This window comes from Filifactor alocis ATCC 35896 (assembly GCF_000163895.2).
Lineage (GTDB): Bacteria > Bacillota > Clostridia > Peptostreptococcales > Filifactoraceae > Filifactor > Filifactor alocis.
Map to the genome: position 1 here is coordinate 288,358 of NC_016630.1, position 922,746 is coordinate 1,211,103.

General features: G+C 35.0%; 748 protein-coding genes, 46 tRNA genes, 12 rRNA genes, 3 other RNA genes, 10 pseudogenes, 1 CRISPR repeat array, 2 riboswitches and 5 other annotated features (2 of these 827 cut by a window edge). Of the genes and pseudogenes, 123 read left to right on the top strand and 696 right to left on the bottom strand.

The window, feature by feature from the left end:
* From HMPREF0389_RS01235 to HMPREF0389_RS01410, 36 genes are all read right to left on the bottom strand, one after another.
* Window positions 1-3,266, bottom strand: partial view of a DNA polymerase III subunit alpha gene (locus HMPREF0389_RS01235; protein WP_014261923.1) — the 5' portion only. It extends 190 nt beyond the left edge of the window; the window shows 3,266 of its 3,456 coding nt (coding positions 1-3,266); its start codon is at window positions 3,264-3,266; the stop codon falls past the left edge of the window.
* Window positions 3,267-3,308: 42 nt separating this feature from the next.
* A complete protein-coding gene (locus tag HMPREF0389_RS01240) occupies window positions 3,309-4,748 on the bottom strand; it encodes a HAMP domain-containing sensor histidine kinase (RefSeq protein ID WP_014261924.1) in 1,440 nt (479 codons plus the stop codon).
* Window position 4,749: 1 nt separating this feature from the next.
* Window positions 4,750-5,433, bottom strand: a complete 684-nt coding sequence (locus HMPREF0389_RS01245) for a response regulator transcription factor (RefSeq protein WP_014261925.1) — start codon at window positions 5,431-5,433, stop codon at window positions 4,750-4,752.
* Between the two features lie 11 nt (window positions 5,434-5,444).
* On the bottom strand, window positions 5,445-6,809 hold the full coding sequence (locus HMPREF0389_RS01250) for a hypothetical protein (protein WP_014261926.1): 1,365 nt from the start codon (window positions 6,807-6,809) through the stop codon (window positions 5,445-5,447).
* A gap of 708 nt (window positions 6,810-7,517) precedes the next feature.
* Window positions 7,518-8,663, bottom strand: a complete 1,146-nt coding sequence (locus HMPREF0389_RS01255) for a DEAD/DEAH box helicase (protein ID WP_014261927.1) — start codon at window positions 8,661-8,663, stop codon at window positions 7,518-7,520.
* A gap of 36 nt (window positions 8,664-8,699) precedes the next feature.
* The gene (locus HMPREF0389_RS01260; protein WP_014261928.1) at window positions 8,700-10,337 is read right to left on the bottom strand and encodes an NAD(P)/FAD-dependent oxidoreductase; all 1,638 of its coding nucleotides are present in this window, start codon (window positions 10,335-10,337) and stop codon (window positions 8,700-8,702) included.
* A gap of 24 nt (window positions 10,338-10,361) precedes the next feature.
* Window positions 10,362-11,600: a BaiN/RdsA family NAD(P)/FAD-dependent oxidoreductase gene (locus HMPREF0389_RS01265; protein ID WP_014261929.1), complete on the bottom strand. Its 1,239-nt coding sequence runs from the start codon at window positions 11,598-11,600 to the stop codon at window positions 10,362-10,364.
* 291 nt (window positions 11,601-11,891) lie between these two features.
* Entirely contained in the window at window positions 11,892-13,133 is a 1,242-nt protein-coding gene (locus tag HMPREF0389_RS01270; protein ID WP_041250742.1) for an MFS transporter, read from the bottom strand.
* 102 nt (window positions 13,134-13,235) lie between these two features.
* Entirely contained in the window at window positions 13,236-13,679 is a 444-nt protein-coding gene (locus tag HMPREF0389_RS01275) for a GatB/YqeY domain-containing protein (protein WP_014261931.1), read from the bottom strand.
* Between the two features lie 24 nt (window positions 13,680-13,703).
* The gene (gene rpsU / locus HMPREF0389_RS01280) at window positions 13,704-13,880 is read right to left on the bottom strand and encodes a 30S ribosomal protein S21 (protein ID WP_014261932.1); all 177 of its coding nucleotides are present in this window, start codon (window positions 13,878-13,880) and stop codon (window positions 13,704-13,706) included.
* 144 nt (window positions 13,881-14,024) lie between these two features.
* Window positions 14,025-15,107, bottom strand: coding sequence for an IS30 family transposase (locus HMPREF0389_RS01285; protein ID WP_049770186.1), 1,083 nt, complete (start codon window positions 15,105-15,107; stop codon window positions 14,025-14,027).
* Window positions 15,108-15,239: 132 nt separating this feature from the next.
* Window positions 15,240-15,737, bottom strand: a complete 498-nt coding sequence (locus HMPREF0389_RS01290) for an SEC-C metal-binding domain-containing protein (RefSeq protein WP_014261933.1) — start codon at window positions 15,735-15,737, stop codon at window positions 15,240-15,242.
* A gap of 210 nt (window positions 15,738-15,947) precedes the next feature.
* Window positions 15,948-17,066, bottom strand: coding sequence for an RNA polymerase sigma factor RpoD (gene rpoD, locus HMPREF0389_RS01295; protein WP_014261934.1), 1,119 nt, complete (start codon window positions 17,064-17,066; stop codon window positions 15,948-15,950).
* A gap of 30 nt (window positions 17,067-17,096) precedes the next feature.
* Window positions 17,097-18,827, bottom strand: coding sequence for a DNA primase (gene dnaG, locus HMPREF0389_RS01300; protein WP_014261935.1), 1,731 nt, complete (start codon window positions 18,825-18,827; stop codon window positions 17,097-17,099).
* A 121-nt stretch (window positions 18,828-18,948) separates the two neighbouring features.
* Window positions 18,949-19,383, bottom strand: coding sequence for an ACT domain-containing protein (locus tag HMPREF0389_RS01305; RefSeq protein WP_014261936.1), 435 nt, complete (start codon window positions 19,381-19,383; stop codon window positions 18,949-18,951).
* A gap of 51 nt (window positions 19,384-19,434) precedes the next feature.
* The gene (locus HMPREF0389_RS01310; RefSeq protein WP_041250924.1) at window positions 19,435-20,298 is read right to left on the bottom strand and encodes a class I SAM-dependent methyltransferase; all 864 of its coding nucleotides are present in this window, start codon (window positions 20,296-20,298) and stop codon (window positions 19,435-19,437) included.
* A 13-nt stretch (window positions 20,299-20,311) separates the two neighbouring features.
* Window positions 20,312-21,664: a ribonuclease E/G gene (locus HMPREF0389_RS01315; RefSeq protein WP_014261938.1), complete on the bottom strand. Its 1,353-nt coding sequence runs from the start codon at window positions 21,662-21,664 to the stop codon at window positions 20,312-20,314.
* Between the two features lie 108 nt (window positions 21,665-21,772).
* On the bottom strand, window positions 21,773-23,119 hold the full coding sequence (gene glmM / locus HMPREF0389_RS01320) for a phosphoglucosamine mutase (protein ID WP_014261939.1): 1,347 nt from the start codon (window positions 23,117-23,119) through the stop codon (window positions 21,773-21,775).
* A gap of 59 nt (window positions 23,120-23,178) precedes the next feature.
* Window positions 23,179-24,375: a CdaR family protein gene (locus tag HMPREF0389_RS01325; protein WP_156775224.1), complete on the bottom strand. Its 1,197-nt coding sequence runs from the start codon at window positions 24,373-24,375 to the stop codon at window positions 23,179-23,181.
* Window positions 24,375-25,205 carry a diadenylate cyclase CdaA gene (gene cdaA, locus HMPREF0389_RS01330; RefSeq protein WP_014261941.1) on the bottom strand — a complete coding sequence of 277 codons (831 nt, stop codon included), beginning with the start codon at window positions 25,203-25,205 and terminating at the stop codon, window positions 24,375-24,377. The genes HMPREF0389_RS01325 and cdaA overlap by 1 nt, the downstream gene beginning before the upstream one ends.
* Window positions 25,206-25,303: 98 nt before the next feature.
* On the bottom strand, window positions 25,304-25,828 hold the full coding sequence (locus HMPREF0389_RS01335; protein WP_014261942.1) for a chromate transporter: 525 nt from the start codon (window positions 25,826-25,828) through the stop codon (window positions 25,304-25,306).
* A 5-nt stretch (window positions 25,829-25,833) separates the two neighbouring features.
* Window positions 25,834-26,382, bottom strand: coding sequence for a chromate transporter (locus HMPREF0389_RS01340; RefSeq protein ID WP_207635082.1), 549 nt, complete (start codon window positions 26,380-26,382; stop codon window positions 25,834-25,836).
* 21 nt (window positions 26,383-26,403) lie between these two features.
* The gene (locus HMPREF0389_RS01345; RefSeq protein ID WP_014261944.1) at window positions 26,404-27,525 is read right to left on the bottom strand and encodes a tetratricopeptide repeat protein; all 1,122 of its coding nucleotides are present in this window, start codon (window positions 27,523-27,525) and stop codon (window positions 26,404-26,406) included.
* A gap of 106 nt (window positions 27,526-27,631) precedes the next feature.
* Window positions 27,632-28,978 carry a C40 family peptidase gene (locus HMPREF0389_RS09105; protein ID WP_049770192.1) on the bottom strand — a complete coding sequence of 449 codons (1,347 nt, stop codon included), beginning with the start codon at window positions 28,976-28,978 and terminating at the stop codon, window positions 27,632-27,634.
* A gap of 143 nt (window positions 28,979-29,121) precedes the next feature.
* Window positions 29,122-29,865 (bottom strand): RsmE family RNA methyltransferase, encoded by a 744-nt coding sequence (locus tag HMPREF0389_RS01355; RefSeq protein ID WP_014261946.1) that lies wholly within the window; start codon window positions 29,863-29,865, stop codon window positions 29,122-29,124.
* 1 nt (window position 29,866) lies between these two features.
* Window positions 29,867-30,808 carry a 50S ribosomal protein L11 methyltransferase gene (prmA, locus tag HMPREF0389_RS01360; RefSeq protein WP_014261947.1) on the bottom strand — a complete coding sequence of 314 codons (942 nt, stop codon included), beginning with the start codon at window positions 30,806-30,808 and terminating at the stop codon, window positions 29,867-29,869.
* A 44-nt stretch (window positions 30,809-30,852) separates the two neighbouring features.
* Entirely contained in the window at window positions 30,853-31,371 is a 519-nt protein-coding gene (locus HMPREF0389_RS01365; protein ID WP_014261948.1) for a peptidylprolyl isomerase, read from the bottom strand.
* Between the two features lie 212 nt (window positions 31,372-31,583).
* A complete protein-coding gene (locus HMPREF0389_RS01370; RefSeq protein WP_014261949.1) occupies window positions 31,584-31,865 on the bottom strand; it encodes an HU family DNA-binding protein in 282 nt (93 codons plus the stop codon).
* A 341-nt stretch (window positions 31,866-32,206) separates the two neighbouring features.
* Complete coding sequence (locus HMPREF0389_RS01375; RefSeq protein ID WP_014261950.1) at window positions 32,207-33,181, bottom strand: SAM-dependent methyltransferase; 975 nt, start codon at window positions 33,179-33,181, stop codon at window positions 32,207-32,209.
* 17 nt (window positions 33,182-33,198) lie between these two features.
* Window positions 33,199-34,335: a recombinase RecA gene (recA, locus tag HMPREF0389_RS01380; protein WP_014261951.1), complete on the bottom strand. Its 1,137-nt coding sequence runs from the start codon at window positions 34,333-34,335 to the stop codon at window positions 33,199-33,201.
* Window positions 34,336-34,648: 313 nt separating this feature from the next.
* The gene (gene asnS / locus HMPREF0389_RS01385; RefSeq protein WP_041250929.1) at window positions 34,649-36,040 is read right to left on the bottom strand and encodes an asparagine--tRNA ligase; all 1,392 of its coding nucleotides are present in this window, start codon (window positions 36,038-36,040) and stop codon (window positions 34,649-34,651) included.
* A gap of 18 nt (window positions 36,041-36,058) precedes the next feature.
* A complete protein-coding gene (locus HMPREF0389_RS01390; RefSeq protein WP_014261953.1) occupies window positions 36,059-36,307 on the bottom strand; it encodes a hypothetical protein in 249 nt (82 codons plus the stop codon).
* A gap of 27 nt (window positions 36,308-36,334) precedes the next feature.
* The gene (locus tag HMPREF0389_RS01395; protein ID WP_041250743.1) at window positions 36,335-37,654 is read right to left on the bottom strand and encodes a GAF domain-containing SpoIIE family protein phosphatase; all 1,320 of its coding nucleotides are present in this window, start codon (window positions 37,652-37,654) and stop codon (window positions 36,335-36,337) included.
* Between the two features lie 23 nt (window positions 37,655-37,677).
* Window positions 37,678-38,442: a TatD family hydrolase gene (locus HMPREF0389_RS01400; RefSeq protein WP_014261955.1), complete on the bottom strand. Its 765-nt coding sequence runs from the start codon at window positions 38,440-38,442 to the stop codon at window positions 37,678-37,680.
* The gene (gene metG, locus HMPREF0389_RS01405) at window positions 38,442-40,370 is read right to left on the bottom strand and encodes a methionine--tRNA ligase (protein WP_014261956.1); all 1,929 of its coding nucleotides are present in this window, start codon (window positions 40,368-40,370) and stop codon (window positions 38,442-38,444) included. Before metG ends, HMPREF0389_RS01400 begins: the two co-directional genes overlap by 1 nt.
* 581 nt (window positions 40,371-40,951) lie before the next feature.
* Window positions 40,952-41,995, bottom strand: a complete 1,044-nt coding sequence (locus tag HMPREF0389_RS01410; RefSeq protein WP_014261957.1) for a PTS transporter subunit IIC — start codon at window positions 41,993-41,995, stop codon at window positions 40,952-40,954.
* 318 nt (window positions 41,996-42,313) lie between these two features.
* Here HMPREF0389_RS01410 and ctlX point away from each other — a divergent pair, with 318 nt between their 5' ends.
* Window positions 42,314-43,231 (top strand): citrulline utilization hydrolase CtlX, encoded by a 918-nt coding sequence (gene ctlX / locus HMPREF0389_RS01415; RefSeq protein ID WP_014261958.1) that lies wholly within the window; start codon window positions 42,314-42,316, stop codon window positions 43,229-43,231.
* A gap of 220 nt (window positions 43,232-43,451) precedes the next feature.
* On the opposite strand, the gene HMPREF0389_RS01420 is transcribed toward ctlX, so the two are convergent.
* The 4 genes from HMPREF0389_RS01420 to acpS all read right to left on the bottom strand — a co-directional run bounded on the left by HMPREF0389_RS01420 (window position 43,452) and on the right by acpS (window position 46,110).
* Window positions 43,452-43,536: transfer RNA gene (locus HMPREF0389_RS01420), tRNA-Leu, on the bottom strand.
* A gap of 216 nt (window positions 43,537-43,752) precedes the next feature.
* Window positions 43,753-44,127, bottom strand: a complete 375-nt coding sequence (locus HMPREF0389_RS01425; RefSeq protein WP_014261959.1) for a type II toxin-antitoxin system PemK/MazF family toxin — start codon at window positions 44,125-44,127, stop codon at window positions 43,753-43,755.
* A gap of 325 nt (window positions 44,128-44,452) precedes the next feature.
* Window positions 44,453-45,619, bottom strand: coding sequence for an alanine racemase (gene alr, locus HMPREF0389_RS01430; RefSeq protein ID WP_014261960.1), 1,167 nt, complete (start codon window positions 45,617-45,619; stop codon window positions 44,453-44,455).
* Between the two features lie 122 nt (window positions 45,620-45,741).
* A complete protein-coding gene (gene acpS, locus HMPREF0389_RS01435) occupies window positions 45,742-46,110 on the bottom strand; it encodes a holo-ACP synthase (protein WP_014261961.1) in 369 nt (122 codons plus the stop codon).
* Window positions 46,111-46,302: 192 nt separating this feature from the next.
* On the opposite strand from acpS, the gene HMPREF0389_RS01440 reads away from it, so the two are divergent.
* From HMPREF0389_RS01440 to rsfS, 7 genes are all read left to right on the top strand, one after another.
* Window positions 46,303-46,560 (top strand): GIY-YIG nuclease family protein, encoded by a 258-nt coding sequence (locus HMPREF0389_RS01440; RefSeq protein ID WP_014261962.1) that lies wholly within the window; start codon window positions 46,303-46,305, stop codon window positions 46,558-46,560.
* A 100-nt stretch (window positions 46,561-46,660) separates the two neighbouring features.
* The gene (locus tag HMPREF0389_RS01445; protein WP_014261963.1) at window positions 46,661-47,671 is read left to right on the top strand and encodes a methionine ABC transporter ATP-binding protein; all 1,011 of its coding nucleotides are present in this window, start codon (window positions 46,661-46,663) and stop codon (window positions 47,669-47,671) included.
* Window positions 47,672-47,738: 67 nt separating this feature from the next.
* Window positions 47,739-48,335 carry a methionine ABC transporter permease gene (locus HMPREF0389_RS01450; RefSeq protein WP_314024550.1) on the top strand — a complete coding sequence of 199 codons (597 nt, stop codon included), beginning with the start codon at window positions 47,739-47,741 and terminating at the stop codon, window positions 48,333-48,335.
* A 147-nt stretch (window positions 48,336-48,482) separates the two neighbouring features.
* The gene (gene nadD, locus HMPREF0389_RS01455; RefSeq protein WP_014261965.1) at window positions 48,483-49,103 is read left to right on the top strand and encodes a nicotinate-nucleotide adenylyltransferase; all 621 of its coding nucleotides are present in this window, start codon (window positions 48,483-48,485) and stop codon (window positions 49,101-49,103) included.
* Window positions 49,104-49,108: 5 nt separating this feature from the next.
* Window positions 49,109-49,708: a bis(5'-nucleosyl)-tetraphosphatase (symmetrical) YqeK gene (yqeK, locus tag HMPREF0389_RS01460; RefSeq protein WP_014261966.1), complete on the top strand. Its 600-nt coding sequence runs from the start codon at window positions 49,109-49,111 to the stop codon at window positions 49,706-49,708.
* Window positions 49,692-50,936, top strand: coding sequence for an LCP family protein (locus tag HMPREF0389_RS01465; protein WP_041250745.1), 1,245 nt, complete (start codon window positions 49,692-49,694; stop codon window positions 50,934-50,936). Before yqeK ends, HMPREF0389_RS01465 begins: the two co-directional genes overlap by 17 nt.
* 14 nt (window positions 50,937-50,950) lie before the next feature.
* Complete coding sequence (rsfS, locus tag HMPREF0389_RS01470) at window positions 50,951-51,295, top strand: ribosome silencing factor (RefSeq protein ID WP_014261968.1); 345 nt, start codon at window positions 50,951-50,953, stop codon at window positions 51,293-51,295.
* A gap of 142 nt (window positions 51,296-51,437) precedes the next feature.
* On the opposite strand, the gene HMPREF0389_RS01475 is transcribed toward rsfS, so the two are convergent.
* The 42 genes from HMPREF0389_RS01475 to HMPREF0389_RS08835 all read right to left on the bottom strand — a co-directional run bounded on the left by HMPREF0389_RS01475 (window position 51,438) and on the right by HMPREF0389_RS08835 (window position 90,920).
* The gene (locus HMPREF0389_RS01475; protein ID WP_014261969.1) at window positions 51,438-52,016 is read right to left on the bottom strand and encodes a hypothetical protein; all 579 of its coding nucleotides are present in this window, start codon (window positions 52,014-52,016) and stop codon (window positions 51,438-51,440) included.
* Between the two features lie 165 nt (window positions 52,017-52,181).
* On the bottom strand, window positions 52,182-52,343 hold the full coding sequence (gene rd, locus HMPREF0389_RS01480) for a rubredoxin (protein ID WP_014261970.1): 162 nt from the start codon (window positions 52,341-52,343) through the stop codon (window positions 52,182-52,184).
* Window positions 52,344-52,469: 126 nt separating this feature from the next.
* Complete coding sequence (gene tsf, locus HMPREF0389_RS01485; RefSeq protein ID WP_014261971.1) at window positions 52,470-53,414, bottom strand: translation elongation factor Ts; 945 nt, start codon at window positions 53,412-53,414, stop codon at window positions 52,470-52,472.
* A gap of 104 nt (window positions 53,415-53,518) precedes the next feature.
* Window positions 53,519-54,277, bottom strand: coding sequence for a 30S ribosomal protein S2 (gene rpsB, locus HMPREF0389_RS01490; RefSeq protein ID WP_014261972.1), 759 nt, complete (start codon window positions 54,275-54,277; stop codon window positions 53,519-53,521).
* 267 nt (window positions 54,278-54,544) lie between these two features.
* Entirely contained in the window at window positions 54,545-56,725 is a 2,181-nt protein-coding gene (locus HMPREF0389_RS01495) for a polyribonucleotide nucleotidyltransferase (protein WP_014261973.1), read from the bottom strand.
* Window positions 56,726-56,874: 149 nt separating this feature from the next.
* Window positions 56,875-57,138, bottom strand: coding sequence for a 30S ribosomal protein S15 (gene rpsO, locus HMPREF0389_RS01500; RefSeq protein ID WP_014261974.1), 264 nt, complete (start codon window positions 57,136-57,138; stop codon window positions 56,875-56,877).
* Window positions 57,139-57,399: 261 nt separating this feature from the next.
* The gene (locus HMPREF0389_RS01505) at window positions 57,400-58,332 is read right to left on the bottom strand and encodes a bifunctional riboflavin kinase/FAD synthetase (protein ID WP_083799659.1); all 933 of its coding nucleotides are present in this window, start codon (window positions 58,330-58,332) and stop codon (window positions 57,400-57,402) included.
* 52 nt (window positions 58,333-58,384) lie between these two features.
* The gene (truB, locus tag HMPREF0389_RS01510) at window positions 58,385-59,281 is read right to left on the bottom strand and encodes a tRNA pseudouridine(55) synthase TruB (RefSeq protein WP_014261976.1); all 897 of its coding nucleotides are present in this window, start codon (window positions 59,279-59,281) and stop codon (window positions 58,385-58,387) included.
* Complete coding sequence (locus tag HMPREF0389_RS01515; protein WP_014261977.1) at window positions 59,278-60,237, bottom strand: DHH family phosphoesterase; 960 nt, start codon at window positions 60,235-60,237, stop codon at window positions 59,278-59,280. The genes truB and HMPREF0389_RS01515 overlap by 4 nt, the downstream gene beginning before the upstream one ends.
* A gap of 12 nt (window positions 60,238-60,249) precedes the next feature.
* Window positions 60,250-60,615 (bottom strand): 30S ribosome-binding factor RbfA, encoded by a 366-nt coding sequence (gene rbfA, locus HMPREF0389_RS01520; RefSeq protein WP_014261978.1) that lies wholly within the window; start codon window positions 60,613-60,615, stop codon window positions 60,250-60,252.
* 12 nt (window positions 60,616-60,627) lie between these two features.
* Window positions 60,628-62,907: a translation initiation factor IF-2 gene (infB, locus tag HMPREF0389_RS01525; RefSeq protein WP_014261979.1), complete on the bottom strand. Its 2,280-nt coding sequence runs from the start codon at window positions 62,905-62,907 to the stop codon at window positions 60,628-60,630.
* Window positions 62,885-63,214: a L7Ae/L30e/S12e/Gadd45 family ribosomal protein gene (locus HMPREF0389_RS01530; RefSeq protein ID WP_014261980.1), complete on the bottom strand. Its 330-nt coding sequence runs from the start codon at window positions 63,212-63,214 to the stop codon at window positions 62,885-62,887. The genes infB and HMPREF0389_RS01530 overlap by 23 nt, the downstream gene beginning before the upstream one ends.
* Window positions 63,204-63,491 carry an RNase P modulator RnpM gene (gene rnpM, locus HMPREF0389_RS01535; RefSeq protein ID WP_014261981.1) on the bottom strand — a complete coding sequence of 96 codons (288 nt, stop codon included), beginning with the start codon at window positions 63,489-63,491 and terminating at the stop codon, window positions 63,204-63,206. The genes HMPREF0389_RS01530 and rnpM overlap by 11 nt, the downstream gene beginning before the upstream one ends.
* 44 nt (window positions 63,492-63,535) lie before the next feature.
* A complete protein-coding gene (nusA, locus tag HMPREF0389_RS01540) occupies window positions 63,536-64,774 on the bottom strand; it encodes a transcription termination factor NusA (protein ID WP_014261982.1) in 1,239 nt (412 codons plus the stop codon).
* Window positions 64,775-64,798: 24 nt separating this feature from the next.
* The gene (locus HMPREF0389_RS01545; RefSeq protein WP_014261983.1) at window positions 64,799-65,257 is read right to left on the bottom strand and encodes a ribosome maturation factor RimP; all 459 of its coding nucleotides are present in this window, start codon (window positions 65,255-65,257) and stop codon (window positions 64,799-64,801) included.
* 235 nt (window positions 65,258-65,492) lie between these two features.
* The gene (locus tag HMPREF0389_RS01550) at window positions 65,493-66,077 is read right to left on the bottom strand and encodes a prepilin-type N-terminal cleavage/methylation domain-containing protein (RefSeq protein ID WP_014261984.1); all 585 of its coding nucleotides are present in this window, start codon (window positions 66,075-66,077) and stop codon (window positions 65,493-65,495) included.
* Window positions 66,061-66,549, bottom strand: coding sequence for a prepilin-type N-terminal cleavage/methylation domain-containing protein (locus tag HMPREF0389_RS01555; protein ID WP_014261985.1), 489 nt, complete (start codon window positions 66,547-66,549; stop codon window positions 66,061-66,063). The genes HMPREF0389_RS01550 and HMPREF0389_RS01555 overlap by 17 nt, the downstream gene beginning before the upstream one ends.
* The gene (locus HMPREF0389_RS01560) at window positions 66,549-67,163 is read right to left on the bottom strand and encodes a hypothetical protein (RefSeq protein WP_014261986.1); all 615 of its coding nucleotides are present in this window, start codon (window positions 67,161-67,163) and stop codon (window positions 66,549-66,551) included. Before HMPREF0389_RS01560 ends, HMPREF0389_RS01555 begins: the two co-directional genes overlap by 1 nt.
* Window positions 67,160-67,486, bottom strand: a complete 327-nt coding sequence (locus HMPREF0389_RS01565; RefSeq protein ID WP_014261987.1) for a type II secretion system protein — start codon at window positions 67,484-67,486, stop codon at window positions 67,160-67,162. Before HMPREF0389_RS01565 ends, HMPREF0389_RS01560 begins: the two co-directional genes overlap by 4 nt.
* 29 nt (window positions 67,487-67,515) lie before the next feature.
* Entirely contained in the window at window positions 67,516-67,950 is a 435-nt protein-coding gene (locus HMPREF0389_RS01570) for a hypothetical protein (protein WP_041250746.1), read from the bottom strand.
* On the bottom strand, window positions 67,950-68,357 hold the full coding sequence (locus tag HMPREF0389_RS01575; RefSeq protein ID WP_014261989.1) for a hypothetical protein: 408 nt from the start codon (window positions 68,355-68,357) through the stop codon (window positions 67,950-67,952). The genes HMPREF0389_RS01570 and HMPREF0389_RS01575 overlap by 1 nt, the downstream gene beginning before the upstream one ends.
* A gap of 12 nt (window positions 68,358-68,369) precedes the next feature.
* Complete coding sequence (locus tag HMPREF0389_RS01580) at window positions 68,370-69,476, bottom strand: type II secretion system F family protein (RefSeq protein ID WP_014261990.1); 1,107 nt, start codon at window positions 69,474-69,476, stop codon at window positions 68,370-68,372.
* Window positions 69,473-70,921 (bottom strand): GspE/PulE family protein, encoded by a 1,449-nt coding sequence (locus HMPREF0389_RS01585; RefSeq protein ID WP_014261991.1) that lies wholly within the window; start codon window positions 70,919-70,921, stop codon window positions 69,473-69,475. The genes HMPREF0389_RS01580 and HMPREF0389_RS01585 overlap by 4 nt, the downstream gene beginning before the upstream one ends.
* Before the next feature lie 12 nt (window positions 70,922-70,933).
* Window positions 70,934-72,736: a DEAD/DEAH box helicase gene (locus tag HMPREF0389_RS01590; RefSeq protein WP_169308501.1), complete on the bottom strand. Its 1,803-nt coding sequence runs from the start codon at window positions 72,734-72,736 to the stop codon at window positions 70,934-70,936.
* A gap of 56 nt (window positions 72,737-72,792) precedes the next feature.
* Entirely contained in the window at window positions 72,793-73,257 is a 465-nt protein-coding gene (nrdR, locus tag HMPREF0389_RS01595; protein WP_014261993.1) for a transcriptional regulator NrdR, read from the bottom strand.
* A gap of 67 nt (window positions 73,258-73,324) precedes the next feature.
* On the bottom strand, window positions 73,325-74,419 hold the full coding sequence (gene ftsZ, locus HMPREF0389_RS01600; protein WP_014261994.1) for a cell division protein FtsZ: 1,095 nt from the start codon (window positions 74,417-74,419) through the stop codon (window positions 73,325-73,327).
* 126 nt (window positions 74,420-74,545) lie between these two features.
* Entirely contained in the window at window positions 74,546-74,887 is a 342-nt protein-coding gene (locus tag HMPREF0389_RS01605) for a small basic family protein (RefSeq protein ID WP_014261995.1), read from the bottom strand.
* 16 nt (window positions 74,888-74,903) lie between these two features.
* Window positions 74,904-75,590 carry a DUF881 domain-containing protein gene (locus HMPREF0389_RS01610; RefSeq protein WP_014261996.1) on the bottom strand — a complete coding sequence of 229 codons (687 nt, stop codon included), beginning with the start codon at window positions 75,588-75,590 and terminating at the stop codon, window positions 74,904-74,906.
* Between the two features lie 5 nt (window positions 75,591-75,595).
* The gene (locus tag HMPREF0389_RS01615; protein ID WP_014261997.1) at window positions 75,596-76,330 is read right to left on the bottom strand and encodes a DUF881 domain-containing protein; all 735 of its coding nucleotides are present in this window, start codon (window positions 76,328-76,330) and stop codon (window positions 75,596-75,598) included.
* A 4-nt stretch (window positions 76,331-76,334) separates the two neighbouring features.
* Window positions 76,335-77,204: a cell division protein FtsQ/DivIB gene (locus HMPREF0389_RS01620; RefSeq protein ID WP_014261998.1), complete on the bottom strand. Its 870-nt coding sequence runs from the start codon at window positions 77,202-77,204 to the stop codon at window positions 76,335-76,337.
* 27 nt (window positions 77,205-77,231) lie between these two features.
* Window positions 77,232-78,326 carry an undecaprenyldiphospho-muramoylpentapeptide beta-N-acetylglucosaminyltransferase gene (gene murG, locus HMPREF0389_RS01625; RefSeq protein ID WP_014261999.1) on the bottom strand — a complete coding sequence of 365 codons (1,095 nt, stop codon included), beginning with the start codon at window positions 78,324-78,326 and terminating at the stop codon, window positions 77,232-77,234.
* Window positions 78,327-78,330: 4 nt separating this feature from the next.
* Window positions 78,331-79,467 carry an FtsW/RodA/SpoVE family cell cycle protein gene (locus tag HMPREF0389_RS01630; RefSeq protein WP_014262000.1) on the bottom strand — a complete coding sequence of 379 codons (1,137 nt, stop codon included), beginning with the start codon at window positions 79,465-79,467 and terminating at the stop codon, window positions 78,331-78,333.
* A 20-nt stretch (window positions 79,468-79,487) separates the two neighbouring features.
* On the bottom strand, window positions 79,488-80,837 hold the full coding sequence (gene murD / locus HMPREF0389_RS01635) for a UDP-N-acetylmuramoyl-L-alanine--D-glutamate ligase (protein ID WP_014262001.1): 1,350 nt from the start codon (window positions 80,835-80,837) through the stop codon (window positions 79,488-79,490).
* A 10-nt stretch (window positions 80,838-80,847) separates the two neighbouring features.
* Entirely contained in the window at window positions 80,848-81,810 is a 963-nt protein-coding gene (gene mraY / locus HMPREF0389_RS01640; RefSeq protein ID WP_014262002.1) for a phospho-N-acetylmuramoyl-pentapeptide-transferase, read from the bottom strand.
* Between the two features lie 18 nt (window positions 81,811-81,828).
* Window positions 81,829-83,187, bottom strand: a complete 1,359-nt coding sequence (locus HMPREF0389_RS01645) for a UDP-N-acetylmuramoyl-tripeptide--D-alanyl-D-alanine ligase (RefSeq protein WP_014262003.1) — start codon at window positions 83,185-83,187, stop codon at window positions 81,829-81,831.
* A 36-nt stretch (window positions 83,188-83,223) separates the two neighbouring features.
* Window positions 83,224-85,611, bottom strand: a complete 2,388-nt coding sequence (locus HMPREF0389_RS01650; RefSeq protein ID WP_014262004.1) for a PASTA domain-containing penicillin-binding protein — start codon at window positions 85,609-85,611, stop codon at window positions 83,224-83,226.
* 37 nt (window positions 85,612-85,648) lie between these two features.
* On the bottom strand, window positions 85,649-86,308 hold the full coding sequence (locus HMPREF0389_RS01655) for an FtsB family cell division protein (protein WP_041250748.1): 660 nt from the start codon (window positions 86,306-86,308) through the stop codon (window positions 85,649-85,651).
* A gap of 35 nt (window positions 86,309-86,343) precedes the next feature.
* The gene (gene rsmH, locus HMPREF0389_RS01660) at window positions 86,344-87,276 is read right to left on the bottom strand and encodes a 16S rRNA (cytosine(1402)-N(4))-methyltransferase RsmH (protein WP_014262006.1); all 933 of its coding nucleotides are present in this window, start codon (window positions 87,274-87,276) and stop codon (window positions 86,344-86,346) included.
* A 53-nt stretch (window positions 87,277-87,329) separates the two neighbouring features.
* On the bottom strand, window positions 87,330-88,082 hold the full coding sequence (gene lgt, locus HMPREF0389_RS01665; RefSeq protein ID WP_014262007.1) for a prolipoprotein diacylglyceryl transferase: 753 nt from the start codon (window positions 88,080-88,082) through the stop codon (window positions 87,330-87,332).
* A gap of 52 nt (window positions 88,083-88,134) precedes the next feature.
* Entirely contained in the window at window positions 88,135-89,427 is a 1,293-nt protein-coding gene (yfmH, locus tag HMPREF0389_RS01670) for an EF-P 5-aminopentanol modification-associated protein YfmH (protein WP_014262008.1), read from the bottom strand.
* Window positions 89,414-90,697: an EF-P 5-aminopentanol modification-associated protein YfmF gene (gene yfmF / locus HMPREF0389_RS01675; RefSeq protein WP_014262009.1), complete on the bottom strand. Its 1,284-nt coding sequence runs from the start codon at window positions 90,695-90,697 to the stop codon at window positions 89,414-89,416. Before yfmF ends, yfmH begins: the two co-directional genes overlap by 14 nt.
* Window positions 90,698-90,746: 49 nt before the next feature.
* Window positions 90,747-90,920: a DUF896 domain-containing protein gene (locus tag HMPREF0389_RS08835; protein ID WP_014262010.1), complete on the bottom strand. Its 174-nt coding sequence runs from the start codon at window positions 90,918-90,920 to the stop codon at window positions 90,747-90,749.
* 772 nt (window positions 90,921-91,692) lie between these two features.
* Between HMPREF0389_RS08835 and HMPREF0389_RS01680 the strand changes: the two genes are divergently transcribed.
* Window positions 91,693-92,523 (top strand): tRNA 2-thiocytidine(32) synthetase TtcA, encoded by an 831-nt coding sequence (locus tag HMPREF0389_RS01680; RefSeq protein ID WP_014262011.1) that lies wholly within the window; start codon window positions 91,693-91,695, stop codon window positions 92,521-92,523.
* A 355-nt stretch (window positions 92,524-92,878) separates the two neighbouring features.
* On the opposite strand, the gene rbsB is transcribed toward HMPREF0389_RS01680, so the two are convergent.
* The 17 genes from rbsB to lon form a co-directional block, all read right to left on the bottom strand.
* Window positions 92,879-93,799, bottom strand: coding sequence for a ribose ABC transporter substrate-binding protein RbsB (rbsB, locus tag HMPREF0389_RS01685; RefSeq protein ID WP_014262012.1), 921 nt, complete (start codon window positions 93,797-93,799; stop codon window positions 92,879-92,881).
* Between the two features lie 13 nt (window positions 93,800-93,812).
* On the bottom strand, window positions 93,813-94,766 hold the full coding sequence (locus tag HMPREF0389_RS01690; protein ID WP_014262013.1) for an ABC transporter permease subunit: 954 nt from the start codon (window positions 94,764-94,766) through the stop codon (window positions 93,813-93,815).
* Window positions 94,767-94,781: 15 nt separating this feature from the next.
* A complete protein-coding gene (locus HMPREF0389_RS01695; RefSeq protein WP_330360502.1) occupies window positions 94,782-96,257 on the bottom strand; it encodes a sugar ABC transporter ATP-binding protein in 1,476 nt (491 codons plus the stop codon).
* A 15-nt stretch (window positions 96,258-96,272) separates the two neighbouring features.
* On the bottom strand, window positions 96,273-96,668 hold the full coding sequence (gene rbsD / locus HMPREF0389_RS01700) for a D-ribose pyranase (RefSeq protein ID WP_014262015.1): 396 nt from the start codon (window positions 96,666-96,668) through the stop codon (window positions 96,273-96,275).
* 55 nt (window positions 96,669-96,723) lie between these two features.
* Entirely contained in the window at window positions 96,724-97,623 is a 900-nt protein-coding gene (gene rbsK, locus HMPREF0389_RS01705) for a ribokinase (RefSeq protein WP_014262016.1), read from the bottom strand.
* Window positions 97,624-97,674: 51 nt separating this feature from the next.
* Entirely contained in the window at window positions 97,675-98,670 is a 996-nt protein-coding gene (locus HMPREF0389_RS01710; RefSeq protein ID WP_014262017.1) for a LacI family DNA-binding transcriptional regulator, read from the bottom strand.
* An 84-nt stretch (window positions 98,671-98,754) separates the two neighbouring features.
* On the bottom strand, window positions 98,755-100,071 hold the full coding sequence (locus HMPREF0389_RS01715) for a bifunctional folylpolyglutamate synthase/dihydrofolate synthase (protein ID WP_014262018.1): 1,317 nt from the start codon (window positions 100,069-100,071) through the stop codon (window positions 98,755-98,757).
* 85 nt (window positions 100,072-100,156) lie between these two features.
* Window positions 100,157-100,510 (bottom strand): phage holin family protein, encoded by a 354-nt coding sequence (locus tag HMPREF0389_RS01720; RefSeq protein WP_014262019.1) that lies wholly within the window; start codon window positions 100,508-100,510, stop codon window positions 100,157-100,159.
* 46 nt (window positions 100,511-100,556) lie between these two features.
* Complete coding sequence (gene thiI / locus HMPREF0389_RS01725; protein WP_014262020.1) at window positions 100,557-101,744, bottom strand: tRNA uracil 4-sulfurtransferase ThiI; 1,188 nt, start codon at window positions 101,742-101,744, stop codon at window positions 100,557-100,559.
* The gene (locus HMPREF0389_RS01730) at window positions 101,737-102,894 is read right to left on the bottom strand and encodes a cysteine desulfurase family protein (RefSeq protein WP_014262021.1); all 1,158 of its coding nucleotides are present in this window, start codon (window positions 102,892-102,894) and stop codon (window positions 101,737-101,739) included. Before HMPREF0389_RS01730 ends, thiI begins: the two co-directional genes overlap by 8 nt.
* Window positions 102,895-102,973: 79 nt before the next feature.
* On the bottom strand, window positions 102,974-103,489 hold the full coding sequence (locus tag HMPREF0389_RS01735) for a Gx transporter family protein (protein WP_014262022.1): 516 nt from the start codon (window positions 103,487-103,489) through the stop codon (window positions 102,974-102,976).
* 32 nt (window positions 103,490-103,521) lie between these two features.
* A complete protein-coding gene (locus HMPREF0389_RS01740) occupies window positions 103,522-103,905 on the bottom strand; it encodes a NusG domain II-containing protein (RefSeq protein WP_014262023.1) in 384 nt (127 codons plus the stop codon).
* A gap of 83 nt (window positions 103,906-103,988) precedes the next feature.
* Window positions 103,989-105,605: a Na/Pi cotransporter family protein gene (locus tag HMPREF0389_RS01745; protein WP_014262024.1), complete on the bottom strand. Its 1,617-nt coding sequence runs from the start codon at window positions 105,603-105,605 to the stop codon at window positions 103,989-103,991.
* Between the two features lie 33 nt (window positions 105,606-105,638).
* Window positions 105,639-105,944: a hypothetical protein gene (locus HMPREF0389_RS01750; RefSeq protein ID WP_014262025.1), complete on the bottom strand. Its 306-nt coding sequence runs from the start codon at window positions 105,942-105,944 to the stop codon at window positions 105,639-105,641.
* A 21-nt stretch (window positions 105,945-105,965) separates the two neighbouring features.
* Window positions 105,966-106,709, bottom strand: coding sequence for a DUF881 domain-containing protein (locus HMPREF0389_RS08685; protein WP_169308502.1), 744 nt, complete (start codon window positions 106,707-106,709; stop codon window positions 105,966-105,968).
* Between the two features lie 60 nt (window positions 106,710-106,769).
* Window positions 106,770-107,381: a ribosome biogenesis GTP-binding protein YihA/YsxC gene (gene yihA / locus HMPREF0389_RS01760; RefSeq protein ID WP_014262027.1), complete on the bottom strand. Its 612-nt coding sequence runs from the start codon at window positions 107,379-107,381 to the stop codon at window positions 106,770-106,772.
* 68 nt (window positions 107,382-107,449) lie between these two features.
* Window positions 107,450-109,771, bottom strand: coding sequence for an endopeptidase La (gene lon / locus HMPREF0389_RS01765; protein WP_014262028.1), 2,322 nt, complete (start codon window positions 109,769-109,771; stop codon window positions 107,450-107,452).
* Between the two features lie 893 nt (window positions 109,772-110,664).
* Here lon and HMPREF0389_RS01770 point away from each other — a divergent pair.
* Entirely contained in the window at window positions 110,665-110,964 is a 300-nt protein-coding gene (locus HMPREF0389_RS01770; protein WP_041250749.1) for a hypothetical protein, read from the top strand.
* Window positions 110,965-111,094: 130 nt separating this feature from the next.
* Here the strand turns inward: HMPREF0389_RS01770 and HMPREF0389_RS01775 are convergent, their stop codons facing one another.
* From HMPREF0389_RS01775 to HMPREF0389_RS01925, 27 genes are all read right to left on the bottom strand, one after another.
* Window positions 111,095-112,729, bottom strand: a complete 1,635-nt coding sequence (locus HMPREF0389_RS01775) for a putative polysaccharide biosynthesis protein (protein ID WP_014262029.1) — start codon at window positions 112,727-112,729, stop codon at window positions 111,095-111,097.
* A 208-nt stretch (window positions 112,730-112,937) separates the two neighbouring features.
* Window positions 112,938-114,035, bottom strand: coding sequence for a peptidylprolyl isomerase (locus HMPREF0389_RS01780; RefSeq protein WP_014262030.1), 1,098 nt, complete (start codon window positions 114,033-114,035; stop codon window positions 112,938-112,940).
* A gap of 80 nt (window positions 114,036-114,115) precedes the next feature.
* Window positions 114,116-117,490, bottom strand: a complete 3,375-nt coding sequence (gene mfd, locus HMPREF0389_RS01785) for a transcription-repair coupling factor (protein WP_014262031.1) — start codon at window positions 117,488-117,490, stop codon at window positions 114,116-114,118.
* 11 nt (window positions 117,491-117,501) lie between these two features.
* On the bottom strand, window positions 117,502-118,062 hold the full coding sequence (gene pth / locus HMPREF0389_RS01790) for an aminoacyl-tRNA hydrolase (protein ID WP_014262032.1): 561 nt from the start codon (window positions 118,060-118,062) through the stop codon (window positions 117,502-117,504).
* Window positions 118,063-118,120: 58 nt separating this feature from the next.
* Window positions 118,121-118,534: a Mini-ribonuclease 3 gene (locus HMPREF0389_RS01795; protein ID WP_014262033.1), complete on the bottom strand. Its 414-nt coding sequence runs from the start codon at window positions 118,532-118,534 to the stop codon at window positions 118,121-118,123.
* Window positions 118,516-119,916, bottom strand: coding sequence for a cysteine--tRNA ligase (gene cysS, locus HMPREF0389_RS01800; RefSeq protein WP_014262034.1), 1,401 nt, complete (start codon window positions 119,914-119,916; stop codon window positions 118,516-118,518). The genes HMPREF0389_RS01795 and cysS overlap by 19 nt, the downstream gene beginning before the upstream one ends.
* Before the next feature lie 100 nt (window positions 119,917-120,016).
* Window positions 120,017-121,132 (bottom strand): tRNA 2-thiouridine(34) synthase MnmA, encoded by a 1,116-nt coding sequence (mnmA, locus tag HMPREF0389_RS01805; RefSeq protein WP_014262035.1) that lies wholly within the window; start codon window positions 121,130-121,132, stop codon window positions 120,017-120,019.
* A gap of 74 nt (window positions 121,133-121,206) precedes the next feature.
* Window positions 121,207-123,852: an alanine--tRNA ligase gene (gene alaS / locus HMPREF0389_RS01810; RefSeq protein WP_014262036.1), complete on the bottom strand. Its 2,646-nt coding sequence runs from the start codon at window positions 123,850-123,852 to the stop codon at window positions 121,207-121,209.
* 200 nt (window positions 123,853-124,052) lie between these two features.
* Window positions 124,053-124,270: a binding site (T-box leader), on the bottom strand.
* 695 nt (window positions 124,271-124,965) lie between these two features.
* Entirely contained in the window at window positions 124,966-125,343 is a 378-nt protein-coding gene (locus HMPREF0389_RS01820; RefSeq protein ID WP_014262037.1) for a hypothetical protein, read from the bottom strand.
* Window positions 125,344-125,730: 387 nt separating this feature from the next.
* Window positions 125,731-126,351, bottom strand: a complete 621-nt coding sequence (locus HMPREF0389_RS01830; RefSeq protein ID WP_014262038.1) for a hypothetical protein — start codon at window positions 126,349-126,351, stop codon at window positions 125,731-125,733.
* A 518-nt stretch (window positions 126,352-126,869) separates the two neighbouring features.
* Window positions 126,870-127,490, bottom strand: a complete 621-nt coding sequence (locus HMPREF0389_RS01840; RefSeq protein WP_014262040.1) for a hypothetical protein — start codon at window positions 127,488-127,490, stop codon at window positions 126,870-126,872.
* An 889-nt stretch (window positions 127,491-128,379) separates the two neighbouring features.
* Window positions 128,380-128,589, bottom strand: coding sequence for a hypothetical protein (locus tag HMPREF0389_RS09160; RefSeq protein ID WP_041250753.1), 210 nt, complete (start codon window positions 128,587-128,589; stop codon window positions 128,380-128,382).
* The gene (locus HMPREF0389_RS01855; RefSeq protein WP_041250754.1) at window positions 128,546-128,998 is read right to left on the bottom strand and encodes a hypothetical protein; all 453 of its coding nucleotides are present in this window, start codon (window positions 128,996-128,998) and stop codon (window positions 128,546-128,548) included. Before HMPREF0389_RS01855 ends, HMPREF0389_RS09160 begins: the two co-directional genes overlap by 44 nt.
* A 511-nt stretch (window positions 128,999-129,509) precedes the next feature.
* Complete coding sequence (locus HMPREF0389_RS01865) at window positions 129,510-129,887, bottom strand: hypothetical protein (RefSeq protein WP_014262045.1); 378 nt, start codon at window positions 129,885-129,887, stop codon at window positions 129,510-129,512.
* Between the two features lie 12 nt (window positions 129,888-129,899).
* Complete coding sequence (locus HMPREF0389_RS01870; RefSeq protein WP_041250755.1) at window positions 129,900-130,277, bottom strand: hypothetical protein; 378 nt, start codon at window positions 130,275-130,277, stop codon at window positions 129,900-129,902.
* 43 nt (window positions 130,278-130,320) lie between these two features.
* Window positions 130,321-132,132: an InlB B-repeat-containing protein gene (locus tag HMPREF0389_RS09165; RefSeq protein WP_049770193.1), complete on the bottom strand. Its 1,812-nt coding sequence runs from the start codon at window positions 132,130-132,132 to the stop codon at window positions 130,321-130,323.
* Window positions 132,133-132,401: 269 nt separating this feature from the next.
* Window positions 132,402-133,700 carry a tyrosine-type recombinase/integrase gene (locus HMPREF0389_RS01880; RefSeq protein ID WP_014262047.1) on the bottom strand — a complete coding sequence of 433 codons (1,299 nt, stop codon included), beginning with the start codon at window positions 133,698-133,700 and terminating at the stop codon, window positions 132,402-132,404.
* Window positions 133,701-133,791: 91 nt separating this feature from the next.
* Window positions 133,792-134,091, bottom strand: coding sequence for a helix-turn-helix domain-containing protein (locus HMPREF0389_RS01885; protein WP_014262048.1), 300 nt, complete (start codon window positions 134,089-134,091; stop codon window positions 133,792-133,794).
* A 215-nt stretch (window positions 134,092-134,306) separates the two neighbouring features.
* Window positions 134,307-134,432: a hypothetical protein gene (locus HMPREF0389_RS09220; protein ID WP_278214615.1), complete on the bottom strand. Its 126-nt coding sequence runs from the start codon at window positions 134,430-134,432 to the stop codon at window positions 134,307-134,309.
* Between the two features lie 154 nt (window positions 134,433-134,586).
* The gene (locus HMPREF0389_RS01890; RefSeq protein WP_014262049.1) at window positions 134,587-135,009 is read right to left on the bottom strand and encodes an RNA polymerase sigma factor; all 423 of its coding nucleotides are present in this window, start codon (window positions 135,007-135,009) and stop codon (window positions 134,587-134,589) included.
* Window positions 135,010-135,472: 463 nt separating this feature from the next.
* On the bottom strand, window positions 135,473-136,072 hold the full coding sequence (locus HMPREF0389_RS01895; protein ID WP_014262050.1) for an MptD family putative ECF transporter S component: 600 nt from the start codon (window positions 136,070-136,072) through the stop codon (window positions 135,473-135,475).
* On the bottom strand, window positions 136,062-137,549 hold the full coding sequence (locus HMPREF0389_RS01900; RefSeq protein ID WP_014262051.1) for an ABC transporter ATP-binding protein: 1,488 nt from the start codon (window positions 137,547-137,549) through the stop codon (window positions 136,062-136,064). Before HMPREF0389_RS01900 ends, HMPREF0389_RS01895 begins: the two co-directional genes overlap by 11 nt.
* Window positions 137,542-138,246: an energy-coupling factor transporter transmembrane component T gene (locus tag HMPREF0389_RS01905; RefSeq protein ID WP_014262052.1), complete on the bottom strand. Its 705-nt coding sequence runs from the start codon at window positions 138,244-138,246 to the stop codon at window positions 137,542-137,544. Before HMPREF0389_RS01905 ends, HMPREF0389_RS01900 begins: the two co-directional genes overlap by 8 nt.
* On the bottom strand, window positions 138,239-139,978 hold the full coding sequence (locus HMPREF0389_RS01910; protein WP_014262053.1) for an ABC transporter ATP-binding protein: 1,740 nt from the start codon (window positions 139,976-139,978) through the stop codon (window positions 138,239-138,241). Before HMPREF0389_RS01910 ends, HMPREF0389_RS01905 begins: the two co-directional genes overlap by 8 nt.
* Window positions 139,971-141,716, bottom strand: a complete 1,746-nt coding sequence (locus HMPREF0389_RS01915; protein ID WP_156775227.1) for an ABC transporter ATP-binding protein — start codon at window positions 141,714-141,716, stop codon at window positions 139,971-139,973. Before HMPREF0389_RS01915 ends, HMPREF0389_RS01910 begins: the two co-directional genes overlap by 8 nt.
* Before the next feature lie 129 nt (window positions 141,717-141,845).
* Window positions 141,846-142,826 carry a helix-turn-helix domain-containing protein gene (locus tag HMPREF0389_RS01920; protein ID WP_014262055.1) on the bottom strand — a complete coding sequence of 327 codons (981 nt, stop codon included), beginning with the start codon at window positions 142,824-142,826 and terminating at the stop codon, window positions 141,846-141,848.
* A gap of 343 nt (window positions 142,827-143,169) precedes the next feature.
* Entirely contained in the window at window positions 143,170-144,252 is a 1,083-nt protein-coding gene (locus HMPREF0389_RS01925) for an IS30 family transposase (protein WP_049770186.1), read from the bottom strand.
* A 231-nt stretch (window positions 144,253-144,483) separates the two neighbouring features.
* Here HMPREF0389_RS01925 and HMPREF0389_RS08850 point away from each other — a divergent pair, with 231 nt between their 5' ends.
* Entirely contained in the window at window positions 144,484-145,545 is a 1,062-nt protein-coding gene (locus tag HMPREF0389_RS08850; protein WP_242821721.1) for a transposase, read from the top strand.
* A 699-nt stretch (window positions 145,546-146,244) separates the two neighbouring features.
* Here HMPREF0389_RS08850 and HMPREF0389_RS01940 read toward each other — a convergent pair.
* From HMPREF0389_RS01940 to HMPREF0389_RS09070, 6 genes are all read right to left on the bottom strand, one after another.
* Complete coding sequence (locus HMPREF0389_RS01940; RefSeq protein WP_014262057.1) at window positions 146,245-147,642, bottom strand: relaxase/mobilization nuclease domain-containing protein; 1,398 nt, start codon at window positions 147,640-147,642, stop codon at window positions 146,245-146,247.
* A 74-nt stretch (window positions 147,643-147,716) separates the two neighbouring features.
* On the bottom strand, window positions 147,717-147,998 hold the full coding sequence (locus HMPREF0389_RS01945) for a CD1845 family protein (protein WP_014262058.1): 282 nt from the start codon (window positions 147,996-147,998) through the stop codon (window positions 147,717-147,719).
* A 69-nt stretch (window positions 147,999-148,067) separates the two neighbouring features.
* On the bottom strand, window positions 148,068-148,409 hold the full coding sequence (locus tag HMPREF0389_RS01950) for a plasmid mobilization protein (protein WP_014262059.1): 342 nt from the start codon (window positions 148,407-148,409) through the stop codon (window positions 148,068-148,070).
* Window positions 148,410-148,449: 40 nt separating this feature from the next.
* Window positions 148,450-149,874 carry an antirestriction protein ArdA gene (locus tag HMPREF0389_RS01955; RefSeq protein ID WP_242821729.1) on the bottom strand — a complete coding sequence of 475 codons (1,425 nt, stop codon included), beginning with the start codon at window positions 149,872-149,874 and terminating at the stop codon, window positions 148,450-148,452.
* The gene (locus HMPREF0389_RS01960) at window positions 149,871-150,401 is read right to left on the bottom strand and encodes a JAB domain-containing protein (RefSeq protein WP_014262061.1); all 531 of its coding nucleotides are present in this window, start codon (window positions 150,399-150,401) and stop codon (window positions 149,871-149,873) included. The genes HMPREF0389_RS01955 and HMPREF0389_RS01960 overlap by 4 nt, the downstream gene beginning before the upstream one ends.
* A complete protein-coding gene (locus HMPREF0389_RS09070) occupies window positions 150,398-150,571 on the bottom strand; it encodes a hypothetical protein (protein WP_009531054.1) in 174 nt (57 codons plus the stop codon). The genes HMPREF0389_RS01960 and HMPREF0389_RS09070 overlap by 4 nt, the downstream gene beginning before the upstream one ends.
* A gap of 90 nt (window positions 150,572-150,661) precedes the next feature.
* Here HMPREF0389_RS09070 and HMPREF0389_RS01965 point away from each other — a divergent pair, with 90 nt between their 5' ends.
* Complete coding sequence (locus tag HMPREF0389_RS01965) at window positions 150,662-150,949, top strand: type II toxin-antitoxin system RelB/DinJ family antitoxin (protein WP_014262062.1); 288 nt, start codon at window positions 150,662-150,664, stop codon at window positions 150,947-150,949.
* A complete protein-coding gene (locus tag HMPREF0389_RS01970; protein WP_014262063.1) occupies window positions 150,949-151,227 on the top strand; it encodes a type II toxin-antitoxin system YafQ family toxin in 279 nt (92 codons plus the stop codon). Before HMPREF0389_RS01965 ends, HMPREF0389_RS01970 begins: the two co-directional genes overlap by 1 nt.
* 33 nt (window positions 151,228-151,260) lie before the next feature.
* Here HMPREF0389_RS01970 and HMPREF0389_RS08985 read toward each other — a convergent pair whose 3' ends face one another.
* The 27 genes from HMPREF0389_RS08985 to HMPREF0389_RS02095 form a co-directional block, all read right to left on the bottom strand.
* Window positions 151,261-151,422 carry a hypothetical protein gene (locus HMPREF0389_RS08985; RefSeq protein ID WP_156775228.1) on the bottom strand — a complete coding sequence of 54 codons (162 nt, stop codon included), beginning with the start codon at window positions 151,420-151,422 and terminating at the stop codon, window positions 151,261-151,263.
* A complete protein-coding gene (locus HMPREF0389_RS01975; RefSeq protein WP_014262064.1) occupies window positions 151,422-152,108 on the bottom strand; it encodes a DUF4366 domain-containing protein in 687 nt (228 codons plus the stop codon). The genes HMPREF0389_RS08985 and HMPREF0389_RS01975 overlap by 1 nt, the downstream gene beginning before the upstream one ends.
* Window positions 152,098-152,337: a DUF4315 family protein gene (locus tag HMPREF0389_RS01980; protein WP_014262065.1), complete on the bottom strand. Its 240-nt coding sequence runs from the start codon at window positions 152,335-152,337 to the stop codon at window positions 152,098-152,100. The genes HMPREF0389_RS01975 and HMPREF0389_RS01980 overlap by 11 nt, the downstream gene beginning before the upstream one ends.
* A 21-nt stretch (window positions 152,338-152,358) precedes the next feature.
* On the bottom strand, window positions 152,359-154,200 hold the full coding sequence (locus tag HMPREF0389_RS01985; protein WP_014262066.1) for a C40 family peptidase: 1,842 nt from the start codon (window positions 154,198-154,200) through the stop codon (window positions 152,359-152,361).
* Entirely contained in the window at window positions 154,187-156,649 is a 2,463-nt protein-coding gene (locus HMPREF0389_RS01990) for a VirB4-like conjugal transfer ATPase, CD1110 family (protein ID WP_014262067.1), read from the bottom strand. Before HMPREF0389_RS01990 ends, HMPREF0389_RS01985 begins: the two co-directional genes overlap by 14 nt.
* Window positions 156,606-157,001: a PrgI family protein gene (locus HMPREF0389_RS01995; RefSeq protein WP_014262068.1), complete on the bottom strand. Its 396-nt coding sequence runs from the start codon at window positions 156,999-157,001 to the stop codon at window positions 156,606-156,608. The genes HMPREF0389_RS01990 and HMPREF0389_RS01995 overlap by 44 nt, the downstream gene beginning before the upstream one ends.
* Window positions 156,955-157,575: an MT-A70 family methyltransferase gene (locus tag HMPREF0389_RS02000; RefSeq protein WP_014262069.1), complete on the bottom strand. Its 621-nt coding sequence runs from the start codon at window positions 157,573-157,575 to the stop codon at window positions 156,955-156,957. Before HMPREF0389_RS02000 ends, HMPREF0389_RS01995 begins: the two co-directional genes overlap by 47 nt.
* 11 nt (window positions 157,576-157,586) lie before the next feature.
* A complete protein-coding gene (locus HMPREF0389_RS02005; RefSeq protein ID WP_014262070.1) occupies window positions 157,587-158,456 on the bottom strand; it encodes a VirB6/TrbL-like conjugal transfer protein, CD1112 family in 870 nt (289 codons plus the stop codon).
* Window positions 158,457-158,468: 12 nt separating this feature from the next.
* Window positions 158,469-158,684 (bottom strand): Maff2 family mobile element protein, encoded by a 216-nt coding sequence (locus tag HMPREF0389_RS02010; RefSeq protein ID WP_034910652.1) that lies wholly within the window; start codon window positions 158,682-158,684, stop codon window positions 158,469-158,471.
* A 142-nt stretch (window positions 158,685-158,826) separates the two neighbouring features.
* Window positions 158,827-160,587: a VirD4-like conjugal transfer protein, CD1115 family gene (locus HMPREF0389_RS02015; RefSeq protein WP_014262072.1), complete on the bottom strand. Its 1,761-nt coding sequence runs from the start codon at window positions 160,585-160,587 to the stop codon at window positions 158,827-158,829.
* Window positions 160,584-161,066, bottom strand: a complete 483-nt coding sequence (locus tag HMPREF0389_RS02020; RefSeq protein ID WP_014262073.1) for a PcfB family protein — start codon at window positions 161,064-161,066, stop codon at window positions 160,584-160,586. The genes HMPREF0389_RS02015 and HMPREF0389_RS02020 overlap by 4 nt, the downstream gene beginning before the upstream one ends.
* Window positions 161,051-162,148, bottom strand: coding sequence for a DNA cytosine methyltransferase (locus tag HMPREF0389_RS02025; RefSeq protein WP_330360503.1), 1,098 nt, complete (start codon window positions 162,146-162,148; stop codon window positions 161,051-161,053). Before HMPREF0389_RS02025 ends, HMPREF0389_RS02020 begins: the two co-directional genes overlap by 16 nt.
* Entirely contained in the window at window positions 162,129-162,485 is a 357-nt protein-coding gene (locus tag HMPREF0389_RS02030) for a DUF7768 domain-containing protein (protein WP_014262075.1), read from the bottom strand. Before HMPREF0389_RS02030 ends, HMPREF0389_RS02025 begins: the two co-directional genes overlap by 20 nt.
* Window positions 162,482-163,459 (bottom strand): DUF3991 and TOPRIM domain-containing protein, encoded by a 978-nt coding sequence (locus HMPREF0389_RS02035; protein WP_014262076.1) that lies wholly within the window; start codon window positions 163,457-163,459, stop codon window positions 162,482-162,484. Before HMPREF0389_RS02035 ends, HMPREF0389_RS02030 begins: the two co-directional genes overlap by 4 nt.
* A 404-nt stretch (window positions 163,460-163,863) precedes the next feature.
* Window positions 163,864-164,052, bottom strand: a complete 189-nt coding sequence (locus HMPREF0389_RS02040) for a hypothetical protein (protein WP_041250756.1) — start codon at window positions 164,050-164,052, stop codon at window positions 163,864-163,866.
* Window positions 164,053-164,231: 179 nt separating this feature from the next.
* Window positions 164,232-165,953, bottom strand: a complete 1,722-nt coding sequence (locus HMPREF0389_RS02045) for an ABC transporter ATP-binding protein (protein WP_041250757.1) — start codon at window positions 165,951-165,953, stop codon at window positions 164,232-164,234.
* Complete coding sequence (locus HMPREF0389_RS02050) at window positions 165,937-167,691, bottom strand: ABC transporter ATP-binding protein (protein ID WP_014262078.1); 1,755 nt, start codon at window positions 167,689-167,691, stop codon at window positions 165,937-165,939. The genes HMPREF0389_RS02045 and HMPREF0389_RS02050 overlap by 17 nt, the downstream gene beginning before the upstream one ends.
* A 792-nt stretch (window positions 167,692-168,483) precedes the next feature.
* Window positions 168,484-169,893, bottom strand: a complete 1,410-nt coding sequence (locus HMPREF0389_RS02055) for an acetate--CoA ligase family protein (protein WP_014262079.1) — start codon at window positions 169,891-169,893, stop codon at window positions 168,484-168,486.
* Window positions 169,894-171,111: an AsnC family transcriptional regulator gene (locus HMPREF0389_RS02060; RefSeq protein ID WP_014262080.1), complete on the bottom strand. Its 1,218-nt coding sequence runs from the start codon at window positions 171,109-171,111 to the stop codon at window positions 169,894-169,896.
* 589 nt (window positions 171,112-171,700) lie between these two features.
* A complete protein-coding gene (locus HMPREF0389_RS09330; protein ID WP_408610221.1) occupies window positions 171,701-171,826 on the bottom strand; it encodes a hypothetical protein in 126 nt (41 codons plus the stop codon).
* A gap of 428 nt (window positions 171,827-172,254) precedes the next feature.
* Window positions 172,255-172,485, bottom strand: coding sequence for a hypothetical protein (locus HMPREF0389_RS08695; RefSeq protein WP_014262081.1), 231 nt, complete (start codon window positions 172,483-172,485; stop codon window positions 172,255-172,257).
* A 61-nt stretch (window positions 172,486-172,546) separates the two neighbouring features.
* Window positions 172,547-174,337, bottom strand: a complete 1,791-nt coding sequence (locus tag HMPREF0389_RS02070; protein ID WP_014262082.1) for an S-layer homology domain-containing protein — start codon at window positions 174,335-174,337, stop codon at window positions 172,547-172,549.
* Between the two features lie 1,280 nt (window positions 174,338-175,617).
* Window positions 175,618-176,391, bottom strand: coding sequence for a DUF695 domain-containing protein (locus tag HMPREF0389_RS02075; RefSeq protein ID WP_014262083.1), 774 nt, complete (start codon window positions 176,389-176,391; stop codon window positions 175,618-175,620).
* A gap of 175 nt (window positions 176,392-176,566) precedes the next feature.
* A complete protein-coding gene (locus HMPREF0389_RS02080; protein ID WP_014262084.1) occupies window positions 176,567-177,427 on the bottom strand; it encodes a DUF2262 domain-containing protein in 861 nt (286 codons plus the stop codon).
* Window positions 177,428-177,827: 400 nt separating this feature from the next.
* Window positions 177,828-178,856 (bottom strand): hypothetical protein, encoded by a 1,029-nt coding sequence (locus HMPREF0389_RS02085; RefSeq protein WP_014262085.1) that lies wholly within the window; start codon window positions 178,854-178,856, stop codon window positions 177,828-177,830.
* A gap of 321 nt (window positions 178,857-179,177) precedes the next feature.
* Entirely contained in the window at window positions 179,178-179,672 is a 495-nt protein-coding gene (locus HMPREF0389_RS02090) for a hypothetical protein (RefSeq protein WP_014262086.1), read from the bottom strand.
* 523 nt (window positions 179,673-180,195) lie between these two features.
* Window positions 180,196-180,915: a hypothetical protein gene (locus HMPREF0389_RS02095; RefSeq protein ID WP_041250759.1), complete on the bottom strand. Its 720-nt coding sequence runs from the start codon at window positions 180,913-180,915 to the stop codon at window positions 180,196-180,198.
* A gap of 520 nt (window positions 180,916-181,435) precedes the next feature.
* On the opposite strand from HMPREF0389_RS02095, the gene HMPREF0389_RS02100 reads away from it, so the two are divergent.
* Window positions 181,436-182,569, top strand: coding sequence for a hypothetical protein (locus HMPREF0389_RS02100; RefSeq protein ID WP_041250760.1), 1,134 nt, complete (start codon window positions 181,436-181,438; stop codon window positions 182,567-182,569).
* 86 nt (window positions 182,570-182,655) lie between these two features.
* Here HMPREF0389_RS02100 and HMPREF0389_RS02105 read toward each other — a convergent pair whose 3' ends face one another.
* The 14 genes from HMPREF0389_RS02105 to HMPREF0389_RS09075 form a co-directional block, all read right to left on the bottom strand.
* A complete protein-coding gene (locus HMPREF0389_RS02105) occupies window positions 182,656-183,516 on the bottom strand; it encodes an MBL fold metallo-hydrolase (protein WP_014262089.1) in 861 nt (286 codons plus the stop codon).
* A gap of 347 nt (window positions 183,517-183,863) precedes the next feature.
* Window positions 183,864-185,551: direct repeats of the CRISPR family, unit length 36 nt; unit sequence GTTTGACTACCATATGAAATTACACTACTCTCAAAC.
* Between the two features lie 53 nt (window positions 185,552-185,604).
* Window positions 185,605-186,273 carry a type II-A CRISPR-associated protein Csn2 gene (gene csn2 / locus HMPREF0389_RS02110; RefSeq protein WP_014262091.1) on the bottom strand — a complete coding sequence of 223 codons (669 nt, stop codon included), beginning with the start codon at window positions 186,271-186,273 and terminating at the stop codon, window positions 185,605-185,607.
* Window positions 186,270-186,575 (bottom strand): CRISPR-associated endonuclease Cas2, encoded by a 306-nt coding sequence (cas2, locus tag HMPREF0389_RS02115; RefSeq protein ID WP_014262092.1) that lies wholly within the window; start codon window positions 186,573-186,575, stop codon window positions 186,270-186,272. The genes csn2 and cas2 overlap by 4 nt, the downstream gene beginning before the upstream one ends.
* Window positions 186,576-186,579: 4 nt before the next feature.
* Window positions 186,580-187,458, bottom strand: a complete 879-nt coding sequence (gene cas1 / locus HMPREF0389_RS02120; protein ID WP_014262093.1) for a type II CRISPR-associated endonuclease Cas1 — start codon at window positions 187,456-187,458, stop codon at window positions 186,580-186,582.
* Entirely contained in the window at window positions 187,455-191,552 is a 4,098-nt protein-coding gene (cas9, locus tag HMPREF0389_RS02125; protein WP_014262094.1) for a type II CRISPR RNA-guided endonuclease Cas9, read from the bottom strand. The genes cas1 and cas9 overlap by 4 nt, the downstream gene beginning before the upstream one ends.
* A gap of 1,005 nt (window positions 191,553-192,557) precedes the next feature.
* The gene (locus HMPREF0389_RS02130) at window positions 192,558-193,793 is read right to left on the bottom strand and encodes a site-specific integrase (RefSeq protein WP_014262095.1); all 1,236 of its coding nucleotides are present in this window, start codon (window positions 193,791-193,793) and stop codon (window positions 192,558-192,560) included.
* A 46-nt stretch (window positions 193,794-193,839) separates the two neighbouring features.
* Window positions 193,840-194,016: a DUF6290 family protein gene (locus tag HMPREF0389_RS02135; protein WP_014262096.1), complete on the bottom strand. Its 177-nt coding sequence runs from the start codon at window positions 194,014-194,016 to the stop codon at window positions 193,840-193,842.
* Window positions 194,017-194,096: 80 nt separating this feature from the next.
* Window positions 194,097-194,294 (bottom strand): DUF6462 family protein, encoded by a 198-nt coding sequence (locus HMPREF0389_RS02140; protein ID WP_014262097.1) that lies wholly within the window; start codon window positions 194,292-194,294, stop codon window positions 194,097-194,099.
* A gap of 483 nt (window positions 194,295-194,777) precedes the next feature.
* Window positions 194,778-195,194: a sigma factor-like helix-turn-helix DNA-binding protein gene (locus tag HMPREF0389_RS02145; RefSeq protein ID WP_014262098.1), complete on the bottom strand. Its 417-nt coding sequence runs from the start codon at window positions 195,192-195,194 to the stop codon at window positions 194,778-194,780.
* A gap of 316 nt (window positions 195,195-195,510) precedes the next feature.
* On the bottom strand, window positions 195,511-198,024 hold the full coding sequence (locus tag HMPREF0389_RS02150) for an ABC transporter permease (RefSeq protein ID WP_014262099.1): 2,514 nt from the start codon (window positions 198,022-198,024) through the stop codon (window positions 195,511-195,513).
* A complete protein-coding gene (locus tag HMPREF0389_RS02155) occupies window positions 198,017-198,703 on the bottom strand; it encodes an ABC transporter ATP-binding protein (protein ID WP_014262100.1) in 687 nt (228 codons plus the stop codon). The genes HMPREF0389_RS02150 and HMPREF0389_RS02155 overlap by 8 nt, the downstream gene beginning before the upstream one ends.
* Window positions 198,704-198,782: 79 nt before the next feature.
* Window positions 198,783-199,634, bottom strand: a complete 852-nt coding sequence (locus HMPREF0389_RS02160) for a sensor histidine kinase (RefSeq protein WP_014262101.1) — start codon at window positions 199,632-199,634, stop codon at window positions 198,783-198,785.
* A 3-nt stretch (window positions 199,635-199,637) separates the two neighbouring features.
* Window positions 199,638-200,294: a response regulator transcription factor gene (locus HMPREF0389_RS02165; RefSeq protein ID WP_014262102.1), complete on the bottom strand. Its 657-nt coding sequence runs from the start codon at window positions 200,292-200,294 to the stop codon at window positions 199,638-199,640.
* Complete coding sequence (locus HMPREF0389_RS09075; protein WP_014262103.1) at window positions 200,291-200,554, bottom strand: helix-turn-helix domain-containing protein; 264 nt, start codon at window positions 200,552-200,554, stop codon at window positions 200,291-200,293. Before HMPREF0389_RS09075 ends, HMPREF0389_RS02165 begins: the two co-directional genes overlap by 4 nt.
* A 334-nt stretch (window positions 200,555-200,888) precedes the next feature.
* On the opposite strand from HMPREF0389_RS09075, the gene HMPREF0389_RS02175 reads away from it, so the two are divergent.
* Complete coding sequence (locus HMPREF0389_RS02175; protein ID WP_014262104.1) at window positions 200,889-201,884, top strand: hypothetical protein; 996 nt, start codon at window positions 200,889-200,891, stop codon at window positions 201,882-201,884.
* Between the two features lie 158 nt (window positions 201,885-202,042).
* Here HMPREF0389_RS02175 and HMPREF0389_RS02180 read toward each other — a convergent pair whose 3' ends face one another.
* Window positions 202,043-202,600 (bottom strand): class I SAM-dependent methyltransferase, encoded by a 558-nt coding sequence (locus tag HMPREF0389_RS02180; RefSeq protein WP_014262105.1) that lies wholly within the window; start codon window positions 202,598-202,600, stop codon window positions 202,043-202,045.
* 9 nt (window positions 202,601-202,609) lie between these two features.
* Entirely contained in the window at window positions 202,610-203,533 is a 924-nt protein-coding gene (locus HMPREF0389_RS02185; RefSeq protein ID WP_014262106.1) for a tyrosine-type recombinase/integrase, read from the bottom strand.
* Window positions 203,534-203,747: 214 nt separating this feature from the next.
* Here HMPREF0389_RS02185 and HMPREF0389_RS02190 point away from each other — a divergent pair, with 214 nt between their 5' ends.
* Together HMPREF0389_RS02190 and HMPREF0389_RS02195 are read left to right on the top strand one after the other, a co-directional pair.
* Window positions 203,748-204,116, top strand: coding sequence for a plasmid mobilization protein (locus HMPREF0389_RS02190; protein WP_014262107.1), 369 nt, complete (start codon window positions 203,748-203,750; stop codon window positions 204,114-204,116).
* On the top strand, window positions 204,116-205,489 hold the full coding sequence (locus tag HMPREF0389_RS02195; protein ID WP_014262108.1) for a relaxase/mobilization nuclease domain-containing protein: 1,374 nt from the start codon (window positions 204,116-204,118) through the stop codon (window positions 205,487-205,489). The genes HMPREF0389_RS02190 and HMPREF0389_RS02195 overlap by 1 nt, the downstream gene beginning before the upstream one ends.
* A gap of 77 nt (window positions 205,490-205,566) precedes the next feature.
* On the opposite strand, the gene HMPREF0389_RS02200 is transcribed toward HMPREF0389_RS02195, so the two are convergent.
* From HMPREF0389_RS02200 to HMPREF0389_RS02485, 60 genes and pseudogenes are all read right to left on the bottom strand, one after another.
* Window positions 205,567-206,085 (bottom strand): hypothetical protein, encoded by a 519-nt coding sequence (locus tag HMPREF0389_RS02200; protein ID WP_014262109.1) that lies wholly within the window; start codon window positions 206,083-206,085, stop codon window positions 205,567-205,569.
* A gap of 164 nt (window positions 206,086-206,249) precedes the next feature.
* On the bottom strand, window positions 206,250-207,209 hold the full coding sequence (locus HMPREF0389_RS02205) for a single-stranded DNA-binding protein (protein ID WP_014262110.1): 960 nt from the start codon (window positions 207,207-207,209) through the stop codon (window positions 206,250-206,252).
* 130 nt (window positions 207,210-207,339) lie between these two features.
* Window positions 207,340-216,639, bottom strand: a complete 9,300-nt coding sequence (locus HMPREF0389_RS09380; protein ID WP_456297490.1) for a helicase-related protein — start codon at window positions 216,637-216,639, stop codon at window positions 207,340-207,342.
* A gap of 128 nt (window positions 216,640-216,767) precedes the next feature.
* Window positions 216,768-217,226 (bottom strand): TnpV protein, encoded by a 459-nt coding sequence (locus tag HMPREF0389_RS09340; RefSeq protein WP_156775283.1) that lies wholly within the window; start codon window positions 217,224-217,226, stop codon window positions 216,768-216,770.
* Window positions 217,227-218,175: 949 nt separating this feature from the next.
* Window positions 218,176-219,096, bottom strand: a pseudogene (locus tag HMPREF0389_RS09345) (phage NrS-1 polymerase family protein); the annotation flags it as partial.
* 14 nt (window positions 219,097-219,110) lie between these two features.
* Window positions 219,111-219,857 carry a hypothetical protein gene (locus tag HMPREF0389_RS02215; protein WP_041250944.1) on the bottom strand — a complete coding sequence of 249 codons (747 nt, stop codon included), beginning with the start codon at window positions 219,855-219,857 and terminating at the stop codon, window positions 219,111-219,113.
* A 40-nt stretch (window positions 219,858-219,897) separates the two neighbouring features.
* Window positions 219,898-220,449 (bottom strand): hypothetical protein, encoded by a 552-nt coding sequence (locus HMPREF0389_RS02220; RefSeq protein WP_014262113.1) that lies wholly within the window; start codon window positions 220,447-220,449, stop codon window positions 219,898-219,900.
* Between the two features lie 3 nt (window positions 220,450-220,452).
* Window positions 220,453-222,168 (bottom strand): DNA topoisomerase 3, encoded by a 1,716-nt coding sequence (locus HMPREF0389_RS02225; RefSeq protein WP_014262114.1) that lies wholly within the window; start codon window positions 222,166-222,168, stop codon window positions 220,453-220,455.
* A gap of 117 nt (window positions 222,169-222,285) precedes the next feature.
* On the bottom strand, window positions 222,286-223,683 hold the full coding sequence (locus HMPREF0389_RS02230; RefSeq protein WP_014262115.1) for an AlbA family DNA-binding domain-containing protein: 1,398 nt from the start codon (window positions 223,681-223,683) through the stop codon (window positions 222,286-222,288).
* A 276-nt stretch (window positions 223,684-223,959) separates the two neighbouring features.
* Window positions 223,960-224,802 (bottom strand): CD1107 family mobile element protein, encoded by an 843-nt coding sequence (locus HMPREF0389_RS02235; protein ID WP_014262116.1) that lies wholly within the window; start codon window positions 224,800-224,802, stop codon window positions 223,960-223,962.
* Complete coding sequence (locus HMPREF0389_RS02240; RefSeq protein ID WP_014262117.1) at window positions 224,780-225,067, bottom strand: hypothetical protein; 288 nt, start codon at window positions 225,065-225,067, stop codon at window positions 224,780-224,782. The genes HMPREF0389_RS02235 and HMPREF0389_RS02240 overlap by 23 nt, the downstream gene beginning before the upstream one ends.
* 11 nt (window positions 225,068-225,078) lie before the next feature.
* Window positions 225,079-227,361 (bottom strand): C40 family peptidase, encoded by a 2,283-nt coding sequence (locus HMPREF0389_RS02245; RefSeq protein WP_014262118.1) that lies wholly within the window; start codon window positions 227,359-227,361, stop codon window positions 225,079-225,081.
* Window positions 227,342-228,367 carry a DNA-methyltransferase gene (locus HMPREF0389_RS02250; RefSeq protein ID WP_014262119.1) on the bottom strand — a complete coding sequence of 342 codons (1,026 nt, stop codon included), beginning with the start codon at window positions 228,365-228,367 and terminating at the stop codon, window positions 227,342-227,344. The genes HMPREF0389_RS02245 and HMPREF0389_RS02250 overlap by 20 nt, the downstream gene beginning before the upstream one ends.
* Before the next feature lie 13 nt (window positions 228,368-228,380).
* On the bottom strand, window positions 228,381-230,858 hold the full coding sequence (locus HMPREF0389_RS02255) for a VirB4-like conjugal transfer ATPase, CD1110 family (protein ID WP_014262120.1): 2,478 nt from the start codon (window positions 230,856-230,858) through the stop codon (window positions 228,381-228,383).
* A complete protein-coding gene (locus HMPREF0389_RS02260) occupies window positions 230,818-231,228 on the bottom strand; it encodes a PrgI family protein (protein ID WP_014262121.1) in 411 nt (136 codons plus the stop codon). Before HMPREF0389_RS02260 ends, HMPREF0389_RS02255 begins: the two co-directional genes overlap by 41 nt.
* Window positions 231,229-231,231: 3 nt before the next feature.
* Complete coding sequence (locus tag HMPREF0389_RS02265; protein ID WP_014262122.1) at window positions 231,232-231,681, bottom strand: hypothetical protein; 450 nt, start codon at window positions 231,679-231,681, stop codon at window positions 231,232-231,234.
* 74 nt (window positions 231,682-231,755) lie between these two features.
* Window positions 231,756-232,619 carry a VirB6/TrbL-like conjugal transfer protein, CD1112 family gene (locus HMPREF0389_RS02270; protein ID WP_014262123.1) on the bottom strand — a complete coding sequence of 288 codons (864 nt, stop codon included), beginning with the start codon at window positions 232,617-232,619 and terminating at the stop codon, window positions 231,756-231,758.
* Window positions 232,619-232,834 (bottom strand): Maff2 family mobile element protein, encoded by a 216-nt coding sequence (locus HMPREF0389_RS02275; RefSeq protein WP_005538895.1) that lies wholly within the window; start codon window positions 232,832-232,834, stop codon window positions 232,619-232,621. Before HMPREF0389_RS02275 ends, HMPREF0389_RS02270 begins: the two co-directional genes overlap by 1 nt.
* 3 nt (window positions 232,835-232,837) lie before the next feature.
* Window positions 232,838-233,182 carry a single-stranded DNA-binding protein gene (locus HMPREF0389_RS02280; RefSeq protein WP_014262124.1) on the bottom strand — a complete coding sequence of 115 codons (345 nt, stop codon included), beginning with the start codon at window positions 233,180-233,182 and terminating at the stop codon, window positions 232,838-232,840.
* A gap of 289 nt (window positions 233,183-233,471) precedes the next feature.
* A pseudogene (locus tag HMPREF0389_RS02285) lies at window positions 233,472-234,299 on the bottom strand (VirD4-like conjugal transfer protein, CD1115 family); the annotation flags it as partial.
* 11 nt (window positions 234,300-234,310) lie between these two features.
* Window positions 234,311-234,496: a transposon-encoded TnpW family protein gene (locus HMPREF0389_RS02290; RefSeq protein ID WP_009429691.1), complete on the bottom strand. Its 186-nt coding sequence runs from the start codon at window positions 234,494-234,496 to the stop codon at window positions 234,311-234,313.
* A gap of 88 nt (window positions 234,497-234,584) precedes the next feature.
* Complete coding sequence (locus HMPREF0389_RS02295) at window positions 234,585-235,700, bottom strand: PDDEXK nuclease domain-containing protein (protein WP_014262126.1); 1,116 nt, start codon at window positions 235,698-235,700, stop codon at window positions 234,585-234,587.
* A gap of 175 nt (window positions 235,701-235,875) precedes the next feature.
* Window positions 235,876-236,589 carry a hypothetical protein gene (locus HMPREF0389_RS02300; protein WP_014262127.1) on the bottom strand — a complete coding sequence of 238 codons (714 nt, stop codon included), beginning with the start codon at window positions 236,587-236,589 and terminating at the stop codon, window positions 235,876-235,878.
* An 80-nt stretch (window positions 236,590-236,669) separates the two neighbouring features.
* On the bottom strand, window positions 236,670-238,310 hold the full coding sequence (gene mobQ, locus HMPREF0389_RS02305) for a MobQ family relaxase (RefSeq protein WP_014262128.1): 1,641 nt from the start codon (window positions 238,308-238,310) through the stop codon (window positions 236,670-236,672).
* A 315-nt stretch (window positions 238,311-238,625) separates the two neighbouring features.
* Window positions 238,626-239,000: a hypothetical protein gene (locus tag HMPREF0389_RS02310; protein ID WP_014262129.1), complete on the bottom strand. Its 375-nt coding sequence runs from the start codon at window positions 238,998-239,000 to the stop codon at window positions 238,626-238,628.
* Between the two features lie 86 nt (window positions 239,001-239,086).
* Window positions 239,087-239,503: a sigma factor-like helix-turn-helix DNA-binding protein gene (locus tag HMPREF0389_RS02315; protein ID WP_014262130.1), complete on the bottom strand. Its 417-nt coding sequence runs from the start codon at window positions 239,501-239,503 to the stop codon at window positions 239,087-239,089.
* 284 nt (window positions 239,504-239,787) lie between these two features.
* Window positions 239,788-241,143: an MATE family efflux transporter gene (locus HMPREF0389_RS02320; protein WP_009222493.1), complete on the bottom strand. Its 1,356-nt coding sequence runs from the start codon at window positions 241,141-241,143 to the stop codon at window positions 239,788-239,790.
* Between the two features lie 24 nt (window positions 241,144-241,167).
* Entirely contained in the window at window positions 241,168-242,562 is a 1,395-nt protein-coding gene (locus HMPREF0389_RS02325; RefSeq protein WP_014262131.1) for an ATP-binding cassette domain-containing protein, read from the bottom strand.
* Window positions 242,555-243,256: an energy-coupling factor transporter transmembrane component T gene (locus tag HMPREF0389_RS02330; protein ID WP_009525613.1), complete on the bottom strand. Its 702-nt coding sequence runs from the start codon at window positions 243,254-243,256 to the stop codon at window positions 242,555-242,557. The genes HMPREF0389_RS02325 and HMPREF0389_RS02330 overlap by 8 nt, the downstream gene beginning before the upstream one ends.
* Window positions 243,257-243,275: 19 nt before the next feature.
* Window positions 243,276-243,863, bottom strand: a complete 588-nt coding sequence (locus HMPREF0389_RS02335; protein ID WP_009525612.1) for an MptD family putative ECF transporter S component — start codon at window positions 243,861-243,863, stop codon at window positions 243,276-243,278.
* A gap of 19 nt (window positions 243,864-243,882) precedes the next feature.
* A complete protein-coding gene (locus tag HMPREF0389_RS02340) occupies window positions 243,883-244,476 on the bottom strand; it encodes a TetR/AcrR family transcriptional regulator (RefSeq protein WP_009529548.1) in 594 nt (197 codons plus the stop codon).
* A 99-nt stretch (window positions 244,477-244,575) separates the two neighbouring features.
* Complete coding sequence (locus tag HMPREF0389_RS02345; protein WP_014262132.1) at window positions 244,576-246,423, bottom strand: DUF4368 domain-containing protein; 1,848 nt, start codon at window positions 246,421-246,423, stop codon at window positions 244,576-244,578.
* 97 nt (window positions 246,424-246,520) lie between these two features.
* Window positions 246,521-246,958: pseudogene (locus tag HMPREF0389_RS08855) on the bottom strand (type IV secretory system conjugative DNA transfer family protein); the annotation flags it as partial.
* 40 nt (window positions 246,959-246,998) lie between these two features.
* On the bottom strand, window positions 246,999-247,163 hold the full coding sequence (locus tag HMPREF0389_RS02355; protein ID WP_006627244.1) for a transposon-encoded TnpW family protein: 165 nt from the start codon (window positions 247,161-247,163) through the stop codon (window positions 246,999-247,001).
* Between the two features lie 113 nt (window positions 247,164-247,276).
* Window positions 247,277-247,753, bottom strand: a complete 477-nt coding sequence (locus HMPREF0389_RS02360; protein WP_014262134.1) for a hypothetical protein — start codon at window positions 247,751-247,753, stop codon at window positions 247,277-247,279.
* 80 nt (window positions 247,754-247,833) lie between these two features.
* Window positions 247,834-249,294, bottom strand: a complete 1,461-nt coding sequence (gene mobQ, locus HMPREF0389_RS02365; protein WP_014262135.1) for a MobQ family relaxase — start codon at window positions 249,292-249,294, stop codon at window positions 247,834-247,836.
* A gap of 239 nt (window positions 249,295-249,533) precedes the next feature.
* Window positions 249,534-249,854 (bottom strand): DUF3847 domain-containing protein, encoded by a 321-nt coding sequence (locus tag HMPREF0389_RS02370; RefSeq protein ID WP_014262136.1) that lies wholly within the window; start codon window positions 249,852-249,854, stop codon window positions 249,534-249,536.
* Between the two features lie 107 nt (window positions 249,855-249,961).
* Window positions 249,962-251,257 (bottom strand): type II restriction enzyme, encoded by a 1,296-nt coding sequence (locus tag HMPREF0389_RS02375; RefSeq protein ID WP_009525605.1) that lies wholly within the window; start codon window positions 251,255-251,257, stop codon window positions 249,962-249,964.
* Between the two features lies 1 nt (window position 251,258).
* Complete coding sequence (locus HMPREF0389_RS02380) at window positions 251,259-252,113, bottom strand: DNA adenine methylase (protein WP_009525604.1); 855 nt, start codon at window positions 252,111-252,113, stop codon at window positions 251,259-251,261.
* 13 nt (window positions 252,114-252,126) lie between these two features.
* Complete coding sequence (locus HMPREF0389_RS02385; protein ID WP_002694906.1) at window positions 252,127-252,339, bottom strand: helix-turn-helix domain-containing protein; 213 nt, start codon at window positions 252,337-252,339, stop codon at window positions 252,127-252,129.
* 97 nt (window positions 252,340-252,436) lie between these two features.
* Window positions 252,437-254,092, bottom strand: coding sequence for a recombinase family protein (locus HMPREF0389_RS02390; RefSeq protein ID WP_014262137.1), 1,656 nt, complete (start codon window positions 254,090-254,092; stop codon window positions 252,437-252,439).
* Window positions 254,093-254,146: 54 nt separating this feature from the next.
* Window positions 254,147-254,704 (bottom strand): annotated as a pseudogene (locus HMPREF0389_RS02395) (type IV secretory system conjugative DNA transfer family protein); the annotation flags it as partial.
* Window positions 254,705-254,725: 21 nt separating this feature from the next.
* Window positions 254,726-255,211, bottom strand: a complete 486-nt coding sequence (locus tag HMPREF0389_RS02400; RefSeq protein WP_014262139.1) for a PcfB family protein — start codon at window positions 255,209-255,211, stop codon at window positions 254,726-254,728.
* Window positions 255,212-255,215: 4 nt separating this feature from the next.
* Window positions 255,216-256,070 (bottom strand): ATP-binding protein, encoded by an 855-nt coding sequence (locus HMPREF0389_RS02405; protein WP_014262140.1) that lies wholly within the window; start codon window positions 256,068-256,070, stop codon window positions 255,216-255,218.
* Between the two features lie 45 nt (window positions 256,071-256,115).
* Complete coding sequence (locus tag HMPREF0389_RS02410; RefSeq protein WP_003037562.1) at window positions 256,116-257,126, bottom strand: replication initiator protein A; 1,011 nt, start codon at window positions 257,124-257,126, stop codon at window positions 256,116-256,118.
* A 98-nt stretch (window positions 257,127-257,224) separates the two neighbouring features.
* Entirely contained in the window at window positions 257,225-258,094 is an 870-nt protein-coding gene (locus tag HMPREF0389_RS02415; RefSeq protein WP_003037566.1) for a BRO-N domain-containing protein, read from the bottom strand.
* A 99-nt stretch (window positions 258,095-258,193) separates the two neighbouring features.
* A complete protein-coding gene (locus tag HMPREF0389_RS02420) occupies window positions 258,194-259,159 on the bottom strand; it encodes a ParB N-terminal domain-containing protein (RefSeq protein ID WP_014262141.1) in 966 nt (321 codons plus the stop codon).
* Window positions 259,152-259,931, bottom strand: a complete 780-nt coding sequence (locus tag HMPREF0389_RS02425; RefSeq protein WP_014262142.1) for a ParA family protein — start codon at window positions 259,929-259,931, stop codon at window positions 259,152-259,154. The genes HMPREF0389_RS02420 and HMPREF0389_RS02425 overlap by 8 nt, the downstream gene beginning before the upstream one ends.
* Window positions 259,932-260,082: 151 nt before the next feature.
* A pseudogene (locus HMPREF0389_RS02430) lies at window positions 260,083-260,505 on the bottom strand (ATP-binding protein); the annotation flags it as partial.
* Window positions 260,502-261,269 carry a replication initiator protein A gene (locus HMPREF0389_RS02435; protein WP_041250762.1) on the bottom strand — a complete coding sequence of 256 codons (768 nt, stop codon included), beginning with the start codon at window positions 261,267-261,269 and terminating at the stop codon, window positions 260,502-260,504. The gene HMPREF0389_RS02435 and the pseudogene HMPREF0389_RS02430, both read right to left, overlap by 4 nt.
* Before the next feature lie 83 nt (window positions 261,270-261,352).
* Window positions 261,353-261,634: a CD1845 family protein gene (locus HMPREF0389_RS02440; RefSeq protein WP_041250947.1), complete on the bottom strand. Its 282-nt coding sequence runs from the start codon at window positions 261,632-261,634 to the stop codon at window positions 261,353-261,355.
* A gap of 233 nt (window positions 261,635-261,867) precedes the next feature.
* A complete protein-coding gene (gene lysS / locus HMPREF0389_RS02445) occupies window positions 261,868-263,373 on the bottom strand; it encodes a lysine--tRNA ligase (RefSeq protein WP_041250948.1) in 1,506 nt (501 codons plus the stop codon).
* Window positions 263,374-263,393: 20 nt separating this feature from the next.
* Window positions 263,394-263,879 (bottom strand): transcription elongation factor GreA, encoded by a 486-nt coding sequence (gene greA, locus HMPREF0389_RS02450; protein ID WP_014262147.1) that lies wholly within the window; start codon window positions 263,877-263,879, stop codon window positions 263,394-263,396.
* 124 nt (window positions 263,880-264,003) lie between these two features.
* A complete protein-coding gene (gene dusB / locus HMPREF0389_RS02455) occupies window positions 264,004-264,963 on the bottom strand; it encodes a tRNA dihydrouridine synthase DusB (RefSeq protein WP_014262148.1) in 960 nt (319 codons plus the stop codon).
* Between the two features lie 12 nt (window positions 264,964-264,975).
* On the bottom strand, window positions 264,976-265,746 hold the full coding sequence (locus HMPREF0389_RS02460; protein WP_014262149.1) for a type III pantothenate kinase: 771 nt from the start codon (window positions 265,744-265,746) through the stop codon (window positions 264,976-264,978).
* 15 nt (window positions 265,747-265,761) lie between these two features.
* Window positions 265,762-266,715: a biotin--[acetyl-CoA-carboxylase] ligase gene (locus tag HMPREF0389_RS02465; protein ID WP_041250763.1), complete on the bottom strand. Its 954-nt coding sequence runs from the start codon at window positions 266,713-266,715 to the stop codon at window positions 265,762-265,764.
* 55 nt (window positions 266,716-266,770) lie between these two features.
* Window positions 266,771-267,130, bottom strand: coding sequence for a LapA family protein (locus HMPREF0389_RS08700; protein ID WP_014262151.1), 360 nt, complete (start codon window positions 267,128-267,130; stop codon window positions 266,771-266,773).
* Window positions 267,131-267,153: 23 nt separating this feature from the next.
* Window positions 267,154-267,543: a hypothetical protein gene (locus tag HMPREF0389_RS02475; protein WP_014262152.1), complete on the bottom strand. Its 390-nt coding sequence runs from the start codon at window positions 267,541-267,543 to the stop codon at window positions 267,154-267,156.
* 203 nt (window positions 267,544-267,746) lie between these two features.
* Window positions 267,747-267,822: transfer RNA gene (locus HMPREF0389_RS02480), tRNA-Thr, on the bottom strand.
* A 118-nt stretch (window positions 267,823-267,940) separates the two neighbouring features.
* On the bottom strand, window positions 267,941-268,636 hold the full coding sequence (locus HMPREF0389_RS02485; protein ID WP_014262153.1) for a TMEM165/GDT1 family protein: 696 nt from the start codon (window positions 268,634-268,636) through the stop codon (window positions 267,941-267,943).
* A 304-nt stretch (window positions 268,637-268,940) separates the two neighbouring features.
* Here HMPREF0389_RS02485 and HMPREF0389_RS08705 point away from each other — a divergent pair, with 304 nt between their 5' ends.
* Entirely contained in the window at window positions 268,941-269,840 is a 900-nt protein-coding gene (locus HMPREF0389_RS08705; protein ID WP_014262154.1) for a hypothetical protein, read from the top strand.
* A gap of 67 nt (window positions 269,841-269,907) precedes the next feature.
* On the opposite strand, the gene HMPREF0389_RS02495 is transcribed toward HMPREF0389_RS08705, so the two are convergent.
* The 5 genes from HMPREF0389_RS02495 to HMPREF0389_RS02515 all read right to left on the bottom strand — a co-directional run bounded on the left by HMPREF0389_RS02495 (window position 269,908) and on the right by HMPREF0389_RS02515 (window position 276,912).
* A complete protein-coding gene (locus HMPREF0389_RS02495; protein WP_014262155.1) occupies window positions 269,908-270,717 on the bottom strand; it encodes an undecaprenyl-diphosphate phosphatase in 810 nt (269 codons plus the stop codon).
* Between the two features lie 266 nt (window positions 270,718-270,983).
* Window positions 270,984-274,526 carry a pyruvate:ferredoxin (flavodoxin) oxidoreductase gene (gene nifJ, locus HMPREF0389_RS02500; protein WP_041250764.1) on the bottom strand — a complete coding sequence of 1,181 codons (3,543 nt, stop codon included), beginning with the start codon at window positions 274,524-274,526 and terminating at the stop codon, window positions 270,984-270,986.
* Window positions 274,527-274,837: 311 nt separating this feature from the next.
* On the bottom strand, window positions 274,838-275,266 hold the full coding sequence (gene nifU / locus HMPREF0389_RS02505; protein WP_014262157.1) for a Fe-S cluster assembly scaffold protein NifU: 429 nt from the start codon (window positions 275,264-275,266) through the stop codon (window positions 274,838-274,840).
* The gene (gene nifS, locus HMPREF0389_RS02510; protein ID WP_014262158.1) at window positions 275,266-276,453 is read right to left on the bottom strand and encodes a cysteine desulfurase NifS; all 1,188 of its coding nucleotides are present in this window, start codon (window positions 276,451-276,453) and stop codon (window positions 275,266-275,268) included. The genes nifU and nifS overlap by 1 nt, the downstream gene beginning before the upstream one ends.
* Before the next feature lie 15 nt (window positions 276,454-276,468).
* Window positions 276,469-276,912: an RrF2 family transcriptional regulator gene (locus HMPREF0389_RS02515; RefSeq protein WP_014262159.1), complete on the bottom strand. Its 444-nt coding sequence runs from the start codon at window positions 276,910-276,912 to the stop codon at window positions 276,469-276,471.
* A 312-nt stretch (window positions 276,913-277,224) separates the two neighbouring features.
* On the opposite strand from HMPREF0389_RS02515, the gene HMPREF0389_RS02520 reads away from it, so the two are divergent.
* The 7 genes from HMPREF0389_RS02520 (at window position 277,225) to HMPREF0389_RS02550 (ending at window position 286,648) form a co-directional block, all read left to right on the top strand.
* Complete coding sequence (locus tag HMPREF0389_RS02520; protein ID WP_014262160.1) at window positions 277,225-277,572, top strand: YraN family protein; 348 nt, start codon at window positions 277,225-277,227, stop codon at window positions 277,570-277,572.
* A gap of 85 nt (window positions 277,573-277,657) precedes the next feature.
* Window positions 277,658-279,181, top strand: coding sequence for a YifB family Mg chelatase-like AAA ATPase (locus tag HMPREF0389_RS02525; protein ID WP_014262161.1), 1,524 nt, complete (start codon window positions 277,658-277,660; stop codon window positions 279,179-279,181).
* A gap of 5 nt (window positions 279,182-279,186) precedes the next feature.
* Complete coding sequence (gene dprA, locus HMPREF0389_RS02530; RefSeq protein WP_014262162.1) at window positions 279,187-280,269, top strand: DNA-processing protein DprA; 1,083 nt, start codon at window positions 279,187-279,189, stop codon at window positions 280,267-280,269.
* Window positions 280,270-280,598: 329 nt separating this feature from the next.
* Window positions 280,599-282,668 (top strand): type I DNA topoisomerase, encoded by a 2,070-nt coding sequence (topA, locus tag HMPREF0389_RS02535; protein ID WP_014262163.1) that lies wholly within the window; start codon window positions 280,599-280,601, stop codon window positions 282,666-282,668.
* 174 nt (window positions 282,669-282,842) lie between these two features.
* Complete coding sequence (codY, locus tag HMPREF0389_RS02540; protein WP_014262164.1) at window positions 282,843-283,625, top strand: GTP-sensing pleiotropic transcriptional regulator CodY; 783 nt, start codon at window positions 282,843-282,845, stop codon at window positions 283,623-283,625.
* 267 nt (window positions 283,626-283,892) lie between these two features.
* On the top strand, window positions 283,893-285,155 hold the full coding sequence (locus HMPREF0389_RS02545; protein ID WP_014262165.1) for a replication-associated recombination protein A: 1,263 nt from the start codon (window positions 283,893-283,895) through the stop codon (window positions 285,153-285,155).
* Window positions 285,156-285,181: 26 nt separating this feature from the next.
* Window positions 285,182-286,648, top strand: a complete 1,467-nt coding sequence (locus HMPREF0389_RS02550; protein ID WP_014262166.1) for an aminoacyl-histidine dipeptidase — start codon at window positions 285,182-285,184, stop codon at window positions 286,646-286,648.
* A 408-nt stretch (window positions 286,649-287,056) separates the two neighbouring features.
* On the opposite strand, the gene truA is transcribed toward HMPREF0389_RS02550, so the two are convergent.
* The gene (truA, locus tag HMPREF0389_RS02555; RefSeq protein WP_014262167.1) at window positions 287,057-287,791 is read right to left on the bottom strand and encodes a tRNA pseudouridine(38-40) synthase TruA; all 735 of its coding nucleotides are present in this window, start codon (window positions 287,789-287,791) and stop codon (window positions 287,057-287,059) included.
* Window positions 287,792-288,089: 298 nt separating this feature from the next.
* On the opposite strand from truA, the gene HMPREF0389_RS02560 reads away from it, so the two are divergent.
* Window positions 288,090-289,124, top strand: a complete 1,035-nt coding sequence (locus tag HMPREF0389_RS02560; protein WP_014262168.1) for an FAD:protein FMN transferase — start codon at window positions 288,090-288,092, stop codon at window positions 289,122-289,124.
* 220 nt (window positions 289,125-289,344) lie between these two features.
* Here HMPREF0389_RS02560 and HMPREF0389_RS02565 read toward each other — a convergent pair whose 3' ends face one another.
* The 5 genes from HMPREF0389_RS02565 to proC all read right to left on the bottom strand — a co-directional run bounded on the left by HMPREF0389_RS02565 (window position 289,345) and on the right by proC (window position 296,132).
* The gene (locus HMPREF0389_RS02565) at window positions 289,345-291,705 is read right to left on the bottom strand and encodes an endonuclease MutS2 (protein WP_014262169.1); all 2,361 of its coding nucleotides are present in this window, start codon (window positions 291,703-291,705) and stop codon (window positions 289,345-289,347) included.
* A 5-nt stretch (window positions 291,706-291,710) separates the two neighbouring features.
* A complete protein-coding gene (locus HMPREF0389_RS02570) occupies window positions 291,711-294,011 on the bottom strand; it encodes a U32 family peptidase (RefSeq protein ID WP_014262170.1) in 2,301 nt (766 codons plus the stop codon).
* 65 nt (window positions 294,012-294,076) lie between these two features.
* Window positions 294,077-294,562, bottom strand: coding sequence for a cell division protein ZapA (gene zapA / locus HMPREF0389_RS08710; RefSeq protein ID WP_014262171.1), 486 nt, complete (start codon window positions 294,560-294,562; stop codon window positions 294,077-294,079).
* A 91-nt stretch (window positions 294,563-294,653) separates the two neighbouring features.
* Window positions 294,654-295,232, bottom strand: a complete 579-nt coding sequence (locus HMPREF0389_RS02580) for a nitroreductase family protein (protein WP_041250765.1) — start codon at window positions 295,230-295,232, stop codon at window positions 294,654-294,656.
* Between the two features lie 102 nt (window positions 295,233-295,334).
* Window positions 295,335-296,132, bottom strand: a complete 798-nt coding sequence (proC, locus tag HMPREF0389_RS02585; protein ID WP_014262173.1) for a pyrroline-5-carboxylate reductase — start codon at window positions 296,130-296,132, stop codon at window positions 295,335-295,337.
* Window positions 296,133-296,385: 253 nt separating this feature from the next.
* On the opposite strand from proC, the gene HMPREF0389_RS02590 reads away from it, so the two are divergent.
* Window positions 296,386-296,682, top strand: a complete 297-nt coding sequence (locus tag HMPREF0389_RS02590; RefSeq protein WP_014262174.1) for a glutaredoxin domain-containing protein — start codon at window positions 296,386-296,388, stop codon at window positions 296,680-296,682.
* A 23-nt stretch (window positions 296,683-296,705) separates the two neighbouring features.
* Complete coding sequence (locus tag HMPREF0389_RS02595; protein ID WP_014262175.1) at window positions 296,706-297,791, top strand: pyridoxal phosphate-dependent aminotransferase; 1,086 nt, start codon at window positions 296,706-296,708, stop codon at window positions 297,789-297,791.
* 346 nt (window positions 297,792-298,137) lie between these two features.
* Here HMPREF0389_RS02595 and HMPREF0389_RS02600 read toward each other — a convergent pair whose 3' ends face one another.
* From HMPREF0389_RS02600 to HMPREF0389_RS02670, 16 genes and pseudogenes are all read right to left on the bottom strand, one after another.
* Entirely contained in the window at window positions 298,138-299,766 is a 1,629-nt protein-coding gene (locus tag HMPREF0389_RS02600) for a nucleoside kinase (protein WP_014262176.1), read from the bottom strand.
* Window positions 299,767-299,854: 88 nt separating this feature from the next.
* Entirely contained in the window at window positions 299,855-300,406 is a 552-nt protein-coding gene (gene lepB, locus HMPREF0389_RS02605) for a signal peptidase I (protein WP_014262177.1), read from the bottom strand.
* A 50-nt stretch (window positions 300,407-300,456) separates the two neighbouring features.
* The gene (locus HMPREF0389_RS02610) at window positions 300,457-304,680 is read right to left on the bottom strand and encodes a PolC-type DNA polymerase III (protein ID WP_014262178.1); all 4,224 of its coding nucleotides are present in this window, start codon (window positions 304,678-304,680) and stop codon (window positions 300,457-300,459) included.
* Window positions 304,681-304,808: 128 nt separating this feature from the next.
* Window positions 304,809-305,858 (bottom strand): flavodoxin-dependent (E)-4-hydroxy-3-methylbut-2-enyl-diphosphate synthase, encoded by a 1,050-nt coding sequence (gene ispG, locus HMPREF0389_RS02615; RefSeq protein WP_014262179.1) that lies wholly within the window; start codon window positions 305,856-305,858, stop codon window positions 304,809-304,811.
* 18 nt (window positions 305,859-305,876) lie between these two features.
* A complete protein-coding gene (locus HMPREF0389_RS02620; protein ID WP_014262180.1) occupies window positions 305,877-306,908 on the bottom strand; it encodes a M50 family metallopeptidase in 1,032 nt (343 codons plus the stop codon).
* A gap of 128 nt (window positions 306,909-307,036) precedes the next feature.
* On the bottom strand, window positions 307,037-307,825 hold the full coding sequence (locus HMPREF0389_RS02625; RefSeq protein ID WP_014262181.1) for a phosphatidate cytidylyltransferase: 789 nt from the start codon (window positions 307,823-307,825) through the stop codon (window positions 307,037-307,039).
* Window positions 307,826-307,940: 115 nt separating this feature from the next.
* A complete protein-coding gene (locus HMPREF0389_RS02630) occupies window positions 307,941-308,663 on the bottom strand; it encodes an isoprenyl transferase (RefSeq protein WP_014262182.1) in 723 nt (240 codons plus the stop codon).
* Window positions 308,664-308,743: 80 nt separating this feature from the next.
* On the bottom strand, window positions 308,744-308,947 hold the full coding sequence (locus HMPREF0389_RS02635) for a hypothetical protein (RefSeq protein WP_014262183.1): 204 nt from the start codon (window positions 308,945-308,947) through the stop codon (window positions 308,744-308,746).
* A 1-nt stretch (window position 308,948) separates the two neighbouring features.
* Window positions 308,949-309,506, bottom strand: coding sequence for a ribosome recycling factor (frr, locus tag HMPREF0389_RS02640; protein WP_014262184.1), 558 nt, complete (start codon window positions 309,504-309,506; stop codon window positions 308,949-308,951).
* A gap of 2 nt (window positions 309,507-309,508) precedes the next feature.
* Window positions 309,509-310,222, bottom strand: coding sequence for a UMP kinase (gene pyrH / locus HMPREF0389_RS02645; RefSeq protein ID WP_014262185.1), 714 nt, complete (start codon window positions 310,220-310,222; stop codon window positions 309,509-309,511).
* A gap of 129 nt (window positions 310,223-310,351) precedes the next feature.
* Window positions 310,352-311,146, bottom strand: a complete 795-nt coding sequence (locus HMPREF0389_RS02650; RefSeq protein WP_014262186.1) for a carbon-nitrogen family hydrolase — start codon at window positions 311,144-311,146, stop codon at window positions 310,352-310,354.
* Between the two features lie 28 nt (window positions 311,147-311,174).
* On the bottom strand, window positions 311,175-311,696 hold the full coding sequence (dcd, locus tag HMPREF0389_RS02655; protein ID WP_041250767.1) for a dCTP deaminase: 522 nt from the start codon (window positions 311,694-311,696) through the stop codon (window positions 311,175-311,177).
* A gap of 408 nt (window positions 311,697-312,104) precedes the next feature.
* Window positions 312,105-313,493, bottom strand: coding sequence for a thioether cross-link-forming SCIFF peptide maturase (gene scfB, locus HMPREF0389_RS02660; protein ID WP_014262188.1), 1,389 nt, complete (start codon window positions 313,491-313,493; stop codon window positions 312,105-312,107).
* 93 nt (window positions 313,494-313,586) lie between these two features.
* Window positions 313,587-313,718: a six-cysteine ranthipeptide SCIFF gene (gene scfA / locus HMPREF0389_RS09305; protein WP_456297491.1), complete on the bottom strand. Its 132-nt coding sequence runs from the start codon at window positions 313,716-313,718 to the stop codon at window positions 313,587-313,589.
* A 15-nt stretch (window positions 313,719-313,733) separates the two neighbouring features.
* A pseudogene (gene scfA / locus HMPREF0389_RS09310) lies at window positions 313,734-313,868 on the bottom strand (six-cysteine ranthipeptide SCIFF); the annotation flags it as partial.
* A 64-nt stretch (window positions 313,869-313,932) separates the two neighbouring features.
* Window positions 313,933-315,417, bottom strand: a complete 1,485-nt coding sequence (locus HMPREF0389_RS02670) for an aminotransferase class I/II-fold pyridoxal phosphate-dependent enzyme (RefSeq protein ID WP_156775230.1) — start codon at window positions 315,415-315,417, stop codon at window positions 313,933-313,935.
* A gap of 241 nt (window positions 315,418-315,658) precedes the next feature.
* Between HMPREF0389_RS02670 and HMPREF0389_RS02675 the strand changes: the two genes are divergently transcribed.
* From HMPREF0389_RS02675 to HMPREF0389_RS02685, 3 genes are all read left to right on the top strand, one after another.
* The gene (locus HMPREF0389_RS02675; RefSeq protein ID WP_014262191.1) at window positions 315,659-317,101 is read left to right on the top strand and encodes a nicotinate phosphoribosyltransferase; all 1,443 of its coding nucleotides are present in this window, start codon (window positions 315,659-315,661) and stop codon (window positions 317,099-317,101) included.
* 501 nt (window positions 317,102-317,602) lie between these two features.
* On the top strand, window positions 317,603-318,376 hold the full coding sequence (murI, locus tag HMPREF0389_RS02680) for a glutamate racemase (RefSeq protein ID WP_014262192.1): 774 nt from the start codon (window positions 317,603-317,605) through the stop codon (window positions 318,374-318,376).
* A 31-nt stretch (window positions 318,377-318,407) separates the two neighbouring features.
* A complete protein-coding gene (locus HMPREF0389_RS02685) occupies window positions 318,408-319,712 on the top strand; it encodes a bifunctional folylpolyglutamate synthase/dihydrofolate synthase (RefSeq protein ID WP_014262193.1) in 1,305 nt (434 codons plus the stop codon).
* Between the two features lie 120 nt (window positions 319,713-319,832).
* On the opposite strand, the gene ung is transcribed toward HMPREF0389_RS02685, so the two are convergent.
* From ung to HMPREF0389_RS02700, 4 genes are all read right to left on the bottom strand, one after another.
* Window positions 319,833-320,507 (bottom strand): uracil-DNA glycosylase, encoded by a 675-nt coding sequence (ung, locus tag HMPREF0389_RS02690; protein WP_014262194.1) that lies wholly within the window; start codon window positions 320,505-320,507, stop codon window positions 319,833-319,835.
* A gap of 20 nt (window positions 320,508-320,527) precedes the next feature.
* Window positions 320,528-322,147 carry a DEAD/DEAH box helicase gene (locus tag HMPREF0389_RS02695; RefSeq protein ID WP_014262195.1) on the bottom strand — a complete coding sequence of 540 codons (1,620 nt, stop codon included), beginning with the start codon at window positions 322,145-322,147 and terminating at the stop codon, window positions 320,528-320,530.
* 417 nt (window positions 322,148-322,564) lie between these two features.
* Window positions 322,565-322,903: RNase P RNA component class A (gene rnpB, locus HMPREF0389_RS08820), an RNA gene on the bottom strand.
* Window positions 322,904-322,979: 76 nt separating this feature from the next.
* Window positions 322,980-323,336, bottom strand: a complete 357-nt coding sequence (locus HMPREF0389_RS02700; protein ID WP_014262196.1) for a LysM peptidoglycan-binding domain-containing protein — start codon at window positions 323,334-323,336, stop codon at window positions 322,980-322,982.
* 157 nt (window positions 323,337-323,493) lie between these two features.
* Here HMPREF0389_RS02700 and lexA point away from each other — a divergent pair, with 157 nt between their 5' ends.
* Window positions 323,494-324,117, top strand: a complete 624-nt coding sequence (gene lexA, locus HMPREF0389_RS02705) for a transcriptional repressor LexA (protein WP_014262197.1) — start codon at window positions 323,494-323,496, stop codon at window positions 324,115-324,117.
* A gap of 163 nt (window positions 324,118-324,280) precedes the next feature.
* On the opposite strand, the gene HMPREF0389_RS02710 is transcribed toward lexA, so the two are convergent.
* The 35 genes from HMPREF0389_RS02710 to HMPREF0389_RS02875 all read right to left on the bottom strand — a co-directional run bounded on the left by HMPREF0389_RS02710 (window position 324,281) and on the right by HMPREF0389_RS02875 (window position 360,052).
* Window positions 324,281-325,654, bottom strand: a complete 1,374-nt coding sequence (locus HMPREF0389_RS02710) for an MATE family efflux transporter (protein WP_014262198.1) — start codon at window positions 325,652-325,654, stop codon at window positions 324,281-324,283.
* Window positions 325,655-325,819: 165 nt separating this feature from the next.
* Window positions 325,820-326,950 carry a molecular chaperone DnaJ gene (gene dnaJ, locus HMPREF0389_RS02715; protein WP_014262199.1) on the bottom strand — a complete coding sequence of 377 codons (1,131 nt, stop codon included), beginning with the start codon at window positions 326,948-326,950 and terminating at the stop codon, window positions 325,820-325,822.
* A gap of 82 nt (window positions 326,951-327,032) precedes the next feature.
* The gene (dnaK, locus tag HMPREF0389_RS02720; protein ID WP_014262200.1) at window positions 327,033-328,868 is read right to left on the bottom strand and encodes a molecular chaperone DnaK; all 1,836 of its coding nucleotides are present in this window, start codon (window positions 328,866-328,868) and stop codon (window positions 327,033-327,035) included.
* Window positions 328,869-328,906: 38 nt separating this feature from the next.
* A complete protein-coding gene (gene grpE, locus HMPREF0389_RS02725) occupies window positions 328,907-329,488 on the bottom strand; it encodes a nucleotide exchange factor GrpE (protein WP_014262201.1) in 582 nt (193 codons plus the stop codon).
* A 43-nt stretch (window positions 329,489-329,531) separates the two neighbouring features.
* On the bottom strand, window positions 329,532-330,575 hold the full coding sequence (gene hrcA, locus HMPREF0389_RS02730) for a heat-inducible transcriptional repressor HrcA (RefSeq protein ID WP_014262202.1): 1,044 nt from the start codon (window positions 330,573-330,575) through the stop codon (window positions 329,532-329,534).
* Window positions 330,576-330,805: 230 nt separating this feature from the next.
* Window positions 330,806-331,174, bottom strand: a complete 369-nt coding sequence (locus HMPREF0389_RS02735; protein ID WP_242821722.1) for a metal-sensitive transcriptional regulator — start codon at window positions 331,172-331,174, stop codon at window positions 330,806-330,808.
* On the bottom strand, window positions 331,171-333,375 hold the full coding sequence (locus HMPREF0389_RS02740; RefSeq protein WP_014262204.1) for a heavy metal translocating P-type ATPase: 2,205 nt from the start codon (window positions 333,373-333,375) through the stop codon (window positions 331,171-331,173). The genes HMPREF0389_RS02735 and HMPREF0389_RS02740 overlap by 4 nt, the downstream gene beginning before the upstream one ends.
* 12 nt (window positions 333,376-333,387) lie before the next feature.
* On the bottom strand, window positions 333,388-333,597 hold the full coding sequence (locus tag HMPREF0389_RS09170) for a cation transporter (RefSeq protein WP_014262205.1): 210 nt from the start codon (window positions 333,595-333,597) through the stop codon (window positions 333,388-333,390).
* 223 nt (window positions 333,598-333,820) lie between these two features.
* Window positions 333,821-335,041, bottom strand: a complete 1,221-nt coding sequence (gltS, locus tag HMPREF0389_RS02750; RefSeq protein WP_014262206.1) for a sodium/glutamate symporter — start codon at window positions 335,039-335,041, stop codon at window positions 333,821-333,823.
* Window positions 335,042-335,523: 482 nt separating this feature from the next.
* Window positions 335,524-335,994: an IS200/IS605 family transposase gene (gene tnpA, locus HMPREF0389_RS02755; protein WP_014261821.1), complete on the bottom strand. Its 471-nt coding sequence runs from the start codon at window positions 335,992-335,994 to the stop codon at window positions 335,524-335,526.
* Between the two features lie 205 nt (window positions 335,995-336,199).
* A complete protein-coding gene (gene rpsI, locus HMPREF0389_RS02760; protein ID WP_014262207.1) occupies window positions 336,200-336,592 on the bottom strand; it encodes a 30S ribosomal protein S9 in 393 nt (130 codons plus the stop codon).
* Between the two features lie 15 nt (window positions 336,593-336,607).
* Complete coding sequence (gene rplM / locus HMPREF0389_RS02765) at window positions 336,608-337,036, bottom strand: 50S ribosomal protein L13 (protein ID WP_014262208.1); 429 nt, start codon at window positions 337,034-337,036, stop codon at window positions 336,608-336,610.
* A 168-nt stretch (window positions 337,037-337,204) separates the two neighbouring features.
* Window positions 337,205-337,540 (bottom strand): histidine triad nucleotide-binding protein, encoded by a 336-nt coding sequence (locus HMPREF0389_RS02770; RefSeq protein WP_014262209.1) that lies wholly within the window; start codon window positions 337,538-337,540, stop codon window positions 337,205-337,207.
* A 33-nt stretch (window positions 337,541-337,573) separates the two neighbouring features.
* Window positions 337,574-338,848, bottom strand: coding sequence for a tRNA (N(6)-L-threonylcarbamoyladenosine(37)-C(2))-methylthiotransferase MtaB (mtaB, locus tag HMPREF0389_RS02775; protein ID WP_014262210.1), 1,275 nt, complete (start codon window positions 338,846-338,848; stop codon window positions 337,574-337,576).
* Window positions 338,849-339,023: 175 nt separating this feature from the next.
* A non-coding RNA gene (gene ssrS, locus HMPREF0389_RS08860) (6S RNA) lies at window positions 339,024-339,206 on the bottom strand.
* 138 nt (window positions 339,207-339,344) lie between these two features.
* A complete protein-coding gene (locus HMPREF0389_RS02780) occupies window positions 339,345-340,772 on the bottom strand; it encodes an alanine/glycine:cation symporter family protein (RefSeq protein WP_014262211.1) in 1,428 nt (475 codons plus the stop codon).
* A 294-nt stretch (window positions 340,773-341,066) separates the two neighbouring features.
* Window positions 341,067-341,630 (bottom strand): biotin transporter BioY, encoded by a 564-nt coding sequence (locus tag HMPREF0389_RS02785; RefSeq protein ID WP_041250959.1) that lies wholly within the window; start codon window positions 341,628-341,630, stop codon window positions 341,067-341,069.
* A gap of 312 nt (window positions 341,631-341,942) precedes the next feature.
* Entirely contained in the window at window positions 341,943-342,449 is a 507-nt protein-coding gene (locus HMPREF0389_RS02790; RefSeq protein WP_014262213.1) for a tryptophan transporter, read from the bottom strand.
* Window positions 342,450-343,079: 630 nt separating this feature from the next.
* Window positions 343,080-344,024: an AEC family transporter gene (locus HMPREF0389_RS02795; protein WP_014262214.1), complete on the bottom strand. Its 945-nt coding sequence runs from the start codon at window positions 344,022-344,024 to the stop codon at window positions 343,080-343,082.
* A 68-nt stretch (window positions 344,025-344,092) separates the two neighbouring features.
* Entirely contained in the window at window positions 344,093-345,112 is a 1,020-nt protein-coding gene (gene mreB / locus HMPREF0389_RS02800; protein ID WP_014262215.1) for a rod shape-determining protein MreB, read from the bottom strand.
* 21 nt (window positions 345,113-345,133) lie between these two features.
* Window positions 345,134-346,405 carry a UDP-N-acetylglucosamine 1-carboxyvinyltransferase gene (murA, locus tag HMPREF0389_RS02805; protein ID WP_156775231.1) on the bottom strand — a complete coding sequence of 424 codons (1,272 nt, stop codon included), beginning with the start codon at window positions 346,403-346,405 and terminating at the stop codon, window positions 345,134-345,136.
* Window positions 346,406-346,584: 179 nt separating this feature from the next.
* Entirely contained in the window at window positions 346,585-347,682 is a 1,098-nt protein-coding gene (locus HMPREF0389_RS02810) for an AI-2E family transporter (RefSeq protein WP_014262217.1), read from the bottom strand.
* 29 nt (window positions 347,683-347,711) lie between these two features.
* Window positions 347,712-348,182: a tRNA (cytidine(34)-2'-O)-methyltransferase gene (locus HMPREF0389_RS02815; protein ID WP_014262218.1), complete on the bottom strand. Its 471-nt coding sequence runs from the start codon at window positions 348,180-348,182 to the stop codon at window positions 347,712-347,714.
* Between the two features lie 125 nt (window positions 348,183-348,307).
* The gene (locus HMPREF0389_RS02820) at window positions 348,308-349,696 is read right to left on the bottom strand and encodes a VanW family protein (protein ID WP_014262219.1); all 1,389 of its coding nucleotides are present in this window, start codon (window positions 349,694-349,696) and stop codon (window positions 348,308-348,310) included.
* Between the two features lie 18 nt (window positions 349,697-349,714).
* Entirely contained in the window at window positions 349,715-350,350 is a 636-nt protein-coding gene (gene nth / locus HMPREF0389_RS02825; protein WP_014262220.1) for an endonuclease III, read from the bottom strand.
* Window positions 350,347-350,631 (bottom strand): DUF503 domain-containing protein, encoded by a 285-nt coding sequence (locus HMPREF0389_RS02830; RefSeq protein WP_014262221.1) that lies wholly within the window; start codon window positions 350,629-350,631, stop codon window positions 350,347-350,349. The genes nth and HMPREF0389_RS02830 overlap by 4 nt, the downstream gene beginning before the upstream one ends.
* 89 nt (window positions 350,632-350,720) lie before the next feature.
* On the bottom strand, window positions 350,721-352,277 hold the full coding sequence (locus HMPREF0389_RS02835; protein WP_014262222.1) for an ABC-F family ATP-binding cassette domain-containing protein: 1,557 nt from the start codon (window positions 352,275-352,277) through the stop codon (window positions 350,721-350,723).
* 58 nt (window positions 352,278-352,335) lie between these two features.
* Window positions 352,336-353,538, bottom strand: coding sequence for an AI-2E family transporter (locus tag HMPREF0389_RS02840; RefSeq protein WP_014262223.1), 1,203 nt, complete (start codon window positions 353,536-353,538; stop codon window positions 352,336-352,338).
* Window positions 353,539-353,813: 275 nt separating this feature from the next.
* Entirely contained in the window at window positions 353,814-354,350 is a 537-nt protein-coding gene (locus tag HMPREF0389_RS02845; protein WP_014262224.1) for an isochorismatase family protein, read from the bottom strand.
* A 16-nt stretch (window positions 354,351-354,366) separates the two neighbouring features.
* Window positions 354,367-355,446: a PIN/TRAM domain-containing protein gene (locus HMPREF0389_RS02850; RefSeq protein ID WP_014262225.1), complete on the bottom strand. Its 1,080-nt coding sequence runs from the start codon at window positions 355,444-355,446 to the stop codon at window positions 354,367-354,369.
* A 262-nt stretch (window positions 355,447-355,708) separates the two neighbouring features.
* A complete protein-coding gene (gene hpt / locus HMPREF0389_RS02855) occupies window positions 355,709-356,236 on the bottom strand; it encodes a hypoxanthine phosphoribosyltransferase (RefSeq protein ID WP_014262226.1) in 528 nt (175 codons plus the stop codon).
* A gap of 18 nt (window positions 356,237-356,254) precedes the next feature.
* Complete coding sequence (locus tag HMPREF0389_RS02860) at window positions 356,255-357,277, bottom strand: nucleoid-associated protein (RefSeq protein WP_014262227.1); 1,023 nt, start codon at window positions 357,275-357,277, stop codon at window positions 356,255-356,257.
* A gap of 8 nt (window positions 357,278-357,285) precedes the next feature.
* Entirely contained in the window at window positions 357,286-358,494 is a 1,209-nt protein-coding gene (coaBC, locus tag HMPREF0389_RS02865; RefSeq protein ID WP_041250769.1) for a bifunctional phosphopantothenoylcysteine decarboxylase/phosphopantothenate--cysteine ligase CoaBC, read from the bottom strand.
* A 23-nt stretch (window positions 358,495-358,517) separates the two neighbouring features.
* Window positions 358,518-359,156: a guanylate kinase gene (gmk, locus tag HMPREF0389_RS02870; RefSeq protein ID WP_014262229.1), complete on the bottom strand. Its 639-nt coding sequence runs from the start codon at window positions 359,154-359,156 to the stop codon at window positions 358,518-358,520.
* 14 nt (window positions 359,157-359,170) lie between these two features.
* A complete protein-coding gene (locus tag HMPREF0389_RS02875; protein ID WP_014262230.1) occupies window positions 359,171-360,052 on the bottom strand; it encodes a YicC/YloC family endoribonuclease in 882 nt (293 codons plus the stop codon).
* A 784-nt stretch (window positions 360,053-360,836) separates the two neighbouring features.
* Here HMPREF0389_RS02875 and HMPREF0389_RS02880 point away from each other — a divergent pair.
* Together HMPREF0389_RS02880 and HMPREF0389_RS02885 are read left to right on the top strand one after the other, a co-directional pair.
* Window positions 360,837-361,463 carry a hypothetical protein gene (locus tag HMPREF0389_RS02880; RefSeq protein WP_014262231.1) on the top strand — a complete coding sequence of 209 codons (627 nt, stop codon included), beginning with the start codon at window positions 360,837-360,839 and terminating at the stop codon, window positions 361,461-361,463.
* Window positions 361,464-361,508: 45 nt separating this feature from the next.
* Complete coding sequence (locus tag HMPREF0389_RS02885) at window positions 361,509-361,994, top strand: GNAT family N-acetyltransferase (protein ID WP_014262232.1); 486 nt, start codon at window positions 361,509-361,511, stop codon at window positions 361,992-361,994.
* A gap of 53 nt (window positions 361,995-362,047) precedes the next feature.
* Here the strand turns inward: HMPREF0389_RS02885 and HMPREF0389_RS02890 are convergent, their stop codons facing one another.
* The 11 genes from HMPREF0389_RS02890 to HMPREF0389_RS02940 all read right to left on the bottom strand — a co-directional run bounded on the left by HMPREF0389_RS02890 (window position 362,048) and on the right by HMPREF0389_RS02940 (window position 372,894).
* On the bottom strand, window positions 362,048-362,362 hold the full coding sequence (locus HMPREF0389_RS02890) for a hypothetical protein (protein WP_014262233.1): 315 nt from the start codon (window positions 362,360-362,362) through the stop codon (window positions 362,048-362,050).
* A 195-nt stretch (window positions 362,363-362,557) separates the two neighbouring features.
* On the bottom strand, window positions 362,558-363,025 hold the full coding sequence (locus tag HMPREF0389_RS02895; RefSeq protein ID WP_014262234.1) for a GNAT family N-acetyltransferase: 468 nt from the start codon (window positions 363,023-363,025) through the stop codon (window positions 362,558-362,560).
* A gap of 321 nt (window positions 363,026-363,346) precedes the next feature.
* Complete coding sequence (locus HMPREF0389_RS02900; RefSeq protein WP_408610227.1) at window positions 363,347-364,153, bottom strand: metal ABC transporter permease; 807 nt, start codon at window positions 364,151-364,153, stop codon at window positions 363,347-363,349.
* Between the two features lie 7 nt (window positions 364,154-364,160).
* Window positions 364,161-364,841: a metal ABC transporter ATP-binding protein gene (locus tag HMPREF0389_RS02905; protein ID WP_014262236.1), complete on the bottom strand. Its 681-nt coding sequence runs from the start codon at window positions 364,839-364,841 to the stop codon at window positions 364,161-364,163.
* 15 nt (window positions 364,842-364,856) lie between these two features.
* Window positions 364,857-365,864 carry a metal ABC transporter substrate-binding protein gene (locus tag HMPREF0389_RS02910; protein WP_014262237.1) on the bottom strand — a complete coding sequence of 336 codons (1,008 nt, stop codon included), beginning with the start codon at window positions 365,862-365,864 and terminating at the stop codon, window positions 364,857-364,859.
* 114 nt (window positions 365,865-365,978) lie between these two features.
* Window positions 365,979-366,452: a hypothetical protein gene (locus tag HMPREF0389_RS02915; protein WP_041250770.1), complete on the bottom strand. Its 474-nt coding sequence runs from the start codon at window positions 366,450-366,452 to the stop codon at window positions 365,979-365,981.
* Window positions 366,453-366,640: 188 nt separating this feature from the next.
* A complete protein-coding gene (gene pgsA, locus HMPREF0389_RS02920) occupies window positions 366,641-367,162 on the bottom strand; it encodes a CDP-diacylglycerol--glycerol-3-phosphate 3-phosphatidyltransferase (RefSeq protein WP_014262239.1) in 522 nt (173 codons plus the stop codon).
* The gene (rimO, locus tag HMPREF0389_RS02925) at window positions 367,159-368,496 is read right to left on the bottom strand and encodes a 30S ribosomal protein S12 methylthiotransferase RimO (RefSeq protein ID WP_014262240.1); all 1,338 of its coding nucleotides are present in this window, start codon (window positions 368,494-368,496) and stop codon (window positions 367,159-367,161) included. Before rimO ends, pgsA begins: the two co-directional genes overlap by 4 nt.
* Window positions 368,477-371,047, bottom strand: a complete 2,571-nt coding sequence (locus HMPREF0389_RS02930; RefSeq protein ID WP_014262241.1) for an FtsK/SpoIIIE family DNA translocase — start codon at window positions 371,045-371,047, stop codon at window positions 368,477-368,479. Before HMPREF0389_RS02930 ends, rimO begins: the two co-directional genes overlap by 20 nt.
* 73 nt (window positions 371,048-371,120) lie before the next feature.
* On the bottom strand, window positions 371,121-372,404 hold the full coding sequence (locus tag HMPREF0389_RS02935; RefSeq protein ID WP_014262242.1) for a M18 family aminopeptidase: 1,284 nt from the start codon (window positions 372,402-372,404) through the stop codon (window positions 371,121-371,123).
* A gap of 115 nt (window positions 372,405-372,519) precedes the next feature.
* Window positions 372,520-372,894 (bottom strand): YkvA family protein, encoded by a 375-nt coding sequence (locus HMPREF0389_RS02940; protein WP_014262243.1) that lies wholly within the window; start codon window positions 372,892-372,894, stop codon window positions 372,520-372,522.
* A 323-nt stretch (window positions 372,895-373,217) separates the two neighbouring features.
* Here HMPREF0389_RS02940 and HMPREF0389_RS02945 point away from each other — a divergent pair, with 323 nt between their 5' ends.
* The gene (locus HMPREF0389_RS02945; RefSeq protein ID WP_014262244.1) at window positions 373,218-373,844 is read left to right on the top strand and encodes an NUDIX hydrolase; all 627 of its coding nucleotides are present in this window, start codon (window positions 373,218-373,220) and stop codon (window positions 373,842-373,844) included.
* A gap of 26 nt (window positions 373,845-373,870) precedes the next feature.
* A complete protein-coding gene (ychF, locus tag HMPREF0389_RS02950) occupies window positions 373,871-374,968 on the top strand; it encodes a redox-regulated ATPase YchF (protein WP_014262245.1) in 1,098 nt (365 codons plus the stop codon).
* A gap of 393 nt (window positions 374,969-375,361) precedes the next feature.
* Here the strand turns inward: ychF and HMPREF0389_RS02955 are convergent, their stop codons facing one another.
* The 3 genes from HMPREF0389_RS02955 to HMPREF0389_RS02965 all read right to left on the bottom strand — a co-directional run bounded on the left by HMPREF0389_RS02955 (window position 375,362) and on the right by HMPREF0389_RS02965 (window position 379,264).
* On the bottom strand, window positions 375,362-376,360 hold the full coding sequence (locus tag HMPREF0389_RS02955; protein ID WP_014262246.1) for an alpha/beta hydrolase: 999 nt from the start codon (window positions 376,358-376,360) through the stop codon (window positions 375,362-375,364).
* Window positions 376,361-376,970: 610 nt separating this feature from the next.
* A complete protein-coding gene (gltA, locus tag HMPREF0389_RS02960; protein WP_014262247.1) occupies window positions 376,971-378,368 on the bottom strand; it encodes an NADPH-dependent glutamate synthase in 1,398 nt (465 codons plus the stop codon).
* Complete coding sequence (locus tag HMPREF0389_RS02965; protein ID WP_014262248.1) at window positions 378,368-379,264, bottom strand: sulfide/dihydroorotate dehydrogenase-like FAD/NAD-binding protein; 897 nt, start codon at window positions 379,262-379,264, stop codon at window positions 378,368-378,370. Before HMPREF0389_RS02965 ends, gltA begins: the two co-directional genes overlap by 1 nt.
* Window positions 379,265-379,633: 369 nt before the next feature.
* Between HMPREF0389_RS02965 and HMPREF0389_RS02970 the strand changes: the two genes are divergently transcribed.
* Together HMPREF0389_RS02970 and HMPREF0389_RS02975 are read left to right on the top strand one after the other, a co-directional pair.
* Window positions 379,634-380,521 (top strand): fructose bisphosphate aldolase, encoded by an 888-nt coding sequence (locus tag HMPREF0389_RS02970; protein WP_014262249.1) that lies wholly within the window; start codon window positions 379,634-379,636, stop codon window positions 380,519-380,521.
* A 235-nt stretch (window positions 380,522-380,756) separates the two neighbouring features.
* On the top strand, window positions 380,757-382,034 hold the full coding sequence (locus tag HMPREF0389_RS02975) for an amidohydrolase (RefSeq protein ID WP_014262250.1): 1,278 nt from the start codon (window positions 380,757-380,759) through the stop codon (window positions 382,032-382,034).
* Between the two features lie 317 nt (window positions 382,035-382,351).
* On the opposite strand, the gene hslO is transcribed toward HMPREF0389_RS02975, so the two are convergent.
* From hslO to trmB, 5 genes are all read right to left on the bottom strand, one after another.
* Window positions 382,352-383,239 (bottom strand): Hsp33 family molecular chaperone HslO, encoded by an 888-nt coding sequence (hslO, locus tag HMPREF0389_RS02980; protein WP_014262251.1) that lies wholly within the window; start codon window positions 383,237-383,239, stop codon window positions 382,352-382,354.
* Window positions 383,240-383,269: 30 nt separating this feature from the next.
* The gene (locus tag HMPREF0389_RS02985; RefSeq protein ID WP_014262252.1) at window positions 383,270-384,013 is read right to left on the bottom strand and encodes a class I SAM-dependent DNA methyltransferase; all 744 of its coding nucleotides are present in this window, start codon (window positions 384,011-384,013) and stop codon (window positions 383,270-383,272) included.
* Between the two features lie 63 nt (window positions 384,014-384,076).
* The gene (hpt, locus tag HMPREF0389_RS02990) at window positions 384,077-384,616 is read right to left on the bottom strand and encodes a hypoxanthine phosphoribosyltransferase (RefSeq protein WP_014262253.1); all 540 of its coding nucleotides are present in this window, start codon (window positions 384,614-384,616) and stop codon (window positions 384,077-384,079) included.
* Window positions 384,617-384,632: 16 nt separating this feature from the next.
* Window positions 384,633-385,649 (bottom strand): LacI family DNA-binding transcriptional regulator, encoded by a 1,017-nt coding sequence (locus tag HMPREF0389_RS02995; protein WP_014262254.1) that lies wholly within the window; start codon window positions 385,647-385,649, stop codon window positions 384,633-384,635.
* A 106-nt stretch (window positions 385,650-385,755) separates the two neighbouring features.
* Window positions 385,756-386,415, bottom strand: a complete 660-nt coding sequence (gene trmB, locus HMPREF0389_RS03000) for a tRNA (guanosine(46)-N7)-methyltransferase TrmB (RefSeq protein ID WP_014262255.1) — start codon at window positions 386,413-386,415, stop codon at window positions 385,756-385,758.
* Window positions 386,416-386,581: 166 nt separating this feature from the next.
* On the opposite strand from trmB, the gene acpP reads away from it, so the two are divergent.
* On the top strand, window positions 386,582-386,818 hold the full coding sequence (acpP, locus tag HMPREF0389_RS03005) for an acyl carrier protein (RefSeq protein ID WP_041250771.1): 237 nt from the start codon (window positions 386,582-386,584) through the stop codon (window positions 386,816-386,818).
* 3 nt (window positions 386,819-386,821) lie between these two features.
* Here the strand turns inward: acpP and HMPREF0389_RS03010 are convergent, their stop codons facing one another.
* A complete protein-coding gene (locus tag HMPREF0389_RS03010) occupies window positions 386,822-387,718 on the bottom strand; it encodes an RluA family pseudouridine synthase (RefSeq protein WP_014262257.1) in 897 nt (298 codons plus the stop codon).
* 163 nt (window positions 387,719-387,881) lie between these two features.
* Here HMPREF0389_RS03010 and HMPREF0389_RS03015 point away from each other — a divergent pair, with 163 nt between their 5' ends.
* Window positions 387,882-388,682 (top strand): NAD(+)/NADH kinase, encoded by an 801-nt coding sequence (locus HMPREF0389_RS03015; RefSeq protein ID WP_156775232.1) that lies wholly within the window; start codon window positions 387,882-387,884, stop codon window positions 388,680-388,682.
* 121 nt (window positions 388,683-388,803) lie between these two features.
* Here the strand turns inward: HMPREF0389_RS03015 and HMPREF0389_RS03020 are convergent, their stop codons facing one another.
* The 7 genes from HMPREF0389_RS03020 to lepA all read right to left on the bottom strand — a co-directional run bounded on the left by HMPREF0389_RS03020 (window position 388,804) and on the right by lepA (window position 397,068).
* Entirely contained in the window at window positions 388,804-389,112 is a 309-nt protein-coding gene (locus tag HMPREF0389_RS03020; protein WP_014262259.1) for a hypothetical protein, read from the bottom strand.
* Between the two features lie 140 nt (window positions 389,113-389,252).
* On the bottom strand, window positions 389,253-391,898 hold the full coding sequence (locus HMPREF0389_RS03025; protein ID WP_041250772.1) for a valine--tRNA ligase: 2,646 nt from the start codon (window positions 391,896-391,898) through the stop codon (window positions 389,253-389,255).
* Between the two features lie 858 nt (window positions 391,899-392,756).
* Window positions 392,757-393,203: a hypothetical protein gene (locus HMPREF0389_RS03030; RefSeq protein ID WP_014262261.1), complete on the bottom strand. Its 447-nt coding sequence runs from the start codon at window positions 393,201-393,203 to the stop codon at window positions 392,757-392,759.
* Between the two features lie 59 nt (window positions 393,204-393,262).
* The gene (locus HMPREF0389_RS03035; protein ID WP_014262262.1) at window positions 393,263-393,559 is read right to left on the bottom strand and encodes a hypothetical protein; all 297 of its coding nucleotides are present in this window, start codon (window positions 393,557-393,559) and stop codon (window positions 393,263-393,265) included.
* Between the two features lie 122 nt (window positions 393,560-393,681).
* Window positions 393,682-394,242, bottom strand: coding sequence for a hypothetical protein (locus HMPREF0389_RS03040; RefSeq protein WP_014262263.1), 561 nt, complete (start codon window positions 394,240-394,242; stop codon window positions 393,682-393,684).
* Window positions 394,239-394,880, bottom strand: coding sequence for a helix-turn-helix domain-containing protein (locus HMPREF0389_RS03045; RefSeq protein WP_014262264.1), 642 nt, complete (start codon window positions 394,878-394,880; stop codon window positions 394,239-394,241). Before HMPREF0389_RS03045 ends, HMPREF0389_RS03040 begins: the two co-directional genes overlap by 4 nt.
* 385 nt (window positions 394,881-395,265) lie before the next feature.
* Window positions 395,266-397,068, bottom strand: a complete 1,803-nt coding sequence (gene lepA, locus HMPREF0389_RS03050; protein WP_014262265.1) for a translation elongation factor 4 — start codon at window positions 397,066-397,068, stop codon at window positions 395,266-395,268.
* 568 nt (window positions 397,069-397,636) lie between these two features.
* Between lepA and rpsT the strand changes: the two genes are divergently transcribed.
* The gene (rpsT, locus tag HMPREF0389_RS03055; protein WP_041250773.1) at window positions 397,637-397,900 is read left to right on the top strand and encodes a 30S ribosomal protein S20; all 264 of its coding nucleotides are present in this window, start codon (window positions 397,637-397,639) and stop codon (window positions 397,898-397,900) included.
* A gap of 157 nt (window positions 397,901-398,057) precedes the next feature.
* Here rpsT and holA read toward each other — a convergent pair whose 3' ends face one another.
* The 4 genes from holA to HMPREF0389_RS03075 form a co-directional block, all read right to left on the bottom strand.
* Window positions 398,058-399,101: a DNA polymerase III subunit delta gene (holA, locus tag HMPREF0389_RS03060; RefSeq protein ID WP_014262267.1), complete on the bottom strand. Its 1,044-nt coding sequence runs from the start codon at window positions 399,099-399,101 to the stop codon at window positions 398,058-398,060.
* Entirely contained in the window at window positions 399,061-400,413 is a 1,353-nt protein-coding gene (locus HMPREF0389_RS03065; RefSeq protein ID WP_014262268.1) for a ComEC/Rec2 family competence protein, read from the bottom strand. Before HMPREF0389_RS03065 ends, holA begins: the two co-directional genes overlap by 41 nt.
* Entirely contained in the window at window positions 400,400-401,578 is a 1,179-nt protein-coding gene (locus HMPREF0389_RS03070) for a GNAT family N-acetyltransferase (RefSeq protein WP_014262269.1), read from the bottom strand. The genes HMPREF0389_RS03065 and HMPREF0389_RS03070 overlap by 14 nt, the downstream gene beginning before the upstream one ends.
* Before the next feature lie 134 nt (window positions 401,579-401,712).
* A complete protein-coding gene (locus tag HMPREF0389_RS03075) occupies window positions 401,713-402,642 on the bottom strand; it encodes a DUF2156 domain-containing protein (protein ID WP_014262270.1) in 930 nt (309 codons plus the stop codon).
* A gap of 464 nt (window positions 402,643-403,106) precedes the next feature.
* Between HMPREF0389_RS03075 and HMPREF0389_RS03080 the strand changes: the two genes are divergently transcribed.
* Both HMPREF0389_RS03080 and HMPREF0389_RS03085 read left to right on the top strand, forming a co-directional pair.
* Complete coding sequence (locus tag HMPREF0389_RS03080) at window positions 403,107-404,009, top strand: ComEC/Rec2 family competence protein (RefSeq protein ID WP_014262271.1); 903 nt, start codon at window positions 403,107-403,109, stop codon at window positions 404,007-404,009.
* A gap of 207 nt (window positions 404,010-404,216) precedes the next feature.
* Window positions 404,217-405,176, top strand: coding sequence for a YARHG domain-containing protein (locus tag HMPREF0389_RS03085; RefSeq protein WP_014262272.1), 960 nt, complete (start codon window positions 404,217-404,219; stop codon window positions 405,174-405,176).
* 165 nt (window positions 405,177-405,341) lie between these two features.
* Here the strand turns inward: HMPREF0389_RS03085 and tuf are convergent, their stop codons facing one another.
* The 5 genes from tuf to HMPREF0389_RS03110 form a co-directional block, all read right to left on the bottom strand.
* Window positions 405,342-406,535 carry an elongation factor Tu gene (gene tuf, locus HMPREF0389_RS03090; protein ID WP_014262273.1) on the bottom strand — a complete coding sequence of 398 codons (1,194 nt, stop codon included), beginning with the start codon at window positions 406,533-406,535 and terminating at the stop codon, window positions 405,342-405,344.
* A gap of 73 nt (window positions 406,536-406,608) precedes the next feature.
* Window positions 406,609-408,681 carry an elongation factor G gene (gene fusA, locus HMPREF0389_RS03095; RefSeq protein WP_014262274.1) on the bottom strand — a complete coding sequence of 691 codons (2,073 nt, stop codon included), beginning with the start codon at window positions 408,679-408,681 and terminating at the stop codon, window positions 406,609-406,611.
* 35 nt (window positions 408,682-408,716) lie between these two features.
* Complete coding sequence (gene rpsG / locus HMPREF0389_RS03100; protein ID WP_014262275.1) at window positions 408,717-409,187, bottom strand: 30S ribosomal protein S7; 471 nt, start codon at window positions 409,185-409,187, stop codon at window positions 408,717-408,719.
* A gap of 114 nt (window positions 409,188-409,301) precedes the next feature.
* A complete protein-coding gene (rpsL, locus tag HMPREF0389_RS03105) occupies window positions 409,302-409,721 on the bottom strand; it encodes a 30S ribosomal protein S12 (RefSeq protein WP_014262276.1) in 420 nt (139 codons plus the stop codon).
* Between the two features lie 250 nt (window positions 409,722-409,971).
* The gene (locus tag HMPREF0389_RS03110; RefSeq protein ID WP_014262277.1) at window positions 409,972-411,336 is read right to left on the bottom strand and encodes an MATE family efflux transporter; all 1,365 of its coding nucleotides are present in this window, start codon (window positions 411,334-411,336) and stop codon (window positions 409,972-409,974) included.
* Window positions 411,337-411,945: 609 nt separating this feature from the next.
* Between HMPREF0389_RS03110 and rpmB the strand changes: the two genes are divergently transcribed.
* Window positions 411,946-412,134 carry a 50S ribosomal protein L28 gene (gene rpmB / locus HMPREF0389_RS03115; RefSeq protein ID WP_014262278.1) on the top strand — a complete coding sequence of 63 codons (189 nt, stop codon included), beginning with the start codon at window positions 411,946-411,948 and terminating at the stop codon, window positions 412,132-412,134.
* A gap of 228 nt (window positions 412,135-412,362) precedes the next feature.
* Here the strand turns inward: rpmB and HMPREF0389_RS03120 are convergent, their stop codons facing one another.
* The 23 genes from HMPREF0389_RS03120 to HMPREF0389_RS03230 form a co-directional block, all read right to left on the bottom strand.
* Complete coding sequence (locus HMPREF0389_RS03120) at window positions 412,363-413,727, bottom strand: HD domain-containing protein (protein WP_242821724.1); 1,365 nt, start codon at window positions 413,725-413,727, stop codon at window positions 412,363-412,365.
* 16 nt (window positions 413,728-413,743) lie between these two features.
* On the bottom strand, window positions 413,744-414,115 hold the full coding sequence (locus HMPREF0389_RS03125) for a helix-hairpin-helix domain-containing protein (RefSeq protein ID WP_014262280.1): 372 nt from the start codon (window positions 414,113-414,115) through the stop codon (window positions 413,744-413,746).
* Window positions 414,096-415,952, bottom strand: a complete 1,857-nt coding sequence (uvrC, locus tag HMPREF0389_RS03130; protein WP_014262281.1) for an excinuclease ABC subunit UvrC — start codon at window positions 415,950-415,952, stop codon at window positions 414,096-414,098. The genes HMPREF0389_RS03125 and uvrC overlap by 20 nt, the downstream gene beginning before the upstream one ends.
* A gap of 36 nt (window positions 415,953-415,988) precedes the next feature.
* Window positions 415,989-416,762, bottom strand: coding sequence for a hypothetical protein (locus HMPREF0389_RS03135; protein ID WP_014262282.1), 774 nt, complete (start codon window positions 416,760-416,762; stop codon window positions 415,989-415,991).
* 335 nt (window positions 416,763-417,097) lie between these two features.
* Window positions 417,098-418,171: a hypothetical protein gene (locus HMPREF0389_RS03140; RefSeq protein WP_041250969.1), complete on the bottom strand. Its 1,074-nt coding sequence runs from the start codon at window positions 418,169-418,171 to the stop codon at window positions 417,098-417,100.
* 55 nt (window positions 418,172-418,226) lie between these two features.
* Window positions 418,227-420,578 (bottom strand): PEP/pyruvate-binding domain-containing protein, encoded by a 2,352-nt coding sequence (locus HMPREF0389_RS03145; protein WP_014262284.1) that lies wholly within the window; start codon window positions 420,576-420,578, stop codon window positions 418,227-418,229.
* Window positions 420,578-421,477, bottom strand: coding sequence for a UbiA prenyltransferase family protein (locus HMPREF0389_RS03150; RefSeq protein WP_014262285.1), 900 nt, complete (start codon window positions 421,475-421,477; stop codon window positions 420,578-420,580). The genes HMPREF0389_RS03145 and HMPREF0389_RS03150 overlap by 1 nt, the downstream gene beginning before the upstream one ends.
* Window positions 421,474-422,337, bottom strand: a complete 864-nt coding sequence (locus tag HMPREF0389_RS03155) for a phosphatidylserine decarboxylase (protein ID WP_014262286.1) — start codon at window positions 422,335-422,337, stop codon at window positions 421,474-421,476. Before HMPREF0389_RS03155 ends, HMPREF0389_RS03150 begins: the two co-directional genes overlap by 4 nt.
* Window positions 422,334-422,942 carry a CDP-alcohol phosphatidyltransferase family protein gene (locus HMPREF0389_RS03160; RefSeq protein ID WP_014262287.1) on the bottom strand — a complete coding sequence of 203 codons (609 nt, stop codon included), beginning with the start codon at window positions 422,940-422,942 and terminating at the stop codon, window positions 422,334-422,336. Before HMPREF0389_RS03160 ends, HMPREF0389_RS03155 begins: the two co-directional genes overlap by 4 nt.
* 32 nt (window positions 422,943-422,974) lie before the next feature.
* A complete protein-coding gene (locus HMPREF0389_RS03165) occupies window positions 422,975-425,506 on the bottom strand; it encodes a PEP/pyruvate-binding domain-containing protein (protein ID WP_049770197.1) in 2,532 nt (843 codons plus the stop codon).
* Between the two features lie 36 nt (window positions 425,507-425,542).
* Window positions 425,543-426,133 (bottom strand): CDP-archaeol synthase, encoded by a 591-nt coding sequence (locus tag HMPREF0389_RS03170; protein ID WP_014262289.1) that lies wholly within the window; start codon window positions 426,131-426,133, stop codon window positions 425,543-425,545.
* Window positions 426,134-426,944: 811 nt separating this feature from the next.
* Window positions 426,945-427,021, bottom strand: a tRNA-Arg gene (locus HMPREF0389_RS03175).
* An 11-nt stretch (window positions 427,022-427,032) separates the two neighbouring features.
* Window positions 427,033-427,106, bottom strand: a tRNA-Gly gene (locus tag HMPREF0389_RS03180).
* 27 nt (window positions 427,107-427,133) lie between these two features.
* Window positions 427,134-427,218: transfer RNA gene (locus HMPREF0389_RS03185), tRNA-Tyr, on the bottom strand.
* A gap of 4 nt (window positions 427,219-427,222) precedes the next feature.
* A tRNA-Val gene (locus HMPREF0389_RS03190) sits at window positions 427,223-427,298 on the bottom strand.
* A 71-nt stretch (window positions 427,299-427,369) separates the two neighbouring features.
* A 5S ribosomal RNA gene (gene rrf / locus HMPREF0389_RS03195) occupies window positions 427,370-427,486 on the bottom strand.
* Window positions 427,487-427,658: 172 nt separating this feature from the next.
* Window positions 427,659-427,734 (bottom strand) — tRNA-Ala (locus HMPREF0389_RS03200).
* A 64-nt stretch (window positions 427,735-427,798) separates the two neighbouring features.
* Window positions 427,799-430,702, bottom strand: a 23S ribosomal RNA gene (locus tag HMPREF0389_RS03205).
* A 613-nt stretch (window positions 430,703-431,315) separates the two neighbouring features.
* Window positions 431,316-432,850, bottom strand: a 16S ribosomal RNA gene (locus tag HMPREF0389_RS03210).
* The 16S, 23S and 5S rRNA genes sit together here with 6 tRNA genes alongside, the layout of an rRNA operon.
* A 494-nt stretch (window positions 432,851-433,344) precedes the next feature.
* A tRNA-Ser gene (locus HMPREF0389_RS03215) sits at window positions 433,345-433,436 on the bottom strand.
* Window positions 433,437-433,636: 200 nt separating this feature from the next.
* A complete protein-coding gene (gene rpmF, locus HMPREF0389_RS03220; RefSeq protein ID WP_014262290.1) occupies window positions 433,637-433,813 on the bottom strand; it encodes a 50S ribosomal protein L32 in 177 nt (58 codons plus the stop codon).
* A 15-nt stretch (window positions 433,814-433,828) separates the two neighbouring features.
* A complete protein-coding gene (locus tag HMPREF0389_RS03225) occupies window positions 433,829-434,338 on the bottom strand; it encodes a YceD family protein (RefSeq protein ID WP_014262291.1) in 510 nt (169 codons plus the stop codon).
* 114 nt (window positions 434,339-434,452) lie between these two features.
* Window positions 434,453-435,646 (bottom strand): acetate/propionate family kinase, encoded by a 1,194-nt coding sequence (locus HMPREF0389_RS03230; RefSeq protein WP_014262292.1) that lies wholly within the window; start codon window positions 435,644-435,646, stop codon window positions 434,453-434,455.
* 363 nt (window positions 435,647-436,009) lie between these two features.
* On the opposite strand from HMPREF0389_RS03230, the gene HMPREF0389_RS03235 reads away from it, so the two are divergent.
* Together HMPREF0389_RS03235 and HMPREF0389_RS03240 are read left to right on the top strand one after the other, a co-directional pair.
* Window positions 436,010-437,035, top strand: coding sequence for a YeiH family protein (locus HMPREF0389_RS03235; RefSeq protein ID WP_014262293.1), 1,026 nt, complete (start codon window positions 436,010-436,012; stop codon window positions 437,033-437,035).
* A 144-nt stretch (window positions 437,036-437,179) separates the two neighbouring features.
* The gene (locus HMPREF0389_RS03240; protein WP_014262294.1) at window positions 437,180-437,719 is read left to right on the top strand and encodes a DUF4364 family protein; all 540 of its coding nucleotides are present in this window, start codon (window positions 437,180-437,182) and stop codon (window positions 437,717-437,719) included.
* A 392-nt stretch (window positions 437,720-438,111) separates the two neighbouring features.
* Here HMPREF0389_RS03240 and HMPREF0389_RS03245 read toward each other — a convergent pair whose 3' ends face one another.
* The 6 genes from HMPREF0389_RS03245 to HMPREF0389_RS03270 all read right to left on the bottom strand — a co-directional run bounded on the left by HMPREF0389_RS03245 (window position 438,112) and on the right by HMPREF0389_RS03270 (window position 446,480).
* Window positions 438,112-441,066: a DUF2339 domain-containing protein gene (locus HMPREF0389_RS03245; RefSeq protein WP_014262597.1), complete on the bottom strand. Its 2,955-nt coding sequence runs from the start codon at window positions 441,064-441,066 to the stop codon at window positions 438,112-438,114.
* A 373-nt stretch (window positions 441,067-441,439) separates the two neighbouring features.
* A complete protein-coding gene (locus HMPREF0389_RS03250) occupies window positions 441,440-441,877 on the bottom strand; it encodes a Dps family protein (protein ID WP_014262296.1) in 438 nt (145 codons plus the stop codon).
* A 136-nt stretch (window positions 441,878-442,013) separates the two neighbouring features.
* The gene (locus tag HMPREF0389_RS03255) at window positions 442,014-442,643 is read right to left on the bottom strand and encodes an HAD family hydrolase (protein ID WP_014262297.1); all 630 of its coding nucleotides are present in this window, start codon (window positions 442,641-442,643) and stop codon (window positions 442,014-442,016) included.
* Window positions 442,644-442,699: 56 nt separating this feature from the next.
* The gene (locus tag HMPREF0389_RS03260; RefSeq protein ID WP_014262298.1) at window positions 442,700-443,953 is read right to left on the bottom strand and encodes a competence/damage-inducible protein A; all 1,254 of its coding nucleotides are present in this window, start codon (window positions 443,951-443,953) and stop codon (window positions 442,700-442,702) included.
* A gap of 20 nt (window positions 443,954-443,973) precedes the next feature.
* A complete protein-coding gene (locus HMPREF0389_RS03265; protein WP_014262299.1) occupies window positions 443,974-445,755 on the bottom strand; it encodes an ABC transporter ATP-binding protein in 1,782 nt (593 codons plus the stop codon).
* A 554-nt stretch (window positions 445,756-446,309) separates the two neighbouring features.
* Window positions 446,310-446,480: a DUF362 domain-containing protein gene (locus HMPREF0389_RS03270; RefSeq protein ID WP_014262300.1), complete on the bottom strand. Its 171-nt coding sequence runs from the start codon at window positions 446,478-446,480 to the stop codon at window positions 446,310-446,312.
* A 1,176-nt stretch (window positions 446,481-447,656) separates the two neighbouring features.
* Here HMPREF0389_RS03270 and HMPREF0389_RS03275 point away from each other — a divergent pair.
* Window positions 447,657-448,928 carry a Glu/Leu/Phe/Val family dehydrogenase gene (locus HMPREF0389_RS03275; protein WP_014262301.1) on the top strand — a complete coding sequence of 424 codons (1,272 nt, stop codon included), beginning with the start codon at window positions 447,657-447,659 and terminating at the stop codon, window positions 448,926-448,928.
* Between the two features lie 142 nt (window positions 448,929-449,070).
* On the opposite strand, the gene clpX (HMPREF0389_RS03280) is transcribed toward HMPREF0389_RS03275, so the two are convergent.
* The 4 genes from clpX (HMPREF0389_RS03280) to HMPREF0389_RS03295 all read right to left on the bottom strand — a co-directional run bounded on the left by clpX (HMPREF0389_RS03280) (window position 449,071) and on the right by HMPREF0389_RS03295 (window position 453,704).
* Complete coding sequence (gene clpX / locus HMPREF0389_RS03280) at window positions 449,071-450,345, bottom strand: ATP-dependent Clp protease ATP-binding subunit ClpX (RefSeq protein WP_014262302.1); 1,275 nt, start codon at window positions 450,343-450,345, stop codon at window positions 449,071-449,073.
* Window positions 450,346-450,363: 18 nt separating this feature from the next.
* Window positions 450,364-450,948 (bottom strand): ATP-dependent Clp endopeptidase proteolytic subunit ClpP, encoded by a 585-nt coding sequence (gene clpP / locus HMPREF0389_RS03285; RefSeq protein ID WP_041250971.1) that lies wholly within the window; start codon window positions 450,946-450,948, stop codon window positions 450,364-450,366.
* A 175-nt stretch (window positions 450,949-451,123) separates the two neighbouring features.
* Complete coding sequence (tig, locus tag HMPREF0389_RS03290) at window positions 451,124-452,404, bottom strand: trigger factor (RefSeq protein ID WP_014262304.1); 1,281 nt, start codon at window positions 452,402-452,404, stop codon at window positions 451,124-451,126.
* A gap of 226 nt (window positions 452,405-452,630) precedes the next feature.
* Window positions 452,631-453,704: an IS30 family transposase gene (locus HMPREF0389_RS03295; RefSeq protein WP_041250972.1), complete on the bottom strand. Its 1,074-nt coding sequence runs from the start codon at window positions 453,702-453,704 to the stop codon at window positions 452,631-452,633.
* A gap of 7 nt (window positions 453,705-453,711) precedes the next feature.
* Between HMPREF0389_RS03295 and HMPREF0389_RS03300 the strand changes: the two genes are divergently transcribed.
* On the top strand, window positions 453,712-455,493 hold the full coding sequence (locus HMPREF0389_RS03300; RefSeq protein WP_041250774.1) for an MAC/perforin domain-containing protein: 1,782 nt from the start codon (window positions 453,712-453,714) through the stop codon (window positions 455,491-455,493).
* 379 nt (window positions 455,494-455,872) lie between these two features.
* Here HMPREF0389_RS03300 and HMPREF0389_RS03305 read toward each other — a convergent pair whose 3' ends face one another.
* Together HMPREF0389_RS03305 and radA are read right to left on the bottom strand one after the other, a co-directional pair.
* On the bottom strand, window positions 455,873-457,276 hold the full coding sequence (locus tag HMPREF0389_RS03305; protein ID WP_014262307.1) for a hypothetical protein: 1,404 nt from the start codon (window positions 457,274-457,276) through the stop codon (window positions 455,873-455,875).
* A 200-nt stretch (window positions 457,277-457,476) separates the two neighbouring features.
* Window positions 457,477-458,838: a DNA repair protein RadA gene (gene radA, locus HMPREF0389_RS03310; protein WP_014262308.1), complete on the bottom strand. Its 1,362-nt coding sequence runs from the start codon at window positions 458,836-458,838 to the stop codon at window positions 457,477-457,479.
* A gap of 443 nt (window positions 458,839-459,281) precedes the next feature.
* Between radA and HMPREF0389_RS03315 the strand changes: the two genes are divergently transcribed.
* Together HMPREF0389_RS03315 and HMPREF0389_RS03320 are read left to right on the top strand one after the other, a co-directional pair.
* Window positions 459,282-460,418: a sodium ion-translocating decarboxylase subunit beta gene (locus tag HMPREF0389_RS03315; protein WP_014262309.1), complete on the top strand. Its 1,137-nt coding sequence runs from the start codon at window positions 459,282-459,284 to the stop codon at window positions 460,416-460,418.
* A gap of 309 nt (window positions 460,419-460,727) precedes the next feature.
* Window positions 460,728-461,126 (top strand): hypothetical protein, encoded by a 399-nt coding sequence (locus tag HMPREF0389_RS03320; protein WP_041250775.1) that lies wholly within the window; start codon window positions 460,728-460,730, stop codon window positions 461,124-461,126.
* A 96-nt stretch (window positions 461,127-461,222) separates the two neighbouring features.
* Here HMPREF0389_RS03320 and HMPREF0389_RS03325 read toward each other — a convergent pair whose 3' ends face one another.
* The 37 genes from HMPREF0389_RS03325 to HMPREF0389_RS03510 form a co-directional block, all read right to left on the bottom strand.
* A complete protein-coding gene (locus HMPREF0389_RS03325; RefSeq protein ID WP_014262310.1) occupies window positions 461,223-461,915 on the bottom strand; it encodes an epoxyqueuosine reductase QueH in 693 nt (230 codons plus the stop codon).
* Window positions 461,916-462,052: 137 nt separating this feature from the next.
* Window positions 462,053-462,430: a hypothetical protein gene (locus tag HMPREF0389_RS03330; protein ID WP_014262311.1), complete on the bottom strand. Its 378-nt coding sequence runs from the start codon at window positions 462,428-462,430 to the stop codon at window positions 462,053-462,055.
* A gap of 282 nt (window positions 462,431-462,712) precedes the next feature.
* Window positions 462,713-463,168: a YehR family lipoprotein gene (locus HMPREF0389_RS03335; protein WP_014262312.1), complete on the bottom strand. Its 456-nt coding sequence runs from the start codon at window positions 463,166-463,168 to the stop codon at window positions 462,713-462,715.
* 262 nt (window positions 463,169-463,430) lie between these two features.
* Window positions 463,431-464,957, bottom strand: coding sequence for a murein biosynthesis integral membrane protein MurJ (gene murJ / locus HMPREF0389_RS03340; protein WP_041250776.1), 1,527 nt, complete (start codon window positions 464,955-464,957; stop codon window positions 463,431-463,433).
* 77 nt (window positions 464,958-465,034) lie between these two features.
* Window positions 465,035-465,625, bottom strand: a complete 591-nt coding sequence (locus HMPREF0389_RS03345) for a GNAT family N-acetyltransferase (RefSeq protein WP_014262314.1) — start codon at window positions 465,623-465,625, stop codon at window positions 465,035-465,037.
* A gap of 15 nt (window positions 465,626-465,640) precedes the next feature.
* The gene (dnaB, locus tag HMPREF0389_RS03350) at window positions 465,641-466,966 is read right to left on the bottom strand and encodes a replicative DNA helicase (protein WP_014262315.1); all 1,326 of its coding nucleotides are present in this window, start codon (window positions 466,964-466,966) and stop codon (window positions 465,641-465,643) included.
* Between the two features lie 55 nt (window positions 466,967-467,021).
* Window positions 467,022-467,468: a 50S ribosomal protein L9 gene (gene rplI / locus HMPREF0389_RS03355; RefSeq protein WP_014262316.1), complete on the bottom strand. Its 447-nt coding sequence runs from the start codon at window positions 467,466-467,468 to the stop codon at window positions 467,022-467,024.
* Window positions 467,465-469,453, bottom strand: a complete 1,989-nt coding sequence (locus HMPREF0389_RS03360; RefSeq protein ID WP_014262317.1) for a DHH family phosphoesterase — start codon at window positions 469,451-469,453, stop codon at window positions 467,465-467,467. Before HMPREF0389_RS03360 ends, rplI begins: the two co-directional genes overlap by 4 nt.
* A complete protein-coding gene (locus tag HMPREF0389_RS03365; protein ID WP_041250777.1) occupies window positions 469,450-470,409 on the bottom strand; it encodes a DUF2232 domain-containing protein in 960 nt (319 codons plus the stop codon). Before HMPREF0389_RS03365 ends, HMPREF0389_RS03360 begins: the two co-directional genes overlap by 4 nt.
* 442 nt (window positions 470,410-470,851) lie before the next feature.
* Window positions 470,852-470,927 (bottom strand) — tRNA-Arg (locus HMPREF0389_RS03370).
* A gap of 109 nt (window positions 470,928-471,036) precedes the next feature.
* A tRNA-Cys gene (locus HMPREF0389_RS03375) sits at window positions 471,037-471,110 on the bottom strand.
* 6 nt (window positions 471,111-471,116) lie between these two features.
* Window positions 471,117-471,193: transfer RNA gene (locus tag HMPREF0389_RS03380), tRNA-His, on the bottom strand.
* 41 nt (window positions 471,194-471,234) lie between these two features.
* Window positions 471,235-471,311 (bottom strand) — tRNA-Ile (locus HMPREF0389_RS03385).
* 9 nt (window positions 471,312-471,320) lie between these two features.
* A tRNA-Met gene (locus HMPREF0389_RS03390) sits at window positions 471,321-471,397 on the bottom strand.
* A gap of 14 nt (window positions 471,398-471,411) precedes the next feature.
* Window positions 471,412-471,487 (bottom strand) — tRNA-Phe (locus HMPREF0389_RS03395).
* Between the two features lie 4 nt (window positions 471,488-471,491).
* A tRNA-Ser gene (locus HMPREF0389_RS03400) sits at window positions 471,492-471,580 on the bottom strand.
* A gap of 15 nt (window positions 471,581-471,595) precedes the next feature.
* Window positions 471,596-471,671 (bottom strand) — tRNA-Lys (locus HMPREF0389_RS03405).
* 4 nt (window positions 471,672-471,675) lie between these two features.
* Window positions 471,676-471,751 (bottom strand) — tRNA-Gln (locus HMPREF0389_RS03410).
* A gap of 10 nt (window positions 471,752-471,761) precedes the next feature.
* Window positions 471,762-471,838 (bottom strand) — tRNA-Arg (locus HMPREF0389_RS03415).
* 11 nt (window positions 471,839-471,849) lie between these two features.
* Window positions 471,850-471,924, bottom strand: a tRNA-Gly gene (locus HMPREF0389_RS03420).
* A gap of 6 nt (window positions 471,925-471,930) precedes the next feature.
* Window positions 471,931-472,014 (bottom strand) — tRNA-Leu (locus HMPREF0389_RS03425).
* Between the two features lie 6 nt (window positions 472,015-472,020).
* Window positions 472,021-472,095 (bottom strand) — tRNA-Thr (locus HMPREF0389_RS03430).
* 28 nt (window positions 472,096-472,123) lie between these two features.
* A tRNA-Asp gene (locus HMPREF0389_RS03435) sits at window positions 472,124-472,200 on the bottom strand.
* A gap of 5 nt (window positions 472,201-472,205) precedes the next feature.
* A tRNA-Val gene (locus HMPREF0389_RS03440) sits at window positions 472,206-472,281 on the bottom strand.
* 35 nt (window positions 472,282-472,316) lie between these two features.
* Window positions 472,317-472,391, bottom strand: a tRNA-Glu gene (locus HMPREF0389_RS03445).
* Between the two features lie 2 nt (window positions 472,392-472,393).
* Window positions 472,394-472,469 (bottom strand) — tRNA-Met (locus tag HMPREF0389_RS03450).
* Between the two features lie 7 nt (window positions 472,470-472,476).
* Window positions 472,477-472,565: transfer RNA gene (locus tag HMPREF0389_RS03455), tRNA-Leu, on the bottom strand.
* Window positions 472,566-472,573: 8 nt separating this feature from the next.
* Window positions 472,574-472,648: transfer RNA gene (locus HMPREF0389_RS03460), tRNA-Asn, on the bottom strand.
* A 29-nt stretch (window positions 472,649-472,677) separates the two neighbouring features.
* A 5S ribosomal RNA gene (gene rrf, locus HMPREF0389_RS03465) occupies window positions 472,678-472,794 on the bottom strand.
* Between the two features lie 236 nt (window positions 472,795-473,030).
* A 23S ribosomal RNA gene (locus HMPREF0389_RS03470) occupies window positions 473,031-475,934 on the bottom strand.
* A 596-nt stretch (window positions 475,935-476,530) separates the two neighbouring features.
* Window positions 476,531-478,065: ribosomal RNA gene (locus HMPREF0389_RS03480) — 16S ribosomal RNA — on the bottom strand.
* Between the two features lie 840 nt (window positions 478,066-478,905).
* Window positions 478,906-478,995: transfer RNA gene (locus tag HMPREF0389_RS03485), tRNA-Ser, on the bottom strand.
* A gap of 54 nt (window positions 478,996-479,049) precedes the next feature.
* Complete coding sequence (locus HMPREF0389_RS03490; protein WP_014262318.1) at window positions 479,050-479,502, bottom strand: nucleoside deaminase; 453 nt, start codon at window positions 479,500-479,502, stop codon at window positions 479,050-479,052.
* Window positions 479,503-479,673: 171 nt separating this feature from the next.
* The gene (gene recD2 / locus HMPREF0389_RS03495; protein ID WP_014262319.1) at window positions 479,674-481,938 is read right to left on the bottom strand and encodes an SF1B family DNA helicase RecD2; all 2,265 of its coding nucleotides are present in this window, start codon (window positions 481,936-481,938) and stop codon (window positions 479,674-479,676) included.
* Window positions 481,939-482,349: 411 nt separating this feature from the next.
* Window positions 482,350-483,168: a PHP domain-containing protein gene (locus HMPREF0389_RS03500; RefSeq protein ID WP_169308503.1), complete on the bottom strand. Its 819-nt coding sequence runs from the start codon at window positions 483,166-483,168 to the stop codon at window positions 482,350-482,352.
* A gap of 779 nt (window positions 483,169-483,947) precedes the next feature.
* Window positions 483,948-485,126: a methionine adenosyltransferase gene (gene metK, locus HMPREF0389_RS03505; RefSeq protein WP_014262321.1), complete on the bottom strand. Its 1,179-nt coding sequence runs from the start codon at window positions 485,124-485,126 to the stop codon at window positions 483,948-483,950.
* A gap of 272 nt (window positions 485,127-485,398) precedes the next feature.
* A riboswitch (SAM riboswitch) is annotated at window positions 485,399-485,499 on the bottom strand.
* A 116-nt stretch (window positions 485,500-485,615) separates the two neighbouring features.
* Window positions 485,616-486,332 (bottom strand): hypothetical protein, encoded by a 717-nt coding sequence (locus HMPREF0389_RS03510; protein ID WP_014262322.1) that lies wholly within the window; start codon window positions 486,330-486,332, stop codon window positions 485,616-485,618.
* A 503-nt stretch (window positions 486,333-486,835) separates the two neighbouring features.
* Between HMPREF0389_RS03510 and HMPREF0389_RS03515 the strand changes: the two genes are divergently transcribed.
* Window positions 486,836-487,675 (top strand): DegV family protein, encoded by an 840-nt coding sequence (locus HMPREF0389_RS03515; protein ID WP_041250779.1) that lies wholly within the window; start codon window positions 486,836-486,838, stop codon window positions 487,673-487,675.
* A gap of 345 nt (window positions 487,676-488,020) precedes the next feature.
* On the opposite strand, the gene HMPREF0389_RS03520 is transcribed toward HMPREF0389_RS03515, so the two are convergent.
* From HMPREF0389_RS03520 to HMPREF0389_RS03535, 4 genes are all read right to left on the bottom strand, one after another.
* Entirely contained in the window at window positions 488,021-488,413 is a 393-nt protein-coding gene (locus tag HMPREF0389_RS03520; protein ID WP_156775235.1) for a hypothetical protein, read from the bottom strand.
* A gap of 282 nt (window positions 488,414-488,695) precedes the next feature.
* Window positions 488,696-489,739, bottom strand: coding sequence for a ribonucleotide-diphosphate reductase subunit beta (locus HMPREF0389_RS03525; protein WP_041250977.1), 1,044 nt, complete (start codon window positions 489,737-489,739; stop codon window positions 488,696-488,698).
* Window positions 489,740-489,862: 123 nt separating this feature from the next.
* Window positions 489,863-492,391, bottom strand: a complete 2,529-nt coding sequence (locus tag HMPREF0389_RS03530) for a ribonucleoside-diphosphate reductase subunit alpha (RefSeq protein ID WP_014262326.1) — start codon at window positions 492,389-492,391, stop codon at window positions 489,863-489,865.
* A gap of 165 nt (window positions 492,392-492,556) precedes the next feature.
* The gene (locus HMPREF0389_RS03535; RefSeq protein WP_014262327.1) at window positions 492,557-493,243 is read right to left on the bottom strand and encodes a Crp/Fnr family transcriptional regulator; all 687 of its coding nucleotides are present in this window, start codon (window positions 493,241-493,243) and stop codon (window positions 492,557-492,559) included.
* Window positions 493,244-493,355: 112 nt separating this feature from the next.
* Between HMPREF0389_RS03535 and HMPREF0389_RS03540 the strand changes: the two genes are divergently transcribed.
* The 6 genes from HMPREF0389_RS03540 (at window position 493,356) to hcp (ending at window position 497,806) form a co-directional block, all read left to right on the top strand.
* Window positions 493,356-494,147, top strand: coding sequence for an ATP-binding protein (locus HMPREF0389_RS03540; RefSeq protein ID WP_014262328.1), 792 nt, complete (start codon window positions 493,356-493,358; stop codon window positions 494,145-494,147).
* A gap of 125 nt (window positions 494,148-494,272) precedes the next feature.
* Entirely contained in the window at window positions 494,273-494,959 is a 687-nt protein-coding gene (locus tag HMPREF0389_RS03545; protein WP_014262329.1) for a DUF2249 domain-containing protein, read from the top strand.
* Window positions 494,960-494,982: 23 nt separating this feature from the next.
* On the top strand, window positions 494,983-495,192 hold the full coding sequence (locus HMPREF0389_RS03550; RefSeq protein ID WP_014262330.1) for a hypothetical protein: 210 nt from the start codon (window positions 494,983-494,985) through the stop codon (window positions 495,190-495,192).
* Window positions 495,193-495,209: 17 nt separating this feature from the next.
* Window positions 495,210-495,863, top strand: a complete 654-nt coding sequence (locus HMPREF0389_RS03555; RefSeq protein WP_014262331.1) for a cupin domain-containing protein — start codon at window positions 495,210-495,212, stop codon at window positions 495,861-495,863.
* Between the two features lie 44 nt (window positions 495,864-495,907).
* Complete coding sequence (locus HMPREF0389_RS03560; protein WP_014262332.1) at window positions 495,908-496,174, top strand: TIGR04076 family protein; 267 nt, start codon at window positions 495,908-495,910, stop codon at window positions 496,172-496,174.
* Window positions 496,175-497,806, top strand: a complete 1,632-nt coding sequence (gene hcp / locus HMPREF0389_RS03565) for a hydroxylamine reductase (RefSeq protein WP_014262333.1) — start codon at window positions 496,175-496,177, stop codon at window positions 497,804-497,806.
* A gap of 224 nt (window positions 497,807-498,030) precedes the next feature.
* Here hcp and bioA read toward each other — a convergent pair whose 3' ends face one another.
* The 3 genes from bioA to HMPREF0389_RS03580 form a co-directional block, all read right to left on the bottom strand.
* Window positions 498,031-499,380, bottom strand: coding sequence for an adenosylmethionine--8-amino-7-oxononanoate transaminase (bioA, locus tag HMPREF0389_RS03570; RefSeq protein WP_014262334.1), 1,350 nt, complete (start codon window positions 499,378-499,380; stop codon window positions 498,031-498,033).
* Window positions 499,377-500,054 (bottom strand): dethiobiotin synthase, encoded by a 678-nt coding sequence (gene bioD, locus HMPREF0389_RS03575; protein ID WP_014262335.1) that lies wholly within the window; start codon window positions 500,052-500,054, stop codon window positions 499,377-499,379. The genes bioA and bioD overlap by 4 nt, the downstream gene beginning before the upstream one ends.
* Before the next feature lie 76 nt (window positions 500,055-500,130).
* Window positions 500,131-500,694, bottom strand: a complete 564-nt coding sequence (locus HMPREF0389_RS03580; RefSeq protein WP_014262336.1) for a biotin transporter BioY — start codon at window positions 500,692-500,694, stop codon at window positions 500,131-500,133.
* Window positions 500,695-501,134: 440 nt separating this feature from the next.
* Here HMPREF0389_RS03580 and HMPREF0389_RS03585 point away from each other — a divergent pair, with 440 nt between their 5' ends.
* Window positions 501,135-501,845, top strand: a complete 711-nt coding sequence (locus tag HMPREF0389_RS03585) for a DUF3221 domain-containing protein (RefSeq protein ID WP_014262337.1) — start codon at window positions 501,135-501,137, stop codon at window positions 501,843-501,845.
* Window positions 501,846-502,312: 467 nt separating this feature from the next.
* Here HMPREF0389_RS03585 and sdaAA read toward each other — a convergent pair whose 3' ends face one another.
* The 11 genes from sdaAA to HMPREF0389_RS03640 all read right to left on the bottom strand — a co-directional run bounded on the left by sdaAA (window position 502,313) and on the right by HMPREF0389_RS03640 (window position 513,494).
* Complete coding sequence (gene sdaAA / locus HMPREF0389_RS03590; protein WP_014262338.1) at window positions 502,313-503,185, bottom strand: L-serine ammonia-lyase, iron-sulfur-dependent, subunit alpha; 873 nt, start codon at window positions 503,183-503,185, stop codon at window positions 502,313-502,315.
* A 3-nt stretch (window positions 503,186-503,188) separates the two neighbouring features.
* Window positions 503,189-503,857 carry an L-serine ammonia-lyase, iron-sulfur-dependent subunit beta gene (sdaAB, locus tag HMPREF0389_RS03595; RefSeq protein ID WP_014262339.1) on the bottom strand — a complete coding sequence of 223 codons (669 nt, stop codon included), beginning with the start codon at window positions 503,855-503,857 and terminating at the stop codon, window positions 503,189-503,191.
* Window positions 503,858-504,406: 549 nt separating this feature from the next.
* Window positions 504,407-505,027: a cyclodeaminase/cyclohydrolase family protein gene (locus HMPREF0389_RS03600; protein ID WP_041250979.1), complete on the bottom strand. Its 621-nt coding sequence runs from the start codon at window positions 505,025-505,027 to the stop codon at window positions 504,407-504,409.
* A gap of 29 nt (window positions 505,028-505,056) precedes the next feature.
* Window positions 505,057-505,200 carry a hypothetical protein gene (locus tag HMPREF0389_RS09000; protein WP_156775237.1) on the bottom strand — a complete coding sequence of 48 codons (144 nt, stop codon included), beginning with the start codon at window positions 505,198-505,200 and terminating at the stop codon, window positions 505,057-505,059.
* Between the two features lie 196 nt (window positions 505,201-505,396).
* Window positions 505,397-507,076: a formate--tetrahydrofolate ligase gene (locus tag HMPREF0389_RS03610; RefSeq protein ID WP_014262342.1), complete on the bottom strand. Its 1,680-nt coding sequence runs from the start codon at window positions 507,074-507,076 to the stop codon at window positions 505,397-505,399.
* 402 nt (window positions 507,077-507,478) lie between these two features.
* Complete coding sequence (gene gltX, locus HMPREF0389_RS03615; RefSeq protein ID WP_156775238.1) at window positions 507,479-508,969, bottom strand: glutamate--tRNA ligase; 1,491 nt, start codon at window positions 508,967-508,969, stop codon at window positions 507,479-507,481.
* A gap of 124 nt (window positions 508,970-509,093) precedes the next feature.
* Window positions 509,094-509,567: a 2-C-methyl-D-erythritol 2,4-cyclodiphosphate synthase gene (gene ispF / locus HMPREF0389_RS03620; protein WP_041250781.1), complete on the bottom strand. Its 474-nt coding sequence runs from the start codon at window positions 509,565-509,567 to the stop codon at window positions 509,094-509,096.
* Entirely contained in the window at window positions 509,564-510,256 is a 693-nt protein-coding gene (gene ispD / locus HMPREF0389_RS03625; RefSeq protein WP_049770198.1) for a 2-C-methyl-D-erythritol 4-phosphate cytidylyltransferase, read from the bottom strand. Before ispD ends, ispF begins: the two co-directional genes overlap by 4 nt.
* Window positions 510,257-510,612: 356 nt before the next feature.
* Complete coding sequence (gene phaC, locus HMPREF0389_RS03630) at window positions 510,613-511,689, bottom strand: class III poly(R)-hydroxyalkanoic acid synthase subunit PhaC (RefSeq protein WP_014262344.1); 1,077 nt, start codon at window positions 511,687-511,689, stop codon at window positions 510,613-510,615.
* Between the two features lie 163 nt (window positions 511,690-511,852).
* Window positions 511,853-513,046: a poly(R)-hydroxyalkanoic acid synthase subunit PhaE gene (locus tag HMPREF0389_RS03635; RefSeq protein WP_014262345.1), complete on the bottom strand. Its 1,194-nt coding sequence runs from the start codon at window positions 513,044-513,046 to the stop codon at window positions 511,853-511,855.
* Window positions 513,047-513,086: 40 nt separating this feature from the next.
* On the bottom strand, window positions 513,087-513,494 hold the full coding sequence (locus HMPREF0389_RS03640; protein ID WP_014262346.1) for a MaoC family dehydratase: 408 nt from the start codon (window positions 513,492-513,494) through the stop codon (window positions 513,087-513,089).
* Window positions 513,495-513,888: 394 nt separating this feature from the next.
* On the opposite strand from HMPREF0389_RS03640, the gene HMPREF0389_RS03645 reads away from it, so the two are divergent.
* The 4 genes from HMPREF0389_RS03645 (at window position 513,889) to HMPREF0389_RS08715 (ending at window position 518,930) form a co-directional block, all read left to right on the top strand.
* Entirely contained in the window at window positions 513,889-515,211 is a 1,323-nt protein-coding gene (locus HMPREF0389_RS03645) for a Na+/H+ antiporter NhaC family protein (protein ID WP_014262347.1), read from the top strand.
* 168 nt (window positions 515,212-515,379) lie between these two features.
* Window positions 515,380-516,168: an electron transfer flavoprotein subunit beta/FixA family protein gene (locus HMPREF0389_RS03650; RefSeq protein WP_014262348.1), complete on the top strand. Its 789-nt coding sequence runs from the start codon at window positions 515,380-515,382 to the stop codon at window positions 516,166-516,168.
* A 19-nt stretch (window positions 516,169-516,187) separates the two neighbouring features.
* A complete protein-coding gene (locus HMPREF0389_RS03655; protein ID WP_014262349.1) occupies window positions 516,188-517,186 on the top strand; it encodes an electron transfer flavoprotein subunit alpha/FixB family protein in 999 nt (332 codons plus the stop codon).
* A 904-nt stretch (window positions 517,187-518,090) separates the two neighbouring features.
* Window positions 518,091-518,930 (top strand): VanW family protein, encoded by an 840-nt coding sequence (locus HMPREF0389_RS08715; protein WP_014262350.1) that lies wholly within the window; start codon window positions 518,091-518,093, stop codon window positions 518,928-518,930.
* Between the two features lie 260 nt (window positions 518,931-519,190).
* Here the strand turns inward: HMPREF0389_RS08715 and HMPREF0389_RS03665 are convergent, their stop codons facing one another.
* From HMPREF0389_RS03665 to HMPREF0389_RS03680, 4 genes are all read right to left on the bottom strand, one after another.
* Window positions 519,191-519,883 carry a GTP pyrophosphokinase gene (locus tag HMPREF0389_RS03665; RefSeq protein ID WP_014262351.1) on the bottom strand — a complete coding sequence of 231 codons (693 nt, stop codon included), beginning with the start codon at window positions 519,881-519,883 and terminating at the stop codon, window positions 519,191-519,193.
* A gap of 131 nt (window positions 519,884-520,014) precedes the next feature.
* Window positions 520,015-521,181, bottom strand: a complete 1,167-nt coding sequence (locus tag HMPREF0389_RS03670) for an iron-containing alcohol dehydrogenase (RefSeq protein ID WP_014262352.1) — start codon at window positions 521,179-521,181, stop codon at window positions 520,015-520,017.
* Window positions 521,182-521,745: 564 nt separating this feature from the next.
* Window positions 521,746-523,440, bottom strand: coding sequence for an ABC transporter ATP-binding protein (locus HMPREF0389_RS03675; RefSeq protein WP_242821725.1), 1,695 nt, complete (start codon window positions 523,438-523,440; stop codon window positions 521,746-521,748).
* Window positions 523,441-523,473: 33 nt separating this feature from the next.
* Window positions 523,474-525,231: an ABC transporter ATP-binding protein gene (locus tag HMPREF0389_RS03680; protein WP_014262354.1), complete on the bottom strand. Its 1,758-nt coding sequence runs from the start codon at window positions 525,229-525,231 to the stop codon at window positions 523,474-523,476.
* A 223-nt stretch (window positions 525,232-525,454) separates the two neighbouring features.
* Between HMPREF0389_RS03680 and HMPREF0389_RS03685 the strand changes: the two genes are divergently transcribed.
* The 4 genes from HMPREF0389_RS03685 (at window position 525,455) to cuyB (ending at window position 529,060) form a co-directional block, all read left to right on the top strand.
* Window positions 525,455-526,441, top strand: coding sequence for a helix-turn-helix domain-containing protein (locus tag HMPREF0389_RS03685; RefSeq protein WP_014262355.1), 987 nt, complete (start codon window positions 525,455-525,457; stop codon window positions 526,439-526,441).
* 253 nt (window positions 526,442-526,694) lie between these two features.
* Window positions 526,695-527,756 carry an HAD family hydrolase gene (locus HMPREF0389_RS03690; protein WP_014262357.1) on the top strand — a complete coding sequence of 354 codons (1,062 nt, stop codon included), beginning with the start codon at window positions 526,695-526,697 and terminating at the stop codon, window positions 527,754-527,756.
* Between the two features lie 415 nt (window positions 527,757-528,171).
* Window positions 528,172-528,248: transfer RNA gene (locus HMPREF0389_RS03700), tRNA-Arg, on the top strand.
* Between the two features lie 110 nt (window positions 528,249-528,358).
* Window positions 528,359-529,060 (top strand): cysteate racemase, encoded by a 702-nt coding sequence (gene cuyB / locus HMPREF0389_RS03705; RefSeq protein ID WP_014262358.1) that lies wholly within the window; start codon window positions 528,359-528,361, stop codon window positions 529,058-529,060.
* Between the two features lie 425 nt (window positions 529,061-529,485).
* Here the strand turns inward: cuyB and HMPREF0389_RS03710 are convergent, their stop codons facing one another.
* From HMPREF0389_RS03710 to glpX, 4 genes are all read right to left on the bottom strand, one after another.
* Window positions 529,486-530,478, bottom strand: coding sequence for an ATP-binding protein (locus HMPREF0389_RS03710; RefSeq protein WP_014262359.1), 993 nt, complete (start codon window positions 530,476-530,478; stop codon window positions 529,486-529,488).
* Window positions 530,479-530,510: 32 nt separating this feature from the next.
* Complete coding sequence (locus HMPREF0389_RS03715) at window positions 530,511-531,758, bottom strand: DnaD domain protein (protein WP_014262360.1); 1,248 nt, start codon at window positions 531,756-531,758, stop codon at window positions 530,511-530,513.
* A 364-nt stretch (window positions 531,759-532,122) separates the two neighbouring features.
* A complete protein-coding gene (gene arcA, locus HMPREF0389_RS03720) occupies window positions 532,123-533,421 on the bottom strand; it encodes an arginine deiminase (RefSeq protein WP_330360507.1) in 1,299 nt (432 codons plus the stop codon).
* Window positions 533,422-533,728: 307 nt separating this feature from the next.
* Window positions 533,729-534,712, bottom strand: coding sequence for a class II fructose-bisphosphatase (glpX, locus tag HMPREF0389_RS03725; protein WP_014262362.1), 984 nt, complete (start codon window positions 534,710-534,712; stop codon window positions 533,729-533,731).
* A gap of 192 nt (window positions 534,713-534,904) precedes the next feature.
* Between glpX and gpmA the strand changes: the two genes are divergently transcribed.
* On the top strand, window positions 534,905-535,657 hold the full coding sequence (gene gpmA, locus HMPREF0389_RS03730; RefSeq protein ID WP_014262363.1) for a 2,3-diphosphoglycerate-dependent phosphoglycerate mutase: 753 nt from the start codon (window positions 534,905-534,907) through the stop codon (window positions 535,655-535,657).
* Window positions 535,658-536,186: 529 nt separating this feature from the next.
* On the opposite strand, the gene HMPREF0389_RS03735 is transcribed toward gpmA, so the two are convergent.
* The 19 genes from HMPREF0389_RS03735 to HMPREF0389_RS03820 all read right to left on the bottom strand — a co-directional run bounded on the left by HMPREF0389_RS03735 (window position 536,187) and on the right by HMPREF0389_RS03820 (window position 563,224).
* On the bottom strand, window positions 536,187-537,827 hold the full coding sequence (locus HMPREF0389_RS03735; protein WP_041250783.1) for an HlyD family type I secretion periplasmic adaptor subunit: 1,641 nt from the start codon (window positions 537,825-537,827) through the stop codon (window positions 536,187-536,189).
* 3 nt (window positions 537,828-537,830) lie between these two features.
* The gene (locus HMPREF0389_RS03740; protein ID WP_014262365.1) at window positions 537,831-539,981 is read right to left on the bottom strand and encodes a type I secretion system permease/ATPase; all 2,151 of its coding nucleotides are present in this window, start codon (window positions 539,979-539,981) and stop codon (window positions 537,831-537,833) included.
* Window positions 539,982-540,308: 327 nt separating this feature from the next.
* On the bottom strand, window positions 540,309-546,278 hold the full coding sequence (locus tag HMPREF0389_RS03745; RefSeq protein ID WP_014262366.1) for a calcium-binding protein: 5,970 nt from the start codon (window positions 546,276-546,278) through the stop codon (window positions 540,309-540,311).
* 152 nt (window positions 546,279-546,430) lie between these two features.
* The gene (locus tag HMPREF0389_RS03750; protein WP_242821726.1) at window positions 546,431-547,393 is read right to left on the bottom strand and encodes a hypothetical protein; all 963 of its coding nucleotides are present in this window, start codon (window positions 547,391-547,393) and stop codon (window positions 546,431-546,433) included.
* Window positions 547,394-547,850: 457 nt separating this feature from the next.
* The gene (locus HMPREF0389_RS03755; protein ID WP_014262368.1) at window positions 547,851-548,084 is read right to left on the bottom strand and encodes a hypothetical protein; all 234 of its coding nucleotides are present in this window, start codon (window positions 548,082-548,084) and stop codon (window positions 547,851-547,853) included.
* Window positions 548,085-548,095: 11 nt separating this feature from the next.
* Window positions 548,096-548,359, bottom strand: a complete 264-nt coding sequence (locus HMPREF0389_RS03760) for a hypothetical protein (protein ID WP_014262369.1) — start codon at window positions 548,357-548,359, stop codon at window positions 548,096-548,098.
* Window positions 548,328-548,501, bottom strand: a complete 174-nt coding sequence (locus HMPREF0389_RS09005; protein ID WP_156775240.1) for a hypothetical protein — start codon at window positions 548,499-548,501, stop codon at window positions 548,328-548,330. Before HMPREF0389_RS09005 ends, HMPREF0389_RS03760 begins: the two co-directional genes overlap by 32 nt.
* A gap of 136 nt (window positions 548,502-548,637) precedes the next feature.
* A complete protein-coding gene (locus tag HMPREF0389_RS03765) occupies window positions 548,638-549,021 on the bottom strand; it encodes a hypothetical protein (RefSeq protein ID WP_014262370.1) in 384 nt (127 codons plus the stop codon).
* A gap of 34 nt (window positions 549,022-549,055) precedes the next feature.
* Window positions 549,056-550,012, bottom strand: a complete 957-nt coding sequence (locus HMPREF0389_RS03770) for a hypothetical protein (protein WP_014262371.1) — start codon at window positions 550,010-550,012, stop codon at window positions 549,056-549,058.
* 387 nt (window positions 550,013-550,399) lie between these two features.
* Window positions 550,400-552,247: an S-layer homology domain-containing protein gene (locus HMPREF0389_RS08720; protein WP_014262372.1), complete on the bottom strand. Its 1,848-nt coding sequence runs from the start codon at window positions 552,245-552,247 to the stop codon at window positions 550,400-550,402.
* Between the two features lie 373 nt (window positions 552,248-552,620).
* Entirely contained in the window at window positions 552,621-553,835 is a 1,215-nt protein-coding gene (locus tag HMPREF0389_RS03780) for an aspartate aminotransferase family protein (RefSeq protein ID WP_014262373.1), read from the bottom strand.
* Window positions 553,836-553,952: 117 nt separating this feature from the next.
* Entirely contained in the window at window positions 553,953-554,834 is an 882-nt protein-coding gene (gene argB, locus HMPREF0389_RS03785; RefSeq protein ID WP_014262374.1) for an acetylglutamate kinase, read from the bottom strand.
* Between the two features lie 21 nt (window positions 554,835-554,855).
* The gene (gene argJ / locus HMPREF0389_RS03790) at window positions 554,856-556,082 is read right to left on the bottom strand and encodes a bifunctional glutamate N-acetyltransferase/amino-acid acetyltransferase ArgJ (protein ID WP_014262375.1); all 1,227 of its coding nucleotides are present in this window, start codon (window positions 556,080-556,082) and stop codon (window positions 554,856-554,858) included.
* Between the two features lie 61 nt (window positions 556,083-556,143).
* On the bottom strand, window positions 556,144-557,193 hold the full coding sequence (gene argC, locus HMPREF0389_RS03795; RefSeq protein ID WP_014262376.1) for an N-acetyl-gamma-glutamyl-phosphate reductase: 1,050 nt from the start codon (window positions 557,191-557,193) through the stop codon (window positions 556,144-556,146).
* 255 nt (window positions 557,194-557,448) lie between these two features.
* On the bottom strand, window positions 557,449-558,312 hold the full coding sequence (locus tag HMPREF0389_RS08725; protein ID WP_014262377.1) for a copper amine oxidase N-terminal domain-containing protein: 864 nt from the start codon (window positions 558,310-558,312) through the stop codon (window positions 557,449-557,451).
* 12 nt (window positions 558,313-558,324) lie between these two features.
* Window positions 558,325-559,455 carry a cytochrome P450 family protein gene (locus tag HMPREF0389_RS03805; RefSeq protein WP_014262378.1) on the bottom strand — a complete coding sequence of 377 codons (1,131 nt, stop codon included), beginning with the start codon at window positions 559,453-559,455 and terminating at the stop codon, window positions 558,325-558,327.
* Window positions 559,456-559,922: 467 nt separating this feature from the next.
* Window positions 559,923-561,152, bottom strand: coding sequence for an ABC transporter permease (locus HMPREF0389_RS03810; protein WP_014262379.1), 1,230 nt, complete (start codon window positions 561,150-561,152; stop codon window positions 559,923-559,925).
* A gap of 1 nt (window position 561,153) precedes the next feature.
* Complete coding sequence (locus HMPREF0389_RS03815; protein WP_014262380.1) at window positions 561,154-561,879, bottom strand: ABC transporter ATP-binding protein; 726 nt, start codon at window positions 561,877-561,879, stop codon at window positions 561,154-561,156.
* Window positions 561,860-563,224 (bottom strand): efflux RND transporter periplasmic adaptor subunit, encoded by a 1,365-nt coding sequence (locus HMPREF0389_RS03820; RefSeq protein ID WP_014262381.1) that lies wholly within the window; start codon window positions 563,222-563,224, stop codon window positions 561,860-561,862. Before HMPREF0389_RS03820 ends, HMPREF0389_RS03815 begins: the two co-directional genes overlap by 20 nt.
* A gap of 656 nt (window positions 563,225-563,880) precedes the next feature.
* Between HMPREF0389_RS03820 and HMPREF0389_RS03825 the strand changes: the two genes are divergently transcribed.
* Entirely contained in the window at window positions 563,881-565,425 is a 1,545-nt protein-coding gene (locus HMPREF0389_RS03825) for a ClC family H(+)/Cl(-) exchange transporter (RefSeq protein WP_041250785.1), read from the top strand.
* A gap of 197 nt (window positions 565,426-565,622) precedes the next feature.
* Here the strand turns inward: HMPREF0389_RS03825 and HMPREF0389_RS03830 are convergent, their stop codons facing one another.
* The 10 genes and pseudogenes from HMPREF0389_RS03830 to rplS all read right to left on the bottom strand — a co-directional run bounded on the left by HMPREF0389_RS03830 (window position 565,623) and on the right by rplS (window position 573,989).
* Entirely contained in the window at window positions 565,623-566,477 is an 855-nt protein-coding gene (locus HMPREF0389_RS03830) for a CbrC family protein (RefSeq protein ID WP_014262383.1), read from the bottom strand.
* Between the two features lie 546 nt (window positions 566,478-567,023).
* On the bottom strand, window positions 567,024-567,512 hold the full coding sequence (locus HMPREF0389_RS03835) for a low molecular weight protein-tyrosine-phosphatase (protein ID WP_014262384.1): 489 nt from the start codon (window positions 567,510-567,512) through the stop codon (window positions 567,024-567,026).
* A 404-nt stretch (window positions 567,513-567,916) separates the two neighbouring features.
* Complete coding sequence (locus HMPREF0389_RS03840; RefSeq protein ID WP_014262385.1) at window positions 567,917-568,315, bottom strand: TerB family tellurite resistance protein; 399 nt, start codon at window positions 568,313-568,315, stop codon at window positions 567,917-567,919.
* Between the two features lie 18 nt (window positions 568,316-568,333).
* Complete coding sequence (locus HMPREF0389_RS03845) at window positions 568,334-569,368, bottom strand: hypothetical protein (protein ID WP_014262386.1); 1,035 nt, start codon at window positions 569,366-569,368, stop codon at window positions 568,334-568,336.
* A gap of 4 nt (window positions 569,369-569,372) precedes the next feature.
* Window positions 569,373-569,624 (bottom strand): YkgJ family cysteine cluster protein, encoded by a 252-nt coding sequence (locus tag HMPREF0389_RS03850; protein WP_041250786.1) that lies wholly within the window; start codon window positions 569,622-569,624, stop codon window positions 569,373-569,375.
* Entirely contained in the window at window positions 569,624-571,261 is a 1,638-nt protein-coding gene (locus HMPREF0389_RS03855; protein WP_014262387.1) for a hypothetical protein, read from the bottom strand. Before HMPREF0389_RS03855 ends, HMPREF0389_RS03850 begins: the two co-directional genes overlap by 1 nt.
* Window positions 571,262-571,411: 150 nt before the next feature.
* Window positions 571,412-571,534, bottom strand: coding sequence for a hypothetical protein (locus HMPREF0389_RS09225; protein ID WP_278214645.1), 123 nt, complete (start codon window positions 571,532-571,534; stop codon window positions 571,412-571,414).
* Between the two features lie 48 nt (window positions 571,535-571,582).
* A riboswitch (cyclic di-GMP riboswitch) is annotated at window positions 571,583-571,664 on the bottom strand.
* A 132-nt stretch (window positions 571,665-571,796) separates the two neighbouring features.
* A pseudogene (locus HMPREF0389_RS09350) lies at window positions 571,797-572,855 on the bottom strand (site-specific integrase).
* Window positions 572,822-573,034 (bottom strand): hypothetical protein, encoded by a 213-nt coding sequence (locus tag HMPREF0389_RS03865; RefSeq protein ID WP_041250788.1) that lies wholly within the window; start codon window positions 573,032-573,034, stop codon window positions 572,822-572,824. Before HMPREF0389_RS03865 ends, HMPREF0389_RS09350 begins: the two are co-directional and overlap by 34 nt.
* Before the next feature lie 607 nt (window positions 573,035-573,641).
* Complete coding sequence (gene rplS, locus HMPREF0389_RS03870; RefSeq protein ID WP_014262389.1) at window positions 573,642-573,989, bottom strand: 50S ribosomal protein L19; 348 nt, start codon at window positions 573,987-573,989, stop codon at window positions 573,642-573,644.
* Between the two features lie 809 nt (window positions 573,990-574,798).
* Between rplS and HMPREF0389_RS03875 the strand changes: the two genes are divergently transcribed.
* Complete coding sequence (locus HMPREF0389_RS03875) at window positions 574,799-575,974, top strand: glycosyltransferase (protein WP_014262390.1); 1,176 nt, start codon at window positions 574,799-574,801, stop codon at window positions 575,972-575,974.
* 269 nt (window positions 575,975-576,243) lie between these two features.
* Here HMPREF0389_RS03875 and HMPREF0389_RS03880 read toward each other — a convergent pair whose 3' ends face one another.
* The 22 genes from HMPREF0389_RS03880 to HMPREF0389_RS03995 form a co-directional block, all read right to left on the bottom strand.
* A complete protein-coding gene (locus tag HMPREF0389_RS03880) occupies window positions 576,244-578,499 on the bottom strand; it encodes an O-antigen ligase family protein (RefSeq protein WP_014262391.1) in 2,256 nt (751 codons plus the stop codon).
* Between the two features lie 531 nt (window positions 578,500-579,030).
* On the bottom strand, window positions 579,031-580,131 hold the full coding sequence (locus tag HMPREF0389_RS03885; protein ID WP_014262392.1) for a TolC family protein: 1,101 nt from the start codon (window positions 580,129-580,131) through the stop codon (window positions 579,031-579,033).
* A 482-nt stretch (window positions 580,132-580,613) separates the two neighbouring features.
* On the bottom strand, window positions 580,614-582,617 hold the full coding sequence (locus tag HMPREF0389_RS03890; protein WP_014262393.1) for a copper amine oxidase N-terminal domain-containing protein: 2,004 nt from the start codon (window positions 582,615-582,617) through the stop codon (window positions 580,614-580,616).
* 31 nt (window positions 582,618-582,648) lie between these two features.
* Window positions 582,649-583,467 (bottom strand): stalk domain-containing protein, encoded by an 819-nt coding sequence (locus HMPREF0389_RS03895; protein WP_014262394.1) that lies wholly within the window; start codon window positions 583,465-583,467, stop codon window positions 582,649-582,651.
* Between the two features lie 217 nt (window positions 583,468-583,684).
* A complete protein-coding gene (ftsY, locus tag HMPREF0389_RS03900) occupies window positions 583,685-584,974 on the bottom strand; it encodes a signal recognition particle-docking protein FtsY (protein ID WP_014262395.1) in 1,290 nt (429 codons plus the stop codon).
* 55 nt (window positions 584,975-585,029) lie between these two features.
* Window positions 585,030-588,572 carry a chromosome segregation protein SMC gene (gene smc / locus HMPREF0389_RS03905; protein WP_014262396.1) on the bottom strand — a complete coding sequence of 1,181 codons (3,543 nt, stop codon included), beginning with the start codon at window positions 588,570-588,572 and terminating at the stop codon, window positions 585,030-585,032.
* A gap of 219 nt (window positions 588,573-588,791) precedes the next feature.
* Complete coding sequence (locus HMPREF0389_RS03910; protein WP_014262397.1) at window positions 588,792-589,913, bottom strand: elongator complex protein 3; 1,122 nt, start codon at window positions 589,911-589,913, stop codon at window positions 588,792-588,794.
* A gap of 11 nt (window positions 589,914-589,924) precedes the next feature.
* A complete protein-coding gene (gene rnc, locus HMPREF0389_RS03915) occupies window positions 589,925-590,614 on the bottom strand; it encodes a ribonuclease III (RefSeq protein ID WP_014262398.1) in 690 nt (229 codons plus the stop codon).
* 213 nt (window positions 590,615-590,827) lie between these two features.
* Window positions 590,828-591,229, bottom strand: a complete 402-nt coding sequence (locus tag HMPREF0389_RS03920) for a CD1247 N-terminal domain-containing protein (RefSeq protein ID WP_014262399.1) — start codon at window positions 591,227-591,229, stop codon at window positions 590,828-590,830.
* Window positions 591,230-591,302: 73 nt separating this feature from the next.
* On the bottom strand, window positions 591,303-591,860 hold the full coding sequence (gene efp / locus HMPREF0389_RS03925; protein ID WP_014262400.1) for an elongation factor P: 558 nt from the start codon (window positions 591,858-591,860) through the stop codon (window positions 591,303-591,305).
* Window positions 591,861-591,875: 15 nt separating this feature from the next.
* On the bottom strand, window positions 591,876-592,937 hold the full coding sequence (locus HMPREF0389_RS03930; protein WP_014262401.1) for a M24 family metallopeptidase: 1,062 nt from the start codon (window positions 592,935-592,937) through the stop codon (window positions 591,876-591,878).
* Between the two features lie 1,471 nt (window positions 592,938-594,408).
* Entirely contained in the window at window positions 594,409-594,705 is a 297-nt protein-coding gene (locus HMPREF0389_RS03945) for a hypothetical protein (protein WP_014262403.1), read from the bottom strand.
* A gap of 169 nt (window positions 594,706-594,874) precedes the next feature.
* Window positions 594,875-595,159: a hypothetical protein gene (locus tag HMPREF0389_RS03950; protein ID WP_014262404.1), complete on the bottom strand. Its 285-nt coding sequence runs from the start codon at window positions 595,157-595,159 to the stop codon at window positions 594,875-594,877.
* Between the two features lie 12 nt (window positions 595,160-595,171).
* Complete coding sequence (locus HMPREF0389_RS03955) at window positions 595,172-595,879, bottom strand: hypothetical protein (protein ID WP_014262405.1); 708 nt, start codon at window positions 595,877-595,879, stop codon at window positions 595,172-595,174.
* Window positions 595,880-596,031: 152 nt separating this feature from the next.
* A complete protein-coding gene (locus HMPREF0389_RS03960; RefSeq protein ID WP_014262406.1) occupies window positions 596,032-596,655 on the bottom strand; it encodes a hypothetical protein in 624 nt (207 codons plus the stop codon).
* 293 nt (window positions 596,656-596,948) lie between these two features.
* Window positions 596,949-597,596 (bottom strand): hypothetical protein, encoded by a 648-nt coding sequence (locus tag HMPREF0389_RS03965; protein WP_014262407.1) that lies wholly within the window; start codon window positions 597,594-597,596, stop codon window positions 596,949-596,951.
* Window positions 597,597-597,784: 188 nt separating this feature from the next.
* On the bottom strand, window positions 597,785-598,060 hold the full coding sequence (locus HMPREF0389_RS03970; RefSeq protein ID WP_014262408.1) for a hypothetical protein: 276 nt from the start codon (window positions 598,058-598,060) through the stop codon (window positions 597,785-597,787).
* A gap of 13 nt (window positions 598,061-598,073) precedes the next feature.
* Complete coding sequence (locus tag HMPREF0389_RS03975) at window positions 598,074-603,548, bottom strand: S-layer homology domain-containing protein (protein ID WP_014262409.1); 5,475 nt, start codon at window positions 603,546-603,548, stop codon at window positions 598,074-598,076.
* A 363-nt stretch (window positions 603,549-603,911) separates the two neighbouring features.
* Entirely contained in the window at window positions 603,912-605,327 is a 1,416-nt protein-coding gene (rho, locus tag HMPREF0389_RS03980; protein ID WP_014262410.1) for a transcription termination factor Rho, read from the bottom strand.
* Window positions 605,328-605,342: 15 nt separating this feature from the next.
* Window positions 605,343-606,824 carry a cardiolipin synthase gene (cls, locus tag HMPREF0389_RS03985; RefSeq protein WP_014262411.1) on the bottom strand — a complete coding sequence of 494 codons (1,482 nt, stop codon included), beginning with the start codon at window positions 606,822-606,824 and terminating at the stop codon, window positions 605,343-605,345.
* Window positions 606,824-607,714, bottom strand: coding sequence for a DNA-3-methyladenine glycosylase family protein (locus HMPREF0389_RS03990; protein ID WP_014262412.1), 891 nt, complete (start codon window positions 607,712-607,714; stop codon window positions 606,824-606,826). Before HMPREF0389_RS03990 ends, cls begins: the two co-directional genes overlap by 1 nt.
* Before the next feature lie 280 nt (window positions 607,715-607,994).
* The gene (locus HMPREF0389_RS03995) at window positions 607,995-608,933 is read right to left on the bottom strand and encodes an AEC family transporter (protein WP_014262413.1); all 939 of its coding nucleotides are present in this window, start codon (window positions 608,931-608,933) and stop codon (window positions 607,995-607,997) included.
* Window positions 608,934-609,421: 488 nt separating this feature from the next.
* Between HMPREF0389_RS03995 and HMPREF0389_RS04005 the strand changes: the two genes are divergently transcribed.
* Window positions 609,422-610,012, top strand: a complete 591-nt coding sequence (locus HMPREF0389_RS04005) for a thymidine kinase (RefSeq protein ID WP_014262414.1) — start codon at window positions 609,422-609,424, stop codon at window positions 610,010-610,012.
* A gap of 178 nt (window positions 610,013-610,190) precedes the next feature.
* Here the strand turns inward: HMPREF0389_RS04005 and HMPREF0389_RS04010 are convergent.
* From HMPREF0389_RS04010 to HMPREF0389_RS04035, 5 genes are all read right to left on the bottom strand, one after another.
* Window positions 610,191-610,276 (bottom strand) — tRNA-Leu (locus HMPREF0389_RS04010).
* Window positions 610,277-610,473: 197 nt separating this feature from the next.
* Window positions 610,474-611,706 carry a tyrosine--tRNA ligase gene (gene tyrS, locus HMPREF0389_RS04015; protein WP_014262415.1) on the bottom strand — a complete coding sequence of 411 codons (1,233 nt, stop codon included), beginning with the start codon at window positions 611,704-611,706 and terminating at the stop codon, window positions 610,474-610,476.
* Window positions 611,707-611,832: 126 nt separating this feature from the next.
* Window positions 611,833-612,035, bottom strand: a binding site (T-box leader).
* A gap of 223 nt (window positions 612,036-612,258) precedes the next feature.
* The gene (locus HMPREF0389_RS04025) at window positions 612,259-612,798 is read right to left on the bottom strand and encodes a ClbS/DfsB family four-helix bundle protein (RefSeq protein WP_041250793.1); all 540 of its coding nucleotides are present in this window, start codon (window positions 612,796-612,798) and stop codon (window positions 612,259-612,261) included.
* Window positions 612,799-612,810: 12 nt separating this feature from the next.
* The gene (locus HMPREF0389_RS04030; RefSeq protein ID WP_014262417.1) at window positions 612,811-613,425 is read right to left on the bottom strand and encodes a GyrI-like domain-containing protein; all 615 of its coding nucleotides are present in this window, start codon (window positions 613,423-613,425) and stop codon (window positions 612,811-612,813) included.
* 60 nt (window positions 613,426-613,485) lie between these two features.
* A complete protein-coding gene (locus HMPREF0389_RS04035; protein WP_041250794.1) occupies window positions 613,486-614,385 on the bottom strand; it encodes a helix-turn-helix transcriptional regulator in 900 nt (299 codons plus the stop codon).
* 487 nt (window positions 614,386-614,872) lie between these two features.
* On the opposite strand from HMPREF0389_RS04035, the gene HMPREF0389_RS04040 reads away from it, so the two are divergent.
* Window positions 614,873-615,784, top strand: a complete 912-nt coding sequence (locus HMPREF0389_RS04040; protein ID WP_014262419.1) for a transporter associated domain-containing protein — start codon at window positions 614,873-614,875, stop codon at window positions 615,782-615,784.
* A 247-nt stretch (window positions 615,785-616,031) separates the two neighbouring features.
* On the opposite strand, the gene HMPREF0389_RS04045 is transcribed toward HMPREF0389_RS04040, so the two are convergent.
* The 4 genes from HMPREF0389_RS04045 to HMPREF0389_RS04060 all read right to left on the bottom strand — a co-directional run bounded on the left by HMPREF0389_RS04045 (window position 616,032) and on the right by HMPREF0389_RS04060 (window position 618,644).
* Window positions 616,032-616,739: a hypothetical protein gene (locus tag HMPREF0389_RS04045; RefSeq protein ID WP_014262420.1), complete on the bottom strand. Its 708-nt coding sequence runs from the start codon at window positions 616,737-616,739 to the stop codon at window positions 616,032-616,034.
* Window positions 616,740-617,017: 278 nt separating this feature from the next.
* Window positions 617,018-617,377 carry a hypothetical protein gene (locus HMPREF0389_RS04050; RefSeq protein WP_014262421.1) on the bottom strand — a complete coding sequence of 120 codons (360 nt, stop codon included), beginning with the start codon at window positions 617,375-617,377 and terminating at the stop codon, window positions 617,018-617,020.
* Window positions 617,378-617,449: 72 nt separating this feature from the next.
* Window positions 617,450-617,956 (bottom strand): DUF2004 domain-containing protein, encoded by a 507-nt coding sequence (locus tag HMPREF0389_RS04055; protein WP_014262422.1) that lies wholly within the window; start codon window positions 617,954-617,956, stop codon window positions 617,450-617,452.
* Window positions 617,957-618,314: 358 nt separating this feature from the next.
* A complete protein-coding gene (locus HMPREF0389_RS04060; protein ID WP_014262423.1) occupies window positions 618,315-618,644 on the bottom strand; it encodes a cyclic-di-AMP receptor in 330 nt (109 codons plus the stop codon).
* 195 nt (window positions 618,645-618,839) lie between these two features.
* Between HMPREF0389_RS04060 and HMPREF0389_RS04065 the strand changes: the two genes are divergently transcribed.
* Together HMPREF0389_RS04065 and HMPREF0389_RS04070 are read left to right on the top strand one after the other, a co-directional pair.
* Window positions 618,840-619,385, top strand: a complete 546-nt coding sequence (locus HMPREF0389_RS04065) for an RNA polymerase sigma factor (RefSeq protein WP_049770199.1) — start codon at window positions 618,840-618,842, stop codon at window positions 619,383-619,385.
* A complete protein-coding gene (locus HMPREF0389_RS04070; protein WP_041250795.1) occupies window positions 619,385-620,158 on the top strand; it encodes a hypothetical protein in 774 nt (257 codons plus the stop codon). Before HMPREF0389_RS04065 ends, HMPREF0389_RS04070 begins: the two co-directional genes overlap by 1 nt.
* A gap of 124 nt (window positions 620,159-620,282) precedes the next feature.
* On the opposite strand, the gene HMPREF0389_RS04075 is transcribed toward HMPREF0389_RS04070, so the two are convergent.
* From HMPREF0389_RS04075 to HMPREF0389_RS04085, 3 genes are all read right to left on the bottom strand, one after another.
* A complete protein-coding gene (locus HMPREF0389_RS04075; RefSeq protein ID WP_156775242.1) occupies window positions 620,283-622,676 on the bottom strand; it encodes a transglycosylase domain-containing protein in 2,394 nt (797 codons plus the stop codon).
* A gap of 179 nt (window positions 622,677-622,855) precedes the next feature.
* Entirely contained in the window at window positions 622,856-623,605 is a 750-nt protein-coding gene (locus tag HMPREF0389_RS04080; RefSeq protein ID WP_049770200.1) for a lytic transglycosylase domain-containing protein, read from the bottom strand.
* 834 nt (window positions 623,606-624,439) lie between these two features.
* Entirely contained in the window at window positions 624,440-625,705 is a 1,266-nt protein-coding gene (locus HMPREF0389_RS04085) for a DUF1343 domain-containing protein (protein ID WP_014262428.1), read from the bottom strand.
* 806 nt (window positions 625,706-626,511) lie between these two features.
* Between HMPREF0389_RS04085 and HMPREF0389_RS04090 the strand changes: the two genes are divergently transcribed.
* The 4 genes from HMPREF0389_RS04090 (at window position 626,512) to rpmE (ending at window position 629,188) form a co-directional block, all read left to right on the top strand.
* A complete protein-coding gene (locus HMPREF0389_RS04090; RefSeq protein ID WP_014262429.1) occupies window positions 626,512-626,877 on the top strand; it encodes a GntR family transcriptional regulator in 366 nt (121 codons plus the stop codon).
* A 62-nt stretch (window positions 626,878-626,939) separates the two neighbouring features.
* Complete coding sequence (locus tag HMPREF0389_RS04095; RefSeq protein WP_014262430.1) at window positions 626,940-627,647, top strand: ABC transporter ATP-binding protein; 708 nt, start codon at window positions 626,940-626,942, stop codon at window positions 627,645-627,647.
* On the top strand, window positions 627,641-628,429 hold the full coding sequence (locus tag HMPREF0389_RS04100) for a hypothetical protein (RefSeq protein ID WP_014262431.1): 789 nt from the start codon (window positions 627,641-627,643) through the stop codon (window positions 628,427-628,429). Before HMPREF0389_RS04095 ends, HMPREF0389_RS04100 begins: the two co-directional genes overlap by 7 nt.
* A gap of 558 nt (window positions 628,430-628,987) precedes the next feature.
* Window positions 628,988-629,188, top strand: coding sequence for a 50S ribosomal protein L31 (gene rpmE / locus HMPREF0389_RS04105; RefSeq protein ID WP_014262432.1), 201 nt, complete (start codon window positions 628,988-628,990; stop codon window positions 629,186-629,188).
* Window positions 629,189-629,680: 492 nt separating this feature from the next.
* On the opposite strand, the gene wecB is transcribed toward rpmE, so the two are convergent.
* The 5 genes from wecB to HMPREF0389_RS04135 form a co-directional block, all read right to left on the bottom strand.
* Window positions 629,681-630,814 (bottom strand): non-hydrolyzing UDP-N-acetylglucosamine 2-epimerase, encoded by a 1,134-nt coding sequence (wecB, locus tag HMPREF0389_RS04110; protein WP_014262433.1) that lies wholly within the window; start codon window positions 630,812-630,814, stop codon window positions 629,681-629,683.
* Window positions 630,815-630,868: 54 nt separating this feature from the next.
* Entirely contained in the window at window positions 630,869-631,390 is a 522-nt protein-coding gene (locus tag HMPREF0389_RS04115; RefSeq protein ID WP_014262434.1) for a flavin reductase family protein, read from the bottom strand.
* A 622-nt stretch (window positions 631,391-632,012) separates the two neighbouring features.
* A 5S ribosomal RNA gene (rrf, locus tag HMPREF0389_RS04120) occupies window positions 632,013-632,129 on the bottom strand.
* A gap of 207 nt (window positions 632,130-632,336) precedes the next feature.
* Window positions 632,337-635,240 (bottom strand): 23S ribosomal RNA (locus HMPREF0389_RS04125).
* Window positions 635,241-635,836: 596 nt separating this feature from the next.
* Window positions 635,837-637,371 (bottom strand): 16S ribosomal RNA (locus HMPREF0389_RS04135).
* 617 nt (window positions 637,372-637,988) lie between these two features.
* Here HMPREF0389_RS04135 and HMPREF0389_RS04140 point away from each other — a divergent pair.
* The 7 genes from HMPREF0389_RS04140 to HMPREF0389_RS04170 all read left to right on the top strand — a co-directional run bounded on the left by HMPREF0389_RS04140 (window position 637,989) and on the right by HMPREF0389_RS04170 (window position 640,794).
* A complete protein-coding gene (locus HMPREF0389_RS04140; RefSeq protein WP_014262435.1) occupies window positions 637,989-638,453 on the top strand; it encodes a hypothetical protein in 465 nt (154 codons plus the stop codon).
* A gap of 196 nt (window positions 638,454-638,649) precedes the next feature.
* Window positions 638,650-638,973, top strand: coding sequence for a hypothetical protein (locus HMPREF0389_RS04145; protein WP_014262436.1), 324 nt, complete (start codon window positions 638,650-638,652; stop codon window positions 638,971-638,973).
* Between the two features lie 166 nt (window positions 638,974-639,139).
* Window positions 639,140-639,544, top strand: a complete 405-nt coding sequence (locus HMPREF0389_RS04150; RefSeq protein ID WP_014262437.1) for a hypothetical protein — start codon at window positions 639,140-639,142, stop codon at window positions 639,542-639,544.
* 114 nt (window positions 639,545-639,658) lie between these two features.
* Complete coding sequence (locus HMPREF0389_RS09275; RefSeq protein ID WP_331666321.1) at window positions 639,659-639,841, top strand: DUF3781 domain-containing protein; 183 nt, start codon at window positions 639,659-639,661, stop codon at window positions 639,839-639,841.
* A 395-nt stretch (window positions 639,842-640,236) separates the two neighbouring features.
* Window positions 640,237-640,313, top strand: a tRNA-Ile gene (locus HMPREF0389_RS04160).
* A 30-nt stretch (window positions 640,314-640,343) separates the two neighbouring features.
* Window positions 640,344-640,419: transfer RNA gene (locus HMPREF0389_RS04165), tRNA-Phe, on the top strand.
* A gap of 81 nt (window positions 640,420-640,500) precedes the next feature.
* A complete protein-coding gene (locus HMPREF0389_RS04170) occupies window positions 640,501-640,794 on the top strand; it encodes a hypothetical protein (protein ID WP_014262438.1) in 294 nt (97 codons plus the stop codon).
* 211 nt (window positions 640,795-641,005) lie between these two features.
* Here the strand turns inward: HMPREF0389_RS04170 and HMPREF0389_RS04175 are convergent, their stop codons facing one another.
* The 13 genes from HMPREF0389_RS04175 to HMPREF0389_RS04235 all read right to left on the bottom strand — a co-directional run bounded on the left by HMPREF0389_RS04175 (window position 641,006) and on the right by HMPREF0389_RS04235 (window position 650,885).
* On the bottom strand, window positions 641,006-641,587 hold the full coding sequence (locus HMPREF0389_RS04175; RefSeq protein ID WP_014262439.1) for a hypothetical protein: 582 nt from the start codon (window positions 641,585-641,587) through the stop codon (window positions 641,006-641,008).
* Between the two features lie 274 nt (window positions 641,588-641,861).
* Window positions 641,862-642,260, bottom strand: coding sequence for an ATP synthase F1 subunit epsilon (atpC, locus tag HMPREF0389_RS04180; RefSeq protein WP_014262440.1), 399 nt, complete (start codon window positions 642,258-642,260; stop codon window positions 641,862-641,864).
* 2 nt (window positions 642,261-642,262) lie between these two features.
* A complete protein-coding gene (gene atpD / locus HMPREF0389_RS04185; RefSeq protein ID WP_014262441.1) occupies window positions 642,263-643,660 on the bottom strand; it encodes a F0F1 ATP synthase subunit beta in 1,398 nt (465 codons plus the stop codon).
* 19 nt (window positions 643,661-643,679) lie between these two features.
* Window positions 643,680-644,537 (bottom strand): ATP synthase F1 subunit gamma, encoded by an 858-nt coding sequence (gene atpG / locus HMPREF0389_RS04190; RefSeq protein WP_014262442.1) that lies wholly within the window; start codon window positions 644,535-644,537, stop codon window positions 643,680-643,682.
* 33 nt (window positions 644,538-644,570) lie between these two features.
* Complete coding sequence (atpA, locus tag HMPREF0389_RS04195; RefSeq protein WP_014262443.1) at window positions 644,571-646,082, bottom strand: F0F1 ATP synthase subunit alpha; 1,512 nt, start codon at window positions 646,080-646,082, stop codon at window positions 644,571-644,573.
* 15 nt (window positions 646,083-646,097) lie between these two features.
* Window positions 646,098-646,643, bottom strand: coding sequence for an ATP synthase F1 subunit delta (gene atpH / locus HMPREF0389_RS04200; RefSeq protein ID WP_014262444.1), 546 nt, complete (start codon window positions 646,641-646,643; stop codon window positions 646,098-646,100).
* On the bottom strand, window positions 646,631-647,149 hold the full coding sequence (atpF, locus tag HMPREF0389_RS04205) for a F0F1 ATP synthase subunit B (RefSeq protein WP_014262445.1): 519 nt from the start codon (window positions 647,147-647,149) through the stop codon (window positions 646,631-646,633). Before atpF ends, atpH begins: the two co-directional genes overlap by 13 nt.
* Window positions 647,150-647,194: 45 nt before the next feature.
* Window positions 647,195-647,455, bottom strand: a complete 261-nt coding sequence (gene atpE, locus HMPREF0389_RS04210; protein WP_041250797.1) for an ATP synthase F0 subunit C — start codon at window positions 647,453-647,455, stop codon at window positions 647,195-647,197.
* Window positions 647,456-647,536: 81 nt separating this feature from the next.
* Complete coding sequence (gene atpE / locus HMPREF0389_RS04215) at window positions 647,537-648,082, bottom strand: ATP synthase F0 subunit C (protein ID WP_014262447.1); 546 nt, start codon at window positions 648,080-648,082, stop codon at window positions 647,537-647,539.
* A gap of 47 nt (window positions 648,083-648,129) precedes the next feature.
* Window positions 648,130-648,834: a F0F1 ATP synthase subunit A gene (gene atpB, locus HMPREF0389_RS04220; protein WP_014262448.1), complete on the bottom strand. Its 705-nt coding sequence runs from the start codon at window positions 648,832-648,834 to the stop codon at window positions 648,130-648,132.
* A gap of 30 nt (window positions 648,835-648,864) precedes the next feature.
* Window positions 648,865-649,236, bottom strand: a complete 372-nt coding sequence (locus HMPREF0389_RS08730) for an ATP synthase subunit I (RefSeq protein ID WP_049770201.1) — start codon at window positions 649,234-649,236, stop codon at window positions 648,865-648,867.
* A gap of 70 nt (window positions 649,237-649,306) precedes the next feature.
* On the bottom strand, window positions 649,307-649,525 hold the full coding sequence (locus HMPREF0389_RS04230; RefSeq protein WP_014262450.1) for an AtpZ/AtpI family protein: 219 nt from the start codon (window positions 649,523-649,525) through the stop codon (window positions 649,307-649,309).
* Window positions 649,526-650,021: 496 nt separating this feature from the next.
* On the bottom strand, window positions 650,022-650,885 hold the full coding sequence (locus HMPREF0389_RS04235) for a hypothetical protein (RefSeq protein WP_014262451.1): 864 nt from the start codon (window positions 650,883-650,885) through the stop codon (window positions 650,022-650,024).
* A gap of 394 nt (window positions 650,886-651,279) precedes the next feature.
* On the opposite strand from HMPREF0389_RS04235, the gene ruvC reads away from it, so the two are divergent.
* The 11 genes from ruvC (at window position 651,280) to HMPREF0389_RS04290 (ending at window position 662,738) form a co-directional block, all read left to right on the top strand.
* The gene (ruvC, locus tag HMPREF0389_RS04240; protein ID WP_014262452.1) at window positions 651,280-651,771 is read left to right on the top strand and encodes a crossover junction endodeoxyribonuclease RuvC; all 492 of its coding nucleotides are present in this window, start codon (window positions 651,280-651,282) and stop codon (window positions 651,769-651,771) included.
* Between the two features lie 80 nt (window positions 651,772-651,851).
* Window positions 651,852-652,448 carry a Holliday junction branch migration protein RuvA gene (gene ruvA, locus HMPREF0389_RS04245; RefSeq protein WP_014262453.1) on the top strand — a complete coding sequence of 199 codons (597 nt, stop codon included), beginning with the start codon at window positions 651,852-651,854 and terminating at the stop codon, window positions 652,446-652,448.
* 37 nt (window positions 652,449-652,485) lie between these two features.
* Window positions 652,486-653,499: a Holliday junction branch migration DNA helicase RuvB gene (gene ruvB, locus HMPREF0389_RS04250; RefSeq protein ID WP_014262454.1), complete on the top strand. Its 1,014-nt coding sequence runs from the start codon at window positions 652,486-652,488 to the stop codon at window positions 653,497-653,499.
* 9 nt (window positions 653,500-653,508) lie between these two features.
* A complete protein-coding gene (locus tag HMPREF0389_RS04255) occupies window positions 653,509-654,909 on the top strand; it encodes a SpoIID/LytB domain-containing protein (protein WP_014262455.1) in 1,401 nt (466 codons plus the stop codon).
* 61 nt (window positions 654,910-654,970) lie between these two features.
* Entirely contained in the window at window positions 654,971-655,993 is a 1,023-nt protein-coding gene (queA, locus tag HMPREF0389_RS04260; RefSeq protein ID WP_014262456.1) for a tRNA preQ1(34) S-adenosylmethionine ribosyltransferase-isomerase QueA, read from the top strand.
* A 36-nt stretch (window positions 655,994-656,029) separates the two neighbouring features.
* Entirely contained in the window at window positions 656,030-657,151 is a 1,122-nt protein-coding gene (gene tgt, locus HMPREF0389_RS04265; protein WP_014262457.1) for a tRNA guanosine(34) transglycosylase Tgt, read from the top strand.
* A 122-nt stretch (window positions 657,152-657,273) separates the two neighbouring features.
* Window positions 657,274-658,206, top strand: coding sequence for a DNA-methyltransferase (locus HMPREF0389_RS04270; RefSeq protein WP_014262458.1), 933 nt, complete (start codon window positions 657,274-657,276; stop codon window positions 658,204-658,206).
* Between the two features lie 316 nt (window positions 658,207-658,522).
* Window positions 658,523-659,017 carry a D-glycero-alpha-D-manno-heptose-1,7-bisphosphate 7-phosphatase gene (locus HMPREF0389_RS04275; protein ID WP_014262459.1) on the top strand — a complete coding sequence of 165 codons (495 nt, stop codon included), beginning with the start codon at window positions 658,523-658,525 and terminating at the stop codon, window positions 659,015-659,017.
* A 606-nt stretch (window positions 659,018-659,623) separates the two neighbouring features.
* Window positions 659,624-659,893 carry a preprotein translocase subunit YajC gene (gene yajC, locus HMPREF0389_RS04280; protein ID WP_041250799.1) on the top strand — a complete coding sequence of 90 codons (270 nt, stop codon included), beginning with the start codon at window positions 659,624-659,626 and terminating at the stop codon, window positions 659,891-659,893.
* Between the two features lie 178 nt (window positions 659,894-660,071).
* A complete protein-coding gene (locus HMPREF0389_RS04285) occupies window positions 660,072-660,575 on the top strand; it encodes a gamma carbonic anhydrase family protein (protein ID WP_014262461.1) in 504 nt (167 codons plus the stop codon).
* 21 nt (window positions 660,576-660,596) lie between these two features.
* Entirely contained in the window at window positions 660,597-662,738 is a 2,142-nt protein-coding gene (locus HMPREF0389_RS04290) for a protein translocase subunit SecDF (RefSeq protein ID WP_014262462.1), read from the top strand.
* Window positions 662,739-663,143: 405 nt separating this feature from the next.
* Here HMPREF0389_RS04290 and trhA read toward each other — a convergent pair whose 3' ends face one another.
* Window positions 663,144-663,941 carry a PAQR family membrane homeostasis protein TrhA gene (gene trhA / locus HMPREF0389_RS04295; protein WP_083799676.1) on the bottom strand — a complete coding sequence of 266 codons (798 nt, stop codon included), beginning with the start codon at window positions 663,939-663,941 and terminating at the stop codon, window positions 663,144-663,146.
* 460 nt (window positions 663,942-664,401) lie between these two features.
* On the opposite strand from trhA, the gene HMPREF0389_RS04300 reads away from it, so the two are divergent.
* The gene (locus tag HMPREF0389_RS04300) at window positions 664,402-664,935 is read left to right on the top strand and encodes a DUF1836 domain-containing protein (RefSeq protein WP_014262464.1); all 534 of its coding nucleotides are present in this window, start codon (window positions 664,402-664,404) and stop codon (window positions 664,933-664,935) included.
* Window positions 664,936-665,095: 160 nt separating this feature from the next.
* On the opposite strand, the gene HMPREF0389_RS04305 is transcribed toward HMPREF0389_RS04300, so the two are convergent.
* The 26 genes from HMPREF0389_RS04305 to HMPREF0389_RS04425 all read right to left on the bottom strand — a co-directional run bounded on the left by HMPREF0389_RS04305 (window position 665,096) and on the right by HMPREF0389_RS04425 (window position 700,111).
* Window positions 665,096-665,338, bottom strand: coding sequence for a hypothetical protein (locus HMPREF0389_RS04305; RefSeq protein WP_014262465.1), 243 nt, complete (start codon window positions 665,336-665,338; stop codon window positions 665,096-665,098).
* Window positions 665,339-665,785: 447 nt separating this feature from the next.
* Complete coding sequence (locus HMPREF0389_RS04310) at window positions 665,786-666,934, bottom strand: 2-hydroxyacyl-CoA dehydratase subunit D (RefSeq protein WP_014262466.1); 1,149 nt, start codon at window positions 666,932-666,934, stop codon at window positions 665,786-665,788.
* Window positions 666,935-666,946: 12 nt separating this feature from the next.
* Window positions 666,947-668,275, bottom strand: coding sequence for a 2-hydroxyacyl-CoA dehydratase subunit D (locus HMPREF0389_RS04315; RefSeq protein WP_014262467.1), 1,329 nt, complete (start codon window positions 668,273-668,275; stop codon window positions 666,947-666,949).
* A gap of 69 nt (window positions 668,276-668,344) precedes the next feature.
* A complete protein-coding gene (locus HMPREF0389_RS04320; RefSeq protein ID WP_014262468.1) occupies window positions 668,345-669,154 on the bottom strand; it encodes an acyl-CoA dehydratase activase in 810 nt (269 codons plus the stop codon).
* A gap of 328 nt (window positions 669,155-669,482) precedes the next feature.
* Window positions 669,483-671,240: an acyl-CoA carboxylase subunit beta gene (locus tag HMPREF0389_RS04325; protein ID WP_014262469.1), complete on the bottom strand. Its 1,758-nt coding sequence runs from the start codon at window positions 671,238-671,240 to the stop codon at window positions 669,483-669,485.
* A gap of 39 nt (window positions 671,241-671,279) precedes the next feature.
* Complete coding sequence (gene gctB / locus HMPREF0389_RS04330; protein WP_014262470.1) at window positions 671,280-672,077, bottom strand: glutaconate CoA-transferase subunit B; 798 nt, start codon at window positions 672,075-672,077, stop codon at window positions 671,280-671,282.
* 13 nt (window positions 672,078-672,090) lie between these two features.
* Window positions 672,091-673,044 carry a glutaconate CoA-transferase subunit A gene (gene gctA / locus HMPREF0389_RS04335; RefSeq protein ID WP_014262471.1) on the bottom strand — a complete coding sequence of 318 codons (954 nt, stop codon included), beginning with the start codon at window positions 673,042-673,044 and terminating at the stop codon, window positions 672,091-672,093.
* 196 nt (window positions 673,045-673,240) lie between these two features.
* Window positions 673,241-674,380, bottom strand: coding sequence for a sodium ion-translocating decarboxylase subunit beta (locus HMPREF0389_RS04340; protein ID WP_014262472.1), 1,140 nt, complete (start codon window positions 674,378-674,380; stop codon window positions 673,241-673,243).
* Between the two features lie 12 nt (window positions 674,381-674,392).
* The gene (locus HMPREF0389_RS04345; RefSeq protein WP_041250800.1) at window positions 674,393-674,782 is read right to left on the bottom strand and encodes a biotin/lipoyl-containing protein; all 390 of its coding nucleotides are present in this window, start codon (window positions 674,780-674,782) and stop codon (window positions 674,393-674,395) included.
* An 81-nt stretch (window positions 674,783-674,863) separates the two neighbouring features.
* Entirely contained in the window at window positions 674,864-675,169 is a 306-nt protein-coding gene (locus HMPREF0389_RS04350) for an OadG family protein (RefSeq protein ID WP_041250801.1), read from the bottom strand.
* 277 nt (window positions 675,170-675,446) lie between these two features.
* The gene (locus HMPREF0389_RS04355) at window positions 675,447-676,538 is read right to left on the bottom strand and encodes a DUF2974 domain-containing protein (protein WP_014262475.1); all 1,092 of its coding nucleotides are present in this window, start codon (window positions 676,536-676,538) and stop codon (window positions 675,447-675,449) included.
* A 46-nt stretch (window positions 676,539-676,584) separates the two neighbouring features.
* The gene (locus tag HMPREF0389_RS04360) at window positions 676,585-678,408 is read right to left on the bottom strand and encodes a DUF4153 domain-containing protein (RefSeq protein WP_014262476.1); all 1,824 of its coding nucleotides are present in this window, start codon (window positions 678,406-678,408) and stop codon (window positions 676,585-676,587) included.
* A gap of 640 nt (window positions 678,409-679,048) precedes the next feature.
* Entirely contained in the window at window positions 679,049-680,260 is a 1,212-nt protein-coding gene (locus HMPREF0389_RS04365) for an FprA family A-type flavoprotein (RefSeq protein ID WP_014262477.1), read from the bottom strand.
* Between the two features lie 54 nt (window positions 680,261-680,314).
* Window positions 680,315-682,246 (bottom strand): acyl-CoA dehydrogenase family protein, encoded by a 1,932-nt coding sequence (locus HMPREF0389_RS09385; protein WP_014262478.1) that lies wholly within the window; start codon window positions 682,244-682,246, stop codon window positions 680,315-680,317.
* A 687-nt stretch (window positions 682,247-682,933) separates the two neighbouring features.
* The gene (gene mgtE / locus HMPREF0389_RS04375; RefSeq protein ID WP_014262479.1) at window positions 682,934-684,292 is read right to left on the bottom strand and encodes a magnesium transporter; all 1,359 of its coding nucleotides are present in this window, start codon (window positions 684,290-684,292) and stop codon (window positions 682,934-682,936) included.
* Between the two features lie 658 nt (window positions 684,293-684,950).
* The gene (locus tag HMPREF0389_RS04380) at window positions 684,951-686,093 is read right to left on the bottom strand and encodes a S1C family serine protease (protein ID WP_014262480.1); all 1,143 of its coding nucleotides are present in this window, start codon (window positions 686,091-686,093) and stop codon (window positions 684,951-684,953) included.
* A gap of 42 nt (window positions 686,094-686,135) precedes the next feature.
* Window positions 686,136-686,921 (bottom strand): MBL fold metallo-hydrolase, encoded by a 786-nt coding sequence (locus tag HMPREF0389_RS04385; protein ID WP_014262481.1) that lies wholly within the window; start codon window positions 686,919-686,921, stop codon window positions 686,136-686,138.
* Between the two features lie 909 nt (window positions 686,922-687,830).
* Window positions 687,831-689,102, bottom strand: a complete 1,272-nt coding sequence (gene serS, locus HMPREF0389_RS04390) for a serine--tRNA ligase (protein WP_014262482.1) — start codon at window positions 689,100-689,102, stop codon at window positions 687,831-687,833.
* Between the two features lie 55 nt (window positions 689,103-689,157).
* Window positions 689,158-689,361 (bottom strand) — a binding site (T-box leader).
* Between the two features lie 186 nt (window positions 689,362-689,547).
* The gene (locus HMPREF0389_RS04395) at window positions 689,548-690,405 is read right to left on the bottom strand and encodes a MetQ/NlpA family ABC transporter substrate-binding protein (protein WP_014262483.1); all 858 of its coding nucleotides are present in this window, start codon (window positions 690,403-690,405) and stop codon (window positions 689,548-689,550) included.
* A 185-nt stretch (window positions 690,406-690,590) separates the two neighbouring features.
* The gene (locus HMPREF0389_RS04400; protein WP_014262484.1) at window positions 690,591-691,784 is read right to left on the bottom strand and encodes an amidohydrolase; all 1,194 of its coding nucleotides are present in this window, start codon (window positions 691,782-691,784) and stop codon (window positions 690,591-690,593) included.
* 276 nt (window positions 691,785-692,060) lie between these two features.
* Window positions 692,061-692,301: a binding site (T-box leader), on the bottom strand.
* Window positions 692,302-692,378: 77 nt separating this feature from the next.
* Entirely contained in the window at window positions 692,379-693,128 is a 750-nt protein-coding gene (locus HMPREF0389_RS04405; protein WP_041250802.1) for a hypothetical protein, read from the bottom strand.
* A gap of 746 nt (window positions 693,129-693,874) precedes the next feature.
* Window positions 693,875-694,138, bottom strand: an RNA gene (ffs, locus tag HMPREF0389_RS08875) — signal recognition particle sRNA large type.
* 54 nt (window positions 694,139-694,192) lie between these two features.
* Window positions 694,193-695,446, bottom strand: coding sequence for a cytochrome c biogenesis protein/redoxin (locus HMPREF0389_RS04410; protein WP_014262486.1), 1,254 nt, complete (start codon window positions 695,444-695,446; stop codon window positions 694,193-694,195).
* A 382-nt stretch (window positions 695,447-695,828) separates the two neighbouring features.
* The gene (locus tag HMPREF0389_RS04415; protein WP_014262487.1) at window positions 695,829-697,193 is read right to left on the bottom strand and encodes an ABC transporter permease; all 1,365 of its coding nucleotides are present in this window, start codon (window positions 697,191-697,193) and stop codon (window positions 695,829-695,831) included.
* On the bottom strand, window positions 697,186-699,285 hold the full coding sequence (locus HMPREF0389_RS04420; RefSeq protein WP_014262488.1) for a COG1361 S-layer family protein: 2,100 nt from the start codon (window positions 699,283-699,285) through the stop codon (window positions 697,186-697,188). The genes HMPREF0389_RS04415 and HMPREF0389_RS04420 overlap by 8 nt, the downstream gene beginning before the upstream one ends.
* A 37-nt stretch (window positions 699,286-699,322) precedes the next feature.
* On the bottom strand, window positions 699,323-700,111 hold the full coding sequence (locus HMPREF0389_RS04425) for an ABC transporter ATP-binding protein (protein ID WP_014262489.1): 789 nt from the start codon (window positions 700,109-700,111) through the stop codon (window positions 699,323-699,325).
* Window positions 700,112-700,552: 441 nt separating this feature from the next.
* Between HMPREF0389_RS04425 and HMPREF0389_RS04430 the strand changes: the two genes are divergently transcribed.
* Both HMPREF0389_RS04430 and HMPREF0389_RS04435 read left to right on the top strand, forming a co-directional pair.
* Complete coding sequence (locus HMPREF0389_RS04430; protein WP_014262490.1) at window positions 700,553-701,899, top strand: sodium-dependent transporter; 1,347 nt, start codon at window positions 700,553-700,555, stop codon at window positions 701,897-701,899.
* Between the two features lie 419 nt (window positions 701,900-702,318).
* Entirely contained in the window at window positions 702,319-703,674 is a 1,356-nt protein-coding gene (locus HMPREF0389_RS04435) for an MATE family efflux transporter (protein ID WP_014262491.1), read from the top strand.
* 243 nt (window positions 703,675-703,917) lie between these two features.
* On the opposite strand, the gene HMPREF0389_RS04440 is transcribed toward HMPREF0389_RS04435, so the two are convergent.
* The 16 genes from HMPREF0389_RS04440 to ybaK all read right to left on the bottom strand — a co-directional run bounded on the left by HMPREF0389_RS04440 (window position 703,918) and on the right by ybaK (window position 721,352).
* Window positions 703,918-706,608, bottom strand: coding sequence for an S-layer homology domain-containing protein (locus HMPREF0389_RS04440; protein WP_014262492.1), 2,691 nt, complete (start codon window positions 706,606-706,608; stop codon window positions 703,918-703,920).
* A 455-nt stretch (window positions 706,609-707,063) separates the two neighbouring features.
* Window positions 707,064-707,801: a ComF family protein gene (locus tag HMPREF0389_RS04445; RefSeq protein ID WP_014262493.1), complete on the bottom strand. Its 738-nt coding sequence runs from the start codon at window positions 707,799-707,801 to the stop codon at window positions 707,064-707,066.
* An 892-nt stretch (window positions 707,802-708,693) separates the two neighbouring features.
* Window positions 708,694-709,047 (bottom strand): HD domain-containing protein, encoded by a 354-nt coding sequence (locus tag HMPREF0389_RS04450; RefSeq protein ID WP_014262494.1) that lies wholly within the window; start codon window positions 709,045-709,047, stop codon window positions 708,694-708,696.
* Between the two features lie 413 nt (window positions 709,048-709,460).
* Window positions 709,461-710,477: a tRNA (adenosine(37)-N6)-threonylcarbamoyltransferase complex transferase subunit TsaD gene (tsaD, locus tag HMPREF0389_RS04455; RefSeq protein WP_014262495.1), complete on the bottom strand. Its 1,017-nt coding sequence runs from the start codon at window positions 710,475-710,477 to the stop codon at window positions 709,461-709,463.
* Window positions 710,474-710,923 carry a ribosomal protein S18-alanine N-acetyltransferase gene (gene rimI, locus HMPREF0389_RS04460; protein WP_014262496.1) on the bottom strand — a complete coding sequence of 150 codons (450 nt, stop codon included), beginning with the start codon at window positions 710,921-710,923 and terminating at the stop codon, window positions 710,474-710,476. The genes tsaD and rimI overlap by 4 nt, the downstream gene beginning before the upstream one ends.
* Complete coding sequence (gene tsaB / locus HMPREF0389_RS04465; RefSeq protein WP_014262497.1) at window positions 710,920-711,600, bottom strand: tRNA (adenosine(37)-N6)-threonylcarbamoyltransferase complex dimerization subunit type 1 TsaB; 681 nt, start codon at window positions 711,598-711,600, stop codon at window positions 710,920-710,922. Before tsaB ends, rimI begins: the two co-directional genes overlap by 4 nt.
* A gap of 101 nt (window positions 711,601-711,701) precedes the next feature.
* Window positions 711,702-712,895, bottom strand: a complete 1,194-nt coding sequence (locus tag HMPREF0389_RS04470) for a pyridoxal phosphate-dependent aminotransferase (protein ID WP_014262498.1) — start codon at window positions 712,893-712,895, stop codon at window positions 711,702-711,704.
* Between the two features lie 31 nt (window positions 712,896-712,926).
* The gene (locus HMPREF0389_RS04475; RefSeq protein WP_014262499.1) at window positions 712,927-713,310 is read right to left on the bottom strand and encodes a glucitol operon activator protein GutM; all 384 of its coding nucleotides are present in this window, start codon (window positions 713,308-713,310) and stop codon (window positions 712,927-712,929) included.
* Between the two features lie 42 nt (window positions 713,311-713,352).
* Window positions 713,353-713,910, bottom strand: coding sequence for a hypothetical protein (locus HMPREF0389_RS04480; protein ID WP_014262500.1), 558 nt, complete (start codon window positions 713,908-713,910; stop codon window positions 713,353-713,355).
* Window positions 713,903-715,204, bottom strand: a complete 1,302-nt coding sequence (locus HMPREF0389_RS04485) for an AAA family ATPase (RefSeq protein ID WP_014262501.1) — start codon at window positions 715,202-715,204, stop codon at window positions 713,903-713,905. The genes HMPREF0389_RS04480 and HMPREF0389_RS04485 overlap by 8 nt, the downstream gene beginning before the upstream one ends.
* A gap of 174 nt (window positions 715,205-715,378) precedes the next feature.
* Window positions 715,379-716,764 carry a Na+/H+ antiporter NhaC gene (gene nhaC, locus HMPREF0389_RS04490; protein WP_014262502.1) on the bottom strand — a complete coding sequence of 462 codons (1,386 nt, stop codon included), beginning with the start codon at window positions 716,762-716,764 and terminating at the stop codon, window positions 715,379-715,381.
* A 521-nt stretch (window positions 716,765-717,285) separates the two neighbouring features.
* Window positions 717,286-717,885, bottom strand: coding sequence for a recombination mediator RecR (gene recR, locus HMPREF0389_RS04495; RefSeq protein WP_014262503.1), 600 nt, complete (start codon window positions 717,883-717,885; stop codon window positions 717,286-717,288).
* On the bottom strand, window positions 717,885-718,232 hold the full coding sequence (locus HMPREF0389_RS04500) for a YbaB/EbfC family nucleoid-associated protein (RefSeq protein ID WP_014262504.1): 348 nt from the start codon (window positions 718,230-718,232) through the stop codon (window positions 717,885-717,887). Before HMPREF0389_RS04500 ends, recR begins: the two co-directional genes overlap by 1 nt.
* Before the next feature lie 59 nt (window positions 718,233-718,291).
* Window positions 718,292-719,893: a DNA polymerase III subunit gamma/tau gene (gene dnaX / locus HMPREF0389_RS04505; RefSeq protein WP_014262505.1), complete on the bottom strand. Its 1,602-nt coding sequence runs from the start codon at window positions 719,891-719,893 to the stop codon at window positions 718,292-718,294.
* A 271-nt stretch (window positions 719,894-720,164) separates the two neighbouring features.
* Entirely contained in the window at window positions 720,165-720,617 is a 453-nt protein-coding gene (locus HMPREF0389_RS04510) for a hypothetical protein (RefSeq protein WP_014262506.1), read from the bottom strand.
* A gap of 261 nt (window positions 720,618-720,878) precedes the next feature.
* The gene (gene ybaK / locus HMPREF0389_RS04515; protein WP_014262507.1) at window positions 720,879-721,352 is read right to left on the bottom strand and encodes a Cys-tRNA(Pro) deacylase; all 474 of its coding nucleotides are present in this window, start codon (window positions 721,350-721,352) and stop codon (window positions 720,879-720,881) included.
* A gap of 371 nt (window positions 721,353-721,723) precedes the next feature.
* Between ybaK and HMPREF0389_RS04520 the strand changes: the two genes are divergently transcribed.
* A complete protein-coding gene (locus tag HMPREF0389_RS04520) occupies window positions 721,724-722,044 on the top strand; it encodes a putative heavy metal-binding protein (RefSeq protein ID WP_014262508.1) in 321 nt (106 codons plus the stop codon).
* 197 nt (window positions 722,045-722,241) lie between these two features.
* On the opposite strand, the gene HMPREF0389_RS04525 is transcribed toward HMPREF0389_RS04520, so the two are convergent.
* From HMPREF0389_RS04525 to HMPREF0389_RS04535, 3 genes are all read right to left on the bottom strand, one after another.
* Entirely contained in the window at window positions 722,242-724,794 is a 2,553-nt protein-coding gene (locus tag HMPREF0389_RS04525) for a hypothetical protein (protein ID WP_014262509.1), read from the bottom strand.
* A 207-nt stretch (window positions 724,795-725,001) separates the two neighbouring features.
* On the bottom strand, window positions 725,002-727,074 hold the full coding sequence (locus tag HMPREF0389_RS04530; RefSeq protein ID WP_408610230.1) for an efflux RND transporter permease subunit: 2,073 nt from the start codon (window positions 727,072-727,074) through the stop codon (window positions 725,002-725,004).
* A 45-nt stretch (window positions 727,075-727,119) separates the two neighbouring features.
* On the bottom strand, window positions 727,120-727,707 hold the full coding sequence (locus tag HMPREF0389_RS04535; RefSeq protein ID WP_156775244.1) for a TetR/AcrR family transcriptional regulator: 588 nt from the start codon (window positions 727,705-727,707) through the stop codon (window positions 727,120-727,122).
* Window positions 727,708-727,937: 230 nt separating this feature from the next.
* Here HMPREF0389_RS04535 and HMPREF0389_RS04540 point away from each other — a divergent pair, with 230 nt between their 5' ends.
* Window positions 727,938-728,405 carry a hypothetical protein gene (locus HMPREF0389_RS04540; RefSeq protein ID WP_014262512.1) on the top strand — a complete coding sequence of 156 codons (468 nt, stop codon included), beginning with the start codon at window positions 727,938-727,940 and terminating at the stop codon, window positions 728,403-728,405.
* A gap of 22 nt (window positions 728,406-728,427) precedes the next feature.
* Here HMPREF0389_RS04540 and HMPREF0389_RS04545 read toward each other — a convergent pair whose 3' ends face one another.
* The 13 genes from HMPREF0389_RS04545 to HMPREF0389_RS04605 form a co-directional block, all read right to left on the bottom strand.
* The gene (locus HMPREF0389_RS04545) at window positions 728,428-729,312 is read right to left on the bottom strand and encodes a DUF4261 domain-containing protein (protein WP_014262513.1); all 885 of its coding nucleotides are present in this window, start codon (window positions 729,310-729,312) and stop codon (window positions 728,428-728,430) included.
* 53 nt (window positions 729,313-729,365) lie between these two features.
* The gene (locus tag HMPREF0389_RS04550; RefSeq protein WP_014262514.1) at window positions 729,366-729,920 is read right to left on the bottom strand and encodes a hypothetical protein; all 555 of its coding nucleotides are present in this window, start codon (window positions 729,918-729,920) and stop codon (window positions 729,366-729,368) included.
* Between the two features lie 225 nt (window positions 729,921-730,145).
* Window positions 730,146-731,201, bottom strand: coding sequence for a hypothetical protein (locus HMPREF0389_RS04555; protein WP_014262515.1), 1,056 nt, complete (start codon window positions 731,199-731,201; stop codon window positions 730,146-730,148).
* Window positions 731,202-731,792: 591 nt separating this feature from the next.
* Window positions 731,793-737,384, bottom strand: a complete 5,592-nt coding sequence (locus HMPREF0389_RS04560; protein WP_156775245.1) for an LPXTG cell wall anchor domain-containing protein — start codon at window positions 737,382-737,384, stop codon at window positions 731,793-731,795.
* Between the two features lie 398 nt (window positions 737,385-737,782).
* Window positions 737,783-738,601: a PepSY domain-containing protein gene (locus HMPREF0389_RS04565; RefSeq protein ID WP_014262517.1), complete on the bottom strand. Its 819-nt coding sequence runs from the start codon at window positions 738,599-738,601 to the stop codon at window positions 737,783-737,785.
* Between the two features lie 66 nt (window positions 738,602-738,667).
* Window positions 738,668-739,399 carry a TraX family protein gene (locus HMPREF0389_RS04570; protein ID WP_014262518.1) on the bottom strand — a complete coding sequence of 244 codons (732 nt, stop codon included), beginning with the start codon at window positions 739,397-739,399 and terminating at the stop codon, window positions 738,668-738,670.
* Between the two features lie 878 nt (window positions 739,400-740,277).
* Window positions 740,278-741,393: a tetratricopeptide repeat protein gene (locus tag HMPREF0389_RS04575; protein ID WP_014262519.1), complete on the bottom strand. Its 1,116-nt coding sequence runs from the start codon at window positions 741,391-741,393 to the stop codon at window positions 740,278-740,280.
* Between the two features lie 213 nt (window positions 741,394-741,606).
* A complete protein-coding gene (locus HMPREF0389_RS04580) occupies window positions 741,607-742,224 on the bottom strand; it encodes a DNA alkylation repair protein (protein ID WP_014262520.1) in 618 nt (205 codons plus the stop codon).
* Between the two features lie 113 nt (window positions 742,225-742,337).
* A complete protein-coding gene (locus HMPREF0389_RS04585) occupies window positions 742,338-746,072 on the bottom strand; it encodes an nSTAND3 domain-containing NTPase (RefSeq protein ID WP_014262521.1) in 3,735 nt (1,244 codons plus the stop codon).
* 30 nt (window positions 746,073-746,102) lie between these two features.
* Complete coding sequence (locus tag HMPREF0389_RS04590; protein WP_014262522.1) at window positions 746,103-746,405, bottom strand: hypothetical protein; 303 nt, start codon at window positions 746,403-746,405, stop codon at window positions 746,103-746,105.
* A gap of 476 nt (window positions 746,406-746,881) precedes the next feature.
* Window positions 746,882-751,567: a DEAD/DEAH box helicase gene (locus HMPREF0389_RS04595; RefSeq protein WP_014262524.1), complete on the bottom strand. Its 4,686-nt coding sequence runs from the start codon at window positions 751,565-751,567 to the stop codon at window positions 746,882-746,884.
* Window positions 751,564-754,791 carry a hypothetical protein gene (locus HMPREF0389_RS04600; protein ID WP_041250803.1) on the bottom strand — a complete coding sequence of 1,076 codons (3,228 nt, stop codon included), beginning with the start codon at window positions 754,789-754,791 and terminating at the stop codon, window positions 751,564-751,566. The genes HMPREF0389_RS04595 and HMPREF0389_RS04600 overlap by 4 nt, the downstream gene beginning before the upstream one ends.
* A 157-nt stretch (window positions 754,792-754,948) precedes the next feature.
* On the bottom strand, window positions 754,949-755,110 hold the full coding sequence (locus HMPREF0389_RS04605) for a helix-turn-helix domain-containing protein (RefSeq protein ID WP_049770202.1): 162 nt from the start codon (window positions 755,108-755,110) through the stop codon (window positions 754,949-754,951).
* Between the two features lie 311 nt (window positions 755,111-755,421).
* Here HMPREF0389_RS04605 and HMPREF0389_RS09365 point away from each other — a divergent pair, with 311 nt between their 5' ends.
* Window positions 755,422-755,895, top strand: coding sequence for an IS3 family transposase (locus tag HMPREF0389_RS09365; RefSeq protein WP_169308504.1), 474 nt, complete (start codon window positions 755,422-755,424; stop codon window positions 755,893-755,895).
* A gap of 199 nt (window positions 755,896-756,094) precedes the next feature.
* On the opposite strand, the gene rlmD is transcribed toward HMPREF0389_RS09365, so the two are convergent.
* The 14 genes from rlmD to HMPREF0389_RS04680 form a co-directional block, all read right to left on the bottom strand.
* The gene (gene rlmD, locus HMPREF0389_RS04610) at window positions 756,095-757,738 is read right to left on the bottom strand and encodes a 23S rRNA (uracil(1939)-C(5))-methyltransferase RlmD (protein ID WP_014262528.1); all 1,644 of its coding nucleotides are present in this window, start codon (window positions 757,736-757,738) and stop codon (window positions 756,095-756,097) included.
* Window positions 757,739-757,980: 242 nt separating this feature from the next.
* Complete coding sequence (locus HMPREF0389_RS04615) at window positions 757,981-758,529, bottom strand: DUF6648 family protein (protein WP_014262529.1); 549 nt, start codon at window positions 758,527-758,529, stop codon at window positions 757,981-757,983.
* Window positions 758,530-758,674: 145 nt separating this feature from the next.
* Window positions 758,675-758,944 (bottom strand): TlpA family protein disulfide reductase, encoded by a 270-nt coding sequence (locus tag HMPREF0389_RS04620; protein ID WP_014262530.1) that lies wholly within the window; start codon window positions 758,942-758,944, stop codon window positions 758,675-758,677.
* Between the two features lie 363 nt (window positions 758,945-759,307).
* Complete coding sequence (locus tag HMPREF0389_RS04630) at window positions 759,308-760,948, bottom strand: phosphoenolpyruvate carboxykinase (ATP) (RefSeq protein ID WP_014262531.1); 1,641 nt, start codon at window positions 760,946-760,948, stop codon at window positions 759,308-759,310.
* 651 nt (window positions 760,949-761,599) lie between these two features.
* On the bottom strand, window positions 761,600-762,409 hold the full coding sequence (locus HMPREF0389_RS04635; RefSeq protein WP_014262532.1) for a YARHG domain-containing protein: 810 nt from the start codon (window positions 762,407-762,409) through the stop codon (window positions 761,600-761,602).
* A gap of 669 nt (window positions 762,410-763,078) precedes the next feature.
* Window positions 763,079-763,501, bottom strand: coding sequence for a hypothetical protein (locus tag HMPREF0389_RS08890; RefSeq protein WP_014262534.1), 423 nt, complete (start codon window positions 763,499-763,501; stop codon window positions 763,079-763,081).
* Window positions 763,502-763,725: 224 nt separating this feature from the next.
* Entirely contained in the window at window positions 763,726-764,184 is a 459-nt protein-coding gene (gene smpB, locus HMPREF0389_RS04645) for an SsrA-binding protein SmpB (RefSeq protein ID WP_014262535.1), read from the bottom strand.
* Window position 764,185: 1 nt separating this feature from the next.
* Window positions 764,186-765,388 carry an FprA family A-type flavoprotein gene (locus tag HMPREF0389_RS04650; RefSeq protein ID WP_014262536.1) on the bottom strand — a complete coding sequence of 401 codons (1,203 nt, stop codon included), beginning with the start codon at window positions 765,386-765,388 and terminating at the stop codon, window positions 764,186-764,188.
* A 151-nt stretch (window positions 765,389-765,539) separates the two neighbouring features.
* Window positions 765,540-767,666: a ribonuclease R gene (gene rnr, locus HMPREF0389_RS04655; protein ID WP_014262537.1), complete on the bottom strand. Its 2,127-nt coding sequence runs from the start codon at window positions 767,664-767,666 to the stop codon at window positions 765,540-765,542.
* 415 nt (window positions 767,667-768,081) lie between these two features.
* Window positions 768,082-768,801 carry an MBL fold metallo-hydrolase gene (locus HMPREF0389_RS04660; RefSeq protein WP_014262538.1) on the bottom strand — a complete coding sequence of 240 codons (720 nt, stop codon included), beginning with the start codon at window positions 768,799-768,801 and terminating at the stop codon, window positions 768,082-768,084.
* 79 nt (window positions 768,802-768,880) lie between these two features.
* Entirely contained in the window at window positions 768,881-769,453 is a 573-nt protein-coding gene (locus HMPREF0389_RS04665) for a hypothetical protein (RefSeq protein WP_014262539.1), read from the bottom strand.
* A gap of 39 nt (window positions 769,454-769,492) precedes the next feature.
* The gene (floA, locus tag HMPREF0389_RS04670) at window positions 769,493-770,464 is read right to left on the bottom strand and encodes a flotillin-like protein FloA (RefSeq protein WP_014262540.1); all 972 of its coding nucleotides are present in this window, start codon (window positions 770,462-770,464) and stop codon (window positions 769,493-769,495) included.
* A 14-nt stretch (window positions 770,465-770,478) separates the two neighbouring features.
* Window positions 770,479-771,006 carry an NfeD family protein gene (locus HMPREF0389_RS04675; RefSeq protein WP_041250805.1) on the bottom strand — a complete coding sequence of 176 codons (528 nt, stop codon included), beginning with the start codon at window positions 771,004-771,006 and terminating at the stop codon, window positions 770,479-770,481.
* Between the two features lie 106 nt (window positions 771,007-771,112).
* Window positions 771,113-771,424, bottom strand: coding sequence for a rhodanese-like domain-containing protein (locus HMPREF0389_RS04680; protein WP_014262542.1), 312 nt, complete (start codon window positions 771,422-771,424; stop codon window positions 771,113-771,115).
* A 514-nt stretch (window positions 771,425-771,938) separates the two neighbouring features.
* Between HMPREF0389_RS04680 and hemW the strand changes: the two genes are divergently transcribed.
* Both hemW and HMPREF0389_RS04690 read left to right on the top strand, forming a co-directional pair.
* A complete protein-coding gene (hemW, locus tag HMPREF0389_RS04685; RefSeq protein ID WP_014262543.1) occupies window positions 771,939-773,078 on the top strand; it encodes a radical SAM family heme chaperone HemW in 1,140 nt (379 codons plus the stop codon).
* A gap of 159 nt (window positions 773,079-773,237) precedes the next feature.
* Window positions 773,238-773,378: a zinc ribbon-containing protein gene (locus tag HMPREF0389_RS04690; RefSeq protein WP_041250806.1), complete on the top strand. Its 141-nt coding sequence runs from the start codon at window positions 773,238-773,240 to the stop codon at window positions 773,376-773,378.
* Between the two features lie 422 nt (window positions 773,379-773,800).
* Here the strand turns inward: HMPREF0389_RS04690 and HMPREF0389_RS04700 are convergent, their stop codons facing one another.
* The 14 genes and pseudogenes from HMPREF0389_RS04700 to HMPREF0389_RS04755 all read right to left on the bottom strand — a co-directional run bounded on the left by HMPREF0389_RS04700 (window position 773,801) and on the right by HMPREF0389_RS04755 (window position 787,447).
* Entirely contained in the window at window positions 773,801-774,592 is a 792-nt protein-coding gene (locus HMPREF0389_RS04700) for a DUF6273 domain-containing protein (protein WP_014262545.1), read from the bottom strand.
* A 41-nt stretch (window positions 774,593-774,633) separates the two neighbouring features.
* Window positions 774,634-774,882, bottom strand: a complete 249-nt coding sequence (locus HMPREF0389_RS04705; protein WP_041250809.1) for an S-layer homology domain-containing protein — start codon at window positions 774,880-774,882, stop codon at window positions 774,634-774,636.
* Window positions 774,880-774,966 (bottom strand): annotated as a pseudogene (locus tag HMPREF0389_RS09230) (S-layer homology domain-containing protein); the annotation flags it as partial. The pseudogene HMPREF0389_RS09230 and the gene HMPREF0389_RS04705, both read right to left, overlap by 3 nt.
* A gap of 30 nt (window positions 774,967-774,996) precedes the next feature.
* Window positions 774,997-775,779 (bottom strand): DUF6273 domain-containing protein, encoded by a 783-nt coding sequence (locus HMPREF0389_RS04710; protein WP_014262547.1) that lies wholly within the window; start codon window positions 775,777-775,779, stop codon window positions 774,997-774,999.
* 15 nt (window positions 775,780-775,794) lie between these two features.
* Window positions 775,795-775,920: pseudogene (locus tag HMPREF0389_RS09370) on the bottom strand (hypothetical protein); the annotation flags it as partial.
* A gap of 10 nt (window positions 775,921-775,930) precedes the next feature.
* Entirely contained in the window at window positions 775,931-776,713 is a 783-nt protein-coding gene (locus HMPREF0389_RS04715; protein WP_014262548.1) for a DUF6273 domain-containing protein, read from the bottom strand.
* 15 nt (window positions 776,714-776,728) lie between these two features.
* Window positions 776,729-778,258, bottom strand: coding sequence for an S-layer homology domain-containing protein (locus HMPREF0389_RS04720; RefSeq protein WP_014262549.1), 1,530 nt, complete (start codon window positions 778,256-778,258; stop codon window positions 776,729-776,731).
* An 895-nt stretch (window positions 778,259-779,153) separates the two neighbouring features.
* A complete protein-coding gene (locus tag HMPREF0389_RS04725) occupies window positions 779,154-779,561 on the bottom strand; it encodes a (deoxy)nucleoside triphosphate pyrophosphohydrolase (RefSeq protein ID WP_014262550.1) in 408 nt (135 codons plus the stop codon).
* Window positions 779,562-779,943: 382 nt separating this feature from the next.
* Window positions 779,944-780,102 carry a FeoB-associated Cys-rich membrane protein gene (locus tag HMPREF0389_RS08895; RefSeq protein ID WP_014262551.1) on the bottom strand — a complete coding sequence of 53 codons (159 nt, stop codon included), beginning with the start codon at window positions 780,100-780,102 and terminating at the stop codon, window positions 779,944-779,946.
* A 25-nt stretch (window positions 780,103-780,127) separates the two neighbouring features.
* Window positions 780,128-782,515 (bottom strand): ferrous iron transport protein B, encoded by a 2,388-nt coding sequence (gene feoB, locus HMPREF0389_RS04730; protein WP_014262552.1) that lies wholly within the window; start codon window positions 782,513-782,515, stop codon window positions 780,128-780,130.
* A 137-nt stretch (window positions 782,516-782,652) separates the two neighbouring features.
* Window positions 782,653-782,874, bottom strand: a complete 222-nt coding sequence (locus HMPREF0389_RS04735) for a FeoA family protein (RefSeq protein WP_014262553.1) — start codon at window positions 782,872-782,874, stop codon at window positions 782,653-782,655.
* A 16-nt stretch (window positions 782,875-782,890) separates the two neighbouring features.
* On the bottom strand, window positions 782,891-783,103 hold the full coding sequence (locus tag HMPREF0389_RS04740) for a FeoA family protein (RefSeq protein ID WP_014262554.1): 213 nt from the start codon (window positions 783,101-783,103) through the stop codon (window positions 782,891-782,893).
* 699 nt (window positions 783,104-783,802) lie between these two features.
* Window positions 783,803-785,215, bottom strand: a complete 1,413-nt coding sequence (mgtE, locus tag HMPREF0389_RS04745; protein ID WP_014262555.1) for a magnesium transporter — start codon at window positions 785,213-785,215, stop codon at window positions 783,803-783,805.
* Between the two features lie 978 nt (window positions 785,216-786,193).
* The gene (locus tag HMPREF0389_RS04755; protein WP_014262556.1) at window positions 786,194-787,447 is read right to left on the bottom strand and encodes a coproporphyrinogen-III oxidase family protein; all 1,254 of its coding nucleotides are present in this window, start codon (window positions 787,445-787,447) and stop codon (window positions 786,194-786,196) included.
* 322 nt (window positions 787,448-787,769) lie between these two features.
* Here HMPREF0389_RS04755 and HMPREF0389_RS04760 point away from each other — a divergent pair, with 322 nt between their 5' ends.
* Window positions 787,770-788,273 carry an O-acetyl-ADP-ribose deacetylase gene (locus HMPREF0389_RS04760; RefSeq protein WP_041250811.1) on the top strand — a complete coding sequence of 168 codons (504 nt, stop codon included), beginning with the start codon at window positions 787,770-787,772 and terminating at the stop codon, window positions 788,271-788,273.
* A 209-nt stretch (window positions 788,274-788,482) separates the two neighbouring features.
* Window positions 788,483-790,006, top strand: coding sequence for a DKNYY domain-containing protein (locus HMPREF0389_RS04765; RefSeq protein ID WP_014262558.1), 1,524 nt, complete (start codon window positions 788,483-788,485; stop codon window positions 790,004-790,006).
* A 387-nt stretch (window positions 790,007-790,393) separates the two neighbouring features.
* Here HMPREF0389_RS04765 and HMPREF0389_RS04770 read toward each other — a convergent pair whose 3' ends face one another.
* The 5 genes from HMPREF0389_RS04770 to HMPREF0389_RS04785 all read right to left on the bottom strand — a co-directional run bounded on the left by HMPREF0389_RS04770 (window position 790,394) and on the right by HMPREF0389_RS04785 (window position 795,024).
* A complete protein-coding gene (locus HMPREF0389_RS04770) occupies window positions 790,394-791,431 on the bottom strand; it encodes a hypothetical protein (RefSeq protein WP_041250812.1) in 1,038 nt (345 codons plus the stop codon).
* A gap of 77 nt (window positions 791,432-791,508) precedes the next feature.
* Entirely contained in the window at window positions 791,509-791,991 is a 483-nt protein-coding gene (locus tag HMPREF0389_RS08900; RefSeq protein WP_014262560.1) for a hypothetical protein, read from the bottom strand.
* Between the two features lie 41 nt (window positions 791,992-792,032).
* Entirely contained in the window at window positions 792,033-792,368 is a 336-nt protein-coding gene (locus HMPREF0389_RS08905) for a hypothetical protein (protein WP_156775247.1), read from the bottom strand.
* A 321-nt stretch (window positions 792,369-792,689) separates the two neighbouring features.
* A complete protein-coding gene (locus HMPREF0389_RS04780) occupies window positions 792,690-793,184 on the bottom strand; it encodes a methyltransferase family protein (protein ID WP_014262562.1) in 495 nt (164 codons plus the stop codon).
* A 538-nt stretch (window positions 793,185-793,722) separates the two neighbouring features.
* A complete protein-coding gene (locus tag HMPREF0389_RS04785; protein ID WP_049770203.1) occupies window positions 793,723-795,024 on the bottom strand; it encodes a Na+/H+ antiporter NhaC family protein in 1,302 nt (433 codons plus the stop codon).
* Between the two features lie 315 nt (window positions 795,025-795,339).
* On the opposite strand from HMPREF0389_RS04785, the gene alr (HMPREF0389_RS04790) reads away from it, so the two are divergent.
* Window positions 795,340-796,464: an alanine racemase gene (gene alr, locus HMPREF0389_RS04790; RefSeq protein ID WP_041250813.1), complete on the top strand. Its 1,125-nt coding sequence runs from the start codon at window positions 795,340-795,342 to the stop codon at window positions 796,462-796,464.
* Between the two features lie 322 nt (window positions 796,465-796,786).
* Here alr (HMPREF0389_RS04790) and HMPREF0389_RS04795 read toward each other — a convergent pair whose 3' ends face one another.
* The 6 genes from HMPREF0389_RS04795 to htpG form a co-directional block, all read right to left on the bottom strand.
* Window positions 796,787-798,223 carry a hypothetical protein gene (locus tag HMPREF0389_RS04795; protein WP_014262565.1) on the bottom strand — a complete coding sequence of 479 codons (1,437 nt, stop codon included), beginning with the start codon at window positions 798,221-798,223 and terminating at the stop codon, window positions 796,787-796,789.
* Window positions 798,224-798,281: 58 nt separating this feature from the next.
* A complete protein-coding gene (locus HMPREF0389_RS04800) occupies window positions 798,282-799,625 on the bottom strand; it encodes an SPFH domain-containing protein (RefSeq protein ID WP_014262566.1) in 1,344 nt (447 codons plus the stop codon).
* Between the two features lie 740 nt (window positions 799,626-800,365).
* Window positions 800,366-801,118 carry a YoaK family protein gene (locus HMPREF0389_RS04805; RefSeq protein WP_014262567.1) on the bottom strand — a complete coding sequence of 251 codons (753 nt, stop codon included), beginning with the start codon at window positions 801,116-801,118 and terminating at the stop codon, window positions 800,366-800,368.
* A 555-nt stretch (window positions 801,119-801,673) separates the two neighbouring features.
* Window positions 801,674-804,781: an isoleucine--tRNA ligase gene (ileS, locus tag HMPREF0389_RS04810; protein WP_014262568.1), complete on the bottom strand. Its 3,108-nt coding sequence runs from the start codon at window positions 804,779-804,781 to the stop codon at window positions 801,674-801,676.
* Window positions 804,782-804,875: 94 nt separating this feature from the next.
* Window positions 804,876-805,124: a binding site (T-box leader), on the bottom strand.
* A 498-nt stretch (window positions 805,125-805,622) separates the two neighbouring features.
* On the bottom strand, window positions 805,623-808,874 hold the full coding sequence (locus tag HMPREF0389_RS04815; RefSeq protein WP_014262569.1) for an InlB B-repeat-containing protein: 3,252 nt from the start codon (window positions 808,872-808,874) through the stop codon (window positions 805,623-805,625).
* Between the two features lie 865 nt (window positions 808,875-809,739).
* Window positions 809,740-811,608 (bottom strand): molecular chaperone HtpG, encoded by a 1,869-nt coding sequence (htpG, locus tag HMPREF0389_RS04820; protein WP_014262570.1) that lies wholly within the window; start codon window positions 811,606-811,608, stop codon window positions 809,740-809,742.
* A gap of 497 nt (window positions 811,609-812,105) precedes the next feature.
* Here htpG and HMPREF0389_RS04825 point away from each other — a divergent pair, with 497 nt between their 5' ends.
* Complete coding sequence (locus tag HMPREF0389_RS04825; RefSeq protein WP_014262571.1) at window positions 812,106-812,966, top strand: hypothetical protein; 861 nt, start codon at window positions 812,106-812,108, stop codon at window positions 812,964-812,966.
* Window positions 812,967-813,172: 206 nt separating this feature from the next.
* Here the strand turns inward: HMPREF0389_RS04825 and HMPREF0389_RS04830 are convergent, their stop codons facing one another.
* From HMPREF0389_RS04830 to HMPREF0389_RS04865, 8 genes are all read right to left on the bottom strand, one after another.
* Entirely contained in the window at window positions 813,173-815,140 is a 1,968-nt protein-coding gene (locus HMPREF0389_RS04830) for a phosphodiester glycosidase family protein (protein WP_014262572.1), read from the bottom strand.
* A gap of 690 nt (window positions 815,141-815,830) precedes the next feature.
* Window positions 815,831-816,379 carry a hypothetical protein gene (locus tag HMPREF0389_RS04835; protein ID WP_014262573.1) on the bottom strand — a complete coding sequence of 183 codons (549 nt, stop codon included), beginning with the start codon at window positions 816,377-816,379 and terminating at the stop codon, window positions 815,831-815,833.
* A 379-nt stretch (window positions 816,380-816,758) separates the two neighbouring features.
* A complete protein-coding gene (locus HMPREF0389_RS04840; protein ID WP_041250815.1) occupies window positions 816,759-817,256 on the bottom strand; it encodes a hypothetical protein in 498 nt (165 codons plus the stop codon).
* A 483-nt stretch (window positions 817,257-817,739) separates the two neighbouring features.
* On the bottom strand, window positions 817,740-818,384 hold the full coding sequence (locus HMPREF0389_RS04845) for a class C sortase (RefSeq protein ID WP_014262575.1): 645 nt from the start codon (window positions 818,382-818,384) through the stop codon (window positions 817,740-817,742).
* Window positions 818,385-818,405: 21 nt separating this feature from the next.
* A complete protein-coding gene (locus tag HMPREF0389_RS04850; RefSeq protein ID WP_169308505.1) occupies window positions 818,406-819,266 on the bottom strand; it encodes a DegV family protein in 861 nt (286 codons plus the stop codon).
* Between the two features lie 202 nt (window positions 819,267-819,468).
* Window positions 819,469-823,143 carry a helicase-exonuclease AddAB subunit AddA gene (addA, locus tag HMPREF0389_RS04855; protein WP_014262577.1) on the bottom strand — a complete coding sequence of 1,225 codons (3,675 nt, stop codon included), beginning with the start codon at window positions 823,141-823,143 and terminating at the stop codon, window positions 819,469-819,471.
* A complete protein-coding gene (locus HMPREF0389_RS04860) occupies window positions 823,136-826,504 on the bottom strand; it encodes a PD-(D/E)XK nuclease family protein (RefSeq protein ID WP_014262578.1) in 3,369 nt (1,122 codons plus the stop codon). Before HMPREF0389_RS04860 ends, addA begins: the two co-directional genes overlap by 8 nt.
* 719 nt (window positions 826,505-827,223) lie before the next feature.
* On the bottom strand, window positions 827,224-827,676 hold the full coding sequence (locus tag HMPREF0389_RS04865) for a VanZ family protein (RefSeq protein ID WP_014262579.1): 453 nt from the start codon (window positions 827,674-827,676) through the stop codon (window positions 827,224-827,226).
* Window positions 827,677-827,947: 271 nt separating this feature from the next.
* Here HMPREF0389_RS04865 and HMPREF0389_RS04870 point away from each other — a divergent pair, with 271 nt between their 5' ends.
* The 3 genes from HMPREF0389_RS04870 to HMPREF0389_RS04880 all read left to right on the top strand — a co-directional run bounded on the left by HMPREF0389_RS04870 (window position 827,948) and on the right by HMPREF0389_RS04880 (window position 830,822).
* Window positions 827,948-828,481 (top strand): cysteine hydrolase family protein, encoded by a 534-nt coding sequence (locus tag HMPREF0389_RS04870; RefSeq protein WP_014262580.1) that lies wholly within the window; start codon window positions 827,948-827,950, stop codon window positions 828,479-828,481.
* An 84-nt stretch (window positions 828,482-828,565) separates the two neighbouring features.
* On the top strand, window positions 828,566-830,026 hold the full coding sequence (locus tag HMPREF0389_RS04875; RefSeq protein WP_014262581.1) for a leucyl aminopeptidase: 1,461 nt from the start codon (window positions 828,566-828,568) through the stop codon (window positions 830,024-830,026).
* 145 nt (window positions 830,027-830,171) lie between these two features.
* On the top strand, window positions 830,172-830,822 hold the full coding sequence (locus tag HMPREF0389_RS04880; RefSeq protein WP_049770204.1) for a GntR family transcriptional regulator: 651 nt from the start codon (window positions 830,172-830,174) through the stop codon (window positions 830,820-830,822).
* A gap of 318 nt (window positions 830,823-831,140) precedes the next feature.
* Here the strand turns inward: HMPREF0389_RS04880 and HMPREF0389_RS04885 are convergent, their stop codons facing one another.
* From HMPREF0389_RS04885 to HMPREF0389_RS04900, 4 genes are all read right to left on the bottom strand, one after another.
* A complete protein-coding gene (locus tag HMPREF0389_RS04885) occupies window positions 831,141-832,781 on the bottom strand; it encodes a M20/M25/M40 family metallo-hydrolase (RefSeq protein WP_014262583.1) in 1,641 nt (546 codons plus the stop codon).
* 176 nt (window positions 832,782-832,957) lie between these two features.
* On the bottom strand, window positions 832,958-834,430 hold the full coding sequence (locus HMPREF0389_RS04890; RefSeq protein WP_014262584.1) for an alanine/glycine:cation symporter family protein: 1,473 nt from the start codon (window positions 834,428-834,430) through the stop codon (window positions 832,958-832,960).
* A gap of 220 nt (window positions 834,431-834,650) precedes the next feature.
* On the bottom strand, window positions 834,651-835,433 hold the full coding sequence (locus tag HMPREF0389_RS04895) for a dimethylarginine dimethylaminohydrolase family protein (RefSeq protein ID WP_014262585.1): 783 nt from the start codon (window positions 835,431-835,433) through the stop codon (window positions 834,651-834,653).
* Between the two features lie 182 nt (window positions 835,434-835,615).
* The gene (locus tag HMPREF0389_RS04900) at window positions 835,616-836,491 is read right to left on the bottom strand and encodes a dimethylarginine dimethylaminohydrolase family protein (protein WP_014262586.1); all 876 of its coding nucleotides are present in this window, start codon (window positions 836,489-836,491) and stop codon (window positions 835,616-835,618) included.
* Window positions 836,492-837,003: 512 nt separating this feature from the next.
* Between HMPREF0389_RS04900 and HMPREF0389_RS04905 the strand changes: the two genes are divergently transcribed.
* On the top strand, window positions 837,004-837,288 hold the full coding sequence (locus tag HMPREF0389_RS04905) for a hypothetical protein (protein WP_014262587.1): 285 nt from the start codon (window positions 837,004-837,006) through the stop codon (window positions 837,286-837,288).
* A gap of 733 nt (window positions 837,289-838,021) precedes the next feature.
* The gene (locus tag HMPREF0389_RS04910) at window positions 838,022-838,918 is read left to right on the top strand and encodes a YihY/virulence factor BrkB family protein (RefSeq protein ID WP_014262588.1); all 897 of its coding nucleotides are present in this window, start codon (window positions 838,022-838,024) and stop codon (window positions 838,916-838,918) included.
* Window positions 838,919-839,599: 681 nt separating this feature from the next.
* Here HMPREF0389_RS04910 and HMPREF0389_RS04915 read toward each other — a convergent pair.
* The 5 genes from HMPREF0389_RS04915 to HMPREF0389_RS04935 all read right to left on the bottom strand — a co-directional run bounded on the left by HMPREF0389_RS04915 (window position 839,600) and on the right by HMPREF0389_RS04935 (window position 847,290).
* Window positions 839,600-840,994 (bottom strand): YjiH family protein, encoded by a 1,395-nt coding sequence (locus HMPREF0389_RS04915; protein ID WP_014262589.1) that lies wholly within the window; start codon window positions 840,992-840,994, stop codon window positions 839,600-839,602.
* Window positions 840,995-841,123: 129 nt separating this feature from the next.
* Window positions 841,124-842,206, bottom strand: a complete 1,083-nt coding sequence (locus HMPREF0389_RS04920; protein ID WP_049770186.1) for an IS30 family transposase — start codon at window positions 842,204-842,206, stop codon at window positions 841,124-841,126.
* Between the two features lie 130 nt (window positions 842,207-842,336).
* The gene (locus tag HMPREF0389_RS04925) at window positions 842,337-844,493 is read right to left on the bottom strand and encodes a Tex family protein (RefSeq protein WP_014262590.1); all 2,157 of its coding nucleotides are present in this window, start codon (window positions 844,491-844,493) and stop codon (window positions 842,337-842,339) included.
* Between the two features lie 145 nt (window positions 844,494-844,638).
* On the bottom strand, window positions 844,639-845,505 hold the full coding sequence (locus HMPREF0389_RS04930; protein WP_014262591.1) for a radical SAM protein: 867 nt from the start codon (window positions 845,503-845,505) through the stop codon (window positions 844,639-844,641).
* Window positions 845,506-845,865: 360 nt separating this feature from the next.
* On the bottom strand, window positions 845,866-847,290 hold the full coding sequence (locus HMPREF0389_RS04935; protein ID WP_041250816.1) for a hypothetical protein: 1,425 nt from the start codon (window positions 847,288-847,290) through the stop codon (window positions 845,866-845,868).
* A 366-nt stretch (window positions 847,291-847,656) separates the two neighbouring features.
* Between HMPREF0389_RS04935 and HMPREF0389_RS04940 the strand changes: the two genes are divergently transcribed.
* Window positions 847,657-848,883 (top strand): C40 family peptidase, encoded by a 1,227-nt coding sequence (locus tag HMPREF0389_RS04940; protein ID WP_014262593.1) that lies wholly within the window; start codon window positions 847,657-847,659, stop codon window positions 848,881-848,883.
* A gap of 280 nt (window positions 848,884-849,163) precedes the next feature.
* Entirely contained in the window at window positions 849,164-850,054 is an 891-nt protein-coding gene (locus HMPREF0389_RS08735; RefSeq protein WP_014262594.1) for a polysaccharide deacetylase family protein, read from the top strand.
* Window positions 850,055-850,421: 367 nt separating this feature from the next.
* Here the strand turns inward: HMPREF0389_RS08735 and HMPREF0389_RS04950 are convergent, their stop codons facing one another.
* The 21 genes from HMPREF0389_RS04950 to HMPREF0389_RS05050 all read right to left on the bottom strand — a co-directional run bounded on the left by HMPREF0389_RS04950 (window position 850,422) and on the right by HMPREF0389_RS05050 (window position 860,566).
* Window positions 850,422-850,955: a hypothetical protein gene (locus tag HMPREF0389_RS04950; RefSeq protein WP_014262595.1), complete on the bottom strand. Its 534-nt coding sequence runs from the start codon at window positions 850,953-850,955 to the stop codon at window positions 850,422-850,424.
* A 118-nt stretch (window positions 850,956-851,073) separates the two neighbouring features.
* Window positions 851,074-851,148 (bottom strand) — tRNA-Trp (locus HMPREF0389_RS04955).
* A 57-nt stretch (window positions 851,149-851,205) separates the two neighbouring features.
* Window positions 851,206-851,282, bottom strand: a tRNA-Ile gene (locus tag HMPREF0389_RS04960).
* Between the two features lie 6 nt (window positions 851,283-851,288).
* Window positions 851,289-851,365 (bottom strand) — tRNA-Pro (locus tag HMPREF0389_RS04965).
* A gap of 13 nt (window positions 851,366-851,378) precedes the next feature.
* Window positions 851,379-851,469: transfer RNA gene (locus tag HMPREF0389_RS04970), tRNA-Ser, on the bottom strand.
* Between the two features lie 26 nt (window positions 851,470-851,495).
* Window positions 851,496-851,571 (bottom strand) — tRNA-Lys (locus HMPREF0389_RS04975).
* Between the two features lie 16 nt (window positions 851,572-851,587).
* Window positions 851,588-851,663 (bottom strand) — tRNA-Lys (locus HMPREF0389_RS04980).
* Between the two features lie 18 nt (window positions 851,664-851,681).
* Window positions 851,682-851,755: transfer RNA gene (locus tag HMPREF0389_RS04985), tRNA-Gly, on the bottom strand.
* 63 nt (window positions 851,756-851,818) lie between these two features.
* A tRNA-Tyr gene (locus HMPREF0389_RS04990) sits at window positions 851,819-851,903 on the bottom strand.
* Window positions 851,904-851,913: 10 nt separating this feature from the next.
* A tRNA-Thr gene (locus HMPREF0389_RS04995) sits at window positions 851,914-851,988 on the bottom strand.
* 28 nt (window positions 851,989-852,016) lie between these two features.
* Window positions 852,017-852,093 (bottom strand) — tRNA-Asp (locus HMPREF0389_RS05000).
* A 5-nt stretch (window positions 852,094-852,098) separates the two neighbouring features.
* Window positions 852,099-852,174: transfer RNA gene (locus tag HMPREF0389_RS05005), tRNA-Val, on the bottom strand.
* Window positions 852,175-852,209: 35 nt separating this feature from the next.
* Window positions 852,210-852,284: transfer RNA gene (locus tag HMPREF0389_RS05010), tRNA-Glu, on the bottom strand.
* A gap of 5 nt (window positions 852,285-852,289) precedes the next feature.
* Window positions 852,290-852,406: ribosomal RNA gene (gene rrf / locus HMPREF0389_RS05015) — 5S ribosomal RNA — on the bottom strand.
* A 172-nt stretch (window positions 852,407-852,578) separates the two neighbouring features.
* Window positions 852,579-852,654: transfer RNA gene (locus HMPREF0389_RS05020), tRNA-Ala, on the bottom strand.
* Window positions 852,655-852,718: 64 nt separating this feature from the next.
* Window positions 852,719-855,622, bottom strand: a 23S ribosomal RNA gene (locus HMPREF0389_RS05025).
* A 613-nt stretch (window positions 855,623-856,235) separates the two neighbouring features.
* A 16S ribosomal RNA gene (locus tag HMPREF0389_RS05030) occupies window positions 856,236-857,770 on the bottom strand.
* A gap of 494 nt (window positions 857,771-858,264) precedes the next feature.
* Window positions 858,265-858,356 (bottom strand) — tRNA-Ser (locus HMPREF0389_RS05035).
* A gap of 200 nt (window positions 858,357-858,556) precedes the next feature.
* Complete coding sequence (gene rpmF, locus HMPREF0389_RS05040; protein ID WP_014262290.1) at window positions 858,557-858,733, bottom strand: 50S ribosomal protein L32; 177 nt, start codon at window positions 858,731-858,733, stop codon at window positions 858,557-858,559.
* A 15-nt stretch (window positions 858,734-858,748) separates the two neighbouring features.
* Complete coding sequence (locus HMPREF0389_RS05045) at window positions 858,749-859,258, bottom strand: YceD family protein (RefSeq protein WP_014262291.1); 510 nt, start codon at window positions 859,256-859,258, stop codon at window positions 858,749-858,751.
* A 114-nt stretch (window positions 859,259-859,372) separates the two neighbouring features.
* Window positions 859,373-860,566, bottom strand: a complete 1,194-nt coding sequence (locus tag HMPREF0389_RS05050) for an acetate/propionate family kinase (RefSeq protein ID WP_014262292.1) — start codon at window positions 860,564-860,566, stop codon at window positions 859,373-859,375.
* 363 nt (window positions 860,567-860,929) lie between these two features.
* Here HMPREF0389_RS05050 and HMPREF0389_RS05055 point away from each other — a divergent pair, with 363 nt between their 5' ends.
* A complete protein-coding gene (locus HMPREF0389_RS05055) occupies window positions 860,930-861,955 on the top strand; it encodes a YeiH family protein (RefSeq protein WP_014262293.1) in 1,026 nt (341 codons plus the stop codon).
* 140 nt (window positions 861,956-862,095) lie between these two features.
* Window positions 862,096-862,638, top strand: coding sequence for a DUF4364 family protein (locus HMPREF0389_RS05060; protein ID WP_014262596.1), 543 nt, complete (start codon window positions 862,096-862,098; stop codon window positions 862,636-862,638).
* 392 nt (window positions 862,639-863,030) lie between these two features.
* Here the strand turns inward: HMPREF0389_RS05060 and HMPREF0389_RS05065 are convergent, their stop codons facing one another.
* The 7 genes from HMPREF0389_RS05065 to HMPREF0389_RS05090 all read right to left on the bottom strand — a co-directional run bounded on the left by HMPREF0389_RS05065 (window position 863,031) and on the right by HMPREF0389_RS05090 (window position 871,399).
* On the bottom strand, window positions 863,031-865,985 hold the full coding sequence (locus HMPREF0389_RS05065; RefSeq protein ID WP_014262597.1) for a DUF2339 domain-containing protein: 2,955 nt from the start codon (window positions 865,983-865,985) through the stop codon (window positions 863,031-863,033).
* Between the two features lie 373 nt (window positions 865,986-866,358).
* Window positions 866,359-866,745 (bottom strand): Dps family protein, encoded by a 387-nt coding sequence (locus HMPREF0389_RS05070; protein WP_014262598.1) that lies wholly within the window; start codon window positions 866,743-866,745, stop codon window positions 866,359-866,361.
* A gap of 188 nt (window positions 866,746-866,933) precedes the next feature.
* Complete coding sequence (locus tag HMPREF0389_RS05075; protein ID WP_014262297.1) at window positions 866,934-867,563, bottom strand: HAD family hydrolase; 630 nt, start codon at window positions 867,561-867,563, stop codon at window positions 866,934-866,936.
* A 56-nt stretch (window positions 867,564-867,619) separates the two neighbouring features.
* Entirely contained in the window at window positions 867,620-868,579 is a 960-nt protein-coding gene (locus HMPREF0389_RS05080; RefSeq protein WP_242821703.1) for a nicotinamide-nucleotide amidohydrolase family protein, read from the bottom strand.
* A 26-nt stretch (window positions 868,580-868,605) separates the two neighbouring features.
* Entirely contained in the window at window positions 868,606-868,872 is a 267-nt protein-coding gene (locus HMPREF0389_RS09175) for a molybdopterin-binding protein (protein WP_242821704.1), read from the bottom strand.
* A gap of 20 nt (window positions 868,873-868,892) precedes the next feature.
* Window positions 868,893-870,674, bottom strand: a complete 1,782-nt coding sequence (locus tag HMPREF0389_RS05085) for an ABC transporter ATP-binding protein (RefSeq protein ID WP_014262299.1) — start codon at window positions 870,672-870,674, stop codon at window positions 868,893-868,895.
* Between the two features lie 554 nt (window positions 870,675-871,228).
* Complete coding sequence (locus HMPREF0389_RS05090) at window positions 871,229-871,399, bottom strand: DUF362 domain-containing protein (RefSeq protein ID WP_014262300.1); 171 nt, start codon at window positions 871,397-871,399, stop codon at window positions 871,229-871,231.
* Between the two features lie 1,176 nt (window positions 871,400-872,575).
* Between HMPREF0389_RS05090 and HMPREF0389_RS05095 the strand changes: the two genes are divergently transcribed.
* Entirely contained in the window at window positions 872,576-873,847 is a 1,272-nt protein-coding gene (locus HMPREF0389_RS05095; protein WP_014262301.1) for a Glu/Leu/Phe/Val family dehydrogenase, read from the top strand.
* 142 nt (window positions 873,848-873,989) lie between these two features.
* Here the strand turns inward: HMPREF0389_RS05095 and clpX (HMPREF0389_RS05100) are convergent.
* The 5 genes and pseudogenes from clpX (HMPREF0389_RS05100) to HMPREF0389_RS05120 all read right to left on the bottom strand — a co-directional run bounded on the left by clpX (HMPREF0389_RS05100) (window position 873,990) and on the right by HMPREF0389_RS05120 (window position 879,145).
* Window positions 873,990-875,265: pseudogene (gene clpX / locus HMPREF0389_RS05100) on the bottom strand (ATP-dependent Clp protease ATP-binding subunit ClpX).
* An 18-nt stretch (window positions 875,266-875,283) separates the two neighbouring features.
* Window positions 875,284-875,868 carry an ATP-dependent Clp endopeptidase proteolytic subunit ClpP gene (gene clpP / locus HMPREF0389_RS05105; RefSeq protein WP_041250971.1) on the bottom strand — a complete coding sequence of 195 codons (585 nt, stop codon included), beginning with the start codon at window positions 875,866-875,868 and terminating at the stop codon, window positions 875,284-875,286.
* Between the two features lie 175 nt (window positions 875,869-876,043).
* Window positions 876,044-877,324 (bottom strand): trigger factor, encoded by a 1,281-nt coding sequence (gene tig / locus HMPREF0389_RS05110; RefSeq protein ID WP_014262600.1) that lies wholly within the window; start codon window positions 877,322-877,324, stop codon window positions 876,044-876,046.
* Window positions 877,325-877,550: 226 nt separating this feature from the next.
* On the bottom strand, window positions 877,551-878,633 hold the full coding sequence (locus tag HMPREF0389_RS05115) for an IS30 family transposase (RefSeq protein WP_049770186.1): 1,083 nt from the start codon (window positions 878,631-878,633) through the stop codon (window positions 877,551-877,553).
* A gap of 71 nt (window positions 878,634-878,704) precedes the next feature.
* Window positions 878,705-879,145, bottom strand: a complete 441-nt coding sequence (locus HMPREF0389_RS05120) for a Maf family protein (RefSeq protein ID WP_014262601.1) — start codon at window positions 879,143-879,145, stop codon at window positions 878,705-878,707.
* 328 nt (window positions 879,146-879,473) lie between these two features.
* Here HMPREF0389_RS05120 and HMPREF0389_RS05125 point away from each other — a divergent pair, with 328 nt between their 5' ends.
* On the top strand, window positions 879,474-879,893 hold the full coding sequence (locus HMPREF0389_RS05125; RefSeq protein ID WP_014262602.1) for a S1 RNA-binding domain-containing protein: 420 nt from the start codon (window positions 879,474-879,476) through the stop codon (window positions 879,891-879,893).
* Window positions 879,894-880,131: 238 nt separating this feature from the next.
* Here HMPREF0389_RS05125 and HMPREF0389_RS05130 read toward each other — a convergent pair whose 3' ends face one another.
* From HMPREF0389_RS05130 to HMPREF0389_RS05185, 12 genes are all read right to left on the bottom strand, one after another.
* Complete coding sequence (locus HMPREF0389_RS05130) at window positions 880,132-882,156, bottom strand: sodium-translocating pyrophosphatase (RefSeq protein ID WP_014262603.1); 2,025 nt, start codon at window positions 882,154-882,156, stop codon at window positions 880,132-880,134.
* 16 nt (window positions 882,157-882,172) lie between these two features.
* Window positions 882,173-882,400 (bottom strand): preprotein translocase subunit SecG, encoded by a 228-nt coding sequence (secG, locus tag HMPREF0389_RS05135; RefSeq protein WP_014262604.1) that lies wholly within the window; start codon window positions 882,398-882,400, stop codon window positions 882,173-882,175.
* A gap of 212 nt (window positions 882,401-882,612) precedes the next feature.
* Window positions 882,613-883,905 (bottom strand): phosphopyruvate hydratase, encoded by a 1,293-nt coding sequence (gene eno / locus HMPREF0389_RS05140; protein WP_014262605.1) that lies wholly within the window; start codon window positions 883,903-883,905, stop codon window positions 882,613-882,615.
* 72 nt (window positions 883,906-883,977) lie between these two features.
* Window positions 883,978-884,727, bottom strand: coding sequence for a triose-phosphate isomerase (gene tpiA / locus HMPREF0389_RS05145; RefSeq protein WP_014262606.1), 750 nt, complete (start codon window positions 884,725-884,727; stop codon window positions 883,978-883,980).
* Window positions 884,728-884,739: 12 nt separating this feature from the next.
* Entirely contained in the window at window positions 884,740-885,930 is a 1,191-nt protein-coding gene (locus HMPREF0389_RS05150; RefSeq protein WP_014262607.1) for a phosphoglycerate kinase, read from the bottom strand.
* Between the two features lie 150 nt (window positions 885,931-886,080).
* Window positions 886,081-887,097 (bottom strand): type I glyceraldehyde-3-phosphate dehydrogenase, encoded by a 1,017-nt coding sequence (gap, locus tag HMPREF0389_RS05155; protein ID WP_014262608.1) that lies wholly within the window; start codon window positions 887,095-887,097, stop codon window positions 886,081-886,083.
* 488 nt (window positions 887,098-887,585) lie between these two features.
* Window positions 887,586-888,515, bottom strand: coding sequence for a glutaminase A (gene glsA / locus HMPREF0389_RS05160; RefSeq protein ID WP_014262609.1), 930 nt, complete (start codon window positions 888,513-888,515; stop codon window positions 887,586-887,588).
* A gap of 247 nt (window positions 888,516-888,762) precedes the next feature.
* Complete coding sequence (miaA, locus tag HMPREF0389_RS05165) at window positions 888,763-889,701, bottom strand: tRNA (adenosine(37)-N6)-dimethylallyltransferase MiaA (RefSeq protein WP_242821705.1); 939 nt, start codon at window positions 889,699-889,701, stop codon at window positions 888,763-888,765.
* 26 nt (window positions 889,702-889,727) lie between these two features.
* The gene (mutL, locus tag HMPREF0389_RS05170; RefSeq protein WP_014262611.1) at window positions 889,728-891,761 is read right to left on the bottom strand and encodes a DNA mismatch repair endonuclease MutL; all 2,034 of its coding nucleotides are present in this window, start codon (window positions 891,759-891,761) and stop codon (window positions 889,728-889,730) included.
* Window positions 891,762-891,802: 41 nt separating this feature from the next.
* Window positions 891,803-894,415, bottom strand: coding sequence for a DNA mismatch repair protein MutS (mutS, locus tag HMPREF0389_RS05175; RefSeq protein ID WP_014262612.1), 2,613 nt, complete (start codon window positions 894,413-894,415; stop codon window positions 891,803-891,805).
* 37 nt (window positions 894,416-894,452) lie between these two features.
* Window positions 894,453-895,904, bottom strand: coding sequence for a tRNA (N6-isopentenyl adenosine(37)-C2)-methylthiotransferase MiaB (gene miaB, locus HMPREF0389_RS05180; RefSeq protein WP_014262613.1), 1,452 nt, complete (start codon window positions 895,902-895,904; stop codon window positions 894,453-894,455).
* 289 nt (window positions 895,905-896,193) lie between these two features.
* Window positions 896,194-897,225, bottom strand: coding sequence for a S66 family peptidase (locus HMPREF0389_RS05185; RefSeq protein WP_014262614.1), 1,032 nt, complete (start codon window positions 897,223-897,225; stop codon window positions 896,194-896,196).
* 263 nt (window positions 897,226-897,488) lie between these two features.
* On the opposite strand from HMPREF0389_RS05185, the gene HMPREF0389_RS05190 reads away from it, so the two are divergent.
* Together HMPREF0389_RS05190 and HMPREF0389_RS05195 are read left to right on the top strand one after the other, a co-directional pair.
* The gene (locus tag HMPREF0389_RS05190; RefSeq protein ID WP_014262615.1) at window positions 897,489-898,265 is read left to right on the top strand and encodes a DUF134 domain-containing protein; all 777 of its coding nucleotides are present in this window, start codon (window positions 897,489-897,491) and stop codon (window positions 898,263-898,265) included.
* Window positions 898,266-898,459: 194 nt separating this feature from the next.
* On the top strand, window positions 898,460-900,232 hold the full coding sequence (locus HMPREF0389_RS05195; protein ID WP_014262616.1) for an Rqc2 family fibronectin-binding protein: 1,773 nt from the start codon (window positions 898,460-898,462) through the stop codon (window positions 900,230-900,232).
* Window positions 900,233-900,539: 307 nt separating this feature from the next.
* Here HMPREF0389_RS05195 and HMPREF0389_RS05200 read toward each other — a convergent pair whose 3' ends face one another.
* From HMPREF0389_RS05200 to purR, 16 genes are all read right to left on the bottom strand, one after another.
* Entirely contained in the window at window positions 900,540-901,499 is a 960-nt protein-coding gene (locus HMPREF0389_RS05200; RefSeq protein WP_014262617.1) for a ribose-phosphate diphosphokinase, read from the bottom strand.
* Between the two features lie 25 nt (window positions 901,500-901,524).
* Window positions 901,525-902,883, bottom strand: coding sequence for a bifunctional UDP-N-acetylglucosamine diphosphorylase/glucosamine-1-phosphate N-acetyltransferase GlmU (glmU, locus tag HMPREF0389_RS05205; protein ID WP_014262618.1), 1,359 nt, complete (start codon window positions 902,881-902,883; stop codon window positions 901,525-901,527).
* Window positions 902,884-902,966: 83 nt separating this feature from the next.
* Complete coding sequence (locus HMPREF0389_RS05210; RefSeq protein WP_014262619.1) at window positions 902,967-903,608, bottom strand: CBS domain-containing protein; 642 nt, start codon at window positions 903,606-903,608, stop codon at window positions 902,967-902,969.
* 33 nt (window positions 903,609-903,641) lie between these two features.
* Window positions 903,642-904,874: a hemolysin family protein gene (locus tag HMPREF0389_RS05215; RefSeq protein ID WP_014262620.1), complete on the bottom strand. Its 1,233-nt coding sequence runs from the start codon at window positions 904,872-904,874 to the stop codon at window positions 903,642-903,644.
* An 86-nt stretch (window positions 904,875-904,960) separates the two neighbouring features.
* Window positions 904,961-905,884 carry a Ppx/GppA phosphatase family protein gene (locus HMPREF0389_RS05220; protein WP_014262621.1) on the bottom strand — a complete coding sequence of 308 codons (924 nt, stop codon included), beginning with the start codon at window positions 905,882-905,884 and terminating at the stop codon, window positions 904,961-904,963.
* A complete protein-coding gene (locus HMPREF0389_RS05225) occupies window positions 905,885-906,265 on the bottom strand; it encodes an FtsB family cell division protein (protein WP_014262622.1) in 381 nt (126 codons plus the stop codon).
* A gap of 4 nt (window positions 906,266-906,269) precedes the next feature.
* Window positions 906,270-906,515 (bottom strand): RNA-binding S4 domain-containing protein, encoded by a 246-nt coding sequence (locus HMPREF0389_RS05230; protein ID WP_014262623.1) that lies wholly within the window; start codon window positions 906,513-906,515, stop codon window positions 906,270-906,272.
* A gap of 165 nt (window positions 906,516-906,680) precedes the next feature.
* A complete protein-coding gene (gene rsmI / locus HMPREF0389_RS05235; protein WP_014262624.1) occupies window positions 906,681-907,490 on the bottom strand; it encodes a 16S rRNA (cytidine(1402)-2'-O)-methyltransferase in 810 nt (269 codons plus the stop codon).
* 1 nt (window position 907,491) lies between these two features.
* Window positions 907,492-908,253 (bottom strand): tRNA1(Val) (adenine(37)-N6)-methyltransferase, encoded by a 762-nt coding sequence (locus HMPREF0389_RS05240; RefSeq protein WP_014262625.1) that lies wholly within the window; start codon window positions 908,251-908,253, stop codon window positions 907,492-907,494.
* Window positions 908,254-908,256: 3 nt separating this feature from the next.
* The gene (locus tag HMPREF0389_RS05245) at window positions 908,257-909,138 is read right to left on the bottom strand and encodes a PSP1 domain-containing protein (protein WP_014262626.1); all 882 of its coding nucleotides are present in this window, start codon (window positions 909,136-909,138) and stop codon (window positions 908,257-908,259) included.
* The gene (locus tag HMPREF0389_RS08740) at window positions 909,135-909,860 is read right to left on the bottom strand and encodes a DNA polymerase III (protein ID WP_014262627.1); all 726 of its coding nucleotides are present in this window, start codon (window positions 909,858-909,860) and stop codon (window positions 909,135-909,137) included. The genes HMPREF0389_RS05245 and HMPREF0389_RS08740 overlap by 4 nt, the downstream gene beginning before the upstream one ends.
* The gene (locus tag HMPREF0389_RS05255) at window positions 909,857-910,537 is read right to left on the bottom strand and encodes a dTMP kinase (protein WP_014262628.1); all 681 of its coding nucleotides are present in this window, start codon (window positions 910,535-910,537) and stop codon (window positions 909,857-909,859) included. Before HMPREF0389_RS05255 ends, HMPREF0389_RS08740 begins: the two co-directional genes overlap by 4 nt.
* 214 nt (window positions 910,538-910,751) lie before the next feature.
* Window positions 910,752-911,132, bottom strand: coding sequence for a RidA family protein (locus HMPREF0389_RS05260; RefSeq protein WP_014262629.1), 381 nt, complete (start codon window positions 911,130-911,132; stop codon window positions 910,752-910,754).
* Between the two features lie 112 nt (window positions 911,133-911,244).
* Window positions 911,245-911,562: a septation regulator SpoVG gene (gene spoVG, locus HMPREF0389_RS05265; RefSeq protein ID WP_041250818.1), complete on the bottom strand. Its 318-nt coding sequence runs from the start codon at window positions 911,560-911,562 to the stop codon at window positions 911,245-911,247.
* Window positions 911,563-912,206: 644 nt separating this feature from the next.
* Window positions 912,207-913,430, bottom strand: coding sequence for a CPBP family intramembrane glutamic endopeptidase (locus HMPREF0389_RS05270; protein ID WP_014262631.1), 1,224 nt, complete (start codon window positions 913,428-913,430; stop codon window positions 912,207-912,209).
* An 86-nt stretch (window positions 913,431-913,516) separates the two neighbouring features.
* Complete coding sequence (gene purR, locus HMPREF0389_RS05275) at window positions 913,517-914,356, bottom strand: pur operon repressor (RefSeq protein WP_014262632.1); 840 nt, start codon at window positions 914,354-914,356, stop codon at window positions 913,517-913,519.
* A 222-nt stretch (window positions 914,357-914,578) separates the two neighbouring features.
* Between purR and murC the strand changes: the two genes are divergently transcribed.
* The 3 genes from murC to HMPREF0389_RS05290 are packed head-to-tail and all read left to right on the top strand — an operon-like array spanning window position 914,579 to window position 918,231.
* Window positions 914,579-915,937: a UDP-N-acetylmuramate--L-alanine ligase gene (gene murC, locus HMPREF0389_RS05280; protein WP_014262633.1), complete on the top strand. Its 1,359-nt coding sequence runs from the start codon at window positions 914,579-914,581 to the stop codon at window positions 915,935-915,937.
* Between the two features lie 22 nt (window positions 915,938-915,959).
* Entirely contained in the window at window positions 915,960-917,474 is a 1,515-nt protein-coding gene (locus tag HMPREF0389_RS05285; RefSeq protein WP_014262634.1) for a Ppx/GppA phosphatase family protein, read from the top strand.
* Between the two features lie 31 nt (window positions 917,475-917,505).
* Window positions 917,506-918,231 carry a transglycosylase domain-containing protein gene (locus tag HMPREF0389_RS05290; RefSeq protein ID WP_014262635.1) on the top strand — a complete coding sequence of 242 codons (726 nt, stop codon included), beginning with the start codon at window positions 917,506-917,508 and terminating at the stop codon, window positions 918,229-918,231.
* Between the two features lie 148 nt (window positions 918,232-918,379).
* On the opposite strand, the gene HMPREF0389_RS08745 is transcribed toward HMPREF0389_RS05290, so the two are convergent.
* The 4 genes from HMPREF0389_RS08745 to HMPREF0389_RS05310 form a co-directional block, all read right to left on the bottom strand.
* On the bottom strand, window positions 918,380-918,829 hold the full coding sequence (locus HMPREF0389_RS08745; protein WP_014262636.1) for a hypothetical protein: 450 nt from the start codon (window positions 918,827-918,829) through the stop codon (window positions 918,380-918,382).
* A 261-nt stretch (window positions 918,830-919,090) separates the two neighbouring features.
* Window positions 919,091-920,623 carry a Mur ligase family protein gene (locus HMPREF0389_RS05300; protein WP_014262637.1) on the bottom strand — a complete coding sequence of 511 codons (1,533 nt, stop codon included), beginning with the start codon at window positions 920,621-920,623 and terminating at the stop codon, window positions 919,091-919,093.
* Window positions 920,624-920,647: 24 nt separating this feature from the next.
* Window positions 920,648-921,841, bottom strand: a complete 1,194-nt coding sequence (locus HMPREF0389_RS05305; protein WP_041251021.1) for a carboxylate--amine ligase — start codon at window positions 921,839-921,841, stop codon at window positions 920,648-920,650.
* A 438-nt stretch (window positions 921,842-922,279) separates the two neighbouring features.
* On the bottom strand, window positions 922,280-922,746 hold the end of the coding sequence (locus HMPREF0389_RS05310; protein WP_014262639.1) for a dihydrolipoyl dehydrogenase family protein. It continues 1,048 nt past the right edge of the window; 467 of the gene's 1,515 nt are visible here — the last part of the coding sequence; its start codon lies off the right edge, out of view — the gene reads right to left on this strand; it ends in the stop codon at window positions 922,280-922,282.

The window sequence follows — 922,746 nt, forward strand, 5'->3', positions numbered from 1 at the left end:
TTTTCTTGTGTTAACTGAATGTATATTTTTTTAAATTTTCTGGTCTTCAACGGTTCTATCCTATCTGCAATGAAAGTCACATCATTTTCTTCTTTCCATTGCATACTTCCATAAATCAGAATACATTCATCTTCATTTAAAAATTCTAAATTTTTTTGAAAAACATTAGGAAAAATGAGAACTTCCAAAGAACCGCTAAAGTCCTCTATTGTTAAAAAGCACATGATTTTATTTTGTTTTGTGTACTTAATCATTTTACTTAAAATTGTACCTACAATTACAATTTTTTTCTTTTCAATCTCTGATTTTTGATGTGAAGGAATATTTTTTATCGAATCAATACTCACAATATTTGTATCATCTTTGATTACATCTTGATATTCATCTAAAGGATGACCGCTCAAATATAATCCTATTGTTTCTTTTTCCATATATAACTTCTCCTTAATAGAAAAATCGGATATATGAGGAAAAAAATTAAGATTTTGATTCGGCAAAGCTTCTTGGTTAGAAAATAGTGTTACTTGTCCTTGAATGGAATGTTTCTTTTGAGAATGAACGATATCCATTACTTTTTCATAGCCTGCCACCAATGATGCTCTATTAGGATGAATACTGTCAAAACATCCTGCTTTTATCAAAGATTCAACAAATCTTTTAGAAATATTTTTTTGTGGAATCCTTTTAATAAAGTCCTCAAAACTTTGAAATTCACCATTCTTATTTCTTTCTTGCACTATATCATCAATCGCTTTAATTCCAATGTTTTTGATAGAAGCAAGTGCATATCTGATATGATCTCCTTCGACAGAAAAATAACTGTTACTTCTGTTAATATCAGGTTTTAAAATACATATATTTAAATCAGCACATTCTCGTATATACTCAATTACTTTATCACTTCTATCGGATACACTTGTCATTAATGAAGCCATAAAACAACTTGGATAAAACGCTTTCAAATATGCAGTTTCATATGCCAACATAGCATAACAAACAGCATGGCTTTTATTGAATGCATATTTTGCAAAATCAATCATTTCGTCATAAATTTGGTTTGCTATCTTTTCAGGAATTCCATTTCTAACACAGCCGGATATTTCAATATCTCCACTCCCAGAAATTTTACCATACACAAAATATTCTCTTTCTTCTTCCATAACATCCATCTTTTTTTTACTCATTGCTTTTCGAACCAAATCAGCACGAGCATAGGAATATCCTGCTAAACTACGAACAATTTGCATTACTTGTTCCTGGTACACCATAATTCCTTTCGTAACTTCCAAAATCGGTTTTAATGATTCATGTAAATAAGAAATGTGGTTTGAATTGTTTTTATTTTCGATATAGATAGGAATCGATTCCATAGGTCCCGGTCTGTATAGGGAAATTCCTGCAACAATATCTTCAAATGTATCCGGACGCAGTTCTTTCAAAAAACTCCTCATTCCCGGACTTTCTAATTGAAAAACTCCGAGTGTATTTCCATTAGATAATAGTTGAAACACTCTGGTGTTATTTGTATCCATTTTAGAGAAATCAATTTTTTTATTATAAATTTTTTCAATTGCTTCTAATGTTTTTTGAATTACAGTTAAAGTCCTTAATCCCAAAAAATCCATTTTTAAAAGACCGAGTTCCTCTAATGTTGTCATAGGAAATTGTGTTGCTATTAAATCTTTATGCATATACAAAGGAACATAGTAATCCATTGTATTTTTTGAAATAACGACCCCTGCAGCATGAGTAGATGCATGACGCGGTAATCCTTCAATACGCTTTGCAAAATCAATAATATTTCGCACATTATTGTCTGAAACATACATTTTTTTAAGTTCACTGTTCATTTCAAGTGCTTTTTCAATTGTCATTCCAAGATTATCGGGAATTTGTTTTGCAATTTTGTCTACTTCAGCATAACTAATCCCTAACACTCTTCCCACATCACGGATTGCAGCCTTTGCTCCAAAAGTTCCAAAAGTAATAATTTGAGCAACATGGTCTTCTCCATATTTTTCTTTCACATAATCTATTACTTGTTCTCTTTTTTCATAACAAAAATCGATATCTATATCCGGCATAGAAATTCTTTCAGGATTAAGAAAACGCTCAAATAAAAGATGATACTTAATAGGATCTACATCTGTAATTTGCAGGCAATATGATATAATGGATCCAGCTGCAGAACCCCTTCCCGGACCAACCATAATATTGTTTTTTTTCGAAAAACGAATGAAATCTTGAACAATTAAAAAATATTCCACGTATCCCATTTTTTTGATTACTTTTTTTTCGTATTCAAATCGTTCTCTAATAGGAGGAGTAATATCAAAATATCTTTCTTGAAGCCCTCTTTCACACAATTCATCAAATATCTGTTCTTTTGTATAATGATGAGGCACTTGAAATTCAGGTAAATGAATTACATTAAAATCAAATGACACATTACATCTTTGAGAAATTTTCCATGTATTCAAAAGAGCATCTTCGTCTTTTGAAAATAATTGATACATTTCTTCTCTTGTTTTGAAATAGAACTGGTCTGTTTTAAATTCCATTCTGTCTTTATCATCAAGAGTTTTTCCCGTTTGGATGCATAAAAGAATATCATGATTTTTAGAATCAGAGCGGTTGACGTAATGAACATCATTTGTTGCTACTAATGGAATACCTGTATCCAAAGACAATCTTCTTAATAAATGATTGACCTTAAGTTGTTCTTCAATACCATGATTCTGTAACTCTAAAAAAAAGTTATCTTCTCCAAAAATTTCTCTATATCTGCAAGCTACTTTTTTTGCTTCTTCATAATTGTTGTTTAATAAAGACTGCTGAACTTCTCCTGCTAAACAAGCAGACAGTGCAATAATCCCTTCAGAATAAGATTTCAGCAAATCGATATCAACACGAGGCTTATAATAGTATCCTTCTACAAATCCTAATGATACTAGTTTTATTAAATTTTGGTATCCGGTATTATTCTCTGCTAACAAAATCAAATGGTAGGAACGTTTATCTATATTTTCCTTGTCAAACCTTGTTCGATATGAAACATACACCTCACATCCAATGATGGGCTTAATTCCATAATTCAATGCTACTTTATAAAATTCAACAACACCAAACATTACCCCATGATCTGTAATAGCTACAGCGTCCATACCATCTTCTTTCGCTTTTTTAATAGTATCTTCTATAGTAGCGAAACCATCCAATAAACTATATGGTGTATGCAAATGCAGATGAGTAAATTTTCTTTCCAATATAATACCCCTTTATTCTTACACTTTTCATTCTATCTGTTCCTATGAATATGATGCATTTTTAATGGGAAAAATAATTTTAACAGTAGTACCTTCTCCAACTTCTGAATAAATTTCCATTGTTGCATCATGTAATTTTAATATTTCCTCAACAATCGATAAGCCCATCCCACTTCCAGGTGCATTGATATTTACTTTATAAAATCTCTCTCTTACTTTCTCTAAGTCCGTTTTTGCAATACCTATACCTGTGTCACAAATCTCAAAGACTACTCTATCATCGAACCCCTCTGCACTTACAAAAATACTTCCATGAGGAGTAAATTTCATAGAATTGGCAATTAAATTAATAAATATTTGTTTTAAACGATTTTTATCAGCATAGATTAAACTATCTTTTCCTTTCAATTCACATTTGAACTCTAAAGAGCCTTTTCTTGGTAAAAATTGATTATACACCTCTTGTAGTATCTTTTTAGGACTAACCCAGTCTTTGAATACCTTCATGGCATTAGATTCCAATCTTGAAAAATCTAACAATTCTTCTACTATGTTCCCTAATCTCTCCGCTTCTGCACAGATAATACTCAAACCCATATTCAAGTCATCGTTTTCTTCTGCATCCAACAGTAAAGTCTCGCCCCATCCTTTTATTGATGTCAATGGAGTTCTTAACTCATGCGAAATTGAAGAAATAAAATCTTTTTTAATTTTTTCCGACTTCGTAATCTCAGAGGCTAAATAATTTAAAGTATCTGCCAATTGCCCTATTTCATCATCATATATTTTTTCAGCACGAACATCAAAATCACCTTTTGCCATTTCATCTGCTGCCATATTTAGTTTACGGATAGGAATCGTGATAGATTTAGATATAACTAATGAGATTAACAGAAACAAAGTAAGAACGCACATTCCAACTATTGAACTTTGGGTATAATATCTTTTAATTGCCCTATCTATTTCCTGAAGGGATGTAGTATACCTCAAAACTCCGATAACAGTATTATATTTTCTAAGAGGCATAGAAACAGACATCACTTTTTCGTCTGTATTTTCTGTCTTTTCTATGGATACCCCTACTCTGCCATCCATAGCATCCTTAACATCTACAGAGGTTATCTTAGAAATACTAGAAAAATCATCTAAATCCATAACTACATTATAACTATGATCAATAACCTGAACAAAATATTTTTCTCTCTCTAAGTCCGTCATATTTTTAATTAATAATTTCGATTTTTCATGAATGTCTTTACTTGGTGCATATATATTAATAAAATTCGAATTAAAATTAGCCTTATCTTTCAAAAGTTGTTCTACACCGGAATAATAATATGATTTTACAAATATCGAAAAAATAATTTGAATCACAATAATTGTCAATACTATTGTAATATTAAAACTTAATAAAATTCTCATACGAATAGAAATATTATTAAAATCTAAATTAAAATTTAACTTTTGAATCCATTTTTTCATCCTATTCATCTTCCCATCTGTATCCATAGCCCCAAATTGTTTTTAAGTATGTTGGATTTGCTGCATCCTCCTCAATTTTCTTTCGAATTCTTCTAATATTCACATCTACAACTTTCAAATCTCCAAAATAATTATCTCCCCATATTTGGTTTAAAATATAGTCTCTGGATAAAGATTTATGTCTGTTTGTCAGGAATAATTGCAACATTTCAAATTCTTTCGGAGTGAGCTCAATTTCAGTTTCGTCACGAAAAAACTTCCTGTTTGCAACATCCAACTTGAATCTTCCTGATACTATAACGTTAACGTTTTCATCTTTAATGGATAATCTTCTAATCAATGAACGTACTCTGGCAATTAACTCAGCCGGACTAAACGGTTTTCCGATATAATCATCCGCACCATACTCTAATCCCATCACCTTGTCTTGCTCGTGAGTACGAGCTGTTAACATAATGATTCCTACATTTTTACTTTTACTTCGAATATACTTCAATACCTCAAATCCATCTATATCGGGTATCATCACATCTAATATTGCCAATTGAATATCTGGATTTTCATCAAATATTTTAATAGCGGATAGTCCTGTATCAGACTCCAAAACATCAAATCCTTCTCTTTTAAAATTCAAAGTCACAAAACTTCTAATGGACATTTCATCCTCTAAAATAAGCATTTTCATACAATTCTCCTTTACTCTGCTCTTTTTAAAAATACATCAGGAAATTCTGATAAATTCAATATTCCCTCATACTCTCTTAAAAACCTTTTTGGCACCTTATCGCTTTCATCAATCGGACGAGCTACAATAATAGTATTTTCATCTTCATGTACAAAGATATAGTCCTTATATCTATTTTTATATCCTACATCCAAACTCAAAATTTCCAAGAATGGATATCCTTCTGCCTCATAAGCTGTTTCTTCAGGACAATAATACAATGTCAACTTATTTGAATATGGGTCTTTACTAATTAACACTTTATTAAAAAATTCAAATGGAAAATTGATACGAATTTTCATATCAACTGTGTCTTCATATACTTGGGCAACTAATTTCAACTGAGATAAAGAAATAATCTTATAGTAGTTTCTCACAAAAAGATCCTTTCTATGAGATAAACCTTCATTAGGTAACATAATAGAAGAAGTTTGCGGAACCTCTATAATTCCATCGCCATCGATATCACTACAAGCAATGGGAGTATCTTGTGTTGTACTGATATTGTTAGAATCCGAAGAAATACTTTTTAACTTTCCTTCCTGTAACATCAATACATCACTTTGACCATATGATTCATAAACAAAAAGATCTACAAAGATACCAAAATGTTCCTGATCTATTTTACCTACTTGTACATTATATGGATTATACCCTTTCGGATAAATCAACTCATCTACCTTTCTAAAAGAATTTTCTGTAAATTGGAAGAGTTTTACCTTATTCGTTAATGGTTCTGAACCAAAGTTAGAAATAAGTAAAAACAACTTGTTTTGTTCGCCAATATTAGAAAATGTAAAAGAATAATATTCTGATTTAAATATTTCATTTAAACCTAATCTTTCTTGATGAAATACAGAGAGAATTCGTTTTTCATTTCCATCAATATACCCTATAATTATCTCATTCAGCCCATCGTCATCAATATCGACAATATCAAAATCCAATATTTCTATTGAATTAATTTTTATCTCTTGAGCTTTAATCCAAATACCACTATATTTCTTTAAAATAATAACTCCAAATGTTTGCATTTTAGAATTTTTATATAATGCGACAACTTCTTCTGTACCATCATTATCAAAATCTTGCAAAAAAAATGACTTCCCTTGTGAAAGGGTATTGGTTTTTAGTTTATTAAAATTAGAGGTACTATATAGAACGGCATCTTGAGGAAGCATCTGAGCTAAAGCATCTTTTATTTCCTTGTTTTCGATATTCAATTCAGGCGCTTTAATTAATTCCTCCGGTGTATAAATTTTTACACATGAAGTCATCATAAACAACGATACTGTCATTATTAATAAAAATCTAATTTTCATACTTATTTTTTTCATAAATATCACAACCTATTTCATAGCTACTATAATATCTCTATAATTATATCACACTAATAAGATATATCCTTGTAAAAAAATAAAATTTAAATCATTAGTTTTATCACTATCTTACGTTTATCTCCTTCTTGAAATCATTACCATATTTATAATGATAGATAATTTATACAACCTACTTATCTCAATTGCTTCCTCTTTAATTTTTTCAATAAACTTTTTATTTTTCTGAAAATACAATGCGTACTCATTTCATTTAAAATTATAAAAAATACGAAAGAAAAGATTTTCTTAAAATTAAAAATTATGTCAATTTAACCAAATTTCTATGTCACATTGATTTTATACTTATACTAATACTATTCTCCGTTTAAAATGACGGATATGCATAATGTACAATTGCTGAAAAATAATTTCGAGAATTATATGGTTCAAAGTATTCAACCTGTCTGTTCTAATAGTTAATAGTATAAACACTAATTTTAAAAGTGTATAATTATAAAGAAAGAATAAATTATAATAACATCAAAAAAAACCAAATTCTTACTATAAATTTAATCAGATATTAGCATTGGTTCCCAATACTATTCATAAAAAAAAGCACCTAATTACTTAAGTGCCTAATTTTCTGATATCAATACTTATTAAATATTTTTTCAAATGATTAAATTGGCAATTATCTTTCCAAATAAAGCACAGTGTGAATCGCCTCTAAAAAGAATATTCCATTTTTTCACGTTCTTTGTCGTTGGTATCATAAACAACTGGTATTGTCTTTTTAATTCGTTTTTGAATTTTTTTCATATTTGCAATATCCTTTTCTGTCACAAAGGATATTGCGTATCCTATCTGATTCATTCGTCCGGTTCTGCCAATTCTATGAATATAATACTCCACATCTCTTGGAATATCATAATTAATAACGTGACTGACACCTTCAATATTCATTCCTCTTGCAGATAAATCGGTAGTAATCAAATATTGTACTTTTAACTCTCTAAATTTTTTCAAAATATTCTCACGTTTATTTTGAGACATTTCTCCATGTAATAATTCCATATTCTTATACTGATGATGAATAAAATCAGAGTACAATTTCTCAGCATTTTTTTTAGAATTACAAAAAATCATGCACATAAACGGATTGATTTTTTCTATAGAATACATTAAAGAACTTAATTTTCTGGAATCTTTTGTTTGAACAATTAGTTGACTAATATTATCTAATACCACTTCTCCTCGTTCAGCTGTCAAATAGATGGGATTTAACATAAACTGTTTTGATAACTTTTTTACATCTTGAGAAACAGTAGCCGAAAACATACAAACCTGTTTTTTTCTTGGAGTTTTATTCATCAACAAAATTACATCTTCTAAAAATCCAAATGCCAATATCTGATCCATTTCATCAATTACAAAACTATCTATATTTTTAAAATTGATATTTCCATTTCTTAACAAATCTAATACTCTACCTGGAGTCCCTACAACAATATCTGTATTTGAAGATAATTTTTGAATTTGTGTAGTAATATTATGTCCTCCTGATGCATTCACTACAGACAAACTTCTATACTTTTGAAAGTATTTTAAAACATCAGTAATCTGATTAGATAGTTCTCTTGTAGGAACAATAATTAGACTCTTTATTCCAGATGAAATATCCGGAATACTCTCTAAAATAGGAATTAAAAATGCAAGAGTCTTTCCTGTTCCTGTCTGAGCATGTGCAAGAATGTCGTTTCCTTTTCTCATTTTAGGAATCACTTTACTTTGAATGTCTGTAGGATTCTCAATATACATATCTTGTAATGCAAGAATATGTTCTTTTCTTAAATTAAATTCTTTAAATTTCACTATTACTTCCTCTCTATCATATTAAATTATTTTCTTTTATATGTTACTATTTTTCAGCGGAACATACTGTCCGATAATCTTTTCGGCTGTTTTGAGTCCATCTACCGCAGAAGACATAATTCCGCCGGCATAGCCGGCGCCCTCACCCATGGGATAAATTCCTTTTATGTTAGACATATGGTCAAGATTCCTTAAAATTCTAACCGGAGAAGAACTTCTTGTTTCAATTCCGGTTAAAATAGCATTCGGATTTGCAAAACCTTTTAACTTTTTGTCAAAAGATATCAGAGCTTCTTTCATAGTATCAATTACATAATCAGGAAGACAATTTTTCAAATCTGCAAATTTTACACCCGGTTTATAAGAAGGAATGATAGTCATATCATCATGTTTCATATCGACACCTAAAAAATCCCCTACTCTTTGAATCGGAGCAGAATAATTATTGCCCCCTAATTCAAATGCTCTGCTTTCCCACCTTCTTTGAAATTCTATAGCATCTAAAGGACTTGGACCACCAAAATCATCAGGGGTCACTCCTACAAGAAGTGCAGAATTTGCATTATCGGCATCTCTGTTGTACTCACTCATCCCATTTGTCACCAACATATTTTCCTCAGAGGCTGCAGCCACTACATACCCTCCCGGGCACATACAAAACGTATAAGCAGATCTGCCACTAGTAGAATGGTAGACCAATTTGTAATCTGCAGAACCAAAAACCAGACTATTATAACTATCTCCATACTGAGCTATGTTGACTAGCTTCTGAGGATGCTCTATTCTTACTCCTATAGAGAAAGACTTTGGAATCATATTAATTCCATGATGAAACAACATTTCAAAAGTATCTCTTGCACTATGACCAATTCCGAGCAACATCACATCACACAAGATTTCCTCGTTTTCATTTAGAACAATTGAGTGCAACTCATTATGTTCATTTAACACAATATCAGTTAGCTGAGAAAGAAATCTTACTTCTCCACCATATTCTATAATTTTAGACCTAATATTTTTAACAACTTTTCTCAAAATATCAGTACCTATATGTGGTTTGCTATTATACAGGATGTCTTGAGGGGCTCCACATTCTATAAAAAGTTGCAAAATATGCCTACATCTTTTATCATTTATTAGAGTGGTCAATTTTCCGTCTGAAAAAGTTCCGGCGCCACCCTCTCCAAATTGAACGTTGCTATTTGTGTCTAAAATTCCACTTTTCCAAAAAGCATCTATTTTCTCAATCCGATTATCTACTTCGTCTCCTCTTTCTATTAAAATAGGAGAATATCCTCGCTTTGATAGCAATAAAGTAGCAAATAATCCCGAAGGACCTGAACCGACAATTACCGGTCTATTTGTTAGAATTTGATTTCCGGATGACACTTCCTCATAACTCATGTCCGGTGTGGGAGAAATCCCTTTTTTTCCGTATTTGTTCATTAAATGTGTTTCTATGTCAGGTGTCAAAAAAGATACATCCGCTGTATATACAAACTGGATATTTTGTTTTTTTCTAGCATCTATTGACTTCTTAAATATTTTTATATCCATAATTTCATTTAAATTACATTTTAATTTTTGGCAAATCTTCTTTTTTATTGTTTCAATTGGTATTGTATTATCTTTTTGTTCCTCCAATGACAGTTTTATGTTCTGTATACGAAGCATTCCTTCCCTCCAAACAAAATTTCTTTATAATGTAGCTGCATTTCTTCCTGCTAACATACCGGATGACCAAGCCCATTGCAAATTAAATCCTCCACACTGCCCATCAATATCTAACACTTCTCCTGAAAAAAATAGTCCTTCCACTTTTTTTGATTCCAGTGTGTCTGAATAAACCTCATTTGTATTTACGCCACCTGCCGTAGCCTGAGAGTTATTCCAATCCTTTGTCCCAATAATTTGAAAATCCCACTTTTTCAATAAAGAAGCTATCTGCTTCTTTTCTAATTTAGTTAATGTAGAAGCCAATCTATTTTGATTAGAAATGTTTGCTTCTAATAAAATTACCGGTATTAATCTCTTATTAACCAACCCTATCATTGATTCAAATATTGTTTTATAAGAATTATCCTCAAATCTTCTTTCTAATCTTTTTTGTATTTCATCTTCGGTCATAGTATCCAATATAGATAATCTAATGTAACACTCTTTATTGTTTTGTAAAAACTCTCCCGCTTTTCTACTAAGTTGTAAAATCGGTGGTCCTGAAATACCGTATGATGTAAATAAAATATCTCCTCTATCTGTGGAACAACTCTTTTTATTTACTATCAAATCTGCTCTACCTACAAATTTTACTCCATCTATTCTTTTTAAAAAATCACATTGCAGTATCAGTTGCACAAGAGATGGAAATACAGGGACTATCGTGTGGTTAAGTTTTTTTATTAATTCATATCCACTCCCGTCAGAACCGCTCGAAGGCATTGACTTCCCGCCAGTTGCAAAAACAACGGAATCGCATAAAAAAGTTTTGTTATCAGAAGATTTTACTAAAAAAGTTCTCTTATTTTTTTTCAACTCTGTCACATAGCAATCTGTAATTATTGTAACACCAAGATGATTCAATTCATATAGAAGTACGTCTAAAACAGAAGATGATTGATCTGACATAGGAAAAACCTTTCCATTTGCTTCCACTTTATACTCAATTCCTAATTTTTCAAAAAAAGACAAGGTCTCTTGGATACCGAATTGGCCAAATGTACTGTATATAAATTTTGGATTTTGACCATTATAGAAATTAATATCTGAATTTATGTTAGTCAGATTACATCTCCCATTCCCTGTAGCTAATATTTTTTTCCCAACACGAGAATTTCGTTCTAAAAGAGTAACATCTGCTCCATTTCTTTTAGCTGATATGGCAGCAACAATACCCGATGCTCCTCCTCCTATAACAACCACATGTTTTTGTTTCTTCATTCTACCATCCCATCATAACTGTTTATCTAATTAAAACTATCTATTCACAAAACAAATTTCCTGTTTTCAACATAAATAGTATTTTTGAAACGATTATTTATTTTGATAACCGCTTTGTCTTTACAATAATAAATATAACTTTGATTCATATATTTTACTATTCTTCCATATTTTTGTAAATCTGTTCCGTCTTCCCAGACTTTTTATCGGTATATAGAATATTAAAATAATAATTTGAAAAACATAATAAAAAACACTATAAAATAACGATAACTCTCATACTATTAACACCTACGATTCAAATATATCTACTTTCATAACAGAATCTGCCGAGTTATCAAAATTTTCATTGATAAAAAAAGTAGATATAAAACATACTAATGCTGAAATCAAATATACTGTCATTGCATTTTTTACTGATACTCCTCTTAAGACAATTAATCCTATCAAAAAATTTAAAATAGAACTGCCAAAAAATTCCATGGAATTTACTGTCGCTGTTGCAATTCCGGCATTCTTTACTTTGTTTACTTTTTTGATAACAGTGAATGGTAGAAGATGAAACATAAGTACCATTCCCATCATAACAAAAAGAAACGGCATAATGTATAGTGGTGGTTTTCCTCTGTTCAGCATAATATAAATCCACATTAGAAGATATATTCCGGAAAATATGTTTAAGTTTAGTTTGTTGTTTCTATCGAATATTTTATCCATAATGGAAACCAAAGGAGCCCCTAACATAAATCCTAAGCTTAAAAATGCCATATACTTCGAAGCATCTACTACAGACAAACGGTATGTTTCTGAAAAAAATCGAATACCCCAAAATCCAAATAAAGAAGTTGATGTAGAGATGAATGTAAACATAATAATAATCGGACTCCAAGATTTTCTATTGCATAACACTTCTGACAGTGAAGTTTTTATATTTATCTCTTCCGGTATCTCTTCTTTTTTGTCTTTTACAAAAGAAAATAACAATAACACGGAAACCATAGTAATAAAAGATATTACCCACATCGTGTTTTGTCCTCCTATCTTAGAAATTAAATAGGATAAGGGTACTGTTGCAACAAGATTACCAACATTAGAAATAAGTGCCATTCCGGCAGAAAGATGTGAAAAATAATGTTCATCAAACCAAATTGTTTGAACTTTCATAATAGAAGTAATAGATGAAGCCATACCAACACCTATAAAAAATCTCATAGATAGAGCAGTCCCATAGCAGGAAGTAACTGTCATAACGAGTGTTGAAATACATACAACAAGCCATGATATAATCAACACTCTTCTCACCCCAAAGTAATCTAATAACATTCCCATTGGAATTTGCATAACAGCATAACCATATAGTGTAGCATTTACTAGTCTTGTTGCTTTCGAAATATTTATTTGATATTTAGCCATCAAAAAATCAGACATCACAGCAATATATTGTCTTTGAATAAACATTACCATAATCACCATTACTATTGCACACCAGGTAATTATTCCGTCCTTATTTGATAATAATTTTGTCCTTATCATTCTAACACCTACAAAATAAAGAGCTCTACTAGAATCTATAAAATTCTTGTAGAGCCTCATCTTCTTTCATATTTCTTATTTATAAATTTATATATCCAAATATTATCCCAATATTTGTTTTACCATGGCGTTAATCCTCTTTCCATCTGCTCTTCCTTGTACAAGTGAAATAGTTTTAGCCATAACTTTTCCCATATCTTTCATTGAAGTCGCTCCAACTTCTTCTACAACTTTAGTAATAATCTCTTTTAACTCAACATCGTCGAGTTGTTCAGGGAGATAATTTTCTAATATAGCAATCTCTTGATTCGTCTGTTCAATCAAATCTGTACGATTTGCCTTCTCAAAATCTACCAAAGCATCCTTTCTTTGTTTCAGTTGCTTTGAAATTAAGGATATGATGTCCTCATCAGTCAACTCTTGACGAGTATCTACCTCACATTGCTTAATTCCAGCTCGAATCAAAGTGACAACGGATTTTCTTACTTGTTCCTTATTTTTCATCGCCTCTTTTAAATCATCTGTAAGTCGATCCTTTAAAGTCATCTATCTAACACCTCTATATCTTAATTATCTTTTTTTCTTTCTTGCTGCTTCTGCTTTTTTCTTTCTTTTCACGCTTGGTTTATCGTAATGTTCTCTTTTTCTAACCTCTTGCATAACTCCGGAAAGAGCACATTGACGTTTGAATCTTCTTAATGCACTATCCAAAGACTCATTTTCTTTTACTTTAATTTCTGTTGCCACAACTATCCCTCCCCTCACTGCTAACACTTATTGCTTAACTTGCAAAAAAATTGTAGTTATATGGGCTATACTTTAGTATTATAAACGTATTTTCAAATATTTTCAAGCTTTTTTTAATCACAAATCAAACTATGAAATAAAACCTTAAATTGCAATATCAAATTGAACTAATTCCTCATTATCATCTAAAAGTCCTAAGTTATTTAGTTCTTCTATAAAAACTTCTATAGGAGTGCGGTAATTTAGGATTTTTCTTGGCAAATTGTTCATCCAATTCATTATCTTTATATAGTGTTCTTCTTCATAATCATTTAATGATTTTCCTTTCGGTAGAAATCTTCTGATTAGGCTATTGTGCTTTTCATTTGTTCCTCTTTCCTGGGGATTATTGGGATGACAGTAATAGATGTTTCCTATATATGTTTTTTCAAGTTCACATAATTTCGCAAACTCTAAGCCGTTATCACTTGTTATGCTTCTAAATATTTTTTGTGGTTCCTTCAATCTGTTCAATGTGTTCTTTAATGTTTCATTTACTATGGATGCTTTTCTTCTGTTTAATTTTAAGATTAGTTCCATTCGACTTTTTCTTTCTGTTATGGTTATTAATGATGCTTCTTCTTTGTTTTTCTTTGGTATTACTGTATCTATTTCCCAATTTCCAAATGTTTTTCTTGTTTCTATTTCTTGCGGTCTTTCTTCTATACTTTTTCCAAGTTTTCTTTTGTTTTCTTTTACTCGTTTTTTAGCCGGTTTTCTTTTCACTCTTAAGGGCAAATCAATAGATTTTATTCCTATTAGACCTATATCTACATAATTGTATAATGTCTTGGTGCAGACTCTTTGACCTTCATATAGCTTATTTAACTTTGCATATCCACAAATTGCATCTAACGACCATTTTTCTTCATTAAACTTTTGCTTTACAAAGTCTAAATATTTGCTACATTTCAAGGCTTTAAATTTCTTTTTGCAATTTTTTCGATTCTTCTCATATACTAACTTACCTGTATCCGGATAATATACTTGTACATCATGTATTCCTTTTATTTGAGTTACTGTACCTCTTTTTAACTCATTTCTTATGGTGTTGGATGCTCTACGAAGTTCTTTTGCTATTTTGTATGCTGAATATCCTTTATTATGCAGAAGTTGAATTTGTCCTCTTTCGAAATCGTTTAAATGTTTATTTTTTCTTGAATTTGCTGTAGTATTATTATATTCCATAGTCATCACCTTTGGTTTTTTTGTTTTGTGGTGATTCAATTATACCAAACGTGATTTTCTATGGAATTTTTTTAGTTCATTTTCATTTTACAATTAACCTATGAAATAAAACCTTAAATTGCAATATCAAATTTACTTTCCACAACATTTTTTGTATTTCTTTCCACTCCCACAAACACATGGATCGTTTCTTCCGATTTTAACTTCTTTTACAACAGTTTTTGTTTTATCATATTCTTTTTTGATAGTTTTCTTCTGTTCTTCTGTAAGAATATCATTCCATTGTTCCAAATTATATAACCAATCTGCTTTGGCATCCAACATATTAAAATATAGTTTTTCAAAATTTAAATCTAATGAAATTTTAGAATCAGAAGTCAAGTTGTTTACATCTAGCTCTGTATTTAGAGAAGTATTAACTCCATCTATAAAACCAACAAAAGTAACATCATCTATATTAAATTTTTTTGCCAATTCAGAAACTGTTCCAGTTACAGTTTCTTCTTTATTTTCCAATAAATACTTATAAATTTCTGCTTCTTTTGGCAAATATTCATTCCAAAACAATTCATATTCTTGTTGATTTTTCGGTTCATATGCCATTTTTTGCCAATTTTTAAATAACTCCATTTTCCTATTCCTCCCAAATGATGTGACAGACTCTAAATCTATAATAATGCTTTCGCATTATTATAGCATAGTTTATGATAGATTTTAAATCAAGAAAATATAATTTTATCCAACTTTATTTTTTGCTCATTCCATAATTTAAGTAATAAATCATCTTTCTTCCTAAAAATAACGTTGAAAAGAATACATCCTGAAGTCCGCAAATATATCTTATTCTAAATAGTCCTTTAATTTTTTAGAGCGACTTGGATGTCTTAATTTCCTTAATGCTTTTGCTTCAATTTGTCTAATTCTTTCTCTGGTGACATCAAATTCTTTTCCAACTTCCTCTAAAGTTCTGGTTCTACCATCTTCAAGTCCAAATCTTAATTTCAAGACTTTTTGTTCTCTTTCATTTAATGTGGATAATACTTCTTCCAGCTGTTCTTTTAACAAAGAATATGCAGCTGCTTCAGATGGAGCCAATGCATCATCATCAGGTATAAAATCTCCCAAATGGCTATCTTCTTCTTCTCCTATAGGCGTCTCTAAAGAAACCGGTTCCTGAGAAATTTTTTGAATTTCTCTTATCTTCTCTACACTCATATCCATTACTTTAGAAATTTCTTCCGGTCTAGGTTCTCTTCCAAGTTCTTGCAATAATTGTCTCTGAACTCGAATTAACTTATTGATTGTTTCAACCATATGAACAGGTATTCTTATTGTTCTTGCTTGATCTGCAATTGCTCTGGTAATCGCTTGTCTAATCCACCATGTAGCATAGGTGGAGAATTTGAATCCTTTGGTATAGTCAAATTTTTCTACTGCTTTAATCAGTCCTAAATTTCCTTCTTGGATTAAGTCAAGAAAAAGCATTCCCCTTCCAACATATCGTTTTGCTATTGAAACTACCAATCGTAGGTTTGCTTCTACTAATTTTTTCTTAGCAAGCTCACTTCCTTGATCCATCTTCTGTGCTAACTCTATTTCTTCTTCTGCAGACAGTAAAGAGATCTTTCCAATTTCCTTCAAATACATTCTGACAGGATCATCAACAGATATTCCTTTCGGAACTGATAAATCTTCTTCTACCTTAGTCTCTTCTAAGTCTTTTTCGTCCGTAAATTCCGGTTCTTCTATATCATCTAAATTAACATGTGTTTTAGGTGTATTTTCATCAATAATTTCAATCCCTAATTGATTTAGAGTTTCATAAATGTTTTCAATGTCATCTTTATTAACTGCAATAGGATTCAATATCTCTGCCAATTCCATATAAGTCAGAGTTCCTTTATTTTTTCCTTTTTCAAGAAGCTCTTTCATTTTTTCTTTACTTTCTTCTTTAATCATATAAATATCCCTTTCTTATTTAAGATTAAACTACTTTATATTTTTTAATTCTTTCTGTAAGGATATGATATCAATTCCTATACGAATCAGTTCATCCTTGCATTGTCCACTCTGCATAAGTTCTCGTTGTCTTTTTTTCAAGATATCAATACTTCTACGAATATTATCCTGACGTATGCTATAAATCAATGTGGGCATATCTTCTATTTTACATATACCATCACGCGAAAAGCTGTCTTCGAAACAATCTTTTTTTTGTGCAAGCAATTGCCGGAATAAGCTTCTATTCTCTTCTGAAAAAAAATCCGATTCTTTTATTGAAAATTTAGTAATATATTCGTCTATTCCATAATGATAAATGGAATCTATCAACATCTTTTCCTTATCATAATCATGAAAATCAATTTCTATTTTTTCAACATGTTCTTTCTCAATACTATGATTATGAAATTGGTTAGGACTAAAATACTTCCCATACATTTCTTGCCCTAAAGACTTAATGGAAATTCCGGTGGAAAAAGATATTTTTTTTAATGCTTGCTCTATTAAAACAAAACTGTTTGGTATCTTTTCTTCATACTTTTTTAATACCGAAACAGCATTTTTGACAAATAATAACTTATCGTTTTCTTTTTCCAAATCAACATCGTTACTCAGCAAATATAATTCAAAGTCAATAATATTAAGAGCATTTGTTAAACATTGTTCAAATTTTTGAGGACCATACTTTTTTAAATAATCATCCGGATCTTTCTCTGCGTCTAAAATAACAACTTTTCCTTCCAATTCTTGTTTGTACAAAATATCCATTGCACGTTTTGCAGCTAATCTCCCTGCATTATCAGAATCATAACAGAGATAAACATTTTTCACTTTATTTTTTTTCAACAATTCTGCTTGTTGTTCTGTAAAAGCAGTTCCTAAAGATGCTACTGTATTAGAAAAACCATATCGATGTAATGTAATAGTGTCCATATATCCTTCTACCAAAATAACATCTTTTTGATAAATTGATTTCCTCGCAAAATTAAGAGAATACAAATTATTTTTTTTAAAGAAAATGATTGTTTCGGGAGAATTTAAATACTTCGGTGGATAAGAATCATTAAGAGCGCGCCCACCAAAGGCAATCACCTTACCTTTAGGGTTAAAAATAGGAAACATTACTCTATTCTTAAATCTACAAGTAATCTCTCCATTATCTCTTTTTAGGAAAATACCACTTTTCAACAAATCATCTTCCGTATAAAATTTTTCTAATTTTTCGTATAAATCATTATTAAATGGTGCATATCCTAATCCGAAGTGAAGAATGATTTCTCTATTTAAATCTCTTTTTTCTAAGTATTCCAAGGCAAACAAATTCTTCCATAAACACTCCCTAAAAAAACGAGCTGCCTCCAGATTAATTCTCATAAGGATATCTTTTTCTTCTTGAACCTTCTTTTCCTCTACAGAGTATTCTTTTTTTTCAGGCAATGGAATCATTGCTCTGTTAGCTAAAAAAATCACTGCATCTACAAATTCCAATCGTTCTTTTTCTTGAATAAAAGAAATTACATCTCCTGACTTCTGACACCCGAAACACTTATAAAATTGTCCATTCTGATTCACAGAAAAAGACGGTGTTTTTTCATTGTGAAACGGACATAGCCCCATCCAATTTCCATGTGTACCCTTCAATGACACATACTCAGAAACAACATCCACAATATCATTCTCATCTTTTATTTTTTCTATAAAACTGTTGTCAAAATTCATTTTAACCTCTGTTTCCTATAAAAACTATATTTATATATTTCTACAAAAGAGACCCATTTCCTTTTATTTAACAGATTTATCAAATGACAAGTTTTTAATAAATTCAGAAGGAATAATTTTTTTATTCCAAAGCAATTATCTCAACATTCACAACACCATCCAAAGCAGATATTTCTTCTAAAATTTCTTCAATTTGTATATCCATATTTTTCATATCAAATGTGATGGAAAGATCTGCTGTATTATGAATAGGAATATTTTGATTAATTGTCAAAATATTAGCCTTACTGTCGGCCAATATTTGTAAAATACTTGCTAAGATACCCTTCTCATGTTTTAACATAAAATGTATTGTTGCCTTCTTAGTCAATGTAGACTCAGACAAAGAAAATACATAATCTTTGTACTTGTAAAAAGTACTTCTTGATATCCCTGCTAAACGAACAGCTTCATTAATTCCTTTTACTTCTTTCATCCGCAATAACTCTTTTGCATATAATACTTTCTCATAAATATCCGGCAAAGCTGATGTGTCAATAACTAAAAATTTTCTCATAAAACATTTTCTCCTATATTTTACATAAATCAGAATAGATTATTTCTTTTTCTATTCTACTCTACAATAAATTCCACAAGGCAAATACAAATCTCCTGAAGTAATTGGTAATAACGTTTGTCCCGAATAAATATTTCTATTCATATCAGAAAATTCTATCTTCACAATATTTTCTAAAGCAATATTTGAAAAGCCTGTTGTATAACAATTAATAAGAACAAACAAAAAATCGTCTGTTAATATTTTTTTGATACGTTGTAACAACTCGTTAAATTTGTTCTCAATCTTCCAAATTTCTCCTTTTGGTCCTCTTCCATAAGAAGGAGGATCCATAATAATCGCATCATACTTATTTCCTCGTCGAATCTCTTTTTCGATAAATTTGAATACATCATCTGTTAAAAAACGAAATTTATTGTTTTCTAATCCGGAAAGAATACTGTTTTCTTTTGCCCAACGAACCATCCCTTTTGCAGCATCCACATGAACAACCTCACTTGCTCCTGCGTTTGAAGCTGCACAACTTGCTCCACCTGTATATGCAAATAAATTTAATACTTTTACATCTTTGGTCGAAGATTTAATTTTTTTTGAAATCCAATCCCAATTAACAGCTTGTTCCGGAAATAAACCGGTATGTTTAAAACCCGTAGGATGAATTGAAAATTTCAAGTTGCCATATTTAATTTCCCAACTATCAGGAATATCTTTATAAAATTTCCAATATCCTCCGCCTTTATTATTTCGTAAATATCTTGCATGTGCTGAATTCCATAAATACTCATCAATCGACTTGTTCCATATAATTTGAGGATCAGGTCTTCGTAGTACAATATCTCCCCATCTCTCTAATTTTTCACCGGAATTAGCATCTAATATCTCATAATCTTTCCAATTGTCAGCTACAATCAAGATAAAACCCCTTTCTCTACAATAATTTGACTCCATTCATATAATCTTCATATTTAATATTCATACTAACACCATATTTAGATTCCAAAAAAGATTGATTTTTATCAAAATAACTTTTCATATAACCAGGCGCTAAAACTAAAATATTTCCTTTTTTTAATTCTCTATGATACAAATACTTTCTTAATTCTACTTCCAATTCATCCAATAAAATAAGTGGAGATTTCAAATACCCACTTCCTGAGCACAAAGGACAAGAAAAAGAAATCATATCCATAATATTTTCTTTTTCTCGTTGTCTAATCACTTGAACAATTCCTAGGGAAGTAATATTCAGCACGCTAACTTTTTTGATATCTCTTCTAAACTCTTCTCTCAATCGACGCAAAAGTTTTTCTTGATATCCATGTTTTTTCATATCAATAAAATCAATTAAAATAATTCCTGAAATATTTTTTTTGATAATTAAATCTACTACATATTTACACGACTTAAGATTCACTTCCAAAGCCATATCATCCATATAACAATGTCTTTCCTGATATCCACTATTGACATCCACCGCTGTAAATGCTTCTGTAGGTTCTATGATAATACTAATATTTCCAAACTCATATTTTTTAGAAAATAATTTTGTTAGCGAAATTCCACAACTGCCAAATAGGTCTATTTCCTGAAATATATATTCAGGACGCATCTTTTTTGAACGAGCCCAATCTTTGACTTTTGAAATAATTTCTTGGCTATTTGAAATAATTTCATCTATTGTATCAAATCGAAAGTGATGAAAAAAATCTGACAAAGAATCTTGTTCATAAAGTAATCCAATCACTCCTTCTTTCTTTTTTTTCATTATTTCATTAAAAAGGTCTACTAAGCGCTCTACTTCGTCCCTTACCTGTTCATAATCCACCTCAATAGCCTCAGTTCGTACAATTAAACCTATGTTCAAAAAGTCCGTACTAAGCTTCTTCACTAGTTTGTCGGAACGAGTATCATTTTTTATTTTATTCGATAGAAATATCTCTTTTCCATACGGAAGATATATTACATACTCTCCTGATAGATTAATATCATCGGTTAGCTTTGCAAGTTTGCTGGAAATAGGCTCCTTCTTTATTTGTGCTATTACCACATCCCCATTTTTTAAATCTTTATTAACTTGCAAAAAACCCAATTCTTGATTTCCTAAATCTACCAGCTTACCGCTGGAAGATACAATATTTTTTTTTACTCTACATTGATAAATTTGATTTTTTTTAATATGATAGTCTTTCTTTATAATCTCAATTCTTTCAACAGTACCTTGATTCAAATATGCTACCTTCGTTAAGAAAGAACTATCTTCGATAATTAATTTTTTCTTCATAAAAAGTACCTATTTCTTCCCATTTATGCATAAAAAATGGATTCATTATAAAGTACATATTATAACTTCACCATTTTTTAAATCATATATTACATAAACAATTTAAGTTTAAGACAATCTATCTTCTATAAAAACAGATAATCTTTTTGCCTCTGTTTCTATTTCTTTATAATCTTTTCCTTCTATCATTACCCTGATTAAAGGTTCTGTACCGGAAGGTCGAATCAAAACTCTGCCCTCTCCATTGAATTTTTCTTCAATTAGTTTAATTTTATTTTGTATTTCATCATCATCCAAATACTTGGCCTTGTTTTCCGCTTTTACCTTGGCATTATAAAGAACTTGAGGATAAACTGTCATTATTTTTGATAAAGAAAACAAATCCTTACCTGTATGTTTCAAAATCTCACAAAGAATCAATGAGGATAATATTCCATCTCCTGTTGTATTAAATTCCTTAAATATCATATGTCCTGATTGTTCCCCACCAACAGAATAGTCGTCTTTCAACATCTTCTCTAAAACATACCTATCTCCTACATTGGTGATTGCTAAATCTATCCCCAAATTTTTAGCAGCTAGTTTCAAGCCCAGATTACTCATCACCGTAACTACTAATGTGTTATTTTTAAGTCTATTTCTTTCCTTCAAATACGCTGCTGAAATTAATAAAATTTGATCCCCATCAACAATATTTCCTTTGTTGTCAACAGCTAAAAATCGATCAGCATCTCCATCGTATGCTATTCCCATATCAGAGCCGTTTTTTAATACTTCCTGTTGTAAATGCTCTAAATGAGTTGACCCACAATTTTGATTGATATTATATCCATCAGGAGAATTATGAATAACATTAACCTCGGCACCTAAACGACTATATACTTCAGGAGCAATATGGTACGCAGCACCATTGCTACAATCCATAGTCAACTTTAATCCTTCAAGATTCCCTTGAATACAATTCGTTAGAAAAGTAATATAATCCTCTTCCGGAGTAATACCTCCCAACTTTACTCCCAAACCAATACTATCTATTTTGTACGGAAAATCAATAAAATATTCAATTTCTTCTTCAATTTCATCTGCCAATTTAAAACCGTTGGAATTGAAAATTTTAATTCCATTATATTCGGAAGGATTATGTGAAGCAGAAATCACAATTCCAATATCAGCATTATACTTCCGTATTAAATAAGCTACTCCGGGAGTTGGAATAATCCCCACGTCAATTACGTTCGCACCCACACTCATGGCTCCCGCCGAAATAGCAGAAGACAATAAATCTTTTGAAATTCTGGTATCCGTCCCAATAATCACTTTAATATTTTCATCTGTGCAATGTCCGTTTTTTTTAAACACATAAGCTCCGGCAGCACCGACTCTATATCCAATTTCTGCTGTAAGCTCCTTACCTACAACCCCTCTTATTCCATCTGTTCCAAAGTATTTTCTCATGAAATATAATCTCCACTTCTAAATTTTTAATCTTAAATCTACACCTATATTCTGATATGCTAATTACCTAAAAATATTTCATTTACATTTACTTTGTATGAGTCTATCGGAAGTCTTGTTACCAACTGAAATGATACCTTTTTAGTCACATTGTCCGTGTTATTTTTATCCAAAACAATAGTTACATTACTTTTATCGATTTCAGAATCCAACTCTTTACTGTACAACACTGTTGCTATGATAGACTCTTTCAAAATATTTTTTACTTTTTCTATTTCTTCCGATGAAAAATTTTTAAATATAATCTCGGAAACATCATATTTTATCTCTTTTTGTAATATATTTTCATCTATGCGAGTAATTTTTACGCTACTAGGTTCCATAGATAAACCATCAACATTATTTAGCTCTATTTGATTTCCTATACAAGCTAAAATATTATTACAAGGAATCTGCTTTGTATATACTTCTGTTAGCATATCAAGCGATTTGGTATCCCCTGTAAGCAATATTGTATTTGGTTCCGTCGAATAAGCGCTTAAACGAAGTTTCTCACCATTATAAGAAACTATATTAGGAACAACATCTACCTCTTTAGAGTAATTAAACGATACCTTTACAAAAACATACTTATCACTTAGATGCACTGTATTCATTCTCTTGCCATTTTTATCAACTGCATATAACTCCAATTTTTCACTAAAATTTTCTTTTCTGTTGTCTAATTTAACAGTTGCTATAATTTTTTCTACTTTTTTTAACTCTGAACTGGCACCTTCTACATAAGTAGATGTGATATTGTTCTCTATAGAATAGACTCTTTCGGCTGTTGTTGATTCATCAATAACGTCTATCTCAATAGTCCTGCTTTGCACAGCTATAGTATCCAACTTTACTACAAATTCTTTCGGAATAAACTCATAATGAATTTTTGCAGGAAGTTCTGTTTTTAACATAACAGTATTTTCCCCAATCTTAGGATTGGAAATAATTCCGGTTACACCAATTCCATTAGAGATTTGATTTGTAATATCACTGGACTTTCCTTTCATTTGTATTCTAACAGTTTGAACATCATCTATCGGAACAAATTCCATGTTGTTATTAGAATTTTCATATATAAAGGAAATATCGTTTATGGTAATATCTCTCGTAATAATAGGATCCACGACACCCATTACATAAATCCATAAGATAAAAGAAGAAAAAAGAACAATCAACTTGACTTTTGCATTTTTTTTATAAAAGTTCTTCATCATTTTTGTTCTCCTCTTTTCTTTAAAAAACTATACTTCGGTTGCTCTTCCTCCAAACCTTTCTTTAACAAAGATTTCAAAGTATCTTCTTTCAAATCCTTATATAACTTTCCATTTTGAGCAATGGAAATATGTCCTGTTTCTTCTGAAACTACTAAAGAAATACAATCTGACCGTTCGCTAATCCCAAGTGCTGCCCGATGTCTCGTACCCAATTCTTGGTTTAAAAATTTATTTTCTGTCAATGGAAGAAAGCATCCCGCAGCAGCAATTTTATTTTTTCTCACTACAACAGCACCGTCATGTAAAGGCGTGTTAGGAATAAAAATATTAATTAAAAGTTGTCTTGTCAACTCCCCATCAATCTTAGTCCCTGTTTGAATAATTTCATTAATTCCCGTCTTTCTTTCTAAAATAATCAACGCTCCTATTTTTTGTCTTGATAATGACATCATTCCCTCCACCAATTCTAAAATAAAATTGTCATTATTCGTGTAGGAATTCGTAATACTGGTAGAAAGAAATTTTGTCTGTCCTAAATACTCTAATATTCTACGTAGCTCAGGTTGAAAAACAATTAATAGCGCAAACATTCCCGCTTGAATGGTATGAGTTAGCAACCAAGATAACAATTGTAACTCTAACACTTCTGCAATTCTTGTTATCGCCAGTAGTACTAAAATACCTTTCATTAATTGCTCTGCTCTTGTTTCTTTTATTAAAAGATATAAATTATAAAAAATATACGATACAATTAAAATATCAACAATATCTTTTAATTGCATATTAATTAAAACATCTTTTATTTCCCACAAAAAAATCAACTCCATCTACGCATTATTTTGAGAATACATCTACAAATATCTTATCTTACTTTTTATAAAAAAACAATAATTTCTATTGTAAAAACAATGCTAATAAAGTATTTTTATCCTCTAAATAATATACCTATAACAGCAGAACATATAATTATAAAAATTGGATTTATTTTCTTATAGTATGACAATAAACAAGAAACCAAAAATATAATACCACTTTTCCAATCAACAAAATTATTTCTATTCATCAACATAATGGAGGAAGCAAAAATAAATCCAACAACAATAGGTCTCAAAAATGTAAATACAGACTCCATATAGATATTATCTTTAAATTTTATAATAAATTTGCATAAAATAATGGTAGTAATAAAAGAAGGTAGGACTACCCCAAAGGTAGCAGATACTGCTCCTAAAATTCCTTTATGATTCAAAATTCCAATATACGTTGCACTATTAATAGATATTGGTCCCGGAGTAATCTGCGAAATTGCTAAAATATCAGTAAACTCAGATGGTGTAATCCAATTCGAATTTTCTACAACCTCATGATAAATCATAGAAAGCATTGCATATCCTCCACCAAAACTAAACAATCCTATCTTAAAAAAAGTAAAAAACAAGATAAATAACATTGACTTTACTTCCCTTCCGATTTTCTACAAGATACCAATCCTGCTAAAATTCCAAATAAAATCAATAAAATAGGAGTTATTTTTAATACACAAATCAGAAAAATAACTATAACGATAAATGGTATTGTGGAATACTGTAATTTAGATGTTTGATAAATTTTTATTGCAGAAGAAAAAATCAATGCTACTACAGCAGGTTTAACTCCCATCATAGCAGAGTTAACATAAATATTATCTTTTATTTTTACAAAAAAAGTAGCAATGATACTAATAATACAAAAAGAAGGCAATACACAACCTAATACGGCCATGATAGCTCCTATCATACCACTTGTTTGATATCCTACAAAAACAGATGTGTTAACAGCGATAGGTCCGGGAGTTGTTTGTGCAACAGATAGAATATCTATAAATTCTTCTTCTAAAATCCATCGTTTTCTATTTACAATCTCATCTTGGATAATAGGAATCATCGCATATCCTCCACCGATAGTTGCCATTCCAATTTTAAAAAAACTAAAAAAAATTTCCAAATACAATTTCAAATCCTTCACCGACCACCATCTCACATAACACTAAATTAATTTCTTTAAAGCTCTCCAAACAGATAGAGCAATCTCATCTTTATCATCTAAATCCAATGCCTGTTTTATATATTTTTCAGATAATCCAAGCTCGTTCATATTCATATACACCATAGATAGATTACATAATAATACTGCAGAATCCGGTGATAAATCCAACGCTGCTAAATATAGTTCCTCCGCTTGTTCAAAATCATTCATCATGGCAAAACAAAGAGCCAATTCAGAAATCAATTCAACCTCTGTATTACATAAGTCAAAAGCGTGTGAATAATGCTCTATTGCCTTTTTATACTCTCCCTTAATTCTATAACCATATCCCAAAAGGAAAAATCTTTTATACTTCTCTTCATTTCGAAAAGGGTGGAATTTATACAAATCCCTAATAGCCAAATCTATATTTCCTTCCTCTATTAATTTTTCAATTATACTCAAGGAGTTAATATTTTTAATATTATTTATTTGGATATCAATATCTTCCAAAATATCCATATTATCTTCCGATATATATTTTTTTGCAATTTCAAAGCTATTTTTTGCATCTTCCAAGCAATTATCATTCAAGAAAAAAAAGCCTAACTGATATTGAGCCATAGCAAATCGAGGATTGTGTTTTACAATCAATTTAAATACCCGCTTACTTTCATAATAAAAGTTTTCTTTTTCCTCCGGATTATTCGTTCTATCAATCATTCCTTTACAAAGATTTGCATAATTAAACAGTACATCCAGTTCGGTACTATAAAAGTGTATAATACATGATAATATGATAATGGCATTCCTATACTCACCTTTGTTATATTCTGTATTGGCATAACTAGAAAAAAAAGCAGTCGGATTCGATATATACTTTTGAATAATCTTAAAATATAAATTATTGTACTTAAAATCCTTATCTATCCCCATCACATATCCCATAGATTTTAATGCTTCACCAATAGATATTCCTTCTTTCTTTTTTAAAATCATTTCTTCCAAATAATCGGTAAAAATAGGAACCTGTATCTCATTATCATAAATAAAATCATCACAATCTCTAAAATATTCCTTCGGCAACTCTAAAAATCTTAATTTTTCAATATTTTTTCTTAAATGTATATCTATACAACTCATATATTCCCTTTCTTTAATTCAATTATACATAAAAAATATTACTAAAAGAAGACCTCAAAATTTAAAAAAACAAAATATCAACACTGACATTTTGCTTTTTTAAATTCTATCGGTAACGTTTTGCACCATAGTATCTTTCAGAATAATATTTAGAATCCAACTCATTAATCACAACTTTCTTCTGTCCCGAAGAAGCATGAATAAACTTTCCATCCCCAATATATATTCCGACATGCGTAACCTTGCTTGGCTTTATTGTTACTCTTTTTTTCTTTTCTTTATCAAAATTTGTATCTTCTAAATCATGTGAAACTACTGTTTCAATACTTTCCTGAACAACTACAGCACCGTCGATAGGATCATCAACCTCTGTTTCTAACTTACTTAAACTTCTTGTATCAAAAAAAACTAAATCTCCTGACTTCAGCTTATTTTTATCTACACTCTCGCCTTTTTCAGCTTGTAAGTAAGATGTCCGCGGAATAGAAATTCCAGATTTTTTAAATACGTATGAAGTAAATCCGGAACAGTCAAAAGTGGAAGGACCATTCGCACCATAAACATAAGGTTTCCCCAATTCCTCTACTGCATAGGACAGTAAGTCAGATTGATTAACAAATTTATCAAGCCCATTATCCGACACAAGTTTAGAATACTTCAATTTATCGAAGTCAGAAGTGTTTTTCGGAACTATCTCTTCTTTTTTGTTATCCTTTTTATTCTTTATTTTTTTAGTTTGTTCAACATTTTCTATATCTATCTCATAGCCATCAAACAAATCTATATTATCTTCCGATTTAGCAATTTCTAACGGTTTAGCAGACTTTATTATATTGGAATCATAATTCAAAACATACGACTCTGTCTGATTATTGTCAAGAATAGAAATCAGCTCTTCTTCAGTATGTTCTGTTTTGACTTCATTTTGCTTTATTTTAACAATCTCTTCCTTCTCTAATCTGGCAGATTTTAACTTTGTAGACATACCGTTTTTGATGACAGTCGGTTTCGCAATATCACTCTTCTTATCAACACTTACAACCGAATCATGAATATAAAAATACTGATGTTTTTTCTTGACTAAATAATATCCATTAAAATAATCATATACCGGCACCACTTCACCTTTATAAAAATTCATAGTTGTATCTTTCATAGGAAAGTTATGTTTAAAAGTTGCTTCTCCAAAAGATGTAACTTCATAGAGATCTACATATTCTTGAAATAAGTACCCCTCTTTATTTTTAACTTTTGCCTTTAACCATTTGTCCCCTTCTATGCTCACATCCAAACGAGCATTAGCTGATACTTCACATAACACAGTAGAAGTTGAATCTTTTTTAGCTCTGACATTTAGTGTATCGATATTGACAATTGCTTGATAATCCGCAAAAGAAATCATCGGACACATAATGACGGGAATCATTATGGATAATATACGTCTATAAAGCATTGTTGTTCTCCCCATCCCCAATAACTTGTACAAATACATGTATTCATTATATACGATATAAAAATTAATGTCTACTGTTTCATCCCATAAATTTCACTGTTTTACTTAAAAATAAAGGAGAATTAACACGATAGTATGCCTTCTTATAATTCTAACTCGTAATGTAACATCGACAAAACTGCTACACTGACAGTTTCAGTTCTCAATATTCTTTTTCCCAATGACAAGGACGGAATTCCTTCTGAAACCAATATGTCTTTTTCCTGCTCTGTAATTCCACCTTCAGGTCCAACAATAATTCCTATACTTACACCGTTTTGCAACACTTTTATTCGATTCAGCTGCTCTTTTAGATAACTTTTCAATGTTAAGTTGTGCTCTTCTTCATAAAAAAATAAATTTAAATCATTTTTCAATAATTCTGAGGACAACTCACTAAAATCTATAGCATTCTTTACACAACTGATTTTATTTCGTTTACACTGTTTTGATGCTTCTAAACAAATCTTATTCCAACGCTGTATCTTTTTATCATCTTTCTCTAACTTTGCTACCGACCTTTGAAAACGGACAGGAATAATTGTATCAACACCCAGCTCTGTTGATTTTTGAATTAAAAATTCCATTCTATGGCCTTTTGCGATACCTTGATAAAGAGTGACGAAAATATTTGATTTTGATTTCGGTAATTCTTTTTGAATATCAAAATAAATCCTTTTTGAATCAATTGCTGATATTTTTGCAATATACTCCCCTTGCACGGAATCAAATATCTCTACATAATCTCCTACAGAAAATCTTAAAACTTTAGTGATATGTTTAATTTCTTCTATATCGTCTAAAAAGGCATGTTCCTTAAAAGGATGATCAACATAAAAACGATCCATATTATTCTCCCTGTTTTGCTACTATAGCATTCCATTCTCCCTTTTGAAGAAGAGTAGTAATAACAAAGTTATGCTTTTTGAGTTCAAAAACCACTTCGCTCAATTTATCTGAAATAATTCCAGAAGCAATGAACATTCCATCTTTGTTCATAAATAAACGAACTGATTGAATCAACATGATAATCGCATCAGCCATAATATTGGCAACAACAATATCATACAACCCAATACTTTCATCAAGCAAATTTCCTTCTTTCACAACAATTTGTCCGGTTAAATGATTATATTCTATGTTTTCTTTTGCAACTTTAACGGCAACGGGATCTAAATCAATAGCTTCCACGATATTGGCACCTAATTTTTTTGCTACAATTGATAGAATTCCACTTCCGCAACCTATATCTAACAAATTGTCCTGATATTTAATATTCTTTTCAATCAATTCAATACACATAGAAGTTGTTTCATGTTCTCCAGTTCCAAACGCCATACCGGGATCCATATCGATTACAATCTCGCCCTCTGTTGGTGTATAATGTCTCCACACAGGATTAATCACTATTTTATCCGTGGCATGAAATGTTTGAAAATAATCTTTCCAACTTTCTTCCCAATCTTCTTGTTTAAGAGAATTTGTCGATATTTTGCCCTTTCCTATATTCAAATCAAATTTTTTCAACTCTAATATTCTAAACTGTAAGTTTTCTAATATTTCACTTAAATTGTCAGATTCAGAAACATAAGCTTTTATAATAACATCTGCTTTTTTCCCTGATTCTACTTCTTCATCAATATAATCCCAAAAAGGAAACTCTTCTTTAAAACTTTTCAAATCATGTGGATCTTGTATAGAAACACCAGAAATCCCAATCTCCAATAAAATTTCACAAATTGCATCCACAGCTTCATTAGACGTTACTATTTCTACTTCTGTCCATTTCATAACTACAAACCTCTCTTGAACCCGGTCCCATCAACCTTTGGAATCTAATATCTTTCCGGCTCCGGAAAATCAACTCCAAAGGTATTTACCGTAACCATTTCCATAACAACATCTTCTAACGGCTTATCACCAAATGATGTTTTTACTTTTTCTAAATCCATAATCAAATTCAATCCTTCTATAACTTTTCCAAATGCAGCATATTGTCCATCCAAATGAGGGCTGACTGATGTCATCAAAAAAAATTGTGACCCTGCGGAATTTGGATCCATAGTTCTTGCCATAGATAACACGCCTTCTGTATGTTTTAAATCATTTGTGAAACCATTAGCAGAAAATTCACCTCTGATAGAATATCCGGGACCTCCCATTCCTGTCCCTCTCGGATCCCCTCCTTGTATCATAAACCCCCTGATAATTCTATGAAATATTAAACCATCATAATATCCTTTTTTAATTAAACTAATAAAATTATTAACAGTGTTTGGTGCAATTTCAGGATATAGTTCTATCTTGATATTTCCCTTATTTTTAATTTTCATCTCAACAATTGGATTTGGCATAATCATTCTCTCCTTAATTTCAAAAATAGCAACTACATAATGATAAAAAAATACTACAAAGCAAAACAATATTGCATATTATAAAATTATGTATTATAAATTTTGTTCGTACTCAATCAATCTATTCTTGTTTTTATACTACTCACAAAAACACGTTGAAAAATATGTTCAACGTGTTTCCAAATAAAAGGTAAGTATTTTTATAAAAGTACTTATTTGTGGTTTACTTTTTCTTTCAATCCTTTTCCAGCTTTAAAAACAGGAGCTTTTGATGCAGGTATCTTAATAACTTCTTCTGGTGATCTAGGATTTCTTCCTTCTCTTTCCGCTCTTTCTCTGGTTTCAAAAGATCCAAAACCTACCAATTGTACTTTTTCGCCAGCAACCAAAGCGTCTTCAACACAGCTCATGAAAGCATTCAATGCTACTTCCATATCTTTCTTTGTCAAATTACACTTTTCAGCCATTTTTGTTACTAATTCTGCTTTATTCACAGTACTACCTCCTTAAAATTGAAAAAAATAATATAAAGCTAATTGATTTTCCATAAAACTATGGTTTTTGAAAACAAGTTACTACAAAAATATCCTAACGCATATATTACTCAAAATAACTGCTTACACTTTAACCTAGATGTCATAACACAGAGTCCTAAACAATCAATAACACACGCTCAAAGTTTCTCTTCTTTATTTTTACACTTGTTTTTCTTAATTCTATCAAAAAATATGATATAGTCAAGTATTTATCAGTATTTTTCTTGTTTTTATTAATTTTTAGCTCATTTCTAAATAAAAATTAGTTCTTTTTCTCTTAAATTACCATAATTTTTCAACTATGTGATAGATTTTAGCGTGAGGTTTCTATATAATAAATCAATAACGTCAAAAATATCAAAGAATCCCGTTTCCCTGCCATTTTGAGCACACAATAATATCAACAATAAAACATCGCCTAACTCTTCTATAAGATTATCAATATCTTTATTATCACTGGACAAGTTCAATTCATTGCTTTTACACGATAAATACTTTTCCAATGTGTTATAGCATCGATTTTTATCCCAAGCATACCCATACGCACTTTTTGCTACTCTTATCAAATCAACTAAATCATAAAAACTATAGTGTAATTTTTCTAATTGAACTGGAATATACAGACTTGTAAGATGATTGAATTTCCATTTTATTTGATCTAAGCGATATAAAGGGATCTTTACTTTTTTTTCTAAATTTGGAATAAGAGCTCCTTCTACAATCCATATTTCAAACTCATCGCCATATATCTCCATCAGTTTTAATTTGACTTCAGAAGCAATCCAACTATTATACACCTGTGTCAATATCAAACTTTTCCCTGTATCTATCTTGTTTTCATCAAAATCCATCGCATTTAACAAACAAAAACCATGTACCGGATCCAACTTCAAATATTGATAAATAGCATCAACAAAGCTCATAGAACCTATCACACGACATTCAATATTCTTTCGTTCCAATTCTTTTTCAATCATAGCTACTGTTGTTTCAGCAACGTATGGGTGCCCGGGAACACAATAAATAAGATCTTGTTTTTCAGCACAAAGAACAATAAACTCACAAATGGTCTCATATACCGTTTCAAATTTATCATAATCCGAATAAAATCTATCTAAAAATTCAAATTGTATTCCCTGCTCTAATAAAGCATCCACTACAGGATGTTCTTTTGTTCTACAGTATATTTTTTTACCTGATACAAGTTCTCTATATGCCCCTAAACTCAAATTGTCAATATTTCCCGGACCCAGTCCAATGATGGTTACAGACATATCTATCTCCTCTAAATTTATATGTTCAAATCCACAGTATCATCCAAATCGGAGAAATCATCCATATTTACCTTTGTTTCAGATAGTGCATCTTCTATTAAATCATTTTCAGAAACATGAGATTTCAACAGTGTTCTTCTGACTTGCCCTTCAATTTCTTCCATCATTTCTTGGTTGTCTAATAAAAATTGTTTTACATTTTCTCTTCCTTGCCCAATTTTCATATCATTATATGAATACCAAGAACCTGCTTTCTCTATAATTCCATATTGTGAAGCAATATCAACAATTTCTCCTGCCCTGGATATTCCTTCTCCATACATAATGTCAAATTCTGCTTGCCTAAATGGAGGCGCAACTTTATTTTTTACAACTTTTACTCTTGTTCTATTTCCAACAACCACATCGTTCTTCTTGATAGTATCAAATTTTCTGATATCCAACCTTAATGTAGAATAGAATTTTAAAGCTCTTCCACCCGTTGTTGTCTCGGGATTTCCAAACATAACTCCTATCTTTTCTCTTAGTTGATTGATAAAAATAATAACTGTCTTAAAACGATTTGTTGATGCTGTTAGTTTTCGTAACGCTTGAGACATCAATCTAGCTTGAAGACCAACATGAGAATCACCCATATCTCCCTCTATTTCAGACCTTGGAACTAATGCTGCAACAGAATCTATAACTAAAATATCAATCACCCCACTCTTTACTAATGATTCTGCTATTTCCAACGCCTGTTCCCCGTTATCCGGTTGGGAAATAATCAAATTGTCAATATCTACCCCTAACGCCTTTGCATATACCGGATCCATGGCATGTTCTGCATCAATAAAAGCAGCCAACCCTCCGGCTTTTTGAGCTTCTGCTACTGCATGAAGTGCAACTGTGGTCTTACCTGAAGATTCCGGACCATAAATTTCTATAATTCTACCTTTCGGAAGCCCGCCAACACCTATTGCTAAATCCAGTCCAAGAGAACCGGTTGAAATTGTCTCGATATTCATATCTATATTGTCACCAAGCATCATTACAGCACCTTTTCCAAAATCTCTTTCTATTTTAGAAATAGTCGCATCTAACACTTTTTTTCTTTCAGCACCGATTCGATCTACATTATCAACATTTTTACTTTTTTTATCTGAGCTTTTCATACCACACTCTCCTTCTTATGTACATAGATAATATACCACATCTTCACAAAAAACATTTGTTCTTGTATGTATTATATTCAAATTTTATTTCTTCGTCAAGTCTATATGATAATTTATATTCCGTTAAAGAAACTAACCTTTATTCACATATATGTTTGTCTTATCACCACATCCTTACCTGATTGAAAATTAAAAGTTTCTTATATCTAAAATTGGTTTCATAGATTGAATAAAAGCTTCATACTCATATTGATAAAGAAGAGCAACATATAACAACTATTATACCTTGCTCTTCTTTAATTATATAATTTGACTAAAACTCTGCTGTTCCAACTGTTCTTGGGAATGGAATCACATCTCTAATGTTACTCATTCCTGTCAGATACATAATCATTCTTTCAAATCCTAATCCATAACCTGCATGTTTCACACCGCCATATTTACGCAATTCCATGTACCACCAATAGTCATCTTCATTCAACCCGATATCTTTCATGCGTTCAGAAAGAACATTTAGTCTTTCTTCCCTTTGAGAACCTCCAATAATTTCTCCAATACCCGGAACTAATAAATCTGCCGCTGCTACTGTCTTATTATCATCATTTATTCTCATATAGAATGCTTTAATATCCTTTGGATAATCCGTAACAAAAAGAGGTTTCTTAAACACTTCTTCTGTTAAATAACGTTCGTGTTCTGTTTGCAAATCACTACCCCACTCTATCGGATATTCAAATTTCTTATCTGACTTTTGTAACAACTCAACTGCTTCTGTATAGGTAATTCTCTTAAAATCAGAAGATGCAACATGATTCAACCTATCTAATAATCCTTTATCTATAAAAGAATTAAAAAATTCCATTTCCTCAGGGGCATGCTCCAATACATAATCAATGATAAATTTTATCATTTCTTCGGCTAAATCCATATATCCATTTAAATCAGAAAAGGCAATTTCCGGCTCAATCATCCAAAATTCAGCAGCATGTCGTGCTGTATTTGAATTTTCCGAACGAAAAGTAGGCCCGAAGGTATATATATTTTTATATGCAAGAGCATAACACTCTCCTTCTAATTGACCGCTTACTGTCAAGTTTGTTGACTTTTTAAAAAAATCTTTTGTATAATCTATACTGTTGTCCGAATTTTTAGGAATATTGTTAAAATCAAAGGTTGTAACATGAAACATTTCACCCGCGCCTTCTGCATCAGAACCGGTGATAATAGGTGTATTTACATATACAAAATTCCTTTCTTGAAAAAATTTGTGTATCGCATATGCCGCTATAGATCGAACTCTAAATACTGCAGCATAAGTATTCCCTCTTGGTCTCAAGTGAGAAATTGTTCTTAAATATTCAAATGTATGTCTTTTTTTCTGCAGCGGAAACTCCGGTGAAGATTCAGCTTCCACAATAATCTCAGATGCCTTTATTTCAAAAGGCTGTTTCGCTCCGGGAGTTTCAACCAGTGTTCCTTTTACACTAATTGCAGTAGCAATACATAATTTAGAAATTTTTTTAAAATCAGTTAAATTTTCTTCATACACAACTTGAAGATTTTTGAAAAAAGTTCCGTCGTTCAACTCGATAAACCCGAAACTTTTGGACGAACGATTAGTTCTTATCCAACCCTCTACTACAATTTCTTTTCCTACATAATCTTTACTGTTACGAAACAAAGCTCTAATATCAATGCTTTTCATCAGATACACCTCCATCATTTATTCCAAATCCTCTTTTGTAATTGCCATAGAAGGATATTGTGCTAATATTGTTAAATCCATGTCTTCAGGGACAGTATATACCATATAACAATTTTCAGGATGCTTTACAATCAACTCTTGCATTTTTTCTTGTGCCAAATCACGATCGTAGGTAATTAGTACAACAGATACTACCCCAACTTTTTTTTCGTCTTCTTTTCTAACTCCACCGCATAAAACAACTTTCAACAACTCTTTTTTCTTCAAAATAATTCCCCACCTTCAATTTCTATTTTAACTGTCTTTTTGAATTGTTCCTAACTCCACCCCTATCAACATAGTATCATCTTGGAGAACGGTATCTGTATGTCTAATATATTCCAAAACATCTTCATATAACCTCTCTACAAAATTTTCATATCCTTTTCCTTTATTCTTTCTACAAAAATCAATAATTCCATCCGTACCATACTCAATTCCATCTATATTTGTAGCTTCTAAAATTCCGTCTGTATATAACAATAACATATCATACTCATCGGCTGAAATTTGGTTTTGAGTATACTGCACTGAAGAATCAATTCCTAACGGAAGACCTTTATTTTCCCCAATATAACTATACCAAAACATATCTTCATTCTGACTAAATAAAATAGGTTCTGTATGGCCTGCATTGGTAATATAGAGCATATTATCTTCAAAATTGATATAAACTGCCTGTGCTGTAATAAATAGATTCGCCTTATCCAACTCTTTCATCAATAATTGGTTCATTTGATTCATCAGATTTTTCGGCTCAACAACTCCCATAGAAACACAGGTTTTCAAAATACCTTTCATCATCGGAACAAAATAATTGGAAGATGCACCATGACCCATCACATCCGCAATAAAAACTAAAGCACTTCTATTTTCAAAGGGAATAATTTCACAATAATCTCCACCTAATCGTTTAGAAAGTTTTGGAAGATACTTCATTGTTTCACCATATTTATATAAATAGTTAATTCGTCCTCCATTTAAAAACAATAAATTATTTTCACTCATTACATTTTGTTGCATATCAAATGCTATTGCCATTTCCCTTTGTCTCATCTTAGACTCTAATATCTTTTTATTCAACTCTGTTCTTTCAATAGAGATACCAAGCAATAAACCAATCTCCTCTAAAAAACAAATGTTATCCCTCGATAAGAAAAAATTTTTTTTAAACAAAAAATAAATGAAGCCATCTATTCCTTGACTTGTTATAATCGGAAACACTGCTCTCTGTTGGTAGTTTTTTTCATCACTAAAAGTATATGAGTAAATCCCTTCCGAAACTGCATTCCATATAAAGTCCGAATAACTTTCTCTTGGCAAAGAAATAATATCATCCAAGTTTGATTCTATTCCTTCTCCGAAAGATGATTTATTTGTATAAGAATATACCAGCTGAACCTCTTTAGCATTTTCTTTAGGTATCATATTAATCGAAATTTTTTCACAAGGAATTACGCTGCGGACAGATTCCATTACCTCATTTTTTACATCATAGAAATTTTCCTTTTTTGTAATGAGTCGAATGATATTAAGAATTAAATTTGCATGATTTCTAACCTCAGATAATCCCATACTCATCTCCAATACATATCACTTTAAATGCCATAAAACATCCTTGCGTTATAATTAGTTCTATCCACTACTTCCGTAAAATCAATATTTTTTAACTCGGCAATTTTTTGAGCCACAAATCTAACTTTGGAAGGATCGTTTCTTTTGCCACGGAATGGTTCAGGTGTCAAATACGGACAATCAGTCTCTAACAACAAATGTTCCATAGGAATAAATTTTGCTACATCCAGTAAATGCTTCGCATTCTTAAAAGTAATTGCTCCCCCTAATGCTATAAAAGCCCCCATATTAACATACTTTTTTGCCATCTCTAAACTTTGAGAAAAACAATGAATCAAAAGTCTTGAAGACCGATTGTGTTGTTCAAGAATATCGTAGGTATCTTGCGCTGCATCTCTAGAATGAATCACGATTGGTAAATTACACTCATTTGCCAACTCTATTTGTCGTATAAACCATTTTTTTTGTAATTCTCTTGGAGAATTATCATAATAATAATCTAACCCTATTTCTCCAATAGCAACTACTTTATCGTGTGTGGACAACTCTCTTAATAAATCAATATCATCTTCTGTCATAGATTTCACTTCATGCGGATGAACGCCTACTGTAGCATATACAAAAGAATATTTTTCAGATAATTCAATAGAGTTTTTTGATGTTTGTAAATCAGCACCGATATTAACAACGTAATCAATATCATCTTCTGACAAAGAAGAAATCAGTTCTTCTCTATCTCCATCAAACCTTGAATCATCTAAGTGTACATGACTATCGAATAGCCCCATTATCTCACCTCTACTCCATCAATAATCCCTTCTGCAGAAATTGTAACCAATGATGTATCATCCTCTGTAGCTGCTGACAAAATCATTCCTTCTGATACAACACCTCTTAGTTTGACAGGTTTTAAATTCAAAACAACAACAAGTTTTTTACCAATCAAGTCTTCAGGCTTATAAAATTTTGCAATACCACTGACTATTTGTCGTTCTTCACTACCCACCTTTAATTTAAATACTAATAATTTATCTGCTTTTGGATGTTGTTCACACTCTAAAACTTTCGCTACCCTAAGTTCAATTTTATCAAAATCCTCAATCGTAATTTCATCTTTATGAGGTGTAGAAGTGCTTTCTTCTTTTTTATCCACAAATAGAAGTTCCATCTCTTGCAATTCTTTTTCGATATCTAATCGCGGGAATAAGTTTTCTCCCCTTTTTACCTTAGTCTCAAATGGATATCCACCAAACACTTTTACACTATCCAACGTAGCCTCTTCTACCGGAATATTGATTTGTTCCAGTATTTTATCGGAAGTAATTGTTAGCATAGGTCTCAAAAACACTGCTACAACTCTCAGAGTTTCTATCAAATGATATAGTACTGAGCGTAACTCTTCTTGTTTGGTATCGTCTTTTGCTAATTTCCAAGGCATTGTTTCATCAATATATTTATTTGCTCGACGAACTAATTTCCACAACTCTTCAAAAGCTTCATTAAACTGCATATTTTCCATAGCTTCATCAAATTTTTCGAACAATTCATTAATAATTGTTTCTAAACTCTCATCAAATTCTGTTGAAGCATTATATTCCATTACTATTCCATCAGTATATTTTTCAACCATAGAAACTGTTCTGGATAATAAGTTCCCCAAGTCATTTACTAAATCTGAATTTATTCTTGTAAGAAATCCTCTATTGGTATAGTTTCCATCCTGTCCAAACACAAATTCTCTCAGTAAAAAGTATTTTAATGCATCAATTCCATAACGTTCAATGATTGGTTCAGGATATACCACATTTCCTTTTGATTTGCTCATTTTATCATCAGAAAACAAAATCCATCCATGCCCATAAACCTTTTGAGGAAGTGGCAAATCCAAAGCCATCAATAAAGCCGGCCAAATAATGGTATGAAACCTCATAATTTCCTTACCGACAATTTGCATATTTGCAGGCCAATATGCTTGCATCTCTTTTGTATTATCAGGATATCCCAAAGCTGTAATATAGTTACACAATGCATCAATCCATACATAAATTACATGTCTCTCGTCAAAAGGAACCTTTACTCCCCAATCAAACGAGGTTCTGGATACAGACAAATCTTCTAATCCTTTTTTCAAAAAATTATTTAGCATTTCATTTTTTCGACTTTCCGGAAAGCAAAAATCCGGGTGTTGTTCATAGTACTCTATCAAACGATCTTGATATTTGGACAATCTAAAAAAATAAGACTGTTCCTTTTTGGATTCCACCTCTCTGTGACAATCCGGACACTTATTGTCTTCCAGTTGAGATTCTGTCCAAAAAGCTTCACATTCCACACAATAATGCCCTTCATATTCTCCTAAATAAATGTCTCCTTGATCATATAATTTTTGGAATATTTTTTGAACGCGTTCCTCATGTCTTGATTCTGTTGTACGAATAAAATCATCATAAGAAATTTCCATAACATTCCATAGTTTTTTTATATCGGAAATCATATTATCTAAATATATAATCGGCTCTAATCCCATTTCTCTTGCCTTCTTTTGAATTTTTTCTCCATGTTCATCAGTTCCTGTCAAGAAACGAACATCAAATCCTGCAAAACGTTTATATCTGGAAATAGCATCTGCAGCTACAGTGGTGTAAGTGTGTCCAATATGAAGTCTTCCACTTGGATAATAGATTGGTGTTGTTACATAAAAAGTTTTTTTACTCAAAAAGAACTCCCCCTTATTTTAATTGAAATATAGCGCTTAAATTTATGTATCAAAAAAATTACCCGTGTTTCAAACGGTATCCCCATATAAAAATCCGACAAGCGGTTACCGCAAAACATCCTACTCCAATACACAAAATATCAATCAAATACAAAATATTTTTACTCACCTTATGATACAACAGAGGTGTTGCAATGTCAAATCTTTCATACCTTCAATTAACCATCCAAATTATTTAATCGAAAAACTAAAAGCTCTTATGCATAAATTCCATTCTATAAGTTGATTTTATATAGAAAAATATAGGAACATTCTATTTTCACAACATTATCGTTTCATAATAAATCCAATTTAACCACCACAAATTGGAACTTAATACAAATACTTTCTTTAAAAAACTCACTATCATCAAAGTACTGAGAAGCAATCATTATAATCTCTAACATCTGAATTATATAGAAAATAAGTAAAACATACAAATCGTGTGATATAAAAAATTTTTATCATAAAAATACAGATTACCCTAATTTGAATCAATACTCCATCTTAAGTAATCTGTATTTACAATAAAACAGTTATTTTTATAAATCTAACTTCAAATCTCCATCTTTAATCCAACCCACACTCTTTAGCATCTTATAAAACAATAGACTTAATACTGTTGGCAGAATAAAGTGTATTAATAAAATTCCACCATAAATTTTCATAGAGGAATTCCCTGATTCCATCATAGCAGTAACAGTTCCTATTTGTCCTACAAAACCGCTTGTTCCCATCCCGGAACCAATTGGAATGTTTTCCATTCTAAAAACCATGGTTGAAATTGGACCGGTAATCGCTGCAGCCATTGTAGGCGGTATCCATATTTTCCAATTTTTTAATATATTTGGAACTTGTAGCATAGAAGTCCCAATTCCTTGAGCCAAAAGTCCGCTCCATCCATTTTCTTTAAAACTAATTACTGCGAACCCAATCATTTGTGCACTACATCCGGCGGTCGCTGCTCCTCCGGCTAATCCTGCTAAAGAAAGCATCATACACAATGCTGCAGAGCTTATTGGTAGTGTTAGAACTATCCCTACAACAACTGATACAATCATGCCCATCCAAAATGGTCTCAGTGTAGTTGCAACCATAATCATATTTCCCAACCGAATCATAACAGCGTTAATCGCTGGTCCTAAAAAAGTTCCCAGCCATACCCCGGTAACTATAGTTACTGCCGGAGTAACTATAATGTCCACTTTTGTTTCTTTAGATACTATTTTCCCTAACTCTACACTAATCCACGTAGCAATCCAAGCGCCAACCGGCCCTCCAAACTTATTTCCTGCAAATCCTACAATAACTGAAGAAAAAATAACCAGATTTGGAGCTTTCAATGCCATAGCAATCGCTACTGCAATAGCGGGACCTGTCATATCTTTTGCTATAGGCCATATGACTTCAGATAAAAAAGGAATATGTAATTTAGTACCTATAGTATTTAGAATAGTTCCTATTAATAAAGAAGCAAATAAACCCATCGCCATAGAACCTAATACATCAATTCCGTATCTTTGAAAAGACATTTCAATTCCTTTTTTCTTTAAAAAATTTTCTTTTGCATCGTTTTTTTCTTTCATTACTATTTTCCTCCTTGTCAATTTCAGTAAAATCATGTATCTCATGGAACAAAAATATAGATTTTTACCTGAATATCTTTGTGTGAAATAAAATCTATTCAATCACAAAAACAATCATATATCAAAAAGAATGTTTTTACAACTGTCTTGTCATAAAAACATTCTTTGCAAAAAGACTGATTTATGAAAAATATAGATTCTTCGCTGTTTAAATTAATTCATAAATCACTTGAAATATACGATATTTACTGTATAATGATAAGTAGTTAAAATCTAAAGTTGATAGATTTTTACACAAAAATTAGGAGGGATTAATTTATGAAACACTCTACATCATCTATTGTTATGGTTAGACCTGTAGCATTTCAATTTAATGCAGAAACTGCAGTAAACAATGTTTATCAAAATAATGATAACAGAGATGTTAACGAAGTACAAAAAAAAGCATTGGAAGAATTTGATAATCTTGTAAAAGAACTTGAAAATCGTGGTATTACTGTTCACGTTCTTCAAGACACATTAACTCCTGCCACACCGGATTCCATTTTCCCAAACAACTGGTTCTCAACACACGAAGGTGGTTTGATGGTAGTATATCCTATGTTTGCTGAAAATAGACAAGCAGAAATTGCAAAATTCCGTGCAACTGTAGAAAAGATTGCTGAAGAAAGTCAAAAAGATGAACCTTTCTTTACTATCATTGACTATTCTAAAAACAGAGAAAGAAATCAAATTCTAGAAGGAACCGGATCTATTGTAATTGATAGAAAAAACAAGGTAGCATACTGTACTCTAAGTCCTCGTGCAGACAAAGAAATGTTTGACAAATGGTGTAAAGAAACGGGACATACAGGAGTAACATTCGTTTCTTACCAAGAAGGAAAACCAATTTACCATACTAACATCGTTATGGGAATCGGAGAAAAAACTGCGTTGGTTGGTCTTGATGCAATTGATGAAAAAGATAGAGCTCGTGTTCGTGAGTCATTAGAAGCAGGTGGAAACGAAATCATTGAACTAACAATGGATCAATTAAAAGCTTGTGCAGGAAATACCTTAGAATTAAAAGGAAAAGATGGAAACTTTATCGCTATCAGTAAAATGGCATATGATTCATTAACAAAAGAACAGGTAGAAAAAATAGAAAAAACAACACCTATTCTTGTAGCTGACATCAACACTATTGAATTCTATGGAGGCGGAAGTGTTAGATGTATGATGGCTGAAGTGTTTTAATTTATAAAAACGAAATTTTAGTAACTAAATAAATTTTTATACGGATTATATCTGACAAAGTAGATATAGTCCGTTTTTTATTCCCAAATAATTCAAACAAAAATTTTTATTTTTCAATATTGTTCTGAATGAGGAAACTACAGGACATTAAATTAATACAAAAAAATAAAATGCCGTGATTTCAATATTCACAGCATTTTACAAAAAAATACAATATGTATGGTGCAGATAGGGAGACTCGAACTCCCACGAACAATGTTCATACGCCCCTCAAGCGCACGCGTCTGCCATTTCGCCATATCTGCAAAATCTCTTGTAAATTATAACACACTCTTTTGAAAAAAGAAATCACTATTATATATTTCATAATTCATCATAAAATTCGAATCAATAGTTCAAGCAAAAGATAATTCAAAAAACTATTTTTCATATCACATCATAACTTTATTTATTACAAAGAACATATTCTGTAAAAATAATTCATTGTACTTTTCATAAATTACTTATATGTATTAAATCGCCTAACGTCGTCTCATATCTGTCAAACCTAAACTGATGTATAACGCCTTATCTACTTTTTCCATAAATCTGGGGCTACACTTCCCAATCTTATCTTTCAATCTCTGTTTATCTAGAGTACGAATCTGTTCTAATAAAACTACAGAATCCTTTGCCAATCCGAACTCTTTTGCGGAAATCTCCAAATGCGTTGGTAATTTCGCCTTATTAATTTGTGAAGTAATTGCTACAACAATAACTGTAGGAGAATATTTATTCCCTATATCATTCTGAACAACAAGAACCGGTCGAACTCCTCCCTGTTCAGAACCGATGACGGGGCTGAGATCAGCATAAAAAATATCTCCTCTCTTTACAATAGTATTTATCATAATCATTTCCAACTTTCCATAATTATCTATAGATTTTGTAAGTCCATCAACTATTATAATACTAAAACCTAATTAAATGATTGAACCAATCCAATCTCTACAAGTTATACTTTTGATTGTTTCGTGAATCAGTTTATTTACACTTTCACAGAGCATGTCCATAACTTTTTCAAATGTCTGAAACACTTGATTCTTCAAGAAATAATTAAATCATTCTATTGAGTTTTAGTATAAATATACAAATGCTACTTGAATCAAATACATTGTGCTACAATACCGTTGTTCCTATTACTATAATACATCATAGCATAACTCAATTATTTGAACAATCTCATCTCATTCTTAAATAATCTACTACTTTAACAACTTTCCCTTTTCTACGAAAAATCCTCGGTATTCTTCGTTGCATCATACATAAAACCTCATAAGAGATTGTCCCCATAGCTTTTGCTAATCGCTCCACACTCATGTCTTGTTCATCTGAATAAATAACCACTTTATCTCCTATATTAAATTCTTTGGATATATCTAAACGAATCATACTTTGATCCATGCAAACATTACCAACAATCGGATACTTATCTCCTTTTATCTTAACATAACAATTATTGCTTAACGCCCTACTAAACCCATCTGCATATCCGATTGGGATTGTTGCAATTTTTTCATAATCATCCTGCACAATATATTTATGCCCATAGCTAACTCCGGTTCCTTTTTCTACTACTTTTAAATTCGATATTGTTGAAAATAAACTCATCGCCGGCTTAATATTAACATTTTTTTCAGAAACCTCTTTTGATGGATAGTAACCAAACAAAGCTATTCCGAGTCTTACCATATCCAAATGGTATTCAGGATAACAAATTGTTGCAGCAGTATTACAACAGTGTCTTATATCAAATGTTATATTCTGTTTTTCTAAACTTTGAATTAATTTAGAAAAAACATAAAATTGTTTTTGTGTATGGAATTTATCACGTTCATCCGCTCTTGCAAAGTGAGTAAATATTCCCTTAAAATGCAATCCATCCAATCTACTCAATTGTTTGATATCTCTTATTGCCATATCATTACACAGAAAACCTATTCTAGACATGCCACTATCTATTTTAATATGAACATTTGCAACTTTTTGATGCTTCAGAGCAATATTGTTCAAAGCTATTCCTTGACTTAAAGTATATATAGGTATATCTATATTGTTCTTTAATAATTCTTCATACTGATATTCAGGAACAAAACTCAAACAAGTAATAGGTAACTTAATTCCTGCGTTTCTCAATTCTAATGCTTCATCCATATTAGATACAGCAATATAGTCAATCCCCATATTTTCATACAACTTTGCTATTTCAACACTTCCGTGCCCATATGCATTTGCTTTCAGAACACAGCATACTTTTGTTTTATGAGTAATTAACTGTTTCAAATTTTTATAATTTTGTTCTAATGTATCTAAATTAATCTCAGCCCAAGTTGCTCCGTATTGTCTCACAAAAAATTCCCCTCTGAAATGTTCATTTCATACAGTATATCACTAATTTACATATTTTTATTTGATTTTTTGTATTTTGTAATATTATTTACATTTTTCACATAATACCAACATTCATAAAACTATTCCATAACACAAAAAGCAATTGCATTGTCTCTTTCATGAGAAATAGATATATGTACATAAGATATTTCTTTTTCTTCCAATGCCATCCTGGCATTAGAATACAAAGTAACATAAGGTTTCCCATAAGAATCATGAAAAATTTCTATATCCTTCATAGAAAATCCTACAAATCCCGTTCCTAACGCCTTAGCTACAGATTCTTTCACAGCGAAAAAAGAAGCAATCGTTTCTATGGAATTGTTTTTTTGCTTGAAATAATATTTTTCTTTTTCTGTAAACAACCTATCTATAGTCCTAGGATGCTTGCTACATAGGTTCGACATCCTTTTTATAGAAACAATATCTACCCCTACTCCTTTAACCATATTTATTCCCCTTTTGACTAAATTTGCATTTTTTTAAAATCATTTGAATGTAATATTTTTTCTTGGCGAAAAAATATTATTCCAATAATTTTATCTAACAACACATCCAAACTATGTTATAGTAATGTAAGTGATGAATTCTATCTGTTTATTTTTAATTATACACCAATATTTATGAAAGGTAATGAATCTATGAACAAAAAAATAAGTTTTTTCGTATATATTCTGAGATGTAAGGATAATTCACTGTATACCGGATACACTATAAATGATATTAAAAAACGAGTTGAACAACACAACAACGGAACTGGAGCAAAATATACACGCAGTAGACGACCGGTTTCTCTTGTTTATTTTGAAGAATTTTCATCAAAATCAGAAGCTTTAAAAAGAGAAATTGAAATAAAATCGTATTCAAAATCAAAAAAAGAACTTCTTGTAAAAAGATAAGGTTAATTTTTTTTGTTTTTTTTATTTTTTTATTCTATAGCAATGCAAAAAATGATATTATAACAAGTATTATATTATAAAATGATTGAGGTGATTGTAATTGATTAATTTAATAAATATTTCCAAAAATTTTCACACAAAAAAAAATACCGTAGTAGCTTTGGACAATGTAAATCTTCATATTGAAAAAGGTGATATATTTGGTATCATCGGATACAGCGGTGCCGGAAAGAGCACCTTAGTTAGATGTATTAATTTCTTAGAAGTTCCCTCACAAGGAACAGTACAAATCAAAGGTGTTGACTTATCTTCACTTTCCCAAAAAGAATTAAGAAAACAAAGAAAAAACATAGGTATGATTTTTCAACACTTTAATCTTATGAATAATATCAATGTATTTGACAACATAGCAGCCCCTTTGAAACGCGACGGAATGAGCAAAACCCAAATTAATGAACGAGTTAATTCCTTATTGAAGTTAGTTGGTTTGGAAGAAAAATCTGCCGCTTTTCCCCGACAACTGAGTGGTGGACAAAAACAGAGAGTTGCCATTGCAAGAGCATTAAGTAACAATCCGGAAATTTTATTATGTGATGAAGCCACATCAGCATTAGATCCTAACACAACAAAATCTATTCTGTATTTACTGAAAAAAATTCACAAAACTACCGGAATTACTATCGTCGTTATTACACACCAAATGGAGGTTGTAAAACAAATATGTAACAAAGTCGCTGTGATGGAAAGTGGAAAAGTTGTAGAGGAAGGTAGTTTGATTGACATTTTTGCAAATCCACAGAATAATATCACAAAAGCTTTTGTATCTCAAACAATGCACGGAGATGAATTTTTAGAAAAAATGAAAGATGAAAAACAAACGATATACAAACTGTCGTTTCTGGGAAATACGACTCACTCTCCATTAATATCCGATGTAATCCAAAAATATTACATCTCTATTAATATTTTATTTGGAAACATCGAAAAAATATCTAACTCTATGGTAGGTAATTTATATGTAGAACTATTTGGAGATTCAGAAAAAATAAAACAAGCGATTGATTATATTAAACAAACCGGAACAAGAATCGAGGTGATTTCTCATGATTAGTGTATATTTCCCAAATATAATAGATTTATTTCCAGAACTTATTTCCTCTCTATGGGAAACTATTCTTATGATAACTATTTCCGGATTTTTTTCCACACTTTTCGGACTTCCTCTTGGAATTATCATGTTGGTGACATCAAAAGGACATATATTAGAAAACCCTAAGCTTTATTCCGTTTTATCAAAAATAGTAAATGCATTGCGTTCTATTCCTGCAATTATCTTATTTACTGCATTAACCGGAATTACTCGCTTTATCATGGGAACCAGCATCGGATTAAAAGGTTCTTTATTTCCTCTTACCATTGCCTGTATACCATTTTTGGCAAAACAGATTGAACTTGCACTATATTCCATTGATTTAGGAGTAATAGAAGCTTATACCTCTATGGGCTTTTCTCCATTTCAAATAATTTTAAAAGTTATCTTAATTGAAGGTTTAGGAGGAATTATTAATGCAATCACCGTTTCCTTAGTAAGCTTGCTCAGTTTCTCTGCGATTGCCGGATCTGTCGGTAGTGGTGGGCTCGGATATTTTGCAATTCGTTACGGATATCAAGGGTTTAAACAAGACGCAATGATTGTCACCGTTATCATCATCCTGCTCATTGTATATTTTATTCAGGCAGCAGGAGATTTTCTTGCAAGAAAAGTAACGCATTAATTTTATTAAAAACTGTATTTGTCGATAAGCACAGTTTAATGGGATGATTCAGAGTCTATAATATTCAATTAAACATAGAATTATACTATATTTTAAGATATAATGTTTATAGACTAATAGAAAATTAAAACTATAGGAGTAATTGCCATGGCACAAAAAATCGGAATACTTGGCGGAACTTTTAATCCAATCCACATAGCTCATCTATATATAGCTGAAGCTGCCAAAGATTATCTTGCACTTGATAAAGTTATGTTCATTCCTGCAATTCACCCCTATCATAAAGATAGCAAGAATTTGATCAGTTTTGAACATAGAATGAAAATGATTAAGGAAGCTATTAAAGATAACAATGACTTTATCGTATCTAACCTGGATCAAGAACTTCATCAAGAAAAATCCTACACAATACACCTTTTAAAAAAATTAAAAACCGACCATCCTAATGATGAATTTTTCTTCATTATAGGTTTAGATTCTTTAATTAATATAGAATCTTGGTATCACTTTGAGCAACTGTCTCAATATGCAACCTTTGCCTGTTTTTTAAGAAACAATGAAACGCTTCCGTCTAAATCTATTCAAGATAGGTTGTATTATTTAAAACAAAAGTACAATATGGATGTCCTATATTTTTCTACTGTATCATTAGACATATCCTCAACCAAAATTAGGCAATCCATACAAAAGGAAGAAACTGTTCGCTACTTGTTACCTGACAATGTACTTCAGTACATCAAAAAAAAACATCTGTATGAAGCAAGGTGATTCGTTTGAATTTAGAAGAATTAAAACTACATTTAAAAAACACCTTATCGCCTGAACGATTCCGACATACGCAAGGTGTTGTAGAAACATCTGCCATGTTGTGTGACATCTTTCAGGAAGACAAAGAAAAAGCTATCATTGCAGCATGGTTTCACGATTATGCAAAAGAGTACTCATCTAAAGAACTGATTTCGTTTTTAAAAAACAAAAATTGTCCTATAGACGAAATCGAAAAAAAGAGTACTCAACTATTACATGGAAAAGTCGCTGCCATCATCGCCAAAGAAAAATATCATATTTTAGATCAAGATATTCTCAATGCCATTTATTACCATACTACCGGCAGAAAAAATATGAGTCGTCTGGAGTTGATTGTTGCATTTGCTGACTGCATAGAACCAAGTCGAACTTATCCATTTGTTAATGAATTAAGACAATATTCTACTTATGATTTAGAGTTGGGATTCTATCATGCATTAAACTATACTATCGCTTTTTTAATAAAAGAAAATAAATTAATTCATCCTCTTACTATTGAAGCAAGAAATGATTTAATGGAACGTTGCATAAACAGAAAGGTGATCTTTTGTGAAAAAATTTCTTAAAAATATTAGTATTGCGTTTATTATTTTATTTTCAATAATCTCCTTAACAATATATTTCAAACAAGATGGGGTAACAAATAAACCTACCGAATTTGAAAAATACTGGTTAAATGCAACAGAAGCAAAAGAACGAGTCAATGTTCTGATTATGGGAATAGATACTATTGAAGGAAAAACAGATGCTGATAACGCCAGAACTGATACAATGATTATATGTAGCATTGATCCTGTAGGAAAAACAGGATATATACTTTCTATCCCCAGAGACAGTCGTGTAAAAGTTGATGGTAGAAAACACAAAACAAAAATCAACCATGCACATAAATATGGCGGCATTGAACTTGCTGTCTCAACAGTAAAAAATACTTTTCATATTCCAATCCATCACTATATTCGAGTAAATTATGATGCTCTTATTAAAACAGTAGATGATATGGGTGGGGTAGAAATTAATATATTACAAAATATGGATTATGATGACAACGCCTCCAATCTACACATCCACTTCAAGCCCGGAATACAAACACTAAATGGACAACAATCTATGGAATTTATAAGGTATAGACATGGGTATGCAAATAAAGATTTGGGAAGAATCGAAGCACAACAATATTTTTTGGACTCTTTTCTACGCAAACTACTGTCAGCACAGTCTATTACCAAAATACCTAAATATCTTGAAACACTATATCAATATGTTGACACAGATATGTCAAAAAAAGAAATTATTTCTTTGGCAGCTACCATCATAAAAATAAATCCAAATGATATTCCTAAAAAAACTGTTCCCGGAAATGCAAAGACTATTAATGGAATTTCCTACTATATTATTGATGAAGAAGAAACACAAAATATTTTAGAGTATCTAAATAAAGGCATTTATGAAAAACAAGAAGATATCACTACTGAAAATGCACCTATTGAAGAACTTTCTTCTGAAAGTAAAAAACCGGAATATAGCATCTTTGTTTACAATGGGTGTGGAACACCAAAAATTACAAGACGAGTATCTGATTTGTTAAAAATTGAAGAACTTCCTATTTCATATAGTGGAAATGCAAGTAATTTTGACTATGAAAAAACAAAAATTTATTACAAGGACAATGAACGTCTCGCAAAAAAAATATCCGGTATTATAGAAGTTGGAGAAATAAAACAAGGTACCGGTGCAATTGATTATAGAGAACCGGATATTGTAATCATTGTAGGAAAAGATTTTAAAAAATAGAAGGAGAATGAATCGTGAATGAGCTAAAAACCATCATTAGTGCCATAAAAGACAAACTTGGAGAAAACATCGTAATTCTGGATATCAAAAAAGTATCTACAATTTCAGAATATTTCATCATAGCAAGCGCAGATAATGAAAGAAAAGTGTCTGCAATTGCTAAGAATGTAGAGGATGAAATGAAAAACATATCTTATTTTGCCTATTCTAAAGAAGGATACGATACACAAAAATGGATTGTCTTAGATTACGGAGAATGTATTGTTCATATATTCAAGAACGAAGAAAGAGCTTTCTATGATTTAGAACGGCTATGGAAGGATGCCCCATATATTGATATTGATACCATCTTGGCCTAATGAAACAAATATATCACAAATTTATTAAAGGGTTTGTACTATTCATATTGATAATTATTGTCATAATAGTACAAACCCTTTAATTTTCATTATATATAATAACAACTCTATTGATTATCACAATTACTGAAGAACACAATCTTTATCTATAAAGAATGAAAGACTGACATAGTACTAATGGATATCTACATCCTGTATCAACTGTGACAAAAGGTTCTGATATCGTTATCTTCACTTGACTGGCATTTCCTACCCACATAAAAAACTCTTTATTCAAGTTATTTGTAACACTGCCAGAGGTAGCTGTTAATTTAGTACTACTTAAAACATGACCATTTAAATTATTATATGCTGTAATTATAGCAGTTCCTCCCGACATTAAAGAAACAGTAGAGCTGACTTTAAATGATAAATCTAAATAATTACCTGACAAATCATCTGATATTACTTCTGCAATTGCCAGACCATAATCTTGTTCACTTTCTTTCCCGATTTCTCCTGCCGCCACCGCTGCTATTTTCTCCTCACCATCATTGGTATCTACTATTATTCCGATTGCCATTGCACTTTTTGAAGGTTCATCAGTTTTTTCATCTTTACTTTCTCTTAATATTCTCACAAGATTTTCTGAATTCCAATTATTCTTTTCATTTATAAATATAACATATATGATTGAACACACGATAAACATCATTAAAAATAAAGAGATATTTTTACTCATAATTAACCCTCTTAATTTAAACTATATTATTTTCAGTATTATAAAAAAAAGTAACTATATGATAAAAAATATATACTGTCATTTTCAGTATAGTGCAATTTTTTATAAAAACTATAATAAAAAACACACACCTTCGAAAAAATGTGTGTGTTTAATAAACTGAAATTAATCTTCCAATTCAAATTCTTCTTTTCCCACACCACAATTTGGGCAAGTCCAATCCTCAGGCAAATCTGCAAATGCTGTACCCGGTTCAATTCCACCATCAGCATCGCCTTCCAACGGATCGTATACATAACCACAAACTGAACATACATAAGTTTCCATTTTATAATCCCCCTAAAATATACAATTCACACTCTATGTGCTGTTCATTTAATACCCCTATTTTCTGAATTTCACACATATATTTTAAATTTTTCTATTTTTTGATAAATATTTTTTATCAAAAAATTAGTTGCCCATTTGTTTTGCAACTTCTTCTGCAAAATTTTCTTCTTTTTTCTCCAATCCTTCTCCCACTTCAAATCTAACTGTAGATTTCACCACAATTTCAGCACCTACTTCTTTTGCTACATTTTTTACAACTTGGCCTACAGTCAAATCAGAATCTTTTACAAACGGTTGCTCTAACAAGCATACTTCTTTTAACTCTTTATTTAATCTTCCAATTACCATTTTTTCTATAATTTCCATCGGTTTTTTCTTTTTACCTTTTGCAGCTTCTTCTTCATTTTCATTCACTGCTTGAGCCATTAAAATTTCTTTTTCATGAGCAATATATTCTTGATCTACATCATCACTGGAAATATATTTTGGATTCATCGATGCAACTTGCATAGCGATATCTTTTCCTAATTCTTGTAATTTTTCAGAATCAGATGATGTAGCTAAATTAACTAAAACTGCAATTTTTCCTGCTCCATGCACATATCCAACCACTGTTCCATTTTCTTGACTTTCAACGGCAAAACGACGAATAGTCATATTTTCACCAATTTTAGATATTTTTTCATTTAATACAACTTCCAATGACTTTCCATTCTCTAACTCTGAAGCTTTAAAAGCAGCTAAATCAGCCGGTTTTGCTCTTAATGCCAATTCTGCAGCAGCAGAAACAAAATTTTTGAATTCTTCATTTTTTGCTACGAAATCAGTTTCCGAGTTAATTTCTACAATTGCACCATGCTTTTTATCATCAGAAACAACAAGAGAAACCAAGCCTTCTGCTGCAATTCTTCCTGCTTTTTTAGCAGCTTTTGATAAGCCTTTTTCTCTAAGAATATCCACAGCCTTTTCCATATTTCCTTCTGCTTCTACCAGCGCTTTTTTGCAATCCATCATACCTGCTTGAGTTTGTTCACGTAATTCTTTTACCATTCCTGCAGTAATTTGCATTATAATTCCTCCTCATATTATCAAAAAAATAAGGAACCCTCCCCTCACAATGGGTGAGTAAAATCAAGAAAGGTTCCCTTAAAAATATATCTTTACAATTTTTATTATTCTTCTGTTGAATTTGAAGTATTCTCTTCTACAACCTCAACTTCAGCTTCTTCTGTTACTTCATTCATTTCTCCTTGCTTTGCTTCAATAACAGCTTGAGAAATAACAGAAGTAATCAACTTAACAGCACGAATTGCATCATCATTTCCAGGAATCGGATAATCAATTTCATCCGGATCACAGTTTGTATCAATAATTCCTATCAAAGGAATTCCTAAATTTTGAGCCTCTTTAATTGCAATTCTTTCTTTTCTAGGGTCAACGATAAAAATCGCTCCAGGTAACTCAGGCATATCTTTGATTCCATCAAGATACTTCACTAATTTAGATTTTTCATGCAATAATTGCATAACTTCTTTCTTTGGTAACAAATCGAAAGTTCCATCTTCTTGCATTGCTTCTAATTCTCTTAAACGATCAATTCTCGTACGAATTGTCTTATAGTTAGTTAACATTCCTCCTAACCATCTTTCGTTTACATAATACATTCCGCAACGCTCAGCTTCTTCTTTGATTGCATCTTGTGCTTGTTTTTTTGTTCCTACAAAAAGAATAGGTTTACCTTCTGCTGCTACTGTTGAAACAAATTCATATGCTTCCTCAATTTTCTTTACTGTTTTTTGTAAATCAATAATATAGATTCCATTTCTTTCAGTAAAGATAAACTTTGCCATTTTAGGATTCCATCTTCTTGTTTGGTGTCCAAAATGTACTCCTGCTTCCAATAATTGTCTCATACTAACTACATTACTCATATTTTCCTCCTTGGTTATATCTTCCGACAAATTGACTCCTATCAAAAACCATATTAGGCACCAAGAAATAGGCTATTTGTCGTGTATGATAAATAATACCTTACTATGATACTTGAATTTTAATATAAAATCAAGTACTTTTTTATACAATATTGCATTTTATCGTTAAAACCAATCTTTGGTAAGTTCTAAAATGAAATTAGCCACCTAAATGGAATTAGATAACAAAAAAACATCTTTAAGCGATATAATTAAATTTCAAACAACCTATTTTCTTTTGTCTCTTTGAGAAGAATCAAATTTTCTTCTGTTTCCATTTCTTTGACTCTTTTTATCTTTTTCAGAAACATAATCAATTGGTTCTCCGACATCTCGCTGCATTACAGCTCTTCTAGACAAATTCATTCTGCCTTGATCATCTATTTCCATCAACATAACTTCGACTTCATCACCCACACTCCATAAAGAAGAAATATCATCTGTTCTTTGAATATCTGCTTGAGAAATATGAATCAGACCCTCTTTACCGGGCATAAATTCTGCAAATGCACCGAAATCCATTAAACGAGTGACTTTTGCACGATAAATTTTTCCAACTTCGGGCTCTTCTACTATCTCTTCTATCATTTGTTTTGCCAACTTACCTTTATCTCTTTCAACTGCAAGAATAAAGATATTTCCATCTTGTTCGATATCGATCTTAGCACCTGTTTCATCAATAATTTTATTAATTACCTTTCCGCCTGTACCAATAACTTCTCTAATCTTCTCCGGATCAATTTTCATTTGAAGAACCATTGGTGCATATTGAGAGATTTCAGGTCTTGGTGAAGAGATTACTTCTCTCATTTTATTTAATATAAATAAACGACCTTGTCTCGCCTGTTCCAATGCTTTAGTTAAAATTTCTTCATCAATCCCTGAAATTTTAATGTCCATTTGGATAGCCGTAATCCCCTCTTCTGTTCCTGCTACCTTAAAATCCATATCTCCAAGAAAGTCTTCCATTCCTTGGATATCTGACAAAATTGCTAAGTGTTCGTCTTCTTTAATTAGTCCCATAGCAATCCCGGCAACCATTCGCTTCATTGGAACTCCGGCGTCTAACAGAGATAATGTACTGCCACATACACTGGCTTGTGATGTACTTCCGTTTGAACTCATAACTTCTGATACAACACGAATTGCATAGGCAAATTCTTCTTTGGAAGGCAACATAGGCAAAATTGCTCTTTCAGCCAACGCTCCATGTCCTATTTCTCTACGTCCTGGTCCTCTGGATGGTCTTGCTTCCCCTACACTATAAGCCGGAAAATTATAATGATGCATATATCTTTTTTCTATATTTTCATCCAATCCGTCTAATGTTTGCATTTCTCCTAAAGCTCCCAATGTGGTAACACTCATAACTTGAGTTTGTCCTCGAGTAAAAATAGCGCTCCCATGTGTTCTAGGTAATGTCCCTACTTCACAAGAAATAGGTCTGATTTCATCCATAGAACGGTTATCCGGTCTGATACGATCAACCAAAATAAGCTCTCTGATGCCTTCTTTGGTAATTTTATAAATTGTTTCTTCAACATCTTTTATATTTTCAGGATAAATTTCAGCAAAATGTTCCATAATTTCCTGTCTTGCTTTATCCATATTTTCCATTCTCTCAGTCTTATCTTTTGTAAGAATAGCAGCCTTCATTTTCTCTTTTCCATATTCTAAAACATGAGATTCAATTTGTTCATCTGCTTTGAATACTACATATTCCATTTTTTCTTTCCCGACTTCTTCGACAATAGTTTCTATAAAAGACACTATCTTTTTGATTTCTTCGTGTGCATATAGAATTGCTTCTAACATAGTTCTTTCAGTAACCTCATTAGCACCTGCCTCAACCATCATAATTGCATCTTTTGTTCCGGAAACTGTTAAATGTAAATCTGAAGCAGCTCTTTGGTCTACATCAGGATTTAAAATTAATTGTCCATCAATTAATCCTACTGCTACAGATCCGGTTGGTCCGTTAAAAGGGATGGAAGAAATAGAAAGAGCTATAGATGAACCAATCATAGCCAATACATCCGGAGTAACATCCGGTTCTACCGAAAGGACAGTTGCTACTACCTGTACATCGTTCCTAAATCCTTTTGGAAACAACGGTCTGATTGGGCGATCAATTAATCTGGAAGTTAAAATAGCCTTTTCAGAAGGTCTGCCTTCTCTCTTAATGAAGCCTCCCGGGATTTTTCCAACAGAATATAGTCTTTCTTCAAAATCTACACTTAGCGGAAAAAAATCAATCCCTTCTCGAGGTAAAGCTGAGTTTGTAGCTGTAACCAACACAACAGTATCTCCACAACTTACCAAACATGCCCCATTCGCCAATTCGGCAACCTTTCCTATTTCTATCTTAAGTTGTCTATTTCCCAATGGCATTTCAAAGATTTTACTCATTATAGTACTCCTTTTCAAAACAATTTTATTATCATCACTGTTATCAAAATAATTTTCAACAATAAAAAAGTCAAATAATTGCAATCACTTCTATTATTTTACAATACATTTAAAAAAAGAGCAGGACTAACCCTACTCTTTTTATCTCACTATTTTCTCAATCCTAATCGTTTAATTAGAGAGTTATATCTTTCCAAATCTTTTGATTTTAGATATTTAAGAAGATTTCTTCTTGTTCCTACCATTTTGAACAAACCTCTTCTTGAATGAGAATCTTTTGGATGCACTTTTAAATGGTCATTTAATTCCAAAATTCTTCCTGTCAAAACTGCAATTTGAACTTCCGGAGACCCTGTATCTCCTTCGTGTACCGCATACTCTTTAATAATTTCAGTCTTTCTTTCTGCTGTCATTTTATTTCCTCCTAAAATTTTTATACTCCACCAAGTTACAAAGAATACGTTGGAGTGTCGAATTCCTCGTAAAGGTGCTTGCAACTGTCTGTATGATACCACAAACTTGTAGTTTCGTAAATACTTTATTTAGTATTTATTAATTTGGTTTCTATGATTGTCAAACATATGTGACAAAAACATCCGTTTTAAATCTAAGCTATACTCTTAAAATATTTATAATTAATAAAATATGAATTCCAATATATCGTATTTTAAGATTTAATACTTTTCATCATGCTGTTTTCTAATCAATATTTCGTCTTTTGAAATTTGATTTTTCAGCTCCTCTAAGGAATTGAATTTCATCTCATCTCTAATTTTACTGATAAAACGCACTGTAATTTCTTCTCCATAAATTTCTTTTTCAAAATCCAAAATATGAACTTCTAACGAAATTCTATTATTTAACAAAGAGATAGTAGGATTATATCCTACACTTGTTGCGCCAATATAATGTTTACCATGATATTCAACTATTGTATTATATACTCCTAATGCAGGTAATACAGTATGTTCATCATAACTTATATTTGCTGTAGGAAATCCTAACTTTCTGCCATTTTCTTTTCCATGAATCACTTCTCCCGTAATAGCAAACATTCTTCCAAGATATTCCTTTGCTACATCTACTTTACCTTTTTTAATCAATTGTCTGATATATGAACTTGAAATCCGAACTCCATCCTCAAAAAACAAAGGAATAATTTCAACTGTCAATCCTAATTGACTCCCCACACTCTGAATACACTCAGCAGAACCTTCTCTACCTTTACCAAAATGAGCATCTTCTCCTAGTACAAGATATTTCGTGTGCAATTTATCAATCAGTATTTCTTGAATAAAATCATTTGTAGACATTCCCATAATCTCTTCATCGAAAGGAACACTTAAGATAGTATCTATTCCCAACTCTTTCAATTTTGCATCACGTTCTCTATTAGTAAATAACTTTTCAACTTTTTTTTTCAAAACATATTCTAACGGATGATTTTCATAAGTGAATACAACGCTTTTTAAATTTTTTTGCTTTGATATTTCTAATGTTCGTTCCATAAGCTTTAGATGACCACGATGTAATCCATCAAAATTTCCAATCGTAACAACAGTCTCTTCACTTATCGCGATTGAGTTCATATATGATTTAAATGACACTCAGAATACCTCCAATTTTTTTATATGTGAAATAGTCCCAGATATTATTCCACTATACAAACTTAATATTTTTTAAATACTTTTTACTATTACTTTCAAATATAGTTCCAATTCCCAAGAGCATATCTTCTTTTGAATATATACGATAAATTCCTGTTGTTAAATCAAAATTATTTAAAAAAACTGTTCCACCATTAAGATAAATCTTACTAAGCAAGTCGTCTAATGTATATTCTGGATAATGCAATAATATATTTTCTATGGGGATTATGATATTATTTTGATCTAAACTCTCCGTCTGTCCTTCTAATTCTTCCAGTGTTATACTATCCTGGATATAAAAATTTCCACTTTCTGTACGAATTAATAATGATAAGTATCCTATATTTCCTATTTCTGCAGCAATATCTACCGCTAAACTTCTTATATATGTTCCTGAGGAACAGATGATATCAAGCGAAAAGGAATCCACATCACATTCTAACAAATTAATGGAATGAATAAAAATATTCCTTTCCTTTATTTCAATTTCAGAAAGTTCCTGTCCCAATCTTGCTAATTCATATAGTCTCTTCCCATTCACTTTTATTGCACTGTATTTAGGAGGAATCTGAGAAATTTCTCCAATAAATTTCTGGATTGCTTGTAGCAACTGTTCTTTTTGGAAGGGAACAACCTTTCTTCTATCTGTTACCATTCCATAAGAATCCAGTGTATCTGTTTGTAAGCCCAAATTAACTTTAGCATAATACCTCTTTTTATCCTTTAATACAAAATCACTAAATTTAGTTGCTCTCCCTATGCATATAGGAAGAACTCCGGCAGCATTTGGATCTAACGTACCGGTATGACCTACTTTTTTTTGGCGAAGCAATCTTCTTACAATTGACACAACATCATGCGACGTCATCCCGGTTGGTTTTAAAATATTAATGAAGCCATCCATCATAAAACATACTCCCTTGCATTATTGATTACCGACTCCATAACATCTTCTAACAAACCGGCAAAACTACAACCTGCAGCATTCTTATGCCCACCACCACCATATTTTCTCGCAAATGAAGCAACATCCAAATCTCCTTTTGAACGAAGGGATAATTTAATCTCATTTATGTCTTTCTCTTTAAATAAAATTCCCATCCTCACTCCGTGAATATTGATGACATAATCAACCAAATTTTCTACATCATTGTAACAAATATGATGTCTTTCTAACATATCTTTTTTTAAATAAGCAGTCGCTAAAATTCCATCAACCTGTATCGTGGATAAAACTTCTGATAATAATTTAAGATAATTCTCATCTTGACTGCGAAAAATACAATCTACTATTGTTGTACGGTCTGCTCCCTTTTCTAATAAATCAGATGCAGCCATTAAAGTAGTACTGTCTGCACAGTCGTACATAAAATTTCCTGTATCGGTCAATATTCCTGCATATAGACATGTAGCAATATCTTTTGTCAAACACTGCGGATAATATTTTTTTAAATGATGGTATACTAACTCGCAAGTAGAAGACATATTTTCATCCACAAAATTATAATCTCCATACATTTCATTTTGTTCATGATGATCAATATTTATCACATGAGAGCTATTTTTAAAAATCTTGTCAGATATCTTCAGTCTGTCTATAACACCACAATCTAAACCGATAAAAACATATTCTTTTCCTTCCAGATAGCCCTCTATTTTTTCTGATGTCATTTGTTTGTCATAATCTCTAAGAAATGATAAGTTTTGTGGCAGTTTATCGTCTATTACATAATAAGCTTCTTTACCTAACTCTTGTAAAGCCAATTTAAATGCCAAAGAAGAAGATACATTATCTCCATCAGGGCCAATATGAGAACTAATTATAAAAAGTTTATTTTTTTCAATAATATCTCTAAAATCCATCTCTACAAACCCCTACTCTTCTGTGGAATTTTGGTTTAATTCACTTATCATCTTGGACATCTCTACACCATTTTCAATAGAGTGATCTAGTCTAAAAATAATTTCCGGAGTATATCTTAAATCTACCTGTCTTCCCACTTCTTTTCTGACATAACCGCTCGCTCTTTTCAAGCCATCTAAAATAGTTTCAGGGTTATCTCCAAGCACACTAATATAAATGTATGCATATTTTAAATCTCTGACAACCTCTACACTTGTTACAGAAATTAAACCTTTTGAATTTCTGATTTTTGTATCTTTAATCTCTCCTTCAAGGAGCATATTACCAACTACTTTTCTTATTTCTTCAGAAATTCTTCTTGTTCTATCATAAGACATTCTTTTCTCACCTTAGCCTTTTTTTATCTCTTTAATAATGTAATTTTCAATAATATCTCCTTCTTTTATATCATTATAATTGGTTAGGCCAATTCCACAATCATATCCTGCGGCTACTTCTTTAACATCGTCTTTGAATCTACGTAAGGAATCAATTTCTCCTTCGTAGATTACAATTCCATCTCTTACTAACCTTACTTTTGCATTTCTTTGAATTTTACCTTCCAATACATAAGAACCTGCAATCATACCAACCTTTGGCACTTTAAACGGCATTCTGACTTCTGCCTTGCCTAATTCTTCTTCTACAAATTCAGGAGAGAGCATTCCTTTCATAGCCTTTTCTACATCTTCTATCGCTTCATAAATAATACGATAGGTTCTCATATCTACCTTTTCTCGTTCAGCAATAGATACTGCCCCTGTAGCAGGTCTTACATTAAATCCAATAATAATAGCATTTGATGCTGATGCAAGCATTACATCTGATTCTGTAATTGCTCCTACACTTCCATGAATTACTTTTACCACTACTTCCTCATTACTAATTTTTTCAAACGACTTTTTAATCGCATCAATAGAACCTTGTACATCCGCTTTCACAATGATGTTTAATTCTTTCATTTCACCTGATTGCATTTTTTCGAACAAATCTTCTAATGAAATTTTTGAAGTCTGCTTCATATACTCTTCTCGTTTTCTCTCCTGTCTAGCAGTTCCCAAATCTCTTGCCTCTTTATCACTAGATACAGCAAAAAATTGGTCTCCTGCATCCGGGACGGAATTCAAACCTTGAATTTCAACCGCTGTAGACGGTCCGGCCTTTTTTATTCTTTTCCCTTTTGAATTAAGCATTGCTCTCACTCTACCATAGGCAGTTCCTGCAACAACAGGGTCACCTTCTTTCAGTGTTCCATTCTGAACAATTAAAGTTGCAACAGTTCCCCTACCCTTATCTAACTTAGACTCGACTACAGTTCCAATCGCTTTTCTATTTGGGTTTGCCCTTAATTCTTCCATTTCAGCAACCAATAGAACCATTTCTAACAAATCGTCAATATGTTCTCCTGTTTTTGCTGATACGGGAACATCAATTGTAGTTCCTCCCCACGACTCTACCAAAATTCCTTTTTCTGATAATTCTTGTCTAACACGATCTATATTGGCTGTAGGCTTATCAATTTTATTGATTGCTATAATCATTGGGACGCCAGCCGCCTTAACATGATCTATAGCTTCTATTGTCTGTGGCATAATTCCATCGTCCGCTGCAACAACAATAATAACAATATCTGTTACTTGAGCCCCTCTTGCTCTCATTTCAGTAAACGCCTCATGCCCGGGTGTGTCTAAAAATACAATTTTCTTTCCATTGATTACTACTTCGGAAGCTCCGATATGTTGTGTAATTCCACCTGCTTCACTATTCGTAACCTTGGTATTTCGAATGGTATCCAACAATGTAGTCTTCCCATGATCTACGTGTCCCATAACAGTTACAATCGGAGATCTGGGTTTTAAATCTTCTTCGCGGTCTTCTTCTATGACAAAATCCACAACTTCTTCTTCTTTTTCTTTTTGAACCAACATCACATCGTAATCAAGTGCAACTTTTTCTGCTGTTTCAAATTTAATTGTTTGATTGATATTTGCCATAATTCCCAGTTTCATAATACTCATAATAACATCCGTTGCAGGAACATTTAAAATTTGTGCCAAATCACCTACAACAATCGTATCATCTATTTCAAAAATGCCTTCATCTTGCTTTACTACTTCACTCATATCTTGTTTGGATTCCTTTTCTTTTTTATTGACATAATCATGTTTCTTCCCTTTAGATTTCTTCATCATTTTATCATTGTGATATCCTGATTGTTTTTCTTGAATAGGTGCTGATTTTACTTTTATCTTTTCATTCTTCTTTACTTTCTTTTTCATTTTTTTATTTTTTAAGCTATCTTCACCTTTGTTTTTATCTACAGCTTCGGGTTGTGAAATGATAGAAGGTTTTAACTTCTCTTTATTATCCTGTTTCTTTAATATCTTATCACTATCTTTTTCAGAATAGTTTTGATTAAGCTGCTTTTTTTTGCTTTGATTTACAGTTTTGTTTGTTTCTTTTTTTGAACTAGCATTGGACAGTGTTACTCGGATTTTATTGCTATCATCTGCTGTCAATGTACTCATATGACTCGCTACATTGATAGACAGTTTGACTGCTGTCTCGATTACCTTTTTTGATGATATATTCAACTCTTGAGCTAATTTATATACTCTTATTTTCTCCATAATTCTCTCCTCCTAACAACTCCATAATCGCTTTTGCAAAGCCCTTATCATTGATACAAATTGATACCCGTTCTTGTTCTCCAATGGCTTTACCGAGCTCGTCTCTACTAAAAATATCACATATTACAATCCCTCTATAATTTGCCTTATCCCTCAATCGCTTAGCTGTATTTCCCGAAGCATCTGAGGCAATAAATACAATTTTTGCTTTTTTTGATTTTATTTTTTCCAGTGTGATTTCTTCTCCCGAAAAAGCTTTACCACATTTTTTTGCGAATCCAATCAATGTAAGTACCTTATTCTTCATTGGCTTTCAACTCTTTTCTTAAAGTATCATAAACTTCTTCAGATACATCCATTTTGAATGTTTTATCTAACAATCTATTCTTATACATTTTTTCAAAACACTCCGGTTTAGAACAAAGATAAGCTCCTCGCCCATTCGCTTTTGAAGTCAAATCTAAAAAAATATCCCCTTGCTTTGTTTTTACTATCCTAAATAACAATCTTTTATCAGAATGATCTCCACAAACAATACATTTTCTTTGCGGAACTTTTTTTATCTTTCCAACGCCACTTGCCATCGATTTCCTCCTTACAATTGTAACTTAAAATCTATGACTCACGATTAAATATCGTTTCCATCATCAGTGTCACTATCATCCGAATCTTCTTGCGGAATAATCCAATTGTCTCTATTTTCCATTTGACTTGAAAAATCTCCATCATCCATGGTTTCTTGTAACGCTTGACTTTCACTCTTGATGTCAATCTTCCATCCCGTTAATTTAGCGGCCAATCTAGCATTCTGTCCTTCCTTACCAATTGCTAAAGATAATTGATAATCCGGAACAATCACTTTTGCTGTTTTTTCTTCCTCATTTACTGATACATCTACTACTTTTGATGGACTCAATGCATTTGAAATGTATTCAATCGGATTCTCATCATAATTTACAATATCAATTTTCTCTCCGTGTAATTCCTCTACAATATTTGCTACACGAATCCCTTTCCCGCCGACACAAGCGCCTATTGCATCCACAGACGGATCAACCGAACACACTGATAATTTTGTTCTGGATCCTGCTTCTCTTGCAATAGATTTAATTTGTACAATACCATCGCTGATTTCCGGTACTTCTCTCTCGAATAATCTTTTTACTAAACCCGGACGACTACGAGACACTAAAATTTGAGGAACATTATTGTGTTTCTTCACTTCCAAAATATATACAATAATTCTTTGCCCCACACTATATTCCTCGTACGGAATCTGCTCTTGAGAAATCATGGTTGCTTCTCCATAAATTGTGTGTCCCTTTTCAGAAACCAAACTTAAATTTAAATGGCAAGTATTATGTTTTCCGATTCTAACAACCTCTCCTATCATAATTTCACTTTCTCGATTAGAAAACTCATTATATATAATATCTCTTCCTGCCTCAGTAATTTTTTGAATAACCACTTGTCTTGCTGTCTGCGTTGCTATACGACCAAAGTTTCGTGGAGTAATCTCTTCTTGAACGATATCCCCTACTTTATAATTGATATCAATCTCTTGGGCTCCTTCTAAAGAAATTTCTCCCTCCAACAAGTCAATTTCTCTCTTATTCACCACTTCTTTTTTTGAAAATACCTTAATGTCTCCAGTTTCCCTATCAATAGAAACCTGAACATTATTTTTTTCTAATGATAATTTTTTTGGATCTTTTTCTACCAATGTATCGTTATAATTATTTTTTTCAACAAAATTTTTCTTATATGCCTTTACCAAAGCCATTTCCACCGCTTCTATTAAAATGTCTTTGCTAATTCCTTTTTCATCTTCCAATTGTTGAATTGCAGATATAAACTCAGCGTTCATCTTATCTTTCCTCCTAATAAATAACTAAAAGTCTACCTTTAACTTTATTGATGCAATATCTTTTTTTGATAAACAAAGTTGTTCATCTTCCGATTGAATGACTATATTCCCTGTTTCATCCAAACCAATCAGAACTCCGGATAATTCTTTTTGTCCATTCACAGGTTGATATAATTTTAATTCTATTTCTTTACCGGATTCTCTAATAAAATCTCTTTCTTTTTTTAATGCTCTGCCAAGTCCCGGAGTGGAAACTTCTAAAAAATATTGTTGTTGTATCGGATCTTTTTCATCTAATAGTTTATTTAAAACTCTTGTGATGTCTGAAATTTCATCAATATCTAAGCCACCGTCTTTATCTACAAAAACCCTCAGATAATAAAAAGCCCCCTCTTTTACATACTCAACATCTACCAATTCATACTTTTCATCCAACACACTCAAAAATAATTCTTCTATTTGAACAGCAATTCTTTTTGACATTTTAAGTGTTCACCTCCAAATTCAATATAAAAAATTTATAACAGTTAAAAGCATTTCATTCAAAACAAGCAAACCGTCCATGCTTTACTCAAATAAAACATCTGCATAAATCCCCAAACAACAAGGAGTGGGTTTGCCCACTCCTTGCCAAAAATCTTCTCTAATGATTCTTACAGTATAGCAAAGAATAAATTATTTATCAAGTATTACTGTTAAATCAACTACAATAAGTAAATCATTCTAATAAAGACACAAAAAAATGATACTTCTCTTCATAATTCTCTAAAATAATTCCTATCTCAAAATCTTTTTCAGATATTCTTTTAATCGTCATCTCTTTGACTCCATTTCCGATTTCATAGTGAAATTTTCCTATTACCTGACCACAATGTACATCCTTCCCGGATTTTATCTTATGAACACAAATTGGGTTTGTTGGTATATCTCTTCTTAAAAATATAAATGTGTTAACCTCGTAAAACTTACTAACATTGCCGAATCCTATATTATAATTTTCACTTCCATCGTCTAACTGAGATAATTTGATACACTTTATCGAAATCTCAGAAGTTGGAATTTCCACAATTGTTTTTCCATCCGTTGTTAAAACTTCATCTATGGAAACAGATTTTGAAAACTGAGATTCAATAATTCCTGCTATCATATCTTGATCCAAAAATATCTTGTCTTTATTTATGTTAGAATTTACATATTTTTGAGTAGAGATAACAAATTGTAGTAAATATTGAACAATAAGTACAGAAATAGTTATCACAATCAACACTTCTATCAGTATGTATCCTCTATCCTTTTTCTTCAATGATTAACACCCTTCCACTTATTGGAACTATCGTCATTTTAAAAAATACTTTAGATTTCTGGTTAGAACCTATGTAAACAGACATAATTCCATTCTTCTCAAACGCATGATGGTGATTGTATCCTATACACATATCATTAATTGGAACAAGACTATTTTTATCTTTCCCGGAATAGAGTATAACATGATTAGATAAACCACCTTCATAAATAGACTGATTCGCGGCATCTCTTACACTGTAACAGTATTTTTCTTCAGAATCTTTTTTAATATATAATCTGATTATTTGTCCGGATGAACAAGAATATTTTCTGCAATACTCACACACATACTTTAACTGATAAGCATCACTACGTTCCTTGATGTAGTTTGTAGTAGAAAAAGATATACGATATGTGGCAATAGAAACTATAATTGCAATTACAATAACAATTTCAATCAAAGAAAATCCCCTTCGTTTCAATTTTATCACTATTCCTTTTTAATAAAATTAACTCCTCCGTTTTTTATAAAAGAATCCCAATCTACCTGTTTTGAAACAGACTTATCTTTTTCCAATTTAATATCAGGACACTCTACATTTACCATACCGAAAAAATAAAATGTACTTTCCAATCTTCTTCCGTTTCCTCTATACAAAAAGCACATCACATTCTTTGAATCTCCGGCAGAATCTACATACTCCACTTTTTTGACTTTATACAACTCTACATACAGTCTTGATAAATGTAATGCTTCTTTCCAATCTTTGGTATCAAACATCCCTTTTGTATAATAAGTAGAATTATAAAACCTATATTCCATGTCATTGATGACATCTTCTTCAGATGAATTTTGCATAGAACCTACTCTCTCATAACATGTATCTGCCATATGTCTCCACTGTTCATCAACAACACACTTTGTATAGCTACACAACAAAACCTGGATACTTCTTTGATCCAAATCTTTTTGCACGCGAAAAGAGTCTAAATTCACAAATCTTCTTTTCAATGTAATCGATGCAGTAATCAAACTTACGGAAACCACAATAGTTGTCATAATCATAATGGTAGAAATCAAAATGCTCCCCTTACGAATCCTCATGGCACCTCCACACTTTCAACAAAAAATAATTTCTCTGTATTATCTCGATCTGAATAATCCACTTCTATAACCTTTACAGGAATACTGAAACTGCCTGTTCTTAGTTCCATATGCTTAATGTCTTTTTTGATATCCTCTAAAAAAACATTCCCATCAGCGTATAGTTGCTTATCAAGCTTATCTTTATGATTTCTATGTTGATGCATAGACTTATCAAATTGTTGATTAATATTTAAAATTTTTATAACAGTAAAAGACATCATGATACATATAAAAATAGACACCATCAATTCAAGTAATACTACTCCTTTTCTTTTTTTCACAGTATCCTCCTAATTACCAAGATAACTTTTTATCCTTTATTTTTAATTAAAATTTCTATTGTTGTATTCAAATACTGACTATCTTCAAGAGAAGAATTGATTGATAAAATCTTATATTTGCCGTTATTCCATTCAGAGGATTCCAATAGCTTTTGCAGTTGAATTTTTGAACATTGTAATTCTAAAGATAATTGAATTGATTCATTTTGTGTCATGCTAAAGTTTCTGTTTAAAATAACAATACCTTCTTTTTTCATAATTTCATCTAATTGAAACAACCAATATTCTATATCTCTATCATCTTGTTTTCCTTTTTCTGCTGACAAATCATACTTCGAAAGCTGATGTTCCATCTCCATCCTTGATAATTGATAAGAATGAATACTTTTGATGTTTGGAATGATTACCCATAAAATATCCACAACTACAAAGACAATAAAAAATATAATATATTTTTTCTTCATCACTTCACCGTCAATACCAAACTATTCCACTTCCCTTTTCCCTCTCCTCGTGAAATATAGCTCGTGTACCCTTTCTTGTTCAAAGCTTTTCTCATTTTATCAAAGTCTTTATTTTCAGATATATTCATTTCAACATCAACAACATCTTCCTTTGAACGAAACCCTATTACGTTGAACTCATCTATATTCGAAAGAATAATAATCAATTTTTCAGAATCCACAAATATATCAGTATCTCCTTCTGATATCAAATCATTTTTAGATTTCATCTCATAAATAGACTTTACCTCATCTAATCTTTCTCTTTCTTTCGTATATCTGTACTCCAAAAAAACGCTGATGGCAGAAAGTAGAATTAATATCAAAATCATACCCTTAGATATTTCTTGCATAATAAACTTTTTCACATCATGCCCTCCTTACATATACACTTCCGTCACATTCATCAAAGGAATGATAGAAAATGCTACAATTCCAACCAATAGTCCTAAACACAATATCATCACAGGTTGTCCATAGTCCGATATTTTTGAAATCATTTTTTCCGAATCTCTTTTGTACAAAAAACACAGCGCATGAATGTTCTCGCGAAGTCCTCCCGACTCTTCTCCCTGCCGTATATATGAGATATCATTTACAGAAAACAACTCCGGATATTCTGAAATTGCATCAGCAACAGATTTTCCTCGTTCTATCAAAAAAATCATTTCTGAAAAAACTTTCTTCAAATATCTGTTCTGTTCTGTTTCCTCTATTATTTTCAAAGATTCTTTTATTGCAATTCCACCATCTAACATGCATGATATCCTCCACAAAAAATCTTTTTGAAAAAACAATCTTTTGATCTTACGAATCAAAGGAACTCGAAATTGTATCTTTCCATAATAATCATGCCAATAATCTGTTTCGCAAAATTTCATGATTCCATATATACTCCACATACACACCACCCATAGGAAAGCTCTATGATTTTTTTGAATGGTATATACAATATTAAAATATTTCAAGCTGGAAGGAAGAGGAATATTGGAATCACTATATATCTCTAATAAACTCGGAAAAACATTATTAAATGTAAATAAGAACAACAAAGCAATATTACACAATACTATCGTTGGATAAATGGATATCTTTAACAATTCTTCCTTCATCATTTCTCGATTTTGATAATATTTGTATACATTCTCCAGAGCATCAGGAATATTACCGGTTTCTTCTCCAATATGTATTGTTGCAAACACAAATTCATCACCAATTCCACGATTTTTTAAGGAATGACTCAAAGAAATTCCCTGTACAATATCGTCCTTCACTTGGGTCAATCTCTGTTCTTTCGGAAATTCATTCTTTAGAATTGTTAGTGTTCTGAGCAAAGGAATGTTTCTGTTTGTAAAACTATACAACAAATAAAAAATCTCTTTCCTCTCCCTATCTTTTAACTCTTTTTTTATAAAAACATCAAACTTCTCCTTATCCTTGAGTGTAATTTCTGTAAACAGTCGACTATATATAGATTTCAATATCAATCAACATCATCTCCTTCGCAAAAACATATCGCATCTTCAAGAGACATATCTCCATTCCAAAAAAGCTGTTTTACTTGTTTAAAAACACTTAAATCTTTTCTTGATTTAAGATGACCACTTTGTAAAATTTCATTCTTCATCTCATCATCCACAAAAATGACCTGAAATATCGGTCTTTGTCTATCGTAACCGGTATATTGACAACGCTCACATCCCCTTCTGGCGTAAATATTATCTCCTAGATGTAACGAGAGTTCTTCAATATCATTTCCAAAATACTCTTCCTGCTCTTTACATGCCGGACACAATATTCTCACGAGTCTTTGATTAACAACAAGTCCTAATGACATTGATAATACCTGTGAGTTGATTCCTATGCTGACCATTCTATCAATTGCACTTTGAGCACTTTTCGTATGCAATGTACTAATCACAAAATGTCCTGTTAAACTACTTTGTATTGCCGTATTACATGTTTCAAAGTCCCGTATTTCTCCTATTGCCAAAACATCAGGATCTTGTCTAAGCATAGCTCTTAACGCTTCCAAAAATCCATATTCACTTTCTTTACAAACTTGAACTTGAGTAATTCCTTCTATCGCATATTCCACGGGATCTTCTAAACTAATGATATGTTTTTCTCCATCATGTATGGTGTTTAGACAACATCGCATGGTTGTACTTTTCCCGCTGCTCGTCGGTCCTGTTATCAATAAAAATCCACTGTCTCTTTTTAGAAAAGAATTCAATTTAACTTGATCTTCCACTCTCATTTCCAGCTCATCTATTTCAAATGGCACACTATTTTGATTCAATAAACGCAAATGAATTTTTTCATTATCTACAACCGGAACTACAGACACACGAATATCCACTTGAATATTTTCTGCATCATAATTAAAAATAATTTTACCGTCTCGAGGATTTCTATTCTTTGAAATATCAATAGATGCTTTTACCTTAATTGCTCGAATAAAATCATCTGATATTTCTTTATCCAAAATGCAAAATGTCTTCAATGCACCTCTTACTCTAAATCTTACCAACAATCCCAACTTAGATTGAAAAAAATGAATATCCGTGGCATTCATATCCAGCGCACAACACAATATCAAGTCTAATAACTTCAAGATATCTCCATTTTCTAAAACATGATTTAGTTGCACATCCATCAAATTATTTGACTGCACCAAAGTATAATAGGTGACAATACATCTTGAAATTAAAATATCATTTGCCTCTTTCCAAATAATATCTGTAATTCCTTTTTCAGATAGATACTGCTTCATTCTTTGCTTGTTTTCCTCTGAATAATTTTCATTATGTAAAATAGAAATCATATTTTTCGATAAATCAAAGGGAAATATATGATTCCGTTCTGCAACAATTTCTTCAATATAATCTGTTGCATCCAAGTTCTTAACTTCAAACATTTTTGAATTCAATTAACATCACCTTTATTCTTCTAACTTAAAAAAACTTTCCCTTATCATCTGACTCCAACGATTCTTATTCAAATCAGATTCTCTATCTTCTATAAATAAGTATAATCTTTCTAAACTTCGATTTAAAATAGTATAAATAATGTTAAATTCTTGCAAAAAAATTTGTTCTTCTAAAATATGTTTCCGAAAAGACAATTCAACACTTTCCAGTTCTAAAAAAAACACAACACTAAATTCTAAATTTGAAACAGTATATACGTTAGATAAGGTAACACCAATCTTATTCGTCATATTGGTCATCTCATCCGTTGCAATTAAAAATGGAATATCCTGCTCCTTCAGCATATTCTTAATCAAAAATTGATAAAAAACATAATTGTTACCTTTCATCTTTTTAGAATTAAAAGGATAGACAATACAAATATCTGAGTAGCGATACCCTTGCTCCAAACACATGGTAATTTGTTTACAAATAATCCTAAGGCTATCATTAATATCTTTTGTCAAAAAATATCCTGACAAACCAACATTTTTTATCTTGGTATATCCCTTTTTAGCATATTCTTCTAATCCCATACCGTAATATTTTTCAACATAATCTCTTGCTTGATCAATAAATGTGTTAATTGAATTGTTTATATTGGTACATGCTCTATAATTTGTTTTCAAATAAATAATTTCATCAAAATCTACCTGATCAATATCTTTCCAAATAGATTTTCTTGAATTTCGAATATCTTTTGACTTGTCCTGTGAAACAATAAAAAAACTCTTTTTTGTATAAATACTCCCTAACAAAAAATCAATCTCTATATCAGAAAAATTTTCGGATTCATCCAAAAATATTCCGCGATAAATACGTTTGTTTTTATAAATCTGAGATATTTTCTTAAATATCTTCAAAAATTCTGTATCAAAAGTCTTAAATCCTTTGCTTATTGGCATATTAAGTCCGTATGGTTTCCCGAGTTGCAAAATGTACTGATGAAAATTGATGATTTTTAAATTATCAATTTTCAAGTTTTTCATTTCCAGTATCCCTTTTAATTTATTTACCAATTGCTTATTAAAAGTAATATAGATAAATTCATCATTCGGGAATAATTTCGATAACTTTATCGCTCTGTTAAATAAAATCGTTGTTTTGCCTGTTCCGGAAGAACCTTCTATTAAAGTCCTTCCATATTTTATGGAATTGATATGTTTTATCTCCACAGAATCCATAAATATCGCCTTATACTCATGATTTCTATAAAAATAGTTAATATCGCTCAAATTACCTTTTCCGCTTCTTAAATCCGTAGATTTTTTAAAAATGTAATAATCTTTCATCATAGTCAATTGAAAACAATTTATTTCTTCTTCAGAAAAAGTACAACTTAAATAGTTGTCAAATAATTCTTCACTATTAATTAATCGTTCAAAAATGTATTTATCAATAATATATCGTCTTTTATCTTCCAACCCAAATTCTGCTAAATCTACATATGGCATGATATAGTAGTATGGGATTTCAAAAGAAATGTTGTTACAATTCAAAGTATCTTTAGCTTTTTGTATCTCCTCTTCCATTATCTCTAAGAGCTCTTCCGAAAGAATAGAAAACGTATCTTCGTTTGTGTCCATAAAGCGAAATAAACCTACACGTCCCTCATGGATATAGATAAAATCACTATATACATACGGAAAGGAAACTACCTTAGTAAAACCATATCCTTTCAATTTATCTGACATATATCGGTAGAATTCTTTCTCACTGTTTCTAACCTTCAACGCATCTACATCTGATACACTACTCATTGTAAATAACTTCAATGTCACCATTCCTTTTCTTTCAAACAATTCTTTTATCTGATAAACGCCATCTATAACTACTTATTCTCTTTTTCCTGTAATATATGCTCTAACTCTTTTTGAAAAGAATTCAAATCCTTAAACTCTCTATACACAGAAGCAAAACGTACATAGGCTACGTCATCCAGATCTTTTAAATGATTCATAACCATTTCTCCAATCAACTCACTTTTAACCTCTCTCTTCATAGAATGAAATAAACTTCGTTCCACATCGTTTACAATCTCTTCCATTTGTTCAAACGATACAGGTCTCTTTTGACAAGATTGAACAATCCCTCTTAACACTTTCTCTCTGTCAAAATATTCTCTTGTCTTATCTTTTTTCTCAACGATTAGAATAATTTCCTCTATCTTTTCATAAGTTGTAAAGCGACGTTTACATACTTCACACTCTCTTCTTCTTCTAATTGCATTATTTTCATCTGTATGTCTGGAATCTACAACTTTAGAATCAACTGAATTGCAAAACGGACATTTCATATTTTCCCTCCAAATGAATTTTTTATATGACAAAAAAAGGAGAAACATTCTCCTTTTTTTAAAAACACTATTTTTTCCCCTTCATCCAATCAGGAATTTTAAACACTTGCGGTTCCGTAAATGTATCTACTAACTCCACATTCTGTTTCTTATCTGATTCTTTTCCTTTAGAAAATACTTCTTTCGAAATCATTTCCACATCATCGTCAAATCCTGTAGCTATTACAGTAATCACAATTTTATCATCTTCATCATCACTATAAGCTGTTCCGATGATAGTCTCAACATCCTCTCTCTCAACGTTCTCGGTAATAAACTGGGAAGCTTCTTGAAATTCACTAACCGTGAAAGAATCTTTAGGTGCTGTAACATTCAACAACAATGCCTTTGCGCCCTTAACCGTTGTCTCAAGTAAAGGACTAAATATCGCCTGCTTAGCAGCTTCTAATGCACGATTCTCTCCCTTTGCGCTACCAATCCCCATGTGAGCAATCCCTTTGTTTACCATGGTATTTCTAACATCGGCAAAATCAACATTGATAATTCCCGGAACTTTGATAATATCTGTAATTCCTCTAACTCCTTGCTTCAAAACTTGATTAGCCATTTCAAAAGCATCATCCAAACGAGTATCTTTAGCACTCATTTCTAAAATTTTATCATTTGGAATGACAATCAAAGTGTCTACATTTTCTTCTAATTCTTTAATGCCTTTTTCTGCTTTACGCAGTTTTTGCATTCCTTCCATGAAAAAAGGTTTGGTCACAATTCCCACTGTAAGAATTCCCATTTCTTTAGCGACATTTGCAATGACCGGCGCAGCTCCCGTCCCGGTTCCACCACCCATCCCGGCAGTAATAAATACCATATCCGTTCCTGCAAGTTCCGACTTAATTTCTTCAATTGTCTCTTCAGCTGCTTTTCTTCCGATTTCCGGATCAGCTCCGGCTCCTAATCCTCTAGTTAACTTCGTACCAATCTGTAATTTGGTAGTTGCTTCAGATTTATACAGTGCCTGTGCATCAGTGTTGACAGTGATATACTCTACACCGACGATACCTGCTTGTATCATTCGATTAACAGCATTTCCCCCGCCGCCACCGACTCCAATTACCTTTATAACCTCACTATTTACATTATCTTTCATATCTAATTGTACCATCTTATTTCACGGCCTCCTCAAGAATAGAAGTCTAATCTATAAACTTTATTACCTATCACTTTATCTTAAAATATGGACATAGTCAATACTTTTCATATTTCTTTTCCACTTTATTCTTATAATTTTTTAATGATTTTTTAATCTTTTTAGAATTAATCTTCTAATCACTGCAAAATTCTCAAATAATCTGCCCCCAAACACTAAAATAGGCGCATAATACAATGGTACTCCCATTCTATCTCCAAGATAAGATAAAAAAGATGCTAAGATTCCGTTTGACAAAAAACCTGTCACAAAAATTTCGTTATCATATTTTTCTTCCATTGATGCTCTCACAGCTCCAAATATAGAATCTATCGCTGCCAAAATCCCTACAGAAATATATAAAGAATAACTATCAGGATATGTAAATGGTAAATATTTTCCTACAATCACACCCAATAAAATTCCAATCACAGCCCAAACCATTAGTTACAACCTCCTTTTATTCCTTTTCGAATGCCCCGATTTCAACAAAATCCTTTATCTCCGTCTTTAATCTGATATGATACAATTGTTGCAAAATATCACCATATGAATCCGGAGAGAGGACTGCTGCTTCTAATTGTTTCGGATCTCCTATTGCCTTTATAATGAAAGGCTGACCATAAGTAGTTCCGTTGATGGTAATTGTAGCGCCACTACACTTTATTTCGCTTCTTGCAACAATTCTTTGTCCATTGACAGACAATGCTTCTGCTCCCGCCACTTTCAAATCATTCAATAAAATTAATATGTCTTGATCATGTATTAATAAATTATTCGGATTCTCTCCATCTCCAGCTTCCTCTTCGCTGTCCATCAACTCTATGATAACACCTTTCCCTTGTAATTTTTGATATCCGGCTTGCATTTTTCTACGTAATAGTATCTCGTTTAGCAGCTCAGAAGATTTCTCTGGCTTTTTTATGTTTAGAAAAGCATGCAGCTCTTTCTGTTTTTCTTCTTTTAACTGATGCAAGTGTGTTAATTCCTCTGTTTCTATACTAAGATCATCTTCCATAACCTTAATGCTTTTCAAACTTGTGTAGAGGTATTGATCTTCTATTATTCTAATTTGAGCCACAATCACCATTGTTAAAAAGAACGAAAAAAACAGTATTAAATTATTCTTCAAGCTTTTTATTTGCATACAAATCACTCTTTAACAGTTTCTGCATAATTATATTCTATCAACCCCGTATATCTCGGTATTTCAATAGATTCGTTTTTCCTTACCTGGGCTTCAATTCCATAATAATTTCTCATTTCCCAAAGAATGCCATATCTAAAATTCATTGCTGCTTCCAAGGTATCCATATCACCAATGGCTTTAATAACAACCGGCATTTTTATAACAGTATTATTCATTTTAAGTTGCCCTTCTACAACTTCAAGATGACTCGTTAGGACATACCTTTCTTCATTCAATGAAATCGCTTCAGCTCCAGCCGCATTTAATTTATTGATAATTGCCAAAATTAATTCATAATTGGTCAATAAAGCAGAATTATTTTGTCCTATAGATTCTGTCAGCTCTATTTCAACACCTGAACCGAATACCTTTTTATAACCAATAATTTTTTCATACTTATCAATTTCTTCTTTTAGACTTTGTTCAACATCTTCACCACTCTTATCGCTTTCTTTCAATTCAATAAGTTGTTGCTCTAATTCTGTCAGTTCCGCTTCTAAGGATTCTCTTTTTTGCTTTAAATTTTTCAGTTCTATCTGAAGCATCCTAATTCTCTGTGAAGTAGTAGTAGAACCTGTGTATTTTTCTGCAATATTTATTTGCATTGCCACTCCGATTCCAATAATGACACTAAAGAAAAAAAGAATATAACGACTCACTGTTTTGCTGTTTTTTAATCGATCAATATTATTCTTCATCGTCTCAATTCTCCCTATAGACAGGATAACTGTTAAATCTCATATCTATCGTACCATAAGTAATATTTTTTGTATGCAAATCTACCAATATAGGACTTAATTGCATCAACTTATAAGTCAAATCTTCTCCGTCTCCAAGTAATACTTTTAACCCCTGAGTAGTAATCATATAAATATTTTTAGGATCCTGCAAATTCATTTCTGAAATATTTTGAATCAATCCTGCATTTTGGATATTTGAAATCAATTCTAAAATCATTCTAAAATCATTTTCTTCAGAGGAAGGCAACACCTGTCCAACTTTAAGCCCTTTATTACTACTAACTCCTGTAATCAAAGGTTTCACTATCTTGCTTACATCCTGTTCAATTTTCAAAATATACCCGGTATGATCAATGATAACAAATCCCTCTTCAAAATTCACAGTAGCAACTTCCTCTCGCATATTTAAATCTGCAATCAATTTGTTAGGAAATTTTCTTGTAATATTTGCATTTTTCACATAAGGATTTTCAGTCAATCTGGATTCAATCGCCGATGTTGATATAAGGTAAATACTTCTATTTGTCTGTATTTTTCCTAATTTAATCAATTCTTCCTGAGTCAGTGTGTTATCTCCTAAAACTACAATCATCTTCAATTTACAAATAGGAGAAAATAGAAAAAGCAATATCCCTATTAAAAATATAAAAATTATAATCTGAACTTTTTTTACATAACTCTTCTCGTCTAAAAGATCCATTATAGATTTTTTGCTATTTGAATCCTCCGAATTGGTGATGCTTTGTTTGTTTTTATCTGAAATCAAGGTTTCCTCTGATAAAAACACCACATTACTTTCATTTGTACTATTTTTATTTGTTCTTTTATCCATATTAATGTTCCTTATAAATCATACTCACTAAGACAGCTTTTCCATAATCTTTTTCACAATGCTTTCTGCAGGGTTTGAAGGAAACATACTTGCACTGTTTCGTTCCATCTCTTTTCTACACGGACCATTAGAAATAATTTTCATGATTTTATCTACCAAAGCTTGTGAATTTAATTCTTTTTCAAGAATATACTCACCGGCTTTTTTTTCTTTGATGAACTTAGCATTATATTCTTGATGATTTTCAGCAGTATACGATTTTGGAATAACAATCGAAGCTTTACCCATAGCATTGACTTCTGCTAAGGTAGTCGCCCCGGCACTACAAACTACCAAGTCTGCTGCCGCCATATATAACAAAATATCCTTTTCATAGGGTTTAAATATCTGATTTTTAGAAAATTGATATCCTTTGACACAATTCATAAAATAACTATAGTGAACTTTCCCGGTAATGTGTAAAAAAGATATATTTTTTTCTAATAAGTAAGGCAGTGCACCTAAAAAAGCATCATTCAAACTTTCAGCTCCTCCGGAACCGCCCACTGATAAGATCATAATCTCATCCGGAGTCATATCCAGTAATTGTCTGGCACTTTCTCTCGTCAAATCAAAAACCCTATCTCGAACAGGATTTCCTACAAAACACACTTCCTTATTTGTATGAAAGTGTTCTCTTGCCTTTTCTGAACCTAAAAATACAACATCTGCCTTCTTTGATAAAATACGATTCGTCAACCCCGGAAAGGAATTTTGTTCATGAATAGCAGTAAAGGCACCATATTTTTTTGCAGCTCGTAACACAGGCCCGCAAACATAACCACCGGTACCAACAACAATATCCGGCTTAAAAGAGTTCATAATCCTCATAGAATCTTTTGTTGCTCTCCAAGCCAAGTAAATTCTCTTTATATTTTCAATTGTAATTTTTCTCAAAAAGCCTTTTACTTCAATACCTTCAAAGGGATAACCGCTATCTGGAACAATTTCCGATTCCGGTCCACTCTTTGTTCCAACATATAAAATTTCAATATCATCTACATATTTACAAAAAGCATTTGCAATAGAAATTGCCGGATAAATATGTCCTCCTGTTCCTCCACCGGATACAATTACCTTCATTTTCCTACTCCTTTACCTCTTGTAACTCTCTTGAAATCTTTATTCGTCTACCATATCTTGAAACATTCAACACAATTCCCATCGATGCCATCGATATTACCAAAGAAGTCCCTCCGAAACTGATAAACGGTAATGGTACTCCTGTAGTTGGCATTAATGACAAAGAAACTGCAACATTGACAGTGAATTGGAAAGCTATTTGAGCAACAATTCCACATACCAACAAAGAACTGAATTTATCCGGAGCAAGTTTCACCAACTGTATACAGCGAAGAATCAAGATAAAAAATAATAAAATCAAGATTACAGAGCCGATAAATCCAAATTCTTCTGCATACACTGAAAAAATAAAATCATTGTAAGATGCAGACAAGTACAAATATTTTTGAATACTGTTCCCAAGCCCTCTTCCAAAAAAACCACCACTTGAAATGGCATATAGAGAATTTAAAACCTGAACTTCTGCTCTGCTCCCTGTAATAGATGGACTGAGAATTGCAAGTATACGCGATTTTGCGTAGGAAGAAACTACTATTAAAGAAATAGATGCAACTGATACAAAACCTAATATGACTGCAATATATCTACCGGAAATTCCTGCTATTATTAATATATATGCTATAATCACCAACAGGGTGATTGTTGTAGAAATATGAGGTTGTAAAGCAATCAAAACAGCAAATAAAGCAGGAATTGCTAAAATAATAAGTAAATTGATGAAATTATTAATATTTAGCTTTCGAATAGAACATACCTTCGATAGATATAGAATACATACCATTTTCGCCAACTCAGATGGCATAAAAGTAAACCTTCCTACTTGAATCCATCTTGTAGATCCATTGATATTTTTTCCGAACACAAGTGTACCTAATAATAAAAGTAGTGTTGTCAATACTGAACCAAAAACAAATGAATCTGAACGATAGAATGTGTATGGAAGTTTGGAAATAAGAAGCATCCCTATAAACCCTATTACTGCATACACAAAATTTGACAAGAAAAAATGATACATTTTTCTATTTGAATAATATGCTTGTATATAACTGGAACTATAAACCATAATTACTCCTATCATAACAATGATAGTAACCAATAAAAATATTGTTTTATCCATTTCTCCCTGACGCCTTTTTTTCATCCCATACAACTCCTATTTGTCTAACGTAAAGCATATACTCTATTTTTAAAATCTTCTCCTCTTATTTCATAACTATCATACATATCCCAAGACGCACATGCCGGAGATAATAATACAATATCTCCACCTTCCGCTTGTTGATGTGCAACATCTACAGCTTCTTCCATATTATTAACTAAGTCCACAGAATCGAATCCATGCTTTTGAGCACAATCTTTGATTATATTTTTTGTTTCTCCGAGTAGAATTAGTTTTTTTACCTTTCCTAAATGTTTTCCGGTAAATGTTTCTACAAACTTATCAAAGGGAACTTTTTTATCCATTCCTCCTGCAATTAAAATAATGTTTTTTTCGAAAGCTTCTACCGCTTTTACAGATGCATCCGGATTTGTTCCTTTAGAATCATTAATGTATCTAACTCCATCAATCATCTCTACAAATTCCAGTCTATGTTCTACCCCTTCAAAATTTGATAAAACAGACTTCATACAATCAAAAGAAATGTTTGCACAATATGCCATACACATCGCCATCAAAACATTTTCCATATTATGATTCCCTGCAAGCAAAACATTTTTTCTATCAAACAACTTATTTGTGATTCCTGTTATATTTTCATAGATATAACCTTCTTTCAAATAAATTCCAAAAGGCACCTCCCTTTTTGTAGAAAAATACAATACTTTTGAAGGTAGTTTCTCACCTAAATGACATACGTAATCATCTTCGTAATTTAAAACGGCATAATCGTCTTTTGTTTGATTCTTAAAAATATTTGATTTCATTTCACCGTAAGTTTTTAGAGAGCCATGTCTATTCAAGTGATCCGGTGTTAAATTCAAAAACCCTGCAATGTGACACTTAAATTCTTTTATCATTTCTAATTGAAAACTGGACAATTCTGATACATACCATGTATGTTCGTCAGCATTTCTAACTGCTTCAATAACAGGATTTCCGATATTTCCAACAACCTTTGTGTCTAATCCGTATTTTTTAAAAAACTCCCCTAATAACGTTGTGGTTGTCGTCTTTCCATTTGTTCCCGTAACTCCAACAAAAGTACCTCTGGTATGACGATACGCAAATTCCACTTCTCCAATGACTTCAATTCCTCTATCAATAAATTTTTTCACAAAAGGTAAATCTGTAGGTACTCCCGGAGAAATAATCACTTGATCTACCATCTCTTCTCCACTTGGATTTTTTCCAATATAAAATTCCACATTTTTATAGTCTTGGATTCGTATCTTTAAATCTTTATTATTATCATATGCTAGTATATTTTTTCCCAAAGAATCCAAATAATCAATCATTGCCAATCCACTTTTTCCAAGCCCAATCATCAAAAATTTATTGTTCTCTTTCATTCATATCCCCCTAAAAACATACTCCTGCCAATCCATACCATCCTATTATACAAAAAATAAAAGTAATTGTAGTAAACACTATAGTGACCTTAACTTCACTCCATCCGCCAAGCTCAAAATGATGGTGCAAAGGAGACATCCTAAATACCCTCTTACCTGTTGTTTTAAATGATACAACTTGAACAATAACAGATAATGCCTCAAGCATATATATTATGCCAACAAACGGAAGAATTAGTGCAGTATGCAACATAATCGCACTGATTGCAACGGCTCCTCCCAAAGCCATAGATCCGGTATCTCCCATAAAAACTTTAGCAGGATATTTGTTGTAAAGTAAAAAACCCAGACAAGAACCCAACACAGCCACATTAAAAGACACAAGCCCCATACTATGCATACAGTTAGATAAAACTCCAAAAAATAACATGACTAAAATAGTAACGGAAGTACACAGTCCATCCAAACCGTCTGTCAAATTCACGCTGTTACTGACACCAATCAATAAAATAACAAGGAAAGGAATATAAAGGCATCCCATATCCCATAGTTTATTTGAAAAAGGAATATATACAGATGTTCCTAAAGAAGAATATTTTACTTCCAATAAAGAAACAACCATCGCAAAAGTAAATTGTAATATTATTTTTTGATATGCATGAAGTCCTAAATTTCGTTTCTTTACTACCTTAATATAATCATCAATAAAACCGATACTACCAAATAATAACAGAGCAAGAACAGGCAGTACGGTATCAATATAAAATCCACCGATTAAAAATGTTACAATAGTGATGGGAATAATAAAAATAAATCCTCCCATCGTTGGTGTTCCTGACTTAATTTGATGACTTTCAGGTCCCTCCTCTCGTTCTGTTTGACCGAATTTTAATTTTCTTAGAACCGGAATAACAACAGGACCTAAACATACCGCAATAACAAAAGAAATTATCGATGCAAAAACAATACTCACTCCATACACTCCCTATCATCAAAATATCAAATCTATCAACTTCTCCATTGCCATACCACGCGATCCTTTTAACAATACAACATCACCTACCCTCATAATGTCTTTGATGGTAGTGACCGATTCTTCCTGTGTACGAAACGAATAACAAAAACCTTCATCCATACCGTGCTCTAATGCTCCTTCTCTCATGTAATCGGAAAACATCCCGATTCCTATCAAAATATCACAAGAATGAGCTGCACATTCGCCTATCTGTCTATGATATTTATCAGAATCGCGCCCTAATTCCAACATATCTCCCAAAATAGCAATTCTTCTAACATTGTTTTTTTCTGCCAAAATACTCAACACCGATTTCACGGAATCCGGATTTGCATTATAACTGTCATTTATTATCGTAATACCATCTTTTTTTTCAATTTGCATCCTTAGTTTAGACGGTTGAAAATCTATCAGGCTTTTCGCAGCTTTTTGTAAATCCATTTGCAAAACAGACGCAACTCCCAACGCTGCTAAAGAATTCAATATGTTATGTTTTCCTAAAGATGGAATTGTATAATTTACTTCAAGTCCATCAATCATAGCGCAAATATCAGTAGAATCTTCTCTGTAATCGTAGTTTTTACAGAAATAATCACAAGAATTCGAAAAACCAAATGTTTTAATCATAGGTTGATATACATCCTTATCAAGATTTCTTAAAAATTTATCTTCCCCATTGACAAGCAAAATATCTTTTTCATGCATAAAACTCGTAATTTCCATTTTTGCTTCAAATATTTTTTCTTGAGAACCCAATTGTTCTAAATGAGCTGTCCCGATATTAGTAATGACACCTATATTAGGTTTTGCGATAGAGCATAAATATTCTATTTCACCAAGTGAAGACATCCCCATTTCTAAAATCATTACATCATGCTCTTCATCAGAATTTAATATTGTTAAAGGCATCCCTATTTCATTGTTAAAATTTCCCTCTGTTCGATATGCATTACATTGTGAATTCAAAGCATAGAAAATCATATCTTTTGTTGTTGTTTTTCCACTACTGCCTGTAATAGATATCACAGGAATATCCAGCATATCTCGATAACCAGATGCCAGTTTTCCCAAAGCTTTCACGGTATCAGGAACTGTAATTACTCTGGGGCTTTTATGAGAAATGCTTGAAAGCACAGCTACAGCACCGTTATCTAAAGCCATATCTACAAAATGGTTTCCATCAAAATGTTCTCCTTTGATAGCAATAAACAGATCTCCTTGTTTCACTTTTCTACTGTCTGTTGTAATACTGTAGATAGATTCTGAAAACATACTATCTCCCAAAACAACACCCTCTGTCCATTCAACAATCTGTGAAAATTTTAATATATTCATAACAGTTTTCCTCTCTTGATATCTCTAACACTTGGATTAATTGCTCATTCGAATGACGGATGGCATATCTTCTTCCCTATTCTCCAGACTGTTAGCATCGCTACTATTGTTAGTTTCAGATGAATCTTTTTTTGTATTCTTATTTTGTTCTATAAGATTCTCTTTTGTCTCTGAAGAACCTGATTTCTCATTCGACGATGGTTTAGAAGAAGACGAATCTTCAAATTTGACATTTACCATAGAACCTTTTTTTACTAATTTATTTGGTTCAGGAAACTGCTTGATTGCTTTTCCGTTTCCGGAAAAATTAAATCTAAGACCTAAAGAATTGACAATTTTTTGTGATTCCGAAACCGTTTTTCCTATTAAATTAGGCATTAACACTTCATCCATTTTCTTCCCTTCGAAGTATAAAACAATACTTGAGCCTATAGGGACTGTCTCCCCCGCTTTCGGGAACATATCTACAACTAAAGTATCATCCTTCGCAGAATCAACATCTATCGTATATTTTAAGTGATGAGAATTTAATAATACTCTCGCTTCTTTGAATGTCATATTTCGAACTTCAGGAATATCAACTTTTTCGATATTTGTGTTATTACTTACAATTGCATTCGGAGTAACTCCCATATATCTCAGCGTGTCTTGTAATATCATTCCGACAAAAGGTGCTGAGTTTCCACCTCCGTAGAATCCATGCTGACCATGTGGCTCATCAGTGATAACAAGAACAACTACCTTTGGATCTTCCACCGGTGCAATACCAACAAAACTGGAGATATAGTAGCCCTTTGGATATTTTCCATCGATAACCTTTTGTGCTGTACCACTTTTTCCGGCAATACGATAACCAAAAATTGCCGCTTTTTTTCCACCTTCTTTTTTAACCACATTTTCTAACAACTCTAACATAGTCTCATTTGTTTTTTTTGAAATCGGTCTACGAACTACCTCAGGTTCAAACCGCTGTATAATTTCACCATCATCAGAAACTATTTCTCTGACTAATCTGGGTTTCATCAATTCACCATTGTTTGCTACGGCACTTACTGCCATGACCATTTGAATCGGTGTCACAGAAATACTTTGCCCAAAAGACATTGTAGCCTGTTGAACCGGCCCTAATTTATCTAATGAATAAATAAGCCCTTCCGCTTCGCCCGGCAATGAAACCCCTGTCTTTTTTCCAAACCCAAACGCATAAATATACTCTAAAAATTTTTCAGAACCAAGTCTTTTTGCTACTTCTATAAAGACAGTATTAACGGACTGCCCTACAGCTTTTCTGAAATCAATTGTCCCAAAAGGTTTTTTCGACCAGTTGGATAATTTTTGACCTGCAACTTCAACATATCCTTTGTCTACAAAAGTAGAGTTCGGTGTTACCACCCCTTCTTCTATGCCGGCACTGGCAGTAATGACCTTAAATACAGATCCCGGTTCATATAAGTCACTAACCATAGGATTTCTCCACATGGAATTAAGCACTTCTAACTGTTCTTCATTTGTCTTTGCATTGCTCATCGCTTCACGAAATCTATAATAATACAATTCATTAGGTGTTTCCGGATTATAATCCGGCTTTGCGGCCATCGCCAAAATATCCCCTGTTTTAGGATCTATTACAATTGCCATAGATCTTTTTGAATTATTTTCGATGTAAGACTGCTCCATTGCTTTTTCAACATAATGCTGAATGACTTCATCTATCGTTGAAACAACATGGTATCCATTCACAGGTTCATGATAACGAATAGAATGGTCTTCCAATTCTCTTGATTTAGCATCACTAAGGACAATTTTTCTTCCCGGAATTCCATTCAGTTCCTTATTAAAATAAGCTTCAATTCCTGCTAACCCAACATTATCTTTGGAGGTATGGCCTAGAATGTAAGATGCAAATTTTCCATAAGGATAAAGTCTTCTCTTGCTTTCTTCATAGAACAGCACCTTATAGTTTAATTTATCCAACTCCAATTTTTTTGCATAATCAATTTTTTTCATCAAAATAAATCTGGACTTATCTTGATTCTGTCTCACTTTTTCCAAAATTTTGTTCGAATCTTCTCCTAATATGCCTCCCACATTACGAGAAAACTCTTCCCATTCTCCATCTTCCCATTTCTTTAATTTTTTTTCTTGCTTATCATATTCCTTTGCATAACTAAGTTCTACATATACATCATAAGTAGATACACTCACTGCTAATTCTTTCCCGTTTCTGTCATATATATTCCCTCTTTTGGGCTTCACTTCAACATCTCTGTATTGTTGATAGCTTGCTTTACTGGAATAGTTCTTAGAATCTATTACTTGAACCAACAACAATTTTCCCACTAAAATAGATACAATCACCGAAAAAAAGATGACTGTTATTTTTAACCGAAAATCTCTTTGTTTTCTCTGTTCTATCTGTTTCATAACTAAAGCAATCTCCGTTTCAAACACAAATTAATCATTAATTTACTTTGATGTAAGTAATTTTATCTTCTTTGGGATAATCCATTCCCAACTGTTCTCTGGCACGCTTCTCAATCACATCGCTTCGATTATTGCTTTCCATCTGCACTTCCAATATTTCTTTTTCATTTTGCAAGTTTAATAATTCTTTGTTTAATTCATTAATATCATACTTCAACTTAACAATTTGGGTATTTCGATAAATTAAAATAACAAATACAAATGAAACTAACAGAGCAACAAAAAAAATAAGGGATGTTACCTTTCTGCTCTTTGAAATTACTTTCCTGTTTTTGTTCCTTCTTTCCTGAATAATGCCTCTTCTCTTCAAATCAGTCTTTCCTGAATGAAGCATTTCTGTTGATTTTATATTTTCTTTTGAACTTTTTTTATTTTTTAGAGTTACAGCATTATCTAAGTTGGAACTATTATCTACCAGACTGCCTTTGTTAACATGCTTTTTTTTTCGAAAAATTTTCTTCAGACCTTTTTTTTGTTTCTTCTTCCCTGAAATATTATCTGAATTCAACGAAACTCCGCTTTTTTCACTCTGCATTTTTTCTTTCATTTTATGATAAGCTTCACTTTGTGAGTTTCGATATGGATTCTTTTCATTCTGTTTTTTCGAAACAATATTTTTTTTGCTTTCTTTTCTCAAGATAAACTCACTTCCTCTTATCTATTTATATCCAATTATAACTTAATCGCTCCTCTTACCTTTGCGCTGCGTGAGCGAGGATTTTCTCGCAATTCTTCTTCGCTTGGCACAAGCGGTTTTCTATGCGCTAACCTTAACCTTGCTTGATGGTTACATACACAAACTGGAATTTCCGGCGAGCAAATACACCCTGTCGATTCATCTCTAAAAAAGTTCTTTACTATCCTATCTTCCAAAGAATGAAATGTAATTACAGAAATAACTCCACCCGGTAAAAGCAACTCAACTGCACTTTCCAAAACATCATGAATCACATCTAATTCATGATTTGTTTCAATTCGTATAGCTTGAAAGGTGCGCTTAGCGGGATGTTGTTCTTCTTCTCTGGCTTTTTTTGGAATCGCCGCTTTTATAATTTGAACTAACTCTCCGGTTGTATCAATTGGCTTTTTCATTCTTTCTTCCACAATAAACTGAGCAATTCTACTTGCCCATTTTTCTTCTCCGTAATCTCTAATGATTCTTTTTAAATCCTCTTCAGAATATGTGTTTACAATATATTTTGCACTGATTTGTGAACTTTGATTCATTCTCATATCCAATGGTGCATCATAACGATAAGAGAAACCTCTTTCCGGAGAATCCAGCTGATAAGAGGACACTCCTAAGTCTAATAATAACCCATTTATACGAAAGATATCAATATCTTCTAATGATTTTTTTATATTACGAAAGTTATCGTGAATGAGTATCACTTTATCCTCATAAGATTTTAATTTTATCTTTGCATTCTTAATTGCTTCTATATCTTGATCAAAAGCAATCAATTTCCCGGAATCTAATCTTTTTACAATTTCAAGAGAGTGTCCTGCACCACCTAAAGTTCCATCTACATATATTCCACTTGGAACAATATTTAACATATCAATACATTCATTTAACATGACCGGTTTGTGTAAAAAATCCATCCTTCCACCTCATAAATTCAATTTCACGAAAACATCTATAAATCCCGCTATAGTTAACATCTTTTTACATAGGCTCCGTCTAACTCATTGTTCTTTCTCATTATCCAAATTCCAAACCCCACAATAATGAGAACCACACTGACAGTCTGAGCGATTTTAAATGAACCTATCATAAGAGAATCAGTTCGTAATCCCTCAATAAAAAATCGTCCTATGGAATACACTATTAAATATATTGATATCATCTGTCCGTCAAATTTCTTATTTTTTCTAATATAAATCAAAAATACAAATAACACAAAATCCAAAATAGACTCATATAAAAAAGTAGGATGTACTCTCACTCCATCTATCATAATTCCCCATGGTAAATCGGTAGGTCCCCCATGTGCCTCCTGATTCATAAAATTGCCCCATCTTCCTATGGCTTGTCCTAATGCAAGATAGGGTACATACAAATCAAGTGTTTTCCACAAATTCAGTCCATATTTTCTGACAATGAAGTATCCGCCGATAAAAGCACCTATCAAACCTCCATGAATTGCCAATCCTCCCTGTCTGATGTTTAACATAGAAAGAACATCTCCCTTATAAACAGAATATCGAAACAAAACATAATACAATCTTGCCCCTATAATAGACAGAGGAAATGCACAAAGAAAAATATCCATCAAGTCATTTTCTACAAATCCTTCTTTTTTACCTTGTTTAGAAACCAAAAATACACCTAACAACATTGCAAAAGTAATAAATATCGCATACCATCTTATTTCTAATCCAAAAATCTCAAATGCAACCGGATCCATAAATCATACAACTCCCCATCCAAAATATATCCTCATTGAAATATGTCAACACTTACTCCTTAGGATTAATAAAAGATACTACTTTCATATCTTCCACAAAATGTTGCTCTAATCTATCTTGGCAAAACTCAAGAGTAATTTCCTCCAATATTTCTCCGTACTCAAACCAATCCATCCCTTGAAAATAATAGGACACATAGTTATTTGCCAACCCTTCCATTGCATCAAAAGATTTGATATAACTTCCTATCCTGCTTTTCTTAACTCTATCAAAATCTTCTTGATTTAAACCGATTTTCTTTGATTTTCCAATACAATCCATAATTTTTTGAATAACAGTAGTTACTTTTCTGCTTTCTGCAGATATTAAAGTATATCCGTAATTTCTACTTGCATTATATTCACAATCTAAAGTAGAGAAAATCAAATTTTCATTGTATAACTCTTCATTCAATTCACTCCCTTTACGGAACAACAAGTCTAAAATGATTTCTGTCGAAATCATTTTTTTCATCAAATCTTTTCCTCTATGTTCCCCATCCATCTTTTCCTTAAATGCAATCATAAACATTGGAATAGATACAGGAAATTTTTGTACGATCGTTTTTTGACTGATTTTATTTGGCTCTTTCTTCTCAAGACGATGAACTTTCCCCTCAAATGCAAGATCATTTTTTACCGTTTTTTCCACCGTATTTACTATGTCATTCCAATCTAAATCTCCAATCACAAATAAAGCCATATTAGATGGAGAATAAAAAGTGTTATAACAAGTGTATAGCTCTTCCGGAGTAATTCTATAAATACTCTCTACTGTTCCTGCTATATCAATCCTATTATTGTGGTTAATATACATTGCTTTTAATGCATTAAAAAACAGCACCCACACCGGATTATCCTGATATATTTTGATTTCCTGTGCAATAATTCCTTTTTCTTTGTCTACATTTTCTTTTGTAAAAAATGGTGTTTGCACATAAGAAATCAAATGTTCCAATCCTTCATAAAAAAAATCAGTAGAAGAAAACAAATATGCTGTCATATCAAAATTTGTAAACGCATTCGCGTCTGCTCCTATTTCAGAAAACTTCTCAAACGCATCTGTCCCATTCGGTTGTTCAAACATTTTATGCTCTAAAAAATGGGCAATTCCTTCATTTACTGTAACTTGTTCCTTTGTATGAGGACTGACAAAACTTAAATCATTTGAGCCAAAGTTTGTTGCAAACACAGCATATTTTTTAGTAAATCCTTCTTTTTTCATAAAAAACAACTCCATGTTATTTGATAATTTTTTATGAAAAATTTCCTCTTTTAGACGACTCATCATACTATGTTGTTTCATTGCTTACCTCTCCCTTGCCTCTTAAGAAAAAAATAGTATCCAACTGAATATCATGTGCAACTTTCGCTATTTCTTCTACTGTTACACTTTGAATAGAGTCTATAATCTCTTCGATAGATTTTTCATTCCCATGCAAAGTTTGAAAATAATAAAAGTCACAAAGTCCCATAACACTATCTTTCACACTTTTAAAACCGTTTATTACTAATTTCTTCCCTTGTAATATCTCTTCTTCAGAGATATTTTTCATCTCCATCTCTTTCATTTGTTCTTGAATCAATCTCATTACCTGCGCCTTATTTTTTGAGTCGATTCCGGTTTGAATAAACATAATTCCCTTTAATTTTTCCAAAGATGTACCAATTGAATAACATAGACTATATTTTTCTCTAACCACTCGAAATAATTTAGAGAAAGAACCATTCCCCAAAATAACAGAATACATCAACAATGCATAGTAATCATCATCTCTTATACTTCGATTGGTTCGAAACCCCATTACTAATTTTCCTTGTTCAATATCCATTGTTTCTTCATATTCCTTAACAGTTTCCACAGTTTTTGCTACAACTTCATTTTTTAACACAAAACTTCGTTCTGTCGGAAAAGAAAAATATTGTTGAATTAACCCTACAGTTCTATCAAAATCCATGGTCCCTTCTACCACAATATCGACCAAAGAATAAGAGAGGAGATTCTGATATTGTTGATATAAAGTTTCAGGAGTAATTTCATCTAAATCTTCCAGATAGCCCTCCTCAACAATTCCGTAAGGCTCTTCTTCACACATTTTTTCAATGCACATTTCCTTTGCATAATGTCCTTTATCATTAATTTTTGCTAAAATGGATTCCTTAAGCACTTCTTTTTCTGTATCTACATATTTACGTAAGAAAACTCCATCCTCTAAAACCGGTGAAAAAATAATTTCGGAAAGAATAGAAATTACCGACTCCAAAATACTTTCTTCTAAAAACTCTTCTCGTACAAAACTCATCTTAAATCCAATCACCTGATTTTCTCCGGCCTTAGATACAGAGATTCCTAATTTTGTTCCATACAACTCCTGTAAGTGTTTTGAAAGTCTCATATCTGTAGGATAATTTTTTGTGCCTGATTTCAACACATAGGGAACCAAAGAGTTTTGTGTGACATCATCCCTAGATAACTCTTTCCTAAAATAAACCTCTATTATATTAGTCTTAAATTGGGTACAATCTATTTTTCTAAAAGTAACCCCATGACAAAGGTCTGTTTTTCTTATACTCAAGTGTAACCTCCTAAATTTTTACAATATATTTAAAAAATCACAAAAATAATCAGTCTCTATACTCTATCTCAATATTATCTAACTGCTTTTTAAAGTTTTTACGAAAAGCATCCAAATACTCTTTTCTTAGCTGTTGCTGTTCTATTTTTTCGTCCTCAGTCAAACCCTCTGTTTTGGATTTATGTGCAAGAACATTAATACGATTGATTAATTCAGGTTTCATATCAAAATACCTTTCCTTTCATTCTGTTACAAAAAATCTTATCCTGTTATCAAAGATAATTTATCTATATTGTCAACAATTTGTAATTGTTACATAAAAATCCACTATAAATTTTATCTCTTTATTGTATTACAAAATAAAATCTTTGTATACCAAAAACGATACTATCACTATAATATTTCAAAAAAAAATTGCAGATATCAAATATAATGATACTTTAGTTCTCTAAAATGTTCATTTATGAAATTCATTTTTTTAAATAACATAGTCTAAACATAAATCTTAAACACACAAAAAAATTTGCATGGTAAAGTCCAATCTTATCCACAAAGTTTATAATTTTTGAAGCATATATTTGTGATATACATGATGTAATACAATAATTTAATCATTATAAAAAACTATAATTTAATCTACTAAGTTATCAACAATATAATACCTTTACAAAAACTACTAAAACCCTTCACAACCAGGAATTTGAAAATGTATCTCGATCTCTTTTTTATCAAGTTTAGAGAAAAAATGTGTAATGCCTTAGCGAGAACAATAATATAGAATATGAATTGCAATTTAAAATAATAATGATTTCATGCAATTCTATCAGATAATAAGATGAACTGTTTGTTTCTAAATATATTTTAAAATTCATTCTTTTATGTTACAATGAAGACCTCTTTGAATTAATTTATTTCAAATCTAATTGAAGAAAACCAAAATAACACAAAATAGCAGAAACAAAAAGAGCACAACAAAAGAAAGGATATATTATGTGATGAATACAAATACAAGTCTTCCAATTCCTACAAAAGAAATGGAACGAGCCTTAATTAAAAAATTCAGAAAATATCTGTGGTCACCCTTTATTCGGGCAATCATTGATTTTGAAATGATTCAACAAAACGATAGAATTGCTATTGCTATTTCAGGTGGAAAAGACAGCCTTGTGATGGCTAAACTAATGCAAGAATTGTATCGCCACTCCGATATTCCGTTTGAACCTGTGTTTATTTCCATGAATCCGGGGTTCAGTAAAGAAAACGAATCCTCTCTTATTGCAAATTGTAAAGCAATGGATATTCCTGTACATTTTTTTCAATCAGATATTTTCGAAGTAACTACATCAATTGCAAAAGAAAATCCTTGTTATATGTGTGCAAGAATGAGAAGAGGTGCATTATATGGAAAAGCCGAAGAATTAGGCTGCAACAAATTAGCTTTGGGACACCATTTCAACGATGTAAATGAAACTACTATAATGAATCTTTTATACACCGGTTGTTTTAAAACAATGTTACCTAAACTAAAATCTACCAATTTTAATAATATGGAAATTATTCGTCCTCTATACTATGTCTATGAAGAACATATTCATAAGTATATGAATTATATTCAAATTTTTCCTATGGATTGTGGATGCACTGTAACAAAAAATGAGGTTTCAAGTAAACGAAAAGAAATCAAAAATTTAATTGCAACATTAAAAATACAAAATCCCAATGTTGAAAAATGCATTTTTAAATCTATCCAAAACATCAACATAGATTGTTGTATTTCTTGGCAATACAAAGATAAAAATTACTTCTATTTAGAAGATAATTACTAAAAGGTAAAAAATTCTACTCTTATCATCCGGTTCATATATTACATCAACCTGTATTTTATAAACATTAGGTGGATTATGTATGGATTATACATGTTTTATTATAGATTTTTTCCTTGCATATTATTTTAATCCATTATCACATTTAATATCTGATTGATATCAACATCTTAAAAACTATCTATAAATACTTTTTATCTGCACACCATTTTTTAATCTTGATACAAAAAAGATATCTTAATTGACAACTATATTCTGTCAATCAAGATATCTTTTCAATTTACTCTATTACTATTCATTCATGAAGCCATAGTGCAAATATAGCATTATTGTTTGTTATCAGATATACAAGTAAACACTATTTTTTTACAATTAGTTGTAATTCTACAGGTATGCTTGCTTCTGTCTTCTCTCCGGCTAAAATTTTTCCGGCTGTTTCTACTCCCAAAGAACCGATCAATTTTGGTTGTTGAGCAACAGTTGCCAACATTTCTCCGGCTTCAACAGCAGTTTTCGCATCATCGGTAGCGTCAAATCCTACAACTTTAATATCACGGTTTGATGCTTTAATTGCTTCCAAAGCACCAAGTGCCATTTCATCATTATGTGCAAATACAGCATCAATTTCAGGTTGAGCTTGAAGAATATTTTCCATTACAGAAAGTCCTTCTGTTCTATCGAAGTTAGCTGTTTGTTTTGCTACTACAGTAATCTCTTTTCCGGCAATTGCTTCATTAAACCCTTGACCTCGATCTGTAGCTGCAGATGTTCCGGGGATTCCCTCTAACTCTACAACATTTCCTTTTCCGCCAAGTTGTTCAATAATATACTCTCCTGCCATCTTTCCACCTGCTACGTTATCAGATGCAATATGTGTAACAACATCTCCGGAATTTGCTCCTCTGTCAAGAGTAACAACGGGAACTCCTGCTTCGTTTGCTGCTGCGACTGCAGAAGCTACTGCATCAGAATCTGTCGGGTTAATCAAAAGTATTTTTACTTCTTTTGTAATTAAGTCTTCTACATTTGACAACTCTTTTGCAGGGTCATTTTGAGAATCCAATACAATTAATTCCAATCCAAGTTCAGCTGCTTTTTCTTCCGCACCTGTTTTTAAGTCAACAAAAAACGGATTATCCAGTGTAGATACTACTAAACCTACTTTTCCCCCAGTTTCTGCCTGAACATCAGACTTTGTTTCTTCTTTTTCCCCACAACCTACAAATACCATTGTTACCATTAACATGGCCGTTAATAGTAATGCTAAACGCTTTCTCATAAAAATATCCTCCTTATTTTTCTTTTCTATCTAATAACACTGCTATCAGTATCACTATAGCCTTACAAATCATCTGATAATAAGATGATACATCCATTAGGTTCAGTGCATTGTTCAATACACCAATAATCAAAGCGCCCAATATTGTACCAAGTACGGAACCTTGCCCCCCGGCAAGAGAAGTTCCGCCAAGGACAACAGCTGCTATCGCATCCAACTCGTAACCGTTACCTGCAGTTGGTTGTGCAGAAACAAGCCGAGATGCCAAAATCAAACCTGCCAATGCAGCAAGAACACCATTGAACACATACGCCATCGCTTTGATTTTTTTTACATTCAAACCGGATAATTTAGCAGCTTCTTCGTTCCCTCCAATTGCATAAATGTATCTTCCAATTGCCATATTTCTTAAAATATGCCAACATAATAAAAATACTACAATCATAATGATAATCGGGATAGGAATTCCTAATACTTTTCCGGATCCGATTTTTTGAAAAATACATAAACTGCTTAAATTTATCGCATCTTTGGAAAAAGAAATTGCCAATGGTTTTCCGCCGGTAAACACAAGTGTTGCTCCACGGAGCAATGTCATTGTTGCTAAAGTAGCGATAAATGGTTGAATATTTCCTCTTGTAATTACAACGGAGTTAAATAAACCGGCAAGTGCTCCGATAACAAGACAGACAAGAACGCTGACTGCAATTCCGTTTCCCGTTTGTAACATCCATACTCCCACAGCACTGCTAAAAGCCAGTATAGAGCCTACTGACAAATCAATCCCACCGGTTAAAATAACAAAAGTCATCCCTGCAGCTATAATTGCGTTAATAGAAGTTTGTCTTAAGACATTTAACAAGTTTGCAGATGTCATAAAATTAGGACGAATTATGGTAATCACTACAGAAAATAAAATTAAACCTAACACCGGTTTCATTTTTTTAATCGATATTTTTTTTAACATTAGATCTACTCCTTATTATGAAAGTATATACTGCATGATTTTTTCCTGTGAAAATTCAGTTCTTACTAATTCTCCCTTTTTCAGTCCTTCATGCATAACAATAATTCTATCGCTAATCCCCAGCAACTCCGGCATCTCTGAAGAAATCACAATAATTCCCTTTTGTTCTTTCTTCATTTGATTAATCAATTCATAGATTTCGTACTTCGCTCCTACATCTATCCCTCTGGTAGGTTCATCTAAAATTAATACATCAGGTTCTGTCATAAGACACTTTGCAATAGATACTTTTTGTTGATTCCCACCGGATAGATTCTTTATCTTTTGTTCCAAACTCGGTGTTTTTATGTTCATCTTTTTCTTAAAATGCTCTGAGTACTCTACTTCCTTTTTCTTATTGACACCAAAAACTGTCCTAAATGTTTTCATAGACGAAAGACTCATATTCTCCTTCACACTCATTGACAATACTAAACCGTCTTTTTTTCTATCTTCCGACACATATGCAATACCATATTCCAATCCTGAAAAAACTTTGTTACAATCGATTGATTTTCCTTGTATTCGAATATTTCCTCTTTTAGCAGAATAAGTTCCGTAAATTGTTTTTGCCAGTTCTGTTCTTCCTGAACCTACTAATCCGGCAATTCCTAATACTTCACCTTTTTTTAATTGAAACGATAAATTTTCAAAAAATTCATTGCTCAACTCTTCTACTTCCAAAATAATTTCTTTCGATTCTACCTTGATATATGGAAACTGTTCTGTTAAGCTTCTTCCTACCATCATCTGAATCACTTCGTTCTCTGTTAAATTAGAAATTTCTCGTTCTCCAATCAATTGTCCATCTCTTAGTATAGTTGTTTTTTCACATATTTCAAAAATTTCACCTATTCTATGGGAAATATAGATAATCGCTTTATTTTGTTTCTTCAAAGAACGGATTACTTTGAATAAAGTTTCTACCTCTTTATCTGTTAATGCATCTGTCGGCTCATCCATCACAATAATTTCAGCATTTTCCGAAATAGCTTTTGCAATTTCAACCATCTGTTGTCCGGCAATTGATAAATCAGAAACAATACTTTCGGGAGAAATATTCACTCCTAATTCCTGTAAATATTTTCCCGCTTCTCGAATCATCTTTTCCTTATCTACAATATTAAATTTTTTAACAGGTTCTCTACCGATAAAAATATTTTCTGCTACAGTCAAATTCGGAATTAAGTTTAATTCTTGATGAATTACAGCAATCTTATATCGTTGTGAATCTTTTACTGTCCTAATATCTACTTCTTTTCCATCAATGAAAACACTTCCTGTATCTCTTGTATAAATTCCTGCCAAAATTTTAATCAGAGTTGACTTTCCGGCTCCATTCTCTCCCATCAAAGCCATTGCTTCTCCGGCATAAGCATTCAAAGAAACATTGTCCAACGCTTTTACGCCGGGAAATTCTTTTGAAATGTTCTTTAGACTTAATATACTCATACTCATCTCTCTTCCTTAAAATTGAACACCTGACTGTAATATAATATTTGCATAAGGACTCGCTTCTCCGGTTCTGACAATACATACTACATGTTCAGACATTTTCTTCAATTCTTCATGTGAAACAACTTCACTTGGTATTGAACCCATTGTCTTTTTAATATATTGCTCCATAGCAGCGTTTTGAAAATGTAATTCTTCTGCTACAATATATTTTTCTACACATAGTTCGGACAATACCGTCTCTAAAATATCTGCAAAAGACGGCACGCCTCTTTTGACAGCCAAATCAATTCTTTTTACACCGCTTGGAATCGGTAATCCGCAATCACCAATCAATATGGTTTGAGTATGCCCCATTTTAGAGATTTCATAAGATAAGTCACTATTTAATAATTCCGATTTTTTCACAATCAATCCCTCTTTTCAAAATTATTATGTTTCATTCACAACAACATCTTAAACACTATAACATTTCCTCAATCTCATATAAATATGGAATGGATGTCTGTGCACCTTTTCGAGTAACAGAGACAGAAGAGGCAATAGTAGCAAAAGAAATAGCTTGTTCCACATTTAAACCTCTTTCATATTCTGCACAAAAAGCTCCAACAAATGTATCTCCTGCAGCAGTCGTATCTACTGCCGCCACCTTCCTTGCCGGATATTTTCTGTTTTCTTTCTGTGTTGCATGAAGACATCCTTCGTCTCCAAGAGTAATAATAATATTTTTTACTCCTTTGTCTAAATAGTACTGAATATAAGGTTCATATCCCTCTAAGTCAGATGATATCCCCGAAGAAATTTTTTTAATTTCATGTTCATTCGGTATTAAAAAATCAATCTTACTCAAAACATGATCCGATACTTCCATTGCAGGTGCAGGATTCAATACAATTGTTTTTCTTTTTCCTGCATAACAATCAATAATATACTCTACTGTAGTTAGCGGAATTTCATGTTGTAATATAATAATGTTTGATTTCTCCAACACATCTTTCATACTGACAATATACTCTTTTGACACAGTGTTATTAGCTCCCATTGCAACGATGATACTATTTCCACCTTGTTCATCAACACTGATAATCGCAACTCCTGTCGGTTCAGAACAACGTTGTATCCATTTGGTGTTTACGTTGCTTTCATTCAAAGATGTTAACACTTCGTCTGCAAAACCATCATTCCCTACTTTACCAAGCATATAAGTCTCTGCACCTAATCTTCCGCAAGCAACCGCTTGATTCGCTCCTTTGCCTCCCGGAATCGTATGGAACTGTTTGCCTATTACAGTTTCACCCACACTTGGAATTCTCTGACAGTCTATAACCAAATCCATATTCAAACTTCCCACTACACAAATCATCGTATCCCTCTTTTCATCACAATAAAATAAATCTTCCTATTTACATCATCGTTATGTTGTCTCTCTTTCAATCAATTCTGTATCTAATAACAAAGTATTCTCTTCTATCTTTCCGTTTTCAATATACTCTATCAACATTTCAGAAGCTAATTTCCCAATATCATAGATAGGTTGTCTAATCGTGGTCAATGCCGGAGAAAGATACCGCGATACATAAATATCATCAAATCCAATCAATTTGATTTTATCAGGTACAGAAAACTCATATTCTTCTAAAGCCTTCATCACACCTAAAGCAATCAAATCACTTCCTGCAAAAATCCCGTCAACCTCCAATCTATTTTCCAACATTTTCTTGGTTGCTTCATATCCAAACTCACTGGTAAACTTTCCAAATAAGCATACTCCGTCTGAAGAAGGAATGTTATTTTCTTTCAAAGCTTTCTGATATCCGACATAACGCTCTTTTGTTGAACCGGAATGTTTCCCTCCGGATAAAAAAGCTATTTTTTTGCAACCCTTCTCAATTAAATGCTTAGTCGCAATATATCCCCCATATGTATTATCTATCCCTACTTTGCCTATAAAATATCGTTTCTCATCATTTCCGTCCACCAACACCACAGGCGAATGAAATGGTAACAGCTCAGATTCTCCAAAGCGAAAAGAAGATGAAACTAAAATAATTCCATCAACCATTTTTTTCTGCATAATTTGTAAACATGTCTTTTGTTTTTCGATATCATCATCTGTATCTAAAATGATTAAATGATATCCTCGACTGTTGGAAAAATCTTCTACAGCACGAATCAACTGAGAGAAGAAAGGATTCCCTATATCCGGAACAATAATTCCCAATGTATCGCTTCTCTTTGTAACCAAAGTTCTGGCAATTGGATTGGGAGTGTAATTTTGTTCCTTCATAATCTTTTTTACACGTCTCCGTGTAGCATCACTAATATTAGAATCTTTTCCGTTAATAATTTTAGAAACAGTTGCAATAGAAACATTAGATAACTTCGCAATATCTCGAATTGTTTTTCTCATTGTGTTTCACCTTTCAAGGTAACCGTTTTACTAAACCGTTTTCTTCAGATTATCATATTTAGAATAATTTTTAAAGATATATTGTTATTTTTCATGGGAATCCTTCATATACAAAGCAATCACTTCAGCAACCAAATACAAAGATCCTGCTACAACAACAGCCATGTTTTTATCCAACGCTATTTTTCTTGCAATATCAACACCTTGTTCCAAACTCTCTTCAAAATAACTGTTCTTATTTTGATCAAAATAAAATTCTTTTAACTCTTTTTGTGTCATTGCCCTCTGCATATCTAATGATACAAAAATGGTATTCTCTGATAAATCAGATAGTTCTTTTATCTGTTTTTTTACCACTTTATCTTTCATCATTCCTGTAACAAATATAACTCCGGAAATAATTTTTTTCTTTAAAAATAATTTTACTGTTTCTTTTAACTGAAATAGTCCCATCTCATTATGAGCACCATCTACTATTACAATTGGATTCTCATCAATAACTTGCATTCTACCGGGAATAAAAGATTTTTTTATTCCTGATGAGATTCTGTTTTTTGGATTTGAGATATATCCTTCTCTATATAAGAGTTCAATTACAGAAACAGATATCGCTATGTTCTCTGACTGATACAATCCTATCATAGAGCTTTCTAAATGATAATATTTTGTACAAAACGGCGTTTTTACATCTACACACATTCCGTGTAACCCAATTCCTACAATAGAAGCCTCCTCCACAAAATATACCTTTGCATCAGATTCTACTGCCTTTTTTAAAATTGTTTTTATCACAATATCATCTTTCTGTTTCCCTACAACAAGCGGTACATTTTCTTTGATAATCCCACTTTTTTCGGTAGCTATTTTTTCCAATGTATCTCCTAAAAATTGTTGATGATCCAAACTTATAGACGTGATAATACTTAAGATGGGATTACAAACATTCGTAGCATCTAACCTTCCACCCAAACCCACTTCCAAAATAACGAAATCAGGATTTTCAAAAGAATAATGCAATAATGCAATAATGGTTAACACTTCAAATTCAGATAAACATTCTCCGCAATGATCCATCATTTCTTTTTCAACCGGAATCAATTTCTCTACATATCTACACACCTGATTATCATCAATAGGTATACTGTTCAATAAAATTCTTTCGTTTAATTTCAACAGATGCGGAGATGTATATACTCCGACATTATAACCCATTTCCATCAACACACCGGCTATATATGTGCTAACAGAGCCCTTTCCATTTGTTCCGGCAACATGTATGATTTGTAATTTTAAATGGGGATTAGAAAAATGATTCAAAATATACTCTACTCTGTGCAATCCTAATTTCCTACTGAACTTCGGTCTGTTCCATATATATTGCTCAGCCTCTTCAAAGCGCATAATATCCCTTCTTCCCTTATAAAAATAAAGATTCTACCCCTTATATAAGATAGTAGAATCTCTATAAAATCTGCATTTTATTTTTTTAATAATCTCTTCTTCCCGATCTTGTGATAAATAAATTCAGAATAGAAAACAATATCGACGCCAAAATTGCTGACCATAACCCGTCAATTGTAAATTTTGGTGTCAAAAATGCAGCTATGGACAAAACCACACCATTTACTACAAGAGAAAAAATACCTAAGGTTGCTATCGTTATCGGCAGTGATAATATTTGTAATACCGGCTTAATTAGAGTGTTCAATATTGCCAAAATAATTCCACCGAAAAGTGCCGATCCTATCCCATCAATCGAAACACTATCCATTAAAGTTGAGATTACATACAATATAATTGCATAGATAATCGCTCTTGAAAAAAAACCGTTTTCTCTCATAAAAATCACCCTCTCTAGAAATTTTTTCATCAATCAAACAAAAACATTACCATTGTAACATTCCTACTTCTCGTACCTCGACTAAAGAAATTGCCTCATTTAGCATATCTTCCACATCCAAAACCTCTTCCGCTTTTTCTACTTTTGATAACTTAGGTTTTGTAACAGGATGTTTTGGCAAAAATACCGTACAACAATCTTCCTCTGGAATAATTGATATATCGAAAGTACCGATTTTTTTCGCCACTTCAATAATATCCTCTTTATCGAAGGAAATCAATGGTCGGAATACAGGAATTGTTTTCACTACAGCATTTGTAGATTGCAAGCCTTCAACCGTTTGAGAGGCCACTTGTCCTATACTCTCCCCTGTAACCAATCCGCCACAATTTCTATCCAAAGCTATTTTTTCTGCAATCCTCATCATAAAGCGTCGAGATAGTATGGTCATCAATTCTTCCGGACATTTTTCTGCAATTTTTGTTTGAATCGGCAATAGGTTCACCATATGAATACGAATACCTTCTGTGTATAACGATAACTGTTTTGCCAATTGTTCGATTTTCTCTTTTGAACGCTCACTTGTAAAAGGAAAACTGTGAAAATGCACTGCTTCTATCTGAAGTCCTCTTTTTGCAATCAAATAACTTGCTACCGGAGAGTCAATTCCTCCTGAAAGCAAAACCATAGCTTTCCCTCCAACACCAACCGGCATTCCCCCAACTCCGTCAAATTTTTCTGCATACACAACATTTCCGCTTTTCCTAAGCTCTACATGAATATGCAATTCAGGATGAGACATATCTACTTCCAAAGGTTTTTTACCGGAAGAAAGCAAAAAACCGGCAATATCTCTCGCCATATCCGGTGATTTCATAGGTAATGTTTTATCCTGCCTTTTCACTGAAACCCGAAAAGTCTTACAGTTATTGTTTTCCACAAAATAATCGTATAATTCCAATGCTGTTTTTTTAGCCGGTTCGTATCCGGGTTCTGTTTTTATTACAGGACTATAAGAAACTACTCCAAATACGTTTTTTATTCTATTTAAAATCTCTGATTGAATGTTTTCTTCAAAATCAATATACGTTCTTCCATCAGCTTTATATACATGATATCCCTCTATCCCATATAAAGCTCTTTTTAAATTCTTAATCAATTTTTTCTCAAATATCGGTCTGTTTGCACCTTTAATTGCCACTTCACCATTTCTAATAACAATTGAATTATACATGTCTACCCTTTCCGAAATTCATAACTGTTCGAATCATATTAACATTTTTCTCCAATGCTTTCACTACAATATCCACCTCTTCTATCGTATTATATTCACTCAAAGAGAATCTAATCGCTCCATCCTTTTCCTGTTTTGTAAATTCTAAAGCACCCAAAACATAAGATCCGGCTTTCTTGGAAGAGCAAGCAGAACCGGTAGAAACACAGATTCCTTCCGATTCTAAACTATGCAAGAGAACTTCACCTCTCACACCCAAAAACGATACATTCAATATATGACAAACACTATCTTGCGGAGACAGAATTTTAATATACGGTATTTTTTTTACCAAATTGTCTTTCAAATACTCTTTTACTGTTTGAATATATTTAATTTTGTCATCCATATGAGGATAAAATTCTTCTACAGCCGTTCCAAGTCCAAAAATTCCGGGAACATTCTCTGTTCCTGAACGAAAATTCATTTCTTGACCACCTCCAACAATATGTGGAGAAAGTTTCACACCATTCCTATGATACAAGATACCAATCCCCTTAGGACCATGTATCTTATGTCCGGAAGCACTTAAAAAATCAATTACATTCTCATTAACAAATAATTTTAATTTCAAATAAGCCTGCACTGCATCTATATGAACAATAATATTGGGATTTGTTTTCTTCACCTGTGTCGCTATTTTAACTACATCTGTTTTACTTCCCAACTCATTATTGACTGCCATCAAACTAACGAGGCATGTGTTTTCTGTAATGAACTTCAACACCTCATCTGCAGTCACACAACCATTTTTCAAAGGCTTAATATAAGTGACATCAAAGCCTAATTCTTCCATTTTCTTCATTGCTTGCAAAGTAGCAGGATGTTCTATCATCGAGGTTATAATATGCTTTTTTTTGCTTTTTTTTACGGAAAAAATAGCAGTATTGATGCTTTCCGTACCACCTGATGTAAACAAAATCTCTTTCGAACTACATTTTAGTGTATTTGCTATATATTCACGATATCTCTCTATTTTCTTTTGAACCAAAACCCCGTCACGATAAATGGAAGATGGGTTGTAATAATCTTCTTCCATTGCTCTTACCATACTTTCACATACCTTAGGATATGGTTTTGTAGTAGCACTATTATCTAAATAAATCTCCATTCTCTATTTCACCCTCATTCCATAACTGTTACTCTACTACCTATTGAAAACAATAGCTTTTAAGTTCCAATATACAATTTTAAGCACCCATACTCTCTCTGTAATTACTTCTATCGGTCAAAAAACAAACAACAAATCCTATAAAAGTTCCTGTTCCTAAAGAAACGTATGCCATAATCGGAAAATATACTGCGATGGACATATTTTGGATTACAAGTCCTGCCACAATTAATTGCCCAATATTAAAAGATAGCGCTCCTACCACGCTGACTCCCAAAATCCCTACTTGAAACCGCTCCAATTTTCTGGTCAAAGCCATAGCAATAAAGCTAAAAATCCCACCAAACAGACTATACAACAAAGCAGACAAGCTTCCACCAAAAAAAGAACCAAGCAAAATTCTTAACACAAGAACCAAAAATGCATCTTTTTTACTTGTTCGGTACAATAAATACAATGTTATAATATTGGCCAGTCCCAGCTTTGCTCCCGGAGCAATAAAATGTAATCCCGGCAAAATGTTCTCAATAAGATGAAGGACCAATGAATAGGATATCATCAGCCCTAAAAAAACAATCCTTTTTGTTCCTTGCACAACTACCTCTTTCTCATGTTCCCTATCTTTGTCTATTCTACAACTGCATCCAAATCAGAACTCTGTCCAGATGAAGATATAATTCTGATATACATTTTGTGAGGTAAAGCTACAATCATTTGTCCGCCTCTATTAATAAAACCCATTTTCATACAAATCTTATGAGGAGTATTCGATTCTATCACTTCAACACCGCCATCATGTATCCAATAAACTTCATGACCACCTTTTCCATCAAAAAAATCAAATTTTTTATCAAAATTACAATCAACTTTATAACTTGCCACTATCTTGCCATCATGAAATACTTCTATTATCTTCATTGATGTCTCTTTCTCAACGTTTGTAAAGTACATCCCGATACAAGCAAGTATAAAAATGATACAAATTATTATGATATCTCCTTTTTTTATCATGATAACACCGCTTTACTCAATCCTATATACCAACAATGATTCCTTCACCAAAACACAAAATAAATTCATTCATAAATCAGTCATTATTTTTCATCCAAAATAGAATTTGCTATATTCAGAGCATGGTCAGAAACCCTTTCCATATTACTACACAAATCTAAGAACATAATTCCGGATTCCGGATAACAAACATTTTTATTGAGACGAGCAATATGCGATGTTCGGCAATTTTTTTCAATAATATCCACTTGAGTTTCCACTTGAGAAGTTTCTTCCACAAGCTTCAAATCTCCTGTTTCTCTTGCCTTCAAGGCAACATCTAAGGAACGGATGACATGTTCTCTGATTACTGCAATATCATTTAATGCCTCTTCCGAAAAATCCAACTCCCTCTCTATAACCAAAACCGCTAATTCTGCAATATTTTCCGCATGGTCCCCAACACGTTCAATATCATTTACAACATTAAACAAGCTATCTACTATTACTCTGTCGTGTTCTGATATGGTTTGATTGGATAACTTAATTAAATATGCAACTAACTCCCGCTCTTTTCTATTAATCAACTTTTCCAAATCAAATGCTTTTTTTATGGATGCTTCATTTTTATTGACAAAACCATCTAACGCACTTTCAACAGACTCTTTTGCCATATATCCCATATTCAGACATTCCGATATAGTATTATCTAATGCTATACTTGGTGTTTCCAACATACGATCATCCAGTCTTGTCATATACGCTACTTGTTGTTTCTCAGCCTCTGTTTCAGGAACAATTTTTTGTGCAAACATCACAATAAAACCGGCAAAAGGAAACTGAACAATCACATTGATAATATTAAAAAATGAGTGCGCATTCGCAATTTGTCTGGAAACAGAATTCGGATTCATTGAAACTACAATCTTCATAATAGGATAGCTCAATACAAAGCAGAATAGAATTGTACCGATAATATTAAAAACCAAGTGCATAATAGCTGCTCTCTGTGCATTCTTACTTGCTCCTATACTGGAAATCAAGGCTGTCGTACATGTTCCGATATTGTCTCCATACAAAATAGGTAACGCTGATGAAAGAGGTAACAGTCCTTGTGAGGCAAGCGCTAACAATATCCCAATAGAAGCAGATGAACTTTGTAATACTAAAGTTAACACAAATCCCATTAAAATACCTAAAAATGTATTATGTCCAAAAAAAATTAATAAATTTCGAAAACTTTCGCAATCTCTTAAAGGTGCCATAGCACTCTTCATAAAATTCATTCCGACAAAAAGAATTCCAAAACCTATCAAAATTTCTGCAATATTCTTTGCTTTATTCGTTTTTTTTATGGTCATCCACAAAACACCAATTCCTATCGATATCGGCGCCAGTGCCTCTAGATTAAAAGAAACAAGCTGTGCTGTAACCGTTGTTCCGACATTTGCACCCATAATGATACCAATTGCCTGATTTAAGTTCATCAACCCCGCATTTACAAATCCTACCACCATAACAGTGGTCGCAGATGAGCTTTGTATAATCCCTGTGACAAACAATCCTACTAAAACTGAAATGAATCTATTTTTTGTAAGCAAACCAATGATATGTTTCATTTTTTCACCGGCAGTCTTTTGTAATCCCTCTCCCATAAGACTCATTCCATATAAAAACATTCCCAGTCCTGCAAAAAGCATAGGAACAATCTCTAATACCATTTTAGCCCCCTAAATCATACAAAATCATTAAATTCACGATATGCAACATAACACATCTTTAACATCGAAGTCAAATTCTAAAAAATCCATCACCTCTTGTGCAAGGATACTTTTTAGCAAAAAAAAGTCACGCTTTAAATTCAAATCATCTTTTTGAATTTCCATACGTAATCTATTACGCACTCCCTTATCAGAATATCCGATATCCGTTTTATGAATCCACACCATTATTGTTGTATGTGGATGATTCAGTTCTATTCTATCATTATTTTTAAAAATATGAAATAAAAAAGCATTTTCATAGGGAACAAAATCTTCCAACACAATATAATTTGACATTATTTTATCTCCTTTGACAACCTATCTCGAAGTAATTTGAGGTATTGGTTTCGAGATTCGTGTTTCTACTATCTCAATAGAAGGTACTTTCTTCACACTAACGTGAAACTGATACACTTTTTTCATAAACATTACTGTGACACTTTTTTTATCCAAAAAACGATATAATTTCTCACTATCTCCAATAATTTTCACTTCATACTCAGGTCCAATCTCAGTATTATTGATATCCAAATGAGTCCCTGCCAATGTGATTCCCGATAAATTTGTAATCTGTTGACCATTGATAGAAATTGTCTCTGCACCGTTTAATCTCAATTCATTAATTAACAAGAGCAAAATTTTTTTATTCTCCATTTTTAGAGCAATATTTTCATCTTTTCCGGAATCAATGATAAGTATGACTCCTTCACCTGAAATTCTACTCTCTCCTGAAATCATCTTCAAATAAGTCACTCTTTTTTTGAGTTCTAAATAAGACTGACTTTCTCCGACTCTATCACGCTCTAATTTTCTTTTCTGATGTTCCGCATGAAACACTTCTCGTTTCAAATGCTTGATTTCATACTTTTCCTGATTGATTTGATTTGTAATTTTTCGAACCGGATAAGAAAGTTCTCTACTCGTATTAGCAGCACTATTAATTTGCATTCCAACTAAAACGCCCACCAAAGTCGCCATCACAAAAATATATGTTTTACCATATTTTATATGTGTTAAAATATTATGGAATTGAAATAAATTTCTACCTAATTTGTTTTGCAACTTCATTCACATCCAACTTTCATTAACCTCATTTGGCTAAAACAACCCAATACATAAAAACTACTCTTCGTCTATTTGCACTCCATTCTCTGCAAATATGTCAATAATTTTGCTCCAAATTTCTTCCTTCCCCGTTTTTTTCAATGAAGAAATCATAAATACATCTTCACCGCTTAACAAATTTAATTTCTTTCGGATAACCGAAATGTTTTTCTGTAATTGACTACGATTGATTTTATCAGACTTAGTAGCAATCACAGTTATCGGAATGTTCCAATGATGAGCAAATTGATACATTTGAACATCACTGTCTTTTGGTTCATGACGAATATCTACAAGCAAAAACAAATGAATCAAATTAGGAGATTCAATAAAATATCTCTCCATCATTTTTCCCCAACCCTCTTGTTCCTCCTTAGAAAGTTTAGCATATCCATATCCAGGCAGATCAACAAAATAAAACTGTTCATTCACACTATAAAAATTAATCGTTCTTGTCTTTCCCGGACTTTGGCTTACCCTGGCAATACTTTTTCTATTCAACAAAGTATTAATTGCAGAAGATTTTCCTACATTTGATCTTCCTACAAAAGCAACCTGTAAAAAATCATCCTTGGGATAATGCTTTGGACTTGTTGCACTTAAATTCATCTCCACACTTTTTATTTTCATAGTCTACTCCCTTATATCGCAATGGAAACAACTGCAAAATACAGTTGTTTCCGATAACTAAAACTATTCTATTGTAGTAACGCAATATCCAGCACTTCTTTCATTTCCTTTACAAAATGAAAACAAATACCCTCTCTTACATGGACCGGAATCTCTTCAACATCTTTTTGATTATCAAACGGCAGAATAATCTCCCTCACATTAGCACGATATGCAGCAAGAACCTTCTCTTTGATTCCTCCTACAGCCAGTACTTTTCCTCTCAAAGTGATTTCTCCTGTCATAGAAATTCTAGGTTTTACAGGTATTTTAGCTACAGCAGAAAGCATAGCTGTAGTCATGGAAATCCCTGCAGAAGGTCCATCTTTCGGAATTGCACCTTCAGGAATATGAATATGCAAATCAAAATTTTTATAAAAATCCGATTCTATTCCATATTCTTCTGCAATCATTCTGAGATAGGAGTGTCCTGCTTTTGCGGATTCTTTCATTACATCTCCCAATTTTCCTGTTAATTCTAATTTTCCTGTTCCTTTTAAGCAAACCACTTCAATATTTAAAGTTTCTCCTCCGACTTGAGTCCAAGCCATCCCATTGACACTTCCGATTTGTGCTTCCTCATCAGCAACATCATGTCGAAATTTTATTTTGCCCAAATAAGATTCTATATTTTTCAAAGAAACAGTTACGCTTCTTTTCTTACTGTTTTTCACCTTTTCGACAGCACATTTTCTGCATAATTTTCCAATTTCCCGTTCCAATCCTCTCACTCCGGATTCACGAGTATACCCACCAATCACACATCGCAGTGTATCTTCATTCATTTTCAAGTATTTTGGACTCAATCCATTTTCCTTACAAACTTTTGGAATCAAAAAGTCTTGGGCAATGCAAATTTTTTCTTCCTCTGTGTATCCGCTCACTTCAATCAATTCCATTCTATCCAACAAAGGACGAGGAATCCCTGAAATAGAATTTGCCGTTGTAATAAATAATACTTTAGATAAATCGAAAGGAAGTTCCAGATAATGATCCGTAAATTCCTTGTTTTGTTCAGGATCTAGCACTTCCAACATAGCAGAAGCCGGATCACCTCTAAAATCTGATGCCATTTTATCAATTTCATCAAATAAGAATACAGGATTATTCACTTTCACATCCTTTATTGATGACATTACTCTTCCGGGAATAGCTCCAATATAAGTTCTTCGATGTCCTCTAATCTCTGCTTCATCTCTAACTCCTCCCAAAGAAACACGAACAAACTCTCTGTTCAAAGCATGAGCCACAGAGCGAGCAATAGATGTTTTCCCAACTCCAGGAGGTCCTACAAGACATATAATAGGCGCTTTCAAACTTGTTGATAACTGTCTCACCGCCAAAAATTCCAATATTCTCTCTTTTACCTTCAGCAGTCCATAATGTTCCTCATTCAAAATATGTTCGGCTTTTTCGATATTCATACTATCCTCTGTACGATTATTCCACGGTAAATCAAACACCATCTCTAAGTAACTTCGTAATACACTACTCTCAGCAGACATGGAAGGTAATTTTGCATATCTTTTAATCTCTTTTTGTATCTTTTCCCTAACAAAATCACTCACTTCTAGATTCTCTAATTTTTCAGCATATTCTTCAGCTTCATCAGAAATACTTTCTTCACCCAATTCTTTTTGAATCGCTTTCACTTGTTCTCTTAAATAATACTCTTTTTGAAAATGATTAATTTGATTCTTGACTTCTTCTTCAATTTTTAACTCAATTTCCAGTATTTCCAATTCATTTAACAAAACTACATGAAGCAACTTCAGCCTTTCAAAAGGAAGATATTCTTCTAACAATTCTTGCTTCAACAACGGTTTTAAATACAAATAGGAAATAATCAAGTCAGAAAAAATAGAAATATCATCAAGCTCTTCCAATCCCAATAAAACTTCGGGAGAAATACGATTTTCCAACTGAACATATCTTTCAAAAAGTTCAAATACGACTCTTCTCAACGCTTCTTCTTCCTGAGTAATTTCGTGTAAATCTTCAGGAAGTCGCTCCACATTAGCTATAAAACAGGGTTCATCCTCTTCAAAGTTCAAAATTCTTGCTCTTTGCTGTCCTTCCACCAACACTTTCACCGTATTGCCCGGCAAACGAAGCATTTGTTTCACCCTACTTATGGTTCCTATTCTAAATACATCATCCTCAGTAGGCAAATCAATATCTGCTCTTTTCTGAGAAACCAAAAAAACAATTTGATCTTCCTCCATTGCTTTTTCTATAGCAGCAATTGATCTTTCTCTTCCTATATCAAAATGTGAAATTGTACTTGGAAAAACACTCATTCCCCTTAGCATAATAACCGGCAATTTCATTTTCTTACTTCTTCTTCCCATTCTAAAATACTCCTATCTATTCTTATAAAAAGTGTATTAATTTAATCAATAATAAAAATATATCCGTCTATATTAAATAACATCCTTCCATTATATTGCAAAACGATACTTACTCAAAGTTATCATTTTTTTAAATATTGTTCAATACTTTTTTGTATTTTCAATTATCTCGCGTGCTACAAATCTTATTATTTATAACAAACAAAATCATTCTCTTTTTACTTTTGTAATTGTTTCTCTTAGATTAAAAAATACATTAATTATTTTTTTCTCACACTAATGATACCATATTTATCATTTAATATTCTCCGTTTACAGAGATATTTTGTTTTCATATTTAAAATCTCAAATCTTCTTTTAAAAAAATACTATAAAATTTTTTCTGACATAAGATTTTTAAAAATAATTATTTCCCTTTGTAAAAAATATCTTTTTTTGTAAAACTTATCCACAAATATATTTGAAAATCGCCATTTTCAGGCTTTATAACGTTTCAAAAACCAATACGATTATTCCATTTTTTTTATTAAAGATTGGTTTTTTCTATCAAAAACTTTGATTTTATGCGATTTTTGTGGATTTTATACAATTTTTTCGAGTTTTTCCGAACATTAAATAAAATTTCTACATAAATGTATGAAATTTTATTTAATGTTATTTCTGTTTCATTTAATGAAAATTTTTATCCACAGGCTATATCATTGCATTTTCCAATCATACAAAACTTTTTAAAAAATTACAAAAAAATTTTTTATTTTTTAAAAAAAAAAGGATTTATTCAATATTTGTAGAATGATAACAATATATAAAGAATATAAACTTATCTACCATCAAATTATAAATTACACGACCGATGTTTGTCGTACTGATATAAATCTAAAGGGGGGATGGATTTGATACAGTCTGTTGTTTTAGTTTTTTTCTCGTTTTCAATTTTATTTGCTTTTATAAATTTACTTTATATAATAGCAACTGCTATGGAAATTCCGCAAAGTACTTATGTAAAATCTAAGAAAACTGAATCTTATGAGTATGTAACACGTCAAAGAAAAAATCGTCATACCCCTCAACCAAGCAATACATATTCTGCTTTTACTACTAAAAAAGTAAAGCAAACGGTAACACACCCCCGTTCATATAAAAAATATGTTAAGCAAGGTTCAAATTCCAATAAAATCAAAAATAGATATTAATCAGTTTATAAAGAAGTATTCCTTACCTTAAATAAGGAATATTTTTTTGAACAAAAATAAAAAAAGTGTAGAGCATATAACTTTATATCAAAGTTCCACCCTCTACACCTCTATCTCTACAAAGTTTCTTTTATACAATTTTTAATTTTTTAAATAAAGAAATAATTTTTTGTCCCTTCGATAGATTTCGAAGATCGTCTTCCTCTATAATTTTACATTTTATTAAAGCAACGATATAAAATATTCCGGCAAACACAATTCCAATCATTGTAGCAAACTTGTTTGCTGCAGAAACGGATATGGCAACAGAAAATGCTATAGACGCCACTTTATAACTTATCCTTGCAATGAACCCCATAAGAAGTGTTACTACTATCGGTCTAACAAGTATTTTTTTATAATCAAATTCTAACATTAAAAATTTCTTTACAGCAATAAAATCTAAGAAAGCAGAAATTACATAGGCAACCACAGTACCAATTGCTGCACCTTTTACTCCAAACCGTTCATTTGTAGTCAATAAATAAGTAATTATTACTTTGAATACAACACCTATCATAAGGTTTAGTACAGGAAGATGTGCTTTTCCGACCCCTTGCAAAATAGCAGTCAAAACTTGAATCAAACTCAAAAAGACTACTCCCAAAGCAGCTATAAACAAAATTTGTCCTGCTAACTGACTTGGCTCTTTCGGAAACAACAAATTCATAATAGGTTCTGACAAAGACATCAAGCCAATTCCTGTCGGCAATCCAATCAACAACGCCATTCGGATGGATAATACAACATTTCTTTCTGCAGATTCAATATTATTTCTGGAGTACTCATAAGATATAATAGGAACAATACTCATAGCAATTGCTGATATCATAATAGACGGTAAATTCACCATAGTAGTCGCCATACCACTTAACTGCCCCAACATAGAATTTGCCTCTAATTCACCAACCCCCGTCTTCATCAGCAATCCAATTACCATGCTTGCATCAATAAAATCCATAATCGGCTTTACTAATGCTCCAATAATAACCGGTATCGCAATAATTAAAAGTTCTTTAACAATACGAACAGAATGTTCTTTTTCATAACAGTCCTCAACTTGAGACTCTGAATTCAAAGTTTTCTTTTCTCTTAAATAGAACCATATCATAGCCAGCAATCCAAGAAATGCCCCTCCGGTTGCACCGAACGAAGCACCTGCCGCGCCGTATTCTACGCCTTTTTTTACCATAATAAGCGCTAAAGTTAATCCCAGTATCACTCTGCCCATTTGCTCCATAAGCTGAGAAATTGCAGAGGGAAACATTGTATTTCTTCCTTGAAAAAATCCTCTGTATGCTGACATAATCGGTACAAAGAACAATGCTAAAGACAATGCTTTTAATGAATAGACAGCCTTTGGATTTTCCAGCATATTTCTTGCCAAGAAATCTGATGACAAAAATAATCCTGACGAAGTAATAATACCTATTACAACCATTAAAGGTAAAATAACATAAAAAATTTCATTTGCCCCTTTTAGATTTCCCTTCGCCCTTCTTTCAGCTACCATCTTAGAGATTGCAATCGGAAAACCTGAAGTTGCAATTGCTAACAACATGACATAGATTGGATATGCAGAACTGTAATATCCCATCCCGGTAGAAGCAATAATAGAAACCAACGGAATTTTAAAAATTGCTCCCAAAACTTTTACTATAATACCAGCTATTCCCAATATTGCTGCACCCTTAATAAAACTTCCTTGAATTGTTTGATTTTCCAAACAAACACCTCCCAATAGTATTATTTATCAAATATAAAAATTTTCAGTGCAATTTTTCAATTTTTATACAGGAGTTCATCAACTCTATTGTTAATGTATTTCTAATCAACGATTGTTATTATAATGAATTTGGAATGATTTATCAACAAAAAAAGTACTTTAGTATTTTTATATACCTTAAAGTACCTTCTTTGCTTCTTACAAAAGTTTATTTTTTTGTTTCTGTATCAGTCTGTTCTGTAGTCTCAGTTTCTGAATTTTCATCCGTTTTTTTTGCTTTTTCTTCCTGTTTCTTACCAAACTCTTCTCTTACTTTCTTGATAACATCTTCATTTTTCTTAACTTTTGCTGCTTTTTTCAACCCGTCAATCACGGACTCATACTTTTGATATTGTAAGTTTGATGCGATTGATTGTTTTACATCCTCAAATTTTTCGACATTTTCCTTTTTATCAAACAACTTGATGATATGGAAACCAAATTCTGTTTCAACAATACTATCGGAAATATCTCCCTGTTTCATAGAAAATGCTGCATCAGAGAACTCTTTCACCATAGTATTTTTATCAAAATATCCCAAATCTCCACCATTTTTTGCAGAACCCGTATCATCAGAGTATTTCATTGCCAAATCAGCAAAATTTTGCCCGTTTTTTGCCATTCCGAGTACTTTTTCTGCTAACTCTTTCTTCTTGGCAACTTCTTCCTTAGAAAGCTCTTCATTCTTATCAAAATCTTTTTTTGCAAACAGAATATGCGATGCTTTTACCTGTGAAGAAGTAAATTCATCAATATGCTCATCATAGTATTTTCTTACTTCGTCTTCCTTTACCTCATTTTCTTGCATCAGAGTATCATAGTATTTTTTTACCGTCATGTCTTTTTTAACTTGTTCCTTCAAAAATTCATCGTCTATACCATTGCTTTCTAAGATAGACTTAAATTGTTCCTGAGAATCAATTGATTTTTTCAGCTCATCAAATTGAGTATTGATTTCCTCTACAGAAACTGTAAGCTCTTTTTTTGCTGCATCCTGCAAAATAATTTCATCATTAATCATCTTCTCTAAAATTTCTTCTTGAAATTTTTGTGAAAATGTTACACCGGATTCAATCTCTGTATTCCATATATCCGGTCCAAATTGCATTTCATAAGACGGAGAATATAATCCCAATGTCTTCTCATAAACATCTTTACCGATTTTTTGTCCATTTACACTTGCTACGGCATCTCCACCGATACTACATCCGGCAAACAGTAATGTAGCAGATACTACACTTGCTATCACTTTGTTCCATTTTTTCAATTCCACTCACTCCTATTTTTCATTTTATTATGCCATGATTACTCACAATCTTTCCATTGTAAAACTTATATACTTTCTTATTATACCACGATTTCTAAAAAATCTATAATATTTTTCACTAATTTACTACTGTCTTTTTGTGGAAATGCTTTTTTTGTAATTAATTTGTTATCTTTACCCACAAAATACACCATAAAATTCTTTTGATATATTTTAGTAACCTTCCCTTTTTTTCCTAATGCTCTTAAATAAGATACATCCAAAAGTGTTACAACAGAAATTGGAATTTCTCCGAATCTATCACAAAGTTCGTCCATCAAGTCTTCGTAATCCTCTTTTTTATCAATCATAGCAATTTTTTTATAAATATCAATCTTTTCTATTTCATCTTCCACATAATAGTTAGGAATATATCCATTCAATTTTAACTGAATTTCCGTTTCCACATCTGTGACAGGAAGTTCTCCTTTGTATTTCTTAATTGCTTCATCAAGCATCCTTACATACAGATCATATCCAATATTAGCAATATGACCGGATTGACTCTCTCCAAGAAGGTTTCCCGCTCCACGAATTTCCAAATCTTTCATCGCTACTTTAAATCCTGAGCCAAACTCTGTAAATTCTCGAATTGTCTTCAATCTTTTTTCGGCAATTTCAGTCAAAACTTTTTCTTTTTCATACATAAAATAAGCATATCCCTGTTTGCTGGATCTTCCAACACGCCCTCGCAACTGATATAATTGGGATAAGCCCATCTTATCTGCATCGTATACAATCATTGTGTTGGCATTGGAAATATCCATCCCGGTCTCTATAATTGTTGTGCATACCAAAACATCGTACTCTCTATTCAAGAAATCCACCATAATCTGCTCTAATTTTCTGGATGGCATTTGTCCATGTGCAACTGCAATATCTGCATCAGGTACAAGTTCTTTCAACAAAGTATGAATTTTATCAATTGTTTCCACACGATTATAAACAAAAAATACCTGTCCCCCTCTTGCAAGTTCTCTATCAATTGCATCGGCTATAATATTGCTCTTTGCCTCCGTTACATATGTGACAATCGGATGTCTGTCTTGAGGCGGTTCATTCAAGATACTCATTTCTCTAATTCCTGATAAGGAAAGGTGGAGCGTTCTCGGGATAGGTGTTGCAGATAATGTCAAACAATCTATATTCATTCTCATTTTTTTTATTGCTTCTTTTTGTTTTACTCCAAATCTTTGTTCTTCATCCACAACAATTAAGCCTAAATTTTTATATTTTATCTTCTCTGAAAGGATTTTGTGCGTTCCAATGACAACATCTACGCTGCCTTTTGCCAAAGAATCAAAAGTCTCATTTACTTCTTTTGTTGTCTTAAACCTACTAACTAAATCTACACGTAACGGATAATTTAAGAATCTTTCCTTAATTGTAACATAGTGCTGCTGAGCAAGAATTGTCGTAGGAACCAAAAAAACTACTTGCTTCCCATCCATGCATGCCTTAAAAATAGCTCGAATCGCTACTTCGGTTTTCCCATAACCTACATCTCCACACAAAAGGCGATCCATTACTCGACTACTCTCCATATCCCTCTTAACTTCTTCTATCGCCTTCAGTTGATCGTCTGTTTCTTCATAAGGAAATGCATCTTCAAACTCCCTCTGCCATACTGTATCTTCTTGAAAAGAGTATCCTTTTTCATTCTCACGAACCGCATACAATTCTACTAAATCCTGTGCAATTGCCTCAACTGCTTTTTTTGTTCTTGCTTTAGACTTTTTCCAATCAGAAGATCCTAATTTACTTAATTTATATGCTTGCTCTGCAGAATTCCCAATAAAACTTTGCACTTTATCCATCTGTTCCAACGGAACATATAAGGAATCGCCACCAAAGTATGCAATCTTAATATAATCTTTTTTGATTCCATCAAATTCTCTTTGCTCTATTTCTATAAATTGTCCAACACCATAAGTCTCATGAACAACATAATCACCTTTTTTTAATTGTATGAAATTTTCAATTTTCTTACTATCATACTTTTTACCGATTTTTCGACTCTGTTTTTTCTTTCGATTTTGAAAAATATCATTTCCTGTATAAAAAGCTACTTTTGCATCCGTAAACAGAAATCCTTTTTCCAAATAGCAAGAATGCATCACCACTGCACCATTTTCAAAATATGTTGTTCTCTCTTGTAATAAAATGGGATGAATCCCTGAATCAAGCAACTTCTGATAAATATTTGAAAAACTATTTTCATTACAATCTAAAATAAAAATAATATAGTCTTCTTTTATTAAATATAACAGTTCTTCTACAAATTCGTTTAAACGTCCTTGAAATTGAATACTGCTACGTGTATCTGAATGTACCAGAGCCTTAGGTTTAAAATATGTCAATTTTTTAGGAAAATAAGAATGTAACAAAAGAGCTCTGTCACTTAATTGCCTTTCAACAACAGCCGTTCCCCACAACAAATTTCCACAAGACTTCAAAGTCTCTCTTTTTTCCAAACTGATTTTGAATGACTCGGAAAACTCATCCTGAATATTCTCAATACGCTCCAACACACGATTACTGTCAACCATTATTACTAAAATGTCTTCATCACAATATTCTAATAAACTAACTGATTCTTTCCCGTACAACAAGTCAACATATTTCTCCATTCCCTCAAAATAAACAGAGTCATTCAACATCCTCACTTCATCTGACAAAGGATCATTCAAATCCTCTTCATGTGGTATCTTAAATTCTACACTGTCAGGATACAGCAAAGATGCTGCCGGATAAATTACTGCTCTTTTCTCGTTTTCTAATGACTTCTGACTAAAAACATCAAATGTTCGAATGGAATCAATCTCATCATCAAAAAATTCTATCCTATAGGGATTTGTCATAGAAGGAGAATATATATCAACAATTCCTCCTCGAATCGAAAACTGCCCTACACCCTCTACTTTGTATTCTCTTGTATATCCCAAAGAGACCAGCTTATGACAAAGCTCTTCCCTATCACAAATTTGACCTAAAGAAACAGAATATATACTTTCCTTAAACCTTTTCGGCGGCATATACTTTCGATTCAATTCTTCTCCGGACACTAAAAGGATATCATATTCTCCATATAACAAAGATGCCATTGTTCGAATATTCTCCGAGTCTTTTTCATGGTCTTTTGCATCTATATGATAAAATCGAATTGACTCGGTATCTATTGTAACAACATTCAAATTCATTTTTTCAAATGCTTCTTTGCAATCATTTACTTCCTTTTTGCTTGATACCACGAACACTATTTTTTTTCTTAATTTTTCAACTAAGTATGCCGTATGCAAAATTCGTTGTTCTGTTAAAAACCCATCCACAGAAATCGGAAATTGCCCTTTAGAAATCGCTGTGTCAATTTTTAAAAAAGGTGCAAGAAATTCTAAATTTTTTACCAATTGTTTCATCCCACATCACCCTATCCATTGTACCTCGTCATCGCTAATTCAATCCCGTCTTTCATTAAACATTCTATCGCATCTGCACATCGTTCAATTGAATCTGCAACAGATGGAATTTCTTCTTTCAAAAAATTCCCCAAAACATAATCAGCAAGATTTCCTCTCCTGTTTTCTCCGGAGATTCCTACTCTAAATCTTGGAAAATCATCATATCCCAATAAATAAATAATATTTCTCATTCCATTGTGTGTTCCGGAGCTTCCTTTTTTACGAATACGAAGTTTTCCAACTTCCAAATCAATATCATCATAAATAACAATCAATTTATCATGGTCTACCTTATAAAAAGACATAAGTTCTCTTACAGATTCTCCACTAAGATTCATAAATGTTTGCGGTTTTACCAAAACAACTTTTTCTGTTCCAATTCTACCTTCTCCGACAGATGCTTTGAATTTCAGTTTATTTGGAATAATCCCGGTTCTTCTGGATAATTCATCTATTGTCAAAAAACCGATATTATGTCTTGTTCTCTCATATTTTTTCCCCGGATTACCGAGCCCTACAATAATATACATACATCCTCCAATTCACGCCAAAAGGAGTCTATGTCAATAGACTCCTTATTTCATTTCTCTATACTCCAACAATCTTTATTGCTTCTTCCACAATCAACCGGATTCTATCTTGTTGGTTCACAAAATGCAAATATCCCAACAATGTCTCAAATCCTGTCGCATAACGATATTCCATCGGTGATGCGTTCTTAGGAATCATGGAATGTTGATTCCTTCCTTTTTTTACCCAACTCCACTCTTCTTCCGTCAAAAAATCCATTTCATGTAATTTTTGGACAACATTTGCTTGGCTGCTTGCTTTTGCAAAAGAAACAGCCTTTCTATGCACAGCATGTATTTTCATGGTAGGAAATTTGCGAATAACATAATCTCTGATTGCAAATTCATAAACACAATCTCCCATGAAAGCAAGTACAATCGGATTGACAGAATGCAAAGGAAACAACTCTTTTTCTAATCTATTTTCTTCCATGTAGTACCCTGCCTTGTATCTAAAACTTCTACTCCCATATCATGCAATTGTCCTCTGATGCGATCTGCTTCAGCAAAATTCTTCTCTTTCTTAGCGAGACTTCTCTGTTCTATCAATTCATTGATCTTATCTTCATCAAAACCGTCACTTTTTTTCTTTTGAATAATATTCAACACATTTGTCAATTCACAGAAGATATTCATGCATTCCTGTAAATACTCTTTGGAACTTTTTTCACTTACTGTTGTATTGATAAATTTTGACAGTTCAAAAATAGCTGAAATACCGTCTGCAGTATTCAAATCGTCATCCATCGCTTCAATAAACAACTCTCGATAAGAAGGCAATTTAGACACAAATTCTTTTTCATCTTCCTTTATCATACCCTGTGCCTGTTCTAACAAAAACTCAACTTTGTGTTTTGTATTGTACAATCTTTCCATTCCCGATTTTGCTGCATCTAACAAATCTTGGCTGAAGTTTACCGGATTGCGATATTGTGCACTTAATAAAAAGAAACGAACTATTTCCAAATCAATCACTTCAGAAATTTCTCTTACTGTGAAAAAGTTATTCAATGACTTACTCATCTTTTGATTGTTGATATTGATGTATCCGTTATGCAACCAATAGTGTGCAAATTCTTTCCCAGAACGCCCTTCACTTTGAGCAATCTCATTTTCATGATGAGGGAATATCAAATCCTGACCTCCTGAATGAATATCAATTGTATCTCCCAAATACTTTCGACTCATAACAGAACACTCAATGTGCCATCCCGGTCTTCCTTCACCCCAAGGAGATATCCAACCTATTTCTCCCTCTTTTTTCTTCTTCCAAAGTGCAAAATCAGAAGGACTTTTTTTTCTATCGTCTACATCAATTCTGGCTCCGGCATTTAACTCTTCCATATTTTGTCGTGACAGCTTCCCATATCCATCAAAACTTTTGGTATCATAATAAACATCACCATCTATCTCATAGGCATGCCCTTTTTGAATCAGTTCTTCTATAAACTCAATAATATCCTCAATACATTCCGTTACTCTTGGATGAACGCTTGCTCTTCTAATTCCCAATCCATCTGCATCAACAAAGTACTCTTTGATATATTTGTCTGCTACCTCCAAAGGCGAAATACCTTCTTCATTCGCACGATTGATGATTTTATCATCTACATCCGTAAAATTCTGAACAAAAGTAACTTCATATCCTCTGTACTCTAAATAATTTCTCAATGTATCAAAAATAATAAACGGTCTTGCATTCCCGATATGGAAATAATTATATACTGTCGGCCCGCAAGAATACATTTTTACCTTATTCTTTTCAATCGGTACAAACTCATCTTTTCTTCGAGTTAATGTATTATAAAAACGCATAAAACAAACGCCCCCCTGTTTTTTTCTTTATTATAGACTACTTATGTTTTTTTTACAACAAAGGTCATTTTAATAACAAACCCTAACTGTTTGCATATTTTTACTTTACAACATCATGTAAATATTCATATTTCATATTCAATGGTTTCCCCTTTGTAATAATAGCGCTCCCTAAACAAATTTCTCCATCATAGAAAACAGCAAATTGTCCGGGAGTAATAGAACGAACAGGCTCATCATACACTACTCTTACTCCCTCGTCTTGATGTTCATATACTGTTACCGGAATATCTTTTTGTCGATATCGAAACTTGGCAGTTCCTCTAAATGGAAATTGCGGTTTTTCTGTAATCCACACAACATCTTCTCCCAACAACTCTGTTGTATACAATGACGGATGTTGTTCCCCTTGTGCGACATACAAAATATTCTTCTTCAAATCTTTTCCTGCTACAAACCAAGGTTCTCCACTCCCAACACCGCCAATTCCGATTCCTTTACGCTGACCAATTGTGTAATGAATCAAACCGGTATGTTCACCTATCTTTTTTCCATCCACTGTTAATATAAGACCCGGATTTGTTTTCAAAAACTGATCCAAAAACTTATCAAAATTTCTTTCTCCGATAAAACAAACTCCTGTCGAATCTTTTTTTGTTGCTGTATATAGACGGTATTTTTCTGCAAGTTCTCTTACTTCCGATTTTTCTAAATCAGCAATCGGAAAAATAGTTTTAGAAAGAGCCTCTTCCGTAATACGAGACAAAAAATAACTTTGATCTTTATTGGCGTCTTTTCCTCTTCTTAGATAATATCTTCCGTTTTTTTTCAGCACTCCGGCATAATGCCCCATTGCAATATAGTCTGCTTCTAATTTCAGCGCATAATCCAAAAACGCATTGAATTTAATTTCCTGATTGCACATTACATCCGGATTAGGAGTTCTTCCGTGTTCATATTCATTCAAAAAATAAGAAAATACTCTATCCCAATACTCCTTTTCAAAATTAACTGTATAAAAAGGAATCTCAAGTTGCCCTGCCACTCTCATCACATCTTCATAATCCTGTGTTGCTGTACAAACTCCGCCTTCATCCTTTTCATCCCAATTTTTCATAAAAAGTCCTACCACTTCATACCCTTGTTGTTTCAAGAGCAGGGCGGAAACGGAAGAGTCCACTCCTCCGCTCATACCTAAAATGACTTTTTTTGCCACAATATACTCCATTTCTATTTCTATACTTTAAATATCACTTTCATCTACTTTATCTGTCATGATAAATTTTGATATTACAATAATTGAGCGATTAACACATCCTTTGCCACATTCAGTGCATCTTTGATTTTACTTACATCTTTGCCGCCTGCTTGTGCCATATTGGCTTTTCCGCCACCGCCACCTTTTGCGATTTTTGCCACTTCCCTTAAAAGATTTCCGCAATGTGCTCCTTTTTCTACCGCATTTTTTCCTGCCATTGCAATAAAATTAATTTTTTCATCCTTCTTAGAAGCAAGCACCACCACAAGAGTATCGTCCTTATCTACCAAACTTTGAGCTATATTTCTCAAATCGTCTGAATCAACATTTTCAAACTCATTTGTTAATAATTTTAAATCACTAACATCTATGCAGTGAGACATAATATTATCCATATTTTCTTGCAAAATGGTATTTTTAAGTTGAGCAATTTCTTTTTTCGCTTCCTTTAATTCCACAATCTGATGTTCCACTCTTTCAGATAATTGATCCTGTTTTGTCTTCATTTTTTCAGATAAATCTTCCAAAAGACCTTCTTGCTTTTTCAAAACTTCATATACTTTCATTCCTGTAACAGCTTCGATTCTTCTCACTCCGGACGCAACTCCTGATTCTGAAACAATCTTAAACATTCCGATTTCAGAGGTGTTGCTCACATGTGTTCCGCCACAAAGCTCAACAGAATAATCGCCCATAGATACTACACGAACTGTTTGACCGTATTTTTCTCCAAAAAGCGCCATTGCTCCCTTTTCTTTCGCTTTCTCAATTGCCATTTCTTGACAAGTAACTTCCAAATAAGAATAGATTGCTCCGTTAACTGCCAGCTCTACTTTTTGAAGTTCTTCTTTTGTCATTGCTTCAAAGTGAGTAAAATCAAATCTCACACGCTCAGGTGTTACAAAAGAACCGGCCTGAGTGACATGATTACCCAATACTGTACGAAGGGCTTTGTGCAAAAGGTGAGTTGCTGAATGGTTTCTCATTGTTTCGTTTCTACGAGATTCATTAATTTCAGCAATCATACTGTCTCCAACAGAAATTTCTCCTTCAATCACTTCTCCGATATGCATAATAACATCATTATTACCTTTTTTTGTCTGGATAACAGAAACTTTTCCTCTTTGACTCTCTAAAATTCCGATATCCCCCACTTGACCGCCACTTTCTGCATAAAACGGTGTTCTGTTCAAAATAAAGATAGCTTTATCTCCCTTTTTCGCTGTTTGAATCAACGCATCCTCTTGAACAATACTGATAATACTTGCTTCTTCTGTAAAACTTGTATATCCCTCAAAAACAGTAGGCTCTAAATCCAATGAGATGTTCTCTTTCTTCCATCCTTCGTTATCACTGTCTTTTCTGGCACTTCTTGCTCGATTACGTTGTTTTTCCATTTCTTCATAGAAGCCTTCTTCCTCTACAGAAAAACCTTCCTCTGTCAAAATCTCTTTTGTCAAATCAAATGGAAATCCAAATGTATCATAAAGACGAAATGCCTTTTCAGGGCTCATCATCGTTTCATTAGTATCTTTCATACGATTCATCTCTTCTCTCAAAATTTCTAACCCTTGATAAATCGTCTCTTCAAACTTGTCTTCCTCTACCTTAATCACCTTGTAAATATATTCTTGTTTTTCCTTTAATTCCGGATATGCATCTGCATTAATTTCAATCACTTTTGACATTAATTCATGCAAAAACGGTCTATCCATCCCCAATAATTTTCCATGTCTTGCAGCTCTACGAAGAAGTCTGCGAAGAACGTATCCTCTTCCTTCATTAGATGGAATAACACCGTCTCCAATCAAGAAAGTTACTGCACGAATATGGTCTGTAATAATACGAATACTGATATCCTTTTTACTATCTTCACGATATTTCACATGTAATAACTCTTCAATCTTTCGAATAATATCCTGCATGGTATCAATATCAAAGATACTATCCACACCTTGCAACATACAAGCTACACGCTCCAATCCCATTCCTGTATCAATATTCGGATGAGGCAATGGAGTCAAAGTCTTATCTTCTTCCTTATTAAATTGAGTAAATACCAAGTTCCAAAATTCCAAGAAACGGTCGCAGTCGCATCCAGGTTTGCAGTGCTCATCATCACAACCGAATTCTGCTCCTCTATCGATGTAAATTTCCGAACAAGGACCACACGGACCTGTTCCTGTTCCTATTTCCCAAAAATTATCCTCTTTTCCTAATCTTACAATCCTATCTTCCGAAACACCGATTTTATCTCTCCAAATATTGTATGCTTCGTCATCTTCCTCGTATACAGTTACCCATAACAACTCCGGACTGATTTCCAAAACAGTGGTAACAAATTCCCACGCCCACGCAATCGCTTCATTTTTAAAGTAATTGCCAAAAGAAAAATTTCCTAACATTTCAAAAAAAGTCGCGTGGCGAGCTGTAATTCCTACATTTTCAATATCTCCCGTGCGAATACATTTTTGACAGGTAGACATTCTGTTCTTTGGCGGTTTTTCAATTCCCATAAAATAATTCTTCAGCGGAGCCATGCCGGCATTGATAAGTAACAAACTGTTATCGTTAATTGGAACCAAAGGAAAACTTGGACTCACATAGTGATCTTTACTTGCAAAAAAATCCAAATAACTTTTTCTAATCTCATTGACAGACTTAAATTTTAACTTCATTTTCTCTACCCCTCTTTTTTCAAAATACAATCCTTCTATAAATTGATGATAAGCAGTTATGTTAGATGTGACTCTAAACAACCACAATAGTTCACATCAATTCTTTTCATATAATAAGAGACAACCACCATTAAAACTATCATTTCAAACAATTTTACTGCTAATAAAATAAAAACACCCCTATGCCATCTCGTTTATGACATAAGGGCGACTCATCATCACGGTACCACCTTACTCTAATTTGAAATCAAACTTTTTCAAATTATCTTATTAGAACCGATAACGAGATTCCACACCGTTTTCCATTACGAAAATTCTCAAGGAGAGCTTCTCTTTATCACCGGCAAAAGCTTTCACCAACCGCTTCTTCTCTAAATGCAAGTAAAATAAAGATACTAATTCCTGTCACCGATAAATTATCCTATTCTCCACAAATCTTTCTTTTTATTATAGAAAATGAATTACAAAAAGTCAAATAAATTTTTCATAGAACATCTCAATATAAATTCGTTCTTAAATTGCAACGTTAATTATAAAATGAAATTACACTAATATTTTCAGCATCAATCTCAATCCGTCTGAAATTGATTTCTTGACATATATGTTCTTGACATATATGGATGTAACAATCTTTCATTAAAATAATTCAAAAACAGGAATACTTGCTTCAAGACAGTTCATATTCCTGTTTTCAATTATTTTAATAGTTATTTGTTCTCACTAACTATCCACGGAAAATATAGCCTAAATGAATGTAAAATTCAATTGTCTTCAATAACATAAAAAATATATTTGTCACAATAAACCATCTATAGGCTCCATGGATCAGTTCTTTTTTTCTTATATCTTTTATCTTTACTACTATTACATAGAAACTCGAAAAATACATGATACATACAATCCAACAATATAATTTCTCAAATGAAGAAGATAGTATAGTGTCCGTAATTCCACAACAACGATATAAATAAAAATAATCACTCCATTCATAATTTTGTAAATATGAAAAACGTTCCTCAATAAACACTATTGTGGACTGTATTTGTATGCTTAAAAATATTACAGTTAATATATCAACAAAGTGTATTACTTTATTCTTCATTCTCTTAACCCTCATATGCTAAACGCTGCATCTAATTCAATCAAAAAATCCACCGTCTTAAATATAACAAAACATATATTTATCACAATAAACCATCTGTAAGTTCCACTAATAAGTTCTTTTTTCCATAAATCTATCAACTTTACTGTTATTACATAAAAACTAGAAATATAAACAATAAATACCAATAAATTATAGATAAAATCATATGATGATCTTCGTATCATATCTGATATACCACTAATAGAATACATCCACATATAATCATACCATGGAGAATTTTGCACATACAAACAATTTCCTTTGATAAAAACAATTTCCGATTGTAATATTATCATTAAAATTATTACAGTTAATATATCAACAAAGTGTATTACTTTATTTTTCATTCTCTTAACCTCATATACCCATTGCAGCAGTCCAGAACACATCAAATTCTACTATTTTAGCACAAATAAAAGCTATATTAACAAAAAGAAGAGCTCTATGCATTCCATACATCGTTTCTTTTTTGTACATACATATCATCTTTATCACTATTACATAGAGATTTAGACAAAATACTATGAACAAAAATTGATAATATATAAACTCACTTCGAAAAGAATCATACACTAAAGTACTTAAACCATACGAATTATAATATATAAAAAATTTGTTCCATGAATAGTAGTGTAAATATGAATAATCTTCAAAAATAAAAACAACAGTAGATTGTATTTGTATTGCAAAAAGTATTACCGTAAGTATATCTATAGCTAAGATTATTTTTCTTTTCATTCTACTACCCCTTTCCATTCTCCCACAAATCGAATTCTGGCTCTCAGTGCATCAAGATTTTTTTCATACCTCTTCTCATTATCGCCATGTTTTTCCCCATCTCTCGGCAAATCATTTCTCGATACATTTCCATAATTGTCATAAGGACGAATATCATATAACCAATGACTTGCTCCATCTGTAGATATTTTCCCTTTTGCATAATACATTCCGCTAAAGTTATAGGTTCCCATATTCTTCGGATCTGTTTTTTCGGTACAAGCTTTTCCCTTATTTTTGTTTTTGTTATTACTTCCGTAATAGTTGATATACACTCCTTCGTTCCTGCCGTTTTTGGAGATAAATTTCAGATTGTATGAACCCGTTTCGGAAAAGGATGTCGGACACATATGATATCCGGAACTTCCTACCTTCAGCAACACCCAATTACTGCTTTGGGAATTTAACTGTTGCAGTGTTGTCGGAATTCTGTTCAAATTATTTCTAAAATAATGAACTTTTTCTGTTACACTTCCTGAATGTTTTACATAACTATTGAATTTACTACAATATTCATCCCGGTATTTATCCCAATCTTTTTTCCAGTAGTCTTCTCGAAACTTACCCTTTGTATTCACTTTTCTCTCTTTTAAGAAGGTACAATAGTCTTTTATGAAAATAATTCAAAAACAGGAACACTTGCTTCAAGATAGGTCATATTCCTGTTTTTAATTATTTTAATAGTTACTTGTTCTCATTAATTATGCATGCGTGATAGTGATTAAATAAATGTAATATTCAATTGTCTTCAATAACACAAAAAGTATATTTGTCACAATAAACCATTTGCAAGCTCCATGGATCAGTTCTTTTTTTCTTATATCTTTTATCTTTACTACTATTACATAGAAACTCAAAAAATATATGATAAATACAATCCAAATATATACTTGATCATATGATGACCTGCGTATCATATCCGATATACCAAATATACTATATAAATCAAAATAATCATCCCATGTGAAATTTTGCAAATATGAGGAACTTTCCATAATAAAAACAATAGTAGATTCTAACTGTATCATTAAAAGTATAATACTTAATATATCAACAACGAATAGGAAACCCTTTTTTTTATTGATAGTATTATTTTTCATTCATCTATTCCTTTCCATTCTCTTGTAAATTGAATTCTAGCCCGCCTTACATCAACATTATACTCATACCTTGTTTCATTATCTTTACGCTTTTCTCCATCTCTCGGCAAATCATTTTTCGATACATTTCCATAATTGTCATAAGGATGGATATCATATAACCAATGACTTGCTCCATCTGTAGATATTTTTCCTTTTGCATAATACATTCCACTAAAGTTATAGGTTCCCATATTCTTCGGATCTGTTTTTTCGGTACAAGCTTTTCCCTTATTTTTGTTTTTGTTATTACTTCCGTAATAGTTGATATAGACTCCTTCGTTCCTGCCGTTTTTGGAGATAAATTTCAGATTGTATGAACCCGTTTCGGAAAAGGATGTCGGACACATATGATATCCGGAACTTCCTACCTTCAGCAACACCCAATTACTGCTTTGGGAATTTAACTGTTGCAGTGTTGTCGGAATTCTGTTCAAATTATTTCTAAAATAATGAACTTTTTCTGTTACACTTCCTGAACGTTTTACATAACTATTGAATTTACTACAATATTCATCCCGGTATTTATCCCAATCTCTTTTCCAATAGTCTTCTCGAAACTTACCCTTTGTATCCACTTTTCTCTCTTTTAAGAAGGTATAATAGTCTTTTATGAAAATAATTCAAAAACAGGAACACTTGCTTCAAGATAGGTCATATTCCTGTTTTCAATTATTTTAATGGTTACTTGTTCTCACTAACTATCCACGGAAAATATAGCCTAAATGAATGTAAAATTCAATTGTCTTCAATAACATAAAAAATATATTTGTCACAATAAACCATAGATAACATCCATGGATCAGTTCTTTTTTTCTTATATCTTTTATCTTCTTCTATTACATATAAACTAAAAAAAACATGTGATGCACAGAATCCAAATATATGCTTGGTCATATGATGACCCGCTTATCATGTCAAATATTCCACTAAGCGTATAAAGTGACAAAAAATCGTCTCATGTATAATTTTGTAACTTTTAAAAACTCTTCAACAAACACTATTGTATACTGTATTTGGATGCTTAAAAATATCACAGTTAGGGTATCTACAAGCAGCATCACTTTCTTCTTCATTCTCTTAACCCTCATATGCTAAACGCTGCATCTAATTCAATCAAAATTTCAATAATCTTCCATAGAACAAAACAGATATTTATCACAATAAACCATCGATAAATTCCATGGATCAGTTCTTTTTTCCATATATCTTTTGTCTTCACTGTTATTACATAGATATTCCAAAAAAATGTGATAAATAAAGTCAATATATATATATAAATAAATGAAGAATGATATATAGTATATGATATTCCGTATAAACTGTAGATAGAAAGATAGTCAGTCCATGTTAAATCGTGTGAATATGAAAGACTATGCACAAAGTACACAACTAAAGATTGTAACTGTATCATTAACAGTATAACAGTCAATATATCAAAAAAAATAATTTTTGTCTTTCTATTCTTCATTCTTTTATTCCTTTCCACTGTTTTTCAAACTTGTTTCTGGAATTTTTAGCATCGTAATTATCATTGTACCTATTCGCATTAGAATTACTCATTTGTTCAAATAAATTCGGCAAATCATTTTTTGATACGTTTCCATAGCTGTAATAAGGCACCATATCTAATTCAAAATGATCTTTTTGCTTCTTTGGATGCTTTTCCTTTTGCATAATACATTCCGCTAAAGTTATAGGTTCCCATATTCTTCGGATCTGTTTTTTCGGTACAAGCTTTTCCTTTGTTTTTATTCTTATCTCCATAATAATTGATATAGACTCCTTCATTCCTGCCATTTTTGGAGATAAACTTCAGATTGTATGAACCTGTTCCGGAAAAGGTTGTCGGACACATATGATATCCGAAACTTCCTACCTGTAGCAACACCCAATTACTGCTTTGGGAATTTAACTGTTGCAGTGTTGTCGGAATTCTGTTCAAATTATTTCTAAAATAATGAACTTTTTCTGTTACACTTCCTGAATGTTTCACATAACTATTGAATTTACTACAATATTCATCCCGGTATTTATCCCAATCTCTTTTCCAATAGTCTTCTCGAAACTTACCCTTTGTATTCACTTTTCTCTCTTTTAAGAAGGTACAATAGTCTTTCATTAAAATAATTCAAAAACAGGAACACTTGCTTCAAGATAGGTCATATTCCTGTTTTTAATTATTTTAATAGTTACTTGTTCTCATTAATTATGCATGCGTGATAGTGATTAAATAAATGTAATATTCAATTGTCTTCAATAACACAAAAAGTATATTTGTCACAATAAACCATCTGCAAGCTCCATGGATCAGTTCTTTTTTTCTTATATCTTTTATCTTTACTACTATTACATAGAAACTCAAAAAATATATGATAAATACAATCCAACAATATAATTTCTCAAATGAAGAAGATAGTATAGTGTCCGTAATTCCACAACAACGATATAAATAAAAATAATCACTCCATTCATAATTTTGTAATCTATCCCATTTTTCCATAGTAAACATGAGTTTAGATTGAATGTCTATCACCAATAGTATTACAGTTAATATATCAACAAAGTGTATTACTTTATTTTTCATTCTCTTAACCTCATATACCAAATTCTCTATCTAAATGAATCAAAAACTCTAATGTTTTAAATACAACAAAACAGATATTTATCACAATAAACCATCGATAAACCCTATGGATAAGTTCTTTTTTCCATAAATCTATCAATTTCACTACTATTACATAAAAACTGGCAAAATACACAACAAATACAGTTCCATGATAAATATACTCATATGATGATCTTCGTATCATATCTAACATTCCACAAACAGAATAACACAAAATACAACTGTCCCATGAATAATTCTGCAAATATATAAAATTTTCTTTAACAAAAATAATCCATGATTGTAATCCTATCATTAAAATTATTACAGTTAATATATCAACAAAGTGTATTACTTTATTTTTCATTCTCTCTTAACCTCATATACCCATTGCAGCAGTCCAGAACATATCAAATTCTACTATTTTAGCACAAATAAAAGCTATATTAACAAAAAGAAGAGCTCTATACATTCCATACATCGTTTCTTTTTTGTACATACATATCATCTTTATCACTATTACATAGAGATTTAGACAAAATACTATGAACAAAAATTGATAATATATTAACTCACTTTGAAAAGAATACCCCAAACTGCTCAAACCATATGAGCGATAAAATATAAAAAACTCATTCCAAAAATAGTTCTGTAAATATGAATACTCTTCAAAAATAAAAACAACAGTAGATTGTATTTGTATTGCAAAAAGTATTGCCGTAAGTATATCTATAGCTAAGATTATTTTTCTTTTCATTCTACCATCCCTTTCCATTCTCTCACGAATCGAGTTCTGGCTCTCAGTGCATCATAATTTTTTTATATCTTCCTTTATTCTTGTCGTTCGTTTCCTCATCTCCAGGCAAATCATTTCTTGATACATTTCCATAGTTGTAATAAGGCAACATATCTAATTGAAAATGATCTTTTGCTTCTTTGGATGCTTTTCCTTTTGCATAATACATTCCGCTAAAGTTATAGGTTCCCATATTCTTCGGATCTGTTTTTTCGGTACAAGCTTTTCCCTTATTTTTGTTTTTGTTATTACTTCCGTAATGGTTGATATACACTCCTTCGTTTCTGCCGTTTTTGGAGATAAACTTCAGATTGTATGAACCTGTTTCGGAAAAGGATGTAGAACACATATGATATCCGAAACTTCCTACCTTCAGCAACACCCAATTACTGCTTTGGGAATTTAACTGTTGCAGTGTTGTCGGAATTCTGTTCAAATTATTTCTAAAATAATGAACTTTTTCTGTTACACTTCCTGAACGTTTTACATAGCTATTGAATTTACTACAATATTCATCCCGGTATTTATCCCAATCTTTTTTCCAATAGTCTTCTCGAAACTTACCCTTTGTATCCACTTTTCTCTCTTTTAAGAAAGTATCATAATCATTCATTAAAATTTCTGTTCCCCATCTTCCGATTGTACTAACTTTCTCTCCATTACTTAATGATGATGAGTTCTTTTTTATCTTTTGATTCAATCTCTCTTCCACGCTTTTAAGATGTTTCGAGCTGCCGAGATAATCTATGGTATAGCGTTGTGGAATAAGTGGCTTTTCATCCTGTTTATCTTCAATTCCGTCGCCATCGCTGTCTCTTTTGTTCGGATAAGAGTGCAATTTGAAGAATACTCTTCCTTTTTTATCTGTTCTTTGGATGATTTCTTGTCCGTCTTTCAATCCGTCATTATCTGTATCTTTGTTGTTCGGGTTGGTCCCATGTTCTTTTTCTTGTTTATCATTGAAGTAATCTTCGTCATAGTCCCCAAAAATCGGATTGGAACCAAAACGTACTTCTTCTAAATTGGTAAGTCCGTCGCCATCAATATCCAGCTCCGCATCTGCTGTATCATCCAAATAGGTGTGTGTTTTTAACGGATCGGTCGTTGTAAAATTGTGTTCTTCTGAATCTGTTAATCCATCTCCATCTGTATCTGTTTTGTGAGGATCTGTTTTAAGAATCATTTCATGTCCATCCAACAGTCCGTCGCTATCACTGTCATGTGTGGTATCCAACCATAATGCATATAATGTAATATCTTTGTGGATTGGTGTACCATCAAAAGAAAATCCGTTGTCAAAATCTTGTACTTCTTTTTCTTGGTACCACGCCAAAAAATAGTACCCGTCTCTGTACGGGGGTTCCAAATATTCTACATAGTTTCCTTCTTTTACCGATTGCATTTCTTTTTTGCTTGGTATTCCATCATTTAAATCAAAAGTTACAGTATATGTTTTGTCTTGTTTGGAATCATGATTGCTTTCTCTTTCTTTTTTTGCTTTGTTATCACTTTTTGCCTGTTGTGTTTGATTCTGTAAGGAATTCTTTTTCGCCTGTTCCGACATATGAGGTTTTAAAGATAGCCCTTTCCCTCCCACATGCTGTATGATGGAATTTTTCATGTATCTACCATCTTTGTCCACTTGGCTACCATCAGGTGTTGTTGTATTTTGATACAATACTCCATCATTTCCAAAGTAATATCTGTATCCATCTATCCAATGCCAACCTACCAATCTTTTTCCAAATGTCCTATCGTGTTTTGTGTTAAAAAAAGAATACTTTCTATCGCTATCCTTGTACCATCCATATATCAACTATCCTTCTTTTCCTTCTGTGTTGATGCTGAAACAGTACCAAAAATTCACTCCGCTAACATACTTATCCATCTTGCTTTTATTCTGATGTATACTTCTGATTTCTTCCACAACTATTTCATTCCTATGAATGGTTTCACTAATTCTAATTTATCTATCTATAATCCTCTAAATCCCTAAAATACTTGGTTTTTCATAGGATTTCGCTTTCTTTTTTACTTGGTTTCCCTTGATTTTTCCCTTATGAGAATTTTTAAGGGAAATTTTACTTAATCGATTCCCATTGCATTGTCCAGCAGTTTTGCAGAGGAGCGCTTTGCTTCTCTTGAAGCGTGGGCATAGATATTCATCGTGGTAGTGACATCGGCGTGTCCAAGAAGCTCCTGAACTTCTTTCGGCGCTGCTCCATAAGAGAGTAAATTGCTTGTAAAGGTATGTCTTAATGTATGGAAGTGAAAATCTTCCAATCCCGGTATTTTCTTCTGAGCACTTCTGCAAACAAGGCTGACGGTGCTTGGAGACTCATAGGCTCCGTCCGGTCTTAAACAAACTAAAGATAAAGGCTTGTAATCTTCCGGAACATTTTCGTTCATCCCTAAAGTATAAACCTCAAAGTAGCTGCGGTTCTTTTCCTTAACCTCTACATAATAATTTAGGGAATAAAGTTCTCCATATTTCATCCTGTTTTGTAATTGCTCTTTTTTCGCCTTTTTCAAAATATCAGTCAGCACATTTCCGAAATCAACCTCTCGGACTTTCTTTCGTTTTGTAGGACCTACCTCTACTTTGTGTCGCATCTGATTATAGCGCATACTTCTGCGAACCGTCAGATATTGTTCTTCTAAGTTGATGTCCTGCCAATCAAGCCCGCATGCCTCTCCAATCCTCAAGCCTGTATAATTGGCAATCTGAATGGGGAGTACCGCCGGATTGTTCTTTTTTTCCAAATAAGCGATAAGTTCCTTGAATTGCTCATGGTTGATAGTAGGTGTTACCTGCTGGATTGCATTGTTTTCCACAAACAGTTCGTAATCCTCCGCCTGATTGCGACGAATAACATATTGCATTGGATTAAACGAAATCAGTTTCTTTGGGAATACCGCAAAACGAAACGCTCCCTGCAATACTGCTGAGTATTGCCGAATTCCACCAATACTTAGAGGTTGAGCAACTGTTCCGTCCGGCTTTGTTCCTCCAAAACTGAGTAAATCCATAAAGGATTGCAGATGATCCGAAGTAACAGTTTTCAGCTTTCTTTTTCCGATCGGATGTTGCTTGATGCGACGAACTGTTGCTTGATATGCCATAACAGTACCGTTGCTTAGATAGCCGGGCTTTAATTCTTCCTCGACCCACATATCAAGCATATCACTTAATGTCACATTCTCATTTTTCGCAATGAATTTTTTGTTATCATAATCCTCCATTGCCTTTCTGAGAAGTGATTCTGTTTCCGCTTTACTTTCTGTTCCGGGGAATTCTTTTTGAATTCGGTTGCCGCTTTCATCTTCGATATAAAACCGATAGTACCACTTTTTTCCTTTTTTTCTTACAGATCCCTTTGCCATTGTTTTTCTCCTTTCCTACGACAAAGAAAACTGCAAGGATGTGATACTTTTATTATACCAAGCATCCCTGTTTATGGCTATGCCGTATTTTTTATTTCACTGCTCGAACCTCATCATTATCAAGTAGATTCAAGCCTTCATTGATTTTCAAAAAATATTCCATGGTATCTACACGAATAATGGTTTTACGACCGATTTTCAAAGTCGGTATCTTTCCTGAACGGATCAGGTGGCGTAGAGTAGTTCTCCCAATTCCGGTGTAGTCTGCCGTTTCATCAATCGTCATTCCAATGCGGGGAACCATTCTTGAAACTCTATTCTTTTCTTCGTGCCCGGAAGTACCGAATGATTGTCGTTCTTTCTTTTGAGTGACATTTAGACCATCATTCATCGCTTAGACCTCCTTTCTTTTTTATGAAATAAGCTGCACTGACTTGCTTAGAAGATTTACATCACACCAAAAATCAGTGCAGCATTTGTCATATTATCATTATTTGAACATATCCGGACGGATAGGTAACTGCCTATCCTCATGGGAATTCCACCCCCTCCCATGCTGATGGGTGGGCCGCCCCTTACAGTGACGTTAGCCAGACGGAAGTATCATTACTGCATATCGTTGCCATAAAACCGTTTCTCTTTACTTGCAATGTTGGTGTTTTTCGCTCCGTCTTTGACATTCAAAACCGTATATCCAAAGTTATTATTTCGGTTTCTTCTGTAAAAAAACATCATGGCGTACCCACTGCTTGGCTCCTTGCAGCCTGCCTTTGCAGGTCGGTATCCGGATTGTTCTATTCAGTTGTCAAGGTACAAATTAGGTAGGGGATATTATTTTATATGCCTCTCATAAGTAAGGACATTTTTTGACCTTTTTCGGAGGGTATTACAAAACTTTTTTCAAAAATTTTGCCATATTCTTTAATCCCCTTTCAATGGACTCTCTCACAGCTCTTTCATCGACCTGTTCCGATTTGGCAATTTCGCTTTTACTCATACCTAAGAAGTAATGTGCATAGATGCGATCCGCCTGTTTCTTTGGAATGCTGTTGAGTCCTCGGTATAACTGTTCTTTGGTCAATTTTCGCTCATAAATCTCATCCGGTGTCTGTGCAGTCAGCAAGATACTATTTTCAATTCCATTATCTACATCAAGAGAGTAATAGGCTTTGTATCTGCGAATATATCGCTGATAACTTGCCTCTTGAATGTCAAACACTTTTAAAATCTCCGCTATCTGATCCTCCACCTCGATAAAGAAATCTTCTTTGTAGAACGGGTAATAATCTCGTAGGTTAATCTTTTTCATTGGTATTCCTCCTTTTGATTTGAAAAACTTAAAAATCAAAAGGAGAGAGAGGGGGAGAGCGACAACGAGAGAGTATTTCTTTGCAAGAAAAAATGCCCCACCGGAATAATTCCGATAGGGCATAAAAAACTATTTGTATATTCTCATAGAGATAGAAAAAAACGATTAAGCTATATGCTACTGTTTCAACAAATACTACAGCTGATTTTTTATCTGCAAGAAGATGATTTGGCTAAATTTATATATTTTGCATATCACAACATTCTCACTCCTTCTAAAGAAAAAAATCATCCCATTTCAAATATACATAATAAATAGGGTAAAAAGCTGATAAGAACTTTTACATCAAGTAAATGGTATTGAAAGAAAAGAAAAAATATACGGCAATTCTCTGCGTTTTAAATATTTTATTAATTTCAGACAATATTCAATACACATTCACTGTGAAACTAAACGCAACTTATCAAAGGACGCCAGCTTTTTCAAAATGCTTTTTCAGCAGAATTTTTCCGATATAAGCACCGATTATACCACAGAACGCAGAAAGTAGGCACAGTCCGGCAAGGCTGAGTGGTGTCACCAATTCGATTATTTTGCTGATATAACTTTCGCCATACATGGCAAATGCTTCTGCAAATGCATCTTTCAAAAGTACAACAGAAATAAAAGCAACCAGCGTCAACCCGCAAGTATAAACGGCATGTGCCATCGCCATCCCTCGAAAACTTTTCCGACCCAGTGCTCCGTAAAGAAGCTCGCCAATCAATCCACAAAAAAGCATTGTAATCACATCCAACGGAAGTCTCCCCATAATCCAAAAGAATACAGCAACTACTGTGGAGGCAAGGAAAAAGGTTCCCTTTTTTGGAGCTTTTGACAAAAGCAACATCATAACGATCCCTGCCGGGATTCCTGAAATAGCCGGTGCAAACAAATAAGTAACCGGATTCATGCCTAAAATCAAAACCACTACAAACATACAAGCATAAAGCAGAATTGCCATTACACCAATCAAGATGAGATCCTTGACTTCTAATTTTTCTTTTTTTACATCATTGTTCATTATTCTTGCTCCTTTCAGAAAATAAAATTTGATAAATCTGCTCTCGATTTTCCTTACAAAACGGAATTATGGTAGGAGCTCTGCAACGTTCTAGATGTAATAAACAATCAGCGGTTTCAAGGAGAAATTCTGCGTCGTGGGAAATAACCAATACGGTTTTTCCTTGTTTTGTCAAGTCTTTTAGAAGTTTAGAGACACGCAACATATTTCTCCCATCCAACCCACTGGTAGGTTCATCGAACAGTATGATTTCTGAGTCTTTCATTAGTGCGACAGCAATAGTGACACGTTGCTTTTCACCACCGGATAAGCTCCCCGGATGACGATCTTTGTATAAAAGGATTCCCAGCCGATCCAATATCTGTATAGCTGCCTCGTTTGTCTCTTTGTCGTCCTCCTTTCCAGCAACCAGCTCTCCTAACACACTATCAGAGAAAAGCTGATAGTCTGCATCCTGCATAACATAGTACGATTTATGAATTCGATCCCTTTTGTTGCATTTTTTTCCATTGAAGAGAATATCGCCTCTTTGTGGTTGCTCCAGCCCGACGCATAACCTTGCCAAGGTGCTTTTACCGATACCGTTTTCCCCAACAATCCCGATTACCTCACCGGACGGTATGGAGAAGTCCAGTTCATTAAAAATAGGAGCCTCTTTATGATAGTGGAATGAAATTTGTTTCCCTTTTACCTTTTCGATAAAATCCGATTGAACAGTTTTTTTCATTTCCTTCCAGTAAGGGGAAACACACCGCAATCCAAGGTGTCTGCTTTCGTCGATTTTCATGCACTGAAACTCGTTTGCGGACAATTCTATGCGTTTTCTTCCGTTCTCCAAATATATCATCCGATCACAAAGTCCTGCTAGCCAATAAATCTTATGTTCGGAAATAAGGATTGTAGTACCTTTACTTTTCAGATTCAAAAGGATTTGCTTCAGACGTTCGGTTGCTTCCTTGTCGAGATTTGCTGACGGTTCATCTAGAACAAGAATTTTTGGATGTAGTGCACAAGCGGAGGCAATCGCAACACTTTGCTTCTGACCACTGGAAAGCTCTGTAACCTTTCTCTCTAACAAATGCGTGGCGCCTGTAAGGCTTGCGGCAGACAATACCCTTTCCTGAATTTCGGCTTGTGCAAGTCCGAGATTTTCACAAGGGAAAGCAATTTCCGAATCTACATCCAGCGTGAAAAACTGCGACCTGGGATCTTGAAAAACGGAACCTGTTAATGATGCAATTTCTTTCATACTCAGATCAGAAATTTCTTTTCCATTAAGAAAGATTTCTCCCTGCATTTCACAGGAATAGAAGTTTGGAAGAAGTCCGTTTAGACACCGTGTCACAGTTGTTTTCCCACAGCCAGAAGAACCTGTCAGCAGGATACACTCACCATCTTTTACGGACAATGAAAACTGATATAAGCTTTCTGCTTCCGCCCCAGCGTATTTCACGCTTAAATTCTTTATCTCAAGCAATATAACCACCTCCCCATATCCAAAGTAGAACATCCCAGAAGATGATGACTGCAAATAAAATATAGTCCAAAGGTCGCAAAACAACCGGAACAAGTGTTCCGCGACTACCTGCAAGGCTGTAGCCTCTGCAAAGTGCCGACTGTGACAGCTCATCACTTACTTTCAAGCTCCGCATCAAAATCGGAATCAAATAGTTTTCCATCGACTGAACCGGATGCAAAAAAGAGGGCTTCATATCCCTTAGCAGTAAACTTTCTCGTATACTGCCCACTTCCATTTTCAAAGTTGGAAAATAGCGAAATGCCACGGCAAGCGGCAGAATCAATTTTCTTGAAAGTCGCATATTGGATAATGCCGTAAGCAATTCGCTCAGTTTTATGGCTTTTGCAATGATTAGTCCGCACAACAGAGGCGGCTCATACAGAAGTATGATTATTTTAATCATGGAGAAAGTTGCCCCTACGATAGGTAGTTTAAAATGTTCTGCAATCAACTCCCAAACAATGATTGCTATATAGGGAAGAGCTGCCTTTAATGCAACTTTTTTGGATCCAAGACAGAACAGTGCCGCCAACAATACCATTCCAATTGCATAAATTGGAAAAAGAACACGTTTGGGCATCATAAACGCAAGCATACTTGAGGTAGCAGTAAACAAAATCCATACGCGGGGATCCGGCTTTCGTGCTTTAAACATGGAGCTTCCACCTTTTCATTGTATGTTCTTTTTCCCACATATCCATATAAAGTCCCTCTTTTGTCAGCAAGTCGTCATGAGTGCCTAACTCTACTATTTTCCCATTGTCCATCACGATGATCTGATCTGCAAAGCGAATGTAGGAGAGAGTATGAGCAATCATAACGACCGTTTTTCCTTTTGTCAGTATGTCCAGTCCCTTTTGAATTTCCAAAGCGTTTTCGGAATCTATACTGGAAAGCGCCTCGTCCATCAAAATAATCGGAGCATCCTTCAAGATAGCTCGTGCAATTGATATCCGCTGTCTTTCTCCTCCGGACAAAGTGTTTCCACCTGATCCGACCAAAGTATTATAGCCTTCTGGCAATGCCATAATAAAATCGTGGCAGCAAGCAGCCTTTGCCGCAGCAATCATTTCCTCCTGCGTGGCATTCGGTCTTCCCATGCGGATGTTATCCGCAACCGTACCTGAAAAAAGATAAACATCCTGAAAAACGACAGAAAGATGATTCAGCAGTTCCATATATGGGGTGTCTCTAACATCCGTTCCACCGATTCTAATTGTACCGTTTTTCACATCCCAAAACCGTGCTAGTAAAAGAAGAAGTGTCGTTTTACCACTTCCAGATGATCCAACCAGCGCTGTAAACGAGTGTTCAGGAATTATGGAAGTGATGTCTTCCACAGCATATTCCGTTTCATTGTCATATGTGAAAGAAACTTGTTCTGCCTTCAGTTCACAAGAGGATATCGTTCCGCTATCTCCGTTGGGAAGCGACTCCTTCTCCTGCAATTCTTTGATATGATCCAAGCTGATGTCCATTAGATTTAAAGTTCCAAAATCAAGGAGCATCGATTCTACCGGCTGATAATAACTTGCACTGATAATAGCAAAGAACAAAAATACAGGGAGAGATGTTATCTCTGCAAAGTAGAAAAAGAGACCACATACGAAAATTAACGCCATTCCTAATCGCACAAAGAGCTGAAACCACATCATTGGCACCTGAACTTTCAGCTCATAGTTCTCCGAAGCATCTCTATATCTTTGTAGGTCTTTGTCCATTTTATTAAAAATGAGGTTTGTCATTTGGTAGGATCGGATTGTTTCCATCCCGGAGAGATATTCCAACATGCTTCCGATACAGTTTTGACTTTCTGTCTGTCGATGTTTTCCATAACGAACAAATTTTTTTCTGCTGTCTCGATATACAAACCAAGCAGGAATGAACCCCACCATTGCGCATAGTGCCAGACGCCAATCCGCAATTAGCATCACGATGGATGTGCAAATTACAACGGTAAGGCCTGCAACAAAGCCGGACAGTGTACTGATGCAATACATCTCTACAAAGCTCATATCGTTTGTGAAAACGGAAGCCAACTTTCCTACACCTTCTCTTTGAAAATCTCCCAAAGGAAGCGTTGTAAGTCGGTTTGTTTCTTTTATACGGAGGTCACACATCATTTCATAACCCGCCGAAGATTGCAAACTGTTTACAGCATACTCAAACATATACCGCAAAATTAGCAGTGTAGCTAAAGTTCCACTGTAAATCATAAGTTTACGGCTTTCAAAGGCATTAGAGATCAAATCGTTCAAAGCAAAAAGGAGTGTAATATAGGTTCCGCCAACACAAAATGCTTTCAATATGTTGAATAACACAGCTGTAATCAATGCAGATTTTTTTTGACCTGCAATCTGTAAAATTCGTTTGATTCGCTTAAACATGTTCTTCTCTCCCAGCAAACCAGCGTTCAGACATGAGAAAAGCTTGCCACATATCAGAGTACGCCGTTGAATGATTTAACAAATCGTCATGTGTACCGTGAGCAACCAAACATCCGTCTTTGATTAAGAGAATCTGATCTGCATCGGCAACAGAAGAAAGACGGTGAGCAATGACAATTACAGTTTTTCCTTTAGCAAGAGCAGAAAGTGCTTTTTGTAATTCTGCTTCATTGTCGGGATCGCAGTAAGCGGTTGCTTCATCAAGAACTAGAATAGGTGCGTTTTTCAGTATTGCACGTGCAAGAGAAATGCGCTGTTTTTCACCGCCTGATAAGGAAATTTCCTTTCCCAGTTTTGTATCATAGCCATCCGGTAATGATACAATAAAATCATGACAACAAGCAGCTTGAGACGCCTTCACGACCTCATCAAAAGATGCATTTGGATTTCCAAGTTGTATATTTTCATGGATAGACATTTCAAAGATAGTAATATCCTGTGTTACAAAAGAAATTATTTGAGTGAGTTGTTCCTTCGGTATCTTACGAATATCAATACCTCCAATGCGCACCTCTCCACCTTTTGCATCCCAGAAGCGGTCGATAAGTTTTGCGATTGTGCTTTTACCGCTACCGGACGGACCTACAAGAGCTGTTACTTTATTTTCAGTTGCCTGAAACGATATACTATGCAGTACTTCCTTTTCACCATATGCAAAAGAAACCTTTTCAAAGGTAATGGAATAATCGTTCAATTCTTTAAAATCACTGGGGGCCTCCAGTTCCGGCAAAATCATTAAACCATTCAACCGATCTGCAATCTGTGCGTTTAAGTGCAGCATATCTGTATAAATCGCAATCTTAGATAAGGGAGTTGCAAAGCAAAGAGCGACAAACAAATATAAAAGAAGACGGGAAAGCTGAAAAGCTCCTTGCAAGTACAAATATCCTGCAACTGGAAACACAAAAACGATACTGGAGTTCATGACGATGGTGTTAATTGTCATCTGATGCCTGGAATCTTTAAACCACTTCACCATGAAATGCCGATAATTATTTGTTGCCTGTTCAAATTTGGAATATGTTTTTTCTTCCACTGAGAATATTCTTAGTTCTTTAATTCCATGAATAAACTCAATCATAGCTGTATTCATCGCTTGTGAAGTTTGAAACATACCTGGAAAGTTTTTATTTTGTAGTTTTCCAATGGAACGCAGACAAAGAGCAAAAATGATAATGGTTATAAAAAGGGCAAGTGCAATGCGAATATCCAAAACAATTATGCACATTCCCATGACGATTGGAATGAAGATGCCTCCCAATATTTCAGGAAAGTGATGACCATAAAACATTTCAAGCTGCTCTACATCATCAAACAGCATACTTTTTAACTTACCGATCGGGTTCTCGTCCATGTATCCTTGATTGATCTGTGACAGTTTTTGCAAAATCTGAAGCCGGATTTCATACAGAGCATCAAACGCAGTACGATGTGAAAGCCGAGTTGATACCATGTGAAATAAAACTTGAAGAAAAATCCCTGAAACAGAGACACAAATCCCTGGCAAGCACCCATAAAAATTTCTTCCGTCCAAAATAGCATCCAGGATTAGATACAGACCGAACATCGGAAAGACACTGAAAGTGGCAGACAAGATAGCAAAGAAGCCGGACAAGCAGAGCTGTTTCTGGCCTTTTAGACTCAAAAATCGAAATAAGGTTCTAATTCCATTTTTCAAAGAAATAAATCCTCCTCTCAAAAAAAATAATCCTGCAATTAGCTTCGGCTAACTACAAGATTATTATAACTTTGCTTTTATGCAAAAGTATCTTTCGATTGGGTGAAAGATTATCTGAAAAAGATTTTTTTAAAAGCCATTTTTTCGTACATCAGATGGAGTTACTCCAAACTCCTCTTTGAATGCAACACCAAATTGACTTTGGCTAATATACCCTGATTGATAAGCGACATCTAAAATAGTCAATTCAGTATTTAGCAAAAGATCTCGGGCATGCTGCAACTTCGCTTTTTTATGATATCCATATATGGTGGTACCATATAGCAACTTAAAACCTTTTTTCAACTTTGTAATGTTGAGACCAAGTTCCCTTGAAAGTTCTGAAATAGTAGGAGGATTTAGAAAATCTTCTGTCATGCGTGAAGGAATTTTTTTGATCTGCTCTTTTTCAAAGGCATCTATGTCTAACTGTTCTTCTCTCAATCCCGCTTCACAGATATAAGAGATAATCTCTGAGATGCGACTCTCGATGAACAGGCATTTTGCATTTTTGTCTTTTATGGCACAGCTTTGAATTTGAAAAAAGGCATTTCGTACCTGTGGCAAAAACTCCTGATTAAAAAAAAATTGTTCATCTCTGTCGTCTCCATTTAATGCAGTATTCCACAATTTAAAACCGACACTTCCAAAATAATGACAGCAGGCTTCTTTTGAAAATGCAAAGGCAAGATTAACATACTGAATGCCTTTTGGGATTTTCAGGATACCCTTTGCTGTTTCTTTTGACATAGTAGCCATAGAAAGCGTCATTGTGTTGGGAGAAATATCCTTTTTGTTCTTCCCTTCTATCAATACGGAATTGCCCTTTACGCAATAAGCGATTTCAAAATGATCGCGAGGCAACTCATATATGATTTCAACAGTTTCAGAAAAGCAGATATCGAACATTAAAAAACTAGAATATTCAGAGATATGAAAAAAAGTAACTGTTCCGTTCCCCCAAGAAGGGGCTATATGAAAAATAGTTTCCCTGCCATCAGTAATTACAGATGACGAAACCGCTTTGTAAAAATCAATGTAATCCGCTTGAGAATAAACAAAATATTTCATTCAACATGTATACCTCCTTTCGCTCAAACAAAACAAATTAGCTTAAACTAACTTTTAATATATCATTATATATCACTTTTTTTATTTTAGTCAATACATTTTCTTCTTGCTTGAGTTTCCGCAGATTTATCCACAGGTCATCATTTTTAAGGTTCCTTCATCAACAAATTTCAAAAAATAGCAAAAATATAAGGAATCTTATTCCTTTTTGATGTAAAATTAAGCTATCAACCAAAAACCTTACTAAACAAAAAGAAAGGAGATTCCTTATGTCCCATTTTACATCAAACACCTATACTTTGAAAAGAAAAATTTTAGCATTTACCAATAAAATTTCAAAAACTTAAATTGCAATATCAAATTGAACTAATTCCTCATTATCATCTAAAAGTCCTAAGTTATTTAGTTCTTCTATAAAAACTTCTATAGGAGTGCGGTAATTTAGGATTTTTCTTGGCAAATTGTTCATCCAATTCATTATCTTTATATAGTGTTCTTCTTCATAATCATTTAATGATTTTCCTTTCGGTAGAAATCTTCTGATTAGGCTATTGTGCTTTTCATTTGTTCCTCTTTCCTGGGGATTATTGGGATGACAGTAATAGATGTTTCCTATATATGTTTTTTCAAGTTCACATAATTTCGCAAACTCTAAGCCGTTATCACTTGTTATGCTTCTAAATATTTTTTGTGGTTCCTTCAATCTGTTCAATGTGTTCTTTAATGTTTCATTTACTATGGATGCTTTTCTTCTGTTTAATTTTAAGATTAGTTCCATTCGACTTTTTCTTTCTGTTATGGTTATTAATGATGCTTCTTCTTTGTTTTTCTTTGGTATTACTGTATCTATTTCCCAATTTCCAAATGTTTTTCTTGTTTCTATTTCTTGCGGTCTTTCTTCTATACTTTTTCCAAGTTTTCTTTTGTTTTCTTTTACTCGTTTTTTAGCCGGTTTTCTTTTCACTCTTAAGGGCAAATCAATAGATTTTATTCCTATTAGACCTATATCTACATAATTGTATAATGTCTTGGTGCAGACTCTTTGACCTTCATATAGCTTATTTAACTTTGCATATCCACAAATTGCATCTAACGACCATTTTTCTTCATTAAACTTTTGCTTTACAAAGTCTAAATATTTGCTACATTTCAAGGCTTTAAATTTCTTTTTGCAATTTTTTCGATTCTTCTCATATACTAACTTACCTGTATCCGGATAATATACTTGTACATCATGTATTCCTTTTATTTGAGTTACTGTACCTCTTTTTAACTCATTTCTTATGGTGTTGGATGCTCTACGAAGTTCTTTTGCTATTTTGTATGCTGAATATCCTTTATTATGCAGAAGTTGAATTTGTCCTCTTTCGAAATCGTTTAAATGTTTATTTTTTCTTGAATTTGCTGTAGTATTATTATATTCCATAGTCATCACCTTTGGTTTTTTTGTTTTGTGGTGATTCAATTATACCAAACGTGATTTTCTATGGAATTTTTTTAGTTCATTTTCATTTTACAATTAACCAAAATTTCAAAAAATCTCTCTAAGCCCGAAAGAAAGTTTACCGCTGACATTACTTATGGCATGTTAGCTTCCGGAAGTTGTCTGCTCACCGACGTTTGCGACCAGCTTCATGAGCCCTCTAAAAAGATAAATGTGGTTGACCGTTTATCCCGACATCTGGAAAAAGGAACTCCGATACCTTCTCTTTCTGCCTATCTACAGCAGATTAAAAAATGGGTGCCGACTCATCCTGTCATTCACATCGATGACACTGATGTGGTTAAGCCAGACGGCTACAAATTCGAGGCTCTCGGAATTGTTCGCGATGGCTCGGAAAGCACTTCCGCAAAAAATGTGTATAAAAAAGGCTATCATGTTACAGAAGCCTGCGTTCTCACTTCTTCGAATCATCCGGTCAGCCTTTTTTCTCAAATACATTCTTCTCACGAAAAAGATTATAAATCTGCCAATACCATTACCTTTCAAGCCATAGAACGGGGAGCTGCCCTCTTTGGAAACGCAATCTTTGCTATGGACAGAGGCTACGATGATAATAAGATGTTTTTAAAACTGGATGACCTTAACCAGCACTACGTAATCCGTTTGAAATCCAATCGCAAACTTTTCTACCATCGCAAATGGACAACCGCTACCGAACTTTGTAACCGCAGAAAAGGCAAAATCAAAACAAGTGTGTTTTACAAAGGCAAAAATCAAGAAGCTTACCTTTCCCATGTCAAAGTACAGATTACGGCATCCAAAAACGATATCTATCTAGTGCTTATTTATGGCATTACCGAACATCCGATGATGCTTGCCACTAATATAGAAATCAAGTCCAAAGATGATGTTATTCGGGTAGCCAGAACTTACTTCTCACGCTGGAAAATCGAAGAATATTTCCGCTGCAAAAAGCAGATGTTCCGGTTTGAGAACTTTCGTGTGCGTAAGCTCAAAGCAATCAACGCACTTAACTTTTATATCACCTTATGCATGGCCTTTCTGGCAATGATTTCCATGAAATCCGAAACCAGTGCCCTTAAGGTTTCTATTATACAAACGGCAAATCCTGTAAAGAAAAAGGTTTTCTTCTGCTATTACCGATTAGCAAAAGGCATCTTGGGCATACTTTCTTATGCCAAAGAGGGCGTCAGGCTCTGGTTCCGGACAAAGCGTCCGGCATACCGTCAACTCTGCCTTCCGCTGGTCGCTTAAATAGATAATTGAATCTTCTCCCAAAGCCCGGTTCCGGCGGGGCTTATTCAAGTGCCTCTATTTTCAGCACTGCCATTCTTAAGCTCTCAAAAAAACGGCAGATTGGCACTTTGGAACAGTATATTCTTTTTGAAATTACATTTTGCGGAAACTCAAGATTTTCTTACAAATGTCTAGGGTTGTTTCTTAATTGTCAAGACATATGTTACTGTCTGGCGAATTTTCATTTCTTTCATTATACTTGTTCTCATAGAAAGCCTCTCTCTGATAATTTTGGTTTGTTCTTAAACTTATTTTATCAGATGGCTTTCTATTTTTTCGCTTTTTTGTCACACATGCATTATCACCTAATATTTTTTACAAATGAGTAGCTAAAAATAGTAATTTAAGCATTGTTATCGTTATACTAAAAGAGACTAAGAAAATCAAAAAATATTGATATAAGCTAGTAAACATCAAATGAACATTTCCCATGAAATAATCGTTAAACTCATAATAGATGTAGGTTTTTTTCTATAATTTTTGACAAAAATTGATTTTCCTTTGTTGTAGGAACTAAGAGGCAAATGAAATTGGCAAGCAATGCCGAGCGGTACACACTCGGCTTTTTTGCTTGTTGGTGGTCTGCCCCCAATCCCCCGAAAGAAAAACTTTCAGTTTTTCTTTGACACCTCCTGTGGAGGAACTACGGAAAAATGGCTAACGCTCATTTTCCCTTTCAGGTTGCTCTTTCTGCGGAGGAAAGAGCAGGCGGTCCACATTGGATTTTACGGTTAAAATTTCCTGCATTTCTTTTTTCTTCTTGCGGTAGTCGGAGTAGAGATTTTTCTTTTCGGTAAGGAGTTTTTCATACTCTTTGGAAAGCTCTTTTATAGTCGGGAGTTTCTCTGTGTTGAGAGCGGAAAAGGCTGCTTTTGCTGCCTTGTGAAGCTGTATTTTTTCTTCGTTTTCCGCATAGAATTTTTTGCTGTATCCTGCCTTACGGTAAGCTACATAAACTTCCTTTGTTTTGGCATATTGATAGATGTGTTTCTTCAGGTCCGAGATGTCCTGCATTCTTTTTTCCGCTTGTTTCATCTGAGCGGAGAGAGTATTAAAATCGGAGACCAACTGCTTTGTTTTTTCCTCTAATGCTTCATAATCCGTGAGTTTGTTTTCCATTAAATAACTCAATGTTTTTGCTGCCTGTTTTAAGTTGAATATCTTTGCCCAGTGTTCATATCCGGCGCCTTTCCCGGCTTTGATTTTCTCTTGAATATCAATCAACAGGTCAATCTTATCCTTAGATTCTTGCTTCTGCTTCGGAGAATTTCTTTTCCCTAAAATTCTTTCTTTGATGGCTTCTTCCGTGTAATCTTCTCCAAGGGAATGGTCTTTGCACCTGATAAATTTCTTATCGCCGTTTAATCGAAAAGCAAGGTGTTTTCCGTGTTTGATTTCATAGTCGGCTTCTTCCATCTTTTTTAAAAAATTCTCAAAGGAAGATGGCTTTTGAGCGAGGGTGTCATCAATGGCAGTTTTTAATTTTTCCCGCTTGCTTTGCTTCTTTTTCTCTCCGAGCCATTTTCCGTAATGGCATTTTGTCTCTTTCGGATTTTCTACAATGGAAAGTCCGTTTTCAAGGCAGAGTCGATCGGATAAGTTTCGGACGGCTTTTGTACTGTTCCAAAAGTTTCTGAACTTTCTTTTACAGTCCAAAGACACCGCCGAATATACGATATGATTGTGGATATGAGCCTTATCCGTATGGGTACATACGATAAAAGGATAGTTCTGTTTTGTCCATGAAAGAGCAAGCTCATACCCGATACGGTTTGCTTCCTCCGGTGTGATTTCACCCGGTTTGAATGCCTGTCTGATCTGATAGGCAAGTACATCATTTTTTCGGTTCTGCCTGCGTCCGGTTTTATGATGATACTGATTTTTAAGGAGTAAAAATTCCGCATCAATGGTGGCAATATCGCATTCATAAGCAGAGATGAATTCGCCTTGCTGCGTCTTATCCGGATTTTTTACATAGTCGGTTCGGTCCCGGATAGACTGTGCAATACTTTTTCCTTTTCCGATGTGCATCGGGATGATTCGTGTTGTCGCCATCGTTTCCTCCTTTTCTAAAAAAATAACGGCGGCACAAAGGAAAATTCCCTCATGCCGCCGCAAGTATGTTATTCCTAAAGTTCTCGTATCATTTCTTTTAAGTCATCCAGCTTTTCTACCATCCAAAGAGCAAGAGCGGGGAGACCGAACGGACTGATGAAAAATCCTATGAGAAGAAGTCCGGCAGCAGCTTCCTTTTCACCCATAATGAGATTACCTACTGCAAAGAAAAAGAATAGCCCCGACAAAACGGAAAGCAGAATAGAGGAGAACGTACACAGGAAACGTCCGAACGCCACAATGAAAGATAGTACAAGAACAAGCGGCCATAATAAAAGTTTGAACAGTATTCTCATTTCGTCATCCTCCCTTATTTCTTTTTCTTTTATTATACCGCGCTGTGTATTTTATGTCTGCCGTATTTGCTAAATTTTAGAAAGTTCACTAAGAATTTTTCTTGCCGACCTCCAAAGTAACTCATACCTTTCCTGCATCATTTTAATCTCTCCTCCATAGATATTTCCCGTAGCATTTGCGACTTTTGCAATCTGATTTAAGTTGTTGGTGGCATTTCTTAAAAGCCGAATCATTTCCCGCACTTCCGATAAATCAAGATGAATCAGATAGCCGTCAAGTGCCATTTTCCGAAGATACGCACCTAAGTTTTCAGTAGAAAGCAGCTTCATATTTTCTTCAATCTGTTTTCGTTCTTCCGGGCTTACCATGAAATGAAGCTGGACATTTCGTACTCTGTTTTTCTCTTTCATATACGCACCCTAAGTTCGGCGAGATTGCTAATTCTCATATTCAGCTCCTTTCCGGCTCAATGAGCTTTTTTATTTTGGAAATATCCTGTTTTTTCTCTGCCGCATTCTTTTGAATCATTGCCTCATTCTCTTTCAGGCGTGCAAGAACAGAGGAAGGTTTTTCATGTGTTTTTTCCAGTGCGATGTTGTTGAGCTGTCCGTCAATCATATTGTAGTTTTGTTCTTGCGAAAGTTCCGCCGCTCTCAGATAATTCTCCTTTTTTTCTTTGATAGAAGCGGTGACAGGGATTGCAACGATTTCTCCTCCGATATTTGCGAAGATTTCCGGCGTCTTAAAACGCTCCTGATATTTATTGCAAAGTTCCGTACTTAAAGAAGTAAAACCGTCCTCACTAAGACCTGCAATAAAGAACGGACCGCCTATAATATCGTAAAGATTGCCGGTTTCATCGTAGAGGGCGCGGTTGAGCTCCATCCCGTTGATTTTTCCTTCGTCATTGCAAACAAGGACGACAGGATCATGAAAAGCATATACCGACTCAATCAATCCGCCGACCTGTGCCTGCAAGGAGGAAATATCACTCTTGATTTCCGTTACATACGCCTCCTTTCCGGGTTCTACCATCAGAACGGTAAGTGTGTCCGATTTTTCCGGTTCCGGTTCTTCTATATTTCCCGTGATGAGATATTCTTCCGGTATGTTCTCTCGGTTTCCGTGATAAAACTCTCGAAAGGTATCATAGTTATCTCGGATATAGCCATAGCTTGTAAAACTTCCTCCCTCATCCATGGCAACATCTCTGCCATAAGCGGCATAGTCAAAATAGTTTTTCAGAGGATCCGCTACTTCAAGGATACCGTATTCATCAATATACATTCTTCCCAGATCGTCATAATCTTCGATTCCCGGATAGACTTCATAACGATCGAGATTTTCGGTGAGGTTAATCAAATCTTTTACACTTCCTGCATAGTCGCTGATTTCCATTGCCGCCTCAAAATGTTCTTTTTCACTTTCGGAAAGTTCTTCTATTTTTGAGGCAAGATAGTTTAATTCGTTTAGGGACTCATATTCCCCAAGGACATTGTAGAGATTACTGATTCTGCAATCATAATCACTAATAAAGATCTCCTCATACACGGTTCCAAGTTCATTCTCACTGCCGATTCCGATGCGTTTGAAAACCTCCTGTAGACTTTCACGATCCGTCGGAAAGGCGACCCATTCTCCAACCAACTCTCCCTCGTTGTATTTTCCAAGATTGGTGATAAAGGCTTCAAAGGGTGCATCTGTTACCTCGTAATTCGTTCCCGTTTCTTTGATGGAAGAGGAAACCGATAGAGCACTTTTATTTTCCTTATCCGTTTCTTTTTGTATCTTCTTTCCGTAACGAATTGTCTCCTCCAGCACACCGCTTTCTTTGAACGAATAATAGCGGTCTTTCTCTATCCCGCTGATAATCACATGATCCAAAACCTCAATCCCATGAGTTTTCCGGCTTCTTTCAGCCTGAGGGTAATCGTTTTGTCCTCGCCGCTTGGCGTAAGATCGCCCGATGGGTGATTATGGCAGAGAATAATCGCATTTGCCTTATTGATGACAGCACCTCGAAATATTTCTCTTGGGTGAACAATGGAAGAATTTATCGTGCCTAAGGAAACTTCCTCATAATCGATCACTCTGTTTTTGGTATCGAGGAATACCGCCATCATCGCTTCCTTATCGTGGATATGCTCCATCACGGACTGCATAAAGGAAGTAACCGCTTCCGGTGAGGAGAGGACAGGATTTTCATGATGCAGTTCACTGCTCATACGATATAGATCCACAAAAGCCTTGTGCTTTTCTCTTTGTGTCTTTGTGGTAAGCAGACCTGATGCATTATTGATCAGTGCCAATGTTCCTTTCTTCTGTGCATAGGAAATGGCCGCTTCTTCCTTGACGCCGATAATTTTGGCATACGATTGAATATAACGTGCTTCATTTATCATAAACGTTCCTCCATTTCTTTCGCATTTTCCAAGAGAAGAAAGAGCTGTTCAAGTTTCCAAGCTTCTCTTTTTGTAGCAACATGCTCCTTTGGATGTTCTTTTAAGAGGCGAAGATCTTCCGTATCGACCTCCACATCAATGAGCAGTTTTATCATTTCTTTTGTGTTCATAGCGTTCTCCTTTCAAAAAGTTTCACATTGTATTGTATTTGTTTGCAAAAAGTGATATAATTTCTATAAGAAAGCAGGGAGGTGAAAACCATGGCAAAAACGGCGAATATCAATGTACGTATTGATCCGGAAACAAAAGCAAGTGCGGAACAGTTATTTTCAAGCTTTGGAATTACCGTAACCGATGCCATCAATATTTTTCTTCATAAATCACTGATGGAGGGAGGGCTTCCTTTTGAAATGAAACAGCCTCGTTTCAACTTGGAAACGGAAATGGCGATGGAGGAAGCAAAGCTCATTATGGCAGGAAAAATTCCCGCCAAGCGTTATGCCTCGGTACACGAGTTATTGGATGAGCTGGAAACGGATGGTGAATAATGTTAGAGCTTGTAACCACAGGTGCCTTTCGCAAGGATTTGAAACTTGCCAAAAAGCGAGGCTACGATCTGTCTTTGCTTGAAACGGTACTAAATACTCTTTTAGAAGAAAAAACCTTGGATCAGCGTTATCACGACCATGCTTTAACCGGAAATTATATCGGGTTTCGAGAATGTCATATCCTGCCGGATTGGCTGCTTATTTATGCAGTAAATAAATCACAACTGATCCTCACAGCTTCAAGGACGGGAACGCATTCCGATTTGTTTGGGAGATAGGGTACATCTGTTTTCGCAGATGTACCCTTTACATTAACACCCCTTTCTTTCTTTTTTCTCTTTTAGTGAATCCGAAGCCCTTTTGTCAGATGATTTCTCCTTAAGAGAAGAAACCGCCTTTTTCGGCGGCTCCTTTTGAGGTCTTGGAATTTCCATCATCATTCTTTCGTAGGGACTGTCTGTAAAATACTTCATCACAATTCCTCCTCCTCTGAAAATTCGGATGTTTCTTCCATATCTAAATCCAAGTCCTCGAATTCCTCCTCATGTTCCGTATCTTCCTCTGTTAAAAATTCAATCTCCTCAAAATCATCCGCTGCATCCAGTTCTTGTTTCGGTTTTAATATCTTGAAATAGTAGGCGACGATTCCAACTCCTACGGTGACAAGCAAAAGGATTAAAAACATACCGATATTGCTTTGCTTTTTTTCGGGTTTTTCTTCTTCCACCGGCTTTTCTTCCGGTTTTTCCTCTTTAATTTCCGGTTCCGGTTGTTTGGTTTCCGGTTCCGAAACCTCCGTAATCAGAGGGTTTTCCTTATCTTTTTTGGCGAGAGAGATGAGGTCTTTTTCCGTTACATAATCAAGAAAATACACATTGTTGTCGCTTCTTTGCTTGTCGATAATCAGAAAAAATTGATTGCCCGCCGGAGAGGTAAAGGTATAAAACTCTTTTCCGTCCTTATCGCTTGCCTGATCCACCAAGGTTGCATTTCCATCCGGCGTCAAAGGGTTTTTCTCTTTTTCTGTCATCGGGTTTTCCGTAATTTCTTCGGTTGGCTCCTCGTAATCCGGACCTCCCGCATAGGCGATTTGTGAAAAAGTAAATAGGCTGATAAGCAGCATAAAACCTAAGGTGATTTTCTGAAATTTATTTTTCATGGTCTGATTCCTCCCTTTTTATTTTTGAAAGACCGGAAATTTTATCCGGTCGCTTTAAGAATGTTGCAAGTTCCTCCGGACTCATGTTAAGAGAGCGGACAATGCCTACAATTTGAGTGTTTTCTTCTTCAATACGCTTTGCTTCAAGCTCTTTGACCTTTGTTTGCCACTCTAAAAGACGGCTTCTTGCCTTTTCCAGCTCTTTGTCGATTTTTTCCAGTTTTGTCATCGCTTCTCCTTTCCCGGCAAACTACGGTCTGCCGAATGCGTAAAAATGTTCTCTCCAGTACGGAGACTGAATGCTTGTATACTGAATGGGCGATCCGCAATGAAGCATCATCCCGTTTCCGACATAGATGCCGACATGAGATACGGGACTTCCGCTGTCATAGGTTCCGGTGAAGAAAATAATATCGCCCGGTCTCGCCTCGGAAGCGGAAACAGGGGCACATTGGTTATAAATTCCCTGTGCCGTTGTACGAGGAATGTTTGCGACACCGCTCTTTGTATAGACCCAGCAGATAAACCCGCTGCAATCAAAGGAAGTGGAAGGAGAGCTGCCGCCCCAGACATAAGGGTATCCGAGATATTTTTCCGCTTCCTTCATAAGTGATGCAAAACTCGGATCCGATAAGGCTTCTTTCGGTATCTTGTAGTTTTCTCCTTCTTTGGGATTGGCGTAGATATTATCCGCAAAGAGATGCGGCTTGTTTCCCCTTGTCCGTAGGAGCAAAGCGTACCTGCTCTTTTCGCTTTCCGTAAGGTTTTCCGCCGTAACAATGCCAAGCCCCTTGTTTTTAAGCGTTACATAAAGGATACGATATTCGTAAGGAACCTCCTCTGTTTCTGTGACTGTTTCCCCTGTAACCGGATCTGTGCTTGTTGTCGTTTCCGTTCGGTAGCGAGTTTCTGTTTCTTCCCGAAAACTAAGGGAATATTGTTGACTTAGTAAGCTTTGCAGTGTTTCCTGTACATCCTTTGCCTTAAAATCTTCGTGTTTTAGCGTTAAAAAACTGATCAGTTCGTGAGGATTGTGTCCGATCTGATCTACCTGATAGCGGTATTCATCAAAGCCGGGACGTGTGCTTTCCACTTCGGCAAGCTCTCTTTGCAGCTTTTGCTCCAATGCAAGATAGCCGTTTTCCGCCTCCAAAATCTCATGATCTTCTGCAATATAGGTTCCGCTTACTACCATGCCGGATCCGCTTTGAAGAAGCATGGAGCAAGAGGAAAGAGAGGAAGAAAGCATGACAAATAAAAAGGCAAATATGCCGATGGCAAGGAGTATCCCTTTATGTTTTGTCGCAAATCCCTTGAAAAAATCCGTGATTCTTCCCAGCAGATCTTTTGTCTTTCTTGCTCCTTTCCCGGCGTTTTGTGCTTGTTTCTTCGCTTCTCGGAGTTCTTTGACATACGCCTTTTTTATTCGGCGTTTTTGTTGAAATCGGGATAAGGGATTGCTCATTCTTTCCGGATGTTCCAACATTTCCTGTTGATACAGGGCTTTGATATGAGTATCTTGCAGCTTTTTTTCAAGTTGTTTCATCCTTAGATAAGGCATCCTTTGTTGCTTCTGATAAGCTGTTTTGACGGCTTTCCTCGCAAGATAGGCGACGCTTTGTGTTCCTACGCCTGCGATTTCTTCGCCCGTGTTTTCTTCTTCCTCTGTTTTTAGAAAACTGCCTGTTCTCATTGCTTTGTCTGCAAGAAAGGTAGTAGCAGGAAGAGCGGAAATTTTCTTCGGTGTTTTTACTTCTTCCTGAAGTTTCAGTTTTGTTTTCCGTTTCCCGGTTTCCGGATCAAACTCTCTTTGAACCCTTAGCCTTTTCTTCTTAGGAAGATGTGCGCCGGTCTCCTGTAATTTCTCTTGTAAATGCTTTTCTTTTGCTTTGGATCGTTGTAAATCTTTCTTAAGAGCCTTCTCTTTTTGAGATACATGATTATGGATTTCCTCCTCCTTAAAATAGAAATTTCGGTTTCCCGTTTTCTCGTTTTTTGAAACAAAGTCCTCTGAATGACCGGAAGCCGAAGATGTTTTGTCTCCGGCTTCCTTTCTAAATGACTGGATATAGCGATTTTTATTTTTCTTCATCGGCTGCCTCCATAAGATCTTCCGGTCGTGTCGTCATAATGGAATAAAGATGGTTATGCGGAAAATGATCAACAAACGGAATAATGGTATTTCCATAGAACAAGAGACCTTCGCCCGGATTCGAGTGTGTGACATAGGATAGCTGCGTCGGGGAAATGCCCAGCTGCTTTGCAAGGATCGCTCGGTCGCCCGCCGCCTGTGAGAGCATATAGATAAAGTCCGAGTTCTCAAAGATATTTTCTATCTCACGAGAAGCCAAAAGATCCTTGATGTTCTGGGTTAAACCGCTCGGAACGCCGCCCCACTTACGAAATCTTTTCCATACCTCCACGGAATAAGCGGCCGTTTGCTCGTCCTTTAGCATCAGGTGAAATTCATCCTGATAAAACCATGTTGTTTTATGTGCCGCTCGGTTTAAGGTAACTCTGTTCCAGACCTGATCCTGTAAAATCAGCATTGCGATTTTTTTAAGCGCCTTTCCAAGTTCCTTGATGTCATAGCAGATAAGGCGATTGTTCAGGTTGACATTGGTACGGTGATTGAATACGTTTAGGGAACCGGTAACATAGATTTCCAGTGCGGTGGCAATCCTTGCCGCCTCGGCTTCCGGCTGCTCTTTTAAGAGTGCATGCAGGTCTCCCAGTATCGGCATATTCTTCGGTTTCGGATCCGTGAGATAATTTCTGTAAACCAGACGGGTGCAGCGATCAATAATGGTTTTTTCCACCGGTTGAAGTCCGTCTTTTCCTCCAACGATAAGTTCACACAGAGAAAGAATAAAATCACTCTTTAAGGTAAGGGGATCCTCCTCATCGGAGTAGTCGGGGTTAATATCCATCGGATTGACATAGTGCTTGGAGACCGGAGAGAGCTTTACCACCTGACCGCCTAAGCGATTGACAAGGGGAGCATACTCCGCTTCCGGATCCGAAATGATGACATCATCCTCTGTAATCAAAAAAGCGTTTACGATTTCTCTTTTTGCCGCAAAGCTTTTTCCCGATCCCGGAACACCTAAAAATAATCCGTTGGGGTTTTTCAGGCGTTTTCGATCCGCCATGATCAAATTATGTGAGAGAGCATTTAAGCCATAGTATAAGGACTCCCCATCCATAAAAAGCTCCTCCGTAGTAAAAGGAATAAAGATGGCTATGCTGCTTGTCGTAAGACTTCTCTCAATCTCGATATGATTTTCTCCAATCGGAAGACTGCTCATCAGTCCCTGTTCCTGCAAAAAATCCAGACGTTTTAGACTGCAATTATGCTTTTGCACAATGCCTGCTGTCTGAAAAATACTGTTTTCCAGCTTCTTTCTGCTTTCCGAGGTATTCATAATGAGCATGGTTACAAGAAACAGTCTCTCATTGTGGGATTGCAGGCTGTTCAGAAGATTTTTCGCTTCCTGTGCATAAGTGATTAAGTCAGGAGGCAGCACATCCATATCATAGCCCGAGCGTACCGCTTTTTTCTGTTCTTCAATCTTCCCTTTTTCGATGTCGGTAAGTTTTCTCTTGACTGCCTTGATTGCCTCCGCCTGATTTAAAGAGCGGATATGAAAGGTAACCGTCGAGGCACTGTCAAGATTTAAGAGGTCTGAGAGCATACGATCATTTAATTCGGGAGCAATAATCTGAACAAAGGATACCGCTCCCAAAGTGCTTCCCATATGAAAGGTCTTGGAATCTCTGAAATCAAAAGAGGACGGACTGATAAAGTCTTTGGTGGATAGTCCCGTCTTGACGATGGAATCCCAAGCAAAGCGAAGTTTCTCCTGTCCGCCGGGGTGAAAGGCATTATGCAATACTTTTAAGCGTTCCAAACCGGAAAGTGTTCGTGCCTTTACTCCGAGTGCCTTCATGTTTCCTATGAGATCCGCTTCAATACGTTCCAAACGAAGCCTCGCGGTTTTCATATCTTCCGCATAGATACCGAAGGTCAGATATTTCTTTCGGATCAGTCCGTTATTTCCCTTTCCGAGCTGTGCAGAGAGCATTTCCGAGTATTCCTTCCTCACATCGTCGAAGCCGTCCTCTCTTTTTGGAATGTCGATGGATTTTTCGTAATCCATTCGGTTCACATATTCGTTCACAAAAGAAAGCTGAATCTTGATGGAAGGATCCATATAGTTGAAAAAATCACACCACAGCTCAAATATTTGTGTCTTATCCTCCGGGCGAGCCAGTTGGTAGTTAATATCCGAAAACTGCATTGTCTTTGTATAGAGCTTATCCTTGACTTTGCATAAGCCGTCGGGATAGATCTCCTGATAGGCGATTGTCTGCTGGGCACTTTTCGGGATCTTCCCGTCTCTCTTTGCTTTTTTCACGGCAAGGGTGAGCCTTTGTTTCTCTGTTCTGCCAAGCCTTGCATCCACTCCGCCGATAATAAGTTTTTCTTTTTGGGATTTATTTTTTTCTTTCGCTTTTTCTTTTCTGTTTATGGTAAACAATCTCCATCACCTCCTTGTCTATTTTTGCCTGTCTTTCCAGTGCGGAATACAGGTTATCGGTTTGATAAACCCGAATGCGGGGAAGCAAAAACCTCGCATGGATCATGTGATACAAAATCTTTTCCAGCGGCTGTCCGTCTTTTTCATAAACTCCAAACGCCATAAAGGGCAGCATCAGAGCAATCATGAGAAAGGCGGCAACATCACCTCCGATAACAGACCTGCTGAAAAGATAAAAGGGAATTCCGATTCCTCCCGCAAGAGAAAAGCTGATTAGCTGTCTCTTGGTCAGATTAAAAACCAATTTATTCTTTATGCGGGATAAATCCTTTGGAATTGTTACATACGGCATAATTTTCCTCCTTTTCTGAGAGTGTTACAGAGCTTTTCACCTCGTTTCCGAAAACCTCCCAACCGGGTGTCGTTTGTCTTGCAAAAAGCTCAATGCGGGGTAGATCCCCCATAAGTTCTACAATTTTTTCCCGGACAATATCCGGTTTTTTGCTGTGCTTATCAATCGGTGAAATGATGAGCTGAGAAACCTTTGCACTTTTTCTCTGCGGTTTTCCTTTCGTTGCAAGTAAGCAAATTTCAGCGTTTCCTCTTGTCCAAAAGCCGAGCCCGAAAAACCAGTCCTTATTCTTCCTGTTCTGTTTCAGCCAGACAAAGGCTGTTGTCTTATACGTAAAGCCCCACGCTTTGATAAGACGCAGGGCTTCGGGAAGAAACGGAAAGGTTGACCATAGAAATAGTGTGCAGTTTTCATCTGTGATTTTCTCCACATCAAGAGCACAAAGCTGCTCTATGCTCATGGTGGAATAGTGATTTTCTGCGGCTCCTTGTACTTTATTTCTTTCATATTTCCAAGGCGGATCCGCATACAGGATATTGAATTTTCTTGGTATCAGGTATTCCTCCTTTCCCATAAAGGGATATGTTAATGGGCGTTAAAGATGGACTTACTGAGTGAGGCGGTCTTAAACAGACTGAAACATAAAAGCACCGTGTAGCCTGCTACCGCCCATACCGCAGCATGAATATCCGCCGATGTCGTAATCGCTTTTACCATTACCGCATAAATTCCTACACAAATCAGTATGAAGAAACCTTGAAAGCCAAGTGCGAATAAGGCACGAAGATAGTTTTGCCCCATTTGTCCCCAGTCCCTGTTCGCCATGGTGGCAAGAGGAATAGGACCGAGAGAGCAATATAAAAAGATCTCTATCATACGGCCGTAGATGATGATAAAAACGCACCAACTCATAATGTTCATCGTAAATCGAATGAGAAGCGTCTCCATACAAAGTCCGAACAATTCTCCAATGTCCATTCCTTGGAGCGTTGTTTCCAAATCCGAAATGGCTGAGGCAATGTCAATACTCGTCTGTGAGCTGATTACTCCTTGGCTTCCGCTCACCACATGCTGTGCTACATCAAAGACTGCCATAACCATTTCAAAGGTGTGCGTTACAAGATAAATTGCCACGAAGGACTTGAATATCCATTTGAAGAATATCCAGCTGTCCACTTCATGGAGGTTGTTTCTGTCAATCAGCATTTGGATCAGTTCATAGGTTAATACAAAGGCGAGGATCATTCCTGCAATGGGAATAATCACGGTATCCGAAACAGAGTGAATCATGGATAAAACGCCGCCGTTCCAGCCCGACGGCGTCTTTCCGACTTCTACCGCAATCTCACCGACCTTTGTATTCACTGTATCAAACAGTCCGGAAAGGTTATTGGTGATACAGCCAATCAAAAAATCCTTGATCCACTGATTGAACTGGTCGATGATATAATCCATAGGCTACCGTCCTTAACTAAACAGTCCGGAAAGCATTGGAATGAGTTTGACACCGATGAGGATAATTCCCCCTCCGCTCATCAGTTGTTTAATTCCCTGACTTTTTGCGCCGGGATTGTCGGATCCGTATCCTTCGAGGAGATTGACCGCTCCCCATACGCCAAGTCCTGCACCGATAGCGATAACAAGAACGGATAGTGTACTGATTGCCTGATTGAAAAATGCCATAAAATTACCTCTCTTTCTGCCGCATTTGCGGTCTTTACCATAGTTTTTTATATCATTCAAAGCCTTGTGGGCTTCGTCTGGACGAAATCTTGCCTTTTGTGGCGTGAAAAAAGCCTGCTTCTATTTATGGAAACAGGCATCTTTACAACTCATTTTCCGAGAATTCATACACTTGAAACACTTCATTTTTCTTTATCTGGAGCCGGGTACTTAAAAACTTTTCAATATCAAAGGTATTTCTTTTGTCGTAATCGGCGGTCAACTTATAGCGTGGGTGTTTTTTTAGGTCATACTTGTCTGAGAAGAAAGGACGCACCCCTCTAAGCTGTAAGATACATTTTGCACCGTCCATCGCCATCAGTTCATCCGGGGTAAGAAGTTCTCTCCCAAGTTTTTGATAATTTACGCCATAGCTTCTGCTCGTCCCTCTGGTATCATTTGTGTTATATGTGTCAATGCTCTGTTTTCCAAGCATGGCGCTCCATTCCTTTAGGGTGGAACTTTCCGCTCCTCCAAGAAAGATCCGGCTGTCCATGTTTCCGATGATGGTTTCCGCATTTTCCTTATACAAGGCTTTTAACTGGCTTTGTGCCTGTAATCCGAGACACATGGAGATTTCTCTGGAGCGGATTACCGAGCAGATTTTTTCAAGTTGCGGAACTTGTCCGGTGTTTGCCGCCTCATCCCAAAGGCAGCGGACATGAACGGGAAGCCTGCCGCCATAGTGATCGTCCGCTTTCTTACAAAGCAGGTCGAACATTTGAGTAAACGCCATAGCAATCAGGAAATTCAAGCTGCTGTCCGTATCGGATATAATGAAAAACAGTGCCGTTTTTTCATCGCCGAGCGTGTCAAGCTCCAGTTCGTCATAGCTCATGATTTCTCTTACTTCCGCAATATCAAAGACGGCAAGTCTGGCACCGCAGGATATTAAGATCGATTTTAAGGTCTTGCCGGCCGCCAGTTTAAATTTTCGATACTGTCTTACGGCAAAATGTTCCGGATCGATTGCCTCTAAGGCTTCAAACATATAATCCACCGGATTTTTGAATGTTTCGTCATCCTCCCGTACTTCCATGGAAGCGATCAGTTCGACAAGGGTATTCATATTCTGTTCTTCCTTTGGTGCCTCGTAGTGAATGTATCCGATCAGTGCACAGTACAGGAGCGTTTCAGCTTTGTTCCAAAATTCGTCACTGCTTTTTCCATCTCCTTTGGTATTTGAAATCAGAACATTTACCAGCTTCAAAATATCCTGCTCACTGTGAAGATAGGCAAAAGGATTATAGTGCATACTTTTTTTAAAGTTGATCGTATTAAACACCTTTAAGCGATAGTTGTTTTTTAATAAGGCATTCCCGCAATCGGCAAGAATTCCCGCTTTCGGATCCGTAACTACATAAGAGCTGTGCATTTGTAAGAGGTTGGGTGTAAACCAGAAACGAGTCTTTCCGCTTCCGGAACCTCCTACGATGAGCGCATTTTTATTTCTTGCAAACTTGGGATTTTTAGGTCTTGGATTCATGGTTAACTTCTCCGTTGCCGTAAGAATCATATTGTTCTCGAATTTCGGATCGACAAAGGGTTTGATGTCCGCCTCCTTTCCAAAACGTGCCGATCCGTATTCTTCCTTATGGCGATAGGTCTTTGCGTTTTTTCTCTTAAAATGGACGAACATCGCTATTCCAAACGTTCCGATGAGCCCAAATAAGAAATCAAAAGGATGAAAGCTCGGGATTGGATTTGTGCTGATTGTTCCAAGAGCGAATACACCGCTAATGCTTTTATCAATGAAATCTCCTCCTTTGGAAAGGCGGTATCCTTCCCCCAATCGCATAAACAGATAGAGCAGGGAAAGATAGAGAACTCCTTGAGGAAGATATTTTTTTAGGTTTTGTTTCATCGTTCCCGTTCCCCCTTTACCAGTTCTTTGACTTTATCCAATCCTTTTTCTTTGATCAGTTTTTTAAATGCTTCCAATGTCTTTTTAACCGACTGTCTCTGTTTTTCTTTTCTGAGGGTCCTTTTTGAAAACTCTGTAAAAGCGGCCGCCATTGCATCGGCATCTCTTGATTTGAAAAACACGAGATATTTCGGCGGTGTGGAAAGCCGATCCTTTTTCACCGCATAGTCTATGCCGTATTTTCTTGCCGTTCTGTCAAAGGACTTGATATTGCTGTTTGTAAGCTCGATGTTTGAAACTCCTGCATTTTGTCCGATCAGTTGCTTTATGTTTTGTTTTCCCGTTTTCTGATGAGACGGAAAATTTTTGTTTTTTCTCAGTTCCAGCACCTTTCTCATAGCCTTTGCAAGAGCCCTTGCACTGAGCGTTACGCCTCCCTTGATGACAAGCACGACTCTCTCATTTACTTCTTCCTGCATGGTTTTTCGCCTCCTTTCAATACTTCATAAATCCCTTGCATAATATGCTCCGCACAAGGGAGGGCAATGGAGTTGCCGAGTGCTTTACACCTTGCTCCTGTGCCGACTTCTTCGCCCATAGCCCCAAATTTCGTCCAATCTTCAGGAAGTCCTTGCAGGCGTTCACATTCCGTCGGTGTAAGATAACGAATAAAGCCGTTTTCTTCGTCCCCTTCATACCAAAAGGCAAAGTAATTTATTCCTCCTGCAAGTAAGGTAGGGAAAGGATCATCTGGCCGTCCGAAGCTACCAAGAAAATTTCCTCTGTCTCTTTCCTTTGCCGCTCCTCGCATTCGTCTTTCTTGAAAGGGGTGGACGATTGGTATTTTCCCCCTTGCTTTAATAAGATTGCTTCGATGAACTCGGGCGGAGGAGCTCCTATCTTTTCTGCAAGATGCAGGATACGGGAGCATACTGCGGGGCTTAAATAATATTTCTCCGCTACGTTTTCCTCTAAAATCCGCCACGAGAAAGATACGCCTTCTTCGTTGTAGTAGTGGGGGCTTTCCCCAATATCTGGCATCCATAAGGCGCCAGCTGATGTCAGTTTCTCTCCCTCGCACCATTCCTGCACTTGCCCATCTTCCGGAAGCAGGCATTGGAATTTCGGAGCCTGCGAAGGATTCAAGGACGGACTTAAAATCCATCCTGTGATTTGATGAAAACGCTCCATAGACGTTTTCCCAAACAGCGAAAGTTGGATACATGCCATTCGTGTTACCTCTCATTTCTCTTATGATTCGGATCGCTTCAAAAAACAAAGAGGACTTACTTCCCGATAAGCCCTCACGACAGCCTGCAAGCGAGAGATTTTGACAGGGAGAACCGAATGTGATGATATGAACCGGGGTGATTTCGCCTCCCTTGATTTTAGTGATGTCTCCGAGGTGTTCCATGTTCGGAAAATGCCGTTTTGTAATCGACATCGGTACTTTTTCTATTTCGCTTGCCCATACCGGAACGATATGGCAGCGGGAAGCGGCCAAAGGAAATACCCCGATTCCGTCAAAGAGACTTCCCAGCTTAATGTTCCTCATTGGCATCTTGTCCCTGCTTTTTGATGGTCATAATTCCCTCCAAGGTTGTAGCGGTAATTTTCAGTCTTTGTGCAATAGCAATTTCGTTTTTCACCCCCTCATCTATCTCTTTTCCGCAAACGACAAGTACATGGCAGCGTTTCAAAAGATCTCTGCTCATATCTATCCCGTCCTTATGTTCGGCAGGGATTTCATCTCGAATAAAATAGGGGAGAAAAAGCGGAGGGCAGATTGGAAAATATCCCGCCTCATACACTGTTCTGCAATAGTTTGTCATTTCCGTTTGCTGCTGTATGTTTCCTTTTTCCAAAGCACAGCTGATATATGCTAGTGGTCGTTTCATCGTTCCATACTCCTTTCCATTGTTTTCTGAATTTCATTTTTTCCTTTTGATAACAGTTTTTGCAGATAGAGGTTGTAGTCTTTGCCGCATTCTTTCGGACACGGTTTATGGATAAGCGTTAACACCTGCCCGCTCAAACTTGGATCTTCCTGAATACATTTTCTGATTTTTTCCATTCCCATGATTCCGGCTTCGTCATTATCAAGGCACAAAACAACACTTCGGACTTGCGGATTTTTCTTGAGAAAATGCAAAAGTGCAAGTGGCGCCGTTCCGCTTAGGGAGAGATAATGACGATCCTTATAATTTTCTCCAAGAAACAGTTTGATGCTTGCCCTGGACATGGCATCAATCGGACTTTCAAATACTTCCAACAGGGAACAATCTTTGCTTTCTGCCGGAATATGAAATCCATATCGTTTGTCACTGCCTGAAATATCCAACTTAAAATGGCTCGCTGTTCCTCTAAGGCTTGCAAACCGCGCCTTATTGTTTTCGTCTTTTCCCACAAAGACACAGTTATGATGTTTTTTGCTCTCATACAGGGTTCCTACCCTGATACAGCTTCCAATCACCTCCTCATGAATCCCTCTGCTTTTCAGATAAGAGCGAACTCTGCTTACGGAAGATGCGGCTTCCGGCAAAAGAAACGGTTTTTTCACTTCTTCCCGATTTTCTTTTTTCTCTACCGGCTGAAACAAGGAAGGAGAAGGGGTTCCCTGACATAAGTGGTTTACCGCTGTTATAAAGTCCTCTCCGCGCACCTTGATCAGATAATCAAGAGCACTTCTTCCGCCAATATTTCTACTGAACCAATGCCATTTCCCATTGCTAATCACAAGACTGTCATGGGTTTTAGTTCGATATTCTTCCGGACCCGATTTTTTTAGTTCTTCCGGTTCATGAACCATCAGGTAAGAAAGCAGATCCCATTCTTTGGCTTTGGCAATCTGCTGTTTTGTAACTCCGGGCATGTTTTTATCCACCTCCTTTGAGATTAAAAAAAGACAACCGTTCGGCTGTCTTTAGATAAACTACACTCTATATATTTTTTCTTTCAGCAGGTAACTATGATTACCAGCTGGTAACAGAAAAGATACTCTCTTTTCTAAAATGGACGCACTTATCCCCTAAACCCTGTTATATCAAATTTTGATAGGGTAGAATATAAAAAACAGGCGCTTATATAAGACACCTGTTTGAGCTTTGTGTTTGCCTGTTCCTGCATTCACATCCAAGCAATTTTCTTTCCCTTATTCTTCCCTTATTTTCCCTTATTGACGGAAAAGGGAAGATGATATTTCCCTTGATTTTTCCCTTAATCGTTTCCAAAAAGCAATTAAAGGGGTATACTTGATTGCAGGCACAAATGATATACTCACATACATAAACCCTTGAAATATAAGGAGTTTTCAAGAATTGAATGATAGATTATAATAGATGGCACAACGATATATTTTATGCTAAAAAGAATTCTGATTGGTGTCACATAGATTACATTTGGAAGTAGTAATGTAACAGTACAAATTGTCGTTACCAACGCTTTATATGTTCTTTTTTGTTTCATTGTAATCCTCCATTCACTCTTTATACTTGATAAAAAATAAAAACATCATATTCTTTATAATTATAATATAGAGTAATCGATATTTATTGTCAACGAAAAAAGATATGATATTAAATTCAATAAAAATTTAATATCATATCTTTTCAATTTACTGATAAATGACCTATTGGCTATCCGCACTAATACACAAATTCTTCTGCCAATTTCGTTTTTTCTACCAAATTATTGTATAGTTTAGATTTCATCATCAGCTCTGCATGAGTTCCGATGTTTTCTACAACACCGTTTTCAATCACAACAATTTTGTCTACATTTTCTATTGATTTTAGCCTATGAGATATGATGATAACCGTTTTATTTTTTATCAGCTTATTCAAACTTTCTTGAATTTTCTTTTCGTTATCCACATCAAGACTTGCAGATATCTCATCTAAGATAAGTATCGGCGCATCTTTTAAGAAAGCTCTTGCGATAGAAAGTCGCTGTCTTTCCCCACCGGAAAGTTCTGCACCGTTTTCACCTATCAAAGTATCAAAACCGTTTGGTAGTTTTTGAATAAAATCCATACAATTTGCCAGTTCAGCCGCTTTCTTTACTTCTTCGTCAGTAGCACCTTTTCTCCCAATTCTAATATTATCCATAACAGACACATTGAACAAGGTAACCTCTTGAAAGACAATCGAAATTTTTTGAAAAAGTGAGTCTGTCGATACATTTTGAATCTCCTGTCCTCCAACCAAAATTTCGCCACCTGTACAATCATATAATCTTGATACTAGACGCAAAATGGAAGTCTTTCCGCATCCGGATGCACCTACTAATGCTGTCACTTCATTTTGTTTTGCAACAAAACTGACATCGTTCAATACTTCTGTATCTGCATCATAAGAAAATGAAACATTTCTAAACTCTACATTGAAGTTTTGTATCTCTACATCCTTCCCTTGTTGTACTTCCGTATTCTTAATTTCTCTAATTCGTTCTACTGCGGGATCGATATAAAACAGTTCCAAAATCCCTTCTTTAGAGATATCAAACAACTCTTTTACTTTGATTGCTCCTATAATATAACCAATCAAATATAATAAATCGATTTCATTATTTAAGATAAGTATAATTCCTACCAAAATAACTACCGCAACACTAACAAACGCAAACAAAGAAGAGATTCCTAAAAGAAGAACCGACCCAAGCTCCTCTTTTAAATGAATTTTTTCGCTTTCTTCCATTTGACGATACAAAGTATCCTTAAATGTTTCAGTCAAATTGAAACTGCTGATTTCCTGTTGTAATTCTATCGTTTCTTGAAAGCTCTCAGAATTCTCCCTCAGCACATCATAATATTTGGTAGATGCATTAGTCCTATTCTTTTTTCCAAGAGGAATAAAAACAAAACTGACCAAGGTTGGAATGATAACTGCCAATCCCATTTTTACATTTCCTATCATCATGAGAATTCCCATAATCGGAAAAAATAATCCCATTCCCAAAACTTTCGGGATAGAATGACTGATTGCGTGCTCAATTCTCTCTACATCTGACATAATTGTCTGAGAAAGATCGGATAAATTATGTTTTGAAAAATATGCAATCGGAAGGTCTGCTAAAGTTTCTGAAATTCCCACTCTAAGATTGGCACTTTCTTCATAAGTTGCATTATACAAGTTAATATATTCTTTAGATAACAGTAAGTACATCAAAATCAGCGTAACAGTTGCAAAAATGATATAAAAGATAGGGCTTTTTACATGATTTAGAACTAATTGATCTACAATCATCATTAATAAAAACACCGGCAAAAGATTGACACAATAGGTAAAGAAACAAGCTATGGTTGCCTTCACAAGATTTTCAGCCCCTTTATCTGTCAAACAGAATCGCTTTTTATAATAATTTTTCATTTTCAACCCTCCAATCATTTGCGCTATTGTAAAGAGCAAACAGCTTGTGATACAAACCGTTTTTCTCCAACAATTGCTTGCTGTTTCCTCGTTCTACAATCTTTCCGTCTTCCAAAACAAGGATTTCATCCACTGACTTGATGCTTGTCAGTCTGTGAGCAATCATAATGACTGTTTTATCTTTCATTAAATTTTTAAATGCTTTCTGAAGTTCATATTCATTATCTGAATCAATGGAAGCACTTGCTTCATCCATAATGATAATATTTGATTTTTTCAATATCGCTCTCGCAATTGCAATCCTTTGTTTTTCACCACCGGACAGATAGACACCTTTAGAACCGATAATCGTGTTCTCTTTATTCGGAAATTTATTTATAATCTCATCACATCCGGCTAATTTCATAGCATTCAAAACTTCTTCTCTTGTAGCATTTTTGTCAGCTAAAGATACATTCTCATAAATAGATTTCTTAAATAATTTGCTATCTTGAAATATGAATGAAATCACTTCGACAACAGCTTCCTTCGTGTAAGATTCCAATGGATACCCACCTATTTTGATAACGCCGCTATCCACTTTATAGAATCCCGATAAAAGTTTTGCAATTGTTGATTTTCCTGAGCCTGAGTGTCCAACCAATGCATATGATTTTTTTTCGTCTAATGAAAAAGATACATTTTCCAGCACTTTATTTTCATTATAAGCAAAAGTAACATTTTCGAATTCTATATTGAAATTCTCAAAAATATTTCTTTGACCATAACAAAGCTTATCCACTTTCATCTTATCATAGAGTTCTTCCAATGTTTTTACTGCATATCCCGCATTAAATATATTCATTCCCGCCCACATAATCTTCATAAAAGAAACCATCATTACTCCGCTTAACAAAAAGACCATAATAAATTCCACAGCAACAAATTTCGGTTCTTCCAATCCGGTAAGAAAAAATGCAGACGGTATTGATACAATCGCAATGATTCCCAAAAAAATCCACTGATACAAAACATATGGTTTCTTGCAACTGAGAGAATACTGATATGCATATTTTGAGTAATCCATAATTGCCGTATAAAGAGATTTGAAAGATTCTACCTTTGTTCCGAATATCTTTACTACCTGCATTCCTCGGATATACTCTACTGTCTCAGCGCTCAATTTATCCAGAGAAGCTTGGTACAACTTCATAAATTCTCCGTTTCCCATCATTCCCTTAAGCAACAATGCACACGATATACTGAGAACCAAAATGATAATCCCTACACGGACACTTACAGCAAATGAGAGTATCAGTGATAAAATCGGAACCAAGGCTGCTTGAGTATTATCAGGGAGCATATGCGCTACAGCTGTATGAGTTTTTGCTGCATTATCATCGATTGTTTTTCTGATAAATCCCGATGCATTTAAATCAAAAAAACGAAAACTCGCATCCATCAATCCGTCAATACCTTTTTTTCTCAAATTCGTTTCTAAGCGAAATGCCAGCATATGAGAAAAAAGTCCTGACACAAGATATAAGATTGCACTCAAAGTAAAATAAATAACAATGCGAATTGCATATACTTTCGCATTTTCAAAATCGGAATTTACAATCAATTCCCTCAAACATTCAAACATCAAATAGTATCCATATACCAAAACAAATGCAGATATAGCAGACATTATGATTGATATGTAACCATTGACTTTAGATTCCGGAACATATTTGAACATCTTTTTATATACATCCATTTTTTACTCCTTTCTATTCTTCAATATCAAAATACTTATTTATTCAAGTAAATCTTAAGTTTCTTTGAAACTGTAAAGTTACAACATTTCTCTTTTAATTACTTTATTACTCTACTGTTTCATTATTTTGTATCACTATACCTTCCTATCTTATCTACATCGACGGTTGCGTCTATAACTATGTTATATCTGTATTCTTAATTTGTCAATATTGATTATCAATATTGTTTGATGTTTTGTAAAATAATCAAATGTTTTTTACACACTTCCTTTCATTCTTTCTTTTAAAATATCTTTTTCATTATTATGTAAACCGATATATACTTGATGAAGCTAACACTTTATTCATAACTCTTAAACATTTTCTTACTATGATTTTTTCTGCATCACTACTTTTTCAGACAGTATTTTGTAATATCTTCTCAATATTCGCAGAGGTTAATCATTTGAAATAAGCGATTAACCTCTTTTATTGATTATATATACTGTAGTCTAATACAATTCTATATTTGAATTGCCTCAAGTCATCAGTATTTCAAATTGCCATTCATTTTTTAAATTATTGTTTCACTGTGAGTGATTATATACTCTGTTCCCCTAATTTTAAGAGGGGTAAAAATGAGAGATATTTTTTTAAATTTGAAGTTTTATTCAATTTTTCACTAAACCTAATTTTTTCCATGTAAAAACTCCCAAAAATCTATAAATAAACTTTTGGGAGTTCACTACATTACAAAATTTGAAGAATATCGACTTTTTTCATTCATCAATATTACAACATATTTTCAATTTTTATTTACTCTTCTTTATTTGACCATACTTATATAATGCAATCATAGCATTAACAGATTGTTCTGCTGTCGGATAAGCAGGAATACCATGATCTCTCAGTTTCATAATTGCTTCCTGACATTCCTCTCCACCTTGACATTCCATGATAAACGGTTTGTTTAAATGTTTATACATTTCATGAAGCTCTATTACGATATCAACTACAGCACCTACATCTGTTACAGCAGTAGGACAAATAGAACCAAGTATACCATGAACCTTCGGATCCCTGATTGCTTGATGGAATGCACCTTTATACTGTATTGGTGATGCAGTTCCGGAAATATCTACCGGATTAAGCGGTGAGCCAAACATAGGCATATAGGCACGAATACGTCCGGCAAGACCCGGTGAAATTTCAGATAACTCATGCAAAGGCAAACCGCAACGTTCAAAGTGATCACAGCTTAAAAGTCCCGAACCTCCACCATTTGTTATCATGACAATATTGTCACCTTGTAAAGGTGGTTGTAATCCAAGCGCAAGAGAGACATCTAAAAATTCTTGCCATGTTGTTGCACGGATTGCACCGGCTTTTTCAAACACCTCGTCATAAAATTTATCTGTTGTTCCCTCATTTTCAGAAGCTGTATGTGCAAAAGCAGCTTTCACACCTATTTTCGAGCCACCTACTTTAATAGTAACTATTGGCTTGTTTACAGATTTACATGCATCTATAAACGCTTCCGGACTATCTAACCCTTCTATATAAACAGCCAAACACTTAGTATTGTCATCTACACCGGCATAAGAAATAAATTCACAAAAATCGACGTCAGCCTTATTACCGAGTCCTACAAAGAAACTCATTCCAAAGTGATCTTTTTGCGATGTTCCAAGTGCAGCCAACAGATTCGCACCCGATTGTGAAATCATAGCCACAGGTCCTTCGATCGGCAAATAAGGGATAAAACCGCAATTAAAATGTAAATAAGGGCTACCCATACCTACCAAGTTCGGTCCTATCATCGGCAATTTATGATCTCTACAATACTGAGTAAGCTGATTTTGCAAATCACCTCTTCCAATTTCTTTAAAGGCGCTGGTAGCGATAACCACAATTTTGGCTTTTTTTGCAACACAATCTTCCAGTACTGATTTTACAATGTGTGCAGGTACTGCAATAAACACTAAATCTACATCGTGCGGAATATCTTGTACTGTTGGATAAGCATCAAAGCCGTGTACCTTTTCAGCTCTCGGGTTGACAGGATAAATCTTCCCCTTATAACCCCAATTTAACAGACCTTCTATTACTTTAAACCCTACTTTTCCGTTATAACGACTTGCACCCACCACTGCAATAGATTTTGGATTCAATGCATATTGCAAATTATCTACAACATACTTACGAGAACGATTGACTTTCATCTATTTCACCTCCTCATGTTTTGAAAAATTACATTTGATACAATTGCCGGCTGTTCTGTCTTGCAAAAAGTCATCTGTAAATACACATTCTTCCCAAAATCCATTTTCATCATCTAAACGTGCAACCCATCTACGGAATTGACGATTAGAATCAGCAAGTTTCACAAACTCTACTTCACTATAACTTTCAATTTTTTGACGTAACTCTTCCCAATCAGTAAGTTCAGTAAAAGAACTTATCATGAAATCATAGAAAGAATCAGAGAATACCCAGAAATTGTTAAATTCCGGCATATCTGACAATTCATCTGCTATCTGTGCTTTTCGATAACTTGGAACATTTTGGAAAAGTCGAACCAAATACATTTTCATAGTTAATCCTAATTTCATATGATTAATATAAATCATTGGAACAATAAAACGTCTTACATCACAAATCTCCATAAAATCTTTTTTCATTTGCTTTCCATTAAGTCCTGACAATTTTTCCAATACATCGTAATCAAACATATCGCCTACTGTCTTTGTACTGTTAATAGCATTGATGATAGCAAAATCAGAAGCATCAATCACTTTTTGATATTTTAATAATTTGTCTACCTGCTCTTTTCCCCAAACAAATTTTCTATACCCATCTCCATGTGCATCCCACATATTTACATTGGATTCTCTGACATCTCTTCTAATTGGACACAAATGAACATATTCTACTTCCGGCATATCCTTCCATGGGCCGATTACATCATATAACAGATTATCCAATACTCTCATATGATTTCCGTTAAAATAATCAAATTCCCCATGAGTTTCATAACCACTACAAATATCGTCTTTATTTTGAAACCATTCCGATAATTTTTGTTTTACTTCTTTTGGAGTACCATCTTTTAGCTTTACTACCCAATAATACAGTCCCCATCCATATACTGCCACCGCAGGATTCATTACAAGCATAATCACCTTATCCTTGTACATTCTGGATATCCTTTTCTTAATATCTTCCTTAGACAATCCTGTTTCTTTAGAAATGTATTCTAAATTAAATACCTCAGGATAATTCTGATAAAAAGACTTTGCGACATTATAGGCACTAAATTCATTACTATCAAGACCAACAATACCCGGTTCCAAGAAACCTATTCCCCTTGGCGGAAAGAAATAATCTTGCATCCACTCTTGTTGCTGTTCCGTTCCAAGCGTATAATGTTTTTCTGCCATAATTAATTCCTCCTTTTAATAACAATGAATACGTTTTCCTACTTTATTATAACCCAATAAAATATAATTGTCAACTAATTCGTAATTTTCTTTTACATTGTGGATATTGTTTATAGTATTTTCGGAAAATTTGTATATTATTTATTATAATTTATTGATATTTTCGGTGACTGAAAATTTTGAACTCAAAAAATCAACAAAATAACATATTCTAATAAATAGTGAACCAACATAATTTTGTACTACCCCCAAAAAGTTAGACCGAAAAATCTAATGATTGGAGATCTCATCGGTTCTCTAAGTAAAGTATGTTTTTTTGTCATTGAATCAAATGATTTTCAAAAAACTGCACTCTTTTTACAAATTCATTCACCTGTTATACTTCCCTCTGTAACTTATACTACCTTAACAATCTGATTCTTATGTTGTGTAATTTCTTAGATCTTCTGTACTCACCATTTTTCTTCTGTTTTTTGTTTTCCTAATTTTTGGCAACAAAAAACAGTAAATCATTTTCGATTTACTGATGAGTACCCCAAAAACCGGACACAATATTAAATAGTTTATGTCGCGGATGCTTTCCTGTATTTTAACAGGAGCCATCCATTTTTTCCTGAATCCTCTCATTATTATAAAAATCTATATATCTATCTATATATATGAGAAAATGCTTTAAACCAATCAAAAAATTTTTTATGACCATACTACATTTCATTTTTCATTCTTCCAAAAAATGCCTCTATTATACGGTTGTCATAGCAATTACATTTCCCTAACATTCACTGTATGATATCTTTTCCCACTAATCTTTTTTGTAAGCATGCCGATACTGTAAACCTTAATCCGAATGAAATACGAAACCTGATATATGAGGGAATTTCTTAAATGCTCTATTAAGCATACTCTTTATCTGTTCTATGTTTGGACTAAGTGAAAGACTATATGAAACAATTCATATTTGTAGCCATATCTATCATTTGAATTCATGACTATATTTCATAAAAATACCCTCCTTACTGAATTGTCCAGTAAAGAGGGTGCATATTCACTATTTGATTTGCTGTTTCTCAGCTCTCCAAAATAATTCGGGACCATAATTTTGGAGGGTCTTAGAACTTAAGTCTTTTAAAGCAATGAAACAGACTATCTCTTTTCTACTCTGACCGGAATCGTACTAAGCACTTTATTATCCTTAGACGCCATCACACAGCGATAATCATAAGGCACATTTTTCACATTTACTTTCAGCTTGTTTGTGTTATTTGTGCCTTCGCCCGTACCCACAAACTCAAACTTATTTTGTCCGTATTTCATTCTGTACCACTTATATTCTATGGTTTTTTTGCCGCCTTTGAGTTCAACGACAAGTTCCACCTCTTCTCCTAAATATCCGTTTTACTTTCAGGGTGTTTTTCTATATCAAAAGCACTTATAGTTACTCATTCAGTGTTATAACAACGGGATTAGTGATGAGCTCTTTATTATCCGCATCTTTGATAACACAACGATGCGGAAATTTATATATACCGGAATTGTCCACAATGACTTTAACCATTTTCTCATTATTCCCAGGACCAGTACAATTTCTAAATCCATTTCTGTCATAGTACTGCCATTGGTAAGTGTAAGGCTCGCGACCGCCTCTTACCTTGACTTCAAGATCGAAGTATTCCCCATAATTAGCATAACCTCCTACCGGCTGTCTGACAATTTCAAAAGGAGCTCCTGAGGTTTCCGTCACTTTGACAATATCACTATACAAGGCTTGACCCGTATCGTCTTTAATCTCACATTGATAATAGTAGGTTTTTCTCTCTGTAGGTACTTTGAGTATATTAGTTTTATTGCCCACCGCCTTGCTTGGGAAGAAGTTTGTTCTTCCGTTTTCAGAATAGCTCCATTGATAGCGATAAGGCTGAGTACCTCCTGTTACAGCCACACCCAGCATAACTAATTTGCCCGGTGAAGCACTCATATCTATCGGCTGTGATGTAATCCTGAACAAGTTGTCCGAATCACCACTCACTTTTACAAGAACTTTGCCGCTTTCAACTGTTTGACCGGCACCATCCCTAATCTTGCAACGATACCAGTACTCCTTATTTTCTATAGCTACTGTCAGCTCTTTCGTCTTATTACCTATAGCCTCGCTCTTATAGAAAGAACCTGATAAATTTTCAGAATACTCCCATTGATAGGTAACAGGCTCTTTAGCTCCGCTCACTCCAACTTCGAGCTTCACTATTTGCCCAACATTTCCTATTTTGCTCTCCGGTTGCTTTGTCACAGTTAGTGTTCCGGAATTGGATTTTTCCACTTTAGCCGCCTTGCTTATAACTTGTTTTCCGGTTGCATCCGTAATTACACAGCGATACTTATAACTAATTTCTTCTACCGGTGCCTTGAGTGTGTCCGTAGCATTTCCTTCTGACGTGCTATTTCTAAAATTTCCTGATTCCTCATCCAAATATTCCCACTGATAGCTTAATGGAGCCTTTCCACCACTAACCTCGACTTTCAAATCAACCCTAGTTCCAAGATCCGCTTTAGCATTTTCAGGTTCTTTTGTTATTTTGAAATCCTGCAGTCTGCGATTTACGTCCATCATCCTGGTTAGAATGGCAGCAACTTCACTTCTCTTTATATAACTCATTGGGCTACAATTCCTGTTAGAATCCACCCCTTGAACTACACCTGCCCTATAGAGCTTGTAAATGGCGTCTGCACTCGGGTGACTCATCCTGACATCAGGAATGGAACCATCCGGTACATTGTTCAGTCTTGCCTCTTCATCAGTAATAAGTCGAGCGAAGATCTGCATATAGCCTGCTCTGGTGATTTTGTTATTCCAATCAAGATCAACATCTATTAGCCCCTTATTCTTGGCGTAGTCCACATAGGGCTTATACCATGTACCGACTCCCGCAGATAAGCTGACTGTACCTTCATTTTTCAGTTGGTGAATACATGAAGCAAGCTTAACCGCTTCCGCAGCCGTCATATTATCTTGGGGTGCAAACAGAGTATCTGTCTTGCCATTGATTAATCTGTTTTGATAAGCAATTTTCACATCAGCATAATACCAATCACCCTGCTTCACATCTGTGAAGGGCAACATATTTTGTATGATATTTTGAAGGTCTGCAAATACTACACTTGTTGAAAGTAGTGTAATTAGCAGAATGGGGATTAGTTTTAGAAAAGATTTTAATTTTAATTTTAACATTAGATTCACTTCCTTTCGATACTGAACAGAAACAGCGGTTGCTCATGCTGTATAACGATTATATAATTCACTATAAACAACTGGAGACTTATTCATAATCCAAGCTTATAAATTGTAAAAGAATTGTCACACTTGAAAACTATCTCCCGCCAGTTTTGCAGAAAAGTTTTCAATCCTGAAATTGTATAATGAAGAAAAACCAAAACAAGAGAAACTTTTCTTAGATGTCAAGAGAAATATTACACTTTGAAAAACATTCTGATACAACTTTCGGCACTGTCAAACGAATGTCTCTCATTATCTCATCGTTCAATTGATTTCATCATCAAGAACCGTTTCAAGATAATCAATCATATTATCAAACGACTTGATAATATTCATTTTTTCTCCCCTCCTTTCTTTCTATTTATTTTATTATAAGGGAAAATTACTTCTCTTGCAACACAGCGTTCGTGCAAAATTTATGGGTTTCACCCCATAGAAACTTATAACTTAATAAGTTCGACAAATTCCGGAAGAAAATTCTGTCCGTAAAAGGTTCTTGGAACAAGTATCGAAGAACGTCCTGAGATTGCAGGTCTGCGTATAGACTGCGATTATTGGGAAATTGACACGGTCATTAGCAGAAAATCTTTGGATCAACCGGTCATTATCGCGCTAGTTGAGAAGTAAACAAACTACTGCATCGCCGTTAAAATTCCATGCAACACATCCAGTGCGTTCTTTTGTGACTTAAATCTATCTCTTCGTGAGGAGTATGGTGAATCATATTGCAGCACCGTATTTCAAACCATTACTACAGATAACGGTAGCAAGTTTGATAGACTGGTAGAGATTGAAAATTGGGGTACTCGAGTTTACTTTGCACATCCATATTCTTAACGGGAAAGGTCTCAGAATGAGCATCATAATCGAATCGTTCGCTGATGAAATGAATGACATGCCGAGAAAACTGTTAGATTATGCAACTCCGGAGGAACTTTTCGATGAATTTTTAGATCGGATATATTCCATGATCTAAGGGTAATAAACTTATTTTTACCAAAGTGTTCAATTTGATATTGCAATTTAAGATCGTTTAAATGTTTATTTTTTCTTGAATTTGCTGTAGTATTATTGTATTCCATAGTCATCACCTTTGGTTTTTTGTTTTGTGGTGATTCAATTATACCAAATGTGATTTTCTATGGAATTTTTTTAGTTCATTTTCATTTTACAATTAACCTATTTGATATATTTAATTATAAATTTATGAAATGAATCATTGATGAAAAATTTTTTTATTTCATAAGCCCACAACCCCAGCCATCATAAAAACCACCGAACTCTTCGGCTGTATCAAGGAGATACCAAGTAATTTCATCAATGTCATCAAGAGAATCATTACGAGACACTCCCGCCTGATACCGATACTGCCCATTATCAATCACATCATCCGAGAATAATTGAAAGTGTTCAGATTGAACTTTTTTTATGAAATTAAGACATGCTTCTTCTGTTTCAAAATATGCCCAATGCTCAATCAATCTTTCTTTGGAGAAATCATCCCCTTCCGATTGTAGTGCTTCCAAAACATTATTGTTTTTAATTTCCTGCATCGAATACTTATTAGGGTAGAGCGTTTCAAGATAACACTCCCATTCTTTGTCAGTATCAAACCAAATGTTCCATTGATAACCTTCAAACTCTTTGCTTAAGGTTTGAATTAATGACTGCTCAATCTGTTCCAACTCTTCCCTCTTCTCTTTTGCATAGAAAAAGAGATTCATTGCGCCCTCACACTTTATCAATCCCACATCTATGACATCAAAGCACTGAATTGCTTCAGTCAGAGCATCTTCTATCTCCCAAAGTTTAGGATTTTCTTCCTGACTCGGAAGACCGGATTCTGTTTGGTTCATATAATATACAGCAAATTGAATTCTCACATCATATGATTTTATTGGTGCTAAACGAAATAAAGATAAATTCGTTTTCGTCAATGCAGGTTTTTCATTGATACCTTGCAAATACATTCCCCAATCCTGTGGGATTTCTTTGATTTTTTTACTCATATTCTTCTCCCTTATTCTGACTATTTAAAATAACCTACAAAATTATAACTTGCTTGAAGTTCAAACAGACAAGTAATACCACCTTTATTCACCATATACATTCTTCACAAAACTTTCACAACATATATTCTATCTCTTTTTTTGTGAAAACTACTTGTATGAAATTTTTTCTATCCTATCCCACCAAAGTTGCATTTTTTATCTCACCCTCTGCATTCATACGAACTTCTATCGCATGACCTGCAAAAATTTCCTTTTCATCTCCATAATACAATGTCATCTCTCCTTCCTCATTGATGGAGAAATCAGATAGAAACAATGACTTATAAAAATATTCTTCTGTTAAATCATCTTCTTCCTCAGAATCCATCCAATCTTCTGCTGTTTCCCACAAATCTTTCACGATAAATTCTCGTATTTTCGAATCTCGTTCTTCTATATTTTCAGTAAACTTCTTGAGATATAAAAAGGATTTTGGAGGAACATCGCCATCCTGATTTGCATCCAACATTACTCTAACTCTGTTTCCATTAAAATCAACACTTCCTTCAAACCATGAATATGCTCTGTTTAATGTAAACTCCCCTATTGTGTCTTTGATAACAACCGGTTTTAAATACTCTTCAATCAATGCTTCTAATCTATTATCCGAGACACTATCATCAATATAATCCAGTAGAGCGTAGCAGTTATTTAACACTTCTGCCATATATGGTTCCAATGTCATAGGAGGTCTTTTTCTACATCTAATATGATGTATTTTATATGGTTCAAAGGTGTAAATCCAACCTTGTTCCTCTTTTTCCTCAGGACTAACCAACCATTCCAAACGCCCTTCAACAGTAGAAAACTCGTTTGTTTCAACATCCACACATGCTGTAAAATGAGTACATGGACGATCATAACCATCTTTTAAGGCTGCTGCTCCACTGACATCTTGTACAGTAACAATCAAAAGCTCGAAGGTTTCTCCACAAAACTCTTTCTCAAAATCTTCTACTGTTTTATTGAACGGATTTTTTAATACATTACTCATAACTTTTCATCCTCTCTCATTATAATAACTATAATAATTTAAATTTTAATTTTTTACCAACTTATACTCCTTGTATTGTACTATCCCATCATTTTATGAAGAAAAGCAGTATATGTTAATATCAAAATAACATTAGTAATTAATATTACTGCAAATATCACTTTTTTACATGTAGGCGAATTTGGAAAGTCATATTGAAAAAAATATGGCAATACAGAAAACAATGGAAATACCAAAATAATAATCATTGAATAAACATGGAAACTTGAATTTAAAAAACGTGAGTTTTTAACCCAATATCCCCATCTTGGAAATAAAAAACAACTTACTGTAAAAAATATACAAATAACATGTAGACATATCAAGTACAAAAGATATTTTATTTTTCATCTTTATGACCTCACTCATTCCAGTCACGTGCTACTTCAGTTGAAATCTCAAATTCAGTCATATGATTGCTCTCATCAAAATGAATGTAGGCATAATACTCATTCCAAAAAAGATGATCACTCCCTGATGACCATTTGATCCCATAATGCAATTGAGTAACATCTGTCGGATTGCTCGGTGGAAATAACCATAATTTCTTATCAAATGTCTTTTGCAATGTTTCCAACTTTAACGGATTGAGCAACTCCATATTATCAAGACGATAATGCATAGCTTTTGCTCTTGCCGCAGCAACACAATCTTCATCACATTTAAAATGGATAATTTTACAGTCTTCCAATGCAATATCCTCAGTTTTGTGCCCATACAGACCTATACTGCCAATCACAACACCATCTTTTACAAGAAGATAAGGAGAATAGTATATAGAATCACTATTTCGTCGAAACCCTTTTTCAACAAGAACACTCCTATCACAAGGATATTTTTGAAAAATACCGGAAGAAAGTAATGTACCATAATCTCTGTGAGGAGAATCACTCTGCTTGATATAGATATCAAATCCATCTGCTACGATATCAGAAACAGTTGTATGTGCCATCGTGATTTCCGTATCATTAATCGTAAGCACCGGCGCTTTTACCGGAACACCGATTATGATATATACCATAAACATATAAAATGAAAATATCACAGCGCCCATAATTACAAACACTGATCTTCCGGTACGCTTTCGTGCATTAAAAAATGCCATAACCGGAGGCAAAACAATAAATTTTGCCAAATTAGCAAATCCGGAGCCTCCCCTATCCATCAATCTAACAGCAAATAGCAATGCCACAAGGATAGCAGATACATATACCAACAACTCTCCAAGTGTCATCCTCGAAGTGTTTTCTTCCATGTTTACCGCTTCGTCCAACAATGATTTTCCGCCTGAAACAGTTCGTTTCATATAAAAATACATTCCTGCTATAATTGCTAAAAAACTAATTCCCAAAAAAGAAATCAATGAAATAAAAATTAATCTTCCTCCCATCCGTGTCCCTCCTTATTTTTTATATATTCTAAGTAAATCCTCCTGTACTTCTGATAATCATTGTTACCTAATTACCTCAAATAACGAAAGATTATTGTGTATATCTACATTACTATATACTTTTTCACTGTATCTTACCATAATCATTTAAGTCTATCCGTCTGTATCGTATTACACAATCTTCAAAGATCTGCTGTTACTCATAAGGATTATGAATTTTTTTGATAATCTCATCCTATTGTAGTGATTCCATTCAACTGAAAATATTGGATTAGGATAGAATTTCCTTAAATAATCAGTTATAAATGACAGATTCGATTTTTAATCAATATCTCCTATCACCGCTACACCTTTTTCCGGAGGAAAGAGGAAACAAAGTTTCTCTATAAAAACATCCAAATCATGCATATCACGACTTTTTAAAATAATTTCTTTATTCTCCCTAAGTGTAAAAGCATATCCAAAGTATTTCCCCTTTACAAAAAGTGAATTTATCAGTAAAGGTTGTATCGCATATATTTCATAAAAAAAGACTGTTTTCTCTCTTCTATTTCGTTTTAAAACAATACCATTTTCAAATAAATCAGCTTGTGTCCACAAATCAAACTCCCAAGGTAATATCAGCTTACTTCTTGACTTTGATGTAAAAATATGACTACCAAGTTCTGTTGTTTTTAGCCGTTCCTCAGCTTCTATTGTAAACATAATCATTTTAAATTTATAGCGAGGTCCGATAGGCGGATTAACCATCTTCTTAATGAAAAAAACTCCCAATATTATAAGAATACTTAAATAAATAATCTTTGTTCCATCCATCCTCTTCATCCTCCTGATTTCCTAAAAATATCACATAGTAACAATGACCATATACCATGAGTACAAATTTACCTAAATGAATTCATGCAGATTTTATCATACCACTCAATATCTTTTTTGCTATATCCTGTATAGTTTTGCTAACAAAAGCTTCAATACCAAAACTGCACCAAACCCTAAAATTTTAATGATTCAGCCAATAAGCTGAGTGTATTGATATAGCAACTGTATCATAACTTAAAAGAAACATCAAAAAAGTAAATACTTATTCATTTCCGGATATATCAAAATTTTTAATTATCTATTAAGAGTTACACCTTAATCAAAATTCCAGGTTTAAAATCCAATGTAGACACTCACAAATGACTGTTCAAATATTGTAAATTCTCTGTAATTACGAAAAATACATTAACTTCAGTATTTTTCATTTTTAACTTTCACTACTGAAAGACTCTATGGAATACAATTAGATACTGTTTCAAATAACATACAGATAGCAGCATATCAATTTTATTCACTCATTTTAAACATCAGCCGGTTCTGAACGTATTTCAATAAATTCATCCTTAGTATTATCATAGTTAAAATAATGCAACATCCACTCTCTACCTGCAAAATCCGGACTGTCAATATCCTTAAAAAAGCTTGTCGTACCAACATACAGTCCATCTTCCGATATTGCAAAATCCTCAACTTCACCTGAAATATTTGTTCTAAAATACTTTCCATCTTTTACACCAAAGACATGTGCCAACGAGCCCGGACCACCGAAATTTTCTATCCAAACAAAGAACTTTTCATCGTCTTGTCCTACTATTTCTCCGTCTCCCACAAAATCATTTTTAACCCATGTTTCTACTACAAAATCTTCCTTTTTAGGATAAGGAATCTCCTCACAGTTTCCTTTACCATTTATAAAATACAACTTTGCTACACGTTCATCAGCAGCAGTACTCTCATCTGCGGATACCCCAAAAGCTTCAAGAGTTCCATCATTATCATAATCTGCACAAAGAAAACTAAGCTCCCTGTTCCCATTCACTATATTTTTTTGAAAAATTTTATGTAAATCTGCTTCCTGAATATTTTTATCTTCTTGAGCAACTTGATGTACTGCTATATTATTTTTGCTACCGGAATCATCTTCATAAGACGCATCGCTATTCTTAGATAAATTATTACATGCACCAAAAATTACCGGTATTGTCATCAATGCCGTAATAAATATCCATTGTTTTTTCATCATAATCTCCCCCAACACTATATTCAAATCAACCCATACTTCCTTTCGGCATATACCATATAACACTAACAAAAACATTATAACACTACTCTGTAGAAAAATAACCATATCTTGCTAAAAAACTAATGTACTACATTAACCATAGTTCTCTATTCTGTATATTGTGATGTGTTATATCATTTAACAACCTCCCACGCAATACTTATAATCCGATACTTGACTAAAACAAAAGATTATTTTATACTTCACTGTGGTAGATACAATTGCAAATTAATTGGTATGGACTTTTTTTATCATAAGAACACCATGACAAGGGAAATCAATCGGTTTTATGTGTACAAAATATCCTATCTAAATAATTTGTATTAATTTTTTCGAAATGGTAACAATTGAGATTCTTAAAATTTCAGTTACATATAATAATTCTATAACTGTTTTTCACAGATTATTACACAACACACCATATTCAAAAAATTTCTACCATACAATTTCATACTTAAATTATATTGGAGGTCAATTTATGGAAAAGAAGATGTTTCAAACAGGAAGAGGTTTTGCAATTATAAAGGCAATACTTCTGGCGATTATCATTGTATTTTTTAGTGTTTTGGGAATGTTTATGGTAAAACTTAATTTTACAGGAGAGCATGTTGAAGATGCACACACATTCGGAGACTATGTGTACTTGGATGCAGTTTATGCAAGTGATCTATTCGGAACAGATCATGCAGGAAACCGATATATGTTTGTATCCATAAAGGATGAAGAAAAAGATGAGATGCATGATTATATGTTTGGTATTTCTGAAAAAGATTTTGTCGAAACAGGACTTGACAAACTTGTAGAGGCTACCTATTCAAAAGAACCGATAGAAATCCAACCTATTCACCTGACGGCTTATATAGAAAAATCAGATGCAGAATTGGATAAACTTGCATCAGAAGCTTATATCCATTATGTTGGAGATGAAACGATAACAGATCCAATGGAATATCTTGGAAATTTTTGTTTAGTGTACTCAAATGACAGCGCGCTTCAACGTATGGGATTTGGAGACTGGATAATGTATCTATTCGTTGCAATCATAATTATTATGTCTGCTTTCGAGATGGTTAAAATCATAAAAAAACAAATGAAAAAAGAGAATAAAATTGCACTTTGCAAAGAACTCTATGAACGGGATAAAGAATATGCGCAAGGATTGTCTGAAGTTGATATGTCGGACACTGTATTCTATAAACAGCTGAAATGCTACATTACTCCAAATTATATTGTGACATTTCAAGATGGATTGGAAGTATTCCGAATTGAAGATATTAAAGAACTATATGGCTATGATGAAGTAAATCACAGTGTGTTATTGGGAATTTTGTTTGGATGGTTTGCAAGTCGTAGATCAAACCACTATTTGGCAGCTGTTACATCTGATAATGAACTTCATCTTTTTGCAAAAACATCAATGGTAGGAAAACTTCATAACCAAGTAGTATCACACTTGATACAAAAGAATCCTGAAATTCTTTTAGGAAGAAAGGGTGTTGCCGTTTCTGACTTAGAACAAGATTTAACTAACTTAAAACTCTCTAAAATATCCGGATTTTATGGAGATTCCAGTGTTTGGAAAGGACGTGTAAAAGAAACATTTATTTCTTAAATACTACAATAGACTACACTATCAATTTTTGATTCTGTCATAAACTTGATAAACTGAGAAAGCCCCCGCACAAATGCGGGGACTTTTCACATTTTAAGGTAACCTTTCTTTACATTTTCTTCTGTATCATCACTTTCATCAAAACCATCATAAGGAGCTTTCGAATCGTGAACTTTTGGTTTTCTCCTTAATGCATTGCAAATTTCATCTGTATGAGCAAAAGCAAAGTCAATATCATCAGTCCACCCGGTATGTCCCGTAATAATCTTTAACTTAAGATTTCTTTTTCTAAGTATTTCTTCCAATCTTTTAAGAGATTTCACCTGCAGTTTTCTATCTTCTGCAAGCGTATTTAAAAATGCATATCCGCCATCTGCTCCAAACCAAATGGTATCTCCTGTAAATAAATAAACATCATCAATCAAATATACAAGGTGTCCCCAACTATGTCCGGGAACAAGAAAAGCTTCTATCTTAATATTCCCAAGATAAAATACTTGTCCATCGTCAATTAAAACTTTCTTGTTATCAATGTTCACTTGAGGCAATTTATGCAATCCCCAAAAAACTTTACGACATTTACGACCTTCTAAATACTCATTTTCAATTTTTCCAATATATATTGTTGCTTCACTGAATAATCTGTCACTATCTGTTTCAATAGCTCCAACATGGTCCGTATCCTGATGGGTAATTAAAATATCCTTGATATCTTTCGGATTGATATGAATCCAACGCATCTTTTCCGCAAGTCTGTCATAGTTATAACCTGCATCAATCATAATCGTATGACCATCTTTTGTATAAAAATAAACATTAGCCACATATTCCCTAATACAACCCACTTTTTCATCAATAAAGCCTGTATTCAAAGGTTTAAATATTTCTTTTCCACGAAATACAAAAGACATAAATTTTACTTGAAAATTTGAATCTTTTTTTGCCATGATAATTCGCCTATATTCCTTTCTGAACTGAACTATAATAGATGAATACACCATCATCACAAACTTACCCAGCTATCCTGTAACAATGCAACTACAGAAAAATAGATATCATCTGATGTCTAATATAACTTGCAATAGATATTGATAATTTTTTGAGAACAAATTGATAAACCACTATGACTTTGTCAAAAAGTTAAAAGTTATTAGAAAAGAAAGTCTAACATCCTACTCATCCAACTTCTCTCTATATTCTATGTAAAATAAGTTAATATGATGCATAACATTACAAAAATTTTTATATTCCACTACTCTCAAACAAAATTTATGACGCATATGATTATTTTTATGTTTGACTACCATATGAAATTACACTACTCTCAAACAACAGCACAGGCGGAAGCGTTGAAGAGTTAGTTTGACTACCATATGAAATTACACTACTCTCAAACCATCACTCAAATTCTTAGCTTTATGTTCAAGTTTGACTACCATATGAAATTACACTACTCTCAAACGGTTATGTTTTTAGGCATCTACTTTTGATTGGTTTGACTACCATATGAAATTACACTACTCTCAAACCCATTTTAGTAGGATTATCTTTTAAACTACAGTTTGACTACCATATGAAATTACACTACTCTCAAACGGTGGATGTCGTTGCCTAAATTACCGAAATGTTTGACTACCATATGAAATTACACTACTCTCAAACAACCGCTAAATATTTTACGATTATACATCAGTTTGACTACCATATGAAATTACACTACTCTCAAACAACCGCTAAATATTTTACGATTATACATCAGTTTGACTACCATATGAAATTACACTACTCTCAAACTTCGTCTGTTCATCACATTTTAGAAAGCTTGTTTGACTACCATATGAAATTACACTACTCTCAAACGAAAGATTAGAATATCTGACACAACATTTTGTTTGACTACCATATGAAATTACACTACTCTCAAACATTCCACAAGTCTGGCGGTGCAAAGGTGCAGTTTGACTACCATATGAAATTACACTACTCTCAAACTGCGTTCCTGCTGCAATCCCTAATACGAATGTTTGACTACCATATGAAATTACACTACTCTCAAACATGAAATAGGGGTATCGGTTCAAGAGCAAAGTTTGACTACCATATGAAATTACACTACTCTCAAACTTGCCACAGGAGATTAGACCAAACCACAGAGTTTGACTACCATATGAAATTACACTACTCTCAAACAACTACACCCGTATGATTAAAAGTAAAAGGGTTTGACTACCATATGAAATTACACTACTCTCAAACATTGGGAAAAGAATTAATAAACCAACCAAAGTTTGACTACCATATGAAATTACACTACTCTCAAACACATAATAAAAGACTTGCTTGAAATCGTGGGTTTGACTACCATATGAAATTACACTACTCTCAAACTTACAATTCCATCTTTGTTAGAATCATATTGTTTGACTACCATATGAAATTACACTACTCTCAAACAAAAGAAAGCTTGTCCGTCATAGCATTTGTGTTTGACTACCATATGAAATTACACTACTCTCAAACAAAAGAAAGCTTGTCCGTCATAGCATTTGTGTTTGACTACCATATGAAATTACACTACTCTCAAACTACTTGATGAGCCCACTCCAGCTGCATTGGGTTTGACTACCATATGAAATTACACTACTCTCAAACAATATCGATTGACTTCCGCTTCTTACCAATGTTTGACTACCATATGAAATTACACTACTCTCAAACGACAAGGAGTTGCGTTAAATATTACTGGAAGTTTGACTACCATATGAAATTACACTACTCTCAAACAAAAGAAAGCTTGTCCGTCATAGCATTTGTGTTTGACTACCATATGAAATTACACTACTCTCAAACAAAAGAAAGCTTGTCCGTCATAGCATTTGTGTTTGACTACCATATGAAATTACACTACTCTCAAACCATCATCCGCTCCGGCATAACCGCCGATTTGTTTGACTACCATATGAAATTACACTACTCTCAAACTCAATTTGAAAATAAACGCCACTACTACGCCCGTATTACATATGGTAGTTTCTTTATATTTCACATAAATCTATATCTATTATAGTTTGTTTCTTAGGACTTTCCAAGTCAATTTGATGACTTTCCACAAACAAAAATAATATTTTTTGTGAGAATTGATGTTGCCTCAAATATTCGAAATCTATCTTTGTTAAAAAGCCTGAACATCCTACCAAAATAAAGATATTCTTATGTAATAATTCAAACATTGTTTTGCTATAATCAATCAACCGTTCAACAAATCGTCCTTCTTCCTCTTTCAACCGGATATCCATCAGTTTCAAAATATCCTCTACTTCAACATAATCAAGATACTCTATATCATATTCCAACTCTAAATATATTTTAGAACATAAAGACACAAGGCTACCGGAAATATCAATAAAGTCTTCTGCCAAATAGGAATCTTGAACCTTTTCTAAAACATACTCCAGTAGTTTTTTCTGAATTTCCTTTGTATGATACGAAATACTCATCGGAGAAAATAAAATATCTACTTGTTTGGCAAAATTTATTTTCTCAAACTTTTCAAAAATAGAAACATCCTCTGTTATTTTTTGTTTTGCAGAATGGATTGACAAAACAAAATCTTCCAACTTAACAGGATTCTCTATCACTAAAAAGTTTAATCTTTCTTCTTCTAATTCAATATCCATATTCAAGTCATAGTACACTAAGTTCACAAAATCACCAACCTATCATCTGAATCTACAACATTACTTCGCTTCTCTCCACACAGATATTCCATCTTTGCAAATTGTTTCTCTGTCACCATAATCATTTGAACCAGTCCTGATTTAGGTTTATGCTTTCGGATAGAACTTAACACGGAACTTGCTACGGTTTGGTTTAATACTAATTTACAATAGACGCTTTCCTGCATCATCAAAAAACCTTTTTTTATTAAAAATTTTCGAAAATCTCGATAGTCTCTTTTATCTTCTAAGGTAATTGTAGGCAAATCAAAAAATACTATAATTCTCATATATCTATAACTCATTGGTATAAAATTTGATATATGAAGTATCTTCATAATGTAATGCTTCAAAAATGCTTTTGCAATATAACTTAATAGCATTGTTTACATAAGACACCTTACTATCAATTCTTACTTCTCCATTTAAGATACTTACTAATTCATATTTATTGTGACTATCGAAATTTTCTAAATTTAAAGTGAGCACTTTTCGATCTACTATAATACGAAACGGTTCCATCAAATCAGAAGCTAAATTAAACGAATTAAACCGACTGCTATGCCATAATCCAATCTGTGTCAAATAACCGTTGGACACAATTTCACGATTAAAACAGGACAATAAGATATTGTATCCATAATTCAAGGCAGCATTAATTGTATTTTCATCATTTCTTGTAAAGTCAATCCCAAACACTGTATTAAAATATACTTTTGCAGCATGGCCTTCACGATTATTTTTATCACCCGGTTCCATTTCTTCAATATAAGTTTTTAACAATTCCGCTCTGTCAAAGTTTTGGTATTCTTCCAAAAGTTCCATCTGATTTTTAATTTTTTCTTTTACGATTTCTGTCCAAACAAGTTGTTTGATTTCATCACTCCAACTCACTTGTTCTCTTACTTTCAGACTTGTGTCATGACTTCCATGATAAGGTAGCAGTTCTGACTGTGGATTATGATTGGCATCGCAGAATATGATTTTGACTTTATTTTTCACTAATTCAGAAATCAGTGTCGTTGTCAAGGAGACTCTCGTAGACTCAATCATCAAAAAGCCAATATCCGGAATATAGACTCGGTCTGTCCCATCCTGCTTACGGACTACAAGATAATCCATCTTGTAGTCCAGTTTTGCATGACCTGTAATAATTACTTCTCTCCAACTCATAGCTCTCTCCTATTTTCATATAATCCTGTAACCGATTGATTCACCAAAATAATCTTGCTCTTTCCAATCGTATTTTTTTTGACTACAAAACTACCTGCATTTTTAGGTAATTCTATTAGGGATAAATCTGCTTTAGTATCATTATCGCATCTTAATAAATTTAACATCTTATTAATTACGTTTATTTTATCAATCAGGTCTTCCAATTTTATAAATTTCGGTTTGGACTTTTCTATCCTATCAGACGGATCTGCCATTCCTTTTTTATTAAATTTTTTCATTTTGGATAACAATACTTCATAGAGTTGATTCATTTTTTCATGAGTAATATGATCCCTGTTCTCATCAATCGGATAATTGCCCTTCTTTTCAACATACTTTTCAAGGAATTTTTCAATATTTCGTACCAATTCATAATTTTTTTGATCCAATTTTAGTTGTATCGCTCTTTTAAATGAAGTATCTACCTCATTTTCTCCTCTGATTCTCAATGGATATCCGTTGATAATCAAAAGAGAATTCTTTTTAATTTTTTCAACCAATATTCTGACATTTTGATATCCCTTCTGTTCACAGTACTCCAAAAATGCAGAAGGAGAATGCTCTAACATATTTGCAATATAGATAGGCACCCCGATGATATGTCTTGCCCTATCTCCTTTCTTATCCTCAAATTCAATCAATGAAAAATAGGAAGTGTTTGCACTGAAATATCCTCCATATTTTTTTACATCCAAACCTTTCTTTAATGAAACGGTCGAATTTCCATTTTTGTTTTGTATTGTTGCATTAAATAACTCTCCTTTTTCACAGTAAGCATATTCTGTATACAAGATATTGTCACGTTCTACAATCTTTCTTATTCTGTCTAATGTTCCTCCATCATAGGTATTTGTGTCCTCATGATACGTGCATTTTTCCCAAATCACTTCTCCATTTATAACGACATCATGCTCGAACACTTTATTTAAACTGTAGTTAGTATCCCTATTCTTTTTCATCCACTGAATCGGATTAGATGTAAATTTTTTGTTGTATACATTTCCAACAACAATATTCAAGTATGCATCCTTCGCATGATGATAATCGTTTACTCTTCTGGACTTCAAATAATTTAACGGTTTTTTTCGAAAATCTGACACCAAAGAAGATTTCACATAAACTACCTCTGAAGAATAGATCTGCTTGAATATATCTGCAATTGCTTTGGTGGACTGTCTTGTTTCTACCAACTGTCTTGCAATAAAACCACTTAACTCCTCATCTGTAAAATCGCCTTTTCGAGTCAATCTATCATACTTTGACTTGGTAATTAATTTTTTATTTAATAAAGAGAGCCAAAAACTGTGCATCTTCTTTTGAATATCTTCAGACAATAATTCATTCGATTTTTTTGCGTTATATGTTTTATTAACCAACACTAAGTTATCAATACTATCGTCTTTTATCTTGGATTGAGGATAAATATGATCCCGATCCCACTTTGAATTTCCTCTAATTAATTCATTGATATCAATATCATCACCACTATACATACACTTTCCAAATTGAGTATAGTATAAAAATAATTTCATACTGTTAAAATCTCTTTCATCTCTATCTTCAATCTCTTTTATAAGTTCTCTACAATCTTCTTCACAAGCAGCATAAAGTTCTAACAATTGAGCTTTTCTGGATTTTGTTCTCTTCTTCACCTTCTCGCCACCACGAGCCATTTCAATAAAAATTTTTTTCGGTTCACAACCCATTACTTTTTTGATTTCTTCGGCAACTTGAATTGTTTGCCAAACTGCTCTCTTATTCTCCGGTGACAGAAACATTTCTTTTACCGTAGAATCATAAGTAATCTTATCTATTTTTCCTACTTTACCACTATTAAAGTCTTCAACATTGTCCATAAACGTAAATTTTTTGCTTAAAATCTGCATTAAGTTATTATCTGTTTCCCACATCGCAGTAATAATATCAAATGTTTCGCCTGTTGAAACATCACTTCCTGATATTCCTTTCAAAAACATTTTCGAGAAGTTTCCCCATCCGGAATATTGAAACCCTGTTATTTTTTTCATCTGTTCTTCGGTCAATTGATTCGAATAATTAGCCCGAATGACTCTCTTCAACATTTCTTTATCATTTCCATAGATTGTAATCCATTTAATAATATCCTCTATCATATTTTGAATGGATTCTTTTTCTATTTCTTCTCCAAAAATTTGTTTTTTAAAATCCAAATATGATTTTAAAGAAGTCTTGAAATCTTTGTCAAATCCGCTTAAATCATCAATTTGAATGTCTTTATCCTGAATTTGTAAATACTCTAACAAATTTTTTCCCGTTACTTTGGATTTGTTTTCAAATAAATCTTCAAATACTTTTTGTTTTAAAGACGTTGGTAATTTTTTTCCTCTTACTTTCACATTATTCAATTCATTCAAAACCATATATTTAGAATATAGTAGAGAGTGTTTCGGAAGAACATCTTCTCCTATTAGATAGGTACATTTGTTCGTCATTCTCGTAATAAAGTTTTCATTTGATTTTTCAAAATCTATGATTTCTTCCATATTCCAAGGATAGATTCTATCTTCTCTTCCCGGTTTTCTTACCATCCATACATTAGAACCTTTTTCTTGATGTCTTGTACTCAAAGGTCCTACATAGTATGGAATTCTAAATCTAAATATACTCTCTATCTTTTGCACAACAGAATATCCATCTTTATCTGTTTCTGTCAAAAAAGAATAGTATTTTTTGGCATTTTCCAATATTTTTTTCAATTCTACTTCATGAACTTGATGTGGAATAACTCCGTTATCCTTATTTTTTTGAATAGGAAGCAGTGTGTGATTCTTACATTCTTCTATCATCATAGTAAGGACTTCTAAATCTTCTTTTAATGGTTCTATTTTGTCTAACAATTTTCCTAAAGATTTATAAAACTCTTCCGGATTTCTTTTTTTCTCAATCCAATACTTTTTATTGTTCTTTTTTAACTTCCCGACATACGCAGTGTAGGAACCTGCTTCTTTTTCGTCATTAAACATACGATTATATTCATCTTTTGTACAATATTTTAAAATAATATCTCTTAGCAATCTCAAATTCGTTTTATGCTTCTCATACTGTTTTACCTTAGCAAAGGAAATATACTCCTCTGTTTCTAAAATATCTACCAAAATATTCCAATCATACATTGCCTTCATTTGTTCAAAAAGATATACTTTTTCAGGAACTTTTTCTTCTAAATTCTTTACAATATCGTCTTCATACTTTCCCTCTGAGAAAGAAAAGGAGTCTATCTCTAATTCTTCTTTACTTACTCTCAAAAATTTGCAAACATCTCCCTTGTTACCGACAATAAATTTACAAAAATTCTCAATTACTGCACTTTGAGCTTTTTTTTCTTCTTTTTCTAACTCATCACTTATTTCAAATAAATTCTTTAATTTTTTTACTTTTTCACTTTTTGCAATCGATCTATTTTTTAAGATTTCTTCATATTCATCTTTCTGATTTTCAGACAAACTTACAGAAAGATTTTGTTCTTCTTGTAAACTCAACAAAAAGGTATCTAAGATAGGTCTGAGTTGTTTTGCACTTTGCAAATCTCCATCAATTAAAAAATGACCTCTCGTTTTAATAATATTATGTAGTGCAAGATATATCAGCCTGATGTCCTGTTTTTCCTCTGATTCTATCAAATGCTTTCGTAAATGAAATATAGTAGGAAATTCTTTGTAATATTCTATATCAGAATAGTCTTTTTCGATGAACAACGGATATTTAAAATCATTCGACTTATCTTCCAAATGTAACCTACTCTCATTCAATCTTATAAAGAAGGTAGGATCAATTTTACAGATTTCAGGAGAAAAAATTTCTTGTAATAAATCGATTCGTTGTTTTTTTCGCTCAAGTCTTCTTCTGTTTCCTCTTTGTAGTCTTCTATCTTTTGCTGTATTTGCTGATTCAAATAATCTAATTCCCCACATATCTTTTTTCTTGAATTTGCATAGGTTGTATTGTGAATCGGTAACTGCCCAACCTACAGAATTAGTGCCTACATCCAGTCCTAAATAATATTCTTTTGTCAAAATATACTCCTCCTTCAACATCTAAGTACTTGATTTGTTTGTAATAGTGTAGTATAATAAGTCTAATCTCAAGTTGACTACCATATGAGATTACACTACACGGTTCAAATAAAGAATTTTTCTAATCGCCCAATGGGCCCATATTGATATGGATGAAACTCGCTTAGCGAGTTTTTTTATGCGAAAAAATCATATCATGTCAAACAAAATCAAATTCTCATAAAATATTTCCGTTACCAATTGATACTCTTTATATTTGTCATTATAACATAAAATTAATATTAAAAAGCACAAATTCAATTTCTATGAATACAAAAATGAAATAACCTGATCCCTAAATCTCATTAATAATAAGGAGAATATTCTATATTCTCTATAATCTATTAATACTACAAACTAATTAAACAATTGAATCCATCAAAACTCTACAAGTGATGCTTCTAATTGTTCCGATAATTAACTTATGTGAAGTTTCAAAAAGTTTGTACATAGGTAGCTAAATCTATGAAACAGTCACTTTTTATAGAATTATGAAGTATTTCTATTGAGTTTTAATACAAATTATTTCCTTTGCATGTTCCATTAAAATAGCGGTATGAGTTGAGTCATACCGCTTTAATATTAATTTTTATAACTGGAATTATTTTTCCATATCAACAATTTTTGTCATACAGCAACAAAAATTAAAAATAGCTTTTGACAAACAATAATTATTCAATCTATCAAGTAGTATTTTTTAACATTATTGTCTTCTATTTTTACCAAATTCTATAGTTCCTGTCCTTCTTCTTCCTCTTCTTTTTTAACGATAGGTTTCATCGTCGGGAATACTTTTTTACTCAACATATTATCACCCAATATCCTATATTATTAGTATTTTCAGCAATTCGATAAAAGTACTATCAAGTACTATTCATTAGTATAATTTGGAAATTTGTTGTCTTTTTTGTTGTCATCAGACTTTCTTGTTGTCTTTCAAACCACAAATTCAACTTCTATTTTCATTTAAAATATATCCAAATTCTTTGCTAAATTTTCTATTGATTCTTTCTTCTTATCGCTATTTGCCTCGGCATAAATATCCATTGTAGTCTCTATACTTGCATGCCCCATGATTTCCTGAATCACCTTTATATTGGTTTCATTTTCACAAAATCTCGAACAAAAAGTATGGCGTAAATGATGGCAAGAGAAGTGAGGGATCATTATTGGCTCTCTTTTTTCTTTCTTGGCTTTAACAATTTCCTCAGTATTATGAGCTTCTAAAATCCTCCTAATAACCCTATTGATAGCAGCGGGATTATGTATCATACCAAAACGATTTGAAAATACAAAACCACTCATGCCATCAACAACCGCTGTACAAAACCCTTCTTCTTTCTGTCTTTCATACTCCGTTTCTAAAGCTTCATACACAGGCTGCATCATCGGCAAAATTCTGACGCCTGCCTCCGTTTTAGGTAGAGAAACCTTAAATTCACACTTATATGTGTCGGTTTTTCTTGGATAATAGGTCATGCTGTGATTTATATCAATGGTTCTTTTTTCCATATCTATATCAGACCATCTAAGTCCAACTACCTCTCCAATTCTACAACCTGTGCCAAGTAGTACCGTAAATATTGGATTCCAATGGACAAATACCGGACTTGAAGCTATATAATTCATGAAAGCTCTTTGTTGTTCAATAGTCAATGCATGCCTCATGTTCTTCTTTTTGGTATTTTTCTTTTTAATCTCCGCCATTACCCCATCACTTGGATTGTTTCGGATAATATCATCCCTGACAGCCAATTGAAAAGTTGGATGAAGTACTGTATGAATAGTTTCCAATGTATTTACCTGAAGTTCTCTGTTATTCAACAAATCATAATAGAAATAAAGTACATCAGAATATTTGATTTCTCCAATTTTTTTCTTTCCAAAGCCTTCTCTTACAAAATGATTATACATATACATGTAATTGGTGTATGTTGTTTCTCTTAATTCGGATTTTGTAGAAATATACCTATCAAAAACGAAGTTAAGCGAAGCATTCCCAGCTACATATACATCTAAACCATCTAATTGATCCTTAATAAGTCGTTCTTCTCTTTCTCTTAATTTTTTTAAGTCCTTTGAGTAGATAAACTTTCTATTTCCATAAGGATCTACATAGCCATAAGCATATCTCCCATCACTTTCTCGATAGATTTCTCCTTTCCTTAAAGCTCTACCTTTGTTGTCTTTTCTTGCGGACATCTCCAATTCTCCTTTCTATACCAAAATATAGAAGTGAGAACTTTCGTCATTTTTTCAGAGAATTGCAATACAGCTTTTTTATCCCTGATTTAACCGCCTGCGACATGGTCAAATTATGAGTTTTTGCATATTCTTTAAGTTCTTGATATTCACCTTCTGTCATTCTAACCGTTACTCTATGAAATTTCGGGTCATCAACCAGAGGGCGTCCCATCTTTCCCATATTATGCTCCTTTCTCATAATTTAACTACATTATACTTTTTGTCCGACATTTTGTCAATACATTTCACAATTTAATACGTCTATGTCTGGTACGGTATCAAACGAAAGGTCTCTAAATACTCATCTAAAATATCGCAATTTACCAAAACTAATTTGTTTAGCTTATAAACTGCTCCTGCTTCTTTTGCCATTTCTTCAAACTTTGTCTGACACATCGAATACAGTTCCGCGCCCTCTTTATATCTAACAAATCTTTTATGATTGACTTTATTTTTCATTAAATTCACCCCCTAAAAATCTATATTTATGTCAACAGCTTGCTTTTTATTTTATTTAAAAGTTTTATGACATTAGTAGGTGTCTTGGCTGACAACATAGGAATCTCACCTCCGCCTCTTATTCCAGACGAGCCGGCATAAACTATTGAAGTATCATTATCACTGCTTGTATCAACGAACAGACTGCCACATCTGTTTTTTATGTTTTCTTATTTGTCGCTCACTTTCTTATTTCCTTGGTTTAACCAGTATTCATAAAACCGAAATCTTTCAGCAGAAAGGTCTTGGCGTAAGTCATAATTCTCCACAAGCAGATAAAGTCCTACCTTGGTCTATTCAGTTGTCAAAGAACAATTGCTTAACAGCTTTTTAAAAAAGGGGACTTTAAGTTCTATTCAATGTCAAACTCTCTATTGAGTAAAAATAAAAAGACAGATCTCCCTTTACTTTATAAAGGAAAATCTGTCCTCATCTACAAGGCGATTATCTCAAAAAATCTTCCAACAACAACTTCAGTTTTTTCAATATATTATTCTTACGCCATTGTATAGCTTGATAACTCACTTTCTTTCTTCTTGCAATACTCGAAAGAGTTTCGTCCTGAAAGTACAACCGCTCTATGATGTCCCTTTCTTCTGCATTTAACCTTGATATAGCGTTTCTGACCGCTTCAATCATCATCTGCGTTTCCACAATTTTTTCAACATCAACGCTTTCATCAATGATATTCTCTGCGAAATGTCCATCCTGATCCAAGGACGAAAAAAAGAGCAAGTGGTTTTTTCTGTCCACCTGCTCTAAATACTTTTCATGTTCTCTTTCCCGCCAGTAGACTTTGTATATCTCCTCACTGACTTTTACCTTTTGTCCGTTTACATATAGATAAAATTCTTTTTTCATTTTGAAGTCCTCCGTTTCTTTTGACTGACTGTTTTCAGGCAAAAAAAGGAGGACTTCTACACTCGGGCATAAGAAGTCCTCTAAAATATAAAAAATATTCTCTTTTCTTAAATTTATTTAATTGCTCTAAAAAGTTTATATGATCGCAAACAAATGTACATATTATTATAGGAAAAACAACAATTTTTCCTATCCAGATTTTTCTTCTTATTATAGGAAAAACAACAATTTTTCCTATCCAGATTTTTCTTCGCTAAGTATAAAGGGATTTGCATTCTTATTCTCCTCCATTCCATATAGCTATTTATTTAAGTGATTATGCTCTATTTTGCCAACTAAACATTTTAGGAATTACTACTGCTATCAATAAAAATATTGGAATTGATACTAACATTGGCCATACAACAAATTGATATTTAAACATTATCATTTGTCCAGCAATCATATTGACTATTGTGCGGTTTAATCCAATTCCAATTGTAAATACAGCTATAAAAGTAAAAATTATTCTTATCACACCTTCAGCAGAAAGCATATTTTTTATCTGCTTGTATGTCATCCCTACTGCATGAAGCGTCATCAGTTCTCTACTTCGTTCATTTATTGATGTATATGTTAGGTTAATAAAATTTAAGATTCCTATTAGGGCAAGTATTAAACTCATCGCACTTCCTATCAATAGAAATGTTTGCTGCATTTCCTTAAATCCTTCTTTATATTTATTTCTCGATTCAAAATCAAGAAGCGGTTTTATATTTTCGCAGTACTCAGTTAAAGACGCTTCCACCTTATCAATATTATCATCATCAACATTCATGAAAAGTTTCATCGCCCCCTTGCTCTGTGAATGTGCCAGATATTCTTCAGAGGGAAGCATGATATTGATATCTATCGTAAATGAATACCCCGACCCCATGGCATAAGGAATTTTTCCAATCCCTATCACCTCGTATGACTTTGTTGAACCATCTGGCATTTCAACATTGATATTATCACCAATTTTGTAAAATGCTACTTCAGCATCATCTTTAGAACCTTCTATTGGAGCTGATATAACAACGTACTTTCCTGTTTTAAACTTTTCCCAATCAAGTTTTCCTGCATCCATTTCAAGTTTGTCATAAACAATCTGATCTATTCCATATACGCAGCTATATATCTCATGACTGTCAAAAATACGAGTTTCAAGCTCTTTTGCTTCGTCGGAATTGATTTTATTTTTGATAGTCTCGTAAAAATTTAGTACCTTCTTTAAAACTGAACCATCTACCTTATGAAATCCCGTCGACATATACACCGCACCTATGTCCTCTATGCCATTCATTTTTTTGCAATATTCGATGTTACTTTCGCTTACCCCTTCATTTTCAACTGCCTTTAAATATCTATCAAACAGCGAAGCATCCGCAACGGTAAAATCCGAACTCGCAAAGCTGCTCACATATTTATCTTCATCAAAACTTGCAACTAAAGATACCGTTATATTCAACATAATAATACTCAGAGCCATAGAAAGAATGACAGAAATTGTCTTTTTTTTATTACGTCCTATATTTTGCCAAGCCATCGTTACTGGTGTGACTTTATGAGTTCTTTTATTTTTTCTCTTGATTGAATTCGAGTACCCTATGTACCTTACAGCTTCAACCGGGGATATTTTCTTTACAATTCTACATGGTCTTATGCAGCTTATGCGAACAGTTATCCATGAAAAAATCCCACTTACTACAAAGAACCATATATTGAACTTCATTGTAACAGGAATACTAATCATATTACTGATAATCAATGGAATCATTATCATTGAAGCAAGATAGCCAATGAGCAAACCAATTGGTATTGCAATAATACTGATCATAATTGCTTGCCTAATTACAATCTTTTTCAATTGTATGTTTGTCGTTCCAATAGTTTTAAGCAAACCATAATGGTGAATATCTGCTGTTATCGATATATTAAAAATATTACTGATAATCAGATATCCTGAAATCATAATTATAAAAAGTAAGAATATCATAAGAGCCATACTTGTTGGATCTATCGATGATGTAGAATACGCCCAATTCACGCCTTCATTAATTTCTTTTCCGAAATCAAGACGCATTTTTAACTCATCCATTTTACCACTGATATTAAATGCATTATTAAAGTTAAATCCGGGATTAATAGATCCAGCATAGGAGTCTACATCCATAAACTTCTTCATATCTACTTCATTTTGCCAAGTCGGAGAGAACTTCTCCTGAAATTCTTTAGACACATATATTTGATTAGCCAATGTTGCGGTAGGCTTTTTCCAAATTCCACTGACAAGGAATTCTCCTTCATATGTATCAATTCCATTGTCTATTTGCAAGCGAATCGTTTGACCTATTTCATGTGAAAGCCCAAAGTCATCAAGCACATTTATACAAGTTGCAATTTCATTTTCTTTTTGGGGAAGGGTTCCAATTTCAGGAAAAGAAAATGAATGCTTGGCATTTCCTTCACCCGTGTATCTGATTTCGGTATAATCCTCACGAAGTTCTTCATTGGTAGACTGCCCCACGATAATGCTATAGCTGAGTTCACTTATTTTATTGTCCCTTGAAAGCTTATCATATTGCTTTTGTGTTAAGAACTTAAACCCTGCGTGAAAGTCACTTCCTACCTGATACATCGTAGACTTTTCCATGCCGGTTATCATGCTTCCTGCAACGGTAAATACTGCAGTCACCATGAAAGCTGTGAGCGAAATAGCAAGGATCAATATTAAATTTCGTTTCCTATTAGCCTTCATGCTCTTTTTACTTATATTCGAAATCCATTTTCGATTATTTATATTACGCATCAAAACCACCGCCCTTTGAAACAACACGACCGTCTTCTATTCTGATAATGCGATCCGCTGTTTGAGCAATCTCCTCATTATGAGTGATTATAACTACTGTCTGATGGATTTTTTTACTTGTCACTTTCAAAAGTCCGATGACATCTTGACTCGTTTTTGAATCTAAATTCCCGGTCGGTTCGTCTGCAAGTACGATAGAAGGTTTCGTAGCAAGTGCTCTAGCAATCGCTACTCTTTGTTGCTGTCCTCCTGATAACTGATTAGGCATGCTGCTTACTTTTTCACCCAGACCTAATGCATTAATAATTTCATTTACATAATCTTCGTCTACCTCATTGCCGTCTAGTTCTATCGGAAGAACAATATTTTCATAAACATTAAGCACCGGAACAAGATTAAACGCCTGAAAAACAAATCCTATTTTTCTTCGCCTAAAGATAGTTAGCTCTTCGTCTTTAAATGAAAATATATCCTTTCCATCAACCAGTACGGATCCATCGGTTGGTCTGTCCAACCCTCCAAGCATGTTAAGCAAAGTAGATTTACCGCTGCCACTGGAACCGACAATCGCCACAAATTCTCCATGAGACACTGAAATATCCACTCCATCAATAGCCTTTACGATAACCTCGGATGGACTATAATATTTTTTTAGTGATTTTGTTTTTAATACTTCCATATTCATCCCTCCATATAAAAAGAAAATGCTAAGCACCTATATACTTAGCATAACTCTTTATTCTTTCCAGATTATTTCGTCAATCTTTCATTATTGAAAGATTTGGAAAACAAATATCAAAAGTACTGCCAACGCCTACTTTGGATTTAACCTTAATATATCCGCCATGACCTTCTATAATATTGCGTGAGAGAAACAACCCGACACCGATCCCTTCCTTATCCCTTGCAAGACTTCCTCTGTAAAATCTGGAAAAAATCTTTGGGATCTCATCTTCCGATATTCCTTGACCTTGATCCGTAATACTTATTCCACAAAACATTTCATAACAAAATGTATGAATCTTGATCTTCGTGTTATCTTCAGAATACTTAACGGCATTATCTAAGATATTGAATACAGCTTCTATCACCCATTTTTCATCCGCTTTTATCATTAAACCCGAATCGACATCAAGGTCTATTTTTATATTTTTACAAGAAGCTTTTGGATAAGCTTGATTCATTACATTTGTAACTATCTGCTTAATTAAAACATCTCTTTCTTTAAACTGAAACATTCCGCCCTCAAGCCTTGACATCTTTGTTAATGCATTTATTAGTTCTCCTAATTTTTTACTATGAAAACTGATTTCCATCGCATACTCTTTTATTCCGATATCTTCCGCCACTTCATTAAGCAATTCAGAATACATAATAATATTTGTTAACGGAGTCTTCGTCTGATGAGAGATATCTGTAATTAATTGTTTTAGTTTGTCCTTTTCTTCTCTAATTTTCTTTTCGGACATGGACGACCCGGTGAGGTAACGCATAAACTTAGTTTGAAATTTTGACAGCTCCGTTTCATCAAAACGTTCTTCCTTAAAATCACCGCTTATCGCAGAATCCAACATTTTATTTAAAGCATCATATTCATTTTTCCCAAACATTATCTACTCCAATCTGAAAACATATCCTAACCCATAAACAGTATGTATCAATTTAGCTTCTCCATTATCAATCTTATCACGAAGTCTTTTTATTGCTACCGAGAGTGCATTTTCATCTACAAACATCTGATTCTGCCACACATGGTCAATCAATTTTTCTCTGGATAAAATAACACCTTCATTTTCAACTAAATATTTCAGTAATCGAATCTCTGTTTTACTGAGTTCAAACTCAATGCCATTGCTCTTAAATACAAACGAGTCAAAGTCTAAATCCAAGCCATATTTCCGGTATGCATTATCACCTGTACTTCTTGATAGGAGTTTTTCTATTCGTAGCCTTAATGCCATTAGAGAAAACGGCTTCGTCACATAATCATCGGCTCCCAATTGAAGACCTTCTACTTCGCCAATTTCTGTATCATTTGCAGTCAGAATTAGCACTGGTTTTCGTGAGTATTTTCTAATTTCTTTAAGAAAATCCAATCCATTCCCATCTGGAAGGTTGATATCCAATATTATAAGATCTGCACACTGTATATCTTTAACATCTGATAAATTATAAAAATTTACAAAATCATATTCTTTACTTCCAAGCGTCAATTCTATCCCTCGATTTATTGAACTATCATCTTCAATAATATATATTTTTCTTTTCATATCTCAATTATCTCCTTAAAATTATTCGAACATTTATTTTTTCTTTCACATTCATTCCGCTTTATATATCTCAGCTCTATATCATAACCTAAGGCTTCCATTATTTTTACGAATGTGTTGTTAACAATAGTTTCTTTATTACGAATTACTCGATTTACATATGGAGCAGATGTATTAATTTGTTTCGACAACTTTGCCTGTGTAATTTCTGCTTCAATACATTTTGTTTTTACATCGAGTTCTATATTATTCTTTATCACGTTAAGCTCCTTCATGTTATTATTCTTTAATAAATAAGATAATTTATTATACCAAATATCATGGTTTTATGCTATAATATTCCCAATAGAGACAATTATATGCTTAGAGTTGCTCTAGTACTAATAGTATAGGAGCAAGCACAGTAAGTGCATATGCACTTACGAAAAAATTGACTTAACCCTTGCATCGGCATCGGGCTATTTTGTCAATTTAGCTTGTTGGGGAAATCCCCCAAACCCCTTTCATTACATTGTAAAAATTCAAATAATATTGTATAATATTCATATAAAATATGAGTAAAGGATAATTTATTATTATGAGTGGTAGGATGAAATGAATGTATGTTATAACATAAAAAACGCATCTAGAGCCAAACAATCCGATTTAATAAAGGCTTTAAGTATATATTCAAAAACAGTGGATAAGTTTGCCCAGACCGATACAAATCAAATTATGGATTATATTTCAAAAAGGTATGACGAAAATAGAATTATGTTTTTTTTCGTATTGTATCTTAATGGAGAAGTGTGCGGATTTGCAGAATACGCATATCTAAAGAAAAATAAAGTATTAATGCTAGATTATCTGTGTACGGAAAGTAGAAATCACACACTATTTTATAATTTTTACCAGATGATTTTTGAAGAAATAAATAGGACTTTGAATTCCAAACAGCTATTCATAGAATTTATTGTGACCGAATTATCTTTACTTAAACATGGAAAAAAACTCATTGAAACGGATAGCAATTATTTTAGGCAAGTTTTATCATTTGAACAATTTCATATATTAAACATACCGTATAAACAACCATGTATGGGCAAAACATTAGAGTTCTTTGAATATAGCCTAGCTATAAAAAAAGCAGACTCATGTGAAGATAACTCATATGTATATAATAAAAATTTTTATATGTCCTTAATATCAGAAATATATGAGGAACACTATTTGCAGTGGTATTTGCATTATACAGATAATAAAAAAGAAATTATAGAAACGTTCAATAATAGTCTTGCTTTGCTCAATAATGAATACCCTCCAGAGGCATATGTTGAAGAAATATATTCGGTTAATTGCCGATTGTTTGATAAGGGAATATGCAATCAGATAAAACCTGAAACAATAACTTTATCTAAACAAAAGAAAAAGAATATCAGGAAATATTTAGTATGTGTAATTTGGGTAGCATTAAGTTTAAGCTCGATTTTATTATGTTATTTTCAAGATGAATTGAGTATTACCAAATATATATCAACTTTAGTAAATGCAATAACAATGATTACCGGGATTATAGCATTGCTGACAATTGTAAAAAATAAAATCACTTAGTAATTTCGATTATAACATTATGGGCAAACGGATATGACAATAGCTGAAAAGAATCATCAAGTTTATAATATTTAGATGATTCTTTTTCGCTAACTCCTAGTTTATATATAAGAGAAGATAGTACATGAAATCTATAAGTGTTTTCTATTTTAAAACCATTATGCAATAATATTTTTTTTTATATATTTTTCGCTATACATCCATAGTAAGTGTTCTTGATTATTGTAGTTATATTTTTTCAAAAAAACAGCAGAGCCATAATCTTTTGTTAATAAAAATTCGGCACTATTTGAACGTTCAAATTCAATTAAAGCTTTTCCATTTTTCTTTAATACTCTTTTAATTTCATTAATAGAACGAATGGCATCACAATAATTTAGAACACTTCCAACACAAATAATAAATTCTACACTATTATCTTCAATAGGGATATCTTCTAAGCTTCCGACAATATAATTTGGTTCATTTTCAACATATTCACTTATAATATCCATTTGTATTAAAGTTCCTTTAACAGGATATTTGCTTAACCCAGATCCTATATTTAGACAAATTGATTTTTCATATGTATGTTGGTTTACCCAATTTGCAACAAATTTTTCTATTATAAGATGTGTAGCATAATGCCAAGTATCATTTACTGGCCAAGGATTATTATTTTTATAATTTCTATAAGCTGTTTTCTGAACTTTATTTCCTTTTAATAAATCACTCATAATAATAAATTATCCTTTATTGGTAGATATTTTTAATCTTGGATTTTTGTATTTCATTATTTCAATTTTTTTATTAGAAGTTATATTCGTATAAATTTGTGTCGTTGTTATGCTTGAATGTCCCAATATTTGCTGTATATTTCTAGAATCAACATCATTTTCTAATAAAAGCGTAGCAAATGTATGCCTAAACATATGAGGTGTTATATTAATTGGTATACTTGCTTTCTTACAATTTTTTTTAATCATATTTCTCACTGACTGATCTGACAATTTATTATTGATTCTATTTATGAAGAAATATCCTTTAATTTCTAATCCAAATAATTCCTCATATTGTTTTATTTCTTTCCATAGATTTTCATTATACACCGGTAATATTCTCTCTTTATCACCTTTCCCGTAAATTCTAATCATCCTTTCACTATATGAAATTTGTTCCTTTCTTAAGTCACATAACTCACTAATTCTTATTCCAGTACTTATTAATATTTCTAAGATTATAATATCTCTAGAAAGTGCTTTGTATTTATATGTGTTTTTATCGGCATTATCTCTTTCATCATATAAACATTTAAATAAGTTTTCTAAATATACTATAGGTATTGTTTTGGGTAAAATAACAGGTTCCTTTAGTCTTAATCTTATTTTTACAAAAGGGTTGTATTCTAATATGTCCTCATATACAAGATATGAGAAAAAAGCTTTCAGAGTTGCTATCTTTCTTTTAATTGTTTTCACTCTATAATCCTTTGTATGTAACATTTCTATGTATTTGCATAATATCTCTTTTCTATAATAATTTTCTTCCTTATCCAAAAATACCATGTATTGTTTTAAGTCCAGTTTATAAGACTTTACTGTTTTATAGTTTAAATTATTTTGATTTTCACATACTTTTAAATATTCATCTACTAGATTTTCTAAGTTCATATCTTGTCTCCTTGTATAATATATTTACTCAAAATGATACCCTAATTTTTTTAATTTGAGTTACTCTTAAAATAATGCTATAATATAAATTGTAACTAATATTTGAACAGGAGATTTCAAACAAGAAATATATTTTTAAAATTAGACCTGCAATTAAGTTTTTTAACTTAGTTACAGGTCTTTTATTTTACGAATTTTTAGGAGATGATTTTTTATGGCAAATAGATATAGAAATAATGGAATATATTTAATGCTTTCCGATGATGAGCTTGAAATTTTAAACAAAAAATATGAACTGTCCGGTTGTAAAACCCTTCGCCAGTTTATGATGAAATGTATATTGGAAAAAGATATTTTTGTACTGGATATGAAAGTGTTTAAGGAGATGTCTACAAATATCGGAAGAATTACAGGCAGCATCAATCAGATTGCAAAGAGAGTAAATTCAACAAGTATCATCTACAAAGATGATATCAATGATTTGAAAAAGCTCTTGGAAAAACAAGGGAAAGACATCTACTTTCTTCGCAAAAAGCTGTATGAATTAGGGAATTTAGGAACAACAAATACGGAGGAGATCTAATGGCAGTTACAAAAATCCATCCAATAGAAAAAACACTATATTTAGCCTTAGACTATATTATGAATGAAGATAAAACCGATGAAAAAATCCTTATATCTTCTTTTGGCTGCAATCCTAAAACAGCTCATCTTGAGTTTGAACAGACAAAAAAAGAATGTAATTCTAAAGCAAAAATTTTAGCAAGACATCTAATTCAAGCATTTGCTCCGGGAGAAACTACACCTGAACAGGCACACCAAATCGGACTGGAGTTATGTGAGAGAGTCTTGCAAGGAAAGTATGAATATGTCCTTACTACCCATATCGACAAGGGACATCTACACAATCATATTCTGTTTAACAATGTCAGCTTTGAAACAGGCAAAGCCTACCAAAGCAACAAGAGAAGTTATCATCAAATTAGAACTGTCAGCGATGATTTATGTAAAGAAAACGGCTTGTCCGTTATTGATGAAAACTACAAAAGGTTTAAGAACAGATACTCTACAAATGGCAAAAGCTATATGGAATATACCGAATTTAAGAGGGGAACTTCTTGGAAAAATAAGCTTCAGATTGCGATTGATAAAGCTGTTTTAAAATCCAAAACCTACGAGGAATTTCTAAAGACTATGGAAGATTTCGGTTATGAAATCAAGATTGGAAAGTATCTTTCCTTCAGACATAAAGATAAAAGAGATAAGGGAAGATTCACTCGTGCAAAAGCATCTACTTTAGGGAAAGATTACACAAAAGAGAGAATCAAGGAACGAATCAAAGATCCAAATAAACATCATATTTATGCTAATCAGGAATATCATTATGAAAAACTCTCGTACAAGAAACCGGATACTATTGTAGATATGAAAAACAATGAAAAGGTAAAATCCTCTAAAGGCTATGAAGTATGGGCAGGTAAACATAATATGAAAACTATGGCATCTGCCTTAAATGAAATGAGAAAATCTGGTGTTAACTCCTACGAGGAATTAGATTTAAAATTAAAGAAAGTGGCATCAGATAGACAACAATTATTAGATAAGATAAAACACATAGAAAAAGAAATGAAGTTCATTTATTCTGTAATAGAAAATAAAAATACGATCTCTGAAAATCAACTGATTTATGATATGTATATGAAAGATAAGGAAAACAAAGCCTTTTATGAAGAATATAAATCGCAAATCATTGCCTATGAAACAGCTATGAAAGGGAGCAAAAATTTCAAATATCAAACATTAAGCATTCAAAATTTATCTGATAAATATATGCTTTTAGAACAAGAAAAAACTACACTTATGGGAGAATATTCCTCTCAAAACTCTATGCTTCACAAGCTTGGGCAAGCAAAGAAAAATACAGATTTGTATCTTGATAATCATTTGGAAAAATAAAAAAGTAAGGGATAATCGTTTCTATCCGAATTTTGAATAGAACGGATTATCCCTACTTGATTTCAATTTAAATGATGTCATTCATCAGATTTTTCTACAATATAATATTCTTTGAATTCTTCCTTTTCCTCAAGGAATTCTTCTCTTCTTTTCCATACCACAAGAGCTATGATCGTGATTATAATATAATTGACCACCTGATTTGCTATGTCATGATTTAACAGAGGCAAAAAATAGTCTGTTCCCTTTGTAATAAAGCCATTTACCAAGATACAATAAACTGTCATGGAACTCAAAAACGAAATGGCGAAGTTTAAGATTTTTCCTAGCAATCCAAGTTTTCGATGGATCATTTTAAACAGAGCGGAATAGATTATTACTGCCAATATTGCTGCCAATACATCCCAAAAATACATGGCATATCCGGATGAGAATTTTACTGAAAAATAGTGGTGGGTATAGTACCAGCTTGCTATAAATACTACAAGTTTATCCAGTGCAAACAAGCTGATTTTTACAAATGTGGCTCCTGCAAACAGGATAACTCCCAAATATATTATAATTAAGGCTATAAAAATGATAACCAGACCAATCATATCATTTTCCTCCTATCTGAATAATTTTCTTTTTCTTATAATATAACGCTCCCGTTCTAATTTATCAAACCTTTATTTTCCATATATTCCTAATAAAAAACAAAAAAAATAGTGGATAAACAGCCTTATTAGCTGTTTACCCACTATTTTAAAACTTTATAATTTTATCTCTCTACATTTTTCTCTTTTTTGATACCGCTCTGTTCCCTTGGTTTTTCGCCTGCCTTTTCCTTATACTCCTTTAACTTACCAAGTGCTGAAGGTTTCTTTGTTTCCTTTGTGTTTTGATTTGTTTTGACCTGTTCTTTGGCTTTTAGCAGCTTTGCGGAATAAACTTTAAGAGACAAATATTTTTTTCCGTCCTTTCCCTGACTGATTTTTTCTTTTCCGAATATATGGACAAAATCTCCTTTTTTCAAATTTTCCACACTGCTTACCTTATCATTATAAGCTAAACAGTTGGTGTATTTTACATTTCCTTCCTTGTCATTTTCAGCAATTGCAAAACTTGCAACGGTAAAATCTTTACCATCTTTTGATGTCAAATTTTTAATGTCTATATCCGAAGCAATATTGCCATTGATATTTATAGTATTTGCTTTTTCGTTATTTTCATTTGACTTGTCATTTATAGTACTCTTATCCTCCTTCACATTTTCCTCACCGGATAAAGCACTATTCTTATTCTCTCTTCCACTTTCTAAATCAGGTGCTTCCATCTCATTTTCATCTATATAATCATAAAATTTTTCATCAACTAAGCCCATAATCTTATCATTCATATAATTATCATAGGCAACATCAAGGGTATCTTCGTTTTCTATTCCTGTTTCCAAAGATATAATTCCTTTTACAAAATCACTATGATTATACTCCGCTAAAAAAGATAAGGTCTCTTTCATCGTTTCAAAGTTGTTGTTTTGCATATCGGAAATGCTTTTTAAATCATTTGCATATCGTCCGTTATCCCATTCAAATTTCCCGCTTTCCTTGTTTTCTTTAATCCCTGTTGCAAGTACAAACTGAGTACCTGAAAACAATATTGCCTGATTGTCCTTCACATCTAAAACTGTTGTATTTTCACTTAATGCTGTTTTTACAATATCGCCTTTTTCTAATTTCATTATTTATTCCTCCATTCAATCTTCTTTGTATTTATAGTTTTCATCGTTAAAATTGAAAAAAGAGTACCTATAAAAGACACTCTATCCCAGATATACTCACATATTTTTTTCATTTATTTTATAATAAGGTTTATCTCACCTCCTCAAAGCATTCCGCCTTATTTTCTCTTTTTTCTGTTTGATTGATTTGCTCCTTATACTCGTTTAATCTTCCTACTACCGAACGCTTTTCTCTTTTATCAAAATCACCAACATTTTGAACATTGCTATCTCTAAAATCTGCATCGTACCTGTCTATTACTCCGTCTAAATCCATGTCCTTTGAGAGCGGATCATAGAAATTACCGTCGTCATCAATTTCAAGTCCAAGTTCTGCTTTTAACTTTTCTTCATCAACATATACCAATTCATTAAAATCCCAAAATTCAATACCTGTTTTTATTTGTATAAGTTCCTTTGTATCACTTGCATCAAGCGGATCATAGGTGTAACTAAAACTGTCAATTAAAGTATTATCTACATAGGTATTCATCTTGTAATTGATTAAATCAAGACTTGTTTGTATCTCATGTTTTTCATCCGGTGTAGTCGTATAAGCCAAGCCTATATCTGTCAAATCAGAAAACATTGTATCAAAATCTTCTATACTATGTGCTTCGTCATATTCTTTGTTTAGAAAATGAATCAGTTCTTCCTTTACTTCTTCTAAAAGTGGATTTTTCTCTTCTTTTATATCCTCTTTTTGTCCCATATCAAGCAAATGATTTACCTCAGCAAGTCTTAATGTTTTTTCTTTTAAAAGCTCTGCCTGTGGAAATTTCTTCCCAATTTCAAGTTTTGCCGTTTCAAGTTGATTTTCGGTATCTTTAAGTTTTCCAAGTGTCTGCTCCAATCTCTCAGGCATTCTATCAAGGACATTATCCATTCTTGTTATATTTCCGATTTCGTCCGTTCCAAACTCTCCATAGTGGCTTTCTTCTCCCTTGAGATTGAATTTATACTGATTAGAAAAACTGTCATAATATACGAATAAATCAAAGTTTCTATACTCTCCGATTTTCACTTCTTCAAAGCGAAAATCCTCTGATTTTTTTATTCCTTTTATCCTGTTGATTAAGAACTCTCCAGCTTGCTTTTTATCGGTATATTTTCGTCCGTTTAAAGTTAAAGAGGTGAATTTTGATACTGTTTCTTTATCTGCCATTCCCTCTGTTTCTTTTTCTTTATTATTTTCACCTATATTCCCAAAAGCAGTCTGAGTGTATTCTTCTGTTTTTGCCGCCTTTTCATCTCCGTATGGCTCTACTTTTTCTATATCTTTTTTCAAATTTTCTATTTTTTCTTTTAGGCGTTCTATTTCTTTTGGATATACCTTTGCGACCTTATCCTCCATTTTATATAGATTTGACTTAAAGTTGGATTCTAACATTTTAAGTTTACTTACCTCGACATCAAGATCCATTTTCTCACGAATAAGTGGATTTCCCGTAGCTAAAGCCTTTATTTCCGCGTAATTCAAAGTTGCCTCATCGACATCCTCTGCAACACGTACAGGTGTTTTACTGGTCATAATTTGAGAGATATATTTTTGTTTATTTTCAAGAGTTTGGAAAAGGTAGGCATCAAATGTATTTTCTGTTATATACCTAAAGATACGAACGTCACTATTTTCATTACCCTGTCTTACAATACGACCTGCTCTTTGAGAAAGATCCGCAGGTCTCCAGGGTATGTCTAAATCATGGATTGCTATCAGTTTGTCTTGACAGTTTGTTCCTGCTCCACACTTACCGGTAGAACCGAGTAATACTCTTACTTCACCTTTTCTAACTTTATCAAAAATAGCATCTTTTTCTTTATTATTCTTTGCAATATGGATAAATTCTACTTCATTTTTCGGTACTCCCATTTTGATTAACTTTTCCTTTATATCATCATATACATTAAACCCATCTTTATTTGGTATAGACATATCACAAAAAACTAACTGTGTAGACTTCTTATCCCTATATTTATCCCATATACTAAATACATTGCTTACACAAGCATTTACTTTTGAATTTTCATCATCAGGAAGCAGGGGATTGATTAGCCTTTGGTCAAGTGCCATTTTCTTTCCGTCATTGGTGATAAGCAGCATATTGTCAACACTTGAATCTACCTGCTTTTCTCTAACCTTATCCGCTCTTTCGGAAAAAGACTTGAGTATCTCCTTTTGTTCTTGTGTCGGCTTTGTCTTTATGGTTTCATAATGGGCATTTGGAACAGGAAGATTTAATACGTCAGATGTCTTTATATCCATAAACTGTTTTACGATATTCATCAGTTCCGGAAGGTTATAGAATTTCGCAAATCTGGTCTTACTTCTGTATCCGTTGCCTTCAGGATTAAGTTCAATCGCCGTTACCGTTTCTCCAAAGGTAGATGCCCAAGAATCAAAGTGCTGATGGTGCATTTTTTTAAGCTCATCATACTGAAGATAACGCTGCATGGTGTAAAGCTCTGCCATCGAATTGCTTACAGGGGTTCCTGTTGCAAATACAATCCCTTTATTATTTGTAATCTCATCCATATATCTACATTTCATCAACATATCGCTTGATTTTTGAGAATCTGTACTTGTAATTCCTGCGACATTACGCATTTTTGTAAAAACATACAAATTTTTAAACGCCTGTACCTCATCTACAAATAGCTTATCTATCCCTAATTCTTCAAAGGTTACAACATCATCTTTTTTATAATCATCATTCAGTTTTTTAAGTTTTGCTTCCAAACCTTTTTTAGTCTTTTCAAGCTGTTTTACCGTGAATTTTTGATCTCTGTCCCTTTTATATTCTGCTATAAAATCTACAATTTCATCAATTTGACTTTGTAGTTCATACTCTTGTCGTTCTTTAGAGATTGGAATTCTCTCGAATTGACTATGCCCTATAATTACCGCATCGTAATCGCTTGTAGCAATCCTTGAACAAAATCTCTTTCTCTTATCCGGTGTGAAGTCTTTCTCTGTTGCACAAAGAATATTGGCTGCCGGATACAGTTCATTAAACTCTCTACCAAACTGTTCTACAATATGATTGGGAACGACAAACATCGCTTTACTGCTCATTCCAAGTCTTTTAGATTCCATCGCAATCCCTATCATCTCAAAAGTCTTACCGGCACCGACTTCGTGGGCAAGCAGGGTATTTCCTCCAAAGAGTCCTCGTGCAATCGCATCTCTTTGATGAGATCTAAGTTCTATTTCAGGATTCATTCCGTCAAAAGTTAAATTACTTCCATCATATTCTCTAAGCCTTATGGAATTAAACCTTTCGTTGTATTCTTTGACAAGCCTTGTTCTTCTGTCTATATCATCGAAAATCCAGTTTTTAAACTCTTCTTTGATGATTTCCTGCTTACTCCTTGCAAGCATAGTTTCTTTTTGGTTTAATACAGAACTTTTCTTTCCGTTTTCATCAACAATTTGATCATATACATTGGTATCTCTAAGGTTCAATGTATCTTCAATCAGTTTATATGCACTTACCCTGCTTGTTCCGTATGTGAAATTAGCAAGGTCATTTCCTTTATCTATACTTTTACCTTCTACTCTGTATTCCCCTGTAAAGTTGGTATATTTGATATCAATATTCCATCTGTTTGAAGCAGATGTCTTTAACAGATGAAACATAAAACTCTTATAATCTTTCTCAGGTATCCAAGTCGCTCCCATTCTTACCGTAATATCCGAAGCTTCCAGTTCTTTTGGCATTACTTCAAGCAGTTTGTCTTTTTGGTAGTTTAGATTTAACAGTTCATTTCGTAAAACTTGATTTTCTTCTTCAAGATATTTTTCCGTATCATTTATCTCAGCTTCATTCTCACTTTTCTTCGTCATATCTTTATATTGAACAATCTCCTGTTCAATATTTTTGATATAGGCATCGATGACTTCTACCTTCTCTCTGATATTTCCACTAAGGTATTCATCTGCACTTACATAGGATCTTGAAAAATCTCCTAAATCTACAGCTGAAGAAAAAGGAGTCGTATCACTCGGCTCAAAGCGATCGAGATTGAGGAAAATCTCTCCTTTTAAACCTTCAATGATTTCTTTCCTTGATTTTCCGGTCAGCTCTTCCATATAGTCAAAATTGACTTTCCCTTTTTGAGAAATAGATAGGATAAGTGCTTCTGTCAAATTATCTGTATGAGTGATCGCAACGGCTTTTTTTATCGTTCTTTTCGTAAAGATATCGGATTTTTCTATAAAGCTTCCTTCTTTATCCAGCTTTTCCAAAGTGGAAAGGAGAGAATAGTTCGCATCTTCACGAAACAACTTTTTATTCGCCTTACTGTTTAAAATTCCGTATTTTTTAGAAAAGTCATCATAAAGACGATTTAAATCCTCTTGTTTTTCTTTAATTTCTGTATCGGAGTAATCTTCTTTTTGATAGGCAATTACCTGTCTTAAAGTTTTTTCGATTTCAAGATATGCCTTTACTTTCTCCTCATCAACTTTATTTAAATCCAATTTTTGCATAATGGAGTTTTCTCTAAAATATACCTTGTCATCAATTACTGCATAGGAATAGTTTTTCACACTGTCATCAGCCAAAATGGTTTCTGTTTCAAATTCATTATTTAATTCTACCTTCTCATAGCTTCCTTTAATGTTTTTAATAGCTGCCTCAAGCTGTTCTTTGAGTGTAATATTTTCATCTGCAATACAGGCTAAGGCTGTTCCAAATCTGCTTGATACTTCTTCCATATTTCCAAGCACCATATCCGGATTGTCTACAAAATATTTATTATAACTTAACCCTTTTTCATCAGTATCGAGTTTTATCCAATCTTCATCTAATTTTAGTAATCTGTCTCTTTTTTTAAGGAAAAGTATATCGCTTGTTACCTCTGTTCCAGCTTCGCCTTTAAACGTGTTATTCGGTAATCTAATTGCTCCTAAAAACTCTGCTCGTTCACTGATATATCTTCTGACATCTTCACTTTTTTTATCCATTGTTCCATTTGAGGTTATAAAGGCTACTACTCCACCGGAACGTACTTTATCTAAGGTTTTGGCAAAGAAATAATCGTGGATAAGAAAGTTGTTTCTTTCATACTCACGATCCGATATTTTATATTCTCCAAAAGGTACATTTCCTATCGCTATATCGAATAAATTGTTTGAAAAAGTTGTTTCTTCAAAGCCTTTTATCTGTATGTTAGCGTTAGGATACAACTTACTTGCTATCCTACCACTAATACTGTCAAGTTCCACTCCATAAAATTTGCTACTTTGCATACTCTCCGGAAGATTACCAAGAAATCTGCCTGTTCCCATACTGGGTTCTAAAATATTCCCACTTTCAAATCCCATATTGGACAGAGCCTTATAGATACTATCTATTACAACCTTTGGTGTATAAAAAGCAGTAAGAGTGCTTTCTCTTGCTGCATCATATTCAGATTGTGATAAGTTTTCTTTTAGAAAATCTCTTGCCTTACTCCATTGTCCCTGTTTTTCTTCATCAAACACATCAGAAAGTCCACCCCATCCGACATACTTGCTTAATATGTCCTGCTCTTCCTTTGTTGCATGACTATGTCTTTCTTCGATTTCTTTTAAAACTTTGATGGCTTCTATGTTATTTTTTAGTCTTTCTGAAGGTGGCAAGATCTCATCTTCTCCTGTTGTTTTGTAATTGATTGGAGGAATACTTCCCATATATTCATCATCAGGGGCATATCTTTCTTTCCTATTCTCTTTCCAAGAAACATAACTTTCTAATTTCTTATCAATGGTTTCTTGTCTATGCTTCGTTAATTTTAAATTATTTCCATCACCATCAATTTCCCCAAGTCCATTTAGATAATCGAAAGAGAGTTTAAATTCTCTATGGTTATTAGGATTTTGTTCACTATATACTGTAAATTCCCTATTTTGATTATCCACATTTACAATAAACTGATTGGCAATCACAATCCCTTTATCATTTATTACATCTAAACTATGGTGTAAAAGTTCTGACTTATCTTCTCCTAAGTTAAGGTTAGTGTCAATAACAATGAGTTTTTCATTTAGCTCTTTTCTATCAGAGAAACTTACAATCGGAATTTGATGATTATTCTTTGATATAGGATTTAACCATATATCATTTTTTTCTAAAACATCATTATATTGAAAAGCACTGACCGTATATTCTTCTCCCTGATAGATTACTTTTGCCCCTATATTGACAGGTACACGTTCTTTTTTACTTGAAATTTCTTCTTTTTCCTTTAAGTTGTCCTTTTCTTTTAAAATATCCGTTAAAGACATTTGCTTTGTTTCAATGTTTTTTTCACTATTTTTATCATTTAAATTAAAGCGTTCAAGGAGAGCTTTTTTTGCATAAAGGTTTGCAACCGGTCTTTTGGGGGTATATAAAACTTCCGTCAGCAGTTTTTCTGTATTTGAGACAAGTTGTAGCCTGCTCATTCCAACGGAATTAAAATTATTTCCAGTAATTTCATATTCTTTATTTTGAAAGAGAACGGAAAGTCCTTTTTTGTTGTAATCTTCAATATCTAACAAAATAAGATCTTCCTCATTGATACTTTGTTCTTGCAGCTTCTCTGTTGTAGATACAATCTCCAAATCAAGTTCACTTTCATTTCTAAAAGGAATAATTTCGCTACCCGTTATAAAGCCATTTAAATAGCCTTCATTATCATCTAATTTTATCGTTCTATATGTTTTATAGTCCTGAATTTCTGAAATTACATATTCTTTGCCTTGATATTTTACCTGCATACCTTCCTGATAGATTGGCTCTTTTGCCTGCTCATTCTTTCCCTCATTGGTTCTTTCAATCTGCCAATTGATATAACCGGTAAGCATAACATTTCTGTGTTCATCATCAAGAAGATAAGGAAGATTTTGAAGCATTTCATGGTAGTTTTCATATTGGATGGCTAGATTGGAACTTAACATATATCCGTTATATCTTAAATTCTGCCTTAACTGCTTATTTTTCATATCCAAAACAAGCTCTGCCTCATAACCTTCTTTTTCATCAATGTTATCTGTTATATGCTCCGGTACTTTTAAAAGATTTTCCGATATATTTTTTTCATCTAAAATAAATTCTTCGCTTTGAGGATGAAATTGATATTCTCCTACATCTTTTACCTCTTTAAAAATCAGAGCAGATAAAATTTCTTTCTTATCTCTTAACTCCAATACCTTTGCTTTTTCTTCTTCCGGTAAATTAACATTAAAATGTATTTCATTTTCTCGGTTGATATAGGCAATATTTTGATAGGCATCATCTATTTTTAAGTTTCTGTTATACACATAAATATCATTATAATAATCAGGAAACTGTTCATTAAAACTTGCCACATCAAAATCAAAACCGCCTTTTTCTTCCGTTACCTTATCCGATGAAATTTCATATAGTCCTTGATTTTCAAGATAAAATACATCATTAAGATCTGTTAGATTCACTTCTTTCATACTTGTAGCAATCTCATCAAAAAGTGCATCAATCTTGGTGCTTTCTTCAAAGGTTGTTCCTCGATATAGCGAATAAATCTTTCCTTCGACATTATCTTCTTTCGGGTAAATTCTAAGTCCTATTTCTTCTAAGGATATATCCTTTACCTTCTCTTTTTCTACAACTGCATAGTAGTTCCCAACCTTAACGGCAACCTTATCTTCCCTAGTTTTCTCTGTTATATTATCTTCTAATCCTACCTTTTCAGCCTCTATTTTCTCCAAAAAATAATCTACATTGCTTGAATACATCAAACTGTCTGCATTGTTATAGACTGCCCTATATTCTCCGTCAGTATTTTTGAAAAAAGTAAACCTAAGTAACTCTGATATATTCTCACTATCCTCAAATGGATTATATACACTAAATTTTGTACCATCGCTATATGAAAAATTTCTAAAATACGGCAACAGCTTTATATAATCATCTTTACTCGATACCACAGTCATAGACTCTTTTTCTAAAATATCTTTAACTACACTATCTATACTGTCTATCCCGTATTCTTTATTTTCCTTGCTCAGTTCAATTTGCTCATAAAGATACTGAAAATCTCTTTGGTTTACCTCATTTCCATCCCCGATATCCATTCTGAAATGTTCTTCTACTTTACCATCTACAATATGATCAAAATAGAATTTAGAATAACCTACCCACTCGTCAGTCATTTCTCCATATTCATCTTCACTTACCGTTTTGTTATGAACTCTGATTTTTTCGTCAAGCTCTTTGATTTCATCAAGCAATTCTTTCGTAACAAGTTCTCCGGCATACTCTTTTTCTATAAGACCCAAACCTTCATTAAATTCTACAACCCAATAATCTCTACGATTCCCTATTTCAGAAACAGATTCTTCTTTGAAAGACTCATTTCTATCTGCTATATTTTCTTTTATATCTTCCCTGTTTTCCGTCTGCTCTGTAAGCTCTTCCTTCTCTATATATCTTCCACTTTCAATAAGAGTTTGTATCCTTTTTGCCACCTGATTCCAGTTTAGAAAACTATCCTTGCAATGTTCTTTTTCAAGCTTTATCCCTTTCGCATCGTGCCACTCACTACTCCCTCTTGCACCGGATAAAGCGTGAGAATGCCCTCCTGTTCCATATTCTTTTTTTAGAAACTCCGCTCGCTCTTGAAGAGAGTTGTTTTCATTAAAAAAGTTATAAATTCTTTTCTTACCGTCAGAAATACCACTCCCTCTTCTAAGATTTTCATCCATTTCATCTTCTGTAATAAACCCCTTAATCTCTGGAATTTCCATCATATTTGAAATAAAATCTTTTCTTGGTATCTCTAAATCCTGTAATCTTTGTAGAATATCTTTTGTTTTATGATAATGGAATCGCAAAACACTTGGATTTTTGTCATAATCTTGTAAAAAGGTTTCGTATTCTTCCCTTAGTACATTTCTAAATTCAGGATTTTTTAAGTTTTCTGCAAGTTCTTCGGTTTTATCCGGATATCCTTTTTTTTCATCTTTGTTGAGAATTGACAAGTAGCTATTTCTTACTTCATCTGCAAAATCACCTTTTAAAAACCATATCTTCTCTGCCAGTTCTTTTCTCTCAAAGGAAAAAGCTTCTGCCACTTCCACATTGGTGGCATATTCTCCCTTATCAATCAATTCCCCAATACGCTTGGCCGCCTCTTCCCATAAAAGGATCTGTGACGGCTCTTCTCTTGAAGATACATCATTGGATAGGTAGATCCCCTCTGTATCGTACCAAGCACAAACCTTGTTCCCTTCTACTTCATATCCGTTTCCGCCCTGAAAGTTCCTTTGAAGAAAATCAGCCAATTCTTCCACACTCTTACCTTTGGAATATTCTGCAAGAATTTTTAATCGTAGATGATCCTCGTTTCCTCCATGAATCAAAACGGCATCAATCTCTTCTTGCTGCATTGGTAATTCAAATCTTCCCTGAATTCCTACGTTTTGAGCAAAAGAAAAAGAAGCCCTATCGACTTCTTTCCCTTCATTTCCTATATGATCTTGTTCTATTTTCTGTTTATTTTCTTCATGATGCTCATCTATGCCCAAACGATTTGTTCCATCGCCATCCTTGTCAGTGTCATATCCAAGTTTTTCTTCAAAGCTGCGTACTTCAAAAAGTCCTGATCCTGCATTTCTGTGGTCATCTCCCAAGCCACTTTCATTTTCGGCTCTTCTATATTTAGGAAATTCTCCACTTGTTCCTGAATGTCCAACAGATGATTCATCAGCGTTTCTTCCATCAGCATAATCTGATAATCTTCTCCTCTTTCCTCTTTGAGATATTTCAGTCTCGCTTTGCCAAATCGGTTCAGTTTGCTTAAGTTCAGTTTCTCCGGCAGTTTCATATTCGGAATTAACACTTCCGATCCGTCCTCCATCTTCTCCAGTCTGTAAGTCCCTCCCTGTCTCTCGAACGGACTCTCTTTTACGATCGGTGTATAAATCTCGCCCTCCAGAAGGTATTCTTTCTTCGCCAGTACTACGGTTTCTTTCATCTTCCAAGCCTCCTTTATTTCTTTCTTCTGTTTCTATATTTTCGGTAGTTCCGTTCATTTCATCTGTACTATTATTATAACGCTCCTTAAAGCTGTTTGTCTGCTCCCTTTTTTGAATTTCTGAAAACTTTTCTCTTTCTTCCACTTTTGAAATTTCTCTGCCAATATCTGTCAGTATTCTTTTTACATTATTTGAAGCATAAGCAAGCAATCTGTCAATGTCTTGCGTACTTGAAACTCCTGAAAGCAGCTTTAATTTTTCCCTATCCCCTAAAAAATGCAGTCCCATTCTTTCATATACCGACACCTTTGCGGATTCTTCTAAAAAATGAAGTATATTTACTTTACTGTTTTCTTTTAAGGTTTCATCATTTAAAGAATTAAGCACTTTATTTAATATCTGCCTTGTATATAGCGAAACAAGTGTATTTATCTTATCTTTTGTAGAAAATATAAGGGAACTGTTTTTTTCTTTAAAGGCATCAATCAGAGTATCTAAGGCAGCTATATGCTTTTCATTATGATACTTCCATAACTTTACCTCAGAAATATTATGATTTAAGCTCACTGTTTGACTTACATCAAAAATATATTTTATCCTTTCCCTTTCAATATCTAAAACGGGAATCCCCTTTTCTCCCCTACTTACATTTCTTCCGATACTCTTCCAATAGTCATATTCCGCACAGGCTGTTGCCTTTTCATTTACTGTATATATGCTAAGTTGATTAAAATACGGATATTTATAGTTGTTTCCCACTACCTTAAGATAGGTTTCATACCTATCTATATTTTCTCTAAATTCTTCTTTTGCAAAATCAAGAATCTGTTTGACTTCGCTAAATCCATATCTTGGCATTGTATTTCCCTCCTTTACTTCCTTATTTTCATGTCTTTTCCATTCTGACTGCTCCTTTTGCGAATATTCTTTTTCCCAATCATAAAATTTATTCATAGAGCCTATCGCCTTACCTGCAATATAGTGGATATAGTCGGTATTTCCTCGCCTTTTATACCATTTCTCCCTTTTTAATCCGCTGTTTTCCATAAGAGATATGGCTTGTTCTACATCAGCGGTATAGTAAAGCAGTCTCCCAAGCATAAAAAAATCAGCCTCTGACCTACTGTTAAAATAGCTTTCATAATTTCCGTAATAAATTCTTCTTAAATCCTCTCCGGTATAATGAAAATATCCTTTTTCAAAAAGTAATTCCAATACATCATTAGATGATTGCCTGTATCTTTGTATAAAATGATTCTCTTTTGTGCTTCTCTTTGCTTGTTCATTGCTTGCTTGTTTATGTTCTATTTGATTGCCCATAGCAGGCATATACTGTTGATAAAGGGGTAATAACTCCTGCTCGATAGGTTTGATATGGCTTCTGTCCTTATCTTTTATTACATTCCCTGTTACTGTAAAAAATCGCCCCTCATCATAAATCTCTAAATTTTTATGCCTTTTTCTTTCTCCCGGAACTTTACCCTTGCCGATAAAGTGCAATCCCGTTTTTGATGGAGACAGTTCAGCATAGGTGGAAATTCCTCTTAAAAAATCGGCTGTCATAGACCTTGCTTGATAATCCATACTATATACAAAAATATCATCACTTACCTTATCAATATCTATGCCGATATATCCGTCTCCCAACATAAATCCAAGACCATCACCAATATTTCGATTAAGTGCTGCTATGCAATCTTCATAAAAATTCCATGTCGTTTTTTCATTGGATTTGGCAGGTTTTCCGTTTGGCATTAAGGGTAATTTTGTGTTCTTCCCGTCTCTTGAAATGATTTTATACAAACACCATCGTTTCTCTTTTTTTAGTTCATCAGGAATATTTTCATAATTTTTTATGAGGTCATTCATAACGATCACCTCAACTATATTTCCATTCCCTTATCTTTTTTAGGTACTTTTACAGCCCTTACTTTTTCTTCCTTCTTGATTTTTTGCTGATTTTCTTTTAATTTTTTGAGTACAGACGGTTTTTTCTCTGTCTTTTCCTTTTGACCTTCTTTTTTTCTTTCATTTTGTTCCTTTTTTTCTATAGGTTTTTCCTCTTTATTCAGACTGTCTTTCCCTAATTTTTCTTCATCTTTTTGGATTTCCTTGGATAGATTATCTAACTTTTCAAGGCAACTATCCAGTTTCTTTTGTTGATCCTTGATAAAATCCTGCATGGAAGTTACAAGTCCTTTTACTATCCCGATTTTCATCTGCACAAATTTTTCTTGTGCTTTCGTCAGATTGTAGGAAAGCTGATGTTTCATGTTGTCATACAGATGTTTGATACTTCCAACCGCTTTTTCTTGCAGATGAACAAGGGTATTCCCTACCGCCTTGATATCTCGTACAATCAACGAACTAAGCCCGATGTTTTCCATTTCATTTAATCGTTTGATCTCGGCTTTTAATCCGGTGATTTCGTCTTTGAGTGCTTTTAACTCTTCGATATTTGGATCAAAGTCCTTGTTTTGCATCTCCTCTTTCATTTCCTTGGCGATTGTAAGCTGCTTATCGGTGTTTTCTTCTAAAAAATCGGCTGTTTTTGTATATTCCTCTTTAATCTCCTGCATAACATTTTGTGTCTTATTTTCCTGTGATTGTAATACTTCATTCTTATCCATACTGTCCTCCTTTGTTTTTTCAATCATTTTTTCCATTGTTCTATCGAATCCACCTTAATTCTGTATATCCGATATATCCCACCTCCCATAGAAACCAAGCAAAGGCGATCCCGCTACTTTTGGATTTCCAAAACTCTCCGTTCTTAGCACAATTTAATCTTTTGGAAAATACATATACTCTCTTTGGAGGATGCTTTCTAAATAACTCATATCTTGATTGCCCCTCTAAAAACGCCAAACGAAAGAGCATTGCTATTTTTACACCTTCCCTTGATATTTCAAGTGCGTGTCGTAAAAACTCACTTGCACAAAAATATGGTGGATTGGTTACGATATCCAATATATTTTCTGTTACTGTAAAAAAATCAACTTCTCTTTCTTCTCCATATCCTCTATAGCAAATATCTGTCGCTTTTACCGTATAACCGTGTTCTTCTAAAATTTTTCCGATATGTCCTTCTCCACAAGCAGGCTCGTAAACTAAAGATGTAAACTCTTCTCTTTTCAAAAGTTCATGGGTTGCCCTTTTATCTGTAGCATAAAAATCCAATTTTTCTCTATCTTTACTAAATTTTATTAGCGTATCAAACATGGGCTACTCCTTTTTGTAATGAGATAGCTCATTTCTTATCTCATGTTCTATTGTATTTAAAAATTCTTCCTTTGAAGATTTTCCTTGTGAAATATCTGATAACTCCATTTCCCACTTTGCAGTTGTTTCTGCTGATTTAAAGGTATCTGCTACAATCGTTATAAGACTGATTCCTTTATTGGTTGCAATTAGATTCTTTTTATCTCTTTCGATAAAGCCTTTGTAAATCAGGTTTTCAATAATGCCTGCACGAGTTGCGGGTGTTCCCAGTCCTTTTCTCTCGACTTCCACATTCTTATCTAAACCATCATTTCCGGCTATCTCCATCGCCTTTAAGAGCGTATTTTCTGTAAAGTGTTTCGGAGCTTGAGTGTACTTTTCTTTAATCTCTTTCTCCTTTATTTCAAGGACATCGCCCACATTTATCTCCGGCAAAACAGGTTCCTCATTTTTCTTAGACATATATTCTTTCAAATACTTTGTAAAGCCCTCATCTACAATTACCTTACCTGAGCTTGTAAACTCAAAGCCGTCAAAAGTTGCTACAATCTTAGTAGTATTCTCGATTAAAGGATAACCCACACTTGCATGGAGCTTATTAGAAATAAGCCTATATACTTTTGCTTCACTCTCCGGAATACTTGATAAATCTTCACTCATTGAACTTACTGTCGGAATAATCGCATGGTGATCCGTAACTTTTTTAGAGTTGAATACTACCCTGATACGCTCTGTATCAAAGTCGTTTTTGCCCAAAATATTATTGACGGTACTTGTAATCATATCTTCGGTTAAACATCTGCTGTCTGTTCTTGGATAGGTAATCAGCTTTTTTTCATACAGGCTTTGTGCATAGTCAAGTGTCTGCTTGGCACTATATCCGAAATGCTTGTTGCACTCTCTTTGAAGTGTTGTAAGGTCAAAAGGCAAATCAGGTTTAGTAATTTTTTCTGTCTGTATCACATCCGTAATTTCTATCCTGCATTCGAGTAAGTTTTTAAGCTGTTCCGCCACTTCCAAGCTGTCAATTCGTTCTGTCGAGAGAGTAAAGCCGTCAAGTTCAAGTTCTACCGTATAGTATTTTTCTTTCTTAAAGTTTGCTATCTCGTCATCTCTTTTTACAATCATGGAAAGGGTAGGTGTCTGAACTCTGCCAACACTATAATTTTGCTTATATAAGCAAGAATAGAGCCTACTGATATTCATTCCAACAAGCCAATCTGCAATGGCTCTTGCCTGTGCTGATTCAAAGAGATTATCATAAACATTTCCGTCTTTTAGATTATCAAAGCCGTCTTTAATTGCAGAATCTTCCATGGAGGAAATCCAAAGCCTTTTCATCTTCTTTTTACAGCTTGCCTGAAGATATACAAGTCTAAAGATTGCTTCTCCCTCACGACCTGCATCGCAGGCATTGATAACAGTATCAATCTCCTTATCATTCATCAGTTTTTTTAGGACTGCAAACTGCTTCTTTGTTGCCTTTGCCACTTCATATTTGTACTCTTTTGTAATAATCGGCAAGTCATCAATCTTCCATTTTGCATATTTTTCATCGTAAGCATCGGGATTTGCCATCTGAATTAAGTGTCCAACGCACCATGATACTTTATAGCCGTTTCCCTCGTAATATCCGTCCTTTTTATTTTTCGCTCCGATAACCTTTGCGATAGATATGGCTACGCTCGGTTTTTCTGCTATCACAAGTTTATGTTCCATGTATATTTTCCTCCTGTTTCAATATAAGAGGGCGAAAGATTTTCTCTCGCTCAAAGTCTTCTCTTAAATGCTACGTCGTATTTAAGAAAGTTTCTATTTACTTATACTTATTGTTGTTTATTTCTTTACTATCCAATAGCCGTCTTTAGCACTACCGGTATATTCAATTACTTTTTCTTCAGTTAATTTTTTCAAATCCCTCTCTATTGTTCGCTCTGAAACATAGAATATTTTTGATAGATCAAGGGCAGTAACTTGTGAATTCCCCTCAATAATCTCAATAATCTGTTTTCGCCTATCATCAGGTTTTAGTTTTTGACCGACATTTTGACCGACATTTTGACCGACATTTTGACCGACATTATAATTCAAATTCTTCAAAATCGTAAAAAATGCACTTTCTGTTGACCTGAATTTAGGTTTCAATTCTTCTTTGTAATTTTCTTCAAATTCATAGGCTTCAATAATTTTTCTAAGTCCTGAGCCACGTCTTTCCATTAAATCCATTCGTGCAAATAAATCTGCAAGCACCGGATTTCTTCTGGAAGATGATACATTATATGGGTCAATATTTTGCACGAAAGAACCGTCATACATACCTCCAGGAGAGTAAATTTCCAACCTGTCATCATAAATATCTAAATGTACTTCACTTCCTATGACTGAATAATCCCTATGAATAAGTGCATTTACTATCCCTTCCTGTACCGCTCTTTCAGGATATTCAGGATATTCTATTCTGTACATAGGTCCTTTTTTCCACATCTTTTTTGAATTTCGCTTTACAAAATCCATAGCTGCCTTTAACAAATATATAATATTTCCCTCAAATTCCTCATCATCTAAAGCGTCCATAAGTCCATTTGCCTTATTAAGCCCGTTCCATCTTGTGCAAAAAACTCTTGATTGATAAACTTGGTATCCGTCTGCGAAAAGACTTCCTGCTATCGTCAGATGCCCTTCTTCATTCACTAAACCAAACGAATTTAAATCTTTTTCTTCAAACTCTTTTAATGTTCTCTTTTTATATTCAATAGCCAGCTCCCTAAAAGTTACATCTTCAATTTTTTTGTCCGACTCCAATGAATCATAAGTTACTTTTTGCCCTTTTAAAGACATATTGAACAAATCTATTCTTGTAGCAGGGACACTTTGATTGCCCACTCTTTTATATGCTGTCCTTGAACCTGCATCCACTACAAAGTAAGGAGTGTTTTTCCCTTGATAAATATTTAATATTAGTATTATCTTTCCTTCAAGTTCTTCTATCTCCATATCAAATTCCGGTATGGAGTCCATTTTAGTTTTTATGATTTCACTAATATTTTCAGAGTCTTTTTGGTAGTCATCAATTCCCAAAACTTCATTATCTTCTTTCACTCCAAATATTAACTTTCCACCCCTGCCATTTGCAAAAGCTGATACGGATTTCAACCAAGATTTCGGTTTATTTAATTCAAGTTTTTCCTTTTTATCATAAAGGTTAGTTTCTCCTAAATAGTCTTTTAAATTCAAAGAAGTTCACCCTCCTCCTTTGGAGCTTACAACTAATCATATTGTAATATGATATATAAAAAATGCTCAGTCAAGCTATCTTATGCTTATTGATTTCAGGTATTTATTACTTGAAATTATACCACAAATTCATTATAATTACAATTCTATCGCTAAGCACAAAGCATTTTCTTATTCGTATCAAATCCCGTTATTGTTGCATTTACACTTTCATAATTGTATTTTTTAAGTGTAAATACAACAAATAAGATGGATAATCTCATTTATACCTATCTTTTATTCCTCATCTTCATCATAAGAATCTATTGCCATATCATCTATATTTTGCTGTTCCTTTTCTTCCGAATCTTCTGCACTGCCCTCTCTTTCATACTCATCTTCAAATTCGTCATATTCTTCATCTTCTTCTGCATCATCTTCCTGTTTTTTCTTGTAAATTTTAAAGTAATATCCTGCTCCAACTACTGCAAGAACGATGATTCCTAAGAAAATATAAGAGCCTCCGCCTTTGCTTTCTTCCTTTTTCGGCTCTTCTTTTTTGATTTCTTCTACCGGCAAAGGTTCTTCTATCTTCTTGACCTCCTCTTTTGGTTTTTCTTTTTTCTCCACCATATTGAGCAGATCATCTTCTGAAACTTCTGTAAGAAGCATAACATTTTGTCCTTCTTCATCGTGGTTGATGATAAGATGGAAAGTTTTGCCGGACTTAGTCTTAAAGGTAATAAATTGTCTGGCATCGGCGGAGTATTTATCTTTTATCTCTCCGTTAACATTTCCATGATGAATAGGATAATCTCCATTTGCGTTGTTTACATTTTCTATGAGCTGTGCTTTAGAGGTGCTTGGCTCTGTCGCAATTCCCGTATTATTTGAACTGTTTCCATTATCTATACTGTTCTTTGGTGGTTCTTTGGCTTCCAGTTTATTTGGAAATCGCAGCACTTTTTCTTCTTTTTTCTCCTGTACCTGCTCTGTTTCCTGCTCCGTTTGTTTTTCCGCTTCGCTTTCTTTTACCTGAGCAAAAGCCGTATTTGTATGGATGATAGCAATAAGAAGCAGCATCCATACGCAAAATACTCTTTTTAATTGTGTTCTCCTATTTTTCAATTTGGTTTTCATGATTTTCCTCCATATTATTATGATTTTCTGTATTTCTCATTTCCTGTAACTTCCTTTTTTCCTGTTTTTCCTCTTTTTTATAATTTCTCATCATTTCTAAAAACTCATCTATGGAAATATCAATACTTCTGTATTCTTTTAAGACTTCTATATTTTCCATTTCTTCCTGTTCTTCTTTTAACATCTCCTGTTTTAACTGGAGTTCTTCTATTCTTTCCTGAATATCTTTTTGTTTCTCTATATTTTTTCTGTATTTCTTATTCAAAATTCCACCTCCTATTTGGGTCTGCCAAAGCCGTAAAAATGATCTCTCCAATACGGTGTATCTATCCTTGCATACTGAATCGGATCTCCGGCATGAATCATATATCCACCACCTACATAGATACCGACATGGCTTATTGGCGAGCCTGAATTATATGTTCCTTTAAAAAAGATAATATCTCCCGCCTTTGCTTCGCTTGGTGAAACGGGATTACAGTAATTTTTATATATGCCCCAAGCTGTCGTTCTTGGCATATTCTTTATCCCCGAATGGGTATAGGTCCAGCAGACAAAAGAAGAACAGTCAAAGTTATTCGGTCCATTTGCCCCGAAAACATATCTTTTTCCAATATGTTTTTCCGCCTCATGAACAATTCTCTTTACACTTTCCTCATTAAATTCAAGTCCCGGATTGGAAAAATCGGGATTGTTTATAATCTCGGAAAAATCACCACTACCATTTCCAAAGATCAGCTCCATATTTCCTTTGCTTGCAAGTAAAATTTCATAATGGGATAAATTGTCAGGATAAGACTGAAATACCTCTCTGATAATAGAATCCATCTCTCTTTTTTCTAAGGTTACAATGAGTTTCTTATACTCATACGGCTCTTCATGACTTTCCGTATGTTCATTGCCGTCAGCATCCGTATAACTGGATGTTACGGTTTTATATCTGATTTCAATCTCTTCCTTATAGGTTAAGGTATACATATTTTGAAACAGACTTTGAAGTTCACTTTCCACCTCAGAGATATTCTTTACAATTCCATAACGGGCTGTGATATAAGACAAGAGTTCATGGACATCATGACCGATTTTCTCTTTGCCTTTTACAATATATTCATCATAACCAGGATGATTTTCCTCCACACTGTCCATTTCTTCTTGCAAAGCCTGTTCTAAAGATGAAAACTCCTGATTGGTTTCTTTGAGTACATCTTCTGATGATAAGTAGGTTGTCCCTACGGTATTTCCTACCATCCCCGTTCCCATATTCATCATCATACTTCCCGCCTGAAAGAGCATAAAAAATATTCCTACCGCTAAAAGTAATAGGAATACTGCTTTTTTGCCTCTTGATTTTACAAATTCGCCAAAGTGTTTGCTTGACTCTATCAAGGACTTTTTTATTCTGTTTTTTACACTGTCTTTATACTTCTTTTGAATCTGCTTTTTATACTGCCTTCTTTTAAAAAATTGTCTGAGCCTTGAGGTATTTTGGTAATCCGCACTTTTTTTCATCTCTTCCATATTCTTTTGAAAAAAGAGTTTCTTTTCTTGATTTTCAATGTTTTTGCCTAATTTTGTTATCTTTTTTTGCCTTCTTAAGTTTTTCTTTTTTCCATGATGATAGATTTTCCTTGAAATATTTTCGACTTGATCGCTAACCTTATATGCAGCATCAACTCCTGCATTATCCTCTTTTCCGCTTTCTAAATACCGATTTACCATCCCCGTTGCTATTACAGCACTTTTAGCACTTTGTGCTTTTCCGTCAATCCCCTTATTTTTTAGTTTCTGCTCCTGTTTTTGCTTTTTTTGGCGTAACTTGGATATTTTCTTTTCCTGATTTTCAAATTTCCCTTTTCTTTTTTGTGATGGATCTTTATCAGCAGTTTTTCTTTTATCATTTACATCCTGAAATGAATCCTTTTTCGTATCCTTATTTCTTGTGAACTCCTTATCATCAAAATTACTCCTCACATATTTCTTCTGCTTTTCCGATTTTGGACTTTCTTTTAAAAAGGTATCTTTTGCATAATGTTTGTATCGATTATTCTTGGATTTTGGATTTTTTACATATTCATCATAAATTTTTTCCTTATCATTTTGCCTATTATCATACTTTTCATCATCTGTAAGAGTTCGATAGGATACTTTACTATCCCTAAAATCCACATCGTATCTGTCTATTACGCCATCGTTATCCATATCTTTCGATAATGGATCATAGACTTCCTTTTCTTCCTTTTGAAATTTATTGATCTTCTTTTGCATCTTTTTTCTACGTTTTTCGGCTTGAAAAGAAGTGCTATTTTGATTTATATTTCCCGTATCCGATGAACGATAAGAAGATATATTTTTATCTAAGTTATTGTCCTTATATCCTCTATACGAATTATTTGATCGCTTTCTTTCGTGTAAAGGAAGTTCTTCTCCCGACATTTCCTCTTTCAATAAAGCTTCATTCAAATTTTTGGGGGATTCTGTTTCATAATTAGTTTGAATTTTATGTTGAACAGACTGTTTTTCTTGATTTAACAGTTTTTCTCTATTCTTTGCATACCTCATATTCTTTTTCTTTGTCAATCTTTTCCACCTCCTCACTGATTCTTTTCCTTGCAAGCTTACAATACTCCTCATTTAATTCTATTCCGATATATTTTCTATCTTGCATAAGTGCTACAAATCCGACAGTTCCACTTCCAATAAAAGGATCAAGGATTATCCCGTCTTTCGGGCAACCTGCAATCATACAGATTTCAGCTAACTTCGGTGGAAAGACTGCATAGTGGTTTCCACGGAAAGATACAGTATTAATGGTCCAAATATCCCTTTTATTACGAAACTGCGGAATATTATCTCCCTTGTACTGCCCATATTTTCTCGCCTTATTTATTTTTTGTACACTTATCCCTGCATCCTCCTTCAGATATTTGTTATCCTCACTTCTTCCTCTTACATATCTTTTTTTACTGACTTCTTTCATCGGCTCTGCCATTTGTTCATAGTCGTAATAATATCTTGGCGATTTGGAAAGCAAAAACACATGTTCATAAGAACGAGTTGGTCTGTCCCTGCAAGCCTCCGGCATGGCATTTTCCTTATGCCAGATAATATCGGAACGAAGATACCATCCATCTTCTCTTAAAAGTAAAGCCAATCGCCATGGAATTCCCATTAAATCCTTTGCCTTGTATCCTAACACCTTTTGTGTAATCGAGGGATTTTGTCCATTTCTTTTCTTTGGATATTTAGGATCCATATACTGTCCCTTTCCACCTCCCGAACCGGCATAGGAATCGCCAATCACAATAAAGCAAGTCCCGCCCGATTTTAATACTCTTCTCACTTCACGAAATACCGCTACCAATCTGTCAAGATACTCTTCTACCGTCTTCTCTCTTCCGATTTGCTCTTTTTTATGATAATCTCTCAGTCCATAATACGGAGGAGAAGTAATACAAGTGTTTATGATTTCATCCGGAAATTTTCTTAAAGTTTCAAGTGCATCCCCACAAAGAATCGTATTGATATAGCTATCTAAAAAACTTGTATGTTCTCCTTTATTCTTCATTCCGCTCCACCTCCTATTTTTCATTTTTTCCTGTTTCACTCAATTTGGTTGTTATTAAAGAATAGAGTTTTGTATTTTTCGGAAACTGGTCTATAAAAGGAACAATCGTATTTCCATAAAAGAGTAGTCCCTCTCCTTCCCCTGAGTTGGTTACATAGGAAAGTTGGTGCTTGGAGATATTCAGTTTCTTAGCCAATATATCTCGATCCGTTCCCGCTTGGTTAAGCATTAAAATGAAGTCGGTATTGTCAAAGATATTTTCAATTTCAGGACTTGCAAGCAGGTCCTTGATATTTTGAGTAAGTCCTGTCGGCATACCTCCCCATTTACGAAATCTCTTCCAAATTTCAATGGAATAATTGGCAGTTTGCGGTTCTTTTAAGAGCAAATGAAATTCATCGACATAATATCTTGTCGCTTTTTTACTTGCTCTGTTAATCGTTACTCTGTTCCACACCTGATCTTGCACCACGAGCATACCAATTTTTTTAAGCTGTTTTCCAAGTTCCTTAATGTCATAGCAAACAACTCGGTTGTTCGTATCGACATTGGTACGATGATTGAAGACATTCAGACTTCCTTTTACATAAATTTCCATTTCTACTGCAAGTTTCTTTCCTACCGTTTCTTCCTGTTTTTGAAGTAGGTTATATAAATCCTCAAGTATTGGCATATTTTCCGACACAGGATTTTCAAAGTAGGCTTTGTATAAAATCGGTAAACAACGGTCAATAACGGAGATTTCCTCTGCACTTAATTTCTTTTCTCCAACCACCAGTTCAAACAGGGATAGTATGAAGTCGGATTTTAAGGATAACGGATTATCTTCATCGGCATAATCGATGTTAATATCCAGTGGATTTACATAGTCTTTTGAAATGGGCGATATTTTAATCACCTGTCCTTTTAGAGCTCCTACCAGTGGTGCATACTCGGCTTCCGGATCTGCTATGATAATATCATCATCGGTAATCAAAAATGCATTGGTAATCTCCCTCTTCGCTGCAAAGGATTTACCGGAACCCGGTGTACCTAAGATTAACCCATTTGGATTTTTTAACTTTTTACGGTCTGCCATAATAATATTTCTGCTTAGTGCATTCAAACCATAATATAAGCTCTCTCCTTTGATAAAGAGTTCTTCCGTTGTAAATGGTATAAAGATAGCGGCTGCACTGGTGGTAAGTCCACGCTCTATCTCCACTTCATTGATTCCAAGCGGCAAACTTGCAACAAGTCCCTGTTCCTGTCTGTAATTTAGGTTTTTTAAACTGCAATTATGTCTGTTTGCAATAGATTTTAAGGTAAATACCGTATTGTCCAGTTTTCCCTTACTTTTACTCATATTCATAAAAAGAATGGTTACCAAAAACATCTTTTCATCATGATTTTGTAGTTCTGATAGCAGGTTCTTTGCTTCTGTCCCATAAGTTACAAGGTCGCTCGGCAAGATGTCGATATCATAGCCTGCACGTATGGCTTTCTTATTTTCCTCAAGCTTCATCTTGTCTAAATCCGTTATTTTTCTTTTTACATTCTTAATCGCTTCCATCTGATCAATGGCTTTGATATGAAAGGTAACAACCATATTTTCTTCCAACGCCAAAAACTCCGACAGCATTTCATCTTTAATATCCGATGCTAAAAGCTGTAAGAAATTCACTTCAGCAAAGACTTCTCCGGATTTAAAATAGGTCGGTTTGGAAAAATTAAAAGACGGAGGAACAATATATTCTTTCGTCGTCAGTCCACTGTATTTTAAATCTTCAAAGGAAAAAACAAGTTTATCGTTTGGATTTAAAATATCGTGAATAACTTTTAAACGCTCCTCACCATCAAGTACATAGGCTTTTACTCCCATCTGTTTAAAGTTGTTTAACACATCCATTTCCATTCTCTCAAGTCTGCTCTTTGCCTGCTTTAAGTCCTCCGCCTCTATGGTAAAGGTAAGATACATACTCTTGGATAGTCCGTTATTTCCTTTAGAGCTTTGGTTTAAGAGCATTTGTCTGTATTCATTTCTAATTTCATTAAAGTCATCCATATTTTCTTTAATATCAATCAGTTTACTTATTTCCTCATTTTCACCGATACTGTTGATATAACTGAACTCCACTTCCACAGAGGAATTAAAGAAATTTAGAAAAGAAGAAAATTCCGAGAAAATACTTTCTTGATCTGCTTCTTCCATTAAGCGATAGTTGATATCCAAAAATCGAATGGTTTTATTAAATTTGTTCTTTTCAATCTGACAAATTCCGTCCTTTAACATTCGCTTATAGGGAATGGTATCTTGTACGGTTTCCTTTTTCTCCTCTTTCATAAAAAAAGGAAACCACCCGTTTTTCCTTGATGATTTCCCATTTGTTTTAGACTTTATTTTTTTCTTTCCTGATTTTTTAAGTTCCGATAACTCTTTTTTATTTTTCCTAAGTTCCAACTCTTCTTTTTTAATTCGTTGTTCCTGTTTTTTTCTTTTGTCTTTGTTCAATTTTTTTCCTCCTTCCGTTTGCCTTATTTTTACTTCCTGCATCCTGCTTTTTTGTTTTCTCCGTATGATAAATGCTTTTTGCTTTGTATATCCTGATCTTTTTACTGTTATGAAACTTCAAGATATATGCCAAATGTTTTTCAAAGGGTAAATTGTCCTTTTCATAAAGCGTTGCAAAAAGAACAGGTAAGACTGCTATACTCATTACAATCATAGAAATATCCGTACTCAGATAATTTTTACAAAGCATATATACAGGAAAACCGATAAGCCCCGCTATGCTAAATCCAATCAGCTGCCTTTTTGTCATATTCAGGGCTACCTTGGTTTTTACTTTCGTCAAATCCTTTGGTACTTTTACATATGCCATCGCTTATCCCCTATCTTTTTCTATGATATTTTCTTCTCTCATATTGGAAAGTGCTTCCAAATGCTCCCAAAGTGAGATGATTTCCTCTTTACAGCTTTCCAGTTCTTCTAATAGTTCTTTATATTCGCTTTGTTTTTTTACTTCTTCCTCCACACTCTTTACCTTTTCACTAATGAAAAGGACTTCTTTGAAAAGGGCATCCAGTACAGTAACCGACAGTTCTCTAAATTCCTGCTGTTTTTCTTCTTCACTCTTTTCTTCCTCTTTGAGATACTCTTCTTCCCAAAACCGGATATCATCTTCTGTTTCTATAGCATTTTCTTCAAATTCGCAAAATCTATCCTGCTTTTTATATTTACTTCTCACTTTTATCATTCCTGCTACTGCCGAAGCAAGTGAAATTACGGTTGCAACTCCTAGAAATATTCTTGTTTTCCTATTGATGTTTTTCATAACTGCCTCCTTATTCTTATATTTTTTTGTTTTGATTATTTCATCAACTTCTGCTCATTTTGAACAAAAGTCTTTTAATGGCTGTTTAAAATTGCCTTTGCAATACTTCCGGATTTCATCATCATAACTCCAAGAATCAGTCCATATGCAAGCACTTGTAAAATACTTGTATGAATATCCGTGAAATTTACAGTTTTAACTAAAACCGCATAAATTCCAAAAAAGATTAGGATGAAAAGTCCCTGAAGTCCAAGGGCAAATAGACTTTTAATATAGTTTGTTCCGATACTTCCCCATTCTTTATTTCCCATGGTAGAAAAAGGAATTGCTGCAACGGAACAGTAAATATATATCTCAATCATTCTTCCATACAGGATTACAGTGATTAAGATGGATAGAATCGTTAAAGAAAATTTAACCAATCCCGTCTCAAGTGCAATCCCGATGAGTGTTCCAAGACTTTCCGTTTTGAGGGCATCGACCATAGCATCAAAATTACCCGGTGTAATGTTTGCACTTGTCCCCACAACACCTGCCGCCTTTCCTATCATGGACTGTGCAACATCAAATACTGCCATCGAAAAATCGAAAGCATGGGATACAAGCCATACAGCTATCCACATCTTAATGATATACTTAAAAAATTCAAAGGTATCCGTATCCTGCATAGAATTTTTTCTCATTACCACTTGAATCAGTTCTATACAAAGTATTGCGGTTAAAATTATCGCTGCTATGGGCAAAACAACATTGGTATTGATTGATTTGATGAAGGTAAAGACCTCCGAGTTCCAAGAACTCGGAGTTTTACCTACTTCTCCTGCAACGGTAGATACCTTATCATTGATATCCACAAGCATTGCAGAAAGATTATCTTTAATAATATCAATCATAATATCCTTGAAAAACTCATTTATTTTTTCGAATAAATTAAGCATTATTTCAAGACATTAGCAAGTAGTGGAATGAGTTTTAGCCCTATTAAAACAATTCCTCCACCGCTCATCAATTGCTTTATCCCCTGACTCTTCGCACCGGGGTTATCCGAACCGTATCCTTCAAGTAGGTTGATAACTCCCCATGCACCAAGTCCTGCACCGATTGCCATAACCAAAACTTTAAGCACATTGACTGCTTGTACAAAAAAATCCATAATTTACTCCTCCTTGTTTTCTTCCTGTTCTTTTTTGTTTTCTATTTCTTTATCAATTTTGTTGACATGCTTTACAATAAAGTTTCTGTAAGTTTTATCCTCCTTTTGAACTTCTTTGTAATATCCGTAGACATGGATGAAATCACCTTTTTTAAAATCCTTTGTAATCTCTGTCTTTTCTCCATAGACATTACAATTGATATATTCTTTCTGTTTTTCTCCCGTTTTTCCCATCTTTCTAAAAAGTGTAAAGTTTGCAACTGTTACTTCCCCGTCTTTTCCCTGAATGGTTTTGATTTCTACATCACCTATCAGGTTTCCGTTGATATTCAGCATTTCTTTTTGCATATACATCCTCCATTTTCATTTCTTTTGATTTCATCAAAAAAAGACCACAACTTTTCTATTTTGTCATGGTCTTATCTATATTTTTTCATATTAAATTTTATCTTTTGTTCATTAATAACTTCTGCTCATTTTGAACTAAAGTGGGTGGACTTCTTCCTTTTGCCTTCATTGAATCATTTCTCCTTTGTTCTTTTTCAATTCGTATTTCTATTTTTTAAACTCAGTCATTTTTAAATATTCCTTTTCAAAGTTTAATCTGATAGACACTTCTGCTCATTTTGAACTAAAGTTATCCCTCATCATCAATTTCCACTAAAGTTACTTGCATCGTTTCTTTTAGATTAACGTTGTCTTTTCTCTTTAGATATTTTTCTATATCAAAGGTATTTTTCTTATTGTAATCGGAAAGCTGTTTATAATTTTTATGCTTGGTAATATCGAATTTATCTGAAAGAAAAGGTCTTACACCTCTAAGCTGAAAGATACATTTGCTTCCGTCCATGACCGTTATCTCATCTTGGCTCATCAGTTCTTTTCCAGTCTTTTGATAGTTAAGTCCGAAAGACTTTTGATTTGACCTCGTTTCCGACGTGTTATATAGGTCGATAGTTTCTTTTCCCAGTGTTTCAGACAATTCTTTTAGCGTAGTTTTCTCCTTGCCACCAAGAAACAAGGTACTATCACAGTTACCTACAATTGTATCAGCGTTATCCTTGTAGATTGCCTTTAGCTGAGATTGTGCCTGAAGTATGATACTTGCAGAGATTTCCCTGCTTCTGATGGTTGCAATCAGCTTTTCAAACTTTGGAATTAAGCCAATATTTGCAAACTCATCAAGCAGGCATCGCACATGGACAGGAAGCCTGCCACCATATACATCATCCGCCTTATCACACAAGAGATTAAATAGCTGAGAGTACATAATGGACACTACAAAGTTAAAAGTATCATCGGTATCGGAGATAATAACAAAGAGGGCAGTCTTTCTATCACCAAGAGTATCCAATTCCAATTCATCTTCTTGCATCAAGTCCCTAAGTTCCTGAATGTCAAAGGGAGCAAGCCTTGCACCGCAAGAAATTAAAATAGACTTTGCTGTTTTTCCTGTTGCTACTTGTCAAGGACTTTTTAATCAAAATCATCTTTTTTTTCGTCCGATTTTCTCCGAAATTCCCTCAACATTATCCTTTTTAGTTTATCTTGCATAGTTTCACTGCTTTTATCATTAAAATGGACAATCACCTCATAAGTGGTTTTTCCAATCTTCTTTATCGTCTTTGTTCCTGTAGTTTGTTCATTTCTTTTTTCTTGCATATTTTCTCCTTTCTTTGCAATAAAAAATGACGATTAGTGATTTTTTCCAATCGTCATTAGCCAATATTTATTCATTTCTTTGATGTTTTTAATTATCCGTATCTATTTCTTTGATCTTTTTCTCTATTTCTTCAATACTCGGCAAACTGCTCTTATATTCTGCTTCAAGTAATTTAGTAATCTCATATTTGCTTATACCTATAGGTTGCGATATTTGTTCTAATGAGTATTCACAAACGACATCGTTTTTATCTTTGCAAATAAGAAGTCCAATCGTAGCATTATCTCTATCAGTTTTTAACTCTCTATTCACTGCTGTTACATAGAAATTAAGCTGTCCTAAATGTTCCGGCTTAAACTTCTCCGCTTTCAGTTCTATAACAATGTAAGAATGGAGTTTCAAATTGTAAAACAGTAAATCAATATAAAAATCATCCCCATTTATATTTATGTGATATTCTTTGCCTATGTAGGCAAATCCCTCACCAAGTTCAAGTAAAAAATCAGAAATCTTGTCAACCAGTTCTTTTTGAAGTTCCCTTTCATCATATCCTTCACGAATGGTAAGAAAATCAAAATGATATGGATCTTTTAATGTCTGTCTTGCAAGATCTGATTGCAGAGCGGGTAACCTTTTTTCAAAGTTTGTTATAGATTTTCCTTCCCTGCCATATAATCCACTTTCAATTTGATGTACAAGTACATTCCTACTCCATCCGTTCTCAATAGTTTTATCAACATAATATATGGCTTCATCAATGGTCTTGCACTTATTTATTATCCTTTGATTATGTCCCCAAGGTATCTGTTTAATATGGTTGATAACTCTTTCATCAAATTGGGCTACAGGCTGTAGTCCTTTTGAATTGCTGTCGTTATTTTCTATTTCGGCTACACCTTGTAGCCCTTTCATATAGAATAAATACCACCTTCTGATATACTTAATATTTGTTTCGGAAAAACCTTTCATATCAGGAAACTCTTTTTGCAAATCTTTAGCTAACGATTTTATAAAGGCATCTCCCCATGAATGTTGTTCTTGATTTTTTACAATGTATTCTCCCAAAGTCCAATACAAATCTAACAGCTCATAATTTACCTTTATTGCAGCTTTAAGTTGACTATTTCTTACTTTCTCTTTTAACTCTAACAATAACTTTTTATACTCACTATCACTTGTGATAGACAGCTCTTTCTTTTCCAAAGGTCATACCTCCTTACTCCTAATAATATTTAATTATACCAAATTTATCAATATTTTTCATCTGCTAATTTCCTTCAAGTTGAGTTTTAAAGCTTAATTTTTATCTTAGGTATACTTTGATGCCTCTTTTAGTCTTAACGCTCTAAAAATGCCTTCACACCGCCTTATAGGATAGCTATAAATGTTCTCCCTTGTCATAATCTTCAATAGTCGGAATCTTGCCGGTCTTTTTCTGTGATAGTTTATCCTTGTCTTGCTCATACCAATTAAGGATAGTTACATAATGGTCTTGATATGTCTTTCCGGTACTCTTGATATACCTTGACAGTTTTTCAATCATCGTGTCGGTATGACTTTGTAGCTTTTCTTGTAATGCCTTATATTGTTCGTCTGTAAGGATAATGTTTTGATATTCTCCATATTTTTTTGAATTAGGGGGCGGGGTGCTTTCTTCTCTCCCCTTATCTATACTAACCTTATCTAATCTACCCTTATCTATACTGGGTTGACCACTTGTCAACCTTTGGTCAACCAAATGACAACCAACCTCTTTGATATACATTCCGTTTTTAGTTTGGGATAGGCTCTGCACCTCATTTTCATAAAGGGTCGGTTTATATCTGTCTTTACGGATAAAGTTGTTGATTTTCCAATGCGTAATGACGATAATTCCTTGTTCAAAGACAATCACAAAGCCTTTGGCAATAAGTATTTTCAGGTCATCTTCATTCGCTCCGATAATCTTGATGATTTTCTTAGGATTATTTACAAAGCCGTCATCATCTGCCCTCATTGATAGATGAAAATATAGGCATTGACTACTTAGTGGCATATCTAAAAATAAATCGCTATCCACTATCTTGAGTGAAAACATTCTTTTATCTGCCATTTTTCTCTCCTCTCTTAGTTTTTTAAGGATGTCGTGATTTACGACACCCTTCGTTTTTGATGTTATCCCATTTTAGGACTTCATCTTTCCTCATTCCTGTAATAGTTCTTTGTCTTTTCCTTTCGTTTTTCGTAGGCTTCTTGTTGCTCCTGATATTTCTTAATCTGTGCAATGACACTTGGTTTTTCTCCTCTCTTAATTGCCTTGTCAATCTCAATAGATAGGTCTATGCCATAATCTTCATTGACGGTTTTCACTGCATACTTGATATGGTTAATATTTTCATATTCTTCTTTGATTGATTGAGATTGTCTATTAAGTTTAGATATTTCACTTTCAAGGCTTTGGATTTCTTTTTTCCAGTCCTTTATCTTAATCGCCGATGATCTTGTTATCTTTTCAAGAATTGCCCTTGCTCTTTTGTATTTATCTATCTGTTCTTTGTGTGAATTGTAAAAGCTATCTTTGAATAGGGATTTACTGTTCCATTCCTCAAAGACTTGTTTGTTATCTTTGATGATGTCCGCATAGGCAAAGCCTTTATTCAGGTTTTCTATTCTTGTGGTTTTCGCTTTAATGTCTTGACTAATCTTCTTATTTTTTGCTTGTAATGTACTTATCTTTTCTTGTAGGTCTGCTATGGTTTTAAGATTATTGTCCTTTAGATATATCCTTGCTTTTGAAAATCGTCTTAGGTCTGCTCCTATCTTTTTGTTGCTTGCATAGGGGTTTAGTTTTCTTGCTTTTTCTCCCTGTATATCGTAATAGATGGAAATGTACTCATAGAGATTAAAGAGTTCCGCCTTATTCTCATATTCTTCTTTTTTCTCCTGTTTGTATTCATCATATTTTACTTGCAGACTTCCAAGTAACGAGCCTATCCAAGATGTAAGTTTTGATAGTTCTGCTTTTAACTTCTTAAATTCTAAGTTCAAGGCAATGATTTTTCTGTTTTGGTTTCCTCTTTCTGTCTGTATGCCTTTTTTCTCCATCTGATAGCTGCTTGTGCCTAAATGAATTTGTGGGAGTTCTTCTCTGCCTTGTTCTTCAAAGGTGCGTGGATCTATTCTCTTTTGGATATTGTTCCTTTCCAAATATCCATTTGCTTTCTTTGAAAAGTTTTCTCTCCACTCTTTTGCTTTGTCAGGTTCGTTCCAATCGTTCAGATTTACTTTTCTTGATTTGTAGTTTCCACTTTTCAGCTTTATCTTTTCTCCGTTTTCATCAAGAATATATTCTTTTCTGCATTTCGGTTTCCATTTTCCCTCACTATCCATTTCTCTTAGGGTAAGTAAGATATGGGCGTGTGGTTGTTCTTCATGATCGCTTGCCATAGGATTATGAATATTACAGTCCGCTATCATACCTTTAGAAGTAAAGTTTTCTTCTATAAATTCGCTGATTAACTTTATTCTGTCCTGTTCATTTAATTCTCTTGGCAGTTCAAAGAGTAGATTTCTTGCAAGTTGTGAGTTTTTACTTTTTTCGATTTTCTCAACTTCATTCCATAGGTATTCTCTGTTTGAAAACTCTTTCGGGATATGTTCCGGCAGAAATATTTTTGAAAATACAAGGTCTGTTTTTTTAGAATAGTCATGTGTTTTTCCATAGTATTCATCTTGTAATTTATCTCTTGCATTATATGCAGCTTTTGCAATCATGCTATGTCCCTTTGACCTTGTAACGATATCTACATGGGTATGCAAACTTTTGATTTCCATTCTCTTTTTCTCCTTTATCTGTTTTCAATTTTGGAATTTTACTATCCTAATGTTCAGGTCGTATCTTCGCTCCCTTTTTCAAAGGGCGCAAAGATACACCGTTTGACTACGGTGCTTTGCGTTCCTGCGGAAAGCTTATAGCTCCGCTAAGGAAACAAAAACGCTAAAGCATTTTTATTTGTTCAAGGGGGCTACTCCCCCTTAGACCCCTGTGAACTTTGCTTTTTGTAGATTTTCAAATCCACAAAAAAAGCAAAGTGTTAAAATGTTTCTCACTTTGCTCCATCTCAATCCCTAATACATTTTTGTCTTTTCTTATTCTTCCTCTGTCAGTTCTTCAAAATCATCATTTCCGTTTTCTTCTCCAAGATTTGAATTTTCTTCTAATGAGATTTCTTTTTCTCTTAAATGAATTTCTGTAAGCTCTTTTAGCTTTTCTCTATTTCGATTATCGGAAAGTACATAATCTAAAAAGGCATAGATTAAATCATTATTTGTTTCTTCCTGCATACCTGTAATTTCTCTTTCAAAGGCTTCAAATACGCCTCCTTTTTCCACTTTTCTTTTCGTATCGGCACTTCTTTTCAGTTTGCTTTTTTTCTGTTTTAATAGCTTAATCTTGTTTTCCGCCTGTTCTTTTTTCTTGGTTTCTTTTTCTAACTGGCTCATTACATTTTCTAACTCTTTCATTTTTCATTCCTCCGTTTCAATATTGTTGCGTTCCAAATAAAGAAAGGCTAAGCACCTTTTTTAGATACTTAACCTTTCCCATCTCTTTAGAATTTATCTTCTAAAAGTTTTCTTAGTTTTTCTAAAATCTTATCCCTCCTTTTTCCGATTGCTTGATAGCTTACTTTTTCTTTTTTGCCAATCGATCTTAGACTTTCTTCTTTGTAGAAAATGGCTTCCATTAACTCTCTTTCTTTTTTTGTGAGTGTAGCTAATGCCTTGTTTAATTCTTCAATTTGCATTTTGACTTCTACAATTTTTTCTAAGTCTATTCTTTCATCTATGATATTGTCTACAAAGTGTCCGTCATAATCCATTGCTGAAAATGGAATCACGTCATACTTCCAATCCTTTCTCTGAAGATATTTTTCATGCTCGGTTATCTTCCAATAGGCTTTATATACTTCTTCACTTACCTTTACCGCTTTGCCTTTGACATAAAGGTAGTAATCCTTTTTATCCATTGTGTATTCCTCCTTTTCTGTTCTCTGATTTTGCTTTTTGAGAATAAAAAAAGGAGGACTTCTACACTTTGGCGTAAAATGTCCTCTGAATTGAAAAGAGTTTACCTTTTCTTTAGATGTATTTAATTGTTTGAGAGAATAGACAACTATAAGGCAAATAGAAATTTTTATTATTTATTTCTTTTGTATATAAAGATTTTTTCATCTTAATCACCCATCCCTTATAGTTAAATAATGTTCATACATCAAACCTTTCTCATTTTTTCTTTTGTCTTTTGAGCTACCTAACTTTTTGTAATTTGTTGTTTTCCCATTTTCCTAAGTTCATTAAGCATTAAAAACAGCCCAAACATAATCATACTAAAGTCTACGATAGGTTCTGTCCACCAAACTGCTGACGCTCCAAATGCCTTTGGAAATAATAATATTGCAGGAATAAATAAAACTAACTGTCTAAGCATTACAATCATACCTGCTTTTTTCCCATCTCCTATGGATTGGAAAAATGTGAGTGTCATAATCATAATTCCATATAAGATGAATGTAGAATAAAACATCTTAAAATTTACAACACCAACTTCAATAATCTCCCTTCTTACACTGAATAATGATAGTAATTTTTCTGAACAAAACATTGATGGTATCCATGAAGCTGCTGCAAGAATTGTTGCACCATACATAAAAATCTTCATCGTATCTTTTACTCTTCCGTATTGTTTCGCTCCGAAATTAGCTCCAATAACAGGTTGTAACCCTTGACTCATCCCCCACAGTGGAATAAAGGAAAACATATATAATCTCATTGTAGCAGACATCAAAATTCCCCAATCATCTCCTCCATACGCAAAGGCTTGCTTAAACAAAAATGTTTGCTGTACTGCAAATAAAATTTGCATCATCATTGCCGAACTTCCTATACTGAACATTTCGCTATAAATTGCCTTGTATTTTTGAATTTTATGGATACCCACAAAAGCACTTTTCTTTGAAAAATAACTGAAAGTCAATATAGCTTGTACAATTTGAGATATAACAGTGGCAATAGCCGCACCTTCAATCGCATATTCTCCCATTAACTTCATAAAAATAGGGTCTAAAATGATATTTAATATAGCTCCTGCTCCCATAATCTTCATAGATTGCTTTAATGCACCTTCACCACGCATTGTCATATTGCCGGCTTGAGCAAAATTCACAAATATTGAGCCGAAGAAAACTACTCTTAAATATCTCACACCAAGTTCTTTAATATTTCCTTTAGCTCCTACCAAATCTAAAAAATGAGGTGCAAAAACTAAACCCAATATTGTAATAATTACAGAGAAAAATATTACCCAGTAACAAAAATTCCCGAATATTTTATCTGTTGTTTCTTTGTCCCCTTTTCCAATCGCTCTTGATAGTATTGAGGCACTGCCGACTCCTATCAATGCCGATATTCCTCCATTTATAATCGTTAAGGACATAGATACACTAATTGCTGACATAGCATAATCACCAATCAACCATCCTGCAAATATTCCATCCATAAATGGATACAACCCTATAACAATCATTCCAATTATTCCGGGAATTGCCAACTTAAATAACAGTTCTTTAGGACTTTTGGTTAATAGTTGTGTTTTCATATCTTCTTTCATTGTATCATTCTCCTTTGCCTACATTTATTTCATAAACTCATATACTTTTCCGTTACATCTATCTATAAATTCATAATCGTGTGTGATTATGATAATTATCTTTCCTTGTTCGGTCATTTTATTAAGAAATCCAATCAAAATATCCATCTGCCTTTTACATAGTCCGCTTGTCGGTTCATCGAAAATTATGATAGGCTTCTTGCTTAGCATTGACATAGCAAGTAATAATCGTTGCTTTTCACCTCCCGATAATGAGTTTGGGTGCATTTCTTTTTTATCAAATAAGTTTACTGTTCTCAAAATTTCATTTTTTAATTCATTCTCCTTAGTAATAGTTGAAATTTCTTGCCATACAGACTCTGTAAAAAGTTGATAATTAACATCTTGCATAATCGCAAAAATATTTTCACATCGTTTTTTTACTTTTACTCCGTTATAAAAAACCTCACCTGTTCCTCTCGTCAGTCCCATCAGTAAATTGATAAAAGTGCTTTTCCCAACACCATTTTGACCAATGATGAAATTGATACCGGATTCAAAGGCAATACTGAAGTCAAAGATTGCGGTTCTTTCATGTTTTTTTTTGAAATTCAAACAAGATAATGCTTTACAATCAAGATCTGAAGAATTTTTCTTTAACACTTCTACTTGCTTATATTTCCTGCTTAAAAAATTGTTTTTAGAAATCGCATTAAAACTCCTTAGATTGTGTTTTTCAGAAACCTGTTCAAAGAAATCATCACAAAAATGCTCTTTTGTATATTCTTTATAAGTTCCATTTTCTATCACACACAATTTATCAATCGTATCTTTCAGATAAAACAATCTATGCTCCACAATGACGATAATTTTCTTTCTTTTTTTCAGTTCCTCAATGGCTTTCTGTAAATGCTCTATTGCAGCCTGATCTAAAGAAGAAGATGGTTCATCCAACAAGATAATTTCATTTTCAGAAATTCCACAAGCCGTTACTGCAATCAATTGTTTTTCGCCTCCGGATAATTCAAAAATATTTCTGTCCAATAATTCTTTTGTACCTAAAACCTCTGAATAATACCTAATTTTATCTAAAATCAAATTCTTATCTATGTTTCTATTTTCTAACTGAAAAGCCAGTTCATCGGTTGAATTGATACAATAAAATTGTGTTTTAGGATTTTGAAACACTGTGGATATAAATTTAGATCGTTCCAATATCGTCAAGCCAAACAGTGATTTTCCGTTAAATACAATATCTCCTTCTAATTCTGCATTATTGTATTCCGGAATAATTCCATTGATAACTTTTAGTAAGCTACTTTTTCCTGTTCCTGAATGTCCTGTAATGACGGTTACTTCACCGGGTTTGAAAATCATATTTATATTTTTCAATATGCTTTCACCGTCAAAACCCACTGTTAAATTTTGTAATTCAAGCATATTTTCCCCTTATATATAGATAGATTATCCATGCCATTATTAAGAAAAACATAAAGTCAACAAGTCCCATATATGTTTCACTAATACTTGTCCTCTTTTGATTTACAGCCAACCCTTTCGTCATAGCTGATACCGTCAAATCATCTGCTGCCTTTGATAAGCACATCAATAATGGCACTAATCTATATTCAAATAATAAAATTGGACTCTTTATTAACTTTTTAAGCGTCAATCCTCTCAAACGCATAGCTTTTTTTATATTACTATAATCAATCCTTGCAGCATAAAAGAAACGTACCATTACCGTCAAGGGAATGGCTATTTCATCAGGACATTTCATTTTTTTTAATGAGTAAATGCTTTCTCCAACATTTGATGTAAGTATGGTATATCTCCCCATCAAAAATGCAGGAAGAATTTTTTTAATAACCATCACTATTATCAATAAAATTGCAACCACAGGATTGTAATTAAGCCCTATCAGAAATTTATCAGCAGCATAAACAAACAAAAGAGTAGCCACTCCAATAATAGCTACTCTTATATATTTTGCGTTAATTAAAAGTATTATCGGAATTGTGGATATTAAAATGGCTTGCACGAAATACTTTGTTTGAATATTGCCTAATACCATCACATATGAAAGAACTATCGTCATAAAAAGTTTTGTACGAAAATCAAGTTTGATTATCATCCTAACTCTCCATGAAATCTTATTTTTCCATACCGGTTTTTTTGAAGTGTTTTTTTAGAAATGCCATTCCAATGCTACAACCTATATATGCACCGATAATTCCTACTATTGCCATTACAACAATAATCCAATTTGGCATAACACTAAGCATCTTATCAATGAACTCTTGATCGTATCCTTGTTCTAACATTTGCTTAATATATTCATTTCTTGATATAAAAATTGGAAGCCAATTTCCTAACGTGCAAAGAGGAGCAATTGAAAATGCCAATCTTGCTTTCTTTACATTGGTATATTCTCCTGATTTCAAAATTATTTCAGCAATAATACCGGCGATAACAGCCGTTAATAATGCCCAAGGTCCATGTCCCATAGCAACATATATCAATGCAATCAATAATGATTGAATAAAAATCATTCCTCTTTTTTTAATTTTGGTAGAATATAGCATATTTACAGGTCCTACCAAAACTCCCTGTGCAAATGGGACAACCGGCATTAAAACCGGAACCATTGCTAAAAATGATCCAATCATCATAAATATGAATCCTAATACGGAAAATAATCCTATATTGATTAAATCCTTTACCTCTAATCGTTTGCTCATTTGAAACCTCCTAATTGTTTTAATTTTTCTTTTCTACATCAACAATATAATTTATCATTGTTTCTTTTATATATCGTTTATGCTCGCTATAAGACTTTCTCGCACCTAAAATTTCTGAACTTAATATCAATCCATTGATATAATTCACTAAAAAACCGTCACCAAATATATCTGCTTTAATTCCAAGCTGCTTGGCGATTAAACTTAGCTCATTAGTCGTATTAAGTTTCAATTCTTGATACAACTTTTCCAAATCCTCATTATATTTTTTTGCCTGTAAAAGGAGCGTATATAATCTCATCAAATCTGTATCAGCCAGTGACTTATCAACCAAAATATCACCCATTTGCTGATATTTATCTTTGCCTCGATTATTTTCCAAATACTCATTTATCAAGCTGTTTCTGTAATCATTACCATCAAGCATTAAGTCTTTAAGCATTTCATTTGTACTTGCATAATGATGATAAACACCCCCTCTACTCATACCTATCTCTGTAATGACATCTTCCATCGTTGTGCTTTGAAAGCCTTTTGTTAAAAAACATTTTTTTGCAGCTTCTCTAATTTTCTTTTTTTTGATTTGTCCTACTTTTTGTTTTTCTTCTTTCAAAATGAAGACCTCTTTTCTACTCAACAAATAAAAAACCGACAATGTCGTCGGTTTTTATTATATACTATATGATAGTTAATGTCAACTAACTATTGTATATCATTTTTGTTTTTTAAATATTTTTCTATACTCACTTACCAGTATCCCTGTTCTTTTCAAAACCTTTAACTTATCCTGTTTTTTCTTTTCTCTCCTTGCCTTATATCTGTCCTCATATTCTTTTTGCTTGCCGTTTGCTTTACGTTTCAAGTAGTTTTGATGAAGCCTGTCTTTTCTTGCCCGTTCTTTTTCTTCCTCCTCCCTTAATTTCTGCATTTCTTCTTCGGATAATTCTTCTTTCGGCGGTTCATAGTTCCCGATAAAGTTGAAGTAGATTTCTACTTTCTGATTGGCGGTTTGACTGCCTTTTCGATCTCGTTCGTGTATTAAGATTTTTTCTACAAACTCGTTGATGATGGTCGGTGTCAGTTCATCAAAGTTATCATAGCGTTCAATCAACCGGATAAACTTTTTGGCTCTGTTGGTTTCTTTTTCGTATCGCTTGATGGCTTTTTCCAACCCATCGATTTCTTTGCTGAGTTCTCTTTGCTCTGTTTCATACTGATTATTTAAGATTTCATATCGGGTATTCGGTATCTTCTCCAATATCATATCTTCATATATCCGACACATTAAACGTTCCAGTTCCTGAAGCCTGTTTGTACTATCTGTGAGCCTTGTCCTTTTCTTTTCCATTTCTATTTTTTCGCTTTCTTCCATTTCATTTTGAATGGAATGGAGAAAGGCTTCGTTATCTTCATCAAGGCTTTTCTTAATGTCTTGTAGGGTGCTTTGAATGAGATTTAATACCACTTCTGCTTTTATCCTGTGAGCGGAGGGACAAAGTGTCCCACAAGGTACTTTTGTGTAGGCACTACAAGTATAATAGGGGATATTCTTGTAGTTGCTCGTTCTGTGAACATACATTTTACTGCCACAATCAGAACAGTACATAAGCCCTGTAAGAGGGTGATAGTCGCCCCAACCGTCGGGATACCGTTTGACATTTCCTCGTATTCTCTGCACATTATCAAAGGTTTCTTGGTCGATAATCGGCTCGTGGGTGTTTTCAAAGATGAGCCAGTTATCTTCAGATACATATTTGCTTTTCTTATCTTTGAAATGTTTTCTTGTCTTGAAGTTGACCGTATGCCCTAAGTATTCTTGTTTTTTTAAGATACTTGCAATCGTGGAACTGCACCAACGATATGGATATTCAAACACTTTGCTTTGATGTAGTCCATATCCCAATTTCTGCTGATGATAGGCGGGTATATCTATCTTGTCGGCTTCTAATATCCTTGCAATGGCATAGGGTCCTTTTCCGTCCATTGTCAGATGGAATATTCTTCGGACAACTTCTGCCGCTTTTTCATCGATAATCCACTGATTTTTATCGTCCTTGTCTTTTATATAGCCATAGGGTGGACTGCTTCCTGTATGCTTTCCGCTTTCTCCTTTCGCTTTGAATGTGGACTTGATTTTCCTTGAGGTATCTCTCGCATACCACTCGTTCATAATGTTTCGAAAAGGGGTAAAATCATCGTCTTTGTAAAAGCTGTCTACATTGTCGTTTATGGCAATGAGTCTTACTCCCTTTTGTCTTAATATCTCCATACATTGACCGACTTTGAGGTAATCTCTGCCAAGTCTTGACATATCCTTTACGATGATACAACCGATATTTCCTTGATTGACTCCGTTCATCATTGCCATAAATCCCAGACGATCGAACTGCGTCCCGCTGATTCCATCATCGGTAAAATGAATGATGTTGAATAGATTATTTTTGCTTGCATATTCTTCAAGGATTTTCTTCTGATTGACGATCGAATTGCTCTCGCCTTGTAGTTCATCATCTCGGCTTAACCTCTCATACAAAGCGGTTATTTTCTCATAATTTCTCACGATTACCTCCTTTCGCTCAAATTCTTCAATAAAAAAAGAATTAAGCAAAACATTTTTCACTAAAATTGTGATGAAGTGTTCTTCTTAATTCTATTACTCCGGCAGCAAGTTTATATTTTCGGTATTGCTTGACTGCAAAGTGATTCGGCTTTTCTTTTTCCAGTGCATCAAACATATAATCCACTGCATTTTTAAAGTTTTCATCTTCTTCTCTCACTTCGCTGGCATCAATAAAGGCAAGTAGACTTTCAAAATTTTGCTCTTCTTCCGGTGCTTCATAATACAGGTAGCCTATTAAAGCTGTATAATACAAGCGTTCCGCTTTACACCAAAAATCTTCCGTAGATTTTTCTCCTTCGCCCTTTGTATTTGCCATAATCGTCTGTACCAGTTTTAGTATATCTTTTTCACTCCTTAGATACGCAAAGGGATTGTAGTGCATAGATTTTTTGAAGTTTATGGTATTTAGCACTTTAATTTCATATCCATGTTTTTCTAACATCTTTCCGCACTCAACAAGGACGGTACCTTTTGGGAAGATTTGTCAAGGACATAAACAAAATTTTTTGATAAATTTATATCTTCTCTGTTTCTCTCTTGATTAGCTTTAGTATTTTATCCTTGTATGTTTCCCCTGTACCTTGCTTGAAATGTAGGTTTACAGTGTATTTTGTTTTTCCAATATCCATTATTAACTGTTTATGTTGTGGTTCTTTTATTACTCTTTTTTCTTCTTCCATGTGTCCTCCTTTCCGTTTTTAAGCAAAGAAAAAACAGCAAACCTTTGTGATTTACTGTTCCTGTGTTAGTTCTTATTAAGTCGTTCGTTAAATAAACTGGAAATTTATCATTATTAAGGACAAACTCTATCCCATCCCATGCCTGGTATATAAATCCATCTTTTCAAACTATTTTCGTATATATCAAAAAAACCAGCCACAAATACATTTCTTTTTCGTTGTTCCTCATTTTCAGAAGGCATATCATGAATAAGATTCATATAAATTCCAAAATTGTCATTATTCAGCTTTCCCAATTTATATTCTTTATGATACAACTCATAAGCTTTATCTAAAACATCAGAATATTCTTTCTTAATAAATTTCATCGCTTGCCTATAATCTACAAAAATAGGTTGATTATATTTATTGGCTCCAATTTTTAAATCATCATACTTATTAAACTCTTGAATACTAGCTCTACCATTATACTCCCCTGTAACCCTATCACTTGCCGCATAAAAACCTCTTATAAGAGCAAAGTAACCTAAAAACAGAATTAAAAGTAAAATTGAAAAAATAAAAATTATTATTTTTCTCTTTTTTGTCATTTTCATTCTCCCATAAATAATAAAATTTAACTTGCATTTATCTTTATATATTAGCTATTATACCATTTTTTCACTTAGTTTTATAGGTCTAACTCATTCCGCTTTACCTGTGATAGTTGTTTTTCTTGTATCTGTAACTGCTCTATACAGTTCTTAACTTTTTCAGCTTGTTCAACTTCTTCTCGTATCTCTAATATTTGATTGTATAGGTTATTTTTTTCTTTCCTCAAAGTGCCTATTTCCGATTTCCATTTTGATACATTTAAGGTCTTGCTTTCCCCTAAATGCTCTTTCAAATATTTCTTGGCACTTTCAAATAAAATAATCTCTGCGGTATGTTCATTGTAGAAAGTATCCTGCTTGTTTTTCTTTAGCTTAGTATAGGCTTTGTAAGTATCCTTATACTTCAAATATTTTTCGGCTTGGTCGATAAGCTGTGTTTTATCATCAATCTGTTTTTCGGTGTCTTTAATAGCTCTTGTGGTCTTGTAATTCTTATCTCGTAAAGTAACTATGTTTTCTTTCAGTTCAGATGCGGAAATGATATTTTTCTCTTTTAAGAACTGATAGCTTTCGATGTATTTTTCTAAATCTGTATTATGGTTATCTGCATTTTTACGGATAAGATTTCCAAAAACGGATAGCAAACTTTCTTTGGGTGGGAGGGTGGATTTGAGATTATCAGTTTCTGCTTTTTCTTCTTTTCCAATTCCTCTTATCCAATTTAGTAAGGTTTTTATTCTTCTTGCAATCTCTTTTAATATCTTATTCTGATGTTTGATTTCACGATTTATATTTCCTCTGTCTGTGGCTATCCCTTTCTTCTCCATTTGACTTGCTGATACACCCATGTGAATTGTCGGTATTTGTTCTATGCCTTGTCTTTGATAGGAACGATGGTCTACTTTTTCCTGTATGCTGTTTTCTTCCAAATATTTATTTGTAATATCTGCCCATGCTTTTCGCCACTCTTCTGCTTTGTCTTGTTCGTTCCAATCTGTTGTATTTATTTTTCTTGTTTTGTAATTGCCGTTTTTGAGTTTTATCTTTTCTCCGTTTTCATCAAGGATATATTCTTTTTTTGATTTTGCTCCCCATGTTTTATCTTCGTTTAGTGGTCGCATGGTAATTAGAATATGACAATGTGGGTTTCCGTCATTTTTATCATGCAAGGCAATATCGGCACACATACCGACTTTCACAAAATTTTCTTTCACATACTCTCTTACAAGTTCTATCTGTTTTTCTTGGTCTAACTCTTTAGGTAAGGCAATTTCTATTTCTCTTGCAAGCTGTGAGTTTTTGCTTTTCTCTATTTTTTCAACACTGTTCCATAAAACAGAACGGTTTGCAAATTCCTGTGGTGCATTTTGTGGTAAAAGAATTTCGGTATGAGCTATTCCGCTTTTTCTTGTAAAGTCATGGACTATGCCGTCATATTCATTTTTTATCTTTTCGCCACTTCGATAGGCGGAAGCTGCTACTGCACTTTTGCCTTTGCCTCTTGAGATAATCTTTATGCAAAGATGATATATCGCCATAAGATAAGACCTCCTCTCCTTTTTTGATATAGGAATGGTGGAAATGGATAAGACTTACTAAAAAAATCGGATTGTTTTTATCCGATTTCTTTTGGTAAGTACATAAGGGGTAGGAAATTTATTTCCGTAGGGGAGTGTAGCTCCCCTGTATCAGCTTTAGCTGATATGCTCTCTGCAAGAGCCTTCGGAGAACGCACACACCCTTTAGGGTGTATAAGTGCGCCCTTGTAAACAAGGGACTACTCCTCTGTGTCTATTTCTTCCTCTTGGTTTTCTGTATTTTGATTTTCGCTTTGTCCTCGCTTCTCTATGATTTTTAGAATTTTTTGATTGACTTCTTCTTTGATATTTGGGAATGTGATGAGCTGATAAAATTCATCTTTTGTAAAATCCTTGCTTTCAGTAAAGATACTTTCAAAGACTGCTCCTTTTTCATAAAGGCGTCTATCTCGCTTTTTTCGTTCTTCCTGTTTCTGTTGACTGATGAGCTTTTTTCTTTTGTTTTGTAACTGCTTAATTTCTTCTTCTGCCATTAAGATTTTTTCATCTATGTTTTTCATTTTCTTTGTCCTTTCTTTTTAATTATGAGCAACAAAAAAGAGATAACATTTCTGCTATCTCAACAATAAACTTCTGTCTGTACTACATAAAAATATGCTTTTAGGTTTTATATGTTTTGTAAATTAAATATCCATTTAAGCCATGAATAAACTGAACTGGAACGTCTAACTATCTGCCCCTCATTACACACATTATTTTCTCTCATAATATTTTGAATTTCTTCTTTTGTAGGTAACTCTCCACTATTATAAACTTTTATAAATAGCCTATTAAATATTTCATGTTCTAAAATCAAACTGACCAATTTTAATTGGCGTTCTTTATATCTAAGTTTTACTGTATCTTTTCCTAATTTGGATAATGAAACTTTTTTTACTATCTTTTCTTCGTCTTCAACATCTTTCTTTTCAAACAATCCAAGATACTTACCAGCATTGTAATAATAATCTGACTGTCTTAAATCAAATTCCATAGTTTCAGCAATTTCTTCTGTGGTTTTATTTTCTTCAAATAAAATCTCCATTAGTGATATAATTCTTTCAAAAGAATTAGCCTGTATAAAAGGAATATTAGTGTTATTTTGATTATCATCATAAATAACTTTTACATCCGAATACACATCATAAAGTTCATTTAAAGCAATGTCTGTATCTTGTAAAGAATAATTTTTAGATTTAACTAATCTTATTGATGAATAGTTGTCTTTATCTTCAAACACATATTCAAATAGTCTATATATCTGATTTGAATAAATAGAAAAAACGAGTCTAATAGGCTTGACAACTTTACTTGCCCACAATCTATACGGATAATAAAGCTGTCTGATGTGAAAATCCGGATGAACAACATTTTTTGCTTCTAAAATAACAACGGAATTATTATTTTCCATTCCTCCATCAATTTCACATTGTGCATTTTTTACGTCAACTTTAAAAGAACTCCCTCTATGTCTATCTACACGAAAACTGAAAATTCCTGTTCCCATTCTTCCATTAAATGTGGCAACATTATCATCTTCATCTAAAAAATCATCTAATATTTTTGAAAGCATTAAAACATTAATCGCATTCGCCTCCGATGATATATTACCAATATCAATAGTTTCATATTCTGGAATTTCAACTTTTTGCATTTCTGTTATATGTTCCCCTAATTCAGGAATTGGTTCATACAACTTAAAATCACTTAAAACATATCCGTTTCTACTAATTGGCAAAATATTAATATTGTGCTTTTTAAAAATACTGGGCAAATTTTCAGAACTGTCCCACTTCGCCATTAATCGTGGTTCCTTAAATTCTTTTATTTGATTGGCAGTAATGAAAAACGCACCCTCGCTCTGAATTTTATTGAGAATATCATATTTTTCAAAAAGTTTACTCCAAGCTTCATTCACATTCATTTTAATCATAATTCCTTACTAATACTTCATTTATTTCTCCACGTTTATTACCATTACTATTTATTGAACGCTTTGCTTTTACAGTAATAATTTCATAATCTTTATACAATTCTCTAATGAAAGGGTGATCTGAATTTGATAATAAAAATTTTACTCCTTTAGAGTTTAATTTATCGCACTCTTCTTTAAGTTCAATTTGTTGTTTCGTATCAAATCCATTTTCTGTATAACCTGTAAAAGAAGATGAGGATGAAATCGGCATGTATGGTGGATCAAAATATACAAATGCACCTTTCCTTAAATTTTTTAAGGAGTTTTTATAATCTCCATTCATTATCTTTATATTGTTTTCATTAAAATACTTCGACATAGCTAATACAACGGGCATATTAACTATATTAGGATTTTTGTATTTACCATAAGGAGAATTAAATTGACCTGCTTGGTTTACTCTAAATAAACCATTGTAACACGTTTTGTTCAAATAAATAATTCTTGCAGCTTTCTCAATGTCATTTATTTCCCCATATTTTTCATTTCTGTCTAATGCCCTAACTTCATAAAAATATTCCTCTGAATTAAGTCGCTCATGATTTTCTAAAGCTAAAATTAATTCATTAGGTTTCTCTTTAATTACTTTATAAATATTTATAAGCTCACTATTAAAATCATTTATAATTGCCTTTTTAGGCTGAATATCAAATATGACCGCTCCTCCACCTACAAAAGGCTCAACATAAGTAGAAAATGTCTTTGGAATAAGCGGAACTATATCACTTAATAATTGTCTTTTGCCACCAACCCACTTTACTACAGGAGAAAGAACAATATTCTTTTTTCTTGAATTTTTAGTCATAGTCCTATCCTCCTTATCTTTTATCACTTGCACAGAACTGAAATACATCATTGGGGGTACATTCTAAAGCTTCGCATATACGGCTAATATTCGCCATTGAAACATATTTGTTGTTACCCATATTAGCAACACAATTCTCTGAAATGTTTGCTATCTCAATCAAGTCTTTTTTCTTCATTTTTTTATCTTCTAAAATCTTCCAAAGCGGTTGATAAGATACATTCATTTTATACCTCCAAATATAATTTATTATAACAAAAAACTTGCAAAATCGCAAGTTTTAAGTATATCTCAAATGATTACTTCCATAAAAATTATATACATTATTTTTCACTTTGTGGTACTTGACAGTTGCCTATAAAGTTAAAGTAAACATCAACTTGTTGTTTTCTGTCTTTGCCTTGTCTTCCCCCTGTCGCTTCATGGACTACTACTTTTTCTATATACTCATTTATCATTGGTACTGTCAGTTCCTCAATATCGGTATATTTTTCTATCATTTTTAGGAATTTGTCGGTATCAACTTTTCTCTGATGATAGCTTTCAATTTCCTGTTCAAAATACTGTATTTGTTTTTCTAAATCTTGTTGCTCCGTATCATAGGTATTGAATAATCTATCAAAGTGTTTTACTGGAATTTTCCCAAGTGCATGGTCTTCATATAGCTTTGTAATAAGGGTTGTTAGTTCTTCATTTCTTGATGACAGTTTTTCTAACTTTTCTTTATCTCCTTGATACTTTTCTTCTCTTTTTTCGTCGGATAACTTGTTCATTACGTTTAGAAATTCTTGCTTTTCTTCTTTGGCAAAGTTGGTTATCTCTTTGATGGATTTTAGGAGAATTTCATTGACCGTTTTTACTTTGATGTAGTGCATACTGCAAGTGCCTTTTCTGTGTCTGTAATGTTGACATACAAAACAATAATCACAATCGTATTTCTTTTCTTTATGTTCTGCCGGCTCTCTGTAACTTAATTTTCCTCCACAATCTGAACAGATTAAAAGTCCTGTAAAGGGGTGTGAGGTTGTTCCGTACTTTGGACTTCTTCTTACTGTTTTTCTTAATCTTTGTGCATTGTTCCATGTTTCTTCGTCAATGATGGCTTCGTGAGTATTTTTGAAGATAATGAGTTCATCTTCTTTTGCCTTTCTGCGTTTCTTAGTTTTGTAATCAAGGCATATTGTTTTACCAAGTACGGTGTGTCCCATATATTCTCTTTTTTCTAAGATATAACCTACTGTGGTCGGTGTCCAAAAATATGGGTCTTCTATTCCTCTTTTCTTTGAGCTATGGTTATTTTCAGGATAATGGATTTCTGCATAGGCTGATGGGATAAGGACTTTATCTTTGGTTAGTATATCTGCTATCTGTGTTACTCCATATCCCTCTATTACAAGCCTATAAATGCGTTTTACGACCTTTGCACTCTCTTTATCGACAAGTAGTTCCTGTTTGTTCTTAGGGTTTCTGTAATACCCGTATGGAACGCTTGGTGATACTCTTTTACCCTCTTCCATTCTTGCTCTGAAGATAGATTGTATTTTTCTTGAGGTATCTCTTGCATACCATTCGTTCATAATATTTAGAAATGGGGTAAAGTCGCTTTCTGCTTGTTTTTCACTATCTATTCCGTTATTGATAGCGATAAACCTCACTCCCTTTTCTTTGAACAGTATTTCGGTGTAAAAGCCTACTTTGAGGTAATCTCTGCCAAACCTGCTCATATCTTTTACTATCACAGTAGATACTTTGTTTTCTTCTACTGCTTTTATCATCTTTTGAAATCCCTCTCTATCAAAGGTCGTTCCGCTTACTCCATCATCGGTATAGTGATAGATATTTACAAAACCGTTTCTTTTCGCATAGCTTTCAAGCAGCTGTTTTTGATTGGTGATGGAATTGCTTTCTCCTTGCATTTCGTCATCACGACTTAAACGCTCATAAAGTGCCGTTTGTCCTGTTCTTTTCGTATTTGACATGAGAATTACCTCCTTTCCAAGTTTTTATTATTTTCTCTGTCCCTAAGAGGTTAATCCTTTTGGATCCGTTACAACATAGGATGAGTGCATTTGCATCAAATTGGGTTTTAAGAAAAATCGGGTCTTTCCACTTCCGGATCCTCCTACTACAAGCACATTTTTATTACGGGCAAATTTAGGATTTTTCGGTCTTGAATTCATAGTCAATCGTTCCGTATTGGTCAATAAAATATTATTATCAAACCTTTCATCCAAGTACGGTTCGATGTCTTTCGGACCACCCCATCTTGCCGAACCGTATTCTACTCCTTGGCGAAATTTCTTTGCATTTTTCTTTTTTTGATAAACAATAAGCCAAATAACTGCTGAAAAACAAATACCTGCAAATAAGTCATCTATATGAAATGATGGCAGATAAGACAGTGTTCCTATATCAGATAAAGCTACTATCATCTTATCTACATAATCACCACCTACATAACTGTTTATATGCCTTGAAAATATATTCGCCAGATAAAAGAAAAAGAGATAAGGTAAGTTTTTAATTACAAACTTTTTCTTATCTCTTATGTGAAATATATTTTTTATATCCTTTAGTACTTCTTTTACAATCTTCGTCTTTACCACTCCTTCCTACAAACTCTGCTCCTTATGCTTTTCTTTGATTTTATCTCTTTGGGGCGTGTTTTTCACTTTCTCTTTAAAGTGATTTAGCTTGTCTATTACAGATTCTCTTTTCTTATTCTTTCTTGCAAATTTTGCTACTGCTTCTTTAAATGCCTGTTCCATTACCTTTTCATCTTTTGCCTGAAAAAATACTATCTTATTTCCTGTAGTTAAATCTTTTTTTATGCTGAATTTCACGCCACTTTTATTTAGTTCTCTTTTTAAGTTTTTTAAGTCCACATCATTTAATTCTAAGGTTTCCACTTTGCCTTTTTTTACTAAATCTTTTACTGTAGTAGGCTTTTGTTTGCCGATGAAATCCTTCAATCCGTTTTTCTCTTTTTCTGCCTTGTTAAGTATCATTTTCATCAGTTTTATTACTTCTCTTGCCGTTAGATGAATTGCCCTTTTTTTTACTGCAATCACTTGTCTTGTTACTTCTTCATTGATCAATATATCACCTACTTTCCATCAAAATTAAATTAGCTGTCATTGCCTTTTCCCTCATGGTTTTTATTCTATGATTTTCCCCATTGAAGATAATAGGTGTTGCCATTTCGAGAAGTCTGGAATAGATTCTCTTTTCTTTTAAATCTGTTGTGTTCATCAGATGAGAGATTGATAAATTTGTTGTAACAATAATAGGCTTATTTGCCCTATATCTGCTGTCTATGATGTTAAAGATATGTTCTAGGGCAAAAGATGTATCTCTTTGTATTCCAAAATCATCTATAATCAAAAGTCTATTACTGTTTAGATTTTTGATATACATATTTTTATCTATCTGTAGATTCATCATATCGTTTAATATCACTCCGAAGTTTGTCATTCTAACAGAGATTCCTTTTTCTATCAGGGCATTTGCAATAGAGGATGCCAAATATGTTTTTCCGGTTCCTACCGCCCCTGTCAATATAAGTCCTATATTTTCTTTTTCCATATCCTCAAAATGCTTTACATAATTTAAGCCTGCCTGTTTATGCTCCAAACTTCCATCTTCTTGTTCAAAAGTTTGTTTATACATAAGATCATCATCAAATGCCATACTTTTGAGTCTATTTATACGTATACTATGTTCAAATTCTTCCATTTCTTTTCGTTCTTTTTCCATCTCTTTGCTTCTACAATCACAATTTTTAGGTATTTTTCTTAAGACACCACCGACATTTGCCATCTGTTGCTTGGCTGTATGGCATTTTCCACAATAGACAAGTCCATCTTCACTATTTACATAATCTCCATTTTCCTCATTTAGCATATTCTTTTCCATATTTTCAAATACCTTATCAAAAAGTTCTCTTGTAGTTTCCATTCTCGATCCTCTCTTTCACTAAATTTTATTTTTTAAGCCTTTCAATCATTTTCCCTTTAAAAAATCTTGCCATATTCTTTCATCATCAGCATAATTTCCTAGATTTCCTGTGTTTGTTGACTGTTTATTGTAATAAATAATGTTTATAGGAGCATTGTAGATAATGGATAGTAGATATGCTCTAAAATGTGTAATCTTAGATGTATTTTCTTTTAGAACTGACAATACATACTCTATATGCTCTTTTTTGATTTCTAATAACCTTCCCCTAATTTTTTCATAACTTATCCAAGTCTGATTTATTTTCAAATCTCTTTTATTTTCAACTGCCTCTACCATAATTTCTACGATAAAATCTATAGTTTCTTTTGTAGGGCTATCTCTATCCATAAAATCTAAATATGAAATATTTTGCTTGATTATTTTTTCTACTTGACCTCCTTCCTCTTTTTCCAATTTTCTCTTATGTGCAGTTTTATCTATGGAGGTGGTCTTACTAATATCAGGTTCACTCTTTTTAGTTTTATTTATATTAGTCTTATTACAGTTTGTTTTTGAAACTTCTTGAGGTTTGTTTTCTAAATTTCTTGAAGTTTGTTTTTCAAACTTCTGTAAGTTTGCTTTTGAAACTTCTTGAAATTTAACATTTAAACTTCTATCTTCACTAGTTTCTTCTTCTGCCGTCCTATTTTCTTCTTTTGTTTCTACAAGAAAACTTTTAACATAGATTATGTTCGGTTTTCCAAGCCCTCTTCTTTTCTTTTCTATCAGTCCGAAATCTTGTATTTCTTTCATAATATTGATTGCCTTGTTTCTGCCTATATTCATAGTTTCTTCTATTTCATCTATGGTAAATATGATGAATACTTTATTTTCTTCATCTAACCACCCATTTTTCATAGATAAGCTCATTCTATCGAGCAAAATAGCATACAGAACTTTTGCATCGCTACTTAATGTTTTAAAAATGCTGTCTGTATATAAAATTTTAGGTATTTTAAAGAAGGAGTATTGATCTGCTTCTTTTCCGTAATAATAGCTAAATTTAATATTCATAACTTCCTCCTTCCTGTATTTTTATTTGTTTTAGCAACAAAAAAAGAGATAACTTCTTTGCTATCTCTTTGAAAATTTCTTAATTTTAGTTGTTATCTTTACTCTTTTTTATCTTCAGAATTTGTATTTTCTATTATAGGGTCTTTTACAACATCTTCTATAAGTTTTGACATATCTACTGCATTTTTGGAAGTGATAACCGGTTTTCCGGTTTCTTTCTCAATTTCCTTTCTTGCATTGCCCGCTATACTGCCTCCTCTTTTTGCAACTTTTCTATTTTCTTCTAATCCTTTAGGATTGGTCGTTTTGGTAAGTTCTGTTGTCGTGGCTTCTGCAAGCATATTGAGAACTACTTCAAGGGTAGTCATATTATCCCTTAAATTCTCCTTTTTCAGTCCTTTTAGATTTTTGTATCCTCTTGTTGTCATTCCGGACCATGCTTTAGTGATTTCATCGGTAAGGATTGCATATTCAATTCCTTTTTCAATCCCATGATCCTCCCAAGCATCCGTAAGTTCCTTTCTTACTTGAATAGCTTGTAATCTTTGATTTATCCACTCTCTTGAATAGCCCTTCTTCAAATATGTTTCTAAGGCTCTGTCAATAGTAAGTTCCGGATCAACAATTTCATCAATTCGCTCTTTTCCTACTTCCGCAAGCCATAATTTGAAAGGCTCTGCCTTTGGGGATGGAATGGACTGAATAATACGGAAAATATCTTTCATGTTTCCCGCCAATATTTTTCTTTTTTTGCCACTTGATGATTTCATTTCTACCTGGGGACAATTTGTCCCTATGTAGAAAGCTAACTGTTCATCACGTTTTCTCATCTTCTTGAGATAATCTGTTGGATTTTTACTTTCTGACAAGACTCCAACTACATCGACTACTGAAAAATACCATTCTTCTTTTTCTTCATCCCAAACGGAGCGTATTTCTTTATTTTCATATAGTTTTATTTCATCCATTACATCTACCTCTTTTATATATTATCCTGTTAAATAATCTCTTTTTTTACCCTTTTAGCACCTTATATTATACCTTAAATTTATAATCTTGTCTTTCTGCTAACGGAGATACTCTTTAAAATAAATTTCCAGTGCTTTTTCTATAATCTCTTCTGCTTCTTCTTTCGCTTTATCTTGAAAGAATTTTTGATAAATACTCTGAGATAACTTGATATTCTGATACTCTTTCATCTTCGGTTTTTTCAAATTCAGCAAGTATGTTGTAATCATCTCTTTATTCAGCTCTTCTTGTCTGTTCATCAAATGAAGTGCTTTAGTATCGCTTGATTTTAAGGTTAATTCCAATTCTTCACACTGCTGATACAGATAATCCTGTATCTCTTTGGAAAGATAGGATAAATCTACTGCCATTGTCAGTCCTATTTTTTCGTTATCAACATCTTGTTTCCAAGAATTAGACAATTCATTTAATCTTAAATATCTTGCAATAGATGCCCCCGAAAGATGATATTCTTTTCCGAGTGATTTTCTGCTGTTTGTTTTGTCTTCCGCTTTGCTTTCCTTTTCTATAATACCCCTATCTAAATTGTTTATCTCTTTTTGTAAATCGTTCCTCTTGCCCTGACTTGCTATTTTTTCATATCGCACTTTAAGGACAAGAGCTTTTTCGGTTGGCAACAAATCGGAGAAAGAACGCTGCATAAGATTGGTTTCAATTACATAAGTATAGGCTTCTTCTTCCGAAAGATTTTCTTTTATGATGCAAGGAATACTCTTTATTTTTGCAATTCTGGCTGCATTAACCCGATTATGTCCGGAGAGTATTTCATAAGCTCCATCTTCTTTTTTAAGTACGATGATTGGACTAAGTATTCCGTTTTCTCTTATACTATCTACCATATCCTCCAATCTCTTTCCGGTGTATAGGGTAAATGGATGGTCGTGGTAAGCTTCCAGCAAGTCAATTTCTATATCCTGTATATCCCCCTGTTCCAAGACACCTACACCATCAAGCAAAATATCGACCGCATCGGTTATTTCTCTTTTCACAAGTTTTTTACTCATAGCAGATCTCCTTTGCCAGATTGTCATATGCGATATCCACACTGCTGCCTTTTGCATATTTTTTTATACTTTGACCGCTGTATATGGCTTCTCCAACCTTTACCGTTTTGGGGATTTTGGTTTGAAATACCTCTATCTTTCCTTGATACATTTCTTCCACCTGCTGAGTAAGAAGTTTTGAAAGATTTGTCCTGTTATCGCACATGGTAAGCAAAATACCTTTTATCGTTAGACTTGCGTTGACTCTCTTTTTAATTTTTTGAATAGTTTTTAAAAGCTCACTGATTCCGACGATTGCAAACAACTGTGTATCTGCTGTAATAAGCACACTGTCCGATGCACAAAGGGCATTGATGGTCAAGATATTCAGCGATGGAGAAGTATCTATCAGGATGTAATCATACTGCTCACGCATAGGTTCAAGGATGCTTGATAGGATTCGTTCACTTCCGGTTTCTGATTTCATCTGCGTTTCTGTAACGGACAGATAAATGCTTGAAGGGATAAGATCTATGTCATCATAGGATAGGATATACTCCTCTACCGAGTAGTTTTCCTCTTCCTCTAATTCCGCCATTAACAGATGTCCTATGGTGTCTGCAAGTTCATTGGTATTTTCTATGCCAAAGCATCTTGTGAGATTCGCTTGCGGATCAAGGTCAATGACGAATACTTTTTTGCCGAGTTCTTTTAATGAATACGCAAGGTTTAATGTTGTGGTTGTTTTTCCAACTCCACCTTTTCGATTGGCAACGGTGATAATTTCTGCCATAGTATGCCTCCTTCTTCTCTATACAGAGATTTCATTTTATGCTATACTTTTATACAAATTTTGAGTATAAAAAATGATGACAGTCTATCCATCATCAAAGTTTAAAAGTTTTGTGGAAGCCTTTAACCCTTGATTTTTCTTGGATTTATTGTACTGTCATCATTATAGCATTATCCCCGCTTCCTACCGAACCGTAAAAGAGAAGTCCTATATTTTCTTTTTTCATCTCCTCATACTCTTTTACAAAGTTTTTTGCAATGGTAAGGCTCTGATTTTCTTCTCCCTGATAGTTTTCAAAGGTGTATGTCCACTGAATAAGGGAGGCAAAGCAACTTCTTTTTAATCGATCAATCTCCATCTGCTTTTCTCTTGCCTTTTGTTTGGCTTTTCTGTCTCTGTCGCACTTGCAGGAAACTTTGTAGATTCTCTTTTTACCAAGCATTTCCAAGGCTTTTCCATCTTTTCTTTCATGACAGTTCTTGCAATAGGCGTGTCCGTCTTTGATATATTCTTTTTCCGGATCGTAGGAATACTCGGTATCCTCAATCATTATTTTTTCCATCTCACTCATCATAAATGCTCTCCTTTGTCATATTCTTCCCATGTCGGGATATTTGATGTTTTATCCGCTTTCTTAGTTCCCTGATCCTTATAAAACCATGAAAGGATTGTTGCCTTATGGTCTTTATAGGTCTTTCCGGTACTTTTGCTGTATGAAGACAGTCTTTCGATATAGTTATCAAGCTGCCCGTTCATCGTGATTTGCAATTCTGATACATCTTCAGCGGTTAAAAACACATTTTGAAATGTGCCGAGCTTCATAAAATCTCTCTTGCTATACTCACTCTTATTATTATCTATATAGTTAGGGTAAAGAGTTTTTACTTCCTGAAGTTCATTTTCTTTACTTCTGAGGTCAATATTTTTTACTTCTGAAGTAAAAGTTTTTAACTTCAAGAGGTCAGTTTCTTTTACTTCCGATATACTCATAAAATCTTTTACATAAATGATGTTCGGCTTTCCAAGTCCAAGTCTTACTCTTTCAATCAGTCCAATGCCTTTTTTGACATCAAGTTCATCCAATATTTTTATTGCCGTAGGCTTTGAGAGATTTCTTCTTTTCATAATTTCTTCGACTGTGAAGTAGATGAATACTCTGCCTTCTTTGTCTATCCAGTTATTCTTAAAGGACATTCCTGTCCGTTTCAAAAGCATAGAATAGAGTATGATTGCTTCGGCAGACAGCCCTCTAAATTCTTCTCCATCAACCAAAATCTCCGGCACTTTTAGAAAGTTAAATCGCTCTGCCTCTCTGTTATAGAAATAGTCAAAGTCCATAATTCCTCCTTCCTTGATTTTTTCGCAAAGAAAAAGACGATAGTTTTTTCTATCGCCTCCCATAACAATTTTTATGAAATTTTTTATATTGATTTTATGGCTTCATTGATTCCTTGTATAAAAGCTATGATTGCCGCTCCAATCATCGGTATTCCGTAAGGACTTAACAAGAAACCCAATATCAACGCTTCAATGCCTATTGCAAAGTTCTTTTGAAACAATGATACAACCCCAACAACGACACACATAAGCATAAGCAAATATAGGATTGCTGTTCCTACGCTAAGCAAGAATGTCAGAAATGCAGTGAGAATACTTAGCGATAGGCTAATTGGAAACAAGATTATTTTTATTATCCATTTCATTTTAATCACCTCAAGAAATTTTTTAAGGTTTGAAAAAGCGGTATGAATGAATCCATACCGCTTTAGCATTACTTTTTTGACCATGAATTCGCTTTTACTTGGCGTAGGTGTAATCACCTCAATAACGAAAATTCAAGTGATTTTATCAGACAAACAACCCATTATTCCATACTATCAAGTATTATTCGTGTCAAAAATGTTGTCTTTTTGTTGTCTTTTTGATTCACGAAGTCCTACAAGTCTTGATTTTCCTCATCTTTTTTGCCTATGGGCTTCATTGTCGGGAACAAGATAACATCACGAATAGAAGATGCATTTGTCAATAGCATAATTACACGATCTACTCCGATTCCCAATCCTCCTGTCGGTGGCAAGCCTACTTCGATTGCATTTAAGAAATCTTCATCCATTTCATGTGCTTCATCATCACCAAGCTCTTTTTGTCTCATTTGATCTTCAAAACGTTGTCTTTGATCTACGGGATCATTCAACTCTGAAAATGCATTAGCAATTTCCCAACGGTTTGCAAAAGCTTCAAATCTGTGAGTCAATCTTGTATCCAACGGATCTCTTTTTGACAATGGGGAAATTTCTACCGGATGTCCTGTTACAAAAGTCGGCTGAACCATATGTTCTTCACAGAACTCTTCAAAGAACAAACTGATAATATGTCCTCTTGTCATTGTTGCAGGAGTTAATTCAATTCCTTTTTCTTTCGCAATAGCAATTGCTTCTTCATCTGTATCTATCTTATTGAAATCTACACCTACATATTCTTTGACTGCATCGATCATTGAGATTCTTCTCCATGGAGGCGTAAAATCAATTTCTGTTCCTTGATAGTCAACTACCATGCTTCCTGTAGATTTCTCTGCCATATATGACACAATACCTTCAGTCAATCTCATAATCTCTTCATAATCTACGTATGCTTGATAGATTTCAATCGCTGTATATTCCGGATTGTGGTTAATGTCCATTCCTTCATTTCTGAACATTCTTCCCATTTCATATACTTTTTCAAATCCACCTACAATCAATCGTTTTAAATACAATTCATTTGCAATTCTCATATACATTTCCAAATTCAATGTATTATGATGTGTTTTAAATGGTCTTGCATTGGCACCACCTGCAATCGTACTCAAGATTGGCGTATCTACTTCCAAGAACCCTCTGTTATCTAAGTACTCTTTCAATGCCTTAATTGCTTTGCTTCGCTTGATAAAACTTTCTTTCACTTCAGGATTTACAATCAAATCTACATATCTTTGGCGATATCTAAGATCCGGATCTTTCAGTCCTGCATGTTTGTCAGGCAATGGATGTAAAGATTTTGTCAACAAAGTAACTTCTTTTGCCTTTACTGTAATTTCACCCTTATGTGTTCTAAATACAGTTCCTGTCACACCTATAATATCTCCGATATCATATGTTTTGAAATCTGTATAGGATTCTTCTCCTACTACATCTTGTCGTACATATACTTGAATTCTTCCTTCAGAATCTTGAATCGTCAAGAATGATGCTTTTCCATGTCCTCTAATCAACATAATTCTTCCTGCAATGGATACATCTTTTTCTTCCAACTCTTCAAATTTATCTATGATATCTACACTGTGATGTGTATAGTCAAATTTTTCATTAACAAAAGGATCTCTTCCCTTTTCTTGCAGCTGTATTAACTTTTCCAAACGAATTTTTGTAAATTCACTCATAGGGGTTTGATTTTGTTCCATAGTATGTTCCCTTCCTCTCATTATCTTCTGACTTCTAAAATTTTAATATTTACAACTCCATTTGGGACTTGAACTTCAATACTCTCTCCTTCTCTACGACCCATCAAAGCTTTTCCGATAGGGGCTTCATTAGAAATTTTAGAAGAAGACGGATCTGATTCTGCAGAACCGACAATGGTATACTCTTCTATCTCTCCCTCATAGTCAAGTTTTACCCAAGAACCAATATTTACTACATCATGCTCTAACTTGCTCTCATCCACAATGACTGCTGTACGAAGAATATTTTCTAATTTTGAAATACGTTCCTCTAATTGTGCTTGCTCATTTTTCGCTTCATCATACTCAGCGTTTTCTGAAATATCCCCGAATGATAGTGCTACTTTGATTCTTTCTGCAACTTCTAATCTTCTCGTTGCCTTGAGATACTCTAATTCTTCTTCAATCTTTTGGTATCCCGATTGGGTAATTAGGGCTTCTTCATTACTTAAAATATCTTGGGTCATATCCTTTTCCTTCCTTTTATCTATTATTATTCAAAATCATCACACAAATAATATTGTTTGATTTTGTTTTATTTTTCTGAACAATAAAGCAAATTATCTTTTTAATTGTATCGAATTCACCGATTTATGTCAAGTGCTCAAAATACTCTGTCAATAGCTTTTGTGCTGTCTGTATATCTGTAGTTTGATTGATTTCGTTTCTTACTTTTGCCGCCATCGGCAATCCTTTAATGTACCATCCAATATGTTTTCGCATCTCACGAACAGCTTTATCTATACCTTTGTATTCCGCTTCCAATTCATAATGTTCTTTCACAATATCATATATCTCTTGAAAAGGAACATTTTCTTTCTTAGGCCCGTTTCTTACCAAAGAATTAAAAAGAAACGGGTTCCCTTGTGCTCCCCTCCCTATCATTACTGCATCTACAGAAGATAACTTCACTCGCTCTTCAAAGGTCTCCTGATCTTTGATGTCACCGTTTCCAATGACAGGAATGTACAAGGCTTTTTTTATCTCTTTTACAATATTCCAATCTGCCACACCTGAATAGAATTCTTCTCTTGTTCTCCCATGAACTGTCACCGCATCAGCTCCAGCTTCTTGCATTTGTTTTGCAAACTCCAACGCATTCACTTGCGTGCTGTCCCAACCTTTTCGAAATTTCACGGTTACAGGAAGAATTGTATTTTGTTTTGCTGTTTCCACTATTTTTTGTGCAAGTTCCGGCTTTTTCATCAGCGCAGAGCCATCTCCGTTTTTCACAACCTTTGGTGCAGGACAACCCATGTTGATATCAATCAAAACAAATCGACTCAATTGTTCTATTTTACGAACTGCTTCCGCAATGAATTCCGGCTCATTTCCAAAGATTTGGATTGCTACATCACCTTCATCAGGATGAACCTGCATCATCTTCCATGTGTTTTCATCTCCGTAACACAAAGCCTTTGCATTAATCATCTCTGTGTAAGTTAATACGGCTCCATACCTATGACACATTAAACGGAACGGAAAATCGTTAATACCTGCCATGGGAGCCAAAAAGATATTTCCTTTTGTTTCATAATTACCTATCTTCATCTCATCACTCGCTTATTCGCTCACATTTTTATGGTAGATAATTCTCAGCCCTTCTAATGTCAAATTTTTGTCTACATAATCCACTTCTTCCATATTTGCACAAATCAAAGAAGCCAAACCTCCGGTTGCAACTACAGTAGCATTATCCCCGACTTCTTTTTTCATCTGTTGTACAATATTTTTTACCAAACCGACATAACCGAAAAAAATACCTGCCTGCATGGCTGATACAGTCGTTTTTCCAATAACCGCTCTCGGCTCAACTATCTCAACTTTCGGAAGTTTGGATGCACGATCGAACAATGCTTGAGAAGAAATCTTTATTCCCGGAGAAATTGCTCCGCCTAAGTACTCTTTTTTGGAATTAACTGCACAAAATGTGGTTGCTGTTCCAAAATCAATAATAACTAATGGTGCACCATATTTTTCAATCCCTGCCACTGCGTTTACAATTCTGTCTGCACCAACTTCCTGAGGATTTTCATACTTGATATTCATCCCCGTTTTCACTCCGGGACCTACAATAATCGGTGTTGACTTACAATAACGAATTACAAAACTTTCTAATGCATGCATCACATCGGGTACTACTGACGATATAATAACATCTTTAATCTCTGATAATTCATAACCGTTCATCACAAAAATTTCTTTAATTACAACCCCATATTCATCTGATGTTTTGGACTTATTGGTGCCCATCCGAAAGGTCATCACCAATTTTCTGCCTTTATAAGCTCCGAATACAATATTTGTATTTCCAACATCTATTACTAAAAGCATAGTCTTAATTCTCCTCTATTTTTTTAAGATAGTTACTTCTCCTGAATTCAATGCAATGTCGTTCTGATTTGACAATCGAACCACCAAATTTCCACTTTCTTCCAATCCTACTACTGTACCTTTTTGCTCTACAGCATCTTTTAAGAAACAAATTTCTTTCCCCATCAAATAGGATTTTTCTCTTAGAACCCTTAATGCTTCTTCTCTGTCTCCTTGCTCAAATTTTTTGTATAAAATTCCGAATTCGGAGAATAGTTTCAGAAGAAATGTGATTTCATTAATTTGATAACCGGCTTCTGATAGCGATATTGCTATCTCCTTTAATTCTTTAGGAAAACCATTTGATATGTTGATTCCGATTCCAATGATAATTTTATTATATCCTTCCATATCAGTGACCATTTCTGTCAAAATCCCACACAACTTTTTATCATGCAAAAAGATATCGTTCGGCCATTTAATTTCAGTGTCTATCCCTAAAGATAAAAGTGCCCTGTTTACAGCTACAGCTGCTAAAGAAGTGATAAAAGATACTTCTTGCATATTCATTGTATTTCTCATCATAAAAGAGAAATATAATCCTCCCTCTTCACTCAAAAACTCTCTTGTTCTTCTTCCTCTTCCCTTAGTTTGAAGCGTAGAGACTACCAAAGTATGGTCCGGAAACTCTTCTCTGTTATATTTCAAAAAGTCATTTGTAGAATCTATACTGGAAAAAAACAAAATATTTTTTACAAAATCCTGCTTTTTAAAACAATAATATATGGTATCTTCGTTTAACTGCATCCCTACAGATTTCAAGATATATCCTTTTTTCGTAGCAGATTCAATTTCAAATCCGGAATTTCGTAATTCTTTAATATACTTCCATACATTCGCTCTGGTCATATTCAACTGTTCTGCCATTTCTTCACCGGATATAAAATAATCTTCTTTCTGACAAAGTAAATCAATAATTTCTCGTTTCATAACTGTGATGCACACCCTTTTTTCAAATTTAATACAACACTATTTTTAAGCTAAATCATTTTTCAAGAATCTCATGATGTTCAGTTTTTTCTAATTCTTTTAGTCTTTTTTCCAACTCGTTGATATTTAATTTCAGCTCAGCATTTTCTTTTTCAAGAGACATTACACTCACTTGTGCACTTTGCTTTTCATTGTTCGCTTGTTTAATATCTCTGCTATACCTCCAACTCTTCACCACCGAAAGTCCAAGACCAATCAAAACTCCCATTACAGCGGTCAACACAATCACTAAGGCTTGAGATATTTCCAATTTCCACAGCAAAAATCTAATCACAACACTCATAGAATTTTGCACTGCGAACGCTGACACAAAGATAATAGCTAACAACAAAGAAATTGTTTTCATGTTTTTCATGCATTCATCCTCCATTTATATTGTTATCGAACTCGATCATAATCATGATACGCTCGAAAAGAAATATGTTTTTTGACTCTTTCACCATCTTTTGACTCTACTGTCTGATATTCTGTAGAATATAAAGGAATCATACCTATCTCTAATGCACAGCGAATCATGTAGAATTCCATTCCCTTATCACCATCAAAATAAACATATTTAATACCCTCTTTTTTCTTCTCTATCAAAAATTCCACCAACGGTTTCAAATCTTTTACATCTAAGGTTCCCATCGGATTGACATTTGTCCAACGTTTATATAATTGCAAAGGTAAGGGTTGGATTTTGTAAATACCAAAATAATACTTTAATTCCTCTAATTGCTGAGATGTAAATTGCGTTGCGGAAAATACGACAATTGTTTCATTCAAAATCGCTCACCTCGTTAGTTTCATCATTACTTAATTTTTTATTTCATTATAGCATAGCCTTTCCGATAATTGTAATATGTAAGTACATAAAAATTGAATCATTGCAGACAATCATCTTTTCATAAAGTATGCTATCAAAAACAAAATTGTCAAAGAAACTACATTCCTTTGACAATGGTAATCTTATCTCGAAAATTTTTATATGGAGCTACCGACGGGATTTGAACCTGCGACCTGCTGATTACGAATCAGCTGCTCTACCAACTGAGCTACGGTAGCTTATATTTATCGCAAAATAAGGTTTTTCCAAAAAATTTCTTCTGTTTGTAGTATATCAAACTTTATAAATGTTGAATAGTGTATTTACAAATTTTTCTCTAATCATCAAACAGAACCATTATTTTATTACATGGTTATCTTCACAACCCATGTTTTTTCTTCTATACTCTCTGTAAAGAAAAAACAGCACCGTAAAAACAGTAATTCCAACAATCAAAAATGTAACTTCCTTACCAAGGATATCACTTACATAAAGTTTTATGATACTCCCCAATCCAAATATCAAAAAGATACCCGATGATAGAAGCGATATGCATGACGAATTAATGCGTGAAGAAAAAGTTTTTCCTGCCAAAATTCCAACTGAACTGACAAGTACCATTCCGATACTGCTTCCCAATAAAGTCAAGATAGGATGAATCGTGCGCAATCCTAATGTCATTGTAGTCAACTGTGTTTTATCACCTAATTCTCCAACGAAAAAACACATTGCTATTGTCGCTATGATTCCAAAATTTGTAGATCTGTAACATGCGCCTGCTTCGTCAGGTTTCTTATCTGTGTTCAAAGAAATCAATCCAAATACAATAAACAGTATTGACGAAACCATTTGTAGATATTGCATAGAAGAAAATTTAGAAACGATATGAGCGAACAAAATCGCAAGTCCATGATTTAAAAATGCCCCTAAAAGAACACCTATCAATACTGTACGGTAATGATATTGTGTCGATAATGCAAATGCTAATAACTGCGTTTTATCTCCCATTTCCGCAACAAAAATAAGAACCACAGCAGATAAAAAATCCTTCATATGTTTCTCTCCCCATATTTATTCATCATAACCCCAAATTTTTCTCTTATACATAAAAAATGAGACTTATCCAATATGATGATATACTGTCATATTGAAAGTCTCGCAAATAAACCATTGATACAACCAGAGCAATTTGCTCAGTATGTTGACTGCATCCCATTCGAACAACAAACCAAATGGTGCTACTCCCCTTCACTGTTCCTTGTATAAAAAAACGATATATGCTATATTTTATATTACGAAGACTATAGCACATTATCGATTAAAAATCAATTGAAAATATCATTTTAAGGTGATCTTATTGAACGCATATCAAAATCCTTTCACAATTTCCGATAATATTGGAAATAATGAATTTTCTCATTCTTTGAGAACACGAAAAAAAATTGAAATCAGCAAATTGGAAGAGACTTCTCTATTCCTATTTGAAGAAAGCAAACATATTGCATTTTGTGAATTTGATAAAGAAAAAAACAAAGATTGTTGTATGAACGGAATCTATCCTTTCGTATATGATACCAAATACAATGCCTATCTGTTTGACAATCACAATCATGCATTTTATTTTATTTATCATCACTACTTACATGGAGCAAAATGGGACACTTTAATCCATGTCGATCAACACAAGGATAGTAGAATCCCTAAATTATCTTTTCTGGAATTCCAATCCTACTGTAAATCATTTTTTCAAAACAATCGAATAGAAATGATTGTTCCAGTTGATGCACACCGTGTGCTTTTTGAAAAAATCATCTTTGAAGTTGCCGGAGCTATGTTGAAAAAACCATACCATATTTCATCATCAAGCAAAACACTCTATTTCCCGGAGTTTGAACTTGAAATTCCATCTTCTCCGATAGAACAGGATGACTTTATTGCATGGATCTATACAAACTTTGTACTGAATGTAGGAAATTTTATTCCACCATTATTAAAAACAAATATTTTTAAATCTTACTACTGCGTAGATTCCAGTTATACACTGGAACAAATTGCTTCTGTCGACTTGTCCGATATGGTACTGGATTTAGACCTTGACTTTTTTTCAAAAGATATGGACTATATCCCGTTCAAAAAGAAAAAAAACATTGTAAAGGAACTAATCCAAAAATCAAAACTTATTACCATTGCAACAAGTCCGTATTTTATTGAATTAAACGATTGCAAAAAAGTCCTTCATGAATTGTTTCAAGACTAAAAAATCCGGAATACTGTTTTTTGAATCAGAAAACAATATCTCGGATTTTTAATACAACTTATTATATTTAATGAAAAAAAGAAAAGATAAGTACTAATATTCCAAGCACAATACGATAGTATCCAAAAAATTGAAAATCATGTTTTTTGATATAAGACATTAATTTTTGAATTACTAAAATTGCCACAATGTAAGATATTACACTTCCAAATAATACCAAAAACCATTGAAACAAATCAAAATGCAACCCCACTTTTAAAACCTTCAACATAGTAGCACCAAGCATTGTCGGAATTGCCAAAAAGAACGAAAACTCTGCTGCCGTCGTTCGAGAACACCCTAATATCATTGCACCGATAATAGTCGCTGCTGAGCGAGATGTTCCCGGAATCATTGCCAAGCATTGAAACAAACCAATCATAAAGGCTGTTTTGCAAGAAATATCATGTACCGTATTAAATTGAAACACAGATTTGCTCTTCTTCTCAAGAATGATAATTCCTATCCCCCAAAATACCAACATGACTGCTACAGAAATGGGATTAAATAAATACTTATCTATCAAATCATCAAATAACAATCCCAATACAATTGCAGGCATAACACCTATAATCACTTTTTTCCATAGTGAAACAGCACTCTTCTTTTGTTCTGCGTTTTTTTCTTTTGAAAAAGGATTCAGTTCCTTGAAATAAATTGTAACGACAGATAAAATTGCACCAAACTGGATAATTACATCAAATGCATTCGAAAAATTCTCCGGTGAAAGTGAAAAAAATTGATGTACCAATATCAAGTGCCCCGTACTGCTAATCGGAAGAAATTCCGTAACTCCTTCCACAATTCCCAAAATAAATACTTTCAAAAATTCAATCATACTCTAAATTCCTCTCTGATATATACTATCATTCAGTCGCTATTCAAAAACTCTCTTATTGACAAATTACTCATTTATCAAAAATAATAGTCTTTTTTTCTAAAAAATAGATACTGTTACATTTATTTTCGTACGAATTTTTCAACAATGACTATCTTACTATAAAACATGTAGAAATTCCATCCTATTTTGATATATCACATAAAAAAACAGACCCTCTCTCCATATACAGAAAAAAGGACCTGTTGTTCATATCTCACCAACATCTATTCTATAGACATTGATGCCAATTTTTTGTACTTTTTGTATTTTTCTTTTGCAGCTTCTTCTGCTCTTGCATAAAGTTCTTCTGCAATGGCAGGAAATTCTGTTTTTAAAGAGGTATACCTGACTTGTTTGTCCAAAAATTCTCTAAAACTTGCAGTAGGTTCTTTTGAATCTAAAACAAACGGATTCTTTCCTTGCGTTTTTAATAACGGATTGTATCGATACAGATGCCAATAGCCACATTCTACTGCTTCTTTGATATTTTGTTGTGTTTTTCCCATTCCATCTTTTAATCCATGGTTGATACATGGAGCATATGCAATAATTAAAGCCGGGCCATCATACGCTTCTGCTTCTTTCAACGCTTTAACGAACTGCCCTTTGTCTGCTCCTATTCCTACTTGTGCCACATAAACATATCCATACGCCGTTGCAATCATTCCTAAATCTTTTTTGTTGATTCTTTTTCCTGAGGCAGCAAATTTAGCTACTGCTCCAATCGGAGTTGCTTTGGAAGATTGTCCTCCCGTATTGGAATAAACTTCTGTATCAAACACTAAGATATTTACATTTTCTCCCGATGCAATCACATGGTCTAAACCGCCATAACCGATATCATATGCCCATCCGTCTCCACCGAAAATCCATACAGATTTATCAACGAGGTATTCTTTTTGTTTCAAAACAACATCAACCAACACTTTTTCTTCTGCACTGTAGTTTTCTTCTGATAGTAATTTTATCATTTCTTTACTGAACAGTTTCTCTTGCTCTGCATTTCCTATCACATTCAGGTAATCTTCTATTGTGTCTCTTAATTTTTCGTGAGAAGTCAGTTCCTTTAGTAAAGATAATTTCTGTTGTAATTCTTTTCGAATTGCCTTAACTGCTATTCGAATTCCCAATCCATATTCTGCATTATCTTCAAACAAGGAGTTTGCCCACGCCGGTCCATGTCCTTCCATATTAGCGGTATATACAGAAGCCGGAGATGATGCTCCCCAGATAGAAGAACATCCTGTTGCATTTGCAATTACCATGCGTTCCCCAAATAATTGCGTTACTACTTTGGCGTAAGGAGTTTCTCCGCAACCTGCACAAGCACCTGAAAACTCTAACAACGGTTGTGCAAATTGACTTCCCTTGACGGACATGCGATCCATAACATTCTCTTTGTATCCGACATTTTCATGTAAATTCATAAAAATATCATGTTCCTGTATATGGTCATCGATGGATTCCATCACCAACGCTTTCTTCCCTTTTTTGCCCGGACAGACATCGGCACAATTACCACATCCTGTACAATCCAACGGAGAGATTTGAATTCGATAACGATATCCTTCTAATCCTTTTCCATTTGCAGGAATTCCTTTTGCACCATATCTCTTGGTTTCTTCTTCTGTCATCAAAAATGGACGAATTACGGCATGTGGGCATACAAAAGAACATTGATTGCACTGTACACAGTTCTCAGGATTCCAACAAGGAACTTTTACTGCGATTCCTCTTTTTTCATATTGAGAAGTTCCGGCAGGGATTTTCCCTTCCTCTATCCCGACAAAAGCGGATACAGGGATGTCATTACCTTGTAATGCTGTAACCGGTCTAAGGATATTTTTAATATAATCAGGTTCTTCTTTGTGTTCAATGGCTGTTTCATCTTCAGCAATATGATTCCAACTTTCAGGAATAATAACTTGATGTAAAGCTTCTTGACCTTTGTCAATTGCCATACAATTGATTTGAACAATGTCTTCTCCCTTTTTAGCATATGTTTGTTGGATAGCTTCTTTCAAATATTGATTCGCTTGTTCCACCGGGATAACCTTTGTCAATTCGAAGAAAACTGCTTGCATAATCATATTGATATGATTACCTAACCCCAACTCCTGACCAATCTTAACAGCATCTACTGTATAAAATTGAATATTTTTTTCTGCAAGATATTTTTTCATCTTATGTGGAAGTTTGGTGTCTAATTCTTCATCTGACCATTGTGTATTTAATACAAAGGTTCCACCATTCCGTAATCCTTTCAACAAGTCATATCTTGTGACATATGACTGATTATGACAAGCAATAAAATCTGCCTGATCTATTAAATAAGTGGAACGAATCGGTTGTTTCCCAAATCTTAAGTGAGATACCGTGATGCCACCGGACTTCTTGGAATCATAATCAAAATATCCCTGCGCATATAAGTCTGTATTATCACCTATAATCTTAATTGCCGCCTTATTTGCTCCGACTGTACCGTCAGAACCCAACCCCCAAAACTTACATCTCATGGTTCCTTTAGAAGAAGTATCTATAAGTTCTTCCACAGGTAAAGATAGGTGTGTAACGTCATCTATGATAGATAATGTAAAATGATTTTTAGGTTGTCCTTTTTGCATATTTGTAAACACCGACAAAAGATGGGACGGAGTTGTATCTTTAGACCCCAATCCGTATCGTCCACCCAAGATAACGGGTTTATGTTCTTTTCCATAAAACATATTTAATACGTCCAAATGCAACGGTTCAGCTGAAGCTCCTACCTCTTTCGTACGATCCAATACAGTAATTGCTTTTACTGTCTTTGGCATAACATCAAAAAAGTATTTTTCAGAAAAAGGACGATATAGATGAACTTTGATAAGTCCTGTTTTTTGTCCTCTTTCATTGAGGTAATCTACCGTCTCTTCCAGTGCCTCTGTTACAGAACCCATTGCTACCACAATATATTCCGCATCGGCTGCTCCATAATAATTAAACGGTTTATACTGTCTGCCTGTCTCTTTTGAAATCTCTTTCATATATTCATTTACAATATCCGGAATTGCATCATAAAATCGATTGATAGATTCTCTGTTTTGGAAGAAAATATCAGGATTTTGTGCCGACCCTTTTGTATAAGGTCTCTCCGGATTTAATGATTTTTTACGAAAACGGAGCAGAGATTTCTTATCTAACAATCTCTCAAACACTTCATAATCTATTTGTTCTATTTTTTGAATTTCATGAGAAGTTCTAAATCCATCAAAAAAATGTAAAAAAGGGATACTCGACTTAATAGATGCCAAGTGTGCAACTCCTGCTAAATCCATCACTTCTTGAACAGAACCTGTTGCCAATAGCGCAAAGCCGGTCTGTCGGACCGACATAACATCTGTTTGGTCTCCAAAAATAGACAATGCATGACTTGCAATTGCTCTTGCAGACACATGAAATACTCCCGGCAACAACTCTCCTGCAATCTTATACATATTTGGAATCATAAGCAACAACCCTTGTGAAGCTGTATAGGTTGTTGTTAATGCACCTGCGCTTAAAGAGCCGTGTAAAGCGCCTGCAGCACCTGCTTCTGATTGCATTTCCACCACTTTCACCGGTTCACCAAACAAATTCTTTTTTTCATTTGCAGACCACTCATCTACAAGTTCCGCCATAGTTGAAGACGGTGTAATCGGATAAATACAAGCTACCTCTGAAAATGCATAAGAACAATATGCCGCAGCTGTATTCCCATCCATTGTTTTCATTATTTTCTTTGACATAATAACCCTCCCCCATTCTATGATGCAATAAAAAAGATACTATCCTCATAAAAAGATATTCTTCTTTTCAGACCACTCAAATTTACCCTATACAATCAAATCTGAAAATATTGATATCCACAGCAATCTATCAAAAATTGATTATTACTTTTTAAATTTCTACCCAAATTTCAAAATAATATCTATAAAGACATCAATTGATAATAACATTTTTTTCTCTGAAATCCAATAAAAAATAGAAAGAATACTCATGACTCTTTCTATTTCTATTTCACATGCATCAAATTCAACGATTTCTTTTATATTTTTTGTTATTCATGATCATGTTCATGGTCTTCCAATACACGATCTGTAATTCCCGGAATTTCCAAATTGTTTTTCTTAGCATAATCTTGCAGTGCTGCGACAACTGCCTCTTCCGCTAATACACTGCAGTGCATTTTTACAGGCGGCAACCCATCCAAAGCTTCTGCTACTGCTTTATTTGTAACTTCTAACACCTCATCAATTGTTTTCCCTTTAATCATTTCTGTTGCCATACTGGAACTGGCAATAGCAGAACCACATCCGTATGTCTTAAATTTTACATCTTCAATTCGATTGTCTTTAATTTTCAGGTACATACGCATAATATCTCCACACTTTGCGTTACCTACTTCCCCAATTCCGTCAGCATCCGGAATTTCTCCAACATTTCTTGGATTATTAAAATGGTCCATTACTTTTTCTGTATATAACATTATTCGTTTTCCCCCTTCAAAACCTCATCATATAATGGTGACATATTGCGAAGCCGCTGTACAATAACTGCCAATTCCTCTACTACATAATCTACTTCTTCTTCTGTGTTAAAATCGGATAAGCTCAATCTTAGCGAACCGTGTGCAATCTCATGTTTTAACCCCAATGCCATCAACACATGAGAAGGATCTAAAGAACCGGAAGTACAAGCAGAACCGCTGGAACCTGCAATTCCTTTCATATCCAGACTCAAAAGCAGAGCCTCACCTTCAATATATTTGAAACAGAAACTTGCAAGTCCCGGAAGTCTATGTTCCAAACTTCCTGTAACAAGTGTATATGGTATTTTTTGTGTAACCTTTTCTATCAATCTGTCTCTCAACTTGGTGCAATGAGCGATATGGTTTTCCATATGTTGTTTTGCAATTTCACAAGCTTTCCCTAATCCGACAATGCCCGGAACATTCTCTGTCCCTGCTCTTCTCTTTCTCTCCTGTGCTCCACCATGAATAAGGTTAGGAAGTATTAGTCCCTTTCTGATATATAGCACACCTATTCCCTTTGGTGCATGAATCTTATGTCCTGACATAGATAGCATATCAATATTCAACTTATGAACATCAATATCCACATTCCCAATCGCTTGTACTGCATCTGTATGAAACAAAATCTTACGTTCTTTTGCAATTTTTCCGATTTCTTCAATTGGTTGTATCGTTCCAATTTCATTGTTTGCAAACATAACAGAAATCAAAATTGTTTGATCGGTAATAGATTTTTTTAATTGTTCTAAATCTACCACTCCATATTCATCTACATCTAAATAAGTTACTTCATATCCTTGTTTTTCAAGATATTCACAAGTGTGTAAAATCGCATGGTGTTCTATCTTAGTTGTAATAATATGATTTCCTTTTTTTCTGTACTTCTCAGCAACACCTTTCAGTGCCCAGTTATCAGATTCACTCCCTCCGGCTGTAAAATAAATTTCGTCCAAAGAAGCATTCAATAGGCTTGCTACCTGCATTCTTGCTTTATCCACATAGACCTTGGCAATTTGTCCTACTTGATGAATGCTGGACGGATTACCGTAGATTTCTGTGAAAATAGGCATCATTTGATCTAATACCTCTTGTTTTACAGCTGTTGTAGCTGAGTTATCCATATACACATACTTTCTATCCATTAAACTGTTTCCTCCTCAACCATTTAAAATACTGTCTGACTTGATTAGCTTATGCTCTATCACCATGTCATACAATGTAATATTATCAATGACATCATCTACACTGTCTTTAATTTTTTTCCAGACAGCTCTGGTAGGACAATCTTTTCCGGAGATACAAGGCCCCACCTCTTCCAACAGACACATAGAAGGTGCAATCGGACCGTCTAAAACTCTAATAATATCACCTACTGTGATTTCTTTAGAAGAACGACTCAGTACATAACCACCTTGCGCCCCTCGCACACTATTGACCAAACCTGACTTTTTCAATTTGGAAAATATTTGCTCTAAATATTGTTCTGAAAGATTATTGTTAGATGCTATCGCCTTTAATGAAATGGGTTCATGCAAATCTTCATAAACAGCCAGATCGTACATGGCTTTTAATCCATACCGTCCCTTTGTCGATAGTTTCATTCTATCATCCCTCAATTCCTACTATAATAGTATGTTTTTATTATAGTGATATGTTTACCCATTGTCAATGTTTTCTATCATTTTTTCTCAATTAATATTACTATTTGATAATGAATGAACTTTAAGTAAATACAAGCCTGATTAAATATCTTTCAAAAACATTCTACCCTTTTTTCCAATTTTTCTAACTGACATAAGACAATTACGATATAAGTTTTTCTATTTGTATTCTTGTTTTTTTATGTTATGATTGAAAGAAAAGGCATCTATCGTCATTTTTTTGTACTTAAGATATAATAAAGAGGTGTCTGTATGAAAAATACAAAACAATTAGGAAACTTTGGAGAAACAGAAGCATCAAACTATCTGAAAAGCAAGAGATATGTTATTCTTGACAGAAATTTTAGAATCCGGCAGGGAGAAATTGACATCATCGCATTACAACAAAACATTCTGTGTTTCATTGAAGTAAAAACCAGAAAAAATTCAGATTTCGGTCTTGCTTGTGAAGCGGTAAATTATAAAAAACAACAAAAGATTCGATTTGTTGCCTCAGTATATCTCAGCACACATAAAATAAAGTACAAAGAAATTCGTTTTGATGTAATAGAAATATACACCGATACACAAGAAATTATTCATTTAGAAAACACTTTTTAAATTTATACATAATTATAAAATATATTTTCATCAAATTATCATTATACTTGTAATTAAAAAAAATAACTTAATTAAGGAGGATATAATGTTTTTCAAAAGTTTGAGTTCCGGAATAGAAGGAATTGAGGGTTATATTGTAAATGTAGAAGCAGATGTATCAAAAGGAATTCCCAACTTTACCATGGTCGGCCTGCCCGATACTGCAGTAAAAGAGTCGAAAGAACGCATCCATTCTGCTATTCTTAACAGCGGATTAAAATTTCCGAACAAAAAAATCGTTATCAATCTATCTCCTTCCAGTGTAAAAAAAGAAGGTTCTCACTATGATTTGCCAATCGCACTCAGTATCTTAAGCAGTGAATACCGTTTTTTGGAAGAACGGTTTGCAAACACCATGTTCTTTGGAGAACTTTCGTTAGACGGTACATTGCAAAAAGTAAACGGAACCATTCCTTTTATTATTGCAGCAAGAGAATGTCCTTCTGTAAATTCTGTGATTTTTCCAAAAGAAAACAGTATGGAAGCTCAAGTTGTAAAGGATATCAAGTTGCTGACAGCATCTTCGTTAAATGAAATCGTATCCTATCTGATGGGAGTGGATGAATTGGAAGAAGTATCTCCTATTTCATTTAATCCATCTTTTCAAAATGAGTATGATTTTTCAGATGTAAAAGGAAATTTAATTGCAAAGAGAAGTGCAGAAATTTCAGCTGCAGGATATCACAACATGTTGTTCATCGGTCCTCCGGGTTCAGGAAAATCTATGATTGCAAAAAGGCTCCCTTCAATTATGAATCCTCTTAATGAAGAAGAATACATACAGGTAAGCAAAATATACAGCAGTACAGGAAAATTTAACAAAAATTTACTGAATCGTGTAAGACCGTTTCGCTCTCCTCATCACACCGCTACTATGAAATCTATCATCGGCGGAGGACAAAATTCGACTCCCGGAGAAGTTGTATTAGCTCATAAGGGGATTCTGTTTATTGACGAGTTGCTGGAATTTGAGAAAAAAACCTTAGAAGCTCTTAGACAACCTATTGAGGATAAATATGTCAACATCAGTCGCATTAAAAACAGCTATCAATATCCTTGTGATTTTATACTGGTGGCAGCAACCAATCCTTGTCCGTGTGGAAATTATCTCAATCCTTTCAAAGAATGTGTTTGCACAGAATATCAAATCAGAAATTATTTAGGTAGAGCCTCTGCACCTTTGTTAGATCGCTTTGATTTGTTTACAGAAATGACTCCTATTGAGTTTGATGAACTTCATACAACTATTGCATCTGAATCCAGTGAAGAAATTTATAAAAGGGTATATTCTGCAATTGAAATTCAAAAAGAACGATTTAAAAAAGAAGATTTTTGTTACAATGCTCTCATTCCTGCAAAATATATTTCTAAATATTGTCATCTTGGAAAAACAGAGTCTGATTTCATTCGAACCGCTTTCGAAAAATTTTCTTTTTCTTTGCGAAGTTATCACAAAGTCCTTCGTGTTGCAAGAACAATAGCTGATTTGGATCAGGAAGATTCTATTTCTATTGTTCACTTATCAGAAGCAGTATCATTTCGAAAAGCTCTGTTAAAATATTGGGGGTAATTTTTATGTTCAATATATTTTTAATTTTCAGCATTGCGACCATCTCAGCAGAACAATTCCAATATATTTTGAATGAAGTCGGAAGTATTGATGATATACAGTTATTGACTCAGGCATCTATTCGTGAGCTAAAAAGTGTTTCTCAAAAAAAGAAATCTGATATTGAATCTGCTTTTGAAAAATATGAAGATTTTGTCAAAGAACTGCAAGTACAAGAAATTGAATATATCACTATCGCTATGCAAAATTATCCCACAGCATTAAAAGAACTGTATGATTTTCCGTATATCTTGTATTTCAAAGGTAATTTATCTCTACTACAACAATTTTCAATTGGCATTATCGGTAGCAGAAAACCGGATGCTTACGGTGTTTTCTGTGCAGACTTCTTTGGCAAAATATTGGCAGAAAACGGAATCATAACAGTCAGCGGAATGGCACATGGAATTGACGGAATATCCCAAAAATCAACTGTGAACTACGGCGGAAAAACAATTGCCGTACTGGGTTCATCTCTTAACGAAAAATCCATTTATCCAAAAACAAACTTATCTCTGTACCACAGAATACTTAATAACGGAGGGTTGATTTTATCTGAATATCATCACCGTGAATCTACCCTACCTTACAAATTCGTTGCAAGAAATCGCATTATTTCTGCAATTTGCTCAGGACTTATTGTGGTGGAAGCAAACTTTAAAAGCGGAACGATGACAACGGTTGAATTTGCACTGGAACTTGGAAAAACTATATTTTCTGTTCCCGGAAACATCAATTCCTCCAATAGCAACGGTACAAATCAATTGATAAAAAACGGAGCGAAAATAGTAACTTGCTTTGAAGATATTCTGGAAGAATTTCCGAATATTACTCCACTATGCTCCGCTCTGTCTAAATCATCTAACTTGTCCGAAGCGGAACAGAACATCTTATCTTTATTAGAAAAGAAGTCTCCCATTTATATAGATGAAATCGCATACACTCTTCAACTTCAGATAAAAGAAGTTTCCTCTATTCTTTCCATTTTAGAAATAAAAGGTTTTGTTCTTGAAATGGGAAATAATTTATACAGTTTAACTTCAATCTGATTTTAATTTTGTATAAAATTTGTATAGAAAAGAAGAGGATGTAACATTTTTTATCTCATATGATTCTATTTTCTTATCTTCTGTTGAAAATTCATGTAAGTATTGATATTCCAATTAATTAAATTTATAAACAATCATTTTGAACAGATGTGTTTCTCTGCAAAAAGATAACCTCTATTTGCTGTACTAATAATTTACAAATAAATTGCACTATTGCAAAAATAACTTTTTCGTATATAATACACAATTGAAAAGACGATAAAAAGCATTTTTTATATGTAATAATAATTCAAGAATCATTACGATTATAATAGAGAAAGGGATTTTATATGGCAAAAAATCTGGTAATTGTAGAATCTCCTGCAAAAGCAAAAACAATTGAAAAATTTTTAGGAAAGAAAAATTATACAGTAAAAGCCTCTGTCGGACATATCCGTGATTTGCCAAAAAGCAAGCTTGGTGTTGATGTGGAACAAAACTTCGAACCACAATATATTACAATTCGAGGAAAAGGCGATATTGTCAAGGATTTGAAAAAAGAAGCAAAAAAAGCTGATTTTGTCTATCTAGCAACTGACCAGGATCGTGAAGGAGAGGCAATTTCATGGCACTTAGCATACTTGCTGGATTTAGATATTAATGATAATAATCGTATTACCTTTAATGAAATCACAAAAGATGCCATCAAAAAAGCAATCAAATCGCCACGAAAAATAGATTTGGACTTGGTAGATGCACAACAAGCACGTCGTATCATTGACAGATTAGTGGGATACAAAATAAGTCCTATTCTTTGGATAAAAGTTAGAAAAGGGCTAAGTGCGGGTAGAGTACAAAGTGTAAGTACAAGATTGATTGTAGAAAGAGAAGAAGAAATTCGTGCCTTTACTCCTGAAGAATACTGGACAATCGATGCCACTGTAACGGGAGAAGATAAAAGGAAAGCAGTATTCAAACTAACTGAAAAAAACAATAAGAAAATTGAGCTGCATTCAGAAGAAGAAACAAAGTTAGTATTAAAAGATTTGCACAAAAAAGATATGCTGATTGATAAGATTGATTCCAAGGAAAAAAAACGTTCCGCTCCTAAACCATTTACAACCAGTTTGTTGCAACAAGAAGCAGGAAATAAAATTTCTTTCAGTAGTAAACGAACTATGAGTGCGGCACAACAATTATATGAAGGTGTAACTGTTAAAGGAGAAGGAACTGTCGGATTAATCACCTATATCCGTACTGACTCTCAGCGTATTTCAGAAGAAGCGCTAGCCTCTTCAAAAAAATACATTGAGGAAACTTTCGGAAAAAATTACTACCAAAAATATAGTTCTCCAAAGAAAAAAAATTCTTCTATCCAAGATGCCCATGAATGTATTCGACCTACTTCTATTTATCGAACCCCGGAATCCGTCAAAGATTCTCTTACAACAGATCAATATAAATTGTACAAACTTATTTGGGAAAGGTTTGTTGCAGCTTCTATGAGTTCAGCAATCTTTCACACTGACACCGTCTTAGGCTCTATTGATGATTATCAATTCAAGGTTTCCGGAAGCACATTAGTATTTGATGGATTTTTAAAGGTATATTCTTACTCCAAGGCAGAGGAACAGGAAATCCCAAACTTTGTCGAAAAACAATATTATAAAGTGAATAAACTTACAGATAAACAACACTTTACACAACCACCTGCAAGATATACCGAAGCAACCTTGATTAAAACACTGGAAGAATTGGGTATTGGTAGACCAAGCACCTACTCACCGACAATTTCTACCATATTGCAAAGAGAATATGTGAAAAAAGAAAAGAACTTCCTTATCCCAACAGAACTTGGTGAGATTGTAACTTCCATTATGAAAGAAAACTTCAAAAATATCGTAGATGTTGATTTTACTGCTGATATGGAAAAACAACTTGACTCCGTAGAAGAAGGAACGCTTCCTTGGAAGTCAGTAGTTGAAAAAATATACACTCCACTCATAGAGGATGTTACCGTTGCCGAAGAGAATTTAGAAAAAGTTCTACTGCAAGAGAAAACAGACGAAAAATGCCCTGTATGCAATGAAGAAATGGTAGTAAAATATGGAAGGTTCGGAAAATTCCTCGCTTGCAAAAATTATCCTGAATGTACCGGAACAAAACCTTATCTTGAGAAGATTGGGATGCCTTGCCCTGATTGTGAAGATGGAGAAGTAATCATACGACGCAGCAAAAAAGGACGAATCTTCTATGGATGTAGTAACTTCCCAAATTGCAGTTTTGTGTCTTGGAATCGTCCTACCGGAAAAAAATGTCCGGAATGTCAAGAAAATTTAGTAGAAAAAGTAACTAAAAAAGGAACACAAATTGTGTGTTCTTCCAAAACATGTTCTTATAAAGAAGAGGTCAAACAATAGGTTTCTTTTGTCACAATTTAAGTTTATTTAAATAATAATTTATAATTGTCAAATAATATTGAATATTCTTTTGAAATATGTTATTATAGTTTTGAATTTTTATAGTTTACATGTATTTTGAAAAATTTTATTTTTCATTTTTTCTTAATTATATACTTATGAGGTGATTTATTTATGTCAAGTGTTCTTCTACAAAAGACAAGAACAATTAATAAGTTCTTACAAAATTCAGGGAATAAACCTGTGTCTTTCTCCGTATTAAGCGATACTTTGAATGAAGTTTTAAGTTCTAATGTTTATATTTTAAGTTCCAAGGGAAAGGTGTTAGGCTCTTCTTTCACTCATGAAGCAGACAGTTCTATCGTCCTTGATGAAAATTCCGGAGAAGAAAAACTTCCTCAGGATTATATTGATAATGTCAATAAGGCATCAGAAACTATTGCCAATCTAACCAAAGAATCTTTGCTTTCCGTATTCAAAGGCGATATCGGCAGCTATAATAAATATGCAACCATCGTTCCTATTGTAGGCGGTGGAGATCGATTGGGAACCTTGATTCTTTCTCGTTACGACAAAGAGTTTAGTGATGACGACTTAATTCTGGCTGAATACAGTGCTACCGTTGTCGGAATGGAAATTCTAAGATCTAAAAGTGAAGAGATTGAGGAAGAAATGAGAAACAAAGCAGTTGTTCAGATGGCAATCGGAACACTTTCCTATTCCGAATTGGAAGCTGTAATCCATATCTTCAATGAACTGAACGGTTCGGAAGGTTTATTGGTTGCAAGCAAGGTTGCAGATCGTGCAGGTATTACTCGTTCCGTTATTGTGAATGCACTGAGAAAATTTGAAAGTGCAGGTGTCATCGAATCTCGTTCTTTGGGTATGAAGGGAACTCACATCAAAGTATTGAATGATAAACTTCTGGATGAATTAAAAAAACACGGCATTAATTAATTCAAATGATTAAAAGAGCTTATATACACTTGTATCGAGCTCTTTTTCAGTTATATAGAAACTTTCACAAAACACTTTTACAAATACTCTTAATCTAGTACTCAAATACCAATCTCAATTCAAAAAAGTTAATCTAAAATAGATTTAATATGATATCATTAAGTTAGAAAATAAAAAACAGTGCAAGACTACTCTTGCAAAATTGATACTTTTTTTAGATTAAATTATAGTGCGGTTTTTAAATATGTGATGATAGAAAGGTTTTTTATGAATACTCCATTTGCAGAAATTGTTCGTCCCCACTCTATAGAACAGGTAGTCGGACAAAGTCACATTATTGGAAAAAATAAGTTAATCAACCGATTGATTGAACAAAAACAAATGATAAATTTAATTTTCTACGGTCCTCCCGGAACCGGAAAAACTACAGTTGCAGAAATTTTGGCAAAAAACAGCGACCTATCTTATTACAAATTAAATGCAACCTATTCAAAGACACAAGATATACGAGATATCGCAGAAAACATCAATACTTTTTCCGGAATAAACGGAATTTTAATCTATATTGATGAAATTCAAAATTTCAATAAAAAGCAACAACAGCTCTTGCTGGAATATATTGAAAAAGGACAAATTATTCTTATTGCAAGCACTACAGAAAATCCATACCACCAAATCTATAAGTCGTTATTAAGTCGATGTACTGTCATTGAGTTTTTTTCATTGGATGACAGAGCAATCAGAGAAGGAATATATCATGCTCTTGAAAATTTACAAAATAACGGCTATACCATTCAATACGAGGACTCTGTCCTTAACATGCTTGTTGTGTTTTCTTCCGGAGACCTAAGAAAAGGGTTGAATACACTTGGAACAATGGTACAACTGTATAGTGAAAACAACGAACTTTCTATCACCAAAGAACTGATAGAAACAGTTGCAACTTCAAAAGCTTTGCTCTATGATAAAAATTCTGATGAACACTATGACTTGTTGAGCGCTTTACAAAAATCTATTCGAGGGAGCGATGTAAATGCAGCATTGCATTATTTAGCCCGACTTCTGGAAAGTGGAGACATCATCTCTCCTTCAAGAAGATTGCTTGTCATGGCTTCGGAAGACATCGGCATGGCGTATCCTCAAGCAATTTCTATCGTAAAAAGTTGTATTGACAGTGCATTTTACTTGGGACTTCCGGAAGCCAGGCTTCCTTTGGCTCAAGCTACTATTTTATTGGCAACTTCGCCAAAATCTAATTCCGGCATTGTTGCAATCGATTCTGCCATTTCCGATTTGAAAACAGTTTCAACTTACGATATTCCTTTACACCTGAAAGATAGTCATTATGTCGGTGCCGAACATTTAAACAGGGGAATCGGATATTTATATCCGCATGATTTTGAAAATTCTTATGTAAAACAACAATATTTACCTGACACGTTAAAAGATACAGTATACTATCATCCCAAAAATAATAAAATGGAAAATATGATTCAAGAACATTTTAAAAAGATACTACCCAAAAAATAAAAAATGATACCAAAGGAGAGATTGTTATGGCTATTATAAACTTCGAACCAAAAAGAGTATTTCATTATTTTGAAGAAATCTCTAAAATTCCGAGAGAATCACATCATGAAGAAAAGATTAGTAACTATTTAGTCGAATTTGCAAAGAAACATGATTTTTCTTACACACAAGATGAATTTTACAATGTAATTATTCATAAACCAGCAACATCCGGATATGAAGATTGTGCTACTGTAATGTTGCAAGGACATATGGATATGGTATGTGAGAAGGAAGAAGATTCTACACATAACTTTGATACCGATCCAATTGAACTGCATGTGGACGGAGATTTTATCAAAGCAAACAGAACTACTTTAGGTGCAGATAACGGTATTGCTGTTGCAATGACTCTCGCTATTTTGGATTCACATGATATCGCACATCCAAACTTAGAAGCAGTCTTTACGGTACAAGAAGAAACCGGACTTGTAGGCGCCACCCACTTAGATACTTCTACCCTGAAAGCAAAATACCTTATCAATATCGATTCTGAAGAAGAAGGTGAATTATTGACAAGTTGTTCCGGTGGTGTTCGAACAAAAGTGTCTCTTCCGACACAATGGACATTTATCGACGGCGATTATATCGCTTGTGAAGTAAGTATAAGCGATTTAAAAGGCGGACATTCCGGAAGTGAAATTCATCGCGGAAGAGCAAACGCCATTATCTTACTTGGAAGAATGTTGCATGAAATATCTAAAACAATACCGATGGAAATATTTGAAATCTCAGGTGGAACAAAAATGAATGCAATTCCTCGTTCTTCTCGTGCAATAGTTGCAATCAATCCTTCTCATCATAAAAAATTAAAACAAGAAATTTCCAAATGGCATGATATTTTCAAAAATGAATTGGTAAATATAGAAGACGATTTCAATGTAAATGTAACAGAACCTATAGAACATAATTCTCCTTTTGTATTTAGTGAAAACACAAAGAATTCTACTTTAGAATTACTGTCGGTAATGCCAAACGGAGTACAATCAATGAGTTTCATTGTGGAAGATTTGGTGGAATCCTCTCTTAACTTGGGTGTTTTGACATCGAGTGACCAATCAATCACATTCGAATCCTCTATTCGTAGCTCTGTTACCACAAAAAAAGAAATGTTGTTGGAAAAACTTATCATACTCTCAAAAAAATATGGTGCTACCCTGGAAAGTTCAGGTGACTATCCGGCATGGCCTCCTCAATTACATTCTGATTTAAAAGATTTATTCCTTGAAACTTATAAAGAAACATTTGATACAGAAATGCATGCTTACGCACTCCATGCAGGTGTAGAATGTGGAATCTTCAAAGAAAAAATGCCATCTTTGGATATTGTTTCTTTTGGGCCAAATATGTATGATGTCCATACGCCAAGAGAAAGACTGTCCATCTCATCAACAGAACGGTCTTATCGCTTGCTTATGAATATCCTAAAAAATAGCAAAAAATTAAAGAAATAAAAAATCAAATTTCAGAAATTATTCAAAAACAAACACCTTGCATCAGTTTGAATATCATCCTATTCTTCTGATAACAAGGTGTTTGTTTATTCAATTGCTACTTATTCTGTAATGTTTCGGTATTCTTAAGCATCCTTTTTATACTATTATCTATTAGAACTGACAGGTTGAATGCTTTGAAATATATTATTCTCCAAATTATTTTTCAGCAATTGTACATTCTGCATACCAGGCATTTTAAACAGAAAATAGTATTAGCTATTCCTCCAACACATGATTTATATTTTTATTCCCTTGTATCAAATTTGCTTTCCGGAAATATTTATTGAGTTTCTTAGAATTCAAAATACCACTTTACTTTGTTGAAGATTTTTTAGCTCTTCAACAAATATTGGAAACCCTTAAACTTTAGTCATATTCTACTTTTTCCATAAACAACCCACATGCGGGCGCAGTCGGTCCGGCATTCTCTCTTTGCTTGGTATTAAGTATATCAACTATAGAATAATCTTTCCCTTTTCCTATCTCAATAAGTGTTCCTGCAATAATTCTAACCATATTGTACAAAAATCCGTTTCCGATGATATGAATTTCCGCGATATTGTTAATACAATTTATTTCTAAAGAATATATTGTCCTCACCGTTGTTTTTACAGAAGAGCCTTCACTTTGAAATGCAGCAAAGTCATGTTCCCCCATCAAAAATTTTGATTGTTCTTTCATCTTGGACAAATCCAACTCTTTTCCGACAAAATAAGAACGATTTTTTTCAAAAGGACTCTCTATCTCATTCATATTAATACGATAACAATAAGTTTTCTTTTTTGAAGAATATCTTGCATGAAAAGAATCTTCCACCGCTTTGCTTTCTATAATACGAATGTCATCCGGCAAATAATAATTGATAGCATACTTTATCTTTTCAACCGGAATAGTTGTATCTATTACAAAATTTGCAACTTGCCCCAATGCATGTACTCCACTATCCGTTCTCCCTGAACCGGTAAGATTTACCTGTTTGCCTGTCACTTCACAAATTGCCCTCTCTATTTCTTGCTGGATAGATTTTCCGTTATTCTGTTTTTGCCATCCACAATAATTAGTTCCAATGTATTGTATTTTAAGTAAAATATTTTGATTCATTATTTCTATCAAATCCTATTCTTCATTTCACAAACTCTGTTTTAAAAGTAAAAATTTCATATTTATGATTATAACATACTGCACAGTATTTTTATCTTCAAAAATCTCTATAAAACTCAACGAACCCTTTTTATGATGACAAAAAACAATATTGATATAAAACTATAATTTGTTACTCTTTATAATTATTATTTTTCCAATCATTCATGATAAAATAAACTATAGCATATTTATATTGCTTATTTGAACAATCTATGCTATAAATGAGAATAGTTTTATATATCATTTGGAGGGAATCATGAAAAAATCTTATTATATTTTAATGATGGCAACAACATTGCTAATAACACTTCTGTCAGGCTGTAGCAAGGAAGAATCAAAGCCGCTCAGCCAATCGGAATTTTATATGGATACACTTTGCACAATTACTATTTATGAGAATAAACCTGACATTCTAAAACAATCCATGACTATGATTCAAGACATTGAAAATCGGATGAGTAATGTTATCACGGCAAGTGAAGTATCCAAAATAAATGAACAAGCCGGCATCTCTCCGGTAAAGGTATCTTCTGACACTTTTTACGTCATAGAGCGGGCACTGTATTATTCCAAGCTAAGCAACGGAAAATTTGATGTTTCTGTTGCTCCGTTGGTAAATTTATGGAATATCAGTACAGACAATCCTAAAGTTCCATCCGAAAAAGAAATCAATGAGGTACTTCCTTTTATTAATTATAAAAATATTGTACTTGACAAAGAACAAAAAACTGTATTCCTAACAGAAAAAACTATGAAAATTGACCTTGGAGGTATTGCAAAAGGATATGCTGCAGACGCTATTGCGAGCTATTTTGAAAAGGAAGATATTTCCGGTGCAATTATTAATTTGGGTGGGAATATTCTTGTTTTTGGACAAAAACAAGATGGTTCTCCGTGGAAAGTCGGAATTCAAGATCCTACCACCAAACAAGAATCTCCTATTGCAGCCATACCTATAGAAAAAACAACTGCAATTGTAACTTCCGGTATCTATCAAAGATTCTTTGAAAAAGACGGCAAACTGTATCATCATATCTTGAATCCTACAACAGGATACCCTTATGATAATTCTCTGATTTCAGTTACTGTCATTACTGATAATTCTACAGATGCAGATGCTTTGGCAACAACACTCTTCTCGCTTGGATTGGAAGAAGGACTAAGCATTGTCAACCAACTTCCAAACAGAGTGGAAGCTGTATTCATTGACAGTGAGAATAATATCTATCTATCAAACGGTTTAAAAAATAGATTTGAAATTATAGATGAAAAATTCAAAGTCATTGAATGATAACTTCTCAGTTTTTTAATACTAATTACTGATTAAAATGATAATAAGAATCTGCTTTGTTGATGCCATTATATTTTGTTCTCTTTATTTACCAATCATATACTATATTAATATTTTAAAATAGTGTTTAGTATCAACAATCTCCGGAATTCGAATTTCATATCAGGAAATATTCCAAGCCTTCCAATCGCTTTTTGCTTCCTTCATTCAAATAATCGAATTAAAATTGTACAATTGTAACACCGGGTCCTCCTTCTCCGTACTTACCGGAACGATACGATTTTACCGGTGCATAATGTTTCAAAATCTCTTCCACGCCTTTTTTCAATACAAAAGTTCCCAATCCATGAATGATGGTAACCTGTGATAATCCGGATAATACTACATCATCTAAATATTTTTCCAACTCAATTCGAGCTGTTTCCAAATCTAATCCTCTCAAATCAATTTCCGTTTTAATATTTTTACTCTTATGCTTTAATATTTTTCCCGCACCGGAATATTGACTGTCTTTTTTCGATTTCTTAGGTTTTTGCAATACTTCATATGGCAAATTCATCTTCATTGCACCCAATTGAACAAAAGCTTCTCTTTTCTTATCATCAGATTCCAATACGACACCTTCTTGATGAAAAGTAGATACAAACACTCTATCGCCCTTTTCAATCTGATTTAATGATTTTTCTTTATCTTCCTTAGAGTATAAAATATTTTCTTCGTATGCTAATCCCTTCATCGTGTTTTTTATTTTTTTTCTTGCTTTCTCCAACTCTTTGTTCAAATCTTCTCTGTCAAGCTGCTGCTTTAAGTTCAAAACTTCCTTAATCTGTTCATCTATCTCTTCTTTTGCTTTTTTTACAATCTCTTGTGCCAATTTTTTTCCTTCTTGAATTTCTCTTTCTTTCCTATCATTTATCTTATCTAATTTCATTTGCATTTTTTCTTCAATTAACTGAGCTTCCGCATAGATTCTTTCACTTTCTCGTCTTTCATATTCTATTTTTTTCTTTTCTTCTTCAATTTCTTTCAGCATATCTTCCATTGCAAGTTTATCTGTATGAATCCGACTTTTTGCCATTTCAATCACATGCTGTTGCAAACCTAATCGTTGTGAAATCTCAAATGCATTCGACTTTCCTGGAAGCCCTATCATCAATCTATAAGTAGGAGATAAGGTATCTATATTAAATTCCATTGAGGCATTTTCTACTCCGTCTTCCGTCAGTGCATAATGCTTCAACTCGCTATAATGTGTCGTAGCAATACAAATACAATCACGGCTTTTGATTTCTTCCAAAATGGAAATCGCCAATGCCGCGCCTTCAATCGGATCAGTTCCTGCGCCCAATTCATCAAATAACACCAAGCAATTTTTGGTTGCTGAATTCAAAATACTTACAATGTGAGTCATATGAGAAGAAAAAGTAGATAAACTCTGTTCTATACTTTGCTCATCACCAATGTCTGCAAAGATGTTTTCAAAGATACACATACTGCTTCCGTAATCACAAGGAAGATGCAATCCGCTTTGGTACATCAAAGCAAATAATCCCATTGTTTTTAATGTAACTGTTTTTCCACCCGTATTAGGTCCGGTAATCATCAAAGTTTTATATCCTTTCCCTATCAGAATATCGGATGGTACTACTTTTTTGAAATCGATTAACGGATGTCTCGCCTGTTTTAATCGAATCTCCATCACAAAATTGTACTCTACCGCCTCTGCTTTCATACTAATGGAAAGTTTTCCTTTTGCAAAAATAAAGTCCAACTCTGTTAAATTTGTTTCATTTACTCTGATTTCATCGGCAATCAATGCTGCTCTATCACTGAATTCTTTTAAGATTCTTTGAATTTCCTGATGTTCTTCATTCTTTAAAGTCTGTAGTTTGTTGTTCATTTCAACAATCACCATCGGTTCAACAAACAAAGTTGCTCCTGAAGCAGAGGTATCGTGCACAATTCCGGGAACCTTGTGTTTATTCTCTAATTTGACCGGAACGACAAACCGATCCTGTCTCATTGTAACAATGCCATCCTGCAAATATTGTCCAGATGAAGTAACAATAGAGTCCAATTTTTTACGTATGGATTCTTTCATAGAACTCATACTTCTTCTAATTTGTCTCAATGTACCGCTGGCAGAATCCGACATTTCTTCTTCTGAAATGATTGAAGAAAAAATCTCTTCTTCCAACTCTCTATCTTCTGTCAACTGAATGGTGTATTGTTTTAAGAGAAGACTCTCCTCTTTATTGTCCAAAAATGCCTTCAATTTTCTTGCAGCACGAAGACTGCTTGCCAAATGTAACAATTGCCCCATATCCATTGAAGCGCCTAACTCTGCCCTCTTCAATGCCTCACTCATCGGATAAAAAGCTCCGATTGGCACTTTGCTGCTTTGCAATAATATTCCTTGTGCCTCTGTTGTCTCTTTTTGCCACACCTGTACCTTTTCTACATCACTGGAAATTTCAATTGCCTCTACTCTCTCTTTCCCCAATGTAGAAACGGCTTGTTCTTTCAATTGTTTTATAATTTCATAATATTCCAACACACGAAGTGTTCTTTCTTCTATCATAGCCACTATCCCTCTAAATAATTTTTATAAGACCGAATGATATTCCTAACTTGATCTTCTCCTTCATTCAAAAACTCTATTCTAAAATGTCTAAATCCACTATCATAAAACCGTTTGATATCTTGTTTCAATTCTTTCGGTTCATTTGAAAATATTCTTGTTTTTCCTAATTCATCTTTCCAAATGGGAAATCTCTCTCCTTTTTGAGATACTAATTCGTATTGATCATTGATACTGTATATATCGTTTGTTTTTGTAACATCATATTCCATAATCATCACCATCGGAGTCAAATAGATAGGAATTTCCACCTTATCTTTTTTTGAAAAAGACAAAATGTCTTCCATCTGATGAGAAAAAATCCATTCTAAAGATGGTGTAACTTGCTTTGCATTCAAACAATTTAACGAATATTTGTTGGATAAATTCAATAGATAATCTCCAATTATGTCATATTCCCGATATTTCTCAATTATTCCTAAAGAATTTGTAAGAAATCTTTTTCCGGTATGACTTATTAAATTCTCCACGTAGTTTAAGTTTTTCTCAGTCACTACATCCGGAATAGAATAATAAATTTGCTCCTCATTAAAACAAGATTTTGCATAATCGTACAATTCTACGGTTTCAACATATATTCTTGATATATTTTCTTTTTTTGCTGTCTCCAATTGTTCTTTCGTTCGACACTTACAAGAAAGATAGTAGCTTCTGTTTTCTGTTGCTTCTCCGGAATTCACATTATCAAATTGTTGTTTCGCAATACGATAACATTCCTTCCAATCAAACGGAGTACGATGGTGCCTATTTTGTCTTTCGATTGACAACAAATGAATAGCCTCTCTTCTAAAACGATTCAAATCCGATTTGCTAACAAATACATTTCCCGATATTTTTAGAGAGAAATTCTTTTTTTCTAATTTATATGGAGTATCACCAAGCTTTGAAAGTTGTGTATATGCAAATTCCTCATCTACAGCTTTATTCTTTGCCTCTGCTACAACCATATCGTCCATGTAAGATACCCTGTGATATTCTTCATCTTCTATATTTAAAACCGGTTGTTTCCCAACCTTTAATTCTAGTAACATGGTAACCGGAAAAGAAAATGCTTCTTTTTGATAAGATGATTTTGCACCTTCCATAATCTTTTTGGAATATGTCTTGTAAACTTCATCTCCTGTTTTCAAATTCCCCACATAATCCAACTCAATCTCTTGTCCGCTTTGCGCAGAATTTACTATATTGTTTCCTACTAAGATTCTTCCTACTTTTTCTCCGGTAGAAAGACCATCTCCCACTTCTATATCTTTTTCTAACAAAATCTTTAATCTTTTTCGTTCTCTGTCATTCCTCAATACTTTTCCTATCAAAATCCCTTTGTTTTTAGGAACCAAAGGATTGACAATATTTTTATTTTCATCATTCAACAAAAAGCCTGTTGTATATTCCCTTTGAAAAATATGACGAATCTCATCCTCTCTTTGATCCCTTTCGATTAAAGGAATTTGATTCGCATGTTCTTTCATATCAGAATAGTGTTTCGCTACAGTGGCAACATATTCCGGACGTTTCATTCTTCCTTCAATTTTCCAAGAATCAATTCCTGATTCAATCAACTGTTCTACCTGTGTCAAGGTACTTAAATCTTTTGCACTTAACAAATATCCTGAATCCACACAAGTACCATTTTTTTCCAAACGATATTTCATACGACAATTTTGGCTACATGAACCTCTATTGCCGGAACGATTTGTCATCATTGTACTAAACAAACAATTACCGCTATAACAAATACAGAGTGCTCCATGCACAAAAGTTTCTGATTCCATTCCTGTTTTTTGTTGAATTTCTTTTAATTCTTCCACAGAATTTTCTCTGGCATATACCACTCTTTCAATTCCTAATTTTTTTACATATAGCGTATCTAAGGAATTGATGACCGTCATTTGAGTCGAGCTGTGCAACGGCATATTCGGAAAAATATTTCTCAATAAATGAACCATTCCTATATCTTGAATAATCAATGCGTCTACATCATTTTGATACAGAAAAGACACATATTCTAAGAAATCTGTCACTTCTGAATCCATTACCAAAATATTTGTTGTTACATAAATCTTCACATTTCGCTCATGGGCATAAGCAATTGCCTGTTTCAATTCCTGTTCATCAAAATTACCGGCATAGGCTCTTGCTCCAAAAGTTTTTCCACCTAAATAAATTGCATTAGCTCCGTTTGATACAGCAGCATACAATGATTCCATAGTACCTGCCGGCGCCAAAATTTCTATATTTTTTTTCATTTTACTCCCCTATATGATAAAAAAAGGACTATGGTAGTGCCATTGACCTTTTTTATTCGTATCTATCATTTTGTTTTTTTCTTTAACTCCTCAATTTCAACCTGCAATTGAAACATTCTGGTCTGAAATTGGTTAGATAATTCAATCGCTTCAGTTAATTGTGATTCTTTCTCTCTCATTTCATTTTCAAACTCATATTTTATTTCTTTTACATGACTGTTATCTTCCTGCAATTCTCCCAACTGAACATTTAAATCCTGTATGCAATTCTCCTTTTGGTCCAACAAGCTTTCCAACTTACTTTTATATTCTTCCAACGAATTACATTTTTCTTTTAACTGCTCCAATTCTTCTTTTTGTTTGCACAGTTCATCTGTAATATTGATTGCAGTCAACACAGCACAAGCACTGTAATTAAATTTCGGATTCTTCAACAGCAAATCTTCCATCTCATCATCTACCCTCGATGCAATCTTCAAAAGATATTCCTTTGATTCCTCTCCAACAACAGTATATTCTTGATTTGCAATTTTCACTGTAACTTTATTCATCTCAAAAACCTCCAAAAGTGCCTATTTGTTTCATTTTATCACATTTTTTCATTTTGAACATCTTTTAGATAAAATCTCTGCATAAAATATTCTATTCTAAGTATCTCCCTATCAAGACTTCTTCCAATCTTCTCTTTGGTACATGGTGTGTTCCATCTTTTCCACGATAATACTGAAACTTCCCATCTTTCATATCTTCTAACTGCACTTTTTCTAATGGAACTCCCAATGAAATCACCATCAAGGGAACGATATGATCTTCCAAATGAAAGGCTTCTTGTAATTTCTTTTTATCAAATGAGGCAAACATACAACCGCCATATCCTAATTCTGTAGCCAGCAGCAAAATATTGGTTGCAGCAATTCCATGATCCCACATTGCATCGTTACGAATCTTTGTATCTAACGCTATCACAATGTATGCTGAAGGTCTTTCCCCCTCAATCGGACCATCCCAATCCGATAATGCCGCTGCCCATCTAAGATTTTTAAACATAACATCATTCTTCTCTTTTGTGTTACATACGATATATTTCAGTGCCTGCATATTATTTCCACAGGATGAAATCCTGGCAATATCAATTAATCGTAACAAATCCGAACTGGAAACTTTTTTGTTTTGATAATACTTGCGATAAGCACGATTCTTTTTGATTAACTCTTCTATCATTTTCTTCTCCTCAAACTCTATCATCAGAACAAAGTATCTTTGTATATACAAATAATATATCACAGAACTCTCTAATTGAATTTAATCAAAAAATACCCCGATTTACATCTCTTTAGATTTCTTGATACAAGATGTAACTCCTTCAATCAAAGCATTTCTAAAACCATTTTTTTCCAAGCTGGCAACTGCTTTAATAGTTGTTCCTCCTGGTGAACAAACCATATCTTTCAACTCTCCGGGGTGTGTTTTGGTATCCAATACCATCTTGGCACTTCCCAAAACAGCCTGTGACGCAAAACGATAAGAAACATCTCTCTTCATTCCTGCCATAACAGCGGCATCCGCCATGGCTTCAATCATCATAAATACATATGCCGGTGCACTTCCGCTGATTCCGACAACTACATCCATCAAAGCTTCAGGTACTATTTCAACTTTTCCAAAACTCTTAAAAAGAGGAAGGACTTTTTGAAAATCTTTATCCTGTAAATAATCGTTCTTACAAACTCCGGTCATTCCTTCTCCAACCAGAGCAGGAGTGTTTGGCATCGTTCGGATTAATTTTACATCCTTCTTAAACAATTCTTCCAACCATGCTATCGTTTTTCCGGGCGCCAAAGAAATCAAAATTTGATTTCCATTTATATAAGATTGTATTTCTGAAATCACTTCTCCGTAATACTGAGGTTTCACTGCCAAAAATATCACATCCGAGTGTTCCACAACTTCTTTATTTTGGAATGTTACAGATACTCCAAACTCATTCTTCGCAATCTCTAATGTTTCTTTGTGTAAACCAGAAACCATCACATTTTCTTTATGACAAACTCCATTCGAAATCATTCCGGAAAGCATTGCTTTTGCCATATTTCCAAATCCAATAAATCCTATTTTCATCATGTACCTCTTTTCTATTTCAACACATCTATAAAAATCAACCTTTATTTTCTTATTTTACATGAAATATCACTTGTTTTCAATTTATAAATCAGATGAACCTTTCTTAAGTTTTTTACTATATTGAATCATTTATCTGCTAAATTCTTTACATTAACTGTAATTTGAAATAAAATGTATGTGTTATGTAGCAAATAATACCGTGAGGAATATCTTAACTCACTTCACTAAAATATAAAACGAATAGGAGCTTACTATGAACACAGTCATATTGTACGGAAGTATGAAATGTCCGGATTGTCCACCGACGATTGACTTTTTAAATACAAATAATATCCCGTTTTCCTTTGTAGAAATTTTGGAATCTATGGAAAACTTAAAAATTTTTTTGACAATTCGAGATGAACAAGACGCATTAAAACCTGCAAGAGATGGACACTTCGTCGGAATCCCATGCATCTTCTGGAAAAAAACGGATCAATACTACTTAGATATAGAGCTCTTCTTAGAAGCATATTTTACTAAAGATAGCACATCGAACAAAATACTCTAACCGTCACTTAGGAGGCTATAAATATGAAAAAAAATAAACATGGAGCCAATCTCTTTGAATTAGCTGAAAAATACCATTTCAACGTAAAAGATATTCGTGATTTCAGTTCCAACATCAACCCGTTCGGAGCAAGTAAAAAAGCATTGGACTATGTCAAAGAACACCTTGAAAACGTATCTATTTATCCGGATTCGGAATATATTAAACTCAAACAGGCAATTTCTTCTTACTCGAAAGCTGACACAGCTCATATTATCCTGGGAGAGGGTGCAACAGGACTTATTTCCAAATTCATTCAATTTGTAAATCCGAAACATTCGATGGTTATGATTCCTGCTTACTCAGAATACAAATCTGAATTAAACAAAATTGAAGGAAACACCATCTTTTCATACTCCTTAAAAAAAGAGAATTGTTTTCAAGGAGATACCTCAGAACTTATAAAAAAAACTAATGAAAAACAAGCAGATATTCTTATTTTATGTAATCCAAACAATCCCACAGGAAGTATCTTTTCACAAGATGATATTTCCTATCTTATGGAACATACATCTTGTTATGTGATGATTGACGAAACTTATATTGAATTTACCGATAAAAATAAATACTCCTCTGCACCTTTAACAACAAAGTACAAAAAACTATTTGTCGTACGAGGAACCAGTAAATTCTTTTCCACTCCCGGGATTCGTCTTGGATATGGACTTTGCTCAGATGAAAAAGTATTGGATTTTTTCAAATCACATACTGACCTATGGAATATCAATATCATTGCCACTATGATGGGCGAAAAAATGTTTACGGATACGGATTATATTGCAGAAACTTACCAAAAGATATGCACAGAGCGTAACTATTTGATAACCGAACTGTCTTCATTTGAACAACTGAAAGTATATCCTTCCTACGGTAACTTCATTCTCTGCGAAATTATTTCAGACAAGTTCGATGCTGATTACCTTTACGACAAACTTATTCCTGATGCTTTAGCAATTCGAAACTGTGCAAGTTTCGAAACATTGGATAAGAAATTTTTCCGTATATGCACTTTACTACCGGAAGACAACCAAAAGTTGATTCATTCTTTGAAAAATATCCTTGCACAGTGAAACATCCTTGTTTCAAACAACAAGACTATTGTGATTGATACAAGAAATAAAGCAACTATTTCGTATATATCAAAATATGAATAACCATTAATAATCAATTGTGCTATAAAATATGAGATAGGAAATGCCTATCTCATATTTTTGTATATTCAATATTCATTACCTTCTACATGATTGTCGGAAAACCAAATGCAATCTTGTGCTTTTTTATAAAAAAGTTCTCTTAAATGCAAGCTGCATTTATTCTATCAGATTCCGCTTAACCATTAATTTAATTTCCAAAACTATCTTATACAAGACTACTTTTCCATTGTTATAAATTATTGAATAGAGACAGTGATATCTCCTATACGAGTGTAGAACCACCTATAAACTCTCTTACTAAAGATGTCGGCGGAATATCTATTTCCAATTCCATCTCATCAAAAAACTGTAAAAACTTTTCCAATCTACGAGTTTCACTATATACTTCACTGTTACAATCAATACTCTGCAGCATAGGATATACAAATTTTTTCAAAACTGACAATTCATAGATGAGTGCAGAGTTAAACATAACATCAGCGTTTTCTTGATACGGAAAAATATACTTTTGTTCAGCTTTTTTCAGTTTATCAAATGCTTCAATAACAGCCTGCGGAGTCTTTCCCCGCGTTTGAGTATCTCGTGCCATTCTACGAATCAAACGAAGATCTGATGTGGAAATTTTATTATGGCTGTCCAAATTCATCTGCGTTAATGGACTGACGTAAATTCTAAATTTATTTCCGTCCGGAATTTGGTTGGTCAATTTTGGATTCAACCCGTGAATTCCCTCCAAAATAATGGGCTGTTTTTCTTCCACTTGTATTTTGTTCGTTGGATCAAAATATTTTTTTCCTGTTACAAAATCAAAAGTAGGCAAAACCACTTCTTCACCTGCAATAATTTCTGCCATTTGACGATTGAATAATGTAATATCAACGGCATCCACTGTTTCAAAGTCCGGTTCTCCATGCTCATCTAATGGTGTTTCTTCTCGATCTACAAAATAATTATCCATAGAAATAGTAATCGGAGACAGTCCATTTACTTTTAACTGTAATTCCAAACGATGTGCAAAACTGGTTTTTCCGGAACTGGATGGACCTGCTATCAAAATAATTCTACCTTTTTCCCGGTTGTTCAAAATCATATCTGCAATTTCACAAATTTTCTTTTCGTGTGCCGCTTCTGTAACTCGAACAATCTCTCTGTATTCACCACTTTGAATGGCACAATTCCATTCATGAACATTGCTGATGCCCATTATTTTTCCCCACTCAGATGCGTTTTTATATACTTGAAACAATTTGGGTTGAGGAATAAAGCCGGTAGGTTTATTTGGATTTTTTTCGGACGGTCCTAACAAAACAATTCCATGGTTATACAAATGTAAATAGAACACCTTCAGATATCCTGTAGACGGTACCATATAACCATAATAATAGTCCTGAAGCCATCCACATCGATAAATATGCGTCATACAAGAATCTTTATACCGTAACAATTGACTGTTATTAGATGATAATTTATCCTCTTGCAAACGCTTAATAGCCTCTTCCCTTGTATAAGAAATCCTCTCAATCAAAACATTTTCTTCTACCAGCTGTCTCATTCGTTTTTCAATCAAGCGAACATGAGTACTCTTCAATGTTTCTTTATATTCTATATCAAAATAAATTCCATTTTGCAAAGAATGTTTAACAATTACAATAGCCCCGTCCAATATTTCTCTTGCTGCACGGGTAAACAAAAAAGTCAAAGATGTCATATAGATTCTTCTTCCATCATTATCTGTAATATCTAAAAAAGTAATCTCTGCCTCTTCTTCCACCTCATATGATAGAGGATATAAATTATTATTCACTTTTGCTGCCAACGGCATATTTTCTGTATTTTGATACTGTCGAATTTCCCATAATTGTTCTAATTTCTTTTTTCGTTGAATATTCATATCCTATCTCCCCTATTTTTCAACAAACTCTGTCCTATTCTGCATAAAAAGAATCCTACAGATTTTGAACGGTTGATAAAATCACCTTTTATTCCGGTAAAAAGTCTGTTGTAATTTTGCTAAAAGGAAATAATCGTAATGTCACTTTCCCTATAATATTTTCTTTTGAAATCATTCCTACTCGATCATCCCTACTATCACTACTGTTCAACCGATTGTCCCCCATTACAAAATACTGGTTTTGGGGTACAACGACCATTATATCACGATCAGTTATTCCATCATTGATATAAGGTTCATTCAGTTCCTCTCCATTTCGATAAACCATACCGTCTTTTACTTCGATGATATCTCCGGGTAATCCGATGACGCGCTTTACCAAATCTTTTTTCTTTTTAGAAGATTCTCCGTCTAATGAAAGCTTGGAATGAAATACCACAACATCCAAATATTCTACCGGTTTATTTTTATATGCTAATCGATTCATAATAAGATAATCATTTGGATATAGCGTGGGAACCATTGACTCTCCTTTCACTATCGTAGGTCTTACAAAATGTGTAATAATCAATGCTAACACTCCTGCAATGATGATTACTTTTATCCATTCAAAAATTTCTCTTTTAATTTCTTTACTCATACCAATGCCTCCATATTTTTGTTGTTTTGTATTTATCACATCGAACTCTCTTAAAAAAGAGAAAGTTGGTTCGTTTCAGGCAATCCCTGTAAACAACCATGATTCCTCAAAGTTTCAATTACCGTTTTACTCGCCTTGGTTCGTATCCTAAAATCTTCTAAAGAAATAAATTCTGACTTGCCGGCCTCTTCTTTGATTTTTTCCGCAACCGTGAGTCCCAAGCCCGGAATACTGAGCAACGGTGGTAAGATTTCATTGTCAAGCACATAAAATTTTTTGGAATCCGACTTATAGATATCTACATGATTCATCTTCACACCTCTTTGATGCATCTCATATGCTAATTCCAAAACGGTAATAAATCCCATCTCTTTTGCTGTTAAATTATTTTCTTTTTGTTTTAATTCTTGGTATGCCATCATAACCGCTTCTTTTCCTCTACAAATCAAATCCACATCAAAGTTATCCACCTTTGTGCTGAAACAAGCCGCATAAAATGCTTCTTTGTGATACACCTTAAAGTATGCAATTCTAAATGACATCATCACATAAGCCACCGCATGTGCCTTTGGAAACATATACTTAATTTTTTTACAAGAAGTAATATACCAATTCGGGACTTGATGACTTATCATACATTCTTCCTGTTCTTCTGTAAGTCCTTTTCCTTTACGAACATTCTCCATAATCTTAAAAGACATTTTAGAAGGCAAACCTTCTTGAATCAGATAATTCATAATATCGTCCCTTGTAGAAATAACATCTTTTAAGGTAACGGTGTTACTTCTTACCAAATCTTGAGCATTATTAACCCATACATCCGTTCCATGGGATAAACCGGAAATACGTATTAATTCCGCAAATGTATGAGGATTCGTGTCCATCAACATGTGTTGTACAAATCTTGTTCCAAACTCCGGAATTCCTAATGTCCCCGTCTCACATTGTATCTGAGATAAATCGCAATCAATTGCATCAGTAGAAGTAAATATCGACATAACTCTTTCATCATCCAACGGAATTTCTGTTGCTACAACGTTTGTCATATCTTCTAAGTGTCTAATGATGGAAGGAACATCGTGTCCGAGAATATCCAATTTCAAAATACGGCCACTGATAGAATGATAATCAAAATGTGTTGTAATCACTCCGCATTTTGTATCATTTGCAGGATATTGTACCGGTGTAAAATCATAGATATCTTTGTTCTTAGGACAAACCATGACACCGCCCGGATGCTGTCCGGAAGTTCTTTTAATTCCTGTGCATCCTAACTGTAACCGCTGCTTTTCAGCATTATTTGCAACCAAATTATTCTCTTCCAAATACTTGACAACATATCCATATGCTGTTTTTTCCGCAACTGTTCCAATTGTTCCGGCACGAAACACATAGCCTTCTCCGAATAAATCTTCTACAAACTTATGTGCGTTCGGTTGATATTCTCCGGCAAAGTTCAAATCAATATCAGGTTCTTTATCTCCTTCAAATCCCAAAAATACTTCAAAAGGAATATCAAAGCCGTCTTTTTTCAATTCTCTGCCACAACAAGGACACAGTTTATTCGGCATATCTACTCCTGAACCAAATGCTCCACTCTCCATAAATTCCGAGTACTTGCAATCTTCATTTTCACAAATGTAGTGTGGAGGCAACGGGTTCACCTCTGTAATATCACTCATTGTTGCAGCAAAAGAAGAACCGACTGATCCTCTTGAACCTACCAAATATCCGTCTCTCAAAGATTTCGTCACTAATTTTTGAGCAATGATATACATTACAGCATATCCGTTCCCAATGATAGAACTCAACTCTCTATCCAGTCTCTTTTCAACTATTTCAGGTAGAGGATTCCCATAAATCCGTTTTGCCTTCTCGTAACACATCTCTCTAAGATCTTCTTTTGCACCTTCTATCTCAGGCGGAAATGTCCCCTCGGGAACAGGTAACATCTCTTCAATCAAATCAGCGAAATCATTGGTATTTTTCACAACAATCTCGTAAGCAACCTCTTTCCCCAGATACTCAAACTCATCCAACATTTCTTGTGTTGTCCGATAATAAAGAGCTTGATCTATTCTATCATCTTTTTTCTTTTGTCCGTAACGCAAAATATGACGATAAATTCCATCTTCCGGATTCAAATAATGTACATTTCCAACAGCAACTGTCATAATTCCCGCTTGAGTTGCAGCATCATAAATTCTCTGATTGATTCTTCTCAAATCAGTCTCATTCATATCAAATCTTGCACTGAAAAAACTACGATAGGTGCTAACAGGCATAACTTCCGCAAAATCATAAAATTTTATTTTTTCGTCCACTACGGAAGGATCAACGCCTCGTTCAACTTCTTCTCTTACTCCTCCAAAGATTTCTCCGTTCTCTCCGCCTGTACCAATTAACAATCCTTCTCTATGCTCAACCAATTCACTCTTTAAAATGCGTGGGATACGATAAAAATGCTTGATGTGTGAAAAGGAAATCAGTTTGTATAAGTTCTTTAACCCAACTAAATTCTGAGCAAAAATGGTAATTGATTTATCTCGAATGGTATCAATATTTGTCTTTGTAATTTTTTGATTTACTTCTGCTAATGTCGTAACACCGCACTCCTCTATCATTGTCAAAAATTTCAAAAAGATTTGTGCTGTTGCTTCCGCGTCATCTACCGCTCTATGGTGATTTTCTAAGGAGATTCCCAATTTCTTAGCTACCACATTCAACTTGTGTCTTTTCAAATCTGTCAACAAAGCTCGAGACAATTCCACCGTGTCTATCGCAATTCTATCATAAAGCAAATCCAGTCTTTTGCAATTTTCTTTAATAAATGAAGTATCAAAATCACTGTTATGTGCTACAAAGACACTGTCTTTGCTAAATTCCATAAACCTCGGTAAAACTTCCTCTATTGTATCTTCATTGCACACCATTTCATTTGTAATAGAAGTCAATTCTGTAATATGATAAGGAATTTCTCTTTTCGGATTTACAAATTCACTGAACCTGTCTATAATTTCTCTATTTTTTATTTTAACAGCACCGATTTCGATAATCGCATCATTAATGCTGGAAAAACCTGTTGTTTCAATATCGAATACCACAAACTCCTGATTCAAATCTTTGTCATTAAACTCCTTTAAGATATTGGACATATCATCAACAAGATGACCCTCTACTCCATAAAGTACTTTAATTCCTGTTTTTTTTGCACTTCCCATTGCATCCGGAAATGCTTGAACCACCGCATCATCAGTAATCGCTATTGCTTTATGACCAAATTCCTTTGCCGCTCCCAACAATTCTTTTGCACTCAACAACCCTTCCATAGATGACATTGATGTGTGTGCATGTAACTCTACTCTCTTCCTCTCACAGTTATCGAACCGCTTTTCTTCTTTGCTCGGCATCATGGAAGAAACCATCACAACCAATTCCTGTGCATAGGTATCATAAGTCACATTCCCTAATATTTTTACAAAATCTCCGTCAGATAATTGTAAGTTATCTTCTTTTAAAAATAATTTGCAACTAATGGAATCTGTTTGATCGGTAATATTAAAGAGGTACAAGTATTTTTGATTTTTCATCTGTCTTTTATCAAATGCAAATACCTTTCCTTCCAAAATTATCTTCTCCACCGCCTGGCGAATCGTTTTGAGCGGAACCGCTTCTCCTGAAAAATTTTTCCCGTACATACAAACAGCTTCCATTGTTTTTTGTTCTTTCGGTGCTTCCGCAATCTTTGTTTCCATCGTTTGAATAAATTGTTCCAAATAATCTTCTTGTTGCTTTTGATAATGTTCAATTGCGTATTCCGAACAGTTGCAAATGAATGACACCTCCATTACAATTCCCAATTCTCTCTGTATTTTTTCAGCCAATACCATATCTAACTTGTTATTCTTTAAGTTATTATGTAAAAATGTCTGAGAAACACAACAATATAATTTTTTTTGCTCTGAATCTATCTCAATGGTGACATTGGTTTTCATCCCATTTAATGATGGATATTTTCTAAAGAGGTACTCTTTCACATTTGACTGATAGTTTGTCCAAAATTCTTCATTTTTTATAATATTTGAATATCGTACGGACAAAACAACAACATAACCTTGCAATAACTCTGATAGGTCTTGTTCATACTTCTCTATTTCTGATTCCGTCAAAAAATGCATCAGCTCTAAAAAAAACACTACTGTTCTGCTTTTTTTCAAATATTTTATATGAGTGACATTTAAATGATGTTCTCCAAAAAAAGATTTTACTTCCATTTTTCTCTCTTTTCTTTTTCTTACTTTACTATTTACTCTTCAATAACAACGATACGATTACCGGTCCGCTTTCACTTTGTTGAACGGAACTAATCCTTGTCAACAATATTCATCGACAAGGATATCCGCTACATTTTTTCAATTTCTTTGAGAAGCTCCACCTCGATATCCGCTTCTTTAATCTTCCGAACAACTTCTCCCTTTTTAAATAAAATTGCCTCTCCAATTCCTCCGGCTATCCCAATATCTGCTTCTCTTGCTTCTCCCGGTCCATTTACCGCACAACCCATAATTGCCAATGTGATTGGTTTATGAATATCTTTTACCGCCTTTTCAATTCGTTCCGCCAAAGGTATCAAATCAATCTTGGTTCTTCCGCAGGTAGGACAAGAAATAATCTTAATATCCTTATCATACAAGTCCAAAGATTTCAAAATATCCTTTGCTATAATGACCTCTTCCACAGGATTTGCAGTCAACGATACACGAATGGTATCCCCTATCCCGTTCATCAATAAACTTCCAATTCCAATGGCAGATTTTACAGCTCCGCTTCTCACTCCTCCGGATTCTGTAATTCCTAAATGAAGAGGATAAGAAGAAATTTCAGAAAAACGAGTATATGCCTCTATCGAACGAAAAATATCACTTGCTTTTAGCGATACTACAATATCATAAAAGTCCATCTTTTCTAAAATAGAGATATGCTCCAATGCACTTTGAATCATAGATTCTACTACTGTACGATCTTCTGACAACACCTTCTTATCCAAAGATCCTCCGTTCACTCCTATTCGAATTGGAATCTTCTTCTCTTTTGCCATCTTAATAACAGCTTTTACCTTTTCTTCTCCTCCGATATTTCCGGGATTGATTCTCAAGGCATCAATCCCATTTTTCATCACTTCTAAAGCTAAAATATGATTAAAATGAATATCGGCAACTAAAGGAATATTTACCTTTTTTTTAATTTCTTTTACTGCTATTGCAGCTTCTTGAGTCGGAATCGCCAATCTCACAATTTGACAGCCTTCTCGTTCTAACTCCAATATTTGATTTACTGTCTGAGCAACATCTTCTGTTGGTGTATTTGTCATTGATTGAATCACAATAGGATAATTGCCGCCTACTATAACGCCTCCGACATTAACCGCTCTTGTGTTTTTTCGATTCATCATCAGTATTCCCCTATCTTTTTATCCCTTAAAAAATATACGCACAATATCTTTGTATGTTACCAAAATCATAAGCCCTAACAAAAATGCAAATCCTGCTAAATTAATTCTATTCTCCCATTTCAAAGACAATTTTTTTCCTCTTCTTAAAATCTCAATGACGGAAATTAAAATTCTGCTTCCATCCAATGCCGGAATCGGTAATAAATTCAAAATACCTAAATTCAAACTAATTATCCCTGTAATATACAACAAATATTCCGAACCTACTTTCGCGGTATGCGATACCACTTGAATAATGCCGATTGGTCCGGCTAAATCATTTGTATCTGCTCTTCCGGTGAACAGTTGCTTCAGAAAGACCAACATCTCTGTTCCTATCGATAGAGTCATAGCAAACCCTCTCTTAACAGACGGAATCAGTCGATGTTCTATTTTAGGCGTAATTCCTATCATATAACGTCCTTCCTTGAAGATAGGAACCATTTCTACAGTCTTTTCCTCTTGTTCTTTTGTGAGAATATCTATCACAATGACAGAATTTTTCTCTACCTTGGAAAGCTCTTTCATGATGTCTTCCCATTCTTTTGTAGCTACACCATTTACAGAAACAATAGTATCCCCTTCAGAAATCCCCGATTGATATGCCGGATAATTCGGCAGTACTTGATCTACCATATTTTTTTCATATCCGACAATTCCGATAAATAAACAAAATGCAATCACGGCAAAAATAATATTCATCACCGGTCCTGCCAAAGCCACAGCAATTTTTTGCATCGGTCTTTTATTGTTAAAATCCTCTTCAGGTAAGCAAACTTCTTCTCCGTCATCCTCAAAAGGACTCATTCTTACAAATCCACCCATAGGAATACAGTTGATGGAATAGATTGTATCATGATATGTTTTTTTGAATAAACTCGGTCCCATTCCTATTGCGAATTCATATACTCTGACATCGTTCTTCTTAGCAACAATAAAATGTCCTAATTCATGTATGAAAACCAAAAAGCCGAAAATCAACAACGCTATTATTGTATGAAAAATTCCCATTGATTCCTCCTATCTATACTTTATTGTATTTTTATTTTCATAAAGTATTTTATTCCAAAACAAAGCCTATAAATTTAGGTTTTTTGAAAAAATTTTGTATAACTTCTACAATATCATACCCTTTTATTCTATTTTATAAAAAGTTCAATCAAAACAAAAGCATAATACACAAAAGGTGCTGTAAACAAAACACTGTCAATACGATCTAACACTCCTCCATGACCGGGAATTAATTTTCCATAGTCTTTTACATCAAATAACCGTTTAATAGAGGAAGCAAACAAATCTCCTAATTGAGATAATATACTTCCCACAATTGCCACTGCAATTATCGGAATAACATATTTTGTTTCTCCCAAATAAAATAAATATATCTCACAAGAAATTACTGCACCTATTATTCCTCCGATTGCACCTTCTATTGTCTTATTCGGACTGATTTTTGGAATCAGTTTATGTTTTCCGAACAACTTTCCGCTGAAATAAGCAAATGTGTCTGTTGCATATGCCAAGATAAAAATGAACCACACATAAGAATGGGTGAATTGTTCCACTTTAAAAACATAACTGAGTGAGATAGGAATATAAACATACGATAAAATGTTCAATCCTAACTCTTCTACACTAAATCTTTTTTGAATCATATAAACAGCACCCGTCAAGAAAAGGAAGGGTATCATATTATAATTTTTCCCTATTTCTTCTTTTGAAAACAATAAAATATATGTCAGAAAAGTGAAAAAATATAACTCTTTTTCTAATACACGATATCCTTTTTTTTGAAAGACACGAGTCATTTCATATAGTCCTATCAAAGATGCACCACATAAGAAAATAAACAAATAGATTCCACCGCAATGTACACTGAATAGTAAGAAAGGAATCAAAACTAAAGCTGACAAAAGTCTAACCAACATATCTAAATTACTCCTCTTTCTTTATAAAGAATTGAATTTTTGAAATATAGTACCTTCTACATCTTATGCCTTTTTGACTCATAAAACAAGAATTTTATTGTAAAAATAAGCTATATTATTTTGTTCCTCCATAGCGTCGATTTCGATTTTGAAAATCATGCAAAGCTCGGTGTAAATCTTCTTTTTTGAAATCGGGCCAATTGATATCTGAATACCAAAATTCTGTGTACGCTGCCTCCCACATCAAAAAATTCGATAAACGTTGTTCACCACTTGGACGTATAATCAAATCAGGATCGGGTAAAAAAGCGGTATCTAAAAAATCTCTCAAAAAGGTATCATCTACCTTATCTAAATCAATTGGACTTTCTCTATCTGACAAAATAATTTTTTTGATTGCGTGAGAAATATCTCTCCTGCTTCCATAATTTAATGCTACCGTTAATACCAATCCGGTATTATCTTTTGTGAATTCTTTTGATTCTACCAATTTGTTATATGCTGCTTTCGGTAATTTTTCAATGTCTCCGATTGTCATCAATTTTACATTTTTCTCATGCAGATTTCTTAACTCCTTAGCTAAATAGTCTACCAACAAATTCATAATTCCTGAAATTTCTAAACCCGAACGTTTCCAATTTTCTGTAGAAAATGCATACACTGTCAAATATTTTATTCCTAAGTTGCTACACTCCTCGGTAATTTTCTTTAATGTCTCTACTCCCTGTTTATGTCCAAAATTTCGTGGCATCATTCTCTTCTTTGCCCATCTTCCGTTTCCGTCCATAATAATTCCAACATGGGTCGGCATATATTCTCTATCTAATTGATCTAACATAACTACCCTCTCAAAATCCTAATAATGCAGAAATAAGTAGCCCTTGATTTTTTATTACTATCAAAGAACTACTTATATCCTTACCTGTCTATTGTTGTCAAAAAATTACTTACAATTATCTGTATCTTGTTTGTTTCTCGAACGGCGACAACATAAGGCTCTTTCAAGAGCTCCTTATCTTTTTTTCCTTGTGTCCTCAGAACATCATAAGGTATCTTCTGCTCTTCCAAAATAACAACTGCCTCTTCTAAAGATTTCCCAATCAATTGCCGATATTGTAACATATTATATTTCCATAATTTCCGCTTCTTTTTTTGCTACAACGGAATCAATTTCTTTTGTGTATTTATCAATAATATGTTGTACCTCATCTAATGCTTTTTTTGCATCGTCTTCGCCCAATTCACCGTCTTTTTCTATTTTTTTAATTTTGTCATTCGTATCTCTTCTTGCATTTCTAAGAGCTACTTTTGATTGCTCTCCTGTTTTCGAAACCAATTTCACCAATTCTTTTCTTCTTTCTTCTGTCAACTGAGGAATATTGATACGAATCACTTCCCCATCATTGGAAGGATTGAATCCCAAATCAGATGCCAGAATCGCCTTTTCAATTTCTTTCAATGCTGTTTTATCCCAAGGCTGAATCACAATGGTTCTCGGATCAGGAGAAGAAATTCCTGCCATTTGTTTCAACGGTGTCTGACTTCCATAATAATCTACAGAAATCTTGTCTAACATAGCAGGATTTGCTCTTCCCGCCCTAATCACACTCAATTCTTCTTTCAAAACAGAAATTGTTTTGGTCATCTTATCTTCTAATTCAATATGCACTTCTAATTTCATACTTATTCTCCTTCTACTATTGTTCCTATTTTTTCTCCATCTACTACTCTAATAATATTCTCAGGATCCTCCAAAGAAAATACTCGAATAGGAATATTGTTATCCATACACAATGATGTTGCTGTAGAATCCATTACTTTCAAATTTTTTTGTAAAACATCAATATAAGTCAAGTGATCAAATTTTTTTGCATTTGGATTGGTAATCGGATCGTCATCGTACACACCATCTACTTTTTTTGCCAATAGAATTACTTCTGCATCAATTTCAGCTGCTCTTAATGCTGCTGCAGTATCCGTTGAAAAATAAGGATTCCCTGTTCCCGCGCCGAAAATTACAACTCTTCCCTTTTCCAAATGTCTCATTGCTCTCAAGCGGATGTACACCTCTGCCATTGCCTGCATTTCAATCGCCGTTTGCACTCTTGTATCCACTCCGATATTCTCCAAAGCAGAACGCATTGCCAATGAATTGATAACTGTCGCTAACATCCCCATATGATCTGCTGTAGTGCGGTCCATTCCCTCTCCGCTACGACCTCTAAAAATATTTCCTCCTCCTACAACAATAGCAACTTGAATACCTCTTTCAGTCAATGTCTTTACTGATTTTGCAATATTGGAAACAACCGTGTTGTCAATTCCAACACCTTTTTCTCCGGCTAATGCCTCTCCACTCAGTTTTAACAGCACTCTCTTATATTGTGCACTCTGCATAATCTACCTCCAAGTTAAATTTACACTTTATTTCAAAAAGTACAATTTTCTCCAATTATTATATCGTAAATACAGATGACAAACAATTAAAAATTACATTTTGTTCTTTTTTTCAAACAACTTCAATTTTTACTTAAATGAAATATCATATAAACTTGTTCTTCTGTCTTGATAAACATTCAAGGTAGTACGAATTTCCTTTAACTTATCAAAATCAATTTCTCCGTATACCAATCCATCCTCTTCCAAATGATTAGCAATATTTACTCCCCAAGGATCAAAAATTGCAGATTCTCCGGCAAACTTTCCTTTCGTTGTCAAAGATGCAAAGTTACATCCTACTAAGAACAGTTGGTTTTCAATCGCTCTTGTTTGGGTCAGAGCTTTCCAATGAGGAATTCGTTTAATCGGCCATTCGGAAACACAGAACAACACTTCTACATCACTCAAGGCATATAGTCTCACCCATTCAGGGAATCGAATATCATAACAAATAATAATCCCACATTTTCTACCGTCTAACTCAAAGAATCCTACTTTGTCTCCTTTTGCAAAATAATTTTCTTCTCCGGAAAAAGAGAACAAGTGAACTTTATCATACTCTGCTATCTGACTTCCTTCTCTGTCATACACATAACAACGATTATATATTTTTTCGTCCTCTAATACCGTAACGGAACCTCCTACAATATTAATATGAAGTTCTTTTGATAAGCTTGAAAAAAACTGTTTTGTTCGCACACCATCTTTATCTGCCAATTCAAATAATTTTTCACTCATATGAAACGCTGTATTCCACAATTCCGGTAATACAACTACATCCGCACCTTCTTCATGAGCCTTTCTAATCCAACGCTCTGCGGTAGCATAGTTATTATTTGGATTGTGTTGATCGATGTTCATTTGAATATTAAATACTTTCATATCAAATCTCCTTTTCTTGTTTTATCCACTATTTTTCAAAATCTTTGTATAGCAAGCTCGGTTGGATATCTTGATTTCCTTGATATTTTCCACTTGCATAATTTTCATATTCTCCACAAATCGTATGATAATAAATTTGACAAATTTCTACATTCGGATATATCTTAATCGGATGAATAGAATGAATTTCCAATGTCCAAAATCCTTTGAATCCAACATCACCGAAACCGGCAGTAATGTGAATAGACAGACCCAATCTTCCGACAGATGAACGTCCTTCCAACATTGGTACCAAATTTTTTGTTTCGGTAAACTCAATCGTTCTTCCCAAATAAAGTTTATTTGGCTCTAACAACAATCCTTCTTCCGGTATAATAATCCTTTTGAACGCATTTTTCTTTTTCATATCCAAAATATCGTCTTCATATACCAACAACTCATTATGCAATCTCAAATTATAACTGTTCGGATTCAAACGAGACGATTCAAACGGCTCAATTACAATGTCTTCTCCCAATCTTCGAAAAATTTCTTTCCCTGATAGTATCAAAAAAATTCCTCCCATCGTCAATTTCATGCAACGATTGTTTTTATGCTTCAAAATAATTTTAGTTCTATTACACAATTTTCTGTCACAAAAGACAGCGAAATACAGTTAAATTATAACACAAATCATTCAAAAATCAATCTCTTGTAAATGTTATGGTACAAATCTATTCCCTCCGGTATAGATAAGATGATTAATGAGATGAAATAAAATAGTAAATTAGTAACCAATGTTTTTTATTAACAACAAAATATACTTTTATTAAAAATTTGTATTTTTAAATGATAACATTTTTTAAAAATCATTTTAACTTTAAAATAAAAGAGCAATTCAAAGACATACCGTCCTTAATTGCTCTTTTTATTTTTATCTAATATATTTCTTATCAATCATTGTCGTGCCTTAACTTAATTATTCTAAAACTTCATCTTGCTCTGCTACCTTCATCATGATTGCACATTCTATTCTCTTTTTAAACAGCTTACATCCGTAATCATATACTCCTGTAATGCTCCCTGTAGCATGATAAGAATTGGCCGCACATCCTCCTGAACAATATAATTTTGCCCAACAATCTTCACATTCCTCTCGACTGTAAATATTACATCTCCCAAACTCCTCTACCAATTCAGGTTTCAAAATTCCATCATCTAAATTTCCTAAACAATAATCCGGATCATTTACAAATTGATGACATGGATACAACTCACCCCATGGTGTTACAGCTAAATACTCTGTTCCGGAACCACAACCGGAAATTCTTTTATAGACACACGGTCCATTTTCCAAATCAATCATATAATGGTAAAATTCAAATCCTCTGCCTTCTCGATTCCTCTTAATCATCTCTTTTGCTAAGATTTCATACTGTTCAAACAGTTTCGGTAAATCTTCTTCTGTTAATGCAGAGGAATCCAACAAACCATCTTGTGGAGAAGACACCACCGGTTCCATGCTTAATTGTGTAAAACCCAAATCTGACATATGAAAAATATCTTCTGTAAAATCGACATTATGATGAGTATAAGTTCCACGAACATAATACCCCGCATCATTTCTACTTTTTGTGAATTTTTGAAATTTAGGAACAATCAAATCATAACTTCCTTTTCCGGCAAGATTCTTTCGAAAACGGTCATGGATTTCTTTTCGTCCATCCAATGACAACACCACGTTGTACATCTCTTTATTCGCAAACTCAATAATTTCATCATCTAACAACACACCGTTTGTTGTCAGCGTAAAACGAAACTTCTTTTTTTTCTCTTTTTCCTGACTTCGTCCATATGCAACCAACTGCTTCACAACTTCCCAATTCATCAAGGGTTCCCCCCCAAAGAAATCCACTTCTAAATTGGTTCTTGTCCCTGAATGTTCAATCAGAAAATCTAACGCTTTTTTTCCAACCTCAAATGACATCAATCCATCTTTGCCGTGATACTTTCCTTGTTTTGCAAAACAGTAATCACACGCAAGGTTGCAGGTATGTGCAACATGAAGGCACATCGCTTTTATCACACTGCCTGATTTCATTTTCAATACTGCGTTTTGGTAGATATCATCAGAAAATAATTGGCCTGCTTCTTTCAAATATTCAATATCCTCTATACAATCTTCAATCTCTTCCCTGGATAAATCTAAATGAGCATATTTTTGTAACAGTGTATCGACAATAGTTTCTCTTTCATTTTTCTCATATAATTCAATAATATCATATGCTACTTCATCTACTGCATGCACTGAACCGCTGTAGGTATCAATCACAATATTATAGCCATTCAATTTATATTGATGTATCATGTCTCCCCCTCTTAACTACAAATAAAAACCACCGGCTCTTGTCTCATGGTAAAATGCCGGTGATTACATAATACAACTCTGTATGAAACAATATTAATGTTGTTCACAAGGTTGATTTGCTACTCCACAGGATGTTTTACAAGCAGATTGGCAAGAAGTCTTACATTCTCCACATCCGCCATTCATCATGCTTTGTCTTAAATTTCTTGTGTTTAATGTCTTGATTCTACTCACTCTTGTGCTTTCACAAGGTTGATTTGCTACCCCGCAAGATGTTTTGCAAGCAGATTGGCAAGATGTCTGACATTCTCCACATCCACCATTCATCATACTTTGTCTTAAATTTCTTGTACTTAATGTTTGAATTCTTTTCATGACCGATACCCCTTTATTTATTTCCTATCACATATTTCATAACACATATTGTATTCATTCTACCTTAAATTCTATCATTTTTCAATAGTTCAACCACACAAATCTCATTTGGGAATCTTCCGGTGCTGCTTTTTAGTGAAATTCCACTCTTTTGATAGTGTATCATATTCGAAATTAACACATCGTCAAAATGTTCCCCCGGAACAATAAGCGGAATTCCCGGAGGGTATGCCCAAATATACTCTGCCGAAACATTTTCCGAACAAAGTTTTTCAAGTGTAACAAATCCACTATTACACAATGCAATATCTCTGATATTCATAAATTTCCTCGGAATTGTAAATTGAGCAAATGATTTTTGTTCAAAATTTCGCTTTTCACATGATTCATCTATTTCTAACAAAGCTTCTGCAAATTTCTCCATCGAAACATCTGTATCCCCCATTCCCGTCATAGCTACCACATAATCAATGGATGCCATCTCCAATTCAATATGGTACTTTTTTCGAAGAAGTTCCATCAATTCTATCCCGGTCAAATTCGTATTTTTACAAGAAATAACGATTTTACTGTCATCATATAGCACTTGGCGGTTTTTCTTAATTTCATTTTCTAACAAAACCAAGTTCTGCATCTTTTCAATCCTTTTCTTAAATGAATTTAACCTGTTTCTCCAATTCAAAAATAATTTTTCTTTTTCTCGTATCATCAATTCCACACATCCGTCAATGGAGGCTAATAATAAGTAGGACGGACTACTTGTTTCAAAAATAGAAATTGCGTTTTGTAACCTCTCTTTTGAAATTCGATTACTGTTTCTATGAATAGCCGCTGTCTGCGTCAAGCTGGGAAGTGTCTTGTGCAAACTGTGCACCACAATATCTGCTCCCATTTGAATAGCATTGTTTGGGAATTGATACCCAAATCCCAAGTGAGAGCCATGCGCCTCATCAATCATGACAGGAATATTTTTTTGATGTGCAACTGACACAATTTTTTCTATATCAGTAACAATTCCTTCATATGTCGGACTGGTTATAAGAACCAATTTTATTTCAGGATATCTGAATAGTAATTTTTCTACTGTCTCATAAGAAACCTCTGCACAACTTCCGGTCAATTCATCTATCTCCGGCAAAAAGTAAATTGGATTTAATCCAAATACTTCAATGGCATGGTACACCGATTTATGACAATTTCTTGCTACCAAAATAGTATCTCCAGGTTTTGTTGCTCCATAAATTCCTGACAATATTCCGACTGTACTTCCATTGACTAAATAATGAGTTTCTTCACAAGACCACAAATAAGATGCTCTTTTCATAGAATCTTTCAGAATTCCATCTGCATCATGCAAATCATCAAATCCGTCTATCTCTGTAATATCACAATCTGCAGCTAATTTTGATAAATAAGTAGCTTCTCCCGATAAAGATAGATTCCTTTTATGTCCGGGCATATGCATGGGAATCTTGTTTTTATTCTCAAATTGTAATTTCTCTAATATCATTTTAATATGCACCTCTTCGTCTGTTTCATATTTCTCCAAAAAGTTTTACTTCAGTTTTTGCTGTATATTTTCACAAAAATTACATACGTACCCTTATATCAAAACAGCCCAGCATAACGCAAAATCTCCTTTCTGTTCACAATAAAATATTATCAATTGATAATTATATTTCTCTTATCCACAGGAGAATTCCTTGTATTTTTAATCAAACATTGGTATAATGACTTAAATTGTTCATTTTCAACATTTTAGAATACTTATAAGGAAGTGTCAAACTATTATGCGCAACTTAACACTTTTAACAGATTTATATCAACTTACCATGATGAATGGGTATTTTAATGAAAATACACATGAAGAAACTATGATATTTGATGTGTTTTTCCGTCAAAATCCAAGTCGTGGAGGATATACTGTTGTATGTGGAATTAATGAAGTGATTGACTACATTGAAAATCTTCATTTTGAAGAAGAAGATATTGCATATCTTAGAAGTTTAAATACTTTTGATGATGCCTTTTTAGATTATCTGAAAAACTTTAAATTTACAGGTGAAATTTATGCTGTTGAAGAAGGCTCTGTCATGTTTCCAAACGAGCCACTCTTACGAGTAAAAGCAAAAGCGGTCGAAGCACAGTTTATTGAAACGGCAATTTTATGTATTATCAATTTTCAATCTCTTATTGCAACAAAAAGTTCAAGAATCTGCCAAGTGGCAAAAGATGATGTAGTAATGGAATTTGGATTGCGTCGTTCACAAGGTCCGGATGCCGGTATCTATGGTGCCAAAGCTGCTATCGTTGGTGGAGCACAAGGCACTTCCAATGTATTAACCGGAAAACTGTTCAATGTTCCGGTCATGGGAACTCACGCTCACAGTTGGATTCAAAAATTTGATTCTGAAATTGAAGCATTCCGCTCTTATGCAAAAACTTATCCTGATAAAACAATTTTGTTAATCGATACTTACGATACATTAGAAAGCGGTCTTCCAAATGCAATCACTGTATTTAAAGAAATGAGAAAAGCAGGACATGAACCATTAGGAGTTCGCATTGACTCCGGCGACTTAGAATACTTATCAAAAGAGGTGCGCAAACGCCTTGATGAAGCCGGATTTGAAAATGTAAAAATCACTGCATCCAATGACTTGGATGAATATACACTAATCGATTTAAAGTTGCAAGGAGCGAAAATAGATTCTTGGGGCATCGGAACCAAATTGATTACTTCCAGTGACTGGCCATCTTTGGGTGGAGTCTACAAATTAGTTGCTGTGGAAAAAGATGGTGTGATTAAACCGAAAATCAAAATTTCAGAATCACCTGAAAAAATTACAAACCCGGGCTACAAAAAAATTATCAGAATCTACAACAAAGAAAATAATAAAGCAGAAGCGGATTTGATTATGCTTAATCATGAAATTGTTGATACTTCTAAACCTCTAACAATTTTTCATCCGGTTTATACTTGGAAAAGAAAAACTTACAAAAACTATTATATAAAAGAATTACTTCAACCTTTATTTGTAGACGGAAAATGCGTTCGTAAAAAGAAAACAGTTTTGGAATATAGAGATTATGCGTTCTCTGAAAAAAATTCTCTATGGCCACAATATTTGCGTCTTAGCAATCCCGAACCATATAAGGTTGACTTGTCTGAAGAGCTTTGGAATATCAAAAATACACTGATTAACAAAAAAAGACACCGCCGTGATGTCTAAGAAATCGCTTAATTAATAAAACACCGTGCCTATCTCTTATTTTATATGAAAGATAGGCACTTTACATATAATACAATAAAATTTTTCTTCAAATCATAATACTACTATCTGTTCTTTTGTCATCTGTCATAATTTTAAAGTACACTATCCTCTATTTGAATCAATTAATATCATTGGCTATTTCCAATTGTAATTCATAGTTTCTATCAAGTACATAATCCCCTCATCCTAATTTTAAGAAGAAAGAAGTAGAGGTGCATTTTTTCAAATTTGAATTCATGGCAAATTTATTAAATTTTGGCATTTCACATCTCAACTTGTCAAATTACTTTACATAGGATATGTTTTGTCAGCATTACTATATAAAAATAGCTCTTTTTATAAACATTATTTTTCAAAATAAAAGTTCCTCACAGTTGTAATATGATATAATACTCTGTGTACATTTGAGCTGTTCCGAAGGTTCAATTTAATTATTATATCTTAAAAGAAGGATAAACTATGAATATAGGTATTTTTGATTCAGGAATTGGAGGTCTATCCGTCCTCCACCATGCGCTCAAGATAATTCCGCATGCAAATTTTATCTACTATGCTGATAGAAAAAATGTTCCCTATGGTGAAAAGTCTGTTTTTGAAATCCAAACTTTTATCGATGAAATTATGAACTTTTTTATTTCTAAAAAAGTAGATGCACTTGTCATTGCGTGCAATACCGCAAGCAGTGTAGCAACAAAGGAATACCGAGATAAGTTTCCGTTTCCCATCATCGGAATGGAGCCTGCCGTAAAAAAAGCCGTTGAAACTTATACGGAGAAACAACAACGAATTTTAGTTGCTGCAACTCCGATTACTATTCAAGGAAATAAATTGCGCCAACTCTTAAATCGAGTGGATAAGTATCATCAGGCAGACTTAATCGCTTTACCGAAACTGGTTCATTTCGCAGAACTCAAACAATTCGATTCCTTAGAAGTAGAAGAATACATCAAAACTGCTCTCAATCAATACTGTGCCGTTGACTATTCCGCTATTGTGTTGGGTTGTACACATTTTAACTATTTTAAACCGTCATTCCAAAGAATTTTTTCTAAAAAAACACAATTTATAGATGGGAACGAAGGTACAATCAAACAACTTCTCAGAAAAGCACCACTGATAGAAAGTTACTCGCAGTCTGTTCAGTTCTACTTTTCAGGAATTCCGGCAACAACGAAAGAATTAAACGAAATCAAAACATATCTGTCTCGATTGGAAGAAGTCTACTATCTATAACATCTTATATCAGAGTATTAAAGGAGTTTTTATGACCTATCAAGAAACAATTGCACATTTTGAACAACTTGGAAAATTAGGAATTCAACTGGGTCTTGTTCGAATAGAGCGCCTATTAAATCATATGGGTAACCCCCATCATAAATTGAAATTCATACATGTAGCAGGTACAAACGGGAAAGGTTCTACCTGCTATATGCTTTCAAATATCTTATCCCACAGCGGATATAAAACCGGTTTGTTTACCAGCCCCTACATTCTGGACTTTCGTGAAAGTATCCAGGTAAATATGAAAATGATTTCAGAAGAACATTTTTTGGAATGTGCAGAGTATGTGTACCACTGTGCCGAACAATCTACAATCAATAATGACCCTCCGACACAATTTGAGATATTGACCGCAATTGCTCTTGAGTTCTTCGTCAGACAAAAGTGCGATATCGTTTTGTTGGAAGTCGGGTTAGGCGGAACATTAGACTCTACCAATATTATTCCTCCTCCACTCTTACAAATCATCACCTCCATTTCCTTAGATCACACAAATATTCTCGGAAGTACAATTGAGGAAATTACAAAAGAAAAGTCCGGTATCATCAAAAGTGCTACAACCATTGTTTATCCAAAATTACCAAAAGAAGTACTTCAGATATTGAAAAAAAAATGCAAACTGGTAAACAGCAAACTGGTACAACCTGATTGTACCTCTTTACAATTTAATACCAACTCTTTCGGTGTTTGTGATTTTTCTTATGAAGGAATCTCCTATAAAAAATCATTGTTGGGAGAAGTACAACTGTATAATGCTATTGTCGTAATTACAGCTTCTAAGGAATTAAATCAGTTAGGATTTTCACTTCCGTCAGAGTCTATTTGCTACGGCGTTGAACATACCTTCATTCCCGCCCGCATGGAGATACTCTCCGAATCTCCGTTAGTTCTCTTAGACGGTTCTCATAATGAAGATGGCGCCATTGCATTAAAAAAGACCTTAGCCACTTTTCCTAAAACATCTATCAAAATGATCATGGGCGTTCTGAAAGACAAAAATATTTATAAAATACTTGAAAACACAGCAACACTTTCCGATATTTTTATAGCGGTATCTCCAAATCATCCTCGTGCTCTTTCATCAAAAAAACTGGCAGAAGTTTCAAAACAGTATTGCAACAATGTAAAACAAGCTTCTTCCTTAGAAGAAGCTGTCAATTCAGCATTCTTAAATCTAAAAGAATCAGATATCCTTGTCATATGCGGTTCCCTGTACCTATCTCATGATATTCGCCCTATTTTAATTCGTAAAATAAAAAGCTTATCTATGACAAAGCACAAAAATTAATCGTAAGCTTTCGAGTTCAGGCAGTGAATTGAAATAATTTTTTATCAAACTGAGATAACATCTTTTTTACAAAAAACTTCTTAGTAGAAACTGCTACTAAGAAGTTTTTTCATTGCTCTCTTATATATCATCTATTTGCCAGTCAATCACTTGACTATATTTTTGTTTCAAAAATTCATTCGTTGTGAGGAAATGTCCATTTCCAAAAAAACCGCGATATGCAGAAAGCGGACTCGGGTGAGGTGAAGTTAATACCAGATGTTTCTTTGTATCAATCATCTTTGCTTTTGCAATCGCATTCGAACCCCAAAGCAAAAAAACGACCGGCTTTTCTTTTGCATTCACTAACTGAATCACTCTGTCAGTAAATTGTTCCCATCCCATGTTTTTATGTGAATTTGCTTTTCCACGCTCCACAGTAAGCACCGCATTTAAGAGAAGTACTCCTTGTTTTGCCCACTTCATCAGATAACCATGATTCGGTATGGTAAGTCCCAACTGACTGGAAAGTTCCTTATAAATATTGAACAGTGACGGTGGAATGCGAACTCCCGGTTGCACAGAAAATGCCATACCATGTGCCTGATTTGGCTCATGGTATGGGTCCTGTCCCAAAATAACCACCTTCACATCATCATAATCAGTTGCTTTCATCGCCTCGAAAATATGATACATATCCGGATAAATCGTCTTCGTTCTATACTCTGTTATTAAAAATGTTCTCAACTTTTGATAATACTCTTCTTGAAACTCCTCTTTCAACAGAGAGTCCCACTTATTTCCGAAATTAACCAAAATAACATTCCTCCAAATATTTACTTCATTTGTTTCGCAGTCACTTTTTTCCCTCTGATTTTTACTTGTTTCAAATGTTTTTCTGCTATCTTTGCATATTCTTCCTTGATATCAAAATAACTTACATCAGACAAAATGTCAATCGCACCGATATTCTTTCCCGGAATTTTGCATCGGTTTGCAACAGAAGATACGATATCTGCAGGCCCTACTCTATCTACCCTACCGATGTTCAATTCAAAACGGACCATGCCTCTTTCTTTGGAATATTTTTTTGATTTCTTCTCCTTTTTCTGTCCGGTTATTGCCCTAATCCTATCTCTCTCATAAGCACGATAATCTATCTTTTCCTTGTTTTGAAGATTCAAAGTATTTTTCATCATAATTGCCAAAAAAGCTTCCAAATTCACACCGGATTGTTTCATTTCTGAAACTAAATTAAAATAAAAATCCAAATCACCACTGTTTTTTTGACTTCGAATTCCTTCAATGTATTGATGAATAATTTTTTCCTTTACTTTGTCATAACGAGGAATCGATTCTTCTTTAATCTTACATTTTGCATACTTTTCAATCCTTCTCAATCGTTCTATATCTCTACCATATGCAAAACTGTAAGATTTTCCGCTTGCACCGGCACGACCTGTACGACCGATTCTGTGCACATACTGTTCTTCTTCAATCGGCAAATCATAATTGATTACCAAATCAACATCACGAATATCCAATCCCCTCGCTGCAACATCTGTTGCAATCAACATACTGATTTGCCCTTCTCGAAATCGGTTCAATACCATATCTCTTTTTTGTTGTTTCAAATCACCATGCAACGCTTCTACTGCATAACCTCTGTTTTGCATATCCACAACCAACTCATCCACCATTTTTTTTGTATTACAAAAAATAATAGCCTTTTTAGAGCTCTCTAGTTGCAAAATACGACTCAAAACTTCCGATTTATCTGCATTCTTCACTTTCATATAAATTTGTTCAATTTGATCCACTGTCATTGTCTTATTTTTTACTCGAATCATTTCCGGATTCTTTAAATATTTTTTTGAAAGAGACAGTATCTCTGCAGGCATAGTAGCTGAAAACAACATCGTTTGTCGTTCTTCACTTGTTTCTCTCAAAATATTTTCAATATCTTCTATGAATCCCATATCCAACATCTCGTCAGCTTCATCCAGTACCACAAAGCGCACATGATCCAGCTTTATTGTTTTTCTCTCAATGTGATCCAATATTCTTCCCGGTGTTCCGATAACAATCTGAACTTTCTTTTTCAATCCTTTTATCTGCTTATCAATATATTCTCCACCATAGACAGCAATATTTCTGATTTTAGTAAAAGCCGTTAATTTATCAAATTCGTTAGAAACTTGGACTGCCAACTCTCTCGTCGGACAAATAACCAACGCTTGAATCTGATGATTATTATTTTGTAATATGTTGTCTAATATAGGGATTCCGAAAGCAAACGTTTTTCCCGTACCGGTTTGAGATTGACCAATCAAATCTTTCCCTTCTGTCGCAATGGGAATCGCCAGTTCTTGAATGATAGTTGCTTCCTCAAAACCTAACTGCTCCAATGCCATTTGAATCTCTTTTGAAATATTAAATTCTGTAAATTTCTTCATTTCATTCCTTTCTTTTTTCTATCACACTTATTTTCCCTTTATGAAATATCTTTTTATTCTATAAACTTTATTAACTTGCTTATTTTCCATTCAGAAAAAATCCGGAATTCTACTTCATCTTTTAGAAACATACATGTTATTTCATCGGTTACCACACCATAGATGTTAAAACTTGTCTTTGCTTAGTAATTTCCGCTTGATTGTGCTAAGCAATCAGATACACATGTTGATACAACTCACTATGCATTTCTTTTATACACGTTGAATAACTTACATATCTCATTAATCATCTCTATCAGATATCTTATTTTTCAATAGCGCTTCTATTAAAAAAATATATTCACTAAAAAATCTTCTAATTCTATACAATTAGAAGATTTTAAAATTCACCAAATTGTAAAAAGTTATTTCATAATAAACAAAGGCAAACCGATAAGCCGAGTTCTGTCGTGTGCAGTCATCTATCTCGTTCTGCCGTTACCGGCAAAATCCAGCAACCTACCACCGAGGAAGGACGGGCAGCCCTCTTTCATGCCTCTACTTGGTCTTGCTCCGAATGGGGTTTACATGGCCAACTTGTCACCAAATTGCCGGTGAGCTCTTACCTCGCCTTTCCACCCTTACCAGCTTTTACTGGCGGTATCTCTCTGTTGCACTATCCTTAGAGTTGCCTCTACCGGACGTTATCCGGCATTCTTGCCCTGTGGAGCTCGGACTTTCCTCATACAAACCGTATGCGACTGCATAGTTTACCTTTGTAATATAATATAACATACTACCTATCTTTCTGCAACGAAATCTATCAAAAATTTGTTCCCTATATCAAGGATCTCTACTCTTTGATTGGAATAATAATAGTTTCATTCACATATAGAGTGGTATCTTGCATGTCATTCAATTTCATAATTTCATGAATATACTTACGAATATCCATATATTCCGGACAGTATTGTTTTCCGATACTCCACAATGAATCTCCTTCAGTCACCATAAAAGTAAGAGTTTTCTCAGATTGCTTTGGCAAAAAATCATTATTCATAGAAAAAACGATACTTGCCGAAAATAAAATCCAAACACAAGTCATCAATACAAGTTTGAAATTTCGTGTTCTCCTCTTCTTTCTTATCTGTTTCTTCTTATCTTCCGTGAGATTCTTTTTTTCTTTTAATGCTGTTGGATATCTATTCATGAGTGTACCTCCTAAAAAACATTTGTTCTATTTGTTAAATAAATAGTATCAGAACAAATGTTTCTTGTCAATAATTTTTAGAACAAATGTTTTGATTTTTTTAAAATTTCCTGCTATAATCAATTTATAAATTAATTTGATTATAGGAGGAATGTTTATGTTTTCAGACTTAAATGAAAAAGAAAAATCTACATTACAATACATCGCCAACACTGTAAACGAAAAAGGATATCCCCCTTCTGTTAGAGAAATTTGCAAATCTGTAGGATTCAAATCCACATCCACTGCGTACGCTTGTTTAAACCAGCTTAAAGATAAAGGATACATCCGAAAAGATTCTGTAAAAACAAGAGCTCTTGAAGTAATTGATCCGATTGAAAGAATGGGATTCGCCAAAAAAAATACAGTAGATATTCCTATTATCGGAAAGGTAACTGCCGGCACTCCTATTTTGGCAGTTGAAAATGTCGATGACTACATTCCCATTTCAGAACACTGGATTAATTCAAAAGAACATTTTCTTCTTAGAGTAGAAGGCGATAGTATGATTAATGCGGGAATTTATAACAATGATATCGTCTTGATTGAACAGTGCCAAACTGCATCAAACGGAGATATCGTAGTTGCCTTAATTGATGGAGAATATACTACCATCAAAAGATTTTTTTATGAAAAAAATAGAATCTGCCTCAAACCGGAAAACGAAAAATATTCCCCCATTTTTTCAGATAATATCAAAATACTCGGTAAGTTGAAAATGCTAATTCGAAAATTTGACTGATACTTTCTTGCCTTTCTTTAAAAATAATTTTTTAAAAAAGTCATTAGCACTTTGTTTATTTCTTATAATACAAAAGAAGAGTAATTGCTGTTTTTATAAGTTACACCAAAACAACAGTTACTCTTTTTTTTTACTAAAACTTATTTTTTAATTTTTTCTGTCCTTAAGAATGAACTAATTTTACTGAGCTTTCCCAAGGAACTTTTAATGCTATAACGAAACAAATCAAACCCGCAACTGTGTTTGAAAAAACATTTCCCCAAAACACAGAATAAACACCCATACTGTTCTCAAATGCCAGTATAAACAAATATCTTAACAACCATATACGAAGTACTCCGGTAAACACAGGAATTTTTGTTTTCCCCAATCCGATGAAAGCGCCTTGAGCTATCATGTATAAGGAAAATCCTATGATTGCTACTGTGTAAATTTTGACAGCATCTATCGTAATTCCGAGCATAGATTCACTCGTATGAAAAAGTAACACCAGTGGTTTTGCAAACGGAAAGAATACAACTATAATGATAAACGAAATAATAATCGCAACAATAGAAGCTCTGTAGAAAGTATTTTTTGCTCGTTCACTTCTTCCTACCCCTATATTCATACTCACCATTGTTGTTACAGTAGTACTGAGGGAGGATGGAATCAAGAAACAAATTGTGCTTAGATTAATTGCAATGGTTTGAGCATTCATAATGTTTCCACCGTATTTTTGAACTTCCATATTAATCAAAACAAATCCCACATTTACAGTCATATGATTAATCATAGCAGGAACTCCCAATCGAAATGTCTCTTCTATAATTTCTTTGTCAAAATGAAAATCTTTTAATGAAAGTTTCAAATCGGAGTCTTTGATGAACAAGTCATAATACATCCAAACACTGATACAAAAATACGAAGATAAAGAACCCAATACAGAACCAATTGTTCCTAAATGCAACACATATAAATATATTGTGTTAAATACTACTTTTCCGACTAACAAAAAAATCATTCTGTACAAAGTTGCTTCCGGCTGTCCAATCCCATTTTTGATAGAGTTAAAAATCGCTGTCAAAAAAAGAAATGGCATTACAAAAGAGTATAGTCCCAAATAGATAAATACATCTCCAGCTATCTCAGAATTGATAAATCTTGTAGCAATCAATCCACTCACAAAACAAAACGGAGCCATTACAATTCCTGCCAAAAATCCAACTACCATAAGTTGTGTAGCTATTTTTCGAACGAGTTCTTTATTTCCGGATCCGTTTGCACTCCCAATCATTGCCATTCCGGAAACACCCAATCCCATAGACATCCCGTTCAAAATATTAATAATAGGAACAACAAATCCTACAGATGCTGCAACTACATATCCCGATGTTCTATTTAAAAATAAACTGTCAATAATCGGAATCAGAGACTGAATAAGGCACATAACAAGAGTCGGTACTGATAAAAACAGCAGTGTGTTCATCAATTTTCCGTTTAATATCATGTCTCTTCTTTCTTCTAAGGTTTGATTAAATAAACCGAAACTTTTCATCTTGTTATCTCCTTTCATATGTATACGGGTAATTATATCATACTTTCACATGGTGATGTAAGTTTAGAAACTACTGTTTTTTAAAAAAGATATCTCCTTTTCATTAGATGATATTTCTAATGAAAAGGAGAGTATTTAATTTAATTTAATTTAATTTAATTTAATTTAATCTAATGCATCTTTAATTTTTCCCCAAAATCCTTTTGATTCTTCCGTAACATAGTCGCCACATTCTTGAGCATACGCGCGCAACAACTCTTTTTGTTTTTCTGTTAATTTTCGTGGAACTTCTACTTTCACACGAACTTTTTGATCTCCACGTCCACCATGTCTCATATAAGGGATTCCTTTCCCTTTTAATCTAAATATAGTTCCTGTTTGTGTGCCTTCCGGAATCTTATATTTTACTTTTCCATCTAAGGTCGGAACTTCAATTTCGTCTCCCAAAGCTGCCTGTGTGAACGAAATCGGCAACTCCATCCAAACAGTATTGCCATCTCTTTCAAAAACGGAATGTGGCTGTACTCTTATTTGCACAAGCAAATCTCCTCGTGGTCCCCCTTTTTCTCCAGGTTGTCCTTGACCGCTCATTCTAAGCATCGTTCCATCTTCAATTCCGGCAGGAACTTTGACTGACACTGTCTTTTTTCCGGGAATTGTTTTTCTTCCCCCACATTTTGAACATCGTTCTTCAATAATTTCACCTTCTCCGTGACAACTTGAACAAGTTACTGTCTGCATCATAACTCCGAACGGAGTCTTGACTTGCTGACTCACTTGACCGCTTCCGTGACAAGTTGGACATGTTTTGCTATGTGTTCCTGGCTTTGCTCCGGTTCCATGACAAACATCACACTCTTCTTCACGACGAATCGTCACTTCCTTATCTGTTCCAAAAGCTGCTTCTTCAAATGTAACATTTACTGCATAGCGCAAATCTGCCCCGCGTTTGGGTCCGTTTCTTCTCTGACGCATTCCCCCGCCAAACATATCGCCAAACATACTTCCAAAGATATCTCCCAAATCTGAAAAATCCGCTCCCTCGAAACCCCCGGAAAATCCTGAACGAGGATCAAATCCCGCATGCCCAAACTGATCGTAAGTCTTTCGTTTTTCTGCATCAGACAGCACTTCATAAGCTTCATTTACTTCTTTGAATTTTTCTTCCGCCTCTTTATTATCGGGATTTCTGTCCGGATGATATTCCATTGCTTTTTTTCGATATGCTTTTTTTATTTCTTGTTCTGTGGCGCTTCTGCTGATTCCAAGAACCTCATAATAATCTCTTTTCTCCATATTTTCACCTCTCTATGATGACGGAAGAAGTAGCCTATGAAAACACAAGCTACTTACTTTGTCTATGCAATAATCAATTTTCTTATTTTTTATCTACTTCTTCGTAATCAGCATCTACTACATTGTCATCTTGAGGCTGTTCTTGCTGTGGCACATCTTGTTGCGCTTCAGCTTTTTGTGCTTCTTCATACATTTTTTGAGAAATAGTATGGAATTTATTCATTACTTCATCAATTGCTTTTCTGATTTCTTCAGAAGTTGAATTTTCATTGTCTTTTACTTTTTTCAATTCTTCTAATGCATTCTTCACTTCTGTTTTTTCCTGTTCAGAAACTTTGTCTCCCACTTCGTTCAACGTTTTTTCAGTCTGATAAATAGTAGACTCAGCTTGATTTAAAGCTTCCATTTTTTCTTTTTTCTTCTTATCTTCTTCTGCGTGCATTTCCGCTTCTTTTACTTTCTTTTCAATTTCTTCACTGGATAAATTGGAAGAAGAAGTAATTGTAATATTTTGCTCTTTTCCTGTCCCTAAATCTTTGGCTCTAACATTTACGATACCGTTCGCATCAATATCAAATGTTACTTCAATTTGCGGAACTCCTCTCGGTGCCGGTGGAATATCAGATAATTGGAATCTCCCCAATGTAATATTGTCTGCTACCATGGAACGTTCCCCTTGTAATACATGGATATCTACCGCAGGTTGGTTGTCTGCCGCTGTTGAAAAGACTTGTGATTTTTTAGCTGGAATAGTTGTGTTTCTTTCAATAATTTTTGTAAACACTCCACCTAAAGTCTCAATTCCTAATGAAAGTGGTGTAACATCCAACAATAAGATATCGTTTACTTCTCCTGTCAATACTCCACCTTGTACCGCCGCCCCAAGCGCAACGCATTCATCAGGGTTAATTCCTTTGTGTGGTTCTTTTCCTAAGAATTTTTTAATTTCTTCTTGTACTGCCGGAATTCTGGTAGAACCTCCTACCAAAATAACTTTATTGATATCACTTGGAGATAATTTTGCATCTTCCATTGCTTTCTTTGTAGGTTCAATTGTTTGATTTACCAAATGTTTTGTCAATTCTTCAAATTTTGCTCTACTCAAATCCATATTAAAGTGTTTTGGTCCTGTTGCTGTTGCTGTGATAAACGGCAAGTTAATGTTTGTACTCAATGTGGAGGACAATTCTTTTTTTGCTTTCTCTGCAGCATCTTTCAAACGTTGTAAACTCATCTTATCAGCTTTCAAATCTACTCCTTCTTGCGATAAGAATTCTTTTGCCATATAGTCAACCAAAACATTGTCAAAGTCATCTCCACCCAAATGGTTGTTTCCACTTGTCGCTAATACTTCGAATGTACCGTCTGCAATCTCAAGAACAGATACATCAAAGGTTCCCCCACCTAAGTCAAATACAAGAATTTTTTCTTCAATATTGTCTTTTTCAAATCCATAGGCAATGGATGCGGCTGTCGGCTCATTAATGATTCTTTTTACATCTAATCCTGCAATTTTTCCGGCATCTTTTGTTGCTTGTCTTTGTGCATCGGTAAAGTATGCAGGTACAGTAATAACTGCACTTGTTACAGTTTCACCCAAATAACTTTCTGCATCAGATTTTAATTTTTGAAGAATAATAGCAGAAATATCTTGTGGTGTATAGTCTTTTCCGTCTATTGTTACCTTAAATGACGTTCCCATTTCCCTCTTAATAGAACTAATAGTTCTGTCAGGATTTGTTACAGCTTGTCTTTTTGCCGGTTCTCCTACAATTCTTTCCCCTTCTTTTGAAAAGGCAACTACAGAAGGTGTTGTTCTTAATCCTTCTCTATTCGCAATAACAACCGGTTCTCCACCTTCCAAAACTGCAACACAAGAGTTTGTAGTACCTAAATCTATTCCTATTGTTTTACCCATAATAAATCTCTCCTTTTTCTTTTTCTGTATATTAATTTTTAATTCGAAACTTTAACCATTGCAGGTCTAATTACTTTTTCTTTCAGCAAGTATCCCTTTTGGAAAACTTCTAAAATCTTACCGCTTTCTTCTCCGTCTTCTTGCATTACAGCATGATGAAAATTAGGATCAAAGTCTATTGTTGTGTCAATCTCTTGTACTCCGTTTTTTTTCAGAGTAGAAAGCAACTGCTTATAAATCAATTCCATTCCCTCATAAAGAGAACCTTCTTTTTCTTCGATAGCATCCAACCCTCTTTGAAAATTATCCAAAACAGGAAGCAAATCCAAAATAATTCTTTCATTTGCCAAAGATGACAACATCTCTTTTTCTTGCTCTGTTCTCCTTTTGTAATTAATGAATTCTGCTTGAATTCTTTTGACAGAATCTGTCAACTCTTGAAGATGTAACTCTTCTTCCTTCTTCTTCTCTTCCAGTCTTTGCATAAAGGAATTATCCACACCTTCTGGTGTTTCTATTTCAGGTGATACACCTTCCTCCACTTTACCTTCTACATCTTCCGCTTTCTCTTTCAGCTCTTCTTGTTTTTCTAATATCATTTCTTTTTCATCTTTTGACAAACCTTCTCCTCCTCATTCCAATTATTAAAAAACTCTATCTATGTCAAGAATCATTTAATAACCTGTTAATTTGCTTTTGTAAATAACTCATTACAGAATAGGCTCTCTGATAATCCATTCTCTTTGGACCGATAATTCCCACTTTTCCGATAGGAACACCATCCTTAATATAATTTGCGGTAATAATAGAACAGTCTCTCATAACCGAATCCATTCTGTCATCTCCGATTACAATATTAATGTTATCTTTTTCAATTCCTCTGATATCTAATACTTTTTTCAGAAGGTCCTCTTCTTTCATCATTGTAAAAAAAGACCTTGCTCTACTGATATCATTAAATTCAGGATGATTAAAAATATTTGTCATTCCATGAAATACCAATTGGAAAGAATCATTTGGATGATGGATTTTTTCCTCTAAGAAAGAGAAGATATCATCCAAAGCAACTGTATATTCACTGATTTTTGATTTAATATAAGGAAATAAACTTTCGCTGATATCTTCATAGCATTTTCCTACCAAGCTTTCATTAATTGCATCTGATATCAACCTTAAAGATTCAGTATCTATTATCTGATGTAAAATCATGGTATCGTTTCTTACTTCGCCATCGTCCAGTACCGTTACAATCACAATTCTTCTACTATCAATCGGAACAAGCGATATATTCTTCAAAACTCTTTTTCTGTTCTGTGTTTCTAAAATTCCGATTGATGTATAATTCGTCAGTTCACTAATCAAATCTAAAGATTCTTGCAATAAAGTACTGATTTTATCAATATTTTTTCCCAACTTAGATTGAATCATCTGTTTATCATACTCTTTCAAGAAGTTAGAACCCATCATATTTTTCACATAAATCTCATATGCTTTTTCAGAAGGAATTCTTCCTGCCGAGGTATGAGGCTGAACCAATAATCCTAACTCTTCCAAATCAGACATCTCGTTTCGGATTGTTGCTGCACTGACATTCAAACCTTGATTCTTAGAGATTGTTCTCGAACCAATCGGTTCTGCAGTATGAATATATTCTTGAATAATAAACTCTAAAATCCTCAACTTTCGATCAGTTAAATTATTTTTCATCTCATCCTCCCTTCTTGCCCAATGCTGTCTGCATCTTTTATTCAAATTTTTTATTTTATTAGCACTCTTTGTTGTTGAGTGCTAACTCATGACTATATATTACCCACTTTCTGTTTATTTGTCAACAATTCCATATTATTTTTTTGAAAAATTACAAATTTCCCATAAACTCTTTTAAAAATATAAATTGGAATCTGCTTGATTCCTCAAAACAAATTCCAATTCCATCATTATTTCAAAATTCGCTTAATGACTTCTACCAAAATATCAATTGATTCTTCTTCCTCAGGATTTGTTTTCATATTCTGAAGATATCCTTTGATATGCTTCTCTAAAATAATCAAACTTACATTTTCCAAAGCCGAAAGAGATGCAGAAACCTGTGTAATGATATCTACACAATCTCGATCTTCCTGAATCATTTTTTGAATTCCACGAATTTGACCTTCTATTCTATGAAGGCGATGAATCAAATTTTTATTTTCCAATGAATCTTCTTTCGATATCGTATCACAAGTCATACATTCTTCTTCAAAATTTTCACAAGTCATACTATTATCTGTATTTTCTTTTATCTTATTACCTATCCCTTTTTTCATGACAATTTTATCCTTTGCAATCTCAATGAATTTGTTACTACAGAAACAGAACTGCATGCCATTGCCGCTCCGGCTATCCATGGCAACAGACATCCTGATGCTGCCAACGGAATCCCAATACTGTTATAACACAATGCCCAAAAAAGATTTTGTTTGATAATTCTCATAGTATGCTTACTCAAAAGCAACGCATCGTAAACAGATTCCAGATCTCCTCTCATCAGCGTGATATCCGCTGTTTCCATTGCAATATCTGTACCTGTTCCAATTGCCATGCTCACATCCGCCGTAGCCAAAGCAGGAGAATCATTAATTCCGTCTCCTACCATAGAAACTATTTTTCCTTGTTTTTGCAATTTTCCAATCTCATCTGCTTTTTCTTCCGGTAAAACATCTGCAATAACAGTATCTATTCCTACTTTAGATGCTACTTCACGCGCAGCAGTAATATGATCTCCTGTCATCATAATAACATCTATTCCCAATTTTTTTAATTGTTCTATCGAACTCTTAGAACTCTCTTTTAGGGTATCTGATATCGCCATATATCCGGATAATTCTCCATTTATCGCAACAAATACTAACGTTTTTCCTGTTTCTTCCAATTGTAATATTTCGTCCTCTTCTTCAAAGTGAATTTTTTTAGATAACATCAATTTTCTGTTTCCAACCCATATTTCATTTCCAAAAACATGTCCTCCTACACCATATCCGGACAAGTTTTCAAAATCATCTAAAGGTATCACATCTAATTTTTTCGACTTTTCAAAGCCTTCTACAACTGCCTGTGCCAAAGGATGTTCAGAACATTTTTCTAACGAATAGACATATTGATAGAAAGATTCTTCTGAAATATTTTTTATTACAACAGTTGATAACGCAGGTTTTCCCTCGGTAATTGTACCTGTTTTATCCAACACAATCGTATTTGTACGATAAGCATTTTCCAAATACTCTCCACCCTTGAACAAAACTCCATATTCTGCTGCACGGCCGGAGCCTGCCATAATGGCAGTTGGAGTTGCCAAACCTAAGGAGCACGGACAAGCAATTACCAAAACAGAAATCATATTTTCCAATGCTCTTGAAAAATTACCTTGATCTATCCATACATACCAAGCAACAAAAGTGATAGCGGCAATCGTCATCACAACAGGAACAAATATTCCCGCTATCTTATCAGCAATTCTTTGGATGGGCGCTTTTGATGACTGTGCTTTTTTTACTGTTTCGATAATTTGAGACAACATCGTATCCTTACCGATTTTCTTTGCTTTAATTTTTAAGAATCCGCTCTTATTTACAGTAGAACCGATTACAAAATCACCAACTTCTTTATCATTGGGAATGGGTTCCCCGTTAATCATAGATTCATCGACAGCTGAATTCCCATAAATAACGATTGCGTCAACCGGAATTTTTTCTCCCGGTTTCACATGGAGAATATCTCCCACAACAACATCAGAAATAGGAATTGTTTCTTCTTTTCCATCGCGTTCTACAACAGCTGTCTTAGATTGTAATCCTATCAATTTTTTGATAGCTGATGACGTTTTTCCCTTTGCATTTTGCTCCAACAACTTTCCTAACAATATCAGTGTAATCAACATTGCACTCGTTTCAAAATATAGATGAATGTGTGAGGAACTGTTCCAATTCAAAATAGTCAGATACACACTATAAAAATATGCAGCTGATGTCCCAAGTGAAACCAACACATCCATATTTGCATTTCTACTTTTTAGTGAAGCATACGCACCCTTATAGAATTGCCAACCTACAAAGAATTGCACAGGCGTTGCCAATACCCACTGAATTTTAGGATTCAAAAGAATCTTTGGAATCCACCAAGAAGAACTGAACGAAAAATGAGTCACCATTGTCCAAAACAGAGGAAGTGTTAAAATAAGAGAACACAAAAATAATCTTTTTTGTTTCGCATATTCCTCTTCTCTCAATCCATCAATTGAAACTGTATCTTCCTGTTTTACAATTAACTGAAATCCCATTTTGTCTACAATATCAACAATCCTATCAGGGGAAATTCTTTCAGAATCGTACGATACACTACCTGTCTCTAAAGCAAGGTTTACAGCAACATCAATAATTCCTTCCTCTTTAGAAAGTCTATTTTCTATCCTTGCAGAACAAGCTGCACAATGCATTCCGATAATATCATACTCTATTTTTTGTTCCTTCATACAGCATCACCCTTACTTATCTGTCACACCAAATCCTAATTCCTCAATTTCATTTTTTAATTCTTTCAAAGTCACCTTTGTTTCATCAAAATCCACTTCTGCAATATTTTTTTCCAAATCTACTTCTACAGAAGAAACACCCACCTTATTGGATAATGCATCATGTACTGCCTTTACACAATGTCCGCAACTCATCCCTACTACATTAATTACTTTCTTCATAATCAATTCTCCTCTCTCATCTATCAAACATACCGATCTAAACCGACAATAGCACTATTTATTATCAATATCAATTATATCACATCAGTTATAAAAATCTACCTCTATAATTAAGCATTCCACAAAGCACGAAAAATATACCTGATTTCAAAAGAATTATTTTTCATACCACAAAAAAGGAATCAAGATTAACCTCCTGATTCCTCTTGTATCTCTCCACACTCTAATGAATTCCTAAAAAGTTCATAAAGCCTGTAATAATAGCTGCATTGGTAAAGTTACTGAATAATCCTCCTACAACCGGAACAATAAAAAATGCGATTTTTGAAAAACGATATCTGTCACAAATTGCTTTCATGTTTGCTACCGATACCGGAACAGCTCCCATACTAAATCCAATATGGCCTGATACCATAATAGCAGCATCATAATCTGCACCCATCATTTTGAATGTAATAAATGCGAATAAAATGATAAATACACATTGTGCCAATAGAAGTATCAACAACGGTCCTGCTAAATCAATTAAAGTCCAAAGTTGCATTGTCATAATTGCCATTGAAACAAAGATACTAAGCGAAACATTACCAATCATATCAATTTCTTCCAAAGGAGTAGCATTGGTGTCCCCTGTAATTGCATCATATGCATTTCTAATAATAGCACCACCCAACATTCCCATTACATGAATTGGCAGTGTTACATTTGGAAGTAATATTTTAAATAAATCCATAATGTATGCTCCAAGTCCCAATGCAATGAAAATTAGGATATTTGCCAACATAAATGTATTGGGATTTAACTCTTTTGGACGTGACGTTGTTTCAAGTGCCAAAGCATTTAAATCATCAGAAACTTCCGCAGGTGTATCTGAATATAAATCATATTTTTTAATCAAAAAGTTCCCTACCGGTCCACCAATCAAAGAACCTGCAACCAAACCAAACGTAGCTGCCGCAATTGCAATTGCTACAGCTCCTTCCACTCCCGCTTTTTCAACAATCGGAGCATATGCTGCAGCATTTCCATGTCCTCCTGTCATAGGAATGGAACCTGTCATAAAACCTAACTGCGCATTTAATCCAACCAATGGAGATAATCCGACAGCAATCACATTTTGCAAAAATGCTGTGGCTGCTGCAAGCCCAACGAAAATGAGAACTTTCTTCCCGGATTTTTTAAGAAGAGCCGCACCCGCTTCAAAACCACTCGCAGTAAAAAATACATTCATAAAATAAGATTCCAATGTTTTATCAAATGTAAATTCCGCTATTCCGGTTTGTTTCATAATCAGTGTAAATACTGCAAACAACAATCCACCTACCACAGCTTCCGGAATAGAATATTTGACCAAAAAGCTTATTTTTTTTCTCAAAAACTTCCCTAATAATAACATCAAAATGGAAACCATTAGGGTTTTTACCATGTTCATCTCAATTACCATTATATTACTCCTCCTAATAATTTATCTCCATAATAAATAATTAATTGCCAGTTGCTTCTTAATCTTACGGAATTCTTACATTAAACATTTACTATGAACGTGTTCTGTATATACCCAAAAACAATACAATCAACCTCAAGAAACTTTATTTTTTACATTTTGATCAGAAATGATAAGAGTAATACAAAAAACGAAATATGATTCTAACAAATAATTATGTTTCAAACATCCAACAAGGTTTGCCACATATTTGTTACAGCCAAAAATTATTAACAATAGTTGAATGGTTATGTTTTTATTCTCTTGATAAAAAGCGTTTAAAATACAATTTTTTAATCTAATGAAATCTTTATTTAATAAGAATTATAGGACAAAATAAATATCCACCGGCATAGCCGGTGGTTTTTCATTTTCGGGCATAGCCCTATCTTAACTGGCAGCACACACGTGTGCTTTTTATTGGCCTGCCAGCCATGCATTTTTTATTTGCTACCCGTAAACGGGTCTCTCGGATCAAATATACTTAATTGATCACTTTCTCTATCTACTTTCAATTGATTTGATATATATTCCTGTATTGCTTTTGTATTTTTACCTACGGTATCTACGTAATATCCTTTACACCAAAACTCTCTGTTTCTATATGCAAACTTCATGTTTCCATATTTTTGAAATATCATTAGACTGCTTTTTCCTTTCAGATATCCCATGAAACTCGATACACTTATTTTTGGTGGTATACTAAGTAATAGATGTATATGATCGGGACAAACTTCTCCTTCTATTATTTCAACTCCTTTCCACTGACATAATGTTCTTATTATATCTCTTATCGCTTCCTTTTTTTCTCCATAAAAGACTTTTCTTCTATATTTTGGTGCAAATACTACATGGTACTTACAATTCCATTTGGTATGTGCTAAACTGTTATTGACATTATTTTGTTGAGACATTTTAATGTTCCTCCTAATCTATTCTGTTTTTCATCAGCTGGCAGGCTTTTATACAGTTTAGCACATTAGGAGGTTTTTTTTCACCGCTTAAGCTTTTTTGAACCACGCGACTATCGCGTGGTTTTCTTTATACAAAAAGAACTCATAAAACCGATTGTTTTGTGAGTTCTTACTATTTTTGTAATTATAAAAGATATAAGAAATACTATCTTTTTGAGAATTGAGGAGCTCTTCTCGCAGCTTTCAATCCATATTTCTTTCTTTCTTTCATTCTTGGATCTCTTGTCAAGAATCCTGCTTTTTTCAAAATAGGTCTCAATTCTGCATCAACTTCTAATAATGCTCTGGAAATTCCATGACGAATTGCTCCTGCTTGACCTGTAAATCCGCCACCTTCTACTTTAACAATAACATCATATTTTCCTTGTGTATCAGTGATAACCAACGGTCTCAATACTTCTCTCTTCAATGTTTCATATCCGAAATAAGAATCTAATGTTCTTCCGTTGATTAAAACATTACCTTCACCCGGCATCAATCTAACTCTTGCTACAGAGCTTTTTCTTCTTCCTGTTCCAAAATACTGTACTTTAGCCATGAATATCCTCCTTTCCTATATATCCAATTGTTTTAATTGTTGTGCTTCATGCTTATGTTCAGAACCTACATAAATTTTTAAGCGTTTCATCATAGGATCTCTCAATCTATTTTTTGAAAGCATTCCATACACTGCATGACGAACAATTTCTTCTGGATTTTTTTGAAGCATATCCTTGAAAGAAACTTCTTTCAATCCGCCAAAGTACCCTGAGTGGTGTCTATATACTTTTTGACTTGTTTTTTTACCTGTTAAAACAACTTTTTCAGCATTAATAACTACTACATAGTCTCCCCCGTCAATATGTGGAGTAAATGTTGGTTTGTGTTTTCCTCTTAACACAGTCGCAATTTCTGTGCAGAGTCTTCCTAATGTTTTGCCTTCTGCATCAACAAGATACCAATCTCTTGTTACGTCAGATGCTTTAGAAATATAAGACTTCATTCTTGTCCTCCTAATTTATTCTCTCAATAATTGTGTATCATAAAGTCCGGGGCTGTGGACTAATATATTTAACACATACTCAGTCAGTTTATCATCCTTACGAATCAATGTCAAGAGTTTCTCTAAAATTCAAAACACCGATTTCTTCATACCGGACTTCTTCATCTGTTAGCCCGGTGGCCACATCAAATTTCTTCCACCCAGAATATGAAAATGAAGATGATCTACAGTTTGACCGCCTTGTTCTCCACAATTTGTCACAACTCTAAATCCATTCTTATCAATTCCTTCTTGTACACAAATTTTTTGGACTGCTTCTCCCAAATAAGACAGGATTTTCATATCTTTCAATTCCATAAAATTTGCACAATGTTCTTTTGGAATCAATACAATATGCACCGGAGCCTGTGGATCAATATCCTTAAATGCATACACCCACTCATCCTCATATACTTTTGTGGATGGAATTTCTCCGGACACAATGCTACAAAATAAACAACTCATCTTTTTCCCTCCTATCATTATCATAATGCTATATTATGATACAATAACACCATCAATATAATCTTCTTTTGCTTCTTTCAAAAGCACATCACATACCATATTTTCAACAGATTCTTTTGTAACAACCTTTACCTTCATATAATTCATCGTGTGCCCTGTATAAATATCATCTTCCCTTGTTTCAAACAATACAGGAAGAACTTGTCCTATTTGTGATTCCATAAATTCTTTCTTATTTTGATTGCTGATAGAGATTAATGTGTTGCTACGAACATGTTTTTCTTCCTTAGTTACGGTCTCTCCTCTTTCATATGCCACTGTTCCTTCTCTCGGCGAATATGGAAATACATGCATTTCATACAATTTAATTTCTTCTAAAAACTTTTTCGTTTCTTCAAAATCACTTTCTTCCTCTTCAGGAAACCCAACAATCACATCTGTAGTAATTGCAGGATAAGTATATGTTTTTCTAATCTGCTCCACAGCATTTCTATATTCTTCTGCTGTATACCTTCGATTCATCTTTTTCAATATTTTGTTACAGCCGCTTTGCAACGAAAGATGAAAATGTGGACAAAACTGCTCAACTTGAGAAACTCTTTTTAAAAAATCTTCTGTAATAATAATCGGTTCAACAGAAGAGGTGCGAATTCTCTCCAATCCGTCAATCGTTGACAATCGTTCTATGACATCAATCAAGGTTTCTTTTTTTGTATCTTTTCCATAAGAAGCTACATGGATTCCTGTCAATACCACTTCTTTATAACCGTTATTTACTAATTTTTTTACTTCATAAACAATATTTTCTAATGACCTGCTTCTCACCGGTCCTCTGGTGAAAGGAATGATGCAATAGGTACAAAAGCGATCGCACCCATCTTGAATTTTTACAAATGCTCTTGTATGATCTCCTGCTGTTGTGATGTTCATTTCTTCAAAATCTTTTCTTTTCATGATATCATCCACAACAATTCTTTTATCTTCAGGAGATGTTCTCAAAACTTCCCTTATAATCATATTTCGATTGGAAGTTCCCATAACTAAATTCACTTCTGATATCCTCAAAACTTCCTCAGGTGCTTTTTGTGAATAACACCCTGTTACAACTACAATTGCATTTGGATTTATTTTTTTAGTGCGTCGAATCATCTGTCTTGATTTTTTGTCCGACATTGCAGTAACAGTGCATGTATTGACGACATATACATCCGCAATCTCATCAAAATTGACCAAATCATATTGATTTTGCAGAAACAACTCTTCCATCGCTTCAGTCTCATATTGATTGACCTTGCAGCCCAATGTCATAAATGCAACTTTAGGATATATTGTCCCTTCTGTTTGATCTTTTATATGACTCTTTGTATAGTCATTTATTGTTGTAATCAAATTCAATGTAACAAACTTTCCCTTCTAAAAAATAATTTCTATAAAAGAATCTTCCTTCATAGAATTATCCATCTCATTATTCTTCCGTAAAAAACAAAAATCCAGAATGCCGTCACATACCTGCAAATTCACGCCCGAGTTCAACTCAGGTGGGTGCCCTGCACATTATCGCTGAAGTCCTTTCAAGAAGGCAGGTCATTTGATAAAACTACAATCGAGCTCCCTAAATAATAATGTCGGTTGAATTTATAGGCACAAACGCACATCCCAGATTGCTTGTTTTCTACATTATAACACTATTTTAACAAATGATAAAGTGTAATAGGTATTTAATTTAAGATATCTTTCAACATAAAAAGTGTTTTGCCTATGTGGATATTCTATCCCTATTACATAAGTCAAAACACTTTATCTTCTATTTCATAATTAAATTTCCAACTGCTTTTTTGTCTTCTTCCGTAATTGGCAATGCACTAATATACTCGTGGTGAGATTCTCTCACATAGTCGGGATCAGCAAAGAAATCTTTTACCATAGATACTACTACACCTTGCAACATAAAGATTGCAATTAAGTTTGGAATCGCCATCAAACCGTTTAAAGTGTCAGAAATTGCCCAAACTGCTTGCAAACCTCCGATACTTCCTACCACAATAGCCGGAATGAACACAATTCTATAGAAAATAACGGATTTTTTTCCAAACAAAAACTCCATACAACGTTCACCATAGTATGCCCATCCCAAAATTGTTGAAAAAGCAAAGAACGTTAACCCGAAAGCTACAACAAAGCTTCCACCTTTGAATCCGGTCTCAAATGCAGTTGTCGTAAGCACTGCTCCTTGTAATCCGCTGTTCCATTGACCTGTCACGATAATAACCAATGCTGTCATGGTACAAATAACCAGTGTATCCATCAACACTTCAAAAATTCCCCACATTCCTTGACGAACAGGGTGATCTGTTGTAGCTGCGGCATGTGCGATAGGTGCCGTTCCAAGTCCTGCCTCATTTGTAAATACTCCGCGAGAAATTCCCATTTTCATCATCAGTTTTACAGAAGCACCGGCAAATCCTCCCGTCATTGCTTGTGTACTAAATGCACTTCCGAATATTAATGCAAAAGCTCCCGGAACCGCTCCAATATTTTTCGCAATAATTACAATGGCACCAATGATATAGAACGCTGCCATAAATGGCACTAATTTTTCTGTTACAACTCCAATTCTTTTGATTCCGCCAATAATAACAATTCCTGCTAAAATAGCCAATACGCAACCTACAAACAATTTATTAATTCCAAAAGTTTGATCCAGTACAGACGCTACCGCATTAGATTGAGTCATATTTCCTGTTCCCAATGTAGCAAGCATTCCAAACATAGCAAAGAATTTTGCCAACCAAGGCATCTTAATTCCATTTTTGATATAATACATCGGTCCACCGGAAATACTGCCGTCTTTGTTCTTTTCTCTATATACAATAGCCAATACTACTTCTGAAAACTTTGTTGCCATTCCAAAAAAAGCGGATAGCCACATCCAAAAGATAGCTCCGGGGCCTCCGATAGCGATTGCCAAAGCAACACCGGCAATATTACCGGTTCCAACTGTTGCAGCTAATGCAGTTGCTACAGCTTGAAACGCCGTTACTTCTCCATGGCCGTCACTGGACTTGGAAAACATTTTAAATAATGTGCTTTTAATAATATAGACAAACTCTCTGATTTGAATAAACTTCAATCTAAAAGTTAATACAATACCGGTTCCAACCAACAAAATCAACATTGGCCATCCCCAAACGATATCTCCAATCCTCGAGTTAATTTCCAAAATAGTACCCATAGTATCCTCCTTTGTTTCCGCATTTGAATAAATGTCTTAATCTCTAAAAAGTGTTCTAATAATCATCTTATTTGTTTTATAAGACACATTATACATTTAAATTGCATATAAATCAATCTTTTTTTTGAATAAATATAGTTTTTTTTATAATTAGTATGTCATAATTATTTTTTTGTTCTCTTTATCGTTATACTCTATCTCATCATAAAACTTATATTAAAGAATTATCTTTCACATAAAAATAGTTAGAAGCAATCAAAAATATCACTTCTAACTATTTCATCCTGACACAAATCATACACGAAATACCTTAAGCAACTTTACACCAATCACAGAAGCAAGAAAACATTTTACAATATCTCCAGGCAATGTCATCAAGAAAAATTTAACCAACAAAACTTTTGCTCCTATTTCTTGACCAAGCAAAAATGTTGCCATCATATAATAGTATCCTATTCCTAATACATAAATCAAAGCCATTCCTGACGCGTTCGCAATTAGCATATTCTTAAATGTAATTTTGCCCATACACTCTCTTAATCTTCCTGTTACCCAGGCTCCTACAATAAATCCGAGCAAATAACCAAAAGTCGGTTGCAAGACATAACCGATTCCACCACCGGAGGTAAAAACCGGAACTCCTGCTAATCCCAACAAAACATAAATTCCTACTGACACCGCTCCCAAATAACTGCCTAAGAGCAACCCTGCCAAAGTAGAAAATAAATTCTGAAGAGTAAACGGTACCATCGGCATCGGTATTCTTAAAAAAGCTCCAATTGCTGTTAATGCGGTAAATAATGCCACCAAAATTAAATTTCTGGTATTTAAATGTTTTTTTGTAATTTCCACTTTCATATCTCCCATCTTATCATTTCATAGTAATTCCAGTTACTGAGTATAACATTCTTCTCTCTTTTCGTCAATTTTAACAAAATATTTTTTTACAATTAACCAATATAAATTTCATTTTAGAACTTATATTTCATTACAAAAAATCTTTTCTCAAAAATGATTGATTTTATTAGAAATTACGCATCTATTACTTAATTTCGAAAAACAAACTCTATTGTTATTATTCAATCTAATAAGTTTCATCAAAGTTAGATGATATGGATTAAATGATAACAATCACTTCTTTCTTAAAATATCGTCACCAACATAATTCCTCTATATTGTTCTATTCTTTTTGATAGAAATAAAAGCTCTATAAATTGCCAAACAAGCGATGATATTAGAGACAACTGCCGGCAAAACGCCTACTATCAACAAACTATAAAACGGCGCCGGTAAACCTACCAAGATATAAGCAAAAGATAAAAATAATACTCCTGAAACAAAAGTCCCAACTGCTGCCAATATAATCAATCTCAATGTAGTGATATGATTCGCATATATCTTTTTTACAACTATATACACAAAAACTGCTGTAATCAATTTCTCTATCAGATTAGGAAGCTGTCCTCCGGGAAAGGAAGTTGTCATTGCACTCATAATTCCCGCAGTTAAACCTGCTGCAAGTGCATTTGAAAAATCATCCTGAATCAAAATGGCAATAAACATACAACTCAGTAAAAAGTCCGGTTTAATTCCACCGTACACAGGTGGCGTAATAAAATGTAATACCATTCCAATTGCCAATAATAATGCCGTTGTAATTATATTCTTCGTTTTCATCTCAAAAATCCTTTCTTCATTCTTAAATATTTTTTATCACATCTAACAATATCTTCATATAGAAAGAATTCCTTTTAAAATATTTTCTAACAGGAATCATCTCTACCCTTTTTCACTGTTCATAACATACAAATCACTTCCTTCATCTTATCAATAAAAAAACCATCTGTTCCCTTATCTATAAAGGAACAAATGGTTTAAAATTCGCGGTGCCATCCTTCTTGAATAACTTAAATAACTTAATCTTGAATCAAAATATAAGTTATTCATCTCATTTCAAGTACAACAATACTCTACCCCTATAACGTGAGGAACACGCTCCAACTACTCAGCCAAGCCTTTCATCTTTACTCTCATAGGTCCATTCTTTTCTTCTGAAAAACCAGTTTTCACCATACACTGACTCTCTACATTTTCTTCCAAAAATACTACTCCCATTCATCGAGAATTATTTAATTTCCATCATTCTACCAGGCTTTTATCCATCTGTCAACTATTCTATTTATAATTTTTCTAAATTTTCTAAAATTAACTTTCTTTTCAATACGTTAAGTAACAAAACTCTATTCATTTTTCTACCCACAATAATTTTATTGATAAAGAGCAATCATGCAAAACAGTCAGTTCTTACTATAACAAGTGATAATAACTTAAAAAGAATACCCATAAGAAAATAGATAAGAAAGAAAAAATGGATGCCAAAACAATAATCTCTGATGCCAATTCCCCATTACAGTTCATCTGCTCTGCCATAATTCCGGAAGATACCGATGGCGGTGTAGCAAATACGGTCAAAATAACTGTAAGTTCTGCTCCACGAAATCCAAAAAACACACTGATTGGAATTGCAATTGCGGGAATTACAATTAATTTTCCAAATACAGCCAAACTTAATTTCAGCACATTCTTTTTCATACCTTTCAAATTCAACGCGGAACCTAAAAGAATAATCGGAAATGCAGACCCTATCTTTGCGATATTTGATACTGTAGTATCCAAGAATTTTGGAATTTCAAATGGCAAAAATAAGGTTAGAATTCCAAAAAAACAACCTTTAATCAAAGGATTTTTGACAATCTTTATCAATATATTTTCCTTTTTTTCACCGTCACTTTGCGTGCCGTGAATTGCTAAAATAATTACCGCCAACACATTATACATAGGAATCACCAATGCAATCAACATAGATGCAATGGCACTTCCTTGTTCACCATAAATAGCGTAGCTAAGCGGAACACCTAAAATAACATAGTTACTTCTGAAAAGAGATTGTATCAACGCACCTCTTGAACCTGAATCCTTTTCAACCAACGGAATGAATAAACTTGTAATAATAAAGATAAACAGTACCATTCCTCCTACAAAAAAGAACAACCTGGGATTCAATAATTTTTTTACATCATTGTGAATAATGTTTGTATAGAGTAAAAAAGGCAGGAATAAATGGAAACATAAATAATTGATTGTTGCAAGAACTTCTCCTGCCAACAATCCTTTTTGATTCAAATAAAAACCTAGTGCCACCAAAAGCAATAATGGTGCAACTGCATTAAATGATACCCAAAAACTCTCCATACCTTCCTCCTATCTATGTACAAAAACATAGTGCATATTCAAAAAGGATATGCACTACAAACTGACAACTATCTTTTTTTATATGAGTTCTTCGACAATACTTTAAGAGAATTTAACGCATCTCCTGTTCCTCTTGCGACACACGAAACCGCATCTTCCGAAACATATACATCAATTCCTGTTCTCTTTGAAATCAATTTATCCAATCCCCATAGCAAAGAGCCTCCGCCTGTCATAAGAATTCCCTTATCACTGATATCAGAAGATAACTCCGGTGGTGTTTTTTCTAACACAACATGAACTGCATCTGCAATTTGTGTAACACTTTCTTTCAATGCTTCCAATGCTTCTGAAGATGAAATTGTTCTAACTTCCGGTAATCCGGATACCAAATTTCTTCCTCTGACATCCAGTGTAATTTCTTCTTGTCTCGGGAATGCAGTACCGATTGCCATTTTCATTGCTTCTGCTGTCCTCTCTCCGATTAACATAGAGTGTTGTTTTCTCATATATTTAATCAATGCATCATCAAATTGATCACCCGCAACCTTAATGGAAGAGCTTACAACAATACCTCCTAGCGAAATAACAGCAATATCTGTGGTTCCTCCACCGATATCCACCACCATACAGCCATTTGGTTTGGAAATGTCAATCCCTGAACCAATTGCAGCCGCAATCGGCTCTTCAATCAAAAATACCTCTCTTGCCCCTGCGTCCATTGTTGCATCAATAACCGCCTTTTTCTCCACTTCCGTTACTCCTGAAGGCACACATACCATAATTTTCGGTTTGAAAATCTTAAATACACTGACGCCTCCTGTCACTTTTTCAATAAAGTATTTCAACATTTTTTCTGTCACTTCATAATCGGAAATAACTCCTTCTTTTAAAGGTCTTGTTGCTACAATACTTCCAGGAGTTCTTCCAAGCATCAATCTTGCCTCTTCTCCGACAGCCAAAATTGTGTCTGTTGAAGTATCAATTGCAACAACAGAAGGTTCATTCAAAACAATTCCTTTTCCTTTTACATAAATCAACACAGATGCTGTTCCCAAATCAATTCCGATATCCGGTGTAAATTTCATAATATTCCCCTCTTCTCTTACTTAATCCTCTACTCGACTGATATTCGCTCCCAATTTTGACAATTTCCCAACGATATCTACATACCCTCTGTCAATATGATAAATATTTCTGATTTTTGTAGCTCCTTCTGCTACCAGACCACTGATAATCAAAGCAGCTCCCGCTCTTAAGTCTGTCGCAACAACTTCACTACCATACAACTTGGAAACACCGTTTACAATCGCTGTTTCTCCGTTAATCTCAATATCCGCTCCCATTCGAATCAATTCGGGAACATTCATAAAACGGTTTTCGAACACTGTCTCTGTCACAGTAGATTCTCCTTCTGCTATGCAGAGCAAAGCCATAAATAAAGACTGTAAATCTGTCGGAAATCCGGGATGAGGCATCGTTTTAATCGTTGCACTTTTTATAACCTCAGGTCCAATCACCCGAACCGCATTATCATACTCTTCTATTGTACATCCAATCTCAGTCAATTTTGCAATAACAGGCTTAATATGGTCAGTGATAACATTTTCAACCAACACATCTCCTTTTGTCATCGCTGCCGCAACCATGAATGTACCCGCTTCAATTCTGTCTGGAATTACTGTATACTCAATCGGATGAAGTTTTTCTACACCTATGATACGAATGGTATTTGTTCCTGCACCTCTGACCCTTGCTCCCATATTATTTAAATAATTTGCCAAATCAACAATTTCAGGTTCTTCAGCAGCATTTTCAATGACTGTTACTCCTGGAGTCAAAGAAGCCGCCATCAAAATATTTTCAGTTGCTCCTACAGAAGGAAAATCCAAATACACCTTTCCACCCTGTAAATATTCCTTAGCATGCGCTTCGATATATCCTGACTGAAGCCCTTCGTCTATGATATTAACCGTTGCTCCCAGCGCCTCAAATCCTTTTAAGTGCAAATCTATCGGTCTGCTTCCAATCGCACATCCACCGGGCAAAGAAATTTTTGCTCTTTGAAATCTGGATAACAGTGCTCCCATCACCAAAAAAGAAGCTCTCATCTTATTAACAAGTTCATGCGGAGCTTCCACAGAAGTAATATGAGAAGCATCTACAAAAAGCGAATCCCCTTTTAATTCCGCTTTTGCTCCCAAGCAAGCCAATAACTCCACCATAACTTGCACATCCTTCAAATTAGGAACTCCTTTAATAACAGAAATGCCCTCTGCCAATAATGTTGCCGCAATAATCGGCAATACAGCATTTTTTGCACCACTTATTTGAACAGTCCCTCTTAAACTAGGACTTTCTTTTACTGTAATATACGCCAACGAATCCATTCCCTTCATGATTTATAATTGCTTTTCTATATCACTTTTTGCCTTATCTCTGAAAGTAAAATCTATCAAAAAATTTTTTCTATACCTAAAAAGCCCATTAATCAATTACTAAGTATACCATACTATATGTTTTTATCATAGAGTCGCACTAATAAATTTACATCTTTCTTCTATTCACAATTTTCTAAATCACCTTTACTACCTACAAATTGATCTATTATGATACTAAGCAATTTAAATATTGGAACTCCTACCAACATTCCAAGTATCCCAAACAATCCGCCGCCGATAAAGATAGCTAACATAACCGATATCGGTTTAATACCCATTCGATTTCCCAATATTTTCGGTCCCAATACATTTCCGTCAAATTGTTGTAAAATCAATATAAAAATCGCAGCCCATAGAGCAGTGATCGGTTTCACAAAAAATGAAAGAAACACAACAGGTATCGCACCAATAAACGGTCCTACATAAGGAATCATATTAAAAATCCCCACAATAATCGCTAACAAAAACGGATAGGGAGCGTTCAAAAACAACAAACCTGCCCAACACAAAAGTCCTATAATAAATGAATCCAGCGATTTTCCGATAAAAAACTCTTGAAATACAGTGTTGGTAACATTACCCCAATGAATAATAAAATCTCCTTTTTGAGCCCCGAATAATCGATATACTATTTTTTTACTTGAAAGCTTAAAGTATTCTTTATCGTATAGCATATAGATTGATACAATCAACCCCACAATAAATTGTAAAAATCCAGATGTCAAACCAATAAGTCTGGAAAAAATATCACTCAATGAATCGTTAAAATAATCAAATGTACTCTTAGCCAATGTATCAACAGAATCCTTTACCATTGTATTCAGTTCCGGATTTTCAAAAAATTTGGAATCTAACAAAACAGAAATTTTATTTTCCACAATATCATAATAGTCAGGCATGTTTTTGATAATATCTGTAATACTTTTCACAAGCTGAGGTGTTACAATCACAACCAACAAAGTAAGTACCCCTATCAAAAATGTGTAAATAAAAAGCAAGGTCACTATTCGATTAAATTTTCTCTTTTTTTCGATATATACCATCAACGGATTTAATAGAAAAGCGATGCCAAATGCCCAAAAAAACGGAACCAAAATGCCTAGAACTCGATATGCAAATGAAAAAAACCATTCATAGTTTTGAATAATTTGATATATCACTAAAAGAACAGTAGCAATAAAAATAATATCTTTGTTTTTTTCCAATCTTTTAAGCATTCAAAACACCCTCCTCACAAGAACTATTATTATCTAAAATCGTGATAACCCAGTTGTCTAATTACCTCATATATGCCGATTGCAACCGAATTTGATAAATTCAAGCAACGCATTCTTTCTTCATTCAACATCGGAATCCTAACCATACAGTCTGCATATCTATCCAAAATCGAATCGGAAATACCCTTTGTTTCTTTTCCGAATACGAGAAAACACTCATCCTCATACCTTACATCAGTATGGTTCCTATTTGATTTTGTAGAATACATAAAAAACTCCGCATTCGGATACTTTTCTTCCAATTCTTCAAAACTATCATAATAACAGATTTCAACCAAATCCAAATAATCTAATCCCGCTCTTCTTAATTTCTTTTCTTCCATAGAAAATCCCAACGGTCGTATCAAATGTAATCTTGATCCCGTACACGCACAAGTTCGTATAATATTTCCTGTATTGCTTGGTATTTCAGGTTCAATTAACACAATATTTATTGCCATCTACTTTTCTCCTCGTTCCAATCACCTTTATATGAATATGAGCAACTCCTAAAACTACACTCTTCAAAGTTCAGCATTATTTGTTTATTTCAACTGATTCCAAAAACATCCCCCGTTTTTTATTCTCATCCTACAATACTGCTCTGACCATTTCCCTCATTTGTAGGTGAAGGTAACATGCCCGGTGTAGCATCCGGATTATCCGTTGAATCCACCGGTTTCGTTCCACGTCTTATTACTTCCGTTTTTCCCGGATATCGGTCCCGGTTAATAATTTTACTTTCACCATTCACATTCATATATGTGACGGAGCGAATATCAGGTCTTCCGGGCTCTTCTACCACCTCTTGTCCCATTGGCAAAGTAGGATCGTTTCGGTATATGACTTTTTTCGGAATACTGCTGACCACCTTAGAAGACAACACGACTTTCGGAGCCTGAGAAACATCTCCGTATACTTGAAAAGTTACATAGTTTCCGGAAACAAAACCTTTTAAAAGAACCGGATAATCATAAGGATTTTTGAATTTCAAGTCAAAATCTCCCGAAACAACGGCAGCGTCTCTTCCGATATCAACATAAGATGCCGGTATAGAGTGATTTTGACGGTGTGTAATCTCCAATCCGGAATATAGTGCCGCATTGTATAGAGTAGTGGATACCTGACACACTCCCCCCGCAACACCTTTTTCATATTTTCCGTTCAAAATAATTGACGCTTCCCTATATCCATCAGAAAGTCCTCTGTTTCCTGTTTTTTTATTAAAAGAAAATTCTTCTCCGGGCATTAAAATAGTTGAGTTAATAGTGCTTGTAGCCATACGAATATTTTCTGTTCTTCCCGTTAAAGAGCTATTAAATCGAGTGGAGAATTGACCTAATTTGCCATTGATATGCTCCAAATCCTCTTTTTTTACTTTAGGGATTACTTCTTTTACCGGTAAAGAAATCACAATATCTTCATTCGATTTCAAATTTTGTTTCACAAGACCTTCTATTTTATCCAACTCCACTTTTCTTCCAACAACTTCCGGTGTGATTTCAAAATTAGTTTCCACCGAAATCGTCGCATCTTGTGCTTGTTGATAAATTTTCCCATTTATTTCTGATGCTTTTTCTTCTAATTTGGAACTGTCTTCCCTATATTGTAATGTAATATTTTGCTTCTGTTGTAATACTTTCAATGAAAAAATACTTTTTATGCGATCAAAAAAAGTTCCTTCTTTTCCTATAGAATATGCTTGCTCTACTGCATCTTCATAATTGAATGAAAATCCCAACTCTTCTACAGGATATCTAAATTCCCTATCTTGGAATTGAAACACAGCTGATTGAAATCTCTCCTTTTGAGATACAGTGTTTAACGCTTCCTGCTTTGTCATATTTTCAACAGGAACTTCATTGATAAATACATTTGAATAAATGATGTCTTTTTGCATGTAGTGATTCAAGTAAACCACTCCGGCAATTCCAATTACAATGACTCCTACTGCTATACCCACCATTTTTTTCATAACAACACTTCCTTCTTATCATCTTTCTTGTTTATTTTGTTTGTAATAGGTACAGTTTACTGTCAACGGACAGCTATCACAAAGTGGCCGAATCGCTTTACAACACTTTCTTCCATGAAAAATAAATAAATGATGTGCTTGTGTGTATAGCTTTTTTGGTAACTGTGATGTTACATCAATCTCAATCTGATTTGGATTTTTGGATTTTGTCAACCCTAACCTATTTGTAACTCTTCCGACATGTGTATCTACAGCAAAAGCAGGAATTCCAAAAGCATTGCTGATAACAACATTTGCAGTTTTTCTGCCGACTCCCGGTAATTTTACCAATTCTTCTCTTGTTTTCGGAACCTCTCCACCATATTTTTCTAACAAAATATGAGAAGTCATCAAGATATTTTTCGCTTTATTATTGTAAAAGCCGATTGTACGAATAAGCTCAATCAACTCTCCTTCTGAGAGAGACACCATCTTGTCCGGTGTATTGTAGCTCGCAAATAAATCTTTTGTAATAATATTAACACGCTTGTCTGTTGACTGTGCACTCAACATCGTTGCGATAAGCAACTCATATGGTGTCCGATAATTCAACTCACACTTTGCTTCCGGATACAACTCTTGAAGAACAGAAACTATTTTTCTTGCTTTGTTCACAATATAACCTCTCTTTTTACATCAATCATTTCCATTCTACCATCTGTATCAATAAAATCAAGAATATGGTCTAATGTGGAATCTAAATGAGATTTACTGTTTGAAACAGCTGCTATCCCTATCTTTGCATTTTTCCAAACATCATTGTAAGATATCTCAGAAATAGAAATATTATATCTGTTTTTTAACTTTTGAATCAAACTCTTCAAAATAATTCTCTTTTCTTTCAAAGAATTTACTTCATACAACAATAATGTAATTTCTAAGATTCCTATTTTCATATCAAATATCCACCATATTTTTTATATACACTTACTCTATCTTCTATGTTAATACCCATTTCTTTAACGAAAAATTTCATTTAATGCGATTAAAGAATTTTTGTTGACCATTCTTCTGCATTCAAAATAGAATCCACTACTCCATCATAAAATTCAGGATCATGGGAAACCAAAAGAACTGTTCCCCTAAACTCTTTTAATGCCCTCTTAAGCTCATCCTTTGCTTCTACATCCAAGTGATTTGTCGGTTCGTCCAACACCAACAGATTAATTTCTTCCAACATGACCTTACACAATCGCACTTTTGCATTCTCTCCGCCTGACAACACCATCATCTGAGAGGTTATATGCTCATTGGTAAGTCCACAGCGTGCCAACTCCAATCTGATTTCATGATTTGTCATAGATGGAAACGCGTTCCACACTTCTTCTACTGCTGTATTTGTGTTCTTCTTATTGTCTTCTTGCTCAAAATATCCGACTTCAACATGTTGTCCTAAATGAATTTCGCCTGCCAGAGGTTTTTGTTTTCCAAGCAAAGTGCGTAACAATGTAGATTTTCCAATCCCATTAACACCCTTAATTGCAATTTTTTTATTACGTTCAATTTCAAGATCAAATGCCTTAGTCAAGGGTTCATCGTACCCAAGAACCAAACCTTTCGCTTCAATTACCACTTTTGACGGTGTTCTTGACTCTCTGAACGAAAAAGTAGGCTTTATCTTCTCTTTCGGTTTTTCTATCATATCCATACGATCTAATTGTTTCATCCTACTTTTGGCACGACCGGTAGTGGAAATCCTCGCTTTATTTCTGGCAATAAAGTCCTCTAATCTCTCAACCTCTTTCTGCTGCTTTTCGTAGGCTTTTTCATGTTGCAATTTCTTCAACTCGTACAATCTTTGAAACTCATCGTAATTTCCTACATAACGACTTAAATATCCATTTTCCACATGATAAATAATATTTGTTACTGCATTGATAAACGGGATGTCGTGAGAAATCAAAATAAAAGCATTTTCGTATTCACTCAAAAATCTCTTTAACCACTCGATATGTTCAAAATCCAAATAGTTGGTCGGCTCATCCAACAACAAAATAGTCGGATTTTGCAATAATAATTTAGTCAACAATACCTTGGAACGCTGACCTCCGCTCAAATCGTTAACCATCTTATCCAAACCGATATCTCTTAATCCCAATCCACCTGCTACCTCTTCGATTTTAGCATCCAAAACATAGAATCCGCTATCTTCTAAAATGGTCTGAATCTCCGCAGACTCATCCATCAATCGATTTAATTCTTCTTCATTAGCTGAACCCATCTTATCATAAATTACATTCAACTCTTCTTCCAACTCATACATATGTGAAAAAGCCAATCTCAAATTTTCTCGAATGGTTGTTCCATATTCCAACACGCTATGTTGATCTAAATAACCAACCTCAACGCGATTTGACCAGTCTACCGTGCCCTCATCCGGCATCAAATGTCCTGTAATAATGTTCATAAAAGTAGATTTGCCCTCTCCGTTCGCTCCAATCAAGGCAACATGTTCACCTTTCAACAATCGAAAAGATACATCCTCCAAAATAGATCTTCCACCAAATCCATGACTTACATTTTTTACTGTCAACAAACTCATACTTGACTCCTTATCATTTTATGATTTTACATTTATCTTCTCTATATGCAACATGATGCTATTCTCCCTTAATAAAATATTCCTCCGTTACGACAGGCATTTGCTTACTTCTCAATCGTTGTTCCACTTGTTCTTTTACCAAAGTATACACTACTGCCATAACAGGAACCGAAACAACCATAGCCGGCAAACCTCCGATGACTCCGCCCAAAAAGATGGCAAGAAATACCCAAAATCCCGACAATCCCGTCGAATCACCGACAATCCTCGGCAAAAGAATATTTCCATCAACCTGTTGCAACACAAGAATTAAAATTGCAAAAACAATTGCTTGAGACGGACTGATGACAAGAATCAGAAAAATACCTATGATTCCACTCAAAATAGATCCAATCATCGGTATTACATTACAAACCATCACCAAAAAACTAATCATAAACGCCATAGGCAACCGAAGTATCAACATACAAATAAAAGTGATAATTCCCAGTACAACCGCATCCGTAATCTGACCACCAATATAATTTTGAAAAGTTTCATTTGTCAAGGCAATAATTTGTAGTATGTTATTCACCACTTTGTTTGGAAAGATTCCGTACAATACTTTTTTGCTCTGCGCTTCAAAAACTTCTTTTCCGCTCAACAAGTAGATGGATACAATAATTCCCATAAGAATATTTACTATTTTCCCGGTGAAACTTCCCGAAATAGAAATAACACTTGGAATCAAAAATTGGAAAAATTTAATTGTTTTCTGATTCAGATTTTCCCAAAAATCAACCTTATACTGAGAGATGTTAGTAAAACCAAAAGACTTCAGTTGATGTAAAATTTTTTGATTTTGAACAACATTTTTCCAAAAAGTTTCAAATTGCTTAATATACTCCGGTATTTTTTCAGTCAAAACAGTCAGACTTTCCACTAACTGTGGAATAAATACATTCCCAATAAAAATCAAAAATCCGAAAGTCATCAAAAATACAAAAAAAATAGATAAATTCCGACAAAGTTGACGATACTTTTCATTCCTCTTAAACAATCGAAACAACTGTCGCTCAATAAAACATACGGGCCGAAACATCAAGTATGCAATCACCATTCCATAAATAAAAGGATTCATTGTATTCAAAAAAAGTCTAATTTTTTCAAGTGCAAAAGGTATATTTTTTATAAAAAAGTAAAATAATATGGCAAACGAAATCAAAATTCCTTTTAAAACAAGTTCTTTTTTGAAATCTTTTCCCTTCAAATTTTCTATCATAACAACTCCTGATTCTATTTACTGTAAATTCTATTTCCAGCACATTATTATATCATAAATAAAATGTCTATACCTATTATTTTACCGATTTTTAACATTAGTTTTTTCAATCTTTATTCACTCTATTATCCGACCTGCAAAAAGACAATATTTTATAAACTAAAATTTTCGGACAAAAAATTCTTCCTTCAACAAACCTCCCTTTTTCAGACAAATGAAGATAGATACAAAAAAGAGTTTTCCTGGATACTCAAAGAAAACTCTCTTACTTTCTATCACTTTATTAATTTAGAAAAGTGTTTGAAATAAGGTGACGTCGCCGTTTCTAAAAATTCAAACACCAACATTTCTGTACTTACAATAGTTGCACCTAACTTTTCCATTTGCTGTAGGGCAATCTCTTTATTCTCCAATGTTCGAGAAGACACCGCATCTGATACAATCATTACAGAATATCCATGTTTCAACAAATCTTTCACAGTTTGATAAACACAAATATGGGTTTCTGAACCTGATAAAATAATTGTTCTTCGATGAAGTTCCTCCACTCTCTCTTGAATGTCAGAATAAGCTGAAAAAACTACTTTCGAAAAAGTATTTTCTTCCGTTTGATATTGTCTCAGCACTTCTACAGTAGAACCCAAACCTTTTGGATATTGCTCTGTAAACATTATGGGAACATCATAATATTTTGCCAATTCACGCAAAATCATTTCATTCTTAATTATTTTCTCTGATTCATAAACCGCCTGCATCAATCTCTCTTGAAAATCAATCCCCAAAAATATTGCATCTTGAATCCTGTTTTTCATACTAACTCCTCTAATTCTATTTCTCCATCGGTTTTGCAAAAATCATTCTTCCGGCTGCTGTTTGAAGAACCGATGTCACAATCACTGTCTTTTGCATTCCAACCATTTTTTTTGCACCTTCTACAACAATCATCGTTCCATCTTCCAAATAAGCAACACCTTGATTCATTTCTTTTCCTTCTTTGATAACAGTAACATCCAAGACTTCGCCCGGCAAAAAAATCGGCTTTACTGCATTGGATAATTCATTGATATTTAAAACTTTTACTCCCTGAAATTTTGCTACTTTATTCAAATTAAAATCATTTGTTAATACAATTCCACCCAATTCTTCAGCAAGTTTCAATAGTTTCATATCCACTTCTTTTACTGTGTCAAAATCTTTTTCTGTAATTTCAAACTGCAATTTCAACTCTGCTTGCATAGAATTAAGAATATCCAAGCCTCTTCTTCCTTTTGTTCTTTTTAAATCATCCGAGGAATCCGCAATATGTCTCAATTCCTCCAAAACAAAGCTTGGAACAATTAATTTCCCTTCGATAAATCCCGTCTTGGCAATATCTGCTATTCTTCCATCGATAATGACACTTGTATCCAAAATTTTGGGTCTAACTGTTTCAGCAATCATACTTTGATCCTTATTTTTTGTCGTAGACCAATTAGATGGTACAAACAGAGATAAGATATCTTCTTTTCTCTTCAAAGAAATTTTTATCCCTAAATACAACATGAAGATGTAGAAAAATGCTGAAATCGGAACCCCTACCACGGGAATTTTTTGGACAATAGTGCCGATAAAATATGCAATAATCAACCCGATAATTCCGCCTAATGAACTGGTTAGAATATCTACAGTTTTGAATTGAGAAAATTCTTTTTCTATCTTTGTTGTGATGGACAAACTGAGATTAATAAAAATAGGTGCTAATAAAGAAAAAATAATTCCAAAAACAATAATCGTACTAATTGCCAACACAGTTGTTGCCACTACCCCACTCGGAAATATATCAGTAGCGTTTTTCAAAAAAAAGAACAATGTTAACCCCAACGCAATCCCAATTAAAGTGATAACTACAGACAGTATTTTTTTCAACATCTAAATTCCCTCCTTTCTTCCTTATACTCCATTATAATAAAAATATCATAAGAATATATAAAAAATATGTTGTTTTTTTGAAAAATAAATTGTCCATATTCCTATAAGTATTCTACGACACCTCATTATAATCCAAATTTTACAATTTTGCCAAACGTAATATTTTCTTTTGCATCTTTTACGGAAAAATCACCGAAACAATCTGACGCTTTCGATACGATTTTTTGTTAAGAAAATTTACTTATCTTGATTTACAAAGGCTTTACTTATCTTGATTTACAAAGGCAATGTACGGAAGATTTCTATAACTTTCTTGGCAGTCGATTCCATATCCTATAATAAATTCATCCGGCAAATGAAATCCTGTAAAATCCGCTTTTACATCGCATTTTCTACCTTCCGGTTTATCCAACAAAGTACAAATCTTCAATTTTTTGCATTTTCTGGCATAAAGATAATTTTTTAAATAATCTATCGTTAATCCGGTATCAATAATATCCTCTACAATCAAAACATTTTTGTCTTCAACATCCATATCTAAGTCTTTGATAATCTTCACAACTCCGGAGCTTTCTAAAGACATCCCATAGCTTGATAAAGACATAAAATCAATCTTCACATCCAAATCAATATGTCTTATCAAATCTGACACAAAAATACAGGCACCTTTCAATATTCCGACCACATAGAGTTCCTCTCCTGCAAACTCTTTTTCTACCTGTTTTGCCAACTCTTTTACCTTTTCTTGAATTTGCTCTTCCGTTAACAAAATCCCGCCAATCTCTAACATTTCTGTCCCTCCTGTTTCTTATTTTTCTTTCATCATATCAATATTTTTTATCACAATAGACCACTTTCCGTTTTCCTCCAAAACAAACTCCACCGTGTCTGTTTCATTTACTAAGTGTACCGGTATATTCACTTCGATTCCTTCATCCGTTATGATATGTTGTTTTTGATAGTTTTTCTTTAATGTTGTTTCCGGTATCACAATCTCTTCATTCCAAAGATTTGCTTTTTGAAATGCATTTTCATAGATATTTTTCAGTTCACTCTTTTCTTCAAAAGCCTGTTCAATAACAGTTGGGATATGGACACTTCCCTTTTCAAACACACTGTCTAAAACCGCTTTTTTCACCTGCGCTTTTTGACTGAAATCTTCTCCAACGAATTTATCTTCCAAATTTGTTGTAATTTCCTTGAATTCTTGAAATTTTTCTTTTTCAGAGAACCCTGCATCACTTTTTAGGACCATATCTCCTAAAAGTTGAACTTCATCTGAATTGATGATGTATTTTCGATCAATTAAGGCAATGTCTTTATGTTTCAAATGAATCAAAAAACCTTCATCTACCTTTGTTCGATTCGCCAAGTACAAATCTTCTGTATTAGCTAATTTCCAAATGTTTCCATCTCTTGTCTGCTCTTTTCCTCGAACAAAAAATCTTTTATGATTCCACTTAAAACATCCAAAATACAACAATTCACTCATTTCAAACAAAACAAATGCCAAATCACAAGAAGGTAATGTGGAAGAATTTTCATAAATTACCTGATGAAGCAAACTTGAAATATCTTTTGTTACTTCCATAAAGGCGTCTAAATTTTGATCTAAGTCTGTCATCATGCAATCTACTACACTGTCTTCCTGAAACCTTGCCCATTTCATTTCACGAGAATGGTACAAGGAGTTAATATGTTTCAACAAAAAATCATAGGTCATCTCTTCTTCTCTATCTATCTCAAAGGTAGAAAAAGTCGGAACTGCCTGATATTTGTTTAATGTGTGAATCACTGCCTTATATAAAATTGGTTTTTCAAATTCAAACATTGTAACCATCACTTTCTATTTTGCAAAATTGTATGCGCTTTTTCCAAAATTCTATCTGCCACTTCTTTTTTTTGCATCAAATCATATTTTTCAATTTCTCCGTCCGGAAATAAAAAATTCACAATATTTGTATCTGTTCCAAACCCTGCTCCGGATTTCGTTAAATCATTTGACACAATAAAATCCAAATTTTTCTTTTTTAATTTTTGAACAGCATGTTCTAAGACACTCTCTGTTTCTGCTGCAAATCCCACCATCACCTGATTGGATTTCTTTAATTGTCCCATCTCAAAGGCAATATCTTTTGTACGTTTCAAATCAATTACCAAATTTTCATCTTGCTTTTTGATTTTGTTTTTAGCAAAAACCTTCGGTGTAAAATCTGCTACCGCTGCTGCTTTAATCAAGATATCCGTATCAAAGAATTCTCGTTTTACCTCTTGGTACATCTCTTCCGCAGAACGAACTTCAATAAACTTCGACAGTCCTCGCGGTGGTTTTAAATTTGTTTTTCCTGAAATTAAAACAACTGTTGCACCCTTTAGAATAGCTTGCTCTGCAATCGCATATCCCATTTTACCGGTAGAACGATTTGTAAGATATCTGACCGGATCGATATCTTCTGTCGTTGCTCCCGCTGTAACGGTAACTTTACAGCCGGCCATCTCTTTCGTTTGATTTGCTATCAAACACAATTCCTCTACAATCACCGTAGGATCTTCCATTTTACCTTTTCCCGTATCTCCGCAAGCCAATAATCCTGAAACCGGTTCAATAAAATAATATCCATGTCTTTTCAATTTCAAAATGTTCTCTTGAACAATCGGATTGTGATACATCTTTGTATTCATAGCAGGTACAATTACTTTTTTCGCTTCAGTTGCCATAATCGTGGTAGTAATCATATCATCCGCTATGCCGTTAGCAATTTTTCCTATAATATTAGCAGTAGCAGGCACAATCACAAACACATCTGCTTTTTTTGCTAATTCAATATGCTCCACATTCCAATCGGAAGGTGTTTCAAACATGTCCGTCACCACCGTTTGATTACTCAATGTCTGAAACGTCAAAGGCGAGACAAATTCCTGTGCATTCTTTGTCATGATAACATCTATCTTAAAGCCTTGTTTTTTTAGCTTGGATACCACATCACAAGCTTTATATGCTGCAATGCCTCCGCTCACACCCACAACAATATTTTTTTCCATATCCATTCTCCTTCAAGTATTTCATATCTCTATTTCGAATATTCCTTCATCCCATTTTCATAATCTTGATAAAGTTCATGAATCTGTTTCGTATATCTGGAAACCCTGTTTTTTTCTGCCAAAACAATTGCTTCCAACTCTTTTACGGAGTATTCCAAATCATCATTCACAATAAAATATGAATACTGTTCAATTTCACTGATTTCACGAATGGAACGATCTAACCTCTTATCTATCTGCTCCATAGTTTCTGTTCCACGACTACAAATTCTTCTCTTCAATTCTTCAATCGTCGGTGGCAATACAAAAATAAGAACTGCATCCGGATAACTTGCTTTGATATTCATTGCTCCCTCAATCTCAATTTCTAAAATAACATCATCTCCGGATTCAATTTTATCTTCCACATACTTTTTAGGAGTGCCGTAATAGTTATCGAATACATGAACATATTCCAAAAGTTCCTGTTTCTCAATCATTTCTTCAAATTTGGGCTTATCTATAAAAAAATAATGTGTTCCGTCTACCTCTCCATCCCTTGGAGCTCTCGTTGTTGCCGAAATAGAAAGTCCTACTTTTTCATTTTTCTCCAAAAACCTTTTACAAATCGTTCCTTTTCCGCTTCCGGATGGTCCCGAAAGCACAATCAACAGTCCTTTTTTCTTCATCAATCTACTCCATGCTATTCTATATTTTGTACTTGTTCCCTAATCTTTTCCAATTCACTCTTTAACATAACAACCTTATCTAAAATATTAATTTTGTCCGATTTGGAGCCGATTGTATTTACTTCACGATTCATCTCCTGAATAATAAAATCTAACTTTCTGCCAATCGGTTCCGATTTTTCTAAACTGTCAAGCAATTGTGCAATATGGCTCTTAAAACGAATGATTTCTTCCGTAATAGAACTTCTGTCCGCCAAAATTGCCGCCTCTTGTATGATTCTTTGTTCATCAATATTTTGACTCATCTTCTGTAATAAAACAGTCATCTTCTCCATCAACTTTTCTTGATATTCCTCTTCCAAAGTATCTGCAAAACTTTCAATATGAAGAATGTTCTCTGACAGAATCTTACATCTGGCTGAAATATCTTTCGATAAAGCTTGACCTTCTTTTTTTCTCATTTCAACCATTTCCGAAACCGCTTGACGAGTAGCTGTATTCAACAATTCCAAAATCTCCTGTTCGTCAAATTCATTCTCTGCAACCGCAATCACATCCGGAAATTTCAACAAATCCATTGTTCTGATTCCCCCACTGAGAGAAAATCGATTTTCTACTTCCCGTGCAATCGTTATATACTCTTCTGCCAATCTTCTATTTAGTGTCAGTTTCTTGTCAACACCATCTTTCAATATCAAAGTAACGAACACATCCAACTTTCCACGCTGAATTTCCTGCTTTATCATATCCTTTACTTTTTCTTCTAATCTCATAATTTGTCTAGGCATTCTTACATAGATATCCAAATATCGATTGTTAATTGACTTCATCTCTATTGTGATAGAACAAAGTGTATTTTCTGCTGTTGCTCTACCGTAACCTGTCATACTAAACATCGTACTCTTCTCCTCAAACTATTATTTTATCTCAGTTATACTCATCATAATTACATTTCCATTATATATTAGAATGGAATTACATACAATATCATAAAGAAGGTTTCTTATTCCGTTATATCATGCATTTTATCATTGATTGTTAAACTATATTACAGAATGCAATCTATCCAATACACTGCAAAAAACAACTCATTTCCTCAAAACAATTATCCTTCCCTTATGCCCGTTTTGTTTTTCAGATAAATAAGTCATCGAAAGATATGATATTATTATACTGAAATCATACTTTTCCAACTGTCTTTCCGTCAAATTTTGAGGTAAATAGGAAACGGAAGTAACTTCTTTTCACAAAATAAATTTAAAATTTCTGAATACCGACAAAAAATATCCTTGCCTAAAAATATTTTTTACTAATTTCCAAAGGATAAATGAGCAAATTCATAACAATGCAACATAGAAACTCTCCGAAAAATCGTACAAACAACTTAAGTAACATACCATTCATACTAAATACTATTGTAAAATGTAGAAATAATGTATGATTATGAAAAAGATAATAAGATATACCGGAACTTGAAAAAAGTAAATTTTTTATGATAACTTTAACCAGTGGTTAAGTATAAAAATAAATGCTGTTTTTTACGATAGAAACAATATCTTAAAAATGATATACTGTAACCGGATGTATTATAAAAAGCAGTTGATATCAGATACTGATAATTGCAATAAAATATCTTTGAATACTGACCAATAATAAACTTATGTAAAAGGAGAAAACACAATGGATTTACTCAAACATATACAACAAAATAATGAACTGAATACCCTACTCATGCGTGAGTGTGATATTTATTTTTATGACAAAATTCAACAGGTAGCATTTTCAAACAATCATGAAATCTACTCCATACCGTGCAAAGCATTCGCTCAAGACGGAAGTGGAGGTGAATTTGTGTTTCTTGAAGATGACAGCATAGGATTTATCAGTAGTGAAGGTGATGTCGGAAGAGTTGCAGAAACCTTGGAGGAGTTACTGATATTCTTACTCCATGCAGGATGTATTTCTGATTTTAATTGTAAGTATCTTTATAAAAATCATGCTTTACTAAAATCTTTTTGCGCAGGATATTTATCAAAAACGAGAGAGAATTACATTGCTAAAAATGAGGATTGGGACAAAACACGCAGCAAAATTGCAGAAACCCTATCACTTCCTTTTCATCCTGACAAATTGGACGAATTTGCAATGAAGTTTTATCAATCTGCAACAAGGGAACCGATATTTTCCTGTAAATATATTGATGGTGAAAATGAATATGTCTGTGATTCTGTACTTTCTGATATAGTGGGATTATGGATAACAGAACTTACCGGTATGAAAAGGGAAGAGATTGAATCCTATCAATAAAGAAAAAATATGATAAACAAACTGAAGTTTTAGGAGAAAACACCTATGTCAAAATATATGATTCGTGATGTGCAGGAGAAGGATATAAAGGCTATAGTCGATATTTATAATTCTAACTACCAATTTTTATTCCATCATTTAGGGGTAAAATCAGTAGATGAAACATTTATGATACAAGAAATCTCGACTATGAGAAAACTCGGTTTTCGTCCTTCTGTAATCGTAAATCAGGAAAATGTAACCATACAAGGAATATTGGACTATAAATTAGAACAAGAGGTATATCTTTCACTGATTATGTTATCAAAAGATTTACAGGGAAACGGTACAGGCAGCAGTCTGTATTCCTGCTTTGAATCAAAAATGATACAAGATAAAAGGGATTCTATTCGAATTGATGTTGTGAACGATTACCAAAAAAATTTGGTTTCTTTTTGGAAAAAACATGGATTTGAGGAAGCAGAAGAGATAGTCCTGAGCTGGGGAAATAAAAAAAGCAAGGCAGTTGTTATGAAAAAATATTTGAGATAAACAAATCTTGTTTTTTAGAACCGAAATAATACAATATATCAATCTGTTTATAACTAAATGACAGGGAGCTTCTGTATAGCATTATCTAACAGATCAATATACTTCCAGTATGTTGCCGGAAGATTACTGATATTGCTAAAATCATCTTCATCAAAATGATAAACAAGATGTCTCATGATTTGATTTTGAATAAAATATAAGTCCTTTAGTTCAGCAAGACTTACGCTGTCCAATTTATTGATATAGTTGTATAGCTCGGAAAAAGACTTTTCATCAAATATATTTTCTTCATGCATAAAATAAAGAAAACTTTGATTTGTTGCATTTTTATTATCCTCTATTATATTGCCTGTACCTACTTTTGACATATTATCACCCTCACAAATGTCAATTTTTATCTCTGAAATTCAACGGTGTCATACCATTCCTTCTTCATATCAGAAAACCTTCTGAACTGACCTTTATTTTTTCGTTTTGAACAACCAAAAACAGAAATTTTTTTAATTTACAGTCCCTTGAATACTATGTTACATTTGGTATTTGCTTAGATAACTGAAAGTTTGCTAATTTTTTATATAGTGAACAATATCCATTCTATCGTTTATTCTATCAATCTCTCCTATCCTAATATATCCTAATTTTTCATATAAATAGCAGTTTCCTTTTTCTTGAAAGATTGTATCAAGCTCCCAATTGTCTTTACCATGAATTCTTTCTATTTCGCAGAAAGCTTTTTGTGCTAAACCTTTATTACGAAACTTCTCCATGATAAACAACGGCGCTACCCTCTTTCTGCTTCCATCTTTTTTATCAATTACTCGAATCGCACCAACGATATCATTTCCCTCATAAATGTAATAAAAGAAGGTCTGTTTTTGAAGTAATTTCGTCTTGATTTTTTCTTTTGTTTCATTTGCCGGATTGGTTTCTAAATCTTGATATTTGTCCAATAATTTTTGAAACGCTTGAACTTGCATTGTCCATAATTTTTCCGCGTCATTAACACCTATTCTGACCAACTTTATGCTCATAGCACATCGCCTCTTTCATTTCCATAATTTTCGATTAGAAAAATGTATTGTTTCAGCATTTTACAGAATACATTTATAGCATCTTACAAACAGATATCCTGTATTTTTACATAATCATATCATATTTGTATGCCGTTTCACAAAACTATCCTAAATTTATCCTATGTGAAAAAGAGGGACACCCCCTCTTTTATTTGAATTACAGAATCATTTTATTTTTTGAACCATTCAACAAATTTCGTTAGAATATCTTTACAATACTGTTCTATTGCATTACTTTAAATCATAAAATTGAGAACGTTGGACAATCATGATACCTATTTATCTTGTAGTCGTTTTTTTCAAAATATATTTGATTGCAAAGATTGACAACAGTGTCAAAATCCCTGTCAATACAATAGTACCACCCGGTTTCATCGCAAATTGATAAGCGAGAATCAGTCCTACAACATGAAAGAATATTGCAAAACAAATAGAATATATCACCGTTTGTTTATAACTCTTTGCAAATTCCATTGCACAAGCACCCGGAATTACCATCATGGAAGAAACAATCAATGCTCCTACAATTCTGGCTGAAATAGAAATCGTTAATCCTGTCAAAATTGTAAATAAAAAGGTAACAAAACGAACAGGAACTCCTGCCAAAATTGCACTTTCTTCATCGAATGCGATGTGCAACAATTCTTTATATAACAATAAAAAGCAACAAAATACAGCGATGCTTACAGCGATAACAAAATACAACTCAAAGTCACTGATAGAAACAATGCTACCAAATAAAAAACTGTTAAAATTAGCAGAATTTTTTACATATCCTGAGAGAATCGCTGCCAACCCTACTCCGCCTGACATAATAATTGCAATAGACATCTCGGAATACTTAGGGATTTTTTTTCTGATAAATTCAATCCCTAATGCCCCAATAACCGCTGTTGCAATTGCACCCAGCACAGGATTGAAGTTTAATATCAACCCTGTTGCTACTCCTGCCAGTGACGCATGTGAAAGTGCATCTCCTATCATGGATAACCTTCTGAGAATTACAATAATACCTACACATGGGATGATAACAGAAAGCATAATTCCTACAATAAAGGCTTTTTGCATAAATGCATATTGAAACATTTCCATGTTACCATTCCCCTTTTCTTTCTACTGCCCGTTTATCCTCTAATAAAAATATACGATTTGAAACATTCTTCAAAACAGACACATCATGGCTAATCACAACGATTGTTATCTTATGGTGACAGTTGATATGATGGAGCAAATGCATCAACTGTTCGGTAGATTTTCTATCAATTCCCGTTGTCGGTTCATCAAGCAACAAAATATTCGGATTGTTCACCAACGCCTTTGCTATCATTACTCTCTGTTGTTGTCCGCCGGACATTTTGTAAATCAAACGATTTGCATACTCTTCCATCTCTACCATTCTTAATGCATTATGAACCATTTGATAATGATGCTTTTTCGGTCTTTTTAAGAAACCTATGTCCCGAAAGAGATTTAGCATAACAATCTCTTCAGCCGTTGCCGGAAACCCAGAGTTTTTACCTGAAGCTCTTTGCGGAACATAGCCGATTCCGTTTTGCACATCATACTTGCTGACTTTTTTTCCGTTCATCATGACGCTTCCATGCCACGGTTCCAACTGCCCCAAGACCAGTTTAATCAAAGTGCTTTTACCGGCACCATTTTCTCCCATGATGCCGATTAAATCTCCTTCATATATTTTCATATCCAGGTTTTCCAACACTGTTTCCTTTTCATAACCAAATGTGACATTATCTAAAGAAATAATTTCGTTCACTCGTCTACACCTTTCTTATTGTAGTGCTTTCACAATGGAATTCAGATTTTGTTCCATAATAGAAATATAATCATTTCCTTCTTTCAGTTGCTCTTCTGTAAGACCTTCAATCGGATTTAATACATCTGTTGTCGCCCCTGTTTCTTTTGCAACAGATTCTGCCACTTTAGGGCTTACCAACTCTTCAAAAAAGATAACTTTTACATTGTGTTCTTCCACAAATTCCACTATCTCAGCCATTCTTTTTGGATTCGGTTCAGAATCAGGAGATAACCCTTCAATTCCTACTTGTGTCAATCCATATTCTTTACATAAATACCCAAACGCTTCATGAGACACTACAATATTTTTATTTGGAAGTTTTGCAATTTCCGTTTCATACTTTTTATCCAACTCATCAAATTTTTCACTATACATTTTGAAGTTAGCTTCATAATATTCAGCATTCGCTGCATCTGCCTTTACCAAAGCATTTTTGATGTTTTCCATTTCTTTCTTTGCATTTTTAATACTTGTCCAAACATGAGGATCTAAACTGTGTTCATGTTCAGTCGCATCTTCTCCCTCATGCTCATGCGCTTCTTCACTTTCATGGTCATGTGTTTCTTCACCTTCATCATCGTGGTGATGATGCCCTTCCATCAAATCAAGTCCTTCAGACGCTTCTACCAACACGATATCCTTATTACTCAATGATTTTGTCACATCTTCTACCCAATGTTCCATACCTGCACCGTTATAAATAAGCATATCAGCTTTTTCTAAATTTGCAATATCTTCTGTACTTGGTTCCCAGTCATGCGGTTCAGTACCGGAAGGAACTAAATTGATTACATCTACCTTGTCACCGGCAATTTTGCTTGTAAAATCATACATCGGGTAAAAACTGGTATATACCTGTAATTTCTTCCCCTCTGTATTGTTTGGTTCCGTTTTTTCTGCTGTTCCGCAACCCGCAAACACAGATAGTCCCATTGTTGTAATCAAAGCAACTGTAAGTGCTTTATTCCAAAATCTTTTCATTTCCCTACTCCTTTATGATAACTATATTTTCAAAAATAAAAATAGGAATAATTCCTATTTTCGTTATTTATTCTATTCCTATTCAAGCTTTTTGTCAATCAAAAATAATAATAATTAACAATAACGATAATATGTATTCACTCTGATTGAAATTTTCTCTCTATAAAAAATATCCTGTGTCCTTGATATAGATACAGTAATTTCTCTTTCTTCCGGCTTTACATAATCATTCGTCAGTTTTTGTGCGATACGATTCAAAGCCATCAATTGCCCTTCAGGAGTTAGCTTTATCATCATAAACATAGCCTGTACCATCTGTCCAGCTTGTGTTCCTACTTCAGCAGTCAAAGCAACTGCTTGCATTGCTTTTTCACTGTCTTCCACCTTGATATACTTTTGAATCAATCTCTCACCGATAATAATATCATTTTTTGTAAAGCGTTTGCCCTCATCAAGTTTAGATTCCAACAAATACAACTGTTTATCCAATCCCTCTATTTGAATTGTTTGATTCACTCTATTGAGTGAATCCTTGTCCTTAATCACTTCATATTCGAATTTTTCGTTATTGATTTCATTTTGAATCATTTGTGCAAAATCCTTATGAATCGCCGGAGCAACTTGCACCGTATTTTGGAAAGAGCGAGTGTTTATCTGTGATGGGTCAAACGAAAAACTTTTTTCATTTTTGTATTGATATTGCTTTTATTTTTTTGTAATATTATTCAAATTATACAAAAAAATCTTGTCTGTTATAAAAACAAACAAGATTTTTTTTATTTTTCTGAAATTAAATGACGACTATTATAGATGTATTCCCCACCGGAGTATATCGTAGCAATTAAGGCAATATACATTATCGGCAAACCGATTATAGTAATATTTAACAACAATAAAATTGTTCCTATCATTTGTGTTACTGTCTTGATTTTTCCACCCTTTGCTGCTGCAATCACCGTTCCCTGACTGGAAGCAATGGCTCTTAAGATGCTGATTGCATATTCTCTTGCAACAATTACTACAACGAGAAAAGCAGGCAATCTTCCTACTTGCACCAAAAAAATCATGGCTGCTGCAACCAATACTTTGTCAGCAAGCGGATCCATAAATTTTCCAAAATCTGTTACCAAATTATATTTTCTGGCAAGGTATCCATCCAAAAAATCTGTCGCAGAGGCAACACTATATACAACGGTTGCAAAAAGATACACTTCTTTGCTTCTTTCAAAATAAGCCACCACAAAAAATACCAGCACCAATAATAGTCTCAAAACAGTCAGTTTGTTTGGTGTATTCATGATACTGCCCTCCCAATTAAATCATATTCCATAAAATCGTCTATTTCTACTGATACAAATGATCCTATTTCCAGCTCTCTGTCTGTATGAACATAGACAACTCCGTCTATTTCCACCATATCTCTTTTGCTTCTTCCCACATAAACTCCTTGCTCTACTTCTTCTTCAATCAATACTTCCACTGTTTGATTTAAGAAAGATTGGTTTTTTTCAAAAGAAACTGCCTGTTGGATATTCATAATTTCAGCACGACGATTTTCTTTTTCTTGCTCTTCAATCTGATCTTTCATTTTTGCTGCAGGTGTTCCCTCTTCTTGTGAAAATGCAAATACTCCCAACCTATCGAATTTAACTTCTTGCACAAATTGTTTTAATTCTTCAAACTCTTCTCTCGTTTCTCCCGGAAATCCTGTAATTAGAGTTGTTCTTAGAACTGCATTCGGTATCTGTGTTCGAATCTGATTCACTTTATCATACAATTCTTGCTTTGATGTATGACGATTCATTCTCTTGAGCACTGTATCTGAACAATGTTGAATCGGCATATCGAAATAAGGGATGATTTTTTTGGAGTTCTTCACTGCCAAAATAAACTCATCATCAATGTCTTCCGGATAAGAATACAATACACGAATCCAATGCAAGCCTTTCACATTGTCCAGCTCTTTCAACAACTCTCCCAATGATTTTTTCCCATATAAATCTATCCCATATTTTGTGGTGTCCTGTGCAATCACAATCAATTCTTTCACTCCGGATTCTGCTAATTTTTTTGACTCTTCCACAATATCTTCTTTTTGTCTGCTACGATACTTTCCTCTTAATTTCGGAATAATACAGTAGGTACAAAGATTATCACAACCCTCTGCTATTTTAAGATAGGCATAATACTCTTCTGTCAGTTGTGTTCTTTCCATATTCTCTGATAAATTCAAATTGATATCTTCCAACAAACTGTCCCGTTTCCCCAATTCTGTCATTTTGATTGCACTCATAATTTGAGGAAAACTTGTTGTTCCCAAAATAAAATCAATTTCAGGAATTTCTTCCATCAACTCTTTGGAATATCTCTGTGCCAAACATCCGGTAACAATCAACTTTTTCAAATTCCCTATTTCCTTATACTGTGCCAATGACAAAATTTCCTGTATAGACTCTTCCTTAGCACTGTCAATAAACCCACATGTGTTGACAATTCCTATCTCCGCTTCTTCAACATCTAAAGTTTGAGTCAAACCTTCAGACTCCATAATTCCAAGCATATTCTCAGAATCAACCCAATTTTTTGCACATCCCATTGTTGTAATAAATACTTTATTCCAATTCGTCCCCATTATTATTTCCTCTCAAAGTATCGCTTCCATCAACCAATACATTTCTTGGTCTCACACCGTCACTTGCGGCTACAATCCCCTTTTCTTCCATATAATCCATAATTCGAGATGCCCTGTTATACCCTATCCTGAATTTTCTTTGAATCAGAGAAGTTGATACTTTTCCGTTTTCAATTGCAAAATCTACAATATCTTGATAAAGGTCATCCACTTCCTCTTCTTGAAGTTGTTGTTGCATCTTTTCTTGAATTTGTGAAACAACATCCTCTTTCTGTTCTTGCTCTTCTTCTTTGGATTGTGCATTTTGTTCCTTGATAAAAGACGCAATATTTATCACTTCCTGCTCTGAAATAAATGCCCCCTGTACTCTAAGCGGTTTGCTCATTCCAATTGGATAGTAGAGCATATCTCCTTTTCCCAACAATTTCTCTGCTCCTCCGATATCCAATATCGTACGAGAATCTGTTTGAGAGGATACTGCAAAGGCGATTCGAGAAGGGATGTTTGCTTTAATCAAACCGGTGATAACATCTACAGATGGTCTTTGAGTTGCAATCACTAAATGAATTCCACAAGCTCTTGCCATCTGTGCCAATCGACAGATGGAATCTTCTACTTCTTTCGGACTTACCAACATCAAATCAGCCAACTCATCTACAATGATAACGATACTTGGCATTTTTTCTTCCGGCATTTTTTTGTTATATCCATCAATATCCTTTACACGATTTTCCGCAAATGTTTTATATCTGCGATTCATCTCATCGACTGCCCAACTCAAAGCGTAGGGTGCTTTTTTCATATCGGTAACAACAGGCATCATCAGATGAGGAATTCCGTTGTAAACGGATAATTCGACCATCTTAGGGTCAATCATAATAAACTTTACTTCATCCGGTTTTGCATGATACAAAATACTACATATCAAAGTGTTGATACATACACTTTTTCCGGAACCTGTTGAACCCGCAACCAATAAATGTGGCATTTTTACTAAATTAGAAATCTTTGTTTTGCCAGCGACATCTTTTCCGAGCACAAAAGAAACTTTGGATGATTCATTTCTAAATAGTGCATCTGTTACCACACTTTTAAATCCTACGATTTCCGTTTCTTCATTAGAAACCTCAATCCCAATCAGAGATTTTCCCGGAATCGGCGCTTCAATCCGAATCGATTGTGCAGCTAAGGCAAGTGACAAATCGTCTGATAAACTTAATATCTTAGAAACTTTTGTTCCCGGTTTCGGTTGCAACTCATACCTTGTAATGGTCGGACCGGAAGAAACATTCACTACGCTTGCTTCTACGGCAAAAATTTTCAAAGTATCTTCTACTAACTTTGCTTTATGCTGAATATCAGAATTTTTTCTCTGCAATTTTGTATGGCTGTCCAATAACCAATACGGCGGAAGAATGTACTCTTTTTGGAGCTCTTCATGTTCTTCTCCTGTAATAATCGAAATTCCTGAATTTTCTTTTTTGACCGCCATCGGTTCACTATCGTCTTGAGCCTGTGAACTGTTTCTAACACGCTCTTTTCGATAAACGATTTCTTCCAAGTTGTTGTACTCAAAATTAGACGGAACGTCATCATCAGAAACTTCTCTTCTGTCCAAAACATCCGATTCTTCTTGATAAGCCGAATCTTCTTCTTTTTCAAATGAATCTTCCCCTGAAGAGTCTGTTTGATGATTTCTACCAAAAAAAACTTTAAACATATTTTCACGCTTTTCCTGTTCCGTATAACTCTCCTTTGTCAACGGTTTCAATTGATAATTTTCGTACTGACTGTAATCAAAGCTTTTTTCAAAATTTCCCTGTTCCAAAAATGCACTCTGTTCATCATCGCCTTCATCAGGCAATTCTTCAAAAATTAAATTGCTTATTTTTTCTTTCATCATTTCAAAAAATGCACGAAATCCTTTCACTACACCGCCTGTTTCTTCAATCATTTGTAACGGTCCGAATCCAAAATAGAACCATACAATAAATAAGGTCAAAGCCAGAAGAAAAATTGTAGTTCCCCATACTCCTAAAAATCTATGAAATAGATATAAAAACGAATATGGAATGACTCCTACTCCCAAATTCTCCGCTGAATCTGTAAATACCCTACTCACATTACTCCAGCGATACTCGCCCTTTGGAAGGATGAAATTATTAATTTTTGCATAAAACAAACTCACATCCAAAAACAGTAAAGGAATCAGTCCTGTTGGAATGTCTTGAAAAGTAAACCGATTATAATATAGTAATTTTACCGCACCCAAAACAATCATTCCGATTGAAAGAAGGAGTGCTATTTTTCCAAAAATCCCCAACAACAAAAAGCGAATTCCTTTCCCTACAATTCCCATGGAAGCTGTATTCAAGGATAGAGAAACGAAAATTCCCACAAATACCATGATGATTGCAAGTAAATTTTCATTTTTTCCTTGTTTTTTTGTATTCTTTTTATGTTTAGAAAAAAATGATAATTTTTGTTGCTCCTTGCCTGTCTTTTTTCTCATATTTGATTTTTTTTCTGCCGCATTTCTTTTCTTTGCCAAAATATACACTCCAAACTTCTAAAATGTGCCTTGTCTTACCAAAATAACTATGTCAACTAACTACTACTATTCTTTATTCTTGGAAAAATACTTTCAATGCCAAAACCAAGTATTCTGTATCTTTTGAACCCATCAATTCCCTGCTTGAATGCATTGATAACATTGGGTTTCCGATATCTACGGATTCGATTGCCAATTCACGAGCGGAAATCGGTCCGATGGTAGAACCTCCTGCCTGATCGGAGCGATTCACAAACTGTTGACAAGGCACTCCCGCTTTTTTGCATAACTGCATAAACACGGAGGTAGAATAACTTGTACTGCTATATTTTTTGTTGAAACTAGTCTTAATAACAGGTCCTTCATTCAACTTAGGATGATTGGTAACATCTGTCTTTTCAGGTGTATTAGGATGAATGGCATGTGCCATATCGCAAGAAATCATAAATGATTTTTGTATCATTGCATAGTAATCATCGCCTGTTATTCCCATTGATTGAGCAATTCTTTCCAACACTGTAGATAACAACACAGAACCTGCTCCCAAACGAGAACCGCTTCCTACTTCTTCGTTATCAAAACCCACTGCAACATTTACCGCGTTCTTTGCTTCAGTTTCCATCAAAGCAACAAAATTTGTATAGAACATAGATAAATTGTCCAATCTTCCGGAACTGATCATTTCTTTTAAAAACCCTACAAATGATGCTTTTTCGACAGGATAAAAATAGCACTCATAAGACAAAATATCTTCTTTCTTACAGTTAATTTTTTTGGACAATTGAGTCAAAAAATACTCTTCTTCCAATTTTTTGCCGGACAATCCGATAATTGGTAACATATCCTTCTGTTTGTTTAATTCTAATCCCTGATTTACGATTCTATTTTGGTGAATTGCAACATTTGGAATAATCGCAACCGGTTCCTCAAAATCTACCAATACAGCCTTCGTTTCAAAGACAGAATCCCCTTTCAAATCAACTCTTCCCGCAACAGAAAGAGGTCTGTCAAGCCATGTATTCAAAATAGGTCCGCCATATGTTTCCGTGTTTAATTTTTGATAATTTTTGAACTGAATATCAGCATTTGGTTTAATCAAAAATGTCGGAGAGTCTGTATGGGAGCCTAAGATACGAAAACGATCCGCATTTTCTCCTATTGCAAATCCAATCAATGTAGTCCCCAAATCCACATAATATTTGCCACCGCGATTTAAGGACCATGACTCTTTGATATCCAACCCTGTATAACCGCTCTTTTCCAATCTTTTCTTCATAGATTCTACCGCATGATAAGGAGAAACGCCTCCATCCAAAAACTCCATCAAATCCTTATTATACTTGTTCTTATATTTCAAAATAAATTCCTCCCTACCTCATAAATCCATAGTATCATTTCTAACATGATTGATTGTGTTTTTATCGATTTTTTTGTGTGTTCTTACAGTATTGAAATAAAGATTACCTCATGTCTCAATTGGTATCCTTATCCTTTGTGATAAATTCCACATCAATTATATCACAGTCTTTTTTATTTTTAAAATTACAAGCATTTCCATGATTTTCTCCAACACTTTTTTGTTCCGCATACCGTTCCAACTCATCACAGACATATGCCAAAAGAAAAAGAATCAGAAAAATATCCTCTACATAACCCAATCCAAAAAATAAAAAGTCCCACAACAAATCAATCGGGCTGAGCAAATAAGCCGCCATGAAAAAAAGCAATAGTATTACCTTACACTTTCTATACCACTTTACCTCATCATCTAACAAAAAATCAGGTAAATGTTTGACTGTTTTCAAGAAACGAAACCCTTGTAAAAAAATACTGTAATTATTCTTCATAAGAGCACCTCCTATTGCTGTTTTAACATCATTCTAACAGATTCTGTAAAGGAAAGATATAATTTTTATAGTCTATTTTTTGAATGGATACCCAAAAATTCGTTCTCTTTCTCTTCACTGAAATTACATGATATTTATATCCTATTCTTTTTTAATTTATGATATAATCTCTTATGATATATCATATTACCATATCAAAATACAAAGATTGAGCTTTCACAGGTAAGATATTCAATATTCTTACCAAAATGATACAAAAATTTGAAAAGTGGGATCTTAGAATCTATGATATAATCATTAGAACAATTACCGAGGAGGAGATTATGAACAATAAAGATGAATTATTCTCTATCTTTCAAGATTATAATTCAAAAATTGTTGGAATGCATCAAAAAGAGTATGCTGTCCTCATCCTCTTTGTCAAGCGGCAGGATGAATATCATATTGTTTTAGAAAAGCGTTCTTCTAATATTCCGCAATCAGGAGAAATTTCATTTCCCGGCGGAAAAATAGAGCAATCTGATTCAAGCAGATTAGAGTCTGCTCTTCGAGAAACCGAGGAAGAGTTAGGAATTGACAAAAAGTATATTTCCGTTCTCTCAGATTTTGTCATTTTGACTCCACCGTTTGGAAAAGTCCTGTATTCTTTTCTTGCGACGACAGAATCATCTGAATTTCAACCGAATAGAGAAGAAGTGGAGAGATTGATTTTTTTACCTGTCTCTTTTTTAACGGCCACTAAACCAAAATCATATGAAGGAAAAATCACAATTCAAAGACCTGATACCTTTCCTTATGATAAAATTCCAAACAAACAAAAATATTCTTTTGGAACAGGAACATATACTACCTATTTTTATGAATATAACGGTGATATTATATGGGGACTGACAGCATATCTCCTAAAAGAACTTGCCGATACCATAAAAAACAGTATAGATACATTTTAATTTTTTAGAGAGGATGTTTATTTATTATGAAATTAGGAATCGCAGGATTGCCGAATGTAGGAAAATCTACATTGTTTAATGCTATTACAAATGCAGGAGCAGAGTCTGCAAACTATCCGTTTTGTACAATCGAACCGAATGTAGGGGTTGTTTCAGTTCCGGATGAAAGATTAGAAGTGTTAGCGAAAATATATGAATCCAAAAAAATTGTACCCACCTATATTGAGTTTTATGATATTGCCGGTCTTGTAAAAGGTGCCAGCAAAGGGGAAGGACTTGGAAACAAATTCTTATCTCATATCAGAGAAGTAGAAGCAATTGTTCATGTCGTTCGTTGCTTTGAAGATGACAATATTGTCCATGTAGAAGGAAACATTAATCCACTAAGAGATATTGAAACCATCAATTTGGAACTTATTTTTTCTGATATTGAATTGTTGGAAAAAAGAATTCAAAAGACAGTAAAATTAGCGAAAGCAGATGCTTCTTTGAAAAAAGAAGTGGAGATTATGGAACGCATCAAATCTACATTAGAAAATTCTCTCTCTGCAAGAACTATGTCTTTCAACGATGAAGAATTATCGTTTGTAAAATCATTGAACTTACTAAGCTACAAACCAATTATCTACATTGCAAATGTTTCTGAAGATAACTTTTCTTCCGATAACTCAGAAAATCCTTATGTAAAAGCGGTAGCAGAATTTGCAAAATCTGAAAATGCAGAATGTGTATCTATCTGTGCAGGTTTGGAATATGAAATTTCGCAATTGGAAGAGGAAGAAAAAAAATTATTCTTGGAAGACCTTGGAATTGGAGAATCCGGTTTGGACAAGTTGGTGAAAGCAAGCTACTCTTTACTCGGTCTTATCTCTTTCTTAACCGCAGGTCCTATGGAAACTCGTGCTTGGACCATCCGAAAAGGTACAAAGGCACAACAAGCTGCCGGAAAGATTCACTCTGATATTGAACGTGGTTTCATTAGAGCAGAGACGATTTCTTTTGCAGAGTTAGTTGCATCAGGTGGAAATATGGTCGCTGCAAAAGAAAAGGGTTTAGTTCGTTTGGAAGGAAAAGAATATATTATGCAAGATGGAGATGTTGTGCTGTTCAGATTCAATGTCTAATCCATCAATTGACAGAAACTAATATCATCAAATAGCAAAACATCCGCTCAATCGATTTGAAAACTTCATTTCAGTATGATTAAGTGGATGTTTTTCTATTTGTTAAATTTATCGAATGATAGAACATAGACAACGAAACAATTTTTTATCAATATCTATATTTTATACTATAACTCGATTAAACTATTGAATCAATCCAATCTCTACAAGTTATACTTTTAATTATTTCACTAATCAATCTATTTACATTTTCACAGAGTTTGTACATAACTTTTCAAGTATCTGAGATACTTCATTTTTCAAGAATAAGGAAATAATTCTATTAAGTTTTTAGTATTATAAATATCTTATCCAAAAATTTCAATTCCTTTTTCCAACACACTTTACAAAAAATTATCCTTGATACTTCTTCAAAAACTGAAATACTGTATCCCAATATTTTTCCGTTTCTAACAAATATGATTGTACATGACCTGCTCCATGAACAATTAATTTTTCTTTTGTATCTCCGGTATATGCCTGATAATTCTGTTCCAACATATAGAACGGAACAAAGCTATCTTTATCTCCATGAATAAATAACATCGGTACCGTTGTATTTTGTAACATAGGTACACAAGAAGCATCCTTAAGGGCATATCCCGCTCTAATACGAGACATAACATCTGCCATATTTAATACCGGAAAAGTCGGTAGATGGTACAAATACTTCAGCTCTGATTCAAACTCTTCCCAAGCAGATGTATATCCCGAATCTTCAACAATGGCATATACATTTGGCGGAAGCGGCTCGCCCGATACCATTATAACTGTAGCACCTCCCATAGATACTCCATGCAGTGATATCTTGGCATTTGGATTTTTATCCAAAATATATTCTATCCAATTTACAATATCCTTTCGCTCCAAATATCCCATTCCGATAAATTTTCCTTCTGATTCTCCATGGGCTCTATGATCCGGAGCCAACACCTGATATCCTTGCTCTAAATAGGTGGCTGTTATGTTTTGAGGAGCTTCCTTATGTCGATGAGATTTGTAACCGTGTACCACGATTACCCACATGTCAGATTTTTCACCATGTTGTGTATATTCATCCGCTTTCAATTTTAACCCGTCATCAGACGTAATTGTGACCTCTTGTTTATGAACTGCATCATTCTTAAAAATTTTTTCTCGTCTCTCTTTATATTGCTCTTTTGATTGATTGATTTTATTCAAATCCGTTTCACTCAATCCATCAGGCGGAGCAACTTTCGGCTTTTTATCTTGTCGAATAATTGCAACTTTAAGAAAATAATTCCCCACCAAAACAGTACTTCCTACACTGATTACAATAGCGATGATAATTACTGATAATATTTTCCTCTTTTTTGACTGTTTATAAAACATTCTCTGCTACACCTTCCGTTTTTTATTTACAAATGACCTGAATTACTGAACAAACTATAGTACAGTGCTGATTTTTTATATTGACACCTATCGTACCATATTTTTGAAAAAACTAATATCATTCTATATTAAATTTCTACTATATTTTTTATAGTATGTTTCTTCTTAGCACTAATTAAGCAATAAAGTAAATAGCTATAGTAACACGATGTCCTTTCGCTGACACTCTATAGTATGGTCTTAATTTGATTTTTCAACTTTCATGATATGTCATATTCTGTTACTTCAAAGAGGATAGAATTCATAGATTACATCTATCAAACTCATTGATACACATTCAATTCTGTTTGTAGAATAAAGACATCAATTTTTCTTTCAAACTGCTTTCCTCAAAAGAATCTACTGCACATCTGTCTTTATAGATATCCATATATTTTGCAATTATAAAAATTTCCACAAAAAACTTTCTTTTCTGAAGTCTACTTGATTTCAAAAAAGAAAGTTTTTTATTTTTTCATTCTGTGATAACAGCCGTCCTATTATCCTTGTTCAAAGATATTATGTTTATAAAATACACGCCTGAAATCATTTTAACCTAATAATTATTGATTTACTCTGATAGATATTTTTCTTTCAAATATTCATCCATAGCCTTTGCAGCAACTTTTCCCGCTCCCATCGCAGAAATTACTGTAGCCGCTCCTGTTACCGTATCTCCACCGGCATAAACTCCTTCTAAAGATGTTAATCCATTTTCGTTTACAACAATACATTGTTTTCTGTTTGTTTCCAATCCGTCTGTTGTAGAAGTAATCAACGGATTCGGTTTTGTTCCAAGTGACATGATAACAGTATCCACTTCCATCTCAAATTCAGAATTCGGAATTTCAACAGGTCTTCTTCTTCCGGATTCATCAGGTTCTCCCAACTCCATTCTAACGCATCTCATTGCACGAACGCATCCTGTATCATCTGTCAAAATTTCTTTTGGATTTGTCAATGTGTCAAAAATGATACCCTCTTCTTTTGCATGATGCACTTCTTCCGCTCTTGCAGGTAACTCTTTGTCGCTTCTGCGATATACGATATGAGATTCCGCACCCAATCTCAATGCTGTTCTGGCTGCGTCCATCGCAACATTTCCACCGCCTACAACTGCTACTTTTTTTCCTCTTCGAATCGGAGTATCATAATCTTCCAAGTATGCTTTCATCAGATTTACTCTTGTCAAAAATTCATTTGCGGACAATACACCATTTGCATTTTCACCCGGAATTCCCATAAACATAGGAAGTCCTGCTCCGGATCCGATAAATACCGCTTTGAAATTCTCTTCTTCGAACAATTCCTCAATTGTAACAGTACGACCTATGATAACATTTGTTTCAATTTTTACACCCAGTTTGCGAATCGAATCAATTTCATACTGTACAACTTCTTTTTTCGGAAGACGAAACTCAGGAATTCCATAAGTCAACACTCCGCCAGGTTCGTGGAATGCTTCAAATATTGTTACGTCATATCCTTTTTTTGCCAAATCTCCTGCACATGCAAGTCCTGAAGGTCCTGAGCCGATAACTGCTACTTTAATACCGTTAGAAGGATCTTTTTTTGAAACATTCAAATCACGCTCTCTTGCCCAATCCGCAACAAATCTCTCTAACTTTCCGATAGAAACAGCCTCATTTTTGATTCCAACAACACAAGAACCTTCACATTGCGATTCTTGCGGACAAACCCTGCCGCACACTGCCGGCAAAGAGCTGTTCTGTGCAATAATCTGAGCCGCGGCTTCAATATCTCCGTCTTTTACTTTTGCAATGAAAGAAGGAATGTTCACTCCTACAGGACAAGCTTGAACACAACGAGGATTTTTACAATTCAAACATCTTGTAGCTTCCAACATCGCCTCGTTAGTGTCATATCCATAACAAACTTCCTTAAAATTGCCTGCTCTTACTTTCGGTTCCTGTTCTCTTACGGGAACTTTTACTTTTTTATCTATCATTATTCGTCAACCTCCTCGCAGTCACAGCCCACAGGTCGATGTGTATCTCCCTCTTCATACTTCAACATCTTTCTTCCTTCTTCCGTCTTGAACATGGTTTGTCTTCGCATTGCTTCATCATAGTTTACCAAATGACCATCAAATTCCGGACCATCTACACAAGCAAACTTCACTTCATCTCCGACACGAACACGACATGCTCCGCACATCCCTGTTCCGTCTACCATAATAGTGTTCAAACTCACGATAGTCGGAATATTTAATTTCTTTGTTGTCATAGAAGCAAATTTCATCATAATCATCGGTCCGATAACCACTGCTTCATCATAAGCTTTTCCCTGATTATTTACCAAGTCTTCTAATAAGGCTGTAACCATTCCGTGAAATCCAAAGGAACCGTCATCCGTTGCATAATATACATTTTTGGCAACTTGTTCCATCTTTTCTGTGAAGATTAACAAATCTTTTGTTTTTGCTCCGATAATAACATCTACATCCAAATTATGTTCTTTAAACCATTTTACTTGAGGATATACCGGTGCTGCTCCAACTCCGCCTGCAATAAAAATAAATTTTTTGTTCTTTAATTTTTCGATATCCTCGTGAATAAAGTCACTTGGATTTCCAAGAGGTCCTACAAAATCTCTCAATGAATCCCCTTCATTCAATGTAGATAATTTTTTACTTGACATTCCGACTACTTGGAACACAATAGAAACCGTTCCCTTCTCTCTGTCGTAATCAGCAATGGTAAGAGGCACTCTCTCTCCTCTTTCATCAATCTTCACAATTACAAATTGTCCCGGTTTTGCTGACTTAGCCACTCTCGGCGCTTCAATATCCATCAAATATACAAGATTATTTAATTGTTTTTTGTGTACAATGCGATATCCCATTTTTTCCCCCTTCAATAAATTACCGTTAACTGAATCATCCCATCCTGTAATAAAACATATTAAGTACATTATACTACAGATTATACCCATTCAAAACTATTTTTATAACAAATATCCAACTATTTGTGTGTTTCTGCAAAATACTTTTTTATTCTTATGTTCTACTTTTTCTTTTTATGGTATACTTTATGTGAAATTATATTTTGGAATTTTTATTCGGAACCAACAAATAAGGAGTATTGATATTATCACTAAAATGATGCTCTGTACTTAAGATGAAATCATTTCATCCACCATTATTTTGAATCTTTCTGAATAAATACGATTCCTGTCAATATCAACAACTATTATTTTTTTGGAGGAATGACAATGAATACAAAACAATTGGAAATAATGCAAGACGGAAAAGGATTTATTGCTGCACTGGATCAAAGTGGCGGTTCTACACCAAAAGCACTGAAATTATACGGAGTGACAGAAGATCAGTACAGTAATGAAGAAGAAATGTTTCGTTTAGTTCATGAAATGCGTAAACGTATCATCACAAGCCCTTCTTTTACAAGTGAACGCATCTTGGCGGCTATCTTATTCAAAGTTACTATGAACTCTAAAATTGATGATTTATATACTCCTGATTTTCTTTGGGAGAAAAAAGGAATTCTTCCTATTTTAAAAGTTGATAGCGGATTGGCTGAATTAAACAACGGAGTTCAATTGATGAAACCTTTTGAATTAGATGAATTGCTTGCAAATGCAAAAGAACGCCATATTTTCGGTACTAAGATGCGTTCTGTTATCAAAGAATACAACGAAGATGGTATCCGCGAAATTGTAAAACAACAATTTGAATATGCAAGAGCAATCATTGCACAAGGCTTTGTTCCAATCGTAGAACCTGAAGTTGATATTCATGCAAAAGAAAAATCTAAAATTGAATCTTTCCTAAAAGCAGAAGTGGTAAAAGAATTGAAAACAATGAATGAAAACCAAAAATTAATGTTTAAATTCACAATTCCAACAGAAGCCAACTTGTATTCCGATTTGGTAAACTTCCCTTGTGTTCTTCGTATTGTAGCTCTTTCAGGCGGATACTCAAGAGAAGATGCTAATGCTCTTTTAAGCAAAAACCAAAATATGATTGCAAGCTTCTCAAGAGCTTTGACAGAAGGATTAAATGTAAACCAAACACAAGAAGAATTCGATACAATGCTTAATCAGTCTATCGAATCTATTGTAAAAGCTTCTATAGAGAAATAATTTTTTATTAAAATATTGAAAAAGTGTGTTTTTGATAAAGGAATGAGCTTACCGGTCTATTCCTTTATACACACTTTTTTTGATGTCAAAATAAAATTTCTACTAAAACCTAATAGAATGATATATCAATACAATATCGTACAATAATAAAAAATATAACTATTACTATGATTAATAAAGATTGGATTACCGGTATAGATTTTAGTACTATAAAAATAAATTAAGGTGACATACTATGAAACAATACTATGATAATTTAATATACTATCGAAGAATATTTCGCCAAATGGCAGAAACCGGATTTTTGGAAATGAACACTACAATTGAGTTGATTCGTCTTATGAAATCTTTTGGATTTCACGTGCGTTATGGACGAGAAATTCATGGGCACAGGGAAGGAATGCCGCTGAAAACAGAATTGGAACTCCACGCATCCACGCTGAATCAGAAAGAAATTCCATTTGATATCTCAGACATCAAATTAGGTTATACAGGTCTTATTGCAGACTTTGATACAAAAAAACCGGGACCGAAAATAGCCTTTCGATTTGATATCGATGCTCTTCCAATCAAAGAAACAGCAGTCAGAGATCATCTTCCAAATCAACTGAACTTCCGCTCCAAAGACGAAAATACTTGTCATGCATGTGGACACGATGCACATATTGCAATGGGAATTGTTCTTGGCAAATATATTTCAGAGCATTACGATATGCTCTGCGGAAGTATTCGTATCATATTTCAGCCTGCAGAAGAAGGTGTTCACGGTGCAAAATCCATGATGGAAAAAGGATGTGTAGACGACGTAGATTATATGGTAGGCTGTCATATCGGAATGAACGAACATAAGGACACCATCGGTGTTGGAACAAAAGACTTTCTCTCTACCAAAAAATTTAATGTCACTTATTGGGGACGCTCCGCACATGCTGCAAATAATCCTGAACAAGGAAGAAACGCTCTTTTGGGTGGTGCCAGTTTATGCCTTACTCTCAACAGTCTGATTCAATACAGTTCTTCTAACACCAAATTAAACATCGGTAGATTCTTATCCGGTCAAAACAGAAATATTATTGCACAAGATTGCTCTCTTGAAGCAGAGGTACGTGCAGACCACTATACAACTTTGTCCGACTTGTGGGAACGAATTGTACAAGCTGTTCAAGGCACGGCACTCTCATTCGGGCTACAATATCGTATTGATGTTGTCGGAGAAGCACCGGATTTTAAAACGGAACATCCGCAATTTGAATCTCTTGTCAATAAAACATTATTACAACAAGGTTTCAAGACAGATTTTCAACCTTCATTCAACGGCTCGGAAGATGTCACCTATATGCTCAAAAAAGTAGAAGAAAACGGTGGGAAAAGCATCCATTTCTTAATTGGTGCAAAATTGGCAGCACCACATCACAATGAAGCATTTGACTTCAATGAGGATTCCATGTTCTTGGGATTCTCTATGTTTACTCACCTATTTCCTATTATCTATACAGATTATTCTTCTAAATAATAGTTTTTTCATCTCTAATAAAAAGCCGTATAGCAATCACATTTATTTTTGATTTCAAAAATATCTCGCAATTTTTTCAGCATTAAGGAAACGGAAATCTATCATTGCTGATAAACAACAAGAACTCACTGTAGGAATAATACTTTGAAATCATGATACTATGAGCTGAGTGAAACTGAAAAATATTAGAAATAAAAAAATTTCTCATCTAAATCTTTGTCATAAAACAGAAAAAGACATTGCCGTCTCATCAAAAATATGAGCTCGGTAATGTCTTTTTTGATAAATTTTTTGTTGAAGCAAATAGAATCTTGCTATTATTTCGGTCTTGACGCCAAAATCAACTCTTTCAAATCCTTTTCTTGAAACAGGTATCTGTTATTGCAGAAATGACAAGTGAGTTCCGCCTGTCCGTCTTCCATCAAAAGCTGTTCCAATTCATATCTTCCCAAGCTAATCAATGCCCGTTCCATTCTTTCTCTGCTGCAATCACAAAAGTATCTCGTTTGTCTCTCTTCAACAACGTTCATTCCTAATTCACCTAAAATAACTTCCATAATTTGCTCCAAGCGTTCCGCCTCATCCAACATATGGGAAATAGATAATACACCTCGTAGATTTCTCTCTAATATTTCAATATCTTCTTCACTGGCATCAGGCATCAACTGAACAATAAAACCGCCGGCAGACTTGACGGTTCCATCCACATCCACCAAAACACCTAACGCAACGGAAGATGGTACCTGCTCAGAGTTTGCATAGTAAGCTGTCAAATCTTCTGCAATCTCTCCGTTTGTAAGCGGATACTGTCCTATATAAGGTTCTTTCAGACCTAAATCTCGAATAACGGATACCGTCCCTTTCGTTCCAACTCCGGCAGAAACATCCAACTTTCTGTCATTTATACGAATCGGCAAGTTTACTTCAGGATGAGCAATATATCCTTTTGCATCCCCTTGAGAATTTGATACACAAACCAACAAGCCTAAAGGCCCGTCACCCTTAAATTGTAGAGTCAATTTTGCATTTTTCTCTTTCATCATGACTCCCATCATCGTACCGGCAGTAATTACCCGTCCCAATGCTGCTGTTGCAACAGGCGTACATTGATGAACTTTTCTTGCCTCTTCTACCATATCTTTTGAATCAATTGCAATCATATTGATTGTTTTATTGTCTGAAATTGCTCTTAATAGTCTTCCCATTCTTACTTCCCCTTCATTTTCTATCTTATTCTATTTTACAGCTACAAAAAATAATCGTTCTACAAAATCCAAATCTTTTTGTTCCTTATCCAAATCTCCATATACAAAAACTTCACGATATCCCGTCTCTTGAAGGATTGTGGTCATTTCTTTAATAGAATATGCCCTTTGGGTTTGTTTCTCTTGCATCCTTCTATATAGCATACCCTCTTGTTCCATTAAAGTAATTGTCATTTCCACCTGTTTCTTTTCTTCATCATATTCGTTTTCCCATAGATAGATCATATCCTCAAAGCTTTGACCGAACACATTGTTCCCTAATATCTCAGAAAGCTTATATTCTGAAGAAATGTCAAATATAAATGTTCCGCCTTTTTTCAACCGTCTGTTAAGGTAAGACAATAGATTTTTTAGTTTATCTTGCTCTAAAATATAATTTAAGGTGTCATTTGACGAAAAGATACAATCTATTTCATAGATTTCAAAATCCATATTTTCAATGTCTTGTTCCATGAGTATGACTTTATTCCCAAACCTTCGCAATCTTTCTTGTGCCAAAAAAAGCATCTCTTCAGAAGTATCTACCCCAACCACTTCATATCCTTTGTTAAGTAAACATTCTGTCATAATGCCGGAACCGCATCCCAATTCCAAAATATGATGAATATCAGGAGTTCTCTCTAAAAACAGTTTCTCCATAAAATCACACCACTGATTGTAGTCTACTTCTTCCATCAATTCGTCGTAAATTTTAGATATTACCTCATATGCCACGAAACTTTCCTCCTTAAAATATAAAAAATAAAACCTACTTATGCAGATTTTATTTTTTATTTCCTATCTATCTTGGTCCGTCACTACAAATACATATGGAATATTTCTATAATAATCTCCAAAGTTCAAGCCATATCCGACTACAAATTTATCTTCAATCACAAATCCGGTATAATCAGGATTCACATCAACTTTTCGTCGAGAAGGCTTATCTAAAAGAGAACAAGTTCTCACACTCTTTGCACCCTTTGATTGAATATAATCTTTCACAAAAGCCATTGTTGTTCCGGAATCTACAATATCATCTACAATAAGCACATCATATCCTATCATATCTGTAGAAACATCCGCCACCACTCGCACTTCTCCCGATGTTTCTTGGGAATGCCCATAACTTGAAGTTGTCATAAAATCAACTTTACACGGAACTGTAATTTCACGAACCAAATCAGCAGCAAAAATAAAACTTCCTCTAAGAAGAGAAATTACCAGCAAATTCTTCTCCTGATATTCTTTCGAAATTTGTTTTCCCATCTCTTCAACTCTTGATTTAATTTCCTCTTTGGAACACAAAACTTCCCAAACTTTTTTCTCAATATCCATCTGCTTAAATTCCTTTCTATTTCTCTTGATGTAATCTGTTAGAAGTTTCTCTCTCTATAATTTCATAAGGTAATTGTATATGTTTCTCTTTAATCGGTTTATTTTCTATTTTTTTCAGCAACAGGCTTGCTGAAGATGCACCGATATCATATAGCGGATGGTGCACTGCTGTCATTCTCGGTCTGACCCAACTGCATATTTCTGTATCATAATATCCTACGATAGAAATATCTTCAGGTATTGATAGTCCATTATCTACCACAGCACCCATTGCACCTACCGCTAAATCATCGGAGCAACAAAAAACTGCTGTCGGTCTGTTCTCTAACTGCAACAGTTTTTCCATTGCACAATATCCTTCTTCAAATGTATTTTTAACTTGTGATACAATCATTTTATCAACTGCAATTCCATGCTCTTTCAATGCGTTTTGATATCCCTCAAACATTCGTGTTTTTTCAATATCTTCAGATAATTTCATCTGAATCAGTCCGATTCGAGTATGTCCGTGTTCTAAAAAATATTTTGTAATATCATAAGATGCCTGTCTGTCATCTACTCCCGCTGATATTACATCATAATCCATAGCATTTTTGCTGATAAATACAGTCGGAATCTTCAGCTCTGCTGTCAAAGTAACTACTTTTTCCGTCAGACGAGGAGATATGATAATAATTCCTGCGACCTGTTTCGTATACAACAAATGAATAAATTTGATTTCTCTCTCCACTTCTCCATAGGAATTACACAAAAACAAATCATAATCATACATTCTCGCAACTTCTTCAATTCCATTCAAATATCCACCTACACGCGGTTTCGATACATCCGAAACAATGACACCGATACACTGACTCTTCTTCATCACCAAACTTCTTGCAACGGGATTTGGAACATATCCTGTCTCCTCTACGACTTTTTCCACTCTTTTACGAATCTCATCGGAAACCGGTTTGGAGTGATTCAGCACCCTTGATACAGTCGAAACAGAAACTCCTGCCATTCTTGCGACATCTTTAATGGTTATAACCATACCATACCTCCCACAAAATATATAACAAACAATTCTTTTTTTCTTACTCTTCTCTTAATTATTTTTCTTAAAAAGATTGTATTTTTACGTTTGATACTTCATTATACTACAGATTAGCGTTTTTCTTCAAAATACATTTCACTTTACAAATCTTTTTTCCTAAATTCAAAAAATTCCTCTCATATTCTGTCACAATATTATCCTCACAGCTTTCCTCTTGATGCAAATCGTAAGTTAAAAATACAATCTCATACTGAGACTCTTTCAAACATCCTAAACTGAATTCAAACAATTCTTCATTGTCTGTCTTAAATTCCAAGATTGCACCGTTACGACAAACTTTTTCGTACTTTTCCAACATAAGACCATGTGTCAATCGCCTTTTCGCTTGTTTACTCTTTTTCCATGGGTCTGAAAAATTCAAATAAATTCCATCCAACTCATTTTCTTCAAAATATTCTTCCAAACAACTTGCATTTTTACCCATAAAACAAATATTTTTCAAACTTTCCCGTTCTGCTCTTTGACAAGACTGAATTAAAAGAGCATCTAATTTTTCCATGCCGATATATGCACTTTTCGGATTTCTTTTAGAAAGTTCATACAAAAACTGTCCTTTTCCAACGCCTATCTCCAAAAAAATGTCCTTACAGTCTTGAAATTTCGTTCTCCACTTACCTTTCCACTGCTCCGGTTGTTTTACAAGATAAGTATCTTCAAATGACTCCAACTTTTCTTTAAAATATTTCGGCCTTCTGTATCTCATACTTTCTCCTCATTTAAAAATTTACAACTTCTTATCCTCTGTTAATTTGAATTCAAATGCTTTTCTATTCCTTACAAAATTTTTTATTTTTACTTGAAAAAACGGACATATTGTATTAAACTAAGTTCGAAACGGATTGATTACTAATGTACAGGAGGTTAAATACATGATTTTTAATGTAATTCAAGATATTATTGCTGAACAATTGCATATTGATAAAAAAGATATCACTATGGACTCTCATTTACGAAACGATTTGAATGCAGACTCAATCGATGCAGTCGATATCATTATGGCTTTGGAAGATCGATTTGAAATAGAGTTTGATGACAATGATTTAGAAAAACTGGAAACCATTCGTGATGTTGTTGAATATATTGAAGAACATACTTCGAAAGAATAATTACTATAACCGATTTACTAACTCCTGCATATCTTGCGGGAGTTCTGCTTTTAAATAAATTTTTTCTTCTTTTCTCGGGGAAAAAAACTCCAATGTTACAGAATGTAATGCTTGACGATTCATATATTCCATATTTCCTCCATAAAGACTGTCTCCAATCAAAGGATATCCGATATATGCCATATGACATCTTAGTTGATGTGTTCTTCCTGTAACCGGAGTCAATTCCACTAACGAAAACTTCTCTCCTTCTTTCAACACCTTATATTTTGTAATAGCTGTCTGACCATCTTCCATCACTTCGCGCTTAATCCCATCATTTTCTCGTCTACCAATCGGAGCATTGATTTCTCCCTCTTGTCTTTTCATTTTACCTTCAATCAATGCGACATATGTTTTTTGCATCATCATATCTTGATGTGCCTGTGACATGCGATGATGTGCATATCGATTTTTAGCAATCAACAAAATCCCTGATGTATCTCTATCCAAACGACTGATAAATCTCACTTTCTCTAATATTCCGTTTTGACGAAACCAAGATTCCATATAGTTAAGGAGTGTTCCTGTCAGATGGGTTCCTGTCGGATGTACCACTATAAAAGGAGACTTGTTGACAGCAACGATATCTTCATCCTCATAGATTACATCGACAACCCCTTCTTCTAAACCGTACTCACTTCTGTTTTCCCCCAAATCCACTGTAATAATTTCTCCTACATGTACCGGTTCATGGTTGAAACGGAGTGTTCCGTTTACATTAACAGCACGTCTGCTCTTCAATTCGGATATCATTCGAAGTGAAATTCCCATTTCCTCAATCAACACTTTTTTCAACACTTCTTCTTTTTCTACACTCCAAACCAAATAATTATATTTCTGTTTTCCAGGTATCCACATATCATTTTATTCCTCTCTTTTTTGACACTACCACCAAAACAACCACACTCTGTTTTTTTATGAATTATCTGATTTCTCCTGCACTTTGCGTTATTTATAAGATACTCTGTGGTATAATATGAAATAGTTCATTCAAAATATAACCTTCAAGGAGTGAGTCTTGTTGAAAAAATCAGTAGTGATTACTTATAATGATTATGCACTTTCTGCTGTCATTGCCGAACAACTGAAAGAAAAATTAATCCGTGCCGAATTTGCCGTTCATCATCATTTTGTTGGAGATGAAGCCCTCATTTTTACCATCGGAGGAGACGGCTCATTTATCAAAACGATTCATGATTTTAATTTTCCGTCTATCCCGATTGTCGGAATCAATACGGGACACTTAGGTTTCTTTCAGGAAATCCTTCCTGAGCAACTCGATTTATTCATCGAAAATTATCAAAAACAAAACTACACTTTACAAGAAATTCTTCCTTTGCAAGCCACAGTATATATTGCAGACAAAAGATTTATCATAAAATCTTTGAACGAGATTGTACTTCGTTCTTATTTAGGAAAAACAGTGCATTTGAACCTATCCATCAACGGAAATTTTATCCAATGTTTCGGAGGAGACGGCTTGATTATATCATCCTCTGCAGGTTCTACCGCTTACAATTACTCTGCCGGCGGTTCCATCGTGGATCCGTCCATCAATACATTACAAATTACACCGCTTGCTCCACTCAACACCAATGCCTATCGGTCTTTTACTTCAAGCATTATTTCTTCCTCTACTTCTGATATCATCGTATCTCCTGAGGAACAATACCGAAATTATATCTCTATTATCGTAGATGGAGTACAAAAACATTATAATGATTTTAAAGAAATTGTTGTTACAACCCATACAGACCCGATTCGTGTCATTCGTATGGACAACTATGAATTTTGGAATAAAGTTACAAACAAATTTTTGTAAGATTGCATATTCCGTACACCTGCTATATCGACACTGTAGAGAATGTAAAAATTTACATTTTCTACAGTGTCTTTTTTATCAAAAATACCGAGACATCAGGATTTTCTATGTCTGTCCTTATCTATTCCATATCCTTATAATCGAAATCAAACAATTCATCCTGCTGCAACTGTTGCAGCCTATTTTGAAACATTGCCATTCGTTGTTGAAAATCTTGTTCTTCTTCAATGTCTTCTTCTGTTGTCTTTACTTCTTCTTGTTTTGAAACTTCAACATCATCTAATGCTTCAAACAAAACAACACCAATTCCATTTGCCTCTTCTAAAATCTCATCTGAAATATCTTCATCCTTTAAATCAAAGATATCTGAAATTTGCATTTCTTTATTCTCTTGAAGTGTCTGCTTCCACTTATTGAAAGTTTCGCTCATAACAACTTCCTCCTTACTCCAACATTTGTACCTTCTCTTGATAAGAAGGGTTATTTTGTGCATAAAATAACAAGACTCCTCCTACTCCGAAACAGAAAGGAATAACACAAGTTGAGGAGCTCTTGTTAACATCTCAAAGACTATTTTTGAATTTTAGCAATACTGTCCAAAACATTTGCAAGCATTTCTTCGAATTTAACCTTTTTATCTCTCTCAGCTTGTACCAAAGAGTCAGGAGCTTTATCTGTAAACCCTTTGTTATTCAATTTTCCTTCTGCACGCTTAATTTCATTTTGTAATTTTTCTTTTTCTTTATTCAATCGTTCCAATTCTTTTTCAAAATCAACCAGTTCTTCCAATGGCAAATATAGTTTCGCCTTATCGATGACAATAGAAACAGCATCTGACGGAACATCAGATTCCTGAACAAATTCCAATCCTGAAACAGAGCTCAATGTCTTAAAATATCCTTCAGATTTTACAAAAATTGATTCTGTAGCTCCTTCTGTTACAACCAACAATCTTGCTTTTTTAGAAGGTGGTACATTCATTTCACTTCTCGTATTTCGAATTGCCTTAATCGCAGACATTACAATTTCTATTTCATTCTCTTCTACTTCATAGCTGTCCTTTTCTTCAAATACAGGCCACTCTGCTACAATCAATTTATGTTCTGTTTCTACATAAGAATAGATTTCTTCTGTAATAAACGGCATAAACGGATGCAATAATTTCAAGATTTTTTTCAATACATATTGCAATGTATAAAGTGCAGTATCTTTTTCAGATCCGGCTTCTCCATACAGACGAGGTTTTACCATCTCAATATACCAATCACAGAAATTTGACCAAGTAAAATCATAAATCTTATCCGCCGCCAAAGACAACTCATACTTATCTAAGTTGTCAGATACTTCTTTTGCCACCTTATTTGACAATGAAATAATCCATTTATCACCCAATTCAAAATAAGGCTCCACTTCTTCACGAGTTGTTAAAACCGGTTGATATTCCTCTAAGTTCATCAAAATAAATCTTGATGCATTCCACAGCTTGTTTGCAAAATTTCTTGCAGATTCTACTCGTTCCATATAGAAACGCATATCATTTCCCGGTGTATTGGAGCTTGCCAACATAAATCTCAGAGCATCTGCTCCATAATGGTCAATGATTTCTAAAGGATCAATTCCATTTCCTAAAGATTTACTCATTTTACGCCCTTGGTCATCACGAACAAGTCCATGAATAAATACATCTTTGAAAGGTACTTCTTTCTTCAAATAAAGAGAAGAAAATACCATTCGAATCACCCAAAAGAAAATAATATCATATCCTGTCACAAGCGTACTTGTCGGGAAGAAACGAAACATCTCGGGTGTTTCTTCCGGCCATCCCAATGTACTCATTGGCCAAAGTGCAGAAGAAAACCAAGTATCCAATACATCTTCATCTTGTTCCAAATTGGCAGAATGACATTTATAACAACGTTCCGGTTTTTGTTTTGCAACAATCATTTCTCCACAATCTTCGCAGTAATATGCAGGTATTCTATGTCCCCACCACAATTGTCTGGAGATACACCAATCACGAATATTTTCTAACCACATATTATAAATTTTGTCAAATCTGTCCGGTACAAGATTCAATTTCTTTGTTTCCAATGCCTCTAAAGCAGGTTGTGCCAAGTCTTTCATCTTCACAAACCATTGTTTTGATACCATAGGTTCTACCACATTATGACAACGATAACAATGGCCTACCGCATGTGCATGGTCTTTGACAGAAACCAATAGACCTGCTTCTTCCAAATTCTTTACAATTTCTTTTCGACATTCATAACGACTCATTCCGGCATATTTTCCGGATTTCTCATTCATCGTTCCGTCTTCATTCATCACAATAATTTGCTCTAAATTATGACGAAGACCTACCTCAAAATCGTTAGGATCATGTGCAGGAGTAATTTTTACAACTCCGGTTCCAAATTCCGGATCTACATATTCATCTGCAATCAACGGAATTTCTCTTCCGATAAACGGTACTACCAACATCTTACCTATCAAATGACGGTATCTCTCATCTTCCGGATGAACTGCCACAGCCGTATCCCCGACAATTGTTTCAGGTCTTGTTGTCGCAACTTCCAAGAATTCATCCGAATCCTTGAACATATATTTGAAATGCCAAAAATGTCCGTTGTTATCTTCGTGATCTACCTCTGCATCAGAAAGAGAAGTCTTGCAATCCACACACCAGTTAATGATACGATTTCCACGATAAATATAGCCTTCTTCATACAACTTCACAAAAAACTCTAATACAGCCTCATTACATCCTTCATCCATCGTGAAACGCTCTCTGCTCCAATCACAAGAATCGCCGAGCTTTTTCATTTGTTCCACAATACGATCGCCAAACTCTTCCTTCCATGCCCAAGCGTGTTTCAAAAATTCCTCTCTGCCAATTTCCTCCTTCGTTTTTCCCAATGTTTGGCGAATTCTTTCTACCACCTTCACTTCCGTTGCGATGGAAGCATGGTCCGTTCCGGGTTGCCACAAGGTATCATAACCCTGCATTCTCTTATATCGGATTAGAATATCCTGTAGCGTATGATCGAGCGCATGACCCATGTGCAACTGCCCTGTAATATTAGGTGGAGGAAGAACGATGCTGAAAGCTTCTCCTTTTTTTCCTCTCTGTGGTTTGAAGTATTCTCCTTCTTCCCACATCTCATAAATCTTCTTTTCAAACTCTTTCGGTTGATATGTTTTTGATAAATTTGCCATAAAATCCTCCATCTTCCTAAATTATTTTCATATACATTTGTTCTATCTTTACAAAATAATATTTACCTGAATTCACAAAAAATCAAATTAGTGAACAATCTATCACTTTACTGATTTCATTCATAAAAACTTTTGTCCATCACACAAACTAAATATTTATTCAATCCTTAATATCTTTTAGTTCCTCTATCATAAAACAACAACCTTTCCACAAAAAAATTATCACTCAAACAAAACTCACGAGTTTTCGTTCTTTCAAAATAAAAAACCTTCGTTCTCTTAAAAAAAGGACGAAGGTCAAATCGCGGTACCACCTTAATTCATCATAATACTATGATGCACTCAATTTCTTTAACGCAGAACTACGACTATCTTACTAAACTCGGATAGTTTGCTCCAAAGCTACACATTTTGCACTTTCATCACAGTATCTTCCAGTCTATGAATACTGCTCCCTATCACTTCCCTGCAAAAGCCTCTTCTTCTATGCAATAAATTATAAATTTTCCCTTATAATCTCCTATTATATGCAATATGCTTACTAAAGTCAAAGATTTTTTATTAAATTACATGATGTCGCACAAATTATTTTAATGAACTGCCTTTTTAACTATTCCTTCAATATAAAAATCTTTAGTTTTTTTGACAAGGTTCATAATGTAATTTTTGTGCTTCTTTCAACCGTATTGCTGTATATCCTTTGGGATATGCTTGATAGTATGGACTGTTTGAAGTATGGTATTTTGTGCCATTTTTAGCAATATATACATAAGGGTTATATACATAACTGTAAAAAAAATAACTAATCAATAGGATAATGAATAATGGTAATATGAGTTGTTTTATTGTTTTATTGTTTTATTGTTCATTACTATCACAATCACTTTCTGATAAACAATTAAATGTTGTTTTGTTGTGTGTGCGAATTGATATTACACAAAATATAAAGAAGTAAATAAAATACACAATCGGCTTACCAATTGTTATTGGGTCTATCATTATTTCTGATGTAATTAGCTCTATCATATATAAATAAATTATAGTTACAATAGGCTTTATGATGTAAAAACCGATTCCTAAATATAATAAGAATTTTTTATTTGATTTTTTGAAATCATTATTTTCATTTTTGTATTCTAAATTTCTCTTTTTATATTGTTTAAATGCTAAATAAAAAAATGGATATGGTATAACAAACAGTGCTAATGTGGAAAAATCATAATCAAAGATTACAAAAGTCCCTATTATGTAAGCAATTACACAAACCCATAAATAATATTCAACCCATCTTATTACTTGTTTCATAATAAATCTCCTTCCTGTCTATTGATTTGTCAATACGCTTTTATATAGTTCAACCTCTTTTAATATCGTGATTTAGACATTACAAATAAAGTAAATGCTCCAACTATCAATTCATCTAAACACAATCCTAACGAAATTTTTGCAAACAATCCAACATCCTGATTTTTTGCAATAAAGAAAGCTATTACTATAAAAAACAATTCTGCGGCGATGGTAGTTTGATTTCCATTCAATAATTCTTTTCCGATTTCTATAATAATACCAATTGCAATAACAGTAGTAATGATTGGATAACCACTGTAAAATGTCATTATTCCTACAATGGAAGCAATGACAGTCAAAACTGTTGATAACATTTTGTCAACTCCTTAAAATTTTCTTCTTGATTCAATAACTTTTCCCAAAACAGTAAAGTAACGGGCAATTCTTCTTTATACTGTTACCTGTTACGATAACAAATAACGGATATATAAGTTTTTTAATTGTTTTTCTGCTCATTATAATTATCTGCCTTTTTTGAAAGAATAAAAAATATTATACTCAATACTACAAAAAATGATGTGCTTATATTTCTTTGTGTTGTATATAAAGTTGTAAAGAAATCTGTTTCTCCTATAGATGATGAAAAAATCGCAATAGAAAGCAATACAAATGTACATATAGCTTGAACGATATTAAAAATAAAAAGCATATGAAATGTTACTTTTCTTGACTGATATAGCTGATTTAATAGCTTATATGTCATAGCACAGGAACAAAGACCGGCAATAACAATTTGAAAAAATAACGAAAACTCTACACTTAAAAATGGTGTAAACATCCCTGATATAGGAGAACACAAAAGCGCCATTCCTGAATTAAGAGGAATAAATAAAAATAGAGTGTAAATAAAAATCTCTTTTTTTGTAGGTTTGTTTCCTTCCTCTTCCAAACTTCGAAAAGCATCGTTTAACGCTCTCTCTAACTGTTGTAAATCTGTAGAGGATAATAGGTTTTTTTGATGTATTTCGTTTACTTTATAAACAAAATTACCATTCATTTTATCAACTCCTTAAAATTTTCTTCTTGATTCAATAACTTTTTCCAAAACAGTAAAGTAACGGGCAATTCTTCTATCTGGTCATCGGTATAGAATTGTGGTGTATAAACTATTGGATTAAATCCGTTTAGGAAGATTCCATTATCGTGTTTGATAATTTGTTTTACGGTTGCATCTTGCCTGTTTACAAGCACAACTGCTATTTCTCCATTCTCGACATTGTTTTGTTGTCTGATAATCACAATATCTCCTTCGAACAATTTAGGTTCCATACTTTCACCTTGTATCTTAAGTGCAAAAAATGTACCTGTTCTTGCAAGTTCGGGCGTTATTTCTTCATAATCCAATATCTCTTCTACTGCCTCAATAGGAATCCCTGCTACTACTTTTCCTAATATTGGAATGCTAACTCCTTTCCTTTTAGCTTCTTGACTATAGCCTAATAAATAATCTGTTGATACTCCAAGAACATCAGCGATATTTGATAAATTGGTTGCGTTCGGTTCTCTCGTTCCTTTTATATATCTTCCAATTATTACTTCTGTATCGCCTATACGATATGACAATTCTCGATTTGTCATATTTTTTTCGCACAAAATGTTTTCAATTGTTTTGCCTACATTTACCGTTTGGTTCATATCATTACCCTTGTCATCATATTATATAGTACTTTTCTCAAATATACAATTAACAAGGCATTCATACAGTAAATTTGAATCATAAAAAGCTTTTTTACCTTTTTATACTGTTACCTGTTCGAATGACCTATAAATATCATCACTGTTTCAAATTGAGATTCATCACTTAAATTCTTGTTTTTCCAAGCAACTACACGCCCGTCTCCCTAACTTTGAAAAGAGAGCAGTTGAAAAACATTTTTAAATTCCCGACATTTCAATCAGATTTTAGTATTAGTGATACTTTTATCAAAACAAGCAAGCAGAAAGCGGATTTTGACAGTGCCAAAACACTATCAATAAACCGCTTTTATTCTTCATTCAGTCTCTCTTATTCTTTCAACAACTAATCATCCAATTTCAACACTGCCATAAATGCTTTTTGCGGAACTTCTACATTTCCGATTTGTCGCATTCTTTTCTTACCTTCTTTTTGTTTTTCAAGCAATTTTTTCTTACGAGAAATATCGCCTCCGTAACATTTTGCAAGAACGTCTTTTCGATATGCGCTTACTGTTTCTCTTGCGATGACTTTTTGACCTACTGCTGCTTGAATCGGAACAGGGAATTGATGTCTCGGAATTTCTTCTTTCAACTTTTCACACATTCCTCTACCGCGATTGTAAGCTGTTGTCTCGTGAACAATGAATGAAAGAGCATCGACTTGTTCTTTGTTAATCAAGATATCTAATTTTACCAAGTTGGATTCTCTGTATTCTTTGAATTCATAATCCAAACTTCCATATCCTTTTGTTCTGGATTTCAAGGAGTCGAAGAAGTCATAAATTACTTCGTTCAAAGGCAGTTCATAGTGAATCATGACTCTTTTTTCATCCAGATATTCCATATGAATCATGATTCCTCTTCTTTCCTGTGCAAGTTCCATCACAGAACCGACAAATTCTTTAGGAACGATGATATCTGCTTTTACAATCGGCTCTTCAATCATTTTGATTTCTGTTACCGGCGGAAGGTTGGTAGGATTTTGAATCATCTCTACTTCCCCTGTCACCTTTGTCACACGATATACAACAGACGGCGCCGTTGTAACAATATCCAGATTAAACTCTCTTTCCAAACGCTCTTGCATAATTTCCATATGCAACAATCCAAGAAATCCGCAACGGAATCCAAATCCCAATGCAACGGAGGTTTCCGCCTCAAATTCCAAAGCGGCATCATTCACTTGAAGTTTCTCCAAAGCATCTCTTACATTCTCATATTTTTCTCCTTCAGCAGGATAAATTCCGCAATATACCATCGGCGTTGCTTTTTTGTATCCCGGCAAATGTTCTGCTGTCGGACGATTTGCTGATGTAATGGTATCTCCGACGCGACAACTTCTGATATCTTTGATAGATGCCGCAATATAGCCTACATCTCCTGCGGAAAGTTGGTCTACAGGCATATGGTTTGGAGAAATAATTCCTGTTTCCACAACTTCAAACTTCTTGTTGGTATTCATCATTAAGATTTCGTCACCCTTTTTTACAGTTCCGTCAAAAACTCTGATATAGGCAATTACTCCCTTGTAACTGTCATAGTAAGAATCAAAAATCAACGCTTTCAAAGGCTCATTCTCATCACCTTGTGGTGCCGGAATATGTTTTACAACCGCTTCCAATACATCTTCGATATTCAAACCGTCTTTTGCTGAAATCATCGGTGCATCAGACGCATCTAAACCAATAATATCTTCAATCTCTGTTTTTATTTCATCAGGTCTCGCACTCGGAAGATCGATTTTGTTAATCACAGGAAGAATTTCTAAATTCTGATCCAATGCAAGATACACATTTGCTAAAGTTTGTGCCTCTACTCCCTGTGCCGCATCTACTACCAAAATAGCTCCCTCACATGCAGCCAAACTTCGAGAGACTTCATAGTTGAAATCGACATGACCCGGCGTATCAATTAAATTAAGGTAATATTCTTCTCCGTCATTTGCATGATATACCAACTTAATTGTCTGTAACTTAATTGTGATTCCTCTTTCTCTTTCTAAATCCATATTGTCAAGAAGTTGGTTTTTCATATCTCTATGTTCCACCAACCCTGTCTTTTCAATCAAGCGATCTGCCAGTGTTGATTTTCCATGGTCAATATGTGCAATAATACTAAAATTTCTGGTTCTTTCCTTTCTATTCAAACATTCTCCTCCTTAAAAAAGAATTTCATCGTATAATGTCCTATTATAATATAATGTCGGCATAAATAACAGTCTATTTCTCATTTATACCAATCACTGATTAAAGTTATAATAAAAAACTGTTTTTTCATGCTGCTATAAGCTTATTCTCTTTTTCATAATCACACACTGTGTCTACATTTTAAAGTAGTGTATTTCTCATTAGATATTTTTTATGGAAATACTTCATTTCAATAGTAATTTCATCCTATTTCATGACTTTCTTAATTGTATCATCTTTTTATGTTTTTGAAAACAAACGCCGTTTGCTTGTAACTCTAATCTTTTTAAATTGCTGAAAGAGCAAATATTTGATAAATATTTGTTTTTATAATTGCATTATGCGAAATCCTATTATATAATAAAAAATAATGTAAATACAATCTTTTGAGTTCAGTCGGATAGTAGATAAGAGAAAAATAATTTTTTACTTTTTCTTTCTCTTTTCATTTACAAGTTTTCATATTTTTGATACAATACTATCTGTTGACGTTTGAAGAGATTATCAAAATACTAGGAGGTGAAATCGTTGGCTAATATAAAATCCGCTCAAAAAAGAATTTCTGTAACCGCAAAAAAAACAGCTGTTAATAAAATGAGAAAGTCTCAAGTAAAAACTGCAATCCGTAGATTTGATGAAGCGATTCTTGCAGGAGATTTGGAAAAAGCAAATGAAACTTTTCGTTATGCTCAAAAGAAAATCTATCAAATTGCTGCCAAAGGAACAATTCATAAAAAAGCCGCAGATAGAAAGGTTTCTAAACTTGCAAAGAGACTGAATGCTGCAAAATAACCTATTTTTACAGTAACAAGTTTGTACAAGTATACTTATTTTTATATAGACTTGATATGATATTAGGACCATAGGACTTACCTATGGTTTTTTGCTTTTAAACGTAATAAATAGAACATCACTGCATAAATCGATTGCGATGATGTTCTATTTTAATTTAATGCTTCTGCTTTGATTTTGACACTGTCAAAATAATCAGTTCTCCCAGCATATAAATTGGTATTTCTCCAATTTTATATCGATAATCCATGTTGTTGAGCTCATTCAAAATAGTGAGACTTTCTTGATAAGAATATCGTTTTTTTAATGACAACGCTTTTGTAAGATAAAAAGGTTTTACATTTAACTCTTTCGCAATTTTAGACTGAGAGTACCCTTGATTTAATAAATAGCTTGATTTCATATACACCGCTATTTTTTTAGACAAAATTCCCAACAAAGAAAGCTGAAACTCCGGATTCTTGTTCTGTAATTTCAAAATCTGATAAAGTCGGAGCGCCTCTTTCGTGTTTCCGTTTAGAATATGATTTTCCAAGTCAAAAATTGTTCCACTGTCTGACGGTGACATCAATTGTTCTAAAACATGTTCGTCTATCTCTTTTTTTTGCAACAAAAACGAAACTACCTTATCTAAGTCTGAATTGACATCGTATAATGTTTTGTTCGATAACTTACCCAAATATCCGCTTTGTTTGATGAATTGTTTTATCATCGTTTCCGATAATGGTGCTTTTTTTTGATTCAGTTGATATTGAATATAAGAATACAACTCTCGATCGGTTAATTTCTTCAAATCAAGGCATTGACAAAGTGTTTCCAATGCTTTATAGATTGTATTTTTTCTGTCTTCCGGCGCAATCTTCATAATAAGCCAAGTATCTTTCGACAAGTTCTTCACTCGTTGCACAAATTGCTCCATCTCTTTTTTTGACCATAGATTCTTAGCAGTATTTCTTGTCATAAATTCCGGAAAATATATGACTTTCTGAACATCCATCATCGGAACGGATTCAATTTTTGATATTGCATCTAAATAGTCTGTTGTTTCTTGAGATATGGTAATAAAATTAAATTCTGAAAAAGCAGGATTTAATTTCTTTCGTATAAAATTTACAAAATCCTCCATCAAAAACTCTTCTTCCCCATATAGAATATATTTATCAGGAGTAGTTGCTTTGTTTTTTTGTTCTTTGTATGTCATAGAAATTCTTCCTTACTGTGTTTTGTTCTTCATATAAATACCAGATAACAACAGGAGTATAGATTAATATCAACCAATATGGCGAAAATTCCGATGCTTTAAGATTTGAAAACGGCAGCGCGGTCAATTGATGAATCCAATGTAACAGATAATCCATTCCTTTGTTACATAATTCTATCACATAATGCTCTACAAAAAATCCATTTGGAAGAAAAAAAGCAACAAGGAATAGTATCATATCTATTGTAATCATCGGAATTGCTACTAAATTTGCAATAATCCCGTAAATTGGGATTTGATGAAAATAATAAATGCACAATGGCAATGTCAATAACTGTGCAGCAACCGTCACTTCTATCAACGAAATCATGTAACCTACCATTACTTTTCCGTATTCCCATACTTTATTCGTTGGATTCCAAGTAAGGAATTGTCCCATTGTACGATGAAGTTTGGGATAAAAAATACCGATAGATATCACACTTGCAAAAGAAAGTTGAAATCCTATGTCCCAAACTTTCCACGGATTATGAATCAATATTACCGTAATCAAAAAAGAAACCGCCGCTAACAAATCATACTTTCGTCTGATAAGAAACGATAAATAGTACAACAAATAAAACCCTACCGCACGAATGATGGACGCCCTTGCTCCTGTCATATAGGCGTATGCGATTAAAAATACACAAATCAACAGATTTCTGCTTTTCATCGAGATTTTAAATAAAATGAGATGAAAAAATAATGCTATAATTCCCACATGAAATCCTGAAATTGCTAAAAGATGTGAAATTCCAAGTTTTGAAAAAGACTCTGTCACTTCATCGGGAAGTTCTGATTTATCTCCATATAACAGGGCTTTCCATAAATAGGCTCTGTTTCTGAATTTTATATCAATTCTACAATCCACATAGTTCAAAACTTGTCCGCGCAAATAACACCATTGACTTCTTTTTCCCGTAAGATAGACAGTCGGTTTATCAATAGCATATGTAATTTGTTGTGACCTAAGATATTTTCCGTAAGAAGGATTTTTGAGACATAGAACATCTTCAAAATTTCCTTCCAACAAAATAATATCTCCCAATTCTATATTTTTCAGATTGGATACATTGGTTGCACACACATTTTTTGTCCAAATACGCAATTTGCCATGTTTTGTATCTACTCGTGTAACGGTATCTTCCAACCTTGCTTGTTGTTTCAATTCCACCGGTCGGTATAAGGATGTGATTATGAGCGAATAAAGAATCACAATAACCGAAAGAAATACCACCGGTCGTCTGAATAGAATGAATTTATACATAGTCATTGCTGTATGACTCTCCTAATCGAATTTTTTGATTACATTGTTTTAATAATATCTTCATTTCTTCCGTTACTTCTAACATATCGGATTTCAATAACGTTTCCAAGTCAATCTGTCTCATATATAACAGTGATAACGCATCAATCGTCATTTTCATATCCCATTTCAAGGAATCTACTTTCGTAACTACACCGTTCAAAAACTGAAAAACTCCATTGTTTTGGCTTAGAATAGTATCTTCCACCAAAATCTTTTTTCCTTCTAATTCAGAAAATATTTCATCATATTCCTGTTGCAACACTGCTTTTGCATCCAACACTCTACTCATCATAAAAGGATGTGAATTACGTGAAATTTGGTTATCATAGCCTATTGACAAATCAAACAGATTTTTGTTTACCGGATGAATGACAGCACTTTTACATTGTGTTTGATGATGATTCAAGAAGTTTATCACAGCAAACACCGCATTCTGATTGGTCGCAATTAACTCTTGCAACAAAGCTGTATCCTTTTCATAACGAGGATGCATCATAAAGTATCCTACGACATTATCTCCTTGATACATCAGATACATGTCTCCACCTTCTACTTCCCACTCTGAAATTCGAACCACAAAATCTTCTTTTGTTCTCTTAATATATGCAGTTTTTTTCTTCATTTCCTCATGATACAATTCTAACAAGAGTTCAATGTGCTCTGCGTTTCTTTTATCTACTTTTTCGAATCGAATATTTGTTTTATTCGGAAGCACTTTCCCAAGTTCCATTTTGAACGAATGGTCAAAAAAAGTATTGATAAAACCATACCTTCTGTAGATGGATGTGTCAATCGGCATAAGCAGTACCATCTCATCTTTGCATTCTTGTAACAAAGAAAGTGTTTGTTTCATTAAAAAAGAAGAATACCCTTTCCCCCGATGCTCCGGAAACACGCTGACTCCCACAATATAACGCACCTTCTTTTCTTCTCCGTTCAAGATCAGTGTATATGGATTGATCAATAAGGACGCTACAATGGTTTCATTGTCTTCCAAAATAATATTGTTGGATGCTTCATATCGGTTTGAAAAATAATAATCCATATAAGACTGTGAATCTTGAAAAGAATAACTCCACAACTCTTTTACTACTTTTTTATCTTCTTCCCTTGCAAATCGAATCTTCATACACTTTCTCCCAATCTACAGTTTTTTTATGCAATCCACTTAGATATATCCTTGAAATTAATATGTTATAATCGAGTATTGTGTCCAACTCGCCCATGCTCACTCACAAAAATATTGTTTCTTTCTGTCTAAAACTACATAGCATCTTTCTGTTCTATTGTTGTAATCCAGTATTTTTCAACCATCTTGTATGGTTTGTAAGACAATTTCGCCTGTCTCAAACCTTCCATTCCCAAATCATCCTCACGATTGATTAACTCCGCTTTTTCAAATTCACTTTGCAAGAAGAAAACGCTCATTGCAATATACAATCCGCGAATATCAGGATTTGCCTTTTCTACATGAATCAAAGCCATATTTGGGAGAATCAAATCTCCAATTGAAAATGCTTCCAACTTCCCATCAATGTACATTCCACCTACTCGAATATCCGGAAAATATCTTATATTTGAAAATATTTTTGAAATCGCCAATCTTTCACTAATGAGATTTTGATCATTTTCTTTTGTTCTTGCCCATCTTTCTTCCAGTTCGATGCATCCTTCAAATTCATCCTGTGACAAGAGACGATACTCATATCTTTCCTCGTATTGTTTCAAAAAAGAATTAAAATGATTTTTTTTCGAGTGGAGCTTTCGTCCGGCAAGAGTTCTCATTTTATCCCCTTCATAAACATAGTCCCAATTATCACGAACATTGTAATAGTAAAAATAATTACCGTATCGCTGTTCGATATATTCTTTTATTTCTTCTGTAATTGCACGGAATTCTAACGGTCTCTGTAACTCCTGAAAAATACTCTCTATTTCATCAAATGCATCATCCAAGTATTGCATTTCACACAACGGATTGATGACAAAAATATCTCCCTCATATTCCCCGAAAATAAGTAAGAACTTATCAGTCTTATAGTATCGAAATCCATAGGATTGTTGCCACATATACATTGTGGTAAAACTATATTCGCAAGCTTCATAAGACACCTTATCAAAGTATGGCTGGAGTTCCTCTTTTGAATTTGCCGTAATATGATGTAAATTTTCCTTTCCATCAAGGATGCTCATCCTATCCCCTTCTTTCCTCTACCTATTATACCCTAAAATATTTCATTTTAATACTTATCATTCCTATCTAATTTTATAACCGAATTATTTTATGAACTTTTAAACCATGCCTTCGCTATTTTATCCTGTCAGGCAGAATTACAATAACAGCAATTCATCTCCATGTTACTTCTTCATCATAAAAATATTTTATAGTAAGCTGATAACTCAAGAAAACCAATACACTCTAACATTGCAATTGAATTATAAAAATAATTCGATATCGGGCGTTTTTATACATTTTTTCCGTTTTGTTATGATATAATATGAAAATATGAATATAACAATTAGAACACATAGATTCAGCGAAGTAATTGGCTGACTAACATTCTAAATCTATGGGAAGATATGAAGAAAAGTCAAATTTTATAAATTTGGGGTTGGAATTTTTAATACTATAAAACAAGATAAGGAAAGGGCTTCTTATGAATACTCATTGTATAAAAAAGAATTTATTCTGGCTTCTGCTGTTCTTTTGTTTTTTTCTTTTTATTTCCTGTTCCCCACTGAATTCAGATCTTACCAAACACGATACCAAGAATCTTTTAACAATCCACACCATTGATGTCTCCCAAGGAGACAGCACCCTTATTGTTTCTCCCGCCGGAAAAACAATCCTTATTGACGCAGGAAACAATTCTTTTGGGGAAGATGTGGTCCATTATATCAAACAACAGGGAATTCACAAAATTGATATTTTGATTGGAACTCACCCGGATGCAGACCATATCGGCGGGATTGATTCCGTTATAGAAAATTTTGAAATAGATAAATTTTATATGCCAATTCGAAAACATTCTACAAAAACTTACCGCGATGTCATTCAGGCGGCGAAAAAAAAGAACCTTACCATTGAAGACGGGCTTGCGGGAATGGAAATTCCGTTTGAAGAAGATATTTCTGTCACATTGTTATCACCTTTCAACCATGCCTATACAAATAACAATCAGTTTTCTATTGTGACATATATCACATACAACAGGCTTTCATTTTTATTTATGGGAGATGCCGATGAATATAACGAACAAGAAATTTTATCTCATTATCCAAATTTGAAATGCAACTTCCTGAAGATAGGTCACCACGGGAGCAAACACTCTACAAGCGAGCAATTCTTGACCTCTGTTTCACCAAATGTTATTTCTATCTCTTGTGGGTATAAAAACCAATTTCATCATCCAAACAAACGAGTCATGGAATTAATCCAAAAATATAATATTCCTGTCTATCGAACGGATGAACAAAAAACAATTCGTTTTTTCTCTGATGGAATCCATCTGTCGACAGATATGCCTAATCCTGCAAGTTATGACTATCCTACAGAATGATAATCTTCTATCAAAATATTGTTTTTTGTATAAAAAAACGGTTGTATCAAAATATTCTTGTCAACTATTTTTATATATACTATAATAAATTCAACAAAAGAAACAAAACTATACAGAAAACAAGGTTTTTATATCATCTTATGTGTTCTTCTGTATTCTAATAAATTTTGTAAAAACTACTTATTCTTATTGAAAGAGGTGGACAATATGTCAAAAACAGAACAGAGCTCTGTAAACAAACTGTTTCAAAACATTGTCAATCTATATGAACAGCACAATTATTCTTCAGCACTGAAACTAATTGAAGAACATCGTGACTCTATGTCTGATTCCTTAAACATGAAACATCAATTACAATTGAATAAACTACATGCATCCTCTGCATATCATGAAATTATCCGTTTGCACGAAGAGAATCCGGACTCAACGGAGCTTAAAAATATGTTGAGCAATTATCAGCAAATGCTGGAAATTCACCTCAATGCAAAAGAGTGGAACCATCTTCTGAGCATATTTTCCGATATTGATGGAAAGAATGTATCTTTTAACAGTACAGACAATTTGAAACCAAAAAAAAGAGTACTTTCTTCCAACTTATTACTTAGCATTGTATTTATATTGTTTTTAGTCGGAATACTGGCATTGGCGTTCTTATTTTTGAAACCTAAATTATCTAACACCAACACTCCTGCGGTACCACAGTCTTCCGATACGAAAAATGGAGAAAGTGATTCTAATGATAATACTCATACAACACAACCCTCTACTACAACACCTGTAACGGACAATAATACAACACAAAATCCTACTACAGCATCTGCAACCGGTGATAATACAACACAAAATCCTACTACAGTATCTGCAACCAATGATAATGAGATGCAAAATAATGACTATCTTCTTCCAAGTGATACAAAACTTTTGACGATAGAAGATATGACTACATTCGATAAGAGCAACCTTAACCTTGCCATAAACGAAATGTTTGCTCGTTATGGATATGACTTTGGAAAATCCGGAAAATATTATGAATATTTCCAAACGAAATCTTGGTATAAAATAGATCCTACCGTAATTAGTGCAGCTCAAGCAGAAGATAAATTTTCTGAAACAGAACACAAGAACTTAAATTTCTTATTGAATTATAAAAGAGGAAAAATAAAATAAACTTTATAAGACGCTTCAACCAAAAAATAGATTCTCTTCCATCAAAAATGGTAAAGAATCTATTTTTTTCGATAATGATAAGTACAAAAAAGAGTAGAAGCTTATCCATCATCGGCTTCTACTCTCTGTTTCTTTACTTATTCAGTTTTACTCGGTCTTTGGAATTTATTCAAGAATTTTTCCTACTACTCCCGCTCCTACTGTTCTTCCACCTTCACGAATCGCAAATCTCAATCCTTCTTCGATTGCGATTTTTGTGATTAGTTCTACTGTCATTGTGATGTTGTCTCCCGGCATTACCATTTCTACTCCGTCAGGTAATGTGATGTCTCCTGTTACGTCTGTTGTTCTGAAGTAGAATTGTGGTCTGTATCCTTTGAAGAATGGAGTATGTCTTCCTCCTTCTTCTTTTTTCAATACGTATACGTTTGCTGTGAATTTTGTATGCGGGTGGATTGTTCCCGGTTTTGCAAGTACTTGTCCTCTTTCGATTTCGTCTCTTGCTACTCCTCTTAACAATACTCCGATGTTGTCTCCTGCTTGTGCTTCGTCTAACAGTTTACGGAACATTTCGATTCCTGTTACTACTACTTTTCTCGGTTCGTCTGCTAATCCTACGATTTCTACTTCTTCGGATACGTGTAGTACTCCTCTTTCTACTCTTCCTGTTGATACTGTTCCTCTTCCTGAGATACTGAAGATGTCTTCAATTGGCATTAGGAACGGTTTGTCTGTTTCTCTTTCAGGTTCCGGAATGTAGCTGTCGATTTGTTCGAATAGTTCTACGATTGCATCTCCCCATTTGCTGTTTGGATCTTCTAAGGCTTTTAATGCACTTCCTCTTACGATTGGTGTGTCGTCTCCGGGGAATTCATATTCGTTTAGTAGGTCTCTTACTTCCATTTCTACTAATTCTAATAATTCTTCGTCATCTACCATGTCGCATTTGTTTAGGAATACTACGATGTATGGTACTCCTACTTGTCTTGACAATAGGATGTGTTCTCTTGTTTGTGGCATTGGACCGTCTGCTGCACTTACTACTAAGATTGCTCCGTCCATTTGTGCTGCTCCTGTTATCATGTTTTTTACATAGTCGGCGTGGCCCGGGCAGTCTACGTGTGCGTAGTGTCTATTCGGTGTTTCATACTCTACGTGGGATGTTGAGATTGTGATTCCTCTTTCTCTTTCTTCCGGTGCTTTATCGATGTTGTCGAATGCTACTGCTTCTCCCAATTGGTATTTTTCGTGCAATGTTCTTGTGATTGCTGCTGTCAATGTTGTTTTACCGTGGTCTACGTGGCCGATTGTTCCTATGTTTACGTGTGGTTTACTTCTTTCAAATTTTGCTTTTCCCATTTTTCTTCCTCCTAAAAATTAATCTTCAATAGAAACCTATCTGTTAATTTCTTTATTTATATTTATGAAGTGATTATTCTCCTTGTTCCATAATTTTTTTCGCAATGGAATTTGGAACTTCTTCATAGTGATCAAAAATCATTGTATAAGTTGCACGTCCTTGAGTTGCAGAACGCAAGTCTGTTGAGTATCCAAACATTTCAGAAAGTGGAACCATTGCATTGATTGCTTGTGCTCCACCCTGTCTTGCTTCCATTCCTTCGATTCTTCCACGGCGAGAGTTAAGATCTCCCATTACATCTCCCATGTAGTCCTCCGGAGTAACAACTTCTACTTTGAATACCGGTTCTAACAATACAGGGTTTGCTTTTTTCATACCTTCTTTGAATGCCATAGAAGCAGCAACTTTAAATGCCATTTCCGAGGAGTCAACTTCATGGTAAGAACCATCATATAGTTCTACTTTGACGTCTACTACCGGATATCCTGCAAGGATACCTGCTTCCATTGCTCCTTGGATACCTGTATCAACAGGTCCAATGTATTCTTTAGGGATCGCTCCCCCAACAATGTTGTTAACAAACTCATAACCTGCACCGGGTTCTTGAGGAATCATACGAATCTTAACATGTCCGTATTGTCCACGACCACCTGATTGTTTTGCATATTTATTTTCAATATCAACAGATTGACGAATTGTTTCACGGTATGCTACTTGTGGTGCTCCAACTGTAGCTTCTACTTTGAATTCACGAAGTAATCTGTCTACAATGATTTCCAAGTGCAACTCTCCCATTCCTGAGATAATTGTTTGTCCGGTTTCTTCATCTGTTCTAACTCGGAAAGTAGGGTCTTCTTCTGACAATCTTTGAAGCGCTACACCCATTTTTTCTTGAGCTGCTTTTGTCTTTGGTTCAATTGCTACAGAGATAACCGGTTCAGGGAATTCCATAGATTCCAAAATAATCGGATGAGCCGGATCACAAAGTGTATCTCCGGTTGTTGTATCTTTCAAACCTACCGCAGCTGCGATATCTCCTGAGTAAACTTCTGTAATTTCTTCTCTTGAGTTCGCATGCATTTGAAGGATACGTCCGATTCTTTCTTTCTTATTTTTTGTTGAGTTTAATACATAAGAACCGGATTGCAAACTTCCGGAATATACACGGAAGAAAGCAAGTTTTCCAACAAACGGATCCACCATGATTTTAAATGCTAATGAAGAAAACGGTTCAGAGTCAGACGAATGACGAACTTCTTCCGTTCCATCTTCCAAAACACCTTTGATGTCAGGTACATCAACAGGTGCAGGCATATAATCAACAACTGCATCCAACAATAGTTGTACCCCTTTATTACGATATGCGGAACCACAAAATACCGGATTGATCGCTGTTGAAATAACTCCTTGACGAAGTGCATTTTTCAATTCATCAACTGAAATTTCTTCCCCTTCAAGGTATTTCATTGTCAAATCTTCATCTAATTCTGCAATTGCCTCTACCATGATTGCGCGATATTCTTCTGCTTGTGCTTGCATATCAGCAGGAATTTCACATTCTTCCATTTCTGTTCCAAGCTTATCATGTGTTTTGTATGCTTTCATTGTAAGCAAATCAATCATTCCTTCGAATGTATCCTCTGCTCCGATTGGAAGTTGCATTGCTACTGCATTCGCACCCAATCTATCCTTCATCATATCTACAACTCTAAGGAAGTTTGCTCCAATGATATCCATTTTGTTTACGAAAGCAATTCTTGGTACTTTGTATGTGTCTGCCTGTCTCCATACATTTTCAGATTGAGGTTCTACCCCGCCTTTTGCACAGAATACAGCTACAGCACCGTCCAATACACGAAGAGAACGCTCTACTTCTACTGTAAAGTCAACGTGGCCTGGAGTATCAATGATATTGATACGGTGATTGTTCCATTGAGCAGTTGTCGCAGCAGAAGTAATGGTAATACCTCTCTCTTTTTCTTGCTCCATCCAGTCCATTTGAGAAGCTCCTTCGTGAGTTTCTCCTAATTTATGAGTTTTTCCGGTATAAAACAAAATACGTTCTGTTGTAGTTGTTTTACCGGCATCGATATGCGCCATGATACCGATATTTCTTGTCTTTTCTAAAGGAAATTGTCTTGGCACTAATCGCCACTCCTTTCTTATTTAATAACCAAATATTACCAACGATAGTGAGCAAATGCTTTATTTGCTTCTGCCATTTTATGAGTATCTTCTTTCTTCTTAACAGATGCTCCCATTCCGTTTGCAGCATCCATAATTTCTCTTGCTAATTTCAATTTCATACCTTTTTCATTTCTTGCACGAGTATATCTTACTAACCAACGTAGTCCCAATGTTTCTCTACGTTCCGGACGTACTTCAACAGGAACTTGGTAGTTCGCACCGCCGACTCTTCTCGCTTTTACTTCCAATACCGGCATGATATTGTTCATCGCTTTTTCAAATACTTCTAATGGATCTTCTCCTGTTTTTTCTTTGATTTCTTCAAAAGCTCCATACACGATTTCTTGTGCTGTCCCTTTTTTTCCATCTAACATTACATTATTTACAAGCTTTGTTACCACTTTACTTCCGTATAGCGGATCAGCCAAAACTTCTCTCTTTGGAATATTACCTCTTCTTGGCACTATTCTTCCCTCCTTAATAATTTAAATTAAATCATCGGTACTCGACATTTCAAAATGCCGATTGTGCCTCCATATTTTTTATATTTATATGAATGCACGAATTCAATACACGTCTTATTTAGCGTCTTTTGGTCTTTTTGTACCGTATTTTGATCTTGCCTGTCTTCTCTTTTCGATACCTGCTGTATCAAGTGTTCCACGAACAATGTGATAACGAACCCCAGGAAGGTCCTTTACTCTTCCTCCACGAATCAACACAACGCTGTGTTCTTGCAAGTTGTGTCCTTCTCCCGGAATATAAGCAGAAACTTCAATTCCGTTCGTCAATCTTACTCTGGCTACTTTACGAAGAGCAGAGTTAGGTTTTTTAGGAGTTACTGTTTTCACTGCTGTACAAACCCCTCTTTTTTGTGGGGAATTCAAATTGGTTGCTCTCTTTTTAAGAGCATTAAACCCTTTTTGAAGAGCCGGTGCTGTTGATTTATATTCTACAGCCTCTCTTCCTTTTCTTACTAACTGGTTAATGGTTGGCATCTGTACACCTCCTCTATATTATTTTTACGCCGCCAACTGTATTGTCCGTGCTAAGGATTCAAACTTAGCCGTTCAATATGGATACCTTTCATCAAAAAGTATCTATTGTAATCCCATATTTTGAGAATTACATACCCAATAATTCTATCATTATTTATTTTGATTGTCCAGTTTTTTACAAAAATTATATGAGTTTATTTTTTTGCTATGCAGAACTTTTTTCAAAACTTCTACAATCCTCTTATTTCTGTTATTTCTGTAAAGAAAATGCTTCTTTCCTATACGTCTTATAGTACCAATATGCAGAAAGTGCTACCATTCCTTTGATAACACTGCTCATCGAAATTACCCACCAAATTCCTTCCACTCCCAAATATTGAGGCTGAGATAACACATATGCAAACGGAATGCGAAGTCCTGTAAATACAATCCCAATTGTAGAAGGAATCACTGTCTTTCCAATTCCGTTAAACAATCCTGCTGTAGTAATCTCCAAACACATCAACACTTGCGATAAGCTCAATATTTTCAAATATACCGCTCCAGCATCCAATGTTTCTGCATCTCCCACAAAGAAAATACTGAATACTTCTTTCCCGAAAAAGAAAAATAAAAAAAATGCGAAAAAGCCTATCATAGCAGAAAAACAAATTGTTGTATGATATCCTTTCAAAATTCGTTCTCTTTTATTTGAAGAATAATTTTGACCTACAAAAGCTGTCAATGCCGCTGAAAATCCGCTTGCAGATTCCCATGAAATTGCCTCTAATTGTGATCCTACTTTTTGCGCTGCTATTTGACTGTTTCCAAATACAGCTACCAATCTACCAATCATAATAGAAATGACAGTAAATGCCGTTTCTTGTATTCCGTAAGGCAATCCAATCAAAACAATCTCTTTCATTTTTGAAAAACTGATTCCGTTTCTAAAAGTCGGCTTCAAAAAGCTTTGATTACTTTTTTTCATTTCAACTACATATAAGACAGACATAATAATCTGTGCAAGTGATGTTGACAAAGCTGCACCGAACACGCCCAATCCCATACCGAAAATTAATGTAAAGTTGAGTAAAATATTCAAAACAAGTCCTATTAAGTTGATATGAAAAGGTAGCCTGCTGTTTCCTGCTCCCTGAAAAATTGCTGCTAACACGGGATTTAAAAAGAAAAAAGGCATTGCATAAGCAATAATTTTCAAATATTGTTCCGATAAAAAAACTACTTTTGTATCTTGATATCGAAAAAAAGAAACAATCGCTTTGTTCTTTGTAAGGATAATAAGCCCCAATAAAAAGCCTAACATCAAAGTAATAATAATTCCGCTTTCAACATAAGATTTTGCATCTTCAAATTCTTTTTTTCCCACTGAATGGGACAATTTTACTTGAGAACCGATTCGACTCACTGCTGAGGTAGACATGGCAAGCCATATATAGAATCCACCTGTTCCTGCCGCAGCTACTTCACGACTTCCCAACCTGCTCACACACCACATATCCACAAAATTGTGCAGCATCATCAAAAGCGATGTTCCCAAAATCGGCATTGTCAATTTAATTAAAGTATCTGTAATCGGTCCAATGGTCAAATCTTGATATCCCTTCTTTTGCTCCATATATAATCCTTTCTTTCCCTATATAATAGCATTAACTCTGTCATGACAATATATTTACGGCTATCTATCTAATTACCTAATTATAAACAAAATATACTTCTCTTCTAATCTATATTCCTATGCTCTCCGCAAATTTAGCACTCCAAAAAAATCACAAACTATCTATCAATAGAATTCTGATACAGTACCATGTATTACTAATCACTGATTAAAATTATAATAGAAATCTACTTTTTTTGATATTGCAATTTCGGATTATTATCTTTTATTATCTTTTATTATCTTTTTTGTAAACATATACTATATCCCTCTCTTTAATTTAAAATAATGTTTTAGTATAATAATAAGGAACAACGTATTTCATCTACCATATTTTAGAACATCATTATATCACCAAACTATACAAGATAATAGAGCATATTAACGTGATTCTCACAAAAAATAGGATTCATGTTAAAAGTTTTGTCTTAAAAAAATACTGTTGTTTCAATGCTTTGCTCACTTATAAAAATATTTTTTGTTCATATTGCATTTTTAAACCTCTTATGATAGAATAATATTTGCTATTGTGAAAGTATTGATGTATCAAGGACAAGGAGGTGTCTTAACATGGCAAGAGTATGTGATGTATGCGGAAAAGGAAAAATGTCCGGAAACGCTGTGAGCCACTCTAACCGTCACAACAAAAGAACTTGGGCTCCAAATTTGAGAACTGTTCATGCTGTTGTAAACGGAACACCAAAAACTATTAAAGTTTGTACACGTTGTTTGCGTTCAGGAAAAATCGAACGTGCTTAGTCTGCAAAAGAATAATTGTTTATGAAAAGCAAAAGCTTCGAACCGAGCATGGATTCAAAGCTTTCTTTTTTTTGCAAAAGTCTAAATTAGGGGCCTATAGGACAAAAAGTGTTGATAAAAACCGCTATATATGTTGAGAAAACACGTGTATAGCGGTTTGATGTTTTTTTATTAAGGATGAAAAAACGCGGATGAAAACTTGATAATCCCTTGAACATTCAACAATATCTATAATTTAATTTTTTCTTTTACTTTATCTTCCAACGCTTCTTTCAAATCGAATCCATATATGTCTGAAAACAACGGGAAATTGATATACTCCAATCTTTGTTGATAGAATTGTTTGACATCGATTCCTTTCAAAATAAAAGAAACTTCCGTGATATCTTTCAGCTCTCCATCTTTTTGCAATACCCAAATATTATCTTTTTCTCTATCATAAATTCCTATTTCAACAATATTTTCTAAATAAAAATACTGATTTTCAAAATCTGAAATTTTCTCTTTATCATGCTCTTCTAAAATAGTATTTATCATATCTTTTAAGAAATTCTTGTCTCCAATGGATTTTTTGATTTTATTTTTATAAAACTTGCGACGATGCAAAAAGGAATAACATAACTTTTTCAAAATAGTATCGTCCTCATGTTCCCATCGCATCATATGATACATCAGTATGGTATCATCCATCCGCAAATATTCTTTCAAAGAAATCTCTTCTCCCAGCAGAAGTTTTGCCATACTTTTATCACAAAAAGAAAGTCTGTTTTCTCGATACAACTGCGCCCCTCTTTGAAATATCTTCTTGATGATAGACTCCATCTGCCTTTTCAAAGAATGTTGATACACTTCTCGATGCATATAGAATCTTGCTAAAATATATTCTTCTATGGATGAAATATATTTTTCATTCACACAAATAATATATTTCCCCTCTCTTTCCACCACTTCAAAAGAACGAATTAACCTCTCTAAATCATAGTTTCCGTTGGTTACACTCGTAAAATAGGAATCTCTCAACAAATAATCCATTCGGTCTGCATCCATTTGTGAGCTTACCAACTGTGAAATTAAGGTGAAAATAGGATTTTTTTCTTCTCTCAAACCTTTTTTTGAAATAATCTTAATTAATCGTTCCAAAAACTGCTCTGAAAATTCCTCTACAATCACTTTATGCAATTCTGTATCTTTATCTTTCAGAATTTCAATCGTCCATTTTTCATGTGCTCCGCGATTAAAGGTTCGTTCAAAGGTATGCGAAAAACTGGCATGCCCTATATCGTGCAACAATGCACTACATAATGCTAAATCTTTTTCTTCGGGAGCAACGACAACACCTAATTCATCAAGTTTTTTTACAAAATGCGATAGGATTTTGGTCATTACATGATAGGTTCCTATGCTATGTGAAAACCTGGTATGCGTAGCTGTAGGAAACACAACATATTCACAACTCAGTTGCTTGATTCGATTCAACCTCTGAAACTCTACTGTATTGATAATCTTGAAAAACCGCTCATGAAACATAATATCGGAATGTACCACATCTCTTAGGATATAAACTTGTCTTCTCTTAGGTTCCTTTTGATTCAAATATTCTCAACTCCCTTCAAATCGGATTCTTTTTGTCAAAATATTCAACAATATTTTTAGCAGTTCTTTTGTCTATTCCCTTAATTGCTGATAATTCTTCTTCTGTTTTTTCTTTAATATTTTTTACCGACTTAAATTCTTTTAATAAAATCATCTTTTTCTTTGTGCCCACTCCCGGAATATCATCTAATTTTGAACGAGATAGACGTTTTTCTCTGAGAGAACGGTGATATTCAATGGCAAAACGATGCACTTCTTCCCGTATCGCATAAATCAATAACTCTACTGCATTGATAATCTTGCAAAACCGTTCATAAAGCATAATATCAGAATGTACTACATCTCTTAAGATATACACATGCTTTTTGTTACTTTCTCTCTGATTCAAGCATTTTCAACTCCCTTCGAATCGGATTCTTTTTATCAAAATATTCAACAATATTTTTAGCAGTTCTTCTGTCTATTCCTTTAACTGCTGATAATTCTTCTTCTGTTTTTTCTTTGATATTTTTTACTGACTTAAATTCTTTTAACAAGATCATTTTTTTCTTTGAACCAACTCCCGGAATATCATCTAATTCAGAACGAGATAGATGTTTTTCTCTAAGAGAACGGTGATATTCAATTGCAAAACGATGTACTTCTTCCTGTATCGCATAAATCAATTTGTAAACATCCGACTTTTTATCGATTTCAAACAGTTCTTCATCTGAACAAATCCCCTTAGTCCTATGCTTATCGTCTTTGTAAAGTCCAAACACCGGAATGTCCAATCCAATATCTTCCAATAAATTTCTAATGACAGAAACCTGTCCCTTTCCACCATCCATCAAAAATAAATCAGGTAAATTTGGGTGTTGTACTCTCCGTTCTATCACTTCTTTTAGCGAACTGTAATCGTCAGGTCCTTCTACTGATTTGATTCGATATTTACGATACTCTTTCGGTGCTTTTTTTCCATCTATAAACACCACTTGACCTCCGACTGAATCTACTCCTGAAATATTCGAAATGTCAAAAGCCTCTATTCTGTGAGGAAATGTATTCAACTTCATAATATCTTGTAGTTCTTCCAACACTTGATGCTTTTTTCGTTTTTGTAAATCTACAATATTATTTTCTTTGATATAGTTTTGTTCTGCGTTCTTTCGAACAAGATTTAACAGCTTTCTTTTTTCTCCACGAATCGGAATGATAAATTCTGTTTTCTTTCCTTTTTTGCCGGACAAATGCTTTGCAAGTAATTCCATATCATCAAATGATTCTTCCACAAAAATTTGCTCCGGAATAAAATTGGTATTCAAATAGAATTGTTTTATAAAGGAAGATACTACCTCTTCCCTACTTTGTTCTGTTTTCTTAAAATAAAAGTGATCAGAACCTAACATTTTACCATCACGAATATAGAAAATTTGAATCATAACATTCCCATCTTCGTTATGGTATGAAATATAGTCTTGGTGTTTATCATTGTCAGCTGAAACAAGTTTTTGTGATTCAAAAAGAGAAGAAATTCCTTGTAGTTTATCACGAAATTTTGCTGCATCCTCAAAGCGCATCTCTACAGATGCCTGTTTCATTTTATCTGTCAAAATAGAGACAATGTCATCACTTTTCCCTTGTAAAAACAACAAAATCTCCTCTATCATAGCATTGTATTCTTTTTTGTCAGCCTTACCTGTACAAGGTCCTATACAACGATGAATATAGTAATTCAAACAAGGCCGTTCTCCTCGCTCAATGGATTTTCTGATCTCTCTCCTACAAGTTCGAATCGGATACAATTCTTGTAAGGTATCCAATATCTCATTTAAGGCAAACACATTTGTATATGGACCGAAATACTTACTGCCATCTTTCGTTACTTTTCTTGTTTTGATAACTCTCGGGAACTCTTCCTGTACTGTAACCTTAACATATGGATAGGTTTTATCATCTCGCAACAAAATATTATACGGAGGATTATATTCTTTGATTAAATTGTTCTCCAAAATCAAGGCTTCCATTTCACTATCGGTTACAATATAGTCAAAATATGACACATTGCTCACCATAGCACTTACCTTCAAATCTGTATGTCCTGATTTTCGAAAATATTGTGACACCCTATTTTTCAACGAAACAGCTTTCCCAACATAAATCACTTTGTCAGCATCATTTTTCATCAAATATACGCCCGGAGAGGATGGTAACGTATTGATTAAATTTTTAATTTGTTCCTTCAATCGTCCATTTCCTCCCTTTTCCTTTGCACTATATACTTATCTGACAGAAGATGGTATCGGTTCCAAAAATACTCCTTTTTTCAAATATATTTCTTCATCCACACCGGATACATCAGAAATAGTCGCTTCTATCTTATATTGTTTTCCCAAAATAACATATGGTATTTCTTTCTTACTCGACATCGTAATCTCCAATATACAGTCTTCCGATTTCATATACACAACCTTATTCTTGATTCGCACAACAGGTCCATAAATTTGCACTCGTTTCCCCTTGGGAAAAATGTTCTTCCCTCCATTATTTACTTGCTCTGTATTTAGCCGAAGTTGTGTTATAAATTGGTCTACAACATACTTAGGTATCTCCTCATTATTCAAATTATGATAATAGACGGATTTCATAAAAAATATCCCTACAAAACAAGAAAGTAAAGCGATTACCAAAACTTTAAAATGCAATGTTTTAAAAAAGTCTTTTTTGGATATTCCAATTTTCAATAATATTTTTTCAAGTATTTCATCTGTCTTGACACTACATGTTTTAAATTTCCGTTTGAAAGGACATACAAATACTTTTTTCCGATCCACAGATGACTCATCTTCCGGCAATGACTCTTCATGTTCATCATTTTCTGATTTTTCCTCTGCCGAAATTTCTTCTGCCGGTTCCTCTGATAATTCCAAAGTTCCTTTCTGTGTAACATCATCATGTATGACATCGGTATTTATTTCTGTCATTTCCTGTATATCATTCAGATGTTCTTTATCATCGAATGTGAATTGCGTCTTATCATGTTTTTTGTCAGCCATTCTATTCTCCTAACTTTTTATCTTCTGTTTCGTATTTCTATATCCATTATGATTGTATCTATAGTTATATCATAAAGGCATTCAATTTACAATCAACACAATCATTCCAAACAATAGACCATATCCAAAACCTGAATACCGTCCGAAAGCTGATCAATTCACTTATATTAAAACATAATAAATAGCATGGAAATGCGGAATCCCTTTGTTGTGTAATGTAATTATAAAAAATACAGTATAAGAAATAGAAAATCAAAAAGAGAAGAACTGAAAAGAGAATGACAGCGAAAGTAATAAAAACGAAGATATATGATTTGAAATTGAGGATAAACTTTTTATAGGTCCTTCCCAAGCAATACGTAGTTATATCTTTTTTTTATTAAGTCTCCGGCGTACCCCTGCGTAACTTTCCCTTCCAAAATCAATGCTCCTATGCTTTCACATCGTATTTTCTTCAATTCTTCGTAAATAACATATGAAAGAGCCGAACCTAATCCCTTATGTTCTTTATCCACTCCCATATAAAGCAATATATACTTCTTAGGAAATTTTTTGTAATACAGGACTTTACACAAATTTAAAATTTTGTTCACATGATACACCGCAGTCCCGTAGTCAGGTATCGCTATACAGAATCCAACCATCTTCTCTTCATGATACGCTATCTTGACCATATTTAAATTGATGATTTTAAAATATCGTTTCATATATTCACAAAAGTCCTCAAGTGACACTTCCTTATATACTGGAAAATTTCGATACAATCTACTTACTGCATGATAAATATCTTTTAAAATCATATTGATATCGTCCGCCTCAGGACTAACAATTTTGTATCCGTTTTCGTTGAACTGCTGATATCGTTTTTTCAATTTTACATTTTGATAGTTTTCCCTCACTCGTCCATAAAAGGAAGAGCTGTAACTTTGGATGATTTGATACCCGTTTTTCAGAAACCTGTTCAGGTAATATTCTCTGTGATAAGGTTCTCCTGTATAAGGCTCTTCTTCAAAAAAATCGATTTTCAAACGATACCTTATCCAAAAAGAAGCATCTACCGGTCCGATAATTCTTTGACAACCACTCTGTTTTGCATAAAACTCTGCACGCTCAAAAAGAAAGTTCCAAACCTCTTCTTCCTCAATGCCTTCGACAAATCCCAAGTATGCTGTATCATCACCGGAATAGAATGTAAGTACAAATCTTCCGACTATTTTTTCATCACAATAAATACAGAACTTTCGCAAGGTGAAATATTTACTCAAAATATGGGTTCCCAACAGCAATTCTTTCAACTCACCACGATCGAAAGCATCTTTTTTGCGAGAATAGAGATAGGATGTCATACGCATAAAATCTGACAGATGTTTTTCCGAAACATCAAATTCCACACAAGTCTTGTTCTTCACTATAATTTCCCTCCACAATCCACTGTTCCAAAATCTATTTCTATAAGCGGCCTTTCTATTTTTCACATTTTCTTTGCAAGATGTGAATGTCTCCGGTACTTCCATCCATTTCAACAATATCTCCGTTTTTTAAAAGCTCAGTGGCATTTTCAACTGCAACGATGGAAGGAATCCTCAACTCTCTGGCTATAATTGCAGTGTGCGACAATAAAGAACCTTTTTCTGTAACAATTCCTTTCGCACTTGCTAAAAGAAATACCCATCCCGGATCCGTCATTCTTGCCACGAGAATCTTATTCTTTGTATTTTTGATTTCTTTAGCACTTTCAATAACCGATACACTTCCGGTGACTTTGCCGAAAGAACAAGGTACTCCTGAAAGAAATTCTGTTTGAAAAATTTGTTTTTGTTTTTTTTCGAAATGATTTAATTTTTGCAACCCTGTTTTAGTTGCCACAATACGGTTATAAATCGGCATTGACTTAAAATTTTCATATTCCTTTTTTCTTTCTTTTGTAATTTTTCGCAGATCTCTATGTGTATTCATTTCATCGAATATTTCTTCAATCTTTAAATAATAAATATCTTCTACACTTTCCAAACGATTTTGCAACACAAAATTTTTACCCACAGCCTGAAAAATGCTTCTTACCATACCATAAATTCTGGTGCGATTCAATCGGGAAATTTCTCGATTTCTTATTCCTGCTACAGCTCTTCTTTCAAAAAATCCTTCTTTCATATTACCGTTCAGCTCATTTTCTTTGTGCATCATTTTCTGTTTCATCTCCTGTAATTTCAAGGAATCTGATGCATACTCTTCTATTTTTTGATCCAACAATTCCGGATTGGTTCGAAAGGTTCTGCTTTCCATTTTCAGCTCTTCTACAGTACGATCTCCGTAATGATCGATGTACGCATTTTTCCGCACGATATACTCCTCTTCACTTACGTTTTGCAAACGAAATTCAGCAAGTTGTATCAATTCTCTTACGGGCTTCATACTTTCAATATCTTTTATCCCTGATATTCTTTCATAAACTCGACCGCTCTTATCCATTTTCTTTGCCATTGCAGTAAACAAAAAAGCATATAAATCATTAATCAAAGTAATGTCCCACACTGCTAAAAGCTCTTCCTCCACATTCCGATAAAGTTCTTTCAACTGTTCATTTGTAAGATCTTCACGAAAAGTCTTTTTAAAATATCTGTTTACCTCCTCGTAATGCTCATTCAATTTCTTCATGGATTTTTGTACCCAAAAAAATTCATACGCAAAATTGAAATAAGTTTTTATTCTAATCAAATGAGATAACTTCATCCTCTCAGGCAATTCTTTTCTATCTTTCACTCCAAGCATTTCTTGCCATATCGGTATTATCTTTTTCCCAAACGGAACACACTGTAACAAAGTGTACCAATTATCAATTTTGTAGTACATCGCTCCGTTGACCGACCCTACCATATTTTCAAACAGTGAGGAAAATTGTTCGATTAATTCTTCTTTCTTCCAAATTCTTCGTGCCAATCCTGAAAATACACCTGTATAAGCGGCACGGGCAAAAGATTCGGAAAGGGGAAGTGTAATTCCCGGATAACTTTCAACAATGTTGGAATTGTCATAAACTTCTGTTTCTTCCTCAGTGAATGAAGTAATTTTTCTTGCCTGCAAAATATATATTTCATTCCCGATAACTGAAAATTCAATATCTGCATAAGGATAATCAAATATCTTCTTAATGTTTTCTCCAATAGAAATCAGGTTATCCAAAATATCCATACTGAGTAAATCTTCCATTCCGTCATAATAGTATTTTTTATCCGAAACATTATAGTAATAAGTGACTGTTTGAATCTTATCCGACACCACCGCATCTCCCAATCCTTTTCCCACGGTTATAACGGCCTCATTCAAAATCCCTTGCGGATTGGAAGTAAATAAAATTCCTGAAAAATCTCCTTCTACCATTTCTTGAACAATAACATCCATCTTCATTTGTGCAATGTCGATGTGGTTGAGTATACTGTACTCCAATGCGGATTTGCAATACAGTGCTTTCAAGCAGTCCTTTATCCGAAGGGAGACATCTCCGGCTTCAACATTCAGATAAGTGTCGAACATCCCTGCAAAACTGTATTCCTCTCCGTCTTCCATATTGCACGAAGATCTTACGGCATATTCTATATTTTTCTCTAAAATTATTTCAGGTACTCTAATAAAACGATCCAACAATATATTCAAACAATCGCTTTGTTTTGACAATGTATCCTTTTTCCATTGAGAAATACATTTCGAAAGCTCCGCCGAAAATGTATTATAATCAATTAACTCTTCCCATTTCAACACAAAAAACTTCGGAACATTTATTCCGTTTTTTTTCATAATTTCAAGATTTTTACTCTTCATTATATTTTACCTATCATCAAATAAATGGCGACTGTCAACAACATCAATGTTTCCTGTATATAGGTGTAGCGTTCCACTTTCTCCACAATCTTATATTGATAAGGATCTTTGATATATTGCAAAAACTTGATTGTCATCCAACTCACAATGCCGATGAATGCAACTACGGAAATCTTATTTAAATTCCATACCAAAATGATATTAGTAATGATATCCGTCAATGTCAAAATCATGACAAATCGAGTAGCTTTTTCATACCCGAATAATTTAGAATACGTTACATACTCGGTCTCTTCTCGCGGTGCTCTTATCTTACGGCTTATTTCCCAAATCAATGAAGGAAAATACAATGTCCACAACACCAAAAAGGTGATATATGTAAACGGATATAACTTATACTTCACACAGGTAAACGAGATGATATACAAGTTGATAATTATCTGAACCGGATTGTGTGTCACAAGTGCCAACGGTAAATTCGGCTGTATTTTATGTCTCTGAAAGAACCATTGACTCATCAAAAAACCGTATCCATACAAAAATAAAAAAAACGCCGTATTATTCATATACAAAACATTCAAAATGAATGCAATCACTTGAGCAAGCGTACATGCCACAATCAAATCTCTCTTGTTTACTTTTCCGCTCGGAAGAGCCCTGTTAGGAAACAAACGCTTATCTGTCTCATAATCCTTAAAATCATCAGCCACTCTAAGATACATATAGAAAGCAAATACTGTATATGCTCCCACAAATTCTTGGATTCCTATGTTGAAATGAACGATACCGTAATTCAGTAGAACCATAAAATAAATCTCTCCAAATACGATTGCTCCAAGGAGAAACCTTGGTATAAGGGGAAACATCTCCCGAAAATAAATGTTTAATCGTCTTATCACACTATCACTCCTATTTTTTCTGCATAATTAACCTTGATTTCCGTTCCATCGAGAGCATTGCGTAAAATATCATCCTCCAGCCTTACTCTTTTCTCCGGAATCAAAATCACTACTGTAGAACCTCCAAAACTGAAATATCCTTTTTCTTCTCCCTGCACCACATCTGCTTTTTTACGATTGACAATTTCTCCTACTAATAAGGCTCCAATCTCCATTTGCACGAACATACCCATAGTTTCAGTCTGTACAACCTGATATTCCCTCTTGTTTTCAACAAAAATCTTATGATTTTTTGATACAGAACTAACCGTATGAAGACAGCCTTTTATCTTCTTTTCTTTTACTATCTTTCCGCTTGCTACATGACAATACCTATGATAATCCTGCACTCCCAAACGAAATACCAAACAAATACCGTTACGAAAAAATTGTGAAAGTTCCTCATCACGCAAAAGCTCTCCTAACGTATAGCTATGTCCTTTGATACTCAATTTGACATCAGAAGTCACAAAATATACGCTTAACTTAGAATCTGCAGGAGAAATCAAACTGCCTTCATCAGGTTTCATATCAAGGTATTCTTTCTTTTTTTTTCGAATAAAAAAATCGTTAAAGGAACGGTACGAACTCTCTTCATACTCCTCCATACAAATGTGATACTTTTGTACAAATGGAACAATCTTTCGTTGACTGAAAGAGGAATCATAGTATATGGCAAAGAATTTCGAAAACCATGGATTCACAGCCATTTTGAGTAAAATTCTCCCCAAAAAACTCTCATATAGGAAATGCAAAACTCCTTCTCCAAACTGTTGCTCTTGATAAAATTTTTGATTTTTTCTATCATAAATTCTTTTCATGATATCCACCGATATACATATAACATTCCCACAGCAAGTACAACAAAAAATGGATATGCCCATCTTTTCGGCTTTGAAACTCTAATATCTGTAATTTGAAATACTCCGATTGAAAGATAACACACCATAAAAATAATATCAAAAACGTTCAAAGAAATCGCATATTTCAAAAGATACACCAAAGGTAGAATAAGCGCCGTATATGTTACCGGAAGTCCACGATAAAAAGATATCTCTCCCATGCTTTCTTTAGCTCCCATATTAAAAAATGCTAATCGTGCCGTTCCGCAGATTGCAAAAAAAGTTCCCGCTAAGCTAACAAGAAGCCAAGAAGATACCGTCACATACAACAAAACGACCGGAAAGGCAATAAAGTTGACAACATCTGCTACAGAATCCAACTCAATGCCAAAAAGTTTTTCTTCTTCTGTACGTTTGATTCTTCTGGCAATCTGTCCGTCAAACAAATCACATATTCCTGCCAAAATCAAACAACTCATTGCAGATTCTGCATCTGCATGAATTACAAAGCCCATTCCTATTATTGAAAAAAATATCCCGACATAAGTCAAAATTACTGTCCGATTCCATTTTCCTATCATCATAAATCATTCTTCTCCTGATACAATTTTAAAATTTATATTGAATCTTTGCTTCCGTCTTCCGACAACAAAAAAATCTCTCCCGTTTCTCCATCCATTTTAATAAGAGAACCATCTTTGATTTTTTTTGTTGCATCCGTAACCGATGCAATACACGGTATTCCATACTCTCTGGCTACAATAGCACCATGACACAAAACTCCTCCGAATTCCGTAATCAATCCTGAAAGCAGAGCAAATTTTCCGCTCCACCCCGTATCTGTATATTTTGTAACTAAGATATCGTTTTTTTGCAACTTGTCGATTTCTTCTATCGAATGAATCACCCGTGCAACACCGGAAATAACACCGACATTACATCCCGTTCCGCAAAGCAAATTTTTGTCATTACTTTGCCTTTGCACCGGCTTGAAAGTAGATCCGATTTCATTTTCACTAAGAAAATTTCGAAAAGAAAGGTAATAATCCTTATTCTTGGAAAGTCTGTATATAAATTCCCGTTTATCAATTTTTCCTTCTTGAAAATCCCAAATATCTCCTACACGGCTCATCCAAATATCTTCTTTCGAATCTAAAATTCCTTCTTTTTTGTAAATTTCTCCCAATCGAATGGTATATATTCGTATAATATAATACAGCATTGTGGAAAGATCTCGGAATTCTTCTCTCCACCACAACATATTTCTTATCTTTTCTGTTTGAATTTTTAATCTTTTGAACTTACGTTTTCTCAATTTTTGTTTCAGAGATTCCATACGCATTTCATAAAGTCGATGTTGCATTTTTCCATCATCGGAGTCTTCATGCACCCCTTCCGAAAGGAGCGATGTTCGAAACATCTCTATAACTGCAGGAAGATCTTCATAATAGCAAGGATAGCTGACGTCCAGCTCCCGATCGGAGTGATATCCGTACCTTTCCAAAAATTCACTTACTCGATTCAAATAATATTTTCCTTCAGAAAGCTCTTCTATCATCTGCTCAGAAGGGGTTGTTTTCCAATACTGATAAGCTTCTTCACAACTTCGAATCAAACGAGTTGACTCTCTGATATATACGAACGGCCTCAAATGCGAAATATCGGTAATTCCATTCAACAATTCCAAATAATCGGCATATCCCATATGTTTCGTGATTTTTTCTTTATAGAGCGTCTGATGAATTTCATTTATGAATATCTGCCAAAAATATATCGTTTCAGACTTCAAATAATGTTCATGTGTCAAGTCATACCATTTCTTTTCAAATTCTGAAATACTCATAGTTTCATCAAGGGTTTCCCTATAATATCTATATTTATCCGATAAAAGATTTTTATATTTTTGTGCCTTTGTTTCTCTGTCCTTCAGTATCTTTTTTTGTGCCACAACAATTTTTAGCACTCTGAACAATGAAGTCAAAGTCAACTTTGTTTTCTGTCCGTCTCCTTCATAATTCGGTGTAACTCCATATGAGGCATCGAACTCTCTTTCCTTATAACCGGGAACTACACTCATTACTTTTTTAACAAAAGAAAGATTCCAATAAGGTCTCCCAAAAAAAATTTCTCCCAAAGTTCCCTCACATTCAGAAGAAGACAACAACTTCGAATCAATCACAAATGTACGCAAAGCATGATCCCAAACGTACTCGTACAAACTCCACATATATGGAATACACGTAGTTGCCGATACTCCTCCGTCTCTGAAATCGGCGGTAGTCCACATATCTTTGATTTGTGAATATCCGATTTTTGTAATTGCCCTTGCCTGCAAAATAAATAATTCTCCATCTTTTAGTGCAAACTCAATATCGCACGGATATCCGAACATCTTCTGAATTTCTTTAAAAACAACGGAGATTTCTTTCAAACTTTTTTCGCTCAATATTTTGTTCTCGTCTTTGTAGTTACAAGTATCTCGATACCAATCATAAGAGTAGTTTTCCGGTCGAATCTTTCCGGATACCAAATCTTCTCCCGTTCCGCAAGCAACTTCAACAAGAATTTCTCTGTCATTTCCCGTAATCGGATTTACGGTAAATGCAACCCCACTGTAATCAGCATCCACCATATCTTGAATGATAACTGCCATTTTCGGTTCATCAAACGCAATATGATTATGATACAAATACTCCAAAATCGGTTCGGAAAATAAAGATGCCCAACAATCTTCCACCGCCCATTTTATTTCTTGAGATCCTCTTTTGTACAAATGTGTTCGGTATAAACCGGCAAAAGAATAATTTTCACAGTCCTCCAAAGTTCCGCTGCTACGAACGGCATATGCTTTGTCCGGTCGAATAAAATCTTTTATTTCTTCAAACAATTTTTCTGAAAAATCCACTTTAGAAAACAAGAGTTCCATTTCTTTGCTGATTTCTCGTATATTTGTTCCGTCCAACTTTTGAAACAAACGGCTAATTTCTTTTTTTAACCCTGTAGAAAGCATTGCTCTTTCATACAAATCAGTGTCTATAACCACTCCATCAGGGACATGAAATCCATGTTTTTTCAACAAGATAAGATTCTTGGCTTTGTTCCCCAATCTATTTGATTCTACCGTCATTTCTGCGTTCAAGCTTATCAATATTCTACCTCCGGATTCATTTTTTTATCTGTCTTTCTAAAACATATTTTTTCTCAAACCAAGCAGATACAGCAACATATTTACAAAAATATGCGTAACCGCTCCCAATACAACCAGTTTGACAAATCTTAGCATCCCAATGTCATAAAACAACCAAACCACAAATGCACAGCCGATAACCGAATCCGCCTGATCCAAAAATATGAAAAAAACCTTTTTAAATCCCGAAATCGTCTTTCCCGGCTCAATATCCAACCTACGTTTCAAAAAACTGTTGGGAAGTTCAAATACCGCGTATCCGAATCCCAACAAAGCTCCAACCGATATATTATAGTTAAAATGATTCGAATGAGTATAGTAAAAATAATTATGTATCATCAAAAAATCACTTTTGGATGAAACAAATCCCCACAAGCCATACATAGTAATGCTGAGCCAAACATACCCGAAAAATCCTTTCCATGTCTTGTTATCTCCGAAAATTCGTTTTCCATCTTTGAATGATTTCCCTGAATCCATTGGAATTTGCCATTTTTTTACAACCGGTAGCTTGCACCATACCATATTCAAAATGCCGGACAATATAACCGGCGCCAAAGTCAAATACATTGTAACAACTTCATTCATATCAAAAATTACCCTCTTTCACAAAATTGTGAATCTAATTTCTATTTTATTTTATTATGCTATCATATAACAGTTTTTTAAACAACTAGTTTATTTGTTTTTTACAAAAAACAATTCTTATCTCCCCTTTTATCATAGAAAACAAACACACCATTACACCACAAAATATCTTTCCTCTATGCAAGTGTAAACAACACATCCGTATCGGAAAAAATTTCAAAATGTCATTTTCCATTCCGTCACTGAATATAAGCACATTTTCAAGCATGGAAGAAGTGATTTTAAAAGGTTTCTGTCTCAAATTTTTCCGAATATACAGTTCACTTCACTGCTTCTGCCTGGAAACAGTTCTCATGACCGAACAAATTAAATTCTTCTCAACACAATCCAATTTAGACATCTCATAAACAGCACTCTATCTTACTTGCACTTCTTCGAATCCGTAAGGTCAAACTACTCTTGAGCGATCTACTGCTCCCCAATCACAATACTAAACACTGTTTTAAAATATAGACATAGTGTATGATTTTAAAAAAAGATTTTTAATATAACTTTAATCAGTGATCGATATGAAAAGGTCTGTGCCAGTTATTTTCCGTGTAATGTCCAGTTTCTTCCAACATCGGAATCATCTTTCATATGAATTTTAAATTTTAAAGCAGCTTATTCAAAATCAACTCCTATACATTTTATGAAAAAGTTTGCAAGAAGTTTACAAAAATATACTTTTTTATACCAAATGATGTAAATCAAAAATAAAAACCTCGTATTTTCAATAAATACAAGGCTTTGTAGAAAACTAACATATGTATGGTGCACCTAAAGGGACTCGAACCCCTAACACATGGCTTCGAAGGCCACTGCTCTATCCAATTGAGCTATAGATGCCAACAAAAAAATGGAGCGGGTGAAGGGGATCGAACCCTCGCAACCGGCTTGGAAGGCCGGGGCTCTACCACTGAGCTACACCCGCAGAATAAAAACAGATTATAAATTTGTATGGTGGAGGAGAGTGGATTCGAACCACTGAAAGCGTAGCTAACAGATTTACAGTCTGCCCCCTTTGGCCACTCGGGAACTCCTCCAAAATGGTGGGACCAATAGGGTTCGAACCTATGACCCCCTGCTTGTAAGGCAGGTGCTCTCCCAGCTGAGCTATGATCCCATTTAAACTTAAAATACATTAAATTAAAATAATTTTAGAATAACTCAAAATAGAGTTATTCTAAAATCTAAAATTGGCTACGACTTACTTTCCCGGGGGTCTGCACCCCAAGTATCATCAGCGATGAAAGGCTTAACTTCTGTGTTCGGGATGGGAACAGGTGTATCTCTTTCTCTATTGTAACCATATTCTTTTCTTTTGCTTCGCTTTTCGGCAACTTCTTTGTTGGATTTCTTCGTCAATCGGTCATGTATCTCATATACACTCCCTCTTTCCTCATCATCCGCCTTGAATTTGCTCAAAAATACTTGCAAAACTGTCTTACTGCACACTTGCAGTAATTTTTGTTAAGATGTTTAATGGTGGAGACAAGGAGATTCGAACTCCTGACCCCCTGCTTGCAAGGCAGGTGCTCTCCCAACTGAGCTATGCCCCCATTTCTATCATATATTCTTACTTGATGGATTGTACCATCAAAACTGCATAACATCTTTTACCTTCGGATCAAGTCCTCGATTGATTAGTACTCGTTCGCTTCATACATTACTGCACTTCCACTTTGAGCCTATCTACCATGTAGTCTTCATGGAATCTTACTTCTCTCGAATGGGAAATCTTATCTTGAGGCTGGCTTCGTGCTTAGATGCCTTCAGCACTTATCCTTCCCACACATAGCTACCCAGCTGTGCACTTGGCAGTACAACTGGTGCACCAGTGGTGTGTCCATCCCGGTCCTCTCGTACTAAGGACAGCTCCTCTCAAATTTCCTGCGCCTGCGACGGATAGGGACCGAACTGTCTCACGACGTTCTGAACCCAGCTCGCGTACCACTTTAATGGGCGAACAGCCCAACCCTTGGGACCTGCTACAGCCCCAGGATGTGATGAGCCGACATCGAGGTGCCAAACCTCCCCGTCGATGTGGACTCTTGGGGGAGATAAGCCTGTTATCCCCAGGGTAGCTTTTATCCGTTGAGCGATGGCAATTCCACTTTCTACCACCGGATCACTAAGCCCGACTTTCGTCCTTGCTCGACCTGTTTGTCTCGCAATCAAGCTCCCTTTTGCCTTTGCACTCTTCTCACGATTTCCGTCCGTGATGAGGGAACCTTTGGACGCCTCCGTTACTCTTTGGGAGGCGACCGCCCCAGTCAAACTGCCTGCCAAGCAGTGTCCTATATCATGATTCAATGATTCTAGTTAGAATTCAAGCAACACAAGGGTGGTATCCCAACGATGACTCCTACAAGGCTGACGCCCTATACTCTAAGTCTCCCACCTATCCTGTACATCTGTTACCTAAATCCAATGCTAAGCTGCAGTAAAGCTCCATGGGGTCTTTCCGTCCTGTCGCAGGTGTCCGGCATCTTCACCGGCACTACAATTTCACCGAGTCTGTTGTTGAGACAGTGCCCAAATCGTTACGCCTTTCGTGCGGGTCGGAACTTACCCGACAAGGAATTTCGCTACCTTAGGACCGTTATAGTTACGGCCGCCGTTTACTGGGGCTTAAGTTCGAACCTTCGATTGCTCTAAGTCTTCCCCTTAACCTTCCAGCACCGGGCAGGCGTCAGCTCCTATACTTCACTTTGCAGTTTTGCAGAAACCTATGTTTTTGGTAAACAGTCGCTTGGGCCTATTCTCTGCGGCCTGCTCTCGCAGGCTCCCCTTCTCCCTAGGTTACGGGGTTATTTTGCCGAGTTCCTTAACAACAGTTCTCTCGCTGGCCTTAGGATTCTCTCCTCACCTACCTGTGTCGGTTTGCGGTACGGGCACCTTGGTCTTGCTAGAGGCTTTTCCTGGCAGTTTGAATGATTCGGCTTCGCTACTTTATTTTCACTCCCCATCACAGATTACGATTGTATTACCGGATTTGCCTGGTCTTACTCGCTTTCTGCTTGGACACGCTCTACCAACGGCGTGCTCCGGTCATCCTCCTGCGTCCCCCCTTCGCTCATTCAACTACGGTGGTACGGGATTTATTACCCGTTGTCCATCACCTACGCCTTTCGGCCTTGGCTTAGGTCCCGACTTACCCTGAGCGGACGAACCTTCCTCAGGAAACCTTAGGTTTTCGGCCGGAAGGATTCTCACCTTCCTCTCGCTACTCATGCCAACATTCTCTCTCGTATACGGTCCACTTTTTCTTTCGATTCTGCTTCTTACTGTATACGATGCTCTCCTACCACTATACTCTACAGTATAATCCAAAGCTTCGGTATTATGTTTTAGCCCCGGTAATTTTCGGCGCAGGATCACTCGACCAGTGAGCTATTACGCACTCTTTAAATGTATGGCTGCTTCTAAGCCAACATCCTGGTTGTCTATGCAATCTCACATCCTTTCCCACTTAACATATATTTTGGGACCTTAGCTGTTGGTCTGGGCTCTTTCCCTCTCGACTATGGACCTTATCACTCATAGTCTGACTGCTTTGCGCTATATATGGCATTCTTAGTTTGATAATCCTCAGTAATCTAAAAGACCCATTGGACAGTCAGTGCTTTACCTCCATATATATCTTGCAAAACGCTAGCCCTAAAGCTATTTCGGAGAGAACCAGCTATCTCCGGGCTCGATTGGAATTTCACCGCTATCCACACCTCATCCCCGCACTTTTCAACGTACGTGGGTTCGATCCTCCATTCCCTGTTACGGAAACTTCAATCTGGACATGGATAGGTCGCCCGGTTTCGGGTCTGCAATATGGTACTCTTGCCCTCTTAAGACTCGCTTTCGCTTCGGCTCCATACCTTAAGTATTTAACCTTGCATCATATCGCAACTCGTTGGCCCGTTCTACAAAAAGTACGCAGTCACTTGCAATTGCTTGCTCCTACAGTTTGTAAGCATATGGTTTCAGGTTCTTTTTCACTCCCCTCCCGGGGTTCTTTTCACCTTTCCCTCACGGTACTGTTCTCTATCGGTCGCTTGGTAGTATTTAGCCTTGGGGGGTGGTCCCCCCGTCTTCCCACCGGGTTTCTCGTGTCCTGTGGTACTCTTGATCACTCTTGCTTGTTTCTCTTTTCGTCTACGGGACTTTTACTCTTCTTTGGTTTGCCTTTCCAGGCATATTCGACTAAGTTCTTCAATGCTTTCTGAGTGTCGACCCCTATGTGGTTTCCCACTTAGGTTTGGGCTCTTTCGCTTTCGCTCGCCGCTACTGACGAAATCGATGTTTCTTTCTCTTCCTCCGGGTACTTAGATGTTTCAGTTCTCCGGGTTCCCTTCCCATAACTATGGATTCATTATGGAATATACAGATGTTAACCTGTATGAGTTTCCTCATTCGGATATCTACGGCTCTTTAGTTGCTTGCACTTCCCCGTAGCTTTTCGCAGCTTACCACGTCCTTCTTCGGCTCCTAGCGCCTAGGCATTCGCCATATGCTCTTTTTTACTTGATCGCGTCTTACTTTATATTTTTCCGTTCTTCTTTGTTGGATTTCTTCGTCTATCGGTCATGTATTTATATACACTCCCTCTCTCCTCATCATCCGCCTCGAATTTACGAAAAAATATCTCGTAAATGTTTTTACTTTCGAAAACTTGTTATTCTCTGCTTGCTTTCGCTCGCTTTGAATGGCTTTTGTCTGTTCTCTTTTGCTTTCGGTGAAATTACAGTGTTTCACACTCTTACGACGTTTCAAAAAAACCTTCTCTTGCTTTGTCTTTTTCCGTTCTTCTTTGTCAAGCTACGCTCTTTCGTCAATCACATATTTGTATATGCTCTTTCCTCTTTCGCTTGCTTTCCTCGAATTTACGAAAAAATACTTCGCAAGTACTTGTATTTTCATACTGTTACTCTTGAGTTTTTCTCTCGATTTCGTTTGTTTTTCTTTCTATCGTCTCGCGCTTTCTCTGTAATTTCTTAGATGTTATGCAGTTTTCAAGGTACAATTCTATTGCTTCGCTTTTTGGTAACTTCTTGGAGTTTCCTCAAAAATGCTTGCAATATGTCTTTTTCTTCTTTTGAAGGTTGAACCTTCAAAACTAAACAGCAGTTTCTTTTCTCCCTAGAAAGGAGGTGATCCAGCCGCACCTTCCGATACGGCTACCTTGTTACGACTTCACCCCAGTCATTTGTTTTGCCTTGGGCAGCTCTCTCCTTGCGGTTGAGTCGCTGACTTTGGGCCCCCCAAACTCCCATGGTGTGACGGGCGGTGTGTACAAGACCCGGGAACGCATTCACCGCGACATTCTGATTCGCGATTACTAGCAACTCCAACTTCATGTAGGCGAGTTTCAGCCTACAATCCGAACTTGGATCATCTTTTTGAGGTTTGCTTGACTTCGCAGTTTCGCTTCTCTCTGTAATGACCATTGTAGCACGTGTGTAGCCCTAAACATAAGGGGCATGATGATTTGACGTCATCCCCACCTTCCTCTAAGTTGTCCTTAGCTGTCTCGATAGAGTCCCCATCTTACTGCTGGTAACTATCGACAAGGGTTGCGCTCGTTGCGGGACTTAACCCAACATCTCACGACACGAGCTGACGACAACCATGCACCACCTGTATCCATTGTCTACCCGAAGGTAAAAGTCCTCGATTAAAAGGCTGTCATTGGTATGTCAAGTTTAGGTAAGGTTCTTCGCGTTGCTTCGAATTAAACCACATGCTCCGCTGCTTGTGCGGGTCCCCGTCAATTCCTTTGAGTTTTACTCTTGCGAGCGTACTCCCCAGGCGGAGTACTTAATGTGTTAACTTCGGCACCGAGTTCTTCACCCGACACCTAGTACTCATCGTTTACGGCGTGGACTACCAGGGTATCTAATCCTGTTTGCTCCCCACGCTTTCGTGCCTCAGTGTCAGTTGCAGTCCAGAAAGTCGCCTTCGCCACTGGTATTCCTCCTAATATCTACGCATTTCACCGCTACACTAGGAATTCCACTTTCCTCTCCTGCACTCAAGTTAAACAGTTTTAATGGCTTACATTGGTTGAGCCTATGCCTTTCACCACTAACTTGTTAAACCACCTGCGCACCCTTTACGCCCAGTTATTCCGGATAACGCTTGCCCCCTACGTATTACCGCGGCTGCTGGCACGTAGTTAGCCGGGGCTTTCTTTTAGGGTACTGTCATTTCTTTCTTCCCCTACTACAGAGTTTTACGACACGAATGCCTTCTTCACTCACGCGGCGTTGCTGCATCAGGGTTCCCCCCATTGTGCAATATTCCCCACTGCTGCCTCCCGTAGGAGTTTGGACCGTGTCTCAGTTCCAATGTGGCCGTTCACCCTCTCAGGTCGGCTACTGATCGTTGCCTTGGTGGGCTTTTATCTCACCAACTAGCTAATCAGACGCGGGCTCATCTTTGTCCACTATCGTTTTGATATTATTAGGATGCCCTATTAATATGTTATACGGTTTTAGCTATTCTTTCGAATAGTTATTCCTTTGACAAAGGCAGATTACCCACGCGTTACGCACCCGTCCGCCACTAACTTCTATCATCTTCGCCCCGAAAGGTTCTGTTAATAGTCGTTCGTTCGACTTGCATGTGTTAAGCACGCCGCCAGCGTTCATCCTGAGCCAGGATCAAACTCTTCGTTTTAATCTTTTCTCAGTTTTGCTCCGGTTGTTCTCTTGAACAACTTCAAAGTTATTTACCGGTTTGCTTTTTCCTTAATCTTTCGATTAAGTGGTTTTTCGCTTTGCAATTTTTCAATTGCTTGGTTGTTTTTTCTGCTGTTTAGTTTTCAAGGTTCATTCTTTTTTCTCGCTGCCCTCTGTGGTTTCCTACCTCGCCAGACTGCTTGTCTATATTACCATCTCGTTTTTACTTTGTCAACATCTTTTTTTATCTTTTTTATCGGCTCTTTCTGCTTTCTTTTCTGCTGTCTGTTTTGATGCTGCCTCTCCTACCTCGATGGTGTGTTCAATTTATCATATCTTCTTCTCTTTGTCAATTCTTTTTTTATCTTCCCTATAACAAGTTTGCAACCCGAAATAAAATTTAACAAAATCTATGTAAAAATAATTGCTACAAAAATATAAAAATGCCGTATTTCTAACACATACAGCATTTTATAAAAAATAAATATCCATTGGCGGAGATGGTGGGATTTGAACCCACGCACCGATAATATCGATCTGCCGGATTTCGAATCCGGTCCCTTCAACCACTTGGGTACATCTCCAAAAATAGATTTGCCTTACTTCATTAATCATACCAAAATTTCTTCAATATGTACATTCATGTTTCTGTATAAATTTTTCGTGTTGAATGAAAAATTTTTAAGATTAGCTTATATTTTTAAAGTAATGTATATTGAATAAATATAAATGTAAAAAGGACATGCCTAACCCACATGTCCTTTTTTGTTTCAAAAATAGATATCTATTTTGCAATAACTTCTCTACCTTTGTAATGTCCACATTCTGCACATACATGATGTGGTAAAGCGAATTCTCCACAGTTTGAACATTTTACCAATGTTTTTGCTGTCATTTTCATATTTGCAGATCTTCTTGATCTTGTTGCACTTTTTGCGGTTTTTCTCTTTGGTACTGCCATTTCTTTCTACCTCCTTTAGTTCAATAATTCTCTCAACTTTGCCATTCTTTCATCTATCGGTTTTTCAACTTCAGGACAATCACAAGGTCCATCATTTAAATTATGTCCACAGGTAGGACAAACACCCAAACAATCGTCTTTGCACAATAGTTTGAATGGTATTTCATCCCAAATTTGTACCCATACCAAATCCCATAGATTCAACTGATCTTTTTCATAACAATAGCTATCGAAATCCATAAAGTATTCTTCTTCCTCTGTTACCAAAACGACCAAAAATGGCTTGTCGACCGAAATTTCAATTTCCTTCAAACACTTGGAACAAGGTACGGACAATAAGGTCTTCACACTGCCGTCGAAAACTAGATTGTCTTCATGATAGCGAACACGACCTTCCACAACGGGCGTTTCTAAAAAAAGAACATTGTCATAATTGGCATTACATTCTTCTAAGGGGATGACATCATTTACAGAAATACTTTTCTTTTTTCTTTTTTTTACATCAGTAATATCTATAACCGCCATGACGCCCTCCTGATAATTCAACATTTCTCATTATACAAAGCGTTTCGTGTTTTGTCAATATTTTTGTATATCTGTAAAGTATATTTCCGGAATCTTTAATACAGATATCAAAAACTATTTTACTAATGCTAAAGTATCTCTTGCAATCATCAGTTCTTCGTTTGTTGGAATTACCATTACCGGAATTTTAGAGTCTTTCGTAGAAATAAACATTTCTTTTCCTCTTTGTTTATTTGCTTCTTCATCCAAAGCGATTCCCCATGCTTTAAATCCTTCACAGATTGCTGCTCTATCTTTTGCTGAGTTTTCTCCCAAGCCTGCTGTAAAGATAATTCCATCTACTCGTCCAAGTACTGCAGCATACGCTCCAATTGTTTCTCTCACTCTTAGACGGAAAGTCTCAAGTGTCACTTGTGCTCTCTCATTACCTTTTGCTGCTTCTTCTTCAATATCTCTAAAGTCAGAACTTACACCGGAAAGTCCTAATACCCCGGATTGTTTATTCATTAAGTTATTTACTTCTTCAATGCTCAAATTTTCTTTTTGCATTAAGAAAGGAACAATAGCCGGATCGATATCTCCACATCGCGTTCCCATAATTAAGCCTGCTAAAGGAGTGAAGCCCATGGATGTTTCTACAGATTTTCCTCCCTTAACCGCTGCTATAGATGCACCGTTTCCTAAGTGACAGGTAATCAAATTAAGTTCTTCCGGTTTTTTACCTAACAAAGCAGCTGCCTGAATAGACACAAATCTGTGAGATGTTCCATGGAATCCATATTTTCTAATTCCGTATTTTTCGTAATATTCATAAGGGATTCCATATAGGAACGCTTCTTTTGGCATTGTTTGATGGAATGCAGTATCAAATACAGCAACCATTGGTACTTCAGGAAGAATTTCTCTACAAGCAGAGATTCCAATCAAGTTTGGAGGATTGTGTAGTGGTGCCAATTCGATGCAATCTTCCAATGCTTTGATTACTTCTTCCATCAAAACGCAAGATTCCGCAAACTTTTCTCCACCATGTACTACACGATGTCCCACAGCTCCAATTTCTTCCATAGATGCAATTGCACCGTATTCTTCATTTACAAGTGCTTCTAATACTAATTTTAAAGCTACCTTATGGTCTTCCATCGGTACTTTGATAATTTCTTTTTCTTTATTTGCTGATTCGTGTTTCAAGATAGAGCCTTCAATTCCGATTCTTTCCACAAGACCTTTCGCTAACACATGCTCATTTTCCATATCAATCAATTGATATTTCAAAGAAGAACTTCCGCAGTTGATGACTAATATTTTCACTATATTTCCCCTTTCTAATACAAAGAAGACAGCTACCAGAAGTTAGCTTCTCCCATGTTTTTTTGCATTTTTTTATTTTTTCATCAATAGAATACAACAAAATTACATTAAAATCAATTTAAATTTCATTTTTCCTACTGATTAAAGTATTGTTTTGTCATTGTAAAGGATAAACTATCATTCTAAAATGCTACTACTTTTTATCTCAATTTGATTTCTTGCTATTTTAGTAAACAATACCACTTTTTCTCTGTATATGATTTTTTAAAAAATTATAGTACGAATCACTAATTATCATTATACATTATAAATTCATCATGATATACTGTACTGGATGAATTTATAAAAAAGGAGATAGTGTTTATGAAATCATTTTCAAAAAATTTTTATGGCATCTTACTATGTTTACTCATTGCAACGCCGGCATGGTTCTTAGGGAAGACTCTTCCTTTGGTTGGTGCTCCGGTATTTGCTATCTTCATCGGAATGATTGTAAATACATTTTACAAGGATAGAGCCAAAACCGGAGCCGGAATTAAATTTACATCAAAATATATTCTACAGTTCGCAGTTGTCTTGCTGGGATTCGGTCTCAACTTATCACAAGTCTTGATGGTGGGAACAACTTCTTTGCCAATTATTTTATCCACTATCACAACTTCTCTGTTCTGTGCGTGGTTATTACAAAAAAAATTCAACCTTGACAGCAATACGGCTACCTTAGTAGGCGTCGGGTCTTCCATCTGTGGTGGTTCAGCAATTGCTGCAACAGCTCCTGTCATCAAAGCGGATGAAGAAGAAATTGCAAAAGCTATTTCTGTAATTTTCTTATTCAACATTTTGGCAGCACTGATATTTCCCACACTCGGCGACTTGATAGGACTGTCTAACAACGGATTTTCAGTCTTTGCAGGAACCGCAGTCAACGATACTTCTTCTGTTACCGCAACCGCAACAACATGGGACAGTATACACAACTCAAACACCTTGGAAGGTGCAACAATTGTAAAATTAACAAGAACACTCGCAATTATTCCGATTACATTAGGGTTATCTTTCTATCAAATCTACAAACAAAAACAACAAGGCGCTTCCTCGCACGAAAAGGTAAGCATCAAAAAAGTGTTCCCAATATTTATTCTGTTTTTTGTATTAGCATCTATCTTAACTACTTTCTTAACCAAAAATGGAATTGATACTGATGTCTTTCATTACTTCAAAGTCCTTTCCAAGTTCTGTATTGTGATGGCAATGGCAGCGATTGGATTGAATACCGACATCATCAAACTGATTAAAACCGGCGGACAAGCCATCTTTCTTGGCGGAAGTTGTTGGATCGCCATCACCCTGGTTGATCTATTGATGCAACGATTCCTCAATCTTTGGTAACATTTTTGTTGTAAAAAATGAAATTTGCTCTGAATCTTTGATAAACTATCTACAAGAGTATGTCAAAATATGGTATGATGGATACATCATAGGTACATTAATTTGATTCTTATAAAAAGCAATTTAAAAGAGGTTTTGAAATGTTTGATAGAACAGCAAAAAAAATTAGCAGAAGAAAAATTATATATTCTATTTGTATTGAAAAACGCAAATGTTTCATTATCAAAAAATATATTGACTCATATTTTTTTGGAAAATGAACTTCTTGATTTTTTCTCCTTACAACAATATTTATATGAACTGAATGAGGATGGATTTATTCAAGAGATGCAATCGAGTTCTCCTGCTCGTTTCGTCATTACTGAAAAAGGAGAAGAAGTCCTTTGTTTTTTCGAAAACCAGTTGTCATTCTCCAAAAGAGAACAAGTCTTAATTTACTTGGATGACAAAAAAGATTCTCTTATCAAAGAAAAAGAAATCAAAGCTACCTATGAAAAAACAGATGACAAAAATTACTCCGTCTGTCTATCCATGGCAAACGAAGACACCAATATATTTTGCCTGAATATTACCGTTCCGTCTGTTGCACTCGCAAGGACAATATGCCAAAATTGGGATGAATCATCTGCAGAAATTTACACTAATGTAGTAACATCTCTTATGCCAAACAAAAAACAAAGTTAGTATGAATTCTATAAAAAATCTATTTCATATATAGCAAAACAAATAAGGATAAGGATAAATTTATGATTTTACAGGAACAATATGATGTGACATTAAAAACTAACTAACAGAGTTGTCATAAGTTCAAATTTAAAAGAAATGCCTCTTAATCCTGTCTTTCTTGAAGCGAAAGAAAATGCTACTCTAATTTAAGAGAGAATAAAATAATAGACATCAATTTTGTGTAATACTATGAGAACGATTCAAATAAATTACAGTACAAAAAATAACTATTTTTTAAAATGTCATGATTCATCTTATCGTCACGACAAACATAAAAACACAGCATAAAAATAAAGACTCAATCTGCTCAGTTATTCAGATTGAGTCTTTTAATTTCTTTATGTTTTTTTCTATTCGTTTTCACTATTCTTATCCCTAAATTTCACACTCAACTTATTGTAAATAAAGCTGATTGCAAAGCAAAGTATGGCACCGACTATCATGGATAAAACTCTTTTTATAGAATTTTCGCCCCGCATGTCCACAGCAATAAATTTTAATACCACCAATATCGTCAGGCAGAGTCCATAATCTCTAAGCCCTTTCATCGCCCACTTAAATCCTAACGCTATAGAAATAACAGCGACTACAAGACCGGCAATATTATATAAGAATGAGACTATCTCCACATTCAGCAATCCGTTTAATATAGAAAAAGTTAATACTAAATATTTTAAACCTAATAACACATGTGTAAAATAAGGAATTACGTCTCTTTTTAATATCTCTTTTGACTGAACGACAGCTATTGCTATTGTAAATGTACAGTAAACATACAATGCCACTGTACCATTCACAAAATTAATATTTCTAATCCCTACAAAATATAATATAGCGGTAGCAACATAAAAAATGGAAGAAAGGGTAGAATCATCCAAAACTCCTCCATGGTCTGTCATTTTGAAATTCTCATCTTCCCAATTCTTAAAATATCCTATTGTCACAAAACCTAACATGAAAAGTACAATGACAGCATAAGTGATAGAGTTATATAATACGCTTGACTCTGCGGTTGCTCCGGTTGTTGCATTAAAGTTAATCAACAAAATTGATGTTAAACATAGAGGAAGTCCTATGATTTTAAATACAGCAAGATTCTTGTAATGTTTTGTCTTATATATATCAAACAAAAGATACACAAAAGCAACTATATTCAGCGTACCATAAACATAATTCATAACATTCGACTGAATATACAAGTTAATCGACATGTTTAACAAAATAGGAGCTATGTTGTCAATTAGTAAAATAACAACTATTAGCAAATAATTCACTTCCTTATGAATTACCTTGCCCACAATATAGAGAATGACACAAAGTACGATAAGCCCTGAGATGTTACCGTTAAACAAAGTCTTGTTAATCCCTAACAATACCGATCCGATAACTAAGCTAAAAAAGATGTCATAAGGTTTTCTAATGTTTTTCCAAAGTAGATTGATAGCTAAATATTGCATGAAAGCTACAATAAATATTGTCAAATATATCAATACTGCTTTCCCATTGATTTCTGAGATGAGCAATTGATATAAGGTTATAAATGCAACACCTGTGTTTATCATACTGATAGGGATTTTCTCAAGACTTTTTTCAGAATTTTCTTCCTCCCTATATAAAATATTATCTATAGTGAAAAGTCCTATTACAGCTAATAAAGCCAGCCACTTGCATCCGGATACAGTTAACGAAAATAATCCTATATACGACAAAAAGGACAAATTCAATGCAGTGGTCAAAAACTCTTTGTTAACTTTATAAGCGTTAGCTACCATGCTCACACAAACTAAGGTTATAAATGCAAATAGTAGAACTCTATCAAAGTCCGTTTCAACTACAAAGATACTAAATATAAGAACAACAAGTGTAGATACACAAGTTACTACCGTAGTGATAATTAATTTCTTTTTGTCTGATAATGCCCTGTATAACAGAAAACATATTGCTGAAAATGCAACCATACATACTAACGCCAACCGGTTGAAACTTGAAAGATTATCGAGAAATGAAAATACATACGCAGCAAACGATAAATTCAAAGAAACAACCAAATGCTTCTTACCTATTTTATTAGAAACAACACCCATTCCCACACAAATGAAACTGATAAATGTCAGCAATATCAAATTAGCAATATCACTACCGCTTTCCGTTATGCTTATTAGCAGAACAATAAAACTAAGAGTATAAATTAGTATTGTCGTATAAAAAAGTTCTTTTTCATTCGATAGTACCTTATACAAAGCAAACAGTATTACTCCAAAGACTGCGACACAAAGTGATGACAACATTTGAAATTGAGGATAATATTCAAAAAATAATATAATAAATGAAACAAAAGACATATTCAGTGTAATCACCGAGTATTTTTTATTCATTTTGAAAGAATTACCTACGATACTTACGCATACCAAAACCATGAAAGCAAACAACAAAGTTCTATCCATGCCGGTGTGCGCCAGACTCAGTCCCATCAAAAGCGTGATAATACTACCCATATACGCTATTATCACAGTAAAAAACATCTGTATTTTGTTCGATAAAAAGATGAAAAGTATAGCCCATATCAAGCACAGAATCAGCGTCATGTTGTTATCGACTAAATGAAACGCTAAATTAGCTGATAAGATATCTATGTATATTACTCCTGCACCCGTGCCAAGCAATATAGCATAAATCGGATTTTTATCTTTAAGGATGAACTTCAACCCAGCTCCACTCAACAAAATACCAACTAAAAATATAAGCCCGACTTTTGTTTCTGAAGTCATTTTATTCCAAATCATAGCTACAAAAGACCCGGTAGCTACAAAGAGCAAAAGAGCTGATAATGCGCCGATAATGTATTTCCCAACCATAGCTTCCCCACGCGGCTTGCCGTCATTTGTCTTGATTCTTTTCGGAAACTTAACATCAGGCAACTCAAAGCGCGGTGTTTTTTTACCGGAAGCTGTTGTGATAGGCAATTTTTTCTTTAGTGTCTCTGCCTTTGAAATAGAAGAACCCGATTTTTCGATTTCTGTTTTTTCATCATGAATTTCCATTTCAGAACTTTGAATATCAGAAATCTCTATCTTATGTTTTTCAAGCAGTTGTTCTTTGAACAAATTAGGATCATTTTCAAGAGAGTCAATTTCTGTCGCAATCTTTACCGCTTCATCCAAAGCTGTATTTCCCTGTAACTTGGTCTGAAGTCCATTTATTATCTGATTTTGTTCATCAATCTTTCGATAACAAGCATCCATTCTATATTTTAAATCGTGAATTTGAATTTCAAGCTCTTCTACGCGAGTCTTTATGCTCTTCACAAATCTACCTCCAATAACTTATAAAATAATATTGAACCTTGTAATACGGACAATCTTTTGTCTTCCAAAGAATCTGCTTGCCGTATGTACTGTCCTGAATTTTCAAAAAATACGATAACTGTCTTTTATGATAGCATACAAACTCCTTTTTTCAAAATCTATTTTTATGAATTATTGAAATAAATTATTAACCTCACCGAATCAGTATTATCATCAAAAACTGTCACGAAAATAAAAATCGTATACCTTCACAATAATCACAAAATTTTATAGCTATAAAAAAAGAGTTGTTTTTCAACAACCCTTTCTTCGCATATTTATATAGGATTTAAAAATATACTTTCGACTTCTATTTCCTTACTTGTTTCTTCTCTTATTTCACGCTTGAGTTAATGAACCATAACTGTTTGCTATAGTAAGCAATTTGTTCTTCCATCAATGAAACAGCTTCTGTCCAACCCAATCCATCTGCTTTTGATTTGATGTCTTTTGCGTTGTCAATCAATGTTTTAACATCTTCTTGAAGGATTTGCAACACTTCCAAAGAACTGAATTCTCTTGGATCCACCTCTTTGATAGTAGCTTTTTCTAAATAGTCACTCAATTTGCAATCAGGCATTACTCCGAATATTTTTTGATGTTCTGCCACTGCATCAAAGTGAAGGAATGTAGTATCGTACATCATTTCTGTAAATTCATGGATAGATTTGAATGCAAGTCCTGTCACATTCCAATGTAAATTGTGTAATTTAAATGTCATTACCGCCAAGTTAGATAAATATAAATCAAATTCTTTTTTTAAGTTCATCATAATAAAATCCTCCTCTGTTATTTACTACTCTCTATTTCTTATAACTCATTTAACTACTGGCTATGATACCCCTTCATTGATTGTCTAAACAAAATATACTGATTATTTTTATTTTTTAATTCTGAATCTCAAATATTTACAATCCTAACAAACATTTTCTGAGTTCGGATGGATGATTAAAATAGTATGTGCTTTCAGAAAAATCATGGTTGCTCTGGATTCCCCAGCCTGCTGCTGCAAAATCCACTCCGGCTCGAAGTGCACATTTTAAATCTGAAATCGCATCACCGACATAAATCACTTTTTCTTTCTGTGTCTTATTTTCTTCAATAAATTTGTTTAACGGATCAGGATGAGGTTTTGGCATAAGAACGTCATCAGCACCAATAATTTGATTAAAGATTCCATCCATTTGAAAACGTTCCACATCCACTTGTGCTTCTGCATTTGTTCTCGATGTCACAATTCCAAGACCGTAGCCTGATTCTTTGAGTTCATATAACAACTCCTTCATCCCTTCAAAAAAAGAAATTGTATGTTGATACCTTACGACTCCATCATACCACTCTTGGATAAACGCTCTCTTATCTTTCACACCAAAGTTTTCCATAGTTTGATTGGTTGTACAACCAAAAATATGTTCCAAATCTTTTTTCTCTACAATTTTCCCCTCTAATTTTTCCAGCGCTTCTTTCACCGCACAAAGATTCGCTTCCCATGTGTTTAAAATAGTCATATCTAAATCAAAAACAATATATTGATACAAAATAATTCTCCTCTTTCTTCTCAATAAAATATTTGTTATCCGAATTTTCTTATATCCTACGCTTTTTGAAGTAAGATCCTTCTAAGCTCATCCAATGCTATTGTAACTGCTCTTTCACGAATCACATTACGACTTGCAAATCGATTCATCTTCTTCACAAAATACTCTCCTCTATCATAGATAGCAACATAGACTGTGCCGATAGGAGTTTGTTCCGTTCCGCCATTTGGACCGGCAAGTCCTGTAATCCCAACACCGATATCCGTTCCTGCAACTTCAGAAACACCTTTCGCCATTTCTTTTGCTACCTCTTCGCTGACTACTCCATTTTTTTCTAAAGTTTCTGCACTGACACTTAATCTACTCTCTTTGCTCTCTTCTGTGTAAGTCACAAATCCTTCTCGATACACATCAGATATTCCCGGATAATCAATCAACTTCGCTGCAAGCATTCCGCCCGTACAAGATTCTGCCGTTGCAATTGTAAGATTTTTCTTTAGTAACAGTTCTGCCACAACAGCTTCCAAACCTTTATCAGATGCAATGACCGTAGCATTTTCCCCAAACCGTCTCAACAACTCTTGTTTTACCGGTTCAATCAATTCCAATCCTTGTTGCTCTGTTTCTGCTTTCGCTGTGATGCGAAAAGTAACTTGTCCCTTCCCCGCATAAGTTGCAATGGTTGGATTTGTTTGATGCAATATCATATCCAAAACCATTTCTTCTGCCAATGATTCACCAAGTTCCGTTACGATAATTTTGCATGCTACAACTGTTTGTTTAGAATATTGATGTAAATGTGGTACGACTTGGTTTATCATCAACGGTTTCATCTCAAAAGGAGGCCCCGGAAGTAAAACAACTATTTTTTTTGACAAATCTTGTGTTTGTTCTACAATACAAGCATTTGCCGTTCCCATATCGTTGGTCAAAATCATGCTTCCTTCCGGAAAATATGCCTGTCTTAAATTATTCTTCGGCATTTCTTTATGAAAACTCATATATTTTTCGACCAAATGTTGATAACTTCCTTCATCATATATCATTGGTAAACCAAAATACTCTGCTACAATTTCTTTGGTAATATCATCCTGCGTCGGTCCAAGCCCTCCTGTAGAAATGATAACATCTGCTCGATTCAGCGCAATTTCATATGCCTCTTTCATTCGTTTCGGATTATCTCCAACTACTGTCTGATAATGCACATCTATCCCTATCTTTGCCAATTCTTTTGAAAGAAATGCAGCATTTGTATTGACAATATCTCCATGTAACAATTCTGTTCCCACACACAGTATTTCAGCATTCATTTTTGCTCCTCTTTTCGTTCCTATTCTTTATCTTCAAAATATCCACTGCCATACATTTCATAAAGGGAATAATATTTTCCTTTTCGCTCCATCAATTCCTTGTGACTTCCGCTCTCTTCAATACCGTTTTCAGTCAGCACCAATATGGTATCGGCATTTTGAATGGTTGTCAATCGATGAGCAATGGTAAATGTCGTTCTTCCTTTTGATAACTCCACCAAAGAATGCTGCACAATTCGTTCACTTTCATTATCCAATGCAGAAGTTGCCTCATCCAAAATCAAAATTGGAGGATTTTTCAAAAATACACGTGCAATACTAATTCTTTGTTTTTGTCCACCGGATAATTTAACGCCTCGTTCTCCTACATAGGTATTATATCCGTTCTCCAAACCCATAATAAACTCATGTGCTCCCGCTTTTTTTGCAGCACTTACAATTTCTTCGTCGGAAGCTCCTACTTTACCATACTCAATATTCTCTCTTACTGTTCCCGAAAATAAATACACATCCTGTTGTACTACACCGATTTGATTTCGAAGCGATTTTTGAGTAATTTTTCTGATATCTACACCATCCAACAAAATGTGGCCTTCACTTACCTCATAAAACCTTGGAATCAAATTGCACAGAGTTGTCTTTCCACCACCGGACGGACCAACCAATGCAATCTTTTGTTCCGGTCGGATGTGCAAATCAATGTTCGATAACACCATTTTGTCATGATCCGGATACTGAAAACTCACATGATCAAACAAAATATCTCCTGTTGCTCCGGTGATTTCAACTGCATCGTCATCATCTTGAATTTCTACTTCTTCATCCATCACTTCAATGAATCGTTCAATCCCGGTCATTCCTCTTTGAAATTGTTCCGCAAATTCGACAATTCTTTTAATCGCAGACAACAACATCGCTACATACAACATATACGCAACCATATCTCCTGCCGTAATCTCTCGTTGTATCATAAAATACGAAGAACACAACAGTACTGTCACATACATCAAGCCATCAAAAAATTGTGTAACCCCTTTGAATCCCGCCATATAATAGTATTGAAATTTTTTGATATGAAACAATCCGGAATTTCCTTCTTCAAATTTCTCTTTTTCAATCTCTTCATTTGCAAAAGAACGAACAACCTTAACACCGAGCAAGCTATCTTCCAACTGCGCGTTCAAATCTCCAATCTGCTCTCTTGAACGTTTGAATGCCAACCTCATTCTTTTTCTAAAATACATTGTTGCAACAAGCATCAACGGAATAACCGAAAATACAATTACTGTCAACAAAACATTGATCCGACATAAAATCAGGAAGGATACCAATATTTTTACTCCGGCAATAAAAAATTCTTCCGGACAATGATGCGCAAATTCTGTGATTTCAAACAAATCACTTGTAATTCTTCCCATAATCTGTCCAATCTTCGTATTATCAAAATAATTGAATGATAATTCTTGAAGATGAGAAAATAAATCTCTCCTCATATCTGTTTCAATCTTTGCTCCCATAATATGTCCAACCGAAGCCATATAATAATTCGCAGCGGTATCCACCAGCCTCAATATAAAATAAATCACACACATTTTTATGACAAAACTCATTGTCAAAGCCTGAAAATCAAACATCGCTTTGTTTGTAATATTTCTAACCATTAACGGAAATACAATTTCACATACCGTTGTAAATGAAGCACAAATCAAATCTATCGCCAAAATAGAATAATACTTTCTAAAATATGGTAAAAATCTTGTAATTAACTCTGATGTTTTGATTTTATCCTGATATTGTTCCATAATAATCTCCTCTCTAAATTCTTATTTTTATATAGTAACTTTTTATTTGCTACCTTCATTATATCTTAGTATATCATTATCTTTTTTTACTTTACCCACTCATATTTTTATTTGATTCAAAAAAATATTGGAGCATGAACTCGCCATTCCCTCTACTTTCACATCATACCCATTTATTCTATGTACCTTTAATACTTAGGTTCATTTTGTGATATTTTTCATTCAAAAAACCCTGAATTTACCAAACAACGATACATCTTTGAACTTTATTCTATCACTTCGCCTACTTTCTTTTCAAGAATATTATTTATACATCATATACAAAATATCAATATTGTAATAAACAGTGAGATAACCTGCTAATCACACTAATAATTTTTTGTCACTCTTCATCGTATTTTTAAATCATTAAACCGCTACACACATTGTTTTTACAATATATATAGCGGTTTTTATCAACACTTTTTGTCCTATAGTTCTATTTTTTACACAAAAAAAATGAGACGTCCCCACGTCTCACTTTAATAGCTAAGTTAATTTTTTAATCAAACAGACTATTCTGCTTTTGGTGCACCTACAGGACAAACTCCCGCACAAGCTCCACAATCAATGCAAGCTGATGCATCAATAATATATTGTGTATCTCCTTGAGAAATTGCTCCTACAGGACATTCTCCTTCACAAGCTCCACATCCAATGCAACTATCAGAAATTTTATAAGCCATGATACTTCCTCCTTATTCTCATTTAATAATATCTTTTCGACAAATATAGTATATCAAACCTTGTTTTAAAAGTAAAGCTTTTTTGAAAAATTTTTTTCAATTACTCAAAAAACATATTTTTTGTAAATCTTTTTCTTTGTTTCTTATTCTTTTTTAAATCAGTATTATATGTGGAATTCCAATACATTTTATCTTTTTTTATGTTTCGAACTCAAAATATTTTTCTTCCTCTCTATCAATATTTTGTTATCATTTGATATCGTAATTTTTCCTTTTCTAAAATAAGAATCTTCAAAAAAATCCCCTTTGCCATATTCTCATTCTCATTAAAATATATTTTGTTTATTTTAAAAATCTTTCGGTTCCTATTATGGTTTTAAAACAGTTTCATGTTTATAAATTATTCATCATAATATCTGTCTAATTCTTACCCATACGATATCCCTATATTAATTAAGAATATTGTTCTTATATGATATCTTTTATGTCTTTCCAAACAATTTATGAATCAGAATCATTATATTTTAAATGAAGATATCTTCTGCACAAAATGAGATGATTTTATAGTTCCAATCTATTTAGTTGTTACTACGTTAATAGATTACAAATAAAACCTCCGAAATATATCATCTAATGTGCGGCAATTTTCATAGACATTTATTATCATATCAATCAACTTCGATACTGCCGGAACTGTTTATGCAAAATAGCACAAAACGATTCTGACAAAAAATAGTCATACTTACTATCACTATGACTATCGTATTTCAAAATTGTATTGCTTAAGTACTATAAATTTTGAATTATATTCCATGATAACATTTATAGAAAAATATTTTTCTGCTACAAAATCAGAAACTTTTCTTGTGTTTTTTTGAAATTAATAATAGCCAGAGATAGTTATTTTTTAATCTTTCCTAAAATATTTGTTTTCCTTACAAATTTTCCTAAAATAATTCCTAATATATCAGTTGCATTCTTCTTTGTTATGATATATAATTGTTTTGTTGGTTTGACATGAATATGTCAAACACATTGTTCGCAATTGGATTTCTTTCATATGCTGTTAAGCTAGTATAAAACCGATATCCATGGCTTTTACATACCAAATAGCTTCATACATATGAAAAATGCTATTGCACTATACTATATTATAATTTAAGGAGCGTGTTAAAAATGGCTGAAACATTAAACCCTTTTTTGAATGCACAAAAACAAGTTAAAAATGCTTGTGACAAACTAGGTTTAGAACCTGATGTATACGAATTATTAAAAGAACCTCAAAGAATGATTGAAGTATCTATTCCTGTAAGAATGGATGACGGAAGCTTGAAAATCTTCAAAGGATATCGTTCTGCTCACAACTCTGCTGTAGGTCCTTGCAAAGGTGGAGTTCGTTTCCATCAAGATGTTAACCCTGACGAAGTAAAAGCACTTTCTATCTGGATGACATTCAAAGGCGGAGTATTAGGACTTCCATATGGTGGAGGTAAAGGTGGAGTTACATGTAACCCAAGAGAATTATCTGCTAAAGAATTAGAACAAATCTCTAGAGGATGGGTACGTGGATTACACAAATACCTAGGCGAAAAAATTGACATTCCTGCTCCTGACGTAAATACAAACGGACAAATCATGTCTTGGATGGTTGACGAATATGTTAAACTAAATGGAGAAGAAATGAGCATTGGTGTTATCACAGGTAAACCGGTTGCTTTCGGTGGATCTTTAGGAAGAAACGAAGCTACAGGATTTGGAGTTTCTATCATCGTAAGAGAATCTGCTAAAAAATTCGGAATCGATATCAAAGGCGCTAAAGTAGCTGTTCAAGGTTTCGGTAACGTTGGTAAATTTACAGTTAAAAACATCCAAAAACAAGGAGCTAAAATCGTAGCTCTTGCAGAATTTGACTTTGTAAAAACAATGCAACCATATGCTATCTACAATGAAGATGGTCTTGATTTTGCTGATATGGCTGCTTATGTTGCAGATCACAAAGTTCTTTGCGATTATCCAAAAGCTAAAAAAATCACAATGGATGAATTCTGGGCATTAAATACAGATATCTTCGTACCGGCTGCTATGGAAAATGTTCTTACAGCTGAAACAGTAGGTAAATTAAACTGCAAACTTGTTTGTGAAGCTGCTAACGGTCCAACAACTCCAGAAGGAGACGTTGCATTGAAAGAAAAAAATATTCCATTGGTTCCAGACATCTTAACTAACTCCGGTGGAGTTTTGGTTTCTTACTTTGAATGGGTCCAAAACAGATATGGATACTACTGGACAGAACAAGAAGTAGAAGAAAGACAAGAACAATCTATGGTTAAAGCTTTCAACGCTATGTGGGAAGTAAAAGAACAATATGATGTAACACCTCGTGAAGCTACTTACATGTATGCTATCAAACAAATCGCTGAAGCAATGAAATTAAGAGGATGGTACTAAAATAAAGTTCTTTGTGAACTTTTGATAAAAAGACAGATACTTAAGTATCTGTCTTTTTTTGTCCTATAACCCTATTTTGTATACAAAGAAAAAACACTGTGCCTACCAATTTCTAAAAGTAGGTACAGTGTTTTTTACGGTACTATGCTGTCTCTATTTCACTTTGATCTGTCATATCTTTTTTTAACACAACAATCGGTTTTGCTTTTTTTGTCACACAGTCTTCCTGAATAATAACTTTTCCAATATCTTCTCTTGATGGAATCTCATACATAATATCTATCATAATATTTTCCAAAATGCTACGCAATCCTCTTGCACCTATTTTTCGATCAATTGCTTGCTTTGCAATAGCAATCAGTGCGTCTTCTTCTACTTCCAATTCTACTCCGTCTAATTCAAACAATTTTTTATATTGTTTTAAGAGTGCATTTTTCGGTTCTGTCAAAATTCGAATCAAAGCTTGTTCATCCAAGTTTTGCAACGCTACTACAACCGGAACACGGCTGACAAACTCAGGAATCAAACCATATTTCAACAGGTCTTGAGACTCTACCTTTTCATAGAATGATATATTGCTATCCGGTGTTTTTTTCTGATTTTTAGCACCGAACCCCATCGTTCTTTCCCCTTGACGTTTCTTTACAATTTCTTCCAATCCGTCAAATGCACCACCTAATATGAATAGAATATTTGTAGTATCTATTTGTAGAAAATCTTGATGCGGATGCTTTCTTCCTCCTTGTGGTGGTACATTCGCTTTGGTAGATTCCAAAATTTTCAGTAAGGCTTGTTGTACTCCTTCTCCGGATACATCTCGTGTCAAGGATGGATTATCTGTTTTCCGAGCAATTTTATCAATTTCATCAATGTAAATAATTCCTTTTTCCGCCTTCTCAATATCAAAATTTGCTGCCTGAATCAATTTTAATAGAATATTCTCTACATCTTCTCCCACATACCCTGCTTCTGTCAATGCTGTAGCATCGGCAATTGCAAAAGGTACATGTAAAATTTTAGCTAATGTTTGTGCTAAAAGTGTTTTTCCGGAACCGGTCGGTCCAATCATAATGACATTTGATTTTTGTAATTCGACTTCCTTGCTGTTCTTTGGAGTTGGCACGGCATTATAAATTCGTTTGTAATGGTTATACACCGCTACAGCTAAGGTTTTTTTTGCATTTTCTTGTCCAATAACATATTCATCCAAAATTGCTTTGATTTCTTCCGGCTTCAACAATCCGGTTGTTTCTTCTGTTACTGTTTGTCCAAATTCTTCATCAATAATATCTTGACATAATTTCACACATTCATCACAAATATAGATATCCGGACCGGCAATCAATCTTTTTACTTGATTGTGATTCTTCCCGCAAAAGGAACATCTGTACTCTTTGTTTTCATCATTTCTTGACATCTATTTATCCCTCTTTTCCTATAGATTTTTTTCGATAACTTTATCAATCAAACCATATTCTTTTGCCTCTTCTGCGCTCATAAAGTTATCTCTTTCTGTATCATTTTTTATTGTTTCGAGATTTTGTCCTGTTCTTTCTGCTAAAATGATATTTAATTTATCTTTCATTTTCAAAATTCTCTCTGCTTGAATTTGAATATCTGTTGCCTGCCCCTGTGCGCCGCCAAGTGGTTGATGAATCATCACTTCTGCATTCGGCAATGCATATCTTTTCCCTTTTTCTCCTGCAGCAAGCAAAAACGCTCCCATGGAAGCTGCCATTCCAATACAAATAGTACAAACATCACATTTGATATATTGCATCGTATCAAAAATTGCCATTCCGGATGTGATAGATCCTCCCGGACTATTGATATAGAACATAATATCTTTGTCAGGATCTTCAGCTTCCAAAAATAACATCTGTGCTACCACCAACGATGATGTTACATCATTTACTTCATCTGACAAAAAAATGATTCTATCTTTTAATAATCTTGAATAAATATCATAACTTCTTTCTCCTCTTCCGCTTTGTTCTACAACAACCGGTACATATGCCATCTTCATTCCATCTCCTTCTGACAATCGCTTATCTGTATTTTTTATCAAGCCTATCTATTTTACCTCTACCCTGTTACATACAGTGTAATTCAACAAAAGGATTTTTTCTATAATTATTACAGAAAAAATCCCCTTTCGTTACAATTCTTCTACAAAACTTTTATAAGCTCTTTGCTTATTTTGCAGATGCAATCAACAAGTCAATTGTTTTTTGAATACGAATATTATCTTTCAATACTTCGACATCTGTTCTTCCTACTAATTCTTTGACTTTTTCTACTTCCATTTTGTATTGTTCTGCCATCTTTGTATATTCTTTTTCTAAGTCTTCGTCACTTACTTCAATATTTTCCGCTTTGCTGATTTCATCTAACACCAAACTGTTACGAACTTTTCTTTCTGCATCCGGTCTCATTTGACCTTTCAAATCCATCATATTTGATTTGGTATATTTGAAATAATCTTCCAATTGAAGCCCTTGATATTGTAGATTTTGACCAAACTCATGAGCCATGCTCTCTACTTCATTTTCTATCATAACATCCGGAACTTCTACTGTACTTGCCTCTACTGCTTTGTCGATGATTGCATTACGATATGCTGTTTCAGCACCTGCTTTTTTCGTTTCATACAATTTTGCACGAATATCTGCTTTTAATTCTTCCAAAGTTTCAAATTCACTAATATCCATTACAAAATCATCATCTAATTCCGGTAATTCTTTTTCTTTAATTTCATGTAATTTAACAGTAAACACTGCATCTTTTCCTTGTAGGTCTTCAGAATGATATTGTTCAGGGAATGTTACATTGATATCCTTTACTTCTTCTAAATTCATTCCCACAATTTGTGCTTCAAATCCTTCGATGAAAGAGTTAGAGCCTAATACTAGGGTATATCCTTCTCCTTTTCCTCCATCAAATGCCACGCCATCCACTTTTCCCTGAAAGTCGATTACAACGGTATCTCCGTCTTTTGCAGGGCGATCCTCAATAGCAACCATTCTTGCATTTTGTTCTCTCTTGATTTCTAAATCTTGATTCACTTCTTCATCTGTTACTTCTACTTCTTCTTTTTCAACTTGAAGTTCTTTGTATTCGCCAAGTGTTACCTCCGGTCTTACATATACTTGTACAGTAACATCGAAATCTTCTCCTGATTGAATCTCTCCCAATTCCTCAATTTCAGGTCTGGACACTACATCTAATTCATGGTCCTTAATTGCTTCGGTAAATATAACAGGGAACACTTCATTCAATGCCTCCTCATAGAATACACCCTCACCGTAGTAGGATTCAACAATTTTGCGTGGAGCTTTTCCTTTTCTGAATCCCGGGATTGCAAATCTTGTTCTATTTTTTTTGAAAACAGTATCAATTGCTTTTGCAAAATCTTCCCCTTTTACTGTCATTTTTAATGTTACTAAACTTTTTTCTTTTTTTAGAATTTCACTCATTTGTTTATTTCCTCCTAGGTTTATCTTAAAATATTTTAATTTTCTTATCAAAATTGATGCTCTTGGTAAGTGACTTGTTCCATCTCATCAAAATTAACTTCGTTTCTCTATATTTTCCATACACAACCCAGTTTACCATTCTACAAGCATACTAACCAAATAAGTATACCATAGTTTCTGATTTTTTTACATTATTTTTTTATTTCTTTTCCAACTTTTCTAAAGCTTAAATTGCAATATCAAATTGAACTAATTCCTCATTATCATCTAAAAGTCCTAAGTTATTTAGTTCTTCTATAAAAACTTCTATAGGAGTGCGGTAATTTAGGATTTTTCTTGGCAAATTGTTCATCCAATTCATTATCTTTATATAGTGTTCTTCTTCATAATCATTTAATGATTTTCCTTTCGGTAGAAATCTTCTGATTAGGCTATTGTGCTTTTCATTTGTTCCTCTTTCCTGGGGATTATTGGGATGACAGTAATAGATGTTTCCTATATATGTTTTTTCAAGTTCACATAATTTCGCAAACTCTAAGCCGTTATCACTTGTTATGCTTCTAAATATTTTTTGTGGTTCCTTCAATCTGTTCAATGTGTTCTTTAATGTTTCATTTACTATGGATGCTTTTCTTCTGTTTAATTTTAAGATTAGTTCCATTCGACTTTTTCTTTCTGTTATGGTTATTAATGATGCTTCTTCTTTGTTTTTCTTTGGTATTACTGTATCTATTTCCCAATTTCCAAATGTTTTTCTTGTTTCTATTTCTTGCGGTCTTTCTTCTATACTTTTTCCAAGTTTTCTTTTGTTTTCTTTTACTCGTTTTTTAGCCGGTTTTCTTTTCACTCTTAAGGGCAAATCAATAGATTTTATTCCTATTAGACCTATATCTACATAATTGTATAATGTCTTGGTGCAGACTCTTTGACCTTCATATAGCTTATTTAACTTTGCATATCCACAAATTGCATCTAACGACCATTTTTCTTCATTAAACTTTTGCTTTACAAAGTCTAAATATTTGCTACATTTCAAGGCTTTAAATTTCTTTTTGCAATTTTTTCGATTCTTCTCATATACTAACTTACCTGTATCCGGATAATATACTTGTACATCATGTATTCCTTTTATTTGAGTTACTGTACCTCTTTTTAACTCATTTCTTATGGTGTTGGATGCTCTACGAAGTTCTTTTGCTATTTTGTATGCTGAATATCCTTTATTATGCAGAAGTTGAATTTGTCCTCTTTCGAAATCGTTTAAATGTTTATTTTTTCTTGATAAATTGCAAAAAGAAATTGATGATTTGAAAACAGAACTTGAACAATTAGAGAAAGAACTGAATGGAGAACTGAAAATACCAGATGGTATTTTCAAATCAGATAATATCATTAAACCGAACAATGCACATAAAGGCATTTATGAAAAAATAAATGATAAAACCACTCCTGATGATACAAAAAAAACATCACCGCTTGAACAGGAAAAATTAGATAACACCATAACAAAAGAAGATTTGAAAAAGACAGGAATGCAAGCAGTCCGCTCTCTGGGCAAAGGCTACAATGTATTCGGAGAATACGGTTCCCTCACTGCTACCAAAGCTCCCGTATTTAATTTTGATAAAATTTTAGAATACAACTGGATTCAAGAAAAAAATCTTGGAAGCGACATTCATCAAAATACAATTATTTCCGAATCATTGCAGGAATATCAAACAGAAATGACCAACAAAGCCAAAATTGGCGGTAGTTACAAGTGTTTCTCCGGAAGTGTCGAAACAAATTTCGGAAAAACAACCGGACAAAGTAAATTTAAGTACCATGCGACACATATGTATGAAAAACGTCTGAATGGTTTTTATATCTATTATCCGGATTCTTCCAAATACAGAGAATGTTTGACAGAAAGTGCAAAAAAGGCAATTGATACTGCTCCGATAGACCAATTATTTGGCGATTACGGTCATTATGTTCTGATGGGAATGATTACGGGCGGTCGTGTCGATATCAATACAACAATTGACAAAAGCACTGTTTATGGAAAAGAGGATTTCGCATTAAAAGTAAAGGCAGGATTCAATGCACTGATTGCAAGCGGAAATGCTGAAAACGAATACAAAAAATCTACTGCTTATAAAAACTTTGCATCCAAATCCGACATTAACCTCCATGTTGTAGGAAATAGCACCTCTATTTATCTAAATGACTTTTTGGAAGGAAGCGATAAGTTAACAGAGTGGGAAAAAAATATAGAAAGTCATGCAACTATGATTGATTTCAATGACATGCATAGACCACTGATTCCTATTTGGGAGCTTGCAGGTACAGAAAAACGAAAAAATCAAATCAAGTCGGAATTTGAAAAAATTGCAGGAGATATCAACAAAAAAATACCGGGAGTTGCTCCGGAGACAAAAAACTATTTATATGGCATACGATTAGGACGCGATAATGACAGTATGCAAAAAGCAATCAAAAAATCATTGGATGATAACGATGATAAAAATAAAGGGTCTACAAGATATACTGTGCTCACTTGGGAATTGTTAAGCACAGTTGAATCCAGGGACGCAAAAAAGGACATAGCAGATTTGAACCATGGAGTCGAGGTCGACAAAAGAGACTATATTGTTCTGGATTTAGGATGGTCTGATAAAAAAGAAATTGATTTAACAAAGTACGTGCCGAAATATTTATACTTCCCAAACGGTTATAAACTTTTTCCTATTACCGATATTTGTATTTATCAAGGAAATGAAAATACCAAAAATGCTGATATAAACTTCAATCACTCCGGAAACGCACAATGGTTCCGACTAGGAAAAGATTTGAACACGAACGCAGGTGGAAATTATCTATACTTGATGTGGACAGAAGATAAGTCCAGACCTCCGATTACAAATTTGGCGCTGTGTGTTGAAGATAATAACGGTGGACCGAATGAAAAATTCCCGGGTTGGGAAGTTGTTCGCTTTGCCAACAGCAATATCCCGGCAAATCTCAATTTGGGTGTCGTACAAACGGAAGGTGCTAACAAAAATAAAAGTGCTCCAAATATTTATCTTGTTATGCGACGAGAACATTAAATCGAACATTGATTATAAAAATCTTTCAATCGAAAATATAGAAAAAAACAGCAACAAAACAAAAATACTGTAATCTGATATGAATAAAAATTTACAGTATCACCAGTCAATAAAACAGGTGGTGTTTCAGAATAACAATCCGATTCACCACCTATTTTATTGTGCTTGTTCTTTTTTTGAAAACAGTGTCAATTATCTTTACAAAATGCTCTCCTTTTACTGTCATCTTTAATATTTACAAACCTTTTTTGCAAGACACGCTTGATGATTTGTACCAAATAGATTTGTTTTTATCGAAAATCCCTGCTGAATTATGAAGTATCTCATAGAATATTTGGATAGTAACAGATAGTTTTTTATCATGAATGTTTTTCTTATATTATTCTGCTTCTCTTATCACATAACGATATGTGTTCCCATCATCTTCCGACATTGCATCACTTACCCAACGATAATCTATGTTCTCTATTGAAATATAGGAAATACCGTTCTTTTCTACAACATCATCTACATATTCCTTTACACCATTATCAATATAGTATACTTGGTGTACCTTTTGGTCATATCCGAATTCTACTCCGAAGCTTCTCATGATTGGAGCAAATTCGTACATTACTTCACCTTCAGCATTTTTTGTTGTTTTCAATTTTACTTGTGTTCCGTTCTTTTCACTTTTCAATACATTTGTTTTTGTATCTAACACAATTGTATCTTTGACAGCAGGCATATATAAATCCATATACTCTTGTAGAGTAATTGCTTCTGCTCTTGTCGGTACTTTTACTTCTTTTTTGGCAACTTTTTTAGATTCTGTGTCAATTTTCATATTCACTTTCAAATATAACGGCTCATTAACACAGATATTAGCTTCCATTTCGCCTTTATAATTATCCTCAGAGAATGTTTCTTTTGTATTCAAATAACTTCCCTTTAATAATTTTTTTGCATCCGGAACACTTTTCATAATTTCTTCTTTCTTTCCATTTGCATATTCCTTTTGAATTTCAGCTACACTGTCTCCTTCAGGAATTATTTCTTTCCACTCCATAATCTTAAGAATTTGATCTAAGTTCATTACAGTTTTATCAAGAGAATGTACCGCTCTATCAATGAATTCATCAGAGTTCACTTTCATTGTGTAAGTTGCTTGTCCTTCTTTTTTCAATGGAAGATTGAATTCTATCAACTCAAAAACTTTTTCAAATTTTGTAAACAACTCATCACGCTTTTCGGGATTTGTCATTGTATCCATATAGTTTTGCATAAAAACAGTATTTTCCGGAGTCATTGCTTCTCCTGTAAATAACTCTCCCATGCCATTTGCAATTAAAATATATTCCTGTTTTACATCAGTTACTCGTTTTGGAAGTTCTCCGTTTGTGGAATATTTCATAATATCTTCCATATAATTTTTACTGATATATACATCTTTTCCGTCTATAAACACTTTTACATCTTTCAGTTGAAATTTTCCTTTATCATCTTTTCCGCTCAAAAGTGCATAACCTTTTTGTTTCTTACCCTTTTCATTTAAAGTATATCCTTTTATATCAAAATCCATGTGTGTCTTTTCTTGTGCAGGCGGTGTTGCGGTTGCTCCTTCTATTAGCGGTATCATACCCGGTGCTGTAATATCCAAACTCAACTTGCCTGTAGTTTCAAATGATTCCCAATTTGAAACTTTCTTTGCTTCTTCCATATAGGACTTTTGTTCCGGTGTACAGCCTGCCATAGTCCCAAGTGCCATACAGCTTACTAAAAATAATGCAATTCTTTTTTTCATAACTGTCTCCTCTCTTTAATTGGTACATCCATTTTTATTTTATGCAAACAAATATACTTACTTATTATTATATTAAATTTTTTCAAAATTTACAATAATATTCACTATTTTATATTTGATTTGCGTTTATTTTTTATCAATTGAGTAAATTAAGTTCATTCTATTTCCTATTTTTACTTTTTTCAAAATATGGATCACATTTATTTTGTTTTTCGAAATAGTTCAAAAACATGCCTGATTCCAACTAACTCAATTCCATCTGTCATACTTTCTTTCAAGTTGTTTTTTGGAAGAATTACTTTTTGAAATCCCAGTTTTTTCGCCTCAGCAACCCGCTTACCTGCATTCTGAACGCTTCTGATTTCTCCGGTCAAACCCACTTCTCCAAACACAACGGTATCTTCTCCCATCGGAGTTCCTTTATAGGAAGATGCTACTGCCAAAACAATTCCCAAATCAATGGACGGTTCATTGTTTTGAAATCCTCCGGTCAGATTGATATAAACATCTTGATTCTGAAGTTTCAACCCAACCTTTTTCTCAAGAACAGCAAGTAACATATTTACTCTGTTAAAATCAACTCCTGTTGCTGTTCTTCTTGGAACAGAGAAGTTGCTTGCAGATACCAATGCCTGTACTTCCACCAAAATAGGTCTACTCCCCTCCATTGTTGCTACAATCACAGACCCTGATTCTCCCTGTGGTTTTTCACTCAATAACATTGCAGACGGATTTAATATCTGTACCAATCCTTTGTTTGTCATCTCAAACATCCCAAGTTCATTGGTCGAGCCGAAACGATTTTTGACTGCACGAATCATACGATAGGAATGATATCGTTCGCCTTCAAAATAAATAACCGTATCCACCAAATGCTCTAATACCTTGGGTCCTGCAATATATCCCTCTTTCGTAACATGCCCTACTAAAAAAATACTGATTTGCTTTTTCTTTGCAAGTTCCATCAAACGAGCTGTTACTTCTTTTACTTGAGAAACAGAGCCTTGAATAGAATCTAACTCACTGGAGAAAATGGTTTGAATCGAATCTACAATAACAAAGTCGGGATGATAGGATTCTATCTCTGATTCCAATTGTTCCAATTCATTACTGTTACATAAATACATATCACAGTCTTCATCAAAAAGTCGCTCTGCACGAAGTTTGATTTGTTGTGTAGACTCTTCACCCGAAAAATACAATACTTTCTTTTGTCTACTGATATGATGTGCTACCTGCAACAACAACGTTGACTTTCCGATTCCAGGCTCTCCTCCAACCAAAACCAATGAACCTTTTACAATTCCTCCTCCTAACACTCTGTCCAATTCTTCTATTGTGGTAGAAAATCTCCTTTCATCTTGAAACTCCACCTTAGATAATGGCATTGATAAAGAAGAAGGGGAATCTTTACCTGTTCTCTTGCTTTTCTTAAGTTCACTTGCCTTTACTTCTTTTTCCTCCAAGGATGCATAAGAATGACAATTGGGACAAATTCCATACCAAGATGTCGTTTGATTCCCACATTCTTTACAAATATATACTCTTTTTATTTTGCTCATAATACCTCCGTTATCTATCCTAAAATTATTTTTCAATTATTGGTACTAAAAGTATATCCCACCTTATCTAAAACCTCAATCTTCTTTTCATCATTTAATAAATAATGCAAAATATTACTGATACTAAACACCTATTAACCAAATCTAATTTTCTCCAAGTTATATTTTTGATTGATTCATTAATCAGTTTATTTACACTTTCACAGAGTCTGTACATAACTGTTTCAAGTGTATGTAATACTTCATTTTTCAGGAAATACTTAAATAATTCTATTTAATTTTCGTATGACAAACATTAAAGCCAATCATTCTTTCCAAATCTATTCAGAACGATTGACAAACAGTGATTGTATATGTCATCATTAATGATATGTTTTTATAGTAAAACAACAGTAATTTTGATTAAATCACATTTTGAATTACAAAGAAGGGATTTTTATTTTATGGATTTTTTATATCAAGGAATATTAAGTATTACTCTTCAGCAACTCGTAATGTATGGAATCGGTTTTTTGCTCATCTATCTTGCCATTAAAAAAGATTTCGAACCGGCACTTTTACTTCCAATGGGATTTGGTGCTATTTTGGTAAATCTTCCGTTTACTGGAGTAATCAATCAAAATATAAACGGAATCGGTCAGGTCACCGGAATTATAGAATGGTTATTCCATATCGGGATTGAATCTTCAGAGGCATTACCTTTGCTTTTGTTTATCGGAATCGGAGCAATGATTGATTTCGGTCCTCTTTTATCCAATCCGAAAATGCTATTATTTGGAGCTGCTGCTCAATTTGGAATCTTTTTTGCATTATCGCTATCTACACTTATGGGATTTGATTTAAAAGATGCTGCTTCTATCGGTATCATCGGTGCTGCCGATGGTCCAACCTCCATTTTGGTTTCACAAATACTGCATTCAAAATATGTAGGTGCAATTGCTGTAGCCGCCTATTCTTACATGGCACTTGTTCCGATTGTGCAACCATTTGCCATCAAACTTGTTACAACAAAAAAAGAACGCCGCATTCCCATGAAATACAATCCGAAACAAGTGAGTAGACAGACAAAAATTCTATTTCCAATCGTAGTTACAATTGTAGCAGGTATGGTTGCTCCCATGAGTGTTTCACTTGTCGGTTTTCTGATGTTTGGAAATTTAATTCGAGAATCGGGAGTATTACAAGGATTGACTGAAACAGCAAGCACTTCATTAGCAAACTTGATTACCTTATTACTTGGAATTACCATTTCTTTTTCTATGAGAGCTGATGCTTTTGTTTCGTTAGACACTCTATTGATTATGGTAATTGGTCTATTTGCCTTTATCTTCGATACCATCGGCGGGATTATGCTTGCAAAATTATTAAACCTCTTCTGCAAAGAAAAATGTAATCCCATGGTTGGTGCAGCAGGCATCTCAGCTTTTCCAATGTCTGCTCGTGTTGTACAGAAAATGGCACTTCAGGAAGATCCGACCAATCATTTACTTATGCACGCAATCGGTGCAAATGTAGCCGGTCAAATAGGCTCTGTTGTTGCAGGTGGAGTGATATTAAATCTGATTAGAATGTATTTATAGGAGGAATCGTTAATGCGTGAAAATTTTTTCATTTCATTATCCATTATGTACAAAGGCATGCTTTCTATTTTTGTTGTATTAGGTATACTTGCTTTTATCATCTTGTTGCTTTCTCATTTTACTAACAAGAAAAAATAACCAATGAAACTTTTAAGAAGTGATTCCAACATTTCTTATTCGTCTAATTGTACAAAATGGTTGACGTATACCCTTTCATATCAATTTTTTTCTTACTATAAATGATTATTATATATATAGTACCATTACTTTTATGATATATCTATTAAGTATAAAAATGGAGGAATAGAAATGACAAATAAAAGAATATCTCCTTTTACACTCGGTTCTCTTGCCGGTCTCAATTTATTGTTATACGGGTTTTTTATCTCAAAATATATTCAAAATGAAACCATCTCCGTCGTAATTGTCACATCGTTGTACCTTTTGATATTCACATTATTCATTCTTACCGATTTGTTTATCAAAAATATGACGAAACAAAAAACAAAGCTGTTGCTCTCACTGATGGTTTTTTGTATTCAGTTTGGGCTTGGTGTTTTTTTGACAACGGTATGGTTTCGACCAAGAAGTGCTTATGTCCTGAGCCACCCGATGTGGCTTACTCATTTACGTATTCTTACGCAACTACACTATTTCATAGGAATTTCCATTCTGTTCAAAAATAATTTCAAGACTTTTCAAAAATAAACTTCCAACTTTTCAAAAAAAGAATGGATAGTTTCCTAAAACTGAATATAACCTCACTGAAAATATTCTAAAAAACCGATGAACAAAGGTACTTCCTTATTCATCGGTTTTTTTGCTTTCTTCAGATTCTTTTTTCTTTAATCGTTCCATCGAAAATTCGCAACCGCAATAATCTTGACGATACATTCCGTACTGTTCCGTAATCTCACATGACCTTTTGTATCCGCCTTTCTTTTTGAAATCTGACGGAAGAGGTGTTACTCCGTATTCTTGTCCTACTTTTTGTGCAATTCGATTCAAAACTTGAGAATTTTTGTGTGGGCTGATGGTCAAAGTTGTTGTAAAATAATCAAAATGATTGGAGCTTGCAAGTTTTGCCGCCTCACTCAACCTCATCTCATAACACTTATGACAACGCTCTCCACCTTCCGGAAGATGTTCCATTCCCTCTGCCATTTTATAAAATTTCTCAACCTCATATTTTCCTTCTATCATACGAATCGGATTCTTTGCATCTGTTAACTCAATGATTTTTTTCTGTTCTTCCACTCGATACCAGTACTCTTGAGAAGGATAAATATTCGGATTGTAATAAAATACTGTAATCTCAAAATACTTTGAAAGATACTCCAACACATAACTGCTACAAGGACCGCAACAGCTATGCAACAGAAGTGTCGGAATTTTTTCTGTTTGTTCTATCTCTCGAATAATTTTGTCCAATTCAATTTGATAATTTATCTTTGGAACAGTTGTTTGCTTTATTATTTGTATCTTTTTTTCCTGCAATGTTATCCTCCATACTTTTTTTATTGAATTCTTATCCACTTTGTACTTGACCGTAAACGACGAATCTTAAGATTTTCAGTCCTATCTTTCTCCTACCGAATATCCCGAGAATTCGGATTCACTCTTTACTGTTCTTATTATAAATTTTTTCTTTTGCTTTTTGAAATCAACATCATAAATTGAATCGCCAGGAACAAAATCATCATTCCTACTGCAATATCCGATGCAGTAAAAGGCTTGAAGTAGTAATTCCACTCTTCTCCTAAAAAATGCTTCGTCAAAAAATAAGACTCTAGTAATGAGCATATACTGAGACAAAACACCAAAAACCTTTCTTTTATTGTATGGATTGCTTTTAATAGTACTGTTCCACAAAATATGGCAAATCCATAACCTATCATTGAAAAATGTTTCATCATTGCATCACAATATAGAGCAATAAATGAATATGGAATAAGAGCAATCACAATGCATAAGTACAACATCTCTTTTGTTTTATTTTGTCTTTCTCTCATAGTATCCTCCCCCAAACATGGTATCCCTATTCCGTTGTATCACAATTTCAGTCCTTGTGTTTAACTCGCTTTTACTGACAAACTCAGCTATTTAAATGACTGTAACGATATCTTTCTACTTTGACCTAATGAGTGATAATACATCTTTTTTATCACAATCCACAATCCTATTCTTGCCTCACTTGATTGTTCGAAGTTCCTGTTGTAAACTCCAATGTTTGGTTCTGATACAAAAAGAGCATATTGTTTCCAATACACTTCTTTTTTCTCTCATTTGTTTTATTACTTGATTTCTTCAAAGCCTTTTTCTAATAACCACTTTTCGACAGCTTGCATGCTTACTTTCTTCTCTGAATCTGCCCCATCCGTAAAAATACTGTCAATTCCTTTCGCAAGATCAAAATCCAACTCTCCATAATCTATCATCACAGTTTCCACTGCTTGTTCTTCTTGGTAATCAATCGATTGTTCCACTCCTTTTATTCCTTGATAAGGTTCTGACAATCTGTCTAACAAGAAATGAATATCTTCTTTGTTTTCAACCGGAAAAATTGCATATGGCATAGTATTTGTTGCTTTTTGTTGAAGAACAGTATCGCCTTTGTAAGTATATTCCATCTGTAAGGTAATCCCGTTTTTAGTCTGTGTAAAAGTTTTCGTTTGTTCTTGTTGGCAACCTGTCAATATCATTGCACAAAACAACATAGATATGATTCCAAATATTATTTTTTTATTCAATTTATTACACTCCTTTTTCATTCAATCAACTTTTTGCAAGTTACACTACAACCCTTATCAAAAAGACAAGACTCATTGCTCCAAATAACACCTTATTTAAAATCCTATAGAAATCCTACATTTCCAACAAAACTCCAAAGAATCATATCAATTACAGTTTCTGTATAAGATTCCATCTAATTTACTTATAATGTACGACATCTTATCAAAAGAGTCAATTTCTATTTTCAATACAAGAATTACCATAAAAAGTACTTTACTCCTATTTTTTCAATCGTCTTTGAATCATTCCCACTGCTACAGTCAATTCATGGACATGTAATGTTTGGAGCATAACATAATATACTACCATTCCTACTACACTTGTGACCATCAAATTTATTACTACAGATTGAATCACCAAACCTGAGAACGCAAACATCAATTTCATCACAAATGCCATAACAAGTGCAGCTATTCCTGTTTTACAGAAAGAATCAAACAACTTTCTTCCACCAAAGTTTCCGATTTTTTTCTGTAGGTTCACAAAAAATAGCAATGCTGTCAAAATGGAAGACACTGTCGTTGCAAGAGCCAAACCTCTGTGTTGCATAAAACGAATCAAAATAAGGTTCAAAACAATATTTACTACAATGGAGATTACAGAATTAACCATTGGAGTCTTGGTATCTTCCATCGCATAAAATACCTTTTCCATAATTTGTCTCCATCCCAAAGAGATAACACTGATACAATAAAATTGCATCGCTTGAGCAGTAATCGTTACTTTCTCAGGGGTAAATTCCCCTCTACCAAAGGCAACTGATACAATCGGATTTGCCAACACTACCATAGCTAAAGCAATCGGAACCAAAAAAATGGACATACTTCCCAAACTGGTATGCAATGTTCTCTTCACCGCAGTCATATCTCCCTCTTTGGTTAATTTTGCCAACCTTGGAAAAATAGTCGTACCAACGGATGTTACAATTACACTATTGACTAACAAATTGAGTTTGTAAGCATTGTTCAAACAAGTAACTGTTCCTGTCGCCAATCCGGAACCGAGATATCTGTCCACCATTAAATTGATATCAAAAACCATTCTTCCCAAAAAAACCGGAATAATCAATATCAAAATTTTTCGTACATTTTCATCTCGAAAATCCAACATCGGATAATATCGAAACCCACTCCTGTATGCAGGAAGACCAAAATACGGAACATAAAACACATATCCTATCAAAACGCCCAATGCCAGAAAATAATAATGTTGTTCTGTTGCCAAAAAAATTCCAAAAATAATAAACAAATTGAGCGGAATCCCCATCAACCCGACAATGGTAAATTTTTCATGCACTTGAACATATCCCTGCAAAATAAAGGATATCCCTAAAAATAACATGGACCAAATCATAATCTTTGTAAATTTCAAAGCATACTGCACTGTCTCAACTTTTTCTTTTCGAATAAAAAAAGTGGTAATGATTTTTTCATCGAATATCGTAAAAAATACAATAATTAATACAGATACCAAAAATACAATACTGATTAGATTACTGTTAAATCGATCTACTTGCTCTTTTCCTTGTTGTTTTACTCGATTGTACATAGGAACATAGCAGGTCAAAATAGAGGTCGCTACCCCACCAAAAATAACCAGAGGAATATTCCACGAAATGATGAATGCATCTGTGAATGAGCTTGCTCCGAATTTCCAAGCCATAAAACCTTCACGAAAAAATCCAAGTGCCTTTGATAATAATGTAAACAACGCCATAATAAATGCCCATGACGATAAATTTGTCATACTCTGCGCTCCTTTTCTACACATATTTCCCAAGATATGAAGATTCTTCTATCCTTGCCCGGATAAATGTCTTTTTGTTATGCTCCGTATCGGATGTTATCTCTGTGAATCTGCATTTCATAATATTGAACAAAAAGATGACTCCCACTATATTTAAAGTAAGGAGCAATCTTTTCCCATCCTTCTATCTCAAACGGAACAATTTGATCATTATAACAATAATCAAAGAATTTTCTTTTTAATACGAATCCTACAGACTGATAGCAGGCAATCGCTCTGTCGTTGTATCGGGCAACTGTCAGTTTCAATTTCCGAAATTTTTCAGATTCTGTTGCCCATTTCAAAAAAGTACGCAATGCATCTCTGCCATACTTCTTTCCAATTGCGGAAGGTCGAAGTAAAATGCCTATTTCTCCTGTCTTCAATAGTGGATTCACCTTTCTGAGCGAAATATATCCAATCAAAACTCCCTCTCTATCAAAAATAGAAAAACATTGTTTTGTACCGCTTGTCTTACTCAAAAACCATTTTTTTTGTTCTTTTGCAGACCACGGCGGAAAATTATAATCAGCAAATAGAATATCTTCATGTCGCTCCCAAGATATCATTTTCTCCACATCTTCTAATTGCATAGGAGATAATTTCACATATTTTCCAAAAAGTACCATAGTATCCCTCTTCTATTATAAATTCATATCGTGACGAGGTGCGTTGTGGAACAATTGAAACTGCCCTAACCATGTCAAATCAACAGTCCCAATTTCTCCATTTCTATGTTTTGCAATAATTACTTCTGCCTTATTCTTATCCATTGTGTCTTTGTCATACACTTCATCACGATACAAAAACATAACCATATCCGCATCTTGTTCAATTGCTCCCGACTCTCTCAAATCAGATAACATCGGACGATGATCAGACCTTTGTTCAGGCGCTCTTGATAACTGTGACAGTGCAATCACAGGACATTCCAACTCTTTTGCCAAAATTTTGAGAGAACGGGAAATTTTGGAAATTTCCTGTTGTCGATTCTCTGTCTTGGAATCTCCTTCCATCAATTGAAGATAGTCTATCACAATCATATCCAATCCCTTTTCTATCTTCAGTCTTCTGCATTTTGTGCGCAACTGCACCATATTCAATCCAGCAGTATCATCAATATAGATTTTTTGAGAAGATAACAGACCCATTGCATTGGTAACTTTTTCCCATTCTTCATCTTTTAAAGAACCATTCCGAATATTGGATAATTCTACTTGTGCATTAGCTGCAATCATCCTGTCTACTAATTGTTCGTTGCTCATCTCCAAAGAAAACACAGCAACAGATGCTTTTCCTTTGATAGCAGCATTCGCCACTAAATTCAAAGAAAATGCAGTTTTTCCCATAGAAGGTCGTGCAGCAATTAAAATCAAGTCTGTAGATTGAAATCCGTTAGTCTTTCGGTCTAAATCAGTGAAACCACTTGTAATTCCTGTCAAATCTCCTTTATGTTTCGCTAATCGTTCCAAAGAATCAAACTTGTTTAACATAATGTGATCGATTGGTATCAATCCTTTGATATTTTGTTCCTGCGCAACATCAAAAACTTGTTTTTCTGCATAGTTTAAAATATCCATGACCTCTATTTCTTCTCGATAGCTTTTTTCAATAATATTCTGAGAAGCTTGAATTAAAGCTCTAAGCATAGATTTTTCTTTTACAATTTTTGCGTAGCTGATAATATTATCTGTAAAATCCGGTACGGAAGTTAAGTCTGTGATGTAAGTAATCTGCTCCGCAGATAAGTCTTCCTTCTCTAATTTATCAAGAAGTGTAATTAAATCAATCGGCTCCGACTTTTTATTCAACTGCAACATCGCACTAAAAATTTCTTGGTGAAATTCCTTATAAAAATCTTCCTCTGTGATAATGTCCGTTACCATCACAATCGCATCTTTTGACAACAAGATACTACCCAATACAGACTGCTCCGCTTGCAAAGAATACGGTACCACTTTTCCTTCCATTTAACTACACCCTCCTTTCTGCATATGTAAACGGATGCATTGCATCCGTATCTCATTAATTTAATGCTTCAATCGTTACTCTCAATTCTGCTGTTACTCTGGAATGTAATTTGATTTCTACCACAGTTGTTCCCAATTCTTTAATTGGCTCTTTCAACATAATTTTTCTTTTATCAACATCAATATTTAACTCTTTTTTGATTTGATCAGAAATATCTTTTGATGTGATAGAACCGAACAATTTCCCTTCTCCGGCCTTTGCTTTCATTACAATTCCTTTTTGTTTCAATTGTTCTTTCACTTCTTTTGCTTCTGCCTCTGCAACTTTGTCACCATGTTCTTTTGCAGCTTTCTTTTGATTCAAGTCATTTACATTTCCTTTTGTTCCTTCTATTGCCAAATTCTTCTTAAACAAGAAATTTTTCGCATAACCGTCGCTCACTTCTTTCAATTCTCCGGCTTTTCCGGTTCCCTTTACATCTTTTAGCAAAATTACTTTCATTTTGTATTCTCCTCCTCATTCAAATATTCCATCACGCTATCTTCCAAACGATCCATCGCTTCTTCCAATGTAACATCTTGGAGTTGTGTTGCTGCGGTATCCATATGTCCACCGCCACCAAGTTTTTCCATAATAATTTGTACATTCATCTTACCGAAAGAACGAGCACTAATCTGAATCACATCTGAATCATTTTTGGTAATTACAAAAGAAGAAATCACACCTTTGATATTCAGCAATTCATCTGCTACTTTCGCTGCAATCAATTTAGAATCCGATAATCTTTCGTCACAATAGGAGATTGCAATTCTACCGTCGATGATTTTTGCATTTTTGACAATTTCCGCAATCCTCATATAGCTATCCACATCTCCTTGAAAGAAAGATTTTACCTCTACGGTATCAGCACCGCATTTTCTCAAAAATGCCGCCGCCTCAAACGTTCTGACTCCTGTCTTAAAAGAAAAATTCTTTGTATCTAACATAATCCCCGCCAAAAGAGCCTCTGCTTCTAATGTGCGTAATTTCGGCTTATCCGCAATATATTGAATCACTTCTGTCACCATTTCGGAAGCGGAAGATGCATAAGTTTCATGATAAACCAACACCGCATCATCAATAAATTCTACACCTCTTCTGTGATGGTCAATCAAAACTACCCGATCACAAAGATGAATCAAGTCAGGATATTCCGTCAACATCGGTTTATGTGTATCTACAACTACAACAAGCACTCTATCCTGATTTTGACAAATCCTTTTAGCTCTTTCGTGATTCACAAATACAGTTCCCATAGAATCGTCTTGTTTGATTTTTTCATATAAAATATCAATAGAAGTATTTGAATTTTCCAATACAATGTTTGCAGTCTTTCCAAGAATTCTACAAATCCCAAATGTTCCCAGTGCTGCTCCCAAAGCATCCAAATCAGGATAAGTATGTCCCATAATCAACACTCGATCAGATGCATGTATCAAATCTTTGAGTGCATAAGAAATCATTCTTGCTTTTACCCTTGTCTTCTTTTCGATAGCCTTGGACTTTCCACCGTAAAATGTAAATCTGTCATTTCTCTTAATCACACATTGATCTCCTCCGCGACCAAGCGCCATATCCAAAGCAGAACTTGCAATATCATGTGTCTGAGAAATTGTATCTGCTCTTCCTGAAATCCCCAAAGAAAGTGTTACAGGTAAGGTATTTCCTACATCAATCGAACGAATTTCATCTAAAATAGAAAATTTATTATCTTCCATCGCCTGTAAATTTTGTTCATCCACTAATACAAAATAATGATCTTTATTTATCTTTACAATTGTTGCTCCATAATTTTCAGCCCATACCTTAAGTTTTTGCTCTACTGTAGCCTCCAAAACAGGTCTGTTAGAGTCTTCTACATTATCCAACACTTCATCAAAACTATCTACCTGAATTAAAATAATTCCTGTTTTTGTATTTTGATATTCTTGTGCCAAATCTTCATATTTTGTCTCATCAATAAAATATAACATCACCATGCCGCTATCTTTTTTAGATGTTTTTACCACATAATATACAATTCTGTATTTACGAGAATCCACATCTAAGAAAGTAGTTTCTCTCTCTCCGGTAAGCGCAACATCAGATAAATCAATTTGTTCAAAAATCTTATTGATATTTGTGCCTAACAGACCCTTTTTCATCGCAATATCAGAAAATTTCTTATTGTACCATGTAATAACACCATCTACCTTACACATACAAAGCGGAATCGGTAAATTTGTAATAGCTTGTTTCGTGCTATAATCCATATTCAAAGAAAGAGTTTCGATATATTGAGTCCATTCTATATTCTGTTTCTGTAACTCCTTCTTATTCCAAAAAAAGAGGGTAATAAGCCAAAACACTGCTAATAATGAAACATAGTAGTTATACTGCAAAAATATAACCGCAAAAAAAGCCATAGAAATTAAATAAGCTCTATAAATCTTCCATTCTATTTTCATTTTACACCTCCTGTATCCGGTTTTCTAAGGTGAAACATGGTATCAAAAAAACCGATAAATATAATAACCCATGGCACAAAGACACAAGATAATATCCACATCATGTTTCCAAAAAGAATACTGAATTTTTTTCTACACCAGTACAAAACACTCGCTGTTCCTTGTAAATACAATAAAATCACCGCAAGATACACCATGGTTACAGATATATTATATGAATAATCAATTTGTATTTTTCCAAAAAGATAACCTGTCAAAAAGATCAATCCTATCCCAAAATTAGCATGCCCCGGTAAATAAAATTCCGTAAAAACAGGATATTTTTGTGATTTTACATTACGATTCAAGAAAAAAGTTCCCAAAAAATAATTTATGGAAGAAGTAAACAAAAGACCCACAAAAGTCACTATCGGCAAGAATAATCTCATTTTATTCAACAATTCAGGAATAATCATCTCTTCAGATATATCGAAAGAATCTCTAATTTGATACAAAAGTTCAGGATTCGTTTCAAATAACGTTTTATATTCCAAAACCAAACCGTCTGTCAATCGAATTCCTGTAATCCGATAATAAGCAAAACTAAAAATAGCAACAACCGATACAGTGAAAAAAGTAGTAAGAAAAATAACTTTATCTGACGAAAAACCTCTTCTAATCCCTTCTCCCATCAACAACCCCATTACAGAAAACAGTCCTACTATCTGATAAATTGAATCAGATACAACAATAGGTTGTAACAGAAATGAAAAACCAGTCAATAAGATAAAAAAAATCAATCCATATATCATACCGCCGGACACAGTTGAAAGTAATACCACCGTAGGCAACAACATAATGCTGATATGCAATCCACTGAAAAATACAGATATCAAAATTAGCAACGTCCCAATCAGAAACAACTTCATCATACGAAAAACATATAGTTGTACATTTTTATTATTTTTCTCTGACACCGATAAAACCCCTCCTAAAATAAATCTCCTATAAAACATATGGTCAGATATTCCTCTATTATACCCTATTTTAAATCATTTTTATATATTTTTACCATAAAAACCTATACCTTTCCTCCCATGGATATAATGCCATCTATCTTCACAAAAGGAAACGCTCTGCAATATCTCCGTTGAAAAATAAACATAGTAAAAAAACAGATTATGTAAAGCAAACAAACTATAATCTTGTGCTATGAATTTATTATTAAACACTATTGTAAAATGTAGAAACAGTGTACGATTATAGATAAAAAGAATACCATATCATCGTATTAAAAAACAGATTATTTATTATAACATTAATCAGTGATTTAGTATTAAAAGTTTCTCTATAATATCACAAAAAACGATAAGACAGATGAAAATGATTTGGAAACATCTACCTTATCGTTTGAATTATTGGCGCATCCAAGAGGATTCGAACCTCCGACTCACAGTTTAGGAAACTGCAGCTCTATCCTCTGAGCTATGGATGCGAAATAAAAATATACTACACTATACCATTATAATGATACCCATAGAAAAAATCAATATGTATAAAAAACAAAAAGCTCCAATGAATTACAGAATCACTGGAGCTTAAACTGGAGGCGACAACCGGATTTGAACCGATGATAAAGGAGTTGCAGTCCTCTGCCTTACCACTTGGCTATGTCGCCAAAATATGGGGTGAATAGTGGGAGTCGAACCCACGACCTCTAGAGCCACAATCTAGCGCTCTAACCAACTGAGCTATACCCACCATATTATTATCATTTTTCCTTCAGCTTCCTATTTTAAGGATGGTGGGCCTTCAGGGACTCGAACCCCGGACCTACCGGTTATGAGCCGGGCGCTCTAACCAACTGAGCTAAAGGCCCTCAAAATAGTGGTAGCGGCAATAAGATTCGAACTTATGACCTTTCGGGTATGAACCGAACGCTCTAACCAACTAAGCTATGCCGCCACATAATTTTGAAATGGTGCCCAGAGGCGGAATCGAACCACCGACACGAGGATTTTCAGTCCTCTGCTCTACCGACTGAGCTATCTGGGCAAGATGGCGGAGAGGGTGGGATTCGAACCCACGGTCCATTTCTGAATCACTAGTTTTCAAGACTAGCTCCTTAAACCGCTCGGACACCTCTCCAACGCCTTATAAAAATGGTGACCTATCCGCGACTCGAACGCGGGACACCCTGATTAAAAGTCAGGTGCTCTGCCGACTGAGCTAATAGGTCATAATGGCTGGGGATGCAGGACTCGAACCTACGCATGCATGAGTCAAAGTCATGTGCCTTACCGACTTGGCTAATCCCCAAAAATTTAAATGGTGTGCCTGAAGGGACTCGAACCCCTGGCACGTGGCTTAGAAGGCCACTGCTCTATCCAGCTGAGCTACAGGCACTCATTTTTAAATGGAGCGGAAGACGGGATTCGAACCCGCGACCCTCGCCTTGGCAAGGCGATGCTCTACCACTGAGCCACTTCCGCAAGAAATGGTGCGGATGGAGGGACTTGAACCCCCACGCACAAGGCGCTAGATCCTAAGTCTAGTGCGTCTGCCAATTTCGCCACATCCGCATAATCTGGAGCTGGCAATAGGAATCGAACCTACAACCTGCTGATTACAAATCAGCTGCTCTACCGTTGAGCCATGCCAGCATATAAAATACCTTTTCGAAAATAAAGATGGCGACTCGGAAGGGACTCGAACCCTCGACCTCCAGCGTGACAGGCTGGCATTCTAACCAACTGAACTACCGAGCCACAAATGGTGGGACCAATAGGGCTCGAACCTATGACCCCCTGCTTGTAAGGCAGGTGCTCTCCCAGCTGAGCTATGATCCCATTCAATAACTATGTTTCTCTATTTTCTTTTTCTTTGGTGACCCCTAGGGGATTCGAACCCCTGTTACCGCCGTGAAAGGGCGGTGTCTTAACCGCTTGACCAAGGGGCCATTGGTTGCGGAGAGAGGACTTGAACCTCTGACCTTCGGATTATGAGCCCGACGAGCTACCAACTGCTCCACTCCGCGACGTTCCTGGTGCCGAAGACCGGAATCGAACCGGTACGGTTATTTCTAACCGCAGGATTTTAAGTCCTGTGCGTCTGCCAGTTTCGCCACTTCGGCATAAAAAATGGCTCCGAAGGTGGGATTCGAACCCACAGCCTATCGATTAACAGTCGAGTGCTCCACCCTTGAGCTACTTCGGAACATATCACAAACTACTAAGTTTGTGTAGAATTGGCTACGACTTACTTTCCCGGGGGTCTGCACCCCAAGTATCATCAGCGATGAAAGGCTTAACTTCTGTGTTCGGGATGGGAACAGGTGTATCTCTTTCTCTATTGTAACCATATTCTGTTATTACTTCGTCTTTTGGGCACCTTCTTGTTCATCTGCGTCGCTCTCTCAGTCACATACTCTTGTATGCTCCTTCTATCGCTCCTTGACTCACTTCGAATCTGCTCCAAACTACTCGTAATAAGTTTCTTGTCACTTTGATATATTAACACTTTTCATCCGTTATGTCAATATATTAAAGGGTTTTTCAGATGGATTGTACCATCAAAACTGCATAACATCTTTTACCTTCGGATCAAGTCCTCGATTGATTAGTACTCGTTCGCTTCATACATTACTGCACTTCCACTTTGAGCCTATCTACCATGTAGTCTTCATGGAATCTTACTTCTCTCGAATGGGAAATCTTATCTTGAGGCTGGCTTCGTGCTTAGATGCCTTCAGCACTTATCCTTCCCACACATAGCTACCCAGCTGTGCACTTGGCAGTACAACTGGTGCACCAGTGGTGTGTCCATCCCGGTCCTCTCGTACTAAGGACAGCTCCTCTCAAATTTCCTGCGCCTGCGACGGATAGGGACCGAACTGTCTCACGACGTTCTGAACCCAGCTCGCGTACCACTTTAATGGGCGAACAGCCCAACCCTTGGGACCTGCTACAGCCCCAGGATGTGATGAGCCGACATCGAGGTGCCAAACCTCCCCGTCGATGTGGACTCTTGGGGGAGATAAGCCTGTTATCCCCAGGGTAGCTTTTATCCGTTGAGCGATGGCAATTCCACTTTCTACCACCGGATCACTAAGCCCGACTTTCGTCCTTGCTCGACCTGTTTGTCTCGCAATCAAGCTCCCTTTTGCCTTTGCACTCTTCTCACGATTTCCGTCCGTGATGAGGGAACCTTTGGACGCCTCCGTTACTCTTTGGGAGGCGACCGCCCCAGTCAAACTGCCTGCCAAGCAGTGTCCTATATCATGATTCAATGATTCTAGTTAGAATTCAAGCAACACAAGGGTGGTATCCCAACGATGACTCCTACAAGGCTGACGCCCTATACTCTAAGTCTCCCACCTATCCTGTACATCTGTTACCTAAATCCAATGCTAAGCTGCAGTAAAGCTCCATGGGGTCTTTCCGTCCTGTCGCAGGTGTCCGGCATCTTCACCGGCACTACAATTTCACCGAGTCTGTTGTTGAGACAGTGCCCAAATCGTTACGCCTTTCGTGCGGGTCGGAACTTACCCGACAAGGAATTTCGCTACCTTAGGACCGTTATAGTTACGGCCGCCGTTTACTGGGGCTTAAGTTCGAACCTTCGATTGCTCTAAGTCTTCCCCTTAACCTTCCAGCACCGGGCAGGCGTCAGCTCCTATACTTCACTTTGCAGTTTTGCAGAAACCTATGTTTTTGGTAAACAGTCGCTTGGGCCTATTCTCTGCGGCCTGCTCTCGCAGGCTCCCCTTCTCCCTAGGTTACGGGGTTATTTTGCCGAGTTCCTTAACAACAGTTCTCTCGCTGGCCTTAGGATTCTCTCCTCACCTACCTGTGTCGGTTTGCGGTACGGGCACCTTGGTCTTGCTAGAGGCTTTTCCTGGCAGTTTGAATGATTCGGCTTCGCTACTTTATTTTCACTCCCCATCACAGATTACGATTGTATTACCGGATTTGCCTGGTCTTACTCGCTTTCTGCTTGGACACGCTCTACCAACGGCGTGCTCCGGTCATCCTCCTGCGTCCCCCCTTCGCTCATTCAACTACGGTGGTACGGGATTTATTACCCGTTGTCCATCACCTACGCCTTTCGGCCTTGGCTTAGGTCCCGACTTACCCTGAGCGGACGAACCTTCCTCAGGAAACCTTAGGTTTTCGGCCGGAAGGATTCTCACCTTCCTCTCGCTACTCATGCCAACATTCTCTCTCGTATACGGTCCACTTTTTCTTTCGATTCTGCTTCTTACTGTATACGATGCTCTCCTACCACTATACTCTACAGTATAATCCAAAGCTTCGGTATTATGTTTTAGCCCCGGTAATTTTCGGCGCAGGATCACTCGACCAGTGAGCTATTACGCACTCTTTAAATGTATGGCTGCTTCTAAGCCAACATCCTGGTTGTCTATGCAATCTCACATCCTTTCCCACTTAACATATATTTTGGGACCTTAGCTGTTGGTCTGGGCTCTTTCCCTCTCGACTATGGACCTTATCACTCATAGTCTGACTGCTTTGCGCTATATATGGCATTCTTAGTTTGATAATCCTCAGTAATCTAAAAGACCCATTGGACAGTCAGTGCTTTACCTCCATATATATCTTGCAAAACGCTAGCCCTAAAGCTATTTCGGAGAGAACCAGCTATCTCCGGGCTCGATTGGAATTTCACCGCTATCCACACCTCATCCCCGCACTTTTCAACGTACGTGGGTTCGATCCTCCATTCCCTGTTACGGAAACTTCAATCTGGACATGGATAGGTCGCCCGGTTTCGGGTCTGCAATATGGTACTCTTGCCCTCTTAAGACTCGCTTTCGCTTCGGCTCCATACCTTAAGTATTTAACCTTGCATCATATCGCAACTCGTTGGCCCGTTCTACAAAAAGTACGCAGTCACTTGCAATTGCTTGCTCCTACAGTTTGTAAGCATATGGTTTCAGGTTCTTTTTCACTCCCCTCCCGGGGTTCTTTTCACCTTTCCCTCACGGTACTGTTCTCTATCGGTCGCTTGGTAGTATTTAGCCTTGGGGGGTGGTCCCCCCGTCTTCCCACCGGGTTTCTCGTGTCCTGTGGTACTCTTGATCACTCTTGCTTGTTTCTCTTTTCGTCTACGGGACTTTTACTCTTCTTTGGTTTGCCTTTCCAGGCATATTCGACTAAGTTCTTCAATGCTTTCTGAGTGTCGACCCCTATGTGGTTTCCCACTTAGGTTTGGGCTCTTTCGCTTTCGCTCGCCGCTACTGACGAAATCGATGTTTCTTTCTCTTCCTCCGGGTACTTAGATGTTTCAGTTCTCCGGGTTCCCTTCCCATAACTATGGATTCATTATGGAATATACAGATGTTAACCTGTATGAGTTTCCTCATTCGGATATCTACGGCTCTTTAGTTGCTTGCACTTCCCCGTAGCTTTTCGCAGCTTACCACGTCCTTCTTCGGCTCCTAGCGCCTAGGCATTCGCCATATGCTCTTTTTTACTTGATCGCGTCTTACTTTATATTTTTCCGTTCTTCTTTGTTGGATTTCTTCGTCTATCGGTCATGTATTTATATACACTCCCTCTCTCCTCATCATCCGCCTCGAATTTACGAAAAAATATCTCGTAAATGTTTTTACTTTCGAAAACTTGTTATTCTCTGCTTGCTTTCGCTCGCTTTGAATGGCTTTTGTCTGTTCTCTTTTGCTTTCGGTGAAATTACAGTGTTTCACACTTCTACGACGTTTCAAAAAAACCTTCCTTGCTTCGCTTTTCGGTATTTTCTTTGTTGGATTTCTTCGTCTATCGGTCACATATCTTTTATATGCTCCCTCTTTCCTCATCATCCGCCTCGAACTTACTCGAAAATGCTTGCAATTCTTTTTTACTCTTGAGTTTTTCTCTCGATTTCGTTTGTTTTTCTTTCTATCGTCTCGCGCTTTCTCTGTAATTTCTTAGATGTTATGCAGTTTTCAAGGTACAATTCTATTGCTTCGCTTTTTGGTAACTTCTTGGAGTTTCCTCAAAAATGCTTGCAATATGTCTTTTTCTTCTTTTGAAGGTTGAACCTTCAAAACTAAACAGCAGTTTCTTTTCTCCCTAGAAAGGAGGTGATCCAGCCGCACCTTCCGATACGGCTACCTTGTTACGACTTCACCCCAGTCATTTGTTTTGCCTTGGGCAGCTCTCTCCTTGCGGTTGAGTCGCTGACTTTGGGCCCCCCAAACTCCCATGGTGTGACGGGCGGTGTGTACAAGACCCGGGAACGCATTCACCGCGACATTCTGATTCGCGATTACTAGCAACTCCAACTTCATGTAGGCGAGTTTCAGCCTACAATCCGAACTTGGATCATCTTTTTGAGGTTTGCTTGACTTCGCAGTTTCGCTTCTCTCTGTAATGACCATTGTAGCACGTGTGTAGCCCTAAACATAAGGGGCATGATGATTTGACGTCATCCCCACCTTCCTCTAAGTTGTCCTTAGCTGTCTCGATAGAGTCCCCATCTTACTGCTGGTAACTATCGACAAGGGTTGCGCTCGTTGCGGGACTTAACCCAACATCTCACGACACGAGCTGACGACAACCATGCACCACCTGTATCCATTGTCTACCCGAAGGTAAAAGTCCTCGATTAAAAGGCTGTCATTGGTATGTCAAGTTTAGGTAAGGTTCTTCGCGTTGCTTCGAATTAAACCACATGCTCCGCTGCTTGTGCGGGTCCCCGTCAATTCCTTTGAGTTTTACTCTTGCGAGCGTACTCCCCAGGCGGAGTACTTAATGTGTTAACTTCGGCACCGAGTTCTTCACCCGACACCTAGTACTCATCGTTTACGGCGTGGACTACCAGGGTATCTAATCCTGTTTGCTCCCCACGCTTTCGTGCCTCAGTGTCAGTTGCAGTCCAGAAAGTCGCCTTCGCCACTGGTATTCCTCCTAATATCTACGCATTTCACCGCTACACTAGGAATTCCACTTTCCTCTCCTGCACTCAAGTTAAACAGTTTTAATGGCTTACATTGGTTGAGCCTATGCCTTTCACCACTAACTTGTTAAACCACCTGCGCACCCTTTACGCCCAGTTATTCCGGATAACGCTTGCCCCCTACGTATTACCGCGGCTGCTGGCACGTAGTTAGCCGGGGCTTTCTTTTAGGGTACTGTCATTTCTTTCTTCCCCTACTACAGAGTTTTACGACACGAATGCCTTCTTCACTCACGCGGCGTTGCTGCATCAGGGTTCCCCCCATTGTGCAATATTCCCCACTGCTGCCTCCCGTAGGAGTTTGGACCGTGTCTCAGTTCCAATGTGGCCGTTCACCCTCTCAGGTCGGCTACTGATCGTTGCCTTGGTGGGCTTTTATCTCACCAACTAGCTAATCAGACGCGGGCTCATCTTTGTCCACTATCGTTTTGATATTATTAGGATGCCCTATTAATATGTTATACGGTTTTAGCTATTCTTTCGAATAGTTATTCCTTTGACAAAGGCAGATTACCCACGCGTTACGCACCCGTCCGCCACTAACTTCTATCATCTTCGCCCCGAAAGGTTCTGTTAATAGTCGTTCGTTCGACTTGCATGTGTTAAGCACGCCGCCAGCGTTCATCCTGAGCCAGGATCAAACTCTTCGTTTTAATCTTTTCTCAGTTTTGCTCCGGTTGTTCTCTTGAACAACTTCAAAGTTATTTACCGGTTTGCTTTTTCCTTAATCTTTCGATTAAGTGGTTTTTCGCTTTGCAATTTTTCAATTGCTTGGTTGTTTTTTCTGCTGTTTAGTTTTCAAGGTTCATTCTTTTTTCTCGCTGCCCTCTGTGGTTTTTCTACCTCGCCGGACTGCTTGTCTATATTACCATCTCTTTTTCGGTTTGTCAACATCTTTTTTTATCTTTTTTATCGGCTCTTTCTGCTTTCTTTTCTGCTGTCTGTTTTGATGCTGCCTCTCCTACCTCGATGGTGTGTTCAATTTATCATATCTTCTTCTCTTTGTCAATTCTTTTCTTCTCTTTTTCTTTGGCACTTTTTTAAAAGGACAATTTCTAATGATTTACTCTATGGAAAAGAAATGTAATAGATGTTATCCTCTATTATACATTAGGATATCCATTCAAAAAGTTCATTCGTTCTTCTTATCCGAAATCATTTCATCAACAAACAGATAGAATAGAACAAAACGCCATATATTATTCTTAAACTATTTCTCTCACATTCTACATATTTATTTACGAATTTCAACTTTCTACATTCTTTCCATTATTCATCATAAAATACAACTGTATGTCTGTTTATTTAATCTATATGAAGAATTACAAAAAGCATATCTTCTTATATAATCTTAACATATCGAATATGTTTATCTTAGTTTTTGTTTTATTCCTTTGAGATATTTTTTCTTATTTACTGAATTGAAACAAAAAAATAAAACGCCTTTCATTAGCGTTTCATCAGAATTGCAAATTTTGATTCAAAATTAAAGATGGCGGAGAGAGGGGGATTCGAACCCCCGATACGGTTTCCCGTATACACGCTTTCCAGGCGTGCTCCTTAAACCTCTCGGACATCTCTCCATAGAACTTGTTCAGTCTATCATAATTTACAAAAAATGACAATAGTATTATGAACTATTTCCCTTTTTTCTTTCTCAACTCTCTGAAAAATCTCTTTAACAAATAGGTACAGGTCTCATCATCATACAGATACACCATCAGTTTGTTCGGAATTTTATCTTCCAAGATTAACGGAACTCTGCTGACTGCCGCTCCCCTTTCGAAATCTCTCGTTGCAATATGGAGCTCACTCAAACGACTGTTCAAAATAGCGCCCATGCACATCAAACACGGTTCCAATGTGACATACATCTTTGCTCCGTTCAGTCTCCAGTTTCTCAAATGTTTTTGTGCTTGTTGAATGGCTATCATTTCTGCATGACAAACGGAACTTTGATGAGTCTCTATCACATTGTGTCCTCGTCCAATAATCACATCATCTTTCACAATGACCGCTCCAACCGGCACTTCCTCTTTTTGATAAGAGTACAATGCCTCACGAAATGCCTCTTCCATATAACAATCCATCCTACCCTCCTATCACAAGTAGTCTTCTTTATTTTCAGCACTTGCTCAGTGTTTCCAAACTCTCTTAGTGTATTCAAACTCTTTTTTGAAATCTTCATTTCATGGAATTTCTATTTTCTGTTTTTCACTTGACTTTTTATCTGTTTCTCCAACTTCATTATATTTGTTTTGTTATGGGCATGTTTCTTTTGATACTTCATCTTCAAAGTAATGTTCTTTCATGAACTTCAATCTCTCTGCCAAAGAAGAGTATCTCTCCTGCCGATCCATATTTTGAATCATGCGATTGACATAATACATATTTCCTACCAAGACCAATCCTTTTTTTGCTCTTGTAATCGCTGTATACAAAATATTTCGATTCTGTAACATCGGCGGAAGTGACAAAATAGGAAGAATGACAACATCAAACTCACTCCCTTGACTCTTATGGACTGTAATCGCATAGGCATGTTCGATATTATCGACTTCCGCAAATTCATATCGACATCTTCGATTATCATCAAATGTGATATAAAACTGTTTTCCTCTAACATCGACCGTATCTATCACACCGATATCACCGTTAAAAACACCCTCGCCCTCTTCATAAGTTACAGTGTTTCGATACTTTTTTTCATAATTATTCTTTATCTGCATTACCTTGTCATTCTCACGAAAAACGGTATTCATATACTTAAATTCTGCCCGCTCCTCACTTGGTGGATTGAGTGTTTCCTGTACTTTCTGATTGATTTCATGCATTCCGATTCCACCCTTGCGAACCGGAGTCAAAATTTGAATTTCTGTCGACTCAACTCCAAAATAGTTCGGAAGTCTTTCTTTTATCAGCTCCAAAATCAAATCTTTTACCTTGTCTCCATCTCTCCTCATCATGAAAAAGAAGTCCTTGCTCTCCTTATCAATGATCAGTTCCTGTCCATGATTCACCCTATGTGCATTTTGGATAATTTGACTTTCTTCCTCTTGACGAAAAATCTCTGTCAATCGAACAACCGGAATCAAATTGCTCTCAATCATATCCCACAACACATTCCCCGCTCCGACAGACGGAAGTTGATCCGCATCTCCAATCATAATCAACCTCGCATGTTTAGGAATGGCTCGAAGAAGCGCCCTCATCAAAAACATATCTACCATGGACATCTCATCGACAATAATCACATCTGATTCCAAAGGATTTTGCTCATCTCGATTGTAGTAATTCATCTCCTCATCATCTTCTGAGAAACCAACCTCCAACAAGCGATGAATGGTTTTGGCATCCTGATTGGAAGCTTCAGTCAAACGCTTTGCTGCACGTCCCGTCGGTGCACACAACACAACCTTCTTTTCCTGTTTTTCAAAACATTTCAAAATAAACTTCACTACGGTTGTCTTTCCTGTTCCTGGACCACCTGTTACAATCATAATTTTCTCATTCAAAGCTGTCGTAACGGCAGCTTTCTGTTTGTCGGCAAGACAAATTCCCGTCTTATCTTGAATCTCTTGAATTAAAGTATCCGCCTCTACTCCAACATCCAATTCTTCCTTCACCAACAACTGCGATAACAAATTCGCCACATTACTTTCCGTCTCACGATACAACGGAAGATAGAGTCTCTCCGATTCATCAGCTGAACGCTCCAAAATTGTTTTGCTTGAAATACAAAGTTCATAAATTCCGGATTGTACCTCTTCTGTCGAAACCCCCAACAACTTCGCCGCCTGTTCTCGCACAACATCCGCCGGCAAATACACATGACCTTGCATACCTGCCTCTTGCAACAGATACACAACTCCCTCCATAATGCGATGAATATCATTTTTTGCAATTCCCATTCGTTCAGCAATTTCATCCGCTTTTCGAAATCCGATTCCCTTAATATCTCGACATAGACAATATGGATTTTGTTCCACAATCTCTTTTGCCTTTTCTCCATAATATCGATAAATTTTCATTGCCATCGCAGGAGTCAGTCCATAGCCCGAAAAATGAAGAATCGCCACTTTTAAATCCCGTTTGTCTTTGTAACTTTCAATAATCTTTTGACATTTCTTCTTTCCGATTCCTTCAATCTCCAAAAGTTTTTCCGGAGTATCATCCAAAACACGAATCGCATCCAAACCGAATTTGTCAAAAATACGCTCCGCCATCGTTCTCCCAATCCCGTCCAAAACACCGGAACTCAAAAATGCCAAAATAGCCTCCTTAGTAGCAGGCTCCTTCGTCACATAACTTGTCACACGAAACTGCGGTCCATAACTTGGATGGAACACCTTTTCGCCTTCCAGTTCAAACCGATCTCCCAACTCAATCGTCGGAAAAATCCCTGTAATTGTAATCTCCTCTAAATCATCCGTCACAAGAGAAGCAACAGTATATCCATTGGAATCATTATGAAAAATAATATCATCAATTTTTCCTTCTATCTTATCTGATCCTTGATCCACCATACTGCCCTCCTCTCTACATTTCTGATTCTATTTCATCTCCATATTGTAATATAAAATAATGTTTTTTTCAAAACTTCCTTTGAAAAATCTCCTTTACAAAAAACACATCCCTGCTTGTGTAATAATTGAATAACTTAATCTCAAAGTTTTCAGCATAATTATCCCCTAAAAGGATACTGGAATCATCTATATCCCTTGCCATTTTTCATCATGTTAAGATTATGATTCATAGTCTAATAACTCTACTACTCTATTTTCATTCTTTCAAGCAACGAACGATTGAATAAGTTGTTTTGGCTGTCAAAATGATTATGGATTCAAACAATCATATCAATCTTATAGAACTTTCCTACATTTCATCACTAAAAATCTGATAATTTCCTACAAAATGGTTCTTCCTCTACACATAGCCTATTCGATAGAAAATATCTTCCTCACCGCCTCTTCTGTTGAGAGATAATCTCCGACATTCACCGGTTTTTTGTTATTTGTTCCATGATAGTCGCTTCCACCCGTCAAAAACAGATTGTATTGTTTTGAGAGTTCCAAAATTTTTTGTTTCGCATTTTCATCATTGGAAGGATGTCGATACTCTATCCCATCCAATCCCAATTCACATAGCATTGGAAGTAAATGATAGTTGTTTTGCTGCGCAGGATGTGCCAATACGGCAAACCCTCCCGCCTTCTTTATTGCAACAATTGCATCTCTCAACTCTATGTCAGTTGGTCTGATATCACATAGTTTTCCTTTTGAAAAATAGTTCTGATAAAAAGTTCCGTATATTCCATCTGCAATTCCTTTATCCACAAGATACTGAATCAAGTTTTGTTTGTAGATGATTTTATACACATTTTGTTTTAATTCTTCCACATTGATATCATATCCTTCGTTCTGTAATCGTTTAATCTGCTCCAACGCATTGTTATGTCTTCTTTGCAACATGGCATCTGTCAAACGACGAATCGGCATTTCATCCTGTATCCGATACCCAAGAAGGTGCGCTTTTGTTCCTGTTTCACTGTCTACAGTGGTTATCTCAAGACTTTTTACCGTCTGAATTCCTAAGTTTTCCGTATAATACTGTATTTCTTCATATCCGTCCAAATCATCGTGATTGGTAATGGCAATATGTGTCAATCCATTCTGTTTGCACTTTTGTACGATTGTTTGGATACTATCACTTCCATCTGATATGGTAGTGTGCATGTGCAAATCTGCTCTTATCATCATCGTTCCTCTCTTTCTTTCACTTTTAGTAACTTTCGTTTGTTTAAAATTTCGTTTTTATAAGTTAATGAGTTCTATTTAGTAGTTGATTGTTGGATATGTGATTGTAATGACAACAAAATATCACCTTTGTTTCACAAATTACCGATTACTGTCAATATCTTTTGTTCTTCTTTTAAATAGAGCAATTGTCCAATGTTTCAAGTCAAATTTATTTTTACAGTAACTGAATGATAACTGAAAGCTCTGTTACCTATTCTGTTTCACACATTTATTCTTTCAAAACTTAATAAGTTTCTTCTTATCTTTAATTTCTTATTCTTTAATTTCTTATTCTTTAATTTCTTATCTTTGACTTCTTATCTTTAATTTCTTATCTTTGATTTCTTATCTTTGGTTGGAACTATCTATGTGAATGATTCCAAGACAATACTGTTTTCTATTCCGGTACATTATTACATTATTATATTTTATGATTTCAATCCTTGTTCCTCACAAGTTAGTACATACTATATCATTTCTATCCTTTCTAGAAAAAAGCTCAAGTGATACTCTTAAGTTGAATAGATGAAAATTTTATGAAATTTTATCTTGGCATTCTTTCTAAAAATTATTTTTAAATTTCTGTATTCCTATTTTCTCTATTTCTAAAAGAAGTTTCATATCATAAAAACAATACTCTCTTTCTCTATTGTAACGGGATATAAAATAGAAGTCCACATAAAAAATAACCGAATTCTTTCTGTAACAAAACAGAAGGAATCCGGTTAACTTAATTACTATGCTTGAATTGCCTGTTTCAACTCTTCTACTCTATTTGTTTTTTCCCATTGGAAACCTTGGTCTTCTCTTCCGAAATGACCATATGCCGCTGTCTTTTTGAAGATTGGTTTTCTCAAATCAAGTTGTTCTATAATTGCTCTTGGGCGAAGATCGAATACTTTGCGTACTGCTTGCTCAATTTTTTCTACTGCAACGGTTTCTGTACCGAATGTTTCTACTAAGATAGATACCGGCTCAGCTACTCCGATTGCATAAGCTAATTGAATTTCACATTTTTTCGCAAGTCCTGCCGCAACAATATTTTTTGCAACCCATCTTGCAGCATAGCATGCTGAGCGATCGACTTTTGTAGAATCTTTTCCGGAGAATGCTCCACCGCCATGACGAGAATATCCGCCATAGGTATCTACGATAATTTTACGACCTGTCAAACCGGAATCTCCGTGAGGTCCTCCAATCACAAAACGACCTGTCGGATTTACAAGATATTTCGTGTTTTCATCAATCCACTGTCCTTGCAACACTTCATCAATCACATACTGTTTCAAATCTTTTTGCATTTGTTCGATAGTCACTTCTTCACTGTGTTGAGACGAAATCAAAATGGTATCGATACGAACAGGTTTGTCATTCTCATATTCTACGGTTACCTGAGTTTTTCCGTCCGGTCTCAAATAAGGAAGAACTCTTTTTTTGCGAACTTCTGTCAATTTCAAAGCCAGTTTATGCGCCAACGAAATCGGAAGCGGCATCAATTCCGGTGTCTCATCGCAAGCAAAACCGAACATCATCCCTTGATCTCCCGCACCGATTTGAAGGTCAGCTGCCGTTCCTTCTTTGCTTTCTCTTGCTTTATCCACACCCAATGCAATATCTACACTTTGCTCGTCTATTGCATTGACAACGGCACAAGTATCACAGTCGAATCCATATTTTGCACGGTCATATCCGATTTCGCGAATTGTTTCACGAACTGTTTTTTGAAAATCCACATATGCCTCTGTAGAAATTTCTCCAATTACCATTACCAACCCTGTTGTAACTGCTGTTTCGCAAGCAACACGAGAATTTGGATCTTGTTCCAAAAGTGCATCTAAAATCGCATCCGAAATTTGATCACAGATTTTATCAGGATGTCCCTCTGTTACCGACTCTGATGTAAATAATTTTCTCATTTTATTCCTCCTACTTCACTTTCATTTTAATAAATCTTTTCTCTACCTTAATATTTATCCCAATTTAAACAATTTCTTACAAAATAATTTTGTATTCTACTATAGCTGATTCATTCTGTCTTACACCTCTGTAAATCAATATTCCGCCTCACATGAGACAACAAATGGAACAACTGCTCTTATATTGATTGATGAATAGTTGAATTTACAGCTTGCGCAATAAAAAACCTCTCTGAAATAGAGAGGTCTTAACTACAATTTTGTAACTAAAAACCTCATCTGCCAAAAATACTTTTTTGCAGGAATTAGCACCATGCATTCTGCTGGTTGCCGGGCATCAACGGGCCAGTCCCTCCGCCACTCTTGATAAGGTTATCAAGAAATTATTCACTTTGTGTAACATATTTTACTTGAACAATTATTATTTGTCAATACAATTCCAAGGAAAACTTAATCCATTTTGAGAAACAGGTTCAATCCATACAACTTTTAGTCAGATAGCTCTACTGTACTATTTTTCGCATCAATACGAATAAAGTCTCGCCCCTCACCGTATTTTTGATGATGTAAGACATTCTCTCCTTCCGATAACTGTTTCTTGTTTCCAAAGGTAGTCAGTGCTCCGCCTTCCGATTCGACCGAAACGGTCGCATTCCAATCTTTGAATTGAATACTTGTCACAACAGCTTCTGTATTGATATTGATCGGATAAGAAGCTTCTCCCATTAAATCAACGATTCCGTCTTTCAAATCCAACTTCAACTGTTTCAAACTCTCTTTTGTGACAAAAACAGTATTTCTCCCTAAAAAATCACATTCCAACTGCTCGGGATGAGTACTGTAAATCACCAAGTGAAAAGTTTGATTCTCTGTTTGTTGCTGTCTAAATCGAATTAGTTTTTTTCCATTTGATTCTACATGCTCTATATCAAAATAACCCTCTTCGTTATCATGATTCTCTTTTGAAAAAATAGCATATCCGGATTTTTCCGCTTTTTCAATCGAAACAGACAAATCATTCGCTTCTATACCGACTCCTGCAAATTCTCGTTCTTCAGATACTATCTTATAGTTCATTTTGTTGTTCTTTCTGATATCTGCTGTTGAAATCTGTGTTGAACTTCCGATTTCACTCTCACAACCCATCATCAAAAAGGATAAACTGCATAGCAATACTATAAGACAGATGTATTTATTTTTACTCATATGCTTCATTCCTTTCTTTTTGAATAGTTGTTGAAAACAAGAAGTTTCTTGCTATCGATGAATACAAAAAAACATATATATTATTATAACATATCTTTCTTTTAAATACTAACGAATCAAACATTTATCAGGTTATATTTTTTAAACATTTTTCATTATTTCATTCCGGATAACCCTTATTCTATGGAACTGTTTCCCCTTACTGTCTACTATTTTCAGACACAAACTATGATAGATATCAAACAGCCACAAATCACAAATCCTATCAAACTATATTGAAACGCGTCATGCTGTTCTCCTATATCCAAAAATCAAAATAACTATAAATTTCTTTGTTTCTAACCGTATTATAACAAATAATTTTGTATTCCACCTATTTTTATTTTATTTTTGATGTATAATATAGATATATTTTAAAAAATATGTTCAATCAAACAGTCTTCTATCGATACACTGCTTTCTTCGACAGAATATCTGTTTATTTCAAAAAAGGGGAAATGATTATGATAAAAATTGTTGTAGATTCGAGTTGCGATACCAAAAAATTAAAAAATACAGAATCTATTTTATATGAAAGAGTTCCGCTCACTATTCGAGTAGGAGAAACAGAATATGTTGATGATGATTCTATCGATGTTACCGCAATGTTGGATGATATTGCCACAAAAACAAAGCGTTCTTCTACTGCTTGTCCGTCTCCTGATGCGTGGCTCAAATCCTACCAAGGTGCTGATGAACTATATGTATTTACCATTACAAGCAACCTATCCGGAAGTTACAGCTCTGCCGTACTTGCAAAAGATATGCTGCTTGAACAAAATCCGAATGTGAAGATTCATGTTTTTGATACCTTGAGTGCCGGACCTGAAATCAGTTTACTTGTGGAAAAAACCGTTGAATTGATTTCTGCAAACAATTCGTTTGAAGAAATTGTATCTGCAATAAACCGTTATAGTTCCAATACAAAGTTATTGTTCATGCTATATAATTTAGACGCTTTGATTTCAAACGGACGCTTGCCGAAAATCGCAGGCTTTGCAACAAGTATTTTGGGAATTTCTATGCTCGGCGCTGCAAGTGAGGAAGGAACATTGAAACCTCTTCATAAAGTACGCGGTACAGCAAAAGGTCTTCGCTTAATTTTATCAGAAATGATTTCTGACCACTTTGAAGGCGGAAAAGTCATTATTTCTCATGTTTACAATGAGTCAATTGCCCTTGCTGTCAAAGAAACCATATTGAAACAATTCCCGGGTTGTCCGATTCAAATTATGGAAACAGGCGGATTGTGTGGCTATTATGCAAGTAAAGACGGTTTCTTGATTGGATATGAAACAAATTAACCAAACAGATAACAGAAGCATAAATCATACAAAAAAATGAAACCTTCTTTTTTCAGCGAAGGTTTCATTTTTTATTTCTCTTGTTTCTTTCTCTATTTCTGATACTTCTATATGTTTTTGTTTTGCAAAATTAATCAAAAACTCAATAAATTTATTTCATTATTTCGTGAAAAATAAAGTGTTCAGAACCTTGAAAAAGTTGTGAACAGACTCTGTGAAAGTATCAATAAAGGAATCAAAGAGTCAATGAAACAATCAAAAGTATCCTTTGCAGAGATTGAATCAGTTCCATCGTTTTGTCGAATTTCAGTAGGATATTTCTCTATTGTCCCCGGATTCTGTCATTTACTCAAACAAATATAAAAAGTCTCTACTGTCGTAACCTTCCACTTCGTATACAGTACCATCCACCGTAACCCTGTCATCCATAAAGGATACTAAGTTAACTACTCCTCCTTCTTGTTCTATTTTGAACAGATATTGCCATCCATTTTTCTGTTCATCATTCGTTTGTTTCAAGGAGTACTCGTTCAGTTTGTTTACGCAATCCTCCCGGTCTTTGTTCTCTAATACAATATCCTGTTTCGGATTCGTCATTTGAGTTGATACTGTAATCTTTTCCACTTGTTCCAAATAGATACCCATAGATGTTGCTTCCTCTTCAGTCTTGTCGGAAACACAACCTACCGATAAGATGACAAAAACAAGTAGGAATGTCATCAAAAAATACTTTTTCATTGCAACCTCCTCCATCTTGTTCTTCCTATACTCTTATCATATTAAAACATCATAGAGAACATTGCAAATTCTATTTTTTATTTCATAACCTGTGTCTGCCTTTTTCAAAAACTGATGTGTTCTGTTTCTATCCATTTTTTATCAAATGTTACTATTAAATATTTCATTGCGACAGTTTTTCTTCGAAAATCGGTTTCTACGTCTCTACAGAATATCGGAATTGAATTGCTGCCATTTATCATTCTTCAGTTCCAATCTATTCTGTCTTTGTTATCGAATCTTTTATAGGTCATCCTCTATCACACTTGACTTTGCATACGCTGAAACTTTTCCTTCAAAAAAATCTGTTTTGATTGCATTGGGGTCAGAATATTCACTGACCCAAGACATGGATTCAGGCTCTCTCTGATATCCTTCATAAATCGGCTCAAATCCCAATCCCCTACAGCGCAAGTTCCCTAAATATTTCAAGTAATCTTCCACCATTTGCATCGTTAATCCTTTGATATGATCTCCAATCACATAGTTCGCCCACTTGATTTCTTCTTCGACCCCTTGTCGAATCATATTACGAAACACTTCGATATTTTCCGGTGTAAAAAGTTCCGGTTCTTCTTTTTTCAGCTCCAAAATAATGGAACGGAACAACCACAGATGTGAATTCTCGTCTCGGTTGATATATCGAATCTCTTGAACAGTTCCCGGCATTTTGCCATTCCTTCCGAGAGCATAGAAGAACATAAATCCGGAATAAAAATAAATTCCTTCCAAAATATAGTTCGCAATGACTGTTTTTACCAAATTATATTTTGTACGATTGTAGTAGAAGTCATTGTACTGATCTCCGATAAATTTATTTCGAGCAAGTAAAAACGGATCATCCTTCCATTGATACAGGATTTCCGTTCTCTCTTCAGGAGAACAGATACTATCTAAAATATATCCGTAACTTTGGGAGTGAATTGCCTCTTGATATGCTTGTATCGTAAGACAAAGGTTCACTTCATTTGCAGTAATGAATTCTCCGACATTAGGAAGATTCGCAGTTTGTAAGGAATCTAAAAAGATTAGAAAGGATAGAATTTTATCATAAGCTTCTTTTTCCTCAATTTCTAAATTACGATAATCTTTGATGTCTTGTGTCAAATTGATTTCTTCCGGAATCCAAAAGTTATTCATGGCATGTCGATACCAATCGCTTACCCACGTGTATTTCATATTGTTGAAATCATTCAAGTTGGTTGTATTTCCATTTATCATTCTGCGTTTGGAAAGTTCAATATCTCCATTTTCATTGAACAGCTGTTTTCGTTTAATTTCCTCCACCATTCTCCCCCTCTTTTATCCACATTCCTTGTTATTCTCTTGTAAAAAAAGGAACTTATCTTCGTTATTTCTTCATTCTTTCTTTCCGTTTCTCTGCTGTTCCGATTCAGTTACAGAATCTTTTTATGCACTGCAACTATCACACTCTTCGACTTCGAGCGACTTGCTTCTCACATAGTAGATTGTCTTTACGCCATGTTCATACGCACTGATATAGAGTTTCAACATGCGACTCATGCTGAACTCTGTTGTGATATACAGGTTTACCGACTGTGATTGGTCAATGTGTCTCTGTCTGATTCCCGCGGATTGAATCACCCAATTTTGGTCAATTTCATGAGCATTTTCATACATCCAAAAAGTTTCTGCCGTCAAATCAGGTGCAACTCGAGGAACAATCTGTCCTTTCTTCTCTTCCAAGAAATACCGTTTCATCACAGGATCAATCGATGCCGTCGTACCTGAAATAACAGATGTGGAACCTGTCGGCGCAACTGCCATCAAATATCCGTTTCTCATTCCATATTGATTTACTTCTTTTCTCAGCTCATTCCAACGAGTTGAATGATAGTTTCTCTTATCAAAATAATTTCCGTTGCTCCAATCGGAACCTTCAAAGTAAGGATAAGCACCTTTTTCTTTACTCAGCTCACAACTTGTTTTGATTGCAAAATAATTGATATCTTCGTACACTTCATCGGCGAATTTCAGATGCTCCTCACTTTGAAATAGCATTCCGTTTTTAACCAAACTGTGATGATATCCGCTTGTCCCAAGCCCGATAGCACGATATTTTTGGTTTGTTATCTTTGCATAAGGAAGAGGATAGTAATTTAACTCAATGACATTATCCAATGCTCTTACAACAGTAGACACCACTTCTTCCAACTCTTTTTTGTTTTTTACATCTATGTTTCCAAGAACCAACGATGCTAAATTACATACTACAAAATCTCCTGCTTTGTTCTTCTCTACAACAATTTCTTCCCCGTCCACAACAACGATTTCTGTCGAAATTGATTCAATCGCTTGCATATTTTGTGCAATTTCCGTACAAAGATTGGATGAATAAATCATTCCTTTGTGTGAGTTCGGATTGTATTCATTGACGATATCACGATTGAACACAAACGGCGTTCCGGTTTCGATTGCTGAACGCAGTATCAATCGCACCATATCTTTAATTGTTATAACTCTCTTGTCAATGCGGGAATCTTCTATACAACTTTGGTATTTTTCTTCCCATTCTTCTCCATAGCAATCTTCCAAACGGAAACCTTTTACCTGTTCAATTTCATGAGGACACATCATATACCAGTTGGCATCACGATTTTCTTTTGCCAATTTCCAAAAATAATTCGGAACACAGATTGCAGGAAACACATCATGAGCTTTCATACGGTCGTCTCCGTTATTCGTACGAATCTGCAAAAACTCCGGCACATCTTTGTGCCAAATGTCCAAATATACCGCACAGGCACCTTGACGAACTCCCAGCTGATCCACTGCAACAGCGGTATCGTTCGCTAACTTAATCCAACGGATGACACCTCCTGCGACTCCCTTATGCCCTCGAATATCCGAACCCATCGCACGAACTTTCCCAAAATAAAGTCCCATTCCTCCACCATGCTTTGACACCTGTGAAAAATTGGTGATGGAGCGGTAAATTCCATCCAAGGTATCCGGTACTGTATCAATAAAGCAAGAAGATAACTGATGAAACGGCTTTCGTGCATTCGACATGGTCGGCGTTGCCATCGTTACCTTCAGTTGGCTGATGACATCGTAGATTTTTTTTGCCCATTTCACCTTATTCTCTTTTTCCGGAATCGCTAAGTGCATTGCAATTCCCATAAACATTTCTTGGACTTTCTCCAATACTTCGCCTTCTCTATCGGTAATTAAATAACGCTTGATTACCAAGTCCAGTCCGCTGTAATTGAACAAATAATCTCTTTCTTGTTTCAAATAGGATTCCAGTTCATCAATTTCATCCTCTTGATATTGTTCCAAAATATAGTCTCCATAGCGTTTTTCTTTTGTTAAGTAATGGATTTTATCACGAAAAGAATATAATTCTAATCGATTGGCTCTCTCCTCAATTCGTTTATTTAGTTGCAAAGATAAAAGTCTTGCCGCAACAAACTCCCACTTTGGAGCCTCTTTGCTTGTCAGTTCACTTGCCGCACGAATCAAGATGCCCAAATATTCTTCTTCTGTCATATTTGTTTTGATAAAAGCTTTGAATTTTTGGAACAGAAAGGTAAGATTGTAAACATCTTCCGTAAAAATTTTTTGTATCTCTCTTAACTCCTCCACAATCGATTTATCCGAAAAATAATCCTCAAAGTCTTCTATCACTTTTCGCATCGTATGATGACTTGCTCGATATAGAATATAAGATTTTACCACAGCGTAGTAGTTGTTCTCAATCAACACAATTTCTACCAAATCCTGAATTTCTTCCACTGTAACGATATGCCCTTTCGGAAACTGTGTTCTCACTCTCTCCTCGATGGTATCTACCATACTCCTAATCTTCTCGGAATCAACCGGAAGACCTACGCTCAAAAACGCTTTTTGAATCGCTGTTTCAATCTTTGAAGTGTCAAATTCTCTTTTTTCTCCACTTCTTTTCAAAATCTGCATCTCTTGCACTCACTTTCTATATTTTGTATTTTTTAAAATAGTTGTTTATAATAATACCATAGATATTGACAACTGAAACAGTATCAGTGAACAAAAATTTGCAAATTTCATGACAAAAATATTCTATGCTTTCTTCATTCCATAGAATAACAACTTAACTATTTTTTAGAACATATCAGCGTCTTGATAGATACTTTCTTTCAGTAAAAAATGATTTTTTTTGCACACAAGCAAACCTTCCTTCTGCATTTTGCCTATCTCTTTTGACAATGCGGTTCTATCGACATTCAAATAATCAGCCAGCTGTTGTCTGTCAAACGGGATTGTAAATTCATTTTTTTGTTTTTTGATCGAAACAAAACTTAAATACGAAATCAATTTTCCTCGAATTGTTTTGGAACTCGTATGAAATACTCTGTTGGAAAGAAACAAATTCTTCCGTGTGGATATGGTGAGCAGATTTGTGATTAGTTTTGTTTTCCAAGATTCAAAACCTGAGTGATAGGATGTTGTTATGTTTCCGATATTCAAAAAAAATATGTTACAAGTTTCATTGGCACAAACATCGACTGCCAAAGGTTCATTTCCCAAAAACGCATAGGTTTCCGCAAAGAAATCCCCGACTCCTATATAGGAAAGTATGGTCTTATTTCCCAATAAGTCAATACTTTCTACCGTAACGCTTCCGGATAACACGATTCCCATTTTTTTTGTGGTAGAGCCTGCATATAAGATGGTTTCTCCTTTTTCATAGCTCTTTTCTTCATAGCGAAGAACTTCAAGAGCAGACTGAATTTCTTCATCAGACATTCCTTTAAAAATCACAAATTTTTTCATTCTTTCAAGTTTCATAATGACTCCTCAATAATTTTCTAAAATGTGGTAATTACCACTTATTTTCTGTAGTTACTATACTATACTGTAATTACAAAGTCAAAGGAAATCATTATAGGGGGAAATATTGATGATAAGAAAAATAATTAAAATTAACGAAGATAAATGTGACGGATGCGGAATATGTGTAACAGCATGTCACGAAGGGGCGATAGACATCATAGATGGCAAAGCGAAGTTGACAAGAGAAAGTTTTTGCGACGGACTTGGCGACTGTTTACCGAATTGTCCTCAAGGAGCTATTACATTTGAAGAAAGAGAAGCTCCGGCATACGATGAAAAAGCCGTAAAAAAAATGCAAAAGGAAAAAGCTGAAAAATTATTATCTGAAAAATTACTAACGGAGAATAATAACTTGACTGAACACGAAAAACAAATACAACTACAGATGTCAATGCATGCAGCGGGACAAGGATGTTCGGGTGCAAGATTTATGACATTTGATAAACCGAAGGAAGAGACAGTACAAACAGATATAGGATATGTAAAGCCTGTTTCAAGACTTGGACAATGGCCATGTCAAATCAAATTGGTTCCTGTGAAAGCGCCGTTCTTTGATGGTGCGAAGCTTTTGATCGCTGCCGACTGTACTGCATTTGCTTATGCCAATTTACACGATGAATTTATGAAAGGCAAAATCACATTGATAGGATGTCCTAAACTGGATGAAGGCGATTACTCTGAAAAATTGACACAAATCATAGCAGAAAATGATATCAAAAGCGTTACTGTTGTCAGAATGGAAGTTCCTTGTTGTGGTGGAATGCAAAGAGCAGCAGAAACTGCACTTCGTAACAGCGGTAAGTTTATCCCATGGCAAATTATCACCATTACAAGAGACGGCAAAATTTTAGATTTATAAAAAAAATAAAAAAAGTGGTTAAAACCACATACGAATTATTCAAGGTAGAGTATGATTAAGACAAGATAAGATTTAAGCAAGTTAAGATTATTTTATAAAAACATGAGAGAAACAGGAGGTATACAATGGCTTATACAGATTGGAAAAATAAAGTAAACGAATTCAAAAAAATTGATGTGAGAGGTGTTGTTGGAAACTTTTTTCAAGGCTTGAAAAAGCAAATGAGTGAGTTGCCACAAGGTCAAGGAGTTACTGTGATACAAACCTTTGATCCCATCCCTCTTTATGAAGTAATGGAAGATTTAGGATTCGAACATCATACAGAAAAAGTAACAGAATCTGAATTCCATGCTCATTTTTACAGAGCAGTAGTAAAACAACAAGAAAAAGATATTCCTATGCGTCCGGCAGCATTGACTAATATGCCGATTATCGATAAAGAACTTGGAAAAATCTCAGTAGAATTTTGGGATCTTACATGGAATGACAACAAGAGACATCTTCCATACGAAATCAGATTATTGCTATCTTTAACCAATGCAGTCGGAGCAGGAAGAATGCGTCAAGCTACTAGAGAACTGGTAAAAGCATATATATTCGGGCTTGATAGCGCAGCTTTGGATGATGTGTTTGAATTGCTGGTATGGAATCAGGGAATCGGATATTTCAGTTCTGAAATAGGTCCATCCACCTTGTTTACAGCATATAAGACAATCAAACAAATGGAATCTCAAGGTAAAGAACGTTCAGAAATCGTTCAAACATTAAAAGAAAAATTCGGTGAAAAAAATCCGGATATCAAAGTAGTCTAAAAAAATAATCTAAGGAGGAAATTATGGAACTTACAAGCAAAACCAAATTGAAAGATTTGTTAAACGAATATCCTTGGTTAAAAGAGGAAATTATAAAAGTAAATGATAAATTCAAATTGCTGAATACCCCTATGTTGGGAAAAGCGGACATAGCTATGATGAGTGAAAAAGCAGACATGGATGTTGACATATTAATTGCAAAATTGAAAGAACTTATCGCATCACACAACTAAAAGGAGATGAGTGCAAGGTGAAAGAAGAGGCAGGTAAAGTATTTTCCATAGCAAGAGATAATAAGGCAGTAGACGGTTGCACCATATCGAAAGAAGTACATGGCGGCGAAAACTATATCTCCTATTTTTCAATGGCACAAGATACCGATATCAGCGCAGAGTTGTTCCCGTACTACAAGCTTATCATCTTAGCAGAGGGAGAATTAGAACTATACGGATTTTCTGACGAGATAGGAAAACTAAAAGAAAATGAAAGTATTGTTACGCCGTTTGATGTACCGGTTGGTATGAAATCGAAATCAGGCGCAATATTTACTGAAATAGCAATCAGGAGGGACAGTATTATGAATAAAGTGGTAAAAGCGGGCGAAGCATTTCAATTAAGTAATTTAGTGCAATACCAAGATGGAAAAATTGTAAATATGGATGTTGTTCACAACGACAAAATGAAATTTGTTGTAATGGCATTTGATGCTGGAACCGGATTATCGGAACACGCTGCACCGGGAGAAGCAATTATCTTTGCATTGGATGGAGAAGCGATTATCGGATATGAAGGAACAGAACATGTCCTAAAGTCAGGAGAAAATTTCCATTTTGCAAAAGCCGGAAAACACTATGTAAAAGCGGATAAAAAATTCAAAATGGCTCTTCTGTTGACCTTGGAATAAGTAGTATAAATGGGATTGAATGATATAGAAAGGGTGAATCTATCATGTCCAAAAGACCAAAAATAACCATCACCCTGGTTGATAAGGTAGGCAAGGGGATGTGCCACAGGGGACACAAAATAGGAGACAGTTGGGACTATGATCACGATAGAGGGGCATTGTGTCCCTTAGTGATGCATACACTGTTTCCAATGATTGATATTGTGAGATACGGAGGAACACTTCCTGTTTCACACACCGGAAGAGCAAGGTTTTGTTGTCCGGATGCAGATGTAATCAATATTTTTGAAATTAAAGAGGGGGAAGATTAAATGAGTATGTTTTGTTATCAATGTCAGGAAACTGTGAAAGGAATAGGTTGTACTGTAAAAGGGGTATGTGGTAAAACCGAAGATGTTGCAAAACTTCAGGATTTATTGATATACACAGTAAAAGGAGTTTCCAACATCGTAGTGGAAGAAAAAATTGATATTAAAGAATTGGATGAATTGAACTATCAATTCTTGAACAGTCTTTTCATGACCATTACAAATGCTAATTTCGATGAAGAATCAATCGAAAATCAAATAAAAAAAATGTTCGTATTGCGTGACCGTTTAAGAGAGAATACTCAACTTGAAAATTTGCATGATGCATCAACTTTTGTTGTAGAATCAAAAGAACAAATGTTGTTAAAAGCATCCACTGTAGGCGTACTGGCAACCGTAAACGAGGATATCCGTTCACTGAGAGAGCTGATTATTTACGGATTGAAGGGTATGGCAGCTTATGCAGAGCATGCATGGAACTTAGGGAAAAAGAACTTTGATGTACTATCCTTTATGTACGAAGCTTTAGCAGCTACATTGGATGATTCCCTTACTATAGATGACTTGGTTCAATTAACATTGAAAACCGGAGAAATCGGAGTACAAGCTATGGCACTCCTTGACGAGGCAAATACAAGCAAATACGGACATCCTGAAATTACAAAAGTAAACATCGGTGTAAGAAACAATCCTGCAATCCTGATTTCAGGACATGATTTGACAGATTTGGAACAGTTGTTGGAACAAACAGAAGGAACCGGAGTTGACGTATATACTCATAGCGAAATGCTTCCGGCTCACTACTATCCAAAGTTCAAAAAGTATGAACACTTTGCAGGTAACTATGGAAATGCGTGGTGGAAACAGGTAGAAGAATTTGACTCCTTCAACGGACCAATTTTATTTACAACAAACTGTATCGTTCCGCCAAGAAAAGAAGAAATCAGAAACAGAATTTTCACAACAGGTGCTACCGGTTATCCGGGATGTAAACATATTACAGCTGATGAAAACGGAAAGAAAGACTTCTCTGAAATCATCGCTCTTGCAAAAACACTACCTTCGCCAACAGAAATTGAAACAGGAATCATCGTAGGAGGATTCGCACACAATCAAGTTCTTTCCTTAGCTGACAAAATCGTAGAAGCGGTAAAAAGCGGAGCTATCAAAAAATTCTTTGTTATGGCAGGTTGTGACGGTAGAATGAAATCCAGAAGTTATTATACTGAATTTGCACAAAAACTACCGAACGATACTGTTATCCTAACAGCAGGTTGTGCAAAATACAGATACAACAAACTGAACCTACCTGATATTAACGGCATCCCAAGAGTATTGGATGCAGGACAATGTAACGATTCTTACTCGTTAGCGGTAATCGCATTGAAATTGAAAGAAGTATTCGGCTTAGATGACATCAATGAATTGCCTATCGCTTTCAATATTGCATGGTATGAGCAAAAAGCAGTAATCGTATTGTTGGCACTTCTTTACCTTGGAGTTAAAAATATTCACTTAGGACCGACTTTACCGGGATTCTTATCTCCAAATGTTGCAAAAGTCCTTGTAGAAAACTTCGGAATCGCAACCATCGGTGAAGTAGAAGACGATATTGAGTTATTTATGAATATGTAAGAAAACAAATGATAAAAACAATCTATTACAAAAACGACCGGAAATCTATTCCCGGTCGTTTTTTTGCGTAATAAATATTAAAATCATACTATCAAATATTCGTCTTACAACGAACCTATATCTCACTTGTGATGAAAATCGGTAAAATGACAATCTATCGTATATTCATTTCTAACTGATGAAGACTGCCATGATTAGATTTGTTTTTTCTACACCAATCCCATTTAGCCCAATATTTTGTTCATTGCAATTTCCGTTCGTGCAATCGCTGCATCAATTTCTTCTTTGGTAATGGTAAGAGGAGGATTAAAATAGAGTACATTTCCAAGTGGACGAAGAATCAATCCTTCTTTTAGAGCTTCTTTATAAATTTGATACCCTACTCTCTCTTTGGAATCAAACCCTTCTTTGGTTTCTTTGTCTGTCACAAGCTCCATTGCATTGATCAATCCTAATGTCCGAATCTCTCCTACATTTTTATGACTTCCAAAATGCTGATGCATTTGTTCTTTCAAGTATTCTGCCGTTTCATTTGCTCTCTCCAAAATACGCTCTTCTTCCAACACATCAAGCACCGCATGTGCTGCACTACATCCAAGAGGATTTCCGCTATAAGTATGACTGTGCATAAATGCTTTGCCCTCATTGTAGTCAGAGTAGAATGCCTGATAGATTTTTTCTGTTGTAATGGTAATTGCCATCGGCATATATCCACCTGTCAATCCTTTGGAAATACACATGATATCAGGACTGATTCCGGCATGATCACAAGCAAACATCTTTCCCGTTCGTCCAAAACCCGTTGCTATTTCATCGGCAATTAACAGAACACCATATTCATCGCATAATGCTCTGAGTTTTTTCAAATATTGAGCCGGATACATTCTCATTCCGGCACTTCCTTGCAACAACGGTTCTACAATCATCGCACAGGTTTCTTTTCCATATTTCTCAAATTCCTGTTCCGCCTTTTCAAAACACTCTACATGACAATTTTCTCTGCACTTTCCGTAAGGACAACGATAACAGTCCGGGGCATCGATTCGAATCGCATCCATCAGCATCGGTTGATAGATTTTTGCATACAAATCCAATGTTCCAACCGAAAGTGCTCCAATCGTTTCACCATGATATCCGTCAGACAAACACATAAACTTTGTTCTGTGATGCCCCTCTTGATAATGATATTGAAATGCCATTTTCAAGGAACACTCCACTGCAGCCGAACCGTTGTCTGAAAAATTGAATTTTGTCAGTCCCTCAGGAATGATTTTGGATAACCTCTGACACAATCTAATTGCAGGTTGATGAGAAAAATTTGCGAAAATAACATGCTCCAATTGGTCCAACTGTGCCTTGATTCCTTCTGTAATCTTTGTATTGCAGTGCCCCAAAAGATTGCACCACCAAGAACTAACCACATCTAAGTACTCTTTTCCATCCATATCATACAGATGAACACCATCCCCTTTTTCGATAATAATCGGCGGTAATTCTTCATAATCTTTCATTTGTGAACATGGATGCCAAATATATTTCACATCTTCTTTTTGCCAATCTACCATTGATTTCATTGCTCATTCCCCCATAATGTTGCAATTTGTTCCTTGCTGATCTCCAAATCTGTCATTCCTTGCTTCAATGTAGAAAGTACCGGAATATTTGTCATTTCTTCAATCATTGTGATATTATCTTGTTCCATTTCACTTCCTGTATAGAAGTTTAGGATAATCCCTTTTATCTCTATGTTTCTTGCTCTCATATACTCTACGGTAAGTACGGTAGCATTGATGGTTCCGAGTCCTGCGTGCGCTATAATAACAGACGGCAACTCTAACATTTTGATGATATCTTCCAAAAATATTTTTTGTGTTTTGTCGTATCGTATCGGACAGATAATTCCGCCGCTTCCCTCTACCATGACATAAGGATACCTGTTACAAACGGTTTCATATCCTTTTTTAACAACTTCCATTTCTACAGGATGATTTTCCCATTTTGCAGCCAAATGAGGTGATACCGCCTCATGATAAAGATATGACAACAGCGTGCTCTCCTCTTGATTGATTTGTGCAATACTGTTCACATATCCCGCATCACTCTCTGCAATACTGTTTGCTCCACTCAATGCCGCTTTGTAATAGCCTACATCGTAACCATACTCTCGCATTTTTTTTGCAAGCAATGCCGTTACATAAGTCTTACCAACATCTGTTCCTGTTCCTGTCACAAAAATACCTTTGCTCATAGGAACATACCCCCCTTTTTGTGATGATTCCGCATACAGACTACTTCATGATAATAGCCAACTAAATTTTATTTTTTTATCGATATTGATGAAGAACAGGCAACAAGCGTTTCATCAAAATTGCCGCAACAACACATAAGAACAAATCTCCGGGTACAATCAACAGAAAACAGTACAAAATCAGATTCCAAAGTGTCATTCCTGCACCCGAATAATAGTTCATAATGACAAAACAATGCACCATTCCAAATCCATATACTGCCATCAATCCTGCAATATTTGCCCATAGCAATCTTCCAAAAGAAGGATTTTTGACTTCATGTGCAATTTTTCCCGTCAAATAAGCTCCCACTGCAAAGCCGATGATATATCCGAAACTCGGTTTGAAAATATACATCAAACCTCCACCTTCTGTAAATACAGGCACTCCTATCAATCCAAGGATTATGTAAAGAAGTACGCTCATTGTACCTAATTTCTTCCCTAACAAAAGCCCTGCCAGCATGGTAAATAACAATTGTAACGTAAACGGTACATACGGAATCGGAATGCGAATGAACGCTCCTACAATAATCAATGCCGTGAACATTGCACAAAGAGTCATATCCCTTACTGCGGTTTGTCTGTTTAATTGTTCCATCATTCTCTCCTTTTTTCATTTTTCATTCATGATACAAAACAAAGTTACTTCCTTACGATAGGAAATAAAATCATCTTATCTCTATTACTCTAATAGTAATAGCATACTTTTTCCTTATTGTCAACTTTTAACTATGAATTTATTTACAATAGTTTCTTCCATAGTTTTTTTACAAACAGTATGTTTGTGTTAAATGTGTGCCGAAATAGTAACAATGTAATAGCAAAAACTTTACAGTCTTGTCATTTATATTGAAATCCAAAAAAGAATATGTTACTTTGTAGCTGGACATGAAACTTGCCATTCTTCTTATTGGAAAAATATTAGTACTCTCATGCTATTCATATTTTTTTCAAAACATATTTTCACAAGAAGTTCAGCAAGAATCATAAATTTACACAGAACATTAAACACTAAATAAAAAAGAAAGGATGTTTGTTATGAAAAGAAAATTAGCAGCATTGTTAGGAATCGGATTAATGTCAGTCTCTTTAGTAGCATGTAACTCCCAAGCTACCGAAAACAAAAGTACAACTGATCCGAATGTCACAGAACAAAATTCCACAGATGAAACCGGTAACACCAATGAGGACATGGCTGGAGAATCTTTGTTACAGTGGGGTAAAATTATTTCTGTTGACAAAGAGTCCGGTCAAATTGTAATTGAAGATAAAAATATGCCGGCTGAAGAAGGAAATGCCGATTTCAACAAAATCGTTTTGAATACTTCCGGCGACAAAACAGCGTTTGTCAACGCTGAAACAGGCGAAAAAGTATCCATAGATGACTTGAAAGAAGGCGATGAAATCTATGCTTGGGTATCCATTGCATTTACAGCCAGTGAACCTCCTCAAACTTTTGCTTATGTAATTGCTACCAATACCGCTGTGATGACACCACCGAAATATATTGGTGTTGCTTCTGTTGAAAAAACAGATGCGGGTCTGTTCTTAACGGATACCATGGATGAAAAATGGGATTTAACAGATGTTGAATCCAAAAATATCACTGCTTATGAAGACGGAAAAGAAATCGATCCGACTACAATCAAAGCAAACTCCACATGTTTGATATGGCCTGCTAATGTTCCTGTAACAGAAGGCTCTGACACAACTGTGTTAAAAGCAACACGATTAATTGTATTACAGTAAACCCTAAAGTTTTTTCAAATTTTTTCTCCTTATTATCATAAAGCTAAAAACCGTTCATCTTTGATGGGCGGTTTTTACTTTTAAAAAAAGCTGTCCTGATTTCCGCTTTCATACTAAACATGCAATATCCTATAATGATTGCTACAGAATTAAAAATAGTATTAAGACCAAACACTATTTTGAAATATAGATATCATGTATGATTAACAAAAAGAGAATAAACTATAATCATATCAAAACATCAAATTCTTATTATCATTTAAACCTGCGATTCGTACTATAATATTGAATAGATATTACTTATAAGACTTTTGACATATAGACCAAACAATCCATCCTTTCCAATAAAAAAGATATTTTACAGAATCTCTTCTGCAAAATATCCTTCTTTCTGTATCACAAGTCTATCAAAAAACCTATCCGATTTCCATTCTATATTATCTTGTTCTTTCTATTTTACAAAAAAACTATTTTCCCAAAAATTTTTTACGGATACGCACACCTGTCTTGGTGCCTGCAAGACCTCCCATTCCTGTTTCTCTCAAGGATTCATCTAAAGAATTTCCGACTTCTCCCATCGCTTGTACCACTTCTTCAAATGGAACGAAAGAAGTGACTCCCGCCAATGCGATATCTGCCGCAATCATTGCATTCATCACCCCGGATGCATTCCTGAACGTACAAGGATACTGTACCAACCCGGCAATCGGGTCACACACCAAACCGAGCACATTGATAATCGTAATGCTTGCCGCATTCAAAACCTGCGTCGGTGTTCCGCCAAGCATTTCTACCAATGCCGCCGCCGCCATCGCAGATGCGGAACCGCATTCCGCTTGACATCCACCTTCCGCTCCGGCAAAAGTTGCATATTTCCCAATCATTTGTCCGATTCCGATAGAAGTCAAAAATCCGTTTTGTATGGTCTCTTCATCAAACTGATAGCGTTGTTTCGCCGATACCATCAATGCAGGCAAAATTCCGGAAGAACCTGCCGTCGGTGCTGCAATAATCTTGCCCATGGTACTATTGACTTCACTTGTCGAAAATGCCATTGCCATTGCATCCATCAAAAAACTCCCCACAACAGGCTCTTTTGTCTTTGCATAAGTATGGCATTTCTGAGCAAATCCGTCTATCATTCGAAACTCTGTCTTCTCCGCTTTTTCCAAATGTTCTGTTGCAGATTGATTCATTACTTCAAACACTTCATTCAACTGCATACGAATCTCTTCTTCTGTTTTTTTGGAAGTTCTAAGCTCTTCTTCCAACACCAAGTCGTAGATATGACATTTTTTCTTCTTACAAGTTTCTATAATCTCTTTTTCTGTATTTAACAATGTCTACACCTCCACATACTTCTGTGTTAAAAATCGATTCGTATTTCCAATCTGTTCTTTTACAGTATCTGTAATTTTAGAATCGACTTCAATTGTCAGAGTAACAACATTGGTCAAGGTGTTCTTATGTGTCATAATCGTCTCAATATTGTAGTTATTGTCCAAAAGAATCGTCGATACGGATGCAATCACACCTTTTTGTTCATTATACTGTAGCAAAATGGTAGGATACCCTCCACAATACTCTACCTTGATTCCGTTGATATTGACAATAACCATTGCACCACCACCAATCGAAGAGCCAATCACATACTCATCTTCACGGTCTTCAAAATGAAATAAAATCTTTACGGTATTAGGATGATACTCTTCTCCCAAATCAATCTTGTGAATCTTATACTTCATATTCTGTTTTTCTGCATCCTCGAACGCAGTGCGAATTCGACTGTCATCAGTATCATACCCCAACATTCCGCCAATAAGTGCACAATCTGTTCCATGTCCCTTGTAAGTGTATGCAAAAGAACCATGCAAAAAAAACTCTACCGATTCGAAATCTGAACCGCATATCTTTCTTGCAATATTCGCAATACGACAAGCTCCCGCAGTATGAGAGCTTGAAGGTCCAATCATCACAGGACCCAATATATCAAACGCAGTATATTCTGCCATATCCTTTCCTCTCCGTTTTTTCAATTTGATCGTTACCCTGAAAGAAACAACTTGACACCTAAGATAAAAGGCTCTGCTTGAGCCTCGTGTGTCCCTAACTTCTATCTCCTGCTGATACGATTATCTGCTTGAATTCCCTAATATCGTCTCTGTTTCAAATTGCCATTCACAGTTTAACTTCCTATTTCCCCAAGCAACTACACACTCTCCTAAGTTCAAGAAGAAAGAAATTAAGAGTGTATTTTTTTGAAGTTACAGTAATTTGATTAAGTTTTGGTATGAAGTATTCAACCAATATAAGACTCTCCAAAAGAGAATGAATCATCTAATGTAATTGTTTCTCTCTCACGGTTTTTCGTTGGATAAAAGTTTCAAATCTCTGTCATTTTACTGTATCGGAAAACATTCGACAAATTTCCTTAAACAGTGAGTTGTTCTTCCCCTTTATCATATCAAAAATTACCTTTTCATGAAACTGATATATGATATTTTTTGCTTGAACATTCAAATTATAAACTTTCAAGTTACTATGGATATGCTCTTACGAATTTACAAAAATGACACTTTCTCTCTGATTTCTTCCTCTCTTCTGTTGGCTTGTTGCTCTAATGTAGCCATTTCTTTCCGCATAGATTCCACAAAATCAGAGTCTTTGATTTGAGACAAGTTGATTTTTACATTATAGAAAGCGGAATGCAGTGCTGTTCTTGACTGCAAAACTGCAATCAAACCGTCTGTAACAGCATTTTGATTTCCTTTTTCAATCACAATTTCTGCCAAATCAAACAATTCATATACTGTTTTCCCGACTTCAAACGGTACAACAGTCGCATGTTGATATCCTTCTTGAATTTTTTGACTTCGGTATTGTTTCTGTTCTTCTGTTTCTTTCGGAAGGCGAAACGCCTCCATCGCCTCATCAAAAGAACTTGCATCTCTATGCATCAAGTCCAAAAATTTGGTTCGATACTCTTCTGTTTTATCAATCACTTTCTTCATTTCTTCCTGCACTTCTTCATACCCGGATTTTCCAATGGTCAAATTTGCAACCATACTAATTAAGGCAGCAGCGCTTGCAGCTTCAAAAGCTGCAACGCTACCACCTCCGGGAGTAGGAGAAGAAGATGCTGTTTGTTCTACAAACTCTTTCATCGTTTTGTCGAATAACATCATAATTCTCTCTTTTCTCTATTATTATCCTATATTTTTATCCCATTATTTGTTTGTACTCCGTCATTATCAACGATACTCTTCCTATTGCAATGATTTACAACAATTCCAAACGATGTTCCAAGTCCCTCCACAGGAAAAACTTCGATAAAACCATTCCTCCCCTTTTTCATTGCATCACTTCCATTTACCGTATGCTCCTGTCCTTTATCTTGGCAACTTACATCAGTGAATTTTTTAGGGTAGTTAAGAAACGGAGTGATTGATTGTATCGTCACTTTTTATCAAGCAGTAACGTTCTACTCTTGTTCCTTCGTTCGATTTCTTGTTTCATCATTAGAAAGAACCTTAGTATCATCTGTCTACTATCTAAAATAATCCTGTGATAACTCCACGATTGTCAATATCAATTTTGTTCGCTGCAGGTTCTTTCGGTAAGCCCGGCATAACCATGATATTGCTTGTTTGACAAACAATAAACCCTGCTCCCGCACACACTCTGACATCCTTGATTGTAATATGAAAATCGCTTGGTGCTCCCATTACACTTGGATCATCAGTAAATGAGTATTGTGTTTTTGCCATACATATCGGCAAATGAGACAAGCCCAGCTCCTTAATTTTTGCAATTTGTTTTTGTGCTTTCGGTTCAATGACAGCTCCTGTTCCACCGTAAATTTCCCTTACAATCGTGTTGATTTTATCTTCAATGCTGTCTTCTACTTCATAAATTGGATGATATGCACTTTCTTCCTGTTCTAATAGTTGTACCAGCGCTTTTGCCATTTCAATTCCGCCTTCTCCACCTTTTTCCCAGCATTCATTCAAGGTGCAAACAACTCCCATGTCTTGACATAATGCCAACAGAGCTTTAATTTCTGTATCTGTATCGGAAATAAATTTGTTGATAGCTACCATTACCGGCACTCCAAATTTTTTGATGTTTTCAATTTGTCGTTTTAAGTTTACAAAACCTGATGTTACCGCTTCGATATTTTCTTCAGACAGATTGTTCTTTGCTACTCCCCCATGCATTTTGAGAGCACGAACGGTAGCTACAATCACAACTGCATCCGGATGTAATCCTCCGACACGACATTTGATATCCAAGAATTTTTCCGCTCCCAAATCTGCGCCGAATCCTGCCTCTGTCACTACGATATCTCCCAGTTTCAAAGCTAATTTTGTTGCAATCAAGGAGTTACAACCATGGGCAATGTTTGCAAAAGGTCCACCGTGAACCAATACAGGTGTATTTTCCAAAGTTTGTACCAAATTCGGTTTAATTGCATCTTTTAACAGAACCGTCATTGCACCGTTGACTTGCAAATCTCTTGCTGTGACAGCCTCTCCACGCAAATTGTATGCAACAATAATATTTCCCAAACGCTCTTTCAAATCTTCCAAGTCTTTTGCCAAGCAAAGAATTGCCATCACTTCAGATGCAACGGTAATCATAAAAGAATCTTCTCTTGGAAAACCGCAAACCTTTCCTCCCAATGCAACAACTGTATTTCGAAGTGCACGATCGTTCATATCCAATACTCTCTTCCACACGATTTCTCTTGCGTCAATTTGAAGAGAGTTCCCGTGATGAATGTGATTGTCGATTGCTGCAGAAAGCAAATTGTTTGCCGCTGTAATGGCATGCATATCTCCTGTAAAATGAAGATTGATATCTTCCATCGGTACTACTTGAGCATATCCACCGCCCGCAGCTCCTCCTTTGATTCCAAACACCGGTCCCAAGGAAGGTTCTCTCAACGCAATATAAGCGTTCTTTCCGATTTTGTTCAACGCCTGTCCCAAACCGATAGAAGTTGTGGATTTTCCCTCTCCTGCCGGAGTTGGACTGATTGCGGTAACCAAAACCAACTTACCATCCTGTTTTGTTTCACATCTCTCAATCGCATCAAAAGAGATTTTTGATTTATATCTTCCGTAATATTCCAATTCGTTTTCCAAAATTCCATATTTCTCTGCAATTTCAGAAATAGGGAGCATATTTGCCTCTTGTGCAATTTCAATATCTGTTTTTACTTTCAACATGGTAATCTCCTTCCCCTTCTCAACTAAAACAACTTCTTTTATTGGATTTTTGTAGGCAGATAAGTTTTTTGAAACAAAATAAATCGGCACACTTCTCTAAGTTCTAAATGATATACTGATAAGCCAATTATCAAATCTTTGTTGTTTATAATATAAAAAACATTCGACCCATTTAATACCTTATTTGTATTTTACTATTTTTTGTTCAGATTGTAAATGAAAATCCGATTGTGATAACACAATTTTACATTTTTGTTCAAATGACGGAATTTTTCTGTAATCAAAAAATTCTACAGTCACTGCTCTGAACTACTTTTAATATCCGGAGCAGAACTATAGAATTTTATTTTTTAGTGATTGATAAGAGGAGTCTCTCAATCTGCAGTTGATTCAAAGAATCATTTACTCTTCGTTCAAAACATACTCTTTTGCTTGATTCAAACGAACCATCAATTTATCTTTTCCAAGTAATGTCAATACTTTTGGAATTTCAGGGCCGTGGTTTTGACCTGTCAAGATGACACGTGTTCCCATAAACAACTCTTTTCCTTTGATTCCTTCTTCTTTTTTGATTTCTTTGAACATGTCGGATACAAAATCCGGTGTAATTTCTTCCTGTTCTCCGATTTTTTGTTCCAACACTTCCAATAATTTCGGCATATGCGGTAAGTTCATAAACTCCAATGCCTCGCCTTCCCAAACTTCAACTTCTTCAGAAATGAATAGCTTGATTCTTTCAGGGAATTGTGCCAAGTAGTCCATAGACTCTCTTACCGTTTCCATTGCAAGTGCCAACCATTCTTTTTTAGAGTTCGCCTCTTCTTCTGTCATTAAATCCTGTTCCACTAAGAAAGGAATGGAAAGGTCTACCAATTCATTGATATCTCTTTCACGAATGTACTGATTGTTGAACCAGTTCAGTTTCGCAACATCGAAAACTCCACCGCTTTTTGAAACTCTCTCCAAACTGAAATACTGTTCCAATTCATCCATAGAGAACACTTCTTGATTATCTTCAGGTGACCAGCCCAACAATGCAATGTAGTTGATCAATGCCTCAGGTAAATATCCTTTTTTTCTAAAGTCTTCTACTGCAACATCTCCTTGTCGTTTAGACAGCTTTTTATGGTCGTGATTCAAAATATTAGGAAGATGAACATAAGTCGGTTGTTCCCATCCGAACGCTTCATATAAATATACATGTTTCGGCGTGGACGGTAACCATTCTTCTCCACGAATAATATGTGTAATTCCCATCAAATAGTCGTCTACTACGACAGCAAAGTGATAAGTAGGGAATCCGTCTGACTTCATCAACACTTGATCATCCATATCGTTCGTATTGATTACCACATCTCCACGCACAATATCTTTGAAATGAAGGTCTTTGTTTGCCGGCAATTTCAAACGAATCACATATGGTTCACCAGCATCGATTTTTGCCTGTACCTCTTCTTTTGTCAATCCTTTGCAATGTCCGTCATATCTCGGCACTTTGTTTTCTGCTCGTTGAATTTCTCTTACTTTATCCAAACGATCTTTGGAACAGAAACAATAGTATGCGTGTCCGCTTTCCAATAGTTGGTCAATGTATTTTTTGTAGATATCAAGTCGTTCCGATTGCACATAAGGTCCGCAATCTCCTGCTTGTGTTACTTTACCTTCTTCTGAAAGAACAACTCCTTCTTCATTGACAACACCTGCCCACTTCATCGCTTTGAGCATTCCTTCTACAGCGCCTTCCACCAATCTGCTTTGATCGGTATCCTCTACTCTCAAAACATAGGTACCGCCTGTTTTCTTTGCGTACAAATAATTATACAACGCTGTTCTCAAACTTCCTATATGCACAAACCCTGTAGGAGATGGTGCAAATCGTACTCGTGTCATAATATCCTCCTTATTTTTAAGTGTTACAAACTATCTATTATACATATCTATATTATTCGATTGATTTGTTCTTGTTGCCGTCTGATTCTTTCTATCAACTTACCTGTTAAATCAGTTAAATAGTATATCACACTTCTTCTAAAAGAACAACCGACTGAGAAGTCATTCCTTCCTCTCTGCCTTCGGGTCCCAGTTTTTCCGTTGTAGTCGCCTTAATATTCACTTTCTCCTTCTGTATATGTAAAACAGAGGCAATTTTTGTTTTCATTTCATCAATATACGGTGCCATCTTCGGTCTTTGTGCAATGATAACCGCATCTATATTTCCGATTCGATATCCTTTTTGTACCATATATTCACATACCTTTGACAACAATATCATACTGTCCGCATCCTTAAACTCCTGCGAAGAATCCGGAAAATGTCGTCCGATATCCCCTTCTCCCAATGCTCCCAAAATCGCATCCATAATTGCATGCACCAATACATCAGCATCAGAATGTCCAAGCAGCCCTTTCTCATGAGGAATCTCCACTCCTCCGACAATCAACTTTCTTCCCTCAACAAGCTGATGGATATCGTATCCTATCCCTATTCTCAAAGCAATTCCTCCTGTTCCAGTATCAACTCTCCCAACAACAAATCAATCGGCGTTGTAATCTTAATATTATTCGGACTTCCTTCTGTTATTTTGATTGGATATCCCTGTCTTTCTACAAGCGAGGCATCGTCTGTAGGAATCCAATCACCGAATGTGCAGAAATCCATTGCATAAACTTCTCTCAAAATGTCTCCCCGAAAACCTTGTGGTGTCTGTACAGCATAGAGACGGTCACGTTTCGGTGTGTTCACAACAACCCCACACTCTACCTCTTTGATGGTATCTTTTACCTTCGTTGCCAAAATACAAGCCCCGTCTTGTCTTGCACAAGAAATAACAGACTTGATTTCCTCTTTGGTAACAAAAGGTCTTGCTCCGTCATGCACCAAAATCACATCGGAATCTTCGCTCACTTGATCTAATCCGTTGCGAACGGAAAAATAGCGTTCCTGCCCTCCTAATGCAATCTTAACTTTCTCTTTTCCTAAAAAATCCAATGATTGAAAAAGCGCAACATCTTCCTTAGAAAGAACTACTACCATTTCATCAATTTCTTCTACTTCCAGAAAAGTCTCTATCGTATGTTGCAAAACAGCCTTGCCTTTCAGTTTCAGAAACTGTTTATTAACAGAAGACTTCATACGGCTTCCTTTTCCTGCCGCAACAACAATGACACTGACCATGATCATCCTTCCCTCTTCTCTGAATATTCTTCAGTCGATTCTAAGATTCTTTCTCTCGTTTTATTATACGACATTTGTTCCTGTTTCTCTACTTTATTTCACTTTTCTAAAAACATTTTGTCCTAAACTCAAGCATAAAAAAATAGTGCAACTAAAGAACAGTTCCTATATTGCACTATTTATGGTATTAAAAAAAGATACTATTACTGCTATCCCTTACTATGTTCTAAAAAATCAATCCTTCTGATTTATTCTATGCCATGAAGTTGTTTTATGATAGAATACTTTCAGTTCAATATTTAATCGTTACTCTTTTTTAGAAATACATCTTACCTATTTTTGATATAATTGACAAAAAAAGTTTATTTTTTCAAACTTTTAGATTTCTTTTTGAGCCATTCTGAGATTAAAGGCGCTACCTGTCTTTTTGATTTGGAGCTCACATACATTCCGATATGTCCTGTAGGAATGCTATGAGTTTCAATATCCTTTGTTCCTACATATTGGTCAAGAGGCTTGCTGGACTCAGGAGGAACGATATGATCCTTTTCAGCATAGATGTTTAAGACAGGCATAGTAATATTCTTGAGATTCACCCGTTTTTTACCTATCATCAACTCTCCTTTAACCAACTTGTTCTTCTTGTATAAATCGTTGATAAATTGGCGTATCGTTTCTCCCGCTTGTCCCGGACTGTCAAAAATCCAATTTTCCATCGTCAAAAAATTATGCATCACATCCGGTTTGTCAAAGTCATCAATAAGATTAAGATACTTACTAATCATCAAAGAAATCGGTTTTAATGTTAAAAATCCATTGTTCATAAAGTCTCCGGGAATAACTCCGTAAGCATCAACCATTTTATCAATATCCAAATTTTTGCTCCAACGAAAGAGAAGACCGTCATCTGTCGAAAAATCTACAGGTGTGACCATAGTTACAAGAGCATTGACATTCTCCGGATGAAGAGCACTGTAAATCAAGGATAGAGTCCCTCCTTGACAAACTCCGAGGATATTTATCTTCTCGCTGCCGGAATCCTCTTTTACAGCTTCCACAGCATTGAAAATATATTCTTCAATATAGTCTTCTAAAGTCAGATACATGTCTTCTTGCGTAGGATATCCCCAGTCAATGATATATAAGTCCTGATTGTCATCAAGCATGTTTTTGACAAAGCTGTTGTCCTCCTGTAAATCCATCATCGTCTCGCGATTGACAAGAGCATAGATAATAAGAGTCGGAACGGAAACAATATCTTTTTTGAGTGGTTTGTAATGATAAAGTCTCATCTTATCCTCTGCATAAACTTCTGTTTTTTCTGAAAAACCCGGTTTTGTATCATTCAAATGCATCATCGTCTCAAAGCCTTCCAAAAACTTTCTTTGTATCCTAATGTTATCTTCAAAGTTCTTTTTCCAATCGCAAATCTTATACATATATGTTCTCCTTCCTGCTGCAATACCCAGAAAAAACTGCTTTCTCCAACTCAATCCTTAACAGGCAAGTGGAGAAAAGACAGTTTTTTCCGCTTCAAGTTTTTCTGAATAAAATATATTCTTGCTTTTCTTGTTCTGTTTACTTTAGAAATTAATGCGTTTTCTACACATTATCCTCCTTGTCATTTTTGGACTGTGAAGAACTTTGTTTTTGTGTTTTCTTAGCATTTCTCAATTCTTTTTTTAAGTCATAAATAGTTTTGTAGAGGCTGTCCATTTCACTTCTGGTTACCAAAGGAGTCTCTTCAAGATATTTTTCAGTCAATTTTTGCATCTCAATCTTGTAATCCATCGCTACAGAAGAAAGTTGTCCTAAAAGATTGGAATATTCAGGAGTTGCAAAATAAGATTCCAAAATATGTTCCAATTCTTCAGCCCAGTATTTGTAGAATTCGCTGAATGATTTTGGTTGACTTCCCTTTTCTACCATTTCAAAGTACTTTTTGATGATATCATCAATGTTTTCATTTTGCACTGCTAAGATACGTGTTATAAAATCAATGCCCAGTAACACCATGTCAACATAGGTATCAAAGGTTTTATTCTGTTGTTCAATCAATTCTTTGTTAATTCCGAAGGAAGGGGACAGAAGAATAACTCCAAAAGTTTTGTCAAACTGCTCTCTCCAAAGTTCAAAGAATTTTCCAAGTTTAGCTTTATCATCAAGCATCCCCTCTACAAAGAGGTCTCTTAAATTCGTGTAGTTATTTGTCCAAGGTGTATAAAAATCGACACTTGTATCGATATAGGTCTTGAACAAATCAAAGGTGTTTCTTATAAGAGGCTGAAACTCCTGCGGTAAAAGCGGAACTACCATATCTTTGAAGATTGGATTGTACTTCTCAACCAGCATGGCGGAAAATTTTTTCATCTCATCAGTTGCAGGTTTGATATTCGTATTTTCCAACTCTCTCCACAGTTGATACATATTCAAGTAATAGGTGTTAGCGTTCATCATCTTTTCAAAAACATCCTTCACCGCCGGAGAAAAAGTCTTACCGATTTCAAGCGGATTATAATATTGTTTGAACTTGTCAAAATACTCATTCATTGATTTTTGCGTTTCGTTCCATTGATTCATGCCCATAAAAGGAAATGGCATCTCTCCAAAGTTGGAGGTTGGTTGCATGAAGCTGGAGAAAAAATTCATATAATTCTTTTGCATCTCTAAAAAATCTCCGAATGCTTTGGTATACGGATCATCATTTGTATGCGCCATGTTTTTGTACATATCTTGCCACATTGCCATCATATTTTTTTGAGATTCTACCATATTTTTTAAAAAATCGTTATTCATAACACTATACCTCCCAATCATTTAAATTTTAAAAATAACACTACAGTTTTTTAATAACTGCCTGCCCCGAGATAACCTTTGTCTTTCCGTCTTCCTTAGTTACAGAGGTTTCGAGAACTATAATTCGTTTCTTATCATTTTTTGATATCACTTTCACTTCTGCTGTGCATTCTTCACCAAAATAAACCGGTTTCAAAAAATCCAAGGTCTGTTTCATATAGATAGAGCCCTCTCCCGGAAGTTTTGTCCCTATCACAGAAGAAATGAGTGATGAAACCAACATCCCATGGACAATGTTCCTCTTGAAGACGGTATGTTCGGCATATTGTTTGTCTAAGTGAATTGGATTGTTATCTGTGGAAATATTAGCAAAGTCCAGAACTTCTTCTTCCAAAAAACATTTCGACACCTTTGCAGAGTCTCCTACCTTAATTTCATCATACTCCATCAAATCACCTCATTTTTTCAAAAATACTCTTCACACTCAATAATGCAAAACAATATGCACTGAAAAAATGTTAACCAAAACACTGTAAAAAACGTTATCCATAGGTTTTTAGGGTATAAAAAAAGCACACCACTACAACACAACTGATGAAACGGTATACCTAAAACAGCTTAAGAGGAAAAGAGTACCTGCCCACGATGATCTCAATTCTCTTTTGCTAATTATATTATACAATATATTCCGTCTTTTTTCAATATATTTTTTAGAATAATAGAATAATACAGAAAATATTGAAGTATCGAATGATATTTGCAGGCTCACTCCAAATTCAGATAAGCATATGGTATAATATCTTCAAGTATTACTGTTATTTCCGAAAGAGAGGAGAATTTATATGGCTGAAGGAATTACTCTGTTATTGTTTTTACTTCAAATCTGTCTTTGTATCATGACGGGACGAGATATCCTATATGCTCTTGCAGGCTCTCTTCTTTGTTTTTCCACATACTGTTTTTATCGCGGACACTCTGTCAAACAATTATTCCGAATGTGGATGATTGGTATCAAAAGAATCAAAGGCATCCTGATTATTCTGATGTTAATCGGAATGCTTACTGCTACTTGGCGTTCAAGCGGTGCCATCTCTTTTATGGTATATCACGGAATTCATATTATTTCCCCAAAGTATTTTATCCTGTCCGTTTTTTTGTGCTGTAGCTTTGTATCATTTCTGTTGGGAAGTTGTTTCGGTTCATCAGGAACGGTTGGAGTGTTATGTATGACTATGGGTTATACAATGGGCATCAATCCTGTTGTTACAGCGGGTGCAATTATATCAGGCGCTTTTTTCGGTGACCGTTCTTCTCCTATGTCGTCCAGTGCACTATTGGTTGCGGAGTTAACACGAACTGATATCTATGAAACTGTTATTAAAATGTTAAAAACAGCCTTCATTCCATTTACTATCTCCTGTTTCCTCTACTACCTACACACTACAGAACAGGTATCTAATGCGGAAATTCTTCAAAAAATAGAATCCTTTCAACAGTTCTTCACACTTTCTCCGATAGTATGTATTCCTGTCGTGTTGATGATTCTGCTTTCCGCTTTCCGCACACCCATTCAAATCATTATGAGTTGCAGCGTGCTATGTGCATCTGTGATATCTGTCATGATACAAAAGATGACACTGTCTTCCCTCTTACGATGTATTATCTTCGGATTTCGTCCCGATTCACAGGATGCTACCATTCTTTTGTTATCAGGCGGAGGAATTGCATCGATGATTCGTGTTATTTTTATTATTATTATCTCTGCCTGTTATCTTGGGATTTTTCAGCAAACACCGCTTCTTTCCCGAATCAATCATATTGTGACTGTCTTTGCCAACAAAACAACCTCATTTTTTGCATTGATGATAACTTCGATTTTTATGAATATGATTGGTTGTAATCAAAGTTTGGGAACTATGCTGACCTTACATTTTTTTGAACCGATTGTTCCTGACAAAAAAGTCCTTGCACTTTACTTAGAGAACAGCTGCATTATCATTGCAGGTTGGATTCCTTGGAACATCATGCTCTCCGTTCCGCTTGCAACCATCGGTGCAGAGGTAAACTCTCTCAGATATGCATATTTTGTTTTTTTACTTCCGTTTTATTTTCTTCTTGTCGATACGATTTCTGTAAAAAAGAAACAATCATCAAATATAATGTAACATCGTGTGTCATTTGAAAATAAAAAACAGATACAAAACAAAAAGTTATTCTCTTATTTTTGAATAAAATTACCCAAAAAGGATATATAGAAGAAAGTAGAAATATAAATTTGACATCATTATGTTTTTTAACAATTATAATAAAATATTATTTTATGGGAGGCAATTATGAAAATCTTAGTCTGTGTCAAACAAGTTCCATCCGTTTCACATGTCGAAATCGATCGAAAAACAAATAACCTTATTCGTGAAGGTGTTCCTTCTATTGTAAACCCTGCCGACAAACACGCAGTAGAACAAGCACTTCAACTGAAAGAAAAATTCGGAGGTACTGTAAGTATCTTGTGTATGAGCACACCTGACGGTATAAAATCTATCAAGGAATGTATCGCTATGGGAGCTGACAACGGTTATCTTGCAAGCGATCGTGCATACGGAGGATCAGATACCTTAGCAACGGGATATATCCTGTCTTCCTGCATCAAACATATCGGGGAGTTTGATGTGATTTTCACAGGAACACAAGCTATCGACGGAGATACCGGACAAGTCGGTCCGGAAGTTGCAGAGTTGCTCGGTTATTCTCAAATCACTTATGTCAGAGAAGTAGAAGCATACGAAGACAAAGTGATTGCTTACCGTGATTCCAATAACGGTATCGAAAAGGTAGAATCTTCTTATCCTGTTGTGCTTACTATCAGCAGAGAAGCACAGGAACCACGCAAAATGACAGACGAAGGATTGCAAAGAGCCGAAGAGGCAGACATTCCTGTTTTAGATGCAGCAACTGTAGGTATTGATACAGATCGTTCCGGTCGTAACGGTTCTGCAACAATTGTTCACAATGTTTTTCCACCTGCATTGTTGGAAAAAGGCACAAAAATTCAAGAAGCAACGGAAGAGGAATCTGTAAAGAAATTAGTTTCCATTCTTTTGAAAGAAAATTTGATTGGATAGAACAGGGGGAGAAAAGAAAATGGAATACAAAAATATATGGGTCATCATCGAAAAATCAGATAATAAACCGGTTCAAGTTTGCCTTGAAATATTAGGAAAAGGACGCGAGTTAGCAGACCAAAAAGGCGAAAAACTTGTTGCGGTACTCATTGGAGAAAATAACGAAGAATCTGCAAAAATGTTAATTGAATACGGTGCTGATGAAGTTATCAATGTAGAGTCTCCACTCTACAAACACTATACAACAGACGGATTTACAACGGTATTGGATCAATTGATTGATAAATATAAACCGTTTGCGATTCTAATCGGTGCAACAAACAATGGGAAAGACCTCGGAGGAAGAATTTCAGCAAGAAGAAAACTCGGACTTGTTGCTCACTGTACAGACATTTATTGGAATGAAGAAAAAACAGATTTGATGTGGGTTAGACCGACATTTGACGGAAAATTATATTCCACGATTTTAACAGCTACGCTTCCTCAAATCGGATCTCTTGGAAGCAATGTATTCCGTGGAAACAAACCGGATGCCTCTCGACAAGGAGTCATCACAAACGAAACGATTGAATTATCTCCGGAAGATATTCGTACCAAGGTGTTGGAATTTATCAAAAATGAAACAGAATCCGGAAAAGAAGTATCCCTAAAAGATGCAAAAATTGTTGTTTCATGCGGACTTGGAATTCAAGAAGAAAAAAATATTCAAATCGTAAAAGATTTTGCAAAATTGGTCGGTGGTGCCTTGGGTTGTACAAAACCTTTGGTAGACAAGGGATGGTTGCCAAAAGAAAATCAAGTGGGTACTACAGGAACTAAAGTCGCTCCAAAAATCTACTTTGCATTCGGTATTTCCGGTGCACTTCCTCATATCGGCGGAATGAAAAAATCAGACCTTATCATTGCAGTAAACAACGATCCCAATGCACCTATTTTCAAAACGGCACATTACGGTATCGTCGGAGATTTATTTAAGGCAATTCCGGCTCTGACAGAAGAGTTAAAAGATATTTTTTAAGAAAAAGATAGTATGATAAAGATAGTATGATAAAGATAGTATGATAAAGATAGTATGATAAAGATAGTATGATAAAGATAGTATGATAAAGATAGTATGATAAAGATAGTATGATAAAGATAGTATGATAAAGATAGTATGATAAAGATAGTATGATAAAGATAGTATGATAAAGATAGTATGATAAAGATAGTATGATAAAGATAGTATGATAAAAAAGTTTTTCTTGTAGTCCTACAAGGAAAACTTTTTTTCTCTTTCTCATTACAAAACAACATTTTTATACTAAAACCCTGTTAAACTGTTGACCTCATAGAATCTCTATAAGTTATACTTTTGATTGTTTCATTCATCAGTTGATTTACACTTTCACAGAGTCTGTGCATAACTTTTTCAAGTGTCTCAAATACTTCATTTTCCAAGAAATAATAAAATAACTCCTATTGAGTTTTCGCATGAAATATAGACATAGTGTATGATAATAAAGAAAGACAATAAAAGGTAATAACACTGAAAAAGCAAATTTTTATTACAACTTTAATGAGTAGTCAATATTGATATTCCTGTCTGTCAAAGTGGATTTCTTCGGTCACATCATTCTTATTTGTCGGTGTCGGTTTTTCCAAAATCCTACATCCTCTTACTCCTATATTGATTTTAATCTATTTCAGTTACTGTATTTTACTTTTTCGAATCGAAATCACGATGAATCACAATATATTGAATCAGTCCTTTTCATATCCTATTTTTCAAAAATATTACAATTTTGTAATATCTAAAAAAAATCCCTTATTTCCACAATATTGTGATATGATAGACGTATATATGTTTACAAAATGAATCGTGCATTTCTTTTTTATAAAAATAAATTTATTGAAACTACGCAATTAAGGAGGTTTTTTGATTGCAACTAAAAAAAATCATTTCAGCAACACTGCTATTGGGACTTCTCGGAAGTTCTGCTGTCTTTGCAGATGTAGAACCAAATCCGGCTGAGACACCGAATCCCACAGCTACCGATGAACAATCTTATAATTCGGAAACAGAACCTACAGAAAATACTTCTGATGATACCGTTCCGACCGACTTAGAAGTCTTAGATTCCTTGGATGAAAATTACTATAATCAAGAGCAAGTGACCCCACCGGTTCTAAAGGTGATTTCTCTTGGAAAATCAACTTCCAATTTTGCTTCTTCCCCATCCAACAGAAAATTCAATATAAAAAAAGCTGTGAACGCTTTAAACGGAAAAGTGATACAACCGGGCGAAATATTTGATTTCAACCGCATAGTAGGTCCTACTTCTCAAGCAACAGGTTATCGAAATGCAAAAGTTATCACCGACGGAGAATTTGTAGACGGATATGGCGGAGGAGTTTGTCAAGTGTCTTCTACCTTGTTTAATGCCGCCTTAAACAGCGGAATGGACATTGTTCAAAGAAGAAATCACTCTTTGCGCATCTCCTACTATCCTGCAGGATATGATGCAGCTGTAAACTACGGTTCTTTGAACTTTAAGTTCAAAAACACCTACAAAGTTCCCGTAAAAATTAAGGCAACCGCTGATAATAAGAATATTACAATCGAGTTGGTTGCGCTTCAAGATACTACAAAAAAAGTGGTTTCTCTTTCTCGTGAGAAGAAGGGAGATAACACCTTTGTTATTTCCAGAAAAATCAAAGAAAATAATGTCATTATCAAAAAAGACACCTTCCGTTCCACTTATGGTATCAAGAAAAAATAATTTTGCTAAACACGCTTTCTCTATCCTAATATAGAGAACTGACACAAAAAATAGTCGGAGTTTTCTCCGACTATTTTTATTTGATACGAATACCGACCAAGTCTATAAGACTCACTAAAATACTCATGCCAATCACTGATTAAAGTTATCACAAAAAGCTGTTTTTTCGGTACTATTGTATTTTATTCTCTTGGTAAAATACTAAAACCCGTTCTATATTTAAAATAATGTTTACTATCATTTATAAACCGGACATTTCTCTACTTATCACTCTCTTCAATCCGATCCATAATTTGATACAATATTTCTTGCATCTTTTGATCTGTATCTGCAATCACATTCGCACATTCCAATAATTTTGCACCGATGTCTTCCGAATCAATCGTCTTTTTTTTGTAACGCAAATGATGTTCCAAGCTCGCCCAAAAGTCCATCGCAATCGTTCGAATTTGTAATTCCGCTCGAATAAATTCCTTGTGATCCGAAAAGAACACAGGAACTTCCACTATCATATGATAACTTCGATATCCGTTTGGTTTCGGATTCTTGAAATAATCTTTGATTTCTATAATTTTAACATCATCTTGCTTTTCAAGCATTCCCGAAAGCTCATAAATATCATCAATAAAAGAACAGATGACACGAAGTCCTGCAATATCATTCAAATTCTTTTCCATAGACTCTACAGAAATCGGCAAATTTCGTCTTTTTAATTTTTCGATAATACTGGCAGGCTGCTTAATTCTTGTCTGTACCATCTTAATCGGATTTCGTTTGTTTCGAATAGACATCTCACTATTGAGCACTTCCAGTTTTGTTTTGATTTCCCGAATGACACATTCGTATTTCATCATCGAAAATCGAAACGGCTTCATTTCTTCATAAAAATCTCCCAAATCTTTGGGTATGCTCGCCGATTTCAAAACTGTACTGTTCAACGGTTGATCGTACATTTGATTCCTCCTCGTATAATAACATTGTAACAAAACTACTTGTTCTCTTTTATCCCATCTTCTCTATGGAACAATAGATATATCGCACCCCTTCGGTTAATATAATCTGTGTCACAGTCAAATCATATCTTCTACAAACACATTTCAAAAATAGATTTGATATCCTGTTTTCCAAGCGGTTTGAACGCCGGTAATACCTTCCCTTTACAAGCTTTTTCTGCCATAATATCAAAATGCTCTGTTCCGATTCCAACTTCTGTAAGAGTGCTTTTCAAGTCCAAATCTTTATATAAGAATGTTTTTACCTGCTCGATACTCTTTTTTGCAACTTCCATCGGAGGAAGAGAAGGATTGATTCCAAACACATTTGTTCCAAATTGATAAAATTTGTCTACCGTACTTTCATCCAGACAATACTCCATCCATTTCGGCGTCAAAATCGCCAATCCAAGTCCATGTGTAATATCATAATACGCTGACAACACATGCTCCATCGGATGACAACTCCATGCCGTATTTTTACTTCCTGCAATGAATCCGTTGATTGCCCAACTTCCTGCCCACATCAAATTCGCACGCGCCTCATAATTTTGAGGTTCTTTCACTGCAACAGGACCGTATTTCACAATCGTCTTCATCAAACCTTCCATCACAGCATCCAACATATATAAATCTTTTTCCATGGTAAAATACACTTCCATAACATGAGATAACATGTCTGCCGCTCCGCAAGCGGTTTGATACTCATTCACGCTATAGGTAATCGTCGGATCTAAAAACGATACTTTCGGAAAAAGATAATCCGAATATCGTGCCAGTTTATCATTCGTTTCCTCGTTACTGATAACACCGCAGGAATCCATTTCTGAACCTGTTGCCGCAAGAGTTAAGATTGTTACAATCGGCAACGCGCTGTCAATCGCAGCACCTTTTGTAAAAAAGTCCCAAGGATCCGCCTCGGTACAAGCACCTGCTGCAATAAATTTTACCGCATCGATGGTAGAGCCTCCTCCTACAGCCAATACAACATCAATGTTGTTGTCTTTACAAAGGCGAACTCCTTTTCTTACTGTATCCACTCTCGGATTAGGTTCTACTCCGGAAAGTTCAAATACTTCCATTCCAACCTCTTTTGCTTGCGAAATAACAGTATCGTATACTCCGTTTCTTTTGATAGAGCCTCCTCCATATACAAGTAACACACGGTTACCGAATTGTTTTAACTCAGTTCCCAAATGTTGTAATTGATTTTCTCCAAAATAAACCTTTGTCGGTATTTCATAAATAAATGGATTCATACTGTAATCCCCCTTTTCCTACTTATTATACCATATATTCTTTCATTGTTGAATATATTGAAATTGCCATTTCTCAATGGCTATATGAACAGTCAAACTTATGATAGATTTTGTCAAGTGTAATTAAGAAATTTATTTGTCATTTTTATAAGTTACATCTTCACATTCTTTTTGAATAAGCTTGTTCCTACTAATTCACTGATGAAACATCATAATAAAAATTTTCTTTTTCCATGTCATTATATTTTATTCTCTTTTTCATAATCATATACTATGTCCACATTTTAAAATAGTGTTTGGTATATGTATACGGAAATATTCTTTTTTATCAACTCGGCAATCCTCATTTTCTGTTCTCTCTTTTGCTTTTTGAAAATAAAAAAAGAAGACTTCTGTACCGACCTTCAATCGTTAGATTTTTCAGGTCTAACTTTGAGGGTCGGTGCAACTTCCTCTTTTTTAAATATCTATTTTTTCTGCTACATTTTTATTTAATATGGAACAAAAGAAACTCATCTATTCTTACATCTTATATTATCACATCATATTCTTCTAAATCAATTTTTACTGAATGTTTGATTTTTCAAGCATCGCTTTATAAAATTCTGAGCTTTTATAAAGTTCGCTGTCTGTACCTACTGCTTCTATTTTCCCGGCATTTAACAAAACAATTTTATCTGCATTTCTTATTGTTCTAAGTCTATGAGCAATTACTATAACTGTTTTTTCTTTTATAAGTTCAGACAGCGCTTCCTGAATAAGACTTTCATTTTCGACATCAAGAGATGCTGTAGCTTCATCAAGCAGTATAATCGGTGCATCTTTCAGAATAGCCCTTGCTATTGATATTCTTTGTCTTTCTCCTCCGGAAAGTCTTTGCCCGTTTTCTCCTATTATCGTATCTATTCCTTCCGGCATTTTATTTATAAAATCATAACATCTTGCTATTTTGGCTGCCCTTACTATTTCCTCGTCTGTAGCATCTTTTTTTCCGATTTTAACGTTATCTTTTATGCTTGAATTGAAGAGGATAACATCTTGAAATACTATGGAAAATTTTTTAAGTAAAGTTTCCGGATCAATCTCACTTATATCTTCTCCGCCTATCAAAATTTTTCCTCTGTCTATATCCCAAAATCTTGCAGTGAGCTTTGCAAGGGTTGTTTTTCCGCTTCCGCTCGAACCGATTAAGGCTGTAATTTCGCCTTGTTTTGCAGTAAAACTAACACCATTTATCACAGAATGATTATCATATCCAAAATAAACATCTTTAAATTCAATATCGTAATTTGTAATTTCCATATGCTTTTTGCCTTCTTGAATAGGCATGGTTTTTATTTCCTTTATTCTTCCGACCACAACATCAAGCATAACTATCATCGATATAAAAGTAACTATTCCCTCTATAGGAAGATAAACACTTGTTGTCAACATTAAAAACGCAATATAAACCAGTATATTTATCTCCCCTGCAATAAGCATGTTTACACCAACAACAGCAACGCTTATAATACCAAGCTTTAATATCGCGGTAGCTACTCCTGTAAGTGTTCCCGCAACAATTTCACCCTTGGTTTTCTGTTTTGTAGAGATATTTAATTTTTCAAAAAAATCATTTAGCATTCGCTCTTCTAAATTATAAGATTTTATTTGATCTATCTGCTCAATTTTTTCCTGCAAATCATCAAACACCTTGCGATTGTCATCTATCCAGTTTTGCACTACTTTCTTCTGAATTTTCCTTGACAAAAATATTATTAGAATTGAAATCGGAATTACCCACAAGGCTGCAAGAGCCAACTTCCAATTGTAGATAAGTAGCATTAAAGCAATGACAGCCGTAGAAACAGCAGTTGAATACATTTGAGGAACAGCATGTGAAAATATGGTTTCATATAAGTTCATGTCATTCATCATCGTTTCCGCAAGATCTGCCAAATCTCTTTTTCCAAAATAAGAAAGGGGCAGTTTCTTTAATCTTTCCGCTATATCAATCCTTGAATTTGCACTCTCGTTATACACATTTGTGTAGAGTCTTACATAATCCCACCTTGCAACTAAAAACATTACAATCATCATTACTATTATTAAGATAAAATAATAAACTATAGTAAAATTATAACTTTCAATTCCTTTCAAAATGCCTATATACTGGAACAAAAACATAAAGGCAACCATTGGTGCAAATAATTTTGTTAAATTCACAAAGGTATGTGAAATGATTGCTTTTTTTAAGTTAATCGCTCCTTTTTCCGACATAGCATATCGTTTCATAAAATAAGAAACCATATCTTAACCTCCTATCTTCCAATTTACAGACTTTTGGTATTCATCCCAAAGTTTTTTATAATACCCGTTCATGCCTATCAAGTCCGCGTGCTTACCTTCTTCTACAATTCTACCTCTATCTATAACAAGTATCTTGTCTGCATCTACTACAGTAGACAATCTGTGGGCAATCATCAGCGTTGTCTTGTTCTTTGATAACTTCTTAAAAGATTCCTGAATTAAATGTTCGTTTTCAGGATCTGCAAAAGCTGTAGCCTCATCCAAAATGATAATATCTGCATCTTTGAGAAATGCTCTTGCTATAGAAAGCCTTTGAGCCTCCCCGCCTGAAAAATACGTGCCTCTCGTTCCATAAACAGTGTCAAGTCCATTTTCCAAGCCGCTAATTATCTCTTTACACCCTGAATTAACCAAGGCATTGTTTATTTCTTCATCCGTCGCATCTGATTTTCCGATTAGAAGATTATCTCTTAAACTCATCTTAAACAGTTTAGAGTTTTGGAAAACAAAAGCAATTTTTTTCATCAAATCCTCTTTTTCAAAATCTTTTATATTAATTCCGCCAATTAAAATTTCACCTGATTTAATGTCATAAAATCTTGCAGCAAGCCTTGCTATAGTAGTTTTGCCGCTGCCGGACATGCCGACCAAAGCAACTCTTTCTCCCTTATTTACTTGAAATGAAATATTATCTAAGACATCTTCTCCGCCATAAGAGAAACTTACATTTTTAAACTCAATTCCGACATCAGAGCTTGTCTTATCGCCATAAATAAAATCATCATATTCAAGTATATTTTCAATTTTATCTAAAGCAAGTTCTGCAAAATAACTAAATTGTGTAATTGTCGCCGTTCTCATAATAAAAATAGCAAATGTCGGTCCTATCAGAAAATAAATCACAGAATCTGCAACTACATCAGATAAGTTGCCATTAAATTTGATTAACAGTAATGCCACAGGTACTAAGAAAAACGCTGTTGATGTGGAAACGGTTTCAAACCATGACATTTTATTCATATAACTCATAGTAAGCTTAAGCACAAGATCTTTTATTTTAAGGATTAATGAATATAACTTATCAAAACTTTCGACACTTTGTGCAAATGTTTTTACCACCGGAATTCCTCTGACATATTCCACAGTCTGAGAAGACAAATCGGAAAGTCTTGCATAATACTCATCTTTCATTTTCTTAGCTTCAGTTGTCATCATAGCTGACATCAATATCATGCCGATAATCATAGGCACCATACTTGCAAGCCCCAATTTCCAATTAAACATAAAGAAAAATACAAGCAGTACTACTGGCGATATAACTGTCATCGCCATATCAGGAAGTTGATGTGCTAAAAAAGAATGAGTTTCAGAAGCACCGGATACAATTACATTTCTTATCCGTCCGCTTTCTTTGTTATCGAAGTAGCCGAGCGGTTTATTCATCAGTTTTTTTACCGAAGTCTTAATAATGTTATCCTCCACCTCAAATGCGAAAATATGGGATAAAATAAGACCTATCAGATATACAAATAAACCGAGTCCGGCAAAAACTGCCGCATAAATTGAGTTTTCTTTTACATAGTCAAAATCTACCATCCCATTTAAAATTAGGTTGTTCACAATTCTATGAATGTAAACCATCGGCATCAAAACCATGACTCCCGATACAGCAGACATAAACATAGCAATATAAAGCAAAATTCCTTTTTTACCGCTATAAGGCATTAATCTTTTTAGTATTGATTTTTTCTTATTCTCCAATGAATAGCTCCTCCTTTTTTAATTCAACAAGCTCAATAAATAGCCTATTTAGACTAATTACAGGAACTTTTATTTGATATCCTTTAGGCATAAATAATTTTTTTCTTGTTTTTACCACTTATTTATTATAAAATGTATATAAAACAAAATCAATCAGATACGACTAACTATGTCCTTTCGGGATAATGTCTATTTGGGATAAAAATATAAAACGGAGGTACATATGAGCGATTTTTATAACTTTGTTAAAAGCTTTTTCTCTACAAATGAAAGCACCGATAACACAAGATACTCCTCTGCAGGACATACATTCCATTTTAATACAGATGATGCGGAAGGCATCTATTGGTTTTATGAGGGCGATAATTTTACAATTGATATTCATGATGTTTTCATAAAAAAAGAGATTATCCACACAAGTTTTGCCGGTTTGGATAATTTCTATTCCTTTTACTCATCTTATTTAGTTACAGCAAACGGCGAAAGTTTTAATCCTTACCAAAATCTTTCTTCAAACTCGCTCTATGTTATAAACACAAAAAATGCTGAAAACCATAAATTTATACTGCACAAAAACTCTCCCTATTTAGGAATAGGTATAAATTTCAAACAGTCCATGATAGACGACTATCTATCATCTTATAAAAATAAAGTTTGTAATTATGAAGATTTATTTTTTAATACCAGTACCATCACAAACAAACCCTTAGGGAAAATTGCAAAAGATATACTAAATTGCAAAATGGTATCTCCTGCCGCTGAAATTTTTTTTGAGTCAAAAGCAAAAGAATGGCTAAGTATAACGATAGACTCATTTTTAAACAAATACAATAATCCAATATCCATCTCCGATAATGTTGCTTTAAAAAATGTTGTGGATTATATAGATGATCATTATGCAACCTCAATCTCACAAAAAACTTTAGAAAAGATATCCGCTATGAGCGGTACAAAACTCAAAAAACTGTTTAAACAAAAATATCAATGCACCATTACAGAGTATACGCAAAGACGACGAATGAATATGGCAGAGATTCTTCTGCTTAACTCCTCACTTAAAATTCAAGATATCGCTGAAGCTGTAGGGTATTCTTCTCATAGCAAATTCAGCACTTGTTTCAAAAAGTACAAAGGACTGTATCCCAAGGATATAAAAAAATACAGTTCTAAAAATACTCCTGTTTCTGATTGTGTCCGTGATAAAAAATAAAACGACAGTCAAAGACTTGGAAAAATTGAAAAAGTTGATTGATGAAAGAATACAAATGTTATCAGACAAAGAGTACATGACACACCATCTCTCTTTTGGGACTTGGATATTATCATTAGATATCGTGAAAGGAATGTTTCAATACTATCCTATCTGTCAGAGCAGGAATGTTCATCCATTCATTTACATTTTATAAGCTCTTCCGACAGATTTATCTTAAAAGAGGCATGGTACAAAAGAAAGGAATTTTGTTATGCTACTACAAAAAAATTGGTCAAAGACAACATACGAAACCTTATCCGACTTAATTGAAAGAAGAAAAAGCGATGCTGCTACACCGAAATATGAACGAAACTATGTTGTAACAGATTGGGATGACACTTCGGCACTCTTTGATATGGAAGATGCCACTTTTTTATACCAATTGTTTCATCTTGATTTCCACATGACAACTGAAGAATTTTCATATGTTATTACAAAAGACATTACTGTTGCAGCTGATTCGTTCGGTGAGTATTTGGTGAAAGATATTATTTTTCGATATCCTATCGTAATGCAACAAAAACAAACCGCTTACGATCAGGAATGGAAGACTTCCTCCGATTATCAAACATTCGTCGCACAAATGGCATACTTCTATCGATTGACAGAACCGAGTATTCAAAAAAATATGCGTGGCGGAAACGATATGTATCTGTTTTACAACATGACAGAATCCGAACTTAGAAACCTTGCGCAAAATACTCTTTCTTATTGGACCAAAGAGCCTCTTACAACAAAAACTTTTTCATTTGTATTAAACGGTATACAAAAATCTTGTTCCTATCGAACAGGACTTCGGGCCATTCCGGAACAAGTCAACTTATTTCAAACCCTGCGTGAAAATTACATTGATGTCTATGTCTGTACTGCTACCAACCAAATTCTTATTGAAGAATTCGGGTGTTCTCCTGAGTTTGGATATGAATTTAAGCAAGGCGAAATTACCGGTTTTCGCCTCAAACAAAATGACAGCGCACAGTTTTTAGCAGAGGTGGATTCCTCTCAAATAGAGACAATCAGTCAAGGAAAAGCTGATTATATTCAAACTTTAGAGCAACTGTATCACAAAGCTCCTATTCTCTATATGGGTGACAACAATGGAGACTATGAGGCTCTCACTTATCCGAATTTAGAAGTCGGAATCATCTTTGACCTTCCTCGAAAAGGAAAAATCAACGAGCTGAAACAAATTGCAATCAATCAAACTCCGTCCGATACACTCTATCTTATTCAAGAAAGAGAAAGCATCTTAAAAGAGCTGGAACAAAAATAATAAAAACCGAACAGTATTTGCCATAACAAAACTTTTGAAAAATTCTCACTGATGAACGGTGAATATGAACCGCCTGATGAAACTGCTTTATAACACAAAAATGTTTCAAATCAAAAAAGAAAGATACAAAAACACATCATCAAACAATCCTTCCGTTAAAAAATAGGAACAAATGCATAGGACTCCATTTCACAAAAAATCAATAGAAATATCTCTGTCGATACTGTTTGAAACAATAAAAATCCTTGTACGTTTCGGAATGATACAGGTTCAAATGATTGCATAAAATAATTTCTAAAAACACAACGTATGTATTGATAAACAAGGCAACTTTCTGTTCTTTTTTCATTGGAATTGTTGACAAAGCACGGCAAGGCTTGTATACTTGTATGGGTAAACATCATTACAATGTTTTGTACCCATAGCTCAGCTGGATAGAGTGTTTGGCTACGAACCAAAAGGTCGGGGGTTCGAATCCCTCTGGGTACACCAGTATGGACTGCGAAACATCGCAGTCTTTTTCTTTGGAACTACTTTTTTTATCGTTTAAAAAATGATATAGTTTTACTATAGATTGAATGTAGAAGGGATCTCATTGTTTTATGAAACACAAGAAAAAAATGGGTGTCATCGGTGGTATGGGTCCTCTTGCGACAATGGACTTTGCAACAAAAGTTGTTCGTTTTACAGAGGCTTCATGCGACCAGGAACATATTCCTATGATTATAGACAACAGAATACAAATTCCGGACAGAACAAATTACATCTTAAACGGGACAAACAGCCCCCTATCTGAATTAATTGCATCCGCAACTTTTTTGGAAGAATCCGGCGCAGAATTTCTTGTGATGCCGTGCAACACCGCACACTATTTTTATGATGAAATCAAAAAACACATCCATATTCCTTTCCTACACATCGTAGAAGAAACCACAAAAGAAATTTTGAAACACAAGGACACCGTACACAAGGTTGCACTTATTTCTACAACCGGAACGTATTCATGCGGTTTATATCAGGATGCATTCGCCAAACAAAAAGATGTTGACTTGTTGTTGCCGGATGAAGACGGAAAATCTTTGATTATGGATATGCTCTATGCCATCAAGTCGGGACAACCGAAAAATCCGGATGCTTTGATGAAATTATTGGATGATTTTATGCAACAGGGAGCACAAGACTTTTTGCTTGGATGTACCGAAGCTCCTCTCCTATTCGAAAACTATCACATCTCATATCCGGTATTCGACTCATCTTCTATTTTGGCAAAAAGTGCCATTACATTTGCTTGTACAGAATCATAATCCTAAAATACAACCTTCAGTGCCATAACAGGCAAACACCTTGATGAATCCTTGTCGAAAACCATTTATTAAGTAGCAACAGACGACGCAAATGCAATATCAGGTGACAAATCAATTAAACTGTCATAAATTTCAAATTGAAAGAAGTACTCTGTTTTATTGTACACATTAGAAGCCCTCTATAGAAATAGAATCATAAAACTGTGAACAGTAGCCTTAATTACGAATCTCTGTTAAAACTCATATTAGTAATCCAATTTCTATGAACAACACTTCTTTCCTGTATTAATCATCATTACATTCTATTGCGTTTATCCACAATCTATTGAGTTTTCATATAAACTAATAACAGAAACAGAACATAGTATCAGAACTAAAAAGTAGGTATATTGTTACAAAAACAAAGATACCTACTTTTTTCAGATTTAAGAAAAACTTACTCTTCTTCTTAAATTTTCTCCGATAAATTCATACAAATCAAAATGCATCAGCATACGGGAATAAATTCTCTCCCCATAAATATCTCTCAATTCCAACGGATTTTTATTCGTTGAAATAATCATCTGTTTTCCTCTCTCCATGCGACTGTTGATAATATGGAACAGTTCCGATTGCACAAATTGGTTTGGAATTTCACTGCCCAAATCATCGATAATCAACAAATCGGAATCAAAGATCATCTCTCTTGTAATCGGACGATATCGTCTGATATATTCCTCTCTGCGAAATACATAGCACTCCAAACAGTCTATCAATTCTCGAACACTGAAATAAATGACCGTTTTTTCCGACTGCATCGCCTCTTTTGCCACGCAGGAAGAAAGATAACTTTTCCCAAGTCCCACCTGTCCGAAAAACAAAGCACTTTTTTCGCCTTCTTTGATATTCTTGGCAAAGGATTGCATGGATTTTTTGATTGCCAAAATATTTTGTCGTTGCGTCACTACCTCACCGTTCAGCAAAGGATACAATATCTCATCATCAAATATCTTTTCATCGAATCGTTCAAAGCTTTCCTGTTCCAATCTCTTCTTCATATTAGAGTTTTCATAAATTTCTTTGATGGTGAATTCTTTGAGACAACTGCAGGGAATATATCTTCCTTCCGAATCTTCGCGATATCCTGTATCCTGACACTTCGGGCAAAAATACTTCACTTCAAAATCTTCTTTTGAAAGACCTTTTTCTCGTAAATACTGTTCTCTTTTTTTACGATAGTTGTCCAATTCCTGCTCCATTGCCGCCACATCGGTATGCAACAACTTCGCCCGTCCGATATCAATATGATATTTGGAAATCAAACGATCGATTTCTTCCAAAACAGGATAGTTCTGATAAATTTCTTTGATTTTTTCCTCGGAATATCGTTTGGCTTCTTCCCGTCTTCTCTCATAAATATATTGCGTCTTACGATCCATCTAATCCCTCCTTTGTCTCACGGTTATCTTTTCTATTTTAATTTTTTTCCTTTTTTCTGATAGAACAGTTTCATCTCTTGCTCCAGCTCTTCTTTTCTAAGCTCTTCTTTTGTCTTTCGTTTTTGCGTCAACAATTCTTGAATCTCTTCTTTTCGAATGGATTGTGTCTGTTGATTCACAATCGGTTTTGCAATATCCGCCGATTCCGGATGCTGCATCAAACGATACAAATTGACAATACTTTTTTCCAGATTCAGCTTTTTGATATAGTCAATTGTCATCAAAATTTCTTTCATACTGAAATGTTCATACAAAAATCGAAGTTGTTCCTGTTCTTCCGATGTCAGATTTTTTTTCTCCAATCCCAAACCTTCCAGTATGTTCAAACGGAACAATGTAGGGTCTTTTTGTTCTCTGTTCTTTTCTTTTTGCAAATTCAAATCCAATGTTTTTTCATGCCAGTTTCTCAAAATTCCGTCAATGTATTTCATATTCGGAGATTTGATACTGATAGATTTTGCAAACGCCTCCTCAATCACTTCCATACTGAATTTATAATCATCCAACCACTTATCCATCATCTCTTCTTCTGCTTTGGTCGGCATACGATACTCTCCGAGGAAGGAAAGAATTTTCTTATATAACCCGTACCGATCCCCTTTTTCCAACAAAAACTGCTCCAAATCTTCAACGGTACGCACTCCTTCCGCATACCAAATACGAAGAATGGACAATGCTTTTTGTACGGAATAAGAACCTTTTTTGTGGACGCTGAAACGGAATGCTTCCACAACCAAATCTTTCGGGAGATTGTATGCTGTTATCATCTCATTGATAGCTCTTCTGTGATGGCTCATCACAAGACTTCCCAAAATAGATTCAATTTTGTCATACATCTTTTGATATTCCTCATTTTGACTGATCATCAGAGTTTTTTCCAATGATGCATTTGTCTTCTCTCTGCAAGTATAGAACCGTTTCAAATTCTTGAATTCTACTGAAAAATCCCAAACTTCCGCACCTTGGGGACGATGTTTTTCAATCAAGTGACACAATTCAAAAAAATCCCATGCATCCAACACTTCATCAATGGATATTCCCAATTTTTCTGCAAGCACTTGATTGTTCCATTCATAAGCATTGTCTTTCTGACAAAGGTAATAGGCATACAAATAAATACGCAAATATTTTGCATCCATAATCGGCAACAGTTGTTCAAAAAATATATTCGGTATCAAAGTATCCAATAATTCTTCATTGATTTCTTCTTTAAAAAACATAGTCTTTCCTCTATTCTATCGATACAATTTGTCATTTTTTACAAGATGATTTTTGTCATACGATGATCTGTTTGAATTACCTAATCATTACTGTTTCAAATTGCCATTCATTGTTCACTTCCTGTTCCAATCAAACAATACTATACTCCGTTTCACGAACTTTGAGAAGACGAAGATTGTGAGAGTATTTTTTCATCTGAATTGACAGTAAATTGATTAAGTTTTCGTATCATCAAAAATGCTCTTGTTTTATTTTATCACATCTGACATCTTTCATCAAAACATACGAAAAAAATACAAAAACAGAGCCGACTCTTTTTTCTCAAGTCAGCTCTGTTCCTAAGCATAACATCTTGTTTGACTGTTAAATTTCTTCTCTCCACAACGGCATGGACATACATCTTGGACCGCCTCGACCTCTGGATAATTCGCTGGACGGCATAATGTGAAGTTTGATTCCGGCTTCTTGTAACAATTTGTTTGTCACATGGTTTCTGGCATATACCACCACTTCTCCCGGTGCAATCGCCAAAGTATTTGCGCCGTCATTCCACTGCTCTCTTGCTCCTGCAATCGGATTGCCTCCACCGCAACGCAGTAAAGTAACTTTTTCAAGTCCCAATGCTTCAGCAAGTACTTGTTCCAACTCTTTGCTTTCTTTTTCTATTTTAATCGTTCCGTTTTCTCCCTTCGTTAAGGAATATACGGTAAGAGGTCCTTCAATTTCCGGATGGATTGTGAATTTATCATAATCTACCATAGTAAACACGGTATCCAAATGCATAAATGCTCTTTTGTTCGGAATATGCAATGCAAGGATTTTTTTGAAACTTTCGTTTGTATCAAAAACTTTTTTTGCTAATTTTTCAATAGATGCGGCATCTGTTCTCTCGGAAATTCCGATTGCCAGCACATCTTTGGATAAAATAAGCTCATCTCCTCCTTCAATTGCAGTTTTTTCTGTTCTGTCATACCATCTCGGTATCTCTTGGTCTTTGAATCTTGGGTGATATAAGAAAATATATTTTGCAAAAATGGTTTCTCGGTTTCTTGTAACAGTTCTCATGTGGTTCAAAGAAATCCCGCTTCCGATAGTAGCAAACGGGTCTCTTGTAAAGTATAAGTTTGGCATAGGGTCTATCACAAACGGATACTCGGAATCTACCATATCGCTCAATGTCGTTTTTTCAAATGCAGGCAATTCCGCTTTTTCGATTCCTTCCATCATTTTGATAACCATATTCAAATTGGTGTCGATTCCCAAAAGCATTTCTCTTACCAACGCTTTGGTTTTGTCTCCCTCAACATTTGCCTCTTCAATGAATTCATCGACGAATTGATGTTTGAGTTCATCCGTTGTCAATGATTCTGCAGCTAATTCTTCTAAATACAACACTTCCACGCCATTGTCTCTTAGTATCTGTGCAAATGCATCGTGTTCCTGTTGTGCGATTTCCAAGAACGGAATATCATCAAACAACAGTCTCTCCAATAAATCCGGAGTGACATTCTCAATCTCCCTTCCCGGTCTATGTAGCAGAACCGTCCTCAACCTACCGATTTCAGAATAAACTTGCAAGTTACGCCTGTTTGTCATCACAACCACAATCCTTTCTCTTATATGAATGTTTTCAAGAGAGTACGGAAAACAATTTCCGGACACAAAGACCTCTCCTCTTTCATTATAATATAAAAGCAGTTTTTGAAAAGACTTTTTAATGAATTTATACAAAAAAAGAAAACCAACCTTCGCTGATTTTCTTCCTATCTTGATAGCACTATATCACTCTACTTTAACAATACTGCTTTGCAAGGGTAACCATATTCCTATTGCCCCAAAACAACAGACTTCATCTACAATATGGACTTGTTCGTCATCCTGATTCCAAAACTCTCATAAATTTTGTTACTTCTATCTATAAAACAACGGTTCAAAAAATATCAGTTCCTCTTTTCACTCCGAAACAATCCTATAAATTGAATCGTTTCAAAATTTCTTTTTGATCCAAATTATGCATTGCTTCCACAAAACGAATGGTACCTGTGCTGGATCTCATCACAACAGAATGTGTTTTTACCCTTCTGTTAGACAAAAATGTTATCCCGTTTAACAAGTCTCCGTCTGTAATTGCCGTTGCGGCAAACAGGATATCTTTTCCTGAAACAAGGTCATCCAAATTTAATAATCTTCCAATCTCTTCATCTGTTTTGAATCCCATTTGATGACAGCGCTCGATTTCTTCCGGACTCATCGGACGAAGTCTTCCTTGCATATCTCCTCCAAGCGTTCTAACTGCCGCCGCTGTGATAACACCTTCGGGTGCCCCGCCTGCTCCAAGCAAAATATCCACTCCCGTATCCGGAAAACAAGTTGCAATTCCGGCAGCAACATCACCTTCATTGAACATCTTGATACGCACACCTGTTTCTCTTGCTTCTTTGATGATTGCTTCATGGCGCGGACGATCCAAGATAGTCAATGTCAAATCCGAGAGCGGTTTGTCAATTGCTGCAGCAACTTTTTTCAAATTTTCAGACACCGGTGCATCCAAATTGATAACACCCTTTGCTTTTGGACCTACAATAATTTTATCCATGTATGTATCCGGAGCTTTTAACATTTTTCCATGCTCTGTCATTGCAATAACAGAAATTGCATTCGGAAGACCTTTTGCAATCAAATTCGTTCCATCAATCGGATCTACCGCAATATCAACCATCGGTCCATATCCGCTTCCTACGCGTTCTCCGATATAAAGCATAGGCGCTTCGTCCAATTCTCCTTCTCCAATCACAATTTCACCACGCACATCCACACTCTCAAAACAAACACGCATTCCTTCTACCGCCGCACCGTCCGCTGCATTTTTATCTCCGCGACCCATATAATTTGCGGACGCTAATGCCGCTGTTTCTGTAATTCTTACCAATTCTAAAGCAATATTTCTATCCATGTCGCCCTCCATTTATTCTATACTATTCTTCTAATTTTCATTATATAGTATGTCAAAATAAATGTCAAAGATTTTCATAAAATACAAAAACTTCTCTGTTTTGATTTCATTCTATCTTATTTTGTAGTATGATAGATAAAGTATATACGATACAAACAACTTACATAACACGAGAAGGAGGACTTTGAAACAATGAGTTATAAATTAGTTTTGGTAAGACACGGCGAAAGCGAATGGAATAAATTAAATCTTTTTACCGGTTGGATGGATGTGGATTTGTCCGAAAACGGTCACCAAGAAGCAATCGAGGCAGGTCAACTTCTAAAAGAAGAAGGATTCCGTTTTGATGTATGCTACACTTCCTATCTGAAGCGTGCCATTCATACGGCAAACCACATATTACAAGAATTAGATGAAGAATGGATTCCTGTTCACAAATCTTGGAAATTGAACGAGCGTCACTACGGAAAATTGCAAGGCTTAAATAAGGCAGAAACAACCGAAAAATATGGAAAAGAAAAGGTGCTTGAATGGAGAAGATCCTATGACATCAGACCGCCTTACCTCACAGAAGAAGACGAAAAAAATCCTGCAAATCAAGTTCCTTACAAAAATGTAAACAAAGACGAGCTTCCGTTGGCAGAATGCCTGAAAGACTGCGTTGCTCGTGTGATTCCATACTATAAAGAAACAGTCAAAAAAGATATGACAGACGGAAAACAGGTAATTGTTGTTGCACACGGCAACTCCCTTCGTTCTCTTGTAAAATATTTGGACAATGTATCCGATGAAGAAATCGTAGGAATCAATATTCCGACAGGAATCCCTCTTGTGTATGAATTGGACAAAGATTTCAAACCGATCAAACATTACTACCTTGGCGATCCTGCAGAAGTAGAAGCAAAAATGAACGCTGTCAAAAATCAGGCAAATGTCAAAAAATAAAAGATGATATCGAAATAAACAACCATCGGCACAGTCGATGGTTTTCTTATACAAAAAACTAACGCTGAGTTTTTTGTCCAAGTTTAGGGAAGATGAGTATTTTATACCAATACTGAAACTCAATAGAATCATTTCATTATTTCCTGAAAAATGAAGTATTTCAGATACTTGAAAAAGTTATGGACAGACTCTTTGAAAGTGTAAATAAACTGATTGATGAAACAATCATAGAGTATACCTTGTATAGATTGTATTGGCTCAATCGTTTAATGGGATTTTAGTATTAAAATGTAAACATAGTGTATGATTATAAATAAATAGAATAAAATAGAACAGAATTAAAAAAAGCAGATTTTTGTGATAACTTTATACTGATATCTAATTAAAACCAAATACTCCCATTTCTGCGAGTAATGCTTTTGATCCTACTTTTCCCTACATTATATCGCATATAATTTGTAATCCGTTATGTTTTAGTATCATTAATCCCTAAATTATTTCAAATCTCACTTTGCTTCTTTTCTTCCCCTTACTTCAGAGTAATACTTTCATCCAAACTTCTTAATACCGGTTCCATAAAAAATTCAATAATCCTTCGTTTCCCTGTTTTAATTTCGGCAACTACCGCCATTCCCGGACTCAGTTTCACTTCTTCTCCTTCTACTTTTAATGCTGTTTTTTTCATTTGTATACTAATTTTGTAAACAAGTCCCATTTTTTCATCTTCATAAGCATCCGGACTTACTTTGGTAATAATTCCGTCTATTGTTCCATATTTTTGATAAGAGAAAGCATCCAGTTTCACCCGTACTTCTTGACCTTGCCTTACAAAACCTATATCCTTGTTGTTTAAATATGCTTCTATCACAAGTGGTGTGTTTTCAGGTACAATAGTCATAACAGTTTGTGCTTTTGTGATTACTCCTCCTACTGTATTAGATGCAATTCCCTGTACAATTCCGTTGGTTGGTGATTCCAGTGTCTGAAAAGCCAAAATTTTGTTTGCTTTTTCCAGTTTTGAGGTAAGTTCCTGTATTTCTTTATCTTTCTCTACAATATAATTAAGCAGGCTTGTTCTGTAATTTTGTTTCAGATTGTCCATTTCTTTTTCTGCTAATGCAATTTCTTTTTCTGCTTGCTGTATCTTGATTTTCTGTAATTCTATGCTATCTTCTAAATTAAGTGTAGAACTTTTTGCGTTTTGCCATTCCAAAACAGAATTAGTCTGTTGCATATGAGCTTTTGCTGTCTGTGTAGCATATTCTTTTTTTGCTATTGATACAGCATTTTTTGCATTTTCCCAATCTTGTTTTGCTATTGCTCCTGCTTCATATAATTGTTTTTGCATAGTTTCTTCTTTTTCTAAGATAGAAATTTTATTTTCAAGCTTTTTCAACTCCAGAGTTTCTGTCTTCGGAATTTCCGTTACTTCCTTCAGTTCTTTTTCTCTGATTTGATTGATCGGTTTTTGCCTTACCTGACGTCGATATTCCGCTTCGGCAGAGAGCAATCTCTCCTGTGCCTGCTCTTTTTGCAGTTGTAATGCTTCTTGTTTTCCCTTATAATCTAACTCTCTTGATTCACTTAAATGAAGGAGCGTATTTTTCACCTCTTCAGAAATTTGTACTTCTTGTAATTTATCTGTCACATCTTGTCCTTCCAACGTTTTTTGTAGCAGACTTTTTTCAATATATGCTATATTCAAAGCCTTTTGAATTTCATCTTGATCCACTTCTTGTAAAGTGGTATCCATTTCCATTAGAACTTGACCTTTTTTAACATGTTCCCCTTCATCTACACAGATTTCCGTGATAACTCCATCACTCATCGGTTGAACGACTTTAATTCTTCCATCCGGCACAATTTTTCCTCTTGCGACTGCCACCTCATCCACTTTACCAATGATTGACCAAAGTAATACAAAAATAAGAAAATAGAAAATTCCATATATGATGCGTTTTCCTATTTTGCTTGATGGTCTTTCAATAATTTCCAGTGCTGACGGAAGAAATTCATATTGCAACTCTTCATCTATTTTCTGTTCTTGTGTGTTGACATAGCGATGATACTTTGTTTTGTATTTTACTCTCTGTTTTTGAAAATACTCTTTCATTCGTTGTATTCTATTATTTTGCAAAATAGTGAATATATATCTTCTAATTTTGCCCATTATTTACAACCCCTTTTCTTGTTGTGTATGAAGATAGTAGTATAGTCCTTTTTGTGCCAGAAGATTTGCACCGGTATCAAATTCTACCAATTGTCCTTTATCGATTGCCATAATTTTATCTGCATCTTTGATTGTGGAAAGTCTATGTGCAATAATAATTACAGTTCTTCCCTGACATATTTTTTTGAGGTTCTGCTGTATAATACTCTCGGATTCATAATCAAGCGCGGAAGTTGCTTCATCAAATATAAGGATTCTCGGATTGCTGAGCAATGCTCTTGCGATGGCGATTCTCTGTTTTTGTCCTCCGGATAATCCGGTTCCGTTCTCTCCTACCATGGTATTATATCCATTTGGAAATTCCAATATAAAATCATGTGCCCCCGCTATTTTTGCAATTTCTATGATTTCTTCCATGCTTGCTCCGGGTTTGTGCACACTGATATTTTCTTTAATGGTTGCATTGAACAGGAAGTTTTCTTGCAAAACAACTCCTATCTGTCTTCTAAGCCACGACGGATCTACTAAAGAAATATCTGCTCCGTCTATCAAAATTTTTCCCATTTCCGGAATATATAGCCGTTGAATAAGTTTGGAAATGGTTGATTTTCCGCTTCCTGATCGTCCGACGATTCCTACAATTTCTCCGGGATTTATGGTAAAACTCATATCCCGAATAACTTCACTGCTTTGGACATCATAACGAAATCTGACTTTTTCAAATCGAATTTCTCCTTTAATTTCAGGAAGGGATACTTTGGACGGATCGACACTCGGTTCACTTTTACTGTTAAAAATATCCCCCAACCGTTCAATAGAAATTCCTGTTTGTTGAAACTCTTGCCATACTTGTACCAACCTAAGAACAGGTCCGCTCACTCTGGAGGAAAGCATCCGAAAGGCAATGAGTTGGCCAACAGACAATTGATTATCGATAACAAGTTTTGCACCAAAATACAATACCAGAATATCGAATGTTTTTTGGATGAATTGTCCGATTGCTCCCGCATTACCTGCTAATACTGATGTCTTGAAACTACATTTGATATACTCCGCTTGAAAATCTTCCCATTTTCTTTGAATTTTTGGTTCAAGTGCAAATGCTTTAATTGTCTGAACACCTGTTACGCTTTCTACAAGGTAGGATTGTGCATGTGCTCCTGTATTGAATCTCTCTTCCAATCTTGTTCGAAATATAGGTGTTACAACTGCTGAAAGAAGTACAAATAACGGCATAGATAATATAACAATCCATGTTAGGGTAGTACTGTAGAAAAACATTACTATGATGTAGACAATGATGAACGCAGTATCTAACAATGTATTCAGTGGTGCTCCGGTCAAAAATTGTCGTATCGTCTCCAATTCTCTTACTCTTGCGATAGTATCTCCAACCCTTCTAATTTCAAAATATCGAAAAGGAAGGGAAAAAAGATGTTTGAACAGTCGTGCACTGAGCAACACATCTATTTTGGATGCCGTGTCAGTAAAAACATAGTTTTTAGCAATACTCATTATTGTCTCAAAGATTCCTATCACAACTAAAGCAATTGCAAGTACATTCAACGTATTCATCGCATTGTGTACCAACACCTTATCGATAACTACCTGTATCATCATCGGGGTGAATATCCCAAGGATTTGTATGGTAAGTGCTGCAACAAGTACTTGCAGAAATTGTTGTTTGTATTTGATAATATCGGGTAAAAACCACTTCAGTCCGAATTTTACATCTGCATTTTTCCAATATTTTTTGGTAAATAGAACTATCTTATGATTCCAAAGCTGTTCAAATTCTTCTCTTTGTAAGATGACAGGGGCTTGTTTGTCAGGAAATAGACAAAGTACTTTTTCGCGATCCGCTTTTGCTATCATAAAAAAAGTATTATCTTGTTTTTGAATGATTGCAGGTAATACCATTTTTTCTATTTCTTCATATGTAATCTGTGCAATTTTGGATTTCAGTTTGATTTCTTGTGCCGCCTTCACAATATCATAAATCTCCATCTTCTCCTCAATCGCCAGAGCATGTCTGATTTGATTGGCATTGACATCAATCTCATGATATTTTGCAATGGAAAGAAAGCACTCCATTCCTGTATCCAAAGCCCCATCCATTTCTATATCTCGTTGATACTGTTGTTCCAAACTCAAAATGTATTCCTCCTGTATATTTTTGGATTGTTTTGCCTAATCTTTCAATTAAATCCCTGTAAATACAATAAAGAGGATGCAAATTTCTCTTACTTTTCTACTCTTATCATTCTGTTTTTTTGAAGAGAAATTTGCAGTTTCCCCTATTGTATCCTTCTCTTTATTCCATCCCTTTTCTTTTTTATGTTTCTGTTCTTAATTCTCCGGTAATCGGTTTTTGTTACCGGTTATTTTGTGATAAAAGCATTGTTGCCAACACTTGCTTATCTGTAATTTCATCTTTGTTTTGCAAGTACAAGCAATATATTTTTCTTCAAACACCTTCAGTTACATTTGTTTTGCCCAGAAGTTTTGTACAACTGCTTCTACTTCTGTCGGTCTTTCTTCTATTGCTTTGCTCCAAGATATTCCTTTTTCCTGACTGAAGCTTGCCATGGCTTGAATTAAAAGATCAATCTGTCTTGATGTTATCATACTTTTTTCTTCTCCATGGAACTCTTCTATCTTATAACTGTCAGATGAATACCAATTTTTTACCGTAACACTGTCTTCTCTTCCTGCTATGGTCATTCTCATATCATTTCCATCTTTTTCAAATATGGTATGAAGCATATCACTTGCTGTGATTACTTTATCTTGTGAACCGTTTTCATCAAAGATGGTATCGTTACCGTCTCCTTTATGGAATATATAGGTATCTCCTCCATATCCGCCGTTTAGATAATCGTTTCCCTTTCCTCCTTCTAAGATATCATTTCCTCTTCCGGATCTGATTTCGTCGTTTCCTTCTCCTCCATATACGATATTGTTTCCATCACCTGCATGGATTCTGTCATTCCCAGCTCCGGCAAATATTTTATCGTCTGTGGAATAGGTGTTGATGGTATTGTCTTTCTCATCTCCATAGTATTCAAACGGCTGTTTCATCATTTCTTCATAAGTCATTACTTCTCCGTTGGCAAAATGAATTTCTTCTATTTGCCAATCATTTGAATGCGCATTCTTGATTGTGACTTTGTCTTCACTTCCTTTTACTTTGATTGTAACATCTGAGTTGTTTTCTTTTGTGAAGATTACGTCTTCTCGATTGATGTCTGTAAATACTATTTTGTCTACTACACTATGACTATTATCTGAATTGTTTTCATCTACTATGTCTTGTCCGTCTCCTCGACTGAAGATATAGGTGTCTGCTCCATAATATCCTTGCAGATAATCGTTTCCTTTTCCTCCAACTAAAGTATCATTTCCTCTTCCGGATCTGATTTCGTCGTTTCCTTCTCCTCCATATACGATATTGTTTCCATCACCTGCATGGATTCTGTCATTCCCGGCTCCGGCAAATATTTTATCGTCTGTGGAATAGGTGTTGATGGTATTGTCTTTCTCATCTCCATAGTATTCAAACGGCTGTTTCATCATTTCTTCATAAGTCATTACTTCTCCGTTGGCAAAATGAATTTCTTCTATTTGCCAATCATTTGAATGCGCATTCTTGATTGTGACTTTGTCTTCACTTCCTTTTACTTTGATTGTAACATCTGAGTTGTTTTCTTTTGTGAAGATTACGTCTTCTCGATTGATGTCTGTAAATACTATTTTGTCTACTACACTATGACTATTATCTGAATTGTTTTCATCTACTATGTCTTGTCCGTCTCCTCGACTGAAGATATAGGTGTCTGCTCCATAATATCCTTGCAGATAATCGTTTCCTTTTCCTCCAACTAAAGTATCATTTCCTCTTCCGGATCTGATTTCGTCGTTTCCTTCTCCTCCATATACGATATTGTTTCCATCTCCTGCATGGATTCTGTCATTCCCGGCTCCGGCAAATATTTTATCGTCTGTGGAATAGGTGTTGATGGTATTGTCTTGCTCGTCTCCATAGTACTCAAACGGTTGTTTCATCATTTCTTCATAAGTCATTACTTCTCCGTTGGCAAAATGAATTTCTTCGATTGCATGATATGGATTGTTGCCGTATTTGATTTTAATTTTGTCGTTACTGTTTTTAACTAAAATGGTAATGTCTTTTTCGCTTTCTCTACTGAAGATGACATCTTCTCTGTTAATGTCTTTGAATATCAGCTTGTCGACTCCTTCATATCCTCCGCTATAATCTTCTATGGTGTCTTGTCCGTCTCCCCGACTGAATACATAGGTATCTCCTCCATATCCACCGTTTAGATGGTCGTTGCCTTTTCCTCCTTCTAAGATATCGTTTCCACTTCCGGATCTGATTTCGTCGTTTCCTTCTCCTCCATATACGATATTGTTTCCATCTCCTGCATGGATTCTGTCATTCCCGGCTCCGGCAAATATTTTATCGTCTGTGGAATAGGTGTTGATGGTATTGTCTTGCTCGTCTCCATAGTACTCAAACGGTTGTTTCATCATTTCTTCATAAGTCATTACTTCTCCGTTGGCAAAATGAATTTCTTCGATTGCATGATATGGATTGTTGCCGTATTTGATTTTAATTTTGTCGTTACTGTTTTTAACTAAAATGGTAATGTCTTTTTCGCTTTCTCTACTGAAGATGACATCTTCTCTGTTAATGTCTTTGAATATCAGCTTGTCGACTCCTTCATATCCTCCGCTATAATCTTCTATGGTGTCTTGTCCGTCTCCCCGACTGAATACATAGGTATCTCCTCCATATCCACCGTTTAGATGGTCGTTGCCTTTTCCTCCTTCTAAGATATCTGCTCCGTTTGTCCCTTCAAGGTAATCATCACGATCAGTTGGAGTGTTTACGATACTCTTAATTTGGTCATAGGTAAGACTGCTTCCATCGTGGAATTGTACTTTGTCTATGGTTCTATTGTTCCATTGGTTTTTTATGGTGATCTTGTCTTCTGTTCCAACAATGCTCATCACAATATCTTCTCTGCTGACACGGGTGAATACCACTTTGTCTTTGCTAATTCCTTCTCCTAATATCAGGGTGTTGTTTCCTGAATAGTCTGTGATGATATCACTTCCGTCACCTTTATTGTAGTAGTAGGTGTCGTTTCCATATCCTCCGTCTAGGATATCGTCGCCTTTGCCTCCTGTAATTTGATCTTGTCCGTCATATCCATGGATGGTGTCGCTTTCTTGACTTCCTACTAATATATCATCGGTGTATGCTCCTTGTAACAAGTGTTCTTTTATACTATTTTGATTGGTTGTATCTAACATTTCTTGGAAGGCTATGATTTGATTGTTTCCATACACAATTTGTTCTATGGTGCTGTTTGCATTGGCGAATTGATTTTTTACGATAATTTTGTCATTTCCGGCTTTGAATGTGATTTCCAAGTCATTTCCTTTTCTGTTTAGGATGATGTCTTCTTTTTTGATATCTTTATCCAGTTGTATTTTATCTATATTTTGGGTGTTGTAATCATATTCTTCTATCGTATCTATTCCGTCACCTTTGTGGAATAGATAAGTATCTGCTCCATACCCTCCGTTTAGATAATCGTCTCCTGTTCCGCCTATCAATGTGTCTTCACCGTTTTCACCATAGAGTTTATCTGAACCTTCATCTCCATACAGGATATCGTCTCCTTCTCCGGCATAAATGGTATCTGCTCCTGCATTTCCATGAATAGTATCTTTGCCTGATTTTGTGTATACGGTATCGTCTCCGGATAACAAGTCTATTTCATCATTGTCATTCGTAGTTTCTATAAAGTCGTCTCCTGTTGTTATTTGATTTGCTGATTCTTTCAATTCTTTGTAGGTCATTCGTTCTCCGTCAAAGAAGAAAAATTCATCTATTGCTCCTTTTTCGTTATTCTGAATTTGTCCTTGAATTGTTAAAGAATCATCTGTTCCTTTTATGGTAATCTTCACATCGTGATGATTCAATCGTCTGATTTGAAGATTTTCTTTCTTGATTCCTTTTCCAAACACGACGATATTGGTATCTTTGGCGTTAATGCTCTCTTTAATTGTATCGTTTCCGTCACCTTTTTCGAAGAAGTAGGTATCTGAGCCTGTTCCTCCATAAATCATATCGTTTCCTTTTCCGGCATAAATATAATCATTTCCGGAAGGACCGTTAAAAGTTCCTTGTATGATGTTGTTTCCATCTCCTGCATGAATGGTAACCCCTTTGGTATACAAATACGTAGTTGTGTTGTCGGTATTTTCACGATACTGTTTGACGTTTAATTCTGCGAACTTATGGAAATATCTTGTTGAAAGGCTTCCAAAATGGTGTTTGAATTGCTCAAATCCTTCGATTCCAAGAGAATCTAAGTACATAAGCACTTTTGTTGTTTCTTCAAACAAAAATTCGGAATTCTCTTTGTCTTGTAATAATTGCAGCTCAAGATATTTGTTAAGAAGTGCGATGTTAATAAGTTTATTTTCTTTAGATAGAAAAAATTCCTGCATATCTTTCAAGCTTGTCTGCATAGAAAGTGTTGTATAGTACACACTTTTAATGTCATGATATGCATCTTCATAAGTTTGTCCGAGTCGCTTATCCAAAACTCCTTCTCTCAACGGATTATCAAAGACATGTTCCAAGACTTTGATGTGTTTTGCATTGGCATACTGTCCTTTAGTGCTTGCATCTACATCAGTTGCATCTGCCATAAATAACAAAATTTGTTCTAACAGATTTTCTCTTTCTGCACTGTTTTTACTGTTTTGAAATTGTTGCACTAATCCAACCAAAACTCCGCTTTTATCTAATACCATTGCATTGTGTAAGCGTTTGAATCGTCCGAAGGATCGAATATCAGGCAAGTTTTTTACGGTATGATATAGAGCCGCCTCGTCTTCTTTACTTAAATCTAACTGACTTAACATATCTTGTCCTTGCTCTGTATCATGTGTATCAATATTATCTTTCGCCAAAAGAAATTCTCCTATTGTTCCTTCTTTTTGACTTTTTATTTCTTCGCCTTTTTCGTTTGTAACGGTCTCTTCATAGATATAGGTCATGCTCTTTCTAAGAGTAGAGCCTGCTATGTTTCTTTGATGAGATTGAATATCGGTGAGTTTTAACCCTACAATATGATGTTCTTTTAGAGTTTTTAACTCTCCTTCTTCACTAATTCCATTATGGTTAAGATCCTGCCATATCATCAGTTTGTCAAATACACTATCTTTGTCGTCAATGATTCCGTCTCCGTTTTCATCAAATTCCGATAAGACATCAATTGCTCCGTCGGAATATTGTCCGTTTTTGAGCAAAACTTTTTCTCCGAACAATTCTGCTCCGGTATCTATTTTGCCGTTTCCGTTTTGATCCATTACCAAAAATCCGTCTTGTTTGTCCACCCATGAAGTCTTCTCTTTGGTTCCATTGTTATCCAAATCAAAATATACTCCGTTTTCTACGGAATGAAGGTCAAAGCCGTTATGATTCAAATCTACTACCAACGGATCATATGGTCTCGTTACATCGCCTTGGGCATCTTTTATTTTTTCAACGCCATTATCATTTATTTTGCCCTCTGTCCCTTTTACAATATCTTTTATTTTTTCTCCGACTTTTCCTGCTACTTTTTTCATATCATCCCATGCTTTTTTAAACTTTTCTTGACTCTCTTGCATCCGCTTATTTTCCTTTGATAATTTTGAACGTGATATAAAATTAAAAATATCTCTTTGTCGAAATATCTCTCTACTGCTTTCTGCATCCAAAGAAATAATAATCCCTGTCCCTTTCAAAATATCACGCAAAGAGTCTTCTAATTGCTCCCTATGTCTTATCAAAAGCTCAGTCCCTTTATCCAAGCACAAAAGTCCTCCTTCTAAGGTACAAGCAGCATATGTTCCAAATCCCGGAAATTTTTTTATAAAAGATATAGGTATGCCCAAAAGAGTACCGACAATATCATTCTCTTTTTTAATCTTTTCACTTCTTTGTCTCTGAAGTAACTCATATTTTTCTTGATTATCAGGATCTTTTTTACATTCTTTTTCCAATTCAAGAAAGTCTTTCTCCATTTTTTTCAGTTCCATACAATCTTTTGATGTCAATATCAAATCATATGCTATCTTCACATAATTCACTGCATCAATAAAATCTTGAAGCTCATTTACCGCTTCGTACTCTCCCGGTGTTAACAACTGTTCGGAATAAGTCTCCATGATATAATAAATTGAATTATCCAAACTATCTTCTAACATACCAATGATCTTTTCCACATCTTCTCCCAAATCGTTATTGGTTATAGCAAAAATCTTTTTTATCAAAAAAGTCCCATTTATCGCATTTCCTTGTCTAAATTCATTCAGTATTTCTTCAACTATCCGTTCTTTCATTTCCAGACTTAGTTCTTTCATCACAATTCTTCCCTCCTGTTTTACTTAATTACACATATATATAACTTGAACTTGACACTACCCATAAGTAGCCTTAATATCAACACTAATTTAAGCATATCGTTCTTATACTTTGTTTAATGTTCTGTTTCTTTTTGAAACTAAAAATACCATTATAGTTGTTGTTCCATTACAACAACATCTACTGAATGTATCATATTTTTCTGTACCTCTTCTTCCTTACCAGACTTCGGATTCATCAATAGATCATCATTCATAAATCGAATAATATATGCCTTGTCTTCTTTCCTGTTTTCATAATAGTAGGTTACACATACTCCAAGCGACTCTATATCAGCTACCTCGTATGGAATGCCAAATTTCTCATACATTTCATTAAAGGTATTTCCACGTCCGATTCCATCTACCCGAATATCACTTTGACATAAAGAACGAAATCCGATATTATCCAATCCTTCAATATGTTCTCGAATCAAATCAATATGCAATACTAAGGTAGTAATATTTGGAGTATAAATGTGTAAGAAAATACTTTTGTCTTCTTTATATTCGTCTATTCCTGTCATATTACCAAAATAATATCCTGTTTTCTTATCTTCTATATCTTCCATTCCACCATCTTTAATAATTTTTTTACAATTAATGGATGTCAGTTTCTTGTAGTCCGGATTTATTTTGGTAATATCTTCAAATTGCATCGGTAAGCTAACAGGGATTCCGTCAACCGTAACTTTTTTCATCATCTCCATCACTTGCGGTGTCTGTTCATATTGTTTGTTTTCTTGATCCCATCTTACCAAGCCGTCTTTGGTAACTGTGGCATATTTACCATCGGTCTTTTGTCTTTCTCCGTTCGGTCCTGTGAACATCTCATCATAGTTCACTCCGGCAAGTACAGGAACTTCTCCTGTCGTACTGCTCCCATCACTACTGCCGTCAGTACTTCCTATACACCCTGACATAGACATCATACATACCGAAAGAAACAAAGCAAGTGCTGTCTTTTTCTTTACTCCGACTTTTCGTCTTGTTCGTTGTGTACTTCTTGTATGTAGCACCGATTCTCTGATTTCTTCCGTTTGACTATTTGTTTCAATTTTGTTATTTGTTTTCATTTGATTGTTTGTTCCCCTTTCTTTCATTTGCGACTCTTTTTTCCTAAATTCTTTTACCTCAAAATTATTTCATACTAAATTGAACTAAGCATTGTAGTATATTATAACCATCACGCTTATGCTCTCCAAGCTCTGAATATTAAGCCTTTTGATATTGTTTTTTGTTGTTTCGTATTTTAATTTTTCCATACCTGTGTGGTACTACATTCCTTAACGGTTATCAGCAGTATCACATCTCTTTCCGATTTCTTACTACACCATACTTAAAAGTAATGCTTTCATCTGTTTAATTTGTATCATTTACTACTGTTTCTTCGTTTTCATTCTAATTTCGCTCATCCCTCCGTTTTATTGATAATTTTACAATTCCTACTCTATTATACTATATTTTATATATTTTTAGATATAACTTAATTTTTATTTGATAATTTCTCTTATGTATTACTAATCATTATGTCTATGCTTTACTCTTAAGAAATTCAGCTGCATCGGTATTATTAATTGCACGAACCTTTCCTTTATTCGATTGAATAAGGTCATTAATATTGGTCTTGGTATATAAATGAGTTACCGCACCTTCCCCTGCATAATTATCTCTGGCAGAAAGACTCCCTGCCAATTTGGTCAAATCATCCAATGTCGCTGTATCAGGCAAATTCTTTAATGCCTCAAATGCTTCCTGTAAATTCATTCTTCTCCCTCCTATATTTCAAATACCAATGTGACTTTTACAGTAATCTTATTGTTTGTCCCTAATACTTGATACCGGTCAAACGCCTCTTGCAGATTCACTCTATCTTCCTCTGTTATCTCTGTTCCGTTCAAAATTTCATAAATTCGATACTTAACGTGTCCTGATTCTACAACAGAATATTCTGCCAAAAAGGTAACTACTTTCTCCTTGTGAATATATACAAAATACTGCTGCGTCCAATCATCTCGAATTTCTCCTTTTCCAAATAGCATAATCTCTCTCTCTGTCAATCGTAAGATATAGGGGAATTGCTAAGGGATGACCGGGTCTACTTTCCCAATTCGGATTTTCAATTCCTCTTTTTGCAAACTCCTTTTGTTCTTCTTCCGTTAATCTAATAATTTCAAATGCCATAATGAACTCCTCCTTATTTGTTATAGTTATTATTTAACCATTCATCATTTCTTTTATTGTACTATATTTGATATATTTTTTGAATCTATTTTGATGATTCACTTTATTCTATAAAAGGTTGTTCTATATAATAAGTTTAATGCGTGTGAATATACACATGGTATAGTGTTTTTAGCAGAATATAAATACTTCCGCCAAGTATAACAAGCTTCGGTATATATTTCCTTACTTTTTGTGTTTGTTCATATTCTTCGGTATCTTCATAGTTTCCTGAGACTTTCGGAGATTCTCCGCCTTTTATAAAATATACAATTTTTAAGCAAAAACGATCGATTGCATTCAATTCTTCTTCTGTTTTGCCGGATGCTGCCAAATATCTTGCAAGATATAAATCCATTTCTTCATCATTTTCTAAAATTTCTTCATTATCCACAATTTTTTCATTTTCTGTTGTTTCACTAAATATTGTTTGATTTTGTTTCGCCATATCATCCATTGGACTTTCAACATTTGTTCCCATCTCATAATCCTCCTTATATACAAATAATATCTTCTTATTTTTCCATTACTGTAACATCTACTGATTGTATGATATTTTTTTGTACCTCTTCTTCCTTACCAGACTTTGGATTCTTCATTGATTGATTATTTATAAACATAATAATGTATGACTTATTTTCCTCCTTATTTTCGTAATAGTATATTATCCTCATACCAATTGAACCATCATCATATACACTCTCTGGAATTCCAAATTTTTCATACATTTCATTAAAGGTATTCCCCCTTCCGATTCCATCCACTCGAATATCACTTTGACAGAAAGAACGAAAGCCTTCATTGCTCAATCCCTGAATATGCTCTCGAACCAAATCAATATCTAATACTAAAGTAGTTATACTAGGAGTATAAATGGATAAGAAGATATTCTTATCTTCCTTATATTCATCTATTCTCATCACATTACCAAAATAATATCCTGTTTTCTTATCTTCTATATCTTCCATTCCTCCGTCTTTAATAATTTTTTTGCAATCAATGGATGTCAGTTTCTTATAGTCGGGATTTATCTTGGTAATATCTTCAAATTGCATCGGTAAGCTAACAGGGATTCCGTTAACCGTAACTTTTTTCATCATCTCCATTACCTGTGGTGTCTGTTCATATTGTTTGTTTTCTTGATCCCATCTTACCAAGCCGTCTTTGGTAACTGTCGCATATTTGCCGTCAGTCTTTTGTCTTTCTCCGTTCGGTCCTGTGAACATCTCATCATAATCCACTCCGGCAAGTACAGGAACTTCTCCTGTCGTACTGCTTCCATCACTACTGCTGTCAGTACTTCCTATACACCCTGACATAGACAGCATACATACCGAAAGAAACAGAGCAAGTGCTGTCTTTTTCTTCACTCCTGCTTTCTTTCTCGTGCATTGTGCTGATTTTTTCATTTCTACCATGTTGTTTGTCTCCACTCCTTTCGTTCTTAATTTTTGAATTTCCAACTCATACATTCTCATTCCCTCCATCTTTCCGTTTTCATCTTAACTTTACACTCTCAGATTAACCAAAAAATACATTCTGTAATTTTAATTATACTATTATTGATATAGATATCAACAATAATAAAAGACTTATCCTAATCTATCCTCCAAATTCATCCACCATCCAAGGCAAAAGTTGATGTAGGCAAGGAACAAAATTCGAAATTACCAATCTGCTTCTTCAGGTATTTACTTTTACTATGTTTACTCCTTATCATTTTATTTCAACTCATCACAATCTCACAAATATTCAGGATTACAGAACAGTATTCATTGCTTGTCCGAATACAAAAACCCCCTAAAGCTGAATTTTTGTTCAACTTTAGGGGGTTGATTGCTTTTTTTATTATTTTGTTGTTACTTATCGAAATAAATAATACGACTTGCTTCAAAACCGTTGGAATGAGCAGTTCCGTTTGCACGGATTTCATATCCTTCAAAGATATTATTCAAACTTCTTGGACTGTTGTTGTAAGAATTTCTAATCTCTGTTCTCGGTCCGACAATTACTTTAACTTCTCGACTTCCGGTATCTACTACCAAAACTTCTTCTCTAAAGTCTACGGAGATTACTTTTCCTTGAATACTTTGAGCTGCATATTCTTTTTCGGTAGATAGTTCTATAATATATCCGTTTTCCGCTTTCACATCAACTTCATAACCTAACTTGATATTATCTAAACTGCGAAGACGATTTTCAACATAAATTTTGGTTTTGCTGCTTTCTTGCAGGGTGTACACATGTCCGTCTCTATCTTCGACAACAATTTCGGACTCTCCCTTTGTTCGTAGACTCATACCGACTACAACCGCTCCTCGTAAGTTGATTTTAGATTCTTCGACTTCGATAGAACTTGCAGTGAATCCTTCTGATTTTACAGATACTTTTTCACCGACATAGAGTCTTTCTAAGGAATCTAAGCGATTGGAACCGCGATAGATTTTTGTAGATGAAGTCACATCGTATTTTACCGCACCGTCTCTTGACGTTGTGATAGTAATTGTATCTCTGTCGATATTTTTAACGGTGCCGGACATTTCTTTTGACGCTGTTGTGACAATTGCTTGAACAATATCATTTCCTATAGCTACTACTGTAATGGATTGCCCTAATTGCAGTTTGCTTGCTCTTTCTTCTCTTCCGTTAATCAATATTTTACTGTTGTTAGTGATATAGAATGTTCTTGTTTCAGATGCTCCTTGGACTTCCACTTTATCTTGTCCATAGGATTTGATTGTTCCGATAAATTGTACTGTTCCTATACTTGATGTTCCGCCTGTAGTCACATCAAGTGCTACTACTTTGTTTCCGTTTGCTTTCAGAGTTGCTTGAGAATCTCGTTTTACATCCGTAAGATTAGCAGGAACTCCGTCTATTGTTACTTTGATTTGATCTACTGTGTTGGTAAACACTTTAGAAGCTCCCTGTGCGTCCAACCAGTTGATGGTCGCATTGTTTCCGTTTACATAAACGGTGCCGACTTTTCCGATATAGGCTGTTTCTGAGGTCACAGGATTGTCAACAATCGGTGCTGTTCCTGCATTTTTTGCTTTCGGTGAAATCGAATAGCTTTTAGAAAGCATTACAGCAGCTTCCGCACGAGTCAGTTTTTTCTTAGGATTGAATGCTCCGGTTGGAGAAACAATCCCCTTTCTTGCTAATACTTCAATATATGGCAGTGCCTTCACATCAATACTTTTTGCATCCGTATATTTTACGGACGGTGTCTTTGCAAACTCTTGGTTCAAAGACAGTGCATTTACCAATAACATGGAGAACTCTTGGCGAAATGACAGGCTTTGCACTGATTTTCCTTTTGTTTCATTCATAAAGAACGGAATACTTTTTTCAGGGAAGAGTTTTTTCTCTACTCCGAATACAATATATTTTTCCGCCCAAGCAGGAATCTTGCTTTTTGTCATGGTTGCTTGGTACTTCGCTTTGTTTTTTGCATAAATATCATTGATTTCCGATTCTTGGAATAAATTGCTAATCATAATAATACTTTCAATTTTTGTCACAGGTTGTGACGGTCGAAAGGTATTATCGTCATATCCTTTGATAACTCCCTTTGATACAACATCATCAACATATTTTTGACTCCAATGGTTGTTCAAATCTTTAAAGTTTGCAGCATAGGATGTCACGGTACTGCACATCATCATGGAACCCAACATCAATGCTCCTATTCTTTTCTTATTCATAGGAATATCCCCCTTTTTCTGTTAAATCATTCAATAGTCTCATTATACTGTAAGATTATGTTATTTCTAAAACAACTGTATTACAATATGATTTCATCTCGTTGATCTCTTTATTGAAGTCCGGCTTACTTTCTTAATCACTCCAAAAAGTTTGTTTCAGATGACTCATTCTCCTACATTATATCATATTTTTGCTACATTTCTATTATTCTGCTATTATTTTATGCTTTTATGTACTAAAACAAGGCGTCATCTACACCATTAGATGACGCCTTGACCTTTTAAGCTTTATATTCTAAATCAAAACCATAGTAAACTATAATTTTATTAAAGGTAGGTTTTTGTTTATAGTTAATAATGAATCATGAAATTCTTAGAATCCTTGTTCTGTCATTACTTCGTCTAAGATTTTTAATGCATCGTCCAAAGTTTCTTTTGGAATGTTCAATGCAGGAACAAATCTCAATACGTTTCCTGCTGTACAGTTCAAGATTAAACCTTTGTCAAAGCATGGGTTTGTGAACACGTGTGCATCAGGAACATCCACTACTGCAGCAACGATTAAACCTTTACCGCGAACTTCTTTGATTACAGGGTGTTTTTTAGCTAATTTTCTTAATTCGTCTTGCAAATATGCTCCCATTTCTTGAGCTCTTTCAGGTAATTTGTTTTCGATGATTGCTGTTAATGCAGCAGCAGCTGTGTTTGTAGCGATTGGGTTTCCACCGTATGTTGTTCCGTGGTTTCCAGGTTGAAGAACGTCAGCAAATTTTCCTCTTGCAGCAAATGCTCCTACAGGAATACCGTTTCCTAACGCTTTCGCTAATGTCATAACATCAGGAATTACTCCGTATCCTTGGTATGCGAATAGATGTCCTGTTCTTCCGCATCCTACTTGTACTTCGTCGAAAATCAACACAATGTCTTTTTCATCGCAAAGTGCACGTAATTCTTGAAGGAATTCTTTTGTTGCAGGGATAACTCCACCTTCACCTTGAACAGGTTCTACGATAATACCTGCTGTGTTTGCATCAACAACATTTTTAACGCTTTGGATATCATTCATGATTGCGTATCCAAATCCTGCCGGCAATGGATCGAATCCTGCGTGAGATTTGTCTTGTCCTGTTGCTGTAAGTGTAGCCAATGTTCTTCCGTGGAAAGATTGTCTCATACTGATGATTGTATATTTTTCAGGATGTCCTTGCATTTTTTGGTATTTACGAGCTAATTTCATTGCTCCTTCGTTTGCTTCAGCTCCACTGTTTGAGAAGAACACTTTGTCAAAGTCACTGTTTTCAACGATGATTTTAGCAAGACGAACACCCGGTTCGATGTAGAAGTAGTTAGCACATTGTGTTAATGTTTTAGCTGCTTCGATTGTAGCTTCCATTACAGATGGGTAGCAGTGTCCCAATGCGTTAACGGCAACACCTTCTAATAAGTCGATGTATTTCTTGCCGTCAGCATCCCAAATATAACTTCCTTCTCCTCTTACCATACCAACAGGATATTGTCCGTATGTGTCCATTAAATATTTTTTCCCTGCTTCAGCAATCGCTGCATTTGATGTGAATTTTTCGTTCATTGTAAATCCTCCTTTTTCCATTTCGTTTCTGTAATCATTTATAAAAAGGTGCATCAAGCAGTTCTGCAAAGAAACAGAACTGCCGATACAATTATACCCCAAAATAAATTTGGCTTACTACCACTTAATTCCAACGCTTTCGCTTTCTGTTCCTACAACTGTTCCGTATCCGTCTTTTACGAAGGCTTCGAACAATACGCTATGTTGTTGTCTTCCGTCCATAATATGAACGCTTCTTACACCTTTTTCAATAGCGCTTACGCAAGAATCAACTTTAGGAATCATTCCGCCTGCGATAGTTCCTTTTTCTTTCAAAGGTGCCACATCTTTTACATTCAAGTAATTGATAACATCTTTGATTTTGATATCGTTGCAAAGTCCTTCGATATCTGTAAGGATGATTAGTTTTTCAGCTTTCAATGCGGCAGCAAGTTCTCCTGCTGCTGTATCTCCGTTGATGTTATAAGAGTTTCCTTGTCCGTCAGAACCGATTGGTGACACGATTGGAATAAATCCTTTGTCAATCAACGCTTCTACAGCTGCAGGATTTACAGATACAACATCTCCTACAAATCCGTAATCTACATCAGATTTTCTTTTTTCACAGTGATAAATTCCGGCACTTACACCTGAAACTCCAACTGCTTGACCGCCTGCTGCAGTTACTTTTTGTACTAATTCTCCGTTTACTTTTCCGGCTAATACCATTTCAACTACTTCGATGACATCTTTGCTTGTTACACGAAGTCCGTTGATAAATTCACTTTGAATTTGCAATTTTTCAAGCAATTGATTAATTGCAGGTCCACCACCGTGAGAAATAACCGGTTTCATTCCTAATGCTTGCATCAAAACAACATCTTCCAATACAGCACGTTTTACTTCTTCATTAATCATTGCATTTCCGCCGAATTTTACAACTACAACTTTGCCTTGATATTGTTTGATATAAGGCATAGCCTCCATTAAAACGGCGATTTTTTCTTGTACATTTGCCATAATATCCTCCTGAACAAGTGATTAGCTACGGTAATCTCCGTTGATTTTTACATAGTCATATGTTAAGTCGCAACCAAATGCTGTTGCATTGTTATTTCCATCATGGAAGTCAAGATATACTGTGATATCTTTTTCATTCAATACTTTAGCTGCTTTATCTTCGTCAAAAGAAAGTCCTGCACCTGCTTGCATTACTTGGATTTCTCCGGCAACACTTCCCAATTTAACATCGATTTTATCTGTTGCGAATTCAGCACCTGAATAACCTGCAGCAGAAATTACACGACCCCAGTTAGCATCTTTTCCGAAAATAGCACATTTGAATAGGTTTGATCCTGCTACTGCACGAGCTACTAATCTTGCATCATGTTCTGTCGGAAGATTTTGTGCTTCCACTACTACTAAGTGAGAAGCTCCTTCTCCGTCAGCAGCAATCTTTTTAGCCATTTCCATGTTTACATATTCAATTGCTTCATAGAATTTTTTCTTATCGTCTTCTGATTTTACTTCAACACCTGATTTTCCGTTAGCCATAACTACGAAACTATCGTTTGTGCTTGTGTCTCCGTCAACTGTTAACATATTGTAGCTCTTATCAACTGCTCTTGTTAACATATCTTGTAAATCTGCTTGAGCGATAACAGCGTCTGTTGTCAAATATCCTAACATTGTAGCCATGTTTGGATGAATCATTCCTGATCCTTTTGCCATAGCTCCGATTGTAACTGTTCCGCCGGATAATTCCAATTCAAAAGAGATTTCTTTTGGAACTGTATCTGTTGTCATGATTGCTTGTTCAGCAATATGTCCGTTATCTTTGCTCAATGTAGGAGCAATTGCTTTGATTCCTTCTAACATTCTTTCTAATGGAAGATGTACTCCGATAACTCCTGTAGAGCATACGAATACTTCTTCTGATTTAAGATTTAATTCTTTAGCAGTGCAATCAGCTAAAGCTCTTGCATCTTCTAATCCTTTTTTTCCTGTTGCGGCATTAGCGTTTCCGCTGTTTACAACAACTGCACGGATTTTTCCGTTTTTCAATACTTCTCTACAGTAAAGTACAGGTGGAGCTGCGAATTTATTTGTTGTAAATACACCTGCTGCCACAGCATCTACTTCAGAGAATAAAATAGCCATATCTAATTTACCGGATTTATTTCCTTTAACATCACAAGCTTTTGCACCGGCTGTAAAACCTTTTGGCGCTGTGATTCCTCCATCGACAAAACGATATGTATTATTCATACATATTCCTCCTTCAATTACAATTCTTAATCAACTGTTTCTTCGTTCCAATTCCTATTTCTTATGGGAATGTTGGAGCAAGTTTTAATCCTGTTGTTTCTTCTAATCCGAAGATAATGTTCATGTTTTGGATAGCTTGTCCAGCAGCACCTTTACCGATGTTATCGATTACAGAGCAGATGATGATTCTTTGTGTTCTTGGTTCATAAGCTGCTGCAAGGTGGCAGTGGTTAGTAGCTACAGTCCATTTTGTATTTGGCCAATCTCCTGCTTTGTGAGGGAATACAAATGGTTCATCTTTATAGTATTTCACATATAATTCGTAGATTTCTTCATCTGTCATAGGTCTCTTCAAGTTTCCGTAAATTGTAACATGGATTCCTCTTGGCATTGGAGCTAAGTGAGGTGTAAAGATAATTTTAGATGGTTCTCCGCCAATCATTTCGATACTTTGTTCGATTTCAGGAGTATGTCTGTGTCCTGCAACTCCGTAAGCTTTGAAGTTTCCATCTTGCACCATGTGAAGTTTAGAAAAATCAGGTCTTCTTCCTGCTCCTGTTGTTCCGCTCACTGCTTCAACGATAACAGAGTCTTTTTCAATCAAATGATTGTCGATGAATGGATACAATCCTAATGCAGATGCAGTTGGGTAACATCCTGGATTAGAAATCAAGCTTTTTCCTTTGATTTGATCTCTCCAAATTTCAGGAATAGAGTATACAGCATCTCTACACATTTGCGGATAATCACATTTTACTTTGTACCATTGTTCCCAAACATTAGAATCTCTGAAACGAATGTCAGCTCCGAAGTCAATTACTTTTACTCCTTTTGCCAAAGCTTTTTCAGCAATTGGGAATACATTTCCCGGATTTACTGCTAAGAAAAGTACATCTGTTCCGTTCAAAATTGTTTCTACATCTTCTTCGCTGTCTGATAATAATACTGCATCGTAAAATCCTTGTAATGCAGGGTGTACTTCTGTGATGTGTAATCCTGAAGAGAATCCGTCCGCTACATAAGCTAATTCTGTTTCAGGGTGATTTATCATCATTCTTAACATCTCACCGCCGGCATTACTTGCCGCACCAATCATTGAAAATCTAATCATTTTTTATTGCCTCCCTTTAATTTGTTAAACCATTCTTAAAATTTGTGCATGATTCATCTTTATATCCATTTTACATACCACACTAATATAATAAGCATTTTTCTGTTTAATTTCAAGGGGATTTATAGGGAATTTCATAAAAAAATCTTGTGTTTATTGAAAACACAAGATTTTGATAAAAAAGAATTTTTCTTAATTTTACAGAAAAATAAAAATTTTTATTTGTGACACTTATCCACTTCATTCTACGGTTTGTTATTTCAATGCCGAGTTGTATTGTTCTTGGGAAATGGATGTGATGGCAAGTGCAGATCCTTTTGAAGATTTCAGCATATAATAAGTACGATTTCCGTTGATTTTTTCAATCGAAAATGTTCCGTTTAGAATATCCGATGTGAAGGTAATTTGATTTCCTTTCACCTGATACGTTCCCAAAACCGGTTTTTTGGATGCTAAGTTCATAATTTCAAAAGCTCCGTTATTTTGTAACTTTGCAACAAATTTCGCTTTGCTCAAATTTTGCATCGCAAAAGCACCCTTCAATTCTTTGGAAAATTGGCCTGTTTGTTCTGTCGGCCCGTCTTGCGGCTTAGGGTTAGGAGTAGGCTTCGGTGTAGGTTGCGGCGGTTGCGGTTGATTCGTGTCGGAAGAAACATTCTTCAATTCATCCATTTCTTTACTTCCGACAGACAAATAATATTCTTCCGACATTATTTTTACTGTCTTGCTGCTTGCATGCCAACCGACATGATATCCCAATTTTTCAGAAATAAAGGAAAGCGGCACCAAGGTGCTGGAATTCAGGATAACCGGCGGAACTTCCACTGTCTGTGGTTCTCCGTTGACGAAACATACATTGTTTCCGATGGACAAAATAATCGTGGTGTCTCCTTTTACCCCTGTAATCGTTTTCGTCTCTTTGTCCCATTGTATCATGTCTGCACCGAGTTCCTCAAAGACTGCACGAAACGGAACCATAGTACGATTCTCCATTATGATTGCACCGGCACCGTTTTTCATCGGTTTGCCGTCAATCTGAATATTGACATTCGTATCTGCAAATGATGTCGTTCCCGTCAGCATAAACAAAGCCAACCCTACGCTTGCAATTCTTTTCATAACACTTTCCTCCTACTTTTTGTCATATAACTTTTCATATCCATCGATACTTTGATACATTGAAAGCACTGCATCTAAATATCCTTTTTCCTTTGTATAATACTCTTTTTCGGAATTTAAAAACTCATTTTTGCTTATTTTTCCCAACTTTTTCTTCAACTCTGAATTGGAATAAGCTTTTTTCTCCTGTTCCAACTCTTGTTGTTTTGTTGATAAATCCATAAATTGTTGGATATTCCCCAAATAGGTCTTCTTCAATTGAAGAGTCAGCTTATCTTCCGCCTCTTGATAGTTTTCTTCTTTTTCAATAAGATTGATTTTTTCGCGAATCTTTTCTTTTTCCGCTTCTGTTTCCCAACTGTTTTTCAGCTTTTCTTCCGCTTTTTTCTTCCTGTCCAACTCTTCTTTTTGGTCTTTTAACCGCTTTAGCTCAGATAATTCCTTGGATGTCAAATAAAAAGGAACCGCAATGGAGTTTTTCCCCTCTCCCACTCGTTGGACAATTTCTTCTTGATTCAGTCGGTATCTCAACGAAACCGGATATCCCAACAAACGGTTCAAATCCTCATATCGTTGTTGCAATAACAGTTCTTCTCTCTTCAGTTGCAGTTTATGCTCTTCCAATGCCGACAACTCTTTCTGTAACTCTACCTGTGTTTTTTTCCCCAATTCATAGGCACGCTTTTGTCCTTCTACTCGCACTTTTTGATACTCCACCTGATTTTTGGCAAGAAAAACTTTGTTCTGTTGTTGCAATAACTCCAAAAAAGATTCAATGGCAAGCTTTTCATTCTTATCTCTCATCTCATCCAACAGCTTAGAAAGTTCTTTTTTTGCGTTGACAGGATCGTATGACACATCATCGTTATAAAAATACTTTACAACCTCATTGCCTTCCTTGTCTATCATCACATACCGTTTGCCGTATCTGTCTTGATAATCCTCTATCATTTTTTTCAATTCTGCCTGTTTATTATCATAATGTTCCTGTCCGTAAATATATTTTCTTGACTGTTCTCTCACTGCTGTGATTGTCATTTCTGTCGGCATAACAGCATTCACTGACGCCTTTTGACCGAATATCGGCTGCACCATGCTGAAAGACAACAACAAAGAACAACCGAATGCCATTATTTTCTTCATCTGCTCTCCTCCTTACCGCGCATGATAAAAAATATCATGCTTTATCATCATTTCTTCATTAATTTCTAAAAATTGTTTCCACTTTGTTTTCAACACTGTTATCTGTTTGAATTGCCTTATGTCATCATGCCGATTCGGTATCCGTCATTTTACTCTCTTACATCGATGTAGCATGTTCATCACTTGAATAAGGGTGAGATTTTAACAGGAATTCCTTTGAATCAGAATTTATGACAATTGAAGCGAATTTTAGTATCAAAAACTTTCCATCCTAAAAATTTTTCATTTCCTAACATATCCAGTATAACAAACTATCGTTTCAACTTGATTACAAATCGGTATCATTTTTTCGAAAATTTTTTAAAATATCTTTACTTATCCATACAACATAAAAGACAAACCGAACTCTCAAAAATTTCTCTTTCGCTCAGCTTGTCTTTTATGATAACTACTCTAAACAGTAGATTCTATTCATATCTCAATGCTTCAATCGGATCCAATTTCGCCGCTCTTTTTGCAGGATACAGTCCAAAGAACATTCCGACAAGTGATGAAAAGATAACTGCTCCCACAATGACCGGAATGTTAATTTTCAAATCCACTTTCGCCAAAATTGCTCCCAACTTTCCGATTCCAAGTCCTACAACAATCCCAATCAACCCTCCAATCAATGACAAAATGCTGGATTCGATAAGAAATTGAAATAAAATATTTTTTGTCTTAGCACCCAATGCTTTTCTAATACCGATTTCTCTGGTTCTCTCTGTAACGGATACCAACATAATGTTCATAATTCCGATTCCTCCGACAATCAGAGAAATGGATGCAATGACTCCGATTCCAAGCGAAATCAAACTCAACATACCGTTGATTTGGGAAGCTTGTTTTTCTACAGATTCCTGACGATAAGAATCTTTCGGTACTCCCTTCGTTGCAATCAAAAAGTCCCCTACTTCTTTCACAAGTTGCTCCTGAGAAATTGACATATCTTTACGATGATAAAAACTGATATATCCCACACCGAATTCTGACTCTACATCAAACAGAGTGTAAGGAACATAACAAGTTATTTTGTTCTTATCGGAAATCCCAATCTGTTGAGCAAATGCCGAAACTGTTTCTTCTACTACACCTACCACAGTAAGTTCTTTTACGCTGTCACCGAAATCAATTTCCAATTTTTGACCGATAACATCCACTCCGCCCGCAACTTCCTGTGCCAATTTTTTGTCAATAACAATAACATCATTTTCTTGTTCGACATCCTCTTCCGTAATCATCCTGCCCTCTACTATGCTGATATTGGATCTCTGTTCCAACAATCCTCCTCTTGCCCCTGTCAAAGCAATCGTATATTTTTTATTACCAAATTTTCTTTCTATTTCCTTACTGGCGTTTCCGGGAACCATATACACAATCTTATCACCAAATTTCTCTTCCACTGCCCGGAAATCATCCATCGTAAAATACTCATCATCTCCGTGTTCTTCTTTTTCCCAACTCAGTGCAATAAAAATTTGATTTGTCCCAATGTTATCTATTTCCTTGCCCATAATTGACTTGATACTGTCTCCGATTGCCGTGATTCCGATCACGGAACCAATCCCAATCACAATGCCGAGCATTGTCAAAAAGGAACGCATCCGATTCACACGAACTGCGGATAATGCTAACAAAAAACTTTCTTTAATAAGCATCTTACTCCTCCTTTGTCCTTCGGTTATCTGCATCTTGTACCACCTGTCCGTCTCTGAATGTGATAATTCGATTTGTAAATGCAGCAATTTCCGGTTCATGTGTAACAACGATAACAGTATTTCCTTCTCTATTCAGTTGTGTAAAAATATCCATAATTTCAACTGACGATTTGCTGTCTAATGCTCCTGTCGGTTCGTCAGCAAAAATAATTGACGGTCTGTTTGCCAAAGCCCTTGCAATAGCAACTCTTTGTTTTTGTCCCCCGGACAATTCGTTCGGCATATGAGCATATCTGTCTGCCAAGCCTACTTTTCCAAGTAATTCCATCGCCCGTTCCTCACGCACTGATGCCTTTACTTTTGCATAAACCATAGGAAGCTCCACATTTTTCAATGCGCTGGTGCGTGATATCAAGTTAAAGGACTGAAATACAAAACCGATATTTAAATTTCGTATTTCGGACAGTTCATCATCTGTCTTATCTTTGATATCAATTCCTTCCAAGTAATAGTTTCCTGAAGAAGGTCTGTCCAAACATCCCAGAATGTTCATTAAAGTAGATTTCCCCGATCCGGAAGTTCCCATGATTGCTACAAAATCTCCTCGGCAAATCTCCAAATTGATTCCCCGAAGCGCATGCACTTCCACTTCACCGTTGCGATATACTTTCTTCAAGTCCTCTACCCTGATTACAACTTTTTTGTCATTATTCGGCAATTGTTTCACCTTCTTTAGTTTCCTGAGGAGCTGCGTTGTTCAATTCTTGTTCCTCTCTCACTTTACTTCCTTCTTGCAAGATTTTTTCTCCACTACTGTTCAAAACAATCTTGTCGCCTTCTTTGAGGTCATCTGACATTACCTCTGTATAGAACGCATCCTGCAAATTAATTTGTACAGGTACCTTCTTCACTGTGTTATCTTCCAACACTTTGTACACATAATGGTTGTTTCCTTCCAAATCTGCATGAACTGCTTCTGACGGAACTGCTTTGATTCCTTTTTTACTTGCAATCATAATCTTTGATTTTGCGGTTACTCCCGGAATCAAAACATCGCTTTTTTCTGTAATCTTGATTGTAACCGGAATTACTTTTTTTGTACCGGAAGCATCTTTATTTTCACCCGACGGTGCGATGCTGTCGACTACTCCCACCAATGTTTTCTTTCCGAGAATATTGGAAGAAACGGTAACCTGTTGTCCAAGTTTAATCTTTTCGATTTGATGTTCTCCTACACGAACTTTTACATTCAAATTTACCAAATCTTCAATGACAAACATCGCCGCTTTATTTTCAGTATCAGCTGCATACCTTCCCAATTTTGCATTCACTCTGGTAATTGTTCCGTTAATTGGACTTTTAATTAAGGTTTTTTCAATATCTTTTTGTTTCATTGCAATTGTATTTCTGTCCAAACTGATACTTTTCTTTTGTGATTCGGTAGGCACAACTTTTCCGTTTACTGTATGGAAACCGTCCACTGCAACAACTGCTTTTTCATACGCTTGTTTCGCTAAAATAAACTCATCCTCCGAAATCGCGCCTGCCTCAACCAAACTTTGGCTTTGATCCAAAACTCTCTTTGCTTCATTCATTGTAATAACAGCATTATCATAGTTTGTTTGTTGTTGACGCACAGCTTCATCTGTTGTCAATTTGGACAACTCCAACTTCTGTTGCGCTTGAGAAATTTCATTTCGGATATCTGTGCTGTCGAGCACCGCCAAAACTTGACCCTTCGTGACATAATCTCCTTCTTTGACATTGATTTGTAGAATTTTGTTGTTCAAAACGGAAGTCACTTCTGCTGTTTCTGAACCGGATACAGGTCCTTCTACCAATAATGTTTCTTCAATATCCCTTGTGGTCACATTTCCCATCTTTACAGGAATATCAACTTGTTGTTTCGGACTCAAAAAATTCTTTGCTCCATATCCCCCTGCCAAAACAAGCAACGCAAGAAAGATATATTTTTTCTTTACTCTTTTTTTCCACGATTTCTTTTGTTTGAATTTTATTTCTTCTGTTGCAGGTACATCGGTTGTAGCCATCAACTCTTTACTTTGTTCCATATGTTTCAAATCTCCTCTCAATCTTATACACTCTGTCTCTATTTACAAAGAAATGAATCTATTTGTAAAAATTAAACTGTACTTTATTTTTAATACAATTATACATTAATAAATCGTAATGTCCGTTACAAAGCTATTACAAATCAGTAGTTTTTTTTCGAAAAATTTTCTGTTTTTAAGGTTCTGTAGTTTACATTTTTTCCATAATTGTTTAAACTGGATAAGAATGCGTCCTATTTTGGGTCTATCTTGCAAAAAATATCATCTATCGCAAAAAGATGCGCTTGGTTTCATCATCGGCTTCTTAATGAAACGTTGTCTAATACTGAAACTTAACTGAACCGTCATGCCTTCAAATGGGAAAGTTTCATCCTGTTTCATTGAAAAAAGCGGAATCGGTATTCATTCTATGAATCGAAATTTCAAGTTATGATATAGGACAAGTGCACCCACGAATCGTATTCGCTCAACTTTAACTAATGTTGGACGAAAAATATGATTGAAACAGCATCTTGTTCCAATTCCGACTGATGTTAGATAATGAATTTGTCAATTATTTTTTGCAATCTATATTCACAGATATATATTCCCATTCTATAAAAATAAAAACATTTATGGGAAAATTTTCATACTACTACAACAAGGATGTGATTTTTGTGTCCACCAAAACACAAACTGCTTTGCATAATTACAAAACGCTCAAGAGAAGAATCGTTATCGATGGATTTTTGGTTGGATTGGGAGCAGGTTTTTTTTCCGTTCTGTATCGCCTGATGCTGTCCGAACTTGATGGGATCAGAAAAATGCTTTTTTCTACCTATTCTACCGAACATATTCTGTTTTTGATTGTCGCTTTTACACTGTTTGCTTGCATTGTCGGATTATTGATTCGATGGTGTCCTCTCAGTAGCGGAAGCGGTATTCCGCAAATTCAAGGAGAATTGCTTGGTATCCTAAAGATGAATCCGATTTCTGTCTTAATTTCAAAATTTATCGGAGGTGGACTCGGAAACCTTGCAGGACTCTCCCTCGGACGAGAAGGTCCTTCCATTCAAATTGGAGGAGCCGTTGGAAAATTACTTTCCAAACTTTTGAAAAGAGATATTAACGAAGAACGGTTTATGATTTCTGCCGGAGCAAGCGCAGGACTTGCAGCTGCATTCAACGCACCTATTTCGGGAACAATCTTTGCATTGGAAGAGATGCACAAAAACTTCTCTCCTCTGATTTTGATTCCGTGTCTTGTCGCTTCTGTTGTTGCAGACTATGTATCCAAAAATGTGTTCGGGTTGCAATCCTCTTTTTATTTTATCTCCATTCCGAAATCTCTTCCCCTGTTCCACTACTGGCATATTGTAGGAATCGGAGTTTTTTCGGGATTGGTCGGCGTTTTGTTCAACAAAGTGCTGTTGCTCGGACAAGATTTTCATAATATTTTACCGATTCCAAAACCGTTTCGACCTATCATTGCATTCTTAGTATCCATCACACTGGGATTTGCTTGTTACGATGTGTTGGGCGGAGGGCACGCTTTGGTTGAAAAAATTACCGATTCGACATTTACTTTGACTGCACTGATTACCTTGTTGATCCTCAAACTGCTCTTCACTTCGTTAAGTTACGGCAGCTCCACACAAGGTGGAATCTTTTTGCCGGTATTGGTACTCGGCGCACTCAGCGGTGTCATCTATGCCACATTCTGCCAACAAATCAACTTGCTTGATTCTGTCTATATCCATAACTTCATTGTATTGGGAATGGCGGGAATCTTAACAGCAGTCGTTCGTTCTCCGATTCTGTCGATTATGCTCGTTACGGAAATGGCAGGAACTTTTTCCCATATGCTGAGTTTCTGTTTGGTTGCAATTATCTCATACCTTGTAGCGGAATTCTTGAATTCCAAACCGATTTATGAATCTCTATTGGAGCGACTTCTTGCAAACCGAATGGATACTGCCTCTGAAGAAGAGGAAACCGACAAGGTCGTAACCAGTTTATCCATTACCTCCAATATGAGTGTATGTAATAAGGCGTTGAGAGAGGAATTATTCCCAAAAAATGTTCTGATTGTATCAATCAAGCGAGGTTCGAAAGAATTTATTCCAAACGGAAATACTGTTATTCTACCGGGAGATATTCTCACCATTCTGTGCTACAAATCAGAATTAGCCGAAGTCAAACAGATGACATTAACACTATGACATTCTTACAACAAATATAAAATTCTAGAAGTCGTATTTCATTTTCAAAAAAATATCCCCTACGAAATAAAGCTTGAACAGTTCCTTTTCGTAGGGGATACATTTTTTGGTGTAACTTTAATCAGTAATTCGTATAATAATACACTTCTATATCATTGTGCAAGATGACAAATCAATTCTGTCATACAACAGTTAATCTAATCTGCATCTACCCAAAGATGATATTTCCCACAATGAAGACATTGAAACAAGTATCCGCAAATTGAACCGTCTTTGACAAGATATTCTTCCACATCTTCAAAAAAATCATCGCGCATATAATACTCTTCAAACACTTCGTCTGCAATATCCATCGCCTTTAATTCACGCGTTCCGACTGTCCCCAAATATGCACAGTAATCATCACAACAGGAAAGCCAATATTCTCCCTGCCAACTTAAATACCCCGGAGTGCGTAAAAAAAGTTCATCGTCTTTTGCCTTATCTCGTGCCCCTTCCCACTCTGCATCCTGAACAAATGTCGCATCAAACTTTCTTGCAGCTTCTCCGTTTGCAATACAGGTCGAACAGATATATTCTACATTATCAACACAATACGGTATGGAAGAAAAATAAACAGTACTCTTCTTGCCACAACAAGGACAGACCTTTTCTTCTCCCTCTTCAAATGCACCTGTCTCCAACGGATCAGGATGATATCGAAAGTGAGATAACTGTTTGAGGAGCTCTTTTCTTTCAGCTTTTTCCTTTTCCGTCAAAGGTCGCGGTAAAGCAAAATGATCTCCACGACTTTTGCTCAATTCTTGTAACATTGCAAATTTTTTAATCTGTTTTCTGTCAGACTTATCAAAAATGGTCGAAAAAACTCTAAATGCACTCTCCATCATGCCAAGCTGATGGTAAACATCCACCAAGACTTCCTTCGCGTCTCTCTCTTGAATTCCGGAGAGTTTATCGGCAAATTGATATAAGGCTGATACACTTGCCTTATCTCCATCATGAAGTTTAAAATTTTGTTTTAATGCTATCAATTCTTTCAGATGCTGATTCACTTCATCACCTTATTCCTCTATCCTTTAATTTATCTCTGCCTTTTCCCTCTAAAAAAGCAAACGCCTTTCTGTTTGTACTATTATTACACAAATTACTCTTCCAATAAACCGACTGATACGACATTTATATTGTACAAGAAGATAAGTTATCTTGCGATACATAGCTTTGATTGATAAATTTTTTTGATTTTAAGATAGATATTCTTGTAACCTCTAATATTTCAAGAACGCTAAAATTAAAAATTATCGAATGATATATAAAGATTTGCGAAACAGACACATTGTTCAGATATTCATTCACATCGTCTATCCCTCTATTAAAAGCAAATACCTCCCTCTTCTTACTCATATTCTTCATCTAAGAGGAATCGCTTGCTATTTTTATTGTGTATGACGATGAGTCGTCTTACAATACAAAGTTTTGATTGAACTATTTTTTAGATAGTTAAGATAGATATTCTTGGAATCTCCACCATTTCAAGAACGCTAAGACTAAACATCATGCTCACTCTTTTCAAGACAATCTTATCACACAAATCTACAAACTTACTTGTCGTTTTTTGTAGAACTTTTATCCGATAACTGTTCCAACAATGCTTTACACCCTCGTTCAATTTCATGATATGCTGTATCAAAATCATTACTGTACCAAGGATCGGATATACTTTTTTCCTCTCCCGCATACTCTAATAACAGATGTATCTTTTTTTCGTTATCCTTGCCGAACAGACGCAACATATTCTGAATATTGCGCTCATCCATCCCAATTAACAAATCATAGTTTGAATAGTCGTCTTTGGTAATTTGACGCGCCCGCTTGCCATCACATTCCATACCGTGTTCTTGTAACTTTCTCTTCGCAGGCGGATAGACAGGATTTCCGATTCCGTTCCAAATTTCTTCAGAACTTGTCGCAGCAGAATCTACTATAAAATGACCGTCTATCCCGGCATCACCAATCATTTTTTTGAATAGAAACTCTGCCATGGGCGAACGACAAATATTGCCATGGCAGACGAAAAGTATTTTAAGCATAATAAAACTCCTTCCTAAAATGCAGTGAATTTCCCTATTTTGCAAGGATTTACCAAGTCTGTAAAAACAGGGTAAACCTACAGATATTTTTACAAATCTATAAACAAGGCAAATCGTGGCAAAATGTGTTAGTCATTCGTAGTCAAATCGTAGTCAACTTTAAGGAGGTTGACTATGCAAAATATCTCTAAAATGCTATCGTTTATTGAGTGGGTGGCTCGTGGGGGGGCGCACCTTTTAACGATAGCATACAATTTTTTCGTTAGGGGGTTCGTACCCCCTACAGACTACTCCTAAACTACCAAATATCCTATCGGATGCATAAGTCTTTTTCATAAGAAAAGGCAGATGGCAATCGACCTGCCACCTACCGGGTTTCTTCATCAAAAACGAGGTTTTCTCTACTACGCAATAACTTCTGTTACTTTTTTTAATGCATCGAGATATTCCTTAATAGCAACCGTTGTCTTCTCAACATCTGCATCTGTAAGACCGATTTTCTTTGCATAATCGTTTATAAAACTCTTTTCTCCAGAATCGAACTCTCCATCTGAATAAACAAGTCCCAGAGTTTCTAATAAAACAATTTTCTTAATTTGAAGTTCTGATGCCTTAAATACATCAACTACTTCATCCATTGAAATTGCATTATTAGCATCAAAAAATGGAATACCCATTTCCTTGCAATACTCTTGAATCATTACTTTCTCTTCTTCTGCAAAAATTCCATTAGAGTTTGATACATGAACGCTCAAACTAATAAAAGCATTTTTCTCTTTTTCTGATAATTGACTTAAAAACATTATTGTACCCTCCTTATTTTAAGCTGCGTCTTTTACTTCGTCCAAAATCTTATTTGCATCTGTGACAACTGTATTTACTTCATTCTTGTTAACAGTGTTTAGACCATCTCCGTCCTTATCTTTAAGCATAAGGCTTGTCTTACACATCTTATATAGTAATCCTACTAACAGGACAGCATTCTCTGTCATTTGCTTTTCTTTTTCAGTAAAGTCAGACCACTGAACCTTTGCAGAGAAATTTACAACATGGTCTAATGTAGCCAATCTCTTTTTATACTGCTTTTCTAATTCAGTCAATGATGTTTGAAAAGGTTTTGCAGCAGATACTAATTCATCAAAATAACCTACAATTTTATTTACCTCTTTTTCAGTTCTGTTTGCTTGGTTATAGGCTTCATCTGCCTTATCTGATAATTTAGAACCAGTAACATTGAAAATGATACCTCCAACAAGTAAACCAACACCCAATGTTGCTCCACCTAAAACAGCCGTTCCCAAAGCCATTCCACCACCTCCAGCAGCTATAGAACCACCTCCTAAAGCAGCTAATGTCGCATTTGTGGCTGCAACACCACTTAACGAAGAAATAGCCGTTCCTGTTGATGCCGTACCAAGTGCCATAACCGCAGAGGTTGTAGCTCCGGCTGCTGCGAATCCACCTGCCGTTCCAACAGTCGCACCTCCAATTCCTCCTAAAAGAACACCCGCACCAGCTGACACTTTTTTCAACTCCTCGGCCTCATAATCTGGTAAATTAATTCCGTCTCTCTTGCAAGCTTTAAAGTCAGGTCTACCTTGAATTTTCTCAATAATGTCAGAGAAATCATCAAAACTACTTAAAATCTCAAGTTCCTGTTTTCCGATAGAATCCATCAATTCGGTAGTTTCAATATTTCTCTTTTCAAATAAAGCAACAGCCCTCTCCTGTTTACTTTGTGCAGCTTTCATAGTGTCATTTGCTTCTTTCATCTTCACACCACCATGAATTCCTGATCCAACCCCGACTATACTAGCAACAGCTGTAATTCCTCCAATAATAAGTGGTAATGGCATATATTCATCCTCCTTTATTTTGTAGTTGCTTACATACTCTGTAATTCAACTCATAATATTCTTCTCTTGAATAGTGTTCCTTAAAATAAACCTCATAGCATTCATCAATTCTACATAACAACGGTCTTTCATCGTAGATAGAACACTTATTTCCATCTAGGTATTTACAAGTTCCGTCCCCCCTATCCAATTCCTTATATACATCAGATTTATCAAGGTTACGGCAACACTCTCCACAACAAGTACACTTAAACATTACTCAAACACCAAGCGATTTGACCTATTTCCCATAAAGGTATCAAAATCACCTTCCCAAGGTATCTGTATATCAAATACCTTATATGCCGAAAGTAACAAGTTGTTAAGTTCTTCCTCTGACTCAGCAGCACCAATCTTTGTAGCAATACTCCTATACTTCTCTGTTTCTGCTCGGAATTTTGCAATATCAAGATTTTCAAGTTTAGCCGCCAATCTCTCTAAAGCGTCTGCTATTTCTTTATAATTGTTTACCTCAGATGGAATTCTGTTTAAGGCACTTACAATTCTATTCATAAACTTACTTCTATCCAAGAAAATCAATAGCGTACATGAAATAAGTCCACTCACTAGAGATGAACAGAATGCTGTAACAAATGTACCAACTCCCGAAATTGCTGAGATTGGAGTTTTCTGAATCAATTCTCCAACAACAGTTCCAACTAAAACACTCGCTCCAGTTGCTAATATAACAGTAGCGGTTTTTATTCTGTCTCCAAACATAAGATTCTCTGGATTAAATAATAGAACCTTTCCTGCCTCAACAACCGATGCATATATCTGTCGGATACACCTTACAAGGCTCTTTGCAGTTGTAAAGAAGATGTTGCATATGGTTGTTGTCAAACTTGCTAACGCTCCAGAAAGAAAACCTTCGCCAAATTTAGCCAGAATTTCTTTATACTTAACTTTGGCATTTTCAACACCCTTTTTTACACCATTAGCTACAGCCTCAAGCATATCCTTTAAGTTTTTTCCGGGTGGTAAGACTTGTATTTCTTCTTTAGAAGACATCCATATTTCCACAAAGACAAATCCCACTGCCTGACGCATACCCATCTCTGCACCACGGCTACCTGCTACTACAGCAGTGTCTTTCAAAAATTTAGGACTTGTGTAATATGCTTTAGCAAGTTTAGCTTCATATGCTGCACGAGTCCTTTTATTCTCAGCTCTCATTTTATCTGGATCAATCTGCTCTAATTTTTCTAACTTTGCTAACTCTTTGCGTTCCTTATCAGATAATGAACCTTTGGACTTAAGTTCCGAAATTCTTGACTGTATCTTTGGTCTTTCAGATTCCCATTTTTGTAGATAGACTTCCATGTCCTTATCTTGCATAGAACGATTTATACTTCTATCAGTCGGCTTTAAATTTTCTTCACAGTTAGCCAAATCTGTACCATTGAGTCCTGCTAAAACTCGGCCATGGTCATCATGAATCCCTTTCGCAGCTATAGCGTGGTCTAAATCAATATCAGCATTCTGTGCAACGGTCTTTCCAGTATAGGCATCTTGCAATGTACCGTTCTTTTTACTTTCACTAACTTTTCTATTAATGGCTATATATCGTGGATCTTGATGATACGCATATGTATTATATTCTCCTCTGTTACCATAATCCGCCTGGTTCTGTGCATTCTTATATTTCATATTGGGGTCTTTTCCAATTTCCCTAACATTATGGATAGTATCAACATCTCCACCATGCTGGTCATGCACAAGGAAATCAAGTCCAAAAGATGTAATCAAACTTTTCATGATTACTCTCTCATATTCATTCCAAATACTTGAGAAAACATTTTCTTCAGGTTCTGGAGCAAAACCATTGTTCAATTCTGCAACAAATGAACTCAATAAAAGTACCTCCTCCAAAAGATTTTTTACTTAAACCAATAATATAAAATTAGATGTACAACAAATGTCACTCTAAATTTTATTTCCCCTTTTTTCGCCAATTTTTGTATCCCCTGTTGTTACTCTACCGAAGACATCTGATGGAACAGCTCATTCTCTTCCAAGTTTAGCAGCTCCACTTATTTGTCCGTTGAAACACATTGCTCTAATTCTTCTCGAAGTAACACCCCCTTTTTCAGCCAGTTCATTGATAGTCATATATCCTTCTATCATGTAAACCTCCAAATAAAAAAAGCACTGTTACTTCTAGTAATACGTACAACGTGCAACTGGCAACCATATAATTAACTTAAGCACTTTAGCTTTGCGTCACATTCTTTCAAATGCTTTGACGGAAAAATTATACCAAAAGTATATACCCTCAACAGATCTTTGTCAATTCAATATCTGTAGATACAAAAATATCCCCGGCAGCTCATTGCCACCGAGGTCATCATCATTATTTCTTATTAAATTGCCTTGAACATTTTCTGACTTATCGGCTTTTCTCCTCTTCCTTTACTGCATTAAGTTCTTCAAGCCTGAACATCCCGTCTTTTGAATTGTCAAGGCCAAGGTGAGTGTAAACATTCATTGTGACGGAAATGTCCGAATGTCCCATAAGGTGCTGAAAGGTCTTTGGATTCATTCTTGCTCTCGCCATGTTTCTACAGTAGGTGTGCCTACAAACAAGAGGAGTAATGTTCGGCATCTGCACTTTGAAAATATCATTATATCTTTTGACTGCATGGTTAAACCTGTGTTCCCAATGCATGGCTACTTCCTGCATTCCGTTCTTATCTCTGAAAAGAAAGCCACAATACCCTGCTACCATAATCTCAGGAAGGTCTGTTGGTCTGTCTTCAATGATTGCCTGAAACATTAGATAGATATCCTCCATCATCGGAAGTTTCCTTGTTCCGGCATTCGTTTTGGTGTTTTCTATTACATACTCACCCCATGAAGTTCTTTGAAGCTAGTGGTTGATATCAATAACTTTATTCTTCATATCCACATCTCTAAGTTTAAGTCCACAAAACTCTGAGATTCTCATTCCCGTATGGAACAGGACGTAGAAAACCTCATAGTACTTACAGTAAACATTATCGTCATGTATGAATTTAAGAAACTGCTTCATCTGCTCCTTAGAAACTGCCTGTCTCATCTTTTCTGTATTATAGATAATTCCAGCAAGCTGAAATCCAAACGGATTTTTTACAATCAAATCATCGTCAACCGCCATCTGGAATGCCGTGCGAAGAACCCCACGGACTGTTTTTATTGTACTAGAGCCTTTTCCATCATTCTGTAACTTGATTAAGAATAGTTTTGCATCTGAAGTCTTGACCCTACACATCTTGTTTGATCCAAACTCTTCTTTGGCAAGGATGTTTTTAACAAAACCATAATTCATCAGAATGTTTGGTCTCACTCCGGTTCTGGTCTTCAAGTACCTCTCTAGCAGTTCGTTAACTGTCATATTTTTGCACATTGGGTCAAGCAGCGACTCCAAATCCCTACCTATTTCCTCTTCATCAAATCTGTTGTCGCCCATTCATACCCGCAGTCTTTACAATGACGGTCTATCTCTCCGCCTTTATCGCTTGTTGATACCAGACAACCACCAAGGATGAGATTTCCTTTTTTAGCCTCCTCACCATGAGTTACGGTAGGCCATGTATATAAAATAGGAATCGTATTTTTCGATTTGCATTTAGGACATATCTTCTCCATTTCAAACTCCTCCATCAAATGTATCATGTTCTATTTCTTACTTCTTCCATTTGCTACATTTTCTATTTGTTACACCCTCATACCGTTTAGAGCAGTTATTCTTAATTTCTCTGTTCTAAACAGTATGAAAATTCGTTTATGATACCATATCACAAACTCTAACACCTAAAAAATTTCTATCCTTCTGAAGGTTATTTTCTATACAATTCACAAAATCTCATTGTCCCTTCTCTCAATTTTGTTCCGACTATGTTTTCCTATTAATGACAGTATACACGATTCACTGTACCAAAAAACGGACTTACTATGATTTATTTTCTAATTTTATGCAACTGTCTTATTGAAATAAATACAACTCTGTTATTTCCATCAAATCCTATGGTTCTATTTTACAGTATGATTCCAACACGATTCTATCCTTACCATCTCACAACGCATCATACATCGTTCCTCTTACTCCATAGGAATTGATATCCTTTCTTTACAATCATCTTCAAGTAACATGAAAATCCTTACAGATAGTCCTTTCATCCAGTGCCTGTGTTCGACAGGCGAAAGTGCTCATAAAAAAACAGAACGGTGTTTCCGTTCTGTTTTTCATCATATCTTATCGCATATTTTTTTCTTTTACTTTCGCAGCCTTACCAACTCTCTTACGGATATAGTTGATTTTTGCACGACGAACTTTACCACGACGAGTTACTTCAATTTTTTCGATAACCGGAGAATGTACCGGGAAAGTTTTTTCAACTCCGACTCCGAAAGAAATTTTTCTTACAGTAAATGTTTCTCTTACTCCGCTATTTTGTCTTTTGATTACCAATCCTTCAAAAATTTGGATTCTTTCTCTTTTTCCTTCTTTTACTCTCAAGTGAACTTTTACAGTGTCCCCGGGACCAAAATTAGGCAAGTCTGTTTTTAGTTGTTCTTGTTCAATTTGTTTTAAAATTTCCATGTCTTTCTTCCTCCTATAATTTGAGCTACTGTATTCTTAGCCATTCATCTGCCAGCGGAATACACAATCCATTAAAATACAACACATTATATCACAATTATCTTGCGGAAACAAGGATTTTCTTCTCTGTATTTTCATTTGTTCCCATATCACTGTGGCGCAAGACGGATAATGATAAAACATATGAGTTAGAACTATTATTCATAGATATTGAATTGCTACTATTCAAACATCATAAAATTATTATATGTTCAAAGCTGAACCATATTCCTAAGCCTCTTTCCTTCTAAAAATTAGGACAAAACTTTAAACCATGAATCACAACTTGAAACAATGACAATATTGGGTAATTCAAATAAGGAAGAGTTATAATAATGGATTTTAATAGTCATTTGTTCTTATTTGTTAACACCTATGTTATAAAACTTGCTTCCTTGTTCCGTTTGCATGATTTATAAACAATTTCGATACTAAACTCCGATTGCATATTCATACACATGAAATAAATATCTTCTTCAACATTGAACGAATTGAAACGCTTGATATAAAGTAACCGGAAGATTAAAATATGAACGGTAGTTTAAGTTTATAACAGCAAGCAAGTGACGGATATCGGTAGAAACAGACGGTTCTGTTTTGTTCTTACATTATAATCTTACAAAAAAGTTATGTCAAAAAATCTTACTGTTTTAAGGTGAGATTTTATATTAAAAAGGATTATAGAAAACACTATCAATATATGATATAATTCTAAATGATTATATTTCAAATATAAAATCATACCATTGTGATAAGAAAAGAGGATTCCTATGAAAAAAGTTTTGTTCGTTGGTTCATCCATAACAAATATAAACAAAAAACTGAGTGCACATTTAGAATTTTTCAAAAAAAATCATTATATCGTTCATCTTTTAGGAGAAGATACCGGTATCGATATCCCTTTTGTAGATCAGGTGATTGATTTTGATTTTTTTGCAGAAGGCAGTTTTTTGAAAGAACAAAAAATGATCAAACAAGTTCGCCAACTCTATCGAGAAGAAGATTATACCGTTGTCATTTCTTATGAGGATATTCCGGGATATTTAGCAAGGATGGCAGGCCGTTGTTCCTCTTTTAGAAAATTCGAACGTCCAAAAATGTTCCATCTCTCTTCAGAGTATCCTTTCTATGAAAGTTCCGGCGGAATCCTCGAAAAAAAATCTTTTGAAAGACAGAAAAAAGCAGGCAAAACAACAGACTTGTTGATTGTGTCCAGTGAAACAGACTTTAACATCGCAGAAAAATACGGTTTTTCTCAAGACATCATTGTCAAGTTGTACGGGCTCGGTGTTCCATCTATCAAAAGCAAGGTGTCCGCAATAGACAAAAATATTTTAAGAGAGCGGTATCAACTTACAAAAAACCATGTTGTTGCGCTCTATGACAATGTGTTTGAACAAGATAAAAATCATGAATTCTTAATTCAAAATATCGCTCCAATCATCGAACATTTTCCTCATTTCAAATTGATTTTTAACGGCACAGGTTCTACCTTGGAAACCATGAAACAACTTGTCGAAAAGGAAGGTATTTACAAAAATACGCTGTTTTTAGAAAAAGAAGATGCGACAGAACTTTATGCCATCAGTGATATTTATCTCTCTCCTTCTCTGATTGAAGGTGTGCCGCGCGGAATCGTTCATGCATTGGAATGTTCTATTCCGGTACTTGCCTCTGCTACCAAGGGTCATGTAGATTTGATTGAAAGTGAAGTGAACGGCTTGCTGTACACACCGGATGATTATGGAGATTTTATTGCTAAACTGTATGTTCTTTTGAACAACGAATCTCTACAACAAAGATTGATTTCTAACAATGATGATGACTCTCTACTGAGTTATTTCGAAGAAAATGCTCAAAAACACATCTTTCACTACTATCGAAAAGCAATTGCCGGCATCGATTCGGAAGAGAAAGATGATTCTAAAAACTTTAACGAAGCATAAACAAAAAGCACTCAAGCTGTATTCCTTTCAAAAGTCGAATTTTTAATCTAAACTTTTGTAGATTACATCAAAATGAGTGCTTTTCTCTTTCATTCTGTTATTCGTTGATACCATGTCTTGTTTGTTCCCATTACCATCACCGTTGCAAGTTGTGATTCATGGCTTAAAATTTTGTCCTAACTTTGAGAAGAACAAGCTGGAGGAACATGATTCAACTTCAAACTTATGACAATTTATCAGGTTTCGGTGTCAGATTTTTTCTATAGTGCTTATTTGAACATCTTTTGCTCTCGCATTCTTCTTACCCAGTAGTTTGCTCCCATACCGAATCCAAACAAACACCAGAACAACGGTGCTACCGATATTGACGTGCTGACAAAAAATGTATTCACGCTGTATCCTACCAAAGCTACAAAGATTGCAAGTCCGAAAATTTCGGTGGCGTTATATTCTTTTCTAAAAATATAAAGTGTAAAACTGTCTACAAAATAGAAGAAAAGTACCACAATCCAAATCAGCAATGCCAACAGCCCATGTTCTACTCCCGTTTGCAAATATCGGTTGTTCACTTCCTTGATTGTCATATTCGGCGTTCCGTACACATACCATTTTGCCAAGACATCTCCCTGCGGAAACTCTTTTGAAAAACTTCCCGCCCCGGAACCTATCCAAAGTCTTTCCCTTAACAACGGAATAGTTCTTGACCATACATAACCTCTGTTGTTTGCAGATTTTTCTTTTCCTTCAAACCCAAAGTAAGGTGCTTCTACGATATCCAAGTTTTTGTATTGTGTGTCCAAAAATGCCTTTTGCGGCAATCCTGCCAAATTTACAATAAAAATCTGTTTGTCCTGATAATATAGTCTCAAAACTTTTCTTTTTTCTTCTTTCTCTCTATCCATTGTTTTGATGATTTCCGTTGCAAAAGAAATATCCGCAAAACGAGAATCCGTCGTCATATAACGGACTCCTTCTCCTTTTTGAAATTCAACAAACTGTCCCTCTTTATCAAAACAGTTGACTGCACCCGTTGTGTAGTCCAGCTCCAACACTTCCTGTTGCATTGTGAAGAACAGTCTCTTTCCGTCTATAGCAACCTGTTTGATAGGAATATCCTTATGATAATCAAAATTCTCCTGATTCTGAAACAGGCTATAAAAATCCTGTCTCAACTCAATTCCTTTCGAAAAAATCTCTCCGTTTGTTGCAATGCCGGCTCCTGCACAAAACACCATAAACACAGCTATTACACCGAGTGTCTGTTTGTAATGTATCAGCCATTTTCGAACACATGTCACAAGCAATACCGAAAACGCAACAAACACTCCTGCAACTCCTGCTCTCGACATACTGAAAAAAAGCAGAATACAAGAACAAACCGCCATCACAATCGATACAACTCGCACGTTTTTTTCTTTTACGAAAATTGCCATTACGGTAAAGAACGGCAACAACAACGAACACAATGTCCCCAACTCAGTATAATGTAACGTCAAAGCATATAATTCCATAGATTGAAACACTTCCGAAGAAATCTCGTCAAAGGCGGAACTTTGTTTCCATCCTTGTAAAAATACAGAATTATAAAAATCATATTCCGTTGTATTTGCGACTAAGAACAATATCAAAATTCCTGTCAAAACAGACAGTGACCAAAAAATCACCTTATAGTCCTTCTCCTTGCGATAGAGTGAAACAGCGGTCAAACAAAGTACCACATACCCTATCAGCACAAACATTCCTTCTCGTTGTTCTTCCGCTCCCCAAAAGGAAATCTCCGTATATCGAGATAGTACGGCTGATACAATCACCAAAACGGAATATCCTGTCAAAAACAAAAATGCCAAGGTTAGAATGATGTCTTTTTTTCTCTCCATCTTCCTTTGATACAACAGTCCGAATAATACAAACAACGGCAGTATAAGCAACAACCAAAGAGATTTTTGATACAAGAGATAATCCGTCGGTGCAGCACCTGACCATTTTGGAGCAATTTTCAAAAGACTGTCGGGAGATACCATGTAAGAAATCCAAGGCAAGCACACAATCAGTATGATAAACGGAACAAAAGACAACCAATTCGTTCCGGTTTTCAAAAAAATATAGACCTTGCGCTGTCTTTCAAATAATTTCCTTTCTCTTCTTTTCTTTCTTCTCTCTGAAAAACTAAGTTTTTTATTTGTGTCTTCTTTCTCTTGTGACAATTCCTTTTCTTCGGTTATATCACTTTTCTCCGCAACCTCTTCCTCTGTTTGCAACTTCACCTTCTGCTCTATGTTATCACTGACGAAAGCTTCTGCTACAGAACTATCTATCAAATTTTCATCTTGTTTCTGCAAAATATTTTCTTCTGTATCCGTATCCTGTATCTGTCCGGAACTCTCTTTATCTTCTTCGAATCCCTGAAAACTCTCCAATTCATCCGACTTTACAGCTTCTTCTATCTTTGAAAACTCTTGATTCTTCGTTAATTCACTGTTCTTTACATTTTCTACAGACTGATTTTCCTCCGGCTGATGTTTCATATTCCCTTAGTTCCTCCTCTATAGTCTATCCGTCTTCAACAATATCTATTTTATTCCAATTCTCTGTTACTCAGAATTTCAGAACTTTTTTTCATATATTATAGGCAATATTATATCATAAGAAAGTGCTTCTTGAAACATGAATCATGCCTTGAATAACATCACGATATACAACCGTATCATAATCAATCATTGATTAAAATTATAATAAAACTCTGCTTTTTTAATGCTATTCTATTCTCTTTTTTTCATAATCATACACTATGTCTATATTTTTATACCATTCTCCGTTTAAAATACCGGGTATGCAGAATGTACAATTACTGAAAAATAATTTGGAGAATCATATAGTTCAAAGCATCCAACCTGTCAGTTCTAATATCTAATAGTATTAAATAGTGTTTCGTATGAATCATAGATAAAGACGGGCAATCAAAAAGAGAAGCCCTGAAATGTTATTTTAAGTAGAATCCAAAAACAAAATGTTCTTGAGTTCTGCTGCACTTTTCGGCACTTCTCCTCTTTTTGATTCTATAGATTGGATCCGCTTACATACAAATTTTCAAAATGAATTTTTGCCAATTCATACTCTTTTGTCAACTCTGTATACTGACGCTCCATTTCACTAAGTTGCATTTTCTTTTGTTCTACACTGAATTTTGAAATTTTTCCGTATTTCAAACGAACTTCATCGTTTTCGATTTCCTGTTTCATCGTCTCTTTTTTATGCAACAAAAGCTCTATTTTTTCTTCCGTCAATTTTAAGTTGGAATACTCTCGTTTCACTCCCTCGCGAATATCTTCCTTTAATTTGAGATTTTCCGTGTTTGCAATATACACATCTTCCTGCTGAATTTTTCGATTTCCTGAAACAAGATTTTGATCAATCAGCAACTGTTGTAAAGAGATTCCGTTCTCCTTGGCAACAATGGACATATTGGCGTGAGAGGCTCTCAATGCATGCGAATCCAATTGTCCATCTGTCAACGAAATCGGTTGATATTGATACGGAATGGAAAGCAATGTATATTCGTCCAAGTCTTTTAATCTCAAATACTTGTTCAACTCTAATTTTTGTTTTTGCAATTCCAGTCTCTTTTGTTCCTTCGTGCGTTTCATTCCCTCTAAAGAAGTCTGCAACAAATCATAGTCATATCGACTGATTTTTCCGACAGAATATCTCACTTTTGCAATTTGAAGTTCTTTTTGTTTTAATTCTATTTGCTTGTCATAATCTTTCATTTCCGTTACGGAAGATTCGATGGAATGAAATAACTTACGAATAGTATCCTCCAGCATACGCTTGGTATATCTGATACTAAATTCATTCAAACTCTTTTCCTTATCTTCTTTTTCCAACGAGTATACTAATTTGTTCCACTGCTCAGCCTTTCCCGGATAATCATTTGGAGAAGAACTCAGTCGATTAGACATTTTGTCCAGCTCTTTGTTTGTCGTCTCTACCTTTTGCAGTTTTCTATCTATTTGTCTTATTTCCAAACTATTTTGAATTGCCAGTTCTATCGCTTTTTCATAGCTCAACGTCTTAGGCTCTTGTTTCGTTTGTGCAAATCCTATCGAAGTAAGTGCCATACTGAATAACAACGTTACTGCCACACATCTTTTTTTCAAGCCAATCCCCTCCTGAAATCATTATGGTATCTTAAAAATTCTTCTATTTTTCTTACACTGATATCTTCTCTGAATACATATCACTGATAGGTACTATGATACCCCATTTTATAAAAAAAACACGGAATATTTGTAATAAATAGCCATTCTCATCTGTTTTTATACTAAAACCCTATTAAATGATTGAATCAATCCAATCTCTACAAATTATGCTTTTGATTGTTTTATGAATCAGTTTATTTACACCTTCACAGAGTCTATCCATAACTTTTTTAAGTGTCTGAAACACTTCGTTTTTCAGGAAATAATGAAGTAATTCTATTGAGTTTTCGTATTATATTCTTGTAATGATACATTTTTTGCAAAATCCTATTTCTGTTTTATTATTGCCACGGGAATCTCTTTCCATAAGCTACTTGAAACATTACTATAAAAAGTGAGAGGATGTTCTCCTCTCACTCAAACATTTCTTTATGATGAAATTAGTATCTTACCACTACTTGTTTTGTTTCAGGCATCCAATCATATCCTTGACCGCGTTCCAAACCGAATGCATCTCCTAAGGAGCTCAACGGTAAGAACAATCTGCCTTTTACATTTTCACTTACTGTATTCATTTTGATATCTACACCGTTTCGGTTCAATACCGCTTTGTCAGAAACAACTTTTACAACTACATCTCCTTTTGTAAAGGTTGCTGTTTTTGTTGTATTATCCCAAGCTACATCTACTCCGATTGTTTCAGCAACAACTCTCATTGGCAACATTGTATATCCTTCTTTTGTGTATACGGCAGTTTCTAATTCTTTTTCTGTTCCCTCTACGGTATACTTTTTAGAGCCCAATGTAAAGATAGTTTCTTTCTTCATTTGTTCTGTTCCGATGCTGAACAATTCAAATGATGCCAATTCTTCCAATCCATAACGTTTTCCGTCATTCAATACAATTTCTTCTTTTTCTTTGTCTGCTTTCACTACTTTATATAATGCAGCTTTGTAATTTCCGTTCGCGATTGTTCTTTGTGTAGAAATTTTCAAATCTGAAATTGTAATCAACCCTTTGTTAGGAGCTACAGACGCACGATCTAACATAAACTGAATCGCATCATCTCCTTTTGTTAAACCGAAATCTTTCACGATAACATTTTTCGCATCTAATTTCGCATTGTCACCGAATAGTACAGGATTTAACTTGGTGTCTTTCACTTTAAGAACGTAAAGTTCTCCTGCTTCTAATGCTCTCGGTTCAACTTCTTCTATTACTACATCCCCAACTTCTTCGTTCAATTGTCCGCCTTGAATGTTTTTTACTGTATTCTTTACAGTAACGGGTTCAACTACTTCTATTAAATCAACTTTTGCTGATGCATTTCTAAGTTCTGCTTCTAAAGTTACTAATTTGCTGCCTTTATTTGGTGTTACCACAAGATTCAATTGCATTGTATCTCCTGCATCATTGGTACGGAATGCAAATTTTTCTACTTCTTTTGTAATTTTAGCTTTCTCTCCGGTTTCTTTTGCACCAACTGCTTCCACAGTAGCAACTCCGCCGATTAATTTGAAGTCCACATAAGATGTTTTAGGAAGTTTTCCTCCTTTTGACTTCAACTCAACAGTTACCGGAATTTGTTTTTTATTTACAAACTCTTTCTTCATTCCTTTTTTTACAGTCATGGTTACTTGGTATTCTTCTACAACTGCCAATACTGCAGTTGCTTTTCTTTCTGCAGAGCTGAATTCTACTGCTACATCACCTTTCGCAGCTTCTTCCGGTACAAATACATCCGGTTTCACAAACACTTGTGTTGCTCCTTTGTTCGCTTTCACTGTCAAAACATTTTTCTTCAAAGATACAATTGTTGCATTTTTCAAAGAATCTTCTTTTTTCATTTCGGTTTCATTCCAAGCTATTCCTGCCGGAAGGGTAACTGTCAATTGCTCTCCACCTTTGACAGCCACAACAGTTTGTGCAAATTTCAAAGAGTCTCTTTGATATCCCACAGACGGAGCTTTCTCAAGCACTTTCACAAAAGTGGTATCTTGTTCTGTCATTGTTGCAAATACTTTGGTATCTACTCCAAGTCCGATATCATTTGCATCTACCGTCAATTTCTTTTCACCAAGACCTTGTGTCTCTACCATTCCGGTGACTTTGATTGTATCTCCTTTTTTGATAGCGGCAACATCTTCTTTTGTTACATTCCACAAAATGCTTTTTTCAAAAACAGAAACATCTTTTTTAATTTCTTTGTTGCCTAAAAATACTTTTCCTTCTTTTACAACAAAAGATCCTTCTTCCAGTGAAACTGTCATAACTCCTTGTTTTACCATATCTGCCGAGTCTGCACTCAACACCGCTTGAAACGGAACAGGAGTTCCTTCTTTTGCTGTTTCCTTACTTACACTCAAAGTGGATGCAAATACAGAGGTTGGTAATAAAGCCAAACTCAATGCTGTTGCTACAAGTACATTTGTTCTTTTTTTCATAATACTCTTCCTTTCTTTTTTAAAAAATGGTCTACTTTAATTTGAAACGAGTAATCAATGTTTGTTTTTTCACTCCTGATGCATCTGTGTATACAAAACGAATTAAATACTCATCATTTTCGTTTGAACGATCAATTCCTTTGAATACAACGGAGCCGTCTGTATGATCCTTCTTGTTACTCAACATATTATATAATGTCAGTCCTCCGTTCCCTACATCCCCCTTATACTCTTTTCCGTTAAGAGAAATTTTTGTTTCTGATGGAGAAAGCTGGAATGATTCATTATCTTCGTTCACATTTTCAACACGGATATTTAGGTATAAATCTCTATCGCCGTTATCGAAACCATATCCCTTGACTGTAACCTTAATGTTATCGTCCAATTCAGAAACAGGGAGCTTATCCAAATGGTGATTTGTTGTTTTTTTCAAAAACTCGTTCTCAACCGAAGTTTTGTTGTCCTTTAATGTTTGTTTCAAATCTGCATTTTCTTTTTCCAATTTTTTCACTTTTTCTTCCAATGCCCGAATTTTATCATTTGTTGTGATATATGGACAAATCTCGTCCTCTGTCATCGGTTTCTTCGGAGAAGTGATATTGATTACTTGCCCTTTTTCTACATACTGCACGTTCATTCCCAGTGCTTCCGATACAAAACGAACCGGCACATACGCTCTGTTTTGGTATTCCAAAGTTTGGTATCCGGCACCCATGGTTTTAGCTTGTCCGTTCACCACATACACATAAGGTTTTACAAAAACTCCTTTTAAAGCACCTGTCGCAGCAAACGCGGTCCCCGTCAAGGAAACTGCAAGTATTGTCGCAACAGCCACTATTCTTTTTTTCATTCAAAAACCCCTCCTTTTTTGTAAGAAACAAATTTTTATTCATTGATAAAGTCATCTTGATTATACTACAAAACGAAACGGATATGTATATTCTTACGGTTTTGTAATAAAACCGTAAGAATAATCTATCGGTTTACAATGGTTAAGAAAATGCCGCAGGCTGTTGTTCCGTCATCAATCGATGTCGTTTTGAAACATCACTTTTTTCAAACCCACGCTATTCTCCAATCATTGCCTCTGCAAAAGAGGAAGCATCAAACATTTGTAAATCGTCAATCTGTTCTCCCACTCCAATAAATTTTACCGGTATTTTCAACTCTTGAGTGATTGCCAATACCACTCCGCCTTTTGCCGTTCCATCCAGCTTTGTCAAAATAATTCCACTCAACGGTGCTACTTCTTGGAACACCTTTGCTTGATTCATCGCATTTTGTCCTGTTGTGGCATCAATTACCAAAAGCACTTCTTTGTTTGCCTCCAGATACTCACGCTCTACAATTTTGAAGATTTTTCCCAATTCCTGCATCAAATTTTTACGATTATGCAATCTTCCTGCTGTATCACAAATCAAAACATCAATATTTCTTTTTTTCGCTGCATGAATCCCGTCAAAGATAACTGCGGACGGATCTGCACCCTCTTGATGTTTCACAATGTCCACCCCAGCTCGTTCTGCCCATATCGTAAGTTGATCCGCAGCCGCCGCTCGAAAAGTATCCGCAGCTGCAAGCAACACACTCTTTCCTTGTCCTTTCATTTGATGTGCTAATTTTCCAATCGAAGTTGTCTTCCCAACCCCGTTCACTCCTACTACCACCAAAATACTCGGAGATTCCTCAATTCGTAAGCTTTCTTGATTTTCTTGTAACATGGATTCAATCACAAGTTTCAGTTCCGGCTTCACTTGTGCTGGATTATCAATCAATTTTTCTTTTAAATTTTGACGCAATCGATCCACAATCTCGACAGTCGTTTCATATCCCACATCGGAAGTAATCAAAATTTCTTCCAACTCTTCCAGCATATCTTCATCAATCTTGGTATAATTTCCAAGCATTTGATCTATCTTTCCCGTAATGTTTTGTGTTGTTTTAGACAGTCCTTCTTTCAAGCGTGCAAAAAAACCTCTCTTTTCAGGTTCTTCCTCGGCTTCCTCTTCTGTAACATCTACCAATTCTACAGGCACTTCTTCTACATGCTCTTCTACAATATCATCATGCTCTTCCGATAATTCTTGCACTTGTCCTTCTGTGATATCGTGAAGTTCTTCCGATATTTCCTCCGCTTGCTGTTCTGTAATATCTTCCGATTCTACCTGTTCCTCTACTTGCCCTTCTACAATATCTTCCGGTTCTGCAGGTATTTCTTCTACCTGTTCCTCTACAATATCTTCCAAGTCTGTAGATACTTCTGCTACTTGCTCTTCTACTATATCGTCTGTTGTTCCCTCTTCCGTATTCTTGATTTCTTCGTTATTTTTTCCAAACGAAAACCATTTCTTAAACATCCTTCTATTTCCTTTCTTTTTTTGATTTTGATAACATCTTTTTCAACCCGACTTTCTATTCTTCAATAAAGTCTCCCGCTTCTTGTAACTCCATGCTCAACAATTTGGAAATTCCTTTTTCTTCCATCGTCACTCCATAAATGTATTTGGATGACTTCATCGTTCCCCGTCGGTGTGTAATCGTCACAAACTGTGTCTCTTCTAACAGATGGCTCAAAAACTCGTTGAATCGATGTACATTGATATCATCCAAAGGCGCATCAATCTCATCTAAAAAACAGAACGGAGCCGGTCTTCTCATCAAAATTGCAAACACGATTCCAATCGCTGTCAAGGCTTTTTCTCCGCCCGACATTGCCGCAATACTCTTCAATTTTTTTCCCGGCGGTTGTGCCTTAATTTCAATTTCAGACTGTAACAAGTCTTCTTCGTTTACCAAAACCAATTCTGCCGTTCCGCTTTCTCCAAACAGAGCACGGAATGTATGTTGAAAACAGCTATTGATTTCTGCAAACTCTTGTTTGAACTCCTTCGACATCGTATACTGCAACTCTCGAATGACCTTCTCCGTTGTCTCCATCGCCTCCGTCAAGTCATGCTTTTGTTCTCGATAGAATTCATATCGTTCTTTTACTTCGGCGTACTCTTCAATAGCATTCAAATTTACATTCCCTAAGGAATCTATCTTTCTTCTCAACTCTTGAATATATGTCTTTTTCGTATTTGCGTTCTCATCGTAAAATGCTTGAATTTGACCGATTTCAAGATGATAATCCTCTTCCAGTTTTTCATTGTAATGATCGATAATCATTTTGTTCTTGTTGAGTCGTTTCTCCAACTCAAATGATGCTCTCATCTCTTTGAGCTGTTCGCTTTCCAGCTGTTTTATTCTTTCTTCCAACTGTTGCTCCGACTCAAGTTTTGTTTGTCCCTTATGTTGCTGTTCAACAAGTTGCTGTTTCAGCGCAATGCTCTCTTCTTCCAATTTCTTCTTCTCCAAAGAAAATTGCTCTTTTTCTGCTATGAGTTGCTCCACTCTCTCTTGATTTTCTTGTTCCTGTCGTTTTCTTTCTACAATCTGTCTGGAAACGGACGCCAAATTATCCGACTGAATTTGAATGGTATGTTGCAATCCTTCTATTTGACGAAGCAATGAAATTGCATCTAATCGAAGTGTTTCCAATTTTTTCCCATGCATTTGTTTCTGTTGTTCAAATCCGGTTTTTTCCTGCTCTTTTTCCAAAATTAAATTTTGATGAGCAGATTGTTCGGCCTCCAGTTTTGCAATCTCTTTCTCAAATGATGCAATCTGACTGTTTCGCTTTTCTTGTCTTTCTTCCAACTGCTGTAACAACACGATTTTTTCCTGAATTCTTCGCTCTAACTCCATTTTTTTTTGTTCCAGTTGATGTGTCTGAAATTGCAGTTCTTCCTTTTGTTTTTTCTTCTCTTCCAATCGACTCCACAATTCTTGTTGATATTTCCAATTTTCTTTTTCTTCCTCCAACAACCGTTCTCTTTGCTCTTGTAACTGTGCCAATTGTTGTTGTTTTTGCAAAAAAAGTGTCTCTTGTTCTTTTTGCAATCTCTTATTTGCAAGCAAATTTACCTTTTTAGAACGATAACCGCCCGTTACGGAACCTCCTGCGTTAAAGATATCACCCTCCAAGGTTACAATTTTGTACTGATAGTCATATTTCTTAGAGGTTTCAATCGCTTGGTCAATCGTCTCACACAGAATCGTTCTTCCGAGCAACGAGTCAATGACTGTTTGGTATTTAGGATTTACACGCACTACTTGATTTGCAAAAGTTTCATGTTTTGCAGCGCTATGCGGATATTTCGCCTTCATATTCTGAATCGGAAGCATGGTCACTCTGCCCAACTTATTTGTTTTCAAAAACTGAATTGCTTTTTTAGCAACAAAACTGTCCTCTACAACAATATGATAGATTGCTCCTCCCAATGCCGATTCAATCGCCGTCTCATATTTTTTATCCGTATCAATCAAATTCGCTACAACATCATAGATTCCATCCAACTTGAAGTCCTTTATCAACGGCTTAATCGCATGTGGCATTCCTTCATACTCTTTCTGCATATTTTCAAGCATTTTTCGTTTGGAATCTAAGGTATTGACCTCTACCTGAAATGCATTGTACTCTCCGGTCAAAGAATCTACTTGTTTTTTGTATGATTCCATTTTTTGTCGCAGTTCACGGAAGTCCCGTTCCAAAGTCAGTTGTTCTTCATTTGTTCGTTCCAATGCAAGACGGCTCTTTTCCACCTCTTGAACAACTTTGAATCTCTCTGCCTCCAACTCTGTTTTTCTACTCTCATGCTCCGTTCCTTCTGTCTTAGATTCCTTCTGTTGCATCTCAAGCTGTTCTTTTTTGGACAAAAGTACATTTTTTTGACTTGTTTTATCAAAAAATAACTTTTGTTCTTCTTTGATTCGTTCTTCCAACTCTTTGAAATAAGAGACAACCTCTCCTTCTTCCGAAGTCATTTCTTCAAGTTGTTGTTGCTTTTCTTTTTCTTTATCTTGTTTTTGTTGCAACAAAAGTTCCTGCTTGTGTCTGTCTTCTTTCAATCGAATGACATCATTCTCCAAAGAAATCAACTCATTTTTCAAATAAGTTTCCTGTGTATGAATTGACTTCACAATCTCATCATTCTTTTGAATATTGTAGGTAAGCGTCTGTTGTTGCTCCGATTTCTCTATCAACTGTTGTTGCATCCGTTCCTGCAACTGTTCCTGTTCTTTCCGAAAATTGTCATGTTCTTCCTTCTGCTCTTGCAAATTCTCCAGTTGCAACTCTTTGGACAACCGTTCCTGCTCTCTTTGATGTAATTCCTCTTCATCGGTTTGAATCTGTTCCACAATTCCTTTGGTTTCCTTCAAAATCAAATTCAGTTCAGAAACTTTCAATTCTTTTTTCAGCAAAAAATATTGCTCCGCTTTTTCCTTTTCTTTCTCCAAAGGCAACACTCGACGCTCTATTTCCGCATACACATCTTCGATTCGCTCCAAATTCTCCTTGACACGAGACAGTTTTCGCTCATTTTCTTCTTTTTTATATCGATATTTGGTGATTCCGCAAGCTTCTTCAAATATTTTTCGTCTGTCTTGAGAGTTTGCATTTACAATTTCATCTACCTTGCCCTGTCCTACAATGGAATAGCCTTCCCGTCCGATACCGGAATTCATAAACAGCTCCCGAATATCTTTCAACCGACAAGATTTATTATTGATATAAAAGCTGCTCTCTCCGCTCCGATACGCTTTTCTGCGAATGCTCACTTCATCATAATCCAAATCAAGCGTATGACTGCTGTTATCAAACACAATCTCCACTTCACACATATTCAACGGTTTTTTGAACTGTGTCCCCGAAAAAATAACATCTTCCATTTTTTCACCGCGCAGCGTTTTGGCACTCTGTTCTCCAAGCACCCAACGAAAAGCATCCAGTACATTGCTCTTACCGCTTCCGTTCGGACCCACAATACTCACCAAACCGTCTACGGGAAATACAATCTTTGTTTTGTTTTGAAAGGATTTAAAGCCCTTTAGCTCAATCGACTTTAACTTCAATACCTATGACACCTCATCCTTTGTCAAAGAAATTCATTTCTCTGATTCTACTCTTATCTCTTTCAATTGTTTTCTATCATCATTCCAAATTGCTGTCCATACTCTTGCTTTCTCTTAAATCAATGTACTGATTCAAATACACCGCAATCGAGAGACATTTTTAAATTTACGGCAATTTGATTAGATTCGACATAACGCTCCATCTTACTCCCTACCAATCTATTCTTTCTCTTCTTCATATTTTTGAAAGACAATCTCAAAAATTTCTTTCTCTGTATACTCTCTTCCGTACAATCGAACGGTCTCTCTTGGTTCTCCCGTTATATGCAATGAAACAGAATATTTTTTTCGGAAATATTTTTTGACACTTGCATGATTCCCAATCCATCGAGAAACTTGCCTCTTAGGGACCGTAACTTTTACAACCGTATCATCTTCCAACAATCGTCCGTAAAACATCAATTCTCTCTGTTCTTCTTCTTTTCTCCACAAATATTTTTCTTCCAAAAAATCTTGATAGACGGCAGAGTAGACCATCTCACCGAATGCCGGATGGAACGGCCCTGCCAAAACGGAGCTACCATCCTGTATTTCCGTCGTCGCCTGCAATCCCATTCGAATCACAGGAATATCATGACAAGCAAAAAGAACCTTGCATTTTTTCGCCTGTTCCACCGCTTGTTCTAACGAAAGAGGCTGATACTTTCCCTCTTTCATCCATGTGGCAAGCTTCGTATCCTCTACCACCAAAGTCGGATAAATTCGTACCATATCCGGTTTGATGTTCACAAATTCATTTGCAGTAAACCAAATTGTTTCTTCACTGTCAAACGGAAGTCCGATCATCATCTGCAATCCCAGCTGAAACCCATACTCCTGAATCAGTTTTGCACTACGATAGACACATGCCGCATCATGTCCTCGATTGCTCTCTTGCAACACTCTTTCATCCAAGGATTGGACTCCCAATTCTATCACTTGCACACCATATTGTTGCAACTCTTCCAATATCATCTCATCAATCGCATCCGGTCTTGTGGAAATACGAACGGACTTCACTTCTCCGCTCAAAATATATTGATGAGCCAGTTGCAACAGCTCTACTCTCCTTGCATCTGAAATTGCTGTAAAACTTCCGCCGAAAAATGCAATCTCATAAAAAGCATCCTCTCTTTTTTCTGATAAAAATTCTTCTATGGTAGCTTTTGCACGAGATACTGTCATTTCCTCTGTCATTCCCGTAATCTTTCTTTGATTACAAAACACACAGTCATTCGGACACCCTTTGTGAGGCACAAAAATCGGAATGGTAATTTTTTTCTTCCTATCATTTCCCGTCATATTTCTTCCCCTTAAGACAACATGAGTTGCAAGGCTTTTTTTGCCGCCTGTTTCTCTGCCTCTTTTTTGCTGTATCCTTCTCCTACTGCAACCTGTTTTTTGTCTACTAACAACTCTACCACAAATATTTTGCGATGATCCGGTCCCTTTTCTCCAATCACACGATATTCTATACTGCGATCCGGTTTTTGTTGCACAATTTCTTGCAGCCTTGTCTTATAGTCCTTGTCCATATCTCCCTTGGTTGCTCTCTTCATCACATCTTCCATAAATAAAAAAATAAATTTTGAGGCAGCTTTCATTCCCCCATCCAAATAAATCGCCGCTATCAAGGCTTCCACCATATCTGCCAAGATGGAATGTCTTGTTCTTCCACCTGTCATTTCTTCACCTTTTCCCATGTAGATGTAAGAGCCTGCATCCAATCTCTTCGCAACTAATTGCAAAGAATCTTCACATACAATCGATGCACGAATCTTTGACAATTCTCCCTCGGGAAGGTCTTTTCTCTTTTCGAACAGATAGGTGCTTACCACAACTCCTAAAATACTGTCTCCCAAAAACTCCAATCTCTCGTTCGGTCTCAAATTTTTGTTGCGATTTTCATTGATATAGGAAGTGTGGGTCAACGCTTCTCGAAGTAACTTTTCATCTTGAAACGTATATCCAATTTTTTTTTGAAATTCTTTTAGTTCCTTCAACGCATCATCACTCCTTCTTTTCTTTGATAATCACACAAATTCATCCTTTATATGATTATCAAAGAGGGCTGTCATCAGCCATCCTATTTTATTACATCCAACTATTAGTACCGTCATTCAACAAACGGACTCTCTTTTATTTTGAAAAAAGGGAAACTCAAACAAGTTCCCCTTTTCCAAAATCCCATTCTTCCAAATTTCTGAAAGAACCTATTACATTTCGTCCTCAGACTCTTCTACACTTTCAATCAACACTTCATCACATTCAGGGCAATGAATGGTCAATGCTTCATCTTCCAAATCTTCTCCGCTTACTTCCACTTCTGTTCCGCAATTCGGACAAGTCATTTCCAAATAATCATCGTCATCGTAGAATTCTTCGTCTTCATCAATATCATAAAAATCTACTTCCAAATCAGAAAGATCTTCATCAATTGATTCCACGTATTCTTCAAGTTCGTCTTGATTATCTTTCAGTTCTACCAAAGCATCGGAAAGATCAGCTACTAAATCGATCAGTTCCAAAATAATTTTTCCTTCTTTGGTTTCCTCTGAAATATCCAACCCATCACATAAACCTCTTAAATAAGCAGCTCTTTCGTTCAAATATTCCATGCTCATCTCTCCTTTATTGATTATATTGTAAAAATGGATCATCCATTTCATACCTACTTAATAAGATACCCAATTATACGCGAGATAAATATTCTCCTGTACGAGTATCAATTTTAATTTTATCGCCTTCGTTGATAAACATCGGCACTTGAATTGTTGCACCTGTCTCTACGACAGCATTTTTTGTTACATTGGTAGCAGTGTTTCCTTTTACCCCCGGTTCTGTCTCTGTAACAGTCAACTCTACAAAGTTTGGAGCCTCTACTTGGAATGCAGTTCCTTTGTAGAACCGAATCACTACCCTGTCATTTTCTTTCAAGAAACGAATTGCATCTTCTACTTGCTCATAGTTCAAAGGAACTTGATCATATGTTTCACTATCCATGAAATAGTACATTTCACCATCATTGTATAGATATTCCATTTCTTTTGTTTCAATCGGTGCAGGTGGATATTTATCATTTGGGTTGAATGTTTCTTCCCTTAATACACCTGTTACCAAGTTTCTGTACTTTGTACGAACGAACGCAGCACCTTTTCCAGGTTTTACGTGTTGGAAATCTACAATCAAGTATGGTTGTCCGTCCATTTCAAATGTAATCCCTTTTCTAAATTCTCCCGCTGAAATCATTTTTTCAATCCTCCATTATTTTATTTCAATAAACTCTTTCGTTGATCTGGATATCAAGTCATATCCGTCTTTTGTTACCAAAACAGTATCTTCTATTCTCACTCCTCCAAAATCAGGAAGGTAGATACCCGGTTCATCCGTCACAACCATATTTTCTTCCAAAACAAATTCAGAAGTCCCGTTCAACACCGGTAGCTCATGAATCTCAAGACCTACTCCATGACCTAAACCATGTCCATAGAACTCGCCGTATCCATATCCTCCGATAATTTTACGAGAAAGAGCATCAATCTCTTTGCAACGCGCTCCCGGCTTGATTGCTTCCAATACTTTCAACTGTGTTTCCAAGACAATGTTGTACAGTTCTTTTTGACGCTCATCTGCAGTTCCCACCACAAAAGTTCTTGTCATATCAGAGCAATATCCATTATACATACAACCAAAATCCAATGTCAACATATCATTTTTTTCGATTACCTTATCACTTGCAACCCCATGTGGCATAGAAGAACGAATTCCTGATGCTACAATTGTAGTAAAAGACAATCCGCTTGCTCCCTGCTTTCTCATAAAGAACTCCAACTCCAACGCAAGTTCTTTCTCTGTCATTCCCGGTTTCACAATATCCAATACATGAAGGAATCCCTTATCTGCGATAGCGGCAGCTTGTCTCAAATTAACAATTTCTTCCTCATCCTTTATAGCACGCAACACTGTGATTGTATTTTTTAAGGGAACCAATCTCTCTTCCAAAATCGCCGATTTCAATGCATTGTATTCAGAAACACTCATATATTGGTCTTCATACGCCAATGTTCCAACAACCAACTCTTTCAGGTGATCCATCGTATTTTTCTTCGCTGAAACCTCTTTGATGGTATAGCCTACACATTGTTGAGATACTTGCTTGGTGTATCTGAAATCTGCAAAAAAGTACAATGCATCCTCTGTAATCAAAGCAGAGCCGGTTGAACCTGTAAATCCGCTGTAATAGTAGATGTCCTCCGGTTTTGTCACCCACGTTGCGGAAATGTTGTTCTTTCCCATATATTCTCTTAATATCTCAATTCGCTTCAATTCGTCCTCCTTCTATCATGATAACTACAGTACAAAAAATTGTCCATAGCATCAATTCTCATTTTATTTCATTTTTTGCAAGACAAGCCCATTGTCATATAATATTTTTATATAAAACACGTTTCCAACGAAATAGACCTAATCTCCAAAAATTCATATCAAATTATTCCCTACTTATTATATCATATTTTTTCTCAAAAATAACCCCTGTTTTGGAAGATAGAATATAAAAATAAATAGTTTTGTCATTCTCTCAAAATCACTATCACACATCAAAATAATACAAAAGCAAAATATCAAAAGAACGATCAACTGCCATCTTTCATACTTTGTACCATACTTCTTCTGATAGAATCACTCTGCTGACAGTTTCATCAGTATCTTATTCTTTTTGTTACAATTACGGTAACTTTTTTTCGACTTGAATATTTACTTTAAACATTTACAAAAAAGAAAGCAAAAAAACCAAAGATAAAAAAACTGTAAGTCGGAGCGTTTTGCTCTTATAACTACACTCTTCTAATAATTCCATGGATGAAATCCATTCTTGGAAAAATCATAAACTACCCACAATATAAAAATTAAATAGTACAAAACAGGATTGGATAAAAACAATCTTATTCTATTTTTAGTAGAATCTATATGCTTACATATATATATCCATGCCAGTATTAAACCTATTATTGGTCCTCCAAAATAACCAAAATAACTCGTTTCACAAAAAAAACTCAAGCAAAATCCTATTATTGCAAAAGGAATTGCTATTAAAATTGAAATCATGTATATGTCATCCATCTTACTTCCCTCTTCATTCGTTTTTTTTATTTTTTCTTCGTAATCAAATGCTTGCTGTCATTAGCTATTATCCAATAGCCTGCAAGTGTATGGGTATCAACCATCCCACCTTATGTACAGCAGTATACGAATTATTTATCCGTATATTGCCGATTATTAATTGTACTCTTCTAATAATTCCACGGATGGAATCCATTTTCAGTAACTTCTGTATCAAACAATAATCACTAAGGCAAATGCATTCAACCTACCGTATGAAGTCAAAGTACAGAATTAATAATGTTGCTAATATCGTATAATAAAGAACAGGATTAAATAAAAATATGACAAAACTATCATTTTTTATATTTTTTGATATATATATCCAAGATATAATTAAACCCAAGATTGGAGCTATCAAAAATTTATACATATCGAAATCATTGTCTGTAAATAAACACCCCATTGTAAATACAAAAGATACTGTTGCAAAACTTACAGAGATAAAAGTTGATATGAAATATATTTTATGCTTTTTATTCATATCGCTACTCCCCTCTCACTTTAGTGATTAAGTGCTTACTATCATTAGCTATTATCCAATAACTTGCAGGGGTATGGGTATCATCCATTCCACCTTATGTACGGCAATATACGAATCACTATCCGTATACTGCCGATTATTAACTACACTCTGCTAATAATTCCATGGATGAAATCCATTTTTAGCAACTTCTATATACAATAATGTCAATATTACTATAAGAAAAATTAAATAGTACAAAACTGGATTTAATAAAAACAATTTTATTCTATTTTTAGTAGAATCTATATGCTTATATATATATATCCAGGCTATTATTAATCCTATAATTGGTCCTATAAGAAAACAAAATGCACCATAAACACTCCAAAAAGTTACGATACCTAACAAAAAACCTATTGCTGCACAAAGAACGGATATTAAAATTGATTTCAAATATACTACTGACATGCTATTTCCTCCATGAATTATTTTGTTTTTCTTTTCTTTGTAATCAATCCTTTACTGTCATTAACTATTATCCAATAACTTGCAGGTGTGTGGGTATCAACCATTCCATCTTATGTACAGCAATATACGAATTGTTGTCCGTATATTGCCGATTATTAACCATACTCTTCTAATAATTCCATGGATGGAATCCATTTTTAGCAGCATCTATACACCACCATAACAAGGCTACTGAAACAAAAATCCAAAAGTAAAAAATCGGATTTAACAAAAATAACTTTATTCTGTCTTTTTTAGAATGCACATACTCATATATATATATCCACGATATAATAAATCCTATGATTGGAGCAATTAAAATTACAAGAGCATTGTCAATATTAAAAAAACACCATCCCCCTAACAGGACAGGAATACTGCTTATTAGAACGGATTTTAAATATATTTTTATCATAATACTTCCCTTCTACTTAGTTTCTTTTTTTGTAATTAACCCTTTACTATCATTTGCTATTATCCAATAACTTGCAGGTGTGTGGGTATCAACCATTCCACCCAGATTGAAAAATGCCGGTATTCCTCCTTGTGAGTCTGCACCTGAATGTAAAAAATTTTCTCTTGCTATATAGTATTTCGGTGCAACATAAAATCCTAAATCAGCGACAATATTTTTAAATTTATACTCTCCGACACCACGCTTGTCATACTTACCCGGCTTCTCTTGTCCATAGATATGCTGCTCTCTGGCAGTAACATCGCTTAATATCATCATTACTGTTGCTCCGTTCTGTTTGACTCCCATTTTATATACCGTCTTTTTGGATGGTTGATTTGGTTTTGGGCGTTGTATTATTTTTTCTGCTTTTACTATTTGTAATTCGGTAAAGCGATTGATTCTGTTTCCGTATTTCTGTTTTTGTTTTTCATAAGCTTGTCTTACTTGTTCTTCTGTGTCATATTCTTGTTTGTAAACATAAGTTTGATCTTTTTGTGTCGGTTTTTTGTATATTTCTTCTCTTGAGGGGATTACTCTGCCGAATTCTGTTACGGTATCTTGTTGTTTTCCGTTGGAGTTATAGTTACCCTTTTGAAATAGATATTCCCATGTCTCTTTCTTTTCTTTTTTTGTGTAGGTTTTCTTACCGTCATATTCATAATTATCTTTTATACTCACTGCATAGGTTTTGCCATATCTTTTGAATCCCCATTTGGATAGCGGAAGACACGGTACAAGGTCATCTTTGTTTACAATATTGTAGACGGTGCTTGCCGTTGCTTTGCCTGTTGTTGTGTTCGGTGTTGCAAAGGTGTGTTGTTAAAACGGTTTTACTTTTTAGCAGGTGGATTCGCTTCACTGCTATTTTGTTCTGCTTCACTATCACTCTGTTCTGCTTTACTATCATTTTGGTCATTAATTGTAAGTAATGTTACCGAATTGTATATCAGCAGAACGATACCGGCTATAATTGTATAAAAACCGCTTAAATAATCGTAGTCAGGCTCTATCATAATCACACTGTCCGCCAAAATATAATTATAACCATCTACTTTAACTGTATTATTATGAGAGATACGAGTACCAGGCAATGCAAATACCTTTAGCTGTACTATACCGCGTATTCTTGCAACAGGGGATAATTTACAGCTTTTTTTCGGTACTGCATAATTATCATTCTCCAAAAAGGCTGTCTTGTGTATATAATAATATTCTTTATCTGATTTTTTATACGTCCAAGCACTAAAAATATTGCCTGAATATATATCATATTTATCAGGATATTTCTCTATTTTTATATTTTGGTGAAAAGACAAAAGCAACAAAATAATAAAAAATGCATAAAGAACCCCGTTAAATCTCACGATACGCTTTTTCAATTTCTCATCTGCTTTTGTATAACAATGCACTGCCAATGAAATAAGCACTACAGTAACTAATGCTACCAATGCCATATAATTCTCCTTCCTCTCTTATTTATTTATTTTCTTTTTTTGTAATTAACCCTTTACTGTCATTTGCTATTATCCAATAACTTGCAGGTGCATGTGTATCAACCATCCCACCTTATGTACGGCAATATACGGATCACTATCCGTATATTGCCGATTATTAACTACACTCTTTGCTTGAACAATAGGAAATTTCTGCCAAAAAACTGTAAGTCAGAGAGTTTTGCTCTTATAACTACACTCACTGTAAATCAGACATTTGTAAACTTATAACAATATTATCCGTTAAAACGGTTTTACTTTTTAGCAGGTGGATTCGCTTCACTGCTATTTTGTTCTACTTCACTATCATTTTGCTCTGCTTTACTGTCATTCTGCTTTGCTTGGCTATCATTTTGGTCATTAATTGTAAGCAATGTTACCGAATTATATATCAGCAGAATAATAACGGCTATTATTGCATAATAAAGAAATAAATAATAGTAGTCAGGCTCTATCATAATCACATTGTCTGCCACAGTATAATTATAACCATCTACTTTAACCGTATTATCATAAGAGATACGAGTACCGGGCAATGCAAATACCTTTAGCTCTACTATACCGCGTATTCTTGCAATAGGAGATACTTTACAACCGCTTCTCGGTACCGCATAATTATCACTACTCCCCAAAAAGCCCGATTTGTGTATATAATAATATTCTTTATCTGATTTTTTATATGTCCATGAACGAAACAAATCGCCTGAATATACTTTGTATTTGTCCGGATCTTTCTCTATTTTTATATTTTGGTGAAAAGACAAAAGCAACAAAATAACAAAAAATGCATAAAGAACCCCGTTAAATCTCGCAATACGCTTTTTCAATTTCTCATCTGCTTTTGTATAACAATGCACTGCTAATGAAATAAGCACTACAGCGATTAATGCTAACAATGCCATATCATTCTCCTTCCTCTCCTATTTATTTTTTTATTTTTTCTTTGTAATCAACCCTTTACTATCATTTGCTATTATCCAATAACTTGCAGGGGTGTGGGTATCGTTCATTCCGCCTTATGTACAGCAATATACGAATTATTATCCGTATATTGCTTAGTTCTATATTACTCCAGAAATTCCATAATTTATTAAACCTGCCAAAAACCTCCATCACTTGTGGAAAAATCATAAACTGCCCACAATATAAAAAGTAAATAATACAAAACAGGATTGGATAAAAACAATCTTATTCTATTTTTAGTAGAATCTATATGCTTACATATATATATCCATGCCATTATCAAACCTATTATTGGTCCTCCAAAAAGCCCATACATCTCCCAATCCCAACAAAAAGCTAACCAACATCCTATTGCTGCAAAAGGAATAGATATTAAAATCGATTTGAAATATACTTCTACCATGGTAATTCCTCCTTTATTTATTTTCTTTTTTTGTAATTAACCCCTTACTATCATTTGCTATTATCCAATAGCTTGCAGGTGTATGAGTATCAACCATTCCACCCAGATTGAAAAATGCCGCTATTCCTCCTTGTGAGTCTGCACCTGAATGAATAAAATTTCTCTTTGCTTTTGCATATTTCGGTGCAACATAAAATCCTATTTGTGCTCTATAGTAAGTATCCTCATCTTTCCCTCTCATTTCTCTACCACCCGGCTTCTCTTGTCCATAGATATGCTGCTCTCTGGCAGTAACATCGCTTAATATCATCATTACTGTTGCTCCGTTCTGTTTGACTCCCATTTTATATACCGTCTTTTTGGATGGTTGATTTGGTTTTGGGCGTTGTATTATTTTTTCTGCTTTTACTATTTGTAATTCGGTAAAGCGATTGATTCTGTTTCCGTATTTCTGTTTTTGGTTTTCATATGCTTTTCTTACTTGTTCTTCCGTATCGTATTCCTGTTTGTAGACATAGGTTTGGTCTTTTTGTGTCGGTTTTTTGTATATTTCTTCTCTTGAGGGAATCACTCTACCGAATTCTGTTACGGTATCTTGTTGTTTTCCGTTGGAGTTATAGTTACCCTTTTGAAATAGATATTCCCATGTCTCTTTCTTTTCTTTTTTTGTGTAGGTTTTCTTACCGTCATATTCATAATTATCTTTTATACTCACTGCATAGGTTTTGCCATATCTTTTGAATCCCCATTTGGATAGCGGAAGACACGGTACAAGGTCATCTTTGTTTACAATATTGTATACGGTGCTTGCCGTTGCTTTGCCTGTTGTTGTGTTCGGTGTTGCAAAGGTGTAGGTAAAGGATTTGATGTTGGATTTGTTTTCGTATCTTTTCCCCAGTATATTTGCAACCGCCGCCGCTCTTGAGTGTCCTGTAAAGTAGGTTACGATTTGGTGCTTTGACCCAAGTCGGTTGATATATTGTTGCAAATGTTTGTCGAGTCTGTTGGCTGCTACATCGAATCCTTTGTGATGTTTTTTATTTTTCCAATCAGGGTTATCTCTATCCCAATAGTCTGCCGTGTCTGCTCCGACATCAAAGTTGCTTGACCATTCCTGTATGGTTCCGTTTGTTCCTCTGATTACTACTACGACGATGTCTTTGGTTTCGCCTTCGTGTGTTACGAGTCTGTGTCCTACGATTGCTTTTGTGATGTCGTCGTCTCGATAGCTGTTTGCAAGACTGTAGACTCGGATATCTTTCAGTCCGAATTTTTGCATGGTTTCTTCGATGAGAAATTTTCTTTCTCCGTATAATTTTATGCTTCCGTCACCATATGCAAGCATGGAATACAGGATTCCGAGTTTGGACAAATCTTCATGATATTTTCGGTTATTTTTTTTCGGAAAGAAGGTACGATAGTCTACATCAAAGGTTACGGGGAAGATAAATTTTTTGCTGTTTACTTTTCCGCTGAAGGTATTGTGGTTGTATTTTTCTATTTTTTCATTCGGTTTCACTCGGGCGGGTGTTCTTAGCAACAGATATGCCAAGTCATCCGGTTCTTCTGCGTTTGCAGAATAATTATCTTCTCCGGTTATATTATAGCTATCATCATCCATACCATACTCTTCATCATACATATCTTCGTAATCGCTATCTTGATATGTTTGGATTTTTCTTAGACGCTGTCTATAGTCGAGTTCGTCTTTCGGATATTCGTCCGGTTGTACCCGTGCTCCGTCATAGTCTATCGGTCCGTCGGGAATACCGTCATAATCGCTATCAATCAATGTCGGGTTGGAGCTGTATTTCCATGTGTCGATTGTCTTTTTACCGGTGTAGTATTTCGGATCAATATCGTATCTTGCGAGTAACTGTTTGATATATTGATACAGGTTTCTTTGTACTTGTGTTCCAAGTTCTTCTTTATCTGTCAAACCGTCTCCGTCACTATCGTTTGTATCTGCTTCTTCAACCGGTTTTGTGAGTTTGATGATTTGATAATCATCCAAGAAAACGGTATCGGTCGTTTTTTTGTTTAATTTGGATAGTATAAATTGGTAGAGTTCGTTTACAAACCCTTGTTGATAGACTTCATCATCATCAATATATTCATTCTTATGATAATGTTCAAAATAATCGATACATGCCCCACCTGTCTTCTCTGAAAAACCCGGAAATCGTTCCGCTACAACAGAACAAACCGCTATTTCTCTTTGAACAAATAAATGCGCTATTTCGTCAATATTTACATCATCATCTGTCATGTTTTCATCAGTATTGATATCGGTATCCGTATTTTTATTGAGTGAAGCAAGATATAGGTATCCCTCTAAAAAATATGGTCTGAAGACTACAACTCTATTCGCATCTTCTCTCCAATCGAGTTGGTATGCTTTCATAATTGAGTCTATTGTCTCTTTTGTATTAGCTCTATATAAAAAATCTGTATGATATGAAGAAAAACAAGAACTCAGCTGATTAAGAAAAGAATTTTTCTCTTCAAACCAGTTGGAATCCCCATTTTTATACTGTACTGCCTCTCTATTTATTTGAATGAGAGAATATCGTACATCAATATTTTTATTGTTGGATATCTTTTGAACGGCTAACTGAAAAGCTCCTAAGTCTACAGTATTAACTCCTCCGAGCACACGATATGAGTCTATTACAAACACAATATCTACTTTGTTTGTCGCGGATGGATTTTGTTTAACGGACAGCAGTTCTTGCGGTAAAGTTGATAATGTTTCTTCTTTTGTTTCTGTACTGTTTGTTGTCTGATTTTCTGTTATGTTGTCTTGTCCTTTTATCGTTTCTTTTTGATTTTTTGATATATTGTCTGTTTTTTCTGCGTTTTCTTCTATAGAATGTCCTGCTGTGTTGTCATATTCTGTTTCTATATTATCTTTATCTGCTGTTTCTGCGATTTCGGTTGTTTTTACAGTTTTGTTTGTTCTGTCCGCTGTTATCTTATCTGCATTTTGTTCGGTATATTCTTCTGCATTGTTTGTAGAACCATCGGATATTGTATCGGCACGATATGAAGTTTCAGGACCGCTATGTTCTTTTTTCTCTTGATTTGACGGTTGATTCTGTTGTTGCTTTTCATTACTGTTTTGCTTGATATTTTTATCTATCTCTTTGCTTTTTGACACAGAATGATCCGCAGGTACACCTATACTGAGATTGTTGTCTTGATTTTTTGTGACATTGTTATTTGATTGCTGTAATTTCTCTTTGGTTTGTGTTGTCGCAATATTTTTTTGCAGTTCTCTTTTGATGTCCGATACGTCTTTGTTATCAATTTGCATTCTCTTTTCTGCAAGTTTGTTTTGGTTGATATTTTGGAAAACATCAATTCCGAGTCGTTTGAGAAATTGGTCGATATCTATCACAAAGTAGATTCCTTCCCATTGGATATTTCCTTTGATTGTTCTGTTGTCGATATCTATATCGCTTTGGATGAGTTCCATCCCTTCTTCTTTTGAGAAGGTTGCGATAGATAGGCTTCTTAAGTCGCCTTTGTAATCATCCGAACATTTGAAACTCAATTCTAACGGATATTTTAATGCCTGATTTTGCTGATATTCTGTTGTAATTTCTACGGCATCACTTACGATTGCGTGATTATTCCCCACTATTTGATGTTCGATACGGTTCAATCTGACATTTTTGTTGATGTCTCCGGCTACTTCTCCCGTAACGGACGGAACGAACGGATTTTCGCTTTGATATATACTGTCTGTCATTGCATTTTCGCTCGTGGTTTGTCTGATTCTTTTTTCGCCGTCATGCGTTGTTCCGTCTGTCATAACTTCAGTGGGATTAAGCCCCAATCGCAATTCTTCATCATCGGTGAGTCCGTCTCCGTCTGTATCTTGAATAAGTGGATTGGTTTGGTGTTTTGTCACTTCGTCGCCGTCAGACAATCCGTCTCCGTCTGTGTCATCATCACTTGGGTCTGTTTCCAACTGTTGTTCCTGTAGGTTGGTAAGCCCGTCTTTGTCGTAGTCTTCGTCTGCATCGCTTGTTCCGTTACGGTCTGTGTCTTTTTGAAGCGGATCTGTTTGTACCATGTATTCGAATCCGTCTCTCAGTCCGTCTCCGTCGTTATCTCTTTTGCTTGGATCAAGTCCGAGTTGTTTTTTGAATTCGTCGTCCAGATATTCTCGAACGGTAATAAATTCTGCCGTGATTGTAGTATCCCGGTCGGGCATGACGAAGGTGGTGTTCTGTTCTTTTTTGTTTTCAAATGTCCCGCCGTCTGTACTGAGCCATTCGTTGAAAATATGTTTATGTTCTTGATATGCTTTTGCTTTCAACGATACGGATTGTCCCTTTGAATATCGTCCTTGTGTTTGGGACAGAATGATTCCTCCTTGTGTCGATACCACTTTTAGTTGATATGTTTTTTGGTTGGTATTGCCTTGTCCGCTGTGATTGTCTTTTTCGCTGCCGCTTTTTTCATTGTCTTTTTTGCCGGCGATGTTGCGATTTCGGTTTTCTTCGATTCCGACGGATTGATTTTCTATATTGATATTTTCTTGTATCCACGGTGTTGTTCTCGGTATGGTGATGTTTTTGAGTTCTGCCGTTTTGTTCTGATATTCGGCTTGAATCCTATAGTTTCCTTGCGATATTTGATGTTCCATACTGAATCTATACTGTCCGTATTGATTTGTTTTTACGGTTTGGATGATTTTGTTGTCTTTTTCTTGAATCAAATGAACTGTGATATTCGGTTGTGCTTGATTATTGTATGTGGCTGTTCCGACAAGTCCTTTATATTTGCTGTACAGTTCTTGATGGCAGTTGTTGATAATTATATATGCCTCTGCTCTTGTGATGGTGTCTTTAGGTCTGAATGTCTTGTCAGGATATCCCGTCACTATGTTTGCTTTTGCACATGTTATGATGTTTTTGTTTGACCATCTGTCTGCTTTCACATCTGTGAACTTCGGTGTTTCTTTGTTTCGGTCGGCTATGTTCTGTAGCACACTTTGTGACTGATTCAGCATGGTGACAAATTCTTCTCTTGTTACAAAGTTGTCTGCTCGAAAGGTATTGTCTGAATAACCCGCTATGATGTTATATTGTTGTGATAAATTGATGTATGTACTTAACGGGTGAGTTGCAATGTCTGTAAAATAATCTTTTTCTGTTTGTCGGGATTGGATTTCTTTTGTAAAAATTTCTTTGGAAAGGTTTGTTTTTAAGATAAGTTCCGCACTTTGTGCTCTTGTCATTTTTTCTTCGGGCATAAATAGACTGCTGTTCTTCCATTGGTCGTTGATAATATCATATTTTTGCAGGTAGTAAATTTTTTCTTTTGCCCAATGCTCTCCTATATCATCATAGGTGCCTGTCTGTATGACATTGTTCTTTGAAATGTTGTTGTTTGTTTCGGCAAACAAGGACAGCGGTGCATTGGTTGACAGCAATGTACACGCCAAAATAACGGATAATACTTTCTTGCATTTCATAATATGACCTCCATTTTCAATACAGTATAACATATTTTATATTATACTGTATTGAGGAGAATAATCAACTGCTTTCTCTTTTTGCTTGTTTCTGAATTTTGATACTGTTACCTACATCACTTGTGCTTATTTCACTTGCTCTCTGTCATCATTTTAAGCTGCTGTTCATGGTTTCATCATCCTACTCATCTGTTCCTGTTCAAATAGGACGATGTTAAAAAGAGAGTGCTTTTTCAAATTTAAAGTTATGGCAGTTCTATTGGATTTTTGTATTACCCTATGATGGAAATGATAGAAAAATTAAGGATTCATATTCAAGCATTCTCTGAAACGAACAAGATATCTGTGCAAATAGAATATCTTTTATTTTTCATAGTAGGAAAGGACTTTGTCCAACAGTTCATCGGTATCCTTTGTGATATAGTTTGCTCGAAGAACGGTTTCAATTGCTTCTTGAGATGATTTGTTGGATAGAATTCTTCGTAATTTTAAGATTTTCTCATATTCTTTTACATCCAGTAACAGCTCTTCTTTTCTTGTGCCGGAACGGTCGATATCCATAGCCGGGAACAATCTTTTTTCTGCCAATTTGCGGTCTAAATGAAGTTCCATGTTACCGGTTCCCTTGAATTCTTCATAGATCATATCGTCCATCCTCGAGCCTGTATCAATCAATGCAGTTGCCAAAATGGTCAGAGAACCTCCTGCACGCACATTTCTTGCCGCTCCGAAAAATTTCTTGGGTCCATAGAGTGCGCCGGGATCCAATCCGCCTGATAATGTTCTCCCTGTCGGAACGATGGTCAGGTTGTATGCTCTTGCCAATCGTGTGATACTGTCCATCAAAATCACGACATCTCTTCCGTGTTCTACCAAATTTTTGGCCCTTGCCAACACCATCTCTGCTACTTTGATATGGTTGGACGGCAACTCATCAAAAGTGGATGAAATCACATCTGCCTGTACCGATTCACGAATATCCGTCACTTCTTCCGGTCGTTCATCAATCAAAAGCACAATCAACTCTACTTCGGAATGATTCTTCAAAATTGCATTGGCAATCTGCTTGAGTAAAGTTGTCTTACCTGCTTTTGGCGGCGCAACAATCAGACCGCGCTGCCCTTTTCCGATCGGTGTGAAAATATCCACCAAACGAACGGAGGGTGATACATCACAATGTGCCAATTTCAATCGTGTATCCGGATAAATCGGAACCAATTTCTCAAAATCTTTTCTCTTTGAAGCGATATCCGGTTTGATTCCGTTGACGGATTTGACATACAAAAGTGCATCAAAACGCTCATTCTTGTTTTTCGGTCGAACAATTCCAAGGAGTTTGTCTCCCGTTTTCATATTAAATCGTCGAATTTGTGCCGGACTGACATAAACATCATTTTCGGTCGAAATATAGTTCGGTCCTCGTAAAAATCCAAATCCGTCCGGAAGAATTTCCAAAATTCCTTCTGCCGTTGCCGAATCTTTGTCCTGAATGATTCTCTCATATTCTTTTTTGTCATACAAGTTATGACGGGTACTGTTCATCTCTTGCTCTTGCTGAGAGGATTCTTTCTGATTTGAAGATGGGTTTTCCTGCTCCTCTTTCGACAAAAGGCTGTTGTCTCTCTTATCAAAATACTCTCTTACTATTTCGTCATACGACTCCTCGAGCAACATAGCAACGAACTCATCTTTTTTGTGCTTTTCTTTTATGGAAATACCACAGTCTGATGCAAGTTCTTTCAGCTCTGCAACTTTCAGCTTTTTCAATCTCTCTTTCATTCTAAAATCCCTTCTCTATAACAACGGAGAAAACAACCGACAAAATCCTTCCAACATTTTCTTGAAAAAACTCTTCTTCTTGTATTGAGCATACTCTACTTTGATACAATCTTTCAAATCTTCTTGAAACATATTATACAGCTCATCTACGGTATCATCATCATACAAGAACGCATTGATTTCCGCATTGGTTGAAAAACTCCGAATATCCATATTCAAGGTTCCTACACTTGCAAAAGAATGGTCTACCACCAAAACTTTGGAATGAAGGAATCCTTTTTTGTAAAAATAAACTTCCGCACCAAGCTCCATCACTTCCTCTAAATAGGAATGTGATGCATGGTACACCACAAAATGATCGGGAAAGGACGGAAACATAATTTTGACCTTCACTCCTGAAAGCAATGCTGTCTTCAATGCGGTAAGCAATGCTTCGTCCGGAACAAAATACGGTGTCTGAATACAGATGGTCTCCTCTGCGCTTCCGATTCCTGAAAAATATGCCTGATAAATGGTCTCTTGCGGGGTACTTGCCTCCGAAGTTGCGATTTGAACAACAGAACGGTCGGATTTGTTCTCATCAGATTGGTTTTCAAATTCCGGAAATAAATCGACTGTCTGAATTTTTTCTTCCGTCAACATATACCATGCAAGCAAAAAGGTCAGTTGCAAAGAATAGACCGCTTCTCCTTCTATCCTCAAATGTGTATCTCTCCAAAAGCCGAATTTTTTGCTCTTGTGAATATACTCATCTCCTATGTTAATTCCTCCGATATAACCAACTTTTCCGTCAATAATCACCACCTTGCGGTGGTCTCTTCGATTGATATTGCGGTAGATATAGGGAAATTTCTCCAAAAAGTAGGACGATATTTCACATCCCGCCTCTCTCATTCCACGAAAGAATTCCGGGTTCTGATATAAATTTCGACAACCTACATCATCATAAATCAAACGAACCTCTACTCCCTGTTGTGCCTTTCGAATCAATGCATCGCGAATCTTTCTTCCGATTTCGGAATTTTTGATAATAAAATATTCTATGTGGATGTGCTTCTCGGCACGTTCAATATCTTCCAGCAAATGATGAAACTTTTCGACTCCTTCTTTGAACAAGGTAACATGGTTGTTCTTCGTGACCGGCAATCCTCCTGCGTTTAAAATCAGCCGTATCACTTTTTGATCTTCATACTGAAAAATCATCTCCGATTCTGCCAATTTTCTTTGTTCATCCACCAGACGCTCAAACTTCACCACATCTTTCAACTCGCCGGATTCCAAAAAATTTTCAGCCACTTTTTGTGCACGAATATACTGTTTCGACCGAACATTCTCACCAAACAAAAGATACAACAAAAATCCTATTCCGGGCAAGAATGCCAACACGATAATCCAAAGTGCCGTCTTGGACGGCTCCCTGTTCTCCAAAAAGACAATGATAATCGTAAACCAAATTGTAATCACATACAACAATCCGAAACCCGAAAAAAAGTCCATTACTTCCTCCTTTTGCTCTGTTCCCTTTCATAATAAAACAAATATTGTTGTGCAATCCCTGCAAATGAGCCGAACAATTCCACTCCCAAACTTCGTACCCGTCTGATGTTCCCCATCGATTCATCGGGATAATAACGTTGCATCACCTTTTTCATCCAGGTATCCATCGGAAATGCATCGTATTTCGCCATCGAAAACAACAGAATGCAATCGGCAACCTTCTCTCCCACTCCCGATAACTTCATCAATTCCTTTTGTGCTTCCAAGGTATCTAACGAAGGTAACTGTGCTATGTCAATCTCCTGATTCACAATCATATCCACCGTTTTTTTGATATACTTCTCCCGATATCCCAACTTGATACCATCCCACTGTTCCTGAGAAAGCTTTTGTATCTGCTCCGCTTTTGGAAAAGCATAAATTACCTCTCCATCATACTCTCCAATCGGAGTTCCTGCAAACTCACAAATTTTAGTGATGCTGTTTTTGATTCGCGGAATATGGTTGTTTGCCGAAATAATAAATGTAATAATCATCTCAAAGATATCTTGATTTAAGATGCGAAGTCCCTCTCCGAAAGAAATCGCCTTGTCCAAATAATCATCCAACCCCAAAAAAGATTGTTTCAAAGTATGATAATCCCGCTCCAAATCAAAGTATCTGTTCCATACATCCTCACACTCTTGAAGTGTTGTATTTTGCAAGGTTATTGTGTCCCCCTGCTCGGAAACAATTGCCCAATGTTGTTGATGAACAACCAAAAAAGTATCTTCTCTAACTTCTTTGAATCGAAATGCCTGTCCGCTTTCATAAATTTGGCGCAAAGAAAAGTCAGATACTCCCTTTCGCTGATAAATTCCGTCCCCTACACAGTTCCATTCTCTTCCCAAATTTCATCCTCACAATCTTCTTTCATCCTATTCTCTGTTTGGCTTTCCTTGTATTCTCATTTCAAATTTCTGTCCGCACTGTTACTCTCTCTTAAATCAATGTAGCATTCTTTCGCTTCAAGTCAAGCAAGACCAAAGGATATTTTTACATTTATCATCATTTGATGGGATTTTTGTAACTGATATGTTTTTACAACCAATATGGTTTCTAACATAGAACTCAAACGAAATCCCCTTGCTTTCGTTTCATTTTCTCCGATACTTCTTCCTTGTCCGAAAACTAAGCGCCAATCTTCAAAAATCCAACCACGAAAGGAATGGTAATCATGGAAAGAATGGTACATACCGATGCAACTTGCGAAGCTAACACATCATCACTTCCAACATTTGTTGCAAAAATTGTCACATAGCTTGCCGTCGGCATTGAAATCAAAATAATAGGAACTGTAATTTGAATATCTTTCAATCCAATCAAAGAATACAGCACAAACATTGCCATCGGAAGCAGTATCAGTTTACAAAGGCTCACCAAATAAATTTTGTAATTGAAAATAAACTCACTGATTTTTGCTCTCGATAGAGAAATTCCGATAATAATCATCGCCAAAGGTGACATCATCGCTCCTGTAGAATTGACCGCTCCCTTCAAAGGCTCCGGAATAGAAATTTGTAATAGAAACAGCGTGAAACCTGCCAACACAGACAACACCCCCGGATTAACAATGCTTTTTTTTATCACATTATGTTTCATATCAATATCGCCGTTTCTGGCAACAAGATACATTCCCACACTCCATGCCATAAACTCAAATGATAAACTTGCAAGAGTTGCAAAAAACACCTTATCTTCTCCAAGAAGTTGTCCGATCATCGCAAAGCCCATATATCCTACATTCGGCAAAATCATAGATGCCTGAAACACATCTTTTTCTTTTCCCTCGCACGGAAGGAAACGAATTAACACAAAAGAAAGACAGACTGTCAAAAAATAGGTTACTGCCATAATCAGAATAATGGATACTCCTACCGAAAAACGATCCATTGAAAAAGGAATTTGCATCCCGCGAATAATTGCACAAGGCATTGCGATATACAGCAATACCGAGCTGATTTGCTTTTGACCGTCCTTTGTAATCAATCCTTTTTTACCGATGACATATCCGAATATGACAATAATAAATAATTTCAATACTTCTACCAACACTTCTAAAAAACTCACTTGATTCTTTCCTCTTTCTTTCCTGCAAAATACTCTTGATGCCTATTGTGATAATTCCAAAACCCTTCATTCGCACAAAGAAAGAACAAGTATGTCCAAAACTCCCACAAAACGCATTGTTTCCCCATAAAATATTCATCAGCTGTTATAAACCGACTCATTTTATATTTTTGTTGCAATGTGAATACATTTTCAACTTCATATAAAATGTATTCCGATTCATTTATCATAGCATAAAATAATCTATAAATATATTATTTTCTCCTCAAAAAATTTCTTCTCTTCTATAAAAAAACACAATTCATAAAATATTCGACAAAAGTCCCCCTGCTTACAAAAAAAATGATAATATGGTAGCTGACAAACACAAGCTCTCCAAAAATAGGATTGCTGATTGAAAAAGAAAACTATGATTTATCATTAGTTCAGAACATGGATTTGATATTATTTTAACTGAGATAAACAGAATCATAAAAGGAGATTTTAAAATGGCAAAATTATATTTCAGATTCGGTGTAATGGGCTCCAGTAAAACTGCTAACGCACTAATGGTGCGGTATAATTATGCGGAAAAAGAAAAGAACGCTATCTTACTGAAGCCGAAACTTGACAGTAGAGATGGAGAAAAAATCATTAAATCCAGAATTGGAATTGAATCAAACTGTATCTTTATTGAAGACTTTCTAAAAGATGTAGAAGATGATAAGACAATATTACATCACTGTAGTTGTATTATTATTGATGAAGCACAGTTCATGAAAACAAAACAAGCAGAAACTTTTGCATATATTGTAGATTATTATAATATCCCCGTTATTTGTTACGGTCTTAAAACAGATTTTAAGGGAGAATTATTTGAGGGTAGCAGAAGACTAATTGAGCTTTGTGACGTAATTGAAGAAATCCCCACTGTTTGTTGGTGCGGATGTAAAGCAAAATTTAATGCAAGAATTTCAGAAGGCAAAGTGCTGAGAGATGGAGAGCAGGTTCAACTCGGTGGCAATGAATCTTATGTCGGCCTCTGCAGAAAACATTATATGGAAGGTGTTTTAAGCGAAGAAAACAGGAACAATAGGTAAGTTGCTCCTATTGTTCCTGTTCATAACAATCTATTGGTAAACGACAATATAATCTATCATACATATTGATACATCATTGATACAGTGAGTTTATCAACTCTTTTTGTCCTATAGACCAAAAAACAAAAAAAATAGAAAGTACCCATTTTCCAATGAATCTTTCTTCACAAAATATGTATGGTGCAGGTGGTGGGATTTGAACCCACACGGTGTTGCCACCGCTGGATTTTGAGTCCAGTGCGTCTGCCGTTTCGCCACACCTGCATTTAACTACTTGACTATAATATCATACTCCCTTATAGATTTCAAGAAAAATATTATAATATTTTCGGAAAACCTCTCATAAAGTATCCTAAACACAAAAGAGGCTTTCCGCTTTGAGTACAACCACCCGAAGTTCCTTGAAAAAATAGAATTTCAGGTGGCAATTACTCTGTTAAATCTAATCATCTCTTTCTTAACTATTTCATTTTAATTTGATGGAATTTTTTCTTTCCTTTTCGAAGCATAATCACTCCGTCTTGTAAGAACGAATCATCTATGATTGTTTTCGGTTCTTTGATAATTTCATCGTTTACCGCAACAGAACCTTGCATCACCAAACGACGACCTTCACTGTTGGATGGTGACAATCCCACTTGTTTCAATAAGTCTAAAATTCCAATTCCTTGTTCCAACTCTTCTTTGGTCAATTCTGTTGTCGGAGCATCCGCACTTGTTCCACCCTTGCCGAACAACTGTCTTGCAGCTTCTTGTGCCTTGATTGCTTCCTCTTCACTATGCACGATTTTGGTTACTTCAAATGCCAATACTTCTTTTGCCTTATTGATCTCTGCATCTTGCAACGCTCCCAAACGGCGAACCTCTTCCATCGGTAAGAAAGTAAGCAAAGCCAAACATTTTTCAACAGATGCATCTTCAATATTTCTCCAATATTGATAGAAATCGTATGGCGAAGTTTTTTCCGGATCAAGCCACACTGCTCCGGACATCGTTTTGCCCATTTTCACTCCGTCAGAGCGAGTCAACAGTTGAAATGTCATTCCATAAGCGGATTTTGCTGTTTTGCGACGAATCAAATCCGTTCCCGCAATGATGTTGGACCATTGGTCATCTCCTCCGAACTCCAACTTACAGTCATACAACTCATTCAATTTGTAGAAATCGTACGCCTGCATCAACATATAGTTAAATTCTAAGAACGATAAGCCCGCCTCACTTTGCATACGAGTTTTGAAACAATCCGCCGACAACATCCGATTGACAGAAAAATGTACTCCGATATCACGGATAAAAGGAATATACTCCAACTTCATCAACCAATCGGCATTGTTTACCATAATTGCCTTATCATCTGTAAAATCAATAAATTTAGAAAGTTGTTTCTTAAAACATTCACTGTTGTGACGGATGGTTTCTTCCGTCATCATGGAACGCATATCCGAACGTCCGGACGGATCACCAATCATCGCAGTTCCTCCACCAATCAAAATAATCGGTCTATGCCCCGCCAACTGAAGATGTCTCATTGCCATCGCTTGCAAGAAATGTCCCACATGCAAACTGTCGGCGGTTGGGTCATATCCTGTATAAAAAGTAACTTTCTCTTTGCCAAGCAACTCTCTGATTTCTTCTTCATGCGTTGTCTGTGCAATAAATCCACGCTCTAACAGTACATCATACACATTTTTCATCTTAATTCCTCCCAACTTTTTTCAAACATTCTCTTTTCAAACGATTCTAAGGTGCAAAAACTCATTTGCTCAAACGGCAAACTCCAAAATTTTTCCATAAAAAAAGCAATCCACACCTGTTTTTACAACAGGGGCGAATTGTCCGCGGTACCACCCTGATTATGCCGAATCGACATCACTTCATTTTGCTCATAACGGTAGCTGCCGTGTACCCTACTCTCGTTCAAATACAAGCTCCAAAGTGTATATTACAAATTCCCTGTCAATTCACACCAAACACTGACTCTCTGCAAAGGAACACTTGCTTTTCTCTTTTTCTTCGCTCTGTATGAAATTATCCCCAGTATAGTGGAAAAAATTTTTTTCGTCAATCTTTTTTCCAAAAACATTACAAAAACAATCCCTTTTCTGCACTGCAACAGATTTGTATTAAGCATGAAAGGAGGAAGTATTCACTCTTTTTACTCCCTCATACCATCCATTGTATCTTACTGCGATGAAATGATGTATCAGTCTCTGCTCTTATTCATTGGTGATTTGCATTTGTTTCATTTAATGGCTTACATTTTTCTGATGAGCTTTTAGCTTTTTCATCGCCCACTCATAATGACTTGAAGTTGCACTTACAAAATACGAACCGAGTGTACTGCCTCCCGTCCACTTATATACACCTTTGGAAAACAATTCTTCATTACTGAATGTTTCGGCTAACTCCAAGACTTCATTATGGGATTTATGAAACATATCCGTAGCATCTTCAAGAGAAGTATTCTGATGTTTTTTCCAAAATTCAACATTCATATCACCATAAGTTTTCCAGTTATACGGTTTAGGCAAAAACGTTTTTTCTTCTCCTTGTTGATTGGAATGTACCCAATTTAAAATAAGCTGATGCCATTCATAGAGATGAATGAAAATATCTCTTAAGTTCTTGTCCCTTTTCCAATGAGCTTCTTTTTTCTTTTCATCCTTTGAAAAATCGAACGGCGTACTTAATTCTTCCTGACTCATCTTTGAAATCAGTAAATTTAACTTTTCATAGTTTTCTTTGGCAGCAGCCATTAAATCATTTTTTGTCGTTGGTCTTGGCATCATCAATTCCTCCTATTTTACCGAGTATCTCAATATCGTTTTTTGTTTCTCTTCAGATGTTCTATTTTTATTGCTCAAATATATTTCTCTGTGGAAATCGTCTGTTCTTGTAAGCTTACATTCACTTGCAAACTGATCCATCCTCTCAAATGACTGAAGCTCATCATCATAACTTCCGACATGTAACATTTGAATGGATTTGCCATCTTCTATTTTTTGAAAATCTATCTCCTCATATAAATCATTGGGCTTTTTCTTTTTCACATTTTCAAGCGCCTCTGCAAATAGTTCTTGTGTAATAAAATCAGGTTGCTTAATCATCAATGTGTATTTCAGTTTATTTTTATCAAACTCTTGTCCTTCCGACTTTTTCCAAAGTCCCTCCAACGGATACACAGTAAAATCTGTAATCTCATTATCAGATTTACTTTTCACAGTAGATTTAAACAACATTTTAATGGCATAGGCAAGTGAATACAATGCAGATATTCTATCCGAAAAATCAGCTTCATTGGGATTACCTGTCCCTCTTATCAAAATAAATCTTCCCGGTGGTATGTCTATCACAATCGGTGTTTGTTTTACACCATAAATACTTTTTTCTTGTTTTCTCCATTCATACTTCATGATTCAATCCTCCTTACATTAGATAAGTTCATTTTACAAGAAGAAACATGACACCATCTGTCATATTATATATTTTTTTGCCATTTTATTTATCCTTTCTTTAATCTGCATTCGTATCTCTTTCGGTTCCAATACTTCTGCACCATCTCCAAATGAAAAAATATAATTGTATAGGCCGTAGTCGTTCGGTATCTCTATTTCTGTATATAAATTCCCATCATCGTCCTCTGTGATTTGTCCCTTTAACTCATCATACACACGAAAGGCAACTTTACGGTCAAACTTGACTTTGAGAATGACTGTATTTTTATATGGTATTTCTTTGTTCAGCATCAAATTCTCAAAACTGTCTTCAAACATCTCATCTTGAATCTCCAAATTTTTTATACGAGACAATTTAAAATATCTAAAATCATTTCTGAGCAAACACAACGCATATAGATACCAGTCCTGACCCTTAAAAAGTAATCTCGCCGGTTTCACTCTTCTCCTTGTTTCTTCTTCGTTACTGCTGAAGTATGAGAATGAAATCATATGTTTACTTAAAATTGCAGATTTAATATCATAAAAAGTTTTTTCGTATAACTTGTTGTTTTGCCAATTATTAAAATCAACTTCTATCCAATTCGTATTTTTTATGTTGAACAGTGCTGACAGTTTTATCAAGAGTTCATTCTCATGTTGTTTTGCTATACTGTCTAATCCATGAAGAGCGGACATAATCTGTTGTTTCTCCTGCTTGGAAAGTAGCGATTTGCTCAATACAAAATCTTCTGCAATCTCTATTCCCCCACCCTTTCCCTTCAACGCATAGATGGGAATACCGGAACTGCTGAGAGAATCGATATCGCGATAAATTGTTCTGACCGACACCTCAAATTTATCAGCAAGCTCACTTGCCGTAACTTTTCCTTTTTCTAAAATATAGTATAGTATCCTGAATAATCTATTGTCTTTCATAGTATTAACATCTCCTATCTTCATTATATCACAATAACTTGACATCTATTGTCATATTATTCTTTAGCAGATGAAAAGTTGCCAAAAAAGATACTCTCTGTTCATTGTTTATCGTATTATCTATTTCACTTGCCCTCTATCATCATATTAAGGCACTGTTCATAGTTTGACCGCTCTATTTCTCTATTCCGATTTCTCATATAGAAACACGGTCAAATAGATGATTGTTTCCCATTCAAATTTACAAAAATTTCATTCACTTTCGTATTACTTCCCATTTATTTCTTCAGTATTCATATTGTCTTTTATCAAAGCGAGTCTTTGCTATCAAAACGATTCGCAATCATCAATCTATCCTCTGATGTTTGAAACAAAGTATCTTTTTGTGAAAAAAGAAATGGAATCTCCTCGTATTGATTATTATCAAATACATGATATAATAATCAAAGATAATACATTGATAAGATGATATAGGAGGCACAACAGTATGGATGACGGAGTCGGGAGTTTATTGCAAAATTTTTTAAAACCACCTTTGGGTATTGTAGCAAACAATCAACTTGGAATTAAGGAGCGTATTGCTCGAAATGCTGATGATATCGAAAAAGACCAGCTACTTCCGCAAATTTTGGAGAATGAGCAATTCAATGTTACTCCTTTGGAAAAAGATATGATTTCCAAGGTACTTAGACTGAATGAAACAAAAGCCAAAGATGTTATGACACCAAGAGCGGCAGCCTTTGTTCTGGATGTCAATGAAGAAATCGGTATCATTTTGGACCAAATTATCGAGGAACGATATTCCAGAATTCCAATCTATGAAAAAGATATTGATAATGTCATCGGAATTTTGCACATAAAGGATCTTTTTGCACAGGTTCGTAAGGGAAACTTGGAACTGATTAATATCAGAGGCTTGCTTAGAGAATCGTATATCGTACATGAATACAAGGCACTTGATGAAATCTTGTTGGAAATGCAACGCGACAGACAACCGTTTGCGATTGTAATTGATGAGTATGGCGGATTTTCAGGTATACTCACACTGGAAGATATCTTAGAGCAGATTGTAGGAGATATCTCAGATGAAGATGATGAAGAAGCTGACGAAATTGAAGAAATCATCCCAATCAGCGATACTACCTATAAAATAGACGGTTTTACCGCAATACAGGATGTCAATGAACAACTGAATTTGGACTTGCCGACCGATGTCAATGAAACAATGGGAGGTCTTTTGCTGGAGGGTCTCGGAAAATTACCTGCTCAAGAAGGCGATCCGCTCGGGATTCAAATCGGTAATGTAGAGCTCAAAGCAATCAAAATCAACGACAAACGTATCGAAACGTTGTTGTTGCGTATCAAAAAAGGTCTGTTTACTGAATCGGACAGAAAGTAAAACCATTCTTGTATGACGATAAAAAGCAATGCAAGAACATAACATACAATAAAATAAAGACTCCCACAACTCACATATTCTTATGCAACATTAGTTCATAGAAGTGTGGTTGTGGGAGTTTTTTGTTCAAATAAACTTTACTGTATTTTATAACAGAATGCACAATCTAATGTTATAAAATACTTGAAAAAGCTTTCCTTTCCATTACGATAGTTACCAAACATTCACTATGTCTCATTTTTTGTTTTTAAAAAGCATTCCATAAGAATACAAACACGAATACACATCCCCATGCATTGCCTGTCATTTCTTTTACCATAAGCATTCCATAGATAATAATCAAGATAGTAATCATTTCAAGGATTCCCTCAAATGTAACCCCGATAGCTCCATGAATGAAAATACACATAATTGCGCAAAGAATTGCACCCCAATTAAGCCATTTACACTTTGCGGGGTAGCGTCTGTTTATCTTTTCGCTTATTACTACATAATTAAATCCCTCAAAGAAACCCCATGCAGTTGCTGTAATGAGCATACCGATTACATTGATAGGAAAATCACCGACAAGAACTTCTTTTGTCGTCAAAACGGTCTGAAAAGGTAAATAGCTATTGCTCTCCCCAAAAATATACGAAAATAGTATATTTGGTACAAAGCACAAAACTGCAAACAGAATAGACAAAAACATCCCTTCAGTCTTTAACCCATAGGACAAAAAGCTTTCTTTTCTGAAAACGGAAACAATGCTAATTCCAAGCCCTGCAACTCCATACTGAAAGAATGCCGTTAACAAAACACGAGATAAGATAGGCAATTCTTCATTTTTTACGATTCCGTAAACTTCTTCTTGAAATACCATAAATATCATCAAGCTTGCGAATGAAACAATCATAATAATCCAAAGGTCTATATCAAGTTTTTTCTGATTCTCACTTAACTCTATTTTAGCCATCCCATATTGCCTCCTGTTATATATCGCATTAAGAACATATTGTTCTTTCAATATTTTCATACATTATACTATTTGCAAGAATACTATTTACAAGGCATTTTTTCTACTTTCAGACTTCATCGTCACTTTGAATCGTTCGTGACTCTCTAAACGATTCAACTGTTCCAATATGATTTCAATATCTATTGATAGGAAAAAAAGCAAGTTGCTCTTGTGACATCCCGCTCACAGACTATGATTTTAATGCTAAACTCATTGATAGTGAGATAAGAAGGATACTAAATAATAATATCCATCTTTCGCATTCCGTCAAAATCCTCTCCTGCTCGTTGAATAAACTCATATATATCTGACGCTACAGGATTCATTTCAACTGAACCCAAAGCACCTAAGTCATTCATATAAACGGTATCATCACAATTCTTTTTCAGAAAAAAAGCCAAGTCGCCTTCCTGTCCTATCATAAAAAAATCCGGCTCCCATTCTTCTATCTCATAGGTAGTGTTTCTTTCCACCAAATCTTCCTTAGAATATAGAACAATACCGCTGTCTTCTATTACAAATTCTCCTGTCTCTCCCAGTTCTGATAAAAACTTATCATACAACTTAGGCAGTTCAAAATTCATCTGATTACTCATTTCAAACTCCTTCTTTCGTGTTCAGTCTTTTAAAAAAATACGATGGATAACTATTCTCCGGTTTTTCTCCCCTTAACTTTCATGAGTTACATAAAATGGCTGTTTTTCTAAATTAAAATAAACAACCATCAGTTCATCTGTCAATTCCGGATTGAAACTTAAATCCATAATAAAAGCTTGCTGATTTGTTTTAGTATCAATGATACTCCCAAATCGTATCATTTGTAGAGAATCTACCATTTCCATGAATGTCAACATATCAATATCACTTGAAGGAAACAGTTCCAATATCGTATCCGGGTCCATTTCATCTCTATGAAATTCCATAAAATAGGCAACAGTACCAAAGTATTCATTTTCTTCTTCCGACAGTATCTTTTTCAAAAAATCTTTCGCTGTTTCTACCAAGGCATCCACTTCATCTATCGTAGAAGCTACGATATTCATCGCTTCATCATTGACAGTTAATTCTTCTTCAACATCAAAGTAAAAAGAACCGCCAAATTCCTCCGGTGCCAAAAAAATTTCTTCCCCTTTTTCATATTCAATCCTTGGATAATGATTACTCTTTAAATACATCTCAATCTCCTTTGTTTTATCTCATATCGTCCGTATACTCAAAACTGAAGTTATACACAAAAAACTCGGATATCATCCAATGATTCCGAGCTGTTCCTACATATCTTGAAGCTGACCTGGTCTTTTCCCCCACACTCGCCTGCTGGGAGGTTCGCTTGAGTTCGTCGCACTACTACCCCTCTCGATTATAATCGGCAGGTCTTACTCCTAAGATGCACTATGCTCACCGTAACCGTTTTTGGTCGGCTTACGTGGATCCTTTTGCCTGCATCTGGCTTGGACTTTCAACCACAGACCTTCAAGACTGTTATAGTTTACCAAAAGGATGCTCTTTCAGCAACAAAAACACTATTTTTCCCTAAATTTTTTCAAATTGAGCAACATCCAGTACAAAAACAGTTGCTCCGCCGACAGTTACTTCCAACGGTACAGAGATATGACCTGCCATCGGATAAAAATCTGCCATTGTTCCCGGAATAATGCTCTTTCTTGTTTGGCAATTTCTTTCTATAATCTCTAACACTTCAGAAACTTTTTCATCATCTACCCCAATTAAAGCCGTATGGTTTTCACTTCTCAAAAAACCGCCTGTTGTATTCAATGTTGTAATAAAAAAACCATTCTTTATCAAATCTTTTGTCAAATGTCCGGTATCATCCTTGTTGATAATTGCAATAATCAATTTCATAGCTGTACCCTCTCTTTCTTGTCTCAATCTGTCTTTACAAATAAGCTGTTCAAAAATATTTCATGCTGAACAAACAATTCTGTTGACTTGTTTATGTTTCTATTTTATCATATTTTTCAAAAAATAACGAATCTTTTTAAACCAAACGGATAGAAATTTACTCTTATAGACAGCATGCAAAGAAAGGAGGTTCCTGTGGAATCCAATGATATCATAACAAAATTCCAAGAAGGCGATGAAAATGCATTTCAGCAACTGGTTGAATGCTATCAACAAAAAGCTTTTCGTATCGCCGTACTCATTGTACAAGATGATTTTCTTGCAAATGATATCGTGCAAGAAACATTCTTGAAGGTATATCTCAATCGAGATCAGTTAAAGAACCCTTCTCATTTTTCTTCTTGGTTTTATCGAATTTTGACAAGAACAGCTTGGGAATTATCCAAAAAGCAACTGCCTCTTTGTAAAGACGAAAATATTTTTCAAACCATATCTTCCCCGGAAGATATGGAACAGGATATTCTGCAAAAAGAAGTTCATCAACAAATTCAACAGGCACTTCGCGCACTCCCTTATCATCAACGAACTGCAATTGTGCTGTACTACTACGAGGGAATGAGTGTCAAGGAAATTGCTCAAGCAACCGGAAGCATGCAGGGAACAGTACAATCCAGACTCTTCTTTGCACGCAAAAAACTAAGACCAATCTTAGAATCCATTTTGAAGAAGGAGGAGAGATGATGAAAAAAGAAAATTCTTTTGATAACTTACTGGTACAATCTTTGCAAGAGATTGCAAAGGACAAAGAACCGCACCTCATCTATGAAGGTGTCCAACAAAAACTGCAACAAGAAAGGAAAAGGGCTATGAAAACAACATCAAAAAAACGAATCGGTATCGCAACTGTCTGTTGCTTCTTACTACTTGGGTTAACAGGATTTGCCATCGGAAAAGTTACAGGATATTTTGGTTCCGCTCATTTTATGTCGCATCAACTGCCGACCGAACAAGAATTGCAAAAAGAATTAGGAAGTGTTCCGACACTTGTTGAGAATTTCTCCAACGGATACACTTTCGATTCTTACTATCAAGGAGATACAAGTCAAGTTGATGACAACAACACTCCCATTGAAACAGTCCCTATGATAGACCTTGGTTATATTGACAAAAATCAAAATAGAAACGGTATTTCATTGACTATCCAACCACAGTGGAAACGAGAAGAACCATCGGAGGCGGACAAAACGGAAATGATAAGTGGAATCCAGATCAATATCTATGAAATAGAAAACAAATTTGTTCCGCCGAACTATGAACCGACGGAAGAAGAAATCGAATTGCAAGAACAAGGATTGTTAAACCTTGCGTTCGGTAGTGACACCGTTGAAGAAAATCATTCCACATTGCTCACATGGCAAAAAGATAATCTATCCTATTCTTTGCTCTATACAGGACATGGAGAAGTTAGTGCCGCTGAACTGTTAGACATGGCAAAAGAAATCATAGAAAAATAGCAATTTGATATCACAAACCACAAAAAAGATGCTTACGTACTATTAGCATCTTTTTTGTGGTTGATACGGTATTTATCAAGATATCGTTTGAAACTCAAACTATTCTTTCTTTGTATTTTTAATATCAGAACAAAGAATCATCTGTATTCTCAGGTGCTTCAGCAGGTGTTTTTCTGATTCCGCCTTGTCCCGATGTTTCTTCCGGATGCAATTCAGTCAAGTCTTCATCATCAGGAAGCAACTCCTCTTCTTGATGATCGGATGAATAAGACGTCGGTTCTGTTCCTTGTTTGAAGAATTCTTCATATCCTTGGTTAGATAGCAATCCGGATGTGTGGGATACCTGTGCGGAAACAACATCGCTCGGTTTAGCAAACTCTTTATTCTCTAACCCTTCGTGAACGTCATCCATAACTTGTTTCCACAATCTCGCTGCCATTGAGCTTCCTTCCGGCAATTCTCTCGGTTTATCTGAGCCAATCCAAAGTCCCGCAGTGTAATACGGTGTCATTCCCACAAACCACACATCTTTTTTATCAGTGGTGGTTCCTGTTTTCCCGGCAGTGGTCATATTATGCAATCTTGCCTCCACTCCGGTTCCTCTCGGTTTCGTGCTGTTGACTACTCCATATAACATATTTTGAAGGATATATGCGTTTGCCGGACTCATCACATTTCTGCTTTTCGGTTTGCTTTCTAAAATGATGTTTCCGCGTGAATCCTCTATCCTTGTAAAGAAAACAGGTTTGGTATAAACTCCTGCATTGGAAATTGCCGCATATGCAGCTGTAAGTTCTAACGGACTGATTCCGTAAGTCATTCCACCCAAAGCAAGAGAGAAGTGTTCATCGTTTCTTTTCGGATCTTTGTCACTTGTTACAACAGTTGTAATCCCAAACCCCTGCAAACTTCGAACCATTTCACGAATGGATGCTTGTTTACTTCCCGGAATAATGTTGGATGCTACTTCTACCGCACCGACATTGGAAGAGCGTATCAAGAGATTGCGCAAGGTGGTTTTTCCCATATATCCCGTAGAATTCTTAGGCCACATTTTTTTCAAAGATTCGTCATATCGTGGAGAATCATTGAAAATGCTTGCTGCAGTCATTCCGTTTTCAAGTGCAGGTGCATATACAGCGATCGGTTTAATTGCCGAACCCGGTTGTCGAGGATTGATTGCCCTGTTATAAATGGAGGCACCACCAATTCCTCTTCCACCTACCAAAGCGCGTACTTCTCCGGATCCTTGTTTCATAATAACCATAGAAACTTGAGGCTGGACGATACCTTCCGAATCTATATACGCTCTTGAATAATTGTCAGGATTATTGACTACTTTTTCTAATTTTCGTTGCACATCCAGATTCAAGGTGGAGTAAATACGAAGTCCTCCTTGCATAAATTTCTGTTCAGCCTCTTCCTGTGTAAATCCATCTGCTACAAGAGCACGAATCACTTCATCCTTTAAGATATCTGTAAAATAACTGGAAATCCCTTGTTCTTTTCGTTTTCCGACTTTAATTTGAATATCTTCCGCTTCTGCCGCTATTCTTTGCTCTTCCGTGATATATCCCAACTCCAACATTTTTTTCAATACAACGCTCTGTCTTTTTTTGGCGTTCGGATTCAAAACCGCCTTACGAAGATAATAATCACCCTGTTTTAACTGAACAAGCATAAATCTGTCGATTTTGCCCATTCCGTACGCTTTGTGATAATATGACAACTCTTGCTCTGTCGGAACATATTTATCTTTGGTATTTAAAATCGTCAATAATTGCAGTTTAGCAATATCATCTCCCGGCTGTAGCTCTTCTACCGAGTATGGCGAATAGTAAGACGGTCGTCTCGGCACTCCGGCAAGCATTGCACATTCTCCCAATGTCAGCTCTGACACATTTTTGTTGAAGAAAGTATGGGCAGCTGCCTGAATTCCTTTTGTATTTCTGCTAAAATCCGCCACATTCAGATACGCAAGCAAAATATCATCTTTCCCTAATTGTTTTTCAATTTCTACCGCGTAGTACGCATCCTGGATTTTTCTCTTGAATGATTTTTCGGAAGTGGTATACAGGTTTTTTGATAACTGCATTGTGATGGTAGATGCTCCCTGACCCAAACTTCGTGTCGTAATATTGTGAAGCAGAGCCCCTCCAACACGCTTTAAGTCCAATCCGTTGTGTTCATAGAAGCGTTCATCTTCTATCGCTACAACAGCATTTTTCATATCTTTCGGAATTTCATCTAAAGAAATAATTTCACGGTATCCTTTTTGGTTAGATACCTTTTCAAGCAATCGTCCTGAGTAATCATATACAAAGGTACTGTTGTTCAACATTTCATGTATATTCGTCGGATCAATTTCTGTAGCTGTGTTAATAACATATAATACGGTAAAAATTCCGATGGTTGCACATAATAATATCCCTGTCAACAATATTGTAAGAATAAGATTGAATACCTTAAGTTTTCTTTTTCTTCGCCTGACAGGTCTCTCTGATGAATAATTTGACATTAAGTACCTCCTTTACATGAAACTATTATATCACACTTTACATTCTCGTAAATAAAAAAAACATTATCTCATCATACTGTAATAATGAGGTAATGTTTTTCATTGATTTTCGCTTTATTCTCTTGTAATGCTTTTTTTAGATTATTTTCCTCTATTTTCAGAGTATCTCTACATTACATTTATTTTCTTGCAAAAGCGATGATATTTTGCTCTTTCGCAAGAACATTTTTTGCATATACTGTCTGATAATTTCCGCGAGCAACATTTCCAACCCCTACATTGTAGGCTGTCAATGCCATCACTTCATTTCCACCATATTTTTTCAGATTGGATGCCAATTCTCTTGTTCCCTGAAGAATGTTTTTTTCAATATCATAAATTTCACTTTTGCTCAAACCGCAATAAGACTGGTGTAATTGCATCAATCCATGACACGGACCGGTTTTTGTGTTTGGTTGAAAGGTGCTTTCTTTCCACATCACAGCCATAATCATACTGCTTCTTACATTGTATTTCTTTGCCGCTTTTTCTACGGAAGATACAATCAACTCTCTTTGTTGTGCACTTAACTTCGGATTCTTCTTTGCAATAAATTGAAGATATCCTTTGTTGTTGACTATAACTTTCTGTGTCGTTGCTTTTTTGCTTTCTGCTTTTTTAGATGCGGTTGATTTTTTTTCTTCAGCAACACTTGTCATATTTTGTTCTGTCACTTGAATTTCAACCGACGATTTGGCTTCATAAAAATCTAATGGTAATTTTTCATCTTTAATCTCTAACTTGCTACCTTCTCCCTTGTTTTCTGTTTGTGTAACAATCTCTTTGTTTCCTAAAGTCGAAGCCTCTTCCATGATGTTATCTTCTGCCCAAACTACTTGAAACATTGAAAAAACAATGAAACAAAAGATAATCAATGAATATTTCTTCATACCTGTACTCCTTTTCGTAAATAATTTTTTTTGATTATAGCCAATCCATTTTGATATTTCAAGCCAAATCACAAGAATTAGTTACAAAAAAGTTACATTTCAAATAATGAATATCTTTGAATTAGGTTGATTGATTATCAGTGTGGAAAAACTGTAAAAATTTTTTGCCATTAAAATCATAATCATACGAATTTACAGAATAATAATTTTTTTATTTGAATGTTTTTTAAGAAAATAATCTTGATTTATATTGATTTTTCAATATTTCTTAATATCTTATTTTCTTAAAATAAAGTATTTCGGAGAGATATGATAACGCTCTTTTTTTGCAAAACAAAACTACTTATTCTTTTGAAAAGGTTTTCAAAAGAATAATGTTTTTCATGATAGAACATTTGCATGAATACAGTATAGAATCCTCTCATAAAATAAAAATTAACCTTTGTGTCGGAAGAAGAAGTGTTTGTTTCCTGTACGGAAACCTATTAAAATCTTTAGCAATACTCTCCATCAATCATACTTCTAATTATATTTTTTATCATTGCACGATACCGTATCATATATAATCTATTAAATTTTCGTATCTTACTAAACCCTAACAGAACTGTCATAAATACAAATTTAATACGAAACACTATTTTAAAACATATACATCATGTGCGATTATAGAAAAAAAGAATAAAATACATCAGTATTACCAAAGCAGATTTTTATGATATCTTTCATCGGTGATATTCGTCTAAGAATACAAATCATTTCATAACGATATTGCAGACTCCTTATTTCAATCTATCAAAAAAGAGGATAAATTGATATCCTCTTCTGTTACAATCTCTATTGATACAATAAATATTGCTTTCTTTCCCTCTTAAATTGATTCAATTCCTGTTGATAACTCTGAATAATTTCTTCTCCGGTGCTCTTTTTTAACAACATCTTGCCCATTTCATCGGATCCGAACAATTTTTCGAACATCGGAATACTTTTGCCTGTTTGTCTCGGAATAGAGATATCGGCTTGTCGGTTTGCGATTGCAAGGGTATACATTCCCGTTTTCGCCGGATTGAAGGTGTGGTAGTCGGTAATCACAACATTGACTCCACCACGATTTCCTATCTGTTTCGGCTCAAATCGTACTCCGGGTAAATTGGAAGCATTCAATTCTTGCGCAAAGCGATTGGCATCTATTTTTTTGCCTCCCACCCAATGAAATTTGTTTGCTTGTCCAAGTCCTGTTCCTTCTCCCATTCCTGTCGCCATATAAAGGAATGCCGATTCAACATCCGGAATATTCGGCGAAGTCATCACAAAAGGAAGTCCTGTATCTTGCCAAATCATAGAGCGACGGTATCCTTTCATCGGAATCACTGTAATATTTGCGTGGATTTTGCGATTAAAAAAGTTTGCCAATTCTCCGCAAGTCATCCCATGTGCCAGCGGCAAATTGTCCACTCCGACAAAGGTCAAATATTTGTCTTTTGCAATATGTCCTTCCACAATTGATCCACCAAGTGGATTCGGTCTGTCAAGAACAACAAGAGGGATATTGTATTTTGCACATGCTTTCATGACATAATTCAAAGTTGACATATAGGTATAAGTTCTTGAACCGATGTCCTGCATATCAAATAACAAAACATCAATTCCCTGTAACATTTGACGGGAAGGTTCTCTTGTACTTCCATACAAACTATACACCGGTATCCCCAAGTTTCTGTCTTGATAGGAACTGACATACTTTCCTGCACTTGCTTTCCCATCCAATCCGTGCTCCGGAGAATAAGCTGCAACCAATGTTGTGTACGGCGTTTGCAACAATCTTTCTACAGTTCGAACTCCCTTAGAATCCACACCTGTTTGGTTCGTCACAATCCCCACTCGCTTCCCTTCAATCAAATGGCGATATTCCGAAAACAATCTCTCATTTCCCAAAATTACATTTTGACTCGACGGGACCGGTGCAGGTTGTGTTATCTGTGTCTTTTCAGAAAGAAGTAGTGTATCCAAATCCTGAAAAACAGGAGTTAATGTAGAGTCTGCAAATGAAATATTTGTCACCAATACCATCCAAATCATCACGATGCATCCAAATTTTTTCATAGCAATCACCTTTCCGTTTTATATTTTAAGTAAGATAGTTTTATTCTTGTTACACATCAAATGCCAAAGTTAAAGTTTCCTATCGGTATCCTTAAAAAAGCTGCCGACATTTCAGTTGTCACTCCAAATTTCCCTTGAATAAACAGCCTGATTGCATTTCAAAATCACACCTCAAACTCCATCACTCAACCTTCACAAATTCTTATGTTCAACTGAGAGTTTTCAGCATTTGAGTTTCCAACGCTTACCCTTTATGCTCTTATCAAGTAACACCATTATATCCCAAAAATACTGTTTTTCATTTACAAAAGAATTACATTGTAATATCAAAAGTGTATGATTTTAGAGAAAACTTTTTGCGTATACCGGTCAAATTTCATGTCCTTATAAAAAACAGTTTCCTTTATATAGTTCTTCTTGTGTTTCAAATTCTATTGTAATTCTTTCGGATAAACAGTTGCAAAAAGTTCTGCGTAAATTTTTTCCTACATTATATGCGCTTATCATCATATGTGCTTATCATCAAACATAATAATATTGAAATAAATTCATAATTAAAAAATATCACACAATCTCTTTCTTTTCAAAATTAGGGAAACGGAGTATGGAATCATTTAACGTGAACAGGAACGGAGGCGATTACTTAAAATTTGCAATAGTGATGATATCTGCAATTCAAACAGGACATCGTGTGACAAACATCGCTCGCTTTTATAAAAATAGTTGACACACATTTCATAACACAGTATACTTTTGTTATAGTAATTTAATACAGTTGTACAATATTGCCGGAGGAGGTGTAATGTATGGCATGGGAATTTCATTCAAATAGCCCTATTTATGCACAGGTAATTACAGAAATCAAAAAACAAATCGTAGCCGGCTCTCTCAAACCGGGAACAAAAATTCCATCTGTCAGAGACTTGGCAAAGGAGGCGGGTGTCAATCCGAATACGATTCAAAGAGCAGTATCTGAATTGGAAAGAGAGCAACTTGTATTCGCCCAACGCACTGCAGGTCGATTCGTCACAAATGATATTTCTTTGATTGAGGATAAGAAAAAAGAGATGGCGCTTGATATGATTACGGAATTTATCAATTCAATGCAGGCAATCGGGTATTCAAAAGAAGAATTACAAAAATTTATTTCTCAATATTATGAGCAAAAATAAGAACTTGAATATGATAAAGTCTACTTAGATTCTATCATGATAAAATCACAAGGAGGTATTGTATGCAAATAAATGATAATTTATTGGAATTTATCAATGTAACAAAAAAATTCTCGAATAAAACAGCTTTAGATAATGTATCTTTTGCAATACAACCGGGAAGAATCATTGGTTTACTGGGATCTAACGGAAGCGGAAAATCTACTTCTATCAAGATGATAAACGGTTTGTTGCAACCTGATTCCGGCCAAGTTTTAATTAAAGGAAATACGCCAAGTATCGAAAGCAAAAAAATTATTTCCTATTTACCGGAACGAACTTATTTGAATGATTGGATGACAGTTTCACAAATCCTATCTTTCTTCGAAGATTTTTATGAAGATTTCGATAGTAATCGTGCAAAAGAAATGCTTACCAGCTTAGGCATTGATGAAAACGCCAAACTGAAAACTTTGTCAAAAGGAACCAAAGAGAAGGTACAACTTATTTTGGTAATGTCTCGAAAAGCGGAGTTGTATGTCTTGGATGAGCCCATCGGCGGAGTCGATCCGGCTGCAAGGGATTACATCTTATCCACTATCATTCAAAACTATTCCGAATCTTCCTCTATCTTGATTTCCACTCACCTGATTCAAGATGTTGAAAAAATCTTGGATGATGTGATTTTAATCAATAACGGTCAAATCTATATGACAGGTTCTGTAGATGACATCCGTAGTGAAAACGGGATTTCTATCGACAATTTATTTAGGGAGGTATTCCGATGCTAACAAAACTAATTTCTTATGAACTCAAATCTGTAGCCAGACATTTCATTCCTATCTACGGCTTAATTTTGGCTGTATCAACTATATTAGGACTATATTTCCACACCTTACCTATTGTTGAATGGGTAGGTGGCATAGGAGGCGGTTTGTTATTTGGACTACTGATTGCTATTTTGGTTTCACTTTATGTCGCACTTTATGTCATCACCATTATTATGATTATCAAGCGATTCAATTCTAATTTACTCGGAGATGAAGGTTATTTAATGATGACTCTTCCGGTATCGGTTGAGACTATTTTGCACTCCAAATGGATTTCTTCGTTAATATGGTTTATCGCAAGTGCAATTGTATCAGGACTCAGTTTCTTTCTTATAATTTCTCTATCTTCAGACTTAGGTTTTTCAGATTTTATAGATATCGTCCATGAGATTCCGAAAGTGATGAACCAAGTGCCTGTCATGACCATTCTTCTCGCATTTGCAAATATCTTCTTTGGATTTTTATTTTTCTTGTTTTTGGTATATTCTTGTATTTCAGTTGCCCACTTAGCACCCTTTTCAAAACACAAGACAATTTGGGCAATTGTATTCTACATTTTGGTAAGCAATATTACAGGAATTGTTCAAATGAATATTACAAATAATTTGGGTATAAATGAAATCAATACCATCGCTTTATTCAATCAAGTTTTCCAAATCCAGTTGTTGTTCAATGTTGTCGGATTAGCGGTTTGTTTCCTTATCACACAGCATATTCTAACCAAAAAATTAAATCTAAATTAAGCTTTCGGTGTCATAGATTAGGATAAAAACATATCACCCAAAGTTTATCGGCAATGGTCGTCTTGTTCATATAGTGATGAGGCGACCTTGCTTTTGTAGTAAAATAATACCAATACTAATCGCTGATTAAAGGTATTCCAAAAATCTACTTTTTTCTAATGCCGATATATGTATTATCTTTTCCATAAACTACACTATTTCTATATTTGAAAGTAGTGTTTAGGTTAAAATCTAATATAATACAATATCCTTACAATTATGAAAAATAAAGATTACCGGAACAGTGCTTACAACAGTAGCTCAAAAGTGTTGTTCATAGACATTGGATTACTGATATAAGTTTTAACAGATGTCAGCACAAATTGTAGATTCTATGCAAAATTATTCTTTCCTCTATCTTAGAATAAATTTGTCAGGAATACTTTATTTGCCGATTGGATTAGCGCAAAATCAAAAAACACTAAAAATAATAATATTCCAATTGCTATTTTAAAAAAGCTGTGTTATACTCTATTAGTTAGTGATACCAAGATATCGATTTAGAGAGAGGTGAAAAAGATGAAAGAGAATTTACATCCAGAATATAAGGAAGTACAAGTACGTTGTGCATGTGGAAATACATTTACAGCAGGTTCTACAAAAGATGAAATCTCTGTGGAAATTTGTTCTAAATGTCATCCTTTCTTCACCGGTCAAGCAAAAACCATGGAAAAAGGTGGACGTATCGAACGTTTCAACAAAAAATTCAAGAGAGACTAATTCAGCAAGCAAAAGACCTAAGTTAGGTCTTTTTTTGTGTAAATATTTCACTTATTTTGGAAACTATGGAACCAAAAGAGATCTATAAGGACAAAAAGTATTGATAAAAACTTGCCAACACATTGAAATCACAAATATTTACAGGATATATCTTTCTTAGAGCAACCATCGTTACAGCAAGATATCTGTTATATACCATTCTATTGAATTACTCCTATTTCAAATTTCAATTCATCGTTTCTATTCCTATTCACATTAAATGATTTTATATTCCCTTTTCCCATTTTTAAAACATTGATACCTATTTTTCAAACTTGAATTTAGGTAGGGTTATTAGATTTCAGCATAAAAAAAGCAGCCGGATTCTCTGTGAACCAACTGCCTTTTTATTATCTCTTCTTTATTCATGACACAATTTACATAAAACAGAAGTATTTATTTGAATTTCTTTAAAATTTCTTTGTAAGAGGAAATATTCTCCCATCCATTTTGCTACTCACCAATCAATTCGCTTCGTCTTGATACAATGAAATCTGCAATTTGTTTCGAAGCTGTACCATCTCCATATGGATTAGCAGCCTGTGCCATCTCATCATATGCCTTTTGACTGTTCAACAGTTCACCTGCCAACTGCACAATCTTTTCTGTTTCAATTCCTGCAATCTTCACTGTACCAGCCTTTACAGCCTCAGGACGCTCTGTTTCCGTACGAAGTACCAAAACAGGTTTGCCAAGCGCAGGTGCTTCTTCTTGAATTCCACCTGAGTCCGTTAAAATAAGATGGGACTTCTTCATCAAATTTGCAAACGGCTCATAGTCCAACGGTTCTATCAGTCGAACGGAAGAATTAGTACCGAAATATGTTCTTGCAAGTTCACGAATAGAAGGATTTTTATGCATTGGGAATACCACAACTACATTCGGATTTTTTTTCGTCAATTCATTGATTGCCTCAAAAATCTGTTTCATCGGCTCTCCCCAATTTTCTCTTCTATGACAAGTCAACAAAAGCAATTTCTGCTTTGTTTCATCAATCTCATTCAACTCATCTATATCAAATCGATAAGGCTTGTCTGTCACCAATAACAATGCATCGATAACCGTATTTCCCGTAATGACAATGTTTTCTTTCGAAATATTTTCACGAAGCAAATTTTCTACATTCATCACAGTTGGAGAAAAATGATAAGTAGCCAAAGAGCCCGTCAACTTACGATTCATCTCTTCCGGATATGGAGAATAGATGTTGCCTGTTCGTAGCCCTGCCTCCACATGTCCTACCGCTATTTTTTGATAAAAAGATGCCAATGCCGCCGCAAAAGTTGTTGTCGTGTCTCCATGTACCAAAACAAGATCCGGTCGTTCCTGCCCAAAAATTTCTCCCACACCGTGTAATACTCTTGTTGTAATATCTGTGATAGTTTGACCGTGTTTCATAATATTTAAGTCAAAATCAGGCGTGATGTCAAACAATTCCAGTACTGAATCCAGCATTTCTCTATGCTGTGCCGTCACTAACACTTTTGCATCAAGTTCTTCTCTACTCTGCAATTCTTTTACCAAAGGTGCCATTTTAATTGCTTCAGGGCGTGTGCCAAAGACACTGCACACCTTTATTTTTTTCATGAAAACCTCCTAAAAGCCTTCTGTTTGCTTTTCTATAACAATTCTAACTACTAACTATTTGATGCCAATTTTACTCCAATCGATTTTTCCGGTTGCTCCAAGATATTCTTCCAAGCAATGTACTTTTTCTACTTTTGCAATAAACAACTCATGTGTTCCGGGCTTTAATGATTCTGTTACAGTACATTCAATGTTCAGCGGACAATCTGTCAAAATAGGAGCATTGACAACATCTCCATCCTTCCATTGAATATTCTTTGTTTCAAATTTATTTTCGTTTGCACCGGAAGTAGTACCCAAATACATATATTGTTCCTTAAACGCCTCATTTGGGAAATTAATTACAAAACATGGATTTTCTTTTACCATATGATGAGAATATCTACTTGGAATAATTCCTACCATCACCATAGCAGGATCCAAACTGACATTTGCAATAAATCCCACTACCAATGCATTATTATTTCCTTCCTTATCTCTTACAGAAACAATCGCTTCCGGCATAGGTCCTACACAGCATGCTTTATTTTCCAATTCCTTTTTCATAATTTTTTGATGAATCGCACTCTTAGACAATCAACGCAATCCATCTTCCCTCCTTTTCTTTGTATCATCCATTAAGTAAATGATCGAAACATCCTCGTTTCTATCATAGCATTCAACATAATGATATCGTATCCCAAGATTTCATAGTGTTGACAATGCTATCCGAACAAAATCACTTGTTCAAAAATCTTTATTCTGTCTAAGCTCTGTCTTTTATTCTACCATATATCACAGTAAAAAGCATTATCTTATCCCATCTTTCATAACTTACACATATTCTCTCATAAGCGTAGCTGAAATCCTATCCATTCAAGAAATTTGAAAAAAACTACTGTCCCTAACATAATAGAAACAATCTATTACACTCATCGAATCATAATACCTAAACGAAAGACAATGATTTCAATATTTTATCAAAAAATGAAGCATTTCATACAACTGAAAAGATATTGGACAAACATTGTAAAAATCTAATAAACCGATTCACAGAAACAATCAAAATACAACTTGTAGAGTGTAGATTGCTCCAATCGTTTCATTGGTTTTACGTATTACAATAATGATAATAGGAATGAAAATGGGAATATTGTAAATCTTGAAAAACTGGATGAATACACAAAAAGCACCGGATTCTTATCCGATGCTTCAATAGAATTGGCTACGACTTACTTTCCCGGGGGTCTGCACCCCAAGTATCATCAGCGATGAAAGGCTTAACTTCTGTGTTCGGGATGGGAACAGGTGTATCTCTTTCTCTATTGTAACCATATTCTTTTCTTTTGCTTCGCTTTTCGGCAACTTCTTTGTTGGATTTCTTCGTCAATCGGTCATGTATCTCATATACACTCCCTCTTTCCTCATCATCCGCCTTAAATTTGCTCGAAAATGCTTGCAAAACTGTCTTACTGCACACTTGCAATAAGTTTTAATTTTCTGATGGATTGTACCATCAAAACTGCATAACATCTTCTTCCTTCGGATCAAGTCCTCGATTGATTAGTACTCGTTCGCTTCATACATTACTGCACTTCCACTTTGAGCCTATCTACCATGTAGTCTTCATGGAATCTTACTTCTCTCGAATGGGAAATCTTATCTTGAGGCTGGCTTCGTGCTTAGATGCCTTCAGCACTTATCCTTCCCACACATAGCTACCCAGCTGTGCACTTGGCAGTACAACTGGTGCACCAGTGGTGTGTCCATCCCGGTCCTCTCGTACTAAGGACAGCTCCTCTCAAATTTCCTGCGCCTGCGACGGATAGGGACCGAACTGTCTCACGACGTTCTGAACCCAGCTCGCGTACCACTTTAATGGGCGAACAGCCCAACCCTTGGGACCTGCTACAGCCCCAGGATGTGATGAGCCGACATCGAGGTGCCAAACCTCCCCGTCGATGTGGACTCTTGGGGGAGATAAGCCTGTTATCCCCAGGGTAGCTTTTATCCGTTGAGCGATGGCAATTCCACTTTCTACCACCGGATCACTAAGCCCGACTTTCGTCCTTGCTCGACCTGTTTGTCTCGCAATCAAGCTCCCTTTTGCCTTTGCACTCTTCTCACGATTTCCGTCCGTGATGAGGGAACCTTTGGACGCCTCCGTTACTCTTTGGGAGGCGACCGCCCCAGTCAAACTGCCTGCCAAGCAGTGTCCTATATCATGATTCAATGATTCTAGTTAGAATTCAAGCAACACAAGGGTGGTATCCCAACGATGACTCCTACAAGGCTGACGCCCTATACTCTAAGTCTCCCACCTATCCTGTACATCTGTTACCTAAATCCAATGCTAAGCTGCAGTAAAGCTCCATGGGGTCTTTCCGTCCTGTCGCAGGTGTCCGGCATCTTCACCGGCACTACAATTTCACCGAGTCTGTTGTTGAGACAGTGCCCAAATCGTTACGCCTTTCGTGCGGGTCGGAACTTACCCGACAAGGAATTTCGCTACCTTAGGACCGTTATAGTTACGGCCGCCGTTTACTGGGGCTTAAGTTCGAACCTTCGATTGCTCTAAGTCTTCCCCTTAACCTTCCAGCACCGGGCAGGCGTCAGCTCCTATACTTCACTTTGCAGTTTTGCAGAAACCTATGTTTTTGGTAAACAGTCGCTTGGGCCTATTCTCTGCGGCCTGCTCTCGCAGGCTCCCCTTCTCCCTAGGTTACGGGGTTATTTTGCCGAGTTCCTTAACAACAGTTCTCTCGCTGGCCTTAGGATTCTCTCCTCACCTACCTGTGTCGGTTTGCGGTACGGGCACCTTGGTCTTGCTAGAGGCTTTTCCTGGCAGTTTGAATGATTCGGCTTCGCTACTTTATTTTCACTCCCCATCACAGATTACGATTGTATTACCGGATTTGCCTGGTCTTACTCGCTTTCTGCTTGGACACGCTCTACCAACGGCGTGCTCCGGTCATCCTCCTGCGTCCCCCCTTCGCTCATTCAACTACGGTGGTACGGGATTTATTACCCGTTGTCCATCACCTACGCCTTTCGGCCTTGGCTTAGGTCCCGACTTACCCTGAGCGGACGAACCTTCCTCAGGAAACCTTAGGTTTTCGGCCGGAAGGATTCTCACCTTCCTCTCGCTACTCATGCCAACATTCTCTCTCGTATACGGTCCACTTTTTCTTTCGATTCTGCTTCTTACTGTATACGATGCTCTCCTACCACTATACTCTACAGTATAATCCAAAGCTTCGGTATTATGTTTTAGCCCCGGTAATTTTCGGCGCAGGATCACTCGACCAGTGAGCTATTACGCACTCTTTAAATGTATGGCTGCTTCTAAGCCAACATCCTGGTTGTCTATGCAATCTCACATCCTTTCCCACTTAACATATATTTTGGGACCTTAGCTGTTGGTCTGGGCTCTTTCCCTCTCGACTATGGACCTTATCACTCATAGTCTGACTGCTTTGCGCTATATATGGCATTCTTAGTTTGATAATCCTCAGTAATCTAAAAGACCCATTGGACAGTCAGTGCTTTACCTCCATATATATCTTGCAAAACGCTAGCCCTAAAGCTATTTCGGAGAGAACCAGCTATCTCCGGGCTCGATTGGAATTTCACCGCTATCCACACCTCATCCCCGCACTTTTCAACGTACGTGGGTTCGATCCTCCATTCCCTGTTACGGAAACTTCAATCTGGACATGGATAGGTCGCCCGGTTTCGGGTCTGCAATATGGTACTCTTGCCCTCTTAAGACTCGCTTTCGCTTCGGCTCCATACCTTAAGTATTTAACCTTGCATCATATCGCAACTCGTTGGCCCGTTCTACAAAAAGTACGCAGTCACTTGCAATTGCTTGCTCCTACAGTTTGTAAGCATATGGTTTCAGGTTCTTTTTCACTCCCCTCCCGGGGTTCTTTTCACCTTTCCCTCACGGTACTGTTCTCTATCGGTCGCTTGGTAGTATTTAGCCTTGGGGGGTGGTCCCCCCGTCTTCCCACCGGGTTTCTCGTGTCCTGTGGTACTCTTGATCACTCTTGCTTGTTTCTCTTTTCGTCTACGGGACTTTTACTCTTCTTTGGTTTGCCTTTCCAGGCATATTCGACTAAGTTCTTCAATGCTTTCTGAGTGTCGACCCCTATGTGGTTTCCCACTTAGGTTTGGGCTCTTTCGCTTTCGCTCGCCGCTACTGACGAAATCGATGTTTCTTTCTCTTCCTCCGGGTACTTAGATGTTTCAGTTCTCCGGGTTCCCTTCCCATAACTATGGATTCATTATGGAATATACAGATGTTAACCTGTATGAGTTTCCTCATTCGGATATCTACGGCTCTTTAGTTGCTTGCACTTCCCCGTAGCTTTTCGCAGCTTACCACGTCCTTCTTCGGCTCCTAGCGCCTAGGCATTCGCCATATGCTCTTTTTTACTTGATCGCGTCTTACTTTATATTTTTCCGTTCTTCTTTGTTGGATTTCTTCGTCTATCGGTCATGTATTTATATACACTCCCTCTCTCCTCATCATCCGCCTCGAATTTACGAAAAAATATCTCGTAAATGTTTTTACTTTCGAAAACTTGTTATTCTCTGCTTGCTTTCGCTCGCTTTGAATGGCTTTTGTCTGTTCTCTTTTGCTTTCGGTGAAATTACAGTGTTTCACACTTCTACGACGTTTCAAAAAAACCTTCCTTGCTTCGCTTTTCGGTATTTTCTTTGTTGGATTTCTTCGTCTATCGGTCACATATCTTTTATATGCTCCCTCTTTCCTCATCATCCGCCTCGAACTTACTCGAAAATGCTTGCAATTCTTTTTTACTCTTGAGTTTTTCTCTCGATTTCGTTTGTTTTTCTTTCTATCGTCTCGCGCTTTCTCTGTAATTTCTTAGATGTTATGCAGTTTTCAAGGTACAATTCTATTGCTTCGCTTTTTGGTAACTTCTTGGAGTTTCCTCAAAAATGCTTGCAATATGTCTTTTTCTTCTTTTGAAGGTTGAACCTTCAAAACTAAACAGCAGTTTCTTTTCTCCCTAGAAAGGAGGTGATCCAGCCGCACCTTCCGATACGGCTACCTTGTTACGACTTCACCCCAGTCATTTGTTTTGCCTTGGGCAGCTCTCTCCTTGCGGTTGAGTCGCTGACTTTGGGCCCCCCAAACTCCCATGGTGTGACGGGCGGTGTGTACAAGACCCGGGAACGCATTCACCGCGACATTCTGATTCGCGATTACTAGCAACTCCAACTTCATGTAGGCGAGTTTCAGCCTACAATCCGAACTTGGATCATCTTTTTGAGGTTTGCTTGACTTCGCAGTTTCGCTTCTCTCTGTAATGACCATTGTAGCACGTGTGTAGCCCTAAACATAAGGGGCATGATGATTTGACGTCATCCCCACCTTCCTCTAAGTTGTCCTTAGCTGTCTCGATAGAGTCCCCATCTTACTGCTGGTAACTATCGACAAGGGTTGCGCTCGTTGCGGGACTTAACCCAACATCTCACGACACGAGCTGACGACAACCATGCACCACCTGTATCCATTGTCTACCCGAAGGTAAAAGTCCTCGATTAAAAGGCTGTCATTGGTATGTCAAGTTTAGGTAAGGTTCTTCGCGTTGCTTCGAATTAAACCACATGCTCCGCTGCTTGTGCGGGTCCCCGTCAATTCCTTTGAGTTTTACTCTTGCGAGCGTACTCCCCAGGCGGAGTACTTAATGTGTTAACTTCGGCACCGAGTTCTTCACCCGACACCTAGTACTCATCGTTTACGGCGTGGACTACCAGGGTATCTAATCCTGTTTGCTCCCCACGCTTTCGTGCCTCAGTGTCAGTTGCAGTCCAGAAAGTCGCCTTCGCCACTGGTATTCCTCCTAATATCTACGCATTTCACCGCTACACTAGGAATTCCACTTTCCTCTCCTGCACTCAAGTTAAACAGTTTTAATGGCTTACATTGGTTGAGCCTATGCCTTTCACCACTAACTTGTTAAACCACCTGCGCACCCTTTACGCCCAGTTATTCCGGATAACGCTTGCCCCCTACGTATTACCGCGGCTGCTGGCACGTAGTTAGCCGGGGCTTTCTTTTAGGGTACTGTCATTTCTTTCTTCCCCTACTACAGAGTTTTACGACACGAATGCCTTCTTCACTCACGCGGCGTTGCTGCATCAGGGTTCCCCCCATTGTGCAATATTCCCCACTGCTGCCTCCCGTAGGAGTTTGGACCGTGTCTCAGTTCCAATGTGGCCGTTCACCCTCTCAGGTCGGCTACTGATCGTTGCCTTGGTGGGCTTTTATCTCACCAACTAGCTAATCAGACGCGGGCTCATCTTTGTCCACTATCGTTTTGATATTATTAGGATGCCCTATTAATATGTTATACGGTTTTAGCTATTCTTTCGAATAGTTATTCCTTTGACAAAGGCAGATTACCCACGCGTTACGCACCCGTCCGCCACTAACTTCTATCATCTTCGCCCCGAAAGGTTCTGTTAATAGTCGTTCGTTCGACTTGCATGTGTTAAGCACGCCGCCAGCGTTCATCCTGAGCCAGGATCAAACTCTTCGTTTTAATCTTTTCTCAGTTTTGCTCCGGTTGTTCTCTTGAACAACTTCAAAGTTATTTACCGGTTTGCTTTTTCCTTAATCTTTCGATTAAGTGGTTTTTCGCTTTGCAATTTTTCAATTGCTTGGTTGTTTTTTCTGCTGTTTAGTTTTCAAGGTTCATTCTTTTTTCTCGCTGCCCTCTGTGGTTTTTCTACCTCGCCGGACTGCTTGTCTATATTACCATCTCTTTTTCGGTTTGTCAACATCTTTTTTTATCTTTTTTATCGGCTCTTTCTGCTTTCTTTTCTGCTGTCTGTTTTGATGCTGCCTCTCCTACCTCGATGGTGTGTTCAATTTATCATATCTTCTTCTCTTTGTCAATTCTTTTCTTCTCTTTTTCTTCTTTCTGTTCAATTCTCACTTTATATTTCAAACAAGTGGAACTACAATCAAAGAAATACGGTGATGCTTTCATTTTGCAGTAGAGTACTTCATCATAAAAATTTTGAATTTCCTATTTTAACTTGAGGATATCTCTTGACATATTTATCAAAAAAGATACTATTTATATAATAGTAGTTAATACTAAAATACATAGTAATTAGAAACTAAGATTTATAAGATTTAAAGGAGAGTACAACTATGGGACTTATGGATTTTGCTAAGAAAGCTTTTTTAGGAGCAAGTGACGAAGATAATAGAAAAAACAAAGCACGGATGAGAGAAATATTCAATGAAAGCATGCCCAATGGAGATGACTATAAAATAATTTATTGCCATATGGAAAATTACACCAATGCAGTCATTGTTGAAATTACAGAACACAGTAACTTTATTGTAGGATATAAAGAAGGAGAAGTTGTTGTAATTGCTGTTAGTCCTGATTTAAGTGAATACGATAACCCTATCGTATTTAATAAAGATAACGGAAGTAACACCGAAACTCGCTTAGGGTATTGCAGAGTATATAATGAAAAACATTCATTTCAATTTGAACCTATTACCTATGCTCCCGGGATTGCTAAGGGTGCAAAACATTCAGTAGCAATCACACAATCCGGCTCTGAAGTTGCAGAATTTCGTAATTTTTTCAAAAAAGGTTTATAGAACATCTGCATTATCTTATTCAAACGATTTGAGAATGATAAATCGTCAATAGGACATCCCCTAAATGTATTGAAGAATATTAAAAATATCGAAGCAATAAAACTGACGAATTTCCCGGAGCGAAACAATCCATAAACAATTGTGCAAATTATAATTATGTAGAGGAAATTCCAATATTATAATGGAGATGAAGGGTATGGATGAACAAATTTTAAATACAGTCTATAGTTCGTCTCTGGAATTTGGCAAAAATTTCCACAGACCAATCATCGAAATAATCGAAGAGCTCTACCCCGATATTTCTAATGATGAAAAAATTTCTATTGTAAGTTACATTGAACAAACAAGAAACGACATTGAAAACTATTTCTATAGTAATTATGATTACAAGAATGAAGATGCAAATAAGGAACTGCAACACCGTGGAAAACAATGGATTAAAAATAAGTATCATTGGATGAATACCGAAAACATCAATCGTTCCGCCAATCAAGGGATGTATTATGCTTGGCGTGGCTGATAGTCACTCTTCCATAAAATAAAATAAGATACGAATATCCAAAAAACAAGAAACAAATCTACTGCTTTTATAGATACGAACATCTTGAAACAAGGAGAATCCTCAATTCACAAAAAATGAATGAAACGAAACACATGATTACAAAATAAAAATAGGGAGTTTAAAAATGACGGTTGATTTGAAACAGCAATCTATAGAACTAATCAAAAGCTTATGTGATAAAAACATTTTATCTGAGAGCAACTTTGATAATTTGGAAAAACAAACATTCCATGATATTGTTTTGACATTAAGGAATGTGTTTCAAAAAACATATCCTAACACAAAATTGAAACGAACCATGAAAAGCATTCATTATGCAAATAATTTTTCTGATGAAAAACTCAAACAAACCGCTTTTTTGCTTGATGAAATTGAACAGTATTTATCCATAAATAAAATTCTTGACCACGACAAATCTGTTTCTTACTTTAACAAAAAAATCACAGATAAAAATTTTGTCATCAATCCTACCGCTTTAGTTTCTGTTATGATGGAGAGTTTGCTGATTAAAAAACACAAAAATAATTGAACTCTGACAAACACACCAACGATTAACAATAAATCTGAAAAATCAACACCCGGTAAGAAAATATTGTTTGAAAATATCAAGAAAATTCATACTACAGAAACGGAAGTTTAGAGAATCAAAAGAAACCTAAAGTTTGATGTACAGGATATAGTTGAGTACTGTAAAAACAAAATTTTAAATAAAGATTGTTTGATTTATAAACAAGGTAAAATTTGGTATTGTGAAGCAGTTGGCATCAAAATAACCTTCATACAGCTACACAATCATTACCGCTCACAATACCAAATAAATACTTAGAACAAACAAATATTATTATCTCTTCCGTTTGCTCACTGTCATAATTTAATGTACAATTCATAGTTTAATGATTCACAACTATATTTTTGCTTACTTCAATAATGACAACATTCAACAGAGCATTTTTTCAAATTTATGGAATATCAATTAGATTTTAATATAAATTGGGGTTATTCTAAGATTTTATTAAAGACTGTAGCACAAACACAAAGAAAACGATACAACCGATATACAAAATGATTAAAATTCGACTCATTTTATACAATAACTTATATATTAAAAATCTTTCAAACCAATTCTCCATGATAATCAAGTTGTCTACGATAATTTCAATGTTTTTGTTGACTTTTTCTGTTTTGACTGTTAGAATCATATAGCATAAAGAATATGTTCAGGGGCTTATAGCTCAGCAGGTTAGAGCGCACGCCTGATAAGCGTGAGGTCGCAAGTTCGAGTCTTGCTAAGCCCACCATTTTTGTACGAATACATCAATTTCATACAAGCCCAGATAGCTCAGTCGGTAGAGCAGAGGACTGAAAATCCTCGTGTCGGTGGTTCGATTCCGCCTCTGGGCACCAATTGGAAAGATTTTTTTATCTGTTATGATAGAGAAATCTTTCTTTGAATGTTTAAATTCTCAATGAAAGGAAGTATGTACTATGTGGAAAATTGAACTGGATGCAGATGCGAAAGCATATATCAACAAAAAGAAGATAACTGATCTCTATATTGAGCCAATCAAAAGGAGAGTGTGTTGTACTTCTTATGGAGACTTTGTAATTTCTTCTAAACCGAATCACTCTAATACCGTTTTCACTGAACTCACCGAAGAAGGCGTTACCTTTCATATATGCGATTCTTTAGTCGTAAAGAACGACATCGTTTCTATTGGACACGGCAGTTTCTTAGGTGTCGAACGTCTTTTTATCAAAAATATCTCCTACTCCTTATAACAAACAACTTTTGTAAACAACAATTGCCATACAAAATACTTGAAAGAACAAAATCACTTTGTATAGTATTCTGAATTGGAATTATCAAAATAACAAAAAATATCTGTTAAGGAAATCATCTTTCCTTAACAGATATTTTTTATTCTTCTGTGCCTAATAAAAAGCAACGGTCATCATACTTTAACTATATTGTATTCACAAACATAATCGCTTATCGACAAACATCAAAAGACTCATATATACTTAACGGATATGTTTGTCCTCCATCAACTGTAACAAAAGCCCCGGACATCTTTATCTTCACTTTATCGGAATTTCCCACCCACATAAAAAACTTTTGATTCAAGTTATCTGTCGATGTTACTTGAGTTTTGCTTAAAATTCGACCGTTCAAACTATGATATGCCGTAATTGTAGCAGTTCCGACCAATTTTGAAGAAACAGTAGAGCTGACTTCAAACGACAAGCCTAAATAGTCATCCAAAAAACGGTCTGATAGTACCTGTACGGTAGCCAATCCATCAGTTCGTTCACTTTCTTTTCCAATTTCTCCCATCGCCATTGCTGCAATTTTCTCTTTTCCGTCATCTTTTCCACCTATTACGCCAATCGCAATCGCAGACTGTCCGGAATTCTCAACTTCTCCGCCTTTCGCTTCTCTCAATAATCTCACAAGTTCTTCGTTAGTCAAAGTATTCCTGTTGTTCATATCATTAGCAAACACGACAGAGAACATTGAAGATACAACAACTGTCACTAAAAATAAAGACATGAATTTTTTTACTTTACTCATAAGTACCCCTCCTGTTTCATACTAAACTTCGTTAAAACAATTGATAAGTCATATTGTTACTTCTCTGAATCGTATCTGTGGTTTTCAGATGAATTTAATAAAACTTTTATCTGTTTGTCTATTGAAGTCTAGTATCACACTAAGTAATTTATTGTTATAAAAACATACCTACCGTTCTCGCCGTACATCATTTATTTGTTTTTTTATGTGAAAAATGTAAAAAATATCTGTTAAGGGTACACCTCCCCCTAACAGATATTACAAAAAACAAGCTCTATTTTTTCAAACTCATTCTGACCATTGCTTTTTTCAAATGTGCTGTCGCGGCATAAAACTCTTTGTCTCCGGGCTTATATTGTTGTAACTGTTGTTCAGCCTTTTGCTTCGAGCTCATTGCTCTTTCAACATCAATTTCATCCGGCCACTCTGCATTCGCCGCTACAATGGTAGTACAATCTTGTGAAACAAGAATCATCCCTCTTGAAATAGAAGCTTCTTTTTTTTCTTTTCCTGTCTGAATCTTTATTTTTCCAATATCCAGTGTCGAGATGTAATTGACATGGTTTGCTTTTATCCCAATATCACCTTCTATAGTATGCACTACTACCAGGTCTACATCTCCATCCCAAAATAATTTTTCAGGGGTTACTATTTTTAGGCGGAATGTTGACATAACTATTCCTCCTTTTTAGCCTTTTCAATCGCTTCTTCTATGGTTCCTACAAACAAAAATGCCGACTCCGGAACATCATCATGTTTTCCTTCCAAAATTTCACGAAATCCACGAATCGTTTCACTGACAGGAACATACTTTCCTGCCATTCCTGTAAATTGCTCTGCAACGCTGAACGGTTGAGACAAAAATCTTTGTACCTTTCTTGCACGAGATACAATAATTTTATCTTCTTCTGACAGTTCATCCATTCCCAAAATCGCAATAATATCTTGCAAGTCTTTCATTTTTTGTAGAATGGATTGAACTCCTCTGGCAACTTCGTAATGTTCTTCTCCTACTACTTCCGGAGACAAGATTCTTGATGTAGAATCCAAAGGATCTACTGCAGGATAAATCCCTAAAGATGCAATTTGACGCGACAATACAGTCGTTGCATCCAAATGGGCAAATGTTGTTGCAGGAGCAGGGTCTGTCAAGTCATCGGCAGGTACATATACCGCTTGTACTGATGTGATAGAGCCTTTTTGTGTAGAGGTAATTCTTTCTTGCAACGCTCCCATCTCTGTTGCCAATGTAGGCTGATATCCCACAGCCGAAGGCATACGTCCAAGAAGTGCAGAAACTTCTGAACCGGCTTGTGTAAATCTAAAAATATTATCAATAAACAACAATACATCTTGTCCTGCTCTATCTCTAAAATATTCTGCCATTGTAAGCCCGGTCAAACCTACCCTCATTCTCGCTCCCGGCGGTTCATTCATTTGTCCGAACACCAACGCCGTCTTATCCAAAACGCCGGACTCTTTCATTTCATAATATAGGTCATTTCCTTCTCTGGTTCTTTCTCCGACACCGGTAAACACGGATAACCCGCCGTGTTGTTTGGCAATGTTGTTAATTAATTCCATAATAATAACTGTTTTACCAACACCCGCTCCACCAAACAATCCGATTTTACCACCCTTTTGATAAGGACAAATCAAATCAATTACTTTGATTCCGGTTTCCAAAATCTCAGCATTTGTCTGTTGTTCTTCATACGCAGGAGGATCTCTATGAATCGGCCATTTTTCGCCTTCTTCCAAATCTCCCGCCTCATCAATCGGCTGTCCTAAAAGATTAAAAATTCTTCCTAACGTATTCTTACCAACGGGAACAGAAATCGCTCCTCCGGTATCAATTGCATCCATTCCACGCACTAATCCATCAGTAGAACTCATGGCAATACAACGCACCATATCTTCCCCTATATGCTGTGCTACTTCTACTACTACCTCTTTCTCTCCATTTTTGATGATAATCGCATTTTTCAAACTTGGTAAATGCTCAGCATCAAAGCGTATGTCCAATACCGCTCCGATAATTTGCACTACTTTTCCTACATTTTGTTGAATCATAAACTTCTCCTTCTATTCTTTACTTAAGCGCCTCTGCACCAGAAACAATTTCAGAAAGTTCTTGTGTAATGTTCCACTGACGAGCTCTGTTATATTGCAAATTCAACTGTTCTATCATTTCTCCTGCGTTATCGGTCGCAGATTCCATCGCAATTCTTCTCGCACCTTGTTCAGATGCATAAGATTCTAACACCGCCGCATAAAAAATCCCTTCTAAATAAAGCGGTACAATATTATCAAAAACTGCTGTCGGTGACGGATCATACTGAACCGTTTCATATTCTTCTTCCTCCAACTCACGAGGTTTAAGATACAAAGGAAGTAATTTTTTTATCCTTACAATCTGTGTCAATGCAGATACAAACTCTGTATAAATTACATACAACTCATCAATTTCTTTGTTTTTATACAACTCTATCACGGTATCTACAATATCCACTACCTGTACTTTTTCTACCTCTTCCGGAATGTTTTCAAATCGTTTTACGATAGGATATCCTTTTTTACGAAAGTATTCATATGCCTTTTTTCCTATTGGCAACACACAAACCTCTCTTCCGGACATTTTTTCTTCAGCTTTTCGAAAAATGTTGGTATTGTATCCTCCGGCTAACCCCTTATCTCCTCCGATAATAACAAATCCCGCTTTTTTCTCTTTTCGAGGTTTGACATAAACAGAAGATAGTTGCTTTGTTTTTGCCGAGGCAATTCTTACCATTGTATCATACAAAATATCAAAAAAAGGTTTGGATTTTTCAGCTTTGTCCTTTGCTTTTCTAAGCTTGGAAGATGCAACAAGCTCCATCGCTTTTGTAATTTGCATGGTATTTTCCACACTGGTAATCCTATTTTTTATATCTTTCATTCCTGTTGCCATAAAGACCTCCTTTCTCTTCAACCACTGAGGCTTTTATCTATTTTTAAATTCTTCTACGAACTCAGATAATGCTTTATGCAACAGTTCTTCATCTTCCTTGGTAATATCATTGTGTTCTATCATAGATTTTCCTAAATTCGGATACGCACCTTCTAAAAATTTAAATAGTTGTTTCTCAAATTCAGGAATATCTTTTATATCAATCTCTTTCAAATACCCTTTATTTGCAGCATAGATAATAATGACCTGTTCTGCTACAGAAAGCGGAGATGCCTGCCCCTGTTTCAAAATTTCAACAATACGCTCCCCACGATCCAAACGCGCCTTTGTGTCAGCGTCCAAATCTGAACCAAATTGAGAAAACGCTTGTAACTCTCTATATTGAGAATAATCCAAACGCAATGTTCCGGACACTTTCTTCATTGGCTTAAGTTGAGCATTCCCTCCAACTCGTGATACAGAAATTCCGGGATTTACAGCCGGACGAATTCCCGAGTGGAACAATTCTGTTTCTAAGAAAATTTGTCCATCTGTAATAGAGATAACATTTGTCGGAATATATGCAGAAACATCACCGGCTTGTGTTTCAATAATAGGTAAAGCGGTTAAAGAACCTCCACCCTTCTCTTTTGAAAGTTTCGCTGCCCTCTCAAGCAATCTTGAATGCAAATAAAAAACATCTCCCGGATATGCCTCTCTTCCCGGTGGTCTTCTAAGCAACAGCGATAGTGTGCGGTAAGCAACAGCATGTTTGGATAAATCATCATAAACACACAATACATGCTTTCCTCTATCCATAAAATACTCGCCCATTGTACATCCGGAGTATGGTGCAATATATTGCAACGGCGCCAACTCAGAAGCTGTTGCTGCAACTACAATGGTGTAGTCCAACGCCCCTTGTTTTTCCAAAGTTTCTACTATTTGTACCACAGTTGATAATTTTTGTCCGATTGCAACATAAACACAAATAACATCTTTTCCCTTTTGGTTTAAGATGGTATCAATTGCTATTGTAGTCTTACCGGTTTGACGATCTCCTATAATAAGCTCTCTTTGTCCTCTACCAATCGGTATCATAGAATCAATTGCTTTGATTCCGGTCTGTAAAGGCTCGCTTACCTTTTCTCTCTCTATAATTCCTGCTGCCTTTCTTTCAATCGGCATATATTCTTTCGTCAAAATAGGACCTTTCCCGTCAATCGGCTGTCCCAATGCATTCACTACTCTTCCTAACAACTGTTCTCCGACAGGAACTTGTACAACATTTCCTGTTGTTTTAACAGCATCTCCTTCCTTAATTCCTTTGTCTGAACCCAGCATAACTGCACCCACCGAACTTTCTTCTAAGTTCAAAGCCATTGCATATACCCCATTTTCAAACTCCAAAATTTCTCCGGACATACAGTCTTCCAGACCGCTGATTTTTGCGATTCCATCGCCTATTTCCAATACTTTTCCTACATCTTTGAAATGAGCATTATACCCATAATTTTTAATTCTCTCTTTAATCAGAGCACTAATCTCATCTGGTCGAATATCCATAGGTTTACCGCCCTTCTAAATCATCTTTTCTTGTAATTGCTGTTTCATTTTTTTTAGCATCGTTGTAATACTTTGATCCAATTCCACATCGTTTGATTTTAATTTCATTCCACCTATGATAGCAGGATCAACATAGTTTATTAAATAAACCTCTTTTGCTTGTATTATCTTTTTCAGTTGTGATATCAGGTTGTCTTTTTGAATCGAAGTCATCGGAATTGATGTAATCACTTCAAATTCTCTGATGTTTTCATCAGCGTAATATCGTTTTTTATACGCATCTCTAATATCTTCCAACATGCCGATTCTTCCGTTATCAATCAATATTTTTATAAAATTCAAAAGATACTCATGCACCCTTTCAGAAAAAATTTCTGATAATAAATTCTTTTTTTCTTCCTTTTTATAAAAACGACTTTTCATAATATGGTAAAAATCTTCATTTTGTAAAAAAATATCTACAACTTGATTCAATTGATATAACAACTCTTGTTCTATATGATCCTCTTTTGCAATCTCATATAAAGAGTCAACATACCGATTGATTGCTATTTCTGCCATTGTGAATCACCTACATTTTGAATTAATTCATCAATCAGTTCTCCCTGAATTTGTGGCTCTATATTCTTTTTAATTACCTGTTCTGCGATAAGAATGGCCATTTCTCCAATTTCGTCTTTCATTCCATCCATCACTTTTTCTTTTTCTCTAAGAATATCTTCTTCGCTTTTTTTCTTAACAGATTCCGCTTCCTTTCGTGCACTTTTCACAATATCATCATACTGAGCTTGTGCATTATGACGAGCTTCAAGAATTAACTTCATGCCTTCTTCTTTCGCATTTCTCATCTTTTCTTGATACTGCTCGTAAGTTTCATTTGCGAGCTCTTCAGTTCGTTTTGCAGAATCTAATTGTTCTTCTATCTCGGCAGTTCTTTCATCCATCATTTTTTTCACCGGTTCAAACAAAAAGTGTTTTAGCCCCAAATATAGGATGAATGTATTTAAAATCGTGAACAACACGTTCCATCTACCTAAACTTACTAGTCCATCTTTTATGAAATTCAAAAGCTTACCTCCTCTTCGTTTATTTTGACCTAAACTCAAAAACGATTAGCTTGTAAACGGTTTCACAAAGATTAATATTAGAGCAATGATAAGTCCGTAGATACCGGTTGTTTCCGCAACAGCTGCTCCAAGAAGCATTGTTTTGATGATATCTCCTTGCGCTTCCGGTTGTCTTCCTACAGCCTCTGCTCCCTTACCTGCCGCATAGCCTTGTCCAATCCCCGGTCCGATTCCGGCAATCATCGCTAACCCTGCTCCAATAGCTGAACACGCATAAATTAAATCTTGTCCTGTAATTCCTTGCATTTCATTTTCCTCCTTAAAAATTAACAATTTATTATATTTATATATAAAAATGAGAATAAACTTAAAAATAATTACCCATCCTTAAATCAATGGATTTGCGAGCAACAATATCAATGCAATAATCAGCGCAAAAATAGAAGATGCTTGCGCAACTGCTTGTCCGATAAACATCGCTTTCATAATAATCTGCTGGTATTTCGGTCTTTTTCCGCAAGCCTCAGTTGCCTTTCCTGCTGCATAGCCTTGTCCGACAGCCGATCCGATTCCTGCAATCATCGCAAATCCTGCACCTATCGCCGATGCCATCAGAATAATCGCTTTTCCCTCTACTTTAATCAAGGGATTTCCAAACAACAACAGCAAAGCAACTACCAAAGATAAAATCCCGGATGTTTCTGCAACAGCTGAACCTAACAACATTACCAGTGTCACCTGTTTCTGCCCCTTTGGATTTTCTCCAACAGCTTCAGCGGCTTTCCCTGCTGCATAGCCTTGTCCGATTCCCGGACCAATCCCTGCAATCATTGCCAATCCTACTCCTATCGCCGATGCCGAAAAGATAAGTGCCCGTCTATCAAATGTCATCAACCAAGTAAAAAATTGATTGATAAAGTCTGTTTGATTCAATATAAATTCCACTCCTTTCTTTAAGGTATTAAAAGAATTCGAAAATATTATTCCATTGAACTGGAGATATATACCATTGTCAACATTCCAAAAATAAAAGTTTGTAACAGTCCGGAAAATACATCAAAGTACATATGAAGAAGTACCGGAAAACCTAATTGCAGAATAGGTACATTCCAACCGAACAACATGGATGATAAAGATGATAATGCACCATAGACTAAACTCATAATAATCAAGCCCCCCACGAGGTTTCCAAATAGACGAAAGGACAATGAAATCGGATTTGCAATTTCTCCAATAAGGTTAATCGGTGTCAATAAGAAAAATGGTTCTGTAAACCCTTTCAAATAACTCTTTATTCCCTTTGATTGAATTCCCTTGATATGACACATAAAGAAAGTGATGAGCGCCAAGCCGAATGTAGTGTTCAAATCGGCTGTAGGTGGTCTCATAAAACCTGTCAATCCACATAGATTCGCAGCAGCAAGATAGAGCATCAATGTTCCGATATATGGTGCAAAATAAATATGTTCTGCTCCCATAGTGCTTTTCACTAACGAATACACACCTCCTACCAACATTTCCAGTATGTTTTGAACCCCTGTTGGAACTTTTTTCAAATTTCTTGTTAATAAGTACGATGATAAAATTAATACTCCTATAATAATCCAACTAACCACCAAAGTTTCGGTAATTTTTAATCCAAAAGATGTTTCATAAAATATAACCGGTCCAAAACTATTTTCCATTTTAACCTGTTCCTCCTCCCCCAACAAACATTATATAGAATTTCTAAAAATAAATTTTAGAAAATTGCTACCCAAAATTACTACTTTCAAAAGAAACAACCCTATCACAACTCCCGGTACATTCACATAAGGAGAACGGGCAGACAAAACCAAAACAGCTCCAACAATAAAAAATCTAATCATATATTGAATTATTGCATACCTTTTTGCTCGAGTCTCTTCCATACGGACTGCTTTTTCAAAACCAAGTGCCATTTGTCTAAAATTAAGTAAAGAAATAAATGTTCCTAAGAATATACCTAAAATCATCTTCTTACCGGAATTCGTAAAAAAAAAGACCATGATTGAAACCGCAATTGCAAGCATAATTGTTTGCATGCTTAACTTGAATTGAAATTTCAATATGTCTTTCCTCAAAAAAATCACCCCGAATACTGTAAATTTTAGCTTAAAACAAAGTCCTATACATATACTACTTCATAAATCTTCGCAATAACTTGTAGACGTTGAAAATTCCCGCGCATAATCCAATCAACAGAAATAAAATCATCCCGGAATGAGAAAAACCATAACACTCCTCCAGATACTTTGATAGATAAATCATCACAAGAATCGGAAAAAGAAAAGAAACTCCAAGTTGTGTCAAAAGAGAAAGCACATACAAAATTTCTTTCTTCATACTATTCTTCATTTTTTCCTCACAGTCTAACAAAAAAACTATCCCTAGTTTTGTTCTCACTTACTCTTCAGAATATATTTGCATACGCTAACTATTATACTACACATTCACAAACATTTCTATCTACAAATATGTAAAATAACAAAAATTTTAGAATTCGACAAATGTGAAACAAATAGATTTGTTAGTATTTTCAGTTTATTTAGTTCGCAACAAAAGTAAGTATTTCAAAAAGATATTCAATATTTGAACAGAAGTAATCTAACTATTCATAATACTAACTGTATCATACCATAAATCTGCAAAGAAAAAAAGTTTTTATGAATGATCAGAAATAAAAAGTTCTCATAATTTTTTCTGCTACGACAATATTATGTAATGTGTATTTCTCATGATAGTATACCAAACTGAAATTATCATAGAAAATAAATACACAGATACTCATGAATAAATATAAAAATACCGGAACAGCATACCACACTATCCCGGTATTTTAACATCAATACTCTTAATATTTAGAAATATAGCATTTATATCTATCGCTTGATTCTCTGTAATTTGCAGTTGCAATTTCCTTCATATCTTTATTGCTGTCAGTTTTAGAAGCTTGGAAAGATACCTCAATCTCATAGTCATAATAATTTTTCAACAAATCTTTTACTACACTGATTACATTATCTTTTGCTTCATCAGAAAACTCTTCTTCCAAGTAGCTCATTCTTCTTCCCTTTATAATATCATTCCATTCACCGGCATCCAATTTTTCTCGAGCTGTCAGTGTCAATTTTACGCGATTTCCGCTGATTCTTACATCCGGATCAAAGGTAAAACGACTTGAATACTCACGAGTAGAGATTTTTACATTTTTCAAATCACTGCTAATATCTCTTTCCAAACTTCTTCTGTCACTGGAAGACATATCTTTTAACAATTCATTTCCGGAAGACTTCTTGTTCTTCTTATTAGAAGAATCACTTGATTTCCCTGAAGATGTTTTTGCCTTCAGTTCTTCATTTTCTTTTTTCAAAAGTATATTTTCGTTTGTTAATTGTGCTATTCTTTGATTCAATTGTGCTACTTGCACAGGGTCTTCTGTCTGTTTTGCACTCACTGTCACAGTTTTGGTAGGTCCATTCCAATCGATATCAACTAACCCCAGTTCACTCAAAGATCTTACAGATAAGTAAGTGTATCCGTCATCTGTTGCAAATGGCTTTAATGCTTGATTTTGTACTATATAAGGAGACCCGTTCGCAACCATGTTGATTGCATAACTTACCTTTTTATTTTGAAACAGTCCTGCACCAAAAGAAAATGATGTCACTCCAATAACAGATGCCATTGCCACAACTGCAATTTTCTTAATTTTCATATTAAATCCCTCCTAAATAATTTATGACTGATTACCTATACCAATCATACAACAAATTTACAAAAATGTGAATTACAGTAAAGTTACAATTAAGAAAAATATATCCCGTATTTTGTAATATTTATTTTACAAATATACGCCAATTGTAAAAATAGATACTTCTCACTCAACAGAAGGCTTTTTTACTGTCTTTTTTCAATTCTCACTCCTATAAAAGTAAGACAAGCTCCTTTAGTTATGGTATAATTGACACATGGTTTTGAAAAATTTTATAATTTATTTTTATTAGGGCAATGCTAACAAAATTCTTATCTTCAATTTTGACGATAAGCGTTTAGTCGAATATGTAAAAAACAGATGAAAATTAGCACTGTGATTTAAGGAAGGGAAAATTGTGATTGTTTTAGGGATTGATCCGGGGTATGCAATTGTCGGATATGGAATTCTTGACTATAACGGAACTTCATTTCGAGTCATTGATTACGGAAGTATCGAAACGGATGCAAAAGAACCGTTCGTAGATAGAATTCAACGAATTTATAAAGGACTGTGTTTTTTAATTGAGAAATATCATATTGAAGAAATGGCAATCGAAGAATTGTTCTTTTTTAAGAATGCAAAAACAGTCATTGATGTTGCACAAGCTCGAGGCGTTATGCTACTTGCTGCCAAAGAGCACAATATCCCCGTCTACGAATACACACCCTTACAGGTAAAACAGGGAATTTGCGGATATGGAAAAGCACCCAAAGAACAAGTTCAACAGATGGTAAAAACAACCTTGCGTTTAAAAGAAGTCCCAAAACCCGATGACACGGCAGATGCTTTGGCAATTGCGACAAATCATTGTCATACGAGTCGATTTTCCAAACTATTTCAAGTTTGATATTTGACAATCCCCTTCTCTTTCATAAACTGACAAAAGAACATTTCACAATATTCATATATAAAGGAGCTTATATTATCATGATAGGACTATTATACGGAGAAATTGAAGAACTGTCCTTAGACAGTATTCTGCTTGTTTGTAGTGGAGTCGGATATGAAATTCAAGTTTCTCAAAACACAATGGAACATTGTAAACAACATTCTAATATCCGATTGTATACAAAAATGATTGTTCGGGAAGATAATATTTCTTTGATCGGATTCTTTGAAAAATCAGAGAAAGAATTGTTTGAACAGTTGACTTCCGTATCAAAAATCGGTCCGAAAGTAGGATTATCCATTCTATCGACTTATCAAGTAGATCAAATCAAATCCTATATCGTTACTGCAAATATTGAAAAGCTCTCCAAAGTATCCGGAGTAGGCAAAAAAACAGCCGAACGAATTGTATTAGAATTAAAAGATAAAATTTCACACTTTGAAATTGACAACGATGCAATAGAAATTGCTTCGCCCATCAACCAAACAGAAGATGATGCGATAGAAGCTCTCGTAAGTCTTGGCTTTTCTAAAAACGAATCTTATGATGCAGTCCAAGAGGTGAAACAACAGTATACAGCTCAATCTCTCGATGAATTAATTCCTCTTGCACTTTCTAAACTGAGTAAGGTTTAACAGTATATTTAAATAATAAAACAGAATGGAGACTATTATGTTTGAAGATAATGAAAGATTGATTAGTTCGTCTTTTCAAACAGAAGATATTGAAACAGACTATTCACTACGGCCACGTACTTTGGAAGAGTACATCGGTCAAGACAAAGTAAAATCACAATTAGATATTTTTATACAGGCTGCTCGACTTCGTGGCGAAGCATTGGATCATGTGTTGCTCTATGGTCCGCCGGGACTCGGAAAAACAACGCTGTCCTACATCATTGCGAATGAGATGAGTGCCAACATCAAGATTACCTCAGGTCCTGCGATTGAAAAATCAGGTGATCTAGCCGCAATTTTGACAAATCTATCTGATGGAGATGTTTTGTTCATAGACGAAATCCATCGATTAAATCGCACTGTAGAAGAAATTCTATATCCGGCAATGGAGGATCGATGTCTTGACATCATCATAGGAAAAGGTCCCTCGGCACGCTCTATTCGAATCGATTTACCGAAGTTTACATTGATAGGAGCAACAACACGAAGCGGGATGTTAACTTCTCCGCTAAGAGATCGTTTCGGTGTCATCTTAAACTTAGAGTTGTATTCTGCCACAAATCTTAAAAAAATTATTTCCCGTTCTGCACAAATTTTAGAGATTTATATTGAGGAACAGGCAGCGGAAGAAATTGCAAAACGTTCAAGAGGAACTCCTCGAATTGCCAACCGCCTTCTAAAAAGAGTAAGAGATTATGCGCAAGTAAAAGGAGACGGAAATATTTCTCTTGCAATCACACAAGAATCTTTGCTTGTCTTTGAGGTAGACGAAGAAGGATTAGATATTGTGGATAAAAAAATACTATGCAGCATTATACAAAAATTCTCCGGCGGTCCTGTTGGAATCGAAACATTAACCGCTTCTATCGGGGAAGACAGAGAGACCGTTGAGGAAGTCTACGAGCCTTACCTTATCCAAAAGGGATTTTTGAATCGTACTCCTCGAGGAAGAATGGCAACAGAACAGTCTTACCGTCACTTAGGTTTTGAAATGCCTGATAAAAAATAGGAGTTCAATATGAAACAAAAACAAAAAATATTACTCATTTTTATGTTGTTACTGTGGTGCAATACCATCATCAGTTTTGCAAACAACAATTATGACAATCACTACAAAGTTAGGATTGGGTTGAAGTATGCATCCGGTGCAAAAAATAACTATTCTGTGAACATCGAACAGGTACAATTAAACCAAAACTCGATTCCTGTTATTCATTCCAACCGAAATGCCAATCGCGTAGAACTTGGTTTTGTATATCTCAGCCGTTCTTACTCCACAGAATGGGAAGCAAAACAATCTTCTTCCGAAAGTTTTGTCTGCTATTACAAGGACACCTATTTTAACGCAACTCTGTCAAAGAAAGGCAACCTTTCCGTTCCTGTAGTATTGGTAAAACAAAACGACTCTATCCTGTTTGCCTTTGATCCGAAAAAGGATATTACCCTATCTTCTTCAAACAACAAATTTAAGATAGAAAAGAAAGAATATCGCGGAGAATTGGAGCTTCTATCAAACAATTCTTCATTGACCGCAATCAACTATATCGGACTTCAAGATTATCTCTATGGCGTATTGCCAAAAGAAATATCCCCTGAATGGGAACTGGATGCTCTTAAGGCACAAGCAATCTGTTCTCGAAATTTTACTGTCACAAATATGGGTAAATTCAAAAAGTACGGATTTGATTTAGACACCACAACCACTTCTCAAGTATACGGAGGAATTGCTGCTGAGCACCAAAGAACAAATCGTGCAGTAGATGAAACAGAGGGAGAAATCGGATACTATCAGGGAGAAATCGCCTCTCTCTTCTTCCATTCAGAAAGCGGTGGACAAACAGAAAGCAGTGAAAATATTTGGGGAATGAAAAAACCTTATCTCATAGGAGTAAGCGATTCCTTTTCTAACAACGGTTCCTATGCAAATTGGACCTATTCTATCAGCAAATCAAAATTAGAAGGAATCCTATCCCGTTCCGGTCAATCTGTCGGAAAAATCAAGAACATTTCCATTGATGAAAAAACAGAAAATGGTCGTGCAAAAAAAATTACCATTTATGGAACATCCGGAACCCGCAGCTTTACAAAAGAGTCTTTCAGAAGACTGATTGGGACTACTACAATCAAAAGTATGTACTTTAATTTTGCAGACACAACTCCATCATTGCGTCCTTCGTCCAATGACCTGGACAATATTTTTGCGGATTTGAGTAACTTGTTAAACAAAAAATCATCCTCTCCGATATTACTTCCAAGTGAATCGATACAGGTCAGCTCATCAGATCCTATCATCATTGTAGGTCACGGTTTTGGACATGGTGTCGGAATGAGCCAATTTGGTGCAAATGCTATGGCAAAAAAAGGAAAAAACTACAAAGAAATCATCTCTTATTATTTTAAAGGCGTTAATGTACAATAAGAAAAAGAATAATCCGTCCATTTGATAAAAATAAAGAAAGAAAGAAAGGATTTTTACCACATTGAACACAAAAGATTTTTATTATGATTTGCCGGAAGCATGCATTGCTCAAGAACCTCTTAAACAAAGAGATTCATCTAAATTGCTTCTTTTAGACAAAAAAACAGGAGAGATAGAACATAAGCATTTCAAAGACATTACTCAATATCTGAAAAAAGGAGATGTGCTGGTTATGAATAATACTCGTGTGTTACCGGCACGTCTTTTTGGAACAAAAGAAGACACCGGCGCAAATATTGAACTCCTTCTATTAAAAAGAATGGATTTGACTACATGGGAAGTTATGGCAAAACCGGCAAAACGTTTGAAAATAGGAAATATTATCTTTTTTCATCAAACACTTTCTGCTGTTGTAAAAGAAATAAAAGATGAAGGAATTAGAATCATTGAATTTATATATGACGGTATTTTTGAAGAAATATTGGATATGCTTGGAACAATGCCTCTTCCACCCTATATTCACAAAAAATTGGAAGATAAAGAGAGATATCAAACTGTATATTCTAAAGTAGACGGTTCTGCGGCAGCTCCGACAGCGGGATTGCATTTTACCAAAAAACTTCTTTCTGAATTACAAGACATCGGTGTCCAATTAGAATATGTAACTCTTCATGTAGGTCTTGGGACTTTTCGTCCTGTTATGGTTGAAGATGTCACAAAACATCATATGCATACAGAGTACTATGAGATCCAAAAAGATGTTGCACAGCGAATCAATCAAGCCAAAGCAGAGAAAAGACGTATTATCTGTGTAGGTACCACTTCCGTTCGAACTTTGGAATCTTCCGCTCGTGATGGAAGGATATCTGAACTTTCAGGATGGACTGATATCTTCATCTATCCTCCCTATAGATTCCAAATGGCAGATGCCTTGATTACAAATTTTCATCTTCCGGAGTCTACACTATTAATGCTTGTCAGCGCACTTGCAAACAAAGAATTTATTATGCATGCCTACAAGACAGCGATTGAACAAAACTATCGTTTTTTCAGTTTTGGTGATGCTATGTTCATTCACAATTGAAAAACTTACCTACTTATCAACCTATTTGGAGGACTTATGAACGCTATTAAATATGAACTAATTAAAGTATGTAAACAATCCGGCGCAAGACTTGGAAAACTGCATACCCCACACGGTACGATAGACACTCCCGTGTTTATGCCTGTCGGAACGCAAGCCACCATAAAATCTATGACACCGGAAGAATTGAAACAAATGGATGCTAAAATCATTCTATCCAACACCTATCATCTCTATTTGAGACCTGGGCACCATCTTGTTGAAAAGGCAGGGGGACTGCACAAATTTATGAATTGGGATCGTGCAATCTTAACCGATTCAGGTGGTTTTCAGGTATTCAGTTTGGGCGATTTAAGAAAAATAACAGAAGAAGGAGTTACCTTCCGTTCCCACTTAGATGGCAGTAAACACTTCTTGTCTCCTGAAAAAGTGATGGAGATTGAAAATGCACTTGGTGCTGACATCATCATGTCATTTGATGAGTGCACACCCTATCCTGCCGACTACAACTATACCAAAAATTCGATGGAACGAACGCTGAGGTGGGCAGAAAGAGGAAAAAACGCTCACAAAAAAACTGATGTACAAGCATTATTCGGTATTGTGCAAGGCGGAATGTATAAAGACTTGAGATACGAATCCGCGATGAGAACACAAGAAATCGACTTTCCGGGATATTCCATCGGTGGGCTCTCCGTTGGAGAATCAAAAGAAATGATGAGGGATATTTTGGAGCATACCGCCCCGCTTCTTCCTACGGATAAACCGCGATATTTGATGGGAGTAGGTTCACCGGATGACTTGATTGACGGTGTGATTCGTGGTATCGATATGTTCGATTGTGTTCTTCCGACAAGAATTGCACGAAACGGAACTGCCATGACAAGTCAAGGGAAAGTCGTGGTGAGAAACGCAAACTATGCAGAATCCTTTGAGCCGTTAGATTCACACTGTAACTGCTACACTTGTCAAAACTATTCCCGTGCCTACATTCGTCACCTTGTAAAAACCAATGAAATCTTAGGCGCTCGATTGATTACGACACACAATCTTCATTTTTTAATTAACCTGATGAAACAGATTAGAGAAGCAATTGCAGAAGACAGACTTCTTGATTTTAGAAAAGAGTTTTTTGAAAGTTACGGTTACCAACTTTAAACTAATTTCTCCATGTTAAAACCGTTATCTTGCTTGATAAGCTTGATACTAATCCACTTTCTCTTGTTTACCTATCAAGCAATTGTCTTCTGACGTTCTATCAATAAAGAGAGGCAACTATTATGAAAGCAACCAGAAACAAAACAATAGATTTAAGCGTTGAAGAAGGGCAGAAATACTTAAATCGATGTATTACACTCGAACAATCCGCTCCTCTGTCATCCGTTTTGGATAAAACCATTTTAGGCGATACATTCGATACAATACCATATCTCCCCAAAAACTTTGTTGATTTGCTTATCGTAGATCCTCCCTACAATCTGGATAAAAATTTTAACGGAAAACAATTCAAACAACTGAATGATACCGATTATGAGGAATATACAAAACAGTGGATTCAAAAAGTGATCCCTCTTCTAAAAGATACGGCAAGTGTTTATGTTTGCTGTGATTGGAAATCCAGTCTTATCATCGGAAACATACTCAAACAATACTTTTTTTTACAGAATCGAATTACGTGGCAAAGAGAAAAAGGCCGTGGAGCAATGTCTAACTGGAAAAACGGAATGGAGGATATTTGGTTTGCAACAAAATCAAAAAACTTTACTTTTCATGTAGAAGATGTCAAAATCAGAAGAAAAGTTCTTGCGCCTTACCGAAAAAACGGCAAGCCGAAAGATTGGGAAGAAACAGAAAACGGAAAGTTTCGAAATACTTATCCCTCTAATTTTTGGGATGATATCTCTATCCCTTATTGGTCAATGTCCGAAAACACAGCGCATCCAACACAAAAACCGGAAAAACTTCTTGCAAAATTGATTCTTGCAAGCTCCAACCGTGGCGATGTTGTCTTCGATCCGTTTTTAGGTTCCGGCTCTACTTCGGTTACCGCAAAAAAATTAAATCGTCACTTTGTAGGAATTGAACAGAATCCACAATACTGCATTTGGACGGAAAAAAGACTGGAAATGGCGGACAACAATTCTTCCATACAAGGATATACAGAAGGTGTGTTTTGGGAAAGAAATACCTTTCGAAATCAACAAAATAAATGAACCGCCCAACAAAAAATATACCTAATCACTATTTTATACTAAACTTCAATAGACAAAGTTTTGGTAATTTCCTTCAGAAAATACAGATACACTTTGCTCATTAACAGAACGATTTATAAATCGTTCTAACGAATTTTAGTATTAATCTTGAAAGTATTCGATTACTTTTCCAATTATGGTAATAGAAATGTGCCTGTAAGTAGTAATCGGTTTCCTAATAATTATTTTAAATTTGATTTTTGCTCACAAACTGATGTTTTTTTCACAAGATGTATCAATAAAAATAATGTTGATTTTAGAAAAATGCGAGGTCGTTATGAAAGTTGCTTTTTTGGACAGAGATGGAACAATCAATTTAGATTATCCTGACATGGATTGGAAAAATGTTGAAAATCCTATATTGTTAGACGGAGCAATAACAGGAATGAAGCTTCTTAACAACCAAGGGTTTGAAATAATTATTGTTAGCAATCAATATATAATAGGAGAAGGTGTTATTACCTTTGAACAATTTAATAGTTTCCATAATCAGCTATTAGAAGTATTAGCAATTAACAATATAAGGGTATTAGATAGTTTTATTTGCCCTCATTCAAGAACTGATAATTGCGAATGTTGTAAACCTAAAACAGGTTTGATTTTACAGGCTATTGAAAAATATCCACACATTGATTTATCGGAATCTATAATGTGTGGGGACTCTGTTAGCGATTTGAAATGTGCAAAGACTATGGGACTGAAATTCTATGGTATTGATTTTGGAGAAAATGCAATCAAGGATTTATCTTGTCTTCCTACTTTGGTTCGATAAATGAGTTATAATACCAGAAGCCTAATTAAAATACCGAAAATTCAAATTTGAAGGAAATGACTGTTCAATCTCATTCTCTTCGAAATGGGATGAACAAGTTGATGGAACACTATAAAAAGGGACAGAATTTTGAAACTATAAATAATAATTGTAAATAAGTATGGAAAACAACAACAGATAATACTATCAATCAAAAAAGACAGTTCCATTTTTATGAATAAAACAGTATGCGATTCTTGTCTGCGAACCATTTACTTAAAGTTTTCTACATATCCCGATAACATCAATTTTTATCTATTTTAATTTTAATTAACTCCAATACATTAACATTATGAAATAGAAATTTTTTTTCCATTAAAAACCAAACAAAACATAGCTCTTTTCAAAACATATTGTTCCCCTTTCTATAATTATGCAAAAATCAACCTGTTCGGATATTGTCTCCACATAAAAATAATATTTGAATTTCATCACAAAGTATTGTATTATTTTTTTAGAAATAATTGTGATAAAAACTTACTTGAAACAACATTTGGATTTCTATTTTTTATAAGAAATTTATTTTTCTGTTCAAAGTAATCCAACATACATTAGGAGGTGACAAAGATGACGACACAACAACTTCTTTCTTACGGACTTCCCTTCTTTCTGTTAGGAATTTTCTATATTCTTTTGATTCGTCCACAACAACAGAAAGACAAACAAGTCCGTGTCATGCGAGAAAATTTGAAAGTAGGCGATGAAATTACAACGATTGGAGGAATCAATGGTCGTATTGTAAAACTATCTGATACTTCAGCAACAATTGAAGTCGGCTCTGACCGTACCAAACTTACCATAGAGCGTTGGGGAATTGGAAGAAAAAATGAAAAGTAACAAAAAATATGATGTTCAAACTCTTTCAACATATCAAAATGACTAAGGAATTTGATTGATTTTTACATCAAAATTAGGTATAATAAAGAAGTTGTGGTTGTAAATATCTATTTGTATTGATAATGGATATTTCAATGTATTCTATTAAAAATGTATCTTAGCAAAGGAGGTTTTTATCTTGATTAAAGAATACGGAACATTCAATCCCGATTTATCTCAACATTGTTTCATCGCAGACAGTTCCGATGTTGTCGGAAATGTATCGATTGAAGATAATAGTAGTGTTTGGTTCCATGCAACCATTCGTGGCGACCTTGATTCCATTACTATCGGAAGCGGTACTTGTTTTCAAGAACAATCTGTTGTACATACAACAACAGGTTACCCTGTAGAGATTGGAAATAATGTCATCGTCGGTCATGGAGCAATTATTCACGGTGCCAAAATAAGAGACGGCGCATTGATTGGCATGGGTAGTATTTTGATGAACGGTGCCATTGTTGGGGAAGGCTCTATCATCGGTGCGGGTAGCTTGGTGACTGAAAACACGATAATTCCTCCCGGCGTAGTAGCTTATGGAAATCCTTGTAAAGTAATTCGTAATGTTACCAAAGATGAAAAAAAAGATATCGAAATAAGTGCTAAAAGATATGTTGAATTATCAAAAGAATACATTAAATAAATTTTTGGGAGGAATATTATTATGAAACAAAGTAAGACAAAGAGTATGTCCATATTCTTTCTTGTTATCTTACTGATTGCATCATTCGGCTTAGCCGCAATCAAAGGGGTTAATGTCGGTTCAAAGACATTCGGAAATGTAAAATCACAAATTCGTCAAGGTCTTGACTTAAAAGGAGGTTTCTACGTTGTATATGAAGCAGAAACCGATGCAACCGGAGATGAATTAAATCGTATTATGGACCAAACCATTGCCGTATTTAGAAAAAGAGTTGACGCAATGGGATTAACAGAACCTTCTATCGTACGTGAAGGTGAAAAAAGAGTTCGTATTGAACTTCCCGGTGTGAAAAATGCAGAAGAAGCCATGACTTCTATCGGAAAAACAGCACAACTGATGTTTGTAAAAGAGGATGGAAGTGTTGTATTAACAGGAAAAGAAGTGAAAGACTCACAAGTTGCCGTTGATCCGAAAACACAAATTCCTGTTGTTACACTTGAGTTCAACGATGAAGGAACAAAAGCTTTTGCAGAAGCTACTGCAGAACTTGCTCCGACAAAAGGTAAAATTATGATTATTTTGGATGATCAACTTATTTCTGCACCATCCGTACAAAGTCCGATTCCGAATGGAAATGCGGAAATTAACGGAGACTTCACATATGAAAGTGCAAGTACATTATCCAGCTTAATTCGTGGCGGTGCGTTACCTGTAAACTTCAAGGAAATCGAAAGCTCCGTTACTACAGCTACATTAGGAGATAAAGCACTTCAAAACAGTATCAAAGGAGCTCTTTTAGGTATTCTTTTGGTTATGTTACTGATGCTTGCCGTATATCGTCTACCCGGATTTATCGCTGATATCGCACTTGTTGCGTATATGTTAATTGTTGCATATGTATATGCCGCATTGCATGCCACATTAACATTACCCGGAATTGCTGCTGCTATCCTGTCAGTCGGTATGGCAGTAGATGCAAATGTTATCATATTTGAAAGAATTAAAGAAGAAATGAGAAAAGGAAAATCGATTCGTATCTCTATTGAAAGCGGATTCTCTAAAGCTCTTTCTACCATTTTAGACTCTCAAATCACAACTTTCATTGCCGGCGTTGTGCTGTATTACTTTGGTACAGGACCAATTAAAGGGTTCGCATTGACATTGATGATAGGTATTCTTGCCTCTATTTTCACGGCAGTATTTATTACCAAGCTATTGTTAAAATCATTCATCAATGCATTCCATATCACCAAGACAGAATATTTTGGTGTAAAAGTTGGAATGGATAAAGAATCTAAACTTTTTGATTTTATGGGTAAGAAAAAAATCTTCTTCTCAATCTCTGCTATTGTCATCATAATTGGATTAGCTACATCTACCTTCTCAGGATTAAACTACGGTATCGACTTTACAGGTGGTACCACAATGGGAATCAACCTTGGAAAATATGTTGAAACCACAGAAATCAGAGAAATTACTAATGAAATTGATCCAACCATGTCTATCAACTACTTGGGAGAAAACAAAGATTCGGTTGAATTAAAAACAATCAAAGACTTAGATAACGCAGAACGAAAAGCAGTATTTGAAAAATTTAAAACCAAATACAACTTAACAGATGATGCATTCTATAAATCATCTCAATTTGGACCGACTGTAGGAAAGGAAATTAAACATAAGGCATTTACATCTGTAGCGATTGCAACTTTCTGTATGCTGTTATATGTTTCATTCCGTTTCCAATTAGCATACGGAATCGCAGCAATCATTGCATTATTACATGATGTATTAGTGGTATTTGCCGTTTATGCGGTACTTAGAATTCCTCTAAACTCGCCGTTTGTAGCAGCAATGCTTACAGTAGTAGGTTACTCTATCAATGATACCATTGTTATCTTTGACCGTGTTCGTGAAGAATTAGGCGGTAGAAGAAGTAACTTGGAAGAGGTAGTAAACAAATCGATTTCACAAACATTAAAACGTTCTATCAATACCTCTTTAACAACACTGCTTGCAATTTTATCTCTATACATTATGGGTGTAGAATCCATTCGTGAATTTACACTACCGTTGTTAGCAGGAATCACAGTAGGAACTTATTCTTCTGTTTGTATCGCCGGAAGTTTATGGGTTATCTTAACAAAAAAACTTAGAAAAGCATAAATAAACAAGAAGTTCAACCTATCTAAAAAATAGATAAGTTGAACTTCTTTTTATATTACTTTATTCAGCTTAACTCAAATTGCATTCTTATACTATTCTCCGTTTAAAATGCCTGGTATGCAGAATGTACAATTGCTGAAAAATAATTTGGAGAATCATATAGTTCAAAGTATTCAACCTGTCAATTCTAATAGCTAATATTATTAATATCCATTTATTACAGTCAAATCAAGATACAATTCTATAGACTCACATCATATTGTAGCAATACAATCCATATTAAAGATGTATTTTATACCTCTTTTTATACATTACTATTCATAAATCATATTCAAAATACAAGTGGTAATTACCACAACTCCTGCTATTTTAGGTAAATATTCTCTTTATTGTACGCGATTCATCTTAGTGGATTGGAAGATAATACATTAAAATAAAATGGCATAAACTTCCTCCCATGACAAAAACATGAAAAATTTCATGTGCTCCGATATATTGGAAACGATTGCGAAACAGTTGAAATTTCATAGCATAGATAATTCCGCCCAAAGTATAGATAATTCCGCCGGCGAGCAACCATAAAAAGCCCTGTTTCGATAAATTCGAAACAATTTGCGGAACGGAAGAAATACAGCTCCAACCCATGGCGATATAAATAATCGAAGAAATCCACTTTGGACAATTGACCCAAAATCCAGTCAATGCAATACCGACAACCGCAATTATCCAAACAAAAGCGAGTAATCGAACTCCATGTCGGTTAGCAAGCGCAAGTAGGCAAACCGGTGTATAAGAGCCGGCAATCAGAACAAAAATCATCATATGGTCAATTTTTCGCAATATTTTATTCGCCTTTTTTGAGATATTGAATGTGTGGTATGCACTACTTGCTCCATACAACAGTATCATACTCAACATAAAGATGCTGACACTTATCAAAGCAGTATTTTTTGCGCCGTGTGCCGCAATATGCGTCAATATCATTGGCATCAAAAAAATACATGTGATAAAAGCAATAAAGTGGGTAAGTGCACTACCCGGATCTTTTACGCGAAAAGGAAAAGAAATCGCATCCGACGTTGAATCGGAAGAGTAATATTTTTTATTTTGATTTAAATCAACGGAATCTGTATTGTTCAATTTGCTGATTGTTTGCGATAAATCGTTACAAGATTTTGTTCTTTTGTTTTTTTTGAATATCATACAAAGTCATCCTTTCCAAATAATATTCATCGGTTTATTAAAAACTTATATTAGGTTATTATAAAAGCTATTATAGAATTTGTCAAGCTATTATTAAAAACATAAGGCTTGGTCTGATTGACTGAATGTTGTACATCAAGTATAATGAGAAACAGAAACTGATACAAAAACCTAATAGATTATAGATAAATGAAGTATCATACAATGATAAAAATACCGTTTAACATTCTTGTTTAGAGAGATTGGATGGCTAATTTTTGGGTCTAAACAGGTGTTAATATGTAAATTGAGCGTTTAATTTATACCATTACTGCTCCGTTTTTACTATGTGGTATAGCTTTTACCACTTTGCCGGAAAAATGAATAATTTGTCTAAAATAAATTTTGACAAATTATTTTCGATAAACCTGTCAGTTCAAGAATTTTCAATTTGTGATGAAATAAAAAGGAGTAATGTTCTATGCATGAAAAACAAAAAGAAGAGATGCTTTTATCCATTCGAGATTTTCGATTGCCGAAGTATGACGAGATACCCGATGTCGGATTATTTTTAGAGCAAACGACAAAGTATATTTCAAAATATGTCGAACCGTTACAGGATATCACACTTACAGGTTCAATGATTAGCAATTATGTTAAACAAAAAATCATTGCAAAACCGATAAAAAAACAATATTTTACCGATCAGATTGCATATTTGATTTTTATCGCGATTGCAAAATCAGTACTTTCTTTAGATGATATCCATTTGTTCATTCAATTGCAAAAAAAAACCTATGACACTAAGACTGCATATGAATATTTTTGTAACGAGCTGGAAAAAGCTATTCCGTATGTATTTGGAATTGGAGAATATCCTGAAATCAATAAAGAAGAGAACAGTCATGAAAAAATCATGCTCCGCAATACGGTTATTACCATTGCACACAAGGTCTATCTAGATAAATGTTTTGCTTTGTTGCATGAAGAGCGTAAAGAAGAAAATAAGTTTTGATATGAATATTTGGTAGAGAAAAAGGATTGGCAGGAAGTGATCAAAATAAAGGCAGTACTTTTGTTCATAATTATTACTGTGATAATATGGATTGAATTCATCATTTTCTTTATCAAATCTCTGAAACTTTAGATATATTGTCATTTTCTTTAGCTTAAAACTATACACTGATTATTGCCTGTACCAAAACATAGATTCCGGAACATAATAAAACAACATACATCATAAACTCTCCTCTACGTTCCTTATAGCCATACAGATATCTCAATTTAACACAAGAATATCCTGTTAGAAACGATCCCACATAAAATAAAAACTCACCACTTTTTTTATCCAAAAGAAAAACAACTATAATGAAAATAAAGAAGCCTGTGCGCAAATCTCTATCACTGTCACCTTGCATATATTATGACCTCCACTAAAACTCCATATCTAATCCCTATTATTTTTACAGGCAAACAAAACTCATAGAAATTACAATTTTATCTGAAACTATTATAAATATTTTCAATATCTTAAAATATTACTATGTTACCAAATCTTTCATTATACTGATATCTATTAAAACCCATATTAGTAATCCAATCTCTATGAGTAATACTTCTTCTGCTATTATCATGTTCACAGTATATTGCATCTATATGTACTCTATTATGTTTTAATATAAATCGCTGATTAAAGTTATCATAAAAATCCGTTTTTTATACTATTATGGTTTCTTCTCTTTTTCATCATCACACACTGTGTCTACATTTTAAAATAGTTTTTCATATTAGTATTATATAAAAAACCATTAAGTAAAAGGCAGTTGCATGTTGCGACTGCCTTTTCTTCCCTTGATTGCAATATCTTAGAAACGGTTCATTTGAACAATTTCATTAAATGTTTCTAATTGTGTTTTTACTTGTCCGAAGTCAACCATTTGTTGATCATATCCCATTTTAATCAACGGAATTCCTTCTTTTTCAAACTCTTGTTTCAATGATGGGTATTCCATTTCTTCTGTATCATTGAAGTTCATCATAAATAGTAAACATCCGTCAGCATCATTGTCTTTTACCAAATCTACTACATATTTTGGTCTCTTGAAGATGTCAGGATCGTAAAGAATCGGATCTTCATCCATCCTTGCAAATTGATCGGACAATGCCATCATCGGATCTTCAATTGTCATATCAATGTCAATTTTCAGAGCTCTTGATTCATGTGCTACATCATCTGCAACAACTGCGATTTTGTAATTATCAAACACTTCTAATAATCCCGGGTTGTCTACAATAATACCGCTTGTTACTACTCTTGGTCCATCCCAATCTTCTTTTGGCATAGCTTCCAATTTATCATTCAATTCTTTCAACATTGCAGTATTTTCTTCTTTCAACATAAAGTAACCGCTTTTTAGTACATAGCAACGATCAGATGCTTTTACTGTTTGTGGATGATCAGCAGCCAATTTGATAAATCTTCTTTTTTCCGCTCTGTTTTCATTGTAGATTGCAAAAGTCTTCTTTAAACTTTCGTCTGTAATTTTTACATCACAAATTTTTTCTAATTCTTTTCTTGCATTGTTAAAGATTCTGGCATTATATACTCTACCGAATTCTTCTTTTCTGTGTTGTCCATGGTTCAAAAATACCATTGGAATCTTACGTCCGGCACTTACTTTATAGTTTTGAGAAAAAGGTCTCAAAGTATCGTCTAATGTTGTAATCATTGACGCGGAAAGACCGTCTAATGTTCCGTCTAACGCCATTTCTAAGCATCTAAGTGCCAATGAATAATAGAAAGTCGGGAAATATTCTTTTGCTTTTTCAATAGGACCTTGTCCACCCCATACTCCAAAAGGAACCAATCCACCTGCGTGTGCAATTTCTTCCGGTGCATAGTAAGGAAAAATCCCTACTGCTTTTTTTCCTTCTGCCAAATATTTATCCAATTGTTTTCTTGGATTATTGGCATAGTATTTGAATTGATCTAATAATTCTCTTACTTCGCTCATCTCTTTATCCTCCTATTCAATTGTCGTTTTTGACCAGTCAGTTTCTTTTGTGTTTTCAAAGTTTGTATAAACTTCTTCACCATTTTCCATACGTAATGCTTTTCTTTCGTCCATAATCTCTACTAAACCTTGTACTCTTGTATTGTATTGTTCCGTAGAGAAGTTTCTTTCGTCTGCTTGGTCTCCGTCAAAGTGAACAACAGGAATTCCTAAGTCTTCTTTCCATCTTCTTTCAATTTCAGGCATTGCACCACTCCATGGTTTACAGCTACGGTTGTAGTTTACTAATGCACCGCTGATTCCGTTTTCTTTTGCCATGGTCTCACGCCATTCAACACCGGTTTCAATACATACAGAACATGGTGCTTTACAGTATGCCGCTGCCATTTCACGAATATTTTCGTATCTAAATCCAAATGCAGGTGCATATACAACTGCAGTTACGTTAACACCGTTATTTTTCAATGGTTCAAACAAAGGTCTAAGACCCGGCCAACATGGAATTCCTTCAAATAAGATTCTGTGTTCTTCAGGATATTCCCATGTAGAAGTACCCTCTTTAATTGATTGTTCAAATTCTTGTGCAAGTAATTCAAAACCAATCGCAGCTTCTTCTTCACAACGAGCAGCCACGATATCAGCCATGTGATTGAATAAGTCAAAACCACTTAACGGAGATGGTTTATATGACATATAGTTACAAGATTTTAGCCATGCTGCAGCTGTTCTGTTTGCTCTGGCACATGCATCCTCGAATTTCTTTTCATCAAATTTTTTACCTGTCAATTCTTCCAATTGTTTGATTGCATGGTCGAATTGGCCAATTAAGTAATCCACTTTTTCTTCCGGTGTATCCACTGTATTCGAAAAAGGAATATCTACCATAATCAACGGAATATTATGGATACGAGCGATATTTTCATACCATTTTGTCATCATATTACAAATGTTGTTACAGCAAAGCAAGAAATCCGGTTGTGGCATTTTACGAGAATCTGTAGGTTCTCCTGCAGCAAACGCCAAACTGATTCTTGCATATCCGCAAATATCATTGTCATATCCCATATCTTCTGCTGCTTGACAAAGTCTCAATCCATCTTTTTTTGCTGCTGTAGTAGCTGCATGGTTTTCAGGATATACAACATTCAAATCGAATGCTTTTGCCAATTCGATTGGGAATTTAGATGAACTCCAACCAACCAGTTCTCCTCTTTTCTTCGCTTCCCAAGCTTTTCCATACACCATATCTACTACCCCTCTTAAAACAGCAGCAGCGGGTTTATGTCCTTCAATTGGTCTTGGTTTCTTTCCCGGAATTTTTTCTAATACTTTCTTAGCCATTGTTTACCTCCCCCTATTTTTAAATATATTACCTAACATTTTTATATGTGTACACAACACACTATTTGCTTATTTTTCACCTTTACGCAATGCTGCTTGATATTTTTGATAAGCAAATAATGCTGCACCTAATGCACCGTTTAATTGGCAATATTGACTTGTTTGAATCTTATGACCAATATTCTTTTCTAATGCTCGAACCATACCTTTGTTCAGAGCAACTCCACCGGTCATAACAACATCATCTTGAATTCCCACGCGTTTTGCCAAACTTCCTACACGACTTGCAATAGAAGAGTGAATTCCTCTTACAATATCTTCAATTTTTGTTCCTTTTGCTAATTGAGAAATAACTTCTGATTCAGCAAAAACTGTACAAGTAGAACTGATTGTAACTTCTTTTGTTGCTTTTTCATCTAAATCTTGCAAGTCACCTACGCCCACTTCAAGAACTCCCGCAATAACATCCAAGAAACGTCCTGTTCCGGCAGCACATTTGTCATTCATAACAAAATTATCTAACATTCCGTTTTCTCCGATTCTCAATGCTTTTGCATCTTGTCCACCTATATCGATGATAGTATGCACTCTTGGAAATAAAAAGTATGCTCCTCTTGCGTGACAAGAAAGCTCTGACATTTGGAAATCTGCTTCTTCTAAAGAGTTTCTTCCATATCCTGTTCCTACAACATACTGAATGTCCTCTCTCTTTAATCCGCATTTTTCCAAAACACCGTTAATTGCGCGAGAAGGACCTGAAGTTCCTGCTCCTACATCAATCGTAATGGTATCCAGAATTTTTTTACCGTTTTCTAAAATAATAGCCTTGGAAGCTGTTGAACCAATGTCAACTCCCATCGTATAAACTGTATCCCCCATATTCCACTCCTTAACTTAATGATAGATAAAATATACTCCTCTCTAAAGATACCCTGTATCACAAAAAATAAACTCTTCTGCACTACTAATATCACTAAAAAACAGTACACTTCTCATCTATTTATGTTATCACAAATATGGCGTTGTTTCAACCAAATCACATATTCTATCTTCTGTTTTTTATAAACTTTTCAGTATAATATACATTTTTTCAACTATGTATTTCTTATATTACACAAGATTATGATTTGGAAAATATTTTAACAAACACAAATTTTGTCCTGTATCTTACGACACAGGACAAAATTGTAGAATATAAAGTTACTCATTATTTTGTAAAAGTTTCAAAATCACGCATTACACGAGGTGTCAACATTTGATGCATTGCACAAATAGATCTTGGATTTTGATAAGCTGCATTTGTAAATGCATGAATATAATTTCTTAACATCGGCATATCAACAATTTCATCAACCATACCTTGTTGTGCACAGAAACTTGGTCTTGATTTTGCTGTGTATGCTTCAATCAATTTATTCATTTTTTCAATTGTTCCGTCTAATGGTTCTCCTGCTTTATAGTCTTTTACTAAACGTCTGGAGAACATTGCAACAGATGCTGTTTCACCTGACATTACATAAATTTCTGTAGCCGCTGTTCCCAAAGAGAATGCATTTGTATTATTTCCTTGAGGTCCTCCAAGTACATAGTGAGCTGCAGCTGTACCTTTACGCAGTGTAATTTCCATTTGTGGAATTCCGGAGTTTTCGATGGAGTAAATCAAAGATTGTCCTAAGCCTAACAATTCTGCTCTCTCTGCATCGTCTCCTACATCAATTCCTGTTGTATCTTGAATCCAAACCATTGGAACTCTATCTCTTGCACATAATGTAACAAATTCGTTCATTTTGATTAAACCTTGACGATATAGTTTTCCACCCATACCAACAGAGTTTTGTTTGTATTCAGGGTAGTTCATCAAAAGTCCTTGTGTATTGGCAACAACCCCAACCAACAATCCGTCCATCTTAGCGAATCCGGTAATCATTTCAGGTCCATATCCTTTTTTGAATTCCATGAATTCACTGTTGTCAAAGATTCTTCCAAGTACATCATACATATTGTATGCTCTTTTTGGATTCATTGGAACAATACTGTATAATTCTTCAGGATCCAATTGTGGAGGTTTTGGGTCATCTACACGGAAGAACTCTAAATCATAAGCAGGTTGATAGCTCATATATTTGCGAATTCCTGCAATTACGCCCTCTTCTTCTTCATATACTTCTCTGAAGAATCCTGTTTCGGCATAGTGAACACCTATTGCTCCCGGAGGCGCTTGTTTCACTGCATTCAAGTTAGACTGAATGATTTGTTCAGCACCTTCTTGATCAATATATCCTTTTGGATTCATTCCTCCTAAGATTCCCGCTCCACCTACTGCCATGTTTGCATCTTTATGAGCAATTAGGATAGTAGGACTGATACTGTGATATCCACCACCTGCAGGGTTAGTTCCGTAAATACCTACGATTACAGGAATACCCATTTGTGCTAATTCAGCATTTCTATAGAACGGTGTACCACCACCACGACGGTTTGCGTACACTTTTTCTTGTTCATCCAATTTTACGCCACTACAGTTTAGAACATATACCAATGGAATCCCTAAAATTTTTGCAGTGTCGGATGCACGAAGAAGATTTTCAGCTTGTCCCGGAATCCAAGCTCCTGCTAATTTTTTGTTGTCAGAAGCAACAACAACTGCCCATTTTCCCTCAATTCTAGCTAAACCTTTGATAATAGCTGTAGAATGATGTTTATTTCCTGCAGGATCAAACAAACTGTTTAATGGACACCATGTTCCTTCATCAACTAACATTTCAATTCTTTGCATAGCAGTCAATTGACCGGATTCGTTCAAAGATTCATCGGAACGACCTGCAGATTGTGCTTCAAAAATAAGGTTTCTGATTTCTTCTTCTACTGCTCTTAATAATTCTTCATTTTCAGCATTTGGCGCTACAAGCGGTTTCCCTACTGTAGGCATTTGTTGAAAATATGATCTCATTGAATATTCTCCCATTTTATTCTCCTTTTTTACATCTATACTTAAGAGTATTTTTTATTCTTCTACAGGAACTTTAATAAATGCTTGTCCCGGGTCAATTTCTTCACGAATCATACGAATAACATTTTCATCCGGAGCATCTAATAATACAGCTCTGGATACATCAATATCAAATCCTGTATTTTCAATTACATCTTCCGGAGAAGAGGTTGGATAATATCCGGCAAGATACATACGTTTTGTTTTTTCATCAAATTTCAAAACGCCGCGATCAGTAACAACTGCCATCGGTCCTCTGTTTGAAGGAAGACCTAATTTAGCACGTCCATCCGGTCCGTCAATCCAACCAGGGCTTGTTACATAATCAATTTTGTCAATGAAGCGACGTTTTTCGTGTTGCATCATGATAACTGTATTTACAAATGTAGCAATACCGTTTGCTCCACCACTACCTGTAAATCTTGTTTTTGGATTATGATAATCTCCGATACATGTAGAGTTTACATTTCCGTATGGGTCAATTTGTGCTCCGCCGATAAAAGCAATCATTCTGTTTTCATCATGTAACCATTCATTTGTTTCGAATCCGATGAAACGAACATTTGGCCATTGTACAGCACAGTGTGCCATTAAACGGTTGTCCCCAACACTTCTTGGAACCTCGATTGGTGCACAGTCCATCAATCCACTTTCCACAATCAAATTACAGTTTGGAGCAAAGCATCTTTTTGCAAGAGAAGCTCCAATCAACGGAAGTCCTGTTCCAACAATAACAATTTGTCCGTCTTCAATTGTTTTTGCAATTGTAACTGCTTGCATTTCTTTATTTGTATAATTTTTGTAGTTCGCCATTTTTATGTCCTCCTTACTTATTCAAGTTTTCTGAATATCCAAGTCCCGGAGTATTTATCAAATTAATCAAACGGGATGCACCTAATTTATCCAAGTATTCTTCATGAGTTTTTACTCCATATACCCATTCATCAACGAATGCTTTGAAGTCTTCATCTGTCTTACTTGCTTTATCATATGCAATAAAATAATCTTTGTCATAATCATAATAGTTATAGCATTGAGAAGGGTGCGCTCCCTTTGGTGCATGAACAACTGCATCTACTACAAAGCATGGAATAGAGTTAGCTGCAGGATTTTTTCTGATTTCTTCGTTACTTACTAATTCTTCGCATGTAACAATACAATGTTTTGCAGCAATTGCAATATCAATATCATGGAATTCATCCCCTTCAATAGAACATGTACCGTCCGGAGATGCTTTTTGAACGTGAATAATTGCTGTATCGATTTCAGGAACCGGAACAGCTACTACTTTTTCTCCCTTTTTGAATGGATTTTCTACATAAACAAATTTATCATCAGGCAATTTTTCAACTGCTTCTCTCTGTTCTTTGCTGATTCCCCACATATCTGTCAAACCGGATCCCATCATTAAACGAACAGGTAAATATGGTAATCCCAGAGATGCAGCATGCAACATTAACATTACAACGTCTTGAGAGTAGTCTTCCATAAGAATTTCACCTTTTTCAACTGCTTTTCTAAATCTTCTGGATACATTTGTATATCCGGAGTTAGCTGTGTAGCAGTTAATATATGCCTTTACTCTTCCTTCTCCGATTAATAAGTCCCAATCTCCACCTGCAGGACCTGCTTCAACAATAAAATCTTTTTGTCCTTGACGTAAAATTTCGTGTACCGCAGCATACGGTTTTCTGTTAGTTGTGAAACCACCAAATGAAATATGGTCGCCACTGTGTACAAATTTTTCGATTGCATCATGTAGTGTATATACCTTACTCAATGAAAAAACCTCCTTTAGGATATTTAGTATAATAAATATTAATATGTTCCTGCCAATTCCCACAATTGGCTTTTTATGTAGCAGAAGAACTCTCCTGCTATCAGTGATGATATAATCATATCATCTGTTTATACATATGGCAAGAGAATAAGTCTTTACTCTCTCGCCACACATTAAACTCTTATTCAAATGATTTCTAACCGAACATTAACAGGAAGAAACCGGCTGCTACTGCTGATCCGATTACTCCGGCAACATTTGGTCCCATTGCATGCATCAACAGGAAGTTTGTTGGATTTGCTTTTGCTCCCTCTACTTGTGATACACGAGCTGCCATCGGTACTGCAGATACCCCCGCCGAACCAATCAATGGATTAATTTTTCCACCTGTAACTACACAAAGCAATTTGCCAAGCAAAATTCCTCCCACTGTAGAGAATGCAAATGCAAACAGTCCCATTGCAACAATTGCAAGTGTTTCCAAACGAAGGAACAACTCTCCGTTTGCAGTAGCTCCAACTGTAACACCAAGCATGATAGTTACAATGTTAATTAAAGCGTTTTGTGCAGTATCGGACAATCTTGCTACTACACCGGATTCTCTAAATAAGTTCCCTAACATAAGCATACCAAGTAGTGGTGCTACAGAAGGTAATAATAATGAACAGAATACAACTACGACAATCGGGAAAATAATTTTTTCTACTTTAGAAACTTTTCTTAATTGTCCCATTTTGATTTTTCTTTCTTTTTCTGTTGTCAACAATCTCATAATCGGCGGTTGAATCATAGGAATCAACGCCATATAAGAATATGCCGCCACTGCAATCGGAGCCATCAAATGTGGTGCCAAAGCATTTGCAAGGAAGATTGATGTAGGACCATCCGCTCCTCCGATAATTCCAATTGCCGCTCCTTCAGGCCCGGTGAATAATCCGGTTGCGATTGCAAGTGTAAATGCTGTATAGATACCTAATTGAGCTGCCGCTCCTAATAACAAACTGATTGGGTTCGCAATCAACGGACCGAAGTCTGTCATTGCACCTACACCCATGAAAATCAAACATGGGAATACATTTGTTTTAATCCCGATTTGTATTACTCTTAATACACCGTGTTCATAAATGTTGCTTCCTTCATACATTAGCCCTGCTGATGGTAAGTTCGCTAACATTACACCAAATGCGATTGGCAATAACAATAATGGTTCGAATTTCTTAGCAATTGCACAATAAAGCAATAGAAAAGAAACGATAAACATTATTACATTTTGAATTGTTAATGCAGCAAAACCGGATTGTTGTAACAGGGCTTTCATGACTTCTAAAAAGTTCATAAAAGTGCCTCCTTATTTCAATACTACTAATGTTGCATCAGTTTCTACTGTGTCGCCTTCTTTTACTGCAACAGATGCTACAACACCGTCTGCAGGTGCTACAATTTCATTTTCCATTTTCATAGCTTCCAAAATAATAACTAGTTGTCCTGCTTTCACTGCATCGCCTTCTTTTACTTTTACTCCAAGAATTGTTCCCGGCATTGGGCTTGTTACAGTGTTGTCTCCCGCAGATACAGGAGCTGCTTTTGGTGCTGCAGGTGCCGGTGCTGGTGCTGGTGCTGCAGGTGCCGGTGCTGCAGGTGCTGCTTTTGCTCCCATTGACATCGGTTTATATCCGCCACTCACTTTTTCTACTTCTACATCGTATTGCTTTCCGTTAATAGTTACTACATATTTCATAATAAGTTCCCCTCTTTTCAATTTTTTGTTATTTTTTGTTTTTTCTATCCACATTCCTAAAAGGCTATGTAAGTTAGAAAGTTAAGCAATTTCTGTGATTTCCACAATTCTAAACTTATCTACCGGCAGTTTCATTTCTTCACTGACCGCTGCTACAATTGCTGCATAAGTTTCGTCATTTTCATCTGTTGCCACCGTTGTTTTCGCAGCAGCAGCAGGCGTAGCACTCGCTTTTGGCTCTTCTTTTTTTCCAATTCCTAAAGCAAGCAATACCTTTGATACAACAATAACTGCAATCGCCAACGAAATCAGCGTCAAAAATACAGTTGAAAGCCCCATCGCAGAAATCGTAAAAGCATTCGCCAAATTGACTTCACCTATCCACATACACACACCCTCCTTTGCTCAAGTAAATTCAATTGATTTTTTTCGCAACATTTCATATTATGAAATGTATTCCAAATTACTCCTTAAACATTATAGCAAATTTACTATATTATCGCAACACCATATTCAAGGATATTTTTAGATAAAAAATTCAAAAAACATCATGCTTTTATTTTGATTTTTTATCCAAAATATCCCATCACTTTTTCAAAGAAATTCATTGAAATGATACATTTTCATAAATAGTATCTTCCGATTTATTATTATCTGTTTTTCTTTATGATTTAAATATGGTAGGAACATTCTTAATTCCGATATCCACCAAACCTCTGACAGATTGACGCAAAAACTCTTTGGTCTCGGGAGAAGTTTTTCCTGTTGCTTGTAAAATACTATACAATTTAGAGAATAGGTTTGTTTTTAAATCAGAGACATAAATCACTTCATCTATATTCAGTATTTCATAGATTTCGTCAACAAACAATGCTCTTTCTTCAGGTTTCATTCCGGATACCCATTGCTTAATTGTGCGTTCTGCGTATTTCGAGCCTACTGTCACTTCATCCAAAATTTCAAAACCGTCATCCTTTACAATCCAAGAAAAAAAATCATGTTGCAAAATTCCTGTTCGATTACTTTTTACCACCACAAAATCTTCTTTGTGTTCCAACAGCACTCCGATGATAGATGTTTGCGGAATCATTCGAACAATACGGTCTTCAATATTGGCGTACCCTTTGGTATTCAGGAATTCTTCGGTAAATCCGGGACCGTCATGTGAATAAATCCGTTCTATTTTTGATTGCAATTCTTCCGAAACTGTAGCCGCCGCATAGACAGCCAGATTCCCTCCTTTGGAATGTCCACCCAAAATCAGTTTTCTTCCTTCCGAATTTTTGAGGCTGTTAACATATCTTCTTGCCTCCTCTTGCGAAGGAATAGGAGATTGAAACGCCATGTTAAAATCCTCTTTCCAACCTAACAAAGTCGGTTCCGTTCCACGAAAAGAAACATAGCTCATATCAGATGTCAATCGAAATGTGACAGCACAAAATTCTTTCTGTATATTCACATCTTTCATTTTTACATAATTGCAAACAACGATATCTCGAAACCTCGGACTGGATGCAAGATGAAAAAATAATTTTCGGCAGCTTTTTTCATCCCAAATATGTGCAAACATTTCATCAAAGTGTTCTGCACAAAACAATTCTTGCAGTCGAATTCCTTCATCCGTATGAGCTCCGGAAATTTCCTTTGGGATATTAACATAAGATAACCACGACAAAATCAAACTATCCACTTCAGATAACGGTTTTTCTTCAAAAGTTTCAAATATACTTTCTGCATAAGAAATAATATTGTTCATTGTATTCTCTCTCCTACACTATTAGAAAATGTTATAGTTCTATCATCTACTTTTTCAAACGGTAATAAATATCACCCTGTATGTTGCATTCTTTATAAACTTTAGAATCTTTTCCTTCTTCCTTAATTCTCTCCAACATAATGCCTTCAATTACTAAACGATATTTCATATCTTCGCCTTCATATTCAAGATACCGTTCCACTTCTTCTCCCTTTTCTTGTCTCTTTTCCAAATCACTTACCTGTTCATAGAGCTCGTCAAACGGAATTTTTTCTGTATAAACCTTATCTCCTAAATCATAGAAATAAAGTACTAATCCATCTTCTTTTCTGACAATAAAAGGTTTTTGGTCTTGCATATCATTATCTTCCGGACCGGGAGAATAAAAGCTGACATTGTATTTTCGATCAAACTCAGAAATATCTTCTACCTTATCGTACTCATTTCCATAAAAACCTATATTTACTCTTTCAACAAAAGAAGACTCCGGATCTTCCCAATAGTCAGTCCATTTCTCAGCAAAACCAAACACTTTTTCGAAAGAATAATCTTTTTCGCTACATGGCATATTCGGAATATCTTCAAATTTGTGATTTGCCATAATATAGGAAACTAATTCCGATATTCTTTCTTGCTCATCTTCTCTCAAATCATATTTAGGAACAATTTTCCCATCTTGAATCATGTCATTTCTTTGCAGTACCTTCACCAATTCATGAACTTGACCTCTTTTTTCTACACGATATGCACTCATAGGTCCGACAGAAGAAATCAACACTGCTACAGATAATATAATAGGAATAAAAATCAAAGAACTATCCTGTTTTTTTACATAATGTCTTATATAATACAATACACTACTGCATACCCAAACTCCTGCCATGATGACATAGTATCTATTCTCAGTAATACCATACTCTTTCACTCTTATCCAAACAGAAATAAACATCATACACAGAAGCGGTAACATTGCTACACTGTAAAAAATAGAAAATTTTTTCAAAAAAGGCTTGTTTTCTTGCAAAGCAGATAAGAAAAATACAATCGCCACACTGAACATTCCATACCAAAGTACCAAGTGAGCAACCAAACCGTTCGGCCACCGGCTCAATACGATGATTTTCGCAAAATAGATGTATAGAATGACTGTATAAATACTAAGCAACGGAACAACAATAGATAACAGAAGAACTCTCCACGCTCGAACCATTTCATAACCTTGAAATTCATCATTGGAATCCGGAAAATCGGATAAAAAGACCGCCAACAAAAAGAGATTGAATACCGCGCTTGCCATATATCCATAAATCTCAGAATATAGAGGAAGCTCCAACAAATGAACCAAAGTAAAAATAATTGCGGCAACTCCTAAATACATCACAATGGAGTATACTAAAGCTTTTGCAAAACTTCCTATTATTTCAAAGATATAAACCACATATCCTTCGTTTCTTCTAATTTTGGAAATATAGGCTGATGATATGATTAAAAACAAATTCAACCCGAAGTAAATTCTGTCTTTTTCATGTATACCTAGAGTATCTCCTTCAACAGGGTTGAGTAAAATAAAATGTACGCAACAAATAAAAGCTCCTCCTGCAATCCACAAAATTGCACGAAAGATTCTTTTTCTGTTTCGATCTTGCATGTCGCACAACCATCTTTCCTCAAAAAGATGGAGATTGATTGATAAGAGTATTCCCGTCAAAAGAGTTTCTATCATTGGGTTGTATGATAAAAACCATCCGTTTTTAATTTCCAAAATCAAATAAATCGTCATAATAACAGAACATGTCATAGTGATTGGAAATCGAATGACACTTTTGTTTAAATTTTCAAAAGTTTGTTTTATTTTTTCTATACCTCTCATAACAATCGCTGACCTTTTTGATATCCGGTCAACTTCCTCCTCTCATTTCTTCCATTGTTGTATTGACTGTAGCTTTTATAAATATCTACCTACATTCATTCTATGTGATTTCTCATATACATGAGATTTCCCCTTTAGTATACTATAAATTCTAAAAATATTTGTGTTTTTTGTTCGGATATTTTTATATTTTGAGACAAAATAATTCTTACAAATAACATTAGTTATTTCATATTCCCCCTGTTACAATTTGAAGGTGCCGTTCACGGTTCAATGACTTGGTCATTCCATTCCGCTTATTTCAAGTGGCACAATGTTAAAGACGGTATTTCTTTCACATTAAATTTTATGACATTTCTATTTGATACCAATCATTGACTAAAGTGTTATAATAAAGCTCTGTTTTTTGCACACTATGATATGTTGTCCTATTTTTCATAAACATCCACTACACCTAATTGACGCCGCGCTTAGTATGAGATTAAGTTTTAGTATAAAAAGGGTACTATTTATATTACAAAATCGATCCTTTTATGGGATGAAAAAAACAAATACCAACAAAAAGAAAAGTAGAGCAACATTGCCCTACTTTTCAAAACAAAGTTATTATTTATTAGAAAGTGTATATTGTAACAAATCATTATTCATTTAAAGAACTTACGATGGTTTCTGCCAAACTATCCAATTCTTTTTCTCTTGAATCGTTTACAGAGGAACTTACTGTTACCCTCTCATTCAATACATCCATAAATTTCATTTCTTCATCTAAGAACTGTTCCATCAAATCACCTGATCTTGGAGTCCAAGAACCGTTTTCAACAATTGCAACTGTTCTGTTTTGAAGATTTAATGCCTTCATATCGTTTAAGAAGTTGTGCATAACAGGATAAATTCCTAAGTTATAAGTTACAGAACATAATGCGATATGACTTACTCGGAATGCTTCAGAAATCAGTTGAGATACATGTGTATTAGACACATCATATACTACAACATTTTTGATTCCTCTTTCCACTAATTTTGTTGCTAAAATTTGTGCAGCAAATTCAGTATTTCCGTACATGGATGCATAAGCAATCATAACTGCTTTTTCTTCCGGTTCGTAAGAGCTCCATTTATTGTATTTATCCAATAAATATTCAAAATCATTTCTCCAAACCGGTCCGTGTAACGGACAAATATACTTGATGTCCGGTAAAATCGGAGTTGCTTTTTTCAATAAAGATTGTACAAAAGGACCATATTTCCCAACGATATTTGTATAATATCTTCTTGCCTCATCAATCCAATCTCTGTCAAAGTTCACTTCATCATTGAAAAGTTTGCCGTCTAATGCTCCAAATGATCCAAAAGCATCTGCTGAGAATAATACACCATCTGTCTTATCAAAGGTCACCATTGCTTCAGGCCAGTGTACCATCGGCGCTTCTATAAATATGACCTCATGTTTTCCAAAACTAAAGGTATCACCTTCTTTTACTTGGATTTCTTTTCCATCCACATCAAACCCAAACTGTCTCATCAACATGAATGATTTTTCTGTACTGATAATTTTTGCTTTTGGGTAACGAATCAATACCTCCTCCAAAGAAGCTCCATGGTCAGGTTCCATGTGGTTAATTACAATATAATCCAAATCTCTTCCATCCAACACATGAGCCATATTACTCAAAAAATCTCTACAAATTGACCAGTCTACTGTATCAAACAATACTGTCTTTTTATCTAAAAGCAGATATGAGTTGTAGGATACTCCTTTTGGAATGGGATGAATGTTTTCAAACAATGCCAATCTATGATCATTTCCACCAATCCAGTACAAATCTTTTGTTACATTTCTTACGTTATACATCCGTATTTCCCCCTATACTAAATTTTACGTTTGTTATCTCGTCTCAGTCTATTATTAACGACGGTTTTCCGGAAATTCTACTTCTGTAAAGTTGTGTTTTTCTTCTCCACATTTTGGACAAATCCATTCATCCGGTAATTTATCAAAGATAGTTCCTTCCATGATATCATTTTCAGAATCACCCAATTTTGCATCATATTCGTAACCACAGCCGTTACATACATATAGTTTATAGTTCGGTGCTAATTTCTTAGGTTTAGAACGCTTCATTTTTACCATAGGTGGTGCAGGATCTTTTTCTTTTCCGTTATCCAATGCCTCTGTCAACAACGGAAGAATTTCCAATGCATCTCCCACAATACCATAGTCACAATTCTTAAAGATTGGTGCATTTGCATTGTTGTTGATTGCAACGATTGTTGTAGCTGTTTTGATTCCTTTCAAGTGTTGTCCGGCTCCGGAAATTCCTACTGCAATATATAGATTTCCGTTGAATTTTTGTCCTGACATGCCTACATATCTGTTAAGAGGTAGATACTTTAATGTTTCTGCAACAGGTCTGGAGGATCCTACTGCCGCACCGGCTTGTTTTGCAAGTGCTTCAATCAGTTTCATATTTTCTTTCTCTCCAATTCCCTTTCCGGCACTTACTACTCTTTCCGCTTCAGAAATAGGGGTATCTAAATCGATTCCTACTGTAAAATCATAGCCGTCTTTTTTCAAAGCATCTACAAGAGCTTGTACTTGTTCTTTTGCAGAACCGTCTTTGAAAATCATCTTTTTACGATCTCCTGTAACAGACTCGGCTTTTTTCTTTGTTTCTGCTCCACCTTTAGATTTTGGCGGTCTTCCCAAAAGGTAAGATGCAATAACAACACGCTGAATTTCGTTTGTTCCTTCATAAATTGTTGTGATTTTTGCATCTCTGTATGCTCTTTCCACTTCCATTCCTTTCAAATATCCGGAACCTCCGAAAATTTGAAGTGCATCATTTACAATTTCCAAACAATTGTCAGATGCATATTGTTTTGCCATAGCAGCTTCCATTCCGTAAGATTCGTGATGTTCCTTCAATTCAGCTGCACTGTAAATCATAAATCTACTTGCTCTTAATTTTGTCGCCATATCTGCAATTTTAAAGGAAATTGCTTGTTGGAATGCAATCGGTTTTCCGAACTGAACACGCTCTTTTGCATAATTTAAGGCATGTTCATACGCACCTTGTGCAATCCCAAGCGCCTGAGATGCAATTCCAATACGACCTCCATCCAGAGTCGCCATCGCAATACGGAATCCTTGTCCTTCTTTTCCTAATAAATTTTCTTTCGGTACTTTTACATTGTTAAAAATCAATTCTGCTGTAGAAGAGGAACGAATTCCTAATTTATCATAATGATCTCCGAATGTGAAACCTTCCCATCCTTTTTCTATGATAAATGCACTGATTCCTTTCACACCGATTCCGGGTGTTGTAACAGCAAATACAACATAAGTATCTGCTTTCGGTGCATTTGTAATAAAGATTTTATTCCCATTTAAAATGTAGTGATCTCCTACCAACTCTGCTACTGTCTGTGTTCCCCCTGCATCACTTCCTGCTTCCGGTTCCGTCAAACCGAATGCTCCAATCTTTTCGCCTTTTGCCAAAGGAACTAAATATTTCTGTTTTTGTTCCTCTGTACCGAATGCTGCGATTGGGTAAGAGCCTAATGAAACATGGGCAGACAAGATAACACCTGTTCCACCATCTACTCTCGACAATTCTTCTACAGCGATTGCATAGCTGATTACATCTAATCCTGCTCCGCCATACTCTTTCGGATACGGAATTCCCATAAGTCCGAGCTCTCCCATTTTCTTTACTGCTTCTGTCGGAAATTCATTGTTTTGATCCAACATAAAAGCAATCGGTTTTACTTCTGTCTCTGCGAACTCTCTTACTTTTTTTCGAAAGCTCTCATGTTCCGGTGTTGTTTTAAAATACATGATTGGTTCCCCCTCAATCCTCTTCATTTTCATAAATGTATTATTTTATACTCATATCATATTAGAAATTTTCTGTTAAATTAAAGTGCAGAGGTGCTCGCTTTTTCATTTCAATTGTAATTCTTTAACTTAAAAACAGTTTCTAATACAAAAATACTATAATCCAGAATCAAGCATTGAACAACAGTAATTGCAACATTATCAGTTTATAATCAATTCTACTCTGTTCAAAGTATAAAGCGATTCTATTCTGTATGTACCCATGTAACAAATAACTAAACTCACTTTTTATAATTCTTAGAAAGATACTTTTTTCAAAATATCTCATATCGGTTTTATGGAAAAACAAAAAATAAAAATCATATTTTTTTTATTTTGTCAAACATCATTTTACATGTATCTTTTTTCATGTGAATAACTTTTTTATCACTCTGTTTTGATCTGAAATATAAAATAGTATTTTCAAGTATTCCAAAATACAAGTCTCTCCTTTTTTGTTTGTTCACAGAAAATAAAGCGCTTTATTCACAGAAAAAAATACTTTTCCACAGAGTTATCCACATATTGTGTAATTTATTTACAAAAAACACAACTTTATGATGTATTATTTCTTTCCTAAAAATTCAATTCATAAAAAAAGAACACTGTTTCAAATCATACAGTGTTCCTTTTATTCATCCTAATTATTTACACCAATTTCTCTACAAACAAAGTCGCCAATCCTAAGAAGAAAAAGAATCCCATCACATCTGTAAATGTTGTAACAAATACCCCTGATGCCAATGCAGGATCAATATTTAATTTTTTTAAAATAACCGGTACAAAATAACCGGCAGATGCCGCTACAATCAAATTCAGTACCATAGCAAGTCCGATAATAAATCCAAACACCGCCTTGCCTACCCATAGTTTTGCGGCAATTCCCACCACAATTCCAAGACATATTCCATTTACGATTCCGACGATCAATTCCTTTATCAATACCTGTTTTGTATTTTTTTCATTTAATTCGTCCAATGCAATTCCGCGAACGATCAAAGTTAATGTCTGTGTTCCGGCATTTCCGCCCATTCCTGTTACAATCGGCATGAATGTAGCCAGTGCCACTATTTTAGAAATCGTTCCTTCAAACGCCCCGACAACCGATGCAGCCATTGCAGCAGTCACCAAATTAATCATCAACCACGGAAGACGGCTTCTAATAGCATAAAACGGAGAACTGTCGATAGTTTCACCTTCGCTTAAGCCTCCAAGCAAATAAATATCTTCCGTTGTTTCTTCATTCAATACATCAATAATATCATCAAAGGTAATAATCCCACACATCACATGATGTTCATCCACAACCGGAATCACCATATATCCATACTTTTCAAACAATCTTCCTACTTCTTCCTGATCCATATCAACCGGAACACAAAGGACATTTTCATTCATAATATCTCGAATTTTAGTATTTCTCTCTGCAACAATAATATCTCTTAACGATACTACTCCTTTTAATATCCCTTTGTTATCCAATACATAAATATAGTAAGGCGTTTCCGAATCAGGTGCTTTTTCGCGCAAATATTCAACGCTTTCCTCAATCGTCATTTCTTCTTTGATTGCAATAAATTCTTTTGCCATCAAGCCACCGGCGGTATCTTCTTCGTATCCTAACAAAGACCTTACTTCTTCCGCCTGTTCATGATCCATTTTAGAAATAATTTTTTCCTTAACATCTTCATCTACTTCACCGAGCATGTCCGCCAAATCATCTGACGCCATCTCAGAGATGATATTTTCTTCACGCTGTTGAGAGAAAGAAGACAGCATCTTATACTTATCCTCATCCTCCATTTCCCCAATCAACGATGCAACATAATAATCAGGTAATTTTTTTAGGATATCATTCGGATTCCCTTCATATTGCTCTAACTCTTCCAACAAATCGACAGGGTGGATATTTTCCATCTCTTCTTCGATTTCTTCCTTTGTCCCATTTAAAATTTTATTGATAATTTCAAATTCAAGAACATTCTCGTCATTATCTTTCTCTCTCATGATATCACTCCCCCCTACAATAGCTCCTACTATATATACTAATATAAATTGATGAAATTTCCTATATAAAACATCAAAAATTCTCTATTTTATAAAAAATCAGATGATTTATATCATTTTTTTGAAAATAAATTGTGGATAAGTTGATAAACAATTGTGGATATCCCCGTTTTTTGTGGATAAAAACATAAAAATTGTATTTTCACATTGTAATATCGACAGCACATATGTTTGTTTTCCTAACAATTATACACACTCTATGTGTATAACTCCCATTATTATCCACATGGTATTTTTTAAATTTTGCTCCGTTTCATATGGGTACAAAACTAACGAAACTTGCTATAAATCCATGTTGAACAATACACTCAATCCCTTCTTATCAATGTGAGGGAAACATATTTGTAGTCGTTTAGGGGAAATAAGAATTTATACTACAAACCACCATTTGAAACAGAGATGATATTAAAAAATTCAACCAATAATAGTATAAGTGAAAATGAAAACAGACACAGAAACAGAGTATGAACATATCGTTTTACTATGTAACAAAAAAACGATGCAGTTATGTCAGTATTTCTTTTTTCAATGATTCTCATAATGGAAAAACTGCTCACAACGCATCATTTTCAACATTTCTTTCTTATTTTTTACTTAATTAAAATTCTACCTCTATTACCTTTTTTGTTTTGTCACGAATCACAGTCACTTTTACACGATCCCCTTTTTTATAGGAGAATAGTGCTTTTGAAATATCTTGCATACCGGTAATTTTTTTATCTTCTATTTGAATAATAACATCCTCTCCTTTGAGACCCGCTTTATCTGCCGGAGAATGTTCTATTACCGAAAATACAAATGCACCGCCTTCTTCTGCTCCATAGTTATTACCGGACAACTGTTCGACAACATCCATATCTTGCCCTTTGATGCCAAGAACCACTTTTTCTACTTTTCCTGTTGTAATTACCTGTTCTATAATCGGCTTTGCAGAATTGATCGGGATGGCAAAACCTAATGCTTCTCCGGTTCCTTCTTTCAAAGTGTTGATTCCAATCACTCGTCCGGAAGCATCCAACAACGGTCCCCCGCTGTTCCCTCTGTTGATTGCCGCTGAAGTTTGAATCAAATGATCCATCGTTACTTTTTCGGTTCGTCCTGTGTAAGCTGAAGTCGAATTTACAGTCAAAGTTCGATTCAATCCGCTGATAATTCCTTCTGTCATGGTTCTTTGGTAATCAAGTCCCAACGGATTTCCAATCGCAATTGCCAAATCTCCCACTTCCAACTTGTCACTATCTCCAAGTTCCATTGCCTGTAGTCCTGTTCGTGCAATTTTTACCACTGCCAAATCCAAAGAACTTTCTCCCCAAATCACCGTTCCTGTCTCTTTTGTTCCGTCAGGTAACAATATGTTGGCTTGATTGTTCTTTGCGCCTTCGACAACATGATAGTTGGTCAAAATATATCCGTTTTTATCTACGATAATCCCTGTTCCGACTCCTGTTGCCGGATAGGTAAAACCGAAATAATCACTCACTTCCGATGTTGTTTGCACTCCGACAACAGATGGCATTGCCTTTTTTGCCACAGCTTTATAAATATTATCTGTTGAAGTCTGCACATAAGTTACCTTGTCTGCTGAAACATCCGCACTCTCTACTTCATTTTGTATCTGATTCGAAAGCTCCTTTCCCATGCTTGTCTTTTGTATCAACTGCGGCATACACAAGAAGGTAAGCATAGATCCTACAAGAACTCCTGCAACCGCTGACATAAACGCAGATTTTTTTGCACTCATCGTCGTTTCCTCCTCTTTCTTCTTTCTAAAAAAGATAAATTTTTATAAGATATATTGTTCCGAAACACAATCTCGAAGAAGAACGCTCAATTCAACATCTTTTTCTGTAATCAGTTGTTCTTTCATCATCTCAGAAACCACTTGTTGTGCTAACATCGGATGATTGTTTTCCTTGCTTAAGTGTGCCAATGCTATTCTGGTGATTCCCGATTGCACAAGAAAAACAGATAATTTCCCCGCATCTTCATTGCTCAAATGCCCTTGATTGGAACGAAGTCTTGACTTGAGTGCATAAGGATATCCGCTGTATCGCAACAGTTCATCATCATAATTGGATTCCAATACAACAAGCTCGGAACCTTGCAATGCATCGATTACCTCTTCTGTCACATAACCCAAATCCGTTGCTATAGAAATCTTCTTTCTTCCGTCTGTAATTGTAAAGCCACAAGGCTCCAATGCATCATGCAAAACAGAATAAGCGTCCAATTGTATCGTTCCTACCTCTACAGAGTCTCCGATTTCAATTATTTTTTTGTTTTTTTCAACAATATTTCCAAGACCCTCTTCCATTCCTCTCCATGTTCCTTCTGTCGCATAAACCGGAATGTCATATCGCCTGCTCAAAATCCCAACCCCTTTGATATGGTCAAGATGTTCATGTGTTACAAAAATTCCTTGAATATCTTTGAGCTCTTGAGAGTGTTCCAAAAGATTTTTTTCAATCTTTTTTCCGCTCAAGCCTGCATCTATCAAAATTTTTGTACTTCCGTCTGATATAAAGTGACAGTTCCCGGAACTCCCACTCGAAACTGAAATGTATTGCATTTCCTTCTCCTCACTATATCTTATAATGTCATTTTATTCATATTCTGTGGAATATATTTAAAAAATATTTTCAAAAAAAGTAATAAAACTCGTCCAAATTTGTAAAAATTATTTTGGTGATGTTATCAACTGTTTTACCAATATTTTGTTAAACTATCAAATTTGTTTTTGTATAAAACAGCAGCCACAAAACGAAACTTCATCTAAAACATATATTTATTGTAAATCATTAAAGATAGTTTTGCCACTCTTTTTTGAAAAATCAACCCTTTTACACATAAAGATACCCTAAAAACAAACCATCACACAAAGAAATAGAGCCTCTGTCTATAGACGGCAGATAACAATTCTCTCATCCTAATATCGTTTTCGAATTTTTTATCGTACAAATCACGATCTATCTACCGATTAGAAAAAACAAAAAACATCCGCTGCATTATTGATATAAACAGTATTTCATCAATCTATGCTTGACAGCACTTTGCTCAAATTTTCATTTATTTGTTTCCCGATACCCTCATTGGTATTATTTTTTATCACAATCATTACTCAACAGTCTTTACTGTTCAAAAATATTCTTTATACTAAAACTCAATAGAATGATTTCATTATTCCCTAAAAAATGAAGTGTTTCAGATACTTGAAAAAGTTATGGACAGACTCTGCGACAGTATAAATATACTGATGAATGGAAAAATCTAAAGTATAAACTTATAGAGATTGGTTCAATCATTTAATTGACTTTCCATATTACTTTATACGCAAAAATGCCCCTAAGAAAAACTTAACATCGTTCTTAAGGGCATTTCTTTTATTTTTTCAACATTGCACAACAATCCGAAACAGAATCTTTTATGTTTCTCTTTATCAAATTTCAGTTGCTGTAAAAAATTTCTACTGCAAAACAACTTATTTAATCACATCTACTCCCATATACGGTCTCAATACTTCAGGAACCACTACACTCCCGTCCGATTGTTGGTAATTTTCCAAAATAGCTGCTACGGTACGACCGATTGCCACTCCGGAACCGTTCAATGTATGGACAAATTCAGGTTTGTCTTCTTTACTTCGTTTGAAGCGGATATTCGCTCTTCTTGATTGGAAATCTTCAAAATTGGAACAAGAAGAAATCTCAACATAACGACCATAGCTTGGCATCCATACCTCCAAATCATATTTAAACGCCGCTGTAAAACCCAAATCTCCGGAACAAATTTGAACCACTCGATATGGAAGTCCTAATTTTTGAAGAACAGATTCCGCATCTTGTACCAAAGTTTCCAATTCTGCATAAGAATCCTCCGGCTTTGTAAATTTCACCAACTCTACTTTTTGAAATTGATGTTGACGAATCAATCCTCTTGTATCTCTCCCTGCTGAGCCTGCCTCTGCCCTGAAACAAGGTGTATAGGAACAATATTTTGTCGTCAAATCTTCCGCTTTCATAATTTCATCACGATGGATGTTTGTAACAGGTACTTCTGCTGTCGGTACCAAATAATAATCCAACCCTTCCAGACGGAACATGTCTTCTTCAAACTTCGGCAACTGTCCTGTTCCGATAAAGCTTCTTGCATTTGCAATAAAAGGCGGTAACATTTCCGTATATCCGTTTTCAGCTGTATGTGTATTCAAGAAAAAGTTGATGATGGAACGTTCCAATCTTGCACCCAAATCACGATATAAAGTGAAACGAGAACCCGTAATTTTACTTCCGCGGTCAAAATCTAAAATATTCAAATCTGTCCCGATATCCCAGTGAGCTTTCGCCTCAAAGTCAAATTTTGGAACTTCTCCCCATTTTCTGACTTCTTTGTTGTCTTCATCTGTTTCTCCGTGAATCACTTTTTCGTTCGGAACATTCGGAATACAAAGCATTTTTTGATACAAAATATCTTCTGTCTCTTTTACTCTCACATCCAAATCCGAAATCGCATCGGATAATCGTTTCAGTTCTGCCATCAATGCTGTTGTGTCTTTTCCTTCTTTTTTGTATTGCGGAATTTGTTTCGATTTTGTTTTTTGTTCATTTTTCATCGCTTCCACTTTTTGAAGATATTCAATTCTGTGATTGTCCAATTCCACTACTTCGTCCAAAGAAAAATCTTTTTCTCCGCGAATCTGCATTCTTTCCTTAATTACATCCAAATCTTTTTTAATTCTCTTAATGTCTAACATTGTTCTTCCTCCCTTTATCATAATATAAAAAACCTTCGCTCTAATACATACTATGTATTAGGACGAAGGTAAAATTTTCGCGGTACCACCTAATTTGATTATCTGCTAATCCAACTCATTAAGATTAACGCTCTTATCACGTTTTGGTTATCCCAAAAAGCTCCAAAGTGGATTCTAAGAGTTTCTTCACAGATTTTCACCAACCATCTGCTCTCTACAAAAGAACATCTCCTATACTGGTCTTCTTCTAAGCTATGAAGTCACTATATCACGATTTCTTTTTTTTGTAAAGCACTACATTTTGAAACAAGGTTTCTGTCCTTTGTTGAATAATACTATCCAAGCGAGTCATTTTCTAAAATAAACAGTATGTCAGACAACATGCTTATACTGTAAGCTTAAAGAAACGAGGATGGGTATCTTAACGTAACTTCCAATTCAAAAACTAAAATGCAGGTACTACTCCGCCATTGTAATGTTCTGCAATAAATGCTTTTACATCTTCACTTTGTAACACTTCAACTAACTTTTTAACTGCTTCACTGTCTTTGTTATCTTCTCTTGTTGTAATGATATTTGCATATGGAGATTCAGAACCTTCAAGTACTCTATCTTCTCCTGTTGCAGTTAACAACAACGCATCTGTGGTTGGAACTAAACTTGATTCAATCGCATAGTTTCCGTTGATGACAGCTCCGTCCACTTCTTCCAAAATTCTTGGTAGCTGTGCCGCTTCAACAGGTTTAAATGTGAAGTTTTTTGCGTTCTCTACAATATCTTTTTCAGTAGCTTCCAAGCCTGCTTGATCAGATAATTTAATGATACCTTTAGATTGTAACAAAATCAATGCACGTCCACAGTTTGTAGGATCGTTTGGAATTGCAATTGTTGCTCCGTCAGAAAGTTCGTCTACTGATTTTACTTTTTTAGAATATAATGCAAGTGGCTCTACATGGATGTTTCCCACAGATACCAACTTTGTTCCGTTGCTTTCGTTGTAGCTTTCTAAATATGGTAAATGTTGGAAAAAGTTTGCATCCAATTGACCGTCTGCAAGAGCTGCATTTGGTTGTACATAGTCAGTAAAAGTTACAATCTCCAATTTTACACCTTGTTCTTCCAATTTAGGTGCTACAAATTTTAATAATTCTTCGTGAGGAATCGGTGTTGCTCCTACTTTCAATACTACCGGAGTTCCTCCTGCGTCTGTTGCTGTTGCCTCTTGATCTGTTTTTTGACCACAACCTGCCAATGTTGCTGTTAATACAAGTCCTGCTAAAAATAATGTTGTTAATTTCTTCATGTTTTTCCCCTTCCTAATTTTTAAAAATTTTTTATTTATAATTCGTTTTGATACCTGTTTAAGATAAATTTTTATTCAAACACGATTTAATGACTAAATTGTCATTATCGTTGTTCAAGCATCAATCTCTGTTTTATACTCTTTAACTATCTTTAGCTATTTTTTTAACTTTATCCCTCTACACTCTATTCTTGCAAAAATCCAAGTGCATAACTGACATGAACCTGTGTTGCTATCGGCAATGCTCGTTCATCAATATCGAATTTTTCATGATGATGCGGATACCAAGTTCGTTCATCCGTTGGATTCTTAGTTCCCACATGCAAGAACGCGCCGGGCAAATACTCCAAATAATCGGCAAAATCTTCTCCACCTAAACTGGAAACTGCTTGATTAACAATATTTTCCGTTCCAATAATCGGTGCCAATACTTTTCTTGCCAAATCCATACCCGCCTTGTCATTCACCAATGCCGGTGAAGCTGCAAAATTATGAAATACAGCTGTTGCTCCATAAATTTTTGCTGTTTCTTGTGCCACATATTCTATCTCTTGCAGAGCAAATTCTCTTGTTTTTGAATCGAAACATCTCAAAGTACCCTTTAAGATACCCTTTCCGGCCAAGATATTGTATTTTGTGCCTGCATGAAGTTCTCCAATTGCAATCAAAATGGGATCTAACGGATTGATTCTTCTGGATACAATACTCTGCAACGAAACTGCAATATGTGCCGATGCAAGCAAGGCATCTTTCCCCTGATGGGGTTTTGCACAATGCGAACTTTCTCCGAACACTTCAATATCAAAAATATCACAAGATGCACTTCGAGGTCCTTCTACTGCCAACACTTTTCCAACTTCCGACGGAGAATGTAGATGGATTCCAAAAATGAAATCCCCTCCTTCCAGATATCCTCCGTTGATAAATTGTTTTGCACCTCGTCCAATCTCTTCTGCAGCTTGGAAAACAAATTTGACGGTTCCTTTAAATTCTCTATCTTTCAAAATTTTAACTGCTCCCAACAATGCCGCAGTGTGTCCGTCATGTCCGCAAGAATGATTCAATCCCTCTTCTTGTGAACAATATGACGCTCCTGTTCTATCTGGCATCTCCAAAGCATCCATATCAGCCCGCAAAAAAATTGTTTTTCCTTCTCCTTTTGTTCCTTTGAGTTCTGCCAAAATTCCTGTTTCTTCCACTTCGACAAAAGGAACATTCCACTCTTTTAACAAATTTTTGATAAAAGCGGAAGTCTTGTACTCTTTTAAACTGGGCTCCGGATGTGTATGAAAATGTCGTCTCCAAGCAATAATCTGTTCTGATAATTCCTTTACATCATCATCCAAATGAACAGACTCTAAACATAAATTTTGTTCCAAAATTCCTCCTCCTTTCGCATCTATCACAATTTATGACATCACTTTTTGAACACAATAAGAATTTTGCCAAGCATGTGCTTTAAATGAATCATCCAAAAAATATTTTTTGATTGTTACTATTTGATTGTTACTAAGAGTCTTTTTTGTTCTGACATTCAAAATTTCTTCATCTCATGAAGCATAAATTCTTCTTTGCTCGGTAACGCATTATTTTTCTTCTTCCGGCATAGATAAGCTCCTCAAAAAAAAGTCCTTTTTACCCATATCACTACAGATAAAAAGGACGAATTATCGCGTTACCACCTTTTGTTTATCAAAATATCACTATTTTGACCTCTACCGGTACTTGATTTCTCGTCATACCGTCGTGCTGTAACGGGCACTTCCCGTTGTAATCTAATCATTCGACCACAATGCTCCAAGACCATCTTCTATTTGATTTGTATTGATCACTTTCACCTGACTGACCTCTCTGCAAAATCTTCCTCAAATATACTCTTCTCTTCATCACAATCCTATGAACTTATAGCAAAGTATATCACAATTATTTAAATTGTCAACTTTAAATTTCAATATTTTTATCTAAAGGTTTTTCTAATTTTCCACCAAACTATACATAAACTTATAATCGTTTTCTGTCATTCCCATACTTTCAGAAGAAAACACAGACAGAGGAAGCTTATTCTCAAACTTCGTTAAACCTTTCCCCTCTTCATATACTCTGAGTTCATCATAAGTGTTACCCAAGAATCCATCAATTCCATCAACATGTGTTGTTACGTTATAACATGTATTTCCGGAAGCGGATTTGTACACATCCACAATCTCAGAATGCGCGGTATAAGTTTTGCCTCGGAAAATAAATTCTTCTTCCCATTTATTCCCTCTCTCCAAAGGAAACTTTAATACACTTTGCTCTTCCACTGCAGAATTCATCAAATGAAGAGAATCATATGTTCCAAACTCCTTTGATTTTTCTACTCTGCAAACAGCACCATCTTCCGACAACTCATACACCATCTTAAAGGTTCTGTCATTCGGATCGTCTCCCTCTCCGTCAATCATATATCCTTGATAAACAAGAGTCGTCTTTCCGTCTTTTTCTTCTCTTTTTTCAAACTTTAAAGAATATCCAAACTCTGAATATCCATGATAAAAATGTTCTTCTCCGTCTTGCGGGAAAATTTGTGCCAATGTTTCTGTTTTTTCCTGTCCTTGTGACGACGAACTCGGATTTGTAGGAACAGGCGGTTCAGGATTTTCATTGTTTTTGTCACAACCTGCAAACAATCCCAATACCAAACATATGCTTACCATAAGTGTCATCCACTTTATTTTTTTCATAATATTCTCCTTTCAAAAAGTATTCCTACTTCTTTTCAGCGAAAAAGTCTTACTCTCTTTTTCTAACAAATGTCTGTCAATAGATTCTTATTAAAATTTTATCATCCTAAGTATATTGTACTCTATTCTTATGGAATAAGCTTTACAATTTAGAAACAAAAAGAATCATCTTTTTCAAAATTGTTTTTTCGTAACCTGCTTGCTACTATGTTTCTTACAAAAGTTTTCGTTTCTATTCTTACCACATCTTATCACAAAAATCACTCTTGTTGTTTTTATATACCATCAAAGTGTTGCATCACTTATCACAGTTTTCCCGACAATCAGTTCCATCACCTCTTTGTTTTTTTATTGTTCTTGTTCAAATTATACTATATCATGTTTTTCAAAAAGAACAAGGGCGAAAAAATCCGCTCTGTATTTTATCGAAAGAAAAATCAGATTACAACCTTACAAGATACAAACTTGCCTCTTGTATGATATGAGCTGTTTTACTCACATTTTCAGAAGAAATTAACTTTGAGATTTTAGAACAATTTACCACTTTTATAATATATTTCTCATTTGTACTACATTTCTCCAAAAAGTGATAAAATAAGAAAGATATATCATATTTAATGCTTGAAATCCCAATGGATTAGTAAGTTTTTATCAACACTTTTTGTCCTATAGGCCACATTTCACGAAATCAAATCACAAAAAAGAGTTGGACTTTTTGCCAACTCTTTCCATATTTTCACAAGATGCTATGCACCATACTTCGAAGTGTTTCAATTGTCTGTTTCGTAAAAAACTACTCATCATCAGCACTCCCACAACACACAGAAGACATTACTTATTGCTGCTTCCTTCCAGACCTGACAAGGTTCATAAGCTCCTATTGCATGGGACCAACGAATCAACATAATTCTCTTCCGGCATAACAACCAAGATGCCCCTCTGTATGGAATTCAACCCTGCTAAAGCGGATTGCAGGTTACAAGGCACCGCTAACTCCCCGTCTAGCATAGCAAACTCATTTTATCAAATTCCTATCTATCCGTCAATCTATTTTATAAAGATACTTATCTTAGCTTCTCTATCGCATCTTTTAAGACATCCTTCGGTAAAGCACCTTGAGAATACCCAACGATATTACCTTCTTTATCCAAGATAAAAGTGGTTGGAAAAGCACCGACTTGATAATCTGCAAAAATACTTCCGGACGAATTCATCATTGTAGGAAAATCAAATGCTTTTCCCTTTATAAATTCCTTTAATTCACTCTCCGTTACATCAGCTGATTGTAAAAAATCATCCGACTTCGGGTTCGTTACTCCCAAAATAATCACATCTTTACTGTTCTGTCCATATTCCTGATAAAGTTCTTCGATATCCGGTAATTCTGCATTACAAGGGCCGCACCAACTTGCCCAAAAATTCAACAATACAACCTTTCCCCTGTATTGCTCTAAAGTATGGACCGTTCCGTTTTGGTCTTTTTCTTCAAAATTCCAACCGGGAATTGTTTCTGCCTGTTGATTGGAATCTTTTTTTTCTTCGGATTGCTCTTGCTTCTCTTCTTTTTGATTTGTATGTTCACTTTCAACTGTTTTTTGCTGTTCTTGTACCGACATACTACTCCAATATCCTGTTATGGAATTAAATTTTCCTGTAAAAATAATCAACCCCATTACAATTAACAGAACACCTCCTAATTTAGGAATCCATTGAAATAATCTTGTTTTCTTCTCAACAAAATTCATAATGAAATCTGTAAAAATTCCAAATACTACAAACGGAATTAAAAATCCGACTGCATATACCCCAACCAACACTTTGCCGAGCAACGCGGTCTTCGCTCCTGATGCCATAATCAATACAGAAGACAACATTGGTCCTACACAAGGCGTCCAAGCAAAGCTAAAAGTAAATCCCATTAAAAGTGCAACAAGCGGCCCCACTTTTCCTGTGCCCCATAACGGTTTGATTCGTCTTTCACGATTCAGAAAATCACTCTGATAAAATCCGATTTGATAAAGTCCGAGTAACAGAACAATCACTCCGCCTATCCTACTGAACATCGCCTTATTTGTATCAAAAAACTTTCCGATTCCGGTAAAAGCCATTCCCAAAATAAAGAACGACAACGCAATTCCTACTCCGAAAAACAACATATTTACAATCTTGTTTTTCTTCACATCTTTCTCTGATTGCCCTGCTAAATATCCTAAATAAATAGGTAAAATCGGTAAGATACAAGGTGAAAAAAAGGAAACTACTCCCTCTAAAAATACCAATAAAAAATTAAAATGTTCTACATTAATAACCTGATTCACATAAATTCCTCCCTAAGCTTAATTTTGATATCAATTTTTCATTGAAAGACTTATCAACAGAAGCAGAAAGTAATCTTTTACATTCAACCATGCTGATTGAACAAACTTACAACTGTCCGCTTTACTCTCCCTATGACAAAACACAACTCCTTATTAGCTAAAGAACTGCCTCGTGTCAGAGTTTGGATAAACTTTAACCCTCATGATATAATATATTTTCATCTGATTAAAAAGTCTATCCTCTCGTCTTCCGAAAAACATCGACTCATTTCGAATTTCTTATGATATACCCAAACTTTTTCAAAAAAAACAATATGTATTGATATTTTTTATCATTTCAACACATATTGTTTTTCGCTTATCATCATTTCAGTTTTCAAAATTATTCATTTTTCAAAGATTCTAAAGCAGAAATTTTCATAGCTCTGTTCGCAGGATAGTATCCTGACAATACACCGATTGCCGTTGAGAAAACAATTGCTAAAATTACAATACTGAATGGAATAATTGACAAATCACTACCTTCTGTCCCCATCATATTTTCTACAAAGAATGATGTCAACAGCTTATTGATAGCAAACGATATCAGATAGCTGAACATTACTCCGATTACTCCGCCGGAAACTCCAATCAGAGCCGCTTCCAACAAAAATAAGTTTCGAATATCCTTTAAATTTGCACCGATTACTTTCATAACACCAATCTCTCTTGTTCTTTCATAGATAGACATAATCATGGTATTCGTAATTCCGATTGCCGCAACCAAAAGAGAAATTGCTCCGATTCCTCCTAATATCCCTTGAATCAACTTCCCTTGTTCTTCTACTTGATTCAACCAATCCTGAGGAGAATAAGTTTCAAACCCCATTTCACGAATGGATTCTAAAACAGATTTTACATCCTTTACATCCTTTACATACACTGCGACCTCATCATAAGATTTCTTTTTTGAAGTTTGAGGACGATCTCCTCGCGCACTCTGAACTTCTTCCAATATCTTGCTCAAATAATCATAATCCATCATCACCTGATATCCCATAGAACCGCTGGATGTTTCCAACACTCCTACTGCCTTTACAGGGTGTTGCTTAAACTTTTTTTTATCTGCATCTGTACTGGGATTGGAATCAGAACCTCTCCTTTTTCTGTTACCGTACTCTGTATCTCCTGTCAGAAACAGCTTCCCTGAAAAAACATCTACAGTCGGCTTTGGGCGATTCCCATTTTCATCCGGTTCAACATAGGCAGGATAATCACTTTTTTTCGGATTATAGAACTCATAGAGAACGTCCTGTCCAAATACCATCGCATTTTTATCTCCCGCTCTTAAAGTTCTTCCGCCTTCTTTCACCTTGTAATTAAAAGCTTCCATCGTACTTGACCTGATTCCGATTACAGTCGCATCCGCAACATATTTTCCGGATACAATCCGCAATGATTGTTCCAAAACAGGAGTTGCCGCCGTTGCTCCCGGAATTGCCAAAATATTTCTCAAAGCTGCATCATCCAATACAATTTTCTCTCCTGTCTGTCTGTTTACTCCTCCCGGGTTCATTACTTGAATAATATGCAAATTTTCATACTTCTCTACTTGTTTCTTATTTCCTTCATTCAATCCAATTCCCAAAGAAAGCATTACAACAATAGAAGTTGTTCCAATTACAACTCCCACAATAGACAAAAGACTTCGTACTTTTCTTCTCTTCAAGTTTCGAAATGCCATCGATAATAAGTCATTGTTATTCATCGATTTCCAACTCCTTCGCCTTGCTTCTGTTCTTTTTCTTCTTCCAAATTCCGGCTCCTGCCAACAGAATCACCAAGACACTCACTCCCGCTATTTTTTTGCCCTTATGAGTATCTTGATTCTCTTCAGGCATATCAGAAGGATCTGTCGGAGGAATAAATTCACTCACTTCAAATTGGAATTCTTTCCTTACCTCCTGCATGGTTCCCGACACATCCTCAAAAGAAAAGATAATTTCTCCATTTGCAGTTCCTACTTTATCCGGAATCACCGTAAAATCAAAAGAATCACTTTTTCCCGCTTCCATATTTCCGACAAAATATCCATTCTTATCTTCGATAGTAAAATCTCCGGTCGCCTTTACATTCAAATTACTCAATACTGTTTTTCCCAAGTTATAGAATGTTACCGAAAAGTTTGCCTGCTGCCCTTCAAATACTCCCTCTGTCGGAATATTCACTTCTCCGATGTCCAATTTCGTTTTTTGTACTACCGGAATAGAAATAGTATCCTTTGTTGTCAACACATTCCCTTTTAAATCTTCATAGCTGTAGTCCACAGAGATACCCGATGTCTTCTGTTCAGCAGTCGGTTTTGCTACAAAGCGCATCGCTTTTTTGATTTGAGATTTTGCTCCCATGCTATCGATGAAGAAAGCACTGCTGGAATTTACAGGAACAAAGGTTCCATCATCTGCACTCAAAGAAACTTTGATATTTCTAAGTGCTTTTTTGCTTGTATTGGTCAATGTTAAATGTAGTACAAACTCCTGTCCCGCCTGTACCTCATTTCCGCCATAAGAATACTCTTCTATCATAATTTGAGGATTTTTTTCGCCATCTTGTTTATCAGCATTTTCTCCACCGCCATATATGAATATACCTGCATACTGACTTGTCGCGATTGTTGCCTCACCCTCCTTTGTTTCAAAAGGCTCCACTGATAATTTAATCGGATAATTCTTAGGTTCTGTTTTTGAATTGGAGAAAAAAGTAACATTGTATTTTTTTGTTTGCTTCGGTAATAATTCCTCTTCCACAAAAATACCCTTGGATTTATTCACAATGCCATCTATTCCTTCAGCACTTATTTTCAATCCTTCCAATTTTCCGCTTCCGGTATTCGCTACTTCAAACGAAACGTCAAACGATTCTCCTGCTTTTGCTTTTTCCGGCAATTTAATATTTTGAATGGAAATATCTCCTTTTTCGGTTGATTTACGAGAACCTAAAATATGAAGATGTACCGTTTCTTCTGTGGAAAAGACACCTCCGTTTGGAAGTCTTCCCTCTGCAAACAACACAATCGGATAATTCCCTGTCTTTACATCATCTTTCACTTCCAAATAGAAAGTAGCGGTTTTCTCAACATTGATTGTTGCTGTATCAACACTCTTACGAAGTGTTTGATTTGGAAGAGTAACGCCGTCCGGCAAACTTGTAAATCCAATTCTCATATCCATCAATGCCGAATTCCCAATATTTTTCGCTTTTACTGTCACCATATTCTTATTTCCACCGGATACTCCTCCTTGAGGAACTTCCAAAGACAACATTATTTTCCCATTATACTGTTTCGTATTGTCTGAATCTCTAGGTTTTGAATCATTTTCTTTTTTTTCACCGTTATAAATATATACATTATATTTTCCTTCTGTAGAAGAATTGATTTTGGAAGAAGAAAATGAATTGTTCGTGGTCTCTTGCCCATTCACATACAATTTCACTTTATACCAATACTCCCAACCCCCATCAATATTATAAGTGCTGATGGGAATGCTGAGCGTCTTGCTCTCATGACTTGGGATAGTAACAGAATCACTGGAACCTGACAACACTGTAGTATTTTCCGAATCCACAATCTTAATTTGTACCTTTTCTTTTTTTGAATTTGTATTATTTTTAATCTTGAAATTTAATTTTGTTTCATCCTGACCACTCTCTACTGTTGATGTAGTCGCAGTTACTGTAAAATCATAGTCTTGGGCATAAGCAAAAGAATGGAACATAATTGCCGGCAACACCATGCCCACCACCATAAATATAATCAAGATCCAAAGTACCACTCGCATCAGTTTTTTATTTTTCTTCATCTTTAACTCTCCTTCACAACTATTCTTTATTTCTGACTCAATCTATTATCCACTCTTCTCTAACAAAAAGAGCCTGTGATTTCTCTTTTAATTTTTCCTCCACACTCAAAATATTCCCATCTTGAATCGTAACCACCTTATCCGCATAATTTGCAATCATCCTGTCATGTGTTACCAAAATCAAGGTCTGATTATTTTCCTTGACCATACCAACAATCAAGTCCATCACTTCTTTTGTTGTGTTCGTGTCCAGGTTCCCTGTAGGTTCATCCGCAAAAATAATCTTAGGACTGGCAACCAACGCCCTTGCTATTCCTATTCTCTGCTGTTGCCCTCCTGACATTTGGCTCGGTTTTCTCATCTCATATCCTTTCAAACCCACCTTTAACAGCATCTCTCTTGCCAACATCTCACGCTTCTCTTTGTTTTCATTTCGAAAAATCAAGGGTAAACTGACATTTTCTATCGCTGTCAACATAGGAAGCAAATGATATGCCTGAAAAATAAAACCTATATTTTTTTGACGAAACAAAGTAACCTCTTCTTCATTTAATTGATGGATGGGAATTCCACCAACGATAATCTCACCTTTTGTAGGTTTTTCCAAACCTGCTACCAAATTCAAAAAAGTAGATTTTCCCGAACCCGATGTTCCCAAAAAGCAAACAATCTCACCTTTATCAATATTCAAACTGATATCATCAAGTGCAACCACTTTCTCAGTTCCCATTGTAAACACTTTTCGAATATGATTGATTTGAATGAATGGCTTTTTTTCTGTTTCATCCGATTGAATATTTTTTTGATTCCGTTCCACCGCGAACATTCTCTCACTTCCTTCTGCACACAGTATCTATATTTTACCGGTTTGTTTATGATAAATTCGTTCTTTCAAAATTATTTTTGTACAAGATTATAGTCCTTCAGTATTATAGTTCTTCAATGTCATACAGAAAATTTATTTTCTTCATCATATCATATTTCTTGTGATTAAATAATTAAAAACTGATTACAATAAAAAATAGTCTGTAAATCTTTTGACATATCTTTCAAAGTATGGTATAGTTGCTTTCTATTGCTATTATACTAAATATTCGAATTCTACAAACTATTTTAAAAATTTATAGCATTTATTGATTATTTACTATTTACAATCTTCTGAATTTTTAGTATAATTAGAATCTAATATAATATTTACTGTGTTCTTAAACTGTTAGATATTCTTCCATTGTATTTAGCTTAAACACAGTATAGAAAGGAGACTAATATGGAAAACAACAATCGTGGAACATTTAGCCGACTTGGTTTCATACTGGCGGCAGCAGGATCGGCAATCGGTCTTGGAAATCTTTGGAAATTCCCTTATCTTGCGGGAAAAAACGGCGGAGGAGCATTCGTACTCATTTATTTAATTCTCGTTGTCTTAGTCGGCTTCGTCGTAATGCTCGGTGAAATGGCGATTGGTCGTAACACCAAGCTTAACCCTATTAACGCATATAAAAAATTAAATAAAAAATGGGAAATTTTAGGTGCTGTCGGAATTATTGTTCCTTTTACAATTGTTACCTACTATAGCGTTATCGGAGGATGGATTCTAAAATACTTGGTAAACTATCTTACAGGACAAGGTTCTGTTATGGCTGCAGATTCTTCCGCTTATTTCTCAAACTTTATTTCCAGCCCTATTCAACCCTTGGTTTGGCATGGACTATTCATGTTAATGAACATCCTTATTGTTGCAAAAGGAATTGAAGGCGGAGTTGAAAAAACCAGTAAGGTTATGATGCCGGGTCTTTTCATTATTCTTTTAGTTTTGGTACTGCGTTCCGTAACGCTTCCGGGTGCTTCAGAAGGTCTTAAATTTTATTTAACACCTGATTTTTCGGCAATTACAATTGATGTCTTTGTTGCTGCATTAGGTCAAGTATTTTATTCCTTGAGTTTAGGAATGGGAATTATGATTACGTACGGAAGTTATCTTTCCAAAGACAATGACTTGGAAAGAAGTGCATTGATTATCCCAACCTTAGATACACTTGCCGCTTTGTTGGCAGGGTTTGCTATTTTGCCGGCAGTATTTGCATTCGGATTTGAACCGACCGCAGGACCGGGGTTAATCTTCATCACATTACCGGCAGTATTTGACTCAATTCCGGTAGGATTTGTTTTTGGAGCATTGTTCTTCTTACTCGTACTGTTTGCAGCAATTACTTCTTCTATTTCTTTGTTGGAAAGCCCTGCTGCATATCTGATTGATAACTTTGGAGTAGAACGTAAAAAGGCCGTTATTTTCTGTGGTGTTGCTGCATTCTTAATAGGTGTTCCTTCTTCCTTATCTATGGGAGTATTCCAAACAACCTTCTTCAGAATGAACTTCTTTGACTTCATGAGCTATTTTGCAGAAAGCCTATTGATGCCTCTTGGAGGAATGTTCATGTGTATCTTCATCGGCTATGTTTGGAAACCTGAAAGCGCAATTCAAGAAATTTCAAACGAAGGTACTTTACCATTTAAATTAAGAGGTTATTGGGCGTTTATGATTAAATACATTGTTCCTGTTGCAATCTTTGTTATTTGGTTGAACTCTTCAGGATTGATTAAATTATTCAAATAACCCTTTACAAAGTCATAAAAATATCTTTCTATAAAATCGATAGATTATAAGCAAAACTTCATTCGTTTTTGCTTGTTTCTATCGATTTTTTATGATATACTACAGAACCGTAGATAGATGAATCTACAATTTCATACTACTATCCGTTTGACTTACCCCTGTCATAATATTAAGTTCCTGTTGATAGCTTAATGAGTCCAACAAATTATTTCCGTTATTTCAATTAGAATCATCTTGAAAAGAGCATTTCTTTCAAATTATATGTTTATGACAGTTCCAAAGCAAGTTTTAGTATCAGTAGGATATTTTTCTTAAAAAAGAAAAACTATCCTCTTTTTTCTTTTTTACAAGATAAAATAATGATTTTCAATAAACAATCATGTTCTTATATTTGCTTACTATGTTGAAAGGAGATTTTTATGGCACAAACAAAAGAAAATAAAATGGGAATCGCTCCTGTTTTGCCGCTTATTTTTAGTATGTCGTTACCGGCAATGTTCTCAATGTTGATACAATCACTCTATAACGTGGTGGACAGTATCTTTGTATCTAAATTAGGAGAAAAGGCCCTTACCTCGATTACACTTGCATTCCCTATCCAAATATTAATCATTTCTATTGCGGTAGGTACTGCCATTGGATTAAACTCCTATATCTCCAGAAAACTGGGAGAACAAAAACAGGAAGACGCAAACCAAGCTGCAACACATGGAATTTATTTGGCCGTAATGAGCAGCATTCTCTTTTTGCTTATCGGATTTTTTGCGGTAAAACCTTTTGTTTCCGGTTTTACTTCCGATCCGGAAATATTTCATCAAGCTACCTCTTATCTACAAATTGTCACTACATGTTCTATCTTTGTATTTTTAGAAATCAATTTTGAAAAAACACTACAAGGAACGGGTAATATGATGTATCCTATGTTATTTCAATTGACGGGTGCCGTTACCAATATCCTCTTGGATCCGATTTTGATTTTCGGTTTGTTCGGAGCACCCAAACTCGGTGTGAGCGGAGCTGCAATTGCAACTATTATAGGCCAAGGCTTGGCTTTTCTTTTTTCTTTCTATATCATCTACACAAAAGAACATGATGTCCACATCAGCATCAAAAAATATTCTTTTAATTGGAACACTGTAAAACAAATCTATATTGTAGGCTTTCCCTCTATGATGATGCAATCCATTGCGGCAATTTTAATCGGAGGATTGAACGCCATTCTGATTTCCTTCTCTTCTGCAGCAGTATCTATCTTAGGGATTTATTTTAGACTACAATCTTTTGTATTTATGCCGGTATTCGGACTCACACAAGGTTTGATGCCAATCATAGGATATAACTACGGCGCAAGAAATAAAGAGCGTATGCTGCACGCCCTAAAATACGGAATCTATATTGCACTCTTTATCATGACCATCGGAATGATAATATTTTGGAGCATTCCTCAACTCCTATTATCCTTATTTCATGCCTCCGACGAAATGTTATCCATCGGCGTTCCGGCACTTAGGATTATCTCTATATCATTTCCGATTGCATCGATCGGAGTTCTGTTATCCTGTTTCTTCCAAGCACTTGGAATCGGAAAATACAGCTTGTACGTTTCTTTTATGAGACAGCTCCTAATCATACTTCCACTTGCTTACATTTTATCCAAAATTTCGACCCTAAATGCAGTATGGTCCGCTTTTTGGATTGCAGAACTGATTGCAACCGTAAATAGTATTTTAATCTTCAAACAACTGTATGATAAAAAAATCAAGTATTTAAGTTAATATCAGCTTGTTCCGATATCTTCTCAGCCTACAAAATTTTTTTGGGCTGTCTTGCATATAAGAAATTCAAAACAACCAAAAAGACAGCAATTCATTATTTTTTGATTTGCTGTCTTTTCTCTTTATTTGTTACTTCTTAAACGGAAAATTGTAATTCTCACCTAACAATTTTCCGTTTAAGATTGATTTCTATAAATTCCATGTCCGCTCTACATTTTCGATGTCAATATCTTCATAATTATATTACGGTAACATTGCATCCCTTTTCAACATCTTTAATTTCCCGATGGCCGGCCATTTGCTTATCATTTTTGCATCATAACTATCTCCGTGATCATCTTTCACTTCACCATCCCCAGGATTATAGTATCTGTAATAAAAATAAAATCCACAGTCGTAATTACATGAATCATAGGAATCATAGGAATATGGTCCTATCATTTTCGGAATATGTCTATAGTCAAGCTCTTCTCTTGAATATCTGTCTCTTTCCACCTGAGTTCCATCATAATCTATCTGTCCGTCAGGAATACCGTCATAATCTGTATCAATTAATGTCGGATCAGATTCGTAGTCCCATACATTGATTGTTGTTTTACCTGTATATTTCTTTGGATTTATCTTGTATCGTTCAAGTAACAGTTTGATATATGGGTACATATTTCTTTGGATTTGGGTGCCAAGTTCCTCTTTATCCGTCAATCCATCTCCGTCACTATCATTCGTATCTGCTTCCTCAATCGATTTTGTGAGTTTAATAATTTGAAAATCATCCAAATATACGACATCAAGCTCTTCAGATAGCGGAAGATTCGGATGGTTGATATTTTGGAATACATCGATACCGATTCGTCTGAGGAATTGATCGATATCCATCACAAAATAAATTCCTTCCCATCGGATTGTTCCTTTGATGATTCTATTTTTGATATCTACATCAGTTGGAATAAGTTCTATCCCCTCTTCTTTTGAAAAAGTTGCAATAGATAATTTTCTTAAATCTCCCTTGTAAATTCCTTTACATTCGAAATTTAGTTCTAACGGGTATTTTAGAGTTTGATTTTCCTCATTTCTTGTTGTCACTTTTATACCGTCACTTACGATTGCACGATTGTTTCCAACCAGTTGATGGTAGATAAGGTCTAAAGTGATATTTCGGTTGATATTTCCCTCTACTTCTCCTGTAATAGATGGAATAAAAGGATTTTCACTCTGATATAGACTATCTGTCATTGCCTGTTCTGTTGTAGTTTGTCTGATTCTTCTTTCATCATCAGGTGTTTTCCCGTCTGTCATAGTTTTTGTCGGATCAAGTCCCATTAGTAATTCTTCGTCATCAGATAACGCATCATCGTCTGTATATTGAGTAGTTGGATTCGTCTTATATTTTGTTACTTCATCATAGTCGGATAACTCATCTCCATCTGTGTCTTCATCACTCGGATCTGTTTCCAACTCTTGTTCTTGTAAGTTGGTAAGTCCGTCATTATCGTAGTCTTCATCTGCATCGCTGATTTCATTATGGTCCGTGTCTTGTTGCAACGGATCCGTTCCTACCATGTATTCAAATCCGTCCCTTAGTCCATCTCCATCGCTGTCTCTTCTGTTCGGATCCAGTCCGTTGTCCATTTTCCAATAGTCATCCATATACTCTCGAGAACTAATGAATTCCGCTGTGACTGTGGTGTCATGAGCCGGCATAATAAAAACTGTGCTTTGGTTTTTCTTGTTTCGAAATGTTCCTCCGTTCGTGCTGAGCCATTCATTGAAGAAATGCCTATATTCATCGTATGCCTTTGCTTTAATCGGTACAACTGCTCCTTTCGGATATCGACCTTTTATTTTTGATATAATTTCTCCTCCTTGTGTCGATACTACTTGTAGTTGATATGTCAACGGTACTACTACACCCTGTTTCAACGATATTATCTTTTCAGTAAGTGTTGTTTCCTCACTGCTTCGGTTCTGTTTTTCTTCAATTACAGTAGGTGTATTTTCTATATTGATAGTCTCTTGTATCCACGGCGTTGTTCTTGGTATCATAATATTTTTAAGTTCTGCTGTTTTGTCCTGATATTTTGCTTGGATAGTGTACTTTCCTTGCGGTATTTCTTGTATATCACGGAACCGATATTCTCCGTATTGATCTGTTTTTACAGTTTGGATAATCTGATTATCTTTTTCTTGAATCAGGTTGACTGTGATATCAGGTTGTACCTGATGTTTGTATCCGGCTGTTCCCACAATTCCCCGGTATTTGATGTACAGTTCTTGATGGTAATTGTTTAGGACTGTGTATGCTTCTCCTACTGTGATGGTATCTGTCGGGAAAAAGTATTCATGTCCATGTCCTGTTAATATATTCGCCTTTGTACCTGTTATGATATTTTTGCTTGACCATCTATCTGCAGACACATCTATAAATGTAGGAGTTTCTTTGTTTTGGTCTGCTATGTCTTGTATCGCAGTTTTTGTTCGAATTAACATAGAGACGAATTCTTCTCTTGTTACATATTCCTGACTTCGAAAGGTATTATCCGAATAATCGCTTATAATGTTGTACTTTTGAGCTAATTTGATGTATGTATCTGACACATTATCTCCGCTGTCTTTTCGTTGGAGTTGCATCTCTTTTACCAAAAAATCTTTCGAAAGAAGTATTTTTAGAATAAGTTCTACCGCTTCAGCTCTTGTGATATTTTTTTCAGGGTCAAACCGATGTGACCAATCCCAGTTGTCTCTGACAATGCCAAGTTTTTGCATATTGGAAATCTGCTCATATGCCCAATGATTTCTCGTCTTCTCATAAATTGTTAATTCTATGGCATCATCCTGATAATCCTCATTGTTTGTTTCGGCAAACAATGATAACGGTGCATTAGTTGATAGCAATATACATGACAAAACAACAGATAATACTTTTTTGCTTTTCATAACATGACCTCCATTTTCAGTACAATATACTTTCATTATATCGTATTGAGGTGAATAATCAACTGGTTTTCATTTTTTATTTATTTGTGAACCCTACATCACTTCATAGTACTACTATCTATTACAAACCATAACTGTAATCCGATATACTGCTAAGCCTTTATTTCTGTGAATACATGATATCGCATTTATAAAACCTAAATGCAACTGTCATAACTTAATCATTTCAAAGAAATTTTATCTTCAGGATTATTTTAGTTGGAATCGTGCAAATAACATATCCGAAGCATTAAACTATGAACAATAACTTCAAATTGTAAAAGAGGGCTAGTCATACGAATAACAGTTAAGTAATTTATTTTCACACAAAAACATTGGAAGCACTAACAATTTTTGATATCTTCTGATGTGTTATATTATGTTATTTTTACTTTGTATCATTGCTATGTCTTAACTTATACTCGTGCATTGCCAATGGCAATACAATGAACACGCAAGCTGTCGTGTTCTTTTTTTATCACTTTGCTGACAGTACTCAATGTGCTGCCGGAGGTAACAATATCATCCAAGATCAAAATATTGCTCTTAGGTTGCACTTCAATCTCTTTATGTTCAAAAGCATCCTCGACAAGTAACATTCTTTGGAAAGGTCGATAGGATGACAGAAATGGAGTGTCTTTTGTTCTCGTGACAAATTCAACCACAGGAACAGAAAAATGTTCTCCAACCATCTCTGCTATTAGCTGTGTCTGATTGAACCCCCGTTCCCTCATTCTGTTTCTGTGAATCGGAACATACGTGATATAATCATAGAAAATTTCCTTTTCATTCAATTTTTGTATCAAAATTTCTGTGAAAAATCGACTCAAATAGGTCTGATGTCCGTACTTATAACGAAAAATCAACTTTTGCAAAAAGTCATTGTATACCAAACAAGTATCAATACTGTCAAAATAATAATGTTCCGATTGACAAAAACAACTTGTTCCAAGCAATGTCCTCCTCCCACAATGCTTACAGACCTGATCTGTAAACTCCAATTTTTGATAGCAGCTATGGCACAGACTGTACGGATTTTTGTTCCAAATGCTCTCGCCACAACCGATACAATTCAAATTACTCGGAAAAATCAATTCGCCAAAAAACTCTTTTATTTCATCAAGTCTTTCTGTTTGAAACAACTCTATCTTCATCAAAATTACACCATTATCTCTTTCTATGTCCTACTGTTTTACATCTAAAAATCATCTATGTATCAATAAACAAAAATTTTTCATACCCACTGTTAGCCACACAATTTTTTATCTGATTTCCATTATCATCTTAAGCTAAAACTTGACTTAATTATAATAAATCTGAAAGAAATCATCTATGTCAGCTTGTCATAACCGTAATAAAAAGAATGGAATATTAGACTTACTTAAACTATGAACGGCAACTAAAATAGTACGATATCTGCAAATGAAACAAACATAGTATAAAACCCTATCCGAATTGCTAATTCATAATACCGTAACAACGCAACTTCTTCATTTATCGTTACAAATATTTTGCCCTAATAATATCATATCACAAAATGACTCTTTTTATCCAAAAAAGCTCTATCCATCTATCAAAGAAAATACACATTCTAACATCCTAATGAATCGCCCTAAAGTTAAATGAAAAATACTCTGTTTCAAAACTTTATCTTCATCGGAATCGAAAGCGGAGAATTGGATTCTTTAGACTACGAATAATAAGCAAACATGATAACAGCTGTAATCGAAACAGATAACAATATCAATCTTTACATTGTAGCATTATTGAGAGTACAAATATAATCGGAGTGTGAAATATTCGCCTTCTCCATTTAGAGAAGCTGTTGCAATTTTCTTTTTTAATTCATAGCTATATTTTGCCATTAAAAAACCGACCTCTAATCATTAGCTTTTCTTGTCTGACTTTTTTGGGTCGATACGAAACCGGGAGGTTATTTCCGCGAAATCAACAAAAAAATGAGATTCCTAACATCAAGAATCCCATCTTTTTAAAACATCTGCTACTTTGCAAATAGCTTTCTGTTGTTATGTTCCAAACAAATTTTTAATAGATTTTACAATACTTATCCATCAATCCGTTGATTATTTCGTCTGTAGAAACAGTCTTATCTGCATGTCTTAACAATCTCAACATATCAGAATCATATTCCAAATCCATATCTTCATGATGATAAACATCTTCCCAATACTTATATCCTTGTTGTTTCAACACCTCTGCACCAATATGAGCATGTTCTGCTTTACTGTCTGTAAATTGATAACCGATATCGTGCAACATTCCGAGAACATATGCATCATTCGGATTTACAGGATATTTGTCCGGTTGTTCTTCTGCCAATCGTTTCATTTCGCTTGCTACCGCATAGCAATGATGTAATTTTTCAAGTTCTAATTTCATGATACTTCTCCTATCTAATCTAAATTTTTCATTCTTTACTGTACTCTTATGATACCCCTGTTTTCTTTATCCAATTACAAATATCTACAAAATTCATGAAACTAGGATGATTCTACTCTATTGGTAAAAACAGTATCTTATCATTTTACAAAAATGCCATATCGACACGGTTTGTCAATCATTTCACCTGTAAATTATTTCAAAGATGCTTGTGAGCCATATACAGTAGTGTTATAAGAACACCATTTTTTCAAACAAATTGAAACAGAGGGCACATAACAAGAATTTTTTGTGCTTTTGTGCTTTTGTGCTTTTATGCTTCTATCCTTCATGTTTTCCATTCAAATTCAAGTTCCTCTTTACAAACACTTCTGTTATCATTTCTGTTTTACATTTTTACAAATCATTCGTTCTTATCGTTCCCCTATTTTTAAATTCGGTTTTGCTGATAAAGACAAGTCGCTTATGATCCCATCCATATACCGATAATATCCGGCAGATGCTATCATCGCCGCGTTGTCGGTACATAAGGAAAGAGGCGGATAATATGATTGATATCCTCTTTTATCACATTCTTCTTTCATTCGTTCCCTCAGGCGAGAATTTGCTGAAACGCCCCCACTCAATACCAGAGCATGATACCCTTTTTCTTCCACTGCTTTTAGCGCCTTATTTAACAGAACATCTACTACTGTTTCCTGAAAAGAACAAGCAATATCCTCACAATGAATGTCTAATCCTTTCATCTTACAAGAATTGATATAATTTAGAACAGCTGATTTCAAGCCTGAAAAACTGAAGTTATAACTGTCATCTTTGTAATATGATTTTGGAAAATCAATGGTGTAACTTCCTTGTTTTGCAAGAGCATCTACTTGTGGTCCTCCGGGATAACCCAATCCGATAGCGCGTGCAACTTTGTCATATGCCTCTCCTGCTGCATCATCCGTCGTTTTCCCCAAAATACAAAACTGATTATAATCCTGTACCTCTACAATATGGGTATGTCCTCCCGATACAATCAATGAAATAAAAGGCGGTTTCAACTCCGGAAACGCAATGTAGTTTGCTGCGATATGTCCCTCAATATGGTTGACTCCCACCAACGGTTTGTTGAGTGCAAAAGACAGCGATTTTGCTGTAGACAGTCCCACCAACAACGCACCCGCCAAACCGGGACCGTAAGTAACTGCAATCGCATCAATTTCTTGTAACGGTCTTCCCCATTGTTCTAAGGTCTCTTCCAATACTCTGTTGATATCTACCACATGGTTTCTGGATGCAACTTCCGGAACTACTCCGCCAAACTTTTTATGAATATCAATCTGTGTCGAAACAACATTTGCAAGAATTGTTCTTCCGTTTTGTATCACAGCGGCTGCGGTCTCATCACAACTACTTTCGATTCCTAATATTGCTATTTCTTTCAATCCTCTTCCTCCATTGATTTTCTCATAACAATGGCATCTTCATTGTTATCTTTGTAATATGCTTTTCTGATTCCAACTTCTTTGAATCCATTGTTATGATATAATGTTTTGGCAGGTTCGTTCGAGACTCTGACTTCCAAAAAAAAGTCTTTTACTCCAAGTTTATTTCCTTCTGCAATCAATTTTTCTAAAATCTCAGTTCCGATTTTTTGCTGACGATATTCCGGCAATACTGCAATATTATTGATATTGCCTTCATCCAAAACTTGCACAAATCCGCCATATCCGACTACCTTATCACAATCCAATGCAACAAAGTAGCAAGCAGCCGGTTGCAACAGTTGGTCATACAGCGAACATAGACTCCACGGTATCGCAAAACAAGACATCTCAAGGTCATATACTTGTGTAATATGATTTTGATTCATTCTTTCAAGTATAATCATTGCTTCCCTTGCCTTTCTTCAAACTGAAGTTCAGCTTGTGATTTTCTCAAGTATACCGGTTCAATATACTTTGTTTCTTGTATACCCTGTCGCTCTGCCAATAAACAAACAGAAACCGCTCTCGGATAACACATATCCGGCGGTGCTTTTTGAATCTCTTGCGGCAAATCTTTCCACATGGATACTGCATCTCCTGTTATAATAACCTTTTCATAATTTTCACATCGTTGCAAAATATCTGTTTTAGAAAGCACTTCTTCTTTTCCTAATGAAAAGATTTCATTCCCTCCGTGTGCCTGATAAAAGGCTACATAAAAGTGTTCTCTCTGCGCATCTGTTGTACTGACAATCATATTTTTGCTGAATCGATGTGCAAACGCCATTGCCTCTAAAGTAGAAATACCGATAACCGGTTTCCCTAGTGACATTGAAAATGCATTTGCTACACTGACTCCGATACGAATTCCTGTAAAGGAACCCGGTCCGACTGTACATGCAATTCTATCTATATCATCCAACGAAAACTCTACCGATTTCATCATCTGTTCCAAATAGGGAAGTAATCTCTCACTATGCGTCAATGCATGATTCTGAATCAACTCATACTTCAATACTCCATCCACAGTGAGCGCAATACTGAGCGATGCTGTAGAAGTATCTATTCCCAAAACTTTCATTCCATATCCTCTCTGACTTTTTAAATTTATTTTTGAACCATAGACTTATTCACAAAAAAATCCCGCCCTGTTTACAAAACAAATTTTTACACGAATCATTTTTATGATTGTAATTCGTTCAAAAATAACCCGATTCTTTTCATTCCTTCTTCTATTTTTTCTCTTGAAGTTGCATAAGACAATCTCACAAAATCGTCCGCTCCAAATGCAATTCCGGGAACAACCGCTACATTAGTATGTTCCAAAAGCAATTCTGCGAATCCTAAAGAATCTTTGATTTCTGTTCCACAATACTTCTTTCCTTTACACTGATTGATATTCAGCATTACATAGAAAGCACCTTTCGGTTTTTTTACGGATACCAAAGGCAACTGTTCAATTTTTTCTACAATAAGGTTTCTTCTTTGTTCAAACTCCACTTTCATTTGTTCAACCATCTCTTGTTCTCCCTCCAACGCCTCAATTGCAGCATATTGCGCCAATGTATTCGGATTGGAAGTAGTATGACTTTGCATACTGGAAATAATTTTTGCAATCTTGGAATTTGATGCTGTATATCCGATTCGCCACCCTGTCATCGCATACGCCTTAGAAACTCCGTTTACAACGATAGTCCTATCTTTTATTTCCTCATTCAAAGCAGCAATGCTGATATGTTTCCCGTCATAAATCAGTTTTTCATAGATTTCATCGGAAACCACCATAACATCATGTTTTACCGCAAGAGCTGCAATTTGTTCCAACTCTTCTTCGGTATAGACTGCCCCTGTCGGATTGCAAGGAGTATTCAAAAAGATTGCTTTTGTCTTTGGAGTAATCGCTTTTTCAAGCTCCTCAGCTGTAATTTTAAATTCATTCTCTTCCTTTGTTTCCACAATAACGGGAACTCCGGCTGACATTTTGACCAATTCCGCATAAGTCACCCAGTAAGGACTTGGAATAATCCATTCGTCTCCCGGATTGGTAATCGCTTCTACTGCATTTCGAATTGCATGTTTCGCACCGTTTGAAACCACAATATCCGTCATTTTGTATTCAAGATGGTTGTCTTTTTTCAACTTATCCGCAATGACTTGTCTCAATTTCGGTAAGCCTGCTGCTGCTGTGTATCCGATATGTCCGTCTTCCAAATATTTGATTGCTACATCACAAATATTTTTCGGAGTTGCAAAGTCCGGTTCTCCGGCGCTAAAACTGATGACATCCACTCCGTTACTTCTTAATTCTGCTGCCTTCGCTGTCACTGCCATAGTTACAGAAGGCTGTATTTGTTGATATTTGATAGAATACTCCATTTTCTTCCTCCTGGTAAAATTTCATCGTTCCTTATTTTTCATAATACATATTCAATGCATTTTCCAATGCAATTGCTTTGAATTTTTCTTTTCCTTTTTTGGTAATATTCGGATTGATGTGCTCCATTCTGATTTGTTCCAATGTCTTTCCTTCAATTTCACCAAAGTCTTTGAATCTGCCGAAAGCACCTGAACCCATGATGATTTTTGCGCGTTTGACATGTCCTTTTTTGACTGCCATCGCCACAATACTACCTCTTCCCATAATTGTCTTATGTGCTCCGGAAATCACCTTGCCATATTCCGAAAGTTCATTCATGGTAGCTCGAATACTCTTTAATTGCAAATGAACCAACACAAATTGCAAGATAATCAGCCCAACCATTATTGCAACTGTAATACCTGTACGTCCCATACTTTTTCCTCTTTTCCTCGTGATTAATATATCTTATTGCTTTTACAAAGTTACTTCTCCGTCTCCGTTTTCATCCAATATAATTCGTTTATATGGCACCGTCTCCTCAATAAACGGAAGTTTCACCTTTCCTCGTTCCCACTGACGAATTGCTTTTTGATTTTCTCTACGTTTTCGAAGCAACGGATTTTCGTTCATTTTATCAAATCGAAATGCACTGTATAAGCGAACTTCCTCAAAATCTTCAATTTGTAAAAAACCTGCAATTGCTATTGCATTGTACAATGCCCCTTCAAATTGTTCCAAGGATTTTTTGACACTTTCTACCGTCATACATTTTTTAAACTCAACAATTTTTAGTATCCAACGATTCTCCCTTTGTTCAAACAAAATCGCATCTGCACACTTCAACGTTCTGAGCCATCGAAAAGTCTGCTTATCCGCATTCAAAAAACAAATATTGAAGTGATTCAAATGACATATTAATTTTGCTTTTCCCAATTTCTGTGTTTCAGTCAAAATCACAATACGATCGGTCGCTCGAACAGTGTCATCTAAATTGAGCAATTGCAATCTTTCTTCAAATCCTACCTTAATCATCGTCTTCCTCCAATTCAATTACTTGATTGATTAGCTCATCAATCACATCATTGAATGTGATTGCAGGAAATCCCGTTTCAGAACCGGGTACATTGCTTACAACGGTCTTATCTCCTACAATATCGAATTGGTACACTTGAATATCCTTATAGTTCAAAAGCTCCTCTTCCTTCAAACGAAACTTCTTACTTAATTCTGTCTTTCTCGGATGACTGTACACTTTTACCAAATTGTTCATTTGTTGGAAGAACGTATCACTATGTGTCGTAATCCACACATTTTTGTTCTTATTCAAAATCATCGCCAAAATTTTTGCCATCATGGACTGTGCTTTCAAATGCAAATGTTCTTCCGGCTCTTCAATGATAAGTGTCTTAAAAGGTGTCTTTTTGTCCCTCAAAAACAAAAGAATCGACGAAAGTTCCGTTACAAGCGAAGAGGTCAAATACAACGGAATTTGCTCTTGCATACCCTCTGAAGCAAAATAAATGTTTTTAATTGGGGCGTGATCCGTCACAACCTTTCCGCGAATTACCTCTTCTTCTATATAGCGAATGATGTCATCATACTCATTATCCGCTTCATCTCCCATTGCTACAATCTGGTTCAAAAATTGAATGACAGGTTTAGTAAAAATACTTCCCTGCATTTTTTTGTGTCCAAAATGTTGTTTCAAACTTTCGTTAATCAGAGTTTTGTAAGTCAACATAAATCCTGTTCTGGATGCCGGCAAAAACAATGCTCCTTTCGGTTTATCTACATCTCCGATCAAATCAGAAAACAGAATTTGCAAGCAACAATTCATCACTCCCCTTAGAAACAATTTTTCTTTCCTATGTTCTACCGTTTTGTCCAACTCTTGTCTCCAAAGTTTAATTTTTTGTTGATCCAAATTAAATTGGTTTTTATCTAACAATTTAATTTCAAAAAATTCCCCCTCAATATTTCCGTTAAAGATACTGGATAGAATTTCTTCCTTATTTTCCATAAAAAACACATTGAAAAATTGAACAAAAATCCGTTTTTCCTCATTTGTCAATGCGCCGTTCTTTTCTTTTTTCAAAACTGTATTCACAAAGACAGCTCTCGCATTTTGATACACTTCCCAATTTTGGCACTCCTCTATATTCAAATAGTCATAATAATTCTCTTCCATCATCCCCCACAAAAGAGACATTAGATAACTCTTGCCACTACTGTTGTCACCTACAAATAAAATCATCGGACTGATTTGAATTTCCGCTTCTGAAATACGGCCAAAGTTTTGGATCCGTAAACTCCAATTCGTTCTCAAGGCACTCCCCTCCTTCTTACCATTATATTAACTATTAAATCAAGTAAAATCAATAGTATAAAAGAATAAAATGAGAAAAGAAAAACTCTCTTTCCTGTAAAATCAGTGTCTTATTTACAGAACAGAGAGTTATTTCTAACTTGTTTTTATCAATGCTTGTCTATTGTTTGCATATTATTCCGATTTTGTTGTAAGAGTAATACCGGTGAATCCGAATACGATTGTCAAAAGCAAACTGCTGTAACAAAAAACAGAAAACATTCCATATTGCAAAGTAGATACTCCGAGCATGCTTGTAATAAATACCCCGCACACTCCCCAAGGCACCAAAGGGTTGATAACTGTCCCGGCATCTTCCAAAGTTCTCGACAAATTCTTGGAATGTAAATTCAATTTATCGTACACCGGTTTAAATGTTTTTCCCGCCAATAAAATACTCAAGTATTGTTCTCCGACAATAAAGTTCACACCGACTGCTGTTACAACTACACAAATTGTTGCTCGTGACGGCGAAACCAATAAGTGAGCAATACTTTCTAACAGAGTCGGAATAATCCCCAATCCAAATAACAGACCACCCAAACTAAGTGCCAAAATAACAATGGTGATGGTAAAAAACATACTTTGAATTCCACCGCGTTGAATCAAAGATGCAATACTCTCAGGCACACCTTCTTTCGAAAATCCTGCAAACAAAATCTGTCCTATTTCTTGAAAAGAGTAAGCTGTCTGTATTTGTGCAAGAAGCAAACTTGCAATGCTTGTAAGAATAATGCTCACAACGGCAGGAATTTTGAAAATAGAGAACACCAACAGTAATACAAACGGAAGTAATGCATATCCATTCACCAAACCCGTTGATAGAATATCCGTTTGAAACTGAGCGACACTCTCCAAGTTTCCTACTTCTTTCCAAGGAGATAAAACGGAAAAAGTGATTGCTGAAATCACAAACGCAGGAATGGTTGTATACATCATATTTTTGATATGTTCAAACAAATCCACACCGACGATACTTGCAGCAATTCCGGTAGTATCAGAAAGAGGTGACATTTTATCTCCAAAAAACGCTCCCGATACAATCGCACCTGCTGTAATGGCAGAATTTAATCCGAATGCATGAGACAATCCCATCATCGCAACTCCAAGTGTCGCAACCGTAGTCAAACTGCTTCCGATTGAAATACCGATAATTGCCGTAATACAAAAAGTTGATAAATAGAAAGTCTTACTCGAAATAATCATCAAGCCATAGTACATCAAAGTCGGAATTGCGCCGGACATCATCAGTACGGAAATCAAAATTCCGATAAAGAAGAATAGATAAATCGCTCCCATACTTGTGGTAACCGATTGAATCATACTCTCTTGCAAATCTATAAATTTCACTTTGTGAATCAACCCGTACAATATCAAAAATACAATGCTAATCAAAACCGGAATATGAGGTGTCATATTCTCTATCGCTATCATCGGAAATCCTAATAAAACAAAAATAATTGCTGTAATTACCAAAGCTTCACCAAGTTTCGGTGTTCTGTGTTGTTTCAAATCAAACATAGTATCCTCTCCTTTTCTGTTTCTCTCAACATAATCCTAAACTACTTTCCACCAACAAAAATTCCTATCATACAAATCGTTGTTCTGTCAAAATAACCTCCTCTTCTTTTATATGACATCATCTCAAACATACTTCACATTGTAAATGATCTCTATCACCCGCTACAAAAAAGATTTACACCTTTCATTCCTTTCAGCGAATGTTCAACAACTTGCTTTTCCTACAATTAAAAAACTCCCTGCATCTTACATTGCAAGGAGCTCATCTAAAGTCATACCATAAAATTAGAGGCTCCTTTGTCCAATGCAAACAGAGCCACGAATTTAGGTGACTCTCTAATTCATATAATAGTAATATTGTTGTTGAAAGCAACAATTAAAATTAGGATTATGTTGTTTTTGGTTTTTACGGTTATTTTGAACTGTCATTTTAATTGCTCCTTTCTAAAAAATAAATTATATAAATTCTAATACGATTTTTACTTACTGTCAATACATATTTCAAAATTTTCTAAAAATATTTATAATTCTCTTCGTCCTTCCAATGCACGTCCAATCGTCACATCATCTGCAAATTCCAAATTTGCTCCGACAGGTAAACCGTGTGCGATTCTTGTTACCTTGATACCGAACGGTTTAATTAAACGAGCAAGATACATCGCTGTTGCCTCTCCATCAATCGTCGTATTCGTTGCGATGATAATTTCCTTGATTTCAGGGTCATGCAATCGACTCATCAGTTCTTTAATCCGAATCATATCCGGAGTAATTGCTTGAGAGGGAGAAATCGTTCCGTGTAACACATGATATTTTCCATGATACTCCCTCGTACGCTCCATTGCTGCAACATCTCTGGGATCTTCTACCACGCAGATTGTAGCGCTGTCTCTTGTTTTGGAATCACAGATACTGCACGGATTTGCATCCGAAATATTATAACAAACTTCACAATAGGTAATATGTTCTTTTGCATTCTGCATTGCATTCGCAAGTCCAATCACTTCGTCTTTCGGCATATTAATAATATAAAATGCCAATCTTTGTGCCGTTTTGTATCCTATTCCGGGAAGTTTTCCCAATCGCTCAATTAACTGGTCAATATGGTTGGAATAGTGTTGCATTAGAATAGTCCCGGGATATTCATTCCGCCTGTCAACTGTGCCATTTTGCCGGCAGACATTTCATCAGCAGAACGCAACGCTTCATTCACAGCAGACAATACCAAATCTTGCAACATTTCAATATCTTCCGGATCAACTACTTCCGGTTTGATTTCAATCGATATAATTTGTTTCTTTCCGTTTGCAACTACCTTCACGGCACCGCCTCCAACGGAAGCTTCTACTTCTTTTTCCTCAAGTTCAGCTTGCATTTTCTCCATGTCTTTTTGCATTTTTTGAACTTGTTTCAACATATTATTCATATTTCCCGGCATCATACCTCCGGGAAAACCGCCTTTTCTTGCCATAATCAAACCCTCCTAATTTTTTGTATATTATACCCTTTTTTCCATACAATTACAAACTTTTACTCTACTTCCAAAGGAATGTCCGGAAACTCCTGTTTCAACACATCAACAATATCTTCTTTCTGTTCTTCTGAAATATTTTTCATCTCATCTTTGAACAAAAAGTTTACTTTGACTGTCTCTTGTAAACAGTCTGAAAAAATCTGACTCAACAGTTGCACTGTTTCAGATGTATCAATCCGATTCTTATGAAATTCATATGCTCTGTCATAAGCGATATAAATTTGTTGTCCAACAAACCGAACCACTCTTCCTTCCTGAAGCAATGCTTTTTTGCTTGCTTCATGTCGTTGTTTCAGCAGTTCATATATCTCAGAAAATCTATTGTTGATATCGTCTACCTTGTCTTGCTCCTGTGCAGATAACTGTTCCGGTAATTCTTTGACATCACAACTTGAAATCAAATGTTGTTCTTCTTTTTTAACTTCTTCGTCACATTCTTCTCTTTGAGCAAAAGCAGAACGCAACGCTCCGACTTGCAATTTTTGCTCCAACATCTGTACTCGTTCTCTCAACCTCACAAGTTCTTTTTGCAACAGAATCAAATCTTGCACATCCGCTGTCATCTCACAAGGCATTTCCAAAAAACGAATCGTCTCTACTTCCAAAATTGTCGCCGGAACGGAAGAGTATTTCATTTCATTCAAAATAAATGCCATTTTTTCAATCCAACGAACAACATCTGAAACCTCAACAGATTGAAACACTTTGTCCAACTGTTCTTTTTCTTCCTCGCTCCACATCTTGAGCAAACTTTCCTTCAAATAATAGAGCAAATCTACAACAAACTGTTTCATATCCAGACCGTTTTGGTTCAGTTGTTCAATCAGTGACAGTAACTCCGGAATATTTTTGTCCTTCATAAACTGAATGAACGCAAGGTAGGTTTCTTCTTGAACTTCTCCTAATGCTTGAATCACTTCCTGTTTTGTCAATTTCGAAAGATTCATCACCTTATCCAAAAGAGATAGTGCATCTCTCATTCCGCCATCACTTTTTTGAACAATACATTGAACCGCATCTGCTTCAAACTCTTTCCCCTCTTGTAAAAGAACTTTTTCCAACTGTTGTGTCAAGATACTGTCATCTATTTTCTTAAAATCAAACCGTTGACATCGAGACAGTACCGTTGCGGGGATTTTTTGAGGTTCGGTTGTAGCCAAAATAAAAATTACATGGCTGGGCGGTTCTTCCAATGTCTTGAGCAATGCATTGAATGCACCTTGTGACAACATATGAACTTCATCTATAATATACACCTTATACCGTGATACGCTCGGCATAAACACAATGTTATCACGAATATCACGAATATTATCTACAGAATTGTTCGACGCCGCATCCATCTCAATAATATCTAAGGACGATTGTTCACACGATTTGCATTGATAACACGGTTTGATCTCTCCTGTACAGTTTACCGCTCTTGCCAAAACCTTTGCTGTCGAAGTCTTTCCTGTTCCTCTCGGTCCGCAAAACAAATATGCATGGTTCACCGTATCCTCTGCAACCTGGTTTTTTAATACAGAAGTGATGTGTTCCTGTCCTACGATATCGTCAAAAGTCTTTGGGCGATACACTCGATACAATGCTTGATGCATAATTTTCCTCCATCCGTAAATTTCCTGCTTTTATCTTATCACGAAACAAATTATTACAAAACCGATTTTCTCTATTTCAGAATTTATATGGTTTTAAAAAAATCCCTTATCATACAAAACATCCTCTTTCTGCCCAAAAAATTCATTTTTTACCAAATATTGTGTATTCCTAAAACATTCAATCTTAGACTATAATACAACAAGTTTGAAAAGATTGATGTTAAAAGAGGCAAAAATAAAGAATGTCCGATTTTTCTCAATCTAAACTCTACTATAAATACATCTCTTTCACTGAAATGTTTTTAGAACGCAATAACAACAGGATTTTGTCTTTCTCCTTCTTATCAAACTCTTGAACAAATCCGATTTTCATGGTAGAAGCTTGAATTTCGATTGTGTTGTGATGTTCTTCCACCCACACTTCTTGAATATCCTCAAATTTGATAGCGTATGCAAACAGATACAGTCCATGGAATACAACAAAACCTTTTTCAGAAATTCCTGTCACAAATCCACCTGTCAAAACATAGAGATATGCTGTAATCAATGCATATTTCAGATAACCGTGTGTAAGATATAACGAAACAACCACCGCTACCAAAAAACCAATGTATAACCATTTGAATGTGAGCGGTCGTTTATTATAAATTTTCACTTTCATCAAAAAATGTAAATGGTACAAAATACCGATGATTAACAATACGACAAATCTCATCTCTGTCATACAATCCCCTCCCAAAATTCATTCTTCATTATATCAAATCTTCCACTCTATGTAAAATAATGCTATCCCTCGGAAATTCCATTATTTTATAAAAACTTAATGGATTTGTTAGAACATTCCATCAAATTTATCCTCTCTCATTTCGTTTCTTTTCCCAAAAAGTCTATCATCGCTTTTATCTCAAAAAATAATGCCGGAGTTCTCTGATTTAATCTATTTCATTCGTAAAATACAACCACAATTATCATTCTCCGGCAAATATTATCCCTGTGTCAAATCTTGAAATTCTATTCCAAAACAATCCGACAAGTCGAACGGATTCAATTCTATCTGACAGCCCAAGCGACCTGCACTAACCACAATAGTAGAATGATTTTTTGCCGATTCGTCAAGAAATGTCTTGTATTGTTTTTTCATTCCGATTGGACAACATCCACCTTTTATATATCCTGTCACTTTCTGAATATCCGCTTGATGAATCATATGAACATTTTTTTCTCCCGTCAACTTTGCACATTTTTTCAACGCAAGCTCTTCATCAGACGGAATGATAAACACATAGAACACCTTTTCTCCTTGAGTCACCAGCGTTTTAAATACTTTTTTCGTATCAAATCCTAATTTATGTGCAACTTCCGTTCCGGACAAAAAACCTTTGCTCTCATATTCATAAGCAACATAATCTATCTTTTTTTCTTCCAACAATCTCATTGCATTTGTCTTAATTTGTTTCATTCAACCTTCACTTCTCTCCATTTACAATATCATCCTAAACTATGATAAATCAATTTACAAATAATATGTTTCATTTTGTAAACTGCAATCAAAAGCAATAAATCTCCATTTTAAATTAAACTTTTGGATACATTCCACTTCAATTGATTACACTATTTATTGCAACCTTTTGCGTGTACCATGATAAATACTTATCCTGCAACCTTGCAACAATTTCATCCATCAGCTATTATATCACAAATAAATCTCCCCTGTATGTTCTTATAAACATTATAATCATCACATTATTAGGACAAATACAAGAATGATTCAGCCGCACCCCTCAATTTTATGGTATAATTAAAACAATTTATTCTTTAGGAGGGAATACTATGATTTTAACAACAACACCATCTGTACAAGGACACGATATTATCGAATACAAAGAGATTGTTTTTGGAGAAGTGATTACAGGGGTAAACTTTATCAAAGACTTCGGCGCAGGACTCAGAGATTTTTTCGGCGGTCGTGCACAAGGATATGAAAGGGAACTGATTTCTGCAAGAGAAGAAGCAATGCGCGAAATGGAAAATCGTGCAAAAAGCATAGGTGCCAACGCTATTGTAGGCATTGATTTGGACTATGAAGTGCTCGGAGAAACCGGAAGTATGATGATGGTAACAGCAAGCGGGACCGCAGTTGTAATCGATTAAACGAAAGAGCATTTCTACAATCAATCCTATTATCAACATTAATACCATATTGGCACAAAAAAACAGTATCCGTTTTGAAATCAGAATACAGCAAATTATTCCAATCTATAAGTACCCTCCCTTACCGATTTCCGATAAAGAGGGTACTTATCATACTGTCAACTTCTGTTTTTGCGTTCCTATCTACGCAACATATTTTATTTCACAAAGAAACCCTTAATCCATTGAAAAAAGGATTTTCTTCCTGTATTTTTCGGAAAAAAAGGTACTTCTTTTTCTTTTGATTCAATCTCATCTATCTTCATCACAAACATCAATTTTGATTGCATATCATCCTTTTTCCCTGTAAAGGTAGTGTATCGGTCGGACAATTCTACAACGGCATCCTTAGAAGCAGCAACATCCAGCATAGAATCAACATAATCTTCGCCTTTGTCGAGATCTCCTTTTGCATCTCTTCTGTCTATGATTTCTATCATATCCCTTGCCGCCTTGATTACTTCATCATTCAGAGATAAGTTCAAAGTATCTGCCATATACCTTGTATCGTCCAAGTCATTTTTCATTTTCAGTAATGTTTCGACCGTTTCGGGTGATTTGTGGAAGGAGTCATTGTATTTTTTGATTTCAAGATCATCGGAAAGTTTGTCCAAAATTGGTCTGAGTTGATCCATATCATTTCGAAACAGTGGAATTTTTTCATAGAATTCTCTGATTTTCGGCTCATCATATGCAGATAACAAATCTTTTGCAAGGGCGACATTTTCTTCATTCAAATCCATATCATCCTTCATTTCTTTCGCTCTGTTCGCCCAATGTTTGGCATATCTCATATCTGCTTCGTCTCTTGCGAAATCAATAGCTTTTCGTACAGAGTCTCTGTTTTTCTTCTCTTCTTCTCGAATCACTCTGATATCCGGCATCAGTTCTTTTGCAAAGTCAAGAGAATCTCTTAAATCATTTTTATAATTATATCCTATATCGTCTTCCATATCTTTTTGCAAATCTTTGATTTCATTCATCAAAGATTTAACTTTATCAAAAGAGCTTGACAATTCTGTCTTTCTCTTTTCGACCTCCTCTTTTACCTGTTGTTTTACTTCTTCACTCAGCAAATTCATCAATTGGGTTCTGTACGGTTCCGGTAATATTCCACCTGTTGCTTGTAACAAAGCAAAAAACTGATCTACGGTATTTTGATCTATTTTTCCTTTTTCTACTGCTATTTGCAAAATATATTTCAGTTTTTGTATTTGTTCAGAGGTTAAAGGGGTATTCGGATCTGCCGGAAACAGATCGGAAAATAAATTATCTGTCATCTCTTTGGTTTTCTTTTCAATAAGTGCATTCAACATCACATTGATATCCTCATCTGTCAGCGAATTTCCAAAAGAAGAGCCTAAAGAATAGCTTTCCGCCTTATCCACCAAATCAAAGATTCTATCTGTATAGTTGGTTGCTTTATCAAGGGTATCCAAGTAGTCATCGTTGTCTATCAATTTGTCATATAATTTTACAGAGGTATCCAACATCGGCTTTAAGTTGTCATAATCTCGTATCACATCCAAACCTTTATCCAATCTGTCCATATCAATATCTTTGATTTCATCATAATCTTTGATTAGAATTCTTGTTTTATCAATTTGCTCATTGTCGAGTCTATCAGTAGCTGTTCTCAGAGTTTTGTGGTCAAGCACATAATCCATATCAACGCTGTCTGTATGAGATTTGATGCGATCATACAACGCTATGTTTTCTTTGGTAACATAGTTGGGAAGAATGTCCAAAATCGCCGTATCCAGTTCATAGTATCGGAACAAATCATCCACAAGCAATTTTGCATCATTTGTCTTTTTTTCATCAGTAACAAGTGATTTGATGCTATCGGTAGGATCAATTCTTTTCAATGTGTTCTTTGCCCCTATGGCTGTATGAATATCCTGTTTCACTGAAGATAATTCACCGGTACCGGAATCCATATCTTTTATCATATCCGGTAATTGGGGAGACGCTACCACCGCTATAGTACTCAATTCAAAGTCTTTGACATCGGCAGAAATTCTGAACGCTTCCGGAATATCAATATCCTTTATCCTGTCTATGGAAGAATCCGAAAAACTCATAGATTGTTTCAATCCGGGAAATCCGAGGAACACTATCATCTGCTTATTTCCGTCCGAAAATATTTTTGCGTTCTCTACCAATATGTCAGAAAATTTTTCACTGTCTAATCCAATCACACTCGTTACAGTAAACGGTATTGCAATTTTCTTTATTTTACCGTTTATCACTCTTGTACGAAATGTGCAATTCTCAAATTCTATATTGATTTCTATCTTTCCGGATTTTCCGGCTAGTTCTTCCGGAGAAATTTCTTCTCCGTTAAGATAATAGCTGATATGAACTTCTATCGGCAATTTTTTTGTTGTTCTTCCTTGGTAAATAATATCTTTATTTTGAGTTTCCCATTCAAGATTTGTTTGTGTTTTAATCGGTGCAGCGCTGCTACTTACATTGACAATATCATCTACCGTTGTTGCATCTCCCACCATCTTAAAAAACCTACTGTCTTTCAACCAATTTGATACAATGGTCTCTCTTTGACTTCCGTCCGCATTCAAATTAACGTATACTGTTTCATATTTTGTAATCGGAACATCTGCATAGATTGGCAAAGCATTGCTCATCGCAAGAACGAACACCAACCCGGATGCAATTTTTCTTTTCCAAAAAGCATATCCTTGTTTCATAATCAATCTCCTTTCAAAATAATCTGTATCCCATCTCAAATAATGATTCCCTTACTCTTAGATCATTATCATCATAAGAAAGCGTTTTTTGTTCGCTATTAGCATATATCTGAGGTTTTCTGTCCCTTTAATTGTCAATTTCTCTGATTGTTATCGAACTCTAAGTATTTTCTTATTCAAAGAAACAATCATTTTTATATCTCTTTTCTATGCCTTCCATCTGATTGATGTTTTGTTGATAAACTCTTCCGTCAGATAAAGAATCGGAGGAAGAATAAATATAATCACCAGTCCTGATATAATACTTCCCCTTGCAAGAGTGATACAAATATCCTTTATGATATCAATAGAAGAGAACAGAATTACACCGAGTGTCGCTGATAAAAACACCAGCACACTGGTAATAATGGACTTTGCGGAAGAATTCGTCGCTATAGTAATTGCCTCTTTTTTACTTTTTCCCAATTTCAGCTCTTCCTGAAAACTTGTAGTGAGCAAGATAGAATAATCCACCGTTGCTCCAAGCTGTATCGCTCCGATTACAATCGGTGTTACAAATGCAACTGAATTTCCGTCTAAAAACGGAACACTCATATTAATAAATATCGCCAATTCGATACAGGATACCAAAATAAGCGGTACCGACAGAGATTTGAATACTATCATCACGATAACAAATATTGCTGCAATAGAAAGGAAATTTGTTACTCTGATGTCTCGATTAACCGTTTCGGACAAATCTTTGGTCAAACCCGCCTCTCCCGTTATTTTAGCATCACTATCGTATTTCTTTGCAATTCGTATCATTTCATCAATTTGATGATTTACTTCATCAGAAGCGAGCTCGTAGCTGGAATTCAGCATAATCATCTGTGAGCCGTCTTTCTTCAAAACATCCTTGATACTTTGAGGAACAAAGCTGTCCGGAACGCCCTTTCCGACAAATTTTTGATATGCGATAACGCTCTTAATTCCATCAATCTGTTCTAATTCATCTATCAATGAATCCATTTCATACGGTTTCAAATCATCTTTCATTACAATGATATGACTGGTTGTCATTCCAAAATCCTGTTCCAATTTCTTCTTTCCTATATTGGATTCCAAAGTTTCCGGAAGTGCTCTACTGATATCATAATAAATAGGAACATGAGATTGAAAATAATAAGACGGAATAAATGCAATCAAAAATAATGTCAGTGCAATCCTTTTGTACTTCATCACAAAATCCGTCAACTTACTGATAGTCGGAATCATAGACTTGTGGGTATATTTGTGAATCGGCTCATCAAACAACAGTATCATTGCAGGAAGAATCGTAACGCAAGTGATAACACCAAGCACAACACCTTTCATCATCACGATTCCAATATCCAATCCAATAGTAAAATTCATAAAACACAATGCCCCAAACCCTGCTACCGTAGTAAGAGAACTCCCGATTAACGAAAGAAATGCACCCACGATGGCATTTGCCATCGCATCTTGTTTGGAAGTACAATTTTCTTTTTCTCTCTCGTACCGATGCACCACGAAAATCGCATAATCCATCGTAACCGCCAACTGTAATATCGCGGCAATCGCCTGTGTAATGTAGGATATCTGCCCCAAAAATATATTGGTTCCAAAATTGTATATGATTCCGATTCCTATTGTTGCCATAAAAACAAACGGGAGTACCCAAGAGTCCAAGCAAAGGGTCAAGACAATCAGGGATAATATTGCCGCAAGAATAACATACCGTGGCATTTCTTTCAAAACAAGAGCTTTAATATCTTTCAAAAGAACCGACAGCCCGCTGACAAAGCACTGTTTGTTCAATAGTTTATTCATCTCATCAATGGCCTCCATCGTGGACTCTGATGCCGATTTTTCTTCATACTTTACCATAATAAGCTCGCCATTCTTGGAATATAAGTTATCCAACAATTCTTTTGGCAAAAACTCCTTGGGAACAGAGCTTCCCACAATATCTCTAACATAAATCACATCATTTACAGCAGGAATTTTTTTAATCTTTTGTACCAAATCGTATACATCCGAATCCGGCATATTATCTATCATCAAAAAAGTCGTTGCCGCCATTTTAAACTTATCTTCTATCATATTTTCTCCTATGACGGACTCCTTATCCTTAGGCAAATAATAGAGTACATCATAGTTTATTCTTGTCTCTATTGCCCCATAGATACAAGGTATCATCAACAATACAGCAATTAACATAACCGTTTTGTTATGTCTTGCAATTTCTTTTGCAAAAAAATTAAGCAATTTCCTCATCTCTTTTCTAAAAACATCTGTCACACAACCTAAATTTTGTCTCAACTAACTTTCTACAATGCTTCGAATTGCCGAAAATAACTCTTCTTTAATTTCTTCTATCATATATGGGGTTTTATTTAAAATTGAGTTGTAACACACTCCTCCAACCATTTCGATAATAATATAGAGTTTTTTTTCAGAACGCTCCACATCTACAATTCCATGCTTTTGGATAAACTCTTTCACCGGTTTGGAAAAATAGCCTTCTTTCCCGTTTTCTTTCGAAAAAAGACCTCTATATAGATTTTTGTGCACAATCTCAATGTCCTTCGCATCGTTGATAAATGCAGAAATCAATTCATCCGCAATCATAACCACCTTATCTGCAACCGTCCCCTGTTTCTCTTCCACATGATTGATTGCAGTACATAACATCTGGTATGCCTGCTCTATAATAACCGTATTCACTATCTCATCTTTATCCTTAAAGTACAAGTAGAATGTTCCTTTCGCAACATTCGCCTTTCCGGTAATATCCGATACTGTTGTATTTTTGATTCCGTCTGTCTTAAACAGCTCTGTAGCAGATTCTATCAAAAGATTCTTTTTATCCGTCTTTGAACTTTTCATATCACTGTGTAATTTATCCATCATTCCACCTCATTCTTGCTGCATAAATCAAAATGACCAATAGTCATTATCGCTACAAAAGAATTGTATCACCAAAATGACCGTCGGTCAACTATTTTTTTCATTCATATATCATCTATTAGGTGTTAGGAGCACTCTACATGACATCTTTGTGATATAATAGCTCTATCGATAACAACGCAATCTGCACATTAACAGTATGTGATATAAATAGGAGGTTTGACATAAAAATGGATATACAAAAAACGATTCAATATAAGTACATTCTGTATCAATTTAAGAAAAGATGCAAAACGAATGATATGTTACAAAGTTTAAGGCAAGAGGATAAGGATAGCATCTGTATTGATGTTGCAAAAAAAACACGGACCTTTACCTTAATTTTGGGAATTATGTATCTCTTTGCTTTCTCTTTTTTTTGGTTCGAATGGATGATGAATCCTCAATATCAAAATAATGCTTTCGTAAAATGGTATCTTAGTATCATAGACTCTGTCTATCCTCTTATCAACGGTGATTGGGGAGGCGGTTGGTATAGAAAAAAAGCCACCTTCTTAGTGATTTATATGAAATTATTACCAATCTTTATTATTGATATTCTTCCGCTTTTGATACTGATTGTAATAGCAGCAAATCATTTCTTAACAAAGAGAATAGATGTCGAATACTTAAAACAAAATAAGCAGACCGAACTATGACAGAAAAAATTTAGTATTCATATCATACTTCTCTGTTTCCTGCTGCAAATTCCAATGTATTGATATCAATCACTTCTCTTATCGGCTGAATAAGAGATTGTTCATACTGCAACTTCCATTTGATTTCTTTATCCGGTTGTCCATCTACCAATCCTGTAATCGTATTTCCGGACTCTATCGGATTGTTGTAATCATAGATATAGTAGAGCATATCATAGGCATGATTCACAATATCATTAGGATTCAAACTGTGAAAATGATATTGCACATCCGGCAAAAACAAGGTGCTCATTCCCAATGAATCCACCAACATATCATTTGTACCTTGAATATTGAAGAATCGAATATTTACACCATAGTACAGAAATCTTTCCTCCTTCGGCAACTCACAGTGTAATATTGCTTCTCTTGTCAACATTTTTTTAGAGTTTTCAAACACGACTGCCTTACAAGTAGGATACAGTTCCGCCAATGCTTCAATATAGCCCACTAAAAGTTGCGCTCTTTCTCTATAGTCTAATACTGAAGCTAACATATCAGTAGCCAACACTTGATAATGACACCGTTCCAGTATTTCTTCTCCATTCGGACAATTCCATAGCTGAGTTTTTGCAATATCATCCATAATCGGCATTTGAATCTTACTACAAGAGGTAATCATCAATTGAGGATGAGCAGTTATCTTATCATTTTCAAAAGACACACGATAATCACTTGCCTCAAAACATGCCGTTTCTTCTGAATATCCAAAACAATTTACATGATTTAAATGCTTGTCTAAAATTGTCTGAAATAAGGCTTTATCCGGCATAGCGCATTGTTCTTCCATCAATAGATGAATGATAAATACTCCTCCGGGTCTTACATCTTCTTTTGTCAAATCTTGTGCCAGAACATCTCCAACCATAAAATTTTCTCCTTCCCTCAACTTGAAACACTTCATATTATCACTGTTTTGTATCACGCAAGCTCCAATTCACAAATCTCTCTTACCGTTTCCTTATCATCTATTGCCGAAATTCGAATATAATCAAAAGCATTCTTCTTAATATCTTCCCAAGAAATAATCCTGCCGTTTATTGTTTCTAATCTATCATTCTCATCCAACTCATAATCTTCCTTTTCGTCTTCAAAGTCTATACTGTAACCGAACTCAATCCTGATTTTTGACAAGGGAATATCAAGCTTGGTAAGAGTTCTTTTTGACACCATATCCATATCGAATTCATCGCAAAAAAGAGGATCATAACCATATTTCGCTTCATCAAACAACAGTATCTCTTTTCCTGTCTTAATACATTTTGCAATAATTTTGCAAGGCACTGTCTTGCAAGTTTTATCATCAAAAATCCCGCAAATCATCGTATCTAAAAACAATTCCCCAAAATAGTAAATTTCAAAAAATTCGTTATATCTTCCATTCTCTCCTTCATTCATGATGGTTACCGTTAAAAAATCCGCTTCTTCTTTTACGATTTTATAGTTTTCTTTTTGTAAGTAAGTCGGAACTCTCATCTTCTAAATCTCCTTCTTCATTTATTTTTAGGATACCATTCATTTGCTTCTTTCTAATCTCAGTACAAACACACTCTTATGAACGACTTTTTCTTCGGTAATATTGTCTATATGATACTTGCTGAAGTCCGGTTAAAAGCATGTCCATTTTAATCTCTTTCATTTGTACAACAGGTCAAAATATCCCAAAATTATTATCCTTCAAATCTCTTTTTATACTTCAGCCTATTCCCAAAGGGAGTGTTGTGCAAAAACTTCAAATTGATTTGCATGATATTCGTCAGAAAAAGTTGTCTCAATCGTATAACTTTTCCATAAAATATGTGGATAAGTTTGCATTCTTAATGAAAATTGTCTATACCCTTTTCCCTCACGATAACTGATTGGTGTAAGTGAAAAAATGTCTTTCATATCTGTATTTTCAAAATCATGAAGTGATAATTGAGAAATGGTTTTATCACATATTTTGATATCGACGAATGTCTCACTTTGTGATGAAATACCAAAGTAAGTAATCACACAGTCTTTCAGTTTTGCCTCATCTTCATATCTTGGTGTTACATTGACATAGCCATACGATTTGCCATCCTTCAAAAGCTCAACTGTCTCACCGTAGTAAATATGACTGTCTCGTTTGTTTACAATCATGTCATCAGCTGTCTTACCCGTGAAAGTAAATCCGTTTGAGAGCAACTCATCGACCATAGTATGTCCGATAACAATCTTAGAGTTACCTACTTCAACAGTAGGCGCTTTGACCGGCATTCCGATTAATGTTATAGACAACATACAAATAACAATGGATATAAAAAACATACCTATAACAGCGCTTGCTGCTGTTGAATAAAATTTGTTATAAATATTTTTCCTAAATTTTGAAGAGAAGGAACTTAACAACAAATTCCGCAAATATACCATAATCATAGAAAGACCAATGACAAATTCAGCAGATAACCAAACTTTCACCATATCATTTTGTAAACATCTACCATAAAACACATAATAGAGTACTATGTTTGATATTACTACTCCAAACAGATACAAATGGACATCTTTCAATGCCGACTTGTCTGTAAAATCTCTTTCTCTGGCTAATCCCATTTCTGAATTGATACCACGCATCCTCGTTATATTCATACCTTTCCCCAGTTTGTACATCCAACTTGGTACATCTTTGTTATGTTTTACTGCAATCAGAAGACGAATATATAATGACAGTGTAAAAATCATCGCCAGAAACATGGCAAGAAAGAACCCAACTCCTATGACAAAAGATTTCATTCCTATCTCCTTCCTATCCATTAAAAATCAAACTTTGAATTCGATTGGATTGTTATACCAATAAGTGTATTATATCTCAAATTTTCATTCTAAATACCTTTTTTTGAAAAAATTATATGCTCTTTTCAAATACTACTATGTCATATAAGTATCAATTTGAACATAAAAAAGAGGACCTCCTCCACCTAAGTGTAAGATGTCCTCCAAACACATCAATAGAAAAACTCTCTATTGTACAAAGGATAGTTCTTCATTGTTATTGCTTTATCCTATCATATTATCGCATAGATACTGATAGAGGATAGCTTTTCCTTTTCCTTTTCCTTTTCCTTTTCCTTTGCTTTTCCTTTGCTTTTCCTTTGCTTTTCCTTTGCTTTTCCTTTGCTTTTTCTATTTGTGTTTCAATCATTTTTTCTCGATGTGAGCAGGTCTGCACTTTCTAATATTACTGTTTGATACACTTTGGTTTGCTATTGATATTGTGTACGATTAACAGCGCTATTTTTACCCTGTTAATTTTAATTTCTTCAATCCTAACAGTATATCCAAGCCACTCCAACATCAAGAGAAAGTTGTTTCTTTTCTTTTTTCTTATCTTTGATTTTTTCTGCGTCTATAGCCTATAAAGGTAAGTGCGCTACCCAATATAAGGGATAGGCTCGCAAACAACGTTGGATTTAATCCATCTCCTGTTTTTGGAAGATGATGAGCGACTTGAGGTATATTTTTCAATACTGACTTCTTCAAAAATCCGGTATTCTTTGGTATTGTAGATTTACTCGGCACTGTTGAGCCGCCCTGTGGCGTAGAACCATCGGGCAATATTGACCCATCCTGTGGTGATGTCCCTTCCGGCGGTGTTGTTCCAGGTGTTGTGCCTCCCCCGGGTGTTGTTCCTCCTCCCGGTGGTGTTCCTCCTCCGGGTGTTGTGCCTCCTCCGGGTGTTGTGCCTCCTCCGGGTGTTGTGCCTCCGCCCGGTGTTGTATCTCCAGGTGTTGTGCCTCCGCCCGATTCTACAGACCAAATCGCATATAGCTCTGTGTCTTTGTCAATTTTTCCTGTCTTAAAACTGTTTCCTTCCAAATACATTGTACCATTACCGTCTGCCTGGGTGTTCCAACCTTTAAAGACATATCTGGATCTTTTCATTGTACCAGCATTTAAAACAGTCACTTTATCTGTATCAGCATCATTTCCATCTTCTTTAACGGATGGATAGTATTCCTTATCATCTTTCGGTACCTCTCCTGTTACATCAACATGATTTTTATGGTAATTTACTTTTCCGTAAACAATGATATCATACTCCGCTTTTACAGTATCTTCAGGGATTCCTTGACTTCCTGCTGCAAGTGTATTTTCAGTTGTAACCTCTGCAACAGTTTGCCCGGTCATTTTCGCATTCACTTTACCAGTATTGGAAACTTCCGCAACAGCATTATTCAACGGAAGATATTTTACTACCGGATTTTCAGTAGGGTGATCGCTTGTTGCAACAGCATTGGCTGCTCCTTGTCCCGACTCTTCTCCCACGTGAAGTTTTACCTGATTCGCTTTTATCTTAGGACGTTTAACCAGTCCGCAACCTATATAATCAAGTATTTTTTCTCCTGTTAATTTAGGTAATTCAGCCGTTGCATAGCTTTCTCTGTCAAAATCAGAGTTTTGGGTTTTAATCTTATCCTGCTTTTCCGCTTTCAAGGTTAGTTTTGTTTCCTCGTCAGGCATAATGACTTTTATCCACTGGTCTTCCTCGGACATATAGCTCTTTAATTCATATCTTCCATTTTCATCCGTAGTTGTACTTGAAATCAATGTATTTTTAGGAATTGTCTTACCGCTAACTGTTACTGCATGATCCGGAGAATAGAGCTCTAATGTAATACCCTTAGCCTTTTCTTCTCCTGCATCAAGTTTTCCGTTTTCATTCTTATCCCACCAAACATCAGATGAAGTAATCGTATAATTTCCATAAATATATTTTGCAGGATTAATATATCCTTCTGTCACATTGTCTGTTTCATCTATTGCCTTAAACCTACCTCCCATATATGCTGCAAGTTCTTCCGTTGTGGTTTTTTGCTCAGCTCGAAGGGGCAGTTTAATATTAACTTGGCTTCCCTTAGGACGCTGTCCCAAATCAAGTTTAACATGGGTTACTTTTGACCAATCTGCTATATCTCCTGCCGATACATAGTTGGTTCCTCCATCTGTGCTGTACATGATTTTTTTGTTTCCCGGATGACTGTCTCCTATTATTTCCGCTTTCCCTTTGAGAAACATATCAAACTCCGTCTCAGGTGTCTGAACTGTCTTGTTCTGGTCCGTATAGGACACTGTTTTGCTCTTTTTAGGGATTTCAATTATCGCCGTATAGTTCGCAAAAATACCCGCATCCGATGTTTGAACGAAGAAATCTCCTCTCAAATTGTCTTTCTCGTCAGAACGGAATTTCTGTGTAGGGAACTTGCTTCCTGCTGTACCGTATTCAATGTTTTCATATTTTCCCGGGAACAGGTTTGAGCCTACCGCTGCATTCTTGGATACAACTACTTCTATATTGCCCAAGTCTAATCCGAAAAGTTTCTTCTCCATAGTTGCACCAAGGGCATTTGCAGCGTTTTCACTTAATTGAAATAAATCCCCTTCCAATTTTGCATAGCTGTAGTACTCTTCTTTGCTGCCGTTAAGCTTGCTCTCCAGGGTGCTCATATCATAATACACCATTCCGTATGGATGATGCTCATTTGTTCCCGGTACTGTAACACTTGTGTATTTAAAGCTTTTTAATGCAATGACAATCGGGTCTTCCAAAAACTTGAGAGCAGCGTCATTATAGTCACAATAGAATGAATGATACCAATCACCATTGGTAATTTTTCGGATTTTTCTGTTTAGCTCCTCTATTCCTTTGTCTGTAATGGACATCTTAATCCATATTTTTCCGTCAGCATCTTTAACTTGCTTAATAATTACATTACCGGATGCGTTATCATAGCCTAAAAACTTACACTTATCCACATCTGCAGTAAACTGACTGTCTGTTATTTCAACATAGGCAGATTCAGGAATTCCGTAAGGTATTTTTCCCATCTCCGGTACATCCGCATTCATAGCATAGGAATAGGCTTTTGTCCGGAAAGTTACCTTTTGCATACTTGTGCCTGACTGGGAAATGGCATTAACGGTATCATCACCGTTGTTCACAATTATATTATCTGTCGTCTTATTTGTTACAATATATGTTCTTGTCAAAAGACCGTAACGTTGTGGTAATATTATAGAATTCCATCCCCTATCTCCAAAGGCTTGTCCTTTGCCGGTATCATGAATATGATTCCCGTCGCTACAGTTATCATTATAATATTTCCCTTCCAAATTTTGAACAAAAAAGTTCTTAGCATTATAAAACACGCCCTTATCAGATTCCAGAGACAAGGGATTGCCTTTAAAATCCGTATTTCTAAGCTCGTATTCAATATTGGAGAACAGTACAACTCTTCCTGTTTCTTTGTCTGCAAAAGAGTCCATGTTATATTCTCCATCATAGCTTAAGACAATGCTTGATAAATGTTCAGTATCTCTGTTAATACCGAGATTTATTTTAGTTCCGTCTTGAATATCACCGATATTATATATTTTTTCTTCACTTTCAGCATCGGTCATGTTATTGACCGTTTTATATGTGATTTTCCATCCGCTTAAGGCTTTGTTCGCTATGAATTTTCCGGTAAGCAGTCCTGTTTTGTCAGCCTTGGTTTCCAATCCCTTAAGATTTAAAGTTCCTACTGTTAAATCAATTCTTGGATTCTTCGTCACAGGAGCAAATTCCTTATTCGTTCCATAGTTAAAGAAGAGAGTCCAAGTATCATAAAAAGTTCCGGTTTCCGCTTGATTAGGGAAGAGAATCTTTTCTTTTAATCTGGCTCCTGTACTTTCCGCTTTCAAAGGTGTACATTTCTTTTTTGTTACAGTAGTCCAAAAGAAATCATCCTTTGCTGTTCCGCTCAAATTATTTACAGAATTTTTTACAGCTTTATTAGCTTCATAATCGAAATTATCATTTGAATCAGCATTCGGATCTGTGGATTTAGCAGAATATTTTACCTGTAAGAGCCCCGATGCCTCGGGTGTTACATAAATATCAAATTTACTTTGCCCCTCTGTCATTCTATGGGTTGTGGCGTTATATCGTCCTGCCCAATATACACTCGCATTAAACATATCATTATTTAACTGTTCCCAATACACCTCCACTTTGGTAACTCTTCCACCTGAAGTACCAAAATTTACTTTAGGAAAATTATCTATATCATTTGTTCTATGCACATAGGAATTTACTGCCACCTCATGTTCTGCGCCGTCTTCTGTAGTATAAACAACCTTTTCTACCTTATAATAATCTTTTGCCCATGTGCTTGTAGTTCCCGTCCATGCAGTGGGCTGAATTTCTTTTGGAAATTCATAGGTTTCAACTGTTTTCCCCGTCTTGTTCTTTGGGAAATATTCATGCCATTGGTCGTTCTCATCTTTAAGTATATAATATTCATTACTCATACGAGCATAGCCGATATCTGAATAATTGGCATCGGGGGATACTGCATTTGCAGTATAGAAATTCTCTCCATGTTTAAATAGTTGATATCCCTGTCCTGTAAAAGAATGTATGGCATATCCGTCTGCAACACTTGATTTTAAAGTTTTAATCTTTACACCTTGATCAGGCTCACTGATGACAACTTCCTTTTTGCCGTCTGTTCCGTTGGGGGTTTCAAAAACAAATTCAGGTGTTGTAGCTTCATATGTGGTGTCTGCTCCTATATCATCTATTCCGTCAAGAACCTTCCATACAAATGTGAATCCATTTGTAAATGTTTCTTTCCATTTATGGTCGCTTCCGTTGTTATAAATAGGTCTTTTTGGCGTTAAAATATAGTAGTTTCCCTTACCGTCCCCATCATTTTTTACTTCACTTACTTCAAAAGATCCGGCAAGGTCATTATCATACTTTCCATCAAATGAACGCAATTTGTTAAAAACAAAATTTCCTTCAGCGTTTTCAGTTTTAGGAGCATAGAGCTTAATGTGCTTTAATTTCATTAAAGGAGTATCTCCATCATGGATTGTTCCTTGTTTGTAATAGTAATAGTCTCTATTACCTGTAAAGGGTCCGCTCATAGGATCGGTATCATGAAAGTACCACATCGCTAAATTTGTTATCTTTGCCATTCTGCTGGCATTAAGGTGTCTATCTCCCGTTACTGTGGTCTTTGTGTCATCATAATTGATGGGAGACATTCTCCACTTGTATGCAGATGCACTTCCTGTGCTGTTAATTTGCTCGTTGTTCTCCCCCTCGCAGGCGGTAACATTGAGATTTGTTTCCAGCTTTCCTTCATTCAACCACTTTTCACATTCTTCAGCAGTCAAACTGCGTCTGTTAAATGTAATATTAAATGTCAAATTTGCATTTGCTCCCAAAGCCCCAAGGACATTCTCATTTAAATCATATATAATTTTCACAACTTTATCGTAGTTGTTTTGTGTTGCTGCATCCAATGGAATGACTTTTCCATTTTCATCCAGCATTGTGATTTTTTTAAAGTTCCCTCCTACATTGCCGGGGTTTGTAAGCTTAAATCCGTAACGCGGTATATCCACTACGAGTTTTTGGTTTCCGAACTCTCTTTCTCCGTCCGCTCCTAAGTGTGAGAATGGCGTATAATTAACGGTAAACGATGTATCTGTCATGGTCGCCAAGTTATATTCGCTCACCGATGTTCCTTCACCGTTTGATTCATCAACTATGTTGCCGTTATCATCATATACCACAAGTTTACCATTTCCCATTGGAATTCCCTTAACAAATTCCATCGGTATCATTTCAGGAAAAGGTTGCATTTCTTCATCTGTTTGTTCGGCTTCTTCCTCACCGTTTTCCTCTTCAGCTTGACTGCCGTCATTTCCCTCACTGTTTTCATCTTCAGCTTGACTGCCGTCATTTCCTTCTGTCGAAATATTACCCTCATCGGTGATTTCAAGCCCTGTCATTGGAGGATCACTCTGTTCGCTATCCGCACGAACAACATTATTTGGAATCATCACTCCCAAAAGCAACATAAAAACTAAGAAAAACGCTATCCATTCTTGTAACGCTATTCTCTTGCTAATTGACTTTTTCATTGCCTCGCAATCCCCTTCCATATCATTTTTTCAATATTTATCATTTTCGTTTTAAAACGATTGTAATTGAAATACCAATCATGTAATACCTTCAATCGCAGATACCATATAGAAGTAAAATGTAATCAGGATTTATCAATCTAACACAATACATCCATTTTAATATTATACCACAAAAGAGAAGAGCATAGCATATGTTTTATCTCGTTGAAATATTTTTGTAAACATTAGAAAACACTTTGAAATTTTTCAAAAAAAACACCACACCATTTACCGAAAATAATCTGTATATCATTTTTCTGGAACAATGTAAAAAAAAGGGGATTTCATCCCAAACAAATTGAAATGAAATCCCCGTCAAATATACTCTTCTATAAACTTATTCTATACAACAAATCTTAATCGAAGTCTACATTATCCTCTTCATATGACAAAATTTTCCCTGTTGTTGCATCTATCTCATAGTTGTATTTTTTATTCCCAAAATAGAACTGAATATCGTATACTACTCTCCCATCATCTTGATCCAATTCCGTTTTTACAAAACTTACATCAGAAGCCTTTTTTTTGGAATGATTTAATGCGATACTCTTTGCTTTCTCAGCACCAATATACTTTCCACCTTGCGTCTTACTGGGTGCAGTAACAATCACATCATTTTCAAGATCCGTATCTTTCTCAAGAATTCTTCCTGTTCCTGCATCTATCACATAGTCATATTCCTTGTTTCCGACATAGAATTCAACCTCATACACCTGTTTACCATCTTCGATATCAAATTTTGCAGTTACAAATCTTGCATTGGAAGCTTTCACCTTCGCATCATTTAATGCAATGTTCTTTGCTTTAGCAATTCCAATGTTTCCCTGTTGTTTCTTGGTCACTGCCTTAGGAGCAACATATTCAATGTCAGCATCTTTTGACAAGATTCTTCCTGTATATGCGTCTATTTCATAGTCGTATTCCCTATTGCCAACATAAAATTCGATATCATATACTATCCTACCATCTTCTCTATCTAATTTTGCAGTTACAAATCTCGCATTAGAAGATTTTACTTTCGCATCATTTAATGCAATGGTTTTCGCTTTCTGTGTTCCAATCGTACTTTTTACCGTATCTGCAAATGCAGAAAATGGAGCTGACAATAACGTCAAACCGATAGCTCCTGAAATAAGCAAAGCTGAAATTACCTTTGTTTTTTTGTTCGTTTTCATAGCTTTACACATCTCCTTTTGAAATAGATTTTGTTTTATATAAAATGTCGATTAAAATAACCGACTTTAGATATTAAAGTAAAAACGTAACATTCCAAGTATTAGAATATGAACCGGATAGAAAAGATAGTTGAACCACTTATATTGCCTTCCTCTCTCTCCGTTGTATGTCAGCACGATACCGAATCCAAAAAAAGAATAGAGTTCTTTTATAATGGATAGATATCCCAAAGCTGCTCCCAATACCGGTCTGTCATAAAAGATATAAAAAAGATAAGCCACAATAATGGCATGGTAATCATAGTCAAGGCTTAGCGCCATTGCCACAGCGCTACATATTGCTACAACGACAATTGATGCTATATGCCAAACAATTTTATTAGAAATCTTTTCTTTCAGACTGTCAATCACCCAAATCGTAATCAAACATAGCACTAATGTAAACATCATATTGTTCCAATACGGCGAAAAAAAAGTTTTTGATGTAAACATATCAAACGGAACTTCCGATATCATTCCAAATGCTAATAGTGTTATCAAATATCTTTTTCGACTGCTTGTTTTGAAAAAACCTTCTACAATAAAAAAGATAAAGATGGGAAAAGCAATTCTCCCCAAAACGGAAAATAAGTTGGATACATGTAACAACAATCCTTCTCCATTAAGCATAGGAATAATCAAAGCATTGTTTGTATGATCAATTAACATGGATAAAAATGCAATATATTTCAGTTGTGCTCCGTTAAATACTTGAAACTTCTTTAATTTTTCATGTTCCAATCGTTTTGTGACCTCCATCGCATATCCTCCTATATATCTTGCCTTTGATAATACTGTTATACCACGCTTGTGACAGTTATAAACCGATATTTATCAATCGATGTCGTTTTGTGACAATACTCTTTTTCGAAACCTACGCTATTTTCTATTTCGCTTACCCTCTATCGCGGCATTAAATTCTTATTCACAATTCTCCGATTCACTTACCCTTTGTCCCAATATGAAGTTCCTATTCGCAGTTGATACTAAACACTATTTTAAAAGTACATAATTATAAATAAAGAAAAGAAAACATAACAGCATTAAAAAACAGATTTTTATTATAACTTTAATCAGTGATTAGTATTAATCACTCCACACATCTATTCTGCTTATTTTAATTAGTGCATTCAAAATTACGACAGTTCAAACGCTTTTGTATCATATACAGCTATAAACCGCAACATCGCAGTTTGTTTTCGAAAATTCGGAGATGTAAAAAACACCGCAACAAAGATCTGATTTTATCCGTTTTAGAACTACAAAATAAAAAATACGGCAATAAATCATTTGGAAAATCACAAAAGCACCTACGGATGATTACTGTCCATTCCTCTTTCTTAGAATATTCATCTGTTTCACTTACTCTATCTTAAAAATTTTTAGTGATGATTCGCTTTTTGATAACTCCATCAAGCTTATTCCTGCTACTTCAATTGCTCCCATAGGAAATAACATTTTTTCCTGTTGTAGACACTATCATATCATCAAAATTCAATAAAAAAATAAGTTTTAGCATGAAATACAGTACACACCGATAACATGAGGAAACATAAAAATCCCCATTTAACAATAGACATCACTTCTCTTTCCAAGATAATGTCAGGTGTTACATGAGGATTTGTACAATCATGTGATTAAAATTGATGTCTGACACAGTCCACCATAAAGCATACATACTCAGGATACAAAGACAGTTGCAGTTCGGGTTTGGAAACATCTTCCTTAATGCGAGAGATCATTTCTTCAAACTTTCTTTTGTGATTTTCCCATTCTGCAATCGTTTCTTTCTTTTCTTCTTCACTATCATAATAATCATCAGATATCGCTTCTGCTATCATTTTTTCAAAGTATGTTCTGTTCTTTTCTTCCAGCTCAGCAAACTTCTTTTTCTCATTCTTTTGCCATAAAACATAATAATACTGTTCCCAATCCGCTGTATAACAATTACATTCCACCGCTTCATTGCAATAAGTTAAAAACTTATCGTATTCGTCAAGCATATAATACACATCAAAAATTTCATATTCCTCAATAACATCAGTGTCTAACGAATAATTATCATCTTGTCCATCCTTTACCTGTTGCAAGTAATAGATAGCTTTTTCTTTGTTTCCGAGATAAGCCTCACAATAGGCAATACACAACATCAGTCGCATTCGATTCGGATATTTTCTAAGCAAGTCCAAAAATATTTTTTTGGCATTTTCATATTTCTTAAGTTCATATAAAGAGACTGCATAATTGAAAGAATACTCATAGCTTTCATCCATATCTCTTGCTATTTCAAAATGTTTCTTGCTCAATAATATGTTTTTTTCATCTCTACAAAACTCGTATTCAGCAAAATAGTAAAGTCCAAGACCGGCATACGTTTCTGCAAAAGGTGATTTTAGTTCTTCGGCTCTCATCAAATACTCTAATGCAAGCTTAGAATAATCGTTACAAAAAGCAATATTGGTATAAATTCTTGCTTTCTCGCTATCATCTAAAGTATCTGAAAATCTATTTAAGAAACTCTCCAATAATTCGATATAGTTACTGTCACCACATCTAAGTTCCAATTGAACAGAAGCAAGTGTGCATATCACATCGACATCCGAAGGATATTCTTCCTGTCTTTCCAAAAGATAGCTTTCCATTTTTTCAAGATATTCTTTTGATTCCTCAAAATCTTTCAAAAATGGTCTATTGTATTTATTTTCATATTCTTTTTTCAAGCGATACCAATAAGCTTTGATTTCATCTAACATGTTCCCTACTATCCTTTCTGCAACATAAATGTATTACATTGTCTACTTTTTCAGTGATCACTTTGACACTAAAAGTAATATTAGATAAGTCAATACAAACAACTTACAATCACTACTATTCTTAAAAAATCACGGAAATTTGTCACAAAATCTTATCAATGTACCTTTCAAGCCAAGGAATGAAATGTTTAGTTCCCCTGTAAACCGCAATTGTCAACGAATAAATTTACTCGCTAACTTGTACACTTGACTGATTTCCTTCTTTTCTAAGTCCCATTCATTGAGTTCCACTCTGATTAGCTCAGGAAATTTTTTGCTAATATCCCTTAAAGCATTTCCCACCGACTTCCTGACATATTCACTCGTATCATCTTTTAATCCTGCTATTCGTTTGATTGCTTCCTGCGGATGATCTTTAAAATATGCTCTGTTCGTCCATATTCTTAATCCCTCTATCACGGCTCTCCTCGTGTTGGGATTGCTGTTACTTAACCATGTATCAATGATTGGAAGTGATTTTTCATACCCTGTTTTTTTACAAAATTCATCAAATGCTTTCGCCAAAACCTCCTGAACTCTCCAATTAGCATCTTTCGAAACTTTATCTCGCATAAATGTTAAAATATCCTCTTCTTCCGATAGGTATCCAAAAAGAAAGACTCCATACATTCTAACTTGATAAGCGTCAGATTGGAACGCTAACAATGCCAACTTCTTAATGAATTCATCATCATTTGATTTATAATCGGCTAAGGCTCTTTTTTCCTCTTCTTTGAATCCATGTTCTATCAAAGAAAATTCTTTTTCCAAACTCACAATATATTCCTTCAAATGAACTGACCTCACTAGCAAATTACAATTTATTTGTATGTTAAACCATCATGAAATGTCAATTGACTGATAGTTTTACTTATATATTTATACAGTCTTTTTGTATTTATAAATCATCCTCTTAAAATCTCGTCTATCTGCTCCGCTTCGATTTGTTTTTGTAAATCATCAATTTTTGTTTCAATATAGTTTTTATGTTTTATCCACTTTAAACCTATAAAATTTGGTAACAATGATTCGAGAAATTCAATCCAAGCTGAATACATAGGTACTGCACTACCTGACCAACTACAAGAAGTAGGTGTTAATGGTATTTTTTCAAAGTCTTCGAACAACGGATTATTCTTAAGAAAGAGCAATATATACTCTTTTTTTCTTTTGAACTCTAATTTTGACACAACTGAAAATAGGCAATACATTTTTGCTTCATCATTGAAGAATCGTTGAATACATTGTCGAATCCACATATCTTGTCTTTCTAACAGCTTTTTCTCATTTTGCTTTGGCAATAATAAAGATTCTAAAAAATACGGTACTGACAACCTAGAATATTGACGGTTTCTTATCAACTGCTCAAAAATTTTGTTATATATTTCTACAAAATCGTCCAAATCAAAAAAGCAACAATGCTTTTCTTGATGGTCGCTAAAGGAGTCACTATTTATTAAATAATCTATATACTTGTCCAGTATAGAAGGTCTAACCGAATATATTTCCTTCAAAAATTGTCCGTCATAATCATGATGTTTATCATATGACAACATAGCATAGTATATTTCTTCAAGCAATTCTAAATTGCAATTAAATTTTTGAATCACTTCCCTTGGTGTATTATGATGATAATTAAATAACAAGCCAAAATAAATATCCACGATAAAAGAGGAATACTCTTTTTTATCCAAAATAATTTTGCAACCTTCTATTAATGCTAATTCATCTATTGCATTATACTTATCCAGAAAATCTACATCACGCATTGATGATGAGGTAATATATCTGTCAGAAGTATCTTTCAAAAAATCATAAAGCCCTTGTAAATGTTTTTCTGTAATTAATCCCGGCGGTAATTCATGATAATATGCATATGTCCAAGCATTTTTCTGACTATATTCTTCACTAATAATAATTTCATACACTTCTGAATCGGATAATAATGAAAATAAATTGTCTACTAGATGGTATGGATGTAAATTGTTTGGTGTATCGTTTTTGATATAATATTTAATTGCATCAACATACCAATCTGCTTTATCGGAAATAGCATCAAAGGCAATGCCTAATCCTTCACCGACCTCCCAATATGAATGGTTATCTAGCTCAGAAATACCGTTGCAAACATCAATTAACTTCTTAAATATCTGTAAATCACAATTCAAAGTGTAATGATTAATTGATTGCTGCTTTTGTTTTCTATTTTCTTCATAACCAGTTTCTTTATAATCTGGTCCTTTAAGAAGACAATATAATTGAAAGCCCTCTCCTTCAAAATATTCAGAAAACAAGGATTCACAAGAATAATTCGTTCTGCTAAAAACTTGCACTATTTTGTCTGCTAAAAGGCAATTTGCCAATTCATCTGGTGGAAAATTTAACTTCAAAATTAATTCAATATATTTTAAATCAAATTGTAAAATAGGAATGCTTATATCGTCAATAATGCCACCATAAGAACTAAGAATTTCCCTAACTTTTTCTCTATACTTTTCAATTTTACTCAAAGAAGTTAACGATTCCCAAATGAACTCACGATATTTTTCAACACCTTTAGATATAGTTAGTGGAATCTGATATATGGTTATTGCATTCTTTCGTCCTTTCTCCGCTGGAGAAAAATTTAACTTCAGAAATTTTTCCGCTATCTGTAAGAAAACTATTATTATAAATTCTTGTTTCCAATCATTTGAATATTCTATTATTTTTTCAAAAAAAGTTATTTGAGTATAAAAACTATTACGAAAAGAAGCCCTCTGAATACCAAAATATATATTAACTGCATGGTAAAATTCCATAAATAAATCTGGTCGCTTTAGATAATATTGAAAAAACAAATCACAAGCGGTTGGCAAATCAGTCATATCTGCAAATCCACCAAGAATTTTAATGATATCATTTTCCACATGTTGATAATTTTTTCTTTTTTTAGTATCTATATCGATCCATTCACAAATCACTCTTTCTTCAGATTCAATTTCATTTTGCAAAAGCAAAAGTGTTTCCGTAGGATTAATGCGAAAAAAGACTTTTACAAATTCAAAGAAGATTGGCGATTTTTCTGTTGATAATTCATCCCATAATAACTTTATTTCTTTCTCAGCAAAATTTAAAAGTGCCTTATTTTTAAAAATATTAAGTAACGTATTAACAGAAGATACAGTTCTCTCTCTGTAACTTGAAAAGCAAGCTTTAATCATTTTCGACAAACTAAGTAATTTTTTGTCAAAGAAAATATATTTTAACAAATAATTAGACAAACATTGATCAGAAAAACGAACAGCTTTATCATTACAAATATCGACAATCTCCCGCTCGTGAAGCATACGGATATTTTCAATGAAACTATCTCGATTTAACCCTTTTTCCTGTAAAATTGGTAAAAGTGCATCAATATAATCTAAATGAATTGCTTCAAGAAAAGCAATTATACCAGAAGTTATACACAGATTTTTGTCTATAAAAAATTGATTATTTTCTAAATTAGAACCATAATAATCTTCATATAATTGTGACACATCATCAATAGACTCCAAACGATTTGAACTGCATGCTACTTTCCCAGCAAGTATAGCAATACGAGCATTTCCTTCTGCAATTCTTATAATTCGTTCTTGATAGTCTGAATTCAAAATGTCCAATGAAGTTTCAAGTAATTCCTTAATCTCATTCTCTGAAAACACATTTACATTCACAATTTCATAAGAAGTGATTGCTCGAACATCGTTTATCACTTTTTGAAGTGCATAATCCCTTACTGTAATAAGTATTTTTACATTATATCCCTCTGGTTTCATACTAACGTATCGGATAATATGCTGCAGTCCTGACAATTGATTGGCATCATCAATAAAAAGAAAATAATCTCCTGGTCTATCTAAAAAAAGTTTTAAATCCTCGTATATTGGTAATGCATTACTATGAATACAGTAAGTCTTTTCATTCTTAGCATCTGCATGATTTTTTACATAATGCAAAGCTAAACGTGTTTTTCCCGTACCTGATGAACCACTAAGTATAACAACATTCACTTTAAGATAAGCATTGATGATATCTTGAAATTCTTTTTCTCTGAATAGAAATTTAGTGTCAATTGGAGCAGCCATTCTATTTGCATTGTAACTATTAATAAATTCATCATATGATTGAATTTGATCTGTACTTATTGATATTCCCAAAAAATCACGTGAAAGATTATGATGGAAAAGATATATATCTTCTGCAAGCTTATCAATTCCAATAATTACAAGCTTAACTCCAACATCTGCACACAGTTTTTTTACTTCACTATCTTGAAAGGGTGTAAGGTTTGATGAAGTATGACAATAAATAATTTCAGAGATTTTGTCATATGGAACACCTGTCTTTGCTGTATCAAGACATTTTTCAAGGTCATCCCTAATTTTTGCAAATAAGTTTGTCCTCTGAGTTGTGTATTCAACAAAAACATACTTTCCATTTGATGCAATAAAATATGTATCAGGTGTACCTGAAGTGGTCTTTCGTGTACCTGCTTCTCCACCAAGAGATACTATACTCGGATAGCCCGTTTTATATAAATAAGAATCACAAAGATTTTGAAATGAACCTGCATCCAGTTGTAGTATTTTTTGTTTAATACTTTCAATATTAGCCACTGTCTATAATCCCCCCCTATTGTTTTAATATTACAACATCTTAAAATTCTTCAACGCATTCAAAATAGCTTCTTCCTTTTCAATTGAGCACTGTGGAACTTTCTGGTTCTCGTTCTTTGGAATATTATAGTGTTCCCTAACTTCTAAACCATGCTTTTTCTTAACTTGTGCAATGTACAGAGTAGATACTTTAAACCTAAACTTTTCCAAAACATAGTTTTGAATTTGTTTATATGTTGCCTTACTTTCAGCACTTATTAAATCCATATCATCCATCGTAAGTTCTACACTAATATATTTCTTAGAATCTAGTTTGCAGTAGCACGCAGCCAATCAAACTTCACCTTGCTCGTTTTCTTGGGCGTGCCTTGCATAGGACGTACATCTGCTTCTACTTCGCTACTTTGTAGCTCGTACAAGCAGTGTTACGCATTCCACATGGCTCGATACGACTGCATGAATGTCATATCAAGCCGGTTGTTTACGGAAACATATCCATAAACTATTCAACGTTATAATCGTTAAATAGTGAACCCACCCTTATCGAGATTCTGTGTTTCTCCCACACAAATTGGAAGTTAACGATTCCAAACCATTAAAAATTCCTTTTCTCCCGGATTGCATTGTTTCTTTTACAAAAACACCCGCAATATAGTCATTATCCAATCCGATAAAATCCATCTATCTGCTTTGTACTGTCATCTTCATGCACATATATTTCTGCATGAGGCAACATCATCAGATACAAGAAGCTGAATAATACATTTTGCTTCCAAAACACGCTCTCCCTTATACCTATAAAGACTGTTTTAAGGTCTAACACCTATTTGTCTCAATAGACTTTCAATGAAATCACGAGCATACTTGCGTTTTAATTTACTGTGATTTGCTTGGTTGTAATAGTTTCTAAGGCAGTTATAGCAAGAAGTGTTTTCATCGCAACATTGTTGTGATACTTTCGCATATGCTGCATTTAAAGATGTTATTACAGCGTTCTTCTCAACCAGTCTCTTAACATGACCTGCTCCTCCTGGAACATTGTCATAGATCAAAATATCATAGCTATGCTGCTCTAGGTTCAGTTCAAGAACACCCTCTATGTCATTTCTCTCAACCCCAAGTCCAATACTTATTCCTTCAAGAAATGCATACATAAATGACAACGCAATTGCATAATCTTCCTTCGTAAAGGATCCTAACATAGGAATAGTAAATCGAGCTACATCTGTTTGGAATCTATGTCCAAGCTTAATTTGAATAAGTTCTTCACAAGAGCAATCAAATTGCCTGTAATTCTTGTGTTTCTTTAATGATGTAGGTGTAATTACTTTTCCTTTTACTATGTCGCTATATCCACATACTGGACACATATTGAATGATGACTTGTTCATGACAAGGAGCTCATCATTGGTGGTTGTCTCAATGGTAATAGCATTTGATAAAGAAACAACATTCTCATCCTTTATACCACCACCAAGATATGATACTTCACCAGCATATGACCTTTTTGGCTTCGCACGAGTACTTTCTTTCGTGATACCAGTTTTAAATCCGTTTACTGGTTCAATATAAAATTCTTGTACCACTGTACCAGGAGGTTCTCCACAATACTTGCACTCATTTCCAGTTCTTGTACTTACAGACACATTTATCTTTTTGCAATTAGGACAAGTGCAGAAATAATTTCGTGGATATTCTCCTGTTTTAGGTAAGGAAATATACTTTGAAGTATATTTCTTGCCATCAACAATGATTTCTGAATCCGGAGCATATTCTGATATCGCTATTTTTAAATCGCGACTCAAATCATAGCTATTATCCAGAATACCTTCTTTATATATTTGCAATTCAACAACATCAACCGGGAACCCATATTTAGGAATGACACAGTACTTTGAAAGTGAATCAATTACCTTTTCCTTATGCAAATTCTCAATTTGTCTTTGGTAATAATCCGCTTCCTTATAGTTTTCTTCTGTTACAGCTTCCTTTTTCGCCTTCTCATACTCTTCTGCAATGGATTTAATTGTTGAAACAAAATGCTCCATCTTTTCATCATTACCTTCGATTTCATCAAACCATTTAAAGTTGTGATAATCTTGATATACATCCCCAGGGAGTATTTTCTCGTTGATATAGGTATTCAAATCACTCGGATGACTTGAAATATAGCTTTTAAACTCCTCTAATGCTTTTCCAAAGACTAATTCATCAATACTGCTGAAATAATCTGGGTGTAGTCTAAAGAAGAATCCTAAACATGTAGCCATCAAATGACGAACGATTATCTTATGATTTACTACATTAAAATATGGTGGCTTAATGACACCAGAAATCATTTTTTCCGGACTACAGAAGTATGTATAATCATGAGATCCAGTCCCACAGTATGTCAAAATGTATGCTGCACTATCTTTTCTTCTTCCTGCACGTCCTGCACGCTGAACATAATTCGCAGGTGATGGTGGTACATTTCGCATAAATACTGTTTCAAGGTTACCAATATCAATACCCATCTCAAAAGTTGTTGAACAACTTAAGATATTGATTTTTTTATTTTTAAAGTCTTGCTGATATTGCTTTGCCTTCTTTCGATCAAGCTGAGCAGTATGTTCCTTAACAACAATGCTTTCGATTTTCTTTGTCTTATATTGTCTTCTGTAATAATTCGTTGCAAGCGCCTCATCCAGATCTACTTCACTCAATGTGCCATCACATTTATCCTGAACACACTTATTATGGACATTATATGGAGTCAAACGACCACACTTAGAGCAAATATAGTATTTTGAGGTCTTATAATTCTTAACTACATACTTACTTGCTTCAATTTGATAGCATTCCTTAGTTTCATGCTTCTTAAACAATTCACCCGCAACGGCCAAGTTGTTAAAAACAACCTCCAACAATGCTTTTGCTGATTCTTCGTCACAGTCACAAACTTTCTGAACATAACGAACAACCATATTATCCTTTCCCTTTACAGGTAAGAAACTTCTAACACCATTTATTGTCTTAGGGCAATTGAACATTACGTAGTTATCAAATCTTCTATATTCCAAAGCTTCCATCTTTTCATCTGGAGTTAATGTTGATTTGATCGAGTTTATGGCAGGTGCAACTTTGAATATACCAAATACAACCTGCATAATTGTTTCCAGGTCCTTCTTTGTAATGTTATATTCTCCAAATTCAGCTTCAACGTCCTCTTCGTCAACTTGAGACATGATGTCAGTTAGATCAACATCAAAGAAATACAATCCTAAACCTTCACCATCATTCGAACCATCAACCTTTAATAGATCAACAAGTGTTGTAATCCAAGCATTTTTATGTGCACTTAAATCATTTTGAAATAAGTTACCTTCTTTAATCATTCCCGAAAGAGTTGCAGTAAGCTGATCTACAGAAATAGTTCTATATTGATTATCTTCAATTACTTTCCAGATCAGTCTTTTCTGTAGCATTCTAACCTGGTTAGAATCCAAGAAAGCTGCTGAAAAGCTAGCTTGTTGACGACTATCGGAAAATGCCAAAAATTGCTTTACATTTGACGTCTCTGGTTCTGATTGAATGCTTTCTTTTCTCTTCAAAGACAGTTTACCAGTTTTCTTTTTAGTCTCTGTTACATCATCAATTGCTTCATACAAAATCTGAGCAAGTAGTGCAGTTCCCTCATCTTTTCCTACATTCAAACTCTTAACAACACCTGCTCTTGCTTTGTGACCGCAGCAAGGGCACTGATTTATATTATTGAACGCCGTTTCTTCTCCATCCTTCTTTGATTGGAGAACTTTAAATATAGAATGTTGAAAGATGTCTCCGCAATTACATCGGCGTGCATTTAAATTTCCTGCAACATGAATCGCACCACACTTTGAACAAACCTTATACTCTTCAAGGATATCGCGGTCAACTTCCTCTTCATTTAATTCATTGCTCAACAAGAAGTAATCAATGCTTACAAATTCGTTATTTCCATAGTTTTCATAAATATCAACTTCCTTGTTCTGATAGAGATGGTCAAGCCCATCACCTTCATTACGCTGAATCTTTCCGATTATGTATGGTGAATTACAATATCTACAGTTTCCAGCTTCGAAAGCCTTTAAATCACCAAGCATATTGGTTTTAGTAAGGCTTAATTGTGGATTGTTTCCAAGAGTGATGTATGCACCAGCTAATGGGCGCACAAAAGAATGGTATTTCAGATCAAAAATACCTATCCCGTCTTTTTCTGCCATGTTGATGAGATCAATCAAATCTATCAACTGTTCAGATGTTATTTGATTATTAAAGCTAGCAAGAATACTTTTAAAGCTCTTACTTCCATCTTTTAATATTTCATATAGATGGAAGACGTTTCTATCACCTACAAACAATTCATACAGGTAACTCTTCAAGTCCATTGAATCTACGTTTTTGTATCTATTTCCAATGGTTCTAACCGTCTGTATATCATTCTTCGCTTTCTTTATTTCAGAATAATCCCCTGCATCAATCGTATAACTCAGCTTCGAACTAGATAGTAAAATTCTTTTAGAGAAGATGATATCTTGAATATCAAAATTTGCAGATGTAAGGCTTCTATCAAAATTTACGATCTCACTTTCAGATTTGCCTTGTTCACCCAACGTAGCACTGGTTAGAATAAAGCGTGGTTTATTTGGAGCCAATCCTGTCAACCTACGAATCAACAATGATAATTCGATTCCCAATGAGCCATAATACGAATGTGCCTCATCAAGAACAACAAACTTCCAGTTATTTAACCTCTCTGGAGCAAAGATTGAATAATCATTTGGCCTGATCAATAAATATTCCAGCATAGAATAATTCGTGAACAACAAATGTGGTGGATTCTTTCTAATTTCTTCTCTCGAAACCAATTCATTCTCAGGGATGAAAGTATCATTCTCTGCACCATATTTCTCACGATAATTCTTAGGAACGCTTTCTTTCGTTTCCCCTGTAAAGAATCCATACGTAATTTCAGGACACTGTATGAGTATTTTTCTTACTCGATCAATCTGATCGTTTACAAGAGCATTCATTGGATATAAGAATATTGCTCTAACACCAACTTCCATATTACCTTTTTCTACATCAGACATCAGTTCATTTAGAATTGGATACAAGAAACTCTCTGTCTTTCCTGAACCAGTACCTGTTGTAATAATTGCGCTTCGGCCAGAGCAAATACGCCTAATACTCTCTTCCTGATGAGAATATAAAGGCCTCTCAAAATTCATATCTCCCAATCTACGAAATGATTTACATACTGCACCATCTGCAATCATTTCATCCAAGGACATTCCTCTTTTAAATGGCAAATTCAAATCGACATAAGGCCCCTTAAATAAATCTTCAACTTCCAATTGTTGCTCAAACAATTTTTGTAACTTTGGAGTTTTAAATTCAAAAGAAGACCTAAGATATTCTTTATACTGACTATTTATGTATTGAGATCGTTCAATAGGATTTCTCTTGCTCACACTGATTCAACTCCCTTCATATCGATATTGTAAGAAAAGATATCAACAGCTTTGCCATCGTCCATCGAATTCATAATTCCATGATGATCGAAATCAAGCAACAGCCCATCTCCATCCTTAGTAATAGATAATTCTATCATTCCATCTATAACATCACTGCAAATTTCAATATCAACGGGATTTATGTTATCCAACATAAACGCACCATTGTATGTTCTTACATATACTTCACCTATATATTCATTTCCACTTATCATTTCTTTAAAATAAACATATGTTGTATTAAAGTAATGTCGCTTTCTTAGGAACTCTCCTCTGACAAACTGATCAAAGTAAACTTCCTTAATTTTGAAGGATTTCCCTACAAAATCTTCTCTCGCATAAAAGACGATTGGAAATTCCTTTAAAATGTGTTCTTTTTTGAGCGAAAGTCCTCTCTCTTTTTCAAAGAAAATCACTTTATAGTTTATAAAAGATGATAAGTCATATACATTCTCTTGAACTTCTTTTTCCAAAGCAGAACTTGTATATACGACATTATCCTCATCATCAATTATCTTAAACCTAATATTCCCTTGTCCGTAAAAGCACGGCGTGACAACAAGAGCTTTGTCTTCATGACTATAAATAACCGTTGTTTTATCCTCATCAAGAATACATTTGTTGTAACACCAGATTCCCTCATGAAAGCGTTCTTCTGCAACCAACACTATTCCCACGCAATCATAATTCGACTTATATGACAGTAAGAAGCCTGCAGAGAATCTGCTAAATACTCCTTCATTCTTAAGCCCAGGTGCTTCTTCGATTTGACCAGCACTGGTTAGTAAACATATTTTGTCATATTTGCATCCATACAGATCAATTGAACTTTCCTGAGTAATATCACCGATCCAAATTTCTTGTGAAAATGGTCTCCAATCTCCATTATCAATCCTGTATAACGGGAATCGGAATGGAACATAATAAATATATTCCTGATTATTCCAATTTAACTTAATCCAGTCTTCTCTAAAATCCTGAATACATATCTCATCAAAAATTGGTTGTGACATCAAATCAGATTCCACAGAAACAATATATGAATTCTTGTTGTTCTCAACCTGTTCAACATGAAGGTTTTTATCTATAGCAAATTGAGTACGTAACACACTGATTCTTTTGCCAGAATGTAACGCATTCACTCTTAGCTGATAAATTCCTGAATCTAAACAATCAAGTTTTAGCGAATACTTATTGATTCCTTTTCTTTCAACTGTAGAATGTTCAAAAGCATCCATTTTATACGAGCGCTGATTAATTTGGATTTCAAAACTACTGTCCGTAAACTCACTTTCAAAAACAAGGAATACCTCATTTTTAAATACTTCAAACTTGCAATCAGCCTGCGCAACGAAATATCCATCATATTTTTCACCAAACACACCAGGACGGATCATCTCAGAAAAATTGAAAACTTTATTATCGACAAGAACAGCATCTCCCAAGTGTGCACTATATGAAGATAGGCAATATGACTCTCCTGAAAAATACAAATACAGCTTATCAACCTTACTCTTCGTACAGAAAACAGCTGTTCCAGAATAGTCTTTATTATTTGCCTGTTCCTGCCCTCTCTCATCAAATACAATGAAGTTACGATGCAATCTGGTTTTGCTCTCATAAATCACTTCATTTCCTGCTACCAACTGATAAACAATTCTTCCAAGTGGATTAGAAAGTTCAATTGCAGGATTCTTAATCTGATACCCACCAATGATTTCACGGATATCTTCTACATAATCATCATAAATGACCTTTTCCTCATTCTTAACAATGATTCTGATATTTCGAAAATCATATGTAGCTTTCACGCGATGAATCGGAGGAACTAAATAAACCGTATTCCCATTCAAAACATATTCTGGTTCCCAACGCGATCTTAATTGTTCGGATTTGCTTCGATGTCCATACTCTTTTTCTCTATTAATTGTTGAAAGCCATTCTTCATATCCTCTTTTCAAATATGGATTGTAAAGAACGTTATCCTTGTCCCAAATATATTTATCAATCAGTCTAACAATAATGATACTAAGCTTAATAACTGCATCGTTATATACTGGATTAGTAATCAGCTGCTTTGTTGATTTAATCAATTTATATGTTTTCTTCGTTACATTAACTTGAAGTTCGTCACTTTCAGAACGCATTACATTCTGCAATCCATCATAAACAAACCGAAACTCACCATATAAATCATCAGGCAAATCGCTATCAAAATTCAACTTATATATGTCGTAGATAAACTCAAAGAATGCCCCCAGATAATAGCTTGGTACAATAGATCCCGCTAATACCACATTGATAATACGAGTCTTTGTTCCTGTTACATCATCCTTTATTCTGTACTTATTTAATAACGTTCGAATAAGCCCTTCTACCTTTTGTTCTGAATACCGCTGGTACAAGTTCTTGTAAGTTTTTCTTACGGATTCATAAAAAGCTCCATCATAGTAGAGCATGCCAATTAAAACAAGAGACACAAATACAATTTCAGGATCATGGACATAGGTACCAGAATACGAATTTAACGCAATGCCCAGTTCCCTCTCTGCACGGTTATGAATAATATCTATTGCTTCAGCATTATCCAATAAATCAATCAAATCAATGCCGAGATTTTTTCTTTCTTTGACACAGGTTTTTAAGTACCCTATTTTCGTTTCTATCTGCGCATCGTTTAATCTCTTTTTGAGTATTTCTAGAAGTGATTCTTGTTCCGCCTGAGTAACAATACCATCTTCAAGTATCTGATCTATTTTTTCACAGATGATTTTAGAAGGCTTATGATCACGAATGAAGGATTCATTAGTTCTCATCCATTCCTGCAAGCGACACACTTCTTTTTCATTGATTTCATTGTCACTGATAACGCCTTCAATGATTCCATTAAGTTCATAAATCTTCGCAGAGAAATCAGTTTCAAGAGCTGTATATTGACTACAATTATCTATAAGCATTTCTCGTTCTTCATCTGTGATGATTCCATCTTCAAGCACTTGTTCTACCAGTGAAATTAATCGAGCTTGCCTAGGCTCGTAAGATAAGTTCCTGTTCTTTTTTACCCACGAAGATAATCCGGCTACCTCTATCTTATTGATAATACCGTCGTAGCTAATGCCGTTTATTATTCCTATTAACTCATTTATATTACGCATCATCAGCTTGTGTGGTATTTGCTCCAAAAACTACCACAGCTCTCCTTTCATCTGATATCTGTAATACAGAAAAACTTCTGCAATCTAAACTTATAATACAAAATAAGGTGTCCATTTATCAGGACTCACTTGTAATAATTAGTTTTTCTCCATTTTCAAGAATATAGGACTGTTCAAATACAACTCATAATACATCTGCAATTTGCATAAGTTCTTCTGTACTCACTGTCTCTCGCTTTAACTTTTTGTTGAAATTCTGCGGTGTCTGACAAATTCTACGAGCCAATTCTGCAACACTAATACCTTTTTCTTTACAAAGATTTCTAATTAAATTTGAAGTGCTCATAATTCCACCTTCTCTATTCAAACTCATACTCTTAGAACATAGTAACGTTAGAATATATTATAAACCAAAAGGTTGATGTTTTCAATGTTCACTATTCAAAATTTACAGTTCCCTCATAGAAATAAAAAAAACAGCAGAGCATTAAAACCCTGCTGCAAAATTCGGTTATTCTCTTGTAATGTCTATGTCAATTCCAGCCTTAAAGAACACCTGAAGTCTATTATCAAAGACGCGTATCTCTTTGATATACTTCCTTACAATCTTCTCGTCGTATTCGCTTAGCTCCGTATCTCCTTCATTGATGAAATCCTGTGCACTATACTTATATCAAGGTCAACGGCTCTTTCCATTACCTTTGTGTTGTGATGGATTTATTTTCAAGGAAAATCATTGGCTGGAGTATTTCTAATCGTCATGATGTAGACTTGACTATGAAAGCTTTTGAAAATGCTTATTTCGATAGAGGTGAACCTGAATATGTACTCTTTCATTCAGATCGTGGTTCTAAATACACTGCACTTACATTTAGACAAATGTTAGAAAGATGTAATGTTGTTCAGTCCTTCTCCCAGAAAGGCTATCCATATGACAATGCATGCATGGAAAGCTTCTTCCACCATATGAAGCGAGAATGTATTAACCGTAAATCTTTCCGCAACCAGGATGAACTACGCTTATGCTGCTTTGAATACATAAATCGATACAACTCGAAACGCCCTCACTCTTCACTTGGAGATTACACTCCGGATGAAATAGAACAGTTTTACATGGAAAGGCAGGAGTAATTCTGTCTTTCCATAAAAATATATTTAAAAAGTGTGTCCATTTACTTGACTATGTTGCAACTAAGAATGATAATATTCCTAAAGTCATTCCACTAACGCTGATTATGAATTTTAGAAAAGAAATTAGTATTGATAGAAGTAATATTATTGGAAATAAGATTATTTTTAATATCCATCTCATAAATACCCTCCATTTCTATTAAATCACCTTAAAATGCCTTAACGCATCCATGATAGCTTCCTCTTTTTCCTGTGTGCATTGTGGAATAACCTGTTTCTCTTTTTTTGATTTATTATAATGCTCCCTCAGTACAATTCCACATTTCTTTTTAATCTGTGCAATATAGAGTGTCGAAACCTTTAAATCAAACTTTTCCAATATATATTTCTTGATTTGTGCATAAGTCGCTTTACTTTCAGCACTTGTCAAATCAAGCTCATCAAGCTTAATTTCAACATCTATATGTTTATCGACATCAAGTTTGGACAATAACGCTACCGTCTCACAATGATTTGTATTCGGGAATTGATCTACACCTACTTTATCCATCACCTGATATCCTTTTTCTTTGAACAGATGTAACTCTTCTGCAAATATCTTCGGATTGCATGAAACATAGATAATATTTTCCGCCTCAAAGTTCAAAACGTCTCCGATTGCTTTGGGATGCATCCCACTGCGCGGAGGATCTAATATAATCAAATATGGTTTTTCCTCTCGTTTTCCAACTTCTTTAGCAACATCTCCTGCGATAAATTCAACATTTTCGACACCGTTCATCTTCGCGTTTTCTTTTGCCATTTCCACTGCTTCTTCAATCAATTCGATTGCAATGACTTTTTTCGCGATGGTCGAAACCAAAATCCCGATTGTTCCTGTCCCGCTGTATAAATCAAAAATAGTTTCTTCTTGTCGATGTTCCAAAACTTTTTTGACCATTTCTCTAACTTTAGAATAAAGAATCTCCGCACCCTTGGTATTGGTTTGAAAGAAGGAAAAAGAAGATATTTTAAAATTCATTCCAAGCACTTTGTCTTCAAATAACTCCGTTCCATACAAACAGTTTATTTTTTCCGGAATAACCGCATCGGAAAAAGAGTCGTTCTCTGTGTGCAAAATCCCCGTGATACGCCCGTCCAAACTCAAGTCCAACAATAAAGAGCAGTACTCTTTCAAATCAAAGTCAAGCTGTGTCGTCGTAACCAAATTCACCAAAATATCGCCTGTGTTTTTCCCTTTTCTAAGCACTAAATGGCGAAGGTATCCCTCTCTTCTCATAATATGATAAAACGGCAAATTGTGTTTTCTAAAATAAGATACTGTTGCTTTCAGAATTTGTCGATAATCTTCATCCACAATTCGGCAATCTTCTACAAACACAATACTGTTGCTCCGGTTTGTCATATGCATTCCCAATGTCAACTGACCATCTTTTTGTTCATTCCCAAAAGTAAATTCCATTTTATTCTTATATTCTCGACTGTCCGGACTTCCGATTACTTCTATTTCCTGAAATTCTTCATGTCCTTTTTTGACAAACCAATCGGACAACGCATGTTGTTTCAGTTCCAGTTGCTTTTCGTACGAAATCGGCAACAGGGAACAACCGCCACAGACATCAAAATGTGCACAGACGGATTCTGTTTCCAAGGGAGAATGTTCCAAAATCTCTACAATTTTTCCTTCTCCTCGATTTTGTCGTAATTTTTTGATATACATCGCTACGGTTTGTCCTGGTATCCCATGTTTTACAGAAAATTTCACATCCTTTTTGATAGCCCTGCTCGTCCCGTCTAAACAAAATTCATTGACAGTAATTTCTATGATTTCTTTTTTCTTCATACCGTTCTCAATCCCAACCTTATTCCTTTTCTATGTTGATTGACTCTATCACAACATATCCTTTTTACAAAACATATCCCCTACACATCTGTTACTGTATTCCTTCTTTGTTCAGAACTTCTGATAAACATAGTTTTTTCATCAATTCAACTCTTAAAACACTCTTAACAAAAGTTTTTACTACAGTCATCAATGCTATTCTCTTAGAATTCATTTATGCTTTTTTTCTCCAAATCTGAGCCTTAATAATATGAATTGACATATTGATCAATCAATGATTCTTGACTTTTTGTTTCAAAAATTCCCATCTCACACAGCTTGTTTTTCAAAACCGGATTCACGGAATGAAAAATAGCTGTGATATCATCGTATTCCAAAAAAACTTCAAACAGTTTTTCTTTCAAATAACTTGACTTGACACGAATCGGATAGGCTCTTATTCCTATCCCGTCCACCAATTTCATCACATAAAAAATATTATCGTCTTTTTTTCGATAGGAGTAGTTAACTTTATCAAAATATTCTTTTGCTTTTTCAGGATGCTTATTTTTCTCTTCAAGTTCCTTTGCGAGCATCTTAAAATATTTCCCGGTCATATTGTAATACTGATAATTGTAGATAGCTTTCCACAAATTATCCACCTTCTTAAATGGAAGTTTTCCTAACTGTTTCAAAAACGCATAATTTTGTTCAATATATTCTTTTTTGCTGATGTCTCCCTGATAAAACTGTAAATTCAAACTGTTTTTATTCTCAAAAAACAATTCAAAAAAATTCTCAATATATGCCATACAATCCCTTCCAAGTTCATTTTTTATACTCCTATCTTATCATTATTAAAGCAAATTATAAAATGAATTTCAATTTTTTCGCACAAAAAAAACAACTCCGCCGAATGCATCACTCATTCAAACTTCGTTGTTTTTGAACGTTCTGTTATTCTGCCAACGCTTTTTCAAAGACTTGTTGCACAATTTCTTTTGTCGGAACTCCCTCATGCACTTTTTCTCCCTCTACATAGTAGGTAGGTACATAGTAATAATTGAAATTATGTTGTTTCAACAATTCTTCCTGTTTTTCCTCATCTATGATTTCCACATTTACCTTTTGGAACTCAGGATGTTCTTGTTTCAGCTCTTCCATCCAATTCTTCGCTCTTTTACAGTGTGGACACCAATCTGTAACCATCATATACACATTTTTCATCTTTGCTCCCCCTCACGGTTTTTTCTTATCTAAAACATATTACAAGCCTAATCATGTCATATGTATACCCTTATTTTCATGATTTAATAGTATTTTTACGATTTTCTTTTTTCACAAAGTGCAAATTGTGTGTGAAAGGAAATCAGAAGTACATCGTCCTATTTTTCCATTTACAAACAATATTCCTTACTCTCATCTGTTCTTTGGTACAAAAAAACACCATGCTGATTTCAAAAAAACTAACCTCATAAATATCTGTTTGCATAATAAATAGTACGATAATTTGAACAAATAATGACATCCCTCTTTTCACAAAAAACACTTCTGTCCTCTCTCAAAAACAAAAGTGTCCTTTATAAATAATTATCTCACTTGATTTTTTAATTGATTCAATTCTATCTCTACTTCTTCCGGCAATTCGTCCGCTGTTCCTTTTTGCTCTGTGACAAACTGAAGTCGGTTGTTCAATGCATTCTCCCAAGCTGCCTGATAATTCTCTTCTTCCATATTCGGCAAAAATCCGTCTATTTTCGCGTATTGAATATGGCTTAATTTCCCAAGACTCTCAAGAGATATGCTTCCATCAACAATCTGTTCTAATAGATGTAGCGTTGTCTCTTTTGGAATTTTTTTACCCATAAAATGTCCGGTGTTCAAAATATAGCAATCTGTCGTTCCGTCTTCGAAGAGTGCTTTGAACTTATGATAATCCTGTCCTAAAGAGTAGGTTCTAAACGGATTTGCATACGGAATAATGACCAATTTCTCCATTTCTTCCGCACTGTCCAATCGTTCGGCAGTCGTTCTCTTGGTTGCCAATGTCGCCCCGAAGATAGATGCAACCACAGAGTTGTCAATCTTCAACAGTGGTGGAATCGCACTGTCTCTCATCAACCAAACAATTGCATTTACCGGTTCTTTCATGTGGTTCACTCTGTTCTTTGTCCAAAATTTAGATTTGATTGCACGACCGTTTCCGTTTCGGATGTCCTCTGTTACCAACACAACACGACCTTCTTCATCCAATGTGGCACCGCAATTTTGGACTGATATCAAATATTGATTCGCCTGATCTTCCATCGGATAATCCTGTGTTTTGTCAAAATACGAAGGTTCTAATGCAATGGTAGACTTGTCTTTATCAGAAATAACAAATGCATCATCGTGCAAAATGCGAATCTCATACTTATCTTGATGTGTATTGTGGGTCAAGGTAGATTTTCCTGAACCGGATAATCCGAAGAATGCAATCGTATATTCCTTGTCCTTTAATTGATATTGTTTCAAACCTCCATGACAAGAAACATAACCGTTTCTGTTTGCAATTTCCCATGCCAAAGTCAAAGTTCCTTTTTTATGCTCACCGAAATAACGCATTCCGCACAATAACAAGGAATTATGATTCGAATCAAACAAAGACAGTCCTTTTTCATGCCCTTGAGGAATATAGTTCGGTAAGGACAGTACATAGATATCCGTTTCGTCTAATACTTGAGACGATTGATACATCGCCTGATACTCTTCTGTTTTTGTCTGAAAATTCAGCAACCAATTATACAGCGTGTTTTCATATCCTTCTTCTACAATGAGATGTGCATTCACCATAAATCCCTCATGCAATCCTATGTACGCCTGTGCATAATACAGTTTTTTCCCTTGTGCATAAAAAGCTGCTTCTCTTGCAATCCCTGTATATTTCTTTTCATCGACATCCTTGTGACCTATCACAACTCTACCTTTTGCATATCTTCCCGTCACTACACCATCATTGTACAGCAAAATTTTTGCATCAGACGGAAGTCCTATCTCTTCTGCACGGAACACCGGCAAGTCTGTCACTATCGTTCCGGAAGACTTTTTCGCAAGTTCGTATGCTTCTGCCAAAGAATTTATCCTAACAACATTATTTCCATAAAAAACAGTCTCTATGGTTGTTCTAAGAGCAGAGAACTTCGAATTCTCTTTTTTGATATTTTTTCTTTCAAATTTTTGAATGGTTGCCATGATGCTTTCTCCTTATCTCATTCATTTTATATCTTTATTATATCAAATTCATCAATATAATAAACCTTTATTTTTGAACAGTAAGTATTAATATGTCTTATTCGATTTTATTATGAACTTTATTGAAAGATATCATTCATTTTTATAATTGGAGACGTCAACTCAAATTTTTTGAAATTATCAAAAATGAATCTTATCCTCTTACAATATTCAAATTATCTAAATCTATGAGAAAATCATAGTTTGTTTCGTTGTACTTCTACACAAGAAACAAACTCTTTGCTGTTTCATTTTTCCAACGATTTAAGGTGTTTCTCGTCTTTCACTTCCATTTCAAGAACAAATAACCTTCCTTACTCTGAATATTGTTGTTTTCATAATATGAACGAAACAGCTTGCTCTTTTTCATTCTATATCGAACCTATAAACTTGTTATCACTATATTTTTCTGCGTTTTTTCGAAAAAGAATGTTCCTATTCTCTATAATTCATATTACACGATTTTATTTTTTTAAAAATTTTTTTGAAATCGTATTTGCATCAAAAAAAAAGATGCCTATTGATCAAAATAAGCATTCTTTTCCCGTTTTACCAAATAATAAATTCCTTCCGGTTTGATACCGGTTGATGTGATATTGATTTTTTATACTGTTAATTAAATCGCTTTTCCACCTTCAGCAACATTTCCAAATTAGCTTTTTCATAGTCATTGAACAAATGCTCTTTCACATAGCTGTCTGTCAATCCGGGTTGTGGGTAATACCAAGATTTTCTTTCGAAATACTCCTGATTTTTCGGCTTCTTGAACACAAATCCATGTCTTGCATACATTTCGTTAACCGCTAAGCGAATCAGGTCTTTTCCACCGTAATCTGCAAGTGCCTCTACTTCTTCCAATTCCAAATATCTCATACCGGAATCGGGTAACACATATTCTGCTGTTGACAGATCCTGACTATAAGTTTGTGTTGATTTACTCGACAACACAGCACCATATTTTTTGATTGCACACTCTTCTAAGAACTCAAAAAATTGGTCTATTGCAAGTTCATTCTGTGGAACATCATTGAAGGTCAAGCTATGGAATTCATAACTTGCTGAACCGTCAGAAGACATTCCAAGCCACACATATTTCAAAACTGCCACAACGGAAACACCGTCATAAACCATATTTCCGGTAATCTTTACATAGGTTCTTCCATCTTCTTTAGATTGATAGGATTCATAAGTCGGAGAGCCGATACCCGCGTCTATCAACTGACCTAATGTATAGTCCGAACCATAAAATCTAACCTCTTTAATATCTTCCTTTGTCTGATCTTGGATATCAGATGTATCCACACTTTTTTCTTCTGTATTTGCTATCTTGTTTTTAATCTGATTAACATCGCAAGCACACAACAATAACATCGTTGTCAAACACAGACAAAGCCCGCTAAAAAACTTCTGATTTTTTTTCAAAGTATACACTCCCTTTTACAACTTTTTTTCATAAGCAAAATTTTGATGACTCTGTTCTTTCGAAGTTTCTCTTATTCTTACACTATCTGCATTGCATAACAAAACAGCAGAAATTTTTGTACTAAAAAACTTCTGTATCCATCAAAATATGATATGTGATTCTATGTAACAAAATTTCTGTAACAAAAAAATTTTGTGCCGATTATGACATTTCTATCATACCACAACCGGCACAAATTTTCATTTAATTTTTTAATTAACAGATATCCATTTCAATAAAAAGCAGCCGTCATGTAACACCATATTTTCAATGATAGCATAGATGCAAAAAGTCTTTGAAACAGTTTACGATGCCTGATACCAAACACCATTTCAAAGGATAGAAACACCCTGTGATGATAAAAGAATGAGAATCCAATATCATCGTATCAAAAAACAGTTTTTTATTATAAAACTCATTGTTATTCCATAAAAAATAAAGTGTTTCAGACACTTAAAAAAGTTATGGGCAGACTCTGTAAAAGTGTAAATAAACTGATTAGTGAAACAATCAAAAGTGCAACTATCGGTTCAAGAGTTTAATTGGGTTTTCGTATTATAATATCTTTCATCAGCGATTCGTATCCGATAAAAAAGACTTCGTGAGCAATCCCTCAACGAAGTCTTTGTTTACTCAGCAACAAAAGAGAATACCTTATCCTCTGTCGGAACTGTAACGGTCGCAACAACGCTGCCGTCAACATATCTTCTGATGCCATATACTCCTATTGTCTTGTTTTGTGAATCATCAAAACTGATATCCAATTTGTAACATTCAGGAGGACCGGAAGCCTTTTCAGCAAGATAAGTTCCTGTCTGTACTTTTGAATTCGTCTCATCCGTCAATGTAAAAGTATTTTCTTCAAAAACAAGTGTCACCTGTTGCATCTCGTCCTTATTTGTATCTGCAATATCTGTTCCATCTAAATATGAGATATTCTCCAACTTCCACTGATAAGAGGATAATTTGGATTGAATAGGAGAAGAATGACAAGCACCAAACAACACTGTCATCAAAACACATAAAATGCATATCGCCAAATATTTTTTCATAAACTGTACTCCTAACGATAATTATTTTCTATAAAAATTATACTATGAAAAATCTAAACCATCCATTCTGTTTTGTAAGAAAAGACACTTTGAGAACATATCCCAAAGTATCTTTTTTTTAATTCTGCGATAAAACTCATGGTTCTATCTTCTGATTGTAATATGATAGATGGGGCATCATGCTATCGTCAATGTTCGTCTTATTGCCCCACAAAATCATTTTCTTAATAATTTTTCATTGCTCGCTCGATACTTCTCTGTGCATCTTTTTTTGCCATATCTTGCCGTTTGTCATGGATATTTTTTCCCCTTGCCAAACCGACTGACAGTTTCACTTTTCCGTTTTTGAGATACATAGACAGTGGCACCAGAGTAAAACCTTTCTGTGCTGTTTCTCCAATGAGTTTCTTAATTTCTCTCTTGTGGAGCAGTAATTTTCGAACACGCACCGGATCAACATTGAAGATATTTCCTTGTTCATACGGGCTGATATGAACCTGTTTCAAAAATGCCTCGCCGTTGTCGATTGAAATAAATCCTTCTGTCAAGTTGACTTTTGATGCACGAACGGACTTCACCTCTGTTCCCTTCAGCTCAATCCCCGCCTCATAAGTTTCCAATATCTCATAATTAAATCGTGCTTTTCTGTTTTTTGCTACAACTTTGACATTTGAATCTTTCATTCTATTCTCCTCTTAGTTTTTCCGCCATTGCTTTTGCAAGTTGTCTTAATTTGTCCAAATCATCTTTTTTAGGAGCACATTTTGCTTCTACTACACAATCTTCTAACAATTCATAACCGGAGTCTTCTCCAAGCGGAACCAAATTTTTAACTCCACCGCCGCTCCAACTGAATGTTCCCGCTACTCCAAGTACATGACCTGACATTTTGTTTCCTCTCATTGTATGAAGAAGGTCTGCCATTGGAGGATACAAACCGTTGTCATAAGAACAGCTTGCCAAGATAATACCTTTTTTCTTCCAAAGTTCTGTTGTAATATAGGATTTATGTGTTTTGGTCACATCGAATACTTGAATGTCTTTAACGCCTTCTTCAGCGAGATATCTCGCTACATTTTCTATCATATATTTTGAATTTCCGTACATAGAACCGTACACCAATACAACTCCGTTTTCTAATTTTTGGCTTGCCAAATCTTGATATCGTTTCAAAATTACTTCAGGATGACTTCTCCACACCAATCCATGTACAGGTAAAATCATTTTGATATCTAATGCACTTAATTTCTGCAATGCTTTTTCGGTTTGTTTTGCATATTTGGAAATAATGTTTACAAAATAACGCTCTGTATCGTCTTTGTATTTTTCGTAATCACATTCATCGTCAAAAATCGCTCCATCCAGTGCACCGAAACTTCCGAATGCATCTTGTGAAAATAGGATTTTGTCATAACTTTCATAACTTACCATAGATTCAGGCCAATGTACCATCGGTGTCATGTGGAATTGAAGACTTCTCTTTCCAAGTTCTATTTTGTCTCCTTCTTTTACTTCTATGAAATTTTCATCGGAGATTTCATAAAACAGTTGCAACATTTCTTTTGTTTTTTTGTTTCCGACTATTTTTACATCAGGATATTTCGCAATTGTCGAACGAATAGAACCTGAATGGTCCGGCTCCATATGATGAACAACTAAATAATCCAATGGTCTTCCATCCAAAGCTATCTCTAATCTATCCAAAAATTCTTCTGTTGACATCGCTTTTACCGTATCCATCAACGCAGTCTTTTCATCAATGATAACATAGGAATTATATGCCACTCCTTTCGGTAACGGCCACATATTTTCAAACAGTGCAGTTTCTCTATCATTTACACCGATATAATAAACTCCGTCCACCACTTTTGTAACTAATGTATTCATTATTGTTCCTCCCCAAATTTATAACTGATTCACCTAAATCTAATCTACAAGAGAATTCTTATTTTTACAAGACTTCTCATATAAATTCTGTTCTTTATACTTCAATATATTCTCAAAATATGACTTCGTTAAGCATTTATTTTTACAAAATTTATGGTTTTGTTATCGCATCTACAAACTGAAATCCGATTTCTCTCAAATCCAGTTTCACACTCTCTACCATAACACGCACTTTCATTCCTACTTTGAATATTTTTTTGGAATGTCTTCCGACCAACTGGAACCGTTCTTCATCATAAATATAGTAGTCATCGACCAAGGTGTTGATTCGAATCAATCCCTCTACGGTATTTTCCAAAGTAACAAAAATTCCAAAGTTGGTAACGGAAGTAATTTTTCCGTCAAATTCCTGTCCGATAAAGCGTTCCATATACTGTGCTTTTCTCAGATTTTCAAAATCTCTCTCTGCTTGCTCTGCATTTCTTTCAGAATCGGAAGAACTTCTCGAAACACTGTCTACTACAGAAAAAAGCTCTTCTATTTTTTTCCCACTCAGATAGTGATGAATATCCATCTTAATGATTCGATGAATCTGTAAATCCGGATACCGACGAATCGGTGCCGTAAAATGGGTATAATATTTTGCCGCCAATCCGAAATGTCCCTCATTGACAGGAGAATACCGCGCTTGTCTCAATGAACGGAGCATCATTTTTGAGATAATATCCTCTTCTTCTCTTCCCTTTACTTCTTTGAGAATCTTTTGTAAATCTTTCGGTTCCACATTCGCCTCTTCATCTAAGGACGCATGAACTCCAAACACTGCAATAAAGTTGTTGAACTCTTTGATTTTATCCTCTGCCGGCTGTTCATGTACACGATAGACAAACGGCAATTTCTTATGAAAGTATTCCTTTGACACTGTCTCGTTTGCAATCAACATAAACTCTTGAATCATATCATTGGCAATTTTTCTTTCTCTGACTTGAACATCAAGTACCTGTTCATCTTCTACAATCACTTTTGACTCCGGAAAATCAAATTCAATCGCACCACGATGTTCTCTTACCTCAAAGAGAATATTTGCCAACTCCTCTGCAAAAATAAGACTTTGCTCCAATTCTGTAAACTGTTTTGTACGATCAATTGTCTCCAATAGATGAGACACATCTTCGTACACAAGACGATACTTCGAACGAATCACACTCTCCACAATCTGATGTTCCATCACAACACCGTTTTTGTCAATTGTCATCAAGCAAGACAAGGTCAATCGATCAACATCGGGATTCAAGGAACAGATTCCGTTTGAGAGTTCCTTCGGCAACATCGGAATCACTTTATCTACCAAATAGACCGACGTTCCTCTCTTAAGCGCCTCTTTATCAAGAGGTGTATGCTCTTTTACATAATGAGTGACATCTGCAATATGGACTCCCAAATGATAGTTACCATGCTCATCCTTCGAAACGGAAATCGCATCGTCAAAATCTCTCGTATCACTGCCGTCAATCGTATAGGTCAACTCTTCTCTCAAATCCAAACGGTTTTTTAACTCGTCCTCTTGCACTTCAGACGGAATTTTTTCAGCCTGTTTCAATGCTTTTTTAGGAAATTCATCCATCAACTGATATTGTTTCAAAATAGAAAGAAAGTCAACATGAAACTCTCCTTTTTTTCCAATGACCTCTGTTACTTTTCCTTCCGGATTTCTCTTTCCGTCATAAAATTTGGTAATCTCACACTCTACCAAGTCTCCAGATACGGCTCCCTTGTTCTTTCCCTTCGGAATAAAAATATCCGTATGGATTCTTTTGTCTTCAGGAATTACAAATCCAAATCTACCCGAATCTTCGTACTCTCCCACAAACACATAACTTCCATGTTCCAAAATCTTAACGATTTCCCCTTCTTGTCTGTCTCGTGTATCATGACTCGGTTTGATTCTCGCAACTACCTTATCTCCGTTCAATGCGCCACGCATATTGGTATTTGCAACAAACAAGTCTGACTCTCTCTCCTCGGATTCCACAAATCCATACCCTCTTGGTGTCACAATCAATTTCCCGATAACCAACCCCATCTTAGAAGGAATTCCATATGTATTTCTCTTCGTTTTATAAATCAAACCTTCCTTCTCCAAGTCAGATACCACATTTCTCAAAATCTTCATATCTTCACGACTGGAACTGAAATGACTCGTCAATTGTTTTTCTGTCATCGGTTTATATTCGCTGTGTTTCATCAACTCAATGATTTCTGTTCTTATATTTTTCATCTTACGACCTCTCCTTCTACTCACTTAACAAAAAACAATTTCCGCACTTTCTTTCGAACCTTCTAAGCAACTTTCTCCCTTTCCACAAACGATTGATTTCAAATACCGCTAAGCCTCAAGAAAAAAATATTTCATACTAAAAACTGACAGAGCATACATAAAGCAGATACTATAATTATGAAAAAATACAGCTTAGAAGTATTATTCATGGAGACTGAATCACTCATATGAGTTTTAACAGGTACTCGTATCACAAAGCAACAGAATGTATCTTCTCTACACATCATATAATAAAGTCGAGGAGAAAAACATATTCTCCTCAACTCACACCTCATCCACTCTGTTTCATAGCATAGCTTTTCCAAAACAAACATAAGACTCTGTATCTTTTTGTTTCATAAATAATCAACTTTATTTAGTCTCCTTCAACAGAAAATGTTTGACCTCTATGTTGAATTGTCATAATCGTTGTCTTAGCGCACTCTCCCATATATTTTTTGAATTGGGAGGTAGTTGGATACGAACTTTGAAAATGCATCGGAAAAAACATCTTCGGTTCAATGGCTTGGATATATTCCTTCCCTCCGTAGCAATATGCATGTTCTAATCTCGGATCTACCGGAAACATTGCAATATCCACAGGTTTTCCTCTCAATTTCTCCAATTCATCAAAAAATCCATTTCTCGCAAATTCTTTTCCTTCCTCTGTATCTCCTTCCCAATGCCACCAATTGAAATCACCTGCATGGTAGATACGGCATCCGTCTGCTGTGAGGTAGAAACTGACCCCTTGGTCGGTAGAAGAAAACACATCGACCTCTAACCCTTCAATAACAATATGCTCATACGGTCTGCAAAAAACAATGTTGTCTTGCGGAGGAATCGTCACATCATCCGAAATCACATATTGTATTCCTTCTCCCAGTTGAAGAACAGAACCGTCAAAGTGATCACAGTGTGCATGGCTTACAAAAGCAATCACTTTCTTTCCGTTATGAATCATCTCTTGAGGTAATCTTCCACATTGCAATTCCTGTTTTTTCTGACAATGATCTGTAATATAATCAAAAATCAAATGATAGTGATCTGTTTCCACCCAGTAACCGCTGTGAAACAGATATGTTACTTTCAACATACTTCTTCCTCCTTATCTCAAAATATTCAATATTCTTTGTATAGGAAATCGTGAGAGCAAAAAATACCCTCACGATTTTTTAATGTCTCAAACTAACAGGTTTATCCAAAATTTCTTTCCAAACAATTGCTCTTTTTAAATCCGATTTTTCCAAACGAACAACAGGCTCGGAAGAATCTTTTTTAATAGATGAAACCCCTATTCCGTTTTTTTGTGTTCCTAAAGAATCTTTCCTTCTTTGGTCAACAGATTCCTGACCGACTTGTTTTTTCTTTTTTTCTTGGAATAAAGGATCTTTCTTTTTGTTTCCTTTTAGGGAAGCATTTTTTTTGCTCTTCGTTTTTGTAGGAGCATCTTTCGCACGTACAAAGTCATAAGATTTTCGATACTCTTCTCTATCATCCATCACTGACAAAGGCTGTTCTCTGTTCTCACTTTTTCCCACAATCGACAAAAATTGCTCTCTGTTATCTTTACTTAACTGATACAACCTCTCCGCTTGCTGATAAAAATCTCCGGATGAGTTAGGCAACTGTTGTGACAAATTGGATATAAAATCACTGTTAATATCAATCTTTTTATTTTCATTCCAACGCTTTTTCAACATCTTAAAGATATTGACAATAATGATAATCGCAATAATACTTTTCAATCTATGTCACCCGCCTTTTTCTCTGCTCTGCCTTCATTCCTATGGCTGTTGTTTTCCTTCTCCACCTGCAATTGTTTCTCTCATTTGGGTATCTGCCATTACATTTTTCATATTATAGTAGTCCATTACACCCAATTTTCCTTCTTCAAATGCTTTTGCAATCGCCAAAGGTACTCTGGATTCTGCTTCCACTACCTTAGATTTCATTTGAACAACTTCCGCTTTCATTTCTTGTTCTTTTGCAATCGCCATTGCTCTTCTTTCTTCCGCCTTCGCTTGAGCAATTTTCTTATCTGCTTCGGCTTGATCGGCTTGCAATTCCGCACCGATATTTCTTCCGATATCTATATCTGCGATATCAATGGACAAAATTTCAAATGCTGTTCCGGAATCCAATCCTTTTTCCAATACGGTTCTTGAAATTTTATCAGGATTTTCCAAAACTTCCTTGTGAGAAGTAGAACTACCAACTGTTGTAACAACACCTTCACCGACTCTGGCAATGATGGTTTCTTCTCCGGCACCTCCAACCAAACGTTCAATGTTTGCTCTTACAGTTACTCTCGCTTTTACTTTTACTTCGATACCGTCTTTCGCAACAGCTGAAATTACAGGTGTTTCAATTACTTTCGGATTAACGGAAACTTGTACCGCTTCCAAAACATCTCTACCCGCCAAGTCAATTGCTACCGCTTGTTCAAACTCAAGATTGATATTTGCTCTCTGTGCCGCAATCAACGCATTAACAACAGAGGTTACATCCCCACCTGCTAAATAGTGTGCTTCCAATTTGTCCGTAGAAAGTCTCAATCCCGCTTTTGTTGCTTGAATCATCGGATTCACAATACGCACAGGTCTTACACGACGAATCTTCATTCCGAACAAGGTCATCATAGATACACGAACACCTGAGAATCTCGCTGTAATCCATAATCCCACCGGAATAAAAATTAAAATAAATCCTACTAAAATCAAAAGAATAATTAAAACAATAAACTTCTCAAATCCCACGCTACTTCCTCCTTCTACAATAACTCTCTTACAATAAGTTGACTTCCTTCCACTCCTATCACAATGACAGGTTTTCCCGCTTCAATAAAAGCTTGTTCCGCTTGTGCATCCAGTATTTCACTTCCGATTTGAATTTTTCCGGATGGTCTCAATATGCTCTTTGTGACTCCCTCTTGATTAAGGTAGCCGCCTCTTTCCGGAGCAGGAGAATATCCTTCTTTTTTGGATAAATCCGTCTGTAAATACAGCGTTCTGTTGCGAATTTCCTTTGGGATAATACGCCATATCAAACAACAGATTCCAATCGCAATGAGCGTTACCATAAAAAGAACGATAAAAAAATCCGACAGACTGTTTGTTCTAAATAGAATTGTAAGGAAGACGATACAACAACCTATCGCTCCCGCAATTCCGCCGGGGATAAACAATTCAATGCAGATCAGCAATAGCCCCAACGAGATAAGTAATATATTTACCGTATCACCAAAAAAACCGATATAATTGGCGGATTCCATAAATTTTAAAAGAACAATACTATTCATGTACACAACCAACCTCCTTTACTATGAAATTTCCCTTCTCCATTATACTATAAAATCAACTGAAAGTAAGGGAAACAATAACAATTATTTTATTTTTTTCCAAATTTTATTTATTTTTTTCTAAAACCCCACTCCAACTGATGACTCCACCGATATTTTTGGCATTGACATAACCGATAGAATTCAAAAAAGATGCCACTACTTCACTTCTTCCGCCACTGTGACAATACAATCCGTAATGCTGTTCTTTATCCGGACACTCTTCTTCGAATCGGTCTTCTACCTCTTCCATCGGAATATTAAGCGCTCCGGGAAGATGACCCTCCTCATATTCCTCTTTGGTTCGAACATCAATCAAAAGACCTTTTTTCTCAGTCAACTCCTGCACCTGATTTTTCATAAATTCTCTTGCAAACATAAACTACCTCCTGCAATTTTAATATATTTACCTTCATAGATACCACTAAAGATCTCTTTTATCTCATTATTCTATAGAATTATATAAATTTTGTATGCGATTCTTTCTAATTTTATTACAATTCTATTACTGTATCGGTATTTTTTGATTTCACTTGATTTTTTTCAAAAAAAACGCTATCTTTATATAATCTGTAATTTATATAAACTAATCGTATATTTATTACAGTACATACCGAAAAACTTCATTCATTTTATTTTTTTGAATTTTTGATGAGAAATTTTATTATGTAATAATCATACCAAATTAATCGAATTTCCACAAAATTGAATTTGAAACAGCTCTCTTTAACTTGGTTCTCATGAAAACAAGCAGCATACAGGAATGTGGTTTTTTAAAACTATAAACAGCAACATAACATTATGACAGAGGCAAATACAGATAATCATATTACTAAGAATATAAAAATGATTTTGAGACCGACAGCTCAACATCGATAAAAGGAATTTTACTTATGAAAAAAGATATTTCTCTCTACATCCATATCCCTTTCTGTAAACAAAAGTGTAGCTATTGCGACTTTGTTTCTTCTGCACAGTCAGAAGATGTTCAAACGCACTACATTTCTTTGTTGTGCAAAGAAATTCTTGGATGGAAAGAGTATCTTTCAGACAGAACTGTCAAAACAATTTTCATCGGCGGAGGTACGCCGAGCATCTTGTCTGTTTCGAATATGCAAACACTCTTCAACACCCTACATTCTCTCCCAATTCCATCTGAAACAGAATTTTCGATGGAATGTAATCCTGAATCTGTTACAGCCGACAAAATTCACTGCATGAAACAAAATGCTGTCAATCGACTCAGCATCGGTTTGCAAAGCACCAATCAAAAAGAGTTGCAACTGCTCGGTCGTTGCCATAGCTATGAACAGTTTTTGCATGCTTATGAACAAATTCAACAATCCGGATTTGACAATATCAATATCGACTTAATGTTTGCACTCCCAAATCAAACTATCCAAGATCATATCAGAACTCTGCAAAAAGTCGTATCTCTCAAGCCGAACCATATTTCGGCATACAGTCTTATCTTAGAAGAAGGAACACAGCTGAAAAAACAGGTAGATCATCACTACTGTGAAATTCCGTCCGAAGAAGAATATATTGAAATGTACCGAAATACCATACATTTTTTGGAGATAAACGGATATGAACAATATGAAATCTCCAATTTCTCCAAACAAAACCACGAATGCAAACACAATATTGTATACTGGGAGCGGGGAGAATATATCGGCTTCGGAGTTTCCGCCTCTTCTTTTGTGGATAAAAAGAGATTCACCAATCCTATGTCATTGCAAGAATACTCAGAGCATACCTTTTATACTCCAAAGGCTGTTTCTTCCATAGAGCAGATTGATTTGGAAGAAGCATTTGAAGAGACAATCTTCCTCGGACTTAGAATGAACAAGGGACTCTCCATTCCATGGTTAAAACAACAATTTCCGTCATTTACGGGAGAGCAGTTCAAAAAAACACTCTCTTCACTACAAAACAGAGGTCTGATTTATCCTACCGAAAATAACATATTACAGTTGACACAAGAGGGAATCGAAATCAGCAACCAAGTCTTTTTGGAAATATTATTATAACAACTGTCAATTTTTTACACTTCATTGGGTAAAAGAATAATAACAAGTTGTGAAAAAGATACTTTCTTTACCAACACAAAAGGATGGTATCTGATTCATCTTTTTGTAGCTTTGTTGCTCACCCAAAAAATATATCTGATGAAAAAAGGGGGATTTTTTATGGTATATGCAGGAGAAAAACCGGGGATTGGAAAATACAAATGTATTCAATGCGGGGAAATTGTGGAATTGACTTCAGCCGATGAGGTGTTGCCGATTTGTCCTCAATGTGAAAAAACCGTATACATTAGAATTTGCTAAAGCATCAAAACTCAATGATATCTGTCGATTAACCTTCATCAAATATCATCAAATCAGTAAAAATTATCTCTTTCTTCCAAAAAAAGCATTCTGATAAGTATCTGAAAAAATAAGGGCTATGTAAATATGTAGTCCAAAACACTTCTGAAAAATGCGTAATACTTACTGAAAGCAAGAGATAGTATGGTGAAACAAGCATAAACAAATCGAATATGTAAATCTTGAAAGCCACCAAACAAAATAGGTGGCTTTCCATTATCTTTCTTCTTCTTACTTTGTCCAAAAGAGTAGTAGATTGTTTTAAAATCCTTGTATATTTGATCTGTTTGTCCGAAAAGGAGTGCAATCATAGACAAATTGCACTCTTATCAAACAAAATAGAAAGGATATCAAGTATTTGTAAAAATTGAGTGATTCTCTTTTTACTCTATCACATATCCTGTCTTCATATCACTTATCTTCTTCTTGTAAACAGGGGTATCTCCTTCAATACAGAAGATTGGGCGAACGGCTAATTCTCCATTAACTTCTACACTACCTACAATACCTTCAATTCCTGATACACTGGTTACCGTATAATCATCCCAAGTATGTGCACTTCGAAGCCAATAATTTGTAGTTTCTCCATTTTTCTTATGACCAATTCTAATATCTCCGTCCGGTGCATCCGCAAAGTATTTCAGCTTAATCCCTTCATGTGCTACCAACTCTAATTCAGGTGCATCCACTTCATAAGCGGACAATAAAAAGATTTTTCTTCTCAGTTTCTCCGTCTCCAATATCGGACCTGCCGCAATACTCTCTTCTGTGGTAATATCGATATCCATCTCTAAGATAAGCTCCTGCATTTTGGGACTTAATGTATGGAAAAAATCGTTGGACAAAAAGCAATCCATTAAGCTGTTCGGATAATAGGCGTTATGAAATCCGTTTCCCTCATAGATATTAAATGCTCGAGGCTGATCCAAGACATAGTATCGCATCAACAATGTCTTTCCGTAGTATTTTTTTGTCAGCACAAAGTAGGGTTCATATTCTCCACCTTCTTTGATGTATACAATATGTTCTCCCTTCTTTTTGGTATCATAGGCAAGTTTTTTTATGGGAATCTCTGTCTTTTTTCCTCTTGAGAACCGAATACACCCTATACAACTCAGTGCAATACATATTGCGATTCCAAGTAACAATATCCTCTGTATCCTCTGTCGTTTCATCTCTTCACCTGCTTTCTACTGAAATATGATATTTAAAAACATTATTGATAAAGCAATCGATACAGAGTACCCGCAATTTCGGCTCTGCTGATTGGTCGGTCTGCATAAATCCTATTGTCAAAACCCGAAATCAATCCTGATTGAACAGTGCCTGCAACTGCTTTTCTTGCCCAATACGGAATACTGTCTTTGTCTTTGAATCGTGACAATAGTTCTTCCTCTTCATCAGAGGTTAACTCGACATTGTTTTGCAGACTCTGTAATACAGTTATCCATTCCGCTCTGGTCATATTTCGGTTTGCTCGGAAAGTTTTATCGGGGTATCCTTCCACAAGATGATGATTCACCGCTGTTTGTACAGCATCCGCAAACCAATCATTCGCTTTGACAACACTTCACCTGCTTTACTCTATCACATATCCTGTCTTCATATCACTTATCTTCTTCTTGTAAACAGGGGTATCTCCTTCAATGCAGAAGATTGGGCGAACGGCTAATTCCGCATGTACCTGTGCTTCTCCTACAATACCTCTATCATCGGCTACACTGGTAACCTCATAATCATACCAAGTATATGCAGTTCTGAGCCAGTAATTCATCGTTTCTCCATTCTTGTAGCAGGCAATTCGAATCTTTCCATCCGGTGCATCCGCAAAGTATTTCAGCTTAATCCCTTCGTTTGCTGTCAAAGTGGATTCCGGACCGTCCACTTCATAGGAGGATAACAAAAAGATTTTTCGTCTCAGCTTCTCTGTCTCCAATATCGGTCCTGCATCTATACTCTCTTCTGTTGTAATATCGATATCCATCTCTAAGATAAGCTCCTGCATTTTCGGACTTAGTGTATGAAAAAAATCATTGGACAAAAAGCAATCCATTAAGCTGTTCGGATAATACGCATTACAAGCTCCATTTTGTTCATAGATATTAAATGCTCGAGGTTGGTCTAAGAGATAATACCTCATTAACAGTGTCTTTCCATAATAGTTTTTTGTCAGCACAAAGTAGGGTTCATATCCGCTGTTCTCTTTGATATATACAATATGTTCTCCCTTTTTTTTGGTATCATAGGCAAGTTTTTTTATGGGAATCTCTGTCTTTTTTCCTCCTGAGAACCGAATACATCCTATACAACTCAGTGCAATACATATTACAATTCCAAGTAACAATATCCTCTGTCGTTTCATCTCTGCACCTGCTTTCTACTCAAAAGAAGGTTGTTGATAAAGCAATCGATACAGAGTACCCGCAATTTCGGCTCTGCTGATTGGTCGGTCTGCATAAATCCTATTGTCAAAACCCGAAATCAATCCTGATTGAACAGTGCCTGCAACTGCTTTACTCTATCACATATCCTGTCTTCATATCACTTATCTTCTTCTTGTAAACAGGGGTATCTCCTTCAATGCAGAAGATTGGGCGAACGGCTAATTCTCCATGCACCTCTGCTGCTCCCACGATACCTCTATCATCATTTACACAGCTAACTTCATAATCATCCCAGGTAAATGCTGTCCTAAGCCAGTAATTCATTGTTTCTCCATTCTTGTAGCAGGCAATTCGAATCTTTCCGTCCGGTGCATCCGCAAAATATTTCAGCTTAATCCCTTCTTGTGTTTCCAAAGTAGATTCCGGACCGTCCACTTCATAGGATGACAATAAAAAGATTTTTCGTCTCAGCTTCTCCGTCTCCAATACCGGTCCTGCTGCAATACTCTCTTCTGTGGTAATATCGATATCCATCTCTAAGATAAGCTCCTGCATTTTGGGACTTAGTGTATGAAAAAAGTCGTTGGACAAAAAGCAATCCATTAAGCTGTTCGGATAATAGGCGTTATGAAATCCGTTTCCCTCATAGATATTAAATGCTCGGGGTTGGTCTAAGAGATAATACCTCATCAACAGCGTCTTTCCGTAGTAGTTTTTTGTTAATACAAAGTAAGGTTCATATTCTCCGTCTTCTTTAATATATACAATATGTTTTCCGATTCTTTTAGTATCGTAGGCAAGCCGTTCGATTGGAATCGGTGTTGTATTCTCTTCTAAAAATACAGCATAGCCTATATAGCTGAATAGAACACATATTGCAATGCCAAGTAACAATATCCTCTGTCGTTTCATCTCTGCACCTGCTTTCTACTCAAAAGAGCGTTGTTGATAAAGCAATCGATACAGAGTCACCGCAATTTCGGCTCTGCTGATTGGTCGGTCTGCATAAATCCTATTGTCAAAACCCGAAATCAATCCTGATTGAACAGTGCCTGCAACTGCTTTTTTTGCCCAGTACGGAATACTGTCTTTGTCTTTAAATCGGGATAATATTTCTTCCGTTTGTGCATCAGTTAATTCAATATTGCTTTGCAGACTCTGTAATACAGTTATCCATTCCGCTCTGGTCATATTTCGGTTTGGTCGGAAAGTTTTATCAGGGTATCCTTCCACAAGATGATGATTCACCGCTGTTTGCACAGCATCCGCAAACCACTCATTCGCTTTGACATCTGAAAAGATTCCACGGTAAGTCGCTTTATCCAAATTTTTTGCTTGAACCAACAGTTGGACAACTTCCGCTCTTGTTACAAAAGAATCCGGGCAGAATGTGTTATCGGCATATCCTCTTACAATATCCTTTTCCCACAAATACTGAATACTGTCTTTTGCCCAATGGTCTTGGATATCAGTGAACGGAGCCTGCATTTGTTCAATATTTTTCGAATCAGTCTGTAATTCCGAAGTTTGTTGTACCTTATCTTGTTTATCCTTTGATTCGCTCGAAGTATCCGGTTTCTGATAGGTATCATCCTTTTGGAATTTAGCAATCAAGGTACGGTTTTTATCGGCTTTGACACGATACTCCAAGTCTTCGGATACTTTCTTTCCATCTTCGTACCAACCATCAAACTGATATCCTTCGAACGGAAAGGCACTTACCAACGCATATCCTCCAAGCACTCGCTCTCCTCGTCCCCAAGCCAATCCTTGCCGTTCCTGTTCTGTTTGAACATCGATATAACACTTATATTGCTTCGCCGCTTCTCCCGACAAATCGTTCGTTGCGAAAATCTCTTTATTCTCGGTTGTGTTCCAAAGTGTGTACTTGGTTGCAGTCGGTTTTCCTTCTCTGTCTTCCAGGTCTTCTTCCGTATAAGCGGGAAGAGTCGCAGTCAACACAGTTCCTTTTTGAATCGGAATATCGAAGTAATTCACAATTCGTGCAATTCCGTCCTCTAAGGATTCTTCCTGTACAGTATAACTTACCGTTCCGTCTCCGGTTGCAATAATCTTCACAGTGCAATCAATCTCCGCACAGATATAAGCAAATTTTTCTCCGTCACTGTTAAAACCGTGAAAGAACATATAGTCATCCACTTCCACCGGTTCATCATTAATAATCTGCCCGACCAAGGTATCTTCTTCATAGATATGGACATCTACCGGACAATTGATTCGAATAATTCTGTTTTTGGAAGGAGAGAATCTCGGATTTGCTCCCGTTTCATAATTATCTTTGACATACACAATGTTTTCCCAAATTTTTTTGATATCATAGGCAAGTTGTTCAATCGAAATCTCTGTCTTTTTTCCTTCTGATAACCGAATACCTCCTATACAACTCAGTGCAATACATATTGCAATTCCAAGTAATATCACCCTCTGTCGTTTCATATCTGCACCTGCTTTCTACTCAAAAGAGCGTTATTGATAAAGTAATCGATACAGAGTAACCGCGATTTCAGCTCTGCCGATTGGTCGATCTGCATAAGTCCTGTTGTCAAAACCCGAAATCAGCCATTCTCTTTGACACCCGAAAAATCCAACAAAAAAATACCGATTCCCTATACAAAATACAATGATTTGATATACGCTCGATATTGATTGATGAAAAATATATGCCTAACAACTTACTTGGTTATGTAAAAAGTTTCAAAATTTCTGTTATGTTTGTTATTATGCAAATATCTCGTTCAATTTTTTCAAACATTCAAAACCGTAATACTTCGTTCACTATATTTTGCATACAACTATTAACTTATCTTCTTTGATGACATTTTTCGCAAAATGATAAAAACACCAAATGCCAATGCTGTGCATTATCCCTAAATTCACGGTATCATAATGAAATACAATTGTCAATTATTACTAAATATTTATTGCATTTTATTATATTTCTCAAAAATATATTGTCTACATATGTTCCAAATTTGTAATTTTTACATATTGTGACATTCTATTGCAATATTTTTTCGCCCTTGATTCCGTCATTATAAATTGTGAAAATCGGAATTAACACTATTACCTGTTCGAATGACCTATAATATCATCACCGTTTCAAATTGAGATTCATCACTTAAATTCTTATTTTTCCAATCAACTACACAATGTCTCCCTAACTTTGAAAAGAAAGCGGTTGAAAAACATTTTTAAATTTCTGACATTTCAATCAGATTTTAGTATAAATACAGCGTCATATTTCAATCAAAGGGTTTGATGTGAATATTCATTGATTTTGAATATTTTAATGTACTTTTGACGGTTTCCTCATCTTATGATGTATTTATTTTCATTTTTCCCGTTCTGATTTCATCAGTTCTTTTCTGATGGTCTCAATCAATCCCAAATCTCCCGGCAACCACTTTACATCATAAATCTGTTCAGCTGTCAGCCATCTTGAATCCTGCGCTTCTTTTAACACTAAGTTTCCCTCTGTCACCGTTGCCCAAAAACATTCCATATACAGATGAAACTTCGGATAATCGTACTCTACCACTTCAATTAAGTCTCCTACTTCAACGGAAGTTTCCAACTCTTCCCGTATTTCACGAAACAGTGCTTCTTTTGCACTTTCTCCATCTTCAACCTTTCCTCCGGGAAATTCCCACCAACCTTTCCATTCTCCATAGCCCTTCTGTGTTGCAAAAACTTCATTTTCTCTTCGAATCACTGCTGATACAACATGTACTGTTTTCATCACAACGCTCTCCTTCCAAACATACTATACTCTATAAAAATAATACATCATTTTTTACAATTATAATACTAATACCCGATGAAGTGATTGAACCCATCCAATCTCTATAAGTGATACTTTTCATTGTTTCATTAATCAGTTGATTGACACTTTCACAGGGTCTACTCATAACTTTTTCAAATGTCTGAAATACTTCATTTTCTATGAAATAATTCTATTGAGTTTTAAGATAGACACTATTTCAGAATATAGATATCATGTATGATGATAAAAATAGAATACCCTATTCATATCATGAAAAAATAGATTTGTATGAGTGATTGCTATAACAACAGAAAAAGAGTCGTAAGAACCACAGTTCCTACGACTCCTGTTTTTTTATTTAGTGGCAAGATCCTCCGCAACTTCCACAGCCGTCTGCACAAGAGCAACCTTTTCCTTGTTTTTTCTTGCGATACATATTTCTGATAATACTAATCACAATCACAAGCAAAACCGCTCCCACCAAAATGGTCCCTTTATTTTCCGCAAGCCATGTCATTGTTGTTACCTCCTATCATTCAATCCTATTTTTCAGTATGATGTGTTGCTTCTTTGTAAGGTCTAAACAACATATAAATCATTGTAGCCAAACAGATAACAGATGCAATTAATCCGATGATATGTGTTTCACCCATATATGCCGAACCGAATTGATGAATCATCATTGCTACCACATACGCAAATCCGCATTGGTATCCAATCGCAAACCATGTCCATTTTGTGTTGTTCATTTCTCGTTTGATTGCACCGATTGCCGCAAAACAAGGTGCACATAATAAGTTGAACACTAAGAAGGAGTATCCGGTCACACCATTAAATACACTGCCAAGCGTATCCCAAACATTTCCTCCGGTTCCATACAAAATACCCATTGTTCCTACAATATTTTCTTTCGCTACAAGTCCTGTGATAGACGCTACGGCAGCCTGCCAATTTCCCCATCCCAAAGGAATGAAAATCCAAGCAACCAAGTTTCCGATTTTTGCAAGAATGGATAAATTCAACTCTTCCTCACTCAACATTCGGAATCCGTCTTCTGTAAATCCGAAGAAACTCGTAAACCATACAAAGATGGTAGACAGTAAGATAATTGTTCCGGCTTTTCTGATGAATGACCATCCACGTTCCCATGTTGAACGAAGCACAGTGCCTAAAGTAGGTATATGGTAAGGTGGCATTTCCATTACAAAAGGTGCAGGTTCTCCCGCAAACATTGTTGTTTTCTTTAAGATAATGCCGGAAATAACAATTGCCGCCATTCCGATAAAATATGCAGAAGTTGCAACCCAAGCATTTCCACCGAAAATTGCTCCTGCAATCATTGCAATAAACGGAACTTTTGCACTGCAAGGAATGAATGTCGTCGTTATGATAGTCATACGGCGATCGCGTTCATTTTCAATCGTACGACTCGCCATAATTCCGGGAACTCCACAACCTACCCCAACCAACATTGGAATAAATGATTTTCCGGACAATCCGAATTTACGGAAAATTCTATCCAATACGAATGCAATACGAGCCATATATCCGCAACCTTCCAAGATTGCAAGCAGGAAGAACAATACCAACATTTGAGGTACGAATCCAAGAACCGCTCCAACTCCTGCAATAATACCGTCAAGAATCAATCCTTTCAACCATTCCGCGCAATTAAGAGAATCCAAAATTCCTTCCGTAAAATCAGGAATACTTGGGACAAAAATACCATACTCTGCAGGGTCGGGTGCTTCTGCTCCATATTGTTCCCATATTTTTACTGCTTTTTCATAATCTTCCAAAGTAGCGGTTTCCTTGCTTACTTCTAAGGTCTCTTCATCTTCTACTTCATATTCAAAATTTCCTTTGGGAGCTTCTCCGTTTTCTTCTATATATGCAACATATCCGTCTATAATCAATTGTGCAGTTGCGAACTCTTCAGATGCTTCTTCATACTCGCTTCCACCGGTCAAATGGAATCCGGCATCAAATAAGTTATCGTTTGTCCAATCGGTTGCAGATAGACCCACAGTAACCATCGCAATATAGTACACCATAAACATAACTGCTGCAAAAATAGGAAGTCCCAACCAACGGTTTGTCACAACACGGTCGATTTTGTCTGAGGTGCTGACACGATTTTCATTCTTTTTCTTGTAACAAGCTTTGATAATCGTCGCAATATAAAGGTATCGTTCGCTTGTAATAATGGATTCCGCATCATCATCCAACTCTTGTTCCGCAGCTTTAATATCTGTTTCAATATGAGCCTTCACAGAACTGTCTAAATTCAAATGAGCTAATACCTTTTCATCTCTTTCAAAAATTTTAATGGCATACCAGCGTTGTTGCTCTTCCGGAATATCATGGATAGCTGCTTCTTCAATATGAGCAAGTGCATGCTCTACGCAACCGGTAAAAGTATGCATCGGTACTGTTTTCTCTTTTTTTGCTGCAGAAATTACAACATCGGCAGCCTCTTGAATTCCCGTTCCTTTCAATGCAGAAATTTCTACCACTTTGCATCCAAGTTGACGAGACAATTCTTCCGTATTGATTACATCTCCGTTTTTGTGAACAATGTCTATCATATTGATTGCCACCACTACCGGAATACCCAATTCCACCAACTGAGTCGTTAAATATAAGTTTCTTTCCAAGTTTGTTCCGTCTACGATATTCAAGATGGCATCCGGTCTCTCTTGGATTAAATAATTACGCGCTACCACTTCTTCCAATGTATATGGAGAAAGAGAATAGATTCCGGGCAAGTCCATAATTTTTACATCATCGTATTTTTTTAACTTTCCTTCTTTTTTTTCTACGGTAACTCCCGGCCAGTTACCTACAAATTGATTTGAGCCTGTCAGAGCATTAAACAGCGTTGTCTTCCCACTGTTCGGATTCCCTGCAAGTGCAATAGTAATACTCATAATTTATTAATCCCCGCTTTCCTCAGTTAGCATAGCTAACCGGTATAAAAAATAAAAATCCCCTTATAAAACCAAAAACTTCGGCTGAACACCATAGCTGTTATTTTCACAACAGAGTGTTTTGTCAGCCTCCCTGATTATTCCACTTCTACCATTTCCGCATCAGCTTTCCGAATAGATAACTGATATCCCCTAACAGTCAATTCAATCGGATCACCTAATGGTGCAACTTTTTGAACTGTAACTTCCGTCCCGCGAGTTAGTCCCATATCCATGATTCTGCGTTTCACCGCACCTTCTCCGTGCAACTTTACCACTGTGACAGTTTGTCCGATTTTTGTATTTTTCAAAGTGTTCATCTTCATAACCCCCTTTTTAAATCATTATTTTTCTTGCCATCCCTTCGCTCAATGCAACTCTGGAACCCTTGATATTTACAATCACGCTCCCGTTCAGAGTGTTGACAATTGACACCGTAGCTCCGACAATAAAGCCGAGGTTTTCCAGATGTTTTTTCACTTCGGGCGTTCCGCCGATTCTCTTGATAATATTTTCAGTTCCAACCTCTGCCAAAACTAAAGGCATCATATTTTTACTCCTCTCTATAATTAGAATCAGTAGTGATTGCATGAAACTACTGTTTCCATTTGATAACCAAAAACAATGTTATTATAATGAAGTAAAATTGTCAATAAATTTATCGCATTTCCCACAATCTAAAAAGATGTTCTCACTATCAAATAAAACACCCGATTCACAACTCTGTTTTGAATATATATTGACACTGAAAAATACTTCATTTTACTGTCTTTGCCCTGTTATTTTGAGCTACCGTTTTTAGCCGAAATATATCCGATACCAAAACCTAATTGAACTACCCTAACTATTCCATTCAAAAGAAATGCTCTCTTTAACATTGTTATATTTGAACCTACTGAAATAGAATGTTAAAGTCATTAAACCACGAACAGTAACTTGACATTATGAACTATGTCAGGTGAAATAAATTATGATATCAATAAAAAGCAGACTATCTATCTGTTAAAAATTATTTTCCGTGCCTTCACTATATACTCAAGGTAGTGCTCCTATCTATCTTAAGAACACAAAAAAAAGAAAGCTTTTTTCAAATTGTATTTTCTTTACCGAATCCGAGCAGAAAAAAATATTGATGTTCGCTTTCTTTTTATTTATCTCTTTCTTCTTATTTATTTTTTTTCTATTTTTATTCCCTTACGATATTCCGTACTTCATTTGCAACAGCAAAACTGTTATGTTCTACACAGTCTATATGACACCTATAATCAATACCCAGACCAAACAATAATATGTTATTACAGCAACAAGGTCGTTTATCGTAGTAATCAACGGACCTGATGCTACCGCGGGATCTATTTTCATTTTAATAAACATAAGCGGAATCAGTGTACCCGACATACTGGACAGTACCATCGATACAACCAGCGCAATACCGGTACAAGCCGATATCGAAAATGCCATATTCATCGTCTGATTCTTTAGAAGTACCAAGTAGAACCCTACCATTACAAAAGAAAGTATCCCCAATATCATTCCGTTTACAAGACCGATACGCGTCTCTTTGCAAACAAGGAAAAATTTTTGTTTTTTCCCTATATTTTCATCTATCAACACTCTAATGGTAACCGCCAGAGATTGTGTACCGACATTTCCCGCCATATCAAGTATCAACGATTGAAATGCTATAATGAGCGGTAACTGCGCCACTACCTTTTCAAACACTCCGACAATAGAAGATACGAACATTCCAAGTACAAGAAGTACCATCAACCAAGGCAACCTCTTCATGATACTTTTTCGCAAAGGCTCATTCAAATCCTCTTCTGAAGAAAGTCCGGCAAACTTTGCATAGTCTTCACTCATCTCATCGTCTACAAGCTCCATTATCGTTTGTGAGGTAAGCACACCGATCAATTTGTTCTCATTATCCAAAACAGGAATAGAATCTTCGGAATAATCTTTTATCCTACTGAGACAATCATCTATCTGTTCCGTCGCATAAACATAAGGATACGAAGTCGTAATGATTTTTTCCAAATCAGTTCCTTCTCTTGCAATGATTAAGTCCTTCAAATCGATTGCACCTAAGAAGATTTGATTCTTATCCAAAACATATATGGTAGAGATGTTATCATTGTCGTTCGCTTGACGAATCAGAGAGCTCATAGCTTCTTTTACACTGATACCAAAATCAATCACAACATAATTACTCGTCATTTTGCTGCCGATTTCATCTTCATTGAAAGAATTTAATAATAGAAACTCTCTTTTCTTCTCACTATCCAGCAAATCAAGTATGATGTCCCTACTGTCTTTATCCATTTCACGAATATAGTCCAACATTTCAACTGTTTCGAAATGAGAAAGAACAGCCATCCTTTTTTGAATCGGAATTTCATTCAAATATATTGTACTGTCATCCGAATATTCGAGAATCTCTGCTATCCATTCAGCATCCAACAATGTATACAAATGTTTTCTATCATCCACACTCAACAGAGAAAGTGCATCAGAAATATCTTTTTCGTGATAACTCAATAAGTTCTGTTGCTTCATTTTCGGTGTAAGCGGCCCTTTAATCAACTTGACAATATCTTCTTGATGACTTGGATGTTGATTTGTTTCTGTGATTTCTTGAACTGTGTTATCTTTTTCTTTCATTTATAGTTCTCCCCTTCCTTGCAATATTTTTTCGTGTAAAAATAAGTTGCAAAAGGGCATAAAAATGCCATTGTCTTTATCAATAAGGAATCCCTATAAATGAAAACAACGGCTTTTATATTTATATAACAAGGTATTATTATAGACAATAGGATTTTGAATATCTTGTTTGAAAATAAAAAAGCCCTTATGCAACTTACCGGTGCAACTGTCCACAATACCACCTCCTGAAAATTAACTTCTATTCTTATAAAATAAACAGGAACAAATGATACCTATATTCTTGTATCAACACATGATTGATTGTTAAGAAAATTCATTTTATCCGAAATTCATTGTACTAAACAGCTATAAAAAAGTCAAGTATACAACAAGTGTGATAGAAAGGTTTTTGTTATTTCATTTTTCATTGTTCAAACATGTCAATTTTATATAAAAATAACTTCAAACAATAAATTTTATCATGTGATAACTTTATGCATAATTTTATAAGAAAACCTGATGAAGCGATTGAATCGATCCAATCTCTACAAGTTATACTTTTGATTATTTCATCAATCAGTTTATTTACACTTTCACAGAGTCTGTACATAACTTTTTCAAGTGTCTGAAATATTTTATTTTCTATGAAATAACTCTATTGAGTTTTAGTATTATTATGTTTTTATGATTTGATTTACTCATTCCAACGTAGATTTTCTATGAGATACCAATATTACCGTTTTATTTTTGCTTTATATTTCTACGGTTTTCAATATAATTGCCTCATTCAAACTATCAAGATTGCTTGTAGGTTCACATTATCCGAAAGAAGAATATCAAAAAATGTTATGTGGTAAAAGTCCTATTGTTTTGCTCATTTATCACTGATTTTCAAAACAATCTGTAATACAATCATTTATCCACAATCTGTCTCTTCCGTCAACAATTCGCAATTAGCAGTATCTTATCATCCTTTATACAAGAATAGAATTCTGTTTATTTTATATTTAATTGTTTCGGAAATGCCTCTTTACTCATCGTCCCCCACATATGGTTGATGTAATCATAGGTAAAATATTTTTCGTAATGATGATAATAGAACGCTCCTTTTTCAGTCAATTCATACACTCCGTCTCTTTCTGTCAAAAAGCCGATTCTTTTTGCGAAAAACAACTCCAAACCGTATATTTTTTTCAAATCTTGATTAAAAAAGTCTTGAAATTCCTTGCAATCCACTTTCATAGAATAGAATTTCCAAAATAAATAATAAATCATTCTCTGTCTTACGGTAAAATCTAATGTCAAAGAAGTAGGCAGCTGTTCGCTTTGCAACCGATTGATATATTCTTCAACGGAAAATGTATTGATTTTGAATATCTCGTCCAAACAGGTTGTCGCAGACGCACCGAATCCTAAAAAGTTATCTCTTGTCATGGAAGAATAGCTCGCTCTTCCGTCTTTCGAAAAGGTCCAAATAGAATCTCTTGTATATCCTCTTTCTTCGCAATAATCCGTTATCTGCTTTAACAGTGCTCGTTTTTCTTTTTTTTGAAACTCTTGAATTCCCGATTCCAAAAATCCAAAATCAATAAAAGGATAGATGGCAATATGGTTTGCACCGTTTGAAAACGCAACTTCAATATCTTTCTGCAAATCTTGAAATGTTTGGTTCGGCAATGCAAAGATAAAATCCATCGCAACCGTTTCAAAAGAAACTTTTTGCAATGCATCAAACATTGTTTCGAATCGATTTTCTTTTCTTCCCAAAATTCCCAAAAATTTATCTTGAAAGGATTGAATTCCGATACTGATTTTTGTAACTCCGATATCCGAAAGTTTTTGTAACAGTTTTTCCGTCACATTGCTCGGATGGAGTTCTATCCCGATTCCCTGTGTAATTTCAAAGTGAGATGTGAGCGAATCAATGACTTCTCCCAACCTGTCAATTGCCAATGCAGGTGTTCCACCACCGAAATACAGACTGCTGACTTCTTTTTTTACCTGTCCTTGTGTTACCAATGCAATCTCTTTGAGCAAATAATCCATATATCGATTCATCTTTTCTGTATGATACACCTCTTTGCAATACGGACAAAACTTACAAATAGATTTACAAAAAGGAATATGCACATATAATCCCAACTGTTTAGTATCTTGATATTCTAATGTATTGGAATACTCATTCTTAAATTCAAAGCCTTTCACTGATTTGGTCAGCCACATTCTTGTAGCACTTGTTATCATTCCCATAGCAACCTCTATCCTTTTATATCCAAGAACCGTTCACCATCAATGTCATTTCTACAATCAATAGTATTCTATATTATGACACAAAAAACATCCGTATTTTTCAAAAAGTCTACACTTACTATATCTTTCTGCAAATTAAAATTTTACCGTTTTTGAAATAAACAATTTTGTTTTTCAATCAAGTTATTATATAATAATAGTATCATTGTAAACTGAAAAATACAAATAGACAGCAAAAAATGAAACGATGAATCAAGATTGTATAGGAACAGTTGTTGTAATAAAAATTTTTAACAACAATAATACGAAAGGGGAATTTGTTATGCCTTTTAGAATCATACAAAACGATATTACTACAATGAAAGTGGATGCTATTGTCAACGCTGCCAACAAAACTTTGTTAGGCGGAGGAGGTGTTGACGGTGCCATTCATAGATGCGCCGGTCCGGAATTGCTCAAAGAATGTCGTACCCTGCACGGTTGTGAAACCGGCGAAGCAAAAATCACAAAGGGGTATCGTTTACCGGCATCCTATGTCATCCACACGGTAGGTCCGATTTACGTCGACGGAAAGCACAACGAACGACAACTGTTGACACGTGCATATCGAAACTCTTTACATCTTGCAAAAAAACATCATCTTCGCTCCATTGCTTTCCCGTTGATTTCGTCCGGCGTTTACGGATACCCTAAGGAAGAGGCGATTGAAGTTGCAATCTCAACTATCAGAGAGTTTTTGGAAACAGACGATATGGATGTCACTCTTGTTATCTTTGACAAAAAAGATATCCCTATCCAACAAAATTTTTCAGATTATTATTTGTAAATTCAAGATATAAAAAACATAATATGACAATTTGTATAAATTATAACAAAGAGATTGCTTTATCAAAAAATGAAAAATTTGCGTGTGTCAATCTGTTCACACAGTTTTAATCATATCAAAGACTATAATAACAGCATAGCTGATAAATCATATTCTTTTGCTCATCAAATGTTACAAAAGTACTTAAGTACAACAAGGAGGTTTTTACTATGACATTATTAACAAGAAAAATTATTATAGTTGTGTTGATTTCAGCAGCATTATTTTCGGTGGTATTTTTCTTTTCGGTTGTTTTCTTCCACAATGACAACAGTTCAAAGATAGAAGAACGTGGGGAAAAATACGGAAACAGCTATTTTTACAAATACAAGGATAAAATCTATGTTTTGCTTTATGGTGACGGAATGGTGGAAGTTGAAGGAGCGGATATCTCTACTTTTAGAGCATTTGATAAAGACAAAAAAGATGAGAGCGGAAATGTCGGCTTTGATAAAAATAGAGTTTATTTTGGAAATATTCCGGTTTCAGACTTAAACCCTAATAAATTATATTATGTGGGAAATAATTATTATAGCGACGGAACTAATCATTATTTTTGTTCAATATCTTCAAAAAGCAACGGAGAATTATCAGCAGGAAATGAAATGATACAAAATATGTCCCATCTTATTTTTAAAACAAAAAAAACGCAAAGCTATATTTATCCATATAAGAAGCTACAGACAAACAAAAAATTACAAGTAATTGAAGATCTTCCGAATTTTGCAACCGGTGGAGAGGAACTGTATTATATGGGAGAAATTTTGCCTAATGCAGATATCAATACATTTAAAAAGATAGATGAAAATTTAAATTCTGTATATTTTGCCGATAAGGACAACGTTTATTATAAATCTAAACTTTTGCCAATCAAAAATAATGGTAATCTAAAAGTATTTCAAGAAAACAATCTGACAATATTTTATCTTTATGATGATGAAAACGGAAATATTTTTGCAAATGACTGTCCTTTCGATGCGACGCATTCTCCTTATAAAGTTATTGGAAACGGTGGAGAGCATAGTTATAATTTATTTTTTATAGGCAAAGACGGAGTTTATTTTTATAATCCTAAAAAAGGGAAACAAGAAAAAATAGGAAATAATATTTTTCAAGGTGAAACGAAAGAAATAAGCTCTAATGTATTTTCTGATGATGAAAATATTTACTTTTTAGATGCTTTTGAAATAAGAGTTAAGCCTATGGCTTATTATAATAAAATCTTTTTTAAAAAAAATCTCGGAGATAATCAACTAATCTCACTGAACAGCGGAATATATTACCTGGATAAAAAAAGCGGTTGGGAAAAGGTGAAAGATATTAGAAATGCGGAAGCGGGAACTATATGGAAAAAGGGAAGCAAATATTACTATTTTGATAATTCCGGTATTCCTCAATTAATATATTATCCTGTGTATGAAATTTCTGACAAAAAAACTCTCGATTATTTATTAACTTGCTCAAAGTCAAATGCAATAAATTTTGAAGAAGAAATAAGAACACTCATAGATGATAACAAATTGATAGCTGTTAAGGGAAAAGAAAAAATGACAGCCGTTATAGAATACATCGAAAACCCCTATGAAATCAGTATAGCAAAAGTAGCTATTCTTTTCATCGGAGTTATGATTGGAGCTTATCTGGAATATATTAAAAAGAAAAGAGCGAATCAACAACATAACCGGAGCTTGTAAATGAGATGAAACATTCAAAAGATGATTTTATGCTAAAACCTCTTGTGTCCTATTATATTAAATATCAGGCAAATTCAATAGATTTTAGTATAAAAGAATCATGACTGCCCTCGAAATTTGCTGACCAAGTTTTTATATAGAACCGATAAACAAGCTCTTAAAAAATCTGATTTTGTAATCAAGACATAGTAAAAAAACTGATTGGAAGTTTAACAATCGACACAGGGGATTGACACAAGAGTGTTCTGTTATTACACAAAAAATTTGTGTTCTTTTTGTTTCAATAGACTTCCATGATATTCATAGGAAGATATTTTTACCTTCCTATGAATATTGCATTTAATTTATCTCTCCAAACTATATTAAAAACTCATATTATTACATGCTTTACATATTTAACATACTGTATTTAAAATCTATAATAGAAATATTTTCATCTCCGAAAAGTTCTTTTTTCGTAAGAGTTTTTATTATTTTTTTATCTTTTAAGGAGTATTCAAAAATTGCAAACTGTCCACTTTTTTCTCCCCAGATGTAAATATTCTCACCGGTTCTGTCAGGGTAAATAGAACCCACTGTCAAATCTTCTATCTCTACATCAAACTCTTTTTTTGATACTACATCTATGATTTTAATTTTTCTATCAGAAAACAACATACTATCTTCATATACCATTATGACCTTGTCTTTATTTAGCCTTCTTGTTTCCAATATTTCATACTTATCTGTTTCAAATAATACCTTTCTATTTGAAAAATCTAAGTCCATAGAACAGATCTTTTTGGGTCTGATGTGAGTGACTCTTGTAACTTTATCAGTCCTCATTCCGGAATCGGAACATGTTAAACATAATAAATCTTTGGTTTTCGATGAATAAGAGAAAGAGTATATCCAAGTATCATCATCATTTTCATCTAAATATTTAAATTTGAAATCATTTAAATCAATGACAGCGGGCTGAGTTACATTTTTTCCGGTTGTAGCAACATTAGCGAGCAACTTATTTTCTGCAAAAAATATATCGTTGTAAAGCATTTTTTCATTTGTCAGTTGATTGTTTGATTTATCACTTCTATCATAGACAAATAAGTTTTCATAATCATCGTCACCCGCACTTGCACTATAATATATTTTTTTTGTATTAGGATCTAAGCAACTTACAGGATAACCTTTTGCCGGCAACAATTCTTCTTTCATTATCGTTTTATCTTCTTCAATTGAATATAAGCAATATAAGTTTATAACACCTTTACTTTTATCTTTTTTGTCTATATATTTTGCTCCAACAATTTCTAAATAAGGTTTATTTTCCGAATCGGAAGAGTCAAGTTCATTATTGCCATATTTATAATTTTTTTGACAGGAACAAAATAAAATAATCATAAAAACAGCAAACATACAATATATCAATCTTTTTCTATACATTTTGATGGACTCCTATACTCATTCATAGGAAGATACAAAAAGTATCTCCCTATGAACTATTCTATTTGATTTATCTATTAATCTGCAAATTTTTCATGATAGTATCTCACTTTATATACCTCACCATGCGCTGTCCCACCGGCTAATTCATCCAATGCATCATCTCCCCATATATCAATAATTGCATCCGGGAGTTCCCCTACATCAGCTTGATAAAATGTAAAGGCCTCATTAGTATTTAAATTTCTAATATTTACCGATTTATCTCCTTTTTTGGAATAGTCATAATGCTGTTGTATTGCACAATTTTTGTATCCTAATGGATTCCCTCTATTCCCTTCAAGATCATAAAATACTGTAGCTCTCCCTTCCCCTAAGACACTACCGCTGCTTCGACGTGTCAAAGTATTATTATGTTTTCCCCACGAGTAAGTTCCTATAGGATTTGCAAAAGTGGTTATATTAAAAGGATTATCAAGCGAATATCCACTAATCTCGCTATCGTTTTTATATAAAATATTGTCAATGTATCCGGTTACAGAATTATATACTACTTTCATATTTGGATGAATTTTTATGTTATCAACATAAACTAAATTGTCTAAGTTTTTTGTCGCTTCTTCACAAATAGAATTCTCCCACTCAGCAAGTTTTTTTCATCTTCACTCATATCTGAAGTTATTGAAATTCTTTTCTGAAACGGCTTTTCATAACTTACCATACAAACATCTTCACTGCAATCATATCCACCTTTTTCTAAAATCGGATTCAATTGTTCATCATACACTATAACAGAATCCGGAAGCATTTTATCCGGAATATGATTAGGTGATTCTGCAAAACACAATGATGAGAGGGATAACGAAACTAACATAGTCAATGATAATAATTTTTTTATTTGGAAGTCTCCTTTTCTTTTTGTTTTTTTTAATTTCATTAACAGATTCGAACAAGGTATTACCACTAAGTATTTTCAGCAGTAATACCTAACATATATCACCATTTTTATATCGTTGCGGATTGTAATAATTCATAATACACCTTCATCAATTAAAATTAAACTTGTGTTATCACTAACACTACTCCCCTATTCTAGTATTGTCAAGACATATGTGACAAAAACCATCCGATTTGAGTCTAAGCTACACTGTTAAAATAATTTTCTACCATTTCTTTTGAATCCCACTGATTGTTTTACATAATCTACGAATAATTTATTGAATCTCTTGTCTAAAAATATCAAGATCAAAATGAGTTTTCATCTTCTTGGAAACCAAGGAAACACACGGTTTACTTTCTTCATGTAATCAAGGTACTGCTGACCATATTGGTTGATAAGCCATTTTTCTTCTGTATGTTTCATCAAAACCGTAAGATAAGCCCAAAAAATCGGACACAAAACGAAAGCCCATATATCATGTCCCAATAACAAAATCCCTGTACAAATAAATATCCATGCAGAATAAATCGGATTTCTTACATAAGCATATACACCATGTGTCACCAATCTGTTTTCTTTCAATCCCTTAACAATATCGGAACGAAACAGGCTCAACCCATACAACATCACACCTGCTGCAATTAACAGTAATGCCAATATATTCATAATCGTCCCGAGTTCCTCAAAAAGACCTATATAAATGATTCTTTTGTTTGATAAATATCTTGCCAACATTGTCATCAAAAGAATACTGATGACATAGATCGGTCCGACTCCAAAAAACGGCAAATGTTTTTGATTGATTTGTTTCAAAGTTCTCCCACCTCACTTTCATGAAAGATTACTTTCTATCATTCACAATACGAAACTCCAATAAAAAACGGATTCATTTCTTTCCTAATTGTTTCACAAACTCAAATCTGACATTGCAATTTCAAATATGGTTTATGAATCGAAACACACAACTTATGAATCACTTATCAAATTTTGTCATAACTTTTTTCAAATGACTCTATTCTTTCTTCATGATAGTTCTTCCTATCTATAGTATAACGATATCTTTTCTTGTTATCAATAAGAATGATATTCAATCTTTATCATTTTTTATAAAATCAGTAGGATGATTTCTTCTAAATTCATATGAACCACGATTTTAAAATATAGAATTCTGAAAAAGAGAATAAAAGATAACAGCATGCAAAAGACAGATTTTTATTACAACTTCAATCGATGGTTCGTATCAAAAAACTCAAATTAGAATGTTTTTTCAATAAAAAATCATTCGTCTTTTTGACCGATGATTCAAAATCACAAGTTTTGTATCTTATCAGTTTGACGAACGATTTACAGCTTATTTATTTTTTATCACTAAAATAGAAACAGATACGCTCACAAACAGTAAAAAAGGATAAAACAAGAACGGGATAATGTTAAGTGCAGTGATTCCGGATATGCTTGCGGCAATCAAAAGTTGTGCACCGTAAGGAATGATTCCCTGTCCCACACAAGAAAAGGTATCCAACAACGATGCAGTCTCTTTCGGATCAATATCATAGTCCTCGCTGATTTCTTTTGCAATCGGTGCCGCCATCACAATTGCTACTGTATTATTTGCTGTCGCAATATCCATAAGTAAAGTCAAAATTCCAATTCCGAAACATCCTCCGGTATGTCCTTTGAACACCTTGCGAATCAAATGTAACAACCACAAAAAGCCTCCGTTTGCTTTAATCAAAGCACCGATTGATGCAACTAAAATTGTCACAACCATCGTCTCAAACATACCGTTTGTTCCCGTTCCCATTGACGAAAATGCTGTTGCTACTGTAAGTGAACCGGTTCCCAATCCGACAATCAAAAACAACACAATTCCCATACAAAGAACTCCAAACACATTCAAACCGGCAATCGCTGCTCCCAAAACAATAAAATAAGGAAGAACCTGCCAAGTGTTGTACTCAAAATTTCCTATCGATGCTATCTGTGTGTTCAATGAAAAAGCAGTCAAGATTGCCAATGTCAAAAGTGCCGCCGGCAACGCAATCTTGAAGTTCATCCTAAATTTGTCTTTCATCTCAACACCCTGTGTCTTTGTTGCAGCAATCGTTGTATCAGAAACAAAAGACAGGTTGTCTCCAAACATCGCACCTCCGACAATGGTTCCGACACACATCGGAATTCCCAAACCGGAACCTGTTGCAACATTGACAGCAATGGGTACCAACACTGTGATTGTTCCTACACTTGTTCCCATTGCCATCGAAATCAAACAAGCAATCAAAAATAGTCCGGGAAGTGCAAATTGTGCCGGCAAAATACTGAGCAACAAGTTTGCCGTGCTCTCGGCACCGCCCGCCTCTTTTGCAATTCCGCTAAAAGCACCTGCAACAAGGAAAATAAAAAGCATAATTGTAATATTTTCATCACCGATTCCCTTTGCACAAATTTTAATTTTTTCATCAAAAGAAACCGTTCTGTTTTGTAACAACGCAACAATCAGAGCAATCACAAATGCGACCACTACCGACATAATATAAAATCCCATTTCTCCATCTACCGGACGGACATACTCAAAATATACACCATTTCCCAAGTATATCACAAGAAATACCACAATCGGCAACAGCGCAGTACCGTTCTCCTTTTTTTCCATACAATCCCCCACCTGTTCTATTTTTGAAACTAATTTACTAAATTGAATGCAAACTACGATAACACTTCCTATGTTCTTCTTATCCTGTGACAAAAAGAACCCTCTATCGAATTATCTTAATTTTCACAAAGTTATTCTTTAGTATATCATGTTCCCCAAAAATAACAAAGTATATTCTATCAGATATCATCATTTTCTGAAAGGTGTTCCTTTTACGTGAAATCGTTTTCTTCTTGCTATATTCCATAGCTATATGATAAACTTTTGGTAAGGATACTATAAACTGACATGATACAGGTTGAAAGGATGATTTTTATGAAACTACGCTCTACTTTTGCAGTGATTGATAGGGAAATATACAGAAAAAATATCCGTTTGATCCAACATCAGATTGGCAAGGATACCGGCTTAATCCTTGTTCTTAAGGACAATGCCTACGGGTTGGGAGCAACAGAATTGGCTCGCGTTGGAATGCAAGAAGGAGTTTCTTGTTATGCCGTAGCCAATTTATATGAAGCACTTGAACTGAGAAAACTTGATTCCGATATTCGAATTATCGTTCTCGGATATATCAACGAAGATGCCCGAACAATTGCATTGCAATATGACATTGATGTGGTGGTTTGGACAAAGGAGCTTGCGCTCTCTTACCAACAATTAGGCTTTTCTTCAGGTAAACAAGCTCGCATTCATATCAAGGTAGATACCGGATTGAGTCGTCTCGGCTTTCTTCCTAATGAGGAATCATTAGCTGTTTTGGAAGAGATTTCCAAGATGGAACATCTTACTATCGTGTCTACTTTTTCTCACTTTGCCTGTACGGAAACGGACGATGATGATTTTTCAAGAGGACAGCTTTCAACCTTCCTGACATTTGTAGATAGTATGAAAAAAAGAGGGATTCAGCCCGGATTCATTCATATGGCGGACAGTGCCGGAATTGTAAAATTTCCGGAATCTCACCTTGATTTTGTTCGTTGTGGAGCACTGGCAATGGGCTCCATGACAGGAACGGATGTTGTAAAATCGTCTGAACAGTATCCTACGGAAGAAATCATTTCTCTTTATAGCCAAGTTGCCAGAGTACAGGATTTTCCCAAAGGAACAAGCATCGGATATGACGGCACCTATTTTGCCGACCATGATATCAGAGTAGTAACGGTGCCAATGGGCTATGGTGACGGATTGTCCGGAGAGTTGTCAAACTCTATGCAAGTTATCATCAACGGAAAAAAAGCAAAGAGTGTCGGTGCATTTTGTATGGACATGGCAATGTTTGATGCCACAGGAATTGACTGTAAAGAAGGAGATACGGTCACTATCTTGGGACAAGACGGAAATGAGAAAGTAAGTCTTCATGATTGGACAAAATTATGTACCTCTTCTTCCACCTTTTTACAATCTATGCTACGAAACAAAATTCCGAAAGAATATAAGTAAAGGGAGCCTTAGGCTCCCTTTTTGATGACATCCTTCTATTTTCAGTGTTTTCATCAATCTGAAACGAATTTTATCAATCGGAAACAAATAGGACAATGTTTTGCCCACCGCCATCAACGCTCCCAATCTTCTCAACTTTTTATCGTTTCAGAACTTTATTTCGTTACCAATCCTAAGACTCTACACAGAGTTTCTCAAAACAAACGGAACATTCTTCTGTTTGTAGAGGTATGAAACTGTTTTTCCAATTGGTTTTTCAGAAAGTGATTCTTAAACGGATTGCTTAAACTATCTCCAACAACATAAGACTGCTAAAACTTACTCACCGGCTATCTACTGTCCTATTGTTGGCCCCTTTCATTTCAGCATTTTTTAATCCCGTTTCATGCTTCACAAAATCATCCTCGCTGACCAGATTCGACAGTGTTGATACGGTCTCAGTCTCATAACTGTGACGAGCATCTGAATTACGATAATAGAGATATGCAACCAAAAAGAATAGAAATCCTGCAATCAACAAAGGCCATCTACCCTCTGACGAATCCTCAAAATTACCGAATATCGCAATCAATATTCCTATGAACTCTATCAGTGCACTGACAGCAATCAGTTTCGGCATATGAATGGGTACACTTCCCATTGTTTCTTTTGTTCTTGCATTAACCGCAATATAATGAAGTATTCCGTCTTTTCCTTTTTTTTGCTGATAACTGTATAACCATACCGGTAGATAAGCTGCTTTCCATTGTTGTCCCTCTACCTCAAGCTTCTTTTCATCCCAGCGAACTCCTCTATCATACTTTCTGATGGTCGAATTTGCTTTGAACTTTGCAACATCCGTTGCTTGCGCCATTACAGTATGTTCCAATTGATCGACATTGACATCTCGGCGTTCCGAAGTATAACCTTTCAAATAATTTGCATTCCATTTCACACAATTCTCTGTATCAAACGGCATAATCGAGTTGATAATATTGGTTGTCTTCTTTTTATTTTTTTTATTCAACTTATCTGCACTTGATTCTATCGAAAGTTCCTTGATTTCAATATCAAATTTTCTGCTAACATGATACAAGTCAGCATCATATCTATATTCCTTCTTATCATCCTTGGAACCGACTTCGTACATGCGAACCAACTCTTCGCCTTCTCCCTCAAAGTAAGCATGTCCGTTCACATCTACCAGCATATATGGCAAATACACTCCCATGATGTTTTCCGTTGTAAATTCTTTTTTGAAAGTAGGATGTGCAAAGAACTTTCTTTTTGAAACAAATTTTTCAATTTCTTTCTTTGCTTCCTCTTTTTTGATAGAGAAAGGCAACACTACATCCGGAATACTACCGTTCGGAATTTGAGTATTGATAGAAAGTGTATTTCTGCACCAGTGACATCTCGCCTGTGCGGATTCACTTGTATCTATTACAACCTCGGCACCACAACTTTCACATTTCAGAGTCAACATATCATCTGTATCTGCTACAATGTTTTGAGCTCCCGAACTTACTACCTTCCCTTTAATGTCAGACACATCCTCATGCATTCCGGTAAGTGCTTGGGGCTCAAATTCATGTCTACAAAAATTACATCTCAATTTACCGGTATTTTGGTTGAGAGAAATATCCGTTGCTCCACAAAGCGGACATTTATCCTGTCCGTTCTTTGCATCTTCATCTGTTCTGATAATAACGGTGTCATCTGCCGGATTCCTATTTCCCGGTTGCTCATTCTCCATCAATATATCTTTTTCATCTGTCATATTCATACCACCCTTGAAAATTTTTTAATAAAAATGATACTGTTCCTAAAACACTTCTTTAAAATCCAAGCAATTGCATTTTTACTTTATCAAATTCTTCTTGTGTAATGACACCTGCATCCAACAATTTTTTCATCTCAATCAATTTTGCTGTAGAATCTACAGGTTGTTGCGGCTGTTGCGGTTGTTGCGGTTGTTCGCCATACATCGGTTGCTGCGGTTGTTCGCCGTACATCGGTTGTTGTGGTTGTCCGCCATACATCGGTTGTTGTGGTTGTCCGCCATACATCGGTTGTTGTGGTTGTCCGCCATACATCGGTTGTTGTGGCTGTTGCGGTTGTCCAAAATTAGGTTGATAAGAATTTGGTGTATTCGGCTGTTGCATACCGCCCATCACATTTCCGGCAGCGCCCATTCCCATTCCCATAAATGCCATATTGGCACCGCCGCCATTTTCACCGGCAGCCTGCATGCCTCTTGCAACAGATTGTTGCATAAAGGAATTTCCACGAGCTCCGGACAATGCATCCGCTCGTTTCACATCCTTCATCATTTCTTTTGTATCATCATCGTATTCAATTGCCATAATGGCAGTTTTCACAATTTCAAGACCTCTGTCTTGTCTCCATTGATACATATCATCCACAGCTTTAGAAAGCGCCTGTGCAAAACCGATTTGATCTCCTTGAATTCTACTCATACGATTTCCCTTTGACGGATCATTTGTATAGTTAGAGAACGCCGGAGACAACGAACCGACTACCTCATTAAACAACTGTGCTCCCGCATCATTGTCCATATCAGCAAAATCAAATACAGGCGCATCTGCGACCAAATATTGCTGTGGTACAAAGTTTTTAACAAAAAGAAGCGGATCTACAATTCTCAAGGTATAAGTTCCTCTTGTCACAGCACCTACTTGTGTTCCGAAGAATGCATCATCCCAATAAATTTCAGATTGTGTTCCGAAGCGATTGTTTGGAATTTCTTTCAGATTCACATAGAATGCCAACTGTTGCGAACCTGCTATTCCGCCAAACTTTACTTTTTCCCAAGTGGAATGCAACAAACTTTCCATCATCGCATCTCCGGCAAAAATAGATTGAGAGTTAATGTCATCCGCTCTAAACTCAAATCCACCTGCCTCTGCAATAATTCCCGTAATTGCACCGTCTTGCATTGTAATCAACGCCGTCCCTTCCGGAACAACAATTTTACTTCCGTTTGTGATAATATTTTTATTCCCTTTTGTGTTTTCCCCTCTGCCATTGTTCGTTCCTTGTGGCACAGCAGGAAAAATTCCTGCTGTTGCAGGCACTCCGGGTTGCGGAACATAAAAATCTTTCCATTGATCGGCAAAGGTTCCCCCCATTGCTCCTGTAAATGCTTTTATAAATCCCATAACAAACTCCTTTCTGAATTACCATTCCCATAAAGATAAGTATTAACACATTCAGAATCGTCTTTCCTACATCATCATATGTATCATTTACGAAGAATGATAACTTACACAAAATTTTTGGTCTTATTGAACAAAAACATCCGCTATAGCTTATTTTCAATAACACGGTGCTCCTACTTATATAATATAATATTTTTTATCGTTTGTCATATATAATTTACATAAAATATATTTCCGTTGTTTCTTCTCAATCACAGATTGTAGTTAAAGATATTGAAACAAAAAAACCACTTTAAAACCGACTTTCGAAAGTTAGACCAAAGTTCTAACCGTTCAAGGTCGGTTTCAAAATGGCAAAGTACATCTTCAAATCTAAAGATACCAAATAACAAAACTATTAAATTCCAAAACGAGAGACAAGATGCCTGATAACAAAAAATGAAACTTGTTGAAACAACGGTAATATGTAAAATGGAGTAAATCAACAAAAAAATTTAAAACAGTCTTTTGTTATCATATTTCTATTAACAGTAGACCTAATGATAAAGTGCATAAACTATAAAATCAGTCCGATAAAAAGTTTTTGAATACAGAACAACCTCAAAGATATTGAGAAAATTTGAGATGATTACATCAGATAACACATCTTCCTCAACATCCCGATTTTCAAAAAATTAAGTTGGAATTCCCTTGATAAAAGCTACGAAACGGCTTGTGGAACTACAAGAAACAGAAGAAATTTAATTCGCCTCTTTATCATCTTTGAAAATCCAAACGATACTTTCATATGGTGTTACTTCCAAAGTAAACAACCAAGACAAACATTCTTCGAACGAAAACTCTTCCATGTTCATATACCACAATCCTATCACAGAATACATCACACCCACAAAGGAAAGAGGAAAAGCGGAATATCCTACCAAGAAATTCCCAAAATATCCTCCGACTACAAAAACAATCATAGATAGAAGATAGAATCTCACTTTCCAAATTTCTTTTGTATTTCCTCTCAAATAAGAACCCAATGCAAATCCGGCATCTGTTAAAGCTCCTGTCATATGAGTTGTACGAACCACAGCCTCTTTGTAAGTTACGAACATCGCATTTTGCATTCCCAACCAAAACGGAACAACTGCAATAGCCCACTCTTGAAATCTAAGCACCTCCATCATACAAAGGGCAATTCCTCCACCGATCAAAATCTTATCATAAGGCTTTTTTCCCTCTGTTGTCTTGCCGGCCAAAACAATTCCCGAAGTGACAGAACCCAAAAAGAAACTCAATATAACTACAATAAATTGAAACGGAATTTGCTTCTCATAACTATAAATTGCAATTTGTGAAAAATTTCCCGTATGATGACTGACCGTTGAACCAAGTTGCTTGATTCCGTACACATTGACAGCTCCTGCCAATAAAATCAAACAATATGTCCAAACTACAAACGCATAAGAATATTTTGTTAAGTCCTGTTCTTTTTTATTTTCTTCCATATCAATTCTCTCCGATTTCTCAATTGTAAAACACATACCTAATTATTATATCATTTTTATTGATTTAATCCAGTATAAAAACTCAATTATTTCATAAAGTTTCAAACAGATTCTGTCACGAAACAAAAACTTCTGTCAAAAAAGTGCTTTTTAGATAGTTGAGTCTATTTTTGGAATCTATATAAAAAAAGTCTGTAAAACATACATAACTCATAATAATACTAATCCCTAATTAAAATAATAATAGACATCTGCTTTTTTATGATATGATGTTTTACTCTCTTATTCCAATCTATATGATGTCTACATTTTGGAATAGTGTTTCTTATAAATTCTTCTTATTGGGAAATCATAAAAAACTGCCCCACTTCAAAATTTTCTTGAAAAGGGCAGTTTTTCTGTTTTTATCATTTTTTGAGAATATAGATTGTACTTCTTGTGTTTCATCAGCTTTTCACAGAACAGTAATCTTTGATATCCATAACAAAATTCACAGTGCTGATGCTTTCTTTCTTCTCTCAGTATGCTGAATGATGCTAAACTCTGTTTCGCAAGTTATACTCTTTCAACAAACAAGGATGTTGCTTCTCCGTTTAATGTTTCTTCTTTCATTCCTTCTTTTGCTTCACATACCAATTCATCCGCTAATGTTTCCGATTTGATAAACTCTGCATGATTTTTGATTGCCTTGGTCAAAGTTTCTGTCGCAGTATAGAAGATACGGATATGATCCATCATTTCATAATCGTTTGCTTTTCTCATTTGTTGGATACGAGAGATAAACTCACGCACAAAACCTTCTTCAATCAACTCATCTGTCAATTGAGTATCTAAAATAATGAACAAGCCTTCGTTTGATTCTACATCGAATCCCTCTTTGGAATCAATTGTAATCAACACATGCTCTTCGGACAAAGTGAACGGTTCTCCGTCCAAGTTCATTGTTACTTCTTTTCCTAAGTGAAGTGATTCTACCACTTCTTTGGCATCAAGTTGTGCCAATTCTTTTTGGAAGAATCTCATCTTTGCACCAAGCAAACGTCCTAATACAGGAAGGTTCGGTTTCAACCGGTAGCTGATATATTGTTGAAGGTCTGATGAGAATACAACTTCCTTCACATTCAGTTCCTCTTTCATCAAAGGAACCAAATCTCCCATGATTTCTTCATAAGATGCATCTACCAACACTTTTTGGATTGGTTGACGAACTTTAATTTTTACTTTTTCACGGGATGCTCTTCCAAGTGTTACCAAATTCTTCACTAAATCCATTTTTTCTTCTAACGCTGTATCTAACACTGTTTCATCACATACAGGATAAGTGGATAAGTGAACAGATAAATTACCTGTCAAGTTGCGATACATTTCTTCTGACAAGTAAGGTGCAAACGGCGCTATCATTTGTGACAATTCTACCAAAATTTCATAAGTGGTATTGTATACGGATTTTTTATCCTCTGTCAATCCTGTCTCCCAGAATCTTCTTCTTGAACGACGGATATACCAGTTGGACAAATCTTCGTTGACAAAATCTTGAATATTTCTTACGACTTTTGTTACTTCAAACACTGCCAAGTCTTGTTCTACTTCTTGTTTCAAACGATTGAATTTAGATAAAATCCAACAATCCAATTCCGCTCTGTCTTTTGGTTCTACATAGAATTCTCTCGGATTGATTTCATCTGTGTTTGCATATAACACAAAGAAGTTGTACACATTCTTAATCGTTCCGAAGAACTTACTTTGCACTTCTTTCAATCCTTCTACATCAAATCTTGTCGGAACCCACGGCGGAGAAACATATAGCAAATACCAACGCAATACATCCGCACCGTATTGGTCGAACAATGCGAACGGATCAACGGTATTTCCTTTGGACTTACTCATTTTTTTACCGTCTTTGTCCAAAATCAAGTCATTTACCAACACATTCTTGTATGGTGTCTTTCCTGTCATAAAGGTGGAAATTGCAAGCAATGAATAGAACCATCCTCTTGTTTGGTCAATTCCCTCACAAATAAAGTCGGCAGGGAACAATCCGTCAAAATCATCTTTGTGTTCGAACGGATAGTGATGTTGAGCAAACGGCATCGCTCCCGAATCAAACCACACATCGACAACATCTTTTACCCTTGTCATCGGTTTCTTACAATGTTCACATTCAATGTGTACATCATCTACATACGGACGGTGCAATTCAATCGTTTCATCGATTGTTTCAATTGCTTTTTCTTTCAACTCTTTACGAGAACCGATTGTCGTTTCATGTCCACATTCACATCTCCATATATTTAGAGGAGTTCCCCAATATCTTGAACGGGAAATTGCCCAATCATTTAGGTTTTCAAGCCAGTTTCCGAATCTTTTTTCTCCTACATAATCCGGGAACCAGTTTACTTCATTGTTATTTTCAATCAATTTATCCTTAAATTTAGTCACTTCGATATAGTAACTCGGTTTTGCATAGTAAAGAAGCGGTGTAGCACATCTCCAGCAGTGTGGATAATTATGCTCTACTTTTTCTTTTTTGTAGATTTTGTTTTCTGAACCCAAATACTTGATGATTTCAACATCAAGCCCTTCTTCCATAACATATCTTCCGTCCCAAGGTGTTCCTACATATTTACCTTCATCATTTACAGGTTGAAGAACAGGAAGGTTGTATTTTTTGCAGACATTGTAGTCATCTTCCCCAAATGCGGGTGCGGTATGAACAATTCCTGTACCGTCTTCCGTGGTAACGAAATCTCCTACAAGCACAAAGAACGCTTTTTTGTCAGGTTTCACAAACGGCATCAACTGTTCGTATTCCATGTACTCCAAGTCCGTTCCCAACACTTCTTCCAAAACTTCGAAATCTTCTCCCAATACCTTCGGTGCAAGAGTTTTGGATAGATAGTAGATTTCTTCGCCTTGTTTTGCTTTGACATAAGTTTCTGTCGGAGATACGGTCAACGCAACGTTGGATGCCAATGTCCAAGGTGTCGTTGTCCAAGCAAGGAAATATTCATTGTCTTTTCCGGCTAATTTGAATTTTGCAATCAAGGTATTTGATTTAATTTCCTTATATCCTTGTGCAACCTCGTGAGATGCAAGACCTGTTCCGCAACGAGGACAGTACGGAAGAATCTTATGTCCTTCATAAATATATCCTTCCTTATACATCTTATCCAAAATATGCCAAACGGATTCAATATACTCATCATTCAATGTGATATACGGATCATCCAAGTCAATCAGATATGCCATCCTCTCCGTCATATCTCTCCAAAGACCTTCATACTCAAATACAGACTCTCTACATTGTTTGTTGAACGCTTCGATTCCATAAGATTCAATCTCTGTTTTATCGTTCAATCCAAGTCTTTTTTCTACTTCGATTTCTACCGGCAAACCATGTGTATCCCAACCTGCTTTTCTCTTTACCTGATAGCCTTGCATGGTTTTGTATCGACATACATAGTCCTTCAATGTTCTTGCAATAACGTGGTGAATTCCGGGTTTTCCGTTTGCTGTCGGTGGTCCTTCAAAAAACACAAACTGCTTTCCGTCTTCTCTTTGTGACACACATTGATGCAATAAATCAATTTCTTTCCAATAAGCACTGATTGCTTTTTCGTTTTCTGCAATATTTCCTGTTTTCAAATGTTCAAATTTGCTCAAAAATGACACTTCCTTTCTTAAATTTTATACTTACAACGCATCCTGTAAGGAATCTTATCTGTTTTTATCCATAAAAAAATCCCTACACAGCTTGTGCAGGGACGAATATTCCGTGGTACCACCCTTATTGCAGCTATCTCTTCGACAAAACTTGATACAAAAAGTTTCGAATAACTGCCACTTTACAACCGATAACGAGGTCAACCGAAAAAGCTTACCGATTCTGTTCAGCTTCTTAGCTCCGAGGGGATACATTTACAAGAAAGAGTTGTTTTTTTTCACCGACCAAAAACTCTCTGTTTCTCCTTTTACCTTGCAAAACAGTCCTCGTCATCGCTATATTTTCTATATCACTTTTCTTACTGTATCTCCTCTACCGGAAAGTTCTTTCAAAATCCGTCCCTGTAAAGAAGATTGCTCACTATTTTAATAGAAAACTGTTATTTTTGCAAGATGTTTTTTTGATTTTATAGGAAGAATTTATCACACAAATACAAATTTTTTGACAATCTCTCAAAAATTACCTGTTTCCGATAATATTCTTTACTGTCTCATACAATATCTGTGAATACTTTTCTCTTATACTATTAGCTATTAGATTGAATGCTTTGAACTATATGATTCTTCAAATTATTTTTCAGCAATTGTACATTCTCCATACCAAGCATTTTAAACGGAGAATAGCATTAAACAACTTTAACATGTTTTCCTATACTTTTATCTAAAAAGAGTGCCATTGATTACAATGACACCCTTTCATCTTACTTTGATTCATTTTTCTTTTTCTGTCGGAACTTTATTGTAAACTCATTTGGAACACAACTCTGTTCTGTAGACTTGCTTATCTCACTTCTACTTCTTTGATGATTGTAACTTGTTTTATTTTGTTGTCCCATTTCACATCTTGTCCGGCTCTCATTCGGAGTGCTTTGGCTATATTGCTGATGGTCAAATAAGTTCTTCCGTTTTTTAATATCGGTGTTACATCACTTGTGTATTCTTGATTTCCTACAATGATTTTGTTTGTTTTGATTGGTATCATCACTGTATTTTCTCTGTCTTTCAATACCACTGTTTGTGTTTGCTTGTTCCATTCTACTTGCATTCCCAAACTTTCTGCGGCATATCTTACAGGTATCATTACTCTTCCTTGGCTTAGGAACGGTTTCGCATCAATTGTTGTTTGTGTTGCTTTTCCGTCTGTGATTACGGTCATAATATTACTTCCAATTGTGAAGACCGTTGTTTGCTGTTTTTTAATAATATTGTTTTCTGTCGGTTTGTTATTGTTTGTCGGAGGTATTGTTGGAGGTGTTGTCGGCTTGCTTGGTTGTTCTTGTTTTATTTGTTTGAATGTTGCTTCAACCGTAACATCTCGTGCAGGCATTGTGAATTTGTATCTGTTTTCTCTGTTTGTTTCTTTGATTGTGATATCTCTTCCTCTTCTGTCTGTAACAGTTATCTCGTCCAGTTTATATCCTTTGTCGGGATCTACGATTACAGATACCTCTGTTCCTTCTCTTGCCTTGCTTCTCGCTTCTACAGTTCCGTGTTTATCTGTCTTTGTGGTAATGTTATAGTATTCAGCGTCGTGTGAACTTCCTTCACTACTTTTCTTTTTGAAATATGCTTTAATCTCCACATCTCTGTTCGGCATTGTAAATGTCGTTGTTGCAGAATCTTTATCACGAAGTCTAATTCCTCCGCTTAGCACTCTCCATTCATCAAATTTGTATCCTCTGTCCGGCGTTGCGGTAATGGTCACTTTTTTGCCTTGTTCTGCTTGTGACGAAGATGCTGTTGCTGTTCCGTTTCCATCATTTGTTAGTTGGACTTTATATTTTGTTGGCTGTGGTTGTGGTGGTTGTTGTCCTTGTTTAAAATGTGCTTTAACTTCTACATCTTTGTCAGGCATTGTAAATGTTGTTGTTGCAGAATCTTCATCAGCAACCTGAATACCTCCACTTATTACTTCCCATTTATCAAATGTGTATCCTCTGTCCGGTGTTGCGGTAATGGTTACCTCCTTGCCTTGTTCTGCTTTTGTTACTTCTGCTCCACCCACCATTGATTTTGCTGTTCCGTTTCCATCATTTGTTAGTTGGACTTTATATTTTGTTGGCTGTGGTTGTGGTGGTTGTTGTCCTTGTTTAAAATGTGCTTTAACTTCTACATCTTTGTCAGGCATTGTAAATGTTGTTGTTGCAGAATCTTCATCAGCAACCTGAATACCTCCACTTATTACTTCCCATTTATCAAATGTGTATCCTCTGTCCGGTGTTGCGGTAATGGTTACCTCCTTGCCTTGTTCTGCTTTTGTTACTTCTGCTCCACCCACCATTGATTTTGCTGTTCCGTTTCCGTCATCTGTCAGTTTGATATTGTGTTTTGTTGGCTGTGGTTGTGGTGGTTGTGGTGGTTGTGGTGGTTGTTGTCCTTGTTTAAAATGTGCTTTAACTTCTACATCTTTGTCAGGCATTGTAAATGTTGTTGTTGCAGAATCTTCATCAGCAACCTGAATACCTCCACTTATTACTTCCCATTTATCAAATGTGTATCCTCTGTCCGGTGTTGCGGTAATGGTTACCTCCTTGCCTTGTTCTGCTTTTGTTACTTCTGCTCCACCCACCATTGATTTTGCTGTTCCGTTTCCGTCGGTATCCATTGTAACAGTATACTCTTGCGGTTGTGCAGGTTTATCCTTAAATTTTGCGGTTAATGTCACAGGCTTGTCAGGCATTGTAAACGTAATCTCTATTAATGTTTTTTGTTCTTCTGTCAATTGAATACCGTTTGCTTCCCATTTATCAAAAACTTTGTTTTCCTTTTGTATTGCAGTTACTCTTACTTGCTCACCTTCTGCTGCTGTTATTTTATCTGTTGTTCCGTCTATTACTGTAATCTTATGCTTTGTCGGTATTTTAACTTCTACTTTTTTACTGCTGTAGTCTGTTTTTTTATCTCCGTTCAACTGTTCATTGATAAGATACAATTTATCAAAATTGTCAGGCAATTGGACAGTTACTTCTCCGTTTTTGTCTGTATTGCTATTTTCTACAGCTTTCAATCTTCCGTAATGAGTGATACTTCCATTCTTTTCTACTACTGCGGAGATATATTCATTTGTTCCGGTTGTGGCATTTTTATATGGAATAGTCAGAGTGTTCCCTGCTATGGTTACTTTTTTTCCATCACCAGTATCTAAATTAAATCCGTTTCTGCTATCATCTTTCAAGGTCAGTTTCCATTCTGTTGTATCGGTATCTTCCACAGCCTTGAGTTTGCCCTCTTCTGCTACCATACCTTTTTTTACATCCTTAGCGGGTGAAGTAAATAATACTTTTTCCTTATCTAAGTTAAATGCAGGACGAACCGACAATTCCTCTCTCATTTTTGCTCTATAAATACCACCATTCTCTTTAACTATCATAACCCGTATTGGTAAAGTCTTATAAGGAGAACGCAGCCACCATTTTTCAGGATTTTTTCCGTCATCTGCTATTCTTTCATCATCTTTTTGAAAATATGTTCCAGCTTCTCCTACTGATAGGAAGAATACTTTATCTCCATTTAGAGCATACTCTTTTACAGGATGAAGAGGCGCATCAGGCGCTATGTCTTTGGGATTACTTTCAGTTGTCGGTTTAATTGCAGCCAATTCTTGTGCGGTCAAGGATTTAAAATCCTCATTTCCGTTTTCTCCGCTAAAGTCTTTGCACCATTTCTGTGCATCGCTTCCCTGCCATCTTCTGCTTGGGGGGGTTGGGAACGAGGGATTGTGGAAGGGTGTTTTTCCAATCAACTTTTCACTTAACAGGAAGAGTCCATCTTCTCCTATATTCGTGTTGGTATCCAATACTCTCCATTGGATTTCACTACCCGCATCAGTTAAATCTTTTCCTCGTATTCCAAACCAAATAGAATCATTTTTTGAAATGTTTTCTGTTCCGTTCATAACGGTCTTTTTTGTACTCTCTGCAAAAATTGTTGATGAATGCAGAGGAATTACACTAAGCAACATCAAGATACTGAGTATCATACTTGATATGCTCTTTTTGCTCGCTTTGATTGCGATATGTTTCTGTTTTGACATAAGTACATCTCCTTCGTTTTTTGCATTTTGAGATTTTTCGCTCTTATTCTATGTTTTTTGCCACAATCTTTGTTGTTTTTATTTGAGCGAGTTCTCTTTGTTAATGATTTTTTGAGGGGAATCGGCAACTTTGTCTTGTTCCGCTCTCCCTCTTTGTTATATCTGAATGCAATTTGCATTGATATCGAACCTATCTTTATATATCTTTTGTATTGTATCGCTTGTTCCAAAACTTGTTATTGCGATACACTCTCGTTTAACTTTTACAGTATATCATATTTTATTTTAAAAATAATAAAAAAATAAATTTTTTAATTATTTTTTACATTTCTTCCAATTTATTCTGTTTTTTATGCAAAATGAACGTTTGATTCTATTCTGTCCTTTTCTGTCTGTTTATTAGTTTGGTATCGTATTCTAAAAGGTAGATTTTTGCTATAATTTGAATCAGTGAGTGGTATGAGCAGAATAACGGAGTGAGGTTTTAAACTGTGAATCGCAACTTGAAATCAGGATAGTCGGTAAGCGAAATAACTGATAAACATAATAAAACGGATTGCTCTCTAAAAAGTTCTGATTACAATCCGTTTTGTATAGATATGAAATTTTTGTATACGATTGAAAATATGGTTGAATCACTGCGGGATATTGTCTTTATTCTTTTCTCTTATTTTGATGACATCATCAAGGTGTTTTATACTTTCTTTTTTCTGCTGTAATTTTTGTATTTATATCTCTTTTGTATATTTTCAACACTGTTCTTACTATGGTACCAATCTTACAGTATCAATTATGTGACGCCTATCTTCCGACAAACTCAAGTTTTTATCAAATAGTCGCACTGATAAACCGATTTTCCTTATCCTTACATCAATTCACAGATTTGGTTCGCAAACTCTACCGGATCTTCGATTGGCAATCCTTCAATCAATCTTGCTTGTTGATATAATAGGTTGGTGTATTGGTTCAGTTTTTCTTCGTCATCGATATGACTCATCAGTTTTTCAAAAATCGGATGATTTTTATTGATTTCCAATATTTTTTCTGCTTTCAATCCTCCGTTTCCCGGCATTGCGCTCAATACTTTTTCCATTTCGATAGAAATTTCTCCGTCACTTACCAAACAAACGGCATGCTGTTTCAATCGGGAGGAAGTTTTTACTTCTTTTACTTTGTCACCCAAAACGGATTGCATTTTTTGGAACAGTGTTTTTTCTTCTTCCGTTGCAACGGATTCTTCTTTGTTTTCTTCTTCCAGTCCCAAATCTCCGGCAGAAACATTCTTAAATTCTTTTTCTTGATATTGTTGCAACATTTTCAGTGCAAATTCATCTACATCTTCTGTCAAATACAAAATTTCGTATCCTTTGTCCAACACCATTTCTGTCTGTGGTAATTTTTTGATTCGTTCGATACTTCCGCCCACTGCATAGAAGATATATTTTTGTTCTTCTTTCATACGACTGACATACTCTTCTAATGTGACGAACTTATCTTCCAAGGAGGAGTAGAACAATAACAATTCCTGTAAGGTGTCCTTGTTTGCTCCGAAGTCGCTGTATACACCGAATTTCAACTGTCTTCCGAATTCTTTGAAGAATGTTTCGTAGCGTTCTCTGTCATTTTTCAGTAGTTGTTCCAACTCTGATTTGATTTTGTTTTTGATATTTTTTGCAATCATTTTCAGTTGCTTGTCCTGTTGCAACATTTCTCTTGAAATATTCAAAGACAGGTCTTCTGAATCTACCATTCCTTTTACGAAACTGAAGTAATCAGGTAAGAGGTCTGCACATTTTTCCATAATCAACACGCCGTTGGAATACAGTTCCAAACCTTTTTCATAGTCCGGTGTATAGTAGTTGAACGGTATTTGTGTCGGAATGTATAGGATGGAGTCATATCGTACCATTCCGTCTACTTTCAAGTGAAGATGACTCATCGGCTTATCAAAACCGTAGTGTTTTTCGTGGTAGAAGGTTTCGTAATCTTCGTCTGTCAATTCACTTTTGTTCTTTCTCCAAATAGGAATCATGCTGTTGATGACTTCTACTTCTGTATAGTCTTCATACTCGTTTTCGGTTCCTTCTTTCAATCTGCTTTTCTTCACTTCCATTTTGATTGGATATCGAATAAAATCGGAGTGTTTTTTAATCAAACTTCTAAGATGGTATTCATCCAAAAACTCATCGTAGTTTTCGTCTTCTGTATTTTGTTTCAATTTGATAATAATTTCTGTTCCGACTTCATCTTTACTTGCCTCTTCAATGGTATATCCGTCTATCCCTGAAGAATGCCAGCGGTATGCTTTGTCTTCCCCCAAGCGTTTGGTCAAGACAGTCACTTCATCAGCTACCATAAAAGCGGAATAAAACCCTACTCCGAACTGTCCGATAATAGAATATTCCTCTTCTTTTTCGACCTGTTGTTTAAAAGCAAGAGAACCGCTTTTTGCAATAACTCCCAAATTGTTTTCCAATTCTTCCTGATTCATTCCGATTCCGGTATCTTTGATAGTAAGTTGTCTGTTCTCTTTGTCCGGTACAATCTCGATATAGTAATTTTCTTTTTGGAATGTCAACTCTTCATTGGTCAATGCTTCATAATAAATCTTGTCGATGGCATCACTTGCGTTTGAAATCAATTCACGAATAAAAATATCCTTGTGTGTATAGATAGAATGAATCATCAATTCCATCATTCGTTTGGATTCTGCCTGAAACTCTCTTTTTTCCATTTTTCTCTCCCTCTCTATTATGGTTCTTTTATGTTTTTTCACAAACTTTTTTGCAGTCGATTTGTTAGCACTCTTTGATATAGAGTGCTAATCCGGTTTTATTATAGAACATCTGATTTTTTCTGTCAACAACAATTCAAATGCAAAATAAAAAACAATACATCACAAATGGTATTGTCCATAATATTTATCCATCTAATGAAGCCTTTTCAGAAAAACAAAGCTCAAATTATGGGCGGTAAAAATGATCTTTTCTCGCTTAAAAACTCTTCTTAACTTCCAAAGTGTAAAGATTTCTTAGGTTCTGTTTTCAATTACTGTAAATTATCTCAAATTTATTTTTGTTTTTCTATATCATTCAAACTGATTGTAGTATAATACTCTTATATTTTTGTTTTGATGTTATGATTTCACCCAAACAATGAAATTTTATTTTAATTGATAGTCATAGATAAACCTAACATTACAAACTCAAGATTACATGAAAGGATACTGTTATGAATCAGTTGTTACAATATGGAAAAAAACATACTCCTTCTATCATTCGATGGAATGCCAAAAAATTACCGCAAGAAAAATATTATGTATTGATTCTTCTCTTTTTCGGTGTCGTATATTTCGGATTCTCTTTTGTTCTTCTGAAAAATTCTTTGTGGGATGCGGCTTTTTTTAGTATCTCTCGTATGACGATACTGCTCATCACCTATAAACTTCTCAGAGAATTATCTCCCGATATGCAGATTAACTATTACTTCACTATGATGATGACGGCAAGTGTTTTGTGTTTCCCCTGGGAATTATATTGGTGGGGTACTCTGTTTTTGCTTTGGACTTCAAGAATATTGACTCGCTCTTCCGGAGAGGAAAGCTCTAACTTTGAACTTGTGATTCTGTTTTTGACCTCTTTTTTACTTTTTATTTTTTCCAGTTTTATCTATCCGTTGAATTTGTGTGTCGCGCTGAGTTTGGATTTTTATTTTGATAAATCCCGCAAAAAAAATCTTGTTCCTGCTATTCTTTCCGCTATCCTATCTTGTACCTGGTTCATCCGAATCTACGGTATTACCAAGACTGAACTTTCTCTCTTTTGGATTGCGATTGTGTTGATTGCGGGAGTACTTTTTATTTTTAGAATCTCTATTCTGAAACATATCTTGTCCAAGGATGATAAGGACAAAAGAATGTTACAACCTAAGAGAATCAAAAGTGCCAATGCGAATTTGATTATTACGCTTTTGCTCTTCGCTATCGGATACGGAAAAACTTCAGAATTGGCACATCTTTGGATTATGGTTTTATGTATTTCTCTTCCTTATTGGAAAGATATTTATAAGATTCATCGAAATGAATATAGCTGATTATTATAGTAATCACTGAAATAAAGTAGCGGAACCATGAAATCATCAACAATTTCTTAATAAGTTATGATAGAGTTCAAATAAAATAGGTAATCGTAACATATAGAAAAAGCAATTCTTTGGGAGAACTGTCTCTCTTAAAGAATTGCTTTTTTAGTTTATTGCTTAATGTAATTTCTCAGTTTTATCTTTCAAACACAATCATTCTATTGGAAAAGACTCTTGAATTCATATTGCAATACTCCGTTGTTTTCTTGGAAGACGAGATATTTTATATCGGATAATTGCGAACCTGATGCATTCAAGTCTTTGACGGAAATACGACTGATATTTCCTTCTTGATAACTCGAAAATTCTCCCTTTTTTTCTACGATATAGATATTTTTTGTCTTAGACGCCTGATGCACTGTTTTTCTGAAAATGTCGAAGGAATTTCCGGAAACTTGCAGTTTGCTGTTCATACAAATTACTAAGTTGGTTGTAGGTTGATTCAATGCCTGTTGAATGATATCCCACTGTCCCGATAAACTTCCGTTTGAGCCATTCATCAATAAGAAACTTGTATTACCGACTGTTTGAACTTGACCGTTTGCAAAAGAAACGGTATTCACCTTGGAGGATAAACTGCTGTCTCGATTTCCCAACATCACAACACTTGGAATCTGTGCCAGTTCTTGTTGTAACTTTGCACTGATTGCCTGTGTTGCGATATCGCCTTGTTGCGAATAGGTATCTGTTACCATTGCAAAGGTCGGCGATTGCAGATTCGCCGTTTTGCGTGGGTCGTTCGGATTTGTTCCGATAACTTCTACTGCCATACTACTGCTTGCACCACCGGATTGTGCAACGATTTGTCCGATTCCTCCACCGGTGAATGTCATATTTCTGCCGTCATAATTTCCGCTCACACCTTGTGTGGAGACAGAGACTGATGCTGATGACAGCATATTGTCATTTTCATCAAACACCTTGATTGCAACAGGAATTTTTTCTCCCTGCACAAACAAACCGGCTAACGGAACTATTTTGATGGTCGTCGGATTTCCTTTCGGTGCAATATTTTTTAAGGACACGCCGTTGATAACGGCACGCTCTCCCGAAATTTTGTTTTCTACTTTGGAATCAACAATCAGTTCTGTTGAACCTCCACCGTCAAACACGATGGCATCTTTTACATTTTGAGAAAGAAGAAATTGTTGTAGTTGCGCCTCGGTCATTCCGATTGCTCCATCCATGCCTCTACCGTCAACTGTAACAAACAGTACTTTGTTATCTGAAGTTACGGCAAGTGCGGAGCGTTGACTCTTTCCACTGACTTTTTTGCTAATCGTTGTTGCGACACCGTCTTTAATCAACAGACTTCCTCCGCCTACTGCCATCTTGGTATCCGGATAATTCATCGTAATTTCTGTTTTTAACTCAATGCTGTCTCCTACGCTGAATCTTTGTGCCAAATCTCTGCCGGAAGCTGTATCCGAAATAATGGCATATCCGTCTGTAGGAATATAGGTTGCGGGCTGTGCTATGCGCACATCAATCACAGTACCCTGTTTGACAATTACTTCTACCAAATTCGGTCGTGTACCATTCACTCCCAACGTAGTAGGTCGATATTCTGAAGTATAAACGATGACACCTTTACCGGCTCCGTTCTGCTTATTGATAGAGTTTGCAACAGTTGTCATTCCTTTGGTTGTATTGTTCAAGTAAGTTCCCGACTTAATGTATTGAATCGCCACTTTTTGGTTGCCGTCCACCAAAACAGTCCCGAATATATTCGGTTGATAATGCGGTGTCGAAAGTTGTTTCCCGTCTTTCACCATTGCACCGATAGAGAACCCTGAGCCTGTCATTGAAAAAAAATCCGCATTCATTGCTGCCACAACATTGTTTTCCTGCTGTACCATACTGCTCAATTTTCCTCTTTTTGCAATTCCGTTTTTGTTGAATAACAAATCCAACTTTATGTTGGGATTGTTCAAATCCGCTGTTACAATGTTGATTTTTTGAACGCCGGAGTCATATACTTCATTTATTTTTTTCAAAGTCATTCCCTGTCCGAGCGGAATCTCATAGACTTCCCGGTCCATAATCGCATAGGAAGAAATTGTTTCTATTCCTGTTGCAAGAATTACCGCAGCACATAAACATCCCAATTTTTTAATCCAATTCATACCAATTTCCTTTCTATCATCAAATTCTCTGCTCTTCCTGTATTACAAACAGGTACCACTCCTGTTCTTTCACAAAAAATCTTACGCTTTTCTAAAAAACTATCCTGTCTATGATAACGTATCTAAATGATACTATAAATTATTTGAACGGTATTATATAGTCTACTTGATTTCCTAACAAAATTCAATTACAAGGTTATTACAGTTTTATAGAATTCCTTCCTTATTTGTCAAAATATACTATGCTGTTATATGAATTTTTTCAGAAATATTGTCGCAGGTCTGATTACAATAGGTTTTTCTCATATCGTATGCTGATACTAAAAACCGATTCATTTGCCTTAAATTTGGTAAAATGCTCTATTGAATCTTATCCTTATTGAAATAGCCGAAATAAAAGGTTGGAATCATGGAACATGAACAGTTCTATACTAATAAAATATAGATATCGTGTATGTGTATGAAAACATCGTATTATTAAAAAAACAGATATTTATTATCACTTCAATCAGTGATTCATATTACAATTGTGATAGAAAATATTTATCAAGTACCTTTTTATATTTATGGATGCTTTTTCTCTTGAAGTTTGAGTAAAGAAAAAACAGTAAACCTTAGATTTACTGTTTCTCAAACTACTATATATTCAATTAGACGAACTGAAAATTTTTCAGCTAATCAGTTTACTTGCTAAATTAACTCATTGATTTGTTTTCTGTGAAATTGTTCTATCTGTTGCATAAAAAAATCCGATTTCTTTCTATCTATGATGATACTTACATTCGTCAGCTTATTTAGTTTCTTCTCATGCAAACCATAAAAAATGGGATTCCTAATTTTTATGGTCAGCTTCAGACAATGAAACGGACGATTCTTCATTTTTATTTGTTCTATATCTTCAAGTTTAAATTTAAAATGTAATACACTCCGTCCTCTACTTCCATAAGTATAGTATTTAACAACATTGTTTTCATAAATTTCTAATTTCACTCCATTTATGAAGAGATAATATCCCATAAACCATATGAAAATTGGAGCAATAATCAGTACGATTCCTACAATCATTTTATCTGAAACATCAGTATGATAACTTAAAAGATTCTTCAATCCCCACAGAACAATAAAACCTAATAAAACAAAGACTGAAAAGCCTATCTTATTAAATTTAGACTTATGGGGATAGGTCAAAATAAGCTTTGGTTCCTCTTGTAAACAATCAAATTCCATATTTTCTCTCATCTCTTACAAATCCTTTCATCTTTTGCATGATTTCATTTTATTCATGATTTCAATTTCAGCATATCCTTCCCTAAAAATCAAAATTTATTTCACTTGATATAGGGATATTATTGCATATTCCATCTCTATTTACAGTCCAATTCCTAACTTTCTCATGGTATCAGTTCTCTTGTTTTTTTACATTTATGTTCTGTTCTAATGCTTTTTTGTATGTCTATCATTTCAATATGAGGTTGTTTTTTATAAACGAACTCACGTTGGTTTGAAGTTGAATCTATTTAATCTCTTCTCATAGACTGAAACAAAATCCTATTGGTAACAAAACACCATCCGGAGTCTTTATTTCGACTTTTTCTATAAATTCCGGTTTCATCTATAATCAAATACTATCCTCATACCAAAGTGTTTCATCTTCAAAACCATAGTATTTTTCATCTACCAACCATTTTTTATTTATCAGTCTTATCATGAATTTATGTTTCATATCAACAGCTCCTTGATAGTGTATGACAATAACTGCCATGTCTGCTTGTTGCATGGTGAATTCCAATAAAAAATCGTCATGGTTCACATAAAAATACTCGCTTGGATTCCCATAATGAGTCGCATAGCCTTTTGACATTAGGTTCTCACTTACTTTCCCTGTTATCATTTCTTCAAAACGATTTTCATATTCTGTCATAAGCTCTTTCCATTTCGGATGAATTTGATTGGAAGGAATATTCAAGATAGATTTTTCAACATCCAGTTCATGGTTTCTCTTAAAAATTTCTTCTTCCAGTAAAGTCAATTCCTGCAACAGTTCAAGTAATGGCGGTATGATTTCATCCACCATTTTTTTGTATGTTTCAGGGGTATTTTTTAGTATAATATTCATTTTTGTTATCTCCACAACTTCAAATTGATTTCATTCAACAATTATCATTATTATACTCTAATTCAACTTCTATTTATAGCTCTAATAGATCTCTAACTGTTACTTGTTGACCTGTGTTAGTTCTCTGTTTCCTTGCAGTCATTTCTCTATACAGCTTCTGAATGTATCCAATTGTTCAACTTCTTTTCAAATGTCTGCAATTTCAGAATATAGGATATCTTTTTCCTTCTTTAAAGTCCCTATTCCCGAGTTTTCCATGCACTATCTTCGGCTCTAACTTTCTCCTAACTGTTATTTCAAACTGTTAGTTCCCCTATCCAATAAAATTTTTTCTTCTATTTTTTCATATCAGTTCTTCTTGATTTTTGAGCAATAAAAAACTCTTATTGGAACCGATTTTGCTTATAAAGCGGACAAATAAGAGTTTTTTTGATATTGCATTTTCTTTCACACAGAATAAAACCGTCAAAGAAAATCTGTCTATTATTGTAATTCTCTTACTTCCGCTAATTTGGAATAAATTAAAATTCGGTCGGTATTTTTTGGATAAGGATGACAAGATAACAAAATCAATTTCGTTTCATCCTTTTCTTTTGTAAATTTTGTCCAATCTGTACTCTCAATCACTTCTTGTCCCGTCACATGATAAATCAGTTCTTTTTCTTTGGTGGTTACCTTGATTTCATCGCCTTTTTCTAATTGATCAATATGCAAAAATGTCTGTGCTCCATTGTATCCGCCACGATGTCCTGCGATTACACTTACTGTGTTTTTCTGTTCAGTCGGTATGCTTGTTCCTTCTACCACGCCAACACCGTCTCTTAATTCTTGAGAGCCTGTTCCCTCGAATATCGGCAAAACAATATCCAATTTTGCAATTTCAATATATCCGATTGCGTTTTCATACTCTTTCGGTTGTTGCACCTCTTGTGGCTCAGTCTCATCAACAGGATGACTTTCCACTGAAACCTTTGCCGTTTTCACAAACTGTTCTCTGCTTTCTTCAATCGCATGTTTTCGTTCGTGAACCCTTGCGAAAGTATAGCCTATATAAGCTAATGAGCCTATTACTAACAAAATACCCACCCACAGACAGATGGTATAAATCATTCCTGCGAATTTTTTCATGAACTATCTTCCTTTTATCTCTTATTTCAAAAATATTGCTGCACCGATTGTTCCGGGTCCTGTGTGTACAGTCAGCAAAGCACTCAGGGAGTGAATTTCCGTTCCTGCATTCGGATATTCCTGCTGAAACAGTTCCTGTAAATATTCTGCATCTTCCATCCGTTCGCCATGTACGACAAAAATTTTGTCTACTTCCTGTGTACCGATTTCATCTTTGAATGTTTCCAAAACTTTTTTGATAGAACGCTTTCGTCCTCTCACTTTGCCCACAGAGGACAATGTCCCGTCTTCCGGGTTAACTCCGACAATCGGTTTAATATCAAGCATTTCTGCGATTGTTCCCTCAACTTTTGAAATTCTTCCTCCCAAAATAAGGTATTTCAAACTCTCTACTGCAAAATATACACATGTTCTCTGCAAAAGTTGTTTGCCAAGTGAAACTGTTTGCACAAAATCACCTGTTTCTCTTGCTGTCTTTGCCATCTCCAATGCCGGATGCCCTATAATCATAGAAACACCTTTGGTCGGCAATATCTGTATCTTGAAATTATCTTCTTCGAATAGTTTTGCAAACTCTATCGCACTTGCATAAGTTCCGCTGATTCCTTCCGATAAAAACACTCCTACCACATGAGTATATCCGGCTTCTTTAATCTCTTTGAATGTCTTGACAAAATTTTCTCCCAAAGGGGAAGCTGTCTTTGGACGAAATTCATCCAAATCTTTTATAATTTGAGAGGATGTAATATCTACTCCATCTCGAAATTCTCTCCCGTCATTATATGTGATATGCATCGGTACGACAAATATATTCTCATTTTTTTGCAAATCTTCTTGATAGATATCCGTTGTGGAATCTGTTATAATTGCTATCTTATTCACTAATTTATATCCTCTCACTCAGATTGATATCTCCGTTTATATCAAAAATCACAATCTTTATTTTTCTGACACTACATTCACTTTTATGGAATTTGAAAAAAGTTTCCATTACTATTTTATAACTTTATCACCTCTATAATAAAGTGTTAATAATTTGATAACTCTATCCAATTTGCTATCATAACATGATTTTGTAATTTATTCAATGCAAACGACTGATTGTTCCGTATCGTAACCAAACAACATAGATTTCATCCACCGGACGACCGTAGTTTTTTTCCAATGCCTCCGCATACAATTCCAGCTGTGCACGATGTTTTTCCGCATTGCGATATTGATCTGTCTTGAAATCAAACAGAATAAGTTTGCCCTCCTCCAAGAAATAACAGTCTATGATTCCTTCTAAGATATATCCGTCTTTTTTCAACATAAACGGTTTTTCTCGATATACTTTGTCTGCGGATATTACTCTTTTTCCAAACTCACTCTCAAAAAATTTCATCAGATAGGAACTGTCTATCTGTGCACGATCTTCCGAATACAACAGCTCTTTGACTACCAGTTCATCCAACTTTTCTTCTAATTCTTCTGTGGTATAAGATTTGATTGGCAAGGATTGTAACACGAAGTGATACAAAGTTCCTTTCTGTGCCGCATTTAACGGTTTTTCTTTCTGCAAAAATTGTGGAAGTCGGTATTGTTGATGTTCTTCAAAAAATTTCGTCATCTCTCCCTCTGTATCTTGATTGACACAAACGGATACTTCCTCCCCAACATTCGATTCCATATCGAAAGCAGGCTCTAAGTCCTCTATCGTTACAGAATTTTCGTCGTATAACTCTTCTTCCTTGTCCTTTACATACCGCGTCACACCTTTTTTGTATGCTCGTTGTACCTCATCTTGATATGGATACTCATACAAAAATCTCTGCTCCAATTTCTGTTTCCACTCAATATCTTCTACACAATTCTCTTGCAATTTTTCTGCCAAAGTCTGATAGGATACCTGTTCAATCTCCTTCAAATTTTCCTCAGTGTAATAGCTGACTTGAAACTTGGCGTTTCCATCAATTCCCTGCTCTTCATTCCAAATATTTTCAATATTTTCTCTCAATGCTCTACCGTTAAAATGTCTTACCAAAATGGAGACAATCCAATGCAAATAACTTCTTCCGTTGTTAAGCTGAGAGGTCAAATTGGAACTTTGTACTTTCTCCAAAAACTTCGGAATACTTGAAACTTCTCCTACCAAAATCAGTCGATCAATTGCTCTTGTCAGTGCAACATACAAGATACGGACTTCTTCTGAAAGTTGTTCCTGTTTCTTCTTCATCTGAATCACTTTTTTGCCCAAACTGTCACAATAAGTGCCTCTGTCTAAGTTGACTTCTCTGGCTCCGATTCCTAACTCATTATGCAATAAAATAGAATCACGACTTTCCGGAAGATAGAACTGTCGTTGCAAATCTGCCAAAAACACCACCGGAAATTCCAAGCCTTTACTTTTGTGAATACTCATAATTCTGACAACATTCTCACTTTCGGAGAGTGCCGAAACTTCCAGACTGTCTCCTTTTTCACGAAGAATCCGGTCAATATAGCACAAGAATCCAAACAATCCCTCTCCTTCATGAGATTGATACTCCTCTGCTTTTTTGATGAATCCGGCGATGTTTTCTGTCCGCTCTTCTCCTTTTTCCAACAAGGCATTGTAATTCAAATATCCTGTTTCGGTCACCAAATCCCATAAAAACTCGGACAATGGTTCAAACCGTTCTCGTTTTCTCCAATATTGTACCTTATCAAAGAAATCCTTTACCTTTTGTTGCAATCGTTGTTTTGATATCACGGAATCCGTATTTTCAGCCGAAACGGAAGAGTCTTCTAAAACAGATTCCTCAGAGCTTTTTACATAGTCTTGTATGGCATCATAAAAACTGCCCTCTCTCCTGTGACTTCGAATCTCTGCCAACTCATCTTCTCGAAATCCTCCAAAAAAGGATACCATTGCACCAAGCAAAGCTTCATCCTGCATCTCGTTGTCAATCACTCTTAAATATTCCAATAAACGGTAAATTTCCATCACTTCAAATCCAACGGAAGAATAGTCTACATAGCATGGAATCCCTTTCTCTTTCAAAATCTGTTCCAATTCTTTTGCGCTATTCTTCGGGGAACGCATCAAGACAACCATATCTCGATACTGCAACTCTTTTTGCTCGCCTTTTGCATTTTGCCATAATCTTCCCTGCAATTCTTGTATTTTTTGTACAATGACTTGATAAGAAATCGCAGACACTTCTTCACTTTTTTCGCACAAACACAGTTCCACAGAGTCGCTTTGCTCAGGATATTCCAAACCGTGCACCAATGCTTGCCCTTCTTGCGTATAATCAATCTCGCCGAGTTGCTCTGTCATCAATGAAAGAAAAATATCATTGCAAAAATCTAAAATTTCCTTTCGACTTCTGAAGTTCTTGGATAAATCAATTGTCACGGAAAGACCGTCTTGGCTATTTTTATAATTGTCATATCGTTCGTGGAATAACTTGGGTTCTGCAAGACGAAATCCATAGATAGACTGTTTCATATCTCCTACGAAAAATAAATTATTGTTTCGGCAAATCGCATGAATAATTGTTTCTTGCACCAAGTTGCTGTCTTGATACTCATCAAAGAAAATATACTCGTACTTATGTTGTAATACTTGTCGAATGGAATCATCTTCCAATAACTTGAGCACCAAATGTTCCAAGTCGGAAAAGTCAAGTATCTCCTGTTCTTTTTTCTTTTCTTGATAACGAAGGGAAAACTGTTCTACAAAACGATATAATTCCATCATAAGCGGTGCCATGTTTTTCATCTGCTGATAATATCGTTCTTGGTTTCCTGTTCCTACTGTTTTTTTCAAATTTTCTACTGCTTTTTTAATATCTTGGTTTCGAATCTCTTTGACCGTATTCAAAATCTCCTCCGGAAACGAGCCGGATTCCTTCTGTGCTTTTGTAACCGTCTTCAGTCTCCCGAATGAAATAGTGCCAAGTGCTCTCACAAATGCATCAAATCCCTCTTCCAGAGCCTTCTTCAATTGCTGAATCTGCAACTTATCATCTTCCATATTCTCTAAGTAAGGAAGGTCGTGTCTTACGCTGATTCTGAAACCTTCTTCACATGATGCAAGAATCTTATCTGCTTCAAATTTCAATTGTTTCAAAAAGAATTGCATCACATCTGATTGCAAAAATTCTTCTTTAGAACAATCCAATTGCTCCGATTTTTGTTTCAACCATTCCAATGGATAAGGTTGTCCTTGAATAAATTGATAAATCCGATATACCAACTCTACAAATGCCTTGTCCGATTTGTTTCCGCCATAGGCATCTACCAGTTGAAAGAATGTTTCATCTCCTCTTTCATAGCTTTCTTCCAACACTTCCTCTAACGACTTTGCCTTCAGGACAGAGACATTCGCTTCTGTCGCCATGGCAAAAGAAGGCGAGATGTCTGCCGCATGAAAAAATTGACGTAACACATCGATACAAAAAGAATGCAAGGTACTGATGGAAGCCTCTGAAATCTTAATCATCTGATCCTGTAAAAAAGCGGTATCATGTCCTTTTTGCCCTAATCGTTTGGCAAATGCTTTTGAAATTCTTTCACGCATTTCGCCTGCTGCCGCATTGGTAAAGGTAACAATCAACATCCGATTGATGTCTACTCGTTCTTCTTCTACAATTCTAAGGATTCGTTCCACCAAAACTGCCGTCTTTCCGGAGCCTGCCGCTGCAGAAACTAAGATATTCTTATTTTTTTCATAAATAACGGCATTTTGCTCGTTGGTGTAAGATACTTCTCGTTCCTGTTTTTTCTCACTCATGGCTCTCCTCCTTTTCTTCAGATGAATGGATTTGTTCCTCTATTTCCGCCTTAATCTGTTCGTAACTGTACTCTTTGACCACACGATAGATACAATCTTTTTTTCTCTCATCAAACCCGCAAATCGACTGATATCTGCAAAAATCACACGCTTTTCGATTTCCTTTTTCCATTGTCGGACTCGCTTGTATTTTTCCTTCCAAAATTTCTGTCGCCATGTTTTTTGCAAGCTGATAACTATGTGACAAAATCTGTTCAAATTCCTCTTGTGTCAACAAGTTTTCTTTCTCAAATGTGTTTTTGCGTCCAACTCCACGAAATACAGATGATTTTTCTTCGATTTGTTGATCCATCGCCTTCAAAATTTCCTCTTCCTTCAAGGCAATTCCTTCCATCAACCAACTGTCTGTCTGTAATTTTTCAATATTTTCCTCATTCTCTTCCTCTGTCGAAAGCAGAGAATAGACTGCCGGAAAATAAAATGCTCCCGCGGGATATACCTTGTCTTTTCCGATTGCCCGACTGTACAACAACGCATAGAGATAGAACAGCAACTGCAAATCATATCCTTGCCACGCATCAGAAAGATGAAATGTTTTCTTTCCGGTCTTATAGTCAATGACTTTGATATAGTCTTTGTCGTCTTTATGACACACATCGACACGGTCAATTCTTCCCCTTAAATAAGCGGTATCTTCTATCAATTCTACTGCCGGATAGTCTTTCCCATATCCGAATCCCACTTCTTGTCCCCATATTTTGAATGTGCCTAAATTGAGATGACGAACCACATATTTAGCAGTTTCTTCTGTCGTTTTTCGAATTTTACGCAATAAATATTGATTTCTTGCATTGTCTTCAAAAGAAACACCCAACATTTTGTCTGCATACTGCGAAAAAATCGCATTGATTTCTTCTTGATTGCGCTTCTCGTCCCATTGTTCAGATAGTTCGGGATGTTTCTTCAGAAAATCAGTAAATTCATCAATACATCCATGAACCAAAATACCGATATCCGTTTCTTCCATCTCATACCTTGCTCTCTCTTTGGGAGAAAGCGCCCGATGGATAAAATGTTTGTACGGACAACGTGCATACTGTTCCAATCCGGATGCACTGAAATATACCTTGTTACCATAAAGAGAAGTCACATATTTTTGCGGAATATATCTTACACTTGGATTCTCCGAAACGGCAGATTGAAATAGTGTCTCTTCCTGTTGTTGTTTCAAATAATCCCATCCCTGCAAACAAAAGGCTCTTTCTTCCTGTTCCAAAGAATCGGATTCTTCCAAAACCGGTCTTGTCATTTGTGCCAACTGTTGCAAAAAGGCTTGTTTGGAATACAACATCGAATCATCATACCTTTTAGGTACTATCACATTCATTTTCGGAAACTGTCGACGAATCTTATCTACATAAAAGGAGGGGTACAATACCTTCTTGTCATAGGACATTTCAGCATACGACAAATAAACGGCTGTTTTGGTCTGCGTGATATGGTTGTACCAACTCAACCGCTCCTCCGCCTGTAATTTTTCACGAACGGAAGAAAGATGGAATCCGTACTGCAACAGCTTCGTTCTTTCTTCTTCTTCCAAAACGGAACCCTCTTTTTGAACTTTCGGAAACATTCCGTCATGCAATCCGAGCACAAAAAGATGCTCTGTCGGTGTTGTTCGGCTCCTATCCAACGTTCCGACAATGACCTGATCCTGTGATGGTGGCAAGATTCCGACCTTATGCCCTTGAATTCCCGCATACAAAATATCCCTGAATTCCGTCGCCTTTACCATACGACTTCCCAGCAATTCGACCATCTGTTCCAAAATAGAAACAAAGATATTCCACACTTGTCGATTTTCGTCGGCAAATTCTTCCAATCCGGACTCTTTCAATTCTTCTACATATTCCTCAATTTTTTGTGGGAAATTTTTTTCAATCAAAAAAGAAACGCTCTGTTTTGCAAACTCCTCCACCATCCCTTTCTTTTTGATAGAGCGGTAAAATGGCAGCAACATATCCTCAAACCGTTGTCGAATGTCTAATATCTGATGGCGTTCCTCCTCAGATTCCTCTCCTTTCAGAAAATATTTTTCCTGAAAATACATTTCTCCGCGGATTTTATGCGCTAACACAAAATTTTCCAATCTTTCGATTTCACTTTGAGAAAAAGAGGTAAACCCTGCCTTCAAAAACGAAAAAACATCTTCATATCGAAATCCGTTGGATACTATATCCCATAAAGAAAAAATCGCGTGCATTGCCGGACTGTGAATCAAATCTTTTTTTTCATCCACAAATACCGGAATATGATACATCGGAAAAATTTGTCGAATGAATCGTCCATACTCTCGAATATCGGTCACCAACAGTCCGATTTCACGGTATCGATATCCCTCTTCCTGTACCAATTCACAAATTTTGTTACAAATCCAATGGACTTCTTCTTCTGTCGTTTTTGCGACTGTAAGAGAAACGGAAGAAGTCTCTTTCGGATAGACCACATTTTTATAATCAAATAAGTTTTTACCTAACAATTGAAATTCCTCTAAAACAGGATTTGTGTCCTCAAATTCTACCTTAACAGGGATATTTGATTTTTGCGCAAATTCCCTTAACTTTTTCACCGTCTCTTGTGTCGTTTGAAACAAGTTGATTGTATCAGAGGATTCCTTCTCTTCCATCGGCAAGGTAATATATACATTGTGTGCATACATAATTAACTGCTCTACAATCCTATATTCGATTGCCGTAAAACTATGGAACCCGAAAAAATAAAAATCCAAATCCTGAATCCACCCACAAGACGCAATTTGATTCACAAGCATATTCATCTTATCTTCACTGTCTGCATAATGTCCCGTCAAACGCAATTCCATCTGTTCTTGCAGAAAAGAAACTTCTTTTAATTTTTGAGAAAATAATTTATCTTCTGTACGATTTGCCAGTTCTTTCAGTGCTGTGCTTTGGATATCATTTCTCTTCAACTCTGTCAGCAAGCTCTCCATTTTTGTCAAAAAACCCTGTCTTTGGGCTACCGGACGATATAGCTCAAACTCTTCCGGAAAATCCTCAAAAACAGTTCGAAGTACCATAGCTTTCCCGATATTATCAATATATGGTCGATTTGCACCGAAAGTGGACTCCAACACTTCTTTGGAAAGTTTTTGAAAACTTACCACTCTCAAATCCATCAAACTTTCCCTCTTCATCTCATCCAAAATCCAAACATCCATTTGCATGGTTGCCTGCTCCGGAACAACAATATAAGCAGAATGTTCTGCCTCCTGTTTTTGATAGTTTTCCAAAATGCGTTCCTTGTTTCTTTGTACGGAAACAGAACTCAAAATATGTAACATAATCTCCTCCTGAACACGGCGATACTTTTCGTGACACAACTAACTTGTTTCAATCTACTCTCCTGTAAGACTCTTTCTATTTCTATTCTTGATATTTTATATCAAAATCAAATTCTCACACTTCCCATTTATTATATCATAAATTCCAAAACTCTAACTTCACTTTTCGCTCGTTGTCATTCCATGCATCATTCTAAACATCTATAACAAAATGACCTCTTAAGTTTTGACATTTAATATCACAAAGTTCATCGGAACATGATTTGTTGTTTCATCTCACTGTCTATATTTTTTCTATTCTCAAAAACAATGTTTCAATCCATAGAGCAATAGATTCTGACACTGTTTTTCAGTTTTTTCACAAAAGAATAAAATACATTTCATACAACATGGTAATTGATACAGTAAGATACGCAACTTAAAAAATGAAAGGTGTTTGTGGAAATTTATATTGATAAAACGGCTGAAAAACATTCTATTGAACATGTACTCTACCTCGCCAAAATAAGCCGGAGAAATTGTAGAGAGCCATAATGAAAAAAATAGATAGAATATTTTGTGTAAGTATTTGTGATATTATTTCATGGATGATTATTAACAGACCACTTCTTTATAAAACAAAAAAAACAGCCACGAAATTTTAATATCGAGGCTGTTGAAATAACTATTTGTATTATTAATTTAGAAACAGTACTTAGTTATATATTTCATTTATTTTATTATTTCATATTGTATGCAGTACCTTCTCCACTTAATTTTCTTTTAATTAGAATTCTATAAACCATAACTGCTCCTAAATATCTTAATAATACCGCATCAATGTCAAACACTCCCACTTTGAAAATTCTGGGTAAGAAGTCCGACAGAAATACCAAGAAAAACAGTATAATGTAATTAGAAAATGCGTACTCTTTGTTTGACTGTTGTTGATAAGGAAAGAACAAGGCAACAAACGGAACAAAATATCCAAAGTTAGCAAAGAATTTCAAGAGGATGCTTGTATTGTAACTGGAAAAATTGACAATATATTCCGTTATTGTGGAAGTTGGGATTAGATTAATTCCGTCATTTACTCCGTTTTTAATCAAAGACAAATTGGTAATATCAACACTCATTCCCACAAAGAGACAATAGTACAATACCATACATATGAGTAGATTCTTTCTTTTCATCAAATCACCTCCTCTTTATGAAACATCATTCATTAATAATAAACACTCCCTATTGTTAATCATAATCTGTAATTATATTTTTTCAATCCTTATAAATATATTTTTTTTATGATATAATATTTTCCTGTGATATAATGTTTTTTATGAATCAGTTACATTTTCTGTCTTCACTGACCGGAATTTAACAACAACAAGTTTGATATTAAGAAAAAAACAATTTGCTCAAATACAATGTAAAATATACCATTTCAGTTTTGAGGAGGAATCTTTTTTGAAAAATACCGTACTTATGGTGATTGATATTCAAAATGCAGGAATCAACAATCGCCCAGCAAATAAAGAACAATTTATTGAAAATGTCGTGCAGTTAATTGACTGCGCAAGATCAAATGATTTGGAAGTGATTCATGTCAGACAAAATAATCCTCCGGGCGGAATACTGGAGACGGGAATCCCCGGATGGGAAATTTACCACGAGGTCGCTCCGGTAAACGATGAAATTATCATTGATAAATTCAAGTGTAGTGCATTTCTAAACACAAATCTATCAGAAGAACTACAAAAAAGAGGAACAGAAAATATTATTATGGCAGGTATGAGAACGGAATTGTGCGTAGACACCACTTGCAGAGTTGCATTTGAATACGGATACAATGTAATTATTCCAAAAGGTTGCACTTCTACCTTCGATACCCCTCTCTCCAAAGGAGAAGATATGGCAAAATACTTCGAGGATTCTGTTTGGAACAGCCGATTTGCAGAAGTTGCACCACTGGAAAATATCCTCAATCGAATCAGAGCATAGTCATTGGATTGCTTGAACAATAACAAATTCATTCAGATTATCTGATGTCATTCTATAAACATATAATATAAGGAGGTTACTATCATGAATGTAACAACATCATCAAATTTGGACATCACAAAATACAACGGGATTATCATTCCTTGTTTCGAAGGGCAACAACCGTCTTTGGAAACATTGCCACAACAAACAGCAACTTATTTGAAAGCAAACAAATTTGAAGGAAAGTATGAAAGCAATGCTTTATTTTCAATTCCACTTGAAGAAACCCTTGTACAATACTTATTTGTAGGACTGGGAAAAAAAGAAGAACTTACTGTTGAAAAAGCAATGTGTGCCATCGGAAGTGCAGTCAAAACCTTATCTAAAAAAGAACTTGCTTCTGTTGCAGTCTCATTCACAGAAATAGAAGAATCCATATTGACAGAACATTTCGTGCTTTCTGTTGTAAAAGCTTGCTCTCTTGCTTGCTATGCGTTTGACAAATTTATGGAAAAAGAAAAAGAGAAACAAAAAATAGAAACTCTGACTTACATTCTTTCACAAACTCATATACAAGCAGTTAAAAAAGGTGTTTCTATTGCGGAAGACATCACTCTTGCAAGACTTCTTGTAGATGAGCCCGCAAACTTAATGAAACCGAAAAATGTTGTAGAAGTTGCAACCAGAGTTTGTCAAAAAGCCGGAATCGAAATGAAAGTATTCGAAAAAGAAGAAATCGAAAAAATGAACATGAACGCTTTTTTAAGCGTAGCAAAAGGTTCTGATGAGGAACCGCGATTGATTGTAATGAAATACAATGGGAATCCGGAATCTGATGAAATTGTAGCTCTTGTCGGAAAAGGTCTGACCTATGACAGTGGTGGATACTCTATCAAACCGACCAACTCTATGATTACCATGAAGAGTGATATGGGAGGTTCCGCTGCAGTAATCGGTGCCATGTCCGCAATTGCAAAAGAAGCTCCGAAAATCAATGTTGTCGGTATCATTGCAACTTGTGAAAATATGATTTCCGGTCGAGCATATCTTCCGGGAGATGTTTTGACTTCTATGAGCGGAAAAACAATCGAAATTGTAAATACAGATGCAGAAGGAAGACTGACTCTTGCCGATGCAATCACTTATGCAATTCAAAAGGAACACGCAACAAAAATCGTTGATATTTGCACGCTAACAGGTGCAGTTGTCGTTGCACTCGGTGAAGATTATGCCGGAGTTATCACAAGAGAGGATTCTCTTTGGGAAGATATCCAAGCTTCTGCAAAAAGAGCAACAGAATCTATCTGGAGAATGCCGATAGACAAGAACTTTGAAAAGAAAAACAAATCCACCATCGCCGATATCAAAAACTCAGGCGGAAGATGGGGAGGTTGCTCCAGTGCAGGAGCCTTTGTAGGAGCCTTCACTGAAGGAAAACCTTGGATTCATATCGATATCGCAGGAAGTGCTTATCTTGAATCTGAAAAACCTTACTTTACAGCAGGAGCAACAGGCTCCGGAGTACACTTATTGACCGAGCTTGTAAAACACTGGGCAAAATAATTTTTGAACTAAAACTTTGAAATTCAAAAAACAACTTTTTACCGGAGGTAGTATCCTATCACTGTCTCTGGTTTTTATTTTTTAAGAAAACAAAGTTGCTTTTACAAAATCTATGATATAATAGCTACATTAAGGGGTGATGTCTTTGATTTATCAATCTTTAAAAGACCATGTATATGAATACATTTCCAATGAAATCAAAAATAAAAAATTAAATCCAAATGAAAAAATAAACGAACAAGCCATCTGTAATGAACTGAATGTCTCTCGAACACCGGTAAGAGAAGCATTGATTCAACTCAGTGCTGATGGACTACTTGATATAACACCCAGACGAGGTTTCCGTGTAAAAGCCTTAAGTTTGAAAGATGCACAGGATTTATATGCTGTCATTGCGACTTTAGAGATAATGGCAGCCTCTATCGCTATGGACAAATTGACCAACGAAGATTTGGATAAAATGGAGGAATTGTTGCAAGATATGGACTATGCAATTAATCATTATAGATTCCGCGATTACTACAAACTGCAAATTGATTTTCATAATATCTACATTTTCAAAACAGAAAACGATCCCTTAATCGATACTATCTTCCGTCTAAAAAAGAGATTTATCCGTCAGAGCTATACAGACGAAAAAAGTGACTCTGTACGAGATATTTTATTGAATACAAACCAAGAACACAGACTGATTTTAGAATTTTTTCAGAAAAAAAATATCTCCAAATTAAAAAAATGCCTAAAACATCACTGGAACTTAAATTATGCGGAACTTGACTCTTTAGATGAATTATAAAAACTTCACAGATATAAATCAAATACCATTTTTTATTGCAGACACTATTTCGAAATATGATATTATTCCATTAAGATCAAAAAAGGAATGCCTAAACAACAAAAACACGAAAATGACATTCTTAAAATAAGAAAAAGCTAAAGGCAATATTACAACAACAAATACCACACCAAAAATATAACCCTCACTGTATCTAAAAAATTATAACAATACAGCAAGGGCTTTATTTTTATCAATACTCTCTTTATTATTTATTTCTGTAATTCTAATCCATTGTTTTTTATCCTACTTTTAATCTGTTAAAATGTGGATAACAATTTACTCCAACATAAATTTTATAGTATGGTCTAATATTTCAGGTGTCCGCTCAAATAAATCTTCTTTGTATACCCTCTCGGTAAGTTTATGAAAATCTTTTCCCCATGGTCCAATATTCACACATGGCATGGAAATATTTTGAAGTTCTTTTAGTGGAAGATTATAAATTTTCCCCCAAAACGGCATCGCTTTCTCTAGACTATCTTCTACTTTCTCTCTATCATAAATACAAGAATAACTCAAATCTGAAATTCCGGTATAAAAAAATTCTTCTATATAAGTTTGATGATACTTTTCTCTTGTAAAATCAAGCAACTTATCATATAAATGTAGTACTTTATCGTCCAAATTCTCATAAAACAAATTAGCTACATTCGGATAATATGGTGGAACAAGCCCAATTACAACTCGTGGAGACAAATCATCAATATAATTATACACAAATTCAACTAATTTAAAATTTGCTGTTATTAAAGACTCCTTACCATCATGGATTTCTTTATAAAGTTGCTCTAAAAAATTATGATAGTCTTGGATAAACTGATTACCATAATTTTTTTCGGCCTCTTGGCAGAGTTCTCCAAAATAAACAACTTTTACTTTCCATGGCAAATACGTTTTCTGTTGATTTGTTTCTTTCAAAAAATTTTCATATTGCAAATTCATCTCTTCTATAATTTTTTCAAAGGCATTAGCGCATACTTTGTAAAGTCTTTCCAAAATAACTCCCGGCATTTGATTTAGTGTGAGCACACTCAAACAACCGTTCATAAAAAGTGGCATAGATACATCATAACTTTGTTTATTTTCTCGAAGATACAACCACGTAGGAGGTGGGGCAGCTTCCCCTTTCACACTATCGCTAAATTCCATATTAATTTCTGTCTTTCTAACAATCTCAGCCATAAGATTTGTTGGATTAAACCCTTCAAATACTTTTCCGACATGAGCAAGATGACCTCGAATAGACACATATGGCATCAGTTTTCCAATTGAACCGAAAGAAAAAACACCTTCTTCTTTCTTCTTTCTTTGATGTGGTTCTGAATTTATCATCAATCTATATTCAAAACCATACTTTTCTTTCAATTCGTTGAGTAATATTACAGCTGCTCTCATTCCTGCAGACAAGTTTTCTTCGTCCGGCAAACCAAGAACGATTACATTTCCTTTTAATGTATCTAAATTTGCATATTCCGACAGAAGTGCCATCTGAATAGAGCCTCCACCCTTCATGTCACAAACACCTCGTCCGAAAAGATAATTGCCACTCTCCAAATCTTCACGTGTCTCTTCTGACAAACTATCCTTTATTTCGAATAGTTTTTTATTTAATTCGTCCGGAGAAAAAGCATATGGTTTCAGCGTTTTAAAATCCTCTACGCCTACTACATCATTGTGATGGATTAGTACAACACAAGCTTCCCCTTCTCCTCTTACCATAGCCCAAGAAACCGCACGATGATGAGGATCTCCTTCTATCGGAAACGTTCCATAATACTCCTTATTTTTTTTGAAATATTCCTGTTTCGCAAAAAATTCCACAAAAAATGTTTCTGCTGTTTTTTCTACATCTGTATCACTAATACTCTTTTGCTGAACATAACCATACAAAATTTTTTTTATTATATCTTTTCTCATCTTGAAACCAACTCCTATACTACATCTATAGTCATTTACAAATTACTTTTTTAATTTAATAATCCGAATTTTAACTCTCCAAAACTATCAACAGATATTTTATTTATTTTCTGTTGAGTTTTAGCGTTGTATGAAAATTTCATTACATTATCACTGAATACTTTTTATTACATAATCTAATCCACTTGATTTTCTTCATTGCTTCCTTCATAAAATACTTCGAATTCCGGATTTACATTTCCTTTATTCATATATCTGGCGGTATAATCGTTTTTTAAATCTATAAATTTTGGCATTAATATCAATAACGCTAATATATTTGCAAAAATCGGAAACGCAGTCGATGCGTCTGAAAACAACCAAACCGTCGTTCCGGGCAAGCCGTTCTTCGAAGCAATAAAAACTAACGCAATGCTTGGAATAGGATAGAACCACTTGTAAAATGTGAGCAACTGTTGTTTTATATTGCTATTTCCCAAAATGTATCTGAGCACAACTTCCACTTGTGTATAAACTCCACCGGAAGTTGTGAGTCCAAAGAAAAATATTCCTACTGCCAAAATAATTCTTCCCCAAAATCCCATTCCTGTTTCAAATGCACTTAAAGTAAGTGTCGCACCGTCCAAACCGCTTTGCCACTGCCCTGTAACAATAATTACCAAAGCTGTCAAACTACATATAATAATGGTATCAAAAAACACTTCAAAAATTCCTAGCAATCCTTGTTTTAAAGGATGATTTACCTTTGCCGAAGCATGAATCATCGGTGCAGAACCCCATCCCGCTTCATTACTGAACACAGAACGACTCATCCCTGATTTTAATGCCAAGCTCACACTTGCTCCTGCAAATCCACCTGTAGCTGCAAGTGGAGTAAACGCAGATTTAACAATTAATACAATGGATGGTACAATATTTCCGATATTTAATGCAAGTACTACAAAAGTCCCTACAATGTAAAAAATACACATAAACGGAACGATTATTGTTGCAATTTTTCCAAGTTGTTTCATTCCACCACTAATCATAATATACAATGCTACAGTATATACAATCGCTACTAAGTTCATATCTATACTAAACGTTCCTGCAACTGCTTCGGATACCGTATAGGTTTGAATGTTCAAAAATATTCCTAACACAAATCCGAATGCAAAAATGAAACTCAAACATTTAGCAAGTACTTTTTTGTTTTTTTCAATTCCAATTCCTTTATGAATATAATAGTTTGGCCCACCATAAGAATCTCCCGACTGATCTTTACTTCTATAATAAACTGCCAACGTAATCTCAACAGTCTTAATAATTAAACCGAATATTCCAGCCACCCACATCCAAAAAACAGCTCCTGGTCCCCCCATAGCAATAGCAGTCGCTACACCACCTATATTACCGACACCTATGGTTGTGCCGAGTGCCATGCTCATTGCCTCAAAGGATGAAATTATTCCCGCTTTTCCATCTGAATCTGTTTCTTTTTCTCCAAAAATACTTTTTCGAGTTTGCGTAAATGCTTGCTTAAAAAATCTAAATTGAAAAAATCCGGTTTTTATTGTAAAAAATGCTCCAGCTCCCAAAACCAAAAATACCAATGGTAATCCCCACAAATAATCATAGACTACTACAGTAACTAAATCTGCAAGATTCATAAGACAACAACCTCCTCTATGTACGTTTTTCCATTCATTTCCAAAAATAAGGGATTGCTCAAAAACTTATCTTCAAATTCTATCCATTGTTTAAAAATACTGTGATACTTTTACATATTTTTTTATACAACTTGACATAATTTTCTTTTTTCAAAGCTTTTGAAGCAATCCCTCAATACAAGTTTGCAAATTTCTTTTTCAATATATCCATCTCGATTTATTATTTTAGAGAAGTAAATCTAAGCGACAAGCAACTTAATCCACCATCAATTTTTCGATATTCTGAAGTATCTACTGTAAGCACTTCGTATCCCATTTCTTCTACTAAAGCTTTTACCTTAGGATAACCTTCCGGAACAATTACCTTGTCATTTACCCAAATACAATTTGCTGCATAAGCTTCATCGGACGGAATTTCATATTTGTTATATTTATCAAATTCAGGATTTGTCAAAAATTCCCCTGACACTAACATATTGTTGTTTTCCAAATAATTGACGCCCGTCTTCAAATGCAACATTTCTTTCAATTCAACAATAGATCCCGTATGTCCATGCTTTTCCAACAACGCAATAAATTGACGACATCCTTCTTCATTTGTTCGTGCAGATTTTCCGATATAAAAATGATTGCCAACCATCATCACATCTCCACCCTCCATGGTTCCAGGTGCTTGAATATATTCAATCTTATCTTCCGGATAAAATTTTTTAATCGTATCAACCATATATTCGGACTCTCTTCTCCTTGTTTCTGCTCCAGGTCGTGAAATAATTGCAACATTCTTAGTCAATACAGCGGTATCTTCCACAAAACAACTGTCCGGAAACTCTTCCATCTCCTCCAATACAGTAACTTCGCAACCACATTTTCTCAGTGCAGAAATGTAAGCATCGTGTTGTTTCATGGCCAATTCATAATTTGGTTTTCCAAGCTCAGGAGCACTGGTAATTCCATCACAAATACTTTTTCCCGGTCTTCTCACAATAATATTTTTAAACATCAGCTTCCTCCTTAAAAAATATTCTTAAACAATCAAAAGCAACTGCCATCAAAAACAAATGATATAGTTCAACTCATCGTTAAGATACTTTGTGAAACAACCACCTTATTAACGAATTAAATATGAATAAACATATAACTACCAATAACCTTATTAACTTTGCTTTATCTACAAAACCTTTATTACTCTCTATGCAACGGACAAGTCAAACAAGTTGGTCCTCCCGTTCCTCTATATGAAAGTTCTTTTCCCGGATATACAAATACCTTACAGCCTTCTTCTTCCATTAATTTTTTGATTCTCGGCACCCCTTCAATCACAATACACACTCTTGGTGCAAGTGCCAATACATTAGAGCCTAAATAACCATATTCTTCATCATCTACTTCTAATAATTTCATGCCTCTCTCTTTCAAAAAATTTCTGAATCTAATTGGCATATACTTGGAATATACTACTGCCAAATCATTATCTATCATACTAATGATACTCATAAGATGAAGACACTCCGTTTCTCCGTCAGCATGTGGCATATCCACTATAATGTATTCTTCTACGAAATCCTTCGTAAGTTCCTTAAATTGTTCGATTCCTTCTGTATTTGTTCGATATCCTCTTCCAATTGCTACTGTTTTTTCATCTATCCAAACAACATCACCACCTTCCATTTTTCCAGGCGCCTTAATATGACCTAATGTAGGAATTCCTATAGACTTTAAGTATTCTTCGGTAGCAATCCCTTCTTTCCCTCTCAACACTTTACCCATCGGAAAATAAATTGCGCCTTTCTTTGTAACTTTCAAAGAATCGTGTGCATAAATTGAATCCAACCCTACTGAATCATTCATAGGTAAATAATGAACAGTTTCTACATGTTCCTTGATAATTTTTTCAAAAATTTCATACTCATTTAAAACAGTTTCATAATTAGGACAACCTATGTAATTAAATTCTTCATAGGTATTCTCTAAATTTTGTTGACTTATAAAAGCATCCTTAGGATGTTTTATAAGAATAGCTTGAATTTTTCCTACCATTGATTGACAACAATAATCCATTGTTTTTCCTCCTATCATTTTTTATTCATATCAATATTTATTTCAAAAAACTTTCTCATTTTTACACTATCAAGATGTTTTGTAACAAGAGCATTTTTATACACAAACTTACTAACTCCATTAAAATAGTGCAGTATACACAACTATTAAAAATAGAACTTTTTATTGTTTTTTCAAGAAAAACTACGCTCATCACATTCAACTTGCTGTCATTTTTGTATTTTGTATACAATATACTTTATTTTATATATAAAATAACACTATTTCTTCTACTTGTCAATAATTTCTATATAAATTATTCTTTGAGAAAATTCCTATCCCATGCTTAAATAAAAATAAATCCTCTTTCTGTAAATCAAATCTATACCTTTTATACAGTATTTTTTATAATTTATATAAAAAACCTAAACTAAATTGGGATACTATATAACATTATTTGACTAAAATTATCAATATATGTTATAATTATTGCCGGTTAATTATAATAAATATTTTATTTAGGAGGACTTCTTATGAATGATGATATGAACCTATATGATGAAGGAATGTATTCCGGAAATGATGATTACGCTCCGGTCGTAACGATGAAGGAATGGATTATTACTATGTTATTGCTATGTATTCCGATTGCAAATATTGTTTTACCTTTTGTTTGGGCGTTCGGATCTGATGTCAATCCAAGCAAGAAAAACTATTTTAGAGCAATGTTAATCTTTATGGCAATCGGTATCTTTCTTTGGATTTTGTTCTCAGCTACCCTATTCAGTTTTATATCTTCATCTGTTCAACACTATTAAAAAATAAAGACTGCGATGCTCCTCATCTTTGGATCCATCGTAGTTTTTTTGTTTTTAAAAAATGGATGTTTACAGAATAATGTGATTTAACCAAGATTGTAATATTACAGAGAATATGTTATCCCAAATCCTAATGAACGCGATGAATGCGCCATAAATTTGATTTTAACTTTAAAAGAAATGCTCCGGTTAACCTCTCACTGATTAAAATAGAAAATGATTGAAATACTACACCATCAACAGTAATGTAATACTAAAACCCGATGAAACGATTGAACCGATAGTTATATTTTTGACTGTTTTCATTAATCAGTTTATTTACACTTTTACAGAGTCTGCTCATAACTTTTTCAAGTGTCTGAAATACTTCATTTTCCATGAAATAAGCAAATCATTCTATTGAGTTTTAGTATAAAATTATAACAAAGTGCTCCAACGAAACAAATAACAGTATCAATCAGACAAATATCAGTGTGCTGATAAATATCGAACCATACACAAAGCTCAAATTTCGAAATTTATGGTATGATATAAGAAGAAAGGTATCTTCCTAACTACTTTTCATCAAAATTGTCTATACTATGATCTAATACGAAACACTATTTTAAAGTGTAAGAATAGTATAAGGATTATAAAAAAGAGAAGTAAGATATAATAATACAATAACAAATTTTTATGATAACTTTAATCAGTAATCAATATAAATAGAGATAGATAAAGAAAGGATAGTTTCATGAAAATGATTCAACACATAAAAGATGCTATGGAACCCAAACCAAAAGACCATGTCTTGTTGTACAGTTTCAAGTGTCTTGCAAAACGATATGTAGCGGACAACTTATCACAACTGGGCGGACAGCTTGCATACTTTTTTATTTTGTCTCTCTTCCCATTTTTAATAGCCGTAAACGGAATCTTGGGAAGATTTGATTTAAATATCAAGGAGCAATTAGGTAACCTGTCACATTTTTTCCCGGACAATGTTATCTATGTCTTGCAGCAATACCTGTCACACTTATCTCACAGTGATCATAATAAGATGTTTGTCATGAGTATGATAATAATGATTTGGATGGCAACTTCTGCGATTAGATCATTGCTCTTTTCACTAAATCACGCATTTCGAAGTGAGAGACCTCTATCACTTCAAAAACAGCTTGCCAGTTTTCCTTTGGTTGTATTGATGATTTTATTTATTTTTGTGTCTCTCATCTCTTCTTCTATCGGTAAAAATGCATGTGAAACTGTGTTGCGATTTTTCAAATTAAATCAAGATTGGACAGATGTATGGCAAATTATTCGTTGGATTATTCCGTTCTTCGGTGTTGTAACCATTGTATTCTTACTTTACAATATTATCCCTGATCGAAACTTTCCGAGAAAATACACTATCATCGGTGCATTGTTCTCCGTGAGTTTATGGATTGTTACTTCTATGATACTCTCTTTCTATACTTCCAATTTCGGCAGATATTCTATCATATACGGTTCTCTCGGTGCCATCATCATTATGTTGCTGTTCTTGTATTGGAGCGGAATCATCATTGTCTTGGGTGGAGAATTAGCACATATTTTAGCAATGCGTTCTCAAAAACGATTTGAGTACGATGTGGATGAAAGGTTTTTGTAATGAATTTCGAAACAGAATCTCTTCGAAAAAATGCATCCATATCATACTAAAACCTAATAAAATTACCCCATATTCAAATTTCAAAAATGTACCAAAAGCTCTTTCTTTCCAAAGTTACGAGAACGGAGTATGGAATTGCTTAGGATGAACAAGAATTTACACTATGAATCACAACTTGAAACGACGATGATATAAGGGAATTCAAACAGAGAATTGGAATACAGGTTTTACAAAATAAAATAAGAACAAAAACAACTAAACACCTCTATATGAGTTGATACTTCAACATACATAAAGGTTTTTATCAACACTTTTTGTCCACCTTCAATCTTCTTTTAAAAAACATTAAACCGCTACACACATTGTTTTTACAATATATACAGCGGTTTTTATCAACACTTTTTGTCCTATAGGCCTTTTTCTTCGATAAAAAAAACAGGTTGCCGGAATATCTTCCGAAACCTGTTTTTGATTTTATACTAATGATTTTATAGTAATAACTATTAAAACCTACACTCATTTCCATTCTCTATGAATCATACTTCCAACCCGTGTGTTTCGTAATGACATGATACTACAGCTATCTATCATCAACTCAGGTTTAATATTGTACGATTCAATTATTATTGAAATTTACATATTCCATCGTAAGTGTCATTCCTATCTTCGCGTGAAAATTTCTTAGAATATCAAATGTGCAACCGGACAGACAATCAGCAAGCTGATAATTGTTCTTTCCAAGAAAATCACAAATAAGTCTAAAAAGTTTACCGGAAGCTTGGAACCTAAAATCAGTCCACCAACCTCGGATAAATAAATCAGTTGTGTTACAGAAATAACCGCAATGATAAATTTCGTCATCGGTGATGTGATGTTTGCCGCTGCAATTACAGATGGTGTAAACATATCGGTAAATCCGACAATCATTGTTTTAGATGCCTCTGCAGCCTCAGGAACTTGCAGCATGTTAAGCAACGGTAAAAACGGTTTGCCTAAAATTGAAAAGACTTCTGTATGATTTGCAAGCAATAACGCAACAGGTCCAATCGCAATTACAACCGGAAGTACACCGAACCACATTCCTGCCGCATTTTTAATTCCGTTTCGTAAGAACTCTCCAACCCCTTTGTGTTCAGCAACTCTCTTTAATGCTAAGTGCATACCATATTCAAAAGAAGAGTTGAATTCGGAAGGAATATCTTCCGGAATTGCTCTTCCTTCCACTAAATAGGTGTCTTTTTTCATAGAAAGAGGTGGAATTCTCGGACAGATAATTGCACAAACCACTCCTATCGAACAAATGAGTAAATAATATACTCCGAAGTATTCCATCAAACCAACTTGAGCCAAAACCACAATACTGAATGTAATAGAAACCGCAGAGAATGTTGTAGCAATAACAGATGCCTCTCTTGCGGAATAATATCCTCCTTCATATTGGTTACAGGTCAACATAACTCCAAGTGTACCGTCACCAATCCAAGAAGTAAAGCAGTCTACCGCAGCACGTCCCGGAATTTTGAACAACGGACGCATAAGCTTTGTCAATAATGCTCCTACAAACTCCAATAATCCGAAATCCAATAATAACGGTAGCAACAATCCTGCAATTGCAAAGATAATAACGAGTACTGTCAACAGGTCTGAAAGTATGAATCCACCACCGTCAGCTTCTGTAATCATATGAATGAAACCTGTTTGCTCTTCTCCGGCTTGAACTTGTAAATATATTAACCAAATAAACACACATCCGACTACTCTAACCGCAGCCCATACCGGTGTGGTTTCAAAGATTTCTTTTAACAGCTTACTTTCTGTAATGAATTTCGGTTTTACAAGCGCCAACACCGACATAAATGCAGAAATGGTAACGATAATAACACATAGCATCGGAAGAAAGTCTCCAATGATACCGCTGATAAAATCAGCAAGAATCTTTACAATAATTGTCCAGTCGTGAGCATCTTCACCTTTTCCACCAAAGAATGCTTTCTGTACCGGTATCATAAATAAGATAATTCCAATAACGGAAGGTAAAAGAAACGATGCCTTCGACGGTTTACTGTTGTTTGACATAAAAAACCTCCTTACAATATCAATAATATAAAAAAGTACCAAAAGGGGAAACACTCCCTTATGATTTACTATACACGAAAATTATTCATAGTCAATACAAATTTTCTGTTTATTAAAAATTTAGAGGTCTTAAATTGCAATATCAAATTGAACTAATTCCTCATTATCATCTAAAAGTCCTAAGTTATTTAGTTCTTCTATAAAAACTTCTATAGGAGTGCGGTAATTTAGGATTTTTCTTGGCAAATTGTTCATCCAATTCATTATCTTTATATAGTGTTCTTCTTCATAATCATTTAATGATTTTCCTTTCGGTAGAAATCTTCTGATTAGGCTATTGTGCTTTTCATTTGTTCCTCTTTCCTGGGGATTATTGGGATGACAGTAATAGATGTTTCCTATATATGTTTTTTCAAGTTCACATAATTTCGCAAACTCTAAGCCGTTATCACTTGTTATGCTTCTAAATATTTTTTGTGGTTCCTTCAATCTGTTCAATGTGTTCTTTAATGTTTCATTTACTATGGATGCTTTTCTTCTGTTTAATTTTAAGATTAGTTCCATTCGACTTTTTCTTTCTGTTATGGTTATTAATGATGCTTCTTCTTTGTTTTTCTTTGGTATTACTGTATCTATTTCCCAATTTCCAAATGTTTTTCTTGTTTCTATTTCTTGCGGTCTTTCTTCTATACTTTTTCCAAGTTTTCTTTTGTTTTCTTTTACTCGTTTTTTAGCCGGTTTTCTTTTCACTCTTAAGGGCAAATCAATAGATTTTATTCCTATTAGACCTATATCTACATAATTGTATAATGTCTTGGTGCAGACTCTTTGACCTTCATATAGCTTATTTAACTTTGCATATCCACAAATTGCATCTAACGACCATTTTTCTTCATTAAACTTTTGCTTTACAAAGTCTAAATATTTGCTACATTTCAAGGCTTTAAATTTCTTTTTGCAATTTTTTCGATTCTTCTCATATACTAACTTACCTGTATCCGGATAATATACTTGTACATCATGTATTCCTTTTATTTGAGTTACTGTACCTCTTTTTAACTCATTTCTTATGGTGTTGGATGCTCTACGAAGTTCTTTTGCTATTTTGTATGCTGAATATCCTTTATTATGCAGAAGTTGAATTTGTCCTCTTTCGAAATCGTTTAAATGTTTATTTTTTCTTGAATTTGCTGTAGTATTATTATATTCCATAGTCATCACCTTTGGTTTTTTTGTTTTGTGGTGATTCAATTATACCAAACGTGATTTTCTATGGAATTTTTTTAGTTCATTTTCATTTTACAATTAACCAAAATTTAGAGGTTTTTATTATTCTGAATATTTAGTGTTGTGGCAATTGTTTCATAGAAAGTCCGACTTTGCCTCTCTCTCGATCAATCTTGATCACACGAACGGTTACAATATCCCCGATTCTCACGATATCCAGGGGATGTTTTACATATTTATCGCTTAGCTCAGAGATGTGAACCAAGCCGTCGCTCTTGAGTCCGATATCTACAAAAGCTCCAAAATCCAATACATTACGAACAGTTCCTGTCAATACCATATCTTCTTTCAAATCATCCAAGGTCATAATTTCTGACAAAAACTCAACCGGATTCCTTTTTGGTCGAATATCTCGTCCCGGTTTCTTGAGTTCTGACACAATATCTTTCAAGGTTGGTATTCCCACTTCCAACTGCGTAGCTAATTGTGGAAAATCAATTTTTTCAAATTCTTCGGAAGTCTCTGCACTGTCAGTATCTAATTCATCTGAAGCGATATGCAGAGAATACAACACTCCATATGCCTTATCATAACTCTCAGGATGCACCAAAGTGTTGTCCAAAACTTCCGTACCGTCCTTGATACGAAGAAATCCTGCACATTGTTCAAAGGAAGATGCCCCCAATCGTTTTACTTTCAAAAGCTCTTTACGGTTACGAAATGCACCGTTTGTTTCTCGATACTCGATAATGTTTTTGGCAATAGAAGGTGTAATTCCGGAAACATATCCCAACAATGAGGAAGAGGCTGTGTTCAAATCAATTCCAACCGTATTTACAGCATTTTCTACTACACCTTTCAAAACCTCTAACAGTCTTCCTTGGTTGACATCATGTTGATATTGTCCGACTCCGATATGTTCGGGGGAAATTTTAACCAGTTCCGCCAAAGGATCTGCCAATCTCCTCGCAATGGAAACAGCTCCTCTCAATGACACATTCATATCCGGAAACTCCTCTGTCCCTAACTTGGATGCCGAATAAACAGAAGCTCCCGCCTCATTGACAATAATATGGTGTACTTCTCGTTTGCTCTCTTTGATAATCTCTCTTACTATCTCTTCCGATTCTCTCGATGCTGTTCCGTTTCCAATCGCAATCACATCAATTTGATGGCGGTCAATCAGATTCAAAATTACCTTTTTACTCTCTTCTACTTTGTTCTGTGGAGCGGTCGGATAGATGGTTGCCGTATCCAATACTTTTCCGGTGCAATCAATGACTGCAATTTTACAACCTGTTCGAAATGCGGGGTCCCAACCCAAAATCGTGACATTCGGCAAGGTTCCTTGTAGTAGCAAATCTTTTAAATTCTGACCGAATACCTCAATTGCTCTTTCTTCCGCTGTTTCTGTCATAGTAGAACGAAGTTCTCTCTCCAATGACGGAAGAATCAATCGTTTCAGAGCATCCTCTACAATCCGGTTCAAACAATCTTCATTGTGTTCGGTATGCACAATATCTTCCATCAACACGGACTTTATGTTTTGTTCTTCATGCAAATACTTTACTTTCAAGATATCTTCTTTTTCTCCACGATTGATTGCCAAAATACGATGCGGAGGAATGTCTTTTGCTGTTTCGTTATACTCAAAGTACATGGAATAAGTTAAATATCCCTCTTTTTCTTCAGCACTTTTCTTTCGGGAAGTCTCAATCTTTGTAGTTGAAAACACAATGTTCCTGATTTTCTTTTTTCGTTCAAAATCCTCTGACAGCTGTTGTGCTACAATATCCATCGCACCTTGCAACGCATCTTCCGCTGTCAACACTTCATTTTCTTCATTTACAAAATTTTGTGCTTGCTGAAGCAGATTTTCTTCTCCCAATCGAATCACATAGGAAAGCGGCTCCAATCCTTTTTCAATCGCAACGGATGCTCTTGTCTTTCTTTTTTTCTTGTAAGGTTCATAGATATCCTCTACCTCCACCAAAGTTTTTGCCTCTTGCAAAGCGGAGATAATCTCAGGTGTCAACCTGTTCTGTTCTTCAATTGAAGCTTTGACCTGCTGTTTTCTATCTTCCAAATTTCTAAGATATTTCAATCTGTCATAAAAATCACGCAATACTTCATCCGACATTTCTCCCGTCGCTTCTTTTCGGTATCGTGCAATAAAAGGAATGGTATTGCCTTCATCAATCAGATGAATTGCTCCTTCAACCTGTTTCTTCTTTAATCCAAACTCTTTTGCCAACTGTTCATATAGATTCATACTATTCTCCTTCACAGTAATCTCAACTTATCAATCTATTTTCTTTTTTCACAAAAATAGGATCACCCTCCCACTCAACAGACACGTTCTTGTTTTTGTTTCGGTCATCCTAATCTTGCGATTTTTCAACATAAAATCAGCTTTTTTATAAAGTTCTAAAATACTCCGGTCTGAAATTACATTCATCCATTGCATTCTGTAACAATTGAATCATTTTTTCTCTGTCTTGGTTCAATGTTCCGTACAAGTTGACATAGTTGGAAACATGATTACTTCTCAAAATTGTTCCCGGAGAATCAATATTTTGTAACATCAGCATCGATTCCATCATAATTTCTTCCGGTGTCAAAATATGAAATTTTCCTTCTTCAAACTCTTTTTTTAGCGGAGTGTCCCCTCTCATAAACAAGGTTAATAATCCAATATACTCAGGATTCATTGCAGAAAACGCCTTTCCTGTTTCAACTGCGTGTTCTCTCCAATATTCGATTCCGCCCAACCCGGAAATTGCAGTCACAGAAACAGCGATGCCTGCCTCTTTTAACTTCAATCCACATTCAATGGTTTCTGCAGAGGTAACATTTTTGTTGATTTTTTTCAAAATCCTGTCGCTACCGGATTCCAAACCGATATATCCGATTCCTAATCCCTTTTGATGCAATAATTTCAATTCCTCTACAGTTTTGCTCTTGATACTGTACGGAGAAGCATAGACAGCTACTCTCTCACATTCCGGAAAGTTCTCTTGAATATGCTCCAAAATTTGAACCAACTGTTCTGTTTTCATAATCAAGGCATCTCCGTCTGCCAAAAAGATTCTTCTCACATAAGGATAATAGCTCCTCGCTTCCCTAAAATCTTGCAAAATATCTTCCACCTTACGCACTTGAAATACCTTATCTTTATACATATCACAGAAAGTACATTTGTTGTGAGAACATCCTATTGTTGCTTGCACAATCAAACTTCTTCCTTCACTTGGCGGTCTATATACTATTCCTGAATATCTCATCCATCTTCCCCCTCTTTTTCTATTACTTTAGTGTATACCCACTCGATACGGAAATTTACACGATTCTCTATATTTTTATTGCTGTTGTTTCGGTTTCTCTATTCCCACCCCATATTTTAATCAAAGTGATACTATTGCTTGTTTCAATTGCCCTATATCATAATTGTAAGTTCCTGTTCAAAATTTAATAACTCTGTCCCTCTACTTGTACTTGCTCCAATGAGAACAAGCTTACACATAAGGATTATTTCAAATTCAAAATTGTGTCAATTTAATCAGAATTTTATATAAAAATCATAGTGAAGAAATAGTCAAAAAATCGGTGAACACTTCCACCGATTTTGAATCATATATGTCATTCTACTGCCCTTTAATCTTTAATTCTCCACTTTTGTTCACGTAGAAGTCATTGTGATTGATTAACAAAGTATATTCATTTTTATTTTGTACATGGAACTTCAGTTTCGCAGGCAGAATGGTTGTTTGCACGACTTCTTTCTCTCTTGACTTTGGATTGATCCGTGTCGTTTCTTGCAATACAGGAGGTGAAAAAACTCTTGAACTGCTCTCTGCCATATACATATCTAAAGATATCAATTCCGGATTGTATATCATATCCAACTCTAACATCCCGCTTGCTTCTTCATATTTAAAACTCTCTATCACAACTTCCTGACCTAAGATACGATGCACTTGAGGATATGCTCCTTGTTTTGATAACACAAGCTTGTCTTCACGATTATCATTCAATACAATATTGTCAAATTGGAAGGTATATTCTTTTTGTTGATCCACTTCAAAGTAATTTGAAGGATTAAAATAAAAATGCATTTTCCCTTCGGGAGAACCTTCAAAAGCATAGCTTCGTTGCAGACCATAGATTTTTCCGTTTGATGCAATCAGTTTTCCGCCCTCAAAAGCCTTCAGAGAATATCCTTTTTCTAACGCATTTCTTGTTGTCAATATCATCTGACTCGGTCCTACTATCAATTCATCTACAATAATAGAGCCGTATTCTGTCGGTATCTCTTGATTGATTGGATAGTGCACGGATATCTTCCAATTTTCTTCCGATACATCAAGCATCACATCTTTGAACGGATGATGTGGATATTGGGAGATTCCTTCATAGTCCACAAGATTGTCCATATCACTGTCATAAAAAGAAGATTGTATGACTAATTTTTGATTTTTACGAATAAGAAATTTCAAATCATCCGATGTCAAAATTCCATCCAATTTATACACTACAACATTTTCTTCTTTTGTCGGAACTGCCTCATAAGAAGCGGATATTTCTTTGCGTTTGTTAAAATCTAACGAATCTACCAAAAATACTTTAAAATAAGCTCCCTTCATACGAACCGGCGATTTTGTTTCTATATTTTGTGAAACAGGCGCTGCACCTATACCATTCCCTTGTTCTTGAGATGAGGTAGATGGTTGTTGTTCTTCATTTGCTATTGCTTTAGGAGAATCCTTCTTTTCCTCCGGAAATGTTACTTTTGCTTCAAAGTGACATCTTCCTTCTTCTACAGTCATGTTGTACAAGTCCAAAGAATATGCACCTTGCTCTACTTTTACATCTTTCAAATTTGGGTATTGATGCTCTAAAGCTTCTTCAATTCCGTCTCGTTGTTCCTGTATCCCAAGAGAAAGCAAATTTTCTTTAATCGGTTGCTCTTCTTGTTGCCAAGGTTTCAAAATAATAATTCCACTCACCACCACAACACATAGTGCTGCGATAACAATATTCCAAACCATTTTTTTTATTCGGTTGTCCATTTTTTACCACTTCTCCCTTTTCTATCGAGATTCATCCTCTCCTCCGTTATTATATCATTATTTCTTTTTTTTTCAACCCTCACAACTTACCGGATATACAACTCTTCACAATTCAAACCAAGACTCTTTTGTTACCGGATATCTCTTATTTATTTATGTAAAATTTGTAAAACTTTTGTATTTCACATTTTTGAAAAATACTATGTAACTATTTATTTTATGCCGTTTTACTATTTTTGTTCAAATTCCGCTTTGTGGTTTTGTAACTTTATTGTAACATATTCCTATTATTTTATTATTTTTATGGTATAATATAATACAGTAAGAATAAGAAATATAAAATAACATCGTATGGAGGATGTTCGAATGAATTTTGATTATAAAAAAACGATAGCATTGCTCTATCGAAATCCGGCTCTGTTGTTCACTATTGCCGTATCCATAGTATTGTCCGGATTTTTAATGATTTATCAACCGGGATTTGGATATCAAATTACCGCAAACGGAAGTCCTGTTGGATTTGTAAAACATAAAAATGATATCAGACAGTTGTCAGCACAAGTAGATTCCATCTTAAAGGAAGAATGGGGTGGCAACATTGAATATGAATTGGAACTATCTCATAAAAAAGGAAGACTTGCCGGAGTAGAGCTTACTTCCGACGAACAATTACAACATAATGTAATTGATTGCATCGATGTATACAAGCCCGCTTATCTTATTAAATCAAATACTGCTTTTGTCATGGCGGTCGATTCCAAAGAGACAGCAGAGAAAGTATTGAACAAAGTAAAAGAGCCTTATCTTAATATCAAGAAAAACGCTACCGTAGAGTTCGTTCAAGATGTAAACATCATCGGAGAAGAGTTGGTTCCGGTTGATATGGTATACGATGAACATATTGCACTGAATTCATTAAATCAGCCTAATTATCTTGCATCTGCCACTCGTTCCAACTTAGTAAGAGGAAGTCTGAAACATAACAAAAAAACTTCCACAAAACCGTTGGTAGATGTTCAGGTATCTTACGAAGAAACCGGTGTCGTTGAAATTGAACCTTCCGTAGAAAAAAGAAAAAATCCGTCTATGACAGAAGGTCGCTCTAAAGTAGTATCAGAAGGTACTCCCGGAAAAAAAGAAGTCCAACGAAAAGTAAAAATGATAAATGGTGAAATTGTTTCACAAGATGTTATCTATCAAAAAGTTCTTGTATCGGCAAAACCTAAAATTATAGAATATGGAACAAAACCTAAGGTTTCCGGTATCGTTGCAACCGCATGCAACTATTTGGGAACTCCGTATGTGTGGGGTGGTACCACTCCGCGTGGATTTGACTGTAGCGGTTTTACTTCCTATGTGTTTAGAAAAAAAGGAATCTATCTACCAAGAACTTCTTATGAACAAGCTCGTGTCGGTGAAAGGGTATCTCGTTCCAATCTAAAAGCCGGTGATTTGGTTTGTTTCCCGGGTCACGTCGGAATCTACATCGGAAACGACCAATTCATTCATGCACCACACCCCGGTTCTCATGTCAAAATCGATAGTTTGAGCTCACGCAGAAATTTTACTTGTGGAAGAAGAATCAGTTACTAAGTGAAACATCAACCCCCTACTTTCAATATCAAAAGTAAGGGGTTTTCTTTTGTGTTGTTTTATCATACGGTAATTGTGACATAATTGTAATGTAGTAACAATTAAGTATATGATATAATGAGACTTGTTGATAGATGAACTATCTTTAAAAAACAACGGATAATTCATTCTTTCTTACAAAAACAACAAGACTCTGTCACACAAACAAAATTTCTGTTTTCATAAATTATACAAGAGACTTGTTTGAACTTATCTTTATATTTAGGAGGATTTACTTATCATGAAACGCAAATTTTTACTACTGTTCACCGTCTTTTTTCTTATGATTCCACAGCTATCTTTTGCTAATGTGAATCATACAGGAATTCCGATTTTAATGTATCACCATTTCACAACAGGAAATGATGTTAATTCACCGACCGTGTCACAAGCAAATTTTGAGCGTCAAATGAACTACTTATACGAACACGGATACACCACTATTCATCTAAATCAATTAGAAGATTTTTTAGACGGAAAAATTCAACTTCCTGCAAAAACAGTTGTTATCACAATGGATGACGGGTACCGCAGCAACTATGAAATTGCCTACCCTATTCTAAAAAAATACCATATGAGAGCAACACAATTTCCAATCGTAGAAAATATCGGAACCTTATCTGAATATACAAATTCCTCTCGTTTACCGCACTGTAGTGCAGACGAAATGAAAGCAATGAAAGACGTGTTCGAGTTTCAATCACATACTTATAACACCCATTATCTGACAACTGATAAAAAGTCTGCCCTTATTACAAAAGATTATAATGATGTCTATGCAGACTTATCCAAAGCGTCCACTACACTTGCGATGTTAGATTGTTCGCCTTATGCATTTTCTTATCCTTACGGTTCATATAACGACAATATAAAGCAGGTACTAAAAAATATTGGTGTAAGAATGGCAGTTACCGTTCGTCCGGGTAGAGTGACCAGACAGTCTAACAAACTGGAACTACCAAGATACAACATTTCCGGTACAATTAATTTTGAAGACTTCAAAAAAATCGTTTCAGAAGATCCGGATGACGTTATCCAAGAATTTATCACAAAAACAGGTGCCCCTGTTGATAACAGCAACATCATCAATATTACAACAGAAAAAAATCCGGAAACATTTAATGTACAATAAAAGATTATGATACATAAAAAACCATTCTCTTGGATTACCCAAAAGAATGGTTTTTTATTCGTATAAATAATATCTAAGTTTTCTAACTCAATAACATCATTCATCCATTTATATCTCAAGTACCTTTCAATTTCAGTTAAACAGAATTTCATTTCATAACTCTATATGCTATATGCTCAAAACAATCTAGAAAAACAATAATTTCATATCCTATTATTTTCTATTATCAGAAATTCAAATGAAAGCATAATATACTATGATGTCAATATTTAATGTATAGCATTCAAAGCTAAAAAAATGTATTCCTAAAACGATATCGCTTGGAAGACTAATTGTATAAAATGTTGTCAAAACATAAAACAATAATTTAACGGAATATTTTTATCTTAAATAAATAATTCTCATCCCTATCATTGAAAGACTTTTCAATTTCATTCACATTTGACCACTTAAAGGATATACTTGTATCTTTCTCCAGTGGCACAATAAAACAAAATTTTTGTAATGTTGCTGAAACACCTTCTACAATATCCTTGTCTTCTATTGGATAATCAATCTTGTGATATGAAATAAAATCAATCTCTTCATTAACCCCTATGCTCCAAAAATTGATTGGAATATTCTGCGGAAGAATAACCTCCACCATCCCCTCCGTTTCCTCACTTAATTCTAAGTCTATTTCATGTATCACATGAGAATTGTTCATGGCAGATTCTATATGTTTCAACAGGTACTGTTTTCCATTTATCATAACAATATTATTTTGTGGATATCCATTATCACCTTTTGGAAAAAACACCTCTTCCTTATTGTTCAACTTAACATGATTCCTACAAGCTACAAACAATATTATCATTGATATCATAAGCAATGCTATTGAAATCTTCTTATAAATACTCATATATTTTCCTCCTCTTAACTGCCCAAATAAAATGCTTTATTCTTTCATTGTACCACAGTTAAAAAAATAAAAAAGAACCTTCCCGAAACATTAAAATAACGTCTCAAAAAGGTTTTACTGGCAGGGGCGGCAGGATTTGAACCCACGGCATTCGGTTTTGGAGACCGACGTTCTACCACTGAACTACGCCCCTATGATAGTATTTACAAAAAAGTGAAAAGATACTATTTCCGTAGTATCTTTTATGTACTGGTGGGCTTAGCAAGACTCGAACTTGCGACCTCACGCTTATCAGGCGTGCGCTCTAACCTGCTGAGCTATAAGCCCATAAAATGGTCGAGGTGGAGGGACTCGAACCCCCGGCCCTCTGGTCCCAAACCAGATGCGCTACCAAACTGCGCTACACCTCGAAATTAAAAATACTGGCGGAGAAGGAGGGATTTGAACCCTCGCGTCCTTTAACAGACCTACTCCCTTAGCAGGGGAGCCTCTTCAGCCACTTGAGTACTTCTCCAATCATAACTCTAAAAAGCTGAATGTTGGTGACCCATCAGGGGCTCGAACCCTGGACACCCTGATTAAGAGTCAGGTGCTCTACCAACTGAGCTAATGAGTCCTAAAAAGACTTTGAATGGTGACCTATCCGCGACTCGAACGCGGGACACCCTGATTAAAAGTCAGGTGCTCTGCCGACTGAGCTAATAGGTCCTAAAATCAACTTTTCACTGGAGCGGGTGAAGGGGATCGAACCCTCGCAACCGGCTTGGAAGGCCGGGGCTCTACCACTGAGCTACACCCGCACGGTATCTTTATCAAGAACAATACTATTATATCATCTTTTCTTATGTTGTCAAGAGTTTTTTTGGTGGAGGAGAGTGGATTCGAACCACTGAAAGCGTAGCTAACAGATTTACAGTCTGCCCCCTTTGGCCACTCGGGAACTCCTCCTCTGTAAACATGGAGCTGGCAATAGGAATCGAACCTACAACCTGCTGATTACAAATCAGCTGCTCTACCGTTGAGCCATGCCAGCATATAAAATACCTTTTCGAAAATAAAGATGGCGACTCGAAAGGGACTCGAACCCTCGACCTCCAGCGTGACAGGCTGGCATTCTAACCAACTGAACTACCGAGCCACAAATGGTGGGACCAATAGGGCTCGAACCTATGACCCCCTGCTTGTAAGGCAGGTGCTCTCCCAGCTGAGCTATGATCCCATTCAATAACTATGTTTCTCTATTTTCTTTTTCTTTGGTGACCCCTAGGGGATTCGAACCCCTGTTACCGCCGTGAAAGGGCGGTGTCTTAACCGCTTGACCAAGGGGCCACTGGAATTGGCTACGACTTACTTTCCCGGGGGTCTGCACCCCAAGTATCATCAGCGATGAAAGGCTTAACTTCTGTGTTCGGGATGGGAACAGGTGTATCTCTTTCTCTATTGTAACCATATTCTTTTCTTTTGCTTCGCTTTTCGGCAACTTCTTTGTTGGATTTCTTCGTCAATCGGTCCTGTATCTCATATACACTCCCTCTTTCCTCATCATCCGCCTTGAATTTGCTCGAAAATACTTGCAAAACTGTCTTACTACATACTTGCAGTAATTTTTGTTAAGACTAAAATTGGTGGAGACAAGGAGATTCGAACTCCTGACCCCCTGCTTGCAAGGCAGGTGCTCTCCCAACTGAGCTATGCCCCCATTTCTATCATATATTCTTACTTGATGGATTGTACCATCAAAACTGCATAACATCTTCTACCTTCGGATCAAGTCCTCGATTGATTAGTACTCTTTCGCTTCATACATTACTGCACTTCCACTTTGAGCCTATCTACCATGTAGTCTTCATGGAATCTTACTTCTCTCGAATGGGAAATCTTATCTTGAGGCTGGCTTCGTGCTTAGATGCCTTCAGCACTTATCCTTCCCACACATAGCTACCCAGCTGTGCACTTGGCAGTACAACTGGTGCACCAGTGGTGTGTCCATCCCGGTCCTCTCGTACTAAGGACAGCTCCTCTCAAATTTCCTGCGCCTGCGACGGATAGGGACCGAACTGTCTCACGACGTTCTGAACCCAGCTCGCGTACCACTTTAATGGGCGAACAGCCCAACCCTTGGGACCTGCTACAGCCCCAGGATGTGATGAGCCGACATCGAGGTGCCAAACCTCCCCGTCGATGTGGACTCTTGGGGGAGATAAGCCTGTTATCCCCAGGGTAGCTTTTATCCGTTGAGCGATGGCAATTCCACTTTCTACCACCGGATCACTAAGCCCGACTTTCGTCCTTGCTCGACCTGTTTGTCTCGCAATCAAGCTCCCTTTTGCCTTTGCACTCTTCTCACGATTTCCGTCCGTGATGAGGGAACCTTTGGACGCCTCCGTTACTCTTTGGGAGGCGACCGCCCCAGTCAAACTGCCTGCCAAGCAGTGTCCTATATCATGATTCAATGATTCTAGTTAGAATTCAAGCAACACAAGGGTGGTATCCCAACGATGACTCCTACAAGGCTGACGCCCTATACTCTAAGTCTCCCACCTATCCTGTACATCTGTTACCTAAATCCAATGCTAAGCTGCAGTAAAGCTCCATGGGGTCTTTCCGTCCTGTCGCAGGTGTCCGGCATCTTCACCGGCACTACAATTTCACCGAGTCTGTTGTTGAGACAGTGCCCAAATCGTTACGCCTTTCGTGCGGGTCGGAACTTACCCGACAAGGAATTTCGCTACCTTAGGACCGTTATAGTTACGGCCGCCGTTTACTGGGGCTTAAGTTCGAACCTTCGATTGCTCTAAGTCTTCCCCTTAACCTTCCAGCACCGGGCAGGCGTCAGCTCCTATACTTCACTTTGCAGTTTTGCAGAAACCTATGTTTTTGGTAAACAGTCGCTTGGGCCTATTCTCTGCGGCCTGCTCTCGCAGGCTCCCCTTCTCCCTAGGTTACGGGGTTATTTTGCCGAGTTCCTTAACAACAGTTCTCTCGCTGGCCTTAGGATTCTCTCCTCACCTACCTGTGTCGGTTTGCGGTACGGGCACCTTGGTCTTGCTAGAGGCTTTTCCTGGCAGTTTGAATGATTCGGCTTCGCTACTTTATTTTCACTCCCCATCACAGATTACGATTGTATTACCGGATTTGCCTGGTCTTACTCGCTTTCTGCTTGGACACGCTCTACCAACGGCGTGCTCCGGTCATCCTCCTGCGTCCCCCCTTCGCTCATTCAACTACGGTGGTACGGGATTTATTACCCGTTGTCCATCACCTACGCCTTTCGGCCTTGGCTTAGGTCCCGACTTACCCTGAGCGGACGAACCTTCCTCAGGAAACCTTAGGTTTTCGGCCGGAAGGATTCTCACCTTCCTCTCGCTACTCATGCCAACATTCTCTCTCGTATACGGTCCACTTTTTCTTTCGATTCTGCTTCTTACTGTATACGATGCTCTCCTACCACTATACTCTACAGTATAATCCAAAGCTTCGGTATTATGTTTTAGCCCCGGTAATTTTCGGCGCAGGATCACTCGACCAGTGAGCTATTACGCACTCTTTAAATGTATGGCTGCTTCTAAGCCAACATCCTGGTTGTCTATGCAATCTCACATCCTTTCCCACTTAACATATATTTTGGGACCTTAGCTGTTGGTCTGGGCTCTTTCCCTCTCGACTATGGACCTTATCACTCATAGTCTGACTGCTTTGCGCTATATATGGCATTCTTAGTTTGATAATCCTCAGTAATCTAAAAGACCCATTGGACAGTCAGTGCTTTACCTCCATATATATCTTGCAAAACGCTAGCCCTAAAGCTATTTCGGAGAGAACCAGCTATCTCCGGGCTCGATTGGAATTTCACCGCTATCCACACCTCATCCCCGCACTTTTCAACGTACGTGGGTTCGATCCTCCATTCCCTGTTACGGAAACTTCAATCTGGACATGGATAGGTCGCCCGGTTTCGGGTCTGCAATATGGTACTCTTGCCCTCTTAAGACTCGCTTTCGCTTCGGCTCCATACCTTAAGTATTTAACCTTGCATCATATCGCAACTCGTTGGCCCGTTCTACAAAAAGTACGCAGTCACTTGCAATTGCTTGCTCCTACAGTTTGTAAGCATATGGTTTCAGGTTCTTTTTCACTCCCCTCCCGGGGTTCTTTTCACCTTTCCCTCACGGTACTGTTCTCTATCGGTCGCTTGGTAGTATTTAGCCTTGGGGGGTGGTCCCCCCGTCTTCCCACCGGGTTTCTCGTGTCCTGTGGTACTCTTGATCACTCTTGCTTGTTTCTCTTTTCGTCTACGGGACTTTTACTCTTCTTTGGTTTGCCTTTCCAGGCATATTCGACTAAGTTCTTCAATGCTTTCTGAGTGTCGACCCCTATGTGGTTTCCCACTTAGGTTTGGGCTCTTTCGCTTTCGCTCGCCGCTACTGACGAAATCGATGTTTCTTTCTCTTCCTCCGGGTACTTAGATGTTTCAGTTCTCCGGGTTCCCCTCCCATAACTATGGATTCATTATGGAATATACAGATGTTAACCTGTATGAGTTTCCTCATTCGGATATCTACGGCTCTTTAGTTGCTTGCACTTCCCCGTAGCTTTTCGCAGCTTACCACGTCCTTCTTCGGCTCCTAGCGCCTAGGCATTCGCCATATGCTCTTTTTTACTTGATCGCGTCTTACTTTATATTTTTCCGTTCTTCTTTGTTGGATTTCTTCGTCTATCGGTCATGTATTTATATACACTCCCTCTCTCCTCATCATCCGCCTCGAATTTACGAAAAAATATCTCGTAAATGTTTTTACTTTCGAAAACTTGTTATTCTCTGCTTGCTTTCGCTCGCTTTGAATGGCTTTTGTCTGTTCTCTTTTGCTTTCGGTGAAATTACAGTGTTTCACACTCTTACGACGTTTCAAAAAAACCTTCTCTTGCTTTGTCTTTTTCCGTTCTTCTTTGTCAAGCTACGCTCTTTCGTCAATCACATATTTGTATATGCTCTTTCCTCTTTCGCTTGCTTTCCTCGAATTTACGAAAAAATACTTCGCAAGTACTTGTATTTTCATACTGTTACTCTTGAGTTTTTCTCTCGATTTCGTTTGTTTTTCTTTCTATCGTCTCGCGCTTTCTCTGTAATTTCTTAGATGTTATGCAGTTTTCAAGGTACAATTCTATTGCTTCGCTTTTTGGTAACTTCTTGGAGTTTCCTCAAAAATGCTTGCAATATGTCTTTTTCTTCTTTTGAAGGTTGAACCTTCAAAACTAAACAGCAGTTTCTTTTCTCCCTAGAAAGGAGGTGATCCAGCCGCACCTTCCGATACGGCTACCTTGTTACGACTTCACCCCAGTCATTTGTTTTGCCTTGGGCAGCTCTCTCCTTGCGGTTGAGTCGCTGACTTTGGGCCCCCCAAACTCCCATGGTGTGACGGGCGGTGTGTACAAGACCCGGGAACGCATTCACCGCGACATTCTGATTCGCGATTACTAGCAACTCCAACTTCATGTAGGCGAGTTTCAGCCTACAATCCGAACTTGGATCATCTTTTTGAGGTTTGCTTGACTTCGCAGTTTCGCTTCTCTCTGTAATGACCATTGTAGCACGTGTGTAGCCCTAAACATAAGGGGCATGATGATTTGACGTCATCCCCACCTTCCTCTAAGTTGTCCTTAGCTGTCTCGATAGAGTCCCCATCTTACTGCTGGTAACTATCGACAAGGGTTGCGCTCGTTGCGGGACTTAACCCAACATCTCACGACACGAGCTGACGACAACCATGCACCACCTGTATCCATTGTCTACCCGAAGGTAAAAGTCCTCGATTAAAAGGCTGTCATTGGTATGTCAAGTTTAGGTAAGGTTCTTCGCGTTGCTTCGAATTAAACCACATGCTCCGCTGCTTGTGCGGGTCCCCGTCAATTCCTTTGAGTTTTACTCTTGCGAGCGTACTCCCCAGGCGGAGTACTTAATGTGTTAACTTCGGCACCGAGTTCTTCACTCGACACCTAGTACTCATCGTTTACGGCGTGGACTACCAGGGTATCTAATCCTGTTTGCTCCCCACGCTTTCGTGCCTCAGAGTCAGTTGCAGTCCAGAAAGTCGCCTTCGCCACTGGTATTCCTCCTAATATCTACGCATTTCGCCGCTACACTAGGAATTCCACTTTCCTCTCCTGCACTCAAGTTAAACAGTTTTAATGGCTTACATTGGTTGAGCCTATGCCTTTCACCACTAACTTGTTAAACCACCTGCGCACCCTTTACGCCCAGTTATTCCGGATAACGCTTGCCCCCTACGTATTACCGCGGCTGCTGGCACGTAGTTAGCCGGGGCTTTCTTTTAGGGTACTGTCATTTCTTTCTTCCCCTACTACAGAGTTTTACGACACGAATGCCTTCTTCACTCACGCGGCGTTGCTGCATCAGGGTTCCCCCCATTGTGCAATATTCCCCACTGCTGCCTCCCGTAGGAGTTTGGACCGTGTCTCAGTTCCAATGTGGCCGTTCACCCTCTCAGGTCGGCTACTGATCGTTGCCTTGGTGGGCTTTTATCTCACCAACTAGCTAATCAGACGCGGGCTCATCTTTGTCCACCTCAGTTTTGATATTATTAGGATGCCCTATTAATATGTTATACGGTTTTAGCTATTCTTTCGAATAGTTATTCCTTTGACAAAGGCAGATTACCCACGCGTTACGCACCCGTCCGCCACTAACTTCTATATTCTTCGCCCCGAAAGGTTCTGTTAATAGTCGTTCGTTCGACTTGCATGTGTTAAGCACGCCGCCAGCGTTCATCCTGAGCCAGGATCAAACTCTTCGTTTTAATCTTTTCTCAGTTTTGCTCCGGTTGTTCTCTTGAACAACTTCAAAGTTATTTACCGGTTTGCTTTTTCCTTAATCTTTCGATTAAGTGGTTTTTCGCTTTGCAATTTTTCAATTGCTTGGTTGTTTTTTCTGCTGTTTAGTTTTCAAGGTTCATTCTTTTTTCTCGCTGCCCTCTGTGGTTTCCTACCTCGCCAGACTGCTTGTCTATATTACCATCTCGTTTTTACTTTGTCAACATCTTTTTTTATCTTTTTTATCGGCTCTTTCTGCTTTCTTTTCTGCTGTCTGTTTTGATGCTGCCTCTCCTACCTCGATGGTGTGTTCAATTTATCATATCTTCTTCTCTTTGTCAATTCTTTTTTTATCTTCCCTATAACAAGTTTGCAACCCGAAATAAAATTTAACAAAATCTATGTAAAAATAATTGCTACAAAAATATAAAAATGCCGTATTTCTAACACATACAGCATTTTATAAAAAATAAATATCCATTGGCGGAGATGGTGGGATTTGAACCCACGCACCGATAATATCGATCTGCCGGATTTCGAATCCGGTCCCTTCAACCACTTGGGTACATCTCCAAAAATAGATTTGCCTTACTTCATTAATCATACCAAAATTTCTTCAATATGTACATTCATGTTTCTGTATAAATTTTTCGTGTTGAATGAAAAATTTTTAAGATTAGCTTATATTTTTAAAGTAATGTATATTGAATAAATATAAATGTAAAAAGGACATGCCTAACCCACATGTCCTTTTTTGTTTCAAAAATAGATATCTATTTTGCAATAACTTCTCTACCTTTGTAATGTCCACATTCTGCACATACATGATGTGGTAAAGCGAATTCTCCACAGTTTGAACATTTTACCAATGTTTTTGCTGTCATTTTCATATTTGCAGATCTTCTTGATCTTGTTGCACTTTTTGCGGTTTTTCTCTTTGGTACTGCCATTTCTTTCTACCTCCTTTAGTTCAATAATTCTCTCAACTTTGCCATTCTTTCATCTATCGGTTTTTCAACTTCAGGACAATCACAAGGTCCATCATTTAAATTATGTCCACAGGTAGGACAAACACCCAAACAATCGTCTTTGCACAATAGTTTGAATGGTATTTCATCCCAAATTTGTACCCATACCAAATCCCATAGATTCAACTGATCTTTTTCATAACAATAGCTATCGAAATCCATAAAGTATTCTTCTTCCTCTGTTACCAAAACGACCAAAAATGGCTTGTCGACCGAAATTTCAATTTCCTTCAAACACTTGGAACAAGGTACGGACAATAAGGTCTTCACACTGCCGTCGAAAACTAGATTGTCTTCATGATAGCGAACACGACCTTCCACAACGGGCGTTTCTAAAAAAAGAACATTGTCATAATTGGCATTACATTCTTCTAAGGGGATGACATCATTTACAGAAATACTTTTCTTTTTTCTTTTTTTTACATCAGTAATATCTATAACCGCCATGACGCCCTCCTGATAATTCAACATTTCTCATTATACAAAGCGTTTCGTGTTTTGTCAATATTTTTGTATATCTGTAAAGTATATTTCCGGAATCTTTAATACAGATATCAAAAACTATTTTACTAATGCTAAAGTATCTCTTGCAATCATCAGTTCTTCGTTTGTTGGAATTACCATTACCGGAATTTTAGAGTCTTTCGTAGAAATAAACATTTCTTTTCCTCTTTGTTTATTTGCTTCTTCATCCAAAGCGATTCCCCATGCTTTAAATCCTTCACAGATTGCTGCTCTATCTTTTGCTGAGTTTTCTCCCAAGCCTGCTGTAAAGATAATTCCATCTACTCGTCCAAGTACTGCAGCATACGCTCCAATTGTTTCTCTCACTCTTAGACGGAAAGTCTCAAGTGTCACTTGTGCTCTCTCATTACCTTTTGCTGCTTCTTCTTCAATATCTCTAAAGTCAGAACTTACACCGGAAAGTCCTAATACCCCGGATTGTTTATTCATTAAGTTATTTACTTCTTCAATGCTCAAATTTTCTTTTTGCATTAAGAAAGGAACAATAGCCGGATCGATATCTCCACATCGCGTTCCCATAATTAAGCCTGCTAAAGGAGTGAAGCCCATGGATGTTTCTACAGATTTTCCTCCCTTAACCGCTGCTATAGATGCACCGTTTCCTAAGTGACAGGTAATCAAATTAAGTTCTTCCGGTTTTTTACCTAACAAAGCAGCTGCCTGAATAGACACAAATCTGTGAGATGTTCCATGGAATCCATATTTTCTAATTCCGTATTTTTCGTAATATTCATAAGGGATTCCATATAGGAACGCTTCTTTTGGCATTGTTTGATGGAATGCAGTATCAAATACAGCAACCATTGGTACTTCAGGAAGAATTTCTCTACAAGCAGAGATTCCAATCAAGTTTGGAGGATTGTGTAGTGGTGCCAATTCGATGCAATCTTCCAATGCTTTGATTACTTCTTCCATCAAAACGCAAGATTCCGCAAACTTTTCTCCACCATGTACTACACGATGTCCCACAGCTCCAATTTCTTCCATAGATGCAATTGCACCGTATTCTTCATTTACAAGTGCTTCTAATACTAATTTTAAAGCTACCTTATGGTCTTCCATCGGTACTTTGATAATTTCTTTTTCTTTATTTGCTGATTCGTGTTTCAAGATAGAGCCTTCAATTCCGATTCTTTCCACAAGACCTTTCGCTAACACATGCTCATTTTCCATATCAATCAATTGATATTTCAAAGAAGAACTTCCGCAGTTGATGACTAATATTTTCACTATATTTCCCCTTTCTAATACAAAGAAGACAGCTACCAGAAGTTAGCTTCTCCCATGTTTTTTTGCATTTTTTTATTTTTTCATCAATAGAATACAACAAAATTACATTAAAATCAATTTAAATTTCATTTTTCCTACTGATTAAAGTATTGTTTTGTCATTGTAAAGGATAAACTATCATTCTAAAATGCTACTACTTTTTATCTCAATTTGATTTCTTGCTATTTTAGTAAACAATACCACTTTTTCTCTGTATATGATTTTTTAAAAAATTATAGTACGAATCACTAATTATCATTATACATTATAAATTCATCATGATATACTGTACTGGATGAATTTATAAAAAAGGAGATAGTGTTTATGAAATCATTTTCAAAAAATTTTTATGGCATCTTACTATGTTTACTCATTGCAACGCCGGCATGGTTCTTAGGGAAGACTCTTCCTTTGGTTGGTGCTCCGGTATTTGCTATCTTCATCGGAATGATTGTAAATACATTTTACAAGGATAGAGCCAAAACCGGAGCCGGAATTAAATTTACATCAAAATATATTCTACAGTTCGCAGTTGTCTTGCTGGGATTCGGTCTCAACTTATCACAAGTCTTGATGGTGGGAACAACTTCTTTGCCAATTATTTTATCCACTATCACAACTTCTCTGTTCTGTGCGTGGTTATTACAAAAAAAATTCAACCTTGACAGCAATACGGCTACCTTAGTAGGCGTCGGGTCTTCCATCTGTGGTGGTTCAGCAATTGCTGCAACAGCTCCTGTCATCAAAGCGGATGAAGAAGAAATTGCAAAAGCTATTTCTGTAATTTTCTTATTCAACATTTTGGCAGCACTGATATTTCCCACACTCGGCGACTTGATAGGACTGTCTAACAACGGATTTTCAGTCTTTGCAGGAACCGCAGTCAACGATACTTCTTCTGTTACCGCAACCGCAACAACATGGGACAGTATACACAACTCAAACACCTTGGAAGGTGCAACAATTGTAAAATTAACAAGAACACTCGCAATTATTCCGATTACATTAGGGTTATCTTTCTATCAAATCTACAAACAAAAACAACAAGGCGCTTCCTCGCACGAAAAGGTAAGCATCAAAAAAGTGTTCCCAATATTTATTCTGTTTTTTGTATTAGCATCTATCTTAACTACTTTCTTAACCAAAAATGGAATTGATACTGATGTCTTTCATTACTTCAAAGTCCTTTCCAAGTTCTGTATTGTGATGGCAATGGCAGCGATTGGATTGAATACCGACATCATCAAACTGATTAAAACCGGCGGACAAGCCATCTTTCTTGGCGGAAGTTGTTGGATCGCCATCACCCTGGTTGATCTATTGATGCAACGATTCCTCAATCTTTGGTAACATTTTTGTTGTAAAAAATGAAATTTGCTCTGAATCTTTGATAAACTATCTACAAGAGTATGTCAAAATATGGTATGATGGATACATCATAGGTACATTAATTTGATTCTTATAAAAAGCAATTTAAAAGAGGTTTTGAAATGTTTGATAGAACAGCAAAAAAATTAGCAGAAGAAAAATTATATATTCTATTTGTATTGAAAAACGCAAATGTTTCATTATCAAAAAATATATTGACTCATATTTTTTTGGAAAATGAACTTCTTGATTTTTTCTCCTTACAACAATATTTATATGAACTGAATGAGGATGGATTTATTCAAGAGATGCAATCGAGTTCTCCTGCTCGTTTCGTCATTACTGAAAAAGGAGAAGAAGTCCTTTGTTTTTTCGAAAACCAGTTGTCATTCTCCAAAAGAGAACAAGTCTTAATTTACTTGGATGACAAAAAAGATTCTCTTATCAAAGAAAAAGAAATCAAAGCTACCTATGAAAAAACAGATGACAAAAATTACTCCGTCTGTCTATCCATGGCAAACGAAGACACCAATATATTTTGCCTGAATATTACCGTTCCGTCTGTTGCACTCGCAAGGACAATATGCCAAAATTGGGATGAATCATCTGCAGAAATTTACACTAATGTAGTAACATCTCTTATGCCAAACAAAAAACAAAGTTAGTATGAATTCTATAAAAAATCTATTTCATATATAGCAAAACAAATAAGGATAAGGATAAATTTATGATTTTACAGGAACAATATGATGTGACATTAAAAACTAACTAACAGAGTTGTCATAAGTTCAAATTTAAAAGAAATGCCTCTTAATCCTGTCTTTCTTGAAGCGAAAGAAAATGCTACTCTAATTTAAGAGAGAATAAAATAATAGACATCAATTTTGTGTAATACTATGAGAACGATTCAAATAAATTACAGTACAAAAAATAACTATTTTTTAAAATGTCATGATTCATCTTATCGTCACGACAAACATAAAAACACAGCATAAAAATAAAGACTCAATCTGCTCAGTTATTCAGATTGAGTCTTTTAATTTCTTTATGTTTTTTTCTATTCGTTTTCACTATTCTTATCCCTAAATTTCACACTCAACTTATTGTAAATAAAGCTGATTGCAAAGCAAAGTATGGCACCGACTATCATGGATAAAACTCTTTTTATAGAATTTTCGCCCCGCATGTCCACAGCAATAAATTTTAATACCACCAATATCGTCAGGCAGAGTCCATAATCTCTAAGCCCTTTCATCGCCCACTTAAATCCTAACGCTATAGAAATAACAGCGACTACAAGACCGGCAATATTATATAAGAATGAGACTATCTCCACATTCAGCAATCCGTTTAATATAGAAAAAGTTAATACTAAATATTTTAAACCTAATAACACATGTGTAAAATAAGGAATTACGTCTCTTTTTAATATCTCTTTTGACTGAACGACAGCTATTGCTATTGTAAATGTACAGTAAACATACAATGCCACTGTACCATTCACAAAATTAATATTTCTAATCCCTACAAAATATAATATAGCGGTAGCAACATAAAAAATGGAAGAAAGGGTAGAATCATCCAAAACTCCTCCATGGTCTGTCATTTTGAAATTCTCATCTTCCCAATTCTTAAAATATCCTATTGTCACAAAACCTAACATGAAAAGTACAATGACAGCATAAGTGATAGAGTTATATAATACGCTTGACTCTGCGGTTGCTCCGGTTGTTGCATTAAAGTTAATCAACAAAATTGATGTTAAACATAGAGGAAGTCCTATGATTTTAAATACAGCAAGATTCTTGTAATGTTTTGTCTTATATATATCAAACAAAAGATACACAAAAGCAACTATATTCAGCGTACCATAAACATAATTCATAACATTCGACTGAATATACAAGTTAATCGACATGTTTAACAAAATAGGAGCTATGTTGTCAATTAGTAAAATAACAACTATTAGCAAATAATTCACTTCCTTATGAATTACCTTGCCCACAATATAGAGAATGACACAAAGTACGATAAGCCCTGAGATGTTACCGTTAAACAAAGTCTTGTTAATCCCTAACAATACCGATCCGATAACTAAGCTAAAAAAGATGTCATAAGGTTTTCTAATGTTTTTCCAAAGTAGATTGATAGCTAAATATTGCATGAAAGCTACAATAAATATTGTCAAATATATCAATACTGCTTTCCCATTGATTTCTGAGATGAGCAATTGATATAAGGTTATAAATGCAACACCTGTGTTTATCATACTGATAGGGATTTTCTCAAGACTTTTTTCAGAATTTTCTTCCTCCCTATATAAAATATTATCTATAGTGAAAAGTCCTATTACAGCTAATAAAGCCAGCCACTTGCATCCGGATACAGTTAACGAAAATAATCCTATATACGACAAAAAGGACAAATTCAATGCAGTGGTCAAAAACTCTTTGTTAACTTTATAAGCGTTAGCTACCATGCTCACACAAACTAAGGTTATAAATGCAAATAGTAGAACTCTATCAAAGTCCGTTTCAACTACAAAGATACTAAATATAAGAACAACAAGTGTAGATACACAAGTTACTACCGTAGTGATAATTAATTTCTTTTTGTCTGATAATGCCCTGTATAACAGAAAACATATTGCTGAAAATGCAACCATACATACTAACGCCAACCGGTTGAAACTTGAAAGATTATCGAGAAATGAAAATACATACGCAGCAAACGATAAATTCAAAGAAACAACCAAATGCTTCTTACCTATTTTATTAGAAACAACACCCATTCCCACACAAATGAAACTGATAAATGTCAGCAATATCAAATTAGCAATATCACTACCGCTTTCCGTTATGCTTATTAGCAGAACAATAAAACTAAGAGTATAAATTAGTATTGTCGTATAAAAAAGTTCTTTTTCATTCGATAGTACCTTATACAAAGCAAACAGTATTACTCCAAAGACTGCGACACAAAGTGATGACAACATTTGAAATTGAGGATAATATTCAAAAAATAATATAATAAATGAAACAAAAGACATATTCAGTGTAATCACCGAGTATTTTTTATTCATTTTGAAAGAATTACCTACGATACTTACGCATACCAAAACCATGAAAGCAAACAACAAAGTTCTATCCATGCCGGTGTGCGCCAGACTCAGTCCCATCAAAAGCGTGATAATACTACCCATATACGCTATTATCACAGTAAAAAACATCTGTATTTTGTTCGATAAAAAGATGAAAAGTATAGCCCATATCAAGCACAGAATCAGCGTCATGTTGTTATCGACTAAATGAAACGCTAAATTAGCTGATAAGATATCTATGTATATTACTCCTGCACCCGTGCCAAGCAATATAGCATAAATCGGATTTTTATCTTTAAGGATGAACTTCAACCCAGCTCCACTCAACAAAATACCAACTAAAAATATAAGCCCGACTTTTGTTTCTGAAGTCATTTTATTCCAAATCATAGCTACAAAAGACCCGGTAGCTACAAAGAGCAAAAGAGCTGATAATGCGCCGATAATGTATTTCCCAACCATAGCTTCCCCACGCGGCTTGCCGTCATTTGTCTTGATTCTTTTCGGAAACTTAACATCAGGCAACTCAAAGCGCGGTGTTTTTTTACCGGAAGCTGTTGTGATAGGCAATTTTTTCTTTAGTGTCTCTGCCTTTGAAATAGAAGAACCCGATTTTTCGATTTCTGTTTTTTCATCATGAATTTCCATTTCAGAACTTTGAATATCAGAAATCTCTATCTTATGTTTTTCAAGCAGTTGTTCTTTGAACAAATTAGGATCATTTTCAAGAGAGTCAATTTCTGTCGCAATCTTTACCGCTTCATCCAAAGCTGTATTTCCCTGTAACTTGGTCTGAAGTCCATTTATTATCTGATTTTGTTCATCAATCTTTCGATAACAAGCATCCATTCTATATTTTAAATCGTGAATTTGAATTTCAAGCTCTTCTACGCGAGTCTTTATGCTCTTCACAAATCTACCTCCAATAACTTATAAAATAATATTGAACCTTGTAATACGGACAATCTTTTGTCTTCCAAAGAATCTGCTTGCCGTATGTACTGTCCTGAATTTTCAAAAAATACGATAACTGTCTTTTATGATAGCATACAAACTCCTTTTTTCAAAATCTATTTTTATGAATTATTGAAATAAATTATTAACCTCACCGAATCAGTATTATCATCAAAAACTGTCACGAAAATAAAAATCGTATACCTTCACAATAATCACAAAATTTTATAGCTATAAAAAAAGAGTTGTTTTTCAACAACCCTTTCTTCGCATATTTATATAGGATTTAAAAATATACTTTCGACTTCTATTTCCTTACTTGTTTCTTCTCTTATTTCACGCTTGAGTTAATGAACCATAACTGTTTGCTATGGTAAGCAATTTGTTCTTCCATCAATGAAACAGCTTCTGTCCAACCCAATCCATCTGCTTTCGATTTGATGTCTTTTGCGTTGTCAATCAATGTTTTAACATCTTCTTGAAGGATTTGCAACACTTCCAAAGAACTGAATTCTCTTGGATCCACCTCTTTGATAGTAGCTTTTTCTAAATAGTCACTCAATTTGCAATCAGGCATTACTCCGAATATTTTTTGATGTTCTGCCACTGCATCAAAGTGAAGGAATGTAGTATCGTACATCATTTCTGTAAATTCATGGATAGATTTGAATGCAAGTCCTGTCACATTCCAATGTAAATTGTGTAATTTAAATGTCATTACCGCCAAGTTAGATAAATATAAATCAAATTCTTTTTTTTAAGTTCATCATAATAAAATCCTCCTCTGTTATTTACTACTCTCTATTTCTTATAACTCATTTAACTACTGGCTATGATACCCCTTCATTGATTGTCTAAACAAAATATACTGATTATTTTTATTTTTTAATTCTGAATCTCAAATATTTACAATCCTAACAAACATTTTCTGAGTTCGGATGGATGATTAAAATAGTATGTGCTTTCAGAAAAATCATGGTTGCTCTGGATTCCCCAGCCTGCTGCTGCAAAATCCACTCCGGCTCGAAGTGCACATTTTAAATCTGAAATCGCATCACCGACATAAATCACTTTTTCTTTCTGTGTCTTATTTTCTTCAATAAATTTGTTTAACGGATCAGGATGAGGTTTTGGCATAAGAACGTCATCAGCACCAATAATTTGATTAAAGATTCCATCCATTTGAAAACGTTCCACATCCACTTGTGCTTCTGCATTTGTTCTCGATGTCACAATTCCAAGACCGTAGCCTGATTCTTTGAGTTCATATAACAACTCCTTCATCCCTTCAAAAAAAGAAATTGTATGTTGATACCTTACGACTCCATCATACCACTCTTGGATAAACGCTCTCTTATCTTTCACACCAAAGTTTTCCATAGTTTGATTGGTTGTACAACCAAAAATATGTTCCAAATCTTTTTTCTCTACAATTTTCCCCTCTAATTTTTCCAGCGCTTCTTTCACCGCACAAAGATTCGCTTCCCATGTGTTTAAAATAGTCATATCTAAATCAAAAACAATATATTGATACAAAATAATTCTCCTCTTTCTTCTCAATAAAATATTTGTTATCCGAATTTTCTTATATCCTACGCTTTTTGAAGTAAGATCCTTCTAAGCTCATCCAATGCTATTGTAACTGCTCTTTCACGAATCACATTACGACTTGCAAATCGATTCATCTTCTTCACAAAATACTCTCCTCTATCATAGATAGCAACATAGACTGTGCCGATAGGAGTTTGTTCCGTTCCGCCATTTGGACCGGCAAGTCCTGTAATCCCAACACCGATATCCGTTCCTGCAACTTCAGAAACACCTTTCGCCATTTCTTTTGCTACCTCTTCGCTGACTACTCCATTTTTTTCTAAAGTTTCTGCACTGACACTTAATCTACTCTCTTTGCTCTCTTCTGTGTAAGTCACAAATCCTTCTCGATACACATCAGATATTCCCGGATAATCAATCAACTTCGCTGCAAGCATTCCGCCCGTACAAGATTCTGCCGTTGCAATTGTAAGATTTTTCTTTAGTAACAGTTCTGCCACAACAGCTTCCAAACCTTTATCAGATGCAATGACCGTAGCATTTTCCCCAAACCGTCTCAACAACTCTTGTTTTACCGGTTCAATCAATTCCAATCCTTGTTGCTCTGTTTCTGCTTTCGCTGTGATGCGAAAAGTAACTTGTCCCTTCCCCGCATAAGTTGCAATGGTTGGATTTGTTTGATGCAATATCATATCCAAAACCATTTCTTCTGCCAATGATTCACCAAGTTCCGTTACGATAATTTTGCATGCTACAACTGTTTGTTTAGAATATTGATGTAAATGTGGTACGACTTGGTTTATCATCAACGGTTTCATCTCAAAAGGAGGCCCCGGAAGTAAAACAACTATTTTTTTTGACAAATCTTGTGTTTGTTCTACAATACAAGCATTTGCCGTTCCCATATCGTTGGTCAAAATCATGCTTCCTTCCGGAAAATATGCCTGTCTTAAATTATTCTTCGGCATTTCTTTATGAAAACTCATATATTTTTCGACCAAATGTTGATAACTTCCTTCATCATATATCATTGGTAAACCAAAATACTCTGCTCAATTTCTTTGGTAATATCATCCTGCGTCGGTCCAAGCCCTCCTGTAGAAATGATAACATCTGCTCGATTCAGCGCAATTTCATATGCCTCTTTCATTCGTTTCGGATTATCTCCAACTACTGTCTGATAATGCACATCTATCCCTATCTTTGCCAATTCTTTTGAAAGAAATGCAGCATTTGTATTGACAATATCTCCATGTAACAATTCTGTTCCCACACACAGTATTTCAGCATTCATTTTTGCTCCTCTTTTCGTTCCTATTCTTTATCTTCAAAATATCCACTGCCATACATTTCATAAAGGGAATAATATTTTCCTTTTCGCTCCATCAATTCCTTGTGACTTCCGCTCTCTTCAATACCGTTTTCAGTCAGCACCAATATGGTATCGGCATTTTGAATGGTTGTCAATCGATGAGCAATGGTAAATGTCGTTCTTCCTTTTGATAACTCCACCAAAGAATGCTGCACAATTCGTTCACTTTCATTATCCAATGCAGAAGTTGCCTCATCCAAAATCAAAATTGGAGGATTTTTCAAAAATACACGTGCAATACTAATTCTTTGTTTTTGTCCACCGGATAATTTAACGCCTCGTTCTCCTACATAGGTATTATATCCGTTCTCCAAACCCATAATAAACTCATGTGCTCCCGCTTTTTTTGCAGCACTTACAATTTCTTCGTCGGAAGCTCCTACTTTACCATACTCAATATTCTCTCTTACTGTTCCCGAAAATAAATACACATCCTGTTGTACTACACCGATTTGATTTCGAAGCGATTTTTGAGTAATTTTTCTGATATCTACACCATCCAACAAAATGTGGCCTTCACTTACCTCATAAAACCTTGGAATCAAATTGCACAGAGTTGTCTTTCCACCACCGGACGGACCAACCAATGCAATCTTTTGTTCCGGTCGGATGTGCAAATCAATGTTCGATAACACCATTTTGTCATGATCCGGATACTGAAAACTCACATGATCAAACAAAATATCTCCTGTTGCTCCGGTGATTTCAACTGCATCGTCATCATCTTGAATTTCTACTTCTTCATCCATCACTTCAATGAATCGTTCAATCCCGGTCATTCCTCTTTGAAATTGTTCCGCAAATTCGACAATTCTTTTAATCGCAGACAACAACATCGCTACATACAACATATACGCAACCATATCTCCTGCCGTAATCTCTCGTTGTATCATAAAATACGAAGAACACAACAGTACTGTCACATACATCAAGCCATCAAAAAATTGTGTAACCCCTTTGAATCCCGCCATATAATAGTATTGAAATTTTTTGATATGAAACAATCCGGAATTTCCTTCTTCAAATTTCTCTTTTTCAATCTCTTCATTTGCAAAAGAACGAACAACCTTAACACCGAGCAAGCTATCTTCCAACTGCGCGTTCAAATCTCCAATCTGCTCTCTTGAACGTTTGAATGCCAACCTCATTCTTTTTCTAAAATACATTGTTGCAACAAGCATCAACGGAATAACCGAAAATACAATTACTGTCAACAAAACATTGATCCGACATAAAATCAGGAAGGATACCAATATTTTTACTCCGGCAATAAAAAATTCTTCCGGACAATGATGCGCAAATTCTGTGATTTCAAACAAATCACTTGTAATTCTTCCCATAATCTGTCCAATCTTCGTATTATCAAAATAATTGAATGATAATTCTTGAAGATGAGAAAATAAATCTCTCCTCATATCTGTTTCAATCTTTGCTCCCATAATATGTCCAACCGAAGCCATATAATAATTCGCAGCGGTATCCACCAGCCTCAATATAAAATAAATCACACACATTTTTATGACAAAACTCATTGTCAAAGCCTGAAAATCAAACATCGCTTTGTTTGTAATATTTCTAACCATTAACGGAAATACAATTTCACATACCGTTGTAAATGAAGCACAAATCAAATCTATCGCCAAAATAGAATAATACTTTCTAAAATATGGTAAAAATCTTGTAATTAACTCTGATGTTTTGATTTTATCCTGATATTGTTCCATAATAATCTCCTCTCTAAATTCTTATTTTTATATAGTAACTTTTTATTTGCTACCTTCATTATATCTTAGTATATCATTATCTTTTTTTACTTTACCCACTCATATTTTTATTTGATTCAAAAAAATATTGGAGCATGAACTCGCCATTCCCTCTACTTTCACATCATACCCATTTATTCTATGTACCTTTAATACTTAGGTTCATTTTGTGATATTTTTCATTCAAAAAACCCTGAATTTACCAAACAACGATACATCTTTGAACTTTATTCTATCACTTCGCCTACTTTCTTTTCAAGAATATTATTTATACATCATATACAAAATATCAATATTGTAATAAACAGTGAGATAACCTGCTAATCACACTAATAATTTTTTGTCACTCTTCATCGTATTTTTAAATCATTAAACCGCTACACACATTGTTTTTACAATATATATAGCGGTTTTTATCAACACTTTTTGTCCTATAGTTCTATTTTTTACACAAAAAAAATGAGACGTCCCCACGTCTCACTTTAATAGCTAAGTTAATTTTTTAATCAAACAGACTATTCTGCTTTTGGTGCACCTACAGGACAAACTCCCGCACAAGCTCCACAATCAATGCAAGCTGATGCATCAATAATATATTGTGTATCTCCTTGAGAAATTGCTCCTACAGGACATTCTCCTTCACAAGCTCCACATCCAATGCAACTATCAGAAATTTTATAAGCCATGATACTTCCTCCTTATTCTCATTTAATAATATCTTTTCGACAAATATAGTATATCAAACCTTGTTTTAAAAGTAAAGCTTTTTTGAAAAATTTTTTTCAATTACTCAAAAAACATATTTTTTGTAAATCTTTTTCTTTGTTTCTTATTCTTTTTTAAATCAGTATTATATGTGGAATTCCAATACATTTTATCTTTTTTTATGTTTCGAACTCAAAATATTTTTCTTCCTCTCTATCAATATTTTGTTATCATTTGATATCGTAATTTTTCCTTTTCTAAAATAAGAATCTTCAAAAAAATCCCCTTTGCCATATTCTCATTCTCATTAAAATATATTTTGTTTATTTTAAAAATCTTTCGGTTCCTATTATGGTTTTAAAACAGTTTCATGTTTATAAATTATTCATCATAATATCTGTCTAATTCTTACCCATACGATATCCCTATATTAATTAAGAATATTGTTCTTATATGATATCTTTTATGTCTTTCCAAACAATTTATGAATCAGAATCATTATATTTTAAATGAAGATATCTTCTGCACAAAATGAGATGATTTTATAGTTCCAATCTATTTAGTTGTTACTACGTTAATAGATTACAAATAAAACCTCCGAAATATATCATCTAATGTGCGGCAATTTTCATAGACATTTATTATCATATCAATCAACTTCGATACTGCCGGAACTGTTTATGCAAAATAGCACAAAACGATTCTGACAAAAAATAGTCATACTTACTATCACTATGACTATCGTATTTCAAAATTGTATTGCTTAAGTACTATAAATTTTGAATTATATTCCATGATAACATTTATAGAAAAATATTTTTCTGCTACAAAATCAGAAACTTTTCTTGTGTTTTTTTGAAATTAATAATAGCCAGAGATAGTTATTTTTTAATCTTTCCTAAAATATTTGTTTTCCTTACAAATTTTCCTAAAATAATTCCTAATATATCAGTTGCATTCTTCTTTGTTATGATATATAATTGTTTTGTTGGTTTGACATGAATATGTCAAACACATTGTTCGCAATTGGATTTCTTTCATATGCTGTTAAGCTAGTATAAAACCGATATCCATGGCTTTTACATACCAAATAGCTTCATACATATGAAAAATGCTATTGCACTATACTATATTATAATTTAAGGAGCGTGTTAAAAATGGCTGAAACATTAAACCCTTTTTTGAATGCACAAAAACAAGTTAAAAATGCTTGTGACAAACTAGGTTTAGAACCTGATGTATACGAATTATTAAAAGAACCTCAAAGAATGATTGAAGTATCTATTCCTGTAAGAATGGATGACGGAAGCTTGAAAATCTTCAAAGGATATCGTTCTGCTCACAACTCTGCTGTAGGTCCTTGCAAAGGTGGAGTTCGTTTCCATCAAGATGTTAACCCTGACGAAGTAAAAGCACTTTCTATCTGGATGACATTCAAAGGCGGAGTATTAGGACTTCCATATGGTGGAGGTAAAGGTGGAGTTACATGTAACCCAAGAGAATTATCTGCTAAAGAATTAGAACAAATCTCTAGAGGATGGGTACGTGGATTACACAAATACCTAGGCGAAAAAATTGACATTCCTGCTCCTGACGTAAATACAAACGGACAAATCATGTCTTGGATGGTTGACGAATATGTTAAACTAAATGGAGAAGAAATGAGCATTGGTGTTATCACAGGTAAACCGGTTGCTTTCGGTGGATCTTTAGGAAGAAACGAAGCTACAGGATTTGGAGTTTCTATCATCGTAAGAGAATCTGCTAAAAAATTCGGAATCGATATCAAAGGCGCTAAAGTAGCTGTTCAAGGTTTCGGTAACGTTGGTAAATTTACAGTTAAAAACATCCAAAAACAAGGAGCTAAAATCGTAGCTCTTGCAGAATTTGACTTTGTAAAAACAATGCAACCATATGCTATCTACAATGAAGATGGTCTTGATTTTGCTGATATGGCTGCTTATGTTGCAGATCACAAAGTTCTTTGCGATTATCCAAAAGCTAAAAAAATCACAATGGATGAATTCTGGGCATTAAATACAGATATCTTCGTACCGGCTGCTATGGAAAATGTTCTTACAGCTGAAACAGTAGGTAAATTAAACTGCAAACTTGTTTGTGAAGCTGCTAACGGTCCAACAACTCCAGAAGGAGACGTTGCATTGAAAGAAAAAAATATTCCATTGGTTCCAGACATCTTAACTAACTCCGGTGGAGTTTTGGTTTCTTACTTTGAATGGGTCCAAAACAGATATGGATACTACTGGACAGAACAAGAAGTAGAAGAAAGACAAGAACAATCTATGGTTAAAGCTTTCAACGCTATGTGGGAAGTAAAAGAACAATATGATGTAACACCTCGTGAAGCTACTTACATGTATGCTATCAAACAAATCGCTGAAGCAATGAAATTAAGAGGATGGTACTAAAATAAAGTTCTTTGTGAACTTTTGATAAAAAGACAGATACTTAAGTATCTGTCTTTTTTTGTCCTATAACCCTATTTTGTATACAAAGAAAAAACACTGTGCCTACCAATTTCTAAAAGTAGGTACAGTGTTTTTTACGGTACTATGCTGTCTCTATTTCACTTTGATCTGTCATATCTTTTTTTAACACAACAATCGGTTTTGCTTTTTTTGTCACACAGTCTTCCTGAATAAATAACTTTTCCAATATCTTCTCTTGATGGAATCTCATACATAATATCTATCATAATATTTTCCAAAATGCTACGCAATCCTCTTGCACCTATTTTTCGATCAATTGCTTGCTTTGCAATAGCAATCAGTGCGTCTTCTTCTACTTCCAATTCTACTCCGTCTAATTCAAACAATTTTTTATATTGTTTTAAGAGTGCATTTTTCGGTTCTGTCAAAATTCGAATCAAAGCTTGTTCATCCAAGTTTTGCAACGCTACTACAACCGGAACACGGCTGACAAACTCAGGAATCAAACCATATTTCAACAGGTCTTGAGACTCTACCTTTTCATAGAATGATATATTGCTATCCGGTGTTTTTTTCTGATTTTTAGCACCGAACCCCATCGTTCTTTCCCCTTGACGTTTCTTTACAATTTCTTCCAATCCGTCAAATGCACCACCTAATATGAATAGAATATTTGTAGTATCTATTTGTAGAAAATCTTGATGCGGATGCTTTCTTCCTCCTTGTGGTGGTACATTCGCTTTGGTAGATTCCAAAATTTTCAGTAAGGCTTGTTGTACTCCTTCTCCGGATACATCTCGTGTCAAGGATGGATTATCTGTTTTCCGAGCAATTTTATCAATTTCATCAATGTAAATAATTCCTTTTTCCGCCTTCTCAATATCAAAATTTGCTGCCTGAATCAATTTTAATAGAATATTCTCTACATCTTCTCCCACATACCCTGCTTCTGTCAATGCTGTAGCATCGGCAATTGCAAAAGGTACATGTAAAATTTTAGCTAATGTTTGTGCTAAAAGTGTTTTTCCGGAACCGGTCGGTCCAATCATAATGACATTTGATTTTTGTAATTCGACTTCCTTGCTGTTCTTTGGAGTTGGCACGGCATTATAAATTCGTTTGTAATGGTTATACACCGCTACAGCTAAGGTTTTTTTTGCATTTTCTTGTCCAATAACATATTCATCCAAAATTGCTTTGATTTCTTCCGGCTTCAACAATCCGGTTGTTTCTTCTGTTACTGTTTGTCCAAATTCTTCATCAATAATATCTTGACATAATTTCACACATTCATCACAAATATAGATATCCGGACCGGCAATCAATCTTTTTACTTGATTGTGATTCTTCCCGCAAAAGGAACATCTGTACTCTTTGTTTTCATCATTTCTTGACATCTATTTATCCCTCTTTTCCTATAGATTTTTTTCGATAACTTTATCAATCAAACCATATTCTTTTGCCTCTTCTGCGCTCATAAAGTTATCTCTTTCTGTATCATTTTTTATTGTTTCGAGATTTTGTCCTGTTCTTTCTGCTAAAATGATATTTAATTTATCTTTCATTTTCAAAATTCTCTCTGCTTGAATTTGAATATCTGTTGCCTGCCCCTGTGCGCCGCCAAGTGGTTGATGAATCATCACTTCTGCATTCGGCAATGCATATCTTTTCCCTTTTTCTCCTGCAGCAAGCAAAAACGCTCCCATGGAAGCTGCCATTCCAATACAAATAGTACAAACATCACATTTGATATATTGCATCGTATCAAAAATTGCCATTCCGGATGTGATAGATCCTCCCGGACTATTGATATAGAACATAATATCTTTGTCAGGATCTTCAGCTTCCAAAAATAACATCTGTGCTACCACCAACGATGATGTTACATCATTTACTTCATCTGACAAAAAAATGATTCTATCTTTTAATAATCTTGAATAAATATCATAACTTCTTTCTCCTCTTCCGCTTTGTTCTACAACAACCGGTACATATGCCATCTTCATTCCATCTCCTTCTGACAATCGCTTATCTGTATTTTTTATCAAGCCTATCTATTTTACCTCTACCCTGTTACATACAGTGTAATTCAACAAAAGGATTTTTTCTATAATTATTACAGAAAAAATCCCCTTTCGTTACAATTCTTCTACAAAACTTTTATAAGCTCTTTGCTTATTTTGCAGATGCAATCAACAAGTCAATTGTTTTTTGAATACGAATATTATCTTTCAATACTTCGACATCTGTTCTTCCTACTAATTCTTTGACTTTTTCTACTTCCATTTTGTATTGTTCTGCCATCTTTGTATATTCTTTTTCTAAGTCTTCGTCACTTACTTCAATATTTTCCGCTTTGCTGATTTCATCTAACACCAAACTGTTACGAACTTTTCTTTCTGCATCCGGTCTCATTTGACCTTTCAAATCCATCATATTTGATTTGGTATATTTGAAATAATCTTCCAATTGAAGCCCTTGATATTGTAGATTTTGACCAAACTCATGAGCCATGCTCTCTACTTCATTTTCTATCATAACATCCGGAACTTCTACTGTACTTGCCTCTACTGCTTTGTCGATGATTGCATTACGATATGCTGTTTCAGCACCTGCTTTTTTCGTTTCATACAATTTTGCACGAATATCTGCTTTTAATTCTTCCAAAATTTCAAATTCACTAATATCCATTACAAAATCATCATCTAATTCCGGTAATTCTTTTTCTTTAATTTCATGTAATTTAACAGTAAACACTGCATCTTTTCCTTGTAGGTCTTCAGAATGATATTGTTCAGGGAATGTTACATTGATATCCTTTACTTCTTCTAAATTCATTCCCACAATTTGTGCTTCAAATCCTTCGATGAAAGAGTTAGAGCCTAATACTAGGGTATATCCTTCTCCTTTTCCTCCATCAAATGCCACGCCATCCACTTTTCCCTGAAAGTCGATTACAACGGTATCTCCGTCTTTTGCAGGGCGATCCTCAATAGCAACCATTCTTGCATTTTGTTCTCTCTTGATTTCTAAATCTTGATTCACTTCTTCATCTGTTACTTCTACTTCTTCTTTTTCAACTTGAAGTTCTTTGTATTCGCCAAGTGTTACCTCCGGTCTTACATATACTTGTACAGTAACATCGAAATCTTCTCCTGATTGAATCTCTCCCAATTCCTCAATTTCAGGTCTGGACACTACATCTAATTCATGGTCCTTAATTGCTTCGGTAAATATAACAGGGAACACTTCATTCAATGCCTCCTCATAGAATACACCCTCACCGTAGTAGGATTCAACAATTTTGCGTGGAGCTTTTCCTTTTCTGAATCCCGGGATTGCAAATCTTGTTCTATTTTTTTTGAAAACAGTATCAATTGCTTTTGCAAAATCTTCCCCTTTTACTGTCATTTTTAATGTTACTAAACTTTTTTCTTTTTTTAGAATTTCACTCATTTGTTTATTTCCTCCTAGGTTTATCTTAAAATATTTTAATTTTCTTATCAAAATTGATGCTCTTGGTAAGTGACTTGTTCCATCTCATCAAAATTAACTTCGTTTCTCTATATTTTCCATACACAACCCAGTTTACCATTCTACAAGCATACTAACCAAATAAGTATACCATAGTTTCTGATTTTTTTACATTATTTTTTTATTTCTTTTCCAACTTTTCTAAAGCTTAAATTGCAATATCAAATTGAACTAATTCCTCATTATCATCTAAAAGTCCTAAGTTATTTAGTTCTTCTATAAAAACTTCTATAGGAGTGCGGTAATTTAGGATTTTTCTTGGCAAATTGTTCATCCAATTCATTATCTTTATATAGTGTTCTTCTTCATAATCATTTAATGATTTTCCTTTCGGTAGAAATCTTCTGATTAGGCTATTGTGCTTTTCATTTGTTCCTCTTTCCTGGGGATTATTGGGATGACAGTAATAGATGTTTCCTATATATGTTTTTTCAAGTTCACATAATTTCGCAAACTCTAAGCCGTTATCACTTGTTATGCTTCTAAATATTTTTTGTGGTTCCTTCAATCTGTTCAATGTGTTCTTTAATGTTTCATTTACTATGGATGCTTTTCTTCTGTTTAATTTTAAGATTAGTTCCATTCGACTTTTTCTTTCTGTTATGGTTATTAATGATGCTTCTTCTTTGTTTTTCTTTGGTATTACTGTATCTATTTCCCAATTTCCAAATGTTTTTCTTGTTTCTATTTCTTGCGGTCTTTCTTCTATACTTTTTCCAAGTTTTCTTTTGTTTTCTTTTACTCGTTTTTTAGCCGGTTTTCTTTTCACTCTTAAGGGCAAATCAATAGATTTTATTCCTATTAGACCTATATCTACATAATTGTATAATGTCTTGGTGCAGACTCTTTGACCTTCATATAGCTTATTTAACTTTGCATATCCACAAATTGCATCTAACGACCATTTTTCTTCATTAAACTTTTGCTTTACAAAGTCTAAATATTTGCTACATTTCAAGGCTTTAAATTTCTTTTTGCAATTTTTTCGATTCTTCTCATATACTAACTTACCTGTATCCGGATAATATACTTGTACATCATGTATTCCTTTTATTTGAGTTACTGTACCTCTTTTTAACTCATTTCTTATGGTGTTGGATGCTCTACGAAGTTCTTTTGCTATTTTGTATGCTGAATATCCTTTATTATGCAGAAGTTGAATTTGTCCTCTTTCGAAATCGTTTAAATGTTTATTTTTTCTTGAATTTGCTGTAGTATTATTATATTCCATAGTCATCACCTTTGGTTTTTTTGTTTTGTGGTGATTCAATTATACCAAACGTGATTTTCTATGGAATTTTTTTAGTTCATTTTCATTTTACAATTAACCCTTAATTTCTTAAATTTAATTTCACTGATATCATAATCTACAAACTTGATTCCATAGTTCCAACACAATAAAGAAAACCCTGTCAATATATGCTGTGTGTTTCCGCTCAATTTTTTCAACATTTCAAAAGCATCCGATTCATTCTTCGGTTTTCCAAACAATTCTCCGTTACAAACAACAATGGTGTCCGCAGAAATAACTTTTCGAAAAGGATGCTTTTCTGCAACCGCCACCCCTTTCTGAAATGCTAAACTCATGCACATAGAAACAGGAGAAAGAAAGCAATCCTTCTTTTCTTCTATCTCTTCCGTGATAATCTCATAAGACACACCATGTTTGGACAATAAATCTTTTCTTCTGGGAGAATTGGATGCTAAAACCCACTTTTCTTTTATCACATCTTCTATTTTCATTGTTAATCTCAATCTTTCTTTTTATTTTATATTGTTATCTTCTAAATCATTTTTCTTTATTGTACTCTCAATTCTATGCATTCGGCTATTATGCCTTTTCTCACATGCTCACTGAGTTACCGACTAATAACCTTTGCTCTGTACCTTACATTCACTGAACAACAATATTATATCATAAATTCTGTTCAAAATTCATATCATTGAAGAATAAACTTCCCAAAAAATTTTTCACTCACAACAATTATTTGATTTTTATACCAAAAGTTTTCTACTTTAAGAATTTTTGTGATATAATCATTATAATAATCATAAAATAGGGAGTGTATATATGGCAAATCAATTTAGTGTCGGCAACATTGTAGAAGGAAAAATTTCTCAAATCAAACCTTTCGGAGCATTTGTTCAATTAGATGCAACTACAAGAGGATTGGTGCATATTTCACAGGTATCACATAACTTTGTTAAGGATATCAATGAAGTTATTTCTGTAGGAGACGAAGTAAAAGTAAAAATATTGTCTATCGAAGAAGACGGAAAAAAGATTTCTCTTTCCATAAAACAAGCGATTCCTTTTGAAAAGAAAGAAGCTACCAAAAGACAAGAGTTCCATAAAACAGAAGAACCTTCTCCATCCATTGATTTGTTTTCTCCTAACAAAGGGAACGGTCATTTAGAAGATTTATTAAAAGAATTTACACGTCAATCAAATGAAAGACATGCAGATATCAACAAGCGATTAAAAAGATAATAGTTCAACAGTATGTATAGCAAAGATTTTGAATCAAAAATCTTTGCTTTTTTTGTCCTATAGGCCCTATTTTATCAGAAAGCTATGAATCTTTTTTTGTTGCACTCAGATTATAAATTCAAGACATTAAAAAATACCTCCCGGAGGTTCATCTGATTTTAATGTATCAGCTTTCCCTCTTTGGAGGTATTTTACTTTTAACTTTATGATTTTATAAAAATTCTAGTATCAACTAATTCTAATAACCCATGTATTGCAACAAAATTCCGCCAAATTGCAAGAAGAATGGTGCAAATACAAGAGATACAATTGTCATCAGTTTAATCAAGATATTAATAGACGGTCCTGAAGTATCTTTGAAAGGATCTCCTACGGTATCTCCTACTACAGCTGCTTTATGAGCATCTGATCCTTTTCCACCATGTGCTCCACCTTCAATATATTTTTTTGCATTATCCCATGCTCCACCGGCATTTGACATCATTACAGCCATCAACACTCCTGAAACAAGAGAACCACCTAACAATCCACCTAATGCTTCTGTTCCTAACAATAATCCAACTACTAAAGGAGATAATACAGCCAACAGACCTGGAACAATCATTTGTTTCAATGATGCTGTTGTAGAAATATCAACACATTTTGCATAGTCAGGTTTTTCTGTTCCTTGCATAATACCGGGTTTTTCTTTAAATTGTCTACGAACTTCTTCAATCATATCGAATGCAGCATTTCCTACTGCTTCCATTGTAATCGCAGAGAATAAAAATGGCAACATTCCACCAATAAACATTCCTACAATTACTTCAGGTTTTAAGATAGAGATAGAATCAATTCCAACTGCTGCTGTATAAGATACAAACAATGAAAGTGCAGCCAATGCTGCAGAACCGATTGCAAATCCTTTTCCGATAGCTGCTGTTGTATTACCGACAGAATCTAACTTATCAGTGATATTTCTTACACCTTCAGGTAATTCACACATTTCTGCAATTCCACCTGCATTATCCGCAATTGGACCATACGCATCTACAGCGATTGTCATACCAGCAGTTGCCAACATACCGATAGATGCCAATGAAATACCGTATACTCCACCTACCATGAATGCTACCAAAATTGCAACAGAAATCAAAATAATTGGTGCTAACGTAGATGCCATACCTACAGAAAGACCGGAAATAATTGTTGTAGCAGAACCTGTTTCAGATTGCTCAGCAATTTTCTTAACATATTTATGAGAGTCTGAAGTGTAAATTTCAGTAACTTGTCCAATTAATGTTCCAACTACTAAACCTACAACTACTGCTCCGACACCTCTCAAGTCTCCAAGCATTGCTTTTGATAAAAAGAAAGATGCAACAACTGTAATTCCACCGGCTACATAAGTACCCATATTCAAAGCTTTTTGAGGATCTGTATCTTCTCCCCCACGAACAAAGAATGTTCCGATGATAGAAGCTAAAATCCCTACTCCTGATACTGCAAGTGGGAAAACTACTCCCATCACACCATAATCAGTTGCAATCAATCCTAATGTAATCGCTGCAATGATAGATCCTACATAAGATTCAAATAAGTCAGCTCCCATACCTGCTACGTCCCCAACATTATCTCCAACGTTATCTGCGATAACAGCAGGATTACGAGGGTCATCTTCAGGAATTCCCGCTTCAACTTTACCAACTAAGTCTGCACCAACATCGGCAGCTTTTGTGTAGATTCCTCCACCAACACGTCCGAATAATGCTAAAGAAGAAGCTCCAAGTCCAAACCCTGTAATGATGTTTACTACTTCTTCAGGATCAATATTCATTGATGTTAGAATGATATAAAGAGCACTTACTCCTAATATTCCCAAACCAACTACGCACATTCCCATTACCGCTCCACCGGAGAAAGCAACTGAAAGTGCACCGTTCATACCTTTTTCCCTTGCAGCATTTGCTGTTCTTACGTTCGCTCTTGTTGCAACTTGCATTCCGAAGAATCCTGCAAGTGTAGAAAAAATAGATCCTACAAGAAAGCACACAGCAGTTTGAACATTAATACCTACTGCTAAAATAACAAATAATACCGCAATAAAAATTGCAAGAGTCTTGTACTCTCTTTTTAAGAAAGCCATCGCGCCTTCGTGAATGTAAGAAGAAATTTCTTTCATACGATCATCTCCGGCAGATACTTTATTGATTTTGCTTGATAGGAATGCTGCAAATAGAAGTGCAATCAATCCTATAATAGGATACAAAATCAAATTTTCCATTATTATTCCTCCCTTTTTACTTTTGAAGTGCCAGTAGTACGATTGCAAGTATAATAAATACTACTGCCAATGCCACCGTTATTTTTCTTAACACCGTTTCTTTTCCACGAACTTTATTCCCGGATAATTGCTCTGTTGCTCCACTCATAAAGCCTAACCCTGTATTATTACTTGACTGCAATAAGACAGTAACTATTAGTGTAATACTTACAACGATTTCGAGAAGCATCAATGAATTCTTCACGCTACGTACACCTCCATATCTTATAAAATATACCTACCTATTTTAACATAGGTATATTTGAATTACAAGCCAAAACAATCTATTTTCATAGATAGTAATTATGAAATAGATTTGTTTTATTTCATTTTTTCATCTATACATAAATAGTAGTTCGAGCAAAGACTTTAGCCATCATGGTCCTTGCTCGAACTATCATTCAAAACAAATGAATCCTACTTTTGTTTAATGTTATAGAATGCATTCATGCCCAAATATTGAGAAATTCCTTCTAGTTCTTCTTCAATTCGAATCAATTGATTGTATTTTGCAACACGATCTGTTCTGGAAGGTGCTCCTGTCTTGATTTGTCCGGCATTTGTTGCCACAACCAAATCTGCAATAGTAGTATCTTCCGTTTCTCCGGAACGATGAGACACTACTGCAGTGTAGCCGGCTCTCTTTGCCATTTCAATTGCATCTAATGTTTCTGTAATGGTTCCGATTTGATTTAATTTAATCAAAATAGCATTCGCAATTCCTTTTTCGATTCCTTCTGCTAATTTTTTGGTATTTGTAACAAAAAGGTCATCGCCCACAATTTGAATCTTAGAACCCAAGTGCTCTGTCATTAATTTAAATCCATCCCAGTCATTTTCATCTAATCCGTCTTCAATAGAGATAATTGGATATTTTTCTACTAATTTTTCATAAAAAGCAACCATTTCTTCAGAAGAATATTCTTTTCCTTCGCCTGCAAGCACATATTTCTTTTTCTCTGCATCATAGAAAGATGATGCTGCGGCATCCATTGCAATTTTTACCTCTGTTCCCGGTTGATATCCCGCTTTTTCAATCGCTTCTACAATAGAAGAAAGCGCCTCTTCGTTAGAAGATAAATTCGGTGCAAATCCACCCTCATCCCCTACCGAGGTGTTTAATCCTTTTGATTTTAACACCGATTTCAAAGCATGGAATATTTCTGCTCCCATTCTCAATGCTTCTTTCCAAGAATCCGCTCCAACCGGCATTACCATGAATTCTTGAATATCTACATTGTTATCCGCATGTTGTCCACCGTTTAGGATATTCATCATAGGAACCGGTAATGTTTTTGCATTCACTCCGCCTAAATATTGGTAGAGAGGAAGTCCAAGTTCTTCGGCAGCAGCTCTTGCAACAGCCATAGAAACTCCCAGAATAGCATTAGCACCTAACGTTCCTTTATTTTCCGTTCCATCCAACGCAATCATAAACTCATCAATACCGACTTGATCAAAAACACTCCATCCTTCCAACTTAGGAGCAATCACTTCATTGACATTTTCAACAGCCTTCAAAACACCTTTTCCAAGATAACGGCTCTTATCTCCGTCACGAAGTTCTACCGCCTCATACACTCCTGTGGATGCTCCTGAAGGAACAGCTGCCCTTCCGATTACTCCACTTTCCAAACAAACCTCTACTTCTACAGTTGGATTTCCTCTGGAATCCAAAATTTCTCTTGCATATACTTCTGTTATAAACATCGTTATTTTCCTCCCTAATGATAGTAATATAGAAACTAAGTCCATACGAAATACTTAATATCTCATTATGTTTTACTTATGATAGTTTACCAACTCTGCAAAAGAATCTACCTTTAATGCAGCTCCACCTACCAAAGCACCATCGATATCTGATTGTACCATAATCTCTTTGATATTGTTCGGTTTGACAGAACCTCCATATAAAATAGAAATATCCTCTGCCACATCTTGGAACAATTTTCTCAGTTGTTTTCGAATAAACATTGCCATTTCGTTTGCTTGATCGCTCGTAGCGGTTTTTCCTGTTCCGATAGCCCATATCGGTTCATAAGCTACGACAACACCTTTTGCTTGTTCGAAAGAAAGATTGGCTAATCCTTCTTTTATCTGTGTTGCAATCACATCATTCATCTTTCTAGATTCTCTCTCTTCCAATGTTTCTCCGACACATAAAATCGGAGTCATCTTAGAAGATAATACCTTTTGTACCTTTTGATTGATAACTTCATTCGTCTCTAAAAAATACTGTCTTCTTTCAGAGTGTCCAAGGATAACATACTCCATATTCAAGTCTTTCAACATAGATGTTGAGATTTCACCGGTATAAGCACCGTTATCATACTGTGACACATTTTGAGCGCCTAATTTAATTGCAGTGTTCTTAGAAGCAATACTCAATCTTTCCAACGAAATGAACGGTGCACAAACCACACACTCTACTTCTTTATCCAACTCTTCTTTTTTTAGTTCTTCTATAAATTCTACCGATTCGGAAACCGTCTTATTCATCTTCCAGTTTCCTGCAATAATCACTTTTCTCATAATATGTTCTCCTTAGCGATCACTAATAGCATCAATTCCCGGTAATACTTTACCTTCCAAAAATTCTAACGATGCTCCGCCACCTGTGGAAATATGTGTAATACTATCTGCATAACCCAACTTTTCAACAGCTGCGGCAGAATCTCCTCCACCTACAATCGTTACAGCATCAAGATGAGATAGTATTTCTGCAACTGCCTTTGTTCCGACTGCATATTTATCCATTTCAAATACTCCCATCGGTCCGTTCCAAACAACAGTCTTTGCATTTTTTAATACTGCTTCGAATTCCTGAATGGTCTTATCTCCTATATCAAGTCCCATATATCCATCAGGAATATTAGCATCATCTGTAATAAAAGATTCTGTCGCATCACTAAACTCTGTAGTCACATGGTAATCTAAAGGTAATATCAAACGCACCCGTTTTTCCTTCGCTCTTTCTAAAAGTGATGCAGCAACTTCTACCTTGTCTTCTTCCACTTTCGATATTCCAACTTTTGTTCCGATTGCTTTCGCAAAAGTAAATGCCATTGCTCCTCCGATAACCAAAGTATCTACTTTATCCAAAAGATTTTCAATAACGGAAATTTTATCAGAAACTTTTGAACCTCCCAAAATTGCTACAAAAGGTCTATCAGGATTTGCCAATGCTTTTCCCATAACGGATACTTCTTTTTCAATCAAAAATCCCATTGCAGATGGCAAAAATTGTGCTACTCCCGCAGTAGAAGAATGGGCTCTGTGAGCTGTTCCAAATGCATCATTCACATATAAATCAGCCAAAGATGCCAACGCTTTTGCAAATTCAAGATCATTTTTTGTCTCTCCTTTGACAAAACGAACATTTTCAAGGAGGATGACGTCTCCCTTTTTCATATTGGAAACCAATTCTTTTGCATGTTCTCCAACTACATTTTCATCTTCTGCCAACGGCACCTCTTTCTTCAAAAGCTCTGACAATCTTTTTGCAATCGGTTTCATAGAGAATGTCGGATCATATTTCTTATCCGGTCTTCCCAAATGTGACATCAAAATAACTTTTGCATCATGTTCTGTTAAGTACGTAATTGTTTCTAATGCAGATATAATTCTTCTGTCATCTGTAATTGCTCCATCTTTCATCGGAACGTTAAAATCACATCTGACAAGAACTTTTTTATCAGCTACTTCCAAATCATAAACTCTTTTTTTATTTAACATTGACAATGTTATTCCTCCTTAAACACATAGTTAGAGCCTATACAAAATCGTTGCATAGGCTCTTCTATGTGAGCATTCTTTTTCTCATAAAGAAATAGTTCGGCAACCATTTATCTTTCTGTCATCTATATGAATTTTGCCACTTTTTTACTATTTTCTTTCATTCACTATTCTTGTCAAGTCTAACACTCTGTTAGAATAGCCCCATTCATTATCATACCAAGCCACAATTTTCGCCATGTGTTTGTCAATCATCATTGTAGATAGCGCATCTACGATAGAAGATCTCTTATCTTTTTTGAAATCAATAGAAACCAACGGCTCTTCACAATATCCTAAAATACCTTTCATTTCATTGTTCGCAGCTGTTTCAAATGCTTTGTTGATTTCTTCTACTGTTGTTTCTTTCTTTAATTCTACTGTTAAGTCTACAACAGAAACAGTTGGAGTAGGCACTCTCATTGCAAATCCGTTCAATTTACCTTCTAACTGTGGAAGTACCAAAGCTACCGCTTTTGCAGCTCCTGTTGTGGTTGGAATGATAGATAACGCTCCCGCTCTTGCTCTTCTTAAATCTTTATGTCTCTTATCCAAAATATTTTGGTCATTTGTATATGCATGAACTGTTGTCATCAATCCTTTTTCAATTCCGAATTGTTCGTCAATTACTTTTGCAAAAGGTGCCAAACAGTTTGTTGTACAAGATGCATTGGAAATAATATGATGTGTTTTAGGATCGTAAGAATTACAGTTTACACCCACTACGAAAGTAGCATCTACATTCTTTCCGGGTGCCGTCAAAATTACTTTTTTTGCTCCGGCAGCAATATGTTTTTCTGCATCTTCTCGTTTGTTAAATTTTCCTGTAGATTCAATCACAATATCAACACCCAATTCTCTCCAAGGTGCAGACGCAGGATCTCTTTCTTCAAATAATAAGATTTCATGTCCATCAATTACTAATTTATCATCACCAACAGCCTTTACTTCTCCTTCATAAGTTCCGAACAGAGAATCGTATTTGAATAAATGTGCAAGTGTCTTCGCTTCCTTACGATTGTTTACTGCTACAATCTCATAACCGTAAGTATCTTTTCCGCCATTTTCAAAATAAGCTCGTAGAACATTTTTACCAATTCTTCCAAATCCGTTGATTCCAACTTTCATTGAATTACCCTCCTAAAAATTTAACTTTTTTGAATCAGTTTTTATATTTTTAAAAATCTAAGTATATACAATACTATAATATTGAAATTTCACAAAAAATGCAATACTTACTTCAAAATTCAAACAAATTATTACTCTCTTTTTACATAAATTCTTAAATAAAGTATAGTATATATCTTCAAAATATCATTATAATATATCATCATTCAAAAGATTGTATAGTATATCGTCTTTTATTGTATCAATTTATATCTTTTTATCCATTTATGTACATAATACTATTCTCCGTTTAAAATGCCTGGTATGCAGAATGTACAATTGCTGAAAAATAATTTGGAGAATCACATAGTTCAAAGCATTCAACCTGTCAGTTCTAATAGTTAATAGTATAAGACATAACATCATCAAAAGGTTACTGCAATATCATTCAAAAAATAGGAAGCTCTCCGATATTCGTACGAAAAACTTCCTATTCTATGACATACTATTTATGCAAACATGTGCAATTTAAATTCTTTGGATAAATCTGACAAAATAATATTTCCTCGCAAGCTATTTCCTTCTTCATCCAATCGAGGTGAATAGGTGCAAATTCCGCATTTTCCCGGAACAACTGCCATAATGCCGCCACTCACGCCACTTTTTGCAGGAAATCCTGTTTGCATCAAAAATTTACCACTGCTCTCATACATCCCGCAAGTCGCCATCAAGGAAACTCCCATTTTTACAATTTCTTCATCTATGATTTGTTTCCTGTTATCTAAACTTCTTCCTCCATTTGCCAATACTCCCGCCATATGTGCCATTTCTGTCGCGTTTAACTCAATAAAACAAATTCGAACATATAAATCCAACACTTCTTCTACATTTACATTCGAATCGATTAAGCCTACTCCCCTTAAATAGTATACCAATGAACGATTGATATCTGTCACAAAATGAAATTCTTTCTGTGTTCGTATCTCGTCCGCTCCACTCAGTTGTTTTATTTTATCAGCAACTCTCTGAAATCTTTCATCAACCGTTATTCCTTTCAGTAAAGAACAGACAGTCAAAGCTCCTGCGTTGATAAACGGATTTGCCACTCTATCATCGATTGCTCTTACAGAATTATAAGGATATCTCGTACATTCTGTATTGATTTTAGAAAAAACAGTTTCTGCACCGACATCCTCTAACGCTATCATAAAATCAATTACTTTAGAAATACTTTGAATAGAAAATTTAATATCACAATCTCCGCTCTCTACAACCTTTCCGGAAGTAGTCGCAATAGATGTCGCAAATCCATCCGGATCAATTTGAGAAAGACAAGGTAGGTAGGTGGCTACTTCTCCTTCTTTTTTCATAGCATCTGATTTTTGAATCACTTGTTCCAATCTTTGACTGATTTCTTCTACTGTCATTTTGTCAAACATACAAAACTCCTCCTTTTTCATTCATCAAAACCATTGATTAAAAAGTACCTTGTCTTACTTGATTTTTATGAAACAGATATTATCTCTATTCTTTTCTTCAAAGTGAATGATGTCAAGTATCAAAAATCTAACATAAAAGAACTCGACTCGTTGAATCAATGATGATTGCTTCCATCACAAATGTGATGTTTCATAAACTGAAAATCTTCTATATTATCTTCTTCCTGTATCTTATCCGATACAGATATTATCCCTCCAAAAATTCGTTTGTCTGTTTCAGGATATCCTCAAAGGCTACCGAAAACTCTTGATCCATGTCTATCCATTTGGCAAACGGATATCTTCTAAACCAAGTCAACTGCCTTTTTGCATATCGTCGGGAATCTTTTTTTATTTCTTCTATCATTTCCAAATTGCTTATCTTTTTTTCAAGAAAGGCAATGACTTGACGATAGCCGATTCCTTTCATAGATTGGTTTTCTTCTGTAAGATGATATTTTTTAACCAAGCTTTCAACTTCTTGAACCAATCCATCCTCTATCATTTCCATTACCCTGTTATTGATTCGCTCATACAGCAGCTTTCTGTCTGCATATAGAGTAAATAATAAAAATTGCATGTCTTTTCTCGGCAAAATATCGTTGGCAAAATCTTTATTTTTTTTAGCATAAGTTGCAATTTCAATTGCACGAATCACTCTTTTACTGTTGTGCCTATCAATTGTTTCAGCTTTTTTGGAATCTATTTCTTCCAATTGATGAAAGAGTGCATCTTTTCCTTCTCGTTCCAATAAGTTTAAGAGCTCCGCTCTCAATTCTCTATCGACTGTATTACTTTGAAAATCCATATCGTATAAAAGTGAATTCACATATAATCCTGTTCCACCTACAATAATCGGAACTTTTTTTCTGTTTGTAATATCATCAATTAGAGCTAATGCTCTTTGCTGAAAATCAGAAACTGTAAAGTTTTCATCCGGTGAAATCACATCAATCAAGTGATGTTTGATTCCTTCCGTTTCTTCCTCACGAATCTTTGCTGTTCCGATATTCATTTCTTGATAAATTTGCATAGAGTCTGCAGATATAATCTCTCCATCTATCTTCTTTGCTAATTGAATTGATGTTTTCGTTTTTCCGACTCCTGTTGGTCCCGAAATCATAATTACCTTGTTCAAGTTTATCACACTCATTTTTCTTAAACTTACATCGCTTAAGCATTCACTCGCTTAAACATCTTTTCCAAGTCGTATTTTTTCACTTCGATAAATACCGGTCGTCCATGAGGACAGGTATACTTATTGTCACACTGATTCAAATCCTTTAACAACGCTTCTACTTCTGTATCCATAATGCGATCATTTGCTTTAATTGCTGCTCTGCAAGCCTTTGTGGCTACTTTATCAATAAATTCCTCATAGTTTTCGAGATTTTTATTTTCTTGCAACAGTTCAATAATTTCGTACATAAATTGTTCGCCCTGTGTTTCCTGAAAGAAAACAGGTACTCCGCGAATCACAATCACTTTTTCTCCCAAAAAATCAAAATCAAATCCTAATTTTTGGATTTCATCACGATACATTTCTACCAAAGTTGCATCTTCATAAGATAGCTCAAGTAAAATCGGATTCAGCAATTGTTGAGAGGAAAGCTCATCTTTATGCAACAAGACCATATATCGTTCAAACAATACTCTCTCATGCGCCGCATGTTGATCAATTAAATACATTCGTTCCTCTTTTGTCATAATGAGATACGTAGAAAAAACTCTACCTACATAATGCAATTGTTCATAATTTAGAATGTCTTCTTCTTTTTCTTGTGTTTGTAAAAAATTCTGAACAACCGGTTCTGATATTTCTTTTCCCCTCTCCGCTACGGTGGATTCTTTCGCTCTGTTTTTCTCTCTATAACATTCAACTTCACGATAACCGTTCTCTGATTCCTGCACTTCATTAGCCATCATCCTATTTTCTTCTACAGAAAGTTTTTTTCTCACATCTGATACTTTTTCATAAGATATTTTTTTATCGAACACTTTTGACTCAAATTCTTTTGTATCAGATTCATTTGGAAATAATATTTTTTCAAAAGGAATTGTTGCATCTTTCTTTTCAAAGGAAAATACTGCAACTTCTTGTGATTCTCCCGACTCTTTTTCTTCTGTGACAGAAATCGGAACTTGAACTTTCACCGGAGGCTCTACTGTTTTTTCTTCACGAACAAAACTTCCCTTCGGAATCAAATGATTGCTTTTTTGGAATAAAGCATCGCGAACAAAAGCGTACACCTTGTCTTCCAACCTCAATTCGGAGTCATATTTCACATTCAATTTATTCGGATGGACATTAAAATCTATCTGTGCCGGATTCAAATCAATGAACAGCACACAAGATGGAAATTTACCGATTGGAATGGTTCCCTTGTACGCATCTTCCATCGCTCTTGCAACAGAGATATCTTCGACATACCGTCTGTTAAAAAAGAAATTTTGCATTCTTCGATTTGTTTGATACATGCTGGTCTTTGACAAATAGCCATATAAGGTCACTTCTTGTTCAAAATTTCTCTTTGCGTAAAACATCTGCTCAATTGCATTTTTGCCATAGATAGAACGAATTGCATTTTCCAATGTTCCGTCTCCTACAGTAGATACGATAACCTTGTTATTGCTAATCAATTTAAATCGTATGGAAGGATTTCCCATTGCCAAACGACACACAATCTGGTTGATTGCCATAGCTTCTGCTGGAGAAGATTTCATAAATTTCTTTCTTGCCGGAACATTAAAGAACAAATCCTCTATCACCAATGTAGTTCCTTGAGAAAGTCCTATTTTTTCTGTCGAAATATATTTTCCGCCCTCTACAAAAACACGACTTCCCCATTCTTCATCAGATGTTTTTGTCATCAAAGTTGTTTTCGATACTGCACATATTGAAGATAATGCCTCTCCACGAAACCCACAAGTCTGTAAGTTCTCCAAATCTTCAATTTTTTGAATCTTGCTTGTAGAATGTCTCAAAAATACTTTACTCAATTCTGCATGAGGGATTCCGACACCATCATCGGATACTCTGATGTACTGTTTTCCACCATCTTTAATTTCTATCACAATATTTTTTGCATTTGCATCAATTGAGTTCTCCACCAACTCTTTGATAACGGAAGACGGTCTTTCCACAACCTCTCCCGCTGCGATTTTACCGATTGTGAACTCATCTAAAATAAAAATTTCTTGTCCCAAAAAATCCTCCTCTCTATAACAGCATCACTTTAGAAACAGCGTTACTTTAGAAGTTTTTCTTTGATTTTATGAATCACCAACAGTGCCTCTAACGGAGTCAATGTATCTGTATTGATACCTTCCAATTCATTGATAATCTCTCGATGTTTTAAGTTCTTAATATCGGATTCTTTCGATTCCTCTACGAAAACATCTTCCCCTATTTCTCTACTCCATTCCTGTTTTTGACTTTGTAGCTGATTCAACTTATGTTCTGCAAGCGACAACACTTCTTTGGGCAAGTGTGCCAACTTCGCAACATGAATTCCATAACTTTTATCCGCTTTCCCTTGTACCAACTTTCTTAAAAACAACACTTCTTCTTTCTTTTCCTCTACCGCTACACAATAATTGACAACATTGTCGAACCGTTCAGCAATATCTGTTATTTCATGATAGTGGGTAGAAAACAGAGTCATACATTGAATCTTGCGACAAATAAAAGCAACAATCGCCCATGCGATACTCATTCCGTCATAGGTACTTGTTCCTCGACCGACTTCATCCAAAATGACTAGGCTGTGTTCTGTCGCATGTTCCAAAATATGAGATACTTCGTTCATTTCTACCATAAATGTACTCTGTCCTTGTGATAAATCATCTGCTGCTCCCACACGGGTATAAATCGCATCCAACAAAGGAATATCTCCAGACTTTGCCGGAATATAACAACCGATATGAGCCATAATACAAATCAGTGCAACTTGCCTCATATAAGTAGATTTTCCACCCATATTCGGACCTGTAATAATCATAAAATTTTTGTCTTTCAATAAATTCGTATCATTCGGCACAAAAATTTGTTCTTCCACCAAACGTTCCACAACCGGATGTCTACCATCTGCAATCTCAAGACGCTTTTCCTTATTGATGGACGGTTTCACATAATCATTTTGATAACTTGTTTCCGCAAGAGAAAGCAATGCATCCAACGAACCTATTTTATCTGCAGTTGTCTGGATTCTAAAAACGGCATGTTTCACTTGTGTCTTCACTTCAGCATACAACTCGTTTTGTAAATCTAATGCCCTCTGTCTGGATGTCAAAATCTTTATTTCCAATTCTTTCAATTCCTGATTGATATACCTCTCACAGTTGGCAAGAGTTTGCTTTCTCACATAGCTTTCAGGAAGTTCGCCTGATTTTAGTGCCGCGTGAGTAATTTCAATATAGTAACCGAACACTTTATTGTATCCGATTTTCAAAGTCTTGAATCCGGTCGAAGCTCTCTCCTGTAATTCCATTTGAGATAAAATCGAAGCAGCATTTTTTTCAATACTTCTCATCTCGTCCAACTCTTTGGAATATCCTTCCCGAATCACTTCGCCATCCTTAATTGTTCCGATAGGTCTATCTGAAATAGAATCATCAAGCAAATGATAAATATCCTCTAACGTGTCCATCTGTTCAAATATTTGAATCAACAATTTTTTGTCCGATAGCTCGATTTTTTCTCTCAAGTTCGGCAAATCATACAACGATTCTTTCAAATTCAACAAATCTCTTACTGTAACAGTATCATAGCTGATTTTTGCACAAATTCTCTCCATATCATATACAGAGTCCAGATACTCCCTCAAATCCTCTCTCAAACTGTAATCAGAGATACATTCTTCAACAATATCTAACCTCTGTTCAATTTCCTTTTTATCTCGAAGAGGATGTTCAATCCATTTTCGAAGCATTCTTGCACCCATTGAAGTTTTCGTTTTATCCAAAACACCGAACAAAGAATATTTTTTATTTTTTTGAAGAAAACTCTCCATAAGCTCCAAATTAGAAATAGAAGAATAATCTAAATGCAAATATTTATCCTGATAAATCCAATGAATGGAATTCAAGTTATTTGCAACCGTCTTTTGTGTGTATTGAATATAGGACAACAAAATACGAATTGACAAACGAACATCCGTATTTTGTTGTTCTAAAAGGTGTTGTGTTCTTAAATATTCTTCAGAAAAAAACTCTATTTCCACTTCTTTTGAAATCAACTCCGAAGCGTTCACACACACATGATGATTTTGTACAAATAATCTTATCTGTCTTGCCAGTTTCTCTTTTCCGTTCAAAAAATTGATAAACACACTGTTTCCTATCAGCTCGGAAGGAGAAATTTTGTAGAATATATCCGCAAAATCAAAATAGGATACTTTGGAAACATTCAAATCTCCTGTTGAAACATCCACATAAGCGAGAGCAAACTCTTTGTGATCATTAGAAAGATAAACAGACAAAATATAATTGTTTCGAAATGATTGAATCACACTCTCATCAATAAATGTCCCCGGTGTAATAATCTTCGTAACTTCCCTTTTGACCAACCCTTTTGTCTCTTTGGGATCTTCCATCTGCTCGCAAATTGCAACCTTTTTTCCTGCTTGAATCAATTTTTGAATATAAGAATCACAACTATGGAAAGGGATTCCACACATCGGCGCTTTTTCTTCCAATCCGCAGGAGCGTCCCGTCAAGGCAATCTCTAATATTTTCGATGCCTCTTTTGCATCTTCAAAAAACATTTCATAAAAGTCACCCAGGCGGAAAAATAATATCGCATCAGGATGTTGTTCTTTTATCAAAAAATACTGTTCCATCATCGGAGTTAGTTTTGCCAATCGTCACTTCCCACCTTCCCGGTTGATACCATGCAATCTATCCCAATACTTCCTCATCCGAAACCATCTCTCCGTTCAATGAAAATGATTTGGGATTCGTAATCTTCACATGCACAATTTTGCCAATCCAATCTCCCTCCGGACGGTCAAAATTTACCAACTTGTTTTCTCTTGTTCTTCCCGTCAATTTTGTTTCATCTCGCTTGCTTACGGATTCTACCAATACTTCTACAACCTTTCCTGCATAAGCATGATTTTTTTCAGCAGCAATCCGATTAACAGGCTCCAACAATCTTTGGAATCGTTCTTTTTTTACCTCTTCAGGAACTTGGTCTTCCATTTTTTCAGCGGGTGTTCCTTTACGAACGGAATACAAAAATGTAAACGCCGAATCATACTGTACTCTTTCTACCACTTCCATCGTTTCTAAGAAATCCTCTTCCGTCTCACCCGGAAAACCGACCATAATATCGGTAGTAAACCCGATATTCGGAATCTTCGCTCTCAATTTATCCACCAAAAGATAGTAATCTTCTTTACTATAGTGTCGATTCATCTTTTTCAACAGTCTCGTACTGCCGGATTGAATCGGCAAATGCAAGCTTTCACAAACTTTCGGCAATTCTGCCATGGCATCAATCAACTCATCCGACAAGTCTTTCGGGTGTGAACTCATAAAACGAATTCGTTCAATTCCATCAATATCATTCACATCTCGCAACAAGTCTGCAAAAGTATAATTTTGCTCCAAAGTCTTTCCGTAGGAGTTTACATTTTGTCCTAATAATGTAATCTCTTTAATTCCCTCGTTTGCTAAAAATCTAATTTCATCCAAAATATCCTTCGGCTCTCTACTGCGTTCTCTTCCTCTGGTATAAGGAACAATACAGTAAGTGCAGAAATTATTGCATCCGTACATAATATTGACAAAAGATTTTACATCAAATTTTCTTGTAGTAGGTAATCCTTCGATAATCTGACCGTCGATATCCCAAACATCAATCAACTGTCCGGCGTTACTCGTCAACTGTTGATATAACATTTCCGGAAATTGATAAATATTATGTGTACCGAACACAATATCCACATGACTGTATTTTTTCTTGAGTTCTTCCACAACATGAGGTTGTTGCATCATACAACCACATACGCCGATAATCATATCGTCACGATTTTCTTTGATATGTTTTAACAAACTTAAATTTCCGTATACTTTAAGCTCAGCATTTTCACGAATTGCACAAGTATTATATAATATCACATCTGCATCTTCTTCTCTGTCTGTCAGCTCATAACCCATATATTCAAACATACCCGATAAATTTTCACTATCGTGTTCATTCATTTGGCAACCCCAAGTTGTAATCATATACTTAGGTTTTTTATCATGATACTTTTCTGTATTTTGTACCTTTATCATATCAGCATACTGTTGCTGTTTTTTTACTGCATCTTCTGAAACTGTCTCAATTAATCCTCTCTTAGACATGAAAATCCCCTCTCTATTTATTAAAATAATATTATATCACAAATAGGAGTGTTATTCAAAAATCAGAATCATATTTGTTGATACAAAATTGCTAAAATTTTTTCACAATATTACTCCATCTTTCATCTTCCGAATCAATGTTTCCAAATTTAATTTCATCACACCACAACCATTCCGGAACAGTTCATATCATCAACTACTCTATAACGACTGACATCTTTGTCAAACTAAAACTTTTCCAGTGTTTCCAATCAATACTACTTCAAACTGATTGGAAATACAGACCAATCTATTCAAACAAGATTGTTTGTCGCTCTGAATCAACTTTAGCATGAATCCCAAACGGAATAATACATCGAGGTGTGGAATGCCCGATATTGATATTACATAAAAGAGAAAGTTTCTGATTAGAAATTTCTTCCAACATTATTTTTTTGTAATCTTCGTAATACATTTCATTTTGCGGTTTACCCACCAAAACTCCGGATACAACATCAAAAATTCCATATCTCTCTAATGCACAAATCATCTCTCTAAAAAGAGCCGGTTCTGGTCTTTCTTCACTCGTTTCTAACAAAAGAATCTTATCTTTCCACTCTTCCAAAGAAGGGAAGATTTCATATTTTCGGCATAGCTCTACCGTATCATCATATCTTGAATTGTCAAAAAAATTATAGAAAATAGATTCTAAACAACCGCCTAAAATTTGTCCTTCAAACGTTTTGTTTCCTCGAATCAGTTCAAACCCTTGGTTTGCAAAAGAAGGCATAGAAACGCCAACTCCTTTTTCACTAAAATCTTCTCTCTCTTCATACCATACTTCGCTTGGAGTAATTCTTTTGACAGTTCCTGTTGTAATCAACTCTTCAAAATATTTTTTTGTATAGGGTAACATTTCAGAAGAGATTTCACATACATCGGATAGAAATGATTGCCCGTAAAAAGTGATTATACCCAGTTTATGAAGCATAAAATGATTGACGGTTGTATCTGAAAATCCTAAAAATATCTTTTGATTTACTACTCTTTCAAGCTGATGATCCTCAAAAAGATAAGGTAACAGACGATAAGTATCATCTCCTCCTATTGCACATAAAATCATATCAATCGAATCATCTTCAAACGCATCAATCAAATCTTTTGCTCGTGATTCAGGATGGTTTTGTAAATAATCCAATCCCTTGAGTGCGTGAGGCATCAAAACAATTTCTACTCCATAGTCTTGCAAACGCTTCAAACCAATCTCCAACTCATGACGGATAAAATCCTCTCCGAGTATCCCTTTTGATAAACTGACAATTCCTAATTTTTTGACTTTCATCACGATTCCCTCTCTTTCTGAAAATAATTTGTCTCAGTGTCAGAGTGACTAAATTACAGTTTTGATTCTGATTTTTCATCATTCAGAATTTTTGTATCTGCTGAAACTTACTCTATACTTTACTTACATTCCTTAAATGATGTCATTATATCACATTTCAACTATTTTTATTCTGCTTACAAAACTGATTTTTTGATAATTTTCTTTTTTGTAACGTGAGATATTGACAAAAAAGAAAAAATAATATAATTTATAATTGACATATGTCAAAAACGCAGGAGGTGGTTTCTATTTCCAGACCAATTCGCTGTAGAAAAATTTGCCAATATCCTGATTACTGGAATTTTATTCCCGAAGGACATGACGGAGACTCTGTTGTTGAATTAACACTCGATGAACTCGAAACGATTCGTTGGATTGATTATGAAGGTCTTAGTCAGTTGGAATGTGCTTCCAGGCTGAATGTTGCCAGAACAACAGTAACTGCTATTTATAACAGAGCGAGAAAAAAAATAGCAGATTCCATTATCAATGGCAAACAATTAAAAATTTGTGGTGGAAATTATGAGATAGACTGTGATACTCTCTCTACTTCTCAAATGTTACAACAGAAAGGAAACAATACTATGAGAATTGCTATTACTTATGAAAACGGACAAGTGTTCCAACATTTCGGACACACAGCTCAATTTATGATGTATGATATCGAAAACAACACTATCAAAGATTCAAAAATTTTTGATACACAAGGATCGGGCCATGGTGCTCTTGCTACCTTCCTAAAAAATAACGAAACAGATATTTTGATTTGCGGTGGAATCGGCAGTGGTGCAGTAAACGCTTTGGAAGAAGCAAAAATTAAACTTTATGCCGGAGTTTCCGGAGATGTAGAAAAAACCGTTCAAGCTTTTTTAGACGGAAAATTAGTCGCAAACTCTTCAGCTAATTGCAATCATCATGATGAACACGAACACGGACATCATAGTTGTACAGATCATCACAGAAACCATGAATGCGGCCACGGAAGTTGTCATCACTAAACTTCTATTTGATAAATAATCTTTCATCTTTTTTACCGATAATCAAAATGATGCATTTCAACTTTTTGATTATCGGTATTTTTGTCTGAATCTTATTCTAACTCATGGAATATCTCAATAAAAGACTCACAATTCCCTGCGATATGATATAATATGTGGGTAAAATCAACATGATATAGAAACGAGGAATAAACATGGCATTAGACGGAATCACTTTACGTTCTCTGGTACACGAGATGAAATCCAAATTAGTCAACGGAAAAATAGATAAAATTACACAACCTGAAAAGGATGAAATCTGGCTTACCATTCGAAACGAAAAACAAAACCATAAATTGTTAATCAGTGCCAATTCAAGCACACCGAGAATTCATTTTGTGAATGATGCAAAAAAAGAGAATCCTCTAACTGCGCCCATGTTTTTGATGTTGTTAAGAAAACATATCGGAAACGGAACAATCAAAAGTGTCGAGCAACGCTCTACAGAACGAATTGTAGAAATCTCAATTGACGCGTATGATGAACTTCGGGTGCTGAAAAACAAAACTCTCATTATTGAACTGATGGGAAAACACAGCAATATTATCTTAGTTCACACTGAAGACAGAAAAATTATTGATTCTATCAAAAGAGTAAGTCTAAATATCAGCTCTGTCAGAGAAGTTTTACCGGGACTCACCTATCAATATCCTCCCGGTCATAAAAAAATAAGCCCCATTCATCGACTTGATGAAGATGAATTTCGTCGCTTATGCTCCAATTTTCATTCAGAAATCTACAAGCTGTTTTATATGAGTTACGAGGGAATGAGCCCGACAATTTCAAAAGAAATTTGTTATCGTGCCAATGTCGAATCCACAGAGGTTGCAAGCTCTCTTTCTGAGGTAAAAACAGAAAAATTGTGGGGAACTTTTTCCAGAATGATGTCAAGAATAGAACAGCATGAATACAGTCCATGCATTGTCATTCAGAGGAATCCTCATACAATCCTTGATTTTTCTGCTGTATTGCTGACTCATTATGAAACAATGGAACTTGTCGAGTATCAATCCATCCATACTGCATGTGAAGAATTCTATTTCCTGAAAGATAGAGCGGAAAGAATCCAACAAAGAACTTCTGCTCTTAGAAAAAAAATACAGACTCGTTTAGATACTTTGCAACATAAAACAGAAAAACAAAACAACGAAATTTCATCTTCTATGTTGCTCGATAAGGACAAGCTTTACGGAGAACTCCTCACTTCTTATATTTATCAAATTAAGACAGGGATGAGTGAAATTACATTAGAAAATTTTTATAGCAGCAATGAAAAAATCACCATTCCGTTGGATGTACAAAAAAGTCCTTCTGAAAATATTCAACGATATTTCAAACGATACCAAAAATCCAAAAATCGTATCGAAGAGTTAACAGAACAACTTGCAATTGCACAAAAAGAAATTTCTTACTTGGAAAATGTTCTTTTGTCCATTTCACAAATTGAAACCTATGACGAAATATCAGAAATACAAGATGAGTTAGCAAAACAAGGCTATATCCGACGAATGGGCAACCATAAATCAAAAAAAGAGACCATTTCATCTCCGATGGAATTTACATCCAGTGACGGTACTACAATATTAGTCGGAAAAAACAATACACAAAACGATCGTCTTACTCTGAAACTATCTTCACCTAATGACACTTGGCTTCATACAAAAGATATTCCGGGATCTCATGTCATTATTCGTGCAAAACAGCAAGATATTTCTGAAAAAACCTTATATGAAGCTGCTGTTCTTGCTGCCTACTATAGCAAAGGAAAATTTTCTTCCAATGTTCCTGTTGACTACACAGAACGAAAAAATGTAAAAAAACCAAGTGGAGCAAAACCGGGTATGGTAATCTATGTCAACAACTCTACAATCTATGTTACTCCGGAAGAATCAGTTGTAGAACAGTTGAAAACTCATACAACAGAATAACATCCCTTTTATCGTAGAATTTATCATAAAAATATCTTTAATGATTTAAAACCTCTGTATGGCTATCATGTCTTTGGAATGGCATAGAATCCTATTGGTTTCACAATATATTAGGAGAAGAAATGCAAACTTCCTCAATAAAAGTTCATAACTAATATCATAAATGATTTCATATACTAAACTGACGAAGAGTATAAAAAATGCGTAACAGACAACAAATCTGTTACGCAACAAAATCAAATTTTTCAAGACGATATCGGAACTATATACAAAAAACAGTCGATACTATTCACTTCACAAGCTACTCTTATCCTTCTGTAGATTCAAACAAAATACTTAACGATTCATTATTGAATGTCTTGTAAATTGCTTTTGCAAACAAAGGCGCTGATGAAATCACACGAATCTTATCCATTTCTTTTTCTTTCGGCAAAGCAATGGTATCCAAAATAACAATCTCTTTGATACAGGAATCCTTCAGTCTTTGAATTGCGGGACCGGAAAACACGGGGTGAGTACAAGAAGCATAGATTTCTTTTCCTCCCATTTTACGAATCGCTTCTGCTGCATTTACCAATGTACCTGCAGTATCAATCATATCGTCAATCAATAAAATATTTTTATCTTTGACATCTCCGATAATATTCATTACTTCAGAGATATTTGCTTTTGGTCTTCTTTTATCCACAATCGCCATCGGAATATCCAATTTTTCCGCTACCGCTCTTACTCTCTTTACACTTCCATGGTCAGGAGATACCACTACAAGATCCTCAATTTGTTTTTTTGCAAAATAGTCTACCAAAATCGGTCCGCCCAACAAATGGTCTACCGGTATATCAAAGTATCCTTGAATTTGGTTTGCATGCAAATCCATTGTCAATACTCTGTCAGCACCTGCAGCCTCAATTAAATCCGCAACCAATTTTGCTGTAATCGGATCTCTTGATTTTGCTTTTCTGTCCTGTCTTGCGTATCCGTAATATGGAATTACCGCAGTGATTCTTCCTGCAGAGGCTCTCTTCAGAGCATCAATCATAATCAATAGCTCCATAAGATTGTCGTTTACAGGATCACAGGTAGATTGCACAATATAAGTGTCCGCACCACGAACACTCTCATTGATATTGATGGATATTTCACCGTCACTAAACTTTTTAACCTGTGCCTCTCCCAAAGGAACTCCTAATCCGTCAGCAATTTTTTGAGCCAACGTAATGTTCGAATTTCCACTAAAAATTTTGATTTCATTTCCTCTAATATTCATTAGAACGCTCCTCCCAAAAAACAAATTATTTCTTTTTAATCAAACCTTTTCTACTTGTCCAATTTTCTTTGATACGCTCTTTATTTCTCGCAATACAAAGTGCATCATCCGGAACATCAATTGTAATGGTAGAACCTGCCGCAACAAACGACATATCTCCAATTTCAACCGGTGCCACTAAGTTAGAATTGGAACCGATAAAGGAATTATCTCCAACTGTAGTTCTGTGTTTGTTTTTCCCGTCATAATTGACAAAAACAACTCCACATCCAATGTTAACATTTTTTCCAACATCCGCATCTCCGATATAGGCAAGATGCGATGCTTTGGAATAATCTCCGATTTTTGAATTTTTCACCTCTACAAAATCACCTATTTTAACATGTTTTCCAACATGTGCCTTAGGTCTAAGATATGCATAAGGTCCTATCGTACTGTATTCTTCCACAACAGCTTCTAACAGGGTTGAACTTTTGATTTCTACACCATTCATAATAGTAGAATTTTCTATTGTCGTATTTTCACGGATGATGCAATCTTCTCCTATCACTGTATTTCCTGAAATTCTGGTATTTGGATAAATAATGGTATCTTGACCAATCACAACGGAAGGGTCAATATATGTAGTATCTTCATCCAAAATAGTCACTCCGTTGTCCATCAAACTATGGTTAATTCTTCTTTTTAAAATCTGTGTAGCCTGTGCCAATTGTTGTCGGTTGTTGATTCCGATAATTTCATCTTCATCTGCAATACACAAAGACACAATGCCCTCTTTTGCAACATTTTCAAAAACATCGGTTAAATAATATTCTCCCTGACTGTTTTCTGTCTTTAAAGTGCCGAGTTGTTCTTTTAATACTTTTCCGGAAATAATATATGTTCCGGCATTTATTTCACAAATTTGTCTCTGTTCATCCGTTGCATCTTTCTCTTCTACAATCTTTGAAAAATGCTCCCCATTTCGTATGATTCTGCCATAATTCAATGGATTTTTTACAACTGCCGACATCACCACAGCATCACTGTGTTTCTTTAACTCTATCATTTTTTGCAATGTGACATCTGTAATCAACGGAGTATCTCCACATATAATCAGAACATCGTCATCCTCTTCAATCAAGTCAATCCCCATCATAACTGCATGTCCTGTTCCCAATTGTTCTCTCTGAAAAACGCAATCAGCACTATCAGAAAGATACTCTTTTACGGTATCTCCTGCATGTCCTACCACTACAATCGGTTTCTTTTCTGATAAAGCGCAACAATTTTTCAAAACATAATCAATCATCGGAACATCGAATATAGAATGCATTACCTTAGGATGCTTCGATTTCATTCTGGTACCTTTTCCTGCTGCCAGAATGATACTTTGTAAACTCATAGTCTTTTCCCTTCTATATTTTTTATAATCATCAACACTCTTATCCTATCATTTTTTCAGCAAAAAGTCATTATAATTTTGACCTATTGCACTTGTGGAGTAAACTCATGAACCTTGATTCCGCGTTCTTTCAGTTTCTCTACCAACAACGGTAGTTGTTCCCCTTTCAGACGGATAGAAATCTCAGTAATTCCCATAACATCCGTGTTGTATTGAATGATATTGGTAATATTTGCACCATGTTTTTCAATGATACGAGTGATGTTGCTCAATACTCCGACAAAATCATCTGCATGAATCACTACTTTGGCATCTTTAAGACCATAAACTCGAACTACAAGTCCAAAAATTGCTTTTTGTGTAACAATTCCCAAGAATTCATCCTTTTTGTTTACAATCGGAACAAAACTGATGTTGTTAACCGAAAATTTTTCAGCCACTGTCTCAATATAATCTGTATCCAAAGCAATCGCCTTGTTCACGCTCATATGTTTTTCCAAAGGATCTTTGAGCATTGCACTAACTTCTTCTTCATTTGCTCTCTTCAAAAACAAATCCTCTAAAATATTTTTTGCATGCAATACACCTAAAAACTTTTTGTCTTCCACAACAGGTAAAGACAAAAATGAATTGTCTGAAATAATTTTTAATCCTTCTTCCAAAGTCTGCTTTGGAGATAATTTAATCAACTGATGTTCCGGCGTCATAATTGTTCTTGTAATCATAACAGTTCCTCCTCTGTTTCCCACAAAATACTATTAATAAAACAATCTAATCTTCATAATCCTGCTCTTGTCTACTTTTTCAATCACAAATCGAATGGATTCATAATTTATAATTTCCCCCGTTCTCGGAATTCTACCTAAAATTCCTAAAATAAATCCTCCTATCGACTCAAAATCCTCTGATTCAAAATGAGTTCCGATTTCTTCATTCAAATCTTCCAAACGAACAGAACCGTTTACCAAATATTCTCCTTCTTTGATACAAACAATATCTTCTTCATCTTGCGGATCATACTCATCATTGATATCTCCCAAAATACTTTCAATGATATCTTCCATGGTAATGATTCCCGCAACTCCACCATATTCATCCAACACAATTGCAATATGGATACGATCACCCTGCATTCTACGGAAAAAGTCGGATATCTTGATGAATTCATAGGTATAAAACGGCTCTCTCATATACTTTTTGATATCAAATTGTTTTATCTTTTCCACCGGAATAAAAAACAAATCCTTTGCATACAGAACTCCCACAATATTGTCAATCGTATCTTCATAGACCGGAATTCTTGAGAACTGCTTTTCTCCAAAAGCTTCGACCACTTCTTCATAAGTTGCTGAAACATCCACCGCAACAATATCCATTCTCTGAATCATAATATCTTTCACACGCATATCACTATATTCAAAAATATTATCAATAATTTCTTTTTCGTCTGATTCCAACACTCCCTCCTGGCTGGATACCTCTACAATTGTCTTCAATTCTTCTTCAGTAATAAGGGGCTTCTTTTCCTGCTTGTTCAACCCGAACAAATGAAGAAGTCCGTTTGTAAAATTGGTCAAAATCCATACTACAGGAGAAAATATTTTTACAAACACACTCATAATCGGTGCAATAAAAAGTACAATTTCTTCCGTATAATCAATCGCTATATTTTTAGGAGTAATTTCTCCGAAAATCAGTATTAACAACGTCATCAAAAAAGTTGCAATTCCAACCCCTTTGTTGTTCCAAAAGTAAATTGCTATAGATGTTGCAATCGCTGATGCCGCAATATTTACCAAGTTGTTTCCCACCAATATTGTGCCTAACAGTTGATTCGGATGGTCTAACAAGTCCTGTGTTAACTTTGCATGTTTTACATGATTTTCCACCAAATGTCGCAATCGAATCTTGCTCATAGACATCAACGCCGTTTCCGACATAGAAAAAAATGCCGAAAAAAACAGAAGTGCTACTAAAATAGTTATTTGCATTCCTAATGTTGTACCCAAGAAACTCCCTACCTTTTCTATCTCATCGCCATATCGTTATCATCTATCCAAAACACACTACTCTTGAGTTAGTTTCCGGATTTCATGTTATGATAAATCAACCCTTCCAAATTATCGTATTCACTAACCGTTATAGAATCTCGATGTAACTTTTTCAAGATTGTTTCTAATATCACACCGCCGGCTACAATAATATCAGCTCTTTTCGGTTGCAAACCGCTTACCGTTTTGCGTTCCTCCAAAGTCTGCTCTGCCATAAAGTCAACCAGATAACTCACCTGTTCTCTCTTAATGGTACTGTTGTGAATTTTGTTCATATCATATGTCTTCATATTCTGAACAATTGCAGAATATGTGGTAATCGTTCCGCCAATCCCAATCAACTGTGTGATAGGGTATGCTTCCAAAAACTCAATAATAGAATCCATATCTCTATTGACAAATTCGGCAATTTGATTTCTCTCTTCCATGGAAACCTTGTCATTTTTCACAAATTTTTCAGTCATACGAAGTGCACCGATATTCAAGCTTTCAGAAAATAAGATACCTTCTTCTCTCGAGCCCAACATAAATTCTGTCGAACCGCCGCCAATATCAATAATCAACACATAACCCGATGTTTTCAGTCCTGCAATTGCTCCGCAAAAACCCAGCAACGCTTCCTGTTTTCCTCCAATCACTTCTACTTGAACACCAGTGAGTTCCTTTGCTTTTTTCACAAACTCGTTTCTGTTTTTGGAATCTCTCAATGCAGATGTTCCCATCACATAGATGTCATCCACTTTTTCTCTTCTCGCCAAATCTATAAATTGATGCAATGCTTCCAAGTTTCTTTCCATGGTTTCCTCATTGATAAAACCGTGAGAATCCACACCGTGACCCATTCTTGTAATATCTATATATTTTTTTCGATTTTCCAATTGTTCTCCATGCTCTGCAATCAACAACCTCATAGAATTCGTGCCGATATCAATAGAAGCTAATTTTTTCATCTACTGTTTCCTTTCTAAATCGATATACACTCTCTCATTCGGTTTCACCATTTTCAACTGTTCTCTTGCTTGTTTTTCAATAAATTCAGGTGTTTTCGAGTCTAACAGATCTTTTTTCAAGCCTTCAATCGACTTTTTCTCTTCTGCTATCTTTTCCTCCAATTCGACCTTTTGGCGTTCCAAGCGCATCATGGTTAAACCTTGATTCAAAAACTTAATTCCTGTTCCTATCACAATCATAATCAAAACAGCACACACTGAGATAAAAAATATATTCGAAGCGACCTTCTCCTTTTTTACTCCCTCTCCCTTAACATCTCTGTTCAAAAAAGAGTCTGTTTTTTCTGCTGTCTTTGTTTCATTTTTTCTGTAAATTTTCATTGTTCTACTCCGAAATCACTTCATATAGTTGTGATGCTTCCTCTTTTTTGGTAGTATCTTTCAAATCTAAAATTCGAACCGTCATTGTGCGTTCCCCAAAGGTAATATCTAACACATCTCCGACTTTTACTTTTGTGGATGCCTTTGATTCTTTCCCATTGACCAACACAACTCCCCCGTTGGTTGCGTCCTTCGCGACCGTTCTTCTCTTAATGATTCGTGATACCTTCAAAAATTTATCTAATCTCATTGTTTCATCCTTTTCGTACTTCTTATAAAAATGTATACTCAGTTTTATTATAACATATAACTTTACTCTTAATTGAATTTTTACTAAATAATTTTTATAATCCAACAAAGTTTGACTCACAAAAAAACTACAGCATCTAATTTTTTTAAATACCATAGTTTTTTGTTAAAGTTCTAAAGAAAGCGGATACACACTTTTTTTAGGTAATTTTGTTTGTATCATCACAGTACGAACAGCATCTTTTTTGGAACTTCCTTTCTCAATCTCTTCCTTCAGCATTTGCAAAATATCTTCTTGGGTATACTCTTTTTGAATCTCTGCACACCCTTCTACAACTATGACAAATTCTCCTCTTCTCTCTATCTTCTCAGAATCCAATGAATCAAAGTCAGTATGAATATATTCTTCAAATTTTTTGCTGATTTCTCTACAGATTGATATCCGACGATTCTCAAAAACCTGATAGATGTTAAACAAAGTATCCTCAATTCGATGCGGAGCTTCATAAAATACAATCGGCCAACTCACACTCTTCAGATTCTCCAATTGCTCCAATTGTAGTGTCTTCTTTCTCGGAAGAAATCCGATAAACAAAAACTCTTTTTGTACCAAATTGGATGCTACCGCTGCCGTAATAACAGCACTCGCACCCGGCAAAACGGTATAAGGAATATTTCTTTCAATCGCCGCCTGAATCAATAAATATCCCGGATCTTGAATCCCCGGCATACCGGCATCAGACACCAACGCAATCTCATTCCCTTCTGCAAGCAATCGAATAATCTCTTCACGCTTTTCCATTTCATTATGTTCGTGCAGACTGATTAACGGTTTGTGAATATCATAATAGTTTAGTAATATGGCAGAGTGTCTCGTATCTTCACAGGCAATATAATCAACTTTTTTTAAAGTGTTCAATACTCTCAAGGTAATATCTTCCATATTCCCAATCGGAGTCGGACATATATATAACAAATCAATTCTCCTCTATCGTTAACTTGGAATAAATCATCTCAATCTCTTTTGTAAACAATCTATTCTCATCATACACATATAACGGTTCCAACAGTTTTAAATCGGGTTTCCCGTGTTTCACTATCTTCAACAATACCAGATTAGGTGCTTTGCCCACATAAGGATAAACCATCCTCATTTCCTTCGGTTCTAAACGGTATTTCCGACACAATTCAAAAATATCACATAAACGGTTTGGTCGATGTACCATATAAAATACACCGGATACTTTCAACAAATTTTCTGCTGTAACAAAAATATCCTCCAAACTACACTTTACTTCATGTCTGGATATTTTTTTCTTTTCATTCAGATTCTGCAAGCCGTCAGTCTTCATGTAAGGAGGATTGGACACAACAAAATCTAAACTGCATTTTTCAATATGCCGATTTGCCAGTTTCAAATCTGAACAAATAACGGTTGCTCTATCTTCCAAACCGTTCAACAACACCGACCTCTGTGCCATATCCGCAACTTCTTCCTGTATTTCAAAAGCATATATTTTTTTGAGATTGCTTTTCCCAAGAATCAAAATCGGAATAATCCCGGTACCCGTTCCCAAATCAGCTCCGACAAAATTCGGTCTTACTTTTATGAAATTTGACAGTAAGACAGCATCCATTCCAAAACAAAATCCATTTGTCTGTTGAATAATCTTCAGACCTTTCAGGTTCAAGTCATCTATTCTTTCGTTCTCTAATAACGGTATTTGTCTTTCATTCATATGCTAATCTTCCAACAACTTCTTCAATTCATGTTCATCATAATCATTCTTTTTTTCTTTTCTTTTATAATTTTTCAAAATTTTAATTTCTGAAAGAGGATATTTTTTTACTTCAATCGTATCAGCTTTCTTGTTTTCCACCTGTACTTTGACTTCTTCCAGAATAGTTTTCGTTTCAAGCACTTTCCCTTTTCCGTCCGGCGTCTGCACGATACTGCCCACATTAGGCATTTCTCTCAAAATACCTTCATAGACTTGATGTTCATAATTTAAACAACAGAACAGTCTTCCACATATTCCGGAAATTTTAGTCGGATTCAAAGAAAGATTTTGATCCTTCGCCATTTTAATAGAAACTGATTGAAAATCTCCCAACCAAGTGGAACAACACAACGGTCTCCCGCAACATCCGATACCCCCCATCGTTTTTGCCTCATCTCTTACTCCGATTTGTCGAAGTTCGATGCGTGTGCGAAAGATTGCAGCTAATTCCTTAACAAGCTCTCTGAAATCAATTCTCCCGTCTGCCGTAAAATAAAAAATCAACTTACTTCTATCAAATGTATACTCTGTATCCACCAGATTCATCTCTAAATTATGTTTTGCTGATTTCTTAATAAAGATGTCCTCTGCTTCCTTTTCCTTTTTCTTATTTTCCTCATACCGGTCCAAATCCTCTTGTGTCGCCTTGCGTACAACCGGTTTCAACTTCATCGCAAAACTTTCTTCTTTCAGTTCTTTTGATGGAACTTCCACAATTCCTATTTCAATTCCACGCACCGTTTCAACAATGACTTTATCTCCAAATTCAGTCGTCACACCGTTTGGATTAAAATAATAAATTTTTCCGGCTTTTTTGAATCGAATTCCAATTACTTCTATCAATCTATTCCCTCCATTATATTCAACAGCATGGTATCCAATGTTGCAGTAACACCGGTGTTCGCCCTTATCAATTTCATTGCTCTTTGAACAGATGCAAGCAACGCGAGTAACTCTACACGATAAAAATATTTATACTTCTCTGAATAGCTTCCTTTCAGCAAGGTAGCCATTCTCTCTGTAAGACATTCTAAATATCGAACACTTTTCTCACGGTCGGAAGAAATCTCATCCAATGCATGTTGCAATGCAATCAAATCTCTTTCAAACACTCCGCTCAAAAAACAATCTATCCAAACTTTTTCTTCTGATGATTCCTGTATCGTATTGTTATGATAGAGTGTTACCGTTCTGGACAATATCGTGGGCAACAGCTTGTAAGAATTATTCGTAAGAAGAAAAAACACTGTATTCTTTGCAGGCTCCTCTATTGTTTTAAGCAATGCATTCTGTGCCGAAACAGACAGCTTATCTGCATGCAAAAACAAATATATCTTTTGGTTTCCGTAAGGCTGTAACACGGTATTTTTTACCAGCTCCCTTACCTCATCAACTCCCACTTCACTTCCATCAAAAACCGTAACATCAACACTCTGATAAATGTCTTCAATTCCGAATAGTCTCAAAAAATATTCCTGCAAACATTCCACATCAGTATCTACATCTCCGTCAATCATATATGCATGACTCAAAAGATTCGCTTCATCCGGTAATCCCAATATCATAACAAACCACCTTTATCACACAAAGCAATGATTTCACCATGTATCACATCAATCGGTTTCATTCCGCCTTTCAAAACACAATCCACTCTTTTCCAATTCTCTTGTTGTGCAAAATAACATGCAGTTTCATAAGAGCGTTTCATATAATCGTAATTTTGTTCATGAATATCCTTTTTTTCTTCATCCGTTATCTTATTCAAACGTTCTTTCATCAAAGCAAAAGTCACATCGATATCCACATGCAAAAAAATAGTCATATCAGGTTTCGGCAAGGAAAAAATATGATATTCCAAATCATACAACCAATCTCTAAACTGATTTTTCTCCTCTGTTGTTTTCAACTTAGATGCTTGATGAATCAAATTAGACATCACATATCTGTCTACAATCACAACTCCCCCTTGTTCATAAAATGACATCCAGTCCGTTTTCCAAGAAGCGTATCTGTCACCTGCATAAAAAATAGATGCGATATAAGGACTCACCGAGTCCGCTTCTGTACCAAACTCTCCTGCCAAATACATTTTAACCAAAGAAGATGATGGGGAATTATAATTTGGAAAATGAACAATACGACAAGGAATTCCTCTGTCCGACAAATATTGATACAACAAGTTGGACTGTGTTTCTTTTCCGGAACCGTCTGTACCCTCAATCACAATTAACTTCCCTTTCATACCTTAGAAAACTCCCCTCATTTGTAGTCTATCGAGCTATATCAAATATCAATTCCGTTACATGACTATATTTTTATTAAAATGAAATTTACTCCGAATTGGATTAAAGTTCTTTCTTCATTATACTATATAAAACTTCTATTACAAATAAAATAAAGTAAAAACAGAAGAAAATCTCTCATCCGTTCTTACTTTATTCAAGCATTTTTCGATTCTATTTGTTTTTTACTGCAATCGCTTCAATTTCCAAAATAGCATCTTTTGGCAGTTTTGCTACTTCAACACAAGATCTTGCGGGCGCTACACCGCCAAAAAATTCCGCATAAGTTTCATTGATAGAAGCAAAATGATTCATATCCGCAACAAATATTGTTACTTTCACAATGTTTGTCATATCATATCCTGCTTGTTTCAATATAGATTTGATATGATTCAAAGAGGCTTGTGTCGCCTTCTTGGGATCGGTTTCCAATTCTCCTGTCTGCATATTGATAGGCAATTGCCCGGAAGTAAAAATCATGCTGTCAGTTTCAATCCCTTGTGAATATGGTCCTATTGCAGCCGGTGCTAACGGTGTTGAAATTTCTTTTTTCATCTCTGTCGTTCCTCTTTTCCTACTATAGTCTATAAAAACAATAGAAAGGGAATTCTCCCTTTCCACATATGTTTACATATTTTTCCTAATTGTGTAAACGGAGAATATTTTTTTACAAGGAAGATTCCTGCTCCTCATAAGTGTCCACTTGTATATTTTCCGTTTCTTCCGCAGATTTTTTTGCAGCCTCATATGCCACCAAAACCGCTTCTTGCAAGTCTTGTCTCATACGAACATTAATTGGATGGACAATGTCTCTAAATGATCCATCAGCAATCTTTTTGCTTGGCATCGCAATAAACAATCCGTTTTCTCCTTCAATCAATTTGATATCATGAATGACAAAACAGTTGTCCAATGTAACAGATACGATACTACGCAATCTTCCTTCTTCTGATAATTTTCTCACTCGTACATCTGTAATTTCCACAAAAACACTTCCTTTTCCAATTACACTATTTTCTAAAATGTCATATTTTCAGAAACAAAAATAACACACTCTTCTGAATACTGTATTAATTCTACACAATCATCTCAAATTCCTCTAAAAAATTTTTATATTATAAAAAAATTGTTTTATTTTATATTTTAATTGTGTTTTTATTCCGCTATTATTTATTTAAATAACCTCTTTCAATTGTTTCATATTACTATCTATAAGCAACTCCATTGTTCTTCTCCCTTATTTTAATGTAGAGAAGAAGTTAGGAAGAATTTCTTTCCGACAATTTAACCAGATTTTAGTATTGTTGCAAATATTTTATCAAAAAAACGGCATTCTCTCATGAGTTTGCCGTTTTTCTAAGGAATTATATCCCAATATCAATCAAAAATATATTTCGAAAAATTGCCATTTTTCATATCAATGCTTTCTCCGTCATTATGATAATCTTCAGTAGAAACATGCTTTAAAATATTATCAGAAGTTTTATGCAATTCATCTATGTTCTTGCCAAATAAAATGTATTAAGTAAAAAAATCTTTCCCAAATTCTTATATCCTTGCTATTATCCATGTTGAAAAATAACATCTACATGATGCTTTATTATTATTTTCAAAATTTAAGCAAGCAATTCAACCTTTTAATCTTCCTAATTTACTGCTTTTATCTGCCCTAAATACATCGGAACACAGAAACGGAATTGATATGATAAACAATATAATAGTTTGAACAGCTAACCCTTTATATCTAAAAGCAACAACTAATATACTCCATACAGACATCGTACTATGAATAGCATGAATGAATACCATGCACCATATGCTGCCTGATTTTTCATAAAAATATGCGAACCATATTGCAAAAAATATTTCCGTTATGATTCTAACGATACATATAAATGGGAAGTAGGATTTGAAAGTATAGCCATACGCTTTTATAGATTCCGGCAAAGCCATAAAATACTCATTGTTAAAATGCCATATTGCCCAAATTACTCCAAGTAATACAACTCCCCGTATTTTGCCAAACTTCTTTTGTAATTTTGGTTGCAGAAAAAATCTCCAACCATACTCTTCCCCAAACAGCAAACAAATTCCAATAGGATTAAACACCTGTATCAATAGATACAGAAATCCTGTTATATAAGTCAAAACTTCTTCTTTTGTTTCTGTTAATAAAACATCAAAGCTTATATGATTGCCTTGGTAATAGACAGTTTTAAAAATATCAGTATAAACATTAAGCAAGTACGCAACAAAAAAAGTTATAGCAGTTACTATCAACATTAAAATCGTATAAAGAAACACCCACTTTAATGTTTTTTTGAAATTTCCTCCCCGAAATCCCCATTTTTGGGCAATTTTTTTATCTTCCGACAGCAAGGATATTAATAAAACTATTCCTAACCCTAAGATAGCAATGTATACCCACGAACTGGTACTAGGTATAATTCCCAAGAAAACTGAAACGATAATAATTCCACCACATACTAGAAAGTAATTAAAAATATGTTTAGGATAGTTTTTATGTTTCAGCTTAATTGTAATCATAGCTGCCATAGCCGGAGTCAGAGTCTGAGTAGGATTGATTTGAAAATATTTCCCGATATGTTTAAAATAAGCGGCTACAGAAGTGAAAAGAAGCACCATTATTGATAGTATAATAAGAAAAAGCACTACATCATCCACTTCTTGAACACTTCTCATAAAATTTTGATAAAACTTGGTACTCTTAAATCTAGCAGGAATTTTTCCGGACTTTCTTGTAACCAGATTCATAGTATCTTCAATAGATTGTTCTTCAACAATGTTCCTTTTCTCATCAATATCTTGGTTCAAAGATAATTCCTTATCCATCGCCTACTCCTTTCGTTTTTATTCTTTTGTACACAAATTTAGAGATTGAAAATCCTATCCATCATAGCTTCTCATAAAATGCATCTCTATATAGATACTGATTTAGATGTAGTGTTACAGTCAAGCGCTTTTCGATTCGGTACAATTATTTTTTCATCCCCTTGACTTTGTATATGAATCAAAGAAATATAGTTATCAATTTCTTTCTTTTCGTTAGGGTTTGCTTCCATAAAAACACCTCTGGCAACGACTTCTGCAGAAAATTCTTTCATCAATTCTTCCATACCTTTCAAAGTGCCGCCTTTTCTCATAAAATCATCAATCAAAATTACTTTTGAATTCGGTTTGATGGATTTTCTGGATAATGACATACTTTGAATGGTTCCGCTTGTTCCGGAAAGATAGTTAATTCCTACAGTCGGTCCCTCCGAAACTTTGATATTTTTTCGGATAATGACAAGCGGTAAATTCATTGCTCTTGCTGTCATCAATGCCATCGGGATTCCTTTTGTTTCAATCGTAACGACATAATCTGTTTCGGAATAATCAATAATAGACGCAAAAATTTCTCCTATTTGTCTTGTATACACCGGATTATAAATCAAATCGATCAAATAGAAGAAATCTCCCACCAATTGTCTTTCCGGATCTGATATTTTTTCACATAGCTCTGTCAAAACTTCCAATATGTTTTCAGAATTCATGTAAGGAATGTATTTCATTCCGCCGGACGCTCCGGAAATCGTAATAATTTTCCCCAAATTCAAACGTTGGAATACATTTTTTACCACTACAATATCTTCACTCAATGTTGATTTTGCGGTATGAAATTCATCAGCAAAATTTCCTAATGTAAAAATTTTATTCGGATTATCTAATAAAATTTTTACGATTGCTCCGATTCTTTCCGTTTTTTTCATTTTCATCTCTCAAATTCCTCCTGACATTTCAATCTGCGAATTTTACAAACAAATATGATTCCTTGGATTCTATGGTCAAACTATCATTCCCAACACAAACAATTCTCCCAAAAATTAAGTATAAATTAAGTATATTAATATAAAAAAAACACAAGGTATGTTATAATAAAACGATATCATTAAATTAGAAATAATATAATATATTCCCTAAAGGAGTTGTAACTATATATGAAAGTTCATTTTATAGGCATTGGCGGAATCAGTATGAGCGGTCTTGCAAATATCTGCCTCAATTTAGATTATATCGTTTCCGGTTCCGATTCTCAAGAAAATTTTTTTACAAAAGAGTTAGCGAACAAAGGTGCCACTATCCATATCGGACAATCTGCCCAAAATATCAAACCGGATATTGACCTAGTTATATACACTGCAGCGATTCATCCCGATAATCCTGAATGGATGGAGGCAAAAAAACAAAATCTTAAAATGCTCAGCCGATCTGAATTTTTGGGACTTGTCATGAAAAAATATGAAAACTCTATTGCTATTTCGGGAACGCACGGAAAAACGACCACAACTTCCATGCTCTCCGTTCTGTATTCCTATTCTGACTATGACCCTACTATTTTAGTGGGAGGAAATTTAAAAGAAATTAACGGAAATTTCAGAATCGGTAATAGTGAACATTTTATTACGGAGGCATGCGAATACTTTGACAGTTTTCTTGATTTATATCCGAAATTCGGCATTATCTTAAATATCGAAGCAGATCATCTGGATTACTTTGACAGTTTGGATGTTATTATCCAATCTTTTAGAAAATTCTCTCAAAATGTTTCTTCCAATGGATACACGATTGCAAACGGTGATGACCAAAATGTGAGAACCGCCCTAAAGGATTTACCGAACTGTATCCTATTCGGATATGACAAGAACAATGATGCTGTCATTGTGGATAATTCTTTTGACAAAAATGGAAACGGGCATTTTTCTATTCAATTAGACAGTGATATTTTGGGCCCTTTTTCTATCAAAGTTCCCGGAAAACACAATATTATGAATGCTACCGCAGCGATTTTGACAGCATACAAAGATGATATTCCGTTGGAAAAAATTCAGCATGGAATCTTTTCATACCACGGTGTAGATAGAAGGTTCCAGTACAAAGGCAACTATGGAGATGTTCTTGTCTATGATGACTATGCACACCATCCATCTGAAATCAAGGCGACTCTATCTGCTGCAAAATTTTTGAATCCGAATCGTCTGGTTGCTATCTTTCAACCGCATACTTACACAAGAACCAAAAGCTTGTTAGAAGAATTTGCCACATCATTCTATGATGCTGACATTGTGATTATTACTGACATTTATGCATCTCGTGAAACGGACACCGGTTTGGTTTCTTCTCAAGATTTGGTCAATCGACTAAAAGCACATGGAAAAGATGCTATTCATCTAAATGACATTACAGAACTTCAAAATTACTTGGACCCTATCCTACAGAAGAATGACATCATCTTTACGATTGGTGCAGGAGATGTCTATAAACTGGGTGAACAATTGTTATTAAAAAACATGAAATAATAAAATACCAAGGGGGAGTTTTATGGAAATTATTGCTATTATTCATATCTGTGCAGATTCAGTACGAATGATCCAAATAAAACTGAATCGGGATAACGCTTACAATTTAATCGAAAAATACAGAGAACCGATTGACATTTTCGGAAAGCTTGACTCAAACGGAAATATCTTAAGTGATGCGATTTCTTCACTGATTACGATTCTGAAGAATTTTCAAAGTATCTGTGAAGCAAAAAAAGTAGATAAGTCTATTATCATCGGAACGGAAACACTTCGCTCTGTTTCCAACTCTAACATTGTGGTGGATTTGATTAAGAAAAAAGTCGGTATTCCGATTGAATTAATCAGTGAAGAACAGCAATGTTACTATGATATGTTATCAACTTCTGCTTTTGTAGAATACCCTAACGGACTGATTTTTGACTTAAGTGCAGGCAGCTTTCAACTGATTCATATGAAACACAGAACAATGGAATCTTTTTACAGTTTTCCGGAAGGCGCCATCCAATTAGGACATGTTTTTGGGGATACTTCTCTCTCAAAAGAAGAAAAAGAAAATAAGGTCAATGCTATCGCAGACAGAGTAATTCAACAAGTTCCATGGCTTTCGAAATTAGAAAATCTGCCTGTTATTGCTATGGGAAGAAATATTCGATATATTGCAAGATTGGATATGTATCTTAGAAAATATCCGTTGGACATCGTTCACGGATACTCTATCGATATCGACCGTATTGATTATCTCTACGAAAATTTCAATTTGGAAGTATTGGAAGATTGGGAAAAGCATGAAGATATTGAACATGACTACAATATTTTGCTCGGCGCTATCTTTTTTACAAAAACACTACTTCAAAAATTATCTGTTTCTTCTATCACGATTAGCGGCAACGGACTAAAAGAAGGCGTGTTCTACAACTATTTGATGAAGGAGAAAAAACTTATTATCCGCAGTCCTTTGATGCACTCTATCGAAAACATTATCAAACTGATGGAACTCGATTCGCTTCACGCTTTTCAAATCAGATGGCTTGCGATGGAGATTTTCACAAATATCAGAGAAGTATTGAACTTGCCTGAAACAACAGACATTGACTTACATCAAATTGTAAACACCAGTGCTTTATTGCATGATAGCGGGTCCGTTATCAATTACTACAACCATCATCACCATTCTTTCTGGGTTATCTTGAACTCTCCCATCTGTGGACTGACACACAAAGAATTGTTAATGAGTGCTTATATTGCCTCATTCCATAGAAAAAACAATTCTTATATCACTTTTGAACAATACTCAGAAATTCTAACGGAAGATGATATCAATATTATTCGAAAATTAGGTGTCATCCTAAAACTTGCAGAGTCACTGGATAAAAGAATGGATAACGTTGTAAAAAATATTGATTTTACCATAACAGATACCGAAATCGTCATGGAGATATCTGCCTCTATTTATTTGGATATGGAATTGAGAGATGCTTCCAGAATTTTAGACGAATTCGAAACAATCATCGGAAAAAAACTGATTCTAAAATAGAGTTATCTTTTGAAGTTATGGAGGAACAATCATGACATTACTTCATAAATTATTGAAAAAAGCATTTTTTATTTTCTTAACCATATTACTTGTCGTCACTTTAATGATATTCGGACGAGGATACCTGTCCTATCAACATATCGTGCATGATATTTCGATTGAACAGAAAATAGAATCCATTCGAAAATCACCGAATTACACTCCATTAAAAGAAGTGAATCCTTACTTCAAAAATGCAATTTATGCTGTAGAAGATTGTCGTTTTTATCAACATGGTGCGATTGACCCCATCGGACTCGTTCGCGCTATGAGCAGCAATATAAAACGTCGCAAATGGCGAGAAGGCGGAAGTACTATCACACAACAACTTGCCAAAAATATGTTTTTCTCTTATAAAGACAAAGGAACGCGAAAAATACCGGAATTTTTTATTGCAAAAGAGTTGGAACGACAATTGACAAAAGATGAGATTTTAGAGCTGTATATCAATATTATTTATTTCGGAGAAGGACATTATGGAATCCGGGAAGCTTCTTACGGTTATTTTGGTAAATCTCCTTCGGATTTAAACTTGAACGAAGCATCCTTGTTGGCAGGATTGCCGCAATCTCCAAGCATGCTTTCACTTAACAAGCATTACAGTCGTGCCAAGACACGACAAAAATATGTTTTGCAGGCAATGTACCGCAATAAGCTGATTTCAAAAGAAGAGCTGGAGCAGGTATTTGCTACAAAAAATAATCGTAAAAAACAGTAGTAATGCAGTTGATACCCTTGATAAACAAAAGAACTGACCACTTTCTTTATCCCTCTGCCCACAACACAAAAAGAGCAGACAAAATACCTGCTCTTTTCACTAAGTTCTGTACAATTCACCACTAATAAAATACTACTCTGCACATATTCTAATGCTGTGCAATACGGAAATCAATACTGATATGTCCCGGTGTGGAGGCACTTGATTTGGCATTAAAATAGAAACTTTGATTCGTATCGGTAACATCTGCAGTGATATGACCGCTTTTACCTGACTTGATGGTTCTTTCATTTTCACCGTTAATGCTGACTACAACATTGACGGAACCCTTGCTTCTAATCCAAAAATTTACCGTTTTTCCATTGTTTTTATTTAAGTAAACGTTATACTGATACTCTGGTCCCGAATAACTTCCTTCTGCAGTACCCATATGACCCATATGATGCACCGGTATTATCTCATTATCAACGGATGTTCTTTTCGATAAAACCTCGCCGTCCGAATCCGAAACATGATGCCCCTCTGCGCAGGAGGGAATCAGCATGCATATTGCCATTATTCCCACTGCCATACCGATTGTTTTTTTTCCGAACTTCATTACCAATCACTCCTTTGCATGATTATTTTATTTTCCTTAGGTGCAATTGAAATAATTATGTCTATAATGATGATAGCACAGTTTTTATAAGTTTATCCATACATTTTTTATATCTCTTCTTCGGTTGCTTTTTTTAATATGCCTACACTTGTTAAGTTATAAACCGTATCGGCTCACAAACAGGACAGCAGTTTCCTGAACAAACCTCTGCATAAACAAAAAAGCAGGTCCTATAACAACAATTCAATTCTTTGACGAAAATCATATGCCACAAATTCTGTTCTTTACCGAATCCATAATCTCTTCTCTTTCCTTCTCCGATTTTCCATCTGCAAGCTTTTCCAACAGTAATTTCCCACCAGAGTCCATTCCTTGACATCCGGCTAATAAGATAACATCTCCCGGCTGCACTTCCTTCAATACAAACGCAATCGCTTCCTCTAAGTCATCATAAATCGGAACTGTTCTCTCACAACAGTTCATAATATCTTGAAAAACAGTGATTTCTTCCTGTGTCACCTTATCTTTTTCTGTTACATGATGTACACTCTTTGTTGCAACAAATGTCTTTAGCGGCAGATTTTCAATTCCACTACAAATTTCTTCTGCATTCTCACGATTGACAACAACACCACGAGAGCCTCGAATGGCATAGATAAAATGTAATTGCTCATATTTCATTTTTTTCAATGTCTCTAATGTCACACGGATGTTTCCCGTGTTTGCAAAATGATCATCTATTATCTTAAACTCCTTGTCATAGATTAATTCAAACCTTCTCTCTACTCCCTTAAAAGAATGCAACCCGTCCTGAATGGTATCAATATCAATCTGACATAACAGACATAGTTCCATCGCAGCCATCGCATTATAAACACTGTGATATCCGGGAACGGAAAGAGCTATCTTTACCTCACTGTTCAAAAGCGACAGTGTACTCTTCGTAGGGTTAGGTACAATCTTCCAATTTGCAATTCCTGTACTCAGGTCCAATTGTGTACAATACAAATCACCGCGATTGCTTTCTACACTGTATGTGATAACCTGATTCTGCTTTTCTTGAATAAGGTCGTGTAACAAACTATCATCGGCATTGATTACTGCTTTTGCAGAAGGTTTCATTCCTCGAATCAAGGTAGATTTGATTTGAAAATAATCTTCAAAACTTCCATGTAAATCAATATGGTCACGACTAATATTGTTGAAACACACAAAATCAAAATCTACACCATGAACACGATGCAATTCCAATGCGGAAGAGGACACTTCCATTGTTAAATGAGTCACTCCCTGCTCCACCATCATCGCCATATATTTTTGAAGATCCAAAGATTCCGGTGTTGTTAAAACGGATGGAATCACCTCATTCAAAGAACGAATCATTACCGTTCCGATAATGCCTGTCTTTTTTTTCGCTTTTCTCAAAACCTCATCCACCATAAAAGCTGTTGTTGTCTTTCCATTTGTTGCAGTAATTCCTATCACTGTCATCTTTTTAGAAGGATTATCATAATAGTTTGAACTCATGGTTGCAAGTGCAATTCTACTATCCTCCACTTTGACCTGAGGAATGTCTATGTCTTGAAAAGTCTCGACAACGGCAACAATCGCATTGTGTTCAACCGCAGATGCCAAATATTTATGTCCATCTGCCTTATATCCCTTAATACATACAAACAATCCATTTTGTTCTACCTTTGCCGAATGATAAGCAAGAGAAGAAATTTCCAAGTCCATATCCACATTTTTATATTCTATTACAGATACATTTTGCAACAGTTTCGATAGCTTCATATTATTTCTCCTTCCAATTATTTCTTACTTTTTCGTTCGAAATTTTCGCATCACTCTTTTTGTCAACTGTTTGTTAAACTCCCAAAATGGTTTTTGATCATCGATATCCCAAATCGCCGGAGCTTTTTTGGTACAATATGATTTTGCGATTTGCAGCGGTGTGAGTTGTTTGGTCTTGATATAATCTCTTACTGCAAACATATCTTCATAAGCACACCAAAATACAATTCCTAAATCTTTTTCAATCGACTTGTTCGGCAACGGAGCTCCTATCATTTCACGATAAGTAATATACGGCATATTTAATCCGCACTTATACAACAGTGCGTTGAAGTTCGTAATTCGTACATTCACTTCGATGATATAAAACTGTCCCGTATTCTCATCTTTTTTGAACTCTATCTCTGCAAAGCCTCGAAATCCTGTCTTCTTTAAGAAAGGTGCCGCAATATCATATAACTCTTTGACATATTTTTGTGTTGTATATACAGATGCACCGAAGTTAATCGGATACTGTCTATATTTTTGGCAAGTTGTCCAATGCGTAATCTCTCCCTCTTGGTTGATATATGCATCAAAAGTATACATATGGTCATCAAATCCCGGAATAATTCGCTGAATAAAGACATCGATATTTTTTTCTTTTGCTTTTGCCACTGCCTCTTCAAGCTCTTTTTCATCACAGACCTTAAACATCTTCTGTCTGAATTCATGCATAAAAGAAGGGGAGTCTGCCGGTTTTACCATACAAGGAAATCCAACATTCTGCTTTACCTTCTCCATAAAGTTGTCCTCATCCAAAAGTACTGTTTCAGGAATCACAGCTCCGATTTCTTGACAAAACTGATAAAACTTATCTTTATCCATCAATTTCGTATAGATTCCTTTTTCTTGCATCGGAAACAGATAATATTGTTTCAGCTCATCAAAATAGGTATCTATAAACTCTACATAAGGATCTGCAGTGGGAATCAACACCGGCTTTTCTTCCTGTCCCTTTGCATAATCAATCAAAAATGATAAGAAACGCTCCGGTTCATTTTTATAATGAGGTGCAATTCCTATCTCTTTACAGTATTTTGACTCCAAACCGTATGCTTTATCTCTATCATAATCAACAGCTGTAACAGATACACCCGCTTTTCCCAAACATCGAATCGTACTTAAACCGATGTAATAGTTTGCTCCGAGTACAACTGCCTTATTTTTATATTCCATTTTCTTGATTCTCCTTTTGTTCAATATAGCTTCATTGTAACACAACACAGTATTGTTATCATCTTTTTTCGCTTGAAATCTATAAATTTCAAACCATGTTCTTTCTTTTTTCAAAACATAGCCGTTTTGTGATTTTATACAAAATTTCATTTCAGATATAACACTCTACTGCTACTACAAAAATCCAATGAAATTACCATAAATTCAAATTTGAAATAATCTCCCTGAATCTCGCCCTATTTGAAATAAAAAAAGTCCCACACTTCTTTAAAATAATAAAATGATGAATAACAATTGCAAATGATGATATGAAACAATTCAAACAACTAATAGTACACATTGTGAGAAAAGGCAAGCAAAGCAGATACGAATAAAAAAGGAACCTCTGCAAATTTACAAAAGTTCCCTTTCAAATTTATTATTTTTCTTTATCATCGTTTATTCTTCATCTACATGATAATAAGTCCATGCAGGTACTTCCGACAAAGTAGGATGTGCTACCATGGTTTCTCTTAAAGTCATAAATTGGTCTGATGCCAACTCTCTTGTCAATCCCTCTCTTCGCAACTGTTGTGTCACTTCGCTTCCGATATGTGCGTTCATCGGTTGCAAGGTATGTGTTCCGGAATTCATCATCGTAATAAAAGATTGAATCAAGACGGACGCGTCCTCTCCCACAACATGCAATCCCAAGATACGGTTCGTCTTTTTATCCAAAATCAATTTTGCAAATCCGTCATATTCACTATTCGGTTCAAATCCCAACGCATATCCTTTTGCTGTTTGAGAATATCGATTCATCCCGACAGAAACTTCATATCCCAATTTTTCCGCTTCCTCTTGTGTCAAACCTACATGAGCAACTTGAGGATAGCAGAATGTTACATAAGGTACCAGTGAATATT

Bases quoted from the DNA above. Each gene is read 5' to 3' on its own strand.
- HMPREF0389_RS01240 (WP_014261924.1), bottom strand. From the start codon at position 4,748: ATGAAAAAATGGATTCAAAAGTTAAATTTTAATTTAGATTTTAATAAT.
- HMPREF0389_RS01245 (WP_014261925.1), bottom strand. From the start codon at position 5,433: ATGAAAATGCTTATTTTAGAGGATGAAATGTCCATTAGAAGTTTTGTG.
- HMPREF0389_RS01250 (WP_014261926.1), bottom strand. From the start codon at position 6,809: ATGAAAAAAATAAGTATGAAAATTAGATTTTTATTAATAATGACAGTA.
- HMPREF0389_RS01260 (WP_014261928.1), bottom strand. From the start codon at position 10,337: ATGCTTCGTATACAGAACATAAAACTGTCATTGGAGGAACAAAAAGAT.
- HMPREF0389_RS01265 (WP_014261929.1), bottom strand. From the start codon at position 11,600: ATGAAGAAACAAAAACATGTGGTTGTTATAGGAGGAGGAGCATCGGGT.
- HMPREF0389_RS01270 (WP_041250742.1), bottom strand. From the start codon at position 13,133: ATGATAAGGACAAAATTATTATCAAATAAGGACGGAATAATTACCTGG.
- HMPREF0389_RS01275 (WP_014261931.1), bottom strand. From the start codon at position 13,679: ATGACTTTAAAGGATCGACTTACAGATGATTTAAAAGAGGCGATGAAA.
- HMPREF0389_RS01285 (WP_049770186.1), bottom strand. From the start codon at position 15,107: ATGGAATATAATAATACTACAGCAAATTCAAGAAAAAATAAACATTTA.
- HMPREF0389_RS01290 (WP_014261933.1), bottom strand. From the start codon at position 15,737: ATGGAGTTATTTAAAAATTGGCAAAAAATGGCATATGAACCGAAAAAT.
- rpoD (WP_014261934.1), bottom strand. From the start codon at position 17,066: ATGATTAAAGAAGAAAGTAAAGAAAAAATGAAAGAGCTTCTTGAAAAA.
- dnaG (WP_014261935.1), bottom strand. From the start codon at position 18,827: ATGAATTTTGACAACAGTTTTATAGAAAAAATAAAAGATGAGAATGAT.
- HMPREF0389_RS01305 (WP_014261936.1), bottom strand. From the start codon at position 19,383: ATGAGAAAATTTTTAGTTATTGACACATCAGCTTTGCCGGATATTTAT.
- HMPREF0389_RS01315 (WP_014261938.1), bottom strand. From the start codon at position 21,664: ATGAAGAAAAAATTAATTATCGAAGATAGTTCTTTCTTAACGAAGGTA.
- glmM (WP_014261939.1), bottom strand. From the start codon at position 23,119: ATGAGAAAATACTTTGGAACAGATGGAATAAGAGGGGTTGTAGGTAAG.
- HMPREF0389_RS01325 (WP_156775224.1), bottom strand. From the start codon at position 24,375: ATGAAGAACTTTTATAAAAAAAATGCAAAAGTCAAGTTGATTGTTCTT.
- cdaA (WP_014261941.1), bottom strand. From the start codon at position 25,205: ATGGAGTTGATTTTTTTGTGGGAAATAAAAGATGTTTTAATTAATATG.
- HMPREF0389_RS01335 (WP_014261942.1), bottom strand. From the start codon at position 25,828: ATGTTATTTATCTTGTTTTTTACTTTTTTTAAGATAGGATTGTTTAGT.
- HMPREF0389_RS01345 (WP_014261944.1), bottom strand. From the start codon at position 27,525: ATGAGTTGTATAGATATACATTTAAGAAAAAATATTGAAAAATTAAGA.
- HMPREF0389_RS09105 (WP_049770192.1), bottom strand. From the start codon at position 28,978: ATGCTTTATAGACGTATATTATCCATAATGATTCCCGTCATTATGTGT.
- HMPREF0389_RS01355 (WP_014261946.1), bottom strand. From the start codon at position 29,865: ATGGATCGTTTTTATGTTGATCATCCTTTTAAGGAACATGCCTTTTTA.
- prmA (WP_014261947.1), bottom strand. From the start codon at position 30,808: ATGAAATGGACAGAAGTAGAAATAGTAACGTCTAATGAAGCTGTGGAT.
- HMPREF0389_RS01365 (WP_014261948.1), bottom strand. From the start codon at position 31,371: ATGCCAAATCCAATTGTTGAGATGAAAATTAAAAATAAGGGAAATATC.
- HMPREF0389_RS01375 (WP_014261950.1), bottom strand. From the start codon at position 33,181: ATGTCTGTAACCATCATTGGACTGGGTCCGGGAAATATTGACAATTTG.
- recA (WP_014261951.1), bottom strand. From the start codon at position 34,335: ATGAAAAGCTCAGATAAAAAAAGTAAAAATGTTGATAATGTAGATCGA.
- asnS (WP_041250929.1), bottom strand. From the start codon at position 36,040: ATGAAAAGCATTGATATTAGAGCTTTGTTTCGTAACAGTAAAGATTAT.
- HMPREF0389_RS01395 (WP_041250743.1), bottom strand. From the start codon at position 37,654: ATGGGATTATCTGAGGTTAGAAATCATGCAAATTTAATTCTTAATATC.
- HMPREF0389_RS01400 (WP_014261955.1), bottom strand. From the start codon at position 38,442: ATGGGGCTATTCGATAGTCATGTACACTTAGATGATTCAAGGTTTGAT.
- HMPREF0389_RS01410 (WP_014261957.1), bottom strand. From the start codon at position 41,995: ATGAAAGAAAAAAACGATGCAAAAGAAAATTTTTTAAAGAAAAAAGGA.
- ctlX (WP_014261958.1), top strand. From the start codon at position 42,314: ATGAAACACTCTACATCATCTATTGTTATGGTTAGACCTGTAGCATTT.
- HMPREF0389_RS01425 (WP_014261959.1), bottom strand. From the start codon at position 44,127: ATGATTATGATAAATACTATTGTAAAGAGAGGAGATATTTTTTATGCT.
- acpS (WP_014261961.1), bottom strand. From the start codon at position 46,110: ATGGTTAAAGGAGTAGGGGTAGATATTGTTTCTATAAAAAGGATGTCG.
- HMPREF0389_RS01440 (WP_014261962.1), top strand. From the start codon at position 46,303: ATGAACAAAAAAATAAGTTTTTTCGTATATATTCTGAGATGTAAGGAT.
- HMPREF0389_RS01450 (WP_314024550.1), top strand. From the start codon at position 47,739: ATGATAACTATTTCCGGATTTTTTTCCACACTTTTCGGACTTCCTCTT.
- nadD (WP_014261965.1), top strand. From the start codon at position 48,483: ATGGCACAAAAAATCGGAATACTTGGCGGAACTTTTAATCCAATCCAC.
- HMPREF0389_RS01475 (WP_014261969.1), bottom strand. From the start codon at position 52,016: ATGAGTAAAAATATCTCTTTATTTTTAATGATGTTTATCGTGTGTTCA.
- rd (WP_014261970.1), bottom strand. From the start codon at position 52,343: ATGGAAACTTATGTATGTTCAGTTTGTGGTTATGTATACGATCCGTTG.
- tsf (WP_014261971.1), bottom strand. From the start codon at position 53,414: ATGCAAATTACTGCAGGAATGGTAAAAGAATTACGTGAACAAACTCAA.
- rpsB (WP_014261972.1), bottom strand. From the start codon at position 54,277: ATGAGTAATGTAGTTAGTATGAGACAATTATTGGAAGCAGGAGTACAT.
- HMPREF0389_RS01495 (WP_014261973.1), bottom strand. From the start codon at position 56,725: ATGAGTAAAATCTTTGAAATGCCATTGGGAAATAGACAACTTAAGATA.
- rpsO (WP_014261974.1), bottom strand. From the start codon at position 57,138: ATGACAGCAGAAAGAAAGACTGAAATTATTAAAGAGTATGCGGTACAC.
- truB (WP_014261976.1), bottom strand. From the start codon at position 59,281: ATGATGGATGGCTTCATTAATATTTTAAAACCAACCGGGATGACGTCG.
- HMPREF0389_RS01515 (WP_014261977.1), bottom strand. From the start codon at position 60,237: ATGGATTTTAGAGATATTATTGAAAAAAATAAACTTTTTATAATTAGT.
- rbfA (WP_014261978.1), bottom strand. From the start codon at position 60,615: ATGTCTTATGATAGAACAAGAAGAATTTCTGAAGAAATAAGAAAAGTA.
- infB (WP_014261979.1), bottom strand. From the start codon at position 62,907: ATGGAGAAAATAAGAGTATATAAATTAGCTCAAGAGTTGAATATATCA.
- HMPREF0389_RS01530 (WP_014261980.1), bottom strand. From the start codon at position 63,214: ATGAAGAATAAGGTACTTACATTGATTGGATTCGCAAAAAAATGTGGT.
- rnpM (WP_014261981.1), bottom strand. From the start codon at position 63,491: ATGGCAAGTGGCGTTGGAAAGATAAAAAAAGTTCCGCAAAGAAAATGT.
- nusA (WP_014261982.1), bottom strand. From the start codon at position 64,774: ATGAACGCTGAGTTTATATCTGCAATTCAACAATTGGAAGATGAAAAA.
- HMPREF0389_RS01545 (WP_014261983.1), bottom strand. From the start codon at position 65,257: ATGTCAAAAAGAATTGCTGTTCAAATAGAAGAATTATTTTTGAGTGTG.
- HMPREF0389_RS01560 (WP_014261986.1), bottom strand. From the start codon at position 67,163: ATGAGGATTCGTAAGGGGAGCATTTTGATTTCTACCATTATGATTATG.
- HMPREF0389_RS01570 (WP_041250746.1), bottom strand. From the start codon at position 67,950: ATGAAGAAAAAATATATTATATTTTTTATTGTCTTTGTAGTTGTGGAT.
- nrdR (WP_014261993.1), bottom strand. From the start codon at position 73,257: ATGAAATGTCCGTTTTGCAATTCAGTTGATTCTAAAGTTGTAGATTCC.
- ftsZ (WP_014261994.1), bottom strand. From the start codon at position 74,419: ATGGTACAATTAGATATGAAAGATAATGTAAATAGTGAGGTTATAAAG.
- HMPREF0389_RS01605 (WP_014261995.1), bottom strand. From the start codon at position 74,887: ATGGTTTGGGCTGTGATTGGAATTTTATTGGGTGTGATTGTAGGAAAA.
- HMPREF0389_RS01610 (WP_014261996.1), bottom strand. From the start codon at position 75,590: ATGCAAATAAAAAGCTTGAAGAATAATTTAATACTGTTTTTTTCGTTC.
- HMPREF0389_RS01615 (WP_014261997.1), bottom strand. From the start codon at position 76,330: ATGAAGAATAATATTGATCGATTAAAAAACAGCAAAACAGTGAGTCGT.
- HMPREF0389_RS01620 (WP_014261998.1), bottom strand. From the start codon at position 77,204: ATGGATAAAAGAACAAATAAAAATAGTACAAATGAAAGTAATGTGGTG.
- murG (WP_014261999.1), bottom strand. From the start codon at position 78,326: ATGAAGGTAATTGTATCCGGTGGAGGAACAGGAGGACATATTTATCCG.
- HMPREF0389_RS01630 (WP_014262000.1), bottom strand. From the start codon at position 79,467: ATGAAAAAAAGGCGTCAGGGAGAAATGGATAAAACAATATTTTTATTG.
- murD (WP_014262001.1), bottom strand. From the start codon at position 80,837: ATGAAAGAGAACAATAAATTTTTGATGATTGGGCTTGGAAAAAGTGGA.
- HMPREF0389_RS01645 (WP_014262003.1), bottom strand. From the start codon at position 83,187: ATGAATATATTAAAATTTTCACAGATTGTTGAATGGACAGAGGGTGTT.
- HMPREF0389_RS01650 (WP_014262004.1), bottom strand. From the start codon at position 85,611: ATGAAACAGATAGAACAGAGAAAACAAAGAGATTTTCGGTTAAAAATA.
- rsmH (WP_014262006.1), bottom strand. From the start codon at position 87,276: ATGGATTTTTTACACAAACCGGTCATGTTAAATGAATGTATTGATATG.
- lgt (WP_014262007.1), bottom strand. From the start codon at position 88,082: ATGGATCCGGTTGCATTTGAGATTTTTGGATTAGAAATAAGATGGTAT.
- yfmH (WP_014262008.1), bottom strand. From the start codon at position 89,427: ATGAAACAACATAGTATGATGAGTCGTCTAAAAGAGGAAATTTTTCAT.
- HMPREF0389_RS08835 (WP_014262010.1), bottom strand. From the start codon at position 90,920: ATGAAACCTGAATTAATCAATCGTATTAATGTTCTTGCACATAAATCC.
- HMPREF0389_RS01680 (WP_014262011.1), top strand. From the start codon at position 91,693: ATGAATACAAATACAAGTCTTCCAATTCCTACAAAAGAAATGGAACGA.
- rbsB (WP_014262012.1), bottom strand. From the start codon at position 93,799: ATGAGAAAGCGTTTAGCATTACTATTAACGGCCATGTTAATGGTAACA.
- HMPREF0389_RS01690 (WP_014262013.1), bottom strand. From the start codon at position 94,766: ATGTTAAAAAAAATATCGATTAAAAAAATGAAACCGGTGTTAGGTTTA.
- HMPREF0389_RS01695 (WP_330360502.1), bottom strand. From the start codon at position 96,257: ATGAGTATATTAAGTCTAAAGAACATTTCAAAAGAATTTCCCGGCGTA.
- rbsK (WP_014262016.1), bottom strand. From the start codon at position 97,623: ATGATTTGTGTAGTGGGAAGTTTGAATATGGATTTGGTTATAGACTGT.
- HMPREF0389_RS01710 (WP_014262017.1), bottom strand. From the start codon at position 98,670: ATGAGAAAAACAATTCGAGATATTGCGAAGTTATCTAATGTTTCTATT.
- HMPREF0389_RS01715 (WP_014262018.1), bottom strand. From the start codon at position 100,071: ATGCGCTTTGAAGAGGCTGAGCAATATATATGGAACAGACCGAAGTTC.
- HMPREF0389_RS01720 (WP_014262019.1), bottom strand. From the start codon at position 100,510: ATGAGAGAAAACGGTTTTTTTTCAAGAGCGATTATCTATGCAATTATA.
- thiI (WP_014262020.1), bottom strand. From the start codon at position 101,744: ATGTATAATTCAATTGTTATTAGAAATGGTGAAGTGGCAATTAAAGGT.
- HMPREF0389_RS01730 (WP_014262021.1), bottom strand. From the start codon at position 102,894: ATGGAGATTTATTTAGATAATAGTGCTACTACAAAACCATATCCTAAG.
- HMPREF0389_RS01740 (WP_014262023.1), bottom strand. From the start codon at position 103,905: ATGATAAAAAAAGGAGATATCATAATAATTTGTATCATTTTTATACTT.
- HMPREF0389_RS01745 (WP_014262024.1), bottom strand. From the start codon at position 105,605: ATGGTATTAGAGATTGTTCCTATGCTTTTTGCAGGACTGGGAATGTTT.
- HMPREF0389_RS01750 (WP_014262025.1), bottom strand. From the start codon at position 105,944: ATGTCAAATTATATTGTGTTGGAAGATTTTGTTCCCTATGAAAATGCT.
- yihA (WP_014262027.1), bottom strand. From the start codon at position 107,381: ATGAAAATAAAAAGTGTGGAGATGAATTTAAGTGCAACAAGTCCAAAG.
- lon (WP_014262028.1), bottom strand. From the start codon at position 109,771: ATGGGAAGAAGAAGTAAGAAAATGAAATTGCCGGTTATTATGCTAAGG.
- mfd (WP_014262031.1), bottom strand. From the start codon at position 117,490: ATGAAACAATTGGTAAAAAATTTAGAATTTCTTGCACCTTTTTTAAAA.
- pth (WP_014262032.1), bottom strand. From the start codon at position 118,062: ATGTATATTATTGTAGGGCTCGGTAATCCGGGGAAAAAATATGAGAGA.
- HMPREF0389_RS01795 (WP_014262033.1), bottom strand. From the start codon at position 118,534: ATGGAAGAAAATAGATTAGAAAAAGAGTTGTTTCCTTTGCATTCTGTC.
- cysS (WP_014262034.1), bottom strand. From the start codon at position 119,916: ATGCGTTTTTATAATACATTAACTCGAAGAAAAGATGAGTTTGTACCG.
- alaS (WP_014262036.1), bottom strand. From the start codon at position 123,852: ATGAAGTTAAAATTTAAGTCTGTCAATGAGATTAGAAAAAGTTATTTG.
- HMPREF0389_RS01820 (WP_014262037.1), bottom strand. From the start codon at position 125,343: ATGAAAAATAAAGTAATACACTTTGTTGATATATTAACTGTAATAATT.
- HMPREF0389_RS09160 (WP_041250753.1), bottom strand. From the start codon at position 128,589: ATGCAAAAGGAAAAGCATCCAAAGAAGCAAAAAGATCATTTTGAATTA.
- HMPREF0389_RS01865 (WP_014262045.1), bottom strand. From the start codon at position 129,887: ATGAAAAATAAAGTAATACACTTTGTTGATATATTAACTGTAATAATT.
- HMPREF0389_RS01870 (WP_041250755.1), bottom strand. From the start codon at position 130,277: ATGAAAAGAAAAATAATCTTAGCTATAGATATACTTACGGCAATACTT.
- HMPREF0389_RS01880 (WP_014262047.1), bottom strand. From the start codon at position 133,700: ATGGCAAAGGGATCTGTAAGAAAAAAAGGAAAAAAGTGGTACTATCGG.
- HMPREF0389_RS01885 (WP_014262048.1), bottom strand. From the start codon at position 134,091: ATGAATGATGGTCTAAATGTCACTCAAAAGAAAGAACGACAATCATTC.
- HMPREF0389_RS09220 (WP_278214615.1), bottom strand. From the start codon at position 134,432: ATGTTTTTTTACAGAAGAAACCGAAATAATAACTTTGGATATACGGTT.
- HMPREF0389_RS01890 (WP_014262049.1), bottom strand. From the start codon at position 135,009: ATGAAAAAGATTAACCTACGAGATTATTACCCGTTCTACAAAGAAGAT.
- HMPREF0389_RS01895 (WP_014262050.1), bottom strand. From the start codon at position 136,072: ATGAACAATGATGTAAAAAAAGAAAAATTAGAAGTCAAGGATCTCATC.
- HMPREF0389_RS01905 (WP_014262052.1), bottom strand. From the start codon at position 138,246: ATGTTTAAAGCACGAAAGCCGGATCCCCGCGTATGGATTTTGTTTACT.
- HMPREF0389_RS01910 (WP_014262053.1), bottom strand. From the start codon at position 139,978: ATGTTTAAGCGAATCAAACGAATTTTACAGATTGCAGGTCAAAAAAAA.
- HMPREF0389_RS01920 (WP_014262055.1), bottom strand. From the start codon at position 142,826: ATGAAATATTTTGTTTATTCTCAAGCGGATTACATTGATTTTTACAAA.
- HMPREF0389_RS01925 (WP_049770186.1), bottom strand. From the start codon at position 144,252: ATGGAATATAATAATACTACAGCAAATTCAAGAAAAAATAAACATTTA.
- HMPREF0389_RS01940 (WP_014262057.1), bottom strand. From the start codon at position 147,642: ATGGCGACAACACGAATCATCCCGATGCACATCGGAAAAGGAAAAAGT.
- HMPREF0389_RS01945 (WP_014262058.1), bottom strand. From the start codon at position 147,998: ATGAGAATACTGTTCAAACTTTTATTATGGCCGCTTGTTCTTGTACTA.
- HMPREF0389_RS01950 (WP_014262059.1), bottom strand. From the start codon at position 148,409: ATGAAAGAGAAAAACAGAGTACGAAATGTCCAGCTTCATTTCATGGTA.
- HMPREF0389_RS01960 (WP_014262061.1), bottom strand. From the start codon at position 150,401: ATGATAAATGAAGCACGTTATATTCAATCGTATGCCAAAATTATCGGC.
- HMPREF0389_RS09070 (WP_009531054.1), bottom strand. From the start codon at position 150,571: ATGAACACAAAAGAAATGATAAAACTGCTCATTGATGTGGAGGTCGAT.
- HMPREF0389_RS01965 (WP_014262062.1), top strand. From the start codon at position 150,662: ATGGCAAAAACGGCGAATATCAATGTACGTATTGATCCGGAAACAAAA.
- HMPREF0389_RS01970 (WP_014262063.1), top strand. From the start codon at position 150,949: ATGTTAGAGCTTGTAACCACAGGTGCCTTTCGCAAGGATTTGAAACTT.
- HMPREF0389_RS08985 (WP_156775228.1), bottom strand. From the start codon at position 151,422: ATGAAGTATTTTACAGACAGTCCCTACGAAAGAATGATGATGGAAATT.
- HMPREF0389_RS01975 (WP_014262064.1), bottom strand. From the start codon at position 152,108: ATGAAAAATAAATTTCAGAAAATCACCTTAGGTTTTATGCTGCTTATC.
- HMPREF0389_RS01980 (WP_014262065.1), bottom strand. From the start codon at position 152,337: ATGACAAAACTGGAAAAAATCGACAAAGAGCTGGAAAAGGCAAGAAGC.
- HMPREF0389_RS01985 (WP_014262066.1), bottom strand. From the start codon at position 154,200: ATGAAGAAAAATAAAAATCGCTATATCCAGTCATTTAGAAAGGAAGCC.
- HMPREF0389_RS01995 (WP_014262068.1), bottom strand. From the start codon at position 157,001: ATGCCGTATGTAACAATTCCAAAGGATTTATCCCGCATAAAGAATAAA.
- HMPREF0389_RS02000 (WP_014262069.1), bottom strand. From the start codon at position 157,575: ATGGGAAAGGAGGAATACCTGATACCAAGAAAATTCAATATCCTGTAT.
- HMPREF0389_RS02005 (WP_014262070.1), bottom strand. From the start codon at position 158,456: ATGGATTATATCATCGACCAGTTCAATCAGTGGATCAAGGATTTTTTG.
- HMPREF0389_RS02010 (WP_034910652.1), bottom strand. From the start codon at position 158,684: ATGGCATTTTTCAATCAGGCAATCAGTACACTATCCGTTCTTGTTATC.
- HMPREF0389_RS02015 (WP_014262072.1), bottom strand. From the start codon at position 160,587: ATGAAACAAAACCTAAAAAAATATCTTCCTCAAGGAGTTCTCTATCTT.
- HMPREF0389_RS02020 (WP_014262073.1), bottom strand. From the start codon at position 161,066: ATGCAGGAAGAAGTAAATGAGAGAGTCGTGCTTGTCATCAAGGGAGGC.
- HMPREF0389_RS02025 (WP_330360503.1), bottom strand. From the start codon at position 162,148: ATGCCAATGAGGAACATTAAGCTGGGAAGTCTCTTTGACGGAATCGGG.
- HMPREF0389_RS02030 (WP_014262075.1), bottom strand. From the start codon at position 162,485: ATGAAACGACCACTAGCATATATCAGCTGTGCTTTGGAAAAAGGAAAC.
- HMPREF0389_RS02035 (WP_014262076.1), bottom strand. From the start codon at position 163,459: ATGCCCGGAGTTACAAAACAGCAGATTGCCAAAGCCAAAGAATGGGAT.
- HMPREF0389_RS02040 (WP_041250756.1), bottom strand. From the start codon at position 164,052: ATGAAACAAAAAAGAACATATAAAGCGTTGGTAACGACAATTTGTACT.
- HMPREF0389_RS02045 (WP_041250757.1), bottom strand. From the start codon at position 165,953: ATGAAAAATTATTATAAAAAGCGATTCTGTTTGACAGATAAAGGGGCT.
- HMPREF0389_RS02050 (WP_014262078.1), bottom strand. From the start codon at position 167,691: ATGGATGTATATAAAAAGATGTTCAAATATGTTCCGGAATCTAAAGTC.
- HMPREF0389_RS02055 (WP_014262079.1), bottom strand. From the start codon at position 169,893: ATGAAAGTCAATCGTTCTCGTAAGTATGTTGTAGATAATTTGCAATAT.
- HMPREF0389_RS02060 (WP_014262080.1), bottom strand. From the start codon at position 171,111: ATGGCAGAAAAACATTATACGCTTGGAACGGAACAGCAACAAGAGTGG.
- HMPREF0389_RS09330 (WP_408610221.1), bottom strand. From the start codon at position 171,826: ATGAAATGTAGTATGGTCATAAAAAATTTTTTGATTGGTTTAAAGCAT.
- HMPREF0389_RS02070 (WP_014262082.1), bottom strand. From the start codon at position 174,337: ATGTTAAAATTAAAATTAAAATCTTTTCTAAAACTAATCCCCATTCTG.
- HMPREF0389_RS02075 (WP_014262083.1), bottom strand. From the start codon at position 176,391: ATGAGTAAAAAAATCAAAGAAATCCCACAGGATTGGGGAATGTATTTG.
- HMPREF0389_RS02080 (WP_014262084.1), bottom strand. From the start codon at position 177,427: ATGAGTAATGTATTAAAAAATCCGTTCAATAAAACAGTAGAAGATTTT.
- HMPREF0389_RS02085 (WP_014262085.1), bottom strand. From the start codon at position 178,856: ATGGGAGGAAGATTAATTTTTATTTCATTGATTTCTTTTTTGGGAATT.
- HMPREF0389_RS02090 (WP_014262086.1), bottom strand. From the start codon at position 179,672: ATGGATGGAACAAAGATTATTTATTTAAGTATTCTTATAATATTGGGA.
- HMPREF0389_RS02095 (WP_041250759.1), bottom strand. From the start codon at position 180,915: ATGAAAAAACAATGGATATTTATTACGGCATTGATGACAATACCGGTA.
- HMPREF0389_RS02100 (WP_041250760.1), top strand. From the start codon at position 181,436: ATGGAAAAGAAGATGTTTCAAACAGGAAGAGGTTTTGCAATTATAAAG.
- HMPREF0389_RS02105 (WP_014262089.1), bottom strand. From the start codon at position 183,516: ATGGCAAAAAAAGATTCAAATTTTCAAGTAAAATTTATGTCTTTTGTA.
- cas2 (WP_014262092.1), bottom strand. From the start codon at position 186,575: ATGAGAATTATAGTATTTTTTGATTTGCCTACAATTACCTTAGAAGAT.
- cas1 (WP_014262093.1), bottom strand. From the start codon at position 187,458: ATGAGTTGGAGAGAAGTAATTATTACAGGTCATGCAAAACTGGACTAC.
- HMPREF0389_RS02130 (WP_014262095.1), bottom strand. From the start codon at position 193,793: ATGTCCGCAAGAAAAGACAACAAAGGTAGAGCTTTAAGGAAAGGAGAA.
- HMPREF0389_RS02135 (WP_014262096.1), bottom strand. From the start codon at position 194,016: ATGGGAAAGATGGGACGCCCTCTGGTTGATGACCCGAAATTTCATAGA.
- HMPREF0389_RS02140 (WP_014262097.1), bottom strand. From the start codon at position 194,294: ATGAAAAATAAAGTCAATCATAAAAGATTTGTTAGATATAAAGAGGGC.
- HMPREF0389_RS02145 (WP_014262098.1), bottom strand. From the start codon at position 195,194: ATGAAAAAAGAATTTTATCTATATGTAAACGGACAAAAGGTAAAAGTC.
- HMPREF0389_RS02150 (WP_014262099.1), bottom strand. From the start codon at position 198,024: ATGCGTAATATAAATAATCGAAAATGGATTTCGAATATAAGTAAAAAG.
- HMPREF0389_RS02155 (WP_014262100.1), bottom strand. From the start codon at position 198,703: ATGGAAGTATTAAAAACAAAATCACTAAAAAAATATTATAGTCCATCC.
- HMPREF0389_RS02160 (WP_014262101.1), bottom strand. From the start codon at position 199,634: ATGTTTGGGAAAAATGAATATGATGCTTTAAATAAAATGTTGGATTCT.
- HMPREF0389_RS02165 (WP_014262102.1), bottom strand. From the start codon at position 200,294: ATGAAAAGAAAAATATATATTATTGAAGATGATAGTTCAATAAATCGA.
- HMPREF0389_RS02175 (WP_014262104.1), top strand. From the start codon at position 200,889: ATGAATGTATGTTATAACATAAAAAACGCATCTAGAGCCAAACAATCC.
- HMPREF0389_RS02180 (WP_014262105.1), bottom strand. From the start codon at position 202,600: ATGAGTGATTTATTAAAAGGAAATAAAGTTCAGAAAACAGCTTATAGA.
- HMPREF0389_RS02185 (WP_014262106.1), bottom strand. From the start codon at position 203,533: ATGAACTTAGAAAATCTAGTAGATGAATATTTAAAAGTATGTGAAAAT.
- HMPREF0389_RS02190 (WP_014262107.1), top strand. From the start codon at position 203,748: ATGGCAAATAGATATAGAAATAATGGAATATATTTAATGCTTTCCGAT.
- HMPREF0389_RS02195 (WP_014262108.1), top strand. From the start codon at position 204,116: ATGGCAGTTACAAAAATCCATCCAATAGAAAAAACACTATATTTAGCC.
- HMPREF0389_RS02200 (WP_014262109.1), bottom strand. From the start codon at position 206,085: ATGATTGGTCTGGTTATCATTTTTATAGCCTTAATTATAATATATTTG.
- HMPREF0389_RS02205 (WP_014262110.1), bottom strand. From the start codon at position 207,209: ATGAAATTAGAAAAAGGCGATATTGTAAAAACAGCATTAAGTGAAAAT.
- HMPREF0389_RS09380 (WP_456297490.1), bottom strand. From the start codon at position 216,639: ATGCAGCAAGAAGAGATTGATGCCGTTTTGATTCATGGAGGAAACGAG.
- HMPREF0389_RS09340 (WP_156775283.1), bottom strand. From the start codon at position 217,226: ATGAAAGAAACCGTAGTACTGGCGAAGAAAGAATACCTTCTGGAGGGC.
- HMPREF0389_RS02215 (WP_041250944.1), bottom strand. From the start codon at position 219,857: ATGGATAAGAATGAAGTATTACAATCACAGGAAAATAAGACACAAAAT.
- HMPREF0389_RS02220 (WP_014262113.1), bottom strand. From the start codon at position 220,449: ATGTTTGATACGCTAATAAAATTTAGTAAAGATAGAGAAAAATTGGAT.
- HMPREF0389_RS02225 (WP_014262114.1), bottom strand. From the start codon at position 222,168: ATGGAACATAAACTTGTGATAGCAGAAAAACCGAGCGTAGCCATATCT.
- HMPREF0389_RS02235 (WP_014262116.1), bottom strand. From the start codon at position 224,802: ATGAAAACCAAATTGAAAAATAGGAGAACACAATTAAAAAGAGTATTT.
- HMPREF0389_RS02245 (WP_014262118.1), bottom strand. From the start codon at position 227,361: ATGAGGTATGCAAAGAATAGAGAAAAACTGTTAAATCAAGAAAAACAG.
- HMPREF0389_RS02250 (WP_014262119.1), bottom strand. From the start codon at position 228,367: ATGAAGAATAAAGGAGAACATACAAGTTTTTTAGATAGCTATATCAAT.
- HMPREF0389_RS02260 (WP_014262121.1), bottom strand. From the start codon at position 231,228: ATGGCATATGTAAAAGTACCAAAGGATTTGACGAAAGTAAAAACCAAG.
- HMPREF0389_RS02265 (WP_014262122.1), bottom strand. From the start codon at position 231,681: ATGAAAAACATCAATAGGAAAACAAGAATATTTCTAGGAGTTGCAACC.
- HMPREF0389_RS02270 (WP_014262123.1), bottom strand. From the start codon at position 232,619: ATGCTTAATTTATTCGAAAAAATAAATGAGTTTTTCAAGGATATTATG.
- HMPREF0389_RS02275 (WP_005538895.1), bottom strand. From the start codon at position 232,834: ATGGATTTTTTTGTACAAGCAGTCAATGTGCTTAAAGTTTTGGTTATG.
- HMPREF0389_RS02280 (WP_014262124.1), bottom strand. From the start codon at position 233,182: ATGCAAAAAGAAATGCTGAATATCAACGGAAACCTGATAGGTGATGTA.
- HMPREF0389_RS02290 (WP_009429691.1), bottom strand. From the start codon at position 234,496: ATGCAAGAAAAAAGAAATGAACAAACTACAGGAACAAAGACGATAAAG.
- HMPREF0389_RS02300 (WP_014262127.1), bottom strand. From the start codon at position 236,589: ATGGCAGATAAAAGAATGTTTTCACTCAAGATAGTGGATAGCGATTTA.
- mobQ (WP_014262128.1), bottom strand. From the start codon at position 238,310: ATGGAAATCAAAAGTTTGCATACCCATGTAGATATCGTTACAAGGTCA.
- HMPREF0389_RS02310 (WP_014262129.1), bottom strand. From the start codon at position 239,000: ATGAAAGAGTTAGAAAATGTAATGAGCCAGTTAGAAAAAGAAACCAAG.
- HMPREF0389_RS02315 (WP_014262130.1), bottom strand. From the start codon at position 239,503: ATGGATAAAAAGGATTACTACCTTTATGTCAAAGGCAAAGCGGTAAAG.
- HMPREF0389_RS02320 (WP_009222493.1), bottom strand. From the start codon at position 241,143: ATGAAAGAAGATATGAAAACACAACTATTAACCAAAAGTCCTAAAGAA.
- HMPREF0389_RS02325 (WP_014262131.1), bottom strand. From the start codon at position 242,562: ATGCTTGAATTACAAAATTTAACAGTGGGTTTTGACGGTGAAAGCATA.
- HMPREF0389_RS02330 (WP_009525613.1), bottom strand. From the start codon at position 243,256: ATGATAATCAAACTTGATTTTCGTACAAAACTTTTTATGACGATAGTT.
- HMPREF0389_RS02335 (WP_009525612.1), bottom strand. From the start codon at position 243,863: ATGAGCAAACGATTAGAGGTAAAGGATTTAATCAATATAGGATTATTT.
- HMPREF0389_RS02355 (WP_006627244.1), bottom strand. From the start codon at position 247,163: ATGGAAGAAGAAAAAAGAGTAATAAAAGAACCACAACATAAACAGTTA.
- HMPREF0389_RS02360 (WP_014262134.1), bottom strand. From the start codon at position 247,753: ATGACAAAAAAGAGAAAAATAATAATTTTTATTTTTTCAATTTTACTT.
- mobQ (WP_014262135.1), bottom strand. From the start codon at position 249,294: ATGGCGATATATCATCTTTGCATAAAGATTATCTCAAGAGGCAAAGGC.
- HMPREF0389_RS02370 (WP_014262136.1), bottom strand. From the start codon at position 249,854: ATGAAAAACATAGATGAAAAAATCTTAATGGCAGAAGAAGAAATTAAG.
- HMPREF0389_RS02375 (WP_009525605.1), bottom strand. From the start codon at position 251,257: ATGAATGTGAATGAAGCTTGGAGTAAACTTTTTGAAAAATATGATATT.
- HMPREF0389_RS02380 (WP_009525604.1), bottom strand. From the start codon at position 252,113: ATGACTAAAAATTCAAGAAAAAAGAATATTGTTCTTTCTCCTGTAGTA.
- HMPREF0389_RS02385 (WP_002694906.1), bottom strand. From the start codon at position 252,339: ATGAATGTATCTTATCAACCGCTTTGGAAGATTTTAGAAGATAAAAAA.
- HMPREF0389_RS02390 (WP_014262137.1), bottom strand. From the start codon at position 254,092: ATGTCAAATACGAAAAGAACAGGACAAACGGCACTTTATGAGCGTTTA.
- HMPREF0389_RS02405 (WP_014262140.1), bottom strand. From the start codon at position 256,070: ATGGAAACTACAAGAGAACTTTTTGATAAGGTATTTGAAAATATGGAA.
- HMPREF0389_RS02410 (WP_003037562.1), bottom strand. From the start codon at position 257,126: ATGAATATTAAATTTAGCTATTATTACGGAAAAGAAGCAGATCAATAC.
- HMPREF0389_RS02415 (WP_003037566.1), bottom strand. From the start codon at position 258,094: ATGGATGAAATAAAACTATATGAAAATAAAGAAATACGCTCCGTTTGG.
- HMPREF0389_RS02420 (WP_014262141.1), bottom strand. From the start codon at position 259,159: ATGAGTAAAAAACTTGTGAAAAGAGAAATAACCGATGCGGTCGATATT.
- HMPREF0389_RS02425 (WP_014262142.1), bottom strand. From the start codon at position 259,931: ATGGCAGAAATTATCACCGTTGCCAATCGAAAAGGTGGAGTTGGAAAA.
- HMPREF0389_RS02435 (WP_041250762.1), bottom strand. From the start codon at position 261,269: ATGGACTTTGACTATTTCTATAACAGAGAGGCAGAGCGATTTAACTTT.
- HMPREF0389_RS02440 (WP_041250947.1), bottom strand. From the start codon at position 261,634: ATGAAATGGATAATAAAAATAATCTTGTTTCCAATTAGCCTATCGCTA.
- lysS (WP_041250948.1), bottom strand. From the start codon at position 263,373: ATGGAACAAAATCAAACCCCTATGAGTGAATTTACAAAAATTCGTTTG.
- greA (WP_014262147.1), bottom strand. From the start codon at position 263,879: ATGACCCAAGATATTTTAAGTAATGAAGAAGCCCTAATTACCCAATCG.
- dusB (WP_014262148.1), bottom strand. From the start codon at position 264,963: ATGAAGATAGGTAATTATGAAACAAAAGGAAATATCTTTTTGGCTCCC.
- HMPREF0389_RS02460 (WP_014262149.1), bottom strand. From the start codon at position 265,746: ATGCTTTTAGTAATAGATGTTGGAAATACAAATATTGTATTCGGAGCT.
- HMPREF0389_RS02465 (WP_041250763.1), bottom strand. From the start codon at position 266,715: ATGAAACGAGAAATTATTGATTTACTTTGTCAGAAAGAAGATTATTTT.
- HMPREF0389_RS08700 (WP_014262151.1), bottom strand. From the start codon at position 267,130: ATGAAAAACATGAAAACAATTTCTTTGTTGTTAGCTATTATCTTTGTG.
- HMPREF0389_RS02485 (WP_014262153.1), bottom strand. From the start codon at position 268,636: ATGAAGGATTTTTTATCTGCTGTGGTTCTTATTTTTGTTGCGGAAATG.
- HMPREF0389_RS02495 (WP_014262155.1), bottom strand. From the start codon at position 270,717: ATGATTGAATTTTTGAAAGTATTTATTTTGGGAATTGTGGAAGGAGTT.
- nifJ (WP_041250764.1), bottom strand. From the start codon at position 274,526: ATGTCAAAGAAAATAATGAAAACAATGGATGGGAATACAGCTGCGGCA.
- nifU (WP_014262157.1), bottom strand. From the start codon at position 275,266: ATGTTATATACAGAAAAAGTAATGGACCATTTTAATAATCCAAGAAAT.
- nifS (WP_014262158.1), bottom strand. From the start codon at position 276,453: ATGGATAGAAAGTATGTGTATATGGATAACTCAGCTACAACAGCTGTA.
- HMPREF0389_RS02515 (WP_014262159.1), bottom strand. From the start codon at position 276,912: ATGAAACTATCGACAAAGGGACGGTATGGATTAAAAGCCATGTACGAT.
- HMPREF0389_RS02520 (WP_014262160.1), top strand. From the start codon at position 277,225: ATGAAAAATACAAAACAATTAGGAAACTTTGGAGAAACAGAAGCATCA.
- HMPREF0389_RS02525 (WP_014262161.1), top strand. From the start codon at position 277,658: ATGTTTTTCAAAAGTTTGAGTTCCGGAATAGAAGGAATTGAGGGTTAT.
- dprA (WP_014262162.1), top strand. From the start codon at position 279,187: ATGTTCAATATATTTTTAATTTTCAGCATTGCGACCATCTCAGCAGAA.
- topA (WP_014262163.1), top strand. From the start codon at position 280,599: ATGGCAAAAAATCTGGTAATTGTAGAATCTCCTGCAAAAGCAAAAACA.
- codY (WP_014262164.1), top strand. From the start codon at position 282,843: ATGTCAAGTGTTCTTCTACAAAAGACAAGAACAATTAATAAGTTCTTA.
- HMPREF0389_RS02545 (WP_014262165.1), top strand. From the start codon at position 283,893: ATGAATACTCCATTTGCAGAAATTGTTCGTCCCCACTCTATAGAACAG.
- HMPREF0389_RS02550 (WP_014262166.1), top strand. From the start codon at position 285,182: ATGGCTATTATAAACTTCGAACCAAAAAGAGTATTTCATTATTTTGAA.
- truA (WP_014262167.1), bottom strand. From the start codon at position 287,791: ATGAATCAAAATATTTTACTTAAAATACAATACATTGGAACTAATTAT.
- HMPREF0389_RS02560 (WP_014262168.1), top strand. From the start codon at position 288,090: ATGAAAAAATCTTATTATATTTTAATGATGGCAACAACATTGCTAATA.
- HMPREF0389_RS02565 (WP_014262169.1), bottom strand. From the start codon at position 291,705: ATGATAGAAGAAAGAACACTTCGTGTGTTGGAATATTATGAAATTATA.
- HMPREF0389_RS02570 (WP_014262170.1), bottom strand. From the start codon at position 294,011: ATGAAAAAAAATATAGAAATTTTGGCGCCGGCAGGTACTATGGAATCA.
- zapA (WP_014262171.1), bottom strand. From the start codon at position 294,562: ATGAATAAAGTTACAGTGAAAATTGCAAATCAAGAATATACTGTTGTT.
- HMPREF0389_RS02580 (WP_041250765.1), bottom strand. From the start codon at position 295,232: ATGATAGAAGAGTTAATCAAAAAGAATCGTGCTTATCGCAAGTATTAT.
- proC (WP_014262173.1), bottom strand. From the start codon at position 296,132: ATGATGAAAATAGGATTTATTGGATTTGGAAATATGGCAAAAGCAATG.
- HMPREF0389_RS02590 (WP_014262174.1), top strand. From the start codon at position 296,386: ATGAACACAGTCATATTGTACGGAAGTATGAAATGTCCGGATTGTCCA.
- HMPREF0389_RS02595 (WP_014262175.1), top strand. From the start codon at position 296,706: ATGAAAAAAAATAAACATGGAGCCAATCTCTTTGAATTAGCTGAAAAA.
- HMPREF0389_RS02600 (WP_014262176.1), bottom strand. From the start codon at position 299,766: ATGAATATTCAACGAAAAAAGAAATTAGAACAATTATGGGAAATTCGA.
- lepB (WP_014262177.1), bottom strand. From the start codon at position 300,406: ATGAGTAAAGAAATTAAAAGAGAAATTTTTGAATGGATAAAAGTAATC.
- HMPREF0389_RS02610 (WP_014262178.1), bottom strand. From the start codon at position 304,680: ATGGAAGTAAAATCTTTTTTTGGAGAACATCATTTAAATGTCACTCAT.
- ispG (WP_014262179.1), bottom strand. From the start codon at position 305,858: ATGATGAATCGAAAAAACACAAGAGCGGTTAATGTCGGAGGCGTTATA.
- HMPREF0389_RS02620 (WP_014262180.1), bottom strand. From the start codon at position 306,908: ATGGGAATTTTTCATACAATAATAGCGTTGTTGATTTTCGGCTTTTTG.
- HMPREF0389_RS02625 (WP_014262181.1), bottom strand. From the start codon at position 307,825: ATGTTGGTTAGACTTTTGTCAGCTTTAGTTTTGATTCCTTTCTTACTA.
- HMPREF0389_RS02630 (WP_014262182.1), bottom strand. From the start codon at position 308,663: ATGTTAGATCAATTAGATAGAGAATATATGCCGACCCATGTTGGAATT.
- HMPREF0389_RS02635 (WP_014262183.1), bottom strand. From the start codon at position 308,947: ATGTTACAATATCGGCAATTGATTGGGAAATCTTTAGAAGAGGCAGTT.
- frr (WP_014262184.1), bottom strand. From the start codon at position 309,506: ATGAAATTAGAAGTGCATATTGAATTAGAAGATAAGATGACCAAAACA.
- pyrH (WP_014262185.1), bottom strand. From the start codon at position 310,222: ATGCAGAGTGCACAATATAAGAGAGTGCTGTTAAAACTGAGTGGAGAG.
- HMPREF0389_RS02650 (WP_014262186.1), bottom strand. From the start codon at position 311,146: ATGAAAGTATTTAATATTCAAATGAACATCGATCAACACAATCCAAAT.
- scfB (WP_014262188.1), bottom strand. From the start codon at position 313,493: ATGATACATCAATATAAATTGAATGGCTATAATATTGTGATTGATACC.
- HMPREF0389_RS02675 (WP_014262191.1), top strand. From the start codon at position 315,659: ATGCGCAACTTAACACTTTTAACAGATTTATATCAACTTACCATGATG.
- murI (WP_014262192.1), top strand. From the start codon at position 317,603: ATGAATATAGGTATTTTTGATTCAGGAATTGGAGGTCTATCCGTCCTC.
- HMPREF0389_RS02685 (WP_014262193.1), top strand. From the start codon at position 318,408: ATGACCTATCAAGAAACAATTGCACATTTTGAACAACTTGGAAAATTA.
- HMPREF0389_RS02695 (WP_014262195.1), bottom strand. From the start codon at position 322,147: ATGAAGAAATTTACAGAATTTAATATTTCAAAAGAGATTCAAATGGCA.
- HMPREF0389_RS02700 (WP_014262196.1), bottom strand. From the start codon at position 323,336: ATGAATAGATATCCAACAGCATTAAAAGAAAAAAAGAATCTCACGGAA.
- lexA (WP_014262197.1), top strand. From the start codon at position 323,494: ATGTTTTCAGACTTAAATGAAAAAGAAAAATCTACATTACAATACATC.
- HMPREF0389_RS02710 (WP_014262198.1), bottom strand. From the start codon at position 325,654: ATGAAAAGTTTCGGTTTATTTAATCAAACCTTAGAAGAAAGAAGAGAC.
- dnaJ (WP_014262199.1), bottom strand. From the start codon at position 326,950: ATGGAGAAAAGAGATTATTATGAGGTTCTTGGAATCAGCAGAAGCGCC.
- dnaK (WP_014262200.1), bottom strand. From the start codon at position 328,868: ATGGGTAAAACAATAGGAATAGATTTAGGTACTACAAACTCTTGTGTT.
- hrcA (WP_014262202.1), bottom strand. From the start codon at position 330,575: ATGAAAAATAATTTAACTGATCGAAAGTTGAGGATTTTAGAGTTTATT.
- HMPREF0389_RS02735 (WP_242821722.1), bottom strand. From the start codon at position 331,174: ATGAAAAAAGGGATAGGTAATAAGATAAAAGAAAATACAGATAATAGT.
- HMPREF0389_RS02740 (WP_014262204.1), bottom strand. From the start codon at position 333,375: ATGAAGGAACAAAAAATAGAGTATGATATTATCGGAATGCATTGTGCA.
- HMPREF0389_RS09170 (WP_014262205.1), bottom strand. From the start codon at position 333,597: ATGAAGAAAGTAATTAATGTAGTAGGGATGAGTTGCGGACATTGTGTA.
- gltS (WP_014262206.1), bottom strand. From the start codon at position 335,041: ATGGTAATTGAGATGAACATGGTAAAAACCCTAATGGTTTCCATTTTG.
- tnpA (WP_014261821.1), bottom strand. From the start codon at position 335,994: ATGTCTCAACAAAATAATGTCAATAACAGTTTAGCACATACCAAATGG.
- rpsI (WP_014262207.1), bottom strand. From the start codon at position 336,592: ATGGCTAAAGTACAGTATTTTGGAACAGGAAGAAGAAAAAGCTCTGTA.
- rplM (WP_014262208.1), bottom strand. From the start codon at position 337,036: ATGAAGTCTTATATTTCTAAAGCATCTGACGTAACAAGAGATTGGTAT.
- HMPREF0389_RS02770 (WP_014262209.1), bottom strand. From the start codon at position 337,540: ATGAGTTGTTTATTTTGTAGCATTGTGTCCGGAGAAATTCCATCCACA.
- mtaB (WP_014262210.1), bottom strand. From the start codon at position 338,848: ATGACATTGGGCTGCAAGGTCAATCAATATGAGACTGAAGCGATGGAA.
- HMPREF0389_RS02780 (WP_014262211.1), bottom strand. From the start codon at position 340,772: ATGGGTACTATTTTGGAAATTAACTCGAGGATTGGAGATATCGTTTGG.
- HMPREF0389_RS02785 (WP_041250959.1), bottom strand. From the start codon at position 341,630: ATGAAAGTGGAAATTACAAAAAAACATTTAAATACCAGAAATTTAATT.
- HMPREF0389_RS02790 (WP_014262213.1), bottom strand. From the start codon at position 342,449: ATGAAAACGAAGAATATAATTACAACGGCATTATTATTGGCAATTGGA.
- HMPREF0389_RS02795 (WP_014262214.1), bottom strand. From the start codon at position 344,024: ATGGAGAGTTTTTGGGTATCATTTAATGCAGTTGCACCATTATTGCTT.
- mreB (WP_014262215.1), bottom strand. From the start codon at position 345,112: ATGAAATTTACACCGGATATCGGAATTGATTTGGGAACAGCATCTGTG.
- HMPREF0389_RS02810 (WP_014262217.1), bottom strand. From the start codon at position 347,682: ATGCTTAAAAGATTGGAAAAAAACAAAGATATTATTTTTATTGCTACT.
- HMPREF0389_RS02815 (WP_014262218.1), bottom strand. From the start codon at position 348,182: ATGGCAATAAATATTGTGTTAATTGAACCTGAAATACCAAGCAATACA.
- HMPREF0389_RS02820 (WP_014262219.1), bottom strand. From the start codon at position 349,696: ATGAAAAAAATGGTGGGTATAGCAGTAGGAGTCATTGTAATTGGAATT.
- HMPREF0389_RS02830 (WP_014262221.1), bottom strand. From the start codon at position 350,631: ATGAAAATAGGAATCTTAGAAATTACATTATTGTTGTATGAAGTAAAT.
- HMPREF0389_RS02835 (WP_014262222.1), bottom strand. From the start codon at position 352,277: ATGAGTTTGTTGACAGTAAAAAATGTAAGTCATGGATTTGGTGGAAGA.
- HMPREF0389_RS02840 (WP_014262223.1), bottom strand. From the start codon at position 353,538: ATGATAGAAAATTTGAAGGGAAAAGATTTCAAAAAAGAACTTGTTTTA.
- HMPREF0389_RS02845 (WP_014262224.1), bottom strand. From the start codon at position 354,350: ATGAAAAACAGGATTCAAGATGCAATATTTTTGGGGATTGATTTTCAA.
- HMPREF0389_RS02850 (WP_014262225.1), bottom strand. From the start codon at position 355,446: ATGTTGAAAAAAATACTGTCTGTAGTTATCACTTTAATTGGGATTGCG.
- hpt (WP_014262226.1), bottom strand. From the start codon at position 356,236: ATGTTAGAGATTGGCGGGATTTTGTTAACGGAAGAGCAAATTCAAGAA.
- HMPREF0389_RS02860 (WP_014262227.1), bottom strand. From the start codon at position 357,277: ATGTTTGAATTTGAAAAACCAATTTTATATAAGGCAGTGATTCACACA.
- coaBC (WP_041250769.1), bottom strand. From the start codon at position 358,494: ATGGATATGGAAAAAAATATTGTTGTGGGTGTGAGCGGAGGCATTGCA.
- gmk (WP_014262229.1), bottom strand. From the start codon at position 359,156: ATGAAGAAAAAAGGACTGTTGATTGTGCTTTCGGGACCATCCGGAAGC.
- HMPREF0389_RS02875 (WP_014262230.1), bottom strand. From the start codon at position 360,052: ATGTTTAGTATGACAGGTTACGGTAGAGCAACAGCAGAAAATACACTT.
- HMPREF0389_RS02880 (WP_014262231.1), top strand. From the start codon at position 360,837: ATGGATTTACTCAAACATATACAACAAAATAATGAACTGAATACCCTA.
- HMPREF0389_RS02885 (WP_014262232.1), top strand. From the start codon at position 361,509: ATGTCAAAATATATGATTCGTGATGTGCAGGAGAAGGATATAAAGGCT.
- HMPREF0389_RS02890 (WP_014262233.1), bottom strand. From the start codon at position 362,362: ATGTCAAAAGTAGGTACAGGCAATATAATAGAGGATAATAAAAATGCA.
- HMPREF0389_RS02895 (WP_014262234.1), bottom strand. From the start codon at position 363,025: ATGAGCATAAAGTTGGTCAGAATAGGTGTTAATGACGCGGAAAAATTA.
- HMPREF0389_RS02900 (WP_408610227.1), bottom strand. From the start codon at position 364,153: ATGTTTCAATATGCATTTATGCAAAAAGCCTTTATTGTAGGAATTATG.
- HMPREF0389_RS02910 (WP_014262237.1), bottom strand. From the start codon at position 365,864: ATGAAAAGATTTTGGAATAAAGCACTTACAGTTGCTTTGATTACAACA.
- HMPREF0389_RS02915 (WP_041250770.1), bottom strand. From the start codon at position 366,452: ATGATTCAAAATGAAATCAATAACGAAAAATTCGAATATGAAGTGATT.
- pgsA (WP_014262239.1), bottom strand. From the start codon at position 367,162: ATGAATACACCAAACAAACTGACTGTTTTGAGACTATTATTGGTGCTG.
- rimO (WP_014262240.1), bottom strand. From the start codon at position 368,496: ATGGGGACGAATTGGAATAAAGTATTTATTACAACAATGGGATGTGCA.
- HMPREF0389_RS02940 (WP_014262243.1), bottom strand. From the start codon at position 372,894: ATGAAGAATAATTACAGTATTTTTTTACAAGGGTTTCGTTTCTTGAAA.
- HMPREF0389_RS02945 (WP_014262244.1), top strand. From the start codon at position 373,218: ATGAACAATAAAGATGAATTATTCTCTATCTTTCAAGATTATAATTCA.
- ychF (WP_014262245.1), top strand. From the start codon at position 373,871: ATGAAATTAGGAATCGCAGGATTGCCGAATGTAGGAAAATCTACATTG.
- HMPREF0389_RS02955 (WP_014262246.1), bottom strand. From the start codon at position 376,360: ATGTTTTATAAACAGTCAAAAAAGAGGAAAATATTATCAGTAATTATC.
- gltA (WP_014262247.1), bottom strand. From the start codon at position 378,368: ATGATAGATAAAAAAGTAAAAGTTCCCGTAAGAGAACAGGAACCGAAA.
- HMPREF0389_RS02965 (WP_014262248.1), bottom strand. From the start codon at position 379,264: ATGGGATATCGCATTGTACACAAAAAACAATTAAATAATCTTGTATAT.
- HMPREF0389_RS02970 (WP_014262249.1), top strand. From the start codon at position 379,634: ATGAATACAAAACAATTGGAAATAATGCAAGACGGAAAAGGATTTATT.
- HMPREF0389_RS02975 (WP_014262250.1), top strand. From the start codon at position 380,757: ATGAAACAATACTATGATAATTTAATATACTATCGAAGAATATTTCGC.
- hslO (WP_014262251.1), bottom strand. From the start codon at position 383,239: ATGGGAAGACTATTAAGAGCAATTTCAGACAATAAAACAATCAATATG.
- hpt (WP_014262253.1), bottom strand. From the start codon at position 384,616: ATGGATATTGAGAAAAAAGTTTGGGAAGTTTTGTGTTCCAAAGAGGAA.
- HMPREF0389_RS02995 (WP_014262254.1), bottom strand. From the start codon at position 385,649: ATGGTTATAACCATTAAAGATGTCGCAAGAATGGCAGGAGTTTCTGTT.
- trmB (WP_014262255.1), bottom strand. From the start codon at position 386,415: ATGAGATACAGAAGGCCGAAATATTTTAAAGAAAAGTTGGAGTCATTT.
- acpP (WP_041250771.1), top strand. From the start codon at position 386,582: ATGATTTTTAATGTAATTCAAGATATTATTGCTGAACAATTGCATATT.
- HMPREF0389_RS03010 (WP_014262257.1), bottom strand. From the start codon at position 387,718: ATGTGGATACCTGGAAAACAGAAATATAATTATTTGGTTTGGAGTGTA.
- HMPREF0389_RS03020 (WP_014262259.1), bottom strand. From the start codon at position 389,112: ATGAGCGAAACTTTCAATAAGTGGAAGCAGACACTTCAAGAGAATAAA.
- HMPREF0389_RS03025 (WP_041250772.1), bottom strand. From the start codon at position 391,898: ATGGCAAATTTATCAAAAACATATCAACCGAAAGAGTTTGAAAAGAAG.
- HMPREF0389_RS03030 (WP_014262261.1), bottom strand. From the start codon at position 393,203: ATGAAACAAGTAATAAGATGGGTTGAATATTATTTATGGGTTTGTGTA.
- HMPREF0389_RS03035 (WP_014262262.1), bottom strand. From the start codon at position 393,559: ATGTTATCAACAGTTTTGACTGTCATTGCTTCCATTGTAGGAATAATG.
- HMPREF0389_RS03040 (WP_014262263.1), bottom strand. From the start codon at position 394,242: ATGAATGGTAATTTTGTTTATAAAGTAAACGAAATACATCAAAAAAAC.
- HMPREF0389_RS03045 (WP_014262264.1), bottom strand. From the start codon at position 394,880: ATGAACCAAACGGTAAATGTAGGCAAAACAATTGAAAACATTTTGTGC.
- holA (WP_014262267.1), bottom strand. From the start codon at position 399,101: ATGACATACAAAGAACAAAAAAACAAAGCAACTACTCCTGATAAATAT.
- HMPREF0389_RS03065 (WP_014262268.1), bottom strand. From the start codon at position 400,413: ATGACTATGTATAAATTCATTCTATTCAGACGACCGGTGGTATTTCTT.
- HMPREF0389_RS03070 (WP_014262269.1), bottom strand. From the start codon at position 401,578: ATGAAGATTCGATTTGCAAGGGAAGAAGATAAAAAAGTAGTAAAAGAG.
- HMPREF0389_RS03075 (WP_014262270.1), bottom strand. From the start codon at position 402,642: ATGAGCATCCTTGATGGAAAGGAAAATTTACATCATATTACGGCAAAT.
- HMPREF0389_RS03080 (WP_014262271.1), top strand. From the start codon at position 403,107: ATGAATACTCATTGTATAAAAAAGAATTTATTCTGGCTTCTGCTGTTC.
- HMPREF0389_RS03085 (WP_014262272.1), top strand. From the start codon at position 404,217: ATGTCAAAAACAGAACAGAGCTCTGTAAACAAACTGTTTCAAAACATT.
- tuf (WP_014262273.1), bottom strand. From the start codon at position 406,535: ATGGGAAAAGCAAAATTTGAAAGAAGTAAACCACACGTAAACATAGGA.
- rpsL (WP_014262276.1), bottom strand. From the start codon at position 409,721: ATGCCAACCATTAACCAGTTAGTAAGAAAAGGAAGAGAGGCTGTAGAA.
- HMPREF0389_RS03110 (WP_014262277.1), bottom strand. From the start codon at position 411,336: ATGGAGCAAAAGAAGGGATATCAAGATTTGACCATTGGACCGATTACA.
- rpmB (WP_014262278.1), top strand. From the start codon at position 411,946: ATGGCAAGAGTATGTGATGTATGCGGAAAAGGAAAAATGTCCGGAAAC.
- HMPREF0389_RS03135 (WP_014262282.1), bottom strand. From the start codon at position 416,762: ATGGCTGACAAAAAACATGATAAGACGCAATTCACATTCGATGATAAA.
- HMPREF0389_RS03145 (WP_014262284.1), bottom strand. From the start codon at position 420,578: ATGAAGAGTAAAAATCTTGAAATTATGAAAAAAAACGGAATAAATGTT.
- HMPREF0389_RS03155 (WP_014262286.1), bottom strand. From the start codon at position 422,337: ATGAAAAGAATTTATGATAGAAAAAATCAAAAATTTTATCAAGAGCAA.
- HMPREF0389_RS03160 (WP_014262287.1), bottom strand. From the start codon at position 422,942: ATGATGATAGGAAAATGGAATCGGACAGTAATTTTGACTTATGTCGGG.
- HMPREF0389_RS03170 (WP_014262289.1), bottom strand. From the start codon at position 426,133: ATGAATGAAGTTGTTACAATGTATTTGACTTTGGCGCCGGTTATATTG.
- rpmF (WP_014262290.1), bottom strand. From the start codon at position 433,813: ATGGCAGTACCAAAGAGAAAAACCGCAAAAAGTGCAACAAGATCAAGA.
- HMPREF0389_RS03225 (WP_014262291.1), bottom strand. From the start codon at position 434,338: ATGGCGGTTATAGATATTACTGATGTAAAAAAAAGAAAAAAGAAAAGT.
- HMPREF0389_RS03235 (WP_014262293.1), top strand. From the start codon at position 436,010: ATGAAATCATTTTCAAAAAATTTTTATGGCATCTTACTATGTTTACTC.
- HMPREF0389_RS03250 (WP_014262296.1), bottom strand. From the start codon at position 441,877: ATGATGAACTTAAAAAAAGAATTTGATTTATATTTATCTAACTTGGCG.
- HMPREF0389_RS03260 (WP_014262298.1), bottom strand. From the start codon at position 443,953: ATGAATGCTGAAATACTGTGTGTGGGAACAGAATTGTTACATGGAGAT.
- HMPREF0389_RS03265 (WP_014262299.1), bottom strand. From the start codon at position 445,755: ATGGAACAATATCAGGATAAAATCAAAACATCAGAGTTAATTACAAGA.
- HMPREF0389_RS03270 (WP_014262300.1), bottom strand. From the start codon at position 446,480: ATGGCTTATAAAATTTCTGATAGTTGCATTGGATGTGGAGCTTGTGAA.
- HMPREF0389_RS03275 (WP_014262301.1), top strand. From the start codon at position 447,657: ATGGCTGAAACATTAAACCCTTTTTTGAATGCACAAAAACAAGTTAAA.
- clpX (WP_014262302.1), bottom strand. From the start codon at position 450,345: ATGTCAAGAAATGATGAAAACAAAGAGTACAGATGTTCCTTTTGCGGG.
- clpP (WP_041250971.1), bottom strand. From the start codon at position 450,948: ATGGCATATGTACCGGTTGTTGTAGAACAAAGCGGAAGAGGAGAAAGA.
- tig (WP_014262304.1), bottom strand. From the start codon at position 452,404: ATGAGTGAAATTCTAAAAAAAGAAAAAAGTTTAGTAACATTAAAAATG.
- HMPREF0389_RS03305 (WP_014262307.1), bottom strand. From the start codon at position 457,276: ATGAAAAAAAGAATTGCATTATTTTTAGTAAGCTGTATGGCACTTGGG.
- radA (WP_014262308.1), bottom strand. From the start codon at position 458,838: ATGAGCAAAATAAAAAGAGTATATATTTGTAAAGAATGTGGGAATCAA.
- HMPREF0389_RS03315 (WP_014262309.1), top strand. From the start codon at position 459,282: ATGGATTTTTTATATCAAGGAATATTAAGTATTACTCTTCAGCAACTC.
- HMPREF0389_RS03320 (WP_041250775.1), top strand. From the start codon at position 460,728: ATGACAAATAAAAGAATATCTCCTTTTACACTCGGTTCTCTTGCCGGT.
- HMPREF0389_RS03330 (WP_014262311.1), bottom strand. From the start codon at position 462,430: ATGAGAGAAAGACAAAATAAAACAAAAGAGATGTTGTACTTATGCATT.
- murJ (WP_041250776.1), bottom strand. From the start codon at position 464,957: ATGACAAATTTATCGTCATGGGCATTTATTATGGCGTTGTTTACATTA.
- HMPREF0389_RS03345 (WP_014262314.1), bottom strand. From the start codon at position 465,625: ATGGTACTTTTTGGAAAATATGTGAAATTATCTCCTATGCAATTAGAA.
- dnaB (WP_014262315.1), bottom strand. From the start codon at position 466,966: ATGGAAGGAAAAGTGGTACCGTATTCTTTGCAAGCGGAGCAGTCTGTA.
- rplI (WP_014262316.1), bottom strand. From the start codon at position 467,468: ATGAAAGTAATTTTGCTAAAAGATGTAAAGGGAACCGGAAAAGCCGGA.
- HMPREF0389_RS03360 (WP_014262317.1), bottom strand. From the start codon at position 469,453: ATGAAAATAGAATGGAAGATTTATAGAGCTTATTTAATTTCTATGGCT.
- HMPREF0389_RS03490 (WP_014262318.1), bottom strand. From the start codon at position 479,502: ATGGATTGTTATATGGAAGAGGCATTTCGTGAGGCATTGTACTCTTAT.
- recD2 (WP_014262319.1), bottom strand. From the start codon at position 481,938: ATGGTGGATCAAGGATCAGATAAGATAGAAGGAAAAATTGATGATATT.
- HMPREF0389_RS03500 (WP_169308503.1), bottom strand. From the start codon at position 483,168: ATGATAAGAGCAGATTTGCACATGCACACTACCATATCAGATGGAAGT.
- metK (WP_014262321.1), bottom strand. From the start codon at position 485,126: ATGAGAAAATTATTTACATCAGAGTCGGTAACAGAGGGACATCCTGAT.
- HMPREF0389_RS03510 (WP_014262322.1), bottom strand. From the start codon at position 486,332: ATGAGTAAAAATAAATACATCTGTCTTATAGTATTGCTATGCAGTTTA.
- HMPREF0389_RS03515 (WP_041250779.1), top strand. From the start codon at position 486,836: ATGATAAAAATTGTTGTAGATTCGAGTTGCGATACCAAAAAATTAAAA.
- HMPREF0389_RS03520 (WP_156775235.1), bottom strand. From the start codon at position 488,413: ATGAAAAAGTATTTTTTGATGACATTCCTACTTGTTTTTGTCATCTTA.
- HMPREF0389_RS03530 (WP_014262326.1), bottom strand. From the start codon at position 492,391: ATGCAGATTTTGAAAAGAAGTGGAGAAAAAAGAGAATTTGACACTTCA.
- HMPREF0389_RS03535 (WP_014262327.1), bottom strand. From the start codon at position 493,243: ATGAAACTTGAAAGAATGAAAAAATTTGTGATTTTTAAAGGAATGTCT.
- HMPREF0389_RS03540 (WP_014262328.1), top strand. From the start codon at position 493,356: ATGATAAGAAAAATAATTAAAATTAACGAAGATAAATGTGACGGATGC.
- HMPREF0389_RS03545 (WP_014262329.1), top strand. From the start codon at position 494,273: ATGGCTTATACAGATTGGAAAAATAAAGTAAACGAATTCAAAAAAATT.
- HMPREF0389_RS03550 (WP_014262330.1), top strand. From the start codon at position 494,983: ATGGAACTTACAAGCAAAACCAAATTGAAAGATTTGTTAAACGAATAT.
- HMPREF0389_RS03560 (WP_014262332.1), top strand. From the start codon at position 495,908: ATGTCCAAAAGACCAAAAATAACCATCACCCTGGTTGATAAGGTAGGC.
- hcp (WP_014262333.1), top strand. From the start codon at position 496,175: ATGAGTATGTTTTGTTATCAATGTCAGGAAACTGTGAAAGGAATAGGT.
- bioA (WP_014262334.1), bottom strand. From the start codon at position 499,380: ATGAAATCAATGGTAGATTGGCAAAAAGAAGATGTGAAATATATTTGG.
- bioD (WP_014262335.1), bottom strand. From the start codon at position 500,054: ATGAGCAAAGGTATTTTTGTGACAGGAACAGGAACAGATGTTGGTAAG.
- HMPREF0389_RS03580 (WP_014262336.1), bottom strand. From the start codon at position 500,694: ATGGAACAATTAAACAGACAAACCGCAGTAAGGGATATGACTCTTTGT.
- HMPREF0389_RS03585 (WP_014262337.1), top strand. From the start codon at position 501,135: ATGAAAAGAAAATTAGCAGCATTGTTAGGAATCGGATTAATGTCAGTC.
- sdaAB (WP_014262339.1), bottom strand. From the start codon at position 503,857: ATGGCAGAATATACTGCGTTTGATATATTGGGTCCTGTGATGATTGGA.
- HMPREF0389_RS03600 (WP_041250979.1), bottom strand. From the start codon at position 505,027: ATGTTATTCGACAAAACGATGAAAGAGTTTGTAGAACAAACAGCATCT.
- HMPREF0389_RS09000 (WP_156775237.1), bottom strand. From the start codon at position 505,200: ATGAAAAAGGGGAGGAATGGTTTTATCGAAGTTTTTCCTGTGGAGGGA.
- HMPREF0389_RS03610 (WP_014262342.1), bottom strand. From the start codon at position 507,076: ATGTTGAAAGTAAAAACAGATATTGAAATTGCACAAGAGGCAAATATG.
- ispD (WP_049770198.1), bottom strand. From the start codon at position 510,256: ATGATCATGGTCAGTGTCATTGTTGTTGCGGCAGGAAAAGGAAGCCGT.
- phaC (WP_014262344.1), bottom strand. From the start codon at position 511,689: ATGTATAAGATTTGCGATTGGAAAAAGAACTTTGAAGATAACATTAGG.
- HMPREF0389_RS03635 (WP_014262345.1), bottom strand. From the start codon at position 513,046: ATGAATAACGATTTTTTAAAAAATATGGTAGAATCTCAAAAAAATATG.
- HMPREF0389_RS03640 (WP_014262346.1), bottom strand. From the start codon at position 513,494: ATGGAGTATGATGAAATTAAGGTAGGAGACTCTGCAAAGGTGTCGAAA.
- HMPREF0389_RS03645 (WP_014262347.1), top strand. From the start codon at position 513,889: ATGGCTGAAGGAATTACTCTGTTATTGTTTTTACTTCAAATCTGTCTT.
- HMPREF0389_RS03650 (WP_014262348.1), top strand. From the start codon at position 515,380: ATGAAAATCTTAGTCTGTGTCAAACAAGTTCCATCCGTTTCACATGTC.
- HMPREF0389_RS03655 (WP_014262349.1), top strand. From the start codon at position 516,188: ATGGAATACAAAAATATATGGGTCATCATCGAAAAATCAGATAATAAA.
- HMPREF0389_RS03665 (WP_014262351.1), bottom strand. From the start codon at position 519,883: ATGTACGATCAACCGTTGAACAGTACAGTTTTGAAATCGGCGAGCATA.
- HMPREF0389_RS03670 (WP_014262352.1), bottom strand. From the start codon at position 521,181: ATGAATCCATTTATTTATGAAATACCGACAAAGGTTTATTTTGGAGAA.
- HMPREF0389_RS03675 (WP_242821725.1), bottom strand. From the start codon at position 523,440: ATGTCGGAAAAAGGAGCGATTAACTTAAAAAAAGCAATCATTTCACAT.
- HMPREF0389_RS03685 (WP_014262355.1), top strand. From the start codon at position 525,455: ATGAGCGATTTTTATAACTTTGTTAAAAGCTTTTTCTCTACAAATGAA.
- HMPREF0389_RS03690 (WP_014262357.1), top strand. From the start codon at position 526,695: ATGCTACTACAAAAAAATTGGTCAAAGACAACATACGAAACCTTATCC.
- cuyB (WP_014262358.1), top strand. From the start codon at position 528,359: ATGAAACACAAGAAAAAAATGGGTGTCATCGGTGGTATGGGTCCTCTT.
- HMPREF0389_RS03710 (WP_014262359.1), bottom strand. From the start codon at position 530,478: ATGGATCGTAAGACGCAATATATTTATGAGAGAAGACGGGAAGAAGCC.
- HMPREF0389_RS03715 (WP_014262360.1), bottom strand. From the start codon at position 531,758: ATGTTTTTTAAAGAAGAAATCAATGAAGAATTATTGGATACTTTGATA.
- glpX (WP_014262362.1), bottom strand. From the start codon at position 534,712: ATGGATAGAAATATTGCTTTAGAATTGGTAAGAATTACAGAAACAGCG.
- gpmA (WP_014262363.1), top strand. From the start codon at position 534,905: ATGAGTTATAAATTAGTTTTGGTAAGACACGGCGAAAGCGAATGGAAT.
- HMPREF0389_RS03735 (WP_041250783.1), bottom strand. From the start codon at position 537,827: ATGGGCAAAATTAGAAGATATATATTCACTATTTTGCAAAATAATAGA.
- HMPREF0389_RS03745 (WP_014262366.1), bottom strand. From the start codon at position 546,278: ATGAAAGAACTAAGTCTGGAAATGAAAGAACGGATAGTTGAAGAAATA.
- HMPREF0389_RS03750 (WP_242821726.1), bottom strand. From the start codon at position 547,393: ATGAAAACAAATAACAAAATTGAAACAAATAGTCAAACGGAAGAAATC.
- HMPREF0389_RS03755 (WP_014262368.1), bottom strand. From the start codon at position 548,084: ATGAATTTACAGGAAGCATTTGAGGCATTAAAGAATTTGCCTGATACA.
- HMPREF0389_RS03760 (WP_014262369.1), bottom strand. From the start codon at position 548,359: ATGCTATTTGGAAAAGGAGAAATTCGAGATGATTGGACGCAGCAGTAT.
- HMPREF0389_RS09005 (WP_156775240.1), bottom strand. From the start codon at position 548,501: ATGGCATTTGAAATTATTAGATTAACGGAAGAAGAACAAAAGGAGTTT.
- HMPREF0389_RS03765 (WP_014262370.1), bottom strand. From the start codon at position 549,021: ATGGGAACAAATGTTGAAAGTCCAATGGATGATATGGCGAAACAAAAT.
- HMPREF0389_RS03770 (WP_014262371.1), bottom strand. From the start codon at position 550,012: ATGTATGAGTTGGAAATTCAAAAATTAAGAACGAAAGGAGTGGAGACA.
- HMPREF0389_RS08720 (WP_014262372.1), bottom strand. From the start codon at position 552,247: ATGAATAAGAAAAGAATAGGAGCATTGATGTTGGGTTCCATGATGATG.
- HMPREF0389_RS03780 (WP_014262373.1), bottom strand. From the start codon at position 553,835: ATGAACGAAAAATTCACATCAAATGCAGCGATTGCTGAAGCAGGGAAA.
- argB (WP_014262374.1), bottom strand. From the start codon at position 554,834: ATGGCAAATGTACAAGAAAAAATCGCCGTTTTAATGGAGGCTATGCCT.
- argJ (WP_014262375.1), bottom strand. From the start codon at position 556,082: ATGAATAATACATATCGTTTTGTCGATGGAGGAATCACAGCGCCAAAA.
- argC (WP_014262376.1), bottom strand. From the start codon at position 557,193: ATGATTAGATTTTCAATGATTGGTGCGGCAAGTAATGCCGGCGGTGAG.
- HMPREF0389_RS08725 (WP_014262377.1), bottom strand. From the start codon at position 558,312: ATGAAAAGAATTGCAAGCGTAGGGTTGGCTTTGTTTATGCTGACGGGA.
- HMPREF0389_RS03805 (WP_014262378.1), bottom strand. From the start codon at position 559,455: ATGAAGAAAATAATGGCATTCGGTTGTTCTTTGTTGTTGTCTTTCAGC.
- HMPREF0389_RS03810 (WP_014262379.1), bottom strand. From the start codon at position 561,152: ATGCTTATTAAAGAAAGTTTTTTGTTAGCATTATCCGCAGTTCGTGTG.
- HMPREF0389_RS03820 (WP_014262381.1), bottom strand. From the start codon at position 563,224: ATGGAACAAAGTAAAGAGTTGATGGCTACAACCGATGTACCTGCAACA.
- HMPREF0389_RS03835 (WP_014262384.1), bottom strand. From the start codon at position 567,512: ATGCTTAAAATACTTTTCGTCTGCCATGGCAATATTTGTCGTTCGCCC.
- HMPREF0389_RS03840 (WP_014262385.1), bottom strand. From the start codon at position 568,315: ATGTTTTTAAGTCAATTATCAGAAAAAGAGAAAAATGCTTTTATTAGT.
- HMPREF0389_RS03845 (WP_014262386.1), bottom strand. From the start codon at position 569,368: ATGCCATTACCACTTATTATTGGAGGAATTACAGCTGTTGCTAGTATA.
- HMPREF0389_RS03850 (WP_041250786.1), bottom strand. From the start codon at position 569,624: ATGTTTAAGTGTACTTGTTGTGGAGAGTGTTGCCGTAACCTTGATAAA.
- HMPREF0389_RS09225 (WP_278214645.1), bottom strand. From the start codon at position 571,534: ATGATAGAAGGATATATGACTATCAATGAACTGGCTGAAAAAGGGGGT.
- HMPREF0389_RS03865 (WP_041250788.1), bottom strand. From the start codon at position 573,034: ATGGAGAAGATATGTCCTAAATGCAAATCGAAAAATACGATTCCTATT.
- rplS (WP_014262389.1), bottom strand. From the start codon at position 573,989: ATGGAAATTTTAAAACAAATTGAACAAGAACAACTAAAAACAGACTTG.
- HMPREF0389_RS03875 (WP_014262390.1), top strand. From the start codon at position 574,799: ATGAAAAAAGTTTTGTTCGTTGGTTCATCCATAACAAATATAAACAAA.
- HMPREF0389_RS03880 (WP_014262391.1), bottom strand. From the start codon at position 578,499: ATGAAACATCAGCCGGAGGAAAATCAGTCTGTAGAAAATGTAAAGAAC.
- HMPREF0389_RS03890 (WP_014262393.1), bottom strand. From the start codon at position 582,617: ATGAAAAAAAGAACAAATGTACTTGTAGCAACAGCATTGAGTTTGGCT.
- HMPREF0389_RS03895 (WP_014262394.1), bottom strand. From the start codon at position 583,467: ATGAAAAAAAGAATAGTGGCTGTTGCGACAATACTTGCAGTTTCCTTG.
- ftsY (WP_014262395.1), bottom strand. From the start codon at position 584,974: ATGTTTAAGAAATGGTTTTCGTTTGGAAAAAATAACGAAGAAATCAAG.
- HMPREF0389_RS03910 (WP_014262397.1), bottom strand. From the start codon at position 589,913: ATGACGGGAAATGATAGGAAGAAAAAAATTACCATTCCGATTTTTGTG.
- HMPREF0389_RS03920 (WP_014262399.1), bottom strand. From the start codon at position 591,229: ATGGAATATTTGAACGAAAGAGCTGCTTATTTAAGAGGTTTATGTGAT.
- efp (WP_014262400.1), bottom strand. From the start codon at position 591,860: ATGATTTCAGCGGGAGAATTTAGAAAAGGGATTACATTTGAAATGGAC.
- HMPREF0389_RS03945 (WP_014262403.1), bottom strand. From the start codon at position 594,705: ATGTCAGTAGTATATTTGAAATCAATTTTAATATCCGTTCTTTGTGCA.
- HMPREF0389_RS03950 (WP_014262404.1), bottom strand. From the start codon at position 595,159: ATGATAAAAATATATTTAAAATCCGTTCTAATAAGCAGTATTCCTGTC.
- HMPREF0389_RS03960 (WP_014262406.1), bottom strand. From the start codon at position 596,655: ATGGCATTGGTAGCATTAGTTACTGTAGTGCTTATTTCATTGGCAGTG.
- HMPREF0389_RS03965 (WP_014262407.1), bottom strand. From the start codon at position 597,596: ATGGCATTGTTAGCATTAATCGCTGTAGTGCTTATTTCATTAGCAGTG.
- HMPREF0389_RS03970 (WP_014262408.1), bottom strand. From the start codon at position 598,060: ATGGTAGAAGTATATTTCAAATCGATTTTAATATCTATTCCTTTTGCA.
- HMPREF0389_RS03975 (WP_014262409.1), bottom strand. From the start codon at position 603,548: ATGAAATGCAAGAAAGTATTATCCGTTATTTTGGCGTGTACATTGCTG.
- rho (WP_014262410.1), bottom strand. From the start codon at position 605,327: ATGAAAGAGAGATTGAAAAAGCTGAAAGTTGCAGAGCTGAAAGAACTT.
- cls (WP_014262411.1), bottom strand. From the start codon at position 606,824: ATGGACTTTTTTTCGGGTTTCGGATTGTTGTATGTGATTACAATTTGG.
- HMPREF0389_RS04005 (WP_014262414.1), top strand. From the start codon at position 609,422: ATGGCAAAATTATATTTCAGATTCGGTGTAATGGGCTCCAGTAAAACT.
- tyrS (WP_014262415.1), bottom strand. From the start codon at position 611,706: ATGAAAAATGTGTATGATGTACTGTTAGAGCGTGGATTTATTGCACAG.
- HMPREF0389_RS04025 (WP_041250793.1), bottom strand. From the start codon at position 612,798: ATGCCAAGACCAACGACAAAAAATGATTTAATGGCTGCTGCCAAAGAA.
- HMPREF0389_RS04030 (WP_014262417.1), bottom strand. From the start codon at position 613,425: ATGAAGTATGAATGGAGAAAACAAGAAAAAAGTATTTATGGTGTAAAA.
- HMPREF0389_RS04035 (WP_041250794.1), bottom strand. From the start codon at position 614,385: ATGAAAGACAATAGATTATTCAGGATACTATACTATATTTTAGAAAAA.
- HMPREF0389_RS04040 (WP_014262419.1), top strand. From the start codon at position 614,873: ATGGATGACGGAGTCGGGAGTTTATTGCAAAATTTTTTAAAACCACCT.
- HMPREF0389_RS04045 (WP_014262420.1), bottom strand. From the start codon at position 616,739: ATGGCTAAAATAGAGTTAAGTGAGAATCAGAAAAAACTTGATATAGAC.
- HMPREF0389_RS04050 (WP_014262421.1), bottom strand. From the start codon at position 617,377: ATGAGTAATCAGATGAATTTTGAACTGCCTAAGTTGTATGATAAGTTT.
- HMPREF0389_RS04055 (WP_014262422.1), bottom strand. From the start codon at position 617,956: ATGTATTTAAAGAGTAATCATTATCCAAGGATTGAATATGAAAAAGGG.
- HMPREF0389_RS04060 (WP_014262423.1), bottom strand. From the start codon at position 618,644: ATGAAATTGATTATTGCAATTATCAACAAGGATGATACCGGACATTTG.
- HMPREF0389_RS04070 (WP_041250795.1), top strand. From the start codon at position 619,385: ATGAAAAAAGAAAATTCTTTTGATAACTTACTGGTACAATCTTTGCAA.
- HMPREF0389_RS04075 (WP_156775242.1), bottom strand. From the start codon at position 622,676: ATGTCAAATTATTCATCAGAGAGACCTGTCAGGCGAAGAAAAAGAAAA.
- HMPREF0389_RS04080 (WP_049770200.1), bottom strand. From the start codon at position 623,605: ATGAAGAAATATTCATTGATTATCTTTTGTTTCATTGTTTTTTCAATG.
- HMPREF0389_RS04085 (WP_014262428.1), bottom strand. From the start codon at position 625,705: ATGAAAAAATTTGGATGCATCGTGATGATTTGGATGGTATTGGTGACA.
- HMPREF0389_RS04090 (WP_014262429.1), top strand. From the start codon at position 626,512: ATGGCATGGGAATTTCATTCAAATAGCCCTATTTATGCACAGGTAATT.
- HMPREF0389_RS04095 (WP_014262430.1), top strand. From the start codon at position 626,940: ATGCAAATAAATGATAATTTATTGGAATTTATCAATGTAACAAAAAAA.
- HMPREF0389_RS04100 (WP_014262431.1), top strand. From the start codon at position 627,641: ATGCTAACAAAACTAATTTCTTATGAACTCAAATCTGTAGCCAGACAT.
- rpmE (WP_014262432.1), top strand. From the start codon at position 628,988: ATGAAAGAGAATTTACATCCAGAATATAAGGAAGTACAAGTACGTTGT.
- wecB (WP_014262433.1), bottom strand. From the start codon at position 630,814: ATGAAAAAAATAAAGGTGTGCAGTGTCTTTGGCACACGCCCTGAAGCA.
- HMPREF0389_RS04140 (WP_014262435.1), top strand. From the start codon at position 637,989: ATGGGACTTATGGATTTTGCTAAGAAAGCTTTTTTAGGAGCAAGTGAC.
- HMPREF0389_RS04145 (WP_014262436.1), top strand. From the start codon at position 638,650: ATGGATGAACAAATTTTAAATACAGTCTATAGTTCGTCTCTGGAATTT.
- HMPREF0389_RS04150 (WP_014262437.1), top strand. From the start codon at position 639,140: ATGACGGTTGATTTGAAACAGCAATCTATAGAACTAATCAAAAGCTTA.
- HMPREF0389_RS04170 (WP_014262438.1), top strand. From the start codon at position 640,501: ATGTGGAAAATTGAACTGGATGCAGATGCGAAAGCATATATCAACAAA.
- HMPREF0389_RS04175 (WP_014262439.1), bottom strand. From the start codon at position 641,587: ATGAGTAAAGTAAAAAAATTCATGTCTTTATTTTTAGTGACAGTTGTT.
- atpC (WP_014262440.1), bottom strand. From the start codon at position 642,260: ATGTCAACATTCCGCCTAAAAATAGTAACCCCTGAAAAATTATTTTGG.
- atpD (WP_014262441.1), bottom strand. From the start codon at position 643,660: ATGATTCAACAAAATGTAGGAAAAGTAGTGCAAATTATCGGAGCGGTA.
- atpG (WP_014262442.1), bottom strand. From the start codon at position 644,537: ATGGCAACAGGAATGAAAGATATAAAAAATAGGATTACCAGTGTGGAA.
- atpA (WP_014262443.1), bottom strand. From the start codon at position 646,082: ATGGATATTCGACCAGATGAGATTAGTGCTCTGATTAAAGAGAGAATT.
- atpH (WP_014262444.1), bottom strand. From the start codon at position 646,643: ATGGCAGAAATAGCAATCAATCGGTATGTTGACTCTTTATATGAGATT.
- atpE (WP_041250797.1), bottom strand. From the start codon at position 647,455: ATGCAAGGAATTACAGGACAAGATTTAATTTATGCGTGTTCAGCTATT.
- atpB (WP_014262448.1), bottom strand. From the start codon at position 648,834: ATGGAAAATAGTTTTGGACCGGTTATATTTTATGAAACATCTTTTGGA.
- HMPREF0389_RS04230 (WP_014262450.1), bottom strand. From the start codon at position 649,525: ATGAAGAATAGTATGAAGAAAGAAATTTTGTATGTGCTTTCTCTTTTG.
- HMPREF0389_RS04235 (WP_014262451.1), bottom strand. From the start codon at position 650,885: ATGAAAATTAAGAAAATTGCAGTTGTGGCAATGGCATCTGTTATTGGA.
- ruvA (WP_014262453.1), top strand. From the start codon at position 651,852: ATGATAGGACTATTATACGGAGAAATTGAAGAACTGTCCTTAGACAGT.
- ruvB (WP_014262454.1), top strand. From the start codon at position 652,486: ATGTTTGAAGATAATGAAAGATTGATTAGTTCGTCTTTTCAAACAGAA.
- HMPREF0389_RS04255 (WP_014262455.1), top strand. From the start codon at position 653,509: ATGAAACAAAAACAAAAAATATTACTCATTTTTATGTTGTTACTGTGG.
- tgt (WP_014262457.1), top strand. From the start codon at position 656,030: ATGAACGCTATTAAATATGAACTAATTAAAGTATGTAAACAATCCGGC.
- HMPREF0389_RS04270 (WP_014262458.1), top strand. From the start codon at position 657,274: ATGAAAGCAACCAGAAACAAAACAATAGATTTAAGCGTTGAAGAAGGG.
- HMPREF0389_RS04275 (WP_014262459.1), top strand. From the start codon at position 658,523: ATGAAAGTTGCTTTTTTGGACAGAGATGGAACAATCAATTTAGATTAT.
- yajC (WP_041250799.1), top strand. From the start codon at position 659,624: ATGACGACACAACAACTTCTTTCTTACGGACTTCCCTTCTTTCTGTTA.
- HMPREF0389_RS04290 (WP_014262462.1), top strand. From the start codon at position 660,597: ATGAAACAAAGTAAGACAAAGAGTATGTCCATATTCTTTCTTGTTATC.
- trhA (WP_083799676.1), bottom strand. From the start codon at position 663,941: ATGATATTCAAAAAAAACAAAAGAACAAAATCTTGTAACGATTTATCG.
- HMPREF0389_RS04300 (WP_014262464.1), top strand. From the start codon at position 664,402: ATGCATGAAAAACAAAAAGAAGAGATGCTTTTATCCATTCGAGATTTT.
- HMPREF0389_RS04305 (WP_014262465.1), bottom strand. From the start codon at position 665,338: ATGCAAGGTGACAGTGATAGAGATTTGCGCACAGGCTTCTTTATTTTC.
- HMPREF0389_RS04310 (WP_014262466.1), bottom strand. From the start codon at position 666,934: ATGAGCGAAGTAAGAGAATTATTAGATCAATTCAAATACTATGCCAAT.
- HMPREF0389_RS04315 (WP_014262467.1), bottom strand. From the start codon at position 668,275: ATGGCTAAGAAAGTATTAGAAAAAATTCCGGGAAAGAAACCAAGACCA.
- HMPREF0389_RS04320 (WP_014262468.1), bottom strand. From the start codon at position 669,154: ATGGGGGATACAGTTTATACGATGGGAGTTGACATTGGTTCAACAGCT.
- HMPREF0389_RS04325 (WP_014262469.1), bottom strand. From the start codon at position 671,240: ATGGGAGAATATTCAATGAGATCATATTTTCAACAAATGCCTACAGTA.
- gctB (WP_014262470.1), bottom strand. From the start codon at position 672,077: ATGGCGAACTACAAAAATTATACAAATAAAGAAATGCAAGCAGTTACA.
- HMPREF0389_RS04340 (WP_014262472.1), bottom strand. From the start codon at position 674,380: ATGAACTTTTTAGAAGTCATGAAAGCCCTGTTACAACAATCCGGTTTT.
- HMPREF0389_RS04345 (WP_041250800.1), bottom strand. From the start codon at position 674,782: ATGAAATATGTAGTAACTATTAACGGAAAGCAATACGATGTAGAAGTA.
- HMPREF0389_RS04350 (WP_041250801.1), bottom strand. From the start codon at position 675,169: ATGTGGATAGGTGAAGTCAATTTGGCGAATGCTTTTACGATTTCTGCG.
- HMPREF0389_RS04355 (WP_014262475.1), bottom strand. From the start codon at position 676,538: ATGAACAATATTATTTCTTATGCAGAAAGTATATTTGAAACTTTTGAA.
- HMPREF0389_RS04360 (WP_014262476.1), bottom strand. From the start codon at position 678,408: ATGAGAGGTATAGAAAAAATAAAACAAACTTTTGAAAATTTAAACAAA.
- HMPREF0389_RS04365 (WP_014262477.1), bottom strand. From the start codon at position 680,260: ATGTATAACGTAAGAAATGTAACAAAAGATTTGTACTGGATTGGTGGA.
- HMPREF0389_RS09385 (WP_014262478.1), bottom strand. From the start codon at position 682,246: ATGTATTTTAAAACAACACCGGAACATGAGAGCTTTCGAAAAAAAGTA.
- mgtE (WP_014262479.1), bottom strand. From the start codon at position 684,292: ATGAGAGAGAAAGATAATGACGAGAATGTTCTTGAATTTGAAATTATC.
- HMPREF0389_RS04380 (WP_014262480.1), bottom strand. From the start codon at position 686,093: ATGAGTGCAAAAAAATCTGCGTTTATGTCAGCGGTTGCAGGAGTTCTT.
- HMPREF0389_RS04385 (WP_014262481.1), bottom strand. From the start codon at position 686,921: ATGCAATACATTTCAGTTTCGAGTGGGAGTTCCGGGAACTGTCACTTT.
- serS (WP_014262482.1), bottom strand. From the start codon at position 689,102: ATGTTAGACATTAAGAGAATTAAAAAAGATTTGGATGTAATTAAGGAA.
- HMPREF0389_RS04395 (WP_014262483.1), bottom strand. From the start codon at position 690,405: ATGAAGAAATTAACAACATTATTTTTAGCAGGACTTGTATTAACAGCA.
- HMPREF0389_RS04405 (WP_041250802.1), bottom strand. From the start codon at position 693,128: ATGAAAAAAATAAAGTGGATGACACTTATGGTAAGCATATGTTTGGTA.
- HMPREF0389_RS04415 (WP_014262487.1), bottom strand. From the start codon at position 697,193: ATGAATAACAATGACTTATTATCGATGGCATTTCGAAACTTGAAGAGA.
- HMPREF0389_RS04420 (WP_014262488.1), bottom strand. From the start codon at position 699,285: ATGAAGAAAAATAAAAAACTGATGCGAGTGGTACTTTGGATCTTGATT.
- HMPREF0389_RS04425 (WP_014262489.1), bottom strand. From the start codon at position 700,111: ATGTTCGCGGTGGAACGGAATCAAAAAAATATTCAATCGGATGAAACA.
- HMPREF0389_RS04430 (WP_014262490.1), top strand. From the start codon at position 700,553: ATGGAAAACAACAATCGTGGAACATTTAGCCGACTTGGTTTCATACTG.
- HMPREF0389_RS04435 (WP_014262491.1), top strand. From the start codon at position 702,319: ATGGCACAAACAAAAGAAAATAAAATGGGAATCGCTCCTGTTTTGCCG.
- HMPREF0389_RS04440 (WP_014262492.1), bottom strand. From the start codon at position 706,608: ATGAAAAGCAAAAAAGTATTATCTGTTGTTTTGTCATGTATATTGCTA.
- HMPREF0389_RS04445 (WP_014262493.1), bottom strand. From the start codon at position 707,801: ATGAAGATAGAGTTGTTTCAAACAGAAAGACTTGATGAAATAAAAGAG.
- HMPREF0389_RS04450 (WP_014262494.1), bottom strand. From the start codon at position 709,047: ATGAAATTAGAACTTGAAAAATTACATCATTGCTATGCGGTAGCAAGC.
- rimI (WP_014262496.1), bottom strand. From the start codon at position 710,923: ATGATTATACTTGAAAGAATGAATCAAAATCATATTACACAAGTATAT.
- tsaB (WP_014262497.1), bottom strand. From the start codon at position 711,600: ATGAAAGTTTTGGGAATAGATACTTCTACAGCATCGCTCAGTATTGCG.
- HMPREF0389_RS04470 (WP_014262498.1), bottom strand. From the start codon at position 712,895: ATGGAGTATTCTATCAAATATCAACAAATACAGCCTTCTGTAACTATG.
- HMPREF0389_RS04475 (WP_014262499.1), bottom strand. From the start codon at position 713,310: ATGGGACGTACAGGTATTACAGTTGCAATAATGGTTGGGCTGATTATC.
- HMPREF0389_RS04480 (WP_014262500.1), bottom strand. From the start codon at position 713,910: ATGATTAAGGTAGGATTTGAAGAAAGATTGCAATTGCTCAATTTAGAT.
- nhaC (WP_014262502.1), bottom strand. From the start codon at position 716,764: ATGTTTGATTTGAAACAACACAGAACACCGAAACTTGGTGAAGCTTTG.
- recR (WP_014262503.1), bottom strand. From the start codon at position 717,885: ATGCAACACTATTCCAACCATATTGACCAGTTAATTGAGCGATTGGGA.
- HMPREF0389_RS04500 (WP_014262504.1), bottom strand. From the start codon at position 718,232: ATGGCAAGAAAAGGCGGTTTTCCCGGAGGTATGATGCCGGGAAATATG.
- dnaX (WP_014262505.1), bottom strand. From the start codon at position 719,893: ATGCATCAAGCATTGTATCGAGTGTATCGCCCAAAGACTTTTGACGAT.
- HMPREF0389_RS04510 (WP_014262506.1), bottom strand. From the start codon at position 720,617: ATGACAGAGATGAGATTTGTCGTATTGTTAATCATCGGTATTTTGTAC.
- ybaK (WP_014262507.1), bottom strand. From the start codon at position 721,352: ATGAAACAAATTAAGACAAATGCAATGAGATTGTTGGAAGAAAAAAAG.
- HMPREF0389_RS04520 (WP_014262508.1), top strand. From the start codon at position 721,724: ATGATTTTAACAACAACACCATCTGTACAAGGACACGATATTATCGAA.
- HMPREF0389_RS04525 (WP_014262509.1), bottom strand. From the start codon at position 724,794: ATGAAACAAGGATATGCTTTTTGGAAAAGAAAAATTGCATCCGGGTTG.
- HMPREF0389_RS04530 (WP_408610230.1), bottom strand. From the start codon at position 727,074: ATGAGGAAATTGCTTAATTTTTTTGCAAAAGAAATTGCAAGACATAAC.
- HMPREF0389_RS04535 (WP_156775244.1), bottom strand. From the start codon at position 727,707: ATGGATAAATTACACAGTGATATGAAAAGTTCAAAGACGGATAAAAAG.
- HMPREF0389_RS04540 (WP_014262512.1), top strand. From the start codon at position 727,938: ATGGATATACAAAAAACGATTCAATATAAGTACATTCTGTATCAATTT.
- HMPREF0389_RS04545 (WP_014262513.1), bottom strand. From the start codon at position 729,312: ATGGTTGGAGATGTTCTGGCACAAGATTTGACAAAAGAAGATGTAAGA.
- HMPREF0389_RS04550 (WP_014262514.1), bottom strand. From the start codon at position 729,920: ATGAGAGTTCCGACTTACTTACAAAAAGAAAACTATAAAATCGTAAAA.
- HMPREF0389_RS04555 (WP_014262515.1), bottom strand. From the start codon at position 731,201: ATGAAATCTTTTGTCATAGGAGTTGGGTTCTTTCTTGCCATGTTTCTG.
- HMPREF0389_RS04560 (WP_156775245.1), bottom strand. From the start codon at position 737,384: ATGAAAAAGTCAATTAGCAAGAGAATAGCGTTACAAGAATGGATAGCG.
- HMPREF0389_RS04565 (WP_014262517.1), bottom strand. From the start codon at position 738,601: ATGAAAACGAACAAAAAAACAAAGGTAATTTCAGCTTTGCTTATTTCA.
- HMPREF0389_RS04570 (WP_014262518.1), bottom strand. From the start codon at position 739,399: ATGGAGGTCACAAAACGATTGGAACATGAAAAATTAAAGAAGTTTCAA.
- HMPREF0389_RS04575 (WP_014262519.1), bottom strand. From the start codon at position 741,393: ATGTTAGATGAAATCAAAGCTTATTGGTATCGCTTGAAAAAAGAATAT.
- HMPREF0389_RS04605 (WP_049770202.1), bottom strand. From the start codon at position 755,110: ATGAGCACTTCAAATTTAATTAGAAATCTTTGTAAAGAAAAAGGTATT.
- rlmD (WP_014262528.1), bottom strand. From the start codon at position 757,738: ATGAAGAAAAAAGAAATCATAGAAATTACTGTCAATGAATTTTGTTTA.
- HMPREF0389_RS04615 (WP_014262529.1), bottom strand. From the start codon at position 758,529: ATGGCATATATTGAGAATTTTTTTGAATTGTTTTTTGAGAATAAAAAC.
- HMPREF0389_RS04620 (WP_014262530.1), bottom strand. From the start codon at position 758,944: ATGAAAAATGTGTATATGATGGTTACAGATTGGTGTCCACACTGTAAA.
- HMPREF0389_RS04630 (WP_014262531.1), bottom strand. From the start codon at position 760,948: ATGGCAACCATTCAAAAATTTGAAAGAAAAAATATCAAAAAAGAGAAT.
- HMPREF0389_RS08890 (WP_014262534.1), bottom strand. From the start codon at position 763,501: ATGAAAAAATATTTGGCGATATGCATTTTATGTGTTTTGATGACAGTG.
- smpB (WP_014262535.1), bottom strand. From the start codon at position 764,184: ATGAAAGATTCAAATGTCAAAGTTGTAGCAAAAAACAGAAAAGCACGA.
- HMPREF0389_RS04650 (WP_014262536.1), bottom strand. From the start codon at position 765,388: ATGAATACATTAGTTACAAAAGTGGTGGACGGAGTTTATTATATCGGT.
- rnr (WP_014262537.1), bottom strand. From the start codon at position 767,666: ATGAAAAATATAAGAACAGAAATCATTGAGTTGATGAAACACAGCGAA.
- HMPREF0389_RS04660 (WP_014262538.1), bottom strand. From the start codon at position 768,801: ATGTTGAAAGTAACATATCTGTTTCACAGCGGTTACTGGGTGGAAACA.
- HMPREF0389_RS04675 (WP_041250805.1), bottom strand. From the start codon at position 771,006: ATGAATAGTATTGTTCTTTTAAAATTTATGGAATCCGCCAATTATATC.
- HMPREF0389_RS04680 (WP_014262542.1), bottom strand. From the start codon at position 771,424: ATGTTTGCAAGAGAATTTATGAAAAATCAGGTGCAGGAGTTGACTGAG.
- hemW (WP_014262543.1), top strand. From the start codon at position 771,939: ATGAAAAAAGATATTTCTCTCTACATCCATATCCCTTTCTGTAAACAA.
- HMPREF0389_RS04690 (WP_041250806.1), top strand. From the start codon at position 773,238: ATGGTATATGCAGGAGAAAAACCGGGGATTGGAAAATACAAATGTATT.
- HMPREF0389_RS04700 (WP_014262545.1), bottom strand. From the start codon at position 774,592: ATGAAACGACAGAGGATACAGAGGATATTGTTACTTGGAATCGCAATA.
- HMPREF0389_RS04705 (WP_041250809.1), bottom strand. From the start codon at position 774,882: ATGACCAGAGCGGAATGGATAACTGTATTACAGAGTCTGCAAAACAAT.
- HMPREF0389_RS04710 (WP_014262547.1), bottom strand. From the start codon at position 775,779: ATGAAACGACAGAGGATATTGTTACTTGGAATTGTAATATGTATTGCA.
- HMPREF0389_RS04715 (WP_014262548.1), bottom strand. From the start codon at position 776,713: ATGAAACGACAGAGGATATTGTTACTTGGCATTGCAATATGTGTTCTA.
- HMPREF0389_RS04720 (WP_014262549.1), bottom strand. From the start codon at position 778,258: ATGAAACGACAGAGGGTGATATTACTTGGAATTGCAATATGTATTGCA.
- HMPREF0389_RS04725 (WP_014262550.1), bottom strand. From the start codon at position 779,561: ATGAAAACAGTACATGTTGTATCAGCAGTGATTCGAAGAGAAAATGAA.
- HMPREF0389_RS08895 (WP_014262551.1), bottom strand. From the start codon at position 780,102: ATGACATGGCTTGCGGAAAATAAAGGGACCATTTTGGTGGGAGCGGTT.
- feoB (WP_014262552.1), bottom strand. From the start codon at position 782,515: ATGAGTATTACTATTGCACTTGCAGGGAATCCGAACAGTGGGAAGACA.
- HMPREF0389_RS04735 (WP_014262553.1), bottom strand. From the start codon at position 782,874: ATGAACACTTTGAAAAATACAAAAATCGGACAAACTGTCACAGTGGTA.
- HMPREF0389_RS04740 (WP_014262554.1), bottom strand. From the start codon at position 783,103: ATGATGCCTTTAGTTTTGGCAGAGGTTGGAACTGAAAATATTATCAAG.
- mgtE (WP_014262555.1), bottom strand. From the start codon at position 785,215: ATGAAAGAAAAAGATAACACAGTTCAAGAAATCACAGAAACAAATCAA.
- HMPREF0389_RS04755 (WP_014262556.1), bottom strand. From the start codon at position 787,447: ATGGGAATGATAACAAGTGCTACAAGAATGTGGCTGACCAAATCAGTG.
- HMPREF0389_RS04760 (WP_041250811.1), top strand. From the start codon at position 787,770: ATGCCTTTTAGAATCATACAAAACGATATTACTACAATGAAAGTGGAT.
- HMPREF0389_RS04765 (WP_014262558.1), top strand. From the start codon at position 788,483: ATGACATTATTAACAAGAAAAATTATTATAGTTGTGTTGATTTCAGCA.
- HMPREF0389_RS04770 (WP_041250812.1), bottom strand. From the start codon at position 791,431: ATGTATAGAAAAAGATTGATATATTGTATGTTTGCTGTTTTTATGATT.
- HMPREF0389_RS08900 (WP_014262560.1), bottom strand. From the start codon at position 791,991: ATGAAAGTAGTATATAATTCTGTAACCGGATACATTGACAATATTTTA.
- HMPREF0389_RS08905 (WP_156775247.1), bottom strand. From the start codon at position 792,368: ATGAAATTAAAAAAAACAAAAAGAAAAGGAGACTTCCAAATAAAAAAA.
- HMPREF0389_RS04785 (WP_049770203.1), bottom strand. From the start codon at position 795,024: ATGGAAAAAAAGGAGAACGGTACTGCGCTGTTGCCGATTGTGGTATTT.
- alr (WP_041250813.1), top strand. From the start codon at position 795,340: ATGAAACTACGCTCTACTTTTGCAGTGATTGATAGGGAAATATACAGA.
- HMPREF0389_RS04795 (WP_014262565.1), bottom strand. From the start codon at position 798,223: ATGACAGATGAAAAAGATATATTGATGGAGAATGAGCAACCGGGAAAT.
- HMPREF0389_RS04800 (WP_014262566.1), bottom strand. From the start codon at position 799,625: ATGGGATTTATAAAAGCATTTACAGGAGCAATGGGGGGAACCTTTGCC.
- HMPREF0389_RS04805 (WP_014262567.1), bottom strand. From the start codon at position 801,118: ATGGAAGAAAATAAAAAAGAACAGGACTTAACAAAATATTCTTATGCG.
- HMPREF0389_RS04815 (WP_014262569.1), bottom strand. From the start codon at position 808,874: ATGTCAAAACAGAAACATATCGCAATCAAAGCGAGCAAAAAGAGCATA.
- htpG (WP_014262570.1), bottom strand. From the start codon at position 811,608: ATGGAAAAAAGAGAGTTTCAGGCAGAATCCAAACGAATGATGGAATTG.
- HMPREF0389_RS04825 (WP_014262571.1), top strand. From the start codon at position 812,106: ATGAATCAGTTGTTACAATATGGAAAAAAACATACTCCTTCTATCATT.
- HMPREF0389_RS04830 (WP_014262572.1), bottom strand. From the start codon at position 815,140: ATGAATTGGATTAAAAAATTGGGATGTTTATGTGCTGCGGTAATTCTT.
- HMPREF0389_RS04835 (WP_014262573.1), bottom strand. From the start codon at position 816,379: ATGAGAGAAAATATGGAATTTGATTGTTTACAAGAGGAACCAAAGCTT.
- HMPREF0389_RS04840 (WP_041250815.1), bottom strand. From the start codon at position 817,256: ATGAATATTATACTAAAAAATACCCCTGAAACATACAAAAAAATGGTG.
- HMPREF0389_RS04845 (WP_014262575.1), bottom strand. From the start codon at position 818,384: ATGAAAAAATTCGCAGGAATGATTTATACCATCTGTCTGTGGGTGGGT.
- addA (WP_014262577.1), bottom strand. From the start codon at position 823,143: ATGAGTGAGAAAAAACAGGAACGAGAAGTATCTTACACCAACGAGCAA.
- HMPREF0389_RS04860 (WP_014262578.1), bottom strand. From the start codon at position 826,504: ATGTTACATATTTTGAGTTCTGTTTCCGTACAAAGAAACAAGGAACGC.
- HMPREF0389_RS04865 (WP_014262579.1), bottom strand. From the start codon at position 827,676: ATGAAAAGAAAGAATCTACTCATATGTATGGTATTGTACTATTGTCTC.
- HMPREF0389_RS04875 (WP_014262581.1), top strand. From the start codon at position 828,566: ATGAATGTAACAACATCATCAAATTTGGACATCACAAAATACAACGGG.
- HMPREF0389_RS04885 (WP_014262583.1), bottom strand. From the start codon at position 832,781: ATGAGAAAAGATATAATAAAAAAAATTTTGTATGGTTATGTTCAGCAA.
- HMPREF0389_RS04890 (WP_014262584.1), bottom strand. From the start codon at position 834,430: ATGAATCTTGCAGATTTAGTTACTGTAGTAGTCTATGATTATTTGTGG.
- HMPREF0389_RS04895 (WP_014262585.1), bottom strand. From the start codon at position 835,433: ATGTTTAAAAATATTATTGTGAGAAGACCGGGAAAAAGTATTTGTGAT.
- HMPREF0389_RS04900 (WP_014262586.1), bottom strand. From the start codon at position 836,491: ATGGATTATTGTTGTCAATCAATGGTAGGAAAAATTCAAGCTATTCTT.
- HMPREF0389_RS04905 (WP_014262587.1), top strand. From the start codon at position 837,004: ATGAATGATGATATGAACCTATATGATGAAGGAATGTATTCCGGAAAT.
- HMPREF0389_RS04910 (WP_014262588.1), top strand. From the start codon at position 838,022: ATGAAAATGATTCAACACATAAAAGATGCTATGGAACCCAAACCAAAA.
- HMPREF0389_RS04915 (WP_014262589.1), bottom strand. From the start codon at position 840,994: ATGTCAAACAACAGTAAACCGTCGAAGGCATCGTTTCTTTTACCTTCC.
- HMPREF0389_RS04920 (WP_049770186.1), bottom strand. From the start codon at position 842,206: ATGGAATATAATAATACTACAGCAAATTCAAGAAAAAATAAACATTTA.
- HMPREF0389_RS04925 (WP_014262590.1), bottom strand. From the start codon at position 844,493: ATGAATCTATATGAACAGTTGGCAAAAGAGTTTGGATTAAAGAAGAAA.
- HMPREF0389_RS04930 (WP_014262591.1), bottom strand. From the start codon at position 845,505: ATGAGATATTCAGGAATAGTATATAGACCGCCAAGTGAAGGAAGAAGT.
- HMPREF0389_RS04935 (WP_041250816.1), bottom strand. From the start codon at position 847,290: ATGGACAACCGAATAAAAAAAATGGTTTGGAATATTGTTATCGCAGCA.
- HMPREF0389_RS04940 (WP_014262593.1), top strand. From the start codon at position 847,657: ATGAATTTTGATTATAAAAAAACGATAGCATTGCTCTATCGAAATCCG.
- HMPREF0389_RS08735 (WP_014262594.1), top strand. From the start codon at position 849,164: ATGAAACGCAAATTTTTACTACTGTTCACCGTCTTTTTTCTTATGATT.
- HMPREF0389_RS04950 (WP_014262595.1), bottom strand. From the start codon at position 850,955: ATGAGTATTTATAAGAAGATTTCAATAGCATTGCTTATGATATCAATG.
- rpmF (WP_014262290.1), bottom strand. From the start codon at position 858,733: ATGGCAGTACCAAAGAGAAAAACCGCAAAAAGTGCAACAAGATCAAGA.
- HMPREF0389_RS05045 (WP_014262291.1), bottom strand. From the start codon at position 859,258: ATGGCGGTTATAGATATTACTGATGTAAAAAAAAGAAAAAAGAAAAGT.
- HMPREF0389_RS05055 (WP_014262293.1), top strand. From the start codon at position 860,930: ATGAAATCATTTTCAAAAAATTTTTATGGCATCTTACTATGTTTACTC.
- HMPREF0389_RS05060 (WP_014262596.1), top strand. From the start codon at position 862,096: ATGTTTGATAGAACAGCAAAAAAATTAGCAGAAGAAAAATTATATATT.
- HMPREF0389_RS05070 (WP_014262598.1), bottom strand. From the start codon at position 866,745: ATGACATTTAAATTACACAATTTACATTGGAATGTGACAGGACTTGCA.
- HMPREF0389_RS09175 (WP_242821704.1), bottom strand. From the start codon at position 868,872: ATGAATGCTGAAATACTGTGTGTGGGAACAGAATTGTTACATGGAGAT.
- HMPREF0389_RS05085 (WP_014262299.1), bottom strand. From the start codon at position 870,674: ATGGAACAATATCAGGATAAAATCAAAACATCAGAGTTAATTACAAGA.
- HMPREF0389_RS05090 (WP_014262300.1), bottom strand. From the start codon at position 871,399: ATGGCTTATAAAATTTCTGATAGTTGCATTGGATGTGGAGCTTGTGAA.
- HMPREF0389_RS05095 (WP_014262301.1), top strand. From the start codon at position 872,576: ATGGCTGAAACATTAAACCCTTTTTTGAATGCACAAAAACAAGTTAAA.
- clpP (WP_041250971.1), bottom strand. From the start codon at position 875,868: ATGGCATATGTACCGGTTGTTGTAGAACAAAGCGGAAGAGGAGAAAGA.
- tig (WP_014262600.1), bottom strand. From the start codon at position 877,324: ATGAGTGAAATTCTAAAAAAAGAAAAAAGTTTAGTAACATTAAAAATG.
- HMPREF0389_RS05115 (WP_049770186.1), bottom strand. From the start codon at position 878,633: ATGGAATATAATAATACTACAGCAAATTCAAGAAAAAATAAACATTTA.
- HMPREF0389_RS05120 (WP_014262601.1), bottom strand. From the start codon at position 879,145: ATGAAAATAGAAGATGTGATAAAAGAAAAGTGGGTTTTAGCATCCAAT.
- HMPREF0389_RS05125 (WP_014262602.1), top strand. From the start codon at position 879,474: ATGGCAAATCAATTTAGTGTCGGCAACATTGTAGAAGGAAAAATTTCT.
- HMPREF0389_RS05130 (WP_014262603.1), bottom strand. From the start codon at position 882,156: ATGGAAAATTTGATTTTGTATCCTATTATAGGATTGATTGCACTTCTA.
- eno (WP_014262605.1), bottom strand. From the start codon at position 883,905: ATGTTTATAACAGAAGTATATGCAAGAGAAATTTTGGATTCCAGAGGA.
- tpiA (WP_014262606.1), bottom strand. From the start codon at position 884,727: ATGAGAAAAGTGATTATTGCAGGAAACTGGAAGATGAATAAGACGGTT.
- HMPREF0389_RS05150 (WP_014262607.1), bottom strand. From the start codon at position 885,930: ATGTTAAATAAAAAAAGAGTTTATGATTTGGAAGTAGCTGATAAAAAA.
- gap (WP_014262608.1), bottom strand. From the start codon at position 887,097: ATGAAAGTTGGAATCAACGGATTTGGAAGAATTGGTAAAAATGTTCTA.
- glsA (WP_014262609.1), bottom strand. From the start codon at position 888,515: ATGTTTGACAAAATGACAGTAGAAGAAATCAGTCAAAGATTGGAACAA.
- miaB (WP_014262613.1), bottom strand. From the start codon at position 895,904: ATGTCTAAGAGAGGATTAATTGAGACAGTTTCAGAAGATGCAGTAAAA.
- HMPREF0389_RS05185 (WP_014262614.1), bottom strand. From the start codon at position 897,225: ATGAAAGTCAAAAAATTAGGAATTGTCAGTTTATCAAAAGGGATACTC.
- HMPREF0389_RS05190 (WP_014262615.1), top strand. From the start codon at position 897,489: ATGTCAAAAACGCAGGAGGTGGTTTCTATTTCCAGACCAATTCGCTGT.
- HMPREF0389_RS05195 (WP_014262616.1), top strand. From the start codon at position 898,460: ATGGCATTAGACGGAATCACTTTACGTTCTCTGGTACACGAGATGAAA.
- HMPREF0389_RS05200 (WP_014262617.1), bottom strand. From the start codon at position 901,499: ATGAATATTAGAGGAAATGAAATCAAAATTTTTAGTGGAAATTCGAAC.
- glmU (WP_014262618.1), bottom strand. From the start codon at position 902,883: ATGAGTTTACAAAGTATCATTCTGGCAGCAGGAAAAGGTACCAGAATG.
- HMPREF0389_RS05210 (WP_014262619.1), bottom strand. From the start codon at position 903,608: ATGATTACAAGAACAATTATGACGCCGGAACATCAGTTGATTAAATTA.
- HMPREF0389_RS05215 (WP_014262620.1), bottom strand. From the start codon at position 904,874: ATGCAAATAACTATTTTAGTAGCACTTCTGTTTTTTTCGGCATTTTTT.
- HMPREF0389_RS05220 (WP_014262621.1), bottom strand. From the start codon at position 905,884: ATGAAAAAATTAGCTTCTATTGATATCGGCACGAATTCTATGAGGTTG.
- HMPREF0389_RS05225 (WP_014262622.1), bottom strand. From the start codon at position 906,265: ATGAAAATTTACAGAAAAAATGAAACAAAGACAGCAGAAAAAACAGAC.
- HMPREF0389_RS05230 (WP_014262623.1), bottom strand. From the start codon at position 906,515: ATGAGATTAGATAAATTTTTGAAGGTATCACGAATCATTAAGAGAAGA.
- HMPREF0389_RS05240 (WP_014262625.1), bottom strand. From the start codon at position 908,253: ATGAATGAAAGACAAATACCGTTATTAGAGAACGAAAGAATAGATGAC.
- HMPREF0389_RS08740 (WP_014262627.1), bottom strand. From the start codon at position 909,860: ATGATATTGGGATTACCGGATGAAGCGAATCTTTTGAGTCATGCATAT.
- HMPREF0389_RS05255 (WP_014262628.1), bottom strand. From the start codon at position 910,537: ATGAAAGGGAAGTTAATTGTGATTGAGGGTACAGACGGTTCCGGAAAA.
- HMPREF0389_RS05260 (WP_014262629.1), bottom strand. From the start codon at position 911,132: ATGAAAAAAGAAATTTCAACACCGTTAGCACCGGCTGCAATAGGACCA.
- HMPREF0389_RS05270 (WP_014262631.1), bottom strand. From the start codon at position 913,430: ATGGATAAGGAATTATCTTTGAACCAAGATATTGATGAGAAAAGGAAC.
- purR (WP_014262632.1), bottom strand. From the start codon at position 914,356: ATGAAAATGAAAAAAACGGAAAGAATCGGAGCAATCGTAAAAATTTTA.
- murC (WP_014262633.1), top strand. From the start codon at position 914,579: ATGAAAGTTCATTTTATAGGCATTGGCGGAATCAGTATGAGCGGTCTT.
- HMPREF0389_RS05285 (WP_014262634.1), top strand. From the start codon at position 915,960: ATGGAAATTATTGCTATTATTCATATCTGTGCAGATTCAGTACGAATG.
- HMPREF0389_RS05290 (WP_014262635.1), top strand. From the start codon at position 917,506: ATGACATTACTTCATAAATTATTGAAAAAAGCATTTTTTATTTTCTTA.
- HMPREF0389_RS08745 (WP_014262636.1), bottom strand. From the start codon at position 918,829: ATGAAGTTCGGAAAAAAAACAATCGGTATGGCAGTGGGAATAATGGCA.
- HMPREF0389_RS05300 (WP_014262637.1), bottom strand. From the start codon at position 920,623: ATGAAGCTATCGAAACTGTTGCAAAATGTATCTGTAATAGAATATAAA.
- HMPREF0389_RS05305 (WP_041251021.1), bottom strand. From the start codon at position 921,841: ATGGAATATAAAAATAAGGCAGTTGTACTCGGAGCAAACTATTACATC.